The 825864-nt window shown below is 35.0% G+C and carries 747 protein-coding genes, 36 pseudogenes, 9 riboswitches and 2 other annotated features (1 of these 794 cut by a window edge); of the genes and pseudogenes, 486 read left to right on the forward strand and 297 right to left on the reverse strand.

Annotated features, from left to right (window positions below; all coding sequences use genetic code 11):
* From ACZ11_RS05055 to ACZ11_RS05080, 6 genes are all read left to right on the forward strand, one after another.
* Positions 1-74 carry the 3' portion of an acyl-CoA carboxylase subunit beta gene (locus tag ACZ11_RS05055; protein ID WP_049664244.1) on the forward strand. 1474 nt of this gene lie to the left of the window's left edge, so the window shows 74 of its 1548 coding nt (coding positions 1475-1548); its start codon lies off the left edge, out of view; the stop codon is at positions 72-74.
* A gap of 152 nt (positions 75-226) precedes the next feature.
* Positions 227-1192, forward strand: coding sequence for a hypothetical protein (locus ACZ11_RS05060; RefSeq protein WP_049664246.1), 966 nt, complete (start codon positions 227-229; stop codon positions 1190-1192).
* A 393-nt stretch (positions 1193-1585) separates the two neighbouring features.
* Positions 1586-2701: a M20/M25/M40 family metallo-hydrolase gene (locus ACZ11_RS05065; protein ID WP_049664247.1), complete on the forward strand. Its 1116-nt coding sequence runs from the start codon at positions 1586-1588 to the stop codon at positions 2699-2701.
* A gap of 25 nt (positions 2702-2726) precedes the next feature.
* Positions 2727-3215, forward strand: coding sequence for a chemotaxis protein CheW (locus ACZ11_RS05070; protein WP_049664248.1), 489 nt, complete (start codon positions 2727-2729; stop codon positions 3213-3215).
* Positions 3216-3450: 235 nt separating this feature from the next.
* Positions 3451-3657 (forward strand): DUF6366 family protein, encoded by a 207-nt coding sequence (locus ACZ11_RS05075; protein WP_049664249.1) that lies wholly within the window; start codon positions 3451-3453, stop codon positions 3655-3657.
* A 237-nt stretch (positions 3658-3894) separates the two neighbouring features.
* Positions 3895-3983, forward strand: a riboswitch (cyclic di-GMP riboswitch).
* Between the two features lie 43 nt (positions 3984-4026).
* Complete coding sequence (locus ACZ11_RS05080; protein WP_049664251.1) at positions 4027-4914, forward strand: hypothetical protein; 888 nt, start codon at positions 4027-4029, stop codon at positions 4912-4914.
* A 42-nt stretch (positions 4915-4956) separates the two neighbouring features.
* On the opposite strand, the gene nspC is transcribed toward ACZ11_RS05080, so the two are convergent.
* The 3 genes from nspC to ACZ11_RS05095 form a co-directional block, all read right to left on the reverse strand.
* Entirely contained in the window at positions 4957-6096 is a 1140-nt protein-coding gene (gene nspC / locus ACZ11_RS05085; RefSeq protein ID WP_049664253.1) for a carboxynorspermidine decarboxylase, read from the reverse strand.
* Entirely contained in the window at positions 6093-7322 is a 1230-nt protein-coding gene (locus tag ACZ11_RS05090; RefSeq protein ID WP_049664254.1) for a saccharopine dehydrogenase family protein, read from the reverse strand. The genes nspC and ACZ11_RS05090 overlap by 4 nt, the downstream gene beginning before the upstream one ends.
* 276 nt (positions 7323-7598) lie before the next feature.
* Positions 7599-7805 carry a hypothetical protein gene (locus ACZ11_RS05095; RefSeq protein WP_049664255.1) on the reverse strand — a complete coding sequence of 69 codons (207 nt, stop codon included), beginning with the start codon at positions 7803-7805 and terminating at the stop codon, positions 7599-7601.
* Between the two features lie 598 nt (positions 7806-8403).
* On the opposite strand from ACZ11_RS05095, the gene ACZ11_RS05105 reads away from it, so the two are divergent.
* Positions 8404-9144 (forward strand): tetratricopeptide repeat protein, encoded by a 741-nt coding sequence (locus tag ACZ11_RS05105; RefSeq protein WP_236690782.1) that lies wholly within the window; start codon positions 8404-8406, stop codon positions 9142-9144.
* A 225-nt stretch (positions 9145-9369) separates the two neighbouring features.
* Positions 9370-10002, forward strand: a complete 633-nt coding sequence (locus ACZ11_RS05110) for a LysE family transporter (RefSeq protein ID WP_049664258.1) — start codon at positions 9370-9372, stop codon at positions 10000-10002.
* A gap of 48 nt (positions 10003-10050) precedes the next feature.
* Here the strand turns inward: ACZ11_RS05110 and ACZ11_RS05115 are convergent, their stop codons facing one another.
* Positions 10051-11097, reverse strand: a complete 1047-nt coding sequence (locus ACZ11_RS05115; protein WP_049664260.1) for a Cj0069 family protein — start codon at positions 11095-11097, stop codon at positions 10051-10053.
* Positions 11098-11235: 138 nt separating this feature from the next.
* Complete coding sequence (locus tag ACZ11_RS05120; RefSeq protein ID WP_049664261.1) at positions 11236-12177, reverse strand: DMT family transporter; 942 nt, start codon at positions 12175-12177, stop codon at positions 11236-11238.
* A 110-nt stretch (positions 12178-12287) separates the two neighbouring features.
* Here ACZ11_RS05120 and ACZ11_RS05125 point away from each other — a divergent pair, with 110 nt between their 5' ends.
* The 26 genes and pseudogenes from ACZ11_RS05125 (at position 12288) to ACZ11_RS05245 (ending at position 66877) form a co-directional block, all read left to right on the forward strand.
* Positions 12288-13175, forward strand: a complete 888-nt coding sequence (locus ACZ11_RS05125) for an AraC family transcriptional regulator (protein WP_049664263.1) — start codon at positions 12288-12290, stop codon at positions 13173-13175.
* 102 nt (positions 13176-13277) lie between these two features.
* Positions 13278-13652, forward strand: coding sequence for a TnsA endonuclease N-terminal domain-containing protein (locus ACZ11_RS05130; RefSeq protein WP_082172676.1), 375 nt, complete (start codon positions 13278-13280; stop codon positions 13650-13652).
* Between the two features lie 1425 nt (positions 13653-15077).
* The gene (locus ACZ11_RS05135) at positions 15078-16205 is read left to right on the forward strand and encodes an acyl-CoA dehydrogenase family protein (protein WP_049664264.1); all 1128 of its coding nucleotides are present in this window, start codon (positions 15078-15080) and stop codon (positions 16203-16205) included.
* Positions 16206-16259: 54 nt separating this feature from the next.
* Positions 16260-18341 (forward strand): cyclic peptide export ABC transporter, encoded by a 2082-nt coding sequence (locus tag ACZ11_RS05140; protein ID WP_049664265.1) that lies wholly within the window; start codon positions 16260-16262, stop codon positions 18339-18341.
* 40 nt (positions 18342-18381) lie between these two features.
* Entirely contained in the window at positions 18382-19110 is a 729-nt protein-coding gene (locus ACZ11_RS05145) for a thioesterase II family protein (protein ID WP_049664267.1), read from the forward strand.
* Positions 19111-19120: 10 nt separating this feature from the next.
* The gene (locus ACZ11_RS05150) at positions 19121-21727 is read left to right on the forward strand and encodes a non-ribosomal peptide synthetase (RefSeq protein WP_049664268.1); all 2607 of its coding nucleotides are present in this window, start codon (positions 19121-19123) and stop codon (positions 21725-21727) included.
* Positions 21724-25638: an SDR family NAD(P)-dependent oxidoreductase gene (locus tag ACZ11_RS05155; protein WP_049664270.1), complete on the forward strand. Its 3915-nt coding sequence runs from the start codon at positions 21724-21726 to the stop codon at positions 25636-25638. Before ACZ11_RS05150 ends, ACZ11_RS05155 begins: the two co-directional genes overlap by 4 nt.
* A 52-nt stretch (positions 25639-25690) precedes the next feature.
* On the forward strand, positions 25691-33388 hold the full coding sequence (locus ACZ11_RS05160; protein ID WP_049664271.1) for an SDR family NAD(P)-dependent oxidoreductase: 7698 nt from the start codon (positions 25691-25693) through the stop codon (positions 33386-33388).
* Positions 33389-33409: 21 nt separating this feature from the next.
* Positions 33410-37330 carry a type I polyketide synthase gene (locus ACZ11_RS05165; protein ID WP_049664272.1) on the forward strand — a complete coding sequence of 1307 codons (3921 nt, stop codon included), beginning with the start codon at positions 33410-33412 and terminating at the stop codon, positions 37328-37330.
* Between the two features lie 24 nt (positions 37331-37354).
* Positions 37355-42565 (forward strand): SDR family NAD(P)-dependent oxidoreductase, encoded by a 5211-nt coding sequence (locus ACZ11_RS05170; RefSeq protein WP_049664274.1) that lies wholly within the window; start codon positions 37355-37357, stop codon positions 42563-42565.
* A 17-nt stretch (positions 42566-42582) separates the two neighbouring features.
* Entirely contained in the window at positions 42583-43449 is an 867-nt protein-coding gene (locus tag ACZ11_RS05175) for a 3-hydroxyacyl-CoA dehydrogenase family protein (RefSeq protein ID WP_082172678.1), read from the forward strand.
* A 42-nt stretch (positions 43450-43491) separates the two neighbouring features.
* Positions 43492-43737, forward strand: a complete 246-nt coding sequence (locus tag ACZ11_RS05180; RefSeq protein ID WP_201778498.1) for an acyl carrier protein — start codon at positions 43492-43494, stop codon at positions 43735-43737.
* Between the two features lie 36 nt (positions 43738-43773).
* The gene (locus ACZ11_RS05185) at positions 43774-44814 is read left to right on the forward strand and encodes an HAD-IIIC family phosphatase (RefSeq protein WP_049664277.1); all 1041 of its coding nucleotides are present in this window, start codon (positions 43774-43776) and stop codon (positions 44812-44814) included.
* A gap of 34 nt (positions 44815-44848) precedes the next feature.
* Positions 44849-46132, forward strand: coding sequence for an ACP S-malonyltransferase (gene fabD, locus ACZ11_RS05190; protein WP_049664279.1), 1284 nt, complete (start codon positions 44849-44851; stop codon positions 46130-46132).
* Positions 46133-46828 (forward strand): ABC transporter ATP-binding protein, encoded by a 696-nt coding sequence (locus ACZ11_RS05195; RefSeq protein ID WP_049664280.1) that lies wholly within the window; start codon positions 46133-46135, stop codon positions 46826-46828.
* A 26-nt stretch (positions 46829-46854) separates the two neighbouring features.
* Positions 46855-49347, forward strand: a complete 2493-nt coding sequence (locus tag ACZ11_RS05200) for an ABC transporter permease (RefSeq protein ID WP_049664282.1) — start codon at positions 46855-46857, stop codon at positions 49345-49347.
* A 257-nt stretch (positions 49348-49604) separates the two neighbouring features.
* Positions 49605-50033 (forward strand): annotated as a pseudogene (locus tag ACZ11_RS27360) (AMP-binding protein).
* Positions 49993-50976 (forward strand): phosphopantetheine-binding protein, encoded by a 984-nt coding sequence (locus tag ACZ11_RS05215; RefSeq protein ID WP_082172679.1) that lies wholly within the window; start codon positions 49993-49995, stop codon positions 50974-50976. Before ACZ11_RS27360 ends, ACZ11_RS05215 begins: the two are co-directional and overlap by 41 nt.
* Before the next feature lie 130 nt (positions 50977-51106).
* The gene (locus ACZ11_RS05220; RefSeq protein ID WP_049664287.1) at positions 51107-52144 is read left to right on the forward strand and encodes a condensation domain-containing protein; all 1038 of its coding nucleotides are present in this window, start codon (positions 51107-51109) and stop codon (positions 52142-52144) included.
* A gap of 29 nt (positions 52145-52173) precedes the next feature.
* A complete protein-coding gene (locus ACZ11_RS05225; RefSeq protein WP_049664289.1) occupies positions 52174-61266 on the forward strand; it encodes a non-ribosomal peptide synthetase in 9093 nt (3030 codons plus the stop codon).
* 728 nt (positions 61267-61994) lie between these two features.
* Positions 61995-62705 carry a 4'-phosphopantetheinyl transferase family protein gene (locus ACZ11_RS05230; protein ID WP_236690783.1) on the forward strand — a complete coding sequence of 237 codons (711 nt, stop codon included), beginning with the start codon at positions 61995-61997 and terminating at the stop codon, positions 62703-62705.
* Between the two features lie 551 nt (positions 62706-63256).
* Entirely contained in the window at positions 63257-63865 is a 609-nt protein-coding gene (locus ACZ11_RS27420; protein WP_403089023.1) for an acyltransferase family protein, read from the forward strand.
* 379 nt (positions 63866-64244) lie between these two features.
* Positions 64245-64397: a hypothetical protein gene (locus ACZ11_RS26180; RefSeq protein WP_161804436.1), complete on the forward strand. Its 153-nt coding sequence runs from the start codon at positions 64245-64247 to the stop codon at positions 64395-64397.
* A 587-nt stretch (positions 64398-64984) separates the two neighbouring features.
* Entirely contained in the window at positions 64985-65290 is a 306-nt protein-coding gene (locus tag ACZ11_RS27425) for a DUF6431 domain-containing protein (protein ID WP_403089025.1), read from the forward strand.
* Between the two features lie 62 nt (positions 65291-65352).
* Positions 65353-65838 carry a MarR family winged helix-turn-helix transcriptional regulator gene (locus ACZ11_RS05240; RefSeq protein WP_049664293.1) on the forward strand — a complete coding sequence of 162 codons (486 nt, stop codon included), beginning with the start codon at positions 65353-65355 and terminating at the stop codon, positions 65836-65838.
* A gap of 1 nt (position 65839) precedes the next feature.
* On the forward strand, positions 65840-66877 hold the full coding sequence (locus tag ACZ11_RS05245; protein ID WP_049664295.1) for a hypothetical protein: 1038 nt from the start codon (positions 65840-65842) through the stop codon (positions 66875-66877).
* A 118-nt stretch (positions 66878-66995) separates the two neighbouring features.
* Here ACZ11_RS05245 and ACZ11_RS05250 read toward each other — a convergent pair whose 3' ends face one another.
* The 4 genes from ACZ11_RS05250 to ACZ11_RS05265 all read right to left on the reverse strand — a co-directional run bounded on the left by ACZ11_RS05250 (position 66996) and on the right by ACZ11_RS05265 (position 70432).
* Positions 66996-68111 (reverse strand): ABC transporter permease, encoded by a 1116-nt coding sequence (locus tag ACZ11_RS05250; protein ID WP_049664297.1) that lies wholly within the window; start codon positions 68109-68111, stop codon positions 66996-66998.
* Positions 68104-68802 (reverse strand): ABC transporter ATP-binding protein, encoded by a 699-nt coding sequence (locus ACZ11_RS05255; protein ID WP_049664298.1) that lies wholly within the window; start codon positions 68800-68802, stop codon positions 68104-68106. The genes ACZ11_RS05250 and ACZ11_RS05255 overlap by 8 nt, the downstream gene beginning before the upstream one ends.
* Positions 68803-69007: 205 nt before the next feature.
* Entirely contained in the window at positions 69008-69472 is a 465-nt protein-coding gene (locus tag ACZ11_RS05260) for a hypothetical protein (RefSeq protein ID WP_049664299.1), read from the reverse strand.
* Between the two features lie 198 nt (positions 69473-69670).
* Positions 69671-70432 (reverse strand): CPBP family glutamic-type intramembrane protease, encoded by a 762-nt coding sequence (locus tag ACZ11_RS05265; protein WP_236690784.1) that lies wholly within the window; start codon positions 70430-70432, stop codon positions 69671-69673.
* Between the two features lie 366 nt (positions 70433-70798).
* On the opposite strand from ACZ11_RS05265, the gene bioD reads away from it, so the two are divergent.
* The 5 genes from bioD (at position 70799) to ACZ11_RS27190 (ending at position 75417) form a co-directional block, all read left to right on the forward strand.
* A complete protein-coding gene (gene bioD / locus ACZ11_RS05270; protein WP_049664302.1) occupies positions 70799-71503 on the forward strand; it encodes a dethiobiotin synthase in 705 nt (234 codons plus the stop codon).
* The gene (gene bioA, locus ACZ11_RS05275) at positions 71484-72887 is read left to right on the forward strand and encodes an adenosylmethionine--8-amino-7-oxononanoate transaminase (RefSeq protein WP_049664304.1); all 1404 of its coding nucleotides are present in this window, start codon (positions 71484-71486) and stop codon (positions 72885-72887) included. Before bioD ends, bioA begins: the two co-directional genes overlap by 20 nt.
* Complete coding sequence (locus ACZ11_RS05280; protein WP_049664306.1) at positions 72854-73444, forward strand: biotin transporter BioY; 591 nt, start codon at positions 72854-72856, stop codon at positions 73442-73444. Before bioA ends, ACZ11_RS05280 begins: the two co-directional genes overlap by 34 nt.
* Positions 73445-74440, forward strand: coding sequence for a biotin synthase BioB (bioB, locus tag ACZ11_RS05285; protein WP_049664308.1), 996 nt, complete (start codon positions 73445-73447; stop codon positions 74438-74440).
* A gap of 851 nt (positions 74441-75291) precedes the next feature.
* Positions 75292-75417, forward strand: a complete 126-nt coding sequence (locus tag ACZ11_RS27190) for a hypothetical protein (RefSeq protein ID WP_269079327.1) — start codon at positions 75292-75294, stop codon at positions 75415-75417.
* Positions 75418-75737: 320 nt separating this feature from the next.
* On the opposite strand, the gene ACZ11_RS05290 is transcribed toward ACZ11_RS27190, so the two are convergent.
* The gene (locus ACZ11_RS05290; protein WP_049664310.1) at positions 75738-76904 is read right to left on the reverse strand and encodes an aminotransferase-like domain-containing protein; all 1167 of its coding nucleotides are present in this window, start codon (positions 76902-76904) and stop codon (positions 75738-75740) included.
* A 133-nt stretch (positions 76905-77037) separates the two neighbouring features.
* Here ACZ11_RS05290 and ACZ11_RS05295 point away from each other — a divergent pair, with 133 nt between their 5' ends.
* Positions 77038-78435: an aminotransferase-like domain-containing protein gene (locus tag ACZ11_RS05295; RefSeq protein WP_049664311.1), complete on the forward strand. Its 1398-nt coding sequence runs from the start codon at positions 77038-77040 to the stop codon at positions 78433-78435.
* 151 nt (positions 78436-78586) lie between these two features.
* On the forward strand, positions 78587-79822 hold the full coding sequence (locus ACZ11_RS05300) for a DNA polymerase IV (RefSeq protein WP_049664313.1): 1236 nt from the start codon (positions 78587-78589) through the stop codon (positions 79820-79822).
* Between the two features lie 119 nt (positions 79823-79941).
* Here the strand turns inward: ACZ11_RS05300 and ACZ11_RS05305 are convergent, their stop codons facing one another.
* Positions 79942-82035, reverse strand: coding sequence for a hypothetical protein (locus tag ACZ11_RS05305; RefSeq protein WP_053093200.1), 2094 nt, complete (start codon positions 82033-82035; stop codon positions 79942-79944).
* A 216-nt stretch (positions 82036-82251) separates the two neighbouring features.
* Here ACZ11_RS05305 and ACZ11_RS05310 point away from each other — a divergent pair, with 216 nt between their 5' ends.
* Positions 82252-83019, forward strand: coding sequence for an alpha/beta fold hydrolase (locus tag ACZ11_RS05310; protein ID WP_082172681.1), 768 nt, complete (start codon positions 82252-82254; stop codon positions 83017-83019).
* 545 nt (positions 83020-83564) lie between these two features.
* On the opposite strand, the gene ACZ11_RS05320 is transcribed toward ACZ11_RS05310, so the two are convergent.
* On the reverse strand, positions 83565-84026 hold the full coding sequence (locus ACZ11_RS05320) for a DUF4365 domain-containing protein (RefSeq protein WP_201778499.1): 462 nt from the start codon (positions 84024-84026) through the stop codon (positions 83565-83567).
* Positions 84027-84169: 143 nt separating this feature from the next.
* On the opposite strand from ACZ11_RS05320, the gene ACZ11_RS05325 reads away from it, so the two are divergent.
* On the forward strand, positions 84170-84820 hold the full coding sequence (locus ACZ11_RS05325) for a hypothetical protein (protein ID WP_049664316.1): 651 nt from the start codon (positions 84170-84172) through the stop codon (positions 84818-84820).
* 138 nt (positions 84821-84958) lie between these two features.
* Here the strand turns inward: ACZ11_RS05325 and ACZ11_RS05330 are convergent, their stop codons facing one another.
* Positions 84959-85654: a VC0807 family protein gene (locus ACZ11_RS05330; protein ID WP_049664319.1), complete on the reverse strand. Its 696-nt coding sequence runs from the start codon at positions 85652-85654 to the stop codon at positions 84959-84961.
* 273 nt (positions 85655-85927) lie between these two features.
* On the opposite strand from ACZ11_RS05330, the gene ACZ11_RS05335 reads away from it, so the two are divergent.
* From ACZ11_RS05335 to ACZ11_RS05340, 3 genes are all read left to right on the forward strand, one after another.
* Entirely contained in the window at positions 85928-87199 is a 1272-nt protein-coding gene (locus ACZ11_RS05335; RefSeq protein WP_049664320.1) for an MFS transporter, read from the forward strand.
* A gap of 269 nt (positions 87200-87468) precedes the next feature.
* On the forward strand, positions 87469-87663 hold the full coding sequence (locus tag ACZ11_RS25635; RefSeq protein WP_161804437.1) for a hypothetical protein: 195 nt from the start codon (positions 87469-87471) through the stop codon (positions 87661-87663).
* A 90-nt stretch (positions 87664-87753) separates the two neighbouring features.
* The gene (locus ACZ11_RS05340) at positions 87754-88512 is read left to right on the forward strand and encodes an IclR family transcriptional regulator (protein ID WP_049664322.1); all 759 of its coding nucleotides are present in this window, start codon (positions 87754-87756) and stop codon (positions 88510-88512) included.
* Between the two features lie 121 nt (positions 88513-88633).
* Here ACZ11_RS05340 and ACZ11_RS05345 read toward each other — a convergent pair whose 3' ends face one another.
* Positions 88634-89623 carry a 5-oxoprolinase subunit C family protein gene (locus ACZ11_RS05345; protein WP_049664324.1) on the reverse strand — a complete coding sequence of 330 codons (990 nt, stop codon included), beginning with the start codon at positions 89621-89623 and terminating at the stop codon, positions 88634-88636.
* Entirely contained in the window at positions 89614-90354 is a 741-nt protein-coding gene (gene pxpB, locus ACZ11_RS05350) for a 5-oxoprolinase subunit PxpB (RefSeq protein WP_049664325.1), read from the reverse strand. Before pxpB ends, ACZ11_RS05345 begins: the two co-directional genes overlap by 10 nt.
* A 276-nt stretch (positions 90355-90630) precedes the next feature.
* On the opposite strand from pxpB, the gene ACZ11_RS05355 reads away from it, so the two are divergent.
* The 5 genes from ACZ11_RS05355 to ACZ11_RS05375 all read left to right on the forward strand — a co-directional run bounded on the left by ACZ11_RS05355 (position 90631) and on the right by ACZ11_RS05375 (position 95877).
* Positions 90631-91395, forward strand: a complete 765-nt coding sequence (locus tag ACZ11_RS05355; protein ID WP_049664327.1) for a LamB/YcsF family protein — start codon at positions 90631-90633, stop codon at positions 91393-91395.
* 40 nt (positions 91396-91435) lie between these two features.
* Positions 91436-92653, forward strand: a complete 1218-nt coding sequence (locus tag ACZ11_RS05360) for an NRAMP family divalent metal transporter (RefSeq protein WP_049667064.1) — start codon at positions 91436-91438, stop codon at positions 92651-92653.
* Positions 92654-92718: 65 nt separating this feature from the next.
* Positions 92719-93510 carry a putative hydro-lyase gene (locus ACZ11_RS05365; RefSeq protein WP_049667065.1) on the forward strand — a complete coding sequence of 264 codons (792 nt, stop codon included), beginning with the start codon at positions 92719-92721 and terminating at the stop codon, positions 93508-93510.
* A 267-nt stretch (positions 93511-93777) separates the two neighbouring features.
* A complete protein-coding gene (gene pdxR / locus ACZ11_RS05370) occupies positions 93778-95208 on the forward strand; it encodes a MocR-like pyridoxine biosynthesis transcription factor PdxR (protein ID WP_049664328.1) in 1431 nt (476 codons plus the stop codon).
* Positions 95209-95430: 222 nt separating this feature from the next.
* The gene (locus tag ACZ11_RS05375) at positions 95431-95877 is read left to right on the forward strand and encodes a YfmQ family protein (RefSeq protein WP_049664329.1); all 447 of its coding nucleotides are present in this window, start codon (positions 95431-95433) and stop codon (positions 95875-95877) included.
* Between the two features lie 410 nt (positions 95878-96287).
* Here ACZ11_RS05375 and pruA read toward each other — a convergent pair whose 3' ends face one another.
* Positions 96288-97832 (reverse strand): L-glutamate gamma-semialdehyde dehydrogenase, encoded by a 1545-nt coding sequence (gene pruA, locus ACZ11_RS05380; RefSeq protein WP_049664331.1) that lies wholly within the window; start codon positions 97830-97832, stop codon positions 96288-96290.
* A gap of 179 nt (positions 97833-98011) precedes the next feature.
* Between pruA and ACZ11_RS05385 the strand changes: the two genes are divergently transcribed.
* Positions 98012-99346 (forward strand): helix-turn-helix domain-containing protein, encoded by a 1335-nt coding sequence (locus ACZ11_RS05385; protein WP_049664332.1) that lies wholly within the window; start codon positions 98012-98014, stop codon positions 99344-99346.
* 34 nt (positions 99347-99380) lie between these two features.
* Here ACZ11_RS05385 and ACZ11_RS05390 read toward each other — a convergent pair whose 3' ends face one another.
* The gene (locus ACZ11_RS05390; RefSeq protein WP_049664334.1) at positions 99381-100355 is read right to left on the reverse strand and encodes a proline dehydrogenase family protein; all 975 of its coding nucleotides are present in this window, start codon (positions 100353-100355) and stop codon (positions 99381-99383) included.
* A gap of 312 nt (positions 100356-100667) precedes the next feature.
* On the opposite strand from ACZ11_RS05390, the gene ACZ11_RS05395 reads away from it, so the two are divergent.
* The 3 genes from ACZ11_RS05395 to ACZ11_RS05405 all read left to right on the forward strand — a co-directional run bounded on the left by ACZ11_RS05395 (position 100668) and on the right by ACZ11_RS05405 (position 102892).
* Complete coding sequence (locus ACZ11_RS05395) at positions 100668-100940, forward strand: proline racemase family protein (protein WP_049664335.1); 273 nt, start codon at positions 100668-100670, stop codon at positions 100938-100940.
* 15 nt (positions 100941-100955) lie between these two features.
* Positions 100956-101330 (forward strand): branched-chain amino acid transport system II carrier protein, encoded by a 375-nt coding sequence (locus tag ACZ11_RS05400; protein WP_082172683.1) that lies wholly within the window; start codon positions 100956-100958, stop codon positions 101328-101330.
* A gap of 434 nt (positions 101331-101764) precedes the next feature.
* The gene (locus ACZ11_RS05405; protein ID WP_049664338.1) at positions 101765-102892 is read left to right on the forward strand and encodes a DUF4261 domain-containing protein; all 1128 of its coding nucleotides are present in this window, start codon (positions 101765-101767) and stop codon (positions 102890-102892) included.
* Positions 102893-103114: 222 nt separating this feature from the next.
* On the opposite strand, the gene ACZ11_RS05410 is transcribed toward ACZ11_RS05405, so the two are convergent.
* The 3 genes from ACZ11_RS05410 to ACZ11_RS05420 are packed head-to-tail and all read right to left on the reverse strand — an operon-like array spanning position 103115 to position 105633.
* Complete coding sequence (locus tag ACZ11_RS05410) at positions 103115-103969, reverse strand: SDR family oxidoreductase (RefSeq protein WP_049664339.1); 855 nt, start codon at positions 103967-103969, stop codon at positions 103115-103117.
* A complete protein-coding gene (locus ACZ11_RS05415) occupies positions 103966-104994 on the reverse strand; it encodes a polysaccharide biosynthesis protein (RefSeq protein ID WP_049664341.1) in 1029 nt (342 codons plus the stop codon). The genes ACZ11_RS05410 and ACZ11_RS05415 overlap by 4 nt, the downstream gene beginning before the upstream one ends.
* A gap of 39 nt (positions 104995-105033) precedes the next feature.
* A complete protein-coding gene (locus ACZ11_RS05420) occupies positions 105034-105633 on the reverse strand; it encodes a glycosyltransferase family 2 protein (RefSeq protein WP_049664342.1) in 600 nt (199 codons plus the stop codon).
* Between the two features lie 289 nt (positions 105634-105922).
* Here ACZ11_RS05420 and ACZ11_RS05425 point away from each other — a divergent pair, with 289 nt between their 5' ends.
* Positions 105923-107020: a glycosyltransferase family 4 protein gene (locus ACZ11_RS05425; protein ID WP_049664343.1), complete on the forward strand. Its 1098-nt coding sequence runs from the start codon at positions 105923-105925 to the stop codon at positions 107018-107020.
* A 446-nt stretch (positions 107021-107466) separates the two neighbouring features.
* On the opposite strand, the gene ACZ11_RS05430 is transcribed toward ACZ11_RS05425, so the two are convergent.
* The 5 genes from ACZ11_RS05430 to ACZ11_RS05450 all read right to left on the reverse strand — a co-directional run bounded on the left by ACZ11_RS05430 (position 107467) and on the right by ACZ11_RS05450 (position 113818).
* Positions 107467-110964 (reverse strand): S8 family peptidase, encoded by a 3498-nt coding sequence (locus tag ACZ11_RS05430; RefSeq protein WP_049664346.1) that lies wholly within the window; start codon positions 110962-110964, stop codon positions 107467-107469.
* A gap of 222 nt (positions 110965-111186) precedes the next feature.
* The gene (locus tag ACZ11_RS05435; protein WP_049664348.1) at positions 111187-112023 is read right to left on the reverse strand and encodes an energy-coupling factor ABC transporter ATP-binding protein; all 837 of its coding nucleotides are present in this window, start codon (positions 112021-112023) and stop codon (positions 111187-111189) included.
* A complete protein-coding gene (gene cbiQ, locus ACZ11_RS05440; protein WP_049664349.1) occupies positions 112023-112793 on the reverse strand; it encodes a cobalt ECF transporter T component CbiQ in 771 nt (256 codons plus the stop codon). Before cbiQ ends, ACZ11_RS05435 begins: the two co-directional genes overlap by 1 nt.
* A gap of 3 nt (positions 112794-112796) precedes the next feature.
* Positions 112797-113069: an energy-coupling factor ABC transporter substrate-binding protein gene (locus tag ACZ11_RS05445; RefSeq protein ID WP_049664351.1), complete on the reverse strand. Its 273-nt coding sequence runs from the start codon at positions 113067-113069 to the stop codon at positions 112797-112799.
* Positions 113070-113071: 2 nt separating this feature from the next.
* A complete protein-coding gene (locus ACZ11_RS05450; protein ID WP_049664352.1) occupies positions 113072-113818 on the reverse strand; it encodes an energy-coupling factor ABC transporter permease in 747 nt (248 codons plus the stop codon).
* 143 nt (positions 113819-113961) lie between these two features.
* A riboswitch (cobalamin riboswitch) is annotated at positions 113962-114146 on the reverse strand.
* 217 nt (positions 114147-114363) lie between these two features.
* A riboswitch (cobalamin riboswitch) is annotated at positions 114364-114548 on the forward strand.
* Between the two features lie 136 nt (positions 114549-114684).
* Here ACZ11_RS05450 and ACZ11_RS05455 point away from each other — a divergent pair.
* From ACZ11_RS05455 to ACZ11_RS05540, 17 genes are all read left to right on the forward strand, one after another.
* Positions 114685-115056 (forward strand): (2Fe-2S) ferredoxin domain-containing protein, encoded by a 372-nt coding sequence (locus tag ACZ11_RS05455; RefSeq protein ID WP_049664354.1) that lies wholly within the window; start codon positions 114685-114687, stop codon positions 115054-115056.
* 4 nt (positions 115057-115060) lie between these two features.
* Entirely contained in the window at positions 115061-116731 is a 1671-nt protein-coding gene (gene cobJ, locus ACZ11_RS05460; protein ID WP_049664356.1) for a precorrin-3B C(17)-methyltransferase, read from the forward strand.
* A gap of 14 nt (positions 116732-116745) precedes the next feature.
* The gene (locus tag ACZ11_RS05465; protein ID WP_049664358.1) at positions 116746-117651 is read left to right on the forward strand and encodes a sirohydrochlorin chelatase; all 906 of its coding nucleotides are present in this window, start codon (positions 116746-116748) and stop codon (positions 117649-117651) included.
* Entirely contained in the window at positions 117648-118409 is a 762-nt protein-coding gene (gene cobK / locus ACZ11_RS05470) for a precorrin-6A reductase (protein ID WP_049664359.1), read from the forward strand. Before ACZ11_RS05465 ends, cobK begins: the two co-directional genes overlap by 4 nt.
* 12 nt (positions 118410-118421) lie before the next feature.
* The gene (locus ACZ11_RS05475; protein WP_049664361.1) at positions 118422-119081 is read left to right on the forward strand and encodes a precorrin-8X methylmutase; all 660 of its coding nucleotides are present in this window, start codon (positions 118422-118424) and stop codon (positions 119079-119081) included.
* Positions 119081-120214 (forward strand): cobalt-precorrin-5B (C(1))-methyltransferase, encoded by a 1134-nt coding sequence (locus ACZ11_RS05480; RefSeq protein WP_049664362.1) that lies wholly within the window; start codon positions 119081-119083, stop codon positions 120212-120214. Before ACZ11_RS05475 ends, ACZ11_RS05480 begins: the two co-directional genes overlap by 1 nt.
* Positions 120171-121391, forward strand: a complete 1221-nt coding sequence (gene cbiE / locus ACZ11_RS05485) for a precorrin-6y C5,15-methyltransferase (decarboxylating) subunit CbiE (protein WP_082172684.1) — start codon at positions 120171-120173, stop codon at positions 121389-121391. The genes ACZ11_RS05480 and cbiE overlap by 44 nt, the downstream gene beginning before the upstream one ends.
* Positions 121384-122091: a precorrin-2 C(20)-methyltransferase gene (cobI, locus tag ACZ11_RS05490; RefSeq protein ID WP_049664364.1), complete on the forward strand. Its 708-nt coding sequence runs from the start codon at positions 121384-121386 to the stop codon at positions 122089-122091. Before cbiE ends, cobI begins: the two co-directional genes overlap by 8 nt.
* The gene (cobM, locus tag ACZ11_RS05495; protein WP_049664365.1) at positions 122091-122876 is read left to right on the forward strand and encodes a precorrin-4 C(11)-methyltransferase; all 786 of its coding nucleotides are present in this window, start codon (positions 122091-122093) and stop codon (positions 122874-122876) included. Before cobI ends, cobM begins: the two co-directional genes overlap by 1 nt.
* On the forward strand, positions 122869-123990 hold the full coding sequence (locus ACZ11_RS05500; RefSeq protein ID WP_049664367.1) for a cobalt-precorrin 5A hydrolase: 1122 nt from the start codon (positions 122869-122871) through the stop codon (positions 123988-123990). The genes cobM and ACZ11_RS05500 overlap by 8 nt, the downstream gene beginning before the upstream one ends.
* Positions 123991-124001: 11 nt before the next feature.
* The gene (locus ACZ11_RS05505; RefSeq protein WP_049664368.1) at positions 124002-125369 is read left to right on the forward strand and encodes a cobyrinate a,c-diamide synthase; all 1368 of its coding nucleotides are present in this window, start codon (positions 124002-124004) and stop codon (positions 125367-125369) included.
* Positions 125362-126000, forward strand: a complete 639-nt coding sequence (locus ACZ11_RS05510) for a precorrin-2 dehydrogenase/sirohydrochlorin ferrochelatase family protein (RefSeq protein WP_049664370.1) — start codon at positions 125362-125364, stop codon at positions 125998-126000. Before ACZ11_RS05505 ends, ACZ11_RS05510 begins: the two co-directional genes overlap by 8 nt.
* The gene (cobA, locus tag ACZ11_RS05515; RefSeq protein WP_049664371.1) at positions 125997-126764 is read left to right on the forward strand and encodes a uroporphyrinogen-III C-methyltransferase; all 768 of its coding nucleotides are present in this window, start codon (positions 125997-125999) and stop codon (positions 126762-126764) included. Before ACZ11_RS05510 ends, cobA begins: the two co-directional genes overlap by 4 nt.
* A 32-nt stretch (positions 126765-126796) precedes the next feature.
* Entirely contained in the window at positions 126797-127357 is a 561-nt protein-coding gene (locus tag ACZ11_RS05520) for a nitroreductase family protein (RefSeq protein ID WP_049664373.1), read from the forward strand.
* A 14-nt stretch (positions 127358-127371) separates the two neighbouring features.
* Positions 127372-127908, forward strand: coding sequence for a cob(I)yrinic acid a,c-diamide adenosyltransferase (locus ACZ11_RS05525; protein WP_049664374.1), 537 nt, complete (start codon positions 127372-127374; stop codon positions 127906-127908).
* 559 nt (positions 127909-128467) lie between these two features.
* Positions 128468-129967 carry a cobyric acid synthase gene (locus ACZ11_RS05535; RefSeq protein WP_049664377.1) on the forward strand — a complete coding sequence of 500 codons (1500 nt, stop codon included), beginning with the start codon at positions 128468-128470 and terminating at the stop codon, positions 129965-129967.
* Complete coding sequence (locus ACZ11_RS05540; protein WP_049664378.1) at positions 129964-130800, forward strand: class I SAM-dependent methyltransferase; 837 nt, start codon at positions 129964-129966, stop codon at positions 130798-130800. The genes ACZ11_RS05535 and ACZ11_RS05540 overlap by 4 nt, the downstream gene beginning before the upstream one ends.
* Positions 130801-130865: 65 nt before the next feature.
* Here ACZ11_RS05540 and ACZ11_RS24935 read toward each other — a convergent pair.
* Positions 130866-132223, reverse strand: a protein-coding gene (locus ACZ11_RS24935; RefSeq protein WP_134008815.1) for an IS3 family transposase whose coding sequence is annotated in 2 segments (ribosomal slippage) — positions 130866-131752 and positions 131752-132223 — 1359 coding nt in all. Because the reading frame shifts where the segments join, the coding sequence is not laid out codon by codon here.
* 127 nt (positions 132224-132350) lie between these two features.
* On the opposite strand from ACZ11_RS24935, the gene rnz reads away from it, so the two are divergent.
* A complete protein-coding gene (rnz, locus tag ACZ11_RS05555; protein WP_049664379.1) occupies positions 132351-133283 on the forward strand; it encodes a ribonuclease Z in 933 nt (310 codons plus the stop codon).
* Between the two features lie 179 nt (positions 133284-133462).
* Here rnz and ACZ11_RS05560 read toward each other — a convergent pair whose 3' ends face one another.
* Entirely contained in the window at positions 133463-134005 is a 543-nt protein-coding gene (locus ACZ11_RS05560; protein WP_049664380.1) for a TetR/AcrR family transcriptional regulator, read from the reverse strand.
* A gap of 169 nt (positions 134006-134174) precedes the next feature.
* On the opposite strand from ACZ11_RS05560, the gene ACZ11_RS05565 reads away from it, so the two are divergent.
* The 8 genes and pseudogenes from ACZ11_RS05565 to ACZ11_RS05600 all read left to right on the forward strand — a co-directional run bounded on the left by ACZ11_RS05565 (position 134175) and on the right by ACZ11_RS05600 (position 140937).
* The gene (locus ACZ11_RS05565) at positions 134175-135605 is read left to right on the forward strand and encodes a DHA2 family efflux MFS transporter permease subunit (protein ID WP_049664382.1); all 1431 of its coding nucleotides are present in this window, start codon (positions 134175-134177) and stop codon (positions 135603-135605) included.
* 180 nt (positions 135606-135785) lie between these two features.
* Entirely contained in the window at positions 135786-136016 is a 231-nt protein-coding gene (locus tag ACZ11_RS05570) for a hypothetical protein (protein WP_049664384.1), read from the forward strand.
* 523 nt (positions 136017-136539) lie between these two features.
* Positions 136540-136863: pseudogene (locus ACZ11_RS05575) on the forward strand (ATP-binding cassette domain-containing protein); the annotation flags it as partial.
* A 263-nt stretch (positions 136864-137126) separates the two neighbouring features.
* Positions 137127-137747, forward strand: coding sequence for a sporulation-specific diadenylate cyclase CdaS (gene cdaS / locus ACZ11_RS05580; RefSeq protein WP_082172686.1), 621 nt, complete (start codon positions 137127-137129; stop codon positions 137745-137747).
* 103 nt (positions 137748-137850) lie between these two features.
* Positions 137851-138294 (forward strand): MarR family winged helix-turn-helix transcriptional regulator, encoded by a 444-nt coding sequence (locus tag ACZ11_RS05585; protein ID WP_049664385.1) that lies wholly within the window; start codon positions 137851-137853, stop codon positions 138292-138294.
* Positions 138295-138345: 51 nt separating this feature from the next.
* Positions 138346-139287, forward strand: a complete 942-nt coding sequence (locus ACZ11_RS05590; RefSeq protein ID WP_049664387.1) for a ring-cleaving dioxygenase — start codon at positions 138346-138348, stop codon at positions 139285-139287.
* Between the two features lie 15 nt (positions 139288-139302).
* Positions 139303-140358, forward strand: a complete 1056-nt coding sequence (locus ACZ11_RS05595; protein WP_049664388.1) for an LLM class flavin-dependent oxidoreductase — start codon at positions 139303-139305, stop codon at positions 140356-140358.
* Positions 140359-140370: 12 nt separating this feature from the next.
* Positions 140371-140937 carry an NADPH-dependent FMN reductase gene (locus ACZ11_RS05600; RefSeq protein WP_049664390.1) on the forward strand — a complete coding sequence of 189 codons (567 nt, stop codon included), beginning with the start codon at positions 140371-140373 and terminating at the stop codon, positions 140935-140937.
* Positions 140938-141008: 71 nt separating this feature from the next.
* Here the strand turns inward: ACZ11_RS05600 and ACZ11_RS05605 are convergent, their stop codons facing one another.
* Complete coding sequence (locus ACZ11_RS05605) at positions 141009-142034, reverse strand: DUF2332 domain-containing protein (RefSeq protein ID WP_049664391.1); 1026 nt, start codon at positions 142032-142034, stop codon at positions 141009-141011.
* Positions 142035-142160: 126 nt separating this feature from the next.
* Here ACZ11_RS05605 and ACZ11_RS05610 point away from each other — a divergent pair, with 126 nt between their 5' ends.
* Positions 142161-143042, forward strand: coding sequence for a LysR family transcriptional regulator (locus tag ACZ11_RS05610; RefSeq protein ID WP_049664393.1), 882 nt, complete (start codon positions 142161-142163; stop codon positions 143040-143042).
* Positions 143043-143170: 128 nt separating this feature from the next.
* Positions 143171-143314 (forward strand): ATP-binding protein, encoded by a 144-nt coding sequence (locus ACZ11_RS26190; protein WP_134008750.1) that lies wholly within the window; start codon positions 143171-143173, stop codon positions 143312-143314.
* Positions 143315-143603: 289 nt separating this feature from the next.
* Here ACZ11_RS26190 and ACZ11_RS05615 read toward each other — a convergent pair whose 3' ends face one another.
* The 4 genes from ACZ11_RS05615 to proC form a co-directional block, all read right to left on the reverse strand.
* Positions 143604-144593 carry a DUF2167 domain-containing protein gene (locus tag ACZ11_RS05615; RefSeq protein WP_134008747.1) on the reverse strand — a complete coding sequence of 330 codons (990 nt, stop codon included), beginning with the start codon at positions 144591-144593 and terminating at the stop codon, positions 143604-143606.
* 28 nt (positions 144594-144621) lie between these two features.
* A complete protein-coding gene (locus ACZ11_RS05620) occupies positions 144622-144831 on the reverse strand; it encodes a hypothetical protein (protein ID WP_049664394.1) in 210 nt (69 codons plus the stop codon).
* Between the two features lie 585 nt (positions 144832-145416).
* On the reverse strand, positions 145417-146427 hold the full coding sequence (gene namA / locus ACZ11_RS05625) for an NADPH dehydrogenase NamA (protein ID WP_049664396.1): 1011 nt from the start codon (positions 146425-146427) through the stop codon (positions 145417-145419).
* Positions 146428-146472: 45 nt separating this feature from the next.
* Positions 146473-147279, reverse strand: a complete 807-nt coding sequence (gene proC / locus ACZ11_RS05630; RefSeq protein WP_049664398.1) for a pyrroline-5-carboxylate reductase — start codon at positions 147277-147279, stop codon at positions 146473-146475.
* Here proC and ACZ11_RS26195 point away from each other — a divergent pair.
* The 14 genes from ACZ11_RS26195 (at position 147278) to ACZ11_RS05695 (ending at position 162431) form a co-directional block, all read left to right on the forward strand.
* On the forward strand, positions 147278-147580 hold the full coding sequence (locus ACZ11_RS26195) for a hypothetical protein (RefSeq protein WP_161804438.1): 303 nt from the start codon (positions 147278-147280) through the stop codon (positions 147578-147580). The genes proC and ACZ11_RS26195 overlap by 2 nt on opposite strands.
* A 370-nt stretch (positions 147581-147950) precedes the next feature.
* Positions 147951-148898 (forward strand): MBL fold metallo-hydrolase, encoded by a 948-nt coding sequence (locus tag ACZ11_RS05635; protein WP_049664399.1) that lies wholly within the window; start codon positions 147951-147953, stop codon positions 148896-148898.
* An 8-nt stretch (positions 148899-148906) separates the two neighbouring features.
* Positions 148907-149662 carry an SDR family NAD(P)-dependent oxidoreductase gene (locus tag ACZ11_RS05640; protein ID WP_049664401.1) on the forward strand — a complete coding sequence of 252 codons (756 nt, stop codon included), beginning with the start codon at positions 148907-148909 and terminating at the stop codon, positions 149660-149662.
* 473 nt (positions 149663-150135) lie between these two features.
* The gene (locus ACZ11_RS05645) at positions 150136-151329 is read left to right on the forward strand and encodes an argininosuccinate synthase (protein WP_049664402.1); all 1194 of its coding nucleotides are present in this window, start codon (positions 150136-150138) and stop codon (positions 151327-151329) included.
* Positions 151330-151412: 83 nt separating this feature from the next.
* Complete coding sequence (gene argH, locus ACZ11_RS05650) at positions 151413-152786, forward strand: argininosuccinate lyase (RefSeq protein WP_049664404.1); 1374 nt, start codon at positions 151413-151415, stop codon at positions 152784-152786.
* Between the two features lie 211 nt (positions 152787-152997).
* Entirely contained in the window at positions 152998-153375 is a 378-nt protein-coding gene (locus tag ACZ11_RS05655; RefSeq protein WP_049664405.1) for a carboxymuconolactone decarboxylase family protein, read from the forward strand.
* A 506-nt stretch (positions 153376-153881) separates the two neighbouring features.
* The gene (locus ACZ11_RS05660) at positions 153882-154259 is read left to right on the forward strand and encodes a GntR family transcriptional regulator (protein WP_049664406.1); all 378 of its coding nucleotides are present in this window, start codon (positions 153882-153884) and stop codon (positions 154257-154259) included.
* A gap of 7 nt (positions 154260-154266) precedes the next feature.
* Positions 154267-155346: a DUF1648 domain-containing protein gene (locus ACZ11_RS05665; RefSeq protein WP_049664408.1), complete on the forward strand. Its 1080-nt coding sequence runs from the start codon at positions 154267-154269 to the stop codon at positions 155344-155346.
* A 13-nt stretch (positions 155347-155359) separates the two neighbouring features.
* Positions 155360-156640, forward strand: coding sequence for an alpha/beta hydrolase (locus tag ACZ11_RS05670; protein ID WP_082172687.1), 1281 nt, complete (start codon positions 155360-155362; stop codon positions 156638-156640).
* Positions 156641-157194: 554 nt separating this feature from the next.
* On the forward strand, positions 157195-157932 hold the full coding sequence (locus ACZ11_RS05675; protein ID WP_049667071.1) for an ABC transporter ATP-binding protein: 738 nt from the start codon (positions 157195-157197) through the stop codon (positions 157930-157932).
* Positions 157901-159469, forward strand: coding sequence for a putative ABC transporter permease subunit (locus ACZ11_RS05680; RefSeq protein WP_049664409.1), 1569 nt, complete (start codon positions 157901-157903; stop codon positions 159467-159469). Before ACZ11_RS05675 ends, ACZ11_RS05680 begins: the two co-directional genes overlap by 32 nt.
* Positions 159470-159633: 164 nt before the next feature.
* Positions 159634-159954 carry a DUF1648 domain-containing protein gene (locus ACZ11_RS05685; RefSeq protein WP_049664410.1) on the forward strand — a complete coding sequence of 107 codons (321 nt, stop codon included), beginning with the start codon at positions 159634-159636 and terminating at the stop codon, positions 159952-159954.
* Positions 159955-160391: 437 nt separating this feature from the next.
* Positions 160392-161240, forward strand: a complete 849-nt coding sequence (locus tag ACZ11_RS05690; protein ID WP_049664412.1) for a MerR family transcriptional regulator — start codon at positions 160392-160394, stop codon at positions 161238-161240.
* 87 nt (positions 161241-161327) lie between these two features.
* On the forward strand, positions 161328-162431 hold the full coding sequence (locus tag ACZ11_RS05695; RefSeq protein WP_049664413.1) for a C45 family autoproteolytic acyltransferase/hydolase: 1104 nt from the start codon (positions 161328-161330) through the stop codon (positions 162429-162431).
* A gap of 261 nt (positions 162432-162692) precedes the next feature.
* On the opposite strand, the gene ACZ11_RS05700 is transcribed toward ACZ11_RS05695, so the two are convergent.
* On the reverse strand, positions 162693-163280 hold the full coding sequence (locus ACZ11_RS05700) for a hypothetical protein (protein ID WP_049664415.1): 588 nt from the start codon (positions 163278-163280) through the stop codon (positions 162693-162695).
* A gap of 266 nt (positions 163281-163546) precedes the next feature.
* On the opposite strand from ACZ11_RS05700, the gene ACZ11_RS05705 reads away from it, so the two are divergent.
* The 6 genes from ACZ11_RS05705 to ACZ11_RS05730 all read left to right on the forward strand — a co-directional run bounded on the left by ACZ11_RS05705 (position 163547) and on the right by ACZ11_RS05730 (position 167991).
* Complete coding sequence (locus ACZ11_RS05705) at positions 163547-164269, forward strand: ATP-binding cassette domain-containing protein (protein ID WP_049664417.1); 723 nt, start codon at positions 163547-163549, stop codon at positions 164267-164269.
* Positions 164266-165015, forward strand: coding sequence for an ABC transporter permease (locus ACZ11_RS05710; RefSeq protein ID WP_049664418.1), 750 nt, complete (start codon positions 164266-164268; stop codon positions 165013-165015). The genes ACZ11_RS05705 and ACZ11_RS05710 overlap by 4 nt, the downstream gene beginning before the upstream one ends.
* Positions 165016-165023: 8 nt before the next feature.
* On the forward strand, positions 165024-165404 hold the full coding sequence (locus ACZ11_RS05715) for a hypothetical protein (RefSeq protein WP_049664419.1): 381 nt from the start codon (positions 165024-165026) through the stop codon (positions 165402-165404).
* Between the two features lie 7 nt (positions 165405-165411).
* Positions 165412-165915 (forward strand): RNA polymerase sigma factor, encoded by a 504-nt coding sequence (locus ACZ11_RS05720; protein ID WP_049667072.1) that lies wholly within the window; start codon positions 165412-165414, stop codon positions 165913-165915.
* Complete coding sequence (locus ACZ11_RS05725) at positions 165908-166156, forward strand: hypothetical protein (protein ID WP_049664421.1); 249 nt, start codon at positions 165908-165910, stop codon at positions 166154-166156. Before ACZ11_RS05720 ends, ACZ11_RS05725 begins: the two co-directional genes overlap by 8 nt.
* A gap of 185 nt (positions 166157-166341) precedes the next feature.
* A complete protein-coding gene (locus tag ACZ11_RS05730) occupies positions 166342-167991 on the forward strand; it encodes a sensor domain-containing diguanylate cyclase (protein WP_049664422.1) in 1650 nt (549 codons plus the stop codon).
* A 152-nt stretch (positions 167992-168143) separates the two neighbouring features.
* On the opposite strand, the gene ACZ11_RS05735 is transcribed toward ACZ11_RS05730, so the two are convergent.
* Both ACZ11_RS05735 and ACZ11_RS05740 read right to left on the reverse strand, forming a co-directional pair.
* Positions 168144-169337 carry a site-specific integrase gene (locus ACZ11_RS05735; protein ID WP_049664424.1) on the reverse strand — a complete coding sequence of 398 codons (1194 nt, stop codon included), beginning with the start codon at positions 169335-169337 and terminating at the stop codon, positions 168144-168146.
* 58 nt (positions 169338-169395) lie between these two features.
* Positions 169396-169980 (reverse strand): helix-turn-helix domain-containing protein, encoded by a 585-nt coding sequence (locus ACZ11_RS05740; RefSeq protein ID WP_049664425.1) that lies wholly within the window; start codon positions 169978-169980, stop codon positions 169396-169398.
* 168 nt (positions 169981-170148) lie between these two features.
* Here ACZ11_RS05740 and ACZ11_RS05745 point away from each other — a divergent pair, with 168 nt between their 5' ends.
* From ACZ11_RS05745 to ACZ11_RS05785, 8 genes are all read left to right on the forward strand, one after another.
* Positions 170149-170373: a helix-turn-helix transcriptional regulator gene (locus ACZ11_RS05745; RefSeq protein ID WP_236690786.1), complete on the forward strand. Its 225-nt coding sequence runs from the start codon at positions 170149-170151 to the stop codon at positions 170371-170373.
* 2 nt (positions 170374-170375) lie between these two features.
* Positions 170376-170645 carry a hypothetical protein gene (locus ACZ11_RS05750; RefSeq protein ID WP_049664426.1) on the forward strand — a complete coding sequence of 90 codons (270 nt, stop codon included), beginning with the start codon at positions 170376-170378 and terminating at the stop codon, positions 170643-170645.
* Between the two features lie 77 nt (positions 170646-170722).
* Complete coding sequence (locus tag ACZ11_RS05755) at positions 170723-171121, forward strand: hypothetical protein (RefSeq protein ID WP_049664428.1); 399 nt, start codon at positions 170723-170725, stop codon at positions 171119-171121.
* Between the two features lie 53 nt (positions 171122-171174).
* Complete coding sequence (locus ACZ11_RS26885; RefSeq protein ID WP_236690787.1) at positions 171175-172044, forward strand: hypothetical protein; 870 nt, start codon at positions 171175-171177, stop codon at positions 172042-172044.
* Positions 172045-172083: 39 nt separating this feature from the next.
* Positions 172084-172467 carry a hypothetical protein gene (locus tag ACZ11_RS05770; RefSeq protein ID WP_053093201.1) on the forward strand — a complete coding sequence of 128 codons (384 nt, stop codon included), beginning with the start codon at positions 172084-172086 and terminating at the stop codon, positions 172465-172467.
* Between the two features lie 16 nt (positions 172468-172483).
* Positions 172484-173029 carry a hypothetical protein gene (locus ACZ11_RS05775; RefSeq protein ID WP_049664429.1) on the forward strand — a complete coding sequence of 182 codons (546 nt, stop codon included), beginning with the start codon at positions 172484-172486 and terminating at the stop codon, positions 173027-173029.
* A 496-nt stretch (positions 173030-173525) separates the two neighbouring features.
* Positions 173526-174392, forward strand: a complete 867-nt coding sequence (locus ACZ11_RS24700) for a head maturation protease, ClpP-related (RefSeq protein ID WP_053093202.1) — start codon at positions 173526-173528, stop codon at positions 174390-174392.
* A gap of 2 nt (positions 174393-174394) precedes the next feature.
* The gene (locus ACZ11_RS05785) at positions 174395-175297 is read left to right on the forward strand and encodes a hypothetical protein (RefSeq protein ID WP_049664431.1); all 903 of its coding nucleotides are present in this window, start codon (positions 174395-174397) and stop codon (positions 175295-175297) included.
* Positions 175298-176574: 1277 nt separating this feature from the next.
* On the opposite strand, the gene ACZ11_RS26520 is transcribed toward ACZ11_RS05785, so the two are convergent.
* Positions 176575-176790 carry a hypothetical protein gene (locus ACZ11_RS26520; RefSeq protein WP_049664432.1) on the reverse strand — a complete coding sequence of 72 codons (216 nt, stop codon included), beginning with the start codon at positions 176788-176790 and terminating at the stop codon, positions 176575-176577.
* A gap of 532 nt (positions 176791-177322) precedes the next feature.
* Here ACZ11_RS26520 and ACZ11_RS05795 point away from each other — a divergent pair.
* From ACZ11_RS05795 to ACZ11_RS26200, 4 genes are all read left to right on the forward strand, one after another.
* Positions 177323-177886: a hypothetical protein gene (locus tag ACZ11_RS05795; RefSeq protein ID WP_049664433.1), complete on the forward strand. Its 564-nt coding sequence runs from the start codon at positions 177323-177325 to the stop codon at positions 177884-177886.
* 157 nt (positions 177887-178043) lie between these two features.
* The gene (locus ACZ11_RS05800) at positions 178044-178367 is read left to right on the forward strand and encodes a hypothetical protein (protein WP_049664434.1); all 324 of its coding nucleotides are present in this window, start codon (positions 178044-178046) and stop codon (positions 178365-178367) included.
* Positions 178368-179363: 996 nt separating this feature from the next.
* Positions 179364-180233: a hypothetical protein gene (locus ACZ11_RS05805; protein ID WP_049664436.1), complete on the forward strand. Its 870-nt coding sequence runs from the start codon at positions 179364-179366 to the stop codon at positions 180231-180233.
* 37 nt (positions 180234-180270) lie between these two features.
* Positions 180271-180447, forward strand: coding sequence for a hypothetical protein (locus ACZ11_RS26200; RefSeq protein ID WP_161804439.1), 177 nt, complete (start codon positions 180271-180273; stop codon positions 180445-180447).
* 502 nt (positions 180448-180949) lie between these two features.
* Here the strand turns inward: ACZ11_RS26200 and ACZ11_RS24940 are convergent.
* Together ACZ11_RS24940 and ACZ11_RS05820 are read right to left on the reverse strand one after the other, a co-directional pair.
* The gene (locus ACZ11_RS24940; RefSeq protein WP_082172688.1) at positions 180950-182305 is read right to left on the reverse strand and encodes an RNA-binding domain-containing protein; all 1356 of its coding nucleotides are present in this window, start codon (positions 182303-182305) and stop codon (positions 180950-180952) included.
* Between the two features lie 1039 nt (positions 182306-183344).
* Positions 183345-183560 carry a helix-turn-helix domain-containing protein gene (locus ACZ11_RS05820; RefSeq protein ID WP_049664439.1) on the reverse strand — a complete coding sequence of 72 codons (216 nt, stop codon included), beginning with the start codon at positions 183558-183560 and terminating at the stop codon, positions 183345-183347.
* 221 nt (positions 183561-183781) lie between these two features.
* Between ACZ11_RS05820 and ACZ11_RS05825 the strand changes: the two genes are divergently transcribed.
* From ACZ11_RS05825 to ACZ11_RS05860, 9 genes are all read left to right on the forward strand, one after another.
* Positions 183782-184012: a hypothetical protein gene (locus tag ACZ11_RS05825; protein WP_049664441.1), complete on the forward strand. Its 231-nt coding sequence runs from the start codon at positions 183782-183784 to the stop codon at positions 184010-184012.
* A gap of 31 nt (positions 184013-184043) precedes the next feature.
* Positions 184044-184832, forward strand: a complete 789-nt coding sequence (locus tag ACZ11_RS05830; RefSeq protein ID WP_049664443.1) for a helix-turn-helix domain-containing protein — start codon at positions 184044-184046, stop codon at positions 184830-184832.
* 128 nt (positions 184833-184960) lie between these two features.
* Complete coding sequence (locus ACZ11_RS05835) at positions 184961-185515, forward strand: hypothetical protein (protein WP_049664444.1); 555 nt, start codon at positions 184961-184963, stop codon at positions 185513-185515.
* Positions 185496-185756: a hypothetical protein gene (locus ACZ11_RS05840; protein ID WP_049664445.1), complete on the forward strand. Its 261-nt coding sequence runs from the start codon at positions 185496-185498 to the stop codon at positions 185754-185756. The genes ACZ11_RS05835 and ACZ11_RS05840 overlap by 20 nt, the downstream gene beginning before the upstream one ends.
* A gap of 103 nt (positions 185757-185859) precedes the next feature.
* Entirely contained in the window at positions 185860-186810 is a 951-nt protein-coding gene (locus ACZ11_RS05845) for a hypothetical protein (protein ID WP_134008741.1), read from the forward strand.
* Between the two features lie 211 nt (positions 186811-187021).
* Positions 187022-187780 carry a nucleotidyltransferase domain-containing protein gene (locus tag ACZ11_RS05850; RefSeq protein WP_049664448.1) on the forward strand — a complete coding sequence of 253 codons (759 nt, stop codon included), beginning with the start codon at positions 187022-187024 and terminating at the stop codon, positions 187778-187780.
* A 92-nt stretch (positions 187781-187872) separates the two neighbouring features.
* Complete coding sequence (locus ACZ11_RS24945; protein WP_082172689.1) at positions 187873-188025, forward strand: YpzG family protein; 153 nt, start codon at positions 187873-187875, stop codon at positions 188023-188025.
* A 356-nt stretch (positions 188026-188381) separates the two neighbouring features.
* Entirely contained in the window at positions 188382-188906 is a 525-nt protein-coding gene (locus ACZ11_RS05855; RefSeq protein WP_236690788.1) for a GNAT family N-acetyltransferase, read from the forward strand.
* Positions 188907-188922: 16 nt separating this feature from the next.
* Positions 188923-189261 (forward strand): cupin domain-containing protein, encoded by a 339-nt coding sequence (locus ACZ11_RS05860; RefSeq protein WP_049664449.1) that lies wholly within the window; start codon positions 188923-188925, stop codon positions 189259-189261.
* A gap of 46 nt (positions 189262-189307) precedes the next feature.
* Here the strand turns inward: ACZ11_RS05860 and ACZ11_RS05865 are convergent.
* Positions 189308-189773 (reverse strand): annotated as a pseudogene (locus tag ACZ11_RS05865) (N-acetyltransferase family protein).
* Positions 189774-189863: 90 nt separating this feature from the next.
* On the opposite strand from ACZ11_RS05865, the gene ACZ11_RS05870 reads away from it, so the two are divergent.
* A complete protein-coding gene (locus ACZ11_RS05870; RefSeq protein WP_049664451.1) occupies positions 189864-190292 on the forward strand; it encodes an NUDIX hydrolase in 429 nt (142 codons plus the stop codon).
* 72 nt (positions 190293-190364) lie between these two features.
* Here ACZ11_RS05870 and ACZ11_RS05875 read toward each other — a convergent pair whose 3' ends face one another.
* Both ACZ11_RS05875 and ACZ11_RS05880 read right to left on the reverse strand, forming a co-directional pair.
* On the reverse strand, positions 190365-191531 hold the full coding sequence (locus ACZ11_RS05875) for an aminotransferase class I/II-fold pyridoxal phosphate-dependent enzyme (RefSeq protein ID WP_049664452.1): 1167 nt from the start codon (positions 191529-191531) through the stop codon (positions 190365-190367).
* The gene (locus ACZ11_RS05880) at positions 191515-192648 is read right to left on the reverse strand and encodes a methionine biosynthesis PLP-dependent protein (RefSeq protein WP_049664453.1); all 1134 of its coding nucleotides are present in this window, start codon (positions 192646-192648) and stop codon (positions 191515-191517) included. Before ACZ11_RS05880 ends, ACZ11_RS05875 begins: the two co-directional genes overlap by 17 nt.
* A gap of 188 nt (positions 192649-192836) precedes the next feature.
* Between ACZ11_RS05880 and ACZ11_RS05885 the strand changes: the two genes are divergently transcribed.
* A complete protein-coding gene (locus tag ACZ11_RS05885; protein WP_049664455.1) occupies positions 192837-193385 on the forward strand; it encodes a Rossmann-fold NAD(P)-binding domain-containing protein in 549 nt (182 codons plus the stop codon).
* A gap of 66 nt (positions 193386-193451) precedes the next feature.
* On the opposite strand, the gene mscL is transcribed toward ACZ11_RS05885, so the two are convergent.
* Positions 193452-193841 carry a large conductance mechanosensitive channel protein MscL gene (gene mscL / locus ACZ11_RS05890; RefSeq protein WP_049664456.1) on the reverse strand — a complete coding sequence of 130 codons (390 nt, stop codon included), beginning with the start codon at positions 193839-193841 and terminating at the stop codon, positions 193452-193454.
* Positions 193842-194008: 167 nt separating this feature from the next.
* On the opposite strand from mscL, the gene ACZ11_RS05895 reads away from it, so the two are divergent.
* Positions 194009-194704 carry a lytic transglycosylase domain-containing protein gene (locus ACZ11_RS05895; protein ID WP_049664458.1) on the forward strand — a complete coding sequence of 232 codons (696 nt, stop codon included), beginning with the start codon at positions 194009-194011 and terminating at the stop codon, positions 194702-194704.
* 218 nt (positions 194705-194922) lie between these two features.
* On the forward strand, positions 194923-195075 hold the full coding sequence (locus ACZ11_RS25645; protein WP_161804440.1) for a hypothetical protein: 153 nt from the start codon (positions 194923-194925) through the stop codon (positions 195073-195075).
* A gap of 172 nt (positions 195076-195247) precedes the next feature.
* Here the strand turns inward: ACZ11_RS25645 and ACZ11_RS05900 are convergent, their stop codons facing one another.
* Together ACZ11_RS05900 and ACZ11_RS05905 are read right to left on the reverse strand one after the other, a co-directional pair.
* A complete protein-coding gene (locus ACZ11_RS05900; protein WP_049664459.1) occupies positions 195248-195505 on the reverse strand; it encodes a GlsB/YeaQ/YmgE family stress response membrane protein in 258 nt (85 codons plus the stop codon).
* Positions 195506-195620: 115 nt separating this feature from the next.
* A complete protein-coding gene (locus ACZ11_RS05905) occupies positions 195621-196169 on the reverse strand; it encodes a cysteine hydrolase family protein (RefSeq protein ID WP_049664461.1) in 549 nt (182 codons plus the stop codon).
* A 415-nt stretch (positions 196170-196584) separates the two neighbouring features.
* On the opposite strand from ACZ11_RS05905, the gene ACZ11_RS05910 reads away from it, so the two are divergent.
* The 20 genes and pseudogenes from ACZ11_RS05910 to ACZ11_RS06000 all read left to right on the forward strand — a co-directional run bounded on the left by ACZ11_RS05910 (position 196585) and on the right by ACZ11_RS06000 (position 221154).
* Positions 196585-197760 (forward strand): amino acid deaminase/aldolase, encoded by a 1176-nt coding sequence (locus ACZ11_RS05910; protein ID WP_049664462.1) that lies wholly within the window; start codon positions 196585-196587, stop codon positions 197758-197760.
* A complete protein-coding gene (locus ACZ11_RS05915) occupies positions 197748-198095 on the forward strand; it encodes an FAD-binding protein (RefSeq protein WP_049664464.1) in 348 nt (115 codons plus the stop codon). Before ACZ11_RS05910 ends, ACZ11_RS05915 begins: the two co-directional genes overlap by 13 nt.
* Before the next feature lie 586 nt (positions 198096-198681).
* Positions 198682-198885: pseudogene (locus ACZ11_RS05920) on the forward strand (IS607 family transposase); the annotation flags it as partial.
* Positions 198886-198934: 49 nt separating this feature from the next.
* Positions 198935-200086 (forward strand): RNA-guided endonuclease InsQ/TnpB family protein, encoded by a 1152-nt coding sequence (locus ACZ11_RS05925; protein ID WP_049664466.1) that lies wholly within the window; start codon positions 198935-198937, stop codon positions 200084-200086.
* A gap of 238 nt (positions 200087-200324) precedes the next feature.
* Positions 200325-201275: a D-arabinono-1,4-lactone oxidase gene (locus ACZ11_RS05930; RefSeq protein ID WP_236690789.1), complete on the forward strand. Its 951-nt coding sequence runs from the start codon at positions 200325-200327 to the stop codon at positions 201273-201275.
* A 336-nt stretch (positions 201276-201611) separates the two neighbouring features.
* A complete protein-coding gene (gene ilvD, locus ACZ11_RS05935; protein WP_049664467.1) occupies positions 201612-203282 on the forward strand; it encodes a dihydroxy-acid dehydratase in 1671 nt (556 codons plus the stop codon).
* A gap of 466 nt (positions 203283-203748) precedes the next feature.
* Positions 203749-205515: a biosynthetic-type acetolactate synthase large subunit gene (gene ilvB / locus ACZ11_RS05940; RefSeq protein WP_049664469.1), complete on the forward strand. Its 1767-nt coding sequence runs from the start codon at positions 203749-203751 to the stop codon at positions 205513-205515.
* A complete protein-coding gene (gene ilvN, locus ACZ11_RS05945) occupies positions 205512-206027 on the forward strand; it encodes an acetolactate synthase small subunit (protein WP_049664470.1) in 516 nt (171 codons plus the stop codon). The genes ilvB and ilvN overlap by 4 nt, the downstream gene beginning before the upstream one ends.
* 96 nt (positions 206028-206123) lie before the next feature.
* The gene (gene ilvC / locus ACZ11_RS05950; protein ID WP_049664472.1) at positions 206124-207158 is read left to right on the forward strand and encodes a ketol-acid reductoisomerase; all 1035 of its coding nucleotides are present in this window, start codon (positions 206124-206126) and stop codon (positions 207156-207158) included.
* Positions 207145-208683 (forward strand): 2-isopropylmalate synthase, encoded by a 1539-nt coding sequence (locus ACZ11_RS05955; protein ID WP_049664473.1) that lies wholly within the window; start codon positions 207145-207147, stop codon positions 208681-208683. The genes ilvC and ACZ11_RS05955 overlap by 14 nt, the downstream gene beginning before the upstream one ends.
* A 160-nt stretch (positions 208684-208843) precedes the next feature.
* Positions 208844-209944 (forward strand): 3-isopropylmalate dehydrogenase, encoded by a 1101-nt coding sequence (leuB, locus tag ACZ11_RS05960; RefSeq protein ID WP_049664474.1) that lies wholly within the window; start codon positions 208844-208846, stop codon positions 209942-209944.
* A gap of 16 nt (positions 209945-209960) precedes the next feature.
* Entirely contained in the window at positions 209961-211370 is a 1410-nt protein-coding gene (gene leuC / locus ACZ11_RS05965) for a 3-isopropylmalate dehydratase large subunit (protein ID WP_049664476.1), read from the forward strand.
* 268 nt (positions 211371-211638) lie between these two features.
* Entirely contained in the window at positions 211639-212229 is a 591-nt protein-coding gene (gene leuD, locus ACZ11_RS05970) for a 3-isopropylmalate dehydratase small subunit (RefSeq protein ID WP_049664477.1), read from the forward strand.
* A 450-nt stretch (positions 212230-212679) separates the two neighbouring features.
* Positions 212680-213891 (forward strand): MFS transporter, encoded by a 1212-nt coding sequence (locus tag ACZ11_RS05975; protein WP_049664478.1) that lies wholly within the window; start codon positions 212680-212682, stop codon positions 213889-213891.
* Positions 213888-214061 (forward strand): hypothetical protein, encoded by a 174-nt coding sequence (locus ACZ11_RS26525; RefSeq protein ID WP_169776069.1) that lies wholly within the window; start codon positions 213888-213890, stop codon positions 214059-214061. Before ACZ11_RS05975 ends, ACZ11_RS26525 begins: the two co-directional genes overlap by 4 nt.
* Positions 214062-214219: 158 nt before the next feature.
* The gene (rbsK, locus tag ACZ11_RS05980) at positions 214220-215101 is read left to right on the forward strand and encodes a ribokinase (protein WP_049667082.1); all 882 of its coding nucleotides are present in this window, start codon (positions 214220-214222) and stop codon (positions 215099-215101) included.
* A gap of 232 nt (positions 215102-215333) precedes the next feature.
* Positions 215334-217184, forward strand: coding sequence for a dynamin family protein (locus tag ACZ11_RS05985; protein ID WP_049664480.1), 1851 nt, complete (start codon positions 215334-215336; stop codon positions 217182-217184).
* 211 nt (positions 217185-217395) lie between these two features.
* Complete coding sequence (locus tag ACZ11_RS05990; RefSeq protein ID WP_049664481.1) at positions 217396-218385, forward strand: LacI family DNA-binding transcriptional regulator; 990 nt, start codon at positions 217396-217398, stop codon at positions 218383-218385.
* Between the two features lie 105 nt (positions 218386-218490).
* Positions 218491-219912 (forward strand): aldehyde dehydrogenase family protein, encoded by a 1422-nt coding sequence (locus ACZ11_RS05995; RefSeq protein WP_049664483.1) that lies wholly within the window; start codon positions 218491-218493, stop codon positions 219910-219912.
* Between the two features lie 60 nt (positions 219913-219972).
* Positions 219973-221154 (forward strand): iron-containing alcohol dehydrogenase, encoded by a 1182-nt coding sequence (locus ACZ11_RS06000; protein WP_082172691.1) that lies wholly within the window; start codon positions 219973-219975, stop codon positions 221152-221154.
* Between the two features lie 134 nt (positions 221155-221288).
* On the opposite strand, the gene ACZ11_RS06005 is transcribed toward ACZ11_RS06000, so the two are convergent.
* The 8 genes from ACZ11_RS06005 to ACZ11_RS06040 all read right to left on the reverse strand — a co-directional run bounded on the left by ACZ11_RS06005 (position 221289) and on the right by ACZ11_RS06040 (position 229649).
* Entirely contained in the window at positions 221289-221798 is a 510-nt protein-coding gene (locus ACZ11_RS06005; protein WP_049664486.1) for a ferritin, read from the reverse strand.
* 106 nt (positions 221799-221904) lie between these two features.
* Entirely contained in the window at positions 221905-222537 is a 633-nt protein-coding gene (locus ACZ11_RS06010; protein ID WP_049664487.1) for a Bax inhibitor-1/YccA family protein, read from the reverse strand.
* Positions 222538-222743: 206 nt separating this feature from the next.
* Complete coding sequence (locus tag ACZ11_RS06015) at positions 222744-223505, reverse strand: TerC family protein (protein WP_049664489.1); 762 nt, start codon at positions 223503-223505, stop codon at positions 222744-222746.
* Between the two features lie 678 nt (positions 223506-224183).
* The gene (locus ACZ11_RS06020) at positions 224184-225341 is read right to left on the reverse strand and encodes a Ger(x)C family spore germination protein (RefSeq protein WP_049664491.1); all 1158 of its coding nucleotides are present in this window, start codon (positions 225339-225341) and stop codon (positions 224184-224186) included.
* The gene (locus tag ACZ11_RS06025; RefSeq protein WP_049664492.1) at positions 225338-226798 is read right to left on the reverse strand and encodes a spore germination protein; all 1461 of its coding nucleotides are present in this window, start codon (positions 226796-226798) and stop codon (positions 225338-225340) included. The genes ACZ11_RS06020 and ACZ11_RS06025 overlap by 4 nt, the downstream gene beginning before the upstream one ends.
* The gene (locus ACZ11_RS06030; protein ID WP_049664493.1) at positions 226798-227922 is read right to left on the reverse strand and encodes an endospore germination permease; all 1125 of its coding nucleotides are present in this window, start codon (positions 227920-227922) and stop codon (positions 226798-226800) included. The genes ACZ11_RS06025 and ACZ11_RS06030 overlap by 1 nt, the downstream gene beginning before the upstream one ends.
* A gap of 328 nt (positions 227923-228250) precedes the next feature.
* Positions 228251-229138, reverse strand: a complete 888-nt coding sequence (locus tag ACZ11_RS06035) for a DUF3298 and DUF4163 domain-containing protein (protein ID WP_049664495.1) — start codon at positions 229136-229138, stop codon at positions 228251-228253.
* Positions 229131-229649, reverse strand: coding sequence for a sigma-70 family RNA polymerase sigma factor (locus ACZ11_RS06040; RefSeq protein ID WP_049664496.1), 519 nt, complete (start codon positions 229647-229649; stop codon positions 229131-229133). Before ACZ11_RS06040 ends, ACZ11_RS06035 begins: the two co-directional genes overlap by 8 nt.
* 300 nt (positions 229650-229949) lie before the next feature.
* Here ACZ11_RS06040 and ACZ11_RS26205 point away from each other — a divergent pair, with 300 nt between their 5' ends.
* Positions 229950-230120: a hypothetical protein gene (locus ACZ11_RS26205; RefSeq protein WP_161804441.1), complete on the forward strand. Its 171-nt coding sequence runs from the start codon at positions 229950-229952 to the stop codon at positions 230118-230120.
* 43 nt (positions 230121-230163) lie between these two features.
* Positions 230164-230847, forward strand: coding sequence for a YqeB family protein (locus ACZ11_RS06045; RefSeq protein ID WP_236690790.1), 684 nt, complete (start codon positions 230164-230166; stop codon positions 230845-230847).
* Between the two features lie 114 nt (positions 230848-230961).
* Here the strand turns inward: ACZ11_RS06045 and ACZ11_RS06050 are convergent, their stop codons facing one another.
* Entirely contained in the window at positions 230962-231729 is a 768-nt protein-coding gene (locus tag ACZ11_RS06050; protein ID WP_049664499.1) for a TSUP family transporter, read from the reverse strand.
* Positions 231730-231946: 217 nt separating this feature from the next.
* On the opposite strand from ACZ11_RS06050, the gene ACZ11_RS06055 reads away from it, so the two are divergent.
* Both ACZ11_RS06055 and ACZ11_RS06060 read left to right on the forward strand, forming a co-directional pair.
* Entirely contained in the window at positions 231947-232372 is a 426-nt protein-coding gene (locus ACZ11_RS06055; RefSeq protein WP_049664500.1) for a hypothetical protein, read from the forward strand.
* A gap of 73 nt (positions 232373-232445) precedes the next feature.
* Positions 232446-233438 (forward strand): LLM class flavin-dependent oxidoreductase, encoded by a 993-nt coding sequence (locus tag ACZ11_RS06060; protein ID WP_049664502.1) that lies wholly within the window; start codon positions 232446-232448, stop codon positions 233436-233438.
* A gap of 336 nt (positions 233439-233774) precedes the next feature.
* On the opposite strand, the gene ACZ11_RS26890 is transcribed toward ACZ11_RS06060, so the two are convergent.
* Entirely contained in the window at positions 233775-234080 is a 306-nt protein-coding gene (locus ACZ11_RS26890; RefSeq protein ID WP_236690791.1) for a hypothetical protein, read from the reverse strand.
* Between the two features lie 421 nt (positions 234081-234501).
* On the opposite strand from ACZ11_RS26890, the gene ACZ11_RS06070 reads away from it, so the two are divergent.
* On the forward strand, positions 234502-235425 hold the full coding sequence (locus ACZ11_RS06070; RefSeq protein ID WP_049664503.1) for an Rpn family recombination-promoting nuclease/putative transposase: 924 nt from the start codon (positions 234502-234504) through the stop codon (positions 235423-235425).
* 259 nt (positions 235426-235684) lie between these two features.
* On the opposite strand, the gene yfkAB is transcribed toward ACZ11_RS06070, so the two are convergent.
* Positions 235685-236797, reverse strand: a complete 1113-nt coding sequence (gene yfkAB, locus ACZ11_RS06075) for a radical SAM/CxCxxxxC motif protein YfkAB (RefSeq protein ID WP_049664505.1) — start codon at positions 236795-236797, stop codon at positions 235685-235687.
* A 266-nt stretch (positions 236798-237063) separates the two neighbouring features.
* Here yfkAB and ACZ11_RS06080 point away from each other — a divergent pair, with 266 nt between their 5' ends.
* On the forward strand, positions 237064-237768 hold the full coding sequence (locus ACZ11_RS06080) for a YjjG family noncanonical pyrimidine nucleotidase (protein ID WP_049664506.1): 705 nt from the start codon (positions 237064-237066) through the stop codon (positions 237766-237768).
* 181 nt (positions 237769-237949) lie between these two features.
* The gene (locus tag ACZ11_RS06085) at positions 237950-238582 is read left to right on the forward strand and encodes a 50S ribosomal protein L25/general stress protein Ctc (RefSeq protein ID WP_049667084.1); all 633 of its coding nucleotides are present in this window, start codon (positions 237950-237952) and stop codon (positions 238580-238582) included.
* Between the two features lie 139 nt (positions 238583-238721).
* Here the strand turns inward: ACZ11_RS06085 and ACZ11_RS06090 are convergent, their stop codons facing one another.
* Entirely contained in the window at positions 238722-239348 is a 627-nt protein-coding gene (locus ACZ11_RS06090) for a YczE/YyaS/YitT family protein (protein WP_049664508.1), read from the reverse strand.
* A 159-nt stretch (positions 239349-239507) separates the two neighbouring features.
* Between ACZ11_RS06090 and ACZ11_RS06095 the strand changes: the two genes are divergently transcribed.
* Together ACZ11_RS06095 and ade are read left to right on the forward strand one after the other, a co-directional pair.
* A complete protein-coding gene (locus ACZ11_RS06095) occupies positions 239508-239930 on the forward strand; it encodes a pyridoxamine 5'-phosphate oxidase family protein (protein ID WP_049664509.1) in 423 nt (140 codons plus the stop codon).
* Positions 239931-240057: 127 nt separating this feature from the next.
* Complete coding sequence (ade, locus tag ACZ11_RS06100) at positions 240058-241809, forward strand: adenine deaminase (protein ID WP_049664511.1); 1752 nt, start codon at positions 240058-240060, stop codon at positions 241807-241809.
* Positions 241810-242177: 368 nt separating this feature from the next.
* On the opposite strand, the gene ACZ11_RS06105 is transcribed toward ade, so the two are convergent.
* Positions 242178-242735 (reverse strand): flavodoxin family protein, encoded by a 558-nt coding sequence (locus ACZ11_RS06105; protein WP_049664513.1) that lies wholly within the window; start codon positions 242733-242735, stop codon positions 242178-242180.
* Positions 242736-242850: 115 nt separating this feature from the next.
* On the opposite strand from ACZ11_RS06105, the gene ACZ11_RS06110 reads away from it, so the two are divergent.
* Positions 242851-243741 carry a LysR family transcriptional regulator gene (locus ACZ11_RS06110; protein ID WP_049664514.1) on the forward strand — a complete coding sequence of 297 codons (891 nt, stop codon included), beginning with the start codon at positions 242851-242853 and terminating at the stop codon, positions 243739-243741.
* A 335-nt stretch (positions 243742-244076) separates the two neighbouring features.
* Here the strand turns inward: ACZ11_RS06110 and ACZ11_RS06115 are convergent, their stop codons facing one another.
* Complete coding sequence (locus tag ACZ11_RS06115) at positions 244077-245102, reverse strand: S-layer homology domain-containing protein (RefSeq protein ID WP_049664516.1); 1026 nt, start codon at positions 245100-245102, stop codon at positions 244077-244079.
* A 246-nt stretch (positions 245103-245348) separates the two neighbouring features.
* Here ACZ11_RS06115 and ACZ11_RS06120 point away from each other — a divergent pair, with 246 nt between their 5' ends.
* The 5 genes and pseudogenes from ACZ11_RS06120 (at position 245349) to ACZ11_RS06130 (ending at position 250128) form a co-directional block, all read left to right on the forward strand.
* Positions 245349-246296 (forward strand): bile acid:sodium symporter family protein, encoded by a 948-nt coding sequence (locus tag ACZ11_RS06120; RefSeq protein WP_049664517.1) that lies wholly within the window; start codon positions 245349-245351, stop codon positions 246294-246296.
* Between the two features lie 464 nt (positions 246297-246760).
* A complete protein-coding gene (locus ACZ11_RS26530; RefSeq protein ID WP_169776070.1) occupies positions 246761-246916 on the forward strand; it encodes a hypothetical protein in 156 nt (51 codons plus the stop codon).
* 379 nt (positions 246917-247295) lie between these two features.
* Positions 247296-248483 carry an MFS transporter gene (locus ACZ11_RS06125; protein ID WP_049664519.1) on the forward strand — a complete coding sequence of 396 codons (1188 nt, stop codon included), beginning with the start codon at positions 247296-247298 and terminating at the stop codon, positions 248481-248483.
* 246 nt (positions 248484-248729) lie between these two features.
* Positions 248730-248817: pseudogene (locus ACZ11_RS26895) on the forward strand (IS200/IS605 family transposase); the annotation flags it as partial.
* A 42-nt stretch (positions 248818-248859) separates the two neighbouring features.
* The gene (locus tag ACZ11_RS06130; RefSeq protein WP_049664521.1) at positions 248860-250128 is read left to right on the forward strand and encodes an MFS transporter; all 1269 of its coding nucleotides are present in this window, start codon (positions 248860-248862) and stop codon (positions 250126-250128) included.
* Between the two features lie 290 nt (positions 250129-250418).
* Here the strand turns inward: ACZ11_RS06130 and ACZ11_RS06135 are convergent, their stop codons facing one another.
* Positions 250419-250754: a 2Fe-2S iron-sulfur cluster-binding protein gene (locus ACZ11_RS06135; protein ID WP_049664522.1), complete on the reverse strand. Its 336-nt coding sequence runs from the start codon at positions 250752-250754 to the stop codon at positions 250419-250421.
* 17 nt (positions 250755-250771) lie between these two features.
* On the opposite strand from ACZ11_RS06135, the gene ACZ11_RS06140 reads away from it, so the two are divergent.
* A complete protein-coding gene (locus ACZ11_RS06140) occupies positions 250772-250984 on the forward strand; it encodes a hypothetical protein (RefSeq protein ID WP_134008521.1) in 213 nt (70 codons plus the stop codon).
* A gap of 71 nt (positions 250985-251055) precedes the next feature.
* On the opposite strand, the gene ACZ11_RS24955 is transcribed toward ACZ11_RS06140, so the two are convergent.
* Positions 251056-251166 (reverse strand): YjcZ family sporulation protein, encoded by a 111-nt coding sequence (locus ACZ11_RS24955; protein ID WP_049664525.1) that lies wholly within the window; start codon positions 251164-251166, stop codon positions 251056-251058.
* An 831-nt stretch (positions 251167-251997) separates the two neighbouring features.
* Here ACZ11_RS24955 and ACZ11_RS06150 point away from each other — a divergent pair.
* Complete coding sequence (locus ACZ11_RS06150; RefSeq protein ID WP_269079309.1) at positions 251998-253176, forward strand: PepSY-associated TM helix domain-containing protein; 1179 nt, start codon at positions 251998-252000, stop codon at positions 253174-253176.
* A gap of 388 nt (positions 253177-253564) precedes the next feature.
* On the opposite strand, the gene ACZ11_RS06155 is transcribed toward ACZ11_RS06150, so the two are convergent.
* A complete protein-coding gene (locus tag ACZ11_RS06155; RefSeq protein ID WP_134008518.1) occupies positions 253565-253837 on the reverse strand; it encodes a gamma-type small acid-soluble spore protein in 273 nt (90 codons plus the stop codon).
* A gap of 396 nt (positions 253838-254233) precedes the next feature.
* On the opposite strand from ACZ11_RS06155, the gene ACZ11_RS06160 reads away from it, so the two are divergent.
* The 4 genes from ACZ11_RS06160 (at position 254234) to ACZ11_RS06175 (ending at position 260705) form a co-directional block, all read left to right on the forward strand.
* On the forward strand, positions 254234-255775 hold the full coding sequence (locus tag ACZ11_RS06160) for a thiol-activated cytolysin family protein (RefSeq protein WP_049664528.1): 1542 nt from the start codon (positions 254234-254236) through the stop codon (positions 255773-255775).
* 226 nt (positions 255776-256001) lie between these two features.
* Complete coding sequence (locus ACZ11_RS06165; RefSeq protein WP_338048281.1) at positions 256002-256796, forward strand: nicotianamine synthase family protein; 795 nt, start codon at positions 256002-256004, stop codon at positions 256794-256796.
* A 23-nt stretch (positions 256797-256819) separates the two neighbouring features.
* Positions 256820-258133 (forward strand): opine metallophore biosynthesis dehydrogenase, encoded by a 1314-nt coding sequence (locus ACZ11_RS06170; RefSeq protein ID WP_082172694.1) that lies wholly within the window; start codon positions 256820-256822, stop codon positions 258131-258133.
* 619 nt (positions 258134-258752) lie between these two features.
* The gene (locus tag ACZ11_RS06175) at positions 258753-260705 is read left to right on the forward strand and encodes an LTA synthase family protein (RefSeq protein WP_049664531.1); all 1953 of its coding nucleotides are present in this window, start codon (positions 258753-258755) and stop codon (positions 260703-260705) included.
* Positions 260706-261126: 421 nt separating this feature from the next.
* Here ACZ11_RS06175 and ACZ11_RS06180 read toward each other — a convergent pair whose 3' ends face one another.
* Positions 261127-261465: a winged helix-turn-helix transcriptional regulator gene (locus tag ACZ11_RS06180; protein ID WP_049664532.1), complete on the reverse strand. Its 339-nt coding sequence runs from the start codon at positions 261463-261465 to the stop codon at positions 261127-261129.
* Between the two features lie 360 nt (positions 261466-261825).
* Between ACZ11_RS06180 and ACZ11_RS06185 the strand changes: the two genes are divergently transcribed.
* Together ACZ11_RS06185 and ACZ11_RS06190 are read left to right on the forward strand one after the other, a co-directional pair.
* Entirely contained in the window at positions 261826-262377 is a 552-nt protein-coding gene (locus ACZ11_RS06185) for an NAD(P)H-dependent oxidoreductase (RefSeq protein ID WP_049664535.1), read from the forward strand.
* Between the two features lie 32 nt (positions 262378-262409).
* Positions 262410-263123, forward strand: coding sequence for an SDR family oxidoreductase (locus tag ACZ11_RS06190; protein ID WP_049664538.1), 714 nt, complete (start codon positions 262410-262412; stop codon positions 263121-263123).
* Between the two features lie 278 nt (positions 263124-263401).
* Here the strand turns inward: ACZ11_RS06190 and ACZ11_RS06195 are convergent, their stop codons facing one another.
* The 5 genes and pseudogenes from ACZ11_RS06195 to ACZ11_RS06210 all read right to left on the reverse strand — a co-directional run bounded on the left by ACZ11_RS06195 (position 263402) and on the right by ACZ11_RS06210 (position 267161).
* Entirely contained in the window at positions 263402-264748 is a 1347-nt protein-coding gene (locus tag ACZ11_RS06195) for a sensor histidine kinase (protein WP_049664541.1), read from the reverse strand.
* Positions 264745-264963: pseudogene (locus ACZ11_RS27430) on the reverse strand (winged helix-turn-helix domain-containing protein); the annotation flags it as partial. The pseudogene ACZ11_RS27430 and the gene ACZ11_RS06195, both read right to left, overlap by 4 nt.
* A 71-nt stretch (positions 264964-265034) precedes the next feature.
* A pseudogene (locus ACZ11_RS27435) lies at positions 265035-265383 on the reverse strand (response regulator transcription factor); the annotation flags it as partial.
* Between the two features lie 12 nt (positions 265384-265395).
* Positions 265396-265965 carry a glycoside hydrolase family 73 protein gene (locus ACZ11_RS06205; protein WP_049664546.1) on the reverse strand — a complete coding sequence of 190 codons (570 nt, stop codon included), beginning with the start codon at positions 265963-265965 and terminating at the stop codon, positions 265396-265398.
* Positions 265966-266180: 215 nt separating this feature from the next.
* Positions 266181-267161 (reverse strand): glycoside hydrolase family 5 protein, encoded by a 981-nt coding sequence (locus ACZ11_RS06210; protein WP_082172784.1) that lies wholly within the window; start codon positions 267159-267161, stop codon positions 266181-266183.
* Between the two features lie 284 nt (positions 267162-267445).
* Between ACZ11_RS06210 and ACZ11_RS06215 the strand changes: the two genes are divergently transcribed.
* The gene (locus ACZ11_RS06215; RefSeq protein ID WP_049667088.1) at positions 267446-268315 is read left to right on the forward strand and encodes a metallophosphoesterase; all 870 of its coding nucleotides are present in this window, start codon (positions 267446-267448) and stop codon (positions 268313-268315) included.
* An 80-nt stretch (positions 268316-268395) separates the two neighbouring features.
* On the opposite strand, the pseudogene ACZ11_RS06220 reads toward ACZ11_RS06215, so the two are convergent.
* The 3 genes and pseudogenes from ACZ11_RS06220 to ACZ11_RS06235 all read right to left on the reverse strand — a co-directional run bounded on the left by ACZ11_RS06220 (position 268396) and on the right by ACZ11_RS06235 (position 273975).
* A pseudogene (locus tag ACZ11_RS06220) lies at positions 268396-269769 on the reverse strand (DHHW family protein).
* 12 nt (positions 269770-269781) lie between these two features.
* A complete protein-coding gene (locus tag ACZ11_RS06230) occupies positions 269782-271035 on the reverse strand; it encodes an MBOAT family O-acyltransferase (RefSeq protein WP_338048283.1) in 1254 nt (417 codons plus the stop codon).
* Between the two features lie 747 nt (positions 271036-271782).
* Complete coding sequence (locus ACZ11_RS06235; RefSeq protein WP_049664551.1) at positions 271783-273975, reverse strand: MMPL family transporter; 2193 nt, start codon at positions 273973-273975, stop codon at positions 271783-271785.
* A 240-nt stretch (positions 273976-274215) separates the two neighbouring features.
* Here ACZ11_RS06235 and ACZ11_RS24705 point away from each other — a divergent pair, with 240 nt between their 5' ends.
* From ACZ11_RS24705 to ACZ11_RS06285, 11 genes and pseudogenes are all read left to right on the forward strand, one after another.
* The gene (locus tag ACZ11_RS24705) at positions 274216-274761 is read left to right on the forward strand and encodes a TetR/AcrR family transcriptional regulator (protein ID WP_053093204.1); all 546 of its coding nucleotides are present in this window, start codon (positions 274216-274218) and stop codon (positions 274759-274761) included.
* Between the two features lie 154 nt (positions 274762-274915).
* Positions 274916-275002, forward strand: a pseudogene (locus tag ACZ11_RS27440) (ABC transporter ATP-binding protein); the annotation flags it as partial.
* A 424-nt stretch (positions 275003-275426) separates the two neighbouring features.
* The gene (locus ACZ11_RS06245) at positions 275427-275963 is read left to right on the forward strand and encodes a PadR family transcriptional regulator (protein WP_049664553.1); all 537 of its coding nucleotides are present in this window, start codon (positions 275427-275429) and stop codon (positions 275961-275963) included.
* A 23-nt stretch (positions 275964-275986) separates the two neighbouring features.
* On the forward strand, positions 275987-277729 hold the full coding sequence (locus ACZ11_RS06250; protein WP_049667090.1) for an MFS transporter: 1743 nt from the start codon (positions 275987-275989) through the stop codon (positions 277727-277729).
* A 713-nt stretch (positions 277730-278442) separates the two neighbouring features.
* The gene (locus ACZ11_RS06255; protein ID WP_049664555.1) at positions 278443-279921 is read left to right on the forward strand and encodes an Lsa family ABC-F type ribosomal protection protein; all 1479 of its coding nucleotides are present in this window, start codon (positions 278443-278445) and stop codon (positions 279919-279921) included.
* Between the two features lie 855 nt (positions 279922-280776).
* The gene (locus ACZ11_RS06260) at positions 280777-281484 is read left to right on the forward strand and encodes a response regulator transcription factor (protein WP_049664556.1); all 708 of its coding nucleotides are present in this window, start codon (positions 280777-280779) and stop codon (positions 281482-281484) included.
* The gene (locus tag ACZ11_RS06265; protein WP_049664558.1) at positions 281484-282470 is read left to right on the forward strand and encodes a sensor histidine kinase; all 987 of its coding nucleotides are present in this window, start codon (positions 281484-281486) and stop codon (positions 282468-282470) included. The genes ACZ11_RS06260 and ACZ11_RS06265 overlap by 1 nt, the downstream gene beginning before the upstream one ends.
* Positions 282471-282608: 138 nt before the next feature.
* Positions 282609-283583 carry a DUF418 domain-containing protein gene (locus ACZ11_RS06270; RefSeq protein WP_236690793.1) on the forward strand — a complete coding sequence of 325 codons (975 nt, stop codon included), beginning with the start codon at positions 282609-282611 and terminating at the stop codon, positions 283581-283583.
* Between the two features lie 643 nt (positions 283584-284226).
* Complete coding sequence (locus ACZ11_RS06275) at positions 284227-284982, forward strand: ABC transporter ATP-binding protein (RefSeq protein ID WP_049664559.1); 756 nt, start codon at positions 284227-284229, stop codon at positions 284980-284982.
* Positions 284972-286921, forward strand: a complete 1950-nt coding sequence (locus tag ACZ11_RS06280; protein WP_049664561.1) for an FtsX-like permease family protein — start codon at positions 284972-284974, stop codon at positions 286919-286921. The genes ACZ11_RS06275 and ACZ11_RS06280 overlap by 11 nt, the downstream gene beginning before the upstream one ends.
* A 33-nt stretch (positions 286922-286954) precedes the next feature.
* Positions 286955-287704: a lipoprotein BA_5634 family protein gene (locus ACZ11_RS06285; protein ID WP_049664563.1), complete on the forward strand. Its 750-nt coding sequence runs from the start codon at positions 286955-286957 to the stop codon at positions 287702-287704.
* A gap of 355 nt (positions 287705-288059) precedes the next feature.
* Here ACZ11_RS06285 and ACZ11_RS06290 read toward each other — a convergent pair whose 3' ends face one another.
* Together ACZ11_RS06290 and ACZ11_RS26900 are read right to left on the reverse strand one after the other, a co-directional pair.
* Entirely contained in the window at positions 288060-288473 is a 414-nt protein-coding gene (locus tag ACZ11_RS06290) for a hypothetical protein (protein ID WP_049664564.1), read from the reverse strand.
* Between the two features lie 372 nt (positions 288474-288845).
* Complete coding sequence (locus tag ACZ11_RS26900) at positions 288846-289007, reverse strand: hypothetical protein (RefSeq protein WP_236690794.1); 162 nt, start codon at positions 289005-289007, stop codon at positions 288846-288848.
* Between the two features lie 377 nt (positions 289008-289384).
* On the opposite strand from ACZ11_RS26900, the gene ACZ11_RS06295 reads away from it, so the two are divergent.
* From ACZ11_RS06295 to ACZ11_RS06300, 3 genes and pseudogenes are all read left to right on the forward strand, one after another.
* Positions 289385-290047, forward strand: coding sequence for a response regulator transcription factor (locus ACZ11_RS06295; protein ID WP_049664565.1), 663 nt, complete (start codon positions 289385-289387; stop codon positions 290045-290047).
* Positions 290040-290343: pseudogene (locus tag ACZ11_RS27445) on the forward strand (two-component sensor histidine kinase); the annotation flags it as partial. The gene ACZ11_RS06295 and the pseudogene ACZ11_RS27445, both read left to right, overlap by 8 nt.
* 68 nt (positions 290344-290411) lie before the next feature.
* A pseudogene (locus tag ACZ11_RS06300) lies at positions 290412-291500 on the forward strand (sensor histidine kinase); the annotation flags it as partial.
* 267 nt (positions 291501-291767) lie between these two features.
* Here the strand turns inward: ACZ11_RS06300 and ACZ11_RS25655 are convergent.
* The 3 genes and pseudogenes from ACZ11_RS25655 to ACZ11_RS06310 form a co-directional block, all read right to left on the reverse strand.
* A pseudogene (locus ACZ11_RS25655) lies at positions 291768-291851 on the reverse strand (YjcZ family sporulation protein); the annotation flags it as partial.
* Between the two features lie 336 nt (positions 291852-292187).
* Positions 292188-292307 carry a YjcZ family sporulation protein gene (locus ACZ11_RS24965; protein WP_100543746.1) on the reverse strand — a complete coding sequence of 40 codons (120 nt, stop codon included), beginning with the start codon at positions 292305-292307 and terminating at the stop codon, positions 292188-292190.
* Between the two features lie 186 nt (positions 292308-292493).
* The gene (locus ACZ11_RS06310) at positions 292494-293000 is read right to left on the reverse strand and encodes a MarR family transcriptional regulator (protein WP_049664570.1); all 507 of its coding nucleotides are present in this window, start codon (positions 292998-293000) and stop codon (positions 292494-292496) included.
* A 157-nt stretch (positions 293001-293157) separates the two neighbouring features.
* Between ACZ11_RS06310 and ACZ11_RS06315 the strand changes: the two genes are divergently transcribed.
* From ACZ11_RS06315 to ACZ11_RS06360, 9 genes are all read left to right on the forward strand, one after another.
* Positions 293158-294168: a quinone oxidoreductase family protein gene (locus tag ACZ11_RS06315; protein ID WP_049664572.1), complete on the forward strand. Its 1011-nt coding sequence runs from the start codon at positions 293158-293160 to the stop codon at positions 294166-294168.
* A gap of 348 nt (positions 294169-294516) precedes the next feature.
* Positions 294517-295014: a DUF1062 domain-containing protein gene (locus ACZ11_RS06320; protein ID WP_049664573.1), complete on the forward strand. Its 498-nt coding sequence runs from the start codon at positions 294517-294519 to the stop codon at positions 295012-295014.
* Positions 295015-295478: 464 nt separating this feature from the next.
* Positions 295479-296306 carry a hypothetical protein gene (locus ACZ11_RS06325; RefSeq protein WP_049667092.1) on the forward strand — a complete coding sequence of 276 codons (828 nt, stop codon included), beginning with the start codon at positions 295479-295481 and terminating at the stop codon, positions 296304-296306.
* 325 nt (positions 296307-296631) lie between these two features.
* Positions 296632-297303: a lipoprotein BA_5634 family protein gene (locus ACZ11_RS06330; protein WP_049664575.1), complete on the forward strand. Its 672-nt coding sequence runs from the start codon at positions 296632-296634 to the stop codon at positions 297301-297303.
* Between the two features lie 357 nt (positions 297304-297660).
* Entirely contained in the window at positions 297661-298368 is a 708-nt protein-coding gene (locus ACZ11_RS06335) for an ABC transporter ATP-binding protein (RefSeq protein WP_049664576.1), read from the forward strand.
* A gap of 2 nt (positions 298369-298370) precedes the next feature.
* Positions 298371-300347 (forward strand): ABC transporter permease, encoded by a 1977-nt coding sequence (locus tag ACZ11_RS06340; protein ID WP_049664578.1) that lies wholly within the window; start codon positions 298371-298373, stop codon positions 300345-300347.
* A gap of 85 nt (positions 300348-300432) precedes the next feature.
* Positions 300433-301131 (forward strand): response regulator transcription factor, encoded by a 699-nt coding sequence (locus tag ACZ11_RS06345; protein ID WP_049664579.1) that lies wholly within the window; start codon positions 300433-300435, stop codon positions 301129-301131.
* A 1-nt stretch (position 301132) separates the two neighbouring features.
* Positions 301133-302371 carry a sensor histidine kinase gene (locus ACZ11_RS06350; protein WP_201778500.1) on the forward strand — a complete coding sequence of 413 codons (1239 nt, stop codon included), beginning with the start codon at positions 301133-301135 and terminating at the stop codon, positions 302369-302371.
* 411 nt (positions 302372-302782) lie between these two features.
* A complete protein-coding gene (locus tag ACZ11_RS06360) occupies positions 302783-303724 on the forward strand; it encodes a DUF418 domain-containing protein (protein WP_161804443.1) in 942 nt (313 codons plus the stop codon).
* A 106-nt stretch (positions 303725-303830) separates the two neighbouring features.
* Here the strand turns inward: ACZ11_RS06360 and ACZ11_RS06365 are convergent, their stop codons facing one another.
* The 3 genes from ACZ11_RS06365 to ACZ11_RS06375 all read right to left on the reverse strand — a co-directional run bounded on the left by ACZ11_RS06365 (position 303831) and on the right by ACZ11_RS06375 (position 305298).
* Entirely contained in the window at positions 303831-304217 is a 387-nt protein-coding gene (locus ACZ11_RS06365; RefSeq protein ID WP_049664584.1) for a DUF3021 family protein, read from the reverse strand.
* 16 nt (positions 304218-304233) lie between these two features.
* On the reverse strand, positions 304234-304749 hold the full coding sequence (locus tag ACZ11_RS06370) for a DUF6622 family protein (RefSeq protein ID WP_049664586.1): 516 nt from the start codon (positions 304747-304749) through the stop codon (positions 304234-304236).
* Between the two features lie 81 nt (positions 304750-304830).
* Positions 304831-305298 carry a LytTR family DNA-binding domain-containing protein gene (locus ACZ11_RS06375; protein ID WP_049664587.1) on the reverse strand — a complete coding sequence of 156 codons (468 nt, stop codon included), beginning with the start codon at positions 305296-305298 and terminating at the stop codon, positions 304831-304833.
* A 269-nt stretch (positions 305299-305567) separates the two neighbouring features.
* Between ACZ11_RS06375 and ACZ11_RS06380 the strand changes: the two genes are divergently transcribed.
* From ACZ11_RS06380 to ACZ11_RS06395, 4 genes are read left to right on the forward strand one after another with little or no spacing between them, the layout of a single operon-like run.
* Positions 305568-306218 (forward strand): copper amine oxidase N-terminal domain-containing protein, encoded by a 651-nt coding sequence (locus ACZ11_RS06380; protein WP_049664588.1) that lies wholly within the window; start codon positions 305568-305570, stop codon positions 306216-306218.
* Positions 306219-306229: 11 nt separating this feature from the next.
* Complete coding sequence (locus ACZ11_RS06385; protein WP_049664590.1) at positions 306230-306472, forward strand: hypothetical protein; 243 nt, start codon at positions 306230-306232, stop codon at positions 306470-306472.
* A 13-nt stretch (positions 306473-306485) separates the two neighbouring features.
* On the forward strand, positions 306486-307385 hold the full coding sequence (locus tag ACZ11_RS06390; RefSeq protein WP_236690795.1) for an FAD:protein FMN transferase: 900 nt from the start codon (positions 306486-306488) through the stop codon (positions 307383-307385).
* Complete coding sequence (locus tag ACZ11_RS06395) at positions 307386-307940, forward strand: ferric reductase-like transmembrane domain-containing protein (protein WP_049664592.1); 555 nt, start codon at positions 307386-307388, stop codon at positions 307938-307940.
* A gap of 34 nt (positions 307941-307974) precedes the next feature.
* Here the strand turns inward: ACZ11_RS06395 and ACZ11_RS06400 are convergent, their stop codons facing one another.
* Complete coding sequence (locus tag ACZ11_RS06400; RefSeq protein ID WP_049664593.1) at positions 307975-309210, reverse strand: sensor histidine kinase; 1236 nt, start codon at positions 309208-309210, stop codon at positions 307975-307977.
* Positions 309210-309881 (reverse strand): response regulator transcription factor, encoded by a 672-nt coding sequence (locus ACZ11_RS06405; protein ID WP_049664595.1) that lies wholly within the window; start codon positions 309879-309881, stop codon positions 309210-309212. Before ACZ11_RS06405 ends, ACZ11_RS06400 begins: the two co-directional genes overlap by 1 nt.
* 163 nt (positions 309882-310044) lie before the next feature.
* Here ACZ11_RS06405 and ACZ11_RS06410 point away from each other — a divergent pair, with 163 nt between their 5' ends.
* Positions 310045-310935 (forward strand): DMT family transporter, encoded by an 891-nt coding sequence (locus tag ACZ11_RS06410; protein WP_049664597.1) that lies wholly within the window; start codon positions 310045-310047, stop codon positions 310933-310935.
* A 36-nt stretch (positions 310936-310971) separates the two neighbouring features.
* Here the strand turns inward: ACZ11_RS06410 and ACZ11_RS06415 are convergent, their stop codons facing one another.
* The gene (locus ACZ11_RS06415; RefSeq protein WP_049664598.1) at positions 310972-311658 is read right to left on the reverse strand and encodes an ArsR/SmtB family transcription factor; all 687 of its coding nucleotides are present in this window, start codon (positions 311656-311658) and stop codon (positions 310972-310974) included.
* A 91-nt stretch (positions 311659-311749) separates the two neighbouring features.
* Between ACZ11_RS06415 and ACZ11_RS06420 the strand changes: the two genes are divergently transcribed.
* The 3 genes from ACZ11_RS06420 (at position 311750) to ACZ11_RS27450 (ending at position 313774) form a co-directional block, all read left to right on the forward strand.
* A complete protein-coding gene (locus tag ACZ11_RS06420; protein ID WP_049664600.1) occupies positions 311750-312061 on the forward strand; it encodes an antibiotic biosynthesis monooxygenase family protein in 312 nt (103 codons plus the stop codon).
* A 330-nt stretch (positions 312062-312391) separates the two neighbouring features.
* A complete protein-coding gene (locus tag ACZ11_RS06425; RefSeq protein ID WP_049664601.1) occupies positions 312392-313069 on the forward strand; it encodes a class I SAM-dependent methyltransferase in 678 nt (225 codons plus the stop codon).
* A 564-nt stretch (positions 313070-313633) separates the two neighbouring features.
* Positions 313634-313774 carry a DUF3951 domain-containing protein gene (locus ACZ11_RS27450; RefSeq protein WP_134008515.1) on the forward strand — a complete coding sequence of 47 codons (141 nt, stop codon included), beginning with the start codon at positions 313634-313636 and terminating at the stop codon, positions 313772-313774.
* Between the two features lie 280 nt (positions 313775-314054).
* On the opposite strand, the gene ACZ11_RS06435 is transcribed toward ACZ11_RS27450, so the two are convergent.
* From ACZ11_RS06435 to ACZ11_RS06460, 5 genes are all read right to left on the reverse strand, one after another.
* Positions 314055-315335 (reverse strand): Na+/H+ antiporter NhaC family protein, encoded by a 1281-nt coding sequence (locus ACZ11_RS06435; RefSeq protein WP_049664604.1) that lies wholly within the window; start codon positions 315333-315335, stop codon positions 314055-314057.
* Positions 315336-315425: 90 nt separating this feature from the next.
* Positions 315426-315532, reverse strand: a riboswitch (SAM riboswitch).
* Between the two features lie 231 nt (positions 315533-315763).
* Positions 315764-316111, reverse strand: coding sequence for a hypothetical protein (locus ACZ11_RS06440; RefSeq protein WP_049664606.1), 348 nt, complete (start codon positions 316109-316111; stop codon positions 315764-315766).
* 30 nt (positions 316112-316141) lie between these two features.
* Entirely contained in the window at positions 316142-316471 is a 330-nt protein-coding gene (gene crcB, locus ACZ11_RS06445; protein ID WP_049664607.1) for a fluoride efflux transporter CrcB, read from the reverse strand.
* Entirely contained in the window at positions 316468-316830 is a 363-nt protein-coding gene (gene crcB / locus ACZ11_RS06450) for a fluoride efflux transporter CrcB (RefSeq protein WP_049664609.1), read from the reverse strand. Before crcB (ACZ11_RS06450) ends, crcB (ACZ11_RS06445) begins: the two co-directional genes overlap by 4 nt.
* A 1120-nt stretch (positions 316831-317950) precedes the next feature.
* Positions 317951-318241: a VOC family protein gene (locus tag ACZ11_RS06460; protein ID WP_134008512.1), complete on the reverse strand. Its 291-nt coding sequence runs from the start codon at positions 318239-318241 to the stop codon at positions 317951-317953.
* 892 nt (positions 318242-319133) lie between these two features.
* Here ACZ11_RS06460 and ACZ11_RS06465 point away from each other — a divergent pair.
* Positions 319134-320876 carry an ABC transporter ATP-binding protein gene (locus tag ACZ11_RS06465; RefSeq protein WP_049664614.1) on the forward strand — a complete coding sequence of 581 codons (1743 nt, stop codon included), beginning with the start codon at positions 319134-319136 and terminating at the stop codon, positions 320874-320876.
* Positions 320873-322606 (forward strand): ABC transporter ATP-binding protein, encoded by a 1734-nt coding sequence (locus ACZ11_RS06470; RefSeq protein ID WP_049664615.1) that lies wholly within the window; start codon positions 320873-320875, stop codon positions 322604-322606. Before ACZ11_RS06465 ends, ACZ11_RS06470 begins: the two co-directional genes overlap by 4 nt.
* A gap of 70 nt (positions 322607-322676) precedes the next feature.
* On the opposite strand, the gene ACZ11_RS06475 is transcribed toward ACZ11_RS06470, so the two are convergent.
* Positions 322677-323048: a hypothetical protein gene (locus tag ACZ11_RS06475; protein ID WP_049664617.1), complete on the reverse strand. Its 372-nt coding sequence runs from the start codon at positions 323046-323048 to the stop codon at positions 322677-322679.
* 174 nt (positions 323049-323222) lie between these two features.
* Between ACZ11_RS06475 and dacB the strand changes: the two genes are divergently transcribed.
* The 3 genes from dacB (at position 323223) to ACZ11_RS06490 (ending at position 326715) form a co-directional block, all read left to right on the forward strand.
* Complete coding sequence (gene dacB / locus ACZ11_RS06480; RefSeq protein WP_049664619.1) at positions 323223-324644, forward strand: D-alanyl-D-alanine carboxypeptidase/D-alanyl-D-alanine endopeptidase; 1422 nt, start codon at positions 323223-323225, stop codon at positions 324642-324644.
* 317 nt (positions 324645-324961) lie between these two features.
* Positions 324962-325462: a sigma-70 family RNA polymerase sigma factor gene (locus ACZ11_RS06485; RefSeq protein ID WP_049664621.1), complete on the forward strand. Its 501-nt coding sequence runs from the start codon at positions 324962-324964 to the stop codon at positions 325460-325462.
* Positions 325459-326715 carry a DUF4179 domain-containing protein gene (locus ACZ11_RS06490; protein WP_049664622.1) on the forward strand — a complete coding sequence of 419 codons (1257 nt, stop codon included), beginning with the start codon at positions 325459-325461 and terminating at the stop codon, positions 326713-326715. The genes ACZ11_RS06485 and ACZ11_RS06490 overlap by 4 nt, the downstream gene beginning before the upstream one ends.
* Before the next feature lie 242 nt (positions 326716-326957).
* Here ACZ11_RS06490 and ACZ11_RS06495 read toward each other — a convergent pair whose 3' ends face one another.
* Positions 326958-327665 carry a M23 family metallopeptidase gene (locus ACZ11_RS06495; RefSeq protein WP_049664624.1) on the reverse strand — a complete coding sequence of 236 codons (708 nt, stop codon included), beginning with the start codon at positions 327663-327665 and terminating at the stop codon, positions 326958-326960.
* Positions 327666-328232: 567 nt separating this feature from the next.
* Between ACZ11_RS06495 and ACZ11_RS06500 the strand changes: the two genes are divergently transcribed.
* The 3 genes from ACZ11_RS06500 to lepB all read left to right on the forward strand — a co-directional run bounded on the left by ACZ11_RS06500 (position 328233) and on the right by lepB (position 330721).
* Entirely contained in the window at positions 328233-329165 is a 933-nt protein-coding gene (locus tag ACZ11_RS06500; protein ID WP_049664626.1) for an LCP family glycopolymer transferase, read from the forward strand.
* A gap of 334 nt (positions 329166-329499) precedes the next feature.
* Positions 329500-329628 carry a hypothetical protein gene (locus ACZ11_RS27195; RefSeq protein ID WP_269079310.1) on the forward strand — a complete coding sequence of 43 codons (129 nt, stop codon included), beginning with the start codon at positions 329500-329502 and terminating at the stop codon, positions 329626-329628.
* Between the two features lie 535 nt (positions 329629-330163).
* Positions 330164-330721: a signal peptidase I gene (lepB, locus tag ACZ11_RS06505; protein WP_049664627.1), complete on the forward strand. Its 558-nt coding sequence runs from the start codon at positions 330164-330166 to the stop codon at positions 330719-330721.
* Positions 330722-330771: 50 nt separating this feature from the next.
* Here lepB and ACZ11_RS06510 read toward each other — a convergent pair whose 3' ends face one another.
* Positions 330772-330978, reverse strand: a complete 207-nt coding sequence (locus ACZ11_RS06510; protein WP_049664629.1) for a hypothetical protein — start codon at positions 330976-330978, stop codon at positions 330772-330774.
* A 226-nt stretch (positions 330979-331204) separates the two neighbouring features.
* Positions 331205-331304: riboswitch (purine riboswitch) on the forward strand.
* Positions 331305-331368: 64 nt separating this feature from the next.
* On the opposite strand from ACZ11_RS06510, the gene ACZ11_RS06515 reads away from it, so the two are divergent.
* The 4 genes from ACZ11_RS06515 to ACZ11_RS06530 all read left to right on the forward strand — a co-directional run bounded on the left by ACZ11_RS06515 (position 331369) and on the right by ACZ11_RS06530 (position 336391).
* The gene (locus ACZ11_RS06515) at positions 331369-332559 is read left to right on the forward strand and encodes an MFS transporter (protein ID WP_049664631.1); all 1191 of its coding nucleotides are present in this window, start codon (positions 331369-331371) and stop codon (positions 332557-332559) included.
* A gap of 281 nt (positions 332560-332840) precedes the next feature.
* Entirely contained in the window at positions 332841-333020 is a 180-nt protein-coding gene (locus ACZ11_RS26215) for a hypothetical protein (protein ID WP_049664632.1), read from the forward strand.
* 4 nt (positions 333021-333024) lie between these two features.
* A complete protein-coding gene (locus ACZ11_RS06525) occupies positions 333025-333309 on the forward strand; it encodes a hypothetical protein (protein WP_049664634.1) in 285 nt (94 codons plus the stop codon).
* 475 nt (positions 333310-333784) lie between these two features.
* Complete coding sequence (locus tag ACZ11_RS06530) at positions 333785-336391, forward strand: cation-translocating P-type ATPase (RefSeq protein ID WP_049664636.1); 2607 nt, start codon at positions 333785-333787, stop codon at positions 336389-336391.
* Between the two features lie 53 nt (positions 336392-336444).
* Here ACZ11_RS06530 and ACZ11_RS06535 read toward each other — a convergent pair whose 3' ends face one another.
* The 3 genes from ACZ11_RS06535 to ACZ11_RS06545 all read right to left on the reverse strand — a co-directional run bounded on the left by ACZ11_RS06535 (position 336445) and on the right by ACZ11_RS06545 (position 338424).
* On the reverse strand, positions 336445-336930 hold the full coding sequence (locus ACZ11_RS06535; protein ID WP_049664638.1) for a DUF3231 family protein: 486 nt from the start codon (positions 336928-336930) through the stop codon (positions 336445-336447).
* A gap of 359 nt (positions 336931-337289) precedes the next feature.
* A complete protein-coding gene (locus ACZ11_RS06540; protein ID WP_049664640.1) occupies positions 337290-337577 on the reverse strand; it encodes a hypothetical protein in 288 nt (95 codons plus the stop codon).
* A 151-nt stretch (positions 337578-337728) separates the two neighbouring features.
* Entirely contained in the window at positions 337729-338424 is a 696-nt protein-coding gene (locus ACZ11_RS06545; protein ID WP_049664641.1) for a cupin domain-containing protein, read from the reverse strand.
* Between the two features lie 382 nt (positions 338425-338806).
* On the opposite strand from ACZ11_RS06545, the gene ACZ11_RS06550 reads away from it, so the two are divergent.
* From ACZ11_RS06550 to ACZ11_RS27455, 4 genes and pseudogenes are all read left to right on the forward strand, one after another.
* A complete protein-coding gene (locus ACZ11_RS06550; RefSeq protein WP_049664643.1) occupies positions 338807-339028 on the forward strand; it encodes a hypothetical protein in 222 nt (73 codons plus the stop codon).
* Between the two features lie 925 nt (positions 339029-339953).
* Positions 339954-340313 (forward strand): BlaI/MecI/CopY family transcriptional regulator, encoded by a 360-nt coding sequence (locus tag ACZ11_RS06560; RefSeq protein ID WP_049664645.1) that lies wholly within the window; start codon positions 339954-339956, stop codon positions 340311-340313.
* Positions 340314-340324: 11 nt separating this feature from the next.
* Positions 340325-341542 (forward strand): M56 family metallopeptidase, encoded by a 1218-nt coding sequence (locus tag ACZ11_RS06565; RefSeq protein WP_049664646.1) that lies wholly within the window; start codon positions 340325-340327, stop codon positions 341540-341542.
* Between the two features lie 202 nt (positions 341543-341744).
* Positions 341745-341843 (forward strand): annotated as a pseudogene (locus ACZ11_RS27455) (aldo/keto reductase); the annotation flags it as partial.
* Positions 341844-342022: 179 nt separating this feature from the next.
* Here ACZ11_RS27455 and ACZ11_RS06570 read toward each other — a convergent pair.
* The gene (locus tag ACZ11_RS06570) at positions 342023-342631 is read right to left on the reverse strand and encodes a DUF998 domain-containing protein (RefSeq protein ID WP_049664648.1); all 609 of its coding nucleotides are present in this window, start codon (positions 342629-342631) and stop codon (positions 342023-342025) included.
* 166 nt (positions 342632-342797) lie between these two features.
* On the opposite strand from ACZ11_RS06570, the gene ACZ11_RS26220 reads away from it, so the two are divergent.
* Complete coding sequence (locus ACZ11_RS26220; RefSeq protein ID WP_049664649.1) at positions 342798-343394, forward strand: GNAT family N-acetyltransferase; 597 nt, start codon at positions 342798-342800, stop codon at positions 343392-343394.
* 178 nt (positions 343395-343572) lie between these two features.
* Positions 343573-343824 carry a hypothetical protein gene (locus tag ACZ11_RS06580; RefSeq protein WP_049664650.1) on the forward strand — a complete coding sequence of 84 codons (252 nt, stop codon included), beginning with the start codon at positions 343573-343575 and terminating at the stop codon, positions 343822-343824.
* Between the two features lie 343 nt (positions 343825-344167).
* On the opposite strand, the gene ACZ11_RS06585 is transcribed toward ACZ11_RS06580, so the two are convergent.
* Positions 344168-345535, reverse strand: coding sequence for a PepSY-associated TM helix domain-containing protein (locus ACZ11_RS06585; protein WP_049664652.1), 1368 nt, complete (start codon positions 345533-345535; stop codon positions 344168-344170).
* Positions 345536-346262: 727 nt separating this feature from the next.
* Here ACZ11_RS06585 and ACZ11_RS06590 point away from each other — a divergent pair.
* On the forward strand, positions 346263-346505 hold the full coding sequence (locus ACZ11_RS06590) for a cupredoxin domain-containing protein (protein WP_049664654.1): 243 nt from the start codon (positions 346263-346265) through the stop codon (positions 346503-346505).
* 72 nt (positions 346506-346577) lie between these two features.
* On the opposite strand, the gene ACZ11_RS06595 is transcribed toward ACZ11_RS06590, so the two are convergent.
* From ACZ11_RS06595 to ACZ11_RS06605, 3 genes are all read right to left on the reverse strand, one after another.
* Positions 346578-347195 (reverse strand): methyltransferase family protein, encoded by a 618-nt coding sequence (locus ACZ11_RS06595; protein ID WP_049664655.1) that lies wholly within the window; start codon positions 347193-347195, stop codon positions 346578-346580.
* A 113-nt stretch (positions 347196-347308) separates the two neighbouring features.
* On the reverse strand, positions 347309-349687 hold the full coding sequence (locus ACZ11_RS06600; RefSeq protein WP_049664657.1) for a heavy metal translocating P-type ATPase: 2379 nt from the start codon (positions 349685-349687) through the stop codon (positions 347309-347311).
* Positions 349680-350042 (reverse strand): ArsR/SmtB family transcription factor, encoded by a 363-nt coding sequence (locus ACZ11_RS06605; protein ID WP_049664658.1) that lies wholly within the window; start codon positions 350040-350042, stop codon positions 349680-349682. Before ACZ11_RS06605 ends, ACZ11_RS06600 begins: the two co-directional genes overlap by 8 nt.
* Positions 350043-350568: 526 nt before the next feature.
* Between ACZ11_RS06605 and ACZ11_RS06610 the strand changes: the two genes are divergently transcribed.
* The 7 genes from ACZ11_RS06610 (at position 350569) to ACZ11_RS06635 (ending at position 355206) form a co-directional block, all read left to right on the forward strand.
* Complete coding sequence (locus ACZ11_RS06610; RefSeq protein ID WP_049664660.1) at positions 350569-350790, forward strand: transcriptional regulator; 222 nt, start codon at positions 350569-350571, stop codon at positions 350788-350790.
* On the forward strand, positions 350787-352046 hold the full coding sequence (locus tag ACZ11_RS06615; protein WP_049664662.1) for a Y-family DNA polymerase: 1260 nt from the start codon (positions 350787-350789) through the stop codon (positions 352044-352046). Before ACZ11_RS06610 ends, ACZ11_RS06615 begins: the two co-directional genes overlap by 4 nt.
* A 12-nt stretch (positions 352047-352058) precedes the next feature.
* A complete protein-coding gene (locus ACZ11_RS06620; protein ID WP_049664663.1) occupies positions 352059-352397 on the forward strand; it encodes a YolD-like family protein in 339 nt (112 codons plus the stop codon).
* Entirely contained in the window at positions 352390-352740 is a 351-nt protein-coding gene (locus ACZ11_RS06625) for a hypothetical protein (RefSeq protein WP_049664665.1), read from the forward strand. The genes ACZ11_RS06620 and ACZ11_RS06625 overlap by 8 nt, the downstream gene beginning before the upstream one ends.
* A 740-nt stretch (positions 352741-353480) precedes the next feature.
* Entirely contained in the window at positions 353481-353735 is a 255-nt protein-coding gene (locus tag ACZ11_RS06630) for an aconitate hydratase (protein WP_236690796.1), read from the forward strand.
* Between the two features lie 154 nt (positions 353736-353889).
* Entirely contained in the window at positions 353890-354060 is a 171-nt protein-coding gene (locus ACZ11_RS26225; RefSeq protein ID WP_161804444.1) for a hypothetical protein, read from the forward strand.
* A gap of 588 nt (positions 354061-354648) precedes the next feature.
* On the forward strand, positions 354649-355206 hold the full coding sequence (locus tag ACZ11_RS06635) for a nucleotidyltransferase family protein (protein WP_049664668.1): 558 nt from the start codon (positions 354649-354651) through the stop codon (positions 355204-355206).
* 483 nt (positions 355207-355689) lie between these two features.
* Here ACZ11_RS06635 and ACZ11_RS06645 read toward each other — a convergent pair whose 3' ends face one another.
* Positions 355690-355989: a hypothetical protein gene (locus ACZ11_RS06645; protein ID WP_049664671.1), complete on the reverse strand. Its 300-nt coding sequence runs from the start codon at positions 355987-355989 to the stop codon at positions 355690-355692.
* A 1206-nt stretch (positions 355990-357195) separates the two neighbouring features.
* Here ACZ11_RS06645 and ACZ11_RS06655 point away from each other — a divergent pair.
* The 5 genes from ACZ11_RS06655 (at position 357196) to ACZ11_RS06675 (ending at position 366368) form a co-directional block, all read left to right on the forward strand.
* Entirely contained in the window at positions 357196-359163 is a 1968-nt protein-coding gene (locus ACZ11_RS06655; RefSeq protein ID WP_049664674.1) for a hypothetical protein, read from the forward strand.
* Between the two features lie 498 nt (positions 359164-359661).
* Positions 359662-360390: a Fic family protein gene (locus ACZ11_RS06660; RefSeq protein WP_049664675.1), complete on the forward strand. Its 729-nt coding sequence runs from the start codon at positions 359662-359664 to the stop codon at positions 360388-360390.
* Between the two features lie 328 nt (positions 360391-360718).
* A complete protein-coding gene (locus tag ACZ11_RS06665; RefSeq protein ID WP_049664677.1) occupies positions 360719-364498 on the forward strand; it encodes an nSTAND3 domain-containing NTPase in 3780 nt (1259 codons plus the stop codon).
* A gap of 384 nt (positions 364499-364882) precedes the next feature.
* Positions 364883-365692 (forward strand): VanW family protein, encoded by an 810-nt coding sequence (locus ACZ11_RS06670; protein WP_049664678.1) that lies wholly within the window; start codon positions 364883-364885, stop codon positions 365690-365692.
* A 415-nt stretch (positions 365693-366107) separates the two neighbouring features.
* Complete coding sequence (locus tag ACZ11_RS06675) at positions 366108-366368, forward strand: hypothetical protein (RefSeq protein ID WP_049664680.1); 261 nt, start codon at positions 366108-366110, stop codon at positions 366366-366368.
* 606 nt (positions 366369-366974) lie between these two features.
* Here ACZ11_RS06675 and ACZ11_RS26540 read toward each other — a convergent pair.
* A complete protein-coding gene (locus ACZ11_RS26540; protein WP_166672163.1) occupies positions 366975-367130 on the reverse strand; it encodes a hypothetical protein in 156 nt (51 codons plus the stop codon).
* A gap of 97 nt (positions 367131-367227) precedes the next feature.
* Here ACZ11_RS26540 and tnpB point away from each other — a divergent pair, with 97 nt between their 5' ends.
* A complete protein-coding gene (tnpB, locus tag ACZ11_RS26910) occupies positions 367228-367473 on the forward strand; it encodes an IS66 family insertion sequence element accessory protein TnpB (protein WP_134008503.1) in 246 nt (81 codons plus the stop codon).
* 39 nt (positions 367474-367512) lie between these two features.
* Here the strand turns inward: tnpB and ACZ11_RS06680 are convergent, their stop codons facing one another.
* Entirely contained in the window at positions 367513-368424 is a 912-nt protein-coding gene (locus ACZ11_RS06680) for a DMT family transporter (RefSeq protein ID WP_049664681.1), read from the reverse strand.
* 126 nt (positions 368425-368550) lie between these two features.
* Between ACZ11_RS06680 and pdxR (ACZ11_RS06685) the strand changes: the two genes are divergently transcribed.
* A complete protein-coding gene (pdxR, locus tag ACZ11_RS06685; protein ID WP_049664682.1) occupies positions 368551-369996 on the forward strand; it encodes a MocR-like pyridoxine biosynthesis transcription factor PdxR in 1446 nt (481 codons plus the stop codon).
* Between the two features lie 524 nt (positions 369997-370520).
* Here pdxR (ACZ11_RS06685) and ACZ11_RS27200 read toward each other — a convergent pair.
* A pseudogene (locus ACZ11_RS27200) lies at positions 370521-370625 on the reverse strand (MMPL family transporter); the annotation flags it as partial.
* Positions 370626-370807: 182 nt separating this feature from the next.
* Positions 370808-372019, reverse strand: a complete 1212-nt coding sequence (locus ACZ11_RS06690) for an IS110 family RNA-guided transposase (protein ID WP_049664684.1) — start codon at positions 372017-372019, stop codon at positions 370808-370810.
* A gap of 461 nt (positions 372020-372480) precedes the next feature.
* Here ACZ11_RS06690 and ACZ11_RS06695 point away from each other — a divergent pair, with 461 nt between their 5' ends.
* Positions 372481-373737, forward strand: a complete 1257-nt coding sequence (locus ACZ11_RS06695) for an ATP-binding protein (protein ID WP_049664685.1) — start codon at positions 372481-372483, stop codon at positions 373735-373737.
* Between the two features lie 475 nt (positions 373738-374212).
* On the opposite strand, the gene ACZ11_RS06700 is transcribed toward ACZ11_RS06695, so the two are convergent.
* Entirely contained in the window at positions 374213-374650 is a 438-nt protein-coding gene (locus tag ACZ11_RS06700) for a DUF3021 domain-containing protein (protein ID WP_082172697.1), read from the reverse strand.
* A 4-nt stretch (positions 374651-374654) separates the two neighbouring features.
* Positions 374655-375101, reverse strand: coding sequence for a LytTR family DNA-binding domain-containing protein (locus ACZ11_RS06705; protein ID WP_236690797.1), 447 nt, complete (start codon positions 375099-375101; stop codon positions 374655-374657).
* A gap of 174 nt (positions 375102-375275) precedes the next feature.
* On the opposite strand from ACZ11_RS06705, the gene ACZ11_RS06710 reads away from it, so the two are divergent.
* Together ACZ11_RS06710 and ACZ11_RS26915 are read left to right on the forward strand one after the other, a co-directional pair.
* Positions 375276-375905, forward strand: a complete 630-nt coding sequence (locus tag ACZ11_RS06710; protein ID WP_049664688.1) for a CPBP family intramembrane glutamic endopeptidase — start codon at positions 375276-375278, stop codon at positions 375903-375905.
* Between the two features lie 542 nt (positions 375906-376447).
* The gene (locus tag ACZ11_RS26915; protein ID WP_236690798.1) at positions 376448-376567 is read left to right on the forward strand and encodes a hypothetical protein; all 120 of its coding nucleotides are present in this window, start codon (positions 376448-376450) and stop codon (positions 376565-376567) included.
* A gap of 655 nt (positions 376568-377222) precedes the next feature.
* Here ACZ11_RS26915 and ACZ11_RS06715 read toward each other — a convergent pair.
* Positions 377223-377702 (reverse strand): GNAT family N-acetyltransferase, encoded by a 480-nt coding sequence (locus tag ACZ11_RS06715; protein ID WP_049664690.1) that lies wholly within the window; start codon positions 377700-377702, stop codon positions 377223-377225.
* Between the two features lie 170 nt (positions 377703-377872).
* Here ACZ11_RS06715 and ACZ11_RS06720 point away from each other — a divergent pair, with 170 nt between their 5' ends.
* From ACZ11_RS06720 to ACZ11_RS06805, 18 genes are all read left to right on the forward strand, one after another.
* Positions 377873-378301: a GNAT family N-acetyltransferase gene (locus ACZ11_RS06720; protein ID WP_049664692.1), complete on the forward strand. Its 429-nt coding sequence runs from the start codon at positions 377873-377875 to the stop codon at positions 378299-378301.
* A 410-nt stretch (positions 378302-378711) separates the two neighbouring features.
* Complete coding sequence (locus ACZ11_RS06725; protein WP_049664694.1) at positions 378712-379050, forward strand: DUF4870 domain-containing protein; 339 nt, start codon at positions 378712-378714, stop codon at positions 379048-379050.
* 12 nt (positions 379051-379062) lie between these two features.
* A complete protein-coding gene (locus tag ACZ11_RS06730) occupies positions 379063-379836 on the forward strand; it encodes a MerR family transcriptional regulator (RefSeq protein ID WP_049664696.1) in 774 nt (257 codons plus the stop codon).
* A 534-nt stretch (positions 379837-380370) separates the two neighbouring features.
* Positions 380371-380982, forward strand: coding sequence for a hypothetical protein (locus tag ACZ11_RS06735; RefSeq protein ID WP_236690799.1), 612 nt, complete (start codon positions 380371-380373; stop codon positions 380980-380982).
* A gap of 262 nt (positions 380983-381244) precedes the next feature.
* A complete protein-coding gene (locus ACZ11_RS06740) occupies positions 381245-382306 on the forward strand; it encodes a suppressor of fused domain protein (protein ID WP_049664698.1) in 1062 nt (353 codons plus the stop codon).
* Positions 382307-382582: 276 nt separating this feature from the next.
* Positions 382583-383017, forward strand: coding sequence for a GNAT family N-acetyltransferase (locus tag ACZ11_RS06745; protein WP_049664699.1), 435 nt, complete (start codon positions 382583-382585; stop codon positions 383015-383017).
* Between the two features lie 10 nt (positions 383018-383027).
* A complete protein-coding gene (locus ACZ11_RS06750) occupies positions 383028-383507 on the forward strand; it encodes a nucleoside 2-deoxyribosyltransferase (protein ID WP_049664701.1) in 480 nt (159 codons plus the stop codon).
* Positions 383508-383519: 12 nt separating this feature from the next.
* A complete protein-coding gene (locus ACZ11_RS06755; protein WP_049664703.1) occupies positions 383520-383837 on the forward strand; it encodes a YbjQ family protein in 318 nt (105 codons plus the stop codon).
* Between the two features lie 705 nt (positions 383838-384542).
* Complete coding sequence (locus ACZ11_RS06760) at positions 384543-385073, forward strand: hypothetical protein (RefSeq protein ID WP_049664705.1); 531 nt, start codon at positions 384543-384545, stop codon at positions 385071-385073.
* 339 nt (positions 385074-385412) lie between these two features.
* Positions 385413-386351 (forward strand): aminoglycoside phosphotransferase family protein, encoded by a 939-nt coding sequence (locus tag ACZ11_RS06765; protein WP_049664706.1) that lies wholly within the window; start codon positions 385413-385415, stop codon positions 386349-386351.
* 183 nt (positions 386352-386534) lie between these two features.
* Complete coding sequence (locus tag ACZ11_RS06770; RefSeq protein WP_049664708.1) at positions 386535-387326, forward strand: hypothetical protein; 792 nt, start codon at positions 386535-386537, stop codon at positions 387324-387326.
* Between the two features lie 59 nt (positions 387327-387385).
* Entirely contained in the window at positions 387386-387916 is a 531-nt protein-coding gene (locus tag ACZ11_RS06775) for a GNAT family N-acetyltransferase (RefSeq protein ID WP_236690800.1), read from the forward strand.
* Positions 387917-387980: 64 nt separating this feature from the next.
* On the forward strand, positions 387981-388457 hold the full coding sequence (locus ACZ11_RS06780; protein ID WP_049664710.1) for an NUDIX hydrolase: 477 nt from the start codon (positions 387981-387983) through the stop codon (positions 388455-388457).
* Positions 388458-388570: 113 nt separating this feature from the next.
* Positions 388571-389044, forward strand: coding sequence for an 8-oxo-dGTP diphosphatase (locus tag ACZ11_RS06785; RefSeq protein WP_049667098.1), 474 nt, complete (start codon positions 388571-388573; stop codon positions 389042-389044).
* 267 nt (positions 389045-389311) lie between these two features.
* Positions 389312-389902, forward strand: coding sequence for a histidine phosphatase family protein (locus ACZ11_RS06790; RefSeq protein WP_049664711.1), 591 nt, complete (start codon positions 389312-389314; stop codon positions 389900-389902).
* A 177-nt stretch (positions 389903-390079) separates the two neighbouring features.
* Positions 390080-390682 carry a nucleotidyltransferase domain-containing protein gene (locus tag ACZ11_RS06795; protein WP_049664714.1) on the forward strand — a complete coding sequence of 201 codons (603 nt, stop codon included), beginning with the start codon at positions 390080-390082 and terminating at the stop codon, positions 390680-390682.
* A 148-nt stretch (positions 390683-390830) separates the two neighbouring features.
* Positions 390831-391010, forward strand: a complete 180-nt coding sequence (locus ACZ11_RS26920) for a hypothetical protein (protein WP_049664716.1) — start codon at positions 390831-390833, stop codon at positions 391008-391010.
* 340 nt (positions 391011-391350) lie between these two features.
* Positions 391351-392328 (forward strand): helix-turn-helix transcriptional regulator, encoded by a 978-nt coding sequence (locus tag ACZ11_RS06805; RefSeq protein WP_049664718.1) that lies wholly within the window; start codon positions 391351-391353, stop codon positions 392326-392328.
* A 75-nt stretch (positions 392329-392403) separates the two neighbouring features.
* Here the strand turns inward: ACZ11_RS06805 and ACZ11_RS06810 are convergent, their stop codons facing one another.
* On the reverse strand, positions 392404-392832 hold the full coding sequence (locus tag ACZ11_RS06810) for a hypothetical protein (protein WP_049664719.1): 429 nt from the start codon (positions 392830-392832) through the stop codon (positions 392404-392406).
* 93 nt (positions 392833-392925) lie between these two features.
* On the opposite strand from ACZ11_RS06810, the gene ACZ11_RS06815 reads away from it, so the two are divergent.
* From ACZ11_RS06815 to ACZ11_RS06840, 6 genes are all read left to right on the forward strand, one after another.
* A complete protein-coding gene (locus tag ACZ11_RS06815; RefSeq protein ID WP_049664721.1) occupies positions 392926-394614 on the forward strand; it encodes an AAA family ATPase in 1689 nt (562 codons plus the stop codon).
* Between the two features lie 382 nt (positions 394615-394996).
* On the forward strand, positions 394997-395515 hold the full coding sequence (locus ACZ11_RS06820; RefSeq protein WP_049664722.1) for a TetR/AcrR family transcriptional regulator: 519 nt from the start codon (positions 394997-394999) through the stop codon (positions 395513-395515).
* Between the two features lie 177 nt (positions 395516-395692).
* Positions 395693-396115 (forward strand): DUF3995 domain-containing protein, encoded by a 423-nt coding sequence (locus tag ACZ11_RS06825; RefSeq protein ID WP_049664724.1) that lies wholly within the window; start codon positions 395693-395695, stop codon positions 396113-396115.
* 52 nt (positions 396116-396167) lie between these two features.
* Positions 396168-396779 carry a histidine phosphatase family protein gene (locus ACZ11_RS06830; protein WP_049664726.1) on the forward strand — a complete coding sequence of 204 codons (612 nt, stop codon included), beginning with the start codon at positions 396168-396170 and terminating at the stop codon, positions 396777-396779.
* A gap of 90 nt (positions 396780-396869) precedes the next feature.
* Positions 396870-397727, forward strand: a complete 858-nt coding sequence (locus tag ACZ11_RS06835) for a D-alanyl-D-alanine carboxypeptidase family protein (protein ID WP_049664728.1) — start codon at positions 396870-396872, stop codon at positions 397725-397727.
* 398 nt (positions 397728-398125) lie between these two features.
* Positions 398126-399391 (forward strand): polysaccharide deacetylase family protein, encoded by a 1266-nt coding sequence (locus tag ACZ11_RS06840; RefSeq protein ID WP_049664730.1) that lies wholly within the window; start codon positions 398126-398128, stop codon positions 399389-399391.
* Between the two features lie 62 nt (positions 399392-399453).
* Here the strand turns inward: ACZ11_RS06840 and gltS are convergent, their stop codons facing one another.
* Together gltS and hutG are read right to left on the reverse strand one after the other, a co-directional pair.
* Positions 399454-400638 (reverse strand): sodium/glutamate symporter, encoded by a 1185-nt coding sequence (gene gltS / locus ACZ11_RS06845; RefSeq protein ID WP_049664731.1) that lies wholly within the window; start codon positions 400636-400638, stop codon positions 399454-399456.
* The gene (hutG, locus tag ACZ11_RS06850; RefSeq protein WP_049664733.1) at positions 400635-401600 is read right to left on the reverse strand and encodes a formimidoylglutamase; all 966 of its coding nucleotides are present in this window, start codon (positions 401598-401600) and stop codon (positions 400635-400637) included. The genes gltS and hutG overlap by 4 nt, the downstream gene beginning before the upstream one ends.
* A gap of 140 nt (positions 401601-401740) precedes the next feature.
* Here hutG and ACZ11_RS06855 point away from each other — a divergent pair, with 140 nt between their 5' ends.
* From ACZ11_RS06855 to ACZ11_RS06875, 5 genes are all read left to right on the forward strand, one after another.
* Positions 401741-402628 (forward strand): LysR family transcriptional regulator, encoded by an 888-nt coding sequence (locus tag ACZ11_RS06855; protein WP_049664735.1) that lies wholly within the window; start codon positions 401741-401743, stop codon positions 402626-402628.
* A 482-nt stretch (positions 402629-403110) separates the two neighbouring features.
* Entirely contained in the window at positions 403111-404346 is a 1236-nt protein-coding gene (locus ACZ11_RS06860; RefSeq protein ID WP_049664736.1) for an acyl-CoA dehydrogenase family protein, read from the forward strand.
* Positions 404343-405119 carry an SDR family oxidoreductase gene (locus ACZ11_RS06865; RefSeq protein WP_049664739.1) on the forward strand — a complete coding sequence of 259 codons (777 nt, stop codon included), beginning with the start codon at positions 404343-404345 and terminating at the stop codon, positions 405117-405119. Before ACZ11_RS06860 ends, ACZ11_RS06865 begins: the two co-directional genes overlap by 4 nt.
* A 79-nt stretch (positions 405120-405198) precedes the next feature.
* Positions 405199-406242 carry a phosphotransferase family protein gene (locus tag ACZ11_RS06870; protein ID WP_049664740.1) on the forward strand — a complete coding sequence of 348 codons (1044 nt, stop codon included), beginning with the start codon at positions 405199-405201 and terminating at the stop codon, positions 406240-406242.
* 135 nt (positions 406243-406377) lie between these two features.
* Positions 406378-406839 (forward strand): hypothetical protein, encoded by a 462-nt coding sequence (locus ACZ11_RS06875; protein WP_053093205.1) that lies wholly within the window; start codon positions 406378-406380, stop codon positions 406837-406839.
* A 1730-nt stretch (positions 406840-408569) separates the two neighbouring features.
* Here the strand turns inward: ACZ11_RS06875 and ACZ11_RS24995 are convergent.
* Positions 408570-409390 (reverse strand): annotated as a pseudogene (locus tag ACZ11_RS24995) (IS4 family transposase); the annotation flags it as partial.
* A 223-nt stretch (positions 409391-409613) separates the two neighbouring features.
* On the opposite strand from ACZ11_RS24995, the gene ACZ11_RS06885 reads away from it, so the two are divergent.
* From ACZ11_RS06885 to ACZ11_RS06940, 12 genes and pseudogenes are all read left to right on the forward strand, one after another.
* Entirely contained in the window at positions 409614-410234 is a 621-nt protein-coding gene (locus tag ACZ11_RS06885; RefSeq protein ID WP_049664743.1) for a response regulator transcription factor, read from the forward strand.
* A 555-nt stretch (positions 410235-410789) separates the two neighbouring features.
* The gene (locus tag ACZ11_RS24715) at positions 410790-410999 is read left to right on the forward strand and encodes an IS66 family transposase (protein WP_053093207.1); all 210 of its coding nucleotides are present in this window, start codon (positions 410790-410792) and stop codon (positions 410997-410999) included.
* 1192 nt (positions 411000-412191) lie between these two features.
* Positions 412192-416709 (forward strand): non-ribosomal peptide synthetase, encoded by a 4518-nt coding sequence (locus ACZ11_RS06895; protein WP_049664746.1) that lies wholly within the window; start codon positions 412192-412194, stop codon positions 416707-416709.
* Positions 416710-416819: 110 nt separating this feature from the next.
* On the forward strand, positions 416820-427532 hold the full coding sequence (locus tag ACZ11_RS06900; protein ID WP_049664751.1) for a non-ribosomal peptide synthetase: 10713 nt from the start codon (positions 416820-416822) through the stop codon (positions 427530-427532).
* Positions 427533-427789: 257 nt separating this feature from the next.
* Positions 427790-434731: a non-ribosomal peptide synthetase gene (locus ACZ11_RS06905; RefSeq protein WP_049664753.1), complete on the forward strand. Its 6942-nt coding sequence runs from the start codon at positions 427790-427792 to the stop codon at positions 434729-434731.
* 99 nt (positions 434732-434830) lie between these two features.
* Positions 434831-437140: an ABC transporter permease gene (locus ACZ11_RS06910; protein WP_049664756.1), complete on the forward strand. Its 2310-nt coding sequence runs from the start codon at positions 434831-434833 to the stop codon at positions 437138-437140.
* Positions 437141-437144: 4 nt separating this feature from the next.
* Positions 437145-437903, forward strand: a complete 759-nt coding sequence (locus tag ACZ11_RS06915) for an ABC transporter ATP-binding protein (RefSeq protein WP_049664757.1) — start codon at positions 437145-437147, stop codon at positions 437901-437903.
* 104 nt (positions 437904-438007) lie between these two features.
* Complete coding sequence (locus tag ACZ11_RS06920) at positions 438008-439318, forward strand: MFS transporter (RefSeq protein WP_049664759.1); 1311 nt, start codon at positions 438008-438010, stop codon at positions 439316-439318.
* Positions 439319-439399: 81 nt separating this feature from the next.
* Positions 439400-440128 (forward strand): thioesterase II family protein, encoded by a 729-nt coding sequence (locus tag ACZ11_RS06925; protein ID WP_049664763.1) that lies wholly within the window; start codon positions 439400-439402, stop codon positions 440126-440128.
* An 81-nt stretch (positions 440129-440209) separates the two neighbouring features.
* Positions 440210-440905, forward strand: coding sequence for a 4'-phosphopantetheinyl transferase family protein (locus ACZ11_RS06930; protein ID WP_049664764.1), 696 nt, complete (start codon positions 440210-440212; stop codon positions 440903-440905).
* Positions 440906-441016: 111 nt separating this feature from the next.
* Positions 441017-441978: pseudogene (gene asnA, locus ACZ11_RS06935) on the forward strand (aspartate--ammonia ligase).
* Positions 441979-442650: 672 nt separating this feature from the next.
* Positions 442651-443067 (forward strand): annotated as a pseudogene (locus tag ACZ11_RS06940) (nucleotide disphospho-sugar-binding domain-containing protein); the annotation flags it as partial.
* On the opposite strand, the gene ACZ11_RS06945 reads toward ACZ11_RS06940, so the two are convergent.
* The gene (locus ACZ11_RS06945; RefSeq protein ID WP_049664768.1) at positions 443034-443519 is read right to left on the reverse strand and encodes a tetratricopeptide repeat protein; all 486 of its coding nucleotides are present in this window, start codon (positions 443517-443519) and stop codon (positions 443034-443036) included. The pseudogene ACZ11_RS06940 and the gene ACZ11_RS06945 sit on opposite strands and share 34 nt — an antisense overlap.
* Positions 443520-443845: 326 nt before the next feature.
* Here ACZ11_RS06945 and ACZ11_RS27205 point away from each other — a divergent pair, with 326 nt between their 5' ends.
* Both ACZ11_RS27205 and ACZ11_RS06950 read left to right on the forward strand, forming a co-directional pair.
* Positions 443846-443974 carry a hypothetical protein gene (locus ACZ11_RS27205; RefSeq protein ID WP_269079311.1) on the forward strand — a complete coding sequence of 43 codons (129 nt, stop codon included), beginning with the start codon at positions 443846-443848 and terminating at the stop codon, positions 443972-443974.
* A gap of 195 nt (positions 443975-444169) precedes the next feature.
* Positions 444170-445009, forward strand: a complete 840-nt coding sequence (locus tag ACZ11_RS06950) for an alpha/beta hydrolase (protein ID WP_049664771.1) — start codon at positions 444170-444172, stop codon at positions 445007-445009.
* Positions 445010-445104: 95 nt separating this feature from the next.
* Here the strand turns inward: ACZ11_RS06950 and ACZ11_RS06955 are convergent, their stop codons facing one another.
* The 3 genes from ACZ11_RS06955 to ACZ11_RS06965 form a co-directional block, all read right to left on the reverse strand.
* Positions 445105-445539: a ribosomal maturation YjgA family protein gene (locus ACZ11_RS06955; RefSeq protein ID WP_049664773.1), complete on the reverse strand. Its 435-nt coding sequence runs from the start codon at positions 445537-445539 to the stop codon at positions 445105-445107.
* 88 nt (positions 445540-445627) lie between these two features.
* Positions 445628-446200 carry a GNAT family N-acetyltransferase gene (locus ACZ11_RS06960; RefSeq protein WP_049664775.1) on the reverse strand — a complete coding sequence of 191 codons (573 nt, stop codon included), beginning with the start codon at positions 446198-446200 and terminating at the stop codon, positions 445628-445630.
* Positions 446201-446233: 33 nt separating this feature from the next.
* Positions 446234-447097 (reverse strand): AraC family transcriptional regulator, encoded by an 864-nt coding sequence (locus ACZ11_RS06965; RefSeq protein ID WP_049664779.1) that lies wholly within the window; start codon positions 447095-447097, stop codon positions 446234-446236.
* A 675-nt stretch (positions 447098-447772) separates the two neighbouring features.
* On the opposite strand from ACZ11_RS06965, the gene ACZ11_RS06970 reads away from it, so the two are divergent.
* On the forward strand, positions 447773-448531 hold the full coding sequence (locus ACZ11_RS06970; protein WP_049664781.1) for a class I SAM-dependent methyltransferase: 759 nt from the start codon (positions 447773-447775) through the stop codon (positions 448529-448531).
* Between the two features lie 77 nt (positions 448532-448608).
* On the opposite strand, the gene ACZ11_RS06975 is transcribed toward ACZ11_RS06970, so the two are convergent.
* A complete protein-coding gene (locus ACZ11_RS06975) occupies positions 448609-449382 on the reverse strand; it encodes a DUF1266 domain-containing protein (protein ID WP_049664785.1) in 774 nt (257 codons plus the stop codon).
* A gap of 424 nt (positions 449383-449806) precedes the next feature.
* Between ACZ11_RS06975 and ACZ11_RS06980 the strand changes: the two genes are divergently transcribed.
* Complete coding sequence (locus tag ACZ11_RS06980) at positions 449807-450616, forward strand: MBL fold metallo-hydrolase (RefSeq protein WP_049664787.1); 810 nt, start codon at positions 449807-449809, stop codon at positions 450614-450616.
* A gap of 152 nt (positions 450617-450768) precedes the next feature.
* On the opposite strand, the gene ACZ11_RS06985 is transcribed toward ACZ11_RS06980, so the two are convergent.
* Together ACZ11_RS06985 and ACZ11_RS06990 are read right to left on the reverse strand one after the other, a co-directional pair.
* Entirely contained in the window at positions 450769-452178 is a 1410-nt protein-coding gene (locus ACZ11_RS06985; RefSeq protein WP_049664789.1) for a sodium:solute symporter, read from the reverse strand.
* A complete protein-coding gene (locus ACZ11_RS06990) occupies positions 452179-453495 on the reverse strand; it encodes an aspartate aminotransferase family protein (RefSeq protein ID WP_049664790.1) in 1317 nt (438 codons plus the stop codon).
* Positions 453496-453743: 248 nt separating this feature from the next.
* Here ACZ11_RS06990 and ACZ11_RS06995 point away from each other — a divergent pair, with 248 nt between their 5' ends.
* The 8 genes from ACZ11_RS06995 to ACZ11_RS07030 all read left to right on the forward strand — a co-directional run bounded on the left by ACZ11_RS06995 (position 453744) and on the right by ACZ11_RS07030 (position 460150).
* On the forward strand, positions 453744-454628 hold the full coding sequence (locus ACZ11_RS06995) for a LysR family transcriptional regulator (RefSeq protein WP_161804445.1): 885 nt from the start codon (positions 453744-453746) through the stop codon (positions 454626-454628).
* A gap of 38 nt (positions 454629-454666) precedes the next feature.
* On the forward strand, positions 454667-454795 hold the full coding sequence (locus ACZ11_RS27210; RefSeq protein WP_269079312.1) for a hypothetical protein: 129 nt from the start codon (positions 454667-454669) through the stop codon (positions 454793-454795).
* Positions 454796-455119: 324 nt separating this feature from the next.
* Positions 455120-455533: a hypothetical protein gene (locus ACZ11_RS07000; RefSeq protein ID WP_049664794.1), complete on the forward strand. Its 414-nt coding sequence runs from the start codon at positions 455120-455122 to the stop codon at positions 455531-455533.
* Positions 455534-456393: 860 nt separating this feature from the next.
* The gene (locus tag ACZ11_RS07010; protein WP_049664800.1) at positions 456394-456690 is read left to right on the forward strand and encodes a hypothetical protein; all 297 of its coding nucleotides are present in this window, start codon (positions 456394-456396) and stop codon (positions 456688-456690) included.
* An 852-nt stretch (positions 456691-457542) separates the two neighbouring features.
* Entirely contained in the window at positions 457543-458091 is a 549-nt protein-coding gene (locus tag ACZ11_RS07015; protein WP_049664804.1) for a PadR family transcriptional regulator, read from the forward strand.
* A gap of 63 nt (positions 458092-458154) precedes the next feature.
* Positions 458155-458850: an ABC transporter ATP-binding protein gene (locus tag ACZ11_RS07020; protein ID WP_049664805.1), complete on the forward strand. Its 696-nt coding sequence runs from the start codon at positions 458155-458157 to the stop codon at positions 458848-458850.
* A 13-nt stretch (positions 458851-458863) separates the two neighbouring features.
* Positions 458864-459574 carry an ABC transporter permease gene (locus ACZ11_RS07025; protein ID WP_049664808.1) on the forward strand — a complete coding sequence of 237 codons (711 nt, stop codon included), beginning with the start codon at positions 458864-458866 and terminating at the stop codon, positions 459572-459574.
* A 156-nt stretch (positions 459575-459730) separates the two neighbouring features.
* On the forward strand, positions 459731-460150 hold the full coding sequence (locus ACZ11_RS07030) for a VOC family protein (RefSeq protein ID WP_049664812.1): 420 nt from the start codon (positions 459731-459733) through the stop codon (positions 460148-460150).
* Positions 460151-460474: 324 nt separating this feature from the next.
* Here ACZ11_RS07030 and ACZ11_RS07035 read toward each other — a convergent pair whose 3' ends face one another.
* The 3 genes from ACZ11_RS07035 to ACZ11_RS07045 form a co-directional block, all read right to left on the reverse strand.
* Positions 460475-460828 (reverse strand): cupin domain-containing protein, encoded by a 354-nt coding sequence (locus ACZ11_RS07035; protein WP_049664813.1) that lies wholly within the window; start codon positions 460826-460828, stop codon positions 460475-460477.
* 20 nt (positions 460829-460848) lie between these two features.
* Entirely contained in the window at positions 460849-461763 is a 915-nt protein-coding gene (locus ACZ11_RS07040; RefSeq protein WP_049664816.1) for a class I SAM-dependent methyltransferase, read from the reverse strand.
* 147 nt (positions 461764-461910) lie between these two features.
* Entirely contained in the window at positions 461911-462597 is a 687-nt protein-coding gene (locus tag ACZ11_RS07045; RefSeq protein WP_049664819.1) for a YetF domain-containing protein, read from the reverse strand.
* 510 nt (positions 462598-463107) lie between these two features.
* On the opposite strand from ACZ11_RS07045, the gene ACZ11_RS07050 reads away from it, so the two are divergent.
* The 10 genes from ACZ11_RS07050 to ACZ11_RS07095 all read left to right on the forward strand — a co-directional run bounded on the left by ACZ11_RS07050 (position 463108) and on the right by ACZ11_RS07095 (position 470888).
* Positions 463108-463914 carry an aminoglycoside adenylyltransferase domain-containing protein gene (locus ACZ11_RS07050; protein ID WP_049664821.1) on the forward strand — a complete coding sequence of 269 codons (807 nt, stop codon included), beginning with the start codon at positions 463108-463110 and terminating at the stop codon, positions 463912-463914.
* A 228-nt stretch (positions 463915-464142) separates the two neighbouring features.
* Positions 464143-464700, forward strand: a complete 558-nt coding sequence (locus ACZ11_RS07055) for an isochorismatase family protein (protein WP_049664823.1) — start codon at positions 464143-464145, stop codon at positions 464698-464700.
* A 127-nt stretch (positions 464701-464827) separates the two neighbouring features.
* Positions 464828-465325 (forward strand): GbsR/MarR family transcriptional regulator, encoded by a 498-nt coding sequence (locus tag ACZ11_RS07060; RefSeq protein WP_049664825.1) that lies wholly within the window; start codon positions 464828-464830, stop codon positions 465323-465325.
* A complete protein-coding gene (locus ACZ11_RS07065) occupies positions 465313-466131 on the forward strand; it encodes an alpha/beta fold hydrolase (protein WP_049664827.1) in 819 nt (272 codons plus the stop codon). Before ACZ11_RS07060 ends, ACZ11_RS07065 begins: the two co-directional genes overlap by 13 nt.
* Before the next feature lie 24 nt (positions 466132-466155).
* Entirely contained in the window at positions 466156-466716 is a 561-nt protein-coding gene (locus ACZ11_RS07070; protein ID WP_049664828.1) for a DUF1697 domain-containing protein, read from the forward strand.
* 240 nt (positions 466717-466956) lie between these two features.
* The gene (locus ACZ11_RS07075; protein ID WP_049667100.1) at positions 466957-467277 is read left to right on the forward strand and encodes an ArsR/SmtB family transcription factor; all 321 of its coding nucleotides are present in this window, start codon (positions 466957-466959) and stop codon (positions 467275-467277) included.
* A gap of 83 nt (positions 467278-467360) precedes the next feature.
* Positions 467361-468284 (forward strand): DMT family transporter, encoded by a 924-nt coding sequence (locus ACZ11_RS07080; protein ID WP_049664830.1) that lies wholly within the window; start codon positions 467361-467363, stop codon positions 468282-468284.
* Between the two features lie 479 nt (positions 468285-468763).
* The gene (locus ACZ11_RS07085; RefSeq protein ID WP_049664833.1) at positions 468764-469069 is read left to right on the forward strand and encodes a hypothetical protein; all 306 of its coding nucleotides are present in this window, start codon (positions 468764-468766) and stop codon (positions 469067-469069) included.
* Positions 469070-469094: 25 nt separating this feature from the next.
* Complete coding sequence (locus ACZ11_RS07090; RefSeq protein WP_049664836.1) at positions 469095-469787, forward strand: ABC transporter permease; 693 nt, start codon at positions 469095-469097, stop codon at positions 469785-469787.
* Positions 469788-470144: 357 nt separating this feature from the next.
* Positions 470145-470888: an amidohydrolase family protein gene (locus ACZ11_RS07095; protein WP_049664840.1), complete on the forward strand. Its 744-nt coding sequence runs from the start codon at positions 470145-470147 to the stop codon at positions 470886-470888.
* Between the two features lie 243 nt (positions 470889-471131).
* Here the strand turns inward: ACZ11_RS07095 and ACZ11_RS07100 are convergent, their stop codons facing one another.
* Complete coding sequence (locus tag ACZ11_RS07100) at positions 471132-472031, reverse strand: DMT family transporter (RefSeq protein WP_049664843.1); 900 nt, start codon at positions 472029-472031, stop codon at positions 471132-471134.
* A 119-nt stretch (positions 472032-472150) separates the two neighbouring features.
* Between ACZ11_RS07100 and ACZ11_RS07105 the strand changes: the two genes are divergently transcribed.
* From ACZ11_RS07105 to ACZ11_RS26235, 4 genes are read left to right on the forward strand one after another with little or no spacing between them, the layout of a single operon-like run.
* The gene (locus ACZ11_RS07105; protein WP_049664844.1) at positions 472151-473560 is read left to right on the forward strand and encodes an aminotransferase-like domain-containing protein; all 1410 of its coding nucleotides are present in this window, start codon (positions 472151-472153) and stop codon (positions 473558-473560) included.
* 34 nt (positions 473561-473594) lie between these two features.
* Positions 473595-474221, forward strand: coding sequence for a DUF3267 domain-containing protein (locus tag ACZ11_RS07110; protein ID WP_049664846.1), 627 nt, complete (start codon positions 473595-473597; stop codon positions 474219-474221).
* 60 nt (positions 474222-474281) lie between these two features.
* A complete protein-coding gene (locus ACZ11_RS25000; RefSeq protein ID WP_082172702.1) occupies positions 474282-474404 on the forward strand; it encodes a helix-turn-helix transcriptional regulator in 123 nt (40 codons plus the stop codon).
* Between the two features lie 59 nt (positions 474405-474463).
* Complete coding sequence (locus tag ACZ11_RS26235) at positions 474464-474610, forward strand: hypothetical protein (RefSeq protein ID WP_161804446.1); 147 nt, start codon at positions 474464-474466, stop codon at positions 474608-474610.
* Between the two features lie 222 nt (positions 474611-474832).
* Here ACZ11_RS26235 and ACZ11_RS07115 read toward each other — a convergent pair whose 3' ends face one another.
* On the reverse strand, positions 474833-475294 hold the full coding sequence (locus tag ACZ11_RS07115) for a putative iron-sulfur cluster-binding metallochaperone (RefSeq protein WP_049664848.1): 462 nt from the start codon (positions 475292-475294) through the stop codon (positions 474833-474835).
* Between the two features lie 540 nt (positions 475295-475834).
* On the opposite strand from ACZ11_RS07115, the gene ACZ11_RS07120 reads away from it, so the two are divergent.
* Positions 475835-476053, forward strand: coding sequence for a hypothetical protein (locus ACZ11_RS07120; protein WP_049664850.1), 219 nt, complete (start codon positions 475835-475837; stop codon positions 476051-476053).
* 134 nt (positions 476054-476187) lie between these two features.
* Here the strand turns inward: ACZ11_RS07120 and speG are convergent, their stop codons facing one another.
* Complete coding sequence (speG, locus tag ACZ11_RS07125; RefSeq protein WP_049664852.1) at positions 476188-476703, reverse strand: spermidine N1-acetyltransferase; 516 nt, start codon at positions 476701-476703, stop codon at positions 476188-476190.
* A 572-nt stretch (positions 476704-477275) separates the two neighbouring features.
* Here speG and ACZ11_RS26545 point away from each other — a divergent pair.
* Positions 477276-477449 (forward strand): hypothetical protein, encoded by a 174-nt coding sequence (locus tag ACZ11_RS26545; protein ID WP_169776071.1) that lies wholly within the window; start codon positions 477276-477278, stop codon positions 477447-477449.
* 290 nt (positions 477450-477739) lie between these two features.
* On the opposite strand, the gene ACZ11_RS07130 is transcribed toward ACZ11_RS26545, so the two are convergent.
* Positions 477740-478618 (reverse strand): DMT family transporter, encoded by an 879-nt coding sequence (locus ACZ11_RS07130; RefSeq protein WP_082172788.1) that lies wholly within the window; start codon positions 478616-478618, stop codon positions 477740-477742.
* Between the two features lie 231 nt (positions 478619-478849).
* Here ACZ11_RS07130 and ACZ11_RS07135 point away from each other — a divergent pair, with 231 nt between their 5' ends.
* The 5 genes from ACZ11_RS07135 (at position 478850) to ACZ11_RS07155 (ending at position 483576) form a co-directional block, all read left to right on the forward strand.
* Positions 478850-479335: an Lrp/AsnC family transcriptional regulator gene (locus tag ACZ11_RS07135; RefSeq protein WP_049664859.1), complete on the forward strand. Its 486-nt coding sequence runs from the start codon at positions 478850-478852 to the stop codon at positions 479333-479335.
* An 81-nt stretch (positions 479336-479416) separates the two neighbouring features.
* Positions 479417-479986, forward strand: coding sequence for a histidine phosphatase family protein (locus ACZ11_RS07140; RefSeq protein ID WP_049664862.1), 570 nt, complete (start codon positions 479417-479419; stop codon positions 479984-479986).
* Between the two features lie 63 nt (positions 479987-480049).
* The gene (locus ACZ11_RS07145) at positions 480050-481270 is read left to right on the forward strand and encodes a phosphoenolpyruvate hydrolase family protein (protein WP_049664864.1); all 1221 of its coding nucleotides are present in this window, start codon (positions 480050-480052) and stop codon (positions 481268-481270) included.
* 259 nt (positions 481271-481529) lie between these two features.
* Complete coding sequence (locus ACZ11_RS07150; RefSeq protein ID WP_049664865.1) at positions 481530-482789, forward strand: Tm-1-like ATP-binding domain-containing protein; 1260 nt, start codon at positions 481530-481532, stop codon at positions 482787-482789.
* Positions 482755-483576: a phosphoenolpyruvate hydrolase family protein gene (locus ACZ11_RS07155; protein WP_161804463.1), complete on the forward strand. Its 822-nt coding sequence runs from the start codon at positions 482755-482757 to the stop codon at positions 483574-483576. Before ACZ11_RS07150 ends, ACZ11_RS07155 begins: the two co-directional genes overlap by 35 nt.
* 298 nt (positions 483577-483874) lie before the next feature.
* Here the strand turns inward: ACZ11_RS07155 and ACZ11_RS07160 are convergent, their stop codons facing one another.
* On the reverse strand, positions 483875-484057 hold the full coding sequence (locus ACZ11_RS07160) for a hypothetical protein (protein WP_049664870.1): 183 nt from the start codon (positions 484055-484057) through the stop codon (positions 483875-483877).
* Positions 484058-484249: 192 nt separating this feature from the next.
* Here ACZ11_RS07160 and ACZ11_RS07165 point away from each other — a divergent pair, with 192 nt between their 5' ends.
* Both ACZ11_RS07165 and ACZ11_RS07170 read left to right on the forward strand, forming a co-directional pair.
* On the forward strand, positions 484250-484648 hold the full coding sequence (locus ACZ11_RS07165) for a hypothetical protein (RefSeq protein ID WP_049664872.1): 399 nt from the start codon (positions 484250-484252) through the stop codon (positions 484646-484648).
* 273 nt (positions 484649-484921) lie between these two features.
* The gene (locus ACZ11_RS07170; RefSeq protein ID WP_049664874.1) at positions 484922-485173 is read left to right on the forward strand and encodes a hypothetical protein; all 252 of its coding nucleotides are present in this window, start codon (positions 484922-484924) and stop codon (positions 485171-485173) included.
* A gap of 101 nt (positions 485174-485274) precedes the next feature.
* Here ACZ11_RS07170 and ACZ11_RS07175 read toward each other — a convergent pair whose 3' ends face one another.
* From ACZ11_RS07175 to ACZ11_RS25005, 3 genes are all read right to left on the reverse strand, one after another.
* The gene (locus ACZ11_RS07175) at positions 485275-485667 is read right to left on the reverse strand and encodes a YkvA family protein (RefSeq protein ID WP_049664876.1); all 393 of its coding nucleotides are present in this window, start codon (positions 485665-485667) and stop codon (positions 485275-485277) included.
* A 176-nt stretch (positions 485668-485843) separates the two neighbouring features.
* Positions 485844-486233, reverse strand: coding sequence for a hypothetical protein (locus tag ACZ11_RS07180; RefSeq protein ID WP_049664878.1), 390 nt, complete (start codon positions 486231-486233; stop codon positions 485844-485846).
* A 284-nt stretch (positions 486234-486517) separates the two neighbouring features.
* Positions 486518-486637: a YjcZ family sporulation protein gene (locus tag ACZ11_RS25005; protein ID WP_082172703.1), complete on the reverse strand. Its 120-nt coding sequence runs from the start codon at positions 486635-486637 to the stop codon at positions 486518-486520.
* Between the two features lie 143 nt (positions 486638-486780).
* Here ACZ11_RS25005 and ACZ11_RS26240 point away from each other — a divergent pair, with 143 nt between their 5' ends.
* Positions 486781-486933, forward strand: a complete 153-nt coding sequence (locus tag ACZ11_RS26240; RefSeq protein ID WP_161804447.1) for a hypothetical protein — start codon at positions 486781-486783, stop codon at positions 486931-486933.
* 107 nt (positions 486934-487040) lie between these two features.
* On the opposite strand, the gene ACZ11_RS25010 is transcribed toward ACZ11_RS26240, so the two are convergent.
* From ACZ11_RS25010 to ACZ11_RS07190, 3 genes are all read right to left on the reverse strand, one after another.
* Entirely contained in the window at positions 487041-487181 is a 141-nt protein-coding gene (locus ACZ11_RS25010) for a YjcZ family sporulation protein (RefSeq protein ID WP_082172660.1), read from the reverse strand.
* A 704-nt stretch (positions 487182-487885) separates the two neighbouring features.
* On the reverse strand, positions 487886-488032 hold the full coding sequence (locus ACZ11_RS25015; protein WP_082172704.1) for a YjcZ family sporulation protein: 147 nt from the start codon (positions 488030-488032) through the stop codon (positions 487886-487888).
* Positions 488033-488461: 429 nt separating this feature from the next.
* Entirely contained in the window at positions 488462-489091 is a 630-nt protein-coding gene (locus ACZ11_RS07190) for a LysE family translocator (protein ID WP_049664881.1), read from the reverse strand.
* Between the two features lie 319 nt (positions 489092-489410).
* On the opposite strand from ACZ11_RS07190, the gene ACZ11_RS07195 reads away from it, so the two are divergent.
* The gene (locus ACZ11_RS07195; RefSeq protein WP_049664883.1) at positions 489411-490004 is read left to right on the forward strand and encodes a hypothetical protein; all 594 of its coding nucleotides are present in this window, start codon (positions 489411-489413) and stop codon (positions 490002-490004) included.
* A gap of 601 nt (positions 490005-490605) precedes the next feature.
* Here the strand turns inward: ACZ11_RS07195 and ACZ11_RS07200 are convergent.
* Positions 490606-491241 (reverse strand): GDSL-type esterase/lipase family protein, encoded by a 636-nt coding sequence (locus ACZ11_RS07200; RefSeq protein WP_049664885.1) that lies wholly within the window; start codon positions 491239-491241, stop codon positions 490606-490608.
* 415 nt (positions 491242-491656) lie between these two features.
* Between ACZ11_RS07200 and ACZ11_RS07205 the strand changes: the two genes are divergently transcribed.
* Positions 491657-491914 carry a YjcQ family protein gene (locus ACZ11_RS07205; RefSeq protein WP_049664889.1) on the forward strand — a complete coding sequence of 86 codons (258 nt, stop codon included), beginning with the start codon at positions 491657-491659 and terminating at the stop codon, positions 491912-491914.
* A 338-nt stretch (positions 491915-492252) separates the two neighbouring features.
* Here the strand turns inward: ACZ11_RS07205 and ACZ11_RS07210 are convergent, their stop codons facing one another.
* Entirely contained in the window at positions 492253-492456 is a 204-nt protein-coding gene (locus ACZ11_RS07210) for a hypothetical protein (protein WP_049664891.1), read from the reverse strand.
* An 891-nt stretch (positions 492457-493347) separates the two neighbouring features.
* Between ACZ11_RS07210 and ACZ11_RS27460 the strand changes: the two genes are divergently transcribed.
* Together ACZ11_RS27460 and ACZ11_RS07220 are read left to right on the forward strand one after the other, a co-directional pair.
* Positions 493348-493515 carry a hypothetical protein gene (locus ACZ11_RS27460; RefSeq protein WP_201778502.1) on the forward strand — a complete coding sequence of 56 codons (168 nt, stop codon included), beginning with the start codon at positions 493348-493350 and terminating at the stop codon, positions 493513-493515.
* A 653-nt stretch (positions 493516-494168) separates the two neighbouring features.
* Complete coding sequence (locus ACZ11_RS07220; protein ID WP_049664894.1) at positions 494169-496232, forward strand: serine hydrolase domain-containing protein; 2064 nt, start codon at positions 494169-494171, stop codon at positions 496230-496232.
* A 521-nt stretch (positions 496233-496753) separates the two neighbouring features.
* Here the strand turns inward: ACZ11_RS07220 and ACZ11_RS07225 are convergent.
* From ACZ11_RS07225 to ACZ11_RS26245, 3 genes are all read right to left on the reverse strand, one after another.
* The gene (locus tag ACZ11_RS07225) at positions 496754-497059 is read right to left on the reverse strand and encodes a hypothetical protein (RefSeq protein WP_049664896.1); all 306 of its coding nucleotides are present in this window, start codon (positions 497057-497059) and stop codon (positions 496754-496756) included.
* Positions 497060-497316: 257 nt separating this feature from the next.
* On the reverse strand, positions 497317-497568 hold the full coding sequence (locus ACZ11_RS07230; RefSeq protein ID WP_049664897.1) for a DUF2599 domain-containing protein: 252 nt from the start codon (positions 497566-497568) through the stop codon (positions 497317-497319).
* Positions 497569-497628: 60 nt separating this feature from the next.
* On the reverse strand, positions 497629-497802 hold the full coding sequence (locus ACZ11_RS26245; protein WP_161804448.1) for a hypothetical protein: 174 nt from the start codon (positions 497800-497802) through the stop codon (positions 497629-497631).
* A 993-nt stretch (positions 497803-498795) separates the two neighbouring features.
* Between ACZ11_RS26245 and ACZ11_RS07235 the strand changes: the two genes are divergently transcribed.
* The 6 genes from ACZ11_RS07235 (at position 498796) to ACZ11_RS07260 (ending at position 504778) form a co-directional block, all read left to right on the forward strand.
* Entirely contained in the window at positions 498796-499221 is a 426-nt protein-coding gene (locus tag ACZ11_RS07235) for an acyl-CoA thioesterase (protein ID WP_049664899.1), read from the forward strand.
* Positions 499222-499232: 11 nt separating this feature from the next.
* Positions 499233-499607 (forward strand): DUF423 domain-containing protein, encoded by a 375-nt coding sequence (locus tag ACZ11_RS07240; RefSeq protein ID WP_049664900.1) that lies wholly within the window; start codon positions 499233-499235, stop codon positions 499605-499607.
* A 185-nt stretch (positions 499608-499792) separates the two neighbouring features.
* The gene (locus tag ACZ11_RS07245; protein WP_049664902.1) at positions 499793-501109 is read left to right on the forward strand and encodes an SPFH domain-containing protein; all 1317 of its coding nucleotides are present in this window, start codon (positions 499793-499795) and stop codon (positions 501107-501109) included.
* A gap of 14 nt (positions 501110-501123) precedes the next feature.
* On the forward strand, positions 501124-502227 hold the full coding sequence (locus ACZ11_RS07250; RefSeq protein WP_049664903.1) for a hypothetical protein: 1104 nt from the start codon (positions 501124-501126) through the stop codon (positions 502225-502227).
* A gap of 603 nt (positions 502228-502830) precedes the next feature.
* On the forward strand, positions 502831-504036 hold the full coding sequence (locus tag ACZ11_RS07255) for an EAL domain-containing protein (protein ID WP_049664904.1): 1206 nt from the start codon (positions 502831-502833) through the stop codon (positions 504034-504036).
* 541 nt (positions 504037-504577) lie between these two features.
* Positions 504578-504778, forward strand: coding sequence for a cold-shock protein (locus tag ACZ11_RS07260; protein WP_049664906.1), 201 nt, complete (start codon positions 504578-504580; stop codon positions 504776-504778).
* 43 nt (positions 504779-504821) lie between these two features.
* Here the strand turns inward: ACZ11_RS07260 and ACZ11_RS26930 are convergent, their stop codons facing one another.
* From ACZ11_RS26930 to ACZ11_RS07285, 5 genes are all read right to left on the reverse strand, one after another.
* Positions 504822-505499 carry an SHOCT domain-containing protein gene (locus tag ACZ11_RS26930; protein WP_049664908.1) on the reverse strand — a complete coding sequence of 226 codons (678 nt, stop codon included), beginning with the start codon at positions 505497-505499 and terminating at the stop codon, positions 504822-504824.
* A gap of 919 nt (positions 505500-506418) precedes the next feature.
* On the reverse strand, positions 506419-506751 hold the full coding sequence (locus ACZ11_RS07270; RefSeq protein ID WP_049664910.1) for a hypothetical protein: 333 nt from the start codon (positions 506749-506751) through the stop codon (positions 506419-506421).
* Positions 506752-506876: 125 nt separating this feature from the next.
* Positions 506877-507266, reverse strand: a complete 390-nt coding sequence (locus ACZ11_RS07275; RefSeq protein ID WP_049664911.1) for a hypothetical protein — start codon at positions 507264-507266, stop codon at positions 506877-506879.
* Between the two features lie 5 nt (positions 507267-507271).
* On the reverse strand, positions 507272-508360 hold the full coding sequence (locus ACZ11_RS07280) for an SAP domain-containing protein (RefSeq protein WP_049664912.1): 1089 nt from the start codon (positions 508358-508360) through the stop codon (positions 507272-507274).
* Between the two features lie 480 nt (positions 508361-508840).
* Positions 508841-509182 carry a hypothetical protein gene (locus ACZ11_RS07285; protein ID WP_049664914.1) on the reverse strand — a complete coding sequence of 114 codons (342 nt, stop codon included), beginning with the start codon at positions 509180-509182 and terminating at the stop codon, positions 508841-508843.
* A gap of 289 nt (positions 509183-509471) precedes the next feature.
* On the opposite strand from ACZ11_RS07285, the gene ACZ11_RS07290 reads away from it, so the two are divergent.
* The 5 genes from ACZ11_RS07290 to ACZ11_RS07310 all read left to right on the forward strand — a co-directional run bounded on the left by ACZ11_RS07290 (position 509472) and on the right by ACZ11_RS07310 (position 513909).
* Positions 509472-509747, forward strand: coding sequence for a hypothetical protein (locus ACZ11_RS07290; protein ID WP_049664917.1), 276 nt, complete (start codon positions 509472-509474; stop codon positions 509745-509747).
* A 386-nt stretch (positions 509748-510133) separates the two neighbouring features.
* Positions 510134-510826, forward strand: coding sequence for an SDR family oxidoreductase (locus tag ACZ11_RS07295; RefSeq protein WP_049664918.1), 693 nt, complete (start codon positions 510134-510136; stop codon positions 510824-510826).
* A 162-nt stretch (positions 510827-510988) separates the two neighbouring features.
* On the forward strand, positions 510989-511600 hold the full coding sequence (locus ACZ11_RS07300; protein ID WP_049664920.1) for a flavin reductase family protein: 612 nt from the start codon (positions 510989-510991) through the stop codon (positions 511598-511600).
* A 215-nt stretch (positions 511601-511815) separates the two neighbouring features.
* The gene (locus ACZ11_RS07305; RefSeq protein WP_049664922.1) at positions 511816-513321 is read left to right on the forward strand and encodes a serine hydrolase domain-containing protein; all 1506 of its coding nucleotides are present in this window, start codon (positions 511816-511818) and stop codon (positions 513319-513321) included.
* Between the two features lie 195 nt (positions 513322-513516).
* The gene (locus ACZ11_RS07310) at positions 513517-513909 is read left to right on the forward strand and encodes a RidA family protein (RefSeq protein WP_049664924.1); all 393 of its coding nucleotides are present in this window, start codon (positions 513517-513519) and stop codon (positions 513907-513909) included.
* 254 nt (positions 513910-514163) lie between these two features.
* Here ACZ11_RS07310 and ACZ11_RS07315 read toward each other — a convergent pair whose 3' ends face one another.
* Entirely contained in the window at positions 514164-515216 is a 1053-nt protein-coding gene (locus ACZ11_RS07315; protein WP_049664928.1) for a DUF418 domain-containing protein, read from the reverse strand.
* A 93-nt stretch (positions 515217-515309) separates the two neighbouring features.
* Entirely contained in the window at positions 515310-516254 is a 945-nt protein-coding gene (locus ACZ11_RS07320; protein ID WP_049664931.1) for a helix-turn-helix transcriptional regulator, read from the reverse strand.
* Positions 516255-516355: 101 nt separating this feature from the next.
* Between ACZ11_RS07320 and ACZ11_RS07325 the strand changes: the two genes are divergently transcribed.
* The 3 genes and pseudogenes from ACZ11_RS07325 to ACZ11_RS25695 all read left to right on the forward strand — a co-directional run.
* Positions 516356-516889: a dihydrofolate reductase family protein gene (locus ACZ11_RS07325; RefSeq protein WP_049664934.1), complete on the forward strand. Its 534-nt coding sequence runs from the start codon at positions 516356-516358 to the stop codon at positions 516887-516889.
* Between the two features lie 457 nt (positions 516890-517346).
* Complete coding sequence (locus tag ACZ11_RS07330) at positions 517347-517664, forward strand: hypothetical protein (protein WP_049664935.1); 318 nt, start codon at positions 517347-517349, stop codon at positions 517662-517664.
* A 21-nt stretch (positions 517665-517685) separates the two neighbouring features.
* Positions 517686-517793: pseudogene (locus tag ACZ11_RS25695) on the forward strand (IS1595 family transposase); the annotation flags it as partial.
* Between the two features lie 290 nt (positions 517794-518083).
* Here the strand turns inward: ACZ11_RS25695 and ACZ11_RS07335 are convergent.
* Positions 518084-518416: pseudogene (locus tag ACZ11_RS07335) on the reverse strand (alpha/beta fold hydrolase); the annotation flags it as partial.
* A gap of 49 nt (positions 518417-518465) precedes the next feature.
* Between ACZ11_RS07335 and ACZ11_RS25030 the strand changes: the two are divergent.
* The 3 genes from ACZ11_RS25030 (at position 518466) to vanY (ending at position 521336) form a co-directional block, all read left to right on the forward strand.
* Positions 518466-518648: a GrpB family protein gene (locus tag ACZ11_RS25030; RefSeq protein ID WP_236690861.1), complete on the forward strand. Its 183-nt coding sequence runs from the start codon at positions 518466-518468 to the stop codon at positions 518646-518648.
* A 532-nt stretch (positions 518649-519180) separates the two neighbouring features.
* Positions 519181-519858 (forward strand): D-alanyl-D-alanine carboxypeptidase family protein, encoded by a 678-nt coding sequence (locus ACZ11_RS07340; RefSeq protein WP_082172707.1) that lies wholly within the window; start codon positions 519181-519183, stop codon positions 519856-519858.
* Between the two features lie 590 nt (positions 519859-520448).
* On the forward strand, positions 520449-521336 hold the full coding sequence (gene vanY, locus ACZ11_RS07345) for a VanY-A/VanY-F/VanY-M family D-Ala-D-Ala carboxypeptidase (RefSeq protein ID WP_049664937.1): 888 nt from the start codon (positions 520449-520451) through the stop codon (positions 521334-521336).
* A gap of 498 nt (positions 521337-521834) precedes the next feature.
* Here the strand turns inward: vanY and ACZ11_RS07350 are convergent, their stop codons facing one another.
* The 3 genes from ACZ11_RS07350 to ku form a co-directional block, all read right to left on the reverse strand.
* Positions 521835-522857 carry a serine hydrolase domain-containing protein gene (locus tag ACZ11_RS07350; protein WP_201778503.1) on the reverse strand — a complete coding sequence of 341 codons (1023 nt, stop codon included), beginning with the start codon at positions 522855-522857 and terminating at the stop codon, positions 521835-521837.
* Between the two features lie 68 nt (positions 522858-522925).
* On the reverse strand, positions 522926-523681 hold the full coding sequence (locus ACZ11_RS07355) for a class I SAM-dependent methyltransferase (protein ID WP_049664939.1): 756 nt from the start codon (positions 523679-523681) through the stop codon (positions 522926-522928).
* A gap of 410 nt (positions 523682-524091) precedes the next feature.
* On the reverse strand, positions 524092-524910 hold the full coding sequence (gene ku / locus ACZ11_RS07360; RefSeq protein WP_049664940.1) for a non-homologous end joining protein Ku: 819 nt from the start codon (positions 524908-524910) through the stop codon (positions 524092-524094).
* A gap of 104 nt (positions 524911-525014) precedes the next feature.
* On the opposite strand from ku, the gene ACZ11_RS07365 reads away from it, so the two are divergent.
* Positions 525015-526838, forward strand: coding sequence for a DNA ligase D (locus ACZ11_RS07365; protein ID WP_049664942.1), 1824 nt, complete (start codon positions 525015-525017; stop codon positions 526836-526838).
* 271 nt (positions 526839-527109) lie between these two features.
* Positions 527110-527550, forward strand: coding sequence for a PH domain-containing protein (locus tag ACZ11_RS07370; RefSeq protein WP_049664944.1), 441 nt, complete (start codon positions 527110-527112; stop codon positions 527548-527550).
* A gap of 115 nt (positions 527551-527665) precedes the next feature.
* Here ACZ11_RS07370 and ACZ11_RS07375 read toward each other — a convergent pair whose 3' ends face one another.
* A complete protein-coding gene (locus ACZ11_RS07375) occupies positions 527666-528586 on the reverse strand; it encodes an MBL fold metallo-hydrolase (RefSeq protein ID WP_049664946.1) in 921 nt (306 codons plus the stop codon).
* A 719-nt stretch (positions 528587-529305) separates the two neighbouring features.
* On the opposite strand from ACZ11_RS07375, the gene ACZ11_RS07380 reads away from it, so the two are divergent.
* Positions 529306-530238, forward strand: a complete 933-nt coding sequence (locus tag ACZ11_RS07380; protein WP_049664948.1) for a DUF1266 domain-containing protein — start codon at positions 529306-529308, stop codon at positions 530236-530238.
* Between the two features lie 231 nt (positions 530239-530469).
* Complete coding sequence (locus tag ACZ11_RS07385; RefSeq protein WP_049664951.1) at positions 530470-530970, forward strand: NUDIX hydrolase; 501 nt, start codon at positions 530470-530472, stop codon at positions 530968-530970.
* Between the two features lie 60 nt (positions 530971-531030).
* On the opposite strand, the gene ACZ11_RS07390 is transcribed toward ACZ11_RS07385, so the two are convergent.
* Positions 531031-531987 carry an MBL fold metallo-hydrolase gene (locus tag ACZ11_RS07390; RefSeq protein WP_049664952.1) on the reverse strand — a complete coding sequence of 319 codons (957 nt, stop codon included), beginning with the start codon at positions 531985-531987 and terminating at the stop codon, positions 531031-531033.
* 136 nt (positions 531988-532123) lie between these two features.
* On the opposite strand from ACZ11_RS07390, the gene ACZ11_RS07395 reads away from it, so the two are divergent.
* Positions 532124-533611 (forward strand): methyl-accepting chemotaxis protein, encoded by a 1488-nt coding sequence (locus ACZ11_RS07395; RefSeq protein WP_049664954.1) that lies wholly within the window; start codon positions 532124-532126, stop codon positions 533609-533611.
* Between the two features lie 218 nt (positions 533612-533829).
* Positions 533830-534306 carry a VOC family protein gene (locus ACZ11_RS07400; RefSeq protein WP_049664956.1) on the forward strand — a complete coding sequence of 159 codons (477 nt, stop codon included), beginning with the start codon at positions 533830-533832 and terminating at the stop codon, positions 534304-534306.
* A gap of 73 nt (positions 534307-534379) precedes the next feature.
* On the opposite strand, the gene ACZ11_RS07405 is transcribed toward ACZ11_RS07400, so the two are convergent.
* Positions 534380-535633 carry a nucleoside permease gene (locus ACZ11_RS07405; protein WP_049664957.1) on the reverse strand — a complete coding sequence of 418 codons (1254 nt, stop codon included), beginning with the start codon at positions 535631-535633 and terminating at the stop codon, positions 534380-534382.
* 611 nt (positions 535634-536244) lie between these two features.
* On the opposite strand from ACZ11_RS07405, the gene ACZ11_RS07410 reads away from it, so the two are divergent.
* A complete protein-coding gene (locus tag ACZ11_RS07410) occupies positions 536245-536616 on the forward strand; it encodes a DUF5391 family protein (protein WP_049664958.1) in 372 nt (123 codons plus the stop codon).
* A gap of 292 nt (positions 536617-536908) precedes the next feature.
* Positions 536909-537121: a hypothetical protein gene (locus ACZ11_RS07415; protein WP_049664960.1), complete on the forward strand. Its 213-nt coding sequence runs from the start codon at positions 536909-536911 to the stop codon at positions 537119-537121.
* A 230-nt stretch (positions 537122-537351) separates the two neighbouring features.
* Here the strand turns inward: ACZ11_RS07415 and ACZ11_RS07420 are convergent, their stop codons facing one another.
* Entirely contained in the window at positions 537352-538212 is an 861-nt protein-coding gene (locus tag ACZ11_RS07420) for an alpha/beta fold hydrolase (protein WP_049664962.1), read from the reverse strand.
* Between the two features lie 546 nt (positions 538213-538758).
* On the opposite strand from ACZ11_RS07420, the gene ACZ11_RS07425 reads away from it, so the two are divergent.
* The 5 genes from ACZ11_RS07425 (at position 538759) to ACZ11_RS07445 (ending at position 542988) form a co-directional block, all read left to right on the forward strand.
* Entirely contained in the window at positions 538759-539103 is a 345-nt protein-coding gene (locus ACZ11_RS07425) for an ArsR/SmtB family transcription factor (RefSeq protein ID WP_049664963.1), read from the forward strand.
* Positions 539104-539132: 29 nt separating this feature from the next.
* Positions 539133-539645, forward strand: a complete 513-nt coding sequence (locus ACZ11_RS07430) for an SRPBCC domain-containing protein (RefSeq protein WP_049664965.1) — start codon at positions 539133-539135, stop codon at positions 539643-539645.
* Between the two features lie 58 nt (positions 539646-539703).
* Positions 539704-540084, forward strand: a complete 381-nt coding sequence (locus ACZ11_RS07435) for a VOC family protein (RefSeq protein WP_049664966.1) — start codon at positions 539704-539706, stop codon at positions 540082-540084.
* A gap of 487 nt (positions 540085-540571) precedes the next feature.
* The gene (locus ACZ11_RS07440; RefSeq protein WP_053093208.1) at positions 540572-542158 is read left to right on the forward strand and encodes a beta strand repeat-containing protein; all 1587 of its coding nucleotides are present in this window, start codon (positions 540572-540574) and stop codon (positions 542156-542158) included.
* 461 nt (positions 542159-542619) lie between these two features.
* On the forward strand, positions 542620-542988 hold the full coding sequence (locus ACZ11_RS07445) for a hypothetical protein (protein WP_049664968.1): 369 nt from the start codon (positions 542620-542622) through the stop codon (positions 542986-542988).
* Positions 542989-543306: 318 nt separating this feature from the next.
* On the opposite strand, the gene ACZ11_RS07450 is transcribed toward ACZ11_RS07445, so the two are convergent.
* A complete protein-coding gene (locus ACZ11_RS07450; protein ID WP_049664970.1) occupies positions 543307-543690 on the reverse strand; it encodes a hypothetical protein in 384 nt (127 codons plus the stop codon).
* Between the two features lie 1151 nt (positions 543691-544841).
* On the opposite strand from ACZ11_RS07450, the gene ACZ11_RS07460 reads away from it, so the two are divergent.
* The 7 genes from ACZ11_RS07460 to ACZ11_RS07480 all read left to right on the forward strand — a co-directional run bounded on the left by ACZ11_RS07460 (position 544842) and on the right by ACZ11_RS07480 (position 550029).
* Entirely contained in the window at positions 544842-545195 is a 354-nt protein-coding gene (locus tag ACZ11_RS07460) for a hypothetical protein (RefSeq protein ID WP_236690802.1), read from the forward strand.
* Positions 545196-545270: 75 nt separating this feature from the next.
* Complete coding sequence (locus ACZ11_RS07465; protein WP_049664975.1) at positions 545271-545591, forward strand: cytochrome c biogenesis protein; 321 nt, start codon at positions 545271-545273, stop codon at positions 545589-545591.
* Positions 545592-546331: 740 nt separating this feature from the next.
* Positions 546332-548407, forward strand: a complete 2076-nt coding sequence (locus ACZ11_RS07470; RefSeq protein WP_049664977.1) for a serine hydrolase domain-containing protein — start codon at positions 546332-546334, stop codon at positions 548405-548407.
* Between the two features lie 17 nt (positions 548408-548424).
* Positions 548425-548535 carry an S-layer homology domain-containing protein gene (locus tag ACZ11_RS26935; protein WP_236690803.1) on the forward strand — a complete coding sequence of 37 codons (111 nt, stop codon included), beginning with the start codon at positions 548425-548427 and terminating at the stop codon, positions 548533-548535.
* A gap of 305 nt (positions 548536-548840) precedes the next feature.
* A complete protein-coding gene (locus tag ACZ11_RS07475) occupies positions 548841-549488 on the forward strand; it encodes a DnaD domain protein (protein ID WP_161804449.1) in 648 nt (215 codons plus the stop codon).
* A 16-nt stretch (positions 549489-549504) separates the two neighbouring features.
* Positions 549505-549648, forward strand: a complete 144-nt coding sequence (locus ACZ11_RS26250) for a hypothetical protein (protein WP_161804450.1) — start codon at positions 549505-549507, stop codon at positions 549646-549648.
* Between the two features lie 201 nt (positions 549649-549849).
* On the forward strand, positions 549850-550029 hold the full coding sequence (locus ACZ11_RS07480) for a hypothetical protein (protein WP_049664981.1): 180 nt from the start codon (positions 549850-549852) through the stop codon (positions 550027-550029).
* A 277-nt stretch (positions 550030-550306) separates the two neighbouring features.
* Here the strand turns inward: ACZ11_RS07480 and ACZ11_RS07485 are convergent, their stop codons facing one another.
* Positions 550307-550486 (reverse strand): hypothetical protein, encoded by a 180-nt coding sequence (locus ACZ11_RS07485; RefSeq protein ID WP_049664983.1) that lies wholly within the window; start codon positions 550484-550486, stop codon positions 550307-550309.
* Positions 550487-550952: 466 nt separating this feature from the next.
* Positions 550953-551072: a YjcZ family sporulation protein gene (locus ACZ11_RS25040; RefSeq protein ID WP_082172709.1), complete on the reverse strand. Its 120-nt coding sequence runs from the start codon at positions 551070-551072 to the stop codon at positions 550953-550955.
* Positions 551073-551217: 145 nt separating this feature from the next.
* Between ACZ11_RS25040 and ACZ11_RS07490 the strand changes: the two genes are divergently transcribed.
* Positions 551218-551397, forward strand: coding sequence for a hypothetical protein (locus ACZ11_RS07490; RefSeq protein WP_049664984.1), 180 nt, complete (start codon positions 551218-551220; stop codon positions 551395-551397).
* A gap of 73 nt (positions 551398-551470) precedes the next feature.
* On the opposite strand, the gene ACZ11_RS25045 is transcribed toward ACZ11_RS07490, so the two are convergent.
* From ACZ11_RS25045 to ACZ11_RS27215, 4 genes are all read right to left on the reverse strand, one after another.
* Positions 551471-551614 carry a YjcZ family sporulation protein gene (locus ACZ11_RS25045; RefSeq protein WP_082172710.1) on the reverse strand — a complete coding sequence of 48 codons (144 nt, stop codon included), beginning with the start codon at positions 551612-551614 and terminating at the stop codon, positions 551471-551473.
* 317 nt (positions 551615-551931) lie between these two features.
* Positions 551932-552219, reverse strand: a complete 288-nt coding sequence (locus ACZ11_RS07495) for a transposase (protein ID WP_082172711.1) — start codon at positions 552217-552219, stop codon at positions 551932-551934.
* Positions 552220-552372: 153 nt separating this feature from the next.
* Positions 552373-552609 carry a hypothetical protein gene (locus ACZ11_RS07500; RefSeq protein ID WP_049664987.1) on the reverse strand — a complete coding sequence of 79 codons (237 nt, stop codon included), beginning with the start codon at positions 552607-552609 and terminating at the stop codon, positions 552373-552375.
* 149 nt (positions 552610-552758) lie between these two features.
* Positions 552759-552881, reverse strand: a complete 123-nt coding sequence (locus ACZ11_RS27215) for a hypothetical protein (protein ID WP_269079313.1) — start codon at positions 552879-552881, stop codon at positions 552759-552761.
* A gap of 193 nt (positions 552882-553074) precedes the next feature.
* Here ACZ11_RS27215 and ACZ11_RS07505 point away from each other — a divergent pair, with 193 nt between their 5' ends.
* Positions 553075-553509, forward strand: a complete 435-nt coding sequence (locus tag ACZ11_RS07505) for a helix-turn-helix domain-containing protein (RefSeq protein ID WP_049664990.1) — start codon at positions 553075-553077, stop codon at positions 553507-553509.
* A 415-nt stretch (positions 553510-553924) separates the two neighbouring features.
* Here ACZ11_RS07505 and ACZ11_RS07510 read toward each other — a convergent pair whose 3' ends face one another.
* A complete protein-coding gene (locus ACZ11_RS07510; RefSeq protein ID WP_049664993.1) occupies positions 553925-555112 on the reverse strand; it encodes a GGDEF domain-containing protein in 1188 nt (395 codons plus the stop codon).
* 761 nt (positions 555113-555873) lie between these two features.
* Between ACZ11_RS07510 and ACZ11_RS07515 the strand changes: the two genes are divergently transcribed.
* The 4 genes from ACZ11_RS07515 (at position 555874) to ACZ11_RS07530 (ending at position 558523) form a co-directional block, all read left to right on the forward strand.
* Entirely contained in the window at positions 555874-556212 is a 339-nt protein-coding gene (locus tag ACZ11_RS07515; RefSeq protein WP_049664995.1) for a DUF3139 domain-containing protein, read from the forward strand.
* Between the two features lie 385 nt (positions 556213-556597).
* Positions 556598-556792, forward strand: a complete 195-nt coding sequence (locus tag ACZ11_RS07520; protein ID WP_053093209.1) for a ParB N-terminal domain-containing protein — start codon at positions 556598-556600, stop codon at positions 556790-556792.
* 675 nt (positions 556793-557467) lie between these two features.
* Complete coding sequence (locus ACZ11_RS07525; protein ID WP_049664996.1) at positions 557468-557662, forward strand: hypothetical protein; 195 nt, start codon at positions 557468-557470, stop codon at positions 557660-557662.
* A gap of 456 nt (positions 557663-558118) precedes the next feature.
* Positions 558119-558523, forward strand: a complete 405-nt coding sequence (locus ACZ11_RS07530) for a hypothetical protein (protein WP_053093210.1) — start codon at positions 558119-558121, stop codon at positions 558521-558523.
* A gap of 632 nt (positions 558524-559155) precedes the next feature.
* Here ACZ11_RS07530 and ACZ11_RS25050 read toward each other — a convergent pair.
* Positions 559156-559263, reverse strand: a complete 108-nt coding sequence (locus ACZ11_RS25050; protein ID WP_082172714.1) for a YjcZ family sporulation protein — start codon at positions 559261-559263, stop codon at positions 559156-559158.
* A gap of 140 nt (positions 559264-559403) precedes the next feature.
* On the opposite strand from ACZ11_RS25050, the gene ACZ11_RS07535 reads away from it, so the two are divergent.
* A complete protein-coding gene (locus tag ACZ11_RS07535) occupies positions 559404-560069 on the forward strand; it encodes an S-layer homology domain-containing protein (protein WP_338048306.1) in 666 nt (221 codons plus the stop codon).
* A 176-nt stretch (positions 560070-560245) separates the two neighbouring features.
* On the opposite strand, the gene ACZ11_RS07540 is transcribed toward ACZ11_RS07535, so the two are convergent.
* Entirely contained in the window at positions 560246-560581 is a 336-nt protein-coding gene (locus ACZ11_RS07540; protein ID WP_049665001.1) for a hypothetical protein, read from the reverse strand.
* Positions 560582-560628: 47 nt separating this feature from the next.
* Positions 560629-561288: an LptM family lipoprotein gene (locus ACZ11_RS07545; RefSeq protein ID WP_053093211.1), complete on the reverse strand. Its 660-nt coding sequence runs from the start codon at positions 561286-561288 to the stop codon at positions 560629-560631.
* 194 nt (positions 561289-561482) lie between these two features.
* Between ACZ11_RS07545 and ACZ11_RS07550 the strand changes: the two genes are divergently transcribed.
* The 8 genes and pseudogenes from ACZ11_RS07550 (at position 561483) to ACZ11_RS07585 (ending at position 565924) form a co-directional block, all read left to right on the forward strand.
* On the forward strand, positions 561483-562106 hold the full coding sequence (locus tag ACZ11_RS07550; protein WP_201778504.1) for a hypothetical protein: 624 nt from the start codon (positions 561483-561485) through the stop codon (positions 562104-562106).
* Between the two features lie 16 nt (positions 562107-562122).
* Entirely contained in the window at positions 562123-562509 is a 387-nt protein-coding gene (locus ACZ11_RS27220; protein WP_269079314.1) for a PD-(D/E)XK nuclease-like domain-containing protein, read from the forward strand.
* 37 nt (positions 562510-562546) lie between these two features.
* A pseudogene (locus ACZ11_RS27225) lies at positions 562547-562852 on the forward strand (PD-(D/E)XK nuclease-like domain-containing protein); the annotation flags it as partial.
* A gap of 507 nt (positions 562853-563359) precedes the next feature.
* Positions 563360-563914: pseudogene (locus tag ACZ11_RS26795) on the forward strand (hypothetical protein); the annotation flags it as partial.
* 147 nt (positions 563915-564061) lie between these two features.
* A pseudogene (locus ACZ11_RS07565) lies at positions 564062-564400 on the forward strand (DnaD domain protein); the annotation flags it as partial.
* Positions 564401-564793: 393 nt separating this feature from the next.
* On the forward strand, positions 564794-565300 hold the full coding sequence (locus ACZ11_RS07575) for a dUTP diphosphatase (protein WP_049665007.1): 507 nt from the start codon (positions 564794-564796) through the stop codon (positions 565298-565300).
* A gap of 8 nt (positions 565301-565308) precedes the next feature.
* Entirely contained in the window at positions 565309-565488 is a 180-nt protein-coding gene (locus ACZ11_RS07580; RefSeq protein WP_049665009.1) for a helix-turn-helix domain-containing protein, read from the forward strand.
* 46 nt (positions 565489-565534) lie between these two features.
* Entirely contained in the window at positions 565535-565924 is a 390-nt protein-coding gene (locus ACZ11_RS07585; protein ID WP_236690862.1) for a RusA family crossover junction endodeoxyribonuclease, read from the forward strand.
* 263 nt (positions 565925-566187) lie between these two features.
* On the opposite strand, the gene ACZ11_RS07595 is transcribed toward ACZ11_RS07585, so the two are convergent.
* On the reverse strand, positions 566188-566442 hold the full coding sequence (locus ACZ11_RS07595; protein WP_049665013.1) for a hypothetical protein: 255 nt from the start codon (positions 566440-566442) through the stop codon (positions 566188-566190).
* A 215-nt stretch (positions 566443-566657) separates the two neighbouring features.
* Here ACZ11_RS07595 and ACZ11_RS07600 point away from each other — a divergent pair, with 215 nt between their 5' ends.
* Positions 566658-567071, forward strand: coding sequence for a LuxR C-terminal-related transcriptional regulator (locus tag ACZ11_RS07600; RefSeq protein WP_049665016.1), 414 nt, complete (start codon positions 566658-566660; stop codon positions 567069-567071).
* 36 nt (positions 567072-567107) lie between these two features.
* Here the strand turns inward: ACZ11_RS07600 and ACZ11_RS07605 are convergent, their stop codons facing one another.
* Positions 567108-567791 (reverse strand): hypothetical protein, encoded by a 684-nt coding sequence (locus ACZ11_RS07605; protein ID WP_049665017.1) that lies wholly within the window; start codon positions 567789-567791, stop codon positions 567108-567110.
* 1064 nt (positions 567792-568855) lie between these two features.
* Here ACZ11_RS07605 and ACZ11_RS27465 point away from each other — a divergent pair.
* The 11 genes and pseudogenes from ACZ11_RS27465 to ACZ11_RS07660 all read left to right on the forward strand — a co-directional run.
* Positions 568856-569014, forward strand: a pseudogene (locus ACZ11_RS27465) (hypothetical protein); the annotation flags it as partial.
* A 163-nt stretch (positions 569015-569177) separates the two neighbouring features.
* The gene (locus ACZ11_RS07615; protein WP_134008673.1) at positions 569178-569804 is read left to right on the forward strand and encodes a hypothetical protein; all 627 of its coding nucleotides are present in this window, start codon (positions 569178-569180) and stop codon (positions 569802-569804) included.
* Between the two features lie 150 nt (positions 569805-569954).
* Entirely contained in the window at positions 569955-570536 is a 582-nt protein-coding gene (locus ACZ11_RS07620; RefSeq protein ID WP_049665023.1) for a hypothetical protein, read from the forward strand.
* 150 nt (positions 570537-570686) lie between these two features.
* The gene (locus ACZ11_RS07625; RefSeq protein WP_049665025.1) at positions 570687-571133 is read left to right on the forward strand and encodes a hypothetical protein; all 447 of its coding nucleotides are present in this window, start codon (positions 570687-570689) and stop codon (positions 571131-571133) included.
* A 72-nt stretch (positions 571134-571205) separates the two neighbouring features.
* Positions 571206-572036 carry a phage terminase small subunit gene (terS, locus tag ACZ11_RS07630; RefSeq protein WP_049665027.1) on the forward strand — a complete coding sequence of 277 codons (831 nt, stop codon included), beginning with the start codon at positions 571206-571208 and terminating at the stop codon, positions 572034-572036.
* Complete coding sequence (locus tag ACZ11_RS07635) at positions 572029-573312, forward strand: PBSX family phage terminase large subunit (RefSeq protein WP_049665029.1); 1284 nt, start codon at positions 572029-572031, stop codon at positions 573310-573312. Before terS ends, ACZ11_RS07635 begins: the two co-directional genes overlap by 8 nt.
* Positions 573313-573383: 71 nt before the next feature.
* Positions 573384-573686, forward strand: coding sequence for a hypothetical protein (locus tag ACZ11_RS07640; protein WP_049665031.1), 303 nt, complete (start codon positions 573384-573386; stop codon positions 573684-573686).
* Positions 573687-574012: 326 nt separating this feature from the next.
* A complete protein-coding gene (locus tag ACZ11_RS07645; RefSeq protein WP_053093212.1) occupies positions 574013-574588 on the forward strand; it encodes an RHS repeat-associated core domain-containing protein in 576 nt (191 codons plus the stop codon).
* A gap of 269 nt (positions 574589-574857) precedes the next feature.
* The gene (locus tag ACZ11_RS07650; protein WP_134008676.1) at positions 574858-575343 is read left to right on the forward strand and encodes a hypothetical protein; all 486 of its coding nucleotides are present in this window, start codon (positions 574858-574860) and stop codon (positions 575341-575343) included.
* Between the two features lie 667 nt (positions 575344-576010).
* The gene (acnA, locus tag ACZ11_RS07655) at positions 576011-578716 is read left to right on the forward strand and encodes an aconitate hydratase AcnA (RefSeq protein ID WP_049665034.1); all 2706 of its coding nucleotides are present in this window, start codon (positions 576011-576013) and stop codon (positions 578714-578716) included.
* Positions 578717-578796: 80 nt separating this feature from the next.
* Positions 578797-580206, forward strand: coding sequence for a YcdB/YcdC domain-containing protein (locus ACZ11_RS07660; RefSeq protein ID WP_049667112.1), 1410 nt, complete (start codon positions 578797-578799; stop codon positions 580204-580206).
* A gap of 189 nt (positions 580207-580395) precedes the next feature.
* Here ACZ11_RS07660 and ACZ11_RS07665 read toward each other — a convergent pair whose 3' ends face one another.
* Together ACZ11_RS07665 and ACZ11_RS07670 are read right to left on the reverse strand one after the other, a co-directional pair.
* Positions 580396-580797 (reverse strand): hypothetical protein, encoded by a 402-nt coding sequence (locus tag ACZ11_RS07665; RefSeq protein ID WP_049665037.1) that lies wholly within the window; start codon positions 580795-580797, stop codon positions 580396-580398.
* A 578-nt stretch (positions 580798-581375) separates the two neighbouring features.
* Complete coding sequence (locus ACZ11_RS07670) at positions 581376-582518, reverse strand: MFS transporter (RefSeq protein ID WP_049665038.1); 1143 nt, start codon at positions 582516-582518, stop codon at positions 581376-581378.
* Between the two features lie 169 nt (positions 582519-582687).
* Between ACZ11_RS07670 and ACZ11_RS07675 the strand changes: the two genes are divergently transcribed.
* Complete coding sequence (locus tag ACZ11_RS07675; RefSeq protein WP_049665040.1) at positions 582688-583539, forward strand: LysR family transcriptional regulator; 852 nt, start codon at positions 582688-582690, stop codon at positions 583537-583539.
* Positions 583540-583587: 48 nt separating this feature from the next.
* On the opposite strand, the gene ACZ11_RS07680 is transcribed toward ACZ11_RS07675, so the two are convergent.
* A complete protein-coding gene (locus ACZ11_RS07680; RefSeq protein ID WP_049665042.1) occupies positions 583588-584172 on the reverse strand; it encodes a DJ-1/PfpI family protein in 585 nt (194 codons plus the stop codon).
* A 141-nt stretch (positions 584173-584313) separates the two neighbouring features.
* On the opposite strand from ACZ11_RS07680, the gene ACZ11_RS07685 reads away from it, so the two are divergent.
* The 7 genes and pseudogenes from ACZ11_RS07685 (at position 584314) to ACZ11_RS07715 (ending at position 592209) form a co-directional block, all read left to right on the forward strand.
* Positions 584314-584757: an Lrp/AsnC family transcriptional regulator gene (locus tag ACZ11_RS07685; RefSeq protein WP_049665044.1), complete on the forward strand. Its 444-nt coding sequence runs from the start codon at positions 584314-584316 to the stop codon at positions 584755-584757.
* A gap of 180 nt (positions 584758-584937) precedes the next feature.
* A complete protein-coding gene (locus ACZ11_RS07690; protein ID WP_049665046.1) occupies positions 584938-585459 on the forward strand; it encodes a sigma-70 family RNA polymerase sigma factor in 522 nt (173 codons plus the stop codon).
* On the forward strand, positions 585452-586393 hold the full coding sequence (locus tag ACZ11_RS07695) for a hypothetical protein (protein ID WP_049665047.1): 942 nt from the start codon (positions 585452-585454) through the stop codon (positions 586391-586393). The genes ACZ11_RS07690 and ACZ11_RS07695 overlap by 8 nt, the downstream gene beginning before the upstream one ends.
* Positions 586394-586830: 437 nt before the next feature.
* Positions 586831-587133: a hypothetical protein gene (locus tag ACZ11_RS26940; RefSeq protein WP_236690804.1), complete on the forward strand. Its 303-nt coding sequence runs from the start codon at positions 586831-586833 to the stop codon at positions 587131-587133.
* 30 nt (positions 587134-587163) lie between these two features.
* The gene (locus ACZ11_RS07705; RefSeq protein WP_049667113.1) at positions 587164-588009 is read left to right on the forward strand and encodes a DUF2785 domain-containing protein; all 846 of its coding nucleotides are present in this window, start codon (positions 587164-587166) and stop codon (positions 588007-588009) included.
* Between the two features lie 81 nt (positions 588010-588090).
* Positions 588091-588330 (forward strand) — a binding site (T-box leader).
* Between the two features lie 54 nt (positions 588331-588384).
* Positions 588385-591474, forward strand: a pseudogene (gene ileS, locus ACZ11_RS07710) (isoleucine--tRNA ligase).
* A 516-nt stretch (positions 591475-591990) separates the two neighbouring features.
* Complete coding sequence (locus ACZ11_RS07715; RefSeq protein ID WP_049665048.1) at positions 591991-592209, forward strand: hypothetical protein; 219 nt, start codon at positions 591991-591993, stop codon at positions 592207-592209.
* Positions 592210-593071: 862 nt separating this feature from the next.
* Here ACZ11_RS07715 and ACZ11_RS07725 read toward each other — a convergent pair.
* Complete coding sequence (locus ACZ11_RS07725; RefSeq protein ID WP_049665051.1) at positions 593072-594886, reverse strand: terpene cyclase/mutase family protein; 1815 nt, start codon at positions 594884-594886, stop codon at positions 593072-593074.
* Between the two features lie 249 nt (positions 594887-595135).
* On the opposite strand from ACZ11_RS07725, the gene ACZ11_RS27600 reads away from it, so the two are divergent.
* Positions 595136-595543 carry a CDI toxin immunity protein gene (locus tag ACZ11_RS27600; RefSeq protein ID WP_455749208.1) on the forward strand — a complete coding sequence of 136 codons (408 nt, stop codon included), beginning with the start codon at positions 595136-595138 and terminating at the stop codon, positions 595541-595543.
* Between the two features lie 173 nt (positions 595544-595716).
* On the opposite strand, the gene ACZ11_RS07735 is transcribed toward ACZ11_RS27600, so the two are convergent.
* The gene (locus ACZ11_RS07735; protein ID WP_049665057.1) at positions 595717-596565 is read right to left on the reverse strand and encodes an MBL fold metallo-hydrolase; all 849 of its coding nucleotides are present in this window, start codon (positions 596563-596565) and stop codon (positions 595717-595719) included.
* Between the two features lie 461 nt (positions 596566-597026).
* Between ACZ11_RS07735 and ACZ11_RS07740 the strand changes: the two genes are divergently transcribed.
* The gene (locus ACZ11_RS07740) at positions 597027-597293 is read left to right on the forward strand and encodes a hypothetical protein (RefSeq protein WP_049665060.1); all 267 of its coding nucleotides are present in this window, start codon (positions 597027-597029) and stop codon (positions 597291-597293) included.
* Positions 597294-597455: 162 nt separating this feature from the next.
* On the opposite strand, the gene ACZ11_RS25700 is transcribed toward ACZ11_RS07740, so the two are convergent.
* Both ACZ11_RS25700 and ACZ11_RS07745 read right to left on the reverse strand, forming a co-directional pair.
* Entirely contained in the window at positions 597456-597623 is a 168-nt protein-coding gene (locus ACZ11_RS25700) for a DUF2196 domain-containing protein (protein WP_236690805.1), read from the reverse strand.
* Positions 597616-597810 (reverse strand): hypothetical protein, encoded by a 195-nt coding sequence (locus ACZ11_RS07745; protein ID WP_049665063.1) that lies wholly within the window; start codon positions 597808-597810, stop codon positions 597616-597618. The genes ACZ11_RS25700 and ACZ11_RS07745 overlap by 8 nt, the downstream gene beginning before the upstream one ends.
* A gap of 443 nt (positions 597811-598253) precedes the next feature.
* Between ACZ11_RS07745 and ACZ11_RS07750 the strand changes: the two genes are divergently transcribed.
* The 4 genes from ACZ11_RS07750 to ACZ11_RS07765 all read left to right on the forward strand — a co-directional run bounded on the left by ACZ11_RS07750 (position 598254) and on the right by ACZ11_RS07765 (position 603296).
* A complete protein-coding gene (locus ACZ11_RS07750; RefSeq protein WP_049665065.1) occupies positions 598254-599027 on the forward strand; it encodes a GNAT family N-acetyltransferase in 774 nt (257 codons plus the stop codon).
* A gap of 124 nt (positions 599028-599151) precedes the next feature.
* Positions 599152-599910 carry an alpha/beta fold hydrolase gene (locus tag ACZ11_RS07755; RefSeq protein WP_049665066.1) on the forward strand — a complete coding sequence of 253 codons (759 nt, stop codon included), beginning with the start codon at positions 599152-599154 and terminating at the stop codon, positions 599908-599910.
* 1099 nt (positions 599911-601009) lie between these two features.
* Positions 601010-601927 (forward strand): serine hydrolase domain-containing protein, encoded by a 918-nt coding sequence (locus tag ACZ11_RS07760; RefSeq protein ID WP_049665068.1) that lies wholly within the window; start codon positions 601010-601012, stop codon positions 601925-601927.
* A 424-nt stretch (positions 601928-602351) separates the two neighbouring features.
* Complete coding sequence (locus tag ACZ11_RS07765; protein WP_049665069.1) at positions 602352-603296, forward strand: DNA/RNA non-specific endonuclease; 945 nt, start codon at positions 602352-602354, stop codon at positions 603294-603296.
* A gap of 322 nt (positions 603297-603618) precedes the next feature.
* Here the strand turns inward: ACZ11_RS07765 and ACZ11_RS27470 are convergent, their stop codons facing one another.
* Positions 603619-603813, reverse strand: coding sequence for a DUF2196 domain-containing protein (locus ACZ11_RS27470; protein WP_082172791.1), 195 nt, complete (start codon positions 603811-603813; stop codon positions 603619-603621).
* Positions 603813-604004: pseudogene (locus ACZ11_RS26945) on the reverse strand (hypothetical protein). Before ACZ11_RS26945 ends, ACZ11_RS27470 begins: the two are co-directional and overlap by 1 nt.
* Before the next feature lie 175 nt (positions 604005-604179).
* Here ACZ11_RS26945 and ACZ11_RS07770 point away from each other — a divergent pair.
* Entirely contained in the window at positions 604180-605400 is a 1221-nt protein-coding gene (locus ACZ11_RS07770; protein WP_049665071.1) for a PD40 domain-containing protein, read from the forward strand.
* A gap of 540 nt (positions 605401-605940) precedes the next feature.
* On the opposite strand, the gene hpaB is transcribed toward ACZ11_RS07770, so the two are convergent.
* Both hpaB and ACZ11_RS25065 read right to left on the reverse strand, forming a co-directional pair.
* Entirely contained in the window at positions 605941-607392 is a 1452-nt protein-coding gene (gene hpaB / locus ACZ11_RS07775) for a 4-hydroxyphenylacetate 3-monooxygenase, oxygenase component (RefSeq protein WP_049665072.1), read from the reverse strand.
* 343 nt (positions 607393-607735) lie between these two features.
* On the reverse strand, positions 607736-607855 hold the full coding sequence (locus ACZ11_RS25065) for a YjcZ family sporulation protein (RefSeq protein ID WP_082172717.1): 120 nt from the start codon (positions 607853-607855) through the stop codon (positions 607736-607738).
* A 579-nt stretch (positions 607856-608434) separates the two neighbouring features.
* On the opposite strand from ACZ11_RS25065, the gene ACZ11_RS07780 reads away from it, so the two are divergent.
* Positions 608435-609931 (forward strand): N-acetylmuramoyl-L-alanine amidase, encoded by a 1497-nt coding sequence (locus tag ACZ11_RS07780; protein ID WP_134008682.1) that lies wholly within the window; start codon positions 608435-608437, stop codon positions 609929-609931.
* Positions 609932-609990: 59 nt separating this feature from the next.
* Here ACZ11_RS07780 and ACZ11_RS25070 read toward each other — a convergent pair.
* Both ACZ11_RS25070 and ACZ11_RS07790 read right to left on the reverse strand, forming a co-directional pair.
* Positions 609991-610448, reverse strand: a pseudogene (locus tag ACZ11_RS25070) (IS3 family transposase); the annotation flags it as partial.
* A 69-nt stretch (positions 610449-610517) separates the two neighbouring features.
* Positions 610518-610838, reverse strand: a pseudogene (locus tag ACZ11_RS07790) (tyrosine-type recombinase/integrase); the annotation flags it as partial.
* 171 nt (positions 610839-611009) lie between these two features.
* On the opposite strand from ACZ11_RS07790, the gene ACZ11_RS07795 reads away from it, so the two are divergent.
* The 11 genes from ACZ11_RS07795 (at position 611010) to ACZ11_RS07855 (ending at position 621015) form a co-directional block, all read left to right on the forward strand.
* On the forward strand, positions 611010-611498 hold the full coding sequence (locus ACZ11_RS07795) for a DinB family protein (protein WP_049665074.1): 489 nt from the start codon (positions 611010-611012) through the stop codon (positions 611496-611498).
* A complete protein-coding gene (locus tag ACZ11_RS07800; protein WP_049665076.1) occupies positions 611485-613461 on the forward strand; it encodes an alpha/beta hydrolase family protein in 1977 nt (658 codons plus the stop codon). Before ACZ11_RS07795 ends, ACZ11_RS07800 begins: the two co-directional genes overlap by 14 nt.
* A gap of 670 nt (positions 613462-614131) precedes the next feature.
* Positions 614132-614365, forward strand: coding sequence for a hypothetical protein (locus ACZ11_RS07810; RefSeq protein ID WP_049665078.1), 234 nt, complete (start codon positions 614132-614134; stop codon positions 614363-614365).
* A 92-nt stretch (positions 614366-614457) separates the two neighbouring features.
* A complete protein-coding gene (locus tag ACZ11_RS07815; protein ID WP_049665079.1) occupies positions 614458-614931 on the forward strand; it encodes a DUF2691 family protein in 474 nt (157 codons plus the stop codon).
* A 439-nt stretch (positions 614932-615370) separates the two neighbouring features.
* Positions 615371-615892, forward strand: coding sequence for a GNAT family N-acetyltransferase (locus ACZ11_RS07820; RefSeq protein WP_049665081.1), 522 nt, complete (start codon positions 615371-615373; stop codon positions 615890-615892).
* Between the two features lie 777 nt (positions 615893-616669).
* Positions 616670-617410 (forward strand): alpha/beta hydrolase, encoded by a 741-nt coding sequence (locus tag ACZ11_RS07825; protein ID WP_236690806.1) that lies wholly within the window; start codon positions 616670-616672, stop codon positions 617408-617410.
* Between the two features lie 634 nt (positions 617411-618044).
* On the forward strand, positions 618045-618482 hold the full coding sequence (locus tag ACZ11_RS07835) for a VOC family protein (protein ID WP_049665084.1): 438 nt from the start codon (positions 618045-618047) through the stop codon (positions 618480-618482).
* 259 nt (positions 618483-618741) lie between these two features.
* Positions 618742-619185, forward strand: a complete 444-nt coding sequence (locus ACZ11_RS07840; protein ID WP_049665086.1) for a hypothetical protein — start codon at positions 618742-618744, stop codon at positions 619183-619185.
* Between the two features lie 153 nt (positions 619186-619338).
* Positions 619339-619617 carry a cold-shock protein gene (locus ACZ11_RS07845; protein WP_403089081.1) on the forward strand — a complete coding sequence of 93 codons (279 nt, stop codon included), beginning with the start codon at positions 619339-619341 and terminating at the stop codon, positions 619615-619617.
* Positions 619618-619872: 255 nt separating this feature from the next.
* On the forward strand, positions 619873-620325 hold the full coding sequence (locus tag ACZ11_RS07850; protein ID WP_049665087.1) for a GNAT family N-acetyltransferase: 453 nt from the start codon (positions 619873-619875) through the stop codon (positions 620323-620325).
* Between the two features lie 207 nt (positions 620326-620532).
* The gene (locus ACZ11_RS07855; protein ID WP_049665089.1) at positions 620533-621015 is read left to right on the forward strand and encodes a CcdC family protein; all 483 of its coding nucleotides are present in this window, start codon (positions 620533-620535) and stop codon (positions 621013-621015) included.
* Between the two features lie 260 nt (positions 621016-621275).
* On the opposite strand, the gene ACZ11_RS07860 is transcribed toward ACZ11_RS07855, so the two are convergent.
* Positions 621276-622487 carry an IS110 family RNA-guided transposase gene (locus ACZ11_RS07860; RefSeq protein ID WP_049665091.1) on the reverse strand — a complete coding sequence of 404 codons (1212 nt, stop codon included), beginning with the start codon at positions 622485-622487 and terminating at the stop codon, positions 621276-621278.
* Between the two features lie 465 nt (positions 622488-622952).
* Here ACZ11_RS07860 and ACZ11_RS07865 point away from each other — a divergent pair, with 465 nt between their 5' ends.
* The gene (locus ACZ11_RS07865; RefSeq protein WP_049665092.1) at positions 622953-623234 is read left to right on the forward strand and encodes a hypothetical protein; all 282 of its coding nucleotides are present in this window, start codon (positions 622953-622955) and stop codon (positions 623232-623234) included.
* A gap of 325 nt (positions 623235-623559) precedes the next feature.
* Positions 623560-624153: a DUF2441 domain-containing protein gene (locus ACZ11_RS07870; protein ID WP_049665094.1), complete on the forward strand. Its 594-nt coding sequence runs from the start codon at positions 623560-623562 to the stop codon at positions 624151-624153.
* A gap of 207 nt (positions 624154-624360) precedes the next feature.
* Here the strand turns inward: ACZ11_RS07870 and ACZ11_RS27475 are convergent, their stop codons facing one another.
* The 3 genes from ACZ11_RS27475 to ACZ11_RS07880 form a co-directional block, all read right to left on the reverse strand.
* Entirely contained in the window at positions 624361-624555 is a 195-nt protein-coding gene (locus tag ACZ11_RS27475; protein ID WP_201778506.1) for a GNAT family N-acetyltransferase, read from the reverse strand.
* Positions 624488-624769: a hypothetical protein gene (locus ACZ11_RS07875; RefSeq protein ID WP_049665095.1), complete on the reverse strand. Its 282-nt coding sequence runs from the start codon at positions 624767-624769 to the stop codon at positions 624488-624490. The genes ACZ11_RS27475 and ACZ11_RS07875 overlap by 68 nt, the downstream gene beginning before the upstream one ends.
* A 266-nt stretch (positions 624770-625035) precedes the next feature.
* Complete coding sequence (locus ACZ11_RS07880) at positions 625036-625638, reverse strand: LysE/ArgO family amino acid transporter (protein WP_049665097.1); 603 nt, start codon at positions 625636-625638, stop codon at positions 625036-625038.
* 111 nt (positions 625639-625749) lie between these two features.
* Here ACZ11_RS07880 and ACZ11_RS07885 point away from each other — a divergent pair, with 111 nt between their 5' ends.
* On the forward strand, positions 625750-627177 hold the full coding sequence (locus ACZ11_RS07885) for an aminotransferase-like domain-containing protein (RefSeq protein ID WP_049665098.1): 1428 nt from the start codon (positions 625750-625752) through the stop codon (positions 627175-627177).
* Positions 627178-627321: 144 nt separating this feature from the next.
* On the opposite strand, the gene ACZ11_RS07890 is transcribed toward ACZ11_RS07885, so the two are convergent.
* The 3 genes from ACZ11_RS07890 to ACZ11_RS26565 form a co-directional block, all read right to left on the reverse strand.
* Complete coding sequence (locus ACZ11_RS07890; protein ID WP_049665100.1) at positions 627322-627738, reverse strand: YjdF family protein; 417 nt, start codon at positions 627736-627738, stop codon at positions 627322-627324.
* Positions 627739-627985: 247 nt separating this feature from the next.
* Entirely contained in the window at positions 627986-628594 is a 609-nt protein-coding gene (locus ACZ11_RS07895) for a CPBP family intramembrane glutamic endopeptidase (protein ID WP_201778507.1), read from the reverse strand.
* Between the two features lie 667 nt (positions 628595-629261).
* The gene (locus tag ACZ11_RS26565) at positions 629262-629432 is read right to left on the reverse strand and encodes a hypothetical protein (RefSeq protein ID WP_169776072.1); all 171 of its coding nucleotides are present in this window, start codon (positions 629430-629432) and stop codon (positions 629262-629264) included.
* Between the two features lie 748 nt (positions 629433-630180).
* Between ACZ11_RS26565 and ACZ11_RS07900 the strand changes: the two genes are divergently transcribed.
* Together ACZ11_RS07900 and ACZ11_RS07905 are read left to right on the forward strand one after the other, a co-directional pair.
* Positions 630181-630912, forward strand: coding sequence for a class I SAM-dependent methyltransferase (locus tag ACZ11_RS07900; RefSeq protein WP_049665101.1), 732 nt, complete (start codon positions 630181-630183; stop codon positions 630910-630912).
* A 349-nt stretch (positions 630913-631261) separates the two neighbouring features.
* The gene (locus ACZ11_RS07905) at positions 631262-632446 is read left to right on the forward strand and encodes an oxalate decarboxylase family bicupin (RefSeq protein ID WP_049665103.1); all 1185 of its coding nucleotides are present in this window, start codon (positions 631262-631264) and stop codon (positions 632444-632446) included.
* 58 nt (positions 632447-632504) lie between these two features.
* On the opposite strand, the gene ACZ11_RS07910 is transcribed toward ACZ11_RS07905, so the two are convergent.
* Positions 632505-633656: an MFS transporter gene (locus tag ACZ11_RS07910; RefSeq protein WP_049665104.1), complete on the reverse strand. Its 1152-nt coding sequence runs from the start codon at positions 633654-633656 to the stop codon at positions 632505-632507.
* A gap of 100 nt (positions 633657-633756) precedes the next feature.
* Here ACZ11_RS07910 and yeiL point away from each other — a divergent pair, with 100 nt between their 5' ends.
* Positions 633757-634419 carry a transcriptional regulator YeiL gene (gene yeiL / locus ACZ11_RS07915; protein ID WP_049665106.1) on the forward strand — a complete coding sequence of 221 codons (663 nt, stop codon included), beginning with the start codon at positions 633757-633759 and terminating at the stop codon, positions 634417-634419.
* Positions 634420-634425: 6 nt separating this feature from the next.
* Here yeiL and ACZ11_RS07920 read toward each other — a convergent pair whose 3' ends face one another.
* The gene (locus tag ACZ11_RS07920; protein ID WP_049665107.1) at positions 634426-634716 is read right to left on the reverse strand and encodes a hypothetical protein; all 291 of its coding nucleotides are present in this window, start codon (positions 634714-634716) and stop codon (positions 634426-634428) included.
* Positions 634717-635247: 531 nt separating this feature from the next.
* Here ACZ11_RS07920 and ACZ11_RS07925 point away from each other — a divergent pair.
* From ACZ11_RS07925 to ACZ11_RS07945, 5 genes are all read left to right on the forward strand, one after another.
* On the forward strand, positions 635248-636228 hold the full coding sequence (locus ACZ11_RS07925; protein WP_049665109.1) for a diaminopimelate dehydrogenase: 981 nt from the start codon (positions 635248-635250) through the stop codon (positions 636226-636228).
* A 309-nt stretch (positions 636229-636537) separates the two neighbouring features.
* On the forward strand, positions 636538-637266 hold the full coding sequence (locus ACZ11_RS07930) for a hypothetical protein (RefSeq protein ID WP_152911486.1): 729 nt from the start codon (positions 636538-636540) through the stop codon (positions 637264-637266).
* 69 nt (positions 637267-637335) lie between these two features.
* On the forward strand, positions 637336-640524 hold the full coding sequence (locus ACZ11_RS07935; RefSeq protein WP_049665113.1) for a BTAD domain-containing putative transcriptional regulator: 3189 nt from the start codon (positions 637336-637338) through the stop codon (positions 640522-640524).
* Positions 640525-640654: 130 nt separating this feature from the next.
* Positions 640655-641473 (forward strand): alpha/beta fold hydrolase, encoded by an 819-nt coding sequence (locus ACZ11_RS07940; protein WP_049665115.1) that lies wholly within the window; start codon positions 640655-640657, stop codon positions 641471-641473.
* A gap of 282 nt (positions 641474-641755) precedes the next feature.
* Positions 641756-642655 carry a LysR substrate-binding domain-containing protein gene (locus tag ACZ11_RS07945; RefSeq protein WP_049667118.1) on the forward strand — a complete coding sequence of 300 codons (900 nt, stop codon included), beginning with the start codon at positions 641756-641758 and terminating at the stop codon, positions 642653-642655.
* A gap of 36 nt (positions 642656-642691) precedes the next feature.
* Here ACZ11_RS07945 and ACZ11_RS07950 read toward each other — a convergent pair whose 3' ends face one another.
* Positions 642692-643681, reverse strand: coding sequence for an aldo/keto reductase family protein (locus tag ACZ11_RS07950; RefSeq protein WP_049665117.1), 990 nt, complete (start codon positions 643679-643681; stop codon positions 642692-642694).
* 761 nt (positions 643682-644442) lie between these two features.
* Between ACZ11_RS07950 and ACZ11_RS07955 the strand changes: the two genes are divergently transcribed.
* The 9 genes from ACZ11_RS07955 to ACZ11_RS07995 all read left to right on the forward strand — a co-directional run bounded on the left by ACZ11_RS07955 (position 644443) and on the right by ACZ11_RS07995 (position 653265).
* Entirely contained in the window at positions 644443-645687 is a 1245-nt protein-coding gene (locus ACZ11_RS07955; protein WP_049665119.1) for a substrate-binding domain-containing protein, read from the forward strand.
* Between the two features lie 92 nt (positions 645688-645779).
* Positions 645780-646556 (forward strand): ABC transporter ATP-binding protein, encoded by a 777-nt coding sequence (locus tag ACZ11_RS07960; RefSeq protein WP_049665120.1) that lies wholly within the window; start codon positions 645780-645782, stop codon positions 646554-646556.
* The gene (locus ACZ11_RS07965; protein ID WP_049665122.1) at positions 646531-647238 is read left to right on the forward strand and encodes an ABC transporter ATP-binding protein; all 708 of its coding nucleotides are present in this window, start codon (positions 646531-646533) and stop codon (positions 647236-647238) included. The genes ACZ11_RS07960 and ACZ11_RS07965 overlap by 26 nt, the downstream gene beginning before the upstream one ends.
* Before the next feature lie 15 nt (positions 647239-647253).
* Positions 647254-648126 (forward strand): branched-chain amino acid ABC transporter permease, encoded by an 873-nt coding sequence (locus ACZ11_RS07970; protein WP_049665123.1) that lies wholly within the window; start codon positions 647254-647256, stop codon positions 648124-648126.
* On the forward strand, positions 648123-649142 hold the full coding sequence (locus ACZ11_RS07975; RefSeq protein ID WP_049665125.1) for a branched-chain amino acid ABC transporter permease: 1020 nt from the start codon (positions 648123-648125) through the stop codon (positions 649140-649142). Before ACZ11_RS07970 ends, ACZ11_RS07975 begins: the two co-directional genes overlap by 4 nt.
* The gene (locus ACZ11_RS07980) at positions 649139-650143 is read left to right on the forward strand and encodes a 3-oxoacyl-ACP synthase (RefSeq protein ID WP_049665128.1); all 1005 of its coding nucleotides are present in this window, start codon (positions 649139-649141) and stop codon (positions 650141-650143) included. Before ACZ11_RS07975 ends, ACZ11_RS07980 begins: the two co-directional genes overlap by 4 nt.
* 12 nt (positions 650144-650155) lie before the next feature.
* The gene (gene phaZ / locus ACZ11_RS07985) at positions 650156-651067 is read left to right on the forward strand and encodes an intracellular short-chain-length polyhydroxyalkanoate depolymerase (RefSeq protein WP_049665130.1); all 912 of its coding nucleotides are present in this window, start codon (positions 650156-650158) and stop codon (positions 651065-651067) included.
* On the forward strand, positions 651051-651782 hold the full coding sequence (gene fabG / locus ACZ11_RS07990; RefSeq protein WP_049665132.1) for a 3-oxoacyl-ACP reductase FabG: 732 nt from the start codon (positions 651051-651053) through the stop codon (positions 651780-651782). The genes phaZ and fabG overlap by 17 nt, the downstream gene beginning before the upstream one ends.
* Positions 651783-651798: 16 nt before the next feature.
* The gene (locus tag ACZ11_RS07995; protein WP_049665135.1) at positions 651799-653265 is read left to right on the forward strand and encodes a class I adenylate-forming enzyme family protein; all 1467 of its coding nucleotides are present in this window, start codon (positions 651799-651801) and stop codon (positions 653263-653265) included.
* A gap of 81 nt (positions 653266-653346) precedes the next feature.
* On the opposite strand, the gene ACZ11_RS08000 is transcribed toward ACZ11_RS07995, so the two are convergent.
* Positions 653347-653907 carry an AAA family ATPase gene (locus ACZ11_RS08000; protein WP_049665138.1) on the reverse strand — a complete coding sequence of 187 codons (561 nt, stop codon included), beginning with the start codon at positions 653905-653907 and terminating at the stop codon, positions 653347-653349.
* 190 nt (positions 653908-654097) lie between these two features.
* On the opposite strand from ACZ11_RS08000, the gene ACZ11_RS27230 reads away from it, so the two are divergent.
* The 5 genes from ACZ11_RS27230 to ACZ11_RS08020 all read left to right on the forward strand — a co-directional run bounded on the left by ACZ11_RS27230 (position 654098) and on the right by ACZ11_RS08020 (position 658390).
* Complete coding sequence (locus ACZ11_RS27230; protein ID WP_269079315.1) at positions 654098-654226, forward strand: hypothetical protein; 129 nt, start codon at positions 654098-654100, stop codon at positions 654224-654226.
* 140 nt (positions 654227-654366) lie between these two features.
* The gene (locus ACZ11_RS08005) at positions 654367-656058 is read left to right on the forward strand and encodes a methyl-accepting chemotaxis protein (RefSeq protein WP_049665140.1); all 1692 of its coding nucleotides are present in this window, start codon (positions 654367-654369) and stop codon (positions 656056-656058) included.
* A gap of 205 nt (positions 656059-656263) precedes the next feature.
* Positions 656264-656527 carry a YhdT family protein gene (locus ACZ11_RS08010; protein WP_049665143.1) on the forward strand — a complete coding sequence of 88 codons (264 nt, stop codon included), beginning with the start codon at positions 656264-656266 and terminating at the stop codon, positions 656525-656527.
* Complete coding sequence (gene panF, locus ACZ11_RS08015; protein WP_049665146.1) at positions 656527-657972, forward strand: sodium/pantothenate symporter; 1446 nt, start codon at positions 656527-656529, stop codon at positions 657970-657972. The genes ACZ11_RS08010 and panF overlap by 1 nt, the downstream gene beginning before the upstream one ends.
* Positions 657973-658177: 205 nt before the next feature.
* Entirely contained in the window at positions 658178-658390 is a 213-nt protein-coding gene (locus ACZ11_RS08020) for a methyl-accepting chemotaxis domain-containing protein (RefSeq protein ID WP_134008403.1), read from the forward strand.
* A 142-nt stretch (positions 658391-658532) separates the two neighbouring features.
* On the opposite strand, the gene ACZ11_RS08025 is transcribed toward ACZ11_RS08020, so the two are convergent.
* Positions 658533-659306: a TSUP family transporter gene (locus ACZ11_RS08025; protein ID WP_049665149.1), complete on the reverse strand. Its 774-nt coding sequence runs from the start codon at positions 659304-659306 to the stop codon at positions 658533-658535.
* 126 nt (positions 659307-659432) lie between these two features.
* On the opposite strand from ACZ11_RS08025, the gene ACZ11_RS08030 reads away from it, so the two are divergent.
* Positions 659433-660215 carry a TrmB family transcriptional regulator gene (locus ACZ11_RS08030; protein ID WP_049665151.1) on the forward strand — a complete coding sequence of 261 codons (783 nt, stop codon included), beginning with the start codon at positions 659433-659435 and terminating at the stop codon, positions 660213-660215.
* A 71-nt stretch (positions 660216-660286) separates the two neighbouring features.
* Here ACZ11_RS08030 and ACZ11_RS08035 read toward each other — a convergent pair whose 3' ends face one another.
* A complete protein-coding gene (locus tag ACZ11_RS08035) occupies positions 660287-660658 on the reverse strand; it encodes a nucleotide excision repair endonuclease (RefSeq protein WP_049665153.1) in 372 nt (123 codons plus the stop codon).
* Positions 660659-660852: 194 nt separating this feature from the next.
* Positions 660853-660963: riboswitch (SAM riboswitch) on the forward strand.
* A 157-nt stretch (positions 660964-661120) separates the two neighbouring features.
* Between ACZ11_RS08035 and metA the strand changes: the two genes are divergently transcribed.
* Complete coding sequence (gene metA / locus ACZ11_RS08040) at positions 661121-662056, forward strand: homoserine O-acetyltransferase MetA (protein WP_049665155.1); 936 nt, start codon at positions 661121-661123, stop codon at positions 662054-662056.
* Between the two features lie 66 nt (positions 662057-662122).
* Here the strand turns inward: metA and ACZ11_RS25075 are convergent, their stop codons facing one another.
* The 8 genes and pseudogenes from ACZ11_RS25075 to plsY all read right to left on the reverse strand — a co-directional run bounded on the left by ACZ11_RS25075 (position 662123) and on the right by plsY (position 670793).
* Complete coding sequence (locus ACZ11_RS25075; protein WP_082172719.1) at positions 662123-664741, reverse strand: endospore germination permease; 2619 nt, start codon at positions 664739-664741, stop codon at positions 662123-662125.
* A 161-nt stretch (positions 664742-664902) separates the two neighbouring features.
* Positions 664903-665021: pseudogene (locus tag ACZ11_RS27480) on the reverse strand (spore germination protein); the annotation flags it as partial.
* Between the two features lie 4 nt (positions 665022-665025).
* Positions 665026-666576 carry a GerAB/ArcD/ProY family transporter gene (locus tag ACZ11_RS08050; RefSeq protein WP_082172720.1) on the reverse strand — a complete coding sequence of 517 codons (1551 nt, stop codon included), beginning with the start codon at positions 666574-666576 and terminating at the stop codon, positions 665026-665028.
* 38 nt (positions 666577-666614) lie between these two features.
* Complete coding sequence (locus ACZ11_RS08055; protein WP_049665156.1) at positions 666615-666848, reverse strand: hypothetical protein; 234 nt, start codon at positions 666846-666848, stop codon at positions 666615-666617.
* Positions 666849-666851: 3 nt separating this feature from the next.
* A complete protein-coding gene (locus tag ACZ11_RS08060; RefSeq protein WP_049665158.1) occupies positions 666852-668051 on the reverse strand; it encodes a Ger(x)C family spore germination protein in 1200 nt (399 codons plus the stop codon).
* A 14-nt stretch (positions 668052-668065) separates the two neighbouring features.
* On the reverse strand, positions 668066-669613 hold the full coding sequence (locus ACZ11_RS08065) for a spore germination protein (protein ID WP_049665160.1): 1548 nt from the start codon (positions 669611-669613) through the stop codon (positions 668066-668068).
* 267 nt (positions 669614-669880) lie between these two features.
* A complete protein-coding gene (locus ACZ11_RS08070; protein ID WP_049665161.1) occupies positions 669881-670171 on the reverse strand; it encodes a HesB/YadR/YfhF family protein in 291 nt (96 codons plus the stop codon).
* A gap of 19 nt (positions 670172-670190) precedes the next feature.
* Positions 670191-670793: a glycerol-3-phosphate 1-O-acyltransferase PlsY gene (gene plsY / locus ACZ11_RS08075; protein ID WP_049665163.1), complete on the reverse strand. Its 603-nt coding sequence runs from the start codon at positions 670791-670793 to the stop codon at positions 670191-670193.
* Positions 670794-671484: 691 nt separating this feature from the next.
* Between plsY and parE the strand changes: the two genes are divergently transcribed.
* Both parE and parC read left to right on the forward strand, forming a co-directional pair.
* Positions 671485-673461: a DNA topoisomerase IV subunit B gene (parE, locus tag ACZ11_RS08080; RefSeq protein WP_049665165.1), complete on the forward strand. Its 1977-nt coding sequence runs from the start codon at positions 671485-671487 to the stop codon at positions 673459-673461.
* Entirely contained in the window at positions 673458-675890 is a 2433-nt protein-coding gene (parC, locus tag ACZ11_RS08085; RefSeq protein ID WP_049665167.1) for a DNA topoisomerase IV subunit A, read from the forward strand. Before parE ends, parC begins: the two co-directional genes overlap by 4 nt.
* A gap of 207 nt (positions 675891-676097) precedes the next feature.
* On the opposite strand, the gene ACZ11_RS08090 is transcribed toward parC, so the two are convergent.
* Entirely contained in the window at positions 676098-677387 is a 1290-nt protein-coding gene (locus ACZ11_RS08090) for an MFS transporter (RefSeq protein WP_049665169.1), read from the reverse strand.
* 222 nt (positions 677388-677609) lie between these two features.
* Positions 677610-678218: a TetR/AcrR family transcriptional regulator gene (locus ACZ11_RS08095; protein WP_049665170.1), complete on the reverse strand. Its 609-nt coding sequence runs from the start codon at positions 678216-678218 to the stop codon at positions 677610-677612.
* A 191-nt stretch (positions 678219-678409) separates the two neighbouring features.
* Positions 678410-678519, forward strand: a riboswitch (TPP riboswitch).
* A 443-nt stretch (positions 678520-678962) separates the two neighbouring features.
* Between ACZ11_RS08095 and ACZ11_RS08100 the strand changes: the two genes are divergently transcribed.
* From ACZ11_RS08100 to ACZ11_RS08120, 5 genes are read left to right on the forward strand one after another with little or no spacing between them, the layout of a single operon-like run.
* Positions 678963-679958, forward strand: coding sequence for an ABC transporter substrate-binding protein (locus ACZ11_RS08100; RefSeq protein WP_049665172.1), 996 nt, complete (start codon positions 678963-678965; stop codon positions 679956-679958).
* A 1-nt stretch (position 679959) separates the two neighbouring features.
* Positions 679960-680250, forward strand: a complete 291-nt coding sequence (locus tag ACZ11_RS08105) for a thiamine-binding protein (protein ID WP_049665174.1) — start codon at positions 679960-679962, stop codon at positions 680248-680250.
* Positions 680250-681020: an ABC transporter permease gene (locus ACZ11_RS08110; protein ID WP_049665175.1), complete on the forward strand. Its 771-nt coding sequence runs from the start codon at positions 680250-680252 to the stop codon at positions 681018-681020. Before ACZ11_RS08105 ends, ACZ11_RS08110 begins: the two co-directional genes overlap by 1 nt.
* Positions 680998-681747 (forward strand): ABC transporter ATP-binding protein, encoded by a 750-nt coding sequence (locus ACZ11_RS08115; protein ID WP_049665177.1) that lies wholly within the window; start codon positions 680998-681000, stop codon positions 681745-681747. The genes ACZ11_RS08110 and ACZ11_RS08115 overlap by 23 nt, the downstream gene beginning before the upstream one ends.
* Positions 681737-682486, forward strand: a complete 750-nt coding sequence (locus ACZ11_RS08120; RefSeq protein ID WP_049665179.1) for a TatD family hydrolase — start codon at positions 681737-681739, stop codon at positions 682484-682486. The genes ACZ11_RS08115 and ACZ11_RS08120 overlap by 11 nt, the downstream gene beginning before the upstream one ends.
* Before the next feature lie 228 nt (positions 682487-682714).
* Here the strand turns inward: ACZ11_RS08120 and ACZ11_RS08125 are convergent, their stop codons facing one another.
* Entirely contained in the window at positions 682715-684133 is a 1419-nt protein-coding gene (locus ACZ11_RS08125; RefSeq protein ID WP_049665181.1) for an aminotransferase-like domain-containing protein, read from the reverse strand.
* 113 nt (positions 684134-684246) lie between these two features.
* Here ACZ11_RS08125 and ACZ11_RS08130 point away from each other — a divergent pair, with 113 nt between their 5' ends.
* The 6 genes from ACZ11_RS08130 (at position 684247) to ACZ11_RS08155 (ending at position 689557) form a co-directional block, all read left to right on the forward strand.
* Positions 684247-685161: a DMT family transporter gene (locus ACZ11_RS08130; RefSeq protein WP_049665183.1), complete on the forward strand. Its 915-nt coding sequence runs from the start codon at positions 684247-684249 to the stop codon at positions 685159-685161.
* 270 nt (positions 685162-685431) lie between these two features.
* Positions 685432-686094 (forward strand): MBL fold metallo-hydrolase, encoded by a 663-nt coding sequence (locus ACZ11_RS08135; RefSeq protein WP_049665185.1) that lies wholly within the window; start codon positions 685432-685434, stop codon positions 686092-686094.
* Positions 686095-686225: 131 nt separating this feature from the next.
* Entirely contained in the window at positions 686226-686678 is a 453-nt protein-coding gene (locus tag ACZ11_RS08140) for a GNAT family N-acetyltransferase (protein WP_049665186.1), read from the forward strand.
* A gap of 288 nt (positions 686679-686966) precedes the next feature.
* On the forward strand, positions 686967-688127 hold the full coding sequence (locus ACZ11_RS08145; protein WP_049665187.1) for an acyltransferase family protein: 1161 nt from the start codon (positions 686967-686969) through the stop codon (positions 688125-688127).
* A 418-nt stretch (positions 688128-688545) separates the two neighbouring features.
* The gene (locus ACZ11_RS08150) at positions 688546-689121 is read left to right on the forward strand and encodes a TetR/AcrR family transcriptional regulator (RefSeq protein ID WP_236690807.1); all 576 of its coding nucleotides are present in this window, start codon (positions 688546-688548) and stop codon (positions 689119-689121) included.
* A gap of 13 nt (positions 689122-689134) precedes the next feature.
* On the forward strand, positions 689135-689557 hold the full coding sequence (locus tag ACZ11_RS08155; protein WP_049665191.1) for a DUF5360 family protein: 423 nt from the start codon (positions 689135-689137) through the stop codon (positions 689555-689557).
* Here the strand turns inward: ACZ11_RS08155 and ACZ11_RS08160 are convergent.
* The 5 genes from ACZ11_RS08160 to ACZ11_RS08180 all read right to left on the reverse strand — a co-directional run bounded on the left by ACZ11_RS08160 (position 689554) and on the right by ACZ11_RS08180 (position 694157).
* Positions 689554-689736, reverse strand: coding sequence for a hypothetical protein (locus ACZ11_RS08160; RefSeq protein ID WP_049665192.1), 183 nt, complete (start codon positions 689734-689736; stop codon positions 689554-689556). The genes ACZ11_RS08155 and ACZ11_RS08160 overlap by 4 nt on opposite strands.
* Before the next feature lie 151 nt (positions 689737-689887).
* Positions 689888-691432, reverse strand: a complete 1545-nt coding sequence (locus tag ACZ11_RS08165; RefSeq protein ID WP_049667121.1) for a solute symporter family protein — start codon at positions 691430-691432, stop codon at positions 689888-689890.
* Positions 691433-691440: 8 nt separating this feature from the next.
* A complete protein-coding gene (locus tag ACZ11_RS08170; protein ID WP_049665194.1) occupies positions 691441-691779 on the reverse strand; it encodes a DUF485 domain-containing protein in 339 nt (112 codons plus the stop codon).
* 488 nt (positions 691780-692267) lie between these two features.
* Positions 692268-693821: a solute symporter family protein gene (locus ACZ11_RS08175; protein ID WP_049665196.1), complete on the reverse strand. Its 1554-nt coding sequence runs from the start codon at positions 693819-693821 to the stop codon at positions 692268-692270.
* Positions 693822-694157 carry a DUF485 domain-containing protein gene (locus tag ACZ11_RS08180; protein WP_049665198.1) on the reverse strand — a complete coding sequence of 112 codons (336 nt, stop codon included), beginning with the start codon at positions 694155-694157 and terminating at the stop codon, positions 693822-693824. It abuts the gene before it with no gap.
* Positions 694158-694750: 593 nt separating this feature from the next.
* Here ACZ11_RS08180 and ACZ11_RS08185 point away from each other — a divergent pair.
* The 6 genes and pseudogenes from ACZ11_RS08185 to ACZ11_RS08210 all read left to right on the forward strand — a co-directional run bounded on the left by ACZ11_RS08185 (position 694751) and on the right by ACZ11_RS08210 (position 701887).
* Positions 694751-695338, forward strand: a complete 588-nt coding sequence (locus ACZ11_RS08185; protein ID WP_049665199.1) for an SCO family protein — start codon at positions 694751-694753, stop codon at positions 695336-695338.
* A 667-nt stretch (positions 695339-696005) separates the two neighbouring features.
* Positions 696006-696697 (forward strand): annotated as a pseudogene (locus ACZ11_RS08190) (ABC transporter ATP-binding protein).
* A 2-nt stretch (positions 696698-696699) separates the two neighbouring features.
* Positions 696700-698294, forward strand: a pseudogene (locus ACZ11_RS25080) (ABC transporter permease); the annotation flags it as partial.
* A 1118-nt stretch (positions 698295-699412) separates the two neighbouring features.
* The gene (locus ACZ11_RS08200; protein WP_049665200.1) at positions 699413-699862 is read left to right on the forward strand and encodes a GNAT family N-acetyltransferase; all 450 of its coding nucleotides are present in this window, start codon (positions 699413-699415) and stop codon (positions 699860-699862) included.
* A gap of 397 nt (positions 699863-700259) precedes the next feature.
* Complete coding sequence (locus ACZ11_RS08205) at positions 700260-701204, forward strand: alpha/beta hydrolase fold domain-containing protein (protein ID WP_049665202.1); 945 nt, start codon at positions 700260-700262, stop codon at positions 701202-701204.
* Positions 701205-701422: 218 nt separating this feature from the next.
* Positions 701423-701887: an SLC5/6 family protein gene (locus ACZ11_RS08210; protein ID WP_049665204.1), complete on the forward strand. Its 465-nt coding sequence runs from the start codon at positions 701423-701425 to the stop codon at positions 701885-701887.
* 1030 nt (positions 701888-702917) lie between these two features.
* Here ACZ11_RS08210 and ACZ11_RS08215 read toward each other — a convergent pair.
* The 4 genes and pseudogenes from ACZ11_RS08215 to ACZ11_RS26255 form a co-directional block, all read right to left on the reverse strand.
* Entirely contained in the window at positions 702918-703874 is a 957-nt protein-coding gene (locus ACZ11_RS08215; protein ID WP_049665205.1) for an acetyl-CoA carboxylase carboxyltransferase subunit alpha, read from the reverse strand.
* Positions 703867-704715, reverse strand: coding sequence for an acetyl-CoA carboxylase, carboxyltransferase subunit beta (gene accD / locus ACZ11_RS08220; protein WP_049665207.1), 849 nt, complete (start codon positions 704713-704715; stop codon positions 703867-703869). The genes ACZ11_RS08215 and accD overlap by 8 nt, the downstream gene beginning before the upstream one ends.
* Positions 704716-704736: 21 nt before the next feature.
* Positions 704737-705374: pseudogene (locus ACZ11_RS08225) on the reverse strand (FadR/GntR family transcriptional regulator).
* A 289-nt stretch (positions 705375-705663) separates the two neighbouring features.
* Positions 705664-705837 (reverse strand): hypothetical protein, encoded by a 174-nt coding sequence (locus ACZ11_RS26255; protein WP_157059193.1) that lies wholly within the window; start codon positions 705835-705837, stop codon positions 705664-705666.
* 96 nt (positions 705838-705933) lie between these two features.
* Here ACZ11_RS26255 and ACZ11_RS27485 point away from each other — a divergent pair, with 96 nt between their 5' ends.
* From ACZ11_RS27485 to ACZ11_RS08230, 3 genes are read left to right on the forward strand one after another with little or no spacing between them, the layout of a single operon-like run.
* On the forward strand, positions 705934-706143 hold the full coding sequence (locus tag ACZ11_RS27485) for an SMODS domain-containing nucleotidyltransferase (protein WP_403089290.1): 210 nt from the start codon (positions 705934-705936) through the stop codon (positions 706141-706143).
* A gap of 51 nt (positions 706144-706194) precedes the next feature.
* On the forward strand, positions 706195-706443 hold the full coding sequence (locus ACZ11_RS26960) for a site-specific integrase (protein WP_236690808.1): 249 nt from the start codon (positions 706195-706197) through the stop codon (positions 706441-706443).
* Positions 706444-706459: 16 nt separating this feature from the next.
* Complete coding sequence (locus ACZ11_RS08230; RefSeq protein WP_236690809.1) at positions 706460-706984, forward strand: tyrosine-type recombinase/integrase; 525 nt, start codon at positions 706460-706462, stop codon at positions 706982-706984.
* 373 nt (positions 706985-707357) lie between these two features.
* Here ACZ11_RS08230 and ACZ11_RS08235 read toward each other — a convergent pair whose 3' ends face one another.
* A complete protein-coding gene (locus tag ACZ11_RS08235) occupies positions 707358-707543 on the reverse strand; it encodes a site-specific integrase (protein ID WP_049665209.1) in 186 nt (61 codons plus the stop codon).
* A 900-nt stretch (positions 707544-708443) separates the two neighbouring features.
* Between ACZ11_RS08235 and ACZ11_RS08240 the strand changes: the two genes are divergently transcribed.
* From ACZ11_RS08240 to ACZ11_RS08260, 5 genes are all read left to right on the forward strand, one after another.
* Positions 708444-709112 (forward strand): GDSL-type esterase/lipase family protein, encoded by a 669-nt coding sequence (locus ACZ11_RS08240; protein WP_049665211.1) that lies wholly within the window; start codon positions 708444-708446, stop codon positions 709110-709112.
* Between the two features lie 326 nt (positions 709113-709438).
* The gene (locus ACZ11_RS08245; RefSeq protein ID WP_049665212.1) at positions 709439-710125 is read left to right on the forward strand and encodes a GDSL-type esterase/lipase family protein; all 687 of its coding nucleotides are present in this window, start codon (positions 709439-709441) and stop codon (positions 710123-710125) included.
* Positions 710126-710207: 82 nt separating this feature from the next.
* Positions 710208-711614, forward strand: a complete 1407-nt coding sequence (locus ACZ11_RS08250) for an MBOAT family O-acyltransferase (protein ID WP_049665214.1) — start codon at positions 710208-710210, stop codon at positions 711612-711614.
* Positions 711615-711664: 50 nt separating this feature from the next.
* The gene (locus ACZ11_RS08255) at positions 711665-712804 is read left to right on the forward strand and encodes a DHHW family protein (protein WP_049665216.1); all 1140 of its coding nucleotides are present in this window, start codon (positions 711665-711667) and stop codon (positions 712802-712804) included.
* 21 nt (positions 712805-712825) lie between these two features.
* Positions 712826-713323, forward strand: a complete 498-nt coding sequence (locus ACZ11_RS08260) for a DUF4358 domain-containing protein (protein WP_049665217.1) — start codon at positions 712826-712828, stop codon at positions 713321-713323.
* A gap of 69 nt (positions 713324-713392) precedes the next feature.
* Here the strand turns inward: ACZ11_RS08260 and ACZ11_RS27490 are convergent.
* From ACZ11_RS27490 to ACZ11_RS08280, 5 genes and pseudogenes are all read right to left on the reverse strand, one after another.
* A pseudogene (locus ACZ11_RS27490) lies at positions 713393-713557 on the reverse strand (transposase); the annotation flags it as partial.
* Complete coding sequence (gene bluB / locus ACZ11_RS08265; RefSeq protein WP_012294531.1) at positions 713558-714199, reverse strand: 5,6-dimethylbenzimidazole synthase; 642 nt, start codon at positions 714197-714199, stop codon at positions 713558-713560.
* Between the two features lie 661 nt (positions 714200-714860).
* Positions 714861-716114, reverse strand: a complete 1254-nt coding sequence (locus ACZ11_RS08270; RefSeq protein WP_049665219.1) for a DUF445 domain-containing protein — start codon at positions 716112-716114, stop codon at positions 714861-714863.
* A 60-nt stretch (positions 716115-716174) separates the two neighbouring features.
* Positions 716175-716546 carry a hypothetical protein gene (locus tag ACZ11_RS08275; protein ID WP_049665221.1) on the reverse strand — a complete coding sequence of 124 codons (372 nt, stop codon included), beginning with the start codon at positions 716544-716546 and terminating at the stop codon, positions 716175-716177.
* 116 nt (positions 716547-716662) lie between these two features.
* A complete protein-coding gene (locus ACZ11_RS08280) occupies positions 716663-717229 on the reverse strand; it encodes a DUF4256 domain-containing protein (RefSeq protein WP_049665222.1) in 567 nt (188 codons plus the stop codon).
* Positions 717230-718058: 829 nt separating this feature from the next.
* On the opposite strand from ACZ11_RS08280, the gene ACZ11_RS08290 reads away from it, so the two are divergent.
* Entirely contained in the window at positions 718059-718334 is a 276-nt protein-coding gene (locus ACZ11_RS08290; RefSeq protein ID WP_049665224.1) for a YqhV family protein, read from the forward strand.
* 697 nt (positions 718335-719031) lie between these two features.
* Here the strand turns inward: ACZ11_RS08290 and ACZ11_RS08295 are convergent.
* Positions 719032-721338 carry a glycoside hydrolase gene (locus tag ACZ11_RS08295; protein WP_049665226.1) on the reverse strand — a complete coding sequence of 769 codons (2307 nt, stop codon included), beginning with the start codon at positions 721336-721338 and terminating at the stop codon, positions 719032-719034.
* Between the two features lie 903 nt (positions 721339-722241).
* Between ACZ11_RS08295 and ACZ11_RS27495 the strand changes: the two genes are divergently transcribed.
* Positions 722242-722328, forward strand: a complete 87-nt coding sequence (locus ACZ11_RS27495; RefSeq protein WP_403089293.1) for a hypothetical protein — start codon at positions 722242-722244, stop codon at positions 722326-722328.
* A gap of 108 nt (positions 722329-722436) precedes the next feature.
* Positions 722437-722544 (forward strand): YjcZ family sporulation protein, encoded by a 108-nt coding sequence (locus ACZ11_RS25095; protein WP_082172721.1) that lies wholly within the window; start codon positions 722437-722439, stop codon positions 722542-722544.
* Between the two features lie 159 nt (positions 722545-722703).
* Here ACZ11_RS25095 and ACZ11_RS27500 read toward each other — a convergent pair whose 3' ends face one another.
* From ACZ11_RS27500 to ACZ11_RS08335, 9 genes and pseudogenes are all read right to left on the reverse strand, one after another.
* Positions 722704-722940, reverse strand: coding sequence for a phosphatase PAP2 family protein (locus ACZ11_RS27500; protein WP_400961391.1), 237 nt, complete (start codon positions 722938-722940; stop codon positions 722704-722706).
* 295 nt (positions 722941-723235) lie between these two features.
* Positions 723236-723577 (reverse strand): hypothetical protein, encoded by a 342-nt coding sequence (locus tag ACZ11_RS08305; RefSeq protein ID WP_049665229.1) that lies wholly within the window; start codon positions 723575-723577, stop codon positions 723236-723238.
* A 749-nt stretch (positions 723578-724326) separates the two neighbouring features.
* Entirely contained in the window at positions 724327-726483 is a 2157-nt protein-coding gene (locus tag ACZ11_RS08310; protein ID WP_049665231.1) for an ATP-dependent helicase, read from the reverse strand.
* A gap of 403 nt (positions 726484-726886) precedes the next feature.
* On the reverse strand, positions 726887-727384 hold the full coding sequence (locus ACZ11_RS08315; protein ID WP_049665232.1) for a DinB family protein: 498 nt from the start codon (positions 727382-727384) through the stop codon (positions 726887-726889).
* Positions 727385-728696: 1312 nt separating this feature from the next.
* Positions 728697-728942, reverse strand: a pseudogene (locus ACZ11_RS26965) (ATP-grasp domain-containing protein); the annotation flags it as partial.
* A gap of 114 nt (positions 728943-729056) precedes the next feature.
* Positions 729057-729875: an SPL family radical SAM protein gene (locus ACZ11_RS08320; RefSeq protein WP_049665234.1), complete on the reverse strand. Its 819-nt coding sequence runs from the start codon at positions 729873-729875 to the stop codon at positions 729057-729059.
* A gap of 19 nt (positions 729876-729894) precedes the next feature.
* Positions 729895-730440, reverse strand: coding sequence for a methylated-DNA--[protein]-cysteine S-methyltransferase (gene adaB, locus ACZ11_RS08325; RefSeq protein ID WP_049665236.1), 546 nt, complete (start codon positions 730438-730440; stop codon positions 729895-729897).
* Positions 730424-731062, reverse strand: coding sequence for a bifunctional transcriptional activator/DNA repair enzyme AdaA (locus ACZ11_RS08330; protein ID WP_049665238.1), 639 nt, complete (start codon positions 731060-731062; stop codon positions 730424-730426). Before ACZ11_RS08330 ends, adaB begins: the two co-directional genes overlap by 17 nt.
* A gap of 243 nt (positions 731063-731305) precedes the next feature.
* Positions 731306-732019, reverse strand: a complete 714-nt coding sequence (locus ACZ11_RS08335; protein WP_049665240.1) for a 2OG-Fe(II) oxygenase — start codon at positions 732017-732019, stop codon at positions 731306-731308.
* A 169-nt stretch (positions 732020-732188) separates the two neighbouring features.
* On the opposite strand from ACZ11_RS08335, the gene ACZ11_RS08340 reads away from it, so the two are divergent.
* The gene (locus tag ACZ11_RS08340) at positions 732189-733100 is read left to right on the forward strand and encodes a DNA glycosylase (protein WP_049665242.1); all 912 of its coding nucleotides are present in this window, start codon (positions 732189-732191) and stop codon (positions 733098-733100) included.
* Positions 733101-733305: 205 nt separating this feature from the next.
* Here the strand turns inward: ACZ11_RS08340 and ACZ11_RS08345 are convergent, their stop codons facing one another.
* Together ACZ11_RS08345 and ACZ11_RS08350 are read right to left on the reverse strand one after the other, a co-directional pair.
* Positions 733306-734289 carry an ornithine cyclodeaminase family protein gene (locus ACZ11_RS08345; RefSeq protein WP_049665243.1) on the reverse strand — a complete coding sequence of 328 codons (984 nt, stop codon included), beginning with the start codon at positions 734287-734289 and terminating at the stop codon, positions 733306-733308.
* Positions 734290-734317: 28 nt separating this feature from the next.
* Complete coding sequence (locus ACZ11_RS08350) at positions 734318-735658, reverse strand: MFS transporter (RefSeq protein WP_049665245.1); 1341 nt, start codon at positions 735656-735658, stop codon at positions 734318-734320.
* 169 nt (positions 735659-735827) lie between these two features.
* Here ACZ11_RS08350 and ACZ11_RS08355 point away from each other — a divergent pair, with 169 nt between their 5' ends.
* Positions 735828-736334: a helix-turn-helix domain-containing protein gene (locus ACZ11_RS08355; protein WP_049665246.1), complete on the forward strand. Its 507-nt coding sequence runs from the start codon at positions 735828-735830 to the stop codon at positions 736332-736334.
* 256 nt (positions 736335-736590) lie between these two features.
* On the opposite strand, the gene ACZ11_RS08360 is transcribed toward ACZ11_RS08355, so the two are convergent.
* The 3 genes from ACZ11_RS08360 to ACZ11_RS08370 form a co-directional block, all read right to left on the reverse strand.
* Entirely contained in the window at positions 736591-737961 is a 1371-nt protein-coding gene (locus tag ACZ11_RS08360) for a sensor histidine kinase (protein WP_049665248.1), read from the reverse strand.
* Entirely contained in the window at positions 737939-738646 is a 708-nt protein-coding gene (locus tag ACZ11_RS08365) for a response regulator transcription factor (protein ID WP_082172793.1), read from the reverse strand. Before ACZ11_RS08365 ends, ACZ11_RS08360 begins: the two co-directional genes overlap by 23 nt.
* A gap of 165 nt (positions 738647-738811) precedes the next feature.
* Positions 738812-740095, reverse strand: a complete 1284-nt coding sequence (locus ACZ11_RS08370) for a DedA family protein (RefSeq protein ID WP_049665250.1) — start codon at positions 740093-740095, stop codon at positions 738812-738814.
* A gap of 407 nt (positions 740096-740502) precedes the next feature.
* Here ACZ11_RS08370 and ACZ11_RS27505 point away from each other — a divergent pair, with 407 nt between their 5' ends.
* Complete coding sequence (locus ACZ11_RS27505; RefSeq protein WP_049665252.1) at positions 740503-741726, forward strand: COG4705 family protein; 1224 nt, start codon at positions 740503-740505, stop codon at positions 741724-741726.
* Positions 741727-742331: 605 nt separating this feature from the next.
* Here ACZ11_RS27505 and ACZ11_RS08385 read toward each other — a convergent pair.
* The 8 genes and pseudogenes from ACZ11_RS08385 to ACZ11_RS08420 form a co-directional block, all read right to left on the reverse strand.
* Positions 742332-742931 (reverse strand): nitroreductase family protein, encoded by a 600-nt coding sequence (locus ACZ11_RS08385; RefSeq protein WP_049665255.1) that lies wholly within the window; start codon positions 742929-742931, stop codon positions 742332-742334.
* Positions 742932-743527: 596 nt separating this feature from the next.
* Complete coding sequence (locus ACZ11_RS08390) at positions 743528-744283, reverse strand: class I SAM-dependent methyltransferase (protein ID WP_049665256.1); 756 nt, start codon at positions 744281-744283, stop codon at positions 743528-743530.
* 620 nt (positions 744284-744903) lie between these two features.
* A pseudogene (locus ACZ11_RS25110) lies at positions 744904-745246 on the reverse strand (SRPBCC family protein).
* Positions 745247-745323: 77 nt separating this feature from the next.
* Positions 745324-746334 (reverse strand): aldo/keto reductase, encoded by a 1011-nt coding sequence (locus ACZ11_RS08400; protein WP_049665260.1) that lies wholly within the window; start codon positions 746332-746334, stop codon positions 745324-745326.
* Positions 746335-746743: 409 nt separating this feature from the next.
* Complete coding sequence (locus ACZ11_RS08405) at positions 746744-747670, reverse strand: ABC transporter ATP-binding protein (RefSeq protein ID WP_049665261.1); 927 nt, start codon at positions 747668-747670, stop codon at positions 746744-746746.
* 11 nt (positions 747671-747681) lie between these two features.
* Complete coding sequence (locus tag ACZ11_RS08410; protein ID WP_049665262.1) at positions 747682-748893, reverse strand: ABC transporter; 1212 nt, start codon at positions 748891-748893, stop codon at positions 747682-747684.
* A gap of 16 nt (positions 748894-748909) precedes the next feature.
* Positions 748910-750034, reverse strand: coding sequence for an ABC transporter (locus ACZ11_RS08415; protein WP_201778508.1), 1125 nt, complete (start codon positions 750032-750034; stop codon positions 748910-748912).
* A 355-nt stretch (positions 750035-750389) separates the two neighbouring features.
* A complete protein-coding gene (locus ACZ11_RS08420) occupies positions 750390-751100 on the reverse strand; it encodes a LuxR C-terminal-related transcriptional regulator (RefSeq protein ID WP_049665265.1) in 711 nt (236 codons plus the stop codon).
* A gap of 134 nt (positions 751101-751234) precedes the next feature.
* Between ACZ11_RS08420 and ACZ11_RS08425 the strand changes: the two genes are divergently transcribed.
* Entirely contained in the window at positions 751235-752344 is a 1110-nt protein-coding gene (locus ACZ11_RS08425) for a class II histone deacetylase (RefSeq protein WP_049665267.1), read from the forward strand.
* 105 nt (positions 752345-752449) lie between these two features.
* On the opposite strand, the gene ACZ11_RS08430 is transcribed toward ACZ11_RS08425, so the two are convergent.
* From ACZ11_RS08430 to ACZ11_RS08445, 4 genes are all read right to left on the reverse strand, one after another.
* Complete coding sequence (locus tag ACZ11_RS08430) at positions 752450-752956, reverse strand: hypothetical protein (protein WP_049665269.1); 507 nt, start codon at positions 752954-752956, stop codon at positions 752450-752452.
* A 227-nt stretch (positions 752957-753183) separates the two neighbouring features.
* Positions 753184-754032, reverse strand: coding sequence for a copper amine oxidase N-terminal domain-containing protein (locus ACZ11_RS08435; protein WP_049665271.1), 849 nt, complete (start codon positions 754030-754032; stop codon positions 753184-753186).
* Positions 754033-754128: 96 nt separating this feature from the next.
* A complete protein-coding gene (locus ACZ11_RS08440) occupies positions 754129-755460 on the reverse strand; it encodes a M1 family metallopeptidase (protein ID WP_049665273.1) in 1332 nt (443 codons plus the stop codon).
* 453 nt (positions 755461-755913) lie between these two features.
* Positions 755914-756819, reverse strand: a complete 906-nt coding sequence (locus ACZ11_RS08445; protein WP_049665275.1) for a cation diffusion facilitator family transporter — start codon at positions 756817-756819, stop codon at positions 755914-755916.
* A gap of 456 nt (positions 756820-757275) precedes the next feature.
* Here ACZ11_RS08445 and ACZ11_RS08450 point away from each other — a divergent pair.
* Positions 757276-757512, forward strand: a pseudogene (locus ACZ11_RS08450) (DUF3977 family protein).
* A 213-nt stretch (positions 757513-757725) separates the two neighbouring features.
* Here the strand turns inward: ACZ11_RS08450 and ACZ11_RS08455 are convergent.
* The 6 genes from ACZ11_RS08455 to ACZ11_RS08480 form a co-directional block, all read right to left on the reverse strand.
* Positions 757726-759078 (reverse strand): NAD(P)-binding domain-containing protein, encoded by a 1353-nt coding sequence (locus ACZ11_RS08455; protein WP_049665277.1) that lies wholly within the window; start codon positions 759076-759078, stop codon positions 757726-757728.
* A gap of 260 nt (positions 759079-759338) precedes the next feature.
* Positions 759339-760397 (reverse strand): ACR3 family arsenite efflux transporter, encoded by a 1059-nt coding sequence (gene arsB / locus ACZ11_RS08460; RefSeq protein ID WP_049665279.1) that lies wholly within the window; start codon positions 760395-760397, stop codon positions 759339-759341.
* On the reverse strand, positions 760397-760717 hold the full coding sequence (locus ACZ11_RS08465; protein ID WP_049665280.1) for an ArsR/SmtB family transcription factor: 321 nt from the start codon (positions 760715-760717) through the stop codon (positions 760397-760399). The genes arsB and ACZ11_RS08465 overlap by 1 nt, the downstream gene beginning before the upstream one ends.
* A gap of 394 nt (positions 760718-761111) precedes the next feature.
* Entirely contained in the window at positions 761112-761393 is a 282-nt protein-coding gene (locus ACZ11_RS08470; RefSeq protein WP_049667123.1) for a hypothetical protein, read from the reverse strand.
* Positions 761394-761403: 10 nt separating this feature from the next.
* The gene (locus ACZ11_RS08475) at positions 761404-761793 is read right to left on the reverse strand and encodes an SHOCT-like domain-containing protein (RefSeq protein ID WP_049665282.1); all 390 of its coding nucleotides are present in this window, start codon (positions 761791-761793) and stop codon (positions 761404-761406) included.
* Between the two features lie 13 nt (positions 761794-761806).
* On the reverse strand, positions 761807-762172 hold the full coding sequence (locus ACZ11_RS08480; RefSeq protein WP_018393054.1) for a DUF2089 domain-containing protein: 366 nt from the start codon (positions 762170-762172) through the stop codon (positions 761807-761809).
* Positions 762173-763429: 1257 nt separating this feature from the next.
* Between ACZ11_RS08480 and ACZ11_RS08490 the strand changes: the two genes are divergently transcribed.
* Positions 763430-764344, forward strand: a complete 915-nt coding sequence (locus ACZ11_RS08490; protein ID WP_049665286.1) for a C40 family peptidase — start codon at positions 763430-763432, stop codon at positions 764342-764344.
* Between the two features lie 337 nt (positions 764345-764681).
* Here ACZ11_RS08490 and ACZ11_RS08495 read toward each other — a convergent pair whose 3' ends face one another.
* The 8 genes from ACZ11_RS08495 to ACZ11_RS27510 all read right to left on the reverse strand — a co-directional run bounded on the left by ACZ11_RS08495 (position 764682) and on the right by ACZ11_RS27510 (position 771641).
* A complete protein-coding gene (locus tag ACZ11_RS08495; RefSeq protein WP_049665287.1) occupies positions 764682-765110 on the reverse strand; it encodes an NUDIX hydrolase in 429 nt (142 codons plus the stop codon).
* Positions 765111-765181: 71 nt separating this feature from the next.
* Positions 765182-765985, reverse strand: coding sequence for an ABC transporter ATP-binding protein (locus ACZ11_RS08500; RefSeq protein ID WP_049665289.1), 804 nt, complete (start codon positions 765983-765985; stop codon positions 765182-765184).
* 12 nt (positions 765986-765997) lie between these two features.
* Positions 765998-766771 carry an ABC transporter ATP-binding protein gene (locus ACZ11_RS08505; RefSeq protein ID WP_049665291.1) on the reverse strand — a complete coding sequence of 258 codons (774 nt, stop codon included), beginning with the start codon at positions 766769-766771 and terminating at the stop codon, positions 765998-766000.
* 13 nt (positions 766772-766784) lie between these two features.
* Positions 766785-767594, reverse strand: a complete 810-nt coding sequence (locus tag ACZ11_RS08510; protein ID WP_236690810.1) for an ABC transporter permease subunit — start codon at positions 767592-767594, stop codon at positions 766785-766787.
* 1 nt (position 767595) lies between these two features.
* Entirely contained in the window at positions 767596-768549 is a 954-nt protein-coding gene (nikB, locus tag ACZ11_RS08515) for a nickel ABC transporter permease (RefSeq protein ID WP_236690811.1), read from the reverse strand.
* 71 nt (positions 768550-768620) lie between these two features.
* The gene (gene nikA / locus ACZ11_RS08520; protein WP_236690812.1) at positions 768621-770240 is read right to left on the reverse strand and encodes a nickel ABC transporter substrate-binding protein; all 1620 of its coding nucleotides are present in this window, start codon (positions 770238-770240) and stop codon (positions 768621-768623) included.
* Between the two features lie 142 nt (positions 770241-770382).
* A riboswitch (cobalamin riboswitch) is annotated at positions 770383-770574 on the reverse strand.
* A gap of 257 nt (positions 770575-770831) precedes the next feature.
* The gene (locus ACZ11_RS08525) at positions 770832-771410 is read right to left on the reverse strand and encodes a histidine phosphatase family protein (RefSeq protein WP_049665294.1); all 579 of its coding nucleotides are present in this window, start codon (positions 771408-771410) and stop codon (positions 770832-770834) included.
* A gap of 75 nt (positions 771411-771485) precedes the next feature.
* Positions 771486-771641 carry a VOC family protein gene (locus tag ACZ11_RS27510; protein ID WP_082172723.1) on the reverse strand — a complete coding sequence of 52 codons (156 nt, stop codon included), beginning with the start codon at positions 771639-771641 and terminating at the stop codon, positions 771486-771488.
* A 393-nt stretch (positions 771642-772034) separates the two neighbouring features.
* Here ACZ11_RS27510 and ACZ11_RS08535 point away from each other — a divergent pair, with 393 nt between their 5' ends.
* Positions 772035-772649 carry a hypothetical protein gene (locus tag ACZ11_RS08535; RefSeq protein WP_049665297.1) on the forward strand — a complete coding sequence of 205 codons (615 nt, stop codon included), beginning with the start codon at positions 772035-772037 and terminating at the stop codon, positions 772647-772649.
* Positions 772650-772895: 246 nt separating this feature from the next.
* A complete protein-coding gene (locus tag ACZ11_RS25120) occupies positions 772896-773018 on the forward strand; it encodes a YjcZ family sporulation protein (RefSeq protein ID WP_049665300.1) in 123 nt (40 codons plus the stop codon).
* A gap of 413 nt (positions 773019-773431) precedes the next feature.
* Here the strand turns inward: ACZ11_RS25120 and ACZ11_RS08545 are convergent, their stop codons facing one another.
* The 14 genes from ACZ11_RS08545 to ACZ11_RS08615 all read right to left on the reverse strand — a co-directional run bounded on the left by ACZ11_RS08545 (position 773432) and on the right by ACZ11_RS08615 (position 790185).
* Positions 773432-774139 carry a Dph6-related ATP pyrophosphatase gene (locus ACZ11_RS08545; RefSeq protein ID WP_049665303.1) on the reverse strand — a complete coding sequence of 236 codons (708 nt, stop codon included), beginning with the start codon at positions 774137-774139 and terminating at the stop codon, positions 773432-773434.
* Between the two features lie 551 nt (positions 774140-774690).
* Positions 774691-777861 (reverse strand): ATP-binding cassette domain-containing protein, encoded by a 3171-nt coding sequence (locus ACZ11_RS08550; protein WP_049665304.1) that lies wholly within the window; start codon positions 777859-777861, stop codon positions 774691-774693.
* 380 nt (positions 777862-778241) lie between these two features.
* Positions 778242-778658: an SRPBCC family protein gene (locus ACZ11_RS08555; RefSeq protein WP_049665306.1), complete on the reverse strand. Its 417-nt coding sequence runs from the start codon at positions 778656-778658 to the stop codon at positions 778242-778244.
* On the reverse strand, positions 778655-778981 hold the full coding sequence (locus ACZ11_RS08560; protein ID WP_049665307.1) for an ArsR/SmtB family transcription factor: 327 nt from the start codon (positions 778979-778981) through the stop codon (positions 778655-778657). The genes ACZ11_RS08555 and ACZ11_RS08560 overlap by 4 nt, the downstream gene beginning before the upstream one ends.
* Positions 778982-779300: 319 nt before the next feature.
* The gene (gene proS / locus ACZ11_RS08565; RefSeq protein WP_049665309.1) at positions 779301-780737 is read right to left on the reverse strand and encodes a proline--tRNA ligase; all 1437 of its coding nucleotides are present in this window, start codon (positions 780735-780737) and stop codon (positions 779301-779303) included.
* Positions 780738-780802: 65 nt separating this feature from the next.
* Positions 780803-781022: a binding site (T-box leader), on the reverse strand.
* Between the two features lie 386 nt (positions 781023-781408).
* Positions 781409-782425, reverse strand: a complete 1017-nt coding sequence (locus ACZ11_RS08570; protein WP_049665311.1) for an aminoglycoside phosphotransferase family protein — start codon at positions 782423-782425, stop codon at positions 781409-781411.
* Positions 782422-783489, reverse strand: a complete 1068-nt coding sequence (gene rsgA, locus ACZ11_RS08575; protein ID WP_082172796.1) for a ribosome small subunit-dependent GTPase A — start codon at positions 783487-783489, stop codon at positions 782422-782424. The genes ACZ11_RS08570 and rsgA overlap by 4 nt, the downstream gene beginning before the upstream one ends.
* A gap of 747 nt (positions 783490-784236) precedes the next feature.
* Positions 784237-784494, reverse strand: a complete 258-nt coding sequence (locus ACZ11_RS08585; protein ID WP_049665314.1) for a hypothetical protein — start codon at positions 784492-784494, stop codon at positions 784237-784239.
* A 374-nt stretch (positions 784495-784868) separates the two neighbouring features.
* On the reverse strand, positions 784869-786572 hold the full coding sequence (locus ACZ11_RS08590) for a putative bifunctional diguanylate cyclase/phosphodiesterase (RefSeq protein WP_049665315.1): 1704 nt from the start codon (positions 786570-786572) through the stop codon (positions 784869-784871).
* Between the two features lie 386 nt (positions 786573-786958).
* A complete protein-coding gene (locus tag ACZ11_RS08595) occupies positions 786959-787129 on the reverse strand; it encodes a BRCT domain-containing protein (RefSeq protein WP_049665316.1) in 171 nt (56 codons plus the stop codon).
* Positions 787130-787390: 261 nt separating this feature from the next.
* On the reverse strand, positions 787391-787540 hold the full coding sequence (locus ACZ11_RS08600) for a hypothetical protein (RefSeq protein ID WP_049665318.1): 150 nt from the start codon (positions 787538-787540) through the stop codon (positions 787391-787393).
* A 172-nt stretch (positions 787541-787712) separates the two neighbouring features.
* Complete coding sequence (locus ACZ11_RS08605) at positions 787713-788198, reverse strand: hypothetical protein (protein WP_049665320.1); 486 nt, start codon at positions 788196-788198, stop codon at positions 787713-787715.
* Positions 788199-788492: 294 nt separating this feature from the next.
* On the reverse strand, positions 788493-789005 hold the full coding sequence (locus ACZ11_RS08610) for a DinB family protein (RefSeq protein ID WP_049665322.1): 513 nt from the start codon (positions 789003-789005) through the stop codon (positions 788493-788495).
* A 76-nt stretch (positions 789006-789081) separates the two neighbouring features.
* Positions 789082-790185: a Gfo/Idh/MocA family protein gene (locus tag ACZ11_RS08615; protein WP_049665323.1), complete on the reverse strand. Its 1104-nt coding sequence runs from the start codon at positions 790183-790185 to the stop codon at positions 789082-789084.
* Positions 790186-790304: 119 nt separating this feature from the next.
* On the opposite strand from ACZ11_RS08615, the gene ACZ11_RS08620 reads away from it, so the two are divergent.
* Complete coding sequence (locus ACZ11_RS08620; protein ID WP_049665324.1) at positions 790305-790532, forward strand: type 2 periplasmic-binding domain-containing protein; 228 nt, start codon at positions 790305-790307, stop codon at positions 790530-790532.
* Between the two features lie 59 nt (positions 790533-790591).
* Here ACZ11_RS08620 and ACZ11_RS08625 read toward each other — a convergent pair whose 3' ends face one another.
* Complete coding sequence (locus ACZ11_RS08625; protein ID WP_049665326.1) at positions 790592-791569, reverse strand: tyrosine recombinase XerC; 978 nt, start codon at positions 791567-791569, stop codon at positions 790592-790594.
* A gap of 363 nt (positions 791570-791932) precedes the next feature.
* Positions 791933-792346, reverse strand: a complete 414-nt coding sequence (locus tag ACZ11_RS08630; protein ID WP_049665328.1) for a hypothetical protein — start codon at positions 792344-792346, stop codon at positions 791933-791935.
* Positions 792347-792523: 177 nt separating this feature from the next.
* Between ACZ11_RS08630 and ACZ11_RS08635 the strand changes: the two genes are divergently transcribed.
* The 3 genes from ACZ11_RS08635 to ACZ11_RS08645 all read left to right on the forward strand — a co-directional run bounded on the left by ACZ11_RS08635 (position 792524) and on the right by ACZ11_RS08645 (position 795849).
* Positions 792524-794014, forward strand: a complete 1491-nt coding sequence (locus tag ACZ11_RS08635; RefSeq protein WP_049665329.1) for a circularly permuted type 2 ATP-grasp protein — start codon at positions 792524-792526, stop codon at positions 794012-794014.
* On the forward strand, positions 793968-794933 hold the full coding sequence (locus ACZ11_RS08640; RefSeq protein ID WP_082172724.1) for an alpha-E domain-containing protein: 966 nt from the start codon (positions 793968-793970) through the stop codon (positions 794931-794933). Before ACZ11_RS08635 ends, ACZ11_RS08640 begins: the two co-directional genes overlap by 47 nt.
* 61 nt (positions 794934-794994) lie before the next feature.
* Entirely contained in the window at positions 794995-795849 is an 855-nt protein-coding gene (locus tag ACZ11_RS08645) for a transglutaminase family protein (RefSeq protein ID WP_049665331.1), read from the forward strand.
* Between the two features lie 185 nt (positions 795850-796034).
* On the opposite strand, the gene ACZ11_RS08650 is transcribed toward ACZ11_RS08645, so the two are convergent.
* The 11 genes from ACZ11_RS08650 to ACZ11_RS08700 form a co-directional block, all read right to left on the reverse strand.
* Positions 796035-796583, reverse strand: coding sequence for a GNAT family N-acetyltransferase (locus tag ACZ11_RS08650; RefSeq protein WP_049665332.1), 549 nt, complete (start codon positions 796581-796583; stop codon positions 796035-796037).
* Between the two features lie 477 nt (positions 796584-797060).
* A complete protein-coding gene (gene queE / locus ACZ11_RS08655) occupies positions 797061-797789 on the reverse strand; it encodes a 7-carboxy-7-deazaguanine synthase QueE (protein ID WP_049665333.1) in 729 nt (242 codons plus the stop codon).
* A complete protein-coding gene (gene queD, locus ACZ11_RS08660) occupies positions 797782-798255 on the reverse strand; it encodes a 6-carboxytetrahydropterin synthase QueD (protein ID WP_049665336.1) in 474 nt (157 codons plus the stop codon). The genes queE and queD overlap by 8 nt, the downstream gene beginning before the upstream one ends.
* A 1-nt stretch (position 798256) precedes the next feature.
* The gene (queC, locus tag ACZ11_RS08665) at positions 798257-798916 is read right to left on the reverse strand and encodes a 7-cyano-7-deazaguanine synthase QueC (RefSeq protein WP_049665337.1); all 660 of its coding nucleotides are present in this window, start codon (positions 798914-798916) and stop codon (positions 798257-798259) included.
* A 262-nt stretch (positions 798917-799178) separates the two neighbouring features.
* A riboswitch (PreQ1 riboswitch) is annotated at positions 799179-799225 on the reverse strand.
* A gap of 179 nt (positions 799226-799404) precedes the next feature.
* Positions 799405-801279, reverse strand: a complete 1875-nt coding sequence (locus ACZ11_RS08670) for a leucine-rich repeat domain-containing protein (RefSeq protein ID WP_049665339.1) — start codon at positions 801277-801279, stop codon at positions 799405-799407.
* Positions 801280-801484: 205 nt separating this feature from the next.
* The gene (gene speE, locus ACZ11_RS08675; RefSeq protein ID WP_049665340.1) at positions 801485-802339 is read right to left on the reverse strand and encodes a polyamine aminopropyltransferase; all 855 of its coding nucleotides are present in this window, start codon (positions 802337-802339) and stop codon (positions 801485-801487) included.
* Complete coding sequence (speD, locus tag ACZ11_RS08680) at positions 802339-802773, reverse strand: adenosylmethionine decarboxylase (protein WP_082172725.1); 435 nt, start codon at positions 802771-802773, stop codon at positions 802339-802341. Before speD ends, speE begins: the two co-directional genes overlap by 1 nt.
* A complete protein-coding gene (locus tag ACZ11_RS08685) occupies positions 802770-804266 on the reverse strand; it encodes an aminotransferase class I/II-fold pyridoxal phosphate-dependent enzyme (protein ID WP_049665342.1) in 1497 nt (498 codons plus the stop codon). The genes speD and ACZ11_RS08685 overlap by 4 nt, the downstream gene beginning before the upstream one ends.
* Positions 804266-805441, reverse strand: coding sequence for a methionine adenosyltransferase (gene metK / locus ACZ11_RS08690; protein ID WP_049665344.1), 1176 nt, complete (start codon positions 805439-805441; stop codon positions 804266-804268). Before metK ends, ACZ11_RS08685 begins: the two co-directional genes overlap by 1 nt.
* A gap of 940 nt (positions 805442-806381) precedes the next feature.
* Complete coding sequence (locus ACZ11_RS08695; RefSeq protein ID WP_236690813.1) at positions 806382-806903, reverse strand: hypothetical protein; 522 nt, start codon at positions 806901-806903, stop codon at positions 806382-806384.
* A 290-nt stretch (positions 806904-807193) separates the two neighbouring features.
* A complete protein-coding gene (locus ACZ11_RS08700) occupies positions 807194-808474 on the reverse strand; it encodes a histidine--tRNA ligase (RefSeq protein ID WP_201778520.1) in 1281 nt (426 codons plus the stop codon).
* A 356-nt stretch (positions 808475-808830) separates the two neighbouring features.
* Between ACZ11_RS08700 and ACZ11_RS08705 the strand changes: the two genes are divergently transcribed.
* Positions 808831-809274, forward strand: coding sequence for a CoxG family protein (locus tag ACZ11_RS08705; RefSeq protein WP_049665349.1), 444 nt, complete (start codon positions 808831-808833; stop codon positions 809272-809274).
* 222 nt (positions 809275-809496) lie between these two features.
* Here the strand turns inward: ACZ11_RS08705 and ACZ11_RS08710 are convergent, their stop codons facing one another.
* Positions 809497-810276, reverse strand: coding sequence for an alpha/beta fold hydrolase (locus ACZ11_RS08710; protein ID WP_049665350.1), 780 nt, complete (start codon positions 810274-810276; stop codon positions 809497-809499).
* A 393-nt stretch (positions 810277-810669) separates the two neighbouring features.
* Positions 810670-811134 (reverse strand): VanZ family protein, encoded by a 465-nt coding sequence (locus ACZ11_RS08715; protein WP_049665352.1) that lies wholly within the window; start codon positions 811132-811134, stop codon positions 810670-810672.
* A 668-nt stretch (positions 811135-811802) separates the two neighbouring features.
* On the opposite strand from ACZ11_RS08715, the gene ACZ11_RS25125 reads away from it, so the two are divergent.
* The gene (locus tag ACZ11_RS25125) at positions 811803-811949 is read left to right on the forward strand and encodes a YrzI family small protein (protein WP_082172726.1); all 147 of its coding nucleotides are present in this window, start codon (positions 811803-811805) and stop codon (positions 811947-811949) included.
* Between the two features lie 314 nt (positions 811950-812263).
* Here ACZ11_RS25125 and ACZ11_RS08720 read toward each other — a convergent pair whose 3' ends face one another.
* The 3 genes from ACZ11_RS08720 to ACZ11_RS08730 all read right to left on the reverse strand — a co-directional run bounded on the left by ACZ11_RS08720 (position 812264) and on the right by ACZ11_RS08730 (position 814714).
* Positions 812264-812902, reverse strand: a complete 639-nt coding sequence (locus ACZ11_RS08720) for a pyridoxamine 5'-phosphate oxidase family protein (protein ID WP_049665354.1) — start codon at positions 812900-812902, stop codon at positions 812264-812266.
* 115 nt (positions 812903-813017) lie between these two features.
* Positions 813018-813437, reverse strand: coding sequence for a hypothetical protein (locus ACZ11_RS08725; RefSeq protein WP_049665355.1), 420 nt, complete (start codon positions 813435-813437; stop codon positions 813018-813020).
* 401 nt (positions 813438-813838) lie between these two features.
* Positions 813839-814714, reverse strand: coding sequence for a tyrosine-type recombinase/integrase (locus tag ACZ11_RS08730; RefSeq protein ID WP_049665357.1), 876 nt, complete (start codon positions 814712-814714; stop codon positions 813839-813841).
* A 370-nt stretch (positions 814715-815084) separates the two neighbouring features.
* On the opposite strand from ACZ11_RS08730, the gene ACZ11_RS08735 reads away from it, so the two are divergent.
* Positions 815085-815879 (forward strand): enoyl-CoA hydratase/isomerase family protein, encoded by a 795-nt coding sequence (locus tag ACZ11_RS08735; RefSeq protein ID WP_049665358.1) that lies wholly within the window; start codon positions 815085-815087, stop codon positions 815877-815879.
* 46 nt (positions 815880-815925) lie between these two features.
* Here the strand turns inward: ACZ11_RS08735 and ACZ11_RS08740 are convergent, their stop codons facing one another.
* Positions 815926-816741 carry a hypothetical protein gene (locus ACZ11_RS08740; protein WP_049665359.1) on the reverse strand — a complete coding sequence of 272 codons (816 nt, stop codon included), beginning with the start codon at positions 816739-816741 and terminating at the stop codon, positions 815926-815928.
* A gap of 301 nt (positions 816742-817042) precedes the next feature.
* Here ACZ11_RS08740 and ACZ11_RS08745 point away from each other — a divergent pair, with 301 nt between their 5' ends.
* Positions 817043-818218: an aminotransferase class I/II-fold pyridoxal phosphate-dependent enzyme gene (locus ACZ11_RS08745; protein WP_049665361.1), complete on the forward strand. Its 1176-nt coding sequence runs from the start codon at positions 817043-817045 to the stop codon at positions 818216-818218.
* Positions 818219-818249: 31 nt separating this feature from the next.
* Here ACZ11_RS08745 and ACZ11_RS08750 read toward each other — a convergent pair whose 3' ends face one another.
* The 8 genes and pseudogenes from ACZ11_RS08750 to ACZ11_RS08785 form a co-directional block, all read right to left on the reverse strand.
* Complete coding sequence (locus ACZ11_RS08750) at positions 818250-818720, reverse strand: NUDIX hydrolase (RefSeq protein WP_049665362.1); 471 nt, start codon at positions 818718-818720, stop codon at positions 818250-818252.
* Between the two features lie 41 nt (positions 818721-818761).
* Positions 818762-819142, reverse strand: coding sequence for a hypothetical protein (locus tag ACZ11_RS08755; protein ID WP_049665364.1), 381 nt, complete (start codon positions 819140-819142; stop codon positions 818762-818764).
* A gap of 433 nt (positions 819143-819575) precedes the next feature.
* Positions 819576-819815: a DUF2798 domain-containing protein gene (locus tag ACZ11_RS08760; RefSeq protein WP_049665365.1), complete on the reverse strand. Its 240-nt coding sequence runs from the start codon at positions 819813-819815 to the stop codon at positions 819576-819578.
* 278 nt (positions 819816-820093) lie between these two features.
* A pseudogene (locus tag ACZ11_RS08765) lies at positions 820094-820444 on the reverse strand (YunG family protein).
* A 212-nt stretch (positions 820445-820656) separates the two neighbouring features.
* Positions 820657-821850 carry an MFS transporter gene (locus ACZ11_RS08770; RefSeq protein WP_049665366.1) on the reverse strand — a complete coding sequence of 398 codons (1194 nt, stop codon included), beginning with the start codon at positions 821848-821850 and terminating at the stop codon, positions 820657-820659.
* Positions 821851-821921: 71 nt separating this feature from the next.
* Entirely contained in the window at positions 821922-822449 is a 528-nt protein-coding gene (locus ACZ11_RS08775) for a TetR/AcrR family transcriptional regulator (RefSeq protein ID WP_201778510.1), read from the reverse strand.
* 186 nt (positions 822450-822635) lie between these two features.
* Entirely contained in the window at positions 822636-823835 is a 1200-nt protein-coding gene (locus tag ACZ11_RS08780; protein WP_049665370.1) for an AI-2E family transporter, read from the reverse strand.
* Positions 823836-823899: 64 nt separating this feature from the next.
* On the reverse strand, positions 823900-824850 hold the full coding sequence (locus tag ACZ11_RS08785) for an LCP family protein (RefSeq protein ID WP_049665371.1): 951 nt from the start codon (positions 824848-824850) through the stop codon (positions 823900-823902).
* 175 nt (positions 824851-825025) lie between these two features.
* Between ACZ11_RS08785 and msrA the strand changes: the two genes are divergently transcribed.
* Positions 825026-825547, forward strand: a complete 522-nt coding sequence (msrA, locus tag ACZ11_RS08790; protein WP_082172727.1) for a peptide-methionine (S)-S-oxide reductase MsrA — start codon at positions 825026-825028, stop codon at positions 825545-825547.
* Positions 825548-825864: the final 317 nt, after the last annotated feature.

Genomic DNA, 825864 nt, shown 5'->3' on the forward strand with positions numbered 1-825864 from the left:
TTCAAGGACTAGATATGTTATCGAACAAACACGAAACACGTCCAGAGAAAAAGCACGGAAATATTCCTCTATAAAAATTGTAAAAGCCTAGTATCCTTTGAGATTACTAGGCTTTACTTTCTGATTTTTAAGAACTTTAGATAATAAAAGATTTTATTAAAGTTGTTAGATAATTGAAACATATCCTCGCTTCATCCGTACATATATGTAAGAGGAGTTGAGATGAATGGAATGGAAACAATTACAAAAAGAACAAGAGATGATTCATGCACAATTAAGAACTGCTAGTAGGTTAAGTGAACAAAAGGATTTAATTGAAAAGCAAATCGAGCGTGCACAACAGGAAATTTATAAACATTCTAAAGCACTCAATCAAATTCGTTTGAAACTAGATAAGTTAGAAGGCTTTTCTTTTATGAATATGATTCGTACGTGGACAGGGCAACAAGATGAGCTACGTACAGAAAAAATTGATAAAGCGGCCATTCTTGAATTAAAAATAAATGAAGCAAAGAAGATGGAACTTGATTTGACAGATGATTTAGGGCAAATAAACACTAAACTTACTCAAATTAATGAACACGAGTTGCAAGAAGTTTTAAGCCAATTAAATGCTAAAAAGAAAGGCTATTTACAATTACATGAGCCTGAACAGGCAAAAAGGCTTGAACAATTAGCACATGAAGAAATGTTAACGAAACAACTAATTACAGAGATAGGGGAAGCAGAAGAAGCTGGTGAAGCAGCACTTACAAAGCTTGGGCAAGCTGCAGAGTCCCTGCATTCCGCAAATGGTTACTCAGCGTGGGATACGTTCTTTGGTGGGGGACTCATTGCGACACATTTAAAGCATGATGCACTTGATCAGTCCGAAAATTATCTTCATAATGCTCAAATTGCGTTACAGCGCTTCCATAACGAACTACTGGATGTACATGATATGTCAACGAAATCATTAGCAATTGAAACAGATGGATTTGTAAAATTTGCGGACTATTTCTTTGATGATATTTTTTCAGCTTGGTCTGTCCATTCTAAAATATCTACCGCAAGAGAGCAGGTTTCTCGTGTACAAGATGATGTACATAATACGATTTTGCGTCTACAGGATAAACATAACAAGGCAGATGGCTATTTGCAGTCTCTACATAAAGAAAAAGAAGCAATCTTTCAAAACCCAGATATAAAGTAAACTGTGAAAAGACTTTCCCCTCTTTTCACAGTTTTTTTATTTATCAATAAAGGATGATTGGTGATTTACGTTTCAATCTGCTGCTTTTCCTGCAGTGAGCGGTGTGAAAGTGTCGATTGGAGTGAAGGCTGGGCGACTCCTTGGGATCAGCATCACAGATGAGTCCCTGGAGCGCTAGCAACAATGTTTTATCTGTGCGAAAGCGAAGCGACAGCAGTAAAATGACCAGCCGGAAAGGGAATCATCCCCTTGTTTTGCCAAGGAGTAATTGCTATTCCTTCATAAAAATAGCTTAGTTCTGTAAGCGAATTATTTCAACTCTTTAGACGTTGTGCTAAAATAATACTTATACTATAACGTGGAAAAACACGTAAACTAAGGGAGTCCTACAACATGACAAGTCGTTTAGTAGAAGAGTTTTTTGAGCTCGTACAAATCGATTCAGAAACAAAACATGAAGAAGTGATTGCGCCGATTTTAATCGACAAATTAACAGCACTTGGTTTTTCAGTAGAACAAGATGATGCACATACACGTAACGGGCATGGAGCAGGTAATATACTTGCTACGCTTAAGGGTTCATTAGACATTGAACCAATTTATTTTACGTCTCATATGGATACAGTAGTCCCAGGTAAAGGGATTAAACCATCTCTTCGTGAAGATGGCTATATCGTTTCAGATGGTACAACTATTTTAGGTGCTGATGACAAAGCAGGTCTTGCTGCATTATTTGAAATGGCTAAACGCTTAAAAGAGCAAAATATTGAACATGGTGATATTGAATTTATTATTACAGCTGGTGAGGAAAGTGGACTCGTTGGCGCTAAAGAGTTAGATCCAGCTAAAATTAAAGCAAAATATGGCTTTGCAGTAGACAGCGATGGCAAAGTAGGAGGAATTGTAACTGCAGCTCCATTCCAAGCAAAAATCTTCGTTAAAATAATTGGGAAAACAGCTCACGCTGGTGTTGCTCCAGAAAAAGGAGTATCTGCGATTACGGTTGCTTCCAAATGTATTGCACAAATGAAGCTTGGTCGATTAGATGAAGAAACAACAGCTAATATTGGTCGCTTTGAGGGTGGTCAGGCAACAAATATTGTGTGTGATGAAGTAACGATTATTGCAGAGGCTCGCTCAATTGACAAAGCGAAGCTAGATACACAAACTAAGCATATGCAGGAGACGTTTGAGCAAGTAGCAGCTTCATTAGGAGCAAAGGCTGAAGTTGAAGTGAAGCTAATGTATCCTGGATTCCGTGTAACAGAATCAGATAAAGTTGTGCAAGTAGCTATTGCAGCTGCTAACAACATCGGACGCACACCAAAGCTTGGTATTTCAGGCGGGGGTTCTGATGCTAATGTTATTGCAGGCTTTGGCATCCCTACAGTGAATCTTTCTGTTGGATACGAGGACATTCATACAACAAATGAAAAAATCCCAGTAGAAGAATTAGAAAAATTAGCAGATTTACTAGTTGAAATCGTAAAAGAGTCTGCACAAAAATAACAACAGAATCTAAGGAAGTGACCGCATGGAAAGTGTAAAGGCAGTAGTTTTTGCTTGTGGTACAGAGGAGTATGCAGTGCCTGTGGAACAAGCCATTTCGATTGAAAAATTAGAGCAAGTAACACCGATTCCTCATTTGCCTAATTATCTACTAGGCTTCACAAGAATTCGTGGTGAGCTTGTGCCTGTGCTTGATTTTGAGCGTATTCTTTATAATCGTTCCTCAAATGCTACAACAGCACGGATTATTGTGTTGAACACGGATGTTGTGAATTATGGGTTACTTGTAACAGAAGCTCGTGAAATTCTTGATTTAGATGAGTCGGTTTTAAAGCAGATGGGACTGGTCAATTATTCAAAAACACGGTACTTTACAGCTGTGGCCAATCTTGAAAATCGTATGATCACATACGTTGACCCGAAAATACTTGTGAATTCATTAGAAGGTATACGTGAAATAATAAATTATTTACACAAAATGCTTGAAAATGAAAAAGAAAACGTAGAGGCATGATTTTTTTATAATTAAGAATTAATTCAATACAATAATTTACACATCATAGTTGATGTTTTAGGCAGAATTACAAATTTGTGATTCTGCTTTTCTTTTTAACCTCTTTTCCATTTCGACTTGGCGTACTTTCCTGGAGGTGTCCAATAAACGACATAATAACAAATAAGCATAAATATGAATATGTCTTTCTATAGTATAAATAAGTAAATATTAAATTAGGGGAGGTATTTGTCATATGGATTCAAAGAAAAAGGAAACACCAGAAGAAAAGAGAGAGCGTTTAAAACAAACTGAATTAAAAAACAATGCTACTGGTTCTTTAAACGATGGAATAAATAGAGGAACTAGCGGAAATCTAAATGGTATGGGTTGGAAAGAGACGGTGGTATTAGTTTTAGTGTTATTTATAGGATACATTACATATAAATTGTTTTTCAGTTAAAGATATCGAAAGGAATCTTTATCTAATTTTGCATTCCTTAATCCTCAATTGCTACGCATACATCTTCACTATCGTTCATTCAATATGTTCACCTTGATCATCACTACTACGTTTTTATGCTGATATAGTAAAAATAACCTGTGTTCGTATTATCTTATTTAAAAGTCTGCAATAAAATTATGCGTTTTACCTACAGACATAATCATTCTAACGCCGTATTATGTTAGGTAAGAAAACTACTGTCAAAGGCAAACTTCACCGAAAGGGAAGGACGCAAAGCCATGAGTCTAAACACTATTTTAGTGCATGATTGTCAGGTTGCCAGGTTCTGTTCTATGAGCCCCGGCAAATAGAATGGAGATGTAATATATGGTAAGTCGTTTACTATCAAAAGCAATCATTGTTTTTATAGTAACAATTGTAAGTACGCTAGGATTATCAATGGGGAAGGTAGACGCAATGGCCATGCAAGATAGGGCTACCTGGTTATGGGATACGACAAAGATTGTCGAAGATGAATCAGGAGTACTCTCATTTTTAGAAAGCAAACAAGTTAATAAATTATATTTACAAATTAATAGTGATATAGCTAGTAACTATTACAAAAGCTTTATTGATAAAGCAACGGCAAAAGGTATAAAAGTATACGCGTTAGATGGTTCTGCAAGTTGGGTTTCAACAGTGGGCTATAAAATGCAGGATCAGCTGTTTGAATGGTTACAAACATATAATGAAAACGCAGCAGCAACAGAGCAATTTTCTGGCGTTCATCTTGATGTAGAGCCCTACTTAAATAGTGGTTGGAGCTCGAACCAAGCGAAAACAATTGAATCCTATCAAGCGCTTCTTACTAGAGCGAAAGGGGATACCGATCGATTACACTTGCCATTGGAAGTTGATATGCCATTTTGGTTTGACGAAATTACTTACAAAAACCAATTTGGTAAAGGGTTATTAGCTGATTGGGTGATTGACCAAGTGGAAAGTGTTTCGATAATGGCATATCGAGATGCGGCTAAAGATATTATTAATATTGTTGAACATGAAATAAACTATGCAAAAAAAGTAAAGAAATCAATTGTTATTGGTGTGGAAACAGGAGCCTCTGATGAAGGAGAAAATATTACCTTCTATGATGATGGAGAAGCCTTTATGAATAAACAGTTAGCACAAGTTCATCAATATTATGCAAATAAAAAAAGCTATAGTGGTTTTGCCATTCATCATGTTGATAGTTGGATGAATATGCAGCCATAAAGAATCCTCTCCAGCATTAAGTTGGAGAGGATTTTCTTTGCCTTATGAAAGTCGGCCGCTATAGTCTTCGAATTTAAATTCACGAATGACTTTAATGCCTTCTTCATCGTTATAAGAAACGATTGATGGAAGATTTACGCCATTAAACATATGATTTTTCACCATTGAGTAATGCGCCATATCTGTAAATACAAGACGATTGCCTGGTTGTAAAGGCTGTTCGAATGAATAATCACCAATTACATCACCAGCAAGACATGTAAGCCCGCCTAGGCGATATGTGTAAGCAAGCTCATTCGGTTGACCAGAACCGATAATCATTGGGCGGTATGGCATTTCTAGAACGTCTGGCATATGGCAAGTTGCCGATGTATCTAAAATTGCTAGGTCCATACCGTTTTTCTGTACATCAAGAACAGTTGCTACTAAATAACCTGTATTAAGTGCAACAGCTTCACCTGGCTCTAAATATACAAGAAGGTTATACTTGTCTTGAATATAATTAATGATATTCACAAGCTTTTCTACATCATAATCCTTACGAGTAATATGGTGACCTCCACCAAAGTTTAGCCATTTCATTTGATGTAAGACCTCACCAAATTTTTCTTCGACAACTTGTATAATACGCTCTAATGTATCGGAGTTTTGCTCACACATTGCATGGAAGTGTAAGCCATCAATACCGTCAAGCTGTGACTTGTCGAAGTTGGCTAATGTTGTGCCAAGACGAGAATTCGTGTAGCAAGGGTCGTAAAGTGCTGTTTCAATTTCAGAGTACTCTGGATTGATACGAATACCACATTCAATTGTTTTACCAACAGATTTTACTTTGTCCTTATATTGATTCCATTGGTTAAATGAATTAAACACAATATGATCAACATAGCCAAGAAGCTCGTCCATTTCATGTTCCACGTAAGCAGGTGCATAGACATGAACTTCTTTGCCCATTTTTTCATAGCCGAGTTGAGCTTCAAATAATGAGCTTGACGTAATCCCTGCTAAATATTCACCCACTAATGGGAATGTTGAATGCATGGAAAACCCTTTTAAGGCCAGTAAAATACGGCAGCCTGTGCGATCTTGAATCGATTTTAAAAGTTCTAGATTTTTTGTTAATAATCGTTCATCCACAACGTAAGAAGGGGATGGAACTTTTGAGAAATCAATTGGCTTCATCGACTTAATTCCTTTGCATCTAACTCAAGGTCAAGTAATTCTGGATTATGGCTTTCTTGCCATGGTAGACCCCATTTATTTAGTGCATCCATGAATGGATCGGGATTGAAGTCTTCAACATTCCAAACGCCAGGTTTACGCCATTCACCATTCATCACAAGCATTGCACCAATCATTGCTGGTACACCAGTTGTGTATGAAATTGCCTGTGAACCAACTTCGTTATAGCATTCCTCGTGGTCACAAACATTGTACACGTAATAAGTTTTTTCCTTACCATCTTTTAGACCGCGAATAATACAACCGATGTTAGTTTTTCCTTTTGTACGTGGTCCAAGTGAAGCTGGATCAGGCAGTACAGCTTTAAGGAAGTGAATTGGTTGAATCATTTGTCCTTCGAATTCGATAGGCTCGATAGAAGTCATACCAACATTCTCTAATACTTTTAAATGAGTTAAGTATTTTTCAGAGAATGTCATCCAGAAACGGATTTGCTTTAAGCCTTTAATGTTTTTAGCAAGTGATTCTAGTTCTTCATGGTATAAAAGGTAAATATCTTTTGGTCCGATTTCTGGTAAGTTATAAATCTCTTTTTTCTCAAGTGGTGCAGTTTCAACCCACTCGCCTTCTTTCCAGTAACGACCATTCGCAGTAATTTCACGAATGTTGATTTCCGGGTTGAAGTTTGTTGCGAAGTGGTAACCGTGATCACCAGCATTTGCATCCACGATATCAATGTAGTGGATTTCATCAAATTCATGTTTTTGTGCATGAGCTGTGAAAACGCCCGTTACACCTGGGTCAAAACCGCTACCAAGTAAAGCAGTTAAGCCAGCTTTTTCGAACTTCTCTTTATAAGCCCATTGCCATTTATATTCAAATTTTGCCGTTTCAGGTGGCTCGTAGTTTGCAGTATCCACATAGTGTACACCCGTCGCTAAGCAAGCATCCATAATCGTTAAGTCTTGATAAGGTAGTGCTACATTAATAACAACTTCCGGTCCAAAGGCTTTAATCAGCTCAATAACCTCTTCCGTATTGTCTGCGTCTACCTGTGCGGTATGAATCTTTGTTTTTCCGCCATCTAGTTTTTCTTTTAGAGCGTCACATTTTGAAACAGTTCTACTTGCGATACAAATCTCCTCAAATACGTCCGAATTTTGAACACACTTGTGTACCACAACACTGGCTACTCCGCCAGCTCCTATAATCAATGCTTTACCCAATTGTCTACCCCCAAATTCATATAAGTATTGTCAAACAAGCTGATTATACAGAAAATTGAATTACTACTCAATCATTCTTTTTAAATTTTCTACAAATTTTTTATTTTTCAGCAACAATTAGCCGTATTCAGTGGGTAATACCACGAAAAAAGAAGCTTTTCATGAAAAAAAATTCCCTTTACTACGGATGTAGAGAAGGGGGGAATTTCTTTTTTGTTCAACAAGCGTTTAAAAAAATTCAGGTGACTTAAAAACTGTAGTTTTAAATCATGCAAGTTATTTAGAAAAATGATTCGATATTTGTTGTTTTTCGTCCCCCCATAAATAAAAAAAGATTAGTAGTAATGCACTTAAGAACCCCATTACGAGGGCGTAAGTGCTGAGGGCCACATCCACTTGACTTTGCATAGCATAAATGAAAATAGCTCCTAATGTTAACAAATTTCCAATAATAAGCGTTACAAAATGAAAACGTCTATTCATAGCAAGCCGCCCTCCTATATAGTTTACATGCCTTCAATAAATGAAAATACACTTCAATTATCTCATAATTCAGAACATTATCCAATGTTTTTTCATTTTGGATTATCGTTATAACGTAGGGGTTGATTTCCGTTCCGACTGGGCGCTTTCCTAGGGGCGTCCGATGAGCCGCTAGGAAAGCGCTGCTCGCTCCAGGGTCTCGGGCCAACACGATGTTGGTCACGAAGGCGTTATCACAGGATGTGATGGTTTTAGCCTTCGTTCCTCTATCGCTAATCCCCAAGGAGTCGCCCAGTCTCCACTCCAATCAACTTATTTACATAGTATATGTTCTACCAAATGTCATCCTAATAATGATGTATCATTTAAATTACCGTTCTTTAAAGTGATTCTAAAATAGTGCCTTGCTATTAAGTTAGTCCTAACGACTGGAGGATGAAATGTACAATGAACAGACTTTTCTTTTTCGTGTGGTCTGGTGAATCAGTCTTGAATTAAAAGAATTGTAGAAAAATTATTGCTATTTAGTTTGTTTTAGATTTAAAGATGGTAAAATACCTATAAGACTTTTCTTATAGTGAAGGTGAGGATTTTTATAGTGATCAAACAGTTTGATGAGCAAGTCCAGCAGATAAATGAATTATTTTTAAATGGTCATGTGAAAGAAAGCTATCAATTAGCGAAAGCACTGTTAGCTAATAGTACGTTTACAGATCATGAATCATTTCTAACAATACAACAGCACGTCGCGTTGCTAGAAGCGAACGGTTACGCAAATATGCCAGTTCCTACAGATGAAAAAGTGAAGCAAAGTGTTGAACGGACAGATGGATCCTATCCAGAGCGCGATGTACTAGCTGCATACATAGGAAGTGAGGATGATCAGCAATTCGGTAAAGTAGTAGATGAATTATTAGCAGGATCGGTCGAGGCACAAGCGAATGCATATTATACAATGGCTGAATTTTTTGCTCTTGCAAAGGAGCATGATAAAGCACTTGTGCAATATGCGGAAGCGATAAAACTACAGCCAAATAAAGGCCTTTACTGGGGAGCCTTTGCACAGTTTTTGAGTCGAAGTGAAGGCAGTCCGTATTTAGCATTACGTCTTATTGAAGAAGCTATTCAGTTAGATAACATGAACCCGCGCTGGTACTACATTCAGGGGAATATTTTTTTACAGCTTGTCGCAGCTACAAAAAATTTAAGCTATTTACCTGCTCTAGAAGACGCGTGGGAAAAGGCTAAGAAACGTTGCTCTGCTAAACAGGTTGCATTAAAAGTGGACATCGCGAAATCCAACGACGTACTATCACAATGGAAAAAACAAATGCTCTAAGAGGAAAAAGAAAGCAGTCCACAACTATAAAGCTAAGATAAGAATATAAAAACTTGAATAGCAATAAGAATAGGTATCCCAATAATTTCATACAAATAAATAAAGTACTAGCATATAAAAAATGAATATTTATTAGTAAAAATAACCGTATATGTATTTTTATGCTATAATGCAATTATAAACGGACGTATGAAACTTATCTTATTGCATGAAAGAAGTGTTTATTTGAGTTTATATGTAGCGTATGTATTGGTAGGTCTTGCGATTGCCATGCCTGTTGGGGCCATCACTGTAGAAATGACAAAGCAAGGACTAAAAAATGGCTTTATGCATGGTTGGGCTGTTGGGCTTGGTGGTATGACAATTGATATTGTATTGGTTTTTGCATTGTATATGGGACTAGCGTCCATCTTAGCAATGCCTATCATTCAAATTCCTATGTGGATTATAGGGGCTGGCTTTTTATTCCTTCTAGGGCTGGATTCTATAAAAAATGCTGATCATGATATTACGCTTGCAGGAGAGAAAGTGACAAAATCATTTTTTACTTCTTATCGTAACGGCTTACTAGTTGCAGTTTCACCTGGAAATCTAGTATTCTGGGTAAATGTTTTTGGCGTTGTACTAGCTAAATCATATGGCCAGGGAGAGTCAGCAAACTTTTTAGTGATCGCTGCAGGGGTTCTGAGTGGCATATTGTTGCATGATATTGGCTTGATGACCATTGTTTCAGTTACCCGTAAAGCGATGAGTCGTAAGGTCATTAAGTCGCTTACAATGTTAGCGGGTGTATTACTTATTTGCTTTGCCGGATATTTTATCTATGAATTTATACAAGCTATTAAGATTTATATATGAAAAGTGCGATCCTAAGAGATCGCACTTTTTCATTTATCCTGTATCATTTTATGCTGAAATCTCGGCATTTTCATGGATACAAGCTAAAATTTCTTTTGCTACTTGATGTGCTAAAGAAAGTTCAGAAGTGAAGCCTACACATGAACAATTCATTTCTCCTAAAATATAGCAATCTTCGCCAGCTTCGTTTGTATCAAGCATGAAATCGGCAGTCCATATAAGTGGTAATGCATAATTACCCAGTAAACTAGTTACAAGAGGTAGCTGTGTTAAAAAGTTATGGACAAGCTCTTCCCAATCCTCTGGTGCATCATAGCGATAATGCGCGCCTGAGAACAGTGTTGCACTAAATGCGTCCTCAGAATCTGCCGGTTTTTTATGTACTACGTGAACGGGTTTATCTCGTAACATTAATAAGCGGATTTCGCCTTCAGTAATACGAGGAAGGAAGCGCATATCAATTAGCATGCCATTTGGACCTGTAATATATTGCTCACAGAACGTCATGAAGTCGCTAAGTTTCCAATATTCCACATGATTATCCTTTGCTTCTGTACATTTGATCTCCGCATCAAGTGGCACTGTTGTAATTCCCTCAGCAAGAGGTTCAACCAATTTAACTCGCCATATACCTTCGCCAGTCGATCCACGATTTTGCTTTAGGACGCGTTCAGTAATAGCAAGAGAAGTAGGGAACTGAGCTTTAAATGCTTCAATTGTATAATAAGCAAATGTATCATCCGGCACTAAATTCGTTGAGGACAGCTTTGATAATGCATCTTTAGAACCATAACCAATCATTGCATCAGGGTGTGGCATACCGATGACACCCTCTTTACATAGTTCACGCAACATATCAAAGTACTCTTTTTCATGCTGTAAGTTTCCTGGATTAATACGTGAAACATAGGCAATAGCTTGTTCTTTGACGTAATTAAAAATTTCCTCTTTTTTTGTAACATCAAAGAAAATGACTTCTGCATCCTGTCCACGTTGTTTTAGCGCATTCACCATTGGCATTGTATCTTGTCGATAGCCATCAGGGCCCTTATCTGTACCGCCACGAACCTCGAAAAAAATAACCTTTTTATCCATAAAAATACCCCCTTGAATGATGATATTTTCAGTATAATAGACAGCTAAGGAAAAAGGATATAAATAATATGTAAATTTTATGTGGAAATTCATAGTTTATATATTATAGTTAGGAATTTATAACTAATAGTTTTGAAATTATCCTAAATTGGTTAAGTCTTCCTCTCTATTCTTTTTCTGAAAAACTGTGAGGTATAAAATCATGCAGAGAATTAGCATTGTCCCAATAAACTGAAAACCACCAAAGGCAATTTTAAGCCAGAAAACACTTGTAACAACAGCAGTTAGAGGCTCTAAGCTACCAAGTAAACTAGTTTCTTTTGGCGCTAAATAATGCAAACTTGAAATATAAAACCAAAATGCTAGCATTGTCCCAAAAACCACGATAAATAGAAAGTAAGCGATTGTCGAAAATGCCCAGTTTGACATATCAATTTGCCATGGTTGATGGAAAAGACTCATCACAATCCCACCAATAAGCATTGACCAGCCTACAACTAACAGTGAATGAAATTGTTGTAAAAGTGAGACGGCATATAACGTATAAAAAGCAGCCGAAAGACCAGATAAAATCCCCCAAAAAACTGCCATCGACGGCACAGAAAGTGTAGACAACGAACCATTTGTTAGTAATAAAAAAGTACCAATAAGTGTTAGAGTCACAGCTATCCCATCCTGCCTTGTCAATTGACTGTGCTTTGTTATTAAATAATAGGCCATAATAAAGAGTGGTGCTAAGTATTGCAATAATGTTGCTACAGCAGAGTTACCTATAGAAATCGACATCATATAAGTATATTGAACCGCTAGCATCCCAAGTAAACTAAATAATATTTGTCTAAAAGCATTGTACTTTGTTCGCCACATCACAAAAATAGACTCTTTACGATGTGTAATTTTATAGGCAGTTATCAGTAATAGGCCAGCTAAAAGAAGGCGACTGGAAACGAGCCAGCCAACCTCTATATTTTCCTGCTGAAATAGCTTTTGTGCGACGGTACCACCAATACCCCAAAAACTTGCCCCAAGAATGACTAGAATAAAACCAAGAGTACGATTTTTCTGTGCAGATTGATTCATCTTAAAACATCTCCTAAACTATCAATATAAAGCTATTATAAGGAATACTAAGCGCAAAAAATATCGATTTATAAGATTGAAAATATCAATATATTGAGGTGATCTAAGTAATGGTGTTAACTCATATTAAAATTGCGAAGGATTTACAAGAACTAACGTTGCATGGGAAGAAGGAATTTCCAGTTGCCTTATATGAGACAGTTTTGCGATTAGATAGTATGGATTTTTTACCGTTACATTGGCACAAGGAAATTCAATTTGTCTATGTGAAAAGCGGTCGTGTGGAATACAGAGTAGGAGCAGATGTCTTTATACTTGAGGAGGGAGAGGGGTTATTTGTAAATGCATCAGGTTTACATGAAGCAAAGCCTTTTCAAATAGAGCGGGCTACAATTTTCTGTATTAACGTGAACCCAGTGATATTAGGCGGACACAAGGACAGTATTTTTGCCACTAAATATGTGCTGCCGTATATAACGAGCAATAGACTGCCTTATGTAAAGCTTTCTGACCAATTGGCGCAAAAAATTGAATTCTTGGCGAAATTACTGCAAGAGCAAGCCGTTTTTTATGAGTTAAAGGTATGGAGAGAACTATTAGTCATTTGGGAAACTATTTTGTCACAATCAATGCTAACAGAAGAAATACTGGATCCGGCAATTATTGTCCAGCATGATCGAGCTAAGGAGATGCTTGATTATTTACATGCTCATTATCAAGAGAAGATTTCTTTAGAAAATTTAGCTGCACATGTTTTTCTAAGCCGTGCAGAATGTAGTCGGTTTTTCAAAAAAATGGTCGGCATGACACCATTCACATATTTACTACACTATCGTCTTCGCAAAAGTATGGAGCTATTACGTGATAGTGAGCAATCTATCACTACAATTGCTACAACAACAGGCTTTAGTACAGTAAGTTACTATATTGAAAAGTTTAAGAAATATACAGGATACTCCCCACATGTTTATCGTAAACAATTTTTTGATAAAGAGTAGTAGAACATAAAGGTGGAAAGAAGCAGAAGAGAATACTTACACGAAACATGATCGGATTTAGAGTTTAATTATCATTGCTTTTGCGATTGGGCAGAAAATGTAATTGATATTCGTGAGCAGTTCCCCCTAGAACGAGAGCTAACCTTAAAAATAGCTGAGGATTTAGGTATTAATCATCCTATTGACAAGAAAACAAATACTCCCATTGTGATGACTACCGATTGTTTCTTAACCATGCGAGAAGGCACTTCAATCGTTTATAAAGCTCGTACACTTAAACTTGAAAAAGACCTAAATGACGAAAGAATTATCGAAAAATTCGAAATAGAGAGGGCGTATTGGGAACAACAAGGAATTGAATGGGCAATTGTGACAGAAAAAGAGTTGCCTACAGCCTTTCTAAATAATTTAAAGTTTTTACGTGATGCATATTTTATTAATGCTGAGGAAAGCTTAACCTTGCTCATGGAAGAGTGAAACATATAGAATTCTTTGGATCGATTCAGGCAATGTCATTATGTACATTTTAGAGCTTAATAATCCTAAAGCCTTTCCTGCTCCTGAGTTGTGGAATTTCAGACTAGAGTCTGGTTTTACAATTTATTCTTATAATCAAGTTTTATAGTAATGCTACAATCCCTAAGTAACACAAACTTAGGGATATTTTAATTCAAGTTACCATTTAAAGCTAATTCATACGCTTTATGATAATGATACCTAACCATTCATCAGTGCTTAAGCCTCTTTTAGTAGAGATTTCTTTAGCACATTCGAATACGATTTCTTCAGACTCTTTGTATCCAAAGTAAGATTATCCAGGAATAATATTTCAAAGTACTTCAAGAGATTCAGCCATTTTAAACAAAAATGATTTATTTTAGTGAAAGCGGGGATAGGGGAGAGGAAGAACTATCCCTCTCCCCCTGACCCATTCACGACATGTACCTATGATCCACTTTTAAGTATTCAATCATTTTTTTAAAAAATCCGAATCTAGCAATACCTTTTGTACAAAAGATTTTAAGTTTTTACTTACCTTAATATATTGGAACGGATTTAAGTTATTGGAAAGAAATACGAGGTAGCGAAGCTTGCAATTACAGCTCTACCCAGCAACAAAAAAGTGGGAGTTAAGTCTACTGCACGTTCTCTTTACTAAGATGCAAGCCCTCCGCTTTTAACAGGAAAAATTAAAGGTTAATTGTGAAATAGATAGTTTAAAAAAGTTTAATGACTAAACGATACATCTATTCATGCCACTTATATTAAGAATGCTTACGAAATATTATCTTCGTAAGCATTTAATTATTGCACAAAATCAAATTGGCTATCCATTTGATTTGGAAAATTATTAGGTGGATCAATTCACTTGCTTTTACATTAAGTTTTGAAAAGATCCTTTACATGTTTTTGAAAAGATCCTTTACATGTTTTGTTGGTCTCCACCAAGTTTAAAAAATGTTATTACCGAAGTCCTCTTTTTTCATAGTTGAAGTATTTAGTAATTGTTCTACTAATTTGTATGTCAATACTCTCATTAAATCACCTCTCTTCCATTACATCTAGCTTAGTATTTCTATTGAAATGGTTTTTTATGTTCAAGTAATAGATAATGGTATTTCATGGGAAATGATTCCTAATTTCTCCAAAATTCATAAATATTAAACTATTCCTACTTTACACTATATAGGAAAATAATGTATAATTTACTTAATTTAATCCTAGATCTTTTGGATTACATAGAATTCCTTGCGTTCATTGGAAAAGTTGTTAGCCGTTAGGACAACAACGGTCTGAACAATGCGTCTATAGTGAATGTTCAAAGTTAATCAATGAATCTCTAAGTTATTAGTATCAGACTTTTAATGTTATTCAATTTGAATTTGATGGAGGTGTTTCGGCTTGATATTATCAGATAACTATATTATCGAACAGGAAAAAATAAGAAAGTTTGTTGATGAAGAAATTATTCCTCTTGCGGAATATCATGATCGAGAGGAAAAACTTCATCCGAAAATAATTAGTGAAATGAAGGAGCAAGGTTATTTAGGATGCGTTATTCCAAATGAATACAATGGACTTGGAATGGACCAAATTAGTTTGGCGATTCTAAATGAAGAAATAGGTCGGGGCTGTTCATCAACAAGAAGTATGTTAACTGTACATGGCATGGTTTCGCTAGCCATCTTAAAATGGGGGACTATTGCCCAAAAGGAGACTTGGTTGCCCAAACTTGCAATTGGCGAATTGATTGGAGCATTTGCATTAACGGAACCTAATGTGGGCAGCGATGCAAAAAATATTGAAACGAAAGCGGTGGAAGAGTGGGATTCTTTTGTAATAAGTGGGAAGAAAAAATGGATTACGCTTGGACAAATTGCTGATCTCTTTCTTGTCTTTGCTCAGGTTGATGGGAAGCCATCGGCATTTCTTGTAGAACGGGATAGTCTAGGAGTAAGTGTGAAACCTATGTCAGGATTACTTGGTGCAAGAGCTTCAATGATCGCTGAGATAACCTTTGAGGATGTTCGTATACCTAAAGAAAATATTATTGGTAAGGTAGGTACAGGACTGTCCCATATTGCGCTAACTTGTCTTGATTATGGACGATATACGATTGCTTTAGGTTGTGTAGGCCTTGGACAAGCATGTTTGGAGAATTCCGTAAACTATTCAAGGGAGCGTATACAGTTTGGAGCTCCATTGCATAAAAATCAGTTGATTAAAAAAATGATTACAGAAATGACCGTTAATCTAAAGGCAGCTAGACTCTTATGTTATAATGCTGGCCACTTAAAAGAAATAGGCGATCCTGATAGTATTATGGAGACCTGGTCTGCTAAGTATTTTGCATCAAGAGCAGTTATAAAAATTGCAAGTGATGCTGTACAAATCCATGGAGCTAATGGTTGCTCGAATCAATATCCAGTGGAGCGGTATTATCGAGATGCAAAAATCAATGAAATTATCGAAGGTACAACTCAAATACATGAGTTATTAATCTCAGCTGATACAATTAGAACTGTTTAGATACCTTGGTTATTTTAGGATAAAAAACTAGTTTGCGGTAAAGGTGGTATCGGTTTGGTAAGCTTAAAGAAAATAATCGTTAGCAGTATCCTCACTTTATTTGTTTTATTATTTGGAACGGTTCAACATGCTTTTGCTAATACTGAGATGAATTCCACAGCAAATAGTGTGAATTTCGATATCAGTCAATACGGGATTTTATTAATTATCATTAGTATCATTGTTGGTCTACTAACTGCATTCACTTTCTACTTTCTTGTGAAGTTAGTGATAGAGTTGATAAGGAAACAAAGAAATTTTATAAAAGCGGGCGCTGTTTACTACGTCACAAGGTTGCTTGGTTTGGTAGTGCTCTTAACATTTGTTGGTTATTCCTTTTATCGTGTTCCTGAAACATTTCTTGCTGGACTTACTTGGAGTGAATTTTACACGCAATTACCTGCTAGTGCATTATGGTCCGCCTATCTTATTTTAGCTCTCGTTGTTTTATTTTCTGGACTCATCGTGTTGGAAGCATTCTCAGAGAAGGTAAATGATAAATCCTATTTTTCTATTATCATTCTGAGTTTGTTGAGTGGTGGCTCTTATGCATTTGTCATGTTTGTTGTAAATATGGCGCTTAAGAATCAAAATGAGCTGAAATTTACATTAGGCATATATTTTGTGTTGGGCTTGGTCCTCTACGTTTTTTCTCAAAAGCGAGTTCGAAAGCAATTGACCATTATGACCAATAATTTGGTGTTCAATAAAAGACTTGAATTGATGAATAAATTATTAAAATCTCCCTATTATAAATTCGAAAAAGTAGGGAAAGAGAAGATCTTTACAAGTCTTAATAACGATACAGAAGTAATCAGTAACTCCATTGGGTTGATTGTTATAGGAGTTACTAGTACAGTAACAATCTTAATTAGTTTTATTTACCTCGGTATATCTAATATATATGCTTTGTTAACATCCGTATTTTTTGTAGTTATAGCTGGAATTATGTTAATTCTGGTTAATCAATCTGCACATCGTTTGTATAGTAAAACTCGAGATATTCAGAATACCTTCTTTAAATTTATTAACGATTTAGTTAGTGGCTACAAAGAATTATATCTTCATAAAGGAAGAAAAGAAGAATTCAGAGCAGAAATGATTCAGAGCTGTGATAATTATCGGAAAAAACGTACGGATGCTGAGTTGGTAGGGACAAATGTATATTTTGTTGGAGAGTTAATGGCTTTTATTATATTAGGAGGTCTAATTTTTTTACTTCCTATTGTGTATAAATCGATAAGTAATGTGACCTTAACGGATTATGTATTAATCTTTCTATTTTTGAAAGGACCAATTGACAATGTATTAAATATGATTCCTGGTATCAATCGTGTAAAGGTTAGTTGGCAAAGAGTTCAAGAAGTGTCAAAACAAGTTACATCATTAGAACAATCTCACATAGAAACTACCTCTAAATTACAACCGAAGAAAGAAATTTCACTCACATTTAAAGACATCTCATATACATATAAAAACAAAGAAAATGAGCAATTCACTGTAGGACCAATTAATTACACATTTAATACTGGCGAAATTGTGTTTGTTACAGGTGGAAACGGAAGTGGTAAATCAACATTAGGAAAGTTGATTACAGGTTTATATGCTCCTGATCATGGAGTAATTCAATTAAATGGTGAGAATACGCAGCCAGAACAAATAGGGCAATATTTTTCAACTGTATTTAGTGATTATTATCTGTTTAATCGTATTTATGGCATTGATTTTACGAAAGAGAAAGATAGAATTGAAACGCTGATGGTCAATTTGGGTATTGATGAAAAATTAAAAATTAATAATGGTGAGTTTAGTACTACAAAGCTCTCTACAGGACAAAGGAAGAGACTTGCTTTGCTTATTAGCTGTATAGATGATCGGCCAATTTATTTATTTGATGAATGGGCTTCTGATCAGGATCCCGAATTTAGAAAATATTTTTACGAAACCCTAATTCCTGAGATGAAGCAACAAGGTAAGGGCGTAATAGCGATAACCCATGACGATCGTTATTTTCATATTGCAGATAAGGTTATTAAGATGGAAATAGGAAAATTAGTAGATGAAACAAGGCAGATGGAAGTGGGGCAAAGGAATTGAAAATGAAATAGGCTTTCAAGACTATGATCGGAGGTAATGGATGGAAACTATAAAATTGGTTTGTTTTCCCTATGCTGGTGCTTCTGCGATGGTATACAACAATTGGAGAAAGAGCTTGAATTCCCGTATTCAATTGGTTCCGATTGAATTAGCTGGAAGGGGAAAGCGATATACAGATAATCATTATCAAGATTTTAATGAAATGGTAGAAGATGTTTATAGTATTGTGAAGGATCAGATAGATGAGCGGTCGCCTTATGCGTTATTTGGTCACAGTATGGGAAGTTGGCTTGCATATGAGTTAACTTACAAAATCATGTCTGAAGAACGTCATCCTCCAATGCATGTTTTTTTCTCAGCACGTAGAGCGCCTCATCTTACGAAAGATGAATTGGATATGAATGGGCTTTCAATGGAGAACCTTAAGGAAACGATTTTTAAATTAGGGGGTACTCCGAAAGAAATATATGAAAATGATGAAATGATGAATGCCTTTTTACCTATAATATACTCTGATTTCAAAGTGATGGGTACATTCGACTACGTGGATAGAGAAGAAAAATTGCCATGCGCTATTTCAGTGATGGGTGGAAAAGAGGATAAAGAAATATCTATATCCGATTTACTTCAGTGGAAAGAACATAGCCAGTTTGGATGTAAAATTTACAGACTGCCGGGAGGACATTTTTTTCAAAACGAAAATGTAGAACAGGTGACTACAATTATTAATGATCGATTAATTGGACAAACCCAAAGTTTATTTAACTAGGAGGTGGATTATGCATACAACACTGGTCCAGGCAATGATGGAAAGAAATAATGAAAATATTGGAATTACATTCATCAGAAGTTCAACAAAAGAAACATTTATTTCATATCAGGAGCTTCGAGAAAATGCACTGCAAATTCTTCACGATTTACAATCCGATGGGGTCAAACGAGGAGATTTACTGTTGTTTCAGATTGGCGATAATGAGATGTTCCTAAAAGTGTTTTGGGCATGTTTGTTAGGAGGAATTATTCCTGTACCGGTTACAGTGGGTACTACTAGTGATCATAAGCTTAAATTATTAAAAATTTGGGAATCCCTTGATCGTGCATACCTCATTACTGAAAAGCAACGTTTTGAAACACTTAAAAAAATGAAAGAAGACGAATCATACGAACAGATAATAGAAGAAATGGAAGAAAAGCTATTGTTGGTTGAAAATTTCACTTACTCTAATAAAGGGATTTTACATGAAGCAAAACCGGAAGATATAGCTTTCATACAGTTTTCATCTGGTTCAACGAATGATCCAAAAGGTGTTGAACTAACTCATCAAAATCTTATTACCAACATTAATGCCATTAATTCTGCAGTTGAGATTCATGCTGTTGATTCTGGTTTAAGTTGGATGCCCCTTACTCATGATATGGGGATGATTGGATGTCATCTTCTTTATGTGGTGACTAATAATAATCAATATAATATGCCTACAGAACTATTTATCAGAAATCCAATGCTTTGGTTAAAAAAGATCAATGAATATAGAGTTACGATAACTTGTTCCCCTAACTTTGGATTTAGCTATTTCTTACGTCGCATGAAACCGAAGATTTGTGAAGAATGGGACTTATCCTGTATTAAAGTAATCGTAAACGGAGCTGAGCCGATTTCTTATAGTTTAATAGATGAGTTTCTAACGACGATGGAGCGTTATGGATTGAATAGACGAGTAATTACAAATTGCTATGGCTTGGCTGAAGCAAGTTTAGCGGTTACTTTTCCTAAACTAGGAGACGGCTTAGCGGGAGTTGTAGTAAATCGACAAACGTTGAATATTGGACAAAAAGTAGAGTATTTGGATCAAAGTAATAATGGGAATGATTTAACAATCGTAGAGTTAGGAAAAGCAGTTAATGATTGTGAAATTAGAATATGCAATGAAAAAAATGAGGTACTTGGAGCTAAATATTTAGGATTTATACATATAAAAGGAAAAAACTTGACCAATGGATATTATAACAACCCAGAAGCGAAACGTAAGGTATTTATAGAAAATCAGTGGTTAAATACTCAAGATTTAGGCTTTTTTAATGAAGATGGAAGATTGTTCATGGTTGGTAGGGCAAAAGAAGTTATTAAATTAAATGGACAAAATTATTATCCAAACGATATAGAAAGAGTTGTTGTAAATATAGCCAATATCTCCCTAGAGAATGTAGCAATTTGTGGTTATTACAACTATGAAACAGAAACAGAAGAAGTACATTTATATATAGCTAATAGTGCTGTGTCACAAAAATTTGTTGAATTAGCTACCGTGATTGAAAGGAAAGTACAGCAAGAAATGGGGATAAAGATAAACAGGGTTATCCCATTAAAAAGGATTCCAAAAACGACGAGCGGTAAACCCCAAAGGTTCAAGCTTGTTGAACAATATCATGAAGGCGAATTCAACTCAGTCTTAACAGAAATGGACAACTTCCGAGCAGCGATGATGGTGAATATTGAGTTGGAACAATCAAAAGTTACAGAAACGGAGAAAAGTATCTTAAAGATTTGTAGAGATATATTTGAAAATCGAACAATTGGTGTTAGTAGTAATTTAGTAGAATACGGTGGCGGGTCAATTCAACTTGTTCAAATTCACGAAAGACTTGATCAATTGTATCCTGGTAAAGTTACCGCCTCGGATATGTATTCATGTAAAACTGTATCTGATATTGCAAGGCTAATTGACAGAAAAAATGCTATTCATCTAGATATGATTACGCTTCCGGCTGATTATTTTAATACAGGTAACATTGGTAAAAAAGAAGGGATGTTTGAAAGCCGGTTAGATCCTAATATAACGATGAACTTACTATCTATTGCTAGGGTAACTGGGATTAATACGATTGATATCTTCTCAGCAATGTACATGTATTTGTTTAATCAAGTTTCGAATGAAGCAAAAGTTACAATACAAACGCTTGTACATAATCAAAGTACCGTAGTACAGTTAAATGCTAATTTTGATCAGATAAATGATTTACATACTTTGTTCTTAAAAGTGAGTCAAAACAATCAAGATGAAAATATATCCACTTTTTCACTTGAGCAATTGGAGTATGTAGTAAATAGAAAAAATTCGAATGAAATCATACCAATGTTATCTAAAAAACATAATGGATTTCAGTATTATCAAACACTTTTTGTGTTTGATCTAGTCTTAGAAGTGTTTGAAGGCAAAGATTATATAGACTTGCTTTGCATATTTAATGAAGGAAGATTGAAAAAGCATAAAGTTAAGGAGCTTTTTAATCAGTTCATGCGATTAATAAATAACCTTTCTAATAAACGGGAGTTGTTTGTAGATTCAAATGCTACCTCTAACTCTAAGGAGGGGAGTAGAGCTTGAATAACTTTTCAATAGAACTAGATTCATTGTCTCTAAACGACAGTTTTAATAATAATGAGACCTATATCAAAGAAGTTAATAATAATGACATTGCTATTATTGGTATGGCGGTAAAATTTCCTATGGCTGATACACTCGACGAATATTGGAATAATATAGCGAATGGGATTAATTGCATTAGAGATTTGCCTGAGCAACGGGAACTAGATGCAAAGAATTATTTGAAATATAACGGAAAATCTGAAGATGCTAATTTTTTGATGAGTGCCTACCTAGAAGACATTGATAAATTTGACTATGATTTCTTTCGTATAACTCCAAAAGATGCTAGTTTAATGAATCCTGTTCAAAGGATCTTTTTAGAAGTCTCGTGGGCAGCAATAGAGAATGCTGGTTATGCTGGTGAAAAAATAGAGGGAAGTAAAACAGGGGTGTATTTAGGTTTTATCAGTGACTTGGAAGGATACAAGTACAAAGAAATGATACATGATCTTGATCCTCATTCACTTCCGATTTGTGTTGCTGGAAATCTATCTTCCATGGTACCAGCTAGAATTTCATATTTACTAAACTTAAAAGGTCCTAGTATGTTAATTGATACAGCATGTTCTTCCTCACTCGTTTCTGTCGATATTGCTTGTAAAGCTCTAAGGAATGGAGATTGCGATATGGCATTAGCTGGTGGAGCTAGACTCGGATTATTACCAATCGATAAAGAGTATTTTAAAATAGGAATCGAATCTTCGGATAGTTTTACTCGGAGCTTCGATGAGTATTCTGATGGTTCGGGTTTAGGAGAAGGGATTGCCGCGGTTCTATTGAAACCCTTACATAAAGCGATGCGAGACAATGATAACATCTATGCGGTAATTAAGGGAAGCACAACAAATCAAGATGGCCAATCCATGGGCATTACGGCCCCAAATCCTATTGCACACAAGGAATTGTTAACAGCGGGATGGAATGAAGCAGGTATTAATCCTGAGACACTAGATTATATTGAAGTTCACGGGTCTGGAACGAAACTCGGAGATGCTATTGAAATAGATGGTTTAAAAAATGCATTTGGTATGTACACAGATAAAAAACAATTTTGTGCGATTAGCTCTATTAAAAGTAATATTGGACATTTATACGAAGGAGCGGGTATAGCCGGACTGGTTAAAGCTGTGCTTGCACTGAAAAATAAGAAGATTCCGCCTTCACTACACTTCAACGTTCCTAACAAAAGCATTACCTTCAACGATTCACCATTGTATATCAATACTAAATTAAGAGACTGGGAACAGAAAGATTATCCAAGACGATGTGGAATAAGTTCATTTGGAATCAGTGGTACTAATTGTCATGTGGTTTTAGAGGAAGCACCTAAAGTAGAAACTACTTATGAAAAAGATGGATTACAAATACTCACATTATCCGCAAAAAAGCCAGAGTTAATTCTGAGGATGGTAGATAACTTATACCAACACTTGTTAAGTAACAGCAATATTAACTTTTCAGATGTCTGCTATACATTAAATACGGGAAGAAATCATTTTAAATGTAGGCTAGCCATTGTTGCTGATAGTACGTTTGAATTATTAAAGAAATTAAGACTATTATTACAATCTGGAATAAATGGACAAGTTAATTCAGGACATAAGGGTATTTATTATGGTGAACATCATCTTGTATCCGAAGAAAATGCTGTCTCTAGATTAGGGACAATAACCGAATCTACAAAACGAAGAATGGATACTGAAATCAATGAATTCATGGAAAGACATCTTGATAATTTAAGTCATTCAAATATTGTAGATCAAGTATGTCGTTCTTACATTGTTGGAGCTAAGATAAATTGGAATTTATTTTATAGGGATGGAACTTATTTTAAAGTGAATTTACCGGGCTATACTTTTGATAAAAAAAGATGTTGGCTAGATATTCCTGATTGGAGTTCCGTTTCGAAGGATGATACGAAAACCTACTATAAGATTAGTTGGGACAAGCGACGAAAGTTAGAGGCTAAAAACGATGAAGATGACGGGACTATAATTGTCATAAATCACTCAGAAACTTCTATGAATGAAATCATCTCCAATTATAAGAAAATGGGGAGAAACGTTGTTGAAGTTAGTTATGGAGACTCTAATTCAAATTTTGATGGTAACAGTTTTACGATTACAGGTTCAGAGGAAGAGTATACAAAACTATTTGAGCATTTGAGAAATAAGAGTCCAATAACAAAGATTATCCATGCTGCTTCCTGGAGTCAGAAATTTGAGAATACCATATCGATTCACGCAATAGATGATTCGATACACAAAAGTGTGGAGAGCTTACTATATTTAACTAGAGCACTAGTAAATGGCGGATTTGAACAAGTAATTGATCTGGTTATTATAACAGAAAATGCAAATGAGGTAGATGGGACAGAAGAAGTTATCAACCCTCTTCATGCGAGCTTAATTGGGTTTGGAAAAGTGTTAAGAAAAGAGCATCCGAATCTCAGAAGTCGATGTATTGATGTGGACAAGTTTACTAAGCTAGAAGACATGATAAACGAGTTAGAATCAGACGTGTCATCATACCAGGTTGCCTATCGAAGAGGGGAACGGTATGTGGAAGTGTTTAAAGAGGTTAGCTTAGAAGAGCAACCGCATAGGGAGATACCATTTCATCAGCAAGGGGTATATATGATAACAGGTGGAACCGGAGGTATTGGTCTGGAGGTAGCCAATTTTTTAAGTAGTAAACTTCCAATAAATATTGCTTTGCTGAACAGAACACCAATGCCGGATAGAAGACAATGGGACCGCATCATTGAAGAAAACCAGGATCGTAAAACAATAGAAAAGATAACACATATTCAACAAATAGAAAGTTCGGGCGCAATAGTTCAATGCATAAGTGTTGATGTCAGTAATAAAGAAGAAATGTCCATAGCAGTAAGTCAATTAAGAGAGAAGTTTGGTCGAATAAATGGTGTCTTCCATTGTGCTGGCGTGGGTAACCCAGGTGAGATTCTTCAAAGAGATATAGACCAGTTTTTACATGTAATAAGACCGAAAATTCATGGTACTAGAATACTGGATGAGCTAACCGAACAAGATAAGCCTGACTTTTTCATTCTGTTCTCATCTATATCAACCCTGTTTCCTGCTCATGGACAATCAGATTATGTTGCTGCCAATGCATTTCTTGATGCTTATTCCCAGTATAGGAATAAAAATGGTAAGCCAACGTTATCCATCAATTGGACAACCTGGAGGGAAACTGGCATGGCGTTCAACCAAGGATTCGTAATTGATACTATGTTTAATACGATGACTAGTAAACAAGCGATGCGGTGTTTGGATGAGGTAATGTCTAGAGATATTAAAAATGTATTAATTGGGAAGATGAACGATCAATGGGATTTAATGCAAGCGATTGAAAGCAGTTTATTCGAAGTATCTCCTGCAATTAAGCAGTGGGTACAGCGACGAACTCTTAACAAAAAACAGAAAAACATAAGAACACAGGAAAGTATCAGAAATACAGTTAAGTTGTTAGGAGAAGAAAATTTTAATTATTCCGATATCGAGGTAACGCTTGCTAATCTTTGTAAGGAAGTACTTGGGTTCGAAGAAATTGATATATATGATAGTTTTTTTGAATTAGGTGCTGATTCGATTCTATTAAAGCGAATGTATTCACGACTTGAGGAAATTTATCCTGGGAAACTAATAATAGCGGATTTATTTGAATACTCTAGTATATCTCGTTTAGCAGAGTATATTGCTGGAAAGGAAACTGAGATTGTGGAGACAGTGAGGATACCTAAGGAAAATGTGAATATGGAAGAAGCAGTAAGCAATATCCTAGATGCATTGGATGAAGGAGATTTATCTTTGGATGAAATGCTGAAAAGCCTTGAAAAACTGTAGTGCTAGTCTTAGTGAGTGAAGGGTACTACTTAGGGAGAGTGGGATAGTATTCATGAATAATGTATATAAATTTATTGTGGAAAATATTAAATCTGGGAAAATAGACAGAAAAATGGCAGTCCAGTTACTATCCATGATGAAAAGTCAAGAAAACAAATCTGATACAGAAATAGCTATTATTGGAATGTCTTTAAAGTTACCTTACTCCGAAACTTATGATGAGTATTGGCAGAATATTATTAACAGATATGATTTAATTAATCCTTTTCCTGAGTCCCGAAAACAAGATATAGACGATTACTTTAAAAGTATTGGTAAATGGTCAGAGGATATCAGATATTGTGAGGGCGCCTTTTTGCAAAATATTGACGAGTTTGATAACGGTTTTTTCAAATTTTCACCAAAAGAAGCAAGTCTAATGGATCCGAACCAACGCCTTTTTATGGAAACAGCCATGAAAGCAATTGAAGACGCGGGATACGGTGGAGATAGGTTAGTCGGTACGAATACAGGGGTATTTGTCGGTTTTGCTAATACACTAAGAGATAGTTATGGACGAGTTATTTATGATAATGACCTGTCTGATCCTACAGCAATAATTGGTAATTTGTCAGCATTAATTCCAAGTCGCTTATCCTATTTTCTAGATTTAAAGGGTCCTAGTTTAATAGTTGATACAGCATGTTCCTCCTCTCTGGTATCTGTTGCTTTAGCCTGTCAAGCCATTCGAAGTGGTCAATGCGACATGGCATTGGCGGGGGGACTAAAGCTTAACATTATTCCATTGGATAAAGAAAACGAGAAAATAGGTTTGGAATCATCAGACTCTAGAACGAGGGCATTTGATGATCTTTCCGATGGAACAGGCATTGGAGAGGGCGTTGGGGTAGTCATGCTTAAACCATTACGGAAGGCGATTAGTGATGGTGACAACATACATGCTGTATTAAAGGGTTTTTCTGTCAATCAGGACGGTCAAAGTATGGGTATTACCGCCCCAAATCCAGCAGCACATACTGATGTCTTGGTTAATGCTTGGAAAGATGCCAATATTAACCCAGAAGATTTGGATTATATTGAGACTCATGGAACTGGCACGAACATCGGTGATCCTATTGAAATTAAAGGTATTCACGATGCGTTCCGCAAGTATACGAACAAATCTCAATTTTGTGGGGTAACCTCTGTAAAGTCGAATATGGGCCATTTATATGAGGGGGCTGGGATAGCCAACTTAATTAAAGCGGTAATGGCATTGAAGCAGAAGCGAATACCGCCATCCATTTATTTTAACAAACCTAATCAATCAATCAACTTTGTAAATTCACCTGTTTATGTCAATACACAAGGAAAGCCTTGGCATCCTACTTCAAGACCTAGACTTTGTGGCGTGAGTTCATTTGGAGTAGGTGGTACGAATTGCCATATGGTTCTCGAAGAAGCGCCTGAACAGGTAGATGATGAACACATAACAGAAAATGATCAAGAGTATGTCTTTACACTTTCAGCTAAAAGTAAAGAAGCTTTTAATAATTTGCTCGAGAGCTATAAACAATATTCTATAGAAGAACACTCATCGGATATTAGGGATATTTGCTACACTTCTTCGGTAGGAAGAGGTCATTATGAATATAGGCTTGCTCTAATAGTTAATAGTCTCGAAGACTTAAAAACGAAGTTGAATGCGATAAATCCAGAAAGCATTTCCAATCAACACAAGATGTACTCTGGTCATCATAAAGTTGTTTCCAAGCTATTAGATTCTAACGGATCCCAACAAAATTATATAACAAAGAAAGAGGTAGAATCTCTAAGTCGAACAGCCTCTCAGTTGATGATTGAGGCAGAAGTAAATGGAGGTTTGGATGTTCATAATATCAAGAGATTATGTGAACTCTATACCAATGGTGCAGTGATTGACTGGATGATGCTGTATCAGGACGACAGAAAGAGAATCGTAAATCTTCCCACATATTGCTTTGATAGACATCGGAATTGGGTAGTGTTGCCTGAGGCAAATCATGTACCTGATTCTATCGATTCTGATTTATTTTACACCATGAATTGGATAAGTGAAGATATTAACCAACCTAATCAGGAGAATGAACATAAGGCGATACTAGTACTAAAAGATAGTAGAGGGATTGGGGACGCTCTAGTAAATAAGCTAAGACTGGATGGGAAAACCGTTGTAGAAGTTGTGTTAGGGCAAGAGTTTAAACGGGTAAATCAAGACCTCTATGTTATAGGAAGTGGTGAAGCAAGCTATGATCAGCTCATCCAAGCAGTCAAAACTTATGAAATTACATCAATCGTTCATTTATTGACACTGCAAGAAAAATTTGAACAGCAGCTAAGCCCTGATAATGTGGATGAAGAGTTATCACAAGGGGTGTACAGTTTATTTTACCTTACGAGGGCAATCGTAAGGCAAGGTCTTAGTCAGAATATCTGGATAAACCTTGTCTCCGAATATGCAAATGAAGTGACAGGTAATGAGCGTCTTTTAAAACCAGTCAATGTATCTTTATTCGGAATGGGGAAAGTAGTTTCGCAGGAATATCCCAACATAAAGTGTAAGTGTATTGATATTGACGTTGATTCGTCAGCCAGTGACATCATTTTAAAAGAAATGAATCACCAGTCGAATGACTATCAAGTAGCTTATAGAGATGGCATAAGGTACCTTGAACAATTTACAGAAGTTAATGTAAACAATGTACCCAACAGAACCTTTAATATTAAGTCTGAAGGGGCTTATGTAATAACAGGTGGTACTGGCGGTATTGGTCTTGAAATTGCAAAGTATTTTGTAAAGAACCAAAACGTTAACCTTGCCTTAATTAATCGATCGGCTATGCCTGACCGTCAACAGTGGAAGGCAATACTGGCCGAAAGGAAAAATGAACAGTTATGCCATAAAATTCAAATGATCCTAGATATAGAAGCTTTAGGAGCAACTGTTTCATGTTATCAAGCTGATGTATCAGATGTATTGGAAATGAGTGTAGTTACTGAGGAAATTCGAAGGGATTACGGGGTTATTAATGGGGTTATTCATAGTGCAGGAAATCCTGGAGATGGATATATCCTAAGGAAAGAAAAAGAAATATTTGATTCTGTCATTGCTCCGAAAATTAAAGGAACGTTAGTTTTGGATCAAGTAACGGCAAACGACCAATTAGACTTTTTTGTTGTCTTCTCGTCCGGTGTATCCATTATTGGGGAAGTTGGGCAAAGTGACTATGTAGCTGCAAATGCTTTTCTAGATTCTTATGCAGCATATCGAACCAAACTCGGTAAGCCGACCCTATCAATTGATTGGGTCTCATGGAAAACGGTAGGTATGTCTGAAGAATACGGGTTTAATGTTGATCTTATTTTTAAAGCAATTGATACAGATTTAGCAATAAGTGGATTTGATACCGCTTTGAAGAAAGATATCAATCGGGTGTTAATTGGTGAGTTAAACATAGATAGCGAATACTTGTCCATGCTTGAAAATTTATCCTTCAGACTATCTAAAAAAACTAGTGAGGTGTTAGACCGAAGTAAGGAATACATTCGAAGTAGAAGAGAAGATAAAGCTAAGAAGCCAAATTATTCTCTACCTACAGATATAAAATTAGTAGGGAAAGACTCCTCGGAATATTCTGAGACCGAGATGAAAATAGCAGCAGTTTATAGAGAGATTTTAGGTTTCAGTGAAATTGATATAAATGATAGTTTTTTCGAACTTGGCGGGGATTCTGTGATGTTGACTCGTATGCACGCCATTATCGAAGAGCAATTTCCTAATAAGGTAAAAGTATCTGATTTGTTTGCCCATACATCTGTATCCAAATTGGCTGAATTTATAGACGGGTCTGAAGAAGGAATCACAAAAACGGTTCACGTACAAACAGAAAAGGTTAATACTGATGATGATATTGCCATCATCGGAATGTCAGTGGAGATGCCTTTAGCTGAGGATCATCAGGAGTATTGGCAATTGTTGAGAAATGGCACAGAAAATATAAGGAGATTTCCGTCATCAAGAAGAAAGGATATTGATGGTTTTCTATATTATATCGATGGAACTGAGCCAGAAGACCTGAAGTATGTTGACGGAAGTTTTTTAGATCATATTGATAAGTTCGACTATAAGTTTTTTAAAATGACACCTGCGGAAGCTAAGTACACGGACCCATTTCAACGACTTTTGATGAAGACTATTTGGAGAGCAATCGAAGATGCAGGATACGGTGGTGGAAAACTAGCTCAAACAAATACCGGAATATATGTAGGGTTTGCTAGCAGTTTTAAAGATTCATATCAAAGGATGATTTATGAGACAAACCCAGAAATGTTAGCTACTTCTGCGATTGGAAACATTACAGCAATGATGCCGACTAGAATCTCGTATTTCCTAGATTTAAAAGGTCCTACAATGGTGATAGATACAGCCTGTTCATCGACACTTGTAGCACTTCACACAGCTTGTATGGCAATAAAAAATAATGAATGTGATAATGCAATCGTTGGTGGGGTTAGAATTTCCCTAATGCCGCTAGACAGACAATATACAAAAATAGGAATAGAGTCTTCAGATGGACGAACACTTACATTTGATAATCATGCTGATGGTTCTGGGTTTGGGGAAGGTTCATCTGCCGTCATAATAAAGCCTTTAAAGAAGGCTCTTGCAGACGGTGATCATATTTATTCTGTTATTAAGGGAAGTGCGATTAATCAAGATGGAGCTTCTATGGGTATTACTGCTCCGAACCCAGATGCTCAAACAGAGGTCATCTTAAAAGCTTGGGAAAAGGCAGGTATTAATCCAGAAGAACTTGCATTTGTTGAGGCACATGGAACGGGAACAGCACTCGGGGACCCAATTGAAATTGATGCGTTACAACGGGCATTTAAGCAGTATACGGAGAAAAAACAATTTTGTGCAATTGGATCTGTTAAGTCAAATACAGGGCATTTATTTGAAGGAGCGGGCTTAGCGAGCCTTATCAAAGCGGCTCTTTCATTAAAAAACAAAGAAATTCCAGCGTCACTTAATTTTAACATACCAAATAACAAAATAAATTTTGCAGAATCCTCTGTTTATGTCAATACGAAATTGAAAAAATGGAACGGACAAGCAGAACGTATGAAAGGAGCTGTCAGTTCGTTTGGTTTTAGTGGCACGAACTGTCATGTCGTTTTAGAGGAACCACCTCTCAGAGAGGAATCACAGGAAAGTCCTGTACCAAATCTTCTAACGTTATCGGCTAGAAGTGAAGAAGCATTAAAACAACTAATCGTACAATACAAGAAGTTTTTCAACTCTACTCCATCATTGAATAAAACTAACATCTGCTTCACAAGTAACACTGGTAGAGACCATTTTAACTATCGATTAGCTTTAGTTGTGAACACTAGACAGGAATTGATCCAGCAATTTGAAAAGATTAATGTAAGTGATTTGAATAGTAATCCGAATGAGGGTGTATTCTATGGTGTATTCCATGAAATCTCAAGTGTAATTGGTGAATCGAAGAGTGGTCAATTAACGGCAAGGAAGAAACAGGAACTAAATCGAAAAGTGAAGGAAAAACTAGCTGATTTAGAACTAGCTGATGTAAATACTGAATTATTAGGAGAAGTTGGTCAGCTTTATGTAAGTGGGGCTGATATTGATTGGGAAGTTTTATATGATCAATCCAGTGTCCAAAAGGTTAGTTTACCGACATATATCTTTGATCAAGTTCGCTGTTGGTTAGATATGCCAGATGGTAGAAAAGCAGGCAGTATAACAGAGGAACCTGACCAGTTCTATACGATGGCATGGCAAGTTGAAAAGCTTAAGGGCAACTTAAAAAGAACGGAAGATAACAATGTATTAATCTTTAGTGGAGAAGATGAAAGAAGTAAAAAGGTAGTAGATTATTACAAGGAATCTGGAGTAAAGGTAATCCAAGTAAAGCTAGGTTCAGACTTTGAAAAAATAAGTAATGAACAATTCATGATCACAGGCCATCAAGAGGACTATGTCAAACTGTTTGATGAGTTGAAGTCAATAAAAATTAATAAGATTATACACATGTTTACTGTCGAGCCTAGATATAGTATGACGAATATTAATCAATTAGAAGAATCACAGCATATAGGGGTATATAGTCTATTTTATTTAACAAAATCGATAGCTTTACATGATATTACGTGGGAAATAGATGTAGCTTTAGTTTCATCTTATGTACATGAAGTTAATGGATTTGAAGAAGAAATTATTCCAGAGCAAGCTACTTTAGAAGGTTTTGGAAAGGTCGTTCGTAAAGAGCACCCTAATTTAATTTGTCGCTTCATTGATATTGATCGACATACTTCTATGGAGAGTCTTAGTAATGAATTGGATTCAGAAATCGAATGGTACAATGTTGCGTTCAGAAAAGATGTCCGTTACGTTGAAGTGTTTAAAGAGATTAATGAGTATATTGCTGATGAAAGACCAATCGAGATATCAAGTGATGGTGTGTATGTCATTACTGGTGGTGCTGGTGGAATTGGTCTAGAAGTCAGCAAATACTTAGCTTCTAATCAGAAAGTAAATCTAGCTTTACTGAATAGATCAAGTCTCCCACCAAGAGAAGATTGGGATCGATTCAATCAGATAGAAGAAGACCAATCAATCATCCGAAAAATCCGCGAATTCCAAGAAATTGAACAAAATGGAAGTGCCGTAGACTATTACAGTGTAAATGTTACAGATGAGATCGCAGTTGAACAAGTATTTTCTGAATTAAGGGAAAAGTATGGAAAAATAAATGGAATTGTACATGCTGCTGGGGTTGGAGGAGCCGAGCCGATTTCAACACGAACTATAGAGAATTTCAACCAGGTATTTACACCAAAAGTTCATGGGACATGGATACTGGATAAGGTTTCCCAATCTGATGATTTGGATTTCTTCCTATTATTTTCCTCCATTGCAACTATGTTTAGCATGCCAGGACAAGGGGATTATATTGCAGCGAATGCGTATCTCGATTCCTATACCGCATACCGCAACAAACAGGGGAAACGAACGATCACTATTAACTGGTCTACTTGGAAAGAAACCGGTATGTCAGTACATCATAACTTCAACATAGATACTTTATTCAAAGCAATTCTTACCAAAGATGCAATTAATGGGCTACAAAAGATTTTGAATCTTGATGTCCCACGGACGTTAATTGGTGAACTCAATTATGAAAGTAAAATCATATTCTTGCTAGATAAGTTTTCTACCAAACTTTCCGAAAAAATTCATCACAAGTTTATAGAGGTGACTGGACAGAAAATTAAAAAACAACGAAAGAAAAACAAAATGGACGACCATTCAGTAGAATTGGTTCTGTCTGGTAGAGATGAAGATGAATATATGGAAACCGAAAAAATCATTGCCGGTATTTGTAAAGACGTACTAGGTTTTGATGAAATCAATATTTATGATAATTTCTTTGAATTGGGAGCTGATTCTATACTGCTAACTCGTATGCATCAGCATTTAGATGAGAAATTCCCAGGTGCTGTAGCTGTGACTGACATATTTGAGTATACTTCCATTTTCGCTTTAGCCGAATACATTAATGCCAATCAAAAGGAGCAGGATTCGGAGCCAAATGTGATTAAGAAGCAAAAAGATATTGATCATGATGTGCGAAATATTTTCGATAGTATTGAAGAGGAAAGTTTGAGTATGGAGGATGCTATTAACCTGTTAAAGGATATATAGCATCCTGCAGGGGGGATGTCTGTGGATAAGCTACTAGAGTTTATTATTAATGATACAAAAGATGGGAAAATCGATAAGGAATCTGCTATTCATTTAGTAAAGTTGCTAAAACAGTCTGATATAAAAGAAAATCAGCATATTGCAATTATTGGTATATCAGGAAAGATGCCATTAGCAAATGATGTTGAAGAGTACTGGAGCAATATAAGTAATGGCTTAGATTGTGTGAGTCCGATGACTAAATCTAGGGAACAAGATCTTGTTGACTATCTTCGTTTTACAAATACACCTGAAGAACAAATTAAGTTCTGTGAGTATGGTTTTATGGAGGAAATAGACAAGTTTGACTATTCATTCTTTCGTCTTTCCTATAAAGAAGCTGGGCTTATGGATCCAAACCAACGAATGTTTCTCGAAACAGCTTGGCATGCGATAGAAGACGCTGGTTATGGAGGAAACAAACTTAAAGGTAGCAATACGGGAGTTTATGTTGGCTTTGCAAGTAGCTTACGAGATCTTTATTTGAAGCAAGTTTACGATGTTGACCCGACTTATATTCCTCTTTCAATGGTAGGTAACTTATCTGCCGTTTTACCAAGCAGAATTTCTTATTTACTAGATTTAAAGGGACCGAGCATGCTGATAGATACGGCATGTTCCTCTTCCCTTGTTGCTATAGCAACAGCATGTGACGCTATAAGAAACCAAAAATGTGATTTAGCCATCGCTGGAGGTATCAAGATTAACTTGTTACCTCTAGAAAATGAGCTTTTCCAAGTAGGTATAGAATCCTCTGATAGTAGGACAAGAGCATTTAATCATATATCTGATGGTTCGGGAATTGGTGAAGGGGTAGCAGCTGTAGTCCTAAAACCATTAAAGCAGGCTTTGAAGGATGGTGACAATATTTACGGGGTCATAAAAGGCTACGCAACAAATCAAGATGGAAATTCTGTGGGTATAACAGCTCCAAATCCCGCAGCACAGACCGATGTCTTGGTAAGCGCTTGGGAAGATTCGGGGGTAGATCCTGAAACAATCACATACATAGAAACACACGGTACTGGCACACCACTTGGAGATCCTATTGAGGTTAAAGGCATTACAAACGCATTTAAACAATTCACTGAAAAACCCCAATTTTGCGCGATAAGTTCGGTGAAATCTAATGTTGGCCATTCTTCGGAGGCTGCAGGAATACTAAGTGTATTAAAAGGAGTAATGGCACTCAAACATAAAATGTTACCGCCAAGCTTATTTTTCACATATCCGAACCAGTCAATTAAGTTTAGTGACTCTGCAGTATATGTTAATTCAAGAATGAGAGAATGGGAGGTGGAAGATCATCCAAGACGATGTGGTGTAAGTTCTTTTGGAATTAGTGGAACCAACTGTCATATAGTACTGGAGGAAGCACCAAATATACAGATAGAGGGACGTTTTATTCCTTCATATGATGTGTTGGCACTCTCTGCCGGTCATGAAAACGGATTGAAATCTCTTATTCAGCAGTATGTGGAATTGTTAGAACAGGATAGTTCGATTGACCCGTGGGATGTCTCCTTCACCGCGAATACGGGTAGAGGTCATTATAATCATAGACTTGCAGTTGTATATAAAAATCGAGATGACCTACTAAGGCAATTAAAAGATGCGTGCAATAAAGATTTAAAAAGTAATAAATACTACTCTTATTTCAAGGTAGTTCCGTCCCATAAATTAAATAGGGAGAAAAACGATTTTGAGTTAACGGAAGAAGAACGTATTGGATTAGATAAGAAAGCAAATAAAGTAATAGAATCTATACTATCAACTGATTTTACTAATGGTGATGCCTTCTATCGACTTTGTAATCTTTATAAAGCAGGGGCTAACATCGATTGGGATTCCCTTTATAGAAATGTAAAACGATTAAAGGTAAGTTTGCCGGGATACCCTTTTGAACGAACGAGGTGTTGGATTGATATACCTCAGACCGAGGGAAATATATTAGAGCTAGAGGAAGATAAGTACTATTCCATCGTCTGGAACAACGAAGAGATGGATAATCACTATGAATCTAGTAATGAGGGTACTATTCTAATTTTCAAAGATAAGAAAGGATATTGGAGTAAATTCTCTTCAGCATTTAAGGAAAATGGCAATCGTGTCTGTTATATAGACTTTGGAGAAAGTTTCGAACGAGTGAATGAAGATAATTTTATCATTTCTGGAAATGAAAAGGACTATGAAAGTCTCATTGAATTGTTACAAGAAAAGAACCTTACTCGGATTATTCATTTGTCGTCCATATATGGTGAGGAAGAAGTATATACGTTAGACGACTTAAAAAATAACCAAAATCATGGTGTTTATTCTATGTTCTTTCTAGTTAAAGCGTTGGTAAAGGGTGGGCTAGATCAGAGCATTAATATTAATGTTATTTCCGAGTATGTAGCTGAAGTGACAGGGAAAGAAAATAAGATTTACCCAGAGAATGCACCACTTTTTGGTATCGGTAAGACGATAAATCAAGAACATCCAACGATAAAGATCAAATGTATGGACATCGATAATCAGGTGGAAGTTGAAAGTTTGATGGCAGAAATGGGCGTTCAAGATGAAATATACCAGGTTGCTTTCAGAAATGGAAAAAGGTATGTGGAAGAATTCAGGGAAATTCAGATGGATGATTTGGAAGATCGACCGGTAGAAATCAAAGACCAAGGGGTATATTTGATAACTGGCGGTAGTGGTGGTATTGGACTTGAAATGGCAGAATGGTTAGCCTCTCAGAGGCCAGTTCGCATTGCGTTGATAGGTAGAACCCTTTTACCTGAAAGAACAGAGTGGGACCAATTACTAGAACAAGGTGACAGTCATCGAGTTTCCAGAATGATCAACAGAATTAAAAAAATTGAAGAAATGGGCTCATATGTTCATTACTTTAGCGCAGATATTTCTAATGAGAAGGCAGTTCGATCGATCATTAATGAACTGAAACAGAAATACGGAAATATACAAGGTGTTATTCATGCGGCAGGTGTACCAGGTGATGGATTCTTGTTTAAGAAAGACCCTGATGTATTTGATACAGTTCTGTTTCCAAAAGTATATGGTACATGGGTCATCCATCATGTAACTAAGGATGAGAATCTCGATTTCTTTGTCATGTTTTCTTCAGGTCAATCCATCTTAAGTGAGCCGGGGCATGGTGACTATACAGCTGCAAATGCTTATTTGGATTCATTCTCGTCTTATAGGAAAAAGTTGGGGTTAAAAACGTTAACAATAAATTGGACAACATGGAAAGAGACAGGGATGGCTGTTAACTATGGGTTCAACTATGATGCGCTTTTCAAAGCAATTACTATTGATTATGCACTAGAAGGTTTCCAAGAGGTTCTTAACAAAAATATTAACCGTGTATTAATTGGAGAATTTAGTTATAATCCACGATTTTTGTATATGTTGGATAGACTTCCGTTTAAACTTTCTAGCAAGTTAAGAGAAAAATCACAGAAAGTGTTGGATTCTCATAGTAATGATGAAAAAACAAAACGTCAGAATAAATCAACAAGAAAAGTGGACAAGGTTGAACTATCAGGAAGAGAAGATAAAGAATTTTCAGAGATAGAGGTAAAGGTAGCGACAATTTACAACGAAGTTCTGGGATATACGGAAATAGATATTCACGACAGCTTTTTTGAACTCGGCGGGGATTCAGTCATGTTAAATAGAATGCATGCGATCCTTGAGCAGGAATTTCCTAATGCAATAAAGTTAATTGATTTATTTAACTATACAACAATCGCTTCACTCTCAAAGTTTATTGCTGAAAAAACTGGAGTGTCAATACAGGAAGAAGGAAACGATGACATGGATGAGTTGAATAAAATGCTCGATGATCTAAGCGCAGGTAATCTAAGTATTGACGCAGCAATCGAGAAAATAAACCAATAGGAAAGTTGGTGAAATAAAATTTCAATGCAAAAACTACTCAGGATTATTTTAGAAAACACTCAAGCAGGTAATATTGATAAACAAACAGCGGCAAAGATGCTTCATACTTTACAAAATGAAATCTTGGCGACCTCCATTCAAGAAGATATTGCAATTGTTGGCATAGCAGGAGAATTGCCTGTATGTAATAGTATCGATGAATATTGGGAGGGGATAAATAACAGTATTGATTTTATAGGAGATTTCCCGGAAACAAGAAAACAGGACATTGATAAGTATATTAACTATTCAGGACTTGAAGACTTAGACGAAGTTAAATATCTACAAGGTGCCTATATAAATGAAATTGATAAATTTGACTATCGGCTTTTTCGTTTGTCCCCAAATGAAGCTAGTTTAATGGATCCATACCAGCGATTATTCTTACAAGTAGCCTACAAGGCAATCGAAGATGGAGGGTATAACAAATCGTCTATAGCTGGGACTAGAACCGGGGTTTTTGTTGGATATGCAAGTAATGCTAAAGATAGCTATCAAAAAATGATTTATGATACAGACGTTTCTCTAATGGCTGCAGCTGCTGTCGGTAATGTAACAGCTATGATACCTAGTCGAATTTCATATTTGCTGGACTTGAAGGGTCCGTCCATGGTCATTGATACTGCCTGTTCTTCCTCATTAGTATCTGTACATTTAGCGTGTGAAGCTATTAAGAATCAGGATTGTGATATGGCTATAGCGGGTGGTATAAGAATGAACTTGCTTCCATTAGATAAAGAATACATGAAATTCGGTATCGAATCTACTGATGGAAGAACGAGATCATTCGATGACCAATCTGATGGTTCTGGTATGGGAGAAGGGGTAGTGGCAGTTCTACTAAAACCACTACGTAAAGCAAAGCGAGATCGGGATAACATCTATGCGGTAATTAAGGGCAGTGCAATCAATCAAGATGGAACGTCCATCGGAATCACAGCACCAAACCCTGACTCTCAAATGGATGTGATTTTAAAAGCCTGGGAAAAAGCAGAGATTAACCCTGAAACTTTAAGCTATATTGAAGCGCATGGAACGGGAACTGCTTTAGGGGACCCAATTGAAATAGATGGATTAATAAGAGCTTTTAGAAAACATACGGATAAGCATCAATTTTGTGCGATAGGAACAGTGAAATCTAATGTAGGTCATTTATACGAGAGTGCAGGTCTAGTAGGATTATTGAAATGTATTATGATGCTAAAAAATAAAACCATTCCACCTAGCATTAATTTTAACAAACCAAACTCAAAAATTGATTTTAGCCAGTCGCCTTTGTATGTAAATAGTAGAAATAGAGAATGGTTAGCTGGAGATAGTGCTAGAAGATGTGGGCTGAGCTCCTTTGGTTTTAGTGGAACGAATTGTCATCTTGTTCTAGAAGAAGCTCCTGAACTGCCTAGAGTGGGGAAAAGTTCAAAAGTACATCTATTTTTGATATCTGCTCAAAGTAAACACCAATTGATCGAATTAATCGACAATTATCTTCAGTTTTTGAAGAAACCTCATAATGTTGAAATTGGAGATGTTTGTTATACCGCTAATGTTGGAAGAAATCATCAAAGTTATAGATGTGCTATTGTTATCGATACGTTAGAGGAATTAAAGGAAAAGCTTAAAATCATACGAGACGGGTTGAATTTAATCAATGATTTAAGTGGACAGTCTATATATGTAAATGAACATAGAGTGGTACCACAAAATAAAATGAATCGTACTAAAGTAGAAATTACGGAAAGTGAAAGGCTTGAACTTGGCAAACAATCAGCTACTATTATTCAGAATTTTATAAGTTCCGATAGGGAGGACCATAAAAGCCTAACGGAATTAGCGGAGTTGTATTCACGAGGTGCCGAAGTACAGTGGGACAAATTGTATAAGGACGAAGCTGTGAGAAAAATTAGTGCACCAGGTTATCCTTATGAGAGAAATAGGTGTTGGTTTGAAGTACCAGAAGGTAAACAGTTAACACGTAACACAGATAAGCCTGACAAGTTTTTTACCATTGGGTGGGCTGTAGAGAAGTTACCAGAAGAGAATAAGCAGGTCATGGATGGAACTATTATGGTATTTAAAGGAGAGTCGGAGCTGTGTCAAGAAATGCTCAATGAACTTTCAGCTTCTCCATGTGATGTGATTACCGTAGAAAAGGGTCCATCATTTAAACAAATCAATCCGAATGAGTACATTATTTCTGGATCAGAGGTGGACTACCTACACCTCTTACGTAATGTGAAGGATCGGCAGGTTACGAGAATCATCCATATGATGACAATTCAAGATGGTAGATCAATCCGTTCAATTACTGATCTTGAAGAGAGCCAACAAAACGGAGTATTAAGCTTATTTTATTTGACAAAAGCGTTTGCGAAAATGGAGATCACTAATGAAATAGATATTTTATTAATTTCGGATTATACCACTCAAGTAAATGGCTTTGAAGAGCGTATTAAGCCTGAGAACATCACTTTGTTAGGTATTGGTAAAGTAGTGAGAAAAGAACATCAGAATTTATTGTGTCGTTGCATCGATGTAGATGATAGCACAACTGCAACAGAGATTATCGACGAAATAAATGCCAATACAGAATGGATGAATGTCGCATATCGAAGAGGGGTTAGATATGTAGAGGAGTTTAAGGAAATAGAACTGGATTTAGAACCATCTAAACCGTTAGAGATAAGAGAGAATGGTGTTTATGTAATTACAGGAGGAGCTAGTGGGATTGGTCTTGAAGTTTCAAAGTACCTTGCTTCTACCGAGCAAGTATCCCTTGTTTTAATTAATAAAACACCATTACCAGAACGTACAGAATGGGAGAGGATTTTAGAACAAGGGCAAGATCAGAACACAATTACAAGAATTAAAGGTATCCATGAAATAGAAGCTCTAGGTGCCGAAGTAACGTATTATAGTGCGGATATAGGCAATATGGATGAGGTCAGCCGAGTATTAGACAAGGTGAGGCAGCAATATGGACAAATCAATGGAGTCATTCATGGTGCTGGAGTTGGTGGAGCAGAACCTATTGTCACCAGAACCGATGAACGATTTAACCAAGTCTTTTCACCTAAAGTATATGGTACATGGATTCTTGACAAGTTAACAGAAACAGATCAACTCGATTTCTTTATTATGTTCTCCTCAATAGCATCGTTGTTTAGTGCACCAGGACAAGGAGATTATATAGCTGCAAATGCTTACTTGGATGCTTACTCTTATTATCGAAATATGTTTAATAAACGTACCGTTGCAGTTAATTGGTCAACCTGGAAAGAAACTGGGATGTCAATAAAACATGATTTTAATATTGATACACTATTCAAGGCGTTGATGACAAAAGAGAGTATCCATGGTCTGGATCAATTAATAAACAAGGATGTGCCGAGAGCTTTAATCGGAGAAATTAATTATGAAAGTAGTCTGATTTCATTACTTGAACGGTTTATGTTTAAACTTTCACCTAAAATTAGAAAGACACTTTACTCCTATATTGGGCAAACCAAAGTGAAAGCAAAACCAAAAGTTGCTGGTTTTATAGAGGAGGTTAAACTTTCGGGTAAAGAAAGTGATCAATACTCCGCGATTGAACAAAAAATTGGTCAGATTTGGGGAGAAGTTTTAGGCTTCGATGAGATTAATATTTACGATAGCTTTTTTGAACTTGGAGGAGACTCTATTTCAGGCTTAAAGATAGCAAATCTGATTAATCAAGAATTAGGTAAACAAATTGGAGTAGCCGATTTATTATCGTTTGTTACAGTTGCTGACTTCGCTGAATTTATGGAACAGCATGCAGATGAATTTATTAATACGTCTACTAGTTGTTATGTCGATATTGAACCGTGTGAACCAATGGATGGTTATCCGGCTTCCTCTGCTCAAACGCGATTATTCATTATAAACGAAATGGAAGGATCGAATATTAATTACAACATTTATAGAGCTGTAACAATTGAGGGACCATTTGATACAACTAAATTTGAATACACGTTTAATGAAATCATTAAACGTCAAGCATCTCTTCGTACAAGCTTTAAACTAGCAGATGGAAAAGTTATGCAGTACATCAAAGATAACGTTATTTTCAATGTTGAATATAAGAAGACCATAGAAGAAGTTTTGGATGAACAAATAAATGCATTTATTAGACCATTCGAACTTTCTCAAGCTCCATTACTTCGTATTGGACTTTTTGAACTTGCGAAAGAAAAACATGTCATGGTATTTGATATGCATCATATGATTGCTGATGGTATATCCATTGATATATTGATTGAGGAGTTTCTAGCAATCTATGAAGAAAATAAGTTGGAAGAGCTTAAGATCCAATATAAGGATTATGCGGTTCATCAAGAACGCATTGCGGAAAGCGATAAGATGCTAGAGCAGAAAAAGTATTGGTTAGAACTCTTAGCTGGTGATTTGCCAGTACTTAATCTCCCGACGGATTATCCAAGACCTGATATAAAGAATTTTGAAGGACATACAGTTTCCGTGATACTAAATAAAGAAAAGTCTCAACATATGTATAGATTTGCTAAAGAATCAAATACGACACCTTATATGGTGATGCTATCAGCTTTTTACGTGTTACTCTACAAGTATACTGCACAAGATGACATTATCATTGGTACTCCAATTGCAGGACGACCAAGTGCTGATTTAGAAAAAATTGTTGGGATGTTTGTTAATACTCTTGTCATAAGAAATAGACCTAAGTGGGATAAAACAGTTAAAGATTTTCTGTTTGAAGTAAAGAACAATGTGTTAGATGCCTTTGATAATCAGGATTGTAATATTGAAGAATTGATTAGCCAGCTTAAAGTTGAACGGAGTTTAAGCAGGAATCCATTGTTTGATGTAATGTTTGTTCTTCAAAATGTTGGTAATAGCGAGATCAAAATGAGTGACTTAACGATTAGTTCTTATCCTATAGAGGAGAAAATTTCAAAATTTGATCTAACTTTAGAAGTTATTGAGGCAGGAGATTTTGTCGATATTCATTTGAATTATTCAACAAAGCTATATAGAAATGAAACGGCTCAAAGAATACTAGAGGATTATATCGATCTATTGGAAAAAATTTGTTTTGTATTGGATACACCAATAGGTGACCTTCGACTAAAAAGTGAAGCAAACATGGAAGAACAGGATGATCAAGAGGATAGGGAAGAGGTAAAATTTAATTTTTAACAATATGAGGTGATTGTGTGGGATTGGTAGGTGTTATTGGGGCAGGTGTTATGGGAGCTGGTGTTGCGCAGAACGCTGCAGAATCAGGACATGAAGTAATTTTAATAGATTTGACAGAGGATGTTTTACAAAAAGCAAAAGAAGAAATTAAAAAAAATATTAAGTTTCAAGGTCTTTTTAAGAAGAAAGATTCGAGAATACTAGATGAGGATATTTTAGGAAGGATAACGTTTACTACTGATTATGAAGCCCTGAGAGAAGTTGAATTTGTCGTAGAAAATGTCCCAGAAGTTTGGGAAGTGAAAAAAAATGTATATACGAGATTGAATGAAGTTTGCGCTGAAGATTGTATTCTTCTAGTGAATACTTCGTGTATTTCCATCACGAAAATAGCGGCATTATGCAAACAAGCATCTAATGTAATCGGGGTTCATTTCATGAATCCAGTTCCGCTCAAATCAACGGTTGAGGCGATAAGAGGATTCCATACTTCTGAAACGACCATTCAACAAACGAAGGACTTTTTAGAGAGTATGGACAAGGAGATGATTCTTGTAAATGATTATCCTGGATTCGTGTCGAATCGATTATCTCATCTACTAATGAATGAGGCTGCTTTTGTAGTGCAAGATCAGGTTGCTGAACCAAGAGATGTGGATGAAATTTTCAAAAAATGTTTTGGACATAAAATGGGGCCACTGGAGACAGCTGATCTTATAGGGTTGGATACAGTCGTTAATTCTTTAGACATTTTATATGAAAGTTATCAGGATCCTAAGTTTAGATGTGCTCCATTACTAAGGAAAATGGTTGAAGCAGGACAACACGGTAGGAAAAGTGGTAAAGGGTTTTATGACTATAACTATGGCTTTGTAGTTAACTAGATAAATTATTTAAATAAACTAGAGTAATAAGGAGGATTTATTATGGAAATAGCACAAAAGGTAAGCGGATTTTTGACACGTTTTTTTAGAAAATATGAACTTGGTAGAGATGAGGATATCTTTTCATTAGGTTTTGTTAATTCATTATTTGCAACCCAACTTATTATGTTTTTAGAAAAGGAATTCGATATTACTGTTGAACCTGAAGATATGGACCTTAATAACTTCAGAACAATTAATGCAATTGTTGAATTCGTTGAAAGAAAAAAGGTAGCTATTAATAATTGATAATATTAATTATTAATAGGAAAGGGGTGTGAAAAGATGGGAAAGGAACAGAAAATAAAATGTGTTGTATGGGATTTGGATAATACATTGTGGGATGGGGTTATTCTTGAAGATTCGAATGTAGTGTTAAAACAGGATGTTGTAGAAATCATAAAGAAATTGGACGAGAGAGGAATTCTTCATTCCATTGCAAGTAAAAATGAACCCTCCCTTGCGATGAGTAAGTTAGAAGAATTTGGTATTTCAGAATACTTTTTATATCCGCAAATTAATTGGAATCCAAAATCTGAATCTATCAAAAACATTGCAAAGTCTATAAATATTGGAATAGATACGCTTGTATTTGTTGATGATCAACCTTTTGAAAGGGAGGAAGTGAACTTTGTTCATCCTGAGGTACTTTGTATCGATGCTTTAAATCTTGAAGGGGTACTAGATATGCCCGAACTTAAACCGAAATTCATTACAGAAGATTCCAAGATTCGTAGACAAATGTATATGAATGATATTAAACGAAACAATATTGAAGAGAATTTTTCAGGGCCACATGAAGAGTTTCTTGCATCCCTAAATATGAAAGTTACTATTGCTCCTGTGCAAGAAAATGATTTACAACGGGTTGAGGAACTGACTGTGAGAACACATCAACTAAATACAACAGGCTATACTTACTCCTATGAAGAGCTAGATGTAATGAGACATTCAGACAGGCACAAGTTATTTGTTGTAGGCCTAGATGATAAATACGGAACATATGGAAAAGTTGGTGTGGTGATGTTGGAATGCGTGGAGGATGTTTGGACAGTTAAATTGCTCCTGATGTCTTGCCGCGTCATGTCTAGAGGTATTGGTTCACTGTTAATTAACTATATTTTGAAATTGGCTAAAGAGAATAATGTTAAGTTGATGGCTGAATTTGTGAAAACGGATAGAAATAAAATGATGTATGCAACATATAAATTTGCAGGATTTACAGAATATAGCGTAGAAGGAGATAAAGTCGTTTTTGAACATAATTTATCTAATATTCAGGATTTCCCAGAATATGTTCATATCAAAACTCTAGAAACCGTATAGATTTTTATAATAACGAAATAGCGAGGTAAATAATATGGAAAAAATCGCATTTTTATTTACAGGCCAAGGTGCTCAATATGTTGGAATGGGTAAAACTTTTTATGATGAATATGAGGTTGCTAGACAGACATTTGAAGAAGCGAATGATGTACTGGGATTTGATCTTACTAAAATATGTTTTGAAGGATCATTAGGTGAGCTCTCAAAGCCAGAGAACATTCAGCCAGCACTGCTAACTGTTAGTGTAGCAGCATACAGAGTATATATGAAGGAAATTGGCATTGCACCACATTTTTATGCAGGGCATAGTCTTGGAGAGTATGCTGCTTTAACTTGCTCAGGGGCTATACGTTTTTCGGATGCTGTAAAAATCGTAAGAGAAAGGGGTCTATTAACCAAACAGATTATGGAAAGTGATATCGGGGCTATGACTATCATTGACGGAATAGACTCCAAGCTTGTTGAAGAAGAGTGCAAGAAAATCTCAACCGAGCAACAATTCGTTTCCATTAACTGTTATAATTCGCCCCTTCAGGTTGCTGTTGCAGGTCACAAAGAAGCGGTTGAGTTACTTGAAGAAAAGGTACTTGAAATGGATGGAAATGTCACCCCATTATTTAGGAACGCTCCATTTCATAGCCCGTTAATGCAAGATACAGCGGAAAAATTGAAGGGATATTTGGATCAAATCACTTTCTTCCCTTTTCGAAATGCAGTAATTTCTAATCCAACTGCTTTGCCATTCGGGGATTATGGGACTATAGCAGATAAATTGGCTGTTCAAATGGTTAAGCCAGTTAAATGGCAGAAGACGATGCAATTTTTGAAAAAGTATGGTGTAACTCTAGCAATAGAGATGGGACCTAAAAATGTTCTTTGTAATCTAGTTAAAGGTAATACTCCTGAAATAGATGCATTTTGTTTTGGACAGAGGGAGGATAGAAATATCTTATTTGACCGACTTAATCAAAACGAAATGCTTAAAAAGCATGTCCCTACCGTTATAACCAAATGTTTGGCGGTAGCTGTATCAACACCTAACAAAAATTGGGATAATGAAGAGTATAGAAAAAATGTCGTTGAACCTTACGCTAATATTCAAAAAATGCAAGAGGAATTGGATGAGCAAGGAGCACTGCCTACTAAAGAGCAGATGATAGAAGCACTTGAAATGTTACGGACCGTGCTTCAAACAAAAAAGGTTCCAGTCCAAGAACAAATCGAGTGGTTCCACCATATTTTCGAGGAAACTGCAACGTATTATGAATTTAAAGATTTTGATATACTCCAAGAAAACAAATTTGAGAAGGTGACATAATTGACCAAAATAATCGAGGCCATACAAGTTTGCAAGTCCTTTAATACTGGCGAGGTAAAGACAGATGTGTTGAAAAATATAAATTTAGAAATAAATAAAGGGGAATTTGTCTCTATTATGGGGCCTTCAGGTTCAGGGAAAAGTACACTCCTCTATTTGTTAGGTAGTTTAGATAAACCTACTTCAGGAAAAATCAAAGTAAACGGTAATGATACTTCCGAGATGTCGGATAAGGCTGAAAGTATATTGCGACGAAGAGATATAGGATTCGTGTTTCAATTTTACAATTTAATTCCTAATTTCACTGTTGAAGAAAATATTGTTCTTCCCATCTCATTAGATGGGAAGAACGTGAAACATTACAAAGAGGAACTTGATGAAATTCTAAATATTGTTGGGCTTTCTGAAAAACGGGGAAATACACCACGCCAATTATCGGGTGGACAGCAGCAAAGAGTCGCTATTGCGAGGGCTCTAATCAATGATCCAGCTATTATTCTCGCAGACGAACCAATTGGGAATTTAGATAGTAAGACAGGTATGGAAGTTATGAATCTGTTAAAAAGAATTAATGAAGAAAAAGGAAAGACGATTGTACAAGTCACACATTCTAAAGAGGCTGCTGAGTTTGGACAAAGACTGGTATATGTAAAAGATGGTCAAATTGATAACTCATTAAGCCATTCATTATCCTAACTATACTGTAAAAGTGGGTGGAAATATTGTCGACTATTTTTAAATATATCAGTCGAAATTTGTTAGAGAAGAAACTACGCTCTTTTATTGTGATCTTCTCGATTATGATTTCGACATCATTGTTTTTTGCTTCTACTAGTATCTCGGATGTTATGATAAACATTTCTATGGAACGAATGAAGCAATATGCAGGTACTTCAGATATCACAATGAAACCAACAGACAGCTCACCAAATAATTATATTACAGTAGAGGATATTGAAGTACATGAGCATGATTTAGAGTATTCAATCACAGCAATTGAAAGTAGTGGGCAATTTAAGCACAATGACAACGAGATAGTCAATTTTAACGTTATGGGCTATACATTAGATGAACTAGAAACAATGAATACGTTAAAAATCATCGAAGAAAAAGAACTCCATCCATTTGTTGGTAATAAAATAATAATCAATCGAGACGTATCCGAAAAAATGAATTTAGCATTAGGCGATACGATGGAGATTAAAATAGGGAGTGAACATTATACATTTCTCGTATCGGGGATTGCTGAAAAGGTAGGGTTATTTAGAGGAGAAGGATTAAATCCCTTTGCGGTTGTACCAAAAGAGCATTTAGGTGAACTACTTAATTTAGAACACCCAAACGTTGTTTTCCTAAAAGTAAAGGATAAAGAAAATCTTTCTTCTATGATCAGTACATTATCAGAGTCCTATAAAGACTACATAGTGGAAGAATCTATTTCAGATGAAGCGATTGAACAACAAGTCAGTGGGATTGCAGTTACATTTTTATTAATGACTATTGTTGTTTCAATAATAAGTATGTTTATTATTTACTCTTCATTTAAAGCGATCACAATGGAACGACTTACTGTAATGGGAACATTTCGCAGTCTTGGTGCAACAAGAAAAATGACAAATTTAATACTGTTATTAGAAAGTGTTTTTTATGGACTTATTTCAGGTGTATTAGGATGTGTGCTTGGTGTAGGAATTTTATTTGCGATGTCAATGGTGTTGGCTGAATCAGAAGTGAGTACTAATATCCTCCTTGCGATTCAACCGTTAAAGCTTCTTTTCACCTTTTTGCTAGCACTAATTCTTTGTATTTTAAGTTCCATCATACCAATATTAAAAGTTTCAAAAATTTCAGTAAAAGATATTATTCTTAATAATTGGGATAATTCTACGCAACAGTCTAGTAAAATTGTACCTTTTGTTGGAGTATTATTTGTTTTATTTGCTCTGATTGCTCCGCCTTTATTAAGTCGAACTGTTGCTTTACCTCTTGGTATTATTAGTGCAATTTTATTAATTGTTGGGATAATCTTTTTAATTCCGGTTATCATGCGATGGTCTGTCAAACTATTTAGTAGACCTTTTAGCCATATCTTTGGCAATGAGGGACAACTAGCACTAAAAAATCTAAGGCAGGACAAAAATGTTATTACAAATATTTCTATTCTAAGTATTGCAATAGCTACAATTTTAATGATCAATATAATTGGTTATGGTGTAGTATTAGAGCTAAATAATTATTATGATAGAACACCGAAGTACGATGTAATGATGACAGCTACAAATATGGACGAAGAGTTCCTTCAATCTGTAAAAGAAGTAGAAGGTGTGGCAGATGTTTACGGTGTTTATTATAAGGAAAATGTTGCCGTTGTTGATAAGAATTCTTATATCGGTTTAATAGAGAGTGCGGATAAAGATCAATTTATGGAATTCTGGAATTTTGACATAGAGGGAGATAGTAAAGCACTGATAGAAGAGTTAGACGAAGGACACAATATTATTTTGAGTCTGTTGAAAAAAAATCAATTAGGTGTAGAAGTTGGAGACTCGATTTCGTTGAAAATTAAAGATGTTGAACAAGATTATAGGGTCATTGGTTTTATGAATACTTCAAGAAATAGTGCAAACTATGGTGTGGTTTCGGAAAAAAATCTTATAGAAGGAAACGATGATAGCTTTTACTCCATATTTTACATCAAAAGTGATATGGATTCCTATGAGCTTCAGAAAAAGCTAAATGAAAAGTATGTTGATGATAATGTATGGACGATGACCATGAAGGAAGCTGCAAGCAACGATATGAAAAATAGTGAGCAACAATTTACCATTTTAAAAAGTTTCTCTGTATTATCGCTTTTGATTGGTGGATTAAGTATTATTAACAACTTAGTGATTAGCTTCATTCAAAGAAGAAGGTCCACTGCGATACTTCGTTCAGTTGGAATGAGTAAAGGGCAATTTGTGAAAATAACATTTGTAGAATCATTGTTTGTGGGAATGATCGGTGGAATTGTCGGAATAATCGGAGGATTGCTATTGATTAATATTGTCCCGCATATTTTACAGGCAATAGACCAACGTGTTGTTATCCATTTCTCTACAAATATCATGTTAGTTTCATTCTTAGCAGCTATTGCAGTCACCGTAATTACTTCGATTAGCCCGGCATTAAAAGCTTCCAAGATAAGTGTTGTGGAAGTAATAAAAACAGAATAATAATCGCATAATCATTGGAGGTTTGTCATGAATAAACATTCAGTGCAAATGAGGATGGCCAGTAGTAAGTACGAAGGAGGAAAGCGCTATTGGTTGAATAAGCTGGAAGGGTTGACTGATTTCAGTCGCTTTCCATCAGATTGTATATATAGTCCGGATCAGGGATGGGTAACTGATACTCAAGTAATTTATCTATCTAAAGATGTTAGAAGTCGTATGACCCGGATGGCCGTAGTACAGGGAAGCCAAAGGGAGTAGTGATTACTCATGAAGCTGTAAGTAATACAATTTTAGATGTTAATCAGAGGTTTGGTATCAATTCTAACGACCGTATGCTGCTACTATCCTCACTATGCTTTGATTTATCGGTGTTCGACATATTTGGCGCTTTTCAAGTTGGAGCAGCTTTAGTTTTAAGTGAGGATCCTAAAAATAGTCGAGCATTAATCGAGACAATATAACAGCATCAGGTTACCGTCTGGAATTCGGTTCCAGCTCTAATGGATTTGTTCCTATCTGCAACTCAATATTTATCAAATTTCAATGCAAGCATCAAACTAGTATTACTAAGTGGAGATTGGATACCTATCAAACTACCTAAGAAGATTAAACAACGATTCCCGCTCGCCAATATTGTTAACTTAGGTGGATTGGACAAGTATTCTATATGGATATTCTCTTGCTAATCAGTATTGTTACGTTTTAAATTACAAACAAGAAATTTGTCCAATTAATGTGGAGGGAGAAATATATATTGGTGGAAAAGGTTTAGCTCTTGGATATTGGAATAAACCTACGTTAACAGATCAATCATTTTTTGAACATTCACAATTAGGGCGGATTTATAAAACCGGTGATTGGGGAGTTATGCGTAAGGAGGGATATATAGAGTTTTTAGGCAGGAGAGACCAACAGGTAAAGATAAATGGGTATCGAGTAGAATTAACTGAAATAGAAAAATACATCTTAGAAATTAACGGCATTAGTAATGTAGTTGTTGCGGTCACGAAAAAACCACCTAATAAGAATGTGCTTTATGCTTACTATGTTTCTAACAGGAAAATACCTGTCAATGTTTTTAGATTCTACCTATCTATGAAACTGCCAGCGTACATGATTCCAACACACTTTATACCTGTAGATGAGATTCCATTAAATGTTAATGGAAAGGTGGATAGAGATTTACTTGTACAGATATATTCGGATGCGGAAACGAAAGAGTACGTCGCCCCAGAATCAGAAAAGGAAAAAATACTTGTACAGGTTTGGGAAGAAGTATTAAATCTAGACCGAATCGGGGTTCATGATAACTTTTTTGATTTAGCTGGAGATTCAATAAGTGCCCTTTTGATAATAGCAAAATTACAAACACACCATATGAAACTTGATCCTAAGTTCTTATATATGTACCCAACATTTAGGGAAGTATCAAATTTTATTGAAAACTATCATTTAACTGAAGAGGACAAGGAGACGGTGGTTGGAGAAATTAGGTTAACTCCAAGTCAGTGTTGGTTTTTTGGAAAACAGTTTATTGAGATGAACAAGTTTAATCATATTATATTGTTGTTGAGTAAAGAAGGGTTTAATCGAGAGCAATTAAACATTCAGTGGAACAACTTATCCTAAAACACGATGCGTTAAGAGCGGTCTTTACATTCCAAAACGGTAAAGTTCATCAGTTTATTAGAGATTGTGCCAATGAACTTTTTCTGTTTGAGGAAGTAGATTTGTCGGTGTAGGTGATATTGAAACACATATGGTCCAACAAATAGAACAAATGCAACAGGACATAGATTTAAGTAAAGGGCCATTGGTTAGGTTAAAACTATTTAAATTACCTGAGGGAGAGCAGCTAGTAATTACAGTGCATCGTTTGGTAGCGGACCACTACTCTTTCGAAATACTTATTGATGAGTACACTATGTTGTACAAATCTTATAGCATTGGTCATGAAATCAATCTACCTATGAAAACCGATTCGATTTTGAATTGGCAACAGAGAATTGAAAACTATGCTTTCAGCCCTGAAATCTTGCAAGAGTTAGAATATTGGCGTTCCCAAGTAAATGCTGAGATAAAGAAACTTCCTAGGGATAGAAACATCATCCCTAACAAAGCGGCAAGTCTTGGTATAGAAAGGTTAGTTTTTAACGAACAGGAAACTTCACATTTAATTTTTAAAACAACCCAGCAATCAGTGGATATAAAAACCCTTCAAGTCTCTGCACTTGTATTCTCGATAAACAGATGGACAGGTTTTCAAAGGGTTCTTATTAATTTAGAGGGTCATGGACGTCAGATAAATTCTGATATTGATATTAAGCGTTCAGTGGGATGGTTCTCCACACAATACCCAGTTTTATTCGAAATTGATCATTTGATTGATGAATTTGATACTCTAAAAAAAGTTAGTCAAACGTTAGAATCGGTGCCAAATAATGGTGTTGGATATGGAATGCTCAAATATATTTCTGACTTAAAAGAACATACAGAATGTACCGTAAAGAGTATGCCGGAAATTCATTTTAACTATTTAGGGTTAATCGAACAGACAGTGAATTTGGATGGAATATCAGTTTTACAAGTTAGTTCAAAGGTAAAAAGTTTTTTCGAAGATATTACTATTTATCCGATTCAAATCAATGCATATTTAAATGAAGGAAGGCTTGTGATTGAATTCAATTATAATGAACAAGAATTTCATAGGAAAACAATATCGAAATTGGCTGAAACGTACAAAGCATATTTTATGACAATGACTTTTGATGAACTTATTTACAATGTTGATACCTAAACTGTAATTATAAAAGGAGGTTGGAGAATATGGACATATATTTAGAGCAAATGAGGATGGCCAGTGGTAAGTACGAAGAAGGAAAGCGCTATTGGTTAAATAAGCTGGAAGGGTTGACTGATTTCAGTCGTTTTCCGTCAGATTGTAAACAGAGTCCGGATCAGGAATGGGTAACTGATACTCAAGTAATTTATCTATCTGAAGATGTCAGAAGTCGTATGACCCGGATGGCCGGAGGATCAAATCTTGGTATTTATATGATCATGGTGTCTTGTTTGAAAACACTATTTTGGAAATATACGGGGTACCAAGACATCGTTGTTGGCATGCCTAGTAGTAAAGGGGCATCGAGAGAGGGCCAGTCCATGCTAGCTCTTAGGACGGAGATCGATCCTAATGAATCCTTTAAAGTTAATCTGATAAAGGTCAAAAAAACAATTGAAGAATCGCAAACATACGGCTATATAGACATTACAACTATTGCGGAGCTAGGAGATAGTTCATTGTCTCCGAAGCCTCGCTTTGGTGTTGCCGCAGTCATGGACGCACTTCATGGACAAGCACCTGTGGACGCAGATATTGTCTTCTCCATTGAAAAAGAGAATGACGAAGCCTTTATACTTACTTTATCATATAATCGAAACACCTATACCTCATCCATGATACAGCGCTTAGTAGGGCATTTTGTCAATATATTGGAAGTTGTTACGAATAATCCCTCTATTCTATTGAAACAATTCGACATGCTTTCGGCTGCCGAAAGGCAGGAGCGAGATAAGGAAATATCAGGAGGATATTGGAAAAATTATTTAGCTGGTTATGACCAACAGAGCAGCTTACCAAAGTCTATCGTCAGTAAAGAAAACAATGTTCCTTATAATCGAGTAGAGGAAATGATTGTCTTAGATAGAGGGATGACCGACCGATTGCGTCAATTGGCTGAATCCAACCAAGTTACACTAAATATTGTGATCCAAAGTATTTGGGGATTACTATTACAAAGGTATAATAACACGGATGATGTCGTGTTTGGAGCTGTCGTCTCTGGGAGACCACCAGAAATTAAAGGAATTGAAGAGAGGGTTGGCTTATTCATAAATACTATCCCGGTACGTATTAAGGGCAGTGGGAATAAAACTTTCCAAGAGTTATTGCATGATGTTCAGCAAGGAGCTATGGAATCGAAGCGTTATGACGATTATCCGCTAAGTGATATTCAAAGTAAGAGTGAGCTAGGAAGTAATTTACTGGATCATGTTATGGTATTTGAAAACTATCCGATTCAAAGCGAAGTAGAGGAAGGATTGCTTAGGGCATCGGAACTGATAATTAACAAGGTCGATGTTTTTGAACACACTAATTATGATTTTGATATGAGGGTCATTCCGGGAGAGCAATTGCTAATAAAGCTTAATTACAATCCAACCATATACGATCAAGAAACAATTGATAGAGTGGAAGAGCATCTTAAACAAGTGATAAATACAGTAATAGACCGTCCTCATATCATAATAAAAGAGATTGATATTTTAACTGCACAAGAAAGTGAGAAAATTCTATATGAATTCAACAACAGTTTTGAAGTGGAGAATGGGGATACAATCCATCACTTATTTGAGGAGCAGGTCAAACAAACTCCAAATCATGTTGCTCTCGTGTCAAAGCATGGTGTTATGACTTATGATGAGCTGAATAGGAAGGCAAATCAATTGGCTAATACATTGCGTATGAAAGGTGTTTCGAACGAAAATACAGTAGCACTGTTCACCGACCGATCTATCGAAGTGGTTGTCGGAATACTTGCAATATTAAAAGCTGGAGGAGCTTATGTACCAATAGACCCTGATTACCCAGGAGAAAGAATTAAGTTCATGCTAGAAGACAGTAATCCAAAAGTAATTTTATCTATAAATAAATATCACGATCAGATTAACTCCTTACTAGATTCTAATAAGAATACTAATACTAATCCAGATTTAATGATGCTAGATGATCAACAATCATATACAGGGTCTGAATTAGATACTAATCAAGATATTAAATCAAACCAATTAGCTTATTTAATCTATACTTCTGGAACGACAGGTCAACCTAAAGGGGTGATGGTTGAACACCATGGTCCTTGTAATTTTAAGAAAGTTTTCTTATACGATTTACAGATTGATAAGGACGATCGGATTTTGCAATTTTCTAGTTTATCATTTGATGCATCCGCTTTTGAAATTTTAATGGCCTTTTTTTGTGGAGCTTCTCTGTATATTCCAGAGAAAAGCGATATATTGGACAATCATAAATTTGAGCAATTTATGAATAGTAATAAAATCACGGTAGCTATTTTACCTCCTACTTATGTGAACCACCTGAATCCTGAAAAGTTCTTACACTTAAGAAAACTTCTCACAGCTGGATCTTCGATGACACATGATATCATTCTAAGGTGGAAAGACAAAGTAGAGTATTACAATGCATATGGCCCTACTGAAGATTCTATCTGTTCATCGATTTGGAAATGTCCAAAGGATTTTACTAACGAATTAATAGTATCCATTGGTTTCCCCATAAGAAATCACAAAATTTATATCTTGGATAATCATCATCACAGTGTTCCAATTGGTGTGGTAGGAGAACTATGTGTATCTGGAGTAGGATTAACCCGAGGGTATCTTAATCGAAGAGATTTAACAAAAGAGAAGTATGTAGATCATCCGTATGAAAAAGGAGAAAGGATATATAAGACAGGGGATTTGGCAAGGTGGCTACCAGATGGTTCAATAGAGTATTTGGGACGCATTGACGATCAAGTGAAAATTAGAGGGTATCGTATTGAATTGGGGGAAATTGAAACAGCGTTGTTAGATTATCCGGGTATCCAAGAAACGGTCGTTGTCGCAAGACAGGATGAACAGGACTTGCCTTACTTATGTGCCTACTTGACAGCGGAGGATGAACCAACAGTTGATCAACTCAGAGCCTACTTGGAGGACATGCTTCCGGATTATATGATTCCTTCCCACTTTGTTATTCTTGACGAGATTCCTTTATCCCCGAATGGGAAGATTGACCGGAAGAGTTTGCCACAGCCCGGTAGCAATATCAAGACAGGTGCTGTGTACATTCCACCTGAAACGCCTATACAAAACTTATTGGTGAATATATGGGAAAAGGTACTTCATACTGGACAGATAGGAATTCAGGATAACTTTTTCTCGCTCGGTGGAGATTCCATTAAGGCCCTACAAATCTTATCTAGTTTGAAACAAGCAGGTTATCACTTGGAAATGAAAGATCTTTTCAAGTATTCCGTGATTCAAGAGTTAGAGCACTATGTTACCGTAAGCAATGAAACGGATGAAGGCAAAACTGTCGTAGGAGAGGTTGAGTTAACACCAATTCAATCTTGGTTTTTTAAGCAACAGCTGAATTGGAACCACTTCAATCAGTCAGTCATGTTGTACAAACCCGACGGGTTTGATGTTCGTTCACTGACTCACATGTTTGATCATATTACGAATCAGCACGATATGTTAAGAGCTATTTATCACATGGAAGAAGGAAAAATAACGCAAGAAATACAAGCACTTGGACAGCGCGTGTACGAGTTAGAGGAGCTTGAAATTCATGAAACCGATATCGGTTCCAGTATCGAGAGAGAAGCAAGGCGAATGCAGGCAAGCCTAAATATAAACGATGGGCCGTTAATACGTTTAGGATTGTTCCATACAAAAGACGGAGATCATTTGTTGATTATCGTGCATCATTTGCTTATTGATGGAGTTTCGTGGCGTGTTCTGCTTGAAGATTTTACAACAGGATATTCACAGGCGCTTAAAGGAGAAGCGATTCAATTACCGGCTAAAACTACTTCCTATGCAACCTGGACGCAGGCACTTACTGAATACAGAAAAAGCTACAAGTTGAAGAAAGAAGTTGCCTACTGGGATGAGATAGATGCAGTAGATTACCAGCCATTACCTAAGGATAACCAAACAGATAAAAGACGGATGAAATCCTATCGAACGATTGATTTTGCACTAAGTCAAGAGTTGAGCAATAAAGCGATTAAGGAAGTACCAAGGGCTTATCAGACCGAAATCAATGACTTGCTTATCGCTGCACTCGGTTTGAGTTTGTATGGGTGGTCTGAATCAAGGGAAATGGTACTCCATATGGAGGGCCATGGTCGAGAAGACATTATCCAAGGAGTGAATCTTCAACGGTCCGTTGGGTGGTTTACATCCCTATTTCCTGTCGTAATGGATGTTAGTAGTACAAAGGATTTAGGACAGTACTTAAAAGAGACGAAGGAAAGATTGAGATCGATTCCCCATAAGGGGATTGGATATGGGATTTTAAGATACCAAGCGCAACAAGATTATCCAAAACCTGAGATTATGTTCAACTACCTTGGACAGTTTGATCACGAGATTCAGACAGATGTGTTCCAAATTTCCAATCTATCGACGGGAGAAGTGATTAGTCCCGATGCGGAAACTTGGTACAATATTGCGTTTGAAGGCATGATGAGACAAGGAAAGTTAAGTTTCGAGATACGATATAACAGTGACGCTTATCATGAGAGCACGATAAAGGCATGGAGAGATCGTTTTATCACCTGTTTGGAAGACTTAATTGAACACTGTATACAGAAAGAGGAAACGGAAAAAACACCATCTGACTATGGTGATCCTTCGCTTGGTTTGGAAGAATTGACCAGTATTCAAGCAAACGTAGAAGGAGAATACGAAAGTATTTACCGTCTCACACCGATGCAAGAAGGTATGTTATACCATACGTTATTAGATAGTCAATCGAAAGCGTACTTCGAGCAATTTGCATTTTGGATGGAGGGAGCACTAGATATTGCGTTCCTAGAAAGGAGCTATATCGCTCTCATCGAGCGATATGATGTATTTCGTACTAAATTTGTATACGAAGGTTTGAAACATCCAAGACAAGTTGTCATGACAAGTAGAAAAGATAAGATCCAAGTGGAGGATCTCAGCCATTTGGCCAATAGAGAGGAAGCAGTTGAATGGTTCAAGCAAGTAGATCGCCGACAAGGGTTTGATTTGACGAAAGAAGTTCCGATTCGGGTACGAGTCTGTAAGTTAGCAGAAGAGCAGTATGTGATTTTGTGGAGTTTCCATCACATATTGATGGATGGCTGGTGCATCAGTATTGTGGTTAAGGAAATGTTGGAAATGTATCAGGCACTAAAAGAAGGTAGGAAAGCTAGACTTTCTAAAGTCGAACCGTATAGTCGTTATTTGCAGTGGCTCGAAGAGCGAGATAAGGAAATATCAGGAGGATATTGGGGAAATTATTTAGCTGGTTATGACCAACAGAGCAGCTTACCAAAGTCTATCGTCAGTAAAGAAAACAATGTTCCTTATAATCGAGTAGAGGAAATGATTGTCTTAGATAGAGGGATGACCGACCGATTGCGTCAATTGGCTGAATCCAACCAAGTTACACTAAATATTGTGATCCAAAGTATTTGGGGATTACTATTACAAAGGTATAATAACACGGATGATGTCGTGTTTGGAGCTGTCGTCTCTGGGAGACCACCAGAAATTAAAGGAATTGAAGAGAGGGTTGGCTTATTCATAAATACTATCCCGGTACGTATTAAGGGCAGTGGGAATAAAACTTTCCAAGAGTTATTGCATGATGTTCAGCAAGGAGCTATGGAATCGAAGCGTTATGACGATTATCCGCTAAGTGATATTCAAAGTAAGAGTGAGCTAGGAAGTAATTTACTGGATCATGTTATGGTATTTGAAAACTATCCGATTCAAAGCGAAGTAGAGGAAGGATTGCTTAGGGCATCGGAACTGATAATTAACAAGGTCGATGTTTTTGAACACACTAATTATGATTTTGATATGAGGGTCATTCCGGGAGAGCAATTGCTAATAAAGCTTAATTACAATCCAACCATATACGATCAAGAAACAATTGATAGAGTGGAAGAGCATCTTAAACAAGTGATAAATACAGTAATAGACCGTCCTCATATCATAATAAAAGAGATTGATATTTTAACTGCACAAGAAAGTGAGAAAATTCTATATGAATTCAACAACAGTTTTGTTGAAGTGGAGAATGGGGATACAATCCATCACTTATTTGAGGAGCAGGTCAAACAAACTCCAAATCATGTTGCTCTCGTGTCAAAGCATGGTGTTATGACTTATGATGAGCTGAATAGGAAGGCAAATCAATTGGCTAATACATTGCGTATGAAAGGTGTTTCGAACGAAAATACAGTAGCACTGTTCACCGACCGATCTATCGAAGTGGTTGTCGGAATACTTGCAATATTAAAAGCTGGAGGAGCTTATGTACCAATAGACCCTGATTACCCAGGAGAAAGAATTAAGTTCATGCTAGAAGACAGTAATCCAAAAGTAATTTTATCTATAAATAAATATCACGATCAGATTAACTCCTTACTAGATTCTAATAAGAATACTAATACTAATCCAGATTTAATGATGCTAGATGATCAACAATCATATACAGGGTCTGAATTAGATACTAATCAAGATATTAAATCAAACCAATTAGCTTATTTAATCTATACTTCTGGAACGACAGGTCAACCTAAAGGGGTGATGGTTGAACACCATGGTCTTTGTAATTTGAAGAAAGTTTTCTTATACGATTTACAGATTGATAAGGACGATCGGATTTTGCAATTTTCTAGTTTATCATTTGATGCATCCGCTTTTGAAATTTTAATGGCCTTTTTTTGTGGAGCTTCTCTGTATATTCCAGAGAAAAGCGATATATTGGACAATCATAAATTTGAGCAATTTATGAATAGTAATAAAATCACGGTAGCTACGTTACCTCCTACTTATGTGAACCACCTGAATCCTGAAAAGTTCTTACACTTAAGAAAACTTCTCACAGCTGGATCTTCGATGACACATGATATCATTCTAAGGTGGAAAGACAAAGTAGAGTATTACAATGCATATGGCCCTACTGAAGATTCTATCTGTTCATCGATTTGGAAATGTCCAAAGGATTTTACTAACGAATTAATAGTATCCATTGGTTTCCCCATAAGAAATCACAAAATTTATATCTTGGATAATCATCATCACAGTGTTCCAATTGGTGTGGTAGGAGAACTATGTGTATCTGGAGTAGGATTAACCCGAGGGTATCTTAATCGAAGCGATTTAACAAAAGAGAAGTATGTAGATCATCCGTATGAAAAAGGAGAAAGGATATATAAGACAGGGGATTTGGCAAGGTGGCTACCAGATGGTTCAATAGAGTATTTGGGACGTATTGACGATCAAGTGAAAATTAGAGGGTATCGTATTGAATTGGGGGAAATTGAGACTACCTTATTGCGATTGAAACAATTGGAAGAGGTTGTTGTTATGGCTCAAAAGGATTCTCAGAATAACTCAATCATCTGTGCCTACTATGTTACTAACGATGAAACATTGGATAGTCAAGGATTAAGGGCGCACTTGAACCAATTCCTCCCAGATTATATGGTACCTTCGTATTTCATTAAAATGGATCGATTGCCTTTATCGATAAATGGGAAAGTGGATCGAAAGAAGTTGTCTAGCCCAATAGAGGTCATGAATGCTCGAACGGGAATTGTTGAACCACGAACTAAAATTGAATTTGACTTGGTTCGAGTTTGGAAAACAGCACTAGATATTGAACAAATTGGAATCAAAGATGATTTCTTTGAATTAGGTGGAACTTCGATTAAAGCTATGCAAGTTATGTCGATTTTGTCAATAGACTATGATTTAAGAATAAACGATTTATTTGAACATAGAACGATTGCTAATTTGGCCAAATTCATTGAGGTTAAGAGAGATAGCCTAAAGGATAAAGTTAATCAAGCCATTATGAACGAGAAGACATTTATTCGCCTCAATCAAGAACCATTAAATCGGGAAATAAAAGAGAAATTAGACCATTATGAACGAGAAGTTGAGGATTATAATGCGTTGGATTATAGAGTGAAACGTAATTACAAAAATGTTCTTTTAACTGGTAGTACTGGATATTTAGGCGTTTATCTCCTACAACAGCTAATGGAGACTACAGATTACCATGTGAGTATTATCGTAAGAGGTAAAAATAGTGAGCATGGTATTTCTAGAATTACAAACAAACTTCTGTTTTATTTCGGAGAAGATTTTTATCCTAAACATAAGCATCGAATTTCTATTTTCATAGGGGATATAACAAAACCATATCTAGGACTAAACGAAGAGTTATATGAAAAATTGTCCAATGACATCGACTGTATTATAAATTCGGCTGCTAATGTTAAACACTACGGAGAATATAGTGACTTTTACGACATCAATGTCTTAGGTACAGATCGTTTAATCCAGTTCGCATTCAATAATAAGATGAAAGATTTTAACCATATTTCAACAATAAGCGTAGCCTCTGGTATAGTTAAAGGTCATAATCATGTACTATTTACGGAGTTTGATTATGATGTTCAACAGACTATTGACAGTCATTATGTCATGACCAAAAGAGAAGCGGAGCAATTAGTTGTACAAGCAAGACAAAAGGGATTGAAAGCAAATATATTTAGAATAGGAAATATTGTATTTAATTCTAGTACAGGGAAGTTTCAAGAAAATATTGAAGACAGTAGATTCTACAATATTTTAAATTTAATCATTAAATCTGGTATTTTACCGAATTCGAAAAGTTATATTACTGACTTCTCTTATGTGAATGAAGTAAGTCAATCTATTATTCTCCTTTTTGATAGAGAAGTGCTACTCAATGAAAATTATCATATTTATAATTGGGAAACACTTACTGTGGAGGATATACATTACTTGCTAAAAGCATTAGGTTATTATATTCAATTATGGGAATTGGAGGAATTTTTTTCATATTCGATTGAGAATAAAGAAGATCCAAATGTCAATCAAATATTGATGTATATGGGACTTCTAGAGCTTAGTGAAGAATACACATATTTTAGATTGACATCGGCTAAAACTCGAATGATTTTAGAGCGATTAGGGTTTGAGTGGTCACAAATGAATCAGGAACTTATGCAGAAAATGTTAAAACACTCCAAGAATAAATTACCAGTAAATTAATTTTACTATTTAAATAGTGCTGCAACAGAAATAGATACAAATGGAAAAAGTGCAACTTGTTGAATAAAGTAATGGATACTGACTAGTTTTATATTAGCGTTTAATTTTCAACATAAAAGCCTATAAACTAACTATAATAGATGCTTAAACTACATTCTAATTATTGACATTCTATAGCAGCTTTTCCGTCCCTGAACAATAAGCGAACACGGCTGCTCGCTTATTTGTTACGACCAAGTATAGGATTTATAGAATTTTATTACGGAAAAAAGAAAGAGGAAGTTAATGATAACAATTAACTTCCTCACACATTAATATGTGTTAATAAAATTCTTAAATTCCTTTTTTAATATGATTCATTTTAAATAGAAATTCCACCATTATTATTGAAAGCATGAATGTATTTGTAGCTTCCAATATAATCCCTAATTGTGAAATGCCAAATGTATAGGCCTCTAGCAGAATTCTAAGTCTACAACTTCAGGTATATTTACAGATTGAGAGCACGTATAGTAGCCTTCAGCTTGAATATTTTATCCTGCATTCTTACATATGTAGTAGATGATCACTACAGTCAGAGTTAAGTTGGCATTGGCTATCATATACTTTTTTCTGTTATCCGACTTTTTAAATCCTTTTACATATTATGCTAGTTTGAAATACTATAACTTGTTTATGTTTGTAGATTAATGTGGTGGTATAGAATATCGATGGTAGGTTGGAAAGGATTGGTTAAATTGTGTGAAATCATTGTACTGAGGATTCCTCAAACAGTGGATCGTCAAGAATATGACTTTTTAACATCATGTATTTCTAAAGAAAGAGGTAATAAAATTACTGGCTTTGTTCAAAAGGAAGACGCTTATCGTTCTCTATTCGCTGAACTACTGGCTCGTTCAATGATCATCAAGAAAAAAGGTATACAAAACCGCGATATTCATTTTGCAACTAATCAATACGGTAAGCCATTTCTGATGGGGGAGCCAAATTTTAAATTTAATATTTCCCACTCAGGTCACTGGGTTGTCATGATTTTTGGGACTGAGGAAGTTGGAATCGATATTGAAGAAGTAAAGAATATTCAGTTGGATATTGCAAAGCGATACTTTGCAGAAAGCGAGTATTTGGATATTATGTCAAAATCAGAATTAGAACGTTTAGAATACTTCTTTCGTTTATGGTCGTTGAAAGAATGCTATATAAAAGCTATTGGTACTGGCCTATCTACTCCGTTAAACTCGTTTAGTATTAGAATTTTGAGTAAGGAGCAAATAGTTCTATGTCCGGGACAATCTGAGTATTGTTTTAAAGAGTATAACATTGATTCTAGATACAAGTTATCCGCATGTTCGTTTCGTAATCCTTTACCCAAGTCCGTTCAACATTATCATTACAGAAATTTGGTTGGTGACATCATGAGTAATATTGGGCCGATATAAAGAATAATGTCGACGAATATATAGAACTATCTGTTGAATTCTTACATTAAAGACATTTAATTCGATTAAGAATAAATTTTTGGCGTAAGATTTTAGCAGATCCAGAATAGAAAAGGAAAGAAGGTTATTTAGCTAATGAACTAGTTCATGCTAGGAAGGGGCTACTAATATACCAAATTGTGTGGAACGTCTTGCCAATACCTTCTATCAGAAAAGGACGGGTACTATGAATAGAAATGATAATGTATTTAATAGAAGAAATGATATGGATTGGTTAAAAATATGGCGATTCTATTATTAATTCCCTTTCATGCAGCAAGGGTTTTTGATTACTGGGAACCTTACTACGTTATGAATGCTGATCAGAGTTGGGTATTAAGTTGGATTATTGCCATATCTTCTTACTGGGCCATGCCTTTATTGTTTTTTTTTGGCAGGTGCTGCCAGTCGATATGCATTATTTTTTAGAACAAATAGAGAGTATTTAAGAGAGAGGTTCAATAAATTATTTATTCCTTTAATTATTGGGATTGTTCTTATCGTTCCACCTCATGCATCATAATTTTGATGGAAACTATTTTGATTCTCTCATCATTTTCTTTACTGATTACAGTGATGTAACTGGATATTTTGGATCATTTACACCTGCTCACCTTTGGTTTATTTTATATTTATTTATCATGTCATGTTTATTAATCATGTTGAAAAATAAACTTAATAATATAATGAATAAAGGGTGGATAAAAAGTAAATGGCTCTTACTACTATTATTTGTTTCATTAACATTTTCTGAAGCATTACTAACTCTAGGTGATAAAGATTTATTTTATTTTTTCATTTTTTTTATCGTTGGTTACATTATTGGAACTGATGAAAAAATACGAGAAACAATAAAAAGATTAAGATTTAAGTGTTTGCTAATACTAATACTATACATCCCTGTTTGGTTTACTTTAGCTTATATAAATCAAAACGCAGCCGATTTCTCTGCCATCTCCATAATTCTTGCTTTCATAAGAAATTTCGCCTTATTGTTAACACTGGTAGAAATTTTAAGATATGGTCAAATGTTCGCTTCTATCAATAATAAATTTTTAAAATATATGAATGAGGCAGCATTTCATATATATACTTCATCAATCCATAATAGTTGCTATTAGTTACTATATAGTAAAACTTGAAATTGATATCTTTTTCAAATTTGTTCTAATTTCACTATTAACCTTGTTGATTTGTATTTGTCTATATGAAGTGATTAGAAGAATGTCTATAATACGATGGATGTTTGGCATGAAAACTTTAAAACGAGGGAAATTTGATTCAAATACCCCGGTAAAACTACATTAGTATTTGCAAGCAAAGTTTTGATAAAAATATATAATCATAGAGGCGGCGTAATGCTGTCTTTTTTTATTTATAATTAGACTTCATTCGTGCAAATACACATATATATAAATGTCAAATTATTTATAATTTACCAAACAGAAAGTGTAAGATAAATAGAGAGAAAGTGCTAGTTTAGATAAGGGGATATTTAGCTTGAGAACGAAATATTTATCTACCACAGCACTTTCAAAAAAGCTAGGTATGGCTACGAAAGACCTGTTTGAACTTTTTGAAGAAGAAACGGATAAAAATCTTTTAAGCGCAACGCAAAATAGTGAACACTTTGGTATTCTAGGTTTAGAATAAATCCTATTCTTTCAGAGATTGGATTAGTTTAAAAAGCGGTAAAAGGCTGGACGCTAACTAAACTAGGAGAAAGTCTTGGGGGAAACAGTTTGAACACCATAAAACTGGAGTTCCTTTTGTTTGTTGGGTGGAAAGCATTCTTCAAAATAAGCGAATTATAGAAACGATGAAAGAAATCGTTGGGGAAAGTGAAAGTCCAGTCTAGAAATGTTGATGACATCTTTATCCTAATGGCTTTATTTTCTCAAATAAGTGCAGGTAAACTCTCCGAGAAAAATGGAGATACGGCTGTTTTGACAAAACCAGGACTACAGAACAGGCATGCTGTAATTGGTCAACGATTTTACTTCACTAGTTGCTTTAAGCATTATTGGTGCATTAAGCTCTTTTTTCATTCCTGTACCATGGTGTCCGCTGCCATTTTCAATGGCAGTGTTTTTTGTTGTTTTAGGAAAATTTTATGTCGGTACTTTTGGAGGGATTTATGCGACAATATAGAAATGTAAATCATTCCCTGGCGGGAGGAGGACAAAAATAAAGCCTCAAAGAGATGGCTGTCTCTTTGAGGCATATTCAACTAAAAAACTATGATTATCATAAAATATCTAGGAAAAACGGTCAAGGGCTATTTGCGGCGTTACCAAGATGTACCTCCTAAGTGTGAGGAGAACTGCCCCGATTGTCATGGTAAATTATACAAACATGGTAGTTACTTTCGTTTCGTCATTACTGTAAAAGCAATCACAAAAATTCCGGTTTACCGAAGATTCTGCCCATCTTGCGGAAAGATGTTTTCTTTATTGCCAGATTTTCTTTATCCATACATTGTTCATAGTGGATGGATCCTTATCTGCTCTTTATCGCTGAAGTGGTTGACAATAATAACCATATAAAGTAAAGTAAAGTTAATAGTAAAGATACCTTTATTATTAACTTTACTTAAAGGATTGAATGAATGATGGCAAAGGATGAAGAACTAATTTATAAGCTTGTGGAGGAAATGAATGAAGCTATTTATTCGATGGATAGTCATTTCATAAAGTTACATCAAAATTTAATGAGTGATGAACTATCTCCTAAACAAATAATTTTATTAGAGTTAATTAAAAAAAATGGCCAAGTGACGATTGGACAAATTGCGAGTTATATGAATATTACTTCTAGTGCTGTCGGACAGTTAGTAAGTAAACTTGAAGAACAGCACTATGTAATTCGGAACATTAATCCGGAAAATAGACGTGAAATATTTGTGAGTCTTGATACTTCAGGCATTAAGTATTTTGAAAGAGAAGAAGAAATAAAACGATTTATTATCTCGAGATATTATTCAAAACTTGAGTTAAGTGAGATCGCGCAATTGAAAGAGATTGTTCAGAAGTTAAACCAAATTGTATTAAAGGAAGGAATTATACATGAAATAAATGATAAGGGAAAGATTTAACATGATTGCATTAAAGAAAAAGCAAAATATATGGCTAGCATTTTTGTTAGTGGTACTTGCCAGTAATTACACGCTTTATAACACTGGACTCGGTGTTTCCATTTTGCCACCTGAAACAAATGGCGTTGTGATGGGCTCATTAATTGATTTTGTCTTAGTTATGCCTGTTTTATTTCTGCTCTATAAAGGGAAGTTTTCTATAAAACAAGCGGTTATTTTAGCAGCAGCTGGTTGTATAGCAGCTCGCTTTATTATTCCGGTAGAACATCTGCAACCATTTGTTGCAGTGACTTGGGCTGGTTTTGCGATTGAAGGTACGATTATCCTCTTCGAAATTTTACTAGTTGCAACACTTGTTCGTTACATGCCGAGAATTCTAGCGGATGTACGATCAACTAATTTACCAGATTTGTTCTCATTCCCAAAAGCAGTTGAAAAACATGCACCTAAGCATACTATTATCCAAGTGTTTTGCTCAGATTTTGTAGTATTTTACTACGCTTTTGCAAGTTGGAAGAGAAAAGAGCAACCTGGTTTAACCTTGCATAAAAACTCGAGCTATATTGCCTTTATCATTATGCTAATCCATGGAATAGCCATTGAGACAATCGGGATTCATTGGTGGCTACATGAGAAATCGATAGTTATTTCTATTCTATTGCTTATCTTAAATGTATACTCTGTTCTATTTTTTATAGCGGATATGCAGGCGATTCGTTTAAATCCTGTCCATGTAACATCTGATAAATTGTATTTGTCTTTAGGATTAATGAAAAGAGCAGAGATTCGCTTTGAGCAGATTGAAGAGCTTATTGAGGATAAGGAACAATTGGAAGGGAAATTATCCAAGGATACAATTGACTTTATAGCACGTGATTTTGCTGAAGTATATCCACAGTTTATTTTAAAAATGAAGGAACCTGTGGAAGTGACTTTCATGTTTGGGCTTAAAAAACGTTATAACAATATAGCAATCAGAGCCGACCAAGCACAGGAATTTAGAAAAATGCTACTCCAAGGAATGGAAGATAATAAATAAAAGACAACAGGTGCCGGCAAACTATGCTGGCACCTGTTTAAATATATAAATTGATTTCCGTTGCGATAAACACTGCGCATTCGGAACGGAAATCACCCCCACATTATGATGATGATCCTTAATTTACAAGAGTAAAAATAACTAAGATAACAAAGACACATAACACCGGGAGATTTACAAATCCCTTTAGCAGCCGACTGTTAGCTGCATTAATTTGTTCATTGGTTACTTGAAAGATTGACCAAATTTTATGCTCGAAAATTTGTTGGATCACCGATTGCATCATTGAGCGTAAAGTAAAATAAAGAATTACAAGTATGATAATTTTCGCCCATGACGGCACAATTATTGTTAGCCCGATACCCATTGATAAAAAACGCAGATAGCCGAAGAGATACTGTTTTTGGCGAAGCATTGTTTTACATACTATTTCCTCTATAAAATAATCGGAACGTCTAAACATACGCTTTGAATTTTTCCATAGTAGGCGAGGCTTTTTTAATTTCGGTACTAACTGACTTCGAAGCTCAGGAGCAATCTGGAATAAAAGACTTTGCCATTTATAAAAAGCCGCTTGATCGAGCTCCACTTGCTGATCAAAATATTTAGTGCTATAAACAAAATGTCTATTATAATAGCTTGTGCAAAAAACAAGGAGTATTAAGTAAATAAGTGCAGTGATAATAACTGGTACATATAAAAAGCAAACTGTACCGAGAATACACATAAAAATATTACTTACTAGCTGCTGCCATTTATGAAGCTTTAATTGTAAAAGTACGTTTGTGAAATTATTCGTAAATAGTAGTAGAAGTAAAATAAGTAATTCAAATATTTTTACATGATGAACAATTATAAAAATGGGTGCTAATAGAGCAAGGGCAGAACTAAGTAAAGTTAGGTGCTTACTTAACGACCAATAAAGACCAGCTTGTTTTAACCGTACCATTTGTTTTCGGTTTTGGATTAAAAAAAGACGATCGGCTCGTTGTAAATAAGTACGAATAGTTTCGATTCGTGTAATAAGAAATAACAGTACAATAATGAACACTAACGGAATATGTATGACCCATGATGTACTTATATTTAAGATGAAGTCTTTATAAAGGAAAAAGCCAATGACTAGTGCTGGCACAACAACATATAAGGCGACTGTCCAATCGATAATGTTTGCCAATAGCTTAAAGTTATAGGAGCGCTCTAATTTTCTTCGTTGCCGCAATAAACTAGTCATGGTGATTTTCCTCAAGTAGTGTGTCGAAAATATCTAGAAGAGATGCATTGTCCTGTTTCACCGCTAAGCGTAATGATGCGAGTGTACCTTGCTGTAAAATTCGCCCATGATCAATCAAGATGAAACGATCACATATTTTTTCGGCCGTATCGAGTGCATGTGTACTCATTAAAATGGCGGCACCTTGCGCTTTTAATTCTTCTAAAATCGTTAATAGCTTACGCATTGCCTGCGGATCTAGTCCCATAAATGGTTCATCTAAAATATAAGTAGAATGCTTGTCAAGAAATGCTAAAATAAGCATCACTTTTTGCTGCATACCTTTGGAAAATGTTGTTGGATAATCGTGTAGCTTATGGTCCAATTGAAAAATTTCCAGTAATTCTTTCGCACGATTTGTTAAAGAATTTTCCTTACCAGCTACACGCATGTAAAAGTCGATATGCTCCCACAATGTAAAATACTCATACAAAATTGGTCTTTCGGGTACGTAGCCGTAATTTCCTATTGTCACTTGACCATCCACTATTGGTAGAACACCCATCATTGCTTGCAAGGTTGTACTTTTGCCTGCCCCATTGGAACCGATTAACCCTACGAGTTCACCACTATTTACTTGAAATTCAATGTTTGAAATAATGGCTTCGTTCTCTACATAGCCACCTTTATGTATGTTAATATTTATTGTCATTCACTTCCTCTCTTTGTATATTTACGGTTTAAAGAGGGGAATGTTTCAAATTTTGGGGCTTTCATACGAATATCTTTTAGTAGAAGAGATAACTGATTGAGGGAATTGTTGTACAAGATGAAGTCGACCATTTTCATGCTTTTATTTCGATTCATGTCTTTATGAGGGAATTAAATAATATTTGTCCTTGCAATAACCCACCTACTTAATCTAGGTGGGCTATTGCATTTAATATGTCTTCACGCACCGCATCCCAAAATTTTTGCTGTACAGCACCGCAATACACATATAGCTCTTTATTTTGGACATGCTCATATAGCTCAGTAATCGCTTCTTTTTGAAAATAGAGTCGATGATTTAATGCCTCTCTTTCTTCCTCAATACAAAACGATTTATACATATCTGCGAGACGTTCAAGCTTTGCTAACTTTTGTTTCGTTCCTTCGTATTGTGTTTGGTGAAATCGTCCTACTGCTGTAGTCATGGAGATCTTTGCTCGATGCTCGGTAAATAACGTTCGCAATTCTTCCTGACGAATTGCCACACGATACCAAAACTCATAGCGAATAGGTAAGTCTTTTAGCTCGTATGTGAGCAAGGATTTTAAAATAAAACTAACATGCTCATAAGTATCAATAATTTTGTCTGACTCTTTAAAAATACCAAACATACAGCCACCCCCGTTTAGTTTAATACTACGAACGAATAATAAAACCCTTTATATTTCCGGAAATACTTAGAAATTAATAAAATGCTCTGGAGCGTAAAGGTTTAGTGTGACTTTAGATAGAGGTGATTGTGTGTTTATAAAAAATAAATCTTGCTACACTTACTTATGTAACAAGGTTGTTAAAGTTGAATATTTAAATTAAATTATATTTATATTTTGTGGTTTAGCTTTTTTAATTACTCCTGCTAATAATAAAATCCATAATAAACTATTTCCAATAGAATGGGTTGCAAAAGAAGCCCATGTTGAATTAGTAAATTGGGCGATCCATGGAGCAATAAGCATGCTAGGAAGCATATTGATAAAATGCCATTTCAGACAAGCATGAATAACCCATGCCCAAAGTAATCCATTTACTACCCAAGCCCAGTTTCCGAAAATCTCTTGCTGAATAGGAAGGAAAAAACCTCTCCACATTATTTCTTCGCTAAGCATAGCAAAAAGGTGTAATGGAATAAATATGGTTAACATTTTCCAATTCCCATAAAGCGTAACACCAAAAAATTCTGATGGAGGTAATTCCATTCTTCTTAATGGATTAAATGGAGCAGGAAGATAACTTGGTGGCGCAAACATTGGGAATCTCGCAAAAAACTTTCCTAAAGGTTCGAGAAGTTGGTCAAAAAATATTGTAAAAACAATTGCTCCCACAACCCAATACCAATCGTTTTCTGTTAAAGGATTGAAACGAAACCTTTCCAAAAAAATTTGCCATGTCCAAGTATTTCCTTCTAAATGATACAGTAGTAACGAGATTGGAAACAAACTCATTACAGGAAACCATAGAAAGAACCAAAAAGCATAAATTAATGGAACACCCTTTTTAATTAATAGCGGTGTTCCATAGTAAACACCATAGTATACTAACGAACCTGTTATGCCGAAAATGAGTAACTGCACTAGATATGACATTAGAAAGCCCCTTCTATTTAAAGGATGTATTTACAAATAATATATAAACATAAAAGGGTATATTTTTCTATGTTTTTTGTCAAAGTTACATCTAATCTGCATTGATGTTTCATAGGAGCTTGATTAGAGTGAAGCTATGAAAATATACATTAATCAGCACTAGATTTTGCACATGGTAAGAATCTAGTGTTTTTTGGTGAAGAAAAAAGTGGTTGAGTTATCACAAAATTCTCTATTTTTCGCAAAGAAAAGGGCCGTTTTTGAATAAATGTGGAAATAGCATTTACAAAATAAAATTATATGTGTTAACTTAGAAAATGTTAAAGGTTAACTCAAAAGAGGGGGAGGTTAACGATGCAACATTTTTGGGTTGTTGGAACGGATACAGATGTCGGTAAAACGGTTATCACTACATTACTGATGCGACAATTACAAAAGCATGATTTACAAGTCACGCCTTATAAGCCCGTGCAAACTGGCGAAATTAAGGAGAATGGACATTGCTATTATTACGATACAGCAATGTATGAAAAGTATTCGTTACAAAGACTAAAGCAAGAAAATTTAAATGGCTATTCGTTTAAGGAAGCCGCATCACCACATTTTGCTGCACAACTGGAGGGACAGCAAATAAATGTGGAATATTTATTACGGCAAATTCAGTTGTTACAGAAAGCAAACGATGTCGTGATTTGTGAGGGAGCAGGGGGGCTGTTTGTCCCGTTAGATACATATGGAGAAATTACGCTTCTTGATGTAATCGTTCAAAGTAAGCTTCCAGTTGTACTTGTCACACGAACAACACTAGGAACAATTAATCATACATTGCTTACACTTGAGGCATTACATGCTCGTAATGTTGAGGTTCTTGGCATTGTATTTAATGGAGACACAGGTAGCCAGATGGAACAAGATAATGTGAAAACGATTCTACAACATCATGATTTGCCGTATGCGACGATCCCAAAGCTTGGGGATATTTCACAGATTGTTGACTACTCTATTTCACACACTTCTTTGTTTGAAAGGTTGGTCAAATATGAAACAAGCATTAACTGAATTGCAGAAGAGAGATTTACAGCATGTTTGGCATCCATGCTCACAAATGAAGGACTATGAGCAATTTCCGCCAATTGTTATTCAAAAAGGACAAGGTGTATGGCTTTACGATGAAAATAATAATCGTTATTTAGACGCCGTATCTTCCTGGTGGGTCAATTTATTTGGACATGCGAATCCGCGTATAAGTCAAGCATTAAGCGATCAAGCATTTACATTAGAGCATACGATCTTTGCGAATTTTTCACACGAACCTGCGATAAAGGTGGCAGAAAAATTAGTCGCTTTAACACCAGATGGTTTAAATAAAGTATTTTTTGCAGATAACGGTTCGTCTGCTATAGAAGTCGCGCTAAAAATGAGTTTTCAATATCATATGCAGACGGGAAAAACGAAGAAAAAGCGTTTTTTAGCTTTAACAGATGCTTATCATGGTGAAACACTTGGTGCGTTATCTGTTGGCGGAGTAGGGCTGTATAACGAAGTGTATCAGCCGCTTTTATTGGATACAGTACGTGCACAAGGACCTGATTGCTTCAGATGTCCTTTTCAAGAGAATCCTGAAAGCTGTCAAGCCCAATGTATACAGTTTGTTGAAGCGGAGCTTAGACAGCATCATGAGGAAATTACAGCTGTTATTATTGAGCCACTCATTCAAGCAGCTGCGGGTATGAAAATGTATCCTCCAATATATTTGAAGCGATTACGAGAGCTTTGTACAAAATACGATGTTCATTTTATTGCAGATGAAATTGCAGTTGGGTTTGGACGAACAGGTACATTATTTGCCTGCGAACAAGCGGATATTGCTCCAGATTTTATGTGCTTATCAAAAGGGTTAACAGGTGGTTATTTGCCACTATCCGCAGTTTTAACGACGGATGATGTATACAACGCTTTTTATGATGATTACGGTACAATGAAAGCGTTTTTACACTCCCATAGCTATTCCGGTAATACACTTGCATGTCGCGTAGCTCTAGAAGTTTTGACAATATTTGAAGAGGAAAGTGTACTCGATATGATACAAAACAAGGGTGATCGTATGCGAAAACTAGCTATGAAAGCATTTGAAGAGTTACCGTTTGTTGGTGAATATCGACAGGTAGGACTAGTTGGCGCAATTGAATTAGTCGCTAATCGTGAAACAAAGGAGCCACTACCGAGTGAGGAACGTATCGGCTATCAAATATATAAACGTGCCTTAGCAAAAGGCTTACTGATTCGTCCTCTCGGCAATATATTATATTTCATGCCTCCATACGTCATATCTGATGACGAAATGAGTTTTATGATTGATACAACAAAAGAGACGATCACGCAATTTTTTGAGGAGTGGGAGGGAGTAAGTTGTTCAAACGACAATCAACACTGTCACTTGTGATGATTGCGATGTTTGCCGCTTTAACCGCAATCGGTGCATTTATTAAAATACCGCTACCAGTAGTGCCATTTACATTACAAATTGTTTTTGTATTTTTAGCAGGCTGTTTGCTCGGTAGTCGCAATGGATTACAAAGTCAGCTCGTCTACATAGGCGTTGGTTTAGTTGGTCTGCCAGTTTTTACACAAGGTGGGGGCATCACCTATGTATTGCAACCGACATTTGGCTTCCTTATCGGCTTTGCACTGGCCGCTTTAGTAATTGGTTTCATGATTGAAAGAGTGGATACTCCAACGAAAAAACATTTTATTGGTGCAAATATTGTCGGGCTCTTTATTATTTATGCAGTTGCAGTTCCATATTTATATGTGTCTTTGAATTTCTGGTTACATATGAAAACGAGCTGGTCACATATTTTCGTAGTTGGCTTTTTAAACAGTATTGTTGCAGATTTTTGCTTAGCGATAGCTTCTGCGTTTTTGGCCGAGCGACTTTACAAAGTGTTTAATTCAGCAAGAACCTTAAAAATTGTTAATGTAGAGAGGGAGAATGTTTAAATGAATTGGTTACAGTTAGCAGATGAAGTTATTGAAGGGAAAATCATTAGCAATGAGGAGGCTTTTGCCATTTTAAATAGTGATGATGATGAGCTTTTAAAGGTGATGGACGGTGCCTTTGCTATTCGTAAGCACTACTATGGGAAAAAAGTAAAATTGAATATGATTATGAATGCTAAGAGCGGGTATTGCCCAGAGGATTGTGGCTATTGTTCGCAGTCATCTAAATCAACAGCACCGATTGAAAAATATCCATTCATTACGAAAGACGAAATTTTAGCAGGGGCAAAACGAGCATTTGACAATAAAATTGGCACTTATTGCATTGTGGCGAGTGGTCGTGGGCCAACTCGAAAGGATGTCAATGTTGTAAGTGAAGCTGTTACAGAAATTAAAGAGAAGTATGGCTTAAAAGTATGTGCCTGTCTTGGCTTATTAAAAGAAGAACAGGCACAGCAACTAAAAGAGGCAGGGGTGGATCGTTACAATCATAACTTAAATACATCTGAACGACATCACTCTTATATTACTACGTCCCATACTTATGAAGATCGTGTTAATACGGTTGAAATTGCGAAAAAGCATGGAATATCACCTTGCTCAGGTGCCATTATTGGTATGAAGGAAACAAAAGAGGATGTCGTGAATATTGCACGTGCACTTCATCAATTAGACGCGGATTCCATTCCGGTTAACTTCTTAAATGCGATTGATGGCACGAAACTAGAAGGGACGAAGGAATTAAATCCACGCTATTGTTTAAAGGTTTTAGCGTTGTTCCGTTATATTAATCCAACAAAGGAAATTCGTATTTCTGGTGGTCGTGAAATCAATCTTGGGTCACTTCAGCCACTAGGGTTATATGCAGCAAACAGTATCTTTGTTGGGGATTATTTAACAACTGAAGGACAAGAAGCAAACAGTGATTATCGTATGCTTGAGGATTTAGGCTTTGAAATTGAATTAACGAAAAAACAAGAAGCAACATTCTGCTAAATAAAAACTTAGCCCGCCTTAACGGGCAGTAATGAACTGCCCGTTAAGGTCCGATTGGTGAAGGCTAATAATCAGTGGCGGATAAAGAAATCCTACTGATTAAAGTTTCACTTTATGAAATAAAATCTACTACTACTACTTAATTATCATCGAATTGGGAAGTCGTATGTGCGTCGTGGAAAAGGCGTACATATGGCTTTTTCTGTTGGATTGAAAACATCGTAGAAACGCTCAGGTAGGAAGGTGAAGTGATCGGGTTCATCGTAGAAACGCTCAGGTAGGAAAGTGAAGTGATCGGGTTCATCGTAGAAACACTCAGGTAGGCAGGTGAAGTGATCGGGTTCAATGGTGAAACGCTCAGGTAGGAAGGTGAAGTGATCGGGTTCATCGAAGAAACGCTCAGGTAGGCAGGTGGAGTGATCGGGTTCATCGTAGAAACGCTCAGGTAGGAAGGTGAAGTGATCGGGTTCAATGGTGAAACGCTCAGGTAGGAAAGTGAAGTGATCGGGTTCATCGAAGAAACGCTCAGGTAGGAAGGTAAAATGCTCGGGTCACCAAGAAAACTGCTCAGGTCCGTCGAAAACCCACGATTGGCTACTAAGAGATAAAAAGTGACGAAGCTAACATGAAAAGAACTGTTTTTATGCCTTCAAAAATCCAATTTTCACAAATTGTTCAATGAAAGCGTTTTGAAATTGAACAGTTTGTGAAGGGCTTCACATAACACTTTATTTTTGAAAAAATTGGCGTAAAATAAGAATCAAGCAAGAAATTGTTATAAAACAGTTAGAAAAAGTATCACGGTTTTAAGTGGTTGTTATATTACAAAAACAAATTGGAAGGGAGAAATTATGATGTGGGTTATTACAGTATTTGATAAAAAGGACGTTCGAATTTTTGAGTATACAAACAAAGATGAGGCAACACAGGCTTTAGCGAAATTTAAGAAAAATGCAGTTTTAACGTATACAAAATAATTTCAGATTTGAGCGAAATACCCCTTTTCGACGCTATAGCGTACGAAAAGGGGTGTTTTTTACGTAGTACATTCTAATTAATTGCCCATAAAAGTCTGATTGCTGAAGATTAAAAAAGTGGGGGAAGAAAACCCCCACTGATTAAAGTTACACTTTATCCCGCCTTAACGGGCAGTAATTTATTTGCACTTAAACTCAAGTGTCAGGTACAAACCTCAAAGTGAGGGCATTAGCTGGAAGATGAACTGCCCGTAAAAGCCCGATTGGTGAAGACTAAAATCAGTGATGGATAAAGAATCCACCACTGATTAAGATTCACTTTATAAAATACTACCTAAGCGTTTAATACCTTCGCGAATGACTTCAGGTGTTGCATTTGTATAATTTAGGCGCATTGTATTAACACCAGTTTTTGATGTATAGAATGGATCGCCAGGTACGAAGGCTACTTTTTGGTCCATCGCTTTATTGAAGACATCTACAGCCGAAGCGCCGTTGTTCATTGTAGCCCAAATGAACATTCCACCCTCTGGTCTTGTGTAGTCCACATGTGCTGGGAAAAACTCCTCAATCGCATTGAGCATAGCATCTGCTTGATTTTTATATAACGCTATAATTTTCTGAACGTGTTCCATATAATCATTGTTTGCTAGATAATCATAAATTACATATTGTGAGAAAATATTTGTGTGTAAGTCAGTTGCTTGCTTCGCTGTTTCGATATGCTCCATTAATTCTTTATTTTTTGTAATGATAAAGCCAAGACGCATTCCTGGTGTAACTGTTTTAGAGAAAGAACCTAGTAAAATACTATTTTCTAATTTACCAGCACCGATGTATGGTAATGGCTCACCTTGGAAGCGTAATTCTCCATATGGATCATCCTCGATTAACGCTACATCATCATATTTTGCCATGATTTCGCAAATTTGCTGACGTTTTTCTTTAGAATACGTAAGACCTGTTGGGTTTTGGAAATTTGGAACTGTATAAACGAATTTTACATTTGGTTGTTGTAGTGCATGCTCTAATTCTTCTAAGTTTAATCCATCATTTTCGAGTGTTACACCATAGAAAGTTGGCTCACTTAATGTGAAGGCTTGAATAGCACCTAAATAACCAGGCTCCTCAATAACGATACCATCACCCTTGTCAATAAGTACTTTCCCAAGTAATTCAAGAGCTTGTTGTGAGCCTGTAGTAATAAATACATCGTCAGCATGTATATCTAGTCCGTGTACACGTTGATATTTTGCAGCAATGTACTCACGTAAAGGCGCATACCCTTGTGTAGAAGAGTATTGGAATAGACGACTACCGTTTTCTGTAATAGCATGGTTCGCAGATGCCTTTAACGCTTCGATTGGGAAAGAAATTGGGTTCGGAAGCCCCCCTGCGAAAGAAATGACATCATCTGATTCAGTTACTTTCAAAATATTTCGGATGAATGAGGACGGAGTATTTAATATCTTTTCTGAAAATTTCATAATTTATCGTTCCTTTTTTCTGATTTTTTAAAAATTATATCATTGTCATCATATGCATACAATATTATCATTGTATGCAAGACAATTAAATATTGTATGCATAAAATTAGAGAGAAGGAGCTTAGCTTAGAATATGCCAGTTAATTCGTTTGAAGAATATCCAATGAGTTGGAAGCCGGACATTAGTAAAAGTTCGGCACCATTATATATAGCAATAGCAGAACAGCTTGAACAAGATATAAAGGATGGAAAATTATCGCCAGGCACCAAGTTACCTCCTCAGCGTGAGTTAGCTGATTATTTAGATGTTAATTTAAGCACGATAACAAGAGCTTTTAAACTTTGTGGCCAGAAGGGGCTTATTTATGCTTCAATCGGTAATGGTACATTCGTTTCATCAGATGCAGCGACAAATAAAATGTTATTACCGACAAGTAATTCTTCTCAGATGATTGAAATGGGTTCTGTAATCCCTGAAAATCATGCTAATGAGGATATAACACGTTATATGAAAAGGATGATGAATGACCCTAATTTCAGCAATTTATTTCAGTATGGACGACCTGAAGGAAATGCATGGCAAACGGAGGCAGCAATGAAGCTTTTTGAAAAGGTCAATTTTCAAACGGATCAACCTGTATTGCTTGGAGCGGGGGGACAAAATGCCATTGTTGGAACGTTAGCTGCATTGTTTCAGCCAGGAGATCGAATTGGTACAGATCCCATTACATATGCAGGTATAAAAACAGCAGCAACTATGCTTGGTATCCAACTAGTAGCAATCCAACAACGAAACGGTGAAATGACAAGAGAGGGGATACTATACGCTTGTAAAAATGAGCATATAAAAGGGCTTTATGTTATTCCTGATTTTCATAATCCAACTACCCATACAATGTCAATGGAAACAAGAAAAATGATTGCGGAGGTTTCGAGGCAGAAAGATTTAATCGTCATTGAGGATGCGATTTATAGTTTTCTTAAGGAGAAGCCACTTGCACCAATAGCGTCCTATGCTCCTGAAAAGGTAATTTATATTGCCAGTGTATCAAAAACCATTTCACCTGGCTTGCGACTATCCTATATTGTGACACCGCCAGCTCTACGAAAAAAAATAATGGAATCCCTGTATAATATAAATATTTCAGTGTCTCTTATGATGGTGGAGCTTACAGCAAGGATGATTCATGATGGCGTTGCACTAACAATATTAGAGAAGCACCTCATGTATGCAAAGCAACAAAATGCTCTTGTCAATCAATACTTGGGGGATTATAACATTTTAGGAGAAGAAGAATGCATTTTCAGATGGCTTTTACTTCCTGAAAAATTCACCAGTGTTCAGTTTGAATTGCTAGCATCAAAAGCAGGGGTGCAAGTGTATGCAGCTGAACGTTTTGCAGTAGGAAATGCTAAGCCGGTAAATGCGGTTCGTTTAGCAATCACTGCTCCTGAAAATCAGCTTGAACAAGCACTAATCATTTTAAAGGATTTACTTGAAAGTGATGGTGATTATACATTTGTTGATTAAAGTTAGGAAGGCTTATAATAAAGATATGTAAAGAAAAGTCGATGGCGCATAAGGGTATATTATTTTTCATGTAAATATGAATAGTTTTTATGCGCCATTGAGCGAGTGCATAGCCCTGTCTAAAGGGCAAGCCAGAATGAGGTGATAAAATATGAATAAAGGTAGAATCATTTTACATATTGACCTTAATTGCTTTTATGCCTCTGTTGAACAAATTTATGATCCCTCATTAAAAGGGAAGCCAGTAGCCATCGCAGGGAATCCTAAAGAGCGTAGAGGTATTATTATTACGTGTAGCTACGAAGCAAGAGCGAGTGGTGTTTATACAACTATGAATGTCGGGGAGGCGCGGCGGAAGTGCCCAGAGCTAATTGTGCTCCCTCCTAATTTTGATCGATATAGAGCTGCGTCCAAGTCATTTTTTAATTTGTTAAAAGAATATAGCGAAATTCTCCAACCAGTTTCAATCGATGAAGGATATTTGCAACTTCCTATAGTAGAAGGCCAAAATGTCTTGCAGCACGTTCAAAATATGCAAGATAGAATTTGGAACGAACTGAAACTCCCTTGTTCAATTGGAATTGCACCGAATAAATTTTTGGCAAAAATGGCGAGTGATATGAAAAAGCCAATGGGTATAACAGTGCTCCGAAAGCGTGACGTGCCAACAGTATTGTGGCCGATGAATGTCATTGAGATGCATGGTGTTGGCAAAAGTACAGCGGAGAAATTGGGGAATTTAGGTATCCGAACAATTGGAGAACTAGCTGCAGTTGATGAATATGTATTAAAGCAAAACTTTGGCATTAATGGTCAACGTATGAAGCAAAAAGCAAATGGTGAAGATGATAGACCTGTCGATCCAGAAGCAATATACGATACGAAAAGTGTAGGGAATTCAACAACGCTTTCTCATGATACGACAGATAGAGATGAATTATATAAAATTATTTCAACACTTTCTGAAAAGGTAGCAGACAGATTAAAGGCCAAGAAACTTGCTGGAGTAACTGTAAGCATCATGATTCGTTCCGCTGATTGGGAAACATGTACACGGAGTAAGTCCATCAATAACGCAATTCATTCAAAAGAGGATATAGTTGAGCATGCCTGGTATCTATTTAATAAGCATTGGAATGAAGAACCGGTTCGATTACTAGGCGTTACCGTATCGAATGTCAGTGATATTAAAGAAACGACACAGCAGCTAACGTTATTTAACTTTGAAGAGCATGTAAAAGATGAACCAATCATTAAACTTGTTGATCAAATCGAGCAAAAGTTTGGAAAAGGAACGATTTTGCGGGGTTCAGATATTGCCAAGCCAGTAGGGAAATATCAAGCAAATACGAGTTTTAGTAAGGACTTTTGGGACGAACATAAATAAGAGAAAACCGTCATTTCGATCAATTTTTTTTCGAAATGACGGTTTTCTTTGTAGTTGGAATAGATTTAAGGCATGTAATTTAACTATGAGTAGTGTTTTAACTTATTAAGGTAGAAGTTTTATGTGTTTGTAAAAGATTCATTTTCCTTTTGTCCATAGGTTTCACTGCGATTTTTGATTTTTTGTAATACACTGTCTAAAACATTACGTTCAGACAGAGTTTGATAAAGGACTTTTTGTACCTCAGCAGCTTCCTTGTTTTCTGCTTGGTTACTTAGAAATTCACTATAGGTTACCATATATTGATGATAATCTATGTTGGAAAGTGTTTTAGCTGCTATTTGTTTGTGCGCAGTTAAAGCAGAAGTAAATTGTTTACGTGCCTCATCTGGTTGGGCAGGTATTATTTTGATTTTACCTCTTGTATCTGAGTCCTCTTTGAAGTCAAGGAATTGATAATCGAACGCTAATGGTTTAGCAAGAGCGATATGAGCATGAAGAGCAACAGCATGATCACTAAGTTTTTCCGTTACCTCACGAAGGATATCGTTCCCTTTTTCAAAAAAACGGCTGCCGTCAAATGCAAGGATACGGCCCACTTCTTCAGAGAAATAATCTTGAGCAAGGAATTCTTGATCGTATCCAGTTGGTGGTAAAACTCGTAGCCTTAAGTTGTTAGATACGATGTTATTGCCGTTTATTTGTAGGGCTACTTGAATGTTATAGAATCCTGGATCATCAATTAACCAGCCATTTTTCCCTACGGAAGCGAAAATGGTTTCATACAGTGATTCTCCAGGCATAAGTACCTTGTTCTCGAGGTTCCTTAAATATTGAACATAAGGTAGTAAACGACGCCCTTGTTTGCCATCTTTTTTGACAATTACAGACATTCCATCTAAATCGGACAATATATACTTATTTATTAACTGAGGTTGATTTGAAGTATTCGTTAGTTTGACTTCTATAACAGTAGGTTCTAACCATTGGAATATAGGTGTTTTACGGTTAACTCTCAATTCAAGATTAAAAGAAGGGTGAATAGAAATGATCGGTTGTTCAAACCCATGGTCAACAGCCCAGTCAGCATTACCCATTTGTACGAAGCGCTCAGGTGCGTGTCGCAAAAACAAAAGCTCTTGGTCACTAAAACGATACTCAAAGTTTTTAAAGAACTCCTGTTGGTTGCTATCATATTTGTAAGGATAATTCATAAAGCTTAGAGCCTTTGGTTCTGGAGTAAGAGGGCGATCCAACGGTTCCCAAGGATGACCTAAGTGTTTTTGCCAAGAGTGCAGGAGATTGAAAGCATGTCCCATCTCATGGCAAGTACACCAAAAACGATATCGCTGTACCCAAGCTTCTGGGGAGGAGTCACCTTTAGGTGGATCAGAAATAAATGAATTATTAAAAATGGCTGTCCCTTGACGATGATTCGGACCTATACTATCAAACATAATACCGCCAAGACCATGGCCTTCTTCAGCTTCCGAATTTGCAAAGAATGTCCACATGGACCATTGGGGCTTATTATCGAAGTGTGACCAATATACCTGCATGGCATCATGCATTTCTTGAGTGTTCCACTTTTTATCAGTTCCTGTATAGTCTTTGGAAACAATATTATTACCTTCTGATATTTTCACATCAAACCCAGTTCGTTTAAAAACCTCTGAGATTGATAGAGTTTCATCCGGCAAAGATGTGGGCTTGTCTGGATGAGTGTGCGTTTGATAGGTTGTAACTGGCGTTGTACCTTCTTCAGCATCAAATTCAAATTCCACAGGGTGGAAGTAAGGAGATTGAAACTGAAACTTGCTAGTTCTGTCTGTCTCCCCTCCGATAAGAAACTCGACTTCGGCAGTATGCTGTTCAGGCAATGAACCGCGTGTTACCTGTATTTTTACATTTGTATAAGGAAATGATTGTATTTCGTCTAGGTATTTATTTCGAATATTGCCTGTCCAAGTATCTGGACCATTAGCTGTTAACTTAGCAATCCAATGAATAGTAGAAGACATGTTTGAAATAATAGTTCCGCTTGCTACCATTTGAGGGTAGAGTCCGTCTACGTCGAGGCGAAGTTCCTCTTTGATTTGCTGTTCACCCCTTGCATATAAACCGCTAATTGGTGAGAGGGGAAATTCTCCTAAACTGGAAGGGTTAATGGCTTTTAATAATTCTTTTGATTCGGTAGTTTTGCTTTGCTCCATCTTTATTACCTCCATGTTTATTATTTTTTTGTCTTTCTTCCTCAATCCCAAGAGTCACAGTGCTTCAAAAAATGCAAAATGTGTTTCGAGTATTATATATGCTGAAGAAACTATAAATATGACACTATAAATAGTAAAATAAATACAGTGAACGAAGTGTAAGAATAATCTAATTATTTCCTGAGAAATACAAGAACGAAGAAAGAAGGTATAGTAATGCATTATAAGGAGTATGGTGATCTACAGAAGCCATTCATACTGTTGATTCATGGGGGTGGTGTTGGAGGATGGATGTGGGATAAACAAGTCCAATACTTTTCCGATTATCATTGCGTTGTACCAGAATTAATAGATAACGAGGCTAATAATACCTCTGATTTTTCAATTGAAGATAGTGCAAAAAAGCTTCTATCTTTAATAGAAGAAAAAGCAGAAAATAAACGTGTCATAGTAGTAGGATTTTCATTAGGAGCACAAATTGCTATTCAAATGGTTAGTCTAAAACCGCAATTAATAGATAATGCCATCATCAACAGTGCTTTAGTGACACCTTCCCCAATTGCAGAAAAATGGATTAGACCGTTGATAAAATTATCTTTTCCCCTAATAAAAAATAAATCATTCGCCAAGCTTCAAGCTAAAACATTATATGTAGATCAAGAATATTTTGAGCAATATTATCAAGATAGTTCAAAGATAAAATTAGATACCCTTATTAAAATATTGCAAGAAAATATGTCTTTTACAATCCCGCATGATTTTTCTAAGGCCCAATGTAACATTTTAGTAACTGTCGGTGAAAAAGAGAAGAGTAACATGAAAAAATCTGCGATCCAACTTGTGAATAGTAATTCTAATTGTCAAGGTGTTGCGCTATCGAACATCGGCCACGGTGTCTCATTAGCGAACCCTGAGTTCTTTAACCGTTTTGTAGAAGAGTGGATTAAGGATGGTAAATTACCAGATGGGGAGGTTATCAATTAGTGCATAGTGCAAGAAGGAATCTTCGATCACTTTGACGATTCTCTCTAAAAGGTCGCATTGCCAAAAGGTAGGATGAGTGAGGGCAACTACTTGGGGATCAGCGGATATCGGATGTCCCTAGGATTTACATTCTAGGAGTATCTAAACGCAGCAGCAGTAGTTCAGATGGATAGAGCAACGGCCTTCAAAGAGCCGTCGGTCGGGGTTCAAATCCCTCCTGGGACGTCTGAAAAGGAGGTCTCTGGCCTTTAGGGATAAGGGTCTAAGAGTAATTAGGGATACGGTCAGGGCTTCTGGATGGCTTTATCCCTTTTTTGTACTCTTGTGATTTTATTATGAGACCAGAATCATCCACCAATCAATTCTTGAATAGAGAATTTTTTTTTGACTAAAAAGTCGGGACTCTTTGAAGTAGAAGTTGATTTTATCTTTTTTAAGTTTGAGAATGAGGTAATTGTTAAGCATGCCTAATGCAAAGTAAGATATGGGGTTATTTTTATTATGGTTGTAATAATTGTACAAAGTTTAAATTCATATGTACTTTTTTATAAAAAATCTTGAATTGAATCTTCAAATTTAAAAATTTCGAGTATCGAGTAGTTTCTTTTAGAAATGTTTACTCCGTACTCTGGAAAGCTTTTTTGTCCAGGTTTGTCATAATTTCTATCAACAAATATTTCATTCGGTACTTCCCATGCTTGAGATGGAATAAGAAAAATATCTGGTAGTTTTCCAACTTCAAATATCAGTAAAGCGAGATAAAGATTTTTATTTGTTATATCAAATTTGCTTTTTTGCATAAACACGTAGCCTGTACCTCTTAGAGATTTCACTTGTATCTCACAGAAGCGGTTATTCTTATCTTTCACTACAAAATCTATTCCGTGGTCATCCACTTCCGAAGTATAAACATCGCATCCATGTGAGGCAAACTCCATTTTTGTATAATATTCTGCATATCTCCCCAATTGTTGGGGTTTAAGTTGTGTCCAATTAGTATTTGGCAAAATTCTTCCTCCGAGTTGTTCTGATTTGCAAGTGTTCATATTGTTGGTATCTATATACCAAATAATAACATGTGGTGATAAAATAGTAGTAGATTAATTTGGAAATTACGTTACTAAGAGCTTTTACAGAGAAGGAGGCAACTATGGAAAAGTATTACTTTAGCCTTATGCAATTTTTTGAAGGCTATGTTCGGAATTACAGGAAATTGAATTTATCTAAATTACATAATCGTTCAATGTTTACAAAAAGTGAAATTGATTATTTTGCTAATTTGGGAGAAATGTTGGGTTTTGATGCATTTATAGAGGATTCAAAGTTTGATAAAACAAAGGGACGTTCCCGACCAATGGACTTATCATGGTGGAAGTGGGATGCCAGAATTGATGATGAAAACTTTTTATACCTTGCATTACATTTAGAAAGAGAATTTATTAGTAATAAAGATGTTGAGACAATTGAAAAACTCTTTTCTGATACAGAAGAAAGCTATATTCCACATAATGTCATTGGGATACAGTACATAGAATCAGCAGTCAGAATTGATTATTTAAACGACTTAATTCTTCAAAAAAATATGATTCAACAGTCTAATTGTCTAATGATCTATCGCTATTATGATAGGAATGTGGATTTAGAACGAGTTTATGCGTATACCTTTACTCCACAAGGTTTGAATGAAGTGAGAAATGCTATATGTAATCAGGATGACTCTGGCTACTGGTATATTTGTTTTGATGAAGACTATGTACCGTTACAAAATAATAAAAGAATCACTAATTCAATTAAGCTTTAAAAAACTTAATGGAAGTTTAGATAGGATGGAGCTACGGGAGAGATTGAGGGAGCAAAACAAATGGACTTGTGTAAGAGATTTTTTTATAAGCACAAGTCCAATCCTTATTAAACTATCCTTGTTAGCAGAAAATGAAGCTTATTCCACAGTTGCGTTTGATTGTTGGAGAGCTAGATTATTGTTGTCTTGTACTTGATTTTGTTGCTTAGCAAAAAAGTTTCGTACTGGGACATTTATATAAAAGAACATGCCTATAAGGAAAATCGAGAAAGCCCACCCTGCGATTTGTTTATATATCAACATGCCGCCATAACCATCAATTCCGTATTTTTGGAGTAGGTATACTGTTAACCCTGCCATAAAAAGTCCTCTGATGATAAAAATTACCTGAATAAATTGAAACCATTTAAAGATTCCTTTTTGAAAAAATAATGCTCTGCTGTCCATTCGTGCATAACCTTGCAAATATACAAAATCAACAGCAAAATATAAAGAAAGAGGACGCTTAATCATTAGCGCAACAATATAAAGAAATGTATAAAGGAGACTTAGATATACACCATTCCAAATCATTTGCTCTGCTGAACCTGATAGCAAATCAACCGTCGTACCTAGTGCTAGTGAGCTTAAAATTAATAAGCCCGTAATGTTAAATTGCTTATCTAAAATAAAGCGGTAAATGGTATAAATAATTCCAGGAATAGTTGAAATCAGCATTGCTGTATAATCACCTAAAGGCTCTCTACCAAAATTCCATATAACATAAGGTAATATTGCATAAAAAATCATCTCGAATAAAATTAATATTTTGCTTGAACGTTGTTTTTTCACCATTTTCCCCTCCGGCTCTATTCAGCTTGCACCTTTTATATTTGTAGAGGTTTAAACTACTTATTTTGCCCAATAGTTGAACAGGCTAAACATTTTTCTTAAACTAAATTGCTACGTTTTTAATGACTGAATAATCAGACGTTTAATTCTAGTATACTACATTTACAAATAGTATTTTCAACCAAATTCAAATCATAAAACTACTTTGAATAAAAGGTTTTTAACGTCACCTGTAATTCATATATATATAGTAAAAACTAATAGGAGTAGAAATCATTGGACAAACAAAATAGCAGATATAGATGGGTTGTATTTGTTTCTGTATTATTTACTTATTTGTTAATGGCGAGTCAGCGTACCGCCCCAGGACTGATTACAGACCAATTGATGCGAGATTTTAATGTAACAGCATCAACGATTGGGTTATTGACGAGTATACAATTTTTTGTCTACACGAGTTTGCAAATTCCGATGGGGATTTTAGCGGATCGATTTGGGCCAAATTTTTTTCTAATTATTGGAGCTACTCTTACAGGTTTAGGGACAATTGTTTATAGTATGGGTACACATGAATTTGTCCTGTTTTTTGCCAGAATACTAACTGGGGTAGGGGATGCAACCATATGGGTTAACATGGTGCTAATTTTGGCTCAATGGTTTCATACAAAGGAATTTGTTCGATTAATTGGCCTGGCGGGCATGACGGGAAGTCTTGGTTTCTTATTGGCGACAGTACCTTACTCCACGTGGATACTTTTATATGGTTGGAGGGTAACATTTTTCTCAGTAGGACTACTCTTATGTTTATGTGGCATTCTCCTTTATTTTGTACTTGTAAAAAAAACAAAACAAATTTTTGGGGATGTGCAAGTAGTTGATACAGCAGTAGTGCAACGTGAAAAAACATCAGTTTTACTAAGAAGAATTTTTTCAAATCCGCAAGCATGGGCACTATTCTTTTGCCATTTTGGGGTAGTCGGTGGTTATGTAGGGTTTATCAGTTCGTGGGCAGTACCTTATGGGATGAATATGTATGAAATGACTCGTTCAGATGCCAGCCAACTGATTATGATCGGTCTTATCGGTGCACTTATTGGAGCACCTCTAGCTAGTTGGATTTCAAGTCGGTTAGAAACAATTAAAAAACCGTATATTGTCGTTCATATCATTGTTTTATTAGGGTGGTTTTCTTTTCTTTTATGTAATGGTCATCCTTCCTTTTTCTTTCTAATTATTATTTTCTTTATCATTGGCTTTGGATATGGGGCAAGTGCATTAACATTTGCAGCTGTACGTCAATCTTTTAAACTTGAAGAATCAGGAATTGTTTCAGGGATTGCGAATACGGGCGGCTTTCTAAGTGCTGTATTGCTACCTATCATTTTTGGATATATATTAGATCATTTTCAATCAACTTCAGGTAATCTATTTGATGGGTATTACTATGGTTTCATCACGCCAGTTATCTTCTCCATCGTTGGTTTGATTGGAGTGATTTTATTTAAGGAAAAACGTCAGAGTGTAAATAAGAATAACAAGCAGGGGTAAAGAGCATGGATGCAAAGCAACCGTTCTTTGCTCCTGTTTTTTTTGCCTTTACTAACCTGATTTGCAGGGTATAGGCTCATCCCCAAAAGTTGTGGATGACATTTGTTAAACGTATACCTTGTATATAAGTTGATTGTAGTGGAGGCTGGGCGACTCCTTGGGGATTAGCGAATAGAGGAACGAAGGCTAAAATCATCACGTCCTGTGATAACGCCTTCGTGACCAACATCGTGTTGGCCCGAGACCCTGCAGCGAAGCGGATGTTTTCTGTGCGAAAGCGTAGTGCTAACGTAGCGGCAGCAATAAAAGCGGCTCATCGGACGCCCCCAGGAAGCTTTGCTCTGTGCGAAAGCGAAGCGTCAGCAAATGTTTTATCTGTGCGAAAGCGTAGCGACAGCAACAACAAAGCGCCCAGCCGGAACGGAAATCAATCACACGTTTTGGTGAAGAGCCAAGGTATATAAAAATAGTAAGATGTTAGGTATAATTATAAATTAAGAAAAGAAAAATTATGATTAGATTAAATCTAGTATAGAAGGGGGAGAAAACTTAAATTGACAAATAATAATAAAACGGTTATCCGTTCAATGGATATTTTAAATTTATTTATCGATCATACTGAACTGTCATTTCAAGAAGTAATTGAGTTATCAGGAATCCCTAAAACCTCTACTTTCCGCATGTTGAAATCTTTCGAGGAAATGGAATTTTTAGAAAAGGGAACTGATGCAAAATATAGGTTAGGTATTCTCTTCCTTAAATTTGGACATTTAGTATCAACGCGCCTAGATGTGCGAAAAATTGCAGAACCAATTATGAATGAGTTACATAATGATGTAAAAGAAGCGATTAATTTAATCGTTCGTGATGGTGATGATGCTGTTTATATCGAGAAAATAGATACGAAGCAAAAAGTTCGACTCTACACTGCAATTGGTAGAAAAAGTCCTCTTTATGCAGGGGCATGCCCTCGTGCTGTATTATCCTTTTTACCGGATGCAGACATAAAGGAATATCTCGAATCGGTAGAACTTAAATCATTTGCAATGGGGACGATTACTGAAAAGGAAAGGCTTTTTGAAACGATTGTGCAGGCTAGAGAACTTGGTTATACAATCAGTCATTCAGAATTAGAAGATTATACATCTGCTGTTGCAGCACCGATTTACGATCATAAAGGAGACGTCGTTGCAGCAATGAGTATTGCGGGACTAGAAAGCAATTATCGAGGGGAAAACGTTGAAATTTTCGTCGATAAACTTAAGAAGGCTACCGCAGAGATTTCAAAACAATTGGGGTATGTACAGCTTTAAAAAATGGGTAGTCTCAAAAGTCTTTTGAGATTACCCATTTTGCGCTGAAGTTGCAAACTTTTTGGAGAATATTACTATCTAAATATTCGAATTTTGGACGATTGAATAGCCTCTAACGCTACTATAACCTTTTTAAACGGAGCCCAAATGCTAATTCTTTTAGTTTTCTTTCTTGCTGTATTAATGCCAATTGAGCTTCTTCAAGAGTGACCTCTTTAAAATAGACTCGACCATTTGCTTGCATTTGTGCTAATGATGGTAAATCGGCAGATATCACTTGAGCTATTTTAGGATATCCGCCAGTTGTTTGACGATCTGCCATTAAAATAATAGGTTTCCCATTGGGGGGCACTTGAATCGTTCCAAATGTAACCCCTTCGGATAATAATTCAAATGGCTCTTTTAATTGAATAGCCTCTCCTTCTAATCGATAGCCCATTCGATCTGAGTGTGTTGTGATGGTGTAAGGCGTTGAAAGGAATGTTTTTAAACTCTCCTCATCGAAATGCTGATATTCAGAGCCTCTTATGAAGCGGATTGTTTGCGTTTTTTTAAATGTAACAAAGGATGTGTAATCAGCTGACCAAGAAAGGGGAGTTGGTTCTTTTTTTAATTGTTTAAAAAGATTCTCGCCTAACTCTGATCTTCTATCTAATTCAAAGACATCATTCTTCAGCAATTTTCTTCCTTGAAATCCTCCAATTCCTGCACGTATGTAAGTGCTTTTACTGCTCATCACTTTGGGCACTTGAATTCCGCCACTAAATGATACGTAGGCTCGGCAACCACTAATCGCAGTATTAAATTTTAAAACCGATCCTTTTTGAATAAAAAGTGGTCGCCACATGGGTGCTTCTTTTCCGTCTATTGTAGGTTGTAAATTGCCACCTGTAATGGCGATCAGTTCATCAGTTTCAAATAAAAGGGTTGTTCCATAAAGTGTCACTTCAAGAGCGCCTTCTCCTTCAGAATTTCCAACAAGTAAATTCGCAATTCGTAAGGAAATTGAATCCATTGCTCCTCCGACGATAACACCAAACTTTTGTAACCCATATCTTCCTAGGTCTTGAATGGTTGCCAGCATACCTGGCTGTAATACCTTTATGCCCATGTTTCCATCTCCCAATCACTCTTATATTCTTCCAACGAAATTGGTACAAACTGAATTCGATCACCCGGTTGTAATAAGCTTGGAGGAGATTGTTCAGGTAGAAACAAACGAGAAGGTGTTCGTCCAATGATTTGCCATCCACCTGGAGTTTCTAATGGGTAAATCCCTGTTTGATTTCCCGCAATTCCAACAGATCCCGGAGTAATCGATAACCGTGGAGTTTCTTTACGAGGTGTTGCAATTTGTCTGTCCATTCCTCCCATAAACGGAAAACCTGGAGCAAAGCCTATCATGTACACAAGATATTCTACAGAAGAGTGAATTTTAATGACCTCATTAGGTGTTAAACCATGATAAGAGGCTACAAATTCTAGATCTGGTCCCATTTCTCCACCATATACTACAGGGATTTTTACGACACGTTCCTTCGTTGTTTCAACTATATGAGATTGGTTCATTAAAGAAAGAATTGTTGCTTTCACCTTTTCGTAAGGCATTTCGCCTCCTTTTTCTATATTTGAAAAGTATACTTCAATCGGATTGTAATAAACTGTCAAGTTATTATAGGCAGGCACAACCTCGATGAATCCTTCAAATGGATTTCTCTCTAATAAATTCAATATATTTTTAACTTTGTTGTGAATTGCCTCACTGATTCCTTCACCTACATGTATGACTAGCGCAGAATCGCTCAAAGGTCTTATCTGTACATTCTCTTTTAAGTTCACCATATAAACCATCTCCTGAAGTTTCGTAATTCGGTATGTGAGTTTTAAATAACGGATTATTTTTATTATATTTATACAATAAACAAAAACAAGTCTAATTTAAATGAAAATTTTTAAAAAAATATTATTTCTCAAAATTTTAAATTTGCACTTTTCAGCAATAATAAAATATGTTAAGATTTTTTTAAATTTCAAAACTTAAGTTCCGAATATCGGTACAGAATATTTGTAAACGTATTCATTATAACTACTTTAGTGGGAAGAAAACGGGGGAAGAAAATGTTTCGAGTTGATTTAAACTGTGATTTAGGGGAAAGTTTTGGTCGTTATCGACTTGGAGAGCAAGAAGAAATCTTAAAATATGTAACCTCTGCTAATATTGCTTGTGGATTCCATGCTGGAGATCCAACAGTCATGCGAGAGACAGTTAAACTAGCCATTGCTAATGGTGTGAAAATCGGAGCACATCCAGGATTACCGGATTTAAATGGCTTTGGGCGACGTGAGATGAATATCACACCACAGGAAGCTTATGACATGGTTATTTATCAAGTTGGAGCATTGCAAGGTTTTCTAACGACTTACAATGAAACCATGCAGCATGTTAAGCCACATGGAGCACTTTATAATATGGCTGCTAAAAATTCAGCGATTGCTGAGGCAATCGCACAAGCCATTTATGATATTTCACCTTCACTTGTGTTATTCGGTCTTTCAGGTAGTGAATTAACAAAAGCCGGAGAAAAAGTAGGGCTTCAAACAGCGCATGAAGTGTTTGCAGATCGTACCTATCAGAAGGATGGTTCTTTAACATCTCGTAAACAACCTGATGCGTTGATTACCGAAAAGGAACAAGCTGTGAATCAGGTTGTGAGAATGGTAAAAGAGGGAATTGTGCTGTCACAACAGCAAATCGAAATTCCATTACAAGCAAATACTATTTGTATTCATGGGGACGGGGAACATGCTGTAGAGTTTGCAAAATATATTCATTCAAGATTTGCAGACCATCAAATATCAGTGCGTGCAATCAAGGAGGGGTAATCCAATGGGAGCAAAAATAACGGAAGTTAGTGAAGTAGGAATCGAGCAAGAGAAAAAAGGTAAATTTGTTAAGAAAACAGCAAGTAAAAGTGTGTTAATGGGAGCAGCCTTTTTAATGGCTACCTCATCTATCGGACCAGGTTTTTTAACACAAACGACAGTATTTACACAGCAATTAGCGGCTAGCTTTGGATTTGTTATTTTAATTTCATTGATTCTAGATATTGTCGCACAGGTAAACGTTTGGCGAATCATTGCTGTTTCTGGCTTGCGAGGGCAAGAAATTGCCAATAAGGTGTTACCTGGATTAGGTGTTCTCCTTGCAATGATGATTGTTATAGGTGGTTTAGCATTCAATATTGGTAACGTTGCTGGAGCTGGATTAGGGTTAAATGCAATGCTTGGCGTAGATCCAATTATGGGTGCCATTGTAAGTGCACTTTTTGCAATTTTCATATTTATCTATAAAGAAGCAGGGAAGGCAATGGACAAGGTTGCGCAAATTGCTGGTGGTGTCATGATACTACTCATGCTATTCGTTGCTTTTAAAACTTCACCCCCTGTAGGAGAAGCGATTGTGAACACCGTTTGGCCTAAAGAAATTAGCTGGTTTGCGATTGTAACTTTGGTTGGTGGATCAGTTGGAGGTTACATTACTTTTGCTGGTGGTCACCGACTTTTGGACGCTGGCATCAAAGGACAAGAATCCTTGCCAGAAGTAACAAAAAGCTCTGTGACAGGGATTTTGATTACTGGCGTAATGCGTATTGCTTTATTTTTAGCGGTACTTGGAGTTGTTTCAAAAGGTTTAGTTATTGATCCTGCTAATCCACCTGCATCTGTTTTCCAACTAGCCGCGGGTAATATTGGTTATCGTATGTTTGGTATGATTATGTGGGCTGCAGCGATTACTTCTATTGTAGGTGCGGCTTATACATCCGTTTCATTTATTCGCTCATTCCACCCTAGCATTGAGAAATATCATAATTGGGTGATTATAGCATTCATCGTCATTTCAACAACAACTTTTGCCTTGGTTGGAAAGCCTGTTAATGTGTTAATTTTGGTAGGTGCATTAAATGCACTGATTTTACCATTATCACTTGGCATTATGTTAGTCGCTGCACACAAAAAGGATATTGTAGGTACATATAAGCATCCACGTTGGTTAACTGTAACTGGAGCAATTGTAGTTGTTATTATGGGATATCTCAGCATTAATACATTTATTGAAGAAATTCCAAAAATTTTTAGTTAATCTAACATCCAACCATCCATGAGCATCTTTTCATGGATGGTTAATTTATAAGGAGTGAATTGATGATGACAACATATAGTGCTTTAGAGCCGAATGAAATCCGTAAACTAATTCGCAATCAAGAAATTTCTGGACCAACTTCTGGCATGTCGATTGGGTTTACACAAGCAAATTTAGTGATTTTGAAGAAGGAGCATGCCTTTGACTTTCTACTATTCTGTCAGCGAAATCCAAAGCCATGCCCATTATTAGACGTGACTGAACCTGGATCATTTATACCTTCAAAAATTGCTAAAAATGCAGATATTCGCAAGGACATTCCAAAATATCGTATTTATCGGGATGGTATTTTAACTGAAGAAGTATTAGATATTACAGATTATTGGGAAGAGGATATGGTAGGTTTTTTAATAGGGTGTAGCTTTACATTTGAAACACCTCTTCTTGAAGCAGGTATTCCAATAAGACATATTCAAGAAAACTGTAATGTACCAATGTATAAAACAAATATCGCGTGTGAAAAAGCAGGTGTATTTGAAGGACCAACTGTTGTCAGTATGCGCCCTATGACACCAGAGGATGCGATTCGTGCAATCCAAATTACTTCGCGTTTCCCAAATGTACACGGTGCACCAATTCATATTGGTAGTCCGGAACAAATAGGTATTAAGGATATTTCAAAACCAGATTTCGGTGATGCCGTGTCCATTAAGCCAGGGGAAGTACCAGTATTTTGGGCTTGTGGCGTAACCCCTCAGGCAGTAGCAATGGAAAGTAAACCTTCTATTATAATTACCCATGCACCGGGTCATATGCTAATCACTGATATAAAGGAAACAAGTTTGAGCATACTTTAAGGTATGTTCGAAGGCATCTATTTATTTTCTTCATATGTAAACGTCATGAGGTTGTGACAAAACCAATTTCTGAAATCTAAAAAGCTGGTGAAATTTTACGACGTGTAAAATTTCACCAGCTTTGATTTTTTAAGTGGATGGCTAAAATGACATTGAAGTGGATGGTTAATTACAATTGAAATAATATTAATATATAATCTTTTATCAGGAATAACATTACTAAAAGAAGAAAGTGCCAATTTGAAGGAAATAATGAGGTGAGTATATATGGATTGGAAACCTGATAGAAAAGCGAAAAAGGCTATCTATAAACAACTCGCAGAATATATTGAAAAGGGAATTGCTGATGGTACTTTTCCAGCTGATAAACCATTGCCATCAGAGAGATATTTAGCTAGTGCATTAAATTTAAATAGAAGTACTGTCGTTAATGCATATGACGAATTAGAATCGATCGGGCTAATTGAAAGAAATAGAGGAAGTGGTACTACCATTAGTAAAGATATATGGGGTTTAACAAAAAAACGGATTCCTAGCTGGAATAGGTATATTGAGGCGGGTTCTTTTTTACCTAGTCAACCTGTAACGCAAAAAATAAGAAAAGAAGCAGTTGAACATACATTAATAAATTTAGCTTCCGGTGAATTGTCAGAAGAACTTTTCCCAAAAAGATTTTTAAGCGAGATAACTTCAACACGTTCTTATATTGGAAGCCTAGGATACGATCATCCACAGGGGAATGAAATCCTTAGAAATACCATTACAAAACACGTAAAAAAAAGTCGGGGAATCGAAACTAATCCTTCTTCAATACTTATAACATCAGGAGCGCAACAAGCATTACATTTAATTGTACAATGTTTGTTAAAGCCTGGAGATGCAATAGCAATAGAAGATCCTTCTTACAATTATAATCTTCCAATTTTCAAATCGGTAGGTATACAAGTACATTATTTACCTGTCGATAAGGATGGAATGAACCCAGAAGATTTGCAGTCATTATATAAAAAACACCGAATTAAAATGATTTTTTTAAATCCATATTTTCAAAATCCAACGGGCTCCTCATTAAATAGAAAGAAAAAAGAGGCGATTTTAGACATTTCCTCAAAGCTTGGAATTCCAGTGGTAGAAGATGATCCTTATAGTTTAACAGCCTTTTCAGGAGAGAAAATCTCTACCCTTAAATCAATGGATAGAAATGGAAACGTATTATACATTAGTTCCTTGTCCAAAATTGTTGCATCAGGATTAAGAATAGGGTGGATTATTGGCCCAACATCGGTTATTGAAAGATTATCCGATGCGAAACAACAAATCGACTTCGGTCATTCTAGCTATACACAATGGATAGCGAATGATTTTTTAGAATCAGAAAATTTTCATATTCATATAAAAAGTTTAATTAAGGAATTAGAAAAAAGGAGAGATAAAATTATAAAAAGCCTTGATACTTATTTAAAAAATCTGGTGGAATATTCTATTCCTCAAGGTGGTATTCATATATGGTGTAAAATACTAAAAAATTATAATGAAATACAATTGCTTGAAGAATCCATTAAAAGAGGCGTCATTTATGCTCCTGGTTCTACATTGGGATCCAAAGATGGTTTTGTTCGTTTTACTTTCGCAAAGGAAGATGAAGATTCAATAGATGAAGGAATCAAAAGGTTTGCAGAAGCTCTTAATAGTATATAGACAATTGGATGGTTAAAAATATTTATTCCTTAGATAAATGGATGGTCAAAAAAGCATCCAAGTGGATGGTTATAAAAAATATAAATCCCTTATCATAGAGAGGTGGATGATATAATATCGATATAGCTTAATTACTATTTTTTTTCGAAACAATGTGCAATGTAGGTAATATAATAGTAATTGCTATTAAAATGATAAAATTTTTGAAAGAGTTGGTATGGTATGACAACAGGTTTGATTATTACGGTAGTGATTGGATCTATTATTAAATTGTTAATGAGCCCTCCCAGTATAGCTGTGGCATGGGTGGTAAGTAAATTTGAACTTCATAAAAAACTTGATTCAAAAGATGTTACGGTAACTTTTAATGGAAATAATTTAGAAGAGGAAGAAAAAAATAGATTTACAGACTATTTTAATAAATCTTCATTTTTGAAAAAAAACTATATATTTCCAGGTAATGAAAAATTATTTTTACAGCCAGAGACTAATGTTACTCCATTTATCATGAACGTAAAAAGAGGCAAAAAAGATGTTAATTTCTTTGTTTTTAGTTACGACAATCGCGTTGATGTAGTCAAGAAGTACAAGAAGAAGGTTGTTTCATATAGTATTAGTTCTGAACATCTACAAAATTTCACCGTTTTAACTTCAAATGCAATCCATTGAAAAAAGGTTTTCGAAATATTAGGGATTCGGTCGAGGCTTCGTTCACTGACTTAGAATCCCTTTTTTATTACCCTGAAAATTACTTGATTTTAGGACCGCAATTATCTTCCAATTCAATTGAATATGGAGGATTTTTTTATGACCAAAAAGTCGGAATTATATTGCTACTCATCACGTTGGCCAAAAGTCGATTCAGGGCGCAATTATGCGGAGGCATATCGCAAGTTGTGTATTTCTTTTTTTAAAGAGACAGATGACATGTGCCGGATATGCCAAATTGGGTTGACGTCAATAGGTATTCTTGTAGTTTAGAGTTTGTTTCAATATAAAACCCGAAGCTTAATCGCTTCGGGTTTAATGATAATCTATCTAAATAAACAAGACTTTATTTCAGTTATAATTTCTATGTTTTATAAAAACTCAGAAGTTGTTTTTGCTTGCATGTGTAATTGTAAATAGTCTGGACCGCCTGCTTTTGAGTCAGTACCTGACATGTTGAAGCCACCGAATGGTTGGTAACCTACGATTGCACCAGTACAGCCACGGTTGAAGTATAAGTTACCTACATGGAAATCTTCACGTGCTTTTTCTTGGTTCATACGATTATTTGTAATAACGGCACCTGTTAAACCGTATTCAGTATCGTTTGCAATATCAATTGCTTGATCGAAATCTTTAGCTTTTGTAATAGCTACAACTGGTCCAAAGATTTCTTCTTTCATAACACGCGCAGAAGGCTCTACGTCTGCAAATACTGTTGGTTGAACGAAGTAACCAACTGAATCATCAGCTGTACCACCTGCAACAAGGCGACCTTCTCCTTTACCAATTTCAATGTACTCTGTCACTTTATTGAATGCCGCTTGGTCAATAACTGTTGCCATGAAATTGTTGAAGTCTGATGGATCACCAACTGTTAACGTGTTAGTAAGCTCAATTACACGATTAACAACTGTGTCATATACATCTTCAACAATAACAGCACGAGAACATGCTGAACATTTTTGACCTGAGAAGCCAAATGCTGATTTTACGATAGATTGTGCCGCAAGCTCTAGGTCTGCTTCTTTATCAACAACGATTGTATCTTTACCGCCCATTTCAGCGATAACACGTTTAATCCAAATTTGACCGTCGTTTAATACAGATGCACGTTGGTTAATACGTAAACCTACATCACGAGATCCAGTGAAGCTGATGAAGCGTGTTTTTGGATGATCAACTAAGTAGTCACCTACTTCAGCACCTGATCCTGGTACAAAGTTCACAGCACCTGCTGGAAGACCTGCTTGCTCTAACACTTCGATAAATTTATAAGCAACTACAGGTGTTGTTGAAGCTGGTTTTAATAATACAGTGTTACCTGTTACTAAAGCTGCAACCGTTGTCCCTGCCATAATAGCGAATGGGAAGTTCCATGGTGAAATAACAATACCAATACCTAGTGGAATATAGTCATAACGGTTATATTCACCAGGACGGCTTTCTACAGGTTGACCGTTTTTAATACGTAGCATTTGACGACCATAGTATTCTAAGAAATCAATTGCTTCTGCAGTATCTGCATCAGCTTCAGCCCACGGTTTACCTGCTTCTTTTGTTAAAAGTGCAGAGAACTCGTGTTTACGACGACGGATAATCGCCGCTGCTTTGAATAGTACGTCTGCACGAATAGCTGGATCTACTTTTTTCCAAGTTTTGAATGTTTCGTCTGCAGCTTGCATTGCTTTTTCAGCTAGTTCTTTGTTTGCTTTTGATACGCGGCCAATTACTTCTGTTTTCTTTGCCGGATTATATGAAACGATTTTATCTTCTGTAGTAATACGTTCTCCACCGATAATTAGTGGGTAGTCTTGACCTAAATAACTCTCTACTTTATTTAATGCTTCTAAATATGCGTTGTAATTTGCCTCTTGAGTAAAATCTGTGAATGGTTCGTGTTTGTATGTAATCATATTGTTTCCTCCTGTGAACAATAGTGCCAAATGATTATGCACTATTTGGAATATTATTAATTCTATAATGCAATATAGCTTGGCATTAATCAACAATAATTTTCACAATTTTTTAATTTTCGTGTTTACCTTTCATACATAATGATAAAATAGGGGGTAGGAGTACACAGGAGGACCAGATGGAAAATCATATTTTATTAAATATTTATAAATACGTTATTGAAAAAGGGGATATGGGCATTTGTGTTGTGGATACAGAGGGCAAATTGCTAATCTATAATAAAAAAATGCGAGAATTAGAAGGTGTGAATGAAGATGAATTCGAGAAGAGGCGAGCACTCGAAATTATCGATTTTGAAACGGAGAAAAGTGATATTTTTAAAGTTTTAAGCTCTGAATCACCAATCCCCAATGTGAAAAAAACGTATTGGAATAAAAAAAATCAAGAAGTCACCTATATTAGTAATATTTATCCATTGCACTATGATGGAGCTTTAGTAGGGGCTGTGGAATTTGCACGAGATATTACACAGCTTGAATATATGATGTACCAACCATTAAGAAGATATGGTGCTCCGCTAACCTTTGATATTATTACCGCAGTATCAGAAGTGATGCGAGATGTTATTGAAAAAGCAAAGATTGTGGCATTGAGTCGAATGCCCGCTGTGTTAGTAGGGGAATCGGGTACAGGTATTGATATGATTGCTGAGGGAATTCATCATGATTTAAGGGTGCAAAACGATCTGTTTATTACATTGATTTGCCGCAGAGATGAAGACACCATTTTAAAGCAATTTGAAAAAAACATTGCTGGAAAAGAAAATATTACATTTTTCGCTGAACGGATTGAGTATTTATCCATAGCGGCGCAAAAAAAAATTGTAGAATTGTTTAACAATCATTCGAATCATCAGCATATGCTAATTGCTAGTGTGGGCAAAGACCCGATTGATTTAATTCAAGAACAAATGTTATCTAAGGAATTATATCGATTGTTTTCAGGGATTACGATTTATGTACCCCCATTACGAGAGAGAAAAGAAGATATCATGCCGTTTATTGATGATTACTTCCAGCGCCATCGTGATAGCTTTGGCTCATCCATTCAGGGGTTATCGGTAGAAGTCGAGGAGATCTTTTTGAAATATGATTGGCCCGGAAATTTAAAGGAGTTAGAAGTGTTACTTGATGAAATTTCCTCCCTTTTGACTAATGAAACTGTAATAGATTTACATATACTACCGGCTTATTTTAGATGGAAAATCCAGCAGATTTATGATGATGGGATGGAAGAGAATGCGAATTTATTTATTATTAAAGATCCAAATGATATTCGACCACTTGATGTCTACATGAAAGAGGTGGAAGAGTATTATATTTCCAAAGCATTAGATTTTCACCAAGGGAATATCTCGAAAACTGCGGCTACATTAGGCATACGGCGACAAAGTTTACAGTATCGTGTTAAAAACTATAAACTCAATAAAAAGAGCGAAAACATTGATTCATAATGTTTTCGCTTTTTCATTGAGTTTAAGTGTTGAATTATTTGCTTTTTTTAGATAGTCGACCAAGAGCAAAGGCTGTAACACCTAGGCCGATGGCTGTATTTGTTTTTTTATTAAACACTTGTTTTGTAACAAGTGCTAGATTTTGAGGGCGCTCTGCTAGACGACGCATGAAATAACCATACCAATCACTACCGAATGGTAAATATGTACAGAAGTTATAGCCTTCTTTCGCTAAGTTATACTGCATATCTTTGCGGAAGCCATACAACATTTGGAATTCGAATTTATCATTCGGAATATTATGCTTTTTGACAAATTGCTTCACATGATTAATTACATTGTGGTCATGTGTTGCAATTGATGTGAACTTACCGTTTAGCAAATGTTGCTCGATTAGTTTTAAATAATTGCGGTCAATATCATCTTTTGATTGATAAGCCACATTATCATTTTCCTTGTAGGCCCCTTTTACGATACGAAGGCGGAAGTTTTTGTATTTCTCAATATTTTCCTCTGATTCAAAGAAGTAAGCTTGAATAACCGTACCCACATTATCGTACTCTTGGTGTAGCTTTTCTAGTAAGTCAAATGAGCTATGAAGGCGTGCGTAGTTTTCCATATCGAAATTCACAAAAATATCGTACTTATGTGCAAGTGCCAAGATTTCTTTTAAATTTTCATAGCAAAAGTCGATATCAATATCTTGACCTAGCTGTGAAGGCTTAAGTGAAATATGTGCATCCAATTGTTCATCATGAATAGCTTGAATCACGGCTAAAATCTTTTGTTTCGCTGCTGTTGCCGCGGATTTCTCAAAGACGAATTCTCCAAGATTATCTACTGTACAAGAAATGTTTGCTTTGTTTAATTCTTTAATCGTTTGAACGACCTCTGGAATTGTTGTACCTGCTACAACGCTTTGTGCGCCCATTCGTAAACCATATCTTTGAGCTGCGCCATTAAGCATTTGGTTCTCTGATAAGTAGATAAAAAAGTCACGTAATGCCATATAAAATCCTCCTAAAATAATGAATTTTAATTTCTTGGCGATTATAACACTAAAAAAAGAAAACTGTAAAATTTCAAAAAATTATTTTGCAAAGCTTTTTTAGGTCATGGGTTGTTGTGTTTACTGAATTTCTACACACTTGAAAATAAGTAAAAATATTTTTTGACGAAAAAAACTTTTCAAACGAATGATTATTTTTGAATAGTCTTTTTAAATAGAATTTTTGTTAAATTTGATATTTTGTATATTTTATTATTGCTTCAAAAGTATTTTTAGATTTTGGGGGAGGGAACTATATGAGTAGTTATAAGTATGAAATTAAAAACAATTGATACACATACTGTAGGGGAATCAACACGTATTGTTGTAGATAGATTTCCAAAAATTGTTGGCGAAACAATGATGGAAAAGAAAAACTTCGTAAAGGAAAATTATGACCATTTACGAAAGTTACTAATGAATGAACCTCGTGGGCACAAAGATATGTTTGGTTCTATTCTAGTTGAGCCAATTAATAAACAGTGTGATATTGGCTCTTACTTGAACATGTGTGGACGAAGGACTATTGGCATGGTCATTGTGTGATTATACCTAGAATTCATATTTGTTTTCTCATTACTAGGTGTTGTATTTACAAACTTTGGTTTAACAAAGATGTTATCGATGTCTTCACCAATATTAATGCTTTTAAATCCAATTTCTATTACTTTGATCATCCTTATTTTTACAGAAAAATGGTTTGGCGGTGCACAAAGTGTATATGTAGGCACGATGATAGGTACTGCACTTATAGCAATATTAGATGCATTAAAGGATGCTAATATTATGGTAGAGCAAATTAACTCTACATTTGGCTTTATTCCATTATTCACATCAGGTGCAGGTTGGATAATTACAGGCCTGTTAGGTGCTATTATTGGCTATATTTTTAGCAATAAAAGTGTTGTGCATAGTAGTAAAAGTGTATCAAATTAAGTAAAACAATTGTATCATAACACTCGCATTTAAAATGTTGTTGAATGTGCCTTTTACTTTAAAAAGTCACATTTTTAATTGTGACTTTTAAACAATTAGAGGGAGGATTTTGAACTTTTTTTTGTGGAATGATCAAAATCATTGCAGGTATTTTCACTAAATCGAAACCAATAATACTTCTATTCGCTCTATTTCAGCGGGTGTCTAAACACTCGCTGAAATAGAGGAACTCAGGCTAAGAACTTAACATCGTACCGCTTCGTTGGTCCTACGCTTTTGCACAAAAGACATTTGTTGGCCTAAAGACCCAGGCGGAATACAAAAAGAAATAGAAGGAAACTACTGTTTTTGGAAAAATCTAGATGCATTATTCATCTTCCTAAAAGTTGGTAGTATAATTGTAGAATCATATTATTCAAAAAGGAGAGGAATTAATGACAGCTCAACAACAAGCAGCGATGCAATCCATGATTGACTGGCTTGCAGATGAACGCGAACTCGGGAAACAACCTAGCAAAATAGAAATTGCAGGAGAGTTTGATTTACATGATATGCATTACTATATATTTAAGTATAAAAAAGCAATGCTCGGAAAATGGCTCCTTGGCGTATGTGGAGGCTATGAGGACCCGTCTGACACCGAGCATTGCGGCCATATATTCAGCGAGATGCAACCTTATGACCCTGCGACTGCAGAGCAAGAAGCTGTAAAGACGGTAGAATTAATCCGAGAATATTGGATGCAGCAGGCTGCAGCATATGAAGCTGGCCAGTCCATGGAGGACGAGACGGAAACGCAAGACAATGGTTCTGGTATTTTTAACGGGTTCGTTCTGCTTAACTCTGCAGAATGTGATATTGATCAGATAAAAGCCAACCTTTTGAATGATTGGAACATCACCTGCTCGTCAGAAGAGGATGAGGAAAACGCCGAAGAAACAAATGAAGGAACACTGGTCTTTGAAGTGGACGACTGCATGTTAGCGGTAAGTTTTGTCGATGCTCCTATACCAGATGGTGAGGCTGAGCATTATGCACAGGGAAACTACATGTGGAAGGAAGCCGTGGAGGTTACTCAAACGCATGTAGCTCAAATCATCCTGGCTGCATTTACTCGCTCCGGCTCCCCTTTGGACAGTGGCAGGCTATACACTAAGCTGGCTGCCAGTTGTTTAAAGCTTCCTAACGCAATAGGGATCTATACATGCGGCACCGTATTTCAGCCTGAACTTTTTTGGGATATGGCTGAAATCATGAAGAATGACGATATGTTTCCTTTACTGAATCTGGTTTATTTCGGCCTTGTCGGAACGGAGACCGGGGTAGATGGATATACTTATGGGTTAAAAGCCTTTGGCAAGGATGAAATTGAAATTTTGGACAGTCAAGCATCTCCTGCCGAACTGCGTGATTTTTTGATTACGATTTCCGGATATATTGTAGAAGAGAATGTCACTTTAAGGGATGGAGAAACGATCGGCTTCTCAGCAGAGCAAAAACTGCCGATTTCCCGTTCTGAGGGAGTTTATGTCGATGGGGATACTCTTAAAATCAAATACTAATTTCATGCCGAAAAGACACCGTAGTAGGTGTCTTTTTATGCTTCATAATCAAATTAACTAATCGCGAATTCCAATCGTAAGTGAGGGATACCATCGATTTCAATCTTTATGATGTCAGCTTTATAGTATTTTGAAATGCTCCAACCAATTAAAACACCTTCTACATTTGTATAGCCTAAAAAACTTTTGGTCGAACCATTATTACGTGTGGAACCTCCAAACTTATTTGAAATAATGAGGATATATATCTTTTTGCTGCCATATCCAGTTTTTCATCTCAAGGATCATTTCCTCATAGCTAGGTACTGTAAATGAAAAATCATTTCGTGTGTTGACTAGTGTTTTATCAATTTTTACGAGCTGATATGGTAGGATGACTACTTTATTTTCCTTGAAATGCGTATTGAATAATTGCAGTAAATCAAACTTAGAAATACTACTATTATTGACGAGGTGGTAGAGGCCTGTTGTACCTTCAATTGCTGCACGTTCAATTGCTTTTGCTAATGTTAGGGTAGTAACTCCGGTCCATATTGCGCCAGTATAGCCGTTAATAGTATCGTGTTGCTTCATAAACCAATTAAAGAGGCCTATACCATCCTCTTTCATATCAGGGCCGATAATAGAGTTACGAAACGTCAGGTGTTGAGTGCTTTCAATTTCTCCTAATCCCTTCGTACGATCATAAAAGGTTTCCCCATCGCGAAGGCTTTTTTCATAATAGGGAGCGGTTTTTCCTGAGAATACACAATCCGTACTCAAATGAATAAGCTTGGTTTTCCTGTTTTTTAATAAAGATACAATGGCATGAGGCAAATAACTATTGAGAAATATGCTTTTCTCACGGTCGGTATCACAGGCATCATTTAAAACACCGATACAATTGACTACAACATCATAGTCGTAATCTAGTAATAGTGTCCTTAAAAAATTTGAATCAGTAATATCTCCCGTAATATTTTTTCCGTATGAAAAGGTTGTTCGTGAATAGGTTGTTACATCATGCCCTTGAGAGCATAAATAGAGTGAAATCGTGTGGCCAGCCATTCCAGTAGCTCCAAGAACTAAAAATTTCAAGGTTTTCCTCCCATCCAATTACGTAATTCTTCTTGAACAAGAGGGAGCTTTAACAATTTTTCCTTTATTTCAGTGACGGACAGTATTTTCGTATTAGTAGAGTTATATTCATCGGTTAACGTTATTTTTGGAGAGCCCTCATCAAGATATTTTCCATAATTTAAATCCCGATTATCGGCAGGGATTCTATAAAAATTCCCCATATCAATGGCTTTTGCAGCTTCTTCTTTTGTTAATAACACTTCATAAATCTTTTCACCATGCCGTGTTCCGATAATTTGTATATTATTTTGAGCTTGAAAAATTTCGAGAAGGGCCTGGGCTAAATCCTCAATGTAGGCAGCTGGTGATTTTTGCACCATAATGTCCCCGTTGTCAGCGTGGGAGAAGGCGTATAAAACTAATTCTACTGCCTCATCGAGACTCATCATAAAGCGTGTCATTTTTGGATCTGTAATAGTCAATGGCTTGCCAGCTTTAATTTGTTCAATAAATAAAGGGATAACAGAGCCTCGTGAAGCCATCACATTGCCGTATCGTGTACCGCAAATCAATGTTTTATCTGAATGAACCATTCTTGATTTAGCAATAAACGTTTTTTCCATCATGGCCTTTGAAATTCCCATTGCGTTAACTGGATAAGCAGCCTTATCAGTAGATAGGCAAATAATTTTTTTAACGCCTGCTTGAATAGCAACAGTTAAAACATTATCAGTACCTAGTATGTTTGTCTTAACTGCTTCCAGTGGGAAAAATTCACAAGAGGGGACTTGCTTAAGAGCGGCAGCATGAAAAATAAAGTCAACATCATACATTGCATTGTGAATACTTTGGATATCACGTACATCGCCAATAAAAAATTTGATTTTCGGATGTTGATAGAGTTTACGCATATCATCTTGCTTTTTCTCATCTCTTGAAAAGATGCGAATTTCCTTAATGTCGGTATTCAAAAATTTCCTTAATACCGCATTACCAAAAGATCCGGTGCCCCCTGTTATGAGAAGAACTTTATCTTTAAACATTGTAGTGTCTCACACCTTCTACATGCATCGAGTAATGATTCATTTTAATCCTCTTCGATGTAAATCGTATTCAGAATTCTCTCTTGGGAAGTTATACCAATATGCCAATTCATTTGTATATTTGCTCGTCGGGTTTTTATCCATTAAGGCACAGTTAAAATCCCAATCCCCAGCAATATCTTTTCTTATGGTAAAGGTTGCATCCCCTATAAAACTTCTTCGAATAATTTTAAATTGACCAGGTAATGTGTATCGATTAGATTCATCTTTAAAAAATGCATAGCCAGCTTTTGTTAGCATGTTGTAGTAGTAAACATCAAACTGACCATCAACTTGGGATAAGACGTTTCGAATAGCGGGTAAATAGTGATCATCACTATCAATGATAGCTATATAATCACCTGTAGCTTCTGCGATACATCGATTATAGGCTACACTAGCACCTAAATTAGTTGGATGGTTAATTATTTTTAAGGCAGGACAGCTTTTTTGATAGTCCTCTAATAGGGCTAAAGTATTGTCGGTTGAGCCGTCATCGCAAACGATAATTTCATAGGCGTATTCTTTCGGGATACTTTCTAACATTGTTAATATCCACTCTTCACTATTGTAGGCAGGTGATAAAAAGCTAATTTTCATGTAAAACCTCGATTCTTTTATAGTTATTAGGAATAGACATAAGTCGGAGTTTTATAAAGTCTAATGCTGTTAGTTTTGATTGACATAGAGGATTCTTTATTACAATATGCATTGCAAGAGTTGGTGTGTGGGCAATTATTTACATTTGTTAGTTATTTAAAAGAGAGAAAACATTTTAAAAATAAGGTGATTTTACTAGTGTATTCACGGTGTTTATACTATTCTTTTCACGTTATTAAGCGAGATATCATAATTTAATGAAGTACTTCATTTTAAAAAGGGGGATGTTATGTCAAAAAAGATTGCCTTCATATGTAGCGTGGAATCATATAAGCTCTCCGACGCACATATTTTTAAAGATTTGTGCCTTGTTCCTATATTGTTAGGTGAATATTTAGGCTATGATGTTAGTATTTTAACGACTGAAATGAATGAAGCATTATTAAAACAAACCTTTCCTTCAGTTACTTTTCAACATATTCCGTTTGGGGATGACTATGTTGCTAATATGAATACCTATTTAATAGAGCATGCGAGGGACATTGATATTGCATTTGCAATTGGGCCGTATCCATCGTATTTGTCGATATTAAAAACCTATAAAAAATATAATCCGAACGGAAAAATTTATATGAAATTAGATGTTAATCGGTTTTGGTTAAATCGATTGAAAACCTATCCTTACTTTACGGAGTTACTCCAGCTTTGTGATGTATTGTCCTCTGAAGGTGAATCCATTCAAAACTCTATTCATGAATTTTCAAATTTAGATATTAAACGTATTCCAAATGGTTTTTATGAGCTGTTTCAAACAGAGCCTGTTTTATTTAACGAGAAAGAAAATAGAATATTAACGGTTGGTCGTTTAGATGCTCCTGAAAAACAAGTTCTTTTAGCTGTAAAAGCATTTTTAGCAGCACAACTTTCAGATTGGGAGTTTCGGTTAGTGGGACCAATGTCAGAGGCGTTTAGACAGGAGCTGTCGAACGTACTTGATGGAAATCCATTCGCGGCACAGGTCACTATTTTGGGACCGATTTATGATAAGGTACAACTGGAGGAAGAGTATAGAAAGGCTAAAATTTTTTGCCTTACCTCCTTAGTAGAATGCTATGCTCATGTCTTTGCTGAGGCCGCAAAGAATGGTTGTTATATCGTTACGACTGATGTAGATGGGGCTGCGGATATTACCCATAATCAACGCTATGGGACAATTCATCCGACACATGATTGGCAAAGTGTTGGACGGACATTGCAGCTAGTAACAAAACAGGAAGTTTTATTAGCTGATACATGCGAACATCTCCAAGCATTCGCAAGAGCGGAATTAAATTGGAGAAATATTGTGCAAAAAGTGGCTGAATATTTAGGGGAAAAGAAAAGTTAAATTAGTTCTTTATAATGATAATTTCGACCTAAACAAATGCTATTTATAGAAAATGATTGGAGTGAAGACAGGGCGACTCCTTGAAGATTAGAGAGACTAGTAGGGGAACGAGGTTAACAGCATCATACACTTTCGTGATAAACCCCTCGTTCTGGTGAATAATACATTAATGCATAAAAATATCCCCTAGATTTTTCATCATCTAGGGGATATTCCTTTTACACTACCTTCAACCGAAAATTCTATTATTCTACTTCGTTTTTCAGCCCAAGAGTGTATCTTAGTTTATCCCGCATTAACGGGCAGTAATTTTTCTGTACAGAAAGCGAAGCGACTCCTACCTCAAAACTAGCAAAGGTATTAGGTGTGTGATGAACTGCCCGTAAACGCCTGATTGGTGAAAACTAATAATCAGTGGGGATGAAAAATCCCCACTGATTAAAGTCTTACTTTATTTCTAGTGTATATGGTTGAGTACTAGCTTTGCCGTAATATTCACTTACTTCAATATAGTAAGTTCCTTTATCCAGTTCGACAGTACCTACTTCAGCATCCCCAGCTCCGTAATAATCTAATGTTTCTACTGTTTTTCCATTTGCATCAATAATACGGATGACGCCATCTAGTGCTTTTTCTGTTTTAAGAGAGAAGAACACGTCGCGTTTGCTGTCGTTTTTAAATTCAAAATAGTCTTTATCACCAAATGGAACGCCTGTATTTAGATTTTGAGTAGCTACCCATTTACCGTCTTTTTTCGTAAGTACAGTTGGTTTTGTCGGTTTACCGTTAACTAACTTAGAATCTGCATCTTCATCTGCTTTTTTATGATCAACCAAAGTTAAAGTATACGGTTGGATTGATACTTGTCCAACACTGCTGCCGTTAATAACTATAAAATACCCGTGATCCTTTTTGGCTTTAAATGAAGTATTTACATCTGTTGTCCCTCCAAGCCCTAGTAGTAGTTGAAGGAGGTCTTCACTCTGTCCAAATGGAATTTCTGTGGCCAATTCTTTTGGATCAATTTTCTTATTACCATTTGTATCTTCTATAATAGAGCCTGAAAACTTCAAGTCATTTAGAAGTTCTTTAGGTAATTGATCAAGCTGTTCTTTTGTATATGGTACAGAAGAAATAAGAAGGCTCATGACTTCATCTTTGCCTGGTTGTCTAAAATAGTAAAAATCTGTATCATCTTGATAAATTAGATGATCTTTGTAAGTGATATTAGGTCCAATCGTTTTAGCAGTTTTTGTTGTATTATTTTTTCTATTATATTCTTTTGGAATAGCTGCCATTTTACTTGTTTTAAGTGTATACGGTTCAGAAGAACGGTCACCAAGATTCATTACTTTTACAACATAAGTTTTATCCTTTGTCAATGCAATTGTCTTAGCATCGTTTTCATCACTTGTTGACCCAAGAAGTAGACTAAGTAACCCCATATCGTTAGTTAATGAAGTAACTGGGATTAATTCATTAGTTTGCTCATCGTATTCGAAGATATTACCAGCTGGTGATTGGTTCATACCTTTTTGAATCTTGAAACCATAAACGGCATTTTCTTTAGCTGTAAATGTGAAGTAATCTTCATCATCTTCAGTTTGGAAGTATGCTTTTTGATCTTTACCAATATCAAAACGAATCGCTTGTTCTATAATTTGGTCAGCGTTTTCCAGTTGTCCCATAGCATTTGGATCCATGAATATATTCATAAAATCATTTACTTGATTACGTTTTTTTGTTTTATATTCAGGTAAAGGTAAAAGGTCCTTTTGTATATTGTTTTCTTGCTTTTCCCCATCTAATGTAAGGCCGTCTTCATCTTGAGGAATGGTTACGACTTCACCTTTTAATGTGTAAGGAATAATGGATTCACTAACAGTTTCTTCAGTATTAATACCTCCGCTAAAGAACATATCAAGTGAAAAATTGTTACTGTTTTTATTAGATACGCTAATTACATACTCTTCACCTGGTATAGCATCGACAACCAAGTTTACTCCATCGCCTTTATCCATACCATAAGATGCTCGGATTGGATATGCCTCATCTAATCCTTCAGCATCGATTTCCTCTGCTGGTACATTAACTAAGTCTTCTTTTAAATAAAGCTCCATGGATGCAGTAACACCTGGAATCCCAGTTAAATCAAATTTCAGTGTCGTTGGTTCATTTACTGAAAATGTAAAATAGTCTTTGTCACCTAGATGATCTTCAGAAAGTAGGGTATAGTTTTTACCTGCTGTACTGAATGGGAATTTTTCAATCTTCTCCATATGCTCCATATCTAATGAATCAATTGGTAATTTATTAGTAGTTTGAGCTGTGAAGACATAGTTAGAATCGCCCTTTGAGCTATAGTTGCCATTATGATCTTTAACTCCAATAAGAAGGGTTCCCTTTTGCTCTGCTTTATATAGGTATCCTTCTTGCTTGCCAACGCGAACATCATTGACGTTAATTGGTTCTACTTCTTTGCTGTTACCTTCAGGGTAGAAATACAAATCAAATGCATAATCATATTTGTTTGCACCTTCTAATGTCAGTTGAGCATATTCATTTGCATCTAAATTAACTTTGTACCATTTCTTTTCGTCTGGTTGGTTGAATGTACCTTTTTCTGTATTTAATGTATCCTTTTTAAGGACTTTTGCGTTTTTCAAGCGCTCTTCTTTTGTTTCTGAATACTGTTTTGGTAAATCTTTTATATTAAACTGTAATGCATTCACAGGATCTACTAGGCCATGTCCATATGTAAGATCATAGCCATTCTCACCTAAATCCTTTGCCGTCGTTTCGAGAATTGCTTCTATTTCATGTGGCTTTAAATCTGGATATTTTGATTTTAGTAGGGAAGCCACACCTGCAACAACGGGAGATGCCATCGACGTTCCGCTAAATTTAACAAAGGATGATCCTTTTTTCTCATCATGGACTGTACTGTAAATTTCTTCACCTGGCGCTACTAAATCAACAGATGGGCCATAGTTTGAATAGCTTGATAATTTGTTTCGATCATTCGTAGAACCTACACTTATTACGCCTTCGTAAGAAGCAGGGAAGGAGTAATTATCTGTCGATTCATTTCCAGCAGCAGCTACAATGGTAACTCCTTTATCAATCGCTGTCTGAACGGCTTCCTTCATTAATGGAGATTCACCATAGCCGCCAAGACTCATATTGATAACATCGGCGCCTTGCTCGATAGCGTAAAGAATTCCTTGTGCAATGATGAAATCATTAGCACCATCTTTTCCGTTGAATACATCGATCGGAAGAAGCTTGGCATTTGGATTAATCCCGTGTCCTCCAATACCATTATCTTTTGCTGCACCAATAATCCCTGCTACATGTGTCCCGTGATCACCAGTATAAGCAGTATTGGCAGGTGCCGCAGCATTATATGGAGGTAGCACTTGAGATTTTAAATCTGGATGTTTAAAGTCCACACCAGAATCGATAACTGCCACTTTTACATCATTGTTACCTGCTAATTTTAAAGCTTTATCAATTTGAAGCAGGTTTAAATGATACATATCCTGTTTCTTTGGATCTGTTTTTGTGCCAAAAGAATGGTACACATAGCTTGGGGATACACTTTTAACCCCTTTTTGCTTAGCATAATATGAAACTGCTTTTTCTAAATTCGTTCCTTTGTTAAGTTGGATAACATCGTAACCTAATGAAGGAATAGAGCGAATCACTTTTGAGCCGATTTTCTTATGCACACTGTTATCAAGACCTGAATGTTTGATAATAATAGTATCCTTACTAATCCACTCTTTTTGATTATTAGATGATTGATCCTTATTGCTAGCTACTTTCACTAACTCTTGGTTCTTTGCTGTTTTTTGCGGTGCTTCAGCAAAGGCAGAAGCAGCAGGTACCATTAGTGCAGCAGATGCTACTATTGCGATTGATTTCTTTTTCCAGTTCTTCAACTGTTTTCCCTCCTTGGGTGTATTAAATATTTGGGCCATCTCTACTAATACGAATGAGTAATAGAAAAGTTTCGTAAATGAGTATATTTATTTCCAAAAGTACCATTCTATATTTTACCATTATATTTTGTTCATGATAAAAATATGTAGAAGGGAGATTTAATTGGAGTAGGTGAGTGTATTCAGCCACAATTGAAAAGTACCAACTATGGACAAATTATCTTAGAGCTGCTCTATTAGTCTGTGTAAATCTTCCTTCGAACGAGGCATTTTGATGTTATTCTCCAATAGTTTTTTATTTTGTAAAGCAATAGCCATATCAAAAACCCATGGACGTTCAAGATGAGCTCTTTCAAGCAAATCCTCTTGAAAGAACATTGCAACTGGATCCCCATTATAAATAATTCTCCCAGCTTCCATCACGATGATCTGATCTGCCCATTCATAAGCTAGTGGGATATCATGCGTTGCCAGTAAAATTGTTCGCTCACCGTTCTCTAACATAGCTAAATACTGTAAAACTTTTGCACTATAATAATTATCTAGTCCAGCCGTCGGTTCATCTAATAATAAAACGGAAGGTTCCATTGCAAGTACACCAGCCATTGCGACACGTTTTTTCTGTCCAACACTTAAAAAATGTATCGGTTTATCAAGCAATGCTTCGACTTCGGTTTGAGCGACAGCCCACGCAATTTTCTCTTCAATTTTTTCAGTTGTCCAGCCAAGATTCAGAGGTCCAAATGCAATATCTTGCTTAACTGTGCCAGAAAAAAGCTGGTTGTCTGCATCCTGAAAAACAATACCAACCTGTTGGCGTAATTCTTTTAATGCTTTTCTACTATAGTTAAGTTCTTTACCACAAAAGGATATACTTCCAGCGGTAGGCTTCAAAATTCCGTTTAAATGCTGAAATAATGTTGATTTTCCAGCCCCATTATGACCAAGTAAAGCGATTTTTTTCCCCTTTGGAAGCTGTAGTGTAATATCCGTTAAGGCATGAGTTCCATCAGCATAAGCGTAGGATAAATGTGTTAAATCAAAGTATAAGTCTGTCATTAGAAAAAACCTCCGTAAATGATGAGGAGTATAAAAATAGTAGTAATACCAAGCCAATTTTTCGTGTTATAGGTAGTATCCTCCTGCCAATAAACAGTTTCGCCACCGCGTGCTTCCATCGCATTGTTTAGTTCACGACTTCGTTGGAACATCTCGGCAAATAAAGCTGCAATCAGCATTGATACCGAGCGAAGCCACTGCATAGGGGAGCTGTATCCTAGGCGGGCCTGTTGGGCAAGATGAATTTTTTGCATACTTTCTAAAAAGATAAAAATAAAACGATACGTTAGTTCTACTAGCTCTACAAATAGAGTTGGAAGACGCCATTGTCGCAAGACGTAACAAATGGATTGTACTGATGTTGTGAGAATTAAAAAATACAAACAGCTAATGCTACCAAGGACGATGAAAAAAAGCTGCTGCGCTGTCTCTAGGCTTGCACTTCCGACAAAAATTGTCCAACTATTAAGAGAAAATGACCATATGTGCGTTGGCAGCGTTTTAGTTGCTGGCGCAATAGAAATTAAAATTGATACTAAACTTGATAGTAAAAAAAATCCAGGTAGCAATAGTAATTTTGCATAATACTTTGTAGGAATTTTTGCGCCTATAATGATAAAAGCACTCATCACAATAAATGTAATGAGTGAAATTCGTTCATCTCTCATGATAAGCGACAATAAAAGTAGTCCAAGGGAGAACGTCATTTTTTCTAGCGGATGAACAGACGCTAGTTTATTCAAATAAGCATACTTATCAATGAGTAACATCTCTTAACCCTCTTTATGTTTGCCGCGCATTAAGCCGATGAAATAGCCGATAAATCCAGCTCCGATAGCAGCTTGAAGTGCGAATAATAAGCTTTCAATTTCACCACTCGGTGGCTCCCATAAACTTTCAAACCATGGCTCGTAGCTTGCATCTATTTCACTAATCGCTGCTTCCGCTTCACCATCAGCCCCTCCGAATTCTGCACCTTTTTGAATAAATAGAGGAACGATTGCTAATAACACAACAATTGCTAAAAGTAGTAAGTTTTTTTTCATTTTTAGTGAGCCTCCTTTGCTGAAAAAACACGTAAAGCTTTTAATTCACTGACATTGTATTTTTTCAGGAAGTTCATAACGACCACTGTTAAAATTCCTTCACTAACAGCAAGAGGAATTTGAGTTAATGCAAAAATACCTGCAAACTTTGTGAATGAAGCCATAAAGCCTCCGACCTCAGAAGGGAAGGCAAGAGCTAATTGCACAGAAGTGACAATATATGTACCTAAGTCACCAAGCATTGCTGCTAAAAAGACAGCGATGGAAAATGATAGCCCCATTTTTTGTGAGCCCTTAAATACATAGTAAGCGATAATAGGGCCCATAATGGCCATGGAAAAGGCATTAGCTCCTAAAGTTGTAAGCCCACCATGTGCTAAAAGTAAAGCTTGGAATAATAATACGATTGTCCCGATAACACTCATCGCTAATGGTCCAAAAAGAACTGTTCCAAGCCCAACTCCTGTCGGATGTGAGCAACTTCCCGTTACAGAAGGAATTTTTAAAGCTGATAGCACAAAGGCAAAGGCACCCGATAGACCTAATATCATTTTTGTTTCAGGATTTTCATCGATGGTTTTACGAATAGAACGTAATCCTAAAATAATAAAAGGAATCGATATGACCCACCAAAAAATCGCCCATTCAATTGGCAAAAAGCCCTCCATAATATGCATCGCAAATGCCCGATTTGGCACGAATAAAAATGCCAATAAGAAGTAACTAAGCTTCCAACCTGAGAATTTCAAAAATCTCTCCTCCTCAATAAATTATTTCGAATTAGCGTGCGCAAATAAAAAAGCACTTTTCCATTTGCGGAAAAATGCATAGCTGAAAAAATGCAAATAAAATACTAATTTGCTAAGCCGCACACCCATCCTCGTAGGTTGAAACGATCACATATTTTTCGGCAGGTCTCCTGGCTTTAGTTCAACGTTTTATAGGCCTTCCCATCCTTTGGACAGTGACATTCTCTATAAAACTTCCTAGTACAGTGGCGGGACCGCGCCGGACTTGAACCGGCTTCCCTTTTAAGCGAAATGATGAACAATTCGCACCGAAAAAAGATGAAGTTGTGAGATTTCACGACAAAGTGTAACATGATTTTCCATAAATATGCTATACTTTTTATGAAAATATTTTTAATTGAGTTTCTATGTCGAAAATTCGGATAAATATAAAATGAATGTCACATCTTTCTAAAAAAATTAATGAAAATGTCATAAATTTAGAAAGAAATATTGAAATTTTAAAAAAATAAGCTATGATAGAAACAGTTTTCAATTACATAAATTCATATAAAACATCCATAAGTGCTTGAATATTTTCAAGATAATAGGGAAATCGGTGAGAACCCGATACAGCCCCCGCTACTGTAATAGCTGATGAAATCGCGGATGCCACTAGTGAAAGCTTAGGAAGGCGCGAAAGTAAAAGGAAGCTTAAGTCAGGAAACCTGCTTATGTGATGATGCATGCAAACTTTTCGGAGGGAGAAGTTGAAGCGAGAGCGAGTACCTGTATATTCGTTTTTATTTGGCTTCTACTAAACCTTTACTCTTCGTCTAGAGTAAAGGTTTTTCTTTTTCCTAAAAGCAAATGAGGGGAGAAAAACTATGACAACTTGGAATTTAGAGGGGATGAAAACACATCTTTTTATTTGCAATGGTAGTAGCTGTATGAAAAAAGATGCTGAGGACATTACACTGGCAATCCGTGATGAAATACAGTTATTAGCGCTTGATAAAGAAATACATACGACAAGGACCCGCTGTAATGGCAGATGTAAGGATGCTTGTGTTGTCATTGCTTATCCACAAGGGAATTGGTACCGAGTGCCGACAATGGAGCATGCGAGAGCGCTCGTACAAGATTTAAATCATGAAGCGTTACATAATGAGCATGTTTTTACATTGCGTGAAGGTTCGTTGCAGCGTACAGCGCAAACAACAGCCATTAAAGGCATTGAAAAGGTGAAAGAGGGGTAGCAAAATGGCGCAAAAAGGTAAGATTTTCGTAGTTGGCTTTGGCCCTGGAGACTTTAAACATATTACGACTCGTGCTGTGGAGGCACTACAACAAAGTGATATGATCATAGGCTATAAAACTTATGTTGAACTTATTCAGGATTTAGTTAGTGCAAAGTCAATTATTAGTACTGGTATGACAGAGGAAGTTTCACGTGCACAGGAAGCGGTACGTCAAGCAGAGGCTGGAAGTATCGTATCGGTCATTTCCAGTGGAGATGCCGGGGTTTATGGAATGGCTGGATTAGTGTATGAAGTATTAATCGAGCTAGGATGGACAGAAGCAACTGGTATCGAGGTAGAAATTGTTCCTGGTATTTCAGCTATTAATTCGTGTGCAAGTTTACTAGGTGCTCCTATTATGCATGACGCCTGTACCATTAGTTTAAGTGATCACCTAACACCTTGGAATTTAATTGCAAAACGAGTGGAAGCGGCAGCTATGGCGGATTTTGTTATTGCTCTTTATAACCCGAAAAGTGGGCGTCGTACGAGACAAATCGTTGAGGCACAACGAATTTTATTAGAATATCGTTCACCAGATACGCCGGTTGGACTTGTGAAAAGCGCGTATCGTGACCGTCAGGAAATTACGATGACTACTTTAGCGGAAATGCTTGAACACGATATCGGCATGTTAACGACAGTTATTATCGGGAATTCAACAACATTCTTCTACGACAATAAAATGATTACGCCACGTGGTTATCAGCGTAAATATACACTTGGTGAGGAAAAACAACCGTTACGACCACATCAACGACTTAAAGAAGAAAATGAACCATGGGCAATGAATCAAGAAACAGGAGCAGCGAGTAATGATTTTGCGACAGATCCTAATGCCAATCGTATGAAGCCCAGTTTAGCCATCAGACCACAATCAAAGCCTAAAAAATCGTCACTGGAAATGGCGACAGCTGCACTTGCTATGGTGAAGGGAACAAGCGCGGTGAAAGTAACACCTAAGCGTGTTCAACAAAAAATCGAATCCATTTTTGAATTAGCGGTTAGTCCTGGGGTAGCCAATAAGTTCTTTACTCCTCAACAAATGATGACGTTAGCTGAGGTAGTTGGCGAGGAAGGGACGATGGAGTATACACCAGACCATCAGATTCATTTGAAAATTCCAACGTCTAATCCTGAAGAGGTTACAGCAAAGCTTCGTGAAGTTGGCTTTTTACTAGCACCACTTGGTGACGTGTTATCGTTGAAGGCTTGTGACTTCTGTTATGGAGAAAAGTACGATTCGATTCCGTATGCGGAAGAGATTCAAGCAAAACTTGGTGGGATGTCGTTACCGAAAACATTAAATATTGGCTTTAATGGCTGCGGTATGGCATGTTATCGAGCAGTATTCGATGATATTGGAATTGTTTATCGTAAAAGTAAATTTGATGTTTTTATTGGTGCCAAGCCGGTTGGTCGTACAGCACATGCGGCACAGCCAGTTGTTGAGGGGCTAGAGCCTGAACAGCTCATACCACTTATCACCGACATTATCGAAGAATATAAAGCAAATGCGCATCCAAATGAACGTTTGTTTAAATACTTCAAGCGTGTGAAAAAGATCCTACATTTTACGTATCAGGATATGTCTTCAAAAATAAAAGTAGAGCCAGCTCCATGCGGCGACTAGTGAGGAGTAATGAGATGAAAGCAATTTTATTTGTCGGCCACGGGAGCCGTTTAGAAGCAGGGAATGAAGAGGTACGTACGTTTATCGAGCAAATGACACCTCGCATTGATGATAACTTTTTAGTAGAAACATGTTTTTTAGAGTTCGCTTCGCCAAACATTGAAGAAGGTATTACGAACTGTGTGAAGAAGGGTGCTACAGAGGTGCATGTTATTCCGATTATCCTTCTTCATGCTGGACATTCAAAACTACATATTCCAGCAGAAATCGAACATGCGCGTGAGCATTATCCAAATATAACGTTCACGTATGGACAAACAATCGGTATCCATGATGAAATATTTGCTATTTTAGAAGACCGTTTAGTAGAAATCGGCTTTAATGCTGAAGAAGAACATAAAGATACTGCCATTTTATTAATTGCACGTGGGGGCAGTGATCCAACTGCAAATGGTGATTTTTATAAAATTACACGCTTATTATGGGAAAAACTCCCGGTTAAGTATGTAGAAAGTGCATTTATGGGTGTCACTGATCCCCGTGTAGAAGAAGGAATAGAGCGTTGTGTGAAGCTAGGTGCTAAAAAAATTATTATGCTACCGTACTTTTTATTCACAGGTATCCTAATGGAACGTATGAACGGCATGTGCAATCAATTTAACGAAAAATACGCAGACTGTGATATTCAAATTGCTAATTATTTTGGTTATCATGAGCGTTTACAAAATGTGCTATTAGAGCGTATTGAACAAGCTGTCAATGGTACATCGACAGGTATGCAAGATTTAGAAAATTATCGTGCTTATGCGGCAGTGCATGGACATGCGCATCATCATCACCACCACGATCACGACCATGACCATGACCACGACCACGACCACGACCATCATCATCACCATGAAGAGGAGCCGGTGAAATGATTTTCATGTTAGCGGGGACGAGCGATGCTAGGAATCTAGCACTTGAACTACAGTCAGCAGGTCATGCTGTGACAGCTACGGTCGTTACTGAATCAGCCGCTTCAAGCCTTGCAGAAGTAGGCCTTCCTCATTTAGTTGGTCGTTTAACGGCGGAGGAAATGGCGACGATTATTACCGAGCGAGGGTATCGTTTAGTTGTAGACGCCTCTCATCCATTTGCTGAAGAAGCTTCAAAAAATGCCATGGCGGCAGCAAAGCAAGCAAATGTTCCGTATATTCGCTATGAACGTGCTCATGAGCATTATGCACACTCGCTAATTACGGTTGTGAAGGATTATGAGGAGGCTGCCCATTTAGCAGCGGAAAAACGTGGAGTCATTATGCTAACGACCGGCAGTAAAACATTAGCGACCTTTACAAAGGTGTTACATGGCTTAGAAAATACACGAGTGATTGCACGTATGCTTCCTCGACTCGATAATATGGAAAAATGTGAAGCCCTTGGTGTGGCACAAAGAGATATTGTTGCCATACAAGGCCCATTTTCAAAGGAATTAAACGAAGCCCTCTTTCGTCAATATAATGTGACATTGATGATTACGAAAGAGAGTGGCAAGGTTGGCTCGGTGGATGAAAAGCTAGAGGCAGCCCTTGCATGTGGCATTGAAACAATTTTAATTGCAAGACCAAATATAAAATACGGACAGCAATATTCTACATTTGAAGATGTATTACAGGCTGTACAAAACACACTTTAGGAGGCAATACAAATGGACTTTAAAACAGATTTCAAACCATTAACAGTAGACCCAGATAAAATTTACGATTACAGCTTCGCTATTATTGCTGAGGAAATGGGCGAGCATGATTTCTCAGAGGATGAGTGGAAAATTGTACGTCGCATTATTCACGCTTCAGCCGATTTTGAATTAGGACGTAGCGTTATTATTACACCAGGAGCAATTGAAGCTGGTATTAAATCAATCCTTGCAGGTCGCCATGTCATTGCAGATGTGCAGATGATCGAAAGTGGTTCAGGGAAAAAACGCTTCCAAAAGCATGGTGGCGATTTACACTGTTACATTGCAGATGAAGACGTATCAATTGAAGCGAAAAAACAAAACGCAACGCGTGCGATTATCTCAATGCAAAAGGCAGCTAAATTACACGAAGGTGGCATTTATGCAATTGGTAATGCACCAACAGCATTGCTTGAATTAATTCGTTTAATTAAAGAAGGCTTAGCGAAACCAGATTTAATTATCGGTATGCCAGTTGGCTTCGTATCAGCTGCTGAATCGAAGGAAGAGCTTTTAAAACTAGAAGGTATTCCTTATATTACAAATGTTGGTCGTAAAGGCGGTAGTACAGTGACGGTTGCCGCATTGAATGCTGTCTCACTTTTAGCGGATGAACAGGCGAAAAAATAATGGAGCGGAAGCCTAAAAAGGATCCCAAGGACATGCGTCACGGTTATACAACGGGGTCTTGTGCGACTGCAGTAACTAAGGCTGCATTACTTGCCTTAATTACAAATGAAGAGCAAGAAACAAGTACTATTCATTTGCCGATTGGACGAGATGCGACATTCACAATAGAAAAATGTACATTTCAAAATAATGCTGTTAGCTGTGAAACGATTAAGGATGCTGGTGATGACCCAGACGCAACACATAAAGCACTCATTATCGGCACAGTAAGCTGGTCAAATATACCAGGCATTCATCTAGACGGTGGAATTGGTGTCGGGCGTGTAACAAAGCCCGGCTTACCAGTGCCTGTCGGAGAAGCAGCTATCAATCCAGTACCACGGAAGATGATTCATAGTACTGTACAAGGCGTACTTGATGAATTTCAAATTAAACGAGGCGTTAATGTAGTTATTTCCGTCCCTAAAGGTGAAGAAATTGCTAAAAAAACGTTAAATGGGAGACTTGGTATTATTGGAGGAATCTCCATTTTAGGCACAAGGGGAACCGTCGTGCCTTTTTCGAGTTCTGCTTATATGGCTAGCATTGTCCAAGCGATTAGTGTTGCAAAAGAGGCTGGTTGTGAGCATTTAGTTGTTACGACTGGTGGACGTAGTGAAAAGTATGCGATGGCACAGTACCCTCATTTGCAAGAGGAAGCGTTTATAGAAATGGGCGATTTTGTAGGCTTTACATTAAAGCATTGTAAACGACTTGGTATGAAGCAAGTATCGCTTGTTGGTATGATGGGGAAATTCTCGAAGGTGGCACAAGGTGTCATGATGGTGCACTCCAAAAGTGCTCCTATTGATTTTAACTTTTTAGCTCAATTAGCAGTGGATATTGGTGCGGATGAAGAAACCGTTACGAACGTACGAGAGGCAAACACGGCTTCACAGGTCGGAGAAATTATGGCAGAAAAGGGCTATGATGCATTCTTTAACCACTTATGTGAAGCTTGCTGTTATTCATCATTACATCACATTAAGGGCGGTTTAACGCTTTCCACATCGATCTATTCGATGCAGGGACAATTATTAGGAAGGGCTGATGACATTGCATCGATCGATGAAGTTGATTGGGATCGGGGATAACGGACAAGAAAGCTTGCTACCGCAATACGTGCAGTGGATTGAAGACTGTGAGGTACTTGTTGGTGGGGAGCGTGTTCTAGAATTTTTCCCGAACTTTACTGGTGAAAAAATTTTGATTAAAGGTGGTCTTTCAGCGCTTGTTGAAAGACTATCTACAGAAACAAGAAATACAGTGATCTTAGCGTCTGGTGATCCATTATTTTACGGCATCGGTGGTTATTTAGCGAAGAAGCTAGACATTGAAGTTTATCCATATATGAGCTCGGTACAGCTTGCTTTTTCTAAGATGGGAGAAAGCTGGCAGGATGCTTATGTCACAAGTATTCATGGGCGCTCCATGAAAGGCTTAGCACAACGTATTGATGGTAAAAAGAAAGTGGCACTGCTAACAGATGCAGAAAATAACCCAAATGCGCTAGCAAATTATTTAAAGCATTTTGGCATGACAGAATACCGTGCATTTGTGGCAGAAAACTTACAGGGCACAAATGAAAAATTCGGTTGGTATTCGCTTGATGAATTAGAAATGGCTAATTTTTCTCCTTTAAATGTTGTCATTCTACAACAAACCTCAGTACCGAAACGCTATGCACTCGGTATTGATGATGAAGAATTCTCACAGCGTAAGCCAGACAAAGGACTTATTACGAAAAAAGAAATTCGTGTTTTAAGTTTACAAGCAATGCAGCTACAAAAGGATAGCATCATTTGGGACGTTGGTACATGTACGGGTTCAATGGCCATTGAGGCAGGCAAGCTTGCGCCAGAAGGACAAATATTTGCAGTGGAGAAAAACGCTCCTGATTTAGAAAATTGCCTGCAAAATCAGCAAAAGTTCCGTGTAGATATTACAGCTATTCATAGTAAAGCGCCAGCAGGACTTGAAAACTTCCCTGATCCGGATGCGATTTTTATCGGCGGTACAGGTGGGGAAATGGTGGAGTTATTACAATTGTGCTGTACACGCTTAAAGCCAAATGGTCGTATTGTATTGAATGCTGCAACAATTGAAAATTTATATAAGGCAGTCGAAGCGTTTAAATCTTGTGGCTTTGCTGTAGACATATTGCAGGCACAGCTTGCACGCAGTAAACCAATATTAGATATGACACGTTTTGTCCCATTAAATCCGATTTACATTATTTCTGCATATCGAAAGGAAGAAAATCATGAGTAATCTAGGTATTTTATATGGCTTGGGCGTAGGTCCTGGCGATCCAGAGTTAATTACAGTTAAGGCATTCCGTATCATTCAGGAATCGCCTGTTATTGCCTATCCGAAAAAACTAAAAGGCAGTAAAAGCTATGCCCATCGTATCGTAGATGTCTATATTAACCCAGAAGAAAAGGATATGCTTGGACTAGTATTTCCAATGACAAAAGATGAGGCTGTATTAGAACGCGAGTGGACGAAATCAGTTGAACTTGTTTATGAAAAATTAAAAGAAGGTAAGGACGTCGCATTCGTAACAGAAGGAGACCCATTACTATATAGTACGTTCATCCATATGATGAAGCTAATGCAGGACATGCACCCTGAAGTTGAAATTCGAACAGTTCCTGGAATTTCATCATTCAATGGTTCAGCATCACGACTTGGAATCGCGCTAGCAGATGGCGATGACCGTGTTGCGATTGTCCCTGCCCATGATGACTATGATGCAATGCGTGAAGCGATTGAAAGTCACGATGCAGTGGTGTTCATTAAAGTAGCGAAGGTTATTGATTTAATGCTTGAGGTGCTACGTGATTTAGATTTACTTGATAAGGCATCAGTCGTAACAAAGGTAACGTCTGATGAGGAAGTTATTTGGGATGTACGAGAGCTAGATGGTGTAGATTTAGAATATTTAACGTTAATGGTGGTGCGTAAATAATGAAGAAAATATATATTGTCGGCGCTGGTCCTGGTGATCCAGATTTAATTACAGTTAAAGGCTTACATATGCTACAAACAGCGGACGTTGTTATGTATACAGATTCTTTAGTAAGTGAGGACCTTATTGCAAAGGCACGACCAGATGCAGAGGTTATTCGTACGGCAGGTATGCATTTAGAGGAAATGGTGGCGGTTATGATAGATCGTGTCAATGCGGGAAAAGTAGTAGCTCGTATGCATACAGGAGACCCTGCAATGTATGGAGCGATTATGGAGCAGGTGGCACTATTGAAAAAAGAAGGCATTGGCTACGAGGTTATTCCTGGTGTTAGCTCTGTCTTCGCATCTGCAGCGGCAATCGGAGCAGAATTAACAATTCCTGATTTAACACAAACACTTATTTTAACGCGTGCCGAAGGACGTACACCTGTACCAGAATTTGAAAAGCTACGTGATTTAGCGAGTCACCATTGTACAATTGCATTATTCCTGAGTGCAACGTTAACAAAGAAAATAGTAAAAGAATTACAGAATGCTGGCTGGGCAGATGATACACCAGTAGCTGTTATTCAACGAGCTTCTTGGCCAGATCAAAAAATTGTACGTACAACATTAATTGAACTGGATGAAGCAATGCGTGTGAACGGTATTCGTAAGCATGCGATGATTTTAGCTGGTTGGGCATTAGATCCGAATATTCATGATAAGGATCAATATCGTTCGAAATTATATGATGCTACTTTCACACATGGCTTTAGAAAAGGTGTGAAGACAAGTGATTGAGTTACAAGAGGGCCTATTGCCAGAGGTTGATCAACGAAATCCTTATGCAGTTGTAGCCATCACAAAGCACGGTGTTCAAATTGGACGTCGCTTGCAGCATACTTTTGCTGCGAGCGACTTATATTACATGAGTAAATTTGAACAGGGTGATGAAGCAGAAAAACATATTCAGATGTTTACAGGTACTGTGCGTTTACTGCTACCCACTCTTTTTAAGCAATATAAAGGCTTGATTATAATCATCTCACTCGGTGCAGTTGTACGCATGATAGCACCGATTTTAAAGGATAAAAAGACAGATCCTGGCGTTGTAGTCATTGACGACCGTGGTGAAAATGTGATTAGCGTCTTATCAGGTCATTTAGGTGGTGCCAATGAGCTGACACATGAAGTAGCTGCAGCACTTGGAGCAAATCCAATTATTACGACAGCCTCAGATGTGCAAAAGACCATCCCGGTTGATTTATTTGGAGCACGTTTTGGCTGGGTATGGGATAGTGCCGATAAACTGACACCTGTAAGTGCGTCTGTTGTCAACGAGGAGCACGTCGCAATTGTTCAGGAAACAGGGGAACGTGACTGGTGGATGCGTGACACAGCGATGCCAGAGCAAATTAAAATTTATCCGTCAACATATGCAGCGATTGAAGCGAAACCACAAGCGACATTGTTGATTACAGACCGCATCATTGACCCAGAAGAAGAAGTGCTTCTTGAAAATGGTGTCATTTATCGACCGAAATCGGTCGTGCTTGGCATGGGCTGTAATCGTGGGACATCTGTGGAAGAAATTGAGCAAGTCATTGATGAAACTCTTGCAGAGCTGAAGCTTTCGAAAAAAAGTGTCAAGGCGCTATGCACGATTGATTTAAAGAAGGACGAGCAATGCTTCTTAGAAATAACAAAGAAATACGATTGGGAATTTGTTACATATTCACCGGTGGAATTAAATGAAATTGATTTCCCATCACCTTCGGAAACCGTATTTAAATATACAGGTGCATACGGGGTGAGTGAGCCTGCAGCAATGCGTTATGCGCACGTGGAATCGCTTGTGCTAGAAAAGAAAAAATCGGGCAATGCTACAATCTCTGTTGCTAGATTAACATTTTAAGGAGGAAGCCTATGCAAACGAATCGCTTTGTACTAGCTGGTACTGGCAGTGGTGTTGGTAAAACAACCTTTACCATTGGGCTTATGAAAGCATTACAGGAAAAGGGCAAAATTGTGCAGGGCTTTAAATGTGGTCCCGATTATATTGACCCTACCTATCATACTGCGGTAACAGGACGGGTATCGCGCAATATCGATAGCTGGATGTTTTCACATGAAGCAGTGCGTGATATTGTCGCGCGCGCAAGCAAAGATGCTGATGTTTCCATTATTGAAGGAGTTATGGGCTTTTATGATGGCAAAAGTCCGTTATCGGATGCTGGCTCTGCAGCAGACATTAGTGTTGTAACAGAAAGCCCGGTTATTTTAATTGTCAATTGTGCAAGTATGGCGAGAAGTGTAGCAGCAGTTGTGAAAGGCTTTCAAATGTTATCAGATCAACCGAATATCGTTGGTGTCATTGCCAACCAAGTCGGTAGTGTCGGTCATTATGAAATTGCGAAGGCTGCTATTGAGCAGGAGTGCGGTATTCCTGTGATCGGATATTTGAAGCGTGAGGAAGATATTGATATTCCTAGTCGACATTTAGGATTAGTCCCTGCAATCGAACGAGGAGAACTCGATACATTTTTTGATAAGCTAGGCTCTTTAATGGCAGAGACCATTGATTTAGATCAATTGCTTGAATTAACAAAGGCTCCTGTTCTACAAGAATCAGGGCAACTATTTGTGGAACAACCATCTCAAAATATTTGCATCGCCGTTGCAAAGGATGCCGCGTTTAACTTCTATTATGAAGAGAATTTGAATCTGCTGCGTGCAAAAGGAGCAGAGCTTCAATTTTTCTCACCACTTGCAAATGAGCCTGTACCTGCTGAAGCAGACGGATTGTATATCGGTGGGGGCTTCCCAGAAGAATTTGCAGATATTTTAGCGGAAAATTCGAATGCTAAACAGTCTATTCGTGAAGCAGTTGCCAAAGGTCTACCAACATTAGCTGAGTGTGGAGGCTTTATGTATTTGACGGAGGCTATTACGAATAGCAACGGTGACCGTTATGACATGATTGGTGTTATTCCGGGAGAAGTAGCGATGCAAACAAAGCTTGCTGCTCTTGGCTACCGAGAAATTTTTGGCACACAACATAATTTTTTAATTGGTACGGATGAAGAAGCTAAGGGACATGAATTCCACTATTCAAAATATAGCGGCTCACATAATACCCCGGCCTATGAAACGAAGGGGCGCTTTGGTAACAAACAAGAGGGCTACCAAGCAGGAAATTTAGTAGCTGGCTATACGCATTTTCATTTCGTATCTAACCCAAAGCTTGTTGACAATTGGTTAACAGCTTGTAAGAAGGTGAAAAATCATGACTAATTATTTTCCGATTCACATCAATATTGAATATAAAACCGTAGTAATTGTTGGTGGAGGACACGTAGCAATACAGAAGGTAGCATCACTGCTTCCAGCTAAAGCTAGTATTGTCGTTGTTAGTCCAACTCTAGATGAATCCTTACTCCCCCTTGCGGAATCAGGACAAATTACGTGGCATGAAAAAGAATTTGAACCGCGTGATTTGGATGATGCATCACTCATTATTGCAGCGACAAATGATACGTCAGTAAATGAGGCTGTACAAGAAGCAGCCCAGCATTGGCAGCTCATCAACCGCGCAGATGCACAGGCTGAAAGCGACTTTATAACGCCAGCAACAGTGCGTCGTGGTCCTTTAGTGTTGACAGTTTCAACGTCAGGGGCAAGTCCAGCATTAGCACGTAAAATCAAGGCTGATCTCGAAGAGCAATTTGATGAGGTTTATGATGACTACGTATGCTTCCTACAGCAGGCACGTTTAATGATTGCTGCTAAGTTTGAAAAGGGCCCACAAAGACGTAAAGCTTTACAAGCATTACTTGAACCGAGCCTACTAGAATGGACACGTAATGGAGAGATTGATAGACGTGAAGCATTTTTACAACAAATACTGATGGGAGAAGCGCGATGAAAGACGGAATAGTGTATTTAGTTGGAGCTGGACCAGGAGATCCAAAGCTCATTACAGTGTACGGGTTAGAATGTATTCAAAAGGCTGATGTCATTGCATATGACCGTCTTGTGAACCCGAAATTGTTAGAGTTTGCGAAAAAAGATGCTGAGCTTGTGTACTGCGGTAAATTACCTGGTAAGCATCACTTAATTCAAGATGAGATTCATACATTACTCGTCGAAAAAGCGCAGGAAGGCAAGATAGTCACACGTTTAAAGGGTGGCGATCCATTCGTCTTTGGTCGTGGTGCAGAGGAAGCGGAAATTTTAAAAAATCATGGTATTGCTTATGAAATCGTACCCGGTATTACAGCAGGAATTGCTGCCCCAGCGTATGCTGGTATTCCTGTAACACACCGTGATTTTGCGACAAGTTTTGCTCTTGTAACAGGACATGGCCGTGAGGAAAAAGGACAAGACTTTTTAAATTGGCCTGCACTTGCAACAGGGATCGATACAGTTGCCTTTTATATGAGTGTCGGTAATATTGCTTATATTTCTAAAAAGCTCATCGAAAATGGTCGCAAAGCAACTACTCCAGTCGCCGTTATTGAGTGGGGAACAACAGAGCAACAGCGTACCATTACAGGACAGCTTGATGAAATTGCAAGCATTATTGAACGAGAAGGCTATCATAATCCTTCCATGATTGTCGTTGGGGAAGTCGTCAATGTACGCGAGAAAATTCAATGGTTTGAAGAACAGGGACTAGCCCTTTCATAAAAAGTTATTTGAGCATAAGGAGGAAACACATCATGACAGTAATAGAGGCTTTAAAAAATCGTCGAGCAATTCGTAATTACACGGCACAGCCTGTTGAAAAAGAGAAAATCGAGCAAATTCTACAAGCAGCTACTTATGCTCCAAATGACCGTATGCGTGAGCCATGGCATTTTTATGTTATTCAAGATGATGCGATGAGACGCTATGAGGAAATGGCAAGTGCTTATTTACAAGAGAGATTCCCAACTAAACCTAATTTAGTAGAGAGCTCGTTAAAGGTTGTTCAAACAACGCCAGTGGCCATTGTTGTGACAGCAGATATTGTAGAAGACGATGCAGATGCGACAGCAGATAATGTCTTTGCTGTATGTAGCGCCATCATGTCCATGTGGCTTGCAGCAGAGGAACTAGGGCTTGGCTTTGTATGGCGTACACGTGGTGTAGGGCTTGTTCATGATCCACGTATGCATGCATTCATTGGCGCAAGTGAATCACAAAAGGTAGTAGGAACAATCTTTATTGGCTATCCAGAAGAGCAGGAGCTTAAAGACAAGAAACGTACACCATCTGAAGAAAAAACAACATGGCTTTAAGGGAGGCTTGAAAAATGGCTAGAAAAGGCTTGTTTTTAGTTTACACAGGTGAAGGGAAGGGCAAAACAACGGCTTCTCTCGGCGTCACATTGCGCGCAGTTGGTCGAGGACTTAATGTACGTTACATGCAATTTATTAAATCACCAGAGCGTACATACGGAGAGCAAATTGCTCTTCGTAAGCTTGGCGTAGAAATGGAGCAAATGGGGATCGGCTTCACTTGGACAAAAACACCAGAAGAGCATCGTGCTGCGTTAGCGAAGGCATGGGAAAAAACAAAGGCTGCCCTGCAAGACGACAGTATTGATGTACTCGTATTAGATGAGCTCAACAATGCGCTTGCAATTACAAAATTTCCAATCGATGATGTGCTTCCAATAGCCGAAGTCATTGAAGCCATTCAACAGCGCCCATCTACAATGCATTTAGTTGTAACAGGACGTAGCGCCAATCCAGCGCTAATAGCAATGGCAGATTTAGTATCAACAATTGATGCGACAAAGCATTATTACGAAGAAGGAATTCCAGCTGTTAAAGGTCTAGAATTCTAATTTGAGATTCTCGCATCAGTGGGAATACCCGAACGGAACTGGGTAGAATACCTGGAAGCAAGCTGAACCCCATGTATCAAGTTGAACTTCGCACGTTTGTGAGAATACTTGTGCTTTGAGTGGAAATACTCGCGGAGCAAGGCAGAATACTCGCGCTTGGAGTGGAAATACTCGCGGAGCAAGACAGAATACTCGCGCTTGGAGTGGAAATACTCGCGGAGTGAAGCAGAATACTCGCGCTTTGGGTGGAAATACTCGCGGAGCAAGACAGAATACTTGCGCTTGGAGTGGAAATACTCGCGGAGCGAAGCAGAATACTCGCGCTTGGAGTGGAAATACTCGCGGAGCAAGACAGAATACTCGCGCTTGGAGAGGAAATACTCGCGGAACGAAGCAGAATACTCGCGCTCTGGGGGGATGCCCGCGGAGCAAGACAGAATACTCGCGCTCTGGAGAGAAATACCTGCTGAACAGGACAGAATCCCCGCCCGCTTTGGGGGATATACCCGCGAAGCAAGCTGAGTCCCGAGCTTCAACTATAAAAAGGAGGGAAAAGTCTATGTCAGCAAAATCTATCATGATTCAAGGAACAGCATCTGATGTAGGGAAAAGTATGATTTGTACTGCGCTATGCCGTATTTTCTCTGATGACGGGCTAAAGGTGGTGCCGTTTAAATCTCAAAATATGGCCCTTAATTCGTTCGTAACTCAAGATGGCGGAGAAATTGGCCGTGCACAGGGTGTACAAGCAGAGGCGGCACGTGTTGTCGCAACTACGGATATGAATCCTATATTGCTAAAACCAAAGCAGGATATGGTATCGGAAGTGATTGTTCATGGCAGACATTTTTTAAATATGGATGCCAAAAGCTATCGCAATCAATTCGTACAAGAAGCGATGCCAATCGTTGAAAAGTCAGTACGAACTTTACAAAATACATATGATGTCATTGTCCTTGAAGGTGCGGGAAGCCCGGCAGAAATCAATTTGAAAGACCGTGACATAGCAAATATGCGGATGGCTCATCTAGCAGATGCAGCGGTTGTGCTAGTTGCTGATATCGATCGAGGCGGTGTATTTGCATCGATCGTTGGTACACTCGCATTACTTGACGATGCAGAACGTGCTCGTGTAAAAGGGTTGATTATAAATAAGTTTAGAGGGTTGCGTGAATTACTCGATGATGGCATTGAATGGGTAGAGCGTGAAACGGGGATTCCTGTCCTTGGAGTTGTACCGTATGTAGAGGTCAATATTGAAGCCGAGGATTCGTTAGCACTATCTTCATTGCGCTTTAAAAAGCCAAAGCCTGGGGAATTTGCAGTGGATGTGGCTATGATTCGCTTGCCGCGCATTTCAAACTTTACGGATGTTGATCCATTTTTTGATGAGCCAGAGGTTGGTGTACGATTAATTGGCAATGTCAATGAGCTTGGTACGCCCGACTTACTCATACTACCCGGAACAAAAAGTACAATGGATGATTTAGCATGGTTAAAGGCACAAGGCTTCGATCAAGCGATAGCTGAATTACGTGAACGAGGGACAAAAATTATTGGCATTTGCGGTGGCTTCCAAATGCTAGGCGAAACGTTACTAGACCCAGAAGCAGTAGAAGGAAATGGTGATTCAGCGCAAGGGCTAGGATTATTACCAATGGAAACTGTTTTCGTTGGCGATAAAAAAACAGTTCAAATGACTGGAACAAGAGGACAGGATACATTTACTGGCTATGAAATTCATCTTGGACGTACAAAAATTTTGCGTGATGAAGTTTCACCATTTTTACAGCTTGCAGATGGGCGAGTAGATGGGGCAGTAAGTGCTGATGAAAAAGTGATCGGAACATATTTCCACGGTTTATTCCATAATCGCACCTATACACGACAGCTTGTCAATGACATTCGCATGAAAAAGGGGCTTGCTGCTTTACCAAGTGATGTAAAAAGTGACGCAGAACGTAGAGAGGATGCTTACAATATGCTGGCAAAGCATGTTCGCGCTAATCTCGATATGAAAAAAGTATACGAAATCATGAATATAGAGGTACATGTATGACAAGAAAAGGACCGTTAGCTATTAACTATGAGGCATTATGGCAGGAAGGTATGAAGGACTGGCATGGCCAAATGCCTGAAAGAATGGTTAATGATCAATTAGAGGAGCAGTTTTGGGCGCAGTCAATTGCACGTAAAAAGGCTGGACAAACAGATCCTTATGCTGAGAAAATTTTTCAAGAAATAAAAAAAAGTATTCAACCTGAGGACTCGGTATTGGAAATTGGTCCAGGCTGGGGCAATTATACGTTTCCACTAGCTGATCATGTGCGAAAGCTAACTTGTGTAGATAGCTCAGAAAGTATTCTTAGCTATTTAGAAAATTGCATGGAGGATAAGCAACATGTTTCTTATATTCATGCAAAATGGGAAAGCCTTGCTGAAGATGAAGTAGAAGCGCACGATATAGTCATTGGTGTCAATTGCTTTTATCGTATGTATGACATCAAATCAGCACTTTACCATATGAATCGTCTTGCTAAAAAGCGTGCAATTATTGGCATGACAACAGGGCCGATACAGCCCCATTATGATATTTTATACGAAAAGTTTGGCTACGATATTAAATTTCCACGAAGAGATTATATAGAATTTTTAAATTTGCTATATGAAATGGATATTTATGCAGAGTGTAAAATCATCCCATTAGAACGAGTGTATGAATATGAAAGCTATGAGCAGCTTGTAACAACACAAAGTAAAAAAATATTAAATGATACTTTTAATAGAGAGCATGTTGAGGAAGCGCTCTTGCCGTTTATTGAGGAAAAGAACGGGCGTTATTATTATCGTCATGATTTCCATGCGGCACTCGTATCATGGGAACCGAAATAATTATGAAACCTTTGGACAAAACTAGTGACTGAAGTGACCCCTAAAAGTTAGACACGGTTATTTCATTAGGCAGCTTGGGTAAAATGAGTTCGGTATTGTACCGGACTCGTTTTTAATTTTGCCTTAATCCGTTTCGTATTATAGTAATTTATATATTTTTCTAATTCTATTTTAAAATGCTCTATACTTTCAAATTCTCTCATGTAAAGGAATTCAGATTTCATAATTCCAAAGAAATTCTCCATGACAGAGTTGTCGTAACAGTTTCCTTTACGAGACATACTTTGAACAATCCCTCTTGATTCTAAGGCGCGACGATATTTATTCATTTGATAATGCCAGCCTTGATCGGAATGCATGAGTAACTGGTGGTGCTCAGGTAAACGTTCGAACGCTTTGTCCAACATATCTGAAACAAGTGAATAGGTTGGTCTAGAGCCAATTGTATACGTGATAATTTCCCCGTTAAATAAATCTAAAACTGGCGATAAATAAAGTTTCTCACCGAACAATTTAAATTCTGTAATGTCTGTTACCCATTTTTCATTTGGGGCATCTGCTTTAAAATTGCGGTCTAAAATATTTGGCGCAATTTTACCAACGTTTCCTTTATAGGATTTATATTTTTTCATACGTACAACACACTTTAAACCCAGTTCTTTCATGATACGTTGCACTTTTTTATGATTCACTTTTTGCCCACGATTCGCTAGCTCGTCACGAATACGGCGATAGCCATAACGCCCTTCATGTTCTTCATAAATCGCCTTAATTTCCTCTTTTAAATCGGCATCTAAATCTGGTCGATTCATACGTTTTACTAAATCATAGTACGTACTTCGTGGAATGCCAGCGAATTTTACGAGTGCTTTCACCGGATATTTATGCCTTAATTCATAGACTACTTGCGCTTTGTCCTGTTTGGTGATTTTTCTTTGTTTTGAACTAAGGCATTCAACTTTTTTAAATACTCATTTTCCATTTCTAGTTGTTTAATACGTGCTTCAAGTGCTTCGGTAGAGCCTTCAACTGGTGCTTGTTTCGATTGTTTATTAAATTCTTTTTTCATGGATGGACGCCCCTTTTTCTTTGATTGAAGGGCATCTAATCCTTGAATTTCATATTGCTTTCTCCAAACACTAATTGTTGAAGGGGCAGGTATCTTAAAAATCGCTGCCGTTTCGTTTAAGGACGTACCATTTTCAATCATAAAATTTAGTACATCCATTTTAAACTCTAGTGTGTAATTTGTATATGGCTGAATAAAAGCTTCAACACCATTGTATTCATATTGCTTAACCCATTTAAGGATTGCTTTATTATCAGTCTCCATAGATTTAGCTATATCATAGGAACTTTCCTTTCCATTTAAGTAACGCTCAACAGCTTGTAATTTATCTTTGGCAGTATATTTTTTGACCATACAAAAACTGCACCTCCAATTGTTAGATGTGTCTAACAATTGGGGCGCAGTTCACACCAAAGGTTTTTTTTATTGGGGGCGATAGGGTACAATAAAGCGATATAGATATAGAAGTGAGGTGGCATATGTGCAACTACATTTTTTAGGAACAGGCGCAGGAATGCCTTCAAAGGACCGAAATACAAGTGCCCTAATGGTAAAGCTTTTAGATGAAGTGGGAGAAATGTGGCTTTTTGATTGCGGGGAGGCGACCCAGCATCAAATTTTGCATACATCGTTAAAGCCAAGAAAAGTAACGAAAATATTTATTACACATTTACACGGTGACCATATTTTTGGATTACCTGGCTTTTTAAGCTCTCGTTCATTTCAAGGTGGGGACGAGCCATTAACGATATTTGGCCCCCAAGGTTTACAACAATGGATCGAGCAAACCTTAGCCTTGTCAAAGACGCATTTAACATATCCTATACAATTTGTTGAAATTCATGAAGGTATTATTTTTGAAGATGAACATTTTACAGTAAGTGCAAGTGAATTGCGACATGTAGTTCCATGCTTTGGCTACCGTATTGAGCAAAAGGATTTGCCAGGCGAACTGTTAATGGAAAAAGCACAGGCTCTTGGTGTTCCAAAAGGTCCATTGTTAGGACAATTAAAAGCTGGGAAAGATATTGAGCTTGCGGATGGCACCGTTGTTTATGCGAAAGATGTTGTCGCTCCACCCAAAAAGGGCTTTACGCTCTCTATTTTAGGAGATACTAAATACTGTCCAGAGGCTGTTTCATTAGCTAATGGAGCTGATATCGTTATTCACGAAGCAACCTTTGATGGTACTACGACAGATTTAGCCGCGAACTACGGGCATTCTACAAATGTCGAAGCGGCAAAGGTGGCACACCAAGCAGGAGCAAACTATTTACTTCTGAATCATTTAAGTGCCCGCTTTTTACCATATGATTTACCGGAATTTTTAGCAGAAGCACAGAAGGTTTTCCCACAAACCTTCCTGACATCCGATCAATCCGTCTTTACTTGGAATAACAACAAATTAATTTAATCAAAAACATAAAGTACCTTTTAGATGACGCTACATTTAAAGGGTACTTTTCTTTATTCAGTGTATGTTTTCTGTGCGAAAGCGAAGCGACAGTTACAAATGCTTTCATAGCGAAACACACCCACATTTTGGGGTGAGCCATTTTTTCTCTTCTTAAGAAAGAGGAGAGTTAGCAATAATTATCGATATAATTCAATAATTTGACTGGCTATATACTCGGAGCTAAAGTGAACCCCGTTTCTGAGCCACCACATGATAATCCCAAGTATTGAAGATGCGAGAATATCCATTGATAGAGTTGTGTTAGTACTATCAGAGCCTTCACTTTTACGTTGTATGACAATTAAGTCCTTTAATGTCATATGCATTTTTCTATTGAAACCAGGGTGCTCAAATAGAACAGCTAAAATTTTTCTATGCTTATAAAAGTAATCTAAAAACGTAATTAATTGTTCTTGATTATTTAAATTATCAATTTGTAAAGTTGGAGATATTTCCGACAACAAGTCGTCGAAAATATCATAAACCAGCTGCTTTAATAAATCGTTAATATCTAAAAAATGTAAATAAAAAGTTGCTCGATTTAGCTCTGCGCGTTGGGCTATTTTTTGTACTGTAAGTTTCGAAATATCTGGGTTTTCAATCAAAATATCTACGACAGCTTCTTTAAATACTCGTTTAGAGCGAATAGCTCGAGGGTCTTGCTTTTTTTGTGTAGTCAATTTAATTCTCCTTTATCTATTAAATACAAATTTAATTAATAGTATTTTAAATTTTGTTGTTTAATTGACACTTCTTGAAAAATTGTAAATAGGCACCGAAAAATAAAAATGTTATTATCTATTTTATTGACATTGTGTTAATAAAACAAGTGGGAAGAGGAATAAATTAATGTCGGAATCAATAAATAAAAAAGTACTGTTAACAGTACTTATTTTAGGGTGTTTTTTATCTACACTAAACCAAACATTGTTAAACGTTGCTTTAAGTAATTTAATGGACGTATTTTCTGTTTCTGCTACAACCGTTCAGTGGCTATCTACTGGCTTTATGCTAGTAAACGGGGTGCTAGTCCCTATTACAGCATACTTAATGAAACGTTTTTCAACACGCCAATTATTTATAAGTTCAATGCTGTTTTTATTATTAGGCTCTATTTTTTGTGCAGTAGCTCCGAACTTCGCGACTTTACTAATAGGTCGTATGATTCAAGCCATAGGAGCTGGAATTATTATGCCATTGCTAATGAGTATCGTAATGGTTATTTTCCCTCCTGAAAAAAGAGGAAGTATGATGGGCTTAATTGGGCTAGCTATTATTTTCGCTCCAGCAATTGCGCCAACATTAGCAGGTTTCGTTATAGATTATTATTCATGGCGTTGGTTATTTATCGGAATAATCCCATTTGTCGTGATCATTATATTTATGGCAATGAAATATTTAATTAATGTTTCAGAGACAGCAAAACCGAAGTTAGATGTATTAAGCGTTATTTTATCAACAATTGGCTTTGGTCTTATTTTGTATGGTTTTAGTAATGCAGGAAGCCATGGTTGGGATGATAAAGTAGTAATCGCTTCTATACTTGTGGGGATAATGACTACGGCAATATTCTGCCTACGCCAAATTAAATCTGATGATCCACTTCTTAACTTATCTGTTTTTAACAATAAATTATTTACGTTAACGTCTATCATCAACATTATTGTCACAATGATGATGTATGCGGATATGATTTTATTACCAATATATTTGCAAAATGGAAGAGGGTTTACGGCATTAGATGCTGGTTTATTATTATTACCGGGTGCACTTGTAAATGCCTTTATGTCTCCAGTAACAGGAAAAATGTATGACCGCTTTGGTGCAAAGCCGTTATTTATTATCGGTTTGATTTTTGTTATTCCTTCAATGTGGGTTGTAACAGATTTAACAGAAACAACAGCCTATAGCTTTTTAATAATACGTACCATTTTTCTACGTATAGGGTTGAGTTTTATTACAATGCCCTTAAACACAGCTAGTTTGAATGCCTTACCTAAGACACTTGTCACACATGGTACAGCAGTGAATAATACATTACGCCAAATTGCAGGTGCAATTGGATCTGCAGTCGTTATTACAATTTTTACAACACAAACGACAAACCATGCGAAAACATTGCTAGTAGAAACACCAAATGCTACGGCTGAAGGTATTCGCACACTTGCTTCCATCTTAGGCTCAAGTGATGCCTATTATTTCATGACAATCTTAGCTATAATTGCATTTGTTTTAACTCTATTTGTTCCATCTAAAAATAAGTTTAAACAACAAGCATAATGATTAAGCACTCAAAGAACAACTTTAAAGAGCCTTTCTACAATAAAATGTAGGAAGGCTCTAATTTTTTTAACAAATACAAAGTAATTATAGTTGTAGAACGGAAATTTGGAAAATAAAAGAATTATAATGCGGTTAATAGTATATTTTTGTATAATTTAGTAAAGGGGAGTGGTTTATATGAATCAGCAAAAAATGCCACCAGCACTATTGCGTTTAATCGTTATTTTTCCCAATGTGCTGAGCTATTTATTACTATTTGGACTAATTATGTTTGTTATCTCAAATTATGACACATTAAAAGCAACGGATAACTTAACAGTTTGGCTTATTTTTATTATAGTACTTGCACCAGCCGCTGCCTATACGACATTCAGCATTGTCAAGAAAATTCGCGCTGGACAAATGTAAGATAAAACAAAAAGTGTATTCATTTCATTAAATAATGGATACACTTTTTAGATTTAAATAGAACAACAATTGATATGAAGTATATGTTGTTAGAAATTACATTCATTTTGTGAAAAGATGCTTTATGAACAAAGCTTGCCTTTATTCACTAGTATTTTCTTTTACTGCAATTGCAATGGAAGTTGATGTCTCTTTTGTTTAAGGAGTCTCTGTAATATTTTCCAGTCATGTCATTGGGCTTGATCTTTAACTTTCCTTATTAATATCGCTAACCTCCATCTCTAAAGTATCTTCACTTCTAATAGGTAAGTTGTAATCACTAATTATTTTGTGAAGGTGTTTAAGTTCTTCCGTGCGAGAATAAAATATCAAGCATCGTTTTTCCGTAATTCAAAGTCCTCACTTATATGACAACCCCTTAATATTTTAGACTTAGTGATTAGTCATCCAATTAACTTTTGTATTGCTCATTTTTTGATTTTATATTTAAAAAGTAACCATTTCTGACAATATTCAACTTATAATGTCAGTATTTGTTGAACGATTTTTCAAATCATTTGGTAAATTGAAGGTTTTAAAAGACATAAACCTCGAGATAAATAAATTAGAAGTAGTTGTTTTAATTGGAGCCAGTGGTTCAGGAAAAAGCACTTTGTTACGTTGTATGAATTTTTTAGAGATATTAGATGAGGGTACTATAAGCATCAACGATGAGATTATTGATATAGAAAAAACTAATTTAAATAGTGTCAGAGAAAGTATGGGCATGGTATTTCAACACTTCAATTTATTTCCGCATTTAAGTGTTTTACAAAACATAACTGAAGCGCCAATTCAGGTGAAAAAACAAAGTAGCCTGCCATCAACGTTCGGTTCATATAGTCCGAGAAAACATTAAAATTGCGAAAAGTTTCCTCTTTTTTTGTTTGTAAGATCAAGAAGGCTGCATTTTCGAAAAAATTGGCATAATGAAATATCTATCTACAACAAATCATACATGATAAGAAAGCTGTATAAGATGAATAAACGAATACAAGACGAATAAAATAATTCCATTTAGAGAAACTAAAAAATAAATACATAATAAATTTGAAAAGAGGGGTGTTGTTTGTGGATCCAATAAATTGCGATTTTTCACCAATGAAACAAACATTAAAGGAAGAGCTTCTGCAGGTTATTATTTCATTACAGCAAAATGTAGAAGCAATGGATACTAATACAAACTGTCTTCTTGGGAATTTTGAAAAAATTAAAGAGAAATTTGTAACGATTGAAATGAAGGCCGCAACATTTTATTTGAATTGCTATCTTTCCCCATTTACTGAAAAATATCCTGAGCTTTCGCATTGCGTACAAAATATGTCTAAAAGAAGACACGGTGGACTAATTGTTATTGAACGGGAGGATACTGTGGCATCTATTATACAGCCTGGTATTCATATTGGAGCGGAAGTAACGCATTCCTTATTAGAATCTATTTTTTTTCCGGGAAATCCACTGCATGACGGCGCAGTTTTAATAAGCCAAAATTTAATTAAGTCAGCAGCAAATGTACTGCCACTGTCAGATAGATATACGGGGGAAAAGAAATTAGGCACAAGACATCGAGCAGCATTAGGGTTAAGTGAAGTAAGTGATGCGCTTATCATGGTAGTGTCTGAAGAAACAGGGAGAATTTCATTTGCTTTTAAAGGAAACTTATATCCAATTACGACGCATGGCATTATATAGTGTGAGTTCTTCACACTGAAAAATATCTCGAATTCAAGATATTTTTCTTGCTCATTTATCATTTGCGTAGTAAAGTGATAAATGAGAGGAGGAGGAGGAAGCTATGCGAAAACACACGCTCGGATCACTGACATGGATTCGGATGATGCGCTTTACAAATCAAAGTAATCAGCTATCCAATGAGTTTTTAAAGCGCTTTGACTTAACAACTGCACAATTTGATGTTCTTATACAAATAAAGACATATGCACCGTTAACGCAATCACAGCTAGCGGAGAAAGTGACAGTGACGCAAGGTGGTATGTCTCGGATGCTTGCTCGTCTTGAAAAAGAGGGACTTATTGAACGTAAGCAAAATTGGAAGACCAAGACAATCTCACTGACAGCTAAAGGGGAGCAGATGATTGATACGGCAACACCATGTCAGTTACAATTTCAGTCTTCATTTTTTGAAGAAGTATTAACAGAAGAAGAAATGAAAACTTTAAATACACTAATGACAAAATTAGAAAAGCATAGTCGTGAAAAAAAATCACCGCCAGCGTGATTTTTTTCACTATCACTTGCTTAGTCAATTGAAAACGAGGAGGAAAAATTCATGAACAAATTAAGCGGACATCATCATATATCAATGCTAACAAAAAACGGTAAACGTAATAATGATTTTTATACAAAAATTCTCGGCTTACGTCGTGTAAAGAAAACAGTTAACCAAGATTCGCCTTCCATGTATCACTTATTTTATGGAGACTTAACAGGAGCTGCAGGTACAGAATTAACATTTTTTGAAATGCCCGTAGCAGGACGAACAGTTCGAGGAACAAATGCTATTACACGTATTGGCCTTTTAGTGCCAAGTTATGACAGTCTGCAATATTGGAAAAGTCGTTTTCAACAGTTAGAGGTTGAACATAGTGAAATAACAACTTATGCAGGTAAAGATGCATTGTTTTTTGAGGATCATGAAGGGCTACGTATGGTGCTATTAAACAATTATGATCACGAAACACCAGCTCATTGGCAACCATGGGACGGCTCTGATATCCCGGCAGAACATCGGATTTTAGGGATGGGTACAGTTGAAATAACAGTTCGTTACTTGCTACGGACTGTAAGCTTATTGAAAGAGCTATTTAACTACACAGTAGTTGCAGAAAGTGAAAAAGAAGTAGTATTGCAATCCATTTCTGGTGAAGTATTTGGAGAAATCGTTGTACAAGAATTAGAAGGGCCAAGTGAGAAACCTGGTCGTGGTAGTATTCATCATCTTGCACTACGTGTCGGAACAGTGGAGGAATTACAACAATGGGATGTCAAAATTAAGGAGCAGGGCTTTGATAGTACAGGCATTGTGGATCGTTATTATTTCCAAAGCCTTTATTTTAGAGACCGTAATGGGATTTTATTTGAAATGGCAACAGATGGCCCAGGGTTTACAGTTGATTCGGCAATAGAGGATCTTGGAAAAGAACTTGATCTTCCGCCATTTTTAGAAGAAAAACGTGCAGAAATCGAAGCTATTTTAGAGCCACTAGATTAAGGAGAGATTGTAATCATGGAAAAATATCGCATTGATCAATCGAAAGGCATTGAATTTGGCCTATATTCATTAGGGGATCATATTCCAAATCCATTAACAGGTGAACGTATTTCGGCTCAGCAACGAATTCAAGAGCTAATTGAAGCAAGCCAGCTAGCAGAACAGGCAGGCATTGATGTATTTGGTGTTGGCGAAAGTCATCAATCGTACTTTACGACACAGGCACACACAGTTGTTTTAGGAGCGATTGCACAAGCTACATCAAAAATTAAATTAACAAGCTCCGCGACGGTACTAAGTGTTTCTGATCCAGTACGCGTATATGAAGATTTTGCGACGATTGATTTAATTTCAGATGGACGTGCGGAAATAGTCGCAGGGCGTGGCTCTCGAGTTGGTGCATATCAATTACTAGGCGTTGATTTAAAGGACTATGAAGAAATTTTTGAAGAAAAATTAGAGCTGCTGAAAAAAATAAATGACAATGACCTTGTCACTTGGGAAGGACAATTCCGTACTCCACTTCACAATGCGCAAATTTTACCACAACCTAAAAATGGATCATTGCCAATTTGGCGAGCTGTCGGTGGACCACCTGCTAGTGCCATAAAAGCGGGTTATATGGGCATTCCAATGATGCTAACGACATTAGGTGGTCCCGCAGCTAACTTTAAGCCATCTGTAGATGCCTACCGAGAAACGGCGGAGCGAAGTGGCTTTGATCCGAAAGAGCTACCGATTGCTACAACAAGCCTATTCTATGTTGCTGATACGACTCAAGAGGCACTACAAGGGATGTATCCTCATTTAAATGGGGGATTCCAAGCAATTCGTGGCGCGGGTTATCCGAAGCAACAATTTGCACAAGCGCCAGATACACGAGACGCCTTAATGGTTGGAAGTAAGGAACAAATTATTGAAAAATTACTGTACCAATACGAGCTCTATGGTATGCAGCGATTTATGGCACAAATTGATTTTGGCGGTGTGCCATTTGATAAATTAATGAAAAATATTGAGATTATAGGGAACGATATTTTACCTGCAATCAAAAAATATACAGTTAAATAAGGAGTGCTCAGCATGAAAATTGTTGCACTGGCTGGTTCAATTGTCGGCTCAAAAACTAAAACAGCTATCAATAAAGTGGTTGAAATTTTACAAGATAAATATACAGAGCATGAAGTTACGTTACTAGATCTAGCTGAGTACAAGATGGAATTTAGTGATGGACGAAATTATTTTGAATATGATGGGGATACAAAATATGTGACCGAAAAAATTATGGCTGCAGATGCGATTGTCATAGGAACACCAACATTTCAAGCTTCGATTCCAGCAACGCTGAAAAATATTTTTGACTTACTACCTGTCAATGCCTTTCGCGATAAAGTAGTGAGTATAGTTGTCACAGCAGGTACATCGAAACACTATCTAATGATCGAACAACAATTAAAGCCAATTCTAGCTTACATGAAAGCTCACATCGTCCCAACATATGTTTTTATTGAAGAAAAGGATTTTTTGCGGAAGGAAATTGTGAATGATGATGTTCTGTTTCGCCTTGATCGCTTAGCTGAAGATACAGTGATGGTAGCCGATGCGTTTGCAGAAATTCGTGCTAAAAAAGATGCGGAATATGATTTTTAGAGAATACTAATTTTACTAAAATTTAAACGCTGCATAAGAGCGAAATCTTACGCAGCGTTTTTTCATGCTTTTTATTTATTGTTAGACCACCTGAACCATCGAGCATGACCATCAGGGCGTTCCATATTACGTATAGATTCTATCTCTCCTTGATCAATAAAATCTTGATGCAGTTGCATATCAAATAAATTGTTATAACAGTGGTAAAGAGGTCGTTCCATGCTGATCTCTTTTAACTGTTCAATTAATTTAAGGCGTAATTCCATTGGGATTTGATTGGCTACATGCGTATGATAAACAACTAACATCGCATCTTGATTAATATCTCTACTAATATCTTTTATAAGTTTAATGGCATCTCCTTTTATTAGCTGTAAATCGAGTCCTTTTAAAATAGGGAGTGCTCGATTTAACAAAAGTCTTCGCTCTTCATGCTCTGGCCAAATTAATGCTTGGAGCCATCGGAGCTCTTCCTCATTATGAATATCAATAGGATTTAAATCGATGCCAACTCGTTTACAAACCACTGGCGCATTTGTAATGGAAGCTGGAAGTGGTTCTCCTCGATTTTCTGAGGGCAAAACGAAATCGTTATTACAATTGTTTACGTGAAGTTGTTGGTTATAGCAATAATTGTATTGATCCATTCCAAGTTGAAGCCCTGCACTTGCACCGATCTCTATTAAAGCTAATGGTTTTTGGTGGCGTTCATAAATTTCTGTCATCATCGGATAAAGGTAAGAACAACGCCGAATTTCATTAGTCTGAACAAGTTTTTCTTGAAATAAAATCTTCAATTCTTCTGAATGAGATAAGACGAATGCTTTAAAAACAGGATACACTTCATTTATTGCATTTGGTGTTGTCGTTAAAGATGGATAAAAATTAACTAAATCGTCTTTTGATGATGACAGCAAATACTGAACCCCGGCTAATAATAAATTAGGAACAGGTTGTCCTTGAGGTATAAATGCGGCAACTTTTAGTATTTCATCATCGTCGGCAATCTTATTTGCTAAATGTTCATAGAGTGGACTTGAGTTTTCACATTCATCTTTTGCAAAAGTACGAAATTGCTTACTTAATTTAGCTAACATACGATTCTCCCCTTTGTGTAAAAGTAATCGATCTACTTTTAAGTTTATTATTATTGGATAATTTAGTAAATTAAATATAGTTAATGAAGTTGATTAAATACATTAATTGAAGGGGATGAGGAGATATTGGATTACAAATGGGTAAAGTCCTTTGTAGTAGCCGCTAAATCTTGTAATTTTCGAGTAGCCGCAGAAGAACTACATTTATCGCAGCCGAGTATTACAGTTCATATTCATCAGTTGGAACATTTCTTGAATGTAAAATTATTTAAACGTGAAAAGAATCGTGTGCAATTAACAGAGGCAGGGCAACTCTTTCTAATAGAAGCTCAGCAAATCATCCATCAATGGGATAAAAGTATTGAGCGCTTTAAGTTAGCAACAAAAGGGATTGAAGAAAAGCTTATTATTGCAATGACTCCATTAATGGTGGAAACGATAATGCCTCATGTTATTTATCAGTTTATCAATGAAAATCCCTCCATTGAAATATCGATTCTAGTGGAGGATTCAGCAAAAATTGAGGATTTAATAAATAGTGATAAGGCACATATTGGTATTTCTTTATTGCCAACACGTTATCGACATTGGCATCAAGAACTTCTTGTGGAGAGCCCTCTAGAATTGGTGATTCCCCTGGATGCTTTCGATGATGAGACCGGAGCATATATTGATTATGAGGAATTATTTCAAACCTACACTTTATTTACACACCATCATCCAACTATTTGGGGGGATTTATTACATAAACTTCAGGAAAAGTATGTAGTTACTAAGCAAGTGTCCGTATCCCAATCCTATGTGGTAAAGCGCTTAATAAAAGACGGATTAGGCATGTCATTTTTGCCACGAATGATTGTGAGAAGAGAGCGGATGGAAGGGAGGTTTAATATTGTTCCCTTCGATGAAATAGCTTTACCAAGTGTTCCTGTATATCTTTTTTATAAGGATTCAGTAAAGATTCCTGAAGAGTTATTATGTTTATTTCAGACGAGGGATTATTTATGATAATCGTCAACAATTTCGTAATTATTTATCTAGCTCATATCTTTATTAATGGTTCATATCAAAAGTAGGGAAGTCATTTTATAACCTATGCTATGTAAAGTTGATTGGAGTGGAGATTGGGCGACTCCTTGGGGATTAGCGATTTAGAGGACACTGGTCTAGGGCTAGCTATTGTCAAGCTACTTGCAGAAAAACTAGGTGGAAATGCAACGGCTAAAATAGAAAATGGAATGATTGAGTTTTTAGTGTGCTTAAAAAAGAATTTGCAATAGTAGTAATCAAGAGGCAAGCTTAGTGCATCTTGGCAATAACAATTGAAATTAAGAAGAAAAACCAATGTTATAACTACCTTAGAAATATAAATCTATAGGTAATTATGGTAAGTATAGTGATGATAGGGGGGATTTCGTAATTTTACTTACACCTAGAACATTATGAGTAAACGATATGAAAGCCGTTCCTAGTCACTCATCTATCGAGCGATTAGGAACGGCTTTGAATATACCCATTTTTGAAACAATTCAATAACCACATCCGCGAAACGTTTAGTGGTTATTACTTTTACAAATTAACCTTGCTGCGGTCATTCTCCTGATCCTGTGCCGGTTGCTCGGATTGTTCCGGTTGCTCCGACTGTGCTGGTTGCTCGGGCTGTTCGGATTGCTCCGATTGTGTCGGTTGTTCCTCCGACTGCTCTTTCTTCAATCCGATTTTTTTGCGAATAAATCCCCAAATAGCGCCGATGACCAGTACAAGCACGATCCCAAACTTCTTCAATAGAGGGATGAGCACTGCAAGCAAGCCGGCTTTTTTGGCAACCGCCAGACCCGCGCCTCCGAGAATTAATCCTGTCAAACCGAATTCAGCTACTTTATCGGTTTTTTTGTCAAAATCCTCATACCGCTGACCTTGCTTTAAGTTAAACTGCGACAGAATCTTGTTGTTAAACACTATACGATCGGCCTGCAAATTCGCCGGATCTGAAACGAGTATCGCAGAGATATAGCCTTCGCGGGATAGTATTCGCACATTGTAGTTAATAACACCGTTGTTCTGATAATCGTGCGCCAATAAAGACCACGACAAACTATGTAATTGGCTGTCGTAGAATGGAGCAACATCCCATTTATCAACAAATAACTGATTTTCAGGGCTTAACTCCTTATTCATTTCTTCCGTACCTTCTTTGTAGCTTTCTAACAAGGCATCAGCATCGATTTCCGCTTTCTCGTCGTCTTCTATATGTCCAGATTCTTCATATTCGAAATAAACGGCCCAAGTCTGATTTTCATCCTTTGGGAAAACCACGCCGATTTCTGACCCGCTTGGTTCCATTCCGCCCTGCTTTAGGTACTTTTTCGTATCTTCGGCATTAAGAAAAATAAAATCACTGCTTAACTCTAGTTCCGCTAAATTGGTCCCAACGTCAACTTTCTGTCCACCTTCTATCCAATTTAGCTCTTCTTCGGCGAATGCGGGAACCGCACACACCATCATAATTAAAGTCATAACAGATACTGATTTTAATAGTTTTGCAATTAACGATTTCAAAAATAACTTCCTCCCAAACCATGTCTTCCTACGCTGCGGACGACTTGTCCTTATTTCCTTTAAATAAATGAATGCCTACTAGGACGGCGCCGATACCTGCAATAGCAATTTCAACAAAGGTTTCGCCACCGCCAAAAATGTCGCCAAAAACGGTAAATAACTTAAATTGCAAACCGAATTGTGGCAGTATGAATGCCCCTAGTCCCAAAATTAAAAACACAATACCAGTACGTAACATAATTAACCCCCCTTAATATGGAAAAAAACACTTCTATAGATTATCTTATATCCCAAAATGTGGCAACCGTGTAAATAGTCATTAATTTTTTGTAGGAATTATGACCTATTAGTGATAAGATGGTATTTCTAGTGATTACGGATTATTGAGTTAATAATAATTCACCAACCAACTAACTAATATATAAATTAAATATTTGGCTTAATATTATAGGAAAAATAATTTGTACATATATGCGATTTCTTTTATAAATGAGGAAAGAAAAGAAATACCACAATTTCATGGTGATGGTGAGTATCAACATTGTAGGAAAGAGAGGAAGGTTAAGAACGAATCGAAACGTATTTATTTGGTATTAAAGGTTCAATGTGGGTATTGCGAATGGTAGAATATACTGTAATATTCATGATTTTTGTGGCAGACAGGAAGGTATCTTCGCCATCGTTCAAAAAGTAAAAAACAGCTTGTTGATTTATGCTAACAAGCTGTTTTCATTTCAATAAAGAGGATTTTTGTTTAATTTCTTCATTAATTGCCTTCAATAACGTCTCTATATTATCTGCAGTTATGACATAGCCGTTATTTTTACCAGCCTCGTACGTATTGCACAGGAGGTGTAACTTCTTCTCCTAAATCCTTGGCAGCATGAAGTGGCCAATATGGATCGCGCAGAAGAACGCGTGCTAGGAAAATTAAGTCAGCGCGATTGTTTTGTAAAATTTCCTCTGCTTGAATGGCTGTTGTAATAAGGCCGACTGCTCCAGTTGGAATATCGGCACCATGCTTGATTGCTTCAGCATGAGTTACTTGGTAGCCTGGAAAAACATTGATATGTGCTTGCACGACACCACCTGTAGAAACGTCCACTAAATCGATACCTTGTGTTTTCATCCAGCGACTGAAAATGGTAAAGTCTTCCATTGTTGTACCATCTTCTGCATAGTCTTCAGCGGAAACACGCACAAGCAAAGGACCTTCCCAAACACTACGAATAGCGTCGATAACTTGGCGCAATAATCGATAACGATTTTCTTGAGAGCCACCGTATTGGTCATTGCGTTTATTCGTTGCTGGTGATAAAAATTCACTAATTAAATAGCCGTGTGCTCCATGGATTTCAAGAACATCAAAGCCTGCTTTAGCTGCCCGGACAGCTGCTTGTTTAAATGCTTCTACAACATATTCGATGTCTTCTAATGTCATCACAGTTGGTGTTTTATAGGCATCACTAAATGCAATGGCTGATGGCGCAAATATTTCTCCATCTACAGTTGCTTTACGTCCTGCATGTGCAAGCTGTATGCCGGTTTTTGCTCCGTATGCTTTCATTCCTTGAACTAATTGACTTAAACCTTCGATATGAGCGTCATCCCAAATTCCAAGATCGTTACTAGAAATACGACCCTCAGGTACAACACCAGTAGCTTCGACAATGATTAAACCAACTTGACCAGCAGCTCGCGTTGCATAATGTACTTGGTGGAATGGTGTGACAAGCCCATCATCCTGCGCCGAGTACATACACATCGGTGCCATCACAACACGATTTTTTAAAGAAATATTTTGTAATTGGTAAGATTCAAATAATTTAGCCAAAATAAAGCCCCCTAATCCCTAGTGATATACTTTATTTTGCACACATTATTTACTATTTGCAAGTGAACGAGACCGAGCTTCTGCTTCTTTAATACATGCTTCAATGGCTTCATTAAATTGATATTGTTCAAGAGCTTTAATTCCAGCTTCTGTTGTACCGCCTGGACTTGTTACTTTACGGCGTAATACATCAGGCTCATCGACGGATTGTTTTAGCATTTCAGCAGTACCGGCTAGTGTTTGCGTCATTAATAGTCGTACTGTATCCTTCGAGAGACCGACTTTTGTACCAACCCGTTCAAATGCCTCCATTAAATAATAAATATAAGCTGGGCCACTCCCTGAAAGAGCCGTTACAGCATGTAATTGATCCTCATCCACCTCAATAACTGAACCGACGGCCTCTAAAAGCTGTAAGAAAAAGGAGCGCTGTTCTGCTGTTACTCTGTCATTAAATGCAATTCCACTTGCAGACATCCCAATAGTGGCAGAAGTGTTAGGCATAACGCGTGCAACTGGACGAGCACCTAAATGTTCTGTAATAGTAGTAATAGCAATTCCAGCTAAAATAGAAAGGACAGCTGATTGCTCTGTAATTTTAGGCTTTAGCTCACGCATCGCTGCAACGGCATCTTTAGGCTTCATTGCTAAAATGATTAAATCAGCCTGCTGATAAATATCTTGATCAAAATTGCAATTTACATCATATGTGTCGTGTAAAAAAAGTAAGCGTTCTTTGTCTGAGCGATTGGTGACGTAAATTTCTTGTGCCGTAAATACCTTTTTTTTAATCCAGCCCTGAATCAATGCCTCCGCCATACAGCCTGCACCAATAAATAGTATTTTTTTCATGAAAAAACCTCCAGTTCAAAATCAATTCCGCCTTGGCGTAATTGCCGCTGCCGCTACGCTTTCGCAACAGAAAACATTTGTAGCTGCCGCTTCGCTTTCGCAACAGAAAACATTTGTAGCTGCCGCTTCGCTTTCGCAACAGAAAACATTTGTAGCTGCCGCTTCACTTTCGCAACAGAAAACATTTGCCGCTGCCGCTTCGCTTTCGCTACCAAAACATTTGCCGCTGCCGCTTCGCTTTCGCTACCAAAACATTTGTTGCTGTCGCTTCACTTTCGCACAAAAAAGATCTACTGAATAAAGATAAAAAAGCGCTCTCGTCCTTATATAGAAGGACGAAAACGCTTTTGTTTCCGCGGTACCACCTTTGTTTGCCAATTGGCACAACTCATAGCCCTTTTATCGCAAGGGAGACGGTTATGTTTTCATAACTGCTCAGAAGTAGGTTCGGTAATGGGAGCGGGTGATGTCACTTTCAGCAAATGTAACACTCTCTAGGACACCTTCACCAATTACGTACTTGGCTTCATCAACGCACATAAATAATTAGATTATTCAAAATTATATTGATAATACGTCGACCTGTCAACAGGAGGGTGACGAAAAGAAGAAAAACTTGTAAAATAGAATGAATCGGTATTCACTAGTGGCATAAAAGGGGGAAACAGCTTTTGTCTATATACAAAATAGAAATACCAACACCCTATGAAGTAGGAGATGTGAATGCATTTGTTGTAAAGGGCGATGCATTGACAATTTTTGATGTTGGTCCAAAAACAATGGAAGCCTATGATGCGCTTAAATGGGGTATTCGTGCAGCAGGCTTTGACATGCGAGATATTGAACAGGTTGTGTTAACCCATCATCATCCAGATCATGCAGGTTGGGTGGATGCCTTTCCAAACGCAGAAATTTTAGGGCATGCCTATAACGATAAATGGCTTCGTCATGACGAGGATTTTTTACGTTACCATGTGCAGTTTTACAGTGAGCGCTTATTTGAGCACGGTGTTCCTCAACAATATATCCAGCCGAGTGTACATGTCCGCCGTGAAATAGAGCTTGTAGGGGAACGACCATTAACACAAATTCTTAACGATGGGGATGAAGTGCCAGGACATCCAGGATTAAAGGCTATTGAAACATTAGGACACGCACAAAGTCACTTAATCTTCTGGGATGAAAATACTCATGATGTAATTGGTGGAGATTTATTGCTTGAAAAAATAACGCCAAACCCGTTAATTGAGCCACCACTAGATCGTACATTAGGACGTACTAAATCGTTACTACAATATAATGAATCGCTCGAAACTTTGCGTCGATTACCCGTAAAAAAGATGTATACGGGACATGGTGCTGAGCTAGAGAATATTCCAGATTTAATTGATAAACGACGAGCACGCCAGCATCAGCAATCTTTGAAGGTTTGCGAATTATTTGGTGACGAATCATTAACCGCTGTACAAGTAACGAAGCGCTTTTACCCATCAATTTTTCAACGTCAGCTAGGTCTGACGTTATCTAAAACGCTCGGTTATTTAGATTACTTAGAGGCCAACAATTTCATTACATCTACAAAAACCGAAGAAGGTATCTATTTATTTCAAAGGAAGTAGGTTTAAATATGAACATGAATAAAAAGACTATCTTCGTTACAGGTGCAACTAGTGGTGTTGGACTGAAAATTACAGAAATATTAGTTACACAGGGTCATACGGTTTATGCAACAGGACGCAATACAGTGGCATTGAAAGCATTAGAACGCGTTGGTGCAAACGTGATCCAAGCAGATTTAACTAATTTATCTACAATCGATGAAGTATGTGCACAGCTACCACCTCTTGATGTTGCGATTTTATCTGCCGGGGTAGGTAAATTTGGCATTGCACCTGACTTATCAGATGAAGCTATTAGACAAATGGTAGAGCTAAATGTCAGTGTTCCGATGTATTTAGCAAAACGTCTAGCAGCACCTATGATACAACGTCAGCAAGGTCAGCTAATCTTCATCGGCTCACAGGCAGGAAAGGTAGCGACACCTAAGGCTAGTGTTTATGCTGCTACAAAGCATGCGATTGTCGGCTTTACGAATGGGCTTCGCATGGAACTGGCTCCGTATAATGTTAAAGTCACTGCGATACATCCAGGTCCAATTGATACACCATTTTTAGATAAGGCGAGTGATGAAAGTGGCTATCGCGAGTCTTTAGGAAGATTTTTATTAACAGCTGAAGAAGTGGCACAAGCTACTGTAAAAACGATCGAGCGCCCTGTCCGAGAGGTTAATTTACCAAGGATCATGGGGGTAACAAGCAAGCTGTATGCAATCGCACCTGCAACCGTTGAATTTTTAGGTAAATCATTTTTTAATAAAAAATAGGTTAATCAATTATGCCTTACAGAAAATAATTGTAACTGTCGTTTCACTTACGTTACAAAAAAACATTGCTGAAAGAAGTTAAACTGTAAACGTACTCAAGTAAAAAATTTGAGTGTGTTTACAGTTTTTTATTATAACGTTTATTATTTGCTCATCGTATGCCCCCTGAAGGCGCCCATCTTGAACGGAAATCACCCCCTCGTTTTGCCGGAGAATTATTTACTATCCTGAAATTTATATCATATACATTCATGTATTTAGTAAAAATTCGTTTTTCCGAGTAAAAATATTCATAGTTTGTAAAGGAGCAAAAAGTATTGAAGTGACTCACTTTTTACAATAAACATAAAAGTCTATAAATTTATAAAAATACACTTGCGCTTATTTTTATAACATGATACTATTCGTGTATAAACTTTTAAGTTGATGTATAAACATACATATCTTATAGATTAATTGGAGGCGTATTTTTTATGGCGAATAAAAAAGTAGTATTAGCATATTCAGGAGGTCTTGATACTTCTGTAGCAATTCCGTGGTTAAAAGAACAAGGTTGGGACGTTATTGCAGTTTGTCTTGACGTTGGTGAAGGTAAGGACCTTGAATTCGTAAAAAATAAAGCTCTTCAAGTAGGGGCGATTGAATCATATATGGTAGATGCGAAGGATGAGTTTGCTGAAGAATATGCATTAATCTCATTACAAGCTCATACTTGGTACGAACAAAAATATCCACTAGTATCGGCGCTTTCTCGTCCATTAATTTCTAAAAAATTAGTGGAAATTGCAAACCAAGTAGATGCGGACGCAGTAGCTCATGGTTGCACAGGTAAAGGTAATGACCAAGTTCGTTTCGAAGTTTCAATCAAAGCTTTAAATCCAGATTTAGAAGTGTTAGCACCTGTACGTGAGTGGGGCTGGAGCCGTGATGAGGAAATCGAATATGCAATGAAGCATGATGTACCGATTCCTGCAACGTTAGATTCGCCATTCTCTATTGACCAAAACTTATGGGGTCGTGCAAATGAAGCGGGCATAATGGAAGATCCATGGGTATCTCCACCAGAAGAAGCATACGGTTTAACAGTTTCTGTGGAAAATGCTCCAGATAAAGCGGAATACGTAGAAATTGAATTTGTTGCTGGTAAGCCAGTATCTTTAAACGGTAAAGAAATGAAGCTTGCTGATTTAATCCAAGAGCTAAATGCAGTAGCTGGAGCACACGGTGTTGGTCGTATCGATCACGTAGAAAACCGATTAGTTGGTATTAAATCTCGTGAAGTATATGAAATTCCAGGAGCAAAAGTGCTATTAACTGCTCATAAAGAGCTTGAGGACTTAACGCTTGTAAAAGAGTTAGCACACTTCAAGCCAGTCATTGAGAAAAAATTATCTGAATTAATTTATGATGGTTTATGGTTCTCTCCTTTACGTGTAGCACTGGAATCATTCCTTGCTGAATCACAAAAGTTTGTGAACGGAACTGTGCGCGTGAAGCTTTACAAAGGTCATGCAATTGTGGAAGGACGTAAATCTCCAAATTCACTTTATAGTGAAAAGCTAGCAACATATTCTAAAGAAGATCAATTCAACCATGCTTCAGCAGTTGGATTCATCGAATTATGGGGTCTTCCAACAGTAGTTAACTCTTCAGTAAATAAAAAATAATCTTTTGACAGCAGGGTGTAGTGTAGCATTAAACGTTGTACTGCACCTTTTTCAAAAAGAATGTAAGGAAAAGGTGAGCTGTTATGACAAAACTTTGGGGCGGACGTTTCCAAAAATCAGCAGAAGCATGGGTGGACGAGTTCGGCGCATCGATTGGCTTTGACCAACAGCTTGTTCTAGAAGACCTTGAAGGTAGCGTAGCGCATGTTACGATGCTTGGCGCAACAGGAATTTTACCAACTGCTGACGTAGAGGCAATTCTCAGTGGCCTTGCACAATTACAAGAAAAAGCAATCGCAGGAGAGCTTGAATTTACAGTTGCCAATGAAGATATTCATTTAAATCTGGAAAAAATGCTCATTGATTTAATTGGTCCTGTAGGTGGAAAGCTTCACACAGGCCGTAGCCGCAATGACCAAGTAGCAACGGATATGCATATTTTCTTGAAAAAACGTGTGAAGGAAGCAATCGGTTTAATTGAGACATTCCAAAAGACATTGCTTGAAAAAGCTGAGGAGCATGTAGAGACAATTGCTCCGGGCTATACACATTTACAACGTGCTCAACCAATCTCATTTGCCCATCATTTAATGGCCTATTTCTGGATGTTAGAGCGTGATAAACAACGCTTTACGGAGTCGCTTAAACGTATCGATATTCTGCCTTTAGGCGCAGGTGCGATGGCAGGGACAACTTTCCCAATCGACCGCTTAAAATCCGCGGAGCTTTTAGGCTTCAGCGAGGTTTATGCAAACTCTATGGATGCGGTAAGTGACCGTGATTTTATCGTTGAATTTTTAAGCAATTCATCATTATTAATGGCGCATTTATCTCGTTTTGCTGAGGAAATTATTTTATGGTCGACAGATGAATTCAAATTTATCGAATTAGATGATGCCTTCTCAACAGGTTCTTCTATTATGCCACAAAAGAAAAATCCTGATATGGCAGAGTTAATCCGTGGAAAAACGGGACGCGTTTACGGTAACTTAATGGGCTTATTAACCGTTCTTAAAGGAACACCATTAACGTACAACAAAGATATGCAGGAAGATAAAGAAGGTATGTTTGATACAGTCCATACAATTCTTGGTTCTCTAAAAATCTTTGAAGGTATGATTCGCACAATGTCAGTCAATACAGAGCGTTTGCACCAGGCAGTACACTCTGACTTCTCCAATGCTACGGAGCTTGCAGATTATCTAGCAACAAAAGGTATGCCTTTCCGTGAAGCACATGAAGTGACAGGAAAACTTGTATTCACATGTATTCAAAAGGGTATCTACTTATTAGATTTACCGCTTGAAGACATGAAAAAAGAAAGTGAGCTTATCGAAGCGGATATTTACGATGTATTAGCACCTGAAGCAGCCGTTCGTCGTCGTCATTCATTAGGTGGTACAGGATTTGATCAAGTAATAATCCAAATTGAAAAAGCAAAAGCTTGTCTTGTTTAACCATCTCCTTAGCGTGCATGTCCTTGTGACTTTTGCATAGATATTCATTAAAGCTGTCCAGTGAGGCACTATGAAAAACCATTTTCCTTTTTCGTTAGAGCTAGAGGGCGAAACGAAAAAGAGCCCCTTACATAGGTGAAGGACAATCCCCAATTCTGGAGACGCGGAATTGGGGTTTTTGTGTAAAGAAATAACAAAGGGAGGGATTTCAATGAATGAGCGTTTTTCAAAGGGGTACGAAACAATTAAACAGTATGTAACAAAGGAAGAAGCGGCGAGAATGCTTGAGGCAGATGCACTAGCTGACATCGCACCAGATTTACGCAAAATGATTATTGAATTTGCCTATGGTGATGTTTATTCTCGACCAGGGCTAGATGCAAAAAGCCGTGCACTTGTTGTCATTACAGCAGTAGTAACTCAAGGTGCTACCCCACAAACAAAAACACATATTAAACGAGGTCTACATGCAGGTTTGACACAGACAGAAATTGTGGAAGCATTATTACAATTAGTACCATACATTGGTTTTCCACGTGTCCAAAATGCTTTAACCATTGCGCAACAGGTTTTTAAAGAAGACGCCTAAAATAAAACTCTGCATTTTCGTGAAGTTTTATTCTTGAAGAAGCCACTGTTGTTAAAAATGCTCTTCACATGAATAAACACTTACGAAACGGTTCATATTAAGAGAGGAATCACTTATTAATCTAATGTGATTAGGAGGATGTAGAATGAGTAGTCAAACACCCAAAGACCAGGAATCTCAGGAAAGTCCGCCACAGTTGTATTAGGTGAGCTTCTAAAAAATCTTAAGTAATTTGGTGAGGCAGAGGATATTCTGTTTTGCTGTAGCTTAAGAAGAAGCAAAAAACAATACAGATATAATCAATAGAAATAAGTGTTCTTGGATCCAGAATTTTTCTGGGTCCTTTTTTATTTAACATTAATTGCCCTAAAACCCGATTGGTGAGAAGAGGAACGCACCGATTAATTATCACTTTATAGAAGAATTTGACTTTTTCAGAAAACTGTATTACTCTAAGTATGACAGATTTCTGTTTGGTGATAAGCGATACAGATTGGAGGGAGAAAATGAATATTCATTTAGATCCAAGCAGTGAATTACAGCTCTATAAACAGTTATCGAATCAGTTAATTGAGTTAATTGCTAAGGGAAAGCTAAAAAATGGTGACACATTACCTTCAGTTCGTTCAATGGCTTCGGATTTAGGTATTAATGTTAGCACAGTTAGTAAGAGCTATCATGAACTTGAAGAAAAAAGGTTAATCGAATTAAAGCCGAAAGCAAAGGCTATCATTATCGGTGGTCAAAAAAAAGAACTGGAAGAGACGGAAGTTGAAAAAGTAGAAAATGCATTAAAACCAATTATGGCAGAGGCCTTTGCACGTGGTCTCGAAAAAGATCAGATGACAAGTTTGTTTCATCGAATTTTAAAACAATGGAAGTAGGGGAAATATGCTTTTTATATTAAGCATCTTCATCTTTGCAGGGGTACTGGAAACAGTAACACCATATTTGTCGAGAAAAACAACAGTGTTTGGTGTGTCAATTCCAGAGCCCTATGTGCAACATCAGCAATTACAACTATTTAAAAAGCACTACAGCATGTTTGTAGGGAGCATCGCAGCTGCATTTCTTTTAGGCCAAATTTTACTATTATTGACGTCCATTCAGGAAGAGAAATTTGTTTTACTATCCTTTATATTCCTATGTGTCATGTTTCTCCTATCAGCTGCTCTTTCTATGTCTTATCATATAAAAATAAAAAAACTAAAAAAACAAGAAAATTGGGAGGCACATGTCAAAACTGTTTATGTGACGGATCTATCTTTACGTGATAGAGATGAAGTACTTTCACCTATATTTTTCGCATTACCAATTATTATCACGTTAGCGTTGATTACCTTTACCTATATGAATTACAATGCCATTCCGGATGTGTTTGCAACCCATTGGAATGCAGCAGGTGAGGCAGACGGTTGGACTGAAAAAACGTGGATCTCTGTAATTGTCATGCCACTTATTTTACTAGGGACACAAATTAGCTTATTCATTATAAGTTTTGGTATGAAAAGTGCCAAAATTCAATTGAGCGCACAGGCGAAAGAAGCTTCGGCCAATAGAGAGCTTACTCAGCGTAAATATGGCAGCTGGTATTTAGCGGCGATTAATTATAATATGACCATTCTTTTTGTTGTTTTACATTACACGACAGTGATTTTAAAAGATCAAACAGCTCCTTATTTCTTCCCTCTTTTTATTGTATCTATGATCGTTTCTTTAGGGGGACTTATCCTCTTCAATTGGAAATTAAGTAAAAGTAATGAGCGCTTTGATGATTTACATACAAACGAAACAGCTTCAGCCGATGATCGATACTGGAAATGGGGTATTTTTTATAGTAATAAAAATGACCCTTCACTATTAGTAGAAAAGAAATACGGTATTGGTTGGACTGTGAATATGGCGAATAAATGGAGCTATATCATTTTACTTGTCATATTTTTACCAATCTTGTTAGTCATTTTCATATAGAGGGAGAGATTTTATGAAAAAACTTATAGTTTTATGTTGTGCACTTTTATTATTAGCAGCATGCGCTCAGAAGGAAGACAACACAAAAGGGAAAGAGACGAAAGGGGACAATAAAATGAATGAACAACTAATAGGTAAATGGGAAGGGAATATTGAGACACCGAATGGAGCATTTCCAATTATCGTTGATTTGCAAAAAGATAACGGGAAACTATCAGTACCTGGGCAAGGGAATTATCCATTTAAAAGCATTACATATAATGGAGATCAAGTGAATGTTTCCATCAACTTAAATGGCTCTGCAATTGAAATTAATGGCACATTAAAAGATGGGCAAATAGAAGCAACATTCCAACAAAATGGTGGCAAATTCCCACTTGTCTTAAAGCCATTCAAAGAACAGCCAAAACAACCAGTTACGTATGAAACGTTAAAGATTCCTGTTCAAAATGGTGAGTTAACAGCGGCTCTTCAAAAGGCTAGTAACGAGCCATCTCCAGTTGCGCTTATTATAGCAGGCTCTGGTCCAACGGATAAGGATGGAAATTCAGCCTTAGCTGGTAAAAATAATAGCTTAAAAATGATTGCAGAAGGCTTAGCAAAAGATGGTATTGCAACTGTTCGCTATGATAAACGTGGAATTGGCGATAATCAATCCCTTTTAACAAAGGAAGAGGATTTAACGATCGACCAATACGTAGATGACGCAGTTCAAGTAATAAATACCCTGTTAGCCGACAAAGCTTATTCAAGTGTTCATATTATTGGTCATAGCGAAGGCTCACTGATCGGTTTGCTAGCCGCACAAAAAGCAAAGGTAGAGTCCTTTGTTTCCATCGCAGGCACTGGAAGACCAATAGATGAAGTTCTGTTAGAGCAAGTAAAAGGTCAGTTTACACCAGCCCTTCTAAAAGAATCAACAGATGCTCTTGCATCCTTGAAAAAAGGCGAGCTAGTGAAGAACGTTTCACCAGAATTACAATCTCTCTTCCGATCTTCCATTCAACCATATATGATTTCATGGTTAAAATATAACCCTGCAAGTGAGTTAGCAAAAGTAAGTAGCCGAGTTTTAATTGTTCAAGGAACAACTGACTTACAAGTAGTTGCAACGGATGCGGAAGCATTAAAGAAAGGTAAACCAGATGCCGAGCTTGTATATATGGACGGCATGAATCATGTGTTAAAAAATGCTACAGCAGATCGCGCGAAAAATTTAGCGACGTATTCAGACCCATCATTACCACTTCATAAAGAATTGTTGCCAGCCATCCAGCAATTTATTAAGAAATAGAGACTAGGAATGGAGAAGGTCTGATTCTACAAAGGAATCGATAGTGAAAGTTTCTGATATACAATTAGGCGAAATTAAAAGTGCGATTATATTTTCTTCACCAATCCAAAGCGATATAAGAGAATGCGCTTTCAAAGGTGAGGAAGGACTTGAAAGATGGTCTGAGCATAAAAAATAATAGAAAAGAACTTGGTTTACTTTCAATCATAGGAAGTAAGCCAAGTTAGACTATAAGTTCTGAATCTAACTGTACTTTGTGAGCATAAAATAGAGAATCGTAGAGATCAGAACGAAGACTACCAGAAAGCCATTTAGCAACAGTCCACTTGAAAAATTAGAGTTTGCAAAGCTCCCATTCAAAACCAAGAGTGAGTAATGATACCCCCTATTCTGAAGCAAAGTTCCAGATGGATTTAAACTTCAAACATTTGATGATATCCACTTTTTTCATTTCATTTACTTGTGATGATTTCCGTGAAAGCTTTACGAAGGTCATTAGCGAGGGTGAAGTTAATCGATCGGTAATAATAAGATAAGGAGATGAAAGAATGGGAATCCTAGATATTAAAAATTTTTCAAAAGTGTATAAAGGTGAAAAAAAAGCTGTCGATAACATAAGTTTATGTGTTGAAAATGGCGATGTTTTTGGATTTATAGGTCATAATGGAGCAGGGAAAAGTACAACAATCAAATCAGTAGTAGGAATCCTAGATTTTGAAGAAGGCGACATCTACATTGATGGGCATTCTATTAAGAAAGAGCCGCTTGTATGCAAATCGAAATTTGCTTATATTCCTGATAGTCCCGAATTATATGAACATTTGACAGGAATCCAGTATTTAAATTTTGTAGCAGATATTTTCGGAGTTCCGGAAGATGTTCGAGTAAAGAGAATAAAAGAATATTCTGGAATGTTTGGGATAACAGAAAGTCTTGGAAATCTAATATCCTCTTATTCTCATGGAACGAAGCAAAAGTTAGCAATAACTGGGGCTATTATTCATGAACCAAAGCTTTTGATTCTGGACGAGCCATTTGTAGGTCTTGATCCAAAAGCAGTAGTTGATTTAAAAGAGATAATGAAGAAAATGACTGCTAAAGGGAATGCAATATTTTTTTCAACACATGTCTTAGATGTTGCAGAAAAGCTTTGTAATAAGGTGGCCATGATTAATCGTGGAAAGCTAGTTTATAGTGGTACGATGGATGACATAATACAAAATCAAACATTGGAAGAGTTCTTTATGAAGGAGTTAAAAGATGAAACACTTATCGATTCTTCTGAAAATTAGGATTATTTCACTAGTGAGACTTAATACCCTAAAAGGTAAAGCCAACTTTGGTGATAAAATGGCTATTGTTGGTATATTTCTTGCGTCTGCTTTCGGGCTAGCGTATATTACAAGTCTTGGATATTTGCTGAATGAATATAATATGAGAGAACACATACTTGCATATTCATTCTTAGTGAGTACTCTTATATCATTGTTTATAGCATTTTTTAGTGCTAGTGATGAGTTTTTTGGAAAAAGAGATTATGACACATTAATGTCACTTCCTATTAAAACATCGATAATAGTAGTAAGTAGATTCTTATATATATATTTCTTGAATACGGTAGTATCTTTAATAATCATGCTTCTAATGGGAGCAGTATATTTCTTTACAGGAACAGTAAGCGGCGTTTTTTGGATAAAGATACTGATTGGAATACTTACAGTTGCATTAGTGCCATCAATTATAGCATCAATTGTTAGTATAGTAGTTTTAGAAGTTTCATCGAGAGCAAAATATTCTCGTGCGGTTTCTTCATTTAGCTATATGTGTATTATTTTATTTTTAGTATTAGCACCAACATTGAGTAGTTATAAATTAGACCCAAGCGATATGAAATTGATCTTAACAAATATATTGAATCAGGCTAACCAAGTGTATCCAATGTTTTATTTGTTTAATAAAATACTGGTAACAGGAAAAGTGGGAGATTTTCTTATATATATAGCAGTTTCAATAGTGTTAACAGTGATTTTCATTATAGGTCTCTCATTTGTATACAAAGGACTAAATACTAGAATACGATCAATGAGTAGTAACAAAAAATATGAAATAAAAACATTAAAAAGATCAAGTAAATTAAAAGCATTATATGTGAAAGAAATCAAACGACTATTTTCGTCCACAACGTACTTAATAAACACAACATTCGGAATGATCATGATGGTTATTTTTACGATTTCTTTAATGATTTCAATTACAAAAGTGATGGAAAATATGCCGATAAATACTATTAATACAGTAGAGACTCTGTATGGCGTAACACCGTATATAATGTCATTGATGGTATGCCTATCAAATACAAGTAGCGTGTCTTTTTCACTTGAAGGTAAAAATATTTGGATAATCAAAACTTTTCCATTGTCGAAAGAATTGGTTGTAAAGAGTAAGATACTTGTTAATCTTACGCTTACAATACCTCTTACGATAATAAACGGAATAATAATCGGAAGAGTGTTTGGAGCAACATTATTTCATTCCATCACATTAGTACTTCTTCCATGTGCATTTGCAGTATTTTCAGCAATATACGGAGTCGCTATTAATTTAAGATTTGTCAATTATAGTTGGCAATCAGAACTCCAAGTAGTAAAGCGGAGTATATCAAGTGTATTGGGGTTTTTCGGTGCAGCGATTCTGGTATTCATTGCAGCAGTTCCAAGAGTACTATGGTCAGGTTCGATAGTAGGTATATATGATGTTATTATTATTTTATGCTTGGGCATCGTAACTAGCATGTTATATGCAAAAACAATAAATGGTGAGCCTATTTAATTTGGGAAGAGTAGTGTGAAGATGAAATTATTAAATATTATTGAAAAAAGTAAGCTAAATAAAGACTAAAATTAATTGAAAAATCGAAAAATAGAGTGTTCCGCTCACTCGCTTTCATTACTGTTTGTATCGTGAAGCGGACAAGGGAGAGAATGGAGATTATTATGAATACATCTAAAAAGTCAGTACGTATAATTCCTTGGATATTTTGTGCCTTGTTTTTGGCGTTTTCAATTATTGGTGTACAAAATATATCGGATGAGATTCCTATTACCTTCAACATAGCCGGTCCCAATTTAAATGGCAGTAAGTATTTTATCTTTATATATCCTGCATTGTCTTTATTTATAGGGATTACTGCGTTAGGTGGAGTAGGGAAAAAGAAAAATACTAAATTACAAGGAAACTTACCATTTATAATTCTTGGGAACTTAATAGTAGGTGGATTTATGGTTTATACAATCTTATCAAATTGGAATATGTAATTCCTCTTGCAATTCTAAGCTTCTTTGCATTTTACTTGTTGAAAACCCAGTTTTCGCATTAGAAAAATTTGATATACATTTTCCACCCCCAGTACCATCCATTCTGATAGTCCTCAACTAATCTATCATATTATGGATAAGTTTACCCGCGGAAGCAGAGCAAATACCCGCGGAAGCAAGGTAAATACCCGTACGAAACAAATTAGTATATAACCAAAAGAAGTATGCTCAAATCAAAAAATGATGAGCATACTCTTTTGTTTTTTGAGCAAGTTGTCGATGATATTTGTTAAAACGTATACCATGTTAATAAGTTCATTATAGTGAAACATTTACTACTACTTTATCGTACAATAACTAAGCAAGGAGAGGTTTATTTTAATTCATTTAAAATGAATGACATAGCACATGCAACTATTTAAAAAGAAGGTGTTTTTATGTATAGCATTGGGAAATTTTCGAACCTGTGCAATGTTCCTATAAAAACCATTCGTTATTATAGTGATATTGGGTTACTCGAACCATCCTTTATAGATCAAGTGACAGGCTATCGTTATTATGATTACGATAAAATGAAAGAGCTGAATACTATACAGGTTCTAAAACATTGCCATTTTTCATTAAAAGAAATTGAACAGATTATTAACAGAAAAAATGATAGGCAAGATTTAGAGGCAAGATTAAATAAAAAAGTTCAGGAATTAGAGCACCAACAAGAAATAATCGCTGAACAAATTCAAAATATTGTCCAAGTGAAAAATTCTATAAGGCACACTGAGACATTTAATCCAAAGCCAATATTATCAAGTTGTTACATAGAAGAACGCCCAAAAACACAGGTGCTCTCCATCCGTAAAAAGATACATATTATTGAAATGGATAAGCTAGTACAAAAATTATTTGAACGAATATATGCGTATCAATTTGAGATAGATGGTGAGCTTGTTGCAATTCTCCACCAACAGAACAGGAACCAAAATATAGCAGATGTTGAACTGCTGTTACCAGTAAAAGGAACTCAACAGGGGGAGCACATTAAAGTAATATCAGAAGGCAAGTATGCTTGTATAGATGTAAAAGGGCCGTATTCAGAGCTACATTTTGGCTATAGTCGCTTGCAGGAATGGCTTACTGAGCAATCCCTTCAGGTAGAAGGGGTGTTTATGGAGCAATACATAAAGGGGTTAGTCCCAACTGAAGTCATAAATCCAATTAATATTAAACCAAATATGGAGCTACATCCTAATGATTTTTTGACGAAAGTGTTTGTGAAAGTAAAAAACTAGCTAAACTCTCCAGTAGATGGAGACTTTATTCTGTATTTAGCAAGGTAAGAAATATCTTGCTACTAATATATAGAATGGGGTATATTGATGAAAACAAATACAGGACAGTTTGCATTTCTTAAAGGTAGTTCGTACGAGATTGGGCAACAACAAGCGCGAGAATATCAAAAAAACCCTTTTGCGAAATCGGTATTCTTTACGGAAAATTTAACTTCTGACAACTCTTATTTTGAAATGAAAGCACATATTGAGCAGTATTGCCCAGGTTTAAATAAAGAATTAGAAGGCTTTGCGGAAGGCTTTGGCTATGAGCCCGAACAATTAAATTATTATCAAAATGCGTGGTTAATTCCAGGGGGATGTAGTTTAGGGGCTATATTACCTGGAAAAATGGCGGATGGAAAAACATATGTTTTAAGAAATTACGATCTATCACCTGATATTTCAGATATGCGTTTATGTACAACAGACGTCGAAGGGAAATTTACTCATACAGGATTTTCTGTTTCTACATTTGGTCGAAGTGAGGGCTTAAATGAGAAGGGGCTATGTGTTGCATATGCATCATGTGGTATGCCCATTGGCAAATATCCTGGTATGAGACCACCAGTTCTACCTGGGTTACAGTTTATGGTTATTGTAAGAGCCCTGTTAGAAAATTGTAAAGATGTCGAAGAAGCAATTTATATGGTTAACAATATGCCAGTAGGAACGAATATGAATATGCTTATTGCGGATGCAAATGGCGACGCAGCTTTGATTGGAACATATGACGGGATAAAAGAAGTTAAACGTGCAGAACTCGATTATCTTATTGCAACTAACCACGGACTATTTTCAGCAATACAAGAAATGGAGCCTGGCAAGCTCGAGCATTCTCAATTAAGATATGATATTTTAGAGGCGAAATTTAAGGAAAGTGGAAAAAGATCTATTGATGAAATCCAAGAACTTCTTTTAACAGAGTTCCCTAACGGATTATCCGTCCATAATTACAAAGAAAGCTTTGGAACAGTACATTCAATTTTATTTAACCTTACTGATTTGCAAATGGAATTTTCATTTGGCTCACCATTACAAAATCAGGTAAACAAAATAGACGTTGGCGAGAATTTTGTGAAAACATCAACACCTGTTGAATTTAATAATAAAAGCTATGGAACAGAATTTTGGAAAATAATAAAATCTTAAACAACAAAAAGACCTATCCTTGGTTTGGTGAGAGGTCTTTTTGTATGTACAAACGATCATACTGCGTAAAAGAAAGAAATACACATTAACGCTCGATTTTGACATTTATACTAAAGCGCAAAATCTCGATTATCTTTACTTATAATAAACTAGAAAAATTACCATTCATCGAAGTTATTTTCTATGGGTCGAGTATATTATGAGGGCTGAACGTGCTATTTAGTGGCTATCATTCGTAGTCAATTCTCTTTATCTTGTTTATTAACTCAATTCGTTCGTTACTACTTGGATAAATTCATCTCTATATTGTGATTCAAAAATAGTAACCCCTTTCTCTTTGGAAAGTTGTTGTAACTTTTGAATCTTTGCTTCATCTTGCTCCATAAAGGCTTTTTCCACATATTGTAAATCTTGCAAGATATGATGTATAAATGTATCACCTTCTCTTTTGATATCTATAGCAATAAAATCAAAAGATAAAAATGCTTTAGTAGGGTTGATAATTTTATCAAACAGATAGTTTAAAGCTTTAAAAGGGACATAAGGGATACCTTTCTTATACTCATATTTCTCAATAATAGGTAAAATCTCATTAATAAATCTTTGTATTTTTTCTATTTCGTAAAGCTTTGTATCCTCGAAATCATGCATCTCGATAATCTGCTGTATTTTTTCATATTGATTTTGTTCTAACAGTTGCTTTATATAAAGGAGCTCTTCTTTGAATTTGGATCGGACTTTTTTACTTAATTGCCGATGATCAATAACAGCGTATTCGATTAGCTCCCAGTCTATCTCTGGACCAAAATGTGGTCCTAAAAAATATTTAAGTTCTTCAAAATCGCTCACTTCGGTAACTCCCTTTAAATTAGTATTCTTTTAATCGTGCAGTAAAAACAAGAAAAACTTAGCCTAACCGCTCATTGGACGTCGCCAGTAGAAGCTGTGTCAGGGTAATTTCCTTTTTTTACTTAATTTCCAATAATTATTTATTTTACATAAAAAATCATTTTATAGAAACATATATTTTTATTTCATTTTTTTAAAAAATAAAATGAACCTTTTACAATCCCCGTTTGTATAGTCAGTGAACATATAAAAAGGGAGGGTTTATTTTGGAACTTATTGTGAAGGATATTGTGAAAAAATATAATGGTGTGAACGTTTTGGATGGTGTGTCGGCCACATTTAAAATGGGGTATTGTTATTTATTATTAGGTCAGAATGGAGCAGGTAAATCTACATTATCAAAATGTATAGCTGGAGATGTAAAACCTGATGGTGGTTCCATTCTATTCAATGATTCGTCCCAATATGTGCATGAGCAAGTTGCGCTGCAGTACCAATTTTTTTCGAGTTATCAGCATCTGAAAATTCGTGAAGTGATGGCCCTTTTTACTACATTGACGAACAATAAAAATGATTTGGGAGAGTTATATGAAATATTAGGATTACCAACTTATGATCACATCTTATTGAAAAATGCGTCAGGCGGTCAGCGAAAAGCAGTATCGATATTCCTTTCTTTTTTATTAAATAAACCGATTATCATTTTAGATGAGCCGTTTGCTGATTTAGATTTAACTAAGAAAAAGCAATTGATGTTTTACTTACAAGATGAAATTCGTCAACGTAACAAAATGATTATCATTATTAGTCATGAGGTGGCAGGGTTAGAACCGCTATTTGATTATGTAGTGATCTTAAAAGACGGGAAGCTCATTGAAAATAGCACACAGGATGAGCTCTATAGAAAATACACAGACGCGAAATTGCCAGGAATCGAAGGTCTTTATTATGAAGTGACAGGCCAAATTTTAGGAGGAAGAGTGGGATGATGAAACAAATTGCACGAATTTATATGTTAGAAAATATACGAAATGCAGGAATGTCTATTGGAAACTTGTCGCCAGCATTTATTTTTTTGATCATGTCAGTTATTTGTAAAAACATGATGAACGGAGAAGCATTTGATTATCTAATTAAAGGTCAGTTTTTACCAGTTTCAATTTTAATGTTAATTTTCTCATTTGCATTTTCTAGCGCTACTATATATTTGGCAGATATGAAGGCTAATAAAACGTTCCAATGGGTACAACGAACAGGCGTGAAGCCACACACTTACTATATTGGTATGGGAATCGGTGTCTTTACATTATTAAATGTATTTTTAGTGCTATTACTCATTGGTTATTCCTTCATCATTGATATTTCACTTTCATCTTACTTTATGATTATTTTGATTAGTAATTTTGTTTTACTGGCATTATATCCATTGAGTTTTATATTAGCAGGTCTATTTAAAAACGAGAAAGTAGCTCAAAGTATGTTAGTGCCAATTATGATTTTATTCATGTTTTCAGTAACGATGACAACGATGTTTTTAACAATTGGTGGGAAAAACCCACATGATTATTATATTTTTCTAAGCTGGAATCCAATGCTTTATTTAAATGATAGTTTGCAAATGTACTTAAATTTAATTAATGAAACATGGCTTCCGCAATATCAATATTGTATAATTTTAGCAGTTATTAGCATGGTGTTAGCTGCCATTGCTAAAAAAGTATATAGCAGTCGGTAGGTGATATTATGGGAATTGGATTTATTGTATCTTTTATTGTCATTGGAGTTTGGACTATTATTATTTTGGGAATCACAATCCCGATGAATAAAAAATATGTTGTTCGCGAAAATGGAAAAATTAATTATAAAAAAACAACAATTTATTTACGGTGGAATGTATTTGATACTTTAACGCTCGTTATAGCCATATATACAATACTTTGTGTGCAGGCATTAAACATGCTTTTGTCATTCTCTCAAACAATCGAAAATCCATATGTGCAATTTTTTACAAATCAATCGCAAGCATGGGTCATTGTAATAGTCGCATACTTAGTTTCACGTGTGTCCATAACATTGAAGTCCATTAAGGCTCATTGGGGGGATGAGCTAGATGATAAGCAATGAGGAGTGGATGGAGGCCTATAAAAGCGGCGATGTCGAGGGCTTTGAACAGCTCTATAGTCGTTTGTATGAGCCATTGTACTGCTTTTTATTTCGCTATACTCGGGAAGATCAGCTTAGCATTGATATTGTGCAAGACACCTTTGAGCGTTTACAATATATAAAAGAAGATTTTGATCAGCAAAAGGGAACGATTAAAGCATTTTTATTTCAAATCGCGTATCGTTTAATGATAAATAAATTAAATCGGCGCAAAAAATGGCGCTCACTCTTCCCGTTTTTAGTACCGACGTCAAGTCCTCGGATATCAGCTGACGAGAAATTAACGATTCAAGAAGCGATTCTTCGCTTACCTGATAAGCAACGAGCTGTTATTTTGCTTGTTTATTATCATGATTTGCCACAGGAAGAAATTGCACAAATTTTGTCCATTCCACTTGGTACAGTTAAATCGAGGCTACATAATGCGATAAGGACTTTAAAGGAAGAGCTAAAGGAGGATTTCGATGCTTAAGGATGAATTTCAAAAAGAACAATGGTTAAAAGACAGCTTAGATCACGATAAAGTGGAGATTCCCCAGCAGCTAATGACATACAAGAAAAGTCGCTGGCAACGTTTTCTTCAATATTTAGCTTCACCAACAAAGGATCCGTTAGAGCCAATATGTACATCTTCAGTCGGCTACACCTCTTTGAAAATAGTGCCTATTGTTGCGGCTGTATTTATTACAATTCTCCAAATTTTATTGCAATAAATTTTATGACTTACGTTACACAAAACTTTTGTAGCTGACGTTTCACTTTCGCTACATAAAACAATTGCGGAAAGAAGTTAAATTTCTCACTGCCACAATCTTCTGGTTGTGGTATTTTTGATGAATAAAATACTATTTATTGCCCATTTTAAGGAAATGGTTAGGTTAATTTGGAGGTTAGTGCTTTGAGGGTTTTGAAAAATTTTCCACAGCCAAATACAATAAAAGGTCAGCTTCATCGAGTACTTGTATGGATTACTTTTATTATTGGTCTATGTATTTTTATTCCAACGCTTTATATTGAATATCGGCAAACCATTCAACATCAAAATGAAGAGATGACACATTATTTGGATGCCCAAACATATTTTTTTGAAAGCTGGTTATCAGAGCGATCCAGTGATATACATACAATAGCTAACTTAGATTATATAAAGGACTATAATTATGAAAAATCTCAAGCTTTTTTTCAAGATTTTAAAGAAAAAACAGATTTCACAGACTTAATATTCGTCAATAAAGAGGGCATCGTGCAATTTGATACAGCTACCGAATACAGTACTACTGGTGTTAGTATGGATGTAAATGACCGTAAGTATTTTCAAGTTGCTAATAAAACGAAGCAACCGTATATAACAGATATTTTAATAAGTAAAGTTACAAAGCAGCCTATTATTGCATTTGCTTCACCGATTCTTAATGCACAGCAACAATTCAATGGTGTAGTTTTTGGCGCAGTAAATTTAGATACCATCAATCAACTGTTACAAGAATCGAGAGTAGGCTTTTTAGGGCATTCTTATATTATAGATCGGGAAGGTACTATGCTCACTGAATTTATCAATAAACAACACCGATCTTCTGGCAATTATTTAGTTGATGAGCATATCCTGAACGCTGCATTAAAAAATAAAATAAATGGCCTCGAGCTTTATAAAGACGCGAATGAGAAGTGGGCTCTTGCTAAAAGCAAGCCTATAAATGGAGGGAAATGGTTTATCATATCAGAAATTGGTCTGTTAGAGGCTTATAAACCATTAATCATTAGATTTTCATTGATAACATTTTGCTTAGTAGTAGGTTCTTTTTTTACGATTAAAATGATGCTACACCTCTCTAAAAGAATCGAAGAACCTATTCAGCAGCTTCTTACAGGTGTTAGAAAGGTAGAACAAGGTTATTATGATTATCAAATAAATGAACAACAGCTGGCACCTTATGCGCTAGAATTTCAGGAGCTTTGTGCATCCTTCAATGAAATGAGCGATAAGGTGAGAAAAGATACTATCTTACTAAAGGAATTATCGATTACCTGTCAGTTGACGAAGCTGTATAATCGTCGTTATTTAAATGAACAGGGGGAGCTTGTTTTTCAGAAATGTTTAGAAGAGCAAAACCACTGTTCATGTATAGCAATTGATATTGATTTTTTCAAAAAGGTCAATGATACATATGGACATTTAATCGGAGATGAAGTACTACAGCACGTCGCAAACATCATTTCAAATTCTGTGCGAAGTATCGACATTGTTACAAGGTATGGGGGAGAGGAGTTTGTCATTTTATCCCCAAATACTACGCTAGAGAGTTCAGTGAAAATAGCGGAAAGAGTTCGGCAACATGTTGAAGATAATCCTTATTATGCGGATAATTTAGAGATTAATGTGACAGTGAGTATTGGTATCGCAGGATATGGTCATTCTAAAAATATTTCAACATTTTACGAGCTACTTGACAGTGCGGATCAAGCACTTTATATTGCTAAGGAAAGCGGTCGAAACCAACTTAGAGTATATGATAATACAGGCATAGTTGATGTAGGGCAACTACTTTAAAAGACAAATTTGGAAAGTGGTGTTTACATGAAGGGAATTATACTAAGTAAATTAAAAGAAATTGAAAATAAGTATCAAGTGAAAATTTTATATGCTGTAGAATCTTAAAGGCTTTGTAAATGCCTATATAAAGCGGTTTGAGTGGGGGGGAGCTATGAGCTAGCCCCACTTTTAGCCCCATTTCCAATAGCACGGTCAAATGTGTCTATAATTTTATCTTCCATTTCTCTCAATACATGCCCGTATGTTGTATGGATTATTTCGGGCGTATTCCCCAATCGTTCGGCAATGGCTTTCACAGGAATATCATTATTCATCAAAATTGTAGCGTGTGTGTGTCGTAATCCATGTATAGTGGTAGCTGGCAATCCAGCTGCTGCTACAATACGGTTAAAAATGGCATTTAATCGTGTAGAAATAAAAGGTTCAGCGGTGATAGGCGATATAAAAATAAAGGAATCGTCTTTTGTAATATCGTCAAGTAATTTCCGACCATGCGACAGCAAAAACGCTTTAACAGCTACTCGATAACGCTTTAACTGCTGTAAAACAATCTCATCTATTTTTATGGTACGCTCGCTATTCTTTGTTTTCGTGGAGTCTACACCATTATTACCTCTATGACGCTCGATGGTAATCGTTTGATTAGTAAAGTCGATATTCCTCCATTGAAGCCCCAACGCCTCACCTTTACGCATGCCAGTATAAGCAATCGTTAAAAACAAACTATAATAGGCAATATCTTCCTTTAGCTTAATATGATTCAGTAATATACTTAATTGCTCAGGTGTAAGATAGTTCTTCTTTGCTTCTTTCCCTCTTAGAGATGGCAAGATAGTACCCTGTAGTTTATTTCGTGTTAGGATTTCTTCTTCTACCGCTGCATTGATAGCAACTTTAAATAAATTATGAAGTAATCTGACCGTACTAGGTTTATATTTCTTTTCTAACTCATTAATGTAATGTTTCTGATAGATCGATTTAGTCAGTTGTTGTAGTTTAAAATGACCGATCAATGGCTTCATTTGTAAACGAATAGCCATTTCACGTTGTTTCTGTGACGCGATTTTCCATTTTTTTTGATTGGCTTCATACCATATATCTAGCCATTGTCCGACAGTTAGGTTATCATTTTCTATATGTTTAGTTTCACCACGCAGCGTTGCAGCCTTAACTTCCAGTAGGGCTTTCAATGCTGCTTTTTCTGTTTTAAAACCACTTTTCTTCTTCTCTTTCCGCTTTCCAGTAGCATCATAATACTTATGTCGAAACATCCATAGCTTTTCTTCATTTGCATTGAAATAGTGATATATTTCAGGTTCTTTTGTTGATTTATATAACTTCACTCATACCATTCCTTTCTATAGCTTTGGCGAGCGTATGTACAGGAATAGGTGAGTGTGATTAATCTAAATTGTCGAATATATTCAAAAATCTATCACGGATACATTCAGATAAAAATTTATCAAACTGTTCTTCTATATAGTCAATTACATATACAGGGGCTTTTACATTGTCTAAATTCAAATAAAATTCGTCTGAAATTAGAATATCTTTAAATATGATTTGTTTGAGTTTGTTAAAAAGTACAGAAGTATCTACTTCAAAATCAAAAACTAAAAGTTCACCCTCATACTTAAGCATTAAGTTAATTAAAAATTTACTTTTAGCCCTGTAAGCATAGTTCCCAACTTCCTCCCACTCAGAAGGATCCTTAATCTGATTTTTTGACATCATATCGACTTTACAATCTATTGAAATGTCATTAAATGAAACACTCACATTAACAAAGGTGAACAAGTCACCTGTAGTACATTTTAAAAGTGTACATAGTTGCGTTAGTGTATCAAATTGAATACCTGAAACGTAATTATTATACAAGTTCGAAATAGTTGTCCTTGACAGCGTAGTTTGGTCTTTTACATTTTGTATATTTAGGCCTCGTTCAGCCATTAAAACCCTCAGATTGCAGTGGATAAAACCTGACATTTTCATACTCCCTTTCATAATGATTGTTTGAATTATATCATAAACGAATCAAAATAACCAATAAACTAATCAAATTTGATTGACTTTCAATTGAAAAAGACATATCATCAACATATGAATTATTATAACCAATAAGTTGGTTAATTTAATTGTGAAGGAGGTTTTGTTTTGGCTATTCAATTGAAATCACAAAACGCTTTTAGACAAGAGTTAATTAAATTAGGCTTTTCAAAAAGAGGGTTTGCCCGTTCTATAGGTGTTTCAGAAGCAACTTTGATTCAAATTTCAAATGGGAAGCAATCACCTAGACCCGAAACAGCTAAAAAGATTTGCAGTGCTTTATATGTGGAATTTGATGAAATTTTTGAAATTACCAATGAAAGAGGTGATTAAAGATGCTACCAGCAAACATTGAGGTCAATCTTGATAAGCAAGCCATTCGGCAATACATAGAGAAACGGCTTGATGAAGAAATAAGAGAAGTATTGTGGTGGATTGATTTAAACAAAATGGCAGAACTGACGAATATGTCACCAAGATTTTTAGAAAGTGAACTTGTATGTGATGTACGTATGCGAGCTATTGAGGTCAAGAAAAATCGTAAACGATGGTGGCCAGCGAGACAGGCTTTTGAAGTAATAAGTACAATTACAAGTGAGTGGTAATTAAAAATATGCTTTGGCGAGCGTATGTACAGGAATGAGTGAATTTATCATATGTAAAACTCAAGGTGGTGAAATAGATGAATGAAGAATATTTGATTGGTCGTATAACTGTGCATTTTGGCATTGATATTGTTTCCTTAGTGCACAAAGTTCATGGCCGTTTTTCGTACATGGATTTAGTAGAAGGAGACCATATCGAAGTAAAAGAGGATGACCAATACAAGGCTATTACTATTAAAGATATATTAGATAAAATTGTTGAACACGATTCAAGTCAAGTATGGAATCGTGGTTCATCAATTTATGAAGGTGCTCAAGTTAGGGTGAAGCTAGACCCTCAAGGAAACAAACTAGCAGTTTTAACGGAAAAAAGTCTAAAAATAAATAAAGTAATGTTTGCCCTTAAACAAGGGTTCATTACTCATGAGCAAGCTACACAAGCATTTTTGCAGCTTGAATTAGAAAATGATGAATAAAAGAGCACCTGCACAGTTTAAGCAACATAGGCATTGACAAGGTGGTGGTGACGATGTCTGATAATTTCTTTTTTCCAGTTTTCACTGGTCTACTCGAGCCAGAACATGTCGAAAAAATTGGTTCTGCTATATGGGAGTTTTTATGGTTAATATCTAAAGTTACAAAAGAAGTCGTCGAAAATGATGAAACTATCGGCATTGTTCTTGGCGGTAGGCCTGTTAAAAATATTGAAATGTCCGAATCGTTAGGTTACAGTCTGGCGAAAGTTGAACGAAATATTTCAACTTTAAAAAAACACGGATATATAACCACAAAGCGAACACCCTATGGAAATATTTTTAAAGTGAAAAACTCAAAGAAATTCTATAAAAATAGAACCCTCAAAAATGACGGTTCTGAAAGTAGAAAACCCTCAGATTTGGAGAGAGAACCCTCAAATTTGATGGAGAGAACCCTCAGATTTGAGGGATGTAATAAAGATATAAAAGATATAAAAGATATAAATACTACTCGTCAAAAAAAATATGACGAGGATAGCACCTATTTCAAAATGGCAATCTACTTTCATGAGAAAGTTTCTGAAGTTGCAAATGAAGCTGGAATATCTCATTTGATTAAAAAATCCAATATGCAAACATGGGCAAATGATATGCGAAAGCTTATTGAAATAGATCAAGTCGATAAGCACCAGGCTAAACAAGTAATGGATTGGGTAACACAAGATTCATTTTGGAAAACTAATGTACTATCAGCCAAAAAGCTTCGTGAGAGATTTATGGAGCTAGCTATCAAAATGAATGCAGATAAAAAACCTTCTCAACCAAAACAAAAACCGCAATATGATCCTAGAGATAAAGAAATAGAGTTCCAACGCTGGATACAAGACGGGAATGATCCAAATGACTTTGATTGGAGTGATTGAAACATAGGTTGTCAAAAGTAAGAAGCGAGGATGATACCAATGGAACTATTAAAACACTTAACTAGAGCAGAGAAAGTGAAAATTCGTAAAGCTGTTGTAAAAGAATTGGCACGATATCGAATTTCTAAATTTACTGATCCAGATAATGATAATGTTGCCTTTCACCAAATGATTGAACGAGCTATTGAGAGATTACCGACACCAGAACGTTTTCTAATTGAAGCAAGGTATTTATCAGCTAATAGTGAATACTTGACAGATTATCATGTCTACAATTTAAAGTTTGATCCACCAATAAGTTCAGTGACTTACACAAAGATTAGAGATACAGCTATGATAAAAATTTCATTGTTTTTAAATCTTGATACAGGTGTGGAAATTGAACATTTAATTCAAACAAACTATCCGGCTAGGTTTAGCTGAAAGGAGGTTGTGCTGCATGAATCAAACTATTATTTCTGAAGCTTTCGGTGAACAATTAGCGCTTATTACAGCTAACACATCTTATGCAATTGAAAGTGATTCAGATAATTTTGTTTCAGAACTAGAACATAAAGTAAGGGAGTATATGTATTCATTGTGGATGGATGCCCAGGCCAACAAACTAGCAAACTATTTGGAGAAAAGACAAGCAGCACACTTTGCCCAGTTGTACGAATTTAGTTATGGCGTGTCTATGTATGATAACGATCAATCTATTTCGAGTAGGTCGGATATTCTAGCATTTATGATTATTGACGAGAAGGCATCTTACAAGAAACGGCTAGAACGTATTAGGCTTCAATACAAACGTTTTAGAGAGATATGCGAACTATTAAGTGTAGAAGATAAAGAACTGTTTATACGCTATTTTGAGCAGTCTCAGAAGGTAGACTATGAGACTTTAAGGAATGCTGTCATAAACAATCTAACAGTAATTGGTGAACGTTATTGGCGTGATGAAAAAATGAAAGAGGAACACACGCGTCATTCTCTAAATACTTAAAAGATAATGAGGTGATTTTATGAAAGAACTACGATGCACAAAATGCGGAAAGTTATTATTAAAAGCTTCGAGTGAATATGAAGCTGGTGCTGCACTTATCCAGTGTGATTTAGAAGTACAATGCACACGATGTAAAGCAATCAATCGTTACAAGTTAAATAATAATAGAGACTCATGAAGTCCAGTAACTGCACAGCGATGTGTATGTTATTGGGCTTTTCTTTATTAGGGGGTGTGGTAGTTGAGTTCAATTAGAAGTCCGGCCAGCTCATGGGTCCTTCTGAGACTTTTTATCCGTGCGGGGCTTGCGAGCCCCAAAAGTGGTCTATTTTTATTCCAAAAAATTCACTTTCGCTTTCGTTTGTGGGAGCTCAAAATTACAACTTTGAGAAAATCTTTACATCTAATGCTTTGAAAAATGAAGCAAGGATCAAAGTATAAAAGCGAAAGTATGGTGTGTATACAAAACGAAAGTAAAGAAAGGAATTGAGAACAAATGAATATTAACATCCGTGGTCCAATCATTTCAGATAGCGAGCAGCAGATTTACGATTATTTCAATATACCTGCGACTAGTCCAGGTATTATCAATAAACAATTAGAATCTGCTAAAAAAACAGGATCAACGAAAGTGAACGTTTTAATAAATAGCGGGGGTGGTTCTGTTTTTAGTGCCTCTGAAATTTATACAGCTATAAAATCATTTTCTGGAGAAGTAGTCGTTCAAATTGTGGGTGTGGCTGCATCTGCAGCAAGTGTAATTGCGATGGCCGGTAGTCATGTTGAAATGTCCCCTACGGCTCAATTAATGATTCATAACGCAAGTGTTTCTGTCCAGGGTGATTATCGCACGATGAATCATACAAGTGAGTTTCTCCAAAACATAAACAAGTCTATTATGAATGCTTATACTGTCAAAACGGGTTTGAATGAATCAAAACTAAAAGCCATGATGGATAAAGAAACCTGGATGAACGCACAGAAAGCGAAAGAGTTAGGTTTTATCGATGCGATCATGTTTGAACAGGAAATGTCCGCTGTTGCGAGTTTGGATATGCCACTGTTAACAAATGGCGTTTTACCACAGGCTGTTATTGATAAAATGCGCCAGGAGTTAGCGCAAAATAGTAACCAAGTAGGAACAAATAGTGCCATTCTGCCACAAAATAGGGACATGCAATTATTGAAAAAGATGGCGGAAAATAATCATGAAGCTGAAATGTTAGTTCAAGCATTTAAAGCTTCATCTGGGGAAAAGGCTCAACAACAACTAGTTGAAAATAATAGTGTACCTGGAATGTCATTTACTGAATTACAAGAAGCAGCCGCATTAGCGGATATTTTAAAAAATGGAGTTGAATAAAGATGAAATTTGGAAAAACGTTAGAACAAGTAATTGCTACAAATTTAAAAAATGGTGTGTTGGATATACATCCTTTAAAAGCAAGTATTGAAAATATCGTAGTTGCACATATTCAAAGCGCAGAGGAGTCACAACGAAAGGCCTTGAATGCTCAAAATGAAGCAGAACAAGCACTTTCTAATTTCTTTCAAGAAGAGCAACTAATCAAAGAGCAAGCGCAGCGTAGCATCCAACAAAAAAAGCAAGAAATATTTGAATTGAAGCGTCAGCAAGAAATCAAAGCAAGGGAATTAGCGAAGGCTGAATTATCGGGCGATCTTAACAAGGTAGAACAATTAAAGTACGCAGTTAAAGAATTAACTGATCAATTGACTAATGAGCAAGCTTTATTACAAGGATATGATATTTCTCAAGAAGGATATTTATCATATGACCAACGTCAGGAATTGAAACAATTAATCACAGCTTATGAGAATCATTATCCCACAACATATTCAGATTTAAGGAATCTTAAAGGGTCATTGGATAAACTGATTGACTTTTTACAAGATCAATCGGAGCGGTTACGGGTCCAACAATTCCAGCACACTATCCGTGATAAAAAAGCGCAAGATACTGAACGAATTTGTACACCTGAAGAAATGTTAAAAGAAGATATACTCGGCTACTGTAAAAAAGCTCAAAATAACGTTAATCTAACAGAAATGTATATGAAGTGGTTAGATGTACGTGCAGATATATCTTTTAATGAATTTACAAGTCAACAAATTGAAGCGAAAAAAGAGAGTATTCGTAAATTTCATGAGGAAGAGGCCCAACGAGAGTATGACCGTAAACAAGCCATGTACGAAAAGAATACAAGTGCTATGGAAAGTGCTGAACAAAGAAGAAATCAAAAGATATAAAATTCTTCCAAGTATGAGATTGCTGGTTGAATAATAATTCTGATTAGCTTGCACTGGCCACTCTTTATGAGTGGTCTTTTCAAATTGTTAAGTGTGCCAAGGTTTATAAATGAAATTTATATATGGGTTTTTAATGAGTAGGAAGCCCGTTCAACGTTTTTAATGATGAAAAGGTATAAATTGTAAGCATAATGTCAAAAAGGCTGAAATGAAGCTCAAAACAGGTAAAAATAAATGTAGATATTCAAGTACCCGCTTCAATTGTTAGTTGTAAATACAACATGTATGTAGGTACTACACGAATTGATTGAGTAACTACATAAGAAAGGGGGCGTATATATGTTTTGTGTCATTCAGAAAATACAAAAGAAAAAGAAGGTTAAGATTAAGTAACATGCTAAGACAGGATAAATTCCTAAATCAAAAGGTAATGAAGCTAATATTTTTTGATTAGGAAAAGGTAGCACCTCCCAAAAACCAAAGTAAAAACCTAGGGTATTTATTATTATGGCAACAATGCTAAAAAATGGCGCAAACAAATAAAGTAACAGTTTATCTTTTTTGTAAAGGTGTAGTATGAAGATGATCCATGGAATGAGAAATGGAAATGAAAAAACGCAGCGTGTGACGAAGAAAGCTTTGAATTGGCATTTCTGACGAAAATTGAACAAGGGATAGCACGTGCGATAACAGTTTGGGGCGATGCAATAAGTTGCTATCCCGAAATAAATATATGTAATTTGAGTTGAAAACATTACAACGAAATAAAAAGGGTCATTTCCTAAATCGGAAGTGACCAAAATAAGCCCTATAAAAATTTATGTTTTGAGGTGAAAAAAGCTGCGAAGATGAAATTTACTGATGACACTATTATTTTATGTTCCGTAATTGAAAGTAATTAGGTGTATTACATTTTTAATGCAATAAAAAATTGCGGCGCTCGCCAACGCCGCAATCTTTATAGTTAGTGTGAGACATCTAAGACACTCTTAGCATGTACAGATTTAAGGGAATTTATTCATAAAAAAGCTACAATATGACGAAAAGCCGTGACAGTCAACCAACGCCACAACCTAATAAGTGCGTGCGATACACTCAATTTTATTTTGTGCAAATTAAGGTTACCTATGCATAAAAAAAGCAATAGCATACGTTCGCTGGTCTTCAAACGTTAAAGGTCAGAATTGCATACCCTTTTATGATTTAGTAAAAGCAAAAGGGTCACTTAGGATAAAAACGACCTTAAGCATCAAGGTGAGTACCTGAGCTTTTTGTGTTTATTCATCATACGGTATATATTTTGTATGAAGCTCCTTAGCTGCTTCATCGATAGGATTATTCTCAGAAATTTCTTCAGTATAAGCATTCACAGTTTTTTCTTTAGCTTCTTTTTGCTCACTAGCCGGAGCTTCTTCTTTAGATGCAGCTTCATCCTCACTACATGCAGTTAGTATTAATGTAGACAATACTCCTATATAAAATATTTTCTTCATTGTATGACCTCCTACAGTTTAAGAATTTTCTTTTGTATATTCGATAATTGTGACTAGCTAGTTTAGTTCCATCAAATTTCTCTATAATCATGCTTTTTATATCAAATATTTCGCACCATTCGTTTAAGCAATATAACATTATTTAAAGAATATACAACGAAAAGGGAACGTCCTGTGCCTTTCTATAATTGGTTAAATGACGTGACAAATTCCCACAAACTGTGGGTATTTGACCCGATTTAGAAAACTGGCTTGAATGGTAATAAAAAATAACCGCTATAAATGCTCGGAGTTATGTGAATACAGTTTAGTCAATGAGCAATTTATAGCGGTTGAGGGGAATACATATTAAGTATGTATGTCCAAATTTTTTTTATACATAAGGAGAAAAGTCTTCCCAACTGCTGATAAGACTGTTGATAAGAAGAACGTATTAGAGTCTCGTGTAATAGGGTATATTGTACGGAGATAAAAAGCATATTAACTATTTAATTGGAGAAAATATTCCTAAATAAAATTTTAGGAGGATGAAATGAATAAATATTTTCTTATATTATTGTTATTAGGGTACGTACTAATTAATATATCCATTACCGAAACAGTAGATGCAAAGTCAAGTGATTCCCCACAACCTTATGAAGAATTTTTTCCTGAAATAGGATATAAAACTGTAGAATCTGCATTAAAAGATTTTGAACAACATTTTAATAAAGAGCTTAAGCTACCACTTAGAGTACCACCAATAAGTTTTACTCATCGTTTCGGAAGATTTAGTAATTTAGATGGAGATATCAACGATGAATTTGAAGTAACAATGGTAAGTGATCAATTTCCTCAAAATCATTTTAAAATTGATGTTCGTCCAATTCAGCATAAAATTCCATTTGAAAAGTATATTTCAGAAGTATTTAAATTGAAAAATGGAAAGGATGCAGTATATATAGACAATCCTAGATTTGGGTTTAATATGTTAGTCTTTGAAAGAGATAATTTGCAGTATGTGTTTAGTATTGATCAAGATGTTTCTGATAAAGTAACATCTGAAGTGCTTATAGAGATAGCAAATTCTATTGATTATCCTAATGAAAAATATTAATTAAACTAATGAAAAACTCCCACTTCGTGATGAGTGGTCAATAAATAGGCTTTATCAAAAACACTTACTTCGGTAGGTGTTTTGATTTTTTGTCAGATTTGTATTATTGGAATGTAATTTCAAACAAACTATGATTAATAAAGAAAGGAGGGATAGAATGAAATACACTGTAGAAAATGCACAAAAAGATATAAATATTTTAAAGGAAGCAATTCAAAAAATCGAAGATTTTGTAAAATCTGCTGAATCATATCCTGAATATACTCCAGAGCAAAAAGCAATAAAATACTACGCACACTGTGGAAGAGTTGTTGAAGTAGCAAATAGATTAAACGAAGAAGGGTATCGTATAGGAAATAGAAAGTGGACTTCGAATGATGTTTCAGATATTATTGACCAACCTTCCAAGGACGATTTCTTAAAAATACTTAGAAAGAATCATACAGAACGTGAAAAATTTCAAAAAGTAGTATGGAAATAAATTATTAGTCACATCTAATAAGGTGTGGCTTTTTATTATTTTTGTTTGTAATTAAAGAAAAATGCTTTTATGTATTTTGTTAATTAAACCGTATGACAATGCCTTTTCCTTTAGCATTGTCACCTTCTTAACTAGAAGAAGATTCTTTCAAATACAAAGAAAACCAAAAGTAATTCAGTACAAGTGAGCTTTAATTCAACATTCATATTCTCACCACCTTTTTATTCAGTTAAAAATTATTCTGTGCGATTAGGGTATATTATATTCCAACAGTGAAAAATAATTGTGCAAAGAAATTCAAAGATTTCAGGAATTGTATAGTATGAAGTGTTAATCAATAAATGTTGTTCACAGACAGGAATAGGTACCCAACTTGAGCCTGGTTTTTTTTTAGTTTATATTATTGGTATATTTAGTAATTAAAAGTATACTGTATTAATGAATTGTTTTTCATATACATAATTAGGAGCGATGAAGCTTGGCTAAAGTTTTAAATTGTCCAAACTATGCTGCAACATTCCATCCAAAAAATAATTGCTGTGGGTACTACGGCAGCTAAATCATTACATCAGAAGCAAAGCGAGTAACCAATGATTAGAATGATTTCAATTCTACCAATAAAAAAATCTATTTCCATGATTTAGAGATGAATGAAAACGAACTGCCGATACGTTCAGGCTTGGCTAATACTATGTACTACAGTGCGACTAAATCGGATGAAGGTCGTTTGTTATTAACTAAGCAACGTCTGATCTTTTGCACCCATGCAATAAATATAAATCCTAATTTATAATGGGAGTTGGATTTACATGAAATAGATCGGACTGAACTAGGGTTAAATCTTCTTATTAAGCAAAGAATTCATGTTTTTGATGAAGAAGAAAACGAAACAACATTTGTCGATTAAGGCCAGAAAAATTGGATATGTGAAATAGAATATGTTTTAAATCAACAGTAAAGGAAAGACCGGGTGCTCATGAGAGGAGGATATTTAATATGAGTTATCGAAAAATACCGAAATTGTATATCTACCTTCAAAAATATAGCAAGATTTTCGTTATGTTAGCTGTCTTGACTATAATAGGAATTAGTTATTTATTAAGTCCTTTTATTAATTTAATAAATATTAATATTGACGATTCATGGGTCGGTGTTGTTGGCGCAATTATTGGCGCAATAGTTGGAGGCATTTTAACAATGTTTGCTAGTATTTATGTTCATAACAATCAATTACGTGCAGAGTCAGCTATTCAGAGAAAAAATATAATTTACAAGCCTCTTTATGATGAACTAATGGATATTAAATATTTATTGGATGAAGAAAACCCATATCCAAGAATGGTAGTATTTAAAGAAGCATCACAAACAATGGTTAGATATCCACAATATAAAGTTTGGGAGAGTATAAAAAGAGATAGTAGATATTTACAGGTCCCTCAATATTTAATTAATGATTTTACTGTGATTAAAGAAAATATAGAGTCTTATCTAAAGGAATTAGAGGCTGCATCTAATGAAGTTCAAGTCACTGTTAATGCAATATTACTTGAAAGATATAAAACTCAATGTAACATCATCAACTTTGGAGAGACAATAATTAAAAAGATTATGCAAAAAGATGAATATATAATGGATTCATATTTGGAATTACATGCTTTAAACCCAAGCATAGAGATGCAGAAAGAAGACATCGTTGAGTTAAATGATCTCATAATAACGAATTGTTGGGAATTAAATTCAGTTAAAAATCTTAATTATGCTCGAGAGATGTGGGTTAAAAGCCAAAATGAGTTAATCGATACACTAAAAGATTTGATAACGTTGATAAATATTAAATATGAGAAACATAGTAGTAAATTTTTTTGAAACTGAATATGGTGAATACAGAATTGACGAAGATGATATGTTCATGTTGCCAGCAATCCTAATAATAGATGGTATGCAAGAGTGGCAAGAAAAACATAATATAGGGTTAAGAATTAATGTTATTCGAGATGGTTACAATATATTCGAGATTTATAATTTAAAAGAACAGCAAGATAAAATCGATGAAGCAATGAAGAAATTAAAATATAAATAATTATTTATTAAGAAGTCACTCATTTAAATTGAGTGGCTTTTAATTATGTTTGCAAAGTCTGATGGATGTATCGAATGTACTTTGCGAATAGAACTATGAATTATGGGGGAGACAAAAACTCCCACAAGATGAGAGATATACAGAACGGACAGTTACTATTAAATTAAGAGCCGTATTTTTAGGGGCATATAGTAAGGCTGTCGAGCGTTCTAAATTGAAGCTTAGTAAATCAGCATCTGTGGAAGACAAAGTCTACAGAGAGAGTTTTGCGCCATTTTATAAGTATTGAGAAACATCATTGGCCCACTATTAGTAGGTTTAGAGTTTTGCAAAATGGCCTAAAAAGAAATGGATTATTGAATGGAGATTTGACATTAAAAGTAATAGAATATAGATAAAGAGCCATCTGAAAACGTATAATAAAGAGGTTTTAGATGGCCTATTTTAACCTTGCTACTTAGAATTATTTAAATTTACGTACATAATTTTGTTTTGCTATAACTTATTTCCTTAATTTTCTTTCCTGTTGGATTTCAAGTGCCGTAAGTTTCTTTTTCCCCCCATCTGTTTTTATAAAAACTTCACCTTTAGCAGTTGAATAAAGATATTCACTTCGATAAGGTCGAATATTTACTTCCACTATATATAATCCATTAATAATGTTTAAATTATTATCATATAATGAGAGTAAATCAATCCTGTATACACTTGGTGGAATTTGGGGTTGTATTTTCCCTAATTTTTCAGTAATGGATCTACGTAGTTCATCTCTTTGTTGATAAGTTAGCTTTACACCTACTACTCTTCTTTCTTTGTCACTTATTCCCCATATAATTTTACCAGCTCTTTTTGTATTTTCATTTAAATAAGCAACTGCATATTGGTCGACCAAACTAAGAATCGAATCTACTGGATTATTTCCTTTAATTTCCTTGAATTCAATGAATCTGTACTCCTCATCTTTTAGGATATCGTTTTGAATATATTGAACTATTAGTTGACCTTCTTTTTTAAAATCATTGTTCTTTTGCTCGTTAATAGGCTTCCTAAGTAATATATTGGGGATTTTATAGTTATAAGCTATTGGAGAAAATACATTTTCATCTCTAGTAATATTAGCAATAACATTTTTCTCATTAAAAAAATCAAATAAAGAAGAAGAATCGAATATTATTATTTGATTAATTTTAGAGTAACTTTTTAGAATAGATAGAATTAATTCTTGGAGATTATTATCATATGAAAAAAATATTTCATCAAATATAAGTGGTGTTTTAAACTCTAAATTACGATGTAGGCTTACTGCTGATATTAATTTAAGAAACTGTGCCGCACCACCAGAAGGAACAACAATCTTTTTATTAGTTTTGCTCACCTGATTAAGGTAGTTTTCAACAATATTTAACCAGGTACTGTGTTCGGTGGGGGAAGACTCCAAAAGTGCTGAAATGAATTTAATATCATCTTCTTCAATTTCTATACGATCCATATGTATATCGTTAAAAAATACAGGTGAGTATTTGTGATAATGTGAAATAATATTATTGTCTCGACCTAATAATTTATTAGAATTCACTTGGAAGCTTGAGTGATATTTACCTTCAGAGTATATATTTTCGAATATTTGTATTGTATTATCGTGCTCAGTTATAAGTTTTACATTGCTCTCAATATTTACAATTAGAGAATTATTCTTTATAACTGATTTACCATAAAGAATATATAAAAGTGCTCCAAAAATTTGTGTTTTTCCACTAGCATTTTGTCCACGTATTAAATTGATTCCACTCTTTTTAAATTCAATTTCATTTTCTTTTATAGGACCAAAGTTTTTTATAACTAAACTTTTTATATACATATAGTAGCCACCTGCAATTTTTTTTTATTATTTTAAATTCAAAAGTGAAAAAAATAACTGTATAGTAGGTAAAATTCTTTAGTAAAAGTTGTTTTTATTATTTGACTAATTGAAACCTGGATAAATATACAATAATAAGACCACTTCGTGATGGGTGGTCATTTTTTATGAAATAATTATACAAATAACTATTAAAAAAGAGCACCACCAATTATTCCTGCGATAGGTGTTACAATATCCTTTTGAAGAAATCGCAAAACGTCATTCATCCTACTCACCTCCTAAAATGATTGTAAATAAAATAGAACTATATTTCTATTATTTACACTTGTTTCCATGATATCTTTTCCTAATGATGAAGCACCCATTCGTAGGCTAGTTGAATTATATGTATTTGAAAAGAGATCATTCAAATTAGGCTCTATTAAGCGATAGGGAAAAACAAGAATTAAACGTGAAAACTTAGAATGTAGGTATTGCGCACAAAATTGTTACGTAAAGTTGAATCATCCAAGTCTAGGTGAGGTAAGGGAAGATGTAAAAGAATGTGCATTATCTGCAGCAGCATTAACTACTTAACTAGTTATTTACATTAATCCATCAGCAGCAGAACCAGCTTTTATAAAAGCATTTGTTGGATGTTTAAAACTTAAAGGTATTGAATGGGCAATGAAATTTATTTAAAACTAGAAGCGGTATCAAATGATTGTGAGGATTGGAGGTATAAGCTGCGGCATACCTCATTAATAATGTGATTTGTACACGACAAGACCACTCCTTGACGGGTGGAAATAATAGTTGATTTGATATTAATGTCCCACCGCAATGTCCTACCGTTGAAATGATGAAATCCATTGGGGGAGTAAGCGTGAACACATATAAAATGAATCTTAATCATTTATTCTTTTAATCTTTTAAAACATGCTCTTAATAATTAACTATATAATCAAGCAGCTGCAGAAATGTGGTTGCTTTTTATATTGGACCAAAAGAAAAACACTTTCAGCTGCACGATGAGCCAGAAGTGTTTTTGCTGTGTTTAAATTTTTTCTCCATCTTTCATTAGGAAGCTGATTTCATAATCAATTTCTAATGCTTCAGAAATCTTCTCTAAATCACTTTCACTGAAATTATTGCGTGTCATTTTATTATGTAAGTTTTGGCGTGTAGTTCCTAATTTTTCAGCCAAATCCTTCACAGTCATGTCCTTTCTACCAAGAATAATTTTTATTTTTTCACTGGTAGTTAATCTCATATAACACACCTCCTATCAGTAATTAGTATACCATTTTATATACTTGTAAACAAATTTATTAATAAAGTAAATTATAAAGTTTACTAAATTATTTACAAAGTACATTAATTAGTGTACTATTTGGTTATCGGCAAAATTGGAGCAGAACATAACCATCAAAGGTTAGTCGGTGAATGGGCAAGAAATAGCCGACATGCTGCAGGGAAGAGAGGTGAAACACTATGACATACTTTGGTTTTGTAATTTCAAGAGAAGATGAAGCGGATTTTCCTCACTTCTTGAATGTAACAGAGGCTCGTGCTTATTTTCAGAAGCGCTATGGAGACAGTTATAACCTTGGAAGTAGGGAAAGACAATTTGATGGTTACTGGGGTGGTTATATTTATTTCGATGATGTTGACGGTCAACCAGTACAAATTGGTGAAGATGGTTCGGTCCATGTAGTTTATTAATTATTTGGCAATAGAAAGCGAGGTGAAAACGATGGCATTTGAATACTTAGCACAATATACAACATTTGAATCAATAGCAGATATGGATCAACATGTGGAAGAGCATATCCAGCAACATTTTTATGATCTTACAGAATCAGAGCGTGCCATCGTTTTCAAGCTTGCTAGTCACAGCTTAGAGTATCCAGGGGCATGTCATTTGAAAGCTGTCACAATTGCTGCAGCATTGGAGATCAGCACAAAGACAGTTTATCGAGCTATTTCAAAACTGGAATCGCTAGGGATAATCAAGAAACAAACAACTACAAAGGAAAAGGGGGGGAGAGGTGCAAACATATATATTATTTTGCCTTATCAATTAGAAGCGAGTGAAAGCCCTGTCGAGCATTTTGAACAAAATGAGGTTGTTCAATTACAAGAAGCTTATAACCAAGCTCATACCGATAAAAAAGCATGTAAAGAGTTTATGAATAATTATCAGCAAATGCTATTCGATTTTATGCATTCGTTACCTCTTCCAGATAACTTTAAAGACGAGCTGCATAAAGTGGTACTAGCATCCAATGTAAGTAACATTCAGGAATTCATATTGGCCAAGAACATCATATTTAAAATGGCTAACGATATTAAAGAAGGAGTGCTGACGGTCACTAAAACAATACGTGCCATATTCGTAGGGGCTCATAAGAAGGCATTACTACGTAAAGATAAACATCCAACAACAAACACCTCATATATAAAGAATAAGCCTGTAAATGTACGTTCAGTACCTTTCTACAATTGGCTATCAGAACGTAATGGACCAACAGAAGTATTTTAATAAGAAAGAAGTGAGGACACATGAAAGTAACGGCTAAAGAATGGTGTGTCATGTCTGACCACAATAAACAATTACTTTTAAATGCGGTAGCAACTAAATAAAACATAGACGAAAAAGGAGATGTAAACATGCAGCAACAAACACAACACACTTTAAGAACAGTCGCACATGAAAATAGTAACAACGCATATAACTTATCAGTACAAATGATTCAATTAAAAACCGTACAGAATGAAGTGGCTCGTTTACTAAATAAACTTGATGATATTACACATAAAGGTTGGCATGAGAATAGAGGCATGGCATACCTATCTATTCTAGAAATTCAAGATACAGTACGTTTAATTGACATGGCATTCTTTCCGTTATTTAAAGAAATGTCACAAGAGGTTGATACCCTTAACATACACGCCCAGGAACTATTTGACACCGTGAGTGAAAATGAATCTGAGCAATCGATTGATGCAGCTACTAAACCAGATATCAACAGTAAGAAGGGTTGGAACGCTTTTGCTATGGAAGGTAACATAAAAACATTCACTAAAGAATTTGGTAGGGAACCAGAAAGCTTTGAGGAAGTGTTAACGTATATAACAGAAACCGTAAATAAGGTTATGGATAAAATCGAGGAAAATAAAAAAGCGACTGCTGGAACAGTGGCTAGTGAAAACATCGCAAATTGACTTTATCAAAACAGCGAGTGGCTTCAACTATTATTGTGGCCACTTTTCTACTGATACGCAATTTGCGGATTCGTTAAAATATAGAGTGTTGGATCATGAAATTCAAGACGGTTTAACCAAAAATGGATTGTCCTATGAAGGTAGCCAGCTTCGAATTCACAGTCGAAAATTAAAAATAGATGCCCACATTTTTGTGGTGATGTTTAATAAAGCACTTGCTATGGTAGGTGTTTTTTATTAAATCACCATGTGTTAGTAAAAGTGGTGCTGCATTAGTTAGCGTTGTTTTATTGTCATTTTTAGGAGGAAAACATTTCCTTTATGTCGAATTGAGTAGATAGAAAGTGAGTGATAATTATATGGGAATAAAAATGCCAAAAGCAAACTATTTTAATGAAGAAATAACTATTGAAGAGGCAAGAAACAATGGGATAACAACAAATTTATTTTGTGTTTGTTGTAATGCACCAATAAGCTATGTTGGTCCGTTTAAACGAATTTATGGTGACAATAAAGTTTCGATAGTAAGAGATTATTTTAAATTGGCCAATACTTATACTCATGATGAAAATTGTAAATATAACACGGAGGGCCGAGTGAAAATCATAGCACGCGATTCCGATGAAATTTTAAAAAGTATAGATAATGGTAAATATAATTTTAGAATGAATTTAATTGCTACATCCTTAAAGAAATTAAGGAGAGAACAAGTTGATAATGAAAGTAAGAACACATTATCTGATGATGTAAATAAACCAAAAAGTAAAGAGTATGAAAGTAATGGGAAACTTAATTCTTATTTATCGACTATGAATAAAATATTAATATTAAGGTCTGAAATTGAAGAAAACAAGGAGTTAAGTACTCTTGTACAATTGGAGTTCGGTGCAGAAAGTATTAGTTGGAACAGATTTTATTATTCTACCGACGACCATATTAAATGTTTTAAATATGTAAATGGAAATAACATAAAACATCCAGTTTGTATTGAAGGAAAAATAAAAGTTATCAAGGAACCAACTGAAAAATTTAAATATCATTCTGTAGTCTTAACAAGACCATATATTGATAAAGAAGATGAAGATGGATTTAAAAGGATTCCTGCTGTTGAAGTAGTGGTGTATAATCAATCAACTGTAGATTATATAAAAGCAGAAGTAGAAAAAGGAAATGATCAAATTGCATTTTATTCTTTTATTACCGTAAAAGAAAATATATATGGCGAAAATATCAAATATTTAAATATTAAAGGTTCGATTTTTCATAAAAAACAAGTACATGTTTATTCATTATAAAATTATGCCTTCCACAATCATATGTGGAGGGTTTTCATTAATAAAATAAGTAATCTTTCTTACTCACACATTCCTGTACACACGCTCGCCGTATTTTATTAGCCCCAATCTAGCCCCACTTAGCCCCAAAACAATACAATTTTATGCTTTATTTTGCGTAGTTAAAAATCACAAGAAAATCACCAAAGTATTGATATATCAACGTTTATAGATGTCTTTACATATTACATGCATTCATTTCACATTATATGCTGTAGAATCGGGTAGTCGTGCTTGGGGGTTTCCTTCTAAGGATAGTGATTATGATGTTCGTTTCATATATATTCATCAACCTCAATGGTATCTTTCAATCGACCCTCAAGGGATTGGAGCAAAGAGGGATGTTATTGAAGTGCCTATCAATGATTTGTTGGATATTAGTGGTTGGGAAATAACAAAAGCATTAAGGCTATTCCGCAAAAGTAATCCGCCTCTTTTAGAATGGCTACGAAGTAATATTATTTATGACCAGCAATATTCATTTATTGATAATGTACGGTTACTTGAACGTGAAGTTTTTTATCCAAATGCAAGCTTATATCATTATTTAAATATGGCGAAAAACAATTATCGAGAGTATTTACAGGGCTCAGAAGTGAAAATAAAAAAATATTTCTATGTCCTTAGACCAGTTTTAGCATGTAAATGGATAGAGCAAAACAATACGGTTCCACCAATTGATTTTCAGGAATTGTTAAATGCAATTATTTCAGAGGGGCCTTTAAAAACCGAAATTCAGCAACTTTTGCAAAGAAAAATGGCTGGTGATGAACTAAATATGGAGCCTCGAATTGAAAATATTAATGAGTATTTAGATAAAGAAATAATGCATATTGAGACATACTGTAAAAGTCTTCATGTTAAAGTGGATGATCCTACACAAAAGTTAGATGCGTTATTTAGAAGTACATTGCAAGAAGTGTGGGGTTAACGGTCATAGAAATCTGAATAATTTTTAATTGTAAGGTCATACTAAAAGAGGTTTCACTTATGAAATCTATATTGATGAGGAGGATGGCACGAATGAGTAGGTTCGAACAACTAGACCCAAAATCTCAAAAAATCCACCGCAACTGGTCAAGGATTAAGCGCTCAAAATCTCAAGTAAATGGTGAAACGGAGATTACCCTCCATAACCGTATCTTGAGAAGTGAAGCAAAAGCCCGTCAGTTTTAATCAGCTAGAAAAGTAAGTGTCATCAAGCCCAGAAAATATTCTGGGTTTTTTCTTCGTTCCTATAACTTTCAGGGTCTCTTCTATGACGCTAATTCACAATGAGTCGCCCAGCCTCCAACCCAATCAACATATATACATTGCATACGTATTAACAAATGATGATGAATCAAATGCAAGACATCAAACCCAATTATCATTTTATCTTCAATTATTTGTAATTAATGCGGTATAGTAAAGAGGGAGACAATTTTATTATGAAGATAACGTTCTATACTCATACGATAAATTTTCTTCAATGAATGCTCAAACTAATGATTTCATGGAGACTTAATAAATATTTGAAAGGAGAGGGGATTTTGACAGAAAAAATCAAAATTAGAGTTGCTAATGAAGAGGATGCTGGAGCTTTGTTGGAAATTCAGCAAGAAGTTTTAGTAGAAGAAGATTATTTAATCACTACAATAGATGAATTTCAGAGAACGATTGATGAGCAAAGAGAATGGATACAAGCGAAATTAGCAAATGAACGAGAAACAATTTTTATCGCACAATATCGAGGGAAAATAGTTGGCTGGCTTGTATTTCAATCGCCACAAAGAAAACGATTAGCACATACAGGTACCTTTGGCATGATGGTGCTTAATGAATATCGTGGTCTAGGTATTGGCAAACTCTTAATTGAAAAGCTACTAGAATGGGCAGAGCATAATCCTTATATTGAAAAGATTAGTCTTGGCGTATTTTCAACAAACGAAAGGGCTATTGCGCTCTATAAAAAAATGGGATTTGTTGAAGAAGGAAGAAAAATCAAAGAAATAAAGCTACATGACAATGAATATATAGATGACGTTTTAATGTATAAGATGGTAGTAAAAATTTGAAAGGAAATATTTTTACATGAAAAAATATAATTTCACACAAGAATGGGCCAATCAAATTAATAACTATCAATCGATAGATGCTTTTTATACAAAAATCATGAAAACGGTGGCGCCTGCCAATATTGGCTTTATGTATATAGAGCCTGGTGGTGTTGTTGGGATGCATGAGGCGCCTGTACCACAGTTATTTATTGTGATTCAGGGGGAAGGATGGGTTTGCGGTGAGGATCAAGAAAAAGTACTCATAAAAACTGGAGAAGGTGTTCTTTGGCAAACAGGAGAAGCGCATGAATCCGGGAGTAATTCAGGGTTAACAGCACTTGTCATCCAATCCGAGCAATTCAATCTTGCATAGATTACATAAAAAAATGTGTAACGGAGTAATTTATTGCTCCGTTACACTAAGTTATATTTAAGCCAAGTCTAACTGTTTTCAATAAATGGCCATCAAATAACTCATCAAACTCCTCCAATTGCTTGAAGCCCTTCGCTTGATAAAAGTTCATGCCAATCGTATTTTCCTTTTCTACACAAACTAAAAGTGACTTTAAATCTGGAGGCATCTTGAGCCCTTCCTGTAATAGGGCTGTACCAATTCCTTTGCCCTGAGTTTCAGGAAGTAAATATATTGAATAAAGTTCTGCCTCACCATCTACAATATTTGAAAAATTTGCAAAGCCTACTATATGACTCTTCAAGTACAGCAACTAAAAATAGACTATTTTCTAAACGGCTCAGTAATCGATCACTACTATAAGCAGCTACTATAAAACGATCCTGAATCTCATTTGGGATAATTCCTTCGTATGTTTGATGCCAACTCTTTTTGGCAATTTCTTGCACAAAAATGATGTCATTCTTTTGCATATGCCGTATAATTGATATCAATACTTTTCACCTTCAATTCCATTTTTTCTATTTATTGTAACATCAAATCACGCGGAAGGGGATGACTTCATGCAAGTTGTTGAAAAGGCATTTGGCTATATTACGAGAGAGCATGAGGGTCAGTTACAAGTGCTAGTATTTGAGCAAAATACAGAAGGGGCAGGAATTCAAATTCCTAAAGGCACGGTAGAGGAAGGGGAAACACCTCTAGAGGCAGTAAAACGAGAGATGTTTGAAGAAACAGGTTTATCCTATTTAGTAGTGAAGGGATTAATTGCCCAGGATTATTTTAATCATCATTCAGGGTTATTACAAAAACGCTATTTTTATCATTTAACGACAAATGAAAATCGAGATTCATGGATGCATTGTCCGACAGGTGTAAACGAGACAGGCTTAGAATTTTCATTTTACTGGATAACAGATGAACAAGAAGTAACTTTGGCAAAGGGACATGGAGATTATTTATATCGGGTGCTAGCTCGTGTTAACAACTGATTGTTAAACATTTATAAATTGCATATATAAAACAAAACCGCGTTCCAATAATTTGGAGACGCGGTTATTTCATTATATAGCTTTTACAGCAATCGCTTCTAATGCTTGAGCGAAATCGGCGATCAAATCGTCAACATGTTCTAGTCCTACTGAGAAACGTAAAAGTCCATCAGTAATACCTCGTTTTGCTCGTTCCTCAGGCTCCATTGCTGCATGACTCATTTTTGCAGGGTAGGATAAAATCGATTCAACGCCACCAAGAGAGACAGCGAAAACAGGAATTTTCATAGCTTCTACTAGTGCTTTTGCAGCTTCGTAGCTTGGTAAACGGAAGGATAGTACTGCTCCTGCATTCGTGGACTGACTATGATGAATCTCATAACCAGGGTGTGATGCAAGCCCCGGATAGTATACTTGCTCGACAAGGGAACTTGCGTCTAAAAACTCAGCAATTTTTTGTGCCGATTCTGCAGAACGACTAAAACGCACATCTGTTGTTTTAATATTTTGCAATAAAGTAAAGCAGTCCTGTACACCTAATATATTGCCAAATGAATTTTGGATAAAGTACAGATCCTGACCAAGTTTTTCGTCAGCTGTTACTGTCAATCCCGCGATAATATCAGAATGACCAGATAAAAATTTTGTAGCACTATGAATAACAACATCTACACCTAGCTCAAGTGGACGTTGGTGTAAAGGTGTCATAAACGTATTGTCTAAAAATGTTAAGCAATTATACTGCTTGGCAAGTGCTACTACTCCGCGAATATCTGTGATGCCAAGTGTTGGATTTGACGGTGTTTCCATATAGAGTAGCTTTGTAGCCGGTGTAATGGCTGCTTCTACTGCCGCTAAATCTGTGAAGTCAACGAAAGTATGGGAAATACCGAAGCGTGGTAAAACCTTGGAGACGAAGCGGTATGTTCCTCCATAAACATCCTCAGTAATGACAATATGATCACCCTGAGATAATAGCATTAACGCTGCAGATACAGCTGCAATACCAGAAGAAAATGCATGAGCTCGTACTCCGCCTTCAAGCTCTGCTACTGCTTTTTCTAATGCATCCCGCGTAGGGTTTCCTGAACGTGCATAATCATATTCGCCGAATTCATCGATACTCTCCTGATGGAAAGTAGATGATAAATACATAGGCACATTGACTGCACCTTTTTTATTTTCATAGCCGTCACGGGCACCTGCGTGAATAAGGCTTGTTTCAATATGCTGCTTCATTTTTAACCTCTTTTCTAAGGATATCGAATACTTGTTTTAAATCCGCAATTAAATCTTCAGCCTCTTCAACTCCAACAGAAAAGCGTAGTAATCTGTCACAAACACCACGTTCAATACGCTCCTCATAAGGCATGTCTGCATGTGTTTGAGTGGCAGGATACGTAATAAAGCTTTCAACACCACCAAGGCTTTCAGCAAAAATAATTAGCTTCAAGTTTCGAAGGAATGGGTCAATCCACTCAGCCTTTTCCAATCGGAATGAAAGCATGCCACCTTTTCCCGTGTATAGCACATCTGACACAAGATCTTCTTCCTCTAAAAATGCGGCAATTGCTTTGCCATTCGCATCGTGCTGCTTTAATCGAAGATGCATTGTTTTTAATCCGCGAATAAGTAACCAGGAATCCATCGCACCTAAAACCATACCGCTTCCATTATGAATAAAGCCAATGCGTTCTGCTAATTCAGTACCTTTAGCTACAACTAAACCAGCTAACACATCATTGTGGCCTCCAATATATTTAGTAGCCGAATGAATAACTATGTCTGCACCTAATTCGATTGGACGTTGGAAATATGGTGTATAGAAAGTATTATCGACAATTAACCATGCCCCATGCTTGTGAGCTAATTCTGCATACACTTGCAAATCAAATTCCTGCATAAGCGGATTTGTTGGTGTTTCAATGAATATAGCACGCGTATTGTCGTTGATTAATGCTTCTACCTGTTCAACTGATTCAAATTTTGAGTAGACGGGCTTAATATTATATGTTTCTTCAAAGAAATTAAAAAGTCGATATGTACCACCATATAAATCATCAGGCACCACTAATTCATCGCCAGGCTTAAATAATGATAGAACTAATTGAATAGCGGCCATCCCAGAGCTACAGGCAAATCCTGCATCTCCGCCCTCTAAATCAGCAATACCTGCTTCTAATAGTGCACGAGTTGGATTTTTTGTACGTGTATAATCAAAACCAGTGGATTCACCGATACCTGTATGTTTGTAAGCTGTCGATAAATGGATTGGTGGGCTGACAGCACCTGTTCTCGGATCACTTAAATTCCCAAGTTGTACAAGTTTTGTTTCAATACTTCTGCTGTTTGTCATGTCGTCACTCTTTTCTTCATCATAATAAATGGGGGATCTATTAGACCTTCTTTTCCCCATATTCAAAATAATTGTTTCCAATTTAACATGTATAATAAAGAAGAACAAGATAATTTCAGAAAATTAGCTAGATTATTTATATTAAATCATCTAGGTATAGTAGGAGATAAGGAAGGGAAGAAAAGTAAATGAAGCATTGGTTAGTAATAGGTGGAACTGGAATGCTAAAGGATGTTTCTGTATGGCTTATAAATGAAGGTAATCATGTAACCGTTATCGGGAAACAACAAAAGAAAATGCGAAATTTGATAAATGAAGCTAAAAATGCTTCAAAATTGACGCCATTATTAGTTGATTATACGAATTATAATAACTTGAAAACGGCATTAATAAAGTCTCAAGAAACTCATGGGTCGTTTGATTGTATTATTGCTTGGATTCATGGCTCTGATACAAGAATTTGGGAGTCACTTTTTCAAGCAGTTTCTAACACAAAAAATGTGATTTTATACCATATAAAAGGAAGTAGCTCTTATTTAAATAATGACAGTACAAAAAGTTATATCCCTTCAAATATAATTTATCGAGAGGTGAAACTTGGTTTTATCATAGAAGACAACAACACTTCGAGATGGCTAACAAATAGTGAAATTGCACAAGGAACTATTGATGCAATAAAACAAGAAATACCGGAAAAACAAGTAGGTGCTTTTGAGCCATGGAATTTGCGCCCTTAAACAAAAAAAGAATCAGCCTATTACCTCGGAAGTCGAGGAAATTAGACAGATTCTTTTTCACTTAATTTAAGCTTGTTCTTTTTTTAATAAATCTCGAATTTCTTTTAGAAGCTCTTCTTTAGCATCCAATTCTGGTGCTGGTTTTTCCACAACAGCCTCTTCTTTTTTACGAGAAAGCTTAGTCATAAGTCGTAATGCCATGAAAATTGCAAATGCGATTATTAAAAAGTCAAGAATTGACTGTAAAAATACGCCTAACTTTACTTGAGCGTCACCTGAGCCATATCTAAAGCTTTCTGTTAAATCAATACCACCAGTTAAGATACCGACTAATGGCATGATGATATTTTCAACTAAGGAGGTAACAATTTTACCGAAAGCACCACCAATAACTACTGCTACTGCTAGATCGACAATATTGCCTTTCATAGCAAATTCTTTAAAGTCTTTCCACAAAACAAATTCCTCCTATTATTATCCATATAAAATAATCGAATTCTATTTTACTATATTTTTCCCTTCCTTTTCAACTATTAAAGTAGTGGTAATTATATACTGAAAAGTCTGCTACAAATCGAAAATTTTGGTAATATAGAAATAGAATAAATGATTAGGTGTGACATATGGAGAAAAAAAAGAAGAAAAAACCGATGCTATCGCCTTCCGCTCAATTAGGCGTGATAGCTTTATTAATACCAATAGCGATAACTGTTTGTGTTTTCGCTTTTTTTGCATGGAAGGAACTACAAACATTACCTATATTTGAAAAGTTAGCGCGGGAAAAAGAACTAGAAGAAATTCAACAAAATTTCGATATGAAAATTCCTGAGCAATATATTCCTATCTATGTAGCAGCAGAAGAGAAATACGGCGTACCTTGGACTTTACTTGCCGCTCATCATCGAATTGAAACACGATTTTCCTCAATGAAATCGCTCGTTTCACCAGTTGGAGCAGAAGGGCATCTGCAATTTATGCCATGTACGTTTGTAGGCTGGAAACATCCTTCCTGCTCGGGGTTAGGAAAAGGGGATATATCGAAGACTGAACTAATGAATCCAACAGCCATTAAAAAATATGGTGGTTATGGCGTAGATGCTAATGGAGATGGCATAGCAGATCCTTATGATATTGAGGACGCTATATTTAGTGCCGCGAATTATTTATCGGAAAATGGTGCAGCAGATGGTCATATAAAACAAGCTGTGTTTAAGTACAATCACAGTGATGAATATGTGGAAAAGGTGTTACATTATTTCAATTTGTATAATGACTATCATGATGAACTAAAGGAAGCAATCGTTTATAAAGAAAAGTAAAATACCATCAAAAAAGATGGCTCTTTAATAAAATATTGTAATTTGGCAAAACGTGGGGTTGATTTCCATTCCAACTTGGCGCTTTGTAGCTGTCGCTTTGCTTTCGCTTTTGCACAGAGCAAAGCTTCCTGGGGGCGTCCGATGAGCCGCTTGGGCCAACAGGTGTTTTTTGCGCGAAAGTGAAGTCTAACGTAGCGGCAGCAAAAGGGGTTCATTCTGTGCGAAAGCGTAGTGCAACGAAGCGACATCACGAGGTTGGTCACGAAGGCGTTATCACAGAACATGATGGTTTTAACCTTCGTTCCTCTATTGCTAATCCCCAAGAAGTCGCCCTGTCTCCACTCCGATCAACCAAATCTCCCGGTATGTAATTTAAATGATTTGTTGTTGTAAAAAGGAAATTCGAATGGATATTTACATGCGAAAGGGACTCGACAAACTCATGTAAAACGTTGCCACATCAAAATATTTCCTTGATCATTTTATATTTCAAAAATATGTAATAAAGAGCCATCAAAATGATGATGGCTCTTTATTACATATTTAGGTTGCTTTACGCATACTCTTTAAAATAATGCTTACAATGAAGATCAGCACTACAGCACCTATTAATGCTGGGAATACGTAAAAGTTACTAACTCGCCAACCCCAGTTGCCAAGAATCATACTACCGATCCAAGAACCGATAACCCCAGCAACAATATTTCCGATTATGCCGCCAGGTACATCTTTACCTAAAATTACGCCAGCTAACCAACCTAATATCCCGCCAATGATTAAATACCAAATGAAGCTAATCATTTTTTTCATCTCCTTAAAATTAAGATATAATGGCGATTGCTTAGTTATGCCCTGAATGGAGTATATTAAACGCGTTCGTTTCTTTAGTAATTATTACAAATTCACGATACTGTTTTTATGGCTTAACAACTGTTGCGCCTAATGTATGTTCAAAATGACGTAATGCCCAATCATGACCTGCAGCATCAAAACTTGCAACACCATCTGCATAAACAACCGTTGAAATGCCCAAATTATAAGCATCAACTGCTGTATGTAAAATACAAATATCAGTACAAACTCCAACTAAATGAATTTCTTTGATACCTCGTTCATTCAATAAGATCGATAAATTGGTTCCGGCAAATGCGCTATAGCGAGTTTTATCGAGCCACAAGACTTTATCTTTGTGAAGGTTATAAATTTCGCCAACTTGCCCAAATAAATGTCGTCCGTTAGTGCCGCGAATATTATGAGGGGGAAATAGCTTTGTTTCAGGATGGAACGGATCATCTTCCTCATGTAGATCATTCGCAAAAACGACAAATTCGTTTTCAGTAATAAATTTTTGAATTAAGGATGAGATTTTTTTATCTAATGCTTGCCCGGGCTCTCCACAAGTTAGTTTTCCATCAGAAGCAACAAAATCATACGTATAATCAATTACTAATAAAGCCTTTTTCAACCTTTTCACTCTCCCTATAGGTATTATTTCATTTTTATCATGCCATATTTGGGCCTGGTTGTCAGAAAAATGATCCAATTTTAATGTTACGAATAGTTTGAAAATTGATTTTTCTGAGAGTATAATGTGAAAAAAGGAGAGTGGTCTATATGAATATGACAGCTATGAAACGATTAAATCGCCAAGGATTACTTATTGCAGGTTTACATCTGCTAGTGCTACTAAATTTAGCAGCGGATTTCATATTTTCCTCGTAATCTCTTAAAAATATAGAAAGGTGAGTTAAATGCTTGTCTATTATTAAAACAACCGTGAAGGCAAATTTGATTGCATGTCCACGGTTGTTTTTTTATTGTCTAAATAGAATTTTTAAAATGAATAATAAAGACAATGGCGTAAACAAAGGAGTGATGGCATGACCACTAGATTTGATAGAGCGTTTCATGAACTAGAACGTCCATTTGCTTGGTTGGACTTTGATGCATTGGATCACAATATTTCAACCGTACACAACGCTTGTGGAGAGAAAAATATACGCATCGCTACGAAATCAGTTCGTTCTGTGGAGATATTACGTTATTTACAAACAAATCTATCAAATGTGATGGGGTTTATGACGTTCACAGCGGCAGAAACAATATTTTTACTGCAACAGCAATTTGATGATTTACTGCTAGGATATCCGGTGATGGAAGAAGCTGCTGTTCGTCAGCTATTACATTTCGTAAAGGCCGGGAAAACTGTCACTTTTATGGTGGATAAGTGGGAACATGTCAAATTTTTGGCGAAGTTAGGGCAAGAGTTAGGCGTTCGTGTACAAGTATGTATTGATATTAATGTATCCAATGATTTTAAACTGCTATATTTTGGTACGAAACGCTCTTCGCTTCATTCACTTCAGTCACTTACACCATTCCTCGAATATATTAAAAATCAAGCATTTATTGAGGTGGTTGGAGCGATGGGCTATGAGGCTCAAATTGCAGGAGTCGGTAATCGTCCAGCCAACACTGTTAAAGGAAAACTAATTGAAGTAATGCAATTACAAGCTAAAAAGAAAGTTACCCAGTTTCGTAGATTAGCAATTGCGCATATAAAAGCGTATTTCCCGAGCTTAAACTTTGTAAATGGTGGTGGTTCAGGGAGTATGGCATACACGGCACAACAAAAGGAAGTAACAGAAATAACAGTTGGCTCTGCATTTTATGCACCAGCTTTGTTTGACCAATTTACACATTTACAGCTAGAAAAGGCAGCTGGATTTGCTTTAAGTGTAACAAGAAAGCCAGAAAAAAATATTGTTGTTTGCCATGGTGGTGGTTATACGGCGTCTGGGGCAATTAATACTGATCGATTACCGGTATTCTATGAGCCTAGCTTTTTTTCATATCTTACCTTAGAAGGAGCGGGAGAAGTTCAAACACCAGTAAAAGTAAAGCGTAAAAAAATTAACGTAGGGGACACGCTATATTTTCGACATGCGAAGGCTGGGGAACTTTGTGAAAGATTTCAAGAACTACATGGGATTAGAGGGGACACGTATGTAGGAACTTATTCAACCTATAGGGGGAATGGTCAATGTTTTCTATAGATAAGTGGAAAAATGGTGAGAAGTGGACAAACTGGGCTGGTAATGTCATCTCTTATCCGTCTGAAATGTACTTGCCTCGATCTATTGAAGAGGTTACAAATATCGTGAAGCATGCACGTGAGTTAGGAAAAACGATTCGTGTCACTGGTGCAGCTCACTCCTTTAGCGCTGTTGCAATGCCTGAGCATATAGCACTTTCTTTACATAATATGCGTGGGCTCATAGCTGTGAATGAAGAGAAGCAAGAGGTGACACTTTGGTCCGGAACGTATTTATATGAAATAGGACCGTTGCTTGCGAAGCATGGATTTGCCCTTATAAATATGGGTAACTAAACTGTTGCGACAAATTTAGACAAACCTATACAAATCTGTATAGAAGCATAAATTTATAACAGAATACCCTTCGTATCAAGCGATTGGTGCGAACTCCACGTTAATTGCTTTTAACTCCTAAAGCCTTGTGACCAAAGCGGAGCTGGAAACGGCAGACGTAACGGTGCGAAAGCAGAAAAAACAACAAGGATGGCATAAGCTGAAAAAAATCACTCAGTGTCCGTAAAGGATCATCGTGACAACGGAAAACGGTGGCGCTAAGTGCTTTGGCAATGGATGTTTAGCAGCGAACTCCTAAATCTCTAATGAGACAAGGAAGACGTTCAACGACTATCTCCTTGAGGGAGAGTAAAACCGCAAGCGAATGGCGGAAGAAAAATGTGGCTCTTATTAGAAGATAAGATGAAGATATAGTCTGCGCTTATGTGAAAGCATAAGAGGTCTACTCGTGAGAGAAAGACTGCATTAAGGGTTGCGCCTTAGTGTGAACAAGAAAAATATATACAAAAGAACAAATATAAAAATGTTAACAACCTCTCTAAACAGGGTAATGTGATTTTATCATTGTGAAAGAGAGGTAGTATACATGGAATTAATGTTCATTGAGAAATTTGCTAAACGTGTTGGTGTAAATGTTGTAACGCTAAGAAGAATGGAAACAAAGGGCGAGAATGTATCTTCTGGCGGTATGAGATATTACTCTGTTGAACAATTAAAACAGTTTGGCTTTGCACCAGACACACAAAAGTTGGTGATTGGCTATTATCTAGTTAGTACACCTAGTCAAAAAATTATTCGGTCGAAGGAAACTAAACGATTGATTGACGAGGTGAAAAACAATGATATTGGCGACAAAAATAAGACTAAAACCAACTAAAGAACAAGAGGTTTTGTTTTGGAAGTCTGCGGGGACTGCGAGATGGGCTTACAATTATTTCTTGGCTGAAAGCGAACGTATTTATAACGACGAGAAGCGTACAGTCAAAGAGGGCGAAGTTCGTAAAAAAATCAATAATGAACTGAAACCAACAACGCATAAATGGCTTAAGGAAGTCGGAAGCAATGTGATGAAACAGGCGGTGAAAGATGCCGATATTGCTAAAAAGCGTTGGTTCGAAGGCACTACTGAAAAGCCAAGGTTCAAAAGCAGACGAAGAAGTAAAGTTAGTTTTTATGTAAATTACGAAAGTTTAAAACGAACAAATGAAGGTTTTAGAGGTGAAAAGATTGGCAATGTAAAAACTTGCAATGCGCTTCCTAAGCTTAAAAAAGGTCATAAATATTCGAATCCACGCATCTCATTTGATGGACGAAATTGGTTCTTATCCATTGGATATGAGCAAGAATTTGAGAAATATGATTTGACAGGAGAAAGTTTAGGGATTGATGTAGGGATCAAAAAATTGGCAGTTTGTTCTGATGGTAAGTTCAAAAAGAACATTAACAAAACCGAAGAAGTCAAACGATTAGAGCGAAAGTTGAAACGAGAACAACGACATCTAGCTCGTAAGCTTGAAGCCAATACTAAAAAGTATTCTAAAAACCGAAAGCCAATCTATAAAATACCTTTAAAGAATATGAAAAATATTCAAAAACAAAACACGGAAATCCGTAATTTATATAAGCGACTTAACGATATCCGAACAAACCATTTACATCAGTGTTCTATTGAGATTGTGAAAACCAAGCCATCTCGTATTGTTATGGAACATTTACATGTAAAAGGTATGATGAAAAATAAACATCTGGCGAAGGCGATAGCCGAGCAAAAGTTATATGAATTCAAACGGCAAATTCAATACAAATGTCAAAAATACGGAATTGAATTTGTTGAAGCCGACAGATGGTTTCCATCATCAAAAACTTGTTCTTCTTGTGGGCAAATCAAATCCGATTTGAGACTGAAAGACAGATTAATTATCTGTTCTTGTGGATTAAAGTTGGATAGAGATTTGAACGCAAGCATTAACTTAGCAAATTACTCAATCTAAGGAGTTTAACTAAAACTAAACCTTAGATGTGTACGCAACGATACTGCGGAATTTAAGCCTTTGGAGAGTCATACTAAATTGTAGTAGCTTTGGCGAAACCAGACTCAGAGAATAAGGAAGACACATAAACGAAAGTCGGAAGATATAAGTTGTGTCACAGTAGAGATGGCTACATTTTTTAAGAAATGTATATATTTTTCGTATCGGGGATATTCAAGAGCAAACGATTGCAGGAGCAGTGTCAACGGGTACCCATGGAACAGGTGTAACACTCGGTTCGTTATCCTCAGCTGTAACAAGATGGGGTTTTGTAGATGGTACAGGTACTTATAGGGAGCATGTGAGAGGAATGGATGATTTATCTGAAGCTTTGCATGTTTCACTAGGTATGCTGGGTGTGCTTGTGAAGGTAACGATAAAGGTGATACCTCTATATAGCTTACATTACGTGAGCACAAGAGATACTTTAGAAAATGGTCTGGCGATATTTACTGAAGATATTCGACAGAATCGACATGTTGAGTGGTTTTATTTTCCGGGCAGCGAAACCATTCAAGTGAAGCGTATGAACGCTATAGCGCCTGTTTATCAAAGTGATTGGAGTAAGAGAATAGAGACGTTGAAACTGCAAATAGTAGAGAACGGTGCTTTTTTTGCTATGTCCGAGCTTTGTAAATGGAAGCCTTCGTTAAGTGGCGCTATGAGTAAATTAGCAGCAGCCAATGTAGTTGAAGGGGAGAAAACAGGGATTAGCTATGAAATTTATCCGTCTCCACGTAGCGTAAAGTTCCAAGAAAGTGAATATGCTATTCCGTTAACGCAATTTGAGGCATGTATGGAGGAGATCCACGCAACCTTTAAAAGTGGAATTTTTGATGTACATTTCCCGCTAGAATGTCGGACGACGGCAGGAGAAGCAGGTTTTTTAAGTCCTACCCAAGGGCAAGAATCAGCGTTTGTTGCCTTTCATATGTATAAAGGAATGCAGGAAGAGCCTTATTTTGAATGGATCCATACGATGATGAAGAAATATAAAGGACGACCGCATTGGGGCAAACTAAATCATTTAACAGCAAAATATGTATACGAGCTATACCCAGATATCGAGAAATTTTTAGCCATCCGTAGTCAATTCGATCCTGATAATGTGTTTTTGACAGGGTACTTAAGAAAATTATTTACATTGTGAAGGAATACTATGCAATTTAAAGGATTTGAAGAAATGATGGATTATTTAAAAAAATTAAAATTTGAACAAAATGTTAAAATATTCTCCAAAGCGAGATAAAAGTGATGCTTAATCAGCATGAAAACGATTTCAAATTTTATGTATTATTTAAATTGTTCAAACAATTCTAAAAATACTGTTGACTAGACCTTTTTTTCGTACTATGATTACAACAATTTAACACGTTCGTTACAGCAATTAGTAATCTTCTAAGAGATTAACATATACGCAAAAACGGAATAGACAGAACATTTCGTATATAGCAACGAACATAGCAATAAATGAGGGGCGTTTAAAATGAGAAGTGACATGATTAAAGTAGGCGTAGATCGTGCGCCACATAGAAGTCTTTTATATGCAACAGGCAAAGTAAAAGCGAAAGATTTAGGCAAACCATTTATTGGGGTTTGTAATTCTTATATCGACATTATACCAGGTCACGTTCATTTACGTACATTTGCTGATGTTGTAAAAGAAGCCATTATTGAAGCGGGTGGTATTCCTTTCGAATTTAATACAATCGGTGTAGATGATGGAATTGCAATGGGCCATATTGGTATGCGTTACTCTTTACCGAGTCGTGAAATTATCGCAGATTCTGCTGAAACAGTTATTAATGCACACTGGTTCGATGGAGTATTTTATATTCCTAACTGTGACAAAATTACACCGGGAATGTTAATGGCAGCAGTTCGTACTAATGTACCGTCAATTTTCGTCTCTGGTGGTCCAATGGAGGCAGGTACTTCTGCTACTGGCAAGCAACTTTCATTAACTTCAGTTTTTGAAGGTGTAGGGGCACATAAATCTGGCAAAATGTCAGCTGAAGAGCTATTAGATATTGAAAACAATGCATGCCCAACATGTGGTTCATGTTCAGGAATGTTTACTGCAAACTCTATGAACTGCTTAATGGAAATGCTAGGAGTAGCTTTACCAGGTAATGGAACAATTGTTGCTACTTCTGAAGAGCGCCATAAGCTTATTAAAGAAGCTGCAAAACAATTAGTCCGTATGATTAAAGAGGACATAAAACCTCGAGACATTATTACTAAAGAAGCAATTGATGATGCATTTGCACTTGATATGGCGATGGGTGGTTCGACAAATACAGTCCTCCATACATTAGCAATCGCAAATGAAGCTGAAATCGATTATAACATTGAGGATATTAATAAAGTTGCAGAGCGTGTTCCATATCTAGCGAAAATTATGCCTGCTTCAGATATTTCAATGGATGATATTAATAAAGCGGGTGGCGTTAGTGCCATTATTAATGAGTTAGCATCCATTCCAGGTGCTATTCACCCAGATCGACCAACAGTTGCAGGAGTAATAATGGGTGAGCTTGTAAAAGATTATCATATTACAAATGCTGAAGTTATTCGTACGAAAGACAATCCGTATAGCCCAGTTGGCGGTTTATCGGTGTTATTTGGAAATATCGCACCAGATGGTTCTGTTATTAAAGTAGGAGCTGTAGACCCTTCTATCAAAGTATTCAGAGGCGAAGCAATCGTCTTTGAATCACAAGAAGCGGCACAGGAAAATATCGATAACGGGACGGTTAAAGAGGGTCATGTAGTCGTCATTCGCTACGAAGGACCAAAAGGTGGCCCAGGGATGCCTGAAATGCTTGCACCAACATCTGCGATTCAAGGCCGCGGTCTTGGCACAAAGGTTGCATTGATCACAGATGGACGTTTCTCAGGTGCATCTCGTGGTATTTCAATCGGACATATTTCACCAGAAGCTGCAGAAGGCGGTCCAATCGCGTTAGTAGAGAACGGTGACATTATTACAATTGATCTACCAAATCGTACTATCAATTTAGAAGTTTCAGATGAAGTATTAGCTGAACGTCGTGCAAAACTACCGGTATTTGAACCGAAAATTAAGCGCGGTTGGCTAGCAAGATATTCAAAATTAGTAACAAGCGCCTCTACAGGTGGCGTTATGAAAATTTAAAAAGTTAAAGCGTTGATGAGGTTAAAGGTTCTAGAGCCTTGTATTTACCAGAGAGCCGGTCGTGCTGGAAGCCGGCGATACAACTAGATCCGACATCCCCTCTGAGTGAGCTATTAAACGCGTGTTCGCCATTAGATAGCTCCGGGCATAATCGAAAGTGCTCGTTATTAATGAATAAATAATTTATGACACCGTATTGGATGCGAATGATTTCGCGTTGGTGCATAAATGCTTATATTTATTCACGAGGTAGCAATTATTTGCTATAAAAAAGGGTGGTACCATGGAAAGTCTTTTTCATCCCTACGTAAGGTAATTCTTTGCGTGTGGAGAAAAAGGCTTTTTATTTTTTTTACAACATTAAAAAGAGTCTGTCGTCTCTTTTCAAGGAGATAACCAGCTTGTAACACTTCAATGATGCGCATTACTGATGTGAAATTGAATGATAAAGAAGGAGGCATATTTGATGAGTACGAATGTTTCTATCAATGAGAAAGAAGAATTAGCAACAACAGCAAAAGCTGAACAAACCTATCAAGCGAAAGATGGTGCTGACGTATTAGTGCAAGCACTGCATGAACAAGGTGTTGAAATTGTTTTTGGTTACCCAGGTGGAGCGGTACTACCAATCTATGACGCAATGTATAAAAATCCGATTCGTCATATTTTAACTAGACATGAACAAGGTGCAATCCATGCAGCAGAAGGTTATGCACGTGTTTCCAATAAAACTGGTGTAGTTATTGCGACAAGCGGCCCGGGGGCAACAAACTTAGTAACTGGTATTGCTGATGCGATGATTGATTCCATCCCATTAGTTGTATTCACAGGTCAAGTTTCAACATCTGTGATTGGTACAGATGCTTTCCAAGAAGCGGACATTATGGGAATTACGACACCAATTACGAAGCACAATTATCAGGTACAGGATGTTAATGATATCCCACGTATTGTTAAAGAGGCTTTCCATATTGCGAGCACTGGGCGAAAGGGCCCTGTTGTAGTGGATTTCCCTAAAAACGTTTCTCAAATGTTATTTGATGTGGAGAATCCACCACAGGCTCCTGACGAAATATATTTACCTGGTTATCAACCAACATATAAACCGAATTATTTACAAGTTCAAAAGGCCATTCAGGCGATTTCATTGGCTAAAAATCCAGTCATTTTAGCTGGAGCTGGTGTACTCTTTGCAGATGCCAAAGAAGAGTTAACAGCATTCGCTGAAAAATACCAAATTCCAGTAGCAAACACTCTACTAGGACTTGGTTCAATCCATGGAGAGCATGAATTATTCATCGGTATGGCGGGAATGCACGGAACTGCAACGGCGAACACAGCTATTACAAAATCAGATTTATTATTGAATATCGGAGCTCGCTTTGATGATCGTTTAACTGGTAATTTAGCAACATTTGCTCCTAATGCAACAATCATACACATCGATATTGATCCAGCGGAAATTGGAAAAAACGTTCCTACGGATATTCCAATCGTTGCAGATGCTAAAGAAGCATTAAAAGCATTATTGAAAAAGGACTTCGATGGTCCAGATACAACAGAATGGTTAGCCTACTTAAATAATCACGCAAAGGAATATCCATTATGGTACAGCAAGGAGCCAGGGGATAAAGAAATTTTACCGCAGGAAGCATTAGAGCTTGTGCATAAAATTACAGAAGGTGACGCAATTGTCACTACAGATGTTGGTCAGCATCAAATGTGGGCTGCACAATATTATCGCTTAAACAATGATCACGGATGGGTAACGTCTGGTGGACTTGGTACGATGGGCTTCGGCTTCCCAGCTGCAATTGGCGCCCAGTTTGCGAAGCCAGACAAAAAAGTTGTTGCTATTGTAGGAGATGCAGGATTCCAAATGACTGCGCAAGAGCTTTCTATACTACAAGAATTCAACTTACCGGTAAAAGTAGTGATTTTAAATAACAGCTGTCTAGGAATGGTACGCCAATGGCAAGAAACATTCTATGAGGAGCGTTATTCATCTTCATTAATGCCGGTTCAACCAGATTTTGTTAAATTAGCTGATGCATATGATCTTAAGGGCTACCGAATCAACACAATCGATGAAGCGGAAAGTATTTTCCGCGAGGCACTACTTTCTGATGAGCCGGTGTTAATTGATTGTCGTGTTAAACAGCGCCAATGTGTTTACCCAATGGTAGCACCAGGCAAAGGCCTACAAGAAATGATTGGGGTGAAAGAGAATTGAAACGAGTAATTACAGTAACAGTGATTAACCAAAGCGGTGTGTTAAATCGTGTAACAGGCTTACTTATGAAGCGTCAATTTAATATCGAATCAATCACAGTTGGTCATACAGAACAGCCAAACTTTTCTAAAATGACTTTTGTTGTAAACGTTGAGGATGAGCGCAAAATTGAACAGCTTGTGAAGCAATTATCGAAGCAAATTGATGTGTTAAAGGTCAATGACATTACAGATAAATCAATCGTGTTACGCGAATTAGCACTTGTGAAGGTAATTTCACCACCAAACTTACGATTGGAAATGAATTCAATTGTTGAACCATTCCGTCCACAAATTATTGATACAGCGAAAAACGTTGTCACATATCAAGTAGTAGGCGATCCAGATAAGATTGACGCTTTTATTGAACTAATTCGACCTTATGGTATTAAAGAATTAACGCGTACAGGAGCTACTGCATCTGTTCGTGAAACACAAAAAATCTCAAATACGCAGCTCTCTATTTTAAAATAGTTTGCATATAAAATTCATAGCTTTGGATGCATACCCTAAGTCGGTTTGCATCTGAAGTAAACAAAAAACAAACCCAATATTAGGAGGAAACAAACAATGGCTACTATGTACTATGAACAAAACATCAACGAGGAAGTATTAAAAGGAAAAAAAATCGCAATCATCGGTTATGGTTCACAAGGTCACGCACATGCATTAAACCTTAAAGAATCAGGATTCGATGTAGTAGTAGGAGTTCGCCCAGGCGGATCATTCGATGCAGCAAAAGCGGATGGAATAGATGTGAAAACTGTTGCTGAAGCAGCGCAAGAAGCAGATGTTATCCAAATTTTACTTCCAGATGAGCGTCAAAAAGCTGTATATGAGGCTGAAATTGCTCCACATCTTGAAGCTGGTAAGGTACTTATGTTTGCACATGGCTTTAACATTCATTTCGGTCAAATTACACCTCCAGCAGATGTGGATGTATTCTTAGTTGCTCCGAAAGGTCCAGGACACTTAGTTCGTCGTCAATTCCAAGAAGGTGCTGGTGTACCAGGCTTATTCGCAATTCATCAAGATGCTACTGGTCAAGCAAAAGATTTAGCTCTTGCATACGGTAAAGGAATCGGTGCAGCTCGTGGCGGTTTACTTGAAACAACATTCAAAGAAGAAACTGAAACTGATTTATTCGGTGAGCAAGCTGTACTTTGTGGTGGTGCTACACAATTAGTAAGAGCAGGTTTCGAAACTTTAGTAGAAGCAGGCTACCAACCAGAATTAGCTTACTTTGAAACACTTCACGAACTAAAATTAATTGTTGACCTAATGTTTGAAGGTGGTATGGCAACAATGCGTTACTCAGTATCGGATACAGCAGAGTGGGGTGACTATGTAGCGGGACCACGTATTATCGATGACTCAGTTAAAGCTCGTATGAAAGATGTATTAACTGATATCCAAGATGGTACATTCGCTCGTCGCTGGATTCAAGAAAACGAAAACGGTCGTCCAGAATATACAAAATTCAAAGAAGCTGGTGCAAACCACCAAATCGAAGAAGTTGGTGCTAAATTACGTGCTATGATGCCATTCATCAACGAAGGTAAAGAAAAAGTTGTGAGAGAAGTGGCTGCAAGTGCGAAAAATTGATATTTTCGATACTACCCTTCGTGACGGCGAACAATCTGCTGGCATTAATCTAAACACAGCAGAGAAGATTGAAATCGCTAAGCAACTGGAGCGCCTAGGAGTGACAATTATTGAAGCAGGTTTTCCTGCTTCGTCACCCGGTGACTTTGAAGCGGTAAATCGTATTGCAGGGACAGTAAAAAACTCTATCGTAACTGGCTTAGCTCGCTGTGTACAAAAGGATATCGATACAACGTGGGATGCGATTAAAGTGGCCGAACAGCCACACATTCATATTTTCCTAGCAACTTCCCCAATTCATATGGAATACAAGCTAAAAAAATCACCCGATCAAGTAGTAGAACAAGCGGTTGAAGCTGTAAAATACGCGAAAAAATTCTTTCCGCTTGTACAATGGTCCGCAGAAGATGCTTTTCGCTCAGATCGTGAATTTTTAGTACGTATTATGAATGATGTTGTTGCGGCAGGTGCAACAACCATTAATGTACCTGACACAGTAGGATATGCATCGCCACAAGAATATGGTGCATTATTTAAATTCCTACTTGAAAACGTAAAAGGTGCAGACAAGGTAAAATTCTCTGCACATTGCCATGATGATCTAGGTATGGCAACCGCAAACACGATTGCAGCCATTGAAAATGGTGCCTCACAAGTAGAGGGTACGATTAACGGTATCGGAGAGCGCGCTGGAAATGTTGCGCTTGAAGAAATCGCAGTTGCCCTTCATATCCGTAAAGATATTTACCCTGTAGAAACAGGTATTCATTTACAAGAAATTAAGCGTACATCTCAATTAGTCAGTAAGCTCACGAATGTGGTTATTCAGCCGAATAAAGCGATTGTTGGTAAAAATGCATTTGCTCACGAATCAGGTATTCACCAAGATGGTATGTTAAAAAATCCGGAAACGTATGAAATTATTACACCGGCCCTTATTGGTGAAGGGGAGGTACCACTTGTTCTAGGTAAACACTCTGGTCGCGCAGCATTCCGTGACCGAGCAGAAACAATGGGCTACAACCTTTCGGATGAAAAACTAAATAAAGCATTTACTGAATTTAAAAAGCTTGCTGATCGTAAAAAAGAAATTACAGAAGAAGATTTGCTAACGCTTCTTACAGAGCAACAAGTTCAAATAGAAGATGTTCCACTTTACGAATTAAAGATGGTACAGGTGCAATATGGTACAGAAAATATACCAACAGCAACAGCGATTGTTTTAACACCAGAAGGTTTGGAAAAGACAGTTGTGGCAACGGGTTCAGGCTCGGTGGAAGCTATTTTCAATACGCTTGAGCAACTTGTTCAAGGAGATATTCATGTGATTGATTATCGAGTTAAGTCCGTTGGTAAGGGACGAGATGCATTAGGAGAAGCTGTAATTAATATTCGATATGATGGTATTTCAACAACCGGACGAAACTCTTCACAGGATGTTTTAGAAGCATCGGCAAAAGCTTATTTAAATGCTATCAACCGTCATTTAATACAAGCAAGCCTTCGTACACAGCCTGTAAGTTAAAGCTTCCGGTGGATGTCACGGAATTATGCCAATTATGTTATGTGTAGTCGTAATATTGATGACCTCACCTATTAATATTGATGACCTCACCTATTAATATAGGTGAGAGTCTTACTAAAATAGCGTAGTTCAGCGCTATACAAAGAAAGGTGTTTTGACGATGGAGAAAAAAATTTCAGTACTTCCTGGTGACGGAATAGGGCCAGAGGTTGTTGCTTCTGCTGTACGTGTATTACAGGTGATTGGTAAGCGATTCAACCATACATTCCATTTAAGTTATGCAACAATCGGAGGCGCTGCCATCGACCAACACAATAATCCACTACCAGATGAAACAATTGAGATGTGTGAAAATAGTGACGCAGTTTTACTTGGAGCCGTTGGTGGTCCGAAATGGGATAATAATCCGCCAGAATTACGTCCAGAAAAAGGATTACTACGTATTCGCAAACACTTTGACTTATTCGCAAACCTACGTCCAGTAAAGGCGTTCCCGAGCTTACTAGATGCTTCACCATTAAAGCGTGAAGTAGCTGAAAACGTCGATTTAATGATTGTACGTGAATTAACAGGCGGCGTATACTTCGGGGAACCACGTATGCGTACTGAGAATGGCGCGATTGATACAACTGTTTACTCAACTGCAGAAGTTGAGCGTATTGTTGAAAATGCCTTTGAATTAGCACGTTTACGTGGAGGCAAATTATGCTCTGTTGATAAAGCAAATGTACTTGAAACAAGTCGTTTATGGCGCGAAGTTGTAGAAGCGAAGAAAAAAGAATATCCAGATGTGCAAGTGGAGCACAATTTAGTAGACTCAGTTGCTATGAAATTAATTACAAACCCTGGTCATTATGATGTAGTAGTTACTGAAAATATGTTTGGAGATATTTTAAGTGATGAAGCATCTGTTATTACAGGCTCTTTAGGCGTACTACCATCTGCATCTATTCGCGGAGATAATTTTGGTCTATATGAACCAGTACATGGCTCAGCACCAGAAATTGCAGGCCAAGGTGTAGCAAATCCAGCAGCAACAATTCTTTCAGTTGCCATGATGCTACAATATTCATTTGGCTTAAAAGAAGAGGCTGCAGAAATCGAACGGGCTGTAAGTGCAGTATTTGATGATGGCTATTTCACGGCAGATCTTGCACGTGATGGCAGTCGTATACTATCGACGAATGAATGGACAGATAAAGTAATTAACGAGATAGATACAAGCTTTGTTTCAGAAAGCATTATGACAACATACATTTAAGAAATAGGTGAAGATAATGGGAAAAAATATAATTGAAAAGATTTGGGATAGACATTTAGTTTATCAGGAAGAGGGCAAACCGGACCTGTTATATATTGATCTCCATTTAATTCATGAAGTAACTTCTCCGCAAGCTTTTGAAGGTCTAAGGTTAAGCGGACGTCAAGTACGTCGCCCGGATTTAAGCTTTGCAACAATGGATCATAACGTACCTACAAAAAATCTACCAACGATTCATGATCCAATTGCACGCAACCAAATTGAAACTTTAGCAAAAAATGCTGAAGAATTTGGCGTTGAGCTTGCAGGGATGGGGCATCCTGACCAAGGGATTGTTCACGTAATTGGACCAGAGCTAGGTTTAACTCAGCCTGGTAAAACGATTGTCTGTGGCGACTCCCATACGTCTACCCATGGTGCGTTTGGAGCGATTGCCTTTGGTATTGGTACATCTGAGGTAGAGCATGTATTGTCAACACAAACTTTATGGCAAAACAAGCCGAAAACAATGGAAATTCGTGTAGAAGGTGAGCTCCCTGCAGGTGTAGCTGCCAAAGATATTATTCTCGCGATTATTTCGAAATTCGGTATCGGTGTCGGCACCGGACATATTGTGGAATTCACTGGAGAGGCTATCCACAAACTTTCTATGGAAGAACGGATGACAATTTGCAACATGTCAATCGAGGCTGGTGCAAAGGCAGGGCTAATTTCTCCTGACCAAACGACTGTTGACTATATTCGTGGACGCAAACATGCACCACAGGGAGAAAAGTTTGCGGAAGCTGCAGATTATTGGTTAAGCTTAGCATCCGATGATGATGCAACATATGATACAGTTCGAATTATTCAAGCAGAAGAAATTGAGCCAATCATCACTTGGGGAACGAATCCGTCAATGGGTTCAGGAGTTTCAAGTAATGTTCCAACACAGGCGGAATATGAGGATGATTCAGATAAAGCTGCTCTTCGTAAAGCACTTGCCTATATGGGCTTAGAGGAAGGTCAACCATTAACTTCAATCGATATTCAACACGTATTTATCGGTTCCTGCACTAACTCACGCATCAGTGATTTACGTGCAGCTGCAGATGTTATTAAAGGGCGTAAGGTGCATGAAAATGTAACAGCGATCGTTGTGCCAGGATCATATTCGACGAAAATACAAGCAGAAGCAGAAGGATTAGATAAAATCTTTACAGATGCTGGATTTGAATGGCGTGAGACAGGTTGCTCAATGTGTCTGGCAATGAATGATGATGTAGTACCAGCGGGCGAACGCTGTGCATCAACGTCAAACCGTAACTTTGAGGGACGTCAAGGAGCAGGTTCTCGTACACACTTAGTATCACCGCAAATGGCAGCTGCAGCAGCAATTGCTGGTCACTTTGTGGACGTTCGTGAATTCGTAAAGGAAACTGTGTAATTTTTATCTTCATTCAGAAGACACCCCATATTTATGGTGAGATTATTACGATTGTAATTTCTATTCAGTAGGTTACCAAATACAAAATTAAGACTGAATGAAGATAAAGCCTCTGGCAGATGTCACGGATTTTGAAAGGAGCCAAAATAAGGATGTTAGCCTAAACCTTCGCATCCTGCGAAAACGGCTAACTGACCTGCCTCGTGCAGGCCTAAGCACAATTCAAAATCCAGGGCGTAATTGATTTACACGGAAAGGATGATTGCAAATGGAACCAATTAATATCGTAAGTAGTGTGATAACACCACTTGATCGTAAAAATGTCGATACAGACCAAATTATTTCGAAAGAGTTTTTAAAGCGAATTGAGCGTACAGGTTTTGGTCAGTATTTATTTCACCATTGGCGCTTTGATGCGGAGGGCAATGAAATTAAGGATTTTGTATTAAACAAACTTGAGTTTAAAGACTCCAAAATATTAGTAGCACAAGATAATTTCGGCTGTGGTTCATCTCGTGAACATGCACCGTGGGCAATCTTAGACTATGGATTCAATGTAGTAATTGCACCATCATTCGCAGATATTTTCCATAATAACTGCTTCAAAAATGGGATATTACCAATCAAACTAACTGAAGTAGAGTGTGATGAAATCTTAGTTAAAGGCTTAGAAAATCCGTACAAGATGGAAGTCAGTCTAGAAGCACAAACAGTAACGGGTGAAGATGGTGCAATTTATAAATTTAGCATCGACCCTTACTATAAAGAAACATTGCTGAATGGTTGGGATGAAATTGCTTTAACCTTTAAATACGAAGAACATATTGCTGCTTACGAAGCAGAACGTATAGCATTTTAATAAATGAAGGGTTTACCTTTTGACTGAAGACCGATTTGGTGTCTTCAGTTTTTTTATTGATTAAAAAGGGAATTGCGTAGAGTGAAGGAGGAAATCCTCAAGAAGGTGTGATCGGGTGAGGGCCAAAACTGCTCAGGTAGTAAAGAAAAACTCCTTAAATAGTAAATGACTGGTTTTTACCACTTTACATAATAAAAATGCAGCTTTAGTTATTTTGATTTTTTGTAAAAAGCACGACAAATTGATGTAATATTTTGATAATATATAAATAGAGTTGTGGGAAATAAATGGAATGTTATCCAGTTTATTGTCTCATCACTAAAAGATAGGGTTAAAACGAATCTCTTCTATATAAGTAGGAACGGAAAATAATTACACAGTTTAGAGATGAGTGTATTTAAACATTTACCAGAAAAAGCTTTTGTGAAAAGTATAAAAGGAGGAACTATATTGAAAATCCTTCGAAAATACAGTTTGTTAATTGGGGGCTTAGGCTTTTCAAATTTAGGGAATTGGATCTACCTTGTAGCGCTAAATTTATTTGTATGGCATTTAACACAATCGCCGGCAGCGATGGCTGGCATCTTTATTGTAGGACCAACAGCAAGAGTTTTAACAAGTTTGGTAGCTGGCTCTTTCATTGATCGTATGAATAAACGTAAGTTAATGATTGCAACTGATATTATACGAGGTTTCATTGTTTTTTGTATGCCGTTTATGGAATCTATTTGGCTCATTTATACGCTGTTATTTTTAGCGAATATAGCGAGTAGTTTTTTTGGACCTAGTAGTACATATTATATTACAAAGCTTGTTCCCTCAGAAGATAGACAACGATTCAATGCAATACTTGGCACGTTTAATTCTGGCTCGTTTTTAGTAGGTCCAGCTCTAGCAGGACTCCTCATCATGATTTTTAATACAACGGTTACAATTTGGTTCAACAGCTTTACATTTTTTGTTTGTGCTATGATCATTTACTTATTACCTGACGTAGATGATGTGAAAGAATCCTCACAGCAACGTATAACTTGGCAAATATTAAAAAGTGACTATCTAGCTGTGGTAGCTTTCATTCGACAAAATTCATTATTTTTAACAATTTATTTACTGTTTCAAAGTGCATTAATGATTGCATTTGCGCTTGATTCTCAAGAAGCAACATTTATAAAACAAGATTTGGCTTTATCTGATAGCTTATATGGTGCCTTTGTGAGTAGTGCAGGAGCTGGAGCAATTATAGGTGGAATGGTTGCTGCAAGCTTTGCAAAAAAAATGTCCACTCGGTCATATATGGTTATTGGCTTGTTCCTGACAATGCTGTTTTATACAGCTTTTTATGCCTCGACATCGAGTATTTTGGCATTTGTAAGTTTCGTTTTTCTAGGCTTGTTTATGGCATTTAGTAATACTGGTTATGAAACGTTTTATCAGCAATATGTACCGCCTGAAATTATGGGGAGATTCGGTAGTATTGCAAATATTTTTCAAAATATTTTACAAATTTCATTTACCTTACTGTTAGGTCTGTTTGCAGAATTATTTACGCTTCAAATGACGGCCATTATTTTCGGTATTATAAGTATTTTATTTTCGATTTCATTGTATTTTGTACTATATTCCCCAAAAAACTACATCGGCTTAAAGGAGGAAATATTATGATTAGCTATTCGATTCATTGTATTTTTTGTAAGAAAGAATTTAAAGTTGAAGAAGGGACAAGGAAATATAAACTATATAAACAAAATATGAACGGAAAATTTTCCTGTGAAGATTGTGATAGAAAAATTGAATTAGAGGCAAGGAAAGGTTTATTGGGAAAACTTAATTGAAAATATAATGGTATGAATTTGATTTGCTTTTGGATTAATGGACGTTGGAGATTATTAGTAGGACTAACAGTACTCCATAATTTTCAAATGTAAATGACCTGTCTTTCTATTGTTTTCTCAGTTAAAATGAAAAAATAAGATGGAAGGTAGGTAAAATGATGATTACAGTTATAGGTAGCATAAATATGGATTTAGTTGTACAAATGGGGGTTTTTCCAAAGCAGGGAGAAACTATATTCGGTAAAGATTTTCAAACGATTCCAGGAGGAAAAGGGGCAAATCAGGCAATTGCTGCAGCACGTCTTGGAAGTGAAGTTACAATGATAGGCTGTGTGGGTGCCGATAGTTTTGGAGAAGCATTGCGCACTGTTTTACAGCAAGAGCATGTTCAAACTGAAACTATTACAAGTGTATCGGCACCTACTGGGATTGCTAATATATTAATCTACAATAACGATAACCGTATCATTGTAGTGCCTGGGGCAAATTATGAATTAATGCCCTCGCATATAGAGGCAGCGAAAGAAATCATTCAAAAAAGTCAAATGGTAATTATGCAGCTAGAAATCCCAACGGAAACGACCGCTTATGCAATAAAACTTTGTAAAGAAGCGAATGTACCTGTTTTATTAAATCCAGCACCGGCGGCTAATTTTGATGTGCAATGGATGGAGGATATTACTTATATCACACCAAATGAAACGGAGTGTGCCGAAATTTTTGGAGATGATGTTGAACAAATACTCGAAAAATATCCTAATAAAATGATTGTGACGTTAGGTAGTAATGGTGCACACTATTTTGATGGTGAATATCCTATTCATGTTCCGGGCTATTTGACAAAAGCAGTAGATACAACAGGTGCAGGCGATACGTTTAACGGTGCACTCGCTTATGCTTTAGTAGAAGGGCAATCATTGGATCAGGCAGTGTATTTTGCAAATATTGCAGCTTCATTATCAGTGGAGAAATTCGGTGCACAAGGCGGAATGCCAAATATTGGAGCGGTCTACGCTCGTATGGCAGGTGTTGAAGAATAAAGCGAAGACTACCGCTCTTACAAATTTATAATAATAATTATTATTTCTTTTAGGCTGAATGAGTAATAATATCTGAGATAGTAGGTTTTAAAGAGTGAGAATTATTACCTATTTGTGACGGTTTACTTTAAGTATATTATCCCTTTTTGTCATTGATTTTTAGTACTATGTATTAAAAAAAGAGTATTTTCCTTTATAATAACTTTAGATACATAGAAAAGAGGTTTTGGGGATGACAAATATTGATAATGTGCCGATCGAATATACAGCCTCAGCGAATAATATTTTGCCACAGCTTGTTGATCATTTGCGACAATTACATGGCATTATTGTACAAAATACATATGTAAAAGATACAGCTAAACATTTAAATCGTATCATTCAAGATGCTAACAACGAAACGATGATTCTTATTGTTGGGAAAGAGCGTGTTGGAAAAACAACACTTGTGAATGGACTTTTAGGACGTCAGGTTTTGCCTGTTAGTGATCAGCATCCAACAGGGGTAAATACATTTTTGCGATACGGTGAAAATGAGGAAATAAAGGCGTATTTTTTAGATGGCGTTGTAGCAATATTCGATATGAGCAAGCTAGAAATATTGACAACTAGCGATACTTTTGCATCTCAAATACTACGAGAACATTTAGATTACCTAGAAGTATATTTGAAAAATGATTTATTAAAATCAGTGACAATTATTGATTCTGTTTCATTAGAAGCTGGGGGAGGGGAGATGGCCTATTTCCCAGAAGCATTGATGAACCGTGTTGACGAAATCTTTTGGGTATTACGCTCAGGTTCTATGGCTATTTACCCTGAAATATTATTGATGGAAACTTTAAAAAACAAAGGTGTAGAGCCTCTTTGTATCATCAATGCTATAGATTCAAATGAAAATACGAAAGCGTTTATTAATGCTGAGAGAGAACGATTTGGACATTTAATAAGTGATTTTGTTGCTATCTCTGCAAGAGAAGCGATTGAAGCTAAACAGACTAATTGTGATGAGCTTTGGGAGAAAAGTCAGTATGAGCAATTAATTTCAGAAATTCATCGAGTAGCAGAAAATAGTGATAAGAAAACGTACGGCATTTTAATTCGCTTCTTGCAATGGCTTGAACGATTCCGCTTCGAATTAACTGTAATTCCACAAAGAGATCCATTCCAATCTGCGGTTGAGAACATTGAAAAATATGCAGGCGATACACAATACGAATTTTCACGTTATCAACGTGATTTAGCGATTGTGACGGAATATGAGCAAGAATACAAGCAGGTTGCCAATGTATTTAAAAATGTTCAAACATTATACCAACTTTTACAAACCATCTCACAAAATGATTATTTACAAGATGAAATCGTGGAAAGCTATACAGAAAAGGCTGTTTTTTATCAACAAATGTTACGAGAATATCGTAATATGCATAGCGAATATATGCGTGAATATGACCGATTGGATGCCCAGCATAAAAAAATTCACGGAAAAGGTCTTATGAAGGCTATTTTTGGTCAGCATACACAAAATAGATTTTTCAAGGAACGTGTTCTCAAGTTAAATGAGCAACAAGTTATTTGTATTGCACAATTTGAAAAAGTGCAAGAAGCGGAGGCCGTAATGCTTCAGTCCCTACATTCAATACAAAGTTATCTTATGGAAATAACGAAAAAACGTTTGGAACGCACTGAGCAAAAAGTGCAAGAGCTAAATCACCAACGTTTAAAAGAAAAGCGTCAATTAAAGTTATACGCAAATAAATTAAATGAATTTTCTTGTTTGATTGAAGCACAGGGCTACATTAAAGAAAATATTCAACCGTTTATAATGGACGAGCAAATGCCACTGAAAGCAAAGGATATTGAAATGCTGAAAGAAACAATTAATAGCATTATGAGCATTGACCTGACGAATAATGGTCTACTTGCACGTAGTCAAATGAACAATAAAATGGAGAACACCGCGATTCCTTTCGATGTTCAGAAAAAATATCCATTACATACGCTAGCGTTAGCAGAAGTAGATGTAAAATCAAACGATATACCAGAAATACCGAAAAAACTTGATGTTCAATATGAAGAATAGACATAGAAGAAAATGTTCTAAAAGTAATTTATACTTTTAGAACGTTTTTTATGTATTTTGAAGTTTTCCGTTATTCAGGATTAAATGACGCAATATAAATCTAAATAAGGCTTTTTTCGTATAGCTACTAGAGGATGCACGGACCCTTAGCTATTAACATTATTTCTGTAATGATATAAAATAGGCATACAAAGATGAAGTGGGTGGTTTTTTGGTATCTTCAAAAGATGTGGCAAAGTATGCGGGTGTCTCTCAAACAACTGTTTCAAGAGTGTTAAATACTCCTGAACTCGTAAAGCCGAAAACAATTGAAAAAGTAATGAAGGCAATTGAAGAATTAAACTATATTCCAAATGATATTGCAAGATCGCTTGTTCAGAAAAAAACAGGCATTATTACATTGATTTCAGGGCCTTTACATAATCCTTTTTTTGTTGATACGACAACTGCAATTGTCAATTATGTTAACGCTCGCGGCTATAAAGTAAATGTCTATTTTGGGACGGAAGATAATTTAGATTCCATTTATAATTCTGTTTTGGAAACGAAGGCTGATGCGATTATTTTATCGTCTATGTTATACAAAGATGACATATTTTTCAAGATTGAAAAACTAGGCATCCCATTTATTATGTATAATCGTAAGCATCAGGAAAATAGGCATTTTGTAGAGATTGATAATGTGGAAGCAGGCTATATAGCGACGAATCATATTTTATCTTTAGGTCATCGAGATATATGTTGGATAGGCGGTCCACATGAAATAAGTACTTTTTATGAAAGGTACAAGGGCTTTAAAAATGCATTAAAGGATAACGGTATAGATGCGAAAACAATGCCGGTATTTTTTACAAATACTAACAAAGACGATATTAAACGAGCTTTTGAAGAAATACTTGAGCTCCCTAAAAAACCTACAGCTATTTGTGCAGCAACAGATGCGATCGCCATTGAAATATTAAATCTTTGTTTAGAAAGGGGCTTTCATGTCCCTAAAGATTTTAATGTTATTGGCATTGATAATGTGGAGCTTAGTAAACACCATTCGATTGCCTTAACAACAGTAGGCTTAGAATCCGAAAAAAGCCTCGGATTTATTGCTATTGAAAAATTATTTGAGGTAATGGAGAAAAAAAGTGCTTGCATCCAGCAAACAGAATCTGTTAAACTCTTCCCAAGAAATACGACGTGTAAAAAATGAACTGATAAACATCAGTTTGTTTTTTACTCTGAAATGGTTACGTATTCATTTTCTTATTTTCAGAAATGAATACGTAACCATTTAGAGGGAGGAGTGAGTCAGATCTTGAAAAAAGGTTTATTTATTAATGGACAATGGCAAATGACACATGAATATATGCAGGTTTATGCACCCTACTCAAAAGAGGTAATAGCACAATTTGCTATGGCAACTGAAGATGATATACAGCATGCAATTGAAAGTGCTCATGCAGCAGAATCAGAAATGGCAGACTTAACAGCATTTCAAAGAGCAGAGATTTTAGAACAACTATCTGATCTATTTGCCGAAAATCGAGAAGAGGCAGCAAGAATTATTTCACTAGAATCGGCAAAGCCGTTAAAATATGCGTATTCTGAAATTGATCGAACGATTGAAACTTACAAATTTGCAGCAGAAGAAGCGAAGCGACTATCTGGTGAAATGATTCCGATGGATGCATCTAAAAGTGGAGAGGGTCGATTTGGTTATACAATTCACGAACCATTGGGCGTTATTGCGGCCATTACACCTTTTAATTTTCCGCAAATTTTAGTAGCCCATAAAGTTGGACCGGCATTAGCAGCCGGAAATACGATCGTTTTGAAACCTGCAACACAAACAGCATTATCTGCTCATTTTTTAGCAAAACTATTGGCACAAACAAATTTACCAGCAGGTGCATTTAACATAGTAACCGGACAAGGAAAACTAGTAGGGGATGCATTTTTAGCACATCCAAAAGTAAAGATGGTTACATTTACAGGGAGTCCTGAAGTAGGTATTTCTCTTCGCAATCGAGCTGGCTTAAAGAAAGTCACATTAGAACTTGGTTCAAATGCTGGTGTTATTGTTGATGAAGGGGTTCAACTCGATAAAATTATGGATCGAATTGTTATGGGAGCTTTTTCAAATCAAGGTCAAGTTTGCATCTCCTTACAGCGTATATATGTAAAAGAGAAAATAATTGATGAATTTTTAGAGCAACTAAAAGCGAAAATAGAACGCTTAACAATAGGGGACCCACTTGACGCAACAACAGATTTAGCCATGATGATTTCAGAAACTGAGCAGAAGCGTGCTGTCACATGGATAAACGAAGCGTTAGCAGAAGGTGCGGAAGTACTGACAGGTGGTCGTATTGAAAACAATATTTTACTTCCAACAGTGTTATTAAACGTATCTTCTACTAGCCGTGTATCTAGTGAGGAAATATTTGCACCTGTAGTTATTGTCAATACTGTTTCATCAGTAGAAGAAGCAATTGATGCTGTTAATGATTCAAATTATGGCTTACAGGCAGGGATTTTTACACCCTCAATTGAGACGGCCTTTAAAGCTTCGAAGAAATTACAAGTCGGAGGTGTCATAATAAATGACGTCCCGACATACCGTGTGGACCATATGCCATATGGTGGTGTTAAAGAAAGCGGAACCGGTCGAGAAGGAATCAAATATGCAGTAGAGGAAATGACTGAAATGAAGCTTGTGATTTGGAATAACAATTAATCATTAGTCATATAGAAAATAGGCAGAAGGCTATTATGAAAAGATAGGAGTAGAATAATTATGCATAAATTAACCTTTACCCCTGTAAGTTATACAGGCTGGGGTTGTTTGAATCAGCTACTACTAGAAGTAGAAAAATTCAAAGCAAATAATATATTAATTATCACTGATCCATTTTTAAAAGAGTTAGGTTTAACAGATAGTATTGAAAAACCTTTACTAGACAATGGGCACTCAACGACTATTTATACCGATATTGCCCCTGAGCCACCGCTCGCAATTGGTGAAAAACTAGTTGAATTTACAAGACAGAATCATTTTGATTTAGTAATTGGTTTAGGCGGTGGAAGTGCATTAGACTTAACGAAGCTTGCTGCGGTTTTAGCAACACATGATGGAAAAGTGGCAGATTACTTAAATTTAACAGGAACAAAATCTCTTGAAAATAAAGGGTTACCGAAGATTTTAATCCCAACTACATCTGGAACAGGCTCAGAAGTGACAAATATTTCTGTACTGTCACTTGAAACAACTAAGGATGTTGTTACACATGATTACTTATTAGCAGATGTCGCCATTGTAGATCCTGCGTTAACGATTTCTCTACCACCAAAAGTGACCGCTGCTACAGGTGTAGATGCTTTAACACATGCAATAGAGGCCTATGTTTCTGTAAATGCCAATGAGGTAACTGATGCACTTGCACTACAAGCCATTAAATTAATTAGTGGTTCTATCCGGACTGCTGTGCATGACGGTCAAAATAAGCAGGCTCGTTCGGATATGAGTTATGGCAGTTATTTGGCTGGATTAGCGTTTTTCAATGCAGGTGTTGCAGGAGTACATGCTTTAGCTTATCCACTTGGTGGCCAGTTCCATATTGCTCATGGAGATTCCAACGCAGTTCTTTTACCATATGTAATGGGTTATATTCGTCAAAGTTGCGAAAAACGTATGAAAGATATTTTAGATGCAATGGATATTTCAACTGCATATTTATCGCAAGAAGAGGCTTCCTATAAATGTGTAGATGCATTAAAGCAACTTGTTCAAGATGTAAATATTCCGTCAACATTAAAAGGATTTAATATACCAGAGTTAGCACTGGAACAACTAACTGATGATGCGACAAAGCAAACAAGAATCTTAGCACGTAGTCCGATGTCGCTTAAGCGAGAAGATATCTATACTATTTATCGTGCTGCATTTGATGGAGAAATTCGAGAACCTCTATTACTATAAAGAAGAAAAGAGAAGGTTGATGAGATTTTATCCGTTTTTAAGATAAGCTTGAATCTACAAAAAATAAGCTACTATGTTTCCGAGATAAATCTTTAGGAAACTTAGTAGCTTATTGTAATTCGGGCTAATTAATTTTATGCTTCAGCACCTGGTGTAAATGAACGTGTCGCTAGCTCAGCGTCAAGCATAAAGATAGCGTTAGAATCATTTTCTATACGTTCAATTTTACGAATTAACGTGTCGAATGTTGATTCTTCTTCTACCTGCTCATCAATAAACCATTTTAAGAAAGCCATTGTCGCGTGCTCGCGTTCATCTAAAGCGATATCCGATAAATGATAAATACGGCGAGTTACTTCTTTCTCGTGTGAAAGGCCAGTTTTGAAGGCATGTAAAATAGACTCAAAATGATTATCTGGGCTGTCGAAGCCTTGGATTGTTGCACGGTAGCCCATATCACTTAGGAAATTATAAAATTTCATCGCATGGAAGCGTTCTTCTTCAGCCTGTACTAAAAAGAAGTTGGCAAAGCCATCGTAATCTTGATCTGTGCAATATGCCGCCATTGCCATATAAGCATGCGCAGAGTAAAATTCAAAATTCATTTGTTCGTTTAGTGCTGTGTGTAGTTTTTCAGATAACATAAAAATTTTCCTCCCTTTGCAGTAAATACCTACTGCATCTCTTATAGTATACAGCGAAGAAGGGTAGTGTTGCAATTCAATTGATTTTTATTCTCAATTAGGAAATTTAATCAAATTCATTTTTTAAACGCCAAATGACTTCTAAAAGATTGACAAATAAATTAATGAAATCTAAGTATAGATTTAAAGCCATACCTACTACTTCAGCATCTGAAACGTGATTATGTCGGATTTGGTTAAAGTCATAAACAGTATAGAGACTAAAAAGTAGTACAGTTATTCCCGCAATAATTAATGCGACTATGTTGTTAACAGGGATAAACATAAAGACTAATGAAAATACAATTACGACGATTAGGACAGTGAATAAATAGCTTCCCCAATTTGAAATGTCTTTATTCATCATCATACCAATCAGTGCTAGCACAATGAAAATAGCTACGGTTGCTACGAAAACAAGTAAAACAAGCTGTTGCCCTAGCTCCGCAATGTAAAATTGTGTTGTCCAAAATAATAATATTCCCATTAAAAAGGGGATTGTATACATAATGGAATTAGCAAGCTTCAGACTTCGCACAAAGCAGGCAATGATAAGAAGTACAATAGTAATAATGGATAGCGGCATGACAATCGCTGGGGGTAATAATGTTGCTATGTACATTCCGACAACTGTCAATACCCACATAAAAGCAAAGTGTTTTAAAATTTTATTTAAGTTTTGGTTTTTAGCATACGCCATATGGAAGAATCCTTTCTTTTTGTAAAATAACTTATATATTAACATACGAGTCAAATTAGAAAAAGATTCAACTTTAAGAAGATTTGTATCAATATCATAATGTTGGGTTAATTTCCGCTCAGGAATCCCCTCGATTGGGTGCAATATCCTCGATATGGTGATACAAACATACCTGGTCTTCGTAAAGACCAGGTAATGTTTTTTGATTATTTTACATTTTTTCTTTGGTTTTTCACACCAACTAAGTATCCACCAAGGGCAATACCGATTAATACAGTCCAGAAAATAACCTTCCATACTGTTGAGTGTGGGAAATCATGTGGAATTACACCTAGTTTTTCATGTGCTAATGTTAGAACAGCCAGCTTTACACCAACCCAACCAACGATTAAGAAGGCAGCTGTTTCAAGTGATGGGAATTGATCGAGAATTTTCACGAACCAACGAGCCGCGAAACGCATCATAATAACACCGATAATACCACCTAAAAACATTACTGCAAATTGCCCCGCATTAATGCCGCCAACATCAAAATTACCGATATGAGGTAGTGTAACCGCAATGGCAACAGCAGCTAATATTGAATCTATGGCAAAGGCAATGTCAGCAAACTCAACCTTTAGTACGGTCATCCAGAAACCAGATTGTTTTTTAGTCTCATCAATTTCCTCGGGATTTTGTGCGGATTTTCGCGAATCATAAATATGCTTCGTTGACATAATTAATAAATAGGCAGCACCTAGAGCTTGAATTTGCCAGAAGTTAACGAGCGTTGTAATAAGAAATAGTGCAGCAAAGCGGAAAACGAATGCTCCCACTAAACCATATAGCAGTGCTTTTTGCTGTTGATGTTTTGGTAAATGCTTAACCATAACGGCCATAACAACAGCATTATCGGCAGCTAATAATCCTTCCAGTACAATTAATACGACGAGGACCCATGCGTATTCTAGTATAATTGCCTCCAAATGTATTTCCTCCTTTATACTTTGAACAGAAATGAATAAACTGCTTTTAACTTAGTCTTTGCTTTTTTAGGCAAAATAAAAAGACCCCTGCCTAAAAAATAGGCAAAGGTCTTGCTAAGCTAATTAATTGGTTATTGTACAGAATATCTGTACGCCAAGATAGGCCTTCACACCCGATGGTAAATAACCATGTAATGACGAATGTGAAATCAGATGCTTTGTTTACATCTGCTAGCTACTCCCCTTTGACAAAAATGTCAAAAGCTATTCAATTCTTTATATATGAATTATAGCATGCTGATTGTCAATTGCAAATCAAAATGTGAAGATATGTTAAAAGTTTTGAAGATTGTTGTCAGGAAAAGCTATCCTAAAGGGAGCAATAGAGGAACGAAGGCTAAAACCATCACGTCCTGTGATAGTGCCTTCGTGGCCAACTTCCTGTTGCTGCCGCTGCCGCTTCGCTTTCGCGCAATAAACATCTGCCGCTGCCGCTTCGCTTTCGCGCAATAAATACCTGTTATCCCTGACTTTCCTCGGAAAGCGCCCAGTCGGAACGGAAATCAACCACACGTTATGATAAGCATAACTTTTGGTGATAGCAGATAAATTGGAATGTGGAATAAAATTAAAATATCCTCTCAAATAGATATGTACATTTGAGGGGATATTTTAATTTTATTTATTAATTGTTCCTGTAAATGTTTTACGGCCAGAATTTAAGTTGTTAACGTCTATTTCTAATTTACTAATAGAATTAGGTGTTAATGAGATTTTCCCATCCTGCTCTAGTTTTTTCCACACTTTCACATTTTTTCGATATAGATGTTCAGAAAGGCGATAAATATCAATATCTTTCGCTAATGCTTCTTTATACGTTGTTCTAATTTCTTTCTTCACTTCATTTATAATTTTTTTTCTTATTTCATCTTCAGAAATATTCGTTTTAAAACCATTTAAAGTTGCATTTATTTTTACATAGACCTCAAATGTTACTTGATCATTTTTAACAAGTGGTTTGATAGCTACCTTTATTTTTTCCAATGTTGCCGTTAAATAATCTGTTTCGTTGTCATCTAACTTAAAGGTTACTTCACCTCTGTGCGTTCTATTATGCATCCACTGCATACCTCTTGCATCATCATTCTTAATAAAGTCTTTAAACCCATCTTTAGAAAGTACCCCAACCCCTGTTAGTGCGGTATCCTGACCTTGTAGCTCTTCCGTTTCCCAGTTTTTATTGATCGTTATATAAGGGATACCAATTTCGTGGTTTGGTTCATTTAAACCAATAACTAAATTTCGGAAATTAACGGGCTCGACGAATGTTTCTTGATCATCTGTATCTAAAGGAGTAATTAGCTTTGACGATGTAAGAGATTTATTTAAAAGTGGCGTTATAAGAAGGATATCTTTAATAGGATCTTGTGTACAATAGGTCCATATTTGGTACCTTGTTTCCCTAAACCGCAACACACTGTCTATGACAGAGAGGGCATTTTTATCTTTCATCGCTTCCTCGGAGAAAATTATAAATGTCATATGTCCCCAAAACAGTTTTTGGTCGATGGATCGATATAAGTTAAAAAGAGCTTCTTCCAACGTTTTTCCCTTAGATTGCCCAACCTCGGCCTGTACTGCTTGAGGATTAGGGTTTTCAGATTTTGCAACATTGGAGAAGTTAATTAATTGTAAGTATACTTCATACTGATCATCTTTATAATCAATACCAAGTCCGTCTACATAATACATTCTTTGAGCTTCAGTAACATCCCAACATCCTGATAGAAGTAGTGAAGTAGCTAAGCTTGATAGTAAAATAATTTTTTTTTTCATTGCTTCTTCCCGCTTTTAGAAGTACGAGTGTTATCTTGAGGTGCAAGTGCTTTATTACGTTCAGCGTAGCCTTTTGGTGATAAGCGGAAGATCGATTTTTTAATAGTTGTCCAATTTAAATCTGTTGCAAGATTCATGTAAGAGTAACCATAGATCCGGATATTACATAAGTAAAGAAGTGTAAAGTACAGTGAGATGAAAAATCCAAATAAACCAAAGAAAGCGCTGGCAAGAATGAACGTAACACGCAATATACTGATGGTTGTTACTAGAGATTGGTTCACAAGAGTAAATGATGCAATCGTAGAGATCGCAATAACCACAATCATTTCTGGACTTGTCACACCTGCACGAATGGCTGCATCACCAATAATTAAACCTCCAACAACACTTATCGTACCACCAATAACAGAAGGCAGACGTAAGCCAGCTTCTCGAAACAATTCAAACATTAGTAGCATTATTAGCATTTCAAGAGAGGAGGGGAGAGGTAGGCCTGTTTTTGCTTGGACGACTGTTGCTAAAAGCTGAAATGGTAATTGATTTTGATGATAGGTCGTCAGAGAGAGCCAAAATGCAGGCAATAGTAAACCGATTAAAATGCCAAGGATCCTCAAAAGTCGTTCTATAGAGCTGAAAACGATGGGATATTCGTTGTCTTCAGCTGATTTTAATAATAAAAATAAATTTACAGGTGTGATGACGCCATATGCTACACCATCGACGAAAATAAGAAAACGTCCACTAATCAGAGCCTGAATAGCATAATCAGGTCGACCTGTGTAATCGAATTTAGGGAAAAGCTTTGAGTTTTTGTTAATTCGCTCCATCAAGATATCCCCGCTAAAGACAATATCTGTATCTACAGCTGCCAGTTGCTTTTTAATTCCGTGTAAAATATCCATATCGACAATATCATCAAAATAAAGAATAGCCACGCTTGTTTTCGAACGTTTGCCTAACTCCACTTTTTCTACACAAAATGAATTCGTAGGTAAACGTTTGCGCAATAGTGCAATGTTGACACGGATGTCTTCAATAAAGTTATCCCTTGGTCCCTTAACGAGAACCTCCATCCTCGTTTCTTCAGGATTTCGATTAGGCTTTTTAGCAATACAACTAGCATACAAAAGTTCTTCCTCTTCAAAATAAAGCAGTAGGAAACCGGTATATACAAAGTTAATGGCTTGTTCTATATCGTTGACTTTTTCAAGCGTCGGAACATGAAGTTGATTTGTAATATTTTCTTCTAAGGATGTATCAGCTAAATTGTCATAAAGATATTGAACACGCCGAATAATGACTTCATTAAGCATTTGCTGGTCTATCATCGCATCACAGGTAATGAATTGAACCTTTTTTTGATTAAATGTATATTCCTGAAATTGAATATCTGCTGATTTTTGAAATAGTTTTTTTAAGGTGTTTAGGTCTATCGCCTTCTCCTGCTGAGGCATTATGATTCACCACTTTCCATTTCTTGTTTTTCAGATTGTCCTTTCTTAGAAGACTTACCTGAAAAGAACGCTACTATTACGAAAAAAATTGACAGAAGTAAAAAGAAAATAAAAGTAATTGTTAATATATAGTTCCCTTTCACCTTCAAAAATATGTTTTCATTTAAAATAATTAGCGGTAGACAAAGTATAAAGAAGGGTGGAGCTAGCATTCTCCATATTTGCTTTGGGTCCCCGGTCATTTTTAGTAGGTCCGCAATAACATATAATAAGAAGCTAACTCTTATAAATGTCCCAGTAAGCCATTGATAAATAGAGAAAAAGTCAAGATGCTCAATATAGCGACCGATCGATACTAAGCCCCATTCCTCGTATGCAGGATATCTTTGCTTTGCGGCTTCGGTTGGACCAAATTCTGCAATCGCTCCCATGAGTGGACCTAAAGTTAGCCCCATTAGAATAATGAGCATGATGCCAAAATGATACCAACGAAGGCGCTCTTTAAATTGATGCTGTAAAAATAAAAGTATTATTAATTCAATAAATCCTGATGCTGGGTAAATCATCCCTTTTATAACGGGTTGGAAACCATGCTCAAAAAATGGACGTAATAACTCGTATTCTTTTACCTGTAAATTTGTAAATGCTACAAAAAAACCAAAGACTACTACACCGAATAATACAAAGACATTTAAGATAACCATGGTTTGTAAGCTAGTTGTAACGAGTAAAACACACAGAATCGTATAAATGAGTAATAAAATTATAGACGGTGTTTCAGGTAAAAACGTTGTGCTTATCCATTGTAATGTTTCAACCATTGTAAAAGCAGCTAGAATGAGTAAATAAATAACTATAATATAGATGACAATTGTAGATCCTATTTTCCCGATTTTCGCTTCTAGCCAGTCTCTAATAGGTTCTTGATTCGTCTTTTTTTGTATATAAACTAAAAGAAATAGCCAGAAGAATATAATAACTGTAGCCATTATTACAGATGCCCAGCCATCTCTCCCTACAACGTCGAGTAGTGGGGGAATAATTGTCACGTGATTTTTTAAGCCAATAACAGTCATAGATAAGAAGACAACATGTAAAATACTAATCGATCCTAGACCTTTCATATGAAAACCCTCTAACGTTAATTGATACATTTTAGCTTAGACAAAAAGTGAGAGGATTATAAGCGTAATAAACTACTCTGAAAAGGAGAATTTTAATAAACGTATTGCCACATTGTCCAAGTTTTTTACAGAAAAAACAGCGAGGTATCTGACGATTAAATTGTCAAATACCTCTTATTTCGAAAATATATTTTTAAGGCAGTTTTTCTCCTACCATAAAGTAGTGAGATGGGAGAAAAACTGCCCGTAAAAAGCCCGATTGATGAAAACTAAAAATCCGTGGGAGAACCCCCCACGGATTAAAGTTTCACTACTTAATCGCAAATGATTAATGAATATAATTAGAGCTTACAAGATCATTTTTTAGGACATCGGTTGGGATTTCGAATTCCAGTACACCCATATAGCCAGGTGCAACTTCATATTTATCAAAGGAGATGACAAGTTTCCCTTTATCCGAAATATAGAATTGTTGTTCAGCGTTAATAGCTGTAAATCCATCAATAACCTCTTTATCAGGAAGACCTCCTCCTTTTACCCAGTATACTTTATCTGAGTCGGAAGCAGCTTGTTTGCGCATCTGTTCAATAATGTTTTCGCTGATAGTTTTCATATAACTATTGTCTTTAAATAGCATTGGTAGTGTAATTAAAATCTCATTTTGTTTATCAATTGTATCGTAGTGCATCGTTGTAGAAGATGATCCAACTGTATTGACAGTGTAACGACCAATCGACAAGATTTGGTCATTATCTGTTTTTACGTCGTAGCCACTATCTACGCCTAAATGGCCGCCACCGTTAGCCTTTAAATCACCAACTTCGGCAACAAAGTCATTATAAAGAGCTTTACCTTCAGAACGGTATTTCTCATTTAATGCATTTGCAAGATCTTTATTTTCTAGGTTTTCGATAGAAGGTACTTTAATGTCTGCATCATATGTCTCTTCTTTTACTTCATATTCAGTCCAAGTTAAGACTTTTACGACACTACCAACAACAGGAATATCTGAAAGTGTTCGTGCCATTGCAGGACTGACATTTAAACCAGCTGTAAAGAGCATTGCAGCCGCTGCAGATCCAAGTAACCATTGTGGTGCTCGTTTTTTTCTTTTCTTTTTACCTTGTTTTAATGCATTTTCAACCACAAAATCAAGCTCCTTTGGAATAGATACCTCATTATATTGTTTTTCTAATTCTTTTAATTTTTCATCCATGTGCTGTTTCTCCCTTCACATCTTCCAACTGTATTTTCAATAGTTTTAATGCTTTATAAAGACGTGATTTAGCAGTACTCAGCTTAATGTTAAGGATATTTGCAACATCAGCGAGTTTTAAATCTTCAAAGTAATGTAAAATGACAACTTCACGATACATTAAGGGTAAGTCATCTAACGCATGCTCTAAATCAACGTTTTCGTAGACATCCTCTTGTGCAGGTGTTAAAAATTGCAATGTATCATCGTCTGTCACTTGTAAGCGTTTATGCTTACGTAAAAAATCTATAGATGTACGTACGACTATTTTATAAAACCAGCTTTTCATATACTCGACATTTTCTAGTCGATCGAGAGAAAGCATTGCTTTTTGAATACTGTCTTGTACAACATCAAGTGCGTCCTGTTCATTTTTCGTATAGCTATACGCGAGCAAATAAAAACGCTCTTTCTGTTCGCGAATTAACTGGACAAATATCTCTTCATGTTGAAATGCATTTCTTGTTTTCATGTCCAAAGAAGCTCCTTTATTAACATTTTCAAATTGTATACAACTACTAGACGTGTGAAAGGTGGAAAAAAGTTGATTGCATAAAAAACTTATCTTATTTTGTTAACATAAAAGATAGATATTTAGTAATTTATCCTGCAGTAACTATCCGTAAAAAACCAACAGTGAAGACTAACAATCATTGGGAATGAAGATAACCACCGCAGATTAAAGTTTCACTTTACCGTCCATTTTATTTTGGCGAAAAATCATAGCAAATTATAAACCTTTTGCTAATACATAGAAAGGGGAAAGAGTGAATTGGCTGTAATTGGAAATGGCGTTGCGCATTTGATATTTGGAGTAGGAAGAAGAGCTTCTGAAATTATTGAAATCACTGTTGGAGAACGTTGGAATTTCCAAGAAAATGCTCAATCTATACAGAGGGGTAATGCGATTGGAACACAACGAATCGTTTTGACAGTATATTAATATAGTGTTATTATTTACCTAATATTGAGTAAATAAAGGTGAAATGATGAATAAAAGTTTGGATAATAATTATACTTTGTTAAATTTTTCTAAAACTGATAAAGTGATCTTGTGGCTTGGTTTCCCACTTCTCGGTTTAGTGCTTGGTTGGTTTCTTCCGAGTATTGCTAAATGGGCTAGTACTTTACCATGGATACCTTTCCAAGGGCCTTTAAATCTGATTGCATCTTATAATGGAGCATGGGTAAGTTTTATCACAATGGTTCTTGGATTGCTTGTGGGAATTATGGTGACATTATTTTCTTTTCATGAAAGCTTAGAAATGACTATTTACGATGAGGAAGTTATGTTAAAACTTAGAGATGATGAAACTATCTTAAAAAAAGAAGATATTTCACTTGTATTTATAGATGGTAATCAAATTGTATTATTAGGTAACGATGAGAAAGAGCTTTTTCGATATAAACAAGAGCTTAATAGAAATACAGTGGGTACTGCATTTTTAAAACATAATTATCTTTGGAGCGAAACAGCCCCTTTTAAAGAAGATTATAAAAAATGGGTAGTGGATTGTCCTGATTTATCACCTGCTGCAAATGCTCTTTTTAAGGCAAGAAAAGTAGCGATTGAAGATGGGAATGATGAAGAAGTATTTCAGTTGGCTAAAGAGCTTTGGAAGCTAAGAGTATCAGTAAAAGAAAAAGGTAAAAGTCAATATTATCGATAAACGACCACTGTGATTTTAAAGTAGTGTTACCTAAAACAACATATATACGAAACGGATAAAGCGGTGCAATTAATATAATTGCACCGCTTTATTTCGTTTTTAAAATATAAAGAATCATGAAAAATAGTCATATGTATTTTTCAAAAGTAATAGAATTGTCACAACGATAAATAAATTACGTACATACCCGCTACCACGTTTAATGGCAAATTTAGAACCAACAATAGCTCCTGCAATTTGCGCAAGTCCCATTGGTAAACCATAGGCATAATTTATTTGCCCTAAGTATATAAACATAATAAGGGCAGCGATATTACTTCCGAAATTCAAAAACTTGGCATTTCCTGCTGATTTTAAAAAGTCAAAGCCAACCATTAAAAAGGCAAATAGTAGAAACGAGCCTGTCCCTGGTCCTAAAAAGCCATCATAGAAGCCGATTAAAGTTATAATCACTACGAAAAGTGCGTAACGCTTTGGTGTCAATTTTTTATAGGTAGAAATGCTACCCCAGTCTTTTTTGAAAATAGTATAAATAGCCACAGCTGCTAGCATGACAAGCATAAGCGGCTTTAGAACGCTAGGGTCCATAAGATGGACAATCCATGCACCAATCATGGAGCCTATAAATACAAAAGGGAACAATTTATAGACCGCTTTAATATCCAACTTTCCAGAGCGATAAAACGTTATGGTGCTCGTAAATGACCCCATAGTGCCCGCTAACTTATTAGTTGCCACGGCTGCAGATGGTGGAAGACCCACAAACATAAGAGCGGGTAATGAAATAAGTCCGCCGCCTCCTACAACAGAATCAATAAATGCGGCTAGAAAGCCAAAAAAAATAAGAATGAGTAAAATATTTACATCTAAATCAAAGGGCAAGGTAGGTCATCTCTTTTCTATAATAATATTCTGATAATAGCGAAATGAAAAGTGACTGTAAATAGCTTAAATAATATTCCTCTATTAATTTCGATAATTAAGTCTTTTTGAATATTTTAAAATTCTATAAAAAAGCAAAAATATTCTACTTTATGTGTATATTTTAATGTATTATGTAGGTGATGATGTTTTTTACGTAAAGGGGACGTGATGACATTTGAGTTTAGGAAATCATGTAAGAGTATTTATTTGTGTTGTGTTTATGGGGCTACTTGTCGGATTTGTATATAATGCCAAAAAAGATATAACTGATAATGAGTATATCGATACAGTAAAAGAAGGGTATTTAGGAAATTTTTCAGAAGTATCTGTTCGTAATGCATTTAATTACGCATTTTTTGAACCATATTGGCGATATTATCAGGCAAAAACAGGTGAGCATGTTGTCGAATTATCAGGTGATATTACATTTGAAGGTGAGAGAGGCCATGCCATTTTACAGTTCGTAGTGGATGAACAAACAAAGAAATTTACTGCATATGCAATGAAGTTTAATGATGTCGTATTGAGCCCTGTACAAAACCGGTTGCTAATTGGCATAGTTTATGAAACATGGCATTCAAAGCGGCTCGCCTATGAGTAAGCTCTTTTGCTTTGTAAAAAGATCTTCCTATATTACAGTAGAAGGGAGTGTTTAGACAGAGAGGGTGTTTTCAATGAGATTAAGTATTTTAGATCAAATGCCTATACCAAAAGGTCATACCGCAGAGGAAGCCTTTCAGCGTACAGAACAAATAGCGCTCTTAGGTGAAGAACTTGGCTATCATCGTATGTGGTTAGCGGAGCACCATAATAGTCATTCACTGGCAAGTTCAGCTCCCGAAGTTACAGCTGCTTTCTTAGCGGCGAAAACAAAACGTCTTCGTATCGGTACTGGAGGCGTTATGATGATGCACTATTCTCCATATAAGCTGGCAGAGGTTTTTAAAACATTAAGTGGTTTGGCACCGAATCGTATAGATTTTGGCGTCGGCAGAGCCCCTGGTGGTGACCATGCCTCTATATATGCATTAGCAGAGGGTCGAAGACAACATTTTACAGAGCAATACGATAAGCTCGAAATAACTTTAAAACTGATGAATAATCAAAAAACAGGCGAGCATGTCTATGATCAAGTGATAGCGGCACCAGTTAATATCCAATTACCTGAGGCTTGGTTACTTGGGTCTAGCGGTCAAAGCGCTACGCAGGCAGGACGATTAGGTGTGGGTTATTCATATGCGCAGTTTTTCACTGGCAATATGTCAAAGGATATATTTGATACGTATAGAGATTACTTTAAACCTTCCTATTACATGGAGAAGCCTCAAATTATCGTTACCTATGCGGCGACAGTTGCAGATACGCTAGAGGAAGCGGTATATTTGGCAAAGCCGATTGATATTACACGTCTGCATCTCATGAAGGGACAAATCATCCAAGCGATGTCACCTGAGGAAGCAAAGGATTTTCCACTTACGGAGTTGGATAAAATGACAATCGCCAATAATCGAAAAGCCAATCTTGTCGGAACTCCTAAGGAAATCGCTAAATTTTTAGTAGCAGAGCAAGAGCATTATGGATTTGACGAAGTGATGCTAAACTGCAATCAATATGCACTAGAAAGTCGCATGAATACTTATAAGCTAATTGCAAAGGAATTAATATGAACTACACAGCATTAGCGGCAGAGTACTTGCGTAAAACCTACAAAACAACAAGAGTAGCTTCGAATTTGCTAGCGAAAGAACTCTATGAATCTTATAAAAGGAAGTACAGCAAATAATTAAGACAATATAATGCGATGGTAGAAGAAAATAACAAAAGAGAAGCTATGTTCCGCACGTGGACATAGCTTCTTTGATTTAATTCATTTGCTTTCGAACGCTTTGTTACTTTTGTCATTTTGAAAATGATTTTAAAGGAGTCTAACAGCGCGTCCTGCCTCAGAGTTTACATTATATTATTTCATTCACAAATCTTATTTCGAAAACACTTTCGTTAGTTTAGGAATCTTTATCGTCTGTGAATATTATAAGTGCCCCAATTACCACTACTGAAATGAATACTACCGATGTAAATTTAAGAATGAGAATATCAAAGATAAAACCAATTACAATGATGGGTAATCCAATCATGCCTATCATTGATGTAAATTTAGTATAACGGATAACTGCGTTAGATAACTCTGGCTCTTCTTTGTACATCCACCTTTTTCCGAACAATAAACTTTCTTCAGGACAAAAATAAGTCCAAATTATCGAACCATATAAGGGGATCATCAAAATAATAAATAAAATATTTTCAGCCATCATATCCCACCTTAAACTTTTCCATTATTTTACCATTGTTTCATCGATTTTTCTTGTATATAAGCCTACTCAGTTACTTAAAAAACATTAATCTTTTGGAATGCCTATTTCATCGTATCTCACTTTAAATAGTATCTCAGCCAACGACGAATGGCAGGTTAGGTTCAGTCGAAAAAGCGCTGATATTTTGGAACATCAAGGGGACATCTAGTCAAAGCCACGAAAAATAGTAGCAAAATATGAACACGAATTGTAATTAAGAGTGTAGGTTTTTATAGAAAATTATGATTTAAAATACATTTTTGATGTTGTAAAGAGGTTTAGTAGGTTGCTCATGCTATAATGATAGTAATAAAAAAGGGGTGACACCTGATGAATCAAAAAGCAATACGAAGAATTCCGTTAGATAAGTTTTTTTGATTTGAAGGTTGATTTTGCCTTCAAGCAATTGTTCGGAAACGATAAGAATAAAAAAATTACCATTGTTTTTTTGAATGCGGTATTAAAGCTTACCGGACGAGAAACTATTAAAGAAGTAACATTTATTCAGCAAGAATTGGGCGGTGAATATAAAGACGATAAACTATCTCGGCTCGATATTCTTGTGAAAACACAAAATGGTGACTTTATCAATGTAGAAATTCAACTATCCAATCAGCAAGATATGACAAAGAGAACGCTATATTATTGGGCAAAAATGTATGAATCCCAACTAGTTAGAGGTATGGGATACAGTGAATTACGCCCAACCATTACGATCAATATATGCAATTTTACAATGTTTAAAGATAACAAAGATTTTCATAGTACTTTTCATATGTATGAAGACAAAACATTATCAAGGCTAATGCAAGAAGATGTGCTGGAAATCCATTTTATCGAGATGAACAAGTTTATTACTCTCTGGCATGAAGAAAAATTGGACGCGCTTGATGATATCTTAATTCGATGGTTGTTATTACTTGGTATGGTCGATGGTCGCAAAAAGAAAGTATATGCAGAGATATATCGTGAATTGGAGGAGTTAGCAATGAAAGATGAAAACTTACGTGCAGCATTTGATACATGGGAAGAAATTAGTCAATCCCCTGAAACAATTCTTGCATACCAGTCCCGCTTAAAGTATATCCTAGATGAAGAAGCTCGCTATATTGATGGAATCAATAAGGGGAGAGAGCAAGGGTTAGAACAAGGGTTAGAACAAGGGCTAGAACAAGGGCGTAAACAAGCACAAATAGAGTTAGTGAAAAAATTACTAAAACGGCATGAACCGATTGAAGATATAATGGATTTATTAGATATATCGAGAGAGGAAATTGAAAGAATAAAAAGTTCAAACTCGTGAATAAGTACTAAAATCATTAAAAGAGAGTTAGCAAGTTTAAATGACTCCTACTGATCGAATGGTGAAAGTATTAGCCGTAGAAAATGATCTCACATACTAACGTAGTAAAGGTATAGATAATTTTTCTATCTATCACTTTTTAATAAAATTGAAGCTACCTGATGCTCGGATATTTAGTAGTATTTTTTGTTAAGGCGAAAATTTCATAAATCCTAGAAAAAATGTCCAATGCATACATTTGCATTGGACATTTTTTCTTTTACACTCTAGCAGAGCCACTAACAAACTTTGTATCTTTATAATACATATTTTGAACAAGAACGTTAGGACCTAAGCATTTTACTGCTGGACAGTGACAGTTTAGTGATTTGGCTAAATCTGTTGCCATCCATTTATCAAAAATTGCTGGTAACTCGTCGTTCACAATATTCCCAAGAGCAGGTGTATCGCCAAAGTCTGTCACAATGACATCACCTGTAAAGATATTAATATTTAAGCGAGAACGACCATCTGGATCATTACGCATCGTCACGTTTTTTTCTTCTCTTAGTCGTTTTAAGAGCTTTTGATCTTCTTCATTCGTGCTACATGGATAGAAAGGTAACGTACCAAATAGCATCCAAGTGTTTTTATCACGAACATCAAGTAGATGATGAATAGCCTCACGAGTTTCTTCAAGTGATAAAGACGTAAGGGCGCTTGCAAAATCTGAAGGGTACATCGGATGCACCTCATGGCGTGCACAGTTCATTTCGTTGATGATTTGATTATGGATATGCTCTAAATATGGTAGAGTTTTTTTGTTTAACATTGTTTCCGCTGATACCATTACACCGTGCTCTGCAAGCATTTTTGAGTTATCAATCATGCGTTGAAATAAAGCTGCACGTTGTTCATAAGTTGGTTTTCGCTCCATCATAGCAAAGCCTGTTTCAACGAATTCATCGATAGTACCCCAGTTATGTGAAATATGTAGCACATCTAAGTACGGTGCAATTAGTAAATAACGTTCGGGCTCTAATGTTAGATTGGAGTTGATTTGTGTCCGCACGCCACGTTCATGCGCATATTTCAATAAAGGCAATACATAGTTTTGAACGGATTTCTTAGACATCATCGGCTCTCCACCAGTAATCGAGATTGTTTTAAGGTGTGGAATATCGTCCAGACGTTTTATGATTAGCTCGATTGGTAATGCATCTGGATCTTTAGTTTGTAATGTATAGCCAACAGCGCAGTGTGCACAGCGCATATTACAAAGAGTTGTTGTAGTAAACTCAATATTAGATAGGGTCATATGCCCATGTTGTTCAACATCTAAATACGCTTCCCATGGATCAAAGGCAGGCGTAATTTTTTGAAGGGTTGTCATAATTGGTACATCTTCCTTTCTAGCATTCTATTGTCTCATATTCGCAGTTATTTTCAAATACGAAATTATCGAAAGGGCTATTTTTAGGCAAGATGATCATTTTTATTACTCAATGAAGGAAATATTATTAACAGCCTTAGTGTGTAAGATATTTTCTAATATTCTGTAAAAAAGAGTGGTAGGTAGATTTACTGTTAATTTTCTCAGAAAACGTTATGATAGAAGGAGCAAATTGGTAATACAGCACCAAGAAAGTAGGAAAAGACATGACTAAGTATGAAACATTATTGTTTGACGTTGATGACACATTATTAGATTTTGACTTAGCTGAAGATGCAGCACTTGACCGTTTATTTAAACAGGAAAATATTGCAGCAACTCCAACGATGATTGCACGTTATAAAGAGATTAATGAATCTATGTGGCGTGCTTTTGAACGTGGTGAGGTGTCTAAAGATGAATTACATAACACTAGATTTTCGATTGCTTTAAAGGAATTTGGCTTAGATGTTGATGGGGAGTACTTTGAAGCGATTTTTCAAAAGTATTTGAAAGAGGCACATCATTATGTTGACGGTGCTTATGAAGTAATCGAACAGCTTGCCGATCACTACGAGTTATATGTCGTTTCAAATGGTAAAACAATTACACAAAATAAACGACTAGAGGATGCAAATTTAGCACATTTTTTCAATGAGATATTTATCTCAGAGCAAACAGGCTATCAAAAACCTATGCCAGCTTTTTTCGATTATGTTTTTGAACGTATCGATAATATCAATAAGGATAAAACTCTGATTATTGGTGATTCCTTAACATCTGATGTTAAAGGCGGACTACAAGCTGGAATTGATACATGCTGGTTTAACATACGTAATATTGAAAATGCAAGTGATATTCAACCACATTTTGAAATTAAAAAGCTTCATGATTTACACTTATTGTTAGATAACAAAGTAACAATTTTGTAAGCACATGTTTAACTACACTTCAACTGTTCATTAGCCCGAACAATTGAAGTGTAGTTTTTTGATAGAACTTCTGAAGCGGCGCGAACGTCAGAGAAAGTTACAACCTTGTGCTTATGTATAAAAATCTATAGAACGGGCAAAACCTTTTATGAGACTAGTTTCCATGGAAGGGGAAAATGCGATGAATACTGTTTTAACTGTAAAAAAACGCGATAAAGGGCGTCAATCATCATTAACTCATCTTAGACAGAGCGGTGCAATTCCGGGCGTTGTATATGGCTATCAAATGGAATCAACAGCGGTATCACTGGATGCCAGACAATTTGCAAAAATGTTAGCTCAATTCGGCAATAAAAATGTCTTTCAATTAGATGTAGACGGTAAACGGATTAACGCAGTACTAACAGAAGTACAACGCTGTGCGTTAAGGGGCAATGTTAAGCATGTAGATTTCAAGTCCATTAATATGGCAGAGGCACTAGAGGTTGATATTCCAGTAACTGTTACCGGTAAAGCTATTGGAGTTGCAGATGGTGGATTTCTATTACAGCCTAATCGCGAAGTTCGAATAAAAGTAAATCCAACAGAAATCCCAGAAACAATAGAGGTTGACGTTACTGATGTAGCCATCGGAACATCGCTTTATGTAGGGGATATTCGTCAAAAGTATTCCTTTGAAATTTTACAGGAAGATGACTATACATTAGTGACGATCACACCACCTGCTGCAGAAAATGTGCAAGAAGATACAGTGGATGGGACCCCAGAAGTAATCGAGGCTACTGGGAAAAATCCATCTGATTCAGAAAAATAGAAAAAGGGAGCCATCTTACACTCGGTAAGTGGCTCCTTGCTGTTTATTCTATAAACTGCTGTATGGATTTACGACAAGTTCACCTAATATACAATTGAATAAAAAAAGACAATGTATTTTTTTGCATTGTCTTGTAAGCTTATACCACAGCGCTTTTCACGCCAGTCCATTTCAAAAATAACTTTTCGTTAAAAGTTAAAGCAAATTGTACAATTGGCCCAAGACCAAAAGCCATTAGAGCCGTTCCAATCCCAATAGGTCCACCAAGTAAAAAACCAAGTATAGCGACAGTTACTTCCATAGTTGTTCGAGAACGTGTGACACTCCAGCCGAGTTTATGGACCATTAGAAGCATCAATGTATCTCGGGGACCAATGCCTAAATTCGCCACCATGTACATACCACAGCCCCAGCCAAGTAATATTAAGCCAGAAATATAAGCAAATAGCTGCATCCAAAAACCATCTATATCTGGTATCCAATAGTTAAATATATCAATAAAAATACCTGCTAAAAACATATCTATAAATGTGCCAGGCAGTGGAAACTTCTTCGTGAAAAACATATCAAATGCTAAAATGGCTAGTCCAATGAGAATTGACCAAGTACCGATAGTTAATCCGAATGTATTAGCTAGCCCAATATGTAACACATCCCACGAGCCAACACCAAAAACCTGACCTTTAATCGTTAACGTTATACCTAAGGATAAAACCAAAATGCCTGTTAAGAAGAACAGACACCGTGCGAAAAAAGCTTCCTTCATCATTAATACCTCATTCTAATAATTCGTGTTGTCCAACAAGTCATTATAGCAATAAATTTAAAAATAAGCCGAAGATTGTCATTTCATATTTTTCAAAAAATAAGGTTAGACTCGATAAATTAGGACAAAATATAAGGAGATAAGAAAGGATGAGATGACATGACCTCTGTTCGAGATGAAATATTAGAAGTTTTAAACCGAGAAAAAATAGGAACGATGGCAACAGTTGAGAATGGTAAACCGTACTCACGCTATATGACATTCCAACATGAAGATTTTATATTATACACAGTAACAAATAAACATTCTGAAAAAATGGAAGAGCTTCGCAAAAACCCATATACACATATATTATATGGATACGAAAACAGGGGTTTTGGTGATACGTATGTTGAGATTGAAGGAAAGCTAACAGAAATTCTAGAGGAAGGAATAAAAAATAAGTTAGCTGAATTTTTTACAAGCATTTTCGTTGGTAATCATGATGAAATGGTCACACTAAAAATTGAACCAATTCGTATGCGATTAATGAATAAAAAAGGGGAACCACCTAAAGAACTCGAATTTACAAACGACCATTAAGATGTGGTCGTTTTTTTAGATTACTTAAGAATATAGGGATAATAATTCTTGCTAAATGATAATCATTACTTGAAATTAGACGAGTGTTCATGCATGATAATTCAAAAAGAAAAAAGGAGTGCAAAGAATGTCCAACAAACTACAACAGCTTGCACAAAATATTTTAACATCGCAAGGGAAAATTGAGGCGGATTTTATTTTACGTAACGCACAAATTGCAGATGTTTTTACATTGACGTGGAAAAAGGCAGATATCGTCGTTAACAATGGACAAATTGTTGCGCTAGATACAATGAATAGATATAAAGCTAAAAATGAAGAGGATGCCGCAGGAAAATATGTGGTACCTGGTCTGATTGATGGACATATACATATTGAGTCGTCGATGCTAACACCAGCAGAATTTAGTCGTATATTGATTCCGCATGGCATCACAACAGTCATTACAGATCCCCATGAAATTGCAAATGTTGCAGGTGCGGAGGGTATTCAATTTATGCTAGATGATGCAAAAAAAGCAGATATGGATATCTTTGTTATGTTGCCATCTAGTGTTCCAGGCACTCATTTTGAAAATGCAGGAGCAAAGCTGACAGCTGTTGATTTAGAGCCGTTTTTAAAGCACGAAGATGTTCGAGGTTTAGCTGAGGTCATGGATTTTCCGGCTGTATTAAATGGTGAAACAGGCATGCTTGAAAAGATTATCCTTTCACAACAGGCAAATTTAGTTATAGATGGGCATTGTGCGGGCTTAAATAGTCATCAAATTACGGGCTATCGTGCTGCTGGTATCCATACTGATCATGAATGTGTAACGGCACAGGAGGCTATTGATCGAATTGAGCAAGGGATGTATGTACTTATTCGTGAAGGCTCAGCGGCAAAAAATTTACGTGATTTATTGCCTGCTGTCAATACAACAAATGCTCGCCGTTTTGGCTTTTGTACTGATGATAAATACGTTGACGAGCTAATGGATGAAGGTAGTATTAACTTCGATGTGGCAATGGCTATTGAGGAAGGGATGGTGCCGTTACAGGCCGTTCAACTTGCTACTGTTAATACAGCTGAGTGTTATCGTTTATATGATCGAGGCGTTTTAGCACCAGGCTATAAGGCGGATTTTCTATTAATCGAGAACATCGACAATATGCGTGCAAAGGCAGTTTGGAAAAATGGTGAAAAGGTTGCTGAAAACGGTGTGATGTTAACGAATCGTATAGAGCCTAATGTTCCTACACATATTCATCACTCTGTACATTTACCAAATGTAACGAAGGACCAGCTCAGCATTCCATTCCAAAAAGGTACGAAGGCGAATGTAATGGAAATTATACCAAATCAGCTTATTACGAACCATTTAGTAATAGATGTACCTGTGAAAGATGGTGTATTTGTACCGTCAGTTGAGCAGGATTTACTAAAGCTAGCAGTTATTGAGCGTCATCACAATTTGCATACGACAGGTCTTGGAATTGTGAGAGGCTTTGGTTTACGAAAAGGGGCAGTGGCCACTACTGTAGCTCATGATTCGCATAATGCATTAGTAGTAGGTACGAATGATGAAGATATGTTACTTGCTTTGTCACGTATTCAGGAAATTCAAGGTGGTTTTGTCATCGTAGCTGATGGCAAGATTTTAGCGGAAATGCCATTAACAATTGGAGGCTTAATGACGGATGCACCTGCTGATGAGGCTAAGAAGCAATTAGCAAGTCTACATAACGCCTTACTCGCACTTAATCCAACACTAGATTTCCATTTTTTATTGACGTTTTCATTTGTCGCATTACCTGTTATCCCTGCGTTAAAGTTGACAGATACAGGGCTATTTGATGTTACAACTTTTCAACATATTCCGGTAGAAGCGGAAGTTTAACATTAGATTATGTGTTATTGTGCATTAAATGGGGGATAATTTCTGTTCCAGGTTACTCGTTTTCGTACAAAAAACATCTTGCTGAAGTTTCGTTTTTATCTCTATTAATAAGACCAACATATCAGAAGAAAATACTAGGTGAAATGGTTGATTGGAGTGGAGACTGAGCGACTCCTTGGGGATCAGCGGCTCATCGGACGCCCCCCGCAAAGCGCTCAGTCGGAACGGAAATCAATCAACCCCTCGTTTTGCCGAAGGGGTATACTATTATTTATTAGGACATCTTAATTTTCACCAAGATCTCCTCGAACATTTTTTTTCAATATAATGAAACGACCTAAAAGCATAGCCGCTTTTAGGTCGTTTTTTTAAATGGGATAGATACGTGCTTTTAACTGTTTATTTAATATGGATGCCTGCATTAGTGCTTGTTCATCGTGAGCAATCTCACCAGGTTTGTTTCCTTCTCCGATAATATAAGATGAGAACGGCATCTTTAAGAAATCGAAGATATATTGGAATTGCTGAATCATTGGTAGACCTTTTATATAGGGTTCATCGCCACCAACAGCAAGAACAATAGCCTCGGTAGTTTGTAGTTTTTCCTTAAGCTGTGGAAAACGATCATCTCGAATAGCTTGACTTAGTCGATCTATCATGTTCTTCATTATTCCTGACATACTATACCAATAAATAGGTGTTGCAAAAACAACGATATCACTTGTTAAAAACGCATGGATAATTTGATCATAATCATCATCTACTAACTGAAAGCCATTGTCATCATGACGTAAATCGTTGATGGGTTCGATCGCTATTTTTTTTAGATCTATTTTTTGATGTCTAATGCCCTCTAACACATAGTCAGCAAGTTGTTCACTATTACTATCGGCTCTAGAGCTTCCTATAAATGCGGTAATGTTCATATGAGAATCCTCCTCTATCCTTCGGGCTATAACTAGTGTAAACTTATTTTTATTATCGATAAAGCTGAATGTTTCGATCAAATGAATCGGAAAAAACGATTTAGAGGTGGAAAAGATGGATATGAAACAGCTTCAAACGTTTTTAACAGCTTCAGAAACGTTAAGCTTTACGCAGACAGCGCAGCTACTGGATTATGCACAGTCAAGTATAACAGCACAAATTAAATCGCTAGAAGAGGAGCTAGGTGTTGTTCTTTTTGAGAGACTAGGAAAACGCATTACCCTTACGGAGGAAGGCAAGCGATTACAACAGTATGCTCAAAAAATGCTTGATTTAAATGTAGATATGAAAAAAGCTGTGTTAAACGAACAAGGACAAGCTGTGTTAAAAATAGGTGCACAGGAAAGTCAATGTGTCTACCGTCTGCCGAGTATTTTACAACAATTTCAGAAAGCCCATTCACAGGTGAAAATCATTTTTAAGCCTGTACATACTACGGAAATCGCCAAAGGTTTATTACAATCAGGCGATCTTGATGTAGCGTTTATTACAGATGCATACAAGGAAACACCTATGTTACATCGTGAGCGACTTCTTCAAGAGCAATTAGTATTTGTCAGTGCATCTAATGATAGCAACGCGGATAGAGAGGTATTTTCTTTACAGCAACTTTCAAATGAAACGATGCTTCTGACAGAAAGTGGTTGCTCCTACCGTAATCAATTGGAAGTCCATCTTCAGCAGGAAGGTGCACTTCCGATACAAATGATTGAATTTGCAAGTATTGAAGCTATTAAGCAATGCGTGATGGCAGGCTTAGGTATTACATTCTTACCTAAAATGGTGGTACAAAAGGAGTTAGAAAACAATAATTTAAAAGAACTGACTACATCAATGAATTTAGCAGATATTTTTACGGATATCGCATGGCATAAGGATAAGCACATATCTCCGTATCTCGCTGATTTTATAGAGATCGCCAAGAAGATGTATAAGAAGTTTTAAGAGCATAATTATTGTACCCAGACATCTATAATTAAAACTGTATAGAATCCATTTTGATTGATCTAAGACTATGCAATGTCTTATCAAAAAAAGCACACGAAAAACGCATTGTTATGTAGACAGTACTCTTGCATATTTAGTAAGGGAAAAATCATAGTGTTGGAAAGGTGAGGAAGTAAGTTCAAAATAATTAAAAAAAGTGCGAATGATTCTTTTTAATTCATTTCGCACTTTTTAGTTCTTTTCACTGTGGAAGGATATTGTGGTGAATATAAAAGTACCTCAAGGATGTTCCTTAATAAGTTTGGAGATTCTTAGTCGGACCTATGGAAAACTTATTGTTTCTTTAAAGTCCCAGAAAAATTAGTTCCTTCATCATGCATTGTCCGACAATCTACCTCGGTAATTTTAAGCGCATTATTAAGCCGCTCAAATTCTAATACACATCGATTGCCGTTTGAGGATTTGTTCATTACGGCCTTAGTGCTAGAAGTGATCGTTGCTGTCCCATCGACACTCCCTGCAGCTGTTCCATCATTGGCAGTTATGAGTATATTAAAGCTTTTGCTTGTTGTGTTTGAAATATAGGCATCACGGCGATTAAAATCGGATGAGCCTGTACCCCATTTATAGTAATACAAATAGGTACCATCCCAAGCACTTTTTGAAGGTGTTGTTAGCTGCATTGTTTTATCTAGTTGATTTTGGCCATTTTTCGCTCTCGTATTTAAAGAAGTATTACTCTTATTTTCATGAAGTGCTTGTGCATCTTCTGAAATTTCATAAAAATTTCTTTCATCCATACGATAGAGCATTGTCACGACTTGAGCTCGTGTCATATTGTTAGTTACACCAAAAAACTTCTGTAAATTGCGGTTTTCATACTGAAGGTTTTGACCAGTGGAAATATAATAATCGAGTAAAAACTGTATAGATTGATCTAATCCACTTTTACCATTAGCTAAATGGGTAATTGCCTGTGCTACAACACCGCGCTTCACACTAGCTGCTCGAATAGTGTTATCGAAATATCCGTTTAATGGAACACCATAGCTTGCAAGTCGATTGTAAAATTCATCAGACCAGTTTGCAGCAGGAGTCTGTTTTTTCAACTCGTCATATGGCGATTCAAGCTCATAAAAGTTAGCCAGTAGTTTTGCGAATTGCTGCTCTGTAATTGTTGCATTGGGCTTAAATGTACCATCTGCATAGCCATTAACGATATCATACTCTTCTGCCCACATGATGGCTTCATACGCATAGTGATCTTCTGGCACATCTTTAAAGCCAGCAGCTTGTACAGTGTATCCACTTGCTACAACAAGTAGGGGAAGCAATAAAGCGCACACTAATTTTTTCATTAGTCTCAGTCATCCTTTCTATCTAGTTATGTTAATAGTTTGCAGGATATGGATAAAAACTGCAAATTTTTCTAGATTAACTTCTTTCAGTTAAAGACATTTGTAGCTGATGTTACGCTTTCACTACAGAAAATATTTGCTGAAAGAAGTTAAAGCCTCCGGACGCATTTATGCCGAGGCATAATTAATTTTACTAAAAAGAGGCTAGAGAAAACTGTTCTTATAAGAAAGAAGGAATATACAGAGATGTTGAATAGTTTAAATAAATACCTTCAAAAATGGATGCCTGTTTTAACGCCACTTAGCTTAGTGATTGGTGTATTGTTCGAGAATGTAGGGCGCCAGCTATTATTTTTAGTGCCGTGGCTGTTTGCTTTTATGACATTTGCAGGTAGTTTAAGCATGAATTTTGAAGGAATAAAAAGTCTTAAAAAATACCCAAAAGTTATATTAGTTGTTATTGCATTTTTACACATACTCATGCCAATTTGGGCTTATTTTGTATCAACCGTCATCTTTCACGATCACCTTTTAACAATTGGTTTTGTTTTAGCAGTCGCTGTGCCAACAGGAGTAACTAGCTTTATTTGGGTCAGTATTTGTAGGGGGCATCTTGCATTATGTCTTGCAATTATTTTAATAGATACACTTATTTCGCCCGTTGTCATTCCTGCATTACTTCATATTGTTGTAGGGCAAACAATCGAAATTAATACTATTGGTCTCATTTTAGATTTACTTTGGATGATAGTCGTGCCTTCTCTTATAGGTGTAGCGTTAAATGAGTTTTCTAAAGGCGAAATTGAGCTGACTCTAGGAAAGAAATTAGCACCTTTTTCAAAACTTAGTTTATTTAGTATTGTAATGATTAATAGTAGTGCAATTGCCCCATACATTAAAAATATTAGCTTGGAGCTTGTTAGTGTAATTTTAGTCGTATTTTTACTTGCCGTATCAGGGTATGCTTTTTGTTTAATATTAGGGCATATACTTTGGAAGGATATAAGCATTATTACGATGTTCATTTTTACAGGAGGGATGCGTAATATTGCTGTAGGGGTTGTAATAGCCACTACATACTTCCCTGCAAAAACGGTTATGCCTGTAGTGTTTGGCATGCTATTTCAGCAAGTTCTTGCCTCGTTCTTTAGCCGAGTAACGGAAAAGTACCAGCTGAAATACGCGGAAGGTTAAATATATGTTGAACGCAAAAATAATCGCGATTGTTTGGAAGAAAGCGACTGTCTTTTGTAAGATCTCACAGTGCTGTCACCATCGACTGTTATTAGAATGCTACATCATTTTGTGACAATTAATGGTGGTGAACGTTACAATAAAACACTAAAAATTTTTATGCATTATCATCAAGTGAAAATAACAAAGTATGAGGTTTCCATTATGCTACCTTCAGAATATGATGAAGATAAGCACTAGCCATGTTATTTAATTGTAGGATGGGGGAGATTTTCATCTTGAAATACAAAAATATATATTTGAGAGTAATCACCAACAGTTTTTATACTAGAAATGCTGGTGTTTTGCGCTATTGGAGGTTTTTTGAGTAATATTTTTTCTCGAAAAATATCAATGAATAGTAGTTTAAGCTTATTGTTTTTCTTAAAGAAAGAAAATGTTGAATGAGAAAGAAGGATGCGTGAATGAAAGAGTTAGATGATTTGAAGCTAACGATTCTTCCGTTAATTATTTTGCTTATTCTTATACTTTTATGGAAACTGACCGATTCGGTTGCAGCAGGGATGGTGGTAATTATTTTCTGGATAGGCTGGCGCCGCCTTGTAAGAAAATTACTATAATTTGAAAGCGAGGACTTTCTAATTTTGCGTAGTGTCAGTTTTAAGGCTCCTCACAAAAAGCTAAATGGCGGGTCTGCCGATTAAAATTTACTAAAAAGCTTTATGCAATTTATATACACTTGACATCGTTTGATAATGGAATCAAACGGTGTTTTTTTTATCGCTTTTCTTATGATGGCTATATTTTTTGGATGTGATTAGAAAAAGGCGATATTACAAAATTAATGATCTATTGAGCAAGATCTCATAAATACATAATTATAATGAAAATATTTTAAAGGGATATAAAGAATGTAATATTGTAAAATGACTATGTACTAATATTTGTAATTTTGTTACTATTTATTAATTAATAAATGAAACAACAAGGAGATACAACATGTGGCGTAATCGAAACGTATGGATAATTTTATTAGGTGAATTTGTTGTAGGTCTTGGCTTGTGGGCTGGGGTTATAGGTAATCTAGCTTTTATGCAAGAGGTCGTTCCCTCGGATTTTCACAAATCATTAATTATTTCTTGCGGTATATTGGCTGGTTTAGTAGTAGGTCCGTTGGCAGGGCGTATTATTGACAGGTCAATGAAGAAAACAGTTATACAGTGGGCTAGTGTAGGGCGAATTATAAGTGTTTTATTTATGTTTATGGCACTTTATACAAATTCGGTTATTTGGATGATTCTTTTTTTAATTTCGTTGCAAATAGCAGCAGCCTTTTATATGCCTGCTCTACAATCTATTATTCCAATGATTGTTAAAGATAAGGATTTAATTACATTAAATGCTTGGCAAATGAATGCTCGAACGATTTCAAGGATTATTGGTACTGCTGCAGCGGGATTCATGCTAAGTTTCTTTGAGCTAAAATGGTTGTACATCATTTCATTTATTGTTTATGTGATGATGTTTGTTATTACGAACTTCCTACAATTAGATGAATCAGCAAATCAATCGTCAGCAACAAAAGCAAAGGGCAACTTTAAAGAAGTGTTACCGATGGTGAAGGAGCACCCCGTTGTATTAATGACACTTGTCTTAATGTTAATTCCAACATTATTTTTAGGTTCCTTTAATTTAGTTATAATGAAAATTTCTGAGATTCATCATTCGACGACAATATCAGGATTATTATATACAGTTGAGGGTATAGGTTTTATGCTAGGTGCAGCTGGTTTGAAATTGATTACAGAACGGCTGAACACTAGAACACTACTTTTTACATTAGCATTTATCATCGGTTTGATGGAGCTAATGCTAATATTCTCTGATATAAAATTTTTGGCATTAGTGGCTTTTGGAGTTTTTGGTTTTTCAGTAGGCTGTTTTTTCCCGACGACGATGGTTATTTTTCAAAAGCAAGTGCCAAAAGAATTTCATGGGCGATTTTTCTCATTCCGTAATATGATTGATTCTGTCATCTTTCAGGTCGTCTTATTGTCAACGGGCATGATGTTAGATTTAGTTGGTTTAAGTGGATTGGGACTTGTTTTTGGTATTATTAGCTTAAGTTTAACCATCACTTTTTTACTATATTCAAAGAAAAAGAGTGTTGTTATGCATGCTCATTAAATATAAACAAAAAAAGAACTGTCAAATCTGTAAACTGTTTTTGACAGTTCTTATTTCTTAATTAAGTCTACATTTTTATTGATTTTCCGAACGGGGAAGCCCAATTCTTAAGGTGTAGGCTGAGCGTGAGGTCGGATAAGGAGTGCCACTAAAACCAGAAAGATTTGCGGTGCTTCAAGTATCCGAAAATTCTACTCTTTTTTGCATGTATGTTGCAGTCTATAAAAAAACTGATACATTGTGTATATGAACGAATATAGACGAACAAACACAACCGTATCATTAATTAACTATCATTTCGGTTTTTGTCCCCGTTACAGAAGCAAGCTTTTTCTGCGTACAGATGTAGAGGAAAGTAGAAGGAAGGTGTTGTAAGATGCTTGGAAAAGCACAAGAAACCATGGACACATATATTGATTCACCTGAAAAGCTAAAGAGTTTATATAAGCGAGTGCTAATCGTTGTTAGTCTCTCACAAGTTTTTGGTGGGGCAGGGCTTGCAGCAGGTATTACGGTAGGGGCTCTTTTAGCTCAACAAATGCTTGGGACAGATGCCTATGCGGGAGTGCCGTCCGCTTTATTTACTTTAGGGTCGGCAGGTGCAGCTTTAATTGTAGGGAAACTATCACAACGTTATGGGCGTCGTACAGGTTTATCGACCGGCTTTTTTGTAGGTGGGCTTGGTGCAATCGGAGTTGTGATTGCGGCTATTACAAATAGTGTCATTTTATTATTCGCATCTCTATTTATCTATGGTGCAGGGACTGCGTCAAATTTACAGGCACGCTATGCAGGGACGGATTTAGCCAATAATAAACAACGAGCAAAGGCTATTAGCACAACAATGGTGATGACAACGTTCGGGGCTGTCGCTGGTCCAAATTTAGTAGAAATTATGGGGAAAGTTGCTCTTTCAATGGGTGTTCCGTCGCTTGCAGGTCCATTTATCTTATCAGCAACAGCATTTATCTTAGCAGGTCTTGTCCTTTTTATTATGTTACGTCCGGATCCATTAGAAATTGCAAAAATGATAGAAGCGGACAGACGAGAAAATGAATATGGAAATATGACGGAATCCCTTAGTGAAAAAGCTGTCAGTAAAAGAGGTCTTACAGTTGGTGCAACGGTTATGGTTCTTACTCAGATTGTAATGGTTGCTATAATGACGATGACACCAGTACATATGAAACATCATGGTCATGGTTTATCGGAGGTTGGGATTGTTATAGGTTTTCATGTAGGTTCCATGTATCTTCCATCGCTTGTAACAGGTGTTCTTGTTGATAAAATCGGACGAACAGCCATGAGTATTGCTTCTGGAGTGACTCTATTATGTGCAGGTTTATTAGCAGCATTCGCACCGAGTGATTCTATGGTTCTATTAATCGTAGCGCTTTCTTTACTAGGATTGGGCTGGAACTTTGGCTTAATTAGTGGTACTGCTCAAATAGTTGATTCGACTGAGCCTTCCACACGTGCAAAAACACAGGGGAAAATTGATGTTTTAGTTGCACTAGCAGGAGCTTCTGGTGGCGCTCTCTCAGGTATGGTAGTGGCTAATGCAAGTTATGCGACACTATCTTTAGCAGGGGGGCTTTTATCCTTAATTCTTATTCCAGTTGTTATTTGGTCTAGGAAAGCTTGAGGCAAGCTATATAAGTTATATGCACTAAAGTTTTTTATGGTTACTAAAATAGTTTCAAAGTAACCAACGCAATCTTTAATTTAAGGTTCTTTTGTTGGCATTCTGTATTCCGAAAATGTGTATCAAAAGAACCTTTTCCTCTTCAATTGTCTGTTTTTTTGGGTCAGATCATTTAAGCCCGCGTTTTTTAACTTCTCCTTATATTTAAGATATAGATAAAATGAAATTGTATAAATTAACTCATCTTGTTACCACATCTTTTTAAGTTTGAATTATTAATCGATTCTTGGTTAATCTGCTGGTCTTGGACCTCTATTGCCCTGTGTATTTTCCAAGGTTAAAATAGGCCGAACTGTAATGTCTCCTATTACACGAATTTGACAAGATAGCCGCAAACAGTCTTCATATATATTCTCATCAATATTTTTAATAGCGAAGGCGTTTTTTTCTATTTTAGAAATATCCTTATATTCACCAGCTAATACCTCCACTCTGCAAGTGGTGCATTTTGCCATTCCGCCACACTGATGAAAAATATTTATATCATTATCTTCAAGAGCTAATACTAATTTTTTTCCTTCCTCTACTTCAAAGGTTTTTCCTCCAAATACGGTGACAAATGGCATCTATGAATGCTCCCTTCATGATTTTCCTAATAGATGGGGTTATAGCGAAGCAACTGTTACTATCAGTTTGTATTGATCCGACTATTCTCATACTTCGAAATCATTCATTTAGTGAAAGCTTAAAAATTTTACCTAGCGAGGAAGGAAATGATGCGATTTTTCTTAAAGATTTATTTGTGACATTGAAAGAGGAAAAATTAAAAAGGTCACCGGAGGATAGTGACCCTTAGAAAAAAATAGAAGGGAAAAGATAAATTTTTATTATCCTAATAGTTATGAGCATTAGAGGCGGTGTTAGGTATTAGTAACCTCTATTCATGAAAGTAGCGCCGACAATAATTAAAAGAATGAATAGAACAACAATTAGCGCAAATGCAGATCCAGTACCAGAACCACCATAGTATCCAGACATAGTAATTTCCCTCCTTTCTTTAATTTTATAATATGTAAAGTTTTCAATAGGGATTGCGATATTTATCTACTTAATAAATATTTAATTTAAAAATAATTTCAAAATATATCAAGAGCTTTAATGAAAAAAGGTACTCTTGTAAAAAGTGCCCCTTAAATAAGCTTTACACATTATTCTCGCTATTTGAAAGGCCCCTTATATTAATACATGAAAGTTGCGCCTATTAGAACGAATTTTGATCCACCATAGCCACCACCGTAATAGCAATTGTTATTGTAATTACCTATATTACCGAATTTTCCCTCGTTTTTATGTCGATTGTTAGTATAGTTATAGAAGGCAAAGGAGGTATTCATCCTATTGGAAAAATTTATGGAATTAGTGTTTTTTATATAGTTAGCTGTCTAAAAAAGATGATAAGTTAAAAATAATGTTTAATTAAAGGTCGTATCCAATCGGATATGGCTTTTTATAATGCAATTTGGCCACCATTTCGATAGGCGTGACCTTTTACTTAATCGATTAGAAGGCAATGGCTCATCAAAGTAAGGAAGGTAAATATCCCCTAAATAATCACTTAACAAAAAAATCAAACTCCTCCAATCTATATAAACTATACCTTGTAGAAAAGAAATGTATGTTGATAACGATTTTTGTGACAAATCATATCCAACCTAATGAAATGTATTTATTAATACTAATTTCCTAACATACCAATCGGTTATTTGAATATTTATAACTATTAAATGTAAATATTGATAAATATAATAGCGTATTTTTAATAGCTTTTAAAATTTTAATTGACGATGATAATCATTCTCTTTTATATTATTGACTACATTCATAATTTCATATTACTTTTGGAAAGAAGGCATTTTTATTAAAACACGTAGAATCATCTCAAAAATTCATTTATGGCTTAGTATGATAGCAGGGGTTTTTATAGTATTGATTGGCTTAACAGGAAGTTTGCTAGTCTTTGAACCTGAATTAAATAGCATGCTGCATCCTGATTTGTATAAAGTAACGGAAGGTAAAAAAGTAACGTACCAGCAAGCCTTGCAGGCAGTATCAGAAGCACATCCAAAAGGTCAGATTGACCGTGTATATACTCCAAGTGAACCTAATGCTCGAGGAGTTTACTTATTCCGCCTTCAGGAAGGAGAAGAACAACTAAACATATTTGTAGATCCAGGAACAGGATACATAAATGGAACATTAGGGGATAAAGCAATATTCAACCTAATAACGGAGTTTCATGAAAAGTTGCTGTTAAAAGATTTCAATGGTGAGCAAATCATCGGTATGATTGGATTTATTTTCTTTTTCATTACATTATCAGGAGTTTATTTATGGTGGCCTGGGATTAAAAAATGGGCACGTGGATTTAGTTTAAGACGTAATGCCAACCCTTATGTACGGCAATATGATCTACACAAAGTCATTGGTGGAGTTTCCATTCCGTTTTTATTGGTTGTTTCATTAACAGGAGCGCTTTTCGCATATGATGAAATGATTTTTGGTTGGTTTGGTGCAAAAGCAAAGGTGATGCCTCCAGAAGAGCAGCTTATCTCAAAAGCCCTTCCAAGTGGTAAGCTTCCACTTGATGAATTGTTCAGTATGGCTGAAAAAGAAGTACCTCAGGGAACACTTATGCAAGTTAGAATGCCAAAAAAAGTGGAAAGTGGAAACCACGAAGGCGCAGTTGAATTTCGTATCAGCAATTCATATGATCCGGGCAATGGAAATGTAAAAGTATGGTTAGATCAGTATAGCGGAAAAGTAGTGGGCAAGCTAAATCCACATGTAAATAGTGGGCTTATGTACCAAACATGGCACCTACCATTACATACTGGTAGTTTTGGTGGTTTATTTACTAAAGTTTTGTATGCTATCGGTGGTCTTACTCCATCTATACTGATGTTCACTGGTATCTATATGTGGTGGTATAAGAAAAAGAACAAGAACAAACGTAAAAAACAGAAAATCGACTCGAGAGCCGTAGTATAAACACATGGCGACAATGTTAAATCCCTTATAACCTCCGTGTATTTGATAGATCATCCTTAATTCTTATACCCGTTGTCATTAAGTTATATGAACTAAAATTTTTAATGGTTACTAAACATTTTGAATAATAGTTTCAAAATAACTAATGTATGTAAGGGGCTGCTTCGAAGTGAAATGAAACCCATTTCCTACAGTCATTTTGATGCTTTAGAAATATATATATCAAAAGTTTTTATTATAAAAAGTGTCTGCTTATGGTGGGAAGCAGACACTTTTTTGTGAAGGATTTTTAATGTGCAAGTAATCTAACGGATAGATATTATGGCTGATGAGTAAAATAGAAAAAACCGGCAGAAAAAAGGTTGCCGGTTGAGGATGATAATTTAACTTATTTTGTCCCGTTTTCGTTTCCAAATCGACCAGAAGCTTGTTTTTTGTTAGCTTCTGCTTGTTGGATTTGTTGTTTAATTTGGTTAAAATCAGTCTCATTCCCGAATTCTTGATTCATCGAGTTCATTGCTCCAGAAGCTTGTTTTTTGTTAGCTTCTGCTTGTTGGATTTGTTGTTTAATTTGATTAACATCAGTTTCATTCCCAAATTCTTCGCTCATCGAGTTCATTGCATTTGGGGTTTTTTTGTTAAAGTTTTGGTTGTTATTCATGGATTTCACCTCCTGAAATTAGTCTGTACAGAAGATTCTTTATTATCCGTAGATAAATTCTAAAAAGATTCCTTAGTTGGTGTTAGATAGACCGATAGTAATGGAAGACATGTACGTGACAGGCAAGAGGCTACCTGTCACGCACCAATAGATTTAATTGCATTAGATGAACTCAAGATAAATAATATCTTTTAATTTGTCAGTGACTCTAAAAAGAAGGAATAGTTGCCGTACTCTCATTAGATGGTATCGTGGTATATGTTGCGACTATAGTATTTTGAATTGAAAATTAGAATGTGTCATATTTGCTATAAATACTCTTTAGAAAGTTAAATATGGTGCTAACCTACTATATTTGCGAAAAGTGCTTTTGTGGTATAATTTCCTAAAAAAGGAGTGATTTTTTTGGGGATTCGAAATTATTTTAAAGTAATAAAAGTTCTAGTATGTTTATCTGTTAGTTTATGCATTATAAACTATCCGATTATTTCCTTTGCTGCAACACTTGATACTAATGTAGCTAGTGAAAAAAGCAAATCTAATGATATTGATACTGGTATTGCAAACCTGAACTACAATAATAGCGAAGTTTTAGCAGTGAATGGTGACAAGATTAATAGTTTTGTTCCAAAAGAAGGTATTAATTCAAATGATAAATTTATAGTGGTTGAACGTAACAAAAAATCACTTACAACTTCGCCGGTGGATATTTCAATTATTGATTCTATGGCGAATCGTACATATCCAGGAGCATTACAACTTGCAAACAAAGCTTTTGTAGACAATCAACCTAGTTTATTGGTGGCTAAAAGAAAACCGCTAAATATTAGCATAGATTTACCTGGAATGAAAAGAGAAAATACTACGACTGTGGATAATCCAACATATGGTAATGTATCTGGGGCAGTAGATGAATTAGTATCTACATGGAGTGAAAAATATTCTACAACTCATACTTTACCTGCAAGACTACAATATTCGGAATCTATGGTTTATAGCAAATCTCAAATAGCAAGCGCTCTGAATGTTAACGCCCAAGTTCTTGACAATTCACTGGGAATTGACTTTAATGCGATTGCTAATGGAGAGAAAAAAGTGATGGTTGCGGCATATAAACAAATATTTTATACAGTAAGTGCAGAACAACCTAACAATCCATCAGACCTTTTTGATGATAGTGTCAATTTTGAAGAGTTAACTCGTAAAGGGGTAAGTAATGATGCCCCTCCTGTTATGGTCTCAAATGTTGCTTATGGCAGAACAATTTATGTAAAATTAGAAACAAGCTCTAAAAGCAAGGATGTACAAGCTGCTTTTAAAGCCCTACTGAAGGATGTTAATACTAATGTAGAAACTAGTGGACAGTACAAAGATATATTTGAAGAAAGTTCCTTTACTGCTGTAGTATTAGGCGGAGATTCACAAAAGCATAATCAGGTTGTCTCTAAGGACTTTAATGATATTAGAGAAATAATTAAAGATAATGGGGAATTTAGTCTTAAAAATCCAGCATACCCAATATCATATACAAGTGTTTTCTTAAAGGATAATTCAATTGCTGCTGTTCATAACAATACAGATTATATTGAGACGACAGCTACAGAATATTCTAAAGGCAAAATCATCCTTGATCATTACGGTGCATATGTTGCTCAATTTGAAGTAGCTTGGGATGAAATTTCATATGATGAAAACGGGAATGAAGTTCTATCCCATAAAACTTGGGATGGAAACTGGAAAGATAAAACAGCTCATTTCTCTACAGTGATACCACTTCCGCCTAATGCAAAAAATATAAGAATTTATGCAAGAGAATGTACAGGTCTTGCATGGGAATGGTGGAGAACAATTATTGATGAATACAATGTTCCATTATCTAATGAAATAAAAGTTTCAATTGGAGGAACTACATTATACCCAACAGGTAATATTAATTAGAAATAAACTTCCACCAGCGAAAACAAACGGCTGAGATTCTTGTAAACAAGAACTTCAGCCGTTTTTATTTTCTCAAGTATCTACATTTGGGGCTGTGATGGGGCAACTATTATGGTATAAGTTCATACCTATCGATAATGTTCAGGTTTGTAAACGGGGCGTTGAAATAGTATTAAAGGGTTCCGCATATATTGAACTTTAATCCTCAAACATAGGAGTGAGGCAAGTGAAGGATATAAATGCGTTTTTAAAGAAATTACATTACTTTGATAAAAAATTTAAGTTATTTATCAATCAAAACAACGATCATCTAATAGTTGAGTATCCAGAGTTGTGTGGAATAATCGATGAGTATTCTTCCTTTATTATAGATCATGACAATGAAAAACAATGGGAAAATTTAGCTCAATCAATCGAAATATTACCATTAGTCGAGAATCTAAGAAGTAACTCTTCTGTTTGTGTACAAATAATGGAAAAATATCGAGCTTTAGTATTAAGCTATGAAAATGAGGGGATCACTGATTATTTTCGTAACATAGAAGACTGCATTGAAAAGGAATTTGGAGGTTTTCAAATTACCAGTCAGTCGAAGGTGCTCTTGGTAGGATCAGGACCTTTTCCTATAACATTATTAATGATTGCGGAACGAACAGGCGCAGAAGTTTTTGGAATTGATATTGATAATGAAGCGGTTCAGTTGGGAAAGCATGTAGTAAATAAATTTGGAAGTCAATTATCAATTCAAATTGACAATAAGTCAGTACGAGAACTCCCAGTTATTAAACAGATTACTCATATTATATTTAGTTCAACTGTTAGCTATAAATATGACATATTAGACCAATTATATGATTTAACTAATAAGGATGTGATGATTGCTATGCGTTATGGTAATGGGTTAAAGTCTCTTTTTAATTATCCAATGCAGGAAGTAGACGAAAACAAATGGTATATAACGGAAAAAGTTATGCACCCTCAAAATGTATTTGATGTTATTTTGTATCAAAAAGTACAATGACTTAAATAGATGAGGAGAGGATTATGACTTATTTTAATAAGGTTTTACTGTTAGGAACAGGTCCAACAGTAATTCAATTAGCTGTAAATTTCAAGAATTATTATAATAGTAAAGTTGCTATTGCTGGTAGAGAATCTTTACGTTCCAAAATGTTCTTTGAAACTATCGTTCAGCATCAACTTGAACTTAATGTAAATATACAAAATACACAACATCAGTCTGTAGCAGGAAAATGTATTATTGATGCGTTTTTTAAGGGTTATCATACAGTATCTGGAGACTGGGATACCGTTGTACTTAGTGTTACTACAGATTCTTATATATCAGTATTAGCACAAATTGATAAAGAAGTGTTGAAGAAGGCTAGCTGTTTTATATTGATTTCACCTACATTTGGCTCAAGTCATTTAATAACTAATTTCCTAAAGTATCTATCTCCTAAGACTGAGGTAATTAGTTTTTCAACATATTATGGAGATACTAGATGGTTAGGGGAAAATCCATCAAATGAAGTATTGACGACAGGCGTAAAGAGAACAGTTTATATTGGTTCAACTTACTCAAAATCGGATAGACTGGATGAACTATCTAAATTATTTCGTTATTTAGGGATTCATTTGGAAAAAGTAGCATCTCCCCTTGAGGCAGAAACAAAAAATATTTCTTTATATGTGCATCCTCCTTTATTTATGAACGATTTTTCACTAGAAGCAATATTTGATGAGAAAAAAATAACAAAGTATGTGTATAAGCTTTATCCTGAGGGTCCCATTACTTATACAGTGATTCGTCATTTATTAAATTATTGGAAAGAAATGATGGCGATTGTACAACACTTCAATATTCAACCTCTAAATCTATTAAAGTTTATGGTAGATGATAATTATCCACTACAGCCTGAAAGTATTGCCAGACAAGAAATAGAGAATTTTAATAAACTGGAGTCCATACATCAAGAGTATCTACTCTATATTCGTTATGCCTCCTTATTAATTGATCCATTTTCTATACCAAATCAAGAAGGAAGATACTTTGATTTTTCAGCAGTTCCTCTTAGAAGCATTTTTAAAAATCATGACGGGGAATGGGATATTCCTAGAATGCCAAAAGAGGATTACTATCGTGTGAAAATCATTCAAGGGATTGCTAAAGCTCTGAAATTGAAAAGTCCAACGCTTGATTATTTTGTACAAACATATGAAGAAAAATTACAACAAGTAGTGGCTTCACCGGAGAACAAAATATATTCAGATGCCTTCCAAGTAAAATCCTTTTCACAAGAAATAGAGATGATATGTAAGGAATTAATTTTAAGTGAAAAAACAAAAGTGGTGTAATATATGGATAAAATAGAGATTAAATGTGATGAAGAAAACATAAACATCATCTTTTAAAAATCATAATGAAGAAGTTAAATTTGAATGAGTAACAAAAAAAGCAGCAAAAGAAAGAACGTTTTGAATGATATAGTGTTAATTGAGGAAAGTGAGTTTTTATATTTTGGTGAACTACATTGTAAAACGGTTGCGTGGTTGAAATTAACGAGGTAAAAAAGAAAGAGTAATGGCTTAATATCCCCGGTAAACGTTAGTTAAAAAACTAACATTTACCGGTGTTTTTATGACAAGATTTACGATAATTATACTAATTGTCTTTTACGATAATTAACAACTTGACAGAAGTCTATAAGGGGAGTAGTATACAATAGCTACGAAAAAAGCTATTGTGAAGTAACATTTTTTCATGAAATACTTATAATCTAAGTTAATATATATCTAGATTTAATTTAACTTTTTTCAGCGGGTGCTTAAACACATGTTGAAATAAAGGAACTAATTCTAAGAACATAACGTCCTTAGACTAAGTGACCGGCTTCGTGATGGCCTAAAGCCTTCGGCGGATGTCATGAAATCGGCAAGGAGTGCTTAATTGAATAAGTAAAAGGTAGGTGCAAAAATGAAAAATTTAATAAGTAAAAAAGATAACCTATTAAACAAATTTATAGGGATATATTTATTAGCTGTCGTAATGTTATGGATTAAAACATACATCACTCAAACAACACAATTTAAACTAGGCGTAGAAGGATTCCTTCAACATTTCCTTTTACTATTAAATCCACTAGGTTCAGCAATGCTGTTTCTAGGAATATCATTTTTATTTAAAGGAAAGAGAAAATATACATCACTAGTTGTAGTGTATACTCTGATGTCTATTCTTTTATATGCCAATGTTGTATATTACCGATTTTTTAGTGATTTCATTACATTACCTACAGTTACCCAAACGCAGAACTTTGGAGATTTAGGTGGTAGTGTTCTTACTTTAATAAAGCCTTTTGATATCTTGTTCTTTGTGGACGTATTTGTAATGTTTTACTTACGATTCTCAAGAAAAATACAAAAAGATAGCAATCGTTTTGGATATAAAAAAGCAACGGCAATCATTACTATTGCATTAGCAATATCAATCCTAAATTTAGGACTAGCTGAAGCTGATCGTCCGCAACTATTATCTCGTGGTTTTGATAGAAACTATATTGTGAAATATCTAGGAATGTATAACTATACGATTTATGATTCAGTAGAAACGATGAAAGCAACTTCACAGAGAGCTTTGGCGGATAGTAGTGATATTACAGAAGTGATGAACTATACAAAATCCAACTACGCCAAACCTAATGAACAATATTTTGGTAAAGCAAAAGGAATGAACGTTATCTATTTACATTTAGAATCATTCCAAAACTTCCTGATTGACTATAAATTAAACGGTGAAGAAGTTACACCATTTTTAAATTCATTAACAAAAGATAAGAATACAATGTATTTTGATAATTTCTACCATCAAACTGGTCAAGGTAAAACTTCCGATGCAGAATTTATGCTGGAAAATTCTTTATTTGGATTACCACAAGGATCTGCTTATATTACAAAAGCACAAAATACGTATCAAGCAGCTCCTAGTATTTTAAAAGATTATGGTTATACATCTGCTGTATTCCATGGTAACAATGGAAGCTTCTGGAATCGAAATGAGATTTATAAATCATTTGGATTCGAGCACTTCTTTGATGCTAGTTATTATGACACGGGTTCTTCAGAAAACATGGCTGAATACGGATTGTTAGATAAACCATTCTTTAAACAATCTGAAAGTATGTTAAGTTCGTTACCACAACCTTTCTATACGAAATTAATTACGGTAGGGAACCACTTCCCATATAAAATGGATCAAAGCTTAGTTACAATTGATAAAGCTAATACTGGGGATTCAAGTGTAGATAATTATTTCCAAACAGCTCGTTATGCAGATGAAGCAATCAAACAGATGTTCAATCAATTAAAAGAATCAGGATTATATGATAATTCGATGATCGTTCTTTATGGTGACCATTACGGTATTTCAGATAATCATAATGATGCGATGGAACAAGTCATTGGAAAAGAAATTACACCATATGAAAATGCTAATTTGCAACGCGTACCATTATTTATACACGTTCCAGGTATGCAAGGTGGAACTAACCATACTTATGGTGGCCAAACAGACCTTCTTCCAACGTTATTACATTTACTAGGAATTGATACACAAAAATTTGTTCAATTTGGTTCCGACTTATTATCAAAAGAGCATGATGAAGTTGTACCATTTAGAAATGGCGGTTTTGTCAGTCCTACTATTTATTCGGTTAATGGGAAATTTTATGATAATAAAACAGGTTTACTACTAGATGATAGTCAATTAGAGTTTGCGCAAACTATGAAAGATAATGTAGATCGTAAATTAGAATTATCTGATAAAGTCGTGAATGGTGACTTATTGAGATTCTATACGCCAAAAGACTATACTCCAGTTGATCGTTCTAAGTATAATTACTCCAAAGATGAGAATGTAGAATCTAATTAATTGTTGCAATTTCCTGGGCAGTTCAAGATGATGTGTTTGATATCATAAAGTTTAATTGCTTTATGGTATCCTACCGTTATCTTGAATTGTCTTTTTTTATGTTATATTAAAATAGACCTCTTAACGTTTAAGTGCATCTGATAAGGCAGCAAATGTATTATCAGATATAGCATGATAACCTGCTTTTCATCTTTAGACGTTTTAAATCAAGCGTTACACAATAAGAGAAAGATTGAAGAGGAAGGGACATAAGTATATTTTTAAAGCAAAATTGGCAAATTTAACATCAGAAAAGCGCGAGAAATCAACGTTTCTAAACTTGATTTCTCGCGCTTTTTAAGGTTTTGACCAGTTTTATCTGAGTTCCTTTGAACCAGGTTGTATCCATGACTCTCTTCTACATTCACCTATATTTAATCTTTTATAAATTTAATCCAAATCTCTTCAATTCAATGAAAATACCTTCTAACTGTTTTCCTTTTTCCGTTAATGTATATTCCACACGAGGGGGAACTTCAGGAAATACCTCCCTGTCCAATATCCCATGATCTTCTAGTGCCTTAAGACGAAGTGAAAGTGTTTTTGGGCTAATTCCATCCATTGATTTCAATAGGTCACTGAATCGCATCGTTCCATCTACAAGCAGATCACGAATAATTAAAAAGGTCCATTTAGTCCCAATCACATCGAGCGTTTTAGCAATGGGGCAAGTCTCACCTGGTGCACCTTTGGTCAACACGACTGGCTCAATAACACTCATCTGAAACATCCTCCCTAAATTTTTTTTACTAATTTACCTTATCATATCACAATAGTATATTTTCAGAAACTTAATGAATTAAATATCACTACTTCCCTAAATGAAGTTACTATATATATAATATCGTTGAACATATTATTCTATTCCTTTAAGGAGGAGGTGATTAAAATTAGTGCGTGAAATCAACTAAACAAACTACCGTTAGCATTGTTAATCAGTGCTTTTACTATTGGTAGTACAGAGTCGCCATCATGGGTATTCTTCCAAATGTAACAAACGATTTGACCAGGGCTATTGGTTAACAGCTAAGTGCTAGGCGGTTTATGAAAGGATCACGAAATTAAAAGGAGCTAGATAAAGATGAAAAATATACTTATTATTAACGGGCACCAGAAATATAGTTCAGCAGAGGGGAATTTGAACCAAACATTGATGGACAAATTGGTCAGTTTTTTTAGCGAAAAGAACAATGTAAAAACAACGATTATTCAAGATGGATATAAAATCGAAGAAGAACAACAAAAATTTATATGGGCTGATATTGTCATTTACCAAACACCTATCTATTGGTTTAGTGTTCCGGGCTTATTGAAGACGTATATGGATGAAGTATATGCTTATGGCTTATTTTTTAAGGGTGCTGATCAGTATGGAAAAGGCGGGTTATTGACTGAAAAGAAATATATGTTTTCGACTACCTGGAATGCCCCTGAAAAAGCATTTAACGATCCAAGTCAATTTTTTGAAGGAAGCGGCCTAGAAGATGCATTAAGCCATTTACATCGAATACAGAAATTTCTCGGTATGAAACCTTTAAAGAGCTTCTCCTGTTATGATGTAGTCAAAAATCCGATGGTTGAAAAGTTTGTATCTGAACTTGATATACACCTGCAAGAGGTATTGAATTTTTAATCAATTAAGTGAACCCATAGGAGGGTAAAAACATGTTAAAAAATAAAAAAGTTGTAATTATCGGTGGAAGTTCTGGAATTGGTTTGGAATCAGCTAAACAGCTAGTAGCCCAAGGGGCAGAAGTAATTATTGCCAGCCGTTCCGAAGATAAATTACGGATTGCAAAAGAGCAACTAGGAGTTAGAGCAACGGCTTTTACTCTAGATACAACACAAGAACAGCAAGTACAGTCTTTCTTTGAAAAAATCGGCCAGTTCGATCATCTTGTGATAAGCGCGGCAGAAACATCCGGCGGGTCATTCCTCCATACGGATACAGCCCAAGCCCGACAACTGTTTGAAAATAAATTTTGGGGACAATATTATGCAGCGAAATACGGTGCTTCGAAAATTTCACCAAACGGTTCAATCACTTTATTCTCTGGAGTTGTAGCCTACAAGTCTATGGTTGGTTCAGCAATGCTAGGAGCAGTCAATGCGGCAGTTTCGAATCTAGGCCAGACTTTGGCATTAGAACTTGCTCCAATCCGAGTAAACATCGTTTCACCTGGTATAATTGACACACCTTCTCGTAGCAAAATGCCAGAAGAAGCACGAAATAATTTCTATGCTGCTGTTGAAAACAAACTTCCTGTGAAACGAATAGGGAGAGCTGAAGATGTTGCACAAAGCGTACTATACTTGCTACAAAATAGTTTCGTCACTGGAACCGTTCTGCATGTAGAAGGTGGTCACATTTTAGCTTAGATCAGCAGCTGAGGAAAAATATTTCCCCTAAACAAGAATAAATGCTATTCCTTTTGTAGAACTATACGAAAGGATGGTGTAGTCATTTCCATTGATTAATATAAAAAAATGTCTGCTTATAGGGGAAGCAGACATTTTTGAATTTCTGTACATAATGATATGCCTCTAATAGTTAAATAAAAGTATTGTAATTAGTTCTCTTATTATCAACTATTCGCCCAGCAATAGGTATCAATTAATTTAGAACGCATCAAATTAAACTATGATTTTAATATGCATCAACGCAATGTAGAATTTACAAAACCGATTTTAAAATTGATTTTACCGTTAGATAGCTCTGCCTGAACTGAATAACCTAATTGTTCAGCATGGCTTTTAACTGTTGCAAGTCCAAGCCCAGTACCTGAAAAGTTCTTGTCACGAGAAATTTCCCCAACATAAAAAGGGTGCCATATTCTAGAAATGTCTGTAAGCGTGGTATCATTACTAATTTCAAATATACTGTCTTGACCAAAGTAGATCTGAATTTCATTTCCAGAAGTGTATTTAACTGCATTACTAATCATATTTTCAAATATGAAATGTACTTTATCTTGTTCAGCCGTCAGTATATATTCAGTAACTTCAGTTTTAAAATAAATTTGTTTTTCTCCTTGTATATGTCGATAATTATCCAGTATCTCATTAATCAACATAATTAAATCAAAGCTTGTTTTATTGGAATCATTTTCTTCTGTTTTGGCGAAATAAAGCATATCTGTAATTATTTTTTCCATTCTATCAACTTGCTTGTTAATGGTTGCAAGATAAGTTCCATCATCCATACCATCTTCAATTCCACTGGAATATACTCTAACTAATGCTAAAGGAGTTTTAAGCTCATGGGTTAAACCTATCATAAATTGCTTTAAGTCAATGTTTCTTTTTGATAAATCCTGTTGCGCTTTTTCAAGTGCCTTACTCATTTTATTAATACTTTTTGCAAGGTCCTCAATTTCATCGCCTGTCCGAATTTCAGCCTGTTTAAAATCCAACTCACCAATTTCTTTTGCAACCTTTGTTAATTTATTTAACGGTCTTGTTAGCATTCTAGATAGAAAGGCAGTAATTATAATAATTACTAAAATACTGACAATCAAAAAAAATATATTAAAGCGATTAATAAAATAAGCTATTTCAATAAAACTAGCCATAGAGGCTCCAATCATAATTAGATGATTATCTTCTTTTTTATAATGAGCGATAAAACTGGATTTTTGTTTTCCTTGATTATAAAGTTCGCCAACAGTCTTATCCTCTTTAACTTTTTGTAATATTTCTTCGGAAACCCAAAATTTATTAAGTGCTATATGCTTCCTTGCAAGTTGGTGTTTTAAATTTCCATTCAGGTCATCGATAGTATCATCTAGCGATACCGAAAGAATAGTCACATCAAATTGTTTCTCCACCAAGCTCTCATCACCCAATTCCTGATAAGCTATAAAAGCATCAGATACCTTTTTGTTAAATTGATGAAGATAATATTTTGGTAGAAAAAACTGACTTAGCGCAAGTGAGATGCTAAATGTGATAATAACAACAAGGGTTATATAAATAGTTAATTTTGTTCCAATTTTTGATTTCATTCTCTTGTACTATATCCAACTCCTCGATGCGTTTGGATAATATCCTCTCCAATTTTTTCACGTAGACGCCGAATATGTGTATCTACCGTCCGTGGATCACCCTCGTAGTCCATTCCCCATATTAAATCAAGTAGTTGATCTCTCGTTAATATTTGTCTTCTATTTTGGCTAAATATACGTAAAAGCTCGAATTCAGTCTTTGTTAAAATCAATTCATTTCCAGATCTCCATACACGTTTGCTTGAAATATCAAATGAAACATCGTTTATTCGTTGAATGGATTCCATTTGCAACAATTTTTTCGCCCGCATTAATAAAACTTTTGGATAAAATGGTTTATTTACATAATCATCAGCACCATCAGATAGGGCAATAAATTCATCTTCTCCAGTATCTCTAGCCGTTAGTATTAATACTTTAATTTTTTGGGTCTTCTTCATTTCGCGGCAAACTGTAATCCCATCTTTTTCTGGCATCATCCAATCCAAAATGGCCAAATCAATTTTTTCATTATAGAAAATATCAAGTGCCTCTGTCCCGTTTGTAGCCGTAAATACCGTAAATCCTTCTTTTTTGAAATAACTTTGTAAAATCTTTAACATATCTAGTTCATCATCAGCGATAAGTATATTCATAACATTTATCTCCTAATTGTCATATTTCCCTAAATTATACTGTTCTATAATAGCAATTAATTTATCAGGATACATAGGATCTGTGGAATAGTGGTTCTTTTTCAAAGCATGTGCAGCTTCCTGATAATTCGCTGCAGCAAGAACATCATAATATTGATGCTCATTCCAACTCGTTCCTTCTAAAATTAATTTAGTATGGTCAATAAACGCACTTTTCAAATCTGGATAAGCTCTAAATTCAGTTTCAATTGTATAACTTTTATTGTTTTTATATTCCATAGTTTGCATTTTTACCGACTTGCCTTTATAGCTACCTTTTATCCCAAATAAATTATTTGCTTTTATAGCTAATTCACTTTTGCCATAATTCGATTCTAATATAGCCTGCGCAATTGTTATACTCGGAAGCACTCCTCCTGTTTGTTTGTTTAATTCTACAGCTAGGGGAGCAATTTCATCTATAAAATGAATTTCTCTATTTTCTTTCTGAAATAGTCTTAAAAAAATAGAAAGTAAAACTAAACTAACTACTAGTATAATTATGGACACTATGGATTTTCTATATTTACTGATTCTTTTCATTATATAACCTCTTTTTAAAATGAATTTATTATTTGTATTTTAAAAGAGGAATGTTACAGTCATTTGACAAAAGAATCATATAATATAAAAAACTTTAGTGGGTTTTAGGAATATTTTGTTCATTCACTTATTTCTATAATAAAAAAATAGTACAAACTATTGTTTGTACTACGGATAATATTCTTTTATTCTGAACTAAGTTTATCAAACAAGGGTCATTTGTTCAGTCCTTTTTTCAATGCATCCCAAATCGAATTATCTACTTCTATATCTTTTCTATCTGGTAGTTCGCCATCTTCCTTAGCCTTCCAATATGCCCACTTGACTGGTTGACTTCCTAATTCAAAATCCATACCTTCCCACGTATCTTCACGAAATGCATAAAATGCCCAGTGCCAGCCATATTCATCGAAAATATCAATTAAATCCTTTACATATTGATCGGCTCCGTCAACCATTCGGTTAATCCCAAACTCTTCAGCGATAATTCGGTTGTTTGGTATATTGTGTTGCTCTGTCCATTGTACAACTGGTTCCAAAAAATCTTTTAATGCAGCTTTATCGAACATTTTCTCTGCTTGATCTTCACCAACCTTCACCTTGCCAGGATAAGTGTATGTGAATCCTTTTTGTCGATTTTGGCCTGTCATTTCATAAGGTTCATACATATGGAATGCATATAACACATTATCGTCATCTATTGGTTTTAAATATTTTATTGCCCATGGAGTTGCAAATAAACCTGAATCTAAAATAATTGGTGTGTCAGTATCTACAGTTCGTATAGAATCTACAATTGTTTCATAAAGCAGGTTTAAATCTGCAGGAGTATTTTCCAATTTGTTGTACCATTTGTCGTAATCTTCTGTCCAAAAATCATTAAATCCCGTAGCTGTTTCAGGGTGTGGCTCATTAATTACGTTATATCCTACCACTGCAGGATGATCTTTCAAACGGAAGGCAAGATCTTTCCAAAAAAGCGCTGCTTGCTCATGATATTTAAGGTCTTGCCAAATACGGTCGTCATTTTTATAGTTATTAAACTGCCTCCAACGATTTCCTGGAAGACTTAGAACAGTTAGTACAACTTTTGACCCTCTTGCATATCCTGCATCCAAATCCTCTTTTAACTTTATAAAATCTTCTTCAACAATTCCCTCATATCGATCTGCAACAAAGTTACGTGAATGTGACATTAAGAGGTGTGTATCTGAAATCAATTTAAGGATCTGTTAATAGTTTCTAATGAGAAATAGTCAGTGGGGGAGGGAAAGCAAAATTGTTTAATTAAAATTCTAGTCGAGTAATGATTCTTTAAATCTTTTTTATAAATCTACAAAAAGACAACTTCCTGTAACATTAAAATGCTACAACATTTATTAAATTGTAGTTATTAATAAAGGGGTGGCATATGAAAATTAATTTGAAGAATACAAAAAAGAATAAATTATCAATAGTAAAATTAATCACTAGCTTGAAAATGTTAAGAATAAGAATGTATCAACAGAAACATAAGTGGAAATTTCTTTTCCTTATAATTTTTATTTTTCCAATCACTACTTATTTATACGCGTCCCACATTGAGACAAAATCATTGTCTATAACATGGACTGATATCAAAAATCCTAATATTCCTGAAGGATTCCGAAATATAAAAATTGTGCAATTCTCTGACACCCACTTTGGATCGAATTTTTCTCATAAGCAGCAGAAAATGCTAATCGACCAAATAAATGAAGTAAAACCCGATATTGTAGTGTTTACCGGTGATTTAATTGACAAGTTTAGTGAATATACTTCTGATAGAAAATATTCACAAACTATTTTAACCCAAATTAATGCTCCACTTGGAAAATATGCAGTGTTCGGTAATCATGATCGTGGAGGCGGCGGGGGTTATTTGTACGAACAGTATATGGAGGAAGCGGGTTTTACAGTTTTAGTTAATGAAACTATAAAAATTAAGGCAAGCAATGGTGACTATATTACGATTTCGGGACTTGATGATTTTTTACTTGGCAAACCAAAAGTGCAGCATACCCTTCAACACTTACAAGAGAAGGACTTTAACATATTGTTAGTGCATGAACCCGATGCAGTAGATGAAGTCCTTGAGTATCCAGTTGATTTTCAACTATCAGGCCACAGTCATGGAGGACAAGTACAACTTCCATTCATTGGCCCTATTATCACTACTTCATTAGCAAAACAATATGTAGAAGGTATGTATTCATTACAAGGGAAATCAAAACCATTACAGTTGTATGTTAATCGAGGGATTGGTACTACAAGAATGCCTATACGCTTTTGGAGTAAGCCAGAACTTTCTGTTTTTGTATTAAAAAATTGATGAAACTCGCAAGATTTCCTTTCCTACTAATCTAGGAGAATAAATAAGAAGCCTAATCATTTCGATTAGGCTTCGTTTTTTTACTGTAATCTTTCAAGTGTTTTCACTATTTTCGCCGTATTAGTAGCAAATATATTATTAATAAATAATACTTCTTTTATTTCTTGTTCATCTATTAGTTTCTTAAAACCGCTATTGTAATATCTAGAATCTACTACATATAATTCATCATAATGAGGGATTAAAAATGGCACAAAAGCATTTCCATATGACTCTTTTACAACGACTAGTTTCTTCCCGTTATTACTATCATTATTCTTAATTTTAACCAATGGGAAGTCTCCATGTAAAAATACGGAGTAAGCATTTACACCATCTGCATAATCAGCATACAATGTTGACGAAACTGCTGTATTTTCATTCCCTTTTTCATATCGATATACTTCGTAATCAACTGGGATTTTGTAATACTCAACTATATCTTTTTTCTCTTTTAGTTTGGTATCTTGCGTTTGTGTAAATAGAGTACCTAAAAAATCTTCCTTAGAATATTTTTCGTATTCATCTAATGATTTTTCTTTAAATCCAGCTTCTTTCGCAAATTGTTCGTATGCATAATATGCACCTAGAGAAGTCCAATGGTGATCCGTATTAAAATATAGATACTCATTTTTATGCTTTTCTAATGCTTCATACGCGTTAACATTCTTAATTTCACTATCAAGATTCCCATAAATTTCATCAATAACGGATTTTTGCGGTGTTGACATATGTTGATACTTTTTCGGCAACGCAAACTCTACACTTGTTGGAACTACCATATTATATACTGTTACATTCTCTCCTAGAGCTTGTTTCAAACTTGAAATAGCTTTGGAATATCGCAATGCATTTTCTGGATTTCCGTAAAATATTTCTACTGCTCTATCACCCAGTGTAATAATGGAACCGGATTTTTCAGCAACAGTATTCTCTGAAACTTCTTGTTTACTATCTTCAACAACACTCTCCTTATTTTCTTCTTTAACAGCAGGTCTTTCACTTTCCTTGTCTATATCTTTAGAAGAACACCCTGCAATTAATAGGGTAGCAAGTGCTGAAACCATCATATATTTTTTCATTGTATTTAAATCTCCTTATATTTATTTTTGTATATTGTATATTTGTATCTCATCTGTTCCTGATCGTATTCCTTTAACATCATTATAGAAGGCACTCAACTCAATGAGCTGCCCCCGAAACGGAAATGCATCATTCACATATAACTCTACTTGTTGGGCATAACTTTTATTTAGAAAACTTTCAGCTGAGAAGGTGGGAAAAGGTGTTAATTGACGTTTTTCGTTTTCAGAAATGTTTTCTTTTGGTAACAGAAAGAATAATGTGAAGCCCACTATTATAATTCCAACCATAATGCCGATATGAATCATCTCAGATATAGTACTGTTTTTCATTCATTACTCTCCTCAAAATCTAAAATAAAGAAATGGATTATAACTTTCGTTAACCAGAACAGCTGTACATAGGATTAGAATCATAACATTTCCAATAATCAAGCAACCTTTGTACATAGCACCTTTACAGACTTTTTCTCCAAGGACTTTAACTAGTGGTGTACATAATAAAGTAGCAATTACTATCAAGAAAATATTATTAGATATAATAATATTTAACTCAGTACTAGCGAAGCTTTGATTAGCAAAACCAAAGAGAACTTTTAAATAAGAGAAAGCTTCATTCATATTCGTAAAGTAGAAGAAGGTCCAACCTATAATTACAACCACTAGTAAATAGCAGTGAGAAATAATTCTCGGCAGTTTTTCTAAAATTCTTCCTATCATTTTTTTCTCTAAGTAAATTAAAATCCCAAAATATAATCCCCAAATAACAAAATTCCAACTAGCACCATGCCAAATCCCTGTTAGAAACCATACAGTCATTAAATTGAAAAATTCATTTTTTCGGTTTCCACCAAGTGGAATATACACATAGTCTCGAAAGAAGCTACCCAAAGATATATGCCAACGTCTCCAAAATTCTGTAGCAGATCGTGAAACATATGGATAGTTGAAATTCTCTTTATATTCGAAGCCAAATATTTTCCCTAACCCTATAGCCATATCTGAGTATCCGGAAAAATCAAAGTAGATTTGCAGCGTAAACATCAAAATACCAAACCATGCTTCTGTTACGGTTAAGCTTCCTGAAGAACGCTCCATAAACATCGTGGCAAAACTACCCGCAGTATTAGCCAGTAATACTTTTTTTCCTAATCCAATTACAAATCGATTCACACCATCACTAATTTGGCTGATATTTGTAGTTCGATTCTCTATTTGTTCAGCGATATCCGAATATCTAACGATCGGTCCTGCTACTAGCTGTGGAAACATTGATACATACAAAAGAAAAGTTGAGAACTTTCTTTGTGCCTGTACCTTTCCTCGATAGACATCTACTGTATAAGAGATTGTTTGGAAGGTATAAAAAGATATACCAATTGGCAATGTAACATCGGGTATTTGGAAAGAGGTATTAAAAATAAGATTGATATTTTCATAGATAAAAGCACTATATTTAAATGCAATTAGCAAAGAAAGATTTAATATAATGGAAGAAACGATACCATATTTAGCCCATTTCGTTCCATGAAATCTTCCGATATACAGCCCATGATAATAATCAATACAACCACTAATAAGTAATACGACAATCCACACTGGCTCACCCCAAGCATAAAAACATAGTGAGCTTATTAACAAAATGGTGTTTTTACACTTTCTACTTTTCACTGAGTAATACAGTATTATGTTGATAGGTAGAAACAAATAAATAAACAAAAGACTTGAAAAAACCATCGTATCCTTCTTTCATCTGTATAATTCTATCTAAACTGTCATATGAGAGACGACAATTTTTGTGTTATTTATGGATCTTTCAGTAAATAGACTTCATAACAAATTGTTTTTTGCATCTTGTAAACCTCCTTCTATCACTTACTATAGGTCCGTTTTGTGACATCAACGTTACAAATTCAGTGAAATAAAGAAATAAAGCTAGCCATTTGACTAGGCTAAGCTCAAAAGGTTTTATTTGAATTTTGAACAAGTAAAAAGGAAGGGGTAAATGAAAAATAAATACACGTTGTACGTCAAGTGGCAGCAGGGGAGTTTCGCATGTAAAGAAGAAAATGCAAATAGAGGAAATGGCTATCTAAATAATTGAGTACTCATCAGGATTTCATGTAGGTTACATGTATCTTCCTTCGCTCTGAACAGAAGTTCTTGTTGATAAAATCGGACGAACAGTTATGAGATTGGATTTTATTTCATGGTAATATTAAGCATTTTCCAAGTCGAGTGTAGGGGGGAGGGCGCATTACAGGTATAGTTAAAACTATATATGGATAAAGAAATAGCGAGTGATTTTTTCACTCGCCGTACTTAAATCCTCTTAAAGAGAGTTCTTTATTCCTTATTTGAACTTAACTTATTTTCTTTTATTTCTTTCATAAAAGATTCACCTTCAATATCTAAATTTGGTAGTAATTTATCTAGCCACTTTGGCAAGTACCATGAAGCTTTTCCCATTAAGATCATTACTGCTGGTACAATAGCCATTCTTACAACAAAAGCATCAAATATTACGCCAAATGTGAGTGAAAAGCCCATTGCTTTAATTATTGGATCTGGAGCTAACATGAATCCAGTAAATACTGAGATCATAATCAACCCTGCAGCTGTTACAACTCCACCACTATCTTTCATTCCGGCTAAAACAGCTTTACGTGCATCTCCGGTATGTGTATATACTTCACGCATTCTACTAACTAGAAAAACCTCATAGTCCATTGCTAACCCAAATAAAATTCCGATTACAATGACTGGTAAGAAGCTTAATATAGGATAGGCAATGGGGAATCCAAATAAATCAATTAAATTTCCATCTTGTATAACAAATACAGTGAATCCTAATGTTGCACCTAAAGATAGTACAAATCCTAGTACAGCTTTTAATGGGACTAGAATAGATCTGAATACTAGTACTAATAAAATGAATGAAAATCCAATAATTAATAAAGCGAAGATTGGTAATGCATCACTCAGTTTTTGTGATATATCAATGTTTACCGCCGTAGTACCTGTAACCATTAATTTTATATGATTGGATTTTTCCAAGGTCTTTGCCTTTTCTCGAATATCGTTTACAAGATCTTTTGTTTCTGAATCGGCAGCTCCTGTCTCTGGAGTTATAGAAATAAGATACATTTCTCCTGAAGGTCCAGGAATTGCTGGACTAACATTTTTTACATTTGATAACCTACTTAACTCTTCTATAGTATCACTTATTGCTATTTGAGGATTGGTTGTTTCGCTTGAGGTTTTAGCCGCTACAATTAATGTTGCAAGATGGCCTGGGCCATAAGCTTTGGTAAGTAAATCATATGCTCTTCTTTCTGTTGTGTCTTCATTCTTCGAACCGTTATCTGGTAAAGCGAGTTCCATATGAGAAATAGGAATAGCAATTATAGATAAAAGTACAATGCCAATAATTGCTACTTTCCACGGGCGTTTTGCTACAAAATTTCCCCATCTCTCGGAAGGAGTTTGTTTTTTATCACGTTTAATAATTTTGCTTAAAAAAGTATTTTTTCTATCTGGTCCGACTTTATGTCCCATCAAACCTAGAAAAGCTGGAACCACAATTATCGCAATAAATATTGCGAATAAAACGCAAAGAGCAGCAGAAAGACCCATCATTGTTAAAAATGGAATTTTTGCAACAGATAAACCTAAGAGCGCAATGATGACTGTTATACCTGCAAACACTACAGCACTACCTGCTGTCCCATTTGCAATTGCTACAGACTCTTGGACAGAATAGCCTTCTTTCCTTTGCTGTCTGAAACGAGTCATAATAAAGAGAGCATAATCAATGCCTACTGCCAATCCCAACATTGCTGCTAACGTTATTGAAACTGAGGTAATATCCAAATAATTTGTGCCAATCATAATTAAAAAAATTCCTATAGCAAGTCCAATAACCGCCGTAATAATTGGCAACCCAGCCGCTAATAAGGAAATAAAAGTAATTGCCAATATAACGAAAGCTACAACTATCCCAATTACTTCTGTTATTCCTCCTATTTCCATTTCAGAAAATGAAACATCACCTGATAGTTCTGTTTGAATGCCAGCATCACGAATATTTTCAATGTTTTCTATAATATTTTCCTTTGATTTTTCCGATACCTTGGCTGCTGCTACATTATAAGTAACAATTGCATAACCAATATTCTTATCTTTATTTAAATTCCCTAACTCTAATGGGCTTGCTACAGAAACAATATGACTATCTTTTTCTTTTATCACTTTCAAAGTATCTGTAATTACATTATTAAGCTCTTCAGAATCTAAGGTTTTATTTTCAGGTGCATTAAATACTAACTGTACTTGACTTGTATTAAAGGGAAATTCCTTTTTAATGAGGTGAAGGGCTTTTTCTGATTCTGATCCAGGTATGGACATGTCCTCAGAAAAATTTGATCCCAGATTCATTGCAATAATTGCTATTACAAGGAGAATTAATAATGAGCCTCCAATTATTTTTTTACTATTGTTTGCCGCCAATTTTCCTAATTTATAAAGAAACTTTGCCATTAACAGCTTCCTTTCATCCTAAATTTACATACTACACATTAAAACAACCGGTTATTGCTTACACAAAAAGTTATTAATCGAACACCTCGTTGATTTAATGGCATAGACATAGTATATTAAGGCTAATTGAAGGTAACAATAAGCAAAATAAAAACATGTGTTATTAAATAGTCATTTATTAATGTTTTGTCCATTTAATAATATATTAAGGTGAATTGGTTACTGAGGGGGATAAAATACGTGGTTGGTACACCCGGAAACCGAAGAACACTGTATAGTAAAAAGGTAATTATAGAGGCTTTTTTACAGCTGCTACAAGAAAAAGATTTAAATAAAATTACTGTTACGAATATTTGTAAAGTAGCAGATATTAATCGCGGAACTTTTTATTCTTATTATAATGATCCCTATGATTTAATGCGAAGTATTGAAGAAGAATTGATAGAGCAGATGATGAGTACAATTAATTGTTCAGGAGAACTAAATATACTAAATGAACTATTAAAATTGATACTTATAAATAAGGATCTCTGTAAAATCATTTTTAATGAGAAAAATGGCTCTCGTGTACTAAATACAGTTTTGAATTCTGCACATGATATAGCAATTCTAGAAATAAAAAAACAGTTACCAAATGCAAATGAGACTCATTTAGAATATTTTTTCACGTATTCGACTGGAGGAATCATTGAAGTAATTCGAAAATGGATAAATGATGATATGAATATTCCAACTGAAGAAGTTGTACAAATCTTAGAAAGTATGAACGTCATGTCATCTCAATAAACGATTTGTTATTAGGAATAAGTATCATTAACAGGTAAAGAGATAAATAGACCTTTATCATTGAGTAATTTGCTAAAATTATTCTATGTCGAATTAGCTGTAGAGGTGGTAATCACTTCGAGAAAATATGAAGAGATTCACTTCAACAAACGGAGTTCAACAATTTAATCCCACAAGGGTGGTTGTTAAGCATGATCAGGCATTTCAACAAACAGTTGCAACAAAAACTATATATACGTAGTTGAATATGAAAAATTAATATGTATGTGAAGAATCCATTTTGAACAATCTTTTTTCAAAATGGATTCTTTTATTTTTTGTAATTTACTTTAAAGCAACAATGAAAGAAATGGGTAACAAAGGTTTCATATCAGCTACAACTCAATATGGTGAGAAATTGATTTGCTAAAGGGTCATGGAGCTCCATTTTTAATGATGTTTTACGACTTGAAAATAATTCAATAGAAAAGTATTTTGAAATTCAAAAACGAATGAAGAACGGGAGAAGCTAAGCAAAACCTTAATATGAGGATAGACTTTTTTCTTATTACCATTTTATTTTAATGGATAAACTTTACAAACGAACGATAGAATTGTATAATCAATAATCATATTAACAATGTTTATATAGTTGTTGGTTATATTTATTATGCGAGGTGCTTATTTTGAAAGGAAGAGACGTTGTTTTAGGATTACTAATGGAAAAAGAATTATCTGGTTATGATATAAAAATTGTTTTTGAAGATGTATTCACGCATTTTTTTGATGGCAGTTTTGGAATGATTTATCCGACCTTAAGACAGTTGGAAAAAGAGGGAAAGATAAAAAAAGAGGTTGTCATGCAAGAAGGTAAGCCAAATAAGAAAATGTATTTCATAACTGATGAAGGAAGAGAAGAGTTTTATCAATACATGAAGACAGATGTAGAGAAGGATGTTCTACGTTCTGACTTTTTAATGCGGATGTATTTTGGGAATTATAGCGATACCAATTCAATGAAAAAGTGGATTGAAGAAGAAATTGAGAGAAAGGAGGCGTATGTTGCAGATCTTCTTTTGAAATATGAAAAGTGGAAAGAGGGCATTACTTTTGCGGAAGAGATTTCATTAGATGTTGGGATTGCATCTTATACTGCACAAGTAGAAACATTAAAAAATAAATTAGCTCAATTAACAATACAAGAAAAAAGAGATGAAAAGTAATGTTTCATGAGAGTAGGGAATTTATGGAACAACCAAAAGGAATCAAAATTGTTTTCTTAATGTGTTTAGGGATTTTCTTGTGTATGATTGATACGACAATTATGAATATTGCCTTACCAGCAATACAGACTGATGTGAACACATCTTTGGAGAAAATGTCTTGGATATTGAATGTCTATACAATGACTATTGCGGTATTAGCGATACCACTAGGGAGAGTCGCTGATATCTTTGGAAAGGCGAAATTATATATTATAGGTTTAATAGTTTTTGGAGCTGGTTCAGCGTTATGTGCATTTGCAAATACGGGAGATTTTCTTATTTTTTCTCGTTTTATTCAAAGCATAGGAGCAGCTGTTTTGTTTCCAACAAGTATGGTAATTGGCGTATCGGCAGTTCCAATGGAAAAAAGGCATGTTGCGCTGGGGATTTTAGGGGTGACACAAGGGTTATCAGCAGCCATAGGTCCTGCATTAGGAGGAGTTATTACACAAAATTTAGGCTGGAGATGGGTATTCTTTGTGAATATTCCGATTTGTGTAATTGGTATTGTTTTATGTTTCATTATGTTAAAGATAAAAAATGAGGAACGCGTAATTGCTAAAATTGATTGGACTGGATTAGCACTGTCTAGCTTTGCTATTTTCTTTTTTACACTTGTTTTAGTTAAAGGGAATACCTTGGGGTGGCTGAGTAACTTTGCGTGGATTTGCTATCTCATCAGTGCTACTTCTTTTATTCTATTTATCTTAGTTGAAAGAAAAGTTTCATCACCGATGGTAAATTTACAGCTATTTAAAGATCGAACTTTTGTTGGAGCTTCTATTGTAGTTATACTTAGTAATTTATTTTTAATTGGTGTAACTGTTTTACTCCCAACATTCCTCACGAAAATACAACACCGAACAGAAATGGAAGCAGCTTTTTTAGTGACGCCTATTTCTGCCATGATATTTTTAGTTTCTCCATTTGCTTCACTGGTTATGAAGAAGCTTGGCAAGGTTCAGGTTATTTTAGTGGGGTTTATAGTTATGAGTTTAGCTTATTATTGTTTACAAATGATAGGAGCTGAATCAACAAATAAAGAAATTATCATTCCGTGTATGATTTTAGGTGTGGGATTTGGTTTAGTTGTTGGGCCAATTACTATGCTAACAGCTTCCACATTTGAGGGGGAATTATTAACCGCCTCTCAAAGTGTTGTGTCCATGCTCAGACAAATTGGAATTGTCTTGGCTGTAGCTATTTTTGTATCAGGCTTGACTCATAATTTATCCATAAATAAAGAAAATGTTTTTCATTATGCGGAAAAAAAAGTGCATGATCTTCATGTTGACCAAGCGGAGCAAGAGCAAATATTAACAGTAACAAAGGAAAAAATTCAAAACAAAGACTTAGAGTCGAATATAGAAAAGAAACAGGGAACTGATCATCTTGGTATAAGTCAACAACAAAAGGAAAGCATGATTAAAGAGAAAGTAAACAATGCTTTAAATGAAGTTCCAGTAGAGTACAGAGAAATAAAACAGGTAGAAATAACCAATCAAGTAACGAAAGCGGTTGAAGAAAAAATAGAGAACATAAATAGCGAAATTAAAACGTTCTCGGATGATATTAGTCATTACGCTGAAAAAGAGATGGCAAAAAGTTTTACTGACTTATATAAAGTGAATGTACCAATTATTTTGCTCTGTAGTCTAGTCGCTTTTATGTTTCGTAATAGAAAATTTGAAGGTGATAAGAGAAAAAGGCAAAATTTATTGTGAAATTGTTGTCCCAAGATTCATTCTGTAACTTTGTAAAGAAGATTGGACGTTTGTAATTTATCATGATCTAAATCTTAGAAAGTTATCTAATAATCTTCGGAAGAGTTATCTTAATGTAAAAATTATGGGGGAGTCTACAGTTTCAGAGAAGTCAAGAGCGGAGGAACAATCAAATGGGGTGCTCAGAACACAAGGAATTTCATAAGTGTAGAGCAAGACTAATCTTTCAACAACAATAATTTGATGTGATGATGATGCTTGAATTGTATTCCATAAAAAAATCTGTTACTATAAAAATACAATTATGAGAGGACTGATGAATGGACAATGATTAACTAATCTGTATTTTTATTTGAAATGAAAAACTTCAAACTACAAAATATAGGATTAGTCTGTCCATTTTTATAAATCAGTTTACACTTTCTTTGTCATGGTTCCGATGGCAAAATAGAGCTTATTTACTATAAGCGAAAGACTAATCCTTCCAATTTTCAAATTGGGAGGATTTTTTTATTCTCTCATGGTTAATATCAGTAACTTTTAATAAAGAAAGGAGAGTTAAAAATGAGCGATTCAGACACTATTGTTACGCATGTATTACTCCGTACAAGTCGTTAATATCCATCAAACTTATGCGGAGAAATCTAGAATTGATGGATGTACCGACTTTGTATAAAAAGTAAAAATTGTAGATATACAAAGGAGGAATTATCATGTCAATGATACAAGTTCAAAACTTAACTTTTTCTTATCCAAGTAGCTTTGACAATATTTTTGAAAATGTAAACTTTCAAATTGATACGGATTGGAAACTTGGATTTATCGGTAGAAATGGACGAGGAAAAACAACATTCTTTAATTTATTATTAGGGAATTATGAGTATAGTGGGAAGATCAATTCTTCGGTGGAATTTAATTATTTCCCTTATCCAGTATCGGATAAAAACAAGTATACTCATGAAATCATGGAAGAAATTTGCCCCCAAGCAGAAGATTGGGAAATTCTTCGTGAAATATCCTATCTAGACGTTGATGCCGAGGTTATGTATCGACCTTTTAAAACATTATCAAATGGAGAACAGACAAAGGTGTTGCTTGCCGCACTTTTTTTAACGGAGGGTCAATTTCTATTAATTGATGAGCCAACCAACCATCTAGACACTGAGGCTCGAAAGATTGTCTCTGATTATTTAAGGAAGAAAAAAGGGTTCATATTAATTTCACATGACCGAAACTTTTTAGATGGCTGTGTTGACCATATCTTATCTATAAATAGAACAAATATTGAAGTTCAAAGTGGTAACTATTCTTCTTGGAAGTTGAATTTTGATCGACAGCAAGAACATGAAGAGGCAACTAATGAGCGCCTACAAAAAGACATAGGGAGATTAAAACAGTCTTCAAAGCGTACATCAGGTTGGTCAAATCAAGTGGAAGCTTCCAAAAATGGAACAACGAATTCAGGTTCTAAGTTAGACAAAGGTTTTGTAGGACATAAGGCGGCAAAGATGATGAAGAGAGCGAAGAACCTTGAATCAAGGCAACAAAAAGCCATTGAGGAAAAGTCAAAGCTGCTAAAAAATGTGGAAAAAACCGAGTCATTAAAATTAGAATCATTGGCGTTTCATTCAAATGAATTGATTGCTTTGGCCGATGTATCTGTTCAGTACGATAACCAAATAGTGAATAAGCCAATTAGCTTTAAACTAGAACAAGGTGACCGAATTGTGCTTGATGGAAAGAATGGAAGCGGAAAAAGTAGTATCCTCAAACTAATTCAAGGAAATCCGATACAGCATACAGGCTCGATGTATGTAGGTTCAGGTCTCGTTATTTCCTATGTCCAACAAGATACTTCTCATTTGAAGGGAATGTTATCGGACTTTATTGAAGAGTATGGGATTGATGAAACGTTATTTAAATCCATCCTACGTAAAATGGACTTTGACCGAATTCAATTTGAGAAAGATATATCTCATTATTCTGGTGGACAAAAGAAAAAGCTGCTTATAGCCAAAAGTTTATGTGAAAAAGCGCATATCTATATTTGGGATGAACCGTTGAATTTTATTGATATTTATTCGCGCATGCAGATTGAAGAGCTTATTCAAAAATTTAATCCCACAATGGTTTTTGTTGAGCATGATCAAGCATTTCAACAATCAGTTGCAACAAAAACAATATCTATGTAGTTAAATTTGAAAAATTAATATGTAAGAGAAGAATCCATTTTGAACAATCTTTTTCAAAATGGATTCTTTTAATTGTTGTAAAATACTGCTTTGGGGTAATGCGAGGCATAATTGTTAAGAGAGATCCTTGCTAATACTTTTTTATTACGATTAGAGAAAAAGCTTTTTACAGGACCTATCCTAGTGGAATTGTTCACTTGTGGGTGAAAAAATTAGGGGTAACTAGAGCCATTGAACAAATACTAACTGTAAAAAGGTTATATATTATTGAACGGCAAATTCTTATATTCTATATATTGTGTTTGTTTGCTATTACAGAACTATTTATTGATTTAGTGGTTGATTGGTTAATTTCATGCATTTTAGTTTTTCGCTATAGCTTAGGGGATTTCTGTATAAAAAAGGGGTGATAGACGGTGATACAATTAAAATAAAGTATAATTGAAATCCCCGAAACTAATCAAGAAACACTTGGTGAACAGCAAGTATGGACAAAGGCAAAGGCTTTTACAAAAGAGTTATTAAAAGGACAAGATAAACTTAATGTCGTTCAAATTTCATATTTATTTTAGAAGATAGATTGTTTCAGATTTGAAATTAAATAAACAACCTGTGATATTTATGGAGTATTAAACAGAAACGAAATCTTCAATCGAACGACAACAATTACTAGTCATGGCCTAAATATCTTCTTATTTATCAACTTGTACTGCTTTTGAAACTTTGTAACAAAATCATAAAAACCAACAGATATACAGTTTGCATTTAAGGATGTATCTAATATATCATCTTTTTATATAGATTAAAAAGCCAAACGGACTTTAAAATCACACTTAAAGTATAGGAGAGTACGATATGAATACAATTATGATTGTAGAAGATGATTTAAAAATCGCAGAATTACTTGGAACACATATAAAAAAATATGGATACGAGAGTGTTATCATACAGAAGTTTGAAAATCTTTTAGATTCATTTCAAAAAGTTCAACCAGTTGTAGTGTTATTAGATGTAAATTTACCAAATTATGATGGATATTATTGGTGTCAACAAATACGAACTGTCTCTACTTGTCCAATTATCTTTATATCTGCAAGGAGTGATGAGATGGATATAATTAGGGCTTTAGAAAATGGTGGAGATGACTATATTATAAAACCGTTTCATTATGAAGTTGTAATGTCAAAAATTCGTAGTCAATTAAGAAGGGCAACTGGTGAATACGCTCTCAAAATATCGGAACGTATAGTTAAAAAAAATGGATTATTTCTTTTTCCTGAAAGAATGGAACTTCGACTAAAGGATAAACAGGCTTTTCTAACAAAAAAAGAAACAGATTTATTAGAAATTTTATTAACAAAATCTCCACTTCTTGTAAAACGAGAAGTACTATTAGAACAACTATGGGATAATTATGAATATGTAAATGAAAATACATTAAATGTGAATATCAATAGAGTCCGAAAAAAATTACAGGATTTGGGTATTGAGAACGCGATAGAAACAGTTCGTGGTGCGGGACATCGATTACATGTCACTTGGACAAAGGATGAAAATGAATAATGAGATTATTTTTAAAAGAACATATCCCACTAATTTTATATACAATTGGTCAATTATTTATCATCCTTTTAATTTATTGGTTTGATGGATATCCTCATATTTTGACTGCTTTGTATGCTGTGTTCTTGGGTGTATTTTTATTAATTGGATATCTAATATATCGTTATTTTACCCACATATCATTTTATAACCGGCTATCGAATCCAAGAATAACGACAAATGAATTAATAAAAAATAGTGATACTACCCCCTTATCAATAGCCCTAGATAGATTACTTCAAATGCAAGATAAAAACTACCAAGATCAGTTGAAAAAATGGGAACGAAAACAACAAGAACAAATGACTTTTATGAATCATTGGGTTCATCAAATGAAAACACCTCTTTCTGTCATTGAATTAATTACACAAGATTCAGATGATTTTCGGTTTGACAGTATCAACGAGGAAACCGAACGGATTAAAAGAGGGTTAGAGATGGTGTTATATGCTGCACGATTAGAGACATTTGAACAGGATTTTCATGTAGATGGAATACATTTATTAGAAATGGTAGATTCCGTTATTTATGAAAATAAACGTCTGCTTATACGTAGTTACATTTATCCAGAAGTAAAAATAGATTCGAATCTGACAGTAGAAACAGATAAAAAATGGTTTCGGTTTATACTCAATCAAGTGCTGTCGAATGCAATTAAGTATTCATCAAGGAAGAATGAGAAAGTAACACTATCAGCGTATTCAAAAGGGCGCGCAGTTATTTTAGAAGTAAGAGATTATGGAGTGGGTATCCCTAATGTTGATTTACCACGTGTTTTTAATCCCTTTTTCACCGGAGAAAACGGTAGGAAATTTAAAGAGTCTACAGGGATGGGATTATATCTTGTTAAAGAAGTATGTGAAAAATTAAATCATAAGGTAGAGCTAGAATCCGAGGTAGGAAAGGGAACAAAAGTTAGGATAATCTTCTTGTATGCATCTCGTTAAGAACCGATGAAAATAATTCATCGGTTTTTTCTTTTTAATATAACAATCTTGTTAGATTCATGTTCGGAAAATCGATAGAAGAAATAGAATAAAATATGTACATTGTATATAGCAAAAAGAAAGGAGAGAAAATTTATAATGCAAAAGCAACGTATTGAAGTGATTGATTATTTACGTGGATTTGCTTTACTAGGCATTACTATCGTAAATGTATTTCAAGTTGGCACAGACTACGATTCCTATATTAGCTCTTTAGTTATACATAGTATGGAATCAAAATTTATTTATATGTTTATTTTTTTATTAGGATTATCTTCCATGTTATTTATGTCAAGTTTAAAGGAAAGAAGTGAAAAGGCAAATTTAATTTATATCCGTCGTAGCGGTACCCTGTTATTAATAGGTATTTCATTAGTGTTTGTAGGGATTCCTTCTGGTGGCTTATTTATTTTATATGCAATATTTGGACTGATAGGGTTTGTTTTCCTACGTATACCGCCAATGATTAACATCGTCGTTTTTATCGCTATTGCTATACTAATCTATTCAACACGTGACATGGTATTAATTGAAGCTGAATCATCAATTGTATCTTTAGTAGGGCCGTTAAGTATGTTTTCGATGGTTATTTTAGGGATATTTGTAGGGCAAATCTCGTTTTATAATCAGCTACAAAGATTTAAGGGATTGCTTGTAACAGCTTTAGTCATCCTTCTCTTTTTATCATATCATTTTTATAGCTGGGCGTTTACCCCTATTAATTCTTTAGTAATGAGCCTGTTTTATATCGTTTTCTTTACTATTTTAAGCATGTATATAAAGGGAAGACGTTTGTTTTCATTTTTAATAGCGTATGGCCGAATGTCAATGTCAAACTTTATTGTGCACACATCGTTTATTTATTTCTATTTAATGAACAATCAAAGTTTAACATCTTCAGCATTAACTTTGCTAAACATCGCTCTATTCATTATTATAATACAAATTATATACAGTAATATATGGTTAAAGTATTTTAAAATGGGACCTGCAGAATGGATATGGCGCATGGGAACATATTGGAAAAAGATACGGATTGTTGATTCTGTTGAAAAAGGATCGAAACGAAGTTAGATTTTTTATCAATTTTTCATTTCGAAGGTAAAAAACACATTACTATTCTCTTATGTTAATGAGGGAGGGTAATGTGTTTTTTATGAGGGTATCTCTAAGATGTATGCCGATCATAAAATTGTTTTATTTACTCTCAAAAATGCAATGGCGTTCAACGAATTGACCAAGGCTATTAATAACTTATTATTTTAACGAATAATAAAGTACTTAATTCAGGTTTAAAAGTCTATTTTAGATAATCATTTCTTGCTAAACTAATTATTTTTTGAATAAATAAAACATTACGGATTGTGTAAGTAAATCTCGCATATTTACTTGCTACCGATTTGTCTAACAAATGTAAGTATTAACTTAGCAAACTTAATTTAGATCAAAAAAGGATACTATTATTTAGATAGTCGAAGATATATGAAATTCGTTTTTAAAGATTCTTTTATTAAGCTTAGTTTTATTATGAGTTGGGGATGATTAAGTTAAAATAGATTTCTTGTATGGTCCTGGTCCTCGTTAAATAATGAAAATAATTCATCTTTTTTTCTTTTTAATATAACAGACGTGTTAGATTCATGTTCGATAAATCGATAGGAGCCAAAGTATATATAGTTTAAACTAAATTCAAAAGAGAAATGGAAGGTGAGTATTTATGGAGATACTAAATGTTTCAAATTTGGGGAAAGTTTATCAGGGGCAAATTTCTTATACAGCACTATCTCATATCGATTTAAAAATAAACAAGGGGGAATTTGTTGGAATTATGGGCCCTTCCGGAAGTGGTAAAACAACGTTATTAAATATGGTTTCTACTATTGATGCTCCAACATCTGGTGAAGTTTTAATTCATGGAGAAAACCCATATTTGTTGATTCCTGATGAGTTGGCTTTATTTCGAAGACGGGAGTTAGGGTTTGTTTTTCAATCATTTAATCTCGTTAAAACATTAACAGTGAAAGAAAATATTGTTCTTCCACTTACCCTTGATGGTGTAAGTCATCATGAAATGAACGAAAAACTAGTTGCTATTGCTGAAAAATTAGGGATAACCGAAATATTAGATAAACGTACCTATGAAATTTCTGGTGGACAAGCGCAAAGAACAGCTATCGCACGTGCTACCATCCATAATCCAAAATTATTACTCGCTGATGAGCCGACAGGAAATCTGGATTCAAAATCTGCTTTTGATGTGATGGAACTATTGACAAGGCTTAATAAAGAAAATGAAACAACGATGATGTTAGTGACACATGATCCAATGGCTGCGAGTTATTGTGATCGAATCGTGTTTATCAAAGATGGACATTTATATAATGAGATTTATTGTGGAGACAATCGCAAAGTATTTTATCGCAAAATCCTAGATGTTCTAGCATTATTAGGGGGGAATGCAAATGAATTTTAGACAATTCGCGCTAAATAACATTATTCGAAGTAAGCGAACATATTTTGCTCATTTTTTAAGTAGTGCGTTTGCTATTATGATTTTCTTTGCTTATGCATTACTTGCATTTCATCCTAATTTACAAGGTGAAATTGCTTCGAGTGTAACAATCAATACATTTGCAAAGTCAGGATTAAGGATATCACAGGGATTAATATTTTTCTTTTCATTCTTCTTTATTCTATATTCTGTAAGTGCATTTTTAAAGACAAGAAAAAAAGATTTTGGAATTTTTATGTTACTTGGGATGTCACGTTCTCAATTGAATAAGTTGATATTTATTGAAAACTTAATAATAGGTATAGCTTCTATTTTTACAGGGATAACAATGGGGATAATATTCTCAAAGTTTATTTTAATTATGAGTAACAGTGTGTTACTTATTGAAGAAGGACTCCCATTTTACGTACCCTATAAAGCAATTGGAATAACATTTGGAACTTTCTTTATATTATTCTTGTTTATTTCACTTTTCACTTCTCGAATGGTAAAAGTGGAACAATTAGTAGAATTAATAAAAACGGAAGAAAAGCCTAAGCCTGAACCAAAATCATCATTTTGGTTATCCCTATTCGCACCTATCTCCATCGGATTAGGATATACGGCTGTTTTTCATAGTGTTAAAGCAGTTCAGAACAAAGATCCTAATTATGTTTTATTCATGATGGCTGCAGGAGTGGGCCTTGTTGTACTTGGGACATACTTTTTATTTACACAGCTCAGTGTGTACGTGCTACGTACATTAAAGAAAAAAGAAAATATTTTCTTTAAGAAAACAAATTTACTAACCATTTCAGATTTAGTATATCAATTAAAAGATAATGCAAAAGTATTTTTCATGGTTTCTATTATTTCTGCAGTTGCCTTTACTTCCATAGGAACTTGTATGGGAGTAGGCAATTCATCCATGGCTGAAGCTTATAGTCCTTTTGCATTTTCATATGATACCAAAAATACTAACGATTTAGAAAAAGAACATCTACAAATAATAGAAAAAGAACTTAAAAATGCAGGTTTTGATTATCAACAGGTATCTTATGCAAAAAAACAGATTGGAGATACCTTCTATAACAGGAATTATTTATCGAACTTTATAAAATTAAGTGATTATAATAAGTTAGCTAAGATGTTCGGTTATGAGGGAGAAAGTTTAAAAGATGAAAACAGTAGCTTTGTCATACCTCCAAGAAAAATTGCTAATACAAAACCTAATCAAACAAAGTTTCAGATATCGTATGGAGGTATAAAGAAAAATATAAATGTAATTAAAATACTGGAACCACATAAGATACAGGATATGGATATGACTACAATTGTTGTCCCAGATACTCTGTATGATCAAATTGATGTTGATCAATCTTTTATCAATGGGTTTATAATAAAAGATTGGATAAAAACGAAAGAGGTTTCTGAAAAAATAATAACCGCTTTACAGAAAGATAGCGAGGGCACAAGTGAATCTTTAGGATACAACGATTATACATTTTCATCTTTAATTTCTACATGGATAGCGAATAAGCAACTTTTTGGACTTGTATCCATCATGAGTATATTAATAGGAATAGTTTTTTTTACCTTTGCAGCGAGCTTTTTATATTTCCGATTATACACAGACCTAGAACAAAATCAGCAACAATATAAAATGATAACAAAAGTTGGTTTAAGTAAACCGGAGTTAAAGAAAATTATATCATGTCAACTTGCATTATTATTCTTTTTACCAATTTTAATAGCTATAACACATAGTATTGTTGCTTTTATGGCTTTGCAAAAATTGGTTTATTTTTCTATATTGGGTAGTTCAGTTGTAGTATTAATTTCTTTTTTAATTATGCAAATTATATACTTTTACTTTGTACGTGCTCAATACTTAAAAAAAATGTATAAAGTTATCATTTAATATATCAATAATAATATATGAGGAGAATACGGGATGAAAAAAAGGATAGGATTATTAATAGCAGCGGGTATTTCCATTACTGCTATAGGTGTAGGAGCATTTTCATTTTTTGGTACAAAAAACTCCCCTGCGAATGGGCTTTCAATCAAGGTAGAACAGTTAAATGAACAAACGAAAAATACTATAATAAACTTTTACAAAGATATAACCATATCACAAGACCTATATAAAATGAAAGAAGGGTCTATAGATAATAATAAACTCGACATAAAGCTCCCGACAAGATTTGGGGATTCTGAAGCAGATACTCCTAGTAATTTATTATTTATAAGTAAAACTACTGCAGAAAAGATGGCAAAAAAGGGACTAGTACGTGAGAGAGATAATAAAGAAGGAGTCGTATCTTCAGTCCCTCTTGATTCGTTACCCAAAATGGGGAAAGGTGAAACGATCTTATTTGCAAATAAAGAATATAAAGACTCACGAGAGATAACATTCGAGGGCAAAAAAATGAATGTTCAATACAAAGGAGACGTTTGGTTATCGCCTTCTCGTGGCGGATCCAATTCTATCCTATTAATTGTAGATGATATATTATATAAAGAAATAAATACAAAAGAAAGTACAAGACTATTTTTATCTTTTGATAAATCTTTTGGTAATCTTAATTTAGTAACTTCAGGGAAAGACCCAGAATTACAAAAGGAAATAGGCAATATGCAAAAAACTTTGAATGCTGATGAAATAAGTGCAGTCAGTTTTGTGAATATTTCTGAAAAATAATTTTTATTCTATATGAATCGATTTCATAAATCATATTCTTCAAGAGCTTAGACTGCTCTTATTAAGAAAACTTACAATGGCAGTAATGACAAGGTTGTCCCTTCTCCTACTGCCTTTTTCTGATGTTATGTAAAATTATAGTGTATTAGCTATATTACTTCTGTTATCTAAATAAGCGGGTCAAAAGTAATTGACAATGGCTGCTGGTGCAGCTATTAGAGGGATTTTTGTTGAGAAAGTATCACTATCTTTAATTACCTAGATAGGCGCATTTGGAATTAAGTATTCCTTGTAAGTTGGAGATAGTGTTTCCGCCTGCTACCATTGAATATCTACCTCTAAATTCTTTTTCTAATTACTGTATTAATTCTTCTCCAGTTAAAATTTCATATAGATCTGCTGAATCTTGCTTTGTTAATTTCACGTACTTATTTGTATCCGTAACAATTTCTAAATTTTCACCATTCGGGGTAATCCAAAGTAAATAAGAGGCTATTTTGTTTTCGCTACTGTTCTTAAATGGAAATTGAAATTGGTAGTCAGCATAGCGTGCCAATTCTACTTTTGTATTTTCCCAATTAGCATTCTTAACTATCCCATACGCTTTTTCCACCTGTTTTTTTTGATTGACTTCTTTGTAGTCTTCAAAAATATTTTCTTCACCAGTTCGTTTCTGCACTGTTATTTTTTGCCCCACCATTTCATTCAAACAACCCGAAGTAACTAACATTACAGCTAATAGAGAAAAAAATAGTATTATTTTTTTCAACCCGTTTCCCCCTTATTATTTCTTATAGACTAAATTTCACCGTTATCTTAATAAGAAACTACCTTTGACTTCGGTAGTAATCTTTAACTCTTGCACTCTTTTAGTTTTTGCTACTTTTATTATATATAATCGTTTCTCCCAAAATATTCACTTAAACTCTCGTATTTCTCTAGATAAACCTCGCAGTATCTCCATATAAACTGGACAGTAAAAAGAATGAAGGGGGATGAGTAAAAAACTTGAGCTAAAGAATGAAGTTGTTAGCCATCATAAGTAGAATATTAATTTTACAAATAAATCTTTAAACGACAAAATAAGAATCCATCTTTTTTAAAAATGGATTCTTATTATTAATCATATTGAAAAATACTTTTAAGAAATTTTAATCATTGCCCTACTAACAAGTGACTTCATACACTTAAAGAAGATCTCCTCTGCTCCTAACGCTTTAAGGGATACGAATGTTAAACACGAACACAATAGCAACATAAATACGGCCAATAACAACAATGGACGTAGATTAATATTATACATAAAACCTTCTCCTTAGTTGAGTAAGTTGAAAGAAAACAGCTGTATAGACATATAAATCTCTAGACGCTTTATTCTATTGAAAGTACACATCTAATAGAATTAATTTTCTTCCTAACAACTAATGTACATGACCAATATGGTGTCTATGTGGAGATATTGAAGTGTTTATGTAGAGAAATTGAAGCCAAAGTTTTCCTTCGAGTATTGTGCACTCATTGAAGTTACCGAAAAACAAAACTTTTGTTAAATGCCTTTTTGTCGGAACGAAAATTATCTTTATGAATTAGATGATAGTTGAGGTTATAAAAGGGAAGATGAGGTATCTTCACATAAACTACAGATTGAAAGGTTATAATTACTGCGAGGGGGATATATCGATGAACTATCATATTCTTGTAGTAGAAGACGATTTAGAGATTCAAGAATTAATTAAACAGTTTTTAATGACACAAAATTATACTATAGAGGTTGCATCAGATGGTTTAGAGGGAATGAAACGATTTAATACTCAAGCCTTTGATTTAATTCTTCTTGATGTAATGATGCCTAACCTTAACGGATTTGAAGTTGCCAAAATGATTCGCAGTGAGTCAAGTATACCAATTATTATGTTAACCGCTTTAGAAGAGGAACAAGATCAAATGAAAGGCTTTGATTTAGGGATTGACGATTATATAACAAAACCATTTTCATTTCATGTGTTGATTAGACGAGTACAAGCGATTCTAAGAAGAAGTTATAGTAATAATAAGGAGAATCATTTAAGTTTTAACGAACTAAATGTCGATCGTGATGGATATAAAGCTTTTGTAAATAAGATTGAAGTACCATTAACAACAAAAGAGTTCGAAATTCTACAACTACTACTTCATAATGAAAAAAAGGTGCTTACTAGAGAAATCATCATTGAAAAAATTTGGGGATATGATTATGCAGGAGAAACACGAATGATTGATACACATATAAAAAATTTAAGAAAAAAATTAAATATACCCTATATTAAAACAGTAAAGGGTATTGGATACAAAATCGATGAATAGGATTGTCAACATCATGAAGATGAAAAAAATAACCTATAAACTCTTTATGATTACTTCTCTCATATTGTTATCTTTTGCAGTCTTAATATATTTAACTTTATACTTCTTCCTTCCAACTTTTTATGAACAATATAAAACTAATCAGCTGCAATCAGGAATAGAGGAAATAATCCATAATTCTAAGAATTTAACATTAACAAGTGCGAAACCGCTTTTTGACGACTATATCAAAAATAACAATGCCTTCATTTACCTACAAACTAAAGAAGGAACTATTATATATTCGCCTAATTTTTTGATGCAGGGAATTTCGCAATCATCGTATGCTCCTGCAAAAACTGCATTAATACAGAATGAAACTCCTAGGAATGCATATTTTGTTACTTTGCCGATTCAATTTCTAGATGAAGGTAATTTGATGGTTACTGTAATGGCGACATTTCAACCTATTGATGAAGCGTCGCAGGTCTTAGTACGTTTTCTACCTTTTATAAGTATCATTGTAGTAGTTATTGGATTGGGGAGTGCCTATTTATATTCAAGGTTCATTACAAAACCGCTCATTTATATAAATGAGGGCGCGCAAAAGATGGCAAACCTAGATTTTTCTGAAAACATCGTAGTTCGTTCAAATGACGAATTAGAGGAATTATCCAATAGCTTGAATGAAATGTCGAATAATTTGCAACGGACTATGATCGATTTACAAAAGGCAAATGAGCAATTAAAAGATGATATTGAAAGAGAGAGGAAAATTGAAACAAAACGTAGGGAATTTTTCGCAACTGTTGCACATGAATTAAAAACGCCTCTCACTGTAATGAAAGGATATTTAGAAGGAATGATTTATAATATCGGTCCTTATCAAAATCGTGATCTCTATTTAGAAAAAAACCACAAAATAATCGAAAGTATGGAGCAATTGGTTCGGGAAATTTTAAGTATGTCTAAACTAGAACAAGATACCTTTAAACTGGAATTGGAAGAAGTCAATCTTTTAGAATTATTGGATACAATAACGAAAGATCTAGGTTATTTTGCTTCTCAAAAAGATATTCAGATAATAACACAAATTTCTCCTTACATGAATGTAGATACAGATCGGGACTTATTAGAAAAAGCCTTGAAAAATATAATTCATAATGCGATTACTTATTCACCGCAAGGAGAAACAGTGTTTATAGAGGTAACTGAGCTTTCAAAAGAAAGTCAGATTGAAATAAAAGTGATTAATACAGGTGTTAACATTAAAGAAGAAGAAATCCAACAATTATTCGAGCCATTTTATCGAATCGAAAAGTCAAGAAATCGCAATACTGGTGGAAGTGGGCTAGGTCTATATATTGTAAAACAAATTTTTGAATCTCTATCTGTTACTTATTCAATAACTAATATCGAAAATGGCGTTCAATTTTTAGTTCATATACCTTGTTTCGTCGATAAACGTAAATAGAGGAATTTTCTTTCATCATAATCAGGCGCTTTACTGCTTCATTACACAACGGAAATAATAATAATGTTTTAAACGGCTTGAGTCCTATTTTTAAGGACTCAAGCCGTTTAATCGTTTCTGACAGCGATAGTGATTATAAGTATGACATTGAAAGTAGAAATATTAAAAGGGTCACCGGAGGATAGTGACCCTTAGTAAAGATTTAGAAGTGTAAGGTTAAGTCGGTAACCTTACAATAGTTATGAGCATTAGTGGCGGTTTTGGGTATTAATAAACCCTTAATAAACTAGTGCCAACAATAATTAGAGGAATGGATAGAACAACAATTAGCGCGAATGCTGAACTAGTACCATAACCACTACCATATTAATGAGTCATAGTAACTTCCTAACTCATAATTTATACTATGCATAGTAATCGAAAGTGATATTGATAATTATCTATATAATGTTAAGCATTTTTATAAAAGAGGAATGATGACGATTAATAATTGGTTAATGATAATGGATGCAATAACAATGTGATTTCAAAAAAGAGCAGCAGGATAGATTTGTATCTCAATTCAAATTATATGTAGCAGGTTAAAGTTAAAAGGATCACTTTAATAAAAGTGATCCTAGAATAAGGAGGCGTTAGGTTCATTTGTTATATCCTATTTTTTTCATTGTTGTGAACAAAAAAGGTTTACTAATACATGAAAGTAGCGCCGACAATAATTAAAAGTATAAATAGAACGACAATTAGAACGAATGTTGAGCCGCCGCCATAGCCGCTATTGCCACCACAGCCGCCATAATAGTATCCCATGATGTATTCCTCCTTTCAATATTTATAATATGTATCGATGTAGAAAGTGAAGGAGGTAATTATCTAATTTTAAATTTTTTTGATTAGGGTGGGTTCCTCCTTTTAAGCGGCTTGAGATCTGAATGCTAAAGGACTCAAGCCGTTTAATCGTTTCTGGTAGCCGTAGGGAAGGTAAGTCGGGGATATTTATTCCTCTAATTGAACCAATGATTGATTTAAGACGTCTTCTAAAACTCTAGTTAAAAAATCCAATTCATTAGAGTGGTATTTATTTAAAAAATGAATTACATTCTTTTCTATATGCTCATGGAGGTCCTTGTGAACCTCAAACAATTCATATCCGAGTGGCGTAATAGAAAAGAGAATTTCCTTTTTATTATCGGGCAATTGCTCTTTTCTTATGAGGTTCAAACTTTCTAACTTGCGCGTAATTTTTGAAACAGTTCCTTTTGGAATTTCCATTTCTTTGGAGATTGTAATGCCATTGACGGGCCCGAATTTTCCAACTGCTTCTAAAACATGTAACATCATTATAGTTATATTCGGCAAAAGTTGTCTTAAAATTGGATTTTTAATCTTTTGGGCCATCCATTGTTTTTCCTCGTCATCTCCGTCTGCAAATCTTTTCGAAATTTGCTCTGTTAATTTAATGATTTGAAAAACAAGAGCATCCTTTTCTGTATTTTCGTACATCGTTTATTCACCTTTTCATAAATTTATTAAGAAATATGCCTGTTTCTATAGTATACAAGAAAAAAGCAATCTCACAAAGTTTCTTGGAAACAATATTGACATTGATTCATAAAGTGGTAATATGGTTTCTAGGAAACAATATGGGGGAGAGGATAAAATGAGAGATCAAGAAAAGATGCAAGTCGTTCGTATTTATGAATATGGGGGTCCTGAAAAAATGCAGTTAGAATGGCTTGATATCCCTGAAATAGGTAAAGATGAGGCGCTCGTCAAAGTAAAGTTTGCCTCTGTGAATTTCCTTGATATTCAGATGCGACGGGGTGACCTGGTAAAGCAAAAATTTTACGGAAAGGAAGCAGGTTTAAATAATAACCTGCCGATTACGATTGGTAGTCAATGTATGGGTGTTGTTGAAGCTGTAGGTGAAAATGTAGACCATTTAAAACCTGGAGATAGGGTAATCTGTGGAGGCGTGGGAACCTATGCAACCCATGTAATTTCTTCAGCAAAGAGAATGATTCCAATAAATATAGATATTCCTGATCAACAAGCAGCAGCGGGACTGACACAGGGATTTTTGGCCTATGCCTTTACACATAAAGCTTATCCTATTCAAGAAGGGGAATGGTGTTTAATTCAAGCAGCAGCTGGCGGACTTGGAAGTTTAATATGCCAAATGGCGAAGCTTCGAGGAGGAAAAGTAATCGGTGTAACATCAAAAGAAGAAAAGGCGAAATTTGTGCTTGAAGCTGGTGCAGATATCGTTTTGATTTCCTCAAAAGAGAACATTCCTGAGAGAGTTAGAGAAATAACAAATGGAGAGGGTGTCCGTGTAGTTTATGACGGGGTTGGAAAGGATACCTTTGATTCAAATTTGAATAGTCTTGGTTTAGGAGGTTATCTAGTGATGTATGGTCAGTCAAGTGGATATGTTCCGCCATTTGATTTAATGAAACTTCAGGAAAAAGGTTCTCTATTTTTAACAAGAACAAATGGACTTCCGTATATGAAATATTGGCCCGAATTTATGGAGAATTTCCAAAAGTGGGTAGCAAATGACGGTTTTTCAATAAAAATAGACCATGTGTATCCCTTAAAAGATGTAGCTAAGGCACATTCTAAAATGGAAGATAGAAACTCGGTTGGGCGAATTTTGTTAAAGCCTTAAGTAATATATAACGAAATAGGGTATTCCATTTGTATTTTGATGTAATTATATGGTAATATAGGATAAATCTATTTGGATGGAAAGGGTACAGGAGAACACGTATGCCAACATTTACTTTGTAATGATCAATAAATTGGATAGCATTGCCCTCAAAAAAACAATGTTTTTTTCAAGGGGGTAGTATGCCCATTTTTCTCATTACAAAGGAACCGAGCAACCCTGTAGTCTCAATGCGTCAGGAGGTCCTTGTTTAGGACCTCCTTTTTTATTTATACTATAAATTTTACATTGTACTACGAAATATCCAAATAGATGCTTGCGTACCTTTACTTAAGAGGTGAAGGATTAATGTTAAATATTACATTCCGATGGAAGCTTTCACAAATACCAGAACGAACTGTCAAGAAGCACTGCAAAATGTGTGGGAAATTATCTGTTTTTACGGATACAAATGTACGAAGACATAACTCAAACGGAAAAAATATATATCAATATGCAATATATAAATGTGAAAAAAATCATACGTGGAATAAAAAGCTCGCTATTTATAAAACATTCTCAGAGCATGTTACTGAAGTTGAGGAGCAGAAAGAAGAAACTTCAATATTATCTACGATTCCGATAATCAGCTTAGTAGAACAAGGAATAAAGGTGATACACATTGTATTAGATGATGTGATTGGAAAACATCGAATTGATAAAGTGCTTGCAATCCAAATTGAAGATTGGAGTCGATCAAAGATCATCAAAAAAATTGAAAAAGGAACGATTCAATTAAATGATCAAATCATTAAACCTAGCGCAAAATTGTCCAAGGGTGAACGAATTTCAATTTTCATTGACTAAATAACTTCAAGGTCGCAACATGGTGAAGGGAGACATTCCTTACACGGTTGCGACCTTTTTGTTTGAGGGAGGGAGAAACTCACATGTTATAAAAAGAGCAACCCATAAAAAAGTTGTAGTTTTAACTTCTTTCAGCAACTAAAAATCTTTATACCTGTATGGTAGCGTCCAACACCCTTTAATTGGATTTTTTTGAAAAACGATGAAACTAAGATGATAAATTCACGTCTAATAACCGAATCATAATTTTAGGAGGCGAATATGTGGATTGTAATGAATTTTAACAACTTTGGTATTTTACAGATTAATCAATGACAAAGCTGCTCTTTGTGGTTTAAAAATGGAAAATATAGGGTTTTATTGCCTTGAAGTATAAAGATTACGATATGCCTGAATTAATGAGCTTAATTAACAAAAAAATTCAGTTGATTAAGGATAGGAAAAAAATAAAGGGAGCTAATATCATGAAAAAAATACTTTTCACCTTCATGCTTTTAAGTTTCAGTATAATAAGTGCTTGCACTGATAAAGAAGAACCTGTGCCGAACAAATCACAAGAAGCACAACAACCGAATGTGCCGATTAAGTCACAAGATGAAGAACATGAATCACATGAAAATCAACAGGATCCGCCCAAAACAAATACGGGAAATACAGTAGCATCTAATACACAAGCTGGGGCACTAAAAAATATTAAGGACCAGCTTCAAACTAAATTACCTATCATTTTACCAAAAGGGCTTCCGATAACAAAAGGTACATTTTTAACGGCAACAACTAAGGCAGAAACTAACCAAGTTGAAGTACTGTTTTTTGAAAGTAAAGAGGTTTTGCCAATCAATGATATGAAGCTTAAAAATTCACAGACAGCTACGATTATTGCAAGACTAGTAGTAAAGCAATATCCAAATGCTAAAGAAGCAAATGAGCAAATTTCATATCAGAACTTTAGTCAAAATGGTGGTCAAAAGGTTGATCTTGGCTATAACATTAAAGGTTATCAGGATGCTGGAGCTGGTTCGTTATGGACTGGTTGGAATGAGGGAAGATGGGCATTAGCGACACATACACGAACAGAAAATCCAGAAGCGGGCTTGAAGCTTGCTAAACAGGCAGTCCAATTTCTAGAAACACATATGCTTCCTATTCCAAAACAAAATGGTTTTGCACGCTTAGATGTTTATAAATCAGGAAATATAATTGTTTGGCAGGACGAAAAACTTGTCTATACGCTTGATTCAATCAAAGAGCCACTAAAAGCACTTGAAATTGCCACAGGCTTTTACCATTAACGAATTCAAAATAGAGTGATACTATGAGCCACTTGTTGAAAATGCTGTAAATTGAAAATGAAGTCAGTTTATGAAAATTTAATAAAACTCCATTTTGATTAAATTTTTTCAAAATGGAGTTTTTTTCCATTTGCAGTTTGGTTATTAGTAATACTTTTTAGCCGTTTTAGGTTGTTAGTACATACAAAGCACATCTAATATACATAGAAAATATTTATTCTTACTAATGAGTAAGAATAGAGGATAAATAGTTAGACAACCGTTATTCAAATATAAAGAATATCTAGTCTATAATTTAGACATCAAGTAAATAAGGAGAAATAAAATGAAAAAAATTATAGGCATAGTTTTAGTTATCGCCATTTTTATTGGTATAGGATTTGGAGTAAAACGTTTTATTGAAGGTCCACCACAATCGGTAAATGGCCTTTTAGTGATCGGCACAGAAAAAGAAGTCAATAAAGTTAAGCAGTTGTATAAAAATAAAACCAAACAAACTGTCGACTACAAAATGAAGTTCATAGTAACAAAAAAAGGCGAATCAAATTTAAAGTATGCAGTAATTAACAAAACTACTGCTGAACAATTTGTTAAGAAAGGAATTATTAGAGCAAGAAAAGACCCAAATAGTTTGTCTATCATTTCAGAACCTGTTTATGAAATTAAAGAATTAAACGGCTCACTGAATCTGCTCTATTCTTTTGACGATAAAGATATGGTTGATCACAAAATCGAATTGAATGGACAAATGATACCTGTACATTATGTTAAACATCAAGCATGGGTCGGATATATTCCCATGGACCTTGTTATTCTAAATGACCAAACTTATGATGAATTAACTGATCCAGAGTCTATTATCACATTGTTTCAGTTAAATAGTGGTAGCAAATTTGATTATAAAGATAAAGAAAAGACAAACCAAGTTTTCAAGGAAATAAAGGGCGTCTATTCAGATAGCGAAGACAAAGTAAATTTTGTAGACATACAAGATTAAGTCTTAACTTCTTTCAGCAATTAATTTCTGTAGCGAAAGCGAAGCGTCAGCTGCTGAAAGATGTTAAAGCCTTCGGCGGATGACACAGAATCGGAAATGAGTTCTTAAAGGATGTTAGCCTAAAATCATCGCATCCATGCGATAACGGCTAACTGACCAGCATCGGTAAAAACGCCAGGTCCTGTCGCATTACCGAAATGACCGACATTGTGTCGGCCCTCGTGCAGGCCTAAGCACAAAGCCGATTCCGGACGCATTGTTTATCTGTAGCGAAAGCAAAGCGACAGCTACAAATGTTTTCTGCGCGACAGCTACAATTATACCAAGGCATAATTGATTGATGAGAGGATGGGTCATATGGAAGTTGTACGAATGGAAAATGTAGTGAAAAGTTATGGTGAAGGCAATAACAGGGTAGATGCATTAAAAGGAATTGATCTTTCTATTCAGCAAGGTGAGTTTGTTTCAATCGTCGGTGCTTCAGGTTCTGGAAAAAGTACACTGCTGCATATTTTAGGTGGTTTGGATCGTCCTAGTTCAGGAAATGTATTCATTGGGGACAATGATATTTATAAATATACAGATGATGAGCTTTCCATCTTTAGAAGAAGAAAAGTCGGGTTTATTTTTCAATTCTTTAATTTGATACCAGTATTAAATGTCCAGGAAAATATTGCTTTACCTACGTTATTGGATAGTGAATCTATAGATATAGAGTATCTAAATGAAATTACTAATATCTTAGGGCTTCAAGAACGTAAGAATCACTTGCCTTCCGAATTATCTGGAGGGCAACAGCAACGGGTTTCTATTGGAAGGGCGCTTATTAATCGTCCTCATTTGATTCTTGCTGATGAGCCCACAGGTAATTTGGATACTCGTAATACGAAAGAAGTTATGGATTTATTAAGATTCACAGCAAAAAAATACAATCAAACCATTGTCATGATTACTCACGATCTAACTATAGCATCGGCTTCGGATCGGATCATCACAATACAAGACGGTGAAATCATTTCTGATCAGCGGCTGACAGAGAAAAAGTCTCAGACTGGAGGACAATGATCTTGATTAATAGTTATAAGCAATTAGGTACCAGGTATTTAAAGAAGAATATGAAACGAACCATCTTGACCTTGGTTGGAATCGTACTCTCTGTAGCGCTAATTTCAACGATTGGCCTCTTTATGAAAGGATCACAACTTTCCCAAATTGAGAACATCAAGAAGTTAAACGGAGTGTCTTTTCATGTTGGTATATCAGATTACGATGAAAAGATATTAAATAAAATCAAATTTAATCCCCAAATTGAATCGTTTGGTTTAATGTCTCAGGGAGACATCGTTCCAGTTGGAGATGTTTCTGTGCAAATGAATTTCGCGGATCATCACGCCTTAAAATATTTAACCTATAGCCTTCTTGATGGCAAATTACCAACTAATGATCATGAAGCAGCTGTCGATCCTTGGGTACTCCCTTATATAAAAAAAGATCTTCAAATCGGTGATTCATTTGAACTGGAAGGGAAAACATATCAACTAGTTGGTTTACTGAATAATAGTGAGTTTACACAGAAAAATAAAGAGGGACGATTATTAACATATAAAAGTAAATTTGCTATTGGAGAAGGAAGGATATTAATTGAAATTAACGAGAAAGCAAACTTTAACGAGGTTTTAGACGAACTAAAATTAATGACGGAAGACAATAACATTGATATTAATACTCAATTAATTCAAGCTTTGAAACCGGAGTCAGATCAATCGCTCCTAGCCATTCTTGTTATTGTTGTCAGTATAGTTGTCATATCTACAATAGTTGTCATTTATAACGCTTTTCAAATTAGTGTCGTAGAGCGGATGAAGCAGTTTGGCTTGTTGAGAAGCATCGGTGCTACGCGAAAGCAAATTAGACAAATTGTTATGAAAGAAGCTGTTGTGCTGGCTTTCATCGCTATACCAATTGGAATTGTATGTAGCTTATTGGCACTTGCTATTCTCCAAACCATTTTCTTGATTGTACTATCAGATGGTCAGAATATTTCGATATTCAATGTCGATTGGAAGATCATATTAATCAGTTCGCTTCTTACCCTGATAGCTGTTTTAGCGTCTAGTTATTACCCTGCTTTTTTTGCAGGCAAAATATCTCCATTGCTAGCAATCAGCAGCAGACTGTCAATTAAAAAAGAGGCAATCAAAAAACAAAAAAATACCGCTCTGAGAAAACCTTTATCTTTCCCCTTAAGCATGGCCTTGAAAAATGTGAAAAGAAATAAAAATCGTTATTTCGTTACCATTTTATCAATTATTATAAGCAGTGTATTGTTTATTACTTTTTCATCGTTGATGGATATCGCATTTTCATCCAAGTTTATGAACGATTCTTCCACTAAATCGGATCTTACAATCGATCTGGATGATAACCATGTTTCTTCTGAGGACCAACAAATTATGGATCAGTTAAAGTTGAATCAAAATATCTCCAAAGTTTACGAACAGGATTCAAGTTTTAAAATTGAATTGGAGGATACAACTCAATCTCGCGCGACTGTTGAGGACATCCAGAAGACTATTGGACATAAACACGCCATTACAGTGGTTAATCACTTTGAAGAGAATAAAGTCAAGATGGAATCCGTTCTCATGACCAAAATTCTTGTCTATGCTTTTATTGTGGTCATTGCTTTAATTGGCAGTTTAAATATCCTCAATACGATTACTATAAGCATCATGATAAGACGAAAAGAACTGGCTGCATTAAAATCCATAGGCATGTCTCAAAGGGATTTGAAAAAAATGATTATCTATGAAGCACTGATTTACGGTTTTTCTGGAAGTTTACAGGGCATTTTCTTCGGCTGTATACTTTCATATATTATTTATTTGGCTGCTTCCGGTGTCTTAAAGGTTGCATGGACGATTCCCTATGAGGCTTGTTTCATTACGTTCGCTGCCGCTTTGTTAATAAGTTATTTATCTGTTTTTCTACCACTACGAAGAATCCATCAGGATAATATTATAGATACGATAAGGGAAGAATAATACGAAAGGCCTGGCTATTTATAGTCAGGCTATTCTGATTTGGTGCTAACTGCTAATATAGAGTGAGAGGAAGGAGAGGATATATTTGAATAAAATATTGCTGGTTGAGGATGATGAGGCTCTTGGTTTAGCTATCGAGTTTTCATTGAAAAATGAAGGTTATGAGGTGATTAGAGCCTCAAGTGTAAAAGAAGCGAGAAACCAGTATGATCATACTATTTTTAAGTTGGCCATATTAGATATCAATCTTCCAGATGGAAATGGCTACGATCTATGTCTGCACTTTAAAAAACAAAACGATGCCATTTCTATCATTTTTTTAACCGCTCTAGATGAAGAAGCGAATGTAGTAATGGGGCTAGATATCGGTGGGGACGATTATATGACAAAACCTTTTCGAGTTAGAGAACTTATGTCGAGGGTAAGAGTGCAATTGCGTAAACAAACTAAGTTAGAAGAAGCTTCATTGATTTTAACATCTGAGAATTTAAAAATTGATATGAACCAAGTCAAGGTTTATAAAAATCAAGAAATTGTCCCATTAACGAATTTAGAATATAAGCTTCTGTTAACTTTTATGCAAAATGCTTACAAAGTATTAAAAAGAGATGAAATTCTTCAGAAAATCACGGAAGGTGATGAAGTTTTCTTTGATGAAAATACGTTATCTGTATATATAATGCGTTTAAGAGACAAAATTGAAGATAATCCAAAAAGTCCACAGTTTATCATCACCCAAAGAGGACTAGGATATCGCTGGGACAAGGATGTGAGCAAACAGTAACATGATAAAAAATACCGAGATAAAAGGCTATATGATTGTAATGTTCACTTTGTTTTTTCTATTTATGATCTACCAGTTTATGACACACCAACTATTTTACGATCATTTAAAAAGTGATTCTATTGCAACCTGGGGGGAAATTACCGCCAGATTGGTTGAACAAAATCCTGAGAATGAAGCAGAAATTATGAAAGTCTTAACAAGCAATTCTTCAGATTCTAATACGTATCAGGAAAAAGGAAGAGAAATCTTTAGACAATATGGAGTATATGAAGATTTGGAAACAGAGTTTTTTCCACTTTTAAATAACCATATTTTTAGCCATAATCAGTCAATTTTTTTGGGATTGATTTTTCTTGGATGTATATTGTTTTTGGCAAACTACATACAATACACTATTTTCTTCAATAAAATCAAACAACTTACTTCGACTGCAAAAAAAATAATCGAAGGGGATTACTCGGTTACAATAAACGAAAATAAAGAAGGAGATATTGCCAAACTGGTGGTTTCATTGCGTTCCATGAAAGATATTATTAGAAAAAGCATGAGTGATTTGCTTGAAGAGAAGAAGTTTTTAGGTCAAATACTACAAGACATATCCCACCAATTAAAAACACCACTTTCGACTATATCCATCTACAATGAATTGCTATTGAATGAAGACTTGCCCCGTCAGCAGCAAGTTCAATTATTGCAAAATAATGAAGTTCAAATCACCAGAATGAATGTCTTGATTCAAAACTTATTAAAAGTAGCGAAAATTGATGCTAGAGCTATTTCATTTGATAAAGAACCTTTAAACTTTGTGGAGACCATTAATGAAGTTTTGAATCGTTTAGACAATATGATCAATGAAAAGGAATTGTCAATTGACTGGGATGAACCGAAGGAAATAGTGGTTGTCCACGATAAATTATGGATGCAAGAGGCTTTGATGAACTTGCTAAAGAATGCGATTGAGCATTCCAAGCATGGTGATAAAATTACACTTCAACTCAAAGATACACCCATTTATACGGAACTTGTGATTCAAGACTTTGGAGAGGGGATTGCACTTGAGGAATTGCCACATATCTTTAATCGATTCTACAAAGCAAGTAGTTCTAAAAAACATGATTCGACAGGGATTGGTTTGGCGTTAACAAAAGCGATTATTGAAGAGCATCAAGCCTTGATTAAAGTTGAAAGTGAGAAAAATGCCTATACAAAATTTACGATTACCTTCATTAAATTCTAGAATGTATGATATAAAAGTCAATAAAAGTAAGAGGATTTATTTAAAACGAAAGATTCATAAATAGTGTCATCTTTTCTAATTTAGATTGATTAGAAAGGATGACTTTTTTGATATTTAGGAAATTAAAATCTTAAATGGCAAGAGTAGCAATCACATGCGTAAATTTACAATTTAGTAAGATTAAAAGTCATATTGTAAGGGGACAGTCATTCATTTATAAAAAGAAAACGTTTATGTTTAAAGTATTAAAAATAAGGAGCTGGCAAAGTGAAAAAGAAATAGCTTTTTTTGTATTAATGCTAAAAAATAAAATTTTCTACTAGGAGATTCTGAATGAATAAATTAAATACGTATGCAAGAATAGACACTATGGATTACTTACGTGGGTTTGCTTTGTTGGGGGTACTTCTGGTGAATAGTTTTCAGGTTATGGATAATTTGTCTAATAATGAATTACACAGTGTATTATTTTCTATTTTTAACAGGAAATTTTATCCCATTTTATTCTTCTTGTTTGGATTTGGCTGTTATCTTTTTATGAATAGATCCAAGCAAAAACTAAACAATAGATACCTTTTGTATTTCCGCAGAATCGGTTTTTTATTTGTGCTAGGACTGATCCATACATTTTATGCACCGCCAGGGATTAATGATGTATTAACGGTGTATGCTGTACTTGGTCTGTTTATGGCAATATTTTTCAAAAGAGGTAAATGGAATAACTTCATAGTAACGATTACACTAATAGCATTATCTATAGTTACAGCTTTTTATCAACCGTTTTATGGCGAGAGAATAATATGGCTAGATTTATTATCCAACATTAGTAAATGGTTTGCGCTAATGATGCTAGGTTTTACGATGGGCCAATTTCAATTTTTTGAAAATATCCATGGGAAATTAAAATATATTTCGATCTTTTTAATAGTAAATATTTGTACTTACGTGTTTTTATTTTATGTAAAGATGTCAATTGACATTACTCCTGCAGGAACTGAAATACTAGAAGATTATATTGTTCCTTTTATGATGATTAGTGGTCTTCTTATTGTTTTACAATGGGATAGAGCAAAAATGATATTATCTCCATTAAAATATTATGGACAAATGTCCTTAACAAATTATCTTGCGCAAAGTGCCTTACTTATTGTATTTAGCCTCATAATTGGTATTACACCTATTCATTCATTAATTGTGTGCTTCATAATCCACGCTTTATTAATTACTTTTAGTATAGTTTGGTTAAAATATTTTAATATGGGACCAGTTGAATTGTTATTACGATGCTTCACTTATTGGGTTAAAGTTCCGAATAAGAAAAAAATCATTAAAGAAAGTTTTAATGAAACTTAACTTGCCTAATAACCGGAAAATATGCTGGTAAAAATAACGTATATATTTGCTTGCGTGATAGGGCATTAAAGGATCACTAGACTAAATGTGACCCAATGCATCCACTTTAAAAATTTCTTATCTGTTTTAGTAAGGTATTAAGTTCATTCGCCTCTTTTTTACTCTTAGTAAGTGTTAGGATCCAAGCACACAAATAGAGTACAAAAAACCCACCAAGAAAATCTATGCTTAGAAAATTATCTGACCAATTGTTATATAAAGATATAGAAAAGACTACTAGAAACATCATGATAAAATGGATTACTAAAGCAAACAAATAGTTAATTTTTTCAATGTCAAAAATGATTGTAAAAATACCTGCGCAAGCTGAGATTATTAACACACTAATAATCTCAGCTTCTGAAGAAATGATATTTTTTCTCGATAGTAAAACTATCATATAAATAAATGCACCAGTGCCTAAACCTGAAAATAGTCTATTTTTTAATTGCAACGAAAATGTCTTCCTCTCAATATAAGATAGGTTTGTTTAATTCCTTTTGCACATAATTTGTATAAAGAATTCCCCCGAAGAAAAGTCCTATAGATAGTCCACTTATGGCAGAATAAATGATATTAAATGAAATGTCATTATAAAATGATGGCGAGATGCCTAAAGTTACATTTAAGAGATACTTCACCAAAAAATTTATTAGGATAATGATTAATGGAAGATAGCATTTCTTTCTGATGATTACTGATTCTTGTTTGAAGAAAATTTGATATTTTTTATACAACAAATAACCAAGTAAAGTTCCAGGAAAAATGAAAAAGAAATAGCTTATTAAACAAAATTCTAAGTGCGAAAATTGAGTGATCATTTTTTCAAATCCCCATAGCATAAATATGATAGGAACTAAAAACATTTTAGATAAATTGATTGGTCTTTCCTGGGAAATAGCGATACCTCGTTTTATTAAAATAAATAATAATATCCACACCCATAGTGGCGTTCCTAAAAGTACTTCTTTAATAATGTTATACATTCTTTATTGCCTCCTTTGATGTTATTCATAATGGCATCAAAGAGGGAATAAAGAAATACGTATAAACATATGTGGTGAAAATCAATACATAAGTGGACTTTTGGAATATCCTGTTAATGTCTTTTTCAAAGAAGTTACATATTTTCTTGACACAATTACTTTCTCTTCATTAGAGAGAATTGCTTCAAGATTACCATTAGGTTTAACCGAAAATTTATTTATAAAATGAATATTGATAATGACAGTTTTTGAGATTCTGATGAAGTTATTGGGAAGATCATGTTCTAATTTGTATAAAGGGCTTTTTATTTCAAAAATACTTTCATTTGTGTAAATAAATATTTTTCGTTCAAGATATTCTAAATAAATTATATTGGAATAGGGTATTTTTTCTTGTTCGTTTTTCGATGTAGAATTTGCTATTAAATAGTTATCAGTGCTTTTTTCAAGAGTTGATACGATATCTTGAATAAAGGACGTTACTTTGTGAATGTTAAATGTACATGATTCTTCTTTAAGTTTTTCAATAATTTTAATGTTAACCTTCATTTAAGGTATATATTCCTTTCAAAAATTGAGTCTTAGAAATTTAAGGTGAATATAAAGAGTATATCAAAATTACTTTGAATTTTTTAATTGTAGGATAGTTTTTACCAAGATAATGTCAAACAATAATAGATTTATGAAATAAGCCATTTCTAAGCGGAGAAATCTGACCGTAGAAATGGCTTTTGTTATATGTAAAAATTTGTTTGAAAAATTCAGTCTCGTATCATTTTTACAACCTACAATGAAGTCAAAGGAAAGGAGTGTTGTAGGTGAAGGTGAAAAAAATAAGTCTTGTTCTAGTTCTCATATTGGCAAGTTTCATAACAAATGACGTAGTCGTACATGCAGATGATCATGAACATGAAGATAAAAAACATGAAAAGTATAAAGAATATAAGGACTATAAAGACGACGATGATGATGACGATGAGAAATATTACGATGACGATGAAGAAGAAGGTGAAACTTACTACTTTCAAGAAGCTGTAAGTGAAAAAGGTACTTGGAATATTTGGACACGAACAGTTGCTGCAGATAAAGAAGTGCTACCTTTCACAAGCTCTCAAAAGGTTACGTTAAAGGTAGAAGGTACAAAGAAGGAGCTGAGCTTTTTTGTTATACCAAAAGATGGGGAAATTTTTGTGCCAGGAAAAGCAGTAGCGCAGGTTTTAGGAGCAAAAGCAACCTTTTATAAAGAAAGTAAAATTTTAGCCATCCAAAATCAAACAAATGAATTAATTTACCGTGCTGGTACTAACGTTGTTTATGATAACAATGTGAAAACACCGACTCCTGCACAAGCATTTTATGTAAATGAAGAGTTATATGTACCTATTAGTACAATAACGAATGGCTTAGGTTATATAGCAGAGTGGCAAGAAAATTATCAAACATTTGTATGCCAGCCAATTGCAAATTAGGGGGAAGCACTATGAAAGATCCAAAAAAGGCAAAATGGGTTTTAGGGGCGTCAGGGATACTTTTATCTGCAGCATTATTAACCCAAATTAACAGCCCAACAGAAGCAGAAACTACAAGCACAAATAATATTCAGGAAGTAAATCAGGAAAATATGACGAAAAAAGAAAAAGAACTAGTACAACTGGATTGGACAAACTTTGAAATTACAAGTCAACCCGCTGTCAAAAGCGAGCGCAAAACGAAAAGAACTTAATGGGGTTGGTCGTGTGGATACACTATCTTTACAAATAATGAACACTGATTTTTATATTGCTATGCCAAAAGATGTTCGTTTCGTATGGAAAGAAAAAGCGGAGAAATGGCTTCAATATGTAGCAAAAGAATGGTCAAGGTTTCAAGCTAATAATGAATTATCACAACTTAATGATTTAGAAATTGGAGAAACGCTACGCATTAATTCGTTACTTTATGATTGTTTAGTGCAAGCGGATAAACATTATCAACTTTCCAATGGTTTATTCTCACCGTATCTTAAACGCCAATTAGAACAGCATGGCTACAATCAATCTTTCCCATTTGATGCAGCTAAAAGTAAGACATTTCAAAACAAACCTCTTATTGCAGATCAACCATTTCAATTTCTAGGCGATGAGCAAGTGATGAAGGTAGCACCGGAGGAAATTGATTTGGGTGGATTTGCCAAAGGGTATGCCATTGAAAAATTGGCGAAATGGCTTGAGCAAGAGGTATCTCCCGAATATGGACTAATAGACGGGGGAGGGGATATGAAAATGTGGTCTTCTGGGGAAAAGATCTGGACAATCGGTGTTGCAGATGCCTGGGAAATCGACAAGGAAATTAGCTCGATTAAAATGAAAACAGGTGCAATTGCTACATCCAATCGAGTTTATCGAAGCTGGGTGCAAGGAACGATGAAGAAACATCATTTATTAAACGGACAAACAGGTGAAATCGCCAATACAGAAGTATTGCAAGCTTCAGTCGTAACGTCCTCTTTATGTGATGCAGAGGTTGGTGCGAAACTTTGCTTTCTTATGGATGAGGGTGAATTGCAGCAATGGTTCGAAAATAATTGCCAACAGAGTGCCCGCTTTGTTGTTAAAGAAGGGCAAGCATCAAATTGGATGATGACGGGGGTGCAATAAATGATTATCAGTACGTGGGAATGGATTCGATTATTAGGGCTTTTAGCGTATTTTTACTTCACAATTTCCATTATATTTGGTTTGTTGAGAAAATCATCATTTGCCAAATCCCATAAAAATTTAATTTACCATATACATCAAAATGCGGGATGGCTAGGATTAATCACCGTAATAGCGCATATGTTAGTCCTTTTAATCGATCATTATGAGCCTTATAGTATAATAGGGATTTTAATTCCGTTCTCTGCTAAATATCAGTCTCTACCATCGGCACTTGGAACAATAGCATTTTATTTATTTTTAATGGTAATCATGACATCGGATTTATGGATTCGAACAATGAATCGCTCGTTATGGAAAAAGCTACACTTTCTTGTGTTACCGGCATGGGCATTATCACTTGCTCATGGAGTACTAATTGGAACGGATACAGAAAATACGTTGATTATTATGTTTTATGTAGTTTCTGGGGGGATTACCATGTTAATACTGGTTGCGAGAACAATAAGCCAGTTCGTGAAAAAAGTAAATATTTCAACGCCACACAATAATTAAAAGGAAACGGGGCTGTTTTAAAAAGCCCCGTTTCTTATATAGGGAATTCAATATGAAATGTAGTTCCTTGATCTACTTTACTTGTCGCGGAAATTTTACCATCATGTTGCTCTACTATTGCTTTTGCTATGGCCAGGCCTAAGCCAGTGCCATTTCGTTGACGAGCGGCATCACTTCGGTAGAATCGCTCAAACACTAAAGGCAATTCCTGTTCAATCATACCCATACCACTATCGGCAACAGTGATTTTTACAGAGTCTTTATTTTTTAAAAGCGCAAGCGTTATTGTTCCACTATTTGTATATCTTATCGCATTGTCTAAAAGAATATAGAGCAGCTCTTGTATCTTTGAAGCATCACCAAGCAGCTCGATGTTTTCTTGGATTTCAGTAGAAAACTGGATTTCAGGAGGCATAATTCTTTGGAATTTCGTGTTTACTTTTTGGAGTAAAGTTGATAATGGTATGGTTTCTTTTTGAATGGAAACCTGCTGCTGATCGTGTCTCGCTAAGAACAGTAGTTTCTCTATGAGCTCTTTCATTATTTCAGCCTCATCTTTTAAATCCGCAATTAATTCCTTTCCAAAAGGGCTTAAGTGCTTTTCTTCTTCAACTTCTAAAATTTCAAGTGAACTATAAAAAATACTTAGTGGTGTTCGTAATTCATGGGATGCATCGGAAACGAATTTTTTTTGTTTATCGAATGACCATTGAATAGGTACCATCGCTTTACCAGCCATATAATAAGCCAGTAGACCGATTAAGACAGTTGAAATACATGTTAATAATACTAATAAATACTTTGTCATTTGAAAAAAATGATGCTGTGACGTCACAGATTTACCAACGAAAATATAGCCTACTACCGTATCGTTGTTGAGAATTGGCTTTTTTAGAAGTAGAAAATGATCTTCCTGCCATTCATAATGCTGTACGAGGTCCTCATCTGGATTCCTATTGCCAAACGCTTTTTCAAGCTGATTTTTCAGTCCCTTGAAAGATTCGTCACCATGGACAAACTTATGATCTTTAGTGTAAATATAGTAAAAAAAACTGCGATTTGGATCATAGCTTAAAGTTTTAGTGTTGGCATTAACATGTTCAAAGAAATCGTGTTCTTGCCGAACATAAAAGTCTTCTAATTCGTTTATTTGTTGATTTTCCATTAATTTTACGAGGGAAAAGTATAGAACAATAACGAATAGTGAAAATAGCAAAAAGTAAAGCGTTGCATACAAAAAGGATAATTTTTTTTTCGTTTTATGAAACATTAGTCTTCCCTCAGTTTATAGCCAATCCCTCTAACATTTTGAATACGCGATTTAGATTGACTATCATCAATTTTTTTTCGAACAAGCTTGACTAAAGCATCTAAGGAATTATTCGATACATCGTAATCGTAGCCCCAAATATAAATACAAATTTGTTCCCTAGTTAGTACACGACCTTTATTGATAAATAAATACTCCAAAAGTAAAAATTCATTTTTAGTTAGATCAATACTTTCATTATTGTACAAAAACACACGGGAATCTACATTCAGCTGCAATTGATCTATCTGGATGACCTGTTCTATCACTTTATCTTTTCTTCTTAGTAATGCGCGAACTCTTGCTAACAGTTCCTCTATTTTAAATGGTTTCACTATGTAATCATCTGCGCCACTATCAAGGCCTTTAATAATGTCCTCTGTATCGTCCCTCGCTGTTAGCATTAAAATACTACCATTGAACCCAGTCTTTCGTAGCTGCTGGCACACTTGAAGTCCACTAAGGTGCGGCATCATCCAATCTAAAATAACAAGATCATATTGCTCTGTAAGCGTATAGTCTAGCGCTTCCTGGCCATTCTCCGCTTCAGTCACATTGTGAAATTCTTTCTTTAAAATATGAACGATATTTCTTCTTAAACGTGCATCATCTTCTGCTAGTAATATTTTCAAGGCAGCTTCCTCCTATTTACAATATTCAACTAAGTATACGCTTAAAAAATGAAATGAAACTGAAAAAAGTTCCTTCCTCCGCTATATGTATTCCATACTTCGATAAGAGTTGAAGTTTTTCCTATCTATAATGTTCTTAAATATAGAAATAGGGGGACAAATAATGAATATTTATAAATTTACAGCATTGTTAGTTTTAACGACATTTTTAATGGGATCTTCATTTGCCATTGTTAAATTGGCATTGCCTTATGCATCTCCACTATTATTGGCTGCACTTCGCTTTATACTCGCAGGGATAATGATGGCTGTCGTCGTGTTCGCGTTAAAAAGACCTCATCTAACTTCAAAAGAAGGCTGGATGAAAATTTTAGTAATTGGAGCATTTCAAACTGCGGGTGTGATGGGCTGTATTTTTTTAAGCCTACGGACGATTACAGCAAGTGAATCCTCTATTCTAACATTTACGAATCCTTTGCTTGTCGTCATATTTGCTACAATATTTACGAAAGCGCGTTACCGATTGTATCAATGGTGTGGTGTTTTCTTGGGGCTAATTGGTGTTACGATTACAATGGGTATGCAGATTGAAGGGGAAATCGGAATTCTTTTTGGTATTCTGTCAGCTGTTTTTTGGGCAATTGCGACACTACTGGCTAAAAAATGGGGTGTCTTATTTGATACATGGGTGCTATCAGCCTATCAAATGCTTTTCGGTGGTTTCTTACTTTTATTAGCAAGTTTCGTGTTAGAACAACCATTTTTTACGGTGAATGTTCATTCAGTTTTCATTTTATTATGGCTTAGCATTTTCTCGTCAATTGTGCAATTTGCCGGCTGGTATTATCTTTTACAAAATAGTGATCCTGGAAAAACGAGTGCCTTTTTGTTTTTAGCTCCTTTTTTCGGCGTGATAACAGGCTGGATATTATTAGATGAACCATTAAAGCCATCGCTAGTCGTAGGAGGGCTGTTTATAATTGCTGGTATTTACTTAGTGAACCGCAATTTTACAACTAACGCTAAAAAAATATCCGCGGAGAGTCGAGTATAGACTATCCGCGGAAAGAAGACAGAGCCCTGTGCCAGTTTATATATCTAACTGAAAAACTTCTTTAAAGCCAGCCTTTCCTTTTTCGGTAACTTTAATGGCACGAATAGACGGGACACGAGTCACCCAATCCAAATTTAATAAATGTGCAAATATCCCTTGACCAAGAGCTCCAGCTAGATGATAACGTCGTTCACTCCAATCCAAACATGCAGGGGAAAATGATCGACGCTTTCTTTTTAAATCATCTAAATCAATGCCGAATTCTGTGAAAAATTGTGTGCCTTCAGTTGTTATGAGAAACTGTTTTTCCTCCAGTTTTAAATAGCCAGCGTTAAGCAATGATTCTGTTAATTGAACACCTAGTTTACCAGCTAAATGGTCATAGCAAGTTCTTGCACCCTGTAATAATTTCATTTGGCTAGATTGTTTTAAAGAGCGTACCTCGGGTGGAGGAGAAATCGCTAAAAAGGATTCTAGTAAATGAGCAATTTCTTCGTCTGCTAATTGAAAATATCGATGACGACCTTGTTTCTCTACTTTAACAAGTTTACCATCTACTAACTTTGCAAGATGAAAGCTAGCAGTCTGAGGCTTAATGGCTGCCATATAAGCTAATTCACTGGCAGTATGAAAACGACCATCCATCATACTAGCAAGCATCGTAGCTCTAGAAGTTTCTCCAAGAAGCGAAGCGATTTCAGCCATATTTGGATTAATACCCATTCGTCACAACCCTTTCTGCATTCCATATTTCGATTTTCGTATAAGTATTTATCGTTTACAATAATACATAAAAAGGTGGGAGTAAATAGCTATGAAAACATATTATGCCGTAATTTTCACATCAAAAAGAACAGTCGAGGATGGAGAAGGCTATGCCAAAATGGCAGAAGTAATGGATGAACTAGCACAAAAACAGCCCGGTTTTATCCGTGTAGAAAGCGCCAGAAATGCTGATGGGAAGGGAATTACTGTATCCTATTGGGAATCACTAGAGGCAATTCAGGTGTGGAGAGAAAATTCAAAACATCTAGTTGCACAGCAATTCGGAAAAGAAAAATGGTACATGCAATATAATGTGGAAATTTGTCAAGTTATAAAAGATTATTCTTTTATACAGAATTGAAAGTACCAATATGACGATTTTCTTACCATGGCAAAACGTTAATAACATAAGCGATTTATGCGATTAAAAACTAATAATATCAATACTATTAGAAAATCTAATAAATCTAATGAACATAAACTACTTATAGAATCATGAAATCGCCACTGAACTAATATGGAGAAAAGTTACATACAATCAATAAAGGCTTATACAAGAATTTTATTTCTAGTAAAAAGGTATTTATGTTATAATATGGTAATACTTAAAATCAGTATGCAACAAATGGGTCATTTTATTGAAACACTATGTAGTGCTTTTCCTATGCAGGGTAGGACAGGAGGTCAAGAAATGAAAATTACCATGCGATATGGGGTTGACGCTCCATTTTGGGTTGCCTTTTTAATTATTATCGGGTTGGTATTTACGTTATCGGGTGTGTTTGGGTCAGTCAATGGGTTTGTATTTGGCTATGGTTTGATTTGTCTTGTGACGGGCTTATGGATGTTTACATACTCAACAACAATCAAAATCGCACACAGAGAGGTGATTTTGAGCCTTGCACAAGCTAAATCAGGTGATGAACTTCTAGATGTAGGAACAGGTCGTGGACTTTTAGCTATTTCAGCATCTCAAAAGGGTTGTAAGGTGACAGCCACTGATGTTTGGTCAAAATGGGATTTGGGAGGGAATGGAAAAGCTAAACTAAAAGCTAATATGGTTGCTGAAAGTGTAGCAGAAATCGACATCGTGGATGCTGACGCTCGGGAACTTCCATTTTCGGACGGAAGTTTCGATGTTGTTGTCTCAAACTTCGTAGTCCATAACATTAAAAGTGTAGAAGGAAGAAGGAAGGCGATTCTTGAAATGTGGCGAGTTTTAAGCCCGAATGGTCGATTAGTCATTTCCGATTTCAGTAAAACCGCTGAATACATTCAAATATTGAATTCAGTTTCCAATCGCGTTGAAATAAAGCAATTTTATTATACATTTCCGTTTTCAAAAGCTGTTGTTGTGCAAAAGATTTAAGAAATCAATAATCAGAAAAGATGTATTTACTAAAAGGTTCATATAACAGGGGGCAGAAAAAGGAAATGATGATTATAAGTTTTCTTTTAATTAGTTGGATATTAAGTTGGTTTAAGTTTGACGAGTTGTTTATTCAAGCACTCAAGGAACTATTTAACAAAAAGGCGACAATTGCAAGTTATTATTTTATATTTTTTTGTATTGGGGCAATTGGAGACTTAATCTTATTTTTCAACGGAAATTATATAACCAATTTATTCAGCTAACGACCAGATTGAGGAATAAAGAAAATAGCTTATAACATTAAAAGCCAGAACTCTCTGTGCTTTTTTAACCTTCTAATCATATTAGTATTAATCACAAGCATAGTTAAAGGAAAAAGTGAAACTTCAAGAGATAACTTAAGGAAATTAAGTGTTTTGGAATAATAATTATGTTTACAATCTAATCATGTTCAATGTTTGCTGAAAATATAAATAATACAGTTGCCTACATTAAATGCTGATACACTCGCCAAATAGGAAAACCATTACTAACTACTCGAAGAGAAAGGATAGGATGTGAATGAATATTGGGAATAGCGTAGCCCTTATTGTAAGCCTGATTTTTTCCAGCATATTAGTTCGGGCCATATATCGCGTTTTTGTGAAAAAGAAAGTACCTACTATGAACTATACACCATATGATGATGCTATGAATGGGTGAGGAAACCATGACAACTTAAAAGTGAGTGGTTACATACCGATTCAAACGAAACAGAATTTATCTTTATTAACGGAACCGTAATCGGAAGAGGGTGACTTAACCTCTGACCTCTCACCTCTCACACCACTGTACACGGTTCCATATCCTGCGGTTCAAATCCAGTTGTACTTAGCAAGCTTGCAGACTTACTTCAAATAAAAAATCCACTCGTTTTGATTAGTCTTTTCTCAAAACGAGTGGATTATTTTAATGTAAATTCAATATTATTTAAGTAATGAATTCAGGCTGTCTTTTTTGCCGGGTATCCGATAAGGATAGCAATGATTCCGCAAATTCCAATAAGGATTGGATAGAAAGAGTATTGTAGCATGCTCACTGGCGATATACCGGCCACGCTTGCGGCTGCCAGGAATTGTGCTCCGTATGGCAGAATTCCTTGGATCGTACAGGAAAAAATATCTAATATACTTGCGGACTTTCTCGGCTCAATCCCATACTGATCAGCAATATTTTTTGCAAGCGGACCAGCAATTAAAATAGCAATTGTATTGTTGGCAGTAGATAAATTAGTTAAGCCCACTAGGCCAGCAATGCCAAATTCAGCACCTTTTTTCGATTTAATTCTTCGTGTCGCAAGGTGAAGTAGAAAGTCAATTCCTCCGTTAAACTTAATAACCTCAACCATTCCAGCTATTAATATCGCTAGAAATGCCATTTCATACATGCCTGACATTCCTTCGCCAATCTTTTGGAAAAGGCTCATTAATTGATAGCTGCCGTCCACTAAACCAACAGCCCCGGCGAGAACAATCCCAGTTGCCAGAACAAGGAAAACATTCATTCCAGCTAACGCTAAAATAATAACCAAAACATAGGGAACAATTTTTATCCAACTATAACTTAAATGCTCAACTTGTCCCGTTTCACCCATTGTGATAACACCTAAAATAATGCTCGTTACAATAGCTGCCGGCAACACAATCCAAAAATTAACCTTAAATTTATCCTTCATTTGTGCGCCCTGTGAACGAACGGCAGTAATTGTTGTATCTGAAATAAAAGATAAATTATCGCCAAACATCGAACCGCCAACAATCGCTGCCATTACTAAAGCCATGGAAAGTTCGATATGCTCGCTTATACCAACCCCAATTGGCGCTAGTGCAACAATCGTTCCCACCGATGTACCCATTGATAGGGAGATAAAGCAGGCAATGATGAACAACCCTACTACAAGTAGGTTTGGCGGAACGACCGATAAAGCAAAGTTAACAGTGGAATCCACTGCCCCCATGCCTTTCGCTACTTCTGAAAAGGCCCCAGCCAAGAGAAAAATAACAACCATCAGCATGACATTTAAATTTCCTGCACCTTTGCAAAAAATATCAACCTTTTGCGCAAACGATTCTTTTCGATTCATCGCCAGAGCCACAGCGCCTGAAATGGAAATGGCTACAATGACAGGGAAGGCGTAAAAATCACCTGTAATAACACCTGAACCAATAAATAAAGTCAAAAAAACAACAAATGGGATGAGTGCCCATGGATTTTCTTTCTGCATGTCTACCTCCAAAAAATGTCCATTTTTTTTTTACGAAAAAAGGCCTCTTCTTGTTACAACAAGAAGAGGCCTTATATTTATAAAACACTCCTCTTATCTATCAAGCCTTTGCCTGCTGGATTTGGCACAGTAACTTAATCATAAGTTCCGCTGCCGAGATATCATTGGGCCAGTCCCTCCATCTCTCTTGATAAGAAGCAAATATATTATTTTTTTTCACAATAATAAATATTATAATAAAAAACCGATATTTGCAACATATTTTTATTCAAATTTTATTTTGAAGCTATATTCAGAAAAATTTATTGAGGAAAATTGAACAAGTAACAAGGGTCAGAGGAAATGTAATTTTTTGTACGGTTGTGAAAACTTAATATAACAATTGAAAGGGGACTTAAAAGAAGGCGCCCTTTAAAATTGGAGGGCGCCTAAAACATTTGTGGTAAAAATTCGTTCATAAAGCGTTGATTTTTACGCAGCCATATTTTTAAAATCATACGATGCGTTAGAAGTCGTTGCCTTTTATGTGGTCTAGATTTTGCCTCTATCAAACTTTGTAGTAGAATACATGTTTCTGTTGCAAATGCTTGTGGGTCAACGAGGACGTCAAGTTTATAATCAATTAACTGAGCTGCTTGAACCTTTGCAAGCAATTGTGCAAAGCGTGTATTCATTTCTGGAAAGTTTTCTTCTAGTTCTAGGTCGATTAAAGTATATAGTGTTTGTTCAATTTCAGCTTCGAGCGCTTCTAATTGTTCGATGGATGGCTGTGTCAAAAAATCACCTCTAGTTTCTCATAAATGCTGCTATACAAGGAAAAAGCCAAGTGCCGCGAAAAGTAAACCGAATAAAACTGTAGTGCATATATAAATAATCGCTTGTCTCCATTTTTTTTGCTCTAAGAGTTGCAAACACTCAAAACCAAATGTTGAAAAGGTCGTATAGGCTCCTAAAAAACCAAGCCCTATAAAATGCCAAATCCAATCACTAGGATGTAATGCAAATAGAAAGCCAAGGGCAAAAGAACCTGTTATATTAATAAAAAATGTTGCCCATGGATATGTATGGACAATCAATTTTCCAAGATAAAATCTTGTTAGTGCACCCAAAAATCCACCGATACCAATAATTATCATACGATGCGCCCCTTTGCAAGCTTAAATCCTAGCCATGCACAAGCTAAACCGCCAAATACACTCACTAAAATATAAAGAACGGCTTGTAGCCATTTACTATCCTGTAAAAGTAATAGCGTTTCTAATGAGAATGTCGAAAAGGTTGTAAAGGCACCAAAAAAACCAGTACCAATTCCTAAAATAATAGGCGTACGCTTTGTAAACGTTGTAAATAGCCATGCTAAACAAAAGCAACCAATTAAGTTTATGCAAAGTGTCGCAAATGGAAAACCACCGTTATTTGAAAGTACTAGACCAAAGCTATATCGACAAATGGCTCCCAAAAATCCGCCAATTCCAACAGCTAAAAATGATTTCAAAGTAAAGACTCCTTATTAAATTTCTATATTAAAAAGTGTATCATGAGATACCCACTTTAGATATATTTCTATAGTTATATGGGTTCAAATATATCAAAGAGAGATCAAATTTAAAATGACATGATTTTTTTATTATTTCTTATTCCGTTTTACCAGCTTTGATTCAAATGTTTTCTTATAAAATACTATTTTAGTAAACTGTCGATTTAGAAAAATATATTTCTTATATTTCCTGTCAAAATACTTCGTAGTTAATGTCCCCATATCATCTCTTAATATGTATATAACTAACAAGGAGGCATAATTATTATCTCAGAAGCTCTTTAGTAATCAAACACACGATTACACGGTTGACTGAAAATCCGATAACGGTTAATCCGTTGACTGAAAACCCGCTAGCGGAAAAACCGCCACTACTAATTAATAATTAATTACTAAATAATAAATTACTAAATAATAATAATAATAATTATTATTGTTATAGAGCTGGGGCCTTAGAAAGCACACAGTAATATTCAAAACAGTAAACGACGTTTCAGCTTAGTGTAAGTGTCTCTTATATTCAACTTGTTAAGGACGGAGATTGTGGCGTTGGCATATTACTAGTACACCGATAGATGTTATAGTGAGCAAAAATCTCTATATTTGCTATTCGAGAGGGGAAAGTGTAGTTAGATTACAGGTTGCTGCTTGGACTCAACTCCCTTTTTTGTCTCGCAACGGTTAGCGGTTCTTTGTTTTTTTTGTGAAGTGGGCGATAAATTAAAGTTAGGTGATAAATTTAGAAAGTTGGGTGATAAATTTAGAAAGTTGGTTGATAAATTTAGAAAGTTGGTTGATAAATTAAAAAAGTTAGGCGATAAATTAAAAAAGTTGAGCAATAAATTAAAGTTTAGGCGACAAATCACAGAATTGTTCCGATAAATCTTGAACTTGTTCCTATAAATCGCGGAATTGTTCCGATAAATCAAGAATTTGTTCCGATAAATCTCAAGATTGTTCCGATAAATCTCAAGATTGTTCCGATAAATCGATTTGGACCCTATCGAACTGACTTTGTTCGATAGGGTCTTCCAGAACTTTTCAGCAGGTGTCCAAACATCCGCTGAAATAGTGGAAGCTATAATTGATCTTTAACATTGTCAATGACAGTATCAAAGTCTTTATTGGTATCGACACTTTCCGTTATTGTAAAAACATAACCATCTGGATCTTCTAAAGTTAATTCTTTTGCATTCCATGGTTGAACTGTCGGTTGTTGAATAATATGCGTTTTATTATCTAGTGCTGCTTGATAAATACTGTAAATATCACTAGAGAATAAATTAATAATGACTGAGTCAGAGGTGTTGACTTCTTTAGCCTGTAATAACATCAAATCTTGGTACTTTGTTCCTCTCAAATGTGTCATTGAAGTTGTTCCGTTAGCATCTGGAAAATCAAATACTGAATTGAAATTTAACTTCTTTCATCGGGTGTCCAAACACCCACTGAAATAGAGGAACTCAGTCTAAGAACGCCACGTCCTGTGGCAACGACTGAGTGACCAACATCATGTTGGCCTAAAGCCTCCGGCGGATGTCAAGGAATCGGAAAGGAGTTCTTTGTGCAAGCACAAAGCCGATTCCTGACGCAATTATGCCGAGGCATAATTGATTACGTTAGCATACCATTCCTTTGACTTTTCAATATTTCTTACTTTTAGCTTTACAAATAAGGGCATTTGATAAAATTCATGCATGTTTATTTCCTCCTTTAGGTTAATACAAACTAACCATAAAGGTTTACGCGACGTTAAAGTCAATACAAAAAGTTGTAGTTTTTAATTCTTACTTTTTGTTTTTACTTTTCGTCCCCAGATTTTCACTTTTAGCAATTCGATGCTTTAAAGCGTTAATTATTTCCTGAAAAACGTAAAAAATAACAGTGAGCTGGTTGACAAATATTTCTAAAGTGTGATAATCTTCAATAACACTATAACAATATTAAGTAAAGGAGGGCATGACGATGTTAATTTTATCAGTATCATTTCAAAGTACAACTGCATACATTGTCCATGTCTTCTAACATTTTTATTTTGCGTTGCAAATAAAGGGCATGGGTAACTCCTGGCCTTTTATGAAGAGACACATGCTCTTTTTTTGGGGTATGTGTCTTTTTTGTTGCAAAAAAGGGTTGTAGTGACAACAAAAAAGGAGTGCATGTGTATGCGAAACGAAGTACAAAAAATGATTTTCATCAAGATATTTATGGATAGTGGGTAGCACAGCTTTAACAGCACTAGAGAAAGAAGGTTATAATGTATGTTTGATGTTTTAAGTAAATTAAGCTGGTTTTTTAAAAAATACTGGAAGCAATATACAGTAGCTGTTGTGCTATTAATGATAGCAAGTGGCTTAGAAGTTGTTCCACCGTATTTACTAGGGTCAATTATTGATATATTGACTGCTGGAGAAATGACACCAGCTCTTTTAACGAAGTATATTTTGATTTTTGTGTGCATCATGATTGGGGGTTATGCCCTTAATTTTGTGTGGCAATTCAGATTATTTGAAGGGGCTATTAACCTAGAGAAAATTTTACGTCGCAACCTTATGCAGCATTTTTTGCGCATGACACCGACGTTTTATGAGAAAAACCGTACCGGAGATTTAATGGCACGTGCGACGAATGATTTAAACGCAGTGTCGTTGACTGCTGGATTCGGGATTATGACATTGATTGATTCCACAATCTATATGGGCTTTATTATTTTTGCCATGGGTTTTATGATTTCGTGGAAGCTTACTTTTTTTGCAATGCTGCCAGTGCCGATCATGGCCATCTTAATTCAATATTTAGGGAAGATTGTGCATGAACGCTATATGAAGGCGCAGGATGTTTTTGGAGAGCTGAATGATAGTGTTCTAGAGTCGGTTGCAGGTGTGCGAGTTGTACGGGCATATGTACAAGAAAAAAAGGACGAAGCAAATTTTGCGGAGATGAGCGAGATTGTGTATGAAAAAAATATGCATACTGCAAAAATTAACGCCTTATTCGGACCGATTACAAAGGTCGGTACTGGGATTAGTTATGTTGTAGCGCTCGGCTATGGTGCTCATCTAGTAGCGACTGATGCTATGACAGTTGGGCAGCTTGTAACGTTCAATGTTTACTTGGGGCTAGCAGTTTGGCCAATATTTGCAATTGGGGAACTTATAAATGTGATGCAGCAAGGTAACGCTTCTCTTGATCGTGTACAAGAAACGCTAAACTATGAGGCGGATGTTCGGAATATTTCGAATCCGCGAACGATTGCGACACCGAATGCGATTGGCTTTGATGATTTAACATTCCAATATCCGATGAGTCAGGTAAAAAACCTCCAGGAAATTTCGTTGTCGTTGAAAAAGGGGCAAACACTTGGGATTGTTGGTAAAACAGGAGCGGGTAAAACGACCTTCCTTCGACAATTATTACGCGAGTATCCAATTGGTGAGGGGCAACTATCGATTGATGGGGTCGATATTACTGCACAAACGAAGGAGCAGTTACTTGACTGGATTGGTTATGTTCCACAGGATCATGTTCTATTCTCACGGACTATTCGTGAAAATATTTTATTTGGGAAAGAAGATGCTACACAGGCTGAATTGCAACAGGCGATTCGTGCAGCATACTTTGAAAAGGATTTAAAAAATTTATCAATGGGCCTTGAAACACTTGTTGGTGAAAAGGGTGTATCTCTTTCAGGTGGTCAAAAGCAACGTGTTTCAATTGCGCGTGCGCTTATTAAAGACCCTGAAATTTTAATGCTTGATGACTCGCTTTCTGCTGTAGACGCCAAAACAGAGGCAAGAATTATTGAAAATATACAGCGAGAACGACAAGACAAAACGACGATTATTACAACACATCGTTTATCAGGAATTCAGCACGCCGATTTAATTATCGTGCTAGATGAAGGCCAAATTGTAGAGCAGGGAACACATGAGCAGCTTCTTGTACAACAAGGATGGTATAAAGAGCAATTTGACCGTCAGCAGCTAGAAGGAGGTGCCTCATGAGTACGAGTCAACGTTTAACGCGCTATGCAATGTATTTTAAAAAACCGATACTACTTGGACTATTTTTCTTAACAATTGCCGTCTTTACGGAGCTTGTTGGGCCTTTTATTGCGAAGCATATCATTGATAATTACATGACAATTGGCCACATTGAATTAAAACCAATTACTTGGCTATTAGTTGTATATTTACTTTTAGCAATAGCTACAGCTGTTTTACGCTATTTTATGTATATCTATTTACAAATGGGTGCCAACCGTGTTGTACAAAAATTACGTAAGGATGTATTTGAGCATATTCAAACATTGCCAATTCAATACTTCGATAATTTACCAGCAGGGAAAATTGTAGCCCGTGTAACGAATGATACCGAGGCTGTTCGAAATTTATATGTTCAAGTACTTTCAAACTTCGTTACGAGTTTAATTTCTATTGTGGGTGTTTATATCGCACTCTTCATTTTAAATTGGAAAATGGCATTCCTAGCATTGGCTATGGTACCAGTCGTTTATTTATGGATGATTTTATATCGTAAAGTTGCTTCGAAATATAATGATGTTATTAGAACGAAAATTGCCGATATTAACGCAATGATTAATGAATCGATTCAAGGGATGACGATTATTCAAGCATTCCGTCGTGAGCAGCAAATGACGAAGGAATTTGATGACATGAATAATGAGCATTATGCTTATGAACGTAAGCTGCTCTTCCTTGATTCTGCAACATCTTTCAACCTTGTTAATACATTAAGACTTCTTATGTTTACGATCTTTATTTTTTACTTTGGTACACAATCATTTACGGCAACGGAAGTTATTTCTGCGGGGACATTATATGCCTTTGTCGATTATTTAACGAGATTATTTAATCCTATAACGAATATCGTCAATCAATTTTCTCAGCTTGAGCGCTCACTTGTTGCAGGAAAGCGTGTCTTTGAAGTGTTAGATATTAACGGAGAGCCGGTATCTGAAAAAAGTTTACCAAGATACAAAGGAAATGTGGTGTTCGAAGAAGTTTCCTTTGCTTATAAAAATGATGAATACGTATTGAAAAACCTTTCATTTGAAGCACACCAAGGTGAAACCATTGCTCTAGTAGGTCATACAGGATCTGGGAAAAGTTCTATTATGAACTTATTGTTCCGTTTCTATGACCCATCTAAAGGAAAAATTACGATTGATGGAATTGATATCACTTCGGTTCCTCGTCAAACAATGCGTGAACATATGGGTATTGTTCTACAGGACCCATACTTATTTACAGGTACTATTGCTTCAAACGTCAGCCTGAATAATCCTAAAATTTCACGAGAGAAAATAGAAACCTCATTAAAGGCAGTTGGTGGGGAACGTGTTTTGGCGAACTTGCCAAATGGCTATGATGAGCCTGTTATTGAGAAGGGGAGCACACTGTCATCTGGACAGCGTCAGTTAATTTCCTTTGCGCGTGCCCTTGCCTTTGACCCAGCTATTTTAATTTTAGATGAGGCTACTTCTAATATAGATACGGAAACAGAGGAGATTATTCAGCATGCGATGGATGTCCTGAAAAAAGGACGTACAACTTTCATTATCGCTCACCGACTTTCTACTATTAAAAATGCAGATCGTATACTTGTCTTAGATCGAGGTAAGATTGTTGAGCGTGGTACACATGATGAGCTATTAGCACAAGGCGGCATTTATGAGAAAATGTATCAAATGCAGGCGAATTCATTGCAATAATAATTTGAATGGTTACAGGGAGAATAGTATAAATGAAGCCCCACTTTTCGAAAAAAGTGGGGCTTTCTATTTAAGATCTTACATTTTTAAAGACATTGACAAAAAAGAACAGCACTGAAATTGCCACTGCGATACCGCCACCAGATACAAAGAGCTCAAATAACCAGCTCGGTACATCTATATGAACCATCATCATACCGACCAAGAGGAACGGTAATCCGAGATTGTAGAACCAAAATTGTGCTTTGGCCAGTCCTGTCTCGGCTGCATCTTTATATATTGAATAAATTAAACCGATTAAACCAGTTGTCAGCCAACCTACTACACCGATGTGTGCGTGTGTCGCCGTCCATTCGAGTTGAATTGTATAATGCATAAACAGTCCAAAAGCCAAAACAATCACTAAATATAAGACTGAAATCTTTATCCATTTAGCACCCATTTATAAATAACTCCTTTCCCGAAATGATTTAGCTAGCTACTACAGTTTATTCTTGTCGAATAAAAAAGATGACTATTATTCTTTGTAAAATAAAAAAGTGTTTTGTTGTAAAATGACAATTTTTTCCGTAGAATAAAAGAATGAAAAGTAGAAATTTTCCGAATTGGAGGGGCTATGAAAAAGTTAATAATGATTTTAATGGTCTGTTACTTGACCACCATCTTTGTTGAGAAGGCAGGTGCTAGTGAGCAAACTATGACAACAAAAGTGAATAGCATTATTGATAAAAATTGGAAGGACAATGAGTACAGCATTACCGTACGAGATACAGAAACAGGAAATGTACTTTACAATAATAATGGTGAAAAAATGATCCGCCCTGCTTCTACCCATAAGCTTTTAGTTAGTGCCGCTGCATTGGATTTATTAGGAGCTGATTATCGCTTTGCTACGAAGACATTCATCGATGGACCAATCGAAGATGGTGTACTTCACGGTAATATTTATTTACAGGGTGGAGGAGATCCAACACTTTTACCTAGGCATTTAGAATCGTTTGCTAAAAGATTGAAAAAAATGGGTATCACGAAAATTACGGGTTCCTTAATCGGGGATGATACTTGGTTTGATACAGATCGTTTACCGAAGGGGATTGTACCTCAAGAAGAGGCTGAGCCTTATGCTTCACGTATTTCAGCGTTAACGATTTCGCCAAATGATCAATATGATATTGCAACTGTGCAAGTGAAAGTGACCGGCACAAAGGTTGGCACTACGGCTAATGTTCAGCTTGTTCCGTTTGCAAGTACTATTCCAGTTGACAATAAAACAAAAATTGTTAAAAAGGGTGAGAAAAGCACTGTAAAAATTACCAGAGAATATGGTACAGATCGAATCATTGTAACTGGTAACTTACCAGCAGGTTCACAGAAAAATACATATGTAACTGTTTTTAATCCAACTCAGTATACACTCGATGTATTTCGTGAAAAATTAGTAGCCAAAGGTATCCAATCAATGCCTTTTGAGACTGGTAAGGTACCTGAAAATGCACAGCGAGTAAGTATTTCGTATTCAAAGCTACTAACTGATATTAACTTTAAATATTTAAAGTTAAGCATTAATGGTATGGGAGACATGTTGACAAAACAACTAGGGCGTGAGCTCCTTGGGGAAGGAAGCTGGTCAGCTGGCATCCAAGCAATTCGAACATACGGTAATGAAATTGGCCTAAATATGGATCAGTGGTACTTTGAAGATGGTTCAGGTTTAAGTCATCAAAATCGAGTTAATAGTATGCAAGAAAGTCTATTATTATATAAAATTCAAAGTAAATCCTGGTATAACTCATATTTAGATGCATTACCCCATGCAGGAAGAAAGGGTAGCCTTGTTGGTGCGACTTTAGAAAATCGTATGAAGGGCTATAGTGTATCTGCTAAAACTGGCTATATTTCTGGAACATATTCTTTAAGTGGTTATGTAAAAGGAAAAAGTGGTAAATGGTATATCTTTAGTATTTTGACACAGGCCAATAAAACTTCAGCTATCCCAACTATTGATGAGATTGTCAAACAGATTGCCAATGAAATGTAAGCTTTATTGCTAGTATGAGCATGTGCATAGACGCTAGTTCGCTTTTATGATGATGAATCTCTTCACGGAGTTGCAGAATGTACAATTTCATTAGAGCAGAAATATTTTAAATAAGTACATGCCATGGTCGACATCTATTCAATCGACCTGTGGAAAATAAGTTAGCTGTATATCTCATCAAAGATATACAGCTATTCGTCGTGTGTATCCAGAAGTACTTATTTTTTTATGTCGGGATGAGGGATTCATACATAATTTTAAATTTTTTGAACGAAATGAAGCAGCGCTGAGTCTAATTAAGGAAGGAGGCGAAAAGAATGGAATTGGAAATCGTAAAGCGTGCTGTTCGTGGGGATCATCAATCGATACTTTCACTTATTGAAATGGATGAAGAAATTTTATATCGTATGGCTTTTACATACATGAAAAATGAGCAAGACGCTTTAGACGTGATGCAGGACCTGGTTTACAAGGCACTGAAAAAAATGCATACCGTTAAACAGCACGAATATGCCAGAACATGGCTCGTGCGCGTCTTAATCAATTGTTGTAAAGACCATTTACGAAAAAGCCAACCAACCGTTTCAATTGAGGAACATCACCTAGTTGAATGGGTCATCTACTCTGATATGGAGCGGCTATTGGAACATTTATCCTTGTCGGAGCAGCAACTCGTCTATATGAAATATTTTCAGCAACTAAAAAACAAAGAAATTGCCGAGCTAAATCAAATTCCGGAGGGTACTGTAAAGTCTAAGCTTCATCACATACTAAAGAAGCTTAGAAACTTCGCTGGAGAAAAGGAGGACTGGCTATGAGTAAACTACCAATTGACGTTCCAAAGGAGAAACTTCAACAAGTTCGAATGGATATGTTTCGTAAAGTTCAGCGAGAAAAAAGAACAAAGAAGCGCATTTTTTCGGTTGCAACAGTCTTTTTGTTGTGTCTAAGCCTTTTATTTTCTATTCGCGTTTCTCCTACGATTGCTAGCTATGTTGCAAAAATACCTGGCTTTGAAGCACTTGTATCAGCGGTTGTAAGAGATAAAGGGATAAAAGATATTGTGGACAATGACTACTATGAAGAAATCAATGTGACGCAGTCTAAAAATGGTCTATCGCTTACATTGCAAGGCGTGATAGCAGATCAGACTGGATTAGTACTTTTCTATGACGCCAATGCCTCATTTGATATTTTGAAATTAAACTTGGAGGAAGTTCAATTGTTCCAAGGGGACGAAAGAATTGAAGGCGGAGGAGGAGGAGGTTTATTCGGGATTACAAAAAATAAAACACACTTGTCTTCTTCAGTGGAATATGAGTTTTTAGAGCCTTTCGATTATACTTCAAAAGATTTTAAAGCGGTTTTTCATTTCAATGATAAAGATAAGGGGAACATTGAAATAGCGGTACCGTTTACACTACAAAATGAAATCGCAAAGGAGAAGATTTTTACTGCGAATCAAACTGTAAATGTTGGTGGTCAGAAATTTACGATTACACAAATTCGTCGCTCTCCTTTAGAAATGGCTCTCGATATTGAAGTAGACAAAGCGAATACGATGGAAATTTTATCGTTTGATGATATTGCGGTCGTGATGCAGGATGGAGAGCTAAGAAAAAGTAAACGTCATCCATTATCCAAAAATAAACGTGAAGGCAAATTTACACTATATTTGGAAAGCAATTATTTTCATGATCCAGAATCACTCAAAATTATAATTGGAGCTGTTCAAGCCGTTCCAAAGGGTGAGGATTTTATCGAAGTTGATTTCGGGACAAAAGAAGTACTCAAGAAGCCTGATTATTTCGATTGGGACATTTCCGTAACGCAGCAAGATGTATCAGTTGTTATAAATAACCGGGCTCAAAGTAGATTTTTATTGCTAACTGATGCAGTAAAAGAAGATGGTACGGAGTTAGAATTTAAAGGTGCCACTGTTTCACAAGAGGAGCAGTACGAAATTGAGACGACGCAATTTGAAGATTATGATGGCAAAGCAAAAATATATATCAACTATTTCTTCAATCCTATTGGAAAAGATATTGAACTGAATATTCCATTTAAATAAAGTAAAGTAATTCAATTAATACATCAGTATCCTGTATACAATGTGCAACATTATAGCTATTTTTAAGCTGAACTAATTCTTGTATTAGTTCAGCTTTTATTTTTGATTAAAGATATAACTTGGAATGCTTTTAAAATAAAAGTATTTTATAACCCGTTATTCAACTAACGGTGCAGGATAGCTCAATAATGGGCTAGAAAAATTATTGATTTGCCTAAGGGGAAACTTTATGCAGTTTTAATTTATTCCCATTCATTAGATTTCTGAAATCTTATTCTATCCTTATTTGTTGGAATCCCATTATTCACTTTTTCCCATATGCCATTATTAAATAATTCGTATTGTTCAAAAGCAAGAGGCAATCCGTTTGCAATAGCTATGTCACTACTATCCATAAGTTGAAAATGCAAATGCGGAGCAAAGGAGTTACCTGAATGACCAACTCTACCAATAACTTCACCTTTTTTAACACTCTGACCGACTGAAACTTGAATTGACCCTGTTTGAAGATGGACTAATCCAGCATATACATTGTCGCCACATTCTATAATGATGTAGTTGCCAGCAACTGATTGTATGTCGTCTTTTTTCGGGTCAAAATAATGAGCATTTTTATAAGCGTTAGACATATCTGAAAGCAATTTTGTTCGTGTTCGTTCTTTATAACCATCCTCTGCTTGGACTATGATCCCATCGCAAGGAGCATATACTTCTTGCCCCCAACAGTAATATTCATCTAGGGGAACTCCAAAAAGTAGATATTGTGCCAAACTAACGCGATAGGCTGGCCAGCCCTTTCTTTCCCAATCCACTTGTATAAAGTCATAAGCATATCTTGATCCTAATTGGTTTGTACCGTGACTCGGAATTTTTGTCCCTGGAGTGTTAGGAGAGTACCATTCTCCTCTCAAAGGAAACTCTACAATTATCGGCTCACGCACATCAATCATCTCAGATCCCTCCTCCGTCGATGCTTTCAATTTTAACTTTTTTCCAGTTTATTGTAAATTATTTAACCGTTTATTAACTCAGTTGAAATGAAAGTAAAATAAAAAACGTACACCACTAAAATTGCATTTAGTAATGTACATTTTTATAATATGTGCAACATTTGAAACAAGTTATGATGTAATAAACTATCATGTACATTTACTTGTCTTTAATATTACAGAGTAGAACGACTTTTTTTATGGAGAAAAAATATGGCGCATCACCATTAAAATAGGCTCAAGGTACTGTAAAGCTTGAGCCTTTTGCTTTTGTAGCGAAAGCGAAACACAGCTACAAAAGTTCCCACCTCGTATAGTGGAATCACAGTAGGCTCTTTGTCATAAAGTTAGCTAACACTAAATAAAGGAAGGGATTTACAAATAAAGGAATGGAATATCGTGCATTTAGTAAATACTAGTCTACGTCTTTTTTTCGTCCAATATGCATATAATTAGACTATATTAACTTTTTTCCAACTTAAAACGTCAAAAAGAGGGATAAATTTTTTTGCAAGAGAGGACTTATGTATGGAAAAAAATACGAAACGCTCTAAGGAAAAAAAGAGCAAGAAGAAAATTTGGCTATGGATAATAGGTAGCTTATTAACAATTTTTTTAATTTTTATAGGTACTGCTTATTATACAATCCAAAAAACGATGAATAAAATAAATACACCATTAGTTGAAGCGACAGGTGATGAAAATGAAGTACAAAAAATAGTTACAAAGAAAGACCCATTTTCTGTGTTAATGCTTGGGGTGGATGAACGTAAAAATGATAGTGGGCGTTCAGATACGATGATTGTCATTACGGTGAATCCTGAAAAACACACGATGAAGATGCTCAGTATACCTCGAGATACACGTACAGAAATTATTGGTCATAATTCCGTCGATAAAATCAACCATGCCTATGCATTTGGAGGCGTCCCGATGGCGGTCAACACGGTAGAGCATTTTTTAGATATACCAATTGATTATTATGTGTTTGTTAATATGGAAGGCTTCCTGCAAATTATCGACACGATTGGTGGGGTAACGATTGATAATGACATGGATTTAACCTATAACACATACCATTATCCTAAGGGTGAGATCACTTTAGACGGTGATAATGCATTAATTTTTTCACGTATTCGTTATGAGGATCCACGCGGTGATTTTGGTCGTCAAATTCGTCAACGACAAATTATTGAAGCGGTTCTGAAAAAGGCCTCAACGCCATCTATATTGTTAAAGGCTACAGATATGCTTGATGTAGTAGGAGAAAATGTTCGTATGAATTTTACGATGAAGGACTTAATCCAACTGCAAAGTATTTATAAACAAATGGATGGTAATATTGAGCAGTTGTCGTTTAAAGAGGGAGATGGCAAAAGGATTGATAACATATGGTATTTTATCCCTGAAGAGACAGAGCTAGAAAAAATCAAATCGGATTTAAAAGCCCATTTGCAATAAATGCTTGGGGTAACAACTTGAGTATGTTAGCTGTAAATCTATTGACAATGAAGGGAGGGAGATCAATGAATGGGAGGACCCAGGTGCTTAGGTATACAGCTGTAAACAATTGCATGCAAAGCTATGTACCTAAGCGTAAGGTTCAACAAAGTCGAGTCAGTTCAGCTATGCGACATTTACAACTATTGTGTTTGAAAATTTTCATGTAAAAAATAAAAAAATCATTCAGGTAGGGCGCATGCCTAGTTGAATGGTTTTTTTATGTCTTTAGATATTTGAAATTTCAGAATACGGGTGTATAATTTTATTAGAAATGGTCGAGGGAGTGATCGTGTTGATTATAGGCACAATTTTATTAGTAGTTGCATTACGTGCAGGTATTGGTTTAGCGCTCGACTTAATTAATAGCAGCATCACTCTACTACGCAAAGTAACCATTCGTACTCGAAAAGCAAAAGAATAAAATGCATCTAGGCAAAGCTAAGGCTTTGTCTTTTTTTGTGGCCCATTACCCAAAATTAGGGATGTCATTTGTTGAATCGTATGAACGGATTTTGGATTGACCCGAATAGTTTCTTTTGGACCTGAGCAGATCCTTGGTTGACCCGATCAAATTTCGCTTGTGCCTGAGCAGATCTAGGGCTAACCCGATCAGATTTACCTTGGACCTGAGCAGATTTGGGCTAACCCGATCAAATTTCCCCTGTGCCTGAGCAGATCTAGGGCTAACCCGATCAGATTCCCCCTGGACCTGAGCAAATCTAGAGCTAATCCGATCAGATTCCCCCTGGACCTGAGCAGATCTAGGGCTGAACTGTCACAGATGAGACCATGGAGCTCAAGAGAAATTGATCATCTAAGCGACTAGTCGGAACGGAAATCAACCTCACGTTATGGTGATGAGTCATTTTTGTGAATTTGGAACAATTTATGTGATTAGTTCGTCAATATACTGTAGAAGATGTTATACTATAAAAAAACAGTATCGGGGAATGAGCATGCAACAAGAGAAAACAAGTTTCAAAAAAGAAATACTATCTTATCTTAAAATTATTGTGATTACAGCTATAGTTGTTTTAGGCTGTAAGCAATTTTTATTTGCACCGATTAAAGTGCAGGGGGCTTCTATGTACCCAACTTATCATGATAAAGATATTATTATTGTAAGTAAAATGAGTAAAATTGAACGCTTTGATCAAATTGTTTTTCAATCACCAACAGAAGATGAACTATATATTAAACGCGTGATTGGCCTACCAGGTGATACAGTTGAAATGAAAGACGATGTTTTGTATGTAAATGGTAAAGCTTATAAAGAAGATTATGTGAATCGTCAAACAGATGATCCGAATCAATTACGTATTACAGAAAATTTCAATTTAGAGCAATTATTAAATGAAAAAAAGGTTCCTGAGGGTAAGTATTTTGTACTGGGGGACAACCGTTTAAGAAGTTCTGATAGCCGCCATTATGGCTTAATTTCTAAAGATGCCATCTATGGTGAAGCTAAATTAACAGTATATCCGTTTGATCGTTTCCATATCGGTCCAAAATAAAATAAATTGACTGTTAGTGAAAAAAAGAGTTGCCTCTTTTTTTCACTTTTTTAGTTCGCTGATAATGGTTTACAAACTTTATAAGTGGGGTAATAGACACAAACTGTTGAATTTTCAACTGTTTCTTTTATGGGGATTTGCTGTTTGCCGAGACTAGGAGAAATGATTGCTTGTTTATCGATTGAGAGCTCTTCTACTACTGGTTCTACACCATAAAACAACAATAAAAAATAGCATACTAAACCTAATATACGCAAACAATCACCTCGCAATGTTCTGTTATATTAGTATGTATGGTCAAACTTAAAAAAATATAAGTAAAATCTAAAAATTTCTCTCTTTTAAAATGTTTTTTTATTAGGAAAACGTTTGTAATTCAATGATTGCAAGTGCTAGAGTGAACCGATTTTATGGATGATAAGGAAGAGAGAGATGAGAATAATAAAAAAATTGTTGTCATGCAAAATTCAATATGCTAATATAGCTAACGTAAATATTTGAATCTGTATAACCTCAATGATATGGATTGAGGGTCTCTACCAGGAACCATAAAATCCTGACTACAAAAATTTTGCTTCATTTTTGTAGTCAGGATTTTTTTTATATCTCCCTATAAAAATGAAAGCGTAAACAGAAGGGTGATTACTATGAATTGGAGAGTATATATTCTTGCCGTTACTACCTTTGCCGTAGGATTGGTGGAATTAATTGTAGGTGGTATATTACCTACAATTGCAGAGGATTTAAATGTGTCCTTAGCAACAGCGGGACAATTAATTACAATATTTGCTCTAGTCTATGCAATATCTGCGCCTGTCCTTTTATCTTTAACTGCAAAAGTGGAAAGGAAGCGCCTTTATCTTATTTCTTTATTTATTTTTACTTTAGGTAATGTTATGACGTTTTTTAGTACGACATTCTTGATTGTCATGATTGCTAGAATTTTCACAGCAATGAGTACTGCATTGGTCATCGTCTTATCTTTAACAATTACAACAAAAATTGTTGAACCAAGAGATCGTGCAAAAGCTTTAGGACTTGTTTTCATAGGTGTAAGTTCTGCACTTGTTATCGGTGTGCCAATGGGGATATTTGTATCAGAAGCATTTGGATGGCGAGCTGTGTTTTTAGGAATAGCGCTTCTTTCAACTGTATCTATGATTCTTGTTGCGTTACTACTTGAAAAAATGCCAGTTGGGGAAGTTGTCCCATTAAAGGCTCAAATTAAATCATTAGCCAATTTAAAAATCCTTAGTGCACAATTAACAACACTATTTATGTTGGCTGGTCATTATATGCTTTACGCATATTTAACACCATTTTTAGTAGAAGCGTTTGATATGAGCGCTTCTTGGATTAGTATCTGTTATCTAATATTCGGAATAGCGTCTGTCAGTGGGAATGCTCTAGGTGGTTGGCTAAGTGACAAAATTGGTACTGGTAAAGCCATTCTAATTATTGTCTCTACATTTGCCGTTGTATTATTTAGTATTCCTTACACGATTATTGCTTTACCACTCTTTTTAGTCGTAACAGTTTTATGGGGGGCACTTAGCTGGGCACTTACACCTCCACTACAAAGTTATTTAATACAAGCTGATCCAAAAACATCTGATATTCAACAAAGCTTAAATACAGCTGCATTACAAATCGGTATCTCCATTGGGTCAGCTGTTGGTGGAGCTATGTTTGCTGTTACAGGATCTGCTACGCATTTAGCTAGCTTCGGTGCCATTTTAGTTTTATGTGCTCTAGGCTGTGCTATTTTCTCTCTAAAAAGAGCGCCAGTTTCACATGAGGCTGAGCTAGGGCTGAAATCGGCTCACAACAATTTATAGTTTAGAGTGGCTCATCGAACGCCCCCCAGGAAAGCGCTCGGTCGTAACATAAATCACATATAATGATGGCTGGAATTTCTGATGAAATTTGGTCTATCATTGAAAGTTAGGAGTATTTTGCGAAAACGTATGTCATGTGAATAAGTTGATTGGAGTGGAGGCTGGGCGACTTCTCGGGGATCAGCGAAGGCTAAAACCATCACATCCTGTGATAACGCCTTCGTGACCAACATCGTGTTGGCCCAAGCGGCTCATCGGACGCCCCCAGGAAGCTCTGCTCTGTGCGAAAGCGAAGCGACAGCAACAACAACAAAGCGCCCAGTCGGAACGGAAATCAACCAGACGTTATGAGTCTTGAACTTTCAGAGTGGATTTTTTGGATTGAATATCCAGGGAATACTACTGAAAAAGAAGGACAATTATATAGAGAGATAGAATGTAAGTTTAGAGGAGGTTGGTAAATACATGCAGATAGATTTAACAGAATTTAAAGGATCAAATGTGAAAGTTGTCGCAACGATTGACCAGACGCTTTACCGAAATGTGGGTGCTATTATTTTATATGAAGAGGATTCACACACTTTATCTGTACGAAAATTAAAACGAAAAATCGCTGATCAATATATACCAACAGACGAACTCGAAAACTTTATGTTTGACTCGCAGGCAGATGCTATAAAATTTACTCATAAGCTTACTAGAATGAGTGCACTCGATTATTTGTTAGTAGCAAATAAAACAATAGAATAATTGCAAGACTGGCCTATAGGGCGTCTATGCATTTGAAGCTGGGCATTTGGAGTAGCCATATTCCAAATGTCTTTTTTTGTGCTCACATTTGGCTTATTGATCATCACGATTACCTACAGTGGGGATGAAGAAACCCCCGCTGATTCAAGCTTCACTTTATATTATATTTTCACTTATAAACAAATATTTAATTTCTATATCGATTATTATCATACTGGAATAGGGCAAGGAATAGATTGTTGTAGTTAAAGTATTTTAGGGGCTCGAGTAGATAGAGAGTCTGATGATTCAATACTATTTTTAGGATATATAAGTTTCTCTCTGCCTAAGATAGATAATTCAAAGGGGTCTACTGATGGGAATCTAACTATTAACTAATAACAGCATTTTCTCCTGAATTCAGTCAGTGAGAAGGAATTCGGGATAGGATGGCTGCTGTGAGTTACTTAATAATTTCAAATGGAGGGGGAATCGAATGTCAGAATATCATCAACAATCATCAGCTGAAGTTATGAAAAATTTGAACGTGACAGATCAAGGATTGAGTGATTATGACGTTCAAAAGAGGCAAGAAGTATACGGCTATAATGTATTAGAGGAAGGGAAAAAAACAAGTGCATTCGCCGTTTTCTTTGGACAGTTTAAAGATTTATTAGTCATTATTTTAATCATCGCTGCTTTCGTCTCATTTCTATTAGGGGAAGTAGGAAGTACGATTGTGATTATGATCGTTGTTATTTTAAACGCTATCCTAGGTACTGTACAGCATGTCAAGGCAGAACAGTCTTTGGATAATTTAAAAGCCTTAACGTCTCCAATTGCCAAAGTAATGCGAAATAATCAGCTAATTGAGATTTCTTCGGAAGATATAGTCGTTGGAGATCTTCTTTATTTGGAGGCTGGTGATTATATAAATGCAGATGGGAGATTATTAGAAAGTCATAATTTGCATATTAATGAAAGCTCGCTGACAGGTGAATCAATTGCTGTAGCGAAAAGTATCGATCCTATCAAGGAAGGCAATGTAACTGTTGCTGATAAAAAGAACATGGTATACTCTGGAAGCTTTGTGACAACTGGTCGTGGTATTGTCATGGTGACAGCTATCGGAATGCAAACTGAAATCGGCAAAATTGCAAATTTACTAGATACTGCGAAAGAGAAGAAAACACCTCTACAAGTAAGTTTGGATCATTTCGGAGAAAAATTAGCTTTAGGGATTACATTAATCTGTTTAGCGATTCTCGTAATTGACCTTGTTAGAGGACGTGCGCTAGTAGAATCGTTTATGTTCGCGGTTTCACTTGCCGTTGCAGCAATTCCAGAAGCATTAAGCTCGATTGTTACCATTGTACTAGCTTTTGGGACACAAAAAATGGCGAAGGAAAATGCCATTATTCGAAAGCTTTATGCTGTTGAAAGTCTTGGAAGTGTATCTGTCATTTGTTCAGATAAAACAGGAACATTAACTGAGAATAAAATGGTTGTACAAGAGGTATATGTGGATGAAAAAATTATTCCACATGATCAGCTACACACTAGGAATGCAGTTGAGAAAGATTTAATGTTAAAGGCAATATTATGTAATGATGCTGTGGAAAGGGACGGTAAGGAAATCGGTGATCCTACTGAAATGGCACTCGTAAAACTTGGGAAGCAATATGATTTTGACGAATTACTGGTAAGAGATCATTTTCCAAGGGTGGCCGAAATCCCTTTTGATTCAGATAGAAAGCTCATGAGTACTGTAAATAATATCAATAAGCAATCTATTTTGATTACAAAAGGAGCACTAGATGTCCTTCTTCCTAAAATTATAAAAATAGAAACTTCAAAAGGTATAGTTAATATTACAAAACAACAACGCCAAAAAATCGAAGCGGTAAATCGTGATTTTTCTATGAATGGGTTAAGGGTGCTAGCAGTTGCTTACAAAGAAGTAAAGGGAAATCAAGCAATTGATGCAAGAGCTGAAAAAGATTTAATCTTTGTTGGTTTAGTCGCGATGATGGATCCGCCAAGAAAAGAATCTAAAGGTGCGGTTGAAAAATGTATAAAAGCTGGTATCAAACCGGTGATGATTACAGGGGATCATAAAATTACGGCAACGGCTATTGCCAATCAAATCGGGATTTTAAATGATCCATCTGAAGCGATTGAAGGGCATGAAATAGAAGGCCTTACAGATCAGCAGCTTCAAGAAAAGGTTAATGATTTTTCTGTTTATGCCCGAGTTACGCCAGCTCAAAAAATTCGTATCGTTAAAGCATGGCAAGAAAAAGGACATGTCGTCGCCATGACAGGAGATGGTGTTAATGACGGCCCTGCCCTAAAACAGTCTGACATTGGTGTGGCAATGGGCGTTACCGGCACAGAGGTCGCTAAGGATGCCTCCTCTATGATACTAACAGATGATAATTTTTCGACGATTGTGAAGGCTATTGCAAACGGTAGGAGTATTTATACGAATATTAAAAACGCTATTTTGTTCTTATTATCTGGGAATGCAGGTGCCATTTTTGTTGTTTTATATGCAACAATATTAGGTTTACCAGTTCCTTTTGCGGCTGTGCATCTATTATTTATTAACTTACTAACGGATAGTTTACCGGCGATTGCAATCGGTCTAGAGCCGAATAATAAAAAAACAATGAAGGACAAGCCCCGAAATATTCATACACCATTATTAAATAAAGCATTTACTACTCAAGTGGTACTCGAAGGATTACTAATTGCAATTTCTACAACTATTGCCTTTGAAATCGGATTGTCAACGGGAGATACTTTAACGGCGAGCACTATGGCATTTACAACATTATGTTTGTCACGATTAGTGCATGGCTTCAACTCTAGAGCTAAAGAATCTATCTTCGCCATTGGAGTATTTTCGAATAAATATACTTGGCTTGCATTCTTAATCGGTTTTTTAAGCTTACACGCAGTATTGTTTATTCCAATACTTACAAGTGTGTTTGAGGTTGCCACATTAAGTACCGCACAATTAGGCTTTATTTATAGCTTGTCTGTGCTACCGTTCCTCGTGAATCAGTGGTACAAGCTATTTTTTGTAAGAAGTCGATAAGAAGGAAAAAATATAGAAGCTCTCGTTTTGTTGAAAACGAGAGCTTCTTAACATTACATTGTTGTAGGGGCTAGTAGCCAGCCTTTGTCATTACTAAGCCGTACTAGTTTTGCGCCAAGTATGGCATACTTCATATGAAGTTCTCCATATTTTGCAGTATGTTTCTGCTTAACAGATATTTCTAAAGCTTGACTAACTGAAATAAGTGAAGAAGCTATATTCATCGATAAAATGGCGCTAATTTCTGTATCATTAATGGCTTTTTTTCCTCGGACATTACCCATTTTCAACTGTCTGTAGTTGATTGATGTAGTAGGAGCAAGTAGCCCATTTTCCTTTAATAACACTGTTAGCTGTTTATTTTCCTCTTTTAAACATTGCACAAAATCCACGATAATAGCCTTCAATTTTTTATCAACGGCGTACTTAAAAAATGCATGATTTGAAGCTATATAGCCGTTATTAACGCCGATCTGTGTCCATATCTTAAAAATTTCCCTATAGCGTAGTGTTGCTAGATTTCCATTTACCAATTCCATAGTTACACGTCCTAACTCATGTTCTCGTTCATTTATTTGAGATTAGGATGTGTTAATAAATGAAATTCTAATCATTTTTTACAATATGAGGATTTATAACTAAAGGTTAAGGGATGACATTTGTTAAAACGTCTAACATGTATATAAGTTGATTGGAGTGGAGACTGGGTGACTCCTCGGGGATCAGCGTCACAGATGAGACCCTGGAGCGAGCAGTCAGAGGAACGAAGGCTAAAAACATCACATCCTGTGATAACGCCTTCGTGACCAACATCGTGTTGGCCCAAGCGGCTCATCGGACGCCCCCAGGAAAGCACCCAGTCGGAACGGAAATCAACTCCACGCTATGAGCCAAAGGCTTATTCCTTCAATTGCTTACTTTTAAAGCTATTAATGGTTGTTTTTAATGCAGCAAAGTTGCCAATAGCTGCATAACCATAAAAAAAGCCCATAAATATTCCTGCAATAAGATTATGTCTATGGCTAATGAAAATAGAAATAATCAAGCCAATAGCAAGGGCGATCGCGGGAACATATTTAGGCTGAACATGCATAAATACCTTAATAAGCTGTGTAATAATTAACACAGCTGGAACGGCTATTACAGCATCCCAAAAATTTGTATGGATCACTGGAAATAATTCCATTTTCTACACCTCTTTTAGTAATAACGAAGCTATGACTTAAAATATAGATTTTCCTTTTTATTTATTTTTATGCGATGAAAGGTGTAGAGCTTATGATGTCGAGTCATACACTCGTATGAACGATTACAATTTTCCGTTTTTTTACTATTGCTTAATAATATGAGCCATAAGGATTCATATATGGATTCATATTTGGATATTGATATGGCGGATATGGGTTCGTAAATTGTGAAGGTCTATACTTATTTTTATTTTTATGATGAGGATCTTTTTGCTCCTTTTGCTCTTTCTGCTTTTCAGAAGCTGATTTTACACGGTTACAGTCTTTAGGTGGACCGATATATGTTGATGGTACAATAGGCGCGATTGTTTTCTTCCACTGATTTTCATCTAAACAATAAGTGTGAGCCATAACATTGGAAGGTGTAAATTTCAATATATCTGAACCTAAAATAACTTCAGGTGTTGGAGCATCAAAAATAGCCAGTAAATGCGTGTCATTCTCAGTAGCTATTTCATAATGCCACCATCCTTGCGGTACATTGGCGACTTGGCCAGGCTCGATAGGATAGTTTTGAAGCTCTTTTGTAAAGGGATTAAATATAGAAACAATGGCAGCACCAGAAATACAATAAACAAGCTCTGCTGCATTTTGATGATAGTGAGGCTCTATCACCTTGTTCTTACTTATAAAAATATCAAGCAAAGATATATTTTCTAACGTATTTAATTGTTCTATACCTAGAACATTTATAAAATTCCGATCATCTCTCTTATAAAGAGTGCTGTCATTTACATCAAAAGTGAACTGGGTTGATGACGAAGTATAGTCAATATTCGAGCTAATAATTACATCCTTTCTAATTAATTTTCAATACATGTCTTAAGCACAGAATATGTGTAAAGCTATTTTAGGCTTACACGAACGCCTATTGTCTTCATTCAACAAATGTTTTTCTGTGCGAAAGCGAAGCGACAGCAACAAATGTTTTTCTGTGCGAAAGCGAAGCGACAGCAACAAATGTTTTTCTGTGCGAAAGCGAAGCGACAATTACGCGCTAAGGTGAAATTTTTATTTATCCTCTAAAGACTTCTTAAAAATTAACTAAAATTCCCTCTTCTAATTTGGAACGTATGTGCGTATAGCAAGAATGCGAACGTTCGTTCTGTTTTTAAGAACAGCCCTGTTGTACTTAGTGCATATAACAGAGTGAAAAGGAGCAGCTAGGATGAAAGAACAGTTAATAAAAGTAATGCAGCGTCAACAAGTAGTTAACATGATGTATGTAGCTAAGTCTGGTGTCATTACAAAAAGGCGTGTGAAAATCATAAAGTTGGTGGGTGATTCCTTTACAGCATTTTGCTTTACGAGGCAGGCAAAGCGCACGTTTATTATTAACAATGTTCTAGCAATATTGCCTGTTACCCATCGGAAGCGTGAGGTGATATGAATTACGACAATCTGCCGCACAAGGACATTTTTTGTATTGACATGAAATGCTTTTACGCAAGCTGTATTGCAATGCTAAAAGGTTTAGATGTCTTGAAAGATCCCATTGCAGTTATAGGCAACTTTGAGCAACCCGGTAGTATCGTACTCGTAGCCTCGCCGGTGATGAAGGGGAAATTTAAAATCAAAACGGGAAATAGGCGTTATGTTCATGTTTTTTTAGGAGATTAATTAAACAAGCCTTATCTATCAATACTTATCTTATATCTTATTTTTTCTCTAGAAAATTGATTCTTCAGTTCAGTACCACCCATAATTTTACAAAAAGCTATTGGACATCAGATGATTTTCCCATTAGATTTCTACTCTCTTGATGAAATTAGTATTCTCCTCCTAGAACTTTCCGAGCTAGTATGTCAACGCACTCGATCGAAAGGATGGGTGGTAGTTTCGACATCAAGAATAAATTCTTTTACTTTCAAAGCGATCTTTTGAACGTTAGGGAAAAAGGTGTTATTAATAACAGACTCTTTCAATCAATTCCATAAGCCTTCGATCAGGTTAATGGGCTGTAGGGAGGCAGACAAGAGAGTTTAAGCCTGTCTTCGGACGTTTTTTTATTAGCAATATTCCTAATGTGAAAAAGAGTGCTAGGTTCTCATTGAATTCAGATTTGCTTTAGAACCTGCACTTAAAATTGTGTAGTGTGGCCGAGGCAAATTAAAAGAGCCAGCATCGGAGAAGACTTTATTAAACTTTTATTGAATTTTAAATGGGTTAGACACAGTTTCCGTATATTTATGCCCTAAAAATGGATTTTCTTCAACAGACTATCGCAATAGTCTTGACAATTCCGGACTACCATAGTAGTATCAATGTGTGGCAAACTATTGCAATAGTCCACGAAAGAAAAGGAGCATGCGCGTATGCAAGTTAAATTGTTTGATTCAGAATTACAAGTCATGAATATTCTATGGGAAGAAGGCGATTTGACAGCTAAACAGCTCTCACAAATGTTAAACGAACGAATAGGTTGGAATAAAAATACCACCTATACCGTCATAAAAAAATGTATAAAAAAAGAGGCCATTGAAAGAATTGAACCTAACTTTATCTGTCATCCAATCATCAGAAAAGAACAGATACAAGAACAAGAAACGACGGAATTGATTGATAAAATATTTAATGGTTCTAAATCTTTACTATTCGCATCCTTACTAGACAAGAAAAAAATGTCCGCGAGTGAGATCGAAAAATTAAAGCAAATTGTTAAAGATCTTGAGTGAGGAATTATGATATGAGTATTTTCAACATGAGTGTAGACGCATCTCTCCTCCTCATCATTGTGTTATTGATGAGAATGTTAGTAAGAAATAAAGTGCCAAAGCAAACATTTTTAATTCTTTGGGGAATCGTTGCATTTAAACTACTCATCCCCTACTCTTTTTATTCAAAGTTGAGCATACAGCCTATGCTGAAAAACTTATTTGTTACGCTCACTCACTCAAATGATTCGGAAAGTATGCACAATACAATTGCAGTCGCACATACATCAAACACGTTCTATGATCAGCTTTTGCTTGTGATGACAAACGATTTCGTTCAGATCCTTTGGGCATGTGGGGGTATCGGGGTTTTGCTATTCTTTATAGTGGCTTATATTAGATTTTATAAAGAATTTCAAACAGCCATCCCAGTGAAGAATAATGAGTATCTCGTTCAATGGCTAAACGATCATAAGTTAAAAAGAACGATTCAAATTGCAGTATCAGATAGAATTAAAACCCCGTTAACATATGGAATCTTTAAACCAGTCATCTTATTGCCGAAATCAACAAATTGGGAAGACGCTGCAAGTATTCAGTTTATTCTCACGCATGAATTAATTCATATTAAACGCTTTGACGTTTTGTGGAAAGTAATTTTAACGATTATGGTAGCTTTGCATTGGTTTAATCCATTAGTTTGGTTTATGTATTTTTTAGTAAACAGAGACATTGAATTGTCTTGCGACGAAAGGGTTATTAGACAGTTTGGAGATAAGGCAAAGTCAGCATATGCACTATCTCTCATCAATATGGCAGATGAAACCTATACGGTTACGCCGCTTTGTAATCATTTTAGTAAAAATGGGATTGAAGAAAGGATAGTGTCCATTATGACCTTAAAGAAAAAGTCAGTTTTAGGAACAGCATTAGCATGTACATTAGTCATTGGAGGGATGACTGTCTTTGCGGCAACTGGCCAAGAGCCACCAACGTTAAAAGAAGGCAAAGAACGAAATGCAGTTATTGTTACTGATGCATCAAATAGTACGACGGAACCACAGGTAATCGCAACAAATAAAGGCAAAGAACGAAATGCAGTTATTGTTACTGATGCATCAAATAGTACGACGGAACCACAGGTAATCGCAACAAATAAAGGCAAAGAACGAAAGGCAGTTATTGTTACTGAAGCATCAAATAGTACGACGGAACCGCAGGTAATCGCAACAAATAAAGGCGGAAAATGAAATGTAATTATTGTTACTGATGCATCAAATAGTACGACGGAACCACGTTTAATCGCAACAAATGAAGAATAAATAAGTTGCTCCAAAGACTAGTCCTGAAATCCGGGACTAGTTTTTTCATTTACTCCATCATTTTTTCATAATAAAACTCAAATGCCTTCCACTTTGTTGGTCTTGCCAATAGCGGCATAATTGATTACCTGCAACAAAATATGGAAAATCAAACTCTCAAGTTATTTTGCGTTGGGATGTACAAAATGGAGTGATCAAAATAGGGTCATCTGTAGTAAAAAAGGGGATAGATAGAGCGAATTTAATTAAGCTCTTCTATCCTTTTAATTTCTATACATATAACTGTGTGACATTAAATAAGAATTCACTATTGAAAATAGTTTCAGCTTATAACTTGACTTTTAATAAAAACAACAATCACGCGCGTTTGTTTAATTGTTAAAAACCTTCTACCAATACATTCATTTATCATAGAAGGTAAACGAACCAGATGCTTACGACAATAAACCAAATGTTGATTGACAACAGGAACACTCGCTCACAAATCCCAAAGATAAATCGCAACGGCTTGAACATCGTTACAATAACAGCCCCAAGCGAGATAGAAGAAATCATGGTTATGATGTAAAAAAATAGATTTAGATTTTTAAAGCCTTCCAGTAATTTTAAATGACTTCCTCCACGATCAATGACCATATAGGAAAAAGCGAACGCAAGAATAGCAAATAAGTAATGGAGTTTTCCTCGAACCGTAAGTTTTTCTCCTTCTAGGTCAGTTGGAAAGAATAACATGAGGATACGGGAGATGACCATTAGAATGATTAAAATCGGAATGGACGCGGATATGGAGAAGCGATCTTTTACATTCAACAACACGATAGAAAGTGACAATGCCCCTAAATTGCTGAACCAAGCGTAAATTAAAAATAAATTTTTTGTAGCACCAACACCGTAATCACTTACAGCATGTCGAATAGGATGATAGCCTGTTTTCTTAAAGTGAAGTATGAGAAAAAAAATGAAATAACTCAAAAAGAACAATACGGCCACAATCGATAGGATTTTCTCGATGGACAATTTCAGACCTCCCAAAGTTCATCAGATTCAGTTCCTCAACAGTTCCTTCCCGTTTGTTGAATAGCATCATCGACAATTTAATTTTAAATGACTTTATTATTTTTTAAACAATTATATTATGATTTAAACGACTTTATGATCAGAGGGATTGAATGGATACATATCTATGCGAAAAAAAGATTTAGCAGAGGTATTAAAGATTTATAATGAAGGCATCGAAACCGGAATGGCAACATTTCAAACCGAGGTGCCAAGTGAATGTGTATGGGATGAAGGGCATCATGTCACTTTACGCTTTGTGGCAGAAGTCAATAAACGAGGTGAAGAAATGAATATTGAGCAAGAAATCAGGCAATTAAAATATCAAATTAAACTACTTAAATTTATGGTTAATGATGATGAATTCCCTTTTTTTATGTATGCTTTGGATAATGAATTCGATGAAACCCGAGTTAATGCTGTAATGAAGATACTAACAGCTTTCTATTATCGTTTAAACGAGAGTAATAATAATAACTACCATAGTTATCACGAGTTAAACAAAGATGATGAATCATTAAAAACGTTGTTAAAAACCTATCAAATTGACACCTTCGAGATATACAAAACTGAATTACCAAGTATCTCCGAATTCGAACATTACTTGAACTGTATCTTTTTTAATAAAGAAATAAATGTAAAACACTTTATCTTAAATTTAAAAAGGCAATCAATTCATAAGGAACTATGTAACTATCTATTGAACCAATTAGAAGGGCATTAACAAACATAAGTTTGTTTAACTAACGGGGTGCGTTAATTAAAGAACATTGAGTTGCATAGGCAGCTCTTTTTTTCTTTGTTGAACTAACGGAGCAGGTTCGTGAAAGTAGAAAATGAAACTTTTTACATTCTTATTCGTACTTAAAGTACAACCGAAATGTAAATTGGAGGTGTTTATATTGAAAAAATATATTATATTTGCGATTAGTTTTATATTGTTATTTTCAATTTTTCAGGTCTTATCTGGTATGTTTTTAACATTGATGTATACACCTAATGTAGAAGAGGCTTGGAATATGAGTGGTAGTCTATCCAAAGAAGTGGTTATTACAAGTAGTTACAGTTCCTTTTTACCAACATTATTGATTGCTTTTCTTTCTGCAACGATTGCATACTTTATACCAAAGAAAATCACAAACAATAATAACTAAAGAGTTATTGAATTAGTGGTAGAGGCATTTTTATTTTAAAGTTAGACATTTTAAATTACTAATATACATTGTACTTTATTGATAACATTTTCATTAAACTTGCAAATATAATAATGGTAAGGGGACGATAGTAAACGTTATAATTCTGATTTTTTAGGAGATTAATTAAATAAACTTTATTTATTCATGCTTATCTTAATTTTTCTCTAAGAGATGAAATTATTGGTGGAAAAGATGGTTCGTATATATATTTTATTCAACTAACCAACGATCTTTAAGAAAAGAGCTTTAAAGAAAGCGATACTGTTCCTCATCTATGAAGGATACAGTATCGCTTAGCATTTTAATTAACGTCTGTTTTATTTTTAGACACCAAATTTATGATTATTTCAACGACTACGACAACAATTAAAGAAAGTCCAAATAGTGGCATCAGTATACCTAAAATAATCATGAATATGATAAAAGGAATGGATACCTTTTGAGAGATTTTAGGTGGTGCAGATAGCATACCTTGTTTCTTTCGTAATAGCCATGTTCTAACTCCCCAAACAATCACTACTAAAAACGCTAGACATACTAGTAAATTGATTAATTTATTTGGCCAGCCAAACAAATGACCTTCATGTAAAGGAATTCCCCAAGTGAACCATTTAGCAAGAACGCCATAGTCCTCGTAACCTACCTTGTCTATATATTTTCCGCTATATTGATCAAAATACATTGTCGTTTCATCATACGGACTAACATCAAGACCTGTGACACCTGTGTTACTAGATTTTGCAACCGTATAGACACCGACTTCACTAGTAGGATAGATAATCGCGTATGGTTTTGTTATATTCATTGCATTAATTTCATGTTGCAATTTTTCTACGCTTAGTTGGTAAGGGTTCGTACCACAGACCGTATCGGCTCCGTTACCATGATGTGCTGCATGTCCTTCATGTCCTGAATCTGACGTTGGAGGAGTTTCTTGACGAGTAGCCCAAGGAATCTCACTTATATCAGATGTAGGAGGTTGCTGTTGCAATAATGGCGTTCCGAAAGATGGATGGTCTTGTGAAGCTTGGTATATATATTTCCCCATAAACGCAGACCATGGTAAGCCTGTGAAAATAATAACAAGCATTGGAATCGTAATAATTGTACCGACAAGGGCATGAAATTTTCTGCTCTTTTGACGTTTGTTTGTCTGCTTTGTTTTCTTTAGTAGTTTTGCTTTAAACGTCATGTATATGCCTGAAAGCATTAAGAAAATAGCCCAGCAAGCAGCCAATTCAACTAAATAATTGACAACCGTCCCCCCAATAAATAAGGAACTATGGGTATTTCTCATAATATTTGAAAATGTGTAACTAGCATCCTGACCACCAATAATTTGGTTATGATCATCTAGAAACACATATTTCTCATTGCCATCTGCATTTTTCATCGATAAACGTGTATTGTATGGCTCTTCTAACTCTATAATTTTATTTGTTTTATAGCCAGCATATGATTCTTCTGCAAGTTTAACAGCATCATCAATAGACTGTACCTCGGTTTTTCCACTTTCACCAAAAAAGTATTTATCATATAAACGATTTTCAACATCAGTATAAAATAAATAACCAATACCACTTAGTGTTAGCGAAATAAGAAGTGGAGTAATAAATAATGCGGCATAAAAGTGCGTTCGCCAAAAGCTCTGATAAAACGTGTTTTTCATGTCTAATTCTCCAATCAATAATAGTAAGCGCAAATTTATTATATAGATAAAAAATGAAATAAGTATGAAGTCCTAAAGATTTTATATGACAAATATATGTATTACGATTGATATAATTAGGTTATAGAAAACAAAAGGGAAATTTTTTATAAAAGAGGTTACTTAATAGAAAGAACTGAAGCCGAAATTCGTTTAAGAATCATACTTTTAATAAAAGTTGATATCGTTAATTTAATCAAACTGTATTACATATTTATAACAAGAAATATTCATCTTGTAGCATACTCTCTAAATGTTTTCTTCTTAAAAATAGATGAACTGCATTCAAAAGTCCATCTATTGAAAAGTAAGTTTTTTATTCTTTAACACGCATTAAACGTAAACCATTTAAAGCTACTAAAAGTGTTGCACCCATATCAAGATCATGTCGTAATGACGATATTTGTGGATGTAATTTTCATTATTATCATGATTCTTATCATGAAATTAATTAGACAAGAAGTCAAAGGAACTGATATAAAAACCTTTACTCTCAAAAAAATAATTGGATTAAAATATTAATGGTTATGATTGCGCTATTTGTAGTTGTATCAGTTGTATTTTTTAAACCCATTTCTAATTACTTCAATGATTTTTTGGTAATACAGCACAGGTTTCAGACGTTCCTTCTGAAAATATAAATGAAGTACAAGCAGAGCAAAAAGACGGTTATCAAGAAGCAGTCATAATGGTAGAACCATATGGATACGCACCTGAGAATGTAAAAGTTAAAGCTGGAATTCCTGTCAAACTGCATTTTCAAAAGAGTTTTACTGGTGGATGCTTATCATTCTTACTTATAGAAGATTTTCAACTAGAAAAAACTCTCGAAAAAGGTGATAACCTAGTGGAATTCACACCAGAAAAAACAGGTATATATACGTTTCATTGCGGGATGAATATGTATTCTGGAAAGATAATAGTTGAATAATGGATAACACCGAAACAAAGCACAGCCATTAAGAGACTGTGCTTTGTTTTTATTTTCATTTTTAAAATTCTTTTACTTATGTAGGTTGAAAAATAAGTATCGTGGGGTTTTATTCTTATACGAGAGATATTCATCTTTAAGCATATTCTCTAAGTGTTTTTCTTCTTGAAGAATAAGGTTATGAATTGAAATTATATTTAGTAAACAAACAATTAATGTAATTAAGTTAGGGAATGTCAAAAATAGACCTATAAACATTAAATTGAATCCGACAAAGGCAGGATTTCGACTATATTTGTATAAACCATTGGTGATTAGCGAAGTTTTTGTTTCTTTATCTATACCAACTCTCCAAGAGGTTTTCATTGTTATCATTGAAAATATAAAGAATAGTAAACCAATGGTAATGAACAATAATCCGAAATAATGGATAATATTGTCGGTGAATAGATTTGGTAAAATATTATCAATCCAATTTTCAAATATTGACTCTAAAAGCCATACGACTCCCCATATGAAAGTTGAAATTTTAACAAACATTTCTGAAGAATCAATGGATCTCCCTTTATTTCCTTTCCCTAACACATTCGCTTTTACCCCTGATTTCTTATTTAGAATAACTAGTTTTAATGAATAGGAAGATATAAACAATGCAAACAGAATGAATGAAATAACATTTAAAAGTTCCATTTTATCTCTTCTTTCTATAATGAGTTAAATGCTTTTACAAAGAATATTAACTATTAATCATAAAATAGATGGACTTTCATATCAAAAGCCCATCTATTGAAAGGTGAGTTTAATTACTCTTTAACACGCATTAAACGTAATCCATTTAAAGCTACTAACAGAGTTGCCCCCATATCGGAAATAATAGCGATCCATAAAGTTAACCAACCTGGGATTACTAATAATAAGGCGATAAGTTTAATCACTATTGCAAAGATAATGTTGGCTTTAATAGTATTTAATGATTTTCGACTCAATTTGATAGTGAATGGTAACTTGCGTAAATCATCTGCCATTAAAGCAACATCTGCTGTTTCTAATGCAGTATCTGTGCCAGCGCCACCCATAGCGATACCTACAGTAGAAGCTGCTAAAGCAGGAGCATCGTTAACACCATCACCGACCATTGCGACATTTCCATAGTCTTTTCGAAGTTGTTTGATATAGGAAAGTTTATCTTCAGGCATTAATTCAGCTTGAATTTCAGAAACCTCTACATGACGACCGATTGCATTCGCCGTCCCTTTATTATCACCGGTTAACATGATTGTTTTCTTAACACCCATGTTATGCAATTTTTCAATAATTTCTTGGCTAGATTCACGTACCTCATCAGCTACAGCAATGACTGCTAATATTTCTTTTTCTGTCCCTAAAATCATGGCAGTTTTGCCTTCATTTTGTAACTTTTTAATGTTTCCTTCTATGTTTTCAGGAATAACTACATTTAATTCTTGGAACAATTTAGGGCTACCAATGTAATACAGAGTGCCATTTACTTCACCTTTAATTCCCTTACCAGTAATAGCTGTGAAAGCATCAACATGGATATCTTGGAATGAAACATTTTCTTCTTCAGCTCTTTTAATAATCGCAGACGCTAAAGGGTGTTGTGAGCGATATTCTAAAGCTGTAATAATCGCTAGAATTTCTTTTGAATCTTTTTGTTCGCGCATCACATCAAAGTTTGTAACGACTGGAACACCTTTTGTAAGTGTGCCTGTTTTATCAAAAGCAATGGCTTTAAGCGAACCCATCTCCTCTAAGTAAATGCCACCTTTAATTAACACACCTTTTTTAGCAGCATTACCTATGGCTGATACAATAGAAATTGGTGTGGAAATGACAAGTGCGCATGGACATCCAACTACAAGAACAGATAAACCTTGATAAATCCAAGTTTCCCAACTACCATCAAAAAAGAGTGGGGGAACAATTACTACAAGCGCTGCAATAACCATAATAATTGGTGTGTAATATTTTGCGAATTTATCTACAAATGCTTGCGAAGGAGCACGTTCTCCTTGAGCTTCTTCTACTAAATGTATAATTTTTGAAATTGTTGTATCTTCAACGTATTTAGTGATTTTAACTTCTAATAAACCTTCTTCATTTAGTGTACCGGCGAATACCTCATCATTTACTGTTTTTGAAACGGGTACTGACTCACCTGTAATAGCTGCTTGGTTGACTGCCGAAAGACCACTAACAACGACACCATCCATGGCAATTTTTTGTCCAGGTTTAACAATCATAATATCGTCAATCTCGATCTCATCTACGTTTACTATGATTTCTTGACCATTTCGACGAATTAACGCTTCTTTTGGTGCGATATCCATTAACGAACGAATTGATTGACGGGCTTTATCCATTGAGTAACGCTCTAACGCCTCACTAATGGCGAATAAGATAACAACAATGGATGCTTCTGCCCATTCCCCAATAAATGCAGCACCAATGACAGCTACCGTCATTAATGTTTTCATGTCAAAATCAAAGCGAGTTAAATTTTTGAACCCAACCTTAAATAGACCGAAACCACCTATTACAATCGAAGCTATAAATAAAAGGGAAGTAATAAGGTTTTCTTCACCATTTACGTATTGAGATAGATAACCGAATACTATAAATAGGGTTGCGTATAAAAGTGTGCTATGTTTTTTATAAAATGGCACTTTCTTTTCAATTGGCTCATCACCTTTGTCAGAAATTGGTGCTTTAGATCTGTATGCAGGTGTATCCATTGAGACTTTTAAATTTTCAAATGCGCCAGCTTTTTCAAGTTCTGCAATAGTCGTTTCACCCGTTACAGAAATTTTAGAAGCACCAAAGTTTACTTTTGCACCTTGTACTCCAGGAAGCTCTTTTACATTACGTTCAAATTTACCCGCACAGTTCGCACAAGAGAAGCCTTCAACTCTATAAGTTGTATCTGTTTGGGATGGAGCAACACGTTTGGGTTTTTCCGGCGATACTTTTAAGTTTTCGAAAGCTCCTGCTTTTTCTAACTCTTCCACGGTTGCATTGCCTGTAACTGATATTTTAGATGCCCCAAAGTTCACCTTTGCATCTTGAACACCAGGTATTTCTTTTACATGACGTTCAAATTTACTTGCACAGTTAGCACAAGAGAAACCGTTCACGCGGAATACCTGTTTTTCCTCAGTCATTACTTTCACCTTCTTTATGATCTTCAAATGCAACACTGATTAAATTCTTAAAATACGTGTCATGAATAGAGTAATAAACCAATTTACCTTCCTTACGATATTCAGCTAAACCTAAATTTCGTAGTAAACGTAAATGATGTGACGCAGTTGCTGTTGTTGATCCAATGATATTAGCAATATCACAAACGCATAATTCTTCCTCTAGCGTAAGAGCATAGGCAATTTTTACACGTGTATCATCAGAAAGAGCTTTAAAAACTTTTGCAACATCCATTGGCTTTTTCTCTTTTAACTTGTCTTGGATATGGTTTACTTTATCCTGATGAATACACGTAATTTCACAAATCTCTTTCATGTTTTTCCCTCCGATTCATATTCAAACGTTCAAATAATCATTTGATTGTTTTTATGATATAATCTAACACTCAAATAGTCAAACGGTTGTTTGAATGTTTTACTTATTATTTGCAATTTATTATTTTTGAACAGAAGAGTTTTATGTAGATGCCTAACAGCGGACAAATATTTTTTTACAGCTGTCTACTTGACAGGATAAGTCCAATTTGAGTAACTGGTCTTTTTTATTTCCAAAAATTTAACCTTGCCAAAATACAAACATTTGTTCTAATATGTATACAAACAAATGTTCTTACGTATGATAGGTAAAGGGGAAAATCATTGTGCCAATAATAAATAACAATAATACACAACTAGTATTTGGAGAGGAGATCAAATTGGATATAAAAGGTTTAAAAGTCCAAATGCCATTCAATTTGTGGAAGTTGTTCCGTTACCAGTAGGCGCATCGATAGAAATTGAAAGTCTAGATATAGTGATTAGCCAATTTAAAAAATTACGAGAGGTAATGGGAGGAAACCGCGATGAGAGAACAACTGATTAAAGCTATGCGGTGCAAACAATTAGTGAGCATGATGTATGTAGCAAAAGATGGTTCCATTACAAAAAGGCGTGTAAAAGTCATTAAAATTGTTGGTGATTCATTTCAAGCATTTTGTTTTACAAGACATGCAAAACGTACTTTTTTGATCAGTAACGTTCTAGCCGTTATTCCTTTGTTTAGTAAGGGACGTGAAGTTGTATGAATTATGAGAGCATGCCCAATAGACCTATTATGTGTATCGATATGAAATGCTTTTACGCCAGTATCGTAGCGATGTTACATGGGATAGATGTTTTAAAAACTCCAGTTGCAGTAGTAGCAAATTTTGACCAACCAGGTAGCGTAGTGCTTGCTGCATCCCCCTTAATGAAAGAAAAATTTAGTATCAAAACTGGTAGTCGTCGTTATGAAATACCTAAACATCCTGACATTAGATTGTTTGAGCCTAAAATGAGTTTCTTTATTCAAATGTCGATGACGATTACAAAATTGATCTCTAATTACGTACCAGTAGATGCTATACATGTGTATAGTGTGGACGAAAGTTTTGTTGACTTAACCGGCACTGAAAAGCTTTGGGGTTCACCTGAAGAAACGGCTAAGGAAATACAAAGGGCTATTCTTGACCAATTTAATATACCTAGTGCAGTAGGTATGGGACCAAATATGTTAATAGCCAAATTAGCTTTAGACCTTGATGCAAAGAAAACAGGCTTTGCTAGATGGACTTATGAAGACATTCCTAAAAAACTATGGCCAGTACGTCCACTATCTGAAATGTGGGGAATCGGTAAACAGATGGAAGCAAATCTAAATGCTATGGGGATACAAACAGTCGGTGGTTTGGCTAATACAGATCTAAAAGAATTAGAAAAGCGCTTTGGTGTAATGGGCAATCAACTCTATTACCATGCATGGGGAATTGATTTATCCACATTAGGGGAGCCGTTAATATCAAACGGAGCTTTAAGTTTTGGAAAGGGCCAAATGCTGATGAGGGATTACCATACACGTAAAGAAATCTCTGTAGTGCTCCTTGAAATGTGTGAGGACGTAATGAAGCGAACGCGGGATGCAGGTTATGTTGGCCGTACAATTAGTATTGGTCTTTCTTATAGTCGAAACGCTATGACTAAAGGATTCCATCGATCTAAAACGATTACAGTACCAACAAGCGAGACACTTGTGATGTATAAAACTTGTATTGAATTACTGGATAAACATTTTGCAGGTGAACCAGCTCGGCAGTTATCTGTCCGAATATCCAACCTGGAAAGAGAGCATAGTATCCAATTAGATTTATTCGATGATCGTAAGCCACAGCGTCAAATAATCGGTCCTACAATGGATGCAATACGCAACAGGTTTGGAGCTACCTCAATATTAAGAGCAGTTTCTTTCACAAAAGCCGGTACAGCTATTAATCGAGATCGCTTAGTTGGTGGTCATTTGGCATAGGAGTGATTTATTATGATACAAGACAGAGGTAATATTAAATGGGCATCGATGATGTTGCCGGAGCATTTGGAGCTTCTTAGAGAGTTCAAACAAGAGCATACAGAGCAGCCAAGAGAATTGACTGATTGGGAATTAGAAGAATTACAACAAACAATTGATCAAGCTTATAATCAGCAAATAAACATTAAGTTAGAAGTATGGATGGACAGTAAAACCACTCAATGGAATGGAATTATAAAATCAATTAATTTTAATACAAATGAACTTATACTTGAAACACTTATTAAAACAAAACGTATCCCAATACAGTATATACAATCCGCACAACAGGAAGTTGATTATTATGATTAAAGCCGATGAGCGGCAGTTACTACACAAATATTTATTGCTTGAACTTGCAGTGAAATCATTGCAGATTGATTACAAAAAAACAGAGCAATTTAAAATGAAAATAGTCTTTCTACCTTTAATGGACTCACTGCTAAAGGATTTAAGACAAGAACATTTTAATCTAAAACGAGAACTTGCACAGCAACATATACGAGTAGTAGGTTGGCAACCAGTAGATGAATATTTTAGTGACGTGCAAGTTGCCACTGCAGGTAATGATGTAGTACTCCGTTATGCTAATCAAGCTCTTAAATCACAAGTGGAAAAACTGTTGATTAATCATATACGTGTAGCTTTAGAATAAAGATTGATTGAAAATTTCCTTCAACCTTTATTTATCAGCAAATGCAGAAACACTCCATTTTGAAAAATGATTAATCAAAATGGAGTTAATCTTTTTAACTAAGTATGAAATTTTTATAAAAGATTTGATCAATTAAATGAGTCTTATTCAACTAAAGCACCCCGTTCGTATTATAAGGTCAGCCAGATATTTCTGGTTGACCATTTAGTTTAAGTACAATTCTTCACAAGGTAAAATTCAATCATGACATCAAGTATTAAAAAATCACCTTAAAAATAACTAAAGAAATGATTTTTATCAAACTTTATTACAGATTATCAATCTTAATTATAATCGCAATCTTCTGGAATTACTGGATGAGTATTTTGCGGGAGAGCCAGCACGGCAATTGTCAGTTAGAATAACGAATTCTAGAACCACAGCACAGCATCCAATTGGATTTGTTTGATGAGCACAAGGAGCAACGACAAGTAAACTGATTACGTTAACGCTGTGGAGCAACAATAATTTAAATAACGAGACAGGGCTAGTTACAGGAACTGATACGATCAAAAAGGAATTGTTACTAGAGACAGATGTAGCTATCAAACGTATTGCATTTGATAAAATCCAAAACGCGAAGATGGTGGACGTTGATGATTAATGGTGAGGATCGTAGTGTTTTGTAGGAGATTATTATTAAATTAGATATGGCCATCAGGTCATTACAACAAGACTATTCATCGCTTGAAAAGTTAAAAATGTCCAAAATCTATCTCCATATTGTAGAGGATTTATTAAAAAATATAAGACATGATTCCTACAATAAAAGGCGAGTCCTGGCTAAGAAAAATATTGCCGTTGAAAAATGGGTTAAAATTGATGAATATTTCAGTGATGTAATTATCAAAACGGCAGGCGAAGATGAAGTGATACGTTATGCCAATCAAGCTCTAAAAGCACAGGTAGAGAACCTTATGCCTAGCCGTTTGAATAAATGTGCAGAGATAGTTTAAAATCGCAGAAAACCACCCTAAATTACTTAAATATTAGCTACTGGTATTACTAAAGGATGGATTCATTACAATTAGTACAAGAATATGAATTATTATAATTATGCAAGTAAGATATATATATATAACGGTATATGGTAATTAAAAGGAGCTAGAAATGGAAATAAAATTAATAATAAGTTTTATACTTTTATTAATAATTAATATCGGAGGATTATATTTTTACCGAAATAACAAAGGCTGTTTAGTTACCCTGATGAAAGCATGGTTTATTTTTTTAATAATCGGTGAAATTATTTTTGTTTTAATTGCAGTTAACGGATGGTGATTTATGTTATGGAAAGTCTTATAGTAGTAAGCATAAATCCAAATTATGTGTAGAAAACTTTGCTCTTAAGTAGATGAAGAGAACAAGTAAGATTTGGCTCTATTTAATTGTCTAAGCATGCTATATTTTTTCTCATTTTTTTCAGACCTTTATTAGAGTCTGTATGTAATCAACAATGACAAGTCTTTGTGACTTATTTAATAGCTTTTTTGTGTTGTTCAATAATAAGTTACAAAGGCTTTTTTGTTGTTTAAAAACAAAAAAACACGAGCCGAAGCCAATGTGGAGGTAGATTACTTCAAATAGTTTAGAGTGTAGTTTGGGCAATAGCTTTTATATTAGCCGTTGCAGTCATTGTTAAATATCTATTCTAATATGATACAATTATAAAAAGAGGTATTACCATGACTGAAAAAAGCGTGTTGTAAAATACAATCTAGAAGCTGAAATGGAATATTTAGCAAGAAAAACACCAAAAGAGAGTTAAATAGAAAAAAGGCTTTAACTCTGCTCTTAATTTCATAAAAAAATACACTGATGAAGTTGAAACTCTATCGATAAATAAAAAGATGAAAGAGGTAGAAGCAAATGAATGAAAAAGTAGAGAAACTCATCTCTGAAATAAATCAAATGCACTTGAACTACTCTAAAGATTATTTTGAGACTGGCAAAGTTGAAAAGTATAATCTTTCAAGGACTATCAGCAATGTACCCGTGAAGCATATTCTTAATTATCGTTTGAATTTGCATGAAAGTATCAATGATTATCTTATGCAAGCTGACCTAGACAGTATTAAGTATTACTACCGTGTCAAGACTTCTGAAAGTATCTTAGATAAGATTGAACGCTATTCTAGCAACTCTGACCAGTATCCTGTTAATAACTGGCTTAATGATGTTTTTGGTTGCCGTATGATTTTGGACGCAAAAGAACTTGAAGAGATTGAAAATAGTCTTGATGACTGGCAAGAAAAGTATGGTCTTAAAAACTGGTATCGTAGAAAAAAAGAAGGATATGAGGGCGTGCATATCTATTTCAAAAATAAAAGTAACTTTTATTTCCCTTGGGAGTTGCAACTTTGGGATAAAGACCACATACAGAGCAATATAGAAGCACACAAGAAGCACAAGAGAAACTTTGTATAAAGCAAAAAAGCCTTTAAGGGGTCACACCTTAAAGGCTCTTTTTTTTATTATCTTTTAATTAACTATATCTCATTTTAATAGAAGTCGTTTCATTATACTGATATGGATGCTTCATTTTCTGCTATTTGGTTTCTTTAGCAATTTTAATAGTGTATACACAGTGGCGATTAGAAATTTCAAGAATCTTGTTACAGGCTTATAGTGTTTCATTTTTTATTCGAGCTATTAAGACCGCTAACAGACAAAGAGCTTTATCACTTAAATATGGCTTTGAACGCAAAAGCATATGGATTGAAAAACGTGTACAAGAAGAGTTTGGCGATTGAATTGATAAAATTGGGCCACAATTTGGACCATACAATGAGAAACAAACGCAATCCGAGATTCCAAGTTTTTACGTTCATTGAAACTCCTGAATTTGTCGCTGATTTGATAGAATTGACCACAAATAAATCGCAACTTTAACAAGTTGTTCGTACTCTTCTAGTGAAAGGGATGGTGTGTCTCTATTAAACCTGCTTGGCTTGTCATCGCTAGCTTACCATTATCGAACAGTAATGAAATACTAGCGTTATCTACTCCTTCATATTTGTAGGATTCTATTCCATCAGATGTAGATGACATAGTAGGGTCAAGAGTTCCTTCTAAATTTGTTAAAGCTGTAACTTCTTCATATGTCATATTTGGCTGTAGTAACTTAAATAACACCATAGTCATTTCGGATGAATGTTTAGTAGTAGATTTGAATTTTGTTCCATCTTTTATTCCTGTAGCTTCTTCCATGTAGAGTCGATTAGCTGTTTCATAGTCAATTTCAAAATAATCGGCAGTTTTCTGTATTACTAATTCATCGTGTTTTTCAGGAATTTAGTTGTCACCAAAGTTTGTCAGACTATTAAACTCACTTTGAGCATAGTCATATACTTCTTTACTAGTTGTGAAATCATTCTTACTAGTTGCTTCTGCATTAGTTAGATTATCAGTCGTTTTCTCAATATCATTATTACTACAAGCTACTAAAAATATTGATAAGAGTAGAATAAGGCTTAATCGCATAAGTTGTTCCGCCGATATGGTTGATAAAATGAATAAATAGTAATTACAAACCTTATATTACAATATATTCAGAAATTTGGTAAGTATTTACTTTTTTGCGGTGTGCTTTGTTAAGTCACGTAGATCAACGATAATAAGACTCGAGAATCAGTTAGACATACACTTAGTTGCCTAGATTGCTCTCAGGTCGGTTCTCAGAGCTTTTTTCCAACTTATGAATGTTGAATCAAGAGCAGGGGGCGTAACAAAAGGACTTATGTGTAATTTCACTCACAAGCCCCTAGATTGATGTGTGAGGGGCTATTGTTTCTATCGATAGTTATCGTGAAGTGGTGAAAACAATTCTTCTGATGAATTTCTAACCATTGAAAAATAGTCAACATTATAATGACCATGGAGCACAGCGTTATGATGCTGAATAATTTGTTCTGCTGATAAAACCTTTGGTATAAGAGGTGCTAAACCACGTACTATGGTCTACAAAAATGATTGAATTTAAAGTTTATACACTAATATAGTAACAGATGTAGTAAGTCTGAATGGTGTTAGCTACAATATAGGCTAGGGGTGGAAGATCTGAATATTACAGGATAAACCATTTGTTAGAGAGATTCCCGAGTTCCTCGTTACAGTAGGATAGGTATTAACAGCAATTATAGAGAATGATTGAATGTATTTTAGCAACTATCAGGGGCAGAAGTAGATAGTAGTTTATAGATTTGAAAAAAATCACATTTAACAAGGTCATACATAATTGGATACCTCAAATGAAGGATTCATGGAATTTGCAGATGACTGTTCTTATTCCTGAGTTAGTTCTACTACAAACGGGGAAGGCTAGGTTGTCGAGAAAACAAGATCGTCAATTGCGGGGGGACGAGAATTCACTGTAGCAAACTTTAAACATGGACCGTTATAGAAGGAAGGGTTTGTATGACAACAGATGTTGCTGGATCTATTAATGGATATTATAAGCAAATATATCTTGCTATTAAAGAATTACTCAAGTTAAAAGATGATAATTCAAGTGTAGGTATAGAGTGCGGAGCAGATATTCGAGTCTTTAATGCTAATAATATGAATGAATCGATTGAGGTGAAATTCTATAAAAAAAATATAGGTTTATATTCACCGGAAATTTCAAAAACTATATATAATTTCTATACGCAAACGGTTGATGATCGTAGGCTATATTTCAATACAAATACGAAAGTGCCTAGTACAGATATTTTTAAAGAAGATGGGGAAATATTTTATTTAAATAAAGAAGAAGGTATTTCATATATCCTTCACTTATTGATAAAGTACGAGACTAATAAAAGTAAAGCAAATACTATTAGAGAATATTTCATAAAAGTTGGCATTGTATGTGATAAATGTGCAAAAAACGCTTGTGATATATGTATTTCTAAATTTATTGAGCAGTTTAAAAATCAATACCCTATGCACTTTGATAAAATAATAAAAATTAATCCAACAGTACAACTAAACCAATTTGTAGAAAAAATAGGTTTTATATTTGAAGATAGACCAAAGGATCAATCGATAGCGATATTAAAAAAAGAGTTGAAAACCTTATTAAGAGAAAACTATAAAGATTTAGTTTCTGATTTTGATGATCTTATTTTAGAAGCAATAATACATAAAATAGCAATGAGCTTTTTCGATTCTACCGTAGTTAATTCACTTATTAAAAATCCTAGTATTGATTATCAAACACATAAAAAGGTTGATAAATCTAATGTTAAACATTTCATTTCTACATATCAAACATTTTTAAATGAATATAAAGAAGACGTGCTTGAATTAAAGATATTTGACATAGTAGAAAGATCTAATTTAGATGAACAAAAAATAATATTTAAGTTCAACCAAGAATTTGAAGAGTACCTGTGTTCTGAGAGAAGCTTAGAGGTTTATAATGTGGCAACGATTAAACAATATTTCAGAGATATTGAGATGAAGTTTAAATCTGAGGATGAAAGAAATGATCTTGCTATTAGGTTTGACCTTTATCATAAAGGGTTTGGATTGTTAAGTTACTTAATGAGCTTAAAAGTTAGAGAAGTATCTTTGAGGGAAGACATAGTATTTTTGAGAGGAATAGATGAAGAATCTTTATCTATAAAAAATTATGATTATTATGATTATAGAAAAATATCTACATTCATAGATGCTAATAAACAATCCGAGGATGCATATTATAGATATATGGAGTTAGAAGAGTGTTCGTGTTCTCTTTTAGAATGTATATCTGAGTATTGTACGACCCCATATATAAAAATAAATAAGTTAGAAATGAAAATGTCTATAGAAGAATATCAAATCATAAATAATATTCCTCTTGAAGTGATTGAAGAAATAAAAGAATTAGTTTCTTCTAATAAGAATTTATTAATTATAAGTCCAGCTCCTTTGTATAAAAACCATTTTTTTAATGCAATGATTTCGTCTATCCCAAAGAGATGTTCTTTTTTTACGATTGGGGAAGATTTATTATCATTACCAGCTATTTGCTTAGGAAAACCTCATGCAACGGTAGATAGTTTGAAATCTGATTATGATGAAAATATAAAAAAAATTGCGGTTGCTGCTAGCGTATATGATAAATGTATTTCTTTAATTGAGAATTATAGTTTGAGTGATAATTTTAGTTTTAGTGACAGCGCAGCTTTTAATAACTTTAAGCTTCTATTGGACAAAAATAATTGTTTGATAGGAACATTAAAACGTATAGTTAGTGATTTTAGAAAAATGTCAACTTTTGAAGAAGTATGTAAAGATTTATCGATTTTAAATGATGTAGATTTTAATATATTTGATAGTTTTATTCTACTTGATAATTATTATGTAAATGGGAAAAGGCAAGATGTAATCAATATATTCAATAAAACCTTATGATCAATCAATCTATTTTATAAAATCCAATAATAAAATAAAAGCATACCCTTATGAAATATATAGAATCCTCTCAAATGAGTAAAATCCCCGGATAAAGAGTCATTTTATGTATTATAAATATGGAGGATAAAATAACACGTCCATTGAAATCGCTAAAGCCAAGGAAAGTTTAAAGGACGTAAAACGAAATTAAACTACGATAGCTGTAATTGCATCGCTTTACATCGCGTTCCCGATACAGTAAAATCATTCGGTTGAAGTCTATGATAAACTTGCGGATCTTGTAACGTTTATTAATAACGATATTTGACGGGACGCGGGTTTAACTCTCTATAAATAATTACTCAACTTTCTGGAAAGTCAGAGGTTGAGCTTTTTTTCATTTCCTAAAGAAAAGAGTACCACCATTCATTTAAATAGTTAAAGTGTAATTTTTATATTGAATCGGTATAATAAATCATAAATAAGTAAAATAAAAAGTTGGAAGGAGGAAGCAAAGTGTTAGATCAAATCAATGAAAAAAAGGCGCGTGTAGATGCACTTAGACCACTTCCTAAATATACATTAAAAAGCTTACGAGAAAAGTTATTACTAGAATGGACGTATAATTCTAATGCAATTGAGGGCAATACACTAACAATTAATGAAACAAAAGTTGTTCTTGAAGGAATCACCGTCGGCGGAAAAACGATGCGAGAACATTTAGAAGTAATTAATCACCGTGATGCTATATCGTATGTAGAAGAAATAGTTCACAAAGAAGAAACGTTATCTGAATGGCAAATTAAAAATCTTCATCGTCTTGTATTGAAGGGGATAGATGACGAGTTTGCGGGTGTATATCGTGACCAACAAGTGTTTATTTCAGGTGCAAAACATACACCCCCAGCACCTTTCCTTATTCTAGAGAAGATGGAGCAGCTAATGGATTGGTATAATACCGAGGGGATTCAATTACATCCTGTTGTAAGGGGTGCTATGCTGCATGTGATTTTCGTTGGCATTCATCCATTTATCGACGGTAATGGTAGTACATCAAGATTGTTATTGAACCTAGAGCTGATGAAAGATGGCTATCCACCAGTAGTAATTAAAGTGGAAAATCGTCTAGCTTATTATGAAGCGTTAGATAAAGCACATACAACGCAAAATTACGATGATTTTATTCAGTTAGTAGTAGCAGAAGTAAATGATTCGTTAGATCTTTATTTAAGTGCAATAAATTAATAATAATTTACTTAAAACATGAATTTAGTGAAATGGTAGCATTTATAAGAGCTGAAGATTCAGTTATGCAGCAAGTATAGTTGTAGACTAAGAATTCATTCATTTTTACTCTACACATTTTCTACACCTAAGTGAAAATTCAGCAATACCATGGTTCTAGGCGCTATTTCCACTTGGTACGTAACAAGGTTCCGGTTGAACAAGTTTGTACCAACTGAAAAGCGCCTCAAATCCTTTGTTACTAATATTGTACGACTAGCAAGTTACTAGTTTGAGTAAGGTTGTAATTTTTCAAAATATTAACCAACCTGTTTTAGGAGGTATTAAATTGACAGTAGAAGTAGCAGGACCAAAGGGTTATGAATACCAATATTTAATGACGGTATATGTAGCATTAAAGGCATATGATATCGCTGAATCCCAATTGATTGTTGAAAAGAAAGGCGGGGAAGATGCGGAATTGATAATCCCTGTAGAGGGAGGGATAAACATTATAGAGGTACAAGTTAAGAGTGAAGAATCACCTCTAAATTTGAATTCTCTCGCAAAATGGATGGCTCACTTTCCAGATGCTAGTGCAGTAGGAAATTTACTATCTAGGTTAGAAGGCGATCCTAAACGTTATGCGCTTTTTATAGCTAAGGGCAGATGTACAGATGAGACCCTCTTATTTACTACCAAAGAATTAATTCAACATAGTACTAAGTCTTTACATTATCCTTTACATAAAGATAAAGTTGATATATTTCTTGGCTTCCTTAGCAACTGCTTTGGCGAGAATAGCGATCTTAATAAAAAAAGAAGAGAATTCTGCCAGGGGCAATCAAAAATGTATGGTAAATCCAAACGTTCCCTTCAAGCGATTTCAACACGCATCCTCGTATGGGAGCAATTGAATCAAGTTGAAATAGAAGAAGAAATAAAAAATTTGTTACATATAAATCACTCTATACCTCAAGCTAAATGTGAATCTGTACTTAGGATACTATATAATTCCGTAACAAAAGCCCGTGACGAACGAAGAGATGTAATGCCAGATATACGTAAAATTATTAGTGAACATATTAGTCAAAGAATGTTTACAGGTACTCACACGGAACGGCGTGAAATTGCTTCTTGTAAGCAAGCTCTAAAAGAACAGCATGTTTTATTGTTAACTGGAGTATCATTTTGTGGGAAAACCCATACTGCGGAATATATTGCTGAAACATTTAGGAATGAAGGTTATATAGGCTTTAAAGTATCTGATATAGATAAGGCTTCGCGAATTCTTACTGATATGAGTACCGAAAATAGAGTTTGCATTCTTGAAGACCCTTTTGGAGCAACTGAATTAGAGAAGGACTCAGCTGAGGTTTGGAGTAAGCTAAACTCCCTCATAACAAAAAGCGGTGAACATCGGAAATTAATAGTAACTTCTCGAAGTGATTTGATTCAAATGTTAACTAAGGAAAATCACATGAGTAAATGGAAGATACAAAACCACACTTGGTTTGATTTAACTGTCACTGATCCAGGGTTAGCAAATTTAATTTGGGAGCAATATTGTGAGGTAAATGGTGTTTCTGACGAAATAAGGTTAAAAATAGCTAAGGGTTTAGATGTGTCAATTTTACAGCCAGGTCAACTACGTCATTTAGCTTTTATCGACTCTTCAGAACTCCATAATAAAAGTAGAGAAGCACTAGAACAAATGGCAAAAGCGGATTCAAATCAATTAGGACTAGCTTTAATGAATAAAGGGAACCTTGAATTAAATCTTTTATTACTTGTATTAGGAATGAGTACTTCTCCAACTAAAGGTTTACCGGAGAAAGTATTATTTCAATTTGCTAAGGAATTAGGATTAGACTCAACAGAATTGTTTGAACAAGCAATCGAATATCTTGAAACCCATGGATATATTAGTTTCAAAAATGATTTGTGGCAATTTACTCATCCTACATATTTTGAAGCTGCCTTATTTGTAATTGAACATTTGGGTAGATATAAAAGGAATAATATCACAAAACTAATTGACATTTCCGTTTCTTCAATAGACAGCTATACTTTATTGAATATTGTAAGGAAGTTTGAGAGGATCTATATAGCACATAATAACGATGAATTTAAAAAATTAATTATGGACCAAGCTTTTATATGTTTAAAACATTCTTCACCTGCAGTTCGTGATGCAGTACTTCCATTTATGATTTCTCGAATGTCAGAACTGACTTATGAAGGGCAGAAATTATTGATGGATCATATTCAAAGTGGATATACTGATGGGCCTCATCTAGATTGGATCAACGGTCGTCCAGTCATAAAAGGTCAAGATGGATATTCTTTAGTTGATTTTGCAAGGTTCCAATTAAGTATTCAGTTATCTAAACAGCAGAGTGAAGATATTTTAAAAAAATTAGCTTATCCAGAACCCAACAATTTTGTACATTCTGAAGAAGCGTATAAAATATGTGAATATTTAATTATATTTCCGAATAAGGAAACTAATATAAGGTATCTCCAACAGTTGATGACTTACGATGAAGCTATAATTAGAAGTAAAGTAGCATTCTTTATTATGAAAAACCTAGCTGAAATAAAAGAGCTTACAGAGGTTGTACTTCAAGATAGACATCCTTTCGTAGTTAAAAGTGCCATTCATGGTTGTTTCCAAGCTTGGCCATATTTATCAACAGAAACACGTGAAGAATTAAGTATAAATTTGCATATTGCATTTCAGAAACCAGATATTTGTGCTGCTACAAATAATTTTATGGTTCGATTTTCAAAGGAACATACTTCTGATAGCATTGATTGGCAAGGAATTGATAAAGCTGATCGAGTTAAAATATGGGAATTATGGGCTGAGTTCTTTCCGATTTTTTTAAATTCGATTCCAATAATGTTCCTTGATGTGGATCAACCGTATTTATTTGATACTATAATAAAATCAGCTAAATATATTGATAACACTAAAATTAAATTTTCTTTAGCAGAGGCATGGTTCAATTGGTTAGAACGATACTTAATTAAGAGTGTTCCGCAAGATTATGGGTTGGGGATAACAGAGTATTTGATTTCTCAAGTATCAGACCCTATTCTCCGAAGACCGCTAGGACGAAAGTTATTAAATATGGACGATTCGTCATTAGTAACTGTTTCCTTGTCTGAATATATCTATTATTGGGATTTACTAAGTGATGAGGAGAAAAATGACGTTTTAGAATTATTACAAAGTAAAAGATATGACTCAAGATGGATTCGTGCGGTAGCTTTAACAAGAAAAAATATACCGAAAGAAATATTAAACTTAGATTCTAAGGTGGAAAATATTTCTCATCAACCAATTGAAAGATGGAGTGACTCCTTACCGACTTCACTTTTATCTGATTGTCTAGCAGTGGTGACAGGTTATCCATTTATACTTGGTAGCATTGGGTTAGTGGAAACAGATGTTGAAAATTGGAGAAAAATATTATTTCAAATTGTAAAAAATCCGAATCATTCGAGTTTTAATATAGCACTAGATTATATAATTCGACAGGTAATCAATGATCGTTTAAATGAAGATGAAATGGATATTATCGAAAGAACTTGGACTTCTTTGTGTAATCATTCTGACCTTGCTGTTAGAAATACTTGTTTCCAACGTCTTTTAGAGAAGACTGTAAATGTAAATGGACCAAATAGTAAAAGATTTTGGACAATATTTTTTGAAGCAACACCAAAGGAAGAAAAAGAAAAATATATCCAACAAATATTGAAATATATTGAACGCATTTCGCAAAATTGCCGTCAGATTGAGGAAGTCTTTGGAGAGGTGTTAGGATATGAAATTTTCACGCACCTTTTAGATGATATAGTTATTTTAAATAGTATAGATATAATAAAAGGATTACCTATTGAGGAACGAATGAAATTCATGGAAGAAATCTTGGTACAAAATAAACCAAGATTATTCCAGACTATTAATTTTGTTAAGAGCAACTTCGATTCTTCCGCTGAACAAACGTCTCGCTTAAGAGAACTTATAAAAGAACGTAGAGATGAAATATTAAATGCACAACGTATCGATTTTCAATCTGATTTAGAGATTGAAAATTGGATATTTAAACATAGAAATTGAAACATATTATTCATTTCCAGATAGCCTATCGATGTGTAAACAGTTTTAGTAAAATAATTTTTCAAATAAGATCATGTGATACCAATATTGCAAGGATAATGGTAATCAAAATTTAATTTATTGGAACTTTGATACTATCACTGAAGAATTTCTAAAGCAGTATTTTTATAACCGACACAAGCCTACTCAAATGTACTATTTAGATAAAAGTTTAGAGAGATATACTAGTAGTTTTATTAACTCTAAGACCTAAGCGGGTTTTAGAGTTCGTTTAATTTTGAAAGGAATGAATGTGACCATTTGGAACGAATTCAACTAAAAAAGCATATTAATTAAATAGAAAGTTTATTATTTTCTAGTTTGAAAATAGGGAGGAAAATAGTATTGAGACTATCTGAACTTCATCCAATCTTCTATCACATACGAATCGAACAAAAAAGACTTTTTCGGTTTTTAGCAAATTTAAAAGAAAGAAAACGGTTTGCCACGCATAAAGAGTTATCAACTACATTTCCCTATACTTGTAAAAAACATCAATCATTGCTGAAAAGAAAATTAGGAAACAGTGATCCTAAATTACAAGAAAATAAAATAATCAATTTAAAAATTGCTACGAGTGAAATCGATGACGTAATCATTAAGCCTGGTGAAACTTTTTCTTTTTGGCAACTAGTAGGGAAAACGACTGAGGCAAAAGGCTATATTGAAGGCATGCAGCTCGCAATGGGAGAAGTAAAGACGGGCATTGGCGGTGGAATTTGTCAGCTCGCTAATCTACTGTATTGGATGGCGCTACACACACCTCTTATTGTTACGGAAAGACATCATCATAGTTTCGACCCATTTCCTGATTCGGGGCGAACGCTTCCATTTGGGAGTGGTGCAAGTGTTTTTTACAATTATATAGACTTACGATTTTATAATCCGACATCCAAATCTTTTCAAATAAAGGTTTGGGTAACAGATAAACATTTAAAAGGCGCTATTTTTGCTAATGAAGAAATGCCTTACTCGTATCATATTGAGGAGAAAGACCATCAATTTTTAAAAAGAGACGGGAAAAACTATCGTCAAAATGAAATTTGGCGAAAGACAATCGATAAGATAACGGGACAAATGCTAAAAGAGGAATTGCTAATCAAAAACTTTTCAGAGGTGAAGTATCCTATACCGCTCGCTCCTGAATTGCCGTGAAGACGGCATAAATAGAACTTTTGTGAAAACTGGAAAACAAGACAAGCTTTCCGTCGTGCGATTTTTAAATCATTCAGCAATAGTTTTAGAGATTAATAAAATATAATGAAATTGGACTTCGAGACTAGATTTTTAATTTATAGGTGAAGCTACTACACTAATTTTTAAAGCACAACTATAAGTAAAAAATTTATAGTTGTGTTTTTTTTATTGAGCATTAAAAAACACCCTTTAAAATTTCACGTCAATAATCGACATATTGATTGTACTCATTGCAAAACTTTGTAAATTAATAGTGCATACACACATGTTATTACTATCTTGAGAATATAATAGGCCAAATGCCAAGTGCAATTTAAGCTTTTAATTGAATTGATTTGTTAAGGAATTAGGATGATACGAAGGAGTGTGAAATTTGTCGATTTTAAATCCTCAATACGCATTTTTAGAAGTTGATTTTCAAAATCCTAATTTAACTCAAGCAGAACTGAAGGTTGATAATATTTCTGAAGGGGTACGAACAAATAATGAACTCGTAGGAAATACAAAAATATCATTGAAAATAATACCACCTAATGTATATATAAAATTAAACTGGATGATAGGATGGCTCTTATGGATACCAGTAGATATTTATTGTGCCGCGGCTTTAGTAGTAGATAAATTCATATCGTAAAAAAGGTGAAACCACCATTCTATGGAAAGAAATTATCAAGCAGAATAAAATCTCATACTTAGTTAGAAAGATTAACTTTGATCAATTTCTTTTTCCAAAATGGAGTTTTTGCATTTAAAGGTTGACGGAAAAATTTAAATCAATCTTTATTCTAAAGCACAGCACAAGCTGCGAATAGATCCAATGATTGATTGTATAGTTTCACAATTTAAAAAACCTTCGTAACAGGCATAACATTGGGGACCAAAAGAACATATTGATTTTTTTTAAAAAAAGTGTATAAAAAATAATAATTAATCTATACTATTAAAGATTTTCACTTCAACCAATATGACTAGGAGGGTTAACCCGATGAGTACGATTGATCGTTTACTCTGAATAACCATCAACTGAAAGCTAAAGCAGGTTGTCTTAGGTTATTCTTAAGATCGAATGCGAAAAGCGAGACAGTATGTCATGGAGGAAAAAAGTAAGTGGTAATTAGCCCGGAATTATTTCCGGGTTTTTTGTATTTTAAGATGGATTAAGATCGATGTTTACAAAATAAAAAAAGCCCCAATACACACCTTTTTCTAAGATGAATATTGGGGGGGAGTTCAAAATTAATTAACGTTTATTTTCATTTTGAATACTACTGAAATCTACTTCCTCACCGAACTCTTCTCTGTTTTCATTTTTACGTTCTCTGTTAGCATTTTGATTTTGATTCTGCTGTTTTTTGTTGTCTTGAGTTTTATTATTTTTATGTTTATTATTTCCCATGATCATCTCACCTCCACCATTAGTGTGAGAGAAAGATGATTTTTTATCCGCAAAACTTACAATTAATTAATGAAATATATGTGATGAAACAAAAGGTATGGATATAGTAACATTTTCAATTCCGCAACATTTAACTCCGAACCGTTTTGTTTCGGTAACAATCTCCTTACATACTACATGTGGAGGAATGATATCAGAAATCGTAATTGAAAAAGTATATCTTGCACAAGGGGTAACAGATTTACGTAAATCAATTGATGAGCTAGCGGCTATTGTAAAAGAAGAATTTGAGTTAGACACCTTTTCAAACGCGAGCCATGAAGCAAGCAAACTTGTTTTGTAAACAAAAATGACCACTCTTAGGACGTGGTCACTTTTCATACTAACTTACCTTTTTTAAATTGAGCGCTGGGTTTATCACTGCTCCTTTTTTCACAACATATAACCCAGCGAAAATAACAAGTCCACCAAACAATTGCATGATATTCACCTGTTCGCCTATCGTTACAGCAGCAAATATAACAGCAAATAGTGGAACAAGATACATATAAACCATTACTTTTGTTGAACCAATTTTACTAATTCCAACGTACCACATTGCTAGCCCGAAAATTGTTGCAAATACAATAGAATATCCTAACGAACCCCAACTTAGCATATCAGACGGCAATGTTAAGGAGTTTACATTTATTAAGCAGTATAAAACAAGCGGGATAATTCCTAATAACGTTGACCAAGCGGTTACTCGCATCGCAGAATATTTCGTAATTAGCGGCTGAGCAAGGATTGGATACCAGCCCCATGCGATTGACGCAACCAATCCAATTATATTTCCAAACCATGCATATTCATATGCAGATTGGTTCGTATGTCCAGTTAATAGTACAAGTGCTGCTCCTCCAAAAGAAAGCATAGATCCGATTTGTATTTTCAGAGAAAAACGTTCTTGTTTATGCAATATAGCTAAAATCCCTGTAAAGATTGGTGACATCGCAATTAGTAATGAAGCGTTCGTCGCAGAAGTATGTTTTACTGAAAGCATAAAAAGCGTTTGATATAATGTTGTCCCAACAATACCAACCACCAAAAGTCTCAACCAGTCTTTCCTCTCTATATGTAATGAACGTTCCATAATAAAGGTAATAAATAACAAAATTGGTGATGCAATTAAAAATCGCATACTATTAAATTGAATGGATGACATATATGCCACTCCATATTTTCCTATCGAATAGTTTGCTCCCCATACTAAAGCAACTGACATTAGGAGCCATTCCATTTTCCTTTGTTTCATCCAAATCTCTCCTTCACACATTTAGTATAGTGAAATTGGCCCCCTGTAACACCAGCCAATTTGCTGTTTTTTTACACGGCCAATTTGCTATAATGGTAAGAATGAAGGAACAAGGAGACGTTACAATTGAAATGGAAGTTAGATCTAGATAGTAAAATTCCGATTTATCTACAAGTTGTTGATTATATTGAAAGGCGTATTATGTACGGAGAGCTTCCACCAGGAAGTTTTCTCCCTTCAGAACGCAAGCTAGCAGAACAACTTCAAGTAAATCGAAGTACAATTACAACAGCCTATAATGAACTACGTGCAATGGGAATTGTTGAGAGTACAACTGGAAAAGGAACAAGGGTCAGTACACAGATGTGGGGTGTATCGCCAAAATTCGCACCGAATTGGAGCGGTTTTGTGGAAGGTGGGACATTTTTACCTAACTTACCACTCCTTCGCTACATTCGTGAGGAAGTTCAGCAAAATGAAAATATCATTGATTTTGCAAATGGTGAACTTGGATGTGATTTATTTCCGCATCAGCAATTACAAGCAATTTTACATCAACAACCACTAACGCAATCGTTAAGCTATGATCATCCACAAGGATATCTTCCTTTACGAAAAATTGTAGCTAAGTATATGAAGGAGCATTTACAAATTGATGCAACCGAACAATCGATTATGATTACTTCCGGTGCCCAACAAGCACTGCACCTTATTGTGCAATGTTTATTAAATCCAGGCGATGCAGTAGCATTTGAAAGTCCGTCGCATTGTTATTCCTTACCTCTTTTTCAATCGGCTGGCATTCGTATTTTCCCATTACCTGTTGATGAACATGGCATTCATCCAGATGATGTACATGAACTTTATCGAAAGCACCGTATTAAAATGATTTTCTTAAATCCCAATTATCAAAATCCAACAGGGACACTCCTTCATCCAAAAAGAAGAGAAACACTTCTATCTTTATGTGCCGATTTACGAATTCCAATTGTCGAAGATGACCCTTCTAGTTTATTAACATTAGAAAATAAAGAACAAACATGTTCAACTTTAAAATCAATCGATACAAACGGAACAGTCATTTATGTTCATTCTCTGTCAAAACTGATAGCACCAGGATTGCGAATCGGCTGGCTCGTTGCTCCTCAGTCCGTTATTGAACGATTATCAGATGCAAGGCACCAAATGGAATTAGGCTTAAGTATCTTTCCGCAATGGATTATGCAACAATTTTTTGAAACAGTTCCATTTGAAACACATTTACAACAGTTACGATCTAAATTATTACAAAAAAGAAATGTATTGGTAGACGCATTACAATACTCCCTACAGGAGGAACTCTCATTCCCCATGCCGACAGGTGGTATTTACATATGGGGAAAATTAACACAACCTATACAAGAAAAACAACTCACTATTCAAGGTTTAAAACAACAAGTTGCCTTTATGCCTGGCAGTATTTTCGGTGCAAAAGATGGTTATATTCGTCTGTCATATGGAAAAGTAGATATAAATGATATTACTGAAGGGGTCTCTCGACTTCAAAAAGCAATCAACTTTTGTTATGAGTAAAGGCTTCCAACATTACGATTGGAAGCCTTTTGATTTACATATATGATTTGTACCAATTCGGTATATAAGTAAATGTAAAGTAACTCCAAAATATAAGATAAAAGTTGATTTTGGAGTTATTTTTTGTTTACCTCACTTTTTTTCGGCACACTACAACTAGATGGCATATCCGTTGACCACGGCAAGACTTTATCAATTTCTTCTTTATTTTTGAATCGATATTGGGGAGTGTTTCAAACAAATAAAGAAGATAGTGATAGGGACTTAAACTAGTAGGTGGGGAATATTTGACGCTTACAATTAAAATAGATTTAATAATTGGAATAGCTATTGTACTTATAGTGTTTTTCTCTTCAAGCATAATTGAAAAAAGGATAAAATCTATTGAAAAACAAAACAATCGTGTAATAGAAATAACTGGAAGACATTAGAGATAAAATATAAATTGATATTCCACTAAACCAGCTAATAGATTGTCAATAAAAATCTTTTAAATAAAAAAACACTTCATGGGCATTACGTGCATCCCCGGTATGTGTATATACTTCACGCATTCTACTAACTAGAAAAACCTCATAGTCCATTGCTAGCCCAAATAAAATTCCAATCACAATGACTGGTAAGAAGCTTGCTTTTCTTGAAGATCATTGAGTTGCATATGCAGCTCTTTTTCTTACGATTAGTCAAGTATCTATAATAACTTTCTTAACTCTCTGATATTATTTTGATAAATTGGGCCATGCCGAATAAGCCTAGTGATTTTTCGATTTTTCATAAGGCTTTAGTATGTTAAACTGATGCTACGACTGTACTAGGGAGCCAACCTGTAGTCGTAGTTTTGATTATGTGTGACAAGAAAGAAGATCGTTTTCAATAACTTGTTTACACATGCGATGGAGGCAACCTTATGACATTTGTTATAGGGTTGCGTTTTTAATTTATCGTAGTACTCAACGATGTGATTTCCACCAAATCGTCGCTGTCTAATCATGTTCTGAACGGTTAGATACATTATTTTACGTAGGTGTTTATTGCCGCGTTTATTAATCTTGTCTTTAGCTATAAACTTCCCGGATTGATACCGCCTAATATCAATACCTGTATAGGCATTCAACTGTCTGTTGTTGTCAAACCTCTGAATGTTCCCAATTTCTGCTATGATTCTGACAGCTGAGTTAGCTCCAATAGCCGGAATACTACGTATTATGCTATACTCTTCAAGCCTTTCGGCTATCGACTCCATTTTACTGATACATTGTTCTTTCTGAAGGAGAAGCTCTTGAAACCGTTTAGCATATACACGAACTTGATCACAAACCACATCTGTTGAAGACGCGGCGGGGTAAGATTGCTTTGCGGCCTCTATTAATTCAACAGCTTTTTCTTCTGCTTTGTTTACTGCCATTCGTTTATTTGTGTTTGCGAGTATTCGATTTTTAATGATTGTTTTTGAATGATTCAAGACTAGATCTGGATGAGGGTATAATTGTACTACGTTTAGGAACAGTTCAGACTTGGTCGTGAAAATATTCTCGAGTTCAGGAAATGTTTCCTGGACGACCTTATGCAATCGACTGCGGGTGACGCTCAATTCATCATCCAATTCGCTGTAGTGTCTCGATAATCGTTTTAACTGACGGTAAACATCATTGGAATCTGTTTCAATCCGTCTTTCGTGCGTAAAGTGTGTGAGTGCCAATTGATGTGCATCACTTCGGTCCGTTTTGTGAATCCGTAAGGAATCACATTGGAGTTTTGCTTCCAAGGGATTTAATAGGCAATAACTATAGTTGTTCTCTTGCATGAAACGTTCCAATGTTCTTGAATAGACTCCTGTAGATTCAAATACGATATGAGGTTGCTCATCATATCCTTCAATTAAGTCATCAATTAACTTTTTAAGGTCCATAAATCCCGGACGATTGTGCGCAATTTCCTTTTCCAACTGACATTTTTTCAGCGCGTTATAGACAACCATATAACTCTTTCCCATACTAATATCAAAGGCGATGACATGTTTCATGTTCTCCCTCCCTATGTGTTTTGAAGTCTTCACATTAGCCTTATTGATTCCCATTTCTTATACACGATCTCAAAGGATCCAACATACTTAAACCTGATTCAAATAAGGTTGTGAAGTAGGTCAGTTTTTTTTACGGATTCAAGATCCAAAGAGCTGCCCGACCTATTCTTCACCTCTACTATATAAAAAAATAGTAGTACGAACCAATGCCTTGGTCTGCACTACTAATCTTAGTATGTTTTCTTTATTGAACTCCCATGAAAGAACTTAATCATCTTTCATATTCTGTGGTGTAGCTCTGGTTTTGCGCTACATGGATGGCTAACGGGGCAGGTTAGTCAAATTTTTTTTTACACTTTTTTCAACATCTTTCTTTTTTTGAAAAAATGTTTATAATTATCTTAACCTTTTGTGTTTTATCACTTTTCTAACATTTATTACTCAATTTAGGGGCGCTGATCATGGGGATAACGACATTATTATTAAATGCATTCATTATTATCATTTGTATTTTTTTCTATCAAATATTTTGGTTAGATAAAGATGGAAAAGAAGCGCGTAATACTATATTAATTTCCTTTCTTTCATCCATCGCGGTTGTTCTTTGTATGACATTCCCGTTTAAGTTTAATTGTGGATACATATATGATTTACGGCTTATCCCAATCCTTTTAGCTGTTCTCTATGGTGGTTTTAGGAGTTTTATTTTTATTACTGTTATATTTGTTTCTTACCGTTTTTACTTAGGCGGAGACGGAGTCTACCCTGCAGTTATTGTATATTTTATGGCCACTTCCATTACTATGGTATCCCAATATTTTCTTGCTGGTTATTATAAAAAAAGAAAAATATTGTTCAGCTTATTGCTTATGTCTCTTTGCACTATTTCCTTTTCTATATTCGCTTTAATGAACCAAATACGGATAAACGATAAAGTTCAACCTGATTTTATTCACTTTTTATTCAATTATATAGTGATCAATATTCTGACTGTTTTATTGTCTCTTTATTTAATTGAAGGAATGATAGAAAGGTTTAAAATGAAAGAAAAAATTTACCGTGCAGAAAAATTTATGGTGACTTGTGAATTAGCAGCGTCTATAGCCCATGAAATAAGAAACCCGTTGACTACTGTATATGGATTTATGCAGATGTTTAGTAAAAACGAAATCTCTGAAACACAAAAGGATGACTATTTGCAAGTCATGCTAATGGAGTTAGAAAAAGCGCAACACGTTATTAACGATTATTTGTCCCTTATAAAACCACAACATGTTGCAAGAGAATTATTAGATATTAGACCAATTGTTGAGCAAGTAATAGAGGTTATTTTACCGATCGCCATCCAATGTAATGTTAAAGTTGAAAGCGATAATGAATGTTCCTATTATATATATGCCAACACCGATAATCTAAAAATGTGTTTAATTAACATTGCAACGAATGGGATTGAAGCCATGACTAATGGAGGGATGCTCCGAATTAATGTGAAAAAGGTAAAGAATCGTATTGTGATTGATATTATTGACACAGGAATTGGAATGTCTTCTGAGGAGATAAATCGAATTGCTATGCCGTTTTATTCTATAAAAGAGAAGGGAACCGGGCTAGGTACGATGATTGCATACAGTATTGTAAAAGGATTAAACGGAGATATAGAAATAAAAAGTGAAAAGGGAAAGGGAACACGGTTTTCTATTATTATTCCTTCTTCCTAATAGAAATCGTAGGGCAAAAAAATTTCGACGATTTAGAGCTTGCTGCTAAAGTACAGTTCGAAAACGAAGAATTTAAAGACGAAAAAGAAATTGAGAAAATATCCGGATACAATAACGCCATTTTGGAGTGTATAAACCCAATTTATTTATATGATTTAAATGATTAAAACAACCTAATTGAATAGGATTGTGAAGTATTACACTTAAACTAACGGGTGCTTTACTTAAAGATTATTGAGTTGCATAAGCAGCTCTTTTTTTCTTATTGAGCTAACGAGGCAGTTTAGTTGAATAATCTTCGGCTCATACAGTTATAGCTGTAAATGAAGAATAATTAGTAGGGGATAAAGATGGAGGCTGTTTAATTTAAGTCGTTTGAAAATAAATGGAAATATCTGAAAAGGAAGGTTTAAATACAAAAGAGGCTTATTATGTTGATTAGCCTCTTTAAATAATGAATTTCTATCAAAGAAATCTATTGATTATTACCACTGTCTGTATGAACAATGATTTTCTGCTTCATTTTTTTTACTTCCGATTGACTATAAAAATAAAATAACAGCCAAACTAGTGCAAAAATTAATGCATTAAATAGTAACAATAGAATCGTTAGTTTTATCGAAAATGTTGGAAGCCATTTTAAAGAAAAGGCGACAGCTATAAAGGTCCCTATAGCGATAAAAAAATGACAAGCACTTTGTTGTAAAAATGTTAAACGTTCTGTTCTATAGACGTATGAAGGTAGTATACAGGCAATGCCAACAGTAACTGATCCGAAAACTTGTTGTGGAAAATTAGATATAACAGCTTCTAAAAACAAATCCCCTTTCAACCAATATCCAATAAGATTTACAAAAACAAAAACTGTACAGCCCATACTTATTCCGAACCATAAATTCTTGAAAAAGTTCATGTACTTATACCCCCAAGCGCTCTTTAAATGATTTTTTATAATTGCGTGAAATGACTTCTTTTATTCCTAAAGTAAGCTCGATTTCCATTGTGCCATTAAAGGAAGCTTCAATATTTCTGATTTTTCTAGGATTAACGATGGCAGATTTAGAAATCCGAATAAATCCTTCCCCTAGTTGCTGCTCTAACTCGTACAAAGGTTTATTCATAAGTACACGATTACCATCGTCGCTATATAGTACTAAATCTTTGCCTTCCGTCCTAATAGCTATAACAGAACTAGGCTCGATAATATGTACTTTATTGTTAGCGGTCCCTGTTAAAATTTGTTGTTCTTCTTGTTGTAAGAGTGAGATTGCAGCCTGTATAGTTGGCGTTAATTTAGAAACGCAGATTGTTATGTAGGGTTCATCAATTTGTGGATCAATTTTTATGTCTATCTTCAACTCCATCACCTCTCTATAAAAATATACCATATATTACAAATCGAATAATGCAAGTTGTCATCCATAAAAAGCATTTCACCTTTCAATAAAGACATGTTACATGTAACGTATTGTTGCTAAACTTTGATGTCGTTATATTAGGCCTTAGAAACATTAATTTAATATAAGGGGACAGTTAATATGAACGAGATCACAACGCTAAAAGAGCGAAGAAAGGCAGGATGGATATTAGCAAGCATATCAAGTATGCTTTCATTAAGTGTTATTTTTTGGTATGTAACTAATCCTAAAAAATTTATTGAGAATGGATTGGGCTATTCACCGGAAATATACCTGAACTTACCTATGTGGTTTTTCACTGCATTCATCGTAATCGGGTATATTTCCTATACAATGTTTGCAATACCTTTAGTAAAAAGCAATTTGTTCACATTTTCTTGGCTTAAATTGATTGGTATATGGGCTGCTATTGTAAGTGGAATAGTAGAAGAAGTTGTATTTAGACATTTGCTCATGGAGTATGTATTATCTACTGGATTTTCAAATCTTTCACAAGTAATAATCTCAGGAATTGTGTTTGGAATTGCTCATGGCGCATGGATGTTATTGCGAGGAGAGATGGAAATTGCGCTTCCAGCAATTCTTTCAACGACAATCTTAGGTTGTCTACTTGCGATGCTCTATATTTATACCGGAAGGAGCACCTTTGCACCAATTGTAGCCCATATTCTAATCAATATGGTAATAGAGCCATGGTTGATGCTAGCTGCCATTTCAGGGAAGTGGCAGCTAAATAAAAATTCATGGTAATAATTGAGAGGAATGTTGTGTAATTTCGCCCCTCGATATTAAATAATTTTATGGGAAAAGGTTATTTAATTTACCACCGTTAGCAAATTTGATGTTTTTTCAGGACCTATGAGGTTCAGTTGTTTAATCTAAACTCTTCAATTCCCATAAAAAAACGTATTAATCTTTCATTTTCTGTGATGAAGCGTCGATTTTATCCGATGTGGATGGCTAACGGAGGGATTTAATTCAACCAGCTATAAGCTATTTTAGGATTAAGCCCATATTTTAGTTATTCCATTAAAGGGCGCGATTGTGGGAGAAGCGTCGCTGTTCTTATTAAACTAACGGGGTGCTTTACTTGAAGACCATTGAGCTGCTTAGACAGCTCTTTTTTTCTTATTGTACTAACGAAGCAGGCTAGTTCAATAAGGAATGGCAAGCTAGATGAAGGATATTTTATAAAGTTGGTCGAATATAACCCTTGTCCAAATGAAAATAATTAACCCATTTTCATTTAGGAGTTTGAAAAGCAATAATTTAAAATAGATGAGGGTGAAATAATGAATATTTCAGTATTAGGTTGTGGACGTTGGGGAACCTTTTTGGCTTGGTACGCTAATAAAGTTGGGCACGATGTTATGTTATGGGGGAGAGAAAACTCCAGGAATTTTAAACATTAAAAGATTTATTTTTAAGACCTGTAAAATTTGAGTTTGAGTAAGAATATGCCATATCTTTTCCTTTAAACAGAAATCAAGACTTCACGATTATATTGGAGTCTTTTTTTGTTTGTCTTTACACGACAAAAATAACTCATAATCGTGCTGCGGATTGTGTACTGTGCTCGATTACAGGAGGATATGATGGGAAGACGTGAGAACTGTCAAGTGACGAGTTAAAAGTGGTTCAGAAGGATAAGACAGATGAAAAAGCATTTGAGAAGTTTTAAGAGATTATTACTAAAAGTTGTATGGAGCATTTTAGAATGAAGAGGAGATGATTAAATCGAGCGGATGAATTTAAACTTCTTACGGAATGAAAGCAAGAGAGTTACCATTAGAACTTGGCAAATAAAGGGGTGAATGAATAAATTTATTATGTAAACTATGTTCGGAGATTTGAAATGAAGTGGAATAATTCAATTAGAACATCCAAAAGAGTATTTAATCCTTACACATTTCATTGCCACTTTCTTTTTTTAATAGTTGACTGTCAAAACAGTCTATCCGCAATGACAATTATATGTGTAGGTTCGAATTCATTGTATCCTAATACCTGCAAGTTAGGGACAAACAGAAAAAATCACCCATGTCATTGCGAGTGATTTTTAAAAATCTAATAGATAGTTAGGTTCATAATAATTTGCTCGCCAATACGTCCCATTCTTCTTTCCCCGTTATCGACAAAGCCAACTTTTAAATACAAATTTTGAGCCGGAATATTTTTATGATTAACGACTAAAACAACTTCATTACAATCTTTAAATTTTCTTTTAATAAATTCAGGCAGTGCTAGCATCCCTATTTTTGCGTATCCTTTTCCTTGTTGTTTATGGTCAACAGACAATGCAGTAAGCAGCATAGCTTTTGGATTATTAGAGTACTCTTTTACTCTTTCTGTTGCATGCAGGACAAAAAATCCTACAGGTATATTGTGATTCAAAATAACAATCGGGTATTGTCCAACCATTTCAATAGAAATATCTTTTGGAAGGGCAGTAAATTGACTTTGTTCGTCCGGAAGCTCGAAGTCATTCAAAATATCGACATACTCTTCTGAAAAATGTACTAATTCAATGGTGTTCGTTTTTTGCATAAAATTGCCTCCTTTTTTATTATTCTAATACCAGAACGAACGTTCGTCAAGAGACTTAATTTATAAATGATATGTATTCATCTTTAATTTGATGGTGAAATATAGTTAATCAACACGTCTGATAGATTATATTAATATTAAAAGAAGTGGAAAATTAGGGGGAATGGAAAATGGTGTTACTTAAATATGAAGTAGAGGAATACGAGCTAACAATGTTAAAAGAAGTTTATCAATCAGTAGGATGGATGAAACATGACGAACGCATAATAAAAAAAGTTTTCAATGCAAGTACACATCAAGTTTTCGCAGTAAAAGATCATAAAATTATAGGTTTTGCGAGAGCTCTTTCAGATGGTACCTTTAATGCTGCGATTTATGATGTTGTAGTACATAAAGATTATCAAGGAAGTGGGATAGCTAGAACTCTTTTAGAGGATATCATTCAGCAATTAGCAGATGTTTCTTGTATTCAGTTAATTGCAACGACAGGAAATGAACCTTTTTACGAAAAGATCGGCTTTAAAAAATTGAAAACGGGTATGGCAATATACAAAAATCCGCAACTAGCAGAGGAGTATTTGGAAAGCAATAATTCTTGAGGAGGAGAATACAAAAAAGCTGTAGCGTACGGCATCGCTACAGCTTAATATTGACTTGCTTAGGTTAGTCAGTAAAGCGATTATATCATACAATAGGGAAAACTAAAAATAACAACAGCTATATTTGATGAAGTATTTAAACATAAGGAAAAATTTAAAGAAATCACTTGTTTTCATTTAAATCTTCAACAAACAATTCTAAATGAAATTTCATTCATTATCCTTTCACTTCACTACCTTATTTGAAATTAAATCCCCCAAAAAAATCCGAACGCGAATTCTGACATGTAAGTGTTTAATAAAAAAAATATCATTTGTCCTTGAATCTCCAGTAGCGTCACCTTTTATGATGAATTTAGTTACTCACTTTAGAAGGTAACAATCAAATATGCTATTGGAGGAAAAGTACAATGAAAAAAGAGACTTTATTAAACAGAGGATTGGCAAGTTTAATGCATCTGTTCTCGCTATTATTAACCTTTATTTTGCCAATATTGGTATACTTAGTATCAAGGGATAAGAATAAATATTTTGCTGACCATGCAAAAGAAGGGATGAACCTTCATTTTACTTTCTTTCCAGTTTTTTTGTTATTAACTTTTATTTCTAAAAAATGGAGCGCAGTTTCAATCCTTTCTTTTACACTTATTATTCTTGAAACAATATTAATTTTAATTGCAGCAATCTATACTTTAAATGGAAAAAAGTTTTCTTATCCCGTTATAAGATACTTTAAAGTCAATCATTAAGGAGAGAATAATTTGTCGGGGAAAGGTATTTTTACGATAGGTGAACTTGTGCAAAAGTCTGGTGTTAGTATTAGAACACTTCGATATTATGACAGCATAGACCTACTGAAACCAAGTGATTATACAGAGGGTGGACATAGACTATATTCTACAGAGGGCCTATCTACATTACAAAACATTAAGTCATTACAGTTTCTAGGCTTGTCGCTAAAGGAAATTAAAGACGTACTGCAAAAAAACACTGTTAAAGGTGAAATTATCTTAAAATCGTTAAACGATCAAAAACAGTTATTTGAAGCGAAAAAACTTGAAATTATAAATGTATTATCTGATTTAAACCATCTTATTGAAACAGTGAAAGATGAGGAAATCATCAATATCGAGATATTTTGTGCTATGCTACAAAAATTAATGTTTGCTGAGAATACTGAAACATGGTTTAAAGAACACTTTTCAGATATAACTGATGAATTATTTAGTATAAATAAATCCGAAGAAATCGATTTAGATAAAAAATGGACTAAAGTTTTATCAGAAATTAAACATTTAACATTTACAGAAGCTATACCTTCTACAAAAGAAGCCCAAGAGACTGTTAAAACACTTCTGCAACTTATGAATGAAACCGTGAAAGGAAATTTAGATATGATGGAAAAAAAGCTACCATTCACAGAATCGTTGAAATTTCCGAATCCTTTTACAGAAAAGGAGCAAATATTTTTAAAAGAAGCGATAAGTATATATCAAAATAATTGTTACAACACCCAGGCGACGATACAGAATTAAGATATGAATATCCGGCAATGAAAACGACGCAAGTAGAAAAATTGCTAGTATGAAAATTAAACCCCAATTGTGTCTAACAATTGGGGTTTAATGAAGAGTTTAATCAGTAAATGTTGTGGTAGCAAATCACATGCCTGCTCCAATTAAAGCTGCATAAATCATAAATAACCCTATAGGAGTTTCAATTGAAGCTGATGACAATCCAATACGACAGATAAAAAATAATAGTCAATAAACGTACTATCAATATACGAACTAAAAAGTATATGATAGTCTTTACCATTGAACTTTAACTAAATTCTCCTATAAAGCCTCAAACTTTACACCACATACTTTGATAATCACAGTTAATATCCTCTCGTACATATCTATAGAAAAAATCAGTGAATCACATAAGAATACGATTCAAGACATATAAATAAAGGTGGCTTAAAAATAACAGTCTAAAAGCATTGATGAAAATTAAGAAAATATTCAGTTTTTGGTAAGAAAAATATTAACTTTGTGATATATACTTATAAAAAAAGGAAATTAATGAAACCGTTTGAATATTTAAAACGTATTGGTAGTAGGAAGAATATTGAAGTAGGTGAGGACATGGCATACACCATTTACATAGTATTAACAAAAACAGGTACATTACTATCAAAAGCAATAGGCATGTATACTGGAAAAGAGATGAACCATGCGTCCATTGCTTTTGATGAGGAGCTCTTTGAAATGTATAGCTTTGGACGTAGACAATTAAACAATCCTTTAAGTGGGGGTTTTTTGCGAGAAGATGCAGAAAGAGGACTATTTGAAACAGCTGATTGTGTCATTTATCGTTGCAAAATATCTCATTATCAATACTTAGAGATGATGAAAATCGTACAACATATGTATTGGAATCGTGATCGCTATAAATATAATTTTATTGGGCTTTTTGGAGTTATGATGCAAAGGGAGGTTCGAAGAGAGCGTGCCTATTTTTGCTCGCAATTTGTGGCGATGCTATTAAAGGTTGGTGGGCTGAAAGTTTGTCAAAACCCAGCATTAATGACACCTCATTGTATCGCACAATTACCTTACTTAGAAAAAGTATATGCTGGGAAGCTAGCAGACTATTTACAAAGTGTACGTTCACCAGCAATGTTATACGGCTAGGGAGAAACCTCATATTATTTTAATTATTTTTTATCCCCGCAATCATAACGCCTCGGCGCATCTAGATATCCGTCGAGGCTTCACATTTAGGCCCTGTCTCTACAGAGTGTCATAGGACTTAGTAACTTGATCCCGTAAATTCACTCGATGCCACTGATTAATAAAAATAGCTAGTAAAATTGGGTATTATTCTCTTTATAGTGTGTTATATACTTTATAGTAGAATTATATGGAATATAGGAATACATAGGAGGCGTTGTTGATGAGCGAAGAAGTAAATGCATCTGGTTGGGACGCGATTGATCAGGAATTATTAAAAGTTTACGGAGACCAGGAGCCGAAGCATTATGGAACCGTTATTCCATATTTATTAGGAGGCGAAGATCCGCTTGAAGGAATCAGTGCCTATAAAAGTGAGACACCAGTTCCACACTGGCATTTTGTAACTTATGGATTTTCTGAATTATATGAAAAAGATTCAGAGGATGCTGAATGCAGCGGATATGGGTTTGAGTTAACATTTCGTCTTGCACGAAAAGAAGATGAGGAGGAGCCACCAGCGTGGGCGTTGAATTTGCTGCAAAACATGGGAAGATATGTTTTTGACAGTGGCAATGTTTTCAGAGCAGGCGATTATTTGGATGCTAACGGTCCAATCTGCCAAGGAGCTGACACTCTTTTAACGGCGCTTGCATTTACGATAGATCCTGAGTTGCCTGCGATTGATACACCAAATGGACAGTTGGAGTTTATTCAAATGGTAGGCATAACAGAAGATGAGCTTGAGGCGATGCAAACTTGGAATACTATCGGTGTACTAAATGCAGGTCTTGAGTATATCCCGAGCTATGTTACTGATTTATCTCGTGCATCTCTTTTACAGATTTCATCCATTGCCGAAGCTGTAGAAAAAGGAATGGCGGAAGAAGGCTCCAATACCGGCTATTTATTTGTGGACCAACTAGCTTGGGAGCAGGGGAAAAAGGGATTGTTCAGTAAACAACCTAATAAGTTAACGTTGGGGGCAAAACAAGCGGGAATAATCGGCAAACTATTACGCGGACGGATTTTAAAAGGGAAAAGACTAACCTTAGTTGGTCGAGAAATACGAGTTGTATTTGAGCCAGGAGAAAAATGTGGGTATAGCGTGGAAGAAGCGGATATTACCATCACATTAAATGACAAGGCAGTTATGGAACTCAATCAAAACTTAATGCCGCAAGAACAAGAGTTTAAAGTATCCTCTATACCGGGGCTTTCCATTCAAATTGCAAAAACGTATATTAAAGATCAGCAAGGAAACGTTGTAGAAACAATCGGATGATAGAATATAGTCTCCCGCTAAAACGAACAGTATATCCAAATGATGTGTCTTTGGGTTCGTATAATAGTGGGAGATTTTTTATTAACCAGATTCTTTTGAATCAGACCGAACATCGTAAGCTCCTTCTAAGGGAGCAACATCCAGAATTCAGATAACAATCCACGTGCAATCCTCATTTAAAACTTTTTCAAGAAAACTAACAATACTACAATGTTCAATCTTATAGTTAAACCTTTTCTGCTATAATGAATGACTGTAGAGATTGGGGTGATAAAAATGCATATCGTTACAATTGAAGGCGTGCCATATGATTGGTTTAAGCAATTACAGGAAATTCATGCACATGTATTTGATGGAGCAAATCTACCACTAGAAAAACTTGAGAGTAAAGAAGGACTCGTTTGTTTATTAGCAGTAGAAAATGAAGATATCATAGGCTTTAAAATAGGTTACACACACCCTGATGGCATTTTTTATAGCTGGTTAGGAGGTGTCCATGAAAAGAAACGGGGTCAGGGAGTTGCCAGTCAATTAATGAGGCGGCAACATGAACACCTACAGGCACTTGGCTTTAAAAAAGTTCGTACATATGGAAGAAATGAGCGAAAAGCAATGCTTATCACAAATCTTAAACACGGATTTGATATTGTCTCAACTTTTGTGGATAAAAAAGATCGACATAAAATAGTGTTTGAAAAAACATTGGAATAGGAGTTTTATTATGAAGGCATACTTAGCAAATGGATTATTTTCTTTAGGAGATCGTTTAGTCAATGAGCAGCTCGCTGCGGCAATTAGAGAGGCAGTACCAGGTATTGAATTATACGTACCACAGGAGAATGATGCGATAAATGATAAAACGGCATATGCAGATAGCTTAGCGATTGCGCAAGCGGATTTAGAGATGCTGCAAAATAGTGATGTATTAGTAGCCGTTTTAGATGGCGTTGAGATTGACTCAGGTGTAGCAGCAGAGATTGGTGCATTTGCGATGCTGAATCGACCAATCGTAGGCGTATTTACAGATGTTCGTCAACAAGGCCGGGACAATATGATGAAAATAGAGGCACTTGTACGGGACGGAATGGAAAATCAGTTTGTTTATCGTAATTTATTTGTTATTGGCCTGATTAAGCGCACGGGAGTGATTACGACTTCCATTGCTGAAGCAGTTCAAGCTGTTGAAAAATATGAAAAATAGGAGGAGTATTGTATGTTACTATCAACAACAGATATTGTAGTAGGAAAAGAAATTGTAGAAACTATAGGTTTAGTAAAAGGTAATTCGGTACAATCGAGAAATATTGGCCGCGATATGATGGCTGGACTTCGCAATATTGTCGGAGGAGAGATGAAGGAGTATGCAGAAATGCTCGTTCGCTCCCGAGAAATTGCTACGCAAGATATGGAGGAAGAGGCAAGACGACTAGGGGCAAATGCTATTGTTGGGATAAGATTTTCCACATCATCTGTTATGGAAGGTACATCAGAGGTATTAGCATACGGAACAGCGGTAAGAGTAAAGGAATAATCCCAGCCGGCAGAAGACGCATGACTGCTTATATAAGGCAGTGGAAAGATAATGTGATACTTATACATTAATCGTAAAAAAGTGGTTGTGTTATAATTGTATAGTTAAAAAATAAGGAACCGCCAATCATATTGATTGGTGGTTATATTTTTACTTAGATTTATAACACCTATATTTTCCTTTACTGAAAGGAAGTCACAGGATTTTCACAGAAGATATGGCTATACTTCTCCATAGAGCATTCAAACTGATATTGAAACTGGTACAAAGACAAATATTGAAAAGATGTCGTTCAGAAAAATGCAGCTAATAATGGAAAAATATATTACTTAGATCTAGATGCTTGGTATCAAGCAGATGGTGGTACCCAATCTTAGAAAATGAAAATCGCAAATATATTAGAAGCGTTTAATTAATTCAACTTCACTTAAGTAGAAAATCCATGGGGTATTAACTCGTGGATTTTTTTCCAAAAACATTTATCTTATGAAGGCTCAATATTATTTTTTTACTCAAGTGTATGAAAATGAGTGAAGTTTCTTCTATTTATAATATAAATGCTCGCAGCATACTTTCAATCAATCTTTATTTGAAAGTTTTGTATAGTTAAAAGTCAAATAAGTTATTTATATTTTGAACTTTTTACTGCTGTTCATTATAACTCGGAAGAGAACTAATGTTCTTGTTGTTTTAGGAGGATTGATTATGAGTGGTGTAAGATGGTTGTATATTTCTAAAGATAATAAAATTTATAAGATTCCTAATCCTAAAGATGGGAGATTTAAAGAAATAAAGGAGCTTTCAGAGCAGGATGTTTTAAAGGTTATGCTGTACTACAGAACAAAAAATAGAAAGCCAGACAAACTAGTAATGGTTGAATTTGACCGAATTACTCTTGACTCACAAGGGGTGTATGAGGTGAATGATGAAAGGAAAAAAAGGATGCTACAAAATGCCTTTCAGTTTATATATAATACCCCTCAACAATTGGCAGATAACAAATCACCATTCGAGTTGCCTCTAGCACCTAGCGTTCCATCCAATTTTGAAAAAAAGGCTTTATATGAATATTTAAATCAGAATTACCCTAACTTAGGAAACGATGCTCCGGCAATCGTAGAAAATGCAATAAGCTCACTAACAAAAATACATCAAAAAAAAGTTGACTTAATTAAAGAAGCTAATAAATTAAGAAAAAGTAATTTAAAATCGTACTTTGAATCAAAAAAGGTTTAATGAAATTACGGATGATTTAGAAGTGGTTGATTTGGATTACAAAATATTTTAGAAGAGAAATTCGGGAAACCTTTAAAGGAAATTATGCTTGTGTAGAAAAAGAGTTGGAGAAGTGAAATGGTACTGATTTTACAGACGGTTACTTTTTCAAATTCCATTGCTCTCGATAATGAATTGAAGTATGTCATAACGAGAAGTTTAGTGATCTTAATATGCTCTGACGTTTTTCAAAGAGTATTCAAAAAAGGATTACACAACCAAAATAACATAACATTGACAATCGTTCGACCGTATAGTATCATTTTCATTCTTATTCGTTGCGAGAAGGGTGGATTGACTTTGTTAATTGAAAGTGTGATAGACCACATATCGAGCCTTAAAGGGTATTCATCTATAAAAAAAGTCGAGAAAGGATACTCACCAGATAAAAAATACATAGTTACCGTCGGCCAAAATCAATACTTTATACGATTATCTGACATACAGTATCACGAAAAACGAACCATCGAATTTTCATTGCTTCAAGCATTAGAAAAACAAGGTGTACAAACACATAAAGCTATAGAATGTACTTTATTGATCGAGGCTAATCTTTCTGCCATGGTATTAAGCTATATTGAAGGATACCCTGCTGATGAATTCATTTCAAATCTTTCTGATGTGGAGCAATTTAAAATAGGTCTTGCTGCTGGGAAAGAATTAAGAAAAATTCATCAATTACATGTCCATGCCCCACAAACGATACACTGGGAAGAAGCTCAAAGAAAGAAATTCAGCTTTTATTTAAATGAATATAAAAAAGGTAGCTATCAACTGACGAAAGAGCATAAAATACTAAACTTTATTGAAAACAATTTCCACCTTCTTAAAGGTCGACCTATAACCTTACTCCATGATGATTTTCATCTGGGCCATATCATCGTTCTAAATAACACATACAACGGTGTAATTGATTTTAATGGCTATGATTTTGGTGACCCCTATCATGATTTTTATAATCTTTCTTTATTTAGCAGAAGACATAGTATCCCATTCTGTATTGGACAAATAAATGGCTATTTTACAGAATCCCCAGACGATACATTTTGGCGAATATATGCCCTTTATGCAGCGATGAATATCATCTCTACGATTGTGTGGACGAAAAAATATGATGAACAATCTTTTGATGATGCATTGCAAAGAATCCATCTCATTTTAGCAGATCATGACTATTTTAAATTCGATCAACCATTATGGTATAAGTCCATACCTATTGATAATGTAACAGGTTTATAAACGGTGATATGTTTGCTAGTGTGTATTTTTAAACTGAACTAATATTTATTAAATTTAGTTCAGTTTTTATTTATGAGCAAATCTATTCTTAAATTATAGAACTAACGGTGCAGATTAGTAGATGAAGGAATTATTATACAAAATAGAGTAATGTTGTGTGTTTAGGATGATTAGGAGGTATTTATGACGACAAATATTTTAAATATTCAAGAGGAAGCAAAAAAAATTGTAGAAAAAGTTGCTTATATTTATCAATATCATACAAGAGAGGATTTTATAGGTTTAATTGTCCACGGTTCCGTAGTAAAAGGTGGTATTATTCCGGGTTCAAGCGATATTGATTTTCATCTTTATTTGAAGGAAACGGCTTTTGAAAAACAAGGTATACTGCCATTGGAGTTATATCTAAAAATTCATCGAGACTTAAGCAAAATTGATACAAAACCATTTAGCTATATTCAATGTGAAGCATTAACAGATAAATTACCAGAGGGATTTGTTGGTCCAGTTCCTGGTACTTATCAAATTGTGGCTGGAAGGTTGCCAGTAGAAGAAGCATCAAATGAACAATTGAAGCAAACGGCATTACAATCATTAAATGATTTAACTGTTGTTCCCAAGTATTTTTCTACACTATTAGACCACGGAAAAGAGAGATTAACGAGAGTTGTACGTTTACTCAATACACAAGTTTCTCCAACAATATATCACGTCCTATCTATAGTACATCAAGATGCCATTGAAATATGGCAGTTGCCAAAAAATAAGGCAATACACTTATTACCTGAAGAAGAAATGAAAACATTTGCAATTCAATTTTATGAATGTGCTAAAAGGTATTACCCTGATGAAATATCGGTTAATGATGCTTTAGGTATGATTGAAATTGGTGCAAAGTTCTTCGAAAGTGTAAATCTCTGGTTCAAATTGAGAAAAACTAACGGAGAAGTTCTTAAAGGATACAATCAACCTTAAAAGTACAGTTGCTTTATAAGATTGTGAAAAAATGTACTTAAACTAACGGAGCAGGATTGTTGAAGAAAGAATTGAATATTTATAAAAGTGATTTATTGAAGAATAAGGAAGTGGAAATAACAATGAACTACATAATAAGATTAGCGAATGAAAACGACTTATCGGGTTTATGTGAAATTAGAAATAATAAAGATTTATTCACGAATTATTTAAAGCAATTTGCAAAAAGGGAAGTATATTTGGCAATCGCTGAACAAGACTCACTTATATTGGGTTTTGGAGTTCTTAAATTAAAAGGCTCTTTGCTTCCTAAATTAAGTGACCTATATGTAAAAGAGGATTATCGGGGCAATGGTATAGGTTCAGATTTGATTCGGTATAGAGAAAATATTGCAAAGAGTTTAGGACATTCTGAGATATTTGTGAGTGTTGACCCAATAGAAAATCCCAGAATGATAAAGTTAATTAGCAAGCACGGTTACGAACCTGTCTCTGACCCATATTTAAAAAAAGCCATATTTTATAATGATGATGGTACGACCTATAATAAAGCCTACACAAGAATTGATTTAAAGAAGTTGTTGAACTAACGGAGCAAGTTGGTTGAAGAAAGGTCAAATTTATTTTAAGGTTATTTTTGGGAGGGGATAAGCAATGAGGGCGCCTTATCAAGTTTTGGTATTTCCTTATATAATCACTGGCAATTCTATTGAATATGCAATTTTTAAGAGAAGTGATTATGGATATTGGCAGGGATTAGCTGGTGGTGGAGAAGAGGGTGAGACTCCTATTGAATCTGCTAAACGAGAAGCATTTGAAGAGGCTGGTATTACAAGAGATTATCCATATATTGAATTAGATTCTATGTCTTCACTACCAGTAGAAGATGTAGTTGGGAATTTCCTTTGGGGAGAAGACGTTTATGTATTAAAAGAATTTTCTTTTGGCGTTAAAGTTCCTACAAAAGATATATCTTTATCAAAAGAGCACCTCAACTACAAATGGTTATGTTTTAAAGAGGCAGTAACGCTTTTGAAATGGGATAGCAATAAAACGGCGTTATGGGAATTGAACAAAAGGTTATTAAATCGTATTAACACCAAGCAAAAGTTTTTGAAAGAAAATACTTGAGCTAACGGAGGCTTTACTTTCATAAGGGGTTGAGCCTTTTTCTACTTAAACTAAAGACGCAGGTTAGTCGAATAAGAAGGATATATATGGTGATGAAAAATATGGAGGGGATTATGAGCAATTCTATTAATTATAAAATATGGACTGTTTGTATGATTCAAAGTGAAGAGAAGGTTTTACTTCTGGATAGACAGCACGACAATTTCAAAGGATTTATTCCACCGGGTGGTAAAGTTGAGTTTCCTGAAAGTATTGTAGAGAGTGCTATCAGAGAAGTAAAAGAAGAAACCGGGTTAGAAGTTAGAAACCTCATTTATAAAGGGCTTTATGAATATGTTAATCCAGTCGCTAAAGATAGATATATGATATTTAATTACATAACAAAGGATTTCGAGGGTGAACTTTTGAAAGATGCTCCTGAGGGGAAAGCTGTTTGGGTAGATTTAGAGAACGCATATAAACTTCCAATGCAGACATCGATACGGAGAAGATTTCCTTTATTTTTTAAAGATGGAACATTTGAGATTCAAGTTGAATGGGACCACGATGAAAATAAAGAAGGGAAAGTTACAATACGTAACACATAAAGCTTCTTTTTAGACTAACGGGGGCAATTGTTCAATAGTGCGGTCGATTTTCAATAACGTCGAGGTCAGTTCAATACATATATAACTGAAGTTCTAGCAGATACAGTAAAAGACCGAAAATCCTATACATTAGGTGAATCAGAATTTATAAATAAGATATTAGAAAAAGTAATGGATTAAATAATAAATAAACGATGTTCTTATTCAATTAACAGAGCAGTTTAGTTTTATACTTTTTGGATTTAAAAGAGATAGGGGGAAAAAGACATGCAAATACTATTAATTCGTCACGGAGAATCGGAAGCAGATATTTTAAACGTACATGAAGGAAGAGCTGATTTTGAATTAACGGAGAGAGGTAGAAAGCAAGTGGGAAGTTTATCACAAAAAGTAAAAAATGACTTCCCACCAGATTTTATATGGGCAAGTACGTTAAAAAGAGCACGCGAAACCGCCGAAACTTTAGGACAAACTATTGGGTGCCCAGTGCAATTGGAAGAAGAATTAATGGAGTTTAATAATGGTGTACAAGCTGGATTATCCTTTGAAGAAGCGAAAAAGTATCCAGAGCCAAAATTTTTTCATGATCGTTTTGAAAATGGAGAATCATTCATAGAATTTCGAATGAGGATTGAAACGATATTTTCTAAGATTGTGACAGGAAATAAATATAAACGAATTGCGATTGTTGCTCATGGCGGGGTAATTAATAATATATTACGTGCTTTTTACCAAATGCCAATAAACATGGATTATTATTTTAAAATCGGAGATACAGGAATTAGTTTAGTTGAAATTACTGATAAGGAAAAGGTAATTCACTTTATAAATGATACGAATCATTTAGAGAATATATAGGATAAATTTTGATAAAAATTTTGTCCAGCCTTTAAAAAAACACGCTATTAGATCAATAATATCCCACCGTTTAGATCAATCTTTTTTTCAAAACGGTGGGTTTTTTATAACGCAAATCAACGTTTGCAGCATACTTTTAATCAAATTTTATTTCAAAGCTATGAGGAGGACATTTATATGAGGACAGATATAGATAATTGGGAATCAATCACCGTAACAGAAATATATAAGCTCTTTTCTACTATTCCAATTAAATGGGGTATTGCAGGGGGATGGGCTTTAGATTTACATTTAGGCAAACAGTCAAGGGTACATGATGATATAGATGTAATAATACTTCGAGAGGAACAATTGACTGTCTATAATCATTTGTCAGGTGATTGGATGTTATACAAAGCAGAGAATGGGAAACTTGTTCATTGGCAAGAAGGCGAGTTTTTAAAAACCACAAATGACATCTGGGTTACTAAAAGCAGTAGTTCTCCCTGGGCTTTTCAAATTATGTTAGTAGAGACAGAGCAACAATCCTGGATATACAGGAGAGAAAAATCTATTCGAAGAAGGTTAGAGGATATATTTTTAAGAACAGATGATGAGATACCTTACCTGAGACCCGAGATTCAACTCCTTTATAAAGGTGGTAGCTCAAAGGTTAGAGAAAAAGATTTTCAAGATTTACAAATTATGCTTCCATATTTACTGCCTGAACAAAGGGATTGGTTAAAAATTACTTTGAAAAGACAATTTCCAACTGGTCATTCGTGGCTTGATTATATCTAAGTGTGAAATATGATTCAGAACATAAATTGTACCAAATGTTAAGTGAGCTGTGTGGTAACAAACAACAAGATATAAAGATACTTTAATGTAAAATTGAGAGATTTAGTAAATAAGGTATTCCACTACTTAACTCTAAGGAGATATAAAATTGTACCAATTAATAAAAAAAGCACTTGAACCATACTCATTAGGGAACAAATCACTAATTATAGAAAAAGAGCTACACATAGGAAGTTGGAATAATGACCTACATTATAAAATAGTTGCTGATGGAAAAAAATTTCTGCAAGGTTCATTAAAAAGGAGCGTACCCTGGCTACTGCTATAATAAAACTATATAAAAAATGGTCAACCAGAAATATCTATGAACGAAGCAGATTAGTTGAATAAGCAGGTATATATGTAAGGTTGGAGAAGTGGTAATTATTTGCATGAAAAACATGCAAACTAAATATTCTTAACATAATGAAGGACTTCAATCACCAAGATTGAAGTCCTTTTTATCTACCAATGCGGAATTAACTATAAAAATAAAGTGAATTATAACAAAAGTATAGTATGTAGTGGTAATTATACCAATAAAATAGAAATTAAGTAGTTAAAAGGACTAATAGTGTCCAACTCTTTTTGTATAATAGAGAAGTAACTTTGAAGAGAGAGTGGGATATATGGTAGATTCACAACAAAACAAAGGCTATCGCGTCATTTCGATGTTCGACAGACTGATGGATGGTCAAGGAATTAACAAAAAACAAGAAGCATTTACACATAATGTTGGTGAAAAAACCATTCAACGGGATTTGAATGAAATTCGAGCGTATCTGGAAAAAGCTAAATTGGATTGCCATTTAGAATATGTGCGGACGGAAAATTTGTACAGGCTAACGAATAAAGGAGAGAGTATTTTATCGAAGGAGCAAGTTTTAGCGATTGTTAAAATTCTCATCGAATCAAGAGCACTGCTAAAATCAGAAATGAGCGATATTATAGATAAACTTATTTCGATTGTTGCGGCGGATAAGCAGGAATTTATTCACAATATTATTTTAAACGAAAAGCATTTGTACGTAGATTTAAATCATAAAAAGTCGCTACTGCATTTAATTTGGGTTCTATCAGAGGCGGTTCAAAAAAAGAAAATCATTAAAATTGATTATTTACGTGAAGGTGAAACAATTCCTACAGAAAAGATTTTAAAACCACTCGCCGTCATTTTCTCAGAATACTACTTTTATTTAATTGCTAATGATAATAAGAATGAGAAGGATTTGCCCATTGTTTATAGAGTAGACCGAATACAGCATTTTCTTGAGCTTGATAAAAAATTTCAAATTCCATATGCCGAACGTTTTCAAGAAGGAGAATTTCGCAAACGCATTCAGTTTATGCATGCTGGCGAGCTGATGCGAATAAAATTTATCTTTAAAGGAACATCTCCGCAAGCTGTATTAGATCGCTTACCAACAGCAAAAATAGTATCCGATAAAGATGGGCAATATTTATTTGAAGCAGAAGTTTTTGGACATGGTATTAAAATGTGGCTGCTGAGCCAAGGGGCAAACATTGAAGTGTTAGAGCCCATTGAGCTTAGAGAAGAGATCATTGAAACGATTAAATCGATGCAACAAAATTATCGCTACATATAAAAACAAAATAGAAGATAAAAATCCGCGTAGAAACTAATCGAAGCGGATTTTTACCGTTTAAGAATGAATTATATTTCAAAAAAGTCCCTCAAAAAAGGCCATATTAACATTATCTAAAAGCTTGTAATCTTTCATATAGCTTTCTTCGTATAAATAAACGAATAAATGTTTTGAGTCATCTAATCGTATGCCAATTTCACGGTTATCGTTAGTACGTAACGTTAACCAATAAGCCTCGTCATAATCTGAATTGGAAAAATAGACTTTTCGAAGCGGCTGATCTTCAAATTGCTGTATTATTAGATTGATTTTAGCTGCATCTGTAATTGTGATTGTTTTGTTATCAGAGGAACGGATCAATTCAATTTCATTTATTTGTTCAAGATCAAGTCGTTCAATTACCTCCTTATCAAAAGTTGAATCGCGGGTTAAAAATATTGTTGATACAAATAAAATGATAAGAGGTACTAGGATGCCAATAAATATTTTATATCTTTTTTTCATTTTATACTCCTTGAATTCTAAAAATTCGCGCATAGGTATTCTTTTCCACGCTATAATTAAGCATATACTGAATGGATAAAGGGTGGCAATCAAATGACATATAATCATGAAGAAAAAGATATATTATATCCAGATGGTACATTAATGTATCGTGGCGGTGTGAAGAAGAATGACTTTGGTCATGACGTTTATGATGGAAAGGGTACACTATTTGACCAAGAAGGTGAGCTTTTATTTGAGGGAGAATTCGTCAATCATATGAAGCAAGGTAACGGCATCATGTATTTAAAAGGCCAAATGATTTATCAGGGCGAATTTATTCAAAATAAAAAACAAGGTAATGGAATTTTATATAAGGATGGTCAGGTATATTACGAGGGGCATTTTCGCAATGATTTAATGGAAGGATACGGGATTTTGTATTATGAGGAAGATATTATTGCTCCATTTAAAGAGATTCGTGAACAGTATCCACATTTAAATCAGCCGCAATATGAGGGTGATTTTGTCCATGGCATGAAGAAAGGAAAGGGAAAACAATACTATCCAAGTGGTTTTTTTCAATATGAAGGTGATTTTATTTGGAATCATATGCAAGGTGCTGGAAAGCTTTACTATGCAGCAGAATCGCCAAGTACTGAGGAGCTCGCAAATGGTGTAACATCCCTTCAGTATGAAGGTTATTTCTTTGAGGATATGAAACATGGTAAAGGTAAGAACTATTCCAGACAAGGTGAGCTAGTATCTGAGGGACAATTTAAAGAGGATGCGATGACCGGACATGGTACTCTTTATTATGCTAATGGACAGGCTTCCTATATCGGAGACCTTGTAAATGGAGAAAAGCACGGTCGAGGAGATTACTTTAATGAAGAAGGAAAAATTATTTATAGCGGTGAATTCATTAACGGTGAACGATTACGAATAACACCAGAAATAGAGCGAGAGATTGAAAAATTACAGAAGCAGCTGGATGGACTTGTAGGACTTCCAAATGCCAAAAAGGAATTACATAATCTAATTAACTTCATAAAAATCCAAAGTTTGCGTGTCGACCATGGTTTAACAAGCTTCCCAATAACATATCATCTAGTGTTCTCTGGAAATCCAGGTACAGGAAAAACAACAGTGGCGCGTATCATAGGCCAAATATATAAGCATCTTGGTGTACTTTCAAGCGGGCATTTTGTGGAAACAGATCGTGCAGGCTTAGTAGCAGGATATGTTGGCCAGACAGCTTTGAAGGTCCAGGAAGTTGTGAATAAAGCAAAAGGTGGCGTACTTTTTATAGATGAAGCCTATTCACTGATCAATGATAAACAGGACGCATTTGGTAAAGAAGCGATTGATAGCCTATTAAAGGCGATGGAGGATTTACGAGATGATTTAGTTATTATCGTTGCTGGTTATACAGAGCTCATGGAGGAATTTCTGCTTGCCAATCCAGGATTTAAATCCCGCTTCAATCATTTTGTGCAGTTTGATAATTTTAGCACAGATGAGCTTTACGATATTTTTGCCATGCTATGTAAAAATAATGATTACCAGTATGGTGACGTATTTGCACATCATATGAAGGAGCAATTGCATCAAATTCCGGTCGAATCAATTCCAAACTTTTCGAACGGTCGATATATACGAAACATATTTGAAAAGCTCGTGACTATTCAATCAAACCGTTTAATTCAACAGAAGTCGATTACAAGAAAAGAATTAATGGAGTTTACAGAGAAAGATATTTTACTAGGTGTAGCAGAACATCTATTTGATAATACATTTTAACTACTTTCAGCGATTGTCTTTAGTAGCGACAGCTACGAGTGTTTTCTGTAGTTGTCATTGAGGTCAAGTAATCAAAAAAACTTGGCCTTAGCTGTGAATAAATATGAATCAATAATAAAAGTGATTTTAACCCATAGTCAAACGTTCTTTATTTAAGAGGAATTGACAAGTAACCAAAAAAAAGGAGATTAAAGATGAAAAAACTTTTAGCGATTATATTAGTAGGTGCATGTATTTTACCAAGGGTCATGACTATAAATGTAACGATCAGCAATAACATTAAAGTTCCAAAAAAAATAAAAGAGTAAATAATTGACAAAAAATGAAAGTGGTAGTAATCTAACGAAAAACATACGCTACCGTATCTAAGTGGAGAGAAGTTATGCAATTAACGAGAGAAAATTGGATAAAAGCAGGATTACAACAATTAGCTGATGAAGGAATACATAAAGTTCGCATCGAAGCACTTGCTCGATTACTAAAAATAAGTAAAGGGAGCTTTTATCACTATTTTCGTGACCATCAAGAGCTGTTAGATTCTATGCTTGATTATTGGGAAGTACATGCTACAAAGCTGATTGTTCAAAGTATGGAGCAACAGGATGCATCGTTAGAACAGCTATTCCAAGTTAGTTTCAATCGAGATAAAAAAATGGAGATTGGAATTTATACTTGGGCAAAATATGATCCTGTTGTTGCAGCACGTTTAGTGGATATTGAAGAACAAAGAATTTCTTGTGTTGCGAAATTGTATCAAAAAAAGGGCATAGACAATGCTGAATCGATTGATAGAGCGAGACTTGCCTATTTAACGTATGTAGGATGGATGACAAGGTTTGAAGAAAATCCTAATTTTGAAATTGATAAAATGGTGAAGCTTTTAACTTCTTTCAGCGGTTGACCAAATATCCACCGAAGAAGTTAAAGCCTCCGGCAGATGTCACGGAATTATGCCGAGACATAATTAATTACATGATTATAAACGTCCCTAATATGGTTATAGAGCCTGAAGGGGCAAAGTTTTCACTAAAACATACGGTGGTGTATGTTTTAGAATTGCGACATTGGAGGAAAGTATATGAAATCAATTTTACCATTAATAGCTGTAGGGTTTCTGTGGTTTATCAGTTTTTTGCATATGTACTGGGCTTTTGGAGGTCGATGGGGTTCTTCCGCTGTGATCCCAGTAAAAGAGGGAGAGCATAAACCTGCATTTACTCCAAGAAAATGGGGAACATTATTCGTTGCCATTCTTATTCTACTGGCTAGTATCATAATAGTTGTTCAAGGTGATTATTTGCAGAGCTTTCAAGCAAATAGTCTATCTAAAATCGGAAGTATTGTCTGTGCTATAGTTTTTACTATTCGGGCGATTGGTGATTTTAAATATGTTGGGGTTTTTAAAAAAATAAAGCATTCACAGTTTGCTAAATACGATACTTGGATGTACAGTCCATTATGTTTGTTCTTTGGATTTATCTATATCATTCTCTTGTTTTAAAATGAGAGAAAGTAGGGAGAAGGCTAGGGAGAAAGTATAGGGGGAAACAATATTGAACCAAACGATCTACATACTTCGTCATGGTGAAACTGAATTTAATACACAAGGACGATACCAAGGAGAGCTCGATTCTCCATTAACAGAAATGGGTGTACATCAAGTACAACAAAATGCTTTAATGCTAAAAAGTTTAATTGGAAATCCAAATGAATGGAAGATTTTTTCGAGTCCATTAGGAAGAGCCATGCAAAGCACGGAAATAATTTGTGAAACAATTGGATATGATTTGAAGAATGTTGAAAAAGATAATCGTTTAACCGAGGTTGCTGTGGGACAATGGGCTGGGTTAACAACGAAAGAAATCGAAAGTTCTTGGCCCAATCTTTTTCATAACACAGACATGTATAATTGGTATTTTAATGCACCTAATGGAGAAGCTTATGACGCGGTAGTGAATAGACTAAGTGCTTGGCTAGGAGACATTCAACATCTACCGAAAGTTATCGCTATTTCACATGGTCTAACAGGTCGTATTTTACGAGGAATATATGCGGATCTGAAAAAGGAAGATGCACTGAAGTTAGAAGTATCTCAGGATGTATTTTTTAAATTAGCGAATAAAGACATAACGAGAATTTGTTCTGATTTCGATGATTTTTATTAGCATCAAACAAACCTTAAGAATTTCGTCATAAATTTCCTACAGGAATATTCATAAATGCCTCCTATTATAATGTGTGGGGGGCGTTTTTTTATGAAAAAATTTGTCTTATTTTGTTTTATATGTGCAGCTGTATTCTTTTTTTATTATACAAATAAAACACCGGAACAAACGCAAGTAGAGCTACCTTCGTTGCATAGTAAAAATGCTATGTTGTTGAATGAAAAAGGAGATGTATTATTCGAAAAAAATGCAGATGACATTATTTATCCTGCATCATTAACGAAAATTATGACTGCGATTGTTGCCATTGAAATGAGTGAGGATCTGCAGAAGCAAACAATCGTTACACCACAAACGATTTCTAAATTTACTGCTCAAAATGCCTCCATGGCGGGCTTTAAGGCAGGAGATTTTGTTACGATAGAGGATTTATTATATGGCACATTGCTTGCTTCAGGGGCAGATGCTACAGGAACACTTGCCGATATGATGACAGGTAGTGAAGAAGCATTTGTAACATTAATGAATAATAAAGCACAGGAGTTAGGGCTGAACGATACCCATTTTGTCAATGCCAGCGGATTACATGATCCCGCTCATGTCTCCAGTGTCCGTGATATAAGTAAGCTATTTCGTTATGCCATTAAAAATCCTACGTTTTATCAAATCTTGACTTCGAAAAGTTATATGACTCATGTCCCAAATGAATTAACGATAACAAGCTCGCTTTTAGCGAAAATACCAGGTGGGGAAGGCGTGATATTGGGAGGGAAAACGGGCTACACACCTGAAGCTGGGCTTTGTTTAGCCTCTATTATCGAAAAAGAAGGTAAACAATATATTTTCGTTACAACTAATGCGAATGGGCAGGCTTGGATCCCACCATTCCATATTGACGATGCTCTTATGGCGTACGATGCTATAGGAGGAAAAAATATGAAAAAATAATAACTTTTAAATCATTTCAAACGTCTTATTAATAGGGTGCACTGCTCAAACTCCCAAAAAAGGCGTCTTGGGAGCCTTTGACAATGAAAGTTAGCAAAATTGCTAACACGATATTCATTGGGAATATTCGGATTTAAAAGGGGAGGTGTTACTTATTAAATAAGTGATTTCTGCGGGGGAATTTTGATGAAGAAAAGGCGAATTTTTTTTTAGCATCAACAAACAATTTAACAATATGCCGTTAATCCTAGCTACCCAAAAACGTAAATTTATTAAAGAAAAAAACTAGTTGATTCCTACTATTTCCTGGAATAATCTATTATTCTATAATTAGAGTCGAATCCTATACAAAAACATATGAGAAAAGACATCTGTGATGAAAAGGTCGGTGTAGAACAATGAAAAAACTTTTTCCCTATGCTATTATTTTGACATTTTTAATCAGTTTTGTGTTTGTTGATACTGCTTTTGCAAAAGCCGAGAGTACATCCGTTATCCAATCAGTCGTTAAAGACACAGCAGTTTATGTAGAACCTTCCGTAGAAAGTACCGAAATCGGTAAAGTAGCGAAAGGTAGTTATGTAACCGCTACACCTGTAAGTAAGGAATGGACTCTAATTAAAGTGCAACAGCTAGAGGGATATGTAGAAACGGCTGCATTAGTAAGCATTACATCTGAAAAATATTTAGTGACGCAAAAAGGCGGAACAACTTTATTTACATATCCTAGTCCAAGTGCACAAAAAGCGGGACTACTTAATGAAAACAGTATTATCTTTGTATATGGATCAGCACCTGAAGGTTGGTCATTTGTCCAATATGGTCATCAAACAGGCTATGTTGCAACAAATTCTTTAAAGAAACCTGTTGCGACAAAAAAACGAGTAAATGCTACTAATGGTGCTGTGCTTCGTTTAACTGCCAGCCCAAGTGGCGAGGTTCTTGGTACGATTGCCAATAAAACAGTCGTTCAGCAATATACGACGCTAGTTGGCTGGGCCTATGTAGAAGCAGGTGAACAAAAGGGCTATGTTAAAGCTTCAGAGCTGGAAAATATCCAAATACCTGGTAACAAAGTATACAATAAAGGTGTACCAGTAGCGAAAGGGGAAAAGAAGCGTGTGGCTTTAACATTCGATGATGGGCCAGATGCAAAAGTTACCCCACAAATTTTAGCGACTTTAAAGAAATATGATGCAAAGGCAACATTTTTTATGGTTGGGCAAAATGCCTCTAAAAATTCAGCAATCGTAAAGAAAGTTTATGAGGCTGGCTATGAAATAGGCAATCATACATGGAACCATTCAAAGTTAACAACCTTATCGACAGCAAATGTTAAACAAGAGGTTGATCGAACTAGCAACGCTATTTATGCAGCAATCGGTCAATATCCAACGGTTTTCCGTCCACCATATGGTGCAACGAATGATAAAGTTCGTTCTGTCATTACGACGCCTTCTATTCTATGGTCAATTGATACGCTAGATTGGAAGCATCATAATGCTGATAAAATATTAACGTATGTGAAAGCATCAGTGAAAGATGGCAGCATTATTTTAATGCATGATATTCATCAAACGACAGCAAACGGTTTGGAAAACGTAATTCTGTACTTGCAAAAGCAAGGCTACGAATTTGTAACTGTTAGTGAAATATTACAATAATCTATAAGCGAATAAAAGAAGCCGTGCAACTGTCTAATCATGACAATTGCACGGCTTCTTTATTATTTAAATAAATTGATAGTCGTTATAATAATTGGAATACCGAATACGTCGATTAAAAACGCTCCTACAATTGGTACTACAAGAAATGCTTTTTTAGATGGACCGAAGCGTTGGACAACTGCTGACATATTGGCCATCGCATTTGGTGTTGCCCCTAAACCGTGACCAGCAAAACCGGCAACCATTACCGCAGCATCGTAATTTTTTCCAAGAATCTTAAACAATACAAAAATACTAAATACGACAATGAAGAATACTTGTGCGAAAACAATGATGAATAGTGGAAGTGCTAAATCCGCAATTTCCCATAATTTAATACTCATAAGCGCCATTGACAGAAAGACACCTAAAGTCACATCACCGATTAAAGAAATGCTTTTCATATTAATCGCGTCAGGTTTTATTTTATCCATAATATTGCGCACTAGTACAGCTACAAACATTGCACCAACATAGCCAGGTAGTACGAAGCCAGTAGCTTCTGAGAATAATGTTCCAACATATGTACCTACAGCCATACAGAACGTAATTAATACTACTTGTGTAAAGAATGAATCGGATGTAATTTGTTCGTTTTTATTTTCATAATCAACTTCTTCAGTTTCTTGTTCATCAGGCGTTAAATTATATTTACCGACTAAGTACTTTACAATAGGACCTCCGATTAAGCCACCAGCAACTAAACCACATGTAGCCGCAGCCGCACCGATTGTCATGGCTGATGAAATACCTAAGTCTTCTAATGTTTGTCCAAATGCTGCAGCGGCACCATGACCACCTTCCATAGAAACAGCACCAGCCATCATACCGATTAATGGATGAATACCCATTAGCTTTGCAAGGGATACACCAATAACATTTTGCATTAATGCTAGGAAACCACAAGCCAACCAATATATAATTAATAATTTTCCACCAAGCTTCACAAGTTTAAAGCTTGCTCCTAAACCAATAGTTGTGAAGAACGTAATCATAAATAAGCTTTGTAATGACGTATCAAGCGAAATTTCTAATACGCCAGTTGTTTTTAGAATAGTTGTCAATGCGGCGAATAGTAAGCCTCCAACAACAGGTGCTGGTATACAAAAACGTTTTAAAAAACCAATTTTATTTATGAGCCATCCGCCCAATGCGAATAGTGCAACTGCTAGAAATACTGTTGTAATTTGATTAATTTCGATCATGAACCATGTCTCCTAAGTAAGTGATTTAGTGCTTCATAAACAAAATAAGCACCTAATTTAACTGTGCGTCCGTTTTCATCCAGTGAAGGATTTACTTCACAAATATCAAAAGAATGTGTATTCGGGTGCGAAGTTACTTTTTGAATTATCGTGCGCACAGTTTTTGAATCTAGACCAAACGGTGATGGGGCACTAACACCAGGTGCAAATGCAGCATTTAATACATCCATACAGAGCGTTAAGAGAATATAATCATGGTTATTCATAAATTGCTGAAGATCCTGCATGATTTCCGCATTATTTTCTGGCGCCATATTATCTTCTAACACATAATTCACATTCAACTCATCGGCTTTATCAAACAGCTCTTTTGTATTGCCATAACGCTGTATGCCTAAAACAAAATAATCGGCATGTGGATCCTGTTCTAAAATCTGACGGAACATTGTGCCAGACGATGGCTGCTCATCGTAAGGTCGTAAATCGAAATGAGCGTCGATATTAACTATCCCAATTTTCGCATCTTTAGGTAATGCTGCACGAACGCCTAAATAATGTCCGTATAGTGTTTCGTGTCCACCGCCAAGTACGATGCATTGTAGTTTTTTATTTAGCAATGTTTTGACAATTTCACCGAGTTCACGCTGTGCTTCTTCTAGCGCATGGTTAAGGCAAAGAACGTTGCCAACATCTAAAATCTGCTGTTCATCATTAAATGTCCAAGGTAAGCTAGATAATGCTTCACGCAGAGCATTAGGTCCACTCGCTGCTCCTACACGTCCCTGATTACGACGTACACCTTCATCACAAATAAAGCCAACAATTCCGGCATGCTGATTATCTGAAGCGCTTACATCATTAATAGGAATTCTTTTCACTTTTTGATGTAAACGAAAACTGCTCGTATTGGTAGTAGAATCTATACGACCTTTCCATTGTTTTTGATCTGTCATTGTATACATATCTTTATCAACTCCATTTACAATATTATTGTAGTGAAAATATTGTTTATGAGTAGATTATATATTCACATAATTATAATATCTAATATATAATTATTATTGATCTATAGTTTAAAACTATAAATAAGGGGGATCTTGTTGTGGATATTAAACAATTACAATATTTTATTGCAGTTGCGGGGCAAATGAATTTCTCGAGGGCGGCTGAAAAACTGCATATTTCTCAGCCTTCTCTAAGTAATGCTATTAAAAAATTAGAACAAGAAATTGGATCACCTTTACTTGAAAGAAATACGAGAAATCTTCAATTAACGGAAGCAGGCGAGCTTTTATATGAACGAGCAAAAGTTATATTGAAAAACATGGAAGTTTTAAAAATAGAAATGGATGAGGTAATTGTACGTGGCACAAGCGAAATAACGATAGGGGTTATGGAGTCGATTATGCATTGGCTACCAAAAGTCATTACGGAGTATAAAAAGGAATATCCACAAATGATGATTCATCTAGTAGATATTTTAGGAAGTAAGCGTGTCGAAAAATCCCTCAAAAGTTATAAAACCCATTTAATTATTACAAATCAGATCATGGATGATGAAGAACTAGAAGTTAACTGCATATATGAAGAGCGACTTGTAGCCGTTTTACCATTAAATCATCCATTAGCGGCGAAGGAGAAACTGACCATCGCTGATTTAAGTGATGAGCCATTTATTATTAGTACAGAGGGCTTTCAAACGAGACATGATATTCTAGATGCATTTGAAAAGGCTGACCAAAACATTAATATCCAATTTGAAATTGAACGTTTTGAAACGGCTGTATCTCTCGTTCGTGAAAATTTAGGGATTACCATTCTACCAGAAAATTATTTAAAAGGTCCTACAGCAAAAACTATTGCACAAAAAGAAATAGACTGTCCCAACTTACGACGAAATGTTTATGTAGTGTATTTAAAAAATCGACATCTTCCTTTGGCTATTCGTCAATTGCTTACTGATATTATAAAGATAGGTGAAACGCTTTAGGATATGGAAAAACTTAAATGAGCAAGGTTGAAAAAAGCAATCGTATTCCTGATTATGTTACGTAGAAAAGTGAAGTGAAGATTGATTTGATTGAGAAGAGTAACTTCTTTGAATGAGAAGTTACTCTTTTTTTTATCCTACTTATCGTTTTTTTAGACTTACCAAGAAGAACTGGCTCATCGGACGCCCCCCAAGAAAGCGCCCAGTCGGAACGGAAATCAACCACACGTTATGTAAAAAACGCTATTCTGATCTGACGATACATATTATGGAAAAATAGTTTTTCGAATTGAATTATATTATTGTAATGAGATTTTATATCCACTCAAAACAATATCTTAAGTATGAATTTTCTTTATAATTCAAATTTTTGTTTAATAGACATTGATTTACAAGAAATATAGCGGTAACATTTAATGTAAGAATAAAAATGAATATTCATTCATTTATCATTTTGATGTTCAAATAAAGGGGGCTTTTTTATGAACTTTTCTTATAGCGAAAAAGTAGTAGAACTTCAAGAGAAGCTGACAAATTTTATGGAACAATACATTTATCCAAATGAGGCAGTGTTTGCTGCACAGGTAGAGGCAATGGAGGATCGTTGGGGAGCGATTCCACCAATTATGGAGGAATTAAAGCACAAGGCAAAAGAAGCGGGCTTATGGAATTTATTTTTGCCGGATAGCGAATATGGTGCAGGTTTGGCGAACTTAGAATATGCACCTTTATGTGAAATTATGGGACGCTCTTTACTTGCTCCTGAAGTGTTTAATTGCAATGCGCCAGATACGGGAAATATGGAGGTGCTTGTGCGTTACGGCTCAGAACAGCAGAAAAAACAGTGGTTAGAGCCGTTATTACGTGGAGAAATACGTTCCTGCTTTGCAATGACTGAGCCTGCAGTCGCGTCAAGTGATGCAACTAATATCGAAGCAAGTATTGAACGTGATGGCGATTTTTATATTTTAAATGGACATAAGTGGTGGACAACAGGAGCTGGGGATCCTCGCTGTAAAATCGCAATTTTTATGGGAAAACATAAAGATTCTACAGCGCCTATCCATGAGCAACAGTCGATGATTTTAGTGCCTATGGATACACCTGGAGTAAAAATAGAGCGTATGCTTACGGCATTTGGCTATGATCACGCACCTGAAGGTCACGGTGAGGTGACATTTACTAATGTTCGAGTACCTGTTGAAAATATATTGTGGGGAGAAGGAAAAGGCTTTGCAATTGCGCAAGGACGTTTAGGGCCAGGTCGTATCCATCATTGTATGCGTCTTATTGGAGCCGCTGAACGTGCATTAGAGGAAATGTGTGTGCGTGTACAGGGGCGACACGCCTTCCATCGACCACTCGCAGACCAAGGTGTAATGCGTGAGCGTATTGCGGAGTCCCGTATAGATATTGAGCAGGCAAGACTACTAACGCTAAAGGCAGCGTATATGATGGATACAGTAGGAAATAAAGAGGCGAAAGCAGAAATTGCTATGATCAAAGTAGTGGCGCCAAATATGGCATTGCGAGTTATCGACCGAGCAATTCAAGCATTCGGTGCTGCTGGGGTAGGGACTGATACGACGCTTGCGGCACAATGGGCAAATTCTCGAACATTACGATTAGCAGATGGACCAGATGAAGTGCATCGTAACACTGTTGCCAAGCTGGAGCTGAAAAAGCATGCTAAAAAACAAGAGGAGCTGGTTAAATGACAGTACTAGATTTATTTAGCTTAAAGGGGAAGACTGCCATCGTAACAGGGGGAGGACGTGGTCTTGGAGCCCAAATTGCACAAGGCTTTGCTGAAGCAGGTGCTAACATTGTACTGTGCTCAAGGAAGGTCGAGGCATGCGAAGCGGTAGCCGCAGAATTAGCTGAATTAGGTTTACAAACATTAGCTCTTGCCTGTGACGTTACAAAGCCAGAGGATATAGCGAACGTAGTGTCAAAAACGCTTGAATCATTCGGCCGAATTGATATTTTAGTAAATAACAGTGGGGCGTCTTGGGGTACTCCAGCTGTTGAAATGCCGTATGAGGCTTGGCAAAAAGTCTTCGATGTTAATGTCAATGGTACATTTTTAATGAGCCAAGCTGTTGGCAAAATAATGCTAGAACAAAAGAGTGGAAAAATTATCAATATCGCTTCGGTTGCAGGGCTTGGTGGTACATTACCTGATTTCATGGATACAATTGGCTATAACGCAAGTAAAGGCGCAGTCATCACTCTAACAAAAGATTTAGCCGTAAAATGGGGGCCATATGGCGTCAATGTGAATGCGATTGCCCCAGGATTTTTCCCAACAAAAATGTCAAAAGTCTTAATTGAGCGTGGACAAGATTATTTAATGGGAGTGACGCCGTTAAAGCGATTAGGATCTGAAAATGACCTAAAAGGCGTAGCATTATTTTTAGCTGCGGCTGCCTCAGATTATATTACGGGGGATGTCATAGTTGTAGATGGCGGTATGAGCTCAATCGTTTAACTTCTTTCAGCTACAATTATTTTCTGTAGCGAAGCGTCAGCAACAATTATGCCGAGGTATAATTGATAGGAGGGGTACAATGGATACGATACAAGTAAGGGCAAGTGAACGTATTGATGAAGTGAAATTACATTCATTTTTAAAGAGTCAATTTCCGGAGTTACCAGAGGGGAAGCTAGAAATTTCACAATTTAGTGCTGGACATTCAAATTTGACTTATTGCCTAACGGTAGGTGAATTTGAAGTCGTTCTTCGTCGACCTCCACATGGGCCAGTCGCCAAAAAAGCGCATGACATGAAACGAGAGTTTACTATTTTATCAGCATTACATCCATTTTTGGCTGCTGTACCAAAACCTTATGTGTACGTTGAAGATCGAGAGATTATCGGCAGTGATTTCTTTTTAATGGAACGCAAAAAGGGTATCGTACTTGACACTCATTTTCCATCAGGTACTGAAAATACAGAGGATTTAGGACGACTCATATCAGAAATGATGGTTGATTCACTTGTAGCTCTTCATGCAATACCATATAAGGAAACGAAGCTAAAGGATATGGTGAAGCCAGAAGGATTTATGGAACGACAAGTACATGGATGGATTGAGCGCTATGACAAAGCAAAAACAGCAGAGCATGCTGAAGTATCAGCGTTGACAAAGTGGTTAAAAGATCATGTACCTTCTGATCATGAAGCAACTATAATTCATTATGATTACAAGCTTAATAACGCCATGTTTTCAAGCGATTACACTGAAATGATTGGTCTTTTTGATTTGGAGATGACAACTGTAGGGGACCCATTAGCAGATTTAGGCGTGGCCATGAGCTACTGGATGCATGCAGATGACCCAAAAATGCTTCTCTACGCATTTGGAGAACCACCAATAACGACTTTACCAGGGTTTTACACACGTCAGGAATTCATTAACCGATATGCAGAGAAAAGCGGGCGTGATGTATCAGCCATCGATTATTATATTACATTTGCCTACTTTAAATTAGCTGTAATATGTCAGCAAATCTATTATCGATACGTGAATGGTCAAACAAAAGACGATCGTTTTGCACAAATGGATAAAATGGTCGCTGCACTAATTCATCAAGCTTCCAAGGCACTATAAACTATGGTATAAATGACGGTTGCTTGTAAAGCAGCCGTTATTTCATGTTAAAAACTTTTTTGTCAATGAAATTAAGGTGCTGTATTATATAAAGTAGGGCTTTTCCTCAAAACGTCCAGATTTTAGGAGGCTGAAATGGAATTAAATTTGAGTGTAGAAAGTAAAGTGAAAAATAATGATATAAAAACAATGATAGGGTTTCTACTCATATTTTACTTTGCGTGGACAATTAAAGAATTATGGTTAATCGACTACATTTATTCGTTCGGTGAAATTATCTCTCCATTATTAGAGGCGTTGGTTAAGGGGTTCGTATGGATTGTTCCAACGTGGTTATACATAAAATACTATTTACATACTAACCCATTTGACTACTTAAGAATGAACGCTAATGTTAAGATGGGTTTATTTTGGGGAGTAGTTCTTTCACTGTTAATTGGCTTAAATTTTGCTTTTGAAACTTATATCATTAAACAGCAATCATTTCAATTTTCATTATCTATTGATGATTACCTAAATGGGTTTTTAATGGCTGGGATTGAGGGTTTCGTCACGGTCCGGAGTACTGATAATGACTTGTGTAATATGATGGCATGATTCTCTATCCGAAAGCCATTAAGATGTCTGCTGTGCGTATGATGTTTCCCATATGTGCATATTCCTTAATCACCTGCTGCACATAATTTGTCGGTTCGTATTGTTCGATAAAAGAGATATAATCCAGATAGACGTAAAGATCTTTTTTGCAAGTTCGAGAGTACGGAAATTATTCATACCTTCCAATTGTGTAATTACCTTCACTATTTTCATAATATCTCTATATAAAAAGTCAACTTTTCATTTTAGAGTAGTTATGAGAATAAGGAAAGTATCTTGTTCAAATCGAAGTAACTTTTGTAATGTCACCTCAAATGCTTCTTCGGATTTTTCACTATTGCGTATATAAATAACGTATTGGTAAACGGAATTTTCTTGCATTGCTACGATACATACAACAACGAACAAATTTCCAATACAATTGAAGAACTTTCTACAGGCTTAAATGCGACAGCTCAAAGCATTAATTGCTGTTTTCATTGAGATGGTGCGATTAACGAAATGACCAGAAAGTCAAATTAGTGTGTTTTAAGTAAAAAGAACAACAGTAAAATACTTTGTTTCAACGTGATATCGGCTGTTGTTGGCAATTGTTTTTTTATTATAATGGATTAAAAGCATAATTTACAGAGAAATCTAATCTCACCGAATATGCTAACAAGCATTAAAAAGAGGTAACCACAAAATGATATGAGTTTGCCCTTTTTGCGTATGTCAGGAATGACCCTCACTCTACCAATCGCTCATGGCACTAATGAATGTGTTAGTAGCTCAGAGAAATGTTCATCGAATTTTAATTTCCACATTTAAAGTTCTTACCTTATATTCCTATAATATGGTATATTTGTATTGTGTTTTATATAAAGGTAAAAGTGATAATAATATCTATTCGAATTGGATAGGCTTTAACATGTTTACAAGAAAACATTCAAGATAAAGTAATTATTGTTATGACTACGTACCACAATGTAAAACTTAAGAAAAAAGAACTTTGGTTCTTTGTTTTTGTAAATAGCCTTATTGAAAATGCTAAGATAATTGAAGAGTTATCTAACTAATAAGGTAATCCTTCAAAAGACTTTTGAAGATATACACAGTTATTTCTAATAAATCTTTTGCTTCATATAAGATTTGAAAAAGAAATACAGAAATTGGCACAGCATTTACATGATAGTATTTACAAAAGCAACTTTATATTGCTAGGGAACTGGAATTAATTACCAAAATCACATTAACCAAAGAAGGTGGAGAAAAGCTTTCTTCATCATTTTATGGTAAATGCTTTCTGGGGCTACGTGCTTATTGCGAGGAGCTTTGCCCACCTCTAGGATACGCATGGATTGTATATAGCGTTAACGAGATTAATAAACTAAACAAGGAGCGTGAAGATTTTCAACTAAACAGTCTCTTAGAGATCGAGTTTACTTACCTTCTAAAAATGAAGAGCGAGCAGTATTCAGGTTTTTCAAGAACTACTAAGTAATGATCTAAAAACATTAAGAGGCTTCAGTCGTTGCTTTAAATCTCATTAATAGACAGAAGAGGTTTTAAATTTATTATTACACTACCGTCGCATAAATTTTAACTGAAATTTTAGATTATATAGCTCCCTTTTTAGAGGAAAAGCGAAGATATGTAAGTAGGGGGAGTGAACATCCATATTTTCACTATAAGCTTTGACTAGGGCAATAGAACATAGAACCCTTTACGGGAAGCTCTTTCCTTTGAAAATGCAGCTCATTGCCTTTTGAATCGAGCACCTTCAGTAGACGAAATACATTTTCAGCACGATTTTTCGGTATGCCAATGACAACCATTTCATCTGATAAAACTGTGGTTTCCTCTGGCAATTTGAAGGTTTCAATTGCTCGTGTCACCGCGTTTTTTCGCAAGCGGGATACGAAGAAATATATATCATCCGTCATGCGGTCGAATCGCTCATAATCCAAGTAGCCACGATCAAATACGTACATGCATTCATACTTTATCATCGACCAGAACTTCAAGCTGCCCACGATCATCTTCTACCGTATTTGTGAGCAACGCTTTGTAGGGATACGAACAGCCTTCTTCCATAAATACCAGGCGTAAATGAAGCTTCACGCCCGATTTCGATTAGCGGAACTTGGCACACTTATGGTTATTCAAATTCAGTGATAACGTACTAGAATCAATAATTTTCAATGGTGTTGTTGTTTTTCGGTGCTGCTCAAAATTGGTTTTTTGACGAATTTGCGCGACTAAATCGAGATAATGGGTCTGAAAGAAATCGGTTGGTATTTTATTCAATCGACGTCCTACCTGCGAAAAGCTAATCGATTCGAGATTCGTTGTGTGCTGAAGCTCTTCTGAAAACATAGAGTCACTCAATGCACACAAGCTTTCTGTTTCGTGCAGCTGCGCATACAGTAGTAATTTTAGAAACCAAGCGATATGAAATTTCTTTGTATAGTAATTTAATTGATGGTTTTCAACGTATTCATGCATTTTTCTGCTGAATTGGTGAAAGCCATTGTTCAAATGATGTTTTCGTACCTGGAGTATATTGCAGAAAATTCAGTCTAAATATTGACGGGTAATTATTTTTATGCGACTCTAGTGATAGTATTATGATAATAGGAAGTGTTTTAATGTCCCATTAGCTTTAAGAAACGATTCATACTTAAAGGAATTTAAAATAGCGTATTTTAACTTAATGGTAGTATTCATTTTGAGTCTGGTAATAACGAGGGAACCAAGATTTTCATTGAAATGTCGAAAGGTTATGAAAATATATGATTAAATTGTTAATAGTTGATGATCATCCTATCGTATTAGCGGGAACTAAGAAATTGTTCGATGATGTAAAAGATATGGATATCCGAACTGTATCAGATAGTAAAATTGTAATGTCCATTATTGAGCAACAGGAGTTCGATATATATTTATTAGATATAAACATGCCTAATTTGAGTGGGATAGATTTAATTAAATTAATAAAAAAAAGACAGCCAAATGCTAGGATTATTCTTTACACAGGCTATGATATCAGAGATTATTATTCACTAGTAATTGAAAAAAATATCAACGGTATATTATCGAAAACTGCGTCTAAAGAGGAGATTCTTTACACAATACGTTTAGCTATGCATAACCGATTAACAATGCGTAGCGATTTCTTAGATTTTATAAAGTCAGTTTTTATTTCTAAAAAAGATTACAAAGTCGAACTTACAGAAAAGGAAAAGCAAATTTTAAAATTCCTAGTAGATGGATATCCAAATAAAGCTATAGCTTCTGAGTTGGATGTTACTCAAAGAACCGTTGAGCGTTATTTGACACAACTGTTCACAGTACTAAAAGTTACTTCAAGAATAGGGGCCGTAGAATTAGCAAAGGAACAGGATTTAATATAATTGATGATGAATGGGTAGCATCTCTAGTTTATTGACCAATTTATACACGTTGATTAGAGAAGGTGGCAAGTAAGTGACTAAAATGTTTAATTATGTACGTGTATTTGGTATAGACTAAGAATAAAGGTCCCAACATGTTAGTTATATTGGATCTGAGATTGGGTGCTCTGAAGCGGACCAAGCCAAGGACCAATCATCGCTCTTTTCCCAAGTGCTTTATCGAAAAGTAGTTCTGTAGTAGAAGTCTTTACAGTTGGTTTAAAAGGAACCATGAGTTGGATGGTTATTCTGCATACGACAATCTACTTGATGGCACATTTTCATCTGTTGAGCACATGTGCGACGTTATTGGCTGAAGGCCGATAGCAAAAACGGCAAAACTGGCGTGGATAATTGTAATTTACTGTATCACTTAGAAAGTCAATTAGGATCTTTCATCAGGTAAACGTCGAAAAGGAAGGACAAAACATTCAAAGTCGATTGTAAGTTTCTAAAATGGGTAAACGAATTGCCTTTCTTCGGTAAATGCTTTAGCTAAGCAGCGGAAGATTATCCGTGGTAAAAGCGTTTTTGTACGATGGTAGGATTGAAATCGAAATCGATAATAATCTAGCCGAAAATACGATTCGTCCAAATATGATTTGTCGTAAGAACTGGCTTTTCTCTGTGGAAGCTGGTGCTAAAGCCAAGGCCATCTGCTTAAGTTTAGTTGAAACGGCAAAAGCAAACGGCATCGATTTTTATCAATACATACGACATTTATGACAGAGCTGCTGAATTCGCTTTCCGTAAGCATCCAGAGATTTAAAATAATTACATGCTTTGGTCGAAAAATGTCTAAGCGTGATGTAGAAAAAAGCCATCTATCTGAAAAATTTCTGATAGATGGCTTTTCGTTGTGCGTACCGAAAAGGTGCGCTTATTTTTATTTTGAGCTTACTTTACATCATAAAAGGATTGTAGAATTATTATATAATCTGCAGGACTTATTTTTTCCAAATATTAGCACAGAAGGGTATGGAATTTCTGCATTAAGTTTGTCAACGTGGATAATTTGATTATGGATTTTTGCTTTGTCTACATCTTATATAGCGGTATAAACATATAATTTCCATGGATATAAATTTATCAACAGAGTAACAATATTCACTGTATATTTTAACGATGCTGGCTATTTTAGTGCACGCAAGATGGGAGTAAATAATAGTAGAAAGACACGAAAATAATAGAATGAAAGATATGAATGAATGTGCAAAGAACGCAAATTCCTTTCTGTTGATGTTCTTATACACTAAGTTTTTATACTAGATGAAATTTTGTGATTATTCGATAAATGTTTAGGGAATGTGGTTCATCACTATAACTTGTAGTTTACTTCCGATTCCATTGGGCGTTTTTAGGGTGTCTAGCAGAAACGAAGAAAAAAGCATTATACATTTCTATCAGTAAATGTCATCCACGACATTTGGTTATATTTTATAAGAGCTCAATCTCAGAAATACTGACGATTACCGACAGGAGTATTGACGGTTACCGACAGGAGTATTGACGGCTACCGACATGTTAATTGTCGGTTGAAATGGATGTTATTGGGATGTTAGTATCAAATTAACTCGAGTGCAACTGTGCTATGGATGATTCTAGATAAAAAATAGAAAAATTATTTTTAATATGGCTCAACACGAAAAGCAGTTTTACTAAAGTAAATGTTACAATCCGGAACAAACATTCTAAATCAATATATTTTTTCTGCAAATGTAATTCGAGAATTTTGATGAAGAACTGGGAATTTTATAATTTTTTACTACGAATAAAAGAGTAAATGGAGAAGTATTCTTGAAGTTTTTTATTGCCGAACTAGTTAGTTTTTGAGGAAAACAGTACATTTGCAGTGTGCGAAATTTAGGGAGAAATTGTAAATGGAACACTAAATACATAATAGAGTAGAGGGATAGAAATGAGACTAGTTAAAAGAGATTACTATCAATTATCACACCCACAACAGAGAATATGGTATACAGATAAAATTAATACAAATTCACAACTTCATAATATAGGCGGATTGGTAAAAATGAAGGGAAAAATAGATATTAACCGTATGGAGAAAACGCTTAATATCATAGTGAAACAAAATGATGGTTTAAGATTAAGATTTACTGAGGAAAATGGAGAACCAATACAATATGTTGAAGAATTCCATAATGAAAGCATAGATTTTTTAGATTTTAGTAAGTTTGAAATACCTAAAGAACAACATGAAAAATGGGTGAAAAGTTTGTTTGAAACCCAGTTTAATTTAGATGAAAGTAAATTGCATTATTTTGCTATATACAAATTAAGTGAAGATGAGTACGGGGTAGTAATCAAATTTCATCATGGTATATGTGATGGATGGGGAACTACTCTTGTACAAAATCAAATATGTGAAATATATAGTAGTTTAACAAATAATAATGAGATTTGTGCAGATGACTGCTATTCATATACATATTTGGATTTTATTAAGGAAGAGCAAGAGTATTTAAATTCGGATAAATTTATAAAGAACAAAAACTTCTGGAAAGAAAAGTTTAAAGACATGCCAGAAGAATTTTTATATAATTCATCGAATAGTTTAGATGGTAAAAGAGTGAGCTTTTATATTAATAGTGATTTATCAAAGAAGATACAAAAATTTGTCAAGGATAAAAAATGTTCCTTAAATACCTTCTTTATAGCAATATTACTTATATATATAAATAAAAGTATACAAGAAAATGATTTAGTGATAGGTACACCAGTATTTAATAGGAGTAATAAGGCTCAAAAGAGCATGGTAGGCATGTTTACAAGTACAATGCCTTTTAGATTTAAATTAGATACAGAGTTAAATATAGAGGCTCTAATAAAACAGATTAATAGAGAGTTAAAGTATTGTTTTATAAATCAAAAATACCCTTATGACCTTTTGGTTAAAGATTTAGAGATAAATAAAAATGGATATGATAGTTTATTTAAGATGTCTGTAAATTACTATAACTCTAAATTACCAAATGATATCAATAGCACAATAAAGGTTGAGTCTGAGGAATACCATTCTGGAAATCAAAGTCAATCTCTACAACTTGTTGTGCAAGAATTAGAAGATGAAAATATAAAACTGAATTTTGATTATAAAACTCTAGAATATACAGATAATCTAATTACAACAATGTATAAATGTATGATGAATATCATTGAAAATATTTTGGAAAATGAACATTTCAAGATTAATGAAATTGAAATAGTATCAGAAGAAGAGAAAAAACAAATATTGTATGAATTTAATGATACAAATGCAGATTATCCAAGAGATAAGACAATACATGAATTATTTGAAGAGCAAGTAGAAAGAACACCTCATAATATTGCGGTAGTATTTGAAGAAAGTAAATTAACATATAGCGAATTAAATGAAAAATCAAATCAGCTAGCAAGAGTTCTAAGAGAACAGGGTGTGGGGCCAGATGTTATTGTAGGAATAATGGTAGATCGTTCTTTAGAGATGGTAGTTGGAATAATGGGGATACTTAAGGCAGGAGGAGCGTACTTGCCTATAGATCCGGAGTATCCCGTAGAAAGAATAAGATATATGCTTGAAGATAGTAAAACTAAAGTACTTTTAACAAAGAATGCTTTATTAAAAAGCGTAGAATTTGATGGAGAGATAGTAGATTTAGAAGATGAAAAAATAAATTTAAGAGAAAGTTATAACCTTAATCATATAAATACACCACATGATTTAGCATATATAATCTATACATCGGGGACTACAGGTAATCCTAAGGGAGTAATGATAGAACATAAAAATGTTGTACGATTAATGTTTAATAACAAAATGCAATTTGATTTTAGAGAAACAGATGTATGGACAATGTTTCATTCGTATTGCTTTGATTTTTCGGTTTGGGAAATGTATGGTGGGTTACTTTATGGAGGAAAGCTGGTTCTTGTTCCAAAAGATAAAGCTATTGATACCGAAGAGTTTTTAAGAATTCTAAAAGAAGAAAAGGTTACAGTATTAAATCAAATTCCTACGCCTTTTTATAGCCTTATGAATAAGGAATTAGCAATTAGTGAAAAAGAACTTAATTTAAGATATGTAATATTCGGTGGAGAAGCATTAAAACCTGAAATGTTAAGAGCTTGGATAAAGAAATATCCTAAAACAGAATTGATTAATATGTATGGAATAACGGAAACGACAGTACATGTAACATATAAAGAAATTGGCGAAGAAGAAATAAATGGAGCGATAAGCAATATAGGGAAAGCAATACCCACTCTAAGTACTTATATAATGGGCATGAATCAAAAGCTGTTACCTATAGGTATGACTGGAGAACTCTATGTTGGTGGTGAAGGAGTTGCAAGAGGATATTTAAACAGAGAAGAACTGACAAATCAAAAATTTGTAGCAAATCCATATAAATCTGAAGAAAGAATATATCAAACAGGAGACCTTGCAAGATGGTTACCAGATGGAAATATGGAGTACTTGGGAAGAATAGACCATCAAGTAAAGGTAAGAGGCTTTAGAATAGAACTGGGAGAAATAGAAAATCAGTTACTAAAAAATGTGGAGATTAAAGAAGCTGTCGTAATAGATAGAGAAGACAAACTAGGAAACAAATACCTCTGTGCTTATGTGGTAAGTGAAAAAGAAGTTAAAGAACTGAACCTAAGGGCTTATCTAATTGAAAGTTTACCCGAATATATGATTCCATCTTATTTTATAAAACTTGAAAAGATACCTTTAACTAATAATGGTAAGCTTAATAGAAGAGAGCTTCCAGAGCCAAACCTAGTTAAAGTTCTAAATGAATATGAATCACCAAAAAATGAAATAGAAGAAGCCTTGGTAAAAGTGTGGATTGAAGTTTTAGGTGTGGATAAAATAGGGGTAAATGACAATTTCTTTGAACTTGGGGGAGACTCGATAAAGGCCATACAAATTTCTTCAAAATTAAAAAATTTAGGATTAGATATTAGAGTGAAAGATATTTTAACCTTTGAATCTATTGATAAAATTGCAACTACTGCTCAGGTAATGAAAAGTAATAAAATAATAGAGGACTCTGTAATAGAAGGCACTATAATTAATACACCCATTATAGAATGGTTTTTTAATGAGAAATTCATTAAGGAGGATTCGTATAATCAATATATACAATTAGAGTTTAAGAGTAGTATGGATATTAATATGATTAGAAGATCGATAAAGGAAATGGTTTGTCATCATGATTCATTAAGAATCAACTATGATAAAGTGGCTAAAAAGCTATTTTATAATAATGCGTGTATAAATGAAGAAAATATTGTAGAGTGTATTAACTTATTTGAATTTAGTTGTGATGAACAAATAAATAAAATGAATGAAATCAAATATAGACTTAAAAACAGTTTTAATTTGGAAAATAGCACCTTGTTTAAATTAGTTGTATTTAATTTAAGCGAAGGAAAACAAAGCTTACTGTTCATGGCTCATCACTTAATAGTTGACGGAATTTCATGGAGAATAATAGTAGAAGATTTCCTAACTGTAATGAATCAATTAAGCAGTAATGAGGAAGTAAATCTACCTATGAAAACACATTCTTTTAAAGCTTGGGCAAATGCTCTACAAGATTATAGTAAAAAAGAATTGGGTGAAGAAAAAGCTTATTGGCAATCAATAGCTGATAAAGATTTTAACTATCCAATAGATTTTGATAAAGGAAAAGATACTGTAGAAACAGCTAATATTTTGAATATAGAATTAGATGAAGATATATTAAAAGATTTAACTAAGAAAGTAAATGATATTTATAATTTGGAGCTCAATGAAACTTTAACAATTGCATTAGTAATAACTTTAAATGATTTAAGTAATAGAAATGAAATAGTAATTGAACTTGAAAGACATGGAAGAGAAGCTATAAATGACTATATTGATATATCTAGAACCGTAGGGTGGTTTACAAGTATGTATCCTGCATATTTTAGTGTAAATCATGAAGATATGAATAAAACAATTAAATCATTAAAAGAGCAACTTAGAAACATACCTAACAAAGGTTTTAATTATAGCATAATGAAATTTTTGAATAATGAGTTAAATGATAATGGAAATAAGCATATAAGATTAAATTACCTTGGAGAATTTGACACCATTTTAGATTGGGAAAAACTAAATGTTTCAAACATTAATTTTGGTTTGGATAGTCACAAATGTAATTTATTAACATCATTAATGGATATAGACGCTATGGTTGTCAATAAGAAATTAAGTATAAACTTTACCTATAGTAGAAATAAATTTGAAGATAAAACAATCCAAAAGTTTATTGATAGGTATATATATACATTGAGATTAATTCTGGAACAATGTGAGAATACAGATCTAAAGGAATTTACTCCATCAGATTTTGATGCTGTAGGGATTTCACAGGAGGAATTAGATTCTATATTTGATTAGAAATTATGCTTTATACTACTATGCCTAAAAAATTAGGCATAGTAGTACCTTTAAACAAAAGAAACACAAAAATTTTATCAATCACATTCAATAATAGGAGCTAATATTAAATGGAGAAATTAGATAAAAAAAATATAGAAAATATCATGGGATTAACTAGCTTACAACAAAGTATGTTATTTTCATATGTTATGGACGAAAATAGTAGAGAATGTCACGAGCAATTAAGTTTAAGCATATCTGGAGATATTAAAATAGATTTATTAGAGCAATCATGGGATTATGTGATCAAAAACAATGAAATGTTGAGAACTGTTTTTAGATGGAAAGGCATTGATAATCCAGTACAAATTGTTAAAAAGAATCATAAAATAGCAATACAATATTTTGATTTTACCAATGAATTAGAAAAGAACAAGGTTGTAGAAGAAATTAAGTTAATGGATTTGAGTACTAGAATTGATATTGCAAAAGAAACTTTAAGAGTTTACTTATGTAAAATAGATAATAATAAGTATGAAATGATAATAACTAATCATCATATTATATATGATGGGTGGAGTAATGGAATAATATTAAAAGAGTTATTTGAAGCATATTCATGTTTATACCGTGGAAGTAGTCCTAAAGCGAAAATTAAGACAAAATTTAGCGATTTTGTTAATTATACAATAAATCTTAATAAGAATGAACAAAAAGAGTATTGGGATAATTATTTTAATGAATCTGACAATGCAATTTGCTGTTTCGAAGGAAAAGTAAAAGGTGAGTACAAAGAGATTTTATATAAGCTAGACAATGAAATTTCAAATAGAATTTCTGAATTTTCCAAAAATAACAGAATATCCTTAGCATCTTTACTATATACTGCTTGGGGAGTTTTAATGCAAAAAATTAGTAACTCTCAAGAAGTTATATTTGGAACAACAGTATCAGGAAGATCAGAGAAAATTAGAGACATAGATAATATGGTTGGTTTATTTATAAATATTATTCCAATGACGGTAAAATCAGAAGATGAAACTTTATTAATCGATTTAGTTCGAAATATTGATAAAGTTCTTAGTGGAAGAAAGGATTTTGAGAATACTCCAATAATTGATATAAAAGAATACTGTGGTTTAAAGGCTAATGAAGATCTTTTTAATTCAGTAGTTACTGTAGAAAATTATCCTTTAAATATAGGGGAAGACAATATATTATCCATAGAAAATTTTTCTATGATTGAAAGAAATAATTATAATATAAGTTTACAAATATTAACTTTTAATGGGATTGAGTTTAAATTCGATTTTAATAGTTTAGTGATTGAAGAGGCTATTGTTAAAAGATTTGCGGAATACTTAGAAAATATAATAAATAGTTTATTAAATAACAAAGATATAAAACTATTAGAAGTAGAGTTGTTATCAGAAGGAGAAAAGCACCGAATATTAAATGAGTTTAATAATACAAATATGGATTATCCTAAAGATTTAACTATCCAGAAGATGTTTGAAGAACAAGTGGAAAAAACACCTGATAACATTGCTGTAGTATTTGAAGAAAATAAACTAACTTATAGAGAGTTAAATGAGAAAGCAAATAGACTTGCAAGGACTTTAAGAGAAAAAGGTACTGTACCTGAAACTGTTGTAGCTTTAATGGTTGATCGTTCTGTAGAAATGGTAGTTGGAGTATTAGGTATAATTAAGTCTGGAGCTGCTTACATGCCTATTGATCCTAATTATCCTAAAGAAAGAATAAATTATATACTGAAAAATAGTAATGCGGATTTATTAGTAACAGAGTCAAAATTTGTAGATAGTATTGATTTGAATTGTCAAATTGTAGATATAAATAAAGAATTTGTAAATGCGAATAATGAATCTAACTTAGATATAGTAAATAAACAAGAAGATTTATTATATGTTTTATACACATCAGGCACTACTGGGAAACCGAAAGGTGTAATGGTAACTCAAGGTAACTTAATGAATATGGCCTATAGCTGGATAAGTCATTATAATTTAGAAGAATTTAATGTTAACTTATTGCAGATGGCAAGTATTTCATTTGATGTATTTTCAGGAGATTTATGCAGGAGTTTATTAACTGGAGGTACTATGTATATATGTCCAAGTGATATAAGGACAAATATGGAAGAGTTGTATAAAACAATTAAGGAAAACCACATTAATATATTTGAATCAACTCCAAGTTTAATCTCAATACTCATGGATTATGTGAATGAAAACAAATTACAATTAGACAGCTTGAAATTATTAATATTAGGATCAGATGATTGCTCTATAGAAGATTATAAGAAATTAGTAAAAAAATATGGAAAAACTATGCGGATACTAAATAGTTATGGAGTAACAGAAGCTACAATAGATTCAAGTTATTACGAGGGTGAAATAGATAATATTCCAAAAACATTGGTGAATACTCCAATAGGAAAGCCAATGCATAATACTAGATTTTATATATTGAATAAAACCTACGATATTCAACCTATAGGTGTAGTAGGTGAGCTATATATAGCGGGGGCAGGGGTATCAAGGGGCTATTATAACAGACCAGAATTAACCGCTGAGAAATTTATTGATAACCCTTTTAAAATTGGAACCAAAATGTATAAAACAGGAGATTTAGCAAGGTGGCTACCTGATGGAAACATAGAATTTCTGGGGAGAATAGATAACCAAGTTAAAATAAGAGGTTTTAGAATAGAACTTGCAGAGATAGAAAATAGATTATTACAACATGAAAGTATCAAAGAAGTAGTAGTTCTAGCAAGAGAAATTGAAGTAAATGAAAAATATATATGTGCTTATGTGGTAAGTGACAAAAATATTAAAGACTTGAATTTAAGAAGTTATTTAAGGGGATGTTTACCAGCATATATGATTCCATCTTACTTTGTACAGATGGGAAAAATGCCGTTAACTCCTAACGGAAAGCTTGATAGAAAAGCACTTCCAGAGCCGAACTTAGAAGAAATGACAAATGAATATGAAGCACCGAGAAATGAAGTAGAAGAGATTTTGGCGAAAATCTGGTGTGAAGTCCTTAAAATTGATAAAGTTGGAATTAATGACAATTTTTTCGAAATTGGAGGACATTCTTTAAAAGCCACAGTACTAAAATCAAAAATTCATAAAGCATTTAATAAAGATATACTACTGAAAGAGTTATTTAGGCTACCGACAATAAAAGAACTAAGTGCATTTTTAGAAGAAGCGGAAGAGAATATTTACAAAAAAATTGAAATTGTAGAAGAAAAGGAATGCTATGAAGCATCCTCAGCTCAAAAAAGAATGTATATGCTGCAGGGGCTTGAGATAGATAGTATTGCGTATAATATTCTGGGTGGACTGGATATATCAGGTGACCTGGATGTGGATAGACTAAATGAAACATTTAAAAAGTTAATTAAGAGGCATGAAGCATTAAGGACAAGTTTTTATGCTAAAGAAGATATGATTGTACAAAAAGTCCATGCAGCAGAAGAGATAAAATTTGAAACAGAAAAAGTAGCTGTTCATAGTGAAGAAGAAATAAAAGCCAAAGCTAAGGAATTCATAAAACCATTTGACTTAGGGAAAGCTCCATTATTAAGAGTTTCTGTATTAAGTCTAGAGAAAGACAGACATATTATGCTGTTTGATATGCATCACATCATATCAGACGGGGTTTCTATGAGCATATTAGCCAAAGAATTTAGTGAACTGTATGCAGGGGAAGATTTAGAAGAACTTAAAGTGCAATATAAGGATTATTCAGCATGGCAATTGAAGAAAAGAGAAAGTGAAGAGTATAGAGAACAAGAAAAATATTGGCTAAATGAATTTAGTGGAGAGCTACCCGTATTAAATTTACCTACTGACTACGCAAGACAATCGCTAAAAAACTTTAGAGGAAGCAGTGTATATTTCACACTAGATAAAGATATAACTAAAAAGTTAAGAAGTGTAGCAAAGGAAACTGAAAGCACCTTGCATATGGTTTTATTAGCGAGTCTTAATATTTTATTAGCAAAATATAGTGGACAAGAGGATTTCATTGTTGGGACTCCAATAACTGGGAGAAATCATGGGGATTTAGAAAATATAATTGGGATGTTTGTAAATACTCTAGCAATAAGAACGAATGTAGATAGTCAATTAAGTTTTAAAGAGTATTTGAAAACTGTAAGGGAAAAGACATTAAGTGCTTCTGAAAACCAAGATTATCAATTTGAAGAATTAGTTGATCAAGTAGCTGTAAATCGAGATTTAAATAGAAATCCATTATTTGATGTGATGTTTGTATTGCAAAATATGGATGAGGCTAAATTGGAGATAGAAGATTTAATCTTTAAACTCTATAAATTTAGCGTCGATGTCGAAAAGTTTGACATAACAATGACTGCAGTTGAAAGAGATCATGAGATAAACATCGATTTGAGTTATTCAACTAGCCTGTACAAACATGAAACCATAGAAAGAATGGTAAACCATTTCTTAAATATAGTTAAAGAAATAACTAGAAATATTGAGGTTGAACTTAAGGATATAGACTTACTAAGTGATGATGAGAAACATAAGCTCTTGGTAGAGTTTAATAATACAGTAGCAGATTATCCAAAAGACAAGACTATACACGAGCTTTTTGAAGAACAAGTAAAAAGGACACCAAATAATATTGCTGTAGTAATTGGAGATAAAGAGTTTACTTATAAAGAACTTAATGAACGATCTAATTCCTTGGCAAGAGTCCTAAGAGAGAAAGGTGTAGGACCTGAAGTCATTGTAGGGATCATGATGAATCGTTCTACTGAAATGATAGTGGGAATAATGGCGATTCTTAAGGCGGGTGGAGTTTACTTACCGATGGATCCAGACTATCCAAAGGATAGGATAGAATATATGTTAAAGGATAGCCAAACCCAAATATTATTATCTACAAATGGGTTAGCGAATCGTATAGAAACGAGTGTAGAAATTATAGATTTATTGAATACCGATTTATTTGAAGGAGATTCAAGTGATCTAAATCTAGTTAATACTCCACAGAATTTAGCGTACATTATTTATACATCTGGAACTACAGGCAATCCTAAAGGTGTAATGATTGAACATAAAAATGTAGTAAGATTACTGTTTAATCATAAAATGAAATTCGATTTTAATGAAAAAGATGTATGGACGATGTTCCATTCATACTGTTTTGATTTTTCCGTTTGGGAAATGTATGGAGCATTATTGTATGGAGGAAAGTTGGTTCTGATTCCAAAAGATTCAGCTATGGATGGAGTAGAATTTTTAAGAATTCTAAAAGAAGAAAAGGTTACAGTTTTAAATCAAATTCCTACTCCTTTTTATAGCCTCATGAATACAGAATTAACATACAGTGAAAAAGAACTGAATTTAAGGTATGTAATATTCGGTGGAGAAGCATTAAAAACGGAAATGTTAAGAGAATGGATAAAAAAATATCCTGATACGAAATTGATTAATATGTATGGGATAACAGAAACGACTGTTCACGTAACATATAAAGAAATTGAAGAAAAAGAAATAAATGAAGGAATATGCAATATAGGAAAGCCTATACCTACATTAACTACCTATATAATGGACGAAAATTCAAGAATTTTACCAGTGGGTGTACCTGGAGAGCTTTGTGTAGGTGGCGATGGAGTTGCAAGGGGCTATCTAAATAAGAAAGAACTGACCCAGCAAAAATTTGTAACGAATCCTTACAATTTACAGGAAAGAATATATCGGTCTGGTGACAAAGCTAGATTACTTCATAATGGAGAAATAGAATATCTAGGCAGAATCGATTTTCAAGTTAAAATAAGAGGCTTTAGAATAGAACTTGGAGAAATTGAGAACTGCTTGTTAAAAGTAGAAGGTATAACAGAAGTAATCGTCATAGATAAAGGTGAAAATGAAAATAAGGATCTATATGCATATTATGTAGGAAAAGAAGAGTTTAGCGCAGGAGAACTCAGAGAAAAACTTAAAAAGTCCTTACCAGACTATATGGTACCAAAATATTATATAAAGATGGAAAAAATGCCATTAACGTCTAATGGGAAAATAGATAGAAAATCCTTACCGGATCCAGAAGATGTAATTCATACTGGAGCAGAATACGAAGCGCCAAGCAATGAACTAGAAACAAAATTAGTTAACATATGGCAAGATATTTTAGGTGTAAGCAATATCGGTATAAATGATAACTTTTTTGAACTTGGAGGACATTCATTAAAGGCTACAGTACTTATTTCAAAAATTCATAAAGAATTGAACAAAACTGTCCCACTTAAAGAAATCTTTAAGTCACCAACAATAAAAGAGCTTAGTGCATTTGTTGAAAATGAGAAAGATAGTATTTTTCTTGAAATAGAAAAAATAAGAGATGAAGGAAAATACGAAACATCATCTGCTCAAAAAAGAATGTATATGCTGCAACAGTTTGACAAGGATAGCACAGCTTACAATATGCCAACAGTGTTTGAGTTAGGTGGAAATATTAATGAAATACAAATAGAAGAAACATTTAGGAAACTTGTTAAAAGACATGAAGCACTAAGAACCTATTTTGAAACGAATGAAGATCAAATAATACAAAGAATAGATAACTCTTATGAATTTGAGCTAGAAATAGTACAAGAAAGAGAAGATATAGATACTATCATCAATAACTTCTTAAGACCATTTGATTTAAATAAAGCCTCATTATTAAGGATAGAACTCGTGAAGAGTAAAGAAAAAACATATTTATTGATAGATATGCATCATATCATTTCAGATGGAGTATCTTGTAATATTTTAATAAATGATTTTATAGAGATATATAATGGAAAAGAATTAGAACCTTTAAAGCTGCAATATAAAGACTTTGCAGAATGGCAGAATAAATTCTTAAATGCTGAAGATATGAAAAAACAAGAAGAGTATTGGTTAAATATCTTCAGTGATGAAATACCAGTATTAAATATCCCTACTGATTATAAAAGACCAGTCATTAAAAGTTTTGAGGGTGATGATGTAGGCTTTGAGTTGGATGAAAAACTGATCGAACAATTAAAAGAGTTTACAAAAGAAACAGGAACAACCATGCATATGGTATTGCTATCAGCATTTTATATATTACTATCTAAATACAGCAGGCAAGAAGATATCGTAATCGGCGTACCAGTAGCAGGAAGGTCACATGCAGACCTCCAAAAAATAATGGGGATATTTGTTAATACATTGGCGTTAAGGATGAAACCAGAAGGTGGAAAGAAATTTACAGAATTCTTCAAAGAGGTAAAAGAAAATTCTATTAAGGCATATGAAAATCAAAGTTATCAATTTGAAGCTTTAATAGAAAAATTAAATGTAAGAAGAAATACCAGCAGAAGCCCAATGTTTGATGTTATGTTCAATATGGTTGACATAGAAACGGAAAATATGAAAGAATTCGATGGATTTTTATTGGAAAAATATAATTATGAAAACAAGACATCTAAGTTTGACTTAACATTGAATGTAACACAATCAGACAAAACCATTGACTTTACTTTGGAGTACTGTACGAAATTGTTTAATAAGGAAACAATAGAGAGATTAGGGAAACACTTTATTAGGATATTAAAAAATGTAATGGATAATCCGAAATTGGATTTAAATAAAATAGACCTGTTAACAGAAGAAGAAAAGGTCCAACTATTATATGAGTTCAATAATAAAAAAGTGGATTACCCTAAGTATAAAACAATACAACAATTATTTGAGGAACAGGTGGAAAAAACACCAGATAATATTGCTGTTGTATTTGAAGATAAAAAGTTAACTTATAGAGAGTTGAATGAAAGAGCAAACATACTTGCAATAGAGTTAAGAAGTAAAGGAATTAAATCTGATTCAATAGTAGGGATAATGGTAGAAAGATCTCTTGAGATGATAATAGGAATTATAGGTATTTTAAAGTCAGGGGGAGCATATTTACCTATTGATCCAGGGTATCCAATAGAAAGAATAGAATATATGTTAGAAGATAGTAAGTGCCAAATACTACTAAGTGAAGCAAGTTTAGAGGACAAGTTGAAATTTAAAGGACACATTCTGGATTTATTTAAAATTGATTTATTGAGCGGAGAGTCAAGAAATCCTGAGGCAATTAATGGTTTTAAAGATTTAGCATATGTTATTTATACGTCAGGATCAACAGGTATGCCGAAAGGTGTAATGATAGAACAACAACAGGTAAACAATTTTATACATGGAATAACGAAAGAAACTAAATTGAATTCATATAAAAATATATTATGTATTACAACAGTATGCTTTGATATCTTTGGACTTGAAACCCTAGTACCATTAACAAATGGATTAGAGGTAATAATTGCAAGCAGAGAAGCAAGTGTCGATAGTAAGAAACTGGCAAGAATTATAGATGAAAATAAGATAGAAGTAATGCAAAGCACCCCTTCAAGATTGAATATACTGTTGGAAAATGAAGATTTCCAAGAATCCATAAGTCATTTGAAATTAGTTTTAGTAGGTGGAGAAGAGGTAACTTCAAGTTTATTTAATAAGTGGAATAAGCATAATAATGCAAAGATATACAATGTATATGGGCCAACAGAGACAACAATTTGGTCAACAATAAAACTTCTAGAACAAGATGAAAAAATAACAATCGGCAGACCAATAAGTAATACAAGCATCTATATATTAAATGAAGATAAACAAATGCCTATAGGGGTCGAAGGCGAATTATGTATTGGCGGGGATGGCGTAGCAAGGGGATATTTAAATAGAGCAGAATTAACTGCAGAAAAGTTTGTGGAAAATCCTTTTGAACAAGGACAGAAAATTTATAGAACAGGAGACCTAGCAAGATGGCTGCCTGATGGAAACATAGAGTTTCTGGGGAGAATAGACAATCAAGTGAAAGTAAGAGGCTTTAGAATAGAACTTGGAGAAATCGCGAACCGAGTACTACAGCATGATAGCGTAAAGGAAGCCGTAGTAGTAGTAAAAGAAAATAAAGAAAATGAAAAGTATATCTGTGCTTATGTGGTAAGTGATAAAGAAATGAAAGAATTGAAATTAAGGGATTCTTTAAGAGAAAGCTTGCCAGAATATATGATTCCATCTTATTTTGTTCAAATGGAAAAGATGCCGTTAACTCCTAATGGAAAACTTAATAGAAGAGCACTTCCAGATCCGAGTATAGAAGAAAATATCAATGAATCTGAAGCACCAAGAAGTGAAGTAGAAAAAGTTCTAGCAGAATTATGGAGTGAAGTATTAGGAATAGAAAAAATAGGAATTAACGATAACTTTTTTGAACTTGGAGGACATTCACTAAAAGCTACAGTACTTTTATCAAAAGTTCAGAAAGTGTTGAATAAAGAAATACCACTAAACGAGTTATTTAGGCTACCAACAATAAAAGGAATTGGTATATTATTGGAAACTAAAGAGGAAAATGCTTACTCGGAAATTGAAAAGATAAAACATGGGAATATTTATAAAGCTTCATCAGCACAAAAGAGAATGTACATGCTACAGCAATTTGATAAAGCTAGTACAGCTTACAATATGCCTACAGCGTTTGAGTTAGATGGAAATATTAATATCAAACGCATAGAAGAAACATTTAGGAAACTGATTGAAAGGCATGAATCATTAAGAACTTCTTTTGAAACGAATCAATTTGAAATCGTACAAAGAATTCATCATTCTTATGAATTTAAGTTAAAAATCAGACAAGAAAGCAAAGATCTAGATACCATTAGAAATAAATTCATAAAGCCATTTGATTTAAGTAAAGCACCACTATTAAGAGTAGAAATAGTAGAGAGTGAGGAGAAAACATATTTACTAATAGATATGCATCACATTATATCAGATGGAGTATCTGGCGGTATTTTAGTGAATGAGTTTATTGAGTTATATAAAGGAAGAGAATTACAACCATTAAAATTACAGTATAAGGATTTTGCGGAGTGGCAGAATAAATTTTTGAAAACAGAGGAAATGAAAAACCAAGAAAAATATTGGTTAAATATGTTTGGAGATGGAATACCAGTATTAAATCTCCCTACTGATTATGAAAGACCGGCTATTCAAAGTTTTGCAGGTGATTCTTTAAGTTTTAAAGTAAATGAAAAGACTACAGAAAGATTGAGACATCTTACTAAAGAGACGGGAACAACGATGCATATGGTGTTACTATCTGCATTTTATATATTGTTATCTAAGTATAGTGAACAAGAAGATATCGTCATTGGAATACCGATAGCTGGAAGATCGCACGCAGACCTTCAGAGTATAATGGGGATGTTTGTGAATACATTGGCGCTAAGAAATAAGCCTGAAGGAAATAAAATGTATATGGATTTCTTAAAAGAAGTAAAAGAAAACTCTCTATATGCACATGAAAATCAAAATTATCAATTTGAAATGTTAATTGAAAGCCTAAACTTAGTAAGGGATACTAGTAGAAACCCTTTGTTTGATGTTATGTTTGATATCGCTGTAATGGAATCAGATCGTGATATGAAAGTAGATGACCTTATATTAAGGCCTTATGAAATGGAAAACAATATATCCAAGTTTGATCTAAATTTAGAAGTTGTGGAATATTCAAAAACATTTGAAATCGTATTGTCGTATTGTGTAGAGCTGTTCCATAAAGACACAATTGAATTTTTATTAGAGGATTATGATTCCATCCTTAAAACAATATCCAATGATCCAAATGTAACATTAAACAATATAGAGTTAATAAAATTAAAGAATAATGATGCGGAATTAGAGTTTGATTTATTTGAACATTTTTCATTATAGAAATATTTTTAATTCCCTTAATGTATAGAATTGAGATAGGTAAATTCATTTAGTTATGAATTGCTTGAAGACATCAAGAATCGTTCTAAATGGAGTAGTGGGCATAATCAGCTGTTTCCCTTAGGAAACATGAATAATCGTTTCATCTTTGGATGGAGTGAATGCCCACAAATACTCTATATGGAAATATTTTAGTGGGCTGTTTTATACCAAGCGTTTAGAAATATATATATTTAGATAGGTGGTTAAGAGATGTTATGAATAAAATGAAAGAATATAATCCGAATCGATATTGGAGAAAATCAATTCATCTAGCAAAAAATAGTGAAGGAAAAACATGGAGTTATGGGGAAGATTCATACGAAGAAGGTCAGTATGAAATTACCATTGATAAATGTTATTTTGACAGGCTAAAAGAAATATGTAAAGATAATGATCTTTTATCCTTTGCTTTTATCGTATCCGCATTCAAGGTTAGTTTATCAAAATATTTATCTAAAAAGGATATCACTATTGGTATTCCTTGTTATAGGTCTGTAGGAAGAGTTATGTTAAATAAAGTATTACCGTTAACATCTCATATAGATTATGATCAATCATTTTCGGACTATATGATGAGCATTAAGGATGAAATACTGCAAATATATAAGAATCAATCCTATTTAAATACTAAGATATTACAAGATGAAAATATCAATAATTTGATGGAACTAACGCCGATAAATATATCGATGAAGGGGTTTCATCAGGAAAAAGATATTAATTATATACTAAGTTCAAGCAAAAATCAATTATCATTAATATTTGAATCAATTCAAAATGGTTCATATAATATGAAGGTTATCTATAACAAAAAACAGTTTTCCAAGTTTGATGTGGAGAATTTGTCTGATAACTTTTTTAATGTTTTCAAATCGGTATTAGTAAATTATAAGCAGAAAGTATCGGAAGTAGAGCTTTTATCAGAAGGAGAAAAGAACCAACTATTAAATGAATTTAATCATACAGATGTGGAATATCCGAAAGGTACAACCATACAACAAATATTCGAAGAACAAGTAGAAAAAACACCTGATCACATTGCGGTAGTATATGAAGAAAATAAACTAACGTATAGAGAATTAAATGAAAAAGCAAATAGTCTCGCAAGGACCTTAAGAGAAAAAGGTGCCGCACCTGAAACGGTTGTCGCTTTGATGATGGATCGTTCTATAGAAATGATCGTGGGGGTATTAGGTATTATTAAATCCGGTGCGGGTTACATACCGATTGATCCCGATTATCCGAAAGAAAGGGTTAGTTATATCCTGCAAAATAGTCATGCCAATTTAGTGATAACAGAGACAAAATTGGCAGACAGTATAGATATAGACGGCCAAATAATCGATATCCAAAAGGGCGATGTGCATTTAAATGATACATCGAATCTGGAAATCATAAATAAACAGGAAGATTTACTATATGTTTTATATACCTCAGGGACGACCGGAAAACCGAAAGGAGTCATGGTTACTCAAAGTAATTTAATTAATATGGTATATAGCTGGAAAAGTCATTACCATTTAGATCAATTTCATGTAAATTTACTGCAAATGGCAAGTATATCATTTGATGTATTCACAGGGGATTTATGCAGAAGTATATTAACTGGGGGCACCATGTATATATGTCCAAGTGAAATAAGAATAAATATGGAGGAGTTATATCAAACAATTAAGAAAAACCACATCAATATATTTGAATCAACTCCAAGTTTAATCTTAACACTCATGGACTATGTGAATGAAAACAATTTTCAATTAGACTGCTTGAAGTTATTAATATTAGGGTCTGATATCTGTTCAATAGAAGATTATAAGGGATTAGTGAAAAATTATGGACAAACTACGAGAATACTTAATAGCTATGGTGTAACAGAAGCAACAATTGATTCAAGTTATTATGAAGAAAAAATAGAAAATATATCAGATGATTTAGTTAATACACCAATAGGAAAACCTCTGCATAATACTAAATTTTATATTTTTAATGAAGCCTGTGATCTTCAGCCTATAGGTGTAATAGGTGAGCTTTACATAGGTGGTGAAGGAGTATCAAGGGGTTATTATAATATGCCAGAGTTAACAGCTGAGAAATTTGTGGATAACCCATTTGCCAAAGGAACAACACTGTATAGAACAGGGGATTTAGCAAGATGGCTGCCTGATGGGAATATTGAGTTTTTGGGAAGAATCGATAACCAAATTAAAATAAGAGGCTTTAGAATAGAACCTGGAGAGATCGAAAATCGATTATTACAACACGGAAGCATTAAAGAAGCCATAGTCTTGGCAAAAGAAATAAAAGAAAATGAATACTTATGTGCTTATGTGGTAAGTGACAAAGAGATTCAGGACTTGAATTTGAGTAGTTATTTAATAGAATTTTTGCCAAAGTATATGATTCCGACTTATTTTGTACAGATGGAAAAGATGCCGTTAACTCCGAATGGAAAGCTAGATAGAAAAGCGCTTCTAGAACCAAAATTGGAAGAAATGACAAATAAATATGAAGCCCCAAGAAATGAAGTAGAGGAAATTTTAGCAAGGATTTGGAGGGAAGTATTAAAAGTTGGGAAAGTAGGAATAAATGATAACTTTTTTGACCTTGGAGGTCATTCTCTAAAAGCAACTATATTAGCAGGTAGAATTCGTAAAGAGCTAAATGTAGATGTACCACTGAAAAAAATATTTAGTTTAGGAAACATAAAAGGTCTTAGCGAAAATATCTTAACAAATAGTAAGAAAAAATACGAAGAAATACAAAAAGTGGAAGAAAAGGAATATCACGAAGCATCCTCTGCGCAAAAAAGAATGTATATGTTACAAGAACTTAATACAGATAGTATTGCCTATAATATGCCGGGGATTTTAGAGATAATAGGTAAACTTGATTTAAATCGATTAAATGAAGCATTTGCAAAATTAATTGATAGACATGAAACATTAAGAACAAGTTTTATTGCTATAGAAGATAGGATTGTACAAAAAGTTCATGTACCAGAAGAAATAAAATTTGAAATAGAAAAAGTAAATACTCAAAGTGAACAAGAAATAAATGTAAAAGTTAAGGAATTCATAAAGCCATTTGACTTAGAGAAGGCCCCTTTACTAAGAGTTTCCATACAAAGTTTAGAGAAAGACAGACATATTTTACTGTTAGATATGCATCACATCATATCAGATGGAGTTTCCGTGAGCATATTAGCAAAAGAATTTAGCAAGTTATATGCTGGGGAAGGTTTAGAAGTACCTAGGGTGCAATATAAGGATTACTCGACATGGCAATTAAAGAAAAGAGAAAGCGAAGAATTTAGGAAACAAGAAGAATATTGGCTAAAGGAATTTAGGGGAGAAATACCAGTATTAAATTTACCTACGGACTATACTAGACCAAAAATAAAAGATTTTAACGGGGGAAGTATTAGCTTTTTTCTTGATAAGGAAATATCTGAGAAATTAAAATGGATTGCTAAAGAGAACGAAAGCACTCTGTACATGATTTTATTAGCTAACATTAATATTTTACTATCTAAATATAGTGGTCAAGAAGATATAGTAGTTGGAAGTGTAATAGCTGGGAGAAACCATAGAGACTTAGAAAACATAATAGGTATGTTTGTAAATACGTTAGCCATAAAAACGAATGTAGATAGTGAGTTAACTTTTAAAGAATATTTTAAATCTGTAAGGGAAAAGACATTAAGTGCTTATGAAAACCAAGACTATCAATTTGAAGAATTAGTTGAAAAGGTAGTATTTAGTAGAGAATTAAATAGGAATCCAATCTTTGATGTGATGTTTGTACTACAAAATACTGAAGAAGAAAAGCTAGAAGCAAAGGATTTAACTTTTAAGCCTTATCATACTAGTTATGATGTGGAAAGATTTGATATAACAATTAATGCAACAGAGGAAAATAATCGGATTAACTTTCATTTAAGTTATGCAACTAGTATATATAAGCAAGAAACGATAGAAAGAATGGTAAGTCATTTTGTAAACATCGTGAAAGAAATCACAAAAAATGTGGAGATTAAACTTAAGGATATTGAAATAGTAAGTAAAGATGAGAAGAATAAACTATTGGCAGAGTTTAATGATACAGCATTAGATTATTCAAGAAACATAACGATACACGAACTTTTTGAAGGACAAGTAAAAAAGACACCAGATCATGTTGCCGTGGTATTTGAGGGTAAGAAGCTAACATATAGAGAACTTAATGAAAGATCTAATTCTTTGGCAAGAGTTCTAAGAAGCGAAGGTGTAGGACCGGAAGTTATTGTGGGAATCATAACTGAACGTTCGATTGAAGTAATTGTAGGAATAATGGCCGTATTAAAAGCAGGTGGATCTTATTTACCAATAGACCCAAAAAATCCACATAAACGAATAGAATATATGATAAAAAACAGTGGAGTTAACATATTATTAACACAGAACAGTTTATTATCGATGTGTGACTATGGGTGCGAAGTAATAGATTTGAATAATCAAAGTATATATCAAAAAGAAAATAACAATCTTAATAAAATATCAAATCATACAAATCTAGCATACGTTATCTATACTTCTGGAACGACGGGCAATCCTAAAGGGGTTGCTGTAGAACATAAGGGAATCATAAATTTAACTAATACCTTTAAAAAAGATTTTCAGATTAATTCCAATAAAAAGATATTACAATTTGCAAGTATATCATTTGATGCGTTTGCTTGGGAATTATCTATGAGTCTTCTATTAGGGGCAGAATTAATTATAACATCCGAAGAAATTTTAATGAACCCAGTAAAATTAAGTCAATTTATAAAGGATCATGAGGTCAATATATTAACAGTACCGCCATTTATAGCTAGTGAGTTGGATTTAGATGATTCTAAAGTTGAATTAATCATAACAGCTGGAAGTGACGCAAAGAAGAATATAGTTAGCAAACTTTCTAAAAAAAGAAGGTATATTAATGCTTATGGACCAACAGAAAGTACTATTTGTGCAACCATGTGGGATTATGAAAATACAGAATATAACACGATTCCAATAGGAAAACCTATAAGCAATACAAAGGTTTATATTGTTGATAAGTATCATAATTTGCTACCAATAGGTGTAGTAGGGGAATTGTGCATAAGTGGAGATGGAATTACAAGAGGGTACTTAGCTAATCAAGAGTTAACAGATCAAAAATTTGTGAATAACCCATTTGAATTAGGAAAGAAAATGTATAAAACAGGAGATTTAGCTAGATGGCTTCCAGATGGGAATATCGAATTTTTAGGTAGAATAGACCATCAAGTTAAAATAAGAGGGTTTAGAATAGAACTTCCAGAGATAGAAAGTAGATTGTTAGAAATCGAAGGGGTAAAAGATGTAATTGTATTAGATAAAGGAGAACATGAGAGTAAGTATTTATGTGCTTATTATGTGGCAGAAAAAGAGTATAGTGCAACTCAATTAAGAGAAGCTTTAAAACACAATTTACCGGACTATATGATACCATCTTACTTTAAAAAATTAAGGGAAATGCCTTTAACAACCAATGGAAAAATTGATAGAAAGTCATTACCACAACCAAATAGTGAGATCAATACAGGGACAGAATATGAAGCTCCAAGAAATGAAATTGAAAATGTTTTAGTAAATGTATGGGGGCGAGTGTTAGGGGTTAATAGAATAAGTATTAATGATAATTATTTTAGTTTAGGTGGGAACTCACTAAATGCTATAAAGATCGCTTCAATACTTCAAGAAGAAAACATAAATATTGCACTAAGCGATATATTTATGTATCAAGATATAAAAAGTATTTGTAAACATTACATTGCACAACATAGCGGTCATGAGCAAAGTAATGAATTAGATATGACTGATGAATATATTAGTGAGGAAAATATACAAGAATTTATAGAATTAACTAGAAATAAAGTAAACACGGAATATGAGGAGTTTACAGAAAAAATAATAAATAAAAACGTCATTAATAAATACAAACTTTCAGAAATACAAAAAATGAGTAAAAAAATAGGAATGACAAAGTCAGGAACAAAAATTGAATTTAATTTCGAGGTAGATATATCAAAATTAGAAAGTGCAGTAAGTTCTTTAATAAATCGTGAGAATATGCTAAGGGCAGCAGTAGTAGAAAAACAATCTGAAATTTATTTATACGAATACGATACGATCGAAAATGTAAAATTACCATATCTGGATTTAAGCAAAATAGAGAAAGAGAAATGCACATTTGTATTAAAGAAAGTAATAAAAGATATAAGTAATAAAGTCCATGAAAATAATAATTATACAAAAAATAAAATTTACTATGCGTTTATTTTAGTTAAACATGAAAGAAATAGGTTTGTTTTATATATGATTGTAAATCATTTAATATTCGATGGTATGAGCTCAGAAATAGTAAAGAATTTAATAGTTAAAGAGTATATGAACGATGGTAGAAACAGACTCCAAAGCGATTCAAAAGCTACTTATTTAGATTATATCAATCAAATAAAAAAAGGCCCTCAAGAGATTACAGAAGAAGAGATAATAAGGGTATTTAATCTTTATGAGTTTTTTGAAGCTTCTAAAATTTATCATAAACAGTTAAGTGAAATAAAACATGAATTAGTTTTTAAACAGCTTGAATTTGATGTACCAAACGAGATTTTAAATAATCAGGATCAATTGTGGGATTTTGCATTTGAAAAGTTTATTGAAGTTTATAGACAAAATTTAGATATCATGAATTTGCCAATAAGCATTTTAAACATGGGAAGAAGATTTGGCGAAAGAAATTACTTTACAGTAATTGGAGAGTTTTTAGATATAGTTCCATATATTTGTACAATAGGTGATAGCAACTTTGAAAATATAAGCAGCATGATTAGTTTAGCAAGTGAAAAGAATATCAATTTTATAACAATTCTGAAGGATAAGGAATTATCGCAAAAGTATAAAAAGGTAAGTCAAATATTAAACCAATCTAAATTACTAGACTTTAATATACCAGTATTTAATTATTTGGGAGTTTATGATGCTGATTATAAAATGGCTCAATTATTTCAAACAAGCGATAATACAGAGCATTTTAAAGAAGATAAAACTCAAAGAGGAGCTAATTGTTACATACGCGAGAATAAATTAATTATGCTTATCGATGTATAGAAGATACACCTAGTAATGTGCTGGGAAATTCGAATTAACAGTTAAGTTTAATAACCATAAAATTAAAGTCATTTTACTATTAGTAAGGGGAACAATATCATGTGGAAGAAGAAAATTAGAACGAGTAAGCTATCATTTCTGTTAATTGCTGTTATTTTAATGGTTACCTCTGGATTATTGTCAACATCTCGTATTTTTATCGATAATATAAATAGTTCCATAACAGATTACTATGGTAATCCTGCATTTCCTGATGTCTACCTATTTAATTCATCCGATTATGAATTGAACATGCTTGAAGATCAAGCGGATAAAGGACAATTAATAAAAGACTTTCAAAAATATAAAGCCATGTATTCATCGATGAACATAACTCAAGAGAATGGTGAAACGTTTAATGAAGATAGAAATCTTATCATATCAATCAAAGATCAAGAAAAGCTAAACTGGGAATTAACTATTTTAGAGGGGAAGGATAAGCCTTCCCCCGAAGTAGGGGAGATTTGGATTTCTAAAATATTGGCAGATAAGAAAGATTTAAAAGTGAATGATGTCATTAAAATTGATAAAGCGGCTAGAAGTCAGTTTAAAATTTCAGCGATCATTAATGATTCACAAAATGCATCCTTAGCTAATCCTGCCAAAATTATGTATGTCAATGAAGAAGATGTAATGTTGTTTGATCAAGAAGTGAGAGGAGGATATGTTGTATTCCAATATGGAAGCGAAAAAGAAGCTGTAATGAATTATCTTCATGAAAATTTTACAAGTAATGAATATTATATGGAAAAGAACTATCTCGTAATGAATCAGCTGGCTGATACCGGTTTAGTATCGGTTATAATGACCTTGGCCGGTTTATTAACGTTAATAAGTGGGATTATTGTCGTCCTATTTACTTTGAAAAATAATTTAATGAAAGAAGTTAAATCGATTGGGACATACAAAGCACTAGGGTTTAAGGGATCAGAAATCAAGAAAATTTACAGTAAAGCTTATCTTTTTGTAGGTATTATTTCAACAACTATCGGTGTGGCCATTAGTTTTCCAGCGGCTTATATTTTACAAAAAGAAATTCTGAAGTATTTAGGTAATTTTGGATATAATAGTAGCTATTTAATTATAGGTGGAGTAATCATCGTACTCTTTAATGTGATAATTCAACTATTTGTGGCTTTAGAATTAAGAAAAATTAATAAAATATCACCAGTAGAAGCCATTTTGCAAACGAACGCACTTAAAAACGGTAAACGAAAGTGGACCCTATATAAAAATACAAATAACCCGATTGCGTTATCCATTAATGACATTTTTAAAAATAAAAGATTATCGTTAAACGTATGTATCATAACTGCCATCTACATGTTTACTACATTACTTTTTATCAATACGGATCACATGTTTGCCGTTTCAAAAGATCATGCCAACATATGGCTCAATCTACATAAAACAACGGCTACAATAAATACCAACATCACATCTCCAGAAATGGAAGATGCGATCGTTGATTATTTAAATAACGACAATCGAGTGGATCAATATGGATATGGACTCTATCTAAATGCTGGGAATTATATTAAATATGATAGTGAAAAGTATGGTGTATTGGATGGATATGCCATTGAATCTTTTTCAAGGTACGATCATTTAGGTTTTGAAATTTATGAAGGCCGATTACCAGAAAAATATAATGAGATTAATGTTAGTCTTAACATGCTGCGTGATACGAACTTGAAGATTGGTGACAAAATGAATTTTAAGATTTATGGGAAAGATGAGGAGTTTTTAATCGTCGGATCTTTTGGCAGTATTAAATATGCCGGGCGTAATGTAAGGCTGCTAAATGAAGCGATGGAACATTATAACTTAAAACCTTATTACAACACAATAGCTGTTCAATTGAAAAATCAAGAATTTTATAGTGAATTTAAAAAAGATTTTGAACATCATTTCAAAGATACTTTAGTACAAGCTAATTTAGGAAATTATGATGAGCTACTGAATGATATGACTTCTATGGTACCCCCGGTTGTATCAACGATCACGATTTTTATGCTTATTCTTAGTGCTTTAAATATCATTACAATTATTTCCATTATTATGATGGACGAAAGAAGGAATTTGGGAATACAAAAGGCACTAGGGTTTACAAGTAATTATCTAAAGGTTAGGATCCTTTCAAGAATTGCCATCTTAACATCTACAGGTATAGCTATCGCAATATTCATTCACAATTGGATATCAAAATCACTCATCGAACTTGTCATCACAAGTCCCAATGCGATCATCTTTTCACCTTTAAAGAGCAGTATATACTGTGCTCTTATCTTTAGCGTTATGTTAGTATTTGCCTTTTTGGGTACTTCAAAAGTAGCACGGATAAATGTAATAGAATTAATGGAGGAATAAGAATATGGATAGAGTGATCATCAAAACAAGTGACTTAGGTAAAAGCTTTTGTATGGGGAAAGAAAAAATAGACGTGATTAATAATATGAATTTAGAAATATACGAAGGTGATTTTACCATTATTATGGGGAGCTCCGGTGCAGGAAAATCCACATTGCTTTATGCGTTAAGCACAATGGATCAATATAGTCAGGGGAAGGTTGAGTTACTTGGCAAGGATATAACCTCTTTCAATGAAAATCAAATTGCCAACATCAGAAAAAACGATATGGCCTTTATTTTTCAAGGAATTAACTTATTACCTGATATGACTTTATTTGAGAATGTGGCTTTTAATGGATATAGCGCAACAAAAAGCAAAAAATCAGTCAATGAAAAGGCACGATTGTTATTAAAAGATTTAGGTTTAGAAAAAGATATATATAAATACCCATCTGAAGTATCTGGTGGGCAAAAACAGCGAACGGCAATAGCTAGAGCCTTGATCAATGAACCTAAAATAATTTTTGCGGATGAGCCAACAGGAGCTTTGAATTCATCTATGGGTAGAGTTGTTTTAGATATTTTAACACAACTGAATAACGAAGGACAAAGCATTGTCATGGTAACGCATGACCTCAAGGCAGCAACACGAGGAAATAGGATTTTATATTTAAAAGATGGAAGAATAGATGGAGAATTGAATTTAGATAAATTGGGAGAAGAGAGTTTAAAAGAAAGAGAAGGAATTGTATACAAGTTTTTAAATGATAAAAATTGGTGATTGTTAATAAGATGAATTAAATGCTCCATAGACCATGGAAAAAGGTTTAAAATTAAAGACAAAGTGTCATTTTGGATACTTTAGTCATAAGGAAGATGAATAATATGGAAAAGGTATTCCAAAATGAAAGAATTAAGATTACAGATGAAAAAAGTATAAATCGAATAGTTACAAAGAATATTTTTATACTTATTCTGGGACAGTTAGTTTCATTAATTGGAAGCAGCATCTATAGTTTTGCGATGGGACTGTATATTTTAAGTACGACAGGCTCAGGATTATATTTTTCCATTACAATAGCATTAGGAGTTATACCGAAAATTATTTTTGGGCCAATTTCAGGTGTTGTTGCGGATAGAGTTAATAGGAAAAAAATGATTATAACAATGGATCTATTAAGCGGAATTGTTGTTATTGCTTTATTTGCTTTAAGCAGTTTCGATAGTTTGAGATTAATATATATATATATATCAACTTTTTTAATAGCAACATGTACTATTTTTTCTGAAACACCAATGGAAGCTTCTATTCCAAATTTGGTAGATGAAAAACGATTAACGAAAGCTACTTCTCTAAATCAAGCTGTATTATCTATTTCAAGCATTGCAGGGCCTAGTATTGGTGGAGTTGTTTTTGCTTTGATTGATATTAGACTGTTTTTACTAATCAATGGTTTATCCTTTATTTTTGCAGCTTTAATGGATATTTTCCTAGATTTTAAGATTAAGAATAAAATACATGGTGTTGATCAAAAAACTAATCAAGAAAATGATGTAAAACACACATTTTTTGAAGATTTAAAAGAAGGAATAGCCTATATTAAATCACAGACATGGTTAGTAGTATTAGGAAGCTTTACAGTGTTTTTAAATATGTTTTTTATAATTGGAATTACAGTTACGGTGCCTTATGTTGCTGTTAATGTTTGGAACTTACCATCAAATCAACTAGGTATATTAGAGGCGATGTTTCCTTTAGGTATGCTAATTGGTACCGTTATAACATTTTTGTTACCAGAGGCTAAGAGTGTATATAAAAGGATAATGATCTGTATAGCTGTCGCTTCAATTGGAATGCTTTTTACTGGGATTTTGACATGTAATTTGATCATTACTCTTGATACTATTTCATATTTTACCATTTCGATAATATTATTTATCATTCTTGCTATATGTTCAGTTTTATATAACATCCCCTTTTTTGTATCACTACAAAAGAAGGTGCCAAATGACATGTTAGGTAGAGTAAGAAGTGTAATCTTAACCTTTATTACGGGGTTAACTCCAGTAGGTGCAGTTATTGGAGGGGCTTTAGTAGATATAGTATCTCCATGGTTATTACCAATGGTATGTGGAATTATTATGGTGATACTTACAATTATAATGAGTAGAATGAAAGCTTTAAAGGCTATTTAAGGAGATTTGATTTATATGATATTCATATAAATCAAATCTCCTATATGAAAAATTAAATCAAAACAGAAAGGGGAGAGGGAATTGAAAAATATAAAGCTTTTTTGTATTCCTTATGCAGGAGGGTCAGCAGCAGTTTATTCTAAATGGAAAAAAAAATTAAGCCCCTTAATTGAGCTTAAACAAATGGAGTTACCTGGTAGAGGATATAGGATAAAAGAACCTCTTATAGATAACATGCCTGATATGGTCGAAAATATTTTTAAAGAAATAAAGGATCAAATTGAATCTCCTTATATTTTATTTGGTCATAGTATGGGTGCTCTTATTACTTATGAAGTTTGTAAAAGAATAAAGCAGGAAGGATATCCAGCTCCTGTTCATATATTTATTTCGGGTAAACAGGCCCCCCAGGCTAAATCGGAAAAACCAAATTGTTATAGTCTGCCTGAAGATGAATTTATTAAGCATATTTTAAACTACAATGGAACAGACGATGTTGTATTCAAAAATAAAGAATTAGCCTCTTTATTTATACCCATCCTAAGGGCAGACTTTAAATTGGTAGAAACATATAAATTTGATTGTTCGGATGATTACCTAGAGTGTGATGTGTCTGTGTTTAGTGGTGCCGAGGATAGAGCAGTTTCATGGGAGGACTTATCAGGATGGCAAGAGGTAACAAAAGGAAATTGTAACTTCTACCAGTTTAAAGGCGGACACTTTTTTATTAATGAACATACCGAAGAAGTTGTTGATCAAATTAATAATGTGTTTAATAGTATTCCGAAAAATATAGAACAATTTATTTAGTATGAATTAAAAAAATATTTAAGTACGGTATGATTATCGGGTATATTGCTTCTTAAGTTTTTTTAACTAAGGTGTTGATGTATGGTTATGGAAATTTTTGCTGTTAACCTCTTAAATCCATCATGGTTTTCAAATTACGAGCAATTATTGGGACTTTTACCATTAGAAAAGCAAAGTAAGCTCAGACAATTTAAGGACATTGAAGATTCTATGAGAGGTCTTATTGCAGAGATGTTAATAAGAAATATTATTAAACAAAAAAATCTTCGAAATGATTACCAATTTAAACTTGCTACTACTACTTTTGGTAAACCTTATTTACCTGATGTAGAAAATTTTAAATTTAATTTAAGCCATTCTGAAGATTGGGTTGTTTGTGCAGTTGATGAAAATCAAATAGGTATTGATATAGAAAAAGAAAAATTACTCGATTTACAAATTGCTTATCAATTCTTTACGAAAAAGGAATGCGATTATATTTTCTCATTAAAGAATCATCAAATGCAGAGATTTTTTGAAATATGGACATTAAAGGAGAGCTATATCAAGGCTGTGGGACTAGGCTTAACGATTCCTCTAGATTCATTTTCAATAATATTGGATTCTAATGATAGTACCATTAGGTTTGAATCAGAATCTAATGATACCGCCTTTTATTTTAAACAGTATACGATAGATACCTTTTATAAGTTAGCAGTTTGCGCACGCGGGGATCATTTCCCTACAGAAATAAAACAATTGAATGTAGATGATTTGGTATCTAAGATTATAGGATAATATAAACAGTAATAACTTTTCACAAATGGAAGAGATGTTTGTAAAATAAGACCAGATATAATCTAACCGTTATTAGTTAAATATAGTGGATACAAATCTAAACTTGATTTAATACAAACACAAATCGCTATTAAAGAGATTAAGGTTCATTTTGAGGATCAACTTTCAACAGCGCTAAACTTAATAGAAGTATCTGCTCCTTTAATAGTAAGTGAAGGCAGGGGAATAAACGATAATTTAACTGGTGTTGAGAGAATTGTTTCTTTTGATGCTTTAGATTTTAAGAAAACAAAAATTGAAATCGTTCAGTCTCTAGCAAAGTGGAAAAGAATGGCTCTTGCTAGATATGGATTTGTCTTTGATGAAGGACTATACACGAATATGAATGCAATAAGAAGAGATGAGATTTTAGATAATCTACACTCTATATACGTCGATCAATGGGATTGGGAGAAAGTCGTACCAAAGGAACAACGTAACCTGTACACGTTAAAAACAGAAGTCCAAAAGATTTTTAAGGCCATGAAATTGACTGAAAGTTATATGTATCAATTGTATCCTGTGCTTAAACCTATTTTACCCGATGAGATTTATTTTATTACCACTCAGGAGCTTGAAATATTATATCCTTATCTTACTTCACAGCAAAGGGAGGATAAAATTACAAAAGAACATGGTGCTGTTTTTATCATGCAAATTGGTGGGCTATTGCGTTCTGGAGAAAAACATGATGAACGTGCGCCAGATTATGACGACTGGACGCTCAATGTAGATCTCTTATTTTGGAATCCTTTATTAGAACAATCTGTTGAAATTTCTTCAATGGGATTAGAGTAGATGAGAAAGCATTGTTAAAACAATTGAAACTTGCAAACAATGAAAATCAGAGAGAGCTAGAGTATCATCAATCTATCCTGAATGGAAATCTTCCTTATACAATAGGTGGAGGAATCGGTCAGTCTAGATTGTGCATGTTTTTTCTAAAGAAAGCCCATATTGGCGAAGTTCAAGCTTCTATATGGAATGATCGAATATTAAAGGATTGCGAAGAAAGAAATATCATTCTGATGTAATGAAGATATGATGTACGTTTCCTCTTTTTGTGCTTTGTAATTTTTAGGGGCAGTCGAATGAGGAAAGTGACTGGATTAATTCATATTCTTCGAGTTGTGCCGCCAATTGATCAATTTCACGCTCCAGAGTAGAAAATTGTTGGCGGTAAGCTTGAAGTAAATCTTTTACATATTTATACTAACGAGAAGGCTTTGATAAAGTGTTGACTATGACGCTGATCCCTAAGGGGTAGATCAATCTTCAATCCAAGTCAATCACTGACCAATTTTTTTATCTCTGTCAAAAAATATAACAGATTATCCGACATTAAATAATGTATTTAAAATATACTCTCGCACCCAATTTATTCTAAAAACATAATATTCACGTTAAGAAAATAAAAAAAGGGGGAATGCATGTTCTTGTTGTATCGTACGATTCATATTTTACAAGGTGCCGTGATATAGATTTATCCTCTGAAATATGCTATGCAAAAGAAAAGTAATTGGTAGGGGTGATAATTTCCTAATCGTGATTGTTGTAAATGCACAATTGAACATGAAGAAGAATGCTAGCAATAGCAATAAGGAAAAGTATTTAGAAGCTTTCGGGAGCGTATTGAGATGACGGGAGCAACTGTTCGAACATTTGATGGTCAAAAATTTATTAAAGCTTTTATCTCAGGCGGCAGGTTAGGTGGATTGGGGGAAATTTCCCAAAACTTTATTGTAAAAAATTATGTACCGGAAATCGAAGTGCTGAAATACACTAAATTATTTAACACATATGGTGGAATGTACAGTACCAATGAAGGTCTCTATTGCGGAGTCCCGTTAATTGTAATCCCACAAAATGCGGATCAGCCAATAATTTCTGGGCAAGTGACTAATATTGGAGCTAGTATTCAATTCCAGAGGCAAAGTTTGACGGCAGATCAATTATATGAAGCTGCAGATCCTGTGTTGAATGGCCCATCTTTCCAGAAAGCGACTACAAGTATTAAAGAATCCGTTGAAAAATCGGGTGAAAAGATCAGGTTCACAATTATGGGCCTGATCTTTATTTTTTTTTGCTTTTATTCCCACGTTTTATCTAACTTATCACTATAAAATTCTATAGCTTTACTGTAATCTTTTATTCCTTCATGTTTGGTAGTGTGGATTAAAGTATTTAACAAAGTTTCCATAGCCTTTGAATGCTCACTAAGATTATAGAGAGTCATCGCATAGAATACCTTTAAATGTTCGGCTTCTGGAAACTCACTTAGAGCTTTTTCAAAAATACGTTTCGACTGTTCATATTGCCCTAATGTACGATAGGTGCTACCTAATCCTAAATAAGCGTCTACTAAAATTTCGGGATCAAGACCTAGTTGAATCGCTTTTTCATAGTGAGGGACAGCGTCTTTTTCTTTTCCTAATGAATCATATGTCCATGCACATTGAAATTGGTAGTATCCATTTTCAGACTGTTCTTGAACTAGTGCTACCATTAATTGATTTGCTTCCTCCAATTGGCCATTCTCTCTTAAAGTAATAATGTGTTGTAATCGTTTATCCATGTTCTTCTGACCTTTAACTTTCTGTATTTTTCTAATCTTTAATCATTTTACACTTACCGCTATAAGAATACTAGAAACGTCTGTAAGGTAATAATTTATTGTTGTATACTTGGAAAATAAGTGACTCATCACCAAAAGTTGTTATAACATTTGTTAAGACATATACCGTGTATATAAGTTGATTGGAGTGGAGGTTGGGAGACTCCTTGGGGATCAGCAAATAGAGGAACGAAGGCTAAAACCATCACGTCCTGTGATAACGCCTTCGTGACCAACATCCTGTTGCCCCAAGCGGCTCATCGGACGCCCCCAGGAAGCTTTGCTCTGTGCGACAGCAACAATGTTTTATCTGCGCGAAAGCGAAGCGTCAGCGACAAATGTTTTCTGTAAGCGAAAGCAAAGCGACAGCTACAAAGAGCTCAGCCGGAACGGAAATCAACCACACGTTATGGTGATGAGCCAAATAAGTACTTTTTTTAAAAATTCCACTTTAACTTTAAATATTACTTATGAAATAATAATAGAGGTGAATCGGAATGCTTGAACGTTCTATGGAGAAAACACGGATATGTAAAAAAGAAAGGGAGTGATAGAAAGAAGAGCACAATGTTGATAGCTCTTCTATATAAAAAGAAAAGAGGACTATTATTATGAATAATTATCAAAGCATTTTTAGTGAAGGAATTGATTTAAAATATTGTGTGAAGGGACAAGGTAAGCCGATATTGGTAGTGGGGAGCAGTGTATATTATCCACGCTTGTTCTCGGAAAATTTATATAAACATTTTCAATTTATCTTTTTAGATCATAGAGGTTTTGTGAAGCCTCCACGTGCTTTAAAGAAAGAAGATTATACTTTGGATAAAATTGTCGAGGATATCGAAACAGCAAGACAATTACTAAAACTTGAGGATTTCATTATTTTAGGACATTCTGGGCATGCATTTATGGCTTTGGCATATGCCGAAAAATATCCTCAATATGTTCAGAAGGTTATGTTATTAAATTCAGCACCGACAAACAGTCAAGAGAGACAACAGCAAAGTATATCATTTTTTAATGAGACTGCCAGTGCCGAGCGTACAAAGCAATTCGAGCATGATATTACCTTCTTAGAGAATGATATTCACAATGATCCAGAAAGACGATTTGTGCATATGTGTAATCGCATGGGTGCTCATAGTTTTTATGATTATACGTTCGATGCTGCTTATATGTGGGATGGCGTATATACCAATATGGAAATAATTGATTACCTTTGGGGTGTAGCTTTTGCTGAACGAAATCTAATCCGATCTATGGCTCACATAGATAAACCTATTTTTGTAGGATTAGGTAGATATGATTATTTAGTCGCTCCTGTTTCTCTTTGGGATATAATTGATTATGAAAATGTGAAGAAGGTCATTTTTGAAAAAAGTGGCCATAACCCAATGTTTGAAGAACCAGATATTTTTGATAGGGAAATAATTAATTGGATTAATGAATAGAATGATGACATAATGTTCATTATTTTATAACCCTAAATACAAAATCGCTAGAGAATTAATAAAATTTCCTAGCGATTTTTCATTTAATTGTTTATTTAACTTCGAAAAGGGAACTTAAATGTCACCTTATTTAATACAGTAGCGATTATGATCCCTACTGTATATCGAACCAAATCCTCTAAAAGAAAACCTTTGCCAAGTATCAAAGCCCCGAGCGTTGTTCCACGAATCTGATTAATCCAGTCTTCCTGATACAACTGGCTAAATTCAATGCCGAAGCTAAACAAAAAACTGAGCCAAACGGCTGTTAAGGTGCTCTTACGTAATAGCAACAATCGAAATCCGAAATAGACCATCATAGCCCATAGCATGTCCCCAGCGTTCTGCGCTACAAATGCCGGAAGTAAAATACTCCATTTTCTAGAGAATAGACCTAATATAATTGTGATCACAATAGCTATCAAATAAGCTATTCGCATGTTACGGTATTGCAAGTTGCTAGGTTTATGCTCATTAGTCAATAGAATCACTCTTTCGGTTGTTAATATTACTTCATTATCGCATAAAAGATGTCCGAAAGAATTATGTGTGTATGCCCCTGAAGAAAGATTACCTAATTTAGTTCCCCTTGTACTCTTCTTTAAGCAATCCGTATATTTCTAAATCTACAATTCCTTTACCAGACCATAATGTAGCTTGTCTTAAAAGTCCTTCTTTAAAAAAACCATTTTTCAGGAGGACCTTTTTAGATGTTTCATTTAATGGCATAACCTCAGCTTGTATGCGATTTATATTAACTTCCTCAATTAAAAATTTGACAAGTATATTAACTGCATCAGTTGCAAGGCCTTTACCCCAATAGTCCTCTGCAAAAAAGTAACCAATCGTCACCATATTCACTTTTTGATTAAAATCCATTGCTTCTATAATGCCTACTAATTTATCGCTATGAGACTTTTGAAAAATGCCCCATTTAACTCTGTTTTTCTTCTGATAATCTCTGTCAAAATGACCGATCATTTTACCTACTGTTTGGATATTATGTTTCGGGATTATCCCACAATATTCAAAGACTTTTTCATTATCATAGATCGCAAATACTTCCGGTAAATGTGCATCTTCAATTTTTTTTAGCACAATATTTTCGGAGCTTAATAATGGGAACTCTGCAAACACTTTTTCGATATTCATAGCATACTCTCCTTATTTTTTATTAAATTTTCTTCACTTGATCGGAATATAAATTTTCATTTTCATTGTATTTGGAAATATAGAATTTACTACGTCTGTAATCTCAAAATCAGGGCCGTTATTTCTCTCGTAATTTGAATTTGGTAACCAAACCCCGTAAATATAACGTCGAGTATTTTGAACGGATTCTACAGAGCCATCAATTTTAAATTCCGCATATTTTCCTTCGGGAATCTGAGTATTGACGAAGTTGTCAATTATAGAATTATCATATTTCTCTACTTCTTCGCTAACAATGAAGGAAAATCGTCCATCATCTTGAAATTGAGTAGAGACTCCGTAAGCCATATTCGGTGCAGTTTTGTTAGAAATACGTTCATAGTACTGATTTTTACCGAAATCAAAATAAAATTCAGGAATATCTATAAAATACTTTTCGTCCTGTAAAGTAGTTTTGTATACATATCCTGTAATAAGCTTTTTTTTGAGGTAAACAATTTCAGGCTTGTTCATTGTTAATTCCCCCTTAATTTTATAATCCAAAAAGATTAATTTTGTTTGAAGGGGAGTAGTATTTTTAACTTTCCGGTATTTCGAGGGAGTTACCCCGATATAGTTTGCAAAAGCACGAGTAAATGCTTCTTGAGAACCGTATTGAAAACTAATTGCGATTTCTAATATGTTTTTTGATGTTGTTTCTAATAATAAGGCAGCTTCGGATAGCCTTCGATTTCTAATATATTGTTGAACTGAAAATCCGGTAATTGCATGAAAAAGCCTTTGGAAATGAAAAGCTGAAAAATAAGATGCTGATGATACTTTTGTAATTAATAATTCATTTTGTAAATGCTCTTCTATATATTCAATTGAGTTTTGAATCCTTACATAGTAATCCATACTATAGCTCCTCTCTATTGATAATAGTAAAGATAAACAATAAATGTTTTTTGATAATTTGTGCTAATTCGTACATTATATTGTAGAAATGATTGGAAACCAATCTCTTTATAGAAGGAGGTCTATAAATAAATTATTCTAAGCATCTAAAGTTTGGAATATTAAAACGTATGCCTTATGCAAAATTGAACGGAGTTAAGACTGGGCGACACCTTGAGCATCAGCGAATAGAGGAACGAAGGCTAAAACCATCACATCCTGTGATAACGCCTTCGTGACCAACATCGTGCTGCTGACGCTACGTTAGCACTACGTTTTCGCGCAAAAAACATCGTGTTGGCCCGAGACCATGGAGCGAAGCGGGTAGGGGAACGAAGGTTATTAATATCACGTCTTGTGATAACGCCTTCGTGTTGCCCCGACGCCCCAAGGAAGCTTTGCTCTGAGCGAAAACGACAAAGCGTCTAGTCGGAACGGAAATCAGCCACACACTGTGGTGATTATTAAAATATAAATATATTGAACAGCATTCCTTTATTGTGTATAATTTTACTATATTATACAGAAAGTGAGTGATTTAATATGAAAGTCAGCTCTATTTTTCCAACAAACAAATATAAGGTGTGGAAGAAGTAAGAATAATAGATTCTTCTGCACGAAATCGGAGGAATTGAAATGTATAGTAATTACGGACCTTTATGTACAGAACTTTATGATTTGACAAAACCAGTAGGATATTCTATTGGTGGAGATATTGAATACTATCTTGAACGCTTAAAAGGAACTAAGGGAAGGGTACTTGAAGCAGGAGTGGGCTCTGGACGCTTCTTAATCCCTTTACTTGAAAATGGATATGAAACTGAGGGAATCGACTACTCACCTGAAATGTTAGATTCATGCCGAAAACATTGCAAAGAAAGAGGATTCAAGCCAAATCTATATGAGGGTAACTTAAGCAATTTTTCATTAGACTCAAAATATGAAGCGATTGTTATGCCGACAGGTTCGTTCTGTTTAATCGAGAATTCGAAAGATGCGATGGATGCATTAACATGTATGTATAATCATTTGAAACCTGGAGGTCGCCTAATTGTAGACATGCTTTTACCTACAGACTGGCAAACAGGGGAAATTACTTCATCCTACTATGAAATTTCGCAAGAGGAAGGAATTTCATTAGAAAGAAAAGCTGTTGAAATGAACTGGATCAATCAATATACGCTAACCATTCTAAAATATGAAAAATGGAGAAATGGTAAATTAATTGATACAGAATTACAAAGATTTCCGATTCGATGGTACGGAATAGAAGAATTCCAGCACATATTAACAAGCATAGGTTTCTCTGATATTACTTGCTCGGCTGAATATGTTTACAACAAGAAGCCTTCAAAGGAGCATTCATTAATTACATTCGAAGCTGTTCGTAAATAAATATACCTGCTAGATTTTAGCTAAGAAAGTAGCTAAACATCTAGCAGGTATTTAGTTTTAATTATAATTTTTTTTTCTCATACCTTGTCCAATGTTACAGATTCCTGTACCGTTGATCGCTTGATATTAAATTCATTCCAAATTGAGTCCTTTTCTTCCAGCAATTCTTTTCCTTTCCAAATGATATCGATAATTTTACCCTCGTAAGCAATGGCTCGGCCAAATGCAAATGAAATAAAATAGTCATTCCAGGATTGGAAGATAGGGCTGGCAGCGTCTGCAGCTCTCTCTATATAACCCCATGCCTGTTCTTCGGTTATATAACCAACTATGTAGCTCCATCTTGCGATATTTACAGCTCGGTCAAAATCCCATGCAGCAATGGTGTTCACCTGGTCAAAATTAGATTTCGTAAAGGAAAGTCTCTTCATCATACCCTCTTGGGCTGATTCATAGCATTCCTGCGATTTTCCTACTTCCTCCTCTGTAAAAGACTGACCAGCTTTAAATGCCAGAAGCAGCTCATCAAACTTCGTACGGTGCCCTTCCGATAGTAGCCATTCCAGGGTTTGCACAGCCTCCTCTGTATTATTAACCTCCCAGGCAGCAGAAAGGCCATCCTTTAAAATTTCGTGATTTTCCATCACCTGTAATATCCGAGGCGACTCAAGTCGGTAAAGAGAGAGGATAGCACCGTAGGCAAGCAAATGCTGTTTCTCTTTCGGTAAAGGGTTAGCCTTCTCCATTTCTACTCGCTTTTTTTTATTTCTTTTATTAAATCCATTGCCTAATATAATCAAACCCGCGAAAATTAAAATCACAATCCCCACAATAATAAGAAAAATCTTCAAACCATCACGTTCCTCTCCATATTTTTATTTGCCCCAGTTTATATCAGAATCACTAACTTTGGTAAATGATAGTAAAATTATACATTTGCAGGTAACTATGTACAATATGACTATTTTATTACTTATTACCAAGGGTAAGGATAAAATTTGTTGATTGGCGTAGTGCCTCTTGTACGAGTGATTGATAAGATTAAAGACATGAAGCGGGAGTTGGCTCTGGAAGTTTCCTAAATATTTACTTCTTGAAAAGGGATATAAAGTTTATTCATGCCGACAAGTCTGTTGTGTTTAATGGAAAATTGCTATGTGGAAATATAGGAAAGTTGGTAGCTTTAAATCTAATCCATTTTTTTCTTGCTATATTTTTACTGTATAAAGGAAAAATATGATTATCTATTTTCAATGAAGGAAGAAGGGGTTTTCCATGCATAAAGATATGAATTATGGTAGTGACTTTAAATATATTCCAGCGACATCAATTTGGAGTGGAGATGGAGTAGAAGTATTACCTGATTTATACCAGCATACAATTCAAATTGTTAATATCGTACTCTACGGTGAACCTCATAAGGGAGAGTTCGTATTAGTTGATGCAGGTATGCCAAAAAGTGCAAAGGAAATTATTTCAATAGCTGAGGAGAGGTTTGGATCGAATAGTCGACCTAAAGCATTAATATTGACGCACGGGCATTTTGATCATGTTGGGGCGGTAATTGATCTAATTGAACATTGGGGTATGCCAGTTTATGCCCATTCTTTAGAATTACCTTTTTTAACTGATATAAAAAATTATCCTGAACCTGATACTGCTGTAAATGGTGGCTTAATAGCGAAAGTATCATCAATTTTCCCGAATAAAGCCATTAACTTAGGAAACAACGTTGAGTCGCTCCCGTCCGATGGGAGTATTCCATATATGGATGGTTTTCGTTGGATTCATACTCCTGGCCATACGCCAGGGCATATATCTTTATTTCGCGAAGAGGATCGAGCGTTAATTGTTGGAGATGCATTTGTTACGGTTAAACAAGAGTCGCTATACAAAGTGGTGCTACAAAAAAAGGAAATTAGTGGACCGCCACGATATTTCACGACGGATTGGCAGGCTGCTTGGGATTCCGTAAAAAAATTAGAGGCACTAAAACCTTCAGTTGCTATTACAGGACATGGATTACCAATGAAAGGGGAAGAGCTTACTAGAAATTTGCATAAGTTAGCGACTGAATTTGAGTAGATTGCTTTACCTGATCATAGCAAATTCCTCAATTAACTTTTTCAAACTAAATTTCGTCATAAAAACTGCACTCCAAATGTTAGATGTGTCTAACTATTGGAGTGCAGCTTACTTTGAGACTGTCTTATGAACTTGTTGCTTTCTAAAAATATTTATTTATAAATGGACGTATTTTCCTTGTTCACCTCAATGTTATTTTCGGGGATAATAAGTGTGAAACCAACAATAACAACGAGTCCAGTAATTAAACCATAAATAATTGGTAGTGTAGATGTAATTCCGAAAATAATAAATGAAATAAAGATTACTAATGAACTAGCAATAATAGAATAGAAAGCTGCTTTACTTGTTACACGCTTCCAATAAAGACCGATGATGAGAGGTACGAAGATAGCACCTGATAAAATTGCGTAGGCCATATCTAAAGCTACTAGTATGTTTTGAATCCATACTGAGAAAATGATTGCTAACACACCTAAGCCAAGTATGACAATTCGAGATGTATTAATGATATCTTTATCAGTCATATCTTTTTTTGCGTATACCTTAATAATATCGTTAGTAATTAGGGTAGCAGAGGCAAAGATAGCACCTGAAGCATTTGACATTAGTGCAGAACAAACACTAGCAAGAACAAGCCCCAACAAGCCTGGTGGGAGAATTTCTAATGCAAGACTAGTAAACGCTGCTTGAGAGTCCCCTAGATTTGGAAGTAGCACAAGTGCGCACATACCTACAATACTTAGTACTAAGCCATATAAAACACTGTATAAACCGGCCGAAATGGCACTCCTTTTCGCTACTTTTTGATTTCTTGCTGTAAAAACACGCTGCCAGATGTCTTGAGAAACCATTAAACCAAAGAAGTACAATAAAAAGTATTGGAAGATACGATCCCAGCCGATATTTGTAAGGCTAAGATGCGCTTCTGGCACACTACTAAATAGAGCTGTTAACCCTCCGACACTGCTTACGCTAAACGGGAACATAATAAAAAATACACCAATAGTCATTACTATAAATTGTATAATATCAGTTAAGGTAATACTCCACATTCCGCCTAAGACTGTATAAAAGAGTACGATTCCTCCGCCAATAATCATAGATGGAATAAGGGACCAGCCCAGTAACACGTGAATAACATTTCCCATACCAATTACTTGTGTTACCACGACCATAAGGGTATAGATGGCTGTGACAATAGCACTGATAAGTTGAGTACCTTCTCCAAAGCGCTTTCCGAGTAACTGACTAATAGTAAAAACCTCATAACCGCCAATTTTATTAACGACGAAAAGACCCAAGGCAGCTATACCGAAGCCCATCATCGAAACAAACCAAAGACCAGAAACCCCGAAATTATAGCCTAATGACGTTGAACCCATAGTAGATGCACCACCGATAATAACAGCTGCTAAACAGCCGACATGGCTGTAGTACCCTAAACGACTTCCTGCGAGTACAAAATCTTTTTCAGATTTCGCTTTTTTAACTCCAATTATTCCGATAATCATTAAGACACCGAAATATAGTAGAAGAACAAAAGTATCCAGTATATTCATTTATTCACCCCCGAAACTTAATTCTAATTCGTATTCGGTAATCGCTTCGTCAAGTAAAGAAATTCCTAAGTCTAAATGTTCTTTATCAATATTTAATGGAGGCATCATTCGGATTACCTCTCCCTTGTTACCACTCAAATAGTAAATAACCCCTTTGTCCAGACACTTCTCCAGGATGTTCATTAAGCCCTTACCATTTGGTTCTCGTGTTTCAGGATGAATAATTTCAATTCCTAGCATCAAACCAATTCCACGAACATTTCCAATCGTGGGATGTTTTTCTTTTAAATGTATTAATTTATTTAATGCATAGTTACCTAATATTCTAGCATTTTCCACTAAACCTTCTTCTTCCAAAACGTCTATTGTAGCGCATGCGGCTGCACATGCGACAGGATTTCCGCCAAATGTAGTACTGTGGCTACCAATTGTCCATTGTTCCATTAACTCCCTTGAAGCTACTGTTGCGCTAAGGGGCAAGCCACTGGCAATTCCCTTTGCAATCGCCATAATATCTGGTGTCACACCAAATCGATTTGCCGCAAACCAGCCACCAGTTCGACCAAAACCAGTCTGAACTTCATCAAAGATTAATAAAATTCCGTATCGGTCACAGATTTCTCTTATTTTTTGTAACCATGCTTTTGGGGGGATAACATAACCGCCTTCTCCGAGAACAGGTTCTAAAATAACAGCTGCGACTTCATCCGGAGACACTTGATGATTAAATAAACGTTCGAAATCTTTTTCAACATGTTCTGACCAATATTCATCATGGTTTAAACCTTCGGGTGTTTCCGTTAATTGAGCATAAGGTAATTGATATGTCATGTTTGCTCCAACCGGTAAATTCCTTCTATATTTACTTTTTGATGTAGTAAGACTTAGCGCTCCCATCGTTCTTCCATGGAATCCTCCAATGAAAGAAACAACGTAAGGTCTTCTAGTTACATGTCTTGCTAATTTTACTGCACCTTCAATTGCTTCTGCTCCGCTGTTTCCAAAGAAAAAACAATCTAATGGATCTGGTAAAATCTCTCTCAATTTCTTAGCTAATAGAATAATTGAATCGTAATTAATAATACCGATAGGACCATGAACTAAATGATCAACTTGATCTTTAATAGCAGTAATTACCTTTGGATGTCTATGCCCTGTATTTTCTGTTGCAATACCAGAAGTAAAGTCTAGATACTTTCTGCCGTCTACTCCTATATAAAATAATCCCTCCGATTTTACTACTTGCAGATTTGGAAAATCCTTCGCCATTGTGGGAGCTAATAAGCCTTCTTCATTAATGTTTTTCCAATCAATCATAATCTCATCCCCATTTCATTGATGTTGAGAGAATTTTCCCTTAATTCAGAAAAAACGTCAAATGCCTACTATAAAAAAAATTAATAGTTGAAAAATAGTTATAGAAATAAAAACATTTAATTCGGCCATGCATTACACTCATTATTTCTTAAATGGAAGAAGGGTAATTATTACTTTATAATAGAAATACAGATTTATAATGTGGGAATAAGGGGAAAGTAGACGGTGATTAAATGGAACTAAGGAATTTGAAAACCTTTCAAGTGGTCGCAGAAGAATTAAATATCACAAAGGCTGCCAAAAGATTAGGGTATACACAGCCAACTATTACGCTGCAAATACAGTCTTTAGAAAAAGAACTGAAGCACACTCTATTAACAAGAGTTGGTAAAAAGACTCTTCTAACAGCTGCTGGAAAAAAGCTAAAAGACCATGTCGATAGCTTATTTATTTTTATAGATAAGATAGAAAAAGACATGGAAGAACTACATGGACCGTCTGGCATTCTGACTATTGCTGCTTCTGAATATTATTGTACTCAACATCTTTCACCGATTGTAAAAGCTTATTTGGAAATATACCCGACTGTGAAAATAAGTCTTCTACCACTAAATAGTGTACATGCTATTAAAAGTGTAAGAGACCATGTAGCGGATATTGCTATTATTGCGAATGAGTGTAATGATAACGATATTAGTAAAACTTTTTTAGAAGAGGAAAAGGCTTTTTTAGTTGCTTCTTCTAGAATTAGCAAAGAAAGAAGTTTTCATGAAATTCTAAGTGAAGATACCTTTATCTCCTATGACTATCATTGTAGTTTCAGTAATATCATAGAACAATACTTCAAAAAAGCCGAATTTCAACCTCAGTCCACTATTATGGTTGGGGGAAGCGATGAGATGATAAAGCGTGCCGTGTTGAACGGAACAGGTTATGCGATTTTAGGTCAAAATGCTATTAAGAACGAAATACAGGATGGTTCGATCAGAATTCTCCAACATGTTTCAGAATCTATAATTACATCAGCCATAAATTTAAAAGTTCGCTCAGATGAACCGAATATACTAACATTTAATGAATTTTTACAAAACGCCTGGCCAGTAAGCAATAATCTTAGTGAAACATTAAATTAAATGCAAAAAAAGATAATTAGAAAATGGGGAATGCATGTGTGCATTCCCCATTTCTTACTTTCTGTGATGGATATATTTTACTTCTTTCAGCAATTCTTTTTAGTGGCGAAAGCGAAGCGTCAGCTACAATTATTTTTGTAGCGAAAGCACAAAGTGTAGTTTTATAAAAAAGTATGATCATTTATAATAAAGATTGATAATTTGTAATAAAGTTTGATTAAAAACATCTCACCTCTATAGATTTTTAGAGGTGAGGTTTTTTTGTTGGAAATTTATGGTGATATCACTGTGGAGATTGTGAAGAAATGCACTTAAACTCCCATGAAAGAACTTAATCATCTTTCATATTCTGTGGTGTAGCTCTGGTTTTGCGCTACATGGATGGCTAACGGGGCAGGATAGTTGAATAAGGAACAATTTAACAATGTAAATGTTTTGATATTTTGAGATAATCAAAAGGCATCAAGACTTTGAAGGTAAGGGATGAAAATATGAAGAAATATATTTCTTTAAACTTAATTTTGTTTATAGTATTTTTGACAGGAACCATACTTTCGATATTTATTATATATAAAGATATTGATACTTCGTTTTCTCTTAAATTAATTACAGGATATGTAATTTATCTACTTCTATATGGCATATTTATCATCGCAATGGTTATTGCAAATATGAGGAAGTTAAATTGGATTCAAATAAGAAAAAGGGTTTTTACACTTATTATTTGGTTTATTTTTATAAGTGTTGCACACTATCTTGTTTTTTATATTTTAAATAAGAAAATGGATGTGTGGGATTTAGGTGTTCCTTTGGCGACATCACTTGGATTGTCTTTTTCTGATTTAATGTTTAAGAAAAAGAAGACAAAAAAATTAGTTGTTTCGCTAATGAACGATAAGGATTAATGCCTTTTTGTTCTTGACTAACAGCGTGCTTTACTTGAAGAAGAAGGTTACTTTAAACAGATATACCAATGCGGAATTTTAAATTCCATCACTACATTGAATGAATATCTGAAGGATATTGTTCAGTAGCAATAAGAAAAGCGATGCAATAAAGCAACGCTAAGTTTGTTTAATCCTAGACAACTTTACAACACTAAAAACAAAGCCTATCGATCCAGTAATAAAGAAAATATATGCTACTAGTATTGACATAGGTTCTATGTTGTTTGTAAAGATTCTATATCCTCCTACTGAACCTAATGCCAAACAATAAACCGAGCTAAGCAATGTTATATTCTTTTCAGTCAAAAAAACACCTCCAAATAATGGGATTTATAATATGTTAACACTAATTCGATTATTAGTTAACTAATATTTGGTGGTTTTAATGTCATGAAACAAAGAATCTTAATGAACAATATGAGGAAATTAATAAATATGGTGTGATCCGCTTTTAATTGCGGATATCTAGGAATTTGTGAAGAATCGCACTTAAACTCCCATGAAAGAACTTAATCATCTTTCATATTCTGTGGTGTAGCACTGGTTTTGCGCTACATGGATGGCTAACGGGGTGCTTTAATTGAAGATTATTGAGTTGCATAAGCAGCTCTTTTTTTTTTGAGCTAACGGAGCAGTTTAGTGCAACATGGAGTACCTTCAAAATTATGGGGATTTACAACGCTAAGTTAAGAAATGTGATCAAACGACGTTTTGGTAATTTTCTGAAGGTTTGAGGGAACCAGAAAGCTAAAATGTTTATAGTACGCTTATTTTTTGGTATAATATCTAAATGACTTTCAAATGAAATGTGGTATAACATGAAGAAATATCTTGAAAAGTATGCTATGGGTATGATTATGGCTACAATTCTTTTTTTTATTGAAGAAGGACCAGGTTTACCATTACATTTACCCATATGGAAACAACTAATCGTATCCTTCATCATTCTACCTTCTATGTGGTATTTGTTAGAACGGACGAATGATAACCATAGCGATATAGATACACCTTATTTTACATGGCAAAAGTTTAGATTACTTTTAAGTCTATTATTGGGCATAATAGCTACTTTCATTGCTGCTGATCTGCTAGGGTATATTAAATATGTTAAATAGCTAAATCTAGTAATTATGTATGTGAAAATGTACGATATTATTAGTTCAATATACAAATAAAGTTCCCAAATGAAAGTTTGGGCACACATTAAAAAGTCATGAATGTTGTTAAATCAACGTTTGTGGCTTTTTGTATGAACATTGTAGCTTTTTATGCAAAGATATATAAACATAGCTATAATAAGGCTTTTCAAGAATTTGCAGAAAATTCTACAGATATGCTATGTGAATAAAAACATGCATATATAGACAATTTATAACGCTGTAAATCAGTATTCTTTAATCGGTACTTCTACTTAAACTAACAAGAACTTTAGTTGAAGAAGCGTCGTTGTTCTTATTAAACTCCCATGAAAGAACTTAATCATCTTTCATTTTCTGTGGTGTGGCGCTGTTTTTGCGCTACATGGATGGCTAACGGGGTGCTTTAATTGAAGATTCGCTTCCAGAAATAATCAATCTTTATTATAAAAATCAAACTAGATAAATAAAGAACCAACTGTTTTGATTAAACTTTGTTTCAAAACAGTTGGTTTCTTTCTGTATTAAATCAGCGTTTGCAACTTACTTTTAATTGAACTTTATTCAAAAGCTACACAAAGCCAAATCCAGACACAATTATATAAAAGAAAAAGACTGTAGCAAAATTAAATTTGCTACAGCCGGAATTGGTTTATGCCCTTTGATAGTGCAATATAATCTATTTTATCATAAAAAACATTATTATAATGTTTTTTGTTTTTTTTGAATAATGATTTTAAAGCATACAACTAATTAATAAGCCTATTGACAAAAAAATGAAGAATCTGTATATTTAGTTTATTCAACGTTGAATATAAAAAGGTGATTATTATGACAAGACTATTAGTTCTTGCTATGTTGGGGCTAAAACCAATGACTGGCTATGATATTAAAGTGATGCTTGAATTAAGTGACGCTGAACGATGGGGTGGTGTACTAATCGGCTCGATCTATAATGCTTTAAAGAAGCTTGAAAAAGATGGCTATATAGAGGTAGCTAGTATTGAATCCACGGGTCATAGACAAAAAGCAATTTACCAAATTACTGAAAAGGGCAGGGCGCATGAGCAAGAATTAATTATCGAGGCTCTTGAAAAATCCTCTGTAGTTTATCCTACTACTTTATATTCTGGGGTATCTTTTGCATTTAAACTGCCAAAGGCTAAAGCGGTGGATGCATTAGAAAAGCAGAAAATAATTTTGGAACAAGAAGAAAAGGCTATCAATGCTGGTTATGAGGCGAAATTGATTGCTATGCAAGGAGAACTGCCAGCATTAACACAACTAGCATTTGATAATATGCTTGAAATTGTTAAAGTACAATCAAAATTTGTCCATCAAGCTATTGAAATTATGAAAAAAAGTGACTCTCTCGAATGAGGGAGTTAAAAAATAGCTGTATACTCAACGTTGAATATACAATATTAAGTAAGGGGAGAAAATATGAAAAAGCTAATTAGTGCTAATCAATTAACGAAAAATTATAAAGCTAGATGTGTCGTTGATCATATAAACATTGACATTAAAGAAGGTGAGATAGTAGCGATAGTGGGCACAAATGGTGCTGGGAAAACAACAACTATTAGTATGCTTCTTGGCATTATTCCTCAGGATAGTGGAACGATTGAATACTGGACATCTGATTACAAAAAAGAAATAGGTACACAGCTTCAATCAACCCCTTTTTTCGAAGGTTATTCTGTAGAGGATAACGTGAAATTATTTGCGGCATTCTATGGAATTTCGCTAACAAAAAATGAAATTGATGAAAAACTTACTGCTTTTGATTTATTGCAGGTCAAAAAAACACCTGCTATCAAACTGTCATTAGGACAGCAAAAACGGCTTGCAATTATCGTGACAACATTGCATCATCCTAAATTAGTAATTTTAGATGAACCTTCTGCTGGATTGGATCCTAGAGGCCAAAGAGACATTCAACAGATTATTAAACGATTAAAAGATAGCAGGGTTGCCGTTTTATTTTCTTCCCACGATATGTTGGAGGTTATGAATGTAGCTGACAGAGTGTTGATCATGCATCACGGGAAAATAATGGCAAATGGCTCACCGGATGGCTTAATGGAGCACTATCAAACTCAAAATTTAGAAGAATTATTTTTTGAATTAACGATGTGAGGAGAGAGAGAAAATGAAGACTGTTTTCGTATTAAATTTGAAATCCAGCATAAAGGATATGTATTTACTATTTTGGTCAATATTAATGCCATTTGCCGCAATTATTGCGTTAAGAATATTTTTACCAAGTTATGCAGGAGATTATGTAGAAGGAATCATTGCCGTTAGTGTATTTTTCTATTCATTTATGACCACTGCATTTATAGCGTTATCGCAAAGAAAAAGAGGGGTTTATAATTTACTTCACGCTACACCAATGCCTTTATGGAAATATATCATCAGTATTTCTAGTTCATGGGCTATAGTAGCGATTATCTTATCTTATATCGTGCTTTTATTCGCTATCGTTATCAATCAACTAAATTTTTCATTTAAAATCCTCTTATATATGACACCAATTATCCTAATAGCTTCATTAAGTTTTGTTTTTTTCAGCTTTTTTATTTCAAGTCTCGTGAAAAACGAGGGACATTTAAGTATGACTGCAAATGTACTGATGATACCAATGCTACTTTGTAGTAATGCATTTTTTACAATGGAAAAAGCGCCAAACCTTATACAATATATTAGTATAGTAAATCCGTTTGAATGGTTTTTAAATGGAATTAAATCTGCATTTCTAAATAACTTTAGTATATGGGGAGAATCTTTACTTTTTTTATTGGGATGTCTAGCTGTGACACTTATCATTTCCTTAAAAACATTCAAGTATAGTGACCAATAATTGCTACAAAAATGAAATGACCAGAACTCCAATTTGAGTCTGGTCATTTTATGAACGTCAAAAGTGTATTTAGTTTTTTTCTTTGTTTGAAATTATAGCTGACTTGAAGGGATATAAAAGTTGAAAATGGAATATTTCATTAGGGAGGATGATTAGGTGAGTGAAACGTTAATTAGAATAGGAACTACTTATATTCCAGTCAGCAACGTAGAACTGTCATGTGAGTGGTATGTAAGAAAATTGGGAGCAGAATGTAGTTACCGAGATAGTGATAAGGTTATTCTTAATTTTGCCAATCAAAGTTTTTTTCTTGTTAGATCAATGAACAATCAAAACTCGAATTTCATTGATTGCTATGGCAAAGAACATTTTTCGATTACCTTTGAGGTTGATGGAGTAAGTGCATTAGAGACTATTCATAAAAATTTTAGAGATAAAGGAATTAAAGTTGGAGAAGTTGAAAATAGGGGGCATGCGGGAAGAAATTTTGTTTTTTACGATTTAGACGGAAATAAATTTGATGTGTGGAGTGAGCTGAGTCCAACTTTTAAAGAAGAATACAAAGATAAAGAGTAAACCAATATAAAAAGAAGTAGAAGCAATTTTTCTTCCGATTTCACTAAATTTCCCCAGACAATTATTATGGCGTTTAGAGAAGAAGAGACGAAATTTATCTTATATGTTCGAGATGGAGAAATTCTAGGAATTTGTCAATAAACTATATAGAAACACTATTTCCTGAACAGAAAATTTATAGAGGGCCACTTATTATTATAAGTGACCCTTAGTAACAAAGCTTCGGAGGTGTAAGACTAAACCAATCTTACATTACTAAGATATGATACGATGTTATTCTTGCATAGTTAATTGCCTGAGAAATAGTTTAAAAATATTTGTAGGCTATTTTAAAGGCATAAAAGCTGCGGGATTTAATTGTTCAGATTCTATCACGATGCCAGTTAAACGTTTATCCGTTTTTGTTTCATGCCATTCGCCCTTTTCCCAAAAAACTACATCTCCAGGCTGGACTTGATAATATTGCTCCTGTTCATTTCTTACATAACCTTCGCCTTCGATAATTAAGAGAAGCTGGGGAACTACAGCTTGATGATAGCCAATAACACCGTTTTCTTCTAAATACATGCACGCTATACTAGCTGATGCTTCCGTGTTAATAAAGCGAGACATAATAAAATTTGACTTAAACTGTGTTATATTTTTACCATTCTCTTTAGACAATTGATAAAGTTGCATGTAATTCCTCCAAGCTTATATTATTTTTTCACAGCATGAACGTAATGAATTGTTTCAAAGGCTGTTAGATAATCTTTTCTATTGTCAAAATAAAGTTCATTAATTTTATCTGGTGTAAGATGTTCATAAATAAGTAGACCTGAGTTTTCTAACATTTTTTCCATTTCTTCATAAGTAAAATACGATTTCATCGGTTCACCACTAGCTGCAGCCATTTTCACCATGTTATCTACTCGATTTGAAATTCCTTGTTCTTTAAATAGTTTTTCATCTGCATAATCAAATACGATGGAACTTCCTGATGGCACATTGGCAAACAAATGATCAAGTAAGCTTGAAGTTTCCTCTTTCGTTAAATAATATGAAACTCCTAATAGACTAAAGAAAGTTTTTTTATTGTCAAAGCCACTATCCAATAAATTTTTAGATGAAAACTTTTTTGTGAAATCCATCGAAACGAAATGTACATTACTTGGAAGCTTTAAATTAACTTCAGCCAATCTTTTCTTTTTAAATTCTTGTGTTACAGGGTGATCAATTTCAAAGATTCCCAAAATGTTTTCAAATTCAGGGTGTCTTAAGCTAAACGTATCTAATCCTGCTCCGAGTATGACGTATTGCTGTAAACCTAACATGACTTCATTTAACAAAACTTTTTCACAATATGCAGCACGTGCCAAGGGAGTGGGAGAGAGTTGAGTTTGCACAATCCATTTTAATAGCTCTTCAGTTTGTCCAGTTAGTTTTTCTGCGATTTCTTTGTTAAAAAACTGGATGCCTTGTACCATATTTGTTTGAATGTCATTGAACTCTTGTTGTGTGATTAATTCTTGAGCTAGGTAGTCATCAAAAATTTTAGGGGTATCGAATTGACTATGATAAGCTCTACTAAAAGCTGAGATTAATGAGGTTAAACTGGATTCACCATTGTTCATGCAAATACACTCCTTCAAAAAAAATAGGATTCCCCTGGCCAGGAGAATCCTATTGTACAAATAAATTCTTTAAATGTAAATTATTGCATAAAAAATTTTTTTTGTCAAGTATTAAATGTTAGGGAGCAACTTGGTAAAGGAATCTCCCTAATCGAATTTTTGGATAAATATTTTTCCGTTCGGTTGAATTTCTGCATAGAAAACTTCTTCGATTGAGTGGATATTTACCTTTTTTAATTCGTTATCTAACCATTCTCTACTTTTTCCAACTTCCAGTAAATTTTGCGGCAATAACTTCCCATCTGTGATTACTTCAATGGGTATAAATGTCGGAGGTGAAGGGGAGATTTTTAAATCTATCTTTTGCGTGCTTTGAAATTCTGGCTTTTTCAAAATACTAAGCATGCCATTTGGTTCTAATATTGCATAGTCAATTTCTGTAATTGAAAAAACTTGATACTGTCTAATCATCATCGTAAGGTCATCAATATTAATTTTAGTGCTGTCTAAAGCTTTTCTATCTATTTTCCCTTTTTTAATAACAATTGTCGGTTGTCCATCAAGTAATGTTCTTGCTTTTCCGGATTTTAGAGCGATGTAACTAATTAAAGTAGTAAGCGCACACCAAACAATTAAGCTTACTAAAAATTTTATGAATACATTCGTTTTTAAAATTACCATATTGGCTGCAATAGAACCAACTGTAATACCAGTTACGTAGTTAAAGAAGGTTAAGTGACTTAGTTGTTTTTTACCTAAAAATCTCGTAAGTGTCAGAAGAACAAAAAAAGTAATAACCGTTTGAACAACTACTTGTAAATAACCTGTGTACAAATTCTCCCACTCCTTATCTAATCCCTAGAATACCCAATGAATTTTTAAAAGATACTCCAATAAATAAACAGATTGGAATTTGAATTGATTAGTCTATTTAAGTTTTATAAAAAAATAATTGATTCAGAATCAGTACATTATTGATTCATTTTCAAAAGTAGAAATAACAATTGTCTAAGGTTAATGCCATGTAAATAAGTTGATTGAAGTGGAGACTGGGCGACTCCTTGGGGATTAGCAATAGAGGCACGAAGGCTAAAACCATCACGTCCTGTGATAACGCCTTCGTGACCAACATCATGTTGGCCCGAGACCCTGGAGCGAAGCGAAGCGGCTCATCGGACGCCCCCAGGAAGCTCTGCTCTGTGCGAAAGCAAAGCGTCAGCGGCAACAAAGCGCCCAGTCGGAACGGAAATCAACCCTACATTTTGATGATAACCGCATAAATAATGGAAAATTTGGCGAGTGTTTTGGTAATATAAGTATTATTTGATTAAAAGGAGAGTTTTTATGAATTCTAGAGTTCCTATTCAAGTTCAAAAAATTTTAAATGAATATATAACACTATTTCAAAATAAAATACCGAATACGCTTGAAGGGTTTTATTTACATGGTTCAATTGCTCTTGACGCTTACATAAACGGTTCTAGTGATATCGATTTTATTGCAGTAGTTAATAGATCCTTAACCGAAGAAGATGTGAAAGTAATATCCAATCTACATAAAGAATTAAATCAGAAATATAAGGATACTGGGATGGATGGAAGTTATTTACTAGTTGCTGATGTTGGGAAAAAACAGAGTGAGGTAAAAAGTTGTTTAAAGGTAAATGAAGGCAAAACAAAATGGGGTAAGGATGATATTAACCCAATTACTTGGTGGATTTTAAAAAATAAAGGGATCACCATTATAGGACCGGATATAGCTATATATAACTTCAGTTTAGATGAAAGAGTACTTGGTGATTATGTTTTAGAAAATATGAACAGTTATTGGTCAAATAGATTGAAAAAGATAAAAAAATATAAAGCATTTTTAATACCAAATAAATTAGTTGATTTAGAAGTAGAGTGGTCAGTAACAGGGATTTTACGGCAATTTTACACACTGCAAGAACAAGCGATTGTTTCAAAAGTAGATGCTTGTAAATATGCAATTCATCATTTACCAGAAGAATTTCACAATATTATTAACGAAGCCATCAGTATTCGAGAAGGTTCCAATATACGCTATTGTAATTCGAAAAAACAACGCATTGATGACACTATTCAATGTATGACTTACATACTTGAGCATTGTAATAGTGTAAAAAATTAATGAAATGTGGCTCATCATGACATGTTTTGGTTATGAGCTTGAAATGTTCTGCTTTACCTACTATTACCTTTTGTGGGAAATGTGATAAAATTAATTAGTCTTAAATGACAATTTCATTTAGGGGGTAGATATTATGAAGGAAAATTATGCTAACGTGATATACAAAAAGGGGAAATCGTCTAATTAATAATTATATAGCGTTTCCTCAAATTGAAAGGGGAAAATTATTTGAAACAAGCACTACTTATTATTGATGCACAGCAAGAATTAATCGAGGGCAATGAGAAAGAAAAAGCAGTTTTTAATAAAGAAACTCTAATTAGAAATATTAATTTAGTCATTGACAAAGCAATAAAATCTAATGTTCCAGTTGTCTTTGTAAGGGATCTCGATGTTGCTGAAGGTAAGGAGACAGGGTTCGATATTCATAATGGCATTCGTGTAACTAAGGAAGCAAAGATTTTCGATAAAAAAGCAACGAATTGTTTCCATGGGACGGGGCTGCTAAATCATTTACAATCTCAAGAAATTAAACATGTTGTTGTAATGGGCTGTTCGACACAGCACTGTATCGATAGTGCTGTAAGAACTGCGACTATTAATGGTTTGGATGTCACGTTAGTGGGTGATGGTCATTCAACAGCGGACACTGATATTTTAGGTGCAGAACAAATTATAAAGCATCATAACTATACACTTCATGGTCATTACAACGTCGAACACTTTTCTGTTGTTAGAAATTCAGAAGAAGACTTGTTTCAACCTACACATGATTCGTATCGTTAAGAAAAAATGTATAAGGGCACTCATTTTTATGGGTGTCTTTTTTTGTGATAATACCTAAATCTAAGTTACAAATTGCATTCAGTATGTTTAATATATATTAAACGCACTAAACAATAAGAGGTATACTATGAAAAACATAATATTAAATGATGAACAAAAGGTATTAATTGAGGATTTTGGAACTTATATTGAGTCTACAGGTGGTGCAAGGTCACTAGGTAAGATATGGGGATACTTGTTGATATCAGGTGCTCCAAAGTCACTCGATGACATGGTGAACGACTTGCAAATTAGCAAAGGAATGGCATCATTGTCCGTTCGACAAGGTGTTCAAATTTCTTTATTTCGTAAAGTAGGGATTCCTGGTAGCAAGCGAGATTTTTATCAACTGCACTCAGACGCATGGACATCGACTTTGCATACGAGTATTGCCCAAGGTGCGATGATGGCAAAATATTTGCGTAGAGCAAAAAATTTAGTTCTTGAGGAACAAGCTGTATCAACAATCGATGAAAGTATCGAGTTTTTTGAATTTGTTATCCAACAGACAAAGCAAATTTTAGTTCAGTGGGAAGAGCGAAAAGGTGATAAGACAAAGTATGGGGATATTTTATGCCAAAAGTAAAAGCGAACGATATCACAATCCATTACGAAATTAAAGGTCAAGGAGCGCCCATATTATTTTTACATGGCAGCGGTGCATCATGGAAAATGTGGGAGCCTCAATTTGAAGCATTCTCTTCAAGTTATCAAATGATTATGGCTGATTATAGAGGACATGGTGATACGACAAAGGAATTCCCGAATAATAAATATGATTATCATATCATTGTGGAGGATATCAAATGTTTTTTAGATGTGCTTGGAATTAGCAAGATTCATGTCATCGGTGTATCGCAAGGCGGTCAATTGGCTACTCTACTTGCAATAAAATACCCAACATATGTAGATAAACTCGTAATCTCTAATAGTTATAGTGAGATGCCTACCATTGCGGCAAGCTGGGTACTGTCGATTTCAAATTTTATATTTAGTCTGCTTCCATACAGTACAATAATTAATATTATGATGAAATTTTATAAGGAGGATCCTTATACTCAACGGATTTTAAGAGAGTCTTTTTCAATTGATAAGAAGATGTTGCTTGCAATGAAAAAAGCACCTTTTCCAACTCATACTGATCAATTGCATCGAATAGAGTCAACTACGCTTGTAATGGGCGGTGAGGGAAAAGTTATTACTGGGGTAGATGAAGGGAAAGGATCCCGAACTATTTTTAAACATATTCGAAATGCAAAACTAGCATTATTCAAAAATGCATTCGATCCATTAAGTACGATGCGCCGAGATATTTTTAATGAGATGATTATTGATTTTCTAGAGGATCAGCCTTTGAAGCAATATAAGGATGTAGAGATTTTTAGTAAATAAAATGTAATAGAAAGGCTGGATAGTATGACTATATATATTGCATTCCTTAGAGGTATTAATGTAGGCGGGCATAATAAAATCATCATGGCAGAATTAAGAAGTTCTTTTGAGCAACTAGGATTACATAATGTGAAGACTTATATCCAAAGTGGAAACATCCTTTTTGAATCAGACGAAGCTGAGGAGCTTTTGCAAACGGGAATTCACGATAAAATTAAAGTGGATTTTGGGATATCCAGTGTTGTTGTCATTAGGACTGCAAAAGAATTACAGCAAATTGTCAGTCAATCACCTTTTTCAGATCAGCTGATTTCAGAGGCTGTTCAATCATGTAAAGGGGAATGTCTGCATGTTGCTTTGTTGCCGACAGCACCTTCGAAGGTCAATAGTGACAAGTTTTTATCCTATGCAAACGAAAGAGAACTCAGTGTCATAGATGGAAGGCATGTGTATCTATTATTTTATGACAGCATTCGAAACTCCAAACTCGGTAATAACCTAATAAAGCTTGAAATTCCAGCAACTGTCCGTAATTGGAAAACGCTAAGGAAGCTTTCAAGTATGGTTGAAGAATTCAGACATTGATACCAAGTATGAAAATTTGTTTTATGGTTTAATTGGAATTTATTAGAACAATATGCTAAACTAGTAATGTCAGGGTTAACAAATGAACACGCATAAAAAAAGTCTAGGTAATCACAATTCTTTGTGAGCCTAGCTTTTTTATTTAGATAATTTATAGTGAAAATGATGGGAATCTTGACAAATTATAATTTTTATTTAAAAGTAAATATGTTTAAAAATTTAAACATAGGGATGGGTATTATGGGAAATTTTAATTGCAATAACAAAGAACAAGTTTTAGAGAAGTTTAAATTATCAACCCCGATTTTCCAAGCACTTGGTGATGTTAATCGTCAACAAATCATTATGCTCTTACTGACAAATGAAAGCCTAAATGTTAATCAACTAACAGAAAGAATAGAGCTTTCTAGACCAGCTGTTTCTCATCATTTGAAAATTTTAAGACAAGCTGGGTTGATTACTTTTAACCGAAATGGGAATGAAAAATACTATTCATTGAGTTCTAATGAGTTTCTAAAACAAATCAAAGAGCTAATTCAGTCTATTGAGCAAAGCTATTGATTTGTTCTTTTTTACAATTAGTGTTCATATGTTTAAACTTTTAAACATATGAACGTTATTCGGAAGATTAGGAGGATAAAAAAATGGAGAATAATAACAAAAATCAATCAAGAAACATGTATTTATTAATGCTGCTCGTTCCATTATTTTGGGGTGGAGCATTTGCGACAGCGAAGCATGTTATTACGGAAGTTCCGCCACTTGTTGCAGCTACACTACGTTTTGGCATAACTGGAATAATACTCGTTATAATCACAACAATTCAGAAAGAATGGCTCTGGCAAGTAATCAGAAATCGATGGAAAGGTTTATTATTTATTGGATTTGTCGGAATTTTTGGTTATAACGCTTTCTTTTTTACGGCATTGAAGTATACTTCTGCGACAAACGGTGCGTTAATAATAGCTGCGTTGCCTGTATTCACTATGCTAGGGGCCGTCATATTTGGTAAAGAAAAATGGAACAATAAAGCTGGAACAGGTCTAGCTTTATCGATGATTGGAGTAATTATTGTTATCGTCAAAGGGTCACTTTCTGATTTGTTTTCTCTTGCTTTTAACTTAGGGGATTTGCTTTTTGTTGGGGCTCTTTTATGCGGAGTTATTTATGCATTAATGGGTGAATCCATGCTTAAAAGTATACCAGTGATATTATCGAATACTATTATGATGTTATCTGGTGCTGTTTTCTTAGCAATCAGTACAGTATTTGAGGGTGGTTGGAGTCAAGTAGTCAGTATGTCGGTTCAAAGTTGGATTGAAATGTTTTATATGGTTGTATGTGGGACATTGATAGGCTATGTTATTTTTAACAAGGGTGTAGAGAGCTTAGGTGGTAGTAAAGCGAGCTTGTATTTGAACTTGACGCCTATTGTCGCAACATTACTTGCAGTTATTGCTTATGGTAGCTCGATTACATTGATACAAATCGTTGGGATGGTAATGGTGCTGGTAGGTGTTTATATTGCTACTAACAAGACAGACCAAAGTAATAAAGCACGAAGTTAGGTAAAAGAGTAATAGAAAATACATAATTTTATGTTGAATTGAGTAAAGAAACGTAAAAACTTCCGTATTAACAATTAACCATTCAATTAATATAAACTTTTCATAAGGTAAACTGAACTAAAGATACCAGGTACTCATTAATTTGAGCCTGGTATTTTTTATTTTAATAAAGTTATTTTGAACTGCACTTCAATTATTAGTAAGTGTTCTAACAATTGGACTGCGGTTTCTTTAAATTAATAAATTTGTAAGGAATGAGAAAGAAAAAAGAGATGATCGATTCGTACAATTAAGTACATGAAAGGGGTCGTTTTGGGTGTAAATATGTATGTGAAAAAGGGTGATATTCTATTGCTTGTTTGGATCGATAGTGCTGGAAGGATATCCATTCATGTTAGCTACTCTCGATTAAAAATATCAATAAAATACATAGCTCTTTAGAGGAGTATGGCTTAATTAAACGAACGGAGAGAGAATCCATGTTTGAACTGTTGCAACTAGGATGGAAAAAATATCATTTATCTAAATATTTTACAGGAATAATCATTTTTATGGTGGCAACCTATCTTCCGGTTAATGTTGCACCGTTTGGATTTAAAGTTGTAAGTGGACTGATGTTTTCAGAGAATATAGGACAGATGCCATTATTGAATATCCTTTTTAAAACAATATTGACGATTGTTATAGCTATTATTTTATTACGTTTACTAATTAATGAATATAAGAATAGTTATGGTCTACCAATATTCAACATGATGAATATTGTTTATATTATTATGCATTAACAAACTGAAGAGGAGAGATGGTTCTATGCTACATCTACTAAAGCTGGAAATAAGGAAATTTAACTTAGGTTGGTATCTAAAAGGTGCGATGATCGCAAACATCATTATAACTGCAGTAGTGTGCTCCGTTATTTATATAGCACAGAGAGAAGGGGACATACCCATTTCAACGTATCAAGATGTTTATGTACTGATTGGCGCAAGTGTGAGGGCAACGTTTATTGTGTTTGCCTCTGTATTAATTGCGAAACTAGTTATTGAAGAATATAAAAACAGAACAATTTTGATTATGTTCACTTATCCTGTTAGTCGTAAGAAACTGATTGCTAGTAAACTGGCCTTGATCACTTTTTTAACATTCATGACTATGATGTTGTCTAATATTGTTGTAGCCGGTCTGTTTTCAATCATTAATATTTATTTTCCTATCGTTCCATTTACATTAACTGCAAACCAGTTCATAGGTGAAGTCATAAATATTATACCTTTTGCAATTGCCACAACAGGGACAAGCTTAATTCCATTGTATTTTGGGATGCGTAATTATTCTGTTCCGGCCACTATTGGTTCATCTCTACTAGTGGTAGCAATCGCTTGCTATTATAACCCAGAAATTCCCTTGGTGAACTTCATTCCACTTCAATTAGGACTTGCAGCAGTGGGAGTAATAATTGCGTATTTAGGTATTCGTAATATTGAGAACGTGGATGCGATGTAACTTGAAGTCAGTAAAACGGTATTATTAATGAATATTTGTACTTACAATAAAAAATGTAAAGAGAGAAGGCAACAAGAAATGGGAATGATTATAGGCGCATTTTTGGGTATAGTTTTATTATTAAGCAGCATGATATTAGTTTGGATAAGCGAGAGAAAGCAATATGGATTATGGTTGCAGGTTAAAGTGCGTTAATTGTATCTGGAAGCACAAGTAATTTTTAGATGGAGGAATTTTTGCATTACTATAACGACTAGAGTACGCTAGGTGATAAGAATAAATTATGGGTTTATATAAAAAAACATAAATTTCCTTTATGCTTATTATTTGATAACGTAAAAGTAAGGAGGCGGAAATATGAGAATTTTTGATGCACACTTTCACATTATTGATTTTGATTACCCTATTACTGAAAATCAAGGATATGTACCACCTAGCTATGTTGTAGAGGATTACCAAAAAGAAACAGCGACTTATAATATTGTCGGTGGTGCAATTGTATCAGGTTCTTTTCAAGGCTTTGACCAAGCTTATTTAGTGAATGCTTTAGAGAAAATGGGATCTGCATTTTGTGGTGTTACGCAGCTACCATTTTCGGTGACAGATGATAAGATTATGGATTTACATAAAAAAGGTGTACGTGCACTACGATTCAATGTGAAACGTGGCGGCTCCGAAGATTTAACGAAGCTCGATTATTTTGCGAGACGTGTTTATGATTTAGTTGGCTGGCATAGTGAATTATATATCGACGCAAAAGATTTGTCTGAAATTGCACCAACGATTGAAAAATTACCAGCGATTTCAATTGATCATTTGGGGTTATCCGAGGAAGGCTTACCTCATTTGTTGCGCCTCGTGGAAAAAGGTGTACGAGTAAAGGCGACAGGTTTTGGTCGTGTGGAGCTCGATGTAGAACATGCTTTGAAATCGATACATGCTGTCAATCCAGAGGCGTTAATGTTCGGCACAGATTTGCCGTCTACACGAGCGAAAAGACCTTTTGCTTATGCAGATATCGAACTAATTCAAGAATTGTTTGATGTAAAGTCAGCTGAGAAAATTCTTTATCAAAACGCGATGAATTTTTATTTCAAGTGAGTTTTTTCGCATCTAAATCGCTAATTGCCTTTCACATTAATTGTGAAGGGTTTTTATTATGCGGTTTTAGAGAAAAAGAGGGCGTAATGGTTTTCGAACATTCTTAAAGTTAAATAGGGCAAACAGGTGTACCTGTTCCAACGATCAAGCATCATCTACAAAGGTTAGAAAATGTCTCTTGAAAAATGACAACAGGTATGGAAATAATACCTGTTGTCATGATCAATGGAGCAATTATTCAAGTTAGTTTAAACTTTGCGCATTAATAACATCTTCTTTCTTTATGTTTGAAATAAATACACCTGCTAAAGTAATTAAGCCACCTGTTATGGCAGAAGAATGTGGAACTTCTCCAAGCCAAATCCATGCTATAAGAAATGCAAAAACAGAAGTTAAATAAAGCGTACTTGTTGCTTCAGCTGCTCCTGTTCGAGAGGTAACATAGGCTAGCGTAAAATAAGGAATGATTGTTGGGAAAATTCCAAGATACAAGATGACTAATGTTGCATTGATTGGCGCATCCAAAATTGCTTCTCCTAGGCCAGGTGAGAATAGTAACATAAAAATAGTACCTGACCAAATGGCGTACATTGTGAAGGGAATAGCTCCGTATTTTTCTAGGTAACGATGCTGAAAAACAAAGTAAATACTTTCTGAAAGGGATGCTATTAAAACGATAATAATCCCCGTATTAAAAGAAAAACCTTCTGTTGAACCTCCAACTGTAATAAATGCTACACCAAAAAAGCCAAGCAACGAACCTACCCATCCCCATAATCCAAGCTTCTCACGATAAAAGACTACTGCTAATAAAGCGGTGAATATAGGGGTAGTTGAAACAAGTAAACTTGCAACGCCAGCACTAATCGTTTGCTCTCCATAATTTAGCGCTACTTGATACACGGTGAAACCTAAAAAGCCAAGAAATAAAATAATGGGAATATCTTTTAACGCAGGTAAAGGAGTTTTTTTGATAATTGCTACGATTATTAATACGAATGAGCCGATTAATAATCGTAAAAGTGAAATGTGTTCAGGTGAATATGCTGTCAATGCCACCCGTATTCCTGGAAAAGCTGAAGCCCATAAAATGATTGTTATGAAATGAGCCGAAATAATTTTAATATCTAATGTTTTTAACATGAATACACCTCTTTATCCAACCAATTAAATTCATGTTTTCAATATTAATAGGATTTTGGTAAAATTTCTCCAACAGGTTAAAATGAAAAAAACCAACCAGTTTAGAAGAGGGAATACATATGAAAAAACCAAAATATCAATTGATTATTGATTTTATTAAAGAAAAAATTGCTAAAGGGGAGTGGGCAATCGGCAGTCCCATACCAAGTCAACGTAACCTGGCAAAACAGTTTGAGGTTAATCGCAGTACGGTTATTACAGCATTAGAGGAACTAATGGCAGACGGGCTTCTGGAAGGTAAAGCAGGGAAGGAAACAATCGTCACTAATAATACTTGGACTTTGATGGGTGCAAAATCTTCGACTAACTGGAATGAAAATGTCACTGTAGGCATTCATAAACCTAGTGTTTCTATGGTGCAGGAGATTAACGAAGCGGAATCGAATACGAATCTTATTCAATTGAGTAAAGGGGAGCTATCACCTGAGATGTTCCCGTTAGAAGAGATGAAAGTCATCGTGCAGAAGGTATCGAATCAATTAACCTCATTTGGCTATGAAGAGCCAAAAGGAAATATAAAATTACGCCAAGCAATTAGTGACTATTTAAAGGTAAGAGGAATAGAGGCATCTCCGTCGTCCATTCTTGTAGTTTCTGGTGCGCTCCAAGCCTTACATCTAATTTCAATCGGACTCCTAAAAAGAGGTTCGACGGTATTGTTAGAAATGCCGTCCTATCTATACTCGTTGACTGTTTTTGAGTCTGCGGGGATGGAGCTGCAAGGATTAACGATGGACAATGAGGGGATTATTATTGATTCCATTTATCCGACAAAGGAAAAAGGGAAGAATATTTTATATACGATTCCAACCTTCCATAATCCAACGGGCGCCTTAATGGAGAAAGACAGACGTGAGAAATTAATTGCATACTGTGAAAGAGAGCAACTGCCAGTTATAGAAGATGATGTGTACCGTGATTTATGGATTGATAATCCACCACCTAAACCATTGAAAGCAATGGACCATTACGGAAATGTATTATATGTTGGGAGTTTATCAAAAACCCTTAGTCCGGGATTACGCATTGGCTGGATAGTTGGCTCGGAGTCAGTCATTAATCGATTAGCAGATTTAAAAATGCAATCCGATTATGGATCAAGCACGCTTTCTCAGCTCGTTGCAGCAGAGTGGTTATCTAGTAATTTTTATGATGTTCATCTTGATAAAGTGCGAGAACAACTTAAGATTCGTAGAAAAGTTGCTTTAGACGCAATGGACAAATATTTGAGTCCTTACGCTACATGGGACATCCCAAAAGGTGGATTGTTCATATGGGTTAAAATAAAACCTGAATTTAAAGTAAAAAGACTATTCGAAAAAGCATTATCCAATAATATTCTTCTAAATCCTGGTAGTATTTATGCTGAAAAATCAGGACAGTTTATACGAATCTCTTATGGCTATGCTTCACTCGACGAAATTAACGAAGGCATTTTTCAATTAAGAGAAATTATTAAAAATCAATAGCTTGTAAAGTTCTTGATTTAGATGGAGGGGTTAAATGAAATTACTATACAAATTGCCAAAAAGTAACCCAAATCTACATTTAGATTTAATTAAAAATGGTTGGATTCCTATGAAAGAACCTAAGAATTTAATAAGTGCTATATTGTTATCTATCCCTTTAATGATTGTCGCTTCAATGATCTCTATTGGGGTAATAAATATTTTTTCTAGTATTTCTTGGAGAGATTTTGGATTTACATCGGGTGGAATATCAATAAACATTAACTTAAGCGTAATTTTGGGGATAGTCTTTCTATTAATAATTCACGAATTATTTCATTTGATGTTCATTCCTAATTTTATGAAATCGGAGAAAACTTCTGTAGGGCTTACTCTATTCGGAGCTTTTGTAATGACGGAAGAAAAGATTTCAAAACCAAGATATATGTTCATTACGATTGCACCTTTTATAATTATTTCAGTAATTTTCCCACTTATTTTAAGTATATGTGGACTATTAACTACGACAATAAAATTCTTGATCATACTAAACTCAATGGGATCGTCAGTGGATTTACTAAATGTGCTACTAATAATGAAACAAGTACCGAAAAATGCAACGTTAACAAGTAATGGAGCAAACACTTATTGGAAAAACGCTCAGGCTGAACAAGAAGGGTAAAGAGAAAGTCATCTTAAAAGGAATAATATCGTTATAGAAACATATAAAGAGGAAGAAGAAATGAAATCAGCCCGCATGTTTAGTATTTTAAATTTATTAGTTAATCATCAAAAAATCACAGCTCAAGAATTGGCTGAAAAGCTTGAAGTATCGAAACGTACTATTTATCGCGATATTGAATGAGTTTATTGTAAATAGTTGTCCAAATTATTGTGGAAGTGAATTTTATATAGAGAAGCAATGTGTCCAGCTATGATTATTTCATAACAGCAAACGGGACTGCTACATTGGAATTTGCAAAGGAAATTATGAATCATCTAAAAGTATATTCAGAAGAGAAGTTACAAAAATGGTATGATTTTTATAAAAATGGCTTTTACGAAGAATAATAGTTGAAGGTTGGGGGATATGGGGAAATATAAGATTATCACCATAGCGTGTAGTTGATTTCCATTCCGACTGGGCGCTTTGTTGCTGTCGCTTCGCTTTCGCACAGAGCAAAGCTTCCTGGGGGTCCGGTTTCACAATGATCCGAAAATGTCCTAAAAGCCCTGTTTTACTAAGGCTTTTAGGACTAGCAACTTACAACTTATTCCACAAAAGAGAGATAGTTAAGCTAGACCTTTAATATATTTCGTAACATTTCCTAAACAACAACTGCCTTGAGGATTGTTTACCTCACAGCCACAACGGTTTTCTTTTATATTTGCTCGAATATGTTCTAATGGATTAGGAGTGATTTCATTTTCAACATATTGCTTAATTTTTTCTTTAGTCCAATCAAAACAATAGCAAATCGGTGTACTTAATGAGTCATCCTTTTGATGTACATCTACCTTTATATCAGATAGAAGATACTCTTTATTACTCCTTTCAAAATAAACGACATGACAATCTTTAGTAGAACAAAAATAGTGAATTTCCTTAGCATTTATAGATCCTAATACAGATGGTTTCATCATTGATTTAATCGTGATTAGTTGTACATTTTTAGCTTTGTTTTTGCAAGAAGGACAAACAATAGTGTTTTCATTTATAATTTTTTTATTGCTACTATCACAACAGTTTCCCATCATTTTCCTACCTTTACTTATTATTTTTAGTCTTTGAAAGTTTCAATATTTTGGTTAGGATTCATAATTCATCTTATATAAAGTATAAACGATTATGCTAAGGTACAGGAAAATATAATTATTTGATTCAACTAATCAGTTATCAATATCAACAAGATCGTGAACACGCATGAAAAAATGACGAGTTAATTACATAAATTGCACTTCAATAATATTCTTTTACAATAGACGCTGTTAGGGCATATGTGCGTGGTCATGATTGGTTAACAGTAGATGAATTACTAAAAATGTCGAGACTCACCAATCGAATCCAAAAGCATCCATAAGGCTACATGGCTAACAAAGTGGAATGAAGATTGGTATGGAAGAATAATTATTCGACGAAAAAAAGGAAGATTTATAGAGTAGAAAATAGTAAAATATATAAGCTGATAGCCAATAGAGTATTTGTTTGGAAATTATACGAGTGTAAATGAAAATGAACAAACACTTCGAGGTTCTTGTCAGAGGGATAATGAATTAAACGTGAAGGTGGGACTATTGGAATTGTTTATTGTGGCAATATTGATTACATTAATTTTTGGCAGTATTTCTTATATGCTGTTGAAGCATCCTGAGGGTGCTATACAGATGAGTTCCTTTTCAGATAAATTCAAAAAGAAACCATTTTTTAAAATGTTCCTAAAGTTTATGGGTTGGTGGTTTTTATTACTTGTGATAGCAGCGTGGATTGTTGCAATCATCTCCTTGTTTGAATGAGGTTATAAACTTTCTGAGGAAATTTGACTGAAAGAAAAAAGCCGTAGTGAAGTAATATACTACAGCTAACAATTGATTATGCCCTTCTATGACTTTTCATATAAGCATTAAAAAACATAGAAGGGCAAGTATAGCTATATTTGGTTATTAAACTCATATTGGAATATACACATGCGAAGGGCATCTCGATATTTACCTTCAGTAAAAAATTCTTCTTTAAGTTCTCCCTCAATATGAAATCCAGCTTTTTTATAAATGTAAATGGCTTTTTCGTTTTGTTTATCAACAATTAAATATAGTTTGTGTAAATTTAAAATATGAAAGGCGTATTTCATTGCCAAAATAGTAGCAGAGTAGGCATATCCGTTTCCTTGGGAATTAGGATCAATAATAATTTGAAATTCTGCATTGCGATGGATCAGGTCAATTTCAACTAATTCCACGAGTCCAAGAATTTCCTTTTCTTTTTCAACTATAAAACGTCTTTCACTTTGTTTATGAATATGCTTTTCAAATAAATCTTGTAGTTCTACAAAAGATTCATAAGGTTCTTCAAACCAATATGACATGATTCTAGAATCATTATTTAATTTATGAACATATTTTAAATCTTCTCTTTCTAACGGTCTTAACTTGATACTTTCTGACATAATCAGTGTCCTCCTAAATTTATCAAAGAATGTTTTACATACAAACAATTATTTCAGTTATACACTATAAGCTCTATAGTTACTATATAGTCAAGAAACCAACGAAAAAAATACTTTTCAGAGGTAAATGGTGAAATACAGGGGGAGGCAGTCCGGAAAATGTATTGCCTCATATCTTCAAACCTCTGTACCGCGGAGAGTACTCTCGTAATAATCATTGGGTCTTGGATTAACGATTGCTTTGCATATTATTGTCTTACACAGAAGCGATATTTCGACAGCAAAAGATTCTGAAAGTGGTGCCATATTTATTGGACGAATTTCAATTAGTTAATCTTTTGAAGGGTGAGCTAAAAGCTAGAGATTTAGTAATTCACGCAATAGGTTTTTAGCGTGATTGCTTAGTTATGATACACCTCCGTTTTCTCTGTCAAACCCGTTTTATGTACCTAAGGAAAGGTGTTTAGTGACTCTGTCAAAAACACATAGGGAGATTAATAAATACTTTAAGCAGCGTCCCTTAGGACAAGTATATAATACAAATTTAGTAAAAAGAAGGTAGATTAATATTTATGTTCGCAGGATTTGAATGGTTCCCTAAAAAATGGGGAAAAAGAAAAGTTTCGGAGCGGTTTCTTCAAGCAAAATTTACTGAAGAAGGTAAAGGGATTACGATTACTACATATGCTATTGATTTATATATAATATCTATTCCTTTAGAAGTGAAAAAATATAATTCATTTTAACTTATTTCAGCGGTTGTCCAAACATCTGCTGCTGACGCTACGTTAGCACTACGCTTTCGGTACAAAAGACATCCGCTGAAATAGAGGAACTCAGTCTAAGAACGTCACGTCCTGTGGAAACGACTGAGTGACCAACATTGGCCACTACGCTTTCGCACAAAAAATATTTGCAGGCCTAAGCACAAAGCCTATTCCAGACGCAATTATGCCAGGCATAATTGATTTTCGATAGAGTGTCAACAAATTGTGTTGACACTTTTTTCTATACCGCTACTATTAATGCTTTAGTCTTAATTTGAAAGGGACGTTTTTAAGAAAGTCGCTTTATTTTTAAAATGGGAATATAAATAACATCCCATAATGACAATCAATCCCCCAATCCCTTGCGTCCAAGAGATGCTCTCTCCTAAAAATAAAAATGCTAGAAGTGCAGTGAAAATCGGATTGAAATTAAGGAATACACCAGATGTTGTAGCCCCTAATTTTTGAATTCCAATGCTCCAAAGAACCATACAAACGACAGTGGAGATAAACCCTGTATATAAAAGTGATAGTATAAAAGAATGATTAACATTAGAAATAGTAAAATCCTTAAGGTTAAACGGCAATAGTACAAGAAGTCCAAATATTCCTGAATACAAATTAGACATTAGTGGCGAGGTAGTTTTCATCGCCCATTTACTACAAATAGAATAAATTCCCCATACACATACAGCTGCAAGCATCCATAAATCACCTAAATTAAAATGAAAAGATAATAATAGGCTGATATTCCCTTTTGAAAGTACGAGAAGAACACCGAACAGCGAAAGTAGCATTGCAAATGCTTGGAGTATATTAATCCTTTCCTTTAGAAAAACAAATGAAAAAAATGCAATTGAAATAGTATTTAATGTTGAAATAAGGCCAACATTCGTCGACGTAGTTCTTTCCAATGCTAAAAATTGAAAGATATTGAACAATACTACACCTGTAACGCCCATAAAAAATAAAGGTAAAAGGGCATCTCGAGAGGGAAGCAATCTTTTTTCTTTCCACCATACCATTGGAAAAAGTACAGCGACGGCAATGATCCATCTTAAGCTCGTCAAGGTTAAAGGAGAGGCATGATCCACAAGAGATTTGGCAACTACAAAATTGCCTCCCCAAAGTAAACTAGTTAAAAGCATTAGTAAAACATAGACATTTGTCAAATCAATATCTCTCCTTTATTTTCTGTATGTATAATTGAGGTTTTGGATAAAAGAATAATAACATTTTTAATATTCTAACTGTATAATATTTTGTGTGATGAATAAAAAACAAAATAACAGTAAGAATAATTGGATTTAACGGAATAAAATTAATAATAGTTGGCGAATGTAGCTCGAATTTCGAATAAAAAAAAGGAGGAAAAATGCATGAAAGATGTTGAAAGAAAATTATTAGATAGTATTGATATTCAACTACTAGATATTTTGCAGAGAGAAGTCCAGATAAGTAATGCAGAAATAGCGAGACGGGTGAATTTGTCCCCACCGGCAACCCATACAAGAATAAAACGTTTAGAAAGTGAAGGGTTTATTGACAAACAAGTTGCCATTTTAAATCAAGAAAAACTGGGATTCGATTTGTTGTGCTATGTTTTTATGAGTACAAATATTCATCAAGCGAAGGAATTAGAAGCTTTGGAAAATGCATTAAAAACAATGACAGAAATATTAGAATGTCATTGTTTAACAGGAGAGTATGATTATCTTTTAAAGGTTGTTATTAGGGATCGAAAAGAATTAGATCGCTTTATAAGAAAATTAAATAGACTGGGCATATCTCGCATTCAAACGAACTTATCTTTACGAGAAATTAAATATTCAACAGTTTTGCCAATATCAGAAGATGAACAGTAGAAGTTCTTCCAATCAATATGGATTTTTAGCTTCGTCACATAAATGGTTAAAGTCTAAAACTCAAGCACAATAGGAGGCATTATGAAAACATTCATTTATATGGTCCGACACGGCGATTCACCAAAAGACGGAAATGAGAGAACGAGAGAATTAACTGAAAAAGGTAGAATAGACGCACAACGAATAACTGATATTCTACAAAAAGAGGGCATTGATATTGTTATCTCGAGCCCTTATAGTCGTTCAATCCTAACTGTTCAGAAAGTAGCTGAACAAATAAAAAAAGAAGTAATTGTATTTGAAGACCTTAAGGAGCAAACATTTATTGCTGGAGATAAGCGAATTTCTGACAAGGAACTATACCCTTTATTAGAAAAGTCATTTTCTGACCCAACCTATGCTTTAGCAGGAGGCGAGTCAAATGCTGACTGCCAGAAACGTGCTGTTAAAGTTTTAAAAGAATTATTAAATACATATCAAGGAAAGAAAGTAGTTATAGGAACACATGGGGCTGTTATGACATTAATGATGGAGTTTTTTGATAGTAAATACGATTTGAACTTTTTACTACAAACGAAAAAGCCTGACATATACAGAATGGAATTCGATGGGCAAGAGTTGGTCGATGTAAAAAGACTATGGAAAACTTAAGTAAAAAGTACATTACAATAGAAGAGGATAATGATTCACAATTTTAGTAGAGGTGAAGGTTATATGGAGGAAGAGCTAAATAAGAAGTATGAAATAAACAATTATATTAAAAAACAAATTAATAAAAATAGTTATATTTTAGGTGTTGCTGCTGGTTCTGGAATGACGGCTAAATGCGCAGAACAAGGTGGCGCAGATTTTATTTTAGCTCTAAATTCAGGACGATTCAGATTAATGGGGGTAAGTTCATTAGCTGGTTTCTTACCGTATGCAAATAGTAATGAGGTTGTCATGGATTTTGCATGTAAAGAGATCCTACCTATGATTAAAAAAATTCCAGTTTGTTTTGGTTTATGTGCAACAGATCCAACAATTGAATTAGATAGTTATATCGATTTGATTAAGAAAAAAGGCTTTGCAGGCATTAATAATTATCCGAGTATAGGCCTAATAGATGGGCTTTTTAGAGAAGCTTTAGAGGAACAAGGGATTACTTATGAAAAAGAGGTAGAAGCAATTCGTATCGCTAGTGAAAAAGGATTGTTTACTGTAGCCTTTGTATTTAACGAAGAGCAAGCAATAAGTATGATAAAAGCTGGTGCAGATATTATTTGTGTTCACTTAGGATTAACGAATGGTGGATCGTTAGGGGCTAAAAAGATTTTATCTTTACAGGCTGCCAAAAAGATGGCGGTAAATATTTTTAAAAGATGTAAAGAACTAAATCCGAACATTATTAAAATGATTTATGGAGGCCCGGTAAATAAACCAATAGATGTTCAATATATGTATGATGATACTACGATTATGGGTTATATCGGGGGCTCTGTGTTTGAAAGGATTCCAAATGAACAAGCTCTCATACATATTACGAAATCATTTAAGGAAACGAACGATTTTCAGTTTGATGATTTAATCGGTAAAATTACTGATGGTCTAGGAAGTCAAACTGATTATATTAATTTTATTAAGAAATACATTAGTTTGCATTATATGGATGAAATATCATTGAATGAAGTGGCAGAAATATTAAATTTGTCTCGTTCTTATTTAAGCACATTATTCAAAAATGAGGTGGGTATTTCATTTACAGAATATCTTATTAATTTTCGACTTAATAGGGCAATCGAAATTTTGAAATTAGAAAAATTACCACTAAATAATATTGCTGAAATGGTAGGTTATCCCGATTACACCCAATTTAGTAAAATATTTAAAAAATATAAAGGTGTGTCACCTAAAAACTATTTAACTTCTTTCAGCAGGTGTTTGGACACCTGCTGAAATAGAGGAACTCAGTCTAAGAACGCCGCGTTAGCACTACGCTTTCGCGCAAAAAACATTTGCAGGCCTAAGCATAAAGCCGATTCTAGACGCAATTATGCCAAGGCATAATTGATAATATAACAAAGAGACAATTTTATAGAACAAAAACACATTAACTCTCCCGAAATAAAACGTTATCATGGAATGGAGTAATAAATGAAACCGCTTTCTTATATGATTATTTAACGTTTTAAGATCAAGAAGGGAGAGAGTTGATATGAAAACAATTGCTTTGGCTGGAACATTTGATTCAAAAGGAAAAGAATATTTATATGTAAAAGAGTTGATAGAATCGTTAGGTTTCAATACTTTCACGATTCATACAGGTGTTTTTACCCCAGTTTTTGAGCCTGACATATCAAATGCTGATGTAGCTGCTGCAGCTGGAGAAGATATATATGAAATTGCAGCAATTAGAGATCGAGCAAATGCTACCGCAGTTCTTGCAAAAGGGATGGAAGTGCTTTTGCCGAAATTGTATGAGGAAGGTAAATTCGATGGTGTGTTATCGTTTGGAGGTACTGGAGGGTCATCTATTGTAACAACTGGCATGAGAGCATTACCAATTGGTGTTCCTAAAGTAATGGTTTCAACAGTCGCTTCTGGCAATACGGAGCCGTATGTAGGGACTAGCGACATCATAATGATTCCGTCAGTAGTAGATGTAGCTGGTTTAAATGTAATTTCGACTAAAATATTTACGAATGCAGTATTTGCGATAGCAGGTATGCTTAACTTTGAAAATAAAACGATCGTGAAAAAGAAGCCCCTTATTGCTGCAACTATGTTTGGACTAACAACACCATGTATTAATCAGGCTAAAGATTTCTTAGAGGCTAAAGGATATGAGGTATTAATTTTCCATGCAACAGGTGTTGGTGGTCGTACAATGGAGAATTTAATAGCCAATGGTTTTATAGATGGTGTACTTGACATTACAACCACTGAATGGGCCGATGAGTTAATTGGGGGTGTATTGAAAGCTGGACCGCATCGTTTAGAAGCAGCTTCAAAAAAACATATTCCTCAGGTGGTATCAGTGGGTGCAATAGATATGGTGAACTTTGGTCCATTCGCTTCTGTCCCAGCTAGATTTAAAGGCCGAAAATTTTATAAGCATAATCCGACTGTTACTTTAATGCGCACATCTGTTGAAGAGAACAAGCAAATAGGTGAGGTAATTGCCGAAAAATTATCATTAGCTAAAGGGCACACGGCATTATTTTTGCCACTAAAAGGACTCTCAGGTCTTGATATTGAAGGGCAGCCTTTCTACGGTTTAGAGGAAGACCGGATGTTATTTAATACATTAAGAGAAAATGTTGACCAAAGTAACGTGGAAATGATTGAAATTAATGCGGACATAAATAGCGAGGAGTTTGCACTAGCTGCAGCAAAAAAATTAATTGAATTAATAGAAAATAAAGGGCGTGAAAACGATGATGTTACAGAGACAAGAAATATTGAAACGTTTTAAAGAAGAAATTAATAAAGGAAATATTCTTCTAGGTGTTGGTGCGGGTACTGGAATTACAGCTAAAAGTAGTGAAGCTGGAGGAGCCGACATGTTGATAGTCTATAATTCAGGTCGTTATAGAATGGCTGGTCGTGGTTCACTAGCTGGTTTATTAGCATATGGTGATGCTAATAAAATTGTTGTTGAAATGGGTAATGAAGTATTACCTGTTGTAAAAGATACCCCAGTACTAGCTGGTGTTAATGGAACAGATCCTTTCAAAGTGATGGGAGTTTTCTTAAAGCAGCTAAAAGATCAAGGGTTTAGTGGTGTTCAAAACTTTCCTACAGTTGGATTAATTGACGGTGTTTTTCGTCAAAATCTAGAGGAAACAGGAATGGGCTATGATTTAGAAGTAGATATGATTAGAAAAGCGCATGAATTAGATTTGCTAACTACTCCATATGTTTTCGATGAAGAGCAAGCAAAGAAAATGGCTGAAGCGGGTGCAGATATTTTAGTGGCCCACATGGGATTAACAACAAAAGGAACGATTGGTGCACAAACAGCATTAACTTTAGATGATTGTGTCGATCGAATCCAAAGAATTATTAATGCTGGTAAGTCTATAAATCCTGATATATTAGCAATTTGCCATGGAGGTCCAATTGCAGAACCGGAAGATGCTGCTTATATTATTGAAAGAGTAGATGGAATTGTTGGATTCTTTGGTGCATCTAGTATTGAAAGATTTGCCGCAGAAAAAGGAATCAAGGAGCAAACTGAAGCTTTTAAGGGTATAAAATAATTAGCTCGTTTTCTCTTACGATAGTCTGAGTCACTCATTAGTAAACATGAGTGACTTTTTTGTATTCTACCAAAACCTCTTGCTTGCGAGGAGATTTAGAAAGGAAAAGTGAACTGTAGGCGGTAGAGCATATTGTTGAGCTTACGTTGATAGAAAAAACTTCAACTAAGGTATGTCCGAATATGGGCAGTGAAAGAAGCGGAAAAGACTTAGTAATTTGCTTAGGAGAGCTAAGTGAATCTTGAGAGAGGATGTGCAATAGCATTAAGAAAAGCGTTACAATAAAGCAATGCTAAGTTCAAGAAGTTCTAAACAACTTTATAACACTAGAAACAAAACCAATCAATCCGCAAATCAAGAATATATATGCTACTAGTATTGACATAGCTTCTAAGTTGTTTGTAAAGATTCTATATCCTCCTACTGTACATAATGCTAAACCACTAACTGAGCTAAGTAATATTCTATTCTTTTCAGTCATAAAATCACCTCCAATAATTGGATCGATAATATGTTAACATAATTTTGGATATGGGTTAACTTATGTGCAGAAGTTTTTGCTTGGAGAATATCATGCAAACAATGACTTTAATAAACACTATGTGGGTTAATCGAAAGAAATGAACAGTATAGAAATGGTGACAATATTAGATTACAACGGGATATCGTCATATTGATTGCTGTTATTTTGACTGGATGCAATAAACCTATTGCTCAACCAGAAGGAAAAGTAATTGTAGATAGTGAAAATTATCCCATGATGCCAGGAGATTATCAGTGGAAGGAAAAGGAAGTTGAAATTAATACATTAAGTTCTCTTGATATTAATGGATTAGCAGATGCATTCGAAACATTAGAAGTAGGAAAAGGAGATACAATAAAATTTGAAATTGATCAAAACCCAACTTCTATTTTAGTATCTAAACTGAATGAAGATGGTACAAATGATAATGTTGAGATAAAGGATAATAAATTAACTATGCCGACGGAAGAAGGCTACTATATTTATGTACTTAAAGCAACATGGAATAAGGGGAAAGAAACTTTCGTTTTTGATGTTAATGTAAAGTAAATAAAGAGGGCATAGAAAGAGTGAAATTTTCTGAAGGCACTAACAGACAGAAGAATTACCTGTTTTGTTGGTGTCTCTTTTTTATTTCATTATGAAAATGTAAAATAGCACTCTACAAACGAGGGTTAGCTTTTTACAGTTTGTAATTATTAGGGATGCCATTATTTATTACCAGGTACAACCTGAGAATGAAAACAATTAAAGAAAACAAGTGAATCAACATATTTATTTGAATATAATGTTTGAAACTAAAAGAATTAGGGGGGCGGTGTAGTGAGCGATATAGATAAACGAAACAGATTAAGTGAAGAACCGTTTGACTATCAAATAACGAAAAAAGAAACGGTTGTCATATATTACGAAGGGAAACAAATTAAAATTGTAAAGGATAGAGAGGCTGAGCGTCTTATAGCAAGAATTAAAGAAGTTGAAGATAATATAACAGCAGTACAGTTATTATTAGCTAAAATTACGGGTAATTTTAAACGTGGTAACGAGAAATTTGGAAAAATGAAAAGAAAGTAAAACAAAGCAAAGGCTATACTTCCTGAATTTGCAAAGGTGGGTATGTGAATATTGGAAAGAAAATGTTCAGCAAGGAAGGAGTAATCTTACTGAACATTTCTTTAAATAAGATGAAAAATAATTTTACTAATCCAAGCAGCAAAGATTATCCAGATAATAATAAAAAGTATTCCAACAAACCAATTCTTTGGTTTTCCAGATAGTTTTAACTTTTCTGCAGCTTCTTTATTATCCTCAACTACATGTGGTGGAATTAATTTTAAAGCGAAGACAATTCCCAAAGGTACTATTATTAAATCATCAAGATACCCTAGAACAGGAATGAAATCTGGAATTAAATCTATTGGGCTAAAAGCATATGCAACTACGAGCATTGCCACAAGCTTTGCATACCATGGTGATCTGGGATCTTTATAGGACAGAAAAAGTACAAATAAATTTTGTTTTAATTTTTTTGCAAAGGCTTTTAATTTTGATATTAGACTGTTGTTCATTGAAGATCTTCCCTTTCATTACTTTGAAGTATAAGTTATCTCAGTAAAAAGGGAAATAAAAACTAATGAACTATATGAGGAAATGTTCAAAGTGGGAGCATTTTTGATTTTAAGGTTGTTCAATAAGTTCCCCACGTCAGTCAGTATCAAAGTTGCGCTCAATATATAATTTGATTTTAATTAATGAAATCTTGAGGAACACATTCACGAACGCCAGAATTTCTTAATGAGTTAAATAAAGCTGCACCGATTCTTAATAAAACATTGTTATCTGTTCCATTTTCTAAATCATAAATTACGTAGTATGCATTATCAACTGTAAAAATACATTTTCGTTCTAATTTAAATCCAGGTGGTACAGTTGGAAGATTAATAACTGGTCGAATCACAGGTGTATCCCCTTCATCTCTGATGAAATTGAAAGTTTGTTGGTCAATCTCATAGATATTAACTGGATCAATCTCTACACCTTGAGCTGGAATTGTAATTTCATCTTCAACTAATAGGAAAAAGCGTTCGTTTCGAAAATTGAAAAGACTTCTCGCTCCAATTTCAAATGATGCCATTTTATATTCACCTCCTATTCTAGTTAATATTTTATTCATATCGAATACAGATGTTTGGACAATTAGGAAGGTGGAGTGAAGATAGAGTAAATATTATTTTTTTAATCTTAAAATTAGCCATTCTGTTTCTAGACTGAAGTCAATCCTATAGGGTTAAAGTAACTATAAAAGGGTCACTTGGGATAGAAGTGACCCTTAGTAACAAGATTCGGAGGTGTAAGGCTAAATTAGTATTACCTTACAATAGTTATTAGCATTATATGCCGTAATGGAGGTATAGGGTATTAATAACCTCTATTCATGAAAGTAGCGCCGACAATAATTAGAAGAATGAACAGAACAACGACAAAAGCGAATGGGTTTCGTTCGCGACGCTCTTCGCGAAATTCTCCACAGTTTCCCATAAAATATCCCTCCTTTCTATAACCTATAATATGTAGAGTTATAAAAATGAGAGGTGGCATTAATCTAATTAATATTTTCTTTTTAAAAAAATATTAATGTTACGTATTTTGAGAAAGATTTTGAGAAGGGAGGAGATTGAAATATGAAAGCTATAGAAGATTTAGAAAAAAGACTTAGAGGTGAAATGGCTTCCAGAATGGATGATAGGGATATTGTAGACATCCTTGAAGTTCTTCAGGGTGCTAGACAGGAAATCGAACGTTTAAATCAAGTAATTACCAATTACCAAACTTAGGGTATAGCCATGTCCAATTTGTGATGAACAATAATTACTGCACAACTTTGAGGAAAGAAACTATTAAAGGGTCACCAGACTAGGAGGCGACCCTTAAATCGGAAATGTTAATATCCAGTCATGAATGTAGCGCCGACAATAATTAGAAGAATAAATAGAACAACAATTAAGGCAAATGTAGAACCATTACCGCCGCCGTAATAGCCGCAGTTATTAATGCCACCAACATTTCCACCATAGTATCCCATAAAGCACACCTCCTTTTTACAATATATAATATGTTAGCTGTAGAGAAGGAGTATGGTTGATAAACCATTTAGCTATAGGCATTAAAAAATATATTTTTGTGAGATAAGACCATAAAAAAAGGGCCACTTGGGATGGAGTGACCCTTAGTAAAATAGATTAGGAGGAGTAAGGCTAAATTAGCTTTACCTTACTATTATTATGATGTTATAGCTATGTTTGTATAGTGAATTGCCTGTGAAATAGATTTAAAATAAAAAAAGCAGTAGCGTCGTCAAATGATACGTTAAACTAATGAACTTTATGATGAAAGAAAACTAATAAAGGGTCACTCGGTTGGAAGTGACCCAATGTTTAGACTATTTAAACTTATAAACTTTCTTAACTTTCATTGAAGCTACCTCACCACAATTCGTACAAATAGTCAAAATTAGTGGTGAACTCGAAAAATGGAGCTCGAGTTTAATGGGTTTTACATTTGCCATAGATCCGCCTAATTTACCTTGTGCGAAGGAATCCTCACCATAAGCATTATAAACCAAATTATTACTTTTCGTATTATCTCCTTGTTATGTAATTTATGTAAATTTCATCATGAAAAAGCACTGTTGTCACCATACGCTACTGTAAACTAATGAACAATATGAGGGAGGGAAAGCAACTTTAAAAGGGTCACCAGGCTGGGGGCGACCCTTAATCGAAAATGTTAATACTCTCTATGCATGAAAGTAGCGCCGATAATAATTAAAAGTATAAATAGAACAACAATTAAGGCAAATGTTGAACCATTACCATTTCCGCCTCCATAGTAGCATCCATTATTTATACCACCAACGTTTCCGTAGTATCCCATAAAATATCCCTCCTTTCTATAATCTATAATATGTAAGCTGTTGAGAAGGAGTGGGGTGTTAAACCATTTAGCTGTAGGAATTAAAAAATATATTTTTGTGAGATAAGACAATAAAAAAGGGTCACTTGGGATAGGAGTGACCCTTAGAAAAAAGCTTCGGAGGAGTAAGGCTAAATTAGCTTTACCTTACTATTATTATGTGATAGCTATGTTTGTATAGTGAATTGCCTGTGAAATAGATTAAAAAAAAAAACGTAGCGTCTTCGCATCCTACATTAAACTAATGAAAAATATGAGAGAAATGTGCAATAGAAGAAGTGGATAAATAAGAAAACAGTCCCTTCAATCTGAAAGGACTGTTCAATCAAAGTGAACTATTTTAAATTTAATATAACATTTTTTAAATAGGGGGCATTGTTATACTCAAATTTATTGCGGGGCTTTCGTTTGAAGCAACTTTATCCCCATTCCAATAAATATCATTCCTGTTATCTTATTCAGAATCATTCCTACCTTTTGGTTTCCTCTTAGCTTTTTAGTAACATACGAGGAAAAATAAGCAACAAATAAACACCATAGTAGTCCGGTTGCTGTAAAAGTAAGTCCTAAAATTAAAAAAGAAATAGGACTTGATGCCTTAACATCTATAAACTGTGGGAGAAACGCAATAAAAAATAAAGAAACTTTTGGATTCGTTAAACTTGTTAAAAGTCCCTGTATATAAATTTTTCTTAAGTTTAATTTATTTGATGATGCTTCGAAACCGATGTTTGACTTATCAAGTATCATTTTAATCCCTAAATAAACGAGATAAATAACTCCAATAATTTTAATGGTGTTAAATAATACAATAGATTTTGTTAGTATGATCGATAAGCCAAAAGAAACTAATAACGTATGAACTAAGGAGCCAGAAATAATACCAAGCACAGAGTAAATACCAGCTCTTCTACCCTGTGAAATACTTCTACCAACAATATACATGGTGTCCGCACCAGGGATTAGATTTAATAAAATCCCTGTTAATAAAAACATTTCATAATTAATAATACCGTACATAAAGCACCTCTATCTCTTTTTTTGGGGTGCCCTTATCGATATTAAAGTAAATGAATGAAAAATAAAAGGTTTTTTTACAAGTGATAAAAGTGGTTTTTTGGAAAATTTAGGAACTACAATTGTTAGAGTAATAATTGGATTTTTGGTCAGATGATGAAGCAACTGGAAAGACGCTTTTTTTTAATACTTTTTTCTTTTATCAACTAATATCATAGGTTAGTTAAAAAAGGGAATTTATAGGTAATTGTAGAATGATTAAATATAATCTTCTATATTGTATTTTCAAACTGTGTACCAAATTTGATAGGAGTGACTATAATTGCCTTTTGATATTAATGAAGTATACCCTTATTGCCCATTTATCACCAGAACGGTGGAAGTTGGTGGACTTACTAAATCACAGCTTATTCAGAAATTGCAACAGTACTCTATCTTGATGAATGAGTATGGTGAGAAGTTATTTACTGATGATAAATTTACGACTTCTGATAAGAAATACAACCTACATACTGTTGAACTAACTGTTGGAGATCTTGGTTTTCCTGATGGAGCTAACACGGATCAAATCTTTAAAAGAGCTGTGGAACTTGGTTTGAAATTGTGTCCGCTTGAGCTAGGACCGCACCTAAGGATAGAGTATTTGGATCAAACTGAAGGTTATTCAGGGAATTCCTTACAGAAACAACAAGCTCCATCTGGCTCTATAACAATAGCATCCGAAATACTATCTGAAGACGATAATTTTCCTAAAGGTTTCTATCTTAGACGAATTAACGGTGTTTTATGGCTTCGTGGCTACTGTGCTGATCATCTACACGTGTGGAACCCTAACGATCATTTTATCTTTTGTCAAAAAACACTACTGGAAAAGAATAATGAACTTGAATATGTGAATAAGGTGAATGCGTTGTAATTCTCCTGAAAAGAGGAAATTAAAATTCCGTTTTTGAGGAGGTTATTTATGAAAAATAAATAAAGAATTCTCACTGTTGTATTATTTATTTTATTAGGAAATAGATATGTTTTTGTTGCTATTTCTAAATATGAGCCTTCGGAAAAATATAGTGAACTAGAAGCACTCAACTGAAACAAGAAAATGAGTATAACTCTGTATATGAATGGTCAAAGTCTTCTAATTTACATGGTACTCCATTTAGTTATAGTCTTATCATATTGGTTGTTGTCTGGAAAAATGTGGTTAGAGAAGATGCTTTTATAATCTCTGAGAAGGATGGTCTTCAAATACATTTATCAAACCAGCCAGAAGAGATTATTTTAGGAAGATGAATTAATAATTATCCAAAAGCAATAAATTTAATAAGTTTGCAAGACATCCTTAGGGGTGTTTTTGTTTTGCTTTAAAAAGTTAGTATCTATCAGAGTTTCTCATCCTTTGGTTATTCAGTATTTGCCTTACATGTTGTAAAAGGCTAACAATGATGGTTAGCCTCTTGCCTAATAATAAGTAACAGCTCATAAAACAAAAAGGATTTGATTATACTGACAGCCATTAGCTATAACGGGGAATATCCGAGCTTACTAAGAGCTAATGCCATTTGATAATATCCCCTACTATTAGGATGAACTCCTCCTGATGATATAAAAGCTTTTTCATTCCCTTTAAATACACTATAGATATCAGCTACTTTAACATTCATCTCCCGACCAAAGCTATTAATTAATGAATTAAACGCTCTAATGCCCTCATCTGCTATAGGAATATCACTAAATGGATTGTATAAATTCTGTAACCGTAAAATATATTTATCCTGTTTGTCTAGATGGTGAATTTTTTCTAATATTTTTGAGATGTTTTTCCCTGCTTGTTTAATAGCATGAGATATTATTTCCTCGTTCTTATTTATTAAAAATTCTTTAGCAGCGTTTATTAAATCATCCCCTCCAGCGGTTATCGTGATGATATTTGCACACTTTACAGCTTCCGTAACAAACGGGGCATTGAGCATTCTTAAAACATCCTCTGTTGTTGCCCCAGACCTTGCATGTTTTTGATAAGAAATACGTTTTTTTAAAATTTGCTGGCTTAGACATCTATAATATTCAACATATCCAGGGTCCAAAAACGGAACTCCAATACCCACAGTAAGGGAATCGCCTATCGCAAGATAACGTAAATGATTAAAATCCATATTTCACCTCAACTAATTAGTTATGTTCTTATAATATTCAGTAAAAGATGAATGGCGAACTTAGAATAATGGAGAAACTAAGCCTAGACAAAGATAGCAATTGTATACTCCACTGTACCTCTTTAAGGATTAGTTAGATCGAGTTTTTTCAAATAAAGGTACAAAAACAAACAAGATAATAATTATCTAAATATGTTTATATGGTATCCCACTGTATTTTCACCGAATTATAACATCTTGTTAGATTTGGAAAGAAAAAGCCGCAGCGTTTGCACACGCTATAGCTCAGAATTGAACAAATATAATGTAAACTCGAAGGGAGGTTGTGGCGGTAAGGCTTTTTATTATGGAGTCATTTAGTGACAAATATTTACTTTTATTCTATATTATTAAATAGATTGGAGGTAGCATTGTTTTGGATAAGGAAAAATTAATATTAGATATTCTAGAAGGATTAAATAATCAGGAAGAGCCTAAATTTTATGATTTTGAAATTGAAAAACATACATTCGGAGAAGTCGTTGAAGTGATCCAAGAAAAAGGGTTCATTTCTGGTGCGAGTATTTATCGTGAATGTCTAGAGAATAAAGTAATATCGGTTTCCTTGAATAAGGCCAAGGTTGAATCGAAAGGATTAAATTACATAGAAAATAATATTATGAGTCACGTCTAACTGGTGTGGCTTTTTCTTTTGCTTTGAAACTTTAAATGCAATGAAAGGCGAAAAGCTTATAATGTCAAAACTCTTCATAAATATCGTTTATGGTTTATTATTAAAAGGCTTAAAGTTAAGTAGATTTGAATATTTTAGCAATGTAAATATAAAACAGCTGGAGAAAATGAAGTATTAAGTTTTGTAAAGCAAACTCTAAAAGCGAATGTAGAAGAATTAATTAGTGAATATCTAAATAAATGAAAACCAGGTACTTAAAAGAGTACCTGGTTCAGTTTGTAGACAATTTTTAAATTTTTTGAGTCTGTCTACAAAATAAAATAGATCAACTTTTTTATTCAGTTATACCAAATTGATAATAATCTCATAATATCATCTGATATAACTAATACAAACACTAAGACACTAGTGACGATTGCATATTTTTTTGCTTTCGTATTAGCCTTATGGAAGGTAACAATAATTGTCTGAAAGCCAAAAAATACAATTAGAGACCATAAGGCTGGTTCAATAATTAGAGCAAATAAAGCTTCTATTGCCACTAAAATAACCTTCTTTCATTGTTAAGGTAATTACAGTGAAGTATCCACCCAGTAAGTTATTACATACTCTAAAATATACATAATTTGTATAAGGATTTCCATATTTGTTACATATTACTTGTGTTTTTATTTCAACATATGCCAATTAATCTAATGTTTCCTTTGGACGAAATACCCTTGATCTAGAAAATTCCATTCATAAGCATCTACAGCTGTCGAGTAAGCTCTAGAGATTTCGTCATAAGCTCCTTTATAATTACAAAAATATGCCTTAAATCTCATATCTACAGAAGGTGCACGAAGTCCAGCGTACACTGTAGCCCCTGTTACACTACTATAACCTGAACCGTTACTCCAACTCCCACCAGTGCTACCACAAAAGTAAAAGGTGTTATTAAATTAGTATCACTATCGATTAACGGTTCAATTACATTTCCTTCCTCATCGTAAAAAGTAGCTTCACTAAAATCAACTCCAGTTACTGAACCTCTGAATACGTCGTGATTTGAGAATAAGGAGTTGGATGTTCCGTACCCAATCTTCGTTTAAAACTGACTATTCAGTTGTGAAAGATGAATCGATCCGAGAGGAATTAATCGTTGAACAGTAACGTACTCCATAAAGTCCTTCTAACTGCTTGGATATTTCAGCAAGCGAAGGATAACTATGAAATAAGTCGCTTGGTGCTGGAATGTAAGACTAAACTTGTCATTTCTTGCGCTTACCCGGGAAATTATTTTTTATTTCCTAACCTGTAACCACTTTTCAAAATGACTATTGGTAAGGCTGATAAAAAATAATGCGGTGGTTGAAGCTTCACAATATGGTTTTTGTTAATTAAGTCTGTGATTAAAAATTTGAATATTACTTTAAAAGGAGATTCGAGGGCAAATGGCAAAATTCAGATACGTCTATACAATTTTTTGGAACGATCCTCGTGTGGTTGAGGAAATGACAGCAAAGGATAAATACTTCTACCTGTATTTGCTGACAAATGAAAGTACAACTCAAATTGGCATCTATCAAATTAAGCAAATAGCTTTTGATATGGGTTACTAAATGGGGAGTGTTGGAGCATTACTACAACGCTTCAGAGACCATCACAAGCTTATTAAATACAATGAAGAAACTCGTGAAATAGCTATTAAAAACTGGGGCAAATACAACCTGAATCGTGGAGACAAACCGATTCTTGATTGTGTGAAATCAGAACTAAAAAGAAGTGAAAGATACTTCATTAATTCAGTGGGTAGGCGAAGTAGACTCGAATGATTCTGTACGTAACGTCTCCGAGTCGTATTACGATATGTCACACGATACGTATAACGTAACGCAAGAAAATGAAGCAGTAATGAAGCGGATATCTTGGTGCTGAAGCAGCCAAAGAAGGAGCAAATAAAATGAAAACAGCTAAACTTGTGCAACTTGCAAATAATGTAGCTGCAAAATAGAAGATGACCAGCAAAGCTAATTTAGCTAGGGGGTCTTTATTATTTACTTAGTCATTATCAACCATAAGTCTTAAGCCTGATAGGGTATCAGTCTATTATTGTATTTACGAGTAAATAAAACTTTGATATTCTATTTATGGGAAATATTTCTTAATTAAGGGGGGCAATAAAGGTGTTAAAGTGAACAAAAAATTATATTTTTGGGGCATTAATTAATGTTTTAGAAAGTGTATGTCTAGAAATCAAGGAGGCAGTTCTTTTATGAAAAATAAACTATCTGCGGTGTTAGCCGCTACATTAGCGTTAACGATGAGCCTACCAACAGGGGCTATGGCGCTTTCTAGCAGTCAGACTACGGTTGTGGCTAGCCAAGAATTAGCTAGTCAAGAACTGAAAAAGATCGCGGCAGAAAAAGCTACTTTACTCACGAAATCCTATGAGACGACTAGCGTGCAGTATGCGCTAATTGATAATGGCAAGCTTATTTTGTCGGGTCAGACAGGTAAGAACGATATGAAAGGGAAACAGCCGCTGACTAAAGATACCCTATACGGGATTGGTTCAGTCAGTAAAATGTATGCAACGGCGGCTGTGATGAAATTGGTCGACGAAGGAAAAGTGGATTTGGATACTCCTGTTGTCCACTATGTTCCTGATTTCAAAATGAAAGACGAACGATACAAAAGCATTACGCCACGTATGCTGTTGAACCACTCCTCCGGCTTACAAGGTAGTACGCTTAGTAATTCATTTTTATTTAATGATAAGGATACCTATGCCCATGATAACTTGTTGCAGCAATTGGCGAACCAGAGCTTGAAGGCGGATCCTGGCGCGTTCTCTGTATACTGCAACGACGGTTTTACGCTAGCCGAGATTATGGTGGAAAGAGTCAGCGGTATGAGCTTTACCGAATTTATACATCAACGGTTTACTGAACCCTTAAAGCTAAATCATACGAAAACGCCGCAGGACAATTTGGAAGACGATAAGCGAGCAGGTCTTTATTTTCCAACGTTCCAAGGACAGCTTCCTACTGAATCGGTGAATGTGATTGGTACGGGAGGGATCTCTTCCACAGCAGAAGATATGGTGAGATTCTCACAAATATTTATGGGACAGGAAAAAGGAATCCTCTCTGATAAGGCAGTCAAGGCGATGGAGCAAGAGGAATATAAAAAAGGAATGTGGCCAGGGGATGGAGATAATATTGTAAACTATGGTCTTGGTTGGGATAGTGTGAAACTATATCCATTCAGTGAATATGGGATAAAGGGCTTGGCTAAAGGCGGCGACACGGCACTGCAACATGCTTCACTGGTCGTACTTCCTGAACAGAAGATGGCAGTGGCTGTGTTGTCCTCCGGCGGCAGCAGCACTACAAATCAACTGATGGCGACTGATATACTGCTCGCCGCGCTTAAAGAGAAGGGCACAATTAAGGATATCAAGCCGAACAAATCCTTTGGCAAGCCGGTCAAGGCCAAGATGCCTCAAGACGTAGCAAAGCAAGCAGGTTTTTACGGCAATAGTTTCAGTCAATTCAAAATAGAAATTACGAAGGATGGAGAACTGATCTTACCATCTAATCCAGAAGAAAAATATGTATATACTGCGGATGGAAGCTTTATTAATGCGGAAGGTACCTCCAAGTTCAACTTCGTCACAGAGAAGAATAGACGAACATATTTGAGGGAGAGCACATTTATATCGCTGCCAGGCTTAGGGCAAGCAATGATTACACAATATGTAGCCGAGAAACTAGAAGACAATGTGCTATCGAAGGAAACCACTGCCGCATGGGCAAAGCGGGAAGGCGTCAACTTCTATCTTGTGAGCGAGAAATTTAGTTCTATGCAATATTTAATGATGCCTTCCACACAAATTACTAGCAAGGAAGGCTATTGGGAAAGCAGAAAAATTACAGGCCCTAACACGGCGATGCATCAGTTCCAAATACCTGTGATGGGTGGCCGGGATACGTCGGAAGCCCGTTTCTATACAGAAGGCGATGAATATATGGAGATATCCGGATCTTTATACGTAAGTGAATCCAACGTAAAACCACTGGATGCAGGCCAATCATCCAAAGTTACGCTGCAAGGAAATGGGCATGCGAAATGGTTTACGATCCCACAAGCGGCAGCAGGAAAAACGATGACCGTGGCGTTGCCATCAAAGAGTTCGTTCGCGGTGTATGATGAGGAGGGTGTATGCGTCAATTTTACTGTTGTGAGCGGCAATAACAAAGTAAAACTGCCGAAGAACGGAACAGTTGTATTTGCTGGCGCGCCGAACTCGGAATTTGCAATTACGTTGAACTAGCTACAGCAAAAGCTGGTATTGCAATTGGATATTATGATGAAAAATTTAAACCACATAACGAATTAAACGTGCTCACATGGCAGCATTCTTATCTCGTGCAATGAAATATGTAGAGGATAATATATAATACACAAAAGTCACTCATTTGAAAAATAATGAGTGACTTTTTTGATTATGATTTTGTAGTATTGTACCTGCTCAATGCTTTTGTATTTATGTTTAAAATAATAGTACCCCAGAAAGTACCCCAATTAAAAGATTCTATACGAGTATATTTGGAATAATACTAACCCCACAAACATTTTGGGGGCACTTTTCCCTTATGCTCTTTAATGGCTATGATTTAGAAATTATTTAATCTATTATATTAGGATAAGCCCTAGTGAGATAAATGTGCTTTATTGGAGGTTAATTAACGAAAAGCACACCACGTTTTTTCTTCTGCAGATAGTCAGCTTTTAAACGAAAAAAAGACCGTCAAATTGACGATCTTCGTTATTAAATAAATCACCCCAATTGCATTACTTTACAATTTTGTCACGGTACATAACAAATGTAACTACGTTTAATAATATAGTAAAGCTGACAAGTATTGCTGAAACAAAAGCCATAGTACCCATTGTATCCATCAGAGAAGAAAAATCTTCATTTTTCACCAATATATAGCCATGAAAAATTTGTAAACAAATTGCGATTGCGCACGCGCTAAAACTAATCATAGAAAATGCGACCCATTTCTTGCTTTTTTGTTTTTTATATCCTAAAAGATTAACAAATGAGGCAATCAAAGCTACTAATCCAAGTATTATGCTAAATAAATTAATCATAAAAATACTCCCTCCTCATATCTTCAAACGAAAAATAGTTAAATAAGTTACCTACTAATTACTTAACATTTGTTCATAATTATTGTAAATAAACTTGTGAGGGAGAGTTTAAGGAGTTGACAATTTTGCTACACCCAAACCCTCTTGGCATTGTCGTGGTTAAAAAAGGATCCCCAATTCATATGCGAATGGGGACTCTTTATTGTTGTTTAATTACATGTTATTGCACTAGTTGCTTTTTTGCTAGGTTCTATATTCTAAGGAATTTTACCTGTATATGGCGGAATAGGTCTAGCGTGACAATTAAATTGCTTTTTTAGAGATGCTTCATTTTTCCAGTCGTAATAGTGAGAAAAGTTTTTCTTTAATTTTGCGAATGCTTTTTCTTTTGTCCAACCTTTGGCGGATTTATTTGGATAAATAGTGATTGATTTTACGCCACTTCTCTCTATCCAATATGCTTTAATAATATGAGTAGCCCCACCTGGGTCAATTCTGAAAGGTGTCACTGCAGGTAGTGAGTCTAATATAATATTTTCTTTTATATGTAGTTCGGAATCAATTGTGACCTATTCAAAAGTATCGTCCTCACTAAATTCATTAGTATAGAGAGGAACCCCAAAAGTAAACTCAATTCCAGAAGGCAGTGTTTCTTGTCCCGAGTTAAATTGAGTACTTTGTAATATTTCATCTTTTTCTTCATCAGTCATATATTCATATAACTTTTCATCTACTAACGTCAATACTTCTAAAGCCTCTTCTAAGCTTGGTAATACATCCTCAGCATTATTAGAACTTGCATTTACATTAAAGTGCCCACGATTTTGTCACCCAAAACGTTTGATGATGAATATTTTTTAACTTTCTCAATTTTTGTTCTATGTATGGCAAAAAATGATTTTACATTTTTAGAAAAATCTTTATGCAGGATTTATACATGTGACAGCGCGTATCGTACACTCAAAATGTGGTGAGACCAATAATGTATGGAATACTGTATACATCATAAATGGTGATTGAAACAAAAAGCCCAAGGAAATTGTGTTAGAGGTTAATGAAAGATTATATGATGAATCTGCCATTGGGGGAAATTAGATTTATTCGTATGAGAAGAACATATTGAGAAACTAATTCTAGGTACCTCCTAAAGAAGAAATTAAATTAGTATATGTTAACTGTTAATTTGCTGAGTAAGTTACGATTGTTTATTTTCACTTTCCAAAGTCCATAAACATAGTATGAGGGGCAAACAATCATCATTGATGATCAAGGAAATGGAAAGTTAATTTTAAGCGAAAAGCAAGCAGGTCTGGATGTAGTTGAATCAAATATTAGTAAAGCAAATCAAAATCATTAGCAGATTTAATGCAATTAGAAGGTAAGATTTTTGGATAAACAAATGCACCTATTACAGCGAAGTTATATTCTAAGGTGTAATCAATGATAATTATCAAGTTAATAGTTGGACATTTGAAAAGTCACTCATTTTTTTATGAGTGACTTTTTTGGGGTAAATATTTTGCACCTGCCCGGTGTCATATAATTTACTTTTTGTGTACCCCAAATAAGTGGGGTACAACGGGTAAAAACGTAAACCAACATTTATTATTAAATGGTTTTTAAAATTGAACTTCGAATTTTTGTAAAAACAGATTTATTATCTTTTCTTAATCAATAGAGCAAAAACACCGCCAAATCAATATTTTTACGCTATAATGTAGGACGAGGTGAAGAAAATGTTTGTTAGTGAGAAACAAATTGAAATTCGATATGCTGAGACCGATCAAATGGGCGTGGTGTATCATGCGAACTATATCATTTGGATGGAGATAGGCCGTTCTCAGTTAGTAAATGATGCAGGATTTGAGTATGCTGAGTTAGAAAAAGATGGATATGTATCGCCAGTGATGGATTTATCCATTTCTTATAAGGCTGCTATGCATTATGGCCAAGTGGCAACGGTACGTACATGGGTGGAAAAGCACGATCGTCTACGTACAACTTATGGCTATGAAATTTTACATGAAGATGGCACGATTGCAGCGACTGCTCAGTCCGTACATATTCTAGCGCAAAAAGATACGTTACGTCCGGTATCCTTAAGTAAAATTGATCCGGCATGGGATGCGAAATACAAAGAAATCGCACGCGAGACGAAATAGGAGAATCATACATGGAACTTTTATTGGCGATAGGTGCAATTACGGCTTGTCTTGGTGTCGTGCTAGGCGCTTTTGGAGCACATGCACTAAAAGATAAATTTGCGACACCATACTACGCTACCGTTTGGGAAACTGCGGTGCAATACCATATGTATCATGCATTAGGTTTACTGGGGCTCGGTATTTTATCGAGTGATGCCCTTTTAGGAGCTTCTAGTATGCTTTCTTGGGCAGGATATTTAATGGTAGCAGGTATCGTGTTTTTCTCAGGTAGTTTATATGTATTAGCTGTTACAGGTGTGAAAAAGCTTGGAGCAATTACCCCAATTGGGGGTCTGTTATTTATCATTGCCTGGGTGCTTGTGGCTATTTCCGCATTTTCATAAGAAACGCTATGATCCACTAAAAAACGCTATTGTACAACAATACGAGAGAGGTAGTTCCTTAGGAGCTATCTCTTTTTTATAAAAAAATGAAACAAAATGTCCTTTTTATGCGTACTACATAATGATTAGATTATTTTTAATGATAAAATACTTTTTAAGTATATAAGTTGAAGGTGGGAATAAATATGGGTTTATTAAAAGCAGGAGTTGGCGCATTAGCAGGTGTTCTAGAAGATCAATGGCGTGAATATTTCTATTGTGAGTCTCTGTCAGCGGATGTTCTTGTGGCAAAGGGTTTTAAACGTACCTCTAAACGAGGGTCAAATAAAGGCAATGACAACATTATTAGTAATGGCTCTATTATTGCTATAAATGAAGGTCAATGTATGATGATTGTCGAGCAAGGAAAAGTAGTGGAGTTTTCTGCGGAGTCTGGGGAGTATGTTTATGATACATCCACAGAGCCTTCGATTATGTATGGCAATGATTTGTCAGAAGATATTATGGAAACATTCAAGCAGATTGGTAAACGCTTTACATTTGGAGGAGAACCTGCAAAGGATCAGCGTGTATATTATTTTAATAAAAAAGAAATCGTAGGAAATAAATATGGGACACCAGCACCGATTCCTTTCCGAGTTATCGATCGTAATATCGGCCTAGATATTGATATTGCTATTCGTTGCCATGGCGAATATTCATATAAAATTGTCGATCCATTATTATTCTATACAAATGTGTGTGGAAACGTTGAGCGTGAATTTACAAGAGATGCTATCGATAGCCAATTAAAGTCGGAATTGATGACTGCGTTACAGCCGGCTTTCGCACATATTTCAGCTAGTGGAGTACGTTATAGTGAAATTCCTGCGCATACGGTTGCTCTAGCAGATGCCCTTAATAAAGTGCTATCAGAGAAATGGCTAGCAACTCGTGGTTTAGCAGTTGTATCCTTTGGCATTAGTTCTTTAAAAGCATCTGAAGAAGATGAATCAATGATTAAACAACTACAACGCAATGCAGTGATGCGTGATCCAGGTATGGCTGCGGCTCATTTAACAGGTGCTCAGGCAGAAGCAATGATTGCAGCAGCCAATAATGATGGAGGAGCCATGGCAGGATTTATGGGTATGAACATGGCGACACAAGCAGGCGGTGTTAATGCAGGACAACTTTATCAAATGAATGAGCAAAATAAACAGGCAGCCCAGCAAGAACAAACGGCGACGACCTCAGCTACATGGAAATGTGCATGTGGTAGCGAAAATACAGGTAAATTCTGCTCGAATTGTGGATCACCAAAACCAGCAGAAGAAGGATGGACTTGTACATGTGGTGCTATCAACAAAGGCAAATTCTGTGGCGAATGTGGTGCTAAAAAACCTTCAGGAGCATTACAATACGTTTGCGATAAATGTGGTTGGCATCCAGAGGATCCTGCAAACCCACCGAAATTCTGTCCAGAGTGTGGCGATGTGTTTGATGAGAATGATGTTAAGTAAGGAGATGACTAATGATGCCAACGCAAGATGCTGAAAATGCTAAACAAGTAAAGCTTGATTTTGACGCTGAGTGTCCATCATGTAGTGCATCCATTGAATTTAACCCAGCAACTGGAAAGCTAACATGTCCTTATTGTGGCTATGAGACTGAAATTGCAGCCCCAGAGAAGCAAGAGGAAAAAGTTGCCCAGGAAATGGATTTTGCAATGGCTGAAAAACGTGGGAATTTTAACTGGGGTGTTGAGAAAAAAACAGTCATTTGTAAATCCTGTGCGGCAGAAACGATTTATGATGCATTACAGGTAGCTGATAGTTGCCCATACTGTGGTTCTAATCAGGTTATGGAGGCTAGTGCCGAAAATACACTAGCCCCGAACGGGGTATGCGCATTTGAAATAACAGATAAGCAAGCCGGTGAGAACTTCCAAAGTTGGATTAAGGGGAAATGGTTTACACCAAGAGCAGCAAAAGATAGTGCAAAGCCTGATTCATTCAAAGGGGTTTATCTTCCATATTGGACTTTTGATACAAAAACAAGCTCAAGGTATTCCGCAAGATATGGTAGACATCGCACAGTTACAGATAAAGAGGGAAATACTCGAACTGAAACAGATTGGTATTCTACAAGTGGTTTTTATCAGGAATTTATTGATGATCATTTAATAAGTGCGACAACTCGTTATGATCGTAATATGATGCGAAAGATAGAACCCTTTAATTTACTTAATAATAAAGCCTATAAACCAGAATTTGTATCAGGGTTTTTATCAGAACGCTACAGTATTGGTTTACAGGACGGGTGGAGTCAGGCTAAGAGGGAAATTTCAAATCATCTGAACGCGCAAATTACCTCAAAAATACGTTGGGAACATAATGCGGATGTAGTATCCAATTTACATTTCTCAACAACTCATGATGATATTACATACAAATATCTAATGTTGCCGATTTGGCTTTCTTCATTCCGCTACAAAGAGAAAATTTATCGATTTATGGTAAATGGACAAACAGGTCGAGTAGGTGGGGATGCCCCAATTTCACCACTTCGTGTAACAATTGCTGTTATCTTATCATTAATTGCAATTACGATTATTTGGTATTTCTTTATGTCAGAATAGTCATGAGCAGTATTCCTGTAGGGTATTATCTATACTTAGGAATACTGCTTTTTTTACAAAATAATTTGGAGTGGGTGAAAGGCTGAATAGTTAGGATATAGGATACAAACCTTTAGTTTATCATGGCTTTCGCATTGAATTGTTGCATAAGTTATAATGATAAAGGAATTCTGAGGGAGTTTCTTACACAGCAATACATGAAAATTTAATGAATGCATATTGAGTTACGCAATCGTACTTAAGCAACCTATTTTGCGAGAAAGTCGTTATTAGTGATAAAATTTTTGGAAAAATGCGCTTCAACATAAGCCTACAGGTTAATGCACTAGTGTGTTATCAGAAGAAATAATTTACATTGTGCTTTATAAGGGATGAACAGAAAGCCTGTAAGAAGAGTTTTTGAAGGCTATTTAGGCTTATTAATAAATCAGATATGTGGGAGTTTGTTAAATTTTAGGACAGATTTATTCCATAAAATAACGCCATGTGAAGTTGCCAATTTACTTTAAACAAATTATTATACATTCAGAGAGCTTTTTTTTATGAAATGAGCTGTGAATGTAATGTTATTCTTGGATAACATCATGTATGGAGGTTTCGACAATGGATGCAATTGAAGTTTTAACAAATTTAGATCAGATACATGGGTATTTTCAACCTATATTTAGCGCGGATGCGCATACGGTGATTGCCTACGAAATTTCCGGACAGTTACAAATTGAGGGTCAACAAATTAATTTAAAAGACTTTGTGAATAACGAAGATATTCCAGAAGAGTATCGTATTGACATGGAACATAAAATTCTACATGCTGCATTAGCCAAAGTAGAAGAAATCGGACAGGATATTGATATTTATATTCCTAGTAACCCGAACTTACTGATGCAGGATTTTGGTGAAAGTCATTTTAATATTATTCAACAATATATAAGTGAAGAGGATTTACATCGAATTGTATTAGTTGTTTCTGAGCATCGTTTTTTAGGCGATATTCAAAAGCTACACCATGCAGTACGTTACTTTACGACTTTTGGTGTAAAAATTGCCGTCCAGGAAGTGGGAGCAGAGAGTCATTTAGAGCACATTGCTTTATTATCACCACAAATATTAAAGGTCAATATTCGAGATTTAAATTATGATTCTTGGTCTGCACAGTCAGATATGATCTCGGCAATAGGTAGTCTCGCTTATAAAATTGGCGCAAATCTCTTATTCGAAGGAATCGAAACTGTGTATCAATTACAGTTTGCTTGGAAAAATGGGGGCCGATTTTATCAGGGCCGCTACTTGGCAAATCCGGCAATGACATTCGTAGAGAAGGATATTTTAAAGGAGCGTTTTAAGGAAGAGTGCCAGCGGTTTATTACCTCTGAAAAGAAAATTCTAGAGGTGCAATATTTCGAGTTGAAAAAGTTGAGGGAGGAGCTAGAAGCGATTGTCCATCGTGTTAAACCTTCTAGTGACAACATCACACATTTAGAGCATCTAGCCCAGCTGTTAGATAATTATTCGTTCCGAGTATATATTTGTAATGAAGATGGCTTTCAACTATCTCCAAACGTAATGCGTGTGGATGGACAGTGGGAATTGCAGCCAAGAGCCATCAATAAAAACTGGAGTTGGCGTCCATACTTCCTACAAACAATTATTAAAATGCGCAATGATCAAAGCGGAGAAATCTCAGAGCTTTATCGAGATATCGAGACAGGGGAAATTACAAGAACATTTTCGATTGCTATTAACGATCATGAGTATTTGTTCGTCGATCTTTCGTATGATTACCTATATGAACACAATATATTTAGATAGTTCTACAAATGCTTATATATCAAGGTTTAATGGGTACAAGAATAACTTGTACCCCACTTTGTACCCCGAACTTGCTTAAAAAAGAGATTCACTTGAGTTTTATCAATGATGAAAAAATTTTAGTAGCTCTAAGTTCTTCATCATCAAGTGAATGCGCATATGCCTTCATCACCATTTCAGGTGTATCTCCAATTATTTTAGCCACCGTTGTTACAGCTACACCTTCTGATTGTTAATGAGATGGGAGTAATGCACGGTCAATCGAGAGTCGATGTTGCAGTCATTAATGGTGTATTACACAGCGCTTATAAGTCATTAAAATTGTTGATGGTCAGTTGATAGTTAATAAGTTCGCTTTTACACTAGACAAATATGATTTTTTAACATATAGTTGATGTAATAAGATCGTTTGCAAGGGAACAATGAATTCACATACTACAAAGAGTATTCGTGTTTTGTTAGATACTCTTTGTAATATGTGAATTTTTTTCTTTTGAATTAGTATGATTTTATTTAATACAATTAATGGAGGTCATTTAAAATGGCACAAGGTACAGTGAAATGGTTTAACGCAGACAAAGGTTTTGGTTTCATCGAAATGGAAGGCGGGAAAGATGTATTCGCTCACTTCTCAGCTATCCAAGGTGACGGATTCAAATCACTTGAAGAAGGTCAAAAAGTTGAATTCTCAGTCGAAGATGGCCAACGTGGACCACAAGCTGCAAACATCGTAAAACTTTAATTTTTATTGAAGAAAACCACTCTTAGTAGAGTGGTTTTACATTTTATATACTTAATAGCTGTTTCTTTTTAGCATCAAATTCCTCTTGAGTAAGAATCCCTTCATCAAGTAACTTCTTGAATTTTAGTATTTCATCAGCTGCACTAATTTGATTTGAAGCTACTGGTTGAACAACTTCTACTACTTCATCATCCTCAGCAACAATTAAAAGTGACAGCTTTTCAAGATCCTTCTTATCACATTTAATTACTAAAGGGACTTTCTCTCCGTTTTCACGCTTCAAGAAAAGCGTAGCTACAGATTTATCTTTACCAACATTAGCACCCATTGCTCCTGCGATAGCCCCAGCATTACCAAATTTACTGCCAATTACTGTCCAACCAGCTATGTCAAACGCGCTCTTTTGAATGTTCTTGACACGATCCCATTTGATTAATTTTAATGTTTCCGGTTCTCCACTATTAACTGAAATATCTATATAACCAGGTTTTGTTTGAGAAAGTCTGAAATTACTTCCTTGACCTTTCAACAATTCCTTACCATTAAGAATTTCGATGTTCATTTTAATAGGCTTCATAACGCGTACTATTTGCCTTTTTTCAACTTGTTCTACTGAAGGTTGGATTCCAAGGGCATTATTAATTTCTGATAAAAATGCTAATCTTGTGTCAACGTTGCTAAAGGTAAGTATTTGTTTTTCGTTGTTATAAGTGAAGGTCATTTCTGTAACAGTTAATTTTTTATTAAAGTCAGTATTACTAATTTGATTTAGATCATAAGATAAAAATTTCTTCCCTTTAACTGTAGTTAATAGTCTGCGTGTTGTTAAAACTACTAAATACTGCGTGAATAGACCTCCGGAAACAACACCAGCATTTTCAACTATTTCATCATCTTCAATATGGTCAGCGATTAAACTTATCTCTTTTTTAAAATTGCTAATAACAAGTTTACCTTCTGGTTTTATTATTCTTTTATTTGTTCTACTGCGTACAAATTAACGCCTCCTTACTTTGTGGTGAACCATTAAAAATAATGCTATAATGGTAATGCAATAAAATTGTATCAATATTGGCAAGTGTTGTCAGTATGTGTTTGGATAAGGTAGATATAATTACATAAATGCTAACGTATGGACAACAAGACAACAAGACATTACACAAAATAGCAAATTACTACATTGAACACAATTGATCTAATTTCAAACTTTCGGCATTGATTTTACAAAAGAAAGCATGAGGAGAATAAATTAACTATTCTCTAATAAAAAATAGAAAGTCACTCATTTTAAAAAATAATGAGTGACTTTTACTTAATTTTATTTAATAATTTGAGGTAATAAATAGTGTTAACTAAAAGATAAGAAACCTACACCTGCCCGAATTTATTTACTTAAAAGTTCCAATGTAGTGGGGTACAAAACAATAAATTTTACTGTACCCCAGATGTACCCCGATTTATTTACCTTTAATACCTTAAATGAATGTCATTAAAGTTTGATGTAATTCAAAGTAAAGCTTTATGTCTGCATTCTAGAAAATTATTAAACCTTAATTATAGATAACGCATTTATGAAGACAATATATTTAGATAAAAAATGCAGGGGTACAAAAATAATTTGTACCCCTGTTTTGTCACTATTATTTTAAAGGAATCCCTAGCCCTAAGGCAGAAGCGATAGATACAATAGAGGTGATAACACCTAGTATACTAGTTAATTTCTCTAATGGTTTTTTAGCTTTCTCTTTATCTCCATTATTTATATGAGTTTGTAGAAGTTCGAAATTAGCTTCTGCAATTTCTCGTTGTTCGTCTGCTAGGTGTTGAATTTCCTCGTGAAGCTGTTGTAAAGCATTGATAATGTCATCAGGAAGGCTTGCTATCCCTTGATTGAGTGTACCATTGTTTTCAATAGTTATATTACCTTTGTTTTCTCCAAAAGTTAGACCACCATATTTACTAGATTCACCCATATAACCATCTCCTAAGATAATAGTAATTTGCCCGAGTTTTGATACTTTCTCTAATACTTGTTCAGAATTTTCTTGTGCTAAAAGGTCAATAATTTCTCTTAAGCTCTCAGGTTTATTTTGTTTACTTATCCCGACATTTTCCTTTTTGTTATTAATTTTTTTTTTGAAAAACTTTGTCTGAAATCCTTACTTAATTCAATTATTGGAATTGCGTTTAAGGGATCGAAACAATTTTCTGAACCACAATACTTGCAAGAAATGGAATCAATATTTTTAAGTTCAGATTTATTAGCAGTAATAATACTTTTACTACATTCCTCGCAGTGAAATTCCAATTTTATTATGAGCGCTTCTTGTTTTTCTAATTCAGATAATTTATCGATAACTACTCCAAGAGGTAAGTTAGTTATTTTTGCAATATAACTATGGTAAAATTTTTCAATTTTACTGATAGCAATTGCCTCTAGTGCATTATCTATTTTTTGAGAAATTTCCCATGGCTTTAAATTGCTCAATACTTTTACCTCGCAGAATAAATTTGGTAAATCAATTTTTCTCTAATATAATCCAATACAGGTTCAGACGCAAATACATTGAACTTAAATGTTTTTGTATTGACGCCGATTCGAATAGAATATTCTTGTTTAACGCCATCAACACTATGTTCAAATAATATGGACCCTTTTTGTTTGGACAGGTAAGGTTCTAAATAATTGTATAAAGGTAAACCTCGTAGTTCTCTAATACTACCTAATCCTATTGTTTCAAGACCACTTAAAAGTAACAAAGTAAAAGGTGTTGTTTCTAAAATGCCGGTAATATCTTCGCTATTTAAACTTTGCTCAAGAATTGATAATTCTCCACTAGTATAGTATTCGTCAATTGCAGAAAGTATACTCACAATTGATTGACCCTGTGTTTCTTCAAATGTATTTACTAATCCTGCTGGTCTTCCTGTAGCATCAATAAGCCTTCCTTGAAGTGTATCAGCTAAAGACTCAAGAGTACCCCCATATTTCTCTAACAAATCATGTTGTTTGAACTCATATTTATCATCGACTATTTTAGTTAACCAAGCAATAATTTTTTTGGCAACAGCTGAACTTGCTCGTACTTCAATTATTCCCTTGTCTTCATCAATATAAACTGTTGTTATTTCGTGCTTAATGTATTCTCTTCGGTTAGTTAAATAGTAATCAACATTAACACCAGTTCTATGAATAAATCTTAAATAATATGCTTGAGAACCTTCGATTTCAGCAGCGGCAATAATTGTAGGATCAATAGGAACATTTTCGCTGTTTGGTGTAACTACTGTTTCAAAAGGATTAAAAGGCATTTTATCAATAATACTTTGTTTAAAACCTATTAAACCAGTATTATTTGTCGCCTGGTACCAAGCTAAAGAAACTGCTCCAGAGAAAATATTATTGCTGATCATTTTCAGAACATCGCCTTCAATATGCTCAAAAGAGTTCCACACTCTACTTGCTAATTCATTTACATTGCCAGATGTTTCTAAAGCCATTTTATTACAAATCTCTTTGAGTTGAGTTTTGTTTAATTTATGCAAGTCTTGGGGGAAAATTAAAGATTTAATTGTATTCATTTAACACCCTCCAGAATTATATTCTGTATTCGATGAAATTATGTCGTTTTATTAATAAATATAATAATATATGTATTGAATAACCAGAAAATGACATAAAAGTGTCGATTGACATGGAAGTATCAATGTATTGGAACTTATATGCGTCAAAACGAACAAAAATAGTGTGGTTATTTATCCCTAATTAACTTTTAAGCTTTTGAAGAAATAACTACTACTGATTGGGAAGTGGTGTGCTTTTGGGTAGGTATCATCTTCATTTTTTTGAGAAAATAGAATGGTACGAGGGAACTATAAAAATGAGAAGTGTCTTGATTAGGAGTGAACAAATTTAATTAAATTTTAGATCCTCAATTCGTTACTTATTTATTTAGCATTGTGTAAATGGGGGTATAAAGGAGAAGTTTGATCTCAAATGTACTCCACTTGATTTTCCTTTAAATACTTTAAACGAATGTTAGTAAAGATTTGTTCCTACTGTTAATGAATCTCTGTTAATTCTGAATTCAAAATCCTTTGAGCAGCAATAATAACACCTAAAGCTGTTCTTCCGTATACACTATATATTCCGCCATTTTGATCAGGAACGATTTCAACTTCATATTGAGCCGAACCTGCTACACTTCGAGTTATAAAAGTAGAAGCATTGGCATTTACGGCAAATGCAGTAGTTGATAGTAATCGTCTTGTACCGTTAAGTCTAAAAACTCTTACTACTCCAGTTAGTGTACCTCCAGTTAGATTGAGAATTTTGATACGAACACTTGCTGCATTAGCTGGTTGATTTCCTGTATTTTCAATTGGACCAGTAGTTAAAGGCAATTGATATTCACCACCTTCAAAATAAAAGATTTATAATCTGCAGATTACATACTCATAGTATTCAGCACCTATTAAAATACTCTAAGCGCTTTAATCAATTTTCTATAAAATGTAGAATTGATTAATAGAACTATTTAAATCTTTCTGCTTTAGCAAGTGATTGAGCTATTACTTTCTACCTTGCAGAAGTATCTCCTATATTCTCTCTACTTTAATGATGGTGTCTTATGGATATATTTGTAATTTAAAGAATAACTTTACATCTAAGGGAATGTGGAGGTGAAAATATTTGAGGAAGATAGTTACGATATTATGTATATCCTTGATTATGATAATGAGCGGATGTAATCATAAGTCGATGCCAAAAATATCAGAAGAACAGGTAAAATCAATTGTGTTAAAAAGCCACGCAAAAAACATTGGTAAAGTTGAAATTAAGTCAGTAAGTCATAAAGGGAACGAATATATAGTTAAATGGGAAAATAAAGATAACTGTGAGAATGGAACGGACTATATTAATGATGAAAATGGCAAAATAATAACTGGCGAAACCTCAATATGTTAAATTCACTTGCAATAGACCTCTTAGTTTTAGGTCGTTTAAAATGCTCTTATAATCATTTACATAGTAGTTTAAAGAATATATGGATTCTAACAGGTTCTTTATTTCGAAATTAATAATGGAGTACAACCCAACAGCATCGTTTAATTTATTATGGCGAATGCAACAAGAAAAGGGGATTACCTAAGAAGTTAAAGCCTCCGGATGAAATTATGCCGAGGCGTAATTGATAGAAACACAGTATTCAAGTCTAATTGATGAATATATAGCTGAGGTTATTGAGCGTCATAAGGGCGACAGAGATCGATACTTTATTGAATAGGCAGGTGTGATGATATTGATAGTAGTTCCTATTCTGGTATAATTAACTGCGAGAGAGGATGATCAATATGAGCAAAAATATCGTTGTTATAACAGGGGCTGGCAGTGGTTTAGGCGCAGCGCTTGCTAAAAAATATTCGTCTTTAGGCAATCACATTTGTTTGCTCGGTCGAACGAAATCAAAGCTTGAGAATACGGCTAAAACTTTAACCAATGGCTATTCTATTTATGAGGTTGATGTTACTTCGAAACAAATGGTCGCTCAAGTCATTCATTCTATACAAGAGGAATTTGGGTCAATTCAGTTATTGATTAATAATGCTGGTGTTGGCTATTTTGAGCATGCTGAAAACTTAAATGAGGATTCAGTTCATCAAATGATTGATATTAACCTAAAAGGAACAATTTTCTGCACACAAGAAGTGCTAAACGGTATGAAAGAACGCAATGAAGGAACAATCGTCAATATCGTTTCCACAGCTGGTCTAGAAGGAAAAGTAACGGAATCTGTTTATTGTGCTAGTAAATTTGGTGTTCGAGGATTTACAGAAAGTCTAGCGCTAGAATTAAGGGATACTTCTATTCATGTATGTGCTGTATATATGGGTGGTATGAGAACAGAATTTTGGGACGGAGTGTTTTCTGAGGAAAAAACTAAGACACTAATGGATCCTAATGACATCGCGGATATTATTATGGAAAATATTAAACCAAGAAAAGCGTTAGCTGTAACTGAGGTTGTTATTAAAAATAAACGATAGCGAAAAGGAAATGACCAGGCACTTCAATTAATGTTGAGCCTGGTCATTTTCTATTTCATTTAATATACAGTATAAGTCTTAAAACGTAATCCACATTTCGATGAAAATTGAAATATTTATCTTGTACTATGAAAATTGAAAGTACGGATAGGAGGAGATAAAATGACTCAAATTGCTAATACGGAAATAATTAATCCAAAAATTCTATACTACGGGACACCTGTGATCTTATTAACCACGCTAAATGAAGACGACACAGTAAATATAAGCCCTCTTTCATCATCATGGGTGTTAGGAGATTGTGTTATTTTAGGAATTGGGCTAGGGGGAAAGGCCATTGAAAATTTAGAACGACATCCTGATTGTGTCATTAATGTCCCAGGTCCTTCATTATGGGAGAATGTAGAAAAAATAGCTCCTTTTACAGGGAAAAACCCCGTTCCTGAATATAAGAGAGTGAATGGATTTACATTTGAAAAAGATAAATATGAAATTAGTAATTTAACGCCAACTGAGTCTAAATCAGTAAAGCCTACAAGAATTGCAGAGTGTCCCATTCAACTTGAGGCGAGAGTAAAACATATTCGAATTCCTGAATATGCTCCCTTTTTTGCTATTGTTGAGACCCAAGTAATACATGTACATGCCCATAAGGAAATTATTGTTGAAGAAAATTATATTGATCCAAATAAATGGAGCCCACTAATTTATAATTTTCGTCATTATTTTGGACTTGGACACCAGCTGGGTAAAGCTTTTAGAGCAGAAATTTAAATCCTAATTGCTATCATGAACAAAGATCAGTTCTCATTTTTTAGAATGGGAATCTGATCTTTTTGTGTTTATTTTAGATTCTAAGTTACAAAACTGTCATGTTGTGATGTTTTTAGTCATATAAAACGATGGATGTGGTACTAATTGCTTGTTATAGTTAACGATGTTGTAAAGGAATTTTATAACCTTGTAATCGGCTTAAAGGAGAAATGAAAATGAAACCATCATTAAAAATCTATATGCTTATTATTGCAATGATTGTTGCCTTTTATAGTTTAACGCCAACAATCGTAAATGCAGATTCAACTGAAAAAATTCAAAAGATTGATCAATTTGTTAAAGAGCATAAGGAGATCAGTAAAATTCCAGGTATATCAGTAGTGATTGTGGAGAAGGGGAAAACGGTTTATGAAAGATGCTTTGGTTACGCTGATGTAAGTTCGAAAACACCAGTTACCTCTGATACATTATTTGAACTTGGATCTACATCGAAAGCATTCACGGGACTAGCCATTCTAAAATTGGAAAAGGAAGGCTTACTCAAACGCTCTGATGATGTCCAAAAGTATCTCCCATGGTTAAAGTTAAAATATAATGGAGAGCCCCAGGCAATTACTATTAATCAGTTACTGCATCATACAAGTGGCATACCTTCTAGTACTATTTCAAATATCCCTAAAAGTAACGAACGGAATGCTCTTGAATTAACTGTAAAAAAATTACTTGATCAGCCATTAAATAGACAACCAGGTAGCTCATTTGAATATGCAACACTCAATTACGATGTTTTGGGTCTTATTATTGAAAAGGTTTCAAAACAACCCTTTGATATGTATATCAAACAGCAAATATTAGAGCCGATTAATATGAAGGATTCATTTGTTGGACTTCATCAAGTTAAATCTAATGAGATGGCGTCAGGCTATAAAATAGGACTTATGAGAGAGCAGAATTACACACCACCTATCTACCGTGGAAATGTGCCTGCTGGGTATATTATAAGTAACTCAAATGATATAGCAAAATGGTTAAAGCTACAGTTAGGCAATAGTCAAATTTATTCGATTGATAAAAAAATTATTCAAGAATCACATATCCCTGATCAATCAGTAGAGCCTTTCGATAAGGATACATACTACGCTAGCGGATGGGGAGTTATGGAAAGAGACAAAAAACAATATTTATTTCATGCCGGGGAAAATCCAACATTTACATCTTATTTTATTATGCAGCCTGATGAACAATTGGGAGTGGCCATATTATCAAATATGAACTCGAGCTATACAACGGCGATAGGTCAAGGTGTAATGGATTTATGGGAAGGGAAGACGGTTGATACTATTCATTCAGACAACCTTCAAAATTTGGATAAAATTGTTTCACTTCTATGTGTTATTGTTGTAGGTTTTGGGATGTTTTTAAGCATTCTATTGCTAACAACATTGAGTAAAATTGTTAAAAAACAACGAATTAAAGTTACTTTAAATATGAAAAGGACTTTATTATTATTTATTCATTTATTAAGTGTTGCAATAATTTTTGCACTTATCACTATGTTACCGGAAATTTTAGCGGGGGGCTCGAATTGGGAGTTTGCTAAAGTATGGGGTCCAACTTCAATCACTGTGTTATTTTATAGTGTTATAGTATCGGGTGTGATTTATTGTTTATTAGGATTAGTGAAGATTTTCACCAAAAAGCAAAATGAATTAAAAGTGTAGAGATTTGATTGTTTATGTAAAACATGGTAATTTGAAAATAACTTTAGGTAAGGGGGAGGATCCAAATGAAAAAAAAATCAATACGTTTTTTAAGTATGGGTATTGGATTCTCAACAGCTGTTTTTTTCTAAAATTAAGTGTTAAGGGACGAGTCTGCCCTTTTTTAGAAAAATAAAAACCTAAAGGAGATTAACAATGAATAATAAAATAACACGTAAAAATCCTATCCAAGTACCTAGCCCAGTTGGCAATTACAGTCATCTTACTATAATCCCTAAGAATGCAACAATGTATGCATTATCTGGACAGATTGGAGTAGGGGTTAGCGGTGAATTGCCATCATCACTAACAGATCAAGTTAAAAATACATTAAAAAATATTCAACTTATATTAGAGGCAGAGGGACTAAACGCAGACAATGTGGTGAAGGCAAATATTTGGGCAACAGAAGAGATAGATTGGGATGATTTCTATCAACAATGGGAATCAATGTTTGGAGATCCCTATCCTTCTATGACGATTGCTTATATTACTGCTTTAGGACTCCCTGACATTAAATTAGAAATAGATATTTGGGCTGCTAAATAAGCAGAGTACCGACAAAATCATAATGATTTTGTCGGTTTTTTATATAAAGTAAATTTTTGAGAGTATATGAAACGAAAAAAGGTCACTTTACCTATATGTAAAGTGACCAAAAATAATTTATTTCATGATGGGGGTGTGTTTCTTGCCCATGATTTGAGCAAGATGGAAGCAAAATTAGGTACACTAACATATTATGAAGAATAAAAACTTTCTGTTGGGTATTCGCCATTTTTTTAAACAACTTCTATTCTTTCTTAGGGGCGTTCCTTAGAATTAGTAGAAGTTTTAAGCAATGAAGGTACTGTCCAATAAGTACCCATGCGCCACAACCATTCTAAAGGTCCGAATTTAAAGAATGTAAGCCAAACTTTGCTAAATAGTAATTGGAAAATGTAAATGCCTATGCAAATCCAAAGAGATTGGATAAAGCGAATATTGCCAATAAGGTGAAAGGCATTGCCAATTAGTAAGATCAGCGCTGTTTGCCCTAAATAATTTGTTAATGCCATTCGACCATAGTCTTTTAATGGTGAAAGCAAAACCTGGAATAAGGGTTGTTGCAGTAAAAGTATTAATAATCCAACATAAAATGCCGATACAAATGGGCTAAATTGTAGCCCGATTAATGAGAACTTTTCAATGTTTGTCACATGTTCAGTAAATTCATTTTTTGTCATATTATCAACGTTGGCCATTGCTTCTGGGACATAATGCCATTGATACAGCAAGCCCCCTATGCTAATAAAGAACATTATAACAGTAAAGATAAATATGCTTTTACGATTGTCGTTGATCTTTTCAAAAATTCGATACTGCCCAGCAGCTAATCCCAGTAAAATAAGTGGAAATGGCATAGCAATTTTGATGCCATAATATGCTGTTACTGCTAATAATAAAAGCCCTATAGTTACGTTTATTTCTTTTCGAACTTTGTAAAATGGTAGCGCTATTAAGCCAAAAATTGCATAGACAGTTAATGCTTCTCCAGGTTGGAAATAAAAATGTACAAGCCCGATTAACAATAAGATAATCATTCTTCTAATAAATAAAAGATTGGCGTTATTATTTTTAGCCATTGCTCGTGAAATAAAAATATAAAACCCTACACCAAATAAAAATGAAAAAATGGAGAAAAACTTTCCTTCCACAAAAAGTGTTAAAAATCTATTGTATGCAATATCTATAGATGTTTCTGGCGGATTAATCCACATTAATGCTGGGATATTTACTAAAATAATTCCTAATAAAGCAAAGCCCCTTAAATAATCTAATGTATCAATTCGTTTATTTAATTCAGTTGGTTGCATGTTATCTCCTCCTCACTTACAAAGTATAAGGAAATTATCCATAAAGTAGTAACGATGAATGTTACGCCAATCTTACAAAATCGTCATATTCCATTAATCATTTTCTTGATACATAAATAGGATGTCTTTTGCCTGCTGTCTTAAAATATTGATTAATTCTTTTGGTTCTACAATTTGAGCATGTACACCAAGTCGATAAAAGAGGGAGCTAATAAAATTAAGCTCACCTTTGTCTATAATAGAATCTATAAAACCTGTGCCATCTTCTTCTATGATAACTAAATCTTCAAGGCTTGGCTCGCTTTTGCATTGTCGTACACCTTCCCTTGATAATAGTACATGTAAACGAATGGGTTGTTTAATCTCGTAGGTGTTGCCAAACCACTCCTCCAAATTTAAAAATTCCTCTTTGTTTTCTTTGCTTTCTACGATAGAAAGAATACGATCTACACGAAACAATAGTACTTTTTGTTTAGTGAAATCAAAGGCGGGCATATACCATAATCCATCATGAGCATAAACACCGATAGGGTGAATACATTTCGTTGTTGTACCTGATTTGGATTCATATTGAATATGTAGATTTTTATTTTCAATGGCTGCCTCTAAAACAGCTTTCAATAAAGGTGTTTCAATCGCTCGTTTCGGATTCCAAAACGCGATGTAGGATTGAAGTTTATCCACTTTACGCTTCGCTTCCTCTTGAAGTGAGCTATAAAGCTTATGAGAAGCGGATTTAATTTCCGTATTAAAAGGTAAATCGCGGTAATAGTGCAGTGATTGAAACGCAAAAAAAATCGAAACTACCTCATCTTCTGTAAATAAAATAGGGGGAAGAAGTCTGCTCGTAAGAACAGTATAGCCACCGTTTCGTCCTTGTTCAGCGTAAATAGGCAAGCCCATATCACATAAATCTAAAATATATCGATGAACCGTGCGAATCGATATATTGAATTCATCAGCAACTTCCTGTGCAGTAAATTTCTTTTTTGCACTAACAAAAAGAAGGATATCTAATAATCGTTTTGCTTTTGACATTTTCTCACCTTTTTCATTTAATCATGCCAGTAGTTGTCATGTTTTATGATTAGTATAAATATTGTTCATGAGTTTTACAAAAGAGAAAAGGAGATGACGTGATGTCACGAGAAATCATTTTATACATTGCGACTAGTTTGGATGGATTTATTGCCAAAGAAAATGATGATTTACAATGGCTAGAAGAAGCAGAGGGCGAAGGGGATGCTGGCTATTCTGACATGTACCAATCCATCGATACCATTATTATGGGCAAGAGAACGTATGATTACGTTGTAGACCATATTGAATCTTTTCCCTATTCCGATAAGAAATGTTATGTATTCACAACTTCACAAAGCGGTGAAAACGAACATGTTGAATTTGTGAATGAAGATGTAGTAGCGTTTACGAAAAAATTAAGGGAGCAGGAAGGGTCGAAAATTTGGATGGTTGGCGGAGCGGGAATTCTCGATGCCTTCATGAAGGAACAATTAATAGATGAATTAATTATTACAGTTACACCACATCTTTTAGGCTCTGGAATCCCAATGTTTAAAGGTAATAATCCTTATCAAGATTTGAAGTTAGTAAATACGCAACGCTATGGGCAAATGGTGCAAATGCATTATAAGGTGAAGAAAGAGGCTAAATGATTTATATAAGGGGATAGGAATAGAGAATAATTAGTCTATTATAGTTAAATATACACTAATCCCATAAGGGCCTAATAAGTAAAGCCTATATCTTAAATTACAAAGTAATAAAAGATATAGGTTCTTTTTTTATTAAGGTTGTGTTCTCAAAGATTGTTGCTATTCAGCTAACGAAGCAGGTTAGTTGAACGAGGAAAAAATTACATATATGAAATAAGGCAATACATTGTTAAGATTTGATAGGTAAAACATTCTATTGGGAAATTTTCAGAACAAAGGGATACTGTTTAAATATTTATATTTAGGAAAAATAAAAATGAAGCGATATATTAAAAAATATACACACGTTTTTTTATGATATTGTTTCCGAATTTTAAATGCGAATTTATTATTTAAGTTGCCCTATACACACTTGACTTCGTGCATTATTATTTTTTTAAAAAAAGAGGTGAATTAAATGACTATAGTCGCATCGTTTGGAGAATTATTTATACCAATTTTTTATCTTTATCAAATTATCTTTTATTTCTTTTTCAGAAAAAAAGAACCTAAAGAATCTTCTTTAAAGTATTATAAATTCACCTGTGTGACCAATTTCTTGATTTTTTGCGCGACTATTCCAGTAGGGCTTTTTATCGGTATTATGGCAACAGATAGCGGGGAACACCAGATGATTTCATTCATTTTAGGGTTTTTATTCATCACTGGTTTACCATTACTATTCTTTACTTGGTCACTAAGAGATTATCTGATTTTACAAAGAAGCAATAAATAGATACATAGACTGATGAAAAATGCATTCAACAACCAGAGAAATGAAGTCACAATGAAAGACTTGATTATTAAAGGAAATCTAATACAAAATACAGAAACATATCATACACTTAGATTATCTAAGTTCACAAAATTTGTTTTTTATTCAGCTAACGGGGGCTTGCTGCATCCATGCGTTCTCCTGTTCTTACGTTAAATCGGGGGGCATCGGAACCCGGTTAAAATACCTTGTTGCAAAAACATTTTTTGAAGTAGTTATGCCTGTTATCAGACCCAAAAATATCCGGAAGAACTGGATCGGCTACTGTCGTGGCCGTTGCCTGCTGCATATTTAAATCATAAATTAGCCCTCATCTATTTAAGGTGGGGGCCATTTGACGCTTACGAATTAATTGGCGACGGTGTTGTTATTTCGAGTCGTTATGCAAAAGAAGATAATAATTGGTTGAATCTATCGCGCTCCTCTAAAAAAGCGCAATGGCCGCTGTATTGGAACGGAACTAGCATCGAATTTTTGATCAGCTTATTTGTTTCCTCAGCTTGAGTAAACGGAACGACTTTATCATAAATTCCGTGAATAATTAATGTGGGTACATCGATCTGACCGAGATCGTTGTAAACATTTTCATCTCTAAGTGTGACCATAATGGCAGAAGTCGCCCAATTCGCCGCTTTTAATCCCATTAAAACGAACCAATCGGATTTCGGTTCGGAAATATACTGAAAGAAAAAATTCCTCGTTTGGTCTTGCAGGTTTAGACTAAAGGAAATCTTAGCTGACAAGGTTATATCTATTGAACACATAGGAAATAGATTTGTTGAAAGTTTAGGTGCTAAACCCATTTTAAATATTGCTATCGGAGTAAATGATTTAGAGGTAGTTAGCGATTTTATTGAGCCTTTAAAACAAATAGGATATGAATTTATTTCATTAAATCTTAAGAAATACGCTAAGTTTTTATTAATAATTATTCTATATAATTAGTACTATCTTGATGAAAGGGAGATAAAACACGAAAAAACCATTGCTAAGAACATTGTTTTTTTACAGATAACGGAAATTAATTAGCCAGTGGTGATATTTCAACCCTAAAGCTTCTAAAAAACAGTTTTTAAGCGCACTCAAAAAACCTTGCATTTTTTGTGCGAAAAAATGGACGTAAATGGAAGTTGATTAAAGTGTTTGAAAGAAAGTGAATGGTTAAATTTACTCTCTCCTCTCGGTTGGTATGTACAGCTGATTCGTGCGTAGTAGCGAATGCACGAGGCGTACAAGTATTAAATTGGATAACACAAATAAGCAAGTAAGCACCTGTTAGCTATCAATTTTGAATGGTTAAAATGTGAGTTTCCTTTTGGTCCCTCGTGTATACCAGGGTCAAACAGGTAAAACATAAAAAAAGAGTAAGGGAGCCAAAAGGCGATCCATCAGAGCCCGAGTTATCCGGATTAACTGGAAATTCTATCGGAAAGAGCTCTTACTATTAATATATTAATATAAGAAGAGGTATATAAATATGATAAAAAAAATAGTCACAATTGCACTACTCATGATGATTCTAATTGTTTCTGGCTGTTCCGGAAATGAACAAAACAAACAACAAATACAACAGGAATTCCTCACTGTCGATGATCCTGAAAGTATCACTGTTCTTGTCAACAAAAAATATGCTTTTCCGGAAGGCTATGAACCGAAAGATCTCGTATATCCAAATGTTCCATTTATATTTAATGAAAAAATAGAAAAAAGAATGATGAGAGAAGAAGCAGCGGAGTATCTTGAAAATATGTTCAATGCGGCAAATAAGCAGAATATTCATCTAGCAGGTGTTTCAGCCTATCGTTCTTCTCAAACTCAAACAACCCTATTTAATAATTATGTTGAAAGAGATGGAATCGAAAAAGCAAAAACATATAGTGCTGTTCCTGGAACAAGCGAACATCAATCAGGATTAGCAATTGACGTTAGTGGATCTGATGGATCTTGTGCAGCAGATGACTGTTTTGCTAATACAGAAGAGGCAGCATGGCTAGAAGATAACGCCCATAAATATGGATATATCATTCGCTTTCCAAAAGACAAAGAAAAAATTACTGGCTATCAATATGAACCATGGCATATTCGTTATGTTGGTGTAAATTTAGCCACTGAGTTATATAATAATGGGTTAACATTAGAAGAATATTTTGAGTAGCACCTGTGAGCAGAAAGAGAAAATAACAATGAGTATCATAATAAAGTAAAAATTCCTCCAATGTTATGTGTGGGAGAAATTAATATAGTGGGCTCCTATTGAAGAATGGGGGCTCTTTTTTGAAGTTTAAAAATTGAATTGGTTTATTAAGTAACTGCCTATACCAATTATCCTCCAGGATGTGTATCTCAGTGTGAGATACAGTTAAGGCTTGTGATGAGAAGTAAATAGAATTTGAACAGAAGTTGGATAAAAAAATAAAAAATAGTTGAGTAAAAGAGATTCAGCAATAGGTGCTTTAATTAAAAATCATTGAGTTGTATATGCAGCTCTTTTTTTCTTATTGCTATTATGATTATTTAAAAAAGACAAAATATCGAAATCATACAGTGCATATTGAAATTAATGGCAAATAGATTTTTTAGTGGATTTAAGGGTTTTATTTCAACAAGAGGTAAGAAAAAAATAGTTAAGATTGCTTCATATTTTAAGTAAGTAACTTAAGACAAACTTAAGATTTATCCTACTTTTTTCTTAACTAGTTTTAATTATAATCTTTTAAGTAAAGAAGAATAAGGGAGAAGTTAAGAATGAAAAAGTTGGGCTTTTTATTAATTTTTGCAATTTGTTTGGGTGTAACAGCCTTTAAAATAGTACCATTCTTTCAAGGTGAAAAAGGTGTAATAGTAAATGCCTATAATGAGAATGGTGTTGTGGAGGGTAAGTTGTCTTCTGGAAATATAAAAAAAGTAGAAATTCCAGTAGAACAAATTTATCAAGGAAATTTACTTTTGGTCAACAGTAAGCACCCAGTTCACAATGAAAGTATAAAATCAGATGTCATCAATATAAATGCTCGCAAAGAATTGGTAAAAGGATATAGAGTGTTTAATAGCGAAACATATTTATCAGAAGATATAGCAAGTAAATTTTCGGATATGGTTCTTGATGCCGAAGAAGATGGAGTTTCTAGTTTCTTAATAACGAGTGGTTTTCGAGGATTTGATGAGCAAAATAAGCTTTATAAAGAAATGGGTTCCATTCGTGCCTTGCCAGCAGGTTACAGCGAACACAATTTAGGTTTATCGCTTGATGTGGGAAGTACCCAAGGGAAGATGGAAGTAGCACCTGAGGGAGAGTGGATTGCAGAGAACGCTTGGAAGTACGGGTTTACTCTACGTTATCCAGAGGATAAAACGGACATAACAGGAATTATGAATGAACCATGGCATATCCGCTATGTCGGTTTACCACATAGTGCGATTATGAAAGAAAAGAATTTTGTATTAGAGGAATATTTAGACTATCTAAAAGAACAAAAACATATTTCGGCTACTGTAAATGGTCAAAAATATGAGGTCTTTTATTATCCTGTTACTGAAAATACTACTATTAATGTGCCAGCCAATCTTCGTTATGAGGTATCGGGCAATAATACGGATGGTGTGATTGTGACAGTATTTCCTGATAACGTGTAGAAACTCAAGGAAGGTGAGGGTGCGTGTGCGGAATTAACTGAACGAAATTGATGGACGGTATTTTTGGTACAAGCACTATTTGCATTGTATATATAGCTTTATTCAAAATCATTCTGCTCATGTTTAACTCGATTAATTTCAGAGGAATTTAGGAAACCCCAATTTTATCTTGAATCGGTTGTTAAAATCATATCCAGCTATGATTTATTTGCTAAATTAAATAAAGACATATTGCTTGTTGATATAGAGTGTGAACAATCACACTTAAACTATCAGGGGCATTACTTCAAGATCATGGAGTTGCTTAGGCAGCTCTTTCTTCTTTATTGAAAAAATGGCACATTTTAGTTGAATGAGGAAATAATTACATATTTAAAATAAGGCAATACATTGTTAACCAAACATATTATTTATATATAATATGTTTGGTCTATTTATATTTACATACGTTTGAAGGTTGTCACCCTAATATAAAATAGCAGGCTTCTTTTTCTGTTCTTAATAAAGCGAATGATAGATTTCACCCATGATTCCCTTCATTTGATGCATACCTGTATCAGTATTGGTCATCATAACAATTCCTTGTTCGAGGTGCGGATGGGCTACGAGCATACATTGAAACCCAACACCCCAGCCAAGTGAGGAGAATTCGAGCTTTTCGTCCGTGCCATCTAGAAATACGCCAAGGCCCGTCCATTCTTTACATCCTTGTGAGCGGAACAAATCATTTATTTGTTTTGTCGTAATGCCAATTTTACTTTGTCCTTTGACAGTATTCATAATATCCAGTAATAATTTTGCTAAATCTCCTGGGTTAGTCCATATACCGCAAGCTGCAAGATAAGGGTAAATAGAATATTTCACTGGAATTATCGCTCCATTCTGGTCATGGCCACATGTGAAATTATCCAAACTCGATGTTGAAAGGGAGGTTGAAAATGTACTGTTTGTCATACTTAGTGGTTTAAAAATAAAATCATCTATGAGATGAGAAAAAGGTTTTTGCGTTATATCTTCTATTAATAATTGAATAAGACAAAAGCCTGCATCAGAATAGTGAAATTCACTTTCAGGCTCATAAGTCACTTCGATTGAAGTATGGCAATAGGGAGTTTTACCATTCAATATATCAACTATGGATGGCATTTCCTTGAATGATTCTACGGGCATAAAACTGCCTTCAGGATCCACAATTCCAGATTGATGACATAGTAAGTTTCGTAATGTAACCTTTTTATGCTTTGTAAATGGATTGTCAGGAACCCTCCATGAAACTAGTTTTTTATTAATATTTTCATCTAAGTCTACGATCCCTTGTTCTACCAATTTCATCACTAAAACGCTTGTTAGAAACTTACTGATCGAGCAAGCGTTGAAAATGGAGTCTTCATTAATTTTTTTATCAGTACCTGCTTCTAGAACTCCGAAATGATCCGTTTTACTGATTTTTCCGTTTTCGATAGCTACAAGACTTAGGCCAGCTATCCGGTAATGCTCCATGCGTTCACGAATATTTATCATCTTTTTTAGCTCCTAATTTTTTCTTAATTATAACAGAATAGCAGAACGCATGTTTGTATTTTGTAGTTTTACTTTATTAACCGTGCATGTATAATCATAGCTGGACTATCTTTTGTAAAGTCACTTTTGTTCCATGAGCCATTTATGTGTAACAATTCGAACCCATTTTGTTCTAATAGCCTTTTCATTTCCATTGGATATGTATAGCGAAGTCGAATTGAATCTTCGAAAGTAGCGTGTTCTAGCTTATTTATAGAACGGCAAGTTAAGATTTGTGAGATAGGGTCATATTCTTCACGATGCTGAATAGTTAGTTTTTCACCATTGCTATTGATTGAATTTTCTTCGTATTCATCCACGATAGACAGTTCGCTTAGTAGAGCATTTCTCGTATCAAATACAAATTCTCCTCCTGGCTGTAAGTGCTTTTTAACTGATTGGAATAAAGCATTTTGACTCTCATTACTTAAAAAATGCTGAAATGCATTACTTGTCATATAGATGAAATTTGATGAAACAGGTAATTGTAGCTGCGTGCAATCTTGCACGGAAAAATGCACGTGTACATTCTGTTTTTTCGCTTTTTCAATTGCCAATTGCAGCATCCCTTCATGGATATCGACTGCATAAACATTGAAGCCTTTCTTGGCTAGTGGAATAGCTAACCGACCAGTGCCACAGGCTAATTCAATTATCGTATCGTTATTCGTGCTAAGAAGATTTTCAATAAAATATAAATCTACGTTATAATTTTTATGAATTACATCATATTCAATGGGGTTTTCATATTTCTCTAAATTTCCACTAAACTCATTTTTATACATACCTCTAACTCCTTCACCTTTATCTTTATTTAAGAGATATTGTATAATAAATCCAATATTCTCACAAATTAGATCGTCATAACAAATATAGGGTTGATTTCCGTTGCGGCTAGGGTGCTTTGGTGCTGTCGCTTCGCTTTCGCACAGTTAAAACATTGTTGCTGTCGCTTTCGCACAGAGCAAAGCTTCCTGAGGGCGATCGATGAGCAGCTTGGGCCAAAAGGATGTTGATCACGGATGTGTTATCACACAACGTGATGCCATGGCATAATTGATATGGAATCGTCATATTGAGGAGATTGGCAAACAAACCATATGGAAAGTATTATTACAAGCTATTGATAGTAATAGGCAGATTCTTTTAAAAAAGCATATCCAAAAACAATGGATACGCTTCTTACGTGTACATTTTAAGCATTTTTCTTCGTTCTCGTAGCTCGTTTTCTTGTTGCTGGCTTTTTCGTTTTCTCTAATGAGGCTTGAAGTGCTGTCATTAAGTCCGTTACATTATCAGGTACTGGACGTTTATCACTAGTCGATATTGTATTCGTAGCTTTTTTCTCTTCTATAAGCTCCATTAAAGCATTGCGAAAATCATCTGTATATTTTTCTGGATTAAATTCTGTTGTTAATTGATCGACAAGCATCAGTGCGGTTTCTAGCTCTTTTGGAACAATGTTTGGTTCGCTTGGAACATTTGGAACATCACCAACACTTCTTACTTCATCAGGGTAATGAATCGTTTCCATTACTAAAGCGTTTTGATAAACGCGTACAATTGCTAGTTGCTCTTTTGAACGGATAATAATTTTAGCAACGCCTATTTTTCCGGATTGCTCTAATGTTTGACGTAATAGGGAGTAAGCCTTCCCGCCAGTCGAATCAGGGGATAAAAAATAAGTGCGTTCAAAATAAATAGGATCGATTTCGGTTAATTTCACAAAATCAATGATTTCAACGGCCTTATCTTCATTTTCCTTCCGTAAGTTCTCTAACTCTTCTTGATCTAATACGACAAACTTATTTTTGGCATATTCATATGCTTTAACAATATCCTCATCTTTTACTTCTTGGTTACAGCCTTCACAAACCTTTTTATAGCTGATAGGTGTATGACATTCTTTATGGAGCTGTCGCAATTTAATGTCTTTATTTTCTGTAGCGGCATGTAGTTTTACCGGTATATTGACAAGACCAAATGAGATACTGCCTTTCCAAACTGTATGCATTTGTATCACCTCGTTTTTCTTACTATGATATATTTTGCTTATTTTTATGTATCTTAAAGTGAAATCGTCAAAAACTGAAGGTAAAAAGCAAAGTAGGTATTCAGATGAAACCAATGCTATTAACAGAAGTGCTCGAAACGCCAATTGGTGAGGAGTGGATGTACGAAACAAAATATGATGGATTTAGATGTATGTTAGTTTGGGACGAACAGCCAATGTTAATAAGCAGAAATGGCAATAACTTAAATCACTTGTTTCCAGAGATACTCGATTTTTGTAAAAGTATATTTAATAAAATTAAAAAGTATTTACCATTAACATTTGATGGTGAGTTAGTTAATTTAACGAATAACTTCAATAGTGATTTTTCTCAAGTCCAAAAAAGAGGGCGGATGCAAAATAAAGAAGTTATTGCTTCTCATGCAAAAGCCTTTCCTTGTCATTTTATTGCGTTTGATTTACTGAGCTATAAAGGGGAGTCCCTGGCAAATAAATATTTAAAAACACGCAAACAGCAACTTTCTAAGCTTTTTACAACTTTAAAGCTCCCGGCAACTGTCAATTATGAGGATCAATGTCCTTTGCAAGTAATTAGCTGTGTGGAGCATAGTGAACCTCTTTGGCAGGCTATTAAGATTTACAATGGAGAGGGAATGGTTGCAAAGAAGAAAACAAGTAAATGGATAGGAGATACACGCTCGAACCATTGGTTAAAAATAAAGAATTGGAGATATGTAACGGTCATAGTGACTAAATATGATCATGGCAATGGTTATTTTCATGGCAGTATTTATCAACGATGGGAGCTAGTTGAAGTAGCTATTTTTAAACATGGAATGTCGGAGGAAGAGCGGAAAACACTCATTGCTTTTTTTCAATCAAATGGACAGAGGAATAATGAAACATGGGAGCTGGAACCATCCATTTGTCTTGATATAGCCTGTATTGATTTCGATGGAAGCAAGTGTCGAGAACCGCGTTTTCATGCATTCCGACTGGAGATGTTGCCAGAGGACTGTCATTGGCAGCATATGCAACGACAACTTTATCCTATCCCAGATTCGGTTGAGATTACGCATCCTGATAAGCCTGTTTGGCCTGAAATCGGTATTTCGAAGGATGGTTATTTGCATTATTTGCAAATGATTTCTCCGTATATATTACCCTTTCTTCGTAATCGCCCACTTACATTAATTCGTTTTCCACATGGGGTACCTGGTGAAAGCTTTTATCAAAAAAGTAGTCCCGAGAAAATACCCGAGTTTGTTTCTACTGGATGGATGGACGATATTCATTATCTTGTATGTAACAATCTTGAAGCATTATTATGGCTAGGCAATCAGCTTGCACTAGAGCTGCACATACCATTTCAAACGTTGCAAACAGAGTGTCCGACTGAGATTGTCTTCGATTTAGATCCTCCTTCCGTTGAGCAATTTTCACTTGCTGTTACTGGAGCCCTTGATTTAAAGGGGATTATCGATTATTTTAAGCTACAATCTTTTGTTAAAACGTCGGGAGGTAAGGGAATACAGCTATATATACCGTTGCCTGAAAATGCCTTTACTTATGAAGAGGTGCGAGTATTTACTGAATTTGTCTGTCGTTTTTTATGTGAGCAAAAACCGAAATTGTATACAATCGAGCGTTTAAAGAAGAATAGACATCAAAAATTATATTTAGATTATGTGCAGCATGCAGAAGGCAAAACGATTATTGCTCCATTTTCAACTCGTGGCAACGAAAAGGGCTTAGTGGCAACACCATTACATTGGGAGGAGGTAAATGAGCATTTAACACCAGACTTCTTTACTATTCCCGCTGTACTTGAGAGAATGAAAAAAGTGAGCAATCCATTTAAAAATTTCCGTCAAGTAGGGGAGAGCCAGGATTTTCAATCTGCTTTAGAGCGTTTAAAAGAGCAGTGATGTGCCAGAAATTAAAATAGTAGCGGTTAGAAGTAAAACTTCGATAAAAGGCAATAAGCATTGGCTTCAATGTCGATGCTTATTATATTGCTGTAAAAATATCAAATTATATACCTTCGTTTTTCTGAGGTGTACAACATATGCATGTTTACTTCCTGTACTCTGAATCAAAAATTAATGTTAAATTACTTATAAAGATCTCCTTATTATTTTTGTTCGTTTAATTGGTGATTTTTTAGCGAAGATTAATAAGAAAGGTGGGATAACGCTTATGGTTTATCATGCAAAAACAGATATTATTTTAACAATAATTATGTTTTTAATGGTTTGGATATTTGGGGCTATATCACTGCTTCCGTTCACATCTTTATCAACTGTTATTATTATGTCAATGGCCTTTATTGTTTCAGTAGTTTTTGTATGGTGGTACGCAAATTCTATTAAGTTTGTTTTCTGTGATAATTATCTTTTAGTTAAAGGTGGGCCATTCAAAAGTAAGATTCCGTATCAAAGTATAACAAGGGTTTCTCCAACGACAGATAAGTATACGGGTTATCTAATTTCATCATCTGATAAGGGTCTGGAAATATTTTATAGCACAGTAGCTAATGGTAGTATCAAAATTTTACCAAAAGATAAAATGCAGTTCATTTTAGAGTTAAAAAAACGATGTCCTAATGCACAAATTCCGCAAAATCAACAATTCGAGTAATTGGTTAAATTTATTTTAACAGTAATCCCTTATTATAGGGAATGAGCAGGATTTTCAATTTGTCTTGAATCATATAAATCATTAAAATAGAGGGCACAATTACTACGCCCTCTCTTTAATTGGTTAATAATGCTCTTAGTCGTTCTATATTTTGTTGGTAAATCTCAGGTGAACTCCAATCTTTATAGATTTCTGGAATTTCGATATCCTCATTTTGGTTGCTCTTTTCTACAATGGAAGTTAATTCAGATATATAATTGATTATTTTTGAGATATCTTCTTTTGTACCTGTTGGACCGTGTCCTGGTACGGCCACGTCGATATCTAGTCTTTCAACTTTTTTTAAAATATTGCTCCATTTCACAGGATCAGACTCTTCAAAAAATGTTGGGTGACAATTCACAAATAATAAATCACCCATAAATATTACTTTTTCATCAGGAATATAAAGCATTGCATCACAATAGGAATGGCCTCCTCCTAACGTGAAGAGCTTTGCACTGCGTTTCGTTCCTTGTAAGGTTATTTCATTGTTAAACGTTTGGTTCGGTAATACTAATTCCAAAGTTGGTAATGATTCTTTTAATTCATTTAGAGAATTTATTTGGTATTGTATTGTGGGATCGTTAGTTTGATGTAGCTGTTCTTTTAAGGATTGAATATAGTCAATTAAACCTTGAATATCATTTTTTTGTTTACTGAATCTTGAGGGGTGAACGTCTCTAATTTTTGAGTATGTAATTTCGCTTGAAATAATAATGGTATCTTTAAATGTTTGATTGCCTCGAATATGGTCACCATGCCAATGACTGTTAACAACCCATGTAACAGTTTGATTTGTTATTTTTTCAGCAATGAACCTTAAGTCTTCAGATGCTTGTTGAGTGTTAAATGTATCAAAAACGATAACTTTATCACCTAAATCCACAAAACCTGCATTTGCTACAGCTCCGCCACCTTCTTTAGCGATTGCTGCATAAATACCTTTACCAATTTGTTCTAGCTTAAAGTGTTTACTACAAAATGCATTGTTCAATTAACTCACCTCTTTTATATTTTATTTCCTTTATTTTCTATATTCTATAATGATTAAAACAATACCTCTAGATATAAACAAAGCAGTTCTGTTTTTTAAATAAAAAGGTTTAAATGTACCTATGTGGATTTGAAATAAAGTCACGATGTTTGTAAGAAAGACCGATGCTTTATCTCTTCAATCAAAGAATTCAAAATGGTTTTGTTTTATTATTCTGTATAATAAGGATTTGTGAGCTGTTTTTAATTAAAGTTTATTCCAAAGCAACAATTAAATAACTCCTGTATTTAGGCATGGAATCTTCTTTTAAATGAAAATAAACCATTAATCTGAAAAATATAGTATTAGACTCAGAAAATATAGCTGTAGACTGGGCAAATAAAGTACTAGACTGGCGATAGTGTTAAACTATACCAGCTAAAAGCTTGTCAACATTTCCGACAATACAATTAGAAACCATATGAATTACTTGATGAGAATGAGATCGAGAGGACGATTTTGAAAAGTTTCGCCAGTTTGTTGACGCATGATATCGAAGAGTTTAACAAAACCAACAAACGTGTGGTACGTTTCATAAACATCGGATTCACAGAACGCTGGGATATCTGATGCCTGTTCAGTATCACCAAGAAGCCCTTAAAAAGCCTGTCTGAAATTTACTGTTGACATCCTAATATGTATAATAAAGTAAAGTTAGGTATTTAAAAGGAGATGACGAATTGGTAACCAGTGTAGTCAGCAAAGAGATATTTAAATTAGAGCGTAGAAGATTTTTTAAGAAACCTATCATTTTTATCGCCTACAATGACGGTTTCTACTTTCAAAATCCAAGAGGTCGCGAAAAAGTAAACTTCGATAATATAATTAATATTTTCATTGCAGAGCCTTACAGATTATCCGAAAAAAGCTTTGTCATATTATATAAAAGTGCCGATGGAGAAGAATGGAGATTAGATTTAACGAAATCTTTATTAGGCAGGGGTGTAGAAAAGCTTGAAAAATTGTTTGAACAAGAATGGAGGCCACTATTAAGCAATAAAGAAACAAGTGAGACAATTAAATGGTTTAATGCGGCGTATGCTATTTTTGCTGTAGCATCTTGGAGGGATTTAGGAATATTTGGTGGATTGGTTCCTACTGAAGAGACTAAAGAAGAACAATTATCTATTATCTCAGCAGACTGGGGAATTGATTCCAAAAAAGAGGCAGATGAAGTTATGGAATTATTATTTTCCGGCAAGACGAATGTACAGTACATAGAAGAATTAAAAAAATCCAAAGAAGTGGCAGACCCATTTAGATATGAATTGTGTCATGTAATAAAAGAAAAAATGGGCGATAAAGGGGTTTTTGCTTGGGATTTAGTTAGACTTATACATGTAGCTGTCATATGCTATATTGCAGATATCTATACGAAAGAAGAAGCATTGGATCTATGTTTACAAGCTGCAGAAGTACTGCAAAGTGTTTATTCGAGTTTTGATGAAATGGGGCAAAGCTACTTGCTTGGATATAGTTTTTGGTCTAAAGAGGACTTGAATGGAAAAACGAATAATGCAAGAGAACGCAAAGATATTCATGAAATGTTATTAAAATTAGAAAACGGCCCTTATAGCTTAGACTTTCATCTTCCATTGAAAAAAGACTGGTAATCTTGATAACAACAAAAATTGGCTATCCAGAAGTCAGTAAAAATGGTGTTCTGGGTAGCCCCTATTTTTAGAATGTAAAAAATAAGCACAATGGACAGCTTGCTCTAGTTTTGAATTATTAAAACTCGTGGTAAGCGAACCAAAAATAAACGCAAATGTAGTCCAGTGCTATATCGAGAAAAGATGGCTATATAGAGTGAATAGTTAACAGTTGAAAGGGAGGAGATTCAGATGGATAAAGAAAAGCATGACATCACATTCCCAACAAAAGATGGTGTGTTCAATATGAGGGCGGGCGCAATAATTCTCCACGAAGATAAAGTGCTGATGGTTAAAAATAATCGTGACCCTTACTACTATTCAGTTGGAGGAAGAGTGAAATTACAGGAAACCTTGGAAGACGCCATCATTCGCGAATGCTTTGAAGAAACCAAAGTGCATTTTGAAGTAGATCGTTTAGTATTTATTCATGAAAACTTTTTTCCTGTTCAAAGTGGTCCATTTGGAGAAACGCAATTTCATGAAATATCATTTTTTTATTTAATGAAATCAAATGAAGTTGAAGTTAAGTGCGAAAGTTACACCAGTGATGGTATTGAAGAAAGGTTAGAATGGTTATCTATTTCGAATCTTCAGGATATCATTCTATTCCCAGAATTCTTTAAATCAGAACTAACTTGCTTGCCTGCTGAAATCAAACATATCGTATCAGTTGAAGAAAAAAGAATATAAAAGAAAACAGAGAGGATTTCTCCTCTCTAGTTAAGTCTAAAGTATATCACTGCTGATGCTTTAATTTTTGGAATTCATTTTCTCTAAGTAATCCAGAATTCCCATTGCCGAAACAACAGTATCGAATGGGATTGTTTGATAAACCGGATGATTCTCAGCGATGCCATTTTCCTGTAAATAGTTGTACAAAAGTGCCTTTAAGCGACCATCTAAAAATTGTACTTGTTCTTTAAAATCACTAGATACCGTTAACGCCTTTTTTCCTTCAGCTAAAAATAGCGGTGTCCAGTAGCGCACTTGTTTGTAAGCTTCGGCTGGATTTTTATATGCACCGAAATGACCGAAATACAATTCTGTAGCATTTAACTTTTCATAAAGCTGGATAGATTGCTCCATTGTATCTGGGTCATACTGATTCGGTGAAGTAGAGGGAATGATTAAATCAATTGATTCGCCATCCATTTCTGGATAACGCACACCAGTTGTATCTCCAACAAACAATCCATTCGTTGCAGAATAAAGCATGGATACATGATGCTTTGCATGACCTTCAGTATGATAAAACGTTAGCTGATGTTGACCTAAAGATAGCACTTCCCCATGTCCGATTTCTATAATGCGCTCTACATCGATAGGTAAAATCGGATCAAATAGACGATCGAACTCCGCCCCGTAAACACTCTTTGCACTTGCAATTAGACGACTAGGATCCACCATATGAGATACACCTCGTGGATGTACAACGAAGGTAGCATTTGGACAGCTTTGTAAAAACAAACCTGCACCCCCAGCGTGATCTAAATGGATATGCGTAACAATTACATATTGAATATCCTCTAGAGAAATATGTAATTCATCTAAGCCTTCTACTATATACGGCATAGAAGGACTGGCAGAAGTCTCGATTAATGTAATTTTTTCATCGATAAGCAAATAAGAGCTTGTACGCTGTTCCCGATTTAAATCATGTGTATCAATACAATAAAAATTTGGCGCAAGTTGTTGGACTCTCCCCATGTAAATATCCCCCTTTTATTCTGTTGAGTGTAAATTATTCTCTAATATGCAATTTTTATCTACAAAAAGCAGTAGTTATACTTTATAATAATAGAAAAATATACTGAATGTCCATTCATTTTTTTGGGGGATACTTATGGAGAAAAAGATTCGCTACGACACAAGAAAAGTTCATCGTGTTAATTTAACTATCATTTCAATTTTGGCAGTGCTAATTTGTGGACCGTTGATACTTTCGAAGGGCACTATGTTCTTATTCGTTGGACTTGCCGTAATTGCATTAGCGGTTTGTAATTATTTTTTACCTATTAATACATACGTTAAAGGCTTTATTTTTGGAATGATTCCTTCGAGTGTTGTCTTTACGTTATTTTTAGTCGATAGCTTTTCAATAACTAAACATTATATTTTACTTTGTTCGGTAGCCATTATCGCTCTTTATTTTAAGAAAGAATTACTAGTATTTTTTGGCGTGCTAACAAACATCAGCTTCCTGATTCTTTATATTGCTAAGTCTGAATCATTATTAGGGCCGTCAAATAATATGATCGTTTTCATTACGCTTCTTGCGATCATGAATGGTGTTATTATTGCATTTTATTTAATCGCAAAATGGGGCAATGAACTAATCGAGCATGCTGCGATTCAGCAAAATGAAGTGAAAGCGTCATTAAATCAGCTAGAGAATACGTTTCAGGAAATTGAAAAAAGTAGTCAAGCCTTGGATGAGCACGTTACACAATTCCAACAAACTATGCAGAGTATAACTGGAACGAGTAAACAAATTCTTTTAGCTACTGAGGATATTTCCGCAAGTATTCAGCAGGAGTCATCTAGTCTACAAATGATTCATGGCACGATGAAGGAATCAGTGCATTTTGTTACCGAAACATTCGCTATTTCAAAGGATACTGTTTCTAAATCCACTGATCTTCAGCAGGAGATTTTAGTTGGTTGGGAGAAAATGCAGGATGCGATGGTGCAAATGGGCGTGATGAATCAAGCGATGAGTTCTACAGCCGAAACGGTGAATGAGCTACAGACTAGCTTGAAAACTGTAGATAGCTTATTAAAGGGCATACAGCATATTGCAGAACAGACGAATCTACTGGCTCTTAATGCTGCAATAGAAGCGGCAAGAGCAGGGGAACATGGTAAAGGATTCGCCATCGTTGCAGATGAAGTGCGGAAATTAGCAGAAGAAAGTGCGGCGATTACGGTAAGTATTTCGAATGTAACGAGAACATTGTTCGAAAAATCAACAGAAGCTCATCAACGCTCTGATGAAGGTGAAAAAGCGTTGCAACAGGGGGAAATGCTTTTACAAGACGTGAGCACCTTCTTCAATGTCATAAAAGATTCATTTGCGATGGCCAATGTAGATTTAACTAGAGGGATGAATGAGTTAAGTAGCGCCATTTCTCAGTTTGAAACTATCCAAGTACAGATTGAAAAACTAAATGACATGACTGAACAAAATGCAACTTCTACAGGAGAGATTGTACACTCAGTGGAGGACGAAAATAATATGTTAGAAATGATGACGAACACAACTAGTCGTATTCAGGAATTAAGCAATACATTAAAATCACTTGTTATGAAAAAGGAAAGACAATCTTTTTAAAATAGTGTTTTGAAGAAAATATTAAAAACCTACTGATATTGTATTTGATAGGCTTATAATAGTGGATTTTTATAAAGAATTTGGGAGTGCTGTTTTTTATTGTGAAAGCCTACAAACAATATGAAAATGATTAATATTTCAGACGAAAGATTGATGTGAATGGGTTGTGCTTTTAATATACTATTTCATAAATAATGATGAAATAGGAGAATATTGACATGATAAAAGGTTTATATGAAGCACATTTACCAGTAAGTAATTTAGAAAACTCGATTGTATTTTACAAAAAATTAGGGTTAGAACTCGCCTATCAAAAAGGAAAAGTTGCTTTCTTTTGGATCGTTAAAGGAGAAAGCTGGTTAGGATTATGGGAAAGTGATAGTGTTCATGTAAACTACCATCCATCTATCCGACATTTGGCATTTAAAATTGAAGAAGAAGATCTTGAGCATGTAAAAGAGTGGTTGTCTTCAATTGGCATTGAGGTTCGAACAGAATTCGGCCTTACTTCTGAACAACAACCTTTAGTACTATCAAATTATCCTCATGCACATGCTGCAATATACTTTTCAGACCCAGATGGTAATTCGTTGGAATTAATGTCACCATTGAGACTAGATGATGTTGAGAGTTTTAATGAGATGTCTCTTGAAGAGTGGAGAAAACGTTATTCCTTCTTGCCTAATAATTCATAAGTAAATATTTATAATACAGTAAAAGAGCCTTCACCAAAACGGTAAGGCTCTTTCTTAATTTCCTTATAAATCACTATTTCGTTGTTACATCTTTCATTGCATTACTGTCATGCTTATATTTAAAAGTTATTGCAAAAATGAATGCCAAAACGAGCGTATACGCCCCGAAAACCAACCAAATATATTGCCAATTCCTGACTCCGTCAACTGTAAAATAATCAACTACTTTTCCGCTAATTATAGCCCCCGCATAGGCGCCGACTCCATTGACCATTGTACTGAATAATCCTTGAGCACTGGCACGAATTCGGTGATCGACTTCTTTTTCTACAAAAATGGCCCCCGAAATATTGAAGAAATCAAAGGCACAACCGTAAACAATCATTGATAACAACAATAGTAAAAATCCTCCGCCAATCGGACTTCCATATCCAAAGAAAACAAAACGTAATGTCCATCCTACCATACTAATTAGTATTACTTTTTTAATGCCATATTTACGTAAAAAAAATGGAATGGTCAGAATAAAGAATACCTCTGAAATTTGTGACACTGATAATAAAATTGCTGGATATTTTACCGCAAAGCTATTTTTATAATCAGGATTCAACGCGAAGTCGTGTAAAAACGGATCTCCAAATGTATTGGTAATTTGAAGTGCAACACCCAATAGCATTGAAAAAATTAAAAACAAAGCCATTTTTTTATCTTTAAACATAACAAATGCATCAAGTCCCAAAAGACTTACTAACGACTTGTCCTTTATTGCCTTAGAAGTAGGGCAGGCAGGAAGAGTAATTGTGTAAAGTGCAAGTAACAACGAAGAGCCGCTAGCTATGAATAGCTGAATATTACTTAATTCAATTTTGGCAAGACTAATAATCCACATCGCTAGAATAAAACCAATTGTCCCATAGACACGAATAGGTGGGAAATCCTTTACAACATCAAATCCGTTGTCTTCTAGGTAAAAATAAGAAATTGTATTCGATAAAGCAAGTGTTGGCATATAAACGATTGAGTTAAATAACATTATCCAAAACATCATTGAAGGATCTGAAATTTCAGCAGCACTAAATAGGATAATTGCACCGAGGAAATGTAATATTCCATATAACACATTTGCTTTTACCCAACGGTCCGCAATAATGCCAATCAGACTTGGCATAATAATGGCTGCAAGACCGTTAGAACTATAAACTATTCCAACTTGTGCGCCAGTAAAATTCAATGTATTGATCATATAAGAACCAAATGTAACAAGCCAAGATCCCCAAATAAAAAACTGAAGAAAAATCATAATTTTAAGCCGTAATTTTATATTCATTTTTTCCTCCTAGAGAAGGTGATGAGTTATTTTTACTTTTTTGAGTAAAAATAAATTAACAAGGATGCTATCCTATAATGTCTGTTTTAATGAGTTCATTATGCATTAATCGTTCTATAAAATTTTTTTAATAAGAACCATAATCGCTGCATTGGACTCAGAAATATTGACATAACTAAAGCATTTGCTCCTAATGTCAGATTCATACGAAATTTAATTGGATTATCGTCATGGTGAAATTTGGGTTTTGGCTACATAGAAATGGTTATTAGCATTTTTGAAATAAACTACCCTTATAAGAATAGATTTTTCAACATCATACATAGTTCATATCAATATAGAACATTAGCATTGATAACACTGAATTCTTACTATTAAAATGTGCGGTTTTACTTTAAGTTTTTTCATTGAATGCAACAAATTAAAATTAATAAATTTGTAAGGAATGGGTAAGAAAAAAGTGAAAATCGTTTTGTACTATTTTAAATAGAGGCTGTTTTCGTAAACTTTGTTGTTTTGGTTAAATAGTATTATTCAACAATCGGGCCAGATTGTTGAGGTGCTATATGTAAAGTGAACTTACCAAAAATTATTCTTATGGAGGTTGTAGAATGAGAAATGGTGTTATCTTAATGACCATAATTTCGGGGCTACTTTTCTGTTTTATAATGATTGCAGCTTCGCTAACTCCCTTTCCGGATCCTGGTGAATTCAATTCTTTAGGTATGTGGCTGAATATTATAATGTTTCTTGTCTTTTATATTCTGTCTTTAATTTTGTATTGGGTAGGAGTTAAAGGAATGAAATATGTTATGGCAGTTTTTTGCGGAGTAGGGTTACTTATATCACTTTCAATAATTGTACTGGCATTTGTATTGGGAACGATTACTTATAATGTTTCTGATTTTCTATATGTGATCGTTCTTTGCGTTATGTCACTAATTGCCAATATCGTTTGGTATATTGTTGCATTTAAAAAGTAGCAGATTTATAACGTTCTGTTTTATAAGGATGCAATGTATTAAACAATCGGGCGCGATTGTTGTATAGCCCAACTTTTCTTTATAGCAACAATCTTTGAGAAAACAGCCTAAATAGAAAACGAAAAGGGAAATTTTTGTTGGTATAAAAGTATATGGATCGGGGGAGGTAACTCCGCAGGAATATCAGGAGCAAAGTACGGGGGAGAAAGTGTTTTATGCAACGCCAGTGCAAAGTGCCCTGCGTACATATTTTAGTGAAGTAAACTTAGAATCTGAATAAGGGAGAGTTAACATGCAATTAGCAAGTATTTTTTCTATAACATCAAGTGCACCATTTTTTATAATTCTATCAATAGTATCAATTGCGATTGGATTATGCCTTATTATTTTTGGTCTTGTAAAGCAAAAAAATAATAAAAAGAGTACGCTAGCGACTTGTTGTATTGTTTTTGGGTTATTAGTTATTATTACACATACAATTCAAATCATTGCAGGAGCAATTTAAAATGCTATAACAAAAAACTCAAGTCACAAATTTTCATGATAATGTAGTTTTTACAACGTTAAGGAAATTATAAAATCAAAAAGCCCAATTTCTCAGTAGTATAATTGAGAAATTGAGCTTTTTTGTTACTACAGAAAGTAGTCAATTTTAGTAGATCAAGAATGATTAAATAGCTATGCTTCCTGAACATTTGCACCCGTCACTAAAAAGTCTAGTTCACTTTGCGAATCTTAAAATAAGAAATTAATGATCGAATCGTTTACATTTTTAGCATCCTCGATAAATAAGCAATGACTTGTATTTGACAACATCATGGTTTCTATATGTGGAATGCTGGCTTTTGATTGCATTAGAGCACGTCTTGGATTGTAGATGACCTCTTTTTCGCCCATCAATAATAAGGTTGGTACTTGAATGGTTTGCAGTTTCTCTTTAGGAATCACTTTAGGGATGACGGGCTTTACCTTCCACTTGTAATGCAATATCCCGTAAATGAATTGATCAAAGACTTCGTTATCGATGGTATTCCCTTTTGCGATGAACCAATGACAGAAAAATCGCCGGATGAATCCTTTGTTCCTTATGGCGTTTATAAAAGCAAGGCGAAGGAAAAACTGTTTATGTAGCGGAACAAATGACGCAGCAGGGGCTAAGAGGACCATTTTGTTTATCCTGCTTTGAATGTATGTTGCTATATTCAATGTTATATATCCGCCTGCCGAATGTCCTATAATGTCTGTTTTTTCAATGCCAAGATGATCCAGAATCTCAGCCATCCATTTCCCCATGTCCTCTGGATTGCTGATGGAACGAAGAGGTTCACTTTTGTTTATATCCCCGATTGCATCAACTGCATAAACTCGTCGAATCTTGCTCAACGCTTCAATGTTTGCATACCAAATGGTTGATCCCATTCCTGCCCCATGCAGCATGATAACTGGTGGAAGTTCCTTTTCTCCAGATGCTATGACATGCGTATTTCCGTATGTTGTCGGTATATTCAATATTTCATATGAAACATTCCAACGTTTTAAATTATTGCTATAGGCTTGGTGAAAAAGTTGCTCGCCTCCTGGTGTTTTGTATGCCATCTTATCCTCTCCGTCATATAAAAGTATTGGAACACTCTAGTAAAGAATATGTGTCTAGACAGCAGAGAATTTTGAGCATGTTCCTGAACCCTTGAAAACATCTACTACTTCTACACCTAAAAAAGAAAGTAATAAAGTAGGGATAGCCCCTCTATATTCCTATTTTAGGAAATAGAACAAGGATTGTATATAAAAATAATTAGGAATGGATAGTCACTTTATAAACTATATAGCTAGTTGGCGATATCAAGTGGTATGTGACGATGCTATAGCTCTGATTAGTGGTTTGTCGATACAAGTGCTACTTAGATAGAGAAATTGAAGTACTTCGTATAATCTTTAATTGGAATAGTATGTGAGCTATTGGCAAGCACATGAAGCTTTCTAGTATTTTGGTTCAAATGATGAATTATTCAAAAAGATACTTTCGAATATTCCTTGACGGGAATATTCATCTGGAGTTATATTGTTATTAACAGGATCATAAAACCTGTGCTGATGTAGATGATATTTTACCGGCGACCATCATTTTACGAGGTGAGCGACATGTCAGGGAAAATTCCAGGAGTAAACATAACGACGTTGAGCGCTTTGTCTGAACCAAATCGTATGAATATAGTCGAACTCCTGCGCCAGGGTCCTCTAACCGTGGGTGAGATTGCCGACCAACTTGGATTGAGGCAGCCCCAAACTTCAAAGCATCTAAAAGTACTTAGCGACAACGGGATTGTGGAAGTGCAGGCTGAAGCTAACCGTCGAATCTACAAGCTCCGACCCGAGCCATTCCAAGCGCTGGATTCTTGGATACAGTCCTTCCAGAGTGTAATGGAAGAAAGATTCGATAATTTAGATGAATATTTGAAGGAATTGCAGAAAAAAGAAAAATCATAAAACCATTTCATCTTCAAGGAGGAATTGCAATGTCAAACAATTCAATGGTATCAAGAATAGAAAACGATCGCGTACTAATACTAGAGCGCGTTTTCGATGCTCCACGAGACTTAGTATTCAAGATGTTTAAAGATCCAGAGCATTTGAAACGTTGGTGGGGGCCGAGAGGATGGGAAATTCCAGTCTGCACCGTTGATTTCCGTCCGGGAGGCGTTTGGCACTACTGTATGAAGTGCGTCGATGAAAACCTAGGTGACTTTTTTGGTATGGAAGCTTGGGGAAAAGGGATTTATAAGGAGATTATAGAGCCTGAGAAGATCAGCTATACCGATTACTTTTCGGATGCTGAAGGCAATTTGAATGATTCCATGCCGTCGACCGAGAATACATTGGAATTCGTCGATTTGGGTGGAAAGACTAAGTTGATAAACCGTGCAGAATATGTGTCTGCAGAAGCCCTTCAGACTGTTATGGATATGGGTATGCTACAAGGCATCACAGAAACTTGGGACCGTTTGAATGAGCATGTACAGTCTCTGTAGTAAAGAAAAGTTTTTTAGGTAAATAAAGTAAGACATTTTTAAGGGAGTGTAAAAATCAATGATTAATAAAGTCGGTCAAATCATGTTGTATGTTAATAACCAAAATGAAGCAAAAGAGTTTTGGACAGAAAAAGTAGGGTTTAGTGTAATTTCAGAGGAAGATAACGGCCAAGGAATGAAATGGATTGAAATTGCTCCAACTAAAGAAGCTGAGACAAAAATTATACTCCACAATAAGGAATTAATTGCTAAGATGCAACCTGAATTGAATCTTGGTACACCTTCTTTGATGTTCTTCTCGGAAGATATCGATAAATTATATAACGACTTATTAAACAAAAACGTTATTGTTGGAGAAATGGTAAACATGCCTTCAGGTAGGGTATTTAATTTTGCAGATAATGAAAACAATTACTTTGCAGTAATGGAATCTAAATAAATTATTAATCAATTTATGAGTGCGATGCTTGAATAAAAGCATCGCATTTTGCATGCGTCTGGAAAATACATTGGGTATGTTTTGATAAGGAACCTGAGGAATGAGCTAGATAGAAATAAGATGGCAATAGTATGGACTAAGGTAAAACTTTATCGATTGTAATGGATGCTATTTTTAAGTTTATCTCGAGCTGAAACAACCAAAACAAGACCTTTGAAAAATAAGAATGTAAAAGTTAAGTCAAAGGGTAAATATACGCTACAATACCTAGATGCGTTGGAGGATGATATTCAAAACAGATTAACCACAAAGATTTAATTTACAGGATCACATTACTCTTTTTGGTTGAAGGGATTATCCAAATCACGGGCTTATGATGAAATAATGAATCTATAAGATATAATTTTTCAAGTCATATAACCTAGTGTTACGTCTATTTCATTATTTCTAATAAAAATATTATGAAATAGGGGGAGGAGGTGATCCAATGAAAATTAATATCTTTCAAAGTGGGTTAAACGGAGAAACAGGTGCAACAGGTCTGAAAATAATAGAGGGGAGAATTGGAGCAACAGGTGCAACAGGAGCAACTGGGCTTCAAGGAATAACGGGAGCGACAGGAGCAACAGGACTTCAAGGAATAACAGGAACGACAGGAGCAACTGGACTTCAGGGAATAACAGGAGTGACAGGAGCAACAGGACTTCAGGGAGTAACAGGAGCGACAGGAGCAACAGGACTTCAGGGAATAACAGGGGTGACAGGAGCAACAGGAGTTCAAGGAATAAAGGGAGCGACAGGAGTAACAGGACTTCAAGGAATAACGGGAGCGACAGGAGCAACTGGGCTTCAGGGAATAACAGGAGTGACAGGAGCAACAGGACTTCAAGGAGTAACGGGAGCGACAGGAGCAACAGGACTTCAAGGAATAACAGGTGCAACAGGAGCAACAGGACTTCAAGGAATAACAGGAACGACAGGAGCAACTGGGCTTCAAGGAATAACAGGAACGACAGGAGCAACTGGACTTCAGGGAATAACAGGGGTGACAGGAGCAACAGGAGTTCAAGGAATAACGGGAGCGACAGGAGTAACAGGACTTCAAGGAATAACGGGAGCGACAGGAGCAACTGGGCTTCAGGGAATAACAGGAGTGACAGGAGCAACAGGACTTCAAGGAGTAACGGGAGCGACAGGAGCAACAGGACTTCAAGGAATAACAGGTGCAACAGGAGCAACAGGACTTCAAGGAATAACAGGAACGACAGGAGCAACTGGGCTTCAAGGAATAACAGGAACGACAGGAGCAACTGGACTTCAGGGAATAACAGGGGTGACAGGAGCAACAGGAGTTCAAGGAATAACGGGAGCGACAGGAGTAACAGGACTTCAAGGAATAACGGGAGCGACAGGAGCAACAGGGCTTCAAGGAATAACAGGAGCAACAGGAGCAACAGGAGCAACAGGAGCAACAGGAGCAACAGGAGCAACAGGAGCAACAGGAGCAACAGGACTTCAAGGAATATCAGGAGTGACAGGAGTAACTGGACTTCAGGGAATAACAGGAGTGACAGGAGCAACAGGAGCAACTGGACATCAGGGAATAACAGGAGAGACAGGACTTCAAGGAAATACGGGAGCGATAGGCGTAACTGGCTCCACTGGTCCAGGACTAATGGACATTTATCTATGCTCGGATCAATCAGTTGCAAACAATGATTTTCTTGGGATTGGGAGTGCCTCAGCTTCTTTTATTAAAAATACATTTGTAGTTCCTCAAAATGCAGTTATAACAAGTTTAACACTTAATATACGGGACCATAATTTAACTGCTGGAGATACTGCATCTGCACAAATATATTTAAGTACAAATTGTGGTTTTACAGCCCCGATAGCTACTGGTATCATAGCGACTATTACAGGACCTAGCTCATCTATTTCACCAAATTGTTGTACAACTACAACGGCAAATTTCTCAGTAAATAGTTGCACTCTTCTGTCTGTAGAAATAACAACTTCTGGCGGATCCTTTGCAAACGGTGTATCAGCAACTATTCGATATCATTCACCTTAATGGAATTTTTATTAGCTAGTTTTCATATTATCTTTAACTACAATTTTTTCTCCAGCATTCAATGGTAGCTTTTAAAACCGTTAAGGCACGTTCTGCTTCAAGGCTAGTGGTAAAGTTTGTTTCTTTTTTACTTTTCGCATACCGTTATGGTCGGAAACCTATAACGATATGCGAATTTTTTCTTTTTTGTATATTTTTCTATCCATTTTTGTCCTAGCCTTGATTTACATTTCGTCCGATCGGATACGTAAATCAAGGCTAGGGTATGATTAACCGCGTTGTATTAGTTGGACGTATTTCAAAGGATCCGGGACTTAGATACACACCAAATGGTTTTTCATCATGTAGCATGATAAGGAACTAACGCAACCTCAATGACACGCTTCTTGTATTTTTTTATAATGGAAACAATCACCAGAGGTTTTTTTACTTACACGGGAGGGGTGTTTATGTAGAAGTTAATGATTATTTTAAGTTTTATGTTTATCCTAGTTGCTTATGACAATCAAAATATTGATGAAGAACACCATGCATATATAGAAAATTCAGGATGGACAATCGCATCATTTGATTCAACTGAACAAGTAACAATGGATTTTGCACCAGAAACAATTGCAAACTATAAAGCCGCTAATATAACATTTATTGAAGACTTTATAGGAAAAGAGCTTAATATAATAACCTATAAATTAAAAGAGAAAGGCCCTGAAGGAGATAATCTCATCATAAAAGTATATGAGTATGAAGGAGAAATAGTTGGTTCTATTGGGGAAATAACCAATTATACACCAGGTATGTTTAATCGATCTGAAAAATGGCTTGGAAGATAGTTTTGAGAGATAGAAGTAATTTTCAAGAAGATCAAATAAAAAACTAATTTTACTAAATAGAAATAACAACATATTTAAAAGCAAGTCGTGATGCTACTATTCATGTGTATCGATGCTAGAAAGAGCTAAATTAGGCAACTCCGGAGCATTTGGATTGTAATGGTAACTGAAAGAAATGTTTAGTAACGTTAAGAAAAGCGTTGCTATAAAGCAACGCTAACGGCAAAAAATACCTATAAATAATTGATAAGACGTTAACATGCTTATTTATCAGACAAAAGTTATAAGGAGATTTGTACAGACTTAAGTTTTACAATATTATTTTTTAGCTTCTGATAACTCCACTGAAAAAGTGTCGAGATTGTTTTCTTTTGAAATTGTGTTAATAATGTTGGTTATTATATTTATAGTTTTATCATCCCCGTCAAAGTTGGATAATGAAATTGTCAGAACTTTATTTTCAGGTGAATATATTGTATAGAGAATTCTTTTATCTGGAGAAAATCCGTTTTCAATGAGACTGTTTATTATTTTTTTAGTTAACTCAGTTTCTTCGATTTTTTTATTTATCTTTTCTACTTCTTTTAATTGTTCTTCAGATTTCGAAACGAATGTAAAAGGGGAAATATCTGTTACAGGTTGGGAATAACGATTATAAAATACGAAGATACCAATTGTAATTATCAAAAGAATAGTGGACAAGATGATCTTTTTGATGTTAATTCCTCCTTACATGAAAGGTATGTATATTTTTAAAAAATATGATTCATGGGTCATGATAAATAAAATGAGATTTTTTTATAAAACTTTATCATAGTAGAAAAATAAGTGGGATGGGTTGTCATTGTAATAAGAAGGCTAAAAAAGAAGCGGAAGATGCTGAGTTTTTATGTAGAGGTGTCATAGATGTAGAGAAGGGATAGGGCGGATAGCGGTGTGCAAAAACAATATGGTTCGATGCAAAGCAACAGGTTGCTACCCCAAGACTAATTTATGTCATGGAATATAAAAACATTTAGAACACTATAAAAATGTGTGAAAAGGATGGGGAAAAGAGGCATATCCTTAATAAGGAATGGATTTGAAGAATTGGAGAAAGGTGCAGAGCTAAGGTGATTTGCTTAATACCACTATAATTATGTTGAAATGGCGGGATTTGTATAGTGGATGACTTAAGAAACCGAATAAAAAATTATTTTAGCTGAACAATATGAAAAAAAGCTTATTTGAATATTCAAATTCAAATGAGCTTTTGTTTTAGCTTTTTTCCGTTTCATCTTTTTTACTTCTCAGGAGCAATGCCGTGAATAAAAAACTTGCTACCCAAAAGGAAAAGAAAGAATTTTCAAGCAAAGCCAAATTACCACTTTTGAAATAATCCCAAACTGTTGTAAATAATAACAGTGTTACAAAGAAAGCAATATATAAGCATTTTCCGAATATAGTCAATTAAAGCACCTCTAAATGTAATATAAATATGCAAAAAAGGTCACTGAGTAGTGACCCTGTTGAGAGAGGCCGTGTCTGTCAAACAAGCCACAGCCAAATAAGGCGTGTGATACACTCGATATTAATTTGTGCAAATAGCAAGTTTCCTATACATAAAAAAAGCCGCAACATCGTAATACGCTACAGCAACCTAACGAACAATATGAGGATAAAACTAAAAAAGGAAATAGACATAATTCCTGTTCCGTAGCATTTTTGCTTTATGTTTAGCTTTTGGAATCGAGTGATATTGCTCGTGTCGACACATTCTACAAGAGCATTGAATTTTTCCTTTGCTCAATCTGCCGTGTGCATGCATGTCTTCACTACCAATTAGACAAGGCTATTAAGAAGGACCTGACAATATGTGTAAGTACATAAGTATGAAAGACGAGCTCGATTCATTAACAGTAGCATCTAAAGCTAAATATGGAATTGAGTCAACGATGCCTAAAGCGGTTGGGAGCACAAGCGATCCAGTACATGCCGATGTTCAAATCGGAGCTTCAAGTGAGGATCATATTAAAGAAGAATTGCTAATTGGTTCAAAATTTAACTGCATGGTAACTGGTGATATCGAACAGGAAGTAACTATCTGCTTGTTAGAAGGTGCTATTCCGTTGGATTGGGGCCTTAATATGAGCTATACAACTGTACAACGTGTGAGAGAACGAGTTATTGACATGATGAACCTGAAGTTTACTTCTTATTTAATGTAAGATCTCAATTTTTAGGGTTTTGTTCGTAATAATTATGTATAATATGGGAAACTGCGGAAATTATTGAGGTGTCAAATGGATATAAAATTTGTAAAAGTTGAAGTCTTATTACCAGAAGAATACATTGAACAATTAAGGAATGAGCTAAATAAATTAGGGGTTTTAACAGTCGGGAATTATGACCATGTTGTTTCTTACACTGTTACAAAAGGTTATTGGAGACCGCTGGAAAAAGCTGTGCCTTACGGTGGGGAAATAGGAGAAGTTTCATTCGGAACTGAATGTAAGATGGAATTCAAATGTCTATATTCAAAAGTTGAAGAAGTAAAAACCGTTATAAATCGTATTCATCCTTATGAGGAACCAATTATAAATATAATTCCGTTATTAAACTAAAAGATCCAATGTAGTTATGAGATGCTCCAAACGAATCATTTTGATCATGGATATGTTAGGGGAATTGGAAAGAACATTAATTAATTTTTCAAAACGAGTGACTTTTATATAAAATAAAGTTGAATATCGTTTTCTAGGTTGTAACTGTTATCTTTGATTAGATTTCTACTATATAATGTACTTTGTATCTATACGATTTTTAAGATGGGGCACCATTTATAAAAAACACTACGTGCGCTCCTGAAAGAGCCCCAGTTAAAAACATTTAAACATATTTGTTCTATTAATCTTCAAAGCCCGGGTACTCAATTAATTTTGAGTCCGGGCATTTTTTTTATTGCTACTAACAGAACGTTGGTTCTGTGATTGGATGAAAGAATAACTAATCAAAACAATGAAACGTTATCAATTGGAGAATATGATCTACAGCAGTTATAAATGTAGCAATATATAGGCTAGTATCATAAATACTTTTTATCTGTTTTCATGAAAACAGCCCCAAAATCTTATAGAACTTAATTAACAATAATGATTGACCAGCAAAGCTATTTTAGCCTAGCCGGTCTTTTTAATTTACTTAGTCATAATCAAATATAAGTCTTAAGCCTGATGTGGTATCAGTCTATCACAGTATTTACGAGCAAAATAAAATTTTGATATTCTATTTATAGAAAATATTCCCTGGTTTTAGGAAGTGTTTATCTTAAAATCAATTACTTATCTAAGGAGGAAATTCTTTCATGAAAAATAAATTATCTGGGGTGTTAGCAGCTACATTAGCGTTAACGATGAGCCTACCAACAGGGGCTATGGCGCTTTCTAGTAGTCAGCCTACGGTTGTAGTTAGTCAAGAAGATGCTAGCCAAGAACTGAAGAAAATTGCGGCAGAGAAGGCTGCACTACTCACGAAGTCGTATGAGACGACTAGCGTGCAGTATGCGCTAATTGATAATGGCAAACTTATTTTGTCGGGTCAGACAGGCAAGAACGATATGAAAGGGAAACAGCCGCTGACTAAAAATACCCTATACGGGATTGGTTCAGTCAGTAAAATGTATGCATCGGCGGCTGTGATGAAATTGGTCGACGAAGGAAAAGTCGATTTGGATGCTCCTGTCGTCCACTACGTTCCTGATTTCAAGATGAAAGACGAGCGTTACAAACGCATTACGCCACGTATGTTGTTGAACCACTCCTCCGGCTTGCAAGGTACTATATATAGTAATGCATTTTTATTTAAAGATAATGATACGTATGCCCATGACAACTTGTTAAGGCAATTGTCCGACCAAAGCTTAAAGGCGGAACCTGGCGCGTTCTCGGTATACTGCAACGACGGCTTTACGTTGGCCGAGATTTTGGTAGAAAGAGTCAGCGGTATGAGCTTTACCGAATATCTACATAAACGGTTTACAGAACCCTTAAAGCTAAATCATACGAAAACGCCGCAGGACAATTGGGAAGATGATAAGCGGGCTGGACTTTATTTTCCGACGTACCAAGGGCAGCTTCCCATTGAAGCATTGAATGAGATTGGTGCAGGAGGAATCTCTTCCACGGCAGAAGATCTGGTGCGATTTTCACAATTATTCATGGGGCAGGGAGAAGGAATCCTCTCTGATAAGGCAGTCAAGGCGATGGAGCAAGAGGAATATAAAAAAGGAATGTGGCCAGGGGATGGAGATAATATTGTAAACTATGGTCTTGGTTGGGATAGTGTGAAACTATATCCATTCAGTGAATATGGGATAAAGGGTTTGGCTAAAGCCGGCGACACGTTACTACAACATGCTATAATGGTCGTGCTTCCGGAACAGAAGATGGCAGCGGCTGTGTTGTCATCTGGCGGTAGCAGCTCTACAAATCAACTGCTGGCAACTGAATTGCTACTTACCGTGCTCAAGGAGAAGGGCACAATTAAGGACATCAAGCCGAACAAATCCTTTGGCAAGCCGCTTAAGGCCAAGATGCCTCAAGACGTAGCGAAGAAAGCAGGTTTTTACGGCAATAGTGGCAGTCATTTCAAAATAGAAATTACGAAGAATGGAGAACTGTTCTTACCATTTAATCCAGAAGAAAAATATGTATATACTGTGGATGGAAGCTTTGTTAATGAAAAGGGTACCTCCAAACTCAACTTCGTCACCGAGCAGAATGGACGAACTTATTTGAGGGAGAGATCATATCAATCGACGCCAAGCTTGGGGCAAGATGCGATAGATCAATATTTAGCCGAGAAGCTAGAAGACAACGTGTTATCGAAGGAAAGCGCTGCCGCATGGGCGAAGCGGGAAGGCGTCAAGTTCTATCTTGTGAACGAGAAATTTAGTTCTATTCTATATCTTGCACAACAGGAACTTACCAAACAAATTACTCGTACAGATGGACTGGCGGGCTATTGGGAAGGAAGAAAAATAACAGGCCCGAACACGGCGGAGCATCAGCTCCAGATCCCCGTGATGGCAAGCCGTGATACGACGGAGGCTCGTTTCTATACAGAAGGCGGTAATGAATATATGGAGATGGCCGGATTATTATACGTAAGTGGATCCAACATAAAGCCACTTGACATAGGCCAATCATCCAAAGTTACACTGCAAGCAAATGCGAAATGGTTTACGATCCCGCAAGCGGCGGCAGGAAAAACGATGACCGTGGTGTTGCCATCGAAGAGTTCGTTCGCGGTGTATGATGAGCAGGGAGTATGCATCACTTTTACTGTTGTGAGCGGCAATAACGAAGTAAAACTGCCGAAGAACGGAACGATTGTATTTGCTGGTGCGCCGAACTCGGAAATTGCAATCACGTTGAACTAGCTACAGCAAAAGCTGGTATGGCAATTGGATATTCTGATGAAAAATTTAAACCCCATAACGAATTAACTCGTGCTCACATGGCAGCATTCTTATCTCGTGCAATGAAATATGTAGAGGATAATATATAATACACAAAAGTCACTCATTTGAAAAATAATGAGTGACTTTTTTTGACATGCTTCACGATTTTAATAACGAGTTATAAGTTTGTTATTCCTACTATTAAATTTTCCTGTCCGGGAATTCCGAATTTTGGTTTACCATTATTTTGCTGTAGTACAATTTTAATAAATAATTCGTGTGGTTGAGGAAATGACAGCAGAGGATAAAGGATAAATACTTCTACCTGTATTTGCTGACAAATGAAGGCACAACTCAAATTGGTATCTATCAAATTACCAAAAAGCAAATAGCTTTTGATATGGGTTACTCCATGGAAAGTGTTGGAGCATTACTACAACGCTTCATAGACCATCACAGGCTAATTAAATACAATGAAGAAACTCGTGAAATAGCTATTAAAAACTGGGGTAAATACAACCTGAATCGTGGAGGCAAACCGATTCTTGATTGTGTGAAATCAGAACTAAAAGAAGTGAAAGATACTTTATTAATTCAGTGGGTAGGCGAAGGAGTCTCGAATGATTCTGTACGTAACGTCTACGAGTCATATTACGATACGTCAACGATAGGTGGACAAAAAGAAAAAGAAAAAGAAGAAGAAAAAGAAAATAAAAAAGAAAAACAAACAACAGATGGTGAAGTCGGTCAGTCGGTGGTCACTGAGGAACAATTAATTTTTTTAACTAAATTCTATGATGAAAACATTCAAAGAGCATCAGGCTACATTTGTGAATGTATTGAACGCATGGCAAGAGAAAATGATCCAGCACTTGTTTATGAAGCCATGAAAATCACAGTACTTCAACAACCGAACAAACCCATGCAGTATATGGAACAAATATTAGCGAATTGGAGAAAGGATTGTATAACAAATGTTGAGCAATTAAAGGCCAAGGAAGAGAGAGAGAGAAAAAAACAAGCGACAACAATCATACCAGTTCTCTTACCAAAAGCCTAAAGGTCGAACTGCGGTAGTGCCTGAGTGGTTCGCTAATCGTAATGAAGGTGAAGAAGTAACACTAGCTTCTGGATCTAATAACAACACGATAGATTTTGAGGCTGAGAGACAAAAGGTTTTAGAAATGCTAGGGAAGAAGGAGAGTGTTATCAATGGCTGAAAAAGTGAAGGTCAAAGTGATAAAGATATCAACTAACTCGATCTTTCCAAGTTTGAAAAATGAGGTCCATAGCTTGAGTTGGGTGATTTTTGTTTCACAGGTCGATTAACAAAAGACGTGACCCTTGCAATAGTAATGGGCCGATTGATGGCGACTCTGACGATTTGCCTTTTGAAATAAAAAATATTCGAGGTGATAGAAATGGCACAACTAAAGAAAATCACCAAGGCTAGGACACCACGAGAATTAGAACGATTGGTTGCAGATGATACGGAGAGAGGTTGGAATGTAGTTAGTAGGATGAAATATATTTCTCAAGATCCGCGACCGTATCAAATGCTATTGATATTTAATACAGAAAATGACCAAATGAGTTTATAACAAATACACGCTGTTGGTAGAACGGCATCAGGTTAATCAATCAACATGCCACATAGCCTTTCTCCAGTGCCGAGGATGTCCGAAACGTAGAGCTTATGATCCAACAAAGTGCAGTAGATGCAAGACTTATAGGCAGTTCTGAAACATCGGGAAAGAGCTTGAGCAAATTAGTCGTTGCTTAGTTGGATTTGAAAGATATTGTTCAGCACGGGAGGAGCGAGGTAATATGTCACTAGGTTTAAAAAAGGGCACCTGTAAGTGCCCGCAAAAAATATGGTTATTTACGTTTGTCGTCAGTAAATGATGTTATGTCATTCGTCATTTTGCTGACAGAAGTAAAAGCATTATCTGCTGCTTTATTGAATTCATCTACTGCTTTGTTGATTTCTTCTGATTGAGGATGATTTTTGTCAATCTTACCAATAATAATATTTTTCAATTGGAAATATTTTTTCATTACCATCGCCTCCTAATAAGAAGTATACAATATAACGCTACGTGAGTTTCAAAAAAATGTAATTTCTTAAGAGGGAGGGTTTGTTCAGAAAGGGTGAAAGAGATGGAACTAATCTAGTTACTGAACACTTTGAGGAAAGAAATTAAGAATGGGTCACTCAAGATGGAAGTGACCCTTTAGAGGGATGATGTGACGGTCAACTAGCGCCACAACCTAGTAAGTGCGTGCGATACACTCAACGATAATTTGTGCAAATCGAAGTTCCTTATACATTAAAAAAAGCCGCAACGTTTGCAGACGCTACAGCACAGAATTGTTTTATGCCCTTTGATGTTTGATAGTAAAAACAAAAGGGTCACTTGGGATAAAAGTGACCCTTAGTAACAAGATTCGGAGGTGTAAGGCTAAATTAGTATTACCTTACAATAGTTATGAGCATTATATGCGGTAATGGCGGTATTGGGTATTAATAACATCTATTCATAAAACTAGTGCCGACAATAATCAGAAGAATGAATAGAACAACGATAAAAGCGAATGGGTTTCTTTCGCGACGCTCTTCGCGAATTTCTCCGCAGTATCCCATTAAATATCCCTCCTTTCTATAATCTATAATATGTAGAGTTATAAAAATGAGAGAGGTGGTATTAATCTAATTAATATTTTCTTTTTAAAAAAATATTAATGTTACGTATTTTGAGAAAGATTTTGAGAAGGGAGGAGATTGAAATATGAAAGCTATAGAAGATTTAGAAAAAAGACTTAGAGGTGAAATGGCTTCCAGAATGGATGATAGGGATATTGTAGACATCCTTGAAGTTCTTCAGGGTGCTAGACAGGAAATCGAACGTTTAAATCAAGTAATTACCAAACTTAGGGTAGAGCCATGTCCAATTTGTGATGAACAATAATTACTGCACACTTTGAGGAAAGAAACTATTAAAGGGTCACCAGGCTGGGAGGGCGACCCTTAAATCGGAAATGTTAATATCCAGTCATGAATGTAGCGCCGACAATAATTAGAAGAATAAATAGAACAACAATTAAGGCAAATGCAGAACCATTACGATTTCCGCCGTAATAGCATCCATCGTTAATGCCACCAACATTTCCACCATAGTATCCCATAAAAAACACCTCCTTTTTACTATTACTATATATTATGTTGGCTGCAGAGAAGGAGTATGGTTGTTAAACCATTCAGCTATAGGCATTAAAAAATATATTTTTGTGAGATAAGACCATAAAAAAAGGGCCACTTAGGATGGAGTGACCCTAAGGAAAAAGATAAGGAGGCGTAAGGCTAAATTAGCTTTACCTTACTATTATTATGATGTGATAGCTATGTTTGTATAGTGAATTGCCTGTGAAATAGATTTAAAAATAAAAAAGCCGTAGCGTTGTCACATGCTACATTAAACTAATGAACAATATGAGGAAAAAAGTTATCTTTCTTCTAATGCCAGAATCATTAATCTGTAAATGATGAATACCCCGAGGTAAGCGCCAGTCACCAAGAAAAAGGGATTTAAAAAGATGGCATGAATTGTAGTCATAAACACAGCATCATCGACAATGATTTGGTAAATGGTTGTGGACGCAATACTACCGAAAATTATTGTTGATATGACAGCAACTATATTAAAAATCTTTTTGAATTTATCGCTTTTATGTTGTAGATAAAGCATAACCACAGGCACAACTATGCTGGAGGAAACTAATAAAATTTTCAAAATGTCACTCCTTTTTACACATTGTACCCTTGAGGATTTGTAGATAAACAGAAAAGCCGCAGCGTTTGAAGACGCTACAGCTTCAGTACGAAACTATTGGAATTTTTAAGGTTTAGCAACTTTGATTAAAGCTTCTTCTCCAAAATAGAGCGATTAAAACATTGCCCTAAAAAACTCATAAAATCCCATATTCATAGGGATAGCCCAAATAAAGAATCCAAGTAGGGCAATGGTGACAAGTAAAAAATTATAAATCTTGGTTGGTAAAATATTGCCCAATAGGACTTTATAAATCGCTGCGCATACTACCATAACAACAGGTAGTAAGAGCATTGGCGGAATGAAATATAGTAGTCTTTCGCCAATTGATAATCCTGAAAATATGTCCATTGCATTACCTCGTTATGTATTTTTTGTAAATTATATTATAAAAAGCCGCAGCGTTTGAACACGCTACAGTAAACTAATGAACAATATGAGGATAAAACGAAAATAGAGCGATTATAATATCGCTCTATAATCCAGTTATGTATTAAAAATTACTTCTTATTTTCAAGTTCTTCGATACGTTTTTCTAACTTTTTGATTTTAGAATCAGCTGAAACAGCAAAGACAAATGACAAACAAGCTAAAGAAAAAGCCATAAGCGTAAAAGAGTCCATTTAATTACCTCCAAATAATAAAGAAAAAGTGTTGTAATTAATTTACGGATGCAAATGGAAAAGGTTTCAAATAGTTCATAACGATTGAAAAAGAAAAAGCCGTAGCGTCGTCACACGCTACAGCTTCCAGAATTGGTTTATGCCCTTTGAGGTTTCTCAAAAGTATTATATCACACCATAGGAGGGCAAACCTATGAAACAAGGGCAAATTAAAGTAACGAAAGAAAATTTACTGCAATGGATTGAGAATTATCGATGGATGGTTGAAACGATTGAAGAAGCAAGACAGCCAGTATCTAAGGTTGATAACAACAGTTACATTGGGGCTAAAATAGCTATGTATGGTATTGAGGCAACATTACCAAAGGTAAGTGGAGGTACAAGTGATCCGGTGTTCGCAGAAGTGCAACGCCGAGTTTATGCACTTAATTATCGTATTAAGGAATATGAGCAAAAGATTGCAGGGGTGCAGAACCGTATTCCGTTTGTAGAAGGGGACAAAGAGGTTGAAGTCCTTCATAGATTGCTAAATGGTGATAGCATGCGAGCAATCGGCAAGCACATGAAATTATCCAGTACGACGATATTTAGGGTCAGAAACAATATATTGAAACAAATGATGAAGTAGCCGAGAGGCTACTTCTTTTTAGTTAATTCTAAACGTATTGTTTATTCAACTAACGAAGCAGGCTAGTCCAAGAAGGAATTCCATTTTTATAACGAATTTAATATTAGTTTCGATGAACTATACCATAAGTAAATGAGGATTTTAATCCTCTCATTATATTCAATTAATTTTAAATATGAATAAAAAGAGGTTATACCTGCATCAAGGCATGGTGAGATTCGAACCATTCAAATACCAATCTTATGTATTAAATCAAATATATTTAATTTCCATAAAATGGATTTTATACTTTTTTGAAGCATTTGAGTACTGAGAATGGCTTATAAGATTATGGTGTACATAAAAGGAAGCTTTTTGCTTATGATTAGGAAAAAAGACCCGAAAAAAGGATGTTTTTTTGATTTTAAATTTACGATTATGAAACGGCATTATGTACGTCTATCTGGCCCCGAAAAACACCATTTCGCCCGTTATTTTTCGCGTTGTAAAGGGCCTTGTCGCAAGTAGTGTATAGTGTTTCCAATTGCATATGCTGATCTGGAATTACGGTGAGGACACCTAAACTAATGGTATATGTCACCGGCAAACTACGGCTGATAGCCCCATCAAGTGTCTGTATGATTTGTTCAGCAATCTCATTTGAGTCGGTTTCATCTTTTCCAGGAATCAGGATGCCAAACTCATCGCCTCCATAACGTACAAACAAATCTTCTTTGTCTAAATGTTGCTTAATTCTTGTTGTCAGGTCTTGCAGTACTTGGTCTCCAACGTGATGACCATAAGTGTCATTAATTGTTTTAAAGTTGTCTATATCAAAGAGCAGATAGGATAGAGGCTGTCCTTTTTTAGAATAATCAGTGAGATACTTCTTCGCCTTTTCTGTAAAGGTTCTACGGTTCAATGTGCCTGTTAAATCATCATAACTAGCTAAACGGATTAACTCGTGGTCTGCTTTTTCCTTCATTAACAGGACAAATCCTAAATTCCCTAAATTCGTAACAAGATAAATAGATAGTAAGGAAATTAATTGATAAGCTCCAGGAGTATAGAGGCTTATCGAATCTGTAGATGATAGTAGAGCAGTCACCCCTCTGACCAAAAAAGCTGCGATAACAAGAAGATATAGACTACCAATGATTCTCATAAGAAACGTGGAAGCTTTCCCCAGAACCATTCGATAAACAGGGATTAAGATTACCGCAATTACAAAGGAGTAATATGAAATTCGAACGTTTTCTTTGTTATAAAAAAGAACAATGAGTTGGAAACCGATAATGCTGAGTAGAGTCAAAACAAGATATATCATCACCATCTTGGTCTTTAGACGGAAATTATTTTGAAGATACAAAAATGCAATAATTTCTAAAGACGTTCCGATAAATAGTATAGAGTTAGCAAAAGAGATGGATAGAAAGTCGGGAATTTCTCCGCGAAAAACCATACAAAACCATGCTATGGTCTGAGAGCATTTTGCTAAGAAAAAAGTTCTGATTGCTAAACCCTTTGAATGATTATGCCCATAAGCACTAATAAGGATTAAAGTAAATAAGTAGCCTATACAGAGCAATAGAATAATTGTTTTCATATCCAAAAATAAATTCATAAAGAGCCACCTACTTATAAGCGAATTTTCAATCATTATGATTATAGCAAAAATAGGGGGCTCAACATACAACATACTTCCGTTCTTCAGAAGTGTACTTTGAATATGATGAAAGTTAACACTATTTCAACGTAATTATAAAAGTAACAGTGTTAAAATAATCAAGGTTGTATGTAACAAATGCACGGAATGGATTAATAATTTCGTGCCAGTGCTTGATAATGTGGAGGTTAAACTAATAGTAGAACAATCTTCTATTTCTGATATAAGGGTAAAAAAAACTCTTTTAGATACAACACTGAGAACCGTTTCATAAGTAAATGCGGTTTATAATAAATAGCTATAAAATTTAGTTTTTAGTCTCTTTTAGAAAGAGATATAGGTTTAAATTAGGTGACGTAGCGGGCAAAAGAGATACGTTAACGGAATATCGCAACCGCCATGATGCAGGGGAAACGATTTATGTTTATCGTCCAAGTAGTGGCGCAACAGGAGCAGCAAACTGGGCGAGTAACAACTATTCTTCTGCAAAAACTTATGACATTATTAATCTAGAGCCTTTGAGTACAATTAGTCTTAATTATTGCTCTAAATTTATTTGGCAAGCATTTTATTACGGTAGCTCAATTGATCTTACGCATATAGGATTAAAAGGTTCAAGTCAGGCGTGGGTAACGCCGGGACATATTAAAAATTCTAGTACCATGACCTCTTTAACATCATTCAAAAGTCGTGATTAAAATTTAACTATATTTAGGGGAGTGGGTAAAATAAAAAAATTTTTAATTATCCTTGCTATTCTAATATTAATTATTTTCGCTTCTGTTGCTTTCGTTCAATTTAAAAAACAACAGGCTTCCGATAAAGTGATGCAATACTTAACGGAAGTAAGGGGCTATAAGGAATCGGAAATAATAACCCTTGAAAGCAAGTATACCTTTTTTGGCATACCCAAGTATCACGTGGAAGTAACTTTTAAAAACGAACCCAAAATCGTCTATCTTTATTTCGCTAATGATTTAAAAGGGCAGTTTGAATATTACGAGATTGATGGTAAGAAAATTCCTACCGAAGACTTAAAAAATTATGATCCGGCATAGAGCAAAGTAAGCACGAAATATAAAAAATAACGCTCCTTTATGGTAAGTACGACGAATAGCCAACTATCGAAAGTTTTTTCAGATAGTTGGCTATTTTACATATGTAGCTTGGGTATTTTCCAGCTAATAGTTATGTGAAATCTAGGTTGATGATGGAATGGTAAATTAGGTAGCTCTGTTATTGGTCTTACTAGATATTGATAGAAATCGATTCCGTTTGCAGATCAATTAAAAGACGAGTTGCACAAATTATTATTGGCTTCACAGGTGGATAACTCAAAGGAGTTTTTCATGGCTAAAGAGGTTATATTCCAAATATTAAGGGATTTCAGGGCTTCCGCTACAGATGGTGGTAGTCCTATTTTTAAAGAAAGGACCGATTACTATGGAAATAATTAAAATACCTGTAGAAAGAATAAGTCCAGCACCTTACAATCCACGTGTCGAAGAATATGAGATATTGAAGCGGTCTATGCAGGAATTTGGTTATGTAGAACCACTTGTATGGAAAGAACGTACAGGTAATCTCGTAGGGGGACACCAACGTTTTAAAATTCAAATTGCTGAAGGACATCGTTAATACGATCGAAGAAATCTAATCCCAGTTGGATCACGATTTAAAAACCATAGTGGACATGCGGTATTGGGATATGGAAAAGAACTGTTATGAGTGGGAAGACATTGCAGACCGATTGTATATGTCGCGAATAAGGTGCTACGTAAACGCAATGCTTTAATAGATGAAACAGCCAAGCGTTTAGCATGGGCTTAATGTATGAAGAATATATTAATTTAAATGTAAAGGATAGAAAAGGGGATGGGAGATATTGGTTTAATAAATATTATTATGAACGCATTTGGGATTACCATGATAACATTGTTTCTTTTTCTTTGGACACTTGATGAAGACAAATGGAGTTTAAGTGGTATATCTTCTTACGTAGTTCCTACAGCATTAATATATTTTGTTGTTTTTGTGTTTGTGTAGAAGATCGAAATTTCTAGTATTCAATATAGTGAACTTCCTAACACTAGCGAAGTTCAAGTAAATCTGTAGTAAATTGATATTGTGAAGTAATAACAAAAGCGCACGGAAATGCGTACACAAAATTTCCTTACAAATATAAGCACGTTTGCTTGTACGTGTATTTCGCAAACAAGCATGAGAGGCTACTAAATTGGTAGTCTCTTTTCTACGCATTTGTATTATTGGTATCCTTCTACAATATAATTAATGTAGAAGGAGTGAATGCCAATGAAAAAGTTATCCATAACTTATTGTGAAGCAGATGGTAAATGTCATATTAAAACGTTTACTAATACGATACCTGTATTGCCTAATGTAGGAGATAAAGTAGGGTTGGGAAATTCATTTTACAAAGTAGAGAGAAGGGACTTTGTATATGTAGAAGAACTTAATACTGTTGAGGTATATATTTTCTTGAGTTAATGAATAAGGTCACATCCAATTAGGTGTAGCTTTTTATTTTTGTTTTCTACTGAAATCATGAGGTGCTTTTTGGGCAATAGAAATAGATGATAGCCTAATTCAGGGGTTTCATCTAAGAATAGCTTGTAATAAGTCTAATATTATTCATCCGCATTTTCACATTCGCATGTTTAAAAAATTACTTTCAAACACACGTCTTTGTTTTATTAAAAAATCTAATTATAAATAAAAATTTAGAGTATAAGTATTTTTTCCTTTGTCCCATCGATGAATAATGTAAATAAAAACAAGGAGAGATACAAAATGAGTTTTGGCAGTTCCAAAAGAAGTAAAAAGGGATCAACTTATAAAAGAATTAGCAGAATTCATGAAGATTGCGAAGAAAGTTGTAATAACAAAATGTTTGTCAAGCATTACAAGTCCCACAAGAACCTGTAGGTATGGGGCTTCCAGGGTTTGCTTATATTTATGATACAACTTTTCAACAAAATATCCCGAATAATGGTCAAGTTACTTTCAATACAAATGGCAATATTACACCTTCAGGGTTTTGTAACTCATGTACCAGGAACAGCACCTATTACTATAACTCAAATGGGTACTTACCTTATTACCTATGAGGTGTTCGTTTCAGGTGGCCCTTATGCATTTGCTCTTTTCAATGGCGACAACCAAATATCAGGTTCCAATTATGGAGACACTACTGGTAACGCAACGAAAAATGGTCAAGTAATAACTACTTTAAATGAATTAGATGTTCTTTCATTAAGAAATATTTTTGCCGGCCCAAAAAATTTAGGAAATGCCGTTTTGGGCATCTCGGTTATCAGCGCGTCTATTGTCATTTTAAAATTATCTTAAGGGTTTTATTGCGAGTCACATCTGACAAGGTGTGGCTTTTTACATTTATAGCTTAGCTTTATTCTTACAAATAGAAGTTTGAGAGGAGTGGTTATCATGTGAACTTCGTCAACTTTCCATAATTCAGTCAAACTTACTATGAGCAACAAGTGCACGGAAATGCAATATAAATAAAAACACAATTCGCATTACAAATATAACGTGGTGTAGCTCTACCACGATTTCGCAAGTGAGCTAACTTGGCAATTAAATATTATACCGCAGTAGAAGAGCCTTATCCCTAGCACGGTAAGGCTTTTTATATGGGATATAAATTACATAATCTTTATCTTTCAACCAAGAAAGGCGAAGCGTTCACTTAATCATACTGAGGAGATTGGTGACGAAGATTCAATTCAAAAGTACAATCAGTTGGTACGCAATAGACAAGCAAAAGTACGTGAGTTTGTAAATGAGCATGATCTTGCTCGACGATATGACAAGGAAAGGGTGATTAAATGAAAAGGTCAATTATAGAGGGAAATTTAAAAGGATCACCCGAAGGATAGCGACCCTTAGTATAAATTTGAAGTTGTAAGGTTAAATTAGTGTTCCATTACAATAGTTATGAGCATTATAGGTGGTATTGGGTATTAATAACCTTTATGCATGAAAGTAGCACCAATAATAATCAGAAGAATGAATAGAACAACAATTAGCGCAAATGCTGAACCAGTTCCACTCCCGTAATATTCAGACATGGTATTGCCTCCTCTCTATTATTTATTATATGTACAATTGTCTAAAGGAATTGGGATATTTATCTTAGGAATCCTTAGTAAAAGATTAAAAATAGTTTTATGGTGGCGGGGTAAACAAGAAGGATCTTCCGTATATCGGGATAGCGCTTGGTACTGGATTGTTGTCAGGGTATGAAGATTTCACATTCAAACCGAATGGTAATACAACACGTGCCGAAGTAGCGACAATCCATATCCGCTTTATGGACACATTGAAGAAAGCACCGACTGATTTCACAGGGTCACAGGAACTTCTAGAGGTTGCTAATACAGGAACAAATATCTTGACTATCACAAATTTTAAAGAATTAGGTGGATACAAAGACGTTCTTGGCAAACGTCATACTTACGCGAACAATACAGGTGTTGCAACAATTGAACATGCTATCTATGTGGATACAACAAGCTCAAAACCAAAAGGTATTTTTAAAGATATGTTTTTCAATGAAAAATCCGAAGATTCCATTCTGCTAAATAAAGGTATTTTCGCAATTTATTATGAATACACTTTCAAACCAAGTAGAGATGTAAGTATTCAAAGTATAGCCAATGGTTCAGATATGCACTTTACTTCAAACTTTATAGTTAATAAAAGTAAAATTGAAAAGTTTAATTTATCATCCCCAATAAACACATCAAAAAATGAGTTTCTTAAGGGTGAGACATATCGCTATTGGGCTCATAATAAAATTGGTACTCAACCAGGTAGACAGTTTGGGAGTCGGACAGATGATGGAAGTCTTTTCTATTATGAAGTACCAAAGTAGGAGTTGAAATGTAAAAACAGCAGGAGAAGATGAGGAAATTCAGTTTTGCGAAGCAAGCTTTAAAAACGCAAATAGAAAAATTGCTGATGAAACGGATAAACAAATAACCAGGCGCTCATTAAAATGTGAGTACCTGGTCTTTTTTTTGTGATGAATATTAAAAAATTATGAAACTTCTATGGACCACAAATCGAGAAACAAGTGTGTTCTTTGAAATTTTTTTGTACCCAATCATCTATTTTGTTAAAAAAACGGATGAAATCGATGTTCATTGAATTATTTAAAGTACATGCAATGAAAGCGATTTGATTCCATTGTTCAAGGTTAACTGAATTTGGGCCAAAGTAATTAAAATTCGGTAAAACTTCATATATATGTAGATATAAAAAAGCAAATGCTTCTTCTGTTAAAAAAATTGAAGATTCATGCCAATGTTCATGTTTATAATCACCGCGCATGAATTCAAAAACATCACGTTGTTGTAAGTTTTTTAATGTATGAATTTTAATCATTTAATCCTCTTTATCTAAAAAGCCACTCATTTGAGTGACTAATTTTATTATTTATTAACTTCTATTGTATGAACAATATCTTCACCTTGTTTATCAAAGTTGGAATTTTCAGGTGCACTTACACGAATTTCAATTGTTTTTAAATCTTCAACTTTTGATTTTTTTAGAACATAAACATTATAGCCTTCATGCTCTACTTGACCGAGATAATCACCTTCTATATGTTCAGATAAAATCATATCCGGCTCTAGTTGTTCTTTTGTATTCGTTATGATTACTGCTTGCCCCAGATAGAAAGTCATATCTTCTTTAGATGTATTTTCACCATTCATAGAAATAGTAATTGCATTCACTTCTTCTCCGACAGCGACATCAAATAGATTTGCAGCTTCTTCTGTTTTTACTGTAATTCTTTTTAACTGTACGGCATCGATATTGTATTTCATTGGTCCAGTTTGTCCACTAATATCTAATTCTTTATCAGTATAAGTATTAATGCTTTTTAAATTATCATCTTCTTGGACATCATCTTTTTTATCGTCATCTTTCTTATTCTCATCTTTTTTAGAAGAATCATTTGTTTTGTCTGATGATACTGGTGTTTGCACATCCTCTTTTTTCGGTTCTTCTTTAGCTTTGTCTTCTCCGCAGCCAGCTAATCCTAAGCTTAATACTAATGCAGCACTAAAAATTAATTTTTTCTTCATTTGTAAATCCTCCCTCTATATTTCCATTCTAGGGAATTTTGAGGGAAAAGTACATGTAAAAAACAGACAAAATGTGATTAGTTATCTGTTTTAACATAGTCTTGATTGTTTAGCCGTATTTGTCCTGTAGGGGCATATAGTATGGCAGTAGAGAGTTTAAATAATAATGCGATAATTCATTTTAAGATGAAACAGTGAATAAGGGTAACTTATCATACGGTATTCAGGAGTTGGAACAACGTAATGGTGAATCTGTAGCTAAAGCATTTTGCTGGGACCTTGAAACAAACGTACGCCAAGAAAAAGTATTCACAGTAAAACATGCAATCGGTACAAAAAAAGGTTTAAAGCAATTAACTGATCCTCGCGACATTTACGAAAAAGTAGCAAACGATGGAGCACGTCGATTACGTTCTTGCATTCTTGGTGTTATCCCGGGTGACATTGTTGATAAAGCGGTTTCGCAATGTACAGAAACGCTTGCTGGTAATAGTAAAGGTCCATTGAAAGACAGAATTGCTTCCATGTTAAAAGGTTTTAAAGACCATTATCGAGTTACACAAGAAATGGTAGAAAAAAAGTTTGGCTACAACGCTGATTCTTTCAGCGAGTACGACTATGTAGAACTTCTTAACATCGCTAACAGCTTGAAAGACGGCATGTCAAAAGTTGAGGAGTGGTTCCCGAAAGAGGATGCTAAAAAGCAATCCAGTGGATTAGGTGATGATTTTAAAGCTCAAGCAGAACCAAAAACAGAGGTGAAACTAGATGCAACAAATGACATTCCAATTGAACAGCCAGAATTATCACTCGAATGAGGCGAATCAGCACTACATGTCAGTATCACAGTTTAAGGGTGCTATGGAATGCGAAGCTAGAACATTGGCAGAGGTAAGGGGCGAGTTTACTCGTCCTCCCTCTACAGCATTAATGGTTGGTTCATATTTACATGCTGCTTTTGAAAGCAACGAGGCATTTGCTGAATTTAAAGAGCTAAATCACCACAGTATTTATAACAGTCGTAGTAACAAATATAAGGACTATGAAAAAGCTGACGACATGATTGAGACCATTAAAAATGACGAGTTTTGCATGTTCGCTTTACAAGGTGAGAAAGAGGTCATTTATACAGGTGAGTTATTCGGTGTTGAGTGGAAAATCAAGATCGACAATATAAATCATGAACGTGGATTCTTAAAAGAGCACTCAGGAGCTTCGTAAGCGTTACTGGAGCGAGAAATATAATACATGGGTTTCATTTATACAAGCCTTTGATTATGTGCTTCAGATATGGTTGTATCGAGAAATCATCTATCAAAATACAGGGCGTTATTATGATCCATACATTGTTGCGGTAACAAAAGAATCGCCACCTGATAAAGCAGTGTTACACTTCGATACATCACGTTTCGACTTCGAGAAGGAATGTGTTCGAACGATGCTGCCAAGCATCATAGAAGCGAAGTTAGGACGCAAAAAACCACATCGATGTGATAAGTGCGAATACTGCCGGGCTACAAAGAAGTTAGAAGGCACATTTGATATTGAATATCTACTGGATTAGGTGGTGCTATTGGATGAATAACGTGCCGTCAAAGGTATTATTGCCTGAATGGATATTCGAGCAGGCGGAGGATAACGACGAAATTAAGCGATTGGTACTGAAATACATGACCAGGTATCCGAATTACAGGGTGGTCAATGTGAGTGGTAGTTTCGCAGTTTGCGAGAGGTTAGAGAGCTTTTTATAGAAGCTCTCCAATTACTAAATTACTTTTCTAACTTATCAGCAATTCTTAATAGAATTTCAGTTTGTTCTTTTTGTATTTTAATGATTTTGATTGCGAACCAGACTATAAATACTATTGGTCCAAGATAGATAATTAAAACAAAAAGAATAGGTATAATTCCAAATAAAATTTCCATAACTGTACAAAAACCTCCTTGTTGGATTATTGTACCATAATTTTTTGTGGGTTAGAGGGCGATTTTAGGATAGTGTTTCTAATTACTATAAATCTGTTTTTTATTAATAATTAGAATATTACGTTAAAAGGAGATGCGAGGGTAAATGGCAAAATTCAGATACGTCTATACAACTTTTTGGAACGATCCTCGTGTGGTTGAGGAAATGACAGCAGAGGATAAATACTTCTTCCTGTATTTGCTGACAAATGAAAGCACGACTCAAATTGGCATCTATCAAATTACCAAAAAGCAAATAGCTTTTGATATGGGTTACTCAATGGAAAGTGTTGGAGCATTACTACAACGCTTCAGAGACCATCACAAGCTTATTAAATACAATGAAGAAACTCGTGAAATAGCTATTAAAAATTGGGGCAAATATAACCTGAATCGTGGAGGCAAACCTATTCTTGATTGTGTGAAATCAGAACTAAAAGAAGTGAAAGATACTTCATTAATTCAGTGGGTAGGCGAAGGAGTCTCGAATGATTCTGTACGTAACGTCTACGAGTCGTATTATGTTACGTCACACGATACGTATAACGTAACGCAAGAAAATGAAGAATCCAGTAATGATGCGGGTTCTTACGATACGTCAACGATAAGTGGACAAAAAGAAAAAGAAGAAGAAAAAGAAAATAAAAAAGAAAAACAAACAACAGATGGTGAAGTCGGTCAGTCGGTGGTCACTGAGGAACAATTAATTTTTTTAACTAAATTCTATGATGAAAACATTCAAAGAGCATCGGGCTACATTTGTGAATGTATAGAACACATGGCAAGATAAAATGATCCAGCACTTGTTTATGAAGCCATGAAAATCACAGCACTTCAACAACCGAACAAACCCATGCAGTATACGGAACAAATATTAGCGAACTGGAGAAAGGATTATATAACAAATGTTGAGCAACTAAAGGCCAAGGAAGAGAGAGATAAAATCAAGCGACAACAATCATACCAGTTATCTTACCAAAAGCCTAAAGGTCGAACTGAGGTAGTGCCTGAGTGGTTCGCTAATCGTAATGAAGGTGAAGAAGTAACACCAGCTGCTGAATCTAATAACAACACGATAGATTTTGAGGCTGAGAGACAAAAGGTTTTAGAGATGCTAGGGAAGAAGGAGAGTGTTATCAATGGCTGAAAAAGTGTAGGTCAAAGTGATAAAGATATCAACTAACTCGATCTTTCCAAGTTTAAAAAAAGAAGTCCATAGCTTGAGCTGGGGTGATTTGAATAAATAATCGAGATTGTTTCACTGGTCGATTAAAAAAAGACTTGACCCTTGCGATAGTGTGGACCGATTGATGGCGACTCCGACGATTTGCTTTTTTAAATAAAAAATATTCGAGGTGATAAAAATGGCACAACTAAAGAAAATCACCAAGGCTAGGACACCACGAGAATTAGAACGATTGGTTGCTGATGATACGGAGAGAGGTTGGAACGTTGCGAGTCGGATGAACTACATTTCTCACGATCCACGACCTTATCAGATGCTATTGAAATTCAACACTGAAAGGGAACAGGTGAGTTTATGAACTTAACAAAACTATTTGAAACACAAGCAGCATTGGACGAGCATATACAGAAAAAACAAGGACAACAAACAGTGAACCTTAAAAATATGATTCTAGCAACAATTGTTGAAATCAGTGAAATGTCTAATGAGTGGCAAGGTTTTAAGGACTGGAAAGTCAATAAGCAACCAAAAGAAGGGGTGTTAGAGGAAATTGCAGATGTACTAAGTTTCATTTTGGTGGTAGGTAATCAATTACAGCATCGTGGACCATTAATTATCTATCCAGAAGGTGATAGTAACCGACATGGACTTGTAGCTCCAGACACTACTAGTCAAATCCTCTACTTAATTTCGTACTTTATACGATTATGGGAGTATGAAGAAATTGAAGAAGGTTATCGAGATGTACTAACTACATTTGCTATTTTAACCGAAATGCTTGGATTCACATGGGATGAAGTAGAGACGGCTTACTACGAAAAGAATAAGGTCAACCATGAGCGTCAAAACGCTGGATATTGAGGTGCAACATGAACGAATACGCACTTTATAAAGGTGAGCAGATGGTTGCCGTTGGAACAGTATATGAAATAGCCGAGGAACGTGGTGTAAAGCCAAAAACAATTCAGTTTTATGGGTCAGGCACTTATCAACGACGTTCGAAAAGTAAAGTAAATAACAGATTACAGCTTGTTAAGCTCGAAGATTAAGGATGTGGAAACATGAACACTTTAAACATTTGAAATACCAGGGGTCATACAACCTCAAGAGCGACCTCGATTTAGTAGACGCGGCAAGAATGTTGTTACACACGACGCACCAAAGAGTAAAGACTTCAAGGACTTTGTAAAGCTCATAGCATGGCAAAATAAGCCATCAGAATTGATTACAGGACCGATTAAGCTACAAGCTGATATTTATCTCATGCCACCGAAAAAATACCATACAGGACCCAAAAGAGCACTAATAGCTAGTGGTGAATTACGACCGACTACGAAACCCGATGCGGATAACCTGATTAAGGGCATAAAGGATGGAATGAGTAAAATCATTTGGCATGATGACGCACAAATCGTTGAACTAAATGTTCGTAAGTTTTATTCGGAACAACCTAGAGCAGAGGTGACGATTGAATGGGGAGCTTAACGGTACGTAAGGAAGTTAAACAGCGTAGAGCAAGGCTTATCAATCAACAGGACCACATAGCTTTTCTCCAGTGCAAGGGATGTCCAAAACGCAAAGCTTATGATCCAAGCAAGAAATGTAGAAGATGCAAGACTTACAGGCAACTACGAAGTATTGGGAAAGAGTTGGAGCAGATTAGTAATATGCGTAGGTGGGTTAAGTGAACGTTTGGGAGATCATAGGGAGTTTAGAGCATCAAATTTGATGCTCTAATATCAGTGTTCTTAGTCTTCATCTTCATTGGGTTCGTGAAGAAAGGTAATTGTACGGTCCGATATGCTTATTTTAGTTATTACATTATACGTATTACGATGAACTTCGACTGAATCTTCTTCTGATGTAAGGGTTAATGCAAGGTCATCATCCCAATCGTGTATACAAAATTTATTTGGATTATCCATGTTAACGTATACAGAAATAGTTTCGTGTGCTAGTAGAGTCCAGCCATTTGTTAAAGCAGTTTTCTTTGTTTTGTTCAATATTATCACCTCAGTATATAGATGTTACTATTATAGGAATTTATTTAACAAAAAACCATGGTAATACAGACCATCCAAATATTACCCATTTTTGCTTATAAATATGAGGAAAAGAAAAAGCCGCAGCGTCGTCACACGCTACAGCTCAGAATTGGTTTATGCCCTTTGACGGTGCTTAACAACATTATTATACCACACCGTAGGAGGGCAAACCTATGTTAAAAGAAAGAACATTAGTTATTACACTGGATGCATTAGATTCAATGATTACAGACTACCACTGGATGGTTAATGCCATCAAAGAAATGCGAGCAGAAATGGTTATTGGGGCAAAAACGGCACAGTATGGAATCGAGGCTACACTACCGAAAGCAGCAGGTGGTGTAGGAGATCCTATCCAATTAGAACTAAATAGACGTTTCAGACATTCGAGAAGAATAAAGGACTATGAACTTAAAATATTAGAGGTTCAGCAAAGATTGGACAAGATTGTTGATTCTCGTGATGCTGAAATATTATTTTGGTTATTAGAAGGTAAGTCAATGAGGTGGATTGGTAAACATATGAATTTGAGTCATACCAATATACAATTGATTCGTAAAAATATAGTAAGAAAGATGATCGAATAAAAATTTAAAAAGCACTCACTATATGAGTGCTTTTGATTAATTTTTATTAAGATTATTTAATTCTATTTGCATATTATTTAAATTGTTTTTAATGTCTAATACAATATTTTGTAGATAGATAATTTCTTGTTTTGTAATCTCTTTTTTTGTAATAGCTTTATTAACTTTTTCTTTTGGAATATAAATCTTATAAGTGGCAAAGTTGGATGTTTCAAGAAAACTAAAAATAAAAGCCATTATTGCGAAAACTAAAGGTATTGTATAGGTGGAATTTACAGGATGTAAAATTAAAATACAAAAATGTTCTATGTATCCAATAGGATCTTTTAAAAAATTTGGGGGTTCACTAAATTCTTCGAATTTTTTTGTAGGAATAAAGTTTTTTGCTGTTGAGAGTACTGCTAATAAAACTAAGCTTAAATTACCAAAAAAGTTCTTCAATTTTATTAGAGACTGTTTTGAAATATATTGTCGCTTAAAAAAATAAATTAAAAAAAATCTATGTACTATATATGTGAAAAAAGGCGGTAGTATAAAAACAGTTATAACTATACTTACTTTACTTACAGAATTCCCATATTTACCTATATATATCCCTAGTGTAATTACTGCCCATAATAGTAAAAATATAGTAACTGATACAAAAGAAGTGATAGTAAATACACTTTTTTCAATAAAACTCATTTCTCTTTTTGTCGTATATAACTCTTCTTTACTCATAAATAACTCCTTTCATTTTGTTATTTTATAACAAAAAGTATATTTTTCCAAACTTGCCGTACTTTCAACATTAGGTGAGATAAAAATAATAATGTAAAATCGGAGGTAGGTCGGCGCGGTAAGGTTTTCCTCCCTTGGTATTTATAGAATCCTAAATATTAGGGAAAGACATTACACGGTCGGCCCATATTTTTTTAGAGATTGGTATCTTAATTAATATAAAAGGCTAAAAATTGCTGAAGGAGTGGTTTTTATGTGAACTTCGTCCACTTTCCTTAATTCAGTCAACCTTACTACAGTAACAAAGTGCACGGAAATGCACTATAAATAAAACACAATTCGCTTTACAAATATAACGTGGTGTAGCTCTACCACAGTTTCGCAAGTGAGCTCTCGACAAAAGGCTTATCACAATTATATAGACAAATTCAAGGCCCAATGAGTGGATTCAAGGGGCTTTTTTATATCAAAATCTTATTACATAGTTTTATCATCTCGGTTTATGATTAGGTAGGAGGATTACTATGACAAATAATAAATCAGAAAACCATGAACAAAACCAGAAGCAAAAGAAAATAAAATGGAAATTCGAGTGGAGAAACCAGGATTGGGTATGGCTCATGTTAATTTTGAGTGCAATAATATATTTTCTCTTAACCTTTAGACTCGCTGATAACATTCAGGTTGTAGATTTATTTTCGTTTATTTCTAGTTCCGTTTCTATTGCTTTAGCTCTAGTGGCGATTTTGATAGCATTAAATCAATCTAGGGATAATGAACAACTTTCGTCAACTTTAAAAACAACTATGGCTATAATGAATGAAAAATTAAGTAGCGTAGATGAAAAAGTAAATAAAATTGATCCAGATGTACTTTCAAGAGTTTTACAACAAAAGATTGATAATGTAATTACAGATATTAGTAGAAGTGTAAAAGCTGATAGTGGAATTAGCCCAGAGGAAATTGAAGAAAAGTATTTACATGAATTAAATCAACTGAAGTTAGATTTTGATTCGGTAATTGAAAATATTAATAATACTAACACGGTGCCATTTCTTCCTTTGTATAACATTGGTGATGAAGTAATTCACAAAAAGTGGGGAAGAGGAACCGTTACTGATGTGAGAGGATATGGAGATTCGACTGAAGTTGATATAAGGTTTGATGAAGTTGGTGTAAAAAGGCTACTAGCAAAATTTGCACCTATAATGAAAATGGGTTAAACATCCTTCGGGATGTTTTTATTTTGCTTTGAAAACTGCATCAAACAGCCAAAACACTTTGTTATGAGAGGGCAGAGCTGGGTGTGGTCTTGAAGGTGGAATTTGTAGAAAAATGTTCCAAATTTACATCTCTCGGCTTATGATTGATAGTGAGGTGAAAAAATTGAATTTAGTTGACGTAATAACACCAGGAATCGGTTTAATAACAATATATTTTTCGTGGAAGAGCTCAAATAAATCAAATAAAACTAATCTTAAATTAGGCGAATTACAGGATTCAACTGCAGGTAAACATCGAATAGTAGAGAATATTGGCGCTCAAAGAATTGTTTGGATTAATAATGTGAGAGAATTATTTGTAGAATTTAATTCTTTATGCGCAGAATTACAGATTAATAATGAACTAGTTTTATTAAATGGAGTTGATGAAAACAAAGAGGGAAAATTGATTTCATACTCCCAACAACTATTAAAAGTTATGAATAATATCGAATTATACTTGAATCCCAATGAACCATATTCTCAATTTTTGTTTGATCGCATGAAAGAAATGCGTGAGAAAGTACATGATGTTAACACAGTTTATCATATGTTTAATTTACATAGAGAGATGGTAGTATTCGCACAAAATGTAATATTGAAAGCTGAATGGAGAAGGGTGAAGAAGGAAACAGATAAAGGGGAATTCATAGATAAAAAAGATATGCTCAAGATTTTTAATGAAGTTGGAAAAGAAATGAATCCAGGGGCACATGAGAGTATATTAGAAAAGTATTTTAAAAAGACATAATTGCATGTCTTTTTTATTTTGCTTTGAAAACTGCATCAAACAGCCAAAACACTTTGTGATGAGAGGGCAGAGTTTGGTGTGGTTTTGAGAGCAAAAAGTTGTTACAAATATTTCACCTTCTGATTTATTATTGGGTAGGAGGTGATAATAATGAGGAAAATGTATTTGTATTTAGGAGCCATTGTAATTTTCACTCCAATATTGTTAGGATTATTATTAAATATACCTACAGGTTTTTTAACTATTGGTGATGAATCTGCTTGGGTAGGATTTTTCGGTAATTATTCCGGAGGAATAATTGGTGGTATAGTAGCTTTATTAGTTGCCAGCTTTCAAGTAAAAAAAGAAAGTCAGTATCGTAATAGAGAAGAGGCTAAAAAACATGAATATACAATAAAAATTATAGAAAGATTTATTTTTCAGGAAATGAGAGACAATTTAAGTATGATTAATGAGCATACATATTTAGCATTGGAAAATAGGGCCGAAGGTAAACAAACTAGTCATGGTACAAACTATGGGTTTATCTTTACAACTTACTATGAATTAAGATATGAACTAGCCAAAAATCTTAAGGTTGAAAATCAAAAATTATTTGAAGACATTATTGAATTTTATGAACAGTTGAGGCTTATAAAAAATAAACCTCAAATTGATGATTTATCCCGTGGTGAGGCTAAAACTATAGTTGAAAGTTTAAATAATTGGATTATAACTTTAGATAGTATTTAACGTCCTTCGGGGTGTTTTTCTTTTGTCTTTAAAAGAAAGTATCGAGCAGTTCCTACCCGTGGCTACTAACGGTACTTACTTTTGAGAGCAAAAAGTTATTAAGGTTTTGTATAGTCTTCTTGTCCTATTATAAAGAAAGGAGGCTGGAGAATGAAAAAGAACTATAAACTATTAATGCAAGCTAAGGAAATAAATAAATTCTTTAAAAAATCTTCTAAACTTGATATTTATGATAGCCAAGCTATGAAGTCTCAATTACAAGTTACTTGGAAAGAGATTAGTTATGAAGATTTAGAAATAATGGAGGTTACTATCCAAAATGATATTAACAACCAAAATTCAACCTTGAACCTTTTTGGATTATCATTTGGTTTTATTGTTACTCTAGCAATTGGATTTTTTGCCGCATTTGTTGCGTTTGTTGCATCATCTAATGATGAATCTTACAAATCACAAGTATTTACACTTATAACTCGTGTAATATTAACATACATAATCTTAGTTGCTATTCATTTCATTTATAGTTGGTTTATGCACAAAAAGTACAACAAAACACTTACTATTATTAGGATTTTAAAAGATTTAAAAAAAGTATGAGCAAAATAAATAGAAGGAGGCTGCCACAATAAAAGTGGTAGCTTTTTTTATTGGAGGTGGTGTTTATGAGATATGGCTAGACAAAGAGACCCTAGAAGAGATGAAGCACTAAAAATATTTAAACAGCATAATGGCGAGGTAACTAATCGAGCAATAGCTGAACAATTGGATGTACCAGAGAAAACAATTTCAGCATGGAAAAGCCGTGATAAGTGGAATGTAGTACTACAAACAAATGAATGCAGTACTACAAATGAAACTGCAAAAGAGATTGATGTAGTAGAAGTCATCAATGATAAGCCTCCTAAGAAGGATGGGCGAGTGAAGAAGAGGAGTGGCAATCCAAATCCTCAGAATCAGTTCACCAAACGGAACAGGGCTGCTATGATTCATGGCTTGCGAAGTAAATTCCTGTTTGACGAACAAGTCGAAATCATGGAGGCTTTGCAGGACTTCGATGTGGTTGATCAGCTATGGTTACAGATTGAATTAAGCTTCTCTGCTATCATCCGTGCTCAAAAGATTATGTGGGTTGAAGATCCATTCGACCATTTGAAAGAAATCAGTGGTGAAATGGATGCTGAGGGCATGAGCAAGACAGATTACAAGGTTATTTATGCTCATGAACGCTATGAATCTTATATCAAGGCACAAACAAGGGCATTTGCAGAACACCGTAACTTGGTTAAGCAATTCCTTGATTTAACTACTGAGGATGATGAAAGACGCTTGAAATTGGAGCAGATGAAAGTATCTATCGAGAAAACAAAAGCCGAAACAGACTTTGCAGAGATGCGAGCTGCTAAACTACGTGGCAACAAGAAAGATACATCGATGTTGGATGCATTGGTGGAAGGTCGTAAACAATATCAAGCTATGAAGGAGAAAGGTGTTAATGAGTAAAATAAACATTAAATTCTCTCCTAAACAGCTTGAGGCTATTTATCGTGACTATAACTACACATTCGACGTTCTTGAAGGGACACCTAGATCTGGAAAGACAACAGCTGGACATTTTCGCTATGCTGATTACCTAACGTGGACAAGAGATACAAACCACTTAATTGTTGCGTATAACCAGGAGCAAGCATATCGCTTATTCATCGATGGTGATGGCACCGGACTTAAACACATATTTGGTGACTTAGCTGAAATAAAACACGACGAACATGGCTCACACCTTGAAATTCACATTCCAAATGGTGTTAAAAAGGCTTATTACAAAGGCGGAGGGAAATCTAACAGCGTTGGTGCAATCACTGGTATGTCGCTTGGTAGCGTGGTATTTTGCGAGATTAACTTATTGAACATGAAAATGGTTCAAGAGTGCTTTCGACGTACCTTTGCTGCATTAGATCGCTATCATTTAGCAGATTTAAACCCTCCAGCACCACATCATCCGGTTATTAGCGAGGTATTCGATGTTCAAAACACTCGCTGGATGCATTGGACTATACAGGATAACCCAATAATCACCGAAGAACGTAAACAAGAAATTTACGAGATTCTTTCCAAGAACCCTTACTTGTTTGAACGTGACTGGGAAGGCAAGCGTGTCATGCCACAAGGCGTTATTTACGGCATTTTTAACATGAAGAATAACGTTCTACCGAAGATGCGAGGGCAGATTTACGAAATGTTTTTCGTGACCGATGGTGGTCAATCGGATGCTACTTCATGCAGTTGTAATATTGTTGTGAAGTATGAGGATAAATTCAGGCTGCTACGTGTGGCTAACTATTACCATAGTGGAGCTGAGACTGGGCAAGTCAAAGCGATGTCTACTTATGCCAAAGAGCTAGTTAAATTCAAAGATTGGTGTGTTAATAAGTTTGAACTGCGATATACAGAGTTCTTTGTTGACCCAGCGTGTAAATCTCTCCGTGAAGAATTACACTTGTTAGGCGTCCGAACAAAGGCAGCAGATAACAATAGCAAAGATATTACAGGAACCTCGAAAGGAATTGAGGTAGGGATTGAACGACTACAAAACTCAATGACTAACGAGCATTTTTTTATTGTTGAAACAGATAGCGAATACGATCATTACGATTTTTTAAAAGAGATTGGTATGTATGTCCGTGATGATAACGGCAATCCAATAGACGAATTTAACCATGCGCTTGATGAATGTAGATATGCTAATAACTATTTCTTCAAACGATATTTACGTGGATGAATTTAACAGGGGAAAAATGTTATACTAATTAGATACGAAAAATATAATTTAGTTTAAACGGAGTGAAGCATATGAGTCGCAACGAAGAAGTTTTGACACCAGAGCAAAAAGCAAAAAAATATATGAAAGCACTATTAGAAGGAGCAGAATTGCCGCCAGAGGATGAATTTATTACAGTTATAGATGTTATTTGCTTTACATCAATGTCCATCACTGGTGCAGCGGACAAATACAAAAATTGGATAAATGATAAATCTAATTACATTAAGATATTAAGTACCAACACTTTAACCAAAGCGTTCAGGGATAATTCTTCTGAAGTAGGTATAGTTGTCACTTTCGAAAGAGAAGCTAATTATAAGGATAAAGTATAAAGTAATAGATAAGACAGACTTGGGGCGAATTCGTAAATTCATTGGTTGAAAACTTTGAACCAAAAATAAAAAATACAAATACATCTAATGAAAAAGAAAGATAAAAAATTAAATAGAAAAATTGTAATTCGATCACAGCAATGTGGTCGTTTTTTATTTGTATAGGTAGGTGATAACATGTTCAACAAAACAATTAACTGGATGAAAGGGGTGATGGTTAAATTGGGTTTAGTGCAAAAAATAAAGGATGTCTCGGATATTAAAAAGATACCCGTCGTGTATATAGTAAAGACAGTAATGGAGAGACTTATTATCGTTATAATGAAATGACCAACCAAGTCCTATTTGAAGAAGATACAAGTGGTGTCATAACAAAAGCTTACACGTATGACGATAACGGAAATCTGTTAACAATGACATATAAGGGTGCAACGTATTACTATTTAACGAACTACCATGGGGATGTACTAGCCCTAACAAATGCAAATGGTGATATTGTGGCAGAATACACATATGATGCATGGGGCAATACATTGAGTCAAAGTGGTATAATGGCATCTATAAATCCATATAGATATGCTGGTTATCGTTATGATGAAGATACAAAGCTCTACTATTTGATGGCACGTTACTATAATCCAGATACAGGTGTATTCTTATCCTTGGACCCAGCAAGCGGGGATTTAATGAATCCGTTATCACTAAATGGATATAATTATGCAAATAATAATCCGGTGATGTATGTAGATCCTAACGGGGAAAAACCAAATGCAAAGGATGTTGCGTCAGCTTTATTTCAGGTGCCATTACTTATTTTTTCTATTCAACAATCTCTTGCTTATTTTTCTAAACAAGTGATAAAAACAGCAGTAAATACATTAACTCCTTTGATTAAAAATTAAAAATATGCAAATGATGTGAAGAATTTGCATGTTACAGGACCATATCGAAGTAAAGTTAATCCTGATAGAAATTTTACGTTAGCTACATTAAAGTACAAAAGAAGGAATTAATAAGGCTTGATTTTGCACTACAATACACCAAATGGGATGGATGGTCTGGCTGGCTACACTATCATATCGAAGGAAGCGAAAAACATCATGGTATATTGACTATAAAATTTGGTAAAAACAAACCCAAGCTTCCTTGGAAATAAACGGAGTGAAAAATATTGAAGTTACATTATAATATTCATTTATTAGAGAGATTTTCCTCTATGAACATTATTAGAATTCAAGAGTTTATTGAGAAATATCTAAAAATGAAGTCCATTAAGGATGTGTCGACTCAGATTACTGAAGGTGGAATTATATACCTTGTCTATATGGAAACGGATATTTTTGAAGAGTTAGCATCAAAAGTTTTGAATCAATTTGAATATGAACTATCTGAATATACAATGATTATGCACAATCATTGTCATTTTACTAAATATAATGATAATGATGATATCATTCATGAAGTAATAGCTTATCAGGTATGTGAAAACGTGTGGGAATTTTATTACGGTGGTATTTTAGATGTGCCCAAAAATACTGGTACTATAGAGGAGGGGGGAGATTACTATATATATAAATTGGAGTTAGATCCTTCAGATGATAACCCCAAAAAAACCATGGAAAAATCCCTTGATGATTGGCTGCAAAACAATAGTTAATATGAAAAAATTATTTTATCAATAAATAATATATAGGGTTATCTTTTTAGTAGGGATATGTCTATTGTCATATTTACCTTATAAAAAGTTAGGTTGAAATTAATAGGCAGGCATTAGAATTGGATATGATTAGGAAACATATCGTTACTTTAGGCTGCTATTAAATAACATAGGGCTTTTCAATAGGAGATTAAAAGAATAAAGAGGCTGCTATATTATTTTGGTAGCCTCTTTCGTTTTATAAAGAACTACTTCGTGTGATATGCTTTTATAACAAGTTGTTGTAAATTATTATCTTTGTTAAGATTTCTATAACATACCTATCCGAAACCATTTTTAAAATTTCGATTTTTTAGCTGGGGCACCATTTATAAAAAAACTACGAGTGCCCCAGAAAGTGCCCCAAAAAGTGCCCCAGTTAAATACATTTAAATACACTTATATATATAGGTATAAAAATCTCCGATTTGTAAAACCTTGATGTTATGCACTCATAAAAATTAAATACATTAGTGTAGGAATCAAGGTCATAAGTAATCCTTATTGAAAAAGATAATATTAATGTAATTTACTTATGAATATAAATGCGCTAATATGGGTATTGGAGAAAAGATGCTTTAACAATTTATATAGGCCTTTTCAAAAAGATATTTAGGGGGATCCGCAAATGGCACAAGGTAATTTACACAACAGCCGCGCATCATTCGAAGTTAATGGTAAAACTTATAATTACTATGACTTAGCTGCGATTGAAAAAGCTGGCGTTGCAAAAGTTTCAAACCTTCCTTACTCAATCAAAGTATTATTAGAATCAGTTTTACGTCAATATGATGCATATGTTATCAAAGAAGAGCACGTAAACGAATTAGCAAAATGGGGTAACGGTGCAGATCCAGAAGCAGAAGTACCATTCAAACCTTCTCGCGTAGTATTACAAGACTTCACTGGTGTACCAGTAGTAGTTGACCTTGCTTCTCTACGTTCTGCTATGAAAGAAATGGGCGGCGACCCAAGCAAAATCAACCCTGCTATTCCAGTTGACCTTGTAATTGACCACTCAGTACAAGTTGACAAATACGGTAATGCATCTGCATTAGCAGCAAACATGGACCTAGAATTTGAACGTAACGCTGAGCGTTATAACTTCTTAAAATGGGCTCAAACTGCTTACAATAACTTCCGTGCTGTACCACCAGCAACTGGTATCGTTCACCAAGTAAACTTAGAGTATTTAGCTCCAGTTGTACACGTAAACGAAACTGCTGACGGTACTTTCGAAACATTCCCAGACTCAGTAGTAGGTACTGACTCACATACAACAATGATCAACGGTATCGGCGTTCTTGGATGGGGCGTTGGTGGTATCGAAGCTGAAGCAGGTATGCTTGGTCAACCTTCATACTTCCCAATCCCAGAAGTTATCGGTGTTAAATTAGTTGGCGATCTTCCAAACGGAACTACTGCTACTGACTTGGCATTAAAAGTAACTCAAGTATTACGTCAACGTGGCGTAGTTGGTAAATTCGTTGAGTTCTTCGGACCTGGCGTAACTAAATTACCACTAGCTGACCGTGCGACAATCTCTAACATGGCTCCAGAATATGGTGCTACATGTGGTTTCTTCGCAATTGACGAAGAATCATTAAACTACATGCGTTTAACTGGTCGTGACGAAGAGCACATCGCGGTTGTAGAGTCTTACTTAAAAGCTAACCACATGTTCTTCGATCCAACTTTAGAGCCAGTTTACACTGACGTATTAGAAGTAAACTTAGCTGAAATCGAACCAAACCTTTCTGGTCCAAAACGTCCACAAGACTTAATTCCACTATCTGAAATGCGTACTCGTTACAAAGAAGCAGTAGTGGCACCACAAGGTACACAAGGATTCGGTTTAACTGAAGATGAATTCGCAAAAACTTCTGTAGCTAAATTCGCTGAAGGTGATGTAGAAATCCCAACAGGTGCTGTAGCAATCGCTGCAATCACTTCTTGTACAAATACATCTAACCCATACGTATTAATCGCTGCGGGCTTAGTTGCGAAAAAAGCTGTAGAAAAAGGTTTAACTGTACCTAAATGGGTAAAAACTTCTTTAGCACCAGGTTCTAAAGTAGTAACTGGTTACCTTGAAGATTCAGGTTTACAAACTTACCTTGACCAAATCGGTTTCAACACTGTAGGTTACGGTTGTACAACATGTATCGGTAACTCAGGTCCATTACTTCCTGAAATCGAAGACGCTATCAAAGATAACGACTTATTCGTAACATCAGTTCTTTCTGGTAACCGTAACTTCGAAGGTCGCGTACACCCACTTGTAAAAGCTAACTACTTAGCTTCACCACCACTTGTTGTTGCTTATGCACTTGCTGGTACTGTGGATGTTGACCTACAAAAAGATTCATTCGGTAAAGACAAAGATGGCAACGAAGTATTCTTCGCTGATATCTGGCCTACAACTGAAGAAGTTAACGCTGTATTAGGTACTGTAGTTAACCGTGAATTATTCCAAAAAGAATACGAAACTGTATTCACAGCTAACGAAAAATGGAATGCAATTGAAACATCAACTGAGTCTCTATACACATTCGATGACAAATCAACTTACATCCAAAACCCACCATTCTTCCAAGGTCTTGCGAAAGAGCCAGAAGCTATTAAAGGCTTAGAAGGCTTACGCGTTATGGCGAAGTTCGGTGACTCAATTACAACTGACCATATTTCTCCAGCTGGTGCGATCGGTAAAGAGACACCTGCAGGTAAATATTTAATCGAAAACGGTGTTGCAATCCGTGACTTCAACTCATACGGTTCTCGTCGTGGTAACCACGAAGTTATGATGCGTGGTACATTTGCAAACATCCGTATCCGTAACCAAGTTGCTCCTGGTACAGAAGGTGGTTTCACTACTTACTGGCCAACAGGTGAAGTAGAGTACATCTATGACGCATGTATGAAATACCAAGAGCAAGGTACTGGCTTAGTAGTACTTGCTGGTAACGACTACGGTATGGGTTCTTCTCGTGACTGGGCTGCTAAAGGTACTAACTTACTTGGTATCAAAACAGTTATCGCACAATCTTACGAGCGTATCCACCGTTCTAACTTAGTAATGATGGGTGTTCTTCCACTTCAATTCATGCCAGGTGAATCAGCTGATACTTTAGGCTTAACTGGTAAAGAAGAAATCTCAGTTAACATTACTGACAACGTGAAACCACGTGAAATCTTAACAGTTACTGCTAAATCTGAAGACGGATCAGTTAAAACTTTCCAAGCTTTAGCTCGTTTCGACTCAGAAGTAGAAGTAGACTACTACCGTCACGGTGGTATCCTACAAATGGTTCTTCGCGCGAAAGCTGCTCAATAATCATTTAAACAAAAAACCGATCTCTTAGGAGGTCGGTTTTTGTCTATACATAGAAAATAATTGTAATGGGGGGCTTAGATTTGCATAAAGATAAACTAAAAGAACGTGCTTTATCAATTGTTCCATTACCCAATCACTATAAACTAATCATAGAAGAGTATTCTAATGATGAAAGAGTGATATTCTCATGGGCAAATGAACAACAAGATGAAAGTCTGACTGTTGAGTTAGACTGCACTGGAAACCTCATATACTTATCAATTGAAAAAAATGATTCTGTTTCTGAGGCAGATTCTTTATCTATTGATGAAAAAAGAAGATGTGCCGAACATTTTTTACTTAATCACTATCATTCTGCTCTCGAAGAATTAACGTTTTCAAAAGCAAAAGTACTATCTAGAGTGGATCGTTTTTATTTTGAACAATTTGTCATGGATTTACCATTAGAACATGCTGGTTGTTTTATAGATGTTGATGCAATAGGAAATATTGTTGGATTTAGATACAACGGAGTGAAAATAAGCCCTAATGTCCCTTCAAGCCTAGTTTCGAGGGAAACTTTGATGGAATATGTGCGCAATGCATTAGCATTACAACTAGTAATAACAAAATTATCTCGTGATGTTTACAATGTGAATAAAGATGGACTTCATCTCGTATATCAAGTAAATTCATTTTTACACTTTAAAGCAGATGCTTTAGAGCCAACATTAACGATTATTCGTGATGAGAATGAGCCTGAATGTTATGCTGCTCTTCCTCCATTGCCAACTAATATAATTGCCAATGAATTTACGAATGAAGAGATCATTGGTATAACAGATGAACTGGAGCTTATTCGAGAAGTAGACATGGGACCAGAGATAGGGATTGTATGGCGTAAGCGGGATTGGAAGATGAGAGAGCAAGACTTATCGATGAACAGCTTTTTTAAAATGCGTTCAGAAGATACAGTAAAAGCTATTATTTCAAAGAAAACTGGTAAAATACGAAGTTTTGGATGGATCCATGAACGTTTGGGAAATCTACAGCTTAGTCAAGAAGCGTGTTATCAAAAAGCAATAGACTTTTTAATGAAAATAATCCCTGATTACTTTCCTTATCTTCAACGAATAATTCGTGAAGACGAGGAAGAGGATGAAAGAGAAAAGGAATCGTTTATTTTCCATGCCCATAATAACCAAAGTATATCTATTCTTGATGTGATCATAGTCGTTGTTAATCGTACAACTGGTCAGATTGATTATTTTAGTGGACCGAATTTTGATTTGAAAGAACTTAGCCAAATCCCTATAGAACCAGCTATTTCTACGGAAGAAGCGTATCGTCGATTTCTAGAAAATATCGACTTTCAATTGGTTTGGGACAAAAATTACGATGACAAAATAGAATCATTTCAGCTTGTCTATCAAGCTTGTGATCGACATACTAGGTCACCTATCAGGTATATTGATGCAACAACTGGCGAAATTATTGTCAGTAACAATTAACTTTTTTCGGTGCTTGTTTTTTTGTTGGCTGATGAGTAATCATATAAAATATAGAACCGATTTCCTAGGAATTCGGTTTTTTTATTTACTTTTGTCAAAGTGAAAAGGTCTTTAAAGAAATTAATAGAAGTGGTGGATAGAACTTTCAAAATGTATAAATAAGACCTCAATATAAAGAGTGCAAAAGTTTTAAAAGCCTTTTAGAATTTCCAATTGTTTGTAATAGTTATCTATAATAGGGTAAATATCTGGGTTTGAATCATAGTAGGTGTTATCAAATTCACCTAGTGTGAATTTAAATTCTTTTTCACTGTCCAAAAGAGTAATACCATATCTCCATCCAACACGTTTTTCTTGATTGTCTTGCGGAGTAAACTGTATATCTTTAATCAGAGAAACCAAGTCATTGATTTGTTCTTGCTTAGTGATCGGTTTCGAAGCACCAGTTGAACCATCTTGGATAACCACTTTATCTATACTTTCAATTTTTGCATCCTTATAAAAGGCTTCTAATGATCGCTTTTTTCCATTTGTACAAGCAGAAACAAAAAACAGACTTACCAACAAAATTAGAATCAAAAATTTTTTCATTAGACTGCCTCCAGAAAGTTGATTCCATTCCCAAATAGACGAAATAAATTACAAATAGTTACAGATCATCGGAGTTTACAATTAATGCAAGCGACAGCTTTTTCAAATACCATTGCCTCGATAATGATTGCAATACATCATATAACTCCTAGTGATGGATAGAACCCCCGAAATCATGGAAAGAAGCGTCAAAGTGATGGATAGAACCCCCAGAATCGTGGATAGAACTGCCGAAATCGTGGATAGAAACGCCAAAGTGACTGATAGAACTACAGAAAAGATGGATAGAAAAGTCAAAAATGAAGGATAGAATATAAGAGTGACGGATAGAGTCCTCAAAGCGACGGAAAGAATCCCCAACGATGGAAGGTCCCGCCGAAACGACGGCAAGAATCGTCAGAGCGACGGATAGGACTATCAAAGCGACGGAAAGAACGGCTAAACGACGGCAAGAATCTCCGACGACGAAAAGCCCCAACCTGAAAAAAAGGATAGTAACACAAAATTGCGATTCTAACCATCAAAGTGACGAATAGGATCATCAAATCGAAAGTTAGAACCGCAATTATTAAATAAGTTTAAACGCTAAATTTGCCCTTCAAACTATAAAACTGTAAACAAATGGCGAATAACATAGAGATGACTGCGAAATATATCAATGTTATTGTTCCAACCTGTAAGGACAGTACAATCCCACCTAAGCTTGCACCGATTGCACTGCCTAAATAATTTACAGAACTGTTTAAAGCCACTGCAGAACTCCCGTTATTCGGCTGATATGAGAGTAAAATATGTTGTTGTGGTGCCTGGCATGCCCAACCCATTGCTCCCCAGACAAAGAACGGTAAGTATTTTAATATCGGAAAGTTAATCAATAAAGGTATACAAATAATGGATAATGTTAAAGTAAATAAAATGATTGAAACTAAAGATTTTGGTTTCCCGAAATAGTCGATTAAGTAACCAATTATCAAGCTTCCAAACAAGCCTCCGAATCCCCATGCCCAAAGATACATTGTTAAATTGCTTGAGCTTGTCATTTCTTCTAATAGTGGAGAAAGATATGTGTACAACCCAAGACTTGCAACACTGGCGAGGAATGTTATGCATACAGTTATAGTTACTCTTTTATCTAGGAACATCTTTAATCGTTCGTTTAGTGTAGGAGGAGGTGTTGTTGGGAAATTGGGAAGAAAAAGATACATACATAAAACAGAAGTGACCCCGATCATTACTAATAGCCAAAGTGTTAATTTCCAATCAAATAAGTTTGATATATAAATACCTAAAGGAACCCCAAGCACTGTTCCCATACTCATTCCTCCTATAGTCAACCCTAGAGCTCTCCCTCTCTTTTCACTAGAAACGAACTTTGAAGAGGCCGCAACAGCTAATGGTGAAAATAAACCAGCCCCTGTCCCTGCAATCGCTCTCGATAGTAGAAGAATAGAAAAGGTTGGCGCTAAAGCTGTAATGCTATTTGCTATTGTGAAAATAAGCATTGACCCTATTAAGATTTTTTTTATTGATTTTCCTGCAAGTAAAGAAGAAAATAACGGCGCTGTGATAGCGTAAAATAATGTAAAAATGCTCACAGCCTGGCCGACTTGTGATGTGCTTTTTTGATACGTATCGCTAATTCCTGGAAGAAGCCCTGCGATTACATAGGCATCAAAGCCAAGAGCAAACATACCGAATGATAATAATAAAACATTTTTCATATATTGAACCTCCATAAAATATTAAAGATGTTAAGTATAGACGACCTATAACGTTATGTTATAATCGAAGCACCTTGTATATTTAATAGGTTACTAGAAAAACAAGAATATGGAACAATCACTATTTTATAAGGGTATAACCAATCGTTATAGGGTATGGAGGAATACAATGAATGTAGAATGGTTACATAGTTTTATTGCTGCAGCCAATCAGAAAAGTTTTTCAAAAGCTGCTCAAATCACTAATATTTCCCAACCTGCACTAAGTAAACATATACGAAACTTAGAGAATAATCTTGGCATCGAGCTATTTCATAGGACATCCATTGGTATTGAATTAACGGAGGCTGGTGAACGTTTTTACACTCGCATTACACCAGTTTTGACTGAAATAACAGCTATACGTGAAGAATTACAGCAATTTAGTCAGAGCAACCCTATTGCCATCGGTGGTTTGCCTAGCTTAGCTACTTACTATTTGCCAAACAAAATGAATGAACTTAAGCAACTAGATCGACCTATAACATTGATGATTCAAAATACTTCAAATGAACTGTTGCAATCTTTACAAAAAGGTAGACTTGATGCAGTTTTTGTGGATGCAAAATATTCGAGAGAATCTTTGTGGAGTTGTGAATTGTTTACGGAACCGTACTATGCTGTGTTTCCGTTGAGTCATCGTTTTAATTCAAGAACAGCAGTCGATCTGGAAGAATTGTGTGAGGAGCCGCTTATTGTTCATCAAGCTCCTTGTGATTCAAGGAAGGACATAGTGGAACAAATACAATCTCTTGGTTACACACCTAATATCATTACTGAGGTAAACTTTGGGGATTTTATCTTTGGAGCAGTAAGTTCTGGAATGGGGATAACAATCGTACCAGAGTTAATGGCAAAAAATATTGGTCATCTTCAGCTTTTTGCCTTACCAATTAATAATTTTGGTAGAACAAGAACAATTTCATTGGTTACAAAAAGCAAAGAATTTGGATCGAAGTTACAACATTTATTATCAAATTAAACTGAATGAAGCTGTCTCAACTTAACGCTATGAGACAGCTTCATTCAGTTAATTAAACCCCATTAAATCCTTTACTTTTTTTGTATTTTCCTCAGATGTCAGCATTTCTAGTAAGCTAAAAGCAACGTCGAATGCAGTGCCAGGATTTGAGGAAGTAATAATATGTTCTGTTTGAACAATTCGTTCGTTGATGATGTTAGCACCATAGGATTGTAGCTGTGCTAATCGTTTGCTTGTTGGGTGATTATAAGTAGTAGCTTTGCGATTATGTAGTATTCCGCTATGGGCTAAAATTAGCGAAGCTACACAAACCGTAGCAATTGGTTTTTTGTGTTCATTGAAATGACGAACGACTGCCTGGAACTCCTCGCTAAAGGCATCATTATAAAATCCAGCTTCCTCAAAGCCTCCAGGAATCGCTAGTGCATCAAACTCGTCTAATGAAATTTCATGAAGTAATTTTTCGGGAGCTACGTTAAAATTCCATGTACATTGCAATTGATTATGCAATCCTACGGTCACGACCTCAGTTGTACCGTCGCCCTCCCATTTATTCCATCCAAGTACATCTGTAAAAACACTTGCTTCAACGGCCTCAAAACCATTTGCTAATAGTAATAATATTTTTTTCATGTTGTTAATGCCTCCTTTATATATTTAATTTTAATGAAAAAGGCTATTCAAGGACAGAATCTGTATAATGTAATTTAGAAGAATTGCTTTATAATAAAAGGAATTTTATTAAATCTAATTTATTTAAAAAGGTGGATACATATGGATCATATAGATACAGAAATATTACAGCAATTGCAGCGAAATGCAAAAATATCGATGAAAGAATTGGCGGCTACAGTTCATTTATCATCCCCAGCAGTTATTGAGCGTGTTAAAAAATTAGAAGAGCAGGGGATTATTGAAGCTTATAGTGCGAAGGTAAATTTAAAAAAGTTGAATCGAGACATTCAAGCCATTATTTTATTTAAATCAATTGATTGTAAAAGTCTTTCTGATTTTTGTAATGCACATCCTGATGTCCTCGAATGCTATCGAGTAGCGGGTGAAATAAGTTATATTGTAAAAATTGCAACCAATTCAGTGGAAACATTGGAACAGTTTATTGATGAGGCAATGCCTTATGGAACCCCATCAACAAATATTGTGCTTTCTTCAAACGAAAAAGCGGTCATTGCGCCTTTTTCTAATGAAAATTTAGACTAATGGAGTTCGGAACTGCTAGAATCGCGGAAATATCTGATCAAGTAAAGAAGATATTTACTGTGTTAATGAGGAGAACAGTGCATAGATACATATCTATCCTAAGAAATTTTATTTAAAAAAATACTAATAAAGCAAACCTCTATACCGTGAGCACCGTTTATAGGGCAGAGAGGGGGAGAGATGTTGCTTGAAATTAAAGAACTCGAAGAAATAATGCAGCAGCATACAGAAATGCTCATCCGACTGGCTTTTTATTACGTTAAGGATATACAAAGTGCTGAAGATATCGTTCAAGATGTATTTATTAAATTTTACGATAATCAGCAAAACTATGAAGAAAGAGGAGAATTACGGGCATATTTATCGAAGCTCGTTATTAACAAAAGTAAAGATTATTTACGTAGCTGGACATACAGAAAAATACAAGTTCAGCAGAAGATCTTTGCCAAGCAGGCTGTAACGAAAAAGGATATGTTAGTACAGCAGGATGAACAAATCTTAGTTGAAAATGCCATCTTAGCACTACCATTAAAACAGCGCGAGATTCTTATTTATTTTTATTTTGAGGAAATGTCTGTTATTGAAATTGCCGAGCTTTTAAGTGTTCCGGAGAGTACGGTGAAAACAAGGCTACGTCGTGGACGAGAGCTTTTAAAGCCAAAGCTACAGCATATTGAATGGGAGGTCCTGCTGCATGAGTAAAGTCGATGTAAGGGTATTAAATGATTTAACCGAAAGCAAAAAGCGTGTTATGACCAACGTAGTACAGCATTTAGAGCAGCAAAAGATAAAAAAAAGATCTTGGCATTGGCAATATAGTGTAATGTCTATTATATTAACAGTTTGTATTGGAATATTTATATATACTCAATACAGCGGAAGTCAGGAGCAAACAGCAAGTATACCGACTCTTTTTGATGAAAAGCTTTTATACTTCTATCTGGGAATGGATCCTAATGTAAAGGATCAGAAATTGAATGCTGATGGGAAGGTGAGATTTGAATCCTATTTACATTTGGAATCTTTATACGCTTACGCGCAATCAAAGGGGGTAGTACCTACCCAAGAAAACATCGATAAAGAGCTTGAAGTAATGCAAGAATCAAGTATAAAACCTGAACGATTGAAAAAGGTGAATCTTACAAAAGAAGAGTATTTTGAACAATTTACTAAACCAATGACTTATAAATATGTTACTATCGGTACATTGCTAGAGCAGGAAAAAAATCGATACAATGACGTAGAAAGAATGATGCTACTTTTTCTAGTAGAAAGAGACGCTTTGAACTATTTTGAGGATCATAATAGTCAAGAAATAGCATCCCTACGTGAAAAATATGATGTTCCAGTGAAAGAAAAGGGAAGTCGTTCAAAAGATGGAGTAGTCGTAGCCATTAAGGAACATGAATTTTTAGTAGTTTCTAATGCTGGTGGATCAAATATTGGTGAACAATCTGTAGATGAAATCGTAAAAAAATATGGTAATGGTATGTGGTTCCCATTAATTGATACTCCAAAAACATTGTCACTTGGTGATTATGTAGAAGTTAAATATAACCAGGATAGAACCCAACATAATATAAAAATAATAAGATTTGCAGATATTGACAGCATGAAAATACTGGAAGAACATTAATGAATCAAGCTAGACATTCAAAAATTCAAGAATGTCTAGCTTTTTATTAGTTGTTTTTTATATTTGGAATAAGGTACAATTATTGTAAGTATTTGAATACTTGGAAAATAGGTACAGGGAAGTGAATAAATCATTTATCCTATCTTCACCACTCATACTTATTTATTTAAAAGCATCTCTAAAGGAAAATTTAGCTTGCGTTGGACTTTACCGCTTTGGTTTTTAAATCATAATATGATTAGATATTTTGTGTCTTTTGGTGATATCTTTTGGTTGGTATGTGGCAATTTCTTTTTATTTGGCCAATATGTATAGGTATTTATTATTATTTATACAAAAAAGAATATAAATGGGGATTTTATATAGGGTTAAAGAAAAAGCATGGCATCTTTTTGGGAAGCTTATTCGTTTTATGCATTAGCTCACTAGGGATTTGTATGTATGATACAAACAAAAAAGTAATTGCCTTTCATGAACAAGTAATGAAGGAATTTGAAGATAGCTCTGACCGTCCGCAATACTTGAAACAAAATAGTGTTACGCCATCAACTCTGCTTTCTTTGTCCGACCAAATTAATGAGGTCAGAAATGGAAAGGTGCGTGCGGCAACCTTCCCTTGGAAAAGCAAGGTGATTGTTGTAATGGACAACGACCAGAAGGAGTTTACTTACGTTCGGTTAAATAAGGGATGGAAGCTTGACGGCATTTATCATGAAAGTAGTTATGATTATTCAAAATAAAAAAACGTGAAAAGGAGAGCAACAGTGCGTATGTTAAAAAATGAAACCTTATTAAAGGAAAATGACTTAAAAGAAATTCTCAGAGAATTAAATAGTGGAGTTAGAAGCTGGCAGCAAGTGGACCAAACTCAACTCATACAATCAATGATGTTACATATCGGCTCATTAGATAGTGAGCTACGAGATAACCTAATTTATGGATCTTTTTATGAATTGATTCGTGAAAAAAACTTACTAGAGCATTCACTCTTAACTGAGCTTTTAGAGGAATGTTTGAATAATTTATTATGTAAGGGTATCGAAGACAGGGAATCAGATTTAGTTTTTACCCGCACATTTACGTCGCTCTTAATCGCACTTATTTTATATAGAGATAATGAAGACAATTTTTTATCTGAGCACAAAATAAATGAGTGTAAAGATCGTTTACTAGCTTATTTATCAGCTGAATCGGATGTAAGAGGCTACGTGCCGGTGAAAGGCTGGGCTCATAGTGTTGCCCATATGGCTGATGCAATCGATGAATTGGTGAAAAATCCGAAATTAAATAAAGCGTCTTATATTGAAGTAGTAGGCACATTATTTAACGCCATTTTGCAAGAAGATTATGCTTTCATTCACAATGAAGATGAACGGATTTTAGTACCTATTTTCACTATGCTTGAGTATGGTTTAGAGGAGCAAGAGATCACTAAATTGCTACAAGAATTACCTGCAACTTTAAAAGTAAAAAAAGAACAGCTCGATGTACAGCATCACAGAATTTTAGTTTTTAACTGTAAATCCTTTGTGAAAAGCTTTTATATTAAAACAAATGGAAAGCCTAAGTTTGCAACTCTTCATAAAAGCATCGAAGCATGTCTTGATGAATTATAAGGAAATCGCTACCAATATTAGTGCTTTGAAATTATTGACAGACAAAAATTTGTTTGTTAAGATGAGTGACAATAAAAGCATACAAATTCGTTGATGAGAAAGAGTAGTGTATCATTTTGTTCTACAGAGAGCCGACATATTGGTGGAAGTCGGTGTGCAGGTGTTACATGAAGATCCTCTCTGAGAAGATTGGCTGAACATAGTAAGCTAATCCGGGTGTCTACCGTTAAAAAGAACACGTATGATTGTACGTTGCTGAGTGCTATTGAGCGTTGATTCAATAGAATTAGGGTGGTATTCGCGGTTAACCCCGTCCCTTACTTGGGACGGGGTTTTTGTATGCCTTTTATACAATTAGTATAGGAGGAATTTTACATGCAAGCTGAAGAGAAGAAAGAGACGACTGTAGAAAGAGAAACAAGGATTCGTCGATTATGGGAACAAGAAGGAACGTTTCAAGCGTCTGTTGCAAACCGTTCTGACAATAAGCCTTTTGTATTTTACGAAGGACCGCCAACAGCGAATGGTTTACCACACGTAGGTCACGCATTTGGCAGAACGATTAAGGATGTCGTAGCTCGTTATAAAACGATGCAAGGTTATTTAGTTGAACGTAAAGCTGGCTGGGATACACATGGTTTGCCTGTAGAGTTAGGCGTGGAAAAAAAACTTGGTATTTCTGGTAAGCAAGAAATTGAGAAATATGGTGTCGAACAATTTATTCAAGAGTGTAAGGGAAGTGTCTTTACCTATGAGAAGAAATGGCGTTCCTTTACAGAGCAGCTAGGCTATTGGATTGACATGGATGACCCGTATTTAACGCTAAGTAATGATTATATTGAGTCTGTTTGGAATATTTTAAGTCATGTGCACAAGGAAAAGCTTTTATATAAGGGGCACCGTGTTTCACCATATTGCCCTAGCTGTCAAACATCATTAAGCTCTCATGAAGTTGCACAGGGCTATAAGGATGTAAAGGATTTATCTGTCACGGCAATGTTTAAGCTAAAGGATAAAGATGAATATTTTCTTGGCTGGACAACGACTCCATGGACATTACCTGCCAATGTTGCATTAGCCATGAATCCTACGCTCATGTATGTTCGAGTGAAGCGGCACGATAAAGTCTATATCTTAGCAAAATCACTAGTGAATAAAGTTTTTGCTGATTCTGTTGAAGTGTTAAGTGAACATGAAGGGCGTGAATTTGAAAGTGTATCGTACACCCCACCATTTTCTTATGTAACAGTTGATAAGGGGCATGTCGTTGTACTAGCGGATTATGTTACAGAGCATAGTGGAACTGGTATCGTCCATATCGCACCTGCATACGGGGAGGACGATTATAAGACGGTTCAGCAAAATGGGCTATCGTTTGTCAATGTTGTTGATTTAAAGGGTTGCTATACAGAAGAGGTTCCAGAGCTTAATGGTAAATTTGTGAAAGATTGCGATGTCGAAATCATTAAAATGCTTGCTAAAAAGGAGCTATTGTTTGATAAGGAAAAATATGAGCATAGCTATCCTCATTGCTGGCGCTGTGATTCACCATTGCTTTATTATGCGACTGACAGCTGGTTTATCAATATGTCTGCATTGAAAGATAAACTATTACAAAATAATGAACAAGTTACATGGTATCCTGATCATATTAAACACGGTAGATTTGGTAATTTCTTAGAAAACCTAGTGGACTGGAATATTAGCCGTAATCGCTATTGGGGTACACCGTTAAATGTGTGGGTTTGTCAGGATTGTGGTCATGAAGAGGCGCCAAATAGTATTGCATCTTTAAAAAAATTAGCGAAGGGCACTTTACATGACATCGAGCTTCACAAGCCGTATATTGACGACGTTGAGTGTACTTGTCCAATGTGTAGTGGTGACATGGAACGTACACCTGAAGTGATTGATGTATGGTTTGATAGTGGTTCAATGCCGTTTGCTCAGCATCATTATCCTTTTGGAGACCTTACTACTTTTAACAAGTAATTTCCTGCTGATGTGGTCATCGAAGGTATCGATCAAACACGAGGCTTTTTCTATAGCTTATTAGCGGTTTCTACTTTATTTACAGGAAAGGCACCTTATAAAAATGTACTTTCTTTAGGGCATGTTTTAGATGAGCATGGGCAGAAAATGTCGAAAAGTAAAGGAAATGCGTTAGAGCCAGTTGAACTGATAGAGCAGTACGGAGCGGATGCATTACGATGGGCGTTCTTAGTGGACAGTTCTCCTTGGAATCCTAAACGTTTTTCAAAAAAAATTGTGATGGATGCGAAATCAAAGCTAGTAGATACATTAGATAATACGTTCAAATTTTATCAGCTATATGCAGAAATAGATGGTTTCCAATACGATGCAGAAAAGACTGGTACACGTACAAAGCTTGATCATTGGATACTTTCTCGATTACATCATACAATTCAGATTGTTACAAAGTCTATGGATGAATATCAATTTACACAGGCAACACGCGAAATCGGCAAGCTTGTAGAAGAGCTAAGTAACTGGTATATCCGTCGCTCACGAGCAAGATTTTGGGCAAATGGGCTGACAGAGGATAAACGAGGTGCTTATAGTACACTGTATGAGCTACTAACAACAATTTGCCAATTACTAGCACCCTTTACTCCATTTATCGCGGAGGATTTATATCGACAATTATCTGGATCTAGTGTTCATTTACAAAACTACCCAACATGTAATGAACAACTATTGAATCCAAAGCTTGAAAAAGAAATGGCGAATATTTTAACCATCGTAGAGCTAGGCCGCAGTATACGTAATAGTCAAGGGATCAAAGTAAAGCAGCCGGTAAGTGAAATGATTGTCGCTGTTGATGGCGAGTTAACAGATTATCAACCATATAGCGAGCTCGTGAAAGATGAATTAAATATAAAAGAATGCGTTTGGACAAATGATTTTTCAGCTTACGAAACCGTTCATTATAAGCTTAATTTTAAAACAGCTGGTGCAGCATTTGGACCAAAAGTGAACAAAGTAAAAGATTACGTAGTGAATTTACATGATGAGGAGAAAAATGTATTACAACGAACAGGTTCAGTTACGTTAACGATTGATGGGGAACAGATAACATTATTAAAAGCGCATGTGTTAACTGAATCTATTGTGAAGGAACATTATATCTTAGCCGAAGATGCTTCTTGTCGAGTCCTTATGAATGTTTATTTGACAGCTAGCTTACTTGAAGAAGGACAGATTAGGGAACTAATTCGCACAATTCAAGATACACGCAAAAAATGGAAACTTCCTGTTGAACAGTATGTATCGATTTCGATTGCTGGAAGTTCTAAAGCAACAACTATCATCCAACAGCATGAATCGTTACTAAAGGCCAATGTGTTGTTAATTGATATTCACTATTCGGGTGACAATCACGGAGAACGATATTTGGAAACAGAAGTGTTCGATGAAAAAGTTACTGTTTATTTTAAACTGTAAAATCTTTCGTGTCAGGTAAGTTTAAAGCGTTCTGGTTGGCTTAAGCTGGAAAACTACCCGGATCGACAGAAGAAATGATCAGGTAAGCCTGGGACCTGCTCGGGTCGACAAAAAAATGATCAAGTAAGCCCTAAACTTTCAGCAGTCGCCAGAAAGAAAGCACAGAACGGCGCAAGAAACGCTCAGGTACCAGTATTTTATTATTTGTCAAAAGTTAAAGTAATGCACTTGATAGCATAGTATCTTATATAAAATGTGCAGGATTATAATACTTTTTTAAGCTGAACTAATTTTGATATTAGTTCAGTTTTTATTTGTGTTTAAAGATATAGGCTAAAAATATTTAGTATAGTATATGTAAATTTTTCTATACGTTCTACAACGAACGGAGCAATTTAGTTGAAGAAGGTTGATATCAAAGGATGTTGTAAATATTAAAAATATGGTAGAATAAACCATATAAAACATATTAAAAGATACGGAAAAATATTGGCGATTTGATAGGAGGTTGAACATATGAATGATAAGAAGAAGGGGAAATTACAAATCTCGGTAATAATTTTAATGATATTACTATTGGTTGCGGCGTTTGTTTTATTATTCATTGGTCATTACAGTGTGGCGTTTGTTTTATTTGGAATTTTTATAGTGAGTATTAATTCTATTAGTAATTGGTTAAAATATAAAAATGATGACTACATTTATAGAAAAAATTATAATAATAATAAGTGGTAATTACATTTAGGTACGCCTAAGCTTTTTTAGAATTAAGTTTGTGAATAAATGTACTTAAACAAACGGGGTATTCCAATAAAGGGTGCGATTGTTCAATTAGAGCCATCACTTTTTTGTGATAACGGCGCAGGTTTGTTTAAGAATATTAGAAATCCTTAAGAATTTTCTTAAATAGGGGTGCTTTTTACTGATTTCAAAAGTTTTATTTATTATGTAAATATTTTTTAAAAAATAAGTTGAGTAATTAACACCAACGAGACTAGTAGACATATAAATTATATAAGTTGATTAAAAATATACCAAGGATTAATATGCAAGGTTAAATTATTAAGAGTGTGCATATTATGGTGAAATGAAGAAAATAAAATTTTTAGGAAATAAAAAAAGATTACTATTAATCAAAATATTCTTTTGCAAGAATATTTTGATTAATAGTTTTAAAAGTGTTTCAGTTTACCACAAACCTCCCCTAACAATACCCCACATCCTTCTTCGATGATCTGAGTTTAGAGGATCAACTCCACAATTCATAAGCCAGTTTGCTGCATGATCTCTCTGATCTCTTGAAATAGGTACTCCACAGCATTCAGATAGACGATCAACAAGACCGTATGCACCTGCGGGACTTCTTAACTGATGATAGTTGCATGATCTAAGAGCTCCGCATACACGACCGAAACATTGGGGATTTCTAATTCTTTGTCGGAAAACACGCATTAAATTAGGATCAATATTGCCCATTGATAAAAACCTCCTTTCAAATAAAAGTAAATTACAGAAAAGATAGGAACAGTATAGTATATGAGATGAAAAAGGAGGGGGATAGATAGATTAACTATTTAAAAAAAATTCCAATAATGAACTAATTGTATTTTTTTAAGTAATGACTCAATGTAACCAAAGGCCATACGTATTGATAGCTGTGATAGTGTATATAAAAGTGTCCTGGTAAACCTGCGCCTGTAGGATAAGTGGTCCGATTAGTTTCTGTATTTTGCCATTCTAAAATTCTTATAATTCCTTCTGTGATTTCTTTTGTAGGAAACTCAGAAATAGAAATTAAAGCATCAACTGCCCAACAAGTTTGCACTAGTGTAGAATAGGGTAAAGGAATATATTCTCTATGAAAATCACTCTGGCATGATTCACCCCAGCCTCCGTCAGATTGTCTTATATTTAACAACCAATCTGTTGCTTTCTGAATAGTTGGATGATCAGATGAAACCCCAACTGCTTTTAAGCCTGTGACAGCGGCCCATGTTCCATAAATGTAAGATATCCCCCAACGTCCGTACCATGAACCATTATTAGTTTGATTCTTTATTAGCCATTTTACACTGTTCATTACACGAGGATGCTGCATAGTCAAATTTAAATGATTCCCTAGAAATTCCAATGTCCTGCCGGTGATATCAGCGGCAGAAGGATCTATAGCAGTGTCTTCAAAACTCTGTATCGGGAAAAGCAACTTAATGTATGAGGGACTATTTTTTTTAAATGCTCCCCAGCCCCCGTCATTGTTTTGCATGGCTAGTAACCAATTAACTCCCGAATTCCAGGCCATACTAAATTCAGAATGACTACATGTAAAATTAGATAGTGCCCTTAATGCCGCTTGTGTATCATCAACATCTGGATTAATGGAGTTGCTTTCTGAAAAACCCCATCCTTTATTAGAGTGTTTGTGTTGTAATTTCATTATGAAGTTCGAAGCTAATTGGATAGTTGGATCCTTAATGGTAAGACCCGATTCTTGTAAGGAATAAGAAATTAGTGCAGTGTCCCAAACAGTAGAAGGAGAGTTTTGAATATGTAAAACATCTCCTTTTTCGTATAAAAAAGATCTAATACCTCCAATAGCATTTTGAATAATAGGAGAAGATTTTTTATAACCTAGAGAAAGTAGTGCATAAATCATTAAAAATGTAGAACTTGCGTAACTATATAATGTCCCATCATTTTCAATGGAATTATATAAATGTTGTTCAGCTTTTAGCCTCGTAGATTCTTTATAAGAAGGCAAAATCTTTTTAAATAAATTAAACCATCTTTTTTCCTTTTTAAGTGCTTTGTATTTCTTTTGAGATAAAAATAAATGCTGTAAATCTGGCGTCCATTTATTAGTAACTACAAATTTATCGTGACCTAATATTAAGATAGGAAGAAAGTGTGCTTGTACGTATGAACTGAAATGAAAAAAATTAAATGTTAGAAACTTTGGTATATTCATGATACTAAGTGGGATAGGAAATAGTCTTGGCCAAGGGTATAAGTTGGTAATAGCTAGTAAACACTTCGTAGAAATATGACTTTTTTCAAGCCCTCCATTCTCAACAATAAATTGTTCACTTAATTTCATCGACGGATCATCTTTATTCAAATGTCCAGAAAATAAAAGCGCTGTATATGCTTCAATTGTTGCAGATAAATTGCCTTTTTCATCATCGTAAAGCTTCCAAGCACCGTTATTTTGTTGTTGCTGAAGTAGACGTGCAACAAGTTTCTTTATAAGAGTCTCATCATCATAATCTAATACTCTTAACATGATAATCATATTTGCATCGGTCATTGGTCCACTTTCAAAACAATATCTCCACGAGCCATCATTATATTGGTCTTGCTTCAAATTTTTAATAATTTGTTGTGTTTTTTGGTTAATCTCATGTATTAGATTCATTTATGTTTTTACACCTTCTCCTTTTGTATCTGTAAAAATGAATTGCAATTAAGATATATTATGATGAGAGATATAAAGATAAATAGACAAGTGCGGACAATTGGGGAGGGAGAGAGTTAAAGTCACGTAATTTACTCAAAATTCTATATTTAATAAAAATAGCTCTTATAAATTAATAATCTATCTTATCCATAACGGTGGTGGCATTTCAAAAGAGAGAAAAAACGTTTAGAAGAAGAATATACAAATATAGCATCTGAATATAAAGAGTATTACCAAGATAAAAATTTAGTAGAAGTTTTATCAGAAGAAGAGAGTGAAAGTATTTATGATAAATTACAAGATGATTATCCATTTGTAGAATCGTGTGGAATTGGTGGTATTGATTGGGTATTAATGAAAAACAAAGTGGAAATTACTAATTCTCGTCACATTCAACAGTTTATTAGTGAGCAAAGATATGACAATGCTAAGGTAATTAGTTTGAAAAAAGCATCAGGATATCCAGGAACCCCACCAGTTTTAGTAACTCCAATAAATAATATTATTAAGAGTTTCAATGACTTAAAATATGTTGAGCAAATGCTATATTGTATTGAAAAGAAGTTTGTACTAGAAATAAAATTTAGTGGAGAAATTTTATTAGGGTGGAAGTAACAAATTGTTATGTCTGTTATTAATTATTCAACTACCGGGGCAGGTTAGTTGAACAAAGAAGGTGAGCTTTAATATCTCATTTGAACAAGAAAACAAAGCTTTTGGACTGATTAAACGCTCATACATTATTAAAAGCCCCCTCATTCAAATGAGGGGGCTACTTTTCTAGATAACTATTGTGACTGAATAATATGGTCATTAACAAATGCTTTTATGAAAAATATTTCATTATCATTAGGGTCACGTTTATTTTCTGCCTTAAAGGACTCTATCGCATTTTCTAGTGAGGTGGACTTTACAACTTGGCTTGCAGTTGTTAACTCTTCCCAATATATATTCATTTCATTTAAATCACAGATAGATTCATGACCAAGTAGGAACATTTCCGCATCATATTTTTGAATGTCTTTAATCATAGGCAATAACAATGATTGCTTGTAATGAAATAAAGAATTTGTGGTCGTACCATATGCACAATCACCTAAAAAGATAACTTTTTCATCAGGAATATAAATGATTGTAGAATCATCTGTATGAGTACTTTTGATACTTTTGAGAATACAAATTTTGTTTCCTAAATCAATAGTTAATGTATTTTCAAAGATTACATCCGGAGATTTCAACTTAAAACTGTCCCTGTTTGGCATATCAGTTTGTATAATCTTCATACACATAGCACTCATCTGACTAGTAGTCACATACTTTTGAAGTGAACTATCATCATAAGACAAACTTTGCCATTCTTTTATTATATCGTTTGTTTGACTATTAACTATAACCGTTGCATCAAATTCATTCATTCCTAAGAAATGATCCCAATGTGCATGGGTAATAACAACATATTTAACTGGTGGTACATTTAGATTCTCGATTTCTAGTAAAAAGTCCTTAGCGTGCTGAGGAGAATTACCAGAATCTATTATTAGACTATACCGGTTACCACATACCAATCCTAATGTTGGTCGTTCTCTATCATCTTGATTAGATAAATAATAAATAGTATCACTTAATTTATTTAACATGGGATTTTTCCTCTTTTCTATATATTCATTCATGAAAGAGAAAATCTACATGTATATTCTAAAGTTATTAATATAATTTAAGATTTTCTCTTATTATTATTTTACCATTGGACTTGTACCTCCTTGTTACGATAAGGAAAATTATAACATAACCTATATTACACGTTAAGAAAATTCTGAACATTAATCGTTTTTTAATTCAGTTATTTATAGTTCGCAGTTCGAACATTATTTGTAATAGAAGAGAGGTGCTTGTTCAACTAATGGGGTGCAAGTGTTTAAGATCAAGCAGCCGAAGTCAAAGGTAGCTTTTCTTATTGAGCTAACGAAGCACTTTAGTCGAACAGCGGTTGGACTTATTTGGTAAAATTAATACAAGAAATTGGAATATTATTCGGTGATAAAGTGAAATAAGAATTTTTACCTTTTTTGACCAATCAGGGATATCGAGGTGATTAGTGATGACACTTAAATGGTTATGGATATTGGTTATTGCGTTTAGCATACTAGAATGGATTTCAATCCCATTCATAGGAGCATTTACAGGAAAACTATATCAATTAGTTTATGGCATATTAATAATTGCTTTTATTATTTACCCATTATTTTTCATCACTTCTCTTTTACTATTACAAAAGGGAATTAAAAAAATTGGTGCAGTAATTTTGCTTATTCCACTAATCGTGTATGCACCCTTGCTAATAGGTCTTCAAACGTTGCTTAAATAATGTACTTATTGAGCTAACGGAGTGCTTTACTTGAAGAACATGAAGTTGCATAAGCAGCTATTTTTTTACGAAGCATTTAGCTAAACAAGTTATAAAATGAAAAGAATAAAAATTAAAAAAGCATTCAGGGAACAGTTCACCCTTGAATGCTTTTCACTTCTTTTATTTAGAGTGGATTTCCTGCACACGTCCAATCTGTCTATCAGTAAGCCTGACTTTAATTCCGTGGGGAAGGGTGCTCTGGTAATCTTCCCTTTTTCGATCCTTTATTAACAATAAACAGCTTTGCCTGGTAATATGTCTTCCCGATATTGTCCGTATATTAGACACCCATTTTTCTACGGGTATTGCTTGTTTTTTTCGTTTGCTGGCTTTTCATTTTTTTTGTTGAAAGGTCGACATTCTTTTTTCCTTTATTAGAAGAGGATTGGTTCTTTTTGTTTTCAAGCTGCTGTTTCACGGCCTCTTGCAGGCTGATTTTTTTTTGGGGTACTTCAGAATGATTATTCTCGGTCATAGGAAATGCTCCTTTTTAAATATGTTAGTTAGTCCATTATAATCTATTTTCTATCATTTGTGAAACGTTCCGCTTTAACTTACAACGAGTAGAGACGCTTTTTTACTAACGGCGCAGGCTAGTTCAACAGTGCTGTTTAATTTTGTTAAACAATCGGGCCTAATTGCTTATCAAGGATGAGGAAAGAATATTTTGAACGAAAATTACGTTTGAAGGATTTAGAAGTGAAAAGAGTCTGATATTTTATTGGAAAAATTATGGTGCTTAAACCAAGATTAAATTCCTATCGATAATAAGAGGGAACGCTCATTGACTAACAGGGCAGAGTACTAAAATTACCATTATATTTAAAAAGAGGTAATAATGGATGTTTGTTGTGTAATTATTGTGATAATATGGATGGGAATGGAATTTAATAAAACTATTAAGAAAGTAGGAATTGAATGATTTATGAAGCGAATAACGAAGTAAGAAAAAAATTAGTACCTATGTTTGAAAATATTGATAGCACTATTGTTCTTTCGTATCTCCATGGCCATATGGGAACAGCTTGGGTGGATAACCTTGAGAACCCAACGGTTGCCCAGATAACTGTGGGGATTTTTGTGTTTTATGCTGGCGATCCTAATACTCAAGAAGCTGAGAAATTGCTTTATAATCTCCCCGAATTCACTCTTGCAATTGTTGATTCAGAAGAATGGAAAAATCGAATAGAAACTGTCCATAATGGTGCGGTTGAGAAATTTAAACGGTACAGATTTGAAAAGGATCCAGAGCATCTCAATAGAACACATTTACATAACATAACGTCTTCATTACCAGAAGATTATGAAATCAAGAAAGTTGATAACAATATAGCAAATTTACCGTCTTTCCATGAGCTCTCAGAAGACTTCGTTAATCAATTTGATTCTATTGATGATTTTGTCAATAGAGGTGTGGGGTATGCAATATTACATGAGGGACAAGTTGTTTGTGCGGCGACATCTTTTAGTATTTATGATGATGGTATAGAGATTGAAATTGCTACCCATCCTCAATTTAGAAGAAAAGGTTTAGCAACTATCACAGCCTCTGCCCTGATATTATATTGTTTAGATAGAGGGCTTTACCCTAGTTGGGATGGAGCGAATTCTGAATCTGTCGAATTAGCCAAAAAGCTGGGTTACATATTTAAAGAATCTTATGATACCTATTTTATAGATAATATAAAGTAGTTTGTGAAAAAATGTACTTAAAGTAACGGGTACTTTAGCAAAAGATTACTGAGCTGCATAGACGGCTCTTATTTTATTGTGGAAATAATAATGTAAAGCTTATAAATTAATTGGGTGATTAAAAGTGACTATACAACATAAAAAGATAATCGATTTCTATAATAGTCGTAGACTGTTCAATAAATATCAACGTAAAAATACACCAAGCGTAATCTTTATTGCAGGGTTAGGCGATAGCCATGAAACATGGAAAAAGGTTCAAGACCGAATATCGGATGAAACGTCAACCTTGTCCTATGACAGGGCGGGTATTGGTAGGAGTCAAGACGTAGCAGTCCCGCGAACTTGCTGTGATCTTGTCGAGGAGCTCTCTGAATTGTTACAAGCGCTTGACGTGGAGAAGCCTTATATATTAGTAGGCCATTCCTTTGGTGGGTTGGTCGCCAGATTGTATACCAGTCTTTATCCGCTGGACATCTGTGGAATGGTTCTGGTTGACGCTGCACCGGAATATAAAGAACTCGCCTATGAAAAGGTTCTACCAGAAAATCTACTTGCAGGAAATAGGGAATATTTCGAGAACCCTATGTTGAATAGTGAGAAAATTGATAAAATACAGAGTTATAAGCAAATTGTTGATTATTCAAGACAAAGTGATATCCCTCTCTCAATTATTACAAGAGGTTTACCCGATGATGGTGAAGATGGATGGCCTTCTCAAGAAATATTAGAAATTGAACAAAGTCTACAAGCAGAATTCCAATGGCTGTCAACGTCAAGTAAGTTCCGGATTGCTAGCCGTAGTGGACATTATATACATCATGACGAGCCTGATATTGTAATAGAAGAGATTTTATTAATGTTAAAGGGGATGGGAAAGTGAGCGATATAAGGTTGAAATCTATGGAGGATTTGAAAAGAATTGAGGAGGAATAATACCAACTTCTTAAAGGTGAGCAGATGAGGAATTTGTAACTTTAATGTTGCAATATATCGGTGATCCTGAGCATGAATTAAGTGATGGCTATGTTTTTTAAGATGAGCCTTATGTTAAATATATCTATTATGCGAATGATGGAGTCAAAAAAATAGAGTATATTCTCACAGACGAGGAGATAAAGATTTATAATAATAAATCCGAATTAAAAAATTATTATCTTTTAAGAGAAAATGATAAATATATAATCTAATAATTCCATATACACTTATTAAACTCCCATGAAAAAACGTAAAAATCTTTCATTTTCTGTGGTGTAGTGTTGATTTTGCGCTACATGGATGGCTAACGGGTGGCTTTTCTTGAAGATCATTGAGTTGCATATGCAGCTCTTTTTTTTTTAATACTAACGGAGCAGTTTAGTTGAATAATAAGGAGTAGAAGGTTATTTTAAATAGATATACAAAAGTGGGATTTTAAATTTCATCACTATATTGAATGAATATCTGAAAGATAATGTTCAGCTTTACGTATAGGAAGGAGGAGCATAGTTTTGAAATTGATAGGATTAATCATTCTAGGTGGCTTATTACTTCTTTTATTAAGTTTCATCTACATAATTATTAGTGTAGTGTTGCGAAATAAAAAAGAAAAGTAATTCTGGTTAGTTTAATAGATTTAAATTATTTAATGGCTTCGCAAATATTATGTTTTGGATGTTATGTTGGTTTATGTAATCAGAATTTTACTGCACAATATGAGGAAATTAATAAGTAGGGTTATCAACTACTTACTGCGAATACCAAAGAATTTGTGAAGAATCATACTTTAAATAACGGGGGCGATTGTTCAATTTGAGCAATCGCTTTTTCTCTAACTGGGCAGTTTAGTTGAAGAGTGGTGTTTTACATGTGTTCATCAATCGGGCCATTTAATTGAATAACGCCTTTGATAAAATTAATGAATTTATGTTAAAATTTAGGATAAATTATAAACTGATGTACATAAACTAATGACACAATTTAGTGGCGGAGGGATTATATGTATGAGCGAAATATCTTTTAATGAGTTAGAGAAGAAAGTGAAGAAGATTAAAATTGAAGGTTTTGTCATTTATAAAGGAAATACACGGATCTTTGAATATTTAAAGAATAAAAAAGTCATAAAAAATCCGACAAAGGTTTATTCCATTACAAAGAGTATTGTGTCTATATTAATTGGAATTATGGTCGATAAAGGGCTAATAAAAAACATTCATGATCCAATTTATAACTTCTTTCCGGAAATATTAGAGTTCAATGACCCAATGAAGGAGGAAATCACATTATTTCATTTGCTGACTATGACTTCGGGGTTACAAGTAGGAAAATTCCAAAGTTCAAAAAACTGGGTTAAATTCATACTAGAACAACCAGTTATACATAGACCAGGTTCAACCTTTGAATATAATAGTGGAAACTCTCATTTACTAAGCGCGATCATCCAAAAAGTTTCTGGAGGTTCTACCGCCTCATTTGCTGAAGAATTTCTATTCCATCCATTAGGGATAAAAAAATACATATGGGTAAAGGACCCGCAAGGAATTCACGAGGGTGGCTTTAGTATTTCTTTAAATTTAGAGGACATGGTGAAGTTTGGATTTTTATTACTAAACGAAGGGCAATTTAAATCAAATCAAGTGGTTTCATCTAACTGGATCCACGAGGCAAAAAAAACATATAAACAATTTGAAGCAGAAGAGGACAGAACATTTGGTTATGGTTATCAGCTATGGACTTGTGAAATTGCTAATAGTAACACCAAAATTGAATATTACTATGCAAATGGATTATACGGGCAATATATATTTATTGTTCCGAAGCTAAATATTATGGCTGTGGCTAAAAGCTATCTACAAGATGACCAGTCCTCTGCGCCGAAACTCTTTTTCGAAGAACTTTTACGTAGTTGGATGGATGAGTGAGACATTTAAACAAATGAAAAGGGGTTTTTCTCCTCTTCCGAGATCATAAAAGTATCTTATCTTGATATAAAACAATCGGGCGCGATTCGTGAATTGGAATTGTGCCTTTTTCAGTACTAGAACCAATATTACTAAATAACATCTTTTTTAAAACTGAATATTGATATAAAAGGATAGATAAGATTGTGAAAGCAGTTATTCCGCCATAAGCAAGTATAGCTAAATTTTATTTTTGAAAAATATAATGCAATGGACTCGTCTAATCTGTATTGGAATTTAACACTACATACTTCGAACTAAGTATCTAATGTAATAAAATTAATTTTGTAATATACTATTTTAAATAGGTTAACAATGTTAATTTATGTTTTATTCAAAGATCTCTAGAATGTTCAGTAAAAAAAATATTATAAGGAGTCCCAAAATGAAAAAGAAAATAAACTATTTGATCTTATTCTTAACTGCCATCTTTATAGTTGGTTGTACTAACGTAGATAATGTATCAAATACTGATGGGAAAGCTGATTCACAAGAAGTAACTACAAAAAATAGTGAAAAAGAAAAAACTACGGCTGAAAAACAAGGAGTAGAGGAAACATCAACTCAATCAAAAGATCAACTGTTCAAAGGTTACAAACTAATTGAAGTTGATGGTGGTGATTTGTCTGGACATCGCGAACCTAACGTCGTCGTTGACATTGGTTTTGGGGACCGAGAGTATTGGTCCTTTACGAATGAACACGGGCAAATAGTCCGTGTCATTGCTAACGAAATCGTTCTACAAGATGATCGTACCGAACCTGTAACATCGTCTGGCAGATACTACGCTGATGAAGCAAAAGTTCCTGGTGTTGAAAGAGCAGATTTAGATGAAGGACATGTTATTGCAGATTCTCTTGGTGGGGTATCAAATGCTTATAATATTACGCCACAAGATAGTACGCTTAACCGACATGGTGATCAAGCATATATGGAAGACGCTATTCGTAAAGCTGGTGGAGCTACTAGTTTTGAAGCAATAATCACATATCCTAATACGGAAACGCAGATTCCTTCTCATTACAAGTACACTTACACTTTAAAAGGGAATAAAATTGTAGATGAGTTTGATAACGGCAACCCTGATGAAATAAATAAATCTCTAGGATTAACAGAAAGTAAATCAACTAACTCAAATAAGTCAACAAGTTCTAATAAGGCCAATGCTTTGAATGGCACTGAAGATATTTCTAGCGTTGATACAGATGGAAATGGTCAAGTAACGATTAAAGAAGCAAAAGCAGCAGGTTATAGCATGCCAATAACGAGTGATCACTGGTTATACCCATATATGAAAGACAATGATAACGACGGTATGGTAGGGGAATAAGCATCTAGAACTCAAGGCAAAGTAAACGAATGAAATAAACGGATGACTTTACAGAAACAATCGGGTGCGATTGTGGAAGAAGCGTCGCTGTTCTTATTAAACTCCCATGAAGAACGTAAAAATCTTTCATTTTCTGTGGTGTAGTGTTGGTTTTGCGCTACATGGATGGCTAACGGGGTGCTTTATTTGAAGACCATTGAGCTGCTTAGACAGCTCTATTTTTACGAATCATTTAGCTAAACAAGTTATAAAATGAAAAGAATAAAATAATTTAAAAAAGCATTCAAGGAACAGTTCACCCTTGAATGCTTTTTCACTTCTTTTATTTAGATTGGATTTCCTGTACACGTTCAATCTGTCCATCTGTAAGCCTGACTTTAATTCCGTGGGGAAAAGGGTGCCCGATTTGGTAAAAACATGTTAAATGATATCTCTGGTAATCTTTCCTTTTTCGATCCTTTTTAACAATATCAACAGCTTTGCCTGGTAATATGTCTTCCCGATATTGTCCGTATATTAGACACCCATTTTTCTACGGGTATTGCTTGTTTTTTTCGTTTGCTGGCTTTTCATTTTTTTGTTGAAAGGTCGACATTCTTTTTTCCTTTATTAGAAGAGGAATTGTTCTTTTTGTTTTCAAGCTGCTGTTTCACTGCCTCTTGCAGGCTTATTTTTTTTTGGTACTTCAGAATGATTATTCTCGGTCATAGAAAATGCTCCTTTTTGAATAGGATAGTTAGTCCAGTATAATCTATTTTCTATCATTTGTGAAACTTTCCACTTTAACTTAGTGAAGACGCTTTTTTACTAACGAGGCAGAATAATTGAACAATGTTTGGAAACAATATCGTCGAGAAAAGGAAAAAAAGGAGAGGTGTGATAAATGACAATTAGAATTTTATTATTAATACTATTCGTTAGTTTTAATCTTTCAATAGATGCTTCTGCTGAAGTTCTTCTTAAAGCTGCTTATATACGTAATCATCAGCTATGGATGAAGGAGGGAGATAAAGAAATACAGCTTACAACAGGCCGGTATGTATCCTCTCCAAAGTGGTCAAAAGATGGTCAGTATATTGCCTATTTAGCAAGTAACGAGAATGGAGAAAAAACGTATCTGTATATTTATGATTTAAAGAAAAAGGAAAGCTATCAACCGTATCCATCAATTGAAACAAGTCAAATTAAATGGTCGCCAACATCAAATCAACTAGCTTACAATTCGAGAGGTATCCTAAATGTTACAAAAACAAAAAATGGGCGGCCACACGGCTTTGAAAATGTATCTCTAGGTGTTAGTGATTTTGAATGGTTCCCCGACGGAAAAGCGTTTATCGTTTCATCTCAATCTAATTTACTTCCTACTGGATGGGAACCAGTTCGTCTTTTTAAAGTACCCGTAGATGCCAATCTAGATACGAATAAAATCAAGCCTTTTTACACCATTCAAACAAATACAACCGACTTATTTGCAATTGATGCAGATTATTTTAAGTGGAGCCCTGATGGGAGCTGGGTTAGCTTTCTATTAGCACCAACTGCGTCTTGGTCTAATGATAGCAATACATTAGCTGTACTTTCATCAGCTGGAGATCAATTTCAAGTTATAGGGAAAATGCTTGGGTATGAAAAATGGATAAAGTGGGCTCCTACAATAAATCAACTAGCCTTCATATCGGGTGAAGGAAGATTTTTTGTTGTAAACAAAAGTACAACAGTTACCGAGATTCCTACATTGAATAAACAAAAAGACTACACACCTAAAGGATATGTAGACCTAGATTTAGAATGGCTTTCTCCAGATGAAATAATTGTTGCTCGGGCGAAAGAAAACAAAGCGTGGAAAGTGGGACCAGTTCCAACTATGTTTACTGTGTTGTATGTAATTAATCTTGAATCAGGAGAACAAAAGCAGCTTACATTTCCAAAGAACAATAAAATAGATAATACACCTCAAGTAGTTGGTTCATCTATTACTTGGTATCGAACATCTGAAAAAGAAGACCAAGGAGATGTTTGGGTTAAAGATAGTATGGATGCTCAAGAATATAGGTGGTTAAAAAATGTAGACTCTCCACCAACCTTTTTTATAAAAAGCAACTGAAACAACCGCAGATTTTATTTTTTATTATTTTAGTAAAGGGGGCGAACTACAATCCTTGATCTCGGTGAAAAAAGGGGACACTTTAATGAAGAAAATAATCCTACTAACCTTCAAAATATCGGAGCAGGTTAGTTGAAGAAGGATTAGAATAGAAGAACAAAATTAAATAACATTATACCTTTGAGTGAAATGGAAGTTTTTTATTACTAGAAAATTTACAAGTATTAATAGAGTTTTATGAAAAATTAGGTCTTATACTTTATAAAAGATAATAGAGCAGCTTTATTGAATTAAAGAAGAAGAGAGTTGGATTGGTTATAGGTAGGGAAGGATCAGAAATTCCTTACCACGTTTCAAAAAACATATTGCATTTAATGTTGAATTAGAGGATTTAAAGAAAGCTAAAATGTCGTTAAAATAGCATGGAATCATTGCAAAAATAGCAGGACGCTCAATGTATAAAAAGATTGAGCGTAGTATTTTGATCCTAAAAAGGAATTATTAAACCTGTATTCATTTAAGACAATAATTGAATTTCTATTACTCTTCTTTTTTAAGATTCAAGAAATTACTAATTACCTTTATATATTCATTTTTTGGATATATCTTATATAAATCGCTGGATAATCGAATCGGGTCGCCAAAAAAGTATCGCTCATATTGGGTTTGTCTTGTTCCAAATGAACTCATTGTTAGATCCCAAGCTAAACGAAATATTTTTACTCGTTCCTCTGCGGTCTTAGTAGCTCCTTGAAGATAAAAATCTAAGTCATTTCTAATAATAGAATGAAATGCTTTCTCGGTTGGCAATGTAATCATTCCACTAGCTCCGATTAGCTGGATAATTTCAGTGAAACGAGGATAGATTTTAGGAAAGATATTACCAGCAACTTGAAGCGGGAAAATTTCTGGACGCATATATCCCCATTCATCTAATTTTGCGTTATTTTCAGATTTTTCTAACAAGGCTTTCATCGTTTCTAGACCAATGATGATTTCTGACATCTTTTCTTGGATATGTTGATACTCGCTTATATTAATCGTTTCTATAAGAAGCTCAGCAATACCTAAGACGAACTCTGTTTTTACAATTTGTCTAGTCAATACTTGGTGCTTAGTAAAGGGATGGAAAGAGCTTTGAATTGGGAATTCTTCGGCTACTTCTGCATTGCTGTAATAAAATACCCTATTCCAAGGTACTAATACATTGTCAAAGACGACGATAGAATCCATTTCTTCGAACCGCGAGCTTAATGGATGATTAAAAGAAGATTGTCCGCCGATGAATGTTTCCCTACAAATAAACTTTAATCCTTTTGTGTTAGAAGGGATCGAAAAAGCAAAAGCTTCATCTTCATTAAATAGAAATTTACCTACGCTAAATACTAATACTTCATCTGTTAAACCACCTTGCGTAGCAAGAAGACGTGCACCTTTAATAATGATTCCTTCTTCATTTTTATCAATAACTTTTGCGGCGATTGGCTCATCCGTATTTTCAATGTAGATATAAGAACGATTCACTTGTGGGGAAATAAAGGTATGTGTAAACGACAGGTCATTTTCCCTAGCCAATTCATAAAATGCTTGCAGATTGTTTGGAAAACATTTGTCCTTATTATTTAAAAAGGATACTGAAGAGGCAAAGCTCATTAAAACTGTGTTCAAATAATCTGGGCTTCTTCCCATGATACCCCCTGAATACCTAGCCCAATGTTCAATCATCTTTCTTCTTCTTATTAAGTCCTCTTTCGTTTTTGGTTGCAAATAGGAAAGACCAATAAGCTTTCCTGATACTGGAGAAATAAAAGTCATCTCATCTTTTATTTTTGGATCATGTTGCAAATCATAAAGATCCGCTTTGGACTGAATAAGTCCCTTGAAGGCAGGTTGTTCTGATAACAACCCCTCAATTTTTTCACCGTCGTACCAAATTTCATTATTTAACTGATTTAATCGATTAATGTAATCTTTTCCATTTATAGCCCCCATGTTCCACTCCCCAATTTTAATTGATATTTAAATAAAATTCTTCGTTTATAGCTGTTTTAACAAGTTAAGTCGTCGAATATTTTATTACTATTACTAAAATTATTCTATGTAACTAGAGCTTGCTAATATTCTTTCTTTAACTAACGCAGCATGTTAATTGAAGAAGAAGGAGAAGAAGGTTACTTTAAACAAAGATTCCAAAGTGAAACTATAAATTTCATAACTATATTGAATGAAATGGATGGCTAGAATCGGGAAGAAAGCCATTATGACTACTTTACATAATGAGGAAAGTAACTATAAAAGGGTCACCAAGCCAGGGGCGACCCTTAAATCAGAAATGTTAATACCCTCTATTCATAAAAGTAGCGCCGATAATAATCAGAAGTATAAATAGAACAACAATTAAGGCAAATGCTGAACCATTACCATATCCGCCACCGTAATAGCCGCCATTTTCCATGCCACCAACATTTCCACCATAGCATCTGAGAAGGAGTGGGGTGTTAAACTATTCACCTATAGGCATTAAAAATATATTTTTGTGAGATAAGACAATATAAAAGGGCCACTTGGGATGGAGTGACCCTTAGTAAAAAGTTTAGGAGGTGTAAGGCTAAATTAGCATTACCTTACTATTATTATGATGTGATAGCTATGTTTGTATAGTGAATTGCCTGTGATATGGATTAAAAATAAGAATGCCGTAGCTGCTACATCAAACTAGTGAACATTATGAGGAAATTAATAAATATGGTGTGTTCTACTTTTCATTTGCGAATATCTGAGGATTTGTAACGTGTGGTTGATTTCGTTCCAACTGGTGGGGGAGTCCGATGAGCCGCTGTTCCCCAAGGAGTCGCCCAGCCTCCACTCAAATCAACCAATATACAGTGCATATATTTTAAAAATATCATCATCCAGAGCTTTAAGAAATGAGCCTATAAATCCTAAAAATACTAATGATTACATTATTATAGTAGCTTTAAGTGGTATATTTTGTTAAAATTTAGTCGATAATAGAAAGGGAGGAAATAGAACATTGTATTTCAAGAAAGTCAGTCTTATGTTAACCATCTTATTCATTTCAGCTTCTATATTTACCATACATAATGCAAGTGCAAGTGGTGGTTTTGAAGATATTTCTCCAAAGCATGAAGCTTATGAAGAGATCAATAATTTAGTTGTCAATAAAACAAGCTTCGCAGATGTTGCAGATGGCCGTGAGCTTTCGGGCTATGTAGAACAGCTTAGCTTCTTTAAAAGTGAAAAGGAGCCACCTGTTAAAGGTGTAGCTGTACTTGATACATCACAGGTCATTGGATTAGTTTCCTCAACAACTGATGGATTAAATATTCGTAAATCCAAAGATTCGTCATCTAAAGCTAACATTGTAGGTACTATCAATAAAGGTGGTAAACTATCAGTCTATGCAGTTGAAGGAGATTGGTTAAAAGTTTCCTATAATGATGCCTTTGCCTATGTTTATAAAACGTATGCACAGTTTTTAGATGCAGATGGTAATGCATTAGGGAATATTCAAAAGCAAGTTACTACAACACAAAGTATAAATAGTTATGTAAAACCTACATCTTCTTCAAAGGTTATTTCAACTGTCAATAGTAAAGTGAAATTACCTGTTTATAAAACAGTAAATGGTTACTATTTAACTGTAGTAAAGGGTGTACCGGGCTATATCGTGGCAGATAGTACAGAGGATGTGAAAGTAGAAAAACCTTCTATTCCGAATCCAACCCAAACTCCTCCGAAAGTTTCAGGTGATCTACTAGGTCGAGTGACAGTTGATAATTTAAATATCCGCAAAGAAGCTAACTCTACTTCTACAGTACTATGTAAGTTGAAAAAAGGCGAATATGTTCAAGTAAATAGTATTAACGGTTATTGGGCACAAATTATTTATAACGGTCAAGAAGGGTATGTCCATAAATCTTATTTAAAGATATTAAATCTAAGTGGTAATCCGTTAAAAGATCGTATAATCATTATTGATCCAGGTCATGGTGGCAAGGATCCTGGAACTGTAGTCGGTACTATTGCAGAAAAAAACATTGCATTAAAGGTCAGCACTCTTGTTACGCAAAAGCTTGAGGCGGCAGGTGCAAAGGTTTTAATGACTCGTACTGGGGATACGTATCCTACACGAGAAGGTCGAGTTGACTTTACACATGCTAATTATGGTGAGATTTTCGTAAGTATCCATGTTAATTATGCAGCTAATACTTCTGCGCAAGGTACCGAAACATTTTTCGCTCAAACACCAGGTGATATGCATCAGGAAGACATTGATCTTGCGACGTTTGTAAACAATCAAATTGTTAAAAACGTAAATATGAATGATCGAAAGGTCAAAAAAGGAAATTTCATTGTAATTGCAAATACGAATATTCCAGCCATTCTAGTTGAGCTAGGCTTCCTATCAAATAGTGAAGATCGAGCTAAACTGACAAATGATCAATATATTGAGCTATTTGCTGAATCTATCTACAAAGGAATTTTGGAATATTACTCAAAACAATAGTAAAAAGGGCTACATGGTTCATTAAAGTGTACCCTTTGTAAAGGACATTTTGAAAAAAGCTAGGCAACCTTTTGGAGCTGCTGTCTGTATTTTGCAGGCGGCAGCTTTTTCAAGTTCCATTGCCCTCGATAATGGTTGTAATACATCATATAACTTTTCACTTCTCGTTTTACTTCTTCATGTTTCGCACGCTTTCATATTGGTTTCATCTTTAAAATGACCGAAGAGGGATTCTTGGGGGGCGTTATCCCAACAGTTTCCTCGGCGTGACATCGATTGCACTAGTCCCATTTTCTTCACAAGTTTCCGGAATTGTGGATTCGTATAAATAAATGCATCTTCTGTTAAATGGTAGTGATTTTTCTTCAATTTACGAAGTGTATTGAGCGCGATATCCATACTTAATGAAGCAGATACTTCATATGCTGTTTGTCTCAGTGTCCTTAATTGCTGATAAATAAGCACGTTTGCTGTTCCCGTACGTCAAATACATGATATCTGTTAATAATACTTTTCCTGTTAAGCTAACGGGTGCATTAATTGAACAGAGAAACATTTATTATGGTGTTTCTCTGTTTTAAATAAACTAAAAATATTTCTGATAAAATTCCTTCCTAAGCTTTCCACTTAGTTGTGCATAAATCCGAGTAGTTTCACTTTTTTCATGCCCCATTAAACTTTGAATTACTTCAATGGGTGCACCATTGTTTAATAGGTGTGTAGCGTAACTATGTCTTAATTGATGGGGGTGTATATCTTTATTAATCCCAGTACGACTGGAGATTCGTTTAATGATATACCTCATTCGCGCAATACTCATACGATGTGGGTTTCTTTCAGTAACAAAAATTGCTGGATCTCTATCTTGACGACTTTCAATGTATCTTTTAAACCAAATATCACAGCGTATAATGCAATCGACGAAGTTCTTCTTAAACTAATGGGAGCTTCACTTCAAGATGGGATTCCGTATAGATCCCATCTCTTCTTATTCAACTAACTTTGCAGGTTACTGAAGAAGGAAATAGTTGTATTTAAATTGAAATATAATGTAATAACCTAGATTGGAGTGCTTACAATGATTAAATTCTTTGAATACAACTGGCAGGTAAGAGATGAATGGTTTGACTGGTGCAATCAACTGACAATTAAAGAGTTGTTAAAAGACCACAAGGGTGGAGTAGGAAATATATTATATACACTTTTTCACATAATTGATGTGGAATATAGTTGGATTCGTGGTATTCAAGGCAAAGAAGATATAGTATTTCAGTTTGCTGATTATAATACTCTTGAAAAAGTTAAATCACTTTCAGATAAATCACGCAATGAAATAGCTGAATTTTTAAAAACAACAAATTTAGGAGATTTAAATGAACAACTAGTCAGTGTTTCTTGGGATGAAGATAAATACACTTTTGATGATATATTACACCATATAATTACTCACGAAATTCACCATATAGGTCAACTTTCTGTTTGGGCAAGAGAATTAGAACTGAGCCCTGTACCTGCTAACTTTATTGGAAGAGAGTTACCGAGGGGGTTTATTAATGAAAATGAATAAAAAAACGTATCTAAGTATAGAAGAGATTACTTCTCTACCAACCTTATCAGGTACAAACATAAGTGATGATGGCAAAAACGTAGCATTTGTCAAGAAGACAGCTAACTGGAATGACAATACATATAGGAATCAAGTATGGATATATGAAAAAGATAAGGGGCATTGTTACCCATTAACAACTAGGGATATAGATAGTACCTACCCATTATGGTCTCCAGATTCTAGAAATATCGCATACCTTAGCCCAGTTGATGATGGGAATAATAAGAAAAATCAGATCTTTGTTAAGTCCATAGATGGTTATAGTGGGGTTCAAATTACTGATGAGAAAGAAGGGGTCAATAAATTCAAATGGGAGCCTACTGGCAAAGGTTTTTATTACGTTGCACAGTCAATAGAATCTGAGACGATAAAGAAACGTAAGGAACTATATGGTGATTTCCATCATATAGGTAAGGAATACCAGAATAATTGTTTATATTACATTGAAATAGAAAAAGTGATACAAAATGATGATAAATATGAACACGAAAATAGCATTGTTTATCAACTAACTGAGGGTAAGGATTTTCATGTCCATGAATTTGATATTTCAAATGATGGGAAAAAGGTTGTATTAATGGCTACACCAAGCCCAAATATGGAAGATTATATTAATGGAAATCTATACATACTAGATATTAAAGCTGGTGAACTACAAAAGATGAATATAGATAAGTTGTTGGGAGGGAGCGTTTGCTTTTCTCCTGATGGCAGCAAAATATGTTACTCAGCAAGCATAAGGGAGAAGGATTACTATAAGACTCATATACAAGACAGTACACTAGAGATATATGATATTAATAATGGAGAGCTAATTCAACCTTTAACAGATTTTGATAGTACGGTTATTCCATTACGGTGGACATCTAAAGGAATTTTAATTAGATGGCAGAATAAAACTAATTATCTTATTGGTTTGCTATCTGACGATGGAACTGTGGAAATGTTAAGCGAAAAAGAAGATAGCTTTATAATGGATGCTTCAATAACAAGGGATGGAAATCATTTATCCTATAATAAGGCTATAACAAATGAAACCTTTGAAATCTATTTAGACGATGAAAAAATAACGAATGAGAATAGCTTTTTCAATGGAAAGCTTAAAAGTAACAGAGAAATAATTTCATGGCAAAGTAGTGATGGTCTTGAAATAGAGGGAGTTTTATCAACCCCAGTAGAATTTGATGCAAATAAAAAATATCCCTTATTAGTGGTAATCCATGGTGGACCTGCCTGGGCATCCTTTCCAATATTTTCAGACTGCTTCAATGAGAAATATCCGATTGAACAGTTTGTTGAAAAAGGCTTTATCGTTTTAGAACCAAACTACAGGGGAAGTTCTGGTTATGGTAATGAATTTTTAAAAGCAAACTATAGAAAACAAGGACTTGCTGACTACGATGATGTTATTTCTGGAGTGGATAAATTAGTTAATCAAGGGATTGTAGATAAAGATAGAGTAGGAGTTATGGGATGGAGTAACGGGGGATATATATCAGCTTTCTGTGCTACATTTAGTAGTAGGTTTAAAGCTATTTCAGTTGGGGGCGGAATTACTAATTGGAATACCCATTATGTAAATACAGATATACCATACTTTATTAGGATGTATTTAGGAAATGATCCATGGAATGATCCAGAGATATATACTAAAACATCACCATTGACATATATTAAATCAGCCTGTACTCCCACTTTAATCCAACATGGTGAAAAAGATGCAAGAATTCCAATTCCAAATGCATATGGGCTATATCAAGGATTAAGGGATATGGAAGTTGATACAGAATTAATTATTTTTAAAGGAATGGCATATAGTTCTGACCAGCCAGGAATTAATGTGGCTATTATGAAGCAGAATTTAATATGGTTTTCACACTATATTCTTGGAGAAAGTATGAAAGATTTTAGGGTTTTATGATTGATAAATGGATATCCTCACAGGATACATAAGAATGAAACAGTCTTCATAAACGTCGCAGGTTAGTGAAAGTAGGAGTACTCAAAGACAGTTTAGAAATAAAAAAGCGAACCCAAAAATTTAAGAGGAGAAAGCAATATGAAGAACCTTTTATTATAGTCACACTGTATATTTCCAACATCAGACATAGTTAAAACTGGTAATTTTCATGAACGAAAAATGTGATTTAAGGCTGTGCAATTTTTGGATGCAAATGAACCTTATATTTGTCTGTATCGTGATACTACAGAAATTATCTTAACTAAAACAAACGGCCAAAATGTAATTCCGAATAGGAAACTTATGGCTACGGGTACGATGCTTACTTTATTACAAAAAATCAAGAGGAACTTTAAGAAGAGTTAATCAATTCTAATGTGAAAATCGTCCGTAATTTAGATAATACTGATTACAATAATAAAGAATTTGTAATTGAAGATATAGATGGAAGATGGATAGCATTTGGTATTAAAGTAGGTTATAGAGAAGAAGCTAGTTTGTGAATAAATGTACTTAAAGTAACGGGTGCTCTTGTTTAATTAGAGCATTCGCTTCTTATGCTAACGGTGCAGTTTAGTTGAAGAAGTAATACTATACTATTCACATTATTACCAGGAAAGATGGTGGGCTAATGGAACACGTTCTAAAAGAAATGTTGTCTCCGAGTAATGAATATAAAGTTCAAATTATTAAACGTAAGGATGGTCTTTTTACCACAGAATTATATAGGTGGCAGGAAGACTGCGGATATGAGTATTGGAGTCCTATTAAAAATGGATTGTCTTTGATTGAGACAGAGGAAGGTGCAGTAACACGGGCCATTGAACATCTGAGAGAATATTCTGGGGAAATTATCAATCCTTAATTACTTCTAACAGGAGTGATTGTTCAATTAGAGCGATTGCTTTTTATGCTATCGAGGCAGGTTAATTCAATAAAATAAAGGCAGGAGAAAAAATGAAACGAGGAATCAGTTTTGAAATTCCCAATGAATACGGAAGGTTTCTTTGGGAGGTATTAACACCCTTTGAAATTACTAAATTCATTTGGCTAAGTGGAGGCGAGGAATCATATTTAGTCGAGGATGATGAATTAGGAAAACTACTATTCACAGATGAGGTAAACTGGATAGAAGGCTTATCCCTTAAAGAACTTTTAGAAGATAATAGATATTATCTCATTTTTGTGGACTTAAAAGCCTACTCAAAAGAGAATAATCCATCATTAATTGAACCGTATAGGGATTTGGATTTTTTAAATAGTGATTGTGAACTCGTATTATTAGTTGTGGATTCAGTTTGTGTCACGATTTATTGTAAGGACAGTGAAAAACTAGAAAGATTATTTGATAATGCAAAGATAAAAGGGTTTGAAAATCTCCAATACATTACTGATAAAAATGATACAAGATCAAAGCTATCAGTTTGGTAACAGATGATTTATACCTATACCTTCTTATTCCACTAACGGGGGCAAGAGTTAAACAAGGTGTTGCAGCGGCAGCATCTTGTTTCTTGTTGAACTCCCATGAAAGAACTTAATCATCTTTCATATTCTGTGGTGTAGCTCTGGTTTTGCGCTACATGGATGGCTAACGGGGCAGGTTAATTAAATAAGAAGGTTTTTTTCGATTGTGTTGAATAAGGTAATTTGTGTAAATTGTTGAACAGAAGAGGCGCTTTACTTCAAGTCTGGGGTTGCACCTTGAATTAAAAGTGCATTTTGCGGAATAGGATTAGAAATCACAGGGGAAAAAGAGTTAGCATTGGTGAATATTTTGTGTACCCTATTTTGAGAATTATGGAAATGATATTTAGAATTTTTTAGGTCATGTGTGAAAGTGGCTTGTCTTAGGAGAGGAGATAAAAAAATGATTGAATTACGAAAAATAACCGGGGAAAACATAGATGAAGTAATAGCACTTGAAGTTGGAGAAAACCAGAAAGACTTTATACAAACTACTAACCTCAGAAGCTTTGCAGACGCCCATATGTTGAACGCAGACGGGATACCAGCGACTCCCATTGCCATTTATGCTGATGGAGTTGCGGTTGGATTTTTGATGTATATTTATGATACGTTGGATCATGAATCATTTGAAAATGAAGTTTTTTACGGGAAGAAGAGCTATTTTATATGGCATATTATGATTGAAACGTGTTATCAGGGGAAAGGATATGGCAAACTTGCCTTTGAAAAAATGTTGAAGGATATTGAAAATATGCCAAATGGGGAAGCAGAATATGTAACCCTCTTTTATCGAACAAGTAATGTCATAGCTAAAACATTATACGCTTCATTTGGCTTCGTAGATACAGGAATCATTCAGGATAACTCGATGTTGGCGATTAAAAATCTAGATGGGAAAATAACAGAATCCTTAGTAAAATAGGATCTCTCGGAAAGAAATGTAAGCTATCAACGTCTTGACCCATAATAAACACAAATATCCAGAAGGAAAAACCGATTTTGTAAACTCTGTTTTAGCAAAAATATAATATTTATACAGCAATCAGGCGCGTGTTTAATAAGCGACGCTATTCTTCTTCAACTAATGGAGGGATTTACTTCAATATGGTCCACTTTTTTTTCCAATCCCTAAATCTATTTTAGTAACGAAGCAAAATGTAAAATGTCAAAAAACTGCATCCATGTGGATGCAGTCTTATTTTTTTCTAATCAGTGTATCCCCAAGAGGGATTCCAAACACAACAACCAAAACCGTTAGAATTACCAGGGCTCTAAAAATAAAATACGCAACTTGATCGAACATCGTATCTCTCCTTCTTTTCTTAATAAAATTCCTACATTAAATTCTGTAAGTATCCAACTCCTATTGAGGAGTCAAACTAAACTAATAAAGCACAATGTCATTTGTACTTTATTAGTTTAGTTTACTTCTTAACAACGTATGTATACAGTCGGCAATTTTTATATTTTGTGATCTTCAAATAGGGCGCGATTGTCTTAATAAGCTTCGATGTTCTTCTTAAATTAACGGTGTGTTTTACTTGAAGATCATTGAGTTGCATAGGCAGATCTTTTTTAATTGAATTAACGAGCGGTTTAGTTCAATTACGAATGGATGTTATACTTTAAAGGAAAAATATAAATGATGATCAGAAATTTAACTAAAGTCTAAGAATAAATTAGTGAGGTATTCAAAATAATGATTAAAATAGTACCCCCTAAGCCTTTTTTCTATAAAGGTGGAGAGAAAGCCGTATTACTATTACATTCTTTTACAAGCAATACGAATGATATGAAAAAGTTAGGGAAGTATTTGCAAAAGAACAATTATTCTTGCTATGCACCATTATACAGTGGACACGGTTTAACAGCAGAAAAACTTCTCACATATAGACCGTCAGATTGGTGGCAAGATGTATTAAATGGTTACCAGTTGTTGAAGGAGGAAGGTTTTCAAAAAATTGCTGTGATTGGTCTTTCTCTTGGTGGTGTGTTTGCATTAAAAGTTGGTCAAGAGTTGGAAATAAGTGGTGTTGTAACGATGTCAGTTCCAATACACAGGGAAGCAACTTTTCTGCAGAAGCGTGTCCTTCATAATGCAAAAGGGTACAAACAACTTGAAGGGAAAAATGAAGAACAAATAAATTTAGAAATGAAACGTCTTCAAACGCTGTCTATCGATTCATTAGTTGAGTTCCAACAGTTAATTGATATAACGATGGATAAATTAGCACTTTTAACGTCACCAATTCGTATATTGTATGGTGAATTAGATGAACCATTGTATAAAGAAAGTGCAGAGGTAATTTTTCAAAGCGTTGCGACGAATCAAAAAACAATGAAAGGGTATCCGAACTCTAAACATTTAATGACATTAGGTACGGACATGAACGACGTAAACCAAGATATTCTTACATTTTTAAATGATTTAACTTGGTAGTTTTAATGAATCTTCAACTAACGGTGGCGATTGCTCAATTAGAGTAATCGCTTCTTGTGTTAACAGAGTAGTTTAGTTGAATGAGGGAAAAATATACGAAATAAGGCAATACATTGTTAAGATTGGATAGGGCCAAGATTCTACGGAAAGAAATTAGAAACGGGACGGTAATTAAAGAAGAAGTAAATATTTCTAATTGTATCACGTTGGTTAATGAAGTATTTACTAATGCTAAAGAAATGATTCAAAGGTCTGGAACATCCACTAGGATAGCGACAGTTGGAGAAATAATTTACCTAAATGAAAAAGTAGATATTAAACTCCCAGTAACGGGGCAGGGTAGTTCAAGAAGGAATATTCGATACTCTAAACGAATGATACAATTTATTAATCTGTTTATATTGGATGGAATGGATTGTTTTCTAAAATGACATCAAAAAGGAATTTTTGTATAGAGGTGTTGTGGTAGGTATAACAGTAGAGCTATCTTCTGCAAACATTCTATAAACTGGCTAAAGCCATTAAATAAAGCCACGGCAATGCTGGTATCTTATTATTTTATTCATCCCTTTGTGAATACTAGAATTTGGATACAGGATATAGCAAAATAACAGAAACAATGGAGGTATGAAATTTGAAGATCCAAAGAATAGATCATGTGGGTGTAATCGTAAATGATCTCTCTGCCGCTAAAGAGTTTTTTCTCGATTTTGGACTTGAGGTGAAAGGCGAACGGGAAATGGAAGGAGATTTAATGGGATATGCAGTTGGGCTTAATGACGCTAAAGTAGCATGTGTAGGATTGGGGACTAAAGACAGTCAGACATGGATAGAGCTAATCAAGTTTTATTCACCGTCAGATGAAAAAGATGTTCAGCAAACCTTTGCAAATACACTGGGTATCCGACATATTGCATTCTCTGTTGAAGATATTGAAGCGCTTGTTGCCAAATTGAAAAAGAAGGGAACGGAAATCTTTAGTGAGATAAAGCAATATAAAGAAAGTTATAAATTATGCTACGTTCGTGGTCCAGAAGGAATTATTTTGGAGTTGGCTGAGGAAATCAAATAAGTAATGTTAATTAAAATGAAAGTACGCCTCTTTCGTATTTTTGAAGAAATGTATTTAACTAACGGATGCTTTTCTTAGATCTTTGAGCTGTTTTAGACAGCTCTTTTTTCTTATGATTCCCTTATAAGTTCACACCACTTAGTTAAACTATCGAAGTAACAGCTGCTTTTTTTAGAATATTTCATTTACTTTTGTTTGGTTTTATAGGATGATGTAATAAATTGGTATTTTTGGGTTGCGAAAGGTTAGGTGAAGTTAGTTGTTTAATAATTTAGGTATGTCTTTTTTATGGATGTTACTTGCTTATACAGTCGCAACGTTAGTAGTTTTTATACATATGTTAATCTCCAATAAATCTTTTGGTGTTCAAAATGCGAAACAGGCAGGAACGACTTTTTTAAAATCACCAGTTTATGTTAAATCTAGACCTTACCAGGTTCTTTACAATGTTTTAATATTTCCAATTTTTCTATGGCTATATAGTAAATGGATTGATACGGATAATATAAAAGAATTTATGCTTAATACTGTTATCCAATGGACAATACTTTCAATAATAATTGACTATATTAGTTGGGTTTTAATTCCCCATAAATTTAGGTTAACACATAAAGAATTTTATATTGATTACCAACCTTATATAACTTTAATTTATGTTGCAATTTTTGTTAGTCATTATATTGTAGGATTTTTCATTTCGTAAATTTTATAGGATTCATAACCCTTTATTTTTATATAGGGAGACAGGTGCTTTTTTTACTATCAAAGATGCTTTCCTGTAAAAAGTGAACTGAATGTTCTTGGTAAAATATATAAATTTGTGAATAAATGTACTTAAACTAACAGAGTAGTCCAGTTGAGTAAAAAAAGGATTATATGTCGAACAGATATGAAACGAGAGGGAATTGTTAAGTGGTTTAAAGATGAAAAGGGGTATGGTCGTATCATGCTTGACGGTGAGGATGGAAATCATGTTATTGTTCATTTTAGTTCGATTTTACCTGATATAGAAAGATTTCTGAATGGATTCAGATTCCTTAAACAAGGTCAAAAAGTATCCTTTGATTTAGTTGATAACTCAAATTCTACTGATCAAAAGCAAGTTGCAGAAAATGTAATCGTTATTTCTGACTAAAAAATTCTTCTTCAACTAATGGGGTGCAAGAGTTAAACAAGGTGTTGCAGCGGCAGCGTATTTTTCTTGTTGAGCTAACGGAACAGGTTAGTTCAATAGCGTTGTTTAACTTGTGTTCAACAATCGAGCCAGATTGTTGAATAAAACTTTAAAAGGGTTGTATATTTTATTTTAAAATTTAGATGGTTCGAAAGGATTTTTCTTAAACTCGGATTCTAATAGAATTAAATAGGAAAAGTTAAAGGGGGGATAGTTTTGATTAAAAAAATCGATATAACTAATCTTAAACTTGCTGAAGAAGTTTTAAACATTCAAATACCTTCCTATAAAGTAGAAGCAGAAATAATAGACTTTTATGATATACCGCCATTGAAGGATACAGTTTACACGTTACAACAATGTGGTGAGACTTTTTTTGGTTATTACTTAAAAGAAGAATTATGTGGAGTCATTTCTATAAAAGTAGAGAATGGTCTAATCGATATACATCGGTTAATGGTACATCCTAAACATTTCAAAAAAGGAATTGCCAAGATGTTATTGGATTTTATTGAAAACGACAATGAAGGATTTGAAAAAATAATAGTATCAACTGGATCCAAAAATACACCAGCAGTAACTTTCTATTTGAAAAATGGATTTTTAAAAACAGAAGAAATAAGAATAACAGAACGCCTATCCATAACTTATTTTAAAAAAGAAATTTAATATGGCTTTATTAAGCAATCGGGCGCGATTGTTTAATAAGCGTCTCTGTTCTTATTAAACTAACGGGTGCAAGAGTTAAACAAGGTGTTGCAGCGGCAGCATCTTTTTTTGTTGAGCTAACAGAGCAGTTTAGTTGTAAAAAGAAAAATATGGTTCTTGTTGAAATTAATGCAATAATATATTAAAACATAATCCAGGGAGGTTTTTATGCAAACTGCAATACCAGCTACTTCTATGTTTCTAATTATTGGATTGTTCATTTTAGTTCGTAGAATCCGTTCTATGTACAAACCAACCAAAGGCAGAGGAGTGCGATTAATTCTTCCTCTTCTATTTTTAACACCAGGAATTACATTTTTTCTAAACGCAACTGGGCACGTCACATTCCTTCAATTAACTATAGCAATTTTTTTAGGAGTGGGTTTTTCTATTCCTCTTATTTTATGGTCAGATTATGAAATACGAAATGATGGTTTAATTTATGCCAAGAAAAGTCCTGCTTTTATAATTACTTTCTCCATTATGATTGCTTTACGTTATTATTTTCGACAACATATTTCTACTATCGAACCAGGTACACTCAATATGCTAATTTTCTTACTTGCTATTTGCTATTTAATTCCTTGGAGAATAGCTTGCTTTATAAAGTATACAAAGGTTCTTAAATTAAAAAATACAGTCAGTTTGTAGAACTTCATATTTCTCTAACACCCTCCAAAATGTAAAAAGAAGTATAAGTTAGTGAATAAATGCACTTAAGCTAACGGGGTGCGTTAATTAAAGAGCATTGAGTTGCATAGGCAGCTCGTTTCTTACGATTAGTCAAGTATCTATAATAACTTTCTTAACTCTCTGATATTATTTTGATAAATTGGGCCATACCGAATAAGCCTAGTGATTTTTCGATTTTTCATAAGGCTTTAGTATGTTAAACTGATGCTACGACTGTACTAGGGAGCCAACCTGTAGTCGTAGTTTTGATTATGTGTGACAAGAAAGAAGATCATTTTCAATAACTTGTTTACACATGCGATGGAGGCAACCTTATGACATTTGTTATAGGGTTGCGTTTTTAATTTATCGTAGTACTCAACGATGTTATTTCCACCAAATCGTCGCTGTCTAATCATGTTCTGAACGGTTAGATACATTATTTTACGTAGGTGTTTATTGCCGCGTTTATTAATCTTGTCTTTAGCTATAAACTTCCCGGATTGATACCGCCTAATATCAATACCTGTATAGGCATTCAACTGTCTGTTGTTGTCAAACCTCTGAATGTTCCCAATTTCTGCTATGATTCTGACAGCTGAGTTAGCTCCAATAGCCGGAATACTACGTATTATGCTATACTCTTCAAGCCTTTCGGCTATCGACTCCATTTTACTGATACATTGTTCTTTCTGAAGGAGAAGCTCTTGAAACCGTTTAGCATATACACGAACTTGATCACAAACCACATCTGTTGAAGACGCGGCGGGGTAAGATTGCTTTGCGGCCTCTATTAATTCAACAGCTTTTTCTTCTGCTTTGTTTACTGCCATTCGTTTATTTGTGTTTGCGAGTATTCGATTTTTAATGATTGTTTTTGAATGATTCAAGACTAGATCTGGATGAGGGTATAATTGTACTACGTTTAGGAACAGTTCAGACTTGGTCGTGAAAATATTCTCGAGTTCAGGAAATGTTTCCTGGACGACCTTATGCAATCGACTGCGGGTGACGCTCAATTCATCATCCAATTCGCTGTAGTGTCTCGATAATCGTTTTAACTGACGGTAAACATCATTGGAATCTGTTTCAATCCGTCTTTCGTGCGTAAAGTGTGTGAGTGCCAATTGATGTGCATCACTTCGGTCCGTTTTGTGAATCCGTAAGGAATCACATTGGAGTTTTGCTTCCAAGGGATTTAATAGGCAATAACTATAGTTGTTCTCTTGCATGAAACGTTCCAATGTTCTTGAATAGACTCCTGTAGATTCAAATACGATATGAGGTTGCTCATCATATCCTTCAATTAAGTCATCAATTAACTTTTTAAGGTCCATAAATCCCGGACGATTGTGCGCAATTTCCTTTTCCAACTGACATTTTTTCAGCGCGTTATAGACAACCATATAACTCTTTCCCATACTAATATCAAAGGCGATGACATGTTTCATGTTCTCCCTCCCTATGTGTTTTGAAGTCTTCACATTAGCCTTATTGATTCCTATTTCTTATACACGATCTCAAAGGATCCAACATACTTAAACCTGATTCAAATAAGGTTGTGAAGTAGGTCAGTTTTTTTTACGGATTCAAGATCCAAAGAGCTGCCCGACCTATTCTTCACCTCTACTATATAAAAAAATAGTAGTACGAACCAATGCCTTGGTCTGCACTACTAATCTTAGTATGTTTTTTCTTTTTTGAACTCCCATGAAAGAACGTAATCATCTTTCATTTTCTGTGGTGAAGTACTTTTTTTTCGCTTCATGGATGGCTAACGGGGTAGTTTAGTTGAACGAGGAAAAAATTACATATATGAATTAAGGCAATGTATTGTTAAGATTTGATAGGTTAAATATTCAATGGGAAATTTTTTAGAACGAAGGGATAAATATTTATTTTTAGGAAGGATAAAAATGAAGCGATATATTAAAAAATATACACAAGGTTTTTTATTTATGATATTGTTTCCGATTATGACTGGAATAATGGATGGAATTAGAAATACTGGGGAAGTGAAATATTGGATAGCACTAGCATTTGCATTTCCAGTATATACATACTTCCTTTTGGATAGTAGTAAGGAATTTGATAAAAATAAAATGTTTTCAAGAGTGAATTTTATTATGTACTTTTTTGTACTTTTAGGAATAATTTCGTCTTTACTATGTATGGTATTAGTTGGTTTAATTAAGTAAAAATTTCATTTAGTTATATTGCGGAGAACCGTATCATAAGTAAGAACGGTTTTTAGAGGAGTATCATTCACATAAAGAATGATACTCTTTAATTTTAATTTAGAATCAGTCTCTTTAGAAAGAGATATATTGAAATAACTATTTGTGAATGAATACACTTAAACTAAAGGGCGCGATTGTTTAAGAAGCGTCTCTGTTCTTATTAAACTATCGGGGGCGTTTCTACGTAGAGACGCTTTTTACTAATAGAACAGTTTAGTTCAACAAATACTCCCTTATTATGGTAAAATAATAGTTAATAATGAAGGCCAATAGGGGGCAGATCATGAACGAGAACGAATTTTATGTTTATCATATCGTTACTAGGAATAAAATGAGCACGGGGCAGATAATTAACTTTGACAAGAGCCAAAAAAACACCTTATATAGCTTCTTTTTTGAAAAGGAACAATTGAACTCTAAAGGTGAAGACTTTATTAAGATTTTATACGGTCATTATACAAATGAGGGCTTGAACATTAGTAAAGAGAATGCCGAAATAGCTATTAAGTATGTAGGACAAACAATCAGAGCTATTAGAGAAGTGATAGTAGAAATGGTTAGACTACAAGAACATCCTGAATATCCTTCAAGATTGTCTTGCTTATACGCTGCTAAAAGCTATGAAGACGCTTTAAAATGGAAAGAAATTTTTGATTCATACAATCGAAATGTTTTGCAGATTGTTAAACTTCGAGTTAGTGGGAATTATTTTGAAGGTGATGCAAACCTTTTACCAAAGGAGGATGGGGTTCCTTTCTCTCAAAAAATTGAACAGGCAAGGGAATATTGGGAGGGTAATGTTAAAAACGAGCTTACTGAAGTTTTGATAAACGGAAAAATTGAAGTGCTAGAAATTATTGATGATTTCTCATCTTAAATTTTGGGAAAGTCGTTAAAGGTATGAATGAGGTGATATTGTATAATAAGGGATTTGTTCAACTAACGGAGGCGTTTATGAGTATACATTAATTATCTTGTTCAATTAACGCCGCCGTTAGCACAATAAAAAAATGACCGCCACTTAAAAAGATTAGCTTTTTTGTGCTCATATTCGAGAAAAAAGAACTAATTTTCAAGAAGGATTTCAATTTTCAATGATAGGATTTTTTATCTCTAATTCCATCTTTAAATCAGCTTCCAAATATTTGTCATCATTTAATGAAACAAATGAAAAGCCGAATTTTTTATATAGTTCTATTGCAGCAGTCAGTTTATGGTTTGTATAGAGTATAATTTTGTTTGCACCTTCTAACTTTGCTACCTCTATACATTTGTCCATCTAATTTTATTAATGATACTGTTCCCACTATTTCATTTTTGTATTTAGCAAAGAAAATAAAACCTCCACAATTTAAAACAACTTCTTCTGGATTATTTATAATTCTTTCATCCTCAGGCTCAACGCTAACATATTTTTCAAGCCATTCATATGAAAGTCTTTTTAAATCTTCTTTGTATTCACTATCGTATGGAACAATCAATACTTCTGCCATATTAAAAACCTCCTAAATGATAAATAGTTACGTTCTATTCAACGATTCACTAATTGCCAATCTGATTAAATATTTTGTTTCATTCACGTTAGTCGAATGGCGTATGGAATAATTTACACATACTATACTTTATTATATATTTTCAGATTATAAGCACAAATAAAAGCTGAACCAATAACAAAATTAGTTCAGGTTAATTATCATGTTGGATACTGTTCTCTTAAGTACATTATTTAACTCTTTACGTTTAATAAAAACCAGTTTTCTTATAGTAAACCACTAAGAAGATAGAGAGCTGTTGCCCAAATAAAAATCGCTGAGCATTTATTAAAAATGTTCATAAGCTTCCCAGAGCTATCAAGTCTTTTCAAGGATGCGCCAGCGAGGATAAGACCGAAAAACCATAACCAAGAAATCAAAACACATGCTGCAGTGAACAACATTTGCTCCGTCCCACTATATTTTAAAGCACTCGTCCCGATAACGCCTATTGTATCTAAAATGGCATGTGGATTTAAGAGAGAGACAGAAACCGCAAATAAAATTTGTTTCTTTACAGGAAGTGCTTCGTTATTATCGGTAGATGCCGGATTTGAGCGCCAAATTGAATAGCCCATATAAAGTAAGAAAAGTATCCCAACACTCATCAAGGCGATACGTAACCACTCAAATTGCAACACAATTACAGATAAACCGAATACCGCAAGTAGTATCAGAAGCGTATCACAAATTGAGGCAGTGATACTGGCGGGTAAGGCACGAACTAATTGTGGTTGTGTTGCACCTTGAGAAAAGACAAAGACATTTTGTACACCTAAGGGTAGAATAAGTCCAAATGCTAAAATCATTCCATGTAGAAATGCTTCCAATGTAATTCCTCCTTTCACTAAACATTTTAGATATGTTATAACTAAAAGAAAACGACCAATTGGATGGTTTTTAAGCCACCCAATTTTGAATGTTAGAGGTGGATGATAAGAATGAAATGGCAGCCAAGTAGAAAGGATGAATTGACATTACAGCAGCAAATTATTCAGTGGGTTACTAAGCATATAGAACGTGGAGATTGGGTGGCAGGAACAAAACTACCGACACAAAGACAGCTAGCTATGCAATTTGGGGTCAATCGCAGTACCGTTCAGCAGGCATTAGAAGAGTTAAAGGCAGCTGGAATATTGGAATCGAAAGTAGGCTCAGGTATTTATGTGGCTGATAATTCCTGGGATTCATTAATGACACAAACACAACCAAATTGGCAAAAGTACATAGACACAAGTCTCCATAAGCCCAATTATCATACCATTCAATTAATCAATGAATACGAGCAGCGGGATGATGTCATTCGATTGGGAACTGGAGAGCTTGCCCCAAGTTTATTGCCGACCGCTGAAATTGAAGCGTCTTTGAAAGAGCTCTCTTTGCAGCCAAAAGCTTTAGGCTATTCATCACCGCAAGGTAGCGATAAACTTCGTGAAGCGATTTGTGAATACGTGAAAAAAAGGGGGATCCATGTAAAGCCGCAAAATGTTTGTATTGTATCTGGCGCACTTCAAGCATTGCAGTTGATTGCTGTTGGACTACTTGAACAAGGTTCAATTGTATTCCAGGAACAGACGTCGTATTTAAATTCAGTCCATCCTTTTCAGTCTGTTGGTATGCAAATGATAGCTATCGATCGTAATGAACAGCTCGCGCAAATATTGGCTCAGCGGAAAAGAAAAAGGCAGGCTGTATTTTATGCTGTTCCAACGTTAAACAATCCAACTGGTGGGGTGTGGACGTCGTTTGAAAAAAGACAACTTTATCAAGCTTGTAAAGCGTCTCGCATTCCCATCATCGAGGATGATGTCTACCATGAATTGCTCTTTGAAGCGGTAACGGCACCAATTAAATCAATGGATGATAGCGGGCAAGTCCTTTATATTGGGAGTGTCTCGAAAACATTAAGCCCCGGACTTCGTATAGGCTGGTTAATTGGTCCAACTACAGTTATTGAGCGGTTAGCAGATATAAAAATGCAAACAGATTACGGATCAAGCGCAATCTCACAGGAAATTGTGCTACATTGGCTGCAATCTGGCAAGTATGAAAAGCATATTAAGAGTTTGCGGAAAGAATTATTACGGAGAGCCAATTTTGTTGAGGGTATATTACAAGAGAGATTTACGGAAATGGCTAGTTGGGATAAGCCGAAAGGTGGCTTTTATATTTGGTTAAAGTTTCATGAGCCAATCGTTGATAAAGAGTTATTTACCAAGCTATTACAACGACAAGTTCTCATTAATCCTGGTTATATTTACGATCCTCAAGATACGCAGCATATTCGATTATCATATGCTTATGCAACATATGAAGAGTTGGAAAAAGGATTAAAAATCTTATTTGATGTTGTCAAAAAAAGTAAATAGAAATCTTCAATATGGAACATTCAACGTACCCTTCACAGTTGTAAAGAATCCGTCAAAATGAATTGTACAATTTGAAATCAAAAGAAATTGTGTGTTAATCCCTAAAAAAACTGACAACATCAGTTGTCAGTAAAAAGAATGATACTACTTACCTTTATGTTTATTTTTAGACTTTTGAACTTTGATATTCCGAATATATTCTTTGCGTTCTTCTTTAAATCGTTTACAGGTAACAGATTTTTCTTTTTTTCTAAGTGCCAATTCTGCTTTTATAGCTTCTTCGGCCTTAGAGGTGATACTTGGATTTCTTAGTTCTTTTGCAACTTTTCTTTGAAGCCTTTTAGGGTTGATTTTCTTCATTTTAACTTGTTGGATAGGTATTCCATCATGTTTATCATTATTTTTGATAAAATCCAACAAATTATTATTTACAAAATCAAAGACTTCTTGATCTTTAGGTTCATTCCCGAAAGTATACTTGTAAGCTTTGTATTTGTTTTCAGAAATGTTTTCTATTAGCCCTATATAAAATTGGCCATCATAAAAAATGGTTAGTTTCATAGTAGGTCCCTCCTCATATTAAAATCGAATGATGGACATCCCGAGGAGGGAAAGGTTACTGACATCAAATTTATGATGCATCCGGACTACCAACCGAATCGTGTTTTTTCATTCAAGTTGTATTATAAACGATTTGTTATTATTTGTAATGGGGAATTTGCGCTGGTATCAATGAATTGTTGATAAGAATTTATCAAGCTATTGCGTCGACAAGTCTCATTAATCTTGTGTATATCTACGATCCGGTTTAATGTTTAACTCTTATTAAATTGTATTTGAATAATAGTGTCATGCCGATATTCATGAAAAAATGTACCAGAAATGGTACTAAAATATTGTTTGTTTCAAAATATATCCATCCGAATATTAAACTTGGAACGGTTATATTTATTAACATAATAGGTTTTTTGAAGTATCGAGTATGCATCCCTAAGAACAGTAAAGTAGTTATTATTATTGCGGTCCACTGGTGTTCTAGAAATACAAGAAGTAAATTTTGAATAATTCCCCTAAACAAAATTTCTTCAAATAACGCCCCTATCAACATAAAGGCAACAATAATTAACAACGAATAGTCTTGAAAACTCTTGTTTGTTTCGTCTATGTATTTCGAGGGGATATACAATGTTAAAATTACGCCAAACAAAAGTAGACCGAATGAAGCGAGAACTACATTCAATACCATTGTGAATGGCTGATTAAATGCTAGAAAATTTTCTATTGTGAATACATCATAAACGATAAGAGCGAAAATGATAGCTACACAAACAAATGAAAAAGAAGAGGATACAAAAATAGCGTCTTTTGGGCTGAAATCCTTCTTTGTCTTTTGGGGTTTGTCTTTTATATGCTGCATATCTTTCCTTCTTTCTGCTACAATATTTTACCATAATATTGTAGCAGAAAGTAAAGCCTTTGTTTAAGAGGATTTTTCAGATATGGAGCGGGGGTAAGATTATTTTTATGTTAATTAAATATTATCAAATTCATATTTTCCCAAATTGGTAAAGAGAAGCAAATTGTTAACCGAAAGAAAAGGTTTTACGAATCTTGCTCAGATATGGCTAGAAGGTTGTCTTCAGTGCTATTAGGGTAGAACAGTCCCTGATACATCAGAAGTTTATTACAAATTGATTAATTCTTAATCCAAGTAAGTAATCTTACAATTTGAAATGGGTCATACCAAGCAATGATGAAACTACAAAAGAAAAATGTTACAACAGGAAAAAACTTATATTTTCCCTGTTCGCTTTTAAATACAGCTCCAAGACTTAACAATAAACTTACAAATAATGAACCGAATCCAGATATCATAAAAATTTAGTTGAATAAATGTAAGAGAAACTCAATACAACAGCACCGATTATTGCGAAAATAATAGATAGTTTGCTAAACATTTAAAAGCTCCCTTCGGAAAAAAAGGAATTTCCAATTTATTGTAACAAACTTTTTTTAATAATTCCTTCGTGAGTTACAGAAAAAGTTATGAGAATTAGTCTAAGGAAAATGTACAGAAGTTCCGGTTAGTTTTTGTTCATTTGCTTCTTACCAGTTTCAATGCCAACTTCATATATAAAGAGGATCATAATAAAGAATAACGTAATTTTTATAGACGATTTAGCTGACCAAAAGCCCAAATAATACATGAACACAAGAAAGATAGATAAAAGCGTTTTAACAATCTTTAGAGTCATTGTGATACCTCCTAACATTAGGGTTGTTGGAAATAAAAGGATAACACGATCAGAAAGTTAATAGAACTATGAATTGATTCATTTACTGACCAAATGAAAAAAAAGAGCGATTAAAACATCGCTCTAAAATCTAATTTATTTATTAATTAACTTTTTTAAAATGTAAATTTGTTGAATATGCAACTGACGAAAATAAAGACAGCCTATAGTAAAGCTGGAATTGATGCTCCATACATCGGAACAACTCCTCATTTTAATCTTTATTATAATATGAAAAGCTACAGCCTTTGAACACACTACAGCTCAGATTTGAAAGAGAATGAACTTACATTTGATGAAGGGTTTGTGGTTTTTAGATACTGAACAATACTAGAAAAATTTATATAATGGTGGGATAGCAAACTGCAAAACGTTTGGGGCGATGCATAAGGTAAGCTATCCCGAAGTAAATATATGTAAAATTATTCGAGAACATTCCAACTGTGAATATGTTAGAAAAAGGATTTAAAATGACAAGGGCTATTACTAAACAAACTTATAGGGAGGCGTTAGGTTAAAGCATTGTACATATTCAAGATTGTTGCTATTCAAGAGCAGTTTCAATAAGGTGTTGTTTATAGCGAAAATTTTTCATATAATTTTCTTTAAAGTTAAAAATTTCCTAACCATCTATTCTATAGAAGACATTAATTTGTGTATTTGGCGATGAATCGCCCGACATCTCAAATATTAGAGAGGATACGTTACGTTGGAATTTAAAGGATATAGCGTTTACGATCAAACGGATTTTTTTAAAAATTACATGAATAGAAGAAACAGAAATGATAGTCCAAATAATGCCATTGAAGGACCGATAATCTATGAATTAATTGGGAGCTTTCAAGATAGTTGCGTTTTAGATTTAGGGTGTGGTGATGCATCATTCGGAAAAGAACTATTACATTTAGGAGCAAAAAAGTACACAGGAGTGGAAGGTTCGGAACAAATGGTGGAAGTGGCAAGCTCTAACATACTTGAACAAAACGGGACAATACACTTTGAAACAATGGAGTCTTATGATTACCCAAAAGAGGCATTTGATCTTGTAACATCTCGATTTGCTATCCATTATGTTTCAGACATTAACCGCCTGTTTCAAGATGTTTATAAAACACTTAAAGAAAACGGAAGATTTGTTTTTAGTATCCAGCATCCGCTTACAACTTCGTCATTTGCTAGTAAGCAAACTGGGGATAAACGCGGTAATTGGATCGTCGATGACTATTTCCGTGAGGGGGAAAGAAAAGAGCCTTGGATTGATCAAATAGTGGTTAAGTATCATCGTACAATCGAACATTATTTTATAGCACTTAAGCAAGCTGGCTTTTCGGTTCTAGATTTACGTGAAGGTACACCAAAGCGTGAGCATTTTAGTAGTGAAGATGAATTTGTTAGAAGACAACGAATTCCAATTGTACTTGCTTTTTCGTGTGTGAAGTAAATAAATATCCTAATATTGATGAACTAACGGAGGAAGATTATTGTGTTGCATAGGCAGCTTTTTTTATTGAACTAGCGGTGCGGTTTAGGTGATTTAGTCGTTGTTCATTATTTTCGCTTTTATTACACCAATTGAAGTGAACGGAACCTCAGAAACTGGGGACATTGTGATCATTTTACTAATAATTGCTTCATTTCTAACTGCAATCATAAAGAATTAAGAGCTACAGAAATTTATTTAACAGCAACATCCTCTGCTATCCTTGCAACTAGGCTGAAAGGAAAAGAATAATCCTAGTTAAGGTACCATACATATTGAAATAACGATTTCTTTATGAAGAGGTGAATAATTGGAGAACATACCAGATGGCTATTCTTATGTACCACAGCCTATTCGGAAAGATGGGGCCGGATGGGTAGATAAAGGGCCGAGAGATATTATGAGAGATCTGGAAAACCCTGATATGCTTGTCCCTCCAAAAACAGATGCTGGACTTGTACCAAATTTAAAGTTCTCTTTTTCTGATACGCATATGGTATTAAAAAATGGCGGTTGGTCTCGAGAAGTTACTGCTCGTGATTTGCCAATTGCCACTACATTGGCAGGTGTCAATATGAGTTTGACACCTGGTGGAGTTCGTGAGCTGCATTGGCATCAACAAGCAGAATGGTCGTATATGCTTCTTGGTCATGCACGCATTACGGCAGTCGATCAAAATGGGCGTAATTTTATTGCTGATGTAGGACCGGGAGATTTATGGTATTTCCCGCCAGGAATTCCGCATTCTATACAGGGTCTTGAAGATGGCTGTGAATTTTTACTGGTGTTTGACGATGGACATTTCTCAGATCTTAGTACATTTTCAATATCTGATTGGTTTGCTCATACTCCTAAAGATGTGCTGTCCGCCAATTTTGGTGTTCCAATGAGCGCTTTTAATCATATTCCGAAAGAACAGGTCTATATTTTTCAAGATAAAGTTCCAGGACCTATAGACACACAAAAAGTACAATCACCCTACGGTACAGTCCCCCAAACCTTCAAGCATCGCCTGCTTGCACAAACTCCTATTAAAACTCCTGGTGGCAGTGTTAGAATTGTAGATTCGACAAACTTTCCTATTTCTAAAAATATCGCCGCAGCGCTTGTCGAGATTAAGCCTGGTGCAATGAGAGAGCTACATTGGCACCCGAATAATGATGAATGGCAATATTATCTTCAAGGTCAAGGACGTATGACCGTATTTGCAGCAAATGGTGTGGCTAGAACATTCGATTATCGTGCAGGAGATGTAGGATACGTACCGTTTGCAAATGGTCACTACATTCAAAATACCGGTACTGAGACATTATGGTTCCTTGAAATGTTTAAAAGTGATAGATTCCAGGATGTTTCGTTAAATCAATGGATGGCCCTTACTCCAACTGAGCTAGTACAAAGCAATTTAAATATTGGTCCTGAACTTCTTAATGTATTGAGAAAGGAAAAGTGGCCGGTTGTGGAATATCCAGGATTTTCTTATTATCCAAGGTGAGCGTATAAACAAGCAGGCAGGAAAGATAAAAGATCTTATCTTTCCCACCTGCTTGTTTTTAATATTGATATTTATTTCTAGTAGCAAGCAGAATACCGATTGCTGGTACAGTACAAATAAGCATTGCTGCAAATGATAGTCCAGGTGAAATCTCGTATAAATAACCGCCTAAAAATGTAAGGACTGCTGTACTTAAGCCCATCGCTAATGCAGAATATAGGCCTTGCGCGTTTGGAATTTGCTCCTTCGGCAATGTTTTTGTTAAATAGCTGATAAAAGCGAAATGCGCGAGAGCAAAAGATAATGCATGTAATGTTTGAGAAGCGATAAATACCCAGACATTCGGGAATAGGTAAATGAGTAGCCAACGTAAAGATGAACCACTTGCTGCTAAAAGTAATAAAGAAGATGAGCGCCATTTTTTAAATAGTGTATCAGCCTTCATAAAATATAAGATTTCGCACATTACGGCGATGTTAATAATCATCCCCATATAGAATGGATCAACATGTAAATCACCTAAATATATATAGCCATAGCTGTAATAAGAAGCATGCGCGCCTTGCAACAGAATAACGACTAATAAAACAATAGGGAAGCCTTTAATAGTCCATAATGTTTTCATCGACAATGATTTTGCACGTTGTTCTTTCGTAGGTACAACGAGTAACTCTTTAGGTGTAGCCATTTGCTGCATCAACAGCATACCGATCAGGCCGACCACCATACTCCAAAAGATAATGTCATTGCCAAATGCACCTGTCAGCATACTAATGATTAATACTGCAATGACAAATCCAACGGAACCAAAGGAGCGGCTTTTACCATAGTGTACATTTCCATGCTGTACGAGCGTTGCCGCACTACTTTCAACGGCAGGTAACAGTGCTGGATAGAAAACGCTAAATAAAAGGGTAACAATAAGAAGCGAGATAAAGCTCGTGCTTAGTATGTAAAGTAAAGTTGTGATTAGGGCACCTATTGCTAAAATACTAACGAGTCGTTTATTATTCACATATTTTGCAAGTGTGGGGAAGAAAAATAGATTTGAAGTTGCTCGTGCTAAAAGTCCGCAGCCCATTACGATGCTAGCCTGTGAAACAGTAAGATGTTTCGCATCTACAAGCCAACCTGTCCAGTAAGGTAAGAAAATACCCCATGTAAAGAAAAATGCAAAGAAATTTTGAGAAAGCCATCGTTGATTGTTCATAAATTTTCCGTACCTCCAATATAACTAAGTTGAATAATAGCACGTTCATCGGTACAATAATGTGAGATATCTCACATTTTTTGAAGGAGAGAGTAAAATAATGCATATACTGACAGCTGAGGAACGTTCATACTATCTTGATAAATATCCAATAGATGATTTTTTTTCTTTTGAAATTGATCCATTTCTAGAAATATGTAAGTTTGACAAAGGTGAATGGATTTTTCAAGAAGGGTCATTTCCAGATAGGTTATACTACATGATCGAAGGAAAAGCGAAGCTATACATGACACATAAAAATGGCAAGGTTTCGCTTATCGATTACTTGGAAGCTCCACGTTTTATGGGGGAAATTGAGTTGCTTAATGAGGCAAGATATACGAAGGGTATTCAGACAGTAACCGAGACGATTTGTTTTTCGATTACGCAGTCCTGCAAAGAAAAGTTACTCACGGATGTACTATTTTTACGAAAACTTTGTGTGTTTTTAGGGGAAAAGGCGTTCAAAATGACGTCAAAATATACACAAAATCAAGCATTTCCACTTGAAAATCGACTTGCTGCATTTATTCAATTTTCGTCAGATCAAGGAATCTATAAAGAAAAGCATACTGAAATCTGTGAATATTTGGGGGTTTCCTATCGGCATTTATTATATGTACTTGCACAATTTTGTGAAGAAAAAATTTTAGAGAAGAGAAAGAATGGCTATCACATTATGGATGAGAAGCGTCTTTCTGAATTAGCACAGGAGATACTGTGAGGAAAACTACAGCTTATTGTATTCACTTTTTTTAATCAACCAACGTGCGATTTCCTTGCCGCTATGGTAGAAGTTAACCTCATCGACTTGTTGGTTTTGTACGGAGATATTTAGGGTTTCGTCTATAACGCCAAAAGGTAAAACCCTTATACATTGGTGTTTGTTAGGTGAAAATCTTTTGTGCTTTGCATCAGCTTCAATGTGAGCTTTAGCACTTTTTTGTGCATTTTGAAATGGACAAGCAAGTAATTCTCCTTGTTCCAATGTTGTGCTAGGTGAATAACAATTACCTTTCATTCAACATGCCCCCTTTGTCGTTAGTTTTATTGTACAAGACATGCGGTCGGAATAGTCTTCATTTACAAGGCTTTAACGAAAACTTAAAGGTTAGTTAATCAATTATGCCTTGGCATAATTGTAGACTGATGCTTTGCTTTCGCGCAGATAAACATTGCGTTCAGAATCGACTTTGTGCTTAGGCCTGCGTGAGGGCCAACACGATGTCGGTCATTTTGGTAATGCCACAGGACGTGGCGTTTTTACCGATGCTGGTCAGTTTGCCGTTATAGTATGAATGCGATGATTTTAGGCTAACATCCTTTAAGAGCTCCTTTCCGATTTCCGTGACATCCGCTGAAAAAAGTTAGATTAGTAATATGTAACCGCATTCATGCCTAAAACGAATAAAAATCATAGAAAATTTGTATAATTTCTAGAGAAAAACACGTACTCAAACTATTGTGAATTTTCCTAACAAAACGTATTATTGTAATTAGATTTAACGTGAAAGGCTTCACATAGTCACGTAATCGTGAGGAGGAATTTTTAATGAGTGCAATTCGAGTAGGTATTGTAGGTTATGGAAATTTAGGGCGCGGAGTAGAGTATGCTATCTCTCAAAATCCAGATATGGAATTAGTAGCGGTTTTCACACGTCGCGATCCTTCAACTGTAAATATTGCAAGTAATGCAAGTGTATATTTAGTGGATGATGCTGAAAAATTCCAAAATGACATTGATGTAATGATTTTATGTGGTGGCTCAGCAACTGATTTACCAGAGCAAGGCCCACACTTTGCACAATGGTTTAATACAATTGACAGCTTTGATACACATGCGAAAATTCCTGAGTTTTTCGAGGTTGTAGATGCAGAAGCACAAAAATCTGGAAAGGTATCAGTCATTTCAGTTGGCTGGGATCCAGGTTTGTTCTCATTAAATCGTATACTCGGGGAGACAGTTCTACCAGTAGGTACAACTTATACTTTCTGGGGAGACGGTTTAAGTCAAGGTCACTCAGATGCTATTCGTCGAATCGAAGGTGTTAACAATGCTGTACAATACACATTACCAATTAAAGAGGCTGTAGACCGTGTTCGCAATGGTGAAAATCCTGAGCTGACAACGCGTGAAAAACATGCACGTGAATGCTGGGTTGTTCTTGAAGAAGGTGCGGATGCTGCAAAAGTTGAACAAGAAATTGTGACGATGCCAAACTATTTTGATGAGTATGACACAACAGTAAACTTTATTTCTGAAGAAGAATTTAAAGCAAACCATACTGGCATGCCACACGGTGGATTCGTTATTCGCAGTGGGGAAAGCGGCGCTAATGAAAAACAAATTCTTGAATTCTCATTAAAGCTTGAAAGTAATCCAAACTTCACGTCTAGTGTTCTAGTAGCTTTTGCACGTGCAGCTCATCGCTTAAACCAAGCTGGAGATAAAGGTGCAAAAACAGTATTCGATATTCCATTCGGTCTATTATCACCAAAATCAGCTGCTGAATTACGTAAAGAACTTTTATAATATACTATTCAAAATCCCGATTATCATATTATTTGATAATCGGGATTTTTGATTTTTAGGAAGTCAATTCTGTAAAATAACATATAGTATATGGTAAACTGTCAATAATTTAACTTATAATCAAAAGTTTAGAATGAATTTAGAAAAAAAGTATGCCATGTATATTAGTTGATTAGAGTGGAAACTGGGTGACTTCTTAGGGATTGGCAATAGTCGAACGAAGGATAAAAGCATCCCGCCCTGTGATAATGCCTTCGTGACCAACATCGTGTTGTTCCGTGAACCTACAGCGAAGCGACAGCAACAACAATGTTTTATCTGTGCGAAAGCGAAGCGACAGCAACAAAAGTGTTTTATCTGTGCGAAAGCGAAGCGACAGCAACAACAATGTTTTATCTGTGCGAAAGCGAAGCGACAGCAACAACAATGTTTTATCTGTGCGAAAGCGAAGCGACAGCAACAAAAGTGTTTTATCTGTGCGAAAGCGAAGCGACAGCAACAACAATGTTTTATCTGTGCGAAAGCGAAGCGACAGCAACAACAATGTTTTATCTGTGCGAAAGCGAAGCGACAGCAACAAAAGTGTTTTATCTGTGCGAAAGCGAAGCGACAGCAACAACAATGTTTTATCTGTGCGAAAGCGAAGCGACAGCAACAACAATGTTTTATCTGTGCGAAAGCGAAGCGACAGCAACAAAAGTGTTTTATCTGTGCGAAAGCGAAGCGACAGCAACAACAATGTTTTATCTGTGCGAAAGCGAAGCGACAGCAACAACAATGTTTTATCTGTGCGAAAGCGAAGCGACAGCAACAAAAGTGTTTTATCTGTGCGAAAGCGAAGCGACAGCAACAAAAGTGTTTTATCTGTGCGAAAGCGAAGCGACAGCAACAACAATGTTTTATCTGTGCGAAAGCGAAGCGACAGCAACAACAGTGTTTTATCTGTGCGAAAGCGAAGCGACAGCAACAAAAGTGGCTCATAGGACGGTACTCAGTAGGAACGGAAATCAACCACACGTTATGACGATGAGCCGATAACTTAAAAGATTTTAAGCTTTGAAGACTTGTAACCTTACATAACCAGCTGAATGGGGAGGTTATCACCAAATGACTACAGACATTATTATCCAATCAAAATGCATTCCACCAAGTCCGTCCAATCATTGTATTAGTAGAGCTACATTAATGAGAACATTAAAACAAAGTCTAAACCATTCTTGCACACTTATTCATAGTGGAGCAGGGTATGGCAAAACAACAATCCTTACACAATTTCTACATGCACAATCAAGCACATTTTCCTGGTATAGTGTGTCGGAGGAAGATGATAATATATTGCCGTTTTTAAATCATTTATTTTTTAGTATCACACGAATTGTTCCGAGCTTCGGTCAAGAATTTGATGCATGGAATCAATTATCCCGTTTTCCGAAAATAGAGGAACTAAATCGTTGGTTCAAGCTATTTGTTAATAGTTTATGTGAAATCGAAGGGCAGATTTTAATTGTCATAGACGACTACCATCTAGTTGACCATGTATTCCATATTAATTATGTGATGGAAAAAATAATTGAATTTTCACCACCGAATGTACATTTTATCATCGCATCTAGAACGTTACCGAATTGGGATATTACGAGAAAATTAAAACTACAAAAAAAATTACTCGTTATTTCAGAAGGAGAATTGGCGTTTTCATCAGAGGAGATCGCTGTTTTTTTCGAGGATTACGGATCAGTGCATTTAACAGAAGAAGAAATATCGAAGGTTTTAGAAATTACTGAGGGCTGGGCAATTAGTATTTCTTTATTAGCTGAACAATGGAACAAGGAGACATTAGCTCATTGGCTAAATATCTCTACAAATGACCTTTTCACCTATTTATCGGAGGAAGTTTATTTTAAGATGTCTACATTCGAGCAAGAGGTATTATTAAAGCTGGCGATTTTCCCCTCTTTCTCAGAGGAGTTTATCACACAGTTTTATGGTTCGGAAATAGCAGAGGCGTTAAAACTGTTTGTACAACGACATTTATTTATTCAACCAATCACAAAGAATGGTTTATATCGTTTTCATGCCTTGTTCAGTCGATTTTTAGAGCTAAAATGGCAACAAAATACATCACAGTATATTGCATTGCATAAACAAGCAGCGTTGTATTATGTTAAACAAAACAATATACAAGCTGTTCTTCATCATGCATTTAAAACGAATGATCAGGATTTTTGTGGTGAGCTATTACAATATCATGCTGACAGTCTAGTTCGTGCTGGGCAATTTGAGTGGTTATTAGAAAAAATAAATAGATTTACAGTTGATGAAAAATCGGAATATTACAAATTGTATTATTTTGAAGGTGAATGCCACCGCTATCGTGCTTATTATGAAAGAGCGAAGCAATCCTATGAAAATTGTGCAAACATCGCAAAAACTAAGAATGATTATCTCTTTATGACGAAAGCACAAGCAGGTTTGGCACATATTTATCTTGATACAATCCAGCCAGCATTGGCAGAGCCGCATTTAAAGAGAGCATTAGAGTTAGCGAGTCATACGCCGTTAAACGAAGAAGAACTTCTCGAATTGCAACGTCAGTATGCAGAAAACTTGGTGAATTTAGGGAAGGCGAAGGGAGCACGAATTTTTACAGATGAGGTTGCTTTAACGGAGGAAGTGCTACAAAGAGCAAATGTTGACGTTCGAATATTATTAAGAACTGGGCAGCTTCTAGAAGCAAAGGAATTGCTGACGCAGAGATTGGAATTACCGCCACAGCTTGTCGCTACGCATAGAGAAAGTGAGTTGTTAGCATCATTTGTTTATGCGCTATTAGGGCTAGGGAAGGATGCTTGGTATGCTGCTCAGCATGGGATTCGTAGGGGGTTACGTGAAAAATCGGTTTTTATTGAGGCTGTTGGCTATATTCGCAAAGCACATGCTTTACTATTAGTAGATTTTCCTGATTACCCAGGAGCCTGTAATGCTTATGAGAAAGCCCTTACATTAATGAATACCATTAATATTTCTCGCGTAAAGGCCGAGCCATACATGGGATTAGCAATTGTTAAACATGCGCAAGGAGATATCATCTCTGCTAAAAAATATGTAGCACTTGGATTACGTGAAACAGAGCAAGTACAAGATGCATGGATGACTGCTATTATATTAATCGCTGAGGTTAAAATTATTATTTCTCAGCATGAATTTGAACGGGCGCGCCAATTATTAATAAAGGCACAGCGACTTTTCAACGACTGTGGCGATCAAAATGGTGAGATGCATGTACTATTCTTTCAATCTGTCATTGCCTTCAAAGAAAATAATCCTCAGCAATTCAATCATTATTTTCAGCTGTTTGCACAGTTATGTATCACAAATGGCTATGACTATTTTTTACAAAGGAAAACCATTCTTGGTCCACCGAATCGGATGATTTTTTATGAGCTTTTACAATTTAGTAAAAAATGTGATGGGGAAAATGCTGCTATTTTGACGATGCGTAGCTATTTTCAAGTTGAGGACAATATTGTTTATCCGAACGAGGAAGTGCAGGTGAACTTTTTAGGAAGTTTAGATTTTGTAAGAAAGCAACAAAAGCTTGAGGATAAAGAATGGCAGCGCGATAAGTCGAAGGAGCTTTTCGTTTATTTATATTGTCATCGTAATCGCTTTACGCCAAAGGAAGAGATTGCACAGGTATTATGGCCAGAGCGGAATGTTGAATCGCTAGACCGAGATTTTAAAGTTGTATTGAATACGTTATTAAAGGTTCTTGAGCCAAATAGAAATGCGCGTCAGGACAGCTTTTTCATTCAGCGAAAAAATAATATGTACCAATTGCAGCATATTCAATTTCTGCAAATTGATGTCGAACGCTTTCTTTATTTTTATGAATCAGGGATGGAGGAGTTCGATCCACAATTATCAAACGAATGGCTGCATCTTGCTGAAACGAGTTATACGGATGTTCTTTATGCTGAAAAAAAGCAGTTAGACTGGCTAATCCAAGATCGAGAAAAGCTTCAATCATTATATATTGAAGTACTGGAAAGATTAGCACAAAATGCGACGCGGCAACAAAATTATAAGCAAGCTATATTTTATGCTGAAAGAATGATTCGTGAGGATGCATTATGGGAAGAAGGCTATCGATTGTTGATGTATAGTTACTATCAATTACAAAACCGCTCCCTTGCATTAAAATGGTATGAAAAATGTGTGCAGCAATTAAAAAGTGAACTAAATACAACACCAATGGAATCGACGATGGTTGTTTATGATTTAATAATGGGCTAGTGTATATTTTGTGTAACAACCATTTTTTGTAATTATGGCCTCGTGAATTGGATTGGAGACTGGGCGACTCCTAGGAAAGCGTCCAGTCGGAACGGAAATCCACTTTATAATAATATTTGGAGGAACTACTATGTCATTTTGTAAGGTAAGTAAGGCGAATATTTATTTTGAAATAATTGGGAACGGAACACCGATCGTAATGCTCCATGGATATTCGCCAGATCATCAACTAATGAAGGGATGTATGGAGCCCGTTTTTGCAGAAAGAGAGGGCTGGAAACGAATTTATATTGACCTTCCAGGAATGGGTAAAACGACAGACTATGAAAAGATACATAACTCAGATGAAATGCTAGAGGCTGTAGTAGAACTAATACACACCTTAATACCAAACGGACGTTATTTATTAGTAGGAGAGTCTTATGGTGGATATTTAGTGCGTGGAATCATGAGAGAGTATCATGAACAAATTTTAGGGGCTGCGTTTATTTGTCCATTGATTATTCCTGATAAACAAGCTCGAACAGTACCCCCACAAAGCATTGTCTCGGCGGATAAAGCGTTTTTATCGACATTAACGAAACAGGAACTTGAAGATTTTAGCTCCCATTTAGTTGTTTTAGATGAATATAATTGTCACCGTTACACAAATGAAATATTGGCTGGTCAAAAAAATGCGGATGTGGAATTTTTAGAAAAAATCCAAAAGAGCTATAGTTTTTCTTTTCCTGTAGATGAGATTTCATTTGCTAAACCTTGCTTATTTTTGCTGGGCAAACAGGATTCCATGGTTGGCTATAAGGACGCTTTTGCCATTTTAGATAAATATCCAAGAGCAGCCTTCACAATTTTAGATAAGGCTGGGCATAACTTGCAAATTGAACAAGCGAAATTGTTTAATAGCCTTATGCATGAATGGTTGGATCGGGTAGAGGAATATATCGATTGAAATACATTTTAAGTAAAAGACAGAATGGAATCTTTTGAATAACTCACTTATTCAATAATTTCAAAGGATTCTTACTGTCTAATTTTTATCACTTATTTTCCTTAATGAAATTGATGAAGCATTAGCTTAAGAAAATAAGAATACAGGCGAATTTAAATCTTCATCTCCCTAACCAAAGAGCTGTATACCATAAAAAGTATGGCTACGAAAATACTAGGCACCATAATGAGTTTGATCTTAAAAAAAGTCCTTAATCGGTTTTAGTAGAAGGGATAGATGAAAATGGATATTAGGAAAATGCGATATTTCATGATGGTGGCAGAAGAATTGAATTTTAGTCGTGCAGCCGAACGTCTTAGGATGGCACAACCTCCTTTAAGTCAAGAAATTCGTAAATTAGAAGAAGAATTGGGAGTTCAACTTTTTCATCGAACGAAAAGAATGGTTGAACTTACGGATGCTGGGAGGATATTTTTAGAAGGATCTCAACAAACACTGCTTCAGTTAGAAAGAACCATAAAAGAAACACAACTCGCAGCTGAAGGGAAAATAGGGAGCTTAATTATTGGTTTTGTCGATTCCACAGAAATTGTTATAGAAGTTCTTAATAAATTTCGAGAACGCTTTCCTAAAATCCAACTTATATTACGTGAAATGACAACGGAGCAGCAATTAAAAGCACTTTATGAGAAACAAATTCATATTGGATTTATTCGTTCTAAACTGAATAATGGGATAATAACTTCTGAAGTTTGTTCGGAAGAATCTTTAAGATTGGTTTTACATCAAGATCACCCTTTCGCCTCATTACCCGAAATACCACTTCGATTGTTAATTGATGAACCATTTATTTTGTTTCCGCGTCATATGGGTCCAAATTTTTATGATTTAATTATTAGCTACTTTTGGGATCATGGTGTAAATTTAAATGTTGTTCAAGAAGCTATTCAAATGCAAACGATTGTTAATCTAGTAGCATCCGGAATGGGAGTTTCTGTCGTTCCATCATCGGTGGAAAGTTATAAACATCCTGGGGTTATCTATAAAAAAATCCAAGAGACTACACCAAAGGTAAATTTATATGCTGGTTGGAGAGAAGATGAAAAATCTGCAGTAGTAAATCATTTCTTAACAGTTGTTAGAGAGATGTATTCGATTTTGCAATTTGATCACCAAAAATAAAAGCCCATCCTAAAGGGGATGGGTAATACAATATTATTAACCTGTTTTACTTGGATCGTACTCAATTAAATCTTCTAATACTTTGTCAATCTGATTCATAATTTCAATGTCTAATTTGACACCAGAAGCGAGCGTATTCTCTCTTACCTGTTCTGGGCTCGAGGCACCGATAATTGCTGAGGAAACATTCTGGTTTTGTAGTACCCAGGCTACTGCGAGTTGAGCGAGGCTAAGATCAATCTCTTGCGCGATGGGTTTAAGCTTCTGAATAGCAGTGAGTACATTGTCGTTCATCCAACGTTGAGCAAGTTTATTAAAAAATGGTTTGCCAGCCAGAGAATTAGCACGCGATTGGGTTGGTACTGGTTGTTGGGGTAGATATTTTCCAGTGAGAACACCTTGTGCTAATGGCGACCATACTACTTGCCCAAGTCCCTCACGTTGACAGGTTGGTATAACATCGCTTTCGATAACTCTCCACAACATTGAATACTGGGGTTGGCTTGCGATGAACGGAATATTCAATTCCCGTGAAAGTGCTGCACCACGGGTAATTTGTTCTGCTGTCCACTCACTTACACCGATATAAAGCACTTTACCTTGTCTTACAAGATCTGCGAAAGCTAACATCGTTTCTTCAAGAGGAGTAGTTGGGTCAAATCTGTGTGCATAATAGACATCTATATAGTCTGTCTGTAACCGACGCAAAGATGCATGACAATTTTCTAGAATATGTTTTCGTGATAAACCTTTATCGTTTTGCCCATTCCCAGTCGGATGGCACACCTTCGTACATAGTTCAATGCTCTCCCGGCGTATACCTTGTAAAGACCTGCCGAGTACTTCTTCAGCTCTAGTTTCTGAATAAACATCAGCGGTATCGAATGTTGTTATACCGACATCTAGTGCAGCTTTAACACACTCTTTTGCAGTATCCTCATCTACTTTACCCCCATGATTTATCCAATTTCCGTATGCAATCTTGCTTATTGTTAATCCGCTATTGCCAAGTTTACTAAACTCCATTCTAGTCCCTCCTTTTAAAAGTGATATCTTCATTATAAAAAACAGATTTTAATATGGATAATACATTTTAAATAATGAATTAATATAAAATTTATATAAAACTACTGAAGAGGTTCGTTACTGTCGTTGCCGAAAAAGTAGCTCCCCACTAGGTATGCTACTTTAATGTATTTTCAAAAATGTTCCGATAAATCGATGAATCATTCCGATAAAATCTGAAATTGTTCCGATAAAACATAAATTTATTCCGATAAACTTTTTATCCCTGGAATTGATGATAAAAGGGCAGCTACTGAAAAAGCGGAAAGTAAATGACTTTAGAAATATCCCTTTGATCAAGTGAAGCGACGCAAACTATGAGTGCGGTCAGATAACGTGCATGTAGGTAGATGTCGTTATTTTTCGAAAGTTGGGTGATAAATTAAAAAAGTTGGTGGATAAATCAATAAAGTTGGTCGATAAATCGATAAAGTTGGTCGATAAACAATCAAAGTTCACGATAAATCTCAAAACTGTTTCGATAAACCCTCATCTCCGGAAAAAATCACACTTTCGTCGCAGAAAAATGAGCTCCCCTTTAGGGCAGCTCATTAAAGACTTTTTGTCGCTGCCGTTGCGCTACGCTGCACTTTCGCGACAAAGATAGTTGGCTCAGTAACCTGACCCAACTATTTTGTAACTAATTTGTAACTCCAGTTTTATATAGTGGATATAGCAACGAAAGCGCTTTCTTTTTAGCTTATTATGAAAGGGGATATGGGATGAAGAAGCATTGGTTATTTGTGCTTTTATTGATGTTGTCGATGTTGATGGTGGCTTGTAATTCGGATGGGACGAAGGATAGTTCAACGGATGGTAAGGCTTCAGAGGATGATACAAAGGGGACTACTACTGAAGAAGGAGGCACTATTAAAATCGGTGTGCTTGCGTCATTGACGGGTGCTCTGGAGTCGTATGGGAAACAAACCAAGAATGGCTTTGAATTAGGGATTGATTATGCTACAGGCGGTACGATGGAGGTTAATGGTAAGAAAATAGAAATTGTCTATGAAGATACTGAAACAAAGCCTGAGGTTGCGGTACAAAAAGCGACAAAGTTATTAGAAGATGACAAGGTTGATTTCTTAGTAGGTTCTTCTAGCTCAGGTGATACGCTAGCCGTCCTACCACTTGCGGAAGAATACCAAAAGATTATGGTGGTGGAGCCTGCGGTAGCGGATAGCATTACGGGCTCAGAATTTAATAAATATATTTTCCGTACAGGTCGAAATTCTTCTCAGGATGCTTATGCAGCAGCGGCAGCAATTGCAGGGAAGGGTGTTAAGATTGCAACATTTGCACCGGACTATTCTTTTGGCTGGGATGGGGTAAAGGCGTTTAAGACAGCTGCGGAAAAGCTAGGTGCAGAAATAGTTTTAGAGGAATATGCAGATCCAGCAGCGACTGACTTTACATCCAATTTGCAAAAAGTAATTGATGCAAAACCAGATTATTTATTTGTTGTATGGGCTGGCGCAAACTCACCGTGGAATCAAATTGCAGATTTAAAAATTCAAGAAAAGGGCATTAAAATTTCAACGGGTGCACCAGATATTATTGCATTGAAATTTATGAATCCATTAATCGGTATGGAAGGGTTCTCTGTTTATTATCATACGTTACCACAAAATGATGTAAACAAATGGTTAGTAGAGGAACATAAAAAACGCTTCAATGAAGTTCCAGATTTATTTACGCCTGGAGGCATGTCTGCAGCCATCTCAATTGTAGATGCTCTGAAAAAATCAGATGGCGATACGGATGCGGAAAAACTAATTGGCATTATGGAAGGGATGTCATTTGAAACACCAAAAGGAACAATGACTTTCCGAAAAGAAGACCATCAAGCATTACAGTCGATGTATTCTATTCGTCTAGAAAAACAAGATGGTGTAGATTATCCGGTACCAGTGCTAATTCGTGAGCTTAGCCCTGAAGAAACGGCACCGCCAATTATGAATAAGTAAAATTACGAGACAGAAATTTTTTCTGTCTCTCTTCACCCACTTTCAAATGAGAATGGGTGAAGAGAGATGGAAGTACTAGAAAGGAGAATACGATGGAACCTATTTTACGAACAGAAAACTTAACCATTCGTTTTGGCGGACACACAGCTGTCGACCATGTGAATTTTAATATGCCGGAAAAGCATTTGAAGTCAATTATTGGACCAAATGGAGCTGGAAAAACAACCTTCTTTAATTTGCTAAGTGGAGAGTTAAAGCCGACTGAAGGGGATGTCTATTTTAAAGGACAATCACTTGCGCAAAAATCAGCTATTGAAAGAACACGAATGGGGCTAGGGCGCTCTTTTCAAATTACGAATGTTTTTCCGAACTTGACCGTTTTAGAAAATGTCCGTTTAGCTGTGCAATCCAAGGAAAAAGTTCGTTATCAATTATTTCGCCATTATAAAAGCTATAAGGCGATTACAGAAAAAGCGGAAGAGCTATTATCACTTGTCTTGCTTGACAATAAAAGAGATGCCCTTACGACAATGCTGTCCCATGGGGAAAAGAGAAAGCTTGAGATTGCAATGCTGTTAGCACTTGATACGGAAATCCTTTTACTTGATGAACCAACGGCAGGCATGTCCTTAGAGGAGGTGCCAACGATTTTAGAGGTGATTCACACTATTAAAAATCAAGGTGATAAAACCATTCTCCTCATTGAGCACAAAATGGACATGATTCTAGATTTGTCGGACTCGATTATGGTTCTATTTAATGGCCAGCTCCTTGCGGATGGAACACCAGGGGACATCATGAAAAATGAAACCGTACAAAATGCATATTTAGGAGGTCTTTACGATGAGCACCTTACTGAAATTAAATGATGTCCACACACATATTGGTCAATACCATATTTTGCAGGGGGTTAATTTTGAGGCAAAGGAGGGGCAGGTAAGTGTGCTGCTCGGCAGAAATGGTGCAGGCAAAACTACCACTTTAAAAACGATTATGGGGTTAACGCCTGCTTCAAAGGGCGAGGTAGAATTTCGCTCACATTCTATTAAAAAAAGCCCGACCTATAAAGTTGCAAAATTAGGGATAGGCTATGTACCTGAAAACCAAGGTATTTTTGCAGATTTAACTGTAGAGGAAAATATGAAAGTGGCCATGCGCAAAGAAGATACAGCTACTTTAGAGCGACAAACTTATGTGCTGGAGTTGTTTCCTGATTTAAAGAAATTTTGGAAGAAGGCTGGTGGACATCTTTCTGGTGGTCAGAAACAAATGCTGTCCATGGCACGGGCATTTATCAACGATAGTAAGTTAATGTTGATTGATGAGCCTTCTAAAGGACTGGCGCCAATAGTGGTAGAGAAAGTGATGGAGGCCATCGTTGAAATGAAAAAACAAACGTCTATCATTCTTGTTGAGCAAAACTTTATTATGGCGAGCCGAATTGGCGATACGTATACGTTGATTGATGATGGCAGAACAGTTCATTCGGGCAAAATGCAAGATCTTATCCATCATGAAGAACTAAAAAGAAAATATCTTGGAATCGGATAAAGGTGGTGTATTTTATTGGAGCTATTCGTCAATTTAGTCATTAATGGCCTAGCAACCGGCATGTTAATTTTTTTACTGGCAGCGGGTCTGACGTTAATTTTTGGATTAATGGATGTTTTGAACTTTGCTCATGGTGGTTTATTCGTTTGGGGGGCTTATGCGGGGATCTTTACGTATGTGTTCACAGAGAGCTTTCTAATTGGTATTGTAGGTGCCGTCGTAACAGGAGCTTTGTTGGGACTTATTACAGAAAAATTAATTATCACACCTGTGTATGGCAATCATATTCAGCAAATTTTAATTACATTAGGGCTAATGCTTGTGCTACAGGAGTTGATTAAAGTTGTTTTTGGTCCAAATGGTGTGGCAGTGAAAACACCGAGCTACTTAACGGGTAGCTGGGAAATTGGAGACGTTATTATCATAAAATATCGATTATTTATTATTGTAGTAGGTTTTATCATTTTCGGTATTTTCCAATACATGTTAAAGAAAACGAAGATTGGACTAATCGTTCGGGCTGGTGTACAGGATAAAGAAATGGCACAGGCACTAGGCATTCATATAAAGCGGGTATTTTTATATGTCTTTATGGTTGGTGCGGCACTAGCAGCGCTAAGTGGTATGTTAATGGCTCCGTATTCAGGTGTCATCTATGCGGAAATGGGCATGGAGTATGCAATTTTAGGCTTTATCGTTGTCGTAATTGGAGGAATGGGCAGTTTTTCAGGCTCGCTCCTGGCAGCTATATTAGTCGGTTTAGCAGGTAGCTTTATGGCTTATTATGTGCCAGTGCTTTCGCTCGCGGTCAATATGATTTTAATGGCCGTTGTCTTAATCTTCCGACCACAAGGTTTATTTGCTATGAGAAAGGAGAGATCGACATGAAAAATAAGCTTTCATTAAAGTATGTAGGCTTTCTCCTCATGCTGGCAATATTAGTGCTTCTCCCTTTCGTCAATGATTCAAGAACGCTCATGATTTTATTAACGCAAATCTTTATTTTCGGTATTTTAGCGATGAGCTATGACATTCTCCTTGGTTATACAGGTATTGTCTCGTTCGGGCATGCTATGTTTTTTGGTATAGGTGCCTACACATCGGCTGTCATGCTGAAACAAATGGAGCCAACACTCTCAACATTTTTATTATCTATCGTCGTTGGCGTGTTGCTAGCTGGCTTCATTAGCTTTTTAGTGGGCTTACTGTCACTTCGATTAAAAAGTCATTTCTTTGCGATGCTGACATTAGCCTTTTCGGGACTATTTTTAGTAGTGGCAGAAAAATGGCGTTCTGTCACATACGGCAATGATGGTTTTACGTTTAGAGCACCTGAAATATTTAGAGATAGAATGACGTTTTATTTCTTCGTACTTGCATGCTTAGTCGTTATTTTTCTTGTGCTGTATCGTTTCGTTAACTCGCCAACGGGTCGAATATTAATTGCAGTTCGGGAAAATGAACAACGAACAAAATCATTAGGCTATAACACTTTGCACTATAAAGTGATTGCATCGATTGTGGCAGGTACCGTTGCAAGCTTAGCAGGCTCCTTATATGCTGTGTCACTACGATTTGTCAATACGAGTGTGATGACAATGGACATTACACTAGATGCATTATTAATGACGATTATTGGCGGTGTGGGTACATTAGTTGGACCATTACTAGGGTCGGCTGTTATTGAATATGCACAGCATGCACTTTCTGGGTTAGCTCGTGATTATCCAATATTTGAACGTTGGATTATCTTCTTTGGGATTCTTTATATTTTAGCTGTTATCTTTTTCCCAAAAGGAATTATTGGATCACTGCGCCTGATGTTTTGGAAATGGCGATTAAAGCACAAGGAAAAAGACCAAACATCGGTTGCCCCGTCGCAGGAAAAGGAGCGATTTGAATGACAGTAGGCATTGTAAGTACAGGAATCTATATTCCGCAAACGAAAATGACAGCAAAAGAGATTGCGAGGCTTTCCAATATTCCAGAGGATATTATTCGACAAAAAATGGGTATCTATGAAAAGCCTATTCCTGGTGAGCACGATCATACGGTTCAAATGGGTGTATGGGCAGCGCAGGACGCTATACGCAAGGCTAATATCGACCCGAAGGACATTGATGTTGTGATTTATATGGGTGAGGAGCATAAGGAATATCCCTTGTGGACTGCCTCGATAAAAATGCAGGAGGAGTTAGGGGCCGTAAATGCTTGGGCATTTGATGTGCAATTAAGGTGCGGCACGACCATTATGGCACTAAAACTAGCGAAAAGCTTAATGGCTTCGGATGATACTATTCATACTGTACTCCTAGCTGGTGGCTATCGAAATGTTGATTTTATCGATTACAGCAATCCTCGAACACGCTTTATGTACAATTTAGCAGCTGGTGGTGGCGCTATCCTTTTACAAAAAAACTATGGCAAGAATCATTTATTAGAGGCGGATATTATGACGGATGGCTCGTTCTCAGAGGATGTAGTTGTGCCTGTCGGTGGTACAAAAAAACCTTTGACGCCGGATGATTTAGAGAATAATTTGTATCAGCTAGATGTGATAGATCCAATTGGGATGAAGGAGCGCTTAGAGCAAAAATCTTTAAGCAATTTTTTGAAGGTAATTCGAACATCCTTGGCGAAAAGTGGATTAACTGAGGGGGATATTAGTTACTTAGCGATGCTTCACATGAAAAAATCTGCTCATGATTATATTTTAAATGAACTCGGCTTAAAGCAGGAGCAGTCTATATACTTGCAAGATTATGGTCATATCGGACAGATTGACCAAATATTGTCGTTGCAGTTGGCGTTAGAAGAAGGGCGTATCCACGATGGAGACATCGTCACACTTGTAAGTGCAGGTATTGGCTATGTGTGGGGAGCTATTACTATTAGATGGGGATAAGGGGGAAATGTGATGTTAAAAACTGTTCAGCTATCAAATGGAGAAACGATTGCTTATCGTAAACGCCAAGGGGGGGAACGTGCTTTATTACTAATTCATGGTAATATGACATCCTCCAAGCATTGGGACGTTCTAATCGATGCATTGGATGAAAAATATACAATTTATGCGATGGATTTACGAGGCTTTGGTGGTTCATCTTATCATAAACCGATTTCCGCGATTAAAGATTTTAGTGATGATGTAAAGCTTTTTGTGGACGCTATTCAATTAAAACAGTTTGACATGATTGGCTGGTCAACGGGCGGGGCTGTATGTATGCAGTTTGTCACTCAGTATCCAGGCTATTGTCAGCAGCTTATTTTACTAGCTTCGGCATCTACGAGAGGCTATCCATTTTACACGGATTTAGGTACAGGCAATCAAACAGCATTAAAGAGGGCATTTGCCTATGAAGAGGTACTCGTCGATACATCTAAAACAAAATTAGTACAAGGCTTCTACGATTCGAAAAATGTGCAGGGCTTACAGTCCGTCTGGAACGCACTTATTTACACTCATAATCAGCCTAGCGCAGCACACTATCAGACATATGTGGATGATATGCTGACGCAACGAAATTTAGCTGAAGTTTATCATGCATTAAATGTCTTCAATATAAGTGCTGTTGACAATGAAGTCGCCAAAGGCACTCATGAGGCACAACAGATTACCATTCCAATTTTAGTATTAAGAGGCGATCGCGATTACGTCATAACAGAAGGAATGAATGACGAAACAATGCTCGATTTAGGTGCTAATGCACAATTCGTCAGCTTAAAAGACTGCGGCCACTCCCCATTAATTGACGATTTACCACAGCTTACAACTGAAATTGAAGCATTTTTAGAAATTGGAGGAAAAAATTATGCGTTTAAACAATAAAGTTGCCATTATTACAGGAGCTGCGAACGGGATTGGCTATGCTGCTGCTGAAAGATTTATTGAAGAGGGGGCATTCGTTGTCATTGCAGACTTTAATGAGGAAGCGGGTGTTTCAGCTGCCGAGCAATTAGGGGATCAGGCATTATTTGTGCAAGTAAACGTTGCGGATAGAGAGAGCGTCAAGAAGCTAGTGGCAACGGTTATAGAGCGAGAAGGCCGAATCGATATTTTAATAAACAATGCTGGTATTACACGTGACGCGATGCTAACAAAAATGACAGAGGATCAGTTTCAACAAGTGCTTGATGTGAATTTGACTGGAGTGTTTCATTGTACACAAGAGGTAATCCCACATATGGTTGCTGCCGGCGGGGGCAAAATTATTAATACATCTTCTGTCAGTGGTGTCTATGGAAATGTTGGTCAAACGAATTACGCTGCCACAAAGGCCGCTATTGTCGGCATGACCAAAACATGGGCGAAGGAATTGGGTCGCAAAGGTATCAACGTGAATGCGGTGGCACCTGGCTTTACAGAAACAGATATGGTGAAAAAAATGCCAGAAAATGTGCTAGCACAAATGCGTTCAGTCGTCCCACTGCAAAGATTAGGAACACCTAGGGATATTGCCAATGCTTATTTATTTTTAGCATCTGATGAGGCTTCTTATGTCCACGGTCACACGCTTCATGTGGATGGAGCAATTATGATGTGATAAGGAGGCTTTCAAGATGTTTGTAGAGCAATCCTGGATTTTAAAACGTGCATCGCTAACACCTAAACGACTAGCATTGGTGAACCTAGAAACTAAGGAGCAGTGGACTTATCAGCAGTTAACAGAGGAAATTGCAAAATGGAGTCATTTTTTTGAGCGCCAAAACTTGCAGGCTGGGAGTCGTGTAGCCGTATTTGCGAAAAATCATATACAGCTTTTTGCTGTTTTATTCGCCTGCGGATTAAGAGGACTTATCTACGTGCCATTAAATTGGCGTATGAGTACGAAGGAATTAAATGATATTTTGATAGATGCTACGCCTTCTTTACTGCTTTACGATGAAGAGATGAATTGCCCTTTATCTTTCGAAAATATGAATTCTCTTCGTTTAGTTAATGAAGGAACAGTTCTCAGCATTCGAGAAGTAGATCTTAATGATCCTTGGTTAATGATTTATACAGGTGGCACAACTGGCAAGGCAAAGGGCGTTGTACTATCCTTTAATTCTGTGAATTGGAACGCCATTAATACAATTATTAGCTGGGGTTTGAATGATAGTGATTGTACGTTAAATTATATGCCGTTGTTTCATACAGGAGGTTTGAATGCCTTATGTATACCGCTACTAATGGCTGGCGGTACAGTTGTAATTGGTGATAAGTTTGAGGCAGAAAACGCTCTTAAGGCGATTAATCAGTACAAGACAACGATATCGCTTTTTGTGCCAACAATGTACCAAGCGATGATAGCGACGGATTACTTTAAGAACAGTAGCTTCCCTTCAGTGAAAGTTTTTTTATCAGGGGGCGCACCATGCCCGTATCCAATATATGATGCTTTTTATAAGAAGGGGCTATTTTTTAAAGAGGGCTATGGCTTAACAGAAGCGGGGCCAAATAATTTTTATATTTCTCCAGAGGCAGCCTATTTGAAAAAAGGGGCCGTCGGAAAGAGCATGCAATTCAATGAAGCTAAAATTATCAATAGTGCAGGAGAAAGCTGTGCGCCAAACGAAGTGGGAGAGCTATTGGTTAGAGGAAAGCATATGTTTCGGTTTTACTGGAATAATCAGCAGGAGACTGAAAAAATCATTCATGATGGGTGGTTAAAAACCGGCGATTTAGCCCTAATGGATGAGGATGGTGACTTTTATATTGTCGGTCGCAGTAAAGAGATGATTATTTCTGGTGGTGAAAATGTTTATCCTCAGGAAGTAGAGCAATGTATTTTGCGCCATCAGTTAGTGCAAGAAGTTGCGGTAATTGGAGTAGCAGATGATTATTGGGGAGAAATCGTGGCAGCGGTTATCGTTTGTCAGGGTAAGCAAGATACTATATTAGAAGAAATCAAAGAAATCTGTAGCAAACATCTAGGGCGCTACAAAATTCCAAAAAAGATTATGTTCATCGATGAATTGCCAAAAACAAGTGTCGGGAAAATTGATAAAAAAGCATTACAAATATATGCGAAAGCTGCGAATTAAGCCATTTCGTCCTGGCATAATGATAGCAAACGCTTCAGAAAACGAAGAAAAAACGCTTGGATATCCAGGCGTTTTTCGGTTTTATAAATGAAATGCTTTCTTAATATTCAAAGCAACTTCTTCTGCACTCAAGTTGGTGTTATTAATCTTTATATAGTTTGCATAATTTATTTCGCCCTCTATAGAATTTAATCTGTATTTTTCCATCGAGCTTTTCAAGTCTTTTTCAGACCATTCAATATCTCTTTTTGAAGGTTTATGTTCAAGTCGATTACTACTTTTATTTCGTTCCAGCCTTTCCACTACATCAGCTTCCAGCTCTACAAAGTAGACAGTACCTCCTCTGGATTCAAAAAGCTTAGCGAGATCGTCCACATAATCCCAATCCTCCTGTATATTAAAAGCCCAGACAAAAGTAAAAATTAAACCATACAAATTACTTTTCGATACCTCTTCAAATATTTCCTGGCGAAACAAATTAACTAATTTTTTCCCTTCAGTCGTACTATAACTAAAAAAATGACTAACTAAATCGATCGTCATATGGTTATGAAAAAGTTTCAAATCTGTTATTTTAGCTAATTCCTGTCCAACAGTCATTTTCCCCACTGCTTGAGGACCAAATATTAAAACAAGTTCCATACTCTCTCTCCTTTTCTAAAGATATATTACCATGAATTTCAAACTAATCCAAAAAATGAAGGTTTTTTAGTTCGCGAACGAGAGTTGGTGACATTTTGTTAAAACATATGTCATGAGTATAGGTTGATTGGAGTGAAGACTGGACGACTCCAGGAAGCTTTGCTCTGCGCGAAAGCAAAGTGTCAGCGAAATGTTTAAACTGTGCGAAAGCGAAGCGTCAGCAACAAATGTTTTCTGTAGCGAAAGCAAAGCGACAGCTACAAAGCGCCCAGTCGGAACGGAAATCAACCTTACATTGCGAATTTACCGTTTTTCCTAATGCTAAAACACCCTATATTGATTAAAAATGTTAATTTATTGATAATGTATTGAAACTATTTATAGAATAATGTTTAATAAACTTGGCTTATATTTTATACATAATATTCCTAATAAGTGTGAGAAAGGAGAGATTAATTTTTGCGCAGAAAAATAAGTACAAAATTTAATTTACTTTTAGTGGGAGTCATCATATTTTTAAGCGTTATGATTGGATTTGTTTCTCATATACAAGTGAAACAAATTATGCGTAACAATTTTGAGCTAAGCATAACCCATATTTCAAAGGTCGGTTATATGCTACTAGAAGAACGATTTAAGGGAGATTGGTCTATAAAAAATGGGGAACTTTTTAAAGGGGATACAAAAATAGTTAATCAGGAAGCCTTTGTAGATGAGGTAGGAGAAAGCATCGATGGCGGCGTAACCATTTTCCAAGGCTCTAAAGGACTTATCACCAACCTAAAGCTAAATGGAGAACGTTTAGTGGGCAAAGATGCTGATCCAAAAGTCGTTGAAAATGTAATGAAAAAAGGGGAAACCTTTATAGGTGAAGCAGATGTAGTAGGAACGAAGTATTTAACACTTTATGCACCCATTAAAGATGCAAATGGAGACATCATTGGGATGTGGTTTGTCGGTGAAACGATAGATGGGGTTAATGCTATTATTTTTGCATTTATCGGTAAGCTTCTCATTGTATTGTTCATCGGAGCAGTCATTGCTGTACTAGGTAGCTTCCTGTTCACAAGAGCATTTGTGAAACCGCTTCGAGAAATAAATATTCAACTACATGACATTGCGGATGGAGAAGGAGATTTAACAAAACAGCTACAAATTAACTCCAGGGATGAAGCAGGTGAGCTTGCGCAATCCTTTAATAAAATGCTGTCAAGCTTAAAAGTATTAATGCAACAAATAGCCCAATCCTCTAAACAGGTTGATGTATCCTCTGATGGTTTAACAACTAAATCGCAGCAAACAGCGGATATGACAAGACAGCTAACATCAACATTAGAAGATTTAGCGGATGGTTCAAAAACAACATTACATAGCACAAGTGATAGCTTAACTGCTATGCAGGAAATGGCGATTGGTATCCAACAAGTTGCTGAAACCGCTTCAACTGTTTCAGATGCTGCAGATTCAATGAGTGATGAGGCTGCTCAAGGAAATGACTCTTTGAACCGTGTATTGAATCAAATGACAATTATTAATGAATCATCTGGCAATGTAGAGGCGCAGGTCCGTATATTAGGTGATCAGTCACAGCAAATTGGCAATATCGTCGATGTTATTACAAGCATCGCAGATCAAACGAATTTGCTAGCTTTAAATGCAGCAATTGAAGCGGCTCGTGCTGGCGAACAAGGGAAAGGCTTTGCTGTTGTTGCAGACGAGGTTCGCAAATTAGCAGAACAATCAAAGGAATCTGCAGATCAAATAGCATCACTAATTCATTCAATTCAAAATGATACAGCCAATGTAATTTCGGCTATTTCAAGTAACTCGAAGGAAGCAGCATCGGGTATGGATGTTGTAGATGATACAAAGCTAGCCTTCCACAAGATCATGCTGTCGATTAAAGGGGTTAGTACACAGTTGCATGACATCTCTACTGTAACGGAGCAAATGTCTGCAAGTGTTGAAGAAGTTACTGCCTCAACAGAAGCAATGGCTCGCATTGCAAGCAAGGCAACAGAAAGTACGGAACAAGTAACGTTAACAGCTAAGGAGCAATTAGCCTTCATAGACAATATGGCTTCTTCAGCAAAAGAGATGGCACAACAGGCAGACGAGTTGCAAGGCTTAATAAAAAAATTCCAATATTAAAGGATGTTGTTTAAGGTACAAACAAGTATACAAAAGGAAAGTGAATATTTTTAGATACAATTGAATAGAGGTGCGATATAAAGGGAAAATCTCTGTTTATCGTTACTTTTAAAAAATAGTTGTGCTAATTGATATTTATTTTTTCACAAAGGTTCCCATAATACGAACATATCAGTAAAATAGAGTAGGTTAGGGGGACTTTATTTTGAAAGATCAACGCTTTAAAATTGCGCATCGAGAGGCGCTTATCGGTATCGGGCTTGTTATCGTTAACTTTGCGATTTGGTTTGGATTTGCCTATGGACTAGGCTCTGGTGATCCAACAAGCTATAAGTATGTATTCGGTTTCCCTGCATGGTTTTTCTATAGCTGTATTGCAGGGACAGGCTTTATGATTATTTTAATCTGGGTCGTCATGAAACTCTTTTTCAAAGAGGTACCATTTGACGATGAGGAGGTGGATCAATAATGCATTGGCAAGTTATTTTTCCACTGCTATTATTTTTAGTCATCATCTTTGGTATTGGTATCTGGTCAAATAAGCATATACGCTCTTCCAATTCATTTTTACAGGAATACTTCCTAGGTGGTCGTGAAATGGGAGGCTTCATCCTAGCTATGACAATGATCGCTACGTACGGAAGCGCAAGTAGCTTTATTGGTGGTCCAGGTATTGCTTATACGAAAGGGCTTGGCTGGGTATTACTTGCGATGGCTCAGCTTCCTGCAGGTTATTTTGTTTTGATGATTTTAGGGAAGAAATTTGCTATTATCGCAAGACGTTATCAAGCCATCACGTTAATAGACTTTTTACGAGAACGCTATAAGAGTCATGCTATAGTCATCCTATCAGCCATTAGTATTATCATCTTTTTATTTTCTGCAATGATGGCACAATGGGTAGGTGGTGCTCGTTTAATTGAATCATTAACAGGCTTAAACTACACAACTGCACTCTTTATTTTTGCAATCTCCGTATTAGTTTATGTAATTATTGGTGGCTTCCGCGCTGTTGCATTGACGGATACAGTGCAGGGCTCAATTATGATTATCGGAACAATTATTTTATTAATTGGGACAATCATCGCTGGTGGAGGAATCGATAATATTATGGCTTCACTTGTCGCTGAGAATCCGAATCTAGTGTCTCCATTTGGAGCAGAAGGTGAATTAACGCCATTATACGTTTCTACATTTTGGATTTTGATAGGTGTCGGAGTTGTGGGGCTACCACAAATCGCAGTTCGTGCAATGAGCTATAAAGATTCAAAAAGCATGCACTTAGCCATCATCATTGGCACCATTGCCATTGGGACAATCATGTTTGGGATGCATCTAATTGGTGTTTTAGCACGACCAGTGATGCCAGGTATTGAAATTGGCGATAAAGTAATGCCGCTGCTGACATTAAAGGTTTTACCGCCATTTTTAGCAGGTGTTGTCTTAGCAGCACCAATGGCAGCAACGATGTCTACAGTGAATGCACTACTGATGCTTGTTAGCTCGACAGTAGTAAAAGATATTTATTTAAATTATATAAAGCCAACAGCTAATGATACGGAAATCAAGCGTGCAAGCTTTATTGTTACAGCAGTGATCGGTTTAGCAGTAATCGTTTTTGCACTAAATCCACCAGATTTATTAGTATGGCTTAATTTATTTGCTTTTGGCGGACTTGAGTCAGTCTTTATTTGGACCGTCGTATTAGGACTATATTGGAAAAAGGCCAACAAATATGGTGCGATTGCGTCAATGATTTCGGGTATGACCTTATATATCATCATTGATCGTTTTTATCCTTCTGTCTTTGGCATGCATACCGTTACAATTCCAATTGTCGCTTCCTTTTTCATTTTCGTTATTGTTAGCTTATTAACAAGTCATAAATTTAAAAATGAAAAATTATTTATCTAATTAATAAAACGCCGTAGAGCTAGAAATCTACGGCGTTTTATATTGTAGACAATAAGAGATGGATAGAACGTTTGAAATGGTGGATAGAACCGAGTAGAGCCTCCGGAGCGACGGAAAGAATTACTGAAGCGACGGAAAGAATCCCTGAAGAGACTGATAGTCGCCTGGAAGTAACAGCTAGGATTCTTGATGTGGCGGGAAGAAAATGATGGATAGAACCTCTGGAGCGACGGATAGGATCACTGAAGCGACGGAAAGAACTACCGAAAAGATGGATAGAACGTTCAAAGTCGTGGATAGAACCTTCGAAAAGATGGATAGAACGTCCAAAGTCGTGGATAGAACGTCCAAAGTCGTGGATAGAATCTCTGAATTGATGGATAGAACGTTCAAAGCGACGGAAGAACCCTCGAAATGACGGATAGACCCTACCGAGCGGCGGAAAGAATCACTCAACCGACGGAAGAACCCCCGAAGCGACGGATACACCTCCCAATATGAAGGAAAGAACACCCAAAGAAAGCAAAAACGCCGTAGAGCTAAGAATCTACGGCGTTTTTTTAATGATGAACGATGTAATCATACGCATTTTTAGTTAACAAAGTAATCGTTACGAAAATAAACAATACGCGGACAAAGCCGCTACCTTTTTTAATCGCCATACGTGAGCCTACGAGTGCACCTGCAATTTGAGCGATACCCATTAGTAAACCATAGACATAATGAATCTGACCTAAGTAGGCGAACATTAAAAGACCCGCTAAATTACTTGCTAAGTTTAAAAATTTGGCATTTCCTGCCGCCTTTAAAAAATCGAAGCCGACTAATAAAAAGCTAAAAATTAAAAATGAGCCAGTTCCTGGGCCAAGAAACCCATCATAAAACCCGATGCTAAATAACAACAGCATGAATAGAACTAAGTGCGTAAACTTTAAATTTTTGACTGCAGCTACTGAACCCCAATCTTTTTTAAAGATTGTATAGACTGCAACGGCTGCGAGCATTATGAGCATAAGTGGTTTTAGTAATTCAGGATTGATTAAATGCACAGTCCAAGCTCCGAAAAGTGATCCCACAAAGGCTAATGGAAAGTACTTGATAACCGAACGAATTTCTAGCTGACCGGAACGATAAAAGGAAATAGTTGATGTCAATGATCCCATTGTACCGGCAAGTTTATTGGTCGCTACGGCCGCCGCTGGATTTAAACCAGCAAACATAAGGGCAGGTAATGAAATTAAGCCACCACCTCCAACGACTGCGTCCACAAAGGCGGCTAAAAATCCAAAAGATATTAATAATATAACTACATTTAAATCTACTTCAAATAGCATGCTTACACCTCTTTAGATAGTTACTACTGAAATAGTAACTAAATTTTGCGAAACTGTAAAGACTAATTTTTTTCGTTGGCTTATCTTCATGGCCTTAACTTATAATAGAGGTAATGGAGGGATTCGATGGAATTATTAATCGCCCAATTAAAAGAACTGGGATTCACAGAATATGAAGCAAAGGCCTATACTGCACTCGTCCAAAAAAGTCATGTGAGTGCCTATCAAGTAAGTAAAAATTCCGGCATCCCACGTGCAAGAATATACGACATACTTGATGTACTTGTTGAAAAAGGGTTAGTACTGAAAGAAGAAACGGCAGATCAAACGACATACTCTTCCATTCCTGTCACTGTGTTTTTACAACAAATTCAGCAACGTTGGCAATCGAATTTTACGTCGATTAGTGATCAATTAGAAAAATTAGAGATAAAAGAGCAGGAAGCGGAGCATAAGGTTGTCACGCTAAAAGGGAAAGAGGCAATCGTCAATTATTGTCAGTCATTATTAAAACAAGCGCAGGAAAAAGTTATATTATCGATGTGGGAAGATATGTATGAAGAATTGCGAGAAGATATACATGAGGTCGCGAAGCATATCCCTGTTCATGGAATTACCTTGTATGTGGAGGACCATTTAGCTTCCATTGATCAACACCGTATCACTCGCTATACGAGGAATGCGTCTACACCTCATTGGTTTATATTATCGATAGATGGCAAGCAAATGATTTATGGTCACTCTCCGGCAAATCAAGAAACGGCTTTTATTACAAATGATCCTGTTCATATTTATTTATTAGAGGATTATATATGGCACGACGTACTTATCAATCGACTGTTAAAGCGCGATGATACTGTGCTTGAGGAATGGATTACTAAAGAACGTAAAGCATTTTTCTTAGAATGAAAGTATTGAAAAAGAATCTGCAAGCCTTCATGTACATTACAGAGGGCAAGCAGATTCTTTATTGTTAAATATTAATAAAATACTTTATCAACATTGTATTTAGCGCGGAATGAATTGATCGCGTACGTTTCATAAATTTCACGTTCCATTGGATCTTCCACTTCATACACTTCAATTTTGAAAACTTCATCACGATGATTTTTCATCGGTGATACATTGTCCTCAAAATGCTTTTTAATACGTTGGCGAATTTTACGTGCTTTACCGACAAATAATAATTCGTTCTCTTCATTGTAGAATAAGAAAATACCACCGTTTTCACGTGTGATTTTATGGAAATCAATAAAACCATGGTACGGTGTGATAGGTACATCACCTGGTTTTAAATCTTGTTCGCGTTGGCGAATTACTAAATCTGGTTTTGGAAATTCAATTTTAATCAAACTATTCACGTTCCTCTCTGTTACTAAAGGTATATGTTAACATAATTACAGCATGTTTACCATAGAATAAACATAGTTCGCTTCACAATTAGTGTTTAACAAATTACATAATGACATGCATGATTAATAACAAAATATTCTATGTATTATTGATATTCTTAATTGTTCATGTTACAATTCATTTTAATTAAATAATCTTATCATGAGAAGTTGAGGGATTTGGCCCGTTGACGCTTCAGCAACCTCTAACGAAAGTTAGAAAGGTGCTAATTCCAGCAAAGGATTTGTCCTTTGAGAGATAAGAGTGAACGTGGAAAAATCCTTCTCATTCTATCTCATATGGAATGAGGGGGATTTTTTAATTTTATCGTTTGATATTTGAGCTTTGCGCAGGGCCCGTGCATTGATCTTAAGGCACTAATTGATTCTAACAGAGAAAAATTATTGAGAGGGGAATGCAAGATGCCAATTAATATTCCGAAAAACTTACCAGCTGGAGAACATTTACGAGAGGAAAAAATCTTCGTTATGGAAGAGGATAGAGCAAAAACTCAACAAATTCGTCCGTTAAATATATTAATTTTAAACTTAATGCCAGAAAAAGAAAAAACAGAACTACAATTACTGCGTTTATTGGGGAATACACCTTTACAAGTAAATATTACATTTTTAAATACGGCTACACATGAATCGAAAAATGTCAGTAAATCACATTTACAGTTATTTTACACGACATTCAATCAAATTCGTCATCGCCGCTATGACGGCATGATTATTACGGGTGCACCAGTAGAAAAAATGGCATTTGAAGAAGTGAACTACTGGCAGGAAATTTCAGAAATTATGGATTGGTCCAAAACAAACGTAACTTCGATTTTACATATATGTTGGGGTGCACAGGCAGCGTTATACCATCATTACGGCATCGGTAAAATTGGGCTTCCTGCTAAATGCTCGGGTGTGTATTCTCACGTCATTACGGATTTAACAGTGGATTTAGTTCGTGGCTTTAGTGATTTATTTACGGCACCACATTCACGTTATACATCCGTATCAATTGAAGAAGTACTTAGCCATCCTGATTTACGATTACTTTCTTATTCAGAAGATGCTGGCGTTTTCATTGTGCAATCTAAGGATAATAAAAACATTATGATTACTGGCCATCTTGAATATGATGCGTCAACTTTAGCTGATGAGTATAGTCGTGATGTTGCGAAAGGATTAGATATTGATGTACCGGTGAATTACTTCCCACATGATAACCCATCAAATGAACCGATTAATTCATGGCGTGCACATACACATTTATTATTCTCGAATTGGTTGAACTACTATGTTTACCAAGAAACACCATACGAATGGGATTTCGTTGATGAGATTGAATATCATATTTAACACTGTAGCAATTAAAAAAATGATGACCTTGATATTTCAGGGTCATCATTTTTAACATTATGCTGTCTAATTTTCTGATGAATTTTTATTTCTATCACTGCTTGGAGTATTGCCGGTATCGCTATCACTCTGTGAAGGATTTTCGATATTGCTACTACTTGCACTTTGAGTAGCATTCCCAGCATTGCTACTATTTTCATTTTGAGTAGCATTCCCGGTATTATTACTACTTTCATTTTGAGTGGTATTACCGGCATTGCTACTACTATCACTTTGGGTAGAATTATCGTTATTACCACAACTTTCATTTTGTGTAGCATTCCCGTCATTGTTGCTACTATCACTTTGAGTAGAATTATCGTTATTACTAGTACTTACGTTTTGAGAAGCATTTCCGCCATTACTGCTATTAGAACTCTGTGTAGATTTACTGTTATTACTTTCACTTTGCGTGGCATTTCCAGCATTGCTACTGCTATCACTTTGCGAAGAATTACCGTTATTATTGCTACCTGTACCTTGTGTAGCATTTCCGCCATTACTGCTACTAGAACTCTGTGTAGAATTACCGTGATTACTTTCACTTTGCGTGGCATTTCCAGCATTGCTACTGCTATCACTTTGCGAAGAATTACCGTAATTATTGCTACCTGTACCTTGTGTAGCATTTCCGCCATTACTGCTACTAGAACTCTGTGTAGAATTACCGTGATTACTTTCACTTTGCGTGGCATTTCCAGCATTGCTACTGCTATCACTTTGCGAAGAATTACCGTTATTATTGCTACCTGTACCTTGTGTAGCATTTCCGCCATTACTGCTACTAGAACTCTGTGTAGAATTACCGTTATTACTTTCACTTTGCGTAGCATTTCCAGCATTGTTACTGCTATCATTCTGCGAAGAATTACCGTTATTATTGCTACCTGCACCTTGTGTAGCATTTCCGGGATTGCTACTATCACTTTGAGAAGCATTATCGTTATTACTAGTACTTACGTTTTGAGAAGCATTTCCGCCATTACTGCTACTAGAACGCTGTGTAGAATTACCGTTATTACTTTCACTTTGCGTAGCATTTCCAGCATTGTTACTGCTATCATTCTGCGAAGAATTACCGTTATTATTGCTACCTGTACCTTGTGTAGCATTTCCGCCATTACTGCTACTAGAACTCTGTGTAGAATTACCGTTATTACTTTCACTTTGCGTGGCATTTCCAGCATTGTTACTGCTATCACTCTGCGAAGAATTACCGTTATTATTGCTACCTGCACCTTGTGTAGCATTTCCAGGATTGCTACTATCACTTTGAGAAGAATTATCGTTATTACTAGTACTTACGTTTTGAGAAGCATTTCCGCCATTACTGCTATTAGAACTCTGTGTAGAATTACCGTTATTACTTTCACTTTGTGTGGCATTTCCAGTATTGCTACTGCTATCACTCTGCGAAGAATTACCGTTATTATTGCTACCTGTACCTTGTGTAGCATTACCGCCATTACTGCTACTAGCACTCTGGGCTGAATTACCGTTATTATTACCATTTTCATTCTGTGTACTACAATTACTTTGTGTATTATTTCCTTGATTACCGTTAATTTTGCGAATTTTCGCGACAAGTAGTAAAACTAATGGTAGTAAGATTGCGAAAAAAAAGGAAAAAATAGGCCAGGTTTCTCTATTGTAAATATCTGAATGAATGATATTAGGATGAACAATTTGTGAAAGTCCAAGGATAATCATTCCGAATGGAAAAATGAGCGGTCGATGATTTTTAATTTTACATATTTGCGCGATGCCGATGACTCCAGCGTAAAAAAACATAAAAGTTTTAATATAAATTGATATTAACCACATGGCTGCCATAATAACTTCAATACGCTGCAAAAAACGCCCGATTGAAATTCTTTGGGCTAATGAATAGCTAGGAAATGTCCTAGAAGCAGTATTGGCCGGACCTAGGACAAGGATAGCCAGTGTGATGATAGCAATTAAGACAATCCCTCCAAGAATTGTGCCAATGTAAAAACCTTTTTGTGCTGATTCATGGACGTTAACAGTAGAAGGAAAAATCATTAATAATATGACAAGTGGGAATGAAAAAATACTCATTAATCGAATAATACTAAAGAATAATGATTTTGCTGGTGCTTCCATTATTGGCTGTAGATTTTCCATTTGGACGGATGGTGAAATACAAATTACAAAAAAAATAAAAATTAAAATAAACATGGCGAATAGTATTTCTGCAGAACGGGCAAAAACTTCAATTCCTAGAAATGCTGCATAAATAATGATAATACTGAACAGAAAAGCAAAGGCCATCATAGGTGTTTCTGGCATAATTGCTGTTTTCATAAATATCCCAATGAAATATAATAATTCACCGGCAGAAAGCAAGGATAGAATAATAAAGCCAATCGAAGTTATTTTTCCGAAAAAGCGACCTAATATCTTTTCATTAGCCTCTACAAATGTAAGGGTAGGTGTCCGTTTTCCTAGAGTAACGAAAAGCTTTATTAAGAGTAAACTTAATACGACACTAATGATCGCTACAATCCAGGCATCTTGTTTCGCTTCTTTTGTTACACTAGCAGGGCTAATTAAAATAGCTGTCCCAATTGAAGAGAGAAGGGTAATGATCATAAATTGTCTTGAGCTAATTATTTCTTTTTCCATATGAACACTACCCCTTTTTCTTAAAAGTTCCTTATTATTTAGTCAGGGAGACAATTAAATCTTTATTTGGTGAAAAAATAAAAGTTAGCAAGTCTAGTGGGCTCGGAATTTCGATTTTTATAATGTACCGGAGATTAACAAAAAATCGGAATAATAACAAAAAGACCCACTTCTCTTAACACCTCAAAGGCTATCTCCGTGATGAGTGCCTCGACTATGGCAGGGAAGGGAACCCCTTCTCGTTGAGATGCTCACTTATAAGCATAGGAGTTGGTACTATGCTGCTAACTTTCTGGAGACTCTTTATTTTTATCACTGTTTGGAGTATTGCCGGTATCGCTATCATTCTGAGTAGTATCGCTTGAAGCGTAATCACTTTTGCTCGGTGAAGGATTGTCGTTATTGCTGCTATTATCACTTTGAGTAGAATTATCGTTATTGCTGCTACTTTCACCTTGTGTAGCATTTCCGACATTGTTGCTACTATCACTTTGAGTAGAATTATCGTTATTGCTGCTATTTTCATTTTGAGTAGCATTTCCGGCATTGCTACTACTTGCATTTTGAGTAGAATTAACGTTATTACTATTACTTACATTGTGTGTAGTATTATCGCCATTGTTACTACTATTACTCTGTGAAGAATTATCGTTATTATTGCTACCTGTACCTTGAGTAGCATTACCGTTATTACTATCATTTTCATTCTGTGTACTACAATTACTTTGTGTATTATTTCCTTGATTACCGTTAATTTTGCGAATCTTCGCGACAATTAATAAAACTAATGGTAATAAAACCATGACAACGAGGGAAAATATAGGCCATGTGTCTCTATTGTAAATATCTGAATGAATGATACTAGGATGAACAATTTGTGAAAGTCCAAGGATAATCATTCCGAGTGGAAAAATGAGCGGTCGATGATTGTTAATTTTACATATTTGTGCGATGCCGACGACAGCAGCGTAAAAGTACATAAAAGTTCTAATATAAATTGATATAATCCACATGGTTGCCATAATAACTTCAATACGCTGCAAAAAATTCCCGATTGAAATTCTTTGAGCTAATGAATAGCTTGGAAATGTCCTAGAAGCTGTATTTGCCGGACCTAGGACAAGGATACACAGTGTAATGATAGTAATTAAGACAATCCCTCCAATCATTGAGCCAATGTAAAAACCTTTTTGTGCAGATTTTTGGACGTTAACTGCGGAAGGGAAAATCATTAATAACATGACAAGTGGGAATGAAAAAAGACTTATAAATCGGATCATACTAAAAAATATTGATTCTTTTGGCGTTTCCATTATTGGCTGTAAATTTTCAATCTTGATGGATGGTGAAATAAAAATTACAAAGAAAATAAAAATTAAAATAAATATAGGAAATAGTATTTCTGCAGAACGGGCAAAAACTTCAATTCCGAGAAATGCAGCATAAATAATGATAATACTGAACAGAAATGCAAAGGCCGTCGTAGGTGTTTCTGGCATAATTTCCGTTTTCATAAAAATTCCAATGAAATATAATAATTCACCTGCAGAAAGAAGGGCTATCAGAATAAAGCCAATAGAAGTAAATTTTCCGAAAAAACGACCTAGTATCTTTTCATTAGCCTCTACAAATGTAAGGGTAGGTGTTGTATTTCCGAAAGCAACGAAAAGCTTTATTACGGGTAAACTTAAAACGACACCAAAGATAGCTGCAATCCATGCATCTTGCTTTGCTTCGATTGTTACACTAGCAGGGAGAATTAAAATGGCTGTCCCAATTGAAAAGAGAAGGGTAATGATCATAAACTGTCTTGAACTAATTATTTCTTTTCCCATATGAACGCTACCCCTTTCTCTTAACATAAAGTTCCTTATTATTTTGTCAGGGAGACGATTAAATCTTTAATAGGTGAAAAAATAAAGGTAATCAAATCAAGTGGGCTTGGAATTTTGATTCTTAATGAGACCCCAATATTTAATGCAACGCCGATCAATAAAAAAATCGAAAAAATAACAATCGTTTTCGTTTCTTTATTTTTTTTTAATTTTGGGATGAAGACAAAGGCAATAACAACTGAAATTATTAGTATGAATATCGTCATAATCATGGCTTATTCTCCCTTCGACTTACTCACTAATGAGTTTTCCATCGTTCCTACTCCTTGTGTGCTGACATGTACTTCAACTTTCACTGGTAGCTCTTGAAATATCGTTAGCCAGTCTTTTTTGATTTTTTTCCACTCTTTAGGATTTGTACGATGAAGTTCTTCACCAAAACCAAAAATATCGACCCTGTAATTTTGCTGAACTGAACGGATTGTTTCTTCAATTCGTTTTTTAATAACTTCTTCTGTTTTTTTATTTATGAAGTGAATCGATTTTTCTTTCGTAAGGTCTATTTTACATAGAACTTCCCCAACATTTTGGTTAACATCTATAAGAACTTCGATTTTGGGAGCACCATGTTCAAATTTACCTTTTATTTTCGTCTTTGAGTGCGTAATCTCTGTTGCTAACGTATCTCCCTTAGGGCAAGCAATAATTTCAATTGTACTTTGTATTTTGTCCCTTAAAAAACCTAGGCTTCTACTTTCATCTTCCGTTAAAAGCCCAATGAGTTTACCTTTTTTAAAAACAGCTAAGCCAGCGTACTTCAATATCACAGAAGCCTTCGATTTTTTAACATTCGTTTGATCCATGCCAACATTTTTATTCCCTTTTATTTCAATGGCAGAAATGACTACACTTGTTGTTTTATTATTTATAGTATTGATTAATTCATCAATTTTAATGGATTCGGTTGTACCCCATGTTTTCTCTGACGTTTTAAGAGAATTTAGTAATTTATTAGCTGGTACTTTTTCGATTGGTGTTAATACATTTAAAACTTCATCGGCAGTCGCTTCATGGGCAACGATAACATCGAAATCATTTCTGAATTCATGATCTCTTGAAATTAAATCTAACGTTTCGTTTATTCCTTCTTTTGCCAATTCGTCACCGAGCACAACTATTTGAAGATGAGAAAAATAAAGTTTTCTAGCTGTTTCTGTAGTCATTTTTCTAATGGCCTCAAAGACCGTCGCACCTGTTGAATGATAGGTAATAACGGGTGATCGTCCTGAAGAAGGCTGTTTTGAGGAAATTTCACCAGGATCCACAACCTGAACAGTTATTTCAAATTCATCATCAACTTTATCTATACCTAATGCTGCGACAATCGCTAATTCATTGAGTTCACGCTTACTCCAGCAACCACTTAAAAGCAACGTAAGAATCATTAGTAAACATATTGCCTTAAATTTTGACATCGTTCATTCCTCGTTTACACATTCGATTGATTCCTTTTTTTCGAATTAATATATTTATGACCCCTGACAGTATTTTTTTGACTAATTAAGCGTGGTCGAGTCAATAAAGCTCTACGAGGGAACAACACTAGTGCGTCTTTTTGATCTTGTAGAATCAATGGGCCGAATGGACTTAAATATGGAACACCGAAAGACCGTATGCTGCATAAGTGTAGGACGATAATCATAAGGCCAAACATTAAACCAAACAATCCAAGTATTGAAGCTAAAATCATTAATGGGAAACGAAGAGCACGAACGGTATTCGATAAGCCATAAGCAGGGAACAGGAAGCTACAAATGGCTGTTAATGCCACAATAATAACCATTACGGCTGATACAACTCCAGCCTCTACGGCAGCTTGACCGATCACTAATGTTCCAACAATGGATACTGCTGGTCCAATGGTTCTTGGCATTCGAAGACCTGCTTCTCGTAACACCTCGAATGCAACCTCCATAATGAGTGCCTCGACTATGGCAGGGAAGGGGACTCCTTCTCGTTGAGATGCAACACTTATAAGCATAGGAGTTGGTAGCATTTCTTGATGGAAAGTGGTGATAGCTACATAAAGCGATGGTGCCACCAAAGCTAGACTAATTCCGAAAAACCTCAATAGGCGTACAAGAGTACTAATCATCCAATGCTGATAATAATCTTCAGCAGATTGTAAAAAGGATGTAAATAGAGCTGGCACAACTAGGACAAACGGTGAACCGTCCACTAGAATTGCAATTTTTCCGTCTAATATTTCACCAGCAATAACATCCGGTCGTTCAGAATTATAAACTGTAGGGAATATCGTGTGTTTAGAGTCTTGAATAAAATCTTCAATGTAGCCGCTTTCTAAAATACCATCAATATTAATACGATCTAATCGGGAAAGAACCTCTGCTACTATTTTGTCATTCGCAATGTCATTTAAATACATAACAGCAACATCTGTTTTTGTTACTTCACCGACAATACGGGACTTGATCCAGAGATTCGGACTTTTAATTTTCCGACGGATCAGAGCCGTATTCGTGCGCAATGTTTCCGTAAAGGCTTCCCTTGGACCTCTAATAACCGACTCTGTTGAAGGTTCCATAATAGCCCTATCTTTTGCACCTTTTGTGCTTGTCACGATACCAGTTGAAGATTCATCTAATAAAATGACCGTATCACCATTCAAAATCGAATTGTACAGAGTTGAAAAATTGAAAATATCATTAACATCGCCGACTGTTAAACAAGAATCTCTTAAATAGGGAATAATCTTGTCTGTTTCTGTCTCATGACTTGCCTCAATTTCAAGCATTAGTTTATCAATTACAGATTCAGAAATGCTTATCTTATCGGTTAAGCCATCTACATAAATAATCGCGAAAGCATATTTTTCAGCTTTTCCAACGGTAATTTCTCGTATGATAAGGTCATCACTATTCCCGAGTGCGTTTTTAATTATCTTCAAATTTTGAGAAAGAGAACTATACAGTTCGTCGTGGTTTTGGGAGGTATCAGTAATTTTAGAAATAGACATTTTCATTCCTCCTCAAGATTTACATAACTATAGAATGTACAATTTTGAGAGAAGATAAACCAAGGTTGGAATTGAATTCAATTAACTTCTTTCAGCGGGTGGGTTTCCAAACAACCGCCGAAAGAAGTTAAAGCCTCCGGCGGATGTCACGGAATCGGAAAGGAGTTCTTTGTGCAAGCACAAAGCCGATTCTGGACACAATTATGCCGAGGCATAATTGATAAAAAAAACAGTGTTCCCTTCGTATAAACGAAAGGAAACACTGCTTTATTTTTTATACTCATATTTTAATTCGTCATTTGTAGCATCCACATCTACATATAAACTATGATCATTGAAAAACCATAAATCTTTTTCATCTATATAGTAGGTAACATCGTCAATAACTGTCTTTACACCAATGTTGATTGGTTCTTCCCGTGTCATACCAAGAGAAAAGCCTTCGTGAAAAGGATTGGAACCACCGTATCTTGCATAAAAACGAATAGTATCTCCGGATTCTACTTCCATCTCATTTATAAACCATTGTAGGGCTTCATCTGTTAGTACGATATTCATTAGAATGCTCCTTTCTTTGTTACAGCCATTTTACCTTTGGTTCGGTACCGTTTTTAATGCGTGCAATATTTGCGCGGTGACGGTATATGATAAAGGTAAATAAACAAGCTACTAAAATGCCTAACGCGAAGTCGCCTGTAACAAAATAATAAACGATTGAATAAATAAGTGCTACTAAAGCGGCAATCATGGAAGTTAAACTTACAATCTTCGTTATTTTTAATGTTACAATAAAAGCAATAAATAGTAAGACAAATAGAGGCCATGAATATCCTAAGAGAACTCCTGCTGATGTTGCTACCGCTTTCCCTCCGCGGAAACCCGCAAAGATCGGGAACATATGACCGATTACGGCTACTAGTCCAAGTATTAGCGAGTGGATAGAGACATCAGAGAATATAGGAAGAGCTACGAGTAAAACGGCTGCTGTACCTTTTAAGACATCCATAATCGTTACGACTATTCCTGCTTTTTTTCCTAAAATACGAAAAGTATTTGTCGCACCTAGATTACCACTTCCATGTTGACGAATATCAGTTTTATAAAAAATTTTGCCTATCCATAACCCAGAAGGGATCGAGCCGATTAGATAAGCACATAAAATAATAAGTCCATTTAGCATATTTGGACTCCTTTCATTCATTGATTATTACTTGGTACTAATAATATGTATTAATAATTCTACACTTTTTCTCTATAATCTACAATGTCATGAAGGAGATTTCTTAGTGTATCTTGAATTCATTACAAAAGATAACTATTTTACAAGGATTTTTAGATGTATTTGAATGTAGGTTAGTCTTTTTGACATGATTCATGTAGTCAGCATGAAAGCTCTTTCTAAAAATATAGGTAAAATGGCAATTTTGTCAATCACCCATTCCTTTGGTAGAATAGAAGTCTATCTTTAATTTCTAGAGTAAGCTAGTATGAATCTTCTTTAGACAGAAGAAACCCATCTATTACTGTACCTGTATATTTTTCAGAGAATATTCAAATGCTTTTGAATGAAAGTTAAAGTCTTCAGCGATTAGTATCGTTTTGAAAAAGAGTAATGAACAGAAGGTAGCCATGCGTTGTTTTATTTATGCAACTAATGTTTATGATCCTGCGTCAAGGGAATAGGAAAGTTAGTGATACATATTGAAGCAACTATTGCAACTTTTTCTTGCGGTAAAAAGCTCAAAACGATAAAGCTGTGAAGAAATTTTTAAAATTTATTGGGCCTGTCACTAGCTATTGACAGGAAATGCTATTATTATTAGGTAGAGAATATAAATAGAACATGCGTTTGTTTTTTGGAGGGGAAATTTTTGGCGAATAAACAGTCACCAAGCGTCTATAATGATGACGCCATTCAAGTATTAGAAGGATTAGAAGCGGTACGAAAACGACCCGGCATGTATATCGGTTCTACAGATGGCCGTGGACTTCATCACCTTGTATATGAAATCGTCGATAATGCGGTGGATGAAGCACTGGCTGGCTTTGGTTCTCATATCATTGTCAAAATTCATAAAGATCAAAGTATCAGCGTTCGAGACTTCGGCCGTGGAATGCCAACAGGTATGCATAAAATGGGGAAACCAACTCCAGAGGTTATTTTCACTGTTTTACATGCTGGTGGTAAATTCGGACAGGGTGGCTATAAAACAAGTGGTGGTTTACATGGTGTAGGTTCTTCTGTTGTTAATGCTCTATCCACTTATTTAGAAGTAACGATTCACCGCGATGGTAAAAAGTATCGTCAACGTTTTGAAAACGGTGGCCATCCTGTGACGACATTAGAAGAAATTGGACAAACAAAACAGACAGGAACACATGTCCATTTTTTACCGGATGATTCGATTTTCTCTGTAACAAAATACAATTATGATACGCTTGCAGAACGTTTACGTGAGTCAGCATTTTTATTAAAAGGCTTAAAAATTGAGCTAATCGATGAACGCGAGGAAGGCAAAGGCGATGTTTTCTTTTATGAGAACGGCATTGAAGCTTTCGTTGCGTATTTGAATGAGGAGAAAGATGTACTTCATCCCGTTAAGTATGTTGAAGGGATTCAAGACGAAATTGAAGTAGAATTCGCCTTCCAATACAATGATGGTTACTCTGAAACAATCCTTTCATTTGTTAACAATGTACGTACACGAGATGGTGGGACACATGAAACAGGTGCTAAAGCAGCGTTAACACGTGTTTTTAATGAATATGCACGAAAAATTGGTCTGTTAAAAGATAAAGATAAAAATCTTGAAGGGACAGACATTCGAGAGGGCTTAGCGGCGATTGTTTCTGTTCGTATACCAGAACATTTACTGCAATTCGAGGGTCAAACGAAGGGTAAACTAGGGACGAGTGAGGCACGATCTGCAGTAGATAGTGTTGTCTCGGAGCAAATTTTATATGTGCTTGAGGAAAACGCTGAATTGTCTGCATCTCTTGTGCGTAAAGCTATTCGTGCGCAACAAGTACGTGAAGCGGCTCGTAAAGCACGTGAAGATGCACGAAACGGCAAAAAAAGCAAAAAAGGAAGTACGATTCTTTCTGGGAAATTAACACCAGCACAATCTCGAAATGCGGCGAAAAACGAGCTGTATTTAGTCGAAGGTGACTCTGCAGGAGGCTCTGCAAAACAAGGCCGAGATCGTACGTTCCAAGCGATTTTACCATTGCGTGGTAAAGTTATAAATACGGAAAAAGCAAAGCTGCAGGATATTATGAAAAATGAGGAGATTTCAACGATTATCCATGCCATTGGTGCTGGCGTTGGAACTGATTTCTCTGTCGAGGATTCATCCTATGATAAAGTTGTTATTATGACCGATGCTGATACTGACGGAGCGCATATTCAAGTGCTGCTGTTAACGTTCTTCTATCGTTATATGCGACCTTTGATTGAAGCTGGAAAGGTATTTATCGCATTACCACCACTTTATAAAGTATCAAGAGGCACTGGAAAAAAAGAAGTGATTGAATATGCTTGGACCGAAAATGATTTACAAACGGCCATTAAAAAAGTTGGAAAGGGTTACATATTACAGCGTTATAAAGGGCTTGGTGAGATGAATGCTGACCAGCTGTGGGATACGACAATGAACCCTGAAACGCGTACATTAATTCGTGTGACAATTGAGGATGGTGCACGTGCTGAAAGACGTGTGACAACATTAATGGGCGATAAAGTAGAGCCACGCCGTAAATGGATCGAAGCGAATGTAGACTTCGGTATGGAGGATGATTCAAATATTTTAGACAATGAATTCATCCAACAAGAGGAGGACCAAGCATGAGTAGTACAGAAAAATTCCAAGATTTACCTTTAGAAGAAGTTATGGGTGACCGTTTCGGTCGCTATAGTAAATATATTATTCAAGACCGCGCGTTGCCTGATGCACGTGACGGTCTTAAGCCTGTGCAACGACGTATTTTATATGCGATGTTTACAGAGGGCAATACGAACGAAAAACCATTCCGTAAATCAGCAAAAACTGTCGGTAATGTTATAGGTAACTATCACCCACACGGTGATAGTTCAGTATATGAAGCAATGGTGCGTATGAGTCAGGATTGGAAGGCGCGTCATATGCTTATCGAAATGCATGGGAATAACGGTTCCGTTGATGGTGACCCCCCAGCAGCGATGCGTTATACAGAGGCAAGACTGTCTGCTATAGCAGCGGAGATGCTACGCGATATTGGCAAGAAAACTGTTGAATTTGTACCAAACTTTGATGATCAGGATATGGAGCCAACTGTTTTACCCTCTCGTTTCCCGAACCTACTAGTCAACGGCTCAACGGGTATTTCGGCCGGCTATGCCACTGATATCCCTCCTCACGCACTTGATGAGGTGCTAGACGGTGTTCTTATGCGCTTAGATAACCCAAATACTACTGTTGATGAATTAATGACCGTTATTAAAGGGCCTGATTTCCCTACAGGTGGTATTATTCAAGGTGTTGATGGTATTAAAAAAGCATATGAAACTGGACGCGGTAAAATCATTGTTCGTGCGCAAGCAGTCATTGAGCCAATTAAAGGTGGTAAAGAGCAAATTGTTATTACGGAATTACCGTATGACGTTAATAAAGCAAATCTTGTGAAGAAAATCGATGAGCAACGTGTAGATAAACGACTTGAAGGAATTGCGGAAATTCGTGATGAATCGGATCGTACAGGCCTACGTGTTGTTATTGAACTGAAAAAAGAGGTTCCTGGACAAGGAATATTAAACTATTTGTTCAAAACAACTGATTTACAAGTAGCTTATAATTTTAATATGATCGCTATCCATAATCGTCGTCCGACAATGATGACATTGCCGTTGTTACTGGATTCTTATATAGCCCATCAAAAGGAAGTCGTGACGAACCGCTCCATTTACGATTTGCAAAAGGCTAAAGATCGTTCGCATATTGTTGATGGTTTGATCAAGGCACTGTCCATCTTAGATGAAGTCATTGCAACAATTCGTTCTTCTAATGATAAACGAGATGCGAAAACGAATTTACAGGTGAAGTTTGACTTTACAGAAGTGCAATCAGAGGCAATCGTTAGTTTACAATTATACCGTTTAACAAATACGGATATTACGGAATTACGTGCTGAACAGGAAGAGTTAAATAAATTGATTGCTAAGCTTGAAGGTATTCTTAATAGTGAAGCAAAACTTGTTCGTGTTATTAAACAAGAACTACTCGACATTAAAAAGCGTTTTTCGGAGCCACGTCGTTCAAAAATCGAACAAGAAATTGAGGAAATCAAAATTACGTTAGATGTCCTTGTCCCAAGTGAAGAGGTTGTAGTGACTGTCACAAAGGATGGCTATATTAAGCGTACATCTACACGTTCACATGCAGCTTCGAATGGTCAGGATTTTGCGATGAAGGATTCCGACTATTTATTATATGAAGCAAATTTAAATACACAGCATCATCTTCTGCTGTTCACAAATCGAGGCAATTATATTTATCAGCCTGTCCATGAACTACCTGATATTCGTTGGAAGGATCTTGGTCAGCATATTTCAAGTATTGTGCCGACCGGGGAAGATGAATCTATTATTGCTGTATATGGTTTTGAGACATTCGAACAAGCAAATACGTATATTTTAACGGCTACGAAAGATGGACAAATTAAACGTTCACCTTTAGCAGATTACGCTGTTACACGCTACTCTAAGCCGATAAAAACGATGAATGTCAAGTCAGGCGATGAAATGATATTTGCAGGTATTGTCAAGGACGAGGCAGAATTAATGTTAACGACAGATACTGCCTATGCTATTCGTTTCCCAATGGAGGAATTACCGGTAACTGGAGTAAAAACAGGCGGCGTCAAAGGGATTACACTGAAAGACGGAGAAGCATTAGTCGGCGTCAATGTTTTACCGCCAAATGACACGGCATATGTTGCGATTGTGACGCATCGCGGTGCTGTGAAGAAAATGAATGTTGCCGAGGTAGAGATGACGAGTCGTGCAAAACGCGGCTTAAAAGTGTTAACAGAATTAAAAGCGAACCCACATCGTATCGTAGCTGTAGTTAAGGTAACTAATGAGGAACAGCTATTGATTGAAACGGAAAAAGGTATGCAAGAGATCCTTGATGTACAAGCATTAACTCGAGCAGATCGCCATTCGAATGGCTCCTTTAAAGTGGATATATCTACAGACGGTGCCATTTCAAAAGTCTTTGCGGTCAAAAAAGAAGAGAAATAACATTAATAGCCCATGCTCCTTTGAGAGCTGGGCTTTTTTCAGTTATATGGAAACCGATGAGCTTGTGCTAGTCTAACATTACAATCTAAGAAGGGGGATTGTAATGTGACGCTTACCCGAACTTAAAAAATAACAATGAAGTCGTTTGAAAATCCAAGTTTTATTACATAATATCGACCGATTTCCGAAATAAGTGGAAAAACAACCTTAAGAAGAAACAGGTACTTTTCTTTCATTCCGTTCACTAACTTTAGCATATAGCGTTTTTGTTATTATGTAGTACAAAAATGTACCAGTTAATCCGAGAATAAGGAGTAGTCCGCTCATATATATGGGGCGCATCCACTCTCCAATAATGATTAATAACGAAGATATAATCATAGCTCCGTAGATAGTCAAGCTATTAAAAGCCATATAGGTGCTACGAGCGTTTGATGGGGCAAGTTCTCCTATCATCGCCTGTTTAATAGGGATATACATCAGTTCACCAATTGTTCCAATAAACATGGCAATAAAAAGAAACAACACGCTATTTGAAGAAGCAAAAACACTAAAACATATAGAGAAGATCAACATTCCTGTAACAAGAGTCCAGCGCTCACTGCATTTTTTAAATAAGAATAATACAACACTTGATAAGAGAACTACAAGAATAGTATTCTCTGTTCGGAGAAAACCAAGCATTTTTGTGCCGTCTACGATGAAATCTATGCCAAACAATGAAGCCGACTGCTGGGGTATATCTTTTTCAAGACGAATCCCAATATAGTTGGATAAAGACTGTTCCAAGGTGAAAATCAAGATTGCTCCTAAAATATAAAACATGAACAGCTTATCTTTAAATACGGTTGAATAGGTTTGAAACATCTCTACTAGTGAAAATTCTTTCTTATGAGTAGAAGAAGTCTTAGGTGAAGGTTCTGGTAAGTAGGTTTCTGTGATAAAGAATATGGTCATGAATACAGATAGCAAAGAAATTAGTGAAATCCCAATAAATAGCTCAAATAAGTAGTTTTTAAAAAGAAATGCGCCAATGATTCCTCCAATTGCAGTTGATAAATTCCCCAACCAGTAGCTAATTGTAAATACGAGCTTTCTCGATTCGGAATTAGTAACATCAATAATCATAGCTTGTGCGGCTGGCTGAAACATTCCTCCACAAAACATATTGATGATGAAAAATGCTGCAGAAATATAAGGAAGGTTAAACCAAGGTGAATTACAAAGTGCTATAAACAGATACGAAAGCAATATACCAATTTCAGCATAAATCATTATTTTTTTTCGCCCAATTTTATCTGAAATATGCCCTCCGATAAATCCTCCAATGACCCCGCTAATCACAATTATTATAAGAATAATACCCGTTTTAGTAGCTCCGATGTTTTGAGTAAAATAAATTGCCAGAAAAGGTATAACAGCCATGGAAATAAGACTGCCTAAAAATTGCATGGCTAGGCGAAGTTTGATGTTAGGATGGATATCTCTCAATTTCATATAAATCACTCCTCGTATAATAAGTAAGCGCTTTTCCGATAAAGGAAGAGGTGGTCTTATTGACTCTTTTTATGTTTTCCTGTTTGAGTCCTGCATAGCTAGGGGAGTCAAACAGGAAATCATCCAAACTATTTTTCATGTGGAACAAAATATTGTCTACAGATTCCGCCCTGTTATTTGAGTTTCCTAATATTATAGGTACGGGTGAAGGATAGAGAATGTTTATAAATTAGAAATAGGTCCAAATAATCTTAGAGCTTGTTTCGTAATATCCTTCCAAATCAAGTTTGTATATTCATCAATAAACGTTAAACGCATTCCGTTTAAGATGGATAAGTATGACGCAGCAATTAATAAAGGTGACTCTTCATAAAAGTATCCAAGCCTTTGACCCGCTTCGATAACCGGATAAATACAGTCTATAAATAAGTTTACAAAAGCATCTAGTTCTTTAAAAAGCTTTGGAAATCGTTCAGGTCTTGCAAGAACCTGTTGAATTAATCGTAGGTATTCACTTCTCGTTGCAAAAAGTTGCACATGACAATCTATCATTTCTTTAATTATTTCAAGAGGCTCACCTTTAAAGCGTTCTTCTATTTCAATAAAATATGGTTTGATTTCCTCCAAGGGCTCCAATATTGCCGCTTCATAAAGTTCTTCTTTTGAATTAAAATACGTAAATACGGTGCCAAAGCTAACTCCTGCTTCCTTAGCAATTTCGGCCACTTTTGTCTCTGCAAATCCATTTTCACTATATAATTTAATTGCGGCATTTAAAATTGTAGATCTTTTTCTTTTCTTTTTTTCATCATTAGTAAGTATCGAATTCATTTTAATACTCCTTTCATAATAAATGATTGATTAATCAATCAAATTTTATTGTAGTTTGTTTCCATTGTCAATATAATAAAGGATTTTTTTCTATATTTACAGTTAGTTAAATTATTTATGGTGCTTTCAGTAAATCGAGCCTTGTCATTTCCGGATAGATATGGGTATAATAATCACGAAAAGTTCATATGGAAAGAATGTAGGGGGGCTGGTGTTGCCAGCTGAGATAGTGTCCGATAGACGCTGACCCTTTGAACCTGATTTGGCTCGTACCAGCGTAGGGAACATCTATTCAAAAAGTAAAATTTTTTGATATTGATTGTAAAACGTCTGGGAGGAATCCTGGGCGTTTTTTATGTTTTCAGACTTTTGTTGCATGCACAGAACTTGAGTGTAAACAGACCGTGAATACGCTTTCTTCTGATCAATTATGCCTCGGCATAATTGCGTCCGGAATCGGCTTTGTGCTTGCACAAAGCACTCCTTTCCGATTCCGTGACATCCGCCGGAGGCTTTAACTTCTTTCAGCGGGTATATGTACAAACGATGGAAAGTAGCTTAAATCAGCATTTATATCATTACCTATAGAGATGGTAGACTTCTGTACTATCGCTAAGCTTTTGGTACAAAAGACATTTGTAGCTAATGTTTCACTTTCGCTACTAAGACATTCTCTGAAAGAAGGTAAACACATTCATCATTCATTCATGAACACTTTCACATTACTTACTTGGAGGATTCAGCATGAGAAAATGGTTATTCATCCTAATGGCTGCACTTTTAACTTTAGTGGGCTGTAGCGAAAAAGAGGTTAAAAAGGATGCAAAGGGATTAACGAAAGTGTCAGTCGTTCTTGATTGGACACCGAACACAAATCATACAGGTTTATATGTAGCGAAAAAACTTGGCTACTTTAAGGAACAGGGCTTAGATGTCGATATTTTATTACCTGGCGAAACGGGAGCTGATCAGCTTGTGGCGTCTGGCAAGGCTCAGTTTGGAGTAAGTTATCAGGAAGGGATTACACAGGCACGTGTGCAGGATGTACCTTTAGTATCGATCGCAGCGATTATTCAACATAATACTTCTGGCTTCGCATCCACTGCATCAAAAGGCATTACGTCACCAAAGGATTTTGAAGGTAAAACATACGGTGGCTGGGGTGCACCACTTGAAAAGGCTGTACTACAATCACTAATGCAAACAAAAAATGCAGATATTAATAAGTTAGATATTGTCAATGCGGGAGATTTAGATTTCTTCACAATGATGAAAAAAGATATTGATTTTGCGTGGATTTATTATGCATGGACAGGTATTGAAGCAGAATTGCGTGGCGAAAAACTAAACATGCTATATTTAACAGATTATAGTGATCAGTTAGATTATTACACACCTGTACTTGCTACAAATGAAAAAATGATTAAGGATGATCCTGAGACGGTAAAAGCATTTGTCGCTGCTGCAGCAAAGGGCTATGAATACGCGATAAATCATCCAAAAGAAGCGGCTGATATTTTACTAGAAGCGGTACCTGATTTAGATAAGAACCTTGTCCATAAAAGTCAGGAATGGCTAGCAGATAAGTATCAAGACGACGCTGCACAATGGGGCGAGCAAAAGCTATCTGTTTGGGAAAACTACGCGAAATGGATGACAGACAACAAAGTTTTAGAAGGCGAATTTAACGCAAAACAAGCATTTACAAACGACTTTTTACCGAAAAAGGAGACGAAGTAGTATGGCAAACTCATTAATTAGTGTACAAATTATCCCGAAAACTGAAAAATATGAAGATGTTATCCCATATGTCGATGCAGCGATTGCTGTTATAGACGCATCAGGGGTGAAATATGAAGTTCATCCGTTAGAAACGACAATGGAGGGTGAGCTATCGACTTTGCTACAAATCATTGAAAAAATGAATGATAAGATGATTGAGCTTGGCGCTATCAATGTCATTACGCAAGTGAAAATTTTATATCAGCCATCAGGTATTACAATGGATACGCTAACGGAGAAATACCAGTGATGAAGCAAGCTGTTAAACAAGGAAGGACGATAATTTTTATCGCCTTCCTCTTATTCATATGGGAACTTATTGTCCGTTTTGCAGACGTGCCACATTGGCTATTGCCTACACCAAGTTCCATTTTGAAAGAAGGCTTTCAATCGTATGAGACGTTTGTGCCACATGCTTTAGCGACTGTTCAATTAGCACTTCTAGGTCTTGCCATTGGAATATTGTGTGGGCTAACGGTTGCCGTGCTATTACATCGTTTTACATTTGTACGAGAGCTGTTTTATCCTATTCTCATTATGTCACAAAATGTCCCTGTGCTCGTCCTAGCACCGCTCTTAATCATTTGGTTTGGCTTTGGTTTATTGCCAAAGCTTATTATTATTTGTCTTGTGTGTTTTTTCCCGATTGTTATTTCGGCAATGGATGGCTTTCGTCAAACCTCACCTGAGCTGAAGCATTATTTTGAAATGATTGGGGCAACGAAAGCACAAACCTTTTGGAAGCTTGAATGGCCCTATGCGTACCCGGCGATTTTTTCAGGCATTAAGATTGCGGCAACTTATAGCGTTATGGGAGCTGTCATTGCGGAATGGTTGGGTGCGAAAAAGGGGATTGGTGTCTATATGACATTGGCACAATCTTCATTTCGAACAGATCGAGTGTTTGTAGCGATTTTTGCCATCGTATTTTTAAGTTTACTATTATTTAGTGCTATTCGATTATTAGAAAAACTTGTTGTTAAGGGGAGTGGACGCCATGCTAAGCATTCAAAACATTGATAAATCCTTTGATGCTCTTCCGGTTATTCGCAATTTATCTTTTGAGGTGAAGGACGGGGAATTTGTTGCGATTATCGGTCCGTCAGGTAGTGGAAAAAGTACACTCTTTCAATTAATTGGTGGCGTTACTTCTATTGATAAGGGCGCTATTTTATTAAACGATACAGATATCCAGCAAAAAAGAGGAACGATTGGCTATATGCCTCAGCAGCCCTGTTTACTACCGTGGCGTACGATATTAGAAAACGTCGCGATTGTCGAGGAGCTTCATCGAAAACCAAATGTTGAACTTGCCAAGGAATGGTTAGATAAAGTAGGGCTCGCAACGTTTGAACATGCGTATCCTAATGAGCTGTCGGGCGGTATGCAACAGCGGGTATCGTTTATTCGCGCAATTGTCAGTAATAAGCCCATTTTATGTTTAGATGAACCGTTTTCTGCACTGGATGAGTTTACAAGGCTTGAAATGCAGGCGTGGCTATTATCGATATGGGAGAAAGATCGAAAATCTATATTGTTCGTTACACATAGTATCGAGGAAGCTCTCTTTTTAGCGGATCGTATTATCGTACTCACGAAACGACCAGCGACGGTTAAAAAGGAAATGATAGTACCTTTTGCAAGGCCACGACAAGAAGAAATTCGCCATTCCGCTACATTTACGGCTTTGAAGCAACAGTTGTTCACGTATTTAAAAGAAGAAAAGGATGAGGCGAATGTTGATTGATGCACATATTCATTTAGATCAGTATAACGAACACGACATACCAACTTTGCTTGAGGAGGCTGAACATGTCATTGCGGTTAGTATGAATCTTCCATCGTGCGAGAAAACGTTGAAGCTGTCAAAAGCTTATACGAAGGTAAAGGCAGCGTTTGGTTTTCATCCCGAACAACCGTTACCTAGTGATGCGGAGGAAGAGGCGTTATTCAAGTGGATACGCCAACACTCACATGAAATGGTGGCGATTGGAGAGGTAGGGTTGCCTTATTATTTGAGGCAGGAGAAGGCGATTGATGTTCGTCCGTATGTGGCATTGTTAGAACGGTTTATAGTATTGGCGAAGGAATTAAATAAACCAATTGTGTTACATGCTGTTTATGAGGATGCGGCGATTGTTTGTGATTTGCTAGAAAAACATCAAGTAACGAAAGCACATTTCCATTGGTTTAAAGGTGATGAGGAAGTGATTGATCGGATGATTTCTAATGGATATTTCATTTCTGTGACGCCTGATTGTACGTATGAGACTGAGATTCAACAGCTTATTAAAAAATATCCAATCGAACTGATGATGGTAGAAACAGATGGACCATGGCCATTTGAAGGTCCTTTTGAAAATAAGCGAACATCTCCTTGGATGATGGATCATTCCGTAGAGGTTATTGCTTCGATAAAGGGGCTTACAACACAGGAAGCTGCACGCATCATCACAAGAAATACGACAATATTTTATAATTTATAGCAAAAAACACAGCTGTTCTTTTAGAATGGCTGTGTTTTTTTAGTGCCGATATCGATGATAAAAATATTAGAAACTATAGCTTACATTAGGTTACGATGGTGTTCTTAGAAACGTCCACTTTTAAGCGAAAGTTTAAAAAGGGATATATATTAACTCAACTTTCGCAGAGCAAAATAGGAAGGCAGGCCATGATATAGCCTTGCAAACCTTTAATCCAAGACCCTCTCCTCACTTAGAAAGAGATTGCGCCACTGCAACAAACCTTTTTACCCCTTCTCTTAGTTGTTTTTCATTTGTGTAAGAATAGCTTAAACGTATCCAGGATGATAGTTGTTTTAATGGATCACAAACTTGACCTGGCACAAAGGATATAGATTGTTCGATACTTTTGGTTAGTAATAATTCAGTAGGAAGTGTATCTGGGAGTTGCACCCATAAATTAAGACCGCCCTTTGGACTAATCCATTTCCAATCTGTTACTGCTAGCTCTTCCTCCATAATTTCCTTTCGAATCTGTAGGGCGATCCGGATTTTCTCCAAGTGCTGCTGCAATCTTAGTGATGAAAAGTAATGGAGGAAAATTTTTTGATTGAGTAATGGTGAGCCATTATCAGCTAACGATTTTACTGTTAGTAGTGAATTCATTAATGATGATTGACAAATAACAGCCGCAATTCTCAATCCAGGTGATATATATTTGCAAAAGCTTCGGATATAAATGACTGTCCCAGCAGTATCATATGTGTAAATTGGTGGTGGCGGGGCATGATCAAAATAGATGTCGTGATAGGCATCGTCCTCAATTAATAGACATCGATATTGTTCAGCTAATTCTACTAATTTTTTGCGCTGCTCAACTGAAACAGTATAACCAGTTGGGTTATGGAATGTTGGGTTGAGATAAAATAGGCGTGGTTTATATTGTTTCATATATAATTCAACCTGCTTTAAATCGTACCCGTCTGGATGGATATCAACCGTTACAATCTGCGCACCTTGTGCTCTAAAAATATCAATCGCAGAACTATAGCTTGGACGTTCAAACAAAACGACGTCTCTTGGCTTAATGAAAGTTTGAGCGATTAAGTGAATCGCTTGCTGTGAGCCAGAAGTGATTAACAGGTCATCTGCATTGAGATGAGTTTTATACTGAGTAATAAAATATTGAGTGAGTGTTTCACGTAGCTCTAAATCACCTTGCACAGTTGAGTAGGTTGCAAGTACTTTTGGATAAAGGTCAAACACTTTCTTCACGTAATCTGAAAAATAATGATTAGGCAAAAGATTTGGATCAATTAACGCCTGAGAAAATTGATAGGAAACAGGTGATTGATGGATTTCAGATAAATGATTTTTTTGAACGTAGGCAGAAACAATTGGATTGTCCAAATGTAGATATTCAAGATTTTTCGTCACATTTGATTGGACAAAATAGCCTGCTTTATCTTTTACATAAACTTTGTCATGCTTTTTCAGTAATTGATAAGCCTTTAATACAGTTAATCGATGAACATTCATTTCAGATGCTAATTGCCGGACGGAGGGAATCTTTTCATGATCTTTCCATTCTTTGCGTTCTATTCGGTCCAGTACATAATCATATACTTTCTTAAAAAGATAATCACCATTTTGAATCGCTTTGCTCACATCGATTCCTCCTATTCAAGACGATTGTACCACGATCCAATCTAATCTGTTCTATCTTTTTCAATCTGTTCTACCGTCTTTCTTTTATGATAGAAAAAGAGGAGGAGTTTTAAATGGTTATTATTAATTATTTCTTCATGTGTTTGATTTTTGGAACGACATTTTTAGTGATTAAAATTGGTGTTGATGCAGGAGTGCCTCCATTTTTATCAGCTGGACTTCGTTTTTTCATTGCTGGTTTGCTGCTATTTAGTTTTATGGTTTGGAGAGAGAAAACGACAATAAGGTTATTATTTCGCAAAGAGATGTTTTTTACAGGAATAGGTTTAACCTTTGGGACGTTCGCCACATTATACTGGGCAGAGCAGTATGTGACATCAGGGATTGCAGCTGTCTTATCTGCAACAGGTCCAATGATGATCATAGTTTTTCAGACATTCATATTGAAGCAAAAAGGAAATTGGAAATCATTCATTGGCTGTGTCGTCGGAGTCATTGGTGTCACGCTCTTGATCCTACCTAGTTTTTCAATTGAGATTAGTCCCTTCTGGATGATTGGTTGTTTCGCCATTATATTGGGTGAAGTTTTTTACGCATCTGGAACGATTTATTCGAAGCATGTCATCCGAAAGTTTGAAACGACATCACCAATTGCTTTAAATGCAGCGCAAATGATGCATGGTGGGATTTTATTAATCATTTTATCATTTTTTACCGAGAACATTCAGCTTGATTATCTTTTGAGCCCAGCTTCAATTGGCTCTCTTCTTTATTTAACTATTTTTGGTTCAATGATCGGCCATAGCATTTATTATTGGCTTGTCTCACGGACAAATCCTGTTTTTCCTTCTACATGGCTGTATATTTCACCATTAATTGCCGTTATGCTAGGTGTTACCTTCTATAATGAATATATTTCTTGGCTAACAGGCATAGGAACTTTGACGATTATTGTAGGAACGGTTCTAGTCAATTTCGAAACATTACGGAAGCTGCTTTTGAGGAAGGGGACTGTTCTTCAGGATTAAAAATTAAACCGCTAGATTTTGTTCCAGTAAATTCAAATTTATGCCGGAATTGGACCAGATTGTTGAAGAACAGCAGGGACTTTTATGTAGCAAGTCAAAATTAATAGCATGTTTGTGTTATTCAATGAATTTGCAGGTTAGTGTGGTAATTAGTAATACTGTGTAATATAGAATATTACATACAAAATTAGCTTTACTCATTCGACGTTCTTGTGTAACTAAACCACTCTTTTACATCAATAAAATCTAACTATAAAGGAGCCTAATGTTATGGAAATTTCTAAGGGAGTAGAGATGCTCCAGCTTGAATATCACGGAAATATTATTCATCCAACTCTTTTATGGGATCAAGAAATGGCTGTTCTAATCGACACTGGTTTCCCTAGACAAATAGAAGATTTTCGCGTGGCAATGGAAAAGGTAGGAGTGTCGTTCGACAAACTAAAAGTTATCATTTTGACGCATCAGGATATAGATCATATAGGTAGTCTTCCTCAGATATTACAGGAGTGTGGAAGCAATATTACAGTTTATGCTCACGAACTAGATAAGCCTTATATCCAGGGGGATTTACCTCTTTTGAAAGACGGGCACATAGAGAATCCACCGAAGGGAAAAGTGAATGGTACCTTGACTGACGGCCAAGAACTGTCGTATTGTGGCGGGATTCGTGTCATTCATACTCCGGGGCATACGCCTGGCCATATCAGCCTATATTTGAAACAAAGCAAAACACTGATTGCTGGGGATTCGATGTACAGTGTTGACGGAGTAATTGGGGGAATTCATGTACCAACCGTACTGGATTTACAAGAGGCTCGTCTCTCTTTAAAGAAATATCTAGACCTCGATATTGAATCTGTGGTTTGTTACCACGGGGGATTAACTAAGGTAAATATTAATGATCAGATACAAAAAGTAATTTCATATTAAACATAGGTTGTTTTCGAAAATATTGTTGCTATTCAACTAACGAAGCAGGTTAGTTTAATAGTTATAATGGTAAAAAATAGTTATAATGTTAAAAATAGTTGTGGTAGATTTATTAAAAGGAGGAATTATTAATGCAGAATATAGTTCGTTTATTATCGGAAAAGGATATAAAAGAAGCATCAATCATTTTTACTGATGTTTTTAGTTCTAATCCTTGGAACGAACCTTGGAGTATACAAACATCTTACAAACGATTGTTAGATATAAGTAATACTCCAGGCTATATAGGGATAGGTTATTTTAATTCAAATAATCAAATGACTGGTTTTTTAGTTGGTAATGAAGAACAATGGGCAGATAATACGAGCTTTTACATAAATGAAATCTGCGTTCTACCTAATGTTCAAACAAATGGGATTGGTACGAGTTTATTAATATATTTAAGAGATATCCTGACACAGAAAAACGTTGATACGGCATATTTATCAACTGAAAGAGGTAAAGGTAAACCAGAGTTATTTTTTAGAAAGAATGGCTATGTGACAAATGAATCCAGAGTATTAATGACAATGACCATTTCTTGATTTTAGTACACCATAATACCTTTACTTCTTATTAAACTCCCATGAAAGAACTTAATCATCTTTCATATTCTGTGGTGTAGCTCGGGTTTTGCGCTACATGGATGGCTAAATGGGCAGGTTAGTTTAAGTAGGAATTAACTTATTATCAATATCACAGAAGGTCGATAATGCAAAAAAATGATTGATCAAGAATATGCTATTATTTACCATAAATATATTTTTTAAGTAACGGTGAAATACGTTACTATTATTTAAAGTATAACTTTTAATGGGAAAGGAGTTTTAAAGGTGAAAAAAGAGAGTGATCATTTATATTTCATCGATAATATAAAAATAGCATTAATTATGCTTGTAGTAGCTCACCATGCTGGACAAGCCTATGGGCCAGGTGGTTGGTGGTATTTTTTAGATGATGAATCTATCAACTGGTTAGGCCGGTTTTTCTCTGTAAATGCAGCATTTTTTATGAGTATGTTTTTCTTTTTATCAGCCTATTTTCTCCCTCAATCAATCGCGAGAAAAGGGCCGAAACGGTTTTTAAAAGATCGGCTTATTAGAATTGGTATTCCATTACTACTGGGATTTCTCGTGATAATTCCTATTCTGATGTATTTATATTACATTAATTTCAGAGATTATGAACCCATCTCATTTTTTTCTTACTATGTTAATATATTTTTTGGACTTGGTAGTGAACCCACGAATTGGTCTGGACCATCATGGCCTGATATGCAATTTGGCCATTTATGGTTTTTAGAGCATTTACTTGTGTATGCGGTTCTGTTTTCAATCTGGACCTTCTTTACATCCAAGAAATCCACAAAAAAATTAGACGGAAACATTAAGGTTTATCAGATTCTCTCTCTGTGGTTGATCGTTAGCTTAGTGACTTTCATTACAAGGATATGGTTTCCTATTGATCATTGGACAGCTTTCGTAGGATTTATTCAAACAGAATTTGCACATGTACCACAGTATGTGAGTTTCTTTTGTTTAGGCATTATGGCTTATCATCGGAAATGGTTTTTAACTTTGAGTGTGAGAGTAGGATGCATCTGGCTTATTATTGGAGTATTAATAGTAACTATTTTGTATTTTGGAGGGAATACGGTAGATCCTTTTCTTTTAAAGGGTGGACAAAACTTTGGTTCGTTGACTCGATCATTAATTGAGACGTTACTGTGTATTTCGCTTGTAATCGGTCTTCTAATATTATTTAGAGAAAAATTTAACGGCACTAATCGTTGGTCTAAAATGTTATCGAACAATGTATTTGTTGTTTATTTCATCCATGTCCCAGTAGTTGTCTTCCTTCAATATACATTAAATGACCTACCAATATCAGTCTGGATTAAATTCCTTTTGACGGCATTTTTAGGAATCATTCTAAGCTTTTTGCTAAGTCATTTTGTATGGCGAAAGATTCCATACCTCAAAAAAATGATGTGAAAGGAAATAATATTTAAATAATGAAATGTGAAAAATGAAAATGCCGCATTATTGCTGCCTTTTGTTTTAGTAGGATAATGATGTGTCATAAAAATTATGATACTTGTTCAACTCCCATGAAAGAACTAAATCATCTTTCATATTCTGTGGTGTATCACTGGTTTTGCGCTACATGGATGGCTAACGGGTGATTAAGTTGAAGAAGATAGCCAAACCAGAAGCAACAATCTTTGAGAAAACAGCCTAAAAATAAAAATTTATTTTACCCCCATCCAGAACAGGACGGGGGTATTCTTTTGGGATTATTTAACTTTTGTTGTGTTATCGTATTATTGACATTATTTGCATTTAATATTATCGTTAAATGGAAAATAAGGAAAATAAAAATGTTTTTTCGTTTTCCTATAGGCAGGTGATCATGTTGAAAGATAGAATTTTAAAGGTATCAATAAGTGAAGCTGAACGAAAAGGCTTCCGATTTACGATGGGGGAGTTAGCAAAACAGCTTGGTATGAGTACTAAAACATTGTATGGATATTACCCCTCAAAGGAAGAACTTCTAAATGAAATGATTAATCTTGCAATTGATGAACTGAAGATGAAAGAGGAAGAAATACTGCATGATTCAGCTTTAAATCTTTTAGAAAAACTACAGAAATGTCTTGTACTCGTTCCAGCTGATTTTAAATTTGCAAAGCTCCAATATTTAGAGGAGCTTCAACGATATTACCCGAAGCAATGGAAAACACTCGATCAATTTATTCATGAACAATGGACAGGCATCTTTTCGTTAATAGATGAAGGGATTGCTGCAAATCAAATACGTCCATTTAATAAAGAGATATTTATAGAAGTCTATGTTGGAGGGCTTTATCGATTGATGGAACATGCATCAAAAAACAGAAATATGATTTCACTTCAGGATACAATGCAGGAAATGGTGGACATTCTGATGCTTGGGATTCTTAAAGAAAACGTTCAGAAAGAAAATTAAGTGGGGGCTGTAGATGAGTAAAACTTTAAGATTACTATTTTTCGTTACAGATTTCTTTTTTATACTCTATTGGCTAGTCACATTTTTTCATTTGATTCCAGAAGAGTATTTATATCAGGATTATCAAAATGAATTATTAGTTATATGGAATTGGTCGTTTTTCCCGTTAGATATTTTAATTTCAGTTACTGGTTTTATAAGTCTCTACCTTTTTAAAGTGAAAAATGAAAAGTGGAGAGCGTTTGCCTTATTATCTCTTGCACTAACATTTTGCTCAGGACTACAGGCGATTGCTTTTTGGACAATAAAGCTTGATTTTGATCTTATGTGGTGGATACCTAATCTTTTTCTTTTACTTTATCCATTGTACTTTATTCCAAAGCTTATTACATTTAAATATCATGATGTCTCACTACAAGCAAAACACAACCACTAATCATCCTCTGTGTGGTTGTGTTTTTTATGTTTCGTGAAATTTTGTTCAAGGTTTTCTTTTTTAGTTTTTGTTACACGTTCATGTGTACTGAAAGGGGAGAACTGGCGATTTTTTTCAACGTCTTTCCCTTTCGTACGCTTGATATGCGAGCGCTTCTTTTTTGCTTTTGATTGAGTCATTGTTATCCCTCCTTGTTATTGTAAATATACCATAAAATAGGGTTTATTTCCGTTCTGGCTGTACGCTTTACTGGGGGACTTCGCTTAGGGCAACAAGTTAAGAAAAAGAAAAACCTCGTAAGTATTATTAACTTACGAGGTCACTGTTATATTAGTGAGATACGTCCTGTACAGAAATACCTGTGTTTGCTTTAACATCCACTTCACGATATTTCTTAGCATCTGATTCCTTAGAAAGTAATGTTCCGATGAAACCTCCAAGGAAGCCAAGTGGAACAGAGATTATCGCTGGATTTGTTAACATAATTAACGGATCACCAACGAAAATTGCTTTTCCTTCAACTGGATTCCAAAGGTTTGGTGAAACTGCAACTAGAACTAAGGCAGAGATTAAACCTGTTAACATTGCCGTTATAGCACCAGCTGTATTAAAGCGTTTCCAGTAGATTGTATAGATGATTACAGGTAGGTTAGCTGAACCTGCAATACAGAATGCAAGTGATACTAAGAACGCTACGTTTAATGTTTGTGCACCAAGCGCTAAAAGGATTGAAATAACAGCGATTGTGATAGAACCGATACGAGCTGCAAGTACTTGCTCTTTCTCTGTAACTTTTCCTTTTTTAATGATTTGACCGTAAATATCATGTGATAGGGCAGATGCGCCAGAAAGTACAAGACCAGCTACTACCGCTAAGATTGTTGCGAAAGCTACCGCACATACGAATGAGAATAAGATGTCCCCACCAAGCGCATCCGCAAGAAGTGGAGCAGCCATGTTACCAGCAGCATTTGCTTCGATAATTTTTTCTTTACCAACGAATTTAGCTGCACCGAAGCCCAAGAAGATTGTAAGAATGTAGAAAATACCTACAATCCAAGTAGCCCAAATAACTGAAGAACGAGCAGTTTTCGCATCTTTTACTGTAAAGAAGCGCATTAGGATATGTGGAAGACCCGCTGTACCTAATACTAATGCGATTAACATTGAAATAGTATCAATACCATTTGAATATTTAAGACCTGGATTCAAATAAGCTGCACCGCTTTCAGTTGCAGTTTCCATTTCTTTAAACATAGTTGCAATACTAAAGCCGAACTCTTTTAATACTAAGAATGAAATAATAACTGTACCTATCATTAAAAGACAAGCTTTAATAATTTGTACCCAAGATGTTGCGGTCATACCACCGAAAAGTACGTAAGTCGTCATCATAAAGCCTACGATTAAAACGGCAACCCAATAGTCGATTCCTAAAAGTAATTGAATAAGTGCACCTGCACCAACTAGTTGTGCAATCATGTAGAATAATACAATTGTAATAGTGCTTAAAGCTGCTGTACCACGTACTTTAGAGCTATCAAAACGCGCTGTGATCATGTCAGCTAAAGTAAATTTACCAAGGTTACGTAATGGCTCAGCTACGATATATAAAACCACTAAGTAAGCTACTAAATAACCAATAGAGAAGAAGAATCCATCAAATCCAAATAATGCAACTGCTCCGGCTATCCCTAAGAAAGATGCTGCTGATAAGTAGTCACCAGCGATGGCTAGTCCATTTTGCCAGCCTGTTAACCCACCGCCTGCAGTATAGAAATCACTGGCAGAAGAAGTTCGTTTAGATGCCCACCATGTAATAATTAATGTTAAACCAACGATTGCTACGAAGAAGAATATGGCTGTAAAACTCATTCCGTTATTCATCGGCGGCCACCTCCGTTCTCGTACTCAGCGATAATCGCCTTTGCTTCTTTATCAAAGCTATTTGCTTTTGCTACATATAAGTGACATAAGCACCAAGTCATGATGAATAGCCCTGCTGAATATACCCACACCCAAGTAATTTCCCCAAATGCCTTTTGGTGTAGTACTGTCGTGTACGAAGTAAGAATTGGTAGCAACATGTACGCTGCTAAAAAGAACACAGTCATTGACCAAAGAAATGATTTCTTTTTTCGCACAAGTGCTTTAAACGATTCTTGATTTGCAATCGCATCATAGTCAATCATGATGCCCTTATTGCCTTGATTGTTCCCCATTAACATTCCCCATTTTGTGTTTATTTTTACTGCTTAAATACTTAATTTTGCTAGTTTAGTGAATTCACATCTTCATTTTATGAGAGAGTTCACAAAATTGCAATACTTTTCAGAAAAAATTATGAAAAAATAGTTTTTAGAAAAATAGTCTTAAAAGAGAATATACACGACAAATATGAGAAATATAAGGGTTTTGGAAAATTCTGATAAATAAATAGAGTTAGGTCAATTCTAGATTTCCAGGCGGGAAATTAAGATAAAATTTCAAAAAGAAAATGGTTTTTTATAAAAAATAAACACTATTTACTCAGTGAAAATCATCTTTTTTTGAAAGAGAATAGTATTGTTAGATAAATAAATTGGCAAATTATTTACAAAAAAAGTTAAAAAACCCGATGGAAAATCGAGTTTTTTAACTTGTTATTTTTATTATAAAGGATAGGACGATTGATATATCCTTTTACAATTATTTGGCTTGTAGAAAGCGATCAATGAGAGATATCGGAAACGGATACACCTGTATTTGCTTTCACGCGAATTTCCTTATAAATACGATCTGCTTCTTCCTGTGGTACTTTGCTAGAAGATAGTACAGTGCCTAAATAACCTGCGATAAAACCAAGTGGAATTGTAATGACCGCTGGAACTGCTAACGGTACGATTGGATTACCAACAAAGATTGCCGCACCCTCAACAGGACTCCATACATTTGGCCCCATGGCACCTAAAACTAAACAGGATACTAAACCAGTTACCATCGATGTTATAGCACCTGTTGAGTTGAACTTTTTCCAATAAATTGTGTAAAGAATAACTGGTAAGTTTGCTGAAGCACCGATACAAAATGCAAAGGACACTAAGAACGAAACATTCAGGTTTTGCGCAAATAGTGCAAGGATAATGGATACAATGGCAATAGAAATCGAACCAGTACGAGCTGCTACAACTTGTTGCTTTTCTGTTAATTTACCACCTTTAATGATTTCTCCATAAATATCATGGGAAATCGCAGAAGCTCCTGTTAAAACTAAGCCCGAAACAACAGCTAGAATGGTTGCGAATGCTACTGCACCGATAAATGCCATTAACACATCTCCGCCCAAGTAATTAGCAAGAAGTGGGGCTGCAGTGTTACCAGCTTTACTTTCAGCAAGAATTTTATCGATCCCTACAAAATTTAATGCTCCGAAGCCTAAGAAAATAGTTAATGAGAAGAAAATAGCTGTAATCCAAGTCGTCCATGAAATAGAAGAACGAGCAGTTTTGGCATCTTTAACTGTGAAGAAGCGCATTAAAATATGAGGTAACCCAGATGTACCTAAAACAAGCGCCATCATCATCGAAACCGAATCAATTGTACTTGTATATTTAATCCCTGGTACAAGGAATTTCTCACCATGATCAGTGGCGATTGTATCAAACATTTTCATAAGAGAGAAATCAAATTTAATTAATACTAATGTAGCTAATACGCCTGTCCCGAATAAAAGAAGGCTAGCTTTAATAATTTGCACCCAAGAAGTAGCTGTCATTCCCCCGAATAATACATAGGTAGTCATCATAACACCTACGATTAAAACCGCGATCCAGTACTCAATACCAAATAATAGTTTAATAAGGGCACCTGCACCTACTAATTGTGCAATCATATAAAGGATTACAATGATAATTGTTCCTGACGCAGCAACCCCGCGAATGCGTTTTTCATTAAAACGAGCTGTAAGCATATCGGCTAAAGTATAACGGCCTAAGTTACGCATTGGCTCCGCAATTACATAAAGAAGAACTAAGTTAGCTACTACATAGCCGACAGAGAAGAAGAATCCATCAAAACCAGTTAATGCAATCGCACCGGACACTCCAAGAAATGCAGCGGCAGATAAGTAGTCACCAGCGATCGCAAAGCCATTTTGCCAACCTTTAAGACCACCGCCAGCTGTATAAAAATCAGCTGCAGAAGACGTACGTTTCGCTGCAATATATGTTACTACAAGAGTTAAACCAACGATTGCTAAAAAGAAACCAACGGATACTAAGTTCATTTATTTTCCACCTTTCGCCTGATACTCAGCTAGTACTGCTGCTGCAGCTTTATCGAATGAAGCAGCTTTTTTCACATATACTGTACATAGAACGATTGTCATAATGAATAATCCTGCTGAATAAACCCAAACACCCGTAATATTTCCGAATAATTTTTGTTGTAGTACAGGTTGGAAAGCGAGGATTGGTAACAAAATATAAAGTGTTAAAAATACTGCTGTGATCGAGAAAAGGAAGGTGTTCTTCTTTTTTACGAACTTGTTGAACGATTCCATAGATTCAATTGCAGTATAGTCAATTGAATCTATATTTTTGCTCCCGGAAATGTTTGCCATTATTATTCCCCCTAAAGTGATATATTTCTGTTTCAAACGACATATTTCTTTATCTGCCGTCGTTATATTCACTTATTTTATGGGGAAGATTCTTATAATGCAATACTAAATTTTGAGTTTTTATAACTTTTAATCATTTTCAGAACATGGAAATAACATAGAAATAATAAGGATTTAATAGAAAAAATCCGTATGAAAGAGAATGAGATTGTTGCATAGAATAATATTAATATAATAGCGTAATGATAATAATTTTGAATGTAGGAGAAAATTTCAACGTGAAAGAGAATTTTTGAGAATTTGTTATTTTATCTTCATATGGTAGATTTGCTTGAAAAGTAAAAAATCATTGTTATATAACAATTGTGTGATGTCTTGGGAAATAACCGAAATAGTAAAAAACAGCTTTAAAATATTTTAAAAAAAGTGTGAATTGAATTGTTTAGAAAATACAGGATAGTAATATACCAAAATCATACAATATACATTGAATTGACATAAAAAAATGAAAGGATAAGCTCATATCTTGTATAAAGTAACGATAATTTATACAATAAATAATGATGGTAAATTGAAGGGAAGTGTGCAAATAAATGAAAAAGAACAGTGTCCTGCTCGTGTTGATACTAACATTAAGTAGCATTCTAACTGCTTGTGGAAGTTATAAATTTGAACCCGAAATGAACATAGAAGTACAGGATTTTTCGGTTACAAATCAAAAAAATGAAAAGGTTAGCCTTAATGATATGAAAGGCAAACCGTCGTTAGCGATGTTCATCTTTACTAATTGTAATTCCATTTGTCCACCAATGACGTATAACATGACAGAGGTGCAAAAGGCACTTCAGGATAAAGGCGTGGAAGACTATCAAATTGTAGCTTTTAGTGTTGATCCTCAGGTTGATTCGCCAGAAGTTTTAACGAATTATTTAAAAACTTATTCAGTACCTGATGAAAGCAAATGGCAATTATTAACGGGCTATGATCAAAAGTTTATTGAACAGTTTGCAATGAAATCGTTTAATTCAGTAGTAAAGAACGATCCTAATTCGGACCAGGTTATACATATGGGAAGTTATTACTTAGTAAATGCTGATGGGATTGTAGTGAAGGATTATTCAGGTACAACAGATGTACCAGTTGAGACGATTGTGGCAGATATGAAGGCGTTAACTAAATAATAAAAAATAACTCAGAGGTTGGAATGACTTCTGAGTTATTTTTTATGGCTACAAGAGGAAAAGTATCGAACATTCAATTGTCAACATGCATAAAATGTCAAAGGACACCGGAAGCATTTTGCTTAAGTGTCTTTTTCTATGCTTAAGTACAATAAAAGAATTCATCGAAATAGTGATCATAACTAAATAAACTATTTTAAGCCCCAATCTTCATAACTCATCATTCAACCTTATTTAACAAATAATTTTATTATGTCTACTAATAATTTAAATGAATCATTCGACTTTATGAAATTTTATATAAAGCATCTATTTTTAAATAAAGGGATATAAAATGTATTTTTTACCAAACGTGGATATATTTAATGCGGTCGGTTTATATATTATTAGAAAGATTTAACTGCTTTTGGCCGAATCTGGACATATCATGCTTATGCATATAAACCATTAATAGCATGAAATCATCATTAAGCCGGCGGGGAGTGAAGGACAACCATGTTTAGTTCGATTGAAACTGCTACAGAGAACGGTAGATTGAAATCCTTTTTAATTTGATTTAAATGTCTAATTAACGCGTATCGAAAAAATGAAGGCAAATAAACGGTAACTCTAAAATATACGACTAATGTTGTTTATTTTAGAGTTATTTTTTGAGGAGATGTAATAAATGAAAAAGCTGATTGGATTTATAAACGTAACGAAAGAATACAAAATAGGAGAAGTCTCAATGGAGTTGATATTTCCATAAATGAAGGGGAATTCGTCGTTATTTTAGGAGCTAGTGGTGCCGGTAAAAGTACGATTTTGAATATCCTTGGCGGTATGGATACTGCTACCTCAGGTCAAGTGTTTGTAGGGAATCAAGAAATAACAAGATTAAACGAAAAAAAGTTAACAGAATATCGTGGTGAGAAAATTGGCTTTGTCTTTCAATTTTATAATTTAATTCCGAATTTAAATGCTCTTGAAAATGTTGAATTTGCCACTGAAGTATGTAAAAACCATCTGGATGCTAAAGATATTTTACATAAAGTTGGTTTAGAGAATCGAATTAAAAATTTTCCTTCCCAGCTTTCTGGAGGAGAACAACAAAGAGTCGCAATAGCAAGAGCTGTTGCGAAAAATCCCTTACTTTTACTCTGTGATGAACCAACCGGCGCTTTGGATTATGTAACTGGCAAGTCTGTATTAAAGCTTCTGCAAGATTTAAACAGGGAAACGAAGAAATGCGTCGTTTTAGTCACACATAATTCTGCCATTGCTCCTATGGCTGACAAAATTATTAAAGTAAAGAGCGGAATAATCGAAAGCATTACGATAAATGAGGATAAACAAAGTGTTGAAGGGATTGAGTGGTAATCATGAAATTGTTTTTAAAGTTATTGAGGGACACAAAACAGTCTATGGGGCAATTTATAGCCATATTGTTAGTGGTCGCTTTCTACGCTGGATTAGTAACCTACAGCAATAACCTTAGTGCTTATACAAAAGATTACTTTCAAAAACATAATTTAAGCGATTTAAATGTGTATTTTAGTCATCTTTCTAAAAATGATGTGACTCGGTTAAGTAAAATTGAAGATATCAATAAAATTGAAGGACGTTATACCTTTGATGGTACGCAAACCTTTGAAGATTACAAAACTTCATTAAAAATTCATTCGATCCCTGAAATCAATGAAATAAATACGCCTACTTTAACTGATGGAAATATACCATCAAAAAAGGATGAGATTTTATTAGATTCTCATTATGCAAAAGAACATCATTATCGTGTCGGCGATCAAATCACGATAAATGCGAATGAAAGCAGTTTTAACTTTACAATTAGTGGTTTAGGAGAAAATGTCGAACATGCAAAAAAGAACGAAATTCAAGACCATAAAACGTACGGAGTAGCTTATATTGCTGAAGAGACATTACCTGAAATCTTAAAAGGCTTTTACTATAATGAAATCATCATTGATGCTAAAGAAGATTACGATATTGAAAAATTAGGCAAATCAATTGAAGAACAGTCCAAGCAGCTTAGTTATTTAGATCAAGTAAGTAAGGATTGAACTTTCAATTATTCTAAAATCAATCAAACGATTAATAATAATAACTTAATGAGTAAGGTTATACCTATAGTACTTTTTTTGATTGAAGCGATTATTCTATTTCTCGCCATGTCACGAACTATCGATTCTCAACGCAATCAAGTTGGTATTATGAAGGCTTTAGGTGTAAAAAACAGTAACATCATGCTTCACTATATGGGATACCCTGTACTGGCAGGTATACTAGGCTCAATCATCGGTTGTGTCATTGCCGCTTTTGTATTTATTCCTTTAGTAACTACGTCGTGTGCAAGAGCCTACTCGTTGCCTTACATTAAATTCTCACTCTCTATATTTTCAATCATTCCACCGATTATTTTCTCCAGTGCTTTTGGGGTTCTCGCATGTTACTTAAGTGGTAGAACTATATTAAAGGAACATGCAGCTCAGGCTATGCGTCCTAAACCGCCAAAGAAGATGAAAAAGCTATTGATAGAAAGAATTCCAGGTCTATGGAGTCGTATTTCCTACAGTTATAAACTCATTTTGAGAAATATATTTTTAAATAAACAAAAAGCCTTAGCAAGTTCAATTGGTGTTGTAGTAAGTACCGTATTATTGATTACTGCTTTCGGTACTCAAGCATCCTTGCTAAAAGTAGCAGAACAAATTGAAGATGTTTATACCTATGATCTAAGAGTAGATTACAAAATGAGCACAAATATCATATTTCTCAAGGAGATACTATCAACATAAAGTTCACAGCACCAGAGCTTAAAAATACTTCAGTAGATATGAAGGTATTAAATATATCTACACAGTATTCGAATCCATCATTTTATATTACACCAGAGTATTTAAAAAGCTTTAACATAGACTACAATCCTACCTCACTTTTAGTTGAAGCATATAACTCTACAGGAGTAGATTTGAAGGGGAAAACGGAAGAAGAAGTGACATGTTTAAAAGAAAAGGCATCACGAAGTTAGAAGATGCCAGGCGTTAATACTTACAAGTTGTACCTTCATCAGAACCACAATTGATTCATGGAATAAACGAAAACCTTTAATCGATGATACGATTGTTATTTCATATAGTGGAGGCGATAAACCTGTATACCATGAAGACTGGTCAATTACAGGGTATTGAAGCGGTGATTGATAAAGACTGTTCAGCATTAACATAATAAAGAGGCATAGACATAACTGGACAAAACCTTAAAAAGCGCAAGAAATTCAATTTTAGAAACGTTGATTTCTTGCGCTTTCTAATATTTATATTTCTTTAGTTTTATCTACTTAACTTACTTATCCGCGTTTTTTATTGCTATTCGAATACTTTTAAATAATACAGTCTTCCTGTGTGTTTATAGCGAAAGAAGAGACGTTGGGGCATAGTTGAATCAACAACTCGTGGACTACCTTTATAAAAAAGGGTAGTTAGCTTTTATGGAGATAGTTAGAGGCGAAGAAATTCGTCTCTTTTTTATTGTACACTCGGCATACGTAAGAACTATAGGTTGGAAGGTTCAGAAGCGGGGAGACAGAAGTATTCGTTAGCCGATAGCAAAGGTGTCTGTGGTACGTAGAAACAGAATGAAGCTGAAGGCAAAGTACAAGCCGAGGAATATGAATCTCATAGAAGTCTTGGTATGATTAGGTGAGTGTTCACTATACTTTCAACAAGGAAAGTTATCTTACCGTAAATGTAAAGCTCGCTGTCTTTTTTAAAATTTTTCAAGAAAAATGCCCATTTTCCGGGTGGTGAACATATGTTCTTGTTTAAGTGAAATCGAGCTAAAGAGGGAACTAAGTCAGTAAATTACATACAGTAACATTAAGAGATAGAACAACTACAAATAAAAGAAGACTGTTTTCTAAAAGATTGTTGCAATTCAACTAACGAGACCGGTTAGTGAAAGAAACTAACAAAAGGTTTTATAAATGCTAAAATACCTGCAACAGGTAGTATTCATTAAATTCAAATCAGGAAAACATTATATAAAGCAGTTTCCAAAATTTGAGGAGGTATTGTAGTGAACCAACACAAAATGATAATTACTCAGTATAATCCCAAATACGCTGAACAAACAGTGGAAATGTGGCGAGATAGTAAGGAACAGGCTATTGGTCAGAAAGAAATTCATAGCTTTGAAAGTCACGTTTATTTTTTAAATCATATATTACCTGAACAGTTTCAAATAGATTTAGCGTTAATTGATGAAAAAGTAGTTGGAATGATTGCCTATAATGAAAGGGAAATAAGCCAACTATATATTCATATAGATTATCAAGGAATCGGTATAGGTCATACATTACTAGATAAAGTAAAAGTACAATCAAGTGGGAGATTAACATTATACACATTTGAAGTAAATGAAAATGCACAACGATTTTATGAAAAACAAGGATTTGAAATCATAGGTAGAGGACATGAAAATGAAGAAAATTTAGCTGATATTCAATATGAATGGATATCTAAATAAATGATTATAAGGGGCTTTTGTTAACTATTCGATTTACGAAATATCAAACATAAAAACAGAGTTGATTCTACACATATTGTAGATTGACTCTGTTTTTATGTATTATCAGTAACAATCTTTTAGAAAACAGCCTAAAAGAAGAAACATGACTTTCAAGTGTCGAATGGAAAATTTCAGGGAATACATTTGTTGTAATAGTATAAATGGTGGCCCATTTTCTCTTTTTTATGAGATGGAAAAGGGAATTGAATGATATTAAACGCCTTCGTTAAATTAAGAAATTCTATCCAACTTGTTAAAGACTTTTGATAAAGAGATAAATGGCTATCTCAAATCATACCGTGTTATGAAACAACACGATGAACAATAAAAATCTTTAGAGGAGAGAAAATAAAAAATGAGTGTAGAAATTTATAACGGAGAACGTTCTGAAGAAAGTATTCAATTTGAAAAATTGTTAGCTTACCAAAGTAATAAGGAGAGATTTACTAGTATTGAAAACACCAAACAGTTTTTGGAGCTAAGGGGAACTGAAAACAGTAAACCATATGTTATTGAAGATAATGTGCAATTTTCAAGTGAAGTTAAGGAGGAGGCATTTGAAGGTATACAAGTTTTCACATTAAATGACCAAAAATCCTTGAAGCAAAAAGTAATTCTTTATTTACATGGTGGAGCTTGGACGAATCAACCTTTAGATTTTCACTGGTGGTTCATGGATAAAATAGCGCAATCTTTGAATGCGAAAATAATTGCTCCCATTTATCCCAAAGTACCTCATTTTAACTATAAAGATACCTATCCAAAAATTCTAAACCTATATAAAGAAATGCTTGCAACTGTTGAAAATTCGAATCAATTAACGATTATGGGAGATTCAGCAGGCGGAAATATATCACTTGGCCTAGCTCATCTTTTAAAAATGAACCATTTACCTCAACCGAAAGATATTATTTTATTGTCTGCATGTGTTGATATGAGTTTTGAAAATCCTCTTATATCTGAATATGAAGAAAATGATCCGATGTTAGCTAGTGAAGGAATGGAAGTCATTACAAAGATTTGGGCAGCTGATAAAGATTTAAAAGACTCATTGATTAGTCCAATGTACGGTGATTTTAAAGGACTTGGGAAGATTACTCATTTTATTGGAACACATGAATGTTTGTATCCAGATGCAATAAAACTTGATGAACAACTAACAGAACAAGAAATTGAAATCAAAACCTTTGTTTATCCTAAAATGAATCATGTGTTTGTTGTTATGCCAATCCCTGAAGCGGAAAATGCACAACAGAAAATTATTTCTATAATTAGTTCATTGGAAGAAATGGAGAGTTAAGAGTACACGAAGCGGCCACCAGGAATGTAATCTTGGTATAAAACAAGAGCTAGAGATCCTAAAAAAGGCTATGACCATATTCGCGCAAAATACAGCAATTTATAACTTAAAAAAGGAGTGTCTCAAAGTTAAAATTTAGACTTTGAGAAACTCTAGCAGGGTTATTAACTGCGATATTGTTCCGGGTTCATTGATTTTGATGTCAGCAGCAACATTATTTGCAAAAAAATGTTATAAAACCTATTCGTCCTCAAACTACCGATCAACAAATTGCTATCATTGTTTGCTATTCAGTTCCAGTGATTGCACTCGTTGCACTTTACTTTACTTTTAGTGGTGGTGGAGCAATTACGTTATTATTCTTAATGGGGTACGGATTAGTTACTCAATTTGTACCAGCGGTTGTATGTAGTCTTTTGAAGAAAAACCCATTAACTGTACAAGGTGTTTTTGCTGGGATTATTGTGGGTGTCACGATTGTAGGTTGGCAAGCAGCTACTGGTGCTCATCTAAGTAAGCTGCTTCCAAGCTGGCCATCTTACATACAAGATATCAACATTGGTTTCCTAGCACTAAGTGTAAATATTTTAGTAAGTTTAATTGTTAGTGTGTTTACAAGGAAGGAAACTGGTAAAAATGATGAAACTATAACTGAGAAAACAGTAGAAAACCTTCAACAATAAAGTTTGTATTTTCTGAATATTTTTAGCGATTATATTTTTACCGAAAAAGCGTCAAAAGCAATTGGATCATACTCTCAAGGAGTTTAGGTCAAATTGCATTTGAGTCGTTGAGAATGACATTGGGATATAAACCAATTAAGTTAAGAAGAATAAGAAAATCCCAGAAGCTAGCCGGATCAATGGCTGAAACGAAGTGTCTTACAAAAGATTTACTCGTTGAAATTGTAATCCCATGTTTAACAAGTAGATGTGAATTTGCTTGAGAAGAATCCATTTTAATCAAGCGCAGCTTTGAAAATGGATTCTTTTTAATTGAACTATAAGGGTGACAATTTATTTAAGTAATGAACGAAGTCATCTAAGTCTAAATTATGGTCATTTAAAGCTATTCCGTCTCACTATTATTAGTATACTTTTCACTGATACGTAACTTCCTATAATTTATATTATGTAAACTAAAATAATTTGGCGTGGAGGAGGGCTTGGATACGTCAACTATCCATAATATCTGTACTTTTCTGTATATGGACAAGAACTTTTAGACACTGCCACAAACCCACCTTCTTTGCACGAGGATTTTAAAGCATTTTGATTCTTTGGACAAGAACTTTTAGACACTTTATTTTTTTATGAAGACAAGAACTTTTAGACATTTTATTTTTATGGACAGATGAAAACTCATAAAGTTTAAATTACTCTGTGTAAATGGTCACTTAAAGCAAATTAATAAGACACAAAAGTGTTGGTTTGGAATAATGTTTGATTAAAAGTTTGTTGCAATCGTTGATTTTGTATTAGAAGAAACCCACGCATTTTGAAAAAAGTTTGATCAAAATGCGTGGGTTTTATTTAAATGCGAAGTTATTTTTATCAAACTATATTACAAACAATCGAACTTTATTATAAATAATCAATCTTTTTTACAAACTACAACTCTTTTTTCTTCCATCATTAGGATATTAATTTATTTAAGAAACATTTTTTATCTCTTTACGAACAAATTCACATGTCCAATAACCTAAAAATGAATTTAAACTTCTGTATATTGTCCAATCTTTCTGAATTTCTCATAGCGATCTTCAATTAATTGTTCGCCATTTAGAGAATTCAATGCTTTTAGTGTGACGCTTATACATTCTTTTATATAAGATGCTTGCTTTGCAACATTGCGGTGTGCTCCACCAGTTATTTCAGGGATTATTCCATCAATAACGTCGAGCTCTTTTAAGTCAGGTGCTGTTATACGCATTGCTTCTGCTGCTTGCTTCCCTAGACTACCATCTCGCCATAAGATCGATGCAGCACCTTCAGGAGAGATAACTGAATACGTTGAGTTCTCTAACATAAAGACGCGATTAGCTACCCCTAATGCAATTGCGCCACCACTTCCGCCTTCACCAATAACAATACTAATAACTGGTACTGTTAGAATCGTCATTTCAGCAAGAGTTCTGGCAATGGCTTCACTTGGGCCGCGTTCCTCTGCTGCCTTACCTGGATAGGCACCTTTCGTATCAATAAAACAAATAATTGGGCGCTTAAATTTTTCAGCCTGCTTCATTAAGCGTAATGCCTTACGATATCCTTCTGGGTGTGGCATACCAAAATTTCGTCGAATATTTTCTTTAGTTGATTTTCCGCGCTGGTGTCCAACAATTGTTACGGGCTGTCCTTCAAAGAGAGCGATTCCTCCAAGAATAGCTGCATCATCACCAAATGTACGATCTCCATGTAACTCTATAAAATTTTCGCACATAGCTTCTATATATTGTAAAGTAGTTGGTCGTTCTGGATGTCTAGCAACCTGTACACGATCCCATGGCTTCATATTGGCATAAATAGATTGTTCTAGCTGTGTTAGACGTGTTTCAAGCTTTTCGATTTCGCTTGTCAAATCTACATCTGCCTCTGTAGCAATCGTTTTTAATTCATCAATTTTTTCTCGTAATTGTACTACTGGTTCTTCAAAAGCTAAATTTTTAGACATGTTGCACACCGCCTTTTGTATGCATTTTTACAAGCATTACTACTTGATTTCGTAAATCCTTCCGATGGAAAACTGCATCAAGCTGACCATGCTCTAGTAAAAACTCTGACTTTTGGAAATCATTTGGTAATTTTTCTCTTAATGTTTCTTCAATGACACGGCGACCAGCAAAGCCAATCAATGCTTGTGGTTCAGCAATATTAATATCTCCAATAGAAGCAAAGCTTGCCGAAACGCCACCGTATGTAGGATGCGTCATAATAGAAATAAACAATAATCCTTCTTCACTATGATGTTTTAATGCCGCACTCGTTTTTACCATTTGCATTAATGATAGAATACCTTCTTGCATGCGCGCTCCACCACTAGTAGAAAAGATAATAACCGGTACACGTAATTTAATAGCTTTTTCAACGGCACGTGTGATTTTTTCTCCTACAACTGAGCCCATTGAGCCCATACGGAAATGAGAATCCATAATTGCTACAACAATTTCTTCTCCATCAAGAGTACCTAACCCAGTCAGTACAGCTTCGCTTAATCCCGTTTGTTGTTTAGCCACTGAAATTTTTTCTACATAATCAGGGAAATTAAGTGGATTACTTGTTTGTAAATGATCATCCATTGGAACAAATGAACCTTCATCTAAGAGATATGCTACGCGCTCCTGTGCAGTCATTTTGAAATGATGGTCGCATTTTGTACACACTTTATGATTTTTTTCTAATTCCTTTGTTAACTGAATGTGACGGCATTCTGGACATTTTGTCATAAGTCCTTCTGGAAATCCCTTTTCCTGTCCGTCCTCTTTCTTTTTACTAAATAAGCTACGTATTACCATGTTTTACTCCCCCTTTGTTGTCTAAATGCCTTGTTCAGCATTCATCCACTGTTCGTAAGCTTTTAATGCTTCTTTTTCATAGCCAAGCTGCATCGATTTCAACATAGTTTGAATGATTAATTTTTCTTCTTCTGTTGAGTTTCGATTTAAACGGTCACCGGCATAAACTGCTAACTGAAACCAGACTTTTAGTGAAAGACGATTTCCTGACGTGATGATTATTTCTCGTAAAACATCCCGACAATTAATCGTACTTTCTATCTCTAGCTTTACAAAAAAACTGCCCCACACTGGTATGTTCGCAGAGTCTCTGTACAACTTATAACGCGAATGGCTTCCTTTTCATGAATTTGTCGCGTTAATTCGACATCCTTTTTGATTTTTCATCTTCTAATATAAACATCGACAATATTTCTACGAGCTGATGCTTTTGTAGAAGCTAGAAACGTACCTTCCCCATGTCTCGTTTCAATAAGACCTAATAACTCTAAACTTCGCAATGCCTCTCTCACAGAGGATCGCCCGACACCTAGACGTTCTGAAAGGACTCTTTCGGAAGGTAACTTTTCACCAGCCTGTATTTTTTCTATTTTAATAAGTTGTCGTAATTGTTGGACGATATCTAAAAACACTTTCTTTTGTTCGGTTTTTTTATCCATACGATCAACTCCTCGGTCAATCTATTCGCCTTGGAATAATTATTGCTGTCGCTTTCCTTTCGCGCAGATAAACAATGCATCCAAAGGCTTTATCTTCATTCAGTAGGTGTTTGGATACCTACTAAAAAGAAACAAAATCCACCACCTTCAGATGATGGCGTCTCTTACTGAATGACTTCAAAAGTGGTCTGGCCACTTTTGAAGTTGGATTTATCTTACAAAATAATTATTTGAAAGTAAAGAAAAAACTGCATAAAAATATATGCAGTTTCTAAAATTCCCTTCAATTTCATATTCTTTTCGTCGTTTGTGCATATTTTATTTTCACTTGAGGTCTACCAAAGCGCTTTTCAAGCGTTCTCTCAATGTAAAGCAATTCATCTTCTAGTAAAAGCTCTTGAACAAGATGAAAAACTTGCGGGAATAAGGTTACAGAAACCGTTCCAAACTCATCCTGAAGCATGTAAACGGCGACCTACAAGGAAAGCACGTACCTGGCATCGTCCGGACGTGGCCCACTGAGCCAATACCCAGGGTTATTAATCGTAACTTTTTTATAATCGTCGCGACTGTTTATGAGGTGCTAGAAGGCAAATATTCAGATATTAGAAAACAAGCTCGTTCTGTTGGTATTAACACTAAAAAAGTTGATATGGATGTTGTACCCATTATTGCCCCAGATGGTATGGAAGGTACTTTGTATATACCTGACAGAAAAACGGAAAAATGGCTGGTAACCAATCCTCCCTTTTTTACGATAATGGGATGATTTTGTACAAATAATAATTATTGTTTAATACGTTATCTGGAGGTTTTAAACTTGCAACTACATGCAGCCATTGATGAATTTGTATTGTATATTGAGATTGAAAAAAATTACTCGGAAAATACGGTCACTAGTTATGAATACGATTTACAACTCTACTTAACCTTTTTATCGAATCATGGCTGTTCAGCCTGTTTAAACGAGATCAACAAGACCCAAGTACGTCGCTTTATCCAATATTTATTAGGATCATTAAAACAAAAACCTCGTTCGGTGAACCGAAAAATCGCCAAAGACCGATGATAAACTTCCTGTCTATATGACACTAACGGATCTAAAACAGCTATTTGACTATTTAGAGCGCTCCCAATCACGTTTTTCGATTCGGAATGAGCTAATGTTTAAATTGTTAGCTACAACAGGTCTAAGACGTTCTGAACTTGTTTCATTAACATGGGAACAAGTTGATTTGGTAAATGAAACGATTCGAATTGATAGAAAAGGGAAAAAAGAACGTATATTGCCCCTTCATCCACACTTAATGCCGCTTCTGGCATCCTATAAAGCTTCTTTAAGAGCATATCAAATTTATCAAACAGAACCTGTTTTTCTAAATAATCGTAAAACATTAGATCCGCGAGGTTTACATGTCATTTTTAAAGATATGTTGAAAAATGCAGGCCTCCCACCTACCCGCTTCACGCTCCATCACTTACGGCATACTTTTGAAACATTGATGTTACAGCAAAATAAAGAAAATGTTGATTTACGAACACTTCAAGAACTACTTGGCCATGAAAGTATTACATCAACCCAAGTCTATACCTATGTTGAGTTTGAGTAGAAAAAGAAAGCAATTGATTCTTTTCGAATATTTTAATTTATACACTTTTATTAAAAGGAGCTAACTACACAATTACGGGTAGTTAGCTCCTTTTAAAATTATAGTAATCGTTAAAAAGCCTAAGAGTGTCTTAAAAAGTGCGTCATTTAATACCCTTTGTTATAACTTCTTTAAAATAGGAATTAGAACATTTACCCCATTATTTTGTAATTCATACGCAGCTTTATAGACGGCAAATAATTCTCCCAAAGACAAGGCTCTGGAATGATGCTTTTAATCGTAATTTTCAATGGCATCTAAAGCTGTAAAAGGATTGCTATTAACGATCCTAAGGTTATTAAAGTGAGTATATAAAGATGATTAGGTTGATATTTTATTGATTAACAGTTTTAGGGCTAAACTGATTTTCCATTCTTTTAACCCATTGTAGTAAATAACTATAGTCTACATTTTCAATTATTGGTTCAACGTCATTATTTTCCATGTCGAATGCAAAATCATTTACATTTCGTTCATATGCTTCAATTGTAGAACTAGACCAGCTTTTTCGGCGTTCCATATATTCTTTAAGTATCGAAACGCTCAGAGTTTACTCTAAGCGTTTTTGTTTTGTGTATAACCTACAATTCAATTTAACTGCAACAACTTGTTTAATTTAATCAACTTACATAATAACGATATTTGCTTATACAATAAGTTCAAGATAATGGTGATACCCCTTTTTCGGTCAAGAGAGTAACAATATTTGAGAAAACACTTTTAGAGTATTTTCAAATATAATGTTCGTATTTTATTTAATCTTAGGAGTATCCAGTCGATGGACTCACAGCACATTTGTTGTACAAACACGAATGTATAATGCGCAATGATATAAAATTGTTCGTTAATTACTTTGTGGCTGGATTTTTACAAACAATCGTCTCAAACTAGATATCACTTTAATCCGCTTCTTTCCAAACGTTGCTTCTCTTGTTTAATTCGCACTAAAAAGGAAAAGTATTGCGCGCAGACGAATTGAAATAGACAAGATGACCGACCACCCATCTCGATTCGACTGAACACAATTTCACAGCATCCTATCTTCTATAGTATGCCCTCTTTGAAAAGAGATAATAAAGTTGTTTAATTATGATTTTTACAAATGCAATACCACCTATCGGTAAATTTGATAGGCGGTTTTAAACATCATTATTTAAATTTACATAATGGATGTATTTTTTTGAAACTCTATAAACATTTCCATTATACTTTTTTACAATTCAATTAACTCCTTCATTCAGTATAGAAAAAATTAATTCTTCTAAAAGTTAAAACCACCTTATTTTTTATTCTTTAATTTATCTCAATCTAATCTGCATTTTATCTTTATCTCCATCCATTAACTTATATTAAGAACGATTTGCAAAACATTTTATATGCAAAGACCTAGACAAAAACATAATACGAAAGGAAACTGTCTATGATTAAAAAACTAATCGCAATCCTGTTGTTAGGAATTACCGTTTTATCGGCTTGTGGAAATCTCGATAGTGAGAAAAAAATCGCTAAATCAGATAATTCTTCTACAATGTTTGAAAAAGAATCCTTCCCTGTGTCTAATATAGATACTTCTACATTTGGATCCGTATTTAAAACAAGTGTATTTTTAGGAGATTCAATTACAGATGGCCTTCATGATCTAGATTTATTGGACGACGCTAATGTAGTAAGTGCTATGGGGAAATCAATTGGAGATGCTCATAAAGATGTTGAGCAAGTAGTTAACCAAAAGCCGAAAAATATATTTATTTTGCTTGGACTATGTAATCTTATCGATATAAAAGAATCTGCAATAGCTCAATACTCTCAACTGATTCAAGAATTAAAAGAAAAATCACCTGACACAAAGATAAATATCCTATCGATTACACCCGTTACACCGGAACGTGCGGAGAAAGAAGTACGCTATCAAAATATTAATGATTTTAACGAAGGTTTCAAAACATTAGCGAGAAACGAACGAGTAAATTTCATCGACTTATCTCCAATATTCAAAAATAATAAAGATCTCTATGTGAAGGACGGCATACATTTTAAGCCTGAATTTTACTCAATTTGGCTGGATTACTTAAAAAATCAATTGAAATAAATCCTAAAAGGCATACAAAATACTGTGTGAATTATATATAACTAATACAAAAGGAAGCGAACTATTGCTATAAGCAACAATTTGCTTCCTTTTTATTTATCGCAGCACATTTTCTCTAATTTGAATTAGCTTCCGAATAATTATTTAGAGATAGCAACATTAAGTTTTTTAAAGTTCCTTTCCTTCACTTTGTCTATTCTTTATCTGATTTATATCTTATCTGCATCTTATCTTTATTCATAACAATTATTCTATATTTTGTAAACGACAGATGCTTATGCAAGCGACTATCGCTTACTAAAATATGATTTGAGAGGAAGGAAAAAATGTTAAAGAAAGTATGTACTTGTCTAATGATGGGGGCTATTGCACTAACCTCCGCAGCCTGTGTAGATAATAGGACTGGAAAAACTTCGAATACAGTCACACAAAATACAGCACATGAAAAAAAATCGGAAGATATTTATAAATCTATTTTTAAAAATAGTTTATTTTTTGGAGATTCAATTACAGAAGGAATTAATTACCAAGATTTAATCGATGATACAAATGTTATCGCTGAAGCAGGTAAAGTTACAGTTATAGCCATAGAAGAAGATGTTGACAAAGTAGTAGAAAGCAAGCCTGAACACATTTTTATGAGTTTTGGTATAAATGATTTACTGATGCCAATGGATCTTGAAGGTAACCCTATCGATAATCCTGTGAGGTATTCAATAGATAATTATTCCAAACTAATACAAAAAGTAAAAGAAAACCTTCCAAATGTAAATATACACATTTTATCTGTAACACCTGTTACAGATAAAGCATTGCAAGAGTTTCCACAATATAAACACATTGATGAATATAATGAGAAACTCAAAGAATTAGCAAAAGCTGAAAAAGCAGAATACATCGATTTATATCCAATTTTTGATAAAGATTTAGATTTACATGATGAAGATGGAGTACACTTTAAAGCTAATTATTATACGCAGCTACTCGACCTTTTAAAACTTTCTGTTAAGTAATATCCATATCAAAAAATTTTTAGTTCCAATAGAGGAACTGTGATTTTTTTAAAAAGTTTAATTATTTAAGAGGTGAAGAATCTTGGTATTCAGTAGTTTAATTTTTGTTTTTGTATTTTTACCGTTAGCAATTCTTTTATACTATATATCTCCTAAGATTCTTCGGAACTTTGTATTATTTGTAGTCAGTCTAATTTTTTATGCATGGGGTGAGCCAGTATATATAGTAATTATGATATTCTCTACCCTATTTGACTATGTGAATGGAGTACTTATAGACAAATATAGAAGTCACAAGAGTATTACAAAAACTATATTCATTAATTCAATCATAATAAATTTAGGAATACTTGGATTCTTCAAATATTATGGTTTCGTAGTGGACAACATTAATACCATTTTTAACTTAAATATTCACGTTGAGACTCTTCCCCTTCCAATTGGAATCTCTTTCTATACATTTCAAACCATGTCTTATGTGATAGACGTATATTTAGGTAAAGTACCTGCACAAAGAAATATTATTTCTTTCGGTACTTATGTAACGATGTTCCCTCAACTTGTCGCTGGACCTATTGTAAAATACAGCGATATTGATAAACAATTACAAGATAGAAAAGTAACTTTAGATCGTTTTGGCGAAGGAATGGAACTATTTATTAGAGGACTTGCACTAAAAGTACTTTTAGCTAATAATATAGGACTTCTTTGGACAAGTGTTAAAACAACTTCTATGTCAGAACTTACTATTCTAACAGCATGGCTTGGAATTATTGCTTTTGCCTTCCAAATTTATTTTGATTTTAGAGGTTACTCAGCTATGGCTCAAGGTTTAGGGAAAATGTTTGGTTTTGATTTTCCGGAAAATTTCAACTATCCCTATATATCCAAAAGTGTAACTGAGTTTTGGCGTAGATGGCACATTTCATTGGGCTCTTGGTTTAGAGAGTATGTATACATTCCTCTTGGGGGAAATCGGGCAGGATTACTCAAACAACTTAGAAATTTGTTTATAGTTTGGTTCTTAACAGGATTATGGCATGGAGCTAGCTGGAATTTTGTTGTTTGGGGACTGTATTTTGGATTATTTGTAACTCTAGAAAAGCTATTTCTTTTAAAATGGCTTAATAATAGAATGCGGGTTATTGCACATGTGTACACACTTATTATTGTATTAATTGGATGGGTGTTTTTTGAATTTGATAACCTATCAGTAGCAATTAGTTACATTGGAATAATGTTTGGCTTTAATCAATCTGCCTTCTTGGATAATAATACACTCTATTATCTAACAACTAATTTTATGCTATTTTGCATCTTAGCAATTTGTTCAACACCATTCCCCCAAAAAGCACTTATATATATAAGAGAAAAGTTAAAATTGCCTGGTGCTATTTGTATTCCAATCTTTTATGTAATACTAGTAGTTCTTTCAACTGCATATTTAGTAAACGACACTTATAATCCATTCCTATATTTTAGATTTTAATTTTATCTATAGAACATAGATATCATATTTAGTTGAAAGTGGTGAGTTGCTTGAATCAGTATGAAAAAATATACAAACGTACATTGGCATGTATGTTGTCTCTGTTTATAGGTGGAATGTTCAGTATTAATATATTAACTTCAAACAAATTATTTTCAGATTCAGAGAATAGAAACTTAGAACAGTTACCAAAGTTCTCTATTCAAAATCTTTTAGAAAAACAATACACTCCTAGCTATGAAAAATATATTTCTGACCAGTTTGCATTTAGAGATTTTTGGATTAGTATGAAATCTGATATAGATCGAACAATAGGGAAAAAGGAAAATAACGGAGTGTATATAGGTAAGAGTGGTTTTTTACTTCAAAAATTTAATAAACCTGAAGATCAAGATGTAAAAAGTAAAATTGAAGCAATAAATGTTTTTCATCTTGCAAATCCAAATGTGCAACAGCACATAATGTTGGTCCCTACGGCAATTAGTATTTTAGAAAATAAACTCCCTAATTATGTTTCTCAAGTTAATGAGGTTACATATATTGATAAAGTAAAGAAATCCTTGAATAAGGAAATCAATTTTATTGATGTATATCCTATATTGAGTTCAAAAAAGAATGAATATATATATTATAAAACTGATCATCATTGGACTACTAAAGGTGCATATTACGCTTACCTAGAGTTGAGTAAAAATATGAAATTTACTCCTAACCCAATAGAGTCATTCAACATAAAAAATATTACTAATAGTTTTTATGGTTCACTATATTCAAAAGCAGGTTTTAGACATATAGATCCTGATAGCATTGAAATATACGAGCCTATGGAAGCTATCAAATACAAAGTGGAATATGTCGATGAAGATAAAACCTCTAGATCTCTTTATGAGATGAATAACATCAAGAAAAAAGATAAGTATACTGTCTTTTTCAACGGAAATCATCCATTAGTGAAGATAACAACTGAAAATACGAATGGAAAAAAATTATTAGTTGTAAAAGATTCTTATGCAAATGCCTTACTTCCCTTTTTACTATCACATTTTAGTGAAATTCATATAATTGATCTTAGATACTATAACGATAACCTAAATATGTTTATACAAAAAAACAAAATCGATCAAATGCTACTGCTTTACAATGCAAATACTTTCTTTGAGGATTCATCTATAACTGATTTATCCGAATAAACGACAAGGAGAATTAAACCTATGAGAAATATAATAAAATCTTTTAATACAAAATCTGTTATTACGATTTTTGTTTGTACTATTACTCTAGTAGTTTTAAGTGGTTGTTCTGGAAAACAAGAAACACCTAGTAATCCTTCCGCATTAGAAATAGGAGAACAGATTAGACACATTACTAACTTAGAAGACATGAAAGAAGGAGATAATAAAAAACTTCAAAAGTTATATAACATAAACGCTGATGAAGTTGAAAGTTATGTTCTTTATACTGCCCCTACAAACATTAAAGCTGATGAAATTGCTGTTATTAAAGTGAAAGATATGAAAAATATAAACAACATGAAAGAGAAAATTTCAAATAGAATCGAAAAAAGATCAATAAGCTTTAAAGACTATTTACCAGAAGAATATTTCTTAATAGAAAAACATGTCTTGAAAACAAAAGATAGCTATATTCTCTTAGCTATATCAAAAGACTCTGATCAAATAGAAAAAACATTTGATAAAGCCCTTAAATAAAATTGACTATGGGGCTGGGACATAACTGGCTTCAAATTCGGATTTCTCTATTTTTTATGTTGTCTCCAACTAGCTCTTAGCTAATGGCTGTGAATTCACAGCCATTAATGCGAGGCCCATCTCGTTTTCAACCTTCGATTTTCCTCTTACAGAAAATCGAGTGAAACTCAAATTAGCCTTCAAGAATCCAAAAACTGGTTCCAGATCATTTTTGCGTTGACGATAAATAAGTCTTTAGTTTTGTCCCCATTTATTTTCGAAAATAAGATGTTCTAAAGAACGTCTTTTTTCCCAATTAGCTAACTCTAAAATGGGCTTTTCTGGGTAATTTTCAGTATAACCGATTGATATAAGAGCAATGGGATCGATGTGTGGTGGTATTTCTAAAATGTCTCTAATATCATTCTTTTTATAAAAACTTACCCACCCCATTCCAAGTCCTTCAGCACAAGCTGCTAACCACATATTTTGAATAGCACAGGCTGTTGATAATATATCTGTTTCAGGAATTGAATTTCGTCCTAATACATGGGAACCTCCTCTTGTAGGGTCACATGTAACACAAATAGTTATAGGAGCTTCTTTTAAACCCTCAATTTTTAAATCAAGGAATTTCATTTTTTTCTCCCCATCATAATGAACAGCTAATGCTCGGCTTTCTTTTTCTGCTGCCCAAGCCAATTTTTCTTTAATTTCGTCAGTGGAAATCAAAATAAAGTTCCAAGGTTGCATAAATCCTACTGAAGGTGCATGATGAGCTGCATTTAATATTCTATGTATAATGTTTTCAGGGATAGGAGTTGATAAAAAACTTCGAATATCTCTCCTATTATAAATAACTTTATAAATAGACTCTCTTTCTTCATTAGAAAACATAAATTTATCCCCTTTTCTTTACAAAAATGTTTATTTTAATATTAACTAATTTTTCATTATTCTGCCACGCAAGTTGAAGTAAAAATGCACCAAAAAACGTGGTTTGGGTATGTTTGTCCTTATCGTTGTATCCGCATAAATCTGACTCCACCTCTTCTTAATTTGGATTAACATTCGTCAAATCGATTACCACATTTCCGTTCAGTTTCATATATGGATAATGGGACCATTGATAATAGACCGGTTTAAAGACACCTTTTGCAGATTTCACAATTGCCTTTGGCTGCTGAATCGATAGTCCTTCTAATAGCCAACAGCTCATTTTACAAATAAATAGAATGGACATAATTATTCAAACAAATTAGATATTAACAAATTCTCTTATGGAATCCGTTTTGAAAAGAATTAATCAAAACGGATTCTTCCCTAGTGTATTAGTATATATCTTTTATAATAAAGTTTGATTATTTTCTACATGTGCTGCTCCACAATAGCCATAATTTCATCAATTACCCTGGTTTACCTTAACTTTTTAATTTCCTTATTTAGAGTAAACATATAAGAGAAAAACACAGAAACATAATGATTAGAAATATATATTGTTCATTATTAATTACGGTTCAGCTTTTCTGAATCTAAATGAGGTCCTTACTAATATATCCTATACAATAGATTTCAAGATCGCTAAGATAATTCCTATGGAAAACCCGCAAATAGCTCCATTCACTCTTATCCATTGTAGATCCTTACCAATGTTATTTTCCATCATATTGATAAGAGTTTCGTTATCCAATTTTTCCAGATTTTCTTTAACAAGAACTCCTATTTTTGAATGGTTCTTATCAAGGTAGTATAAAATTTGATTTTGCATCCAATTTTCAATACTTTCCATTTTTTCGGGTATTTTTACAATGTTATTTATATAGTTTTGAATAAATGAAATCACATACCTATCAATAAATTCTTCATCTTCGGCTAGTAGTAACAACTTTTTCTGTAGTTGCTTTAAAATCTCAGTAATTTGATCTACGGGGCTCCAATTGTTTACTAGTGTTTTCTTTGAATTATTTATCTCAACCATTAATTCTTCCTTATCTTGCAAACCTTCTAACTCTTCTCGAATTCGAGAAAGGATTAAATGCCTATATAGGTTATCTTCTCTTTGTAAAAGAATGATACTTTTAAGCATATATGGTTGAAGCATATTCCCTAGCTTTTCCTCAGTTATTAAATTACGAAAAGAACTAATTGCCACCTTTAAAAAGCCATCTGCTTCGATATTATCAAGTAATTGTTTGGCCATTATTCCTATTTTTCGCTTTGTCTCTTCTTTTGACATCCACTTTTCGATTTCAGTTAAGATATAGTTCAAAGCTTTTTCATCTAATTTTCTGTTTAGTGCTTGAGTAATTATAGATTCAAGAATTTTTTCTACTTTTAAAGTATGAAGATACTTCTTTAACTCCTTTTCAATAAACGGAGCTATTTTTTCTATATTTACAAAACTGATTATCTCATTAAGAATCAAACTGATTCTTCTTTTCAAAGTTACTGATGACAATTCTATCTCAGCAATTTGTATTAGTTTATCTGTAAAATTAATTTGTTTGATTTTCTCTTTAATACTTTCTTTAGTCAGCCAATCTTTTTCAAGCATGGTTATAAGAGCTGTAATCATTCTATCTCGGTTTTTTGGAAGCAATGCGGTATGAGGAATGGGGATACCCATTGGATGGCGAAAAAGTGCTGTTACAGCAAACCAATCTGCCAGTCCTCCAACAAGTCCTGCCTCAAATCCACCTTGCAATAATCGCCCCATAAAGGTTTCTTGAAAAGGAATCGTTATGAGAAAGCCTGCACTCATAACTCCTAAAGAAATTTTCGCTAAATAATTTGATTTATTTCCTTTTTTCATCAATGTATCAACCTCTTAAATTATTCTTTATACATATTAGATTTAATCAGATTTTGAATTTTAGAATCCTTTTTTTCCATTTTCCGAAACGAATAATTCCTCTTCTTTAGCCGTGCAGGTTTTGCGTTTATTGTCAACTACACATATATAAGCGGGTTCAATGGTGATTACTTCATCATTTGCCATTTTTAACGTCAATTTATTGGATGGATTATCTAAAGATACCTCGATTGTTCCATTCACTAGGACAGAGTTATTAAGCCAATAAACCACTTTTCTGAGTACACGTTCTTGAAAACCATCATTGATACTGAATACACGCTGAAGTCCAGAATTATTTTCAACTTTAATGTTTAGGACATCATTATGCTCTAATGAATGTTTCATCAATTGTACCAAAATACAAAAAAGGAAGTAGAGTTTTTTCTTCAATAAAGCCCATACCTTTTCTTTATAAGTATCTTTCCCGATTCTTCTTCAACTATCCTGCTTCGTTAGTTGAGAAAGGGTTTTTAAACAGCCAAGTTTATTCTGTCTATGCAAAATTTTTAGACCCTTAGTGAGCCGCGGAAGCCCCTTGCAGCATAGTAGGATTCTGCTCCATTATGGTACACAAAGACAGTTTCATAGCGATAATCACAAAAGATGGCCCCACCGAGTTTTCTAATATTAGCAGGTGTTTTCACCCAGCTCGACGTTTTTATATCGAAATTTTCAAGTTTCTGAAGCTCCCGGTATTGTTCTTCTGTTAAAAGTTCAATGCCCATGGCAGTTGCCATATCAATAGCGTTATTTTCTGGTTTGTGATTTTTCCTTGACTCCAGCGCTTCACGGTCATAACAAACACTTCTGCGACCTTTAGGACTTTCCACTGAACAATCATAAAAAATGTATTCGCCCGTGTTTTTATCATGGCCAACAACATCCGGTTCACCGCCAGTTCCCTCCATTTCATTGAGCGACCACAGTTTTTCAGTATTAGTTTCGAGCTTAGCTTGTACTTTTGCCCATTCAAGGTCTTTATGGCGGTTCATGTTTTTTTCAAAACGGGCTTTCAAAGTTCTGAGTATTTCCTCACGTTGTTCTAATGATAACTCCTTATTTTTCTTTGTCATATTAGTTTCCCCCTAATAGTTTTTACTCAAATTGTTTAAGGATTATATTGTGCCGTTATGCGTTTTTAATTAAATAATATTACCAATAGAGCAATCTCCTTCGATAGTAAAAGGAGCATCTTAGCATTTTTCAGTTACTCCTCCCTATTTTATATTATTTTATTCTGGAGAATTCAGCATTTTTTTAAAAACAAATTATATCTATACGCCAAAATGTATGTATCCCATTCCATCCATTATTGTAGATTACCATTCCAAAATAAACGTATATCAATTCAAGCATAGTCGTTAATGTTGTCATAAGAAAGCTTATTAAATAAGGATGCTTATATTTTTTTATAAAGTATACCGAATGTCTTCCTAAAATTAGATATATACCAATGATAAATTCCATCAATATTTATTAAAAATTTAAATGTCCAAAAGTTCTTGTCCATATACAATTTGAATTTGAATCTTTCGAAGCTAATTCGGGCAACAATTTTGTATTTAATCGTTGCTAACCACTTCAAATTTCATGGCATTTGCGAGTGTATTATCTCTAGAAAGTGTTTGAATGAATATATCTTTCCCATAAATCTTTAGGATTTTATTATATGCACCTATACTATTTCCTTTCAAAAACAAAAAATGGATTAATGAAATTGATTCAATTAATAAACTCTTTGAACTTTTCACTAGAAAGTCTCTTATTAAATTAACACTATATAGCAAGAATATTTGATACGAATCATACATATATTGATTTTAGTATTTCATTCAAACAGAAGTCTATAATTATCCAAATGATGGAATTATAATATAAGAGAAAATTATCTATTAAGATTGGATGATGACAATTATTGAAAAATCGGTTCTTGCTATGGTTATTTTACGTGTATTGTCTGGTAGTATTGAAGTAAGTGCTGGATTGTTGATGCTAAAGTTTAATAATTTAGAAAAAGCTTTCTATATTAATACAATGCTTGCTTTGGTTGGTCCAACAGTTTTAATCGTAACGACTGCAATTGCATTATTTGGACTAGCTGATAAAATTCCTGTGGCGAGAATCATTTGCCTATTTACGGGAATTACACTTATTCTTATTAGCTCACATATTAAGTAATAACAAAGTATTTCTAAAAAAATATAAAATTCTTCAAAAAGAATGTTTTGCAAAGGATGTTAATTACATAATCCTTGTTAAACTCTCTATTACAAACATCGCATTTAGCCATAATTTTTCTGAACAATATCATTTGATTATTCATCCTAATAATGTTCCATTATTTAGCTGTAGCGTGTGACGACGCTACGTTTTTTTTATGTATAAGTAACCTCTACCTGCACAAAATAATATTGAGTGTATCGCACGCACTTATTCGGTTGTGGCGTTGGTTGACCGTCACATCCTCCCTCATTCAGGGTCAGCTTAACTCAGTGACCCTTTTATAATTTCCGTTATCAGATTGTTTAGTAACATTACACTGCATTAGCTAGTTTTCTATTTAAATAAAGAATAAATCTTTAAAGCAACTTCTTTCTACAACATAAACAAAAATACCCTATAAGATGACCTTTTTGAAAGTGTCTATCTTATAGGGTACATTTTAAAACGTAAACTTCACCTTTTTTCTAATATTTTTACGCTAACTGCAGCATACGTAATTATTACTTTTTTAATCCTTTTTTCAATGAACCCCCACTATGGATAAGCTACTTCTATGTCTTCTTGTAAACTATTCCTTAGCGTTCAGATTTAGCCTCTCTGAAGATTATCTCAAGGAAAATTATTAGCAGTTATACTATTGCGAATTTCACGCTTATTTTTCCGGTGAATAGATAGTATTACTATTTCCATCAATAATTAACACTGATTTTCCTGGTATTGTTTTGCCTTGATAGTTAAATTCATCTTCTGAAAAATTTGCGACTACTCTTAATGCTTCACCATATTCAGTCATTTGAACGAATCTATCATCTGATATAATTTTAAAATCTGTCATTTCTTTCGTTATTGCTTTTTTGCTAAAATTTGACCATACCTTTGAATGCCTTACAATTGTTTCTTTATGTTTTTCCCACTCGTGTTTATCTATATGATATAAAGGAGGAACATTATAAAGTATCTCATACAACATTCTATTTGTTATTTCGTCTTTAAATTTTAAGGTTCCCCATCCCCACCAATGAGTTGTGATCACTGAATCGTTGTAAACCAACTTATACAATGGGATTGTGTAGTTTGAATCCAAAAATAACTTCTTGTACTTATCCTTTAGTGGTATTTGTTTAGAAAACATTTCGGGAACTCCACCATTACTCGAATAGTATCTCCCTACGTAATACTCACTTTGTTTGTTTTTTGCCATATCCTCGTCCATCCAAGAAAATGATGGCGTTTCTATTCCATGTGCAAAGGCAATAGATTTGCTAGCAAAATCATTTCCGCCCTCAGTTCCTACTACCAGATCCCATTCTTTTTGCAGATACTCCATTCTCGTAATCCTAGCCTGGATATCTTCCTTTTCAGTAGTAATATGTTCTGGCGAATAGTCATCAAAGATTTCTCCAGTGCCATCTGTGTCTAAAAACCATGAGTTAAATGCTAAGCCAGTATTTAAAATCGAAGTTACTCTTTCTTTTACACTAGGCATTGCAAGCGTCGGATTCAACTTTCTACCTGCACCTTGGAATCCTTCAATCTTTTCTCCATTTTTATTTGTTACAGTTGCATTCTCGTAAAGTGAAGCATCCTTAAATTTAGCAGTTTCCCACTTCTCTTTACCTGGTTCATGGATTGAATGATATGAATCATAGGTACCAAATAGATAGCCGAATTCTTCTGCATCTTTTACTAACTCAGGTTTAATGAATCCTTCCTGCCAATCATCCAAGCCGATCCACATATTTTCTAGCCCAGAATCCTTCATGTCCTTTATCACATCTACAGTATTAGCATCTGCCCACTCCTTTATTGGGTCAACTACATCTCCAAGTATGCTTTTTAATAATCTCTTATTTAGGTCAATTAATTCAACGGGATTTAAATTTTCTATTCCTTTGTTTAACAGCCTCTGAGTATCTTTATCTGTTTCAGTAAATACTTCCGGATTATAGAATTCCTTTAGTTGCATTACGGCACTTAAGGCTTTTATTATTCTTTTCTTATTATATTTATCTACATAATCTAAGCTTTTTAAATCTTCAAAAGCTGATGAAAGCTCTGATCCATCCTCAACATTAGTAGTTAATAGCCCCTGAATCCATAATTTCAGTTTTTCGGGAAAAATGTCTCTCAGCTTTGCCCATTTAATATTTTCTTCTGAAATCACAGTTCTGTCCCAAAAATAAGCATGAGGTGCACCATAAAGCTTTTCAATATTACTATTTTCTTTAGCCTTATCCGCCAAGCTTTTGAAGTCCCCCTGTTCAATCAAATAATTTTTATAGGTCTTTGCAACATCAACTGGATTTTTTTTCGTTAAATATACTCTGAAACCATATTCCTTCTCTTTATTAATAGTTGGAAACTCATGATTAAAAGTAAACTCAATATCGTTTTCTGTATTATAAACAATTTCACTATTATAAGGGTTTTTAATTATATATACTAGTGAATACCCACTTTTATCAACTGCAAAAAATTGCATAGATAAAGCCTCAATTACCTTCATTTTTTCTTCACTTAAGTAATTTTTCCAAATTGAATCATTGCTTGGAATATACTTCCCTTGATTTAATGGGAGCATATATCCGTCACCTTTCACTTTTGGCCATGCAAACATGTTGTCTTCATCCTTGCTGGATTTTATGGTTACATCAACATACTTATCTTTTTTTTCGATATCAACCTTAATTCCCTGTTCTGCATAGTTCCAGCTAATGTTATCTCCACTGTCTTTTAAATTTGAAACTTTCATTTTCCCCAATGGTTCCGATACTTTCTCAGTAATTCCATTGGATTCCACCTCAAGCGCAAGTGTCTCAGGATCCACACTAAAGTTAAAGTCTAAATTATTTATTTGTGGCTTACCCTCTATACCTGTATTAATTTTTTCTTTCTTACATCCCGTAAGAACGCTTGTTAATATTGCAGCAATTAACATGATTGATAGAATTTTTTTCATGTAACACACCTCCATACCTAGAGTAATATTGGTTTGTTACACGAATGTCACAAAAAAAAATCTAACCTATTATTTTTTAATTCAAAATAAAAGGCAAGCCCAAATCCTTAGTAGAAAGCTCCTTATTAGAAATCTCGTCAATCAGATTGAGAAAATGATTTTGAAATGTGAATCATACTACCATATAGCTGGGAAAATGGGAGTGAGTACGAAAATGAGTGTAGAAGCTGAAACAATTGAAGCGGTTAAGGAAGTTTTACAAACGCATGCTGTCATTGATGAATTTGTATTTTATATTAAGATTAAAAAAATGTGCGGTTAATATAGTCATTAGTTATGAGCACGATTTACAACTTTCTTAACCTTTTTCCTTTTTAACGGATTATGGCTGTTCAACCTGTTTAAATGAGATCATAAGTCCCAAATACGTCGCTTTATCCAATATCTATTAGAATCATTAAAACAAAACCTCGCTCGGTGAACCGAAAATTTCTTCCTTAATATCATTCACCAAATATTGTTTAAAAGAACACTACCTGACATATGATTTTTATGATATTAACGAATCTACAATAGCTATTTCAATTTAGAACTGTAGCTTTAAAATAAAGATTGATAAAAAAATCCCTTCCAATCCTTGTTCAACAGTTTTCTCAATTTTATATTCGCACTTAACACACATACTTTGATACATTACGAAGTAAAGCCGCTTATTTTACAATCAAGGTACAAAATAGCACCACTATAAAAGCGTATTCGAAAATAACCCGAATACTCTTCATTTAATCTTCCATCGTTTCTAAATAGCCATGTTGTAAACATGTATCTGTCAAAAACTTCATAAGCCTTTAGCAAATGACAATTCAATCGTGCTACTCGTAACGGCTAATTGTCGTTCAATTTATTCATTTAATTATTATTGGCGCTACTTTCATGTATAAATCTAAGGGTCACTTTACAAGAGTGAGCTTTTTTTATTTAAGCTCTTGATATATCTTGAAAGTAATTTTTTTTAATTAAATTTATTTAAGTAGATAATTATCGCAATCCTTATTGAAAACTTTACATATTATAAATTATGAAGGGAGGGGAATTACTATGTCTGAGTACTACGGTAGTGGCACTGGATCAGCATTTGCGTTAATTGTTGTTCTATTCATTCTTTTAATTATTGTCGGCGCTACTTTCATGAATAAAGGTTATTAATACCTAACACCGCCTCTAATGCTCATAACTATTAGGATAAAACAAACTTATCCTTTCACTTCTATTTCATTACTAAGGGTCACAATCCTCCGGTGGCCTTTTTTTTATTTTCCACCTTTCAAAGCATAATAAAAAGCCACGCTAGTGACTTTTTATTATCTAAACTTTAGATTTTTTAGCTTCAAGAAATTTACTTGTGATTACTTTTTCAATGGATTCGTATTTAGAAATTATGGATGTTATTATTGTTAATTTAGGAACTGTAAAGTAAATAATTACTGCAGAAGTAATACCTATAAAAGCACCTACAAGAACATCTAATGGGTAATGAACTCCCACCCAAAGAGTCGAACATACAAAATTGTATGTTCGACTCTTCAGATATTCCAGTTTCAAATTATATATTTATTCTTCAAAGAACATGTATCGTGATTCTGTATCACCAGCTAAGTTCATCACTATTATGTATGAATAATTTTTAAGAATATTGGACAAATCTACATTAAACGATAATTAGCGCAATTTATACGAATAATCCCCTTTTGAACAATAAATTATGAGAAGCATCCGATAATTAGTAAGTTGTGAACAAGATATTAATATTATGTAAACTAAAATTATTTGGCGTGGAGGAGGGATCAAATTCAAAAAGCATAAGCTTTTTACGCCTACGCTTTTTCAAAAATTAATGTTATGACATCGATATTCTTTTACATGCTATTTTTGCTGCTGGAATATCAACACCAGCACCAAGTGCTGCTTCTACTGATTCTCCCCAAGAACCACTGCTAGCCTTTATTTCGCTCCCTGCTGTCAAAACTCCCTCTGCTACAATTTTAACACAATCATAATAGTCTGGATTAGGATTACTTTCAAGATACTGTGCAGCTAATTCGTCTGCTTTCTTTTGTATTGAAAGTCGACCTTGTTCAGCCAATGAACTAAAAACACTCTCAGCTTGCCCACCAAAATGTACTATTTCGTCGTTAATGTCTTGACCAGTACGATGTATTTCTCCCATTTCAGATGACATATATAGTCCTCCCAATCCTTGAAATTTGAACTTTTTAAGTTCACAAATATTTTATCCAACTGAGATTGGTCTTATCCATCAACAACTATTTCTTTTTGGTATATATATAAAATTTAACATGTTTGTCTGGATATTCTTGTCTCTGAATTTAGAAAAGAATGTCCAGACATATTCTAATTTTTACGATAATGGCATGATTTTGTACAGATAATATTTAATGATTAATACGATATTTGGAGGTTATATACTTGCTGCCATTGACGAATTTGTTTTGTATATTGAGTTTGAAAAAATTACTCGAAAAATACGGTTACAAGTTATGAATACTATTTACAGCTCTTCTTAATCTTATGGCAATAATCATAACTCAAATGCACTTATATAAGGGCTGAATTTGTTCTAAATCGTCCTTCATCAGTGTTGACTTTGACTAAACCATAAAGATTCAAATGATTATCTTTCAAGGTGAGTTTCTTATTATTATATACTGCAATGTTCGTGTTTTATTTGAATAATGAAGTGTCCAGCTGATAGACTAATAGCACTTCTACTGTTCAAACACGAATTTTTAATTAGATTTACTACGAAATGGTTCGTGAATTTTAAGTGCTTTTTATTTTGGGCTATGAGAGCAATTGAGATAAGCGACTGTACATTTTATTGATTCTTGATGCGTCTCAGTTTTTTTAGTTGTAGAGCCTGAACTACTATAACAAAGCGTATTCGAAAATATCCCGAATACGCTTCATTTAATCTTCCACCGCTTCTAAATAGCCTTGCTGTAAACATGTATCCGTCAAAAACTTCTTAATCCCCGAAGCAAACGACAATTCAATCGTGCTACTCGTAACAGCTAATATTTCCCCTTCTCCAAAAATCATATGCTTTACTTTTGATCCAACGATTAGCGTTGACTCGGTTGTAATCGTCCGCTCATTACGGTACTGCTTCAGTTCTTTCCTCGGATTTTTGGGCGCTTTCTTTGGCAATTCCTGCGGTGAGACGATTTGTTTTAATTCCTTCATGAAAATCGATGGCACTATGCTTGTTTTAAAGCGCTTATTATACGAAATTAATTCCAAATGGCGAATCGCACGCGTAATACCGACATAAAAGAGTCGCGCTTCTTCCTCGCTTTCTTCTTCCGACTCACTAGGTAAAATCCCTTCAATCAAGTCAATTAAATACACACGATCAAATTCCAAGCCTTTTGAACTGTGCAACGTTGTCAGTGTAATTGCATTCAATTCATTTTTCGTATGAGACGAACGTGCTAAATTTTCAAGTTGCATTAAACGACCTGCAAATTCGGTCATTGTTGACGTATGACGAGCAATTAAACCAAGTACGTCTACAATATCTAGTAAATTTTCATAATTAAAACCGAGTTTCTCACTCATATTTTTCAAAGAACGCTCATATCCAAAGTCGTAACGGATATGCTCTAGCATGGCTGTTGGCGTCGTTTTATCAAATTGAATGCTATCATACGTTTTGCGAATCCTCTTAATATATTCAGGCTGATAATCCTTTAACTCAACATGCTCTAATAACTGTGTGAATACACACCCATCTGTTGGCACTTTCTGTAGTGCTTTCAATTGCGATGGTGTAATATAAGCATTCATTTTTCTGTAAACTTTTTCAAATACCGTGATATTTTTTGTATTGTACGCTAGACGCATGAAGTTCATAATATCCTCCACGACCCAATGCGTGAAAAAGCGAATCGTGGAATCTTTCATATAGAAAGGCAAACCTGCTCTGTCAAGCGCGTCCATAAGCGGAATGGCTGACATATTATTTCTATATAAAATAGCCGTTGAGCCACGCTTAGACAGATTTTTCAACTGATCCACTAAATATTTGGCCTGTAAATTGTAATTCTCTAGGATTTTAAACGAGATTGACTCTGCTGCAGGATTTTCCGTAAACATTTGTTTGTTATAACGCTCTTTATTACGCTGAATGAATATATTGGCTGGCTCTACAATCGAAGCAGATGAACGATAGTTTTGCGTCATAAGTAAAACCTGCGCTTCCGGATATGTCTTTCGGAAATTCAACAAATAATCTGGCTCTGCACCGCGCCAGCTATAAATGGCCTGATCCTCATCCGCTACGACGCATAAATTTTGATGGACTGCGACGAGCTTGGCGATTATTGCATGTTGAACGGGTGATGTATCCTGACTTTCATCAGTTAAATAATAATCGTAACGGCGTTGGTATTGCGCCAGCACATCTCGATCTTTCGTGAAAATATCATTCGCCATTAATAGCATATCGTCAAAATCAATTAACAAACGCTCACTACCTGCGCGTTTATATTCCTCATAACGTCGTAAAATCTCGACTTTTTTTGGCACCTTTACTTCTGCAATTTCCCATTCCTGTTCTGGCAGCATTTTATTTTTGATGAACGTTATGTACGTCAGTAGCTCGTCTAACTGATCTTCGGTAATTTTTGAGCCATTTACTTGTTCAAAAATCTCTCGAAGCACTCCCTTTTTTGAAATAACACCAGGCTTGTCCGATTCTTCAATGATGCCGTACGAAATGACCTGACGATCAAGTGTCTGCCGTACAACTTGAAATGCTAAACTATGAATCGTCGAAAAATCAACCGGTGGCAAATGCGGGAAAAACTTTGCAAAACGTGCCTTCATATCAACTGCCGATGCCTTACTAAACGTGACAGCCTTTATGCGAGAAGGTTTCACACCAAGCTCCTCAATCATATAGCCAATACGCATAATAATCGTCGTCGTTTTTCCTGAACCGGGAGATGCCAATAGTAACAGCGGGCCATTCGTTTGCAACACCGCCTGCGTTTGCACATCATTCAGACGAACGCCAAGTGAACGCTCCTTTTCCTCAAAATACGCTTTTTGCGCTACATTCATATAAATCGCTCCGTTCTAAAAAATCTATTTGTTATTATACCAAATGATGAGGATTCATCCGAGGGAAAGCAGCACAATTATAAAGCAAAGAAAGGATAAATGTAAGCGGTAAATAGCGCCCACCTGTTGTTCAGGGGACGCTATTGTTATCATAATTTAAATGATTATTTTATTGTATCTTAAAATTAGTCAGAATCTTATCTGATCTGGGCATGAGCGAATCTAACGCTGTGTGTCCTGTACATCGATTGATGGTAATTGCTCTAGCGAATAGCTATTCTACAACTCAATATTGATCAAAGTTTTTGTCCTAAGTAACTAAAATGGTGACATACATTCATCTGCCCCACATATGAGATTTTATACATAAGTCCATTGCACTTATCTGATCAAGAAACTTAGTTCATTGGGCTTCCTCGTCGGCCGAGGGACCGTAGATGCCTGGCACCGAAATATCAAGTAGGCGCAAGTATACCCCGAGCTGCGCTCGATGATGGATCATGTGGTTTAATCCGAAGGTGCGGAATGCCGTCGCTCGCGGCTCTCGGCGGATGATATGGTCACCATGGCGTAGCGTCCATTCTTCGCCAAGCGTATTTTCGTCACATTCGGCGAGCAACTTTTCAAACTTGCCGACGTTTGCGTCAAACTCATCCATTACGTCAGATCGTTTTTCCAAAGGTTCCCGTCGCAGCGGAACGGTCGAAAGATCAAACTCCGCGAACTGAAAAATCGCGATTTGCCAGTTCAGCAGGTTGATTAGGTGTGTGGCCAGCCCGCCGAGTGTCATTGATTTCTCATGTGGCCTCCATGACATATGCTCCTCGGGCAAGCGTTCGAGAATGCGACGCGTAGTTGCCAATTCATAAGTTGCGTCACCGACAATCAATTGTTTAACCATAATATTCCTCTCCTCCTTATGGTTAGCATACTATAAATTCCATTCGAGTAGAAAGCTCTCTATTATTTGGCGTGGAAGTTTGGCTATTTTGAACACAACCAATCACGTCTTGCAATGCGGAATGAGTTAATGTTTATGTTTAAATTATTAATAACCACATTCTTATCTAAATAATGAAGTCGTTGCACGAGAGTTCATCTCTTAGCGCAACGACTTCATTATTTGTTAAATTTGTTGAATGTATTTGATGTTGTATATCTTCTAGCCATTTCGAATACAATAATTGTTTCGTTATCAAGCTTTTGATTAATGATAGTTGGTTGCCAAGAGCTAACTATCGCTAATCATTTATCCTATTCCCTTTTATTTGTACAATACTTTTACAATTACGGGATAAGAATTTGCATACCATTTCGAGTTAACGGCATTAGCACCAGCAAAATCTATCTAAAATATTTACAGGTGTTTAAAGCTTAGATAATTTAGAATAAATGTAATTAAAATATGTCTTTTCTATCCTTGTCTTATAATTTCAATTAATATCACTTCCACTTTTTGGTTTACTTTTATTTGAAGTTCGAGCATCCTTGACACTTTCTCTAATACATTACGATATTCTTGAGAATATGTAGGGTATAATGATTCTTGCCTTTCTAAATTTTGATATACAACTAAAATGTTATTATGTAAAGCCACCAATTGGTTATACTTATTAACATTAGAATTCTTATCTGTATTTATTGTAGGATCATTAACATAAATAAAAATGTTTTTCCCTGCTGTGTTTATATTGCTTTGTTTAAAATCAATCTTTATTGTTATGCAATATTTCGCAAGTTTGCAGTTTAATGTTTATTTCACCCTTATTTTTAACAATTAAATGTTGACTCTATTGAAATTCCATTTACTAATTTTTACAATGAAAATAACGCTGTGAGAGTAATCGAGATTCACTAACACGTACCGTTGCCCATCTCGATCGCTCTCACAGCGTAAAAAAAGCCTTCCATTTTTTACGGAAGGCTTGAAAACAAATGGTCACTACTGCAATTTTTATAATTTACTAAAAGATTGTTATGGCATGCTGAATTAAGTTCGATAAATTTTTAACTCCTTCAGGTACTAAATGAACGTCACGCCATCAGGTTCGAAATATTCCGAATGATTAGTCGTTGCGGAATGCCAATCAATTAATGTGATATTATCGTACATCCTTTACATCTCTTTCCCAAAACGTGGTTCTCGTGTATTTACTAAATAAATATTGGCATTCGAGAAAGCCCCAATAGACCCGTCATGTGCCACGATCCTTTTAAAATTTTTTAAACGAAGGTTTCCATTCTGACAAATCCTGATAAACAAATGTTATATTGTCACATATTTTATCTGCAACTTCGTACATATGTTTTATATCATTGGCCGTAAATAATATATATCCTTTGCGCCCAGTACTGTCTACAATAGTTGGTATGGTGTCGCCCTCTTTTACTAATAGATCAATTAATACGATCTCGGATATGTTAGCTAACCCTTCATACTTGATTTCTTTTAAGCAACCTCATAATACACCCCTGTTTTTTCATCTAATGTCTGTACCACCTAAAAATTCAAAACCTGTTATAAAAGCGCTTTTAGTTCCAAAATGAAGACTTGATGATTACTATTTATAACGCTACGGTTCGAAACCCTTCTGGCTAATGAAAAGTTCATCTTCCGAAAAATACTGCCGCATTCGTTTATATACCATTTGATAGACGGATGGATCATACCATTCTTCCATTTCCAAATTTCTATATAACGCTTGTAAGCCCATCTTGTGTGTTCGTTTACCACCACTGCCGTCCCCCATAAAATAATCGTCAATACATACTCGGTTAACCAAGGGACGCAATATTTCTGCAAATCGCTCGCTACTTGGTAATACAGGTGCGATGGCAACCTGTGCAGGAATACCGGATTCAGCAAGCAGTTGGAGTGTTTTAAGCCTTGCTGGAATAGGAGGAGCATAGGGCGTAAAATGCTTGCGAATATCTTCCCTATCAGTCTCTACTGTCATACTTACCCGAACTTTATCTTTAAAATGTTGTAGCAAATCGATATCTCGACTTACAAGTGGGCTTCTAGTCTGTACAAATAAAAAGTCAGGGGGATCTTCTACCATAACTTCTAGTAAAGATCGCGTCACTTTTTCCTTATGCTCTATTGGTTGATACGGGTCTGTACTTGATGACATAAAAATGGTTACATTCCCTTTGGCTTTGGCGCGATGGAGCTCCTTTTTTAATAAACTGGCAGCACCGTTTTTAACATCGACCCAATTTCCCCATTCTCCTTCTCGAAAAAGAGCTACAGGCATTTCGCGTACATAACAATAGGAGCACCCAAATGAACAGCCTGTATAAGGATTTAGTGAATGAGTATATCCAGAAAGAAAGCCAGTCCCTTTATTCAGAATGGTTTTCGGACTTTTATAGAATAAATCACTTTTCATGACGGAAACTCCATTCAATTTACGGCAATAATAAATCATTGCTAGATGATGCATGCTTTTCTAGATCCAGGAGCAGTGACTTCATTTCTAATCCCCCCCGATAGCCAGTTAATGAGCCATTCTTTCCTATTACACGATGGCACGGTACGGTAATTAATACCGGATTAGCCCCAATAGCCGCACCTATAGCACGGACAGCTGCTGGTTTATTAATATCATTTGCAATGTCGGAGTAAGATTTGGTCTGTCCATAAGGAATTTCACAAAGTGCATTCCAGACTGCTTGCTGAAATTGTGTACCTACGTATTCAAATGGAACAGTAAAGGTTTTTCGCTTTCCTTCGAGATACTGAGTGATTTCAACAACATAGAGTTCAAGTTTTTCATCATCTTCAACAAGAGGACTTCCTGGAAAGCGTTTTTTAGCCCATTCGAACAATTCCTCGAATGGTTTGTTCTGTGAACCTACAAACACAAGCCCCTTTGAGCTTGATGCAATATAAAAATTCCAATCCTTAAACTTTAGTAAAGTCCAATAAAGGGTTGGTTTAATCTTTGTTTCCATTGTTCTTTTCCTCCATTTTAATCATTTGACGAAATTGTGCTGGTGTCTGTCCAGTTTTCTTTTTAAATAAAGTAATAAAATAAGCCACGTTAGCCATACCCACACATATGGCGATATCTCCAATCGCTTTATTTGTCTGAATCAAATACCTTTTAGCTACGTGTACTCTAACTTGTTGAATATACTCAACCGGCGTGATGCCTTTAATCTTTTTAAATGTTCGATGCATATGATACGGACTCCCATGACAAATATTTGCTAACGATTCCAGCGTTAATTTTTCTGTAAAATTTTTATCAATGTATTCCGTAATTACATCAACCCACTCGCTATCAGGCAGATTTTCATTAGTGGGCTTGCAACGTTTACAAGGGCGAAAATTTGCGCGTAGAGCTTGTTCTGCGTTTGGAAAAATGCATACATTTTCTTTTTTCGGAACGCGTGATTTACAGGATGGTTTACAAAATATCCCTGTCGACTTTACAGCGTAGAAAAATTGATTATTGTACGCTGTATCATTATTTATAATTGCTTGCCACTTTTCATCTGTTATCATTTCCACATCATTCGAAACGCTATGATCATAGCTCTCTATATGTCCGTTATTGATACTATCTGGCATTTATCTCACCTCTCCTTACAATATACTACCTATAATTTCAGAATGTACAATTCTGGGAATGGAATAGCAAGATATTGAAGTTTAATTTTTTTATCCCGCATTAACGGGCTGTAAGACTCCAACCTCAAAACATAGAGAAATCGTAGAAGTTTAGGTGGGAGAAGAACAGCCCGTAAAAGCCCGATTGGTTTAACTAATGATAAGTGGGGGATGAAGAAAACCCCCACTGATCAAAGTTTCACTTTATTTAGAATCGTGAAAAATGATTCCAAGACCGTATCGTTCTCCAGAAGTAACGGTGCTTACTCCGTGACGAACCGTATTTTTGTAATATCCTCTTTTACCTAGGACAGGTCTATGGTTAGTAGGAAAGATCAGCGCACTGCCTTGTTCTAAAGTAATGACATGTCCCCTACTCTGAGCACGTGGAATTTGTTCCACTAATAGAGACTCTCCACCGCAAAAGTCTTTATCTCGTTGATTTAATACAAATACTACTTGAAACGGGAAAAATATATCGCCATATAAATCTTGATGCAAACAATTAAACCCACCTGTTTCATATTTTAATATTAAAGGTGTCGGTCTAGTTTGTTCATATTTTTCACAGGTGTTCAAAAAGTTTTGAAGCTGATCTGGAAACTGTTCTGTTTTCTTTAAATAACCCAACCACCGATTGGCTGTTTTGGCCAATTCTAGATAAAAGGACTCTCTTAAACTTTGGATGATATCAGGTAATGGATAGGAAAAATATTTGTACTCTCCATTCCCGAAGCGATATCTCGTCATATTGATTGTCGTTCTGTATGACTCTTCCTCACGATACAATTCAATGAAGAATTCACATTCCTCATTTGTTAAAATCGTTGGTAGCTTTGCATATCCTTGCTCATCTAATTCATTTTGAATTGAATCCCAATTTAAGTTTTCGACACGCGTTTTTATATCTTGGACCATTTTTATCAACTCCTATTTAGCATTCTTAATAACTAACACTATAACCTCATAATTAGAAAAAAATAAGGTGTTTAGAATGTAATAGCAAGATAACAAAATTAGTAAAGATTATTATGTGATAAAGTAAAGTTACAATAGAAAATCGTAATAAGATGAGGAGAATGAAAAAGTGACATGGCATGAAGTCAATGATGATATTGTAATTACATTACCTGAAAATTTCGATATGAATGCAAACCTAGGCTATCTAACAAGGGAAAAAAATGAATGTATGTATGAAATAGAAAACGATACAATTACAAAAGTTATAGCCATTGGGGAAAATCGGTCCTTAGTACAGTTAAGCGTAATCGATAATGAACAAATGGTTGTTCAATTCCTGAATGATTCTAGACCTATTGAAAAGTGGCAACGGGAAGAGGTTGTAAAATATATTCATGAATGGTTTGATCTCGATAACGATTTAACGCCATTTTTTGAAATGGCAAAAGAAGATCCATTACTTAAAATGCCTGCCCGAAAATTCTATGGATTGCGAGTTATCGGCATTCCCGATTTATTTGAAGCTTTATGTTGGGGAGTTTTAGGGCAACAAATTAACTTAGCCTTCGCGTACTCCTTAAAGAAGCAATTTGTAGAAGGATTTGGCGATTCCATCGAATGGAATGGTAAAAAGTATTGGGTGTTCCCATCGTACGAACGAATTGCACAGTTAACACCTACTGACCTAGCGGATATAAAAATGACGGTAAGAAAAAGTGAATATATTATAGGAATTGCTAGATTAATGGCAAGTGGAGAATTATCGAGGGAAAAATTAATGAAAATGAACTTTAAAGATGCTGAAAAAAACTTAATTAAAATACGAGGAATCGGTCCTTGGACAGCCAATTATGTTCTAATGCGCTGCCTTAGATTTCAGACAGCCTTTCCAATCGATGATGTGGGTCTTATTAATTCGATAAGAATATTACGTAATATGAACCAAAAACCTACGAAGGATGAAATCTTAGAAATATCGTTGCCATGGAAAAACTGGGAATCATACGCTACCTTTTATTTATGGCGAGTCCTTTACTGAATAATTACAACTTAAATCGTGATATTAACCTTGATATGAGAACAACTATAAAGAGCATGTTTTGAAAAAGATTGATCAAAACACGCTCTTATTTGAAATGGGGCAGATTAACTAAATGGAAAAGAGCCAAACCCTTAGCCCTTAGTGCTACACCAATTAGCATATCTAAAAGACACCAAGCTTCTGCTCAAGCTTTTACTCACCCTTACACATCAATTTCAATGCCAATTCCTTGCTGCTTTGCCTTTTGAAATATTCCTTTTGCGACAGCTAAATCATAGTAAGCTGCACCTACTGATTTAAAAATTGTTATCTCATGTTCATCTTCTCTACCATTTCTAGTCTCTGTGACAAGTTTACCAAGTTCGCAATATATCTCATCGAATGACCATATGCCTTTTTCAGCAGCATGAATAAATTCTCCGGCTTCATTTTTTACTCCATTAAAATCATCTACTACAATTTTCTTAGCCTTCAAAATCGATGTTTCATCAATTTCGCGCATACTAGGTAAATATGAACCTATGCCATTAATATGAGCACCTGGCTTTAAATTATCTCCATCTAAAACGGCACTAGTTGATCTTGTAGCACAGCAAATAATATCAGCTTGCTTTACTGCTTCGGATACTTCTTCTATTACTTCAAATGGAATCTTTATACCATATTCTTCTAATTTATCACCAAAACGATAAGCTTTTGATGTTGTTTTATTTACTAGTAATATTTTAGTTATAGATCTCACAGCTAATACCCCTAGTACTTGCTCAAAAGCCATCCCACCTGTCCCGATTACTGTTAGTATAGTTGCATCTTTTTTAGCTAAATAATCTGTAGCAATTCCACTTAAAGCCCCAGTTCTTAGTCGAGTTAGATACGAGGCATTCATCATAGCCATATGTGTACCATTCTCTGCGTCAGTTAGTAATAAGACACCTTGAGTTGTTGGCATTCCCATTGGAGAATTTTTAGGGAAAATGGTAACAACCTTTACAGCAGCAACTTCACTAACTAAATCGGCACTTGGCATATATAGTGCCGACGCATCATGATCTGGAAAGTCTATAACAGTACGATGCAAGTTCACAATTTTGTTTTCCTCTTTTGCTTTTAATACCTTCCTAACGTCCGCTATAGCATTTTTCATACTATAGCTCTTCAAAATTTGTTCTTCATTTAATATCAACATATCGAATACCCTCCAATGAATCGTATCATTACGACTCCATAGTCCCGACTGGGATTTTTTTTGTGTCATCTGTTTTCGAATCTTTTTGTATTTCAGTATCTAAATTCTCTTGACTACGATCTTTAACAGCCCAAATGGCAATTAATGAAACGATTGCTGTAAAGATAATATATAACGCAATTGGTACATAAGAATTATCAAATTTAACTAATAGAGCTGTTGCTACTAATGGAGCTGTTCCTCCTGCTACAGCTGCACCAATTTGGTATCCTAAAGTAATCCCTGTGTAACGAATTTTTGCGTCGAATATTTCTGAAAACATTGTGCCTAGCACTGCCGTAATTGGCGACCAAATAACGCCTAGACCGATTATTGTAGCTACTACAAGCAATAAGGCTGATTGTTGTTGTAACATCCAGAAATAAGGAAATGCAAATAGTATCATTCCAACAGTTCCAATAATGTATAACTTTTTACGACCGTATTTATCTGATAAGCTCCCCATTATCGGAATTAAAATCGTCGTAATAATTGTTGCAATCATTACGGCATTTAGAGTGACTGTTCTAGAAAAACCTAAATTTGATGTTGCATAGGATACAACAAACGTACCAAAAATATAAAAAGGTGCTGTTTCTACAATCTTGGCTCCAATAGCAATTAATACTTCACGCCAATAGTTTTTCAACGTCTCTATAATTGGTAGTTTTGGAATCTCACCTGATTCTTGAACCTTTTTAAATGAAGGCGTCTCATCAATACCTTTACGAATCCATAAACCAAATAAAACTAAAAATGCACTTATTAAAAATGGTATACGCCATCCCCAAGTCATAAAAGAGTCTTCAGGAAGTAAAGTCATAAGAGACAAGGCAATAGTTCCAAACACCATACCAATCGTTACACCCATTTGCGGAATAGCTCCATATAATCCTCTTTTTTCTTTTGGTGCATATTCTACAGCAAGTAAAAGTGCTCCTCCCCATTCTCCACCAATACCTAACCCTTGCACTAATCTTAAAGTAATCAATAATATTGGAGCCCAGATGCCAATTGCTTGATATGTAGGAAGTAACCCCATCCCAAAGGTTGCAATCCCCATCAAACTCAACGTTATTACTAATGTTTTTTTACGGCCAATCTTATCTCCAATATGGCTGAAAATTACCCCACCAAACGGTCTAATAAAGAATGATAATGCAAATGAAGCGTAAGCAAGTAACAAACCTACTGTTGGATCTTCATTCACAAAAAACACTTGATTAAAAACGAGTGCAGCAACTGTGCCATACAAAAAGTAATCAAACCATTCAATCGAACTCCCTACCAAACTAGCAATCCAAATCTTTCTCATTTGTTTTGCATCCATATACTTTCCCCCTTTGTTTAAAATTGAAGTGGTGCTTCAATTTCATTCTAGTTCTTACTTTACAATCGACCGAATTCTCTGTCAATAATGTAAATTATTTTTTTATTATGACTTTCTATTGAATCGTGTATAGAATTAAATATTATAATCAATAAAGGAGCTTGATATAATGACATCAGATTTTCTAGGGGAAACATTAAAAAGAATACGCAAAGAAAAACAATATACTTTAAAAATGCTAGCCTCTCAAACAGGAGTTTCTATTAGCTTCTTATCTCAGGTGGAAAGAGGAAAATCCAATGTAACATTAGAATCTTTGAAGAAAATTTCAGATGCTTTAGAAGTAAATCCAAGCGTTTTCTTTACTACTAACAATGAAGAATTAAATGAAATACGTTCCCAATTCCATTATTTGGACTTATCAGATGGTAATATAGGTGCTTCCTATTTACCAATACTCGTTACGTTAAAAGCTGGAGAAAATGAAGGAAATGCTTTTTCACATGACGGTCATGAATTTATTTATATTGTAGAAGGTGAATTAACCGTTATTATTGAAGAACAAGAATTTGTTTTAAAAGAAAACGAATCTAAAATGTTTGATGCTAGGAAAACACATTATTGGTACAATTATCAAAATAAACCTGTTAAGTTCCTGCTTGTCTCATCTCAATAAAAAAAGACTATGAAGTACAACTAAAAGAGCCATGCTACATGTATAACGTAGCATGACTCTTAAAAGCTGTTTCAAATACAACCAACTTCTTTTTCACCAGTATTGACGAGATCTGTTTACACTTTATTACAAAAGTTAGAAACAAAATCGCAGTCACAGGTTGAATCTGTCTAAAATGCCTTTATCAACATAATTTGATTGTCCACTAAAGTACTTTGATAGACGATTTGTGATTTCTAGACTTCAATAAAAATATTTATAAAATTTTATTAATTGGTAAATACAATTCTACTGTCGTCCCTGTTCCTTCTTTACTTGTAATTTTAATTTCACCTTTATATAATTTCACAATCCTATTTGCAATGCTTAGTCCTAAACCAGAGCCCTCTGTTTTTCGGGTTCTTGCTTTATCCACCCTGTAAAATCGTTCAAAAATATTATGAAGCTCTTCCTTAGGTATTCCAATTCCATAATCTTTTACACGTATAATCACATGTTGTTGATCCTTTTCTATAAATACATCAATTTGATCCTTACTATATTTCATTGCATTATCCAGCAAAATAATAATAAGTTGTTTGATTTTTAATTCATCTGCAAGTATAACAATTGGATCTTCTGCATAATGTAATGATATTTCACGACTATAAACTTGTTTCAATTGATTTATAACACCTTGGCATGAAGACACCAAGTTTAGTTCATTCAATTCTAGTGAAATTTCGTTTTCTAAAGTCGCTAAGTCTAAAAGTGTCTGTGTCATTTTTTGCATTCTGGTTGCTTCCGAAGTAATGGCATTGATTGCTTCATCGGTCATATCTTTATTATCTAATCCATGTCTTCTTAAAAAATCTGCATAGTTCATAATGATGGTTAAAGGTGTTTTTAATTCATGGGACGCATCAGACACAAACTGTTTTTGTTTTTCCATATTTTCTTGAAGTCGATGAATCATTTGATTAAATGTTTTTGCCATTGTATGAAGTTCATCTTTTGTCTGATTTTGAATGGCGATGGGCTTAGGAACCCCACTTATCTCAATTTCCTCCATAGTTTTAATCATGCTTGAAATGGGCTTCATAATCATATTGGACAACCATTTGCCACCAAGTAAGGAAAAAATCGCAGCTAATAAGGTGCAGAGGCCTAGAATGGCACGAAGTATCTCTTTATCAGTTTCAAAACCTAATAATCGTTCTCCAATTTCTACACTCCCGGTAATTTGATTACCATTTTTAATTGGAACACGAACAATTAATACCTGCTCCTCAACTTGTTCTGCCGAAATCAAATGTGTTTGTGCTTGCTTTGTTTTAACGTATTGACCTTGCATCGTTTTTAAAAGTAATGCATCATTGGTTATTTCGTGAATGACGTTGTTATTCGGATCTATAATTCTAATATAGGAATGGGGAGTTAAAAAATCACCTAATTCTTCGTTAATATTGCTGGATGCATCGAGTGAATCAATAACTTTTATTAAGTCCTCGGCTTTTTGAAACAGTTCTACTTCTTCCATATTAGTCGAAAATTTCGTAAACGAGAAGTAGACAGCGATATTGACAAGTATCAAAATACACAGCATCCAAGCAGTCGTTAATAGATTAATTTTTGTAGTAATCCTCATTTGTTTTCTCCTTTATGGTATACCCCACTCCCCAAACGGTCGTGAATAATGGGGAGGAAAATCCTTCGTCTATTTTTTTTCTGAGATGGGCTACAGTGACATCGAGTATGTTGCCTTCACCTTCATATTCCCATCCCCAAACATTCAGTAAAATATTTTCCCGTGTGACTACTTTGTTTTTATTCATGACTAAATAAAGTAAAAAGTCATATTCCTTGGGTGTTAACGTAATGTTTTTCCCACTCCTAGTGACTTCCCTTGCATCTGCATCAATTACTAAATCATTCACCTTCAATACGGAATTCTCATGAATTGCTTTAGGTTGATTGCGTAAACAAGCACGAATTCTCGCCAATAATTCCTCGATTCTGAATGGTTTGGGCACGTAGTCATTCGCTCCTTGATCTAAGCCGGATACGATATCTAATGTAGTATTTCGAGCTGTTAAAAGAATAACAGGAACATTCCTGTTTTCCTTTCTTAGCCTTCTTAATACCTCAATTCCATTTAGCCCAGGCAGCATCACATCCAATAAAATTAAATCAAAGTTTGTTTGTAAGGCTGCTTCAAAACCTGCCCTACCGTCATGTTCTACTGTGACCTGATAACCTTCATATTCCAGCTCCATTTTTACGACACGTGCTATTTGCGTTTCATCTTCAATTAAAAGAATATGTGCTTTCACTTCATACTCATCCTCTCTCCATATATCAATTTCGCCTTGGCGTAATTTTGTCCGGATTTTGAATTGTTCTTGCACAATTCATTCCTTTGAAAATCCGTGACATCCGCCGGAGGATTTATCTTTTTCAGTAGGTGTTTTCTGCTGAATGAAGATAAAAGTATTTCTCTATAATTCATTTTTTTCGAGCACAAGTCGAAACAGTTCAAACAATAGGAAGTTAGAAAATATCCAAACTCCACCACAAATATAACCACCTACAATGTCACTGGGAAGAACATTGGTCGATAATATATTCCCAAACGCGAGCCCCGTTAATAAGAGTAAACCCAATAAAGGAATAATAATTGTCAAATAATTGTTTTTCAAGTGACGTACAAGTAAAAATATACATGTTCCATAAATGATAATTGTCAAAGTGGCTTTTAAATCAGGAAAATTGGATGAATGAAATTCTCCCCTAAATCCAATCGATTGGAGGAGCGAAAAAACCTCCACGATGAATGCATGAAAAGGAATACCTCCCAATATGGAAACAATGAGTAGAAGATACTCTAGTAACCTGTTCTGTTTCTTAATCCAAATACTTATGATGGTTACAGCTATAATGCTGCTAAGTGTGATCGACTGTTGGAAAATCAAAAGCTCTCCCAACCAGTTAATATAAATATTAGAATGAACTACATATTCTGCGATTTGATTAAACTCGGCAACATCATTTTCAAGATAATCTTGTACTATTCCAAACATTAGGATCACCAAACTAATTAGAGCTGACGCTAGGAATATAAGAAAAATATCTGTCGCTCTTATTGTTTTAAATCGGTTTTTTAACCATGTTATTGAACGAATAAAAAAGTTTTTAATTTGAATTTTATAAAACCTAAATATGAGGCAACTTCCTAACAAAACAGCCAAAACAATAAGAAAAACTATTAAATATTTACCTGCTGCTTGATGGAAAGTATCCCATTTTGGACCTAATACTTTTCCAAGGGTAATGAAACAAATTCCCCATAAAGAAGCACCTGTATATGCCGGTATGATGAATTTTCGGAAAGGAATTTTTGAAACACCTGAAACATAGCCAGTAAAATGCCTTACACCAGGGATAAAATAAGCAAAAACTAATAATTTACTGCCTGATCGTTCAAACCAAGCAGCTATTTTTTGATATTTTTCTGGTCCAAGGTGTACATATTTACCATACTTCTCTATTAGTTTATAGCCCCCTGCCTTTCCTATCCAATAAGTTAACGTAATTCCTGCACCAGCAGATAAAAAGACTGTGAGAATGGCTAAAAAATAATTCATTTCCCCTTTATAAACAAAGAATCCTGCATAGCTCATTAAAAATTCACCAGATATAGGAAGAGCCATGAGTTCTAAAAAGATCCCTATAAATAAAATCAAATAGCTGTGTTGTTCAAATAAAGTAATTAAATATGACATAAAAGCCTCCAAATTTATTAACAAATTTAATCAAAAGAGCAGGAAGCACCTTAACTTTAACTACAATTTATCACTATTTTGAAAGTAATGGTGCCTATTAAGGAATTTTTAAGTTTTTATATAGGAAATGGACAGTTTTGTTTTATAAACTAAGGATGCACTAATTTAGAGTGCTTAAAAATTTTTAGATTTCATGTAAGTAACTAGTAAAGCATTCAAAGTTTTTGAGATTTTAAAATCATTTTGGGAGGTAAAAAAATGAAAAAGTAGTAGAGGCAACTATGCAAAGAGTCATACTCATAATTGTGTGGTTATCATTCCTACTTGGGGGGTATTTCTGCTTACCAGTTGCAACGAGATTATTTACCTGCTATTCAATGACTACTTACAAAAAGGAGATGAGTTCTATGAAAGGAAACTTATCCTATTCTGAACAAACTGAATTAGTCCAACGTTCCAGTTGGGAATTGTTAAGCAAAGTACCGGAAGTTACTATTTTCTTCTGGATCATCAAGGTTTTATGTACAACTGTTGGGGAAACGTTTGCTGATTTTTTGAATTTGAATCTTGGATTTGGGTTAATGAATACGACCATCATTATCGGAGTCGCCTTTTTTATTGTTTTATATCTTCAATTTAGAGTAAATAAATATGTCCCAGGTATTTATTGGTTAACAGTTGTACTTATAAGTGTGTTTGGTACATTGGTAACAGATAACATGACAGATAATATGGGAATACGCCTTGAGGTTAGTACCATAATTTTCTCAGTACTTCTTGGATTAACTTTTCTTTTTTGGTATCTTAGTGAAAAAACATTGTCTATCCACTCAATTTATTCAAAAAAAAGAGAAGTTTTCTATTGGCTTACCATTCTATTCACCTTTGCACTTGGAACAGCAGTTGGCGATTTATATTCTGAACAATTAGGTTTTGGCTATCTTAAAACAGGATTAACAGTCATCGTCATCATTGCTTGTATATTCCTGTTATGGAAAATGAAATTGAATGGAATATTAGCCTTTTGGATTGCATATATTTTGACTCGTCCGCTTGGAGCATCACTCGGAGATTACTTATCGCAACCAAAAGCTAATGGAGGATTAGGTTTAGGGACAACTGTTACAAGTGTCATTTTTATTGTAGCTATATTAGCCATCATAATGTATCTTGCTGTTTCAAAAATTGATATAACAGCAAAAAATGAAACAGTAGTGAAAAATGGAAACAAGAAAAATGTTTTGGTACAAACCATTGTGGTATTGTGTATGTTCTTAGTTCTTGGAGTAGGCAGTTATATTTGGCGCAGTAACCAAATCGCATCACAGTCTGATTCATCGCAAACGACAATAGCTGGACAGTTATCTGATTTTATTAATATTGAGAATGACATACTAAAATCTATTAACTCAAATGAATTTTCCACAGCGAAAAAAATTGCGGACGATTTGGAACATCAATGGGATACACAGGAACCTAGACTAAGAGCAATTGATGGCAACACATGGACGGAAATTGATGGTACGATAGACGTTGTATTAGCATCCGTTCGTTCATCAAACCCTGATGCCAACAAGTGTAAGTCTGCTCTTACCAATTCACTTAGTGTTATAAACAGTGCAAATAAATAAAAATTTAAGGGAATCGCAAATCGCGATTCCCTTTTTGTGTTGACGAAGCGAATGAACTAATTTATCAATCGTCTCCGATTCCTTCCCCTGGTCACTTAGGAGAGACAACAGATTATCGAGCGTTTTGGACCATCATTCGTACCTGTACTGATCGTCAGGAAGACCGGCGAATCCGCGTAGGTGTATTCTCATCTCGGAGCGGTCGCCGCGTGCTGTAAGGGTTAGAGTCACGCATTGGAAGGGGTTTTAATGCCCATTAGGTTCCAATGCCAGTTTATATTTATGCTATTTTTTAAATTAAATCACAAAAGCATCAATGATACTATAAATGCTGAAAAACTAGCAGATCCAGCAAAACGTGCAGATGTAGAAAGCATGGATCCATTGCTTTTCCTAATCCTGTTGAAGCAGGACAATAATAATAACTCCAAATTTCTATAAGTTGTCGTTTTGTTTTTTTCTCATCTATGATAAAAACTAAAGTTGATATCATGATCCCTATTATTGAATGCTTCCGTATATAAAGACACTACTGTATCTATAGTTTTTTTCTGCATAAAAAACCAGTTCCCTTAAGGTACTGGCTTGGTATATTCCACATACAATTACTTGTAAAATTTCATTCGCTGTTCAAGTGGTTGAAATTCTTTTTCACCTGGTGTTACCGTCGGATTGCCAAATGGCATTTGCGCAATAAGCTTCCAATTTTCGGGGATATTCCATTCTTTTTTCACTTCATCATCAATTAGTGGGTTATAATGTTGTAAAGAAGCTCCTAATCCCTCTGCTTCTAAACCTGCCCACACAACTAATTGGTGCATTCCTGATGCTTGATTTGACCAAATTGGAAAGTTCTCAGCATATGCAGCAAATTGCTCTTGAAGCGATTTAACTACAGCCTCATCTTCTAGGAATAATACTGTTCCATAACCTGCCTTAAAGGAATCCATTTTTTGTTGAGTCCCTGAAAAATCTCTATCTCCAACTACTTTTCTTAATGTTTCAGTTGTGATGTCCCATAATTTATTATGTGCCTCACCTGATAATAGAACAATACGTGCAGTTTGAGAGTTGAATGCTGACGGAGTATATTTCACAGCAAATTCTACAATTTCTTTAATTCTTTCATCCGATATTTTTACCTCTTTATTAATTCCGTAATAAGTACGTCTTTCTTTTAGTGTAGTGTAGAAATCTTTTGTCATAATTTCCGTCCTCCTAATTTACTGTAATTGTTGGTTACACGTACTGCATCTGTCGCTCAAGATTTTTTCCTATAAAATCAAATCTTCAAACGGCTTTTTCTTTCTAAAGACCATGCCGGATTACAGCAGGAACCCCTGACAATAATACTGCTAGGCGTGATATCCTTTTTAACTCTTTCTTTGCTTCCGTTATATTGTGCCAAAAAGTAAATATTTATATTCCATTACATATTTTCGTGTTCGTAAAATATGCTATCCAAACAAACGATAGAGTATTCAAATATATGTGGAATTAAAATTAAATACAATATTTTGTAAATAAAAAGATCCATTTATAGAATATGTTCAGATGAATTTATGACAGGTGCTACATTGTTAGTAGATGGAGGTTACACAGCAGTAGAATAGAACAAAGTGATAAAGGATGTAGAAAATGCAGGTGATTATCCCTATTTGCTATATCCTGATGAAACGATTTATCTCAAAAACAAACAATGTAGGTGTGAAAAGTTAAGTTGAAAGGCTCAAACAAGTATAACCCCGTTTTAAATTATGAATAAGATACTTCACTATACTAAACTTTTATGTTCGGATGTTTAGATATTGCCTAGATAGCTTCGCGTAATGTTTTGGAGAACAATTTTTCCATTCTTACTGTATTTTTCGAATAACTCAGATAGAAGAAAAACAAAACGTTTATACTCTTCGTCATCTTTTTTCGGAGCATAGGATGCTGACAAATTCCTTCCCAAAAAACCTTCATAATCAAAAAGCAAATCATTTTTATACTTTTTAAACTCATACTTTTCATCTTTAAAAAAACTGTTAAATACTTCTGGAGTTTCCTCTATTCCACCGCTAAATCCTTTGAAATTTGAACAGGTCTTTTGGCAAATTTCTGCATTCTCTTTAATAATCGAACTATTTAAATCTCTGCTATTCCAAACAAGAGCAACATTTGCATTTTGTTTTAAAATCCGTTGACATTCGATTTTGAATGCTTTTTTATCAAACCAATGAAATGCCTGGGCAACAGTTATTAAATCCACACTATTCCCTTTTAAAGTGGTAATTTCAGCAGTTGCTTTTATTGATTTAAAACGAGAATATAGCTTTAACGATTGCTCAGCCATCTTTCTCATGTCATCATTTGGCTCAACTCCAATAACATTTAAATCTTTTTCAAGTAGCTGGCGGCTAAATATCCCCGTACCTGAACCAATATCGGCCACAATCCGATCCCCATTTAGTTGGTTAGCTGAAAACAAATAATCTAAATATTCATTAGGATAACTTGGGCGATATTTCGCATATATGTCTGCCTTGTCGGTAAAATTCCCTGTCGTTTTCACAGTACTACCTTCTTTCCCATGATATTATGTACAGCAATAAGAGTGCGTCTAAGTGTTTTTGTTATAAATATATTTAAGTCGTCACTAAATTTACAATCGAATTTATATTCCGTCTTACCCCAATCACTCATAGAAGCGGGATCCCAGACCTCCCATTCTCTATTCAGCACTTTTGAAGAAATAGTCTTCATTTCAATATGAGTCACCTACCTTCCTTTCTTAATATTTGTATTCAGTATATCCTCTTTTTTATAGTGTCACTTATTTCTTTTCTTTTTGGCGTGGTGTTAGTATGGATTTTTCTGTATGCCTACTATGGTTACCTTCATTTCGAGGAAAAGTACACATTCGGAGTCGTATATCGTTGTAGTTTTTTAGAAATTAATTCGAGTTCATCTAAAATCAATAAATTTATACATAAACACCATTTTTCCAGAGCCCTGGTTTAAATAGTATATCCTGTCGATTTCCTTTTCTACTCACCTATGTTCAACTAACAATAGTTAACTAATCCCCCATGTTTATTAACATAGCTGTGTCATTTAAATATAGAATAATAGAGCAAAAAAGAGTGTCTTAAAGTCAAAATTTGAACTTTGAGACACTCTTTTTACTTCATTCTAGATATGTTTGCGTAATGCTTCTAAGCCATCTTTATAGATGCCATGGAACAACTCTAAAGCTTCTTGGTCACTAACACTTACAGTTGTGAAATTACCGGACCACTCTACCAACGATGATTTACCATCAGTATCTGCTTTACGTGGATTGTAGATATATAATCAGTAACCGGAAACGGTGCTTTTATAATTGAATAAGTGTATTAGCGTTCCTTATGATTGAATACTCCTAAACGCTCTACAATCGCATCGCCATCAGGATTAGCCAGAAGCGTCCACCTTCACTTACTTTACTACTTGGTATATAAGGTAACCAGTCTGGAAGGGAATCAAAGCCACCGATTAATTGCCATACCTGTTCAGGTTAAGCTGAAATTTTAATAAATGTATTAGTATTTGCCATTTTTATTACTTTACTTTTTATTTTACATCGATTGGTAGTGGTGCATTAGGTGCTACTAGTTTTTGTTCGCGCATTTCTTCCCAGAATGCTGCCGGAATTACTGTGTTCAATGCAGCTTTGTCTTCTGTAATTCGCTCTGGTTTACTTGCACCAGGAATGACAGCGGCAACCGCTGGGTTAGCCATTGAAAATTGTAAAGCAGCCGCCTTGATGCTAATATGATGACGATCTGCAATACTCTTAATTTTTTCCACTTTCCCCATAATTTCTGGTGAAGCTTTTTGATATTCAAAGTGAGTACCTCCAGCAAGAACACCTGAACTATATGGGCCACCTACAACAATGTCCATGTTATTTTTTTTAGCTGTAGGCATTACTCGTTGTAGCGCACGCTCATGGTCTAATAATGTGTAACGACCAGCCAGCAAGGATACATTAGGCTTTGCTACTTCCAAGTCTAGCAAGAGTTCAATTGACTCTACTCGGTTTACTCCAAGTCCCCACCCTTTAATGACTCCTTCTTCACGTAAACGCGTGAGAACACGAAATGCCCCTGTTCGAGCAGTTTCAAATTGTGCAATCCATTCATCGCCATAAAAGTCTTGCGCTAAATCATGAATATAAACAAAGTCTAGACGATCTGTTTGTAAACGTTTTAAACTATCCTCGATAGAGCGAAGAGTTGCATCAGCACTATAATCATTGATAATTTTATTCTTACGGCCGAATTCGAAAAGCCCACCTTTTTCACCTAAATCACGTGCAGATGGATCTTCCAATTCATCCAAAATAATTCGACCGACCTTTGTACTTAAAACGTACTCATCACGATTTCTTTTCGATAATGCTTCACCAAGACGAATCTCCGCTAAGCCAGAACCATAAAGCGGAGCCGTGTCAAAGTAACGAATACCACTCTCCCAGGCAGCATCTACAGTTGCTATAGCTTCTTCTTCCGGAATATTACGATACATATTACCTAGCGGTGCTGTACCAAAACCAAGTTTTCCTTGTAATATATTTCTCATAAAATAAACCTCCTAAGACTTGTTCTACAATTGATTAGCTAGTATGATCAATGACGGATAATATTAATAAAAATCATTTCATCATCTGCAAAATTGATTATGAGGTACTTAAACAGAAAAAAAAAGTACGCACTTTAAAGTAATATGGGAACTAAAAAGTGCCTACGAAAAAGAGTGTTAAGACGGCAAAGACAAAGATATCAACTATCCTTTTAGGTAATCAAGCTGAAAATTATCATGCACGTCTAACTATGAAAAAAACAATCTATTCGACATATTAAAAGGGGGTGTTTGTGTCAAAAGTCAATGACACAAACACCCCCTTAAACCCGGGAAGGCTGTATTGGTGCAATAACTAAGGATACAACAACCTCTTTCCTGGTCATAATAATTATAGTAGTTGTTCTTTTTAACTCGCTGTCACATTGCTATCTTCGTGATAATACATTGTATACAAATCATTTAATGTAACTTTACCAAATGCAAAATCCACCACATTTCTCTCGACTAAAAAAGATGTAAGTGTACTTAATAAACTTGCTTCAGAACTTGGTAAATGAATTAGTGACATTCCATTTGTAAGTGTTTGAAGTTCTAAATTTGGAAATAGCTCATGAAGTTGTTTTTTAGTGTTATTTTCCAGATTTTTCACTCGAATAGTTTTAATATGCGCTTGACTAAAACCTTCTATTACTTGATTGGTATCAACTAGCTTTCCATTGTTAAATAAGAAAATTCGGTCTGCATATTTCTCTAAATTATCAAGTAAATGGGAGGCAATAATAATAATCTTACCTTCCGCCTTTTTCTTTAATAATATTTTCGAAATGATTTCTACATTATTTGGATCAAGACCGTTCATTACTTCGTCCATCATCATAATTTCCGTATTTGTGACAATTTGCATTGCAAAGCATAGTCGTTGGCGCATACCAAGGGAATACGTGCCTGTTTTTTTATTCACATAATGCCCCATATTTAATGCTTCGATTGTTTCATCAATCAGTTTTAAATCGGATTGCCACATTGTTGCAAACATTTTTAAATGCTCGCGCCCACTTAAGTGATTATATAAGTCACTTTGGTCTGGCATCATTGACACGAATTTATGAATTTTTACTTCATTTGATTTATTCGAGTAACTTAGGCCATCTTTAAATACTACCTTTCCATTCATCGGTTTCAAATAATTCATTAACACATTCATAAATGTGGATTTTCCAGTTCCATTTGGTGCAACAAGCCCGATCATTTCACCTTGCTCAAATGTCATTGAAATATCATTTAACACTTTACTTTCCCCAAATTGCACAGTAATATTTTGAATTTCAATCAACTTTACCCCTCCTATTTAATGAGCTTAAATCGCCTATTTAATGCAATAAGTATCATTAAAAAAATGACAACCCCTGCTAGTCCAAGTAACAACTGTAATCCTAAAGTAACATCTAATTGATCGTTAAAGTAATAGAAATTTCGCCTTTTTGAAATAATTTCTCCGACTTGAATGTAAGATGTCGGATAGTTTTGAACGTCCCAAAAATAGCCGACGTAACGGCTGGAATAAAAATTCTCACCGAAAATAAGGAACAAGCAAACAGCGAAATTTACCATCTCACTGCGGAAAATAATACTGCTAAATAGCACAACGTTGATAATGACGATAAACCAGGTGAAAAGCAAAATTAAGGATTGTCCTAAAAACGTACCTAATGTCATCATTTCAAATTTACCATCCACACGCCAATCGAGATAAGCTGCATACACTGGAGATGGTAAATTGAAATTCCCAAAACCGGATTGTAAGCCTATGATAAAGATGCCAACTATAAGCGGTACAAATAATACAACGCTACCTAGTAGTGCAACGAACATTTTTACAAGTAGCTTTTTCCAATCACTAATTGGAAATCCCTTTAAAATAGATGGATGACGTTGATCTTTTTTTACTATATCAATTGATAAAAGAAGTACACAGACAATCAAAATAATTGGAAGTACTCCCTTTAATAGGCGTTCGAACGTTTGAAGTGCTGTACGTTGTTCAAAAATTTCCAATGATAATTCATATTCTGCTTTCGAATAAGTATCATAACGGACAGCCTGCTCTAAATAGGCGTAAAAGGCATCATCTTCAGCATACGTGTTATTTTTTATAAAATACTTTGAGTTATATGAAATTGCCTCGTTTCTATATGTAAACGAATTCGTAAAGTAGTACCAATCACGAGTTAAATCTGCATATTTTTTTAAATTTCCCTCATCTAATGCATCTAATCTTTTTTTATCGATAGGGTTAACTTGCTTAAATATTTCAATAGCAAAAATAACGGAAGGATGAAGCGCATTTAAATCTTGTCCCTCCATATGATCTAAAAATTCCTGACGTGTTAAATAGCGCGCCTCAATTTCATCATAGTCAACACTTTCAATCGGATTGTAAGTTGGCGCTATTTTAAATACATAAAAAAAGGTTGTAAAAGCAAGCAAAAAATAGATTGCTAAGTTTTTCTTATTCGTAAAAAACTGCTTGAATTCAAATTTAAAATAACTCCACATACTTATAATACCTCCCCTATGCCCTTTTGATTTTTCCTGTTGAGAAAAATGTTTTAATAACGAATAACATTAAAATGATACTTATAGACATAATGATTAATCCTAAATTCATAGTAATATCAACAGGCTTCGCTAAATCTACTGGTATGCCTTGTAAAATATCATTGAAGTTCATGAAATTAAAAGGATTATAGGGAATTAAACTAATAAGAGATGGGAAAATCATTGGTAAAAAGAATAAAATAAAGTGTACAAATAATGTTAAATACATATTTTTCAGTAACACATTTAAAATAATCGACAACAGCATTACAAAAATTGAAATTAAAATCATATAACCAACGCTCATTGCAATGTATTGAATCGTAGATATTAAAGTGGCATTTCCTAGATATATCGCTACAGGCTCTAATGGGTTACCAAGTCCATTTAATATCCACAATGGAATTGCGCTAATAAAAATGAGCAAAATGCTTGTAACTATAGATAAAAAAGTAATAATACATTTAGATAAAATATAGTGGTCAAATCGGACAGGAAAGCCCTGAATTATACTAGAATGCTCAAAGTCATCAAGCAAAATAGAACTTGTATGGAAGCTTATAAATATGTACCAGCCTGCTCCAACGTGAATAAAGAAAAATAATAAAAACGGCATGTACTGAAATAAATTGGATATTGTATCCTTTCCCTCATCAATCATCCTCTTAAAATAAAGATAGTCCATAGAATTTTGCAATTTAGAAGGTGATAATTCTGCAACATTTTCATATCCTTCTAATTCGAATGCCTCTTCTCTTAATTCTGCGAGTTGAAGTGAAGTCTCATAATACATAGATTGTTTGTCCATCGTTAATGCTGCTATTTGTAAAGCAATATTGCTTTTTTGTTTGGTTAAATTTTTATATAACTCGCTTCCGTCACCCGTTTCTGAAGCATCTTTAACTTGAAACTTTGAAAGTATAGCTTGTGCTGAATAGTAATCACCCTTTTTCTCGACAAGTTGATTACCAAGTGCTTGTGCATTTATATAAAACATAAAGCCCAAAACGATAATAACAACAGCGACTAGTGCGACTAAATTTTTCCGATTCGCTCGCTCAATAACTAGACCTACTTTTAATGCTCTTAACACCGTCATCCTCCTCACTTCTCAATCAATGCATTTACAGTAATATGATAATCTATTATGAATATTTTTACAATTCTTACATTTGGAAGGTTTCTATTTAAAGTTTGTAATTTCGTAGGAATAGATATTCATTTGGAGTGGTTTCATTTCGCAAGCAATAATAACCGTCGCTTTTGATACATAGGACGTGTAATTTTTCTATGATGATTTTCAGGGATGGCAGCCTAAGAAAAATCCATGTTATTCAGGGGCTAGCTTTTCTGGTTTATACGCTAAGTAAGGAAAAATTTAATTCGTAAAAGCTGAATAACCATATTTTTTAATATCTAAATTAGTTTATTCCAGCCAATTACTAACTGCTTTATTATTTGATTTTACTTATTAACTCAGTTCTGTTCAGAACACCGTATTTATCAAATATATTTTGCAAATGTTTTTTTACTGTATTGATTGAAATATATAATTCTGTAGCAATTTGTGCATTTGTGTAACCTTTCTTCACAAGAATCACGACTTCTTGTTCACGCTTTGAAAGTAAACTTTTCTTTTCTTCACCACAATATAATAATGCTGAAGAAATAATTGTAGATAAATACTCAAACCTAAGAACATCTTCGTTTGTAAAATAATTATTTTTTTCACGTTTACTCATACCTATTGCACCAATAACTTTTTCATTATGTGATAGCGTCACAACCATCTCATCGTAAAATCCATATTTACTCATGAAATTTTTATAATATTCAGACATTTCGTATTGTTCATGTGTAATAACATCGGATAGTCTTAAAACATTCTTCTGTTTAAATAAATCCTTTTTATGAGGTGGATATAAAAAGTCTAGATTATAGTTTCCATCTAAATAATCCGTTAGCATTCTATCAGAAATATTGTAGTTAATTGGATCTTTTAATTGTCCTTGATTGTCTGCAAGCCAAAATAAAGTATGATTATACCCAAAAATTGCTGAAAGCTCCTGTAGCGCAGAACTTCTAACCTTTGGGATAGACCTAGTTATTTGAGAAGCAAAATAAATTATTCTTTCGTAGTCTGAAACGGATAATTTGTTATACATTAAATCCCACCCTTTTAATATTGACAATCTATCACCGGGAATTGAAAACAGCAAAAAATTATACTTTGGTGTAATATTATTCTCTTAAAATCTATTTTATCATAAACCTAACAAATTGGAGAGGAGCTTTAAATATGAAAAAAACTGCATTTATTTGCGATGAAAGTTACTTCTGGCATGATACGGGGAACGGTGCTTTATTTTCTCTACCAGGCGGGTATGTCCAATCTGACGGTCATGCTGAAAGCCCTGAAACTAAACGTCGTTTCAAGAATCTACTTGAACGTAGTGGTTTGTACGAAAAGCTTCATAAAATCAAACCTTATGCAGCTACAGAAGATCAACTAGAATATTTTCATACAAAAGATTATATCCAAAAGGTAAAAGAATTAAGTCGAATCGGCCATGGTGACGCTGGTGAATTAGCTCTTGTTGGAAATGACTCGTATGAGATAGCTCAATTATCGGTTGGTGGTGCCATTACCGCAGTAGAAGCGGTTGTAAAGGGTGAATGTGACAATGCCTATGCTCTTACAAGACCACCTGGGCATCATGCAGAAGCAAATTTAGGGATGGGGTTCTGTCTATTTAATAACGTTGTAATTGCTGCGCACTATGCACGTAAAGAACTTGGATTAGAGAGGGTTATGATTTTAGACTGGGATGTTCACCATGGAAATGGTACTGAATCTGCATTTTATCATGATCCTAACGTACTTTTTATATCTATTCATCAAGAAGGTCTCTTCCCAGCTGGACGCGGTGAAAGCAATCATATAGGCGAGGATAATGGGAAAGGAACTACTGTGAATATTCCCCTTCCCGCTGGTACAGGAGATGCTGGTTATATGTATGCTCTTGAAAAGATCGTAAAGCCAATAGCTGATGATTTTAATCCTCAATTAATAATTATCTCTGCAGGACAAGATGCAAGTATTTTTGATCCATTAGGAAGAATGATGGTAAGTGCAGAGGGCTATAGAAAAATGACGAAATTTATGATGCAACTAGCTGAATCTAATTGTGGAGGAAAATTGGTTGCCGTGCATGAAGGTGGTTATAGTACAGCATATGTACCGTTTTGTTCTCACGCAATAGTAGAGGAACTGAGTGGCATTACTACAGATGTAGAAGATCCGTTTATCCATGCATTTAATGGGGTTCCTTATAACGAATTATCTGATCACCAAAAAGAACGAATTGATGCAATAAAAAGCATACACATTAAACAAGAAAATTATTAAATTTGAATACCCAGCAATAAGATTATAACAGGCTGTAAACAACTCAAATACTTTGTTTACAGTCTCTTTTCTCGTAATTTTTAAAAAACATTACACCCTCCCCGTTCACAATTGTGAATCTCTATTTCCTACCTTATTTTCTTGAGTATCCCATAAATAAAAAGCTAAGGCGATAAAAATTGAAAAACTGATAAACATGAAGAATGTATTGACATTAAAATATTGGTTGTTTACATGAATAGTTAATCCTGTTGTAATTTGTTGTAGATATTCACTATCTACTTCCCCATACTTTTCAAAATATGCATCTTTAATAATTTCGCGATAATTTGCTAGAGAAATTCTTTGATAAATAAAAGCGATTATCAAGTGTACGAAAGTCAAAATTATTCCAACAATAGAAAAGCGTTGACTTATTGAATGCACTCGAAAAATTCTTCCCCATGATAAAACCATTAAAATGAAAAGTGGGAGCAATGGGGCACCAACTAACAATGCTGGATTCCCATTGCCTGAAATAGTGCCTGGCCTCGCAGTCATTTGGTTACTCACATAAAACAGTAATAGTACTACAAAACTTGTCATAAAAAGTGTAAGCTTTGCACCTTTCAAATTAACATCCCCTTTCAAATAGTTTTTATTAGCGTATGTAATTATTTTAAATAAAACAACAAAAGCCCTTATAAACAAATAAGGGCTTTTGTTTTTCTAATATTGTACATGCAATATTAAAATTTTATTGAAGTACCACCATTAGGTTCTTCAAATTTAACCAAATTATCGTAATTTGAACCAGTTAAGTGCCCTTTAATGGCATCAGACAAACACTTTTATCTACCTTATGGAACTGTATTTTCGATAATTGTCTTAAAACCATTCTTACCAGCGGTATCAATTAACTGATAAATAGAATTACTTGATGCATCGTTAAACAAATACCATTGATCATCAGTAGCATCATAAATCAAAACTTTTGGGTCAGGCAAAGTTTCACCGGCAGTTTGAACTAAAGTATAGAGATCAATCTGTTTTATGCTGTTCCCTTCTTGGTCTATAAAATCAAATTGACCACCTTTATAGTAACCACCTGGTATAGTGCTATGAAAGGACCATGTATAATTTAAAGGCTCTTTTACCTTACTTCCTTTGTTTTTTACAAAAATATTATACATTTCTTCTATATAGGCATTCCCTTTTATTCGCTCTACTACTCCGCCCATAGTCATGTGGTATTCATAAAGCATTGCTTTCACTTCTACGCCATTTATTACTAGTGGTTTTGTAATTACATTTACTGTCAAATCCTTATAATCGACATTACAATCAAATGTTTCTGCAAGAAATCGAAGTGGAACGAAGATGCGTCCATTTTTTAAATATGGTTTTACATCAAGTAACACCTTTTGACCGTTTTTCACCACTGTATTACTGTTCAGTTTTAAGATTACTCGTATATCACTTTTAGTAAGTGTCACTTGGGAATCCGACCAATTGACCGTAGCTCCTAAATTTTCACTGATCACACGTAAAGGTACCATTGTACGATTGTTTTTAGTTTCGGGATTCACATCGGTTGCAACATGTATACCGTCAACCTTTATTTTAATGTTTGCTTTTGCTGCATAAGCAGGTGACGATGAAATGATTAGAATCAAAGCAAGGAAAACACCTGTGAATATCTTTTTCATCTTTGATAGCTCCTTAAAATTTTATGTGCATATTTTAATTCAAAAATTAACGCAAAACTTTATTAATGATTTACTTACTTAATAAGGACTTGATAATTATTCATTTTGAGTCTTTTCAAATTCTAACCACCCCTCAAATAAGGAGTCATCTTTTAAATCAAAATAGTATTTTGCGAATCTCATAAATTCTGTGGAGTCGATCTCTTTATATTTATAAAATTGATAATAACTTTTTAAAAATTGTTCAATTTCTTTTAATCCCTCATTTTTATTAAATAATTCCCATAGCATTGTGGGAGCCTTACCATAGATATATGAACTCATCTTGGATTCATATTGATCAAGTGGTAAATTTACTGGAAGCACCATATTTGGATCAGTACTGTACTTCGTATAAGGTTTGCTCAGGTTCAATTTTTTAAACGAGAATAGATCAGTGGCAAATACAGCGAAGCCTTCATCTAACCATGCATTATAAAAAGGATCATTGTTAATCATCCCATAAAACCATTGATGAGCAATTTCATGAACAACCATACTTTTAAGTGCCTCAGAATTGACAGGATCACTATTATAAATCGTATGAGCTGTCACAATTCCTGGATACTCCATCCCCAATCCATCTATAATAATATCTAATTGTTTAAAAGGATAAGGTCCTATTATTTCTTCAAAATAATTAAATGCGGTTGTAGCCTCGTCCGCTATTTCTCGATATAATTCCTCTTTATTCTTCTCAAATCCAAATACTCTAATGGATGTTCCTCCGTTTTTCTCCACTAGTATTGGATCTTTTAAAATAGCAAGAAATATTTCCTTCACATTCCCAACTTCAAGTAAACCTTTGTTTGGACTTGGGTATACTTCTTGATCAAATGAAGATACCAAGGTGTACTCTTTAGGAATGTCATATGTTAATTTGAAATTGCTATATGTGTTATGATAGGTCTCTCCTCTAAACAGATACTTTTCCTTGTTCCATTGATGATTTCTATATGTGGCAAGCATCGGATAAAATTGAGCTAAATGGTAATTATCAACATTACTCTTTGTGAATCTTAACCCCTCTTCGGGAAGAGCTAGTTCATAGGAAAAATAAACTTTAATTTCTTGATTAGGTTTTAACTTTTCCATAAGCTGAATATTTAATGTATCTTCTTCAAGTGTATATTCTGCCTTTTTTCCATCAATTGAAATGTTATGAAAATCGACGGTCGATGGATATTCTAGTTCGGGTGAAACACTTTTTGTAAACATATTTGGTATAAAATAAAAAGTTAATTGTCCCCAATCATCGGTAGATAAATTTTTGACTACTACGGTTGATTCTAGCTGAAATTTCCCATCGTTCCCCATATTTAGTTTAATATCGTATTCACTAAAATTACCAGGACTTATCTCCTTTGGAATGAATTCTTGTCCATTCACCTTTTTAGTAATCGTCGACTTCTCATTATCAACTTGTTTATTTATCTTACAAGCAACGAGAAAAATACATAATAAAACTAAACATATAAAAAATAATTTCTTCTTTATTTATTCCGCCTCCAATCCTCAAATAATAATAAATGTAAGATTGAGTAAAAATATGAAAGAAATATAAATTTTATATTATTATACCGATAATCTCCGTAAATGTTCAATCAATAAACGTGTGGCTATTGAAGAACTTTAAAAGATAAAATTAAGCACCTTCTTTCTTATAAAATGAAAAAGAGCATGGCCTTTACTTTACGTAGTAAAAAGCATGCTCTTTAAGTTACTATTCAAATTTATGTTTTTTTGGATTCAGTCAGTATGCTATTTAACTATTACATCGATAGCATTCAGATTTACCCCGTGCGCTTTATTACCAACGCTTTTTACTGCATTTTTTGTAAGTTAGTTTTGAGTAGGTTCTATATAATAAGGATTAATATGAATAAGGACTTCCCCTACATCTGGGTATTTATTTATTATTTCATTTTTTATATCACGAGCTATATCATGGCCTTGTTTAATTGTTAAATCATGATTAAGTGAAAGACGCACGTCTAGAATCTTATAGTGACCGTGTTCTCTTGCACGGAGTCTGTCTATTCGTTTTACTTGATAAAATTCATGAATAGTAGATTCATATCCGTCTAAAAGATTTTGATCCACGCTTTTTTCCATTAAAACATCAACAGAAGGTTTAACTAATTCCATTGCAATTCTAAAAACAAAGTAAGCTACTAAAGCACTTGCAATAGCGTCCGCGTATAACAAAAATGTCCATCCAATTGCATTTCCTATTATCGCTAAGAGGACTCCTATAAATGCTGCAAGGGAAGCAACAATATCACCTTTATGATCATATGCAATTGCGATAATAGCCTTGCTATTCCATTTTCTTCCTTGTTTTATGGAGTATCTATACAATATTTCTTTCGCTATATAAGAAATTATAGCTGCAATCAATGCACTGTACTGTGGTACACCGGGTTTATCAAAAAATGCTAAAATTGCTTCTACTAATATATATATTGATACTATTATTAAAATAATTCCAACTATCGCTTCACTAATAACCTCTGCCTTACCATGTCCAAAAGGATGATCCTTATCAGGTGGTTTATTTGAGATACCTACCACTGCTAACACAGCAATCGAAGCTACTACATCTGCACCAGAGTGAATCCCGTCTGCAAATACAGCCTCACTTCCCCCAAAAAGACCAAAGAAGATTTTACCTATCATTAGAATTAGGTTGGATACAAGTGCAATCCATGCAACTTTTTTGCTAATTTGTTCTCTCTCACTAACCATTTATTTCTCCTCCGATTAAGAGTTTATTTACTAAAAATGAGGGAAGAAATTCTCCTCAAATACCCTTAACCTTTTACCTTTAATCAATACTCAACTATGATATCAGACGAATATCGAGTGGGTCTACAACAACCTTTTTTACCATTACTAAATAATTTTAGAGCATAAAAATAAGTTTCCTAAGACCAAATTAGTAACTCGGATTTATCGTGATTTTCTCATACAGAATATCCTTCAAATGAAGTGTAATTGCAAACTTTTAAGTGAGGAATTATAATTGGCATATATTGTATTTTCTAAAAATAAAAAACTTAGGACATACCAACCTCTGTCATTTAGCGATCAACCACGCTGGAACTATTTGCGACCTATGGTTGGTAAAAAAGAAATAAAACGGAGCAATTTTTTCTAATGGAGCCTAGCATCAATTCATTATGTAATAGTCAGGAGGCACAATTGAAATTTATAGAGATCGGTATAGGCAATAAGTGGTTTTTACGGACAGAAACAGAGTATAGTGATGGTAGCGAAATCGAAGAAAAAGGAAACTCCTTTCCAATAAAATTTCAATCGGTATACATTAGAATTTGGATATGAAAAACAGTACTTATCCTTGATTCTAAGGAAGGCATAAAAAAAACAAAGAAAAACCGTAGTGATTTTAAGATTATTTTGGGGATCGTAAGTCTCTGAAAAGGAGATGTTAACATTTTAGTAAATGATACAAGAGAAAGCCTTACTAAATAGATTAGAAGGCTTTTACGTATATTTATATATTTTACTGAATTATACTATTTCCGAACTTCTTTTTTCCATTATGACAGTATCATGCCATTATTAGAATTGTGTCCATTCAATTTCCCCTTTTAGAAAAGGGCTGCTAGCGAAAGCTAACAATCGAATATTTTAACAACATGTATTTGATTTATTAAGATTACTGCTGCACACGCCTGTTTCTGGTAGTTCTAATTCCACTCGTTGCGAAGCTTCTACGTCACCTGCTAAATAGGCTGCTATTGATCGGACTTGTTCATAACCTGTTGCCATTAAAAATGTTGGTGCACGGCCATAACTTTTTGCGCCTACAATATAGAAATCTTTTTCTGGCTGTCTTAAAATTTCTTCTCCATGTGCTCGTACTGTCCCACAGCTATGTACATTAGGATCAATTAGTGGTGCTAATGCTTGCACACTCTCTGTTACAGTATCGATGGAAAGACGTAGTTCGTTATTAATTGTAAAATCTGGTCGGTTTCCTGCATTTACAATAAGCTCATCGAATTCTGTTAATACTGTTTGTTCGTCATTTAAAGTACCAATAATATTTATTTTTTCTTCCTTTTTCACCATCGAAATATAAAATGGTGTAACTACTTCAATCTTCTCTGTCTCTACTAATTCCTGAATACGAATACCTAGTGCGCCACGTGCTTCCAATGCATCTTTTTCTTTCCCACCATATACTTCATCTACAGAGTTTTTACGCATAATCCAAACGAGTTTCGTTGAAGGATTCTCTTTTTGTAGTTCAACCAAAGATAATAAAGTATTAATAGCTGAATGACCGCCTCCAATAACAGCAATCTTTTTATTCGTGTATCTCGAAGAGTTCACCTTTATATCTGGGATTCCATATTCAATATGTTCTGCTAATGCTTTTTCAGTTTGTAGCCAAACACCTGTAGAGTTTGCTGGGTTTGGATTTCCCCAAGTGCCAGTCGCATCAATCACTGCTTTAGCTTCAATAATACTTATGTCGTCCCCTTTTTCAACATAAATCTTAAAGGACTGATTTACTCGATTTTTTGATTTCATCTTATCATTGAATTGACGTGAAATACCTACTACTTTTGAGTTTAATTGAATGTAAGGTTTAATTTGTGCTAACTCTGCTAAAGGCTTTAAATAGAGATCAATTAACTCATGTCCAGTCGGTAATGTTTCCAAGATAGGTTCTTGCCAATCCGTTTCCTCGAGTAAAACTTTAGCAGCTTTATTGATGTTATATCGCCATGGAGAAAATAATGTAACATGACCCCAAGTGCGAATGTTATGAGCAATTTCACTCCCAGCCTCTAATAAAATAAAGGATTGATTTTTCTCCACTAAATGAGCTGCCGCAGCCAACCCGATTGGACCAGCACCAATTATTACAATAGGTAATTCCTTATTTAAATCATTAAAGGTTTCTTGTACCGCGATGTCTTTAGCGGTAGTACAGCAAGAACTATTTTGTTTAATTACATTAAATGTTTTCATAAATAAATCCTTCTTTTCTATAAATTTTTTAATATAAGCATTTTCTTATATACAGTGTATTTTTTACGTCTAGCATTAAGCTAGACGTAAGTTAATTTAAAATCTTTTTGATGCTCAACATACTTCATATTCACACGATTTTTTCTCAAATTCTTTTGTAACTTTCACAAATTGAGACTATGTTGAAAGTCTGCTATTTGACTAATTACAAGAGTTCTCTGTACATAAGAAATATAGTGTGCTTGTCATAGTAGTGCTCCTTATAATTTAATGGTTTTAAAATATTTTTTCTGCCAGCGCAATGCAACCCAGACAAGACCGATGAGTACAGGTACTTCGACAAGGGGACCAATAACAGCGGCAAAGGCCACCCCACTATGAAGGCCAAAAACACCTACAGCTACAGCAATTGCTAACTCAAAGTTGTTACTAGCAGCTGTAAAAGAAAGGGCTGCTGTAACGGGATAAGATGCACCTACTTTACGTGAAGAAAAGAATGAAACTGCAAACATCACTACAAAGTAAATGAATAATGGCATAGCGATTCGTACAACATCGAGTGGTAATTCCACTAGTTTCTCACCCTTTAATGCAAACATCATGACAATTGTGAACAGCAGTGCAATTAAAGTAAGTGGTGAAATCTTTGGTAAGAATTTTTCTTCATACCACTGCTTCCCTTTTGTTTTGATACTGATCCATCGTGTTAGTATTCCGGCAGCAAATGGTATTCCTAAGTATATAAGAACACTTTTCGTAATTTCCCACATTGAAATGGACACATTAAAATTCTCTAAACCAAACCAACCAGGTAATACATTTAAGAAAAAGTAAGCAAAAATCGAATATGTTAAGATCTGAAAAATGGAGTTAAATGCAACTAGACCAGCTACATATTCTCGATCTCCACGTGCTAAATCATTCCAAACGATAACCATCGCAATACATCGAGCTAAACCAATCATAATGAGCCCAGCCATGTACTCTGGATAGTCACGTAAGAAGATGATCGCTAAAAAGAACATTAAGACTGGTCCAAGTAACCAGTTTTGAAAAAGTGATAGTAAAAGTACCTTCCAATCCTTAAATACTCGCCACATTTCCTCATACTTAACTTTCGCTAAAGGTGGATACATCATCACAATTAACCCTATAGCAATAGGTATGGATGTTGTACCCGCCGACATGGATTCTAATGCTTCACCAATATTGGGCATTGTGATACTTAATACAACGCCAATACCCATCGCTACAAAAATCCAAAGAGTAAGGTAGCGATCTAAAAATGAAAGCTGTTTTGTTAAAGATTCATTACCCATTAATTTTCCTCCCTTATGGGTGTACAGTCAGAGCCGCAAGTGCATCCTTTAACAGGCTCAATTTGTTCTAAAATACCTTTCATAAGTGGCGTTTGTTCCTCGACTAAACGGTAATGTTTCCATGTCCCAACCTTTCGTTCAGTAATAATTCCTGCCTCCTTTAATTTTCTTAGGTGTTGGCTAACTGCAGGTTGTGAAATTCCTAGAACATCCACAAAATCACATACACAAACCTCCCCGTTCTTCATACAAGCAAGTAATTTAATGCGGTTCAAATCTGCTGCTGCTTTTAATTGTTTTTCAATTAGTGTATTTTCCATATGTATGCTCTCCTTATATAATTATTTACTTATATATGATTTGAAATAAAACCACCCAACGTATTATAGGTGGTAAATTAATATATAACTATACACTTATGTTATGCTTGTTAAACAATAATTGCAATACATTTTTTTGACGCTTTTCGGTGACATAGTTATTTTCTGTGTAAGTAAACTGTGAGATAAATAAATTTGATTAAATTTTCTTGAAATAAAAAGATTCCTTTGATGCACAATTTCGGAGAACCGAATGTTATCAAAGGAATCCTTTATAAAGATTTATTTTGTATATCTTATTCAAATTATTATAAAGTAAATAAAAGCCTAACTATCTCGGCTTTGTAAGTGAGATAAATTAGGCCTTTTTCTGGTCGGTGTATACTAGAATAAATTAAAGTCTAACCTTAACCTCAGTACCGTCCTTAGCTTTAACATCAACTAGCACGATCCCCTTATAATTCTTCAGTTCCTGGACGATAGGCTTTAGCGCTTTTTTGTCTATCAGCGGAATGGTAAAGTCTATATTTTTTCTTTCGAAATGCTCTTTTGTCCATTTGTTTGCAGATTGCTGAACAAATTTAGATGACAAGATTGAAATAGCAACGTTTAGAAAAACATAAGGAACTGGGATGGTAAACCGAACGTCTTTTGCTTTCACTTTTACATACATCATAAGCCAGTCACTATTCAATAATGACTGAAACGGTATCTCCGTTAGCCGATTTAATATCAACAATTTGGCCATCTAATTCGTTTTCGATTGCTTCTATAATAAGGTTAATGTCGATATCTTTAACGTATTTTTCCGATTGAGGAATACTCGCTGCGATGCTGTGTCCAGCCATTAAAACAACTTTGACAAGCTTTAAAGGCAAATTGACCATAACGTTATCATTTTCTGCTGATACAACACGAACTTTTAAAGTTTTATCTAAATATTTAGTCGGTTTTTCTAAAAGGTTATCCTCTGTTTCTGCTTTCTCTTTTAATACTTGAATCAGTTCGGATGCCTTATCTGCATCAATCTTACCTTCTTGAACCATTGTTAACACTCTTGAGATTTCCTCTTTCATGATAAATTCCTCCTTATTCTTCTTTTAAGAGTTTAATGGCTTCTTCTGGTGTGATTTCGCCATTTTCCAACATAGTAACAACTTTTTTCTCGTCTACTTCATTTTTCTTCTTTTGCACATATCCAAGGGATGAAATGATATCGGTTAGCTTGCCTCGAACTGTTGGATACGAAATCCCTAGTTCCTTTTCAACTTCTTTAATATTCCCTCTGCATGTTAAAAATACTTCCACAAAATGAAGCTGATCCTTCGATAAGGATGCCAACTTAGATAATTCAAACTCATTTTCAATCGTCGTGTGACAATGAGAGCACTGCAACTTTGTAATTTTCAATGTTTTACTGCAGACAGGACAATTTGTAATTACTTTATAAGCCATAATGAAGTCCTTTCCTTTTAGTTTATTTGATTATACAACAAGGAATTAAAAATGTGAACAATGAAGTTAATTTTTTGGATAAAAATAATCAATAATGTTAATTTGTTTTTTAATATTATTGATTATCCGTTTTCTTTGAATTTAAAAAAAGCTGTTTTCTCAAAGATTGATGTTTCTTCTCTTAATAGCGCAGGTTAGGTGAATAAGTAATTGGAACATCATACCATTTCGTTCGTCTTACAATAAAGCAGGTTAGAAATTATTAAGATTTAAAAGGAGAGGATAGTGTGTTGTATGTATTTAATTGTGGAGGATGAAAATGAATAACATAAACTACGCAATAGTATCTATCGCATATATTGTTATTGCTTGCTTTGCTCAAGTATTTATTGATTCGTTACTTTTGCAACTCCTTCTTCCTTTTGTCATTGTACCTATTTATATTTTCTTTTTGCTTATAAAATCTAAACTAGAATTCCACAAATACTTACTTTCTATATATTTAGGATTCTTTTGTTCTGTTTTTATTTATTCGTTTATAATTTTATTCCCTTCGCCCCCTAAAGAACTGCCACCGGGCGAGATTGTTTTAGGCGCAGATCTAATATTAATATTTTGGATATCAACAATACAATTTTTTATTCTGAACTTATTAACTGTCATTTTATATTTATTCCACAGACTATTTAAGAAGAGGTATATAGAGTAGTAATAGGAACAATCTTTACGAATCAGCCTAAAAATGAATGATCAAAATGGAGTTTATATTCCAACTTAAGAATTATTAAAATTTCATAGTTCTTTCTCGAGGAAGCGATCCGCCATAAAACGTGTTGCTTGTAAATCATGATAATTAATGAGAGGTTCTTCTAATACCTTAAAAATCGTCTGCTTCGGATTAAATGAATGACAGCTTGCAGATGGTCTACAAGCTTGTAAAGAAAGTCTCGGTGTTAAAGTATAAAATCCAGCCAGCTAATAATCGAGAGGTCATGATAAAATTAACCGGGCCAATTGGTAATGTTTGGTTAGATTAATCATCCAAATTAACACTTTAGCCCCTTTTCATCCAATTATTCCAACATTTTTTAGTAAAATTGCCCATGATTGTTGCAGAAGTTTTACACAGTTAAAAATAAGGTTTCAATTTTGCTGTTTAAGAGTAATCGGTAATATTAATGAAAAATAACTCATGCCTGTTTCATGCTATTCTTACTTTATTCAAAAACAAAAGCTTTTTGAAAGGAGTAAGGTTAAATGAAGAAAAAATTATTACTACCCATTTTCGCATCGTTTATGTTCTTCACAGGCATGGGTGTTCATGAAGCGAAAGCGGCAACAATTGCAGATATAACGAATACAGCAAAAGCATATATAGGTGTTCCTTATCAATATGGAGGGACAGATATTAAGACAGGTATAGATTGTTCAGCATATACACAAATCGTTTTTTCTAAGTTAGGGATTTCACTACAACGTACATCTACATCTCAATATCAGCAAGGTACTTCGATTGCTAAAGATCAGTTGAAGACTGGTGATCTTGTATTCTTTAATACTTCGGGAAGCGGTGTTTCTCATGTTGGCATTTACATAGGTGACAGCAATTTTATTTCAGCTACTACAAGCTCTGGGGTTAAAATCGATAAAATCAATGATCCTTATTACTGGGGATCTCGTTACGTAGGGGCAAAACGCGTAGCAAACTTCACTGAAAATGATTTAGGAGAAGTAAAAGGTGAGGAAATCGACTTTAGCGTTTATGCATCACGTGGAGAGGTAGCTCTTAAACTGGCTAATCAATTACATTTAGATACTAGTAACACTAATTCAAGTTTTCCTGATGTAACACCAACGTCTAAATATGCGGGTGCTGCGGAAGCACTAAAAAAAATCGGCGTCTTTACGGGGGATGAAAATGGAAAATTCAATCCTGGTTCTCCGATGACACGTGGTCAATTATCGAAAGTTTTAGTGGAAGCATTCCATTTAAAACAACAAGGAGCAGCAGTACAATTTGATGATGTTTCAAGTACGCATTGGGCTTACAATTATGTATCAATTCTAGCTTCCAATAAAGTTACAGTTGGTAAAGGTGACAATACTTTCGGAGTGAACGACAATGTTACACTTGTACAATTAGATGCCTTTATCCAACGACTAGCTAAATAACTTCAAGAAAAGGTGTTTCATCTATGGATGAGATACCTTTTTCTTCTTATGCTTCTAAGCAATATTATTTCACACTTCTCCCTACCTCATAATCACTATACATATAAAAAAGCCAGTACTAATTGTACTGACTTAAACAATTATTCAAGTTGTTTGATCATTTTTTAGGAAGATAAAACACTATTTTTCAAGTGTTCTATCTACAGGTATCATATTAAAATAGAGTTTCTTTTTAATAAAGCTTGATAATTCTAATATCCCTTATCTACTTATTACCTCCACTTACTGGAATACTACCCAATGTACAAGTAAGAAGGCTCTTAACTCAATTAGTGATCTAAAGCAAATCGACTAATCCGTCTGGAACTAATACTAATTTATTATTAGTAAAATCGCTAATTGGCTTCCAAAGCAATTTGAAGATTGCTCCATTATCTTCTTGTCCGAAAAAAGAAGGTTTTTCATAAAAGGACTTTTCAATAAACTCTGCATCATATACAAAAACTACTTCGTGTCCGAGGTCACCTTTATATGTAAATATGTTTTCGATTGTACCTAAATAGTTTAAGTTCTTTATGGTTGCCCCGATTTCTTCGAGTACTTCCCTCTTTATTGCTTGAGAACTTGTCTCCCCATATTCAATTCCTCCGCCAATTGGCCGATAGTAATGATTTCCCTTTACTTCATCGAAGCCTTCAGAGACAAGTATTGAATCGCCTTTCCTAAATACACAAATAGCAATTGGTCGAATTTGACCTTTCCTCATGCCATACCTCCATTATCAACCGTATAAGATTTTTCATTATTATAACAATGTTATATAACTAACCCGCTTCTTTATCGAAAAAATTTCTTAGTTCTTTCTCGAGGATGCGATGGCAAAATTGCATTGTATAACTCTAGAGATGCGGGATGCTTGTATGCTTCATCTTTCCCAATCTCCTCAACTAGTTGTCCGTGCTCCATCACGACGATGCGGTCTGACATATAACGTGTCGCTTGTAAATCATGAGAAATAAAAATGTATGCAAGCTGCATGTCTTTTTGCAGTGTTTGTAGTAATTGTATAATATGCTTCTGCAAAATCATATCAAGACTACTAATGGCTTCATCTAAAACAATCAGTTTTGGATTTAAAGCAAGAGCTCTTGCAATGTTGACACGTTGCTGTTGCCCTCCACTAAGTTGCGAAGGGTTTTTTTGAGCAATTGTACTTTCTAACTCCACACAGTCTAGTAATTCCCTTACTTTATGTTGTCTCTCTGTTTTGCTGAACTGTTCGAAATTAAGGAGAGGTTCTTCTACTATCTCAAAAATCGTATGCTTCGGATTAAATGAATGATAGCTATTTTGAAAGACAGCCTGTAAATCTCTACGTATTATTTTTTTGTGCTTACTTGTTGTTTCGTAAAGATTAATACCTTGAAATAGAACCTCACCTTTTGTTGGTCGCTCAATTCCTAAAATAATACGGCCTAATGTACTTTTGCCCGAACCACTTTGCCCGACGATTCCTAAACACTCGCCCTCCTGAAGTGAAAATGTCACCCCTTGTAATACGGGAGCTTCCTGTCCTCGTTTAAACATGAATGGTCTTTGAGCATACTGCATCTCTATATTTTTCACTTCTAGTAGCGTCATATTTTTTCACCTCTAAAACATTATTCTTGATTGTAACAGTTTTTTTGTATAGGGATGCTGAGGTGTATCAAAAAAATCATAGACATTCGCGTGCTCAATCATTTCGCCTTGATACATCACAGCCACGTCGTCAGCTAGTTCAGCAATAACACCTAAATCATGTGTCACAAGAATAATAGCAGCCTCTGTTTCTGAGCGAATACGATCAAATAGTGTTAATATTTGTTTTTGATTGACTGTGTCAAGGGCTGTCGTTGGCTCATCTGCAATATATATAGAAGATTGTATCGCCAATGATAAAGCAATCATTACTCGCTGTAACATTCCGCCACTTAATTGGAAAGGATAATAGTGCAGAAGCTTCTCTGGATTGGGTAAGTTGACTTTATACATGGCATCAATAGCAATCTGTCTTATTTCTTTTTTAGTCATCACAAAGTGAGCTTTTAATGATTCTCGAAAATGGCTTTCGATTGTTTGAATACTATCAAAAGCTGTAGACGGATTTTGCATAATCATAGACAGATGCCTTCCGCGATACGCTCTCATTTTAGAGGCTGATACATTCAATAAATTTTCTTGTTGGTAGATGATTTGTCCTTGGGTGATCTGCGCCGCAGCCGGTAATGATTGCATGATGGCGTGGCAAAGCATTGTCTTTCCACTACCACTTTCCCCTATAATCCCCAATACACGCCCTTTATAGGCTGTCATATTGATTGAGGTTAATATATTTTTCTCACCGATTTTTACCGTTAAGTCTTTCACTTCTAAAACTTTCTCCATAATTACCCCTTTACTAGCCAAGCTTCTTAAAACTACTTGCCAAATGATTCAATAATAGCACAACAAGGACGATGGCAAGTCCAGGATAAAGCATTAATTCAGGATGTTGACGGATGTATTGTTTTCCTTCATTCACCATCATTCCCCATTCAGGAATAGGGGCCTGCACGCCAAGTCCAATAAAGGAAAATCCTGCGATTTCTAAAATAACCTTCCCTATATCTAAAACAACTATTGTTACGATAGGTGGCAGTAAATTGGGGATATAATGGCGTATGATTAATTTGATGCCTGAAGTGCCACTGATTCTTGCTGCTTGAATAAAATCTTTTTCATTCAACCCAATAAATAAACCTCTTATCAATCTTGAATAATAAATAAATTGCGTAAAAACAAGTGCGATTAACACATTTTTTAAGCTAGGACCTAATAAACCTAAAAGTCCAAATGCAAGGACAAGTGTAGGAAAAGCTAATAAAATATCACATATTCGAATAAATAGATAATCTACAATGCCTCTTTTTAGCGCAACGAAAGCACCTACTAAAATAGCTAAAAGAATGGCTACTATTTGAATGACAAGCGCTGATCCTAAAGAATAGCGAATAGCTAAAAGCATTCGTGAGAAAACACATCTTCCTAAATGATCTGTACCAAATGGATAGTCCCATGAAGGGGCTAAAAATTTCTTTGATATATCAACTGCTAAAGGGTCATGGGGCATTAATACTGGCGCAAACAATCCCAATAAGCCAATGACTAGCAGTATCGTTAGACTAAATAATCTTTTTACATTTGCTCTTTCTTTTCGTAATAGGCTCACTTCAATCTCTCCTGTCCTTCATCATCAGATGAGGATCCAATAGACGATGCAATACATCTGTGCATAAATTTGCAAGCACATAAATGACAGCAATAATCAATACATAGCATTGCACAACTGGGTAATCTCTGTTAATAATGGATTCTATTAAATATCTACCGAGTCCTGGCCAACTAAAGACCTGCTCCACGATTACTGCACCACCGAGTAAATTACCAAGTGTCATACCTAACAAAGTAGATAGCGGAATAACAGCATTTCTCAAAACATGACGTACGAGGATTACAGAGTTTTTTAATCCTCTCAGCTGTGCGTATTGAACATAATGCTGTTGTAATTCTTCAATGATAGCTGAACGGATAAACTGAACGAAAAGCCCAATTGTTGGTAAAGCTAATGCGAATGCAGGTAAAACTAGATGAGCTAGTGTACCTTTCCCATTTGTCGGGAAGATTCCTAATTTTAAGCTAAATAAATATAGTAGTAAAAAACCTAACCAAAATGTTGGAATCGACACACTCATGACGGTAAATAGTCTAATTACTTTATCGATGATGGAATGCTTATATAATGCACTTATTATTCCTAATGGCATACTTATTCCTAAAATCAACACAAATGCAGCAACTGCTAATTCAATGGTTGCGGGTAATTTAGCGAATAGCTCATGTGCTACGGGTAATTTACTAACAAAAGATGTACCAAAATCTAAATGCAAAACGCCTTTTATCCATAGCAAATATTGAATAAGAAAAGGTTTGTCTGTTCCAAGTTCCTCACGTAATGCTTGAATGGCTTCTGCTGTTGGTGCAACTCTTGCCAATCTTAGAATGACCTCAGCAGGTTCTACTGGGACGAAACGAATAAATACAAAGGTCAGGATGGATACGCCCAATAGTACAAACGGTAATGTTAAAATTCTTTTTAAACAAAACATCCATGTCGATTCATACATGCTGTCACTTCCTAATCAATCCTATGATAAAGAGAGAGATGTCTTTGATCGACATACTCTCTCTTTTACAGTTATTTTTCTTTATCCATTTGTGCAAATGGAATATCATATTCAGATGCACGTGGAGCAAAATCCTTCATATATGGCTGATAAATCACGCTATTTGTTTCGTAAGATATAGGATAGAATAGTGCTTGGTCATGGAACATTGTTAAAATATCCGTATAAAGTTGCACTCGCTCTTTTTCATCTGTACCTACTAATAATTGATGAATTTTGTTATCGATTTCTTTGGCATTTGGTAAGCCTAATTTCGCTTCATAGACACCATTAGCATTTGGTGTGGCTGATTCATTAGCAAAGCTATGTGGATCTGTTGGTGGTCCATTTGTACGCCAGAAATTAATATCGACTTGATCATCCATCAATTTTTGAAGACCTACCATCACATCTGCGCCTTCTAAATTCAACTGTACCCCTATTTTTGCTAGTTCACCTTGCATTAGTTCCGCCATTGGTTTTTGAATCGCATCTGTTGCAATGTAGATTAAATCTATTGTTAGTGGTTGTCCGTTTTTAGAGCGAATTTTTTCACCCTTCTGTAGCGTCCATCCCGCTTCATCTAGCAATTGCTGCGCTTTTTTCGGGTTATATAAAATTGGAGCTAAATCAATATTGGCATATGGTATAGCATCCCAAAATAGTGTATTGGCAACTTTTTCTGTACCATGTGTAATACTGTCAACCATTTGCTCCTTATTGATTGCATATTGAATCGCTTGACGTACCTTTAATTCTGCTAATGGACCTGACTGTGTATTAAAAAGCAGCGCTCGCGTAGACAAAGGTTCAGACGTAGCGGTTTTATATTTTCCACTATCTTTTAAATACGTATAGTTATCTAAACTAATGATGCCACGACCATATATTAAATCTAATTCTTCGTTTTCAAATGCCAACGAAATAGATTCTGAATCAGGAATAATTTTTACTTTTATTTTATCTACAAGAGGTTTTTCACCCCAGTAGTTTTCGTTTCGACTAAATAAAGCATATTCATCCTTTTTGTAATCTGTTAATACCCATGGGCCAGTCCCAATTGGTGCTTTGATTGAATCTTGCGTTGTATCGCCTTTAGGGAATCCATTATCCCCTAAAAAACGGAACGGTCTTACGAAGGCAAGCTCATTTAATACAGGGTAATAGGGTTCATCCAATTGCAAACGAATTGTAAAGTCATCCACTTTCACAACGTCTTTAATATGATTGACCATGCCCATCCAAGAATGCATATCACGATTAGCTAAAACTGCATTAAAGTTACGAATCACATTGTCTGCATTAAAAACCGTTCCATCAGAATACTTAACATCTTTTCTCAAATGGAAAACATAAGAGGTTTTATTCTCTGAGATGTCCCAACTTTCCGCTAGCTTCGGCGTAATTGTTCCGTCATCGTTATATTCAACCAATGATTCATAGACCATTGCTTGTGCTGTCATTTGATTTGGTAAATATGTATGGGGATTTAATGGACCTACATCTAATGGCCACCCAATCGTTATCATTTTTTCGTCTGTCTGTTGTTTCGGTGCTGTCTCTCCCTTTTTATGATCATTGCTTGTACAGCCAGTGAGTAAACTGAACATCAAAACAAGCATGAAAGGAAGTAAATACTTAGTTAATCTCATTTTCTGTCTCCTATCTTTGTTTGCGATGCACGAATCTACTTATTGAAAGAAGGCATAAAAAAAACCTTATTTCAAAAGAATAAGGACAGAAAAACTTACTATGAGTATGCTCCCATCCATCTCCCTATCTTTCGTAGATCATCAATGAATCTCCTTACAAGCAGGCATTCTGGCTCATGAATCATGATTCTGCTTCACCTTCCCAAGTAATCACTCAGTGGTAATAGAAACAAAACTCCTCATTTACAGCTGCGGGACAGCATGGGATTTACACCCATTTTCCTTTTAATTGAATGAAAGTTATCTCACTCAAACTTGTAATGATTTCTATGAAATTAGTATTAAACATAACATGCTCTAATGTTCGCGTCAATTTTATTTTCTGAATATAATAAAATTCTCAAAATAATACTAACATAAAATGGCCAGGTAGCTTCAGCCTGGCCTTGTTTGACTTCATCACGCTTTCTTCAATGAAAAAGAGATGATTTTTTTATCAAACTTTATTACAAATATCAAGTTTTATTATATGTGCCGTTTTATAGTGCCTGTTTTAGCAATCTTTTAGAAGACATTGCAATGTGATAGTTATTAGTCAACACTAATTTGAAACCATCCTGTTTCATCAGGAAAGTCCCTTCTGGATAAACTTCGGCCAGAAATCAATTGGCGATATGCAGTGATAGTACCATCGTGTGAAACTATAAAAATCTTATCCTTTTTTAACAACTTCAAATTTGCAACAAATTGTTGTGCAATGTTGTTGAAATCACTATTTGGCATAGTATTTATACTACCTGACCACAAATCTGGAGGTACATTCTTATCGAATTCTAGATTCGGATAATCCTTTTTGATTGTTTCTAAATTAATGATTTTATCACAAGGCAAAGTTTTTCCATTTTGGCGGAAAGGAAATATTCGTGGGGATACTAATGGGCTTACTAACTTACGACAATCAACATGCGAAGACCAAATTAGTGCAGTTTCCAGTGTTCTTTTAAGAGGACTAATAAATATAATATCTTCATCCGTTAAGGTGAACTTTTTCCTTAACAACTTCGCTTGACTTATTCCTAATGCTGTTAATGAAGGATTTTTCACTTGCAAGCTATTTGGAATTGCTAGTGTGTGTTCTCCTTGGCCATGACGAATAAATATCAACTCCACTTGATCACCACTCTTCTTCTTAACAAATAAAATGCCGTTAGATTGAACAAAATAACTTATTCTTTTTGATCACATCTAAGCCCATACAGACCAGGCAGCCTCAATATGATTACCTGATGGATCGGTAAAGACAAAGTATTTTGCATTTTCCCCGCGCTTAACAATCTCGGTTACTTCTACACCATTATTCTTTAATGATTGATGTGTATATTCAAGGTCTGGACAATTCAACGTAAAAGTTTGATAGAGGCGACCATCGCGTCAAAAATCTGCTGTTGTATGATCCTTTGTTTCTACAAGAAGTAATACAACATTTCCTTCTGGCGGGTGTTAATACCGCTACAAAACCAATATCATCCTTAAACTTTGGTGCTTTAAGCTTAAATCTAAGTTTATTTTCGTACCATTCAATTGTTTCATTAACATTAATAGCCGGTAAATACAGATAGCCAATTCTACCGAATAACGACTTTTGGTCTTGAGTAATTTCCAATTTCCTCACTCCTGATTAAAAATTCTATAGGTTGGTTAATAGTATTCTTTAAAATCCAGTATATTCCTTTTTGTCATTAGAATAATTGAACAAGGTTTGGAAAAAATACATCTAAAAAAGGGCTTGAGAAAATGAAAAAAATTGTTTTTGTTGTCTTACTTTTATTAGTTCCAGTTGATGCGGCTGTGATAGTATCTGCTGGATCCATGCAATTAATTGAAGATTCACCTGAAGTCGATGAACAGCAAGAATTAACAATAAAGCAAGCGGTTGAATTAGCAAACCCCTCAGTATTGAAATGGAATAAAAATGCTCAATTATTACAGGCAATAAATATAGATTTAGATAAGTCTAGGAAGTTAATTGGAAGTAACGGTAAAAGAAAGCATTGGAACATTTCATTTGGAGTACCTGATACTAATAAGTATTTTTTAGTAACTATTCATGACGGGAAAATAGATCAAACAAGTGATGTAACGGTGGATGGTACTTCTCCTTATCCCCAAAAAGAATTTATACAAATGAATGATATGAAGTATGATTCACCAGAGTTGCTTCAAAAAGCACTGAAAATGGGCAGTATTTATCCTGGTAACGATTGGGCTAAAGGGTACAATTTTATGCTTATTAAAGATACAGAGAGAAATGTTCCACTTCTATTAGTGATAGGTTGGAATAGAGACCAAACAAAAATGGAAGCAGCGGGCTTTAATGCCTCGACAGGAGAATACATTAAACCTAATTAAGTTGCACTCCTTATTTTTAGCTTACGAGGTTTTTGGTGAAAAAAGAGGATTAACATAATCAATCATTTTTATATTATTCGCTGACTTTTTATATTTAGCTTTTTATCACCCATATTCAGAATCGCTTTTACAAAAGTGATTATTTTTATAAAACTTTTATAAAATTTTATTTAAATGAGTAGTTAAATATCGCAATTCCTTTTAACAACTAATCATATTATAGATTGTAGAAAGGAGGTAATAGCTATGTCTGAATACTGCGGTAGTGGCGGCGGTTATGGTAATGGTACTGGTTCAGCTTTTGCGCTAATCGTTGTTCTATTCATTCTATTGATTATTGTCGGCACTAGCTTCATCGGCTTCTATTAATACCCAATACCGCCACCAATGCTCATAATTTTTGGATAATATAAAGTTATCCTTTCCCTTCAAATATATACAAAGGGTCACACTCCTCCGGTGACCCTTTAATATTTTCTTAAATCAAATTATTAAGTCGCATCTGATTAGGGACTGAGTGACGTTTTTGAGATAGGTAGAAAACACTTTAGTATACAGTCAGTTGAAAATAATACCGATAACTAAAAAGTTTGTTTCATTCAATTAGTACAGGATTTAGCGATGTTCGTCGGCGATACGTAGGAAAATGAAGATATCTTTTTGATACCAAATACATATAGTTAGTCCAAACCTTTGCAAGCAGACAAAAAATAACATGAGATCCCACCTCAAATAGAAAGATGATGCCCCATGTTATTCTCCGTACTTTTTTTTTCTACTATTTAACTATTCTCTTCAGCACTTTGATCTAGTTCTAAAGGTAAAAAAGCATATTCTCCATTTCTAATAATCTCACATTTACGAACTGGAATAGGTTGTTTGAACATTGGCCCATCTAATACTGTAGTATGGAACTCTCCACCTTCTCCACAAGGGTCAATACCGCGAGCTTCAAGCTCCTTTATGTATTCATGGGTTAACGTCCGCCCTAAATCTTCCTCGCGCATGCCCAAAGATAAATTAACAGTTACAATGATTGTAACAAATCCAAGGTTTATAAATTCTTCAACTGCTTCACGATGATCCATTTCCCATAAAGGCATGCCTAGTTTTAATCCAGCATTCTTCGTAACCTTGTCATGCCAGCAGCCATGTTCAGGCATATCTAAGTCTCCTGTTACTAAAACTTCTGCACCTTGATTTTTAGCTTTTTCTAAAAGGCTCATAAATACTTTTTCATATTCTATCCAGCTTGCTGCTGCAGTATAAACAGGTAAACCTATAGATTTCGCTTGAGCATGTATGAGTTCCGGAGGCATTCCGTGAGATCTGGACCGTTCCCCTTCTTCCTCCAGCATAACGATTAATCCAACCGCTTCTCCAACCTTCATTGCTTTATATAACGCTAAGACACTATCCTTACCTCCACTAAATGAAGCTATAAATTTATGCCCTTGTGCATTATTTTTCCAATCCAATAATTCCGACATTCAAATCTTTCCCCTTTTTAATGACTTTTCTAAGCTCCTCCTTAGAATAACAATCAATTATGCCTCGGCATAATTGCGTCCGGAATCGGCTTTGTGCTTAGGCCTGCAAATGTTCTTTGCGCGAAAGCGTAGCGGCAGCAACGTGTCTTAGTCTGTGCGAAAGCGAAGCGACAGCAAAAGGGTTTTATCTGCGCGAAAGCAAAGCGACAGCGGCAACACAGCACCGATGCAGGTCAGTTAGCCGTTATCGCATGGATGCGATGATTTTAGGCTAACATCCCCTAAGAACTTCTTTCCGATTATGTGACATCCGCCGGAGGCTTAGGCCAACACGATGTTGGTCACTCAGACGTTGCCACAGGATGTGGCGTTCTTAGACTGAGTTCCTTTATTTCAGCGGATGTCTTTTGTACCAAAAGCATAGCGACAGGTACAGACGTTTCGTAGCGTCAGCAGCAGATGTTTGGACTCCTGCTGAAAGATGTTAAAACTCATTTGCAATTTTATCATTGCAAATGAGTCTGTCAGAAGTAGCTTACATATGGCTTTCTTTAATTTTTTTGCTCAAGGCATTGATAAATTGCCATCATATCTCGTTTATTCAATTCTCGGATACGGTTGAAAATAGGAATATCTGCAACAGCCTCCGTAAGTAAGCTTTCATCTACAACGTCGCTTACTTTGCCAGTTAGCCATGTTTGCACGTCTACGCCTTCGACAATTTCCTTACGTCCTTCATCATTAATGCCACTTGCAGAGCAACTAACACATGGTACGGATAATTTATAGACGCCATCATGGAGATTGTCCTCTGAAATGACTTTCTTTCCATCACAGAATGGACATTTATGGCTTGCTTTAATTTTATTAATTTGTGTCACTATTTTTTTGTAGCCAAATGCTTCATAGACGTACGTTAATTTTTTGTATTTTCCATTAGTGAAATACTTATCAATAATGGTTTCTCTCGTTTCGTCAATGTTGGCAAAATCACAGATTGTAATTAGATTTTTGCTACTTATTACTTCGATATTATCTTTAATTTTGTCCCAGAATGGTAAAACATTATTTAGTACTATTTCATAACCCGCTAAGCTTGCTAGATCTAATTCAAGCATTTTTAACGACACTTGTGTTTCTCTTGGAAGTAATGAGACATCTTCCGTAAGAGTCATATCGCCACCAACAATTGCTTTTAGTTTTTCAAGCTGTGGTAGGTTGCCTACTGTTTCTATGACCTGGTCGAGAGGTCGATGTATAAGCTCACGAATATCAGAGTCCCCGAATGTTAGTTTTTTCTTATGGTTTAGCACGGCTCCTTGACAGATTGGACAGCCAATCATTTTTTTTGATTCTTTCATTTGCTCTTTAATAATTGATTTTGAAATAACCATATAACGTCCAAGGATAAAATTAAAGCCTTCCCATTTTTTTGAAGATTTACTTGCTTTATCATAAAAAGATTTTTCCCAATAACCATATAGGAATGTATGTCTTTCTTCTTCTGTCATCTCATTGTAGCTTTTACTAATATCTTGACCTAGTTCATTCTTGATCTCATCAAAAAGGAATTGTAATTTCGGATGTTGATAATATTTTAATACTTCCATCACGTCTGGATGTAATAAACCATCCCAGAATGGCACTGTTTTGTCTTGAATGACTAAATCAATATCAAATTCTTCAATTTGCAGGCGACCAGAACAGCTAGGGCAATGATTTTCCTGACTAAAGAAATCGAAGCTTCTTGTATCTTTATTCGTTGGATGTGCAGCCACTATATGGTTGATTAGGCCACCGATTTCATATAAAAAACTATACTGACTATACAAGTGTCTTTCTAGATCAATGGCGACGACAGGTGCAATTGTTGCAGATTCATACTCTCCATATATCAAACGGGCCATTGATGATAGGCTTTTTAAAATACCGCCTTTATAGATGTTTTCGGCATTTTTAAAATAGCTAATATGATTGTCTTCTAAGTAATGGATGCCGTTTTTTGAAGCTAGTGTTGAAGATATATGCAATGGAGCATCACTGTTTGTACTGTTAAGTTGACTAAAATAATCATCATGACTAACAACATCAAGATGTCGAATAGGTTCTTGCTGTCTTTTTCCAAAATCAACGATAAAATCAGAGCTATCTATCATATAAGCATTATGTTCAATCATCATAATAGAGACAGATTCATCTTGGAGAATGTCCCTCACACTATCAATGAATTGATTTAATATGTTTTGTGATAAACCTTTTGAAGGCTCGTCAAAAATAAACAGCGTATGTGGGTTTCTTGAGTTCGAAAACAGCTCAGAAACTAAATGAACACATTGAAATTCACCTGTCGATAAAGATTGTGTTTTTCTTTCCAACGTTAAATAACCGAGCCCCAGTTTAATCAATAAACTTAAGCGTTTATGAGCGATATCTTCATTTGGAAGCTCCTCAATAATGTCTTCAATAGAACGTTGGAAAATATCATCAATATCGTCACTGTATTTCGTCATTTTCTTTTTGATATCAAGAAACGTTGCAACAGTCGATCGGCTAGTAATCGATTGGTTTCGGTCTTGTCCTACCATGACCAGTTTATCTTTTGGATATCTTTTTAAGAAATCGTTGGAGATACACTCATTGACAAGGGTCGATTTCCCACAGCCAGACTCACCTGTCACGGTTACTAGTCTATTTTTAGGAATCTGAATTTCAGCCATTTCAATATTACGACAGTAAAGATCATGAAATTGATAATATTCTGTAGGCATTACCTGGTTTCGTTCGCAATGGATTGGCTCTGGACGTGGTGATTCTTCGACGATTTTGCCGCCGTATTTCCCACTGCCAGGCCCAAAGAATAGTTGCTCATCCGATGTATCGAGCACCGTATCAGAATGATCAATAAGCCAAATTTGATTTTTATAGCCCAATTGTTTGATCTGTTCTAAAATTTTCAAAAGTGTTTGGTGATCAAGACCAACAGATATTTCATCAATAATTATCACGGTATTTTCACTAGCGGCCATAAATTCTGCCAAGTACAGTCGAGTTAATTCCCCTCCAGACAAGGTCCCCATGATCCGATTTAAAGTTAAGTAACCAATATTCATATCGATAATATTTTTAAGAATATGCTGTCTCTCTTCACTAATATTTAATTCCTCAGAAAGGGAATAAATCGCCTCAATACTTAAGTTGTTCATATCGGAAATACTGTGTGGCTGATTCCGTAATTCTAGCTTATATTGTTCAACTTCCGAGCTATAACGCTTGCCCTCACACTTTTTACATTCGACATTTTTGGTTGTGCCACGTCCTTTACATGTAGTACACCATCCTAATGCATTATTAAAGGAAAAAACCTCTGGCGAAAGATCAAACTTTTCAGCAAGCTTTTCACGAACCTCTTTATAAACGCCCGTATGAGTACCAACTGTTGAACGTGGATTAGTAGAAATTGATGACTTCCCGAGAAAAAGAACTAAAGGCATTTGTTCCATCTTGATGGCACTGAAATTCGTTTCCATAATATTTGGGAACAAATACTGATATTCAGCCTTTGGCAATAAAGAAACGAGACGTTTCTTAGATTCTTCACCAATTGTTTGACAAAATGTAGTCTTACCAGATCCAGACAATCCAGCAATTCCTAAAGATTGATCTTCCGGTAAGTCGACATCTAAACGATTTATATTGTTAGCAATTATTTGATTTATTTTCATCGGATAATCTCTCCATTCCATATAGTACTGTCATGTTAGCACAACTTCAACTGTATTTGTTGTGTTTATGACATGCCAACAATTATGCCTCGGCATAAATGCGTCCGGAATCGGCTTTGTGCAAGCACAAAGTACTCCTTCCCGATTCCGTGACATCCGCCGGAGGCTTTAGGCCAACATGATGTTGGTCACTCAGTCGTTGCCACAGGATGTGGCGCACTTAGACTGAGTTCCTCTATTTCAGCCTTTGCTGAAAGAAGTTAAAAAAATGACGCTTTCCGTGTTTCGAAAAGCGTCCAACAATTAATGTAATTTCTGTGTTACCTGCTTAAAAGGTTCATATTGAAAAGTAGTTAACATAGAAAATGAAGAAATCATTTTTACAGCTCTGCTAACACTTTTTCAAGCTGCTTACCATTGTTAATCCAAGCGTATTTAGCTCCTTCAATTGCTCCTTGACGAGCTTTAGTCGCTTCACTGAATCCGCTTTGATCAAGATGTAAATGTGTAGTTCCATCTGAACCTTCTGTCAACGTCCATGTAACTGTAGTAGTTTCTCCAGCACTTGCCCAAATGTAAGATAATGTATGAGGTTCTTCCACTTTAAGCACCTCGCAATTGACAATTCCATCCCACCATTCATTTGGTTCAGCTCGGAATTGGAATTTATGTCCTACGACTGGTTTAAAGTCATTTTTCCATATCCACTTTGCAAGAGTGTCTGAATCCGTTAATGCGTTCCAAACTTTCTCAATTGAACTTGTAAATTGATAATCTAAAGATACATCTGCTTTCATTTTTCTTCCTCCAATATAAGATTTAATATAGCCATTCTTGCTTTCCAGAATCCTTCGTAATACGATACCCAATCTTGAATTTCCTTCAACGGACCGGCATTCAACCGATACCTCGTTTCTCTACCAACCCTTCGAGCAATTACGAGATCAGCATCTTTAAGGATAGCCAAATGCTTAGAAACTGCTGTACGCCCCATTTCAAATTGAGACGTTAATTCATGAAGAGGTAATTCTTCCGCATCTGCCAACAAGCGTATTAATTGACGTCTTGTTGGATCAGCAATAGCAGCATAAACATCACGCTCTTGAGTCTTGTCGCTCAAAATCCCCCTCCCCCTTTTGAATTGGACACTGATTGGTGTCTTAATTATATGACACCAATCAGTGTCCAGTCAATTTTTATTTTGAGATATTTGCATTAATTTTATTCACCGATTATTAATACGAATATAATTTACTGTGCTTGGATTCCTGAATGTACTTGTAGTACCACAGTCTAAGCCTCTATGGCATTTATGTTGCTTTCCATTTCATCTAAAAAAGACAAACCGAAAATCAAACATGGTCCTGCCCCCCTAAAGTTAGATTTTTAACTCTAAGGGTGCAGGACCCATTCGGTTTGTCTTTTCTTTTCTTTTATTTTTAGTATGCTTGAGCAAACCAAACTGTATGCTTCGCTTCATTTCCACAGCAAATACAAGACGTTTTTGTAGTTGGTGGGTTAAACGGAATGTTACGAGTAGTATATTTTGTCTCTTCTTTCACTTTTTCTTCGCATGCATCATCTCCACACCATCCAGCAAGAATCCAGCCCGGAATAGATCCGTTTTCCTTGGAATTGTTAATGTGCTGCTGTAAATCTTTCAGTGTATCGATATTTGTATGAGCGTTTTCATCACGGAATTTGCGCGCTTTTTCAAACAATCGACTTTGCATTGTTGTTAGTTCCGCCTCAATTGCTGAAACAATGTCATTCAAGTCAACGGATTGTTTTTCGTCTTCATCTCGTGCTTTTAACAATACCTGATTTTTCTCTAAGTCACGAGGTCCTAATTCAATACGAATTGGCACACCTTTTAATTCCCATTCATTAAATTTGAAGCCTGGTGATTGGTCAGAGTCATCAAGACGTACTCGAATTCCCTTCTTCTTAAGGATTGCGAAGATGTCATCTAGTTTCTCCATAATTTCAGGGGTCTTTTTCCATGGACCTACAGGTATTAAGACAACTTGGGTTGGTGCAATTCGTGGCGGTAAAATAAGCCCCTGCTCATCACCGTGAACCATAATTACTGAACCTATTAAACGAGTGGAAGTCCCCCAAGATGTTGTGTGTACATATTCATGCTGATTGGCTTTATTTAAATATTTAATATCAAAGGCTTCAGCAAATTTTGTCCCTAAGTAGTGAGAGGTACCAGCTTGAACGGCCTTTCCATTTTTCATCATTGCTTCGATAGAAAATGTATCAACTGCGCCCGCAAAACGTTCAGAAGGTGTTTTTTGTCCATCATAGACAGGAATGGCAAGTAAACCCTCTACTACTTCCTTATAGATAGCTAACATTTGCATCGTTTCTTGACGTGCATCTTGTTCATCAATATGTGCTGTATGGCCCTCCTGCCACAAAAATTCAGATGTTCGAATGAATGGAAGTGTTTTCTTTTCCCAACGAAAAACATTTGCCCATTGATTAATTAAGACCGGCAAATCGCGGTAACTTTTAATCCAATTCGAATAGAGATGGCCAATCATCGTTTCAGAGGTAGGACGAAGTGCTAAACGCTCTTCTAATTTCTCGCCTGCTGCCTCCGTTACCCAAGGAAGCTCAGGTGAGAAACCTTCGATATGCTCTTTTTCTTTTTGGAAGAAGGATTCAGGAATTAACATAGGGAAATAAGCGTTGCGATGACCTGTTTCTTTAAAGCGACGGTCCATCTCATCCTGAATATGCTCCCAAATTTCATAGCCATCTGGTTTAAATGCGATACAGCCGCGAACTGGTGTATAATCCATTAAATCTGCCTTTTGAATTGTATCAATGTACCATTTTGAAAAATCGTTTTGTTGTGTTGTCATTTTCTATCCTCCATTTCTGTAACTTTACCTACTGAAAAAATAAAAAGCACAAAGCTGTCCTCAAAAATAAGGACGTCTTTGTGCCGACTAAACGTGGTACCACCTTGAATTTAGTTTTAAGAAAACCTTAAAACCCTCTAACGTTTTGTAACGAAAACGACTCGGTTATGTTTGCATAACATCTCCGTGGTAGGTTTCAGATAAGAAGCGGTGATATAGCTCTCAGCAATTGCTATATTCTCTGTTTCACTATTCTTTCTTACTTGGCCACATCAACAATTAATATTTTATATAACTTTAGCAAAACAGTTAAATAATTTCAAATATTTAATTTTTTTCGGCGAGTGTCACGGAATTATGCCGAGGTATAATTGATTTAAACACGATTATTTTTCGGGAAATATCAGAAAATTAAATTTACTTTCGGTTACCAATTTTGCTTTTAACTAGCCAAAATTCATAAATATTTCTGAGCAATTAAAACTCCCCACGCCCTCGTGCGTTCTACCATGGCTACTGATAGATTAAATCTAAATAAAAAAAGTTCAACCAGGAAGTTCTGGTTGAACTAGATAATACGAAACCATCTTTAATTGAATTAAATCTAAAATAGTCAATTCACAGACTTTCATCCAGTTGTTTATATCTAATGACACAATTGTTATATTTATCTACATATTTCTCATCTCATAGATTTTTTGCAAGGTATTAAGGTGATTTGATTTATCTTCGGGCGACTTAACGAATTTATACCACTCCACAAGTCTGTATCCGAACATAGAAAGGATTAGTTCATATATACAGTGGTCGGAAACATGGGACACATCCGCATATTCCGAAAAACCCTTGTAATATGCCGGAATGCATTTTTCGTAGTATTCAACCATATGACAGACATCGGCTTCATCAGTTATTAAACTCGCGATATCCTCGCCCATGTACCCCCATCCGGCGGTATCCCAATCGATAAGTACGATTTTACTGTCCGAATAGAATATGTTTGCCACCCAAAAATCTCTGTGGCAAAGCACTATTGGTAGCTTTTCAATTCGACTGAATATTTCGTCCGCATTGTTATCTAAGTCTATAAGCATTTTACACAGGTGCTTTGGGATTTCACAGTCATCGGAGCGTATATAATCATACAAAACATTCCATGACCGATAACGCAGATAGTAGTTTTTCATAAACTCAACCTTGCTTAAATTGGGCAAATTCTGCAACACGTTTGGTCGTTCAGTGTACAATTTTCCTTGAAATCGCCCCAATTCCTCGGCAATACGTTCATACATTTCCGAGGTTAGATTTAAGCCTGACACACCATCAATATATTCCATCCACAGTTGAATCTCATCGCCATTTATTTCGGCGTGATAGCACTCCGGACACCTGAACGAGTCAAAAAAAACCTTATTGAAATCCGATGTATAGAGGTCGTACTCCCTACGCCATGAATCTGGATCACCATAACGTTCAAATTTTTTCTGTGTTTTCCAAACTATCTTATACGGCAGATTTTCACCATCAGAAGTTTCGCCCATGCCTGTTACAAGTCGAACAACTCCTATTGTTCCGCCTTGCAACTCTTTAAGTTGATAATCTGCACGGATTATCGTCTTGTCTAGCATTTTACTCAAAACAAGCTCCAGTATTTCGGGCTTTACAAACTTTTCATCATGGTTGTTCATTTCTTGTTTCCTCCCTTTTTACTCTTATGTCGCATGGCAATTGACTTTTGCCATGCCCGTTTATTCATGAGATACCCCGATTTACCATCAACAAACTTGTTTTCCCGCTTCTGTACAAGGTAACGCTCCCAATGTTCTGGTGCCAATGATCCACCAGCGAGGGCGACAAGAACTGCGCAGCCCGGCTCCGTTTGATGGCGACAGTCATTGAAGCGACACTGTGTAAATAATTCCTCCACATCGTTAAATCCAGCGCTGATCCCGTCGTCCGCACCGAACAGCCCAAGTTCACGCATACCAGGCGTATCAATAACCATCGCACCGGAAGGGAGCATGAAAAGCTGGCGATGCATTGTTGTGTGCCTGCCCCGGCTGTCGGCCTCGCGGATAGCCTTGACAGTCATCACTTCCTGATTCATCAAGGCGTTTAGCAACGATGATTTTCCCACACCGGACATGCCAAGGAATACCACGGTTTTTCCTGGTTGTAGATATTCGCTCAACCCGTCCAAACCACTCCCCGTGTGGCTGGAAACTACGTGTACTGGCACATTAGGAGCATTTTTCTGAACTTCAGCTAACGGTGCGCTGAAATCCGAGATCAAGTCAGCTTTTGTTAAGATTACGACAGGCTGGCTGCCGCTTTGCCGTGCCTGTGTCAGATAGCGCATGATGCGGCTGACCTTGAAATCCCAGTTTAGTGACGACACGATAAATACGTAATCAAAATTAGTTGCAACGACTTGCTCCAGTATGGTTTTGACATATCCTACTGCGTGCCCCGAATAGTCAGCGCGAGAAAATTTCGAACGGCGAGGTAGTAATTTGGCAATGCGCGAAGCACCGTTTTCGTTGTATTGCAGAAATACAAAATCGCCAACGCACGGAAAATCTTCCCGAGTCACCGCAGTGTGGTAGAAAGTGCCCTTTAATACAGCCGTCACTTCTCCATGTTCGGTGATGACGGTATATTGCTCTCGCTGTAGTTCCGTAACCCTTCCAGGTATTAAACCGATTGGCGGCGGTTCGGCTTCGATATAGCCGTAATGTTTCAAGTCAATCATAGAACCGATCCTCTCCTTAAAAATTAAAGTTGTTTTTGGGCATAAAAATACCGCGAACAAGCAGCCTCCTAAGAAGCTGCTTGTTCGCGGAGAAAAGTCGGAAGTCGACTATAATCAAAAAGGAATACGACTTTCATCGTATCCCGCTAACAGCAGTATTCACGAAAGGTTACTGTTTACGGCATAGCAAAAAACACGGGTGATATTCCCGGTTGCTCTCATTCCAAACTATAATCAAAGATTGGAAATTACTATGCCCGATATTCGGTTAAGTTAAAACCACCAATACCATATAAGTAGTCATTAAAAACATCCCCTTTCGAAGGAAAAAGTTGGAATATAATCCCACTTCTATAGTGTGCCATAACCCTTTGTGAGAAATCAACAGAAAATTCAGTTATAAGAATTTTTTTTCGGTCAGCTACCTCTCCAACTCAATCCCCCCCAACTATCACATATAACATAGGAAAAGCCACCTTCGTTCTTGGCCTACCATGCGCTTTGCTGCGTTTTGTTTTTTGTGTAAAAGTAAACGACAATGCAATTATAGAAACTATAAGCGATACGAGATTTAAGTCCCAACCAGCCTCAAACATAGTAGGGGGTGAAATTGACCGGATCAATGTTCCATGCCCCCGTACGCTCTACCCTAGCTACTGACAGATTAAATCTAAATAAAAAAAGTTCAACCAGAAAGTTCTGGCTGAACTTTATAATACGAAAGATCCCGTATGATGACGAAGGTTATTAAGCATCCCCTAAGTATTCTGCGAAATGTAAAAATCCAAATTTCCTCACAAGATAGTTTCTTAATTCGCCCTGAGTAGCTTTTTCTACTGGAGGATTTGTCAGGGCGTATGCTTTAGCATTTAATTCAGCAAATCTATCTTTATCTACTTCATTATGTTCTTTATCTTCAATAATTCCTGAAGAAATTGCGGCTTTTGGATAACCCATAAAAAATAAATGTGTTCTTAATGCCATACTTGGTGTTGAATGCAACAATATAATTACAACCAACAAAGAAACAATAATTATTACTTTTTTCTTTAAGTCATCGCTCCCCTCAATTGACGTTAATAATCTACAATAAATTTTAACATAAATTTTCCATTTACCTTTTAAAAATTAGTTCGCTTAAAAAATTACCTTTGATATATCATATCTTTTAAATCGAATTTTTTATCTGTTAATCCTAATTGTTGGGCTGGCGTTTCCATTGTTTTGTTAGATTTATAGGCGAAACAAAAATTGTAATAAATTCGGAGGATTATGCACCTAAAAGAGATTGGATTGGCTTGTGTATTGTGTTTTTTATAAATAACCATAAACACTTAGAGGATCCTGCCCTAAAATAAGGACAAGATCCTCCACATTGTCTACATGTAACTATCTACAATAAACTTCGTAAAGTCTCCTACAGATAAAGGCTTACTGAAATAATAGCCTTGAACGTACTCGCAGCCATGTTCCCGAAGAACGTTTAATTCGGCTTCTTCCTCGACGCCTTCAGCCACTACTTGCAGATTTAAGGCATGCGCTAGAGAGATCATTGCTGAAATCATAGCAATGCCTGATTTTTCAGGCACAATATTACGAACGAATGCACGATCAATTTTTAAAACATCTACTGGAAAAGTCTTTAAGTAATTTAACGACGAATAACCAGTCCCGAAATCATCTAATGAAATCGTAATACCAAGTGCTCTTAATTGCTTGATTGTATTAATTAAGTCTTCCGTATAATCCAACATACTCATCTCAGTAATTTCAATTTCTAAGAAGTGCGGATCTAATTTTGTTTCTGCAATAACTTCTTGTACCATTTCTACAAAGCCTGTTGTACTAATATGAATCGGAGAAATGTTCACGGCAACACGTAAGTTTAAATTATGTACTTCATTCCAAGTGCGTGCCTGGGCAGATGCTTTTCTTAACACCCATACTCCTATATCATTAATGAGCCCACATTGCTCAGCAAATGGAATAAAGCGATCAGGTGGCATATGACCTAGTTCTGGGTCATGCCAGCGAAGTAATGCCTCCATGCCAATCACTGTATTCGTTTTTAAATTAATTTTAGGCTGATAATGTAATTCTAAAACATCTGTTTTTAGTGCTTGATGTAATTTAGTTTCAAGTAATAACCATTTATCATTAACTTCCTCCATATTTGGACGGTATAAGCGATATTGATTACCACGTGAAGATTTCGCAGCATACATAGCGATATCTGCATTTTTCAATAATTCCTCAGCAGAGTTTGAATGATCTGGGAAAATACTAATTCCAATACTTATACTTGCGTAAAATTCATACGTATCTACAATAAAACTCTCATTAAATACGCTAATTATTTCCTCGGCCTTCTCTTCAATACCGTCAACATCGTTAAGTATAATAACAAATTCGTCACTGTTGTGGCGGTAAATAGAATTGGATGTATAATCAACGTTGCGTAAACGATTAGCCATTTCCACTAAGAACATATCCCCGATAATATGACCAAGTCCATCGTTAATGTTTTTAAAACGATTTACATCAATGAAAAATAACGCAAATTTTTCTCCTGTACGTCGAGATTGATGGAATTCGTTTTCTAAACGTTGTTCTAACTTACGACGATTTGGTAGCCCTGTTAATTCATCGTGATAAGCAATATGAGTTATCTTTTTAATATCTTTTTGTGCGGTAATGTCGACCCTTATAGCAATATATTGATACGGTTTACCATTGTCATCAAGAAAAGGAAAAATCGTTGTCTTCACCCAGTAAAGACTGCCATCCTTCGCGCGATTACACACCTCGCCATTCCACATTTCACCATTGCCTATAGTTTTCCACATCTCTCTAAAGAAAGATCTTGGATGGAAACCTGAGTTGAGTAAACGGTGATCCTGCCCTAATAATTCTTCACGAGTATATTTAGATATTTTGCAAAAATGATCATTAACAAACGTAATTTTCCCAGTTCGATCTGTAATTGCTACAATGATTGAACTATTCATTGCTGAAAAAATATCTTGCAATTCTTTCAAACTATAGTTAACTTGACTGATACTACTAGGCGTGATATTCATCATTTTCATTCTCCGTTCATTAGAAGGGTTTGGTACTTTTGTTTTATATTGATGCGAGGTATAAAGTTATGGGATATCGCCCTTTTTTATGTAATTATATTATAGTCTTAAAAAAGCAGTTAATTCAACCTAAATATCTAAACATTCAAACCTATATTTGATGGTTATTAATGAAGCAGCCTCTAATAATAGGGACTTTTAACTTACTTTATACGCTATTTTTTGAATACTTTAATTACCTTAGTGCTATTTATATGTTATGTTTAGCCTATTCGCCTTTATAAAATGAGAATTTTCTGTATTTTTACGACACTTGAAAAACTTCTATATTTATGTTATTCACAAGAAATGCCTTACTGTCACATGCAGGCAGTAAGGCATTTTATAAGCTAAGACACTTCATATTCTATTTGACCTCCCAATGTTTTGGCACGTTCATTGTAGGCATCACGTTGCTCCTGAGATAAGTTTAAAATATAATAATGAAAATTTATAGGCTCTAAACCGTGTTTCTCACACACTTGTCGATAAAAATCATAGCCTTCCCGATAATCTGTCATCCTAATAACTTCCTTTCATTTATAAAGCTTCTTTATAATATTCTAATTGCTCTTGGGGTAATTGATTGACACGTCTTGTTATATAACAGAAATAATATTTTAATAAATAATATATAACAGCTAGTTTGCGATGTCAATAAATTTTCTGATATTTCTTTTAAATATACGAAAGCCCAGTCCATTTAAATTAGTATGGCTGGGCTTTTCATAAAATATTCACGTCGGCTTCCGTAATAACCACATCCTTTAATTACAAAACTTCTAAATTCCTAATTGTTTTGCTTGCATATTATAAGCTGAAAGTTGTTGCTGTGATAATTGAAGCAAATAATAGCGGAATGAAATTGGCTCAAGACCATAGCGCTCACACATTTCACAATAAAATTCATAACCATCACGATACTTTGACATTAGAATTCCTCCTTGAATAAATCTGTTTTATAACAGTTGTTATTATTTTTATTTAATATATAACAGTTAGTTTATTTCGTCAAGTATTTTAAAAAAGTTTGATTAAAAACATAACAAAAGCCATTGTTTTGAAAAAGAATGATCAAAACAATAGCTTTCGTCAATTAATACTTTAGTAAAGTAACTCTACTTTTACTTTTAGTTTTATATCTGAAGGAGGTTCTTCATCTTCTACAACGTAAGATAAAACATAAGCTCCTTTAGGAAATCCTTTAAAAACCTTTTCAAAACTTTCGTTACTTTTTAAAACACCATTTACAACTTTTGTTTCTTTATCTACATTTCGAATTTTGTATAAAAAGCTTTCTGTACCAGTATTTGATAATGATATTTTAAACGGAACATCACCTTCATAAGTAAAATATGTTTGACTTTCGCCTATCGGAGAAGCTATCTCTGCTTCAATCTCACGGGGGCGAGAACTTCCTATTGATTCTGTATCTTTCTCCTTTTGAGTGATTTCTTCGACAACTGGTTCACTTTTTACAACCTCTGACGTTACTTTTGAAGCTTGTACTTCTGTTTTAGTTGAAAATTCATTACACCCTGATAAGAGTATAATAAACGTACATATACATGCTATTTTATAAATCTTCATAACTTCTCCTATCCAAAAATAGTAAATAATGATAATTATACCACAATAAACAAAAAAAGAAGAAAAGGCTCGTTGTCCTTTCCTTCTTTTTTGTCTATATCTCAATTTTTTTTATTACGAGAACATGGACTCTTCACCATATATTCTTCAATAATCGGATAATCATTCTAGGAATACAAATTAAAATGTTCCATATTATTTCTAATACGATTGATTTTTGAATCTCTTTTAATATTTTTTTAATGTAATATCGTGTTTTTTCCATTCTTGGTATTCCGTTTCTAGCTTAGTTTTTTAGTGCTCAACTTTGATGTATGTTTTGATTTCTTTTATTTGTCCAATATGTCGTTGTTCATGAAAATATATTTGTTCTACCCATTGATCAAGGGGTAATTCTCCAATGGCAGGATGCTTTAAGGATTTTTCTGCTAATATTGATGGATCTTCAATTGTATCAAGGAAAGCTGTTAGTTTTTCTCTCGAATCGTCAAGCAAGTCAATGATTTGCTGAACTGTAAAATAGTCTTCAGCTGGTTCGACAATTTTTGGTGCTGTAATTTTCTTTGTTCTATCTACAATAAGTTGAACATTTTTACGTTCCGTTTGCTTATGGTCTTCTTGCTTTAATCCCCATGCAATCGCTTTTACTGAAGACTCCTCTACTAAAGCTAGGTGATGGCAAACCTGAGCTATACTCCAAGAATTTGCATCAGGTTTTGCATTGAATTGACTATCACTTAATAATTTAATTTCCTCAATTAAGTTATTTCTTGTTTCACATAAATGATCGTTAATTAATTGATTCATATGATATCTCCTCCACTAAGTTTTTTAATCCCTTTTCTGTATATGTTTTATACAATGTGAAGTATTCTATATTTGTTTATATTAGTATTCGTTTACCGGTCTTTGCAGATTTTCGAGCGGCATCTAACAATTGATGAAGTTTGACAGCATCATTAAAATCCGGAATTTGCTTTGTGCATTCAACTATATCTTTTGCCAACATCGTATAAGCTTGATCTACATAGCTTTTAGCGTCATTATTTAGTTCTGATGGAATTTTTATTTCTTCATATAAAACATCTTTTGAATTAAACAAATTATTAGGGTGTATCATTTTTTCAATGATAAGGTTACCAAATTGGACATGGCCATAGGAATTTTTCTGTGTTAAGCGATATGCCCCCTTTTCTCCCCTAATTTCTAATTGAAAAGCAGGGTAAACTCCGCCTTGGATATGTACAGATGCTGAAGTACCATTAATGAGCGTCCCTTGTATTAATATTTGATCAGCTGTATTTTTTAATGTTGTCTTGCCTGTTTCTTGTACAAACGCTTCGGTATAGTGGACATTCATAGTAGCGGATAGCTCTTGAAAATCGCCTAAAATATAGCAGAGAACATCTAGTGAATGCCCGCCGTTAATGGAAAGAAGGGTTGCGCCATTGTCTTCATTTAAAAGATAACGGCTTTTTTCATCTGTTACTGCCCTTTTTCCTTGTGTTGCTACTTGCATAGTACAGGAAATGATATTACCGATATCCCCTTGCCGAATTGCTTGTTTTAAATAATTTACTTCTGGAGATTGTCTTCCCTGAAGTCCAATTGCGTGATGAATATTTCTTTCGTTTGCCAATTGAGCCATTTTTTCTGCTTGCTTCGTATTAATAGCTAGTGGCCATTCACAATATATATGTTTATTTTCTTCTAATACAGCCATCACTGCATCATAATGATGAGGGACCTTGATGCTCACAACAACTAAGTCGACATCTTTCGTTTGAGCTAATTCCTTATAGTCTGTAAAAGAATGAGGAGCATTCAGGATTTTAGCACTTTCTTTTGCTGTGTCCACATTCGAAGTTCCGATTGCTGTTATTTTGTAATAAGGGTTGTTTTTTAGTGCTGGAATATGTGTTTGACTTGCCCATTGATTATTCAAAGATCCACCAATAATCCCTACATTTATAATTCTATTTTCCATTAAATATTCCTCCAAAACATTATAAATACTTTTATCTAGCGGGCAGAAATGTATCTATGGTGAAATCGAGCTGCACGTAAAAGCCTGACTAGTGAAGATTAGTACCCCCGCTGTGAAAGTTGGATCCAGAAAGTTTATTACAATTTGCCATGATGGGTATGGGAATTTCTTTAGTTTCTAAACGCATCGCAAGAAGATACAATATTGAACAATACTTAAATGTGCCATCACCATTTAGTTTCGTTGATTTATATTTAATTACTCGTTTAAACCACGAATTTACGCCAAGTGAAAGACAGTTTATTGAGCTAACAAACTCTATTGATGAACTGGAAGCTAACAACTGATAAAAGTGCCAAAAAGCCGATTCCTACAAGTAAGGAGAATCGGCTTTTTCTGTTCTATTTTATTCAATGAATTGCTCTCTACTACGAACAATATTAAACGGATTATTCTCGAGTACATGTTGCAGCTCTTCATCTTCAATATGTGTATAAATTTGTGTGGTTGCAACACTTGAATGCCCGAGTATATGCTGAAGACTTCGAATATCTGCTCCTGATTTATACATCATTGTTGCGGATGTATGACGTAACTTATGTGGTGTCAGTCGTTCTTTTTGAAGCCCTGATTGCTGATTAATTTGTTTAACAATTTTTGCAACGGTTTGACGAGTAAAGCGTGTTCCCTTTTGCGAGACGAAAAGAGGCTCTTCTCCTTCACCTTTATATAGTGTCTTTCCGCTATTGTCATAGTCTGAAAGTGCCTGTATACAGCTATCGTTCAAATAAACGGTCCGCTCCTTATTCCCTTTACCTACAACAGTTAAGTAGCGACCTTGTATAGATGACTTATTTAGCTGACAAAGCTCTGTAACACGAATCCCTAAATTTAAGAAAAACATCATCATACAATAATTCCTTGGTGAAGCTCGATTTGGCTGGATGCCATCGATAAATTGCGTGGCTTCTTCGATGTTCATATAGATAGGTCTTTTTCGACCAATTTTTGGTGTTTCTAATTCATCTGCCGGATTTTCCTCAAGAAGACGTCGTTTCCCTTTCAGGTATTTAAAAAATGATTTCAACGTTGCTACTTTACGTGCTCTCGCAGATGCTGAATTCCCACGCTGCACCTCGCAATATTCCATAAATAAATAAAGATCCTCTAGTGTCATCTCACGAATTTCGTCTATTGAAATAGTAGAAATATCTATTTTCGTTAAATCTGATATATCATGATCATTCTGAATTGCTATGTAGAAACGGAAGAATAATGTCAAATCATATTCATATTCTTTTCTTGTACGATGAGACTTCCCTTTAATCGTCGTTAAATAGACGAGGAAATCCCTCATTATTTTAGGAAGCTTAGTCTTTTCCATAAAATCACCTCTATTTCTTCTATTTTACCACGAAAAAACGTTCCCAAATATAAATTTGGGAACTTTATGGTGATAAAAGTGCTATATTTTACGAATTGGAACAAACGTTCTGTTTGTTAGCGAGAAAAAAGATAATTTCCTTTTAGAAAGAAAATCACCTTTTTTAAAAGTTTTTATGAAAGTTTCATTTTTTAGGCATAAAGTGAAGAAAAAATGAATATTTAAATCTAGTGAACTAAATGCTCTGAGACGATTCGAAAAACGAAAGGATGGGTAACTATACATGTCGATTCTTCTCATAACGCGCATGGGATTATTTGGATTTTTGTCGATTTCGGTGTAAATATGCCAAAGCGAACACCGTTACTTAACAAAAATACCATACGTCCCATCTACTTGTTTTGCTAGAGACCAGTTTGTTGATAGCATATGTTGAAGCTTAGTAATAGTTTCCTCATCACAAGTTAAATGTTGGATTCCTGTTTCTAATAATTGATAATCCTTACCTTCTTCTAATTGGAAACGAATATACAATAAGCGTTGAATGCCTGGCAAAGTTACATATTTGATACTGTAGTTACCGTGCAGAGCGTTTAAGAATAATTGCTCCCCTTCTAGGTAAAGTGCCATTGTTTCGGAAAATTCATAGTTTGGTACTTTTTCCTGCCAAACTGATACATCCCCTGTTTGCAATGTGCTTACAATCTCCTCATCTGTAAAATCTAATTTTGAAAGCTTGTCTAGTTCATAAGCTTGCATTAAATTAATGATTGTCATTTTATTGGCTCCTTTTTTTATATGTATTTATCTGCATTCCTCTAAAAGTGATGAGATGAATGCAGATGTGGTTCCTTTTTAATAGGTAACCATTTACTACAATTACGCCAAGGCGAAATTGATTCTTACTAAGTGTAACACGTTTTCTCTACTACTTAAATTCGGAGGGCGATCCATATGATGAAGTTCTATGAATCTGGTATGTTTTTTGATGAGATGTTCGAAGGTGATCAACCGAAGCCTCATTATCGGTCTTTCCACCATAAGCTTAATGCTTTCACTAAGGAACAATTAGATGAAAAATATCAGCAAGCACAATCAACTTTCCTTAAACAAGGCATTACATTTACCGTATATGGAGCACATGGTGGAACAGAGCGGACAATGCCCTTTGATTTTATACCTATTATTATTCCAGATGAACAGTGGAAAGTAATTGAAGCTGGTATGAAGCAGCGTGTTAAAGCCTTAAATTGTTTTTTACAAGATGTCTACCATGAACAGTCTATTTTTGAGGATGGGCTTATTCCAAAACGGCTCGTTGAAAACAATCCGTATTATTATAAAGAAATGCTTGGTGTAAAAGTACCTATTGATAATCATATTTTTTTAGCAGGCATAGATTTGATCCGTGATGAAAATGGCGTTTACTACGTATTAGAAGATAATTTACGCAATCCTTCAGGGATTTCCTATGTTTTTCAAAATCGATCTGTGATGAAGGAAGTGTATCCTGAATTTTTCTCTAAACATACTATCCAGTCACTCGACAAACAAATGGCCTTTATGAAGAAAGCACTTCTTGCACATCGGCCACCTTGTATGAAACCAGATAGAGAACCTAAAGCGGTCCTGTTAACAGCAGGCATGTATAATTCGGCATATTACGATCATGTATTCTTAGCACAGCAGCTTAATATTCAGCTTGTTGAAGGGCGTGATTTAGTTGTCCGAGATAAAAAAGTGTACATGAAGACAATCTACGGCCTAGAGCAAATTGATATTATTTATCGCAGAATTGATGATGATTTCTTAGACCCTGCTGTTTTTCGTGAAGATTCCTTACTTGGGGTTCCTCATATTATGGCTGCTTATAAGGCTGGAAATATTGCTATTTTAAATGCTGTTGGTAATGGTGTTGCTGATGATAAAGCGATGTATGCCTATGTACCGGATATGATCCGCTACTATTTGAAAGAGGAACCTATTTTACGTAATGTGGAGACCTATCATCTAGCTGATTATATACAGCGAGATTGGGTTCTTAAGCATATGAGAGAGCTTGTCATAAAAAATGTTAGTGCCTCTGGTGGCTACGATATGCTTATTGGTCCGCATGCGACTGATGAAGAAATCGCTAATTTTAAAGAAAAGATTTTAGAAAATCCGTATCAATACATTGCACAACCAACGATTAGCCTGTCTAGAGCACCAGCTTTCCAGGATGGGAGATTTTATCCTTGTCATGTCGATTTACGTGTTTATGTGATGAAGGGCGAGGATATTTATGTGCTTCCTGGAGGTTTATCGCGTGTAGCATTAAAAGAAGGATCTCTAGTTGTGAATTCTTCCCAGGGTGGAGGAGCTAAAGATACATGGATATTAAAGGAGGAATTGCAGTATGCTAAGTCGAGTAGCCGATGCATTGTACTGGATGGCACGATATAGTGAACGCTCACAAACAAATGCACATATATTACAAGTACAGCTGTTGAATATGTTGGAGCAATCTGGCAAAGAAAATGAATACATCGATCATTGGGAAGCGGTGTTGAATATTTGTGCCTCGAAGGAAGAATATTTGTCCTTTTATGAGTCTATTCGAGTCAATCCACTAATCGACTATCTACTCTTTTCTAAAAATAACTGTAACGCCCTTCATGCTACTTTACGTGCAGTTCGAGAAAACGCTCGTGTAACTCGAGATAGCATCCCGATTGAGCTTTGGGAATTGCAAAATGCCTTTTATTTATCGTTACAGCAAGAAATGATGGAGCGTGAAAGACCAATTCCACTAATCGTTCTTAACTCTTTTTTACAAAATGTTCGAAAGACTTCTTTGACAGTTACAGGACATATCGAAGGCTCGATGGATCGAGATTTACCCTTTTATTTCATACAAGTTGGGAAATGGTTAGAACGTGTAGAAAAGACGATTCGTATGGCTTTAATTATACTAGAGCAACATAAGGAAATAGCCATCTCCTTAATAGAAGCTGACGGATCGTTTTTACTCGATTTATCTGGGGCGACGGAGTCTTATTTGAGAAAGCATCGCCAAACTAATTTACTTTGCGTTATACAATATTTATTACAGGATAAGCATTCCCCTCGTTCAGTAATATTTTGCTTAGAAAAATTAGAAGAAGCATTTATTTGTTTAGAAAACGATCCTCTTTCAGCAAGGTTTTTAGAGCTTCATACCCCATTAAAAAGCTTATTATTTGCCGTGATGAATGTAGATTTATGGAATAGTACTTTAGAGGAAACTATTTTATTAATGGAGGAAAGATTGTGTCAATGTATTGATTTTGGCAATACATTTGCAACAATTTATCATTTATATGAACCCAGCGTACAACCTTGAAAGGAATCAACCACAGCTCCCTTTCAACAAGCAAGTCAGTAATCCAAAGGAAGCGGACACAATGAAATTCGAAATTCAACATACTAATATTTTCCAATATGAGTCTGAAGTCGATCAAAGCCTAAATACAATCCGCTTAAAGCCAAGGGGCGATGAGCGTCAGCGCTTATTATCCTATCGAATTGCCATTTCACCTTCATCTTTAACACGTGAGCATTCAGATATATGGGGCAATACGGTTGGCACTTTTTATATACCTGAGCAGCACCAAGAGCTAGAAATTCAAACGACATCTATTGTCAGCATTCAACGTGCACCATTTATTCATCGCATTCAATATTCACACGAGATGCAAACAATTTTTCATTCTCAGCTGTTTTATGAACATTATTTGCCCTATTTAAAGTCTACACACTTTACGTATATGACAGAAAATCAGTTAGAGGAAGTTTATCATGCAATTGGCCATGCTGAAAATCCTGTACTATTTTCATTAAATTTAATGCAATATATATACTCGACTTTTGAATACGTTCCAGGTGCAACCGATGTTACGACAACTGCAACTGAAGCCTTCACTCTTAAGCGAGGCGTTTGTCAAGATTTCACACATGTCATGCTTGCGGTGCTAAGAGCTAAAGGAATTCCAGCACGCTATGTGAGCGGCTATTTATATGTCGATGAAAACTCTGCATTGGTCGGTGATATTGCAACCCATGCTTGGGTAGAAGTCATGATACCAGGGATCGGTTGGATTGGTCTAGATCCAACTAATAATGTTGAAGTATTAGAAAATCACATTATTTTATGCATTGGCCGTGATTATTCCGATATAAGCCCTGTTGAAGGTGTTTATTCAGGTGGAAAACATGATTTATCAGTTAAAGTGAGTGTCAAAGCATTGAATCATTTGTAACAAAGAAGTGCTATAGTTAAATTTAAACCCCTGATTTTGCTACGCTAAGCAGAAGAATCAGGGGTTTTATTAAGATCTATTGATTTTAAATAATAGTTTTTAAATGACGTAATCTTAAATTAGTGAAAAAAATAATAGTAGATTACCTAACCATTCGTTGAAATACTTTTGTCTACTTCATAAAATTACTTTGCATTTATAAAGTAAACTAGATGATCAGTCCATTTGTCATTCTCGTATATGAATCCTTTCCTCGTGCATTCATAAACCATTCCAACACTTTCTGCTAGCTTTATAGATGCTATATTATCAAGGTTTATGTGAGCTTCTATTCGATGATAATTTAATTTTTCAAAAGCTAGATCAAAGGCAGCCTTTACAGCCTCTTTCCCATAACCTTTTCTCCAAAAGTGGTTATGAATTGTATATCCAAACCTGGCCCATTGAAATTCTTCCCTCATAATTGTTGAAAAGTCTATAAAACCAATATGAGTATTATCTACTTTTCTAAACACTCCAAATACATATACCTTGTCATCCTCAGCCATCTGATGATGTTTAGTAATTAAATCACGAAACCATTCTTTCGTACAGATGCTCATATCTAATTTACCTTCATCGTATTTATGTTGAGATGGTAAACGATTTTCATACTGGGTAAGCCAAGAAGTATAATCTCCCTCTTCAAGAAATCGAATGACTAATCTTTCTGTTTCAGTTCTTATTTTCTTCAATCGAACACCTCATCTAGGATTACTTCCTATTCTTAAATAGTATATTCGATATAAGGGAATTATCTCCTTCTTATTAAAGTAGTATCTAATTCAAATAGCAGATGTCCATTTTATTTAGATTGATTAATTGTCCCTTTCATTTATTCAGGTAGAATTAAGTCCCCGCCTTATATTCTTTTAAAGAAACATCATTGGTTCACAATTTAAGTTATTATCTTCTTTCTTTCGATATGAAGGTTTTACAGCATGTTTCTGAAGATTGATTTGCATCTTCAGACATGGAAAGGAAATCATAATCAGAAACTTTGTATTTTGTTTGTAATTTGAGTGGTAGTCCATATCAAACTTGTTTTTTCTGCCTCAAAAATATTGCCATTTGTGAGGGAAATACAATTTGATACAGGACAGTTCACTTCTACATTCGACGTCATAATCCTCTTCTAGAATTTGCCTTTAATACATTTTTAAAATGCCACACTATACACCTCTTTTATTCCCCCATACAAGGGCATGCAACTGTGGTAGTACTTTGACATCTCTTAATTCTTCATCCATAATCACTCTATCAATCAGCGCATGATATTTATCCAATAAATCTATAATTAATCGTGAATTGTTTGTCGTCGTCAGATCATCATTACCGACTTGGAGATAAAAAGGAATTTTTGGATACAGATGGTGAATTTGTTTAGCATAATCGTAATCATCTTGATTAAAGACGACTATTTTGAGGGATATATGATAATTACTGTTTTGATTTTTAAGTTTTTCGAAGATATCAGAGAGCACCGAATAGTCTGTTGTCATTCCAGAGCTAGGTGGCTTTGGTGAAATTGTCAACTCATCAATCTCATACATCCATTTTTGCCACCTACTGCCCTGTGTTTCCACTCCGACCTTTATGTCATTTTCTTTTAAAATGGCAATGAGCTCTTCCAAATTGCGGATGAGTGCAGGATTGCCGCCTGAAATCGTGACAAATGAAAAGCCATTGCCTCCAAGACGTTTCAACTCAGACCAAATCTCTTCCGCTGTCATTTGGACAATAAGATGCTTTCCGCTGCCATCCCACGTAAACGATGAATCACACCAAGAACAGGAATAATCACACCCGGCAGTTCTCACAAACATTGTCTTTTGGCCAACTACCATTCCCTCACCTTGAATCGTCGGTCCAAAAATTTCGATAACAGGTATCTTACTCAACTTCCATCCACTCCCGTCTCGCTTCTGCATAGCTAGTCGGAGTTTCGTATAGCCGAATAAGCTCAACACGCGCACCGTTATATCTTTGTTCATCAAGCAAGGCCGCAGCCAACTTTTCGTAAATCCAAACAACAATATTCTCTGCCGTCGTATTCATTGGTGGAAGTGTTTCATTTAAATAACGGTGATCCAAATGAATCTCTATTTTTTCTTTCCATATTGCTTTTATATCGCCAAAATCAATCATCAAACCGCGTTCATCAGTGTATCCACTCAGTGCTAAAACTACGCGATACGTATGACCATGCAAGTTTTTACATTTCCCCTCATAATCATGTAAATGATGTGCCGCATCGAAGGAAAATTCTTTGCTTACGAGAACACGCTTTGAATGATAGTTCAATTGATTTCTTTGAATATCTTCATCTATTTTTTGAAGCTTTTCGACGATTCTAAAATCTGACATGTTAAGACTCCTTCCTATAACTCAGATACTCATCAAGCCCTTTTTTTCGCAGTTGACATGCCGGGCATTCACCACAACCATCTGCTATTACACCGTTATAGCAAGTCAACGTTCTTTCCCGAACAAATTCAAGTGCCCCAAACTGATCAGCAAGCTCCCATGTCTGTGCCTTATTCAGCCACATCAAAGGTGTATCAATCACAAATGAATCATCCATCGATAAATTTAACGTTACATTCAAAGATTTAATAAAAACATCTCGGCAATCCGGATATCCGCTAAAATCTGTTTCACAAACGCCAGTTACAATATGCTTAGCTCCTACTTGGCTCGCTAAAACACCCGCAAATGATAAAAAGAGAAGATTTCGGCCAGGTACAAAAGTCGATGGAAGTTCACCATTTTCTCCGTCTTCTACCTTTATGTCTTGTCGTGTTAATGCATTCGGAGCAAGCTGATTCAGGAGTGACATATCAAGAATGTGATGCTTGATACCGAGTTCCCCTGCTATCACTTTCGCACATTCAATTTCAAGACGATGCCTTTGGCCATAATCAAAAGTTACTGCCTCAACCTCTTCAAAACGTTCTTTTGCCCAGAACAAACAAGTTGTACTATCCTGACCTCCACTAAATACAACAATTGCTTTTTCCTGCTTCATGTGTAAAATCTCCCTTGTATCAAAAAACAGCACTATAAGAAAAAGTACTGCTTCTTCTTAGTTTTTTACGAATATTGTGTACATTGCTTACCCAATAATATTAAATCCTTCAACCTTCTTCATAGGTTCGGCCAAACATAAAAAACCTCCTTGCAAAATGTTTCCCAACACTTTACAAGAGAGGCTCACCAATCAATCTATTAAAACATAAGTAAAAACATAAAAAAAAGCCACGTCCGATATGGACATGGCATATTGTCATGTTTCCATAGTTTTTTATAGAGGGTATTAGCTATGAACCTCTCCCGTTCTAGTCCGGGCATTCTTTTCTTCATTATAATACAAAAAATAGTATAATACGTCAAACTGATTTTTTTATAAAATCTTGCCATAAATACTTCTCTGGAAAAAACCACTTTATTGCTGAGCTTAGATTCTAATATTTTTTCGAACAGTATAACGAGTGAGCTTTTATATTGCACATTACCTCAATAAATCATAATTCCTTTGTCTAGAACAGATTTATTTTGCACCTGGTTTCCTAAAATATATAGCTTTTTTAAATTAGGTAAATTCACTAAAGGCTCTACATTTGAAATGGCGTTATTCTCCAAATGAAGCACCTCAATTTGTTGCCAATTTTCCATAAAACTTAACGATTGTAGTGAACTATCTTGTATAGTGAATGAACGAAGAGCTGAAAATCCAGCAAAGTAAGGCATAATCTTATCAACTTCATACACCCAGTCACCATTACCTATCTGAAAGGATACATCATTCAAAGTCAAATGTTCCAGAATGTTGTTGTTAAACGGATTTTGACTATTAATTTGAAACCTACACTCATTACAATTTAACGTTTTTACATGCTGTAAATTGAATAATTCACTCGTTTCTTCATAAAAAGTTGTTTCATTTAAATTTATTGTTTGCAGATTTGGCAGATTATTTAAAGAACGAATGCCTGTAAAATCGCCATACTCCATTGTTGTAAGTTGTTCAAGCTGTGGGTATTTCAGTAATTGTGCTCCATTCAAATACGACTCCATGCTACTTATATAAACAGTCAAATATTTTAAAGCTGGTGCCTCTAACTTAGGTATGAAAGAACCTGTTAATTCCGCATTTTTTAAATGAGGTGCTACTATCGTTGATACTTTTCCACTATAACCAGTTATCGATAAATCGGTCAGTGAAGTCAGGCTGTTCACAATATCAAGCAATTCTAATTTATAAAGAGAAGATAAACGCAGCTTTGTCAATGAAGACTTATTTCTAAGGAGTTCTAAATTCGTAATATCCATATTTTCAAGATCAAGTGATTGCAGGTTGGGCATGTTTTGTATAAAATCAAGCGTTTTTAAATTTCTTACCGATGTAAGCTTCAATTCTTGTAATTGATTCAGTGAATAGAACGATCTAAAATCTGTCGCTTCACTAATATCTATTGCTAAATACTCTAAATCAGTTAATGAAGACAACCACTTCAAATCATTGGCAGAACTTAAAGACAATGATTTTAATGGTAGTTGATTCAGAAGAGAAAAGTCTGTAACTGTCTCAGTGTAATACGAAATTTCAAGGGATTGAAGATTAGGAAACTCTAATAATAAAGCAAGTTCATCATTACTACGTATTTGGATAGAGAGCTCTACAACATTAGACTTATCACTAAAATATTCAGCAATTTTACTAAATGATTCATTAAAGCTACCTGTATAGCTTTTCAATCCACTCAAATGTTGGAAGCTTACATTTTCACTTTGTGATATTTCATAATCGCCCATTAAATTCAATACTGTCAGACCAGTAAAGGCTTCAAAATCTTTTTGTTCGATTTTTTGTGTATTTAATAACTTATCCATAATGATATATTTAGAAATTTCGGCTTCCTTATTTGTAAACGGATCGTCTAGACTATAATCAAAATGCCATTGATCTTCAGAGTAGTATATCTTCAAATAACGAATACTTGCGATCTCTTCCTTAGTCGGTATTGCTTCACCTTTATCAAAAATATCTTTTAAAAAGAATAAAAGAACGTCGCTTTCAGGCATTTTCCGAACTGGTATTTCCTTATGGATACTGAACTCTGCTTGATTTCCACTCAAAAGAAAATAGCCAATGAATGCACAAAGGATGACAATGGGTATCAATATAAGTGCTTTTAAATTCTTTTTTGGCCCTGTATCTTTATTCGCAGAAGTTGGACCATAATAATTATTAATCGTCTGATCAACATAATACACTTTATTCTCTTTCAACATTATTTCAGTTTCACAAAAAGGACATTTGAAAGATTGCCCCTCTTTATAATCAATTTTTCCATTACAATTCGGACAATTTAATTTAATGAATTCCACTGGCAATCCCCTTCCCAGCACTATCTTTTATTAAGCTTAGTTGTCCGAAAAATAATTGTCAATATTTCTATTAAATACTAATTATCTCCCGCCTTTAGACCTACAACAAAAAAAGTCGCCCATGTGGCGACTTTTTTGTGTTTGTTCAAATAAGTTTTTACTTGTTTTCTATTCTGACGGAATACTTGTATTGCAAAGCGAGTTCCTATTCATCACGATCAAGTGCCTCTTTCACAAATGTAGGAAGTGCGAATGCACCAACATGTAAATCTGTATTGTAATATTTCGTATTTAGACCAAATTTGTCCCAAGCCTCTACTTGAATATCTTTAATAGGATGTAATGCTTTTGAAGCAAATCCGAATAGCCAGTGTCCAGATGGATATGTTGGCATATGGAATTGATATACGCTTGCGATTGGGAAAATACCTTTAATTTTTTTATGTGCTTTACGCATGTTTTCTGCATACTCCGTGAAGTATGGTGATTCGTGTTGGTTAATTAGAATTCCTTTTTCATTTAATACACGGTAACATTCTTTATAGAAAGCTGTTGTAAATAAACCTTCACCGACTGAAATTGGATCAGTAGAATCTACTAATATTAAATCGAATGAATTATCAGCTGCGTTTTGCACATAAGCTAAGCCATCATCGAAAATCATTTCCATACGTGGATCTTCTTCGACACCAGCAGCTGTAATTGGAAGGTATTTTTGGCATAATCGGAATACTAACTCATCGATTTCAACCATAACTACTTTTTCTACTGATTTGTAACGTAGTACTTCACGAGCAGTACCACCATCACCACCACCAATAATTAATACTTTTTTTATATCTGGGTTGGTAGCGAATGCTGGGTGCGTAATCATATCGTGATAAACGAACTCGTCTTTTTCATTGACCATCATCAATCCGTCTAAAGTGAAGAAAGTACCGAAATCTTCACCTTTATAAAAATCGATTTTTTGGAATGAAGATTGTTCACTATGAATTTCTTCGTTGTATCCGATTGAAAATTTACATTGATCGCTCCATTGTTCTGTATACCATTTCATTAAATCACGTCCTCTAATACTTCTTGTTTCACTAGAATTGTATCAATTTCTTGTTCTGCAAACTGGCGAATTTTATCTGCCATTCCACGAGGTACTTCAAATGATTCTGTCTTTTTCGCTTGCAGTTTTTGTTCTAAATACTCTGCTGCTTTCCACGGACTTACAGAGTCGCCACAAGTGTAAACATCTACAGAAGCAAATCCGTATTCTGGCCAAGTATGAATCGTTAAATGTGATTCAGCAATAATTACTGCACCCGAAACACCATATGGGTTGAAATGATGGAAGCAAGATTCTACAATTGTTGCCCCAGAATAGTCTGCTGCTTCATTCATAAACTGCTCTATTAAAGCGTTTTGCTCAATAATTTCACTTGGGCAACCATAAAATTCGATTAATACGTGTCTTCCTAATGTTGATAATTCAATGCTCATTTATCTATCTCCCTTACGACTGTTATATAATTTTCTTCTTTAGTTTCGTTCAGAACGTTCCCAAAATTAAGAAAATAGAAGTTATATAATTCTACTAATTCCTCTGAAATAACTTCTCCTGGGATTACTAGTGGTATTCCCGGTGGATAAATCATTAATGTATCTGCACTAATTCGACCTACCGCATCATAAATTAAAATTGTTTCTGTTTCTGCATTACATGCCTGTTGCGGTGTCATTGCTAATCTATTTATTTGATTCGCTGTCACATATGCTGACTGTATCGCATCTTTTTTAGCGTTATTAAGCTCTATATCTTTTAACGCATGTACTAACTTACCGATTGATTCATTCGTATCAACTTGACTAATGACTGCCATTATGACATATCCTTCAGCAAGTTCTAATTGAATTCCATACTGTTGTTTCAATATTGTGTAAACTTCGAAACCAGTTAAACCGAGATCGTTCACACGAATAACAAGTTTCGTCCAATCATAGGCTTGATTGAAATTTTGTTGTACGTATTCAGCTTGTAGTACTTCATAGCGCGAATTATTTTCAATTTCTTCAATTGCCGCATCAACAATTGACTTTAAACTGCTAAACCGTTGCTGTCCAAACACAGCTAAATCCCTTCGTGCTACATCTAAAGAACTCATTAATAAATAATTAGCACTCGTCGTTTGAAGCATATTTAATACTTTTTGCAAATGCTTCGAATCGATTCGTTTTTCTTGCAGTAAAAGAAGTGAACTTTGCGTTAATGAACCACCAGTTTTATGCATACTGAGCGTTACTGCATCTGCACCAGCACTAATCGCATCGTTAGCATCAGATAAAAATGTTAAATGTGCTCCGTGTGCACCATCAACAATAACTGTTACATTTTGATCATGTGCGAGTTTACAAATTTCTTGCAGTTTATTCATCGAACCAAAATATGTTGGATACGTCACAAGTAAAACTTTCGCTTGTGGATTTTCTGCAAGTGCCGACTTTACATTTTCAACTGAAATTCCGTGCGCAATACCAAAATGTTGATCAACTTCAGGTTGAATAAATACTGGTTTTGCTCCGCTTAATATAATGCCGTTCATAACTGATTTATGGCAGTTACGAGGTACGATCATTGTATCTCCTGGTTTACATGTCGCTAAAATCATCGCCAGAATACCTACAGTAGTTCCATTTACTAAAAAGTAAGCGTAGTCTACATTAAATGCTTGTGCAGCTAATTGCTGAGCTTCTTTAATAACCGATTCTGGATGACTTAATAAATCAAGTTCCTTCATCGAGTTTACATCCATTCTTAATGCCATTTCTCCAAGCGTCCATTTTAATGGGTTTTCTTGTAGCCCCATTTTATGTCCAGGTACATCAAACGGTGTAACTTCTTGTTTAGCATAATTGACCAAAGCTTCAAATAATGGCATGCGGTCTTGAGTGGCTAAAAATTCCTCTGTAGCCACTCGATTTTGCACGCATTGCATTATTGTCCCATAGCAACTGCTAGGAGTTGCTGTAATTCCGAAACTTTGTCTGTTTTTTCCCAAGTTACGTTTACATCACTACGTCCAAAGTGACCATAAGCAGCAACTTGTTGATATTGTGGTTTACGTAGATTTAGCATGTTAATAATGCCAGTTGGAGTTAAGTCGAATAATTGACGAATCGCTATTAAAATTTCTTCTTTCGCTACTTTTTCTGTAGCAAATGTTTCTAAAGCGATACTAATTGGTTCACTTACACCAATTGCATATGATAATTGGATTTCACATTTATCTGCCCAGCCTGCTGCAACAATATTTTTTGCAACGTATCGCGCTGCGTAAGCCGCTGAACGGTCAACTTTTGTGCAGTCTTTACCAGAGAATGCGCCACCACCATGACGAGCTGCGCCGCCATAAGTATCAACAATAATCTTACGTCCTGTTAAACCTGCATCTCCGTGTGGTCCGCCTACTACGAAACGACCAGTAGGATTAATTAAAATGCGGAAGTCTTCATTCATACCAAATTGCTTCGCAACAGCTTTAATTACATTTTCTGTAACGTAATCAATGAATTCTACTCGATCAAAATCATCATCATGTTGTATTGACATTAAAACAGTATCAATTTTAGGTTGCATACTATTTGTATAATCAATTGTTACTTGTGATTTCATATCTGGGCGAGCCCATTTGAATTGACCATTTTTACGTTGCTCAGTTGCACGTTTTACAAGCATATGCGCCATTTCAATAGCTAAAGGCATATAGTTCTCAGTTTCATTAGTTGCAAAACCGAACATAATACCTTGGTCACCTGCACCAACATCTTTTGTATCGCTTGAAGAATCAACCCCCATTGCGATATCAGGAGATTGCGTGTGTACTAAAACTTGTACATTGCAGTTATGACCATCAATACCGAACTTATCATCTGTATAACCAATGCCGATTAGGGTATCACGGGCAATTTTTTCGATATCTAGTTCTGCTTTTGTCGTGATCTCTCCGCCAACAATTACTGTGTTTGTAGTTGTGAATACTTCACATGCCACACGTGATAGCGGATCTTGTAATAATGCTGCGTCTAATACTGCATCTGAGATTTGGTCTGCAATTTTATCTGGATGTCCTTCCGATACAGACTCCGATGTGAATAATACTTTTTCTGACAATTTTCACTGCTCCTAACAAATTAATAGATTTTAGGGCATAAAAAAAAGCTCACCCAATTTTAAGGAAAGCTTCGAATACTATCAGCTGCTGTTCCTCTTATTGTTCACAAAAGTTAATTTTGTGCTCAGGTTCGGCCCACTGGATTTAATTCATTACGAACTAAATTGTTTGGCCACCGTATCTTCGACCCCTCGTCTCAACGGTTATTAATAAGAGCTATATTATTATGCTGAGACTCATATTAAGTCATAAACATTTGAGTGTCAATTTATTTTTTTAAATTTTTTTGTGAATACTCGCTATGTAAATTAATTCATTTGCCCTTTTACACACAAAAATACAAAGTCTAACATTTTATAAACAATCTATATTTATGAATAAAATTGAATATTAATGCACGCAGGGTTATTTTATAATTATAATAGAATGAACTACTATTAATTTTGTTAATAGATGCGTCAAGATAACATATTGTAAACATAAAAAAATTTAGATTAGCAAAGAAGGTTTAGGAATTATTAGAGTCTTTTATTTATAGAAATCATTTAAATTTCTATAATTCAGAATATTATTTTCAGTCAGTTTTATGAAGACCATGACGCTTCTTTCATCTCAAACCAGGTGTGTTGATTAACTAATTTTAACCATATTTATTAAACAGCTAGGTTGATTTCCACTACGGATGATCGTTACCAGTGGGCAAGCACCTTCACTTAAATCAAAAGAAATGTAGGTACATAATCTTATATTTCGTAAATCTAAACTCCTGATTTAACACATGTAGTATCAATTCAAAGTTGTATTCTAAAGTGAAAGCCTAAGATAAAGATAATAAATGAAGTTTTTTACAAAGGCTGTTTTCTCAAAGATTGTTGCTTCTGGTTTGGCTATCTTATTGGAGGCTCCTATAAGAATTTTAAATTTACAAAATTTTAGTATTCATCGTGAACTAGAAACATATTTGTCAAAGTAATATTCAAATATCTTATAAATGACTTGTACTTCACTAATATTTATCTTAAGAAGATTTTCAACATCTATTACTTGAATTTCTTCTAAACCTTGACTGTATTTGGAATTTTCATAAGCATTAAACAGGTCATAAAAAAATTCACAATGGATTGAACAATGAGAACCGTCACTATACCATCCAGCACTAAAAAGAAAACTTGCCCAAGATATTTGACGTTGTTTATATTTTAAAAATAAACAAGCCAAATAGAAATCATTTAATTCAGGAAAATTTTCAAAGGGTTCCGAATTTGCAAATTCCTTTACAATTCTTTCTGCATCGTTTTGAAATTTTGTTAATGAAAGTTCTATAATCCAATAAGGAGGACTTTCAGATTTATCAATAATTTCATCACAAAATAATAAATAATGCTTATATGTTATTAAGCAAGCTTCAATCATCTCCCCCATTTTCCAAGCAAGTGATTTGTTCAAATTAATTTGCAACATTAACCCTCCTTTAGTTTTTTTGTAAATTCTGTACTAACATCATTTTAACAAAAACTCACTACTGTTACTTAACTAAACTGCTCCGTTAGCCATCCATGTAGCGGAAAACCAGAGCTACACCACAGAATATCTTTCATGGGAGTTTAAGAAGAACAGCGACGCTTATTCCACAATCGCGCCCGATTGTGCAATAAGAAGGTGCATAAATTCTATCTGTTTCCAAAACAGCTGAAATTAAAGCTATTTGTTGCAACATCAGGAGATTATTGCATTTTCACCTATGCCTCCGTTTATCTTTTCAGTAATGGTTTACTAAAATTATAACTTTTTTCTTCAGTCATTCCTGTCATCATATTCTTCAGTTGATATGTGTTATTCTTAACTTCTTGCTCACCTAAAACAATAACGTTCGGTATATTTTCTCGATTTGCCTTGTCCATCGCCTTGCGTAGTTTTTTGTCGCTCAGTTCAACGACCACACGTTTTCGTTGTTGACGAAGTGTTGTGGCCAGCTGTAATGCTTCCTTTTCAACGCCCATAGGAATAATATAAACATCAATTTCACTTTCAGCAGCAACTTTTCCATTCAATTCAAATGCTGTAAATATCACATCTAAACCAAATGAAATACCGACTGTCGGGAAGCTTTGATCGCTGCCAATCAACCCACCAATTGCATTGTCATAACGACCACCACTGCCAATACTTGATTTGATGGAACCTTCCTTTAAAAAAATTTCATAGATAGTCCCTGTGTAAATTTCAAGGCCACGTGCTAAAAATGGATTAAAAATGCAATTGTCCATTATATTTAGGGCTTGCAAATACGAATCTAACTCACGCAGCTCTGCAATTCCTTCTTGCACAAAGTTATTCAACGTTGCATATTGCTCGAAATAATCAAGTGCTGGTTCAGTATCTAAAAATTGTTCGATTGCAGCTAATGAATCGCTCGTTAAAGCTAACTCTTCTAGCTCCTTCACTAATGTCATTCGATCAATTTTCTCCATTTTATCAAGTACTAATATAACTCTATTCTTTGCTTCAGGTACAGCAAAACATTGCAACAAACCGTAAAGTAACTTTCGATTGTTGTACTGAATGAGAATGTCTACGTCCAGCTTACGAAATGCATCAACTGCCATCATCATAAGCTCTGCTTCAGCAGCTTGTGAGTTTACTCCAACAATATCCACATCGCATTGAGTAAACTCACGTAAACGACCTGTCTTAATTGGCCCATCACGAAATACTTTACCAATTTCATAGCGTTTAAATGGCATCGATAATTCTGGATTCATAGCAATAACCTTTGCAAATGGAATTGTTAAATCATAACGTAACGCTAAATCACGTTCCCCACGATCCGTTAGAGTATACATTTCCTGTAAAATCTCTGCCCCACCTGCATATTTAGATGCCATTAAATTTTTATAATTAAGAATTGGAGTTTCCAATATTTTGCATCCATATAAAATAAACGTATCTTCTAATGTTCTACGAATTGTACGGCGAATAGCTTCTTGTTTAGGTAAATAATCTTGTGTTCCTCTTACATTTTGGTAATCCATCTTTTTCATCATATCTTCCTCCTCGTTTTTAGCAAATAAAAAAACCGTATAACACTAAAGCTCCAAAACGGCTTTAATTATACGATTCAACGGGAAAAAGTCTTCCTATTCAATATTAAAAAATTAATATAGATAGCAAGACTAATCAATATGATGATGTGTAGTTTTGTTAATTATTAGGAAATATACGACCATAATTTTCACCTCCTTTTAAATTGAATTAATAATACAATATATGTTAATAAAATACAATTTGGTTGTCATACAGCCAGGCATGAGGGACAAATCCCGCTTTGTTGGAAGTAACATATACATATATAAAGTACTTACTATTGAGATGGAAAGGGGGAAAATCAATGCCAAGCGGAACGCATCAGGTTGAGGTGGAGTTACCGATAAATAAGATTTGGGATTTTGTTAAGGATATGGATAACTGGGCTCCACTTATACCTGGATATATTCAACACCGAAAAATTACTAACCGCCAGTCCACTTGGGAATTTTATAGTAACATCGGATTCATAAAGAAAAAGATTAATTTAATGGCCACTATAGAAGAATGGATTGAACCGACAAGGGTTACTTTTAATTTAAAGGGTTTAAATGAGGAACTTTCAGGCGGTGGCTATTTCCTGGCAGAAGTAATAGCTAAAAATAAAACGAGGATAACAGGCTTTCTTGAGATCAATGCTGGTGGTGCATTGGGACCGCTGGTTAATGAGGTATTAAAGTCTTATCTTCCTAAAGTAACAGAAGAAATGACGATTGGGATCTCTACAAAATTGGAGGAGCTTAATTAAAAAATGTTGCATAAAGTCATTGCTACACCACAGAAAATGAAAGATTATTACGTTCTTTCATGGGAGTTCAATAAGTAAAAAAGAGCTGCATATGCAACTCAATGTTATACAAGTAAAGCCCCGAATAATCTCACCTGCTCCTCAAATTAGCCCTCATCTATTTAAGATGGGGGCTATTTGACGCTTACGAATTATTTGCGACAATGTTGCTATTCCGAGTCGTTATGCAAAAGAAGATAATAATTGGTTGAATCTATCGCGCTCCTCTAAAAAAGCGCAATGGCCGCTGTATTGGAACGGAACTAGCGTTGAATTTTTGATCAGCTTATTTGTTTCCTCAGCTTGAGTAAACGGAACGACTTTATCGTGAATTCCGTGAATAATTAATGTGGGTACATCGATCTGACCGAGATCGTTGTAAACATTTTCATCCCTAAGCGTGACCATAATGGCGGAAGTCGCCCAATTCGCCGCTTGTAATCCCATTAAAACGAACCAATCGGATTTCAGTTCGGAAATATACTGAAAGAAAAAAATTCGCGTTTGGTCTTGCAGCATTTGCGGTCGGTCATGATTTGTATCCACGATGATTTTATTTGTAAATTCTTTTGGAACGCTAGATGGAGAGGCAGCGTCGACCAGGACGAGTTTAGATACCCCATACCCTTTGTAACGAGCCATGTAACGGATCGAGATTGCACCTCCTGTAGAGTGTCCTACCAGTGTTATGTTACTTAGCTGTAACGTCTCGATGACCATGCGGACATCATCTGCTAATCTATCGAAAGAATACCCGCTAAAAGGTTTATCCGATTTGCCATATCCCCTCCAGTCCATTCCAATACAACGATATCCAAGCGTTGGAAGGAAATTGAACTGATATTCGAACTGGTTATGGTTTAGCGGCCACCCATGAATAAACAGAATCGTTTTGTTTCCCTTTGGATTGATGTCCTCGATAAATACGTTGACGCCTGGTTCGACAGTTACAAAGTATCCCAAGTGTATCACCCCATTTATTAAAAAGTAATTTCCTATTAAGATATTCACCTAAGGCAGAGTGTATGCCTAATATCGGCGTTAAACTTTGTTGAGCTAGTGCGAAGTTCTGATGAATACAAACTTAAGAAACACCCAAGGATGGTAGGGGGATTTTTCGATTTTTAATGCAATGGCGGAAAGCCCCTTTCCTCGTTGAAGCAGCATATTAGTATTGATATTTTCGCTCTTTAATAACGCGAATTCAACAGTTGAATTCGCTTCAAAAGGTTAAACAACAAACCAGAAAACGAGCGCTGATTCTTGTTACATAATCGCGCCCGATTGTTGAAGATCGTTATTCAACTAAAGCCCCTGTAGTTAAAATCAAAAACTTTATAAGAAAATTAACTAAATTCAAGAAACTACTCTAAAGATATTCTTATACGCTTTAAAAAGTATAAATCCTATAAAACAACTTAGTTGGTTTAGAATAATGTCATCTATATCAAAACTGCCTAAAAACAAGATTAGTTGGAGGATTTCTACACTGAGTATGAGTAAAAAGCAAGAAATCATCGTTTTGATTATATTTCTTTGAGAGGGAAAAGCCATTGGTATTAGAAATCCCATTGGTATAAAAGGAATGATATTACCAAAAATATTCATAAAAGCTATACTAAAACTCAAATCACTTATATAAGTTTCGATTGTTCTAAAAGGAACTAAGTTTGCACTTAATCCCCATTGGTCCCTACGCTCCATATTCGATTGTATAGTATTGATAACATCTTGTATGTCTCCATTGAACTTAATCACTATAAATTTTAGCACTAATAATATGTATATTGAAAAAAGAATCCTCCAATTTTTGTTATTCATACTTAGAAACCACCTCAATTCAGCCTATGTACTACATCATTAGTTGAAGTATAACCTTCCAAAGCGCCGATTGTGGAAGATTGGTTTTCAACTAAAGCCCCCTTTACTTTAAGTACCAAAATCCTCAAGACATTAAAATTCTATAAAGTTCCAGTTTTAGTTTGGGTTTTACTTTAAATTGTCCATAAATTTAATAATTCTAAACCATTTCTGAAATCCCTGTCTTAATAATAATTATGTTTTTGGCTTTAAGTTTTCTATATCTTCTATTTGCTATTCCGAAAAAATCAGGTAACTAACAATGTAAAGCAGCAAAGAGTTTTTCTAATCATTAACAAAATCAGGAAAACTTAGTAAGAGATGTTTACAAACAACTTAAAGATGGGTATACTTACAAAGTAAACAAAAAATTCTTAAGGAGGTCGAATGAAATGATCGTTATCGTTATCGTTATATTGATGTCATTGGTAGTTACAACTTCAGTAAAAATGAAAATCACACATTCGACCAGATCGGAATGGATCGCTTAAGGTTTTTTTTGTAATTAAGCATACCCATACCGCAGGGAGAAGTGTGCCCCTGCGGTATTTTTGTGCCTTTTTTCACCGTAGGGGAGTCTCTCTACGGTTTTTTTCATTTTTCATGGTAATTTAAGGAGGTGATAATAAATGATATTAAACATTTTTGCTCTCACGATAACTATTACAAAACGTGAGATCTCTCTTGAGAAAGCACTTCATAATGAAAATGCGAAAAAAATCTTTGAAGAGAACCGAAGAAAAGTAGAAAATTATATTCGTATTCGTCAATATTAATTTTGTTAATTAAAACAATGAAAGGTGGGAATTGAAATGATTTATATGATCAAAAGACGTCATGCAGTTTTATGGGTGGAGAAAGACACAACCACCAGATGAAGTAATATAAAGTGACAATATAGCTATTTAATTTTATAATCTCAGTAAAGTTAACCCGTTCTAATCTAGGACGGGTTGCTTCAGGAGGTATTTGGCCCCCGTTAGCCATCCATGTAGCGCAAAACATAGAGCTACACCACAGAATATGAAAGATGATTAAGTTCTTTCATGGGAGTTTAATAAGAACAGCAATGATTAAGAAAAACACCTTTTCAATAAAGTCTTTTTGTATAACTTTCCTGAAGTCTTTCAGCAATTATATCAACACTAGAGTTTGGAATCTTAGCATGTTCAAATAATATTTTAGCAGCAGATGGTAATGTTTCTTTATTAGCCCAAGAGAACTGTTCCCATAATTTTGACCTCTTAAAAGCTTTTGCACAATGTATGAAACATTCCTCTACTTCCACTCCAATACCTACAATAGGTTTTTGTCCTTTAACAGCCATCTTTTCAAGTAGTTCATCATCTTTTACCAAACAAGCCTTACCGTTAACTCTGAGTGTTTCCCCTAATCCCGGAATAAAAAATAAAAGACCCACTTTCGGATTTAATAAAATATTACGCATAGAATCTATTCTTTTGTTTCCTGGTCTTTCTGGAATAATTAAATGCTTATTATCTAGTACACGAACAAAACCAGGCATATCCCCTCTTGGTGAAACATCACAGAAACCTAAATTATCAGAAGTTGAAATCACTAAAAAAGGTGACTTAGAAATAAAATCATAACAATGATGGTCTAAATCTGTAATCACCTTTCTTATTACTAATTCACTCGGAAATCCAATAATCGAACGTAATTCTTCTTCGGTTTCAATAGTATTTTTAAATTTTTTATTTTGTTCCAAACAGACTTCACTCCTTCAATTTACGACTTTTAATTAAATGGCCCTTAAAAGCAAAAAGGGAGCAATTCTTATTCCGTGAAAGCACTCGTTAATTTAAGTACATATCTTCACAATCTCAATTTACTCTTTTTAAATCTGCCTCTTCTATTGAATCACCAGTAATCTCAAAGAATAGTTCTTTATTATTGTCCAATTCAATTGTAGTTTTTTTATTTATTGGTATTAGATTGTCATTATTTTTGGTGTTGTTATTTATTAAAATTGATACTTCCATTGTAGTCTCGCCATCTAACTCGATATCTTCCGCAAGAAATTCAAAGCTAAGTGAATCACGTTTTTTAATTTTAGAACCGTCAGCATTAATACCTGTTGGTGAGTATTCTAATATATTTACTTCCACTCCGTAGATATCAAAATTAGCATTGTTTTTTATATTAATAATCATATTTTCATTGTTCGGTTCAGGAGTCCCTGCACAAGCAGATAAAATAAGTAATAATAAAACTGTTATTGATAAGAACAAAATTCTTCTCATTTGCCACCCCCGTTTCTGCTATTCATTTTATTCAACGAAACGAAATGGAATTTGTTCCCTAATATTCTTATTGAACTAACCTGCTCCGTTAGCCATCCATGTAGCGCAAAATCAACACTACACCACAGAAAATGAAAGATTTTTACGTTCTTTCATGGGAGTTGAATAGCAACAATCCTTTCGAAAACAGCCTATACAAAAAAGTAGAGGAGCATTCATAAAAGAACTCCTCTACTTTTTTTACTGTTTTATCTTTTAACGAGGGGCCTCGTCAAATATAACCACTTTTTGGAATCCACCTCATTTAAAAAGGCATGCAAAACAATCTGTTCACATACCTTTTCAATGTTTTCTAGAGACGTATCCTAGAATGATTAAACATTTTAATAAACAATCCATCTTTATTCAAAACGACCATGTCTTTCAGTAAGCACCCATTTTCGTACATAGCCCATTTTTTCCTGAATATTTTCGATTGTTTTTTCACTTTGAAATGCCTTTTGCATGACGGTGTAGCGCAAATCGGTGGCTCTTACATTTGTGCCGATATCCTTTGATATCGTTTGGAAAATTCGCTCAATTGTTTTCGTTGAAACGGATTTTGATTGACTAGCATCGCTAACCCAAACCCATTCTCCCAACTTTTCTTCATGGAACTCTTCGGTTGCTTCCTTATAGTGCGCCAGCATGTTCATTAATATTGGAGAAAGCCTTATTTCTCTACGACCATTATTGTTTGAAATGAAAACAGCCGATGAGTCGAAGTTAATATGAGACCATTTCATACGTACAATCTCTGCTGGCTTACATCCTGTTTCCATAAGTAGTTGGACAATGCAGCCATTACGTCTTGCTAGCCAAGCATGCTCTGTTGTTTTAGCGTATTGAAAATAAGTTGGCCAGACATTCGCAATTTGCATTAATTGTTTCTTTGTTAGTAATGTTAAAGCCTCTTTTTGCCTCTTTTTTGGCTGTAAAATGCCCTCATAGTCAAAGGGCTCCACCCATTCTCTTAATAAGACAAAGTCTACAAAGCTTCGTATTGTAGCAATTTTATGATTAAATGTGTTGACATTTGTGTAGGCCTCTTTTAAATAATTACTATATGTAAATAATAATTCTTTCAAATGATGATCCACATTCATGTAGTTGTTCTCATGAGCAAACGCTAATAATTGCTGTCCATCTATATTGTACTGCTTTTTGGTAGCAGCACTTTTCTTTAAAGAATTTAATAGTAATAAATAGCTGTTCCATGCTTCCACTAATGTGACCATCTTGTTCCCTCCTTATATAACTGTGCGTGTGTTTATTTTAGTTTACTATATTTTGGGTGCGTACGTTTAATATAAATTAATATAAAGTATAATGTCGGATAATCTGTATTAAAGGTTCACTAACCCGCTTCTATTGTTCAATAGTTCCTTTTACAATGAAGAAACAAATATTCCTATTGCAGTGTCTCACATCCTTTGCTTTCTTACAATAGTAATTCCACTCACCCTGTTGTAGTACAAATTCTTTAAAAAACCACTATTTTTGTATAACAGGGCTTATTTACATGAAAATTCGTATAATTTAGTGTTTATAACCGTTTGTGTTATATAATAAGTTTATCAACTATAAAATGTAGGGGGCTTTTTAAGTATGCAAGTAAAAACAACTCGACTTGAAGCAGAAGACGCAAAAATTATTTATCAAGAAACAGCCGGGTTAGCGATCATTACGATCCATCGACCACAGGCTAAAAACGCACTAACAGCAAATATGTGGGATCAATTAGCTAAAATTGCCCTACAAGTATTAGATAATCCGAAAAATAAAGTATTAATTTTACGCGGCTCTGGTGAAAACTTTACGGCCGGCTCTGATATTAAAGAATTCAACGCAATTTCCCTTGAAAAAGCTGAAGAAGCATTTGTACATATGGAAAAAACTATTTCTACAATTGAGCGTTTACCAATTCCAACGATTGGTGTTATTAACGGTCCCGCAATGGGAGCTGGTTTAGAGCTTGCATTAGCTTGTGATATTCGCATCGGCTCTGAAAAAGCAAAGCTCGGTATCCCTGTCGGTAAATTAGGTATCACTTTAAATAACAAATTTGCACAGCGCTTAGTTCAACTAGTTGGCCCTTCAACAACAAAGGATTTAGTATTTACCGGTCGTATGTTTAAAGCTGAAGAAGCCTTCAAGCTTGGTATGCTAAACTACTTAGTAACTGAAAAAGACTTAAATAAATACATGATTCGTATGGGCAAGCTTGTGGCAGGAATGTCACCTGAATCTTTATTAGCTGTGAAGCAATCTGTACAAGAATGCGTGGACAGTGTACCATCACTATGGCAAGGGTCAACACCGTTTGTCGGAAATGATTTTGCAGAAGGCTGCCGTGCCTTTGTAGAAAAACGTCAGCCGCAATTTACGCGTCAATCAAAATAATAAACAGGTACTCTCCTCGCTCTCATGCGAATGGAGTACCTGTTTTTTAAGATTTTCGCTTAAATTCTACTGACTTAATATGGAGATGAATCGCATCTAATTCATAACCAAAATGCTGATGAAATTCATCCTGTATCATTTTTTGTAATGCATACAATCGATCTGGTAAGGAATAATTAATGGGTAGTTTTAGCTGTAATGTAATCGTTGCTTGCGCTAGATCACCTAATACGAATTGTACGTGTTCGACTTTATGTACAATATCTTGTTTGGCACAACAATATGTTAGTAGCTGCACATAAACATGCTTCCCAATATCGATATACTCCTGTTGAAAATCAGGACGAACAATCGTCGTTTCCCCTATTTTTTCACGCTTCGAAGTGAAAATCTCTATCCCTCTTTGAACGAGTCGTTTAAAAAAGTTTTGTTCGACTTGTCGATACGGTATTGGCATGACGTGCTTCCCTTGTGTCTGCCGAATAAAACGAGCTTTGGCAATTTCTTTTTGGGAACGTACATCCTCAACATAGTAATATTTATCGATAGGACCAAGCTCTAACTGTCGGGCTATCGTTTTTGTCATTTTATCGGACGTGCCGATCAATAAAATCGACTGTACCTTATATGTATCAAGTGCTTTTTTTACTTCCTCGCAGTGTGTATCATCTGTAAAAATAGCTCGTCGAACGGCTGTAATCGTATTTTTCTCAAATTTTGCGGAGATTCCCGCTACTTTCACACCATTGACAATGAGAAGACCATCATCAATAAGAGCCTCTACACCGATTTTATGTGCGAAAACAAGTGCGCTTGTACTTTTCCCTGTTCCACTTGGACCACTTAAAGAATAAACATTCATGACAAACAGCTCCTTTCCATTTCATGATAGCAGAAACGTAACAATTTTTCCGTCAATATTATTATTCCCATTGTTATCAATTATGCCTCGGCATAATTGTATCTGTCGTTTTGCTTTCACTACAGATAAACAATGCGTCGTGCAAGCACAACGCACTCCATTCCGATTCCGCTAGACTATGCACACATCTTCTTCAATTTAGAAATATATTCTTTTTTCAGAATAACTTTCCCTTTATGTGCTTTAGTATGATAAAATGTGAACTACTATTCTGTTATACAACTATAAGGAGTGTACTAGTTTGAAAATCGTACCATCTAAAAAAATGTCTTTATTTACACCAGCAATTTTTGGAGATTTAAAAAATCATGCCAAACTGCAGGAAGCTAAAGGCATGAAAATGATTGACTTAAGCTTAGGTAGTCCAGACCTACCCCCTAACGCAAAAATTCGTGAGCATTTATCGTATAGAGCGGGTTTAGCAGAATCTTACGGGTATACATTAACAGGTACACAACGTTTTTATGAAGCTGTTAGTCGTTATTATAAACGTCGTAGTAATGTAGATTTAGATCCCGCTTCTGAAATTATTCAAACAATTGGCTCTCAAGAGGGATTAGTGCATTTACCAATCGCCTTTTGTGACCCAGGAGATATCGTATTATCCACAAACCCAGCATACGTTGCCTATGATGCAGGGATTCATCTAGCAGGGGCAACACCTTACTATATGCCACAAACAGCTGACAACGATTATTTACCAGACTTAGACGCTGTTCCTGAAGAGATTGCGCAAAAAGCAAAACTACTAATTTTAAACTTACCAGGTAATCCTGTGCCTGCAATGCCTTCAATCGCCTATTTTGAAAAGGTCATTGCCTTTGCGAAAAAATATAACATCATCGTTCTACATGATGCTGCCTACTCTGAGTTCTACTTTACTGGTGATGGTCCAATTAGCTTCCTAGCCACTCCTGGCGCAAAAGAAGTTGGGATGGAGATTAACTCTTTATCGAAAAGCTTTAGCCTTGCTGGTACACGTATCGCTTATATCGCAGGTAATGCTGAGATGATTTCGATTTTAAAACAATTAAAATCAAATTTAGATTTCGGTATTTTCGAGCCAATTCAAGATGCTGCGGTCGTAGCGCTTGATAACGCAGAAGAAATTACAGCAGGACTACGTGCAACATTCTCAGAACGCCATAAAACATTAATGAACGGCTTACGTGACTTAGGATGGGATGCAGCCCCTTCTGACGGTGGCATGTTCGTCTGGGCAAAGTATCCATTCGATATTGACTGCACAGAGCTAGCCTTTAAAATAATTGAACAAGCTGGTATCGTAACAGTCCCTGGTACAGTATTTGGATCAGCTGGACAAGGCTATTTACGTTTAGCACTAGTACAACCAAAAGAATTATTACAGGAAGCTGTTGATCGTTTAGCACAAGTGCAAGTTACTTCACAAAAATAATCATATAAATAACATGAAAACCCTTCTAACTTTAATGGTTGGAAGGGTTTTTGCTATAGCTTTTTATGTAATCTTCAAGTATCGGTCTATCAGGAGGACTAATGTTTTTAGGTAAATCATCTAAAGAGAAAAATTGAAGCATTGTTGCCTCATTTTGATCATGAACAAGGAGGCCACTATATTCTTTACATTCAAATGCTGTAACAACGATATAAACTTCATCACCGTGCGGATATTGATAATAAAAATCTTGTCCAGAATAAGTATTGATCAATTTCAGATTTTTTGCCTTCAATCCTGTTTCCTCGAATAATTCTCGATGGGCAACTTGCTCTAATGTTTCACCTAGCTCCATCGATCCTCCAATTAGTCCCCAACACCTATTATCTAACCGAAGTTGTAATAAAACCTGTTGGCGATTATTAATGATTAATACACAAGCACCGCACATAATTAATGGTCTAGTCCCAACTATTTTACGCAAATCCTTTATATATCCCATAATACCCTCCTATATATATAAGTTTCATTTATACAACGCTCTTATTCGTTAAAATTGACTGGTATTTTCACTAACAAATAGTCTTCAGTCCACTTTTGTGTCGCTACAATCAAATTTTCACCATGTTTTTCAAAAAAGAGTCCATTTCCATCCTTTTGTTTGAAAGTCCAACCGTTTTGATCAAGCATTTCTTTGATCATTTCATCAGCCACAGATGTATCTCTTTCCTTTATTACATACCATTCTTGACCGTTTTCGTTCGACAATTTAACCATTTTTGTCTCGGAATCATTTATTTTTTCTATAACTGTTTTTTTACTTATATTTTCTATTGGAAGTGAAGGAAGATAGAGTTTGTTGTAAAATACGCATGCTCCAACAAGGAAAATTATTATTCCGATTGTTAATAACACCTTTTTCATATAACACCTCCAGTTAATTTTCTATAAATATCCATAAATACCTTCCCTACCCTATTTTACTGCGGATTTAAATTGAATGGATACTACTTTAGCAAATTCTTCTTTCCAATGTCTTGCAGAATAGAGGAATTACTAGATAAATACATGATTAAAATAGTGAATCAAAAATATTTTATTGGAGGCTAATATAATGTTTGGACAGGAATAATAAGCAGACTTTCATGGATCAACATTTTATGCTGATCTATGAAAGTAGCATTAATAAATGGATACGTGGGAGCGATTTACACCCTTAAATGTTGTTTTTCTTAATGATTGAGGGACGGGTTTGACAGAGTCCGAAGTTTGATCTTTTTTTAAAAAAATTTGTCTGTGAATTTGAATTAAAGTTATGATGATTTATTTATTATTGACGTAGTATTTCATCTTATTCTTAAGCTTCATTTTCGATAAATGTGAACATTTTCATTATCTTTTTAACTACAAAAGGTAGTAAGTTAGAAGCTATAAATGCAACCACAAAAGCAATTCCCCATGCTTTCAACCATGATTTAAGGAATAAAGCTGTATATCCAACATTCATTGAAGTCATAACGAAAGAGATAATACTAGATATACCTAAAATCATAAAGATACTAAAAATTAATGGTTCGAATTTTTTATTGATTTTCAAAATTAACACCTTTTTCTATATATTCAACGCTATCAAATTTAATTAACATCTAATCTTACAGTTTAAAATATAGATTGTCCAGGTTGATTTACTCGGAATCATTTATTAATTCTATAATTGCTTTTCTGTAAATCCTCCTATTGTATATGTGAGTCATGATGATAGTAAAGGGCATGAAATTATTTTGGTCATAACTTTATTGATTAAAAAGAATCGGGATATGAAGAATAACCTTACAAAAAATCCTCCGAATAAAAATATTCGAAGGAAGGTAATTACTATTTATTTGTTATTTTTTCTTTTACTCTTTTCTTTAAATAATTATATTGTTTGTCATTTGTATCAGCAAAAGCTTCTTCTCTATTAGAAGGAACATCCATATATTCAAAAGAACTAAGAAATTGGCTTTCTGTAAAATCATAACGTTTTCCATTGATTTCATTATAAAAATGCCATCCATCTTCAAGATCTGTCTTTAATATTTCTCCTCCATACAAATCATTTATCACTAGTGCTGTTACACCACATTACCCTTTTGCAGGATTCTTTATAGTCCACTTAGAACTTGATTCTATCGACCAAGATTGAAATAAAATATTTTGTATGTGTCCCCCTTCGAAAAATAACATTTCCCCATCTCCTATCTAGTGGCATTTATGTAGCTTCAATCTCTTCTAGAAACGAGAACGCATAAATAAACTTCATGAACAACAACAAGGCCTACCTTCTCCTTAACAAGTTAAACATGAAATAACCGCTACGAATAAAGATATATTGCTTGACGCTAACCCATTTTTATTGTGTGGCATCATTTTTTCAACTTTCAACACCCGTAGTTCAATTACTTTTTCTCGGTCGCGTAATAAATCATCGCAATGGTCGGTAAAGCTATTCCAATCAATAATGCTGCTTTCCAACCAGCCATGGCGTATGCCCATGCTCCTGTCGCAGAACCTATAGCACCACCAGCAAAGAAAATGGCCATGTATAAACCGTTAAGTCGGCTTCGAATCTCTGCTCCAAATGAGAAAATAGCACGTTGACCAAGGACCAGATTAGCGGAAACTCCCATATCTAAAAGAATGGCCGAAACTACTAAAATTACTAATGCTAATGTTGAGCCGCTTTGGATCATAATAGGTAAAATTACAGAAATGATAACTGAAGCTAAAGCTAATCCTGTAGCTGGTCGAATCCAATCTTTATCAGCTAGACGGCCTGCCACAGGTGCAGCTACCGCCCCAGATACTCCTACCAATGCGAACAATGCAACTTCTTTTTGAGAAAAATCGAATATTGGACTGGTCAATAACAAAGGAACAGTTGTCCAGAACAAACTAAAAGTTCCAAACACACAAAAGTGATAAATTGCTCTACGTTGTAGGACTGGTGTCGTTTTGAGTAAATGCAACATAGATACCAGCAGTGTTGGATATTGTGTTGTTGTCATCGGCTGCCTTGTAGGAAGTAATTTTACTAATACAAGAGCCAGAACAAAAATTATTGCAGCGGAAAAGACGAATATAGCGCGCCAGCCCATAAACTCCGCCATAATACTTGATAACGGACGAGCGAGCATGATACCAAGTAACAAACCACTCATAACATTACCCACATTGCGGCCACGTGTGGCATCGGGAGAAAGATGAGCTGCGTACGGTACGAGTACCTGAGCTGCGACAGAGCCTAACCCAATAAACAGTGAAGTTGCAAGAAATAGCGTAGCGCTTTTGACTACTGCAGCCATCGCCAACACGATTGCAGTGAAGAGCAATAACGAAACAACAAGTTTTCGGTTTTCTAGGATATCTCCCAAAGGAACGATAAATAATAATCCGATTCCGTAACCGATTTGAGTCAGCGTGACGATGAGGCCAGCTGCTCCGGAAGATAATCCGAGTGTAGAACTGATGGGTCCTACTAAAGGCTGCGCATAATAGAGATTTGCAACAATTACGCCACAAGCTATAGCCAGAATGAGTATAATCCACGTTGAAACAGGTTTCTCCATTTTTTGTTTTGTGATTGAACTCATAGAATACTCCCTCTCACTTTATTTAGGTGCATTTATCGGAATGATCATTCCAGTAATATTAAAAAATTTGCCTATAGCATCTCAATTACAGTATTCATCATGTCATATATAATTTTTTTGTTGGTTTTGACCTTGGATACTACATTGATACTATGATTAAGGTTTAGTAATAGATGTGATAGAGCCTTAATATCTTTCTTAGGGTCGATTTCTCCCGTCTGCTGTCCTTTACTTAAAAGTTCATAGAAAGAGTGTTCTAATTCCTCAAAACCGTCTTGTATTAATTTACGTAATTGTTCATCCGGTGAATCCAAACCAATGATTGCGTTTGTAATCAAGCATCCTTTGGGCAAATCATCATCACATGCGGAAGTAATATGCTGATCAAAAAACTGACGTATTCCAACTTTCGCAGACGGCGCATTTACTAAGAGATTTCGTTTATTTTTACTGATTTTTTTGTAATGCTGTATTGCCTCAATATAAAGTGTCTGTTTGTCAATAAAGGTTTCGTACAAACTAGATCTGCTTAATTCCATAGCTTCTAACAAATCCGGAATACTTGTTGCATCATAGCCTTTTTCCCAAAAAACTAACATTGCCTTATGGAGTACGCACTCCTTGTCAAACTCTTTTGAACGTCCGATAGTTAATTCCTCCTTTCAATAAAAACAGTATAATTTTTCCGGAACGAATAGTCCAGTATAAATATTACAATTCAATTTAGTTTTTAACATACCCTAATAAAAAAACAGCTACTGCACTTTCGCAGTAACTGTCCCTTCTTACACATCATATTTTTGATGAATCTCATCCTCGTAACGATTATAACGCTGTTTAAATAGCTTGAATAAATGTGTCACAAGCACTTTAAAAATGGCATAGCCCGGAATCCCTAAAATGACACCTGGAACGCCAAATAAAGAACCAGCCGTTAATAACACGAAAATAATTGTAATTGGATGGATACTAAGTGATTTACCCATAATTTGAGGAGAAATGAACTTCCCTTCAATGAGTTGTACGACTGTCCAAACAATGGCTAGCTTAAATAGCATGAATGGCGATGTTACAAGAGCGATAATGACCGCTGGTGTTATGGCGATAACTGGCCCTAAGTATGGAACCACACTTGTGATCATAGCAAGAAAACCAAGTAATAAGGCATATTTCATTCCGATAATCAAAAAGCCAATAGTTACCATAGCACCTATACACATTGACACTAATATTTGTCCTTGAATATAGGAACTAATTTGCTTGTCCATATCGTGGAAAATTTCGTGTACTTCTTTACGTATACGTGGCGGGCATATTTTTAAAATAAAGCTCGGTAGTTTTTCGCCATCTTTTAGTAAGTAAAATAAAATAAATGGCACTGTTACTAATGATAAAACAATTCCTGTTAACGTTGAAACGAAGCCAGTAATACCAGATGCCACGCCTTGCGCTATATTCGCAGCTGTATCTTTTACCGTCTCCACCGTATCCGTAGTAAAATTCTTAACCATTGCATCATAGTTTAAATTAACTTTATCTAGGTACTCGTTGATACGTGAATTATTAAAAAAATCAGCAATATTTTGTGTAAATGCCATAAAATACCCAGGGAATTCTTGTACTAAATTAGTGAACTGGTCTCGTAAAAACGGATATACAAGTACTACTAATAACGTTATTATGCCAATCAGAATTATATATAGAAGAAAGATACCCCAAACTCTTTGGATACGCCATCTTTCGAATAGCCCTACTATTGGACGTAATAAATAATACCCAATACTGGCCAGTACCCCTGGTAGAATAACTACCTCAAATAAAACTTTAAGCGGGGTAAATATAAAGGACACTTTTTGGAACATGAAAATAACACATGCTATCAATAATAAAATAATCAGTGTAAAAAATAAGTTTTTTCCACCTAAAAAGCGAATAAACTTCGTTGAAAAGAAATTTGAACGCTCTTTTGGTCTTTCTTTTTCCATCTACTCACCCCATTAAAAATCCTATATCCATATAGTACAGGATAATGTTGGATTTTGCGAAAAATCACTCTAGGGAAATGCCTAAAAATTTACTTAAAAACTCTTTATTTTTCTCTACATCAATAATAATTGAATCACCAACACCACTAATGTTTCTGAAACTATAACTACCTTCAATTGGAATAGTTGTTTTTTCTAATTTGACTTTACCTTTCGACACCATTTTCAGCACTTGTTGAATCTCTCCTGCTGAAGAATAGTCCGTTGTAATATACCCTTGTGCTGCACCAACGAATTTTGGTAAGTTCAACATATTTTGAGGTGATAAAACTTCATTCTTTAACGCTTCGATAACCTTTTGCTGACGCGCTACTCGACCAAAATCCCCTTCAGCATCATGACGGAATCGAGCAAAGCCAAGTAATTCTTTTCCGTTTAAGTTTTGCACACCTTGTTTTAAAGAAACTCCAATATTTTCGGACATATCCTTATCAACATCGACTTCAACCCCATTTGGCGCAAGAATATCTACAAGTGATTCAAAATTTTTAAAATCGATAATAGCATAATGATGAATTGGAACGCCAAACATATTACCAATCGTATCTTTTAATAATTGGACACCGCCTAAATAGTAAGCAGTATTAAGCTTATAGGATTTATAACCAGGAATATCCGCATAAATATCTCGCATTAATGATGCGAGCTTAACATCATTTGTTTTCTTATTCCAAGATAATACCATCATTGTATCTGTTCGTGATTTTTCTTCACCACGAGTATCTATCCCTAATAATAAATAGTTCTCAACATCGCCTTTTACTGTATCACCGGCGAAATCCTCTTGATTAACCTTTGTATCACTTGCCAATTTGAGTCCACTTCGATATTGCATAACGGAATAACCTGCAATCACGATGACACAAAGTAATAACAATGTGAACAATGCTCTCCCTTTACGCATGCGGCGTTTTTGCGGGCGCTGCGAGCGTCTTGAATAATCTTGCTCTTCCATAACTTTTAACTCCTCTATTTTTTATAGTAATGTAACGATTCCACATAAAGAAAGGTTCATTTTATATGATGTTACGAACCCTATCAACAACTACTTATAGGTTATTTTACACCTAATTTGCCAGTAATGAACAAAATAATGCTATAATATTTTCACGAAAGAAAGGATGATGAACATGATTGAGAAAGCTACGTTTGCTGGCGGTTGTTTTTGGTGTATGGTAAAGCCATTTGTTGAATGGGATGGTATACATAAGGTCACTTCGGGCTACATGGGTGGCCATTTAGACAACCCTACTTATGAGGATGTCAAAAAAGGTACTTCTGGCCATTTAGAAGTAGTCGAAATTGAATTCGACCCTGGCGTTTTTAGTTATGAGCAGCTCCTTGATATTTACTGGATGCAAATCGACCCAACGGATGCTTACGGGCAATTCCACGACCGTGGTGAATCATACACAACAGCAATCTTTACCTATTCAGATGAGCAAAAGCGCATTGCAGAAGCATCCAAGGAAAAGCTAGCAAAAAGTGGTCGCTTTGATAAACCTATTGTAACCACAATTCGCGATGCCAAGTACTTCTACCCTGCAGAAGATTATCATCAAGACTTTTATAAAAAAGAGTCGGAGCATTATCAGAAGGACCGAGCGCTTTCTGGTCGAGATCAGTTCATCGATGAACATTGGGAGAAATAACTTACATTTGAAATTCCATTTTTGATTGCCGATCACCTATTTACTAAGGGTATTACAGTTTTCGAAATAGTTTTTTTCATTAATTTTTAAAATGTGTATAAAAAATAATAAGCCGTCTATACTATTAAAGATTTCACTTCCAAATCCAATGACAAGGAGGGTTAACCCGATGAGTGGGGCTGACCGGTAACTCAGAAGGACCATCAAAGCTGAATGAAGCTAAAGCACAGTTGTCTTAAAATTTAAGATCAATGCGGAAGCGAGGCAGTGTGTCATGGAGCACTATAAGTAAGTGAGAATCATGCCCGGGATATTAT

Source organism: Lysinibacillus xylanilyticus (assembly GCF_001183605.1).
Taxonomy (GTDB): Bacteria; Bacillota; Bacilli; order Bacillales_A; family Planococcaceae; genus Lysinibacillus; species Lysinibacillus xylanilyticus.

Bases quoted from the DNA above. Each gene is read 5' to 3' on its own strand.
- ACZ11_RS05060 (WP_049664246.1), top strand. From the start codon at position 227: ATGGAATGGAAACAATTACAAAAAGAACAAGAGATGATTCATGCACAA.
- ACZ11_RS05065 (WP_049664247.1), top strand. From the start codon at position 1,586: ATGACAAGTCGTTTAGTAGAAGAGTTTTTTGAGCTCGTACAAATCGAT.
- ACZ11_RS05070 (WP_049664248.1), top strand. From the start codon at position 2,727: ATGGAAAGTGTAAAGGCAGTAGTTTTTGCTTGTGGTACAGAGGAGTAT.
- ACZ11_RS05075 (WP_049664249.1), top strand. From the start codon at position 3,451: ATGGATTCAAAGAAAAAGGAAACACCAGAAGAAAAGAGAGAGCGTTTA.
- ACZ11_RS05080 (WP_049664251.1), top strand. From the start codon at position 4,027: ATGGTAAGTCGTTTACTATCAAAAGCAATCATTGTTTTTATAGTAACA.
- nspC (WP_049664253.1), bottom strand. From the start codon at position 6,096: ATGAAGCCAATTGATTTCTCAAAAGTTCCATCCCCTTCTTACGTTGTG.
- ACZ11_RS05095 (WP_049664255.1), bottom strand. From the start codon at position 7,805: ATGAATAGACGTTTTCATTTTGTAACGCTTATTATTGGAAATTTGTTA.
- ACZ11_RS05115 (WP_049664260.1), bottom strand. From the start codon at position 11,097: ATGGATAAAAAGGTTATTTTTTTCGAGGTTCGTGGCGGTACAGATAAG.
- ACZ11_RS05120 (WP_049664261.1), bottom strand. From the start codon at position 12,177: ATGAATCAATCTGCACAGAAAAATCGTACTCTTGGTTTTATTCTAGTC.
- ACZ11_RS05125 (WP_049664263.1), top strand. From the start codon at position 12,288: ATGGTGTTAACTCATATTAAAATTGCGAAGGATTTACAAGAACTAACG.
- ACZ11_RS05145 (WP_049664267.1), top strand. From the start codon at position 18,382: ATGGAAACTATAAAATTGGTTTGTTTTCCCTATGCTGGTGCTTCTGCG.
- ACZ11_RS05150 (WP_049664268.1), top strand. From the start codon at position 19,121: ATGCATACAACACTGGTCCAGGCAATGATGGAAAGAAATAATGAAAAT.
- ACZ11_RS05160 (WP_049664271.1), top strand. From the start codon at position 25,691: ATGAATAATGTATATAAATTTATTGTGGAAAATATTAAATCTGGGAAA.
- ACZ11_RS05170 (WP_049664274.1), top strand. From the start codon at position 37,355: ATGCAAAAACTACTCAGGATTATTTTAGAAAACACTCAAGCAGGTAAT.
- ACZ11_RS05180 (WP_201778498.1), top strand. From the start codon at position 43,492: ATGGAAATAGCACAAAAGGTAAGCGGATTTTTGACACGTTTTTTTAGA.
- ACZ11_RS05185 (WP_049664277.1), top strand. From the start codon at position 43,774: ATGGGAAAGGAACAGAAAATAAAATGTGTTGTATGGGATTTGGATAAT.
- fabD (WP_049664279.1), top strand. From the start codon at position 44,849: ATGGAAAAAATCGCATTTTTATTTACAGGCCAAGGTGCTCAATATGTT.
- ACZ11_RS05220 (WP_049664287.1), top strand. From the start codon at position 51,107: ATGGTCCAACAAATAGAACAAATGCAACAGGACATAGATTTAAGTAAA.
- ACZ11_RS05225 (WP_049664289.1), top strand. From the start codon at position 52,174: ATGGACATATATTTAGAGCAAATGAGGATGGCCAGTGGTAAGTACGAA.
- ACZ11_RS27420 (WP_403089023.1), top strand. From the start codon at position 63,257: ATGCATCATAATTTTGATGGAAACTATTTTGATTCTCTCATCATTTTC.
- ACZ11_RS27425 (WP_403089025.1), top strand. From the start codon at position 64,985: ATGATTATCATAAAATATCTAGGAAAAACGGTCAAGGGCTATTTGCGG.
- ACZ11_RS05240 (WP_049664293.1), top strand. From the start codon at position 65,353: ATGATGGCAAAGGATGAAGAACTAATTTATAAGCTTGTGGAGGAAATG.
- ACZ11_RS05245 (WP_049664295.1), top strand. From the start codon at position 65,840: ATGATTGCATTAAAGAAAAAGCAAAATATATGGCTAGCATTTTTGTTA.
- ACZ11_RS05250 (WP_049664297.1), bottom strand. From the start codon at position 68,111: ATGACTAGTTTATTGCGGCAACGAAGAAAATTAGAGCGCTCCTATAAC.
- ACZ11_RS05255 (WP_049664298.1), bottom strand. From the start codon at position 68,802: ATGACAATAAATATTAACATACATAAAGGTGGCTATGTAGAGAACGAA.
- ACZ11_RS05260 (WP_049664299.1), bottom strand. From the start codon at position 69,472: ATGTTTGGTATTTTTAAAGAGTCAGACAAAATTATTGATACTTATGAG.
- bioD (WP_049664302.1), top strand. From the start codon at position 70,799: ATGCAACATTTTTGGGTTGTTGGAACGGATACAGATGTCGGTAAAACG.
- bioA (WP_049664304.1), top strand. From the start codon at position 71,484: ATGAAACAAGCATTAACTGAATTGCAGAAGAGAGATTTACAGCATGTT.
- bioB (WP_049664308.1), top strand. From the start codon at position 73,445: ATGAATTGGTTACAGTTAGCAGATGAAGTTATTGAAGGGAAAATCATT.
- ACZ11_RS27190 (WP_269079327.1), top strand. From the start codon at position 75,292: ATGATGTGGGTTATTACAGTATTTGATAAAAAGGACGTTCGAATTTTT.
- ACZ11_RS05290 (WP_049664310.1), bottom strand. From the start codon at position 76,904: ATGAAATTTTCAGAAAAGATATTAAATACTCCGTCCTCATTCATCCGA.
- ACZ11_RS05295 (WP_049664311.1), top strand. From the start codon at position 77,038: ATGCCAGTTAATTCGTTTGAAGAATATCCAATGAGTTGGAAGCCGGAC.
- ACZ11_RS05300 (WP_049664313.1), top strand. From the start codon at position 78,587: ATGAATAAAGGTAGAATCATTTTACATATTGACCTTAATTGCTTTTAT.
- ACZ11_RS05305 (WP_053093200.1), bottom strand. From the start codon at position 82,035: ATGGAGCAAAGCAAAACTACCGAATCAAAAGAATTATTAAAAGCCATT.
- ACZ11_RS05310 (WP_082172681.1), top strand. From the start codon at position 82,252: ATGCATTATAAGGAGTATGGTGATCTACAGAAGCCATTCATACTGTTG.
- ACZ11_RS05325 (WP_049664316.1), top strand. From the start codon at position 84,170: ATGGAAAAGTATTACTTTAGCCTTATGCAATTTTTTGAAGGCTATGTT.
- ACZ11_RS05330 (WP_049664319.1), bottom strand. From the start codon at position 85,654: ATGGTGAAAAAACAACGTTCAAGCAAAATATTAATTTTATTCGAGATG.
- ACZ11_RS05345 (WP_049664324.1), bottom strand. From the start codon at position 89,623: ATGGGCATAAAGGTATTACAGCCAGGTATGCTGGCAACCATTCAAGAC.
- pxpB (WP_049664325.1), bottom strand. From the start codon at position 90,354: ATGGTGAACTTAAAAGAGAATGTACAGATAAGACCTTTGAGCGATTCT.
- ACZ11_RS05355 (WP_049664327.1), top strand. From the start codon at position 90,631: ATGTTTCGAGTTGATTTAAACTGTGATTTAGGGGAAAGTTTTGGTCGT.
- ACZ11_RS05365 (WP_049667065.1), top strand. From the start codon at position 92,719: ATGACAACATATAGTGCTTTAGAGCCGAATGAAATCCGTAAACTAATT.
- pdxR (WP_049664328.1), top strand. From the start codon at position 93,778: ATGGATTGGAAACCTGATAGAAAAGCGAAAAAGGCTATCTATAAACAA.
- ACZ11_RS05375 (WP_049664329.1), top strand. From the start codon at position 95,431: ATGACAACAGGTTTGATTATTACGGTAGTGATTGGATCTATTATTAAA.
- pruA (WP_049664331.1), bottom strand. From the start codon at position 97,832: ATGATTACATACAAACACGAACCATTCACAGATTTTACTCAAGAGGCA.
- ACZ11_RS05385 (WP_049664332.1), top strand. From the start codon at position 98,012: ATGGAAAATCATATTTTATTAAATATTTATAAATACGTTATTGAAAAA.
- ACZ11_RS05390 (WP_049664334.1), bottom strand. From the start codon at position 100,355: ATGGCATTACGTGACTTTTTTATCTACTTATCAGAGAACCAAATGCTT.
- ACZ11_RS05395 (WP_049664335.1), top strand. From the start codon at position 100,668: ATGAAATTAAAAACAATTGATACACATACTGTAGGGGAATCAACACGT.
- ACZ11_RS05405 (WP_049664338.1), top strand. From the start codon at position 101,765: ATGACAGCTCAACAACAAGCAGCGATGCAATCCATGATTGACTGGCTT.
- ACZ11_RS05415 (WP_049664341.1), bottom strand. From the start codon at position 104,994: ATGTTTAAAGATAAAGTTCTTCTCATAACAGGGGGCACCGGATCTTTT.
- ACZ11_RS05420 (WP_049664342.1), bottom strand. From the start codon at position 105,633: ATGAAAATTAGCTTTTTATCACCTGCCTACAATAGTGAAGAGTGGATA.
- ACZ11_RS05425 (WP_049664343.1), top strand. From the start codon at position 105,923: ATGTCAAAAAAGATTGCCTTCATATGTAGCGTGGAATCATATAAGCTC.
- ACZ11_RS05435 (WP_049664348.1), bottom strand. From the start codon at position 112,023: ATGACAGACTTATACTTTGATTTAACACATTTATCCTACGCTTATGCT.
- cbiQ (WP_049664349.1), bottom strand. From the start codon at position 112,793: ATGTTACTCATTGATAAGTATGCTTATTTGAATAAACTAGCGTCTGTT.
- ACZ11_RS05445 (WP_049664351.1), bottom strand. From the start codon at position 113,069: ATGAAAAAAAACTTACTACTTTTAGCAATTGTTGTGTTATTAGCAATC.
- ACZ11_RS05455 (WP_049664354.1), top strand. From the start codon at position 114,685: ATGACAACTTGGAATTTAGAGGGGATGAAAACACATCTTTTTATTTGC.
- cobJ (WP_049664356.1), top strand. From the start codon at position 115,061: ATGGCGCAAAAAGGTAAGATTTTCGTAGTTGGCTTTGGCCCTGGAGAC.
- ACZ11_RS05465 (WP_049664358.1), top strand. From the start codon at position 116,746: ATGAAAGCAATTTTATTTGTCGGCCACGGGAGCCGTTTAGAAGCAGGG.
- cobK (WP_049664359.1), top strand. From the start codon at position 117,648: ATGATTTTCATGTTAGCGGGGACGAGCGATGCTAGGAATCTAGCACTT.
- ACZ11_RS05475 (WP_049664361.1), top strand. From the start codon at position 118,422: ATGGACTTTAAAACAGATTTCAAACCATTAACAGTAGACCCAGATAAA.
- ACZ11_RS05480 (WP_049664362.1), top strand. From the start codon at position 119,081: ATGGAGCGGAAGCCTAAAAAGGATCCCAAGGACATGCGTCACGGTTAT.
- cbiE (WP_082172684.1), top strand. From the start codon at position 120,171: ATGACATTGCATCGATCGATGAAGTTGATTGGGATCGGGGATAACGGA.
- cobI (WP_049664364.1), top strand. From the start codon at position 121,384: ATGAGTAATCTAGGTATTTTATATGGCTTGGGCGTAGGTCCTGGCGAT.
- cobM (WP_049664365.1), top strand. From the start codon at position 122,091: ATGAAGAAAATATATATTGTCGGCGCTGGTCCTGGTGATCCAGATTTA.
- ACZ11_RS05505 (WP_049664368.1), top strand. From the start codon at position 124,002: ATGCAAACGAATCGCTTTGTACTAGCTGGTACTGGCAGTGGTGTTGGT.
- ACZ11_RS05510 (WP_049664370.1), top strand. From the start codon at position 125,362: ATGACTAATTATTTTCCGATTCACATCAATATTGAATATAAAACCGTA.
- cobA (WP_049664371.1), top strand. From the start codon at position 125,997: ATGAAAGACGGAATAGTGTATTTAGTTGGAGCTGGACCAGGAGATCCA.
- ACZ11_RS05520 (WP_049664373.1), top strand. From the start codon at position 126,797: ATGACAGTAATAGAGGCTTTAAAAAATCGTCGAGCAATTCGTAATTAC.
- ACZ11_RS05525 (WP_049664374.1), top strand. From the start codon at position 127,372: ATGGCTAGAAAAGGCTTGTTTTTAGTTTACACAGGTGAAGGGAAGGGC.
- ACZ11_RS05535 (WP_049664377.1), top strand. From the start codon at position 128,468: ATGTCAGCAAAATCTATCATGATTCAAGGAACAGCATCTGATGTAGGG.
- ACZ11_RS05540 (WP_049664378.1), top strand. From the start codon at position 129,964: ATGACAAGAAAAGGACCGTTAGCTATTAACTATGAGGCATTATGGCAG.
- ACZ11_RS05565 (WP_049664382.1), top strand. From the start codon at position 134,175: ATGTCGGAATCAATAAATAAAAAAGTACTGTTAACAGTACTTATTTTA.
- ACZ11_RS05570 (WP_049664384.1), top strand. From the start codon at position 135,786: ATGAATCAGCAAAAAATGCCACCAGCACTATTGCGTTTAATCGTTATT.
- ACZ11_RS05585 (WP_049664385.1), top strand. From the start codon at position 137,851: ATGCGAAAACACACGCTCGGATCACTGACATGGATTCGGATGATGCGC.
- ACZ11_RS05590 (WP_049664387.1), top strand. From the start codon at position 138,346: ATGAACAAATTAAGCGGACATCATCATATATCAATGCTAACAAAAAAC.
- ACZ11_RS05595 (WP_049664388.1), top strand. From the start codon at position 139,303: ATGGAAAAATATCGCATTGATCAATCGAAAGGCATTGAATTTGGCCTA.
- ACZ11_RS05600 (WP_049664390.1), top strand. From the start codon at position 140,371: ATGAAAATTGTTGCACTGGCTGGTTCAATTGTCGGCTCAAAAACTAAA.
- ACZ11_RS05605 (WP_049664391.1), bottom strand. From the start codon at position 142,034: ATGTTAGCTAAATTAAGTAAGCAATTTCGTACTTTTGCAAAAGATGAA.
- ACZ11_RS05620 (WP_049664394.1), bottom strand. From the start codon at position 144,831: ATGTTACGTACTGGTATTGTGTTTTTAATTTTGGGACTAGGGGCATTC.
- ACZ11_RS26195 (WP_161804438.1), top strand. From the start codon at position 147,278: ATGAAAAAACCTCCAGTTCAAAATCAATTCCGCCTTGGCGTAATTGCC.
- proC (WP_049664398.1), bottom strand. From the start codon at position 147,279: ATGAAAAAAATACTATTTATTGGTGCAGGCTGTATGGCGGAGGCATTG.
- ACZ11_RS05640 (WP_049664401.1), top strand. From the start codon at position 148,907: ATGAACATGAATAAAAAGACTATCTTCGTTACAGGTGCAACTAGTGGT.
- ACZ11_RS05645 (WP_049664402.1), top strand. From the start codon at position 150,136: ATGGCGAATAAAAAAGTAGTATTAGCATATTCAGGAGGTCTTGATACT.
- argH (WP_049664404.1), top strand. From the start codon at position 151,413: ATGACAAAACTTTGGGGCGGACGTTTCCAAAAATCAGCAGAAGCATGG.
- ACZ11_RS05655 (WP_049664405.1), top strand. From the start codon at position 152,998: ATGAATGAGCGTTTTTCAAAGGGGTACGAAACAATTAAACAGTATGTA.
- ACZ11_RS05660 (WP_049664406.1), top strand. From the start codon at position 153,882: ATGAATATTCATTTAGATCCAAGCAGTGAATTACAGCTCTATAAACAG.
- ACZ11_RS05665 (WP_049664408.1), top strand. From the start codon at position 154,267: ATGCTTTTTATATTAAGCATCTTCATCTTTGCAGGGGTACTGGAAACA.
- ACZ11_RS05670 (WP_082172687.1), top strand. From the start codon at position 155,360: ATGAAAAAACTTATAGTTTTATGTTGTGCACTTTTATTATTAGCAGCA.
- ACZ11_RS05680 (WP_049664409.1), top strand. From the start codon at position 157,901: ATGAAACACTTATCGATTCTTCTGAAAATTAGGATTATTTCACTAGTG.
- ACZ11_RS05685 (WP_049664410.1), top strand. From the start codon at position 159,634: ATGAATACATCTAAAAAGTCAGTACGTATAATTCCTTGGATATTTTGT.
- ACZ11_RS05690 (WP_049664412.1), top strand. From the start codon at position 160,392: ATGTATAGCATTGGGAAATTTTCGAACCTGTGCAATGTTCCTATAAAA.
- ACZ11_RS05695 (WP_049664413.1), top strand. From the start codon at position 161,328: ATGAAAACAAATACAGGACAGTTTGCATTTCTTAAAGGTAGTTCGTAC.
- ACZ11_RS05710 (WP_049664418.1), top strand. From the start codon at position 164,266: ATGATGAAACAAATTGCACGAATTTATATGTTAGAAAATATACGAAAT.
- ACZ11_RS05715 (WP_049664419.1), top strand. From the start codon at position 165,024: ATGGGAATTGGATTTATTGTATCTTTTATTGTCATTGGAGTTTGGACT.
- ACZ11_RS05720 (WP_049667072.1), top strand. From the start codon at position 165,412: ATGGAGGCCTATAAAAGCGGCGATGTCGAGGGCTTTGAACAGCTCTAT.
- ACZ11_RS05725 (WP_049664421.1), top strand. From the start codon at position 165,908: ATGCTTAAGGATGAATTTCAAAAAGAACAATGGTTAAAAGACAGCTTA.
- ACZ11_RS05740 (WP_049664425.1), bottom strand. From the start codon at position 169,980: ATGTCAGGTTTTATCCACTGCAATCTGAGGGTTTTAATGGCTGAACGA.
- ACZ11_RS05750 (WP_049664426.1), top strand. From the start codon at position 170,376: ATGCTACCAGCAAACATTGAGGTCAATCTTGATAAGCAAGCCATTCGG.
- ACZ11_RS05755 (WP_049664428.1), top strand. From the start codon at position 170,723: ATGAATGAAGAATATTTGATTGGTCGTATAACTGTGCATTTTGGCATT.
- ACZ11_RS26885 (WP_236690787.1), top strand. From the start codon at position 171,175: ATGTCTGATAATTTCTTTTTTCCAGTTTTCACTGGTCTACTCGAGCCA.
- ACZ11_RS05770 (WP_053093201.1), top strand. From the start codon at position 172,084: ATGGAACTATTAAAACACTTAACTAGAGCAGAGAAAGTGAAAATTCGT.
- ACZ11_RS05775 (WP_049664429.1), top strand. From the start codon at position 172,484: ATGAATCAAACTATTATTTCTGAAGCTTTCGGTGAACAATTAGCGCTT.
- ACZ11_RS24700 (WP_053093202.1), top strand. From the start codon at position 173,526: ATGAATATTAACATCCGTGGTCCAATCATTTCAGATAGCGAGCAGCAG.
- ACZ11_RS05785 (WP_049664431.1), top strand. From the start codon at position 174,395: ATGAAATTTGGAAAAACGTTAGAACAAGTAATTGCTACAAATTTAAAA.
- ACZ11_RS26520 (WP_049664432.1), bottom strand. From the start codon at position 176,790: ATGAAGAAAATATTTTATATAGGAGTATTGTCTACATTAATACTAACT.
- ACZ11_RS05795 (WP_049664433.1), top strand. From the start codon at position 177,323: ATGAATAAATATTTTCTTATATTATTGTTATTAGGGTACGTACTAATT.
- ACZ11_RS05800 (WP_049664434.1), top strand. From the start codon at position 178,044: ATGAAATACACTGTAGAAAATGCACAAAAAGATATAAATATTTTAAAG.
- ACZ11_RS05805 (WP_049664436.1), top strand. From the start codon at position 179,364: ATGAGTTATCGAAAAATACCGAAATTGTATATCTACCTTCAAAAATAT.
- ACZ11_RS26200 (WP_161804439.1), top strand. From the start codon at position 180,271: ATGTTCATGTTGCCAGCAATCCTAATAATAGATGGTATGCAAGAGTGG.
- ACZ11_RS24940 (WP_082172688.1), bottom strand. From the start codon at position 182,305: ATGTATATAAAAAGTTTAGTTATAAAAAACTTTGGTCCTATAAAAGAA.
- ACZ11_RS05820 (WP_049664439.1), bottom strand. From the start codon at position 183,560: ATGAGATTAACTACCAGTGAAAAAATAAAAATTATTCTTGGTAGAAAG.
- ACZ11_RS05825 (WP_049664441.1), top strand. From the start codon at position 183,782: ATGACATACTTTGGTTTTGTAATTTCAAGAGAAGATGAAGCGGATTTT.
- ACZ11_RS05830 (WP_049664443.1), top strand. From the start codon at position 184,044: ATGGCATTTGAATACTTAGCACAATATACAACATTTGAATCAATAGCA.
- ACZ11_RS05835 (WP_049664444.1), top strand. From the start codon at position 184,961: ATGCAGCAACAAACACAACACACTTTAAGAACAGTCGCACATGAAAAT.
- ACZ11_RS05850 (WP_049664448.1), top strand. From the start codon at position 187,022: ATGTCTTTACATATTACATGCATTCATTTCACATTATATGCTGTAGAA.
- ACZ11_RS24945 (WP_082172689.1), top strand. From the start codon at position 187,873: ATGAGTAGGTTCGAACAACTAGACCCAAAATCTCAAAAAATCCACCGC.
- ACZ11_RS05860 (WP_049664449.1), top strand. From the start codon at position 188,923: ATGAAAAAATATAATTTCACACAAGAATGGGCCAATCAAATTAATAAC.
- ACZ11_RS05870 (WP_049664451.1), top strand. From the start codon at position 189,864: ATGCAAGTTGTTGAAAAGGCATTTGGCTATATTACGAGAGAGCATGAG.
- ACZ11_RS05875 (WP_049664452.1), bottom strand. From the start codon at position 191,531: ATGAAGCAGCATATTGAAACAAGCCTTATTCACGCAGGTGCCCGTGAC.
- ACZ11_RS05880 (WP_049664453.1), bottom strand. From the start codon at position 192,648: ATGACAAACAGCAGAAGTATTGAAACAAAACTTGTACAACTTGGGAAT.
- ACZ11_RS05885 (WP_049664455.1), top strand. From the start codon at position 192,837: ATGAAGCATTGGTTAGTAATAGGTGGAACTGGAATGCTAAAGGATGTT.
- ACZ11_RS05895 (WP_049664458.1), top strand. From the start codon at position 194,009: ATGGAGAAAAAAAAGAAGAAAAAACCGATGCTATCGCCTTCCGCTCAA.
- ACZ11_RS05900 (WP_049664459.1), bottom strand. From the start codon at position 195,505: ATGATTAGCTTCATTTGGTATTTAATCATTGGCGGGATATTAGGTTGG.
- ACZ11_RS05910 (WP_049664462.1), top strand. From the start codon at position 196,585: ATGACCACTAGATTTGATAGAGCGTTTCATGAACTAGAACGTCCATTT.
- ACZ11_RS05915 (WP_049664464.1), top strand. From the start codon at position 197,748: ATGTTTTCTATAGATAAGTGGAAAAATGGTGAGAAGTGGACAAACTGG.
- ACZ11_RS05925 (WP_049664466.1), top strand. From the start codon at position 198,935: ATGATATTGGCGACAAAAATAAGACTAAAACCAACTAAAGAACAAGAG.
- ilvD (WP_049664467.1), top strand. From the start codon at position 201,612: ATGAGAAGTGACATGATTAAAGTAGGCGTAGATCGTGCGCCACATAGA.
- ilvB (WP_049664469.1), top strand. From the start codon at position 203,749: ATGAGTACGAATGTTTCTATCAATGAGAAAGAAGAATTAGCAACAACA.
- ilvC (WP_049664472.1), top strand. From the start codon at position 206,124: ATGGCTACTATGTACTATGAACAAAACATCAACGAGGAAGTATTAAAA.
- leuB (WP_049664474.1), top strand. From the start codon at position 208,844: ATGGAGAAAAAAATTTCAGTACTTCCTGGTGACGGAATAGGGCCAGAG.
- leuC (WP_049664476.1), top strand. From the start codon at position 209,961: ATGGGAAAAAATATAATTGAAAAGATTTGGGATAGACATTTAGTTTAT.
- leuD (WP_049664477.1), top strand. From the start codon at position 211,639: ATGGAACCAATTAATATCGTAAGTAGTGTGATAACACCACTTGATCGT.
- ACZ11_RS26525 (WP_169776069.1), top strand. From the start codon at position 213,888: ATGATTAGCTATTCGATTCATTGTATTTTTTGTAAGAAAGAATTTAAA.
- rbsK (WP_049667082.1), top strand. From the start codon at position 214,220: ATGATTACAGTTATAGGTAGCATAAATATGGATTTAGTTGTACAAATG.
- ACZ11_RS05985 (WP_049664480.1), top strand. From the start codon at position 215,334: ATGACAAATATTGATAATGTGCCGATCGAATATACAGCCTCAGCGAAT.
- ACZ11_RS06000 (WP_082172691.1), top strand. From the start codon at position 219,973: ATGCATAAATTAACCTTTACCCCTGTAAGTTATACAGGCTGGGGTTGT.
- ACZ11_RS06005 (WP_049664486.1), bottom strand. From the start codon at position 221,798: ATGTTATCTGAAAAACTACACACAGCACTAAACGAACAAATGAATTTT.
- ACZ11_RS06010 (WP_049664487.1), bottom strand. From the start codon at position 222,537: ATGGCGTATGCTAAAAACCAAAACTTAAATAAAATTTTAAAACACTTT.
- ACZ11_RS06020 (WP_049664491.1), bottom strand. From the start codon at position 225,341: ATGAAAAAAAAAATTATTTTACTATCAAGCTTAGCTACTTCACTACTT.
- ACZ11_RS06025 (WP_049664492.1), bottom strand. From the start codon at position 226,798: ATGCCTCAGCAGGAGAAGGCGATAGACCTAAACACCTTAAAAAAACTA.
- ACZ11_RS06030 (WP_049664493.1), bottom strand. From the start codon at position 227,922: ATGAAAGGTCTAGGATCGATTAGTATTTTACATGTTGTCTTCTTATCT.
- ACZ11_RS06035 (WP_049664495.1), bottom strand. From the start codon at position 229,138: ATGGATGAAAAATTAAAAGAATTAGAAAAACAATATAATGAGGTATCT.
- ACZ11_RS06040 (WP_049664496.1), bottom strand. From the start codon at position 229,649: ATGAAAACAAGAAATGCATTTCAACATGAAGAGATATTTGTCCAGTTA.
- ACZ11_RS06045 (WP_236690790.1), top strand. From the start codon at position 230,164: ATGATGAATAAAAGTTTGGATAATAATTATACTTTGTTAAATTTTTCT.
- ACZ11_RS06060 (WP_049664502.1), top strand. From the start codon at position 232,446: ATGAGATTAAGTATTTTAGATCAAATGCCTATACCAAAAGGTCATACC.
- ACZ11_RS26890 (WP_236690791.1), bottom strand. From the start codon at position 234,080: ATGGCTGAAAATATTTTATTTATTATTTTGATGATCCCCTTATATGGT.
- yfkAB (WP_049664505.1), bottom strand. From the start codon at position 236,797: ATGACAACCCTTCAAAAAATTACGCCTGCCTTTGATCCATGGGAAGCG.
- ACZ11_RS06080 (WP_049664506.1), top strand. From the start codon at position 237,064: ATGACTAAGTATGAAACATTATTGTTTGACGTTGATGACACATTATTA.
- ACZ11_RS06085 (WP_049667084.1), top strand. From the start codon at position 237,950: ATGAATACTGTTTTAACTGTAAAAAAACGCGATAAAGGGCGTCAATCA.
- ACZ11_RS06090 (WP_049664508.1), bottom strand. From the start codon at position 239,348: ATGAAGGAAGCTTTTTTCGCACGGTGTCTGTTCTTCTTAACAGGCATT.
- ACZ11_RS06095 (WP_049664509.1), top strand. From the start codon at position 239,508: ATGACCTCTGTTCGAGATGAAATATTAGAAGTTTTAAACCGAGAAAAA.
- ade (WP_049664511.1), top strand. From the start codon at position 240,058: ATGTCCAACAAACTACAACAGCTTGCACAAAATATTTTAACATCGCAA.
- ACZ11_RS06105 (WP_049664513.1), bottom strand. From the start codon at position 242,735: ATGAACATTACCGCATTTATAGGAAGCTCTAGAGCCGATAGTAATAGT.
- ACZ11_RS06110 (WP_049664514.1), top strand. From the start codon at position 242,851: ATGGATATGAAACAGCTTCAAACGTTTTTAACAGCTTCAGAAACGTTA.
- ACZ11_RS06115 (WP_049664516.1), bottom strand. From the start codon at position 245,102: ATGAAAAAATTAGTGTGCGCTTTATTGCTTCCCCTACTTGTTGTAGCA.
- ACZ11_RS06120 (WP_049664517.1), top strand. From the start codon at position 245,349: ATGTTGAATAGTTTAAATAAATACCTTCAAAAATGGATGCCTGTTTTA.
- ACZ11_RS26530 (WP_169776070.1), top strand. From the start codon at position 246,761: ATGAAAGAGTTAGATGATTTGAAGCTAACGATTCTTCCGTTAATTATT.
- ACZ11_RS06125 (WP_049664519.1), top strand. From the start codon at position 247,296: ATGTGGCGTAATCGAAACGTATGGATAATTTTATTAGGTGAATTTGTT.
- ACZ11_RS06130 (WP_049664521.1), top strand. From the start codon at position 248,860: ATGCTTGGAAAAGCACAAGAAACCATGGACACATATATTGATTCACCT.
- ACZ11_RS06135 (WP_049664522.1), bottom strand. From the start codon at position 250,754: ATGCCATTTGTCACCGTATTTGGAGGAAAAACCTTTGAAGTAGAGGAA.
- ACZ11_RS06140 (WP_134008521.1), top strand. From the start codon at position 250,772: ATGATTTTCCTAATAGATGGGGTTATAGCGAAGCAACTGTTACTATCA.
- ACZ11_RS24955 (WP_049664525.1), bottom strand. From the start codon at position 251,166: ATGTCTGGATACTATGGTGGTTCTGGTACTGGATCTGCATTTGCGCTA.
- ACZ11_RS06155 (WP_134008518.1), bottom strand. From the start codon at position 253,837: ATGAATAACAACCAAAACTTTAACAAAAAAACCCCAAATGCAATGAAC.
- ACZ11_RS06170 (WP_082172694.1), top strand. From the start codon at position 256,820: ATGACTTATTTTAATAAGGTTTTACTGTTAGGAACAGGTCCAACAGTA.
- ACZ11_RS06175 (WP_049664531.1), top strand. From the start codon at position 258,753: ATGAAAAATTTAATAAGTAAAAAAGATAACCTATTAAACAAATTTATA.
- ACZ11_RS06180 (WP_049664532.1), bottom strand. From the start codon at position 261,465: ATGAGTGTTATTGAGCCAGTCGTGTTGACCAAAGGTGCACCAGGTGAG.
- ACZ11_RS06185 (WP_049664535.1), top strand. From the start codon at position 261,826: ATGAAAAATATACTTATTATTAACGGGCACCAGAAATATAGTTCAGCA.
- ACZ11_RS06190 (WP_049664538.1), top strand. From the start codon at position 262,410: ATGTTAAAAAATAAAAAAGTTGTAATTATCGGTGGAAGTTCTGGAATT.
- ACZ11_RS06195 (WP_049664541.1), bottom strand. From the start codon at position 264,748: ATGAAATCAAAAATTGGAACAAAATTAACTATTTATATAACCCTTGTT.
- ACZ11_RS06205 (WP_049664546.1), bottom strand. From the start codon at position 265,965: ATGAAAAGAATCAGTAAATATAGAAAATCCATAGTGTCCATAATTATA.
- ACZ11_RS06210 (WP_082172784.1), bottom strand. From the start codon at position 267,161: ATGTCACATTCACGTAACTTTGTTGCAGATCGATATGAGGGAATTGTT.
- ACZ11_RS06215 (WP_049667088.1), top strand. From the start codon at position 267,446: ATGTTAAGAATAAGAATGTATCAACAGAAACATAAGTGGAAATTTCTT.
- ACZ11_RS06235 (WP_049664551.1), bottom strand. From the start codon at position 273,975: ATGGCAAAGTTTCTTTATAAATTAGGAAAATTGGCGGCAAACAATAGT.
- ACZ11_RS06250 (WP_049667090.1), top strand. From the start codon at position 275,987: ATGGAACAACCAAAAGGAATCAAAATTGTTTTCTTAATGTGTTTAGGG.
- ACZ11_RS06255 (WP_049664555.1), top strand. From the start codon at position 278,443: ATGTCAATGATACAAGTTCAAAACTTAACTTTTTCTTATCCAAGTAGC.
- ACZ11_RS06260 (WP_049664556.1), top strand. From the start codon at position 280,777: ATGAATACAATTATGATTGTAGAAGATGATTTAAAAATCGCAGAATTA.
- ACZ11_RS06265 (WP_049664558.1), top strand. From the start codon at position 281,484: ATGAGATTATTTTTAAAAGAACATATCCCACTAATTTTATATACAATT.
- ACZ11_RS06270 (WP_236690793.1), top strand. From the start codon at position 282,609: ATGCAAAAGCAACGTATTGAAGTGATTGATTATTTACGTGGATTTGCT.
- ACZ11_RS06275 (WP_049664559.1), top strand. From the start codon at position 284,227: ATGGAGATACTAAATGTTTCAAATTTGGGGAAAGTTTATCAGGGGCAA.
- ACZ11_RS06280 (WP_049664561.1), top strand. From the start codon at position 284,972: ATGAATTTTAGACAATTCGCGCTAAATAACATTATTCGAAGTAAGCGA.
- ACZ11_RS06285 (WP_049664563.1), top strand. From the start codon at position 286,955: ATGAAAAAAAGGATAGGATTATTAATAGCAGCGGGTATTTCCATTACT.
- ACZ11_RS26900 (WP_236690794.1), bottom strand. From the start codon at position 289,007: ATGTATAATATTAATCTACGTCCATTGTTGTTATTGGCCGTATTTATG.
- ACZ11_RS06295 (WP_049664565.1), top strand. From the start codon at position 289,385: ATGAACTATCATATTCTTGTAGTAGAAGACGATTTAGAGATTCAAGAA.
- ACZ11_RS24965 (WP_100543746.1), bottom strand. From the start codon at position 292,307: ATGGGATACTATTATGGCGGCTGTGGTGGCAATAGCGGCTATGGCGGC.
- ACZ11_RS06310 (WP_049664570.1), bottom strand. From the start codon at position 293,000: ATGTACGAAAATACAGAAAAGGATGCTCTTGTTTTTCAAATCATTAAA.
- ACZ11_RS06315 (WP_049664572.1), top strand. From the start codon at position 293,158: ATGAGAGATCAAGAAAAGATGCAAGTCGTTCGTATTTATGAATATGGG.
- ACZ11_RS06320 (WP_049664573.1), top strand. From the start codon at position 294,517: ATGTTAAATATTACATTCCGATGGAAGCTTTCACAAATACCAGAACGA.
- ACZ11_RS06325 (WP_049667092.1), top strand. From the start codon at position 295,479: ATGAAAAAAATACTTTTCACCTTCATGCTTTTAAGTTTCAGTATAATA.
- ACZ11_RS06330 (WP_049664575.1), top strand. From the start codon at position 296,632: ATGAAAAAAATTATAGGCATAGTTTTAGTTATCGCCATTTTTATTGGT.
- ACZ11_RS06335 (WP_049664576.1), top strand. From the start codon at position 297,661: ATGGAAGTTGTACGAATGGAAAATGTAGTGAAAAGTTATGGTGAAGGC.
- ACZ11_RS06350 (WP_201778500.1), top strand. From the start codon at position 301,133: ATGATAAAAAATACCGAGATAAAAGGCTATATGATTGTAATGTTCACT.
- ACZ11_RS06370 (WP_049664586.1), bottom strand. From the start codon at position 304,749: ATGTATAACATTATTAAAGAAGTACTTTTAGGAACGCCACTATGGGTG.
- ACZ11_RS06375 (WP_049664587.1), bottom strand. From the start codon at position 305,298: ATGAAGGTTAACATTAAAATTATTGAAAAACTTAAAGAAGAATCATGT.
- ACZ11_RS06385 (WP_049664590.1), top strand. From the start codon at position 306,230: ATGAAAGATCCAAAAAAGGCAAAATGGGTTTTAGGGGCGTCAGGGATA.
- ACZ11_RS06395 (WP_049664592.1), top strand. From the start codon at position 307,386: ATGATTATCAGTACGTGGGAATGGATTCGATTATTAGGGCTTTTAGCG.
- ACZ11_RS06400 (WP_049664593.1), bottom strand. From the start codon at position 309,210: ATGTTTCATAAAACGAAAAAAAAATTATCCTTTTTGTATGCAACGCTT.
- ACZ11_RS06410 (WP_049664597.1), top strand. From the start codon at position 310,045: ATGAATATTTATAAATTTACAGCATTGTTAGTTTTAACGACATTTTTA.
- ACZ11_RS06415 (WP_049664598.1), bottom strand. From the start codon at position 311,658: ATGGGTATTAATCCAAATATGGCTGAAATCGCTTCGCTTCTTGGAGAA.
- ACZ11_RS06420 (WP_049664600.1), top strand. From the start codon at position 311,750: ATGAAAACATATTATGCCGTAATTTTCACATCAAAAAGAACAGTCGAG.
- ACZ11_RS06425 (WP_049664601.1), top strand. From the start codon at position 312,392: ATGAAAATTACCATGCGATATGGGGTTGACGCTCCATTTTGGGTTGCC.
- ACZ11_RS27450 (WP_134008515.1), top strand. From the start codon at position 313,634: ATGAATATTGGGAATAGCGTAGCCCTTATTGTAAGCCTGATTTTTTCC.
- ACZ11_RS06435 (WP_049664604.1), bottom strand. From the start codon at position 315,335: ATGCAGAAAGAAAATCCATGGGCACTCATCCCATTTGTTGTTTTTTTG.
- crcB (WP_049664607.1), bottom strand. From the start codon at position 316,471: ATGATAATTATTGGTATCGGTGGATTTTTGGGTGCACTAACAAGATTT.
- ACZ11_RS06460 (WP_134008512.1), bottom strand. From the start codon at position 318,241: ATGACACATTTGAGAGGAACAAAGTACCAAGATTTGATGTTATTACAG.
- ACZ11_RS06465 (WP_049664614.1), top strand. From the start codon at position 319,134: ATGTTTGATGTTTTAAGTAAATTAAGCTGGTTTTTTAAAAAATACTGG.
- ACZ11_RS06470 (WP_049664615.1), top strand. From the start codon at position 320,873: ATGAGTACGAGTCAACGTTTAACGCGCTATGCAATGTATTTTAAAAAA.
- ACZ11_RS06475 (WP_049664617.1), bottom strand. From the start codon at position 323,048: ATGGGTGCTAAATGGATAAAGATTTCAGTCTTATATTTAGTGATTGTT.
- dacB (WP_049664619.1), top strand. From the start codon at position 323,223: ATGAAAAAGTTAATAATGATTTTAATGGTCTGTTACTTGACCACCATC.
- ACZ11_RS06485 (WP_049664621.1), top strand. From the start codon at position 324,962: ATGGAATTGGAAATCGTAAAGCGTGCTGTTCGTGGGGATCATCAATCG.
- ACZ11_RS06490 (WP_049664622.1), top strand. From the start codon at position 325,459: ATGAGTAAACTACCAATTGACGTTCCAAAGGAGAAACTTCAACAAGTT.
- ACZ11_RS06495 (WP_049664624.1), bottom strand. From the start codon at position 327,665: ATGATTGATGTGCGTGAGCCGATAATTGTAGAGTTTCCTTTGAGAGGA.
- ACZ11_RS06500 (WP_049664626.1), top strand. From the start codon at position 328,233: ATGGAAAAAAATACGAAACGCTCTAAGGAAAAAAAGAGCAAGAAGAAA.
- lepB (WP_049664627.1), top strand. From the start codon at position 330,164: ATGCAACAAGAGAAAACAAGTTTCAAAAAAGAAATACTATCTTATCTT.
- ACZ11_RS06515 (WP_049664631.1), top strand. From the start codon at position 331,369: ATGAATTGGAGAGTATATATTCTTGCCGTTACTACCTTTGCCGTAGGA.
- ACZ11_RS06525 (WP_049664634.1), top strand. From the start codon at position 333,025: ATGCAGATAGATTTAACAGAATTTAAAGGATCAAATGTGAAAGTTGTC.
- ACZ11_RS06530 (WP_049664636.1), top strand. From the start codon at position 333,785: ATGTCAGAATATCATCAACAATCATCAGCTGAAGTTATGAAAAATTTG.
- ACZ11_RS06535 (WP_049664638.1), bottom strand. From the start codon at position 336,930: ATGGAATTGGTAAATGGAAATCTAGCAACACTACGCTATAGGGAAATT.
- ACZ11_RS06540 (WP_049664640.1), bottom strand. From the start codon at position 337,577: ATGGAATTATTTCCAGTGATCCATACAAATTTTTGGGATGCTGTAATA.
- ACZ11_RS06550 (WP_049664643.1), top strand. From the start codon at position 338,807: ATGAAAGAACAGTTAATAAAAGTAATGCAGCGTCAACAAGTAGTTAAC.
- ACZ11_RS06560 (WP_049664645.1), top strand. From the start codon at position 339,954: ATGCAAGTTAAATTGTTTGATTCAGAATTACAAGTCATGAATATTCTA.
- ACZ11_RS06565 (WP_049664646.1), top strand. From the start codon at position 340,325: ATGAGTATTTTCAACATGAGTGTAGACGCATCTCTCCTCCTCATCATT.
- ACZ11_RS26220 (WP_049664649.1), top strand. From the start codon at position 342,798: ATGCGAAAAAAAGATTTAGCAGAGGTATTAAAGATTTATAATGAAGGC.
- ACZ11_RS06585 (WP_049664652.1), bottom strand. From the start codon at position 345,535: ATGAAAAACACGTTTTATCAGAGCTTTTGGCGAACGCACTTTTATGCC.
- ACZ11_RS06590 (WP_049664654.1), top strand. From the start codon at position 346,263: ATGGTAGAACCATATGGATACGCACCTGAGAATGTAAAAGTTAAAGCT.
- ACZ11_RS06595 (WP_049664655.1), bottom strand. From the start codon at position 347,195: ATGGAACTTTTAAATGTTATTTCATTCATTCTGTTTGCATTGTTTATA.
- ACZ11_RS06600 (WP_049664657.1), bottom strand. From the start codon at position 349,687: ATGACTGAGGAAAAACAGGTATTCCGCGTGAACGGTTTCTCTTGTGCT.
- ACZ11_RS06605 (WP_049664658.1), bottom strand. From the start codon at position 350,042: ATGAAAGAGATTTGTGAAATTACGTGTATTCATCAGGATAAAGTAAAC.
- ACZ11_RS06610 (WP_049664660.1), top strand. From the start codon at position 350,569: ATGAGAGAACAACTGATTAAAGCTATGCGGTGCAAACAATTAGTGAGC.
- ACZ11_RS06615 (WP_049664662.1), top strand. From the start codon at position 350,787: ATGAATTATGAGAGCATGCCCAATAGACCTATTATGTGTATCGATATG.
- ACZ11_RS06620 (WP_049664663.1), top strand. From the start codon at position 352,059: ATGATACAAGACAGAGGTAATATTAAATGGGCATCGATGATGTTGCCG.
- ACZ11_RS06625 (WP_049664665.1), top strand. From the start codon at position 352,390: ATGATTAAAGCCGATGAGCGGCAGTTACTACACAAATATTTATTGCTT.
- ACZ11_RS06630 (WP_236690796.1), top strand. From the start codon at position 353,481: ATGTCCAAAATCTATCTCCATATTGTAGAGGATTTATTAAAAAATATA.
- ACZ11_RS26225 (WP_161804444.1), top strand. From the start codon at position 353,890: ATGGAAATAAAATTAATAATAAGTTTTATACTTTTATTAATAATTAAT.
- ACZ11_RS06635 (WP_049664668.1), top strand. From the start codon at position 354,649: ATGAATGAAAAAGTAGAGAAACTCATCTCTGAAATAAATCAAATGCAC.
- ACZ11_RS06645 (WP_049664671.1), bottom strand. From the start codon at position 355,989: ATGGAAGAAGCTACAGGAATAAAAGATGGAACAAAATTCAAATCTACT.
- ACZ11_RS06655 (WP_049664674.1), top strand. From the start codon at position 357,196: ATGACAACAGATGTTGCTGGATCTATTAATGGATATTATAAGCAAATA.
- ACZ11_RS26540 (WP_166672163.1), bottom strand. From the start codon at position 367,130: ATGGGAAATAATAAACATAAAAATAATAAAACTCAAGACAACAAAAAA.
- tnpB (WP_134008503.1), top strand. From the start codon at position 367,228: ATGGATATAGTAACATTTTCAATTCCGCAACATTTAACTCCGAACCGT.
- ACZ11_RS06680 (WP_049664681.1), bottom strand. From the start codon at position 368,424: ATGAAACAAAGGAAAATGGAATGGCTCCTAATGTCAGTTGCTTTAGTA.
- ACZ11_RS06690 (WP_049664684.1), bottom strand. From the start codon at position 372,019: ATGAAACATGTCATCGCCTTTGATATTAGTATGGGAAAGAGTTATATG.
- ACZ11_RS06695 (WP_049664685.1), top strand. From the start codon at position 372,481: ATGGGGATAACGACATTATTATTAAATGCATTCATTATTATCATTTGT.
- ACZ11_RS06700 (WP_082172697.1), bottom strand. From the start codon at position 374,650: ATGAACTTTTTCAAGAATTTATGGTTCGGAATAAGTATGGGCTGTACA.
- ACZ11_RS06705 (WP_236690797.1), bottom strand. From the start codon at position 375,101: ATGGAGTTGAAGATAGACATAAAAATTGATCCACAAATTGATGAACCC.
- ACZ11_RS06710 (WP_049664688.1), top strand. From the start codon at position 375,276: ATGAACGAGATCACAACGCTAAAAGAGCGAAGAAAGGCAGGATGGATA.
- ACZ11_RS26915 (WP_236690798.1), top strand. From the start codon at position 376,448: ATGAATATTTCAGTATTAGGTTGTGGACGTTGGGGAACCTTTTTGGCT.
- ACZ11_RS06715 (WP_049664690.1), bottom strand. From the start codon at position 377,702: ATGCAAAAAACGAACACCATTGAATTAGTACATTTTTCAGAAGAGTAT.
- ACZ11_RS06720 (WP_049664692.1), top strand. From the start codon at position 377,873: ATGGTGTTACTTAAATATGAAGTAGAGGAATACGAGCTAACAATGTTA.
- ACZ11_RS06725 (WP_049664694.1), top strand. From the start codon at position 378,712: ATGAAAAAAGAGACTTTATTAAACAGAGGATTGGCAAGTTTAATGCAT.
- ACZ11_RS06735 (WP_236690799.1), top strand. From the start codon at position 380,371: ATGAAACCGTTTGAATATTTAAAACGTATTGGTAGTAGGAAGAATATT.
- ACZ11_RS06740 (WP_049664698.1), top strand. From the start codon at position 381,245: ATGAGCGAAGAAGTAAATGCATCTGGTTGGGACGCGATTGATCAGGAA.
- ACZ11_RS06745 (WP_049664699.1), top strand. From the start codon at position 382,583: ATGCATATCGTTACAATTGAAGGCGTGCCATATGATTGGTTTAAGCAA.
- ACZ11_RS06750 (WP_049664701.1), top strand. From the start codon at position 383,028: ATGAAGGCATACTTAGCAAATGGATTATTTTCTTTAGGAGATCGTTTA.
- ACZ11_RS06755 (WP_049664703.1), top strand. From the start codon at position 383,520: ATGTTACTATCAACAACAGATATTGTAGTAGGAAAAGAAATTGTAGAA.
- ACZ11_RS06760 (WP_049664705.1), top strand. From the start codon at position 384,543: ATGAGTGGTGTAAGATGGTTGTATATTTCTAAAGATAATAAAATTTAT.
- ACZ11_RS06770 (WP_049664708.1), top strand. From the start codon at position 386,535: ATGACGACAAATATTTTAAATATTCAAGAGGAAGCAAAAAAAATTGTA.
- ACZ11_RS06780 (WP_049664710.1), top strand. From the start codon at position 387,981: ATGAGGGCGCCTTATCAAGTTTTGGTATTTCCTTATATAATCACTGGC.
- ACZ11_RS06785 (WP_049667098.1), top strand. From the start codon at position 388,571: ATGAGCAATTCTATTAATTATAAAATATGGACTGTTTGTATGATTCAA.
- ACZ11_RS06790 (WP_049664711.1), top strand. From the start codon at position 389,312: ATGCAAATACTATTAATTCGTCACGGAGAATCGGAAGCAGATATTTTA.
- ACZ11_RS06795 (WP_049664714.1), top strand. From the start codon at position 390,080: ATGAGGACAGATATAGATAATTGGGAATCAATCACCGTAACAGAAATA.
- ACZ11_RS06805 (WP_049664718.1), top strand. From the start codon at position 391,351: ATGGTAGATTCACAACAAAACAAAGGCTATCGCGTCATTTCGATGTTC.
- ACZ11_RS06810 (WP_049664719.1), bottom strand. From the start codon at position 392,832: ATGAAAAAAAGATATAAAATATTTATTGGCATCCTAGTACCTCTTATC.
- ACZ11_RS06815 (WP_049664721.1), top strand. From the start codon at position 392,926: ATGACATATAATCATGAAGAAAAAGATATATTATATCCAGATGGTACA.
- ACZ11_RS06820 (WP_049664722.1), top strand. From the start codon at position 394,997: ATGCAATTAACGAGAGAAAATTGGATAAAAGCAGGATTACAACAATTA.
- ACZ11_RS06825 (WP_049664724.1), top strand. From the start codon at position 395,693: ATGAAATCAATTTTACCATTAATAGCTGTAGGGTTTCTGTGGTTTATC.
- ACZ11_RS06835 (WP_049664728.1), top strand. From the start codon at position 396,870: ATGAAAAAATTTGTCTTATTTTGTTTTATATGTGCAGCTGTATTCTTT.
- ACZ11_RS06840 (WP_049664730.1), top strand. From the start codon at position 398,126: ATGAAAAAACTTTTTCCCTATGCTATTATTTTGACATTTTTAATCAGT.
- gltS (WP_049664731.1), bottom strand. From the start codon at position 400,638: ATGATCGAAATTAATCAAATTACAACAGTATTTCTAGCAGTTGCACTA.
- hutG (WP_049664733.1), bottom strand. From the start codon at position 401,600: ATGTATACAATGACAGATCAAAAACAATGGAAAGGTCGTATAGATTCT.
- ACZ11_RS06860 (WP_049664736.1), top strand. From the start codon at position 403,111: ATGAACTTTTCTTATAGCGAAAAAGTAGTAGAACTTCAAGAGAAGCTG.
- ACZ11_RS06865 (WP_049664739.1), top strand. From the start codon at position 404,343: ATGACAGTACTAGATTTATTTAGCTTAAAGGGGAAGACTGCCATCGTA.
- ACZ11_RS06870 (WP_049664740.1), top strand. From the start codon at position 405,199: ATGGATACGATACAAGTAAGGGCAAGTGAACGTATTGATGAAGTGAAA.
- ACZ11_RS06875 (WP_053093205.1), top strand. From the start codon at position 406,378: ATGGAATTAAATTTGAGTGTAGAAAGTAAAGTGAAAAATAATGATATA.
- ACZ11_RS06885 (WP_049664743.1), top strand. From the start codon at position 409,614: ATGATTAAATTGTTAATAGTTGATGATCATCCTATCGTATTAGCGGGA.
- ACZ11_RS06895 (WP_049664746.1), top strand. From the start codon at position 412,192: ATGAGACTAGTTAAAAGAGATTACTATCAATTATCACACCCACAACAG.
- ACZ11_RS06900 (WP_049664751.1), top strand. From the start codon at position 416,820: ATGGAGAAATTAGATAAAAAAAATATAGAAAATATCATGGGATTAACT.
- ACZ11_RS06905 (WP_049664753.1), top strand. From the start codon at position 427,790: ATGAATAAAATGAAAGAATATAATCCGAATCGATATTGGAGAAAATCA.
- ACZ11_RS06910 (WP_049664756.1), top strand. From the start codon at position 434,831: ATGTGGAAGAAGAAAATTAGAACGAGTAAGCTATCATTTCTGTTAATT.
- ACZ11_RS06915 (WP_049664757.1), top strand. From the start codon at position 437,145: ATGGATAGAGTGATCATCAAAACAAGTGACTTAGGTAAAAGCTTTTGT.
- ACZ11_RS06920 (WP_049664759.1), top strand. From the start codon at position 438,008: ATGGAAAAGGTATTCCAAAATGAAAGAATTAAGATTACAGATGAAAAA.
- ACZ11_RS06930 (WP_049664764.1), top strand. From the start codon at position 440,210: ATGGTTATGGAAATTTTTGCTGTTAACCTCTTAAATCCATCATGGTTT.
- ACZ11_RS06945 (WP_049664768.1), bottom strand. From the start codon at position 443,519: ATGGATAAACGATTACAACACATTATTACTTTAAGAGAGAATGGCCAA.
- ACZ11_RS06950 (WP_049664771.1), top strand. From the start codon at position 444,170: ATGAATAATTATCAAAGCATTTTTAGTGAAGGAATTGATTTAAAATAT.
- ACZ11_RS06960 (WP_049664775.1), bottom strand. From the start codon at position 446,200: ATGAATATCGAAAAAGTGTTTGCAGAGTTCCCATTATTAAGCTCCGAA.
- ACZ11_RS06965 (WP_049664779.1), bottom strand. From the start codon at position 447,097: ATGGATTACTATGTAAGGATTCAAAACTCAATTGAATATATAGAAGAG.
- ACZ11_RS06970 (WP_049664781.1), top strand. From the start codon at position 447,773: ATGTATAGTAATTACGGACCTTTATGTACAGAACTTTATGATTTGACA.
- ACZ11_RS06980 (WP_049664787.1), top strand. From the start codon at position 449,807: ATGCATAAAGATATGAATTATGGTAGTGACTTTAAATATATTCCAGCG.
- ACZ11_RS06985 (WP_049664789.1), bottom strand. From the start codon at position 452,178: ATGAATATACTGGATACTTTTGTTCTTCTACTATATTTCGGTGTCTTA.
- ACZ11_RS06990 (WP_049664790.1), bottom strand. From the start codon at position 453,495: ATGATTGATTGGAAAAACATTAATGAAGAAGGCTTATTAGCTCCCACA.
- ACZ11_RS07000 (WP_049664794.1), top strand. From the start codon at position 455,120: ATGAAGAAATATATTTCTTTAAACTTAATTTTGTTTATAGTATTTTTG.
- ACZ11_RS07010 (WP_049664800.1), top strand. From the start codon at position 456,394: ATGAAGAAATATCTTGAAAAGTATGCTATGGGTATGATTATGGCTACA.
- ACZ11_RS07015 (WP_049664804.1), top strand. From the start codon at position 457,543: ATGACAAGACTATTAGTTCTTGCTATGTTGGGGCTAAAACCAATGACT.
- ACZ11_RS07020 (WP_049664805.1), top strand. From the start codon at position 458,155: ATGAAAAAGCTAATTAGTGCTAATCAATTAACGAAAAATTATAAAGCT.
- ACZ11_RS07025 (WP_049664808.1), top strand. From the start codon at position 458,864: ATGAAGACTGTTTTCGTATTAAATTTGAAATCCAGCATAAAGGATATG.
- ACZ11_RS07035 (WP_049664813.1), bottom strand. From the start codon at position 460,828: ATGCAACTTTATCAATTGTCTAAAGAGAATGGTAAAAATATAACACAG.
- ACZ11_RS07040 (WP_049664816.1), bottom strand. From the start codon at position 461,763: ATGAACAATGGTGAATCCAGTTTAACCTCATTAATCTCAGCTTTTAGT.
- ACZ11_RS07050 (WP_049664821.1), top strand. From the start codon at position 463,108: ATGAATTCTAGAGTTCCTATTCAAGTTCAAAAAATTTTAAATGAATAT.
- ACZ11_RS07060 (WP_049664825.1), top strand. From the start codon at position 464,828: ATGAAAAACATAATATTAAATGATGAACAAAAGGTATTAATTGAGGAT.
- ACZ11_RS07065 (WP_049664827.1), top strand. From the start codon at position 465,313: ATGCCAAAAGTAAAAGCGAACGATATCACAATCCATTACGAAATTAAA.
- ACZ11_RS07070 (WP_049664828.1), top strand. From the start codon at position 466,156: ATGACTATATATATTGCATTCCTTAGAGGTATTAATGTAGGCGGGCAT.
- ACZ11_RS07075 (WP_049667100.1), top strand. From the start codon at position 466,957: ATGGGAAATTTTAATTGCAATAACAAAGAACAAGTTTTAGAGAAGTTT.
- ACZ11_RS07080 (WP_049664830.1), top strand. From the start codon at position 467,361: ATGGAGAATAATAACAAAAATCAATCAAGAAACATGTATTTATTAATG.
- ACZ11_RS07085 (WP_049664833.1), top strand. From the start codon at position 468,764: ATGTTTGAACTGTTGCAACTAGGATGGAAAAAATATCATTTATCTAAA.
- ACZ11_RS07090 (WP_049664836.1), top strand. From the start codon at position 469,095: ATGCTACATCTACTAAAGCTGGAAATAAGGAAATTTAACTTAGGTTGG.
- ACZ11_RS07095 (WP_049664840.1), top strand. From the start codon at position 470,145: ATGAGAATTTTTGATGCACACTTTCACATTATTGATTTTGATTACCCT.
- ACZ11_RS07100 (WP_049664843.1), bottom strand. From the start codon at position 472,031: ATGTTAAAAACATTAGATATTAAAATTATTTCGGCTCATTTCATAACA.
- ACZ11_RS07105 (WP_049664844.1), top strand. From the start codon at position 472,151: ATGAAAAAACCAAAATATCAATTGATTATTGATTTTATTAAAGAAAAA.
- ACZ11_RS07110 (WP_049664846.1), top strand. From the start codon at position 473,595: ATGAAATTACTATACAAATTGCCAAAAAGTAACCCAAATCTACATTTA.
- ACZ11_RS25000 (WP_082172702.1), top strand. From the start codon at position 474,282: ATGAAATCAGCCCGCATGTTTAGTATTTTAAATTTATTAGTTAATCAT.
- ACZ11_RS07115 (WP_049664848.1), bottom strand. From the start codon at position 475,294: ATGGGAAACTGTTGTGATAGTAGCAATAAAAAAATTATAAATGAAAAC.
- speG (WP_049664852.1), bottom strand. From the start codon at position 476,703: ATGTCAGAAAGTATCAAGTTAAGACCGTTAGAAAGAGAAGATTTAAAA.
- ACZ11_RS26545 (WP_169776071.1), top strand. From the start codon at position 477,276: ATGTTCGCAGGATTTGAATGGTTCCCTAAAAAATGGGGAAAAAGAAAA.
- ACZ11_RS07130 (WP_082172788.1), bottom strand. From the start codon at position 478,618: ATGCTTTTAACTAGTTTACTTTGGGGAGGCAATTTTGTAGTTGCCAAA.
- ACZ11_RS07135 (WP_049664859.1), top strand. From the start codon at position 478,850: ATGAAAGATGTTGAAAGAAAATTATTAGATAGTATTGATATTCAACTA.
- ACZ11_RS07140 (WP_049664862.1), top strand. From the start codon at position 479,417: ATGAAAACATTCATTTATATGGTCCGACACGGCGATTCACCAAAAGAC.
- ACZ11_RS07145 (WP_049664864.1), top strand. From the start codon at position 480,050: ATGGAGGAAGAGCTAAATAAGAAGTATGAAATAAACAATTATATTAAA.
- ACZ11_RS07150 (WP_049664865.1), top strand. From the start codon at position 481,530: ATGAAAACAATTGCTTTGGCTGGAACATTTGATTCAAAAGGAAAAGAA.
- ACZ11_RS07155 (WP_161804463.1), top strand. From the start codon at position 482,755: ATGTTACAGAGACAAGAAATATTGAAACGTTTTAAAGAAGAAATTAAT.
- ACZ11_RS07160 (WP_049664870.1), bottom strand. From the start codon at position 484,057: ATGACTGAAAAGAATAGAATATTACTTAGCTCAGTTAGTGGTTTAGCA.
- ACZ11_RS07175 (WP_049664876.1), bottom strand. From the start codon at position 485,667: ATGAACAACAGTCTAATATCAAAATTAAAAGCCTTTGCAAAAAAATTA.
- ACZ11_RS07180 (WP_049664878.1), bottom strand. From the start codon at position 486,233: ATGGCATCATTTGAAATTGGAGCGAGAAGTCTTTTCAATTTTCGAAAC.
- ACZ11_RS25005 (WP_082172703.1), bottom strand. From the start codon at position 486,637: ATGGGAAACTGTGGAGAATTTCGCGAAGAGCGTCGCGAACGAAACCCA.
- ACZ11_RS26240 (WP_161804447.1), top strand. From the start codon at position 486,781: ATGAAAGCTATAGAAGATTTAGAAAAAAGACTTAGAGGTGAAATGGCT.
- ACZ11_RS25010 (WP_082172660.1), bottom strand. From the start codon at position 487,181: ATGGGATACTATGGTGGAAATGTTGGTGGCATTAATAACTGCGGCTAT.
- ACZ11_RS25015 (WP_082172704.1), bottom strand. From the start codon at position 488,032: ATGGGATACTACGGAAACGTTGGTGGTATAAATAATGGATGCTACTAT.
- ACZ11_RS07190 (WP_049664881.1), bottom strand. From the start codon at position 489,091: ATGTACGGTATTATTAATTATGAAATGTTTTTATTAACAGGGATTTTA.
- ACZ11_RS07200 (WP_049664885.1), bottom strand. From the start codon at position 491,241: ATGGATTTTAATCATTTACGTTATCTTGCGATAGGCGATTCCCTTACT.
- ACZ11_RS27460 (WP_201778502.1), top strand. From the start codon at position 493,348: ATGGCAAAATTCAGATACGTCTATACAATTTTTTGGAACGATCCTCGT.
- ACZ11_RS07220 (WP_049664894.1), top strand. From the start codon at position 494,169: ATGAAAAATAAACTATCTGCGGTGTTAGCCGCTACATTAGCGTTAACG.
- ACZ11_RS07225 (WP_049664896.1), bottom strand. From the start codon at position 497,059: ATGATTAATTTATTTAGCATAATACTTGGATTAGTAGCTTTGATTGCC.
- ACZ11_RS07235 (WP_049664899.1), top strand. From the start codon at position 498,796: ATGTTTGTTAGTGAGAAACAAATTGAAATTCGATATGCTGAGACCGAT.
- ACZ11_RS07240 (WP_049664900.1), top strand. From the start codon at position 499,233: ATGGAACTTTTATTGGCGATAGGTGCAATTACGGCTTGTCTTGGTGTC.
- ACZ11_RS07245 (WP_049664902.1), top strand. From the start codon at position 499,793: ATGGGTTTATTAAAAGCAGGAGTTGGCGCATTAGCAGGTGTTCTAGAA.
- ACZ11_RS07250 (WP_049664903.1), top strand. From the start codon at position 501,124: ATGCCAACGCAAGATGCTGAAAATGCTAAACAAGTAAAGCTTGATTTT.
- ACZ11_RS07255 (WP_049664904.1), top strand. From the start codon at position 502,831: ATGGATGCAATTGAAGTTTTAACAAATTTAGATCAGATACATGGGTAT.
- ACZ11_RS07260 (WP_049664906.1), top strand. From the start codon at position 504,578: ATGGCACAAGGTACAGTGAAATGGTTTAACGCAGACAAAGGTTTTGGT.
- ACZ11_RS26930 (WP_049664908.1), bottom strand. From the start codon at position 505,499: ATGACCTTCACTTATAACAACGAAAAACAAATACTTACCTTTAGCAAC.
- ACZ11_RS07270 (WP_049664910.1), bottom strand. From the start codon at position 506,751: ATGGGTGAATCTAGTAAATATGGTGGTCTAACTTTTGGAGAAAACAAA.
- ACZ11_RS07280 (WP_049664912.1), bottom strand. From the start codon at position 508,360: ATGAATACAATTAAATCTTTAATTTTCCCCCAAGACTTGCATAAATTA.
- ACZ11_RS07295 (WP_049664918.1), top strand. From the start codon at position 510,134: ATGAGCAAAAATATCGTTGTTATAACAGGGGCTGGCAGTGGTTTAGGC.
- ACZ11_RS07300 (WP_049664920.1), top strand. From the start codon at position 510,989: ATGACTCAAATTGCTAATACGGAAATAATTAATCCAAAAATTCTATAC.
- ACZ11_RS07305 (WP_049664922.1), top strand. From the start codon at position 511,816: ATGAAACCATCATTAAAAATCTATATGCTTATTATTGCAATGATTGTT.
- ACZ11_RS07310 (WP_049664924.1), top strand. From the start codon at position 513,517: ATGAATAATAAAATAACACGTAAAAATCCTATCCAAGTACCTAGCCCA.
- ACZ11_RS07315 (WP_049664928.1), bottom strand. From the start codon at position 515,216: ATGCAACCAACTGAATTAAATAAACGAATTGATACATTAGATTATTTA.
- ACZ11_RS07320 (WP_049664931.1), bottom strand. From the start codon at position 516,254: ATGTCAAAAGCAAAACGATTATTAGATATCCTTCTTTTTGTTAGTGCA.
- ACZ11_RS07325 (WP_049664934.1), top strand. From the start codon at position 516,356: ATGTCACGAGAAATCATTTTATACATTGCGACTAGTTTGGATGGATTT.
- ACZ11_RS07330 (WP_049664935.1), top strand. From the start codon at position 517,347: ATGACTATAGTCGCATCGTTTGGAGAATTATTTATACCAATTTTTTAT.
- ACZ11_RS07340 (WP_082172707.1), top strand. From the start codon at position 519,181: ATGATAAAAAAAATAGTCACAATTGCACTACTCATGATGATTCTAATT.
- vanY (WP_049664937.1), top strand. From the start codon at position 520,449: ATGAAAAAGTTGGGCTTTTTATTAATTTTTGCAATTTGTTTGGGTGTA.
- ACZ11_RS07350 (WP_201778503.1), bottom strand. From the start codon at position 522,857: ATGATAAATATTCGTGAACGCATGGAGCATTACCGGATAGCTGGCCTA.
- ACZ11_RS07355 (WP_049664939.1), bottom strand. From the start codon at position 523,681: ATGTATAAAAATGAGTTTAGTGGAAATTTAGAGAAATATGAAAACCCC.
- ku (WP_049664940.1), bottom strand. From the start codon at position 524,910: ATGCATACAGTTTGGAAAGGCAGTATCTCATTTGGTCTTGTCAATATA.
- ACZ11_RS07365 (WP_049664942.1), top strand. From the start codon at position 525,015: ATGAAACCAATGCTATTAACAGAAGTGCTCGAAACGCCAATTGGTGAG.
- ACZ11_RS07370 (WP_049664944.1), top strand. From the start codon at position 527,110: ATGGTTTATCATGCAAAAACAGATATTATTTTAACAATAATTATGTTT.
- ACZ11_RS07385 (WP_049664951.1), top strand. From the start codon at position 530,470: ATGGATAAAGAAAAGCATGACATCACATTCCCAACAAAAGATGGTGTG.
- ACZ11_RS07390 (WP_049664952.1), bottom strand. From the start codon at position 531,987: ATGGGGAGAGTCCAACAACTTGCGCCAAATTTTTATTGTATTGATACA.
- ACZ11_RS07395 (WP_049664954.1), top strand. From the start codon at position 532,124: ATGGAGAAAAAGATTCGCTACGACACAAGAAAAGTTCATCGTGTTAAT.
- ACZ11_RS07400 (WP_049664956.1), top strand. From the start codon at position 533,830: ATGATAAAAGGTTTATATGAAGCACATTTACCAGTAAGTAATTTAGAA.
- ACZ11_RS07405 (WP_049664957.1), bottom strand. From the start codon at position 535,633: ATGAATATAAAATTACGGCTTAAAATTATGATTTTTCTTCAGTTTTTT.
- ACZ11_RS07410 (WP_049664958.1), top strand. From the start codon at position 536,245: ATGAGAAATGGTGTTATCTTAATGACCATAATTTCGGGGCTACTTTTC.
- ACZ11_RS07415 (WP_049664960.1), top strand. From the start codon at position 536,909: ATGCAATTAGCAAGTATTTTTTCTATAACATCAAGTGCACCATTTTTT.
- ACZ11_RS07420 (WP_049664962.1), bottom strand. From the start codon at position 538,212: ATGGCATACAAAACACCAGGAGGCGAGCAACTTTTTCACCAAGCCTAT.
- ACZ11_RS07425 (WP_049664963.1), top strand. From the start codon at position 538,759: ATGTCAGGGAAAATTCCAGGAGTAAACATAACGACGTTGAGCGCTTTG.
- ACZ11_RS07430 (WP_049664965.1), top strand. From the start codon at position 539,133: ATGTCAAACAATTCAATGGTATCAAGAATAGAAAACGATCGCGTACTA.
- ACZ11_RS07435 (WP_049664966.1), top strand. From the start codon at position 539,704: ATGATTAATAAAGTCGGTCAAATCATGTTGTATGTTAATAACCAAAAT.
- ACZ11_RS07440 (WP_053093208.1), top strand. From the start codon at position 540,572: ATGAAAATTAATATCTTTCAAAGTGGGTTAAACGGAGAAACAGGTGCA.
- ACZ11_RS07445 (WP_049664968.1), top strand. From the start codon at position 542,620: ATGATTATTTTAAGTTTTATGTTTATCCTAGTTGCTTATGACAATCAA.
- ACZ11_RS07460 (WP_236690802.1), top strand. From the start codon at position 544,842: ATGTGTAAGTACATAAGTATGAAAGACGAGCTCGATTCATTAACAGTA.
- ACZ11_RS07465 (WP_049664975.1), top strand. From the start codon at position 545,271: ATGGATATAAAATTTGTAAAAGTTGAAGTCTTATTACCAGAAGAATAC.
- ACZ11_RS07470 (WP_049664977.1), top strand. From the start codon at position 546,332: ATGAAAAATAAATTATCTGGGGTGTTAGCAGCTACATTAGCGTTAACG.
- ACZ11_RS26935 (WP_236690803.1), top strand. From the start codon at position 548,425: ATGGCAATTGGATATTCTGATGAAAAATTTAAACCCCATAACGAATTA.
- ACZ11_RS07475 (WP_161804449.1), top strand. From the start codon at position 548,841: ATGGAAAGTGTTGGAGCATTACTACAACGCTTCATAGACCATCACAGG.
- ACZ11_RS07480 (WP_049664981.1), top strand. From the start codon at position 549,850: ATGGCACAACTAAAGAAAATCACCAAGGCTAGGACACCACGAGAATTA.
- ACZ11_RS07485 (WP_049664983.1), bottom strand. From the start codon at position 550,486: ATGAAAAAATATTTCCAATTGAAAAATATTATTATTGGTAAGATTGAC.
- ACZ11_RS25040 (WP_082172709.1), bottom strand. From the start codon at position 551,072: ATGGGATACTGCGGAGAAATTCGCGAAGAGCGTCGCGAAAGAAACCCA.
- ACZ11_RS07490 (WP_049664984.1), top strand. From the start codon at position 551,218: ATGAAAGCTATAGAAGATTTAGAAAAAAGACTTAGAGGTGAAATGGCT.
- ACZ11_RS25045 (WP_082172710.1), bottom strand. From the start codon at position 551,614: ATGGGATACTATGGTGGAAATGTTGGTGGCATTAACGATGGATGCTAT.
- ACZ11_RS07500 (WP_049664987.1), bottom strand. From the start codon at position 552,609: ATGGACATATTTTCAGGATTATCAATTGGCGAAAGACTACTATATTTC.
- ACZ11_RS27215 (WP_269079313.1), bottom strand. From the start codon at position 552,881: ATGGACTCTTTTACGCTTATGGCTTTTTCTTTAGCTTGTTTGTCATTT.
- ACZ11_RS07505 (WP_049664990.1), top strand. From the start codon at position 553,075: ATGAAACAAGGGCAAATTAAAGTAACGAAAGAAAATTTACTGCAATGG.
- ACZ11_RS07510 (WP_049664993.1), bottom strand. From the start codon at position 555,112: ATGAATTTATTTTTGGATATGAAAACAATTATTCTATTGCTCTGTATA.
- ACZ11_RS07520 (WP_053093209.1), top strand. From the start codon at position 556,598: ATGGAAATAATTAAAATACCTGTAGAAAGAATAAGTCCAGCACCTTAC.
- ACZ11_RS07525 (WP_049664996.1), top strand. From the start codon at position 557,468: ATGAAAAAGTTATCCATAACTTATTGTGAAGCAGATGGTAAATGTCAT.
- ACZ11_RS25050 (WP_082172714.1), bottom strand. From the start codon at position 559,263: ATGTCTGAATATTACGGGAGTGGAACTGGTTCAGCATTTGCGCTAATT.
- ACZ11_RS07540 (WP_049665001.1), bottom strand. From the start codon at position 560,581: ATGATTAAAATTCATACATTAAAAAACTTACAACAACGTGATGTTTTT.
- ACZ11_RS07545 (WP_053093211.1), bottom strand. From the start codon at position 561,288: ATGAAGAAAAAATTAATTTTTAGTGCTGCATTAGTATTAAGCTTAGGA.
- ACZ11_RS27220 (WP_269079314.1), top strand. From the start codon at position 562,123: ATGTCAGTATCACAGTTTAAGGGTGCTATGGAATGCGAAGCTAGAACA.
- ACZ11_RS07575 (WP_049665007.1), top strand. From the start codon at position 564,794: ATGAACTTAACAAAACTATTTGAAACACAAGCAGCATTGGACGAGCAT.
- ACZ11_RS07580 (WP_049665009.1), top strand. From the start codon at position 565,309: ATGAACGAATACGCACTTTATAAAGGTGAGCAGATGGTTGCCGTTGGA.
- ACZ11_RS07600 (WP_049665016.1), top strand. From the start codon at position 566,658: ATGTTAAAAGAAAGAACATTAGTTATTACACTGGATGCATTAGATTCA.
- ACZ11_RS07605 (WP_049665017.1), bottom strand. From the start codon at position 567,791: ATGAGTAAAGAAGAGTTATATACGACAAAAAGAGAAATGAGTTTTATT.
- ACZ11_RS07620 (WP_049665023.1), top strand. From the start codon at position 569,955: ATGAGGAAAATGTATTTGTATTTAGGAGCCATTGTAATTTTCACTCCA.
- ACZ11_RS07625 (WP_049665025.1), top strand. From the start codon at position 570,687: ATGAAAAAGAACTATAAACTATTAATGCAAGCTAAGGAAATAAATAAA.
- terS (WP_049665027.1), top strand. From the start codon at position 571,206: ATGGCTAGACAAAGAGACCCTAGAAGAGATGAAGCACTAAAAATATTT.
- ACZ11_RS07635 (WP_049665029.1), top strand. From the start codon at position 572,029: ATGAGTAAAATAAACATTAAATTCTCTCCTAAACAGCTTGAGGCTATT.
- ACZ11_RS07640 (WP_049665031.1), top strand. From the start codon at position 573,384: ATGAGTCGCAACGAAGAAGTTTTGACACCAGAGCAAAAAGCAAAAAAA.
- ACZ11_RS07645 (WP_053093212.1), top strand. From the start codon at position 574,013: ATGACCAACCAAGTCCTATTTGAAGAAGATACAAGTGGTGTCATAACA.
- acnA (WP_049665034.1), top strand. From the start codon at position 576,011: ATGGCACAAGGTAATTTACACAACAGCCGCGCATCATTCGAAGTTAAT.
- ACZ11_RS07665 (WP_049665037.1), bottom strand. From the start codon at position 580,797: ATGAAAAAATTTTTGATTCTAATTTTGTTGGTAAGTCTGTTTTTTGTT.
- ACZ11_RS07670 (WP_049665038.1), bottom strand. From the start codon at position 582,518: ATGAAAAATGTTTTATTATTATCATTCGGTATGTTTGCTCTTGGCTTT.
- ACZ11_RS07675 (WP_049665040.1), top strand. From the start codon at position 582,688: ATGAATGTAGAATGGTTACATAGTTTTATTGCTGCAGCCAATCAGAAA.
- ACZ11_RS07680 (WP_049665042.1), bottom strand. From the start codon at position 584,172: ATGAAAAAAATATTATTACTATTAGCAAATGGTTTTGAGGCCGTTGAA.
- ACZ11_RS07685 (WP_049665044.1), top strand. From the start codon at position 584,314: ATGGATCATATAGATACAGAAATATTACAGCAATTGCAGCGAAATGCA.
- ACZ11_RS07690 (WP_049665046.1), top strand. From the start codon at position 584,938: ATGTTGCTTGAAATTAAAGAACTCGAAGAAATAATGCAGCAGCATACA.
- ACZ11_RS07695 (WP_049665047.1), top strand. From the start codon at position 585,452: ATGAGTAAAGTCGATGTAAGGGTATTAAATGATTTAACCGAAAGCAAA.
- ACZ11_RS26940 (WP_236690804.1), top strand. From the start codon at position 586,831: ATGTATGATACAAACAAAAAAGTAATTGCCTTTCATGAACAAGTAATG.
- ACZ11_RS07705 (WP_049667113.1), top strand. From the start codon at position 587,164: ATGTTAAAAAATGAAACCTTATTAAAGGAAAATGACTTAAAAGAAATT.
- ACZ11_RS07715 (WP_049665048.1), top strand. From the start codon at position 591,991: ATGAATGATAAGAAGAAGGGGAAATTACAAATCTCGGTAATAATTTTA.
- ACZ11_RS07725 (WP_049665051.1), bottom strand. From the start codon at position 594,886: ATGAATCTAATACATGAGATTAACCAAAAAACACAACAAATTATTAAA.
- ACZ11_RS07735 (WP_049665057.1), bottom strand. From the start codon at position 596,565: ATGTTAAATAAATTAAGTGATACTATTTATTATTTATCTAATCAAGAT.
- ACZ11_RS07740 (WP_049665060.1), top strand. From the start codon at position 597,027: ATGACACTTAAATGGTTATGGATATTGGTTATTGCGTTTAGCATACTA.
- ACZ11_RS07745 (WP_049665063.1), bottom strand. From the start codon at position 597,810: ATGACCGAGAATAATCATTCTGAAGTACCCCAAAAAAAAATCAGCCTG.
- ACZ11_RS07750 (WP_049665065.1), top strand. From the start codon at position 598,254: ATGATTTATGAAGCGAATAACGAAGTAAGAAAAAAATTAGTACCTATG.
- ACZ11_RS07760 (WP_049665068.1), top strand. From the start codon at position 601,010: ATGAGCGAAATATCTTTTAATGAGTTAGAGAAGAAAGTGAAGAAGATT.
- ACZ11_RS07765 (WP_049665069.1), top strand. From the start codon at position 602,352: ATGAAAAAGAAAATAAACTATTTGATCTTATTCTTAACTGCCATCTTT.
- ACZ11_RS07770 (WP_049665071.1), top strand. From the start codon at position 604,180: ATGACAATTAGAATTTTATTATTAATACTATTCGTTAGTTTTAATCTT.
- hpaB (WP_049665072.1), bottom strand. From the start codon at position 607,392: ATGGGGGCTATAAATGGAAAAGATTACATTAATCGATTAAATCAGTTA.
- ACZ11_RS25065 (WP_082172717.1), bottom strand. From the start codon at position 607,855: ATGGAAAATGGCGGCTATTACGGTGGCGGATATGGTAATGGTTCAGCA.
- ACZ11_RS07795 (WP_049665074.1), top strand. From the start codon at position 611,010: ATGATTAAATTCTTTGAATACAACTGGCAGGTAAGAGATGAATGGTTT.
- ACZ11_RS07800 (WP_049665076.1), top strand. From the start codon at position 611,485: ATGAAAATGAATAAAAAAACGTATCTAAGTATAGAAGAGATTACTTCT.
- ACZ11_RS07810 (WP_049665078.1), top strand. From the start codon at position 614,132: ATGGAACACGTTCTAAAAGAAATGTTGTCTCCGAGTAATGAATATAAA.
- ACZ11_RS07815 (WP_049665079.1), top strand. From the start codon at position 614,458: ATGAAACGAGGAATCAGTTTTGAAATTCCCAATGAATACGGAAGGTTT.
- ACZ11_RS07820 (WP_049665081.1), top strand. From the start codon at position 615,371: ATGATTGAATTACGAAAAATAACCGGGGAAAACATAGATGAAGTAATA.
- ACZ11_RS07825 (WP_236690806.1), top strand. From the start codon at position 616,670: ATGATTAAAATAGTACCCCCTAAGCCTTTTTTCTATAAAGGTGGAGAG.
- ACZ11_RS07855 (WP_049665089.1), top strand. From the start codon at position 620,533: ATGCAAACTGCAATACCAGCTACTTCTATGTTTCTAATTATTGGATTG.
- ACZ11_RS07860 (WP_049665091.1), bottom strand. From the start codon at position 622,487: ATGAAACATGTCATCGCCTTTGATATTAGTATGGGAAAGAGTTATATG.
- ACZ11_RS07865 (WP_049665092.1), top strand. From the start codon at position 622,953: ATGAAGCGATATATTAAAAAATATACACAAGGTTTTTTATTTATGATA.
- ACZ11_RS07870 (WP_049665094.1), top strand. From the start codon at position 623,560: ATGAACGAGAACGAATTTTATGTTTATCATATCGTTACTAGGAATAAA.
- ACZ11_RS27475 (WP_201778506.1), bottom strand. From the start codon at position 624,555: ATGGACAAATGTATAGAGGTAGCAAAGTTAGAAGGTGCAAACAAAATT.
- ACZ11_RS07875 (WP_049665095.1), bottom strand. From the start codon at position 624,769: ATGGCAGAAGTATTGATTGTTCCATACGATAGTGAATACAAAGAAGAT.
- ACZ11_RS07885 (WP_049665098.1), top strand. From the start codon at position 625,750: ATGAAATGGCAGCCAAGTAGAAAGGATGAATTGACATTACAGCAGCAA.
- ACZ11_RS07890 (WP_049665100.1), bottom strand. From the start codon at position 627,738: ATGAAACTAACCATTTTTTATGATGGCCAATTTTATATAGGGCTAATA.
- ACZ11_RS07895 (WP_201778507.1), bottom strand. From the start codon at position 628,594: ATGCAGCATATAAAAGACAAACCCCAAAAGACAAAGAAGGATTTCAGC.
- ACZ11_RS26565 (WP_169776072.1), bottom strand. From the start codon at position 629,432: ATGACTCTAAAGATTGTTAAAACGCTTTTATCTATCTTTCTTGTGTTC.
- ACZ11_RS07910 (WP_049665104.1), bottom strand. From the start codon at position 633,656: ATGAACAATCAACGATGGCTTTCTCAAAATTTCTTTGCATTTTTCTTT.
- yeiL (WP_049665106.1), top strand. From the start codon at position 633,757: ATGCATATACTGACAGCTGAGGAACGTTCATACTATCTTGATAAATAT.
- ACZ11_RS07920 (WP_049665107.1), bottom strand. From the start codon at position 634,716: ATGAAAGGTAATTGTTATTCACCTAGCACAACATTGGAACAAGGAGAA.
- ACZ11_RS07925 (WP_049665109.1), top strand. From the start codon at position 635,248: ATGAGTGCAATTCGAGTAGGTATTGTAGGTTATGGAAATTTAGGGCGC.
- ACZ11_RS07930 (WP_152911486.1), top strand. From the start codon at position 636,538: ATGTTTTATCTGTGCGAAAGCGAAGCGACAGCAACAAAAGTGTTTTAT.
- ACZ11_RS07935 (WP_049665113.1), top strand. From the start codon at position 637,336: ATGACTACAGACATTATTATCCAATCAAAATGCATTCCACCAAGTCCG.
- ACZ11_RS07940 (WP_049665115.1), top strand. From the start codon at position 640,655: ATGTCATTTTGTAAGGTAAGTAAGGCGAATATTTATTTTGAAATAATT.
- ACZ11_RS07945 (WP_049667118.1), top strand. From the start codon at position 641,756: ATGGATATTAGGAAAATGCGATATTTCATGATGGTGGCAGAAGAATTG.
- ACZ11_RS07950 (WP_049665117.1), bottom strand. From the start codon at position 643,681: ATGGAGTTTAGTAAACTTGGCAATAGCGGATTAACAATAAGCAAGATT.
- ACZ11_RS07955 (WP_049665119.1), top strand. From the start codon at position 644,443: ATGAAGAAGCATTGGTTATTTGTGCTTTTATTGATGTTGTCGATGTTG.
- ACZ11_RS07960 (WP_049665120.1), top strand. From the start codon at position 645,780: ATGGAACCTATTTTACGAACAGAAAACTTAACCATTCGTTTTGGCGGA.
- ACZ11_RS07965 (WP_049665122.1), top strand. From the start codon at position 646,531: ATGAGCACCTTACTGAAATTAAATGATGTCCACACACATATTGGTCAA.
- ACZ11_RS07975 (WP_049665125.1), top strand. From the start codon at position 648,123: ATGAAAAATAAGCTTTCATTAAAGTATGTAGGCTTTCTCCTCATGCTG.
- ACZ11_RS07980 (WP_049665128.1), top strand. From the start codon at position 649,139: ATGACAGTAGGCATTGTAAGTACAGGAATCTATATTCCGCAAACGAAA.
- phaZ (WP_049665130.1), top strand. From the start codon at position 650,156: ATGTTAAAAACTGTTCAGCTATCAAATGGAGAAACGATTGCTTATCGT.
- fabG (WP_049665132.1), top strand. From the start codon at position 651,051: ATGCGTTTAAACAATAAAGTTGCCATTATTACAGGAGCTGCGAACGGG.
- ACZ11_RS07995 (WP_049665135.1), top strand. From the start codon at position 651,799: ATGTTTGTAGAGCAATCCTGGATTTTAAAACGTGCATCGCTAACACCT.
- ACZ11_RS08000 (WP_049665138.1), bottom strand. From the start codon at position 653,907: ATGGAACTTGTTTTAATATTTGGTCCTCAAGCAGTGGGGAAAATGACT.
- ACZ11_RS27230 (WP_269079315.1), top strand. From the start codon at position 654,098: ATGTTTAAACTGTGCGAAAGCGAAGCGTCAGCAACAAATGTTTTCTGT.
- panF (WP_049665146.1), top strand. From the start codon at position 656,527: ATGCATTGGCAAGTTATTTTTCCACTGCTATTATTTTTAGTCATCATC.
- ACZ11_RS08020 (WP_134008403.1), top strand. From the start codon at position 658,178: ATGATGGATAGAACCTCTGGAGCGACGGATAGGATCACTGAAGCGACG.
- ACZ11_RS08025 (WP_049665149.1), bottom strand. From the start codon at position 659,306: ATGCTATTTGAAGTAGATTTAAATGTAGTTATATTATTAATATCTTTT.
- ACZ11_RS08030 (WP_049665151.1), top strand. From the start codon at position 659,433: ATGGAATTATTAATCGCCCAATTAAAAGAACTGGGATTCACAGAATAT.
- metA (WP_049665155.1), top strand. From the start codon at position 661,121: ATGCCAATTAATATTCCGAAAAACTTACCAGCTGGAGAACATTTACGA.
- ACZ11_RS25075 (WP_082172719.1), bottom strand. From the start codon at position 664,741: ATGGAAAAAGAAATAATTAGCTCAAGACAATTTATGATCATTACCCTT.
- ACZ11_RS08050 (WP_082172720.1), bottom strand. From the start codon at position 666,576: ATGGGAAAAGAAATAATTAGTTCAAGACAGTTTATGATCATTACCCTT.
- ACZ11_RS08055 (WP_049665156.1), bottom strand. From the start codon at position 666,848: ATGATTATGACGATATTCATACTAATAATTTCAGTTGTTATTGCCTTT.
- ACZ11_RS08060 (WP_049665158.1), bottom strand. From the start codon at position 668,051: ATGTCAAAATTTAAGGCAATATGTTTACTAATGATTCTTACGTTGCTT.
- ACZ11_RS08065 (WP_049665160.1), bottom strand. From the start codon at position 669,613: ATGTCTATTTCTAAAATTACTGATACCTCCCAAAACCACGACGAACTG.
- ACZ11_RS08070 (WP_049665161.1), bottom strand. From the start codon at position 670,171: ATGAATATCGTACTAACAGATGAAGCCCTACAATGGTTTATAAATGAG.
- plsY (WP_049665163.1), bottom strand. From the start codon at position 670,793: ATGCTAAATGGACTTATTATTTTATGTGCTTATCTAATCGGCTCGATC.
- parC (WP_049665167.1), top strand. From the start codon at position 673,458: ATGAGTAGTACAGAAAAATTCCAAGATTTACCTTTAGAAGAAGTTATG.
- ACZ11_RS08090 (WP_049665169.1), bottom strand. From the start codon at position 677,387: ATGAAATTGAGAGATATCCATCCTAACATCAAACTTCGCCTAGCCATG.
- ACZ11_RS08095 (WP_049665170.1), bottom strand. From the start codon at position 678,218: ATGAATTCGATACTTACTAATGATGAAAAAAAGAAAAGAAAAAGATCT.
- ACZ11_RS08100 (WP_049665172.1), top strand. From the start codon at position 678,963: ATGAGAAAATGGTTATTCATCCTAATGGCTGCACTTTTAACTTTAGTG.
- ACZ11_RS08105 (WP_049665174.1), top strand. From the start codon at position 679,960: ATGGCAAACTCATTAATTAGTGTACAAATTATCCCGAAAACTGAAAAA.
- ACZ11_RS08110 (WP_049665175.1), top strand. From the start codon at position 680,250: ATGAAGCAAGCTGTTAAACAAGGAAGGACGATAATTTTTATCGCCTTC.
- ACZ11_RS08115 (WP_049665177.1), top strand. From the start codon at position 680,998: ATGCTAAGCATTCAAAACATTGATAAATCCTTTGATGCTCTTCCGGTT.
- ACZ11_RS08120 (WP_049665179.1), top strand. From the start codon at position 681,737: ATGTTGATTGATGCACATATTCATTTAGATCAGTATAACGAACACGAC.
- ACZ11_RS08130 (WP_049665183.1), top strand. From the start codon at position 684,247: ATGGTTATTATTAATTATTTCTTCATGTGTTTGATTTTTGGAACGACA.
- ACZ11_RS08135 (WP_049665185.1), top strand. From the start codon at position 685,432: ATGGAAATTTCTAAGGGAGTAGAGATGCTCCAGCTTGAATATCACGGA.
- ACZ11_RS08140 (WP_049665186.1), top strand. From the start codon at position 686,226: ATGCAGAATATAGTTCGTTTATTATCGGAAAAGGATATAAAAGAAGCA.
- ACZ11_RS08150 (WP_236690807.1), top strand. From the start codon at position 688,546: ATGTTGAAAGATAGAATTTTAAAGGTATCAATAAGTGAAGCTGAACGA.
- ACZ11_RS08155 (WP_049665191.1), top strand. From the start codon at position 689,135: ATGAGTAAAACTTTAAGATTACTATTTTTCGTTACAGATTTCTTTTTT.
- ACZ11_RS08160 (WP_049665192.1), bottom strand. From the start codon at position 689,736: ATGACTCAATCAAAAGCAAAAAAGAAGCGCTCGCATATCAAGCGTACG.
- ACZ11_RS08165 (WP_049667121.1), bottom strand. From the start codon at position 691,432: ATGAGTTTTACAGCCATATTCTTCTTCGTAGCAATCGTTGGTTTAACA.
- ACZ11_RS08170 (WP_049665194.1), bottom strand. From the start codon at position 691,779: ATGGGGAACAATCAAGGCAATAAGGGCATCATGATTGACTATGATGCG.
- ACZ11_RS08175 (WP_049665196.1), bottom strand. From the start codon at position 693,821: ATGAACTTAGTATCCGTTGGTTTCTTTTTAGCAATCGTTGGTTTAACT.
- ACZ11_RS08180 (WP_049665198.1), bottom strand. From the start codon at position 694,157: ATGGCAAACATTTCCGGGAGCAAAAATATAGATTCAATTGACTATACT.
- ACZ11_RS08185 (WP_049665199.1), top strand. From the start codon at position 694,751: ATGAAAAAGAACAGTGTCCTGCTCGTGTTGATACTAACATTAAGTAGC.
- ACZ11_RS08205 (WP_049665202.1), top strand. From the start codon at position 700,260: ATGAGTGTAGAAATTTATAACGGAGAACGTTCTGAAGAAAGTATTCAA.
- ACZ11_RS08215 (WP_049665205.1), bottom strand. From the start codon at position 703,874: ATGTCTAAAAATTTAGCTTTTGAAGAACCAGTAGTACAATTACGAGAA.
- accD (WP_049665207.1), bottom strand. From the start codon at position 704,715: ATGGTAATACGTAGCTTATTTAGTAAAAAGAAAGAGGACGGACAGGAA.
- ACZ11_RS26255 (WP_157059193.1), bottom strand. From the start codon at position 705,837: ATGCTTCAGGATGAGTTTGGAACGGTTTCTGTAACCTTATTCCCGCAA.
- ACZ11_RS08230 (WP_236690809.1), top strand. From the start codon at position 706,460: ATGACACTAACGGATCTAAAACAGCTATTTGACTATTTAGAGCGCTCC.
- ACZ11_RS08235 (WP_049665209.1), bottom strand. From the start codon at position 707,543: ATGGAACGCCGAAAAAGCTGGTCTAGTTCTACAATTGAAGCATATGAA.
- ACZ11_RS08240 (WP_049665211.1), top strand. From the start codon at position 708,444: ATGATTAAAAAACTAATCGCAATCCTGTTGTTAGGAATTACCGTTTTA.
- ACZ11_RS08245 (WP_049665212.1), top strand. From the start codon at position 709,439: ATGTTAAAGAAAGTATGTACTTGTCTAATGATGGGGGCTATTGCACTA.
- ACZ11_RS08260 (WP_049665217.1), top strand. From the start codon at position 712,826: ATGAGAAATATAATAAAATCTTTTAATACAAAATCTGTTATTACGATT.
- bluB (WP_012294531.1), bottom strand. From the start codon at position 714,199: ATGTTTTCTAATGAAGAAAGAGAGTCTATTTATAAAGTTATTTATAAT.
- ACZ11_RS08270 (WP_049665219.1), bottom strand. From the start codon at position 716,114: ATGAAAAAAGGAAATAAATCAAATTATTTAGCGAAAATTTCTTTAGGA.
- ACZ11_RS08280 (WP_049665222.1), bottom strand. From the start codon at position 717,229: ATGACAAAGAAAAATAAGGAGTTATCATTAGAACAACGTGAGGAAATA.
- ACZ11_RS08290 (WP_049665224.1), top strand. From the start codon at position 718,059: ATGATGACAATTATTGAAAAATCGGTTCTTGCTATGGTTATTTTACGT.
- ACZ11_RS08295 (WP_049665226.1), bottom strand. From the start codon at position 721,338: ATGAAAAAAATTCTATCAATCATGTTAATTGCTGCAATATTAACAAGC.
- ACZ11_RS25095 (WP_082172721.1), top strand. From the start codon at position 722,437: ATGTCTGAGTACTACGGTAGTGGCACTGGATCAGCATTTGCGTTAATT.
- ACZ11_RS08305 (WP_049665229.1), bottom strand. From the start codon at position 723,577: ATGTCATCTGAAATGGGAGAAATACATCGTACTGGTCAAGACATTAAC.
- ACZ11_RS08310 (WP_049665231.1), bottom strand. From the start codon at position 726,483: ATGAATGTAGCGCAAAAAGCGTATTTTGAGGAAAAGGAGCGTTCACTT.
- ACZ11_RS08315 (WP_049665232.1), bottom strand. From the start codon at position 727,384: ATGGTTAAACAATTGATTGTCGGTGACGCAACTTATGAATTGGCAACT.
- ACZ11_RS08320 (WP_049665234.1), bottom strand. From the start codon at position 729,875: ATGAAAAGTGATTTATTCTATAAAAGTCCGAAAACCATTCTGAATAAA.
- adaB (WP_049665236.1), bottom strand. From the start codon at position 730,440: ATGGAAACAAAGATTAAACCAACCCTTTATTGGACTTTACTAAAGTTT.
- ACZ11_RS08330 (WP_049665238.1), bottom strand. From the start codon at position 731,062: ATGCCAGATAGTATCAATAACGGACATATAGAGAGCTATGATCATAGC.
- ACZ11_RS08335 (WP_049665240.1), bottom strand. From the start codon at position 732,019: ATGGTCCAAGATATAAAAACGCGTGTCGAAAACTTAAATTGGGATTCA.
- ACZ11_RS08345 (WP_049665243.1), bottom strand. From the start codon at position 734,289: ATGTTGATATTAAATGAAGAACAAATTTTGAAGAGCTATAGTATGAAA.
- ACZ11_RS08350 (WP_049665245.1), bottom strand. From the start codon at position 735,658: ATGGATGCAAAACAAATGAGAAAGATTTGGATTGCTAGTTTGGTAGGG.
- ACZ11_RS08355 (WP_049665246.1), top strand. From the start codon at position 735,828: ATGACATCAGATTTTCTAGGGGAAACATTAAAAAGAATACGCAAAGAA.
- ACZ11_RS08360 (WP_049665248.1), bottom strand. From the start codon at position 737,961: ATGAGGATTACTACAAAAATTAATCTATTAACGACTGCTTGGATGCTG.
- ACZ11_RS08370 (WP_049665250.1), bottom strand. From the start codon at position 740,095: ATGTCATATTTAATTACTTTATTTGAACAACACAGCTATTTGATTTTA.
- ACZ11_RS27505 (WP_049665252.1), top strand. From the start codon at position 740,503: ATGAAAGGAAACTTATCCTATTCTGAACAAACTGAATTAGTCCAACGT.
- ACZ11_RS08385 (WP_049665255.1), bottom strand. From the start codon at position 742,931: ATGACAAAAGATTTCTACACTACACTAAAAGAAAGACGTACTTATTAC.
- ACZ11_RS08400 (WP_049665260.1), bottom strand. From the start codon at position 746,334: ATGAGAAATATATTACAAGGAAAACTTGGTTTTGGTACAGCACCGCTA.
- ACZ11_RS08410 (WP_049665262.1), bottom strand. From the start codon at position 748,893: ATGTGGAGTTATTTTAAATTTGAATTCAAGCAGTTTTTTACGAATAAG.
- ACZ11_RS08415 (WP_201778508.1), bottom strand. From the start codon at position 750,034: ATGACGGTGTTAAGAGCATTAAAAGTAGGTCTAGTTATTGAGCGAGCG.
- ACZ11_RS08420 (WP_049665265.1), bottom strand. From the start codon at position 751,100: ATGTATAACAAATTATCCGTTTCAGACTACGAAAGAATAATTTATTTT.
- ACZ11_RS08425 (WP_049665267.1), top strand. From the start codon at position 751,235: ATGAAAAAAACTGCATTTATTTGCGATGAAAGTTACTTCTGGCATGAT.
- ACZ11_RS08435 (WP_049665271.1), bottom strand. From the start codon at position 754,032: ATGAAAAAGATATTCACAGGTGTTTTCCTTGCTTTGATTCTAATCATT.
- ACZ11_RS08445 (WP_049665275.1), bottom strand. From the start codon at position 756,819: ATGGTTAGTGAGAGAGAACAAATTAGCAAAAAAGTTGCATGGATTGCA.
- ACZ11_RS08455 (WP_049665277.1), bottom strand. From the start codon at position 759,078: ATGAAAACATTTAATGTAATTAAACAAAATAGTTCTTGCTGTACTACC.
- arsB (WP_049665279.1), bottom strand. From the start codon at position 760,397: ATGGGTAATGAATCTTTAACAAAACAGCTTTCATTTTTAGATCGCTAC.
- ACZ11_RS08465 (WP_049665280.1), bottom strand. From the start codon at position 760,717: ATGGAAAATACACTAATTGAAAAACAATTAAAAGCAGCAGCAGATTTG.
- ACZ11_RS08470 (WP_049667123.1), bottom strand. From the start codon at position 761,393: ATGATGTATGTAAAAGTGAAAGCAAAAGACGTTCGGTTTACCATCCCA.
- ACZ11_RS08475 (WP_049665282.1), bottom strand. From the start codon at position 761,793: ATGAAAGAGGAAATCTCAAGAGTGTTAACAATGGTTCAAGAAGGTAAG.
- ACZ11_RS08480 (WP_018393054.1), bottom strand. From the start codon at position 762,172: ATGGCTTATAAAGTAATTACAAATTGTCCTGTCTGCAGTAAAACATTG.
- ACZ11_RS08490 (WP_049665286.1), top strand. From the start codon at position 763,430: ATGAAGAAAAAATTATTACTACCCATTTTCGCATCGTTTATGTTCTTC.
- ACZ11_RS08495 (WP_049665287.1), bottom strand. From the start codon at position 765,110: ATGAGGAAAGGTCAAATTCGACCAATTGCTATTTGTGTATTTAGGAAA.
- ACZ11_RS08500 (WP_049665289.1), bottom strand. From the start codon at position 765,985: ATGACGCTACTAGAAGTGAAAAATATAGAGATGCAGTATGCTCAAAGA.
- ACZ11_RS08505 (WP_049665291.1), bottom strand. From the start codon at position 766,771: ATGGAGAAAGTTTTAGAAGTGAAAGACTTAACGGTAAAAATCGGTGAG.
- nikB (WP_236690811.1), bottom strand. From the start codon at position 768,549: ATGTATGAATCGACATGGATGTTTTGTTTAAAAAGAATTTTAACATTA.
- nikA (WP_236690812.1), bottom strand. From the start codon at position 770,240: ATGAGATTAACTAAGTATTTACTTCCTTTCATGCTTGTTTTGATGTTC.
- ACZ11_RS08535 (WP_049665297.1), top strand. From the start codon at position 772,035: ATGAAAAAAATTGTTTTTGTTGTCTTACTTTTATTAGTTCCAGTTGAT.
- ACZ11_RS25120 (WP_049665300.1), top strand. From the start codon at position 772,896: ATGTCTGAATACTGCGGTAGTGGCGGCGGTTATGGTAATGGTACTGGT.
- ACZ11_RS08545 (WP_049665303.1), bottom strand. From the start codon at position 774,139: ATGTCGGAATTATTGGATTGGAAAAATAATGCACAAGGGCATAAATTT.
- ACZ11_RS08550 (WP_049665304.1), bottom strand. From the start codon at position 777,861: ATGAAAATAAATCAAATAATTGCTAACAATATAAATCGTTTAGATGTC.
- ACZ11_RS08555 (WP_049665306.1), bottom strand. From the start codon at position 778,658: ATGAAAGCAGATGTATCTTTAGATTATCAATTTACAAGTTCAATTGAG.
- proS (WP_049665309.1), bottom strand. From the start codon at position 780,737: ATGACAACACAACAAAACGATTTTTCAAAATGGTACATTGATACAATT.
- ACZ11_RS08570 (WP_049665311.1), bottom strand. From the start codon at position 782,425: ATGAACAACCATGATGAAAAGTTTGTAAAGCCCGAAATACTGGAGCTT.
- rsgA (WP_082172796.1), bottom strand. From the start codon at position 783,489: ATGATTGACTTGAAACATTACGGCTATATCGAAGCCGAACCGCCGCCA.
- ACZ11_RS08590 (WP_049665315.1), bottom strand. From the start codon at position 786,572: ATGATGAATATCACGCCTAGTAGTATCAGTCAAGTTAACTATAGTTTG.
- ACZ11_RS08595 (WP_049665316.1), bottom strand. From the start codon at position 787,129: ATGACAGATTATCGGGAAGGCTATGATTTTTATCGACAAGTGTGTGAG.
- ACZ11_RS08600 (WP_049665318.1), bottom strand. From the start codon at position 787,540: ATGTCAAAGTATCGTGATGGTTATGAATTTTATTGTGAAATGTGTGAG.
- ACZ11_RS08605 (WP_049665320.1), bottom strand. From the start codon at position 788,198: ATGAAGATTTATAAAATAGCATGTATATGTACGTTTATTATACTCTTA.
- ACZ11_RS08610 (WP_049665322.1), bottom strand. From the start codon at position 789,005: ATGAATCAATTAATTAACGATCATTTATGTGAAACAAGAAATAACTTA.
- ACZ11_RS08615 (WP_049665323.1), bottom strand. From the start codon at position 790,185: ATGGAAAATAGAATTATAAATGTAGGGATTATTGGTGGATCTTTGAAT.
- ACZ11_RS08625 (WP_049665326.1), bottom strand. From the start codon at position 791,569: ATGGAAAAGACTAAGCTTCCTAAAATAATGAGGGATTTCCTCGTCTAT.
- ACZ11_RS08630 (WP_049665328.1), bottom strand. From the start codon at position 792,346: ATGACAATCATTAATTTAATGCAAGCTTATGAACTAGACAAGCTTTCA.
- ACZ11_RS08635 (WP_049665329.1), top strand. From the start codon at position 792,524: ATGATGAAGTTCTATGAATCTGGTATGTTTTTTGATGAGATGTTCGAA.
- ACZ11_RS08640 (WP_082172724.1), top strand. From the start codon at position 793,968: ATGCTAAGTCGAGTAGCCGATGCATTGTACTGGATGGCACGATATAGT.
- ACZ11_RS08645 (WP_049665331.1), top strand. From the start codon at position 794,995: ATGAAATTCGAAATTCAACATACTAATATTTTCCAATATGAGTCTGAA.
- queD (WP_049665336.1), bottom strand. From the start codon at position 798,255: ATGTCAGATTTTAGAATCGTCGAAAAGCTTCAAAAAATAGATGAAGAT.
- queC (WP_049665337.1), bottom strand. From the start codon at position 798,916: ATGAAGCAGGAAAAAGCAATTGTTGTATTTAGTGGAGGTCAGGATAGT.
- speE (WP_049665340.1), bottom strand. From the start codon at position 802,339: ATGAAATGGTATACAGAACAATGGAGCGATCAATGTAAATTTTCAATC.
- speD (WP_082172725.1), bottom strand. From the start codon at position 802,773: ATGAGCATTGAATTATCAACATTAGGAAGACACGTATTAATCGAATTT.
- ACZ11_RS08685 (WP_049665342.1), bottom strand. From the start codon at position 804,266: ATGCAATGCGTGCAAAATCGAGTGGCTACAGAGGAATTTTTAGCCACT.
- ACZ11_RS08695 (WP_236690813.1), bottom strand. From the start codon at position 806,903: ATGTTGCAAATTAATTTGAACAAATCACTTGCTTGGAAAATGGGGGAG.
- ACZ11_RS08700 (WP_201778520.1), bottom strand. From the start codon at position 808,474: ATGGATTACCAAAATGTAAGAGGAACACAAGATTATTTACCTAAACAA.
- ACZ11_RS08705 (WP_049665349.1), top strand. From the start codon at position 808,831: ATGCCAAGCGGAACGCATCAGGTTGAGGTGGAGTTACCGATAAATAAG.
- ACZ11_RS08715 (WP_049665352.1), bottom strand. From the start codon at position 811,134: ATGAATAACAAAAATTGGAGGATTCTTTTTTCAATATACATATTATTA.
- ACZ11_RS25125 (WP_082172726.1), top strand. From the start codon at position 811,803: ATGATATTAAACATTTTTGCTCTCACGATAACTATTACAAAACGTGAG.
- ACZ11_RS08725 (WP_049665355.1), bottom strand. From the start codon at position 813,437: ATGAGAAGAATTTTGTTCTTATCAATAACAGTTTTATTATTACTTATT.
- ACZ11_RS08730 (WP_049665357.1), bottom strand. From the start codon at position 814,714: ATGGTCACATTAGTGGAAGCATGGAACAGCTATTTATTACTATTAAAT.
- ACZ11_RS08735 (WP_049665358.1), top strand. From the start codon at position 815,085: ATGCAAGTAAAAACAACTCGACTTGAAGCAGAAGACGCAAAAATTATT.
- ACZ11_RS08740 (WP_049665359.1), bottom strand. From the start codon at position 816,741: ATGAATGTTTATTCTTTAAGTGGTCCAAGTGGAACAGGGAAAAGTACA.
- ACZ11_RS08750 (WP_049665362.1), bottom strand. From the start codon at position 818,720: ATGGGATATATAAAGGATTTGCGTAAAATAGTTGGGACTAGACCATTA.
- ACZ11_RS08755 (WP_049665364.1), bottom strand. From the start codon at position 819,142: ATGAAAAAGGTGTTATTAACAATCGGAATAATAATTTTCCTTGTTGGA.
- ACZ11_RS08770 (WP_049665366.1), bottom strand. From the start codon at position 821,850: ATGAGTTCAATCACAAAACAAAAAATGGAGAAACCTGTTTCAACGTGG.
- ACZ11_RS08775 (WP_201778510.1), bottom strand. From the start codon at position 822,449: ATGTTAGTTTTTTGGGAAAAAGGCTATGATGCAACAAGTATTCCGGAT.
- ACZ11_RS08780 (WP_049665370.1), bottom strand. From the start codon at position 823,835: ATGGAAAAAGAAAGACCAAAAGAGCGTTCAAATTTCTTTTCAACGAAG.
- ACZ11_RS08785 (WP_049665371.1), bottom strand. From the start codon at position 824,850: ATGGAAGAGCAAGATTATTCAAGACGCTCGCAGCGCCCGCAAAAACGC.
- msrA (WP_082172727.1), top strand. From the start codon at position 825,026: ATGATTGAGAAAGCTACGTTTGCTGGCGGTTGTTTTTGGTGTATGGTA.